683 protein-coding genes, 5 tRNA genes, 3 rRNA genes, 12 pseudogenes and 3 riboswitches (2 of these 706 only partly in view) are annotated in these 745257 nt (G+C 67.5%); of the genes and pseudogenes, 359 read left to right on the forward strand and 344 right to left on the reverse strand.

The window, feature by feature from the left end; all coding sequences use genetic code 11:
• The 3 genes from LVB87_RS03245 to LVB87_RS03255 form a co-directional block, all read left to right on the forward strand.
• Positions 1 to 1070 carry the 3' portion of a MipA/OmpV family protein gene (locus tag LVB87_RS03245; RefSeq protein WP_232899485.1) on the forward strand. The gene continues 310 nt to the left of window position 1, outside the view, so the window shows 1070 of its 1380 coding nt (coding positions 311-1380); the start codon falls outside the window, past its left edge; the stop codon is at positions 1068 to 1070.
• Positions 1071 to 1145: 75 nt separating this feature from the next.
• Positions 1146 to 2900: a hypothetical protein gene (locus LVB87_RS03250; protein ID WP_232899486.1), complete on the forward strand. Its 1755-nt coding sequence runs from the start codon at positions 1146 to 1148 to the stop codon at positions 2898 to 2900.
• Between the two features lie 87 nt (positions 2901 to 2987).
• Positions 2988 to 3470, forward strand: a complete 483-nt coding sequence (locus tag LVB87_RS03255) for a hypothetical protein (RefSeq protein WP_232899487.1) — start codon at positions 2988 to 2990, stop codon at positions 3468 to 3470.
• Positions 3471 to 3521: 51 nt separating this feature from the next.
• Here the strand turns inward: LVB87_RS03255 and LVB87_RS03260 are convergent, their stop codons facing one another.
• Positions 3522 to 4097, reverse strand: a complete 576-nt coding sequence (locus LVB87_RS03260) for a hypothetical protein (RefSeq protein WP_232899488.1) — start codon at positions 4095 to 4097, stop codon at positions 3522 to 3524.
• A 115-nt stretch (positions 4098 to 4212) separates the two neighbouring features.
• On the opposite strand from LVB87_RS03260, the gene LVB87_RS03265 reads away from it, so the two are divergent.
• Positions 4213 to 6201, forward strand: a complete 1989-nt coding sequence (locus tag LVB87_RS03265; RefSeq protein WP_232899489.1) for a hypothetical protein — start codon at positions 4213 to 4215, stop codon at positions 6199 to 6201.
• Here LVB87_RS03265 and eptA read toward each other — a convergent pair.
• Positions 6189 to 7799, reverse strand: coding sequence for a phosphoethanolamine--lipid A transferase EptA (eptA, locus tag LVB87_RS03270; RefSeq protein ID WP_232899490.1), 1611 nt, complete (start codon positions 7797 to 7799; stop codon positions 6189 to 6191). The genes LVB87_RS03265 and eptA overlap by 13 nt on opposite strands.
• Before the next feature lie 164 nt (positions 7800 to 7963).
• Between eptA and LVB87_RS03275 the strand changes: the two genes are divergently transcribed.
• Positions 7964 to 9613, forward strand: coding sequence for an NAD(P)/FAD-dependent oxidoreductase (locus LVB87_RS03275; RefSeq protein WP_232899491.1), 1650 nt, complete (start codon positions 7964 to 7966; stop codon positions 9611 to 9613).
• Positions 9614 to 9617: 4 nt separating this feature from the next.
• Here LVB87_RS03275 and LVB87_RS03280 read toward each other — a convergent pair whose 3' ends face one another.
• The 4 genes from LVB87_RS03280 to LVB87_RS03295 form a co-directional block, all read right to left on the reverse strand.
• A complete protein-coding gene (locus LVB87_RS03280) occupies positions 9618 to 9968 on the reverse strand; it encodes a hypothetical protein (protein WP_232899492.1) in 351 nt (116 codons plus the stop codon).
• 11 nt (positions 9969 to 9979) lie between these two features.
• Positions 9980 to 10477 (reverse strand): hypothetical protein, encoded by a 498-nt coding sequence (locus LVB87_RS03285; protein ID WP_232899493.1) that lies wholly within the window; start codon positions 10475 to 10477, stop codon positions 9980 to 9982.
• Positions 10478 to 10567: 90 nt separating this feature from the next.
• Positions 10568 to 11260, reverse strand: coding sequence for an alpha/beta hydrolase (locus LVB87_RS03290; protein ID WP_232899494.1), 693 nt, complete (start codon positions 11258 to 11260; stop codon positions 10568 to 10570).
• Between the two features lie 72 nt (positions 11261 to 11332).
• Positions 11333 to 12115, reverse strand: coding sequence for a hypothetical protein (locus LVB87_RS03295; protein WP_232899495.1), 783 nt, complete (start codon positions 12113 to 12115; stop codon positions 11333 to 11335).
• Between the two features lie 174 nt (positions 12116 to 12289).
• Here LVB87_RS03295 and LVB87_RS03300 point away from each other — a divergent pair, with 174 nt between their 5' ends.
• Entirely contained in the window at positions 12290 to 12619 is a 330-nt protein-coding gene (locus tag LVB87_RS03300) for a PepSY domain-containing protein (RefSeq protein ID WP_232899496.1), read from the forward strand.
• Positions 12620 to 12633: 14 nt separating this feature from the next.
• Here the strand turns inward: LVB87_RS03300 and LVB87_RS03305 are convergent, their stop codons facing one another.
• From LVB87_RS03305 to LVB87_RS03325, 5 genes are all read right to left on the reverse strand, one after another.
• Complete coding sequence (locus LVB87_RS03305; RefSeq protein ID WP_232900439.1) at positions 12634 to 13314, reverse strand: L,D-transpeptidase; 681 nt, start codon at positions 13312 to 13314, stop codon at positions 12634 to 12636.
• Positions 13315 to 13356: 42 nt separating this feature from the next.
• The gene (locus LVB87_RS03310; protein ID WP_232899497.1) at positions 13357 to 13644 is read right to left on the reverse strand and encodes a hypothetical protein; all 288 of its coding nucleotides are present in this window, start codon (positions 13642 to 13644) and stop codon (positions 13357 to 13359) included.
• Positions 13645 to 13788: 144 nt separating this feature from the next.
• Positions 13789 to 14094 (reverse strand): hypothetical protein, encoded by a 306-nt coding sequence (locus tag LVB87_RS03315; RefSeq protein ID WP_232899498.1) that lies wholly within the window; start codon positions 14092 to 14094, stop codon positions 13789 to 13791.
• 282 nt (positions 14095 to 14376) lie between these two features.
• Positions 14377 to 14589 (reverse strand): hypothetical protein, encoded by a 213-nt coding sequence (locus LVB87_RS03320; protein WP_232899499.1) that lies wholly within the window; start codon positions 14587 to 14589, stop codon positions 14377 to 14379.
• Between the two features lie 13 nt (positions 14590 to 14602).
• On the reverse strand, positions 14603 to 14800 hold the full coding sequence (locus tag LVB87_RS03325; protein WP_232899500.1) for a KOW motif-containing protein: 198 nt from the start codon (positions 14798 to 14800) through the stop codon (positions 14603 to 14605).
• Positions 14801 to 15618: 818 nt separating this feature from the next.
• Between LVB87_RS03325 and LVB87_RS03330 the strand changes: the two genes are divergently transcribed.
• On the forward strand, positions 15619 to 15798 hold the full coding sequence (locus tag LVB87_RS03330) for a hypothetical protein (protein ID WP_232899501.1): 180 nt from the start codon (positions 15619 to 15621) through the stop codon (positions 15796 to 15798).
• A gap of 115 nt (positions 15799 to 15913) precedes the next feature.
• On the opposite strand, the gene LVB87_RS03335 is transcribed toward LVB87_RS03330, so the two are convergent.
• The 3 genes from LVB87_RS03335 to LVB87_RS03345 all read right to left on the reverse strand — a co-directional run bounded on the left by LVB87_RS03335 (position 15914) and on the right by LVB87_RS03345 (position 17231).
• A complete protein-coding gene (locus LVB87_RS03335) occupies positions 15914 to 16219 on the reverse strand; it encodes a hypothetical protein (protein ID WP_232899502.1) in 306 nt (101 codons plus the stop codon).
• Between the two features lie 289 nt (positions 16220 to 16508).
• Positions 16509 to 16685, reverse strand: coding sequence for a hypothetical protein (locus LVB87_RS03340; RefSeq protein WP_232899503.1), 177 nt, complete (start codon positions 16683 to 16685; stop codon positions 16509 to 16511).
• Positions 16686 to 16748: 63 nt separating this feature from the next.
• A complete protein-coding gene (locus LVB87_RS03345; protein ID WP_232899504.1) occupies positions 16749 to 17231 on the reverse strand; it encodes a hypothetical protein in 483 nt (160 codons plus the stop codon).
• Positions 17232 to 17559: 328 nt separating this feature from the next.
• Here LVB87_RS03345 and LVB87_RS03350 point away from each other — a divergent pair, with 328 nt between their 5' ends.
• On the forward strand, positions 17560 to 17811 hold the full coding sequence (locus tag LVB87_RS03350) for a hypothetical protein (RefSeq protein ID WP_232899505.1): 252 nt from the start codon (positions 17560 to 17562) through the stop codon (positions 17809 to 17811).
• Here the strand turns inward: LVB87_RS03350 and LVB87_RS03355 are convergent.
• From LVB87_RS03355 to LVB87_RS03385, 7 genes are all read right to left on the reverse strand, one after another.
• A complete protein-coding gene (locus LVB87_RS03355; protein ID WP_232899506.1) occupies positions 17804 to 18148 on the reverse strand; it encodes a hypothetical protein in 345 nt (114 codons plus the stop codon). The genes LVB87_RS03350 and LVB87_RS03355 overlap by 8 nt on opposite strands.
• Positions 18145 to 18615, reverse strand: coding sequence for a hypothetical protein (locus LVB87_RS03360; protein ID WP_232899507.1), 471 nt, complete (start codon positions 18613 to 18615; stop codon positions 18145 to 18147). Before LVB87_RS03360 ends, LVB87_RS03355 begins: the two co-directional genes overlap by 4 nt.
• A 1-nt stretch (position 18616) precedes the next feature.
• On the reverse strand, positions 18617 to 19405 hold the full coding sequence (locus LVB87_RS03365) for an NrdJb (RefSeq protein WP_232899508.1): 789 nt from the start codon (positions 19403 to 19405) through the stop codon (positions 18617 to 18619).
• A 76-nt stretch (positions 19406 to 19481) separates the two neighbouring features.
• Positions 19482 to 19991 carry a hypothetical protein gene (locus LVB87_RS03370; RefSeq protein WP_232899509.1) on the reverse strand — a complete coding sequence of 170 codons (510 nt, stop codon included), beginning with the start codon at positions 19989 to 19991 and terminating at the stop codon, positions 19482 to 19484.
• 69 nt (positions 19992 to 20060) lie between these two features.
• On the reverse strand, positions 20061 to 22211 hold the full coding sequence (locus LVB87_RS03375) for an adenosylcobalamin-dependent ribonucleoside-diphosphate reductase (protein ID WP_232899510.1): 2151 nt from the start codon (positions 22209 to 22211) through the stop codon (positions 20061 to 20063).
• A 401-nt stretch (positions 22212 to 22612) separates the two neighbouring features.
• Positions 22613 to 24667, reverse strand: coding sequence for a TonB-dependent receptor (locus tag LVB87_RS03380; RefSeq protein ID WP_232899511.1), 2055 nt, complete (start codon positions 24665 to 24667; stop codon positions 22613 to 22615).
• Positions 24664 to 26547 (reverse strand): winged helix-turn-helix domain-containing protein, encoded by a 1884-nt coding sequence (locus tag LVB87_RS03385; protein ID WP_232899512.1) that lies wholly within the window; start codon positions 26545 to 26547, stop codon positions 24664 to 24666. Before LVB87_RS03385 ends, LVB87_RS03380 begins: the two co-directional genes overlap by 4 nt.
• A gap of 115 nt (positions 26548 to 26662) precedes the next feature.
• On the opposite strand from LVB87_RS03385, the gene LVB87_RS03390 reads away from it, so the two are divergent.
• The 9 genes from LVB87_RS03390 (at position 26663) to LVB87_RS03430 (ending at position 34369) form a co-directional block, all read left to right on the forward strand.
• Positions 26663 to 27682 (forward strand): VCBS repeat-containing protein, encoded by a 1020-nt coding sequence (locus tag LVB87_RS03390; RefSeq protein ID WP_232899513.1) that lies wholly within the window; start codon positions 26663 to 26665, stop codon positions 27680 to 27682.
• 123 nt (positions 27683 to 27805) lie between these two features.
• Positions 27806 to 29245, forward strand: a complete 1440-nt coding sequence (locus tag LVB87_RS03395) for a Do family serine endopeptidase (protein WP_232899514.1) — start codon at positions 27806 to 27808, stop codon at positions 29243 to 29245.
• Positions 29246 to 29271: 26 nt separating this feature from the next.
• Positions 29272 to 29649: a hypothetical protein gene (locus tag LVB87_RS03400; RefSeq protein WP_232899515.1), complete on the forward strand. Its 378-nt coding sequence runs from the start codon at positions 29272 to 29274 to the stop codon at positions 29647 to 29649.
• 15 nt (positions 29650 to 29664) lie between these two features.
• Positions 29665 to 30228 carry a phage holin family protein gene (locus tag LVB87_RS03405; RefSeq protein WP_232899516.1) on the forward strand — a complete coding sequence of 188 codons (564 nt, stop codon included), beginning with the start codon at positions 29665 to 29667 and terminating at the stop codon, positions 30226 to 30228.
• 46 nt (positions 30229 to 30274) lie between these two features.
• Entirely contained in the window at positions 30275 to 30613 is a 339-nt protein-coding gene (locus LVB87_RS03410) for a hypothetical protein (protein WP_232899517.1), read from the forward strand.
• Positions 30610 to 31698 carry an AI-2E family transporter gene (locus tag LVB87_RS03415; RefSeq protein ID WP_232899518.1) on the forward strand — a complete coding sequence of 363 codons (1089 nt, stop codon included), beginning with the start codon at positions 30610 to 30612 and terminating at the stop codon, positions 31696 to 31698. The genes LVB87_RS03410 and LVB87_RS03415 overlap by 4 nt, the downstream gene beginning before the upstream one ends.
• A 43-nt stretch (positions 31699 to 31741) precedes the next feature.
• Positions 31742 to 32473 carry an HAD-IA family hydrolase gene (locus tag LVB87_RS03420; RefSeq protein WP_232899519.1) on the forward strand — a complete coding sequence of 244 codons (732 nt, stop codon included), beginning with the start codon at positions 31742 to 31744 and terminating at the stop codon, positions 32471 to 32473.
• A complete protein-coding gene (locus tag LVB87_RS03425; protein ID WP_232899520.1) occupies positions 32464 to 33843 on the forward strand; it encodes a leucyl aminopeptidase family protein in 1380 nt (459 codons plus the stop codon). Before LVB87_RS03420 ends, LVB87_RS03425 begins: the two co-directional genes overlap by 10 nt.
• A 103-nt stretch (positions 33844 to 33946) precedes the next feature.
• A complete protein-coding gene (locus tag LVB87_RS03430; RefSeq protein ID WP_232899521.1) occupies positions 33947 to 34369 on the forward strand; it encodes a hypothetical protein in 423 nt (140 codons plus the stop codon).
• A gap of 3 nt (positions 34370 to 34372) precedes the next feature.
• Here the strand turns inward: LVB87_RS03430 and LVB87_RS03435 are convergent, their stop codons facing one another.
• Genes LVB87_RS03435 through LVB87_RS03450 form a run of 4 tightly spaced genes read right to left on the reverse strand, consistent with a single transcriptional unit; the run spans position 34373 to position 37886 of the window.
• Positions 34373 to 34975 (reverse strand): response regulator transcription factor, encoded by a 603-nt coding sequence (locus LVB87_RS03435; RefSeq protein ID WP_232899522.1) that lies wholly within the window; start codon positions 34973 to 34975, stop codon positions 34373 to 34375.
• Complete coding sequence (locus LVB87_RS03440) at positions 34972 to 36147, reverse strand: sensor histidine kinase (RefSeq protein ID WP_232899523.1); 1176 nt, start codon at positions 36145 to 36147, stop codon at positions 34972 to 34974. Before LVB87_RS03440 ends, LVB87_RS03435 begins: the two co-directional genes overlap by 4 nt.
• 21 nt (positions 36148 to 36168) lie before the next feature.
• Positions 36169 to 36966, reverse strand: a complete 798-nt coding sequence (locus LVB87_RS03445; protein ID WP_232899524.1) for an ABC transporter permease — start codon at positions 36964 to 36966, stop codon at positions 36169 to 36171.
• Positions 36963 to 37886 (reverse strand): ABC transporter ATP-binding protein, encoded by a 924-nt coding sequence (locus LVB87_RS03450; RefSeq protein ID WP_232899525.1) that lies wholly within the window; start codon positions 37884 to 37886, stop codon positions 36963 to 36965. Before LVB87_RS03450 ends, LVB87_RS03445 begins: the two co-directional genes overlap by 4 nt.
• Positions 37887 to 38082: 196 nt before the next feature.
• Here LVB87_RS03450 and LVB87_RS03455 point away from each other — a divergent pair, with 196 nt between their 5' ends.
• Genes LVB87_RS03455 through LVB87_RS03475 form a run of 5 tightly spaced genes read left to right on the forward strand, consistent with a single transcriptional unit; the run spans position 38083 to position 43569 of the window.
• Complete coding sequence (locus tag LVB87_RS03455) at positions 38083 to 39333, forward strand: efflux RND transporter periplasmic adaptor subunit (RefSeq protein ID WP_232899526.1); 1251 nt, start codon at positions 38083 to 38085, stop codon at positions 39331 to 39333.
• A 57-nt stretch (positions 39334 to 39390) separates the two neighbouring features.
• The gene (locus LVB87_RS03460) at positions 39391 to 40086 is read left to right on the forward strand and encodes an ABC transporter ATP-binding protein (protein WP_232899527.1); all 696 of its coding nucleotides are present in this window, start codon (positions 39391 to 39393) and stop codon (positions 40084 to 40086) included.
• A gap of 18 nt (positions 40087 to 40104) precedes the next feature.
• Positions 40105 to 41265 (forward strand): FtsX-like permease family protein, encoded by a 1161-nt coding sequence (locus LVB87_RS03465; protein ID WP_232899528.1) that lies wholly within the window; start codon positions 40105 to 40107, stop codon positions 41263 to 41265.
• Between the two features lie 10 nt (positions 41266 to 41275).
• Positions 41276 to 42580 (forward strand): ABC transporter permease, encoded by a 1305-nt coding sequence (locus tag LVB87_RS03470; protein WP_232899529.1) that lies wholly within the window; start codon positions 41276 to 41278, stop codon positions 42578 to 42580.
• Positions 42577 to 43569 carry a polysaccharide deacetylase family protein gene (locus LVB87_RS03475; protein ID WP_232899530.1) on the forward strand — a complete coding sequence of 331 codons (993 nt, stop codon included), beginning with the start codon at positions 42577 to 42579 and terminating at the stop codon, positions 43567 to 43569. The genes LVB87_RS03470 and LVB87_RS03475 overlap by 4 nt, the downstream gene beginning before the upstream one ends.
• 593 nt (positions 43570 to 44162) lie before the next feature.
• Here LVB87_RS03475 and LVB87_RS03480 read toward each other — a convergent pair.
• The 4 genes from LVB87_RS03480 to LVB87_RS03495 are packed head-to-tail and all read right to left on the reverse strand — an operon-like array spanning position 44163 to position 46824.
• Positions 44163 to 44408 (reverse strand): DUF1272 domain-containing protein, encoded by a 246-nt coding sequence (locus LVB87_RS03480; protein WP_343223406.1) that lies wholly within the window; start codon positions 44406 to 44408, stop codon positions 44163 to 44165.
• Positions 44409 to 44417: 9 nt separating this feature from the next.
• Complete coding sequence (gene rarD, locus LVB87_RS03485; protein WP_232899531.1) at positions 44418 to 45362, reverse strand: EamA family transporter RarD; 945 nt, start codon at positions 45360 to 45362, stop codon at positions 44418 to 44420.
• Positions 45359 to 46303 carry a drug/metabolite exporter YedA gene (yedA, locus tag LVB87_RS03490; protein WP_232899532.1) on the reverse strand — a complete coding sequence of 315 codons (945 nt, stop codon included), beginning with the start codon at positions 46301 to 46303 and terminating at the stop codon, positions 45359 to 45361. Before yedA ends, rarD begins: the two co-directional genes overlap by 4 nt.
• 2 nt (positions 46304 to 46305) lie before the next feature.
• Positions 46306 to 46824 (reverse strand): DinB family protein, encoded by a 519-nt coding sequence (locus tag LVB87_RS03495; RefSeq protein WP_232899533.1) that lies wholly within the window; start codon positions 46822 to 46824, stop codon positions 46306 to 46308.
• A gap of 193 nt (positions 46825 to 47017) precedes the next feature.
• Between LVB87_RS03495 and LVB87_RS03500 the strand changes: the two genes are divergently transcribed.
• On the forward strand, positions 47018 to 47512 hold the full coding sequence (locus LVB87_RS03500; RefSeq protein WP_232899534.1) for an Lrp/AsnC family transcriptional regulator: 495 nt from the start codon (positions 47018 to 47020) through the stop codon (positions 47510 to 47512).
• Positions 47513 to 47515: 3 nt separating this feature from the next.
• On the opposite strand, the gene LVB87_RS03505 is transcribed toward LVB87_RS03500, so the two are convergent.
• The 5 genes from LVB87_RS03505 to LVB87_RS03525 all read right to left on the reverse strand — a co-directional run bounded on the left by LVB87_RS03505 (position 47516) and on the right by LVB87_RS03525 (position 52796).
• A complete protein-coding gene (locus LVB87_RS03505) occupies positions 47516 to 48337 on the reverse strand; it encodes a methylated-DNA--[protein]-cysteine S-methyltransferase (RefSeq protein ID WP_232899535.1) in 822 nt (273 codons plus the stop codon).
• A 71-nt stretch (positions 48338 to 48408) separates the two neighbouring features.
• Entirely contained in the window at positions 48409 to 50592 is a 2184-nt protein-coding gene (locus LVB87_RS03510) for a carboxy terminal-processing peptidase (protein ID WP_232899536.1), read from the reverse strand.
• Between the two features lie 229 nt (positions 50593 to 50821).
• Positions 50822 to 51829, reverse strand: coding sequence for a lipoyl synthase (gene lipA / locus LVB87_RS03515; RefSeq protein ID WP_232899537.1), 1008 nt, complete (start codon positions 51827 to 51829; stop codon positions 50822 to 50824).
• A complete protein-coding gene (lipB, locus tag LVB87_RS03520) occupies positions 51826 to 52530 on the reverse strand; it encodes a lipoyl(octanoyl) transferase LipB (protein ID WP_232899538.1) in 705 nt (234 codons plus the stop codon). Before lipB ends, lipA begins: the two co-directional genes overlap by 4 nt.
• Positions 52518 to 52796 (reverse strand): DUF493 family protein, encoded by a 279-nt coding sequence (locus LVB87_RS03525; protein WP_232899539.1) that lies wholly within the window; start codon positions 52794 to 52796, stop codon positions 52518 to 52520. The genes lipB and LVB87_RS03525 overlap by 13 nt, the downstream gene beginning before the upstream one ends.
• 133 nt (positions 52797 to 52929) lie before the next feature.
• Here LVB87_RS03525 and LVB87_RS03530 point away from each other — a divergent pair, with 133 nt between their 5' ends.
• From LVB87_RS03530 to LVB87_RS03540, 3 genes are all read left to right on the forward strand, one after another.
• On the forward strand, positions 52930 to 55353 hold the full coding sequence (locus LVB87_RS03530; RefSeq protein ID WP_232899540.1) for a winged helix-turn-helix domain-containing protein: 2424 nt from the start codon (positions 52930 to 52932) through the stop codon (positions 55351 to 55353).
• 140 nt (positions 55354 to 55493) lie between these two features.
• Positions 55494 to 58244: a YadA-like family protein gene (locus tag LVB87_RS03535; RefSeq protein WP_232899541.1), complete on the forward strand. Its 2751-nt coding sequence runs from the start codon at positions 55494 to 55496 to the stop codon at positions 58242 to 58244.
• Positions 58245 to 58309: 65 nt separating this feature from the next.
• Complete coding sequence (locus LVB87_RS03540) at positions 58310 to 60127, forward strand: S8 family peptidase (RefSeq protein WP_232899542.1); 1818 nt, start codon at positions 58310 to 58312, stop codon at positions 60125 to 60127.
• A gap of 158 nt (positions 60128 to 60285) precedes the next feature.
• Here the strand turns inward: LVB87_RS03540 and LVB87_RS03545 are convergent, their stop codons facing one another.
• The 11 genes and pseudogenes from LVB87_RS03545 to LVB87_RS03595 all read right to left on the reverse strand — a co-directional run bounded on the left by LVB87_RS03545 (position 60286) and on the right by LVB87_RS03595 (position 75869).
• The gene (locus LVB87_RS03545) at positions 60286 to 60756 is read right to left on the reverse strand and encodes a hypothetical protein (RefSeq protein ID WP_232899543.1); all 471 of its coding nucleotides are present in this window, start codon (positions 60754 to 60756) and stop codon (positions 60286 to 60288) included.
• Between the two features lie 109 nt (positions 60757 to 60865).
• Positions 60866 to 61372 carry a DUF2247 family protein gene (locus LVB87_RS03550; RefSeq protein WP_232899544.1) on the reverse strand — a complete coding sequence of 169 codons (507 nt, stop codon included), beginning with the start codon at positions 61370 to 61372 and terminating at the stop codon, positions 60866 to 60868.
• Complete coding sequence (locus LVB87_RS03555) at positions 61369 to 66234, reverse strand: RHS repeat-associated core domain-containing protein (RefSeq protein ID WP_232899545.1); 4866 nt, start codon at positions 66232 to 66234, stop codon at positions 61369 to 61371. The genes LVB87_RS03550 and LVB87_RS03555 overlap by 4 nt, the downstream gene beginning before the upstream one ends.
• Positions 66235 to 66349: 115 nt before the next feature.
• Complete coding sequence (locus tag LVB87_RS03560) at positions 66350 to 67567, reverse strand: D-alanyl-D-alanine carboxypeptidase family protein (RefSeq protein WP_232899546.1); 1218 nt, start codon at positions 67565 to 67567, stop codon at positions 66350 to 66352.
• A 99-nt stretch (positions 67568 to 67666) separates the two neighbouring features.
• Positions 67667 to 68974 (reverse strand): septal ring lytic transglycosylase RlpA family protein, encoded by a 1308-nt coding sequence (locus LVB87_RS03565; protein ID WP_232899547.1) that lies wholly within the window; start codon positions 68972 to 68974, stop codon positions 67667 to 67669.
• Positions 68975 to 69042: 68 nt separating this feature from the next.
• Positions 69043 to 70158: pseudogene (gene mltB, locus LVB87_RS03570) on the reverse strand (lytic murein transglycosylase B); the annotation flags it as partial.
• Between the two features lie 62 nt (positions 70159 to 70220).
• The gene (gene rodA / locus LVB87_RS03575; protein WP_232899549.1) at positions 70221 to 71333 is read right to left on the reverse strand and encodes a rod shape-determining protein RodA; all 1113 of its coding nucleotides are present in this window, start codon (positions 71331 to 71333) and stop codon (positions 70221 to 70223) included.
• 83 nt (positions 71334 to 71416) lie between these two features.
• Positions 71417 to 73255 (reverse strand): annotated as a pseudogene (gene mrdA / locus LVB87_RS03580) (penicillin-binding protein 2); the annotation flags it as partial.
• Between the two features lie 7 nt (positions 73256 to 73262).
• A complete protein-coding gene (gene mreD, locus LVB87_RS03585; protein ID WP_232899550.1) occupies positions 73263 to 73748 on the reverse strand; it encodes a rod shape-determining protein MreD in 486 nt (161 codons plus the stop codon).
• A 170-nt stretch (positions 73749 to 73918) separates the two neighbouring features.
• Positions 73919 to 74749, reverse strand: a pseudogene (gene mreC / locus LVB87_RS03590) (rod shape-determining protein MreC); the annotation flags it as partial.
• Positions 74750 to 74822: 73 nt separating this feature from the next.
• Entirely contained in the window at positions 74823 to 75869 is a 1047-nt protein-coding gene (locus LVB87_RS03595) for a rod shape-determining protein (protein ID WP_232899551.1), read from the reverse strand.
• Positions 75870 to 76056: 187 nt separating this feature from the next.
• Here LVB87_RS03595 and LVB87_RS03600 point away from each other — a divergent pair, with 187 nt between their 5' ends.
• On the forward strand, positions 76057 to 76989 hold the full coding sequence (locus LVB87_RS03600) for a carbohydrate kinase family protein (protein WP_232899552.1): 933 nt from the start codon (positions 76057 to 76059) through the stop codon (positions 76987 to 76989).
• A gap of 19 nt (positions 76990 to 77008) precedes the next feature.
• Here LVB87_RS03600 and LVB87_RS03605 read toward each other — a convergent pair whose 3' ends face one another.
• From LVB87_RS03605 to LVB87_RS03620, 4 genes are all read right to left on the reverse strand, one after another.
• On the reverse strand, positions 77009 to 77476 hold the full coding sequence (locus LVB87_RS03605) for a YbaK/EbsC family protein (RefSeq protein ID WP_232899553.1): 468 nt from the start codon (positions 77474 to 77476) through the stop codon (positions 77009 to 77011).
• A 144-nt stretch (positions 77477 to 77620) separates the two neighbouring features.
• Positions 77621 to 78355 carry a hypothetical protein gene (locus LVB87_RS03610; protein WP_232899554.1) on the reverse strand — a complete coding sequence of 245 codons (735 nt, stop codon included), beginning with the start codon at positions 78353 to 78355 and terminating at the stop codon, positions 77621 to 77623.
• The gene (locus tag LVB87_RS03615; protein WP_232899555.1) at positions 78352 to 79323 is read right to left on the reverse strand and encodes an alpha/beta hydrolase; all 972 of its coding nucleotides are present in this window, start codon (positions 79321 to 79323) and stop codon (positions 78352 to 78354) included. The genes LVB87_RS03610 and LVB87_RS03615 overlap by 4 nt, the downstream gene beginning before the upstream one ends.
• 4 nt (positions 79324 to 79327) lie before the next feature.
• On the reverse strand, positions 79328 to 81289 hold the full coding sequence (locus LVB87_RS03620) for a M1 family metallopeptidase (protein ID WP_232899556.1): 1962 nt from the start codon (positions 81287 to 81289) through the stop codon (positions 79328 to 79330).
• Positions 81290 to 81421: 132 nt separating this feature from the next.
• Between LVB87_RS03620 and LVB87_RS03625 the strand changes: the two genes are divergently transcribed.
• The gene (locus LVB87_RS03625) at positions 81422 to 83674 is read left to right on the forward strand and encodes a DUF5916 domain-containing protein (protein WP_232899557.1); all 2253 of its coding nucleotides are present in this window, start codon (positions 81422 to 81424) and stop codon (positions 83672 to 83674) included.
• A gap of 3 nt (positions 83675 to 83677) precedes the next feature.
• On the opposite strand, the gene ubiE is transcribed toward LVB87_RS03625, so the two are convergent.
• Positions 83678 to 84439, reverse strand: coding sequence for a bifunctional demethylmenaquinone methyltransferase/2-methoxy-6-polyprenyl-1,4-benzoquinol methylase UbiE (gene ubiE / locus LVB87_RS03630; RefSeq protein ID WP_232899558.1), 762 nt, complete (start codon positions 84437 to 84439; stop codon positions 83678 to 83680).
• Between the two features lie 80 nt (positions 84440 to 84519).
• Here ubiE and LVB87_RS03635 point away from each other — a divergent pair, with 80 nt between their 5' ends.
• Positions 84520 to 85035 carry a cupin domain-containing protein gene (locus tag LVB87_RS03635; protein ID WP_232899559.1) on the forward strand — a complete coding sequence of 172 codons (516 nt, stop codon included), beginning with the start codon at positions 84520 to 84522 and terminating at the stop codon, positions 85033 to 85035.
• Positions 85036 to 85059: 24 nt separating this feature from the next.
• Here LVB87_RS03635 and hslU read toward each other — a convergent pair whose 3' ends face one another.
• From hslU to LVB87_RS03690, 11 genes are all read right to left on the reverse strand, one after another.
• Positions 85060 to 86436 (reverse strand): ATP-dependent protease ATPase subunit HslU, encoded by a 1377-nt coding sequence (hslU, locus tag LVB87_RS03640; RefSeq protein WP_232899560.1) that lies wholly within the window; start codon positions 86434 to 86436, stop codon positions 85060 to 85062.
• Positions 86436 to 86975, reverse strand: coding sequence for an ATP-dependent protease subunit HslV (gene hslV, locus LVB87_RS03645; RefSeq protein ID WP_232899561.1), 540 nt, complete (start codon positions 86973 to 86975; stop codon positions 86436 to 86438). The genes hslU and hslV overlap by 1 nt, the downstream gene beginning before the upstream one ends.
• A gap of 67 nt (positions 86976 to 87042) precedes the next feature.
• Positions 87043 to 87924, reverse strand: coding sequence for a tyrosine recombinase XerC (gene xerC, locus LVB87_RS03650; protein WP_232899562.1), 882 nt, complete (start codon positions 87922 to 87924; stop codon positions 87043 to 87045).
• A 19-nt stretch (positions 87925 to 87943) separates the two neighbouring features.
• Positions 87944 to 88618: a DUF484 family protein gene (locus tag LVB87_RS03655; protein ID WP_232899563.1), complete on the reverse strand. Its 675-nt coding sequence runs from the start codon at positions 88616 to 88618 to the stop codon at positions 87944 to 87946.
• Entirely contained in the window at positions 88615 to 89475 is an 861-nt protein-coding gene (dapF, locus tag LVB87_RS03660; protein WP_232899564.1) for a diaminopimelate epimerase, read from the reverse strand. Before dapF ends, LVB87_RS03655 begins: the two co-directional genes overlap by 4 nt.
• Positions 89476 to 89485: 10 nt before the next feature.
• The gene (locus LVB87_RS03665; protein WP_232899565.1) at positions 89486 to 89797 is read right to left on the reverse strand and encodes a lipoprotein; all 312 of its coding nucleotides are present in this window, start codon (positions 89795 to 89797) and stop codon (positions 89486 to 89488) included.
• Between the two features lie 13 nt (positions 89798 to 89810).
• The gene (locus tag LVB87_RS03670) at positions 89811 to 91949 is read right to left on the reverse strand and encodes a S9 family peptidase (protein WP_232899566.1); all 2139 of its coding nucleotides are present in this window, start codon (positions 91947 to 91949) and stop codon (positions 89811 to 89813) included.
• A gap of 21 nt (positions 91950 to 91970) precedes the next feature.
• Complete coding sequence (locus LVB87_RS03675; protein WP_232899567.1) at positions 91971 to 94106, reverse strand: prolyl oligopeptidase family serine peptidase; 2136 nt, start codon at positions 94104 to 94106, stop codon at positions 91971 to 91973.
• Positions 94107 to 94167: 61 nt separating this feature from the next.
• Positions 94168 to 94479: a hypothetical protein gene (locus tag LVB87_RS03680; protein ID WP_232900584.1), complete on the reverse strand. Its 312-nt coding sequence runs from the start codon at positions 94477 to 94479 to the stop codon at positions 94168 to 94170.
• A gap of 78 nt (positions 94480 to 94557) precedes the next feature.
• Entirely contained in the window at positions 94558 to 95466 is a 909-nt protein-coding gene (locus LVB87_RS03685) for a patatin-like phospholipase family protein (RefSeq protein WP_232899568.1), read from the reverse strand.
• A complete protein-coding gene (locus LVB87_RS03690; RefSeq protein WP_232899569.1) occupies positions 95463 to 96431 on the reverse strand; it encodes a YafY family protein in 969 nt (322 codons plus the stop codon). The genes LVB87_RS03685 and LVB87_RS03690 overlap by 4 nt, the downstream gene beginning before the upstream one ends.
• A gap of 39 nt (positions 96432 to 96470) precedes the next feature.
• Between LVB87_RS03690 and LVB87_RS03695 the strand changes: the two genes are divergently transcribed.
• The 4 genes from LVB87_RS03695 to LVB87_RS03710 are packed head-to-tail and all read left to right on the forward strand — an operon-like array spanning position 96471 to position 101382.
• Positions 96471 to 99335: a molybdopterin oxidoreductase family protein gene (locus LVB87_RS03695; RefSeq protein ID WP_232899570.1), complete on the forward strand. Its 2865-nt coding sequence runs from the start codon at positions 96471 to 96473 to the stop codon at positions 99333 to 99335.
• Positions 99332 to 100066, forward strand: a complete 735-nt coding sequence (locus tag LVB87_RS03700; protein WP_305067752.1) for a 4Fe-4S dicluster domain-containing protein — start codon at positions 99332 to 99334, stop codon at positions 100064 to 100066. Before LVB87_RS03695 ends, LVB87_RS03700 begins: the two co-directional genes overlap by 4 nt.
• Positions 100067 to 100078: 12 nt before the next feature.
• On the forward strand, positions 100079 to 100423 hold the full coding sequence (locus LVB87_RS03705; protein WP_343223407.1) for a heavy metal-binding domain-containing protein: 345 nt from the start codon (positions 100079 to 100081) through the stop codon (positions 100421 to 100423).
• An 8-nt stretch (positions 100424 to 100431) separates the two neighbouring features.
• Complete coding sequence (locus tag LVB87_RS03710) at positions 100432 to 101382, forward strand: DmsC/YnfH family molybdoenzyme membrane anchor subunit (RefSeq protein WP_232899571.1); 951 nt, start codon at positions 100432 to 100434, stop codon at positions 101380 to 101382.
• Here LVB87_RS03710 and hemC read toward each other — a convergent pair.
• From hemC to LVB87_RS03730, 4 genes are read right to left on the reverse strand one after another with little or no spacing between them, the layout of a single operon-like run.
• The gene (gene hemC / locus LVB87_RS03715) at positions 101376 to 102290 is read right to left on the reverse strand and encodes a hydroxymethylbilane synthase (protein ID WP_232899572.1); all 915 of its coding nucleotides are present in this window, start codon (positions 102288 to 102290) and stop codon (positions 101376 to 101378) included. The genes LVB87_RS03710 and hemC overlap by 7 nt on opposite strands.
• A 36-nt stretch (positions 102291 to 102326) precedes the next feature.
• Positions 102327 to 103070 carry a LytTR family DNA-binding domain-containing protein gene (locus LVB87_RS03720; RefSeq protein ID WP_232899573.1) on the reverse strand — a complete coding sequence of 248 codons (744 nt, stop codon included), beginning with the start codon at positions 103068 to 103070 and terminating at the stop codon, positions 102327 to 102329.
• A complete protein-coding gene (locus LVB87_RS03725) occupies positions 103067 to 104137 on the reverse strand; it encodes a histidine kinase (protein WP_232899574.1) in 1071 nt (356 codons plus the stop codon). Before LVB87_RS03725 ends, LVB87_RS03720 begins: the two co-directional genes overlap by 4 nt.
• A 2-nt stretch (positions 104138 to 104139) precedes the next feature.
• Complete coding sequence (locus LVB87_RS03730; protein ID WP_232899575.1) at positions 104140 to 104832, reverse strand: alpha/beta hydrolase; 693 nt, start codon at positions 104830 to 104832, stop codon at positions 104140 to 104142.
• A 132-nt stretch (positions 104833 to 104964) separates the two neighbouring features.
• On the opposite strand from LVB87_RS03730, the gene LVB87_RS03735 reads away from it, so the two are divergent.
• Positions 104965 to 106656 (forward strand): tetratricopeptide repeat protein, encoded by a 1692-nt coding sequence (locus tag LVB87_RS03735; protein ID WP_232899576.1) that lies wholly within the window; start codon positions 104965 to 104967, stop codon positions 106654 to 106656.
• A 99-nt stretch (positions 106657 to 106755) separates the two neighbouring features.
• Here the strand turns inward: LVB87_RS03735 and LVB87_RS03740 are convergent, their stop codons facing one another.
• On the reverse strand, positions 106756 to 107253 hold the full coding sequence (locus LVB87_RS03740; protein WP_232899577.1) for a hypothetical protein: 498 nt from the start codon (positions 107251 to 107253) through the stop codon (positions 106756 to 106758).
• A 111-nt stretch (positions 107254 to 107364) separates the two neighbouring features.
• Here LVB87_RS03740 and LVB87_RS03745 point away from each other — a divergent pair, with 111 nt between their 5' ends.
• The gene (locus tag LVB87_RS03745) at positions 107365 to 109254 is read left to right on the forward strand and encodes a winged helix-turn-helix domain-containing protein (protein ID WP_232899578.1); all 1890 of its coding nucleotides are present in this window, start codon (positions 107365 to 107367) and stop codon (positions 109252 to 109254) included.
• Between the two features lie 25 nt (positions 109255 to 109279).
• Here the strand turns inward: LVB87_RS03745 and LVB87_RS03750 are convergent, their stop codons facing one another.
• The 8 genes from LVB87_RS03750 to LVB87_RS03785 all read right to left on the reverse strand — a co-directional run bounded on the left by LVB87_RS03750 (position 109280) and on the right by LVB87_RS03785 (position 120974).
• The gene (locus LVB87_RS03750) at positions 109280 to 110113 is read right to left on the reverse strand and encodes a cytochrome c (RefSeq protein WP_232899579.1); all 834 of its coding nucleotides are present in this window, start codon (positions 110111 to 110113) and stop codon (positions 109280 to 109282) included.
• Between the two features lie 100 nt (positions 110114 to 110213).
• Entirely contained in the window at positions 110214 to 111812 is a 1599-nt protein-coding gene (locus tag LVB87_RS03755) for a serine hydrolase (RefSeq protein WP_232899580.1), read from the reverse strand.
• A gap of 23 nt (positions 111813 to 111835) precedes the next feature.
• Positions 111836 to 112948 carry a hypothetical protein gene (locus LVB87_RS03760; protein ID WP_232899581.1) on the reverse strand — a complete coding sequence of 371 codons (1113 nt, stop codon included), beginning with the start codon at positions 112946 to 112948 and terminating at the stop codon, positions 111836 to 111838.
• Positions 112945 to 113961, reverse strand: coding sequence for a DUF1611 domain-containing protein (locus tag LVB87_RS03765; protein WP_232899582.1), 1017 nt, complete (start codon positions 113959 to 113961; stop codon positions 112945 to 112947). The genes LVB87_RS03760 and LVB87_RS03765 overlap by 4 nt, the downstream gene beginning before the upstream one ends.
• A gap of 78 nt (positions 113962 to 114039) precedes the next feature.
• Positions 114040 to 116442, reverse strand: coding sequence for a TonB-dependent receptor (locus LVB87_RS03770; protein ID WP_232899583.1), 2403 nt, complete (start codon positions 116440 to 116442; stop codon positions 114040 to 114042).
• A gap of 84 nt (positions 116443 to 116526) precedes the next feature.
• Positions 116527 to 117870: a peptide MFS transporter gene (locus LVB87_RS03775; protein ID WP_232899584.1), complete on the reverse strand. Its 1344-nt coding sequence runs from the start codon at positions 117868 to 117870 to the stop codon at positions 116527 to 116529.
• Positions 117867 to 118883, reverse strand: coding sequence for a dipeptide epimerase (locus LVB87_RS03780; RefSeq protein ID WP_232899585.1), 1017 nt, complete (start codon positions 118881 to 118883; stop codon positions 117867 to 117869). Before LVB87_RS03780 ends, LVB87_RS03775 begins: the two co-directional genes overlap by 4 nt.
• 63 nt (positions 118884 to 118946) lie before the next feature.
• Positions 118947 to 120974 (reverse strand): serine hydrolase domain-containing protein, encoded by a 2028-nt coding sequence (locus LVB87_RS03785; protein ID WP_232899586.1) that lies wholly within the window; start codon positions 120972 to 120974, stop codon positions 118947 to 118949.
• Positions 120975 to 121176: 202 nt separating this feature from the next.
• Between LVB87_RS03785 and LVB87_RS03790 the strand changes: the two genes are divergently transcribed.
• Positions 121177 to 121827 (forward strand): XRE family transcriptional regulator, encoded by a 651-nt coding sequence (locus LVB87_RS03790; protein ID WP_232899587.1) that lies wholly within the window; start codon positions 121177 to 121179, stop codon positions 121825 to 121827.
• Positions 121828 to 121837: 10 nt separating this feature from the next.
• Here the strand turns inward: LVB87_RS03790 and LVB87_RS03795 are convergent, their stop codons facing one another.
• From LVB87_RS03795 to LVB87_RS03810, 4 genes are all read right to left on the reverse strand, one after another.
• Positions 121838 to 122581: a hypothetical protein gene (locus LVB87_RS03795; protein WP_232899588.1), complete on the reverse strand. Its 744-nt coding sequence runs from the start codon at positions 122579 to 122581 to the stop codon at positions 121838 to 121840.
• A gap of 3 nt (positions 122582 to 122584) precedes the next feature.
• The gene (locus LVB87_RS03800) at positions 122585 to 122911 is read right to left on the reverse strand and encodes a low molecular weight protein tyrosine phosphatase family protein (RefSeq protein WP_232899589.1); all 327 of its coding nucleotides are present in this window, start codon (positions 122909 to 122911) and stop codon (positions 122585 to 122587) included.
• Positions 122908 to 123300 carry a DUF1801 domain-containing protein gene (locus LVB87_RS03805; RefSeq protein WP_232899590.1) on the reverse strand — a complete coding sequence of 131 codons (393 nt, stop codon included), beginning with the start codon at positions 123298 to 123300 and terminating at the stop codon, positions 122908 to 122910. The genes LVB87_RS03800 and LVB87_RS03805 overlap by 4 nt, the downstream gene beginning before the upstream one ends.
• 18 nt (positions 123301 to 123318) lie before the next feature.
• Positions 123319 to 123391, reverse strand: a tRNA-Ile gene (locus LVB87_RS03810).
• 89 nt (positions 123392 to 123480) lie between these two features.
• Between LVB87_RS03810 and LVB87_RS03815 the strand changes: the two genes are divergently transcribed.
• The gene (locus tag LVB87_RS03815; RefSeq protein ID WP_232899591.1) at positions 123481 to 123900 is read left to right on the forward strand and encodes a hypothetical protein; all 420 of its coding nucleotides are present in this window, start codon (positions 123481 to 123483) and stop codon (positions 123898 to 123900) included.
• A gap of 44 nt (positions 123901 to 123944) precedes the next feature.
• Here LVB87_RS03815 and LVB87_RS03820 read toward each other — a convergent pair whose 3' ends face one another.
• Entirely contained in the window at positions 123945 to 124514 is a 570-nt protein-coding gene (locus LVB87_RS03820) for an RNA-binding protein (RefSeq protein ID WP_232899592.1), read from the reverse strand.
• Positions 124515 to 124635: 121 nt separating this feature from the next.
• On the opposite strand from LVB87_RS03820, the gene LVB87_RS15645 reads away from it, so the two are divergent.
• Positions 124636 to 124767 carry a hypothetical protein gene (locus LVB87_RS15645; RefSeq protein WP_255697027.1) on the forward strand — a complete coding sequence of 44 codons (132 nt, stop codon included), beginning with the start codon at positions 124636 to 124638 and terminating at the stop codon, positions 124765 to 124767.
• A 53-nt stretch (positions 124768 to 124820) separates the two neighbouring features.
• On the opposite strand, the gene rpoD is transcribed toward LVB87_RS15645, so the two are convergent.
• Positions 124821 to 126674: an RNA polymerase sigma factor RpoD gene (gene rpoD / locus LVB87_RS03825; protein WP_232899593.1), complete on the reverse strand. Its 1854-nt coding sequence runs from the start codon at positions 126672 to 126674 to the stop codon at positions 124821 to 124823.
• Positions 126675 to 126757: 83 nt separating this feature from the next.
• Positions 126758 to 127198 (reverse strand): D-aminoacyl-tRNA deacylase, encoded by a 441-nt coding sequence (gene dtd, locus LVB87_RS03830; RefSeq protein ID WP_232899594.1) that lies wholly within the window; start codon positions 127196 to 127198, stop codon positions 126758 to 126760.
• 73 nt (positions 127199 to 127271) lie between these two features.
• Here dtd and LVB87_RS03835 point away from each other — a divergent pair, with 73 nt between their 5' ends.
• From LVB87_RS03835 to LVB87_RS03845, 3 genes are read left to right on the forward strand one after another with little or no spacing between them, the layout of a single operon-like run.
• Complete coding sequence (locus LVB87_RS03835) at positions 127272 to 128228, forward strand: lauroyl acyltransferase (protein ID WP_232899595.1); 957 nt, start codon at positions 127272 to 127274, stop codon at positions 128226 to 128228.
• Complete coding sequence (locus LVB87_RS03840; RefSeq protein ID WP_232899596.1) at positions 128225 to 128722, forward strand: PH domain-containing protein; 498 nt, start codon at positions 128225 to 128227, stop codon at positions 128720 to 128722. The genes LVB87_RS03835 and LVB87_RS03840 overlap by 4 nt, the downstream gene beginning before the upstream one ends.
• The gene (locus LVB87_RS03845) at positions 128709 to 130196 is read left to right on the forward strand and encodes a PH domain-containing protein (protein ID WP_232899597.1); all 1488 of its coding nucleotides are present in this window, start codon (positions 128709 to 128711) and stop codon (positions 130194 to 130196) included. Before LVB87_RS03840 ends, LVB87_RS03845 begins: the two co-directional genes overlap by 14 nt.
• Here LVB87_RS03845 and LVB87_RS03850 read toward each other — a convergent pair whose 3' ends face one another.
• Positions 130197 to 131333 (reverse strand): glycosyltransferase, encoded by a 1137-nt coding sequence (locus tag LVB87_RS03850; protein WP_232899598.1) that lies wholly within the window; start codon positions 131331 to 131333, stop codon positions 130197 to 130199.
• A gap of 40 nt (positions 131334 to 131373) precedes the next feature.
• Between LVB87_RS03850 and LVB87_RS03855 the strand changes: the two genes are divergently transcribed.
• A complete protein-coding gene (locus LVB87_RS03855) occupies positions 131374 to 132144 on the forward strand; it encodes a glycosyltransferase family 2 protein (protein ID WP_232899599.1) in 771 nt (256 codons plus the stop codon).
• Here LVB87_RS03855 and LVB87_RS03860 read toward each other — a convergent pair.
• Genes LVB87_RS03860 through def form a run of 4 tightly spaced genes read right to left on the reverse strand, consistent with a single transcriptional unit; the run spans position 132133 to position 136624 of the window.
• Positions 132133 to 133824 (reverse strand): glycosyltransferase family 39 protein, encoded by a 1692-nt coding sequence (locus LVB87_RS03860; RefSeq protein ID WP_232899600.1) that lies wholly within the window; start codon positions 133822 to 133824, stop codon positions 132133 to 132135. The two genes, LVB87_RS03855 and LVB87_RS03860, sit on opposite strands and share 12 nt — an antisense overlap.
• A gap of 40 nt (positions 133825 to 133864) precedes the next feature.
• A complete protein-coding gene (gene rsmB / locus LVB87_RS03865) occupies positions 133865 to 135163 on the reverse strand; it encodes a 16S rRNA (cytosine(967)-C(5))-methyltransferase RsmB (protein WP_232899601.1) in 1299 nt (432 codons plus the stop codon).
• A complete protein-coding gene (gene fmt, locus LVB87_RS03870) occupies positions 135160 to 136089 on the reverse strand; it encodes a methionyl-tRNA formyltransferase (protein ID WP_232899602.1) in 930 nt (309 codons plus the stop codon). Before fmt ends, rsmB begins: the two co-directional genes overlap by 4 nt.
• Before the next feature lie 19 nt (positions 136090 to 136108).
• The gene (def, locus tag LVB87_RS03875; RefSeq protein ID WP_232899603.1) at positions 136109 to 136624 is read right to left on the reverse strand and encodes a peptide deformylase; all 516 of its coding nucleotides are present in this window, start codon (positions 136622 to 136624) and stop codon (positions 136109 to 136111) included.
• A gap of 158 nt (positions 136625 to 136782) precedes the next feature.
• Here def and LVB87_RS03880 point away from each other — a divergent pair, with 158 nt between their 5' ends.
• The 8 genes from LVB87_RS03880 (at position 136783) to LVB87_RS03915 (ending at position 144492) form a co-directional block, all read left to right on the forward strand.
• On the forward strand, positions 136783 to 137934 hold the full coding sequence (locus LVB87_RS03880) for a LysM peptidoglycan-binding domain-containing protein (protein ID WP_232900444.1): 1152 nt from the start codon (positions 136783 to 136785) through the stop codon (positions 137932 to 137934).
• Between the two features lie 81 nt (positions 137935 to 138015).
• Complete coding sequence (dprA, locus tag LVB87_RS03885) at positions 138016 to 138954, forward strand: DNA-processing protein DprA (protein ID WP_232899604.1); 939 nt, start codon at positions 138016 to 138018, stop codon at positions 138952 to 138954.
• A gap of 37 nt (positions 138955 to 138991) precedes the next feature.
• The gene (locus tag LVB87_RS03890; RefSeq protein ID WP_232899605.1) at positions 138992 to 139483 is read left to right on the forward strand and encodes a DUF494 family protein; all 492 of its coding nucleotides are present in this window, start codon (positions 138992 to 138994) and stop codon (positions 139481 to 139483) included.
• 172 nt (positions 139484 to 139655) lie between these two features.
• Positions 139656 to 142139 (forward strand): DNA topoisomerase I, encoded by a 2484-nt coding sequence (locus tag LVB87_RS03895; RefSeq protein ID WP_232899606.1) that lies wholly within the window; start codon positions 139656 to 139658, stop codon positions 142137 to 142139.
• Between the two features lie 8 nt (positions 142140 to 142147).
• Positions 142148 to 142711, forward strand: a complete 564-nt coding sequence (locus tag LVB87_RS03900) for an L-threonylcarbamoyladenylate synthase (RefSeq protein WP_232899607.1) — start codon at positions 142148 to 142150, stop codon at positions 142709 to 142711.
• 84 nt (positions 142712 to 142795) lie between these two features.
• Positions 142796 to 143455, forward strand: a complete 660-nt coding sequence (locus tag LVB87_RS03905; RefSeq protein ID WP_232899608.1) for a DUF4124 domain-containing protein — start codon at positions 142796 to 142798, stop codon at positions 143453 to 143455.
• Positions 143456 to 143481: 26 nt separating this feature from the next.
• Positions 143482 to 144111: a DUF4124 domain-containing protein gene (locus LVB87_RS03910; protein ID WP_232899609.1), complete on the forward strand. Its 630-nt coding sequence runs from the start codon at positions 143482 to 143484 to the stop codon at positions 144109 to 144111.
• A 159-nt stretch (positions 144112 to 144270) separates the two neighbouring features.
• Positions 144271 to 144492: a KGG domain-containing protein gene (locus LVB87_RS03915; RefSeq protein ID WP_232899610.1), complete on the forward strand. Its 222-nt coding sequence runs from the start codon at positions 144271 to 144273 to the stop codon at positions 144490 to 144492.
• A 76-nt stretch (positions 144493 to 144568) separates the two neighbouring features.
• Here the strand turns inward: LVB87_RS03915 and LVB87_RS03920 are convergent, their stop codons facing one another.
• Together LVB87_RS03920 and LVB87_RS03925 are read right to left on the reverse strand one after the other, a co-directional pair.
• Positions 144569 to 146305, reverse strand: a complete 1737-nt coding sequence (locus LVB87_RS03920) for a PQQ-dependent sugar dehydrogenase (protein WP_232899611.1) — start codon at positions 146303 to 146305, stop codon at positions 144569 to 144571.
• Positions 146306 to 146384: 79 nt separating this feature from the next.
• Complete coding sequence (locus tag LVB87_RS03925; RefSeq protein WP_232899612.1) at positions 146385 to 147161, reverse strand: SDR family oxidoreductase; 777 nt, start codon at positions 147159 to 147161, stop codon at positions 146385 to 146387.
• Positions 147162 to 147245: 84 nt separating this feature from the next.
• Here LVB87_RS03925 and LVB87_RS03930 point away from each other — a divergent pair, with 84 nt between their 5' ends.
• Positions 147246 to 147545, forward strand: a complete 300-nt coding sequence (locus tag LVB87_RS03930) for a hypothetical protein (protein ID WP_232899613.1) — start codon at positions 147246 to 147248, stop codon at positions 147543 to 147545.
• Positions 147546 to 147559: 14 nt separating this feature from the next.
• On the opposite strand, the gene sppA is transcribed toward LVB87_RS03930, so the two are convergent.
• Both sppA and LVB87_RS03940 read right to left on the reverse strand, forming a co-directional pair.
• Positions 147560 to 149458, reverse strand: a complete 1899-nt coding sequence (sppA, locus tag LVB87_RS03935; RefSeq protein WP_232899614.1) for a signal peptide peptidase SppA — start codon at positions 149456 to 149458, stop codon at positions 147560 to 147562.
• 49 nt (positions 149459 to 149507) lie between these two features.
• Positions 149508 to 150917: an MATE family efflux transporter gene (locus tag LVB87_RS03940; protein ID WP_232899615.1), complete on the reverse strand. Its 1410-nt coding sequence runs from the start codon at positions 150915 to 150917 to the stop codon at positions 149508 to 149510.
• A gap of 92 nt (positions 150918 to 151009) precedes the next feature.
• On the opposite strand from LVB87_RS03940, the gene LVB87_RS03945 reads away from it, so the two are divergent.
• Both LVB87_RS03945 and LVB87_RS03950 read left to right on the forward strand, forming a co-directional pair.
• On the forward strand, positions 151010 to 152200 hold the full coding sequence (locus LVB87_RS03945) for a DUF3667 domain-containing protein (protein WP_232899616.1): 1191 nt from the start codon (positions 151010 to 151012) through the stop codon (positions 152198 to 152200).
• Between the two features lie 2 nt (positions 152201 to 152202).
• Positions 152203 to 152517 carry a DUF4286 family protein gene (locus LVB87_RS03950; RefSeq protein ID WP_232899617.1) on the forward strand — a complete coding sequence of 105 codons (315 nt, stop codon included), beginning with the start codon at positions 152203 to 152205 and terminating at the stop codon, positions 152515 to 152517.
• Between the two features lies 1 nt (position 152518).
• On the opposite strand, the gene LVB87_RS03955 is transcribed toward LVB87_RS03950, so the two are convergent.
• Positions 152519 to 154144 (reverse strand): DUF3106 domain-containing protein, encoded by a 1626-nt coding sequence (locus LVB87_RS03955; RefSeq protein WP_232899618.1) that lies wholly within the window; start codon positions 154142 to 154144, stop codon positions 152519 to 152521.
• A gap of 506 nt (positions 154145 to 154650) precedes the next feature.
• On the opposite strand from LVB87_RS03955, the gene LVB87_RS03960 reads away from it, so the two are divergent.
• Together LVB87_RS03960 and LVB87_RS03965 are read left to right on the forward strand one after the other, a co-directional pair.
• Positions 154651 to 156831, forward strand: coding sequence for a primosomal protein N' (locus LVB87_RS03960; protein WP_232899619.1), 2181 nt, complete (start codon positions 154651 to 154653; stop codon positions 156829 to 156831).
• A gap of 12 nt (positions 156832 to 156843) precedes the next feature.
• Positions 156844 to 158106 carry an NAD(P)/FAD-dependent oxidoreductase gene (locus LVB87_RS03965; protein WP_232899620.1) on the forward strand — a complete coding sequence of 421 codons (1263 nt, stop codon included), beginning with the start codon at positions 156844 to 156846 and terminating at the stop codon, positions 158104 to 158106.
• A gap of 65 nt (positions 158107 to 158171) precedes the next feature.
• On the opposite strand, the gene rpoH is transcribed toward LVB87_RS03965, so the two are convergent.
• Positions 158172 to 159050: an RNA polymerase sigma factor RpoH gene (gene rpoH / locus LVB87_RS03970; RefSeq protein ID WP_232899621.1), complete on the reverse strand. Its 879-nt coding sequence runs from the start codon at positions 159048 to 159050 to the stop codon at positions 158172 to 158174.
• A gap of 381 nt (positions 159051 to 159431) precedes the next feature.
• On the opposite strand from rpoH, the gene LVB87_RS03975 reads away from it, so the two are divergent.
• Positions 159432 to 159986, forward strand: coding sequence for an Ax21 family protein (locus LVB87_RS03975; protein WP_232899622.1), 555 nt, complete (start codon positions 159432 to 159434; stop codon positions 159984 to 159986).
• A gap of 172 nt (positions 159987 to 160158) precedes the next feature.
• Positions 160159 to 160749: an outer membrane beta-barrel protein gene (locus LVB87_RS03980; RefSeq protein WP_232899623.1), complete on the forward strand. Its 591-nt coding sequence runs from the start codon at positions 160159 to 160161 to the stop codon at positions 160747 to 160749.
• Positions 160750 to 160796: 47 nt separating this feature from the next.
• On the opposite strand, the gene LVB87_RS03985 is transcribed toward LVB87_RS03980, so the two are convergent.
• From LVB87_RS03985 to LVB87_RS04005, 5 genes are all read right to left on the reverse strand, one after another.
• A complete protein-coding gene (locus tag LVB87_RS03985) occupies positions 160797 to 161831 on the reverse strand; it encodes an NAD(P)H-dependent glycerol-3-phosphate dehydrogenase (protein ID WP_232899624.1) in 1035 nt (344 codons plus the stop codon).
• 6 nt (positions 161832 to 161837) lie between these two features.
• A complete protein-coding gene (gene secB, locus LVB87_RS03990; RefSeq protein ID WP_232899625.1) occupies positions 161838 to 162353 on the reverse strand; it encodes a protein-export chaperone SecB in 516 nt (171 codons plus the stop codon).
• A 59-nt stretch (positions 162354 to 162412) separates the two neighbouring features.
• A complete protein-coding gene (locus tag LVB87_RS03995; protein ID WP_232899626.1) occupies positions 162413 to 162847 on the reverse strand; it encodes a rhodanese-like domain-containing protein in 435 nt (144 codons plus the stop codon).
• A gap of 100 nt (positions 162848 to 162947) precedes the next feature.
• On the reverse strand, positions 162948 to 163379 hold the full coding sequence (locus tag LVB87_RS04000; protein WP_232899627.1) for a hypothetical protein: 432 nt from the start codon (positions 163377 to 163379) through the stop codon (positions 162948 to 162950).
• A gap of 28 nt (positions 163380 to 163407) precedes the next feature.
• The gene (locus LVB87_RS04005) at positions 163408 to 163875 is read right to left on the reverse strand and encodes a YiiD C-terminal domain-containing protein (protein ID WP_232899628.1); all 468 of its coding nucleotides are present in this window, start codon (positions 163873 to 163875) and stop codon (positions 163408 to 163410) included.
• A 53-nt stretch (positions 163876 to 163928) separates the two neighbouring features.
• Between LVB87_RS04005 and LVB87_RS04010 the strand changes: the two genes are divergently transcribed.
• From LVB87_RS04010 to hemF, 4 genes are read left to right on the forward strand one after another with little or no spacing between them, the layout of a single operon-like run.
• On the forward strand, positions 163929 to 164711 hold the full coding sequence (locus tag LVB87_RS04010; RefSeq protein WP_232899629.1) for a uroporphyrinogen-III synthase: 783 nt from the start codon (positions 163929 to 163931) through the stop codon (positions 164709 to 164711).
• A gap of 35 nt (positions 164712 to 164746) precedes the next feature.
• Positions 164747 to 165739, forward strand: a complete 993-nt coding sequence (locus LVB87_RS04015) for a uroporphyrinogen-III C-methyltransferase (protein WP_232899630.1) — start codon at positions 164747 to 164749, stop codon at positions 165737 to 165739.
• Positions 165740 to 165762: 23 nt separating this feature from the next.
• Positions 165763 to 167001, forward strand: coding sequence for a heme biosynthesis HemY N-terminal domain-containing protein (locus tag LVB87_RS04020; protein ID WP_232899631.1), 1239 nt, complete (start codon positions 165763 to 165765; stop codon positions 166999 to 167001).
• Between the two features lie 20 nt (positions 167002 to 167021).
• Positions 167022 to 167957: an oxygen-dependent coproporphyrinogen oxidase gene (gene hemF / locus LVB87_RS04025; RefSeq protein ID WP_232899632.1), complete on the forward strand. Its 936-nt coding sequence runs from the start codon at positions 167022 to 167024 to the stop codon at positions 167955 to 167957.
• Here the strand turns inward: hemF and LVB87_RS04030 are convergent, their stop codons facing one another.
• Positions 167958 to 168449, reverse strand: a complete 492-nt coding sequence (locus LVB87_RS04030; protein ID WP_232899633.1) for a YetF domain-containing protein — start codon at positions 168447 to 168449, stop codon at positions 167958 to 167960.
• A gap of 311 nt (positions 168450 to 168760) precedes the next feature.
• Positions 168761 to 171538, reverse strand: coding sequence for a DNA polymerase I (gene polA / locus LVB87_RS04035; RefSeq protein ID WP_232899634.1), 2778 nt, complete (start codon positions 171536 to 171538; stop codon positions 168761 to 168763).
• A 111-nt stretch (positions 171539 to 171649) separates the two neighbouring features.
• On the opposite strand from polA, the gene LVB87_RS04040 reads away from it, so the two are divergent.
• Both LVB87_RS04040 and LVB87_RS04045 read left to right on the forward strand, forming a co-directional pair.
• The gene (locus LVB87_RS04040) at positions 171650 to 171970 is read left to right on the forward strand and encodes a DUF2782 domain-containing protein (protein ID WP_232899635.1); all 321 of its coding nucleotides are present in this window, start codon (positions 171650 to 171652) and stop codon (positions 171968 to 171970) included.
• Between the two features lie 28 nt (positions 171971 to 171998).
• Positions 171999 to 172193 carry a hypothetical protein gene (locus tag LVB87_RS04045; RefSeq protein WP_232899636.1) on the forward strand — a complete coding sequence of 65 codons (195 nt, stop codon included), beginning with the start codon at positions 171999 to 172001 and terminating at the stop codon, positions 172191 to 172193.
• A 19-nt stretch (positions 172194 to 172212) separates the two neighbouring features.
• Here LVB87_RS04045 and uvrD read toward each other — a convergent pair whose 3' ends face one another.
• From uvrD to LVB87_RS04080, 7 genes are all read right to left on the reverse strand, one after another.
• Complete coding sequence (uvrD, locus tag LVB87_RS04050) at positions 172213 to 174387, reverse strand: DNA helicase II (RefSeq protein ID WP_232899637.1); 2175 nt, start codon at positions 174385 to 174387, stop codon at positions 172213 to 172215.
• Between the two features lie 39 nt (positions 174388 to 174426).
• Positions 174427 to 175077, reverse strand: coding sequence for a TIGR00645 family protein (locus LVB87_RS04055; RefSeq protein ID WP_232899638.1), 651 nt, complete (start codon positions 175075 to 175077; stop codon positions 174427 to 174429).
• A gap of 31 nt (positions 175078 to 175108) precedes the next feature.
• On the reverse strand, positions 175109 to 176836 hold the full coding sequence (locus tag LVB87_RS04060) for a GAF domain-containing protein (RefSeq protein ID WP_232899639.1): 1728 nt from the start codon (positions 176834 to 176836) through the stop codon (positions 175109 to 175111).
• Positions 176833 to 177426 carry a biliverdin-producing heme oxygenase gene (locus LVB87_RS04065; protein ID WP_232899640.1) on the reverse strand — a complete coding sequence of 198 codons (594 nt, stop codon included), beginning with the start codon at positions 177424 to 177426 and terminating at the stop codon, positions 176833 to 176835. The genes LVB87_RS04060 and LVB87_RS04065 overlap by 4 nt, the downstream gene beginning before the upstream one ends.
• Positions 177427 to 177490: 64 nt before the next feature.
• Positions 177491 to 179812 (reverse strand): S9 family peptidase, encoded by a 2322-nt coding sequence (locus tag LVB87_RS04070; RefSeq protein WP_232900445.1) that lies wholly within the window; start codon positions 179810 to 179812, stop codon positions 177491 to 177493.
• A gap of 121 nt (positions 179813 to 179933) precedes the next feature.
• Positions 179934 to 185597: an MG2 domain-containing protein gene (locus LVB87_RS04075; protein ID WP_232899641.1), complete on the reverse strand. Its 5664-nt coding sequence runs from the start codon at positions 185595 to 185597 to the stop codon at positions 179934 to 179936.
• Between the two features lie 92 nt (positions 185598 to 185689).
• Positions 185690 to 186373 carry a YdcF family protein gene (locus tag LVB87_RS04080; RefSeq protein WP_232899642.1) on the reverse strand — a complete coding sequence of 228 codons (684 nt, stop codon included), beginning with the start codon at positions 186371 to 186373 and terminating at the stop codon, positions 185690 to 185692.
• A gap of 190 nt (positions 186374 to 186563) precedes the next feature.
• On the opposite strand from LVB87_RS04080, the gene LVB87_RS04085 reads away from it, so the two are divergent.
• The 5 genes from LVB87_RS04085 to LVB87_RS04105 are packed head-to-tail and all read left to right on the forward strand — an operon-like array spanning position 186564 to position 192294.
• On the forward strand, positions 186564 to 187742 hold the full coding sequence (locus LVB87_RS04085) for a beta-ketoacyl-[acyl-carrier-protein] synthase family protein (RefSeq protein WP_232900447.1): 1179 nt from the start codon (positions 186564 to 186566) through the stop codon (positions 187740 to 187742).
• A complete protein-coding gene (locus LVB87_RS04090) occupies positions 187739 to 188572 on the forward strand; it encodes a beta-ketoacyl synthase chain length factor (protein ID WP_232899643.1) in 834 nt (277 codons plus the stop codon). Before LVB87_RS04085 ends, LVB87_RS04090 begins: the two co-directional genes overlap by 4 nt.
• Positions 188565 to 189395, forward strand: coding sequence for a glycosyltransferase family 2 protein (locus tag LVB87_RS04095; protein WP_232899644.1), 831 nt, complete (start codon positions 188565 to 188567; stop codon positions 189393 to 189395). Before LVB87_RS04090 ends, LVB87_RS04095 begins: the two co-directional genes overlap by 8 nt.
• Positions 189392 to 191059, forward strand: coding sequence for a tryptophan 7-halogenase (locus LVB87_RS04100; protein WP_232899645.1), 1668 nt, complete (start codon positions 189392 to 189394; stop codon positions 191057 to 191059). Before LVB87_RS04095 ends, LVB87_RS04100 begins: the two co-directional genes overlap by 4 nt.
• Positions 191059 to 192294 (forward strand): cation:proton antiporter, encoded by a 1236-nt coding sequence (locus LVB87_RS04105; protein ID WP_232899646.1) that lies wholly within the window; start codon positions 191059 to 191061, stop codon positions 192292 to 192294. The genes LVB87_RS04100 and LVB87_RS04105 overlap by 1 nt, the downstream gene beginning before the upstream one ends.
• Positions 192295 to 192337: 43 nt before the next feature.
• On the opposite strand, the gene LVB87_RS04110 is transcribed toward LVB87_RS04105, so the two are convergent.
• The 9 genes from LVB87_RS04110 to LVB87_RS04150 form a co-directional block, all read right to left on the reverse strand.
• Positions 192338 to 192943 carry a hypothetical protein gene (locus LVB87_RS04110; protein ID WP_232899647.1) on the reverse strand — a complete coding sequence of 202 codons (606 nt, stop codon included), beginning with the start codon at positions 192941 to 192943 and terminating at the stop codon, positions 192338 to 192340.
• 66 nt (positions 192944 to 193009) lie between these two features.
• Positions 193010 to 193738 (reverse strand): 3-oxoacyl-ACP reductase FabG, encoded by a 729-nt coding sequence (gene fabG / locus LVB87_RS04115; protein ID WP_232899648.1) that lies wholly within the window; start codon positions 193736 to 193738, stop codon positions 193010 to 193012.
• Positions 193735 to 194178 carry a phosphotransferase gene (locus LVB87_RS04120; protein WP_232899649.1) on the reverse strand — a complete coding sequence of 148 codons (444 nt, stop codon included), beginning with the start codon at positions 194176 to 194178 and terminating at the stop codon, positions 193735 to 193737. The genes fabG and LVB87_RS04120 overlap by 4 nt, the downstream gene beginning before the upstream one ends.
• Positions 194175 to 196514, reverse strand: a complete 2340-nt coding sequence (locus LVB87_RS04125) for an MMPL family transporter (protein WP_232899650.1) — start codon at positions 196512 to 196514, stop codon at positions 194175 to 194177. Before LVB87_RS04125 ends, LVB87_RS04120 begins: the two co-directional genes overlap by 4 nt.
• Positions 196511 to 197176, reverse strand: a complete 666-nt coding sequence (locus LVB87_RS04130) for a LolA-related protein (protein WP_232899651.1) — start codon at positions 197174 to 197176, stop codon at positions 196511 to 196513. Before LVB87_RS04130 ends, LVB87_RS04125 begins: the two co-directional genes overlap by 4 nt.
• Entirely contained in the window at positions 197082 to 198098 is a 1017-nt protein-coding gene (locus tag LVB87_RS04135) for an acyltransferase (protein ID WP_343223408.1), read from the reverse strand. Before LVB87_RS04135 ends, LVB87_RS04130 begins: the two co-directional genes overlap by 95 nt.
• On the reverse strand, positions 198095 to 198373 hold the full coding sequence (locus tag LVB87_RS04140; RefSeq protein WP_232899652.1) for a hypothetical protein: 279 nt from the start codon (positions 198371 to 198373) through the stop codon (positions 198095 to 198097). The genes LVB87_RS04135 and LVB87_RS04140 overlap by 4 nt, the downstream gene beginning before the upstream one ends.
• An 83-nt stretch (positions 198374 to 198456) precedes the next feature.
• The gene (locus LVB87_RS04145) at positions 198457 to 199164 is read right to left on the reverse strand and encodes a ketosynthase (protein WP_232899653.1); all 708 of its coding nucleotides are present in this window, start codon (positions 199162 to 199164) and stop codon (positions 198457 to 198459) included.
• Positions 199161 to 199430: a phosphopantetheine-binding protein gene (locus LVB87_RS04150; protein WP_232899654.1), complete on the reverse strand. Its 270-nt coding sequence runs from the start codon at positions 199428 to 199430 to the stop codon at positions 199161 to 199163. Before LVB87_RS04150 ends, LVB87_RS04145 begins: the two co-directional genes overlap by 4 nt.
• 77 nt (positions 199431 to 199507) lie before the next feature.
• Between LVB87_RS04150 and LVB87_RS04155 the strand changes: the two genes are divergently transcribed.
• The 8 genes from LVB87_RS04155 (at position 199508) to hemB (ending at position 207484) form a co-directional block, all read left to right on the forward strand.
• On the forward strand, positions 199508 to 200857 hold the full coding sequence (locus LVB87_RS04155) for an NAD(P)/FAD-dependent oxidoreductase (RefSeq protein ID WP_232899655.1): 1350 nt from the start codon (positions 199508 to 199510) through the stop codon (positions 200855 to 200857).
• Positions 200854 to 201852, forward strand: coding sequence for a pteridine-dependent deoxygenase (locus tag LVB87_RS04160; protein ID WP_232899656.1), 999 nt, complete (start codon positions 200854 to 200856; stop codon positions 201850 to 201852). Before LVB87_RS04155 ends, LVB87_RS04160 begins: the two co-directional genes overlap by 4 nt.
• A 30-nt stretch (positions 201853 to 201882) precedes the next feature.
• Positions 201883 to 202131, forward strand: coding sequence for a hypothetical protein (locus tag LVB87_RS04165; RefSeq protein ID WP_232899657.1), 249 nt, complete (start codon positions 201883 to 201885; stop codon positions 202129 to 202131).
• 118 nt (positions 202132 to 202249) lie between these two features.
• Positions 202250 to 202579, forward strand: a complete 330-nt coding sequence (locus LVB87_RS04170; protein ID WP_232899658.1) for a hypothetical protein — start codon at positions 202250 to 202252, stop codon at positions 202577 to 202579.
• Entirely contained in the window at positions 202572 to 204158 is a 1587-nt protein-coding gene (locus LVB87_RS04175) for a PA domain-containing protein (RefSeq protein ID WP_232899659.1), read from the forward strand. Before LVB87_RS04170 ends, LVB87_RS04175 begins: the two co-directional genes overlap by 8 nt.
• 327 nt (positions 204159 to 204485) lie before the next feature.
• On the forward strand, positions 204486 to 204818 hold the full coding sequence (locus LVB87_RS04180; protein ID WP_232899660.1) for a hypothetical protein: 333 nt from the start codon (positions 204486 to 204488) through the stop codon (positions 204816 to 204818).
• Positions 204811 to 206415 (forward strand): PA domain-containing protein, encoded by a 1605-nt coding sequence (locus LVB87_RS04185; RefSeq protein ID WP_232899661.1) that lies wholly within the window; start codon positions 204811 to 204813, stop codon positions 206413 to 206415. The genes LVB87_RS04180 and LVB87_RS04185 overlap by 8 nt, the downstream gene beginning before the upstream one ends.
• Positions 206416 to 206491: 76 nt before the next feature.
• Positions 206492 to 207484 (forward strand): porphobilinogen synthase, encoded by a 993-nt coding sequence (gene hemB, locus LVB87_RS04190; RefSeq protein ID WP_232899662.1) that lies wholly within the window; start codon positions 206492 to 206494, stop codon positions 207482 to 207484.
• A gap of 6 nt (positions 207485 to 207490) precedes the next feature.
• Here hemB and LVB87_RS04195 read toward each other — a convergent pair whose 3' ends face one another.
• Positions 207491 to 208297, reverse strand: a complete 807-nt coding sequence (locus LVB87_RS04195; RefSeq protein ID WP_232899663.1) for a TolB-like protein — start codon at positions 208295 to 208297, stop codon at positions 207491 to 207493.
• 138 nt (positions 208298 to 208435) lie between these two features.
• Between LVB87_RS04195 and aroE the strand changes: the two genes are divergently transcribed.
• Positions 208436 to 209278 carry a shikimate dehydrogenase gene (gene aroE, locus LVB87_RS04200; protein WP_232899664.1) on the forward strand — a complete coding sequence of 281 codons (843 nt, stop codon included), beginning with the start codon at positions 208436 to 208438 and terminating at the stop codon, positions 209276 to 209278.
• Positions 209279 to 209281: 3 nt separating this feature from the next.
• Here the strand turns inward: aroE and LVB87_RS04205 are convergent, their stop codons facing one another.
• Complete coding sequence (locus LVB87_RS04205) at positions 209282 to 209827, reverse strand: gamma carbonic anhydrase family protein (RefSeq protein WP_232899665.1); 546 nt, start codon at positions 209825 to 209827, stop codon at positions 209282 to 209284.
• 53 nt (positions 209828 to 209880) lie between these two features.
• On the opposite strand from LVB87_RS04205, the gene LVB87_RS04210 reads away from it, so the two are divergent.
• The gene (locus LVB87_RS04210; RefSeq protein WP_232899666.1) at positions 209881 to 211299 is read left to right on the forward strand and encodes a coniferyl aldehyde dehydrogenase; all 1419 of its coding nucleotides are present in this window, start codon (positions 209881 to 209883) and stop codon (positions 211297 to 211299) included.
• Here the strand turns inward: LVB87_RS04210 and LVB87_RS04215 are convergent.
• A complete protein-coding gene (locus tag LVB87_RS04215; protein WP_232900448.1) occupies positions 211296 to 211811 on the reverse strand; it encodes a glutaredoxin in 516 nt (171 codons plus the stop codon). The genes LVB87_RS04210 and LVB87_RS04215 overlap by 4 nt on opposite strands.
• Positions 211791 to 212798: pseudogene (cysK, locus tag LVB87_RS04220) on the reverse strand (cysteine synthase A); the annotation flags it as partial. The pseudogene cysK and the gene LVB87_RS04215, both read right to left, overlap by 21 nt.
• 74 nt (positions 212799 to 212872) lie before the next feature.
• On the opposite strand from cysK, the gene xth reads away from it, so the two are divergent.
• Positions 212873 to 213640, forward strand: a complete 768-nt coding sequence (xth, locus tag LVB87_RS04225) for an exodeoxyribonuclease III (protein WP_232899667.1) — start codon at positions 212873 to 212875, stop codon at positions 213638 to 213640.
• 99 nt (positions 213641 to 213739) lie between these two features.
• On the opposite strand, the gene LVB87_RS04230 is transcribed toward xth, so the two are convergent.
• Together LVB87_RS04230 and LVB87_RS04235 are read right to left on the reverse strand one after the other, a co-directional pair.
• Complete coding sequence (locus LVB87_RS04230; protein ID WP_232899668.1) at positions 213740 to 214009, reverse strand: GlsB/YeaQ/YmgE family stress response membrane protein; 270 nt, start codon at positions 214007 to 214009, stop codon at positions 213740 to 213742.
• A 175-nt stretch (positions 214010 to 214184) separates the two neighbouring features.
• The gene (locus tag LVB87_RS04235; RefSeq protein WP_232899669.1) at positions 214185 to 215534 is read right to left on the reverse strand and encodes an AMP-binding protein; all 1350 of its coding nucleotides are present in this window, start codon (positions 215532 to 215534) and stop codon (positions 214185 to 214187) included.
• A 91-nt stretch (positions 215535 to 215625) separates the two neighbouring features.
• On the opposite strand from LVB87_RS04235, the gene LVB87_RS04240 reads away from it, so the two are divergent.
• The 9 genes from LVB87_RS04240 (at position 215626) to rpmG (ending at position 221464) form a co-directional block, all read left to right on the forward strand.
• Positions 215626 to 216228, forward strand: a complete 603-nt coding sequence (locus LVB87_RS04240) for a 4'-phosphopantetheinyl transferase superfamily protein (RefSeq protein WP_232899670.1) — start codon at positions 215626 to 215628, stop codon at positions 216226 to 216228.
• A gap of 12 nt (positions 216229 to 216240) precedes the next feature.
• A complete protein-coding gene (gene rsmG, locus LVB87_RS04245; RefSeq protein ID WP_232899671.1) occupies positions 216241 to 216903 on the forward strand; it encodes a 16S rRNA (guanine(527)-N(7))-methyltransferase RsmG in 663 nt (220 codons plus the stop codon).
• Between the two features lie 68 nt (positions 216904 to 216971).
• Positions 216972 to 217802, forward strand: coding sequence for an AAA family ATPase (locus LVB87_RS04250; RefSeq protein ID WP_232899672.1), 831 nt, complete (start codon positions 216972 to 216974; stop codon positions 217800 to 217802).
• Entirely contained in the window at positions 217799 to 218719 is a 921-nt protein-coding gene (locus tag LVB87_RS04255) for a ParB/RepB/Spo0J family partition protein (RefSeq protein WP_232899673.1), read from the forward strand. Before LVB87_RS04250 ends, LVB87_RS04255 begins: the two co-directional genes overlap by 4 nt.
• Positions 218720 to 218808: 89 nt before the next feature.
• The gene (locus LVB87_RS04260; RefSeq protein ID WP_232899674.1) at positions 218809 to 219801 is read left to right on the forward strand and encodes an NAD-dependent epimerase/dehydratase family protein; all 993 of its coding nucleotides are present in this window, start codon (positions 218809 to 218811) and stop codon (positions 219799 to 219801) included.
• Positions 219798 to 220523, forward strand: a complete 726-nt coding sequence (locus tag LVB87_RS04265) for a glycosyltransferase family 2 protein (RefSeq protein ID WP_232899675.1) — start codon at positions 219798 to 219800, stop codon at positions 220521 to 220523. Before LVB87_RS04260 ends, LVB87_RS04265 begins: the two co-directional genes overlap by 4 nt.
• A 3-nt stretch (positions 220524 to 220526) precedes the next feature.
• Entirely contained in the window at positions 220527 to 220886 is a 360-nt protein-coding gene (locus LVB87_RS04270) for a lipid-A-disaccharide synthase N-terminal domain-containing protein (protein WP_232899676.1), read from the forward strand.
• A gap of 166 nt (positions 220887 to 221052) precedes the next feature.
• Complete coding sequence (gene rpmB / locus LVB87_RS04275) at positions 221053 to 221289, forward strand: 50S ribosomal protein L28 (protein ID WP_232899677.1); 237 nt, start codon at positions 221053 to 221055, stop codon at positions 221287 to 221289.
• Positions 221290 to 221299: 10 nt separating this feature from the next.
• The gene (gene rpmG, locus LVB87_RS04280; RefSeq protein WP_232899678.1) at positions 221300 to 221464 is read left to right on the forward strand and encodes a 50S ribosomal protein L33; all 165 of its coding nucleotides are present in this window, start codon (positions 221300 to 221302) and stop codon (positions 221462 to 221464) included.
• Between the two features lie 58 nt (positions 221465 to 221522).
• Here rpmG and acs read toward each other — a convergent pair whose 3' ends face one another.
• From acs to LVB87_RS04295, 3 genes are read right to left on the reverse strand one after another with little or no spacing between them, the layout of a single operon-like run.
• Entirely contained in the window at positions 221523 to 223421 is a 1899-nt protein-coding gene (acs, locus tag LVB87_RS04285) for an acetate--CoA ligase (protein ID WP_232899679.1), read from the reverse strand.
• Positions 223422 to 223456: 35 nt separating this feature from the next.
• On the reverse strand, positions 223457 to 223768 hold the full coding sequence (locus LVB87_RS04290; protein ID WP_232899680.1) for an EF-hand domain-containing protein: 312 nt from the start codon (positions 223766 to 223768) through the stop codon (positions 223457 to 223459).
• 59 nt (positions 223769 to 223827) lie between these two features.
• Complete coding sequence (locus tag LVB87_RS04295; RefSeq protein ID WP_232899681.1) at positions 223828 to 225003, reverse strand: fatty acid desaturase; 1176 nt, start codon at positions 225001 to 225003, stop codon at positions 223828 to 223830.
• A 179-nt stretch (positions 225004 to 225182) separates the two neighbouring features.
• Between LVB87_RS04295 and mutM the strand changes: the two genes are divergently transcribed.
• The 3 genes from mutM to LVB87_RS04310 all read left to right on the forward strand — a co-directional run bounded on the left by mutM (position 225183) and on the right by LVB87_RS04310 (position 229509).
• Entirely contained in the window at positions 225183 to 226010 is an 828-nt protein-coding gene (gene mutM, locus LVB87_RS04300) for a bifunctional DNA-formamidopyrimidine glycosylase/DNA-(apurinic or apyrimidinic site) lyase (protein WP_232899682.1), read from the forward strand.
• Positions 226011 to 226107: 97 nt separating this feature from the next.
• A complete protein-coding gene (locus tag LVB87_RS04305; protein WP_232899683.1) occupies positions 226108 to 226671 on the forward strand; it encodes an ECF-type sigma factor in 564 nt (187 codons plus the stop codon).
• Positions 226672 to 226716: 45 nt separating this feature from the next.
• Positions 226717 to 229509 carry a serine/threonine-protein kinase gene (locus tag LVB87_RS04310; RefSeq protein WP_232899684.1) on the forward strand — a complete coding sequence of 931 codons (2793 nt, stop codon included), beginning with the start codon at positions 226717 to 226719 and terminating at the stop codon, positions 229507 to 229509.
• Positions 229510 to 229516: 7 nt separating this feature from the next.
• Here LVB87_RS04310 and LVB87_RS04315 read toward each other — a convergent pair whose 3' ends face one another.
• Complete coding sequence (locus tag LVB87_RS04315; RefSeq protein ID WP_232899685.1) at positions 229517 to 230140, reverse strand: thymidine kinase; 624 nt, start codon at positions 230138 to 230140, stop codon at positions 229517 to 229519.
• A 68-nt stretch (positions 230141 to 230208) separates the two neighbouring features.
• On the opposite strand from LVB87_RS04315, the gene LVB87_RS04320 reads away from it, so the two are divergent.
• From LVB87_RS04320 to plsB, 5 genes are all read left to right on the forward strand, one after another.
• Positions 230209 to 232188: a UvrD-helicase domain-containing protein gene (locus LVB87_RS04320; protein WP_232899686.1), complete on the forward strand. Its 1980-nt coding sequence runs from the start codon at positions 230209 to 230211 to the stop codon at positions 232186 to 232188.
• A complete protein-coding gene (locus tag LVB87_RS04325; protein WP_232899687.1) occupies positions 232181 to 232684 on the forward strand; it encodes a GNAT family N-acetyltransferase in 504 nt (167 codons plus the stop codon). The genes LVB87_RS04320 and LVB87_RS04325 overlap by 8 nt, the downstream gene beginning before the upstream one ends.
• A gap of 60 nt (positions 232685 to 232744) precedes the next feature.
• Entirely contained in the window at positions 232745 to 233710 is a 966-nt protein-coding gene (locus tag LVB87_RS04330) for an HAD family acid phosphatase (RefSeq protein ID WP_232899688.1), read from the forward strand.
• Positions 233711 to 233886: 176 nt separating this feature from the next.
• Positions 233887 to 234831 (forward strand): hypothetical protein, encoded by a 945-nt coding sequence (locus LVB87_RS04335; protein WP_232899689.1) that lies wholly within the window; start codon positions 233887 to 233889, stop codon positions 234829 to 234831.
• Complete coding sequence (gene plsB, locus LVB87_RS04340) at positions 234831 to 237644, forward strand: glycerol-3-phosphate 1-O-acyltransferase PlsB (protein WP_232899690.1); 2814 nt, start codon at positions 234831 to 234833, stop codon at positions 237642 to 237644. The genes LVB87_RS04335 and plsB overlap by 1 nt, the downstream gene beginning before the upstream one ends.
• Positions 237645 to 237650: 6 nt before the next feature.
• On the opposite strand, the gene LVB87_RS04345 is transcribed toward plsB, so the two are convergent.
• Positions 237651 to 237833 (reverse strand): YdcH family protein, encoded by a 183-nt coding sequence (locus tag LVB87_RS04345; RefSeq protein WP_232900450.1) that lies wholly within the window; start codon positions 237831 to 237833, stop codon positions 237651 to 237653.
• Between the two features lie 105 nt (positions 237834 to 237938).
• On the opposite strand from LVB87_RS04345, the gene ttcA reads away from it, so the two are divergent.
• The 4 genes from ttcA (at position 237939) to LVB87_RS04365 (ending at position 241178) form a co-directional block, all read left to right on the forward strand.
• Positions 237939 to 238838, forward strand: a complete 900-nt coding sequence (gene ttcA / locus LVB87_RS04350; RefSeq protein ID WP_232899691.1) for a tRNA 2-thiocytidine(32) synthetase TtcA — start codon at positions 237939 to 237941, stop codon at positions 238836 to 238838.
• Positions 238839 to 238870: 32 nt separating this feature from the next.
• Positions 238871 to 239776 carry a recombination-associated protein RdgC gene (locus LVB87_RS04355; RefSeq protein ID WP_232899692.1) on the forward strand — a complete coding sequence of 302 codons (906 nt, stop codon included), beginning with the start codon at positions 238871 to 238873 and terminating at the stop codon, positions 239774 to 239776.
• Between the two features lie 48 nt (positions 239777 to 239824).
• On the forward strand, positions 239825 to 240613 hold the full coding sequence (locus LVB87_RS04360) for a SprT family zinc-dependent metalloprotease (protein WP_232899693.1): 789 nt from the start codon (positions 239825 to 239827) through the stop codon (positions 240611 to 240613).
• 61 nt (positions 240614 to 240674) lie between these two features.
• The gene (locus LVB87_RS04365; RefSeq protein ID WP_232899694.1) at positions 240675 to 241178 is read left to right on the forward strand and encodes a hypothetical protein; all 504 of its coding nucleotides are present in this window, start codon (positions 240675 to 240677) and stop codon (positions 241176 to 241178) included.
• Between the two features lie 16 nt (positions 241179 to 241194).
• Here LVB87_RS04365 and LVB87_RS04370 read toward each other — a convergent pair whose 3' ends face one another.
• Complete coding sequence (locus LVB87_RS04370) at positions 241195 to 242040, reverse strand: alpha/beta hydrolase (RefSeq protein WP_232899695.1); 846 nt, start codon at positions 242038 to 242040, stop codon at positions 241195 to 241197.
• Entirely contained in the window at positions 242037 to 242999 is a 963-nt protein-coding gene (hemH, locus tag LVB87_RS04375) for a ferrochelatase (RefSeq protein ID WP_232899696.1), read from the reverse strand. The genes LVB87_RS04370 and hemH overlap by 4 nt, the downstream gene beginning before the upstream one ends.
• Before the next feature lie 134 nt (positions 243000 to 243133).
• On the opposite strand from hemH, the gene LVB87_RS04380 reads away from it, so the two are divergent.
• From LVB87_RS04380 to tatC, 4 genes are all read left to right on the forward strand, one after another.
• Positions 243134 to 244000, forward strand: coding sequence for a lipid-binding SYLF domain-containing protein (locus LVB87_RS04380; protein WP_343223409.1), 867 nt, complete (start codon positions 243134 to 243136; stop codon positions 243998 to 244000).
• A gap of 117 nt (positions 244001 to 244117) precedes the next feature.
• The gene (gene tatA / locus LVB87_RS04385; protein WP_232899697.1) at positions 244118 to 244360 is read left to right on the forward strand and encodes a Sec-independent protein translocase subunit TatA; all 243 of its coding nucleotides are present in this window, start codon (positions 244118 to 244120) and stop codon (positions 244358 to 244360) included.
• Between the two features lie 25 nt (positions 244361 to 244385).
• Complete coding sequence (gene tatB, locus LVB87_RS04390) at positions 244386 to 244928, forward strand: Sec-independent protein translocase protein TatB (RefSeq protein ID WP_232899698.1); 543 nt, start codon at positions 244386 to 244388, stop codon at positions 244926 to 244928.
• A complete protein-coding gene (gene tatC, locus LVB87_RS04395; RefSeq protein ID WP_232899699.1) occupies positions 244915 to 245673 on the forward strand; it encodes a twin-arginine translocase subunit TatC in 759 nt (252 codons plus the stop codon). The genes tatB and tatC overlap by 14 nt, the downstream gene beginning before the upstream one ends.
• Before the next feature lie 3 nt (positions 245674 to 245676).
• On the opposite strand, the gene LVB87_RS04400 is transcribed toward tatC, so the two are convergent.
• Together LVB87_RS04400 and LVB87_RS04405 are read right to left on the reverse strand one after the other, a co-directional pair.
• The gene (locus tag LVB87_RS04400) at positions 245677 to 246591 is read right to left on the reverse strand and encodes a DUF2189 domain-containing protein (protein WP_232899700.1); all 915 of its coding nucleotides are present in this window, start codon (positions 246589 to 246591) and stop codon (positions 245677 to 245679) included.
• Between the two features lie 52 nt (positions 246592 to 246643).
• The gene (locus LVB87_RS04405) at positions 246644 to 247336 is read right to left on the reverse strand and encodes a glutamine amidotransferase (protein ID WP_232900452.1); all 693 of its coding nucleotides are present in this window, start codon (positions 247334 to 247336) and stop codon (positions 246644 to 246646) included.
• A 173-nt stretch (positions 247337 to 247509) separates the two neighbouring features.
• Here LVB87_RS04405 and glyQ point away from each other — a divergent pair, with 173 nt between their 5' ends.
• From glyQ to LVB87_RS04425, 4 genes are read left to right on the forward strand one after another with little or no spacing between them, the layout of a single operon-like run.
• Positions 247510 to 248418 (forward strand): glycine--tRNA ligase subunit alpha, encoded by a 909-nt coding sequence (gene glyQ, locus LVB87_RS04410; RefSeq protein ID WP_232899701.1) that lies wholly within the window; start codon positions 247510 to 247512, stop codon positions 248416 to 248418.
• Positions 248415 to 250481 carry a glycine--tRNA ligase subunit beta gene (gene glyS / locus LVB87_RS04415; RefSeq protein WP_232899702.1) on the forward strand — a complete coding sequence of 689 codons (2067 nt, stop codon included), beginning with the start codon at positions 248415 to 248417 and terminating at the stop codon, positions 250479 to 250481. Before glyQ ends, glyS begins: the two co-directional genes overlap by 4 nt.
• A 30-nt stretch (positions 250482 to 250511) precedes the next feature.
• Positions 250512 to 252290: an autotransporter assembly complex family protein gene (locus LVB87_RS04420; RefSeq protein WP_232899703.1), complete on the forward strand. Its 1779-nt coding sequence runs from the start codon at positions 250512 to 250514 to the stop codon at positions 252288 to 252290.
• 5 nt (positions 252291 to 252295) lie between these two features.
• Positions 252296 to 256105 (forward strand): translocation/assembly module TamB domain-containing protein, encoded by a 3810-nt coding sequence (locus LVB87_RS04425; protein ID WP_232899704.1) that lies wholly within the window; start codon positions 252296 to 252298, stop codon positions 256103 to 256105.
• A gap of 87 nt (positions 256106 to 256192) precedes the next feature.
• Here LVB87_RS04425 and LVB87_RS04430 read toward each other — a convergent pair whose 3' ends face one another.
• The 4 genes from LVB87_RS04430 to LVB87_RS04445 all read right to left on the reverse strand — a co-directional run bounded on the left by LVB87_RS04430 (position 256193) and on the right by LVB87_RS04445 (position 263254).
• Positions 256193 to 258418: a M4 family metallopeptidase gene (locus LVB87_RS04430; protein ID WP_232899705.1), complete on the reverse strand. Its 2226-nt coding sequence runs from the start codon at positions 258416 to 258418 to the stop codon at positions 256193 to 256195.
• Between the two features lie 463 nt (positions 258419 to 258881).
• Positions 258882 to 260219 (reverse strand): lipoprotein, encoded by a 1338-nt coding sequence (locus LVB87_RS04435; protein ID WP_232899706.1) that lies wholly within the window; start codon positions 260217 to 260219, stop codon positions 258882 to 258884.
• Between the two features lie 58 nt (positions 260220 to 260277).
• The gene (mnmG, locus tag LVB87_RS04440; RefSeq protein ID WP_232899707.1) at positions 260278 to 262170 is read right to left on the reverse strand and encodes a tRNA uridine-5-carboxymethylaminomethyl(34) synthesis enzyme MnmG; all 1893 of its coding nucleotides are present in this window, start codon (positions 262168 to 262170) and stop codon (positions 260278 to 260280) included.
• 400 nt (positions 262171 to 262570) lie between these two features.
• Entirely contained in the window at positions 262571 to 263254 is a 684-nt protein-coding gene (locus tag LVB87_RS04445; protein WP_232899708.1) for a hypothetical protein, read from the reverse strand.
• A 121-nt stretch (positions 263255 to 263375) separates the two neighbouring features.
• On the opposite strand from LVB87_RS04445, the gene LVB87_RS04450 reads away from it, so the two are divergent.
• From LVB87_RS04450 to LVB87_RS04470, 5 genes are read left to right on the forward strand one after another with little or no spacing between them, the layout of a single operon-like run.
• The gene (locus tag LVB87_RS04450) at positions 263376 to 264359 is read left to right on the forward strand and encodes a pyridoxal-phosphate dependent enzyme (protein ID WP_232899709.1); all 984 of its coding nucleotides are present in this window, start codon (positions 263376 to 263378) and stop codon (positions 264357 to 264359) included.
• Positions 264360 to 264364: 5 nt separating this feature from the next.
• Positions 264365 to 264790: a ketosteroid isomerase-related protein gene (locus LVB87_RS04455; RefSeq protein ID WP_232900454.1), complete on the forward strand. Its 426-nt coding sequence runs from the start codon at positions 264365 to 264367 to the stop codon at positions 264788 to 264790.
• A gap of 21 nt (positions 264791 to 264811) precedes the next feature.
• Positions 264812 to 266287 (forward strand): glycosyltransferase family 39 protein, encoded by a 1476-nt coding sequence (locus LVB87_RS04460; protein ID WP_232899710.1) that lies wholly within the window; start codon positions 264812 to 264814, stop codon positions 266285 to 266287.
• A 49-nt stretch (positions 266288 to 266336) separates the two neighbouring features.
• A complete protein-coding gene (locus LVB87_RS04465) occupies positions 266337 to 267365 on the forward strand; it encodes a class 1 fructose-bisphosphatase (protein WP_232899711.1) in 1029 nt (342 codons plus the stop codon).
• Positions 267362 to 268081, forward strand: a complete 720-nt coding sequence (locus tag LVB87_RS04470) for a 2OG-Fe(II) oxygenase (RefSeq protein WP_232899712.1) — start codon at positions 267362 to 267364, stop codon at positions 268079 to 268081. The genes LVB87_RS04465 and LVB87_RS04470 overlap by 4 nt, the downstream gene beginning before the upstream one ends.
• Here the strand turns inward: LVB87_RS04470 and LVB87_RS04475 are convergent.
• From LVB87_RS04475 to LVB87_RS04485, 3 genes are all read right to left on the reverse strand, one after another.
• Entirely contained in the window at positions 268072 to 268509 is a 438-nt protein-coding gene (locus tag LVB87_RS04475; RefSeq protein ID WP_232899713.1) for a response regulator, read from the reverse strand. The two genes, LVB87_RS04470 and LVB87_RS04475, sit on opposite strands and share 10 nt — an antisense overlap.
• Entirely contained in the window at positions 268506 to 269282 is a 777-nt protein-coding gene (locus LVB87_RS04480; RefSeq protein WP_232899714.1) for an ATP-binding protein, read from the reverse strand. The genes LVB87_RS04475 and LVB87_RS04480 overlap by 4 nt, the downstream gene beginning before the upstream one ends.
• 72 nt (positions 269283 to 269354) lie before the next feature.
• Positions 269355 to 270458 carry a PA0069 family radical SAM protein gene (locus LVB87_RS04485; protein WP_232899715.1) on the reverse strand — a complete coding sequence of 368 codons (1104 nt, stop codon included), beginning with the start codon at positions 270456 to 270458 and terminating at the stop codon, positions 269355 to 269357.
• A 56-nt stretch (positions 270459 to 270514) separates the two neighbouring features.
• Between LVB87_RS04485 and cls the strand changes: the two genes are divergently transcribed.
• From cls to LVB87_RS04500, 3 genes are read left to right on the forward strand one after another with little or no spacing between them, the layout of a single operon-like run.
• Positions 270515 to 271948, forward strand: coding sequence for a cardiolipin synthase (gene cls / locus LVB87_RS04490; RefSeq protein ID WP_232899716.1), 1434 nt, complete (start codon positions 270515 to 270517; stop codon positions 271946 to 271948).
• A gap of 43 nt (positions 271949 to 271991) precedes the next feature.
• Positions 271992 to 272261: a hypothetical protein gene (locus LVB87_RS04495; protein WP_232899717.1), complete on the forward strand. Its 270-nt coding sequence runs from the start codon at positions 271992 to 271994 to the stop codon at positions 272259 to 272261.
• A gap of 22 nt (positions 272262 to 272283) precedes the next feature.
• Complete coding sequence (locus tag LVB87_RS04500) at positions 272284 to 273039, forward strand: pyridoxine 5'-phosphate synthase (RefSeq protein ID WP_232899718.1); 756 nt, start codon at positions 272284 to 272286, stop codon at positions 273037 to 273039.
• Positions 273040 to 273106: 67 nt separating this feature from the next.
• Here the strand turns inward: LVB87_RS04500 and LVB87_RS04505 are convergent, their stop codons facing one another.
• The 10 genes from LVB87_RS04505 to dnaA form a co-directional block, all read right to left on the reverse strand.
• Positions 273107 to 273526 carry a biopolymer transporter ExbD gene (locus tag LVB87_RS04505; protein WP_232899719.1) on the reverse strand — a complete coding sequence of 140 codons (420 nt, stop codon included), beginning with the start codon at positions 273524 to 273526 and terminating at the stop codon, positions 273107 to 273109.
• A 19-nt stretch (positions 273527 to 273545) separates the two neighbouring features.
• A complete protein-coding gene (locus LVB87_RS04510) occupies positions 273546 to 273968 on the reverse strand; it encodes a biopolymer transporter ExbD (RefSeq protein WP_232899720.1) in 423 nt (140 codons plus the stop codon).
• A 27-nt stretch (positions 273969 to 273995) separates the two neighbouring features.
• Entirely contained in the window at positions 273996 to 274766 is a 771-nt protein-coding gene (locus tag LVB87_RS04515; RefSeq protein WP_232899721.1) for a MotA/TolQ/ExbB proton channel family protein, read from the reverse strand.
• A gap of 78 nt (positions 274767 to 274844) precedes the next feature.
• Positions 274845 to 275504 carry an energy transducer TonB gene (locus tag LVB87_RS04520; protein ID WP_232899722.1) on the reverse strand — a complete coding sequence of 220 codons (660 nt, stop codon included), beginning with the start codon at positions 275502 to 275504 and terminating at the stop codon, positions 274845 to 274847.
• Between the two features lie 153 nt (positions 275505 to 275657).
• Complete coding sequence (locus LVB87_RS04525) at positions 275658 to 276791, reverse strand: tetratricopeptide repeat protein (protein WP_232899723.1); 1134 nt, start codon at positions 276789 to 276791, stop codon at positions 275658 to 275660.
• 118 nt (positions 276792 to 276909) lie between these two features.
• Positions 276910 to 277731 (reverse strand): M48 family metallopeptidase, encoded by an 822-nt coding sequence (locus LVB87_RS04530; protein WP_232899724.1) that lies wholly within the window; start codon positions 277729 to 277731, stop codon positions 276910 to 276912.
• 131 nt (positions 277732 to 277862) lie between these two features.
• Positions 277863 to 280334: a DNA topoisomerase (ATP-hydrolyzing) subunit B gene (gene gyrB, locus LVB87_RS04535; protein WP_232899725.1), complete on the reverse strand. Its 2472-nt coding sequence runs from the start codon at positions 280332 to 280334 to the stop codon at positions 277863 to 277865.
• A gap of 111 nt (positions 280335 to 280445) precedes the next feature.
• On the reverse strand, positions 280446 to 281534 hold the full coding sequence (gene recF, locus LVB87_RS04540) for a DNA replication/repair protein RecF (RefSeq protein WP_232899726.1): 1089 nt from the start codon (positions 281532 to 281534) through the stop codon (positions 280446 to 280448).
• A 73-nt stretch (positions 281535 to 281607) separates the two neighbouring features.
• Complete coding sequence (dnaN, locus tag LVB87_RS04545) at positions 281608 to 282708, reverse strand: DNA polymerase III subunit beta (RefSeq protein ID WP_232899727.1); 1101 nt, start codon at positions 282706 to 282708, stop codon at positions 281608 to 281610.
• Positions 282709 to 282934: 226 nt separating this feature from the next.
• Positions 282935 to 284257, reverse strand: coding sequence for a chromosomal replication initiator protein DnaA (gene dnaA / locus LVB87_RS04550; protein WP_232899728.1), 1323 nt, complete (start codon positions 284255 to 284257; stop codon positions 282935 to 282937).
• Positions 284258 to 284430: 173 nt separating this feature from the next.
• On the opposite strand from dnaA, the gene rpmH reads away from it, so the two are divergent.
• The 6 genes from rpmH to LVB87_RS04580 all read left to right on the forward strand — a co-directional run bounded on the left by rpmH (position 284431) and on the right by LVB87_RS04580 (position 289639).
• Positions 284431 to 284571, forward strand: coding sequence for a 50S ribosomal protein L34 (rpmH, locus tag LVB87_RS04555; RefSeq protein WP_156640208.1), 141 nt, complete (start codon positions 284431 to 284433; stop codon positions 284569 to 284571).
• 35 nt (positions 284572 to 284606) lie between these two features.
• Entirely contained in the window at positions 284607 to 285014 is a 408-nt protein-coding gene (gene rnpA, locus LVB87_RS04560) for a ribonuclease P protein component (protein ID WP_232899729.1), read from the forward strand.
• Between the two features lie 62 nt (positions 285015 to 285076).
• On the forward strand, positions 285077 to 286780 hold the full coding sequence (yidC, locus tag LVB87_RS04565; RefSeq protein WP_232899730.1) for a membrane protein insertase YidC: 1704 nt from the start codon (positions 285077 to 285079) through the stop codon (positions 286778 to 286780).
• On the forward strand, positions 286780 to 288126 hold the full coding sequence (mnmE, locus tag LVB87_RS04570; protein WP_232899731.1) for a tRNA uridine-5-carboxymethylaminomethyl(34) synthesis GTPase MnmE: 1347 nt from the start codon (positions 286780 to 286782) through the stop codon (positions 288124 to 288126). The genes yidC and mnmE overlap by 1 nt, the downstream gene beginning before the upstream one ends.
• Before the next feature lie 33 nt (positions 288127 to 288159).
• The gene (locus tag LVB87_RS04575) at positions 288160 to 288465 is read left to right on the forward strand and encodes a hypothetical protein (RefSeq protein WP_232899732.1); all 306 of its coding nucleotides are present in this window, start codon (positions 288160 to 288162) and stop codon (positions 288463 to 288465) included.
• Between the two features lie 145 nt (positions 288466 to 288610).
• Positions 288611 to 289639, forward strand: a complete 1029-nt coding sequence (locus LVB87_RS04580; protein WP_232899733.1) for an energy transducer TonB — start codon at positions 288611 to 288613, stop codon at positions 289637 to 289639.
• Positions 289640 to 289713: 74 nt separating this feature from the next.
• Here the strand turns inward: LVB87_RS04580 and LVB87_RS04585 are convergent, their stop codons facing one another.
• From LVB87_RS04585 to LVB87_RS04600, 4 genes are all read right to left on the reverse strand, one after another.
• Positions 289714 to 290892 carry an ABC transporter permease gene (locus tag LVB87_RS04585; RefSeq protein WP_232899734.1) on the reverse strand — a complete coding sequence of 393 codons (1179 nt, stop codon included), beginning with the start codon at positions 290890 to 290892 and terminating at the stop codon, positions 289714 to 289716.
• The gene (locus tag LVB87_RS04590; RefSeq protein ID WP_232899735.1) at positions 290889 to 291641 is read right to left on the reverse strand and encodes an ATP-binding cassette domain-containing protein; all 753 of its coding nucleotides are present in this window, start codon (positions 291639 to 291641) and stop codon (positions 290889 to 290891) included. The genes LVB87_RS04585 and LVB87_RS04590 overlap by 4 nt, the downstream gene beginning before the upstream one ends.
• A complete protein-coding gene (locus tag LVB87_RS04595; RefSeq protein WP_232899736.1) occupies positions 291641 to 293191 on the reverse strand; it encodes an alpha/beta hydrolase in 1551 nt (516 codons plus the stop codon). The genes LVB87_RS04590 and LVB87_RS04595 overlap by 1 nt, the downstream gene beginning before the upstream one ends.
• A gap of 64 nt (positions 293192 to 293255) precedes the next feature.
• Positions 293256 to 293981 carry an FAD-binding oxidoreductase gene (locus LVB87_RS04600; protein ID WP_232900455.1) on the reverse strand — a complete coding sequence of 242 codons (726 nt, stop codon included), beginning with the start codon at positions 293979 to 293981 and terminating at the stop codon, positions 293256 to 293258.
• A 157-nt stretch (positions 293982 to 294138) separates the two neighbouring features.
• On the opposite strand from LVB87_RS04600, the gene LVB87_RS04605 reads away from it, so the two are divergent.
• Together LVB87_RS04605 and LVB87_RS04610 are read left to right on the forward strand one after the other, a co-directional pair.
• Positions 294139 to 295092: an ABC transporter ATP-binding protein gene (locus tag LVB87_RS04605; protein ID WP_232899737.1), complete on the forward strand. Its 954-nt coding sequence runs from the start codon at positions 294139 to 294141 to the stop codon at positions 295090 to 295092.
• The gene (locus LVB87_RS04610) at positions 295089 to 295895 is read left to right on the forward strand and encodes an ABC transporter permease (protein ID WP_232899738.1); all 807 of its coding nucleotides are present in this window, start codon (positions 295089 to 295091) and stop codon (positions 295893 to 295895) included. Before LVB87_RS04605 ends, LVB87_RS04610 begins: the two co-directional genes overlap by 4 nt.
• Positions 295896 to 295901: 6 nt before the next feature.
• Here LVB87_RS04610 and LVB87_RS04615 read toward each other — a convergent pair whose 3' ends face one another.
• Positions 295902 to 296693: a TatD family hydrolase gene (locus LVB87_RS04615; protein ID WP_232899739.1), complete on the reverse strand. Its 792-nt coding sequence runs from the start codon at positions 296691 to 296693 to the stop codon at positions 295902 to 295904.
• A 38-nt stretch (positions 296694 to 296731) separates the two neighbouring features.
• On the opposite strand from LVB87_RS04615, the gene hrpB reads away from it, so the two are divergent.
• Together hrpB and LVB87_RS04625 are read left to right on the forward strand one after the other, a co-directional pair.
• Positions 296732 to 299230, forward strand: a complete 2499-nt coding sequence (gene hrpB / locus LVB87_RS04620) for an ATP-dependent helicase HrpB (protein ID WP_232899740.1) — start codon at positions 296732 to 296734, stop codon at positions 299228 to 299230.
• A 77-nt stretch (positions 299231 to 299307) separates the two neighbouring features.
• Entirely contained in the window at positions 299308 to 299697 is a 390-nt protein-coding gene (locus LVB87_RS04625) for a hypothetical protein (protein ID WP_232899741.1), read from the forward strand.
• A gap of 1 nt (position 299698) precedes the next feature.
• Here the strand turns inward: LVB87_RS04625 and LVB87_RS04630 are convergent, their stop codons facing one another.
• The 4 genes from LVB87_RS04630 to LVB87_RS04645 form a co-directional block, all read right to left on the reverse strand.
• Entirely contained in the window at positions 299699 to 300817 is a 1119-nt protein-coding gene (locus LVB87_RS04630; RefSeq protein ID WP_232899742.1) for a hybrid sensor histidine kinase/response regulator, read from the reverse strand.
• Positions 300818 to 300939: 122 nt separating this feature from the next.
• The gene (locus LVB87_RS04635; RefSeq protein ID WP_232899743.1) at positions 300940 to 301476 is read right to left on the reverse strand and encodes a pseudouridine synthase; all 537 of its coding nucleotides are present in this window, start codon (positions 301474 to 301476) and stop codon (positions 300940 to 300942) included.
• A gap of 24 nt (positions 301477 to 301500) precedes the next feature.
• The gene (locus tag LVB87_RS04640; RefSeq protein ID WP_232899744.1) at positions 301501 to 302424 is read right to left on the reverse strand and encodes a methyltransferase; all 924 of its coding nucleotides are present in this window, start codon (positions 302422 to 302424) and stop codon (positions 301501 to 301503) included.
• 44 nt (positions 302425 to 302468) lie between these two features.
• Positions 302469 to 303356, reverse strand: coding sequence for a LysR substrate-binding domain-containing protein (locus LVB87_RS04645; protein WP_232899745.1), 888 nt, complete (start codon positions 303354 to 303356; stop codon positions 302469 to 302471).
• A gap of 106 nt (positions 303357 to 303462) precedes the next feature.
• On the opposite strand from LVB87_RS04645, the gene LVB87_RS04650 reads away from it, so the two are divergent.
• Positions 303463 to 303816: a hypothetical protein gene (locus LVB87_RS04650; RefSeq protein ID WP_232899746.1), complete on the forward strand. Its 354-nt coding sequence runs from the start codon at positions 303463 to 303465 to the stop codon at positions 303814 to 303816.
• A 42-nt stretch (positions 303817 to 303858) separates the two neighbouring features.
• On the opposite strand, the gene LVB87_RS04655 is transcribed toward LVB87_RS04650, so the two are convergent.
• The 4 genes from LVB87_RS04655 to queF all read right to left on the reverse strand — a co-directional run bounded on the left by LVB87_RS04655 (position 303859) and on the right by queF (position 308067).
• Positions 303859 to 306090, reverse strand: coding sequence for an NADP-dependent isocitrate dehydrogenase (locus tag LVB87_RS04655; protein ID WP_232899747.1), 2232 nt, complete (start codon positions 306088 to 306090; stop codon positions 303859 to 303861).
• A 210-nt stretch (positions 306091 to 306300) separates the two neighbouring features.
• A complete protein-coding gene (locus LVB87_RS04660; protein ID WP_232899748.1) occupies positions 306301 to 306801 on the reverse strand; it encodes a hypothetical protein in 501 nt (166 codons plus the stop codon).
• A gap of 38 nt (positions 306802 to 306839) precedes the next feature.
• Positions 306840 to 307172, reverse strand: coding sequence for a LysM peptidoglycan-binding domain-containing protein (locus LVB87_RS04665; protein WP_232899749.1), 333 nt, complete (start codon positions 307170 to 307172; stop codon positions 306840 to 306842).
• A 79-nt stretch (positions 307173 to 307251) separates the two neighbouring features.
• A complete protein-coding gene (queF, locus tag LVB87_RS04670; RefSeq protein WP_232899750.1) occupies positions 307252 to 308067 on the reverse strand; it encodes an NADPH-dependent 7-cyano-7-deazaguanine reductase QueF in 816 nt (271 codons plus the stop codon).
• 94 nt (positions 308068 to 308161) lie between these two features.
• Here queF and LVB87_RS04675 point away from each other — a divergent pair, with 94 nt between their 5' ends.
• Positions 308162 to 309493, forward strand: coding sequence for an APC family permease (locus tag LVB87_RS04675; protein WP_232899751.1), 1332 nt, complete (start codon positions 308162 to 308164; stop codon positions 309491 to 309493).
• On the opposite strand, the gene zapE is transcribed toward LVB87_RS04675, so the two are convergent.
• From zapE to LVB87_RS04695, 4 genes are all read right to left on the reverse strand, one after another.
• A complete protein-coding gene (zapE, locus tag LVB87_RS04680; RefSeq protein WP_232899752.1) occupies positions 309490 to 310593 on the reverse strand; it encodes a cell division protein ZapE in 1104 nt (367 codons plus the stop codon). The two genes, LVB87_RS04675 and zapE, sit on opposite strands and share 4 nt — an antisense overlap.
• A complete protein-coding gene (locus LVB87_RS04685; RefSeq protein ID WP_232899753.1) occupies positions 310590 to 311264 on the reverse strand; it encodes an alpha/beta fold hydrolase in 675 nt (224 codons plus the stop codon). The genes zapE and LVB87_RS04685 overlap by 4 nt, the downstream gene beginning before the upstream one ends.
• A gap of 106 nt (positions 311265 to 311370) precedes the next feature.
• Complete coding sequence (locus LVB87_RS04690) at positions 311371 to 311886, reverse strand: c-type cytochrome (RefSeq protein ID WP_232899754.1); 516 nt, start codon at positions 311884 to 311886, stop codon at positions 311371 to 311373.
• A gap of 89 nt (positions 311887 to 311975) precedes the next feature.
• Positions 311976 to 312052: transfer RNA gene (locus tag LVB87_RS04695), tRNA-Arg, on the reverse strand.
• A gap of 62 nt (positions 312053 to 312114) precedes the next feature.
• Here LVB87_RS04695 and ubiA point away from each other — a divergent pair.
• Positions 312115 to 313026, forward strand: coding sequence for a 4-hydroxybenzoate octaprenyltransferase (gene ubiA, locus LVB87_RS04700; protein WP_232899755.1), 912 nt, complete (start codon positions 312115 to 312117; stop codon positions 313024 to 313026).
• The gene (locus LVB87_RS04705) at positions 313027 to 314433 is read left to right on the forward strand and encodes a TIGR00366 family protein (protein ID WP_232899756.1); all 1407 of its coding nucleotides are present in this window, start codon (positions 313027 to 313029) and stop codon (positions 314431 to 314433) included.
• Positions 314434 to 314444: 11 nt separating this feature from the next.
• Here LVB87_RS04705 and LVB87_RS04710 read toward each other — a convergent pair whose 3' ends face one another.
• Positions 314445 to 315053 carry a ComF family protein gene (locus LVB87_RS04710; RefSeq protein WP_232900457.1) on the reverse strand — a complete coding sequence of 203 codons (609 nt, stop codon included), beginning with the start codon at positions 315051 to 315053 and terminating at the stop codon, positions 314445 to 314447.
• Positions 315054 to 315261: 208 nt separating this feature from the next.
• On the opposite strand from LVB87_RS04710, the pseudogene bioB reads away from it, so the two are divergent.
• From bioB to LVB87_RS04750, 8 genes and pseudogenes are all read left to right on the forward strand, one after another.
• Positions 315262 to 316212, forward strand: a pseudogene (bioB, locus tag LVB87_RS04715) (biotin synthase BioB); the annotation flags it as partial.
• Between the two features lie 76 nt (positions 316213 to 316288).
• On the forward strand, positions 316289 to 317503 hold the full coding sequence (gene bioF / locus LVB87_RS04720) for an 8-amino-7-oxononanoate synthase (RefSeq protein ID WP_232899758.1): 1215 nt from the start codon (positions 316289 to 316291) through the stop codon (positions 317501 to 317503).
• On the forward strand, positions 317500 to 318492 hold the full coding sequence (locus LVB87_RS04725) for a multidrug resistance efflux transporter family protein (protein ID WP_232899759.1): 993 nt from the start codon (positions 317500 to 317502) through the stop codon (positions 318490 to 318492). The genes bioF and LVB87_RS04725 overlap by 4 nt, the downstream gene beginning before the upstream one ends.
• A gap of 8 nt (positions 318493 to 318500) precedes the next feature.
• Positions 318501 to 319268, forward strand: a complete 768-nt coding sequence (gene bioH / locus LVB87_RS04730; protein ID WP_232900458.1) for a pimeloyl-ACP methyl ester esterase BioH — start codon at positions 318501 to 318503, stop codon at positions 319266 to 319268.
• Positions 319265 to 320167 carry a malonyl-ACP O-methyltransferase BioC gene (gene bioC, locus LVB87_RS04735; RefSeq protein ID WP_232899760.1) on the forward strand — a complete coding sequence of 301 codons (903 nt, stop codon included), beginning with the start codon at positions 319265 to 319267 and terminating at the stop codon, positions 320165 to 320167. The genes bioH and bioC overlap by 4 nt, the downstream gene beginning before the upstream one ends.
• An 80-nt stretch (positions 320168 to 320247) precedes the next feature.
• Complete coding sequence (locus LVB87_RS04740; protein WP_232899761.1) at positions 320248 to 321108, forward strand: carboxypeptidase-like regulatory domain-containing protein; 861 nt, start codon at positions 320248 to 320250, stop codon at positions 321106 to 321108.
• An 84-nt stretch (positions 321109 to 321192) separates the two neighbouring features.
• Positions 321193 to 321957 carry an NIPSNAP family protein gene (locus LVB87_RS04745; RefSeq protein ID WP_232899762.1) on the forward strand — a complete coding sequence of 255 codons (765 nt, stop codon included), beginning with the start codon at positions 321193 to 321195 and terminating at the stop codon, positions 321955 to 321957.
• 20 nt (positions 321958 to 321977) lie between these two features.
• Positions 321978 to 322661 carry a YafY family protein gene (locus LVB87_RS04750; protein ID WP_232899763.1) on the forward strand — a complete coding sequence of 228 codons (684 nt, stop codon included), beginning with the start codon at positions 321978 to 321980 and terminating at the stop codon, positions 322659 to 322661.
• Between the two features lie 605 nt (positions 322662 to 323266).
• Here LVB87_RS04750 and phhA read toward each other — a convergent pair.
• A complete protein-coding gene (phhA, locus tag LVB87_RS04755) occupies positions 323267 to 324169 on the reverse strand; it encodes a phenylalanine 4-monooxygenase (RefSeq protein ID WP_232899764.1) in 903 nt (300 codons plus the stop codon).
• Positions 324170 to 324294: 125 nt separating this feature from the next.
• Here phhA and LVB87_RS04760 point away from each other — a divergent pair, with 125 nt between their 5' ends.
• On the forward strand, positions 324295 to 324936 hold the full coding sequence (locus LVB87_RS04760; protein ID WP_232899765.1) for a DUF2238 domain-containing protein: 642 nt from the start codon (positions 324295 to 324297) through the stop codon (positions 324934 to 324936).
• A 53-nt stretch (positions 324937 to 324989) separates the two neighbouring features.
• Complete coding sequence (locus LVB87_RS04765) at positions 324990 to 326174, forward strand: hypothetical protein (RefSeq protein ID WP_232899766.1); 1185 nt, start codon at positions 324990 to 324992, stop codon at positions 326172 to 326174.
• Positions 326175 to 326197: 23 nt separating this feature from the next.
• Here LVB87_RS04765 and LVB87_RS04770 read toward each other — a convergent pair.
• A pseudogene (locus LVB87_RS04770) lies at positions 326198 to 326818 on the reverse strand (rhomboid family intramembrane serine protease); the annotation flags it as partial.
• Positions 326819 to 326900: 82 nt separating this feature from the next.
• Here LVB87_RS04770 and LVB87_RS04775 point away from each other — a divergent pair.
• Together LVB87_RS04775 and rmuC are read left to right on the forward strand one after the other, a co-directional pair.
• Entirely contained in the window at positions 326901 to 328073 is a 1173-nt protein-coding gene (locus tag LVB87_RS04775; protein ID WP_232899767.1) for a class I SAM-dependent rRNA methyltransferase, read from the forward strand.
• A gap of 88 nt (positions 328074 to 328161) precedes the next feature.
• Positions 328162 to 329535: a DNA recombination protein RmuC gene (gene rmuC / locus LVB87_RS04780; protein ID WP_232899768.1), complete on the forward strand. Its 1374-nt coding sequence runs from the start codon at positions 328162 to 328164 to the stop codon at positions 329533 to 329535.
• Here rmuC and LVB87_RS04785 read toward each other — a convergent pair whose 3' ends face one another.
• The 6 genes from LVB87_RS04785 to LVB87_RS04810 are packed head-to-tail and all read right to left on the reverse strand — an operon-like array spanning position 329536 to position 333725.
• Positions 329536 to 330636, reverse strand: a complete 1101-nt coding sequence (locus LVB87_RS04785) for a VacJ family lipoprotein (RefSeq protein WP_232899769.1) — start codon at positions 330634 to 330636, stop codon at positions 329536 to 329538.
• A gap of 31 nt (positions 330637 to 330667) precedes the next feature.
• On the reverse strand, positions 330668 to 330967 hold the full coding sequence (locus LVB87_RS04790) for an STAS domain-containing protein (RefSeq protein WP_232899770.1): 300 nt from the start codon (positions 330965 to 330967) through the stop codon (positions 330668 to 330670).
• A complete protein-coding gene (locus tag LVB87_RS04795) occupies positions 330954 to 331658 on the reverse strand; it encodes an ABC transporter substrate-binding protein (protein WP_232899771.1) in 705 nt (234 codons plus the stop codon). The genes LVB87_RS04790 and LVB87_RS04795 overlap by 14 nt, the downstream gene beginning before the upstream one ends.
• Entirely contained in the window at positions 331655 to 332179 is a 525-nt protein-coding gene (gene mlaD, locus LVB87_RS04800) for an outer membrane lipid asymmetry maintenance protein MlaD (RefSeq protein WP_232899772.1), read from the reverse strand. Before mlaD ends, LVB87_RS04795 begins: the two co-directional genes overlap by 4 nt.
• Complete coding sequence (locus tag LVB87_RS04805) at positions 332179 to 332931, reverse strand: MlaE family lipid ABC transporter permease subunit (protein ID WP_232899773.1); 753 nt, start codon at positions 332929 to 332931, stop codon at positions 332179 to 332181. Before LVB87_RS04805 ends, mlaD begins: the two co-directional genes overlap by 1 nt.
• Complete coding sequence (locus LVB87_RS04810) at positions 332931 to 333725, reverse strand: ATP-binding cassette domain-containing protein (RefSeq protein WP_232899774.1); 795 nt, start codon at positions 333723 to 333725, stop codon at positions 332931 to 332933. The genes LVB87_RS04805 and LVB87_RS04810 overlap by 1 nt, the downstream gene beginning before the upstream one ends.
• Before the next feature lie 167 nt (positions 333726 to 333892).
• On the opposite strand from LVB87_RS04810, the gene recC reads away from it, so the two are divergent.
• The 7 genes from recC to LVB87_RS04845 all read left to right on the forward strand — a co-directional run bounded on the left by recC (position 333893) and on the right by LVB87_RS04845 (position 345425).
• A complete protein-coding gene (gene recC, locus LVB87_RS04815) occupies positions 333893 to 337270 on the forward strand; it encodes an exodeoxyribonuclease V subunit gamma (protein ID WP_232899775.1) in 3378 nt (1125 codons plus the stop codon).
• The gene (locus LVB87_RS04820; RefSeq protein ID WP_232899776.1) at positions 337267 to 340803 is read left to right on the forward strand and encodes an exodeoxyribonuclease V subunit beta; all 3537 of its coding nucleotides are present in this window, start codon (positions 337267 to 337269) and stop codon (positions 340801 to 340803) included. Before recC ends, LVB87_RS04820 begins: the two co-directional genes overlap by 4 nt.
• Entirely contained in the window at positions 340800 to 342545 is a 1746-nt protein-coding gene (recD, locus tag LVB87_RS04825; RefSeq protein ID WP_232899777.1) for an exodeoxyribonuclease V subunit alpha, read from the forward strand. The genes LVB87_RS04820 and recD overlap by 4 nt, the downstream gene beginning before the upstream one ends.
• A 182-nt stretch (positions 342546 to 342727) precedes the next feature.
• A complete protein-coding gene (locus LVB87_RS04830) occupies positions 342728 to 343189 on the forward strand; it encodes a hypothetical protein (protein ID WP_232899778.1) in 462 nt (153 codons plus the stop codon).
• 159 nt (positions 343190 to 343348) lie between these two features.
• A complete protein-coding gene (locus tag LVB87_RS04835; RefSeq protein WP_232899779.1) occupies positions 343349 to 343819 on the forward strand; it encodes a hypothetical protein in 471 nt (156 codons plus the stop codon).
• Positions 343820 to 343872: 53 nt separating this feature from the next.
• Positions 343873 to 344469, forward strand: a complete 597-nt coding sequence (folE, locus tag LVB87_RS04840) for a GTP cyclohydrolase I FolE (protein WP_232899780.1) — start codon at positions 343873 to 343875, stop codon at positions 344467 to 344469.
• 53 nt (positions 344470 to 344522) lie between these two features.
• The gene (locus LVB87_RS04845; protein ID WP_232900460.1) at positions 344523 to 345425 is read left to right on the forward strand and encodes an NAD(P)/FAD-dependent oxidoreductase; all 903 of its coding nucleotides are present in this window, start codon (positions 344523 to 344525) and stop codon (positions 345423 to 345425) included.
• Between the two features lie 6 nt (positions 345426 to 345431).
• On the opposite strand, the gene LVB87_RS04850 is transcribed toward LVB87_RS04845, so the two are convergent.
• Genes LVB87_RS04850 through LVB87_RS04865 form a run of 4 tightly spaced genes read right to left on the reverse strand, consistent with a single transcriptional unit; the run spans position 345432 to position 348743 of the window.
• Positions 345432 to 345869 carry a hypothetical protein gene (locus LVB87_RS04850; protein ID WP_232899781.1) on the reverse strand — a complete coding sequence of 146 codons (438 nt, stop codon included), beginning with the start codon at positions 345867 to 345869 and terminating at the stop codon, positions 345432 to 345434.
• Positions 345870 to 345899: 30 nt separating this feature from the next.
• Entirely contained in the window at positions 345900 to 346250 is a 351-nt protein-coding gene (locus LVB87_RS04855) for a hypothetical protein (protein WP_232899782.1), read from the reverse strand.
• A gap of 10 nt (positions 346251 to 346260) precedes the next feature.
• Positions 346261 to 346656: a hypothetical protein gene (locus LVB87_RS04860; RefSeq protein WP_232899783.1), complete on the reverse strand. Its 396-nt coding sequence runs from the start codon at positions 346654 to 346656 to the stop codon at positions 346261 to 346263.
• Positions 346657 to 346676: 20 nt separating this feature from the next.
• Positions 346677 to 348743 (reverse strand): toll/interleukin-1 receptor domain-containing protein, encoded by a 2067-nt coding sequence (locus tag LVB87_RS04865; protein WP_232899784.1) that lies wholly within the window; start codon positions 348741 to 348743, stop codon positions 346677 to 346679.
• A gap of 140 nt (positions 348744 to 348883) precedes the next feature.
• Here LVB87_RS04865 and LVB87_RS04870 point away from each other — a divergent pair, with 140 nt between their 5' ends.
• Complete coding sequence (locus LVB87_RS04870) at positions 348884 to 350158, forward strand: TCR/Tet family MFS transporter (RefSeq protein WP_232899785.1); 1275 nt, start codon at positions 348884 to 348886, stop codon at positions 350156 to 350158.
• Between the two features lie 3 nt (positions 350159 to 350161).
• Here the strand turns inward: LVB87_RS04870 and LVB87_RS04875 are convergent, their stop codons facing one another.
• On the reverse strand, positions 350162 to 351439 hold the full coding sequence (locus LVB87_RS04875) for an acetyl-CoA C-acetyltransferase (protein ID WP_232899786.1): 1278 nt from the start codon (positions 351437 to 351439) through the stop codon (positions 350162 to 350164).
• Positions 351440 to 351545: 106 nt separating this feature from the next.
• Here LVB87_RS04875 and LVB87_RS04880 point away from each other — a divergent pair, with 106 nt between their 5' ends.
• Positions 351546 to 352436: a hypothetical protein gene (locus tag LVB87_RS04880; protein ID WP_232899787.1), complete on the forward strand. Its 891-nt coding sequence runs from the start codon at positions 351546 to 351548 to the stop codon at positions 352434 to 352436.
• Positions 352437 to 352439: 3 nt separating this feature from the next.
• Here LVB87_RS04880 and LVB87_RS04885 read toward each other — a convergent pair whose 3' ends face one another.
• Genes LVB87_RS04885 through LVB87_RS04905 form a run of 5 tightly spaced genes read right to left on the reverse strand, consistent with a single transcriptional unit; the run spans position 352440 to position 357871 of the window.
• Complete coding sequence (locus LVB87_RS04885) at positions 352440 to 352934, reverse strand: GNAT family N-acetyltransferase (protein WP_232899788.1); 495 nt, start codon at positions 352932 to 352934, stop codon at positions 352440 to 352442.
• Positions 352931 to 353491, reverse strand: a complete 561-nt coding sequence (locus LVB87_RS04890) for a superoxide dismutase family protein (RefSeq protein ID WP_232899789.1) — start codon at positions 353489 to 353491, stop codon at positions 352931 to 352933. The genes LVB87_RS04885 and LVB87_RS04890 overlap by 4 nt, the downstream gene beginning before the upstream one ends.
• 17 nt (positions 353492 to 353508) lie before the next feature.
• Positions 353509 to 354915: a nitrogen regulation protein NR(I) gene (ntrC, locus tag LVB87_RS04895; protein ID WP_232899790.1), complete on the reverse strand. Its 1407-nt coding sequence runs from the start codon at positions 354913 to 354915 to the stop codon at positions 353509 to 353511.
• The gene (locus LVB87_RS04900) at positions 354905 to 355948 is read right to left on the reverse strand and encodes an ATP-binding protein (protein WP_232899791.1); all 1044 of its coding nucleotides are present in this window, start codon (positions 355946 to 355948) and stop codon (positions 354905 to 354907) included. The genes ntrC and LVB87_RS04900 overlap by 11 nt, the downstream gene beginning before the upstream one ends.
• Before the next feature lie 36 nt (positions 355949 to 355984).
• Positions 355985 to 357871 carry a potassium transporter Kup gene (locus LVB87_RS04905; protein WP_232899792.1) on the reverse strand — a complete coding sequence of 629 codons (1887 nt, stop codon included), beginning with the start codon at positions 357869 to 357871 and terminating at the stop codon, positions 355985 to 355987.
• Positions 357872 to 358013: 142 nt separating this feature from the next.
• Between LVB87_RS04905 and LVB87_RS04910 the strand changes: the two genes are divergently transcribed.
• Positions 358014 to 359474, forward strand: coding sequence for a DUF4118 domain-containing protein (locus tag LVB87_RS04910; protein ID WP_232899793.1), 1461 nt, complete (start codon positions 358014 to 358016; stop codon positions 359472 to 359474).
• Positions 359471 to 360178 (forward strand): response regulator, encoded by a 708-nt coding sequence (locus LVB87_RS04915; RefSeq protein WP_232899794.1) that lies wholly within the window; start codon positions 359471 to 359473, stop codon positions 360176 to 360178. Before LVB87_RS04910 ends, LVB87_RS04915 begins: the two co-directional genes overlap by 4 nt.
• Here the strand turns inward: LVB87_RS04915 and ung are convergent.
• From ung to rhlB, 5 genes are all read right to left on the reverse strand, one after another.
• Positions 360175 to 360882 carry a uracil-DNA glycosylase gene (gene ung, locus LVB87_RS04920; RefSeq protein ID WP_232899795.1) on the reverse strand — a complete coding sequence of 236 codons (708 nt, stop codon included), beginning with the start codon at positions 360880 to 360882 and terminating at the stop codon, positions 360175 to 360177. The two genes, LVB87_RS04915 and ung, sit on opposite strands and share 4 nt — an antisense overlap.
• Positions 360879 to 361721 (reverse strand): response regulator, encoded by an 843-nt coding sequence (locus LVB87_RS04925; protein WP_232899796.1) that lies wholly within the window; start codon positions 361719 to 361721, stop codon positions 360879 to 360881. The genes ung and LVB87_RS04925 overlap by 4 nt, the downstream gene beginning before the upstream one ends.
• A complete protein-coding gene (gene ftsX, locus LVB87_RS04930; RefSeq protein ID WP_232899797.1) occupies positions 361721 to 362683 on the reverse strand; it encodes a permease-like cell division protein FtsX in 963 nt (320 codons plus the stop codon). The genes LVB87_RS04925 and ftsX overlap by 1 nt, the downstream gene beginning before the upstream one ends.
• Entirely contained in the window at positions 362676 to 363365 is a 690-nt protein-coding gene (ftsE, locus tag LVB87_RS04935) for a cell division ATP-binding protein FtsE (protein ID WP_232899798.1), read from the reverse strand. Before ftsE ends, ftsX begins: the two co-directional genes overlap by 8 nt.
• 61 nt (positions 363366 to 363426) lie before the next feature.
• Positions 363427 to 365127 carry an ATP-dependent RNA helicase RhlB gene (gene rhlB, locus LVB87_RS04940; protein WP_232899799.1) on the reverse strand — a complete coding sequence of 567 codons (1701 nt, stop codon included), beginning with the start codon at positions 365125 to 365127 and terminating at the stop codon, positions 363427 to 363429.
• Between the two features lie 158 nt (positions 365128 to 365285).
• Between rhlB and trxA the strand changes: the two genes are divergently transcribed.
• The gene (trxA, locus tag LVB87_RS04945; RefSeq protein WP_232899800.1) at positions 365286 to 365612 is read left to right on the forward strand and encodes a thioredoxin TrxA; all 327 of its coding nucleotides are present in this window, start codon (positions 365286 to 365288) and stop codon (positions 365610 to 365612) included.
• 213 nt (positions 365613 to 365825) lie between these two features.
• Positions 365826 to 367511 carry a transcription termination factor Rho gene (gene rho / locus LVB87_RS04950; RefSeq protein ID WP_232899801.1) on the forward strand — a complete coding sequence of 562 codons (1686 nt, stop codon included), beginning with the start codon at positions 365826 to 365828 and terminating at the stop codon, positions 367509 to 367511.
• A 52-nt stretch (positions 367512 to 367563) separates the two neighbouring features.
• On the opposite strand, the gene LVB87_RS04955 is transcribed toward rho, so the two are convergent.
• Genes LVB87_RS04955 through LVB87_RS04970 form a run of 4 tightly spaced genes read right to left on the reverse strand, consistent with a single transcriptional unit; the run spans position 367564 to position 370743 of the window.
• Positions 367564 to 368316 carry a hypothetical protein gene (locus LVB87_RS04955; protein WP_232899802.1) on the reverse strand — a complete coding sequence of 251 codons (753 nt, stop codon included), beginning with the start codon at positions 368314 to 368316 and terminating at the stop codon, positions 367564 to 367566.
• 17 nt (positions 368317 to 368333) lie between these two features.
• Complete coding sequence (locus LVB87_RS04960; protein ID WP_232899803.1) at positions 368334 to 369101, reverse strand: energy transducer TonB; 768 nt, start codon at positions 369099 to 369101, stop codon at positions 368334 to 368336.
• 14 nt (positions 369102 to 369115) lie between these two features.
• Complete coding sequence (locus tag LVB87_RS04965) at positions 369116 to 369859, reverse strand: hypothetical protein (RefSeq protein ID WP_232899804.1); 744 nt, start codon at positions 369857 to 369859, stop codon at positions 369116 to 369118.
• Positions 369856 to 370743: an energy transducer TonB gene (locus LVB87_RS04970; RefSeq protein ID WP_232899805.1), complete on the reverse strand. Its 888-nt coding sequence runs from the start codon at positions 370741 to 370743 to the stop codon at positions 369856 to 369858. Before LVB87_RS04970 ends, LVB87_RS04965 begins: the two co-directional genes overlap by 4 nt.
• 71 nt (positions 370744 to 370814) lie before the next feature.
• On the opposite strand from LVB87_RS04970, the gene LVB87_RS04975 reads away from it, so the two are divergent.
• Positions 370815 to 372659 carry a monovalent cation:proton antiporter-2 (CPA2) family protein gene (locus tag LVB87_RS04975; protein ID WP_232899806.1) on the forward strand — a complete coding sequence of 615 codons (1845 nt, stop codon included), beginning with the start codon at positions 370815 to 370817 and terminating at the stop codon, positions 372657 to 372659.
• 9 nt (positions 372660 to 372668) lie between these two features.
• On the opposite strand, the gene LVB87_RS04980 is transcribed toward LVB87_RS04975, so the two are convergent.
• From LVB87_RS04980 to LVB87_RS04995, 4 genes are all read right to left on the reverse strand, one after another.
• Entirely contained in the window at positions 372669 to 375965 is a 3297-nt protein-coding gene (locus LVB87_RS04980) for an ankyrin repeat domain-containing protein (protein WP_232899807.1), read from the reverse strand.
• Positions 375958 to 376227, reverse strand: coding sequence for a YcgL domain-containing protein (locus LVB87_RS04985; RefSeq protein ID WP_232900462.1), 270 nt, complete (start codon positions 376225 to 376227; stop codon positions 375958 to 375960). The genes LVB87_RS04980 and LVB87_RS04985 overlap by 8 nt, the downstream gene beginning before the upstream one ends.
• Positions 376228 to 376339: 112 nt before the next feature.
• Positions 376340 to 377347: a cytochrome d ubiquinol oxidase subunit II gene (gene cydB / locus LVB87_RS04990; RefSeq protein ID WP_232899808.1), complete on the reverse strand. Its 1008-nt coding sequence runs from the start codon at positions 377345 to 377347 to the stop codon at positions 376340 to 376342.
• On the reverse strand, positions 377347 to 378759 hold the full coding sequence (locus LVB87_RS04995; RefSeq protein ID WP_232899809.1) for a cytochrome ubiquinol oxidase subunit I: 1413 nt from the start codon (positions 378757 to 378759) through the stop codon (positions 377347 to 377349). Before LVB87_RS04995 ends, cydB begins: the two co-directional genes overlap by 1 nt.
• A gap of 115 nt (positions 378760 to 378874) precedes the next feature.
• Here LVB87_RS04995 and LVB87_RS05000 point away from each other — a divergent pair, with 115 nt between their 5' ends.
• The 4 genes from LVB87_RS05000 (at position 378875) to LVB87_RS05015 (ending at position 383976) form a co-directional block, all read left to right on the forward strand.
• Complete coding sequence (locus LVB87_RS05000) at positions 378875 to 380470, forward strand: FAD-dependent oxidoreductase (protein WP_232899810.1); 1596 nt, start codon at positions 378875 to 378877, stop codon at positions 380468 to 380470.
• Between the two features lie 103 nt (positions 380471 to 380573).
• Positions 380574 to 382985 carry a S9 family peptidase gene (locus LVB87_RS05005; protein ID WP_232899811.1) on the forward strand — a complete coding sequence of 804 codons (2412 nt, stop codon included), beginning with the start codon at positions 380574 to 380576 and terminating at the stop codon, positions 382983 to 382985.
• 74 nt (positions 382986 to 383059) lie between these two features.
• A complete protein-coding gene (locus LVB87_RS05010) occupies positions 383060 to 383233 on the forward strand; it encodes a hypothetical protein (protein ID WP_232899812.1) in 174 nt (57 codons plus the stop codon).
• A gap of 11 nt (positions 383234 to 383244) precedes the next feature.
• Positions 383245 to 383976 (forward strand): hypothetical protein, encoded by a 732-nt coding sequence (locus LVB87_RS05015; protein ID WP_232899813.1) that lies wholly within the window; start codon positions 383245 to 383247, stop codon positions 383974 to 383976.
• A gap of 9 nt (positions 383977 to 383985) precedes the next feature.
• On the opposite strand, the gene LVB87_RS05020 is transcribed toward LVB87_RS05015, so the two are convergent.
• Complete coding sequence (locus LVB87_RS05020) at positions 383986 to 384381, reverse strand: I78 family peptidase inhibitor (protein WP_232899814.1); 396 nt, start codon at positions 384379 to 384381, stop codon at positions 383986 to 383988.
• A gap of 158 nt (positions 384382 to 384539) precedes the next feature.
• On the opposite strand from LVB87_RS05020, the gene LVB87_RS05025 reads away from it, so the two are divergent.
• Positions 384540 to 386465: a M61 family peptidase gene (locus LVB87_RS05025; RefSeq protein WP_232899815.1), complete on the forward strand. Its 1926-nt coding sequence runs from the start codon at positions 384540 to 384542 to the stop codon at positions 386463 to 386465.
• A 66-nt stretch (positions 386466 to 386531) separates the two neighbouring features.
• On the opposite strand, the gene LVB87_RS05030 is transcribed toward LVB87_RS05025, so the two are convergent.
• A complete protein-coding gene (locus LVB87_RS05030) occupies positions 386532 to 390215 on the reverse strand; it encodes an indolepyruvate ferredoxin oxidoreductase family protein (RefSeq protein WP_232899816.1) in 3684 nt (1227 codons plus the stop codon).
• 156 nt (positions 390216 to 390371) lie between these two features.
• On the opposite strand from LVB87_RS05030, the gene LVB87_RS05035 reads away from it, so the two are divergent.
• The 12 genes from LVB87_RS05035 to LVB87_RS05090 all read left to right on the forward strand — a co-directional run bounded on the left by LVB87_RS05035 (position 390372) and on the right by LVB87_RS05090 (position 402723).
• Entirely contained in the window at positions 390372 to 391562 is a 1191-nt protein-coding gene (locus tag LVB87_RS05035) for an EAL domain-containing response regulator (RefSeq protein ID WP_232899817.1), read from the forward strand.
• 7 nt (positions 391563 to 391569) lie between these two features.
• Positions 391570 to 394488, forward strand: a complete 2919-nt coding sequence (locus LVB87_RS05040) for an ATP-binding protein (RefSeq protein WP_232899818.1) — start codon at positions 391570 to 391572, stop codon at positions 394486 to 394488.
• A gap of 67 nt (positions 394489 to 394555) precedes the next feature.
• The gene (locus LVB87_RS05045; RefSeq protein ID WP_232899819.1) at positions 394556 to 395185 is read left to right on the forward strand and encodes a ParA family protein; all 630 of its coding nucleotides are present in this window, start codon (positions 394556 to 394558) and stop codon (positions 395183 to 395185) included.
• A gap of 50 nt (positions 395186 to 395235) precedes the next feature.
• Complete coding sequence (locus LVB87_RS05050) at positions 395236 to 395712, forward strand: histidine phosphatase family protein (protein WP_232899820.1); 477 nt, start codon at positions 395236 to 395238, stop codon at positions 395710 to 395712.
• Positions 395713 to 395723: 11 nt separating this feature from the next.
• Positions 395724 to 396305, forward strand: coding sequence for a YceI family protein (locus tag LVB87_RS05055; RefSeq protein WP_232899821.1), 582 nt, complete (start codon positions 395724 to 395726; stop codon positions 396303 to 396305).
• A gap of 14 nt (positions 396306 to 396319) precedes the next feature.
• Entirely contained in the window at positions 396320 to 398317 is a 1998-nt protein-coding gene (locus LVB87_RS05060) for a phospholipase D-like domain-containing protein (protein ID WP_232900464.1), read from the forward strand.
• A 122-nt stretch (positions 398318 to 398439) separates the two neighbouring features.
• Positions 398440 to 399054 carry a YkvA family protein gene (locus LVB87_RS05065; RefSeq protein ID WP_232899822.1) on the forward strand — a complete coding sequence of 205 codons (615 nt, stop codon included), beginning with the start codon at positions 398440 to 398442 and terminating at the stop codon, positions 399052 to 399054.
• 70 nt (positions 399055 to 399124) lie between these two features.
• The gene (locus LVB87_RS05070) at positions 399125 to 399514 is read left to right on the forward strand and encodes a hotdog fold thioesterase (RefSeq protein ID WP_232900465.1); all 390 of its coding nucleotides are present in this window, start codon (positions 399125 to 399127) and stop codon (positions 399512 to 399514) included.
• Positions 399511 to 400272, forward strand: a complete 762-nt coding sequence (locus LVB87_RS05075; protein ID WP_232899823.1) for a lysophospholipid acyltransferase family protein — start codon at positions 399511 to 399513, stop codon at positions 400270 to 400272. The genes LVB87_RS05070 and LVB87_RS05075 overlap by 4 nt, the downstream gene beginning before the upstream one ends.
• A gap of 48 nt (positions 400273 to 400320) precedes the next feature.
• Positions 400321 to 401337, forward strand: a complete 1017-nt coding sequence (locus LVB87_RS05080; protein WP_232900467.1) for an alpha/beta fold hydrolase — start codon at positions 400321 to 400323, stop codon at positions 401335 to 401337.
• Between the two features lie 13 nt (positions 401338 to 401350).
• Positions 401351 to 401965, forward strand: a complete 615-nt coding sequence (locus tag LVB87_RS05085) for a YbhB/YbcL family Raf kinase inhibitor-like protein (RefSeq protein ID WP_232899824.1) — start codon at positions 401351 to 401353, stop codon at positions 401963 to 401965.
• Complete coding sequence (locus LVB87_RS05090; protein ID WP_232899825.1) at positions 401962 to 402723, forward strand: SDR family oxidoreductase; 762 nt, start codon at positions 401962 to 401964, stop codon at positions 402721 to 402723. The genes LVB87_RS05085 and LVB87_RS05090 overlap by 4 nt, the downstream gene beginning before the upstream one ends.
• A 4-nt stretch (positions 402724 to 402727) precedes the next feature.
• Here LVB87_RS05090 and LVB87_RS05095 read toward each other — a convergent pair whose 3' ends face one another.
• Positions 402728 to 403555 carry an undecaprenyl-diphosphate phosphatase gene (locus LVB87_RS05095; protein WP_232899826.1) on the reverse strand — a complete coding sequence of 276 codons (828 nt, stop codon included), beginning with the start codon at positions 403553 to 403555 and terminating at the stop codon, positions 402728 to 402730.
• Positions 403556 to 403815: 260 nt separating this feature from the next.
• Between LVB87_RS05095 and glnA the strand changes: the two genes are divergently transcribed.
• Together glnA and amt are read left to right on the forward strand one after the other, a co-directional pair.
• Positions 403816 to 405225, forward strand: a complete 1410-nt coding sequence (gene glnA, locus LVB87_RS05100) for a type I glutamate--ammonia ligase (protein WP_232899827.1) — start codon at positions 403816 to 403818, stop codon at positions 405223 to 405225.
• A 57-nt stretch (positions 405226 to 405282) separates the two neighbouring features.
• Positions 405283 to 406509, forward strand: a pseudogene (amt, locus tag LVB87_RS05105) (ammonium transporter); the annotation flags it as partial.
• Here the strand turns inward: amt and LVB87_RS05110 are convergent.
• A complete protein-coding gene (locus tag LVB87_RS05110) occupies positions 406506 to 408629 on the reverse strand; it encodes an amylo-alpha-1,6-glucosidase (RefSeq protein WP_232899828.1) in 2124 nt (707 codons plus the stop codon). The pseudogene amt and the gene LVB87_RS05110 sit on opposite strands and share 4 nt — an antisense overlap.
• 3 nt (positions 408630 to 408632) lie before the next feature.
• Complete coding sequence (locus tag LVB87_RS05115; protein WP_232899829.1) at positions 408633 to 409694, reverse strand: glycosyltransferase family 4 protein; 1062 nt, start codon at positions 409692 to 409694, stop codon at positions 408633 to 408635.
• Positions 409695 to 409879: 185 nt separating this feature from the next.
• Here LVB87_RS05115 and LVB87_RS05120 point away from each other — a divergent pair, with 185 nt between their 5' ends.
• The 4 genes from LVB87_RS05120 to otsA are packed head-to-tail and all read left to right on the forward strand — an operon-like array spanning position 409880 to position 414420.
• Positions 409880 to 410425 (forward strand): BON domain-containing protein, encoded by a 546-nt coding sequence (locus LVB87_RS05120; protein WP_232899830.1) that lies wholly within the window; start codon positions 409880 to 409882, stop codon positions 410423 to 410425.
• A 53-nt stretch (positions 410426 to 410478) separates the two neighbouring features.
• Positions 410479 to 411261, forward strand: coding sequence for a trehalose-phosphatase (otsB, locus tag LVB87_RS05125; protein ID WP_232899831.1), 783 nt, complete (start codon positions 410479 to 410481; stop codon positions 411259 to 411261).
• Positions 411258 to 413042 carry a glycoside hydrolase family 15 protein gene (locus LVB87_RS05130; RefSeq protein WP_232899832.1) on the forward strand — a complete coding sequence of 595 codons (1785 nt, stop codon included), beginning with the start codon at positions 411258 to 411260 and terminating at the stop codon, positions 413040 to 413042. Before otsB ends, LVB87_RS05130 begins: the two co-directional genes overlap by 4 nt.
• Positions 413043 to 413055: 13 nt before the next feature.
• Positions 413056 to 414420 (forward strand): alpha,alpha-trehalose-phosphate synthase (UDP-forming), encoded by a 1365-nt coding sequence (gene otsA, locus LVB87_RS05135; RefSeq protein ID WP_232899833.1) that lies wholly within the window; start codon positions 413056 to 413058, stop codon positions 414418 to 414420.
• Between the two features lie 3 nt (positions 414421 to 414423).
• On the opposite strand, the gene LVB87_RS05140 is transcribed toward otsA, so the two are convergent.
• From LVB87_RS05140 to LVB87_RS05150, 3 genes are all read right to left on the reverse strand, one after another.
• Positions 414424 to 414888: a tRNA (cytidine(34)-2'-O)-methyltransferase gene (locus tag LVB87_RS05140; RefSeq protein WP_232899834.1), complete on the reverse strand. Its 465-nt coding sequence runs from the start codon at positions 414886 to 414888 to the stop codon at positions 414424 to 414426.
• 30 nt (positions 414889 to 414918) lie between these two features.
• Positions 414919 to 415152 carry a hypothetical protein gene (locus LVB87_RS05145; RefSeq protein ID WP_232899835.1) on the reverse strand — a complete coding sequence of 78 codons (234 nt, stop codon included), beginning with the start codon at positions 415150 to 415152 and terminating at the stop codon, positions 414919 to 414921.
• A gap of 135 nt (positions 415153 to 415287) precedes the next feature.
• Positions 415288 to 415998: an SDR family oxidoreductase gene (locus LVB87_RS05150; RefSeq protein ID WP_232899836.1), complete on the reverse strand. Its 711-nt coding sequence runs from the start codon at positions 415996 to 415998 to the stop codon at positions 415288 to 415290.
• Positions 415999 to 416092: 94 nt separating this feature from the next.
• Between LVB87_RS05150 and LVB87_RS05155 the strand changes: the two genes are divergently transcribed.
• The 9 genes from LVB87_RS05155 to LVB87_RS05195 all read left to right on the forward strand — a co-directional run bounded on the left by LVB87_RS05155 (position 416093) and on the right by LVB87_RS05195 (position 427112).
• Positions 416093 to 418978 (forward strand): pitrilysin family protein, encoded by a 2886-nt coding sequence (locus LVB87_RS05155; RefSeq protein WP_232899837.1) that lies wholly within the window; start codon positions 416093 to 416095, stop codon positions 418976 to 418978.
• Between the two features lie 8 nt (positions 418979 to 418986).
• The gene (locus LVB87_RS05160; RefSeq protein ID WP_232899838.1) at positions 418987 to 419313 is read left to right on the forward strand and encodes a DUF4156 domain-containing protein; all 327 of its coding nucleotides are present in this window, start codon (positions 418987 to 418989) and stop codon (positions 419311 to 419313) included.
• A 193-nt stretch (positions 419314 to 419506) separates the two neighbouring features.
• Positions 419507 to 420523 (forward strand): 3-oxoacyl-ACP synthase III, encoded by a 1017-nt coding sequence (locus LVB87_RS05165; RefSeq protein ID WP_232899839.1) that lies wholly within the window; start codon positions 419507 to 419509, stop codon positions 420521 to 420523.
• Positions 420517 to 421428 (forward strand): alpha/beta fold hydrolase, encoded by a 912-nt coding sequence (locus LVB87_RS05170; protein ID WP_232899840.1) that lies wholly within the window; start codon positions 420517 to 420519, stop codon positions 421426 to 421428. Before LVB87_RS05165 ends, LVB87_RS05170 begins: the two co-directional genes overlap by 7 nt.
• Positions 421425 to 423059, forward strand: coding sequence for an olefin beta-lactone synthetase (oleC, locus tag LVB87_RS05175; RefSeq protein WP_232900469.1), 1635 nt, complete (start codon positions 421425 to 421427; stop codon positions 423057 to 423059). Before LVB87_RS05170 ends, oleC begins: the two co-directional genes overlap by 4 nt.
• A complete protein-coding gene (gene oleD, locus LVB87_RS05180; protein WP_232899841.1) occupies positions 423056 to 424054 on the forward strand; it encodes a 2-alkyl-3-oxoalkanoate reductase in 999 nt (332 codons plus the stop codon). Before oleC ends, oleD begins: the two co-directional genes overlap by 4 nt.
• 9 nt (positions 424055 to 424063) lie before the next feature.
• Positions 424064 to 424723 (forward strand): SCP2 sterol-binding domain-containing protein, encoded by a 660-nt coding sequence (locus LVB87_RS05185; protein ID WP_232899842.1) that lies wholly within the window; start codon positions 424064 to 424066, stop codon positions 424721 to 424723.
• On the forward strand, positions 424720 to 426390 hold the full coding sequence (gene ubiB / locus LVB87_RS05190; protein ID WP_232899843.1) for a ubiquinone biosynthesis regulatory protein kinase UbiB: 1671 nt from the start codon (positions 424720 to 424722) through the stop codon (positions 426388 to 426390). The genes LVB87_RS05185 and ubiB overlap by 4 nt, the downstream gene beginning before the upstream one ends.
• 5 nt (positions 426391 to 426395) lie before the next feature.
• Positions 426396 to 427112: a pseudouridine synthase gene (locus tag LVB87_RS05195; protein ID WP_232899844.1), complete on the forward strand. Its 717-nt coding sequence runs from the start codon at positions 426396 to 426398 to the stop codon at positions 427110 to 427112.
• On the opposite strand, the gene LVB87_RS05200 is transcribed toward LVB87_RS05195, so the two are convergent.
• Positions 427113 to 427625 (reverse strand): DUF2059 domain-containing protein, encoded by a 513-nt coding sequence (locus LVB87_RS05200; protein ID WP_232899845.1) that lies wholly within the window; start codon positions 427623 to 427625, stop codon positions 427113 to 427115.
• Between the two features lie 45 nt (positions 427626 to 427670).
• Here LVB87_RS05200 and arfB point away from each other — a divergent pair, with 45 nt between their 5' ends.
• The 5 genes from arfB (at position 427671) to LVB87_RS05225 (ending at position 432726) form a co-directional block, all read left to right on the forward strand.
• Entirely contained in the window at positions 427671 to 428090 is a 420-nt protein-coding gene (arfB, locus tag LVB87_RS05205; protein ID WP_232899846.1) for an alternative ribosome rescue aminoacyl-tRNA hydrolase ArfB, read from the forward strand.
• A gap of 25 nt (positions 428091 to 428115) precedes the next feature.
• A complete protein-coding gene (locus tag LVB87_RS05210; RefSeq protein ID WP_232899847.1) occupies positions 428116 to 428727 on the forward strand; it encodes a lysophospholipid acyltransferase family protein in 612 nt (203 codons plus the stop codon).
• A 120-nt stretch (positions 428728 to 428847) separates the two neighbouring features.
• Entirely contained in the window at positions 428848 to 429876 is a 1029-nt protein-coding gene (locus LVB87_RS05215) for an NAD-dependent epimerase/dehydratase family protein (RefSeq protein ID WP_232899848.1), read from the forward strand.
• Positions 429830 to 431209 carry a glycosyltransferase family 2 protein gene (locus LVB87_RS05220; RefSeq protein ID WP_232899849.1) on the forward strand — a complete coding sequence of 460 codons (1380 nt, stop codon included), beginning with the start codon at positions 429830 to 429832 and terminating at the stop codon, positions 431207 to 431209. Before LVB87_RS05215 ends, LVB87_RS05220 begins: the two co-directional genes overlap by 47 nt.
• Positions 431197 to 432726 carry a tetratricopeptide repeat protein gene (locus LVB87_RS05225; RefSeq protein WP_232899850.1) on the forward strand — a complete coding sequence of 510 codons (1530 nt, stop codon included), beginning with the start codon at positions 431197 to 431199 and terminating at the stop codon, positions 432724 to 432726. Before LVB87_RS05220 ends, LVB87_RS05225 begins: the two co-directional genes overlap by 13 nt.
• On the opposite strand, the gene LVB87_RS05230 is transcribed toward LVB87_RS05225, so the two are convergent.
• A complete protein-coding gene (locus LVB87_RS05230) occupies positions 432727 to 433686 on the reverse strand; it encodes a LysR family transcriptional regulator (protein WP_232899851.1) in 960 nt (319 codons plus the stop codon).
• Between the two features lie 112 nt (positions 433687 to 433798).
• On the opposite strand from LVB87_RS05230, the gene aceB reads away from it, so the two are divergent.
• The 4 genes from aceB to LVB87_RS05250 all read left to right on the forward strand — a co-directional run bounded on the left by aceB (position 433799) and on the right by LVB87_RS05250 (position 440613).
• Positions 433799 to 435427, forward strand: a complete 1629-nt coding sequence (aceB, locus tag LVB87_RS05235; protein WP_232899852.1) for a malate synthase A — start codon at positions 433799 to 433801, stop codon at positions 435425 to 435427.
• A 31-nt stretch (positions 435428 to 435458) separates the two neighbouring features.
• Positions 435459 to 436760, forward strand: a complete 1302-nt coding sequence (gene aceA, locus LVB87_RS05240; protein WP_232899853.1) for an isocitrate lyase — start codon at positions 435459 to 435461, stop codon at positions 436758 to 436760.
• A gap of 135 nt (positions 436761 to 436895) precedes the next feature.
• Positions 436896 to 437921, forward strand: a complete 1026-nt coding sequence (locus tag LVB87_RS05245) for a GGDEF domain-containing protein (protein WP_232899854.1) — start codon at positions 436896 to 436898, stop codon at positions 437919 to 437921.
• Positions 437922 to 437946: 25 nt separating this feature from the next.
• Positions 437947 to 440613, forward strand: coding sequence for a putative peptide modification system cyclase (locus tag LVB87_RS05250; protein WP_232899855.1), 2667 nt, complete (start codon positions 437947 to 437949; stop codon positions 440611 to 440613).
• On the opposite strand, the gene LVB87_RS05255 is transcribed toward LVB87_RS05250, so the two are convergent.
• On the reverse strand, positions 440601 to 440939 hold the full coding sequence (locus tag LVB87_RS05255) for an NHLP-related RiPP peptide (protein ID WP_232899856.1): 339 nt from the start codon (positions 440937 to 440939) through the stop codon (positions 440601 to 440603). The genes LVB87_RS05250 and LVB87_RS05255 overlap by 13 nt on opposite strands.
• A 102-nt stretch (positions 440940 to 441041) precedes the next feature.
• Between LVB87_RS05255 and LVB87_RS05260 the strand changes: the two genes are divergently transcribed.
• On the forward strand, positions 441042 to 442217 hold the full coding sequence (locus LVB87_RS05260) for a putative peptide maturation dehydrogenase (protein WP_232899857.1): 1176 nt from the start codon (positions 441042 to 441044) through the stop codon (positions 442215 to 442217).
• On the opposite strand, the gene LVB87_RS05265 is transcribed toward LVB87_RS05260, so the two are convergent.
• Entirely contained in the window at positions 442218 to 443963 is a 1746-nt protein-coding gene (locus LVB87_RS05265) for a potassium/proton antiporter (protein ID WP_232899858.1), read from the reverse strand.
• 70 nt (positions 443964 to 444033) lie between these two features.
• Positions 444034 to 444256: riboswitch (cobalamin riboswitch) on the forward strand.
• A 181-nt stretch (positions 444257 to 444437) separates the two neighbouring features.
• Between LVB87_RS05265 and LVB87_RS05270 the strand changes: the two genes are divergently transcribed.
• A complete protein-coding gene (locus LVB87_RS05270; RefSeq protein ID WP_232899859.1) occupies positions 444438 to 446837 on the forward strand; it encodes a ribonucleoside-diphosphate reductase subunit alpha in 2400 nt (799 codons plus the stop codon).
• A gap of 14 nt (positions 446838 to 446851) precedes the next feature.
• Entirely contained in the window at positions 446852 to 447850 is a 999-nt protein-coding gene (locus LVB87_RS05275) for a ribonucleotide-diphosphate reductase subunit beta (protein ID WP_232900471.1), read from the forward strand.
• Here LVB87_RS05275 and LVB87_RS05280 read toward each other — a convergent pair.
• Genes LVB87_RS05280 through LVB87_RS05295 form a run of 4 tightly spaced genes read right to left on the reverse strand, consistent with a single transcriptional unit; the run spans position 447847 to position 450050 of the window.
• On the reverse strand, positions 447847 to 448137 hold the full coding sequence (locus tag LVB87_RS05280; RefSeq protein WP_232899860.1) for a hypothetical protein: 291 nt from the start codon (positions 448135 to 448137) through the stop codon (positions 447847 to 447849). The two genes, LVB87_RS05275 and LVB87_RS05280, sit on opposite strands and share 4 nt — an antisense overlap.
• Positions 448130 to 448609, reverse strand: a complete 480-nt coding sequence (locus LVB87_RS05285) for an RNA polymerase sigma factor (protein ID WP_232899861.1) — start codon at positions 448607 to 448609, stop codon at positions 448130 to 448132. Before LVB87_RS05285 ends, LVB87_RS05280 begins: the two co-directional genes overlap by 8 nt.
• A 3-nt stretch (positions 448610 to 448612) precedes the next feature.
• A complete protein-coding gene (locus LVB87_RS05290; RefSeq protein WP_232899862.1) occupies positions 448613 to 449071 on the reverse strand; it encodes a hypothetical protein in 459 nt (152 codons plus the stop codon).
• Positions 449058 to 450050, reverse strand: a complete 993-nt coding sequence (locus LVB87_RS05295; protein ID WP_232899863.1) for a DUF4350 domain-containing protein — start codon at positions 450048 to 450050, stop codon at positions 449058 to 449060. Before LVB87_RS05295 ends, LVB87_RS05290 begins: the two co-directional genes overlap by 14 nt.
• A 132-nt stretch (positions 450051 to 450182) precedes the next feature.
• Between LVB87_RS05295 and LVB87_RS05300 the strand changes: the two genes are divergently transcribed.
• Positions 450183 to 451034 carry a DUF5694 domain-containing protein gene (locus tag LVB87_RS05300; protein WP_232899864.1) on the forward strand — a complete coding sequence of 284 codons (852 nt, stop codon included), beginning with the start codon at positions 450183 to 450185 and terminating at the stop codon, positions 451032 to 451034.
• Position 451035: 1 nt separating this feature from the next.
• Here LVB87_RS05300 and LVB87_RS05305 read toward each other — a convergent pair whose 3' ends face one another.
• From LVB87_RS05305 to LVB87_RS05315, 3 genes are read right to left on the reverse strand one after another with little or no spacing between them, the layout of a single operon-like run.
• Complete coding sequence (locus LVB87_RS05305; RefSeq protein WP_232899865.1) at positions 451036 to 451536, reverse strand: methylated-DNA--[protein]-cysteine S-methyltransferase; 501 nt, start codon at positions 451534 to 451536, stop codon at positions 451036 to 451038.
• Between the two features lie 53 nt (positions 451537 to 451589).
• A complete protein-coding gene (locus LVB87_RS05310) occupies positions 451590 to 453086 on the reverse strand; it encodes a YifB family Mg chelatase-like AAA ATPase (protein WP_232899866.1) in 1497 nt (498 codons plus the stop codon).
• A 15-nt stretch (positions 453087 to 453101) separates the two neighbouring features.
• Positions 453102 to 453368: an accessory factor UbiK family protein gene (locus tag LVB87_RS05315; protein WP_232900473.1), complete on the reverse strand. Its 267-nt coding sequence runs from the start codon at positions 453366 to 453368 to the stop codon at positions 453102 to 453104.
• A 171-nt stretch (positions 453369 to 453539) separates the two neighbouring features.
• On the opposite strand from LVB87_RS05315, the gene LVB87_RS05320 reads away from it, so the two are divergent.
• Positions 453540 to 453878: a P-II family nitrogen regulator gene (locus LVB87_RS05320; protein WP_232899867.1), complete on the forward strand. Its 339-nt coding sequence runs from the start codon at positions 453540 to 453542 to the stop codon at positions 453876 to 453878.
• Between the two features lie 6 nt (positions 453879 to 453884).
• Here the strand turns inward: LVB87_RS05320 and LVB87_RS05325 are convergent, their stop codons facing one another.
• Together LVB87_RS05325 and speE are read right to left on the reverse strand one after the other, a co-directional pair.
• Positions 453885 to 454730, reverse strand: coding sequence for a DUF3667 domain-containing protein (locus tag LVB87_RS05325; protein ID WP_232899868.1), 846 nt, complete (start codon positions 454728 to 454730; stop codon positions 453885 to 453887).
• A gap of 30 nt (positions 454731 to 454760) precedes the next feature.
• A complete protein-coding gene (gene speE / locus LVB87_RS05330) occupies positions 454761 to 455609 on the reverse strand; it encodes a polyamine aminopropyltransferase (RefSeq protein ID WP_232899869.1) in 849 nt (282 codons plus the stop codon).
• Between the two features lie 124 nt (positions 455610 to 455733).
• On the opposite strand from speE, the gene speA reads away from it, so the two are divergent.
• Positions 455734 to 457620: an arginine decarboxylase gene (gene speA / locus LVB87_RS05335; RefSeq protein WP_232899870.1), complete on the forward strand. Its 1887-nt coding sequence runs from the start codon at positions 455734 to 455736 to the stop codon at positions 457618 to 457620.
• Between the two features lie 2 nt (positions 457621 to 457622).
• Here the strand turns inward: speA and LVB87_RS05340 are convergent, their stop codons facing one another.
• From LVB87_RS05340 to radC, 4 genes are read right to left on the reverse strand one after another with little or no spacing between them, the layout of a single operon-like run.
• Complete coding sequence (locus LVB87_RS05340; RefSeq protein ID WP_232899871.1) at positions 457623 to 458381, reverse strand: SDR family NAD(P)-dependent oxidoreductase; 759 nt, start codon at positions 458379 to 458381, stop codon at positions 457623 to 457625.
• Between the two features lie 4 nt (positions 458382 to 458385).
• Entirely contained in the window at positions 458386 to 459135 is a 750-nt protein-coding gene (locus tag LVB87_RS05345) for an SPOR domain-containing protein (protein WP_232899872.1), read from the reverse strand.
• A complete protein-coding gene (gene argS / locus LVB87_RS05350; RefSeq protein WP_232899873.1) occupies positions 459135 to 460823 on the reverse strand; it encodes an arginine--tRNA ligase in 1689 nt (562 codons plus the stop codon). The genes LVB87_RS05345 and argS overlap by 1 nt, the downstream gene beginning before the upstream one ends.
• Positions 460824 to 460871: 48 nt before the next feature.
• Entirely contained in the window at positions 460872 to 461546 is a 675-nt protein-coding gene (gene radC / locus LVB87_RS05355; protein ID WP_232899874.1) for a DNA repair protein RadC, read from the reverse strand.
• Between the two features lie 101 nt (positions 461547 to 461647).
• On the opposite strand from radC, the pseudogene coaBC reads away from it, so the two are divergent.
• The 3 genes and pseudogenes from coaBC to LVB87_RS05370 all read left to right on the forward strand — a co-directional run bounded on the left by coaBC (position 461648) and on the right by LVB87_RS05370 (position 465696).
• Positions 461648 to 462861, forward strand: a pseudogene (gene coaBC, locus LVB87_RS05360) (bifunctional phosphopantothenoylcysteine decarboxylase/phosphopantothenate--cysteine ligase CoaBC).
• A complete protein-coding gene (dut, locus tag LVB87_RS05365; protein ID WP_232899875.1) occupies positions 462849 to 463316 on the forward strand; it encodes a dUTP diphosphatase in 468 nt (155 codons plus the stop codon). Before coaBC ends, dut begins: the two are co-directional and overlap by 13 nt.
• Before the next feature lie 28 nt (positions 463317 to 463344).
• The gene (locus tag LVB87_RS05370) at positions 463345 to 465696 is read left to right on the forward strand and encodes a phosphomannomutase/phosphoglucomutase (protein ID WP_232899876.1); all 2352 of its coding nucleotides are present in this window, start codon (positions 463345 to 463347) and stop codon (positions 465694 to 465696) included.
• 48 nt (positions 465697 to 465744) lie between these two features.
• Here the strand turns inward: LVB87_RS05370 and LVB87_RS05375 are convergent, their stop codons facing one another.
• Entirely contained in the window at positions 465745 to 466446 is a 702-nt protein-coding gene (locus LVB87_RS05375) for a hypothetical protein (protein ID WP_232899877.1), read from the reverse strand.
• Between the two features lie 43 nt (positions 466447 to 466489).
• The gene (gene pyrE, locus LVB87_RS05380; protein WP_232899878.1) at positions 466490 to 467149 is read right to left on the reverse strand and encodes an orotate phosphoribosyltransferase; all 660 of its coding nucleotides are present in this window, start codon (positions 467147 to 467149) and stop codon (positions 466490 to 466492) included.
• Between the two features lie 62 nt (positions 467150 to 467211).
• Between pyrE and LVB87_RS05385 the strand changes: the two genes are divergently transcribed.
• From LVB87_RS05385 to LVB87_RS05395, 3 genes and pseudogenes are all read left to right on the forward strand, one after another.
• Positions 467212 to 467985 (forward strand): exodeoxyribonuclease III, encoded by a 774-nt coding sequence (locus LVB87_RS05385; protein WP_232899879.1) that lies wholly within the window; start codon positions 467212 to 467214, stop codon positions 467983 to 467985.
• Positions 467982 to 469295: an MFS transporter gene (locus LVB87_RS05390; protein WP_343223410.1), complete on the forward strand. Its 1314-nt coding sequence runs from the start codon at positions 467982 to 467984 to the stop codon at positions 469293 to 469295. The genes LVB87_RS05385 and LVB87_RS05390 overlap by 4 nt, the downstream gene beginning before the upstream one ends.
• 47 nt (positions 469296 to 469342) lie before the next feature.
• A pseudogene (locus LVB87_RS05395) lies at positions 469343 to 469549 on the forward strand (hypothetical protein); the annotation flags it as partial.
• 91 nt (positions 469550 to 469640) lie between these two features.
• On the opposite strand, the gene LVB87_RS05400 reads toward LVB87_RS05395, so the two are convergent.
• The gene (locus LVB87_RS05400; protein WP_232899880.1) at positions 469641 to 470762 is read right to left on the reverse strand and encodes an anhydro-N-acetylmuramic acid kinase; all 1122 of its coding nucleotides are present in this window, start codon (positions 470760 to 470762) and stop codon (positions 469641 to 469643) included.
• An 8-nt stretch (positions 470763 to 470770) separates the two neighbouring features.
• Positions 470771 to 472198 carry a peptidoglycan DD-metalloendopeptidase family protein gene (locus LVB87_RS05405; RefSeq protein ID WP_232899881.1) on the reverse strand — a complete coding sequence of 476 codons (1428 nt, stop codon included), beginning with the start codon at positions 472196 to 472198 and terminating at the stop codon, positions 470771 to 470773.
• Between the two features lie 188 nt (positions 472199 to 472386).
• On the opposite strand from LVB87_RS05405, the gene tyrS reads away from it, so the two are divergent.
• From tyrS to rrf, 6 genes are all read left to right on the forward strand, one after another.
• Positions 472387 to 473595, forward strand: coding sequence for a tyrosine--tRNA ligase (gene tyrS / locus LVB87_RS05410; protein WP_232899882.1), 1209 nt, complete (start codon positions 472387 to 472389; stop codon positions 473593 to 473595).
• Positions 473596 to 474049: 454 nt separating this feature from the next.
• Positions 474050 to 475594, forward strand: a 16S ribosomal RNA gene (locus LVB87_RS05415).
• 72 nt (positions 475595 to 475666) lie between these two features.
• Positions 475667 to 475742, forward strand: a tRNA-Ala gene (locus tag LVB87_RS05420).
• Positions 475743 to 475764: 22 nt separating this feature from the next.
• Positions 475765 to 475841 (forward strand) — tRNA-Ile (locus tag LVB87_RS05425).
• Between the two features lie 218 nt (positions 475842 to 476059).
• A 23S ribosomal RNA gene (locus LVB87_RS05430) occupies positions 476060 to 478931 on the forward strand.
• Positions 478932 to 479072: 141 nt separating this feature from the next.
• Positions 479073 to 479185 (forward strand): 5S ribosomal RNA (rrf, locus tag LVB87_RS05435).
• Together the 16S, 23S and 5S rRNA genes with 2 tRNA genes alongside form the textbook arrangement of a ribosomal RNA operon.
• A gap of 59 nt (positions 479186 to 479244) precedes the next feature.
• Here the strand turns inward: rrf and LVB87_RS05440 are convergent.
• The 4 genes from LVB87_RS05440 to LVB87_RS05455 all read right to left on the reverse strand — a co-directional run bounded on the left by LVB87_RS05440 (position 479245) and on the right by LVB87_RS05455 (position 482868).
• On the reverse strand, positions 479245 to 479895 hold the full coding sequence (locus LVB87_RS05440; protein WP_232900476.1) for a 2OG-Fe dioxygenase family protein: 651 nt from the start codon (positions 479893 to 479895) through the stop codon (positions 479245 to 479247).
• Positions 479896 to 479981: 86 nt separating this feature from the next.
• Positions 479982 to 480389 carry an MAPEG family protein gene (locus tag LVB87_RS05445; RefSeq protein WP_232899883.1) on the reverse strand — a complete coding sequence of 136 codons (408 nt, stop codon included), beginning with the start codon at positions 480387 to 480389 and terminating at the stop codon, positions 479982 to 479984.
• 23 nt (positions 480390 to 480412) lie between these two features.
• The gene (locus LVB87_RS05450; RefSeq protein WP_232899884.1) at positions 480413 to 482134 is read right to left on the reverse strand and encodes a M28 family metallopeptidase; all 1722 of its coding nucleotides are present in this window, start codon (positions 482132 to 482134) and stop codon (positions 480413 to 480415) included.
• Between the two features lie 53 nt (positions 482135 to 482187).
• Positions 482188 to 482868, reverse strand: a complete 681-nt coding sequence (locus LVB87_RS05455) for a hypothetical protein (protein ID WP_232899885.1) — start codon at positions 482866 to 482868, stop codon at positions 482188 to 482190.
• Positions 482869 to 482987: 119 nt separating this feature from the next.
• Between LVB87_RS05455 and gpmI the strand changes: the two genes are divergently transcribed.
• From gpmI to LVB87_RS05470, 3 genes and pseudogenes are all read left to right on the forward strand, one after another.
• Positions 482988 to 484529 carry a 2,3-bisphosphoglycerate-independent phosphoglycerate mutase gene (gpmI, locus tag LVB87_RS05460; protein ID WP_232899886.1) on the forward strand — a complete coding sequence of 514 codons (1542 nt, stop codon included), beginning with the start codon at positions 482988 to 482990 and terminating at the stop codon, positions 484527 to 484529.
• A gap of 35 nt (positions 484530 to 484564) precedes the next feature.
• Positions 484565 to 485740 (forward strand): peptidoglycan DD-metalloendopeptidase family protein, encoded by a 1176-nt coding sequence (locus LVB87_RS05465; RefSeq protein WP_232900478.1) that lies wholly within the window; start codon positions 484565 to 484567, stop codon positions 485738 to 485740.
• A gap of 85 nt (positions 485741 to 485825) precedes the next feature.
• A pseudogene (locus LVB87_RS05470) lies at positions 485826 to 487157 on the forward strand (S41 family peptidase); the annotation flags it as partial.
• Positions 487158 to 487217: 60 nt separating this feature from the next.
• On the opposite strand, the gene LVB87_RS05475 reads toward LVB87_RS05470, so the two are convergent.
• Together LVB87_RS05475 and LVB87_RS05480 are read right to left on the reverse strand one after the other, a co-directional pair.
• On the reverse strand, positions 487218 to 487538 hold the full coding sequence (locus LVB87_RS05475; RefSeq protein ID WP_232899887.1) for a DUF1820 family protein: 321 nt from the start codon (positions 487536 to 487538) through the stop codon (positions 487218 to 487220).
• A gap of 21 nt (positions 487539 to 487559) precedes the next feature.
• Positions 487560 to 488252 (reverse strand): rhomboid family intramembrane serine protease, encoded by a 693-nt coding sequence (locus tag LVB87_RS05480; RefSeq protein ID WP_232899888.1) that lies wholly within the window; start codon positions 488250 to 488252, stop codon positions 487560 to 487562.
• 179 nt (positions 488253 to 488431) lie between these two features.
• Here LVB87_RS05480 and LVB87_RS05485 point away from each other — a divergent pair, with 179 nt between their 5' ends.
• A complete protein-coding gene (locus tag LVB87_RS05485) occupies positions 488432 to 489823 on the forward strand; it encodes a TonB-dependent receptor (RefSeq protein WP_232899889.1) in 1392 nt (463 codons plus the stop codon).
• A gap of 77 nt (positions 489824 to 489900) precedes the next feature.
• Here LVB87_RS05485 and putA read toward each other — a convergent pair whose 3' ends face one another.
• Positions 489901 to 493119, reverse strand: a complete 3219-nt coding sequence (putA, locus tag LVB87_RS05490) for a bifunctional proline dehydrogenase/L-glutamate gamma-semialdehyde dehydrogenase PutA (RefSeq protein ID WP_232899890.1) — start codon at positions 493117 to 493119, stop codon at positions 489901 to 489903.
• A 129-nt stretch (positions 493120 to 493248) separates the two neighbouring features.
• Between putA and LVB87_RS05495 the strand changes: the two genes are divergently transcribed.
• The 6 genes from LVB87_RS05495 to LVB87_RS05520 all read left to right on the forward strand — a co-directional run bounded on the left by LVB87_RS05495 (position 493249) and on the right by LVB87_RS05520 (position 498001).
• Positions 493249 to 493731, forward strand: a complete 483-nt coding sequence (locus tag LVB87_RS05495) for a DUF2244 domain-containing protein (protein WP_232899891.1) — start codon at positions 493249 to 493251, stop codon at positions 493729 to 493731.
• A gap of 100 nt (positions 493732 to 493831) precedes the next feature.
• Positions 493832 to 494656, forward strand: coding sequence for a cytochrome c oxidase subunit II (gene coxB, locus LVB87_RS05500; RefSeq protein WP_232900480.1), 825 nt, complete (start codon positions 493832 to 493834; stop codon positions 494654 to 494656).
• Between the two features lie 58 nt (positions 494657 to 494714).
• Positions 494715 to 496337 (forward strand): cytochrome c oxidase subunit I, encoded by a 1623-nt coding sequence (gene ctaD / locus LVB87_RS05505; protein WP_232899892.1) that lies wholly within the window; start codon positions 494715 to 494717, stop codon positions 496335 to 496337.
• 28 nt (positions 496338 to 496365) lie between these two features.
• Positions 496366 to 496506 carry a hypothetical protein gene (locus tag LVB87_RS05510; RefSeq protein ID WP_232899893.1) on the forward strand — a complete coding sequence of 47 codons (141 nt, stop codon included), beginning with the start codon at positions 496366 to 496368 and terminating at the stop codon, positions 496504 to 496506.
• Positions 496503 to 497087: a cytochrome c oxidase assembly protein gene (locus LVB87_RS05515; protein WP_232899894.1), complete on the forward strand. Its 585-nt coding sequence runs from the start codon at positions 496503 to 496505 to the stop codon at positions 497085 to 497087. Before LVB87_RS05510 ends, LVB87_RS05515 begins: the two co-directional genes overlap by 4 nt.
• Before the next feature lie 29 nt (positions 497088 to 497116).
• Entirely contained in the window at positions 497117 to 498001 is an 885-nt protein-coding gene (locus LVB87_RS05520; protein WP_232899895.1) for a cytochrome c oxidase subunit 3, read from the forward strand.
• A gap of 61 nt (positions 498002 to 498062) precedes the next feature.
• Here the strand turns inward: LVB87_RS05520 and LVB87_RS05525 are convergent, their stop codons facing one another.
• A complete protein-coding gene (locus tag LVB87_RS05525; protein ID WP_232899896.1) occupies positions 498063 to 498293 on the reverse strand; it encodes a twin transmembrane helix small protein in 231 nt (76 codons plus the stop codon).
• A 60-nt stretch (positions 498294 to 498353) separates the two neighbouring features.
• On the opposite strand from LVB87_RS05525, the gene LVB87_RS05530 reads away from it, so the two are divergent.
• The 5 genes from LVB87_RS05530 to LVB87_RS05550 all read left to right on the forward strand — a co-directional run bounded on the left by LVB87_RS05530 (position 498354) and on the right by LVB87_RS05550 (position 503639).
• Entirely contained in the window at positions 498354 to 499058 is a 705-nt protein-coding gene (locus LVB87_RS05530; RefSeq protein ID WP_232899897.1) for an SURF1 family protein, read from the forward strand.
• Entirely contained in the window at positions 499055 to 499642 is a 588-nt protein-coding gene (locus tag LVB87_RS05535; protein ID WP_232899898.1) for a hypothetical protein, read from the forward strand. The genes LVB87_RS05530 and LVB87_RS05535 overlap by 4 nt, the downstream gene beginning before the upstream one ends.
• A gap of 1 nt (position 499643) precedes the next feature.
• Entirely contained in the window at positions 499644 to 500792 is a 1149-nt protein-coding gene (locus LVB87_RS05540; protein ID WP_232899899.1) for a COX15/CtaA family protein, read from the forward strand.
• A 7-nt stretch (positions 500793 to 500799) separates the two neighbouring features.
• Positions 500800 to 501720, forward strand: a complete 921-nt coding sequence (cyoE, locus tag LVB87_RS05545; protein WP_232899900.1) for a heme o synthase — start codon at positions 500800 to 500802, stop codon at positions 501718 to 501720.
• Between the two features lie 923 nt (positions 501721 to 502643).
• Entirely contained in the window at positions 502644 to 503639 is a 996-nt protein-coding gene (locus LVB87_RS05550; protein ID WP_232899901.1) for a VCBS repeat-containing protein, read from the forward strand.
• Here LVB87_RS05550 and dnaG read toward each other — a convergent pair whose 3' ends face one another.
• The 3 genes from dnaG to rpsU all read right to left on the reverse strand — a co-directional run bounded on the left by dnaG (position 503640) and on the right by rpsU (position 506164).
• A complete protein-coding gene (gene dnaG / locus LVB87_RS05555; protein WP_232899902.1) occupies positions 503640 to 505364 on the reverse strand; it encodes a DNA primase in 1725 nt (574 codons plus the stop codon).
• A gap of 33 nt (positions 505365 to 505397) precedes the next feature.
• Positions 505398 to 505847, reverse strand: a complete 450-nt coding sequence (locus LVB87_RS05560) for a GatB/YqeY domain-containing protein (protein WP_232899903.1) — start codon at positions 505845 to 505847, stop codon at positions 505398 to 505400.
• A gap of 101 nt (positions 505848 to 505948) precedes the next feature.
• Positions 505949 to 506164, reverse strand: a complete 216-nt coding sequence (gene rpsU / locus LVB87_RS05565; RefSeq protein WP_036170822.1) for a 30S ribosomal protein S21 — start codon at positions 506162 to 506164, stop codon at positions 505949 to 505951.
• A gap of 154 nt (positions 506165 to 506318) precedes the next feature.
• Between rpsU and tsaD the strand changes: the two genes are divergently transcribed.
• From tsaD to folK, 3 genes are read left to right on the forward strand one after another with little or no spacing between them, the layout of a single operon-like run.
• On the forward strand, positions 506319 to 507362 hold the full coding sequence (gene tsaD / locus LVB87_RS05570) for a tRNA (adenosine(37)-N6)-threonylcarbamoyltransferase complex transferase subunit TsaD (RefSeq protein WP_232899904.1): 1044 nt from the start codon (positions 506319 to 506321) through the stop codon (positions 507360 to 507362).
• Entirely contained in the window at positions 507359 to 507718 is a 360-nt protein-coding gene (gene folB, locus LVB87_RS05575) for a dihydroneopterin aldolase (RefSeq protein ID WP_232899905.1), read from the forward strand. The genes tsaD and folB overlap by 4 nt, the downstream gene beginning before the upstream one ends.
• Positions 507715 to 508194, forward strand: coding sequence for a 2-amino-4-hydroxy-6-hydroxymethyldihydropteridine diphosphokinase (folK, locus tag LVB87_RS05580; protein WP_232899906.1), 480 nt, complete (start codon positions 507715 to 507717; stop codon positions 508192 to 508194). The genes folB and folK overlap by 4 nt, the downstream gene beginning before the upstream one ends.
• On the opposite strand, the gene LVB87_RS05585 is transcribed toward folK, so the two are convergent.
• Entirely contained in the window at positions 508191 to 508940 is a 750-nt protein-coding gene (locus LVB87_RS05585) for a pteridine reductase (RefSeq protein WP_232900482.1), read from the reverse strand. The genes folK and LVB87_RS05585 overlap by 4 nt on opposite strands.
• A gap of 59 nt (positions 508941 to 508999) precedes the next feature.
• On the opposite strand from LVB87_RS05585, the gene LVB87_RS05590 reads away from it, so the two are divergent.
• The gene (locus tag LVB87_RS05590; protein WP_232899907.1) at positions 509000 to 510211 is read left to right on the forward strand and encodes an SAM-dependent methyltransferase; all 1212 of its coding nucleotides are present in this window, start codon (positions 509000 to 509002) and stop codon (positions 510209 to 510211) included.
• A 35-nt stretch (positions 510212 to 510246) separates the two neighbouring features.
• Positions 510247 to 510618, forward strand: a complete 372-nt coding sequence (locus LVB87_RS05595) for a VanZ family protein (RefSeq protein WP_232899908.1) — start codon at positions 510247 to 510249, stop codon at positions 510616 to 510618.
• Here the strand turns inward: LVB87_RS05595 and LVB87_RS05600 are convergent.
• The 6 genes from LVB87_RS05600 to LVB87_RS05625 all read right to left on the reverse strand — a co-directional run bounded on the left by LVB87_RS05600 (position 510615) and on the right by LVB87_RS05625 (position 517144).
• On the reverse strand, positions 510615 to 511862 hold the full coding sequence (locus LVB87_RS05600; RefSeq protein WP_232899909.1) for a multifunctional CCA addition/repair protein: 1248 nt from the start codon (positions 511860 to 511862) through the stop codon (positions 510615 to 510617). The genes LVB87_RS05595 and LVB87_RS05600 overlap by 4 nt on opposite strands.
• Positions 511863 to 511879: 17 nt before the next feature.
• Positions 511880 to 513913, reverse strand: coding sequence for a lytic transglycosylase domain-containing protein (locus tag LVB87_RS05605; protein ID WP_232899910.1), 2034 nt, complete (start codon positions 513911 to 513913; stop codon positions 511880 to 511882).
• Between the two features lie 66 nt (positions 513914 to 513979).
• Positions 513980 to 514717: an endonuclease/exonuclease/phosphatase family protein gene (locus LVB87_RS05610; protein ID WP_232900484.1), complete on the reverse strand. Its 738-nt coding sequence runs from the start codon at positions 514715 to 514717 to the stop codon at positions 513980 to 513982.
• Between the two features lie 32 nt (positions 514718 to 514749).
• Positions 514750 to 515610, reverse strand: a complete 861-nt coding sequence (locus LVB87_RS05615; protein WP_232899911.1) for a thiol:disulfide interchange protein DsbA/DsbL — start codon at positions 515608 to 515610, stop codon at positions 514750 to 514752.
• Positions 515611 to 515644: 34 nt separating this feature from the next.
• Positions 515645 to 516274, reverse strand: coding sequence for a thiol:disulfide interchange protein DsbA/DsbL (locus LVB87_RS05620; protein WP_232899912.1), 630 nt, complete (start codon positions 516272 to 516274; stop codon positions 515645 to 515647).
• A 108-nt stretch (positions 516275 to 516382) separates the two neighbouring features.
• A complete protein-coding gene (locus tag LVB87_RS05625) occupies positions 516383 to 517144 on the reverse strand; it encodes a c-type cytochrome (RefSeq protein WP_232899913.1) in 762 nt (253 codons plus the stop codon).
• Positions 517145 to 517260: 116 nt separating this feature from the next.
• Here LVB87_RS05625 and yihA point away from each other — a divergent pair, with 116 nt between their 5' ends.
• On the forward strand, positions 517261 to 517860 hold the full coding sequence (gene yihA, locus LVB87_RS05630) for a ribosome biogenesis GTP-binding protein YihA/YsxC (RefSeq protein WP_232899914.1): 600 nt from the start codon (positions 517261 to 517263) through the stop codon (positions 517858 to 517860).
• Positions 517861 to 518078: 218 nt separating this feature from the next.
• Positions 518079 to 519455: a glutamate--cysteine ligase gene (locus tag LVB87_RS05635; protein WP_232899915.1), complete on the forward strand. Its 1377-nt coding sequence runs from the start codon at positions 518079 to 518081 to the stop codon at positions 519453 to 519455.
• Between the two features lie 3 nt (positions 519456 to 519458).
• On the opposite strand, the gene LVB87_RS05640 is transcribed toward LVB87_RS05635, so the two are convergent.
• Entirely contained in the window at positions 519459 to 521117 is a 1659-nt protein-coding gene (locus LVB87_RS05640) for a hypothetical protein (RefSeq protein WP_232899916.1), read from the reverse strand.
• Between the two features lie 109 nt (positions 521118 to 521226).
• Between LVB87_RS05640 and LVB87_RS05645 the strand changes: the two genes are divergently transcribed.
• Positions 521227 to 522336 (forward strand): S-(hydroxymethyl)glutathione dehydrogenase/class III alcohol dehydrogenase, encoded by a 1110-nt coding sequence (locus LVB87_RS05645; protein ID WP_232899917.1) that lies wholly within the window; start codon positions 521227 to 521229, stop codon positions 522334 to 522336.
• A complete protein-coding gene (gene fghA / locus LVB87_RS05650; RefSeq protein ID WP_232899918.1) occupies positions 522336 to 523166 on the forward strand; it encodes an S-formylglutathione hydrolase in 831 nt (276 codons plus the stop codon). The genes LVB87_RS05645 and fghA overlap by 1 nt, the downstream gene beginning before the upstream one ends.
• Here fghA and LVB87_RS05655 read toward each other — a convergent pair.
• The gene (locus LVB87_RS05655; protein ID WP_232899919.1) at positions 523139 to 523825 is read right to left on the reverse strand and encodes an adenine nucleotide alpha hydrolase; all 687 of its coding nucleotides are present in this window, start codon (positions 523823 to 523825) and stop codon (positions 523139 to 523141) included. The genes fghA and LVB87_RS05655 overlap by 28 nt on opposite strands.
• A 484-nt stretch (positions 523826 to 524309) precedes the next feature.
• Here LVB87_RS05655 and LVB87_RS05660 point away from each other — a divergent pair, with 484 nt between their 5' ends.
• Positions 524310 to 524975, forward strand: a complete 666-nt coding sequence (locus LVB87_RS05660; RefSeq protein WP_232899920.1) for a LuxR C-terminal-related transcriptional regulator — start codon at positions 524310 to 524312, stop codon at positions 524973 to 524975.
• A 1-nt stretch (position 524976) separates the two neighbouring features.
• Here the strand turns inward: LVB87_RS05660 and LVB87_RS05665 are convergent, their stop codons facing one another.
• The 6 genes from LVB87_RS05665 to LVB87_RS05690 all read right to left on the reverse strand — a co-directional run bounded on the left by LVB87_RS05665 (position 524977) and on the right by LVB87_RS05690 (position 530137).
• Positions 524977 to 525321: a hypothetical protein gene (locus LVB87_RS05665; RefSeq protein WP_232899921.1), complete on the reverse strand. Its 345-nt coding sequence runs from the start codon at positions 525319 to 525321 to the stop codon at positions 524977 to 524979.
• A gap of 65 nt (positions 525322 to 525386) precedes the next feature.
• Positions 525387 to 526331, reverse strand: coding sequence for a DegV family protein (locus LVB87_RS05670; protein ID WP_232899922.1), 945 nt, complete (start codon positions 526329 to 526331; stop codon positions 525387 to 525389).
• 67 nt (positions 526332 to 526398) lie between these two features.
• Positions 526399 to 527040, reverse strand: a complete 642-nt coding sequence (locus LVB87_RS05675) for a 2-hydroxychromene-2-carboxylate isomerase (protein ID WP_232899923.1) — start codon at positions 527038 to 527040, stop codon at positions 526399 to 526401.
• A complete protein-coding gene (locus LVB87_RS05680; RefSeq protein ID WP_232899924.1) occupies positions 527031 to 527429 on the reverse strand; it encodes a DUF1761 domain-containing protein in 399 nt (132 codons plus the stop codon). Before LVB87_RS05680 ends, LVB87_RS05675 begins: the two co-directional genes overlap by 10 nt.
• Before the next feature lie 18 nt (positions 527430 to 527447).
• Complete coding sequence (locus tag LVB87_RS05685; protein WP_232900485.1) at positions 527448 to 528719, reverse strand: amidohydrolase family protein; 1272 nt, start codon at positions 528717 to 528719, stop codon at positions 527448 to 527450.
• Between the two features lie 11 nt (positions 528720 to 528730).
• Positions 528731 to 530137, reverse strand: a complete 1407-nt coding sequence (locus LVB87_RS05690) for an amidohydrolase (protein WP_232899925.1) — start codon at positions 530135 to 530137, stop codon at positions 528731 to 528733.
• Between the two features lie 90 nt (positions 530138 to 530227).
• Between LVB87_RS05690 and LVB87_RS05695 the strand changes: the two genes are divergently transcribed.
• From LVB87_RS05695 to LVB87_RS05705, 3 genes are read left to right on the forward strand one after another with little or no spacing between them, the layout of a single operon-like run.
• Positions 530228 to 531004, forward strand: a complete 777-nt coding sequence (locus tag LVB87_RS05695) for an AMP nucleosidase (RefSeq protein WP_232899926.1) — start codon at positions 530228 to 530230, stop codon at positions 531002 to 531004.
• Between the two features lie 12 nt (positions 531005 to 531016).
• Complete coding sequence (locus LVB87_RS05700) at positions 531017 to 531553, forward strand: DUF924 family protein (protein WP_232899927.1); 537 nt, start codon at positions 531017 to 531019, stop codon at positions 531551 to 531553.
• Positions 531554 to 531578: 25 nt separating this feature from the next.
• Positions 531579 to 531962 (forward strand): hypothetical protein, encoded by a 384-nt coding sequence (locus tag LVB87_RS05705; protein WP_232899928.1) that lies wholly within the window; start codon positions 531579 to 531581, stop codon positions 531960 to 531962.
• Positions 531963 to 531976: 14 nt separating this feature from the next.
• Here LVB87_RS05705 and grxD read toward each other — a convergent pair whose 3' ends face one another.
• Complete coding sequence (grxD, locus tag LVB87_RS05710; protein ID WP_232899929.1) at positions 531977 to 532900, reverse strand: Grx4 family monothiol glutaredoxin; 924 nt, start codon at positions 532898 to 532900, stop codon at positions 531977 to 531979.
• Between the two features lie 91 nt (positions 532901 to 532991).
• Here grxD and LVB87_RS05715 point away from each other — a divergent pair, with 91 nt between their 5' ends.
• Positions 532992 to 533768: a polysaccharide deacetylase family protein gene (locus LVB87_RS05715; protein WP_232900487.1), complete on the forward strand. Its 777-nt coding sequence runs from the start codon at positions 532992 to 532994 to the stop codon at positions 533766 to 533768.
• Between the two features lies 1 nt (position 533769).
• On the opposite strand, the gene LVB87_RS05720 is transcribed toward LVB87_RS05715, so the two are convergent.
• The 3 genes from LVB87_RS05720 to LVB87_RS05730 are packed head-to-tail and all read right to left on the reverse strand — an operon-like array spanning position 533770 to position 536356.
• The gene (locus tag LVB87_RS05720; protein WP_232899930.1) at positions 533770 to 534456 is read right to left on the reverse strand and encodes a class I SAM-dependent methyltransferase; all 687 of its coding nucleotides are present in this window, start codon (positions 534454 to 534456) and stop codon (positions 533770 to 533772) included.
• A complete protein-coding gene (locus LVB87_RS05725) occupies positions 534453 to 535106 on the reverse strand; it encodes an SGNH/GDSL hydrolase family protein (protein WP_232899931.1) in 654 nt (217 codons plus the stop codon). Before LVB87_RS05725 ends, LVB87_RS05720 begins: the two co-directional genes overlap by 4 nt.
• Positions 535106 to 536356 carry an aminotransferase class I/II-fold pyridoxal phosphate-dependent enzyme gene (locus tag LVB87_RS05730; protein WP_232899932.1) on the reverse strand — a complete coding sequence of 417 codons (1251 nt, stop codon included), beginning with the start codon at positions 536354 to 536356 and terminating at the stop codon, positions 535106 to 535108. Before LVB87_RS05730 ends, LVB87_RS05725 begins: the two co-directional genes overlap by 1 nt.
• Before the next feature lie 110 nt (positions 536357 to 536466).
• Here LVB87_RS05730 and rsgA point away from each other — a divergent pair, with 110 nt between their 5' ends.
• On the forward strand, positions 536467 to 537573 hold the full coding sequence (gene rsgA, locus LVB87_RS05735; protein WP_232899933.1) for a ribosome small subunit-dependent GTPase A: 1107 nt from the start codon (positions 536467 to 536469) through the stop codon (positions 537571 to 537573).
• Positions 537574 to 537576: 3 nt separating this feature from the next.
• Positions 537577 to 538842 (forward strand): flavohemoglobin expression-modulating QEGLA motif protein, encoded by a 1266-nt coding sequence (locus LVB87_RS05740; protein WP_232899934.1) that lies wholly within the window; start codon positions 537577 to 537579, stop codon positions 538840 to 538842.
• Here the strand turns inward: LVB87_RS05740 and LVB87_RS05745 are convergent.
• Positions 538808 to 540127 carry a hypothetical protein gene (locus LVB87_RS05745; protein WP_232899935.1) on the reverse strand — a complete coding sequence of 440 codons (1320 nt, stop codon included), beginning with the start codon at positions 540125 to 540127 and terminating at the stop codon, positions 538808 to 538810. The two genes, LVB87_RS05740 and LVB87_RS05745, sit on opposite strands and share 35 nt — an antisense overlap.
• 125 nt (positions 540128 to 540252) lie before the next feature.
• Between LVB87_RS05745 and LVB87_RS05750 the strand changes: the two genes are divergently transcribed.
• Positions 540253 to 542532: an NADP-dependent malic enzyme gene (locus tag LVB87_RS05750; RefSeq protein WP_232899936.1), complete on the forward strand. Its 2280-nt coding sequence runs from the start codon at positions 540253 to 540255 to the stop codon at positions 542530 to 542532.
• A 26-nt stretch (positions 542533 to 542558) separates the two neighbouring features.
• Positions 542559 to 545240: a glycosyltransferase gene (locus tag LVB87_RS05755; RefSeq protein ID WP_232899937.1), complete on the forward strand. Its 2682-nt coding sequence runs from the start codon at positions 542559 to 542561 to the stop codon at positions 545238 to 545240.
• A 3-nt stretch (positions 545241 to 545243) separates the two neighbouring features.
• Here LVB87_RS05755 and LVB87_RS05760 read toward each other — a convergent pair whose 3' ends face one another.
• The gene (locus tag LVB87_RS05760; protein ID WP_232899938.1) at positions 545244 to 546218 is read right to left on the reverse strand and encodes a glycosyltransferase; all 975 of its coding nucleotides are present in this window, start codon (positions 546216 to 546218) and stop codon (positions 545244 to 545246) included.
• A gap of 228 nt (positions 546219 to 546446) precedes the next feature.
• Between LVB87_RS05760 and LVB87_RS05765 the strand changes: the two genes are divergently transcribed.
• Entirely contained in the window at positions 546447 to 548174 is a 1728-nt protein-coding gene (locus tag LVB87_RS05765) for a glycosyltransferase (RefSeq protein WP_232899939.1), read from the forward strand.
• On the opposite strand, the gene LVB87_RS05770 is transcribed toward LVB87_RS05765, so the two are convergent.
• Together LVB87_RS05770 and LVB87_RS05775 are read right to left on the reverse strand one after the other, a co-directional pair.
• A complete protein-coding gene (locus LVB87_RS05770) occupies positions 548171 to 548587 on the reverse strand; it encodes a hypothetical protein (protein ID WP_232899940.1) in 417 nt (138 codons plus the stop codon). The two genes, LVB87_RS05765 and LVB87_RS05770, sit on opposite strands and share 4 nt — an antisense overlap.
• 9 nt (positions 548588 to 548596) lie before the next feature.
• Complete coding sequence (locus tag LVB87_RS05775; protein ID WP_232899941.1) at positions 548597 to 549565, reverse strand: glycosyltransferase; 969 nt, start codon at positions 549563 to 549565, stop codon at positions 548597 to 548599.
• 113 nt (positions 549566 to 549678) lie between these two features.
• On the opposite strand from LVB87_RS05775, the gene aceE reads away from it, so the two are divergent.
• Positions 549679 to 552366: a pyruvate dehydrogenase (acetyl-transferring), homodimeric type gene (gene aceE / locus LVB87_RS05780; protein ID WP_232899942.1), complete on the forward strand. Its 2688-nt coding sequence runs from the start codon at positions 549679 to 549681 to the stop codon at positions 552364 to 552366.
• 52 nt (positions 552367 to 552418) lie between these two features.
• Complete coding sequence (locus LVB87_RS05785) at positions 552419 to 552721, forward strand: hypothetical protein (RefSeq protein ID WP_232899943.1); 303 nt, start codon at positions 552419 to 552421, stop codon at positions 552719 to 552721.
• Here the strand turns inward: LVB87_RS05785 and LVB87_RS05790 are convergent.
• From LVB87_RS05790 to LVB87_RS05800, 3 genes are all read right to left on the reverse strand, one after another.
• Positions 552706 to 553143 (reverse strand): hypothetical protein, encoded by a 438-nt coding sequence (locus tag LVB87_RS05790; RefSeq protein ID WP_232899944.1) that lies wholly within the window; start codon positions 553141 to 553143, stop codon positions 552706 to 552708. The genes LVB87_RS05785 and LVB87_RS05790 overlap by 16 nt on opposite strands.
• 90 nt (positions 553144 to 553233) lie before the next feature.
• A complete protein-coding gene (locus LVB87_RS05795; RefSeq protein WP_232899945.1) occupies positions 553234 to 553455 on the reverse strand; it encodes a hypothetical protein in 222 nt (73 codons plus the stop codon).
• Positions 553456 to 553556: 101 nt separating this feature from the next.
• Positions 553557 to 553829 carry a hypothetical protein gene (locus LVB87_RS05800; protein WP_232899946.1) on the reverse strand — a complete coding sequence of 91 codons (273 nt, stop codon included), beginning with the start codon at positions 553827 to 553829 and terminating at the stop codon, positions 553557 to 553559.
• Positions 553830 to 553978: 149 nt separating this feature from the next.
• Between LVB87_RS05800 and LVB87_RS05805 the strand changes: the two genes are divergently transcribed.
• Together LVB87_RS05805 and LVB87_RS05810 are read left to right on the forward strand one after the other, a co-directional pair.
• Complete coding sequence (locus LVB87_RS05805) at positions 553979 to 554302, forward strand: hypothetical protein (RefSeq protein WP_232899947.1); 324 nt, start codon at positions 553979 to 553981, stop codon at positions 554300 to 554302.
• 268 nt (positions 554303 to 554570) lie between these two features.
• Complete coding sequence (locus tag LVB87_RS05810) at positions 554571 to 555362, forward strand: hypothetical protein (protein ID WP_232899948.1); 792 nt, start codon at positions 554571 to 554573, stop codon at positions 555360 to 555362.
• 1 nt (position 555363) lies between these two features.
• On the opposite strand, the gene LVB87_RS05815 is transcribed toward LVB87_RS05810, so the two are convergent.
• Entirely contained in the window at positions 555364 to 555738 is a 375-nt protein-coding gene (locus tag LVB87_RS05815; protein WP_232899949.1) for a nuclear transport factor 2 family protein, read from the reverse strand.
• Between the two features lie 81 nt (positions 555739 to 555819).
• Between LVB87_RS05815 and LVB87_RS05820 the strand changes: the two genes are divergently transcribed.
• Genes LVB87_RS05820 through LVB87_RS05830 form a run of 3 tightly spaced genes read left to right on the forward strand, consistent with a single transcriptional unit; the run spans position 555820 to position 558138 of the window.
• Positions 555820 to 556230: a hypothetical protein gene (locus tag LVB87_RS05820; RefSeq protein ID WP_232899950.1), complete on the forward strand. Its 411-nt coding sequence runs from the start codon at positions 555820 to 555822 to the stop codon at positions 556228 to 556230.
• Between the two features lie 2 nt (positions 556231 to 556232).
• On the forward strand, positions 556233 to 557078 hold the full coding sequence (locus tag LVB87_RS05825; RefSeq protein WP_232899951.1) for an AraC family transcriptional regulator: 846 nt from the start codon (positions 556233 to 556235) through the stop codon (positions 557076 to 557078).
• Between the two features lie 10 nt (positions 557079 to 557088).
• Entirely contained in the window at positions 557089 to 558138 is a 1050-nt protein-coding gene (locus LVB87_RS05830) for a serine hydrolase (protein ID WP_232899952.1), read from the forward strand.
• Here the strand turns inward: LVB87_RS05830 and LVB87_RS05835 are convergent.
• A complete protein-coding gene (locus LVB87_RS05835; RefSeq protein ID WP_232899953.1) occupies positions 558135 to 559658 on the reverse strand; it encodes a glycosyltransferase family 39 protein in 1524 nt (507 codons plus the stop codon). The two genes, LVB87_RS05830 and LVB87_RS05835, sit on opposite strands and share 4 nt — an antisense overlap.
• Before the next feature lie 164 nt (positions 559659 to 559822).
• Between LVB87_RS05835 and LVB87_RS05840 the strand changes: the two genes are divergently transcribed.
• The 3 genes from LVB87_RS05840 (at position 559823) to LVB87_RS05850 (ending at position 560981) form a co-directional block, all read left to right on the forward strand.
• Positions 559823 to 560248, forward strand: a complete 426-nt coding sequence (locus LVB87_RS05840; protein ID WP_232899954.1) for a hypothetical protein — start codon at positions 559823 to 559825, stop codon at positions 560246 to 560248.
• A gap of 129 nt (positions 560249 to 560377) precedes the next feature.
• Positions 560378 to 560632, forward strand: coding sequence for a hypothetical protein (locus LVB87_RS05845; protein ID WP_232899955.1), 255 nt, complete (start codon positions 560378 to 560380; stop codon positions 560630 to 560632).
• 121 nt (positions 560633 to 560753) lie between these two features.
• Positions 560754 to 560981, forward strand: coding sequence for a hypothetical protein (locus tag LVB87_RS05850; RefSeq protein WP_232899956.1), 228 nt, complete (start codon positions 560754 to 560756; stop codon positions 560979 to 560981).
• Here the strand turns inward: LVB87_RS05850 and LVB87_RS05855 are convergent.
• The 8 genes from LVB87_RS05855 to LVB87_RS05890 form a co-directional block, all read right to left on the reverse strand.
• Positions 560978 to 562180, reverse strand: a complete 1203-nt coding sequence (locus LVB87_RS05855; RefSeq protein ID WP_232899957.1) for a hypothetical protein — start codon at positions 562178 to 562180, stop codon at positions 560978 to 560980. The genes LVB87_RS05850 and LVB87_RS05855 overlap by 4 nt on opposite strands.
• A gap of 85 nt (positions 562181 to 562265) precedes the next feature.
• On the reverse strand, positions 562266 to 562802 hold the full coding sequence (locus tag LVB87_RS05860) for a hypothetical protein (RefSeq protein ID WP_232899958.1): 537 nt from the start codon (positions 562800 to 562802) through the stop codon (positions 562266 to 562268).
• A gap of 32 nt (positions 562803 to 562834) precedes the next feature.
• Entirely contained in the window at positions 562835 to 563080 is a 246-nt protein-coding gene (locus tag LVB87_RS05865; protein WP_232899959.1) for a hypothetical protein, read from the reverse strand.
• Positions 563081 to 563547: 467 nt separating this feature from the next.
• The gene (locus LVB87_RS05870) at positions 563548 to 563793 is read right to left on the reverse strand and encodes a hypothetical protein (protein ID WP_232899960.1); all 246 of its coding nucleotides are present in this window, start codon (positions 563791 to 563793) and stop codon (positions 563548 to 563550) included.
• A 111-nt stretch (positions 563794 to 563904) separates the two neighbouring features.
• Positions 563905 to 565926: a DUF2075 domain-containing protein gene (locus LVB87_RS05875; RefSeq protein ID WP_232899961.1), complete on the reverse strand. Its 2022-nt coding sequence runs from the start codon at positions 565924 to 565926 to the stop codon at positions 563905 to 563907.
• 94 nt (positions 565927 to 566020) lie between these two features.
• On the reverse strand, positions 566021 to 566836 hold the full coding sequence (locus LVB87_RS05880) for a nuclease-related domain-containing protein (protein WP_232899962.1): 816 nt from the start codon (positions 566834 to 566836) through the stop codon (positions 566021 to 566023).
• A gap of 144 nt (positions 566837 to 566980) precedes the next feature.
• Positions 566981 to 567373 carry a hypothetical protein gene (locus tag LVB87_RS05885; protein ID WP_232899963.1) on the reverse strand — a complete coding sequence of 131 codons (393 nt, stop codon included), beginning with the start codon at positions 567371 to 567373 and terminating at the stop codon, positions 566981 to 566983.
• A gap of 49 nt (positions 567374 to 567422) precedes the next feature.
• A complete protein-coding gene (locus LVB87_RS05890; protein ID WP_232899964.1) occupies positions 567423 to 568526 on the reverse strand; it encodes an NADH:flavin oxidoreductase/NADH oxidase in 1104 nt (367 codons plus the stop codon).
• A gap of 123 nt (positions 568527 to 568649) precedes the next feature.
• Between LVB87_RS05890 and LVB87_RS05895 the strand changes: the two genes are divergently transcribed.
• The 4 genes from LVB87_RS05895 (at position 568650) to LVB87_RS05910 (ending at position 573816) form a co-directional block, all read left to right on the forward strand.
• Positions 568650 to 569687: a WD40 repeat domain-containing protein gene (locus LVB87_RS05895; protein WP_232899965.1), complete on the forward strand. Its 1038-nt coding sequence runs from the start codon at positions 568650 to 568652 to the stop codon at positions 569685 to 569687.
• Positions 569688 to 569770: 83 nt separating this feature from the next.
• The gene (locus LVB87_RS05900; RefSeq protein WP_232899966.1) at positions 569771 to 571282 is read left to right on the forward strand and encodes a metallophosphoesterase; all 1512 of its coding nucleotides are present in this window, start codon (positions 569771 to 569773) and stop codon (positions 571280 to 571282) included.
• Positions 571283 to 571390: 108 nt separating this feature from the next.
• Positions 571391 to 572641, forward strand: a complete 1251-nt coding sequence (locus tag LVB87_RS05905; RefSeq protein WP_232899967.1) for a hypothetical protein — start codon at positions 571391 to 571393, stop codon at positions 572639 to 572641.
• Between the two features lie 59 nt (positions 572642 to 572700).
• Complete coding sequence (locus LVB87_RS05910) at positions 572701 to 573816, forward strand: DUF5671 domain-containing protein (RefSeq protein WP_232899968.1); 1116 nt, start codon at positions 572701 to 572703, stop codon at positions 573814 to 573816.
• A 21-nt stretch (positions 573817 to 573837) separates the two neighbouring features.
• Here the strand turns inward: LVB87_RS05910 and LVB87_RS05915 are convergent, their stop codons facing one another.
• Entirely contained in the window at positions 573838 to 574101 is a 264-nt protein-coding gene (locus tag LVB87_RS05915) for a hypothetical protein (protein ID WP_232899969.1), read from the reverse strand.
• Between the two features lie 150 nt (positions 574102 to 574251).
• Between LVB87_RS05915 and LVB87_RS05920 the strand changes: the two genes are divergently transcribed.
• The 6 genes and pseudogenes from LVB87_RS05920 to ltaE all read left to right on the forward strand — a co-directional run bounded on the left by LVB87_RS05920 (position 574252) and on the right by ltaE (position 578146).
• Positions 574252 to 574530, forward strand: a complete 279-nt coding sequence (locus tag LVB87_RS05920) for a DUF4242 domain-containing protein (protein WP_232899970.1) — start codon at positions 574252 to 574254, stop codon at positions 574528 to 574530.
• A 34-nt stretch (positions 574531 to 574564) separates the two neighbouring features.
• A complete protein-coding gene (locus LVB87_RS05925; RefSeq protein ID WP_232899971.1) occupies positions 574565 to 575152 on the forward strand; it encodes a hypothetical protein in 588 nt (195 codons plus the stop codon).
• A gap of 182 nt (positions 575153 to 575334) precedes the next feature.
• Positions 575335 to 576342: a hypothetical protein gene (locus LVB87_RS05930; RefSeq protein ID WP_232899972.1), complete on the forward strand. Its 1008-nt coding sequence runs from the start codon at positions 575335 to 575337 to the stop codon at positions 576340 to 576342.
• Positions 576343 to 576426: 84 nt separating this feature from the next.
• Positions 576427 to 576726, forward strand: coding sequence for a type II toxin-antitoxin system RelE/ParE family toxin (locus LVB87_RS05935; protein ID WP_232899973.1), 300 nt, complete (start codon positions 576427 to 576429; stop codon positions 576724 to 576726).
• A 2-nt stretch (positions 576727 to 576728) separates the two neighbouring features.
• Positions 576729 to 577007 (forward strand): annotated as a pseudogene (locus tag LVB87_RS05940) (addiction module antidote protein); the annotation flags it as partial.
• 122 nt (positions 577008 to 577129) lie between these two features.
• Entirely contained in the window at positions 577130 to 578146 is a 1017-nt protein-coding gene (gene ltaE / locus LVB87_RS05945; RefSeq protein ID WP_232899974.1) for a low-specificity L-threonine aldolase, read from the forward strand.
• On the opposite strand, the gene LVB87_RS05950 is transcribed toward ltaE, so the two are convergent.
• Entirely contained in the window at positions 578143 to 578748 is a 606-nt protein-coding gene (locus tag LVB87_RS05950; RefSeq protein WP_232899975.1) for a DNA-3-methyladenine glycosylase, read from the reverse strand. The two genes, ltaE and LVB87_RS05950, sit on opposite strands and share 4 nt — an antisense overlap.
• Before the next feature lie 98 nt (positions 578749 to 578846).
• Here LVB87_RS05950 and LVB87_RS05955 point away from each other — a divergent pair, with 98 nt between their 5' ends.
• From LVB87_RS05955 to LVB87_RS05980, 6 genes are all read left to right on the forward strand, one after another.
• On the forward strand, positions 578847 to 580139 hold the full coding sequence (locus LVB87_RS05955) for an aminopeptidase (RefSeq protein ID WP_232899976.1): 1293 nt from the start codon (positions 578847 to 578849) through the stop codon (positions 580137 to 580139).
• Between the two features lie 49 nt (positions 580140 to 580188).
• Positions 580189 to 580821 (forward strand): PIN domain-containing protein, encoded by a 633-nt coding sequence (locus LVB87_RS05960; RefSeq protein WP_232899977.1) that lies wholly within the window; start codon positions 580189 to 580191, stop codon positions 580819 to 580821.
• Positions 580822 to 580864: 43 nt separating this feature from the next.
• A complete protein-coding gene (locus tag LVB87_RS05965; RefSeq protein ID WP_232899978.1) occupies positions 580865 to 581191 on the forward strand; it encodes a PilZ domain-containing protein in 327 nt (108 codons plus the stop codon).
• A gap of 5 nt (positions 581192 to 581196) precedes the next feature.
• Complete coding sequence (locus LVB87_RS05970) at positions 581197 to 581637, forward strand: hypothetical protein (protein ID WP_232899979.1); 441 nt, start codon at positions 581197 to 581199, stop codon at positions 581635 to 581637.
• A gap of 122 nt (positions 581638 to 581759) precedes the next feature.
• Positions 581760 to 582191 (forward strand): EF-hand domain-containing protein, encoded by a 432-nt coding sequence (locus tag LVB87_RS05975; protein WP_232899980.1) that lies wholly within the window; start codon positions 581760 to 581762, stop codon positions 582189 to 582191.
• Between the two features lie 169 nt (positions 582192 to 582360).
• Complete coding sequence (locus tag LVB87_RS05980; protein ID WP_232899981.1) at positions 582361 to 584277, forward strand: PAS domain-containing sensor histidine kinase; 1917 nt, start codon at positions 582361 to 582363, stop codon at positions 584275 to 584277.
• Between the two features lie 9 nt (positions 584278 to 584286).
• Here the strand turns inward: LVB87_RS05980 and LVB87_RS05985 are convergent, their stop codons facing one another.
• Entirely contained in the window at positions 584287 to 584835 is a 549-nt protein-coding gene (locus LVB87_RS05985; RefSeq protein ID WP_232899982.1) for a DUF3016 domain-containing protein, read from the reverse strand.
• Positions 584836 to 584996: 161 nt separating this feature from the next.
• On the opposite strand from LVB87_RS05985, the gene LVB87_RS05990 reads away from it, so the two are divergent.
• From LVB87_RS05990 to LVB87_RS06005, 4 genes are all read left to right on the forward strand, one after another.
• On the forward strand, positions 584997 to 585476 hold the full coding sequence (locus tag LVB87_RS05990) for a hypothetical protein (RefSeq protein WP_232899983.1): 480 nt from the start codon (positions 584997 to 584999) through the stop codon (positions 585474 to 585476).
• 55 nt (positions 585477 to 585531) lie between these two features.
• Positions 585532 to 586638 carry a diguanylate cyclase gene (locus LVB87_RS05995; RefSeq protein WP_232899984.1) on the forward strand — a complete coding sequence of 369 codons (1107 nt, stop codon included), beginning with the start codon at positions 585532 to 585534 and terminating at the stop codon, positions 586636 to 586638.
• Between the two features lie 238 nt (positions 586639 to 586876).
• A complete protein-coding gene (locus LVB87_RS06000) occupies positions 586877 to 587806 on the forward strand; it encodes an ABC transporter ATP-binding protein (RefSeq protein WP_232899985.1) in 930 nt (309 codons plus the stop codon).
• Positions 587807 to 587808: 2 nt separating this feature from the next.
• On the forward strand, positions 587809 to 588570 hold the full coding sequence (locus LVB87_RS06005; RefSeq protein ID WP_232900489.1) for an ABC transporter permease: 762 nt from the start codon (positions 587809 to 587811) through the stop codon (positions 588568 to 588570).
• On the opposite strand, the gene LVB87_RS06010 is transcribed toward LVB87_RS06005, so the two are convergent.
• The 4 genes from LVB87_RS06010 to LVB87_RS06025 are packed head-to-tail and all read right to left on the reverse strand — an operon-like array spanning position 588560 to position 589894.
• Complete coding sequence (locus LVB87_RS06010; protein WP_232899986.1) at positions 588560 to 588913, reverse strand: HNH endonuclease; 354 nt, start codon at positions 588911 to 588913, stop codon at positions 588560 to 588562. The two genes, LVB87_RS06005 and LVB87_RS06010, sit on opposite strands and share 11 nt — an antisense overlap.
• Before the next feature lie 12 nt (positions 588914 to 588925).
• Positions 588926 to 589300: a YciI family protein gene (locus LVB87_RS06015; RefSeq protein ID WP_232899987.1), complete on the reverse strand. Its 375-nt coding sequence runs from the start codon at positions 589298 to 589300 to the stop codon at positions 588926 to 588928.
• A 22-nt stretch (positions 589301 to 589322) separates the two neighbouring features.
• Positions 589323 to 589577: a DUF3297 family protein gene (locus LVB87_RS06020; RefSeq protein ID WP_232899988.1), complete on the reverse strand. Its 255-nt coding sequence runs from the start codon at positions 589575 to 589577 to the stop codon at positions 589323 to 589325.
• Between the two features lie 32 nt (positions 589578 to 589609).
• Positions 589610 to 589894 (reverse strand): DUF4031 domain-containing protein, encoded by a 285-nt coding sequence (locus LVB87_RS06025; RefSeq protein WP_232900491.1) that lies wholly within the window; start codon positions 589892 to 589894, stop codon positions 589610 to 589612.
• Between the two features lie 59 nt (positions 589895 to 589953).
• Between LVB87_RS06025 and LVB87_RS06030 the strand changes: the two genes are divergently transcribed.
• The 9 genes from LVB87_RS06030 to LVB87_RS06070 all read left to right on the forward strand — a co-directional run bounded on the left by LVB87_RS06030 (position 589954) and on the right by LVB87_RS06070 (position 603096).
• Positions 589954 to 591855 carry an ABC transporter ATP-binding protein/permease gene (locus tag LVB87_RS06030; RefSeq protein WP_232899989.1) on the forward strand — a complete coding sequence of 634 codons (1902 nt, stop codon included), beginning with the start codon at positions 589954 to 589956 and terminating at the stop codon, positions 591853 to 591855.
• Complete coding sequence (locus LVB87_RS06035; protein WP_232899990.1) at positions 591855 to 592673, forward strand: NRDE family protein; 819 nt, start codon at positions 591855 to 591857, stop codon at positions 592671 to 592673. Before LVB87_RS06030 ends, LVB87_RS06035 begins: the two co-directional genes overlap by 1 nt.
• A 73-nt stretch (positions 592674 to 592746) precedes the next feature.
• On the forward strand, positions 592747 to 593037 hold the full coding sequence (locus tag LVB87_RS06040; protein ID WP_232899991.1) for a carboxypeptidase-like regulatory domain-containing protein: 291 nt from the start codon (positions 592747 to 592749) through the stop codon (positions 593035 to 593037).
• A 113-nt stretch (positions 593038 to 593150) separates the two neighbouring features.
• Complete coding sequence (locus LVB87_RS06045) at positions 593151 to 593453, forward strand: carboxypeptidase-like regulatory domain-containing protein (protein ID WP_232899992.1); 303 nt, start codon at positions 593151 to 593153, stop codon at positions 593451 to 593453.
• Between the two features lie 75 nt (positions 593454 to 593528).
• The gene (locus LVB87_RS06050) at positions 593529 to 594734 is read left to right on the forward strand and encodes an EAL domain-containing protein (RefSeq protein ID WP_232899993.1); all 1206 of its coding nucleotides are present in this window, start codon (positions 593529 to 593531) and stop codon (positions 594732 to 594734) included.
• A 34-nt stretch (positions 594735 to 594768) separates the two neighbouring features.
• A complete protein-coding gene (locus LVB87_RS06055) occupies positions 594769 to 596844 on the forward strand; it encodes a TonB-dependent receptor (protein WP_232899994.1) in 2076 nt (691 codons plus the stop codon).
• Between the two features lie 445 nt (positions 596845 to 597289).
• The gene (locus tag LVB87_RS06060) at positions 597290 to 601882 is read left to right on the forward strand and encodes an RHS repeat-associated core domain-containing protein (RefSeq protein WP_232899995.1); all 4593 of its coding nucleotides are present in this window, start codon (positions 597290 to 597292) and stop codon (positions 601880 to 601882) included.
• A gap of 9 nt (positions 601883 to 601891) precedes the next feature.
• The gene (locus LVB87_RS06065; RefSeq protein ID WP_232899996.1) at positions 601892 to 602080 is read left to right on the forward strand and encodes a hypothetical protein; all 189 of its coding nucleotides are present in this window, start codon (positions 601892 to 601894) and stop codon (positions 602078 to 602080) included.
• A gap of 104 nt (positions 602081 to 602184) precedes the next feature.
• Positions 602185 to 603096 carry an energy transducer TonB gene (locus LVB87_RS06070; RefSeq protein ID WP_232899997.1) on the forward strand — a complete coding sequence of 304 codons (912 nt, stop codon included), beginning with the start codon at positions 602185 to 602187 and terminating at the stop codon, positions 603094 to 603096.
• A gap of 56 nt (positions 603097 to 603152) precedes the next feature.
• Here the strand turns inward: LVB87_RS06070 and LVB87_RS06075 are convergent, their stop codons facing one another.
• A complete protein-coding gene (locus LVB87_RS06075) occupies positions 603153 to 604367 on the reverse strand; it encodes an RtcB family protein (protein ID WP_232899998.1) in 1215 nt (404 codons plus the stop codon).
• 400 nt (positions 604368 to 604767) lie between these two features.
• On the opposite strand from LVB87_RS06075, the gene LVB87_RS06080 reads away from it, so the two are divergent.
• Positions 604768 to 606090 (forward strand): sorbosone dehydrogenase family protein, encoded by a 1323-nt coding sequence (locus LVB87_RS06080; protein WP_232899999.1) that lies wholly within the window; start codon positions 604768 to 604770, stop codon positions 606088 to 606090.
• Here the strand turns inward: LVB87_RS06080 and LVB87_RS06085 are convergent, their stop codons facing one another.
• Together LVB87_RS06085 and LVB87_RS06090 are read right to left on the reverse strand one after the other, a co-directional pair.
• On the reverse strand, positions 606091 to 606348 hold the full coding sequence (locus LVB87_RS06085) for a hypothetical protein (RefSeq protein ID WP_232900000.1): 258 nt from the start codon (positions 606346 to 606348) through the stop codon (positions 606091 to 606093).
• A gap of 113 nt (positions 606349 to 606461) precedes the next feature.
• Entirely contained in the window at positions 606462 to 606797 is a 336-nt protein-coding gene (locus tag LVB87_RS06090; protein ID WP_232900001.1) for a DUF6249 domain-containing protein, read from the reverse strand.
• 189 nt (positions 606798 to 606986) lie between these two features.
• Between LVB87_RS06090 and LVB87_RS06095 the strand changes: the two genes are divergently transcribed.
• From LVB87_RS06095 to LVB87_RS06110, 4 genes are read left to right on the forward strand one after another with little or no spacing between them, the layout of a single operon-like run.
• Positions 606987 to 607589, forward strand: coding sequence for a sigma-70 family RNA polymerase sigma factor (locus LVB87_RS06095; RefSeq protein WP_232900492.1), 603 nt, complete (start codon positions 606987 to 606989; stop codon positions 607587 to 607589).
• A complete protein-coding gene (locus tag LVB87_RS06100) occupies positions 607586 to 608044 on the forward strand; it encodes a hypothetical protein (protein WP_232900002.1) in 459 nt (152 codons plus the stop codon). Before LVB87_RS06095 ends, LVB87_RS06100 begins: the two co-directional genes overlap by 4 nt.
• 9 nt (positions 608045 to 608053) lie before the next feature.
• A complete protein-coding gene (locus tag LVB87_RS06105) occupies positions 608054 to 609091 on the forward strand; it encodes a class I SAM-dependent methyltransferase (RefSeq protein WP_232900003.1) in 1038 nt (345 codons plus the stop codon).
• Positions 609088 to 609786, forward strand: coding sequence for a pseudouridine synthase (locus LVB87_RS06110; protein WP_232900004.1), 699 nt, complete (start codon positions 609088 to 609090; stop codon positions 609784 to 609786). The genes LVB87_RS06105 and LVB87_RS06110 overlap by 4 nt, the downstream gene beginning before the upstream one ends.
• On the opposite strand, the gene LVB87_RS06115 is transcribed toward LVB87_RS06110, so the two are convergent.
• Positions 609775 to 610314, reverse strand: a complete 540-nt coding sequence (locus tag LVB87_RS06115) for a DUF1415 domain-containing protein (protein ID WP_232900005.1) — start codon at positions 610312 to 610314, stop codon at positions 609775 to 609777. The two genes, LVB87_RS06110 and LVB87_RS06115, sit on opposite strands and share 12 nt — an antisense overlap.
• 47 nt (positions 610315 to 610361) lie before the next feature.
• On the opposite strand from LVB87_RS06115, the gene LVB87_RS06120 reads away from it, so the two are divergent.
• A complete protein-coding gene (locus LVB87_RS06120) occupies positions 610362 to 611258 on the forward strand; it encodes a DMT family transporter (protein WP_232900006.1) in 897 nt (298 codons plus the stop codon).
• Between the two features lie 46 nt (positions 611259 to 611304).
• Here the strand turns inward: LVB87_RS06120 and LVB87_RS06125 are convergent, their stop codons facing one another.
• Both LVB87_RS06125 and LVB87_RS06130 read right to left on the reverse strand, forming a co-directional pair.
• A complete protein-coding gene (locus LVB87_RS06125) occupies positions 611305 to 611946 on the reverse strand; it encodes an OmpW family outer membrane protein (RefSeq protein WP_232900007.1) in 642 nt (213 codons plus the stop codon).
• A gap of 180 nt (positions 611947 to 612126) precedes the next feature.
• Entirely contained in the window at positions 612127 to 612387 is a 261-nt protein-coding gene (locus tag LVB87_RS06130; protein ID WP_232900008.1) for a hypothetical protein, read from the reverse strand.
• Positions 612388 to 612573: 186 nt separating this feature from the next.
• Between LVB87_RS06130 and LVB87_RS06135 the strand changes: the two genes are divergently transcribed.
• The 12 genes from LVB87_RS06135 to LVB87_RS06190 all read left to right on the forward strand — a co-directional run bounded on the left by LVB87_RS06135 (position 612574) and on the right by LVB87_RS06190 (position 624008).
• Positions 612574 to 613335: a DUF2884 family protein gene (locus LVB87_RS06135; protein WP_232900009.1), complete on the forward strand. Its 762-nt coding sequence runs from the start codon at positions 612574 to 612576 to the stop codon at positions 613333 to 613335.
• A gap of 117 nt (positions 613336 to 613452) precedes the next feature.
• Complete coding sequence (locus tag LVB87_RS06140; protein WP_232900010.1) at positions 613453 to 614850, forward strand: dihydrolipoyllysine-residue acetyltransferase; 1398 nt, start codon at positions 613453 to 613455, stop codon at positions 614848 to 614850.
• 12 nt (positions 614851 to 614862) lie between these two features.
• Complete coding sequence (lpdA, locus tag LVB87_RS06145; protein ID WP_232900011.1) at positions 614863 to 616680, forward strand: dihydrolipoyl dehydrogenase; 1818 nt, start codon at positions 614863 to 614865, stop codon at positions 616678 to 616680.
• Positions 616681 to 616959: 279 nt separating this feature from the next.
• Entirely contained in the window at positions 616960 to 617328 is a 369-nt protein-coding gene (locus tag LVB87_RS06150; RefSeq protein ID WP_232900012.1) for a hypothetical protein, read from the forward strand.
• A 10-nt stretch (positions 617329 to 617338) separates the two neighbouring features.
• The gene (gene atpB, locus LVB87_RS06155) at positions 617339 to 618166 is read left to right on the forward strand and encodes a F0F1 ATP synthase subunit A (RefSeq protein WP_232900013.1); all 828 of its coding nucleotides are present in this window, start codon (positions 617339 to 617341) and stop codon (positions 618164 to 618166) included.
• A gap of 84 nt (positions 618167 to 618250) precedes the next feature.
• Positions 618251 to 618511, forward strand: coding sequence for a F0F1 ATP synthase subunit C (atpE, locus tag LVB87_RS06160; protein WP_343223424.1), 261 nt, complete (start codon positions 618251 to 618253; stop codon positions 618509 to 618511).
• An 88-nt stretch (positions 618512 to 618599) separates the two neighbouring features.
• Positions 618600 to 619073, forward strand: coding sequence for a F0F1 ATP synthase subunit B (locus tag LVB87_RS06165; RefSeq protein WP_232900015.1), 474 nt, complete (start codon positions 618600 to 618602; stop codon positions 619071 to 619073).
• A 10-nt stretch (positions 619074 to 619083) separates the two neighbouring features.
• Positions 619084 to 619620 (forward strand): F0F1 ATP synthase subunit delta, encoded by a 537-nt coding sequence (locus LVB87_RS06170; RefSeq protein ID WP_232900016.1) that lies wholly within the window; start codon positions 619084 to 619086, stop codon positions 619618 to 619620.
• A gap of 51 nt (positions 619621 to 619671) precedes the next feature.
• Complete coding sequence (gene atpA / locus LVB87_RS06175) at positions 619672 to 621222, forward strand: F0F1 ATP synthase subunit alpha (protein WP_232900017.1); 1551 nt, start codon at positions 619672 to 619674, stop codon at positions 621220 to 621222.
• Positions 621223 to 621251: 29 nt separating this feature from the next.
• The gene (atpG, locus tag LVB87_RS06180; RefSeq protein ID WP_232900018.1) at positions 621252 to 622115 is read left to right on the forward strand and encodes a F0F1 ATP synthase subunit gamma; all 864 of its coding nucleotides are present in this window, start codon (positions 621252 to 621254) and stop codon (positions 622113 to 622115) included.
• Positions 622116 to 622166: 51 nt separating this feature from the next.
• On the forward strand, positions 622167 to 623570 hold the full coding sequence (atpD, locus tag LVB87_RS06185; RefSeq protein ID WP_232900019.1) for a F0F1 ATP synthase subunit beta: 1404 nt from the start codon (positions 622167 to 622169) through the stop codon (positions 623568 to 623570).
• Between the two features lie 12 nt (positions 623571 to 623582).
• On the forward strand, positions 623583 to 624008 hold the full coding sequence (locus tag LVB87_RS06190) for a F0F1 ATP synthase subunit epsilon (protein WP_232900020.1): 426 nt from the start codon (positions 623583 to 623585) through the stop codon (positions 624006 to 624008).
• Positions 624009 to 624071: 63 nt separating this feature from the next.
• On the opposite strand, the gene LVB87_RS06195 is transcribed toward LVB87_RS06190, so the two are convergent.
• Positions 624072 to 624455, reverse strand: a complete 384-nt coding sequence (locus LVB87_RS06195) for a GtrA family protein (RefSeq protein WP_232900021.1) — start codon at positions 624453 to 624455, stop codon at positions 624072 to 624074.
• Between the two features lie 84 nt (positions 624456 to 624539).
• On the opposite strand from LVB87_RS06195, the gene glmU reads away from it, so the two are divergent.
• Complete coding sequence (gene glmU / locus LVB87_RS06200; RefSeq protein ID WP_232900022.1) at positions 624540 to 625907, forward strand: bifunctional UDP-N-acetylglucosamine diphosphorylase/glucosamine-1-phosphate N-acetyltransferase GlmU; 1368 nt, start codon at positions 624540 to 624542, stop codon at positions 625905 to 625907.
• Between the two features lie 3 nt (positions 625908 to 625910).
• Here the strand turns inward: glmU and LVB87_RS06205 are convergent, their stop codons facing one another.
• The 6 genes from LVB87_RS06205 to LVB87_RS06230 form a co-directional block, all read right to left on the reverse strand.
• Positions 625911 to 627272: an ATP-binding protein gene (locus LVB87_RS06205; RefSeq protein ID WP_232900023.1), complete on the reverse strand. Its 1362-nt coding sequence runs from the start codon at positions 627270 to 627272 to the stop codon at positions 625911 to 625913.
• Positions 627265 to 628605 carry a sigma-54 dependent transcriptional regulator gene (locus LVB87_RS06210; RefSeq protein ID WP_232900024.1) on the reverse strand — a complete coding sequence of 447 codons (1341 nt, stop codon included), beginning with the start codon at positions 628603 to 628605 and terminating at the stop codon, positions 627265 to 627267. Before LVB87_RS06210 ends, LVB87_RS06205 begins: the two co-directional genes overlap by 8 nt.
• A gap of 83 nt (positions 628606 to 628688) precedes the next feature.
• Positions 628689 to 629918, reverse strand: a complete 1230-nt coding sequence (locus tag LVB87_RS06215; protein ID WP_232900025.1) for an FtsX-like permease family protein — start codon at positions 629916 to 629918, stop codon at positions 628689 to 628691.
• A gap of 8 nt (positions 629919 to 629926) precedes the next feature.
• Positions 629927 to 631246: an ABC transporter permease gene (locus tag LVB87_RS06220; protein ID WP_232900026.1), complete on the reverse strand. Its 1320-nt coding sequence runs from the start codon at positions 631244 to 631246 to the stop codon at positions 629927 to 629929.
• 12 nt (positions 631247 to 631258) lie between these two features.
• A complete protein-coding gene (locus LVB87_RS06225; protein WP_232900027.1) occupies positions 631259 to 631978 on the reverse strand; it encodes an ABC transporter ATP-binding protein in 720 nt (239 codons plus the stop codon).
• 45 nt (positions 631979 to 632023) lie between these two features.
• A complete protein-coding gene (locus LVB87_RS06230) occupies positions 632024 to 633331 on the reverse strand; it encodes an HlyD family efflux transporter periplasmic adaptor subunit (protein WP_232900028.1) in 1308 nt (435 codons plus the stop codon).
• Positions 633332 to 633564: 233 nt separating this feature from the next.
• Between LVB87_RS06230 and glmS the strand changes: the two genes are divergently transcribed.
• The 5 genes from glmS (at position 633565) to LVB87_RS06255 (ending at position 642654) form a co-directional block, all read left to right on the forward strand.
• On the forward strand, positions 633565 to 635403 hold the full coding sequence (gene glmS, locus LVB87_RS06235) for a glutamine--fructose-6-phosphate transaminase (isomerizing) (protein WP_232900029.1): 1839 nt from the start codon (positions 633565 to 633567) through the stop codon (positions 635401 to 635403).
• A gap of 151 nt (positions 635404 to 635554) precedes the next feature.
• On the forward strand, positions 635555 to 637840 hold the full coding sequence (locus tag LVB87_RS06240; RefSeq protein ID WP_232900030.1) for a YadA-like family protein: 2286 nt from the start codon (positions 635555 to 635557) through the stop codon (positions 637838 to 637840).
• A gap of 44 nt (positions 637841 to 637884) precedes the next feature.
• Positions 637885 to 639687 carry a S8 family serine peptidase gene (locus LVB87_RS06245; protein WP_232900031.1) on the forward strand — a complete coding sequence of 601 codons (1803 nt, stop codon included), beginning with the start codon at positions 637885 to 637887 and terminating at the stop codon, positions 639685 to 639687.
• Between the two features lie 26 nt (positions 639688 to 639713).
• Positions 639714 to 640349, forward strand: coding sequence for a hypothetical protein (locus LVB87_RS06250; RefSeq protein ID WP_232900032.1), 636 nt, complete (start codon positions 639714 to 639716; stop codon positions 640347 to 640349).
• Positions 640339 to 642654 (forward strand): hypothetical protein, encoded by a 2316-nt coding sequence (locus tag LVB87_RS06255; protein ID WP_232900033.1) that lies wholly within the window; start codon positions 640339 to 640341, stop codon positions 642652 to 642654. The genes LVB87_RS06250 and LVB87_RS06255 overlap by 11 nt, the downstream gene beginning before the upstream one ends.
• Positions 642655 to 642701: 47 nt before the next feature.
• Here LVB87_RS06255 and btuB read toward each other — a convergent pair whose 3' ends face one another.
• The 3 genes from btuB to LVB87_RS06270 all read right to left on the reverse strand — a co-directional run bounded on the left by btuB (position 642702) and on the right by LVB87_RS06270 (position 645822).
• The gene (gene btuB, locus LVB87_RS06260) at positions 642702 to 644573 is read right to left on the reverse strand and encodes a TonB-dependent vitamin B12 receptor (protein WP_232900034.1); all 1872 of its coding nucleotides are present in this window, start codon (positions 644571 to 644573) and stop codon (positions 642702 to 642704) included.
• A gap of 124 nt (positions 644574 to 644697) precedes the next feature.
• Positions 644698 to 644919: riboswitch (cobalamin riboswitch) on the reverse strand.
• A 55-nt stretch (positions 644920 to 644974) separates the two neighbouring features.
• Complete coding sequence (locus LVB87_RS06265; protein ID WP_232900035.1) at positions 644975 to 645343, reverse strand: TfoX/Sxy family protein; 369 nt, start codon at positions 645341 to 645343, stop codon at positions 644975 to 644977.
• Positions 645340 to 645822, reverse strand: a complete 483-nt coding sequence (locus LVB87_RS06270; protein WP_232900036.1) for a GAF domain-containing protein — start codon at positions 645820 to 645822, stop codon at positions 645340 to 645342. The genes LVB87_RS06265 and LVB87_RS06270 overlap by 4 nt, the downstream gene beginning before the upstream one ends.
• A gap of 39 nt (positions 645823 to 645861) precedes the next feature.
• On the opposite strand from LVB87_RS06270, the gene bioD reads away from it, so the two are divergent.
• From bioD to LVB87_RS06285, 3 genes are all read left to right on the forward strand, one after another.
• A complete protein-coding gene (gene bioD, locus LVB87_RS06275) occupies positions 645862 to 646566 on the forward strand; it encodes a dethiobiotin synthase (RefSeq protein WP_232900037.1) in 705 nt (234 codons plus the stop codon).
• Positions 646567 to 646737: 171 nt separating this feature from the next.
• Complete coding sequence (locus tag LVB87_RS06280; protein WP_232900494.1) at positions 646738 to 647853, forward strand: efflux RND transporter periplasmic adaptor subunit; 1116 nt, start codon at positions 646738 to 646740, stop codon at positions 647851 to 647853.
• A gap of 6 nt (positions 647854 to 647859) precedes the next feature.
• Complete coding sequence (locus tag LVB87_RS06285) at positions 647860 to 651003, forward strand: multidrug efflux RND transporter permease subunit (protein ID WP_232900038.1); 3144 nt, start codon at positions 647860 to 647862, stop codon at positions 651001 to 651003.
• A 64-nt stretch (positions 651004 to 651067) separates the two neighbouring features.
• Here the strand turns inward: LVB87_RS06285 and LVB87_RS06290 are convergent, their stop codons facing one another.
• Entirely contained in the window at positions 651068 to 651451 is a 384-nt protein-coding gene (locus LVB87_RS06290; protein WP_232900039.1) for a phasin family protein, read from the reverse strand.
• A gap of 226 nt (positions 651452 to 651677) precedes the next feature.
• Between LVB87_RS06290 and LVB87_RS06295 the strand changes: the two genes are divergently transcribed.
• Both LVB87_RS06295 and ligD read left to right on the forward strand, forming a co-directional pair.
• The gene (locus tag LVB87_RS06295) at positions 651678 to 652577 is read left to right on the forward strand and encodes a Ku protein (protein WP_232900040.1); all 900 of its coding nucleotides are present in this window, start codon (positions 651678 to 651680) and stop codon (positions 652575 to 652577) included.
• 3 nt (positions 652578 to 652580) lie between these two features.
• The gene (ligD, locus tag LVB87_RS06300; RefSeq protein ID WP_232900041.1) at positions 652581 to 653456 is read left to right on the forward strand and encodes a non-homologous end-joining DNA ligase; all 876 of its coding nucleotides are present in this window, start codon (positions 652581 to 652583) and stop codon (positions 653454 to 653456) included.
• Here ligD and LVB87_RS06305 read toward each other — a convergent pair whose 3' ends face one another.
• The 5 genes from LVB87_RS06305 to LVB87_RS06325 form a co-directional block, all read right to left on the reverse strand.
• Positions 653457 to 653639 (reverse strand): hypothetical protein, encoded by a 183-nt coding sequence (locus tag LVB87_RS06305; protein WP_232900042.1) that lies wholly within the window; start codon positions 653637 to 653639, stop codon positions 653457 to 653459. It lies immediately after the preceding gene.
• A gap of 72 nt (positions 653640 to 653711) precedes the next feature.
• A complete protein-coding gene (locus tag LVB87_RS06310; protein WP_232900043.1) occupies positions 653712 to 654371 on the reverse strand; it encodes a HAMP domain-containing sensor histidine kinase in 660 nt (219 codons plus the stop codon).
• Positions 654371 to 656077, reverse strand: coding sequence for a response regulator (locus tag LVB87_RS06315; protein ID WP_232900044.1), 1707 nt, complete (start codon positions 656075 to 656077; stop codon positions 654371 to 654373). Before LVB87_RS06315 ends, LVB87_RS06310 begins: the two co-directional genes overlap by 1 nt.
• On the reverse strand, positions 656062 to 661497 hold the full coding sequence (locus LVB87_RS06320; RefSeq protein WP_232900045.1) for a HAMP domain-containing protein: 5436 nt from the start codon (positions 661495 to 661497) through the stop codon (positions 656062 to 656064). The genes LVB87_RS06315 and LVB87_RS06320 overlap by 16 nt, the downstream gene beginning before the upstream one ends.
• Before the next feature lie 154 nt (positions 661498 to 661651).
• Positions 661652 to 662206 carry a hypothetical protein gene (locus tag LVB87_RS06325; RefSeq protein ID WP_232900046.1) on the reverse strand — a complete coding sequence of 185 codons (555 nt, stop codon included), beginning with the start codon at positions 662204 to 662206 and terminating at the stop codon, positions 661652 to 661654.
• Between the two features lie 171 nt (positions 662207 to 662377).
• On the opposite strand from LVB87_RS06325, the gene LVB87_RS06330 reads away from it, so the two are divergent.
• Positions 662378 to 663295, forward strand: coding sequence for a BON domain-containing protein (locus LVB87_RS06330; RefSeq protein ID WP_232900047.1), 918 nt, complete (start codon positions 662378 to 662380; stop codon positions 663293 to 663295).
• A 2-nt stretch (positions 663296 to 663297) separates the two neighbouring features.
• On the opposite strand, the gene LVB87_RS06335 is transcribed toward LVB87_RS06330, so the two are convergent.
• The gene (locus tag LVB87_RS06335) at positions 663298 to 664656 is read right to left on the reverse strand and encodes a sigma-54 dependent transcriptional regulator (RefSeq protein WP_232900048.1); all 1359 of its coding nucleotides are present in this window, start codon (positions 664654 to 664656) and stop codon (positions 663298 to 663300) included.
• 296 nt (positions 664657 to 664952) lie between these two features.
• Between LVB87_RS06335 and LVB87_RS06340 the strand changes: the two genes are divergently transcribed.
• The gene (locus tag LVB87_RS06340) at positions 664953 to 665276 is read left to right on the forward strand and encodes a KGG domain-containing protein (protein ID WP_232900049.1); all 324 of its coding nucleotides are present in this window, start codon (positions 664953 to 664955) and stop codon (positions 665274 to 665276) included.
• A 117-nt stretch (positions 665277 to 665393) separates the two neighbouring features.
• Positions 665394 to 666020, forward strand: a complete 627-nt coding sequence (locus LVB87_RS06345) for an RES family NAD+ phosphorylase (protein WP_232900050.1) — start codon at positions 665394 to 665396, stop codon at positions 666018 to 666020.
• Between the two features lie 6 nt (positions 666021 to 666026).
• Here the strand turns inward: LVB87_RS06345 and queD are convergent, their stop codons facing one another.
• The 4 genes from queD to LVB87_RS06365 form a co-directional block, all read right to left on the reverse strand.
• Positions 666027 to 666383 (reverse strand): 6-carboxytetrahydropterin synthase QueD, encoded by a 357-nt coding sequence (gene queD / locus LVB87_RS06350; protein ID WP_232900051.1) that lies wholly within the window; start codon positions 666381 to 666383, stop codon positions 666027 to 666029.
• Positions 666384 to 666395: 12 nt separating this feature from the next.
• The gene (locus LVB87_RS06355) at positions 666396 to 666986 is read right to left on the reverse strand and encodes a carbonic anhydrase (protein ID WP_232900052.1); all 591 of its coding nucleotides are present in this window, start codon (positions 666984 to 666986) and stop codon (positions 666396 to 666398) included.
• Positions 666983 to 667909, reverse strand: coding sequence for a transporter (locus LVB87_RS06360; protein WP_232900053.1), 927 nt, complete (start codon positions 667907 to 667909; stop codon positions 666983 to 666985). Before LVB87_RS06360 ends, LVB87_RS06355 begins: the two co-directional genes overlap by 4 nt.
• Before the next feature lie 102 nt (positions 667910 to 668011).
• Positions 668012 to 668088 (reverse strand) — tRNA-Met (locus tag LVB87_RS06365).
• 119 nt (positions 668089 to 668207) lie between these two features.
• On the opposite strand from LVB87_RS06365, the gene LVB87_RS06370 reads away from it, so the two are divergent.
• The 3 genes from LVB87_RS06370 to bfr all read left to right on the forward strand — a co-directional run bounded on the left by LVB87_RS06370 (position 668208) and on the right by bfr (position 669654).
• The gene (locus LVB87_RS06370; protein WP_232900054.1) at positions 668208 to 668819 is read left to right on the forward strand and encodes an RNA pyrophosphohydrolase; all 612 of its coding nucleotides are present in this window, start codon (positions 668208 to 668210) and stop codon (positions 668817 to 668819) included.
• A gap of 73 nt (positions 668820 to 668892) precedes the next feature.
• Positions 668893 to 669096: a (2Fe-2S)-binding protein gene (locus LVB87_RS06375; RefSeq protein WP_232900055.1), complete on the forward strand. Its 204-nt coding sequence runs from the start codon at positions 668893 to 668895 to the stop codon at positions 669094 to 669096.
• An 87-nt stretch (positions 669097 to 669183) separates the two neighbouring features.
• A complete protein-coding gene (gene bfr / locus LVB87_RS06380) occupies positions 669184 to 669654 on the forward strand; it encodes a bacterioferritin (RefSeq protein ID WP_232900056.1) in 471 nt (156 codons plus the stop codon).
• Here the strand turns inward: bfr and LVB87_RS06385 are convergent, their stop codons facing one another.
• From LVB87_RS06385 to LVB87_RS06395, 3 genes are all read right to left on the reverse strand, one after another.
• Complete coding sequence (locus LVB87_RS06385; protein WP_232900057.1) at positions 669655 to 672162, reverse strand: hybrid sensor histidine kinase/response regulator; 2508 nt, start codon at positions 672160 to 672162, stop codon at positions 669655 to 669657.
• Entirely contained in the window at positions 672162 to 674267 is a 2106-nt protein-coding gene (locus LVB87_RS06390; RefSeq protein WP_232900058.1) for an EAL domain-containing response regulator, read from the reverse strand. The genes LVB87_RS06385 and LVB87_RS06390 overlap by 1 nt, the downstream gene beginning before the upstream one ends.
• A 134-nt stretch (positions 674268 to 674401) precedes the next feature.
• Positions 674402 to 675007 carry a DUF4126 domain-containing protein gene (locus tag LVB87_RS06395; protein ID WP_232900059.1) on the reverse strand — a complete coding sequence of 202 codons (606 nt, stop codon included), beginning with the start codon at positions 675005 to 675007 and terminating at the stop codon, positions 674402 to 674404.
• 91 nt (positions 675008 to 675098) lie between these two features.
• Between LVB87_RS06395 and LVB87_RS06400 the strand changes: the two genes are divergently transcribed.
• The 5 genes and pseudogenes from LVB87_RS06400 to LVB87_RS06420 all read left to right on the forward strand — a co-directional run bounded on the left by LVB87_RS06400 (position 675099) and on the right by LVB87_RS06420 (position 678609).
• Positions 675099 to 675833: a DUF6776 family protein gene (locus tag LVB87_RS06400; RefSeq protein ID WP_343223413.1), complete on the forward strand. Its 735-nt coding sequence runs from the start codon at positions 675099 to 675101 to the stop codon at positions 675831 to 675833.
• A 2-nt stretch (positions 675834 to 675835) separates the two neighbouring features.
• Positions 675836 to 676216 (forward strand): annotated as a pseudogene (locus LVB87_RS06405) (polymer-forming cytoskeletal protein); the annotation flags it as partial.
• 129 nt (positions 676217 to 676345) lie between these two features.
• Positions 676346 to 676720: an iron-sulfur cluster insertion protein ErpA gene (gene erpA, locus LVB87_RS06410; protein WP_232900060.1), complete on the forward strand. Its 375-nt coding sequence runs from the start codon at positions 676346 to 676348 to the stop codon at positions 676718 to 676720.
• Positions 676717 to 677625: an NAD(+) diphosphatase gene (gene nudC / locus LVB87_RS06415; protein ID WP_232900061.1), complete on the forward strand. Its 909-nt coding sequence runs from the start codon at positions 676717 to 676719 to the stop codon at positions 677623 to 677625. The genes erpA and nudC overlap by 4 nt, the downstream gene beginning before the upstream one ends.
• 66 nt (positions 677626 to 677691) lie before the next feature.
• Complete coding sequence (locus LVB87_RS06420; protein WP_232900062.1) at positions 677692 to 678609, forward strand: cobalamin biosynthesis protein; 918 nt, start codon at positions 677692 to 677694, stop codon at positions 678607 to 678609.
• A 3-nt stretch (positions 678610 to 678612) separates the two neighbouring features.
• Here LVB87_RS06420 and LVB87_RS06425 read toward each other — a convergent pair whose 3' ends face one another.
• The 3 genes from LVB87_RS06425 to LVB87_RS06435 all read right to left on the reverse strand — a co-directional run bounded on the left by LVB87_RS06425 (position 678613) and on the right by LVB87_RS06435 (position 681961).
• Positions 678613 to 680499, reverse strand: coding sequence for an MFS transporter (locus tag LVB87_RS06425; protein ID WP_232900063.1), 1887 nt, complete (start codon positions 680497 to 680499; stop codon positions 678613 to 678615).
• A gap of 34 nt (positions 680500 to 680533) precedes the next feature.
• Positions 680534 to 681397: a hypothetical protein gene (locus LVB87_RS06430; RefSeq protein ID WP_232900064.1), complete on the reverse strand. Its 864-nt coding sequence runs from the start codon at positions 681395 to 681397 to the stop codon at positions 680534 to 680536.
• Positions 681398 to 681538: 141 nt separating this feature from the next.
• Complete coding sequence (locus LVB87_RS06435) at positions 681539 to 681961, reverse strand: hypothetical protein (RefSeq protein WP_232900065.1); 423 nt, start codon at positions 681959 to 681961, stop codon at positions 681539 to 681541.
• Positions 681962 to 682049: 88 nt separating this feature from the next.
• Between LVB87_RS06435 and LVB87_RS06440 the strand changes: the two genes are divergently transcribed.
• Positions 682050 to 682442, forward strand: coding sequence for a hypothetical protein (locus LVB87_RS06440; RefSeq protein WP_232900066.1), 393 nt, complete (start codon positions 682050 to 682052; stop codon positions 682440 to 682442).
• 25 nt (positions 682443 to 682467) lie between these two features.
• Here the strand turns inward: LVB87_RS06440 and purD are convergent, their stop codons facing one another.
• The 14 genes from purD to LVB87_RS06510 all read right to left on the reverse strand — a co-directional run bounded on the left by purD (position 682468) and on the right by LVB87_RS06510 (position 696506).
• Entirely contained in the window at positions 682468 to 683760 is a 1293-nt protein-coding gene (purD, locus tag LVB87_RS06445) for a phosphoribosylamine--glycine ligase (RefSeq protein ID WP_232900067.1), read from the reverse strand.
• Between the two features lie 43 nt (positions 683761 to 683803).
• Positions 683804 to 685375 carry a bifunctional phosphoribosylaminoimidazolecarboxamide formyltransferase/IMP cyclohydrolase gene (gene purH, locus LVB87_RS06450; RefSeq protein ID WP_232900068.1) on the reverse strand — a complete coding sequence of 524 codons (1572 nt, stop codon included), beginning with the start codon at positions 685373 to 685375 and terminating at the stop codon, positions 683804 to 683806.
• A 78-nt stretch (positions 685376 to 685453) separates the two neighbouring features.
• Positions 685454 to 685723 carry a DNA-binding transcriptional regulator Fis gene (gene fis, locus LVB87_RS06455; RefSeq protein ID WP_232900069.1) on the reverse strand — a complete coding sequence of 90 codons (270 nt, stop codon included), beginning with the start codon at positions 685721 to 685723 and terminating at the stop codon, positions 685454 to 685456.
• 97 nt (positions 685724 to 685820) lie between these two features.
• A complete protein-coding gene (locus LVB87_RS06460; RefSeq protein ID WP_232900070.1) occupies positions 685821 to 687296 on the reverse strand; it encodes a DUF3426 domain-containing protein in 1476 nt (491 codons plus the stop codon).
• A 35-nt stretch (positions 687297 to 687331) separates the two neighbouring features.
• Entirely contained in the window at positions 687332 to 688252 is a 921-nt protein-coding gene (gene prmA / locus LVB87_RS06465) for a 50S ribosomal protein L11 methyltransferase (protein WP_232900071.1), read from the reverse strand.
• Positions 688253 to 688292: 40 nt separating this feature from the next.
• On the reverse strand, positions 688293 to 689594 hold the full coding sequence (locus LVB87_RS06470) for a hypothetical protein (RefSeq protein ID WP_232900072.1): 1302 nt from the start codon (positions 689592 to 689594) through the stop codon (positions 688293 to 688295).
• Between the two features lie 102 nt (positions 689595 to 689696).
• Positions 689697 to 690392 carry a hypothetical protein gene (locus LVB87_RS06475; protein WP_232900073.1) on the reverse strand — a complete coding sequence of 232 codons (696 nt, stop codon included), beginning with the start codon at positions 690390 to 690392 and terminating at the stop codon, positions 689697 to 689699.
• Positions 690393 to 690416: 24 nt separating this feature from the next.
• Positions 690417 to 691784 (reverse strand): acetyl-CoA carboxylase biotin carboxylase subunit, encoded by a 1368-nt coding sequence (accC, locus tag LVB87_RS06480; RefSeq protein ID WP_232900074.1) that lies wholly within the window; start codon positions 691782 to 691784, stop codon positions 690417 to 690419.
• 10 nt (positions 691785 to 691794) lie between these two features.
• Positions 691795 to 692271 carry an acetyl-CoA carboxylase biotin carboxyl carrier protein gene (gene accB / locus LVB87_RS06485; protein ID WP_232900075.1) on the reverse strand — a complete coding sequence of 159 codons (477 nt, stop codon included), beginning with the start codon at positions 692269 to 692271 and terminating at the stop codon, positions 691795 to 691797.
• A gap of 17 nt (positions 692272 to 692288) precedes the next feature.
• Complete coding sequence (gene aroQ, locus LVB87_RS06490; protein ID WP_232900076.1) at positions 692289 to 692729, reverse strand: type II 3-dehydroquinate dehydratase; 441 nt, start codon at positions 692727 to 692729, stop codon at positions 692289 to 692291.
• A gap of 129 nt (positions 692730 to 692858) precedes the next feature.
• Positions 692859 to 693455, reverse strand: a complete 597-nt coding sequence (locus LVB87_RS06495; protein WP_232900077.1) for a TlpA disulfide reductase family protein — start codon at positions 693453 to 693455, stop codon at positions 692859 to 692861.
• Entirely contained in the window at positions 693452 to 695689 is a 2238-nt protein-coding gene (dsbD, locus tag LVB87_RS06500) for a protein-disulfide reductase DsbD (RefSeq protein WP_232900078.1), read from the reverse strand. The genes LVB87_RS06495 and dsbD overlap by 4 nt, the downstream gene beginning before the upstream one ends.
• Positions 695690 to 695703: 14 nt before the next feature.
• Positions 695704 to 696030, reverse strand: a complete 327-nt coding sequence (cutA, locus tag LVB87_RS06505; RefSeq protein ID WP_232900079.1) for a divalent-cation tolerance protein CutA — start codon at positions 696028 to 696030, stop codon at positions 695704 to 695706.
• 47 nt (positions 696031 to 696077) lie between these two features.
• Positions 696078 to 696506 (reverse strand): helix-turn-helix transcriptional regulator, encoded by a 429-nt coding sequence (locus tag LVB87_RS06510; RefSeq protein ID WP_232900080.1) that lies wholly within the window; start codon positions 696504 to 696506, stop codon positions 696078 to 696080.
• 531 nt (positions 696507 to 697037) lie between these two features.
• Here LVB87_RS06510 and groES point away from each other — a divergent pair.
• Both groES and groL read left to right on the forward strand, forming a co-directional pair.
• Complete coding sequence (groES, locus tag LVB87_RS06515) at positions 697038 to 697325, forward strand: co-chaperone GroES (RefSeq protein WP_232900081.1); 288 nt, start codon at positions 697038 to 697040, stop codon at positions 697323 to 697325.
• Between the two features lie 55 nt (positions 697326 to 697380).
• A complete protein-coding gene (gene groL / locus LVB87_RS06520; RefSeq protein ID WP_232900082.1) occupies positions 697381 to 699018 on the forward strand; it encodes a chaperonin GroEL in 1638 nt (545 codons plus the stop codon).
• Positions 699019 to 699093: 75 nt separating this feature from the next.
• Here groL and LVB87_RS06525 read toward each other — a convergent pair whose 3' ends face one another.
• Entirely contained in the window at positions 699094 to 700185 is a 1092-nt protein-coding gene (locus LVB87_RS06525) for a TIGR03118 family protein (protein WP_232900083.1), read from the reverse strand.
• 176 nt (positions 700186 to 700361) lie between these two features.
• On the opposite strand from LVB87_RS06525, the gene LVB87_RS06530 reads away from it, so the two are divergent.
• The 5 genes from LVB87_RS06530 to glnE all read left to right on the forward strand — a co-directional run bounded on the left by LVB87_RS06530 (position 700362) and on the right by glnE (position 706628).
• Positions 700362 to 700934: a sigma-70 family RNA polymerase sigma factor gene (locus tag LVB87_RS06530; RefSeq protein ID WP_232900084.1), complete on the forward strand. Its 573-nt coding sequence runs from the start codon at positions 700362 to 700364 to the stop codon at positions 700932 to 700934.
• Positions 700931 to 701614 carry a zf-HC2 domain-containing protein gene (locus LVB87_RS06535; protein WP_232900085.1) on the forward strand — a complete coding sequence of 228 codons (684 nt, stop codon included), beginning with the start codon at positions 700931 to 700933 and terminating at the stop codon, positions 701612 to 701614. Before LVB87_RS06530 ends, LVB87_RS06535 begins: the two co-directional genes overlap by 4 nt.
• Positions 701615 to 702874, forward strand: a complete 1260-nt coding sequence (locus LVB87_RS06540; RefSeq protein WP_232900086.1) for a S8 family serine peptidase — start codon at positions 701615 to 701617, stop codon at positions 702872 to 702874.
• A 9-nt stretch (positions 702875 to 702883) separates the two neighbouring features.
• Positions 702884 to 703669, forward strand: a complete 786-nt coding sequence (locus LVB87_RS06545; RefSeq protein WP_232900087.1) for a TorF family putative porin — start codon at positions 702884 to 702886, stop codon at positions 703667 to 703669.
• Positions 703670 to 703853: 184 nt separating this feature from the next.
• The gene (glnE, locus tag LVB87_RS06550; RefSeq protein WP_232900088.1) at positions 703854 to 706628 is read left to right on the forward strand and encodes a bifunctional [glutamate--ammonia ligase]-adenylyl-L-tyrosine phosphorylase/[glutamate--ammonia-ligase] adenylyltransferase; all 2775 of its coding nucleotides are present in this window, start codon (positions 703854 to 703856) and stop codon (positions 706626 to 706628) included.
• Here glnE and LVB87_RS06555 read toward each other — a convergent pair.
• Positions 706625 to 707635: a mitochondrial fission ELM1 family protein gene (locus LVB87_RS06555; RefSeq protein WP_232900089.1), complete on the reverse strand. Its 1011-nt coding sequence runs from the start codon at positions 707633 to 707635 to the stop codon at positions 706625 to 706627. The genes glnE and LVB87_RS06555 overlap by 4 nt on opposite strands.
• A gap of 102 nt (positions 707636 to 707737) precedes the next feature.
• Between LVB87_RS06555 and LVB87_RS06560 the strand changes: the two genes are divergently transcribed.
• The 7 genes from LVB87_RS06560 (at position 707738) to LVB87_RS06590 (ending at position 713190) form a co-directional block, all read left to right on the forward strand.
• Entirely contained in the window at positions 707738 to 708337 is a 600-nt protein-coding gene (locus LVB87_RS06560) for a malonic semialdehyde reductase (protein WP_232900090.1), read from the forward strand.
• Between the two features lie 43 nt (positions 708338 to 708380).
• Positions 708381 to 708971 (forward strand): YceI family protein, encoded by a 591-nt coding sequence (locus LVB87_RS06565; RefSeq protein ID WP_232900091.1) that lies wholly within the window; start codon positions 708381 to 708383, stop codon positions 708969 to 708971.
• A complete protein-coding gene (locus LVB87_RS06570; protein WP_232900092.1) occupies positions 708968 to 709678 on the forward strand; it encodes a pirin family protein in 711 nt (236 codons plus the stop codon). The genes LVB87_RS06565 and LVB87_RS06570 overlap by 4 nt, the downstream gene beginning before the upstream one ends.
• Positions 709679 to 709748: 70 nt before the next feature.
• On the forward strand, positions 709749 to 709952 hold the full coding sequence (locus tag LVB87_RS06575) for a zinc-finger domain-containing protein (protein WP_232900093.1): 204 nt from the start codon (positions 709749 to 709751) through the stop codon (positions 709950 to 709952).
• Positions 709953 to 709977: 25 nt separating this feature from the next.
• Positions 709978 to 711093, forward strand: a complete 1116-nt coding sequence (locus LVB87_RS06580) for a glycosyltransferase (RefSeq protein WP_232900094.1) — start codon at positions 709978 to 709980, stop codon at positions 711091 to 711093.
• The gene (locus LVB87_RS06585) at positions 711068 to 712411 is read left to right on the forward strand and encodes an O-antigen ligase family protein (protein WP_232900095.1); all 1344 of its coding nucleotides are present in this window, start codon (positions 711068 to 711070) and stop codon (positions 712409 to 712411) included. The genes LVB87_RS06580 and LVB87_RS06585 overlap by 26 nt, the downstream gene beginning before the upstream one ends.
• A 35-nt stretch (positions 712412 to 712446) precedes the next feature.
• Positions 712447 to 713190 carry a glycosyltransferase family 2 protein gene (locus LVB87_RS06590; RefSeq protein ID WP_232900497.1) on the forward strand — a complete coding sequence of 248 codons (744 nt, stop codon included), beginning with the start codon at positions 712447 to 712449 and terminating at the stop codon, positions 713188 to 713190.
• Here the strand turns inward: LVB87_RS06590 and lpxL are convergent.
• Positions 713181 to 714098 (reverse strand): LpxL/LpxP family Kdo(2)-lipid IV(A) lauroyl/palmitoleoyl acyltransferase, encoded by a 918-nt coding sequence (gene lpxL / locus LVB87_RS06595; RefSeq protein ID WP_232900096.1) that lies wholly within the window; start codon positions 714096 to 714098, stop codon positions 713181 to 713183. The two genes, LVB87_RS06590 and lpxL, sit on opposite strands and share 10 nt — an antisense overlap.
• Positions 714099 to 714142: 44 nt before the next feature.
• Between lpxL and waaA the strand changes: the two genes are divergently transcribed.
• Positions 714143 to 715450, forward strand: a complete 1308-nt coding sequence (waaA, locus tag LVB87_RS06600) for a lipid IV(A) 3-deoxy-D-manno-octulosonic acid transferase (protein WP_232900097.1) — start codon at positions 714143 to 714145, stop codon at positions 715448 to 715450.
• A 7-nt stretch (positions 715451 to 715457) separates the two neighbouring features.
• Here the strand turns inward: waaA and LVB87_RS06605 are convergent, their stop codons facing one another.
• The 3 genes from LVB87_RS06605 to LVB87_RS06615 all read right to left on the reverse strand — a co-directional run bounded on the left by LVB87_RS06605 (position 715458) and on the right by LVB87_RS06615 (position 718372).
• The gene (locus LVB87_RS06605; RefSeq protein ID WP_232900098.1) at positions 715458 to 716876 is read right to left on the reverse strand and encodes a TolC family outer membrane protein; all 1419 of its coding nucleotides are present in this window, start codon (positions 716874 to 716876) and stop codon (positions 715458 to 715460) included.
• 34 nt (positions 716877 to 716910) lie between these two features.
• Positions 716911 to 717567 (reverse strand): protein-L-isoaspartate O-methyltransferase, encoded by a 657-nt coding sequence (locus tag LVB87_RS06610; protein WP_232900099.1) that lies wholly within the window; start codon positions 717565 to 717567, stop codon positions 716911 to 716913.
• A gap of 118 nt (positions 717568 to 717685) precedes the next feature.
• Positions 717686 to 718372, reverse strand: a complete 687-nt coding sequence (locus tag LVB87_RS06615; protein ID WP_232900100.1) for a TetR/AcrR family transcriptional regulator — start codon at positions 718370 to 718372, stop codon at positions 717686 to 717688.
• Positions 718373 to 718483: 111 nt separating this feature from the next.
• Between LVB87_RS06615 and LVB87_RS06620 the strand changes: the two genes are divergently transcribed.
• Both LVB87_RS06620 and LVB87_RS06625 read left to right on the forward strand, forming a co-directional pair.
• A complete protein-coding gene (locus tag LVB87_RS06620) occupies positions 718484 to 719605 on the forward strand; it encodes an efflux RND transporter periplasmic adaptor subunit (RefSeq protein WP_232900499.1) in 1122 nt (373 codons plus the stop codon).
• Between the two features lie 2 nt (positions 719606 to 719607).
• Positions 719608 to 722718 (forward strand): efflux RND transporter permease subunit, encoded by a 3111-nt coding sequence (locus LVB87_RS06625; RefSeq protein WP_232900101.1) that lies wholly within the window; start codon positions 719608 to 719610, stop codon positions 722716 to 722718.
• Here LVB87_RS06625 and LVB87_RS06630 read toward each other — a convergent pair.
• A complete protein-coding gene (locus LVB87_RS06630; RefSeq protein ID WP_232900102.1) occupies positions 722676 to 723608 on the reverse strand; it encodes a homoserine kinase in 933 nt (310 codons plus the stop codon). The two genes, LVB87_RS06625 and LVB87_RS06630, sit on opposite strands and share 43 nt — an antisense overlap.
• Positions 723609 to 723669: 61 nt before the next feature.
• Positions 723670 to 723762: riboswitch (TPP riboswitch) on the forward strand.
• 58 nt (positions 723763 to 723820) lie between these two features.
• Here LVB87_RS06630 and thiC point away from each other — a divergent pair.
• Positions 723821 to 725698 carry a phosphomethylpyrimidine synthase ThiC gene (gene thiC, locus LVB87_RS06635; protein WP_232900103.1) on the forward strand — a complete coding sequence of 626 codons (1878 nt, stop codon included), beginning with the start codon at positions 723821 to 723823 and terminating at the stop codon, positions 725696 to 725698.
• 70 nt (positions 725699 to 725768) lie between these two features.
• A complete protein-coding gene (locus tag LVB87_RS06640) occupies positions 725769 to 726443 on the forward strand; it encodes an ion channel (RefSeq protein ID WP_232900104.1) in 675 nt (224 codons plus the stop codon).
• Between the two features lie 28 nt (positions 726444 to 726471).
• Here LVB87_RS06640 and ppa read toward each other — a convergent pair whose 3' ends face one another.
• A complete protein-coding gene (ppa, locus tag LVB87_RS06645) occupies positions 726472 to 727020 on the reverse strand; it encodes an inorganic diphosphatase (protein WP_232900105.1) in 549 nt (182 codons plus the stop codon).
• A gap of 92 nt (positions 727021 to 727112) precedes the next feature.
• Between ppa and LVB87_RS06650 the strand changes: the two genes are divergently transcribed.
• From LVB87_RS06650 to LVB87_RS06660, 3 genes are read left to right on the forward strand one after another with little or no spacing between them, the layout of a single operon-like run.
• Entirely contained in the window at positions 727113 to 727823 is a 711-nt protein-coding gene (locus LVB87_RS06650; protein ID WP_232900106.1) for an RNA polymerase sigma factor, read from the forward strand.
• Positions 727824 to 727849: 26 nt separating this feature from the next.
• Positions 727850 to 728197, forward strand: a complete 348-nt coding sequence (locus tag LVB87_RS06655; protein ID WP_232900107.1) for a hypothetical protein — start codon at positions 727850 to 727852, stop codon at positions 728195 to 728197.
• The gene (locus tag LVB87_RS06660; protein ID WP_232900108.1) at positions 728194 to 728613 is read left to right on the forward strand and encodes a DUF2231 domain-containing protein; all 420 of its coding nucleotides are present in this window, start codon (positions 728194 to 728196) and stop codon (positions 728611 to 728613) included. The genes LVB87_RS06655 and LVB87_RS06660 overlap by 4 nt, the downstream gene beginning before the upstream one ends.
• On the opposite strand, the gene LVB87_RS06665 is transcribed toward LVB87_RS06660, so the two are convergent.
• A complete protein-coding gene (locus LVB87_RS06665; RefSeq protein WP_343223415.1) occupies positions 728610 to 729353 on the reverse strand; it encodes a slipin family protein in 744 nt (247 codons plus the stop codon). The two genes, LVB87_RS06660 and LVB87_RS06665, sit on opposite strands and share 4 nt — an antisense overlap.
• 21 nt (positions 729354 to 729374) lie before the next feature.
• Positions 729375 to 730736 (reverse strand): nodulation protein NfeD, encoded by a 1362-nt coding sequence (locus LVB87_RS06670; RefSeq protein ID WP_232900109.1) that lies wholly within the window; start codon positions 730734 to 730736, stop codon positions 729375 to 729377.
• A gap of 102 nt (positions 730737 to 730838) precedes the next feature.
• On the opposite strand from LVB87_RS06670, the gene LVB87_RS06675 reads away from it, so the two are divergent.
• Complete coding sequence (locus tag LVB87_RS06675; protein ID WP_232900110.1) at positions 730839 to 731135, forward strand: antibiotic biosynthesis monooxygenase; 297 nt, start codon at positions 730839 to 730841, stop codon at positions 731133 to 731135.
• Between the two features lie 59 nt (positions 731136 to 731194).
• Here LVB87_RS06675 and LVB87_RS06680 read toward each other — a convergent pair whose 3' ends face one another.
• Positions 731195 to 733255 carry a sodium-translocating pyrophosphatase gene (locus LVB87_RS06680; protein WP_232900111.1) on the reverse strand — a complete coding sequence of 687 codons (2061 nt, stop codon included), beginning with the start codon at positions 733253 to 733255 and terminating at the stop codon, positions 731195 to 731197.
• 182 nt (positions 733256 to 733437) lie between these two features.
• On the opposite strand from LVB87_RS06680, the gene LVB87_RS06685 reads away from it, so the two are divergent.
• Complete coding sequence (locus LVB87_RS06685; protein ID WP_232900112.1) at positions 733438 to 733953, forward strand: hypothetical protein; 516 nt, start codon at positions 733438 to 733440, stop codon at positions 733951 to 733953.
• Positions 733954 to 733978: 25 nt separating this feature from the next.
• Here LVB87_RS06685 and LVB87_RS06690 read toward each other — a convergent pair whose 3' ends face one another.
• The 3 genes from LVB87_RS06690 to LVB87_RS06700 form a co-directional block, all read right to left on the reverse strand.
• Positions 733979 to 734443, reverse strand: a complete 465-nt coding sequence (locus LVB87_RS06690) for a DUF2846 domain-containing protein (RefSeq protein WP_232900113.1) — start codon at positions 734441 to 734443, stop codon at positions 733979 to 733981.
• Positions 734444 to 734530: 87 nt separating this feature from the next.
• On the reverse strand, positions 734531 to 735262 hold the full coding sequence (locus LVB87_RS06695) for a hypothetical protein (protein WP_232900114.1): 732 nt from the start codon (positions 735260 to 735262) through the stop codon (positions 734531 to 734533).
• Positions 735263 to 735375: 113 nt separating this feature from the next.
• On the reverse strand, positions 735376 to 736632 hold the full coding sequence (locus tag LVB87_RS06700; RefSeq protein ID WP_232900115.1) for a 6-phosphofructokinase: 1257 nt from the start codon (positions 736630 to 736632) through the stop codon (positions 735376 to 735378).
• A gap of 107 nt (positions 736633 to 736739) precedes the next feature.
• Between LVB87_RS06700 and LVB87_RS06705 the strand changes: the two genes are divergently transcribed.
• The 3 genes from LVB87_RS06705 (at position 736740) to LVB87_RS06715 (ending at position 739369) form a co-directional block, all read left to right on the forward strand.
• Positions 736740 to 737318, forward strand: a complete 579-nt coding sequence (locus tag LVB87_RS06705) for an adenylate kinase (RefSeq protein ID WP_232900116.1) — start codon at positions 736740 to 736742, stop codon at positions 737316 to 737318.
• Between the two features lie 19 nt (positions 737319 to 737337).
• Positions 737338 to 738771, forward strand: a complete 1434-nt coding sequence (locus tag LVB87_RS06710; RefSeq protein ID WP_232900117.1) for a Mur ligase family protein — start codon at positions 737338 to 737340, stop codon at positions 738769 to 738771.
• A 79-nt stretch (positions 738772 to 738850) separates the two neighbouring features.
• On the forward strand, positions 738851 to 739369 hold the full coding sequence (locus LVB87_RS06715; RefSeq protein WP_232900502.1) for an LON peptidase substrate-binding domain-containing protein: 519 nt from the start codon (positions 738851 to 738853) through the stop codon (positions 739367 to 739369).
• A 10-nt stretch (positions 739370 to 739379) separates the two neighbouring features.
• Here the strand turns inward: LVB87_RS06715 and LVB87_RS06720 are convergent, their stop codons facing one another.
• Positions 739380 to 741350 carry a VTT domain-containing protein gene (locus tag LVB87_RS06720; protein ID WP_232900118.1) on the reverse strand — a complete coding sequence of 657 codons (1971 nt, stop codon included), beginning with the start codon at positions 741348 to 741350 and terminating at the stop codon, positions 739380 to 739382.
• A 52-nt stretch (positions 741351 to 741402) separates the two neighbouring features.
• Here LVB87_RS06720 and LVB87_RS06725 point away from each other — a divergent pair, with 52 nt between their 5' ends.
• Positions 741403 to 742221 carry an NAD(P)-dependent oxidoreductase gene (locus tag LVB87_RS06725; protein WP_232900119.1) on the forward strand — a complete coding sequence of 273 codons (819 nt, stop codon included), beginning with the start codon at positions 741403 to 741405 and terminating at the stop codon, positions 742219 to 742221.
• Positions 742218 to 742637 carry a VOC family protein gene (locus LVB87_RS06730; RefSeq protein ID WP_232900120.1) on the forward strand — a complete coding sequence of 140 codons (420 nt, stop codon included), beginning with the start codon at positions 742218 to 742220 and terminating at the stop codon, positions 742635 to 742637. Before LVB87_RS06725 ends, LVB87_RS06730 begins: the two co-directional genes overlap by 4 nt.
• 4 nt (positions 742638 to 742641) lie before the next feature.
• Here the strand turns inward: LVB87_RS06730 and LVB87_RS06735 are convergent, their stop codons facing one another.
• From LVB87_RS06735 to thiE, 3 genes are read right to left on the reverse strand one after another with little or no spacing between them, the layout of a single operon-like run.
• On the reverse strand, positions 742642 to 743256 hold the full coding sequence (locus LVB87_RS06735; protein WP_232900121.1) for an HAD family phosphatase: 615 nt from the start codon (positions 743254 to 743256) through the stop codon (positions 742642 to 742644).
• Entirely contained in the window at positions 743253 to 744536 is a 1284-nt protein-coding gene (gene hemL, locus LVB87_RS06740; protein WP_232900122.1) for a glutamate-1-semialdehyde 2,1-aminomutase, read from the reverse strand. The genes LVB87_RS06735 and hemL overlap by 4 nt, the downstream gene beginning before the upstream one ends.
• Positions 744536 to 745168, reverse strand: coding sequence for a thiamine phosphate synthase (thiE, locus tag LVB87_RS06745; RefSeq protein WP_232900123.1), 633 nt, complete (start codon positions 745166 to 745168; stop codon positions 744536 to 744538). Before thiE ends, hemL begins: the two co-directional genes overlap by 1 nt.
• An 84-nt stretch (positions 745169 to 745252) precedes the next feature.
• On the opposite strand from thiE, the gene LVB87_RS06750 reads away from it, so the two are divergent.
• A protein-coding gene (locus LVB87_RS06750; protein ID WP_232900124.1) for a rubredoxin crosses the window boundary here: on the forward strand, positions 745253 to 745257 show its beginning. It continues 187 nt past the right edge of the window; only the first 5 of its 192 coding nucleotides appear in the window; the start codon lies at positions 745253 to 745255; its stop codon lies off the right edge, out of view.

Genomic DNA, 745257 nt, shown 5'->3' on the forward strand with positions numbered 1-745257 from the left:
AAGCGCCTGCGTCATTGGAAGGCATGCGAGTGCGCAACACCGGCGCCGACCTCGGTGCGCGCTTCTACCTGCAGCACGGCGCATCGCGTTGGGACCTGAGCGTGCGGCACGACATCGCCAACCTCTCGCACGGCACCGAAGTGCGCGCCGGTTACGACTACACGATCCAGGGCGACCGCTGGCGCTTGCAGCCAGTCGTGTTGCTGTCGTGGCGCAGCGCCGACCTCAACGACTACTACTACGGCGTGTCGCCCCTGGAAGCGCGACCGGATCGCCCCGTCTACGACGCGGGCGCAGGTTGGAACGCCACGCTCGGGCTCTACGGCCAGTACAAGATCCTGCACAACTGGAGCCTCATCGGCGGCGCGTACGCCACGCAGGTGTCCTCCGAAATCCGCGACAGCCCGGTGGTGGAAGACAAGACGCGCTGGGGCGTGATGGCCGGTGCGGTCTACGACTTCGGCAACAGCCAGGTGCGTTGGGACGACGACAACACACCGACCTACATCAAGGTCTTCTACGGGCGCGACAGCGGCGAAGGCTGCCACCTGGTGCGCATCATGGCGCTGGCCTGCGTGAGCCTGAACGACGACGACCCGACCGACATCGTGGGCGTGCACGTCGGCCGCCCGTTCGTCTCGCGCTTCAACGGCTGGCCGGTCGACGTGATCGGCTACGCCGGCCTGCTGCGCCATCTCGAGAAAGGCCGCCAGCCCGACGGCTGGCAGATCGACGCCTACATGAAGGGCTTCTGGTACGGATTCCCCTGGAGCCATCGCGTGAACACGCGCCTGGGCTTCGGCATCGGCGTCTCCTACGCCGAGCGCGTGCCCTACACCGAAATCACCGCGCAGGCCCGCCGCGGGGAGAACACGTCGAAGCTGCTCAACTACCTGGAGCCGAGCGTCGACGTGAGCGTGGGCGACCTGTTCGGCAACAAGCGCTGGCACGACCTGTACTTCGGGTTCGCCGTGTCGCACCGCTCCGGCATCTTCGGCAGCTCGCAGCTGCTCGGGACCGTCGACGGCGGGTCCAACTACATCTACGCCTATCTCGAAGGGGCGTTCTGAAACGGCAGCGCCCGGGGGCGTCCCGTTTGGGCCGCCGGCTGCGTTTCTTTTCTTGATGAGCCATCGGGCAACCCCATGCTGACCCTCCGCCAGCTGCGCAAGCGCAAGGTCGGGCAATGGGTGCTCGGTTACACGGCGGTCGCGTGGGCCGCGTTGCAGGTGGCCGGCATGCTGGCCAGCACCTACGGCTGGTCGCCCACCGCGATGCGCGTGGGTGTGGCGCTGTCGGTCCTCGGGTTCTTCATCACGCTGGTCATCGCGTGGTTCCAGGGCGAGCGCGGGGTCCAGAAGGTCACGCGCGTCGAAGTGATCCTGATCGCGTTGATCATGGTCGTGGGCGGCGCCTGGTTGTGGCAGACGGTGCGCAACACGGCCGAATCGGAGGCCGTCCCCGGCACGCCGCTCGTGAGCGCGGGCATCCCCACGATCGAGCAGGATCCCTCCATCGCCGTGCTGCCGCTGGAGAACATGAGCACCGACAAGGAGCAGCAGTACTTCTCCGACGGTATTTCGGAAGAACTGCTCAACGTGCTGAACAAGGTGCCGGAGCTGCGCGTGATCGCGCGCACGTCGAGCTTCGCGTTCAAGGGCCAGGACATCGAGATCCCGGAGATCGCGCGCCGCCTGCACGTCGCGTCGATCCTGCAAGGCAGCGTGCGCAGGGCGGGCGGCCGTGTGCGCATCGCGGTGCAGTTGGTGCGCGCCACCGATGGCGCGCAGCTGTGGGCGGACACCTACGACCGCAACTTCGACGACATCTTCCAGGTGCAGGACGAGATCGCCGCCTCCGTCGTGGACCAACTGAAGATCAAGTTGCTGAAGGCACCGATCGTCACGCCCGTGGATCCCCGGGTGTATCCGCTGGTGCTCCAGGCACAGGCGCTGTTCGACCAGCAGAGCAAGGAGGGCCGCGCGCAGGCACTGCTCCTGTTCAAGCAGGCGCTGAACATCGCGCCGAACGAGTCGCGTGCGTGGGCGGGCCTGGGGCGCGTGTACATCAACCAATCCATCTACAGCGAAATGCCGCAGGCCGAAGCGGCGAAGCTGGCACGCGACGCGCTGAACAAGGCGTTGAGCATCGACCCGCGCAACGTCATCGCCATCACCGGCCTTGCGCGGCTGGCCGCGGACTTCGACTTCGACGCGCAGGCGGCCGCCGATTACAACAAGCGTGCGTTGCAGATCGAACCGAACAACCTGGTCGCCATCAACACGCTCGGCATCCTGCTCAGCAACGTGGGCCGCTTCGACGAAGCCCTGCCGCTGTACGACTACCGCGTGGCGCACGATCCCGCGAACCCCACCGCCTACAACAATCGCGGCATCACGCGTTATTACGCGCGGCAATGGGATGCGGCCATCGACGACTTCCGCAGCGCGCTGCGCCTGAGCCCTGCCTTCGTCGGCGCGCGCAACGGCATTGCCGCCTCGCTGCTGGCGGGCAAGGGCGACGCAGCCGGTGCGCTGCGCGAGATCGACCTCGAACCGGATGAAGCCTCGCGGCTGCAGGTGCGTGCGCTGGCCCTGTACTCCCTCGGCCGCACGCGAGAATCCAACGCGGCCCTGCAGCAGCTCATCAAGACCTATGGCGACCAGCAACCCACGCTGGTCGCGCTGGCGTACGCCTATCGCGTGGATCGCGACGAAGCGTTCAAGTGGCTGGGCAAAGCCGCGAGCAGCCACGACCCCGCCGCCACGTCGGTGGCCTTCGACGTCCTGGCCGACTCGCTGCGCGACGACCCGCGCTGGCAGCCCTTCCTGCACCAGATCGGCTATGCGCCGGAGCAACTGGCGAGCATCAAGATCGAGGTGCCGAAGCCGGGGACGTGATGCACGGGGTTAGCCTCACCCGACTAGGGGAGTCGCATCGCGCGATTCCGTCGTTCTCTCTGAGTGGGAGCCACAACAGAGAACGCCATGCAGATCCAGATCAAAAGAACGGTATGCCTGCTCGCCCTGGCCCTCGCCGCGACGGCGGCCATGGCCGCGACCCATTTCCTGCGCGCGCCGAGTGCGCGGCTTGGCTCGCCCAAGGTGATCATCGATTGGACGGAAGTCGGGCTGGGGAGCCTCGACAGCGTCAACTACGTGGCGAGCGCAACGGCCGGCGCGCGCTACCAGTGCGTCAACCGCGGCAACAACTGCCCGGCGGCTTCGAACAAGGAAGACGTGCTTGCGAATGTCTCCGTGGGCGGTACGTTCAACGTCGACAAGAACGGGAGGATCATCGGGACGCTGACCATTCCGGCGCCGCCTGGCACGTTGGTGTGTCCGGGGAATCAGAAGGTGGGGGTTGTCTCCGCCGTCTTCACCAACATCACCCTGACGGATTTGACCAACGGGATTACGACGCCGACCAATCCGTCGGCGCTGACGTACAACGGACCTGAGTGTCCGTAACCGATACGAGGAAAGAGCCCCGCCACGCGGGGCTCTTTCCTTACGACTGCACTAACAACCGCCGCTGCGGGCAGGATCACTCACGACAAGTTGCGTTGCCGCAACCTGCTTCGCGACACCCTGCACACCCGGCTCGGCGAGGCTGATGTGCCCCCGAATATCGAACTTCAGATTGACGACGTCGTCCTTGAATTTGATCGCGCCTTTCACGTCCGCGAAGTCCCCCGTGCCGTCCACGAGCGCGTGTTCGCAGCGACCGTGGATCTCTTCCGTGAAGTTGGCGTCCGTGTACTTCCCCGTGAAGGTGTAGGTCGTCTCGAATGTTCCGCACGCCGTGCCGTTGAGGCAGCCGACGAAGAGCTCGGTCCCTTGCTCGATGTACGTGCCGCTCGGGTTGAGCCTGGAGGCGGAGACATAGGTGTACCAGCAGCCGTCGAGGCTTCCGGAGAGATCGATCGGCGGGTAATCCCCTGTGTCGACGGGTGGACTCCCGACGGGCGGTTGACATGTGTTGTTGAACACGCCGATCGCGGAGACCTGCGTGGTCCCCGCAAGCGCCGGCGCGGACAGGATGGCGAACACCAATGACGTCATGGCCGCAGAGAGCAGGAAATGATGGGCTTTCATGGCGTTCTCCGTGGATGGGGCACCCCATCCAACGACCGAAAATCCCGTCCAGGGAAGTGACTCGGGGAGAAGTCACCGTGACCTGCCCCGCCGCATGAGCACGTGGTTATCGGGCATGCGCAACGCATCGGCGCCCGAACATGCTGACGCGGCGCCCGGTCCGGGGGCGATCCGCGCGCAGTTGGAAGCGATCCTCGCCAGCCCCCAGTTCGCCAACGCGCCAAGCATCGGGAAGATGTTGCGCTTCGTGGTCGAGCATGCGCTCGACGGCAAGGCCGATCGGCTGAAGGAATACACCCTCGGGGTCGAGGTCTTCGACCGAGGCGGCGACTTCGACCCGCGCCAGGACACGATCGTCCGCGTGCAGGCACGACGCCTGCGGGAACGTCTCACGGAGTACTACCGCTTGTCGGGCGCCGCCGACCCGGTCCGGATCAGTCTGCCCACGGGGCACTACGTGCCGACGTTCGAAGCAACCTCCTTCAATGCCGCACCTCTGCCGTCGCCGCGCCCGCGGATGGCGCTGTTGACGCTCGTGCTCGCCCTGGTGGCACTCGTTTCGCTCGCGGCCGTGTTCTGGCCAAGGGACGCCAGGAATCCTCCGTCGCCAACGGCTGCCGGCACCCCGAATCGGATCGCGGTGCTCGCCTTCACCGACCTCTCCCAGGCGCACGACCAGGAATACCTGGCCGACGGACTCGCGGAAGAAATCATCAACCAGCTCGCGCAGGTGCCGACGCTGCAGGTCATTGGTCGGACCTCAAGTTTTTCGTTCAAGGGCAAGAACGAAGACATGCGTGAGATCGGAAGGAAACTCGATGTCTCCCACCTGTTGGAAGGCAGCGTGCGCAGGGACGGCGACCAGCTGCGCATCACGACGCAGCTGATCCGGGCCGACGATGGCTCGCACGTCTGGTCGAAGACCTACGCACGCGAGGTGCGCGACGTCTTTACCGTCCAGGAGGAGATCGCCCGCGACGTGGCGCAGGCCATGAGCGTGAAGCTGGACGCCGCGGCCTTCAATCGCGAACAAGGCGGAACGACCAACGTGGAGGCGTACGAACGCTTCCTGCGTTATCGCAGCATCGTGATGCGCGAACTGTTCGACGCCCAACACAACCGCGAACGCCTGCAACTGGCGCGCGAGATGGTCGCGCTGGATCCGCAGTGCGCGCTGTGCTGGGACATGTTGGCGAGCGCGCTTGACCAAATGGCCCAGGGGCTCGGCGACCCGCAGGCAAAGCAGTTCAGGGCCGAAGCGCTGCAGGCCCGCGCGCACATCGGCCAGATCGCGCCGAACAGTTGGCTGGCGAAGCTCCACCGCGCGAATGCGATGTGGCGCGAAGGCAAGCGCGCCGAAGCCCTCGCGCTTGCGAAGCAGGTCGCGGATTCCGGCCCGTCGACATGGGAGCGCATGGGCGACTACGCCTGGATGCTCTTTGCCCTCGGCCACCTGGACGAGACCGTGGCGCTGGTCGAGCGGGCGCGCGCGCTCGATCCGATGGCGATGTACCTGTCCCGCGACCTGCAGTTCGACTACATCGCCGCGCGCCGGCATGACGAGGCCGAGGCCGAGTACCAACGAGGACGGACACTGGAAGGCAGCCAGCTCGGCCCTGACTTTGTCGCCTTCTTCCGCCAGTTGGCCGGCAAGCGACCCGGCGGGGTGAAGGAGTTGCGCGAACTGCATGCCCGGATGGGCCAGCAGGAAAAAAGATTCGACACGCAAGCCTTCCGCGACCTGGGCCAGGTGCTGGGCGATCGCAACGCCATGCTTGCCGTCACGCGCAAGGCGCTGGCCGATGACGCATACGGCGGCGAGATCACCGACGTGTGGGCCGAAGTGGCGGATGCGCTCGGTGATGCGGACCTGACTGCCATCGCCGTGCGCAAGCAACTGGAGTCTTCCGAGGGGTTCAAGGAAGGCACGATGACGCCTGTGCCCTATAACGTCTTTTGGGTCGTTCCCTACTCCAGTGTCCGCTCCCATCCGGAGTTCAAGAGGCTGCTGGTCGAAACGGGTGTGGTGGATTACTGGCGGAAGACCGGCAAATGGGGCGATGGGTGTGGGCCGGTGGGCGAGACGGACTTTCAGTGCAGATGACGGGCGCTTGTCTCGGAGTGGCTGAAAAGGTCCAGCGACGGTTTGTAGACCGTGCTGCTGCCACCAAAGGCGCCCAACACGCTGTGGAAAACGTTGTCGTCGCCGAACGGGGCCCTGGAGAGAATCTCGTTGGGCGAAATCGCCTTGGCTTCGCTGAAGGCGGGAGACATCCATACGAGGAATGGCACGTCCCGTTGGACATCGGGCGCGACGGAATTCGGAGCGCCATGGAGATAGAACCCGCGCTCTCCCAATGATTCGCCGTGATCGGAAATGTAGATCATGGTCGAGGCGCTGTCCGGGACCGCTTCCAGGAGCTTGATCGTGTCGGCGAGGAAGTGATCCGTGTAGACGATGGTGTTGTCGTAGGCATTGACGAGCGAGGCGTGCGTGCAGGTGCTGACATCCACCGACGCGCAGACTGGCTGGAAACGTGCGAACGCCTCCGGAACATCGCGGTCGTACCGGGGGCCGTGGCTGCCCCGCGCGTGCAGCACGACGAAGATCCGCGGGGACGTGGAGCGGGCAAGCATTTCCCCAAGGCGATCAAGCAGCGCCTCGTCGTATTGCTTGCGGATCTCGCCCACGCGCTCGTAATGCGCGATCTTCAGCGGCGGCTCCCCCCAGTTGTTGGATCGCCAGATGACCTCGACGCCGTGGCGTTGCAGGTAGTTGGGGAGGATCTCCTGGCTGACGTTTGCCGGCGCATCGCCCCCGACGTGCGACAACATGCAGCGGATCGCTGCCGTCGTATAGGTCGCGCACGCATGGACATCGGGCAAGACGATGACGCCGGCCTTGGCGAGCTCCGGGTTTGTATTCCTGCCGTACCCGTAAAGGGAGAAGTTGCTTGCGCGTGCTGATTCGCCGATCACCAGTACCACGATGATCTTGCGTTCCGGGTGCGCATTGGGAATGAAGTGCAAGGGCGGCAGCGGTACTTGCTTGCGGTTCGCATCGGCGACGGCCTCCAGATAGCGCGTCGTGTTCGCGAGGTAGGACCACGGCAGCATCAATCCGCCCAGGCGCTTGGCGTGTTCGTCGAACCATGGCCACGTCGACGATCCTGCATACACCATGGCGGCACCGAAAACGACAGTGGCGATCAGCAAGCGAAGGCGGCGCAGACGGGTGGAGCCTGTGATGGACGTCGTGGCGACGATGGACGCAGGCAACAGGCCAAGCAGGAACAGGTAGACGATGATCTTCGGGTGGAACAGGTCGAAGGTCTGCTGACGATCGGTGTCGACGACGTTGCCCATCATCGTCTTGTCGAGCAGGACGTTGTACGTCTCGATGAAATAGAGCGCGATGGCATTGCCGATGAGCAACGCGATGCAGACCAGCTTCATCGCCCGCAGGGAGAGGAGCGATGCCGAGGTCAGCAACATCACCATCAAGACCACCTGCAAACCGCTCAGGATCAGCAGATCCAGCATGCCGGGCCATGAGATCGCGCGGGTGGTGGAAGCCGCGAAGGAAAACAGCGGCCATCCGAACAACAGCATGTTCGCCAGGGTGAACCCGAAAACGAACGTCGGGTATCCGCAGCTGAAAGGGAAGCCAGGAATGTTTCGCGCGATGCGCTTGAGCAGCACGAAGCCTCCCGGCGCTGAGCCAAGTCGAGCATAGCCGAGCGCCCGAGGGTCCGCTTTGGGTCGACAGCAGCCACTCGCTTCGTGTGTGTCCGCTCTCGCCCAGAGCGGACCGCGTGCCTCCGCGCCTAAAATGTCGCGCCCACCCGCGCCATCGGATGCCCCGCATGTTGCGACTGACCGACCTCAAGCTGCCGCTGGACCACCCCGAGCCGGCGCTGCGCGAGGCGATCCTGGCCCGGCTGGGCATCGCCCCCGGCGAGCTGGCGGGCTACACCGTCGCCAAACGCAGCTACGACGCGCGCCGACGCGGCGCGATCGTGCTGATCTATTCGGTCGACGTCGACACCCCGCGCGAAGCCGACATCCTGCGGCGGCTGGAGCTGGACGGCGACAGCAGCAAGGTGATGCCCACGCCAGACACCCGCTACAAGTTCGTGGCGCGCGCGCCGGACAAGCTTCCGCTGCGCCCCCTTGTGATCGGCATGGGGCCGTGCGGCCTGTTCGCAGGCCTCGTGCTCGCGCAGATGGGCTTCCGGCCCATCATCCTCGAGCGCGGCAAGGCCGTGCGCGAGCGCACCAAGGACACTTGGGGCCTGTGGCGCAAGAAGGTGCTCAATCCGGAATCCAACGTGCAGTTCGGCGAAGGCGGTGCGGGCACGTTCTCCGACGGCAAGCTGTGGAGCCAGATCAGCGACCCGAAGCATTACGGGCGCAAGGTGATCGACGAGTTCGTCCGGGCTGGCGCGCCGGAGGAGATCGCGTACGTCAGCAAACCGCACATCGGCACGTTCCGCCTGGTGTCCATGGTGGAGCAGATGCGCGCGACGATCGAATCCCTGGGCGGGGAGATTCGATTCAGCCAGCGCGTCGACGATCTGCTGGTCGAAACCGATCGCGCCGGCGTGCGCCACGTGCGCGGCGTGACGCTCGAAGGCGGCGAGCAACTGCGCGCCGACCACGTCGTGCTCGCGCTCGGTCACAGCGCACGCGACACGTTCGCGATGCTGCATGCGCGCGGTGTTTTCGTCGAAGCCAAGCCGTTCTCGATCGGTTTCCGCATCGAGCATCCGCAATCGCTGATCGACAACGCCCGCTTCGGCCCGCAGGCCGGGCATCCGCTGCTCGGGGCAGCCGATTACAAGCTCGTGCACCACTGCCGCAACGGCCGCTCGGTCTACAGCTTCTGCATGTGCCCCGGCGGCACCGTGGTCGCCGCGGCCAGCGAGCCCGGGCGCGTGGTCACCAATGGCATGAGCCAGTATTCGCGCAACGAGCGCAACGCAAATGCAGCGATCGTCTGCGGCATCACGCCCGAGGACTACGCGCCCTATGGAGAGGGTCCGCTCGCCGGCATTGCGCTGCAACGGCATTGGGAAGCGCGCGCGTTCGAACTCGGCGGCGGAGACTACGAAGCGCCGGGGCAGTTGGTGGGCGATTTCCTGAAGGATCGAGCGTCGAGCGCGTTCGGTGCGGTGCTCCCCTCCTACAAGCCGGGCGTGCGCCTGGGCGATCTCGCACCCTCGCTGCCGGAGTACGCGATCGCGGCGATCCGCGAGGCGCTACCGGCGTTCGAAAAGCAGGTCCGCGGGTTTGCGATGCACGACGCGGTGTTGACCGGTGTCGAAACCCGCACGTCCTCGCCGGTGCGCGTCACGCGTGGCGAGGACGGCCACAGCCTCAATACGCGCGGGCTGTTCCCGGCCGGCGAAGGCGCGGGCTACGCGGGCGGCATCCTGTCGGCTGGCGTCGATGGCATCCGCACGGCCGAAGCGGTCGCGCTCGATATTCTTTCCCGCACCGCGCGCGTCGCTTAGCCCCTTATTGCCACTTGATCAATTTCACCAACTTCCCTTTCTTGTCGTAAAGCAGTGATGCGCCGCCTCCGGTACACAGGATCGTGGTCTGTTCGATGTCATCCACGGATCGACTGGTACCGGTAAAGGTGCTCGCGCCCGCAACAGCTTTCGGACATGTCGAAGGAGCCTCGACACGCCAACCGTCTGGAGTTTTCTCGATCGTAAGATCGACCTCAGACGTGAATCCCGAGCAGCATTGGCGGATTTCATCACTTGCCAGGGACCGGATCTCCGCCGACCCGAGTTCACGATTCGCCACGCCGGCGCATCCAGCGCAAATCGACGTGATGACCAACACCAGGAATCGCGACATCGGTTCTCCTTTCATGCGATGACTGCCCCACGCGCCACGCACGGCCGGAATGCGTCTGTCGTCCAAACGTGCTTGTCGTCATCTTCGATGCGAAAGCGGAAGCTGCGCGCGTAGTCATCTTCATTGATGTCGTACAGCACGGCGAACAGCACCGTGCGATCGCCGGGGTCCATCTTCAACGTGGGCTGCGGAAGCGGACCATGCCCGCCCGGATCATGGTCCAAGTCAAGATTTCCAGCGTCATCAAGCACGTCGTAGGACAACCAACTCAGCTTGTAGGGCGGCCCGGGCGGATTGTCGATCGTGATCCGCAGGACCCCGGCACTGTCGTTACGTATGCGCACCTTGACGCGAATGTCGCGAGGTTGCTCGCCGCAATGCACCTCGGGCGCCTCGACCTGGACACCCACTTGCCCCGGCACGACGCGATAGCGCGACGACGTACACCCGGCTACCGCGGCCACAACGATCATCCCTGCGGCCAGCCAGCCTTTCCCTTCGAACAGCATGGCGCTTCCCCTGCGAATCCGTCGCACCGGAATTAGACTCGACAGTTCGAATGTCCGCCATGGGTCGAAAGCGGACATCCTTGCCTTCAGTCAACCGGCCTGCCCGCCCCAATGATCGGCGATCACCTTTGCGGCGCGCTCCGGCGCGGCCTGGAGCAGCAGATGGGGGCCGGGGATGTCGACCACCGAAGCATGGGGAATCGCTGCAGTGATCGAACCGATCGTCGTTGCGGGCAGCAGCCGATCCTGCGTGGCGCGAAGGTACAGGACCGGGATGGAGATCGCGCCAAGGCTGGCGGATGCATCCGCCCGCAAGGCTGCGGCGGCCCTGGAGCGCAACACGGTCGGCGACACCAAGGCCAGTGCAGACGCCAGCGATGACCGCAGTTCGGGCGTCGACCATCGACCCAGCAGGAACCACGACAGGAGCGCCGTCGGCAAGCGCACCGGAGCGAAGGCCGCGAACGAGGCAAGCGGCGCCAGGAGGGGAATCGGCGCTTTCGAGAACGTTGTCGAAAGCACCAAGCCGACAAGCCCGGCGGGGGGATTGCCGGCGATGGACATCGCGACCGGCCCGGAGAACGACTCGCCGAGAAGCACGAATGCACCCGCGATAGGTAGCTTGGCTCGCACGAGTTCTTCCAGGGCGCGGTACCCAAGCGCCCTGTCGCGCGGGTACGCAATCACTTGGACGCTCGAGAAATGCGACCGCGCCGCATCGGCAAAGGCGGAGAGCATGGTGGCAGTGCCATCCAAGCCGGGAAGCACGACAAGCGCCGTCATCGGACCAGTGTTCCCCAAGCCAGACTGATTCGAAGGCTAACCGCGTTGCGCCCAAATGTCCGCTATGGGCCGTCAGCGCTCACGCAGCAACCGGCGCGCCACCGATTTGAAAGGCAAGCCCACGAGTCGGTAGAAGAAGGAAAGCACGCGCCGTGACATCGGGATGCGCCGCCCAAGCCCCTCCTGGATCGTGTAAACGCAAGGACCGCACACACCGCACGGCTTGTCGTTGACGGGGGAATGGCAGAACCAGGTCATCTCCATGACCTGGTTCCAACCGTTGGCTTCGGCAATGTGCCCCATCTCCACCTTTTCGACCTCGAACAGGGGAAAGGAGAAATAGCGGAACAGGGCGAACTCGGCGGTGGTCGCGAAGCGTGGATCGGCGCGGATTTCAACTTCAGAGCCGGGTTCTTGAAATTTGGCCGTGAATGGCGCGAGCACTATGTGCACCTTGTCGTCGACGTGTACGCATAGTTCCATGCGCTGGATCCCGTTGTGCTTGCAATACGCGCTCAGCCACTCGTACTGGCTGCCGATGTAGACGCGCTCGCGCACGCTGCGCAGCGCGCCCGAAATCACATGATCGGATGGGATCTCCGATAGCGAGACGCTGCGCAAAGGGAGCAGGAGGTTTCGTGTGTGGGGATGCCGCGCATGCAGCAGATCAACGATCCTTTCCATCGTCGCGAGCTCGATGCTCGTCGATTTGCGGGTCGGATCCCGCAAGTAATGCGGCACGACCGGAACCTTGTTGACGAGCAATAGCTGCAGCAACCGGAACGTCGAATCCCAGCCGCCCGTCCACAGCAGTTGCGTTGCTTTTGGCGCAGGCGTTTCCAGGCGAGGTTCCAAGGGTCGCGACAATTGTTCCGGACGTTAACAGGCCTGCGCGTAGGCACTCTCGGTTGAATCTCAGCAAGATGTTACGTAACACGCACCTGAGCACGGATTGAGTCGGGAATAACGCCGCGCCCGTAATGTCGCCTGCAACAGGCCGCGGCCCGCGCGGCACGAGGAACCCCCAAAATGCGCCTGCAGCACTTGCTACCGACTCTCGCCCTCGCCTGCCTGCCGCTCGCGGCCATCGCCTCCGCACAGACGATCACCCGCGCCCAGGCGCAGGAGACCGCGCTTGCGCGCGTGCCGCATGGTGTCGTGCGCAGCGCCGAGCTCGAAACCGAGCACGGTCAACGCGTGTGGTCGTTCGACATCGCCACGCCTGCGTCGAAGGATATCCACGAGATCCAGGTGGACGCGAAGACCGGCAAGGTCGTGCGCACAGAAATCGAGACACCGGAGGCGCAGACGCGCGAACGCGAAGCCGACAAGCACGAAGCGAAAGCCAAGAAGCAATGACGTGTTGGATGCGATCAGTCGCGGGCGTCCCGCGTGCCTCCCCCGTTGTTGCCTTGCGCAGTCTCGCGACTGTGCACGAACTCCGGGAATACCTCCGCCAGCGGCATCGTGTCCGGCAGGATGTAGAACACCCCACCCCGCTCGAACGTCGGACGGACGACCTGCTCGTAAAACTCGGGTGAGACGTTGATGCAGCCATGCGTGACGCGGTTGTCGTCCGGCGAAGGCGATGCAAGACGTTCAGCGCGTTTCTCGGCCGGGACACCAGTCGCCGTAGGGTGCATGGAGATCGCGGAATCGTAGTCCACCCACAGGACGCGCCCAGCGTCGATGGATGGCCCGAAACCGCCCACGAAGCGACCAGCAGGCGTCGTGCGATCCCGGCCAGGGATCTCGCGAAGCGCGAGACCGGCGACGCCGGGGGCCGAATGATCGCCGATCGCCGAGCCAAAGAGCGCCGGCGCCGCGCCGCGAAGTTTGCCGTCGCCGCCGAACACCAGGATCTGTGCGGCGGCCTTGTCGATGACGGCGAACGGATAGCCCTGGCTGTCCTTGGACGCGACCACCCAGCCCGCGAGCTCGATCACCGTGCCGGACACCTCCTGGCCTTGCGGAAGCTGGTCGACGGCGACGACAGGTTGCGCGGCGACATCCTGGGCGCTGGCGACGCCGACGCTCGCGAATGCCAGCGCCAGCGTCAGCGCACCAAAGGCGACCCGGATCCTGTGCAAGAGCGACTAACCGCGCGGCTTGCGTTTCGGCGCCGTTTCGAGCGCCTGGACACGGGTTTCGATCTGATCCAGCCGTTGGTTGGCCTGCTGCGCGGACTGATTGGCCTGCTGCGCGGACTGATTGGCGGCTTCGGCGCTCTGGGCTGCGCCCTGCACCTTCGTGTCGAGGCTATCGAGGCGTGAGTTGATCGTTGCGAACTCGTCTTTGTAGCTGGCGCAGCTGGCAAGGCCCACGGTGATCAGGATCGCGACGCCGATACGCGCCATCGCGAGAGGTTGTTTGGTCTGCAACATGTCCAATCCTCCTTGGTCGGGGTATTGGAATATAGCGGCCTTTTTGCCGGAGTCATGGAGCGCATTCAGATGGCGTTGGAATACGTGGATGGAATGTGAACTCCGCGCATCTACTGCACAGCAACGATTCGACGCAACGCCGATTTATCGGACCTTTGGGCGTCGCATTCTCAGGAATGCGACAAGGATCATGCAGGCAACAGTTCCGCTGCCGCCCCAAGCGATCATGACGAGCAGTTCCCAAGCCGACGCCTGTGCCGGATCGCCTCCGTCTACCCACACCGGCATCCAATAGATGCAGTAGGCGATGGCGAGCGGCGCGACAACTGCTGCCACCCACAGCCAACGATTGTGCAGGGAACGCGAGAGTGCGAGCACTGTCAGCATCGACGCGATCGTGACGATCGCTGTCGTCGCTGGCAAAGACAACGATCCGAAACTGCCGAGCATGGCCCTTCCCCTGGAAACGGCGGCGCCGCAGAGTCAACCACAGGTTGTCGCGGCTGTGCCCGCCTTCTGTTATTCGCGCAGTGAATGCCGGGTGCGCCTGAGCCAGATCAACAGCGCTGCGCCCCAGGCGAACATGACGAAGCTTGCACCCATCGTCAGGGCCATGGCTTGGTCATAGGTCTCATCCGAGGTGCGCGGAGGCGTCGAGCAACACGAACGCGCGCGAAACGAGGAGCAGTGCCGCGGCCAGTAGCACGATCGCTGTCCACCTGAGTCGTCCGATCAAGCGTCCCCCGAGAACAACGTGTAGAGCATGAAGACCAACGACACCAGCCAAGAAATGCAGACCGAGAACTTGAGTTCCCTAGCGGTCAGCGATGCGGCAAACAAATCAAAAAGCGGCAGCCACTCCCAGTTCACCAGGACCTCGGCGCCGTCCCGAACGATGACCCAGTAACAAAATACGGAGTAGGCAAGGAAGAGAAGGATTAGCAAGGCGACTGCTCCGTTACGTCTTGCCTGTGGCAACGATGTTCTTGGCAAGCGTCTTGAAGCGCACGCCATCCTTCTGCACGACGGTGACGGTCACGTGGCCGGTCTTGCTGGTCTTGATATCCGTCACGGTGCCGGATTTGCCAGCGTGGGTGCCGCCCACCACCGTGCAGTGCGCACCATCGGCGAGTGCTGCAGGTTGCGTGCCTTTCATACGGTACCTCCCGGACGAACGCCAAGCCAAACTGGGCACTGGACATCCCCAGCCTCGAACATGACCCACACCGTGTCTCCGATGCCTGGTGTGGAGAATTGCGCAGACGGCACGCACGCCTCGGCCCATGCAGCGAGATCGCTCACGCCAGGCACTTGGACATGCAGGCGAAAGCGATGCTCAGGATCAAGATGGTTCAGCACCGTTGCTCGATACACGCCGAACGCTTTCATGGAGTCCGTCCCATTGGGCTTCGTTCCACGAACGTCCCTGACTTCCCGGAGCGGCCAGTGTATGGGGTCGGAGACAGGCTGCAGGGGCGCAGAAGGGCGCATGATGTGTTCCCGGGTGGCGACATCCGACGTCGCTGCGAGCCCACGCAAATGACTACGTTCTCCAACGAGGAGCGCAATGCATTCTTCGGGTCAATCGCCCGAGACGGGACAGGCGCTGAGCACTTGGTAGGTCTCACCTCAACAGAGACCGCGAGCTACCTGTCGTTTCGAAGACACTCTCTGGACGGCGGATCAGCCCAGGCAGTAGGAATCAGCGAACACATCGCGCTTTACGAGAAACATCGTCGCGCCTGCAAAGTGCGACTGATTGAGCCCGGCGAATAACGGGCTGGCGTTCCCGCCGGATCACGCTCCTGTCACCGCAACGCGCACAGTCTGCATGGGCATCGCACAGCACGGACGCCTGTTCGACGGCACTCACCGATTTGCAACCTCGCCTTTGAGCCCTGAGCCTGTTACCGCAGGCAACCTTTGGCGATGGCCAAACACGATCCCGATTCGGATCCTTCCAAGGTGAGACCCATGAACAACTCCAATAGCACCGACACCGGCAAGCAGTCGTCCTTCGAGAAGAAAGGCGAGAGCACCATTTCACCGCCGGCAAAGGTCGAAGAGCCCAAGCCGAACACGGATACCGACCGCCAGGTCACTGGCGATCCGAAACAACCGACGGATGATGCGGCGGGCAAGTCCCTCCGATAAGTCAAACGATCAGTGTGAAAAAGGCGGAGCATAGGCTCCGCTTTTTTTGCTTTTGAAGCTGGATTGGCGCTTTCGCGATGCACCGCCTGCTTCAGCAAGCGGTGCATCGTCCAGGTCACGGCTGGCGGCTCGCTTCTCGCCCCTTCCGTCCTTCGAGCGATGCCCCCCAAGCGTTGGCGAGCTCGGTGGAAAAGCACGTCGCCGCCAGCACCGCATCGATCTCCTTGTGCAAGCGCGAGAACCACCACGCCAACGCATCCGGGCGCAGCTTTGCGTCGTGGCGGCTGGCGTTGGTGCCGACTGCGGTGAGTTTCGCCATGAGGTGCAGGTGGTCGCGCAACTGGACCAGGTTGGTGTGCGCGGCTTCGGGGATGGCGTAGACGGTGGACGCGCGCTGGGGCGTGTCGGATTTCTCTGACATGACAACCTCCTCTCTCGATGGGGAAAGAATCCTGCGCCGTGCGGACGGCGCAGGGTGTCGGGAGGTTGAAAGACCGAACGAGCTCGGCGGACTTATTCCCTCTTGCGAGGTGTTGTATTGAGCCCCCACCCGACGCAGGGACTTTCGTTCCGCGTGCCATGCCACGCGATCTCGTTCGAAGCTTTCAAACTCCGTCGAGAATCCTGCGCTTGCGACATGGTGCGGAGATATCAGACGGGAGCGCGCCCATCGCTGGACGCGTCCCCGGATGCGGTTCCACCCGGCCGCATCAAGCCTCGGAATTGCCTTGTTGTAGCGAATGCGCATCGCGCGCACGAGCAACATCTCCCAGCGCCTTCAGCAGTAATGGCACGCCGCCTTCCTCGATGCTCCCAGAGAGATAGGCGGCAATCTTGCTTTCGTCATCGAGATAGTCGACGACATCGAACTTGGAAGTCGTGGGCACGTGCATCACTCCAGTGGTGAAACGGCGGAAGTGTGTGCCGTGCGATCGACTCCACCTACCGGGTCACCGCTCCGAATCAGCTTGCGGCTTCTCCGTTTTCTTCCGCGACTTCTTGTGGCGAATACTCATTTCCCTGACGGCCTCGTCGAGGCCCGCGCCGCCGCCGGCCGACTTCAGGATCCCGTACACGAGATTGGCGACCACCATGACATCGCTGCCGAGCGCCGCCACTGTGTCGTCGAGTTCCTCGATGAGCTGCTGCAGCGCCTGGAGGACGGGGATCAGGTTGTCCCGCGCTTCGAGGTCGGCGAACGCCCCGTCCATGTCCAGGCCGCGCGGCATGAGGTCGGGGTTCTGCCGCATCTGCACCAGGCCGAGGCGCGCGAAGCCCTCGCTCTTCGGGCCCATCATCGTCAGCGCTTTGCGCTCGTCCGCCTCCAGGGCGATCAGGCCGGGGAGGTGTTGGCGGAACTGCTGGATCAGGGAGAGGAGCTGCGCCTGCAGCTCCTTGGTGACGACGAGGGAGGCGAGGTTTTGCTGTTGCATGCGAAGGAGCTACTTGGGGAGTAGGACGGAGTCTTCGCGCGAAGAGGAAAGAAGGAAATTGTGCTTAGGGGCAAGGTGTTGGGGATTCCGTGAGGGCATGCGAAGCGTCCCGTTGCGGACGGGGAGGCTTAGAAACGGGTTTGCGACGCACTCGGAGACATCGGGAACGCGTTCGAGTGCGTTGGGAACGCAATCGAACGGGTCTGGAGCGCGTTCGATTGGGTTGGCGACGCGTTCGAGTGGGCTGGCGACCCGTTCGATTGGGTCGGCGACGCGTTCGAGTGGGCTGGCGACCCGTTCGATTGGGTCGGCGACGCGTTCGATTGGGTTGGCGACGCGTTCCGATTGGGCTGGCGACGCGTTCGAGTGGGCTGGCGACGCGTTCGATTGGGCTGGCGACGCGTTCGAGTGGGCTGGCGACGCGTTCGAGTGGGCTGGCGACGCGTTCGAGTGGGCTGGCGACGCGTTCGAGTGGGTCGGCGACGCGTTCGAGTGGGTCGGCGACGCGTTCGAGTGGGCCTCGCGAATTGGCCGGGCACCCGAGTACGCTGACGACGCTTACTTGCTAACAGTCAGTTAATGCCCAAGTCGGCAAATAGCGTATCTACACCCGAGCTCTTGGCGTCGATCCAATCGTAGAGCTCATCCAACACCTTTTCTCCAAGCAGATTGTTGCTGTCTGAGCCGGAGATGTATACATAGTTCGCATTCGCCGAATCGTTGCTCGTGCTCATAAGCCCCGAAATATCGCCCGTCCATTTTGGATAAGCAAAAAAGGACGCGTTTCGCCCTTTTCGGATCGAGAAAAACTTATCCCGAAACTTAAAGTAATACTCGCCATCGGAAGGAGTGATATCGACGATATCACCCCGATTTCGATTGATGAGCACAAGAAGGCGGGCAAGTTTTTCGATCATCGCTGCTCTCCAGCAATATCATTCATGTTCGTCAGCTTAAACGTCTCAAACTTTGCAGAAACTTGGTAGATCAGCTTCTGCTTGGTCGCTTCTGTTAAAGGCGCATTGTTGTGGGCGATCGAACTCACTTGCTTCTGCAATTCAGAGAACTCCGGAAATACATCGCAAAGCGCGGATAACTGCCCATCGAGCCGGCCGAATAATGCTCTGGCATCTGGCGACTTCCCCTTGACAATGCTTTGGTCTAGCAGCTCAAGCGTCTTTGCGATTTCTTTTCGACGCTCAGTCAGATGCTCAATTCTCAGCAGACGGAACGTTGCGGACAATTTCTTTCGATACTTGATCAGGCCATAGATGGTGATGACGCCAAGAACCACAGTTGCCAGGTCACCGAGGAAATCGGTGACGCCAGCGACTATGGCAATGACCTTATCCCAGTCGATCGCGGGCCATGACTGTGGAGTCATGTTAGCCGCACTTGCTATAGCCGCAATTCAAGCAAGTGGCGCAGCCATCCATAATGACAACCGCCTTCGTCGAGCACTTGTGACACATCGTCGCACTCGGCGGAAAACTCGCGCCGTCGCCCGTCACTTCGATCACTTCTTCCGTGCGCGCATCCGAGCCCGTGGCCAGGCCCATGCTCACTTCATTGTTTTTTTTTGAGCCGCGGTTGTTCTCGTAGGCCGCCCGCTTCTCCGCAATGAGCGCACGCTGCGCCGCACTCATCTCCGGATCGTGGATCAGCCCGATCGACTTCAGGTGGTCTTCGACAATCGCGCCGAGTTCGGCCACCAGCGACGGCATATACACGCCACCGGCCTTGAAGTACCCACCGCGCGGATCAAACACCGCCTTCATCTCTTCCACCAGGAACGTCACGTCGCCGCCCTTGCGGAACACGGCCGACATGATGCGCGTGAGCGCCACGATCCACTGGAAGTGCTCCATCGACTTGGAGTTGATGAAGATCTCGAAGGGGCGGCGCAGTTCGTGCTCGGTGCCGGCGTTGAGCACGATGTCGTTGATCGTCACGTACATGGCGTGTTCGACCATCGGGGATTTGATCTTGTAGGTGGAGCCCACCAGGACTTCCGGACGCTCGATGCGTTCGTGCATCTGGATCACGTCCGCCGTGGGCAGCTGCGCTTCCACCGCGGCGCGCGCAACCGATTCGGCCTTCGCCGCGTCGCGTGCCTTGTCTTCCGGGGTGACGACGGCGTAGCCCTTGATCTTCTTGTCGATTTTGACGGCCATGGTGGTCTCTAAGTGGTGCTTGTTGCAGGAAATTTAAAGTGCCGGCGCCCCGCCATGCGAGGCGCCGGGATGTCGCTTAACGTGCTGCTTTCTTCACGGCACGGCGCGTCTTGCGCACCGTCTTGCGAACAGCCTTCTTCACCGCACGCTTCCTGGCGGCGACCTTGCGGCCTGCCTTGCGGACGGCTTTCTTCACCGCGCGCTTGGCCACCACCTTCTTCACTGCGGCCTTGCGGGCCGTCTTGCGTGCCGTCTTGCGCGCCGTCTTCTTGGCCGCGCGCTTCGTGGTCGCCTTTTTCGCCGGGGCCTTCTTGGCTGCGCGCTTCTTCGCAGCCTTCTTGCCCGCCACCTTGCGCTTGAGCGCCGTGGCTTCCTTCTTGGCCGCTTCGCTGGCGGCGGTCAGGCGCTTCTTGGCCTTGGTCACGGCCTTGCTCGCTGCCTTCTTCGCCTTCGTCGCGGTCTTGGATGCCTTCTTCTTCGCGCCGCTCACCGCTTTGCTCGCCCGCTTGGCCACGGACTTCGCGGTCTCGACCACCGTATCGGCTGCGTTGGAAAGGGTCGCCGTGACCCCGTTGCCGTTGCTCATTGGCCCTCCTCGTGTGGGCTGGTTTGGCTCGACTGTCCTATAACGATGCAGCGCGTGACGGTGGTGTAATCAGAACTTGCCGTAGTAGCCCTCTTTGAGCGCGTCGAACAGGTTGGCGGCGGTGTGCATCTCGCCGTCGTATTCGATCTGTTCATTGCCCTTCACTTCCAGGATCGAGCCGTCTTCCAGCTCGAAGCGGTAGGTGGTGTTCTCGAGGTCGGCTTCCTTCACCAGCACGCCCTGGAACGCAGCGGGGTTGAAGCGGAAGGTGGTGCAACCCTTCAAACCCTGCTGGTGGGCGTAGCGGTAGATGTCCTTGAAGTCTTCGTACGGGTAGTCCGTCGGGACGTTCGCGGTCTTGGAGATCGAGGAGTCCACCCACTTCTGGGCGGCGGCCTGCACGTCCACGTGCTCCTTCGGCGAGATGTCGTCGGCGGAGATGAAGTACTCCGGCAGCTTGCCTTCGGCGTCTTCGGCGAAGGGCATGGCCTTGGCATTGACGAGTTCGCGGTAGGCGAGCAGCTCGTACGAATACACGTCGACCTTTTCCTTGGTCTTCTTGCCTTCGCGGATCACGTTGCGGCTGTAGTGGTGCGCGAAGGAGGGCTCGATGCCGTTGGAGGCGTTGTTGGCCAGGCTCAGCGAGATCGTGCCGGTCGGGGCAATCGACGAATGGTGCGTGAAGCGCGCGCCCACTTCGGCGAGTTCGTCCACCAGCTCCGGCGCCACTTCATGCACGCGCTGCATGTAGCGCGAGTACTTGGCGTGCAGCACCTTGCCTTCGATTTCCTGGCCGAGCTTCCAGCCGTCCTTCACCATTTCCGGACGCTTGCGCAGCATCTCGGCGGTGACTTCGAAGCGCTCTTCCATCACCGGGGCCGGGCCCTTTTCCTTCGCAAGCGAGAGGCCCATTTCCCAACCGGCCACGGCCATGTCGCGCGCGATGCGTTCGGTGAACTCGCAGGATTCCTTCGAGCCGTACTTCATGCACAGCATGGTCATCGTGCTGCCAAGGCCCAGGAAGCCCATGCCGTGGCGGCGCTTGCGCATGATCTCGTCACGCTGCTGCTGCAGGGGCAGGCCGTTCACTTCGACGACGTTGTCGAGCATGCGCGTGAACACGCGCACCACTTCCTTGTATTCCTCCCAGTCGAAGGAGGCTTCGTCGGTGAAGGGCTTGCGCACAAACTTGGTGAGGTTCACCGAGCCCAGCAGGCAGGCGCCATACGGCGGCAGCGGCTGCTCGCCGCAGGGGTTGGTGGCGCGGATGCTTTCGCACCACCAGTTGTTGTTCATCTCGTTGACGCGGTCGATGAGGATGAAACCCGGCTCGGCGTAGTCGTACGTCGAGACCATGATCATGTCCCACAGGTGCCGCGCGCGGATGTGGCCGTAGATCTTGCACGCCACCAGGCCGTCGTCGCGGCTGATGTAGTTCTTGTGCGTCGGCCAGTCGCGCCACACGACCTGCGTGGCGTCCTTCAGGTCGATGTCGCCCTGTTCCTTGTTGTTGATCGGGAACACGAGCGGCCAGTCGCTGTCCTTGTCCACGGCTTCCATGAAGCCGTCGGTGATCAGCAGCGAGAGGTTGAACTGGCGCAGGCGGCCGTCTTCGCGCTTGGCGCGGATGAAGTCCTTCACGTCGGGGTGGGAGACGTCGAAGGTGCCCATCTGCGCGCCGCGGCGGCCACCGGCCGAGGAGACGGTGAAGCACATCTTGTCGTAGATATCCATGAAGGACATCGGGCCCGACGTGTAGGCGCCGGCGCCGGCGACGAAGGCGCCGCGCGGGCGCAGCGTCGAGAATTCATAGCCGATGCCGCAGCCGGCCTTCAGCGTGAGGCCCGCTTCGTGCACCTTGTCCAGGATGCCGTCCATCGAGTCTTCGATGGTGCCGGACACGGTGCAGTTGATCGTCGAGGTCGCCGGCTTGTGTTCCAGCGCGCCGGCGTTGGACGTGATGCGGCCGGCGGGAATGGCCCCGCGGCGCAGCGCCCAGACGAAACGCTCGTGCCAGTACTTCTGCTTCTCGGGGGAGCCTTCGGCTTCCGCAAGCGCCTTGGCCACGCGCTGGTAGGTGCCGTCGATGTCCGCATCGATCGCCTGGCCGCCCTTGGTCTTCAGGCGGTACTTCTTGTCCCAGATGTCCGCCGATGCCGGCTGCATCGGGATCTCTTGCTCGGATTCCATCTTGACCGCCTCGAGGCGCACCGTGCTCATGCTGCTCCTTCTCCTCGTCATCGCCGGGTCGTGCCCGGTTCTTTTAGGTATTTGGTGTTTGAATTCGCCACCGTCCGGTTCCACGGAATGACGGAAGAAACGCCCCTTGAGGGCGTGGTCCCTGCCGCCGTGCAACGTTCGGTTTTCCCCTGCCGTAACCGAGTTTCCGGTCACGTTTACCGCGTGCGGCCCAAGGTGCGTGAAAACGCGTGGAACACAACCCTTGGGACCTTCCCCGTTCTTCACCACAACATATTGTGGGGAACGGAGAGGGAAGCTACCGCCGCGTTGTGATGTGTGTCAACGGGTTGACGGCATTGTTTTCGACCGTTCTTCGGCGCAATCCGACCGACCAACGAAGGGCCGCAGAAACGCCGTTGCGGAACCATTCCGGCCACCGGTCAGAAGCGGTAGCCGATCCCGATCTCGTAGGTGTCGGGGTATCCGGGGCTCGATTGCAGGAACACCTGGTTGAAATAGTCCGCGCCCGTGAGGTTGCGGCCCGAGACGAAGCCGTACCACTTCCCACCGGCGGCTTCGAAATTCAGGTAGAGGTTGACCAGGCCGAATGCGTCCTGGCGAAAGGCCGGCGCATTGTCCGGGGTGAAGAAGTAGTCGCTGCGGTAGTTGTATTCCAGGCGCGCTGAGAACCAGGCGCCACCTCGCAAGGGCTGGTCGTAGACCACCGCGGCGCTGGTGGACCACTCGGGAGCGCGCACCAGCGTGTTGCCGGACAGCGTGTCGCCCGCGGCACTCGTGAACGCCACGAATTCGCGCCGCGGCACCCAGACCACGCCGCCACTGAGCGCCAGGCGATCGAACATCCGCCACTCGCCGTTGGCATCGATGCCGTACACCTCGGCCCGTGCCGCGTTGTCCACCTTGAAGACGAGTCTCCCGTTCTCGATCGCGGCGGTGTCGACCTGCAGGTCGCTGAAGTCGTAGTAGAACGCCGCCGCCTCCACACGCCAGGGCCGATTGCCACCACGCGCCTTCACGCCGACTTCGTAGGCGGTCAGGCGCTCAGGAGCGAAGTCCTCGAGCGTGCCGTTGCTGGTCTCGTTCAAGCCCCCGCTCTTGAATCCGTTGGAGACGCCACCGTAGATCCGCACGTTGTCGGTGGTCGCATGGACCAGGTCCAGCCGCCACGAGAGGTCGTTCGATTCCGCCTTGCCCGTCAGCGGCACGTGGCTGTCCGTCACTCCGGTGCCGACCAAGGTGCTGCGATTTTTTTCGTCGCTCAGTCGCGCACCGGCGGTCACGCCCCACCGCTCCGAAAGGTGCACGTTCACCTGGCCGAACAACGCGGCCGCCCGCCCGCGCTCGGTACCATGCGATTGCGTGATCGGCTCCGGGGCGAACAGTGGGATGTCCTGGTACAGGTGGTCGTCCAGGTCGTCCTCGGACCAATAGGCGCCGACGACGCCGTCCACCGCGCCACGCTTGGGCAGGAGCAGCTGGAGTTCCTCGCTCCATTGGCGGTATCGGCGCGGCTGTGCGCCGCGAACGCATCCCTGCAGGAAGGGCAGGCCGGAACAATCGTCGCGATCGCGCATGTCGCCGCGCGCATAGCCGGTGATGGCACGCAGGGTCGCCGCGCCCAGATCGAACTCCAGCGTGACGTTGGCGTTGTCGTCCCTGGTCTTCAGGAAAGGGTCCGCCAGCGTCACCGTGGTCAGGCGGATATCCGACGGGTCGGCGAGGTAGGAGGGACTGGGCGTCCACAGTTCGGCGCTGGCGCCGTTGTCTTCGACGCGCTGCACCATGACGTCGATGTGCGTCGTGTCGCCGAGATCGGCGCCGAGCGAAAACCGCAGTCCCGCGAAGTCGTTCTCGGCAAAGCGCCGCTCGTCGACCGAGTTGCGGATGTAGCCGTCCCCTTCGGACGCGATGAAGGCGATGCGCGCGGCGCCGCTGCGGAACGGCACATTGACGTTCCCCTGCGCACGCGCCGTCGCGTAGGTGCCGTAGGCCGCTTCGACTTCCGCGCCCAATGTGTCGGCCGGCGGGCGCGTGATGAAATTGATCGATCCGCCGGTGGAATTGCGGCCGTAAAGCGTGCCCTGCGGACCCTTGAGCACTTCGACGCGTTCCATGTCGAACGTCCGCATGATCGCCAGGCTGGACGCGCCCTGGTACACGCCGTTCAGATGTGTCGCGACCGCCAGGCTGATGCCGCCCTGGTTCGAGATGCCACGCAGGCTGAAGCCTGCACCGTTCAGGCCGGTGGTGTTGACGACAAGACCCGGGATGTTGAACTGCAGGTCGTACAGGCTGCTCAGGTTCAACTCGTCGAGCAAGTCACCGGACAGCGTCTGCACGGACATCGGCACGTCCTGCAGGTTTTCGGGGCGCATGCGCGCAGTCACCACGATCGTGTCGAGCGTGGTGGCTTCCTGCGACCACGCGGCTTGCGGCAGCGAGGCGCACGCCAGCATCGGGAGCCACCACTTCAACCCGATTCTCCGGTGCCATTCTCCTGCGGGGCCGGCGCATCGAGCAGCGCGTGATCTCCGGCAAAGTTCATGCGCGCCATCAGTGCGCGAAATCGCGGCTCCGAGCGCAGGTTTTCCCACCCTGCCTGGAGGAATGACATATGGACATCGCGCTCCTGGAAACCTCGTTCGAGCAAGTCCAGCGCACCCTCGGTGTCCCCCAACGCATCGTGCATCTCGGCAAGGCTGGTCGCCGGGAAGTAGCCGGTGCGCCTTCGGTCCTCCATCTCGTGCAACACGCGCTCGGCTGCATCGCGATTGCCGGCCTGGAGGTAGGCGGCCCCCATGGCGCCCATGGCCACGCTGCAATCGCCGCATGCTTCCCGCGCCCGTTGCATCTCTGCGAACGCACGCGGGTAGTCGCGTTGCGCCATCCATTTCCCGCTGCGCAGGAGCATGGCAATCCAGTAATCGGGGTCGAGCGCGAGCGCTTTGTCCACGCCGCGTTGCGCTTCCTCCGGTTGTCCTATGAAGCTCGACCCGAGGAGATTGATCAGCGGCGACAAGGGATCCAGGGCCATGGCTTGCCGCGCTTGCGCGGCCGATTCGTCCGCGCGACCGAGAACGGCGAGCACGTGCGCATAGGCCAGGTGCGCTTCCGCCAAACTGGGATTGAGCGAGATCGCGTGCTTGAGCGAGGCCTCGGCGCCCGCCCAGTCCCAGTCGTACCAGAACTGGATGAAGCCTTGCGATGCATAGGCCTCCGCCAGGTTCGGATCGATCGCCAGTGCCTGCCTGACTGCGGCCTTGGCCAATGGAAAGTTGATGCGCGGATCCTCGTCGCCGGTCATCACCAGCGCGCGATAGGCGTAGGCCATGCCGGCATAGGCGCGCGCGCAGGTCGGGTCGAGGTCGATGGCCTGCTGGAACGCGGTGATGGCCTGGTGCATGCGGTCGGCCGACGGCCGACTCAATTGATATCGACCGGTGAGGTAGGCGCGATAGGCGTCCGCGTTGGCGCCGTCGCAGGGGCTGCGCGCCGAGGGCGCGTTGAATTTCAGCGACAGGGCCGAGGTCAGCGCCGCGGCGATGCGGTCCTGGAGGGTGAACGCACGTTCCGCTCTTTCGTCGAACGAGCCGGACCACACCGTCGTGCCGTCACTCACCGTCAGCAGCCGTGCACCGACGCGTACGCGATCTCCAAGGCGCTGCACCGATCCTTCGACGACATACGTCGCGCCCAGCGCGCGCCCCGCTTCCAGCGGGTCCGGTTGGGCTCCGGCATAGCGCTGGCTGGAGGCCAGCGAACGCACCCGCAACCGCGTCGAGCTGCTGATCCGTGCGATCAGGGTTTCGGCAAGGCCCAGTTCCAGCATTTCGTCGCGCGGCTGCGTCGGCAACGTGCGGAATGGCAGCACCGCAAGGGCCGCCTGGGCCGCGGCGTGGGTGGTGGGGGGTTCGCGTATGCGCCACGCGGCGATGGCGATGAGCGACAGGACCAGCAGAAAAGCGACAGTCGCGATCCGCCATCTCCACGCAGCTCGATCCGGCGCGATGTCCGGTGTGGCGTCCGTTTCTTCCCTGACATCCGCTACGAAGCGGTAGCCCCGGCCGGACACGGTCAGGATGTAGCGGTGCTCGCCCGCGTTCGTGCCGAACGCACGCCGCAACGACGCCACCGCCTGCGTGAGGTTGTTCTCCTCCACCACGCGCCCGGGCCAGACCGCTTCAAGCAACTCGTCCTTGCTGACCACCCGGTCGCGGTGCTCGATGAGGAACACCAGGGTGTCGTACGCCTTGGCGGTCAGCGGTATGGCCGAGCCGTCTTCGGCGCGTAGGTCCCGGGCCTGGGTGTCGAGGCGCAACGTTTCGAACCGGTAGTGGCGGCTGGTACCGGGCACTGGTCGCTGGCCTCATGCGATTTCAGGTTTTTTCACGACGTTTTCAGGACTTTCCGGACATGCCGGGCCAGCCTCGAGGCACCACGCATGGTGGCCACAGAGGGAGCGCATGGAGATGAACCGCCCAAGACAACTCGCCGCAATGACGCTCGCACTCTCCGGTATTGCCGGGCTTGCGCATGGCGCCGCCCTTCCCCACAACGATCTGGATGGGGATGGGCGCTCGGACATCGTCTGGCGCAATGTCACCACCGGTGAAATCGTGTACTGGTCGGCGGGGAATGCCGCCTGGATCAAGGGTGTTCGAGTCACCCGCCGCGGCTGGAACCTGCCCGGCGATTTCAGCCTCGCCGAATCCAGCTCCGCCATTCCCATGCGGCTAGAGGAATGGTACGGCCCCATGGTCGGGGTCATGGTGGAGAGCAAGGCGGGGTATTACGTCGGCTTGGCGTTCAACTACGAGCGCAAGATCGGCTATGAGGCCTTTTACGACTCGTCGGTACTGGCACCGGAATGGAAGCTCGTCGGCACGGGCGATTTCGGCGCCCTCCGCTACCGCGATGACTTCGATTTCGGTGTCGACGACCTCGTTTTCCGCAACCAGCGCGACGGCCGCAACATGCTGTCCTTCAGGGGGTGGGATCGTCGCGAGTACATGGACATCACGCCCGTGGGCGACCTGCGCTGGAACGTCGCCGGCATCGGCGACTTCGACGGCGACGGCAACGCCGACCTGTTGTGGCGGAACTTCGGCACGGGCCGCAATGCCATCTGGCCCGCGGCCGACTCCGCCCGATCGATCGCAATGACCCCGGTTCCCGACCTCGCGTGGAAGGTGGCCGCGATCGCCGACTTCAACGGCGATGGCCGCGCAGACATCTTCTGGCGTAACGCCAGCAGCGGCATGAACGTGATCTGGGAATCCGGCAACGGCGCCACGCCGCGCGCCGCGGTGCGTGTCCCCGACCAGGCCTGGCAGATTGCCTCCGTCGGCGATTTCGACGGGGACGGCAAGTCCGATCTGTTGTGGCGCAACCAACGCACGGGCGCCAACGTGCTCTGGAAAGCGGCCAACGCCGGAACCCCGCAGACCCTTCCGGGTGTCACCAATCCGGCGTGGAGGCCCTTGATGTAGACATGGGATCGATTCCCTGCCGACTTCACGGGTGATTCAATGTACCGGCGCGAAAGTCGCGTTTAGCTTTGTGCGCGCCCAATCACGTCGATGGGCGCTGGTGCATTCCATCCGAGAAACCCGATGTCGAAGCCGGCAAAGACCCTGCTCGCCCTGACCCTCGCTGCCGGTTTCGGCGGCTTCGCTGCCACCGCGATCCGTGAAGGCATGGACGCCCCCGCGCGCGCCGAACCGGCGGCGCCCGCCGCCGCCGTGCCCGCGATGGCGGCCACGCTCCCGCCCGTCGTCGACGGCACGCCGCTGCCCTCGCTCGCACCGATGCTGCAGAAGGTCACGCCGGCCGTGGTCAGCGTGCACACCAAGCAACGCGTGCGGGTGCGCAATCCCTTCGCCGACGATCCGATGTTCCGCCGCCTGTTCCCGGACATTCCGCAGGAGCGCATAAACCAGTCGCTCGGTTCGGGCGTGATCGTGGATGCGGCCAAGGGGCTGGTGCTCACCAACCACCATGTGATCGAAGGCGCGGACGAGGTGTCGGTGACGCTGGCCGATGGCCGCACGTTCCCCGCCACGTTCGTGGGCTCCGATCCCGATACCGACGTGGCGCTGATGCGCATCCAGGCGGACAACCTCACTGCGCTGCCGCTCGCCAATTCGGATCAGCTGCGCGTGGGCGATTTCGTCGTGGCGGTCGGCAATCCCTTCGGATTCAGCCAGACGGTCACCTCGGGCATCGTCTCCGCGGTCGGCCGCAGCGGCCTGCCCGGCATGGGCTTCCAGAACTTCATCCAGACCGATGCGTCGATCAACCCGGGCAATTCCGGCGGCGCGCTGGTCAACCTGCGCGGCGAGCTCGTCGGCATCAATACGGCCACGTTCAATCCGCAGGGCAGCCGTGCGGGCGACATCGGGCTCGGCTTTGCCATTCCCGCCAACCTCGCGGGCAACGTGATGCGCCAGCTCGCCAGCACGGGCGAGGTGAAGCGCGGCACGCTCGGCATCGAGACGCAGACGGTCGATGACCAGCTCGCCAAGGGCCTGGGCATGGACACGCCGCGCGGTGCAGTGGTGACGCGCGTGTTCCCGAATTCCGCGGCCGCCGCGGCCGGCGTGAAGGTCGGCGACGTGGTGCTCACGGCGAACGGCCAGCGCATGGACAGCCGCGAGGCGCTGCACAACTTCGAAGGCCTGCAGGCGGTGGGCAGCCCGGTGGCGCTGGAGATCAAGCGCGGGGCGCGGTCGGTGAAGGTCGACGCCACGCTGCGCGAGCAGCCCCGCTCCTTCGACGGCACCGTGCTCGATGCGCGCCTGGCCGGCGCGACCTTCACCGAATTGCCCGAGCGCCTGCGGCAGGCTGGGCTGGACGGCGTGCTGGTGAGCGCGGTCGCGCGGGGCTCCCGCGCGGCGCAGAATGGCTTGCAGAAGGACGACGTGGTGCTCGCCGCCACCAGCGGCGAGTTCAGCGACCTGGGCGGGTTCCGCGCCAGTTTCGCGCAGGTACCGCGGCAGCTCGTGCTGCGCGTGCTGCGCGGCAACGCACGCGGCGACCTGCCCATGCAGTGATCCCCCGACACGCAAGGAGAAGGCGAATGACCCCGGACAACAACGGTCGCGCGACCGATGCGATGAAGCAGGACCTCAGCGAGGCCGGTGCGCACTTCAAGGGTGCGGCAGCGGCGGCAGGCGATGCACTCAAGGCCGCAGGATCGGCCGCAGGCGACGAGATGCGCCTGGGCAAGGCGCAGATGAAGGCGGAGCTCGCCGACGGCACCTTGTCGAGTCTTTCGGCGGCCGAGAACCTCGGTGCCGCGGGCCGCGAACAAGTCGACGCGCTGATGGACAAGGGCCGCGACCTGATCGACAGCGCCGCGGAGCTGATCCGCGAACGTCCGCTTGCTTCCTTCGGCATCGCCTTCGCGGCGGGCTGGCTGATCGCCAAGATCGGCAGCGCACGCAGCGACAAGTAATCCGGCGCCGACGCGATGGGGAGCGAAGGCACGCAGGACGCGGGGACCGATCGGGCGGAGTCGCCTGATCGGCCGACGCCGGGTGTCGCCGACGCGTTCCGCGAACTCGGCGACACCGGACGCGCCACGTGGGCGGCCGGCAAGGAAGCGCTCACCGCCTTCCACATCCTGTTCAAGGCGGACCTCTCGCTTGCGCGCAGCGCCTTCGGGCGCTCGCTCGCGTTCACCGCGGTGGCGATCGTCTTCGGCGCGTCGGCGTGGTTGTTGTTGATGGCGGCCCTGGTCGCGTGGCTCAGCCTGGACGTGGGCTGGACGTGGCCGATTTCGCTGCTCGTGTGCGGTGGCGGGAGCCTGGTGGTGGCGGGGCTCGCGGGTTGGTTCGCGATGCGCTACTTCGAACACACGCGCCTGCAGGCGACGCGTCGACAGCTCGCAAGGATGGGGATCGGCGAGTTGTCGGCGATGATGTCGGGCGCCGGGTCGAGCAAGTCAGCGAAGGAAGACGCCGATGGCGTCGCCGCCGCCACCAACGGCGAGCCGGTCAAGAAGGGGATGGGCGTGGACATCACGCCTCCATGAAGGCAACACCGCGCAGCATGCGCTGACGCATTCCACAGGGGCCACGATGGGCTTTTCCGCACTCATCGAGAAAGTCAGGCAAGCCGAATCCGCGCTCGAAGCGAAGGAGCGGCAGACGCTGGCCGACTTCCGCCAACTCAAGTCGTCGTGGCGTGCGAGCTGGACGCCGGGGCGCATCGTGGTGGCGGGGCTCGTGTCGGGCTTCATCCTCGGCAAGCTCGAGCCGGAGAAGAAAGTGGCGAGCGGCAGCGGTGCGTTGCAGTTGGTCTCCGCGCTCGCCGGTTTGTTCGCGGGCACCGGCGCACAGGCCGCGGCGGGCGAAGCAGGACAGGCGGCCGACGCCGCGCAGCAAGCCGCCGCCACCGCGCCGCCGGTGGATGCATGACCTACGAGTTCGAAACCGAGGGCGAACCCAACCACGTCCAGGCCCGGCCACGTTCCTCGGTGGCCGCGATCGTCATCGCCTCCGTCGCAGTCGCCTTCACGCTGTACCTCTCGCAGGACCTGCTGCTGCCCGTGCTGCTGGCGATGTTCTTCGCGCTGGTGGGCAATCCGATCATCCGCCTGCTGCGCAAGCTGTGGATCCCGCGTTTCCTCGGGGCGTTGCTGGTGTTGGCGCTGGGCATGTTCAGCACCTACATGCTGGCGCGCGAACTCGCCACGCCGGGTGCGGAATGGATCCGCGAAGTGCCGAAGCAGATGCGCGACCTGGCGCCGAAGCTGCGTTCGCTCACCAAGCCGGTGACCGAAGCCAACAAGGCGGCGGAGAACATCGCGCGCGCCGCGGGCGGTGAGAACACCGCGCGACCGGTGCAGGTGGTCAAGACCGAGGTCAACGATCCCTACCGCGTGCTGACCTCCACGCCGCGCGCGATCGCCTCCGTGCTTGCGGTCGTGCTGCTCACGTTCTTCTTCATGGTCTACGGCGGCGACCTGCAACGACACGCCATCGCACTGCTGCCCGGGCGGCAGCAGAAGAAGCTCACGGTGGAAATCCTGCAGGCGATCGAAACCGAGATTTCGCGCTACGTCCTCACCATCAGCATCATCAACGTGATCGTGGGCCTGGTGTTCGCCAGCCTGCTGTACTTCCTGATGGGCATCCCGGCGGACGAAGCGCTGCTGTGGGGCACGATGGCGGGCCTGCTCAACTTCGCGCCTTACGTAGGGCCGCTGATCGGCATCCTCGTCATGCTGGTGATGGGCGTGGTGCGCTACGAAGACTGGCAGTCGCTGCTGCCGGCGGGCCTGTACCTGGGTCTGCACACGCTGGAAGGGCAGATCGTCACGCCGATCGTGCTGGGCAAGCGCATGGCGCTCTCGCCGCTGGTGCTGATCCTGGCGCTGATGCTGTTCGGCTGGCTGTGGGGGATCATCGGGCTGCTGCTCGCGGTGCCGCTGCTGGTGTGCGTGAAGCTGGTGTTCGAGCGCATCGACGGGCTGGAAGGCTGGGCCCGGCTGCTGGAGTGACCCCGGGCCATGTTGCGCGGGCGCACCGGTCTAGAATGGGCGGGTGAATTTCCAAGTCCGCGCCATCACCCTCGACCTCGATGACACGCTCTGGCCGTTCGCGCCGGTGGGCGCGCGCGTCGAGCATGTGCTGCACGATTGGCTGGTGGCGCACTGCCCCCGCACGGCCGAGCGCTTCCCGGTGCCGGAGATGCGCCGCCTGCGCGAGACGATCAACGTCGAGCACCCGCACCTGGCCCACGACTTCAGCACGCTGCGCAAGCTGACGCTGGCGCGCGCGATGGAACTGGCGGGCGATGACGTGGCGCAGGTCGAGCCCGCCTTCGAAGCCTTCTTCGCCGAGCGCAATCGCGTGCAGTGCTATCCCGATGCGATTCCTGCGCTCGAGCGCATCGCGGCCCGCGTGCCGGTGGCTGCGGTCACCAATGGCAATGCCGATCTGCGCCGCATCGGGTTGAACCAGCATTTCGCGTTCCAGCTGGGCGCGGCCCAACACGGTGCGTCGAAACCGGATCCCGGCATCTACCGCGCCGCGTGCGCGCGCCTGGGCTTCGATCCGCGCAACGTGCTGCACGTGGGCGACGACATCGAACTCGACGTGCTCGGCGCACAGCGCGCCGGTCTGCGCACGTGCTGGATCCATCGCGACGATTTGCACGGCCCCACGCCGGCGTGGCCGCACGTGCACGTCAAGCCCGACCTCGCCTTCCCGACCCTCGACGCGCTGGCCGATTGGCTGGACGCCCACCTGCAGGACGAAGCCGCATGCGGTTGACCACGCCCGATTGTTTCGCTGAGCGCTCCGACACCGCGCTTCCGTTGCACGTCATCGAGCGCAGCGGCTTCGACGAGTGGCGCCGCCTGCAGTTGCCCGCGCTCGGCAGCTGGATCGACGCGCAGACCTTCACCGCCGTCTCCGGCAGCCTGCTGTTGCTGCCCGGCGAGAACGGCATCGCGGGCGCGGTGCTCGGCATCGGCGACCGCAACGACCCCTTCTCCTACGCGCACGCGCCGATGGCGCTGCCGCCGGGCGACTGGAAGCTCGCGAACGACCTGGACGCCGATGCACTGCGCGCGCTGCAACTGGGCTGGGGCCTGGGCGCGTATCGCTTCGCACGCTACAAGGCGCCGCTGCGCATGCCTGCGCGCCTGGTCAGCGGCAAGGTCGATGCGGAAACGCTCGACGTGCTCGCCGCCTCGGTGCGCGTGCGCGACCTGGTCAACACGCCCACCGAAGACATGGGCCCGGACCAGCTCGAACAGGTGTGCTGCGAACTCGCCGAGAAGCACGGCGCGACGATCAACGTCGTCAGCGGCGAAGACCTGCTCAAGCACAACTTCCCCGCGATCCATGCCGTCGGCCGCGCTTCGCATCGCGCGCCGCGGATGATCGAGCTGCAGTGGGGCGACGAGAAAGCGCCGCACCTGGCCGTCGTGGGCAAGGGCGTGTGCTTCGACACCGGCGGCCTGGACATCAAGCCCGCCGACGGCATGCGCAACATGAAGAAGGACATGGGCGGCGCGGCGCACGCGATCGCGCTGGCCGAATTGATCATGGCGCGCAAGCTGCCGGTGCGTCTCTCGCTGCTGGTGCCCGCGGTCGAGAACGCCATCGGCCCCATGAGCTACCGCCCCGGCGACGTGCTCACCACGCGCCTGGGCGTCACGGTCGAAATCGACAACACCGATGCGGAAGGCCGCGTGGTGTTGTGCGATGCACTGGCCTATGCGTCCGAACTGAAGCCGGCCCTGCTCGTGGATTTCGCCACGCTCACCGGTGCCGCACGCATCGCGCTGGGCCCGGACCTGCCGGCGCTCTATGCGAACGACGAATCGCTGGCCGCCGACTGGCTCGAAGCCGCGAATGCGCAGCGCGACCCTGTGTGGCGCATGCCGCTATGGCGCCCGTACCTGCGTTATCTCCTGAGCACGATCGCCGACCTCGCCAACAGCGGCCCTTCGCGCATGGCGGGCAGCATCACGGCGGCCTTGTACCTGGAACGCTTCGTGCCCGAAGCGCAGCCGTGGGTGCACGTGGACGTGTATTCCTGGAACGACAGCGATCGCCCGGGCAAGCCCACGGGCGGCGAAGCGCAGGGGTTGCGCACGGCCTGGGCGGTGTTGAAGCAGCGCTTCGGAAAGTAATCGTTCCACGCCGGACGCATCGCACTGCGCGAAGGGACATTCCGCATCCGCCTTGCGCGTCGGCGTGCAGCAGACTGCGCTCGCATTCCAAGCGAGCGTCGCCATGCACACCAGCGAGAGCAAAACCGGTCGCCTCTCTTTCCTCCTCGTCTGCGCCGCGGCGCAGATGCTGCGCGAGCGCCACAAGCTGGTGAGCTTCGGCGGCTACATGCGCGAATCGGGTGAAGTGATCCCCGTGCTGCCCGACCTGGACCAGGATCCGGAGGGGCGCTGGTCGACGGTCGACGAGTTGCGCAATGCATTGCGGTCGATCGCGCCGGGGGCCGTGGCCTTCGGCATGGTCACCAACGCCGTGGCCACGGACGAATCCGGCGTGCAGCGCACGAGGATCGAAGTGTTCCTGGAGCATCGCTCCGGCTTCTGCGGGCGTGCCGGCGCGGAGTACACGTGGGCCGACGGCAAGCTGCACATGGGTGAGCCGTACGCGCACGAGAGCGGCCCGCTCTTCTTCCGCGCCTTGCAGTAATCCCTACAACCAACCCTTCTGGCGCGCGAGGCGATACGCCTCGATGCGATTGCCGACGCCGAGCTTGCCGATGGCTTCCGACAGGTAATTGCGCACGGTGCCGCCGGAGAGGTTGAGCTTGGCGGCGATTTCGGTCGCGGACATGCCGTCGCCGGCCAGGCGCAGCACCTGGCGTTCGCGGTCGTTGAGCGGGTCGGCTTCGGACCACGCGTCCATCGCGAGTTGCGGATCGATGGCGCGGCCGCCGCGATGCACTTTGCGCAGCGCTTCGGCGAGATCCTCCGCCGGCGCATCCTTCAGCAGGTAACCGGACACGCCCGCGTCGAGCGCGCGCCGCAGGAAACCCGCGCGCGCGAACGTGGTGACGATGACCACTTTCACCGGCAGTTCGTGGCGCTGGATGCGCTGCGCAAGCTCCAGCCCCGACAGGCCCGGCATTTCGATGTCCGTGACCAGCACGTCCGGCTTCAGGCGCTGCACCTCGCGCCACGCCGCTTCGCCATCGGGCGCGGCGCCGAGCACTTCGATGTCGCTTTCCAATCCGAGCAGCGCCGACAAGGCACCGCGCACCAGCGCCTGGTCCTCGGCGAGCAGGATGCGGATCATGCGGGCAACCCGACGCGCACGAGCAGCCTTGTGCCCTCGCCGCGCGGCGATTCGATGCTGAGCGTGCCGTGCATCGCGCGCACGCGGTCGCGCATCCCTGCCAGGCCGTTGCCGTCGGTGGAGACGCCACCGCGGCCATCGTCTTCGATGGATAGTTGCACGGTGCGATGCTCGGTCTCGAAGCCGATGCGCGCGCGCGAGGCCCGTGCATGGCGTGCGATGTTCGTGGCTGCTTCGCGCAGCACCAAGGCCAGGCCGCGTTCGACGTCGGCCGGGAGATCGGGCGGCGGTGCGTCGTATTCGAGGTGCACCTGCGAGCTTTCCAGCAGGAGGCGTGCGGAGGCGAGTTCCGCGGCCAGGTCGGCCGAGCGGATGCCCGTGACGGCGCTGCGCACTTCCGCCAGCGCATGGCGCGCGACGCGCTCGGCTTCCTCCAGCTCGCGGAGCGACGACTCCGGATTGCGCGCGTGCAGCTTGCGCGCCAGCTCCAGCTTCAGCGTGATCAGCGACAGCGTGTGACCGAGCAGGTCGTGCAGGTCGCGGCCGATGCGTTCGCGCTCCGCAGTCGCTGCCAAGCGCCGCACTTCCTCGTGCGAGAGCTTGATCGCGACATCCTTCTCCTGCGCCACGCGCTCCACGTTGACGATCACGCCGATGATCAGCGTCATCACCGGCATCCACACCATCGCCTGCCAGGGATACCCGACGTACCAGGCGATCGCGAGGAAGATCGCGTTGAGGATCGCGATCTGGATGAGATACCGCACCACGCTCATGTGCGAACTCGTGCGCAACATGACGCAGCCGAACACGAAGTAGCTCAGCCCCGAGGGATACCAGGGCAGCAGCACGTAAGCCAGCACGCACATGCCGATCGCGTAGCGCCACGACAAACGCCGCGGCGACAGGATCACCTTGGCGTACAGCGCCAGGAAGATCGGATACGACGCGGCGGTGAACGCCACCCACTCCCATGTGTAGTGCCCGCCCATCATCGGGGTGATGAACACCCACAGCGACCACAGCAGGTGGACCGCGTCGCTCCACGGCGACTTGCCGAGTTGAATCGAATAGGCCGCCGCCGAATCGGGCGCCGGCACGAAGCCGACGCGCGCCAGGAAGCGCGCGACGGCGGGCGGGAGCTTGAACACCTGCGGGGACGCGGTCTGCATGCGCGGATGCTACTGCACGGCTCAGCCGATGCGGCGCAGGCGGCGCGCGGCGATCCAGGAGACCAGCGCGGTGAACGTCGCCAGCATCAGCACGTGGGGCAGCAGGGCGACCTTGGCGATGCCCACCGCATCCAGCGCCAGCGCGTTGAGGTGGTAGCTCGGCAACAGCGGCGCCACCACGTTCCCGACGACCTTCGGCAGCACGCTCACCGGGAACCACAGGCCGGAGAGGAAGGCCATCGGCAGGTACACCAGGTTGATCAGCGCGGGGGCGGCCTGGCCTTTGACGAAAGTACCGATGAACAGACCGAGCGCGCAGAAGGGCAGGACGCCCGGCACGTTGGTCGCGTACAGCTGGACGAGCTGCGCGGTCGTGAGCGAGACGTGGCCCAGGGTCGTGGCGAGCACCACGAGGATCGTCATCACGCCGGCTGCCACCAGCATCGCCATGACCATCTTGCCGAGCAGGTAAGCGAACGGCGGCATCGGCAGCGCGCGCTTGAGCGTAAGCAGGCCGGTCTCGCGTTCCATCGCCAGCGACACGCCGAAGCCGAACAGGCCCGGCGCCATCACGCCGAACGTGCCGTAGGCCGCCAGCAGGTAGCGCGACGCGTCTGCCGAGTTCTTCGAGGCCATGAACACGCCGAACATCAGGTAGAAGACGGTCGGAAACAGCATCGTGGGCAACACGAAGCCGGGGTTGCGCAGGTAGCGCACGACTTCGCTGCGCATCTCCGCAAGGTAGGCGCCGATGATTCGGCTGCGCGGCATGGGGAGTGCCTGCGGGCGTTCGGAGAGGATCGACAGATCGGTGTTCATGCGGCCTCCTGCAGGGACGACGCGGCGTCGTCGCGGGTGAGTTCGGTGAAGGCTTCGGCCAGGCCGGCGGCGCGCACTTCGAGCGCGGACAGGTCGGCGTCCAGGGCGAGCAGGCGGCGCACGACGGCTTCCGCCGCTTCGGTGGAAACGCACAGGCGATCGCCTTCCATCGTGGCTTCGGCGACGCCCGCCCACTGCGCGACCTCGGCCGGCGTGGTGCGCGTGGTGCAACGCACGCGCTTCATCGCAACACGTGCACGCAATGCATCCACGCTGCCTTCGCTGATCACCTTGCCACGCGCCATCACGCACACGCGATCGGCGAGGGCTTCGGCTTCTTCCAGGTAATGCGTGGTGAGCACCACGCCGTTGCCTTCGGCGACGAGATGGCGGATCGCATCCCACAGGCGGCGGCGCGCGTCGATGTCCATGCCGACCGTCGGCTCATCGAGGAACAACAGCTTCGGTCGTCCGCAGATCGCGAGCGCGAACTGCACGCGACGCTGCTGCCCGCCCGACAACTTGCCGTAGGGGCGCTTGAGCAGGTCGGTCACGCCGGCGAGCTCCGCGCTCTCCGCGACCGTGCGCGGCGACGGGTAATAGCTGGCGACCAGGCGAATCAGTTCGCCGACGCGCAGGGTGGGCGGAAGCGCTGCGTCCTGCAGCATCACGCCGATGTGGCGGCGCGCATCGATGGCCTGCGGATCCTGTCCGAACAGTTCGACCTGGCCTGCGTCTGCACGCAGCAGCCCGAGCAACAGGCCGATGGCCGTGGTCTTGCCCGCGCCGTTGGGGCCGAGCAGCGCGAGCAGTTCGCCACCGCGCAGTTGCAGGTCCACGCCGTCGAGGGCGCGCACCTTGCCGTAGGACTTGGTCGCCTGGGTCAGGCGTGCGAGAACGCCCTGTTCGGTGCGAAGCATGTCGGTCACTCCTGTGGACGTGGTGGCATGATCGGCACCGCGACGGCGGCGCGGCAGTCACGGCCTTCATGGAATCGGGGTGACAGTCGTCAGGTGACGCATGCATGGCCGGTTCGTACCCTGCCCACCGTCGAATGGCGCCCGCGACCGGCCACGGTCACACTAGGCGTCTCCCTGCGTCCGAGGCCTTATGACCATGCCGTCGTCCCCCGCCGACCTGTTGAAGGAATTGCGCATCGACCGCAGCGCGCCCCCGCCGCCGACCTCGCGTCGCGGCTTGTGGATCGCACTGGCGGTGGTGGCCGGCGTCCTCGTGCTCGCACTCGCCGCGTGGGCGGTGTTCGGCCGCGACAAGGCGGTGGAAGTGCAGACGGCGGAAGTCACCGCCATCGGCGGCGGCAGCGGCGGCCCGGCCACCGTGCTGGACGCCACCGGGTATGTCGTCGCGCGCCGCATGGCCACGGTGTCGGCCAAGATCACCGGCAAGGTGCGCGACGTGCGCATCGAAGAAGGCATGCACGTGGAAGCGGGCCAGATCATGGCGACGCTCGATCCGATCGATGCCGATGCCGTGCGCACCCTCGCCAACTCGCAGGTCGCCGCCGCGAAGACGCAGATCGACAGCATGCGCGCGCAGGTGCGCGAAGCCGATGCGAACGTGCGCCGGCTCGATGGCCTCGTCTCGCAGCAGCTCGTGTCGAAGGCCCAGTACGACCAGGCCGTCGCCGAACGCGATGCGCTGCATGCGCAGCTCGCCACTTCGCAGCGCAACGCGCAGGTCGCGAGCGACAACCTGCGCATCGCCGACCAGGGCGTCGACAACACCGTCGTGCGCGCGCCCTTCGCCGGCGTGGTGATCGCCAAGGCCGCGCAGCCGGGTGAAATCGTCTCACCGCTGTCGGCCGGTGGCGGCTTCACGCGCACGGGCATCGGCACGATCGTCGACATGGATTCGCTGGAAGTCGAAGTCGAAGTGAACGAGGCGCAGATCGGCCGCGTGCTGCCGCACATGCAGGCGCAGGCCATGCTCAACGCCTATCCCGACTGGAAGATCCCGGCCGAAGTCATCGCGATCATCCCGGCCGCCGACCGCGGCAAAGCCACGGTGAAGGTGCGCGTGGCGCTGAAGCAGAAGGACGCGCGCATCGTCCCCGACATGGGCGTGCGCGTGAGCTTCCTGGAAGAAGCCAAGCCCGTCGATGCCAAGCAACCCACGGGTGTGCTCGCACCCGCCGCGGCGATCGTGCAGCGCGAAGGCAAGGATGTCGCGTTCGTGGTCGTCGACGAGAAGGCGCGCGTGCGCAACGTGAAACTCGGCCGCACGCTGGGCGACGACCGCGAAGTCACCGAAGGCCTCAACGGCGGCGACACCGTCGTGCTCGACCCCTCCGACAAGCTCGCCGACGGCACGCGCGTCAGACCCGCGAAGGCCGAGGCCACCGAGTAAGAAACCGCGCGCCCGCGCGTATCACCTTCAATCCACTCCCTCCCCGGAGACCCAGGCATGTCCACGCTCGTCAGCATTCGCAACCTGCACAAGACCTATCGCCGCGGCCCGGAAACGGTCGACGTGCTGCATGGCATCGACCTCGACATCGACAAGGGCGACTTCGTCGCGCTCATGGGCCCGTCGGGCTCGGGCAAGACCACGCTGCTGAATTTGATCGGCGGCCTGGACTCGCCCACGCGCGGCGAGATCACCGTCGATGGCGCGCGCATCGACCAGCTCGGCTCCGGCCAGCTCTCGCAGTGGCGCAGCAACCATGTCGGCTTCGTGTTCCAGTTCTACAACCTGATGCCCACGCTCACGGCGCAGAAGAACGTCGAGCTGCCGCTGCTGCTCACCAAGCTCAATGGCGCACAGCGCAAGCGCAATGCGGAAATCGCGCTGGAGCTCGTCGGCCTGAAGGATCGCGGCAAGCACCGCCCGGCCGAACTCTCCGGCGGCCAGCAGCAGCGCGTGGCGATCGCGCGCGCGATCGTCTCCGACCCCACGCTGCTGATCTGCGACGAACCCACGGGCGACCTGGACCGCCAGTCCGCCGAGGAAATCCTGGGCCTGCTGCAGATGCTCAACCGCGAGCACGGCAAGACGATCGTGATGGTCACCCACGACCCGAAGGCCGCCGAATACGCCACGCACACGCTGCACCTCGACAAGGGCAACCTCGTCGAGCAAGCCGCGCACGCCTACGCGTAACCAATCGAGGACATCGCAATGAAATATTTGCACCTCATCTGGGCGGCGCTGTTCCGCAGCAAGACGCGCACCTTCCTGACGCTGCTGTCGGTGGTCACCGCGTTCTTCCTGTTCGGCATGCTCGACTCGGTCCGCGTGGCCTTCAATTCGGGCGGCGACGTCACCGGCGCCAACCGCATGGTCACCTCCTCGCGCCTGTCGCTCACGCAGATGCTCCCGCACGCCCTGGATCCCCAGATCCGCGCGGTGAAAGGCGTGAAGCAGGCGACGTATGCCGCGTGGTTCGGCGGCATCTACCAGGACCCGAAGAACTTCTTCGCGAATTTCTCGGTCGCCCCGAACTACCTGGACCTGTATCCGGAGTTCAAGCTGCCCGAAGCGCAAAAGAAGGCTTGGCTGGCCGATCGCCGCGGCGCGATCGTCGGTGAGTCGCTGGCGAAGAAGTTCGGCTGGAAGATCGGCGACACCATTCCCTTGCAGGCGACGATCTTCCCGACCAAGGGCAGCAACGACTGGACGTTCACGCTCGACGGCATCTTCAAGATCGACAACGAAAAGCAGAAGGGCCAGGAGCAGATCCTGCTCTTCCACTGGGACTACTTCGACGAAGCCAACGATTACGTGAAGGGTCGGGTGGGCTGGTACATCGTGCAGGTGGAGAGCGCGGCCGTGGCCGACAGCGCCGCCAAGGCCATCGATGCGCTCTCGGCCAACTCCGACCACGAAACGAAGACGCAGACGGAGCAGGCGTTCAACCAGTCCTTCGCCAAGCAGATCGGCGACATCGGCCTGATCGTCACTTCGATCATGGCGGCGGTGTTCTTCACGTTGCTGCTGCTGACCGGCAACACGATGGCGCAGGCCGTGCGCGAGCGCATCCCGGAACTGGCGGTGCTCAAGACGATCGGCTTCAGCAACAAGAGCGTGCTGCTGCTCGTGCTGGCGGAGGCGATGCTGCTGGTGGCGCTCGGTGCGGTCATCGGACTCGCGTTGGCCCCGATGGCGATGAAGCTGGCGACGGTGTTGAGCGGCGGGTTCATCCAGCTGCCCACCAACCTCCCGGCGGAAACGTGGATCACGGGCCTCGTGCTGATGCTCGCCTTCGGCCTGCTCGCCGGCGTGCTGCCTGCGCTGCGCGCCATGCGCCTCAACATCGTCGACGCCCTGTCGGGCCGCTGAGGAAACGATCATGCGCAAACTTGCAAACTTCGGCATCGTGCTGCTGCTGATCGCGGCCCTCGTCGTGTGGTTCATGCTTCCGTGGTTCGTGGTCCTCGCGATCATCGTCGCCATCGGGCTGTGGCTGGCGCTCACGCGCAGCGGGCGCCTGGCGCTCGCCGCGACGCAGGTCGGCATCGCCAGCCTGCCGCAGCGCTGGGGCGCCTCGTCGGTGATCGTCATCGGCATCGCCGGCGTGGTCGGCGTGCTGGTCGCGATGCTCGCGATGGGCGAAGGCTTCCGGTCCACGCTCTCCAGCACCGGCGACGACAACACCGCGATCGTCCTGCGCGGCGGTTCGCAGGCGGAAACCAACTCGGTGATCACGCGCGACCAGGTGCCGTTGATCAGCGCGCTCGCCGGCATCGCGAAGGGCCCCGACGGCCGTCCGTTGTCTTCGCCCGAGCTCTCGCAGGTCGTCAACCTGTTGAGCAAGAGCGACAGCACGGACACCAACGTGCAGTTCCGTGGCATCGGACCGTCGGCGTGGGCGCTGCAGCCCAAGTTGAAGATCGTGGAAGGCCGCAAGTTCACGCCGGGTTTGCGTGAACTCGTCGCCGGTCGCGGCGCGCAACGTCAGTTCCAGGGTTTGGAAGTCGGGCAGCAACTCAAGCTCGCCAACCAGATGTGGAATGTCGTGGGCATCTTCGAAACGGGCGACTCGCACGACTCGGAACTGTGGGCAGACGCCGACGTGCTGGGCCCGGCGTACCAGCGCCAGGCGTTCCAGTCGGTGACGGTGAAGCTCGACGGCAAGAACGGTTTCAAGCAATTGAAGGCAGCACTCGCCGCCGATCCGCGCCTGAAGCTCGACGTCTCGACCACGAAGGATTACTACGCGAAGCAGTCGGAGAACCTGACCAACTTCCTCAAGTACCTCGGCATCATCATCGGCACGATCATGGGCGTCGGTGCGGTGTTCGGCGCGTTGAACTCGATGTACGCCGCCGTCGCAGGCCGCGCGCGCGAGATCGCCACGATGCGCGCCATCGGCTTCCGCGGCCTGCCCGTGGTGATGGCGGTGATGCTGGAGACGATGTTGCTCGCCTTCCTCGGCGGCGCACTCGGCGCACTGATCGCGTGGGCGATCTTCAACGGCTACACCGTGTCCACGCTCGGCAACAACTTCAGCCAGGTCGTGTTCCAGTTCCGCGTGACGCCGGAGCTGCTGTGGACCGGCTTGAAGTGGGCGCTGGGCATCGGCCTGGTCGGTGGCTTGTTCCCCGCACTGCGCGCCGCGCGCCTGCCCGTGACGGAAGCGTTGCGCGCCGGATGATCCGGCGCCTCGCCCTCACCGCCTGCCTGCTGTGGTGCGCGTTCGCGCGCACGGCAGCGGCGGGCGACGCGGTGGTGGCACCCCCGGTCGATCGCAAAATCGCGATCACCGTCGACGACCTGCCCTGGCAATGGGCAGGTCGACTTCCGCCCGACGTGTTCGCCCAGCGGCATGCCAAGTTGCTGGGCGCGTTTCGCGCGGCTGGCGTCACCGGCGTCGGTTTCGTCAACGAGAAGGAACTCGAGATCCACGACAAGGTGTCGCCTGTGCGCATGCAGATGCTGCGCGACTGGCTCGGTGCCGGATGGGAATTGGGCAACCACACATGGGGCCACGTCGATTACCACGCGGTTGGCCTTGAAGCCTTCGAAGCCGATGTGCTGAAGGGCGAGCGCCAGCTGCGTCCGCTTCTCGCGAAGTACGGCGAGACGCCGACCTGGTTTCGACATCCCTATCTGCGCAACGGCCGTAACCCGGAAGAGCGCGCAGCACTGGAAGGCTTCCTCGCCGCGCACGGCTATCGCACCGCGCCGGTCACGGTGAACACGAGCGAATGGATCTGGGCGCGCGCCTACGAGCTCACGCTCGATGGCAAGTCGCCGCACGCGGAGAAGGACGCCACGCTGCTTCGCCTGCGTCAGGAGTACGTGCCTTACATGCTCGCGAAGCTGGATTTCTATGATCGTGAGTCGGTGGCGCTGCTGGGCTATCCGGTCCCGCAGGTGCAACTGCTGCATGCCAACGAGCTCAACGCCGATACGTTCCCCGAGTTGTTCGCAGGCATGCGCGAGCGCGGCTATCGCGTCGTGTCGCTGAAGGAAGCGCTGCGCGATCCGGCTTATGCGCGGCCGGACGGGTACGTGGGCCCTTACGGCGTGAGTTGGTTGCATCGCTGGGCGCTGGCCGACAAGCGCCCGCATGCCTTCTTTGCCGGCGAACCCACGGTTCCGCAGTGGGTCCTGGATTTGGCTGTCGTCGAATCCGAGTAAGAACTTCCACCCGTTGGGCGTTCCGCCGCGAGCCGTCGTGTGCTCCTCGCCACTCACATACCGCAGCTCCCGTCGAGGAGCACACGACGTCTCACGTCGGCCCGCTCGCAACTTGATGCCCTCGCGGAGCGTCTGGTGTGAAGGTCCGTCGCAATCCGAATGCCTCGCGCCTACACCCGGCTTCGGAACGACGGCACATCGCCCCCTCGCTCGCTGCATCGGCATGCTGCGTCCCGCTTCGAAGGGCGACGTGCCTCACCTCGTTTGCCAGACACGCGCCTTCGGCAAAGCGAAACGCTCCCTCCATCCGAAGGAGCGCCTCTCACATTTATCGCTAGGCACCTTGCCCTCCGAAGCGGGACGCACATGCCGATGCAGCGAGCGAGGGGGCAAAGTGCCGACCCTCCGCAGCCGGAAGTTGGCGAATGCGTTCGCATCGCGGTGGCACGCGGCTCCCAGACGCTCCGCGCAAACAGCAAGTGGCGAGCGGGCCGACGTGAGATGCCGTGTGCTCCTCGACGGGAGCTTGCTGTATGTGAGCGGCGAGGAGTACGCGGCAGCTCGCGGCGGAACGCCCGTCTAGTGGAGCGAGCTCAACCCGCGCTTCGACACCCTTCAGGCTTAAACACGCGCTCAGTAGAGGCCGGATACTTCTCCAGCAAATGCGCCGCCCGCGTAGGTCGAGGCGCCAGCGCACCACCGCAATTCGGGCAACGCCCATGGAGCACACTCGTCGCGCAATCGATGCAGAACGTGCATTCGAACGAACAGATCACCGCCTCCGAATCGGGCGGCAGATCGCGATTGCAACACTCGCAGTTCGGGCGCATCTGCAGCATCACCCTCTCCTAACTCTTCGCCGGCACCGCCTGCAAGGACATCGCGGCACTCGCGCGGCGCGCGCGCAAAAACCCGTCGATGGCGAAGAGCGCCAACGCCACCCAGATGCAGGCGAAACCGATCGCACGATCCCGATCGAAAGCCTCATGGAACACGAGTACCCCGATCAGGAATTGCATCGTCGGCGCAATGTACTGCAGCAGCCCGACCACCGACAGCGGCACACGGCGCACCGCATACGCGAATCCCACCAACGGCAGCGCAGTCAGCCCGCCGCTCACGATCAGCATCAAGCTCATCAGTGCGCCGTAACCGCCCTGCGATTGCGACACGAAGAACCCGCCCTGCCCGTGCAGTTCGGACCACGCCAGCCACACGACGACCGGCAGGAACAGATACGCACCTTCAACGCCCAGGCCAGGAATGGAATCGACCGACGCGAGCTTGCGGATGAGCCCGTAGAGCGCGAACGAGACCGCGAGCGCCAGCGCGATCCACGGCAACTGGCCGAAGCGGAAGGTCAGCCACAGCACGCCGAGCGTCGCGAGGCCCACCGACACCCATTGCGCACGACCGAGCCGCTCGCGCAGGAACACCACGCCGAGCAGCACGTTGAGCAACGGATTGATGAAATAGCCCAGGCTCGACTCGACGACGTGCCCGGCGTTCACCGCCCAGATGTACAGCCCCCAGTTGAAGCCGATCAGCACGCCGCTGAGCGCGAGCATCCACCACGTGCGCGGCCTCGACAGCGCGGCGCGCAACCAGCCGCGCCCGTCGCGCCAGGTGAGGTAGGCGCCGACGATCACCGCGCTCCACGCGATGCGGTGCAGCACGATCTGCAGCGACGGCACCGACTTCATCATGTGCCACCACAGCGGCATGACGCCCCACAAAAGGAAGGCGCCGATCGCGACCCAGAGGCCGCGACGGTCCACTTGCTGCAGGTTCATGCCGCCGGTTCCTCGGCGATCTCGCGCGTCGTCGGTTGCGTGGCCGCGCCACCGCGGGCCTTCGCGAGCGTGATCAGCACGACGCCCGCCAGGATCACCGCCATCGCGCCGATGTCGTGGCGCGTGAAGGTTTCACCGCCGATGAGTGCGCCGATGAGCACGGCCAGCGGCGGATTCACGTAGGCATAGCTCGTCGCGAGCGCGGGCCGCACATGGTGCAGCAACCAGATGTAGGCGGTGAAGCCGAAGATCGAACCGGCGACGACGAGGTAGAGCATCGCAGCGGTCGCCTGGAAACTCGGCATGGTCGTGATGCGCTCGCCCGCGACGAGCGCGACGATCACCAACCAGATCGTGCCGACCAGCATCTGGCCCGCGGCCATCATGAAGGGCTCCGGCAGATCCTGGTCGCGGCTCCAGATGGAGCCCCAGGCCCACGCGAGCGGCGCGATGATCAGGCACACCAGGCCAAGCGTCGACCCGCGGAGTTCGCCGCCCACGCTGAGCCAGATCACGCCGAAGAAGCCGATCACCAGGCCCGCCCATTCCATGCGCGAGGGATGGCGGCCGCGCAGCATGGAGAACACGCCGGCGAACAAGGGCATCGAGGCGACGGCAATGGCGGCGAGGCCCGAACTCACCTGCGTCTCGGCGAGGTTCACGAGCGCGTTGGACAACACGACCATGAAGACCGACAACTTCGCGAGCGTGATCCATTGTTTCTTCGTCGGCGCCGGCGTGCCGCGCATGCGCAGCACCGCGTACATGATCGAACCGGCGATCGACATGCGGATCGCGGCCAGCAGGAACGGCGGATAGCCGTGCAGCGCGAAGCGGATGGCGAGGTAGGTGGAACCCCAGAGGATGTACACCGCCGCCAGCGCCAGCGCGACCGCCATCGGCGATGCGGAACGCAGTTCGGTGTTCGAAACGGTGGCCATGGTTATCCGAGGACGTGCTTGCGGAACGGTAAGGGCGTGCGGTTCGCCGCCATGCGGCCGAGCAGCCATTGCAGGCCTGCCAAGTGTTGCAGATCGTGGCTGCACAACTGGTGCACGAGCGTGCGCAGCGTCACGGGGACGCCTTCGAAGCCGGCCGTGCGGTCGAAGTCGGCCGGTACCAGCGAGCGCAGCAACACCAGGTTCGCCTCGCGCGCGGCGCGGAACTCCTCCAGCGCCTGCCACGGGTCGCGTTCGGCGTAACGCCGCTCGCGTGCGAGCCCTTCGCCATCGAGGTCGGGCAGCATCGGATGCACTTCATGGAGCGTGCGACGGAACCGGTGGTGGTATCCATCGATCTCGATGTCGCGCACGTGCCACGCCTGCTCGACCGGCGTCAGCCGCTCGCTCGGGATCCCGTCCCACCGCGGCGGCGCCCACCGGAGCAACTCCGGCGGCACCGCCGCGAAATGCGCTTCGAGCCGACGGGGGAATTCGGCGAGCGCGTCGAGCGTGGTTTGCATCTTCGACTCCTGGGGGAGGAGGACGCGGTCGATGGGCAGGGCCGACCGCAGGCGCATAGCGTAGCGATGGGTCCTCGCAGGATGGTTGAAAATTCGTGCGCGATGGCGCAAGAATCTTGCGCGCCAAAAACGTCGCTGTTCGCAGCCCTTCGCGAAATTTGTTGCAGGCCCGATTTTCAGCAGGATCGATGCGATGCCCGCCACGCCCCTCGCCCTCGACGAATTCGACCACCGGCTGCTGGAGCTGTTGCAGCGCGATGCCGACGCCACGTTGTCCGCGCTGGGCGAAGCGGTGGGCCTGTCGGCGAGCGCGGTGCAGCGGCGCATCAAGCGCTATCGCGAGAGCGGGTTGATGCGGCAGGTCGCGGTGTTGAATCCCGCGATGCTGCCCAACGTGACGCTTGCGGCCGTGCTGGTCGCGCTCGAACGCGAATCGGCGCGCCACCACGCCGCGTTCTACGCGCGCATGCGCAGTGCGCCGGAAGTGCAGCAGTGCTACGTGCTCGCCGGCGAATGGGATTACCTGGTGCTGCTGGCGACGACGAGCCTGCCGCATACGCGCGAAGTGGCCGAACGCTTGTTCGGCAGCGACGACACGCTCAAGCGCTACGAAACGCGCATGGTGTTCGAGCCCATCAAGGTCGGCTTGCACCTGCCCACGCGCGCGCCGGTGAAGCGCAAGAAGTGAGCGTCAGGCCGCGCGTTCGCGCAGCAACAGGTCCTGCTTGAGCGGCAACCCCCAGCGATAACCGCCGAGCGAACCATCGCCGCGCACGACGCGATGGCAGGGCACGAGGATGGCGATGCGGTTGTGCGCGCATGCGCTCGCCACCGCGCGCGCGCCGCGCGGCTGGCCGAGTTCGGCGGCGAGGCCGGAATAGCTGCGGGTTTCGCCGCGCGGGATTTTCATCAGCGCATCCCACACGCGCTTCTGGAACGCGGTGCCGAGCAGGTGGATGTCCACGTGCGCGGCCTTGCCGGCAAGGATGTCGGCGACGGCGCGCACGCGCGGGGCGAGGAAGTCGTCGCGGCCGGCATCGACGCGTTCGAGCTGCGCGTTCGGGAATTCCTCGGCGATGCGTTGCTCGAGCGCGTGGGCGTCGCGCCCGAGTTCGACCATGCAGATGCCGCGTTCGGTCGTCGCGACCAGGGCCTGGCCCAACGCGGTCTCCACGATGCTCCAGCGGATGTGCTCGCCTTCGCCGCCGGCGCGATACCGCGCGGGCGTCATGCCGAGTTTCGCGGCGCCGGCCTCGTACACGCGCGAGGGCGAGCCGTAGCCGGCGTCGTACAACGCGCCGCTGACGTCGTCGCCTTCGCGCAATGCGGCCTTGAGCGTGCCGAGCTTGCGCTGCGCGAGGTATTGCGCCGGGCTCAGGCCGAAGTGCGCGGTGAAACTGCGCTGCAGGTGCGAGGGGCTGAGGCCAACGGCGTCCGCAAGGGACTCGAGCGTCGGCTCGCCTGCATCGAGCAGGGCGCGGGTGCGTTCGAGTTTGTCGGTGGTCTTGTCCATGGCCCAAAAGGTAACGGGCGCCCTGGGGCGCCCGCTATCCGATTCTTGCGTGGCCCCGTGTCGGGCAAACCTTACTCCGACCAGTGACCCAGCGTGCGGGAGGCCGGCAGCACCTGCTGCGAGAGCTGGCGGTCGCCGTTGAGCAGGGTCAGCGCGTCGGAGAGGATCGCGGCCGATTCGCGCAGCAGCGGATCCGGGCGCTGGTCTTCCATCTTCTCGCGGGCGGCGTCCTTGGCGATGTTGCGCTCGCTCGCCTGCAGGCCGTCGTCGTTGTCTTCCTCGGCGAACGGATCCAGCGGCAGGCCCAGCGCCTTGCGTTCGGCCTGGCGCGCCTTGCGCTTGGCTTCGAACGTATCGCGCTCGGCGCGGCGATCGTTTTCGTTGAGCGAGACGGACTTCTTGGCCTGCTCCTGGCGGAACTGCGCCACGTCCTCGCTCCACCACTGGAATTCCTTGTCCTTCGCCACGCGCGCGGCATGCATCGCATCCAGGCGCGGCAGCAGCGGCGCGAAGTTGCCGTACTGCGTGTGCGGGACTGCCGCGATGCGGGTCCACGGCAGCGCGTTGTCGTACGTGCTCTCGCCGAACTCGCTGGCATCGACCGTCACCGGGAAGCGGATGTCCGGCACCACGCCCTTGTGCTGCGTGCTGCCGCCGCTGACGCGGAAGAACTGCGCGATGGTCAGCTTCACCTGGCCGAAGCGCGATTCTTCGTTGGCGGGCCAGCGATCGAGGTCGATCAGGTTCTGCACCGTGCCCTTGCCGAAGGTGGTTTCACCGATGACCAGGCCGCGGCCGTAGTCCTGGATCGCGCCGGCGAAGATTTCCGACGCCGAAGCGGAGCCGCGGTTGATCAGCACCGCGAACGGGCCGTCCCACGCAACGCCCGACTGGTCGTCGTCTTCCACGCTCACGCGGCCGCCGGATTCGCGCACCTGCACGACGGGGCCCTGGTCGATGAACAGCCCGGTGAGTTCGACCGCTTCGGTCAGCGAACCGCCGCCGTTGTTGCGCAGGTCGAGCACGACGCCGTCGACCTTCTGCACCTTGAGCTGCGCGAGCAGGCGCGCGACGTCGCGCGTGGCCGACGCGTAGTCGTTGGCATTCTTCCGGCGGCCTTCGAAGTCCTGGTAGAACGCGGGCAGCTTGATCACGCCGATCTTCTTCGACGTGCCATCCGTCCCCGGCACCGTGATGGTCTGCGCCTTCGCGGCCTGTTCTTCCAGGCGCACCTTGTCGCGCGTGAGCACCAGGCGCGAGGGCTTGGCGTCGACGCCGGCTTCGGCGGGCACCACGTCCAGGCGCACGGGCGTGTTCTTCGGGCCGCGGATCAGTTCGACGACATCATCGATGCGCCAGCCCACCACGTCCTTCATTTCGCCCGAGGTGCCCTGCCCGACCGCGACGATGCGATCGCCGGGCTTGAGCTTGCCGCTGCGCGCGGCCGGACCACCGGGGACGATCTCGCGGATGACGACCACTTCGTCCTGCTTCTGCAGCACCGCGCCGATGCCCTCCAGCGAGAGCGACATCGAGAGGTTGAAGTTGGCCGCCGTGCGCGGGGTGAAGTAATCGGTGTGCGGATCGATCGAACCGGCATACGAATTGAGGAAGGTCTGGAACACGTCCTCGCCGTTGAGGTCGTCCACGCCCTTGGTGAGGTTGGCGTAGCGCTTATCGAGCGTCTTGCGGATTTCGTCGGGCTTCTTGCCGGCGAGCTTCAGGCGCAGCCAGTCGTTGCGCACCGACTGCGTCCACAGCGAGTCGAGCTGCGCGGCGGTGGCCCACGGCGCCTTCTCGCGATCGTATTGGTAGGACTCGTGGCCGGAGAAATCGAACTTGTCGTTCTTCAGCGTGGCGCGCGCCATGGCCACGCGTTCGTTCACGCGCTGCTTGTACAGCGCGAACATCGCGTAGGGCGCATCCATCTCGCCGCTCTTGATCGCGTCGTCGAGCTTGGTGGCGTAGGGCTGGAAGTTCTTGACGTCTTCGGCGGTGAAGAACAGCTTCCCGGGATCGAGCGCTTCGAGGTAGCGCTTGAAGATGTCCTGCGAGAGCGCGTCGTCGAGCGCGCGCGGGCGGTACGCGTAACGGCTGTCGGAGAGCAGGCCGTACACGAGCTTCGCGGTGGTCGCTTCGTCGGCGGTCGGGCCGTTCGGCAGCTTGCCGGCGTCGTCGTTGCGCGCCATCAGCGCGATCGGCGCGGCCAGCGCGAAGGCAAGGGTCATCACAGGCAGGGTGGAGCTGAGCTTCATGGTCGCTTCCGGGCCCGGTGGGGCGGGCCGAATAGAGGGTGACGCGGGGATTGCAGGGTCAGGTTGCTTCCGACCCAGACGCTCCGACAGTGCCGAAAGTTTCGGTCCGTGGGAAGGCGCCGAAGGTGATTTGTGAGTGCTGCGACGGAAATCCAAGTGAAGACGCCCGACGCGGTTCAGCCCCGCGTGCGGATGTCCCGGCTTTTACGATTCCCTAATGCCGCAGGTGTCAGGCGGCGACGAAACCGGCTTCGGCCGCCTGGCGGTCGGCGTGGTACGACGAACGCACCAGCGGACCCGAGGCGACGTGCGTGAAGCCCAGCGCCATGCCGAAGGTTTCCAGTTCGGCGAACTCGTCCGGCGTCCAGTAGCGCAGCACGGGATGGTGGTGCGCGCTCGGCTGCAGGTACTGGCCGATGGTGACCATGTCCACGTCGTGCGCGCGCAGGTCGCGCAGGGTCGCCTGCACCTGCTCCATGGTCTCGCCCAGGCCCAGCATGATGCCGGACTTGGTCGCGACCTCCGGGTGCTGCGCCTTGAACTTCTTCAGCAGCGTCAGCGACCACTGGTAGTCGGCGCCCGGGCGGACGTTCGGATAAAGATCAGGCACCGTTTCGACGTTGTGGTTGAACACATCCGGCGGGTTGGTGGCCAGGATCTCCAGCGCGCGGTCCATGCGGCCCTTGCCGCGGAAGTCGGGCGTGAGGATTTCGATCTTCGTGCGCGGGCTGTGCGTGCGCACTTCGGTGATGCAGTCGACGAAGTGCTGGGCGCCGCCGTCGCGCAGGTCGTCGCGGTCCACCGAGGTGATCACGACGTACTTCAGGCCCATGTCGGCGATGGTGGTCGCCAGGTGGATCGGCTCGGACGGATCCGGCGGCTTCGGGCGGCCGTGGGCGACGTCGCAGAACGAGCAGCGGCGCGTGCACACCTCGCCGAGGATCATGAAGGTCGCGGTGCCGTGGCTGAAGCACTCGTGGATGTTCGGGCAGCTCGCTTCCTCGCACACCGTGACGAGGCGGTTCTCGCGCAGCTTGGCCTTGAGCTGCTGCACCGAATTGCCCGACGGGATGCGCACGCGGATCCAGGACGGCTTGCGCAACACCGGCGCGTCGGCGAACTGCACCGGCGAACGCGCGATCTTGTCGCCCGCGAGCTGCTTCTCGCCCGGGGTGAGGGACGATGCGCCGTCGCCGACGATGGTCAGCGGGATGGCCTTGGTGTTGGATTCGCTCATGGGACCGTGGGGGCGGCGGGCTTAAGGCTGAGGCCGAATTGTACGGCGAGGTGGTCGAGCAACTGCGGTTTCACCGCGTCGAGGCTCGAGGGGCCGCCAAGATCGTTCATCGAGGTCACTTCGAGCCCCGCATAGCCGCACGGGTTGATGCGGCGGAAGGGTTCCAGGTCCATCGCGATGTTGAAGGCCAGCCCGTGGAAGGTGCAGCCGCGGCGGACGCGGATGCCCAGGGCGGCGACCTTGGCCCCGTTCACGTAGACGCCGGGGGCGCCTTCACGCCGGGCGGCGCCGATGTTCCAGTCGCCCAGGGTGTCGATGACGGCCTGTTCGATGCGGTCCACGTATTCGCGCACGCCCACCTTCAGCCGCTTCAGGTCGAGCAGCGGGTAGGCCACGATCTGGCCGGGGCCGTGGTAGGTCACCTGGCCGCCGCGATCGACGTGGATGACCGGAATGTCGCCGGGCATCAGGACGTGCTCGGGCTTGCCGGCCTGGCCGAGGGTGAACACGGGGTCGTGTTCCACCAGCCAGATCTCGTCGGGCGTGTCGTCGGTGCGCGCGTCCGTGAAAGCCTGCATCGCGCGCCAGACGGGCTCGTAGGCCATGCGGCCCAGGTCGCGCACGAAGGCCTCGCGCAACGTACGCGCCGGTACGTTCTCGACCGAGCCAGCTTGCGGCGCGGCGACGCTCACAGCGTCCACTTCACCTCGGGATGCGCACGCAGCGCCGCGTGGGCGGCGTCGTACTGCTCGCGCGAAGCGGCGCGGAAGGCGATGCGCACGGACACGTATTTTCCGTTGGAAGAGTGCTTCCAATTGACGGTTTCGTGCAGCACGTCGATGCCGGCGTCCATCAGCAGCTTCGGCAGCGCGACCTGCAGGTCCGCGTCCGCCGAGCCCATCGCCGAGAGCTCGAAGGTGCCCGGGAACTGGAAGCCGTGGTCGGGGTTGTCGGACTTGATCTCCATCGTCGGGCCATTATGGGACCGGGGGTGGGGGAACCCAACCCGGGCCTCGTTTAATTATTTCGCGGGCCTTTCGCGCTGGCTCGGCCGTATGATCGGTCGCCTGCGCATGCCCCCCGTGCGCTGGTGGTGCCCGATGTCCAGCCCCGACCTGCCCTGCGCACGCTACCGCTTCGGCACGCGCGTGCTCGATCCCGCGCGACGCGAACTGCTCTGCGACGGCGTGCCGCAGCCGCTGCCTGCGCGCACGTTCGAATGCCTGCATTACCTGATCGCCCATCGCGACCGCGCGGTCGGGCGCGACGAACTGGTGCGCGCGGTGTTCGGCCGTCGCGCCGTGTCGGATGCGCAGCTTGCGCAGATCGTGTTGCGCGCGCGCCGCGCGATCGGCGACGACGGACAGGAGCAGCGCGCGATCCGCACCGTGCCGCGTTTTGGTTTTCGTTGGGCGGCGGATGTCGAAGTCCTCGAGGCGACGCCGCCACAAGCCTGGGTGTTGGACATGGAAGCGCCAGCATCGGCGGACGCCGACATGGTCGACGTTCCCTTCGCCCTCCCCGACCCGCTCGCGCCCGCCGCCAACGACGACGACAAGCCCGTCGTCGACAAAGCCGTCGCGCCCACGCCGCGCCGCTCCCGCGCATGGTTGCTGGCCGTCGCCTGCACCGCGCTCGCCGCACTCATCGTCGGCTTCATGTTCTGGCCCGGTCGCACGCCCGCGCCGGTCGCCCTCGCACACAACGCGCCGCCGCACGCCATCATCGTGCTGCCGATGCAGGTCGATGGCGAAGCCACGGCTTCCTGGGCACGCCTGGGCATGATGGATTTCATCGTCGATCGCCTGCGACGCGCGAACCAACCGGTGTGGTCGAGCGAAGCCACGCTCGCCCTGCTGCGCGTGCGCGACCGCACGGTGGATCCGCAACGCGTGCGCCACGACACGCAGGCCAACTGGATCGTCGAAAGCCGCGCGCGCAACGTGCAGGATCGCTGGGACGTCACGATGGCGGCGACCGACGCCAACGGCCGCATCCGCCACGGATCGGCGCAGCACGCGGACCTCGTTGCCGCCACGCGCCAGGCGTCCGATCGCCTGCTTGCGGGCATCGGTGCTGCATCGCCCGTGCTCGCTTCCGATGCACCCGGGCTCGACGAACGCCTGCAGCGTGCGCAGTCGGCGCTGCTCGCCAATGATCCGGACGCCGCGCTTGCGCTCCTGCTCGGCGCCACGCCGGCGGAGCAGAAGATGCCGCTGTGGCAGTTCCGCGCCGCCCAGGTGGATCTCGCCGACGGTCGCTTCACCGGCGGGCTGGGACGCATCGCGCGCTTGCTGCACGGCGATGCGTTGCGCGGCGACGCGCCCTTGCGCAGCCAGGCTTACGCGCTGCAGGGCATGTTGCTGGTGCGGCTGGACCGGTTCGCCGAAGCAGAACGCAGCTACGAACAGGCCATCGACCTGCTGGGCGCCACCACCGATGCCAGCAGCCTCGGCCGCGCGCTGATCGGACGCGGCGCCGCGCGCATGGCGCAGGGCCGCTTCGACGACGCCCTCGCCGACCTCGGCCGCGCCCGCATCCAACTCACGCGCGCGGGCGATCGCCTGTCCGTGGCCAAGGTCGACGGCAACCTCGGCATCCTCGAAATGCAGCGCGACCATCCGCAGCAGGCGGTGCACGCCTTCGAGAAAGCCGAGCGCGATTTCCAGGCGATGGGTGCCACGCTCGAACTCGCCGGCGTGCGGAACATGTTGATGACGCTGCACCTGCAACTGCTCGAACCCGACCAGGCGCTCGCCGTGTCCGACCGCGCCTGGGCGGCGCGCGATCGCCTGCACGACCCGACGGTGCTCGGCCACTTGCACCTGGGGCGCGCGGAAGTCCTGTTGAACGTCGGCCGCCTGCGCGAGGCGCGCGCCTTGCTCGCCCTGCCCGACGGCCTGCTCGCCGCCCCCGGCGACGCCGATCGACTTCATTACGTGCAGGTCGAACTCGCGCGCCAGTCGGGCGACTGGATCGAAACCGCGCGCCTGGCCTCCGCCGCCCTCATGGATTGGCCCGGCGATCGCAATCCGCGCCTGCGCGCGTTCGTCGCCCTGCGCCTCCACGAAGCCGCCCTCGCCGGCCACCTCCCCGCGCCGGGCAACGAAGCCGCGCTCTCCGGCGATCCCCTCATCGAAAAGCTCGGCGCCGCGTTGCGCAGCCAGCGCGCGGGTCATCCCGAGGCCGCCGACGCGCACTACCGCGACGCCCTCGCGCTGGCCGAGGAAGGCGGCGTTCCGGGGTTCATCGCCAACACGGTGATCGCGCGTGCGCACTGGCTGATGGAAGCCGGACGACTCGACGAAGCCGCCGCGTCCATCGGCCGCGTCGCCCCCTGGGCCGAACAGGATTTCGAACTCGCCCTGCTGCAGGTCGAGTTGTACGGCCGCTTGCACCAGGCGCGCGCGTGGCAGGCCGCGCTCGAACAGGCCCGCCGACTCGCCGGCGAACGCCCGATTCCCTCCGGATTGCTCGCGCTCGCAAGCGGCGACACCTTCACTCGTGCGGCCGCAAGCCGTTGATGTAGCGCAAGAACAGCGCCGATAAACAAATCGTCAAGCGTTTGGAATGGCTTTGCGGACGCCGCATGCAAGCGTCGCCGGCCCTTCGACGCAAAGCGCTTAGTCCCCGCCTGCGTCGTCACTTCCGGAGACCGACGCAGATGACACGCAACAAGCTGTACACCGCAATGCTGTTGTTGTTGGCCCCGCCCGCTGTGTTCGCGCAGCAGGCCGCCGAAACGCAAGCTTCCGCCGCCGAGCCCGCGGCCACCACGCAATCCAACGACACGTGCCGCGTCGTCGAGTCGGCGACGCCCGACGAGAAGGGCGTGTACCGCGCCGTCCTTGAATGCGTGCGTCCCGCCACCGCGACGACGGCGGCCACGACGCTCGTCGTGCAGCCGGCCGCCGCCGTCCCGACCGCAGGCGGTGCGCCCGCGGATACCGATGGCATCGCGTACTTCTCTTCCAACGGCCTGGGTCGCGACGATGCCGTGGCCGGCAATTCTTCCGTCGCCGCGGGCCCTTCGGCCTCCGCGATGGGCAACGAATCCGTCGCCTTCGGCTGGATGGCCAATGCGAACGGTGAATGGGGCATCGCGATCGGCCGCCAGTCGTACGCGGGCAACTTCCGCGACATCGCGATCGGCGCGATGGCGATCGCGTCCGGCAACGGGTCGATCGCCATCGGTGGTCCGCAGGATTGGATCGCCGGCTGGCACAAGACCGAAGCGACCGGCGCGGCCGCGACCGCCGTCGGTACGGCTTCGCTCGCGCGCGGCAACTTCAGCTCGGCGTTCGGCATGGGCGCGGCCGCTTACGGCGACGACTCGACGGCCATGGGCGAAAACGCCGTCTCGCGCGGCGAAGCGAGCCTGGCGGTGGGCCTGGCCGCGCAATCGAACGGCTATGCGAGCGTGGCCACCGGCGTCGGCGCATACGCCGGCGGCGAAAGCGCGGCGGCGTTCGGCTCCTTCAGTGCCGCGATGGGCAACAACACGACGGCGATGGGCAACAGTGCCTACGCGAACTGGGATTACGCCACGGCGGTCGGCGCCTTCGCGGTCGCCGATGGCTACGCGTCCACGTCCCTCGGCGTCGGCGCGATCGCCTCGCGTGCAAACAGCACGGTGCTCGGTGGTGCCTACTTCGTGGGTGCGAGCGACGATGGTTCGGTGTGGAGCGGCGACCTCATCCGCTCGCTCGCCGACGGCCAGGGCGCGACCGCGGTCGGCGCCGGCGCGCAGGCGATGGCGGACAACACGATCGCCATGGGCACGCTGAGCCAGGCGATCGGCGTGGACAGCGTGGCGCTCGGTTCGATGGCGCTCGCCGAGAGCGATTACTCGACGGCGACCGGCAACTACAGCAGCGCGCTGGGCACGGGGTCTTCCGCGTTCGGCAACGGTGCGCTGGCGCGCGGCGAATACAGCACGGCCAACGGCTTCAATGCGACCGCCATCGGCGACGACAGCGTCGCGCTCGGCGACAGCAGCGATGCCGAAGGCGCGGGCAGCGTGGCGGTCGGCGCCACGGCGATCGCGAATGCCGACAACTCGGTCGCGCTGGGCGCGGGCTCGGTCGCCGATCGTGCGAACTCGGTGTCGATCGGCGCCGTGGGTGCGGAACGCCAGCTCGTCAACGTGGCCGATGGCACCGAGGACTTCGATGCGGTCAACGTGCGCCAGCTGCGCGCGGCGGGCCTGGTCGACGCCTCGGGCAACGCGATGCACGCGGTGATCTACGACTCGCTGGCCATGGATACGGTCAGCTTCGGTGGCGCGGGCGGCACGACGCTCACCAACATCGCCGACGGCGCGATCGGTGCCGGCAGCATGGACGCGATCAACGGCGCGCAGATGTATGCCTTCAGCGGCAGCTTCGTGAATGCGATCGGGGGCGGCGCGATGGTCGACGCCTACGGCGGCATCGTCGGTCCGACGTTCAATGTCATGGGCGGCAGCTTCGGCAATGTCGGCGCAGCGCTGGATGCGCTGAACCAGGGCATCGCCGCGCTCGATACGCGCGTCACGGCGATCGAGGGCAACGGTCCGGTGGGCGGCGGCACGGGTTCGGGCGATGGTCGCGTCGACACCGCCGGCGGCACGCCGGGCACGGACGATGCGCATGCCGATGGCACGGGCGCCGTCGCGATCGGTTCGAACGCGAATGCCGGCGGCAACGGTGGCGTGGCGATCGGCTCCGATGCGTATGCGGCCGGTGCGAACGACACGGCCATCGGTGGCAACGCGCAGGTGAACGCCGACGGCAGCACCGCGATCGGCGCCAACAGCGTGATCGCCGCGACCGCGGCGAACGCCGTCGCCCTCGGCGAAGGCACTTCCGTGCAGGCTGCGGGTGGCACGGCCATCGGCCAGGGTTCGAGCGTGACGGCGAATGCGACGAACTCGGTCGCGCTCGGCCAGGGCTCGGTGGCCGATCGTGCGAACACGGTGTCGATGGGCTCGCAGGGCCACGAACGCCAGGTCACCAACGTCGCCGCGGGCACCGCCGACACCGACGCGGCCAACGTCGCGCAGGTCAACGCGGGCGATGCGCAGACGCTGGCCAACGCGAACGCCTACACCGATGCGCGCTTCGACGATCTCGTCGCCGCACCGTTGGCCGCAGTCGACGATCTGCGGAGCGAAACGAACCGTCGCTTCGACGAGACCGACAAGCGCATCGACCAGATGGGCGCGATGAACGCCGCGATGTTGAACATGGCCACGAGCGCCGCGGGCGTGCGCACGCAGAACCGCTTCGGCGTCGGCGTGGGCACCAGCGGTGGCGAACAGGCGCTGTCGATCGGCTACCAGCGTGCGGTCAGCGACAAGCTGACGATCACGTTCGGCGGCGCGTTCAGCAGCGACGACGCCTCGGCCGGCGCGGGTATCGGCTTCGGCTGGTAACGCGCACCCCGGCCCGCCGCGCGCGGGCCGGGCTCTTCCTTGCATCCCGAATTCCCGGAGCTTCCATGACTTCTCGTCTTTCGTACCGCCTGGGCGCGTGCGCGCTCGCCGCTGCCGTCTCGCTCGCCGTCACCGCTGTCGCATCCGATGTCGTGTCCAACCGCGTGCATGACGCGACGCCGACCAAAACGGCCGCCCCGGCTGCCGGCCAGGTGCGCTACATCGTGCGTTACCGCACCGGCACGCTGCAGCGCACGAGCGCAACGCAAGCGCTCGCCACGGCGAACGCTGCACTCGTGCGTTCGGGCCTGGTGACCTCGCACCCCGGCCTGTCGATGCGCTACCTGCGTCGCCTCGCCAACGGCGCGGACCTCGTCTCGGTGTCGCGTCCGCTCGACAGCGTCGACAGCGCCACGCTGCTGCGCACGTTCGCCGTCGATGCGTCGGTGCAGTCCGTGACGCCCGACCGCCGCTTCGTCCACACCGGCCTCGTCGGCCCGACGATGGTGCCGAACGACCCGCAGAGCACCGCGTACCAGTGGCATTTCTACAACTCGGTCGGCGGCGTGTACGCGCCTGCCGCGTGGGACAAGGCGAACGGCGCGGGCGTGATCGTCGCCGATCTCGATACCGGCGTGACGGACCACCCGGACCTCAACGCGAACGTGCTGGAAGGTTACGACTTCATTTCCGATTCGTTCGTCTCGCGCCGCCCCACCAACGAACGCGTGCCCGGTGCGCACGACTACGGCGACTGGAACGATGACTGGTCGCAGTGCGGCGTTGGCAACAGCAGCTTCCACGGCACGCACACCGCCGGCACGATCGCCGAAGTCAGCAACAACGGCATCGGCATGGCGGGTCTGGCGCATGGCGCGAAGATCCTGCCGGTGCGCGTGCTCGGCCGTTGCGGCGGTTACATGTCCGACATCGCCGACGCGATCGTGTGGGCCTCCGGCGGCAGCGTCCCCGGTGTTCCGGCCAATCCGAATCCGGCCGAAGTGATCAACATGAGCCTTGGCGGCGAAGGGGTGTGCGACGACGTCATGCAGGCCGCGATCGACACGGCCGTCGCGAACGGCACGACCGTCGTCGTCTCGGCCGGCAACAGCAACGACAACACCGCGAACTACGCACCGGCCAGCTGCAACAACGTGATCAACGTGGGTGCCTCGCGCGTCACCGGCGGCAAGGCGTACTACTCCAATTTCGGCAAGCGCGTGGACATCTCCGCGCCGGGCGGCGGCGCCGGCCAGGACGGCGTGCCGAACGGTTACGTGTGGCAGACGATCAACGACAGCATGACCGCGCCGGAAGCCGGCCAGCCCGTGTACGGCGGCATGGCCGGCACCTCGATGGCCGCACCGCACGTGTCGGCGACCGTCGCGCTGCTGCAGAGCATCGCGCCGCGCCCGCTGACGCCGGCGGAAGTTGAAGCGCGCCTGAAGGCGACCGCGCGCGCATTCCCCGTTGCGATTCCCTCCGATACGCCGATGGGCGTGGGCCTGCTCAACGCGAAGGCGGTGATCGAATCGGTGATTCCGTGCCAGGGCGCGGACTGCGAAAGCAACGCACGTCCGCTCGCCAACAAGACGCCGGCGAAGGGGCTCGCGGGAGCCGTGGGTGCGCAGCTGATGTACGCGATCAACGTGCCGGTCACCGCGACGAACCTGAGCTTCCTGACGTATGGCGGCACGGGCGACGTCACCCTGCTCGTGCGCTACGGACAGGTCCCGACGACCGCGGCGTATGACGTGAGCTCCGCGCGTCCGGGCAACAACGAAACCGTGCGCATCCCGGTGGCGCGCGGCGGCATGTACTACGTGAAGGTCGTCGGCGCGAAGGCGTTCACCGGCGTGACGCTCGAAGCGCGACACGACTGACGGAGCGGGAAGGCGCCCACCGAGTGCACACGGATGTGTGGCGGTGGGCGTCGGCAGGCCCGGCGGGACATGATTACCCCGGTGTCCCGTCGGGCCCTGCCATTAGTTCAGCGCGGTTCCTATCGCAGGCGTCCGGGCGAACGATGATGCAACTTCAATCATCTCGAACTCTTCGTCGGGAGATATTCCCGCCAGTCACCCAGTGCTTCGGGTGTATCTCTGCGCATCGCTGCGGCAACCCTTTTCTCGAGCTGCTTTACAACTGGCTGGCCCGACGCCTGCTTCGCCCCTACGGAGCGCGTCAGTAGAAGCACGCCGCTCTGGCAGGCCAGTTTTCGCCACCCTTCCAACAGTTGCGCCACCATTTCCCTGTCCGCTTCCGACGCAAACGTTGGAAGCCAAGTTGATGTGGCTGGCATGTCACGACCCTGGCCCAGGAGCGTCAGGACCTGCGAGAAAGATGGACTTCCAATCTTCGCCGCCACGAAGAGCCGCTCGTCCTGACGGTCGTCCCATGCGATCACGCGAAAGTACCCGTCTTCGCCCTCCATCAACTCCGCGGCGATTCCTTCCACGGGTCCGTCGTAGTAGTCGAACGCAATCAGGTTTGGATGAGTCGTCGGTTTCATGATTAGCGCCCAAATGCCGCGTTGAACATGCGGCGGCTAGCGGCAATCCTCTACGAGTGCGCATCTTCGACACCACGCCGAATGCCACCCGATCTTAGAGAGGGACGCTTTACTCCGGATCAAATCCACGAGACCGAAGATATGTCGCCCAGTTCCGGTACAAACGTTGAACATTCTCTTCATGCGAGTGCTTCAAGGGCTCATAGCCGTCAGAAGTCGGCATGAACCTTACAAAGTTTTCGATCTCCGTTGGGTACCCATAATTCGCGTAGACGGCTTCCACATCTGCAAGGGCATCATCAACTTCAGTGCGCCGCAAGAACAGGTTCGCCAGCGAGAGGAACAGCCAGACCTTTTGTTCGTGCCCCTCTGGGGTGGCCTCCTCAGTGTCCGCAAGCTGCTTAGCCAGCGCTCTCGCTTCAGTGGCTTCGGCGTGCGTCAATCCAGCCAACGCAATTTCGCCCTCCTGCTCCGATCCTTGGCATAGCTTTTCGCCCGCAAGATCCTTCAGGGCCTCCCAATCAATGAGACCTTGCTGGAAGCCCCAGAAGGCCTCTTTCCAAGTCAGGGAGGCATGCGCGCGTACGAATTCGAAACTCAGTGGTGTAACAGTCATGGCTTGATCGGCACGCCGTTGAGAGTGCCGCCAGGGACGAAGAGTTGGTGGGTGAGGTTTCCTGCCGGGTCTACGATGTACTCGAATCGACCAGCCCTGTCATTCAGGGTGCCAGGCAACTGGGTCAACGTCCGAGTGACGCCATCGCCACCGACTAGCGGCGTGTAGGTCCCCCTTTGGGCAGCTTCCTCCCGGACAAACGTGGCTGCGCGATGAAAAACATCGCTCTTGAGCGCACTTCCTACGGGTACAGCGTCCTGCAGGGCCCGGCCTTCGGTCGAAACTGAGGTGAAAGCCCGCGATGCATCCGTCACGTTGTCGGAGCTTCTGATCAGCCTCCCGGCCGCATCCCCGACAACCGGCACAAACCCCACCCCCGCCGCCGAAACGTTGGCGAGCGAAGGATTCTGCAGCGCCTCATAAACCCCCATCGCATCGCCGATGCCCGGCGTGAAATCCGAAATCAACCCCAACGCCACCTGCGTCGCCGCAGCATCCGGCTGCGGCATGCGGTACGCCTCGCCCTGGAACATCGCCGTCTCGCGGCCGTCGGGGTCGACGTAGCGGTACGGGTTGTTGTTCGCATACCAATAACGATTGAAATTTCCCCCGAGGCCATGCACCGCCACCGGGTCGACGCTCAGGAACAGCCCCAGCAGCGAGTCGAAGTACCGCTGCTGCATGTACGTCAGCCCGGTCTGCGTGTCCTGCAGGTGGCCGGTGAATCCGACGCGGTCGTCGAACGGGCGATTCAGCAATCGTCCGAAGGGTTCGTATTCGCTGCGCTCCACGACTGCGCGCGTCGTCGACGTCGCGGCGACCGGCGTCCCCAAGGCGTCGGTGTGCTGGTAAGTGACCGCCACCGCGTTGTTCGCCGTGGTGGTCTCGCGCGTGGCGATCAGGCGGCCGGCGAGGTAGATGTAATCCCGTAGTTTTCCGCGTCGTTGGTCCGACTGGTACGCGAGCTGCCCGTCATGCGTGTAGAGCAGGAAGATGCTGCCGAGCGTCGGGCTGTGTTGATGGATGCGCCGGCCCTGCGCGTCGTAGCGATAGGTTTCCTTGCCGCTCGTTTCGCGCAGGCGGTTGTTCTGGGCGAAGACGTAGGCCTGGTCGTTCCTGTTCGAGAGGTTGCCCTGGACGTCGAAGGCGAACGTCGTCTGCGCGGCGCCGCTGGCGCAGTCCGCGGCACCGGTGCGGACGAACTCGATGCGATTGGCGGCGCTGTAGCAGTAGCGCAGGTTGCGTGCGGCCACGCTGCCCTGCATGGCCGGCGCCACGAGCGTCTCGATGTTGTCGAGCACGTCGTAGGTGTAGCGGATCGTGCCGCTGAACATCGGTGAGGTCACCGAAGCCAGGCGGTCCAGGCCGTCGTAGGTCATGCTGCGGGTGGCCCGCGCGCCGACCAGGGCATCGCTGATCGACACCGCATTCCCATTGCCGTCGTAGTCGTAGCCAAGGTCGTGCATGGCCGCGGCGCCGTTGAGGTCGCGGCTGCGGTCGGGCAATCCACGCGCGTTCTGCAACGTCGAATGCACGATGCCGTTGCCGTAGGTGAAGCCGGCCAGCGCGCCGTTGGGGTGGTACGTGACGCCGCTGGCGTAGGCGCCGCCGCCTTGCGCCGTGATGCCGGTCGTCTGGCCCAGCCCATTGATGGCGTAATGCAACGTCAGGTTGTCGGGATACACCTGCACGGAGTTGAATCCGTTGCGGTCGTATCCGTAACCGTGCGACCAGGTGTACCAACCCGCCTGTTCCAGGCTTTCGCCGGCGCCGCCTAGCAGGCGACGGCTGTTGTAGCTGTAGGCGTTGGCGACGCCTTGCGCGCCATTCGGACCGTTCCGGGTCCACACCTGGCTCGGCAGGCTGTCGGCCGTGTAGCTCCACGTCTGGCGGCCGATGCCGTCGGCGAAGTCGAGCGTCGAGATGCGATTGCGGTTGTCGTAGCTGCGCGTGGATCTGCGCGCGAGCACGCCCGCGGAGGTGCCCTCCGTCTCGCAAGGCGAGTTGGCTGGCAGGCCAGAGGCGGACCACGCGAGGTTGCCCGCGGCGTCGTAGCCCATCAGCGTGGCGCCGGTTTCCGGCTCCGTCGTGCGGCACAACTGCTGCGTCGCATCGAAGGACCACGTGCGCGTCGCCGCCTTCGAACTGTCCGCGTTGCGGCGGGTCATCGTCAGCGTCTTGCCGAACAGGTCGCGCGAGAAGTTGGTGATCGCGCCCTCGGGGTGGGCAATCACGAGCGGCAGGTCGGTGGCGGGCTGGTCGAAGGCGAGGTACTGCGTGGTCAGCGTCGCGTGGCCGTTGGGGGGCGTGACGCGCGTCTGGAAGCCCGCGAGGTACTCGTAGGTCGTGGGCAGGACGCCGAGTTCCGAATCCTGTTCGACGCGCGTGGGGCGGCCAAGCGGGTCGAAGGTCGTGCGGGTGCCATGCATGGCGGCGGCGTGGTGCGCGATGCCCCGTTGCGGATACGACTGGAACGCGACGCCGCCGTGCGGTGCATAGCGCGTGACCGTTTGGCTCAAGGTCGCCGACTTGGCGGCGTTGTCGAAGCGCTCGACCACCACCGGACGCAGCAACGCATCGAAGTGCGTGACCTGGAAGCCGCTGCCGATCGCCACCGTTTCCTTCCAGTGACCGGCAGGCAGGCCGAGTTCGGCGGACGTCGATGGCGCGAAACTCCGGAACGTCGCGTTCCAGCTGGATGTGTCGCACACGCCCTTGGTCGTGTCGGAGGGGTGCGTCGTCTCCTTCAACCGGCCCATATCGTCGAACTTGTGGCACGTCAGGTGGCCGACTTCGTCCTGCACCGACGCGATGAGCCCCAGGTCGTTGACGACCGCGCGCCGGACGTTGTTGTCCGGGAACGTGATGCGTTGCGGAATGCCACGCTTGTATTCGCTGAAGCGGATCGTCGTGTCGAAGGTCGGCGTGTCGCGGCCGTCGGACGCACTCGCGAGGTTGCCCTTCGCGTCGTAGGTGAAGGTGTGCCTGAGCCTGTCGAACGCGTAGGTCTTCCATGGCATCGCGTTGGCGTCGTGCACCGTTTCCGATTCGACGAGACCGGTGTCGACGTTGGTGGACGAGCGGGGCTGTGCGACGACCCACAACGCGAGGTTGTGGTGGTACGCCGTGGCGTCGGTGCGCGAGAACCCGCTGCCCGCATTGCTCGATCGCGTAACGGACAATGGGTTCGCGTAGGCGTCGAAGGTGTTCGCATGCCAGGTGAACGTCCTGCCTTGCTGCAGGATCTGCTTCGTGGCCACCGGCACCCAGGTCACGGCCTTGGCGGCATTCGCGCGCGCATCGTCGAAGCCCGAACCCAGCGAGGCGGGCCACGGACCGGATTCCGCATACGTCAGGAGTTCGCTGCGGACAGGCGCCCCCGCGTTCCCCGCGTAAACATCAGTGCGGAGCAACTTGCCTTCCGTCGCTCCCCACTTGTTGCTGAAGGTGTAAGTGGTGAGGTCGCCCGCGGGGTTCGTGACCTTCACCCACTTGGTCGCCGCGCACGTGCCTGCGGTGGCGCACGCATCCTTCGTGGTGCTCGCGGAAGCGGGTTGGTACGCATACGTCCACGCCAGCGTCGTAAGCCCGGGGCCCGTGAACTCCTTGCGGGTGAGCGAGCTCGTGCCGAACAGCGGCGGGATGTCTTCGAATGGGTCGAACTCCTGCGGTGGCACCGGCGCCACGCAGCCGCCCGGCACGTAGCTCTGCGCGTGCCACGTGCCCATTCGCCAGAATTTGCCGACCAGCCCGCTCGGATGCGTCATGGTGGTGACGGCGGACGTCGTCGAATTAGCCTGCGCGCGGATACCGCAGCCGCCCGGCAGCGGCATCGTGTGGCCGCCGGAAGCCTGCACGTCGAAGGTCCAGCTCGATCCGTCGGGCAGCACGGCGCGCACCAGCGTTGCGCCACTCGCGGAGATGCCGGTGTATTCGTATCGCCACGTGCGCGGCGTGGCGTCGACGGCATGCACCGTGATCCTGTCGACCAAACGCGCATCGCTGCGCCACGCAATGGTGACCTTGCGACCGTCGCTCGCGGTGATCGCATCGAGCGTGTCGTCCCCGCCGAAGTCGTAGGTCAGCGCATTGCCGAAGCGATCCTCGATGCGGGTGACGTACATCGTGCCGAGCCGGCGCGGCTGGCGGATGATCTCGCCCATGTCGCGTTCCCACAGGCGATCGGCGCCGTCGTAATCCAGGTGCGTGAACCAGTAGCGGACACCCTCGGGCGACACGGCGAAGAAGCCCTGCTGGGCCTGGCCGTTGTAGGTGATCGGCACGCAGCCGATCTGCCAGTTGCGCTGCGTCACGATCGGATACGAAGTGACGCCGGCGACCTGCAGCGTGGGCGGGAACAGCTTGTTCGTCGGCGCGCGCTTGATAAGTTGCTGGCGATCGCCCGACTCGGTCACCAGCTCGTAGCCATGCCAGCCCTTCTCGGGCAACACCGAGTAGAAGGCGCGATCGAACTTGCTGCAGCGCTGCGCAGGATCCAGCGAGGATTCGGTGACCCATCCATGCGCGGTGTCGGTCAGCGTCTCGATGCGCGGGATCGAGAGCGTCCAGTTGCCGAAGGCGAAGGGCTCGGTGATCCGCGCATCGACCATCGGGCTCACGCTGCTGCGCGCGAGCGTGATCGTGGGGCCTTCGCCTTCGACGACGACGTCGGTCTGCCGGAAGGTGAGGTCGCCGGTATAGAGGCTGACGTGCTCGCCGAAGGGCGTTTCGCCGTGCGGTTGCACGGTTTCGTACACCTTGATGCGGCGGCCGTATTCGCTCTCCGGCGTGACGTCCGCCGCCTGCGCGGTCGACGCGATCGCCAGGAACGCGAGGCAACCCATGAAAGGAAGGATTCGCATCGGCAGAGTTTCGGAAACCGCGGCTCCCGCCTGCTACGCGCAACAGCTCCCGATGGCGAAAAAAAAGCCCGCGCAATGCGCGGGCTTTCCTGTCACCGGTGCGGCAATTTCGGAATCAGCTCTTCCACCACATCATCAGCTCATCCCACAGGCGCTTGAAGAAGCCGCCTTCTTCCACCGCCTCGAGCGCGACGAGCGGACGCTGCGCGATCACCTTGCCGTCCAGCGTCACCTTCACCGTGCCGATCTTCTGGCCCTTGGCGATCGGGGCGACGAGCGTCTTCGGAATGTCCATGCTCGGCTTGAGCTGCGCGTACTTGCCGCGCGGCGTGCTCACCAGCATCGGACCGGCGACGCCGAGCTGCACTTCATCGGCGGCGCCCTTCCACACGTGCTGCTTCGAAATTGCCTTGCCGGCGTCGTACAGGCGGTGCGTTTCGAAGAAGCGGAAGCCCCAGTTGAGCAGCGCCTGCGAATCCACCGCGCGCTGGTTTTCGCTGGTCGACCCCATCACCACCGAAATCAGGCGCTGGTCGCCGCGCTTGGCCGAGGCCATCAGGCAGTAGCCGGCGCCGCTGTGGTGGCCGGTCTTGATGCCGTCGACCGAGGGATCGCGCCACAGCAGCAGGTTGCGGTTCTGCTGCGTGATCGGGCCGACGGTGAATTCCTTGATCCTGTTGTAGCTGTAGGCCTCGGGGAAATCGCGGATCAACGCCTGGCCGAGCAGCGCGAGGTCGTGCGCCGTGGAGTAGTGGTCCGGCGCGGAGAGGCCGTGCGGATTCACCCAGTGCGAATTCTTCAGGCCGATGCGCGCGGCGTAGGCATTCATCAGCGCGCCGAACGCGTCTTCGCTGCCGGCGACATGTTCGGCGAGCGCGATCGCGGCGTCGTTGCCCGACTGGATCACCATGCCCTTTTCCATGTCGATCAGCGGCGCGGTCTTGTTCACTTCGAAGCCGCTGTAGCTGCCTTCGGTGCCCGCGCCGCCTTCGCGCCAGGCGTGCTCGCTCATCATCACCTGGTCGGTGGCGTGCACCTTGCCCGCCTTCATTTCCGAGGCGACGACGTAGCTGGTCATCACCTTGGTGATGCTCGCCGGTTCGACGCGTTCGTCCTGGTTGGAGCCGGCGAGGACCTGCCCCGTCGCATAGTCCATCAGCACCCAGGCCTTGCCCTGGATCGCGGGGGCCGGCGGCACGGGCAGCGATTCGCTGAGCGCGGCGGGAGCGGCGGGCGTAGCAGGCTGCGGCGCGGGGGTCTGCGCGAACGCGATGCCGAGGGCGGACGAGGCGAGCGCCGCAATGGCGACGGCGGCGATGGGACGGACTTTCATCGGGAATGGGGCTCCGGGGGACTGCTTGGGGAGGACGCGGCGGGCGCACGCGCACAAGGAAGCGATTCTAGGCCGCCCGGACGGCCGTGACGCTGAATTTCAGTCGCGCACGATGTTGGGGCGGCCGAAACCGAGACCCGCGACGGTTGCGCTGAGTTCCGCAACGCGGTCGCTGGCGACCGGGCCGACCCGCAGGCGCCAGACCTTCTGGCCGGCCGCGGTGCCGTCGAGCAGCCGCGCACCGCGGATGCCGGCGCCTTCGAGCATGGCCAGGGCCCGCTCGGCATTGGCCCGCGCGGCGAAGCTGGCCACCTGGAGGACGACGCCACCCGACGATGCGACCGGCGGTGGCGAAACCGGCGCGCTGGGCGCGTCATCGTCATCAGCGTCGCCGGTGTCCGCGACGACGGGCGTCGGCACGGCCTTGGGAATCTCGCGCACGACGGCACCGACTGCGGCCGCGCCGGCCTTGCCGGTCGCCACGTGCACCTGGCGGGACTTCATCCACGCATCGAATTCATCGGCGGTCATCGCCTTGCCGTCCTGGCGCATGTCGAAACGCCATGGGCCCGGCGGCGACGGCTCGACTTCGCCCGCCTGCTTGCGTTCGCCGGCTTCGGCCGTCGCGATCGGCAAGGCGGCGACCATGCGATCCATCGCGCTCGGCAACGGCGCGCTCGGCGCAGGCAGCGCCGGCGGCGGTGCGTCTTCCTGCGCCATGCGCATGTCGGGCCCGCGGTCGTGCGTGGTCAGCGCGCGCACTTCCACGCGCGCGGTGCCGGCACGGTTCACGCCCAGCTTCACGGCGGCGGCGTAGCTCAGGTCGATGATGCGGCCGTCGTGGAAGGGGCCGCGATCGTTCACGCGCACGATCACCGACTTGCCGTTGGCCAGGTTGGTCACGCGTGCGAAGGACGGCAGCGGCAGCGTCTTGTGCGCCGCGCTGAAGGCGTACATGTCGTACACCTCGAGCGACGAGGTGCGCCGCCCGTGGAATTTCTGGCCGTAGAACGAGGCCATGCCGGTCTCGACGTAACCCGAAGGATCTTCGAGCACGTGGTACTTCTTGCCGAGCACCGCGTAGTCGCGGTTGCCGTACAGCGCGCGCGGTTCGTCGCGCACTTCGGGTTCGGGAATCTGGTCGACGTCGTCGATGTCGGGCGGCGCGCTGTCCTTCACGCCCGGCGCATACAGGCCGCCGGCGACGTAATCGCCACGCTTGGACGGATCTTCCTGCGCAGGCGCGTAAGGCGAACGGCGCGCGCCCGGTTTCGACGAAGAGGATGCATGCGTCGACGGCGCACGCGACGCATTCGAAGACTGCGGTGGCGGCGACGACTTGTTCGGCGTGCCCGCGCATGCAGCGAGCAACAACGCCGTGGCCGCCGCCGGCAGCGCGCGATTCATGGCGGCGTCGCCCCGGCCGGGACGGTGGCCTGCGCGGTCGCCTGCACGGTGGCTTGCGCCGTGTCCTGCGCGAGTTGCGCGTCGCGGCCCGCGATGGATTCGGCCAGCTGGTACACCGCCGTCGCGTACAGGCGCGAGGTGTTGTACTTGGTGATCGCGCGGAAGTTGTCGAACACCATCCAGTACTCGGGGCCCACGGGGCCGTCCAGGCGGATCACCTGCGCGGGCGTGTCCTTCGCCACCGGCAGCGTCGTGGTGTAGCCGATCACGCCGAAGGCTTCGACCGGCTTGAAGCCGTCGATCGTATCGGCGGTGAAATCGACCGCGCCCGGTGCGCGCAACGCAGGCGCCATCACCGGACCGCCGCGCTTCCAGCCGCCCTTCTCCGCGAAGTAGTTCGCCACCGATTCCACGACGTCATCGATGTTGTTGAACAGATCGCGCTTGCCGTCGCCATCACCGTCGACGGCGTACTGGCGATAGCTCGACGGCATGAACTGCCCCCAGCCCATCGCACCGGCGTAGCTGCCCTTGAGCGTGGTGATGTCCATGCCCGTTTCCTTGCCGAGCGCGAACAACTGGCCGAGCTCGTCGCGGAAGAAGGCTTCGCGCTTGTTCTCGCGTTCGGCCTTCGCCGGATCGCCCGTGCGCGGATAGTTGAAGGCGAGCGTGTAGAGCGCATCGATGACCGGATAGCTGCCCTTGTTGCCGCCGTAGCTGGTTTCCACGCCGACGATCGCGGTGACGATCTCCGAGGGCACACCAAAGCGTGCCTGCGCACGCGCGAGCGCATCGGCATTGGCGGCCATGAAGGCCTTGCCGCCGTCGATGCGGCTCTGCGTGATGAAGATGGGGCGGTAATCGCGCCACGGTTTCGCTTCGGCGGGGCGCGACATCGCGGCGATGATGCCGTCGCGCACCTGCGCCTGCGCGAGCACCGATTCGATGTACGCCGGATCGATGCCGTATTTCTTCGCCGTCTCGCGCACGAATTCGCCGCGCGCGACGCTGATGTCGCGCAATTGCGGCGGCACCGGTGCGGGTGGCGTGTGGGTGGCGGAGGGCCGCGCCTGCGTGGAAGCGGCGGGCGGCGGCGGAGCGGCGGGGGGCGGCGCCTGGGTTGCGCAGGCGGCGAGCGCCAACGGCAGCAGGACGACGGCCTTCTTGCGTGCGCGATTCGTCATCGGGCCGGAATGTAGCGCTTTTACTTGCGCGCGCAAACCCTTGATTGCGATGCGTTCATCGCTCAGGTCGTATGGCGCGGGCGGTGGGCACCGACCGCCATCACCAGCCCCAGGCCCGCCAGCAGCGACACCGCGGACGTGCCGCCGTAGCTCAGAAGCGGCATCGGCACGCCCACGACCGGCAACATGCCCGAGATCATTCCGCCGTTCACGATCACGTAGACGAAGAACGACAGGCCGATGGCGCCGGCCAGGATGCGCGAATAGCCATCGCGCGCTTCGGCCGCGATCCACAGGCATCGGCCGATCACGAACAGGTACAGCGCCAGCACGGTGGCCACGCCGATCCAGCCGAATTCCTCGCTGAGCACGGCGAAGATGAAGTCGGTCGTGTGCTCCGGCAGGTAATCCAGGTGCGATTGCGAGCCCTGTCCCCAGCCCTTGCCGGTAAGGCCGCCGGCGCCGATGGCGATCTTCGACTGGATGATGTTCCAGCCCGCGCCGAGCGGATCGGATTCGGGATTGAGGAAGGTGAGAATGCGTTCCTTCTGGTACTCGCGCAGGTACCAGAACCACGCGGCCGGCGCGACCGCGGCGGCCCCGGCGACGGCAGCGCCGAACCACCACCACGACAAGCCGGCGAGGAACAGTGCGAACACGCCGCTGGAGGCCACGAGCATGCCGGTGCCGAAATCCGGCTGCAGCAGGATCAGGCCGAGCGGAACGGCGATCAGGCCACCACCGAGCAGGACGACGTGGAAGCGCGGCGGCAGCGTTTCGCGCTGCAGGTACCACGCCATCATCATCGGCAGGCTCAGCTTGATCACTTCCGAGGGCTGGAAATAGAAGAAGCCCAGGTTGATCCAGTGGTTGCCGTGCTTGCCCTGCCCGACCGCGAGCACCAGCAGCAAGGGCAGCAGCGAGATGCCGTAGACCATCGGCGACCAATGGCGCAGGCGCGTGGGCGGAATGCGCGAGAGGCCCCACATCGCGGCGAGGCCGAACACGAAGCGCGCGGCCTGCGCCCACACCAGGTGCGGCGTTTCCGAGCCCGCGCTGTACAACACGGCCAACCCGATGGTCATCAGCGCGAGCAGCGCGCCGAGCAGCCACAGGTCCATCGTGCGCAGCAAGCGCGCAGTGACGTCGAACAGGATGCGGGCGAGCGCGTTCATCGCGCGGCCTCCGCGGTGGCGGGCGCGGGTGCGGGACCGATGTCGTCGGCGACTTCCGGATCGTTCGTCTGCGGCGTCGCCTCCGGCATCGTGCCGAGCAGCCACGCGTCGAAGATCTTGCGTGCGATCGGGCCCGCGGTGCTCGCACCGAAGCCGCCGTGTTCGACCATGACCGCGACCGCGATGGTCGGGTTGTCCGCAGGCGCATACCCGACGAAATAGGCCTGGTGGCGCAGGTTGAACGGCAACTGGTGCGGATCCACGCTCACGTTGCCGCGGCGGCCGATCTTCTGCGCGGTGCCGGTCTTGCCCGCCATCAGGTACGGCGCGCCGCGGACGAGCGAGTAGCCCGTGCCGCCCGGCTGCATCGTCCCCATCATCCCTTCCTGCACCGCGTGCAAGTGCGCGGGGTTGTCGGTGATGCGCGGCGGCGTCGGTTGCGGGGTCGGCAGCCAGGGATGGTCGAAGCCCGTGCGGGTCGACGCGACGAGATGCGGCCGGACCAGGTTGCCGCCGTTGGCGATGGCCGACACACCGCGCGCCAGCTGCAGGATCGTGGCGACCCAATAGCCCTGGCCGATGCCGGAGATCACCGTTTCGCCCGGATACCAATGTTCCTTGGAGCGCGTGGCCTTCCATTCCGGCGACGGCACCACGCCCTTGTTCTCGCCCGCCAAGTCGATGCCGGTGGGCGCGCCGAAACCGTACTTGCGCATGTACGCGTCGAAACGCGTGATGCCCATCTCGTAGGCGAGCTTGTAGTAGTAGAAGTTGACCGACGCGGCGATCGACTTGCGCAGGTCCGTCCAGCCCGCGCCGCCGTGCGCGTCGCGATAGCCGCGCTTCTGGCCCGGGATGTGGAACTCGCCGGTGGAGAACACCTTGTCCTCGGGGGTGCGCAGGCCGCTGTCCAGGCCCGCGAGCGCGATCAGCGGCTTCACCGTCGAACCCGGCGGGCCGCCGCCGAGCACGTTGCGGTTGAACAGCGGACGCGACGGATCGTCCATCAGCGCCTTGTAGTCCTGGTGCGAGATGCCGTTGACGAACAGGTTCGGGTCGTAGGACGGCAGGCTCACCATCGCGAGGATTTCGCCGGTGCGCGGATCGATCGCGACGGCCGAACCGTCGTTGTCGCCGAAGGCGGCGACCATCGCCTTCTGCAGGTCGAGATCGATCGACAAGCGCAGGTCCGCGCCCGGCACCGCGGGCACCTGGCCGAGGCGGCGCAGCGCGCGGCCCTGCACGTTGGTTTCGATCTTTTCGTATCCGACCTTGCCGCGCAGCGCGCCTTCGTAATAGCGCTCCAGGCCCGTCTTGCCGGTGTGCGTGAGGGCCGAATCGACATCGCCCATCTTCGCCAGGTCCGCTTCGTCGATGCGGCCCACGTAGCCGATCACGTGCGCGAACAGATCACCGTAGGGATAGCGGCGATTGAGGTAGGGCACGAGTTCGACGCCGGGGTAACGCCAGCGATCGACGGCGAAACGTGCGGCTTCTTCTTCGCCGACGCGCAGTTTGAGCGTGATGGGACGGAAGCCGCGCTTGGCGCTGCGCTCCTTCTCGAAACGCTCCAGGTCGTCGGGCGTGAGCGCGACGATCGTGGACAGGCGCGTGATGAGCGACTTCAGGTCACCCGCTTCGTCCGGCACGACGTCGAGCCGGTAGGCCGGCACGTTGTCGGCGAGCACGCGGCCCTTGCGGTCGAAGATCAGCCCGCGGCCGGGCACCACGGGGCGCGGCTTGATGCGGTTGGCATCCGAGCGCGTGGCGTATTCGGCGTGTTCGACGACCTGCAGGCGGAAGTACCAGCTGCCCAGCGCGATCAGCGCGGTGGCGACCGCGAGGAACGCGATCGCGGCGCGGCGACGGAACTGCATCGCCTCGGCGGCGGCGTTCTTCAACTGGCGGCGGCGCGGACCCATGGCTCGCTCAGCGATGACGCCACGCCTTCAGGCGCAACGTGTCGAACAACAGGAACATCGGCGGCCACAGCAGCATGCCGATGGCAGGCGCAGCCCATGCGGTGGGCGGCAGCAAGGGCTCGCCCAGCGCGAAATGCAGCACGGTGGTGACGATGCGGTCGTTCACGAGCAGTGCGCCGATCGCGAGCGATTGCTGCGACAACGGGAAGAAGCGCAGTCGCGCGCGGAACCGTTGCAGGATGAACGCCATGATGACCAGGCGCAACGCCTGTTCGCCGAGCAGGTTGCCGAAGACGAGGTCGGCGATGAGGCCGACGAAGAAAGCGAAACCCAGGCCCGCTTTTTCCGGTTCTTCGAGCACCCAGTAAGCGACCGCGAGCCCGAGCCAGTACGGACGCAGCGCCATGATCGGCGCGGGCAGCGGTACCAGGCCGAGCAGCAGCGCGAGCACGATGCTGACGGGCAGGACCCAACCGGCGCGTTCGCGGCTCACGGGGTGCGCCTCGTGGTGGAAGCGGCCGCGGGCAGCGTCGGCGTGGTGCGCGCGGCCTTCGGCACGGCGGCCTTCGGCACGTTGGCGGTGGCGGGCACGGCAACCGAAGCGGCGTTGGGCAAGGTCGCCGTGGAGACCGCCGGCGGACCGATCACCGGCCGTGGCGGCGCGCTGCGCAGCAGGAGCACATCGCGGCCGCGATCGAGTTGCGCGGCCGGCTTCACGTCGCCGACGAGGAACGCGCGGCTGTCGTCGGGACGCAGCGCGGCGATGGTGCCGACGGGGAATCCTGCAGGGAAACGCTCGCCGAGCCCGGAGGTGACGACCACGTCGCCCACCTTCACGTCGCTCGACAAGGGAATGCTCGCCAGCGCGAGGCGATCGCTGCGACCGGTGCCATAGGCGACCAGGCGCACGCCGGTGCGCAGCACCGCGACGGGCAACGCATGGTCGGGATCGGTGATGAGCAGCGCGGTGGAATGCATCGGCGTGGTGGAGATGACCTGGCCCACGACGCCGCCGGCATCGATCAGCACCTGGCCGACGCGCACGCCGTCCGTGCTGCCTGCATCGAGCACGAGGCGCTGGCGGGTGGGATCGAGGTCGATGTTCAGGATCGGGGCGAGCTGCACGTCCATGCCGCCGCGCTGCACGGCGCCGAGCATGGCGCGCATGCGTTCGTTGTCCGCGGTGGCTGCCTGCAGGCGCGCGATGCGCGCGCCGCTGACGAGCAGATCGTTGCGCAGCCGGCGGTTCTCGGCGATGAGCGAACTGCGCGTGCCCGCGTCGTCGCTGATCGAATCCACCACCTGCCCCGGCCAGCCGGCGACCGCCCACAGCGGTTGCACGAACAGTTGCGCCTGCTGGCGCGCATGCGACATCCAGCCGCCGCGATGGTCGAGCACGATCAGCGCGCAGGCGACGGCGAGGTACGCCAGCAGCCGCAACGTGCCGGCGATATCGCCGGGACGGGCAGCAGCGGGACCGGCGTAGGAAGGCACGTCGTCAGTTCAGTGTGTTGTGCGCGACTCGAGGGCGATCGAGGCCGACCGCCCATCCCCAGGAGAAAAACGCTTATTCCGGTGCAAAGAACTCGTTGCCGTGCATGTCGACGAGTTCGAGCGCACGACCGCCGCCACGGGCGACGCAGGTGAGCGGATCGTCGGCGACCTGCACGTGCAGGCCGGTTTCTTCGGTCAACAGGCGATCCAGGTCGCGCAGGAGCGCGCCACCACCGGTGAGCACGATGCCGCGCTCGGCGACGTCGGCGCACAGTTCCGGCGGGGTCTGCTCCAGCGCCTGCTTCACCGCGGCGATGATGCCGGCCAGCGGTTCGCGCAGCGCTTCGAGCACTTCGTTGGAGGTGATCTGGATCATCTTCGGCACGCCCTCGGCGAGGTGTCGGCCGGAGATCTCCATCGTGCGGACATCCTTCTGCGGATAGGCGCAGCCGATCTCGAGCTTGATGCGCTCGGCCGTGGCGTCGCCGATCAGCATGCCCTGCGTGCGGCGCACGTAGGCGATGATGGCTTCATCGAAGCGATCGCCGCCGATGCGGACCGACTGCGAGTACACGATGCCGTTCAGGGCGATGACCGCGACTTCGGTGGTGCCGCCGCCGATGTCCACGACCATCGAGCCGCGGGCTTCGGTCACCGGCATGCCGGCGCCGATGGCGGCGGCCATGGGTTCTTCGATCAGGTAGACCTCGCGGGCACCGGCCTCTTCGGCCGATTCCTTGATCGCGCGGCGCTCGACCTGGGTGGAGCCGCAGGGCACGCACACCAGCACGCGCGGGCTCGGGCGCATCAGGCGCGACTTGTGCACCTTGCGGATGAAGTGCTTGAGCATTTCCTCGGTGTAGGTGAAGTCGGCGATGACGCCATCCTTCATCGGCCGGATCGTGGTGATGTGGCCCGGGGTGCGGCCCAGCATCTGCTTGGCCTCCGCGCCGACGGCCGCGACGGACTTGGCGCCACCGACCAGGCGGTCCTGGCGGACGGCGACCACGGACGGTTCGTTGAGCACGATGCCCTGGCCCCGCACGTAGATGAGGGTGTTGGCCGTGCCCAAATCGATGGACAGGTCGCTGGAAAAGTAGCGGCCGAGGAACTTGAACATGAAGGGGGGTGCGCCTGAGGAATGGGTACTACGAAGGGTCGCTAGCCTATAGGTCCCCCTGCCCCCGTACAAGCACGCGCGTCGCGTTTTTTCCCGTAAAAAACCGAGGGTTGTGGCTTCACGGACGCCCGGCCGGTACCCTGTGCGCCCTTCAGGCCGGACCCCGGCCCAAACGAGGCGTTCCCTGATGTCTGCGCTGATCTGCGGTTCCTTGGCCTACGACACCATCATGGTGTTCCCCGACCAGTTCAAGAACCACATCCTGCCGGACAAGGTGCACATCCTGAACGTGTCGTTCCTGGTGCCCCGGATGCGCCGCGAATTCGGCGGTTGTGCGGGCAACATCGCCTACAACCTCAAGCTCCTGGGCGGCGACCCGATCCCGATGGCCACGGTGGGCCAGGATTTCGGCCCCTACCGCGAGTGGTTCGACGAGCAGGGCATCCGCCTGGACCAGGTCAAGGTGATCGAGGAACTGTTCACGCCGCAGGCCTTCATCACCACCGACCACGACAACAACCAGATCACCGCATTCCATCCGGGCGCGATGATGCGTTCGTACGAGAACCACGTGAAGGACGTGAAGGGCGTGACGTTCGGGATCGTGAGCCCCGATGGTCGCGAGGGCATGCTGCAGAACGCGAAGGAATTCGCCGAAGGCAACATCCCCTTCATCTTCGATCCGGGCCAGGCGATGCCGCTGTTCAACGGCGAAGAGCTGCGCCACTTCATCGAGCTGGCCGATTACGTCACGGTCAACGATTACGAATCCAACCTGCTGCAGGAACGCACGGGCTGGAACGAGAAGGACATCGTCGCGCGCACGAAGGCCTACATCTGCACGCGCGGGCCGAAGGGTGCGTTGATCCACACGCCCGGCCAGACCTTCGACGTGCCGCCGGCGCACGAGCGTCGCGTCACCGATCCGACCGGTTGCGGCGATGCGTTCCGCGCGGGCCTGATCTTCGGCATCGAAAAGGGCTGCGACTGGATGACCATCGGCCGCATCGGCAACCTGATGGGCGCGCTGAAGGTGGAACACCCGGGCACGCAGAACCAGCGCTTCGATTTCCAGGAATTCTCGGACCAATTCAAGCAGCAGTTCGGTTACGCGCTTTGAGCGCGTAACCGCTCCGCGCTCACATCACGTGCGCGAGCCATAGCAGCTCGGGCTGCGCCAGGCGTTCGAATTCCTTGTAGGGCATGCGCACCGCATCGGTGTGCGTGCCGGCGTTGAATGCGATTTCGTCGTGCCCCGCCAGGCGCGAGTCGACGAACACCGGCATGCCGTAAAGATTGCCGAAGGGCGGCATCGCACCGACTTCGCAGTCGGGGAATGCATCCTTGAATTCGGATTCGTCCGCGAGTTCCACCATGCGGCCACCGAGTGCGCGCGACAGGCGCGTCAGGTCGACCCGGTACGCCGCCGGCATCACCATCATCGCGAGCGTGCCGTCGACCTTGAGCATGACGGTCTTGGCGAACAGCTGCCGGCTGAGGTGCGCGGCCGACGCCGTTTCATGCGCGGTGACCGTGCGCTCGTGCGTGACGGCGGTATAGGACGAATGCTGCTGATCGAGGAAATTGTGCAGGCGCGGTGACAGCATGGTCGCCTCCGCTTCGGCGCCCGCCGACCATCCGCTTGCGGGCGGCGCCGTCTGGTGGACTGCGCGTGCATCCTGCGTCGCGCGTCGATGCGCGCAGCTTACGCCCGCCGCGCTCAGGCGGCGTGATCGTCCGTCGGACGCGCGCTAATTCCACTTCGGCAGCTTGGACGCATCCAGTCCGCCGGTCTCGAACACCGCCGTGCGCGTCCCGCCCGCCTTCACGGGGAAGGTGATCGACAAGCGCTTCGCGCCCTTCGCCATGCGCCACAGCGCGCGCTGGTCGGTGATGAACATCGCGATCGCTTCCTTCGTGTTCGGGCGCGATGCGGCCATCGGCTTGGGTTTTGCATCATCGGCCTGCACCTGCACCTTGCAGCCGGAATAACAATCGAAGTCGCCCTTCTCGAGCACGAGATAGCTGCTCTTTCCCCAATCCGGGTGGTCGCGGAAGATCAGGCGGACGGGATACTTGGTGCCGGTGCCGTCGGTGTCCAGGCGATCCTTGGAATACATCGCGGCGGACAACTGCATGCCGCCCTTCGCCGGTTCGCTCTGGTAGGCCCACAACGCGGCCATGCGGCGCTGGTCGTCCTGCGCGGCGATCTTCGCGCGGACTTCGTGCAACTGCGCATCGATGCGCTTGGCGGCGGCCGACTGCGGATGCTCCATCTGCAACTGGTCGCCGTAACCGCGTGCGAGTTTCCAATCCTGGCGGGCGGCGGCGTCTTCGAACTGTTTGGCCAGGGATTCGGACGCCTGTTCGGCCTGCGCCGCCTGTGCGGCTGCAGCGCGCGCGGCGGCCTGCGGGTCTTCCTTCGGTCCGCACGCGGCGAGCGCGAGGGTGCAGGCAGCGGCAAGCGTGGCAATGCGGACGTTCATCGTGGACGACCTCGTTCGATCAAGGCATCGATGGCGGCCGCCACCTCGGCGGGCCGTTCCATCATGGACATGTGGCCGCAATCGTCGAGCAGGACCGTCGACGCCTGCGGAATGCGTGCAGCGTACAGCGCGGCCGCGCTCGGATCGATCACGGCGTCCTGCTGGCACCACAGCAGGAGGGTGGGCTGGCCGATGCGCGCGGCTTCTTCGCCGGGCAGGAAGCGCTCGGGGCCGCGGCCGATGTGGTCGAGCACCGCCTGTTCGAAGGCAGCATCGCGCGTGCGTTGCGCGATGTAGGCGCGATCGGCAGGCCAGGGAATGCGGGGCATCGCTTCCTCGAGGTGGTAGACCGTGGCGAGGTAGCGGTCCAGGCTCGCGCGATCGTGCACGCCGAAGGGGTTCTGGCCGGCGAGGACTTCCGCACCGAAGCGGTTGTCGTCGAAGCGCACGCCGGCGGCATCGAGCAGCGCGACGCGCGAGACGAGTTCGGGATGGCCCGCGGCGACGAGCGCGGCGATGCCGCCGCCCATCGAATGCCCGACGAGCACGACGGGTTTGTTCGGCGACACCGAACGGATGAAGGCGGCAAGGCGTTCGCTCTGCGCGAGGAAACCGTAGTTCTCGCGCGGGAGGCGTTCGCTTTCGCCCCAGCCGGGCAGGTCGGGAATGACGAGCCGATAGCGCCCGCCGAACACGCGCGCCAGCGGAAACCAGTTTTCTTTCATGCCCGTGAAGCCGTGCACGAACACGAGCGTCGGCGCATCCGTTTGATCGGCATCGCGTTCGGCGTACACCCAGCGATGGCCCGCGACGTTGCGCGCCTGCTTCGACAAGCCCGCACCATGCAGCTGCCGCGCGAACTCCGCGGCGACCAGCACTTCGGGGCGCCACGCCACGTACGCGATCGTCGCAAACAACGCGGCCGCCACGAGGGCGGCCGCGATTGCGAGCGTGCGACGCAAGGTCATTGCGTTACTGCGCGGGCTGCGCGCTCTTCTTCTTCGCTTCGTCGATCACGGCCTGCACGGAGCCGGTGGTGATCGGGTGGTAGCCCGGCTTCGCCTTCGCGAAGGTGTCTTCGGCGAGCTTGAGGCCTTCGGGCGTCTGCACCAGCGCGTTGTAGGTCGGCATGATCAGCTTGCGACGGCCGATCTTCTGCAGGAACGCGGCGATCTGCGCGTCGGCCTTCGTGTAGCCGCTGCGGATGGCGAGCGGATACCAGCGCTGCGCGATTTCGCCGTTGGTGGTGCCGGTGAACTTGTAAGCCGCGTCGAGTGCTTCGATCTGCTTGACGTCCAGCTTCTCCGGCATGCCTTCGATGAAGTGCACCCACTCCTGCGTCATCCACTTGGAGGTGGCGTCCTTCGGCGGCAGCGTGCCGTTGTCGAGCCACGCCTTGCGCGCGGCATCGACCGCATCGAAGCGCGGCGACGCGACCTGCGGCGCCGTCGACGGCACGCCCGGCTCGTACAGCCACGCATCGAATTCCTGCTGCGTCACCTTGCCCGGGTACTTGTCGAGCAGGTTCTCCTTCGCGTACTCCGCGAACTGCTGCGAGGAGATCGACTGGAACGCGAAGTGGTCGAAGTAGCCGCGCAGGAACGCGTCGAAGTTCTCGCGACCGAAGCGCTGCTCCAGGAACTGCATGAACCACGCGCCCTTGGTGTAGACGGTCGAGCTGAGGTTGTCGTCCGGATCCTTCAGTTCGCCTGCACGCACGGCGAGCTGCTGCAGCGGCTTGTTCGCGTCGGTGAACTCCTGCTTGAGTTCGTTGCGCGCGATCACGCTCTCCATGCCGGCGAGATCCTTGCCGTACAGCGCTTCGACGATGCGGTTCTCGACGTAGCTGGTGACGCCTTCGTTGAGCCAGGCGTCCTTCGCGGTCGAGAAGGTCACCAGGTTGCCCGACCAGCTGTGCGCGAGTTCATGCGCGATCAGCGAGACGAGCGACTTGTCGCCGGTGATCACCGTCGGCGTGGCGAAGGTCAGGCGCGGGTTTTCCATGCCGCCGTAAGGGAACGAAGGCGGCAGCACGAGGATGTCGTAACGGTCCCAGCGATACGGGCCGTACAGCTTCGAGGCCGTGTCGATCATCTTGCCCGTGTCGGAGAACTCGTTCGCCGCCGGCTTCACCATCGACGGTTCGGCCCACACGCCGGCGTTGCCGGTGATCGGCTGGAAGACCAGGTCGCCGGCCGCGATCGCGAGCAGGTAGGACGGGATCTTCTGCGGCATCTTGAAGGTGTAGTCGCCATCGCGCACGGCCTTCGGATCGTTGTCCGCGCTCATCAGCACCATCGCGTCCTTCGGCGCGGTGATGTGCGCGGTGTAGGAGAAGCGCACGATCGGCGTGTCCTGCAGCGGCACCCACGAACGCGCGTGGATCTGCTGCGACTGGCTGAACATGAAGGGCTGCTTCTTGCCCGCGGTCATCGACGGCTCGAGCCACTGCAGGCCCGAAGCGTTCGGCGACGTGGTGTAGGTGACGCGCACCTGCTTCGGACGGTTCGGCGTTTCGATCGTCAGCTTGGTGCCGAGCACCTTGTCGGCGGTCGGCGCGAGCGCGAACTGCAGCGGCGCCCAGTTGCCATCGGCGCCCAGGCCTTCGGCCTTCGAGATCGTCAGGTCGCGCGTGTCGAGCACGAGCTGCGTGGCGGTCGGGTCGAGCCAGTCCAGCGAATAGGTCGCGGTGCCCGAAAGCGTCTTCTTGGTGAAGTCGAGCGCGAGGTCGAGCGCGAGGTCGGTGGTGCGGACCTTGTCGGGCTGCGAGAAGGAGTGTTCGTCGGTCACGGCGGCGACCTGCGTGGCGGCGGGAGCGGCGGCCGCGGTCGCGGAAGCCGCAGGCGCGGCACCGGTCGCGGGCGTTTCGTTCTTCGCGCACGCGGACAGCGCGAGCGCAGCGGCCAGGGACAACATCAACGGGGTATGGCGCATTGGAAGCTGGGTCCGAGGTTGTGAGGGCTGGTTGGGGCCGGGAGGCGGCCGAGTGTAAACGGTGCGCCGTGCACGGTACGCCGGACTTCCGGCACGGTCGCGCGGTTTCACATCCGGGCAGGATGCGCGCCCATGCCTGCGTTCATTTTTCCCGGTGCGCCGCGGCGCGCCGTGCTCCCGTTTGCGCTCGTCGCAGCCCTTCTCACCTCCCAGGCCGCCCTGGCCCAGCAGCCCGCTGCACCGGCCGCCAAGGTGGTGCACGACATCCCGCGCGTGTCCTCCGACATCGTGGTAGACGGCGTCCTCGACGATGCCGCGTGGGCCAACGCCGCCACGATCGACCTGCCCTATGAAGTCACCCCGGGCGACAACACCCCCGCCCCGGTGAAGACCACCGTGCGCGTGGCCTACACCGAAGACGCGCTGCTGCTGGGCTTCCACGCCGAAGACCCGGATCCGAAGCAGATCCGCGCCCACCTGCGCGATCGCGATTCGCTCTACACCGACGACTTCGTCGGCGTGATGCTCGATACCTTCGACGACCAGCGCCGCGCCTACGAGTTCTTCGTGAACCCGCACGGCGTGCAGGCCGACCTCATCAAGGAAGAGGCCACCGGCAACGAAGACGACAGCTGGGACGGCTTGTGGACCAGTGCCGGGCGCATCACCGACACGGGTTACGACGTGGAAGTGCGCATCCCCTTCGCGACGCTGCGCTTTCGCGATACCGATGACGTGCGCCGCTGGGGCGCGACCTTCCTGCGCATCCATCCGCGCGCCTATCGCACGCAGTACTTCAGCAACCGTGTCGAGCGCGGCTCGCGCTGCCTGACCTGCACCTTCGACAAGCTCGAAGGCTTCCAGGGCGTGAAGCAGGGTCGCAACCTCGAGATCACGCCGACGCTGACGATGACGCTCGCGGAGGATCGCGAAACGCCGGAGGGGAAGTGGGAAGGCGAAGGCGCGGACTTCGAACCAGGCGTGGACGTGGCGTGGGCACCGACCCCCAACCTCACGCTCAACGGCACGATCAACCCCGACTTCTCGCAGGTGGAAACCGACCAGGCACAGCTCGACCTCAACACGAGCTTCGCGCTGTTCTTCCCCGAGAAGCGCCCGTTCTTCCTGGAAGGCGCGGATTACTTCACGACGCCCTTGCAGGTGCTCTACACGCGCCAGATCGCCGATCCGGACTACGGCCTGCGCACGACGGGCCGCGCGGGTTCGCAGGCCTACGGCGCGATCGTCGCGCGCGATGCAAGCACGCAGATCCTCGTACCCGGGCCGCTGAGTTCCTCGTTCCGTTTCCTCGAACAGGAAGCGAACGACTTCGTCGGCCGTTATCGCTACGACCTGGACGAACACACCAGCGTCGGTGCGATCTCGACGTACCGCAGCGGCACGGACTACAAGAACGCCGTCGGCGGCATCGACGCGCGTTACCAGAAGGACGAACACACGGTCCGCGCGCAGTGGCTGACCAGCGATTCCGAGTATCCCGACGGTCTCCTGTTGCCCGACACCTCACCGAAGGGCGACGCGCTCTACCTCAACTACAGCTACGGCAGCCGCAACTGGAAGGGCAACGCCACGCACGTCGACATCGACCCGGGCTTCCGTTCCGACCTCGGTTTCATTTCGCAGGTCGGTTACCACAAGGACACGCTGGGCGGCGGCCACACCTGGTTCACGCCGAAGGGCACGGCGATCACGCGCGTGGAATTCAACGGCGACTGGGACATCACGCATCGCTCCGATGGCCTGCTGCTCGAGCGCGAAGTCGAGGGTTACCTGAGCATGCGCGCGCCGCGCCAGGGCTATTACGAAATCGGTGGCGGCAACCGCACGCGCTTCTGGAACGACCAGTACTTCGACGAGACCTTCTACTCGGCCTACTTCGAAGTGGTGCCGCTCGCACCGATGAAGATCGGCGCGACGTTCAACGGGGGCGACCAGCTCGACCTGCGTGCGTCGCGCGAAGGCCGCCTCATCGACATCGAGCCGTTCATGCAGCTCGACATCGGGCTGGGCGTGAACCTCAACCTCAATTACACCTGGCAGCGCCTCGACCGCGACGGCGGCACCGCGTTCGACGCGGACGTGGTCGATGCGCGCCTGAGCTGGCAGATGGATGCGCACCAGCGCCTGCGCCTCTCGGTGCAGGCCAGCGACATCAATCGCGACCAGGCCTTGTACACCTTGCCGGTGATGCAGCATTCGCGCGACGTCGCGGGGCAGCTGCTGTATTCGTACAAGGTGAACCCGCGCACGGCGTTCTACGCGGGTTATTCGGAAGGCGGCTTCTCGGACGACCAGATCCGCGACGTGTTCTCGAACACGCGCAGCGTGTTCCTGAAGTTCAGCTACGCCTGGCAGCCCGGCTGAGGATCAGACTTTGTAGCCGGTGTGGATGGCCACGATGCCGGCATTGAGGTTCTTGTAGCCGCAGCGCACGAAGCCTGCGGCTTCCATCATGTCCTTCAGCTGTTCCTGCGGCGGGTGCTTGCGGATCGACTCGGCGAGGTACTGGTAGCTCGACGCGTCCTGCGCGAACAACTGCCCGAGCTTCGGCAGCACCTTGAAGGAATGGAAGTCGTAGATCGGCTTGAACCAGTCGGCCTGCACTTCGGAGAACTCCAGCACGCGCACCTGCCCGCCGACCTTCAGCACGCGATGCATGTCGCGCAGCGCGGCGTCCTTGTCGGTGACGTTGCGCAGGCCGAAGGCGATGGTGACGAGGTTGAAGCTCGCATCGGGGAACGGCAGCTTTTCGGCATTGCACTGCACGTATTCCATGCCGCGCACGTTGCCGCGGTCGGTCATGCGGTCGCGGCCGACGCGCAGCATCGCGCCGTTGATGTCGCCGAGCACCACTTCGCCCGTGTCGCCGACGCGCTCGCGCAGCAGCGCCGCGATGTCGCCCGTGCCGCCGGCGAGGTCGAGCACGCGGTCGCCCTTCTGCACTTGCGCGGTGGCCACGAAGTAGCGCTTCCACGCGCGATGGATGCCCAGCGACATCAGGTCGTTCATCAGGTCGTACTTGCCGGCGACCGATGAGAAGACCTCACCGACGAGCTTCTGCTTCTCGCCGGTCGGGACGTCGCGGAATCCGAAATGGGTGGTGCCCGGCTTGCTGTCGTGTTCGCTCATGCGGGGGATTATCGCTTGCGGCCGGTGGCGCGTGCTCATCGCGTTGCGAAGGGCACCCCCATTGCAGCGAGGAGTCCGCCGTGAAAGTCCTGCTCCTGACGAGCTTGTCCCTGGCCGCGCTGGCCTCGGGGCCCGTATTCGCCCAGTGCGCGACGGGCTCCGCAGCGATGATGCCGTCGACGCACACCATGGTGAAGGCCGCCGACATCAAATGGGGGCCGGCCCCGCCTTCCCTGCCGAAGGGCGCGGAAATGACGGTGCTGTCGGGCGATCCGGGCAAGGCCGGGCCGTTCGCCATCCGCATCAAGGCGCCCGCGGGGTTCAAGGTACCTCGCCATTGGCATCCCGCCGATGAGCAGGTGACGATCATCTCGGGCGACTTCCATCTTTCGATGGGCGAACCCGGCAGCGCGCACGCGGCGGACTTCGTGGCGGGCGATTACGCCAACCTCCCCGCGAAGATGCAGCACGAAGCATCGACCACCGGCGGCGTGGTCGTGCAGGTGAACTCGACGGGACCCTTCGAGATCACCTACGTGGATCCGAAGGACGATCCGCGCAACCAGATGCCGAAGGCGGCGTCGGCGACGAAGTAAGGCGCATCGCCGACACGTGTCGCGCTACAGGATGTAGCGCGACAGGTCCGGATCCTGCACCAGGTCGTTGAGGTGCTGGTCCACGTAGTCGCGGTCGATCGTCAGGGTCGTGCCGTCGCGATCCGGCGCTTCATAGCTCAGCGTGTCGAGCAGGCGCTCCATCACCGTATGCAGGCGGCGGGCACCGATGTTTTCCTGGCGCTCGTTCACCTGCTCGGCGATGCCGGCCAGGCGATCCACTGCGTCCGGCGAGAAATCGAGCTTCACGCCTTCGGTCTTCAGCAACTCGACGTACTGCCGCGTGAGCGACGCGCGCGGTTCGGTGAGGATGCGGACGAAGTCGTCCTTGTTCAGCGCGCTGAGCTCCACGCGGATCGGGAAGCGGCCCTGCATTTCGGGGATGAGGTCGCTCGGCTTGGCCAGGTGGAACGCACCGGAAGCGATGAACAGGATGTGGTCGGTCTTCACCGGGCCGTACTTGGTGCTCACCGTCGAGCCTTCGACCAGCGGCAGCAGGTCGCGCTGCACGCCTTCGCGCGAGACGTCGGCGCCGTAGCCTTCCGAGCGCTTGGCGACCTTGTCGATCTCGTCGATGAAGACGATGCCGTGCTGTTCGCAGGCTTCGATCGCGGAGGCGCGGACGTCGTCTTCGTTGACGAGCTTGCCCGCTTCCTCTTCGATCAGCATCGGGCGCGCGGCCTTGATCGACAGGCGCTTGGTGTGGGTCTTTCCGCCCGCCACCTGCGAGAACATCTGGCGCAGTTGCTGGCCCATCTCTTCCATGCCCGGCGGCGCCATGATGTCGACGCCGACGTTGACGGCAACTTCGAGTTCGATCTCGCGTTCGTCCAGGGTTCCCGCACGCAGCTGCTTGCGCAGCTTGGCGCGCGTGGCGGTCTCTTCCGGCGAGGCGTCTTCTTCCTTGTCCTCGTTGGTGAAGCCGAACACGGTGGCGACCTGCCGCTTGGGCAGCAGCGCCGAGAGGATGCGGTCTTCCGCGCGCTCTTCGGCCTGCGTGCGCACGCGCTGCTTGGCCTGTTCGCGGTACATCTTCACCGCGGTGTCGGCGAGGTCGCGCACGATCTGCTCGACGTCCTTGCCGACGTAGCCGACTTCGGTGAAACGCGTGGCTTCCACTTTCACGAAGGGCGCATTGGCGAGCGTGGCCAGGCGGCGCGCGATCTCGGTCTTGCCCACGCCGGTCGGGCCGATCATGAGGATGTTCTTCGGCATGACTTCGTCGCGCAGGTCGGGATCGAGCTGCATGCGGCGCCAGCGGTTGCGCAGTGCGATGGCGACCGCGCGCTTGGCCGAATGCTGGCCGACGATGTGGCGATCGAGTTCCTGCACGATCTCGCGCGGGGTCATGGTGGAGGACGTATGCACGGCCAGTTTGTTCATCAGAGTTCTTCCACCACGATGTTCTGGTTGGTGTAGATGCACACGTCGCCGGCGATCTTGAGCGCCTCGGCGACGACGGTCTTCGCATCCAGCGAGGTGTGGCCCACGAGCGCGCGCGCCGCCGACAAGGCGAACGGGCCGCCCGAACCGATCGCGATGATGCCGTCCTCGGGTTCGATCACATCACCGGTGCCGGAGATGATCAGCGAGGTTTCGCGATCGGCGACCGCGAGCAGGGCCTCGAGTTTTCCGAGGCGGCGCTCGGTGCGCCAGTCCTTGGCCAACTCCACCGCGGCGCGGGTGAGTTGGCCGTGTTTTTCCAGTTTCGCCTCGAACAGTTCGAACAGCGTGAATGCGTCGGCCGCGGCGCCGGCGAATCCGGCGAGCACCTGGCCGTCGCGGCCGAGGCGGCGCACCTTGCGCGCATTGGCCTTCATCACCGTGTTGCCGAGGGTGACCTGGCCGTCGCCACCGACCGCGACTTTGCCGTCGCGACGGACGGACACGATGGTGGTGGCGTGGAAGCGTTGTGGATCCATGGGGGGATGGGCTCCTGGGGCGTGTCAGGCGGAGTTGGGGCCGCCCTCGCCGTGGATCAAGAGCCGCTTATTCCCCGCCTTTCTTGCGTTTAGCCCGGGGATGCGCGGCGTCGTACACCTTGGAGAGGTGGCCGAAGTCCAAGTGTGTGTAGATCTGCGTCGTCGAAATGTCGGCGTGGCCGAGCAGTTCCTGCACGCCGCGCAGGTCGCCCGAGGATTCGAGCACGTGGCTGGCGAAACTGTGCCGCAGCAAGTGTGGGTGCACGCGCTTGAACAGGCCCTGCCGCTGCGCGAGCGTGCGCAAGCGCGCCTGCACGCCGCGCGGGGAGATCGGGCCGTTGCGTCCCGGGAAGACATAGGCATCCGCCGCCGCGCCCTGGTCGGCCTTCCATTCGGCCAGCGCCGCGCGCGCATACGATCCCACCGGCACGCGCCGCTGCTTGTTGCCCTTGCCGAGCACGGTGACCAGGCCGCCCTGCAGATCGAGGTCGTGCCACTTCAGCCCGCACAACTCGGACAAGCGAAGGCCGGAGGAATAGAACAGTTCGAGCAGCGCGCGGTCGCGCAGGCCGAGCGGTGCGTCGGTGGGCACTTCGACCAGCGCCTTCGCTTCGTCGGGATCGAGCACCTGCGGCAACTTGCGCGGCGCCTTCGGTGCGCGGATCGGTTGTGCGGGATTGGCGGCGATGCGCCCATGGCGCAGCAGCCAGCGATAGAAGCTGCGGCACGCGGAGAGGCGGCGTTGCAAGCTCTTCGGCGACAGGCCGCGCCGATGTTCCGATGCGATGAACGCGCGCAGTTGCTCGGTGTGCAGCGTGTCGACGTCGGCGCCCTGCTCCGTCGCCCACGCGCGCAATCCGTCGAGATCGCGGCGATAGCCATCCAGCGTGTGCGGCGACATGCGCCGCTCGACCTGCAGGTGCTGGAGGTAGTCGTCGATGGACGGCATGCGCGGGCGCGCGGCGACCTCAGCCCGGATAGCGCTGCAATGCAACGGCGAGCGCTTCGCCCATCATGCGCAGGAACAACGTGCCCATGCCGGGGAAGAAGCGATTGGGATCGCGGCTGCCGACGGCGACCAGGCCGATGCCGGGGATCGGCAACAGCGCGGTCGACTGCACTTCATCGGCGCGCAACGCGTAGAGCACCGCGTGTTTGTCCGGATGCAAGCGGCCGCAGATCGGCTCGCTTTCCGAGATCGCGTCCTTGAACGGTTCCAGGCGCGAATCGCCGGCGGGAATCGACTGCCACCAGTCGGAGTCCTCCAGCCCCGCGACGGGTGCGAAAGTGATGATGCGCACCAGGTCGCCCTGGAAATCCTCGGCGAGCGATGCGGCCATCGCGCGCAACGTGCCCGCGGCGCTGTCCTGCCGCATCAGGCCGAGCGCGAGCTGGTGCGTGCGCACCGCGAGGCGTTCGTTCTCCTGCGCATTGCCGAACAACTCCTGCAGGCGACGCGCGAGTTCGCGGTTCTTGTCGCGCAGCACTTCCAGCTGGTAGCTGGCGAGCGAGGCCGCAGGGCCTTCGTCGCGCGGCACCACCAGGCTGATCGCGAGGTCGGGGAACTGCTTGAGGAACGTCGGATGCCGGCGCAACCAGGCCGCGACTTCGTGCGCGCCGAGCTTTTCGGTCGTATCGATCATGGCAACCACTCCCCTTCGAAAACGAACGCGGCCGGACCGGCCATGTAGATCGGGCCCGTGTCGTCGGGCCATGCAATGCGCAATTCGCCACCGGGCAGCGCGACCGTGACCTCGCGATCCACGCGTCCGCGACGCATCAAGATCGCAGCCGCCGCGCACGCGCCGCTGCCGCAGGCGAGCGTTTCGCCGACGCCGCGCTCGTACACGCGCAGGCGGATGCGATCGCGGCCGACGACCTGCGCGAAGCCGACGTTCACCGATTCGGGGAAGGTCGCGCTTCGCTGCAACGCCGGGCCGACGAGGCCGACGCGGGCGATGCCGACATCGTCCACTTCGATCACCGCATGCGGATTGCCCATCGAGGCCGCGCCGAACTGCAGCGTGTCGCCATCGATGGCCACGGAATACAGGTCGCGCGCTTCGTCCTGGCCGGACATCGGCACGCGCGCGGGCGCGAACTCCGGCACGCCCATCGCGATGCGGTAGCGCCCGCCATCGAGCACGTCGACCACGTGCGTGCCGGCCGGGCTGTCGAGTTCGAAATGCGGGCCGCGCGCGGCGCCGTCGCGCACCAGCCAGGCCGCGACGCAGCGCGCGCCGTTGCCGCACTGCTGCGCCTGCGAGCCGTCGGCGTTGAAGATGCGATAGCGCGCGACCGCATGCGGGCTGCGAGGCGCTTCGATGGTGAGGATCTGGTCGCAGCCCACGCCCATGTGGCGATCGCCGAGCGCGCGGCACAGCGCCGCGTCCGGCGCGGGCTGGCCGTTGCGGAGGTCGACGACGACGAAATCGTTGCCGGCACCATGCATTTTCGTGAAGCGAACGCTGCGCCCGCCTGCGTCGTGCGGTTGGCTCATCGGGTCGTGCTCAGCGCGGCGTGCCGGGAGACCCATCGGTGTCATCCGCGGGCGGTGGCGGTGCCACGGTCGAGGGCGCGGGCGGCTGCGCCGAAGTCGAAGGCGCGGGCAGCACCGAGGGTTGCTGGACCGTCTGCGACGACCCCGTCGGATCGGCCGGCGCCGTCACGGTGGACGGCGCGGCGACGGCTTCCGAGGCCCGTTCGCCCGGTGTCGGCGGCGGGGCTTCCGACCGCGGTGCGAGCACCAGCGGCCCCTTGTTGCCGCAACCGGCGAGCGGAAGGGCAACGGCGATCAGGAATGCGAAGCGAAGCTTGGTCATGGGCGCAAGTGTGTCACTTCGCGGCCGACGATTGCACGCCCGTGGCACCGAGCTGGTCGAGCAGGAAGGCGTACATCTCCGACAGCTCCTTGTAACGACGGAAGCGCCCGGACTTGCCGCCATGCCCCGCGTCCATGTTGATGCGGAACAGCACGGGGTGCTCGGGGCCCGAAGTGTCGAGGTCGCGCAGGCGCGCCACGTACTTGGCCGGCTCGAAGTACTGCACCTGCGAGTCCCACAGGCCGGTGCCCACGAACATCGCCGGATAGGCCTGCGCCTTCAGGTTGTCGTAGGGCGAGTACGACAGCATGTAGTCGTAGTAGTCCTTCTTCTCCGGATTGCCCCACTCGTCGTATTCGTTGGTGGTCAGCGGGATGCTCGGGTCGAGCATCGTGGTCACCACGTCGACGAAGGGCACCTGCGAGAGGATCACGCGGTACTTCTCGGGCGCCATGTTGGCCACGGCGCCCATCAGCAGGCCGCCGGCGCTGCCGCCGTAGGCCGCCACGCGATCCTTCGACGCATAGCCTTCCTTCACCAGGAAGTCGGTGACATCGATGAAGTCGGTGAAGGTGTTCTTCTTCTTGAACAGGTGGCCGTCGTCGTACCACTGGCGGCCCATCTCCTGGCCACCGCGGATGTGCGCGAGCACGTACACCATGCCGCGATCGAGCAGGCTCACCGCCGGCAGGTTGAAGCCCGGGTCGGTGGACGAACCGTAGCTGCCGTAGGCGTACTGCAGCATCGCCGCGGTGCCGTCCTTCTTGAAGCCCTTCTTGTAGACGACCGACACCGGCACCTTCGTGCCGTCGCGCGCCGTCGCCCACAGGCGCTCGGTGACGTACTGCGTCGGGTCGTAGCCGATCACCGGATCGCGCTTGAGCTGCTTGCGCTCGCCGGTCTTCGTGTTGAGTTCGTACACGGTCGCCGGCGTGGTCATCGACGTGTAGGTGTAGCGCAGCCAATCGGTGTTGGGTTCAGCGTTGACCGACAGGCCCATGCCGTAAGCGGGTTCGTCGGCCTTCACGAATTCGCTCTTGCCGTCCGGGCGAAGGAGGCGCAGGCGCTCCAGCCCTTCGCTGCGTTCGGCGATGGCGGTGAAGCCGTCGAACATTTCGAAGCCGTCGATGAAGACCGATTCGCTGTGCGGAACCCAATCCGTCCATGCCTTGCGCGAGGTCGAGCCATCGGGCGCGGTGACGAGCTTGTAGTTCTTCGCGCCGTCCGCGTTGGTGCGGATGACCCAGCGGCCGCCGAAGTGATCGGCTTCGTACTCGACATCGCGCTGGCGCGGCGCGAGCACTGCGAAGTCCTTCGGGTCGTTCGCCGGCGCGCAGCGCGCTTCGCTCGACACCGTGCTGTCCACCGTGATGCAGATGAACTTGTCGTCGCGCGTGCGGCCCACGCCCATGTAGAAGCTGTCGTCCTTCTCTTCGTACACCAGCACGTCCTGCGACGCGGGCGTGCCGACGACGTGCTGCTTCACCTTCGTGGTGAGCAGCGTGGTCGGGTCGTTCTCGACGTAGAACAGCGTCTTGTTGTCGTCCGCCCACACCAGGTTCGGCGAGACGCCCTTCACTTCATCGGTGTAGGTCTCGCCGGTGGCGAGGTTGCGGAACTTGATGACGTACTGGCGACGGCCCACGGCGTCTTCGGCCCAGGCCAGCATGTTGTTGTCCTGGCTGACCTCCCAGTCGCCGACGCTGAAGTAGTCCTTGCCCTTCGCCATCTCGTTGACGTCGAGCAGCACTTCCTCGGTCGCGCCCATCGCGCCCTTGCGGCGCGCGTAGATCGGATAGTCCTTGCCGGTTTCGAAACGCGTGTAGTACCAGTAACCGCGCTCGTGGTACGGCACGGTGCTGTCGTCCTGCTTGATGCGCCCGACGATCTCGTCGTACACGGATTCCTGCAGCGGCTTCAGGCGCGCCATGAATGCGTCGGTGTACGCATTCTCGGCGTTGAGGTAGGCGAGCATCTCCGGATTCTTGCGCGTGTCGTCGCGCAGCCAGTAGTACTCGTCGTTGCGCTCGGCACCGAAGGGGGCCTTGACGACGTGCGGCTTTTTGGCGACGTCGGGCGGCTGCGGGAGATCGGAGGCGTAGGAGTTCGAAGTCATCAATGCGATCGCGAAGAGGCAGGGAGTGAGTTTCATGGGCGGCCCGTTATCGAGGGGTTACTTCGACAGTTCATTCCACAGGAACGTAAAAGCGAGCGCACTCATGTGCGCCGACTGCGCGTTGTTCGCCGCGCCGCCGTGGCCGCCTTCGATGTTTTCGTAATAGCGCACGTCCTTACCGGCCGCGGACATCTTCGCCATCATCTTGCGGGCGTGGCCCGGATGGACGCGGTCGTCGGCGGTGGAGGTGGTGAACAGCACCGGCGGGTATTGCCTGGCCGGATCGAACAGCTGGTAGGGCGAGAAGGTCTTGATGTATTCCCAGTCGCTCGTGTCCGGATCGCCGTACTCGGCCATCCACGAGGCGCCAGCGAGGAGGTGGCTGTAACGCTTCATGTCGAGCAGCGGCACCTGCACCACGATCGCGCCGAACAGCTGCGGATACTGCGTGAGCATGTTGCCCATCAGCAGGCCGCCATTGCTGCCGCCCATGATGCCCAGGCGCTTGTTGGTCGTCAGGCCCGAATTGACCAGGTCTTCGGCGACCGCCGCGAAGTCTTCGTATGCCTTGTGTCGATTCGCCTTCAGCGCCGCCTGGTGCCAGCGCGGGCCGTACTCGCCGCCGCCGCGGATGTTGGCGACCGCATACGCACCGCCCTTCTCCAGCCAGCCCTTGCCGACGCTGCCGGAATACGCGGGCGTCATCGAGACTTCGAAACCGCCATAGCCATAGAGCAGCGTGGGCGTGGTGCCGTCGTTCTTCGCGTTCTTCGGCTTCACGAGGAAGTACGGGATGCGCGTGCCGTCCTTCGAGGTGGCGAAGTGTTGTTCGATGACGTGCTTGGTCGCGTCGAAGAACTGCGGGTTGGACTTGAGCGTTTCCGGTGCCGCATCGCGCGACACATCGGCGATGGCGAGCGTGGTCGGCGTGAGGTAGTCGGTGGCGGTGATCCACACGGCGTCGCTCGTATCCGGATCCACGGCGCTGACGGTGAGCGCGCCCATCGCGGGCACGCCGGTCATCGGCGTCGACGCCCACGCGCCCTCGCCCGGCGTCAGCACGCTGAGCTTGCTCTTCACGTCTTCCATGACGTTGAGGACGAGCTTGTCCTTCGTCCACACCGCGCCGGCGAGCGAGGTGTGCTCGGTCGGCGTGAACAATTCGGTGAATTCGCGCTTGCCGGCCAGGAAGTCGTCGAACCTCGTCGCGATCAGCGCGCCGGCGGGCCAGGTCTTGCCGCCTGCGTCGTAGGGATCGCGCAGTTCCAGCACCAGCCATTCCTTGTGCGGGTACTTGTTGGCGGAATTGGGCGCGTCGATCTTCGTCAGCGTGCCGTCGGCGCCGCGCACGTACAGCTCATCGTTGTAGAAGGCGATCGCGCGGCTGACGTAGTCGCGTTGGTAACCCGGCGTGTGGTCGCGCTGCGCGGAAATGTAGAGGTCTTCGGGCTTGCCTTCGTACACCAGCGAGGCCTGCGTCATCGGCGTGCCGCGCGACCATTGCTTCACCACGCGCGGATAGCCGGAGGTGGTGAGGCTGCCTTCGCCGAAATCGGTGTAGACGTAGACGGTGTCCTTGTCGATCCAGGACAACGCGCCCTTGGCTTCCGGACGGAAGAAGCCGTCCTTCACCCAGGTCTTGGTCTTCAGGTCGAATTCGCGCGTGACGTCGGCATCCGAGCCGCCCGGCGACAGCGCGATGAGGCAGCGCACGTACTCGGGCTTGAGGCAGTCGGCGCCGTGCCAGACCCAGTTCTTCTTTTCAGCGACGTTGAGTGCGTCGAGGTCGATCACCGTTTCCCAGCGCGGGTTCGGCTTGCGGTATTCCTCGAGCGTGGTGCGGCGCCAGAGGCCGCGCTCGTGCGCCTTGTCCTTCCAGAAGTTGTAGTAGTAGTCGCCGATCTTCTCGACGCCGGGAATCTTGGCCTCGGAGTCCAGGATGGCGGCGATGTCGGATTCGAGCTTGCCGAAACCCGGCAACTGCTCGAGTTCGGATTTGGTCCTGGCGTTTTGCTCGCGGACCCAGGCGATCGACTTGTCGCCCTTCACGTCCTCGAGCCACTGATAGGGATCGTTCGCCACGGTGGGCTCCTGCTTCGCGGGGGTCCCGTCGGCAGCGAGGAGCGATCCGGTGGCAGTGGCAAGCCCGAAGGCGATTCCGACGACGAGGCGAACGGATGATCCCTGGGGCATGCGACGGCTCCGCGTGGCGATGGGGCTGCCACGCTAGCACGCCGCATCCGGGGGTGGCCGGTCAGGCGGCCTGCAGTCGGCGGCGCGGGAGTGCACGCTCGCGGCGGCGGGCCTGCGGGGTGCTGCGACGCCGACGCCGACCGTCGCGGGTCTGCTTCGCGGCGACGGGCCAGCGCGGCAGGGCGAAGCGATGCAGCGCCCACCACGCGGTGGCGGGCATCGCGATCAGCCACAAGGGCATCCAGCCGATCCAGGTCGAATAGCCGCGCGCGAAGGGCAGCATGAGGACGGCAAGCGCGCCCCAGGTGAGGCAGGTGCGGAGGATGCGATCGAGGCGGGGGTCGAGGTCGGACGTCTGCGCGGTGCGGATCATGGCAAGGCTCCTGGGTCGGCGATGGAGCGCAAGCTCGCGCCGCCCCATCTCACGGGCTGCGATCCGCGAAAAACTTTCTCAGTAGCCGGCGGCGTCGAGCGCCTTGTCCGCCTCGCGGCGACCGATCTCGATGAGTTCGCGCGCACGCCAGAACTCGTAGAACTGGCAGGCATCACGCGGAATGCGGATCACCAGTTCCGGCGGATCCAGCGCCATTTGCACGCGCGCGATCTGCGCCTGCATGGTGTCCAGCGAGCGCGCCATCAGGTCGGTGAAGCCGAGCCGCGTGCGCGCCGCATCCGCCGTGCCGGGCGTGGCGCCCCAGTGCAGCCAGGACGACAACCACGAGCGTCCGTTCGACGGCCCCGACGGCGCACCTTCCTGCGCCGGCTCGCCCGGAGGCTGTTCCGGCCAGCCATGCATGTCGACCGCGATCAGGCGATGCGCATCGGACAGCCGCGTCGCCGCGATCGGCAGCGGCGCGAGCAGACCGCCGTCGACCAGCGCGCGCCCATGGATCACGTGCGGCGTGAACAAGCCCGGGATCGCGAACGACGCGCGGATCGCATCCCACATGTCGCCCTCGCGCAGCCACACCTCGCGCTGGCGCATGACATCCACGGCCACCGCGGTGAAGTCGATCGGCAGGTCCTCGATCTTCGGGGAGCCGGCGATCTCGCGCAGCGCTTCGATCAGGTGCGTGCCTTCGAACAGCGCCGAACGCCCGAGGCCCGGATCGAGCAGGCGCACCATCGCGCGCCGGTCGAGCGACAACAGCCAGTCGCGATAGTCGTGCAGCTTGCCCGAGGCCTGCAGGCCACCCACGAGGGCGCCGCTGGAGGAACCGGCGATCGCCACGATGTCGAGGTCGCGCGCCTGCAGCGCTTCGATCACGCCGATCTGCGCAAGGCCGCGCGCACCGCCGGCACCCAGGACCAATGCGACTTTTTCGCCGCTGCGGATTTTTGGTGCGTCCGATGGCGTCATCGTTCGTAGTTCGAAATCGCCAGCGCCAGCAACGACCGCGCCTGTTCGCGCAGCGCCGGCGGCTCGACGATTTCCGCATCCGACCCGTAATGCAGCACGTCCATCAGCAACTCGCGCGAGTTGCTGTAGGGCAGCTTGAGCTCATAGCGCCCGTCGGGCAGGAAGCGCCCCTGCTGCTGCGAATGCCAGCGCTCGTCGGCCACCCAGCGCGCGGCTTTCGGGCTGAAGATGATCGTCGCCCAGTTCTTCGGGATGCCGGAAAAGATGCCGTAGCTCGAGGCCAGGTGTTCGTCGAGCTCGGGATCGGCGATGTCGCGCGCGGGCGCATCGAGCATCTTCGCCGCGCCGATGCGGTCGACGGCGAAGCTGCGCAGCGCCTCGCGGTCCTCGTCCCATGCATCCAGGTACCAGTTGTCGCGATAGTGGGTGATGCGCTGCGGGGACACGGTGCGGCGCGTCTTCTCATCCGTGGAGCGCGCGCGGTAGTCGAAGGAGAGCGTGCGGCGCCCGAGCACGGCCGAGGCGACCACGCGGAAGACATGTTCATCCAGGCGCCGCGGGCGGCTGGCGATCACGCGCACGCGCTCCACCGGCCAGCGCTTGCCGCCGGCCTGCTCCTCCAGGAGCTTCTCCACGCGCGCCTGCAGGGGCGCGAGCGTCGTGGACAACAGGCCGCCGCCGCTGCGCGAGAGCAATTGCTGCGTGGCGAGCAGGGCGTGCAGCTCTTCCGAATTCAGCCACAGGCCCGGCAGTTCGAAGCGATCGCTCTCGGAGGCGTCGTAGCGGAAGCCGGCCTCGCCGTCGCCGATCACCGGCGCCATCAGGCCATCGCGCAGGAAGGCGAGGTCGCGGTAGACCGTGGCGCGCGAGCAGCCGAGTTCGTCCTGCAGGCGCTTGACGGTGACGGGATAGCGGGCCGCCTTGAGGATGCGGTGCAGGGCGTTGATGCGTTCGTAGCGGTCCATGGGGGAATTAAAGCAGATGCGCCCCTACAATCCGTACCCATGCACGAGCCGAAGCTCAATCCGTCGCCTTCCCCGGGTGACGCCGTTCACGCCACCACCTGCTACATGTGTGCGTGCCGCTGCGGCATCAAAGTCTGGACGCTCGACGGGCGCATCCGCTACATCCAGGGCAACCCGGACCATCCGGTCAATCGCGGCGTGCTGTGCGCGAAGGGGTCGGCCGGGCTCATGCAGCACTACTCGCCGGCGCGGCTCACGCGTCCGATGCTGCGCGTGGGCGAGCGCGGCAAGGGCGAATTCAAGGAGATCAGCTGGGAGGAAGCGCTGGAGCTGGCGACGTCCTGGCTCGCGCCCGTACGCGCGAACAATCCCGACGGCCTCGCCTTCTTCACCGGCCGCGACCAGTCGCAGGCGCTCACGGGCTGGTGGGCCCAGCAGTTCGGCACGGTCAACTACGCCGCGCACGGTGGCTTCTGCTCGGTGAACATGGCCGCGGGCGGGCTGTACACGCTCGGCGGCTCGTTCTGGGAATTCGGCGAACCGGACTGGGACCACACGCAATACCTGATGTTGTGGGGCGTGGCCGAAGACCACGACTCCAATCCGATCAAGCTCGGCCTGGGCAAGCTGAAGGCGCGCGGCGCGAAGATCGTTGCGGTCAATCCGGTGCGCAGCGGTTATGGCGCGATCGCCGATGAGTGGATCGGCATCCGCCCCGGCACCGACGGCCTGTTCGCCTTCGCGCTGATCCATGAGCTGCTGCGCAGCGATCGCATCGACCTGGATTACATGGTCCGATATGCGAATGCGCACTGGCTGGTGGTGCGCAATCCGGGCGGCGCGGACGATGGCATGTTCGCGCGCGACGCCGACGGCAACGCGCTGTGCTGGGATCGCACGCGCGGCGCGGTGGATGCGAATGCGATCGACACCGAACCGATGGTGGTCGGCGAGTACACCCTGCCCGATGGCCGCAGCGTCGTGCCTGTCTTCCAGTTGCTGGCCGAGCGCTACATGGACGCGCGCTATTCGCCGGATGCGGTGAGCGAACGCTGCGGCGTGCCCGCCGACACGATCCGCCGCATCGCGCGCGAGCTCGCCGCGGCCGCGTTCGACCACAAGCTCTCGCTGCCGATCGCCTGGACGGACAGCTGGGGGCGCGAACACAGCGAAATGGTCGGCCGCCCGGTGTCGATGCATGCGATGCGCGGCATCAGTGCGCATTCCAACGGCTTCCACACCTGCCGCGCGCTGCACGTGCTGCAGTTGCTGCTCGGTGCGGTGGATGCGCCGGGCTCGTTCCGCTTCCAGCCACCCTTCCCGAAGCCGATCCCGCCAGCGAACCGCCCGGGCAAGACGCGCCGCGAAGACGGCGGCCTGGACGCCGCACCGCTCGGTTTCGTGCACGGCCCCGAAGACCTCGTCGTCGACGCCGACGGCGAGCCGCGCCGCATCGACCACGCCTATTCCTGGGCGTACCCGTTGTCGGCGCACGGCATGATGCACACGGTGATCCGCAACGCGTGGGCGGGCGATCCCTACCGCATCGACACGCTGATGATGTTCATGGCGAACATGAGCTGGAATTCGGCGATGAACACCGCCGAGACGATGCACTGGCTCACCGACAAGCACGAGAACGGCGACTACCGCATCCCGCGCATCATCTACAGCGACGCGTATGCGTCGGAAATGGTGGCCTACGCGGACCTCGTGTTGCCGGATACCACCTACCTGGAACGCCACGACGCGATCTCGCTGCTCGATCGCCCGATCTCCGACGCCGACGGCGCGAGCGACGCGATCCGCCATCCGATCTTCGACGCCGCCACGCAACCCACGGACGACGGCCGCCCGCGCGACGTGCGCGGCTTCCAGTCGGTGCTGCTCGACATCGGCGCGCGCCTCGGCCTGCCCGGCATGGTGCACGCGGATGGCTCGCCGAAGTATCGCGACTACGCCGATTACATCGTGCGCCACGAACGCATGCCCGGCGTCGGCCTGCTCGCGGGTTGGCGCGGCGAAGACGGCAGCCTGGAAGGCAAGGGCGCGCCGAATCCGAACCAGCTCCAGCGCTACATCGAGCACGGCGGTTTCTGGCATACGCCGATCCCCGAGAGCGCGCGCTATTACAAGATGGCGAATCGCGACTACCTGCAGTGGGCGCAGCGCTTCGGTTTCGTCGGCAACGACAAGCCGATCGTGATGCAGCTTTATTCGGAAACGCTGCAGAAATTCCGCCTCGCCGCGCAGGGCCATGGCGCGCACCAGCCGCCGGACCAGCACCGCACGCGCGTGGCGACGTACTTCGACCCGCTGCCGATCTGGTACGAGCCCTTCGAACACGACGAGACCTCGCGCGAGGCATTCCCGCTCAGCGCGATCACGCAGCGCCCGATGTACATGTACCACGCGTGGGGTTCGCAGAACGCGTGGCTGCGCCAGATCCAGACGCGCAACGCGCTGTACGTGCATCCCTCGACCGGTGCGAAGTACGGCTTGGACGACGGCGATTGGGCCGATGTCGATTCGCACAACGGCACGATCACCGTGCAGGTGCGCCTGGCCGGCAACGTGCAGCCCGACACCGTGTGGAGCTGGAATGCGATCGGCAAACGCCGCGGTGCATGGCGCCTGGCGAAGGACGCGCCCGAAAGCACCAAGGGCTTTTTGCTCAACCATCTGATTTCCGACGTCACGCCGAAGGGCGAATACGCGAACGCTGATCCCATTACGGGCCAGGCCGCGTGGTTCGACCTGCGCGTGCGCATCCGAAAGAGTGCGCAGGAAGGCGAGAGCGCGCCGCAGTTCGCGCCGCTGGCGTATCGCGAAGCCAACGAACAACCGCTGCGCTACGGCGCCGCCTCGCGCAACCGCGAACATCCGAGCAAGACACCGAAATGACCGACCTGCCACCGCCCTCGACGAAGAAACTCGGGCTCGTCATCGACCTCGACACATGCGTGGGCTGCCAGGCCTGCGCGACGGGTTGCAAGCAGTGGAACAGCGGCGGCATGGCCGGCCCGGTCACCGACGAGCAGCCCTACGCCAAGGATCCGAGCGGCGTGTGGTTCAACCGCGTGCATTCCTACGAGCTGGAGCCCACGGACACGCAGCCGGCGCAGACGCTGCACTTCCCGCGCTCCTGCCTGCATTGCGAAACCCCCGCCTGCGTCACCGTGTGCCCGACCGGCGCGAGCTACAAGCGCGCGAGCGACGGCATCGTGCTCGTCGACGAAGACAAATGCATCGGCTGCAAGCTGTGTTCGTGGGCCTGCCCCTATGGCGCGCGCGAGTACAGCGAAGTCGAAGGCGTGATGAAGAAATGCACGTTGTGCGTCGACCGCATCTACAACGAAAACCTCCCGGAATCCGAGCGCGAGCCCGCCTGCGTGCAGGTGTGCCCCACACGCGCGCGCCACTTCGGCGACTTGGGCGATCCGGAATCGAAGGTGTCGAAGCTCGTCGCCGAACGCGGTGGCGTCGCACTCATGCCCGAACTCGGCTATGCGCCGGTGAACCGCTACCTCCCGCCGCGGCCGCGTCGCGCAGGCGGTGAAGCGGATGTCGCCGTCGCCGAACCGACCACCGACGCCACGCCGAAGCGTTGGCTCGACCGCCTCCTCCGCCGCTAAGGAACCCCCGCCATGGCCGACCCGACTCCGGTGCTCGTCACCACCACGAATACGTTCGAAGGCCGTCGCATCGTGGCCTACAAGGGCCTGGTCGGCGGCGATGCGATCCTCGGCGCGAACATGTTCCGCGACTTCTTCGCCGGCATCCGCGACATCCTCGGTGGCCGCTCCGGCGCCTACGAAAAGGTGCTGCGAAAGGCGAAGACCGAAGCCGTCAACGACATGATGGAACACGCGCGCGAAGTCGGCGCCAATGCGGTGGTCGGCGTGGACCTGGATTACGAGACCATCCAGATCCAGGACGGCGGGTCGATGCTGATGGTGTCGGCGTCCGGCACCGCGGTCGTGCTGGAGTAAGCCTCGCAATGCATCCCGCACTGTCGGTCATCTTCTTCACCACGCTTTCGGGCGCGGGATACGGGTTGTTGTTCTGGGCTGCGTGGCACGCGCTGACCGGCGCCAGCGCCGCGCGCACCGTGCTTGCGTGCATCGTGCTCGCCATCGTGCTGTCGACGGTCGGCCTGCTGAGTTCGATGCTGCACCTGGGCAAGCCCGCGCGCGCATGGCGTGCGTTCTCGCAGTGGCGCACCTCCTGGTTGTCGCGCGAAGGCGTGGCGGCGATGGCCACGTTCGGCATCGCGGTGCTGCTCGGGTTGGCGATGCTGCCTGCGCAACTCTCGGGGAGTGCGTGGGATGCTGCGGCGTTGTCGCTCGCGGGCAAGGGCGTCGCCGTGCTCGCGATCGTCATGGCCATCGTGACCGTGTACTGCACCGCGATGATCTACGGCTCGCTCAAGCCGATCCCCGCATGGCGCCATTCGCTGGTGCCGCGCGTGTACGTGCTGTTCGCGCTGTTCACCGGCGGGTTGTTGTTCTGCGCCATCGCGACGGGCCTCGGCCGCACGGTGAGCCAGATGGCCGCGCTGGCCGGCATCGTGGTGGCGCTCGCGCTGGGCCTGATGAAGTGGAAATACTGGCGCGAGATCGACGTGCCGCTGCCCGCCACGCGCGGCGATGCGGTCGGCCTGCCGCAGCGCACGGCCACGGTGTTCGAACGCCCGCATACCGAAGCGAATTACCTGACGAAGGAAATGGGCTTCGTGGTGGCGCGCAGGCATTCCGCGCAGCTGCGCCGCCTTGCGCTCGTGTTGTTCGCGCTGCTGCCGATCGTGCTGTTGCTGCCGGCGCTGCTGTTCGTGCACGCCAATCCGGCGCCGTGGTACGCCGCGTCGGCCCTGTGCGCGATCGCGGGTGCTTTCGTCGAGCGTTGGCTGTTCTTCGCCGAAGCGAAGCACCTGGTCACGCTGTACTACTGAACCTCGGCGTCGATCAGCGCGCGTGCGCCCTGCGCGAGCAGGCGCTGCGCGACTTCCAGGCCGAGCGCTTCGGGCGAGGTGCCTTCCGCGGCGGCGCGCACCAGGCGCCCGTCGCTCGCCGAACCGACCAGGCCCTGCAGGTCGAGCTGCGTGCCTTCGCGGCGCGCGAACGCGGCGACCGGCACGTGGCAACTGCCGTGCAGTGCGCGATTCATGGCGCGCTCGGCCTCGGTGCAGATGCGCGTGGTGTCGTCGTCGAGCGCGAGGCAGATCTCGTGCACCTCGGGCGTGTCGTCGCGGCATTCGATGGCGATCGCGCCCTGCGCCGGCGCGGGCAACCACGCGGGTGCATCGAGGCGCGCGCGGACGCGTTCGTCGAAGCCCAGGCGCGAGAGGCCCGCGCAGGCGAGCACGATCGCGTCGTATTCGCCGGCATCGAGCTTCGCCAGGCGCGTGTTGACGTTGCCGCGCAGGTCGCGCAACACGAGGTCGGGGCGCCGCGCGCGCAATTGCGCCTGGCGCCGCAGCGAGGACGTGCCGACCACCGCGCCCTGCGGCAGCGCGTCGAGATCCTCGAAGCGATTGCTGACGAAGGCATCGGCATGGTCCGCGCGCGCCAGGATCGCCGGCAGCGCGAAGCCCGGCTCGAGCACCATCGGCACGTCCTTCAGCGAATGCACGGCGCAATCGGCCTCGCCCCGCTGCATCGCGATCTCCAGTTCCTTGAGGAACAGGCCCTTGCCGCCGATGGCGGCCAGCGAACGGTCGAGGACTTCGTCGCCGCGCGTGCTCATCGGCACGAGCACGACCTCGAGCCCGGGATGCGCAACGCGCAAACGGGCGGCGACGTGTTCGGATTGCCAGAGGGCGAGCGGCGACTTGCGGGTGGCGATGCGGAGCGTGGGCATGGCGCGATTATCGCCCGATCGCGCCCGGGCCGCTGTCTACAGGTGCTTCACCGTCTCGCGCAGGTGCGCCACGCAGCGGCGGCTCACTTCCAGCGGATGGTCCCCATGGCGCAGCACGGCCTGCACGTGGCCGTCCGGCGCGCGCTTGAGTTCGACGATCTCGTGGCGCGCCACCAGGCAGTTGCGGTGGATGCGCACGAAGCGGTCGCCGAATTCCTCTTCGAGCGACTTCAGCGATTCCTCGATCAGGTCCTCGCCACGCGCGTGGTGCACCACGACGTACTTCTCCTCGGCCTGCAGGTAATGCACGTCTTCGATCGGGATCAGTCGCAGGCTGCCGCGCAGGCGCGCGCACAGGTGCGTGCGGCGTTGGTCCGGCGTGGTCGCGCCTTCGGTGCCGCTGCCGTTGGTGGTGCGGCCCGCGGCGAAGGTGCGTGCGCGATCGAGCGCGGCGGCCAGGCGTTCGGGCCGCACGGGCTTGACCAGGTAATCGATGGCCGCGGCTTCGAAAGCGGACAAGGCATGCGCGTCGTAGGCGGTGCAGAACACGACGGCGGGGCGCGGTTCGAAGGCCGCGAGGTGGCGCGCGGTTTCCAGTCCGTCGATGCCGGGCATCGCGATGTCGAGCAGGACGAGGTCGGGATGGTGCTGCGCGCAGGCATGCAACGCTTCGCGCCCGTCGCCGGCTTCGGCGACCAGTTCGATGCCTGGTTGCTCGGCGAGCAGATCGCGCAGGCGTTCGCGCGCGAGCGGTTCGTCGTCGGCGATGAGCACTCTCACGAGCGACCTCCTGGTGGAAGCGGAACTCGAAGCTCGGCCAGATAGTAGCCCTCGTGCCAACGTCCGGTCACGCGTGCGCGCGGGCCGAATGCATAGGCCAGGCGCCCCGCGATGCTGCGCTGGGCGTGCCCGCTCCCGGCCCGGCCTCCCAGGAGCTCGGCATCGCGCTCGCGGGGTGGAGGGGCGGGGTTGTGCACGGCCAGGTGCAGGTACTCGACGTCGGTCGACAGCTCGATATCGATCGTTCCCCCTGAGGGCAAACGCGAGATGCCGTGCAAAACGGCATTCTCGACCAGAGGCTGGAGCACGAGCCGCGGCAGGGGCAGGGCCCAGGGCAAGGGTTCGGGCCTGCGCCAGCGCACGTGCAGGCGCTCGCCCAGGCGCAGTTGTTCGATGGACAGGTAGCGCTCGGCGAGCTCGACCTCCTCGGCCAGGCTCGATTCGCCCTGCCCGGCCCCGAGGGCCGCGCGGAACAGGTCCGACAGGTCCAGCACCGCACGCTCGGCCACGTCCGCGTCCCGGCGGACCAGGCCGGCGATGGTGTTCATGCTGTTGAAAAGGAAGTGCGGCTTGATGCGCGCCTGCAGCGCATCGGCCTCGGCGCGGGCGCTCGCGCGCACCTGCGCCTGCCAGCCATCCACCGCATAGAGGTAGCGCAGGACCACCGCGACGATCAGCGTGGCGATCGCCGCGCTGCCACCGACGAAGCGGTGCATGCGCATGGACTCGGGCACGAAGCCGTAGCCGAGGCCGCGGTCGACCGCATGCACGAGCGCCGCGCCGGTCGCGGAGATCAGGGCCGCCGCGAGCACCGCCAGCGTGCCCCCGACCACCGGCCTGAAGCGCGAAAGATGCTGGCGCGAGACGCACAGGACCACCGACACGGTGAGCGCCAGCCACAGCGCGAACGCGCTGGCGGTGGTGAAGCGCGTGAGCGTCCACTCCGAATCGGCCGAAGGCGCCAGCGCAATCACGCACACCACGAGTTCCGCCACGCCGAGCATGGTGGCCAGCCGCCCGAGGCGGCACAGGTCCGGCAACCAAGGTTCGCCGGGCGCGGGCTCCATGCTCAGCCCGTGGGCCTTGCGTCGAAGATGCGGGAGAACCAGTCGCCGAGGTCGCGGATTTCCTCCGGGCAGACCGCGTGCGGCATGTTGTAGGTCTTCCACGTGACGTCGAAGCCCATCTGCTGCAGCAGGCCGGCGCTCGCAACGCCCGCCTGCACCGGGATCACCGGGTCGGCTTCGCCGTGGGCAAGGAAGATCGGTTGCGACTTGGCCTGCTCGGATGCGATTTCGCGCGCGGCCTCGTGCGCCATCGGCAGGTAGGTCGACAGCGCGACCAGGCCGGCGAGCGGGCGCGTGCGACGCACGCCGGCGGCGAGCGTGATGGCGCCGCCCTGCGAGAAGCCGGCAAGGAAGGTGCGTTCCGGTGGAATGCCGCGGGCATGTTCGCGATCCAGGAGTGCGCCGACCTGCGCGGTCGATACGGCGACGCCTTCGGCATCGGCGCGATTGGCGAGGTCGAAGTCGCGGATGTCGTACCACGCGCGCATGCGCATGCCGGCATTGATCGTCACCGCGCGCACGGGCGCATGCGGGAACACGAAGCGCATCGACGGCCAGCCCGGGCGCACCAGCTCGGGCACGAGTGGCACGAAGTCGTGCCCGTCGGCGCCCAGGCCATGCAGCCAGAGCACGGACCAGCGCGGATCCGGGCCCGTCTCTTCCTCGATGGTTTCGAGCAGGTCGATGGCGTCCATGTCGCTTCCCTCGTGTCGGGGCAGTCTAGAGCAAGCGCGGTCGCGGAAACGTGTCCGGCGCCGGCCGTCCCGCACGTTGGCTCGGAAATGGCGGCGCGTGTCCGGAACGGCGCCGCAGCACGGGAGGACTCGATGGCGGGATCGGCGTTGACGCGGCTGCTCGCGGAGCTCCGTCGCCGGCGTGTCGTGCGCGTGGCCATCGTGTACGCGATCGCCGGCTGGTTGGTGATCCAGGTGGCCGCGACGGTGCTGCCCAGCCTGCGCCTGCCCGAGTGGACGGTCACCCTGGTGGTCGTCCTCGTCGTATTGGGCTTCGTGATCGTGCTGGTAATGGCCTGGATGTTCGATGCCGGGCCGCGCGGGCTCGAGCGCACGCCGCCGTTGCCGCCTGCCGTGGTGGAACCGCCGGCAACCCCGGCACCAGCACCGGCTGCCCTGGCGGCCGCTGCGCCCCCCGCGCCCGCGCCCGTGCCCGAACCCGCTGCCGCAGCCGAGCCGACACCCACGCGCGCGCTGCACACGCCCTCCAATGGCGACGGCCGCCGCACCATCGCGGTGCTGCCCTTCATCAACATGAGCGGCGACACGGAGAACGAATACTTCAGCGACGGCATCGCCGAGGAAATCCTCAACCTGCTCACGCAGCTGCCGCAACTGAAAGTCGCTTCGCGTTCCTCGTCCTTCGCCTACAAAGGCAAGGACGTGAACATCCCCTCCGTCGCGCGCGAACTCGGCGTGACCACATTGCTGGAAGGCAGCGTGCGCAAGGCCGGTGAGCGCGTGCGCATCACCGCGCAGCTGATCGACACCGGCAGCGACTCGCACTTGTGGTCGGAAACCTACGACCGCGAAATGAAGGACGTGTTCGCGATCCAGGACGACATCGCGCACAGCATCGTGAAGGCGCTGCAGGTGACGCTGACGCCGCAGGAGCGTCGCGCGATGCAGTCCGTCGCCACCTCCGATCCGGAGGCCTTCGACTACTACCTGCGCGGCCGCAGCTACATGTATTCGATGGCCCGCCGCGATTACGAACACGCGATCCGCATGTTCGAACAGGCGATCGCGGTGGATTCGAAATACGCACTCGCCTACGCGGGCATGGCCGATGCCTACGCCAACCTCTATCGCTACGCGGAGGCGACGCCGGAAAACGTGGCGCGCGCCAACCGCGCGAGCGAACAGGCCGTCGTGCTCGACCGCGAATCCGCCGAAGCGCACGCCTCGCGCGGCCTGGCCCTGCTGATCAGCGAACGCTACGACGAGGCCGAAGCCGAGTTCGAAACGGCGATCGCCAAGAATCCGAACCTGTTCGACGCCTGGCACTACTACGGCCTGGCCAGTTCGTCGCGCGGTGATTACGAGAAGGCCGTCCGCCTGTACTCGCGCGCGGCGGAAGTGAACCCGAACGACGTGCAAGTCCCGATGTTCCTGGCGATGTCCCTGGCCTCGCTGGGCCGCAAGCAGGACGAAATGCGCGTGCGCCTGGGCGCGCTCGGCACGCTGGAACGCCACGTCAAGCTCAACCCGCACGACACGCGCGCGTTGTACTTCGCGGCGCAGAACCTCTATCGCGTCGGCGAGAACGAGAAGGCACGCGCGATGGCGGAGCAGGCGTTGAAGCAGGCGCAGGACGAACCGGTCGTGCTCTACAACGTCGCGTGCATCTACGTCGGGCAGGGCGATCCGGAACGCGCGATCGATCTGCTCGAGCGCGCCGTCAGCCTGGGCTGGGGCGACCGGGCGTGGATGGAACACGACAGCGACCTGGATCCCTTGCACGGACATCCGCGCTTCATCGCGCTGCTCGAACAGATCCACTGAGGCGCGACGCGCCTTCGAACGGCGCGGACTGCCGTCCCCGTACGAGGGACGACAGCCCGGCCGCGGCGACCCGGACACCGATCGCCATGCCCGGCGGCATCAAACGCGCGTGGACACTGCATGGCCGCACAGGACGGCCGCGACGCTGCCATCGGCGGCATACAGCGTGGTGGTGACGGGACCGGCTGCGACCTTGCCATCGCTGCTCAGCAGGATCTGGCGCTCCACGGTCTGGTAGCCGTCGTAGGCGCCGTCGAGGAACCACTCGAAGCGCAGGCGCATGGTGTAGCGGCCGTTGAGCGGATTGAATTTCCAGGTGCCGAGCGCGTAGCCCCGCTGGCTAAAGCCCGGCAGGCCGCCCGGCGGGGAGCGCGGTGCTTCGATCACGCTGCCCCCGGCGGAGAACTGCAGCGTGTTGCGGACCTGGAAGAACACGACGTCGGAACCGCAGGGACCGATGTCGGCCAGCGTGGTGTACAGGCCGGCGATGCGATTGGCGGGAACGGCGAGTGCGCCGTCGGTCAGGGGATTCGCTGCGTGAACGCTGGTAGCGGTAAACAGCGCGAGGGAGAGGCCCAGGAGGCGGGGAGCGTGCATGGCGGACTCCGGTAACAGGCGCGCCGGGATTGGCGCGGCGGCGACCCTGCGCGTCCGGCGTCCGGAAATTCCATCGAAATCCGCTGAAAGAATCTGAAATCTGGTGAATCCATGCCCGACGCGCCTGCCCGGCACTACCGATTCGAAGGGTACGAACTCGACATCCGGACGCGCGAACTGCGCGATGTCGCGGGCACGGTCGTGCCGTTGACGGCGAAAGCCTTCGACACGCTGCGATTCCTCATCGAGCACCGCGACCGCGTGATGACCAAGGACGAGTTGCTCACGGGCGTGTGGCCGGGGCGCGTGGTCGAAGAGAACAACCTGACCCAGGCCATCGCCGCATTGCGGCGCGCGTTCGGCACGCATGCGGGTGAACATCGGTTCATCGTCACCGTGCCGGGCCAGGGCTATCGCTTCGTCGCCGTGTGCGATACGGCGGATGCGGACGAGGGTGCGCACGCGCAGGCTTCGCTGCCTTGGCGACGTTGGGCGCTGGCGGCCGTTGCCTGCATCGCGCTTGCTGCAGGCGCATGGTGGGCGCTGCGCGGGCGCGCACCGACCGTGCCGGCGGCTTCGACGGAGGCCACGCTCGCGGTACTGCCCTTCCGCTCGGTGTCGGCCGGGGCGCGCGATGAACTGCTCGAAGACGGCCTGGCCGACACGCTGATCAACCGGATGAGCCGTTCGACGACCTTGCGCGTGCAGTCGCTGGCCTCCAGCCGCCGCTTCGACAACCCGACACAGGATCCCCTCGACGCCGCGCGCCAACTCGGCGCGCGTTACGTCGTCGAAGGGACGGTGCAGCGCGAAGGCGACCGCGTGCGCGTGGGGTCGCGGCTGCTGGATGCGCGCGACGGCCGCGCGGTGTGGTCGAACACGTTCGACGAACGCGCCGATCGCGTGTTCCTGCTGCAGGACCGCGTCGCGGACGCCATGATCTCGGCCCTCGCCTTGCACGAACATGCGCGCTCTGCGCCGAGCCCGTGCGATGGCGCGAACGTCGAGGCGTATCGGGCCTACCTCACCGGTCGCTACCAACTCGACCGCCCTTCGCGCGAACGCATGCGCCAGGCGATCGCCTCCTTTCGTAACGCGATCGACCTGGATCCCACCTGCGCGCGCGCATACGCAGGGACGGCCTATGCCTACCGCACGCTGGTGATGACCGGCGACGCGCAGCCGCGGGCAATCTTCCCGTTGGCGAAGGCCGCCGTCGAACGTGCGCTTGCGATCGACCCGAATCTCGCGGAAGCGTATTCGTCGCAGGGGTTCATCCGCTTCTGGTACGACTGGGACTGGTCGGGGTCGGAGGCGTCGTTCAAACACGCGCTGGCGCTCAATCCCAGCCTCGCCGAAGCCCACCTGGGTTACGCGCACCTGCTGGCGAACATGGGGCGCATGCAGGAATCGGCCGTGCACGCCCGGCAGGCGATGCAACTGGATCCGATGTCGCCCTTGTTCAACACCTTGTCCGCGGCATTCCTCTCCGCCGGCGGCCATGCCGACGAAGCCAAGCGTGCGCTCGCACGGGCGCGGGAGGTCGAACCCGACTTCTGGATCGGCCTGCTCATCAACGCCGACGCGCGCATGCGGGCGGGGGATTCCAAGGGCGCCGTCGCCGACCTGGAACGCGCGCGCGCCTTGTGCGGCGATTGCAGCCAGGTGCAGGCCTCGCTCGGCATCGCCTACGTGCAGGCCGGGCGGCGCGCGGATGCGCAAGCGCTGCTGCGCCACATGGAGGCGCTCGCACGCACCGACTACCTGCCCGCGACGAGCATCGCGGCCGTGCGCAATGCCTTGGGCGATCCGGACGGCGCGCTCGCGTTGCTCGAACGCGCCTGGGCGGACCGCGACGTGCGCATGCCGTTCCTGCGTGCCGACGGCAACTGGGACAACCTGCGCGCGACGCCGCGCTTCGTCGCGATCGTCGAGCGCATGCGCTTTCCACCGGGGGCCGCGAGGACTTTCAGGAATTCCGCGACGCCCGAGATGCGATAGGCCCTGTCGCCAGGTTCTGCGAAGGTCAGCGCGACAGCAGGTACCGATGCAGGTCGGCGACTTCCTCGTCGGTCAGCGCGGAGAAGCGCCTGCGCCCCATGTCGCTCATCAGCCCCGAAGCGCTTTCGGTCCCTGCCGCAGTGAGGCCCGTGCGCATCAGGCGCGCGAACTTGTCCGGGCTGTAGCCCTTCGCGACGATCAGCGGCGGCGTGTGCAGCTCGCCGCCGCCCTGCAGGTCGGGTCCGTGGCATTCAACGCAGGCGGTGTGGGCGATGTGTTCGCCGCGATCGGCGCTGTCGCGCTGCGCGAGCACCTTCGGCGAATCGGGAATGTCACCGGCGATGTCTTCGAGATTGAACTTGCCGGTCAACAACCCGATGCGCGCGAGTGGATACAGGTGCGTCCGTCCGAGTGTCGGATTTTCGCGCCGGGGAACGCTGCGCACGTAGGCGACGAGGTGGCCGACTTCCTGGTCGGTCAGGCGCTGGAAGCCGTCGATGGGCATGCCGACCGCGAGTTGCCCGTCGGCCTTCGCACCGGTGCGGAACAGGCGCAGCCAGGCGCGGTCGTCGTACTTCTCGCGCTCGCGCGTGAGGTTGGGCGCAACGAGCACGAAGACGTTCGGCTCGGAGATGAACTCGTCGCCCGTCAGGTCGTTGGTGTGGCAGCCGCGGCAGCCCATCACGCGCGCCAGGCGCGCCCCTTCCGCCACGTCGCCCTGGCGCAGGCCGACCTGCGGCGAATACGGCGCGACCTTCAGCATCGACTGGGTCTTGAAGTACACGACCCCGAGCGCGAGACCGGCGAGGACGCCGAGGACAAGCAATGTCTTGCCGAGAATGCGAAGCGCGCGACGCATGGCAGGCCCCCTGATCCGTTGCCCTGTCTACGTCGCGCGCGTCGCCGAACGGCCAAGGACCGGGTGCGGCATCCCGGCCCTGGCCCTCCGTGTTACTCGATCATTTCGCCTGCACCGGCTTGAACAGCAGGTCCTGGAAGTCCCAGCTGAAGTCGGCGATCGGCGAGATCGCCTTCATCGTGATCTGGTCCACCTTGCCCTGCGGATCCAGGCCGAAGTTCATGTAGGCCTGTTCGTATTCCGGGTTGTCCCACACCGTGCGGAAGGTGTCGTAACGCATGTGCTCCAGGTGGCCGGTGAGGCCCGGGTTCTGCAGGAAGTTGACGCGCAGCGTGCCCTTCTCGTTGGTGATCGCGATGGGGCCGTACCACGGGTCGGTGTAGCGACCTGCGTAGCTCGCCACCGGCAGCGTCGGCTTGCCCTGCGCGACCGGCGCGTCCTTCGCCGCGGCGTCGAGCGCGGCGATGCCGCCTTGCATGCGCTGGTCGAGGAAGGTGTCGAACGCGGAGATCCAATCGGTCTTCGGCGCACCGAGGTACTGGTCGATCAGCTCGAGCGCCAAGCCGCGCATCACCTGCACATCTTCGGAGTTCATCTGGAAGGCGACGCCGAAGTTGCGATCCGGGAACAGCGCGATGTAGGTGTACACACCGAAGATCGCACCGCCGTGTTCGATCACGCGCTCGCCGCGATAGTCGCGCACGTTCCAGCCGAGCGCATACGAGGAGAACTTCGGCGCGGCTTCGGCCAGCTTGCCCGGCCACTTCGGCGTGGGCATGGTGACGACCGGCGTCCACATCTGCTGCGAGGCGTCCTCGCTGAACACCTTCACCTGCTTGCCGTTGGCATCGGTCCACGTCCCGTGGCCGAGCTGCACCTGCATCCAGTGCGAGAGATCGTTCGCGCTGGAGGACAGGCCACCCGCGGGCGCGCCGTTGTCGCCGAGCGTCTTGCGTTCGTCGAGCACGTGCTGGTCGCCCATGCCGCGCACGCGACCGCTGGTGCGCGCATGCGGCCACGCGCGATTCGGGTTGGCGAAGCGCGCGGACTGTTCGGTGACCGAGCTCGTCATGCCCGCAGGCTTGAGCACCTTTTCTTTGACGAACTTTTCCCAGGTCTGGCCGGTGACTTCCTCGATCAGCTGGCCGGCCACGGAATACAGCACGTTGTCGTAGGCATAGCCGCTGCGGAAGCTCGTCGCCGGCTTGACGTAGCGCAGCGCGCGCACGGTATCGGCGCGGCTGCGGTTGGAGCTGGGGATGAACATCAGGTCGCCCGCGCCCAGGCCCAGGCCGCTGCGGTGCACGAGCAGGTCGCGCACTGTCATCTCGTTGGTCACCCACGGGTCGTACATGCGGAACCACGGGATGTGGTCGATGACCTTGTCGTCCCATTGGATCTTGCCTTCGTCCACGAGCACGGCGAGCGCGGCGGCGGTGATCGCCTTGCCGGTCGAACCGGTCGGGAAGATGGTGTCGGCGTCGACCTTCTCGGGCGAGCCCAGCTTGCGCACGCCGTAGCCGTGCGTGAAGTCGACCTTGCCGTCCTTCACGACCGCGATGGACAGGCCGGGCACGCCGGCGTCACGCATCGCCTGCTCGACGTGCGCGTTGAACTCGGCCGATTGCGCAGATGCACCGCCCGCGACGAGCAGCAGGGCCAGCGCCGTGGCGAGCGAATGGGTAGGACGTCGAGCCATCAACAGTCTCCTCACAAGGAATTTCAAGGATGCGAGGCGGCGAGCTGCCGCGTCGCGTGCTGCCGCAGGCGCCACGCGCCGACGGTGAGCAGCGGAAGGACGTAAACCACCAGGAACAGCCAGGCGAGCGCGCGATACCCGCGCGCGATGAGATCGACCAGGCCGAAGCGCTGCGCGATGAAGATCGAACCCACGAGCAGTGCGCCGGCGATCGCGAAGCGCGCGACGTTCGACAGCTCCGCGTGGCGCCGCGTGCGCCATGCGGCCGCGACGCGCTCGTTCGCCGCATGCACGCAGGCCGTGCCGCTTTCGAGCAGCGCGCTGAAGATCATCAGCTGGAACAGCACATGGAACACCGGCATGTCGAGCTGCCGCAGCATGAAGTCCGACGGCAGCGCTTCCGCGCCGATGCTCGGATACCAGGCCACCATGCACACGAAGAACAGCAGTCCCGGCAACATCGCCAGCGGGCCAGCGAGCACGCCGGCCACCACCGCGTCGCGGCGCGTGAGGAAGTGCCGTGCCAGCGGCAGGATCATCACGGCGCCGACGATGTTGTAGCCCGCGTAGGTCAGGCCACCCGACAACCAGCCGTCGGTGGACACGGGCGTGGCGAACTGCGTCGTGGCCTGGTGGCCGAAGGACGCGAGCACGAACACGAAGAACAGCACGTACACGCCGTAGAGGAAGAACGACACCCACTTGAACAGGCGTTCCACCGAATGATTGCCGTACGCGGTGAACGCACCGATGCCAGCCATCAGCGCCAGCGTGCCGACCAGCTTCGGCAAACCGAACACCGCCTCGCCGATCGCCCCCGCCGCGGCGCCGAACACCGCGAGGATGAGCACCATGAACACCAGGTAGGCGAGTTCGAACACGAAGGCGAACGGACCGAGCAGCGTGGCGAAGAAGCTGCGGTAGTCGAAGCTCCGCGTCGCATGCGCGAGCGCGAACGTGAGTGCGCACAATACGCTCCAGGCGATCATCGCAACGAGGATCGCCATGACGCCGCCCTGCGGCCCGCTCGGGATGAAGTACTCGGCGAGCTCGCGCCCGGTCGCGTATCCGCCACCGATCACGGCTGCCTTGAACGCCAGGCCCGGAAGGATCCAGCGTTGGAAGCGCGTGCTCATGCGAGGCACGCGTCCACGAGGCGATCGAAGGCTTCACCGCCACGCATCGGATCGGCCACCGGCAGTCCGATGCGTTCGCTTTCCGCGGCGATGACGCGCGCCGCTTCTGCAGCGTCCAGTTTCGCGGTGTTGAAGCTCACCCCCGCGCAGCGGATGCGCGGATTGGTGCGCGATCCCAGGCGCAGGGACAGCTCGATGATTTCGCGCACGCCGGGCACCTTGAACTCCGGATGGCCGAGCACGCGCTCGCGGCCGGGTTCATGGCACACCACGATCACGTCGGGCTGGCTGCCGTGCAGCAAGGCGAGCGAGACGCCTGCGTACGCGGGATGCATCAGCGAGCCCTGCCCTTCGATGATGTCCCAATGGCTGGGTGCCGCATCGGGCGAGAGGATCTCGGCGGCGCCCGCCGCGAAATCCGCGACGACCGCATCCATCGGAATGCCGCCACCGGCGATGAGGATGCCGGTCTGTCCCGTCGCGCGGAACGTGGCGTCGTGCGAGCGCTTGTGGAAGGCGTTCGTCAGTGCGAGCGCCGTGTACTTCTTGCCGAGTGCGCAATCGGTGCCGAGCGTGAGCAGGCGGCGGCCGGTGCGCGGGCGTCCGGTGGCGATCGGAATGCGCGCAGGCGGTTCGCGGACATCGATCAGGCGACGTCCGAGCTGTGCGGCGACATCGCGCAGTTCGGGAATGTCGCGCAAGCGCATGTGCATGCCGCCGATGAGGTCCAGGCCTGCGTGCATGGCGTCGACCAGCGCGGCGACCCAGGCAGGCGGGATGAAGCCGCCCGCGTTGGCGACGCCGATCACCAGCGCACGCGCGCCTGCGGCGTGTGCTTGCGCGGGCGTCAGGAAAGGCAGTCCCGTGGTGACGGTCGCGCCCGGGCAGGAGAACTCACCCGTGCAGCGCTGCGGCGCCCAATCGCGAAGGCCGAACGCGGTCTTCGCATAGCCGGGCTCGGTGGTATCGCCCAGGAACAGCAGGTAGGGGTGCGGCAGTGAAACGTCGTACATAAAAAGGGTCTGCCGGAAATTCGGGGCGAGGGAACCCACGGGCGGCGCGTTGGCGCCGCCCGTGGTCCTTGCGTTGGATCAGAAGCGATAGTCGACTTCGAAGCCGAACATGCGCGGCTGGATCGGCGTCGCGGACGTGTGGTGCGTCACGCCCGTGATCGCGCTGGTCGTGTCGTTCATCGTCGAATACGCCTTCTCGTCCGTCGCATTCTTGATGTACGTGCGCAGCGACCAGTGCTCGTTGGAGAACGAGGCGTACAGATCCAGCACGTTGTAGCTGCCGATCACCAGCGGTTCGGTGATGTCGGTCTGCAGCGGCACGAACGGATCGACGAGGCTGATCACCTGGCGGTTGGTCGTGGCGTTGGTGCGGTCGTCGACCCAGCGGAAGCCGCCGCCGACGTCCAGGCCCCAACCATTGGCCACCGGGTAGTAGTAGTCGGCGGTGAACGACCAGGTCAGGTCCGGCACGTAGGGCATGCGATCGCCCTTCAGGCCGGTGTTGACGTCGACGCGGATGTCACCGAGGCCCGGGATGTTGCCGGCCGGGTTGACCGTGATCGTCGGGAAGTCTTCGTCGATGTTCGCGTCGTTGTAGGCGCCGTTGAAGCCGAGCGTCAGGGCATTGGTCGGGCGCACCTGCAGCGAGAGTTCGAGGCCGCGACTGGTGGCCTTGCCGCCGTTGACCAGGCCGCTGATGCCGTTGACCCGCGAGGCGACCTGGATGTCCTTCCAGTCGATCTGGTAACCGACGAGGTCGAACAGGACGCGGTTGTCCATCCACGCGGACTTCAGGCCGAGCTCGTAGCTGGTCAGCGTGGAGGAATCGACCTGCGAGGGCAGGCCCGGCGCGACGATGTTCGGGCCGCCCGGCTGGTAGCCGGTCGAGGCCTTCGCATACGCCATCATGTTCTCGTTGATCTGGAACTGCGGCGTGATGCTCCAGGTCACCACGTCTTCGCTCGAGGTGTTGGGGCTGTGGCCGGGCGTGAGGCCGATGAACGAACCGTAGATGACGTCCTGCGAGAAGTCCTGGTCGTTGCGCGACCAGCGCAGGCCGCCGCCGAGCTTGAACCAGTCGTTGAACTTGTACGCGCCGTTCGCGAAGACGGCCGTTTCCTTGTAGGTGGTCGGAATCGAGAGTTCACCCAGCGTGCCGATCAGGCCGTCCCACGGGGCCGGCAGCGGCGAACCGTCGAACTGCGTCAGCGGGATCAGCTGGTGGTTCTTGCCGTCCTCGTCCGAGTAGAACGCACCGACAAGCCATTCGAAGGGCTGTCCCGACTTCGACTGCAGGCGGAATTCCTGCGTGAACTGCGTCAGGTCGAGGGTGTAGTCGAGCCAGGCCTTGCCGGCCTGCAGGCGCGGGTCGAGGCCCGCGAGCGCCAGCGGGAATTCGCCGTACGAGAAGGTCAGGTCGCTGCGCGTGAGCGTGTGCGTGTCGGTATAGCTCGTCGCCGAGACGAAGTCGGCGAAGCCGGCGTCCCAGTTCACGGTCAGCGCGTAGTTGTCGAGATCCTTCTTGAACACCTCATCGACCGCGACGTAGTTGCTCAGGCCCGCGATGCGGCCGTGCGACACCGGATCCAGCGCGACCGTCGCATTGTTGTCGCTGTCGATCTTCTGCTGCATGGCGGTGAACGTCACGTCGGCCGATTCACCCTGCCAACGCAGCGATGCACGCGCGCTGGTCTGGTCGCCGTTGTTGATGTCCTCGCGACCGTCGTACAGGTTGTCGATGTAGCCGGCGATCTTGTTGCGGGCGTAGCTGGCACGCAGGGCGAGCACGTCCTGCTTCAGCGGCACGTTGGCGCCGAGGCGGTAGCTGTTGCCCCAACCGTTTGCGCTGTCGGTGCTCGAGTAGCCGCCACCGATGCGGTATTCGGCCTGCGTCGGGTCGGGCTTCTTCATCGTGTACTTGATCAGGCCGCCCATCGCGCCGGCGCCGTACAGCGTGCCCTGCGGGCCGCGCAGCACTTCGATGCTTTCCACGTCGTAGGGCAGCAGGTCGAGCTGGTACAGCGTCGCCTGCTGGTACAGGCTGTTGGAACCGACCGGCGTTTCATCGACGTAGGTGCCCACCGTCGATCCGGGCGAGAGCGCCGCGATACCGCGCATGGAGACCTGCACCTGGCCGGGCGTGCCCGACGACTGGATCGCCAGGCCCGGCACGTAGTTCGCGTAGTCGGTCATCTGCGTGGCGTTGATGTTCTCCAGCTGCTGGTCGCTGATCTTGGTGATCGCCACGGCGACTTCGCGGATGTTCTCTTCGCGCTTGTTCGCGGTGACGGTGACCGTGTCGAGCTCCTGCGCCTTCTTTGCCGGGTCCGCTGCGGCGGGACCGTCGGCGGCGGCGGCCGGTGCGACCTCCTGCGCCAGCGCGGATCCGGCCATGCCCAGCGCCAGCGTGAAAGCGATCGCAGTGGACAGCGAACGACGACGGACGGCCGGCGACTGTTCGCGCTTGTGGTGCTTGTGCATTCCCCTCTCCCCAAAGGTATTGCGGTCGATTTAGGTATCCCCGTCAGGATAGAAACATCCTGATCGGAAAATTGTCAATCCATTTCAGGCTTGTTTCTCTTGCCAGTCGTCGGGTCGCACACCGTCGGCAGGTGCCTCCGCGCGTGCCACCGCCGGGTCGACCAGGCGCAGCAGCGTGCCGGCGACGACCGCCACGCCTCCCATGGCACCAAAGAACGCCGCGTGGCCCATCGCGCTCCACAAGGTGCCGAGCGCGCCGGCGAACAGGTTTCCGCTGAAGGACGCCAAGTACCAGGCGGCGATCGTGGTCGCGGCGTGGCGCGCGGGCGCCAGGCGTGCGAACAGGCTGAGCCCGATGGGCAGCACGAACAGTTCGCCGATGGTGAACACCAGGAAGAACAGCGCGAGCCACAACCAGTGCGCGTGGCCCGTGCCACCGGTGGCATTCGACGTCGCGTCGACGAAGGCGAGCATCAGGAACGCGGCGGCGACGGTGAACGCGCCCATCGACATCTTCTTCGCAGGCGACATCTCGCGACCCCGACCGGCCTGCTTCGTCCAGAGCGCGACGAGCAAGGGCGTGAGGAAGATGACGAGCAACGGATTGAGCGACTGGAACCACGTCATCGGGATCGTGAAGCTGCCGAGCGTGCGATCCAGGCCGACGTCCGCCCACAGCGCGATCGTGTTGCCGGTCTGTTCGTAGGCACCGCGGAACACGGTGACGCACAGGAAGATCGCGAACAGCGTGAGCACGCGTTGCCGCATCGCGGCGCGCGGCAAGGCCGGCGTCGCATCGGGCACCACGTCGCGCACGCGCGGGCGCTCCGGCGGCAACCAGCGCGCGCCGAGCGTGTAGATCGCAAGGCCCGCGAGCATGCCGACACCCGCGGCGCCGAAACCCCAGTGCCAGCCGTACAACTCGCCGAGCGTGCCGCACACCAGCGGCGCGAGCAGGCCGCCGACGTTGATGCCCACGTAGTAGAAGTTGTACGCCGAGCCGCGGCGCGGATCGTCCTTCGCGTACAGGTCGTCGATCTGGCTGGGCAGGCTGGGCAGGAACAGGCCGTTGCCCAGCGCGATCGCCGCGAGCGCGAAATACAGCAGCGATTCGGAGGCCATCAGGAAATGGCCGAAGGACATGATCGCCGCGCCGATGATCACCGAGCGCTTGCGCCCCAGCCAACGGTCGGAGACCACGCCACCCAGGATCGGCGTGAAGTAGAACGTCGCGATGTACACGCCGTAGACCAGCGACGCGTGCTGCTGCCCGAAGTGCAGCTGCTTCGTCATGTAATAGACGAGCAGCGTGCGCATGCCGTAGTAGGAGAAGATCTCCCACATCTGCGTCAGGAACAGGATCGCCAGGCCCGGCGGTTGCTTCAGCCAGGACCCCGCGAGCGCGCGTGGTGCGGCGAGCACGTTCACGCGTCCACGTCCGGCGAGCCCCACACGTTCGGCGGGCAGTCGACATGGCCGTCGGCGTACACGACGCCCGGCGTGCGGTCCTTCTCCAGGAACACCGGGCCGTCGAGGTCCACGATGTCGCAGAACTGGCCGAGGATGAACGCCGGCGCCATCGCCAGGCTCGTGCCGACCATGTTGCCGACCATCACGCGCTTGCCGAGTTCGCGCGCGCGCTTGGCCATCATCAGGCCTTCGGTGAGGCCGCCGCACTTGTCGAGCTTGATGTTGACGACGTCGAACCAGTGCGCGCGTTCTTCGAGTTCTTCCAGGTGCAGGATGCTTTCGTCGGCCGCGATCGGCACGACGTGGTCCACGCCGTCGAGATCGGACTCGAAGCCGCGGCGGCACGGTTGCTCGAGCAAGGACACGTTGTTCTCGACGAGCGCCGGCAGCAGCTTCGCCAACGTGTCGGGCACGTAGCCCTGGTTGGCGTCCACGCCGATCCACACGTCGGGCCGCATTTCGCGCACCGCGTGCAGGCGTGCGATGTCGAGGTCGGCTTCGCCGGTGAGCTTGAGCTTGATCGCGCGTGCATGGGTGTAGTCGCGCGCCTTCTGCGCCATGACCCAGGGCTCGTCGGCGCCGACAGTGAACGTGGTCAGCAGCGGATGCGGCTTCTGCATGTCGGCCAGCTGCCACGCGGGCACGCCGGCCAGGCGCGCTTCGATTTCCCACAACGCGCAGTCGATCGCGTTGCGAGCGCCGCCGGGCGGCAGGATCCCGCGCAATTCTTCGCGGCTCACGCCAGCTTCGATGCGTTCGCGCAGGCCTTCGATGGTGCGCAGCATGTCGTCGGGCGCATCGCGGTTGTAGTACACGCCGGCGGCTTCGCCGCGGCCCACGCACAGGCCATTGCGGAGCGTGACCAGCGTGACGGGTGAGACTTCGAACACGTGGCCGGAGATGCGGAACGGAGCGGAAAGGCGCAGCAGCTCATTCCGCACCGCGAGTTCGACTCGGTGGGTCTGGATCACTTGGAGGAATTCCCGGTAGCTCGCGCGCGGCGGCGGCATTGCGCCGCCGCGCGGAGGGATGGATCAGTAGTTCGCGGAGAAGCCCACGACGTGGTTGGCGAACCCGATGAACAGCAGCGACAGGAACGCGGCGACGAGCACGATGCTCCACAGCTTGGCCCACCACGAGCGGCCACTGCGCAGCACGGTCCAGGCATTCCACAGCGAGACCAGCGCACCGATCGGCAACACGATGCTGGCGAAGCCGCGGGCCAGGATCACCCACTTGTCGAAGCTCGGGCCCATCATGTCCAGGTCGGACATCATCGCCAGCACCATGCCGATGATGCCTGCCATCGACAGGAACACGAGCAGCGAGGCGAGGCGGATGCGGCGATGCGACTTCGCATCGGCACCGGTGAGCGCGTAACGCACGCCGTAGTGGCGGCGCACCATCGCCGAGACCGGCCAGGCCAGCACGGTCAGCAGCAGCGCGACGAGGCTGCCGAACAGCATCGTGCCGAACACGAGCGGCGTCTGCCACAGCGCATCGCGCTGGAACACCATGATCGCGGCGAGCGGTTCGGCGCTGAAGCGCGTGACCTTGCCGTCGACGACGTCGGCGGCCAGGCGATCGCCGCTGTTGGTGTCCTGCCACACGTACGGGCTGATTTCGCGCCACTTCTTCGGCGCACCGCTGTAGCCGGCGAGCATCGGCACGCTGATGGTGCCGTCTTCGTTCGCGATCACCTTGGTCGAGCCGAGCGCGTAGACCAGCGACATGAAGTTGGACGCGGCGCGGCGGCTGCTGGCGTAGGAACCGGCGATCTGCGCGGCATGCTGCTTCGCGGTCGCGGCGTCGACGCCGGTGCCGGTCGGCACCGGGCCGGGCAGGTAGCGATTGACGAAACCGGTGACCAGGCCGTCGCGGATCAGGCGGGCGCTGCCGTCCTTGCCGGAACTGTTCGTCGACACATAGATGCCGATGCCGTCGTCGAGGAACAGCTGCAGGTCGCTGTGGAAGTACACGGTGTCGCCACCATGCGCGATCGCCTTGTGGCCGTTCGCGGTGGTTTCGTAGAAGCCGAGCTCCATGCCGTTGAGCGGGCCGATCGACTTCGACGAGGTGCCGTGCATTTCACGCGCGGTGTCTTCGCGCAGGATGCGCTTGTCGCCGAACGCGCCGTTGGCCAGGTGGGCGATCATGAACTTGCCCATGTCCGAGCCCGTCGAAGCGAGGCTGCCGGCCGGTGCAAGGTTGATGTACTCGTAACCCTGTGCCTTGCCGTCGGACGCGGACTTGTAGCCCTTCGACACCATCGGCACCAGGTCCTTGCGCAGCGGCTGGCTGAAGCTGGAGTGCTCCATGCCGAGCGGCTGGAAGATGTGCTGGTCGATGTACTGGTCGAACGGCTGGCCCGACACGCGCTGCACGATGTAACCGGCAACGGCGGTGGCGTAGTTCGAGTAGGCCGGCGTGGTGCCCGGTGCATACACGCGCTCGGGCACCCAGTGCTTGAGCGTGGCGTCGAGCGGCAGGATCGCGCTTTCCTTCTCGGCGATCAGGCCACGCACCGCCTCTTCCATACCCGAGGTGTGGGTCATGATGTTGCGCAGCGTGACGGGCTTGCCTTCGTACGGCGGGATCGTGAAGTCGAGGTACTTGTTCACGTCTTCGTCGAGGTTGAGCTTGCCTTCCTCGACGAGCTGCATCACCGCGGTCCAGGTGAACAGCTTGGAGATCGAACCCGGGCGGAACAGGGTCTTTTCAGGATCGACCGGCGTGCGCTTTTCCAGGTCGGAGAAGCCGTAGCCCTTTTCGAGCAGCACCTTGCCGTCCTTCACGACGACGACGACGGAACCGGCGACGTCGGTCTGTTCCAGGGCGTAAGGCATGAAGCCGTCGAGCCAGGCTTCCAGGTCCGGTGCCGTCAGGCGGTCGGTCGGGCCGGGCATCGCATCCGGCGGCGGCGGTGCAGCGGACGTCGCGGGCGCCAGCGCCTGCGCGGCGGGGTGCACTTCGGCGGCCGGCTGCTGCGCGTAGGCGACGGGCAAGGTGAGCCCCAGTGCCAGGAGTGCGGTGAACAGCGGACCTCGTTTGAACAATGGCATTGCTTCCCCTCCCAAGGGTGACAACTGGACGTGGCGCCCCCGCGCCATGCGACCGTTTATGAGAATAAAGAGCCTGATCGGAAAATTGTCAACCTACTTTGGTCACTATCACCTAAAATCTGGACTTGGCGATCCGTCCCGACCACCCCCAAGATGAGGGGGAAGGCGCGGGTCCCAGGTTCCCTTGGAGCATCGAAACGGCATGACACCGCAGCAGCACCCGACCATCGGCAGCCTCCTCCGGGCGCTGCGCACCCGGAACGACTGGACGCTCAAGGAAATGAGCCAACGCTGCGGGATTCCCCTGTCCACGCTCTCCAAGGTGGAGAACGACCGGCTCAGCCTCACCTACGACAAGCTGCTGCTGATCAGCCAGCGGCTGAACATCCGCATGTCGGAGCTGTTCGCCGAGAACGACCAGAGCGCGCCGGAGCCGGCGGTCACCGCCCGCCGCAGCATCGGCAAGATCGACGACGCGGTGCGCGTGACCACGCCGAACTACGACTACTTCTATCTGTGCCCCGAATTGCGCCGCAAGCGCATGATCCCGGTGCTCACGCGCGTGCGCGCCAAGACGATCGAGGAGTTCGGCGAACTGGTGCGCCATTCGGGCGAGGAATACATCCACGTGCTCGAAGGCCGCGCGGAAGTGCACACCGAGTTCTACGATCCCATCGTGCTCGAGGCCGGCGAGTCGGTGTACATCGATTCCAACATGGGCCACGCGTACATCGCCGCGGAAGGCTGCGAGGAAGTCCTGTTGCTCGGCGTGTGCTCGAGCGCGGACGAACAGCTGATGGAATCGCTGCTGCACATCCACGACGAAGGCGCGAAGCTCGTCGCCGTGAAGTGATCGCGCCGCGTCAGCGGACGTACTGCACGCCGAGGTAGAACACGAGCCGTTGCCGGTCCGTGCCCGTCACGTCGCTGCCGATCGATGCGAGCAGCTTCAGCGTGGGCGTGAGCGGCGTGCGTCCGCCGATGTTCAAGGTGGTGCGCGTGCTGTCGCCGTCGGTGCGCTCCGACACGATTTCGCCCAGGCATTCCGAGGCTGCGAAGCAGTCGTGCTCGACGAATGCGCCCAGCTGCCATGCGTCGGGCTCGGAAGAGACGAAGTGGCGGGCGACTTCCACGCCGCCCGAGAGGCCACCGAAATCGTGCGCGACCTGCAGCGGGAGCGCGTACTCCGCGTGTTCGGAAGCGAGTCCGCGCCGACGTGCGGATGCCGACCAGCCTTTGACCCACATCGGCTGGATCGCCATCGCAATGCCGTCCGTGTCGTCGTCGAGGAAGCGCCAGCGCGCGGCGAGTTCGACATCGCCCCACCCCGATTGCCACGGGCCTGCGTCGGCACGCGCGTGTTCCCAGGCGCCCTGCACCGAGAGCTGCACGTGTTCGCCGACGCCGAGGTTGACGTCGAGGTCCGGCGCGGCGATCGCCCATGCGTCGTGCGTGCGCCCGCCGGTGATGGCCGTGTTGATTTCCCAGGTGCCGGGGCCCGGCGTGTCCGGATCGTTGGTGATCATCGGCGGGCCGGCCTGCGCGTGCGCGTGCTGTGTCCACGCCGAGGCACACAGGAGGGCGGCGATGACGATGCGGCGATCCATGCGTCAGCGCGAGAGGTGCTTCGGCACTTTGGTTTGCAGCAGGCGCACCAGCGTCGGATCCATGTAGTCGTAGTCGTCCGGGATGTCCAGGCACACCACGCGCGCGTTGCGCAGATGCGCGCGGAAGCGCGTCGACAGCTTCGTGCGATGCATGTCTTCCATGACGAAGACCAGGTCCGCCCACGCCAGCAGTTCGGGCGTCAGCGGATTGTCCGCATCGTGGTCGACGCCCGCGGACGCGGTTTCGATTCCGGGCCAATCGGCGAACACCTGTTCGGCCGTCGGGCTGCGCAGGCGGTTGCGGCTGCAGAGGAACAGGACGTGCTTCAAGCGGATTTCGCCGTGGGATCGCCGAGCGACCGATTGAGTTCGATCGCCGATGCGACCAGTCGCTTCGCCAACGCGGCGCTGATCTTGTCCGACTCCCTGAGCTCGATCGTCGCCAGTTCGTACTTGCCGTTGCCCTTCAGTCGCGCGTCGAGTTCGCGCAAGCGCTTGCCGCGCCAGAAACCGAACAGCACGCGATGGTCTTCGGCGCGGATCAGCAGCACCGGGCCGTTGCTGAAGTAGACCAGGTGGCCCCACTTGATGCGTTCGTCCGTCGCGCCGGCGGAGCGCGTGGCTTTGCGGAGGAATTCGACGAGGGTCTTGCGCCAGCCGTCGAGGGCGGCGACGTAGGCGTCGGGGGATTCGGCTGGAACTGCTTTCTTCATCGCCATGCGCGCACCTCGAAGGCATGGGCCCACCAGGACTCGAACCTGGAACCAAAGGATTATGAGTCCTCTGCTCTAACCATTGAGCTATAGGCCCGTTGCGCGCGCAGTGTACTCAAGCCGCCGGGCTCGAAGGGCGGCCGCGGAATTGCTTACCATGCAGCTTGTTCGCCGGGGAGGGTGTTCGTGGAAAGCAAAGAGAAATCGAACGTGTTCTGGCCGAAGATCGACGATCTGGAATCGGCCATCAACGCAGAGAGGCTGGGGTCGTGGGCGGCCTTCGCGGTCGCCGCCATCACGGTCGTGTTCACGACGATCGTCGTGTACGCCGGCGAGGAGATCGGCGGCATCGGCCCGTATGCGTACGTGGACGCGGTCATGTTCGCCGTGATCGGCTGGCGCATTCGCCGCCACTCGCGTGGATTCGCGGTGGCCGGGCTCGCGCTCTGGATCGTTGAAAAGGGATACCAGATCGCCATGACGGACGCAGCGAAGTCGGGCGCCATCATGGGCATCCTGCTCCTGTTGATGTTCATCTCCGGCGTGCGCGGAACGTTCGCGTACCACCGCTTCAAGTCGGAAACGCCGGCCGTCATGCAGGGCTGAAGCCGCCGCGTCGAAGCCCCGCGCAAGCGGGGCTTTTTTGTTGCCTAGAACTTCGCGCCCACCGGAAAGTAACGCCAGCTCCCCACCGGCATCTTCCCCAGCGATTCGCGGCCGATGCGAATGCGCCGGATCGCGACCACGCCCAGGCCCACCTGCGCGCACATGTCGCGCAGTTGTCCCGGCTGCGCGCCCTTGATCGCGAAGCGGAGGCGGATCTCGTTCTGCCAGCTCACCTTGCAGGGCGGGATCTCGCGGCCGCGATACTGCAGGCCATGGTTGAGGCGCTGCAGGCCCCACGGGCCCATCTCGCCGGACACTTCGACGATGTACTCGTGCTCGATGCTGTCGGCGTCTTCGGTGAGGCGACGCCACGCACGGCCGTCCTGCGTCAGCACCATCATGCCGCTGTCTTCGCGGTCAAGCGGGACGAGCGGCGTCAGGCGCACGAAGTGACGGTCGATCGATTCGATGCCCGAGGTGTCGCCCTCCCAGCGCGCGTCGGGCGTGACGAGGGACCGGGCCGGCTTGCTGCCCGAGATCGCGTCGAAACCGACGGGCTTGTGCAACACGATGGTGGCCGGTTCGTCGGCTGGGGGGCGCGCGGGATCCTGCATGCGGGCAGTGTAGGCGCCCGCGCGGGAAAAGCCCCGTGCTTGACCCAGATCAGGGAGCCCGGCCGAGGCCCGGCGCAATCTGCACGCGTACCAAGCCCCTTTGGTCCATCGGAGCCTCGCCATGAAAGTGCGCCATCTCGTCCTCGTCGCCGCCGTGTTCGCCGCGTTGGTCGCCACTTGGGTGATCGCCCACGGCCCCACCGCCACGCAACCTGCCGCGCCGGCCCAGGTCGCCCGGGCGTTCGGGATCTAAGACAAAAAAAAGCCCCGCGATCGCGGGGCTTTTTTTCGTGTTGCTTCGTTCCGTCAGTCGATGTCGAGGAACGAGCGCAGCTGCTCGCTGCGGCTCGGATGGCGCAGCTTGCGCAGCGCCTTCGCTTCGATCTGGCGGATGCGCTCGCGGGTGACGTCGAACTGCTTGCCGACTTCCTCGAGGGTGTGGTCGGTGTTCATGTCGATGCCGAAGCGCATGCGCAACACCTTCGCTTCGCGCGGCGTGAGGCCGGCGAGGACGTCGCGGACGGTTTCCGACAGGTTGATGTTGGTCGTGGACTCGATCGGGGACTCGACGTTCGTGTCCTCGATGAAATCGCCGAGGTGCGAATCCTCGTCGTCGCCGATCGGCGTCTCCATCGAGATCGGTTCCTTGGCGATCTTCATCACCTTCCGGATCTTGTCTTCCGGCATGTCCATTTCCTTGGCCAGTTCTTCCGGCGTGGCCTCGCGGCCGAACTGCTGGAGCATCTGGCGGGAAATGCGGTTGAGCTTGTTGATCGTCTCGATCATGTGCACCGGGATGCGGATGGTGCGCGCCTGGTCGGCGATCGAACGCGTGATGGCCTGGCGGATCCACCAGGTGGCATACGTGGAGAACTTGTAACCACGGCGGTATTCGAACTTGTCCACCGCCTTCATCAGGCCGATGTTGCCTTCCTGGATCAGGTCGAGGAACTGCAGGCCGCGGTTGGTGTACTTCTTGGCGATGGAGATCACGAGGCGCAGGTTGGCCTCGACCATTTCCTTCTTCGCCTTGCGCGCCTTCGCCTCGCCATAGGCCATGGCGCGGCTGATGTCCTTGATGTCGGCCAGCGTGAGGTACAGCGCCTGCTCCACCGCGATGGTGGCTTCCTGCTCGGCGACGATCTGGTCCTTCACGTCGCGCAGGCCCGAAGACCACTTCTGCTTGCGCTTGAGGACGTCGTCGACCCAACCGAGGTTGGTCTGGTTGCCTTCCCACGCGCGCAGGAAATCCTTGCGCGGCATGCGCGCCACGCGCGTGGCGAGGTCGAGGATGCGGCGCTCGTGGTCCTTGATCTCGCCCACGACGTCGCGCAGCTTGCGCACCAGCGTGTCGGTCAGCGGGAGCGGCAGCTTGAGGGTCATGAAGACCTCGGCCATCTCCTCGCGGAGCTTGGCCACGGGCTTCGCGCTCGCGCCGTTCTTGGCGTAGGACTTCTGGAACTTCTGGTAGAGGCTGCCCAGGTTTTCCATGCGGCGGGCCACTTCGAGCGGATCCGGGCCCGTGGGCGCGGCTTCCTCGGTGGCGCCGTCGGCGGCTTCTTCCTCTTCTTCCTCGGCTTCGGCGGCGTTCTCGTCGATTTCGGCGACCGGGATCTCCTCGGCCGGTTCTTCGACGTCGTTGAAGCCGGCGACGATTTCCGCCAGGCGCTTCTTGCCCGCCTTGTGCAGGTCGTATTCCTCCAGCAGCAGCTGGATCGACCACGGGAAGCTCGCCAGTGCCGAGAGCATCTGGTTGAGGCCTTCCTCGATGCGCTTGGCGATGGCGATCTCGCCTTCGCGCGTGAGCAGTTCGACCGTGCCCATCTCGCGCATGTACATGCGCACCGGGTCGGTCGTGCGGCCGCCTTCGGAGTCGAGCGCGGTCAGCGCAGCGGCGGCTTCTTCGGCCGCGGTGTCGTCGACTTCGCGACCGCCGCCGCTCGCACCGGCGAGCAGCAGGGTTTCGGCATCCGGCGCAACTTCGTGCACCTCGATGCCCATGCCGTTGATCATGCCGATGATGTCTTCGATCTGTTCGGGATCGACGACGTCGTCAGGCAGGTGATCGTTGACTTCGGCGTAGGTCAGGTAACCCTGTTCCAGGCCCTTGCTGATCAACTGCTTGATATCGGACTGGGGGGCCTGGCGTTCGTTGGCCATCTTTTGCGCCACCGTATGAGGGTCTGAGAGAACCCAGCATTATACAGCGCTGGGGATGATGATCTGCCCGCCGATGATGGGGGTCAGGGGCGGAGGAGGAACGTGACTGGCCCGTCATTGACCAGACGAACGGACATATGTGCCCGGAACCGGCCGGTTTCCACCCTTCCCGCATGACGTTGCCGGCAGATATCGACCAGTTTGTTGAATCCGGGTTCAGCCTCCGCGGGGGATGCGGCACTGGTGAAGCTGGCCCGCATGCCCGAGCGAGTGTCGGCCGCGAGCGTGAACTGGCTGACGAGCAGCAACCCGCCCCCGGTGTCCTTGAGCGACAGATTCATCCGGCCCTCCCCGTCCTCGAACACACGGTAGCCGAGCACCCGGTCGGCCAAGCGCGCGATTTGCGCGTCGGTGTCCCCCGGTTCCATGCCGACCAGGGCGAGCAGCCCGGCGTCGATGGCGCCGACGATGGCCCCGTCGACCTCGACGCTGGCTTGGGTGACGCGCTGGATCAGGGCGAGCATGCAGGGCTCCGCGGCCGGGTGCGCCACGCTATCAGGCCGCGACCGCCTTTTCGCAACACGTAAACTCCTGCGCGTGACGGAACTCGCCGCCCGACTCGCCTACCTGATCGCCGCCCTGCTCGCGCGCCTGCCCTGGCCCTGGCTGCGCGGGCTCGCCGATGCGTTCGCGCGCCGTTGGATCGGGCGCAATGGCCGTTCGGTGAAGGTGGTGCGGCGCAACCTCGAACTCGCCTACCCCGACCTGCTGCCCGCACAACGCGAGTCGCTCGTCGCGGCGGTGCTGCGCACGACGGCGCGCCAGGGCATGGAGACGCTGCGCTTCTGGACGCAACCCCATGCGAAGAACCTGGCGCTGTTGCGCGAGTCGCAGGGCGTGGACCTGTTCGACGCCGCGGTCGCCTCGGGCAAGGGCGTCATCGTGGCCGCGCCGCACTACGGCAGTTGGGAACTGCTCAACCAATGGCTGGCGGCGCGCACGCCGCTGGCGATCCTCTACGCACCGCCGGATTCGGACATCGCCGAAGCCTTCCTGCGCCGAGTGCGCGCCGCGCACGGCGATGCGGACCGCGTGACGCAGGTGCGCGCGGAAGGACCCGCGATCCGCGGACTGTTCAAGCTGCTGCAGGGCGGCGGCGTGGCGGGGATCCTGCCGGACCAGCAACCCAAGGCCGGCGACGGCGAGTTTGCCCCGTTCTTCGGCATTCCCGCGCTCACGATGACCTTGCTCTCGCGCCTGGCGCAGCGCACGGGCGCGACCGTGTTGCTGGGGTACTGCGAACGCATCGGCGAAACGCCCGACGGCCCCGCGTTCGCCCTGCGTTTCGAACCCGTCCCCGATGCGGCGGACGGCGTGGCCGCGTTGAACGCGGCGGTCGAGCGCGTCGCGCGCCGCGATCCCGCGCAATACCAGTGGACCTACAAGCGGTGGTCGATCCCCGCCCCGGGCAGCACGCGCGGCAATCCGTACTGGCCGGACTGCTACCCTCAGGGCGCACGACGCATCGCGTCGTCCGACCCGGGGACCCCATGACGGATGCCGTAGCGCAGTTGCCCGATGCACTTCTGCAGTGGCGCCCGCTGCCACCGCGCGCGAAAACGTTGTTCGCGCTCAGCCATGGCGCGGTGGGTTTCGTGTTCGCGATTCCGCTGGTGATCCTGTCGCTCGTGTTCCATGTCGGCCCCGGCTGGCTGATCTCACCGCTGTTGGTCTTCGTCACCACGGGCCTTGGCGCGATGATCGGAATCAAGCGGCATCGCTCGACCGGATGGCGCCTGGACGAGGACGGCTTCGCCTATCGCCGCGGCCGCATGTGGTTCACCGAAACGCGCGTGCCCGCCTCGCGCGTGCAGCACCTGGACCTGCGCCACGGCCCGCTCGAACGTCGATGGAAGCTCGCCACGCTCGTCATCCATACCGCAGGCAGCAAGATGAGCGCCGTGTCGGTGACGGGCCTGGATGCCGAAGACGCCGAGACGCTGCGCGATCGCCTCGCGCGCCAGATCGAAACCGATGACGCCCTCTGAGGCCGCCGACCGCCGCCTGCACCCGTGGTCGTGGGTGTTCGTGCTGCTGCAGCAGATGAAGCAGTACGTGGTTCCGCTGGTGGCGGCGTTCTTCTTCGGCGGCGATCGCAACGAACTGTGGCCGCTGATCGGCGTGGGCGTACTCGCGCTGATCTCGGTGATGCAGTACTTCACCTACCGCTACGCGGTCGGGCGCGACGGACTGACCATCCGCAGCGGTTGGCTGCACCGGCAGCGCCGCGAAATTCCGTACGCGCGCATCCACAACGTGTCGGTCGAACAATCCTTGCTGCATCGCTTCTTCGGCGTGGCGGAACTGCGCTTGGAATCGGCGAGTGGCCGCAAGCCCGAAGCGACCATGCGCGTGTTGAAGCTCGACGATGCGCTCGCGCTCGAACGCCTGGTGCGGCATCGCGGCGCGGCGGAGACGACCTCGACCGATGCGCAAGCGCCCGCGGCCGACGCGCCGCAGGTGCTGCTTGCGATGTCGCCGGGCGAAGTGATGCGCCTCGGGCTGGTGTCCAATCGCGGGATGGTAGTGCTCGCGGCGGCCTACGGTGGCTCCTTCCAGTTCAGTCCCGGGTTGACCGAACGCATTTTCCAGACTTGGGGGTCGCGCGTGTTCGGCTGGGCCGGGGAACATCATTTCGGATCCACCGAGTACGTCCTTGCCGGCATCACGCTCGCGCTCGCGTTCCTCGCGGCGATGCGCCTGTTGTCGATGGGACTCGCGCTGCTGCAGTACTTCGGGTTCACGCTCACCGAGCAGGCCCAGCGCCTGACGGTCGACCGTGGCCTGCTCGCGCGCGTGCGCAGCAGTGCCTCGCGGAGGCGCCTGCAGGCCTGGACGCTGCACGAAGGCCTGATGCACCGACTGCTCAAGCGCCGCAGCCTGCACGTGGACACGGCCGGCGGCGGGGACAGCCAATCGCAGCAGAAGCGTTCCTTGCGCGAACTCGCGCCGATCGCCACGCCCGAACAATGCGACGCGTTGATCGAACACCTGCTGCCGGGCGCCGGGTGGTCGACGCTGCCATGGCGCGGCACGCATCCGCGCAGCGCCTTGCGCGCTTTCCTGCCGAATACGGTCTTCCCGGTGCTGCTGTGCGCGGGATTGTGCTGGCGCTTCGGCTCGATCGGATTGCTCGCGTTGCTGCTGCTGCCGTGGTTCGCGTTCACCGCCTGGCACCATGCGAAGCATGCGCGTTACGCCGTCGACGAACGCCTCGTCGCGGTGCGCGGCGGATGGTGGTCGCGCCATTGGCGCTTCGCGGAAGTGGACAAGTTGCAGGCGGTCCGGCTGTCGCAGGGGCCGCTCGATCGTCGCTGGGGCATGGCCACGTTGTGGCTCGACACCGCAGGCGCGTCGGCGACGGCGCCGTCGCTGCGCATCAATCACTTGCCGGAAGCCGATGCGCGCGTGCTGCTCGATCGGCTCGCGCACACGCTCGCTTCGCGCAAGCTGCGCTGGTAGTCAGGCGCCCGTGCGCGCGAGTTCGAGGAACAACGCCTCGTAGCGCGCATGCATCAGTTCGCGGCCGTGTCGCTCGATCGCCGCGGCGCGCGCGGCGACGGACAGGCCGGTCGCGGTGTCGTCGTCGCGCAGCAGCGTTTCCAGCGCATCGGCGAGCGCGATGTCGTCGTGCTCCGGTACGAGCCGCCCTTCGACACCATCTTCGATCACTTCGCGCACGCCCGGCACGGCGCTGCCCACCACTGCGCAACCGGCCGCCATGCCTTCGAGCATCGCGAGCGGCATGCCTTCGTAGTGTGTGATCAGCGCAGCGATGCGGTGCGTCATCAACAGTTCCGGCACGTTGCGCACGACGCCGAGGAACTGCACCTGGTCCTGGATGCCGAGCAGCCCGGCGAGCTCCTCCAGCGGCCTGCGATGCATCTTCTTGCCGCCGCCGGCGAACAGCACGGGGACGTGCAGGCCACGATCGCGCAGCCGCGCGACCGCACGCAGCAAGGTCGCGTGGTCCTTCTGCCTGGAAAAGCGCGCCACCATCACGATGCCGGGGATGCGGCCGGTGACGGGGTGCGCGTCCGCCGCGTCGAACGGTGTCAGGCGGATGCCGTTCGGGATCGCGATCGTGCGCTCCTCCGGCATGCCCATTTCGAGCAGGCGCAGGCGCACGCCTTCGCTGCAACCGACGATGCGATCGGTGCGCGCGGCGAGCCAGCGCGTCTGCGTCAGTCGCCAGCGCGTGTAGCGCTCACGCGTGTTGTGTTCGACGTGCACCAGGTGCGGCACCTGCGCCAGCAAGCCCGCATAGCGCCCCCACAGGTGTTCGCTGAAGCCGTGCACCACGAGGACGTCGGGCTGGAACTCGCGGCATTCCTTCACCAGCGCGGCGATCGTCGCTGCATGCGACCAACCGGGCACGACATGCACGGGCACGCCGGCCTGCTCGAGTTCGGCGATGCGGGCGGGGTCGGTGCGGCGCTTGCGACGGAGGACGAGCAAGGGTTCGATCTGCGCGCTCTCGACCCCGGCCTGGGTGAGCGCGATCGCCACCTGCGTGGCGCCGCCCGAGAAGCCACCGGTCACGAAATGCAGGACGCGCACGGGGCGTGCGTCGGCGGCGGCGGTGTGGGCGGCGTGCATGGCGCGCAGTCTACCGGCGCCGACGGGCATAATCCCGTGCATGTCGCAGACCCTGCCCTTGTCCGGCGTCGTCATCACCAAGAACGAAGCCGATCGCATCGCGCGCTGCGTGGCATCGATGATGCCCTTGTGCAGCGAAGTGATCGTGCTCGATTCGGGTTCGACCGACGACACCGTCCGCATCGCGCATGGGCTCGGCGCGCGCGTGGAGCACCTCGACTGGCAGGGCTTCGCGTTGCAGAAGAATGCCGCGATCGCGATGGCGCGCGAGAAGTGGGTGTTGCTGCTCGATGCGGACGAATGGCTCGAAGCCCCGGCGCAGCAGGAACTGCGGGCGCTGTTCGACGACGCGAAGGGTGCGCGCCCGGTGGAACAGGCCGATGTCTGGCTGCTGATGCGGCGCACGCATTTCCTCGGCCACGCGCTGCGGGGCGGCAGCTTCGCGCGCGAACCCGTGCATCGCCTGTTCCGCTCGACGCTGCGCCATGGCCTGCGCGCGGTGCACGAATACCTGGATGTCGAAGGACGCGTCGTGCGTCCTTCACGCGTCGTGCTCGAACACGACACTGCGCGCAGCGCGGAAGACTACTGGTCGAAGCTGCAGCGTTACGCCGCGCTCTGGGCCGGCGAACAACGCGCGAAGGGCAAGTCCGCAGGGCCCTTGCGCGGCACGTTCGCCGCGACGGCTTATCTGCTGAAGAACCTGGTGCTGCGCGGCGGCTTCATCGATGGCGCCGCCGGGCTGCGCTTCCACTGGCTGCACGCCCGTTACGCGAAGCGCAAGTACGACCTGCTCGCCTCAGGGGGCTGAGGCACCCCGGCATTCCGGTGCGATCGCGGAGGCATCGAGCAGCCACCAATCGCGGCGGTTCGCCGTGCCCACGCGCACCGCGTGCTCGCGCAGCACGCAGGCGTCCAGCGCGCCATCGAACACGAACAAGCGCCGCGTTTCCGGCGACATCTCCATCCACGAGATGCCGACGCGCAACTGCTCGGCATAGGGCCGCTTGAATCCGAATTCCTCGACGGGTCCCACGGCCTGCAGGAGGTTCTGTTCCTTCCAGCCCACCAGGCCCAGCGTCGCGGTGCCGGCGAGCTCGCGCCCGCGCTCCATCACGCCGCGCGCGGAGTTCTCCGCATCCAGCAACACCGCGGTGCCGGAGAACAGCAGGACCACGAGGAGCGACAAGGCCCAGCCCGCCGCCTTCAACGCGTTGCGGCGGAACCACGCGCACGCAACGAGCATCGCGATGCCCGTGGCCAGCAGCAGCCACCACAGCTTGTCGTCGCCCAGCGGCAAGCCGCGCTCGGCTTCGATGCGCGTTTCGAACCCGGGATTGCCGGTCAGCGCGGCGATGCCCGCGCCCGCGAACACGAGCGCAAGCACCACCACCATCGCCATCAGCAAGCGACGGAACCACGGCGATGCGACGGTCGATTCCAGGTACGGCGCCGCCGCGACCGCCATCATCGGCAGCATCGGCAGGATGTACATGTCGCGCTTGCCCGGGCTCGCACTGAAGAAGGCGAGCACCAGCAGCGACCAGCCGAGCGGCAGCCACACCGCTGCATCGCGCGCGCGCAGCGCCTGCCACCAGCGCGGGAACAACCACGGCAGCGCGAGCGAGAACGGCATCCAGAAACCCGCGATGATCCCGAGGAAGTACCAGGGCGCCTGCGTGTGGTGCCATGCGGCGGTGTAACGCGTGGCGGTCTGGCGGAACAGGAGTTCGTGCAGGTAGGCGCGGTGTTCGGGATCGCCGCTGGTCAGCGCGGTGACGAGCATCGGCACGAACCACAACGCGATCGCGCCGAAGAAAGCGAGCGCGCCTGCACTCCATCGCCATGCGTTGTGCCTGCCGAGGTCCGGCAGGCCGGGCCACTTGCGCCAGCGCATCAGCGCATAAGGAATCAAGGCGAGCAGCGCGAGAAAGCCCACGCCCTTGCTGATCACGCCCAGGCCCGCGGCGAAACACCCGATCCAGTACCAGCGCCAGTCGGGCCCGCGCAGCACGTGGCGCGCGATGCCGTACACGCCGAGCGTGATGAAGCACACCACGGTCGGGTCGATCTGCGCGCGCTTGGCCTGGTACAGGAACTGCGTTGCGGCGAGCACCGCGATGGCGGCCCACAAGCCGGCGCGGTGCGACCACAGGCGGCGCGCGAGGTCGTAGGTCAGCCACAACGTGGCCATCGCGGCGACCAGCGACGGCAGCAGGAACGACCAGGTCCAACTGCGCACGAACACATGCGCCACGCCGAGCAACCAGAAGAACAGGGGTGGCTTGTCCGCATACAACTCGTGGCCGCGGTGCGGGAACAACCAATCGCCGCTGTCCCACATCTGCTTGGCGACGAGCACGAAGCGTGGCTCGTCCGCCGGCCACGGCGCGCGCAGCCCGATGCCCGCGGCGAGCACGAGGAAGGCGATGGCGAAGAACCAGAAGGCTTCGCGGCGGCTGTCCGGGGAGACCTGGCGGTTGTCGATCATGCGGGCCGCACCTTACCTGAAAGCGACTGCAGGCCGCGCTTCACGCCTTGCGCAGGCGCGCGTAGAAAAAGCCGTCCATGTCGTCCTCGCCCGGCAGCCGTTGCCGGCCCGCGCCGCTCGTGCGGCCGTAGTGCTGCGGAAGCGGCTCGGCCGTGGCGTCGGGCGTGCGCGCGAGGAAGGCGTCGACCTGCGCCGCGTTCTCTTCCGACAGGATCGAACAGGTCGCGTAGAGGAGCACGCCACCCGAGGCGAGCGTGCGCCAGCAGGCGTCGAGCAGGCGCGCCTGCGTGGCGGTGAGCGCCGCCAGGTCGGATTCGCGCCGGTGCAGGAGCACGTCGGGCTGCCGACGCACGATGCCGGTGGCCGAACACGGTGCGTCGAGGAGGATCGCGTCGAAGGGCGTGCCGTCCCACCATGCAGCCAGGTCGGCGGCATCGGCGGCGCGCACGGTGGCGTTGCCGCCGTCGACGCCCAAGCGTGCGTGCGTTTCCTGCACGCGGCGCAGGCGCGCGGCGTCGATGTCGAGTGCGAGCAGGCGCAACGCAGGGTCGCGTTCGAGCAGGTGCGCGGACTTGCCGCCGGGCGCCGCGCACGCATCCAGCACGCGCGCACCCGGCGCGGGCGCCAGGGCATCGGCGACGCATTGCGCGCTGCCGTCCTGCACTGACACCAGGCCCTCGTCGAAGCCGGGCAGTTCGTGCACGGGCAGCGGCGTGGCGAGCACGAGGGCATCGCGCAGGCCTTCGGGCGCACCCGTCTCGATGCCTGCTTCGTGCAATTGCGCGCGATAGGCCTCGCGCGCGACGCGCGTGCGATTCACGCGCAGCCACATCGGCGCGGGCGTGGCGCTCGCCTGGAAGATCGCGGCCGCGTCCTGCGGCCAATCGCGCGCGACACGCTTGCGCAACCATTGCGGCCATGCCTGCGCCGCATCGCCTGCAGGCAGCCCTTCGCGCAATGCGCGACGCAGGAGTGCGTTCACCATGCCCGCCTGGTGCGTGCGGCCCATCGTGCGCGCGGCTTCCACCGTCGCGTCGACGGCGGCGTGCGACGACAACTGCATGTCCAGTTGCGCGAAGCCGGCATGCAACAGGGCGCGCAAGGGCGCATCGCGGCGGCCGAGCGGTTTCGCCATCCAGGCCTGCAGCGCAGCGTCGTAACGGGCGCGATTGCGCAAGGCGGTGAACGCGATCGCTTCCAGCAGCGCGCGGTCACGCGGGTCGTTGAAGGTCGGCAAGCGCTGCGCGAGGTCGGCCTTCAGCGATTGGCCGCGATGCACCACCGCGTCGAGCGCCTGCGCGGCGGCGACCCGCAGCGCGACGCCAGGGGGCGCTTTCATGCGCGCGCCTGCAGGTCGCGTCGCGCGTTGAGGTAATCGGCCGCGGTGATCTGCTTGCCGCCGGCGCGTTGCAGGACGCGAATGCGCAGCGCGCCCGCACCGCAGGCGATGTCGAGTCCGTCGCGGCCGACGTTCAATACGGTCCCGGGCGGCGCAAGCTGCGCGGCTTCGATCGCCACCGCGCGATGGATGCGCACGTTCTCGCCCGCGATTTCGCCTTCGGCGATCGGCCACGGATCGAAGGCGCGCACTTTGCGCGCGAGCACATCGGCAGGCTGCGACCAGTCCAGGCGCGCTTCGCTCTTCTCGAGCTTGCGCGCGTAAGTCGCGCCTTCGGCGGGTTGCGGCTGCGGCACCGGGCGCATGCCCGCGCGCAGCAGTCCGAGGCCATCGGCGAGCGTCTGCGCGCCGAGTTGCGCGAGGCGGTCGTGCAGCTGGCCTGCGGTTTCGTCGCGCGCGATGTCCAGGCGTTGCGTGAGCAGCACGGGGCCGGTGTCCAGGCCCTTTTCCATCTGCATCAGGCAGGCGCCGGTCTGTGCATCGCCGGCTTCGATCGCACGCTGGATCGGCGCGGCGCCGCGCCAGCGCGGCAACAGCGAGGCATGCACGTTCCAGCAACCGTACCGCGGGATGTCGAGGATCGATTGCGGGAGCAGCAGGCCGTAGGCGACCACGACCATCAGGTCGGGCTGCAGCGCGCGCAAGGCATCGCGCGCGAGTTCGTCCTTCAGCGATTCGGGTTGCAGCACCGGGAGCCCGCGCTTGAGCGCTTCGAGCTTCACCGGCGATGCGGTCAGCGTGCGACCGCGCCCCGCGGGACGATCGGGCTGGGTGTACACGGCCACGACTTCATTGCGCCCTGCGGCCGCGACGAGCGACGGCACGGCGAATTCCGGCGTGCCGGCGAAAACGATGCGGAGGGCCATCGGGGTCGGCGCGCGGGGCTCAGGCCACGGCCTGGCGGCGCGCCTTCGCGAGCTTCTTGCGCACCATCTCGCGCTTGAGCGGCGAGAGGTAGTCGACGAACAGCTTGCCTTCCAGGTGGTCCATCTCGTGCTGGATGCACACCGCGAGCAGGCCATCCACGCGCAGTTCGAACGGCTGGCCATGGCGGTCGAGCGCGCGCACGAGGATCTCGTTGGCGCGGGTCACGTCCGCGAAGATGTTGGGCACCGACAGGCAGCCTTCCTGGTAGACCTGCTCGCCGGAGCGCTCGAGGATCTCGGGATTGACGAAGACCAGCGGCCGGTTCTTCTCCTCCGTCACGTCAATCACCATGAAGCGTTGGTGGACATCGACCTGGCTCGCGGCCAGCCCGATGCCGGGCGCTTCGTACATGGTCTCGAACATGTCGTCGACCAGGCGCTGGAACGCCGGATCGGCCAGCTGGGCCGGTTCGATGGTCGCGGCCTTGGTGCGCAGGCGCGGGTCGGGGAATTCGAGGATGGGGAGAAGGGCCATGGCTGCAATGAAATGGGGGCGCCTGTCACAGGCGCAAGAAGCGGGTCGATCGACGGTCCCGATTGTAACGCTGCGCGCTTGCAAAGGCCCGCGGAATGTGGGCTATAGTGCCTCGGCTTCAAGGGGAAAAACTCAAGGGGAGCGGGCACATGGCCGCGATGTTTAAGAATCGGCTTCGTACGGTTTTCGCTGTGGCATGCCTGACTGTCGCGACTTACGCGGCCGCCGTGGAAGTGCGCGGCGACCATCCGGACACCTACGTCGTCAAGAAGGGCGACACCCTGTGGGACATCGCGGGCCGCTTCCTCAAGCGCCCGTGGCTCTGGCCGGAAGTCTGGCAGGCCAACCCGCAGATCCAGAATCCGCACCTGATCTACCCGGGTGACGTGATCTCGCTGGCCTACCTCGATCGCGTGGCCGTCCAGCCGGGCGAGCGCGCGGAGGCGCCGATCACCGGCGTGCCGCTGTCCGAGGTGGCCCCGTTCCTCAAGAACATCCGCGCCGTCGACGATTTCCACGACTACCCCTACGTGGTGGGCCTGGAAGACGACCGCCTGCGCAGCGCCTCCGGCCAGGTCGCCTACGTGAAGGGCCTGGAAGGCGTCGCCCCGGGCACCCGCTACGCGGTGGTCCGTCCGACGGTCGAGTACTACCGCGTCGACCGCGTGCAGTGCTGCGACCTGTTCTCGCGGGACGACCTGGACTTCCGCGGCGCCCGCGTCTTCGCCGACTACGAGAACTTCTGGACCTCGGCGGTCACGCCGGACCAGGGCCAGGAACGCCTCGGCTACGAGCTCGCCCAGATCACCACCGGCACGGTCACGCGCGGCGAAGTTGGCGGCATCGAAGCCTCCACCTTCCTCGTGGACGATGAAGGCCGCGAAGTGCGCGTGGGCGATCGCCTCGTCCCGGTCGAAGCGCAGCCCTACGACCTGCAGTTCTTCCCGCATCCGCCGAAGCAGCAGTTCGATTACGGCCGCGCCCGCATCATCGCCGTCGCCGACCAGATGCATTACGGCGGCCCGCACGACGTGGTGGCCATCTCGGTCGGCTCGCGCGAAGGCATCGACAACGGCACCGTGTTCTCCATCTGGCGCGTGGGCAGCGATGTGCCGGACCGCGTGAAGTACGGCATGAACCGCAGCCCGGACCTGTTCCCGGCCGGCTCGCGCGTGCGCCTGCCGGACGAATTCGCCGGCCACGTCATGATCTTCCGCACCTTCGAGAAGGTCAGCTACGGCCTGGTGATGGAAAGCATCAAGCCGAGCCGCGTGGGCTACGAGCTGAAGCATCCGGACGCGCCGTACTGACGGAACCCTGCGGGGTTTCCCGACGCAACACCGCGACGGCGCCCTAGGGCGCCGTCGTCGTTTGCAGGCCACGCTGCTGCGATGGATCTCCTGCAACGTTGGCTTTCGCACGGGCGCCGCCGCGTCCTGCGCATCGGCGAGCCCGACTATCCGGCGCTCCTTCGGCGCATTCCAGATGCGCCGCAGATGCTGTACCTCGACGGCGACGACACGCTGCTCTGGCATCCCCAGATTGCGATCGTCGGCAGCCGGCGCGCGACCGCGGGCGGGCTCGACAACGCGCGCGCCTTCGCCGCCGCACTCGCGCGCGCGGGGTGGTGCGTCACCAGCGGCATGGCGGCGGGCATCGACACCGCCGCCCACCTGGGCGCACTCGACGTGCAAGGCCCCACCGTCGCCGTCCTCGGCTCCGGCATCGATGTGCCGTTTCCGGCGGGCAACGCGCGCACGATGGCGCGCATCGCCGAACACGGCCTGGTGGTCAGCGAATATCCGCCGGACCATCCGACCCAGGCCTTCCAGTTCCCACGGCGCAACCGCATCGTCGCCGCGTTGTCGCTGGGCACGCTCGTAGTCGAGGCGCAGCAGAAATCCGGCGCCCTGATCACCGCGCGCCTGGCCGCGGAAGCAGGGCGCGAGGTGTTCGCCATCCCCGGCTCCATCCACAACCCGATGGCGCGCGGATGCCACCGCCTGCTGCGCGACGGCGCGATGCTGGTCGAATCCCCGGAGGAAATCGTCGCCGCGCTCGCGCCGTTGGCGAACGTACACGCAGACGACTTGCGCATGCGCCTGTCGATCCCCACTTCCCCTCGCGATGCGTTGCAGCAAACGCTCAGCGGCATGGATGCCGATGCCCAGTGCTTGTGGCGCGCACTCGGGCACGACCCCACCCCTATGGAAACACTTGTCACGCGAACCGGATTGACGGCTGCGAAACTTGCCTCCATTCTGCTGGTCATGGAGCTTGAAGGACGTGTGGTGTCACAACACGGCCGATACACCCGCAAGTCATCCTGAACCTCCACAGCGTCGCCCGCGACGCAGGCCGAGGGAAATGAAAGAGAGCATCCTGGACGTCCTGCTGTACCTGTTCGAGCACTACTTCACCAACGACACCGTTCCACCGGTTGGCGACCGCGACACTCTCCAAAACAGCCCGCTCTTTTCCGAACTCACGGAAGCCGGTTTCAGTCCCGCGGAAATCCTCAAGGCCTTCGATTGGCTCGACGCGCTCGCAGAGCAGCGTCCCGAGGCCGCAGCGCCGCGCCTGGGCGGCCCCACCCGCGTCTTCCACGGCCCCGAGCTGGACAAGCTCGATGTCGAAAGCCGCGGCTTCCTGCTGTTCCTCGAACAGCACGGGGTCCTGGACGCACACCAGCGCGAGCTGGTGCTCGACCGCGCCATCGCCCTGGACCAGGACGAACTCGACCTGGACGACCTGAAATGGGTGGTCCTCATGGTCCTGTTCAACCAGCCGGGGTCCGAGGCGGCCTACGCCTGGATGGAGACCCAGATGTTCCTGGACGAGCCCGAGCCGGTGCACTGACGGCTCCCGACGGGGGTCCCAAAAGCGGCACGCGCCGCCGGGCCCCGTTGCGGTCCTGCTTGACACGCCCTGCGGCGGCGTGACACCACTAAAAAAGGAACCGACCCAAGCGCCCGTGGCCCCCGGCCCGGGCGTTGGCCTTTCGGCGCCCCCCTTTCCCCCGACGTACTCCATGGCCAAGAACCTCCTCATCGTCGAATCGCCCGCCAAGGCCAAGACGATCAACAAGTACCTCGGCAAGGACTTCACGGTCCTGGCCTCCTATGGCCACGTCCGCGACCTGGTCCCCAAGGAAGGCGCGGTGGACCCGGACAACGGGTTCGCCATGCGGTACGACCTGATCGACAAGAACGAAAAGCACGTCGACGCCATCGCCAAGGCCGCCAAGTCCGCCGACGCCCTGTTCCTGGCGACCGACCCGGACCGCGAAGGCGAGGCCATCAGCTGGCACATCGCCGAGATCCTCAAGGAGCGCGGCCTGCTGAAGGACAAGACGCTGCAGCGCGTCGTGTTCACCGAGATCACCCCGCGCGCGATCCGCGAAGCGATGGCGCAGCCGCGCTCGATCGCCACCCCGCTCGTCGATGCGCAGCAGGCGCGTCGCGCGCTCGACTACCTGGTGGGCTTCAACCTTTCGCCCGTGTTGTGGCGCAAGGTGCAGCGCGGCCTGTCCGCCGGCCGCGTGCAGTCGCCGGCGCTGCGCATGATCGTGGAGCGTGAAGAGGAAATCGAAGCCTTCATCGCGCGCGAGTACTGGAGCATCGAAGCCGAAGTCGCGCATCCCTCGCAATCCTTCACCGCCAAGCTGACCAAGCTCGACGGGAAGAAGTTCGAACAGTTCACCGTCACCGACGGCGACACCGCCGAAGCCGCGCGCCAACGCATCCTCAAGGCCGCCGGCGGCGCAGTGCATGTCACCGACGTGGCGAGCAAGGAACGCAAGCGCCGTCCCGCACCGCCCTTCACCACCTCCACGCTGCAGCAGGAAGCCGCGCGCAAGCTCGGGTTCACCACCAAGCGCACCATGCAGGTCGCGCAGAAACTGTACGAAGGCGTGGCGATCGGCGAGGAAGGCACGGTCGGCCTCATCAGCTACATGCGTACCGACTCGGTGAGCCTGTCGGCGGAAGCGCTGAGCGAACTGCGCGACGTGATCGCGCGCGATTTCGGCACGCGCGCACTGCCGGACAAGCCCAACTTCTACCAGACCAAGTCGAAGAACGCGCAGGAAGCGCACGAAGCCGTGCGCCCGACCTCCGCGCTGCGCACGCCCGCGCAGGTCTCGCGCTATCTCAGCGACGACGAGCGCCGCCTGTACGAATTGATCTGGAAGCGCGCCGTCGCCTCGCAGATGGTGCCGGCCACGCTCAACACGGTCAGCATCGATCTCGCCGCCGGCAGCGAGCACAGCTTCCGCGCAAGCGGCACCACCGTCATCGACCCGGGCTTCCTGGCCGTCTACGAAGAAGGCAAGGACGCGAAGACCGCCGACGACGAAGACGAAGGCCGCAAGCTGCCGGCGATGAAGCCCGGCGATCGCATTCCGCTGGAACGCGTGCATGCCGACCAGCATTTCACCCAGCCGCCGCCGCGCTTCACCGAAGCGGCGCTAGTGAAGGCGCTCGAGGAATACGGCATCGGCCGTCCCTCGACCTACGCCTCGATCATCCAGACGCTGCTGTTCCGCAAGTACGTGGAGATGGAAAGCCGCAGCTTCCGTCCTTCCGACGTGGGTCGCGCCGTCTCGAACTTCCTCAGCAGCCACTTCACCCAATACGTCGACTACGACTTCACCGCCAAGCTCGAAGACGAGCTGGATGCGGTGTCGCGCGGCGAAGAGGAATGGGTGCCGCTGATGGAGAAGTTCTGGGGCCCGTTCAAGGAACTGGTCGAGGACAAGACCGAAAGCGTCGACCGTTCCGAAGCCACGGGTGCCCGCGAACTCGGCACCGATCCCAAGAGCGGCAAGCCGGTGAGCGTGCGCCTGGGCCGCTACGGGCCGTATGCGCAGATCGGCACGGCCGAGGACGAAGAGAAGCCGACGTTCGCGTCGCTGCGTCCGGGCCAGTCGATGCACACCATCGCGCTCGAGGACGCGCTGGAGCTGTTCAAGCTGCCGCGCAAGCTCGGTACGAGCGACGATCATGAAGTCAGCGTCGGCATCGGCCGCTTCGGGCCCTTCGCCAAGCGCGGCAGCACCTATGCCTCGCTGAAGAAGGAAGACGATCCGTACACGATCGACCTGGCGCGCGCGGTGTTCCTGATCGAAGAGAAGGAAGAGATCGCGCGCAACCGCATCATCAAGTCCTTCGACGGCAGCGACATCCAGGTGCTCAACGGCCGCTACGGCCCCTACATCAGCGACGGCAAGCTCAACGGTCGCATTCCGAAGGATCGCGAGCCCGCCTCGCTGACGCTGGAGGAAGTGATCAAGCTGATGGAGGAAACGGGCAAGCCGATGCGCGGGCGCTTCGGCCGCAAGGCCGTCGCGAAAAAGGCCGCGCCGGAGAAAGTGGCGAAGAAGGCGGTCGCAAAGAAGGCGCCTGCCAAGAAGGCCGCGAAGAAAGCGGTGAAGAAGACCGCGAAGAAGGCGGCGAAGAAGACGACCAAGAAGGCGGCCGCGAAGAAGGTCGCCAAGAAGACGACGGGCGCCTGAGGCCACGCATGCAGCGCCTGACGCCCGCCGCCGCCGCGACCGTGCTGCGCGCGGGCGGCGTCATCGTCTATCCCACCGAAGCGGTGTGGGGCGTGGGCTGCAACCCTTTCGATGCGCAGGCCGTGCAACGCCTGCTCGACATCAAGCAACGCCCCGTCGACAAGGGCGTGATCCTGGTCGGCGCGTCGATCGCGCAGTTCGATGGTTTGCTCGCCTGGGACCGCCTGCCGCCCGACCGTGCCGACGCGGTGCGCGCGCAGTGGCCCGGGCCGCGCACCTGGATCGTCCCCGCATCCACGCGCGTGCCTGCGTGGATCACCGGCACGCATGAAGGCGTCGCCGTGCGTGTCACCGACCACCCCATCGTCATCGCTTTGTGCGAAGCGTTCGGCGGGCCGATCGTCTCGACGAGCGCCAACCTCGCGGGCGAGCCGCCGGCGTTCGCGTTCAATGCGTTGTCGCAGGCGGTGTTGTCACGGGTCGACGGCGTGGTCGAAGGCGAAACGGCCGGGCTGCGCGCGCCCACGGCGATTCGTGATGCGGCAACGGGCGCAGAGTTGCGCGCCGGCTGAACGTTTCCGCATCGGCCGACAGCCGGTGCGCCATCGCCGCCCGAACCCCTGTCGCCCCGTGCGCGAGGCGCGCAAGATGCGCGCATGCGCTCCCGTCGCGCCCTCGTGTTCCTCGCCCTGCTCGCCGCTGTCGCAGCGGCGCCGTGCATGGCGCAGAACGTCACGATCTATCGCTGCCTCGACGCGAAGAACCACGTGACCTTGCGCGATTCGCCCTGCAAGGCCGGCGAGAAGCAGGAAGTCCGCACGATGCAGCGCCCGGTCGATGCGCCGAAGCAACACCAGGTCGCCGAAGCGCCGCCCGAGGAACACGCGCCCGAATACGTCGACACGCACCACCACGACGTCACCTACGTCACCCCGCCGCGCCCGCTGTACGAATGCATCACGCCCGATGGCGAGAGCTACACCAGCGACACCGGCGACGGCAATCCGCGCTGGGTGCCGCTGTGGACGCTGGGCTACTACCCCGGCGTGCCCATGGTGGGCCCGCGCGTCGGTGTCGGCGTGGCGAGCGGCAACGTGGTGGGCACGATCGGCCCCGCATCGACCATGGGCAGCGGCACCTACGTGCGCGATACCTGCTACGTCCTGCCGCAGGCGGACGTGTGCGATCGCGTGCGCGACCGCCGCGACGAGATCCGCACGCGCTTCTTCAACGCGATGCCGAGCGAGCGCGATGTGCTGCGCGTCGAAGAACGTTCGCTCAACGCGCGCCTGGACGCCGACTGCGGCGGACGTTGAACGCGGCGCTGCGCTACGCTCGCCGCATGCCTCGATCCCTGCCTGCCTTCCTCGGGTTGCTCGCCCTGCTCGCCTGCGCCGGCGCGCACGCGACCACCATCTACCGCTGCACGGACGCCAAGGGCAGCGTGACGATGCAGAACGACACGCCCTGCCCGGCCGGGTCGAAGCAGGAAGTGCGCCACATCGGCGAACTGCCCACCGCGCCCCCGCCCGCCGAAAGGCCCGCGGCCGCGCCCGTGGCCAACGTCCCACCGCCGGGTTCGCATTTCGAACTCGTGCGCGGCCCGGCGACGGATCCGCTGCCCGAGGCCAAGGTCCCCGTCGAGGATCGCAAGCCGCCCCCGCCCCTGTTCGAATGCAAGACCTACGCGGAGGAGACCTACCTCAGCGACTCGGGTGAAGGCGAGTCGCGCTGCGTCCTGATGAACACGGTGGGCCTGAATGGCGATCCGAACCTGGGCGCCGGCGAGGCCTGCGAGGTGAAGCAGGACACCTGCACCCCGCTCGCCGATGCCGCACTGTGCAGTGCATGGCGCCGGCGCATCGACGAAGCGCAGTTCCGCATGACCTTCGCCAACGCATCGGACAAGGCCACGCGCAAGGCGGAGTACGAACGCCAGCTCGCCGCCTTCGTCGACAGCACGTGCCGTTGACGCGCGCCATGCGCGCCTCGTAACGGATTTCGTATTTTCATCATGATTGGCGCCGGATGAATCGGGGCGTTTTATTCTTTCTTGACCTGCACCACGCACTCGCCTAACCGTTGCTTGCCTAAGGTCGCCGTTCCTTACCCCGAGCGATGAGGTGCATGCATGGCGAACCAGACTCCCGGCAGCAACAACACCACCCGCAGCACGAGCAACCGCGGATTCGCAAGCATGGATCCGGAGATGCAGCGCAAGATCGCGCAGAAGGGCGGGGAAGCGGTCAGCCGCGACCGCGAACACATGTCGATGATCGGCCGCAAGGGCGGAGAAGCCTCCGGTGGAGGCAATCGCGGCAACCGGAGCGGCACCGAACAAGAGAATCGCTGAGCCGCTGGAACACTGAAACGGCTGAGCTCTGACCACCACCAGAAAACGCCCGCCGCGCGGGCGTTTTCGCATCCGCTCACTTTTCGACGCGCTGCAAGGCCTGGGCGTCGAAGTATTTCCGCACGCACGTGAAGCCCTGTCCGGCCAGCAGCATCTGGCCTTCGTTCCAGCGCACGGTGTGGCCGTCCCAGGCTTCGGCGCACCAATGGCGCAAGGGCTTCTTGCCCTGCAGGCGACGCGCGGACAATTGCGACATCCGCGAGGGCATCAGCGGCCCGGTCGCGGGCGCGGCTTCGATCACGAACACCTCGCCGTCCAAATCCACGATGTACAGGTTGCGCGACTGGTCCTCGCCGAAGGCGACGATGTTGTTCATCGCACCGGCGTCGGGCGCGAAGTCCGCATTGCGCAGCGTGAACTGCCCGCTCGGGATCGTCGTGCCCACCACCAGGCTGGTCACGGGCAGCGACCACAGGTTGCCGTTGATGAAGTCGCCGAAGATGTACTGGTCCTTCAGCGATTCCACGGGACCGCGATACACGATGCCGCCGATCACCGTGTTGCCCTCGCGCGGGCCGGCGCCGTGCAGGTACTCGGCCACGGGCGGCGTGAACGCGGGACTGTCGATGCCCTTGAACTGATGCGTGCCCTCGCGCTGCGACCAGCCGAAGTTGTCGTTGCCCATCGCGACATCGATTTCTTCGACCGTGTCTTCGCCCACGTCGCCCAGGATCAGGATCGGCGAACCGGTCGGCGGGACGTAGAAGCTCGCGCGGAACGGATTGCGCAGCCCGTAGGACCAGATTTCCGGCGCGCCGCCGCCGTGCGCGAACGGGTTGTCGACCGGGATGCCGTAGTTGCGCGTGAGGTCGCTCGCGAAGTCGTCGCGCGAAACATCCACGCGCAGGATCTTGCCGAGCAGATTGTTGACGTTCTGCCCGTTGTTGTCGGGATCGCCGGCGCCACCGCCGTCGCCGATCGCGATGTAGAGGAAGTTGTCGGGGCCGAAGCCGATCCAGCCGCCGTTGTGGACGAGCAACGGGTGCGGCTGTTGCAGGATGAGTTGCATCGTCGACGGATCGGCGATGTCGGGGTTGGCGGCATCGCGGGTGTAGCGACGCACCTCGATCGTGCCGACCGGATCGGTCACGAACACGTAGAACTGGCCACTCGTTGCATAATCCGGCGCGGTCGCGAAGCCGAGCAGGCCGCGCTCGCCGCTCGTGGACAGCGTGCCGCGCAAGTCGAGGAAGGGCACGGCTGCGACGGTCCCGTTGGACGGCGTGAGGATTCGGATGCGTCCGGCCAGCTCGCCGACGAACACGCGCCCGGTGCCATCGGGCACCGGCGCGACGAACACTGGCGACGACAATCCGAACGCAACGCGACGCACCTGGAAGCGCGCACTCGGTTGGTCGGTGACGGTCACTGCGAGCGCGAGCGTCGTGGTCGAGATGCCGTCGTTCGCACCGAGCACGAGGTTGTAGACGTTGTCGTTGCCCGCATCCAGCGGCACTTCGAAATCCGGCGGCGCGTTGAACGAGAGTGCGCCCGCGGTGGTCATGTTGAACAAGGCCGCGTCCGGGCCGCCGGCGATGGTGAAGGCGATGGTGTCGCCGTTCGCATCGGTGGCGGTCGCGTTGTAGAACACGCCCGTGGTGTCTTCGACCACCGAGACGTTCGCTGGCGAGGTGAACACCGGTGGCGAGTTGCCGACGGTGATGCTGCCGCTGGTCATGCCGCTGCCGCAGCCGGCGAGGGCCAGCGCGCAGCCGGCGATGAATCCGTTCAGTGCATGGCGCAACGGCGACATCGTCCGTTCTCCGGCGCGGACAGCGCGCTCGATGATGCGCGCGGCGCCGGAAGCGGCCGGTGAAGCGCCCGACCGTTCGTCAGAAACCGTAGCGCAGGAATCCGCCGTCCACGGCGATGCATTCGCCCGTCACGTAGGACGAGGCCGGCAGGCACAGGAAAGCCACCGCGGCCGCCACCTCTTCCGGTTCACCGATGCGGCCCACCGGCGTGCGCAGCAAGACCTCGTCCAGGTAATCCGGATCGGCGAGCTTGTCGTGCGTGCGCCGCGTGCGGATGTACCAGGGCGCCACCGCGTTGACGCGGATGCCGTCCTCGGCCCATTCCACAGCGAGGTTGCGCGTCATCTGGTGCATCGCGGCCTTGCTCATGCCGTAGGGCGCGCCGCTGCGCACGTGCGTGATGCCCGAGACGCTGCCGACGTTGACGATGCTCGAAGAGGCGTGCTTCGTCAGCAGCGGATAGGCATAGCGCGACAGTTCGAACGCGGAGAACAGGTTGATCTCGAAGATCTTCCGCCATTCGTCTTCACTGTATTCCACCGCGGCGCGCGTGAGGTTCCCGCCCGCGTTGTTGACCAGGATGTGCAGGCCTTCGCCGAAGTCCTCGACCCAGTCGAGCAGTTCGCGACGCTGGTCGTCCTCGGCCACGTCGGCGACGAAGACCTGCACGTCGCGCTCGGGAAAATCCTCGGCAAGTTCGGCGCGCGCCGATTCCAGCCCCGCCGCATCGCGCGCGGCGAGCAGCACGTCGGCACCGAACCCGAGCAGCTCGCGCGCGATGGCGCGTCCGATGCCCGCGCTGCCACCGGTGACCAGGGCCAGCTGTCCGTCCAACCGCCAGCGCTTGGGATCCATGCGTGCGAAGTCCTCGAAGTGGCCGTGCCCGGTACGTCGGGTCCGGCGTAGGATAGCCGCAGCCTTCCATCGGACGATGCCGAGATGATGCGACCCCTGCTGGCAGCACCCCTCGCCGCCCTGCTGTGCACGTTGGCGCTGGCCGGATGCTCGAAGCCCGAGAAGCCGGAGAAGGAGCGCCCGCCGTCGCCGCAGGCCGGGGTGTCGGCGGACGTGCGGCCGCAGGTCTCGCAAGGCACCACCGCGGCCGCGGTCACGCAGGCGATTCGCTCGCCGATCGAACGCGCGCAGGGCACGGAGGCCACGACGCTCGAGGCCGCCAAGAAGCAGGACGCGTCGATCGATGCGCAGACCAGCGGACAGGATCCGCAGCCTGCGCAATAAGCTGGGGTTCTAGCTCAAAGCTCGCAGAAGCAATACGCCAGCGCCTTCACCGGCGCGCCGGGCGTGCGCTGCATCGCGGCGTCGAGGAACTGCAGGTCCGCGCTCATTTGCGGCACGCTGCGCGCGACCACCGCGCGCGCCATGCCCTGCGCGAACGAGGAATCGTGCAACCACGCCGCGCCCGCGCGGCTTTGCACGAAACCTGCGAACAGGCGTTCGAACGGCGTGGCTTCGCGCTCGATGTAACGCACGCGCCAGGTGTCCGGCTTGCCGAGCTTCGCGCGCTTGGCGGCATCGTCGACCGCGTTCTGCAATCCGCCGAAATCATCGACCAGGCCGCGCTCGCGCGCCTGCGCACCCGTCCACACGCGGCCGCGCGCGATGCCGTCGATCTGTTCGACGCTGCGCTTGCGCGCCTGCGCGACGCCATGGGTGAAATCGCGATAGCCCTTTTCGATGACCGACTGCACGACGTCGCCGACCGCGGGGTCGAGCGGACGCGTGACGTCGAACGCACCGGCAAAGCGCGTCGTGCCCACGCCGTCGGCATGCACGCCGATCTTTTCCAGCGCGCGCGGGAAGGTCGGGATCACGCCGAAGATGCCGATGGAACCGGTGATCGTCGAAGGATCGGCGTAGATGCGATCGGCATCCATCGAGATCCAGTAACCACCCGATGCCGCCAGGTCGCCCATCGACACCACGACGGGCTTGCCCGCGGCCTTGAGCGCAACGACTTCGCGGCGGATCTGCTCCGAAGCAAACACTTCGCCACCGGGCGAATCCACGCGCAGGACGAGCGCCTTGACGTTGTCGTCGTCGCGCGCCTCGCGCAGCAATGCCGCGGTGGATTCGCCACCGATGCGGCCCGGCGGTTGTTCGCCGCCACTGATCTCGCCTTCGGCCACGACCACGGCCACCTGCGGGCGCGGATCGGCGGAAGGAATGCCATCGTCGACGTGGCGCAGGTAGGTGTCGTAGCTCACCTGGCGGAAGCCGCCCGGTGCATCGGCATCCGCGACGCCGCGATCGATCAGCAGGTCGTCGACCTGTTCTTCGGTCTTCAGTCCATCGACGAGCTTCTGCTGCAACGCATAGCGCGCCAGGTCGCCGCCCGCGGCGGCGATGCCTTCGGGCATGGTGTCGATGCCGGCGGCGAGCTTGTCCGCGCTGAGGTCGCGCGCCTTCGCCACATCGCCGAGGTAGCGCTGCCACACGTCGTTCATCCAGAACAGGTCGGCTTCCTTCGCCTGCGGCGAAGCGGCGTCGAGCACGTAGGGCTCGGCGGCCGACTTGTATTCGCCCACCTTGAACAGGTGCACGTCGACGCCGAGCTTGTCCTGCAGGCCCTGGCGGTAATACAAGCGATAGCGGTCCAGGCCTTCGAGCACGAGGCCGCCCATCGGATCCAGGTACACCTCGTTCGCCTGCGCCGCGAGCAGGTATTGCTCCTGCATGTAGGACTCGCCGAACGAAACGACCTGTTTGCCGGACGCGCGCACGCGCGCGATCGCCGCGGCGAGTTCGCGCAGCGAGGCATAACCGGTGGGTTCGAGGCGATCGAAGCGGAGGAACACGCGTTCGATGCGCTTGTCCTTCGACGCCGCATCGAGCGCGCGCAGCAGGTCGCGCAACTGCACTTCTTCGCCACGCTGGTCGCCCAGCACGCGGGCGAGCGCGCGGCTCGCGGTGTCGCTGCTGAACTGTTCGACCAGGCGGCCTTCCGGCGCGACGACCAGCGTCGTGCGATCGGACAAGGGCCGCAGGCCGCCGCCCCCGAACATCATCGTCAGCACGATCAGCAACAACCCGAAGAACACGAGGTTGAAGACGAGGCGGCGGGTGAAGTTCATCGCATCCCACAGCCACAGGAAGAACCGGGCGATGGGACCGTGGCGACGCACTTCGTTCATTGCAATGCTCCAGGCAGGCAGCGCAGGTTAGCGGCAGCGGCGCCGGGTTTCATGCGCCGTCGGTCATGGCGGCGTTCGGCCGCGGGGTGGCGGGGTTTTCGCCATCGTGCATGGGGACGCGTCGCGACGAGCGCAAGAAGCGGGTCGACAACAGGACCGCCGCGGTGGTGAGCCCGACGATCAAGCCCATCCACATGCCCTGCGGACCCCAGCCAAGGCCGAGTCCGAGTCCCGCGCCGAGCGGCATGCCCACGCCCCAGTACGCGAAGGCGGCGAGCAGCATCGGCCGCCGGGTGTCGCGCAGCCCGCGCAGCGCGCCGGCCGAGAGGACCTGGACGCCATCGGGGAACTGGAACGCTGCGGCGTACAGCAGCAGCGTGCCCGCGAGCGCCGCCACGGTCGCATCGGCGGTGTAGAGCGAGGCGAGTTGCTGGTGGCCGAACAGCAGCAGCACGCCTGAGAGCGCCTGCGTGGCGAACATCAGCGTGTAGCCGGCGAAGGCCGCGCGACGCAGGCCGTCGCGATCGCCGCGGCCGAGCGCATGGCCGACGCGCACCGTGGTCGCTTCCGCGAGCCCGAACGGAATCATGAAGCACAGGCTCGACACGTTGATCGCGATCTGGTGCGCGGCCACCTGCACGCCGCCCAGGCGACCGATGAGCAAGGCCGTGGCGATGAACAAGCCGCCTTCCATCAACACCGTCACGCCGATCGGCAGCCCGGTGCGCAGCAGGTCGCGCAACACCGGCACGTGCGGCGGATCGAAACGCGCGAACAGTCCCAGCGATGCGAAGCGCTTCGAGCGGCCGAGATACAGCGCGAACGCGATCGCCTGCGCCCACATCATCACCGCGGAGGCGTAACCCAACCCGGCCGCGCCGAGTTCCGGCAAACCCCAGACGCCCCACGTCAGCGCATAGCCCAGCGGGACCAGCAGGACCAGGCCGCCGAAGCCCAGCACCATCGTCGGCAGCGTCCAGTGCAGTCCGTCGCTCAGGTAACGCATGCACAGGTACAGGGTGAGCGCAGGCACGCCCCAGCGCAGGCCGTGCAGGAAGGCGATCGCACCCGGGCGGATGTCCGGCGCGATGCCCATCGGTTCCAGCGCCAGGGTCACCACGCTCAGGAAGGCGAACAGGACGATGCCGAGCATCGCCGCCAGCCACATCGCCTGACGGAACAAGGGCGCGATCTCCGCGCGCCGCCCGGCCCCGTCGAGCTGGGACACCGCCGGCGGCAGCGCCATCAGCGTGCCCATCGGCATCATCATCGGCAGCCAGAAAAGCGCCGTCCCCACGGCCACCGCCGCCAGCGTGCGCGTGCCGTGGTGGCCGGCGATCACGCTGTCGACGAAGCCGATCAGGCCGGTCGACAGGTGGCCGAGCACGAGCGGCGCGGCGAGCGTCGCGCTGGTGCGCAGTTCGCGCGAAAAGCGCGGCGCGGGGGCGGTCGTGTCCATTCGTGGGGGTCGAATCGTGGGGGGCGCGAAGGTGCGCAGGGCGCACGGTCGCAAAGCGTCGTTTATCTTAGCCGGGTGCCAGGGGAAGACCGATGAGCGAAAAGGACAACGCGAGCACCGCGGCCACCGCCACGCCGCGGCCGGCCTGCCAGAACTGCGGCGTGCCGCTGCTGGGCGAGCACTGCTATGCCTGCGGCCAGCCGACCAAGGGCCTCGTGCGCCATTTCAGCAGCATCGTCGGCGATTTCCTCGACACGGTCTTCAACATCGACGCGCGCGTGTTCCGCACGCTGTGGCCGCTGTTCGCCAAGCCGGGCTTCCTCAGCCGCGAGTATTTCGAAGGCCACCGCATCCGCTTCGTCAGCCCGGTGCGGCTGTTCGTGTTCCTGAGCATCGTGACCTTCTTCGTCGCACAGCTGACGCTGGACTTCGGCAGCACGAAGTTCGACGTCGACGGCAACGACTCCGGCATTTCCGCGGGCAAGACCGTGCAGGAAGTGCAGAAGCGCCGCGATGCCGCCCTCAAGGAACTCAACAAGGCCAAGGCCGAGAACACCGGCACGCCGGGCGTGGGCGTGGGCCTGGACGCGGCCGCCAACGCGATCAGGTCGCAGGCCGATCGCCGCATCAAGCAACTCCAGGACGCCGAGAAGGCCGGCACGCCGCCCCCGCCACCCGAGGTCGGCGTGAGAGCGGGCCTGAAGGGCGACGACAGCGGCGACAACAACAACATCAGCTTCAACGACAAGGGCCCGTGGGATCCGGTGAAGAACCCGATCGACATCCCGTGGGCGCCGAACTTCGTCAACCACAAGTTCAACGAACTGGCCGGGCACGCGAAGGACAACATCGCGCGCATGCAGCACGACCCGAACCTGTTCAAGGACGCGGCGCTGAAGACCGTGCCGTCCACCCTGTTCGTGCTGATGCCGATCTTCGCGCTGATGCTGAAGATCATCTATGCGTTCAAGCGCCGCCTGTACATGGAGCACCTGATCGTCGCGCTGCACAGCCACGCGTTCCTGTGCCTGTCGCTGCTGTTGCTGTTCCTGGTGATGGCGGCGCAGGATGCGATGGCCCCGCGGGCGCAGGGCCTGTTCCACCTCATGGAGACGGGCCTGTGGATCTGGATGCCCGTGTACCTTTTCCTCATGCAGAAGCGTGTCTATGGTCAAGGCTGGACCATGACCTTGCTGAAATACTGCATCCTCGGTTTCTGCTATTTCGTCCTGTTGTCGCTGGGTGCCGCGTTCACCTTGCTGGCGAGCCTCGTCTGGATGTGAACATGGTCGTTTACGAAGTCAACCTGGAATTCGACGTCGCGATCGCCGCGGCCTACCGCGAGTGGCTCCAGGGCCACGTCCGCGACATCCTCGCGCTGCCGGGCTTCGTCTCGGCGCAGGTGCACGAGGTCGTCGAGCCGCTGCCCACCGCGGGCCGCCAGGGGCTGTGCGTGCGTTACCAGGTGGAAGACCTCGGGGCGCTGGAAACCTACACGCGCGAACACGCGCCGCGCCTGCGCGCCGAGGGCCTGCAGCGCTTCGGCGAGGAAGGCGTGCGCATCCGCCGGCGCGTGCTGCGCGACATGCCGCTGGGCTGAGTCACTGCTCCAGCCGCGCGCGCAACCAGGCCGCGCGGTTCGCATCCGACGTCGACAACACATTGCGCACGAGCTCCTCGCGCGCCTGCGGTGGCACGCGCTGCGCGAGCACGGCCAGGTCCGCGCGCTGCGCGCTGTCCATGCTGCGCAACATGCGGAGCATCGCTTCGTGCTGCGATTCGGGCATCTGCGCGAGCAAGGGTTGCAGCTTCGGATAGTCCGCGCCGATGGCGGGGCCGAGCAGCCAGCCGCGTTGCGTGGTGGCATCCAGCGCATCGAATTCTGCGCGCAGGCGAGCCTGGTCTTCCGGCGCGAGTTGCGCGAACGCCTGCACGGCGTTTTCAACCGCTTCCGCAGCCACCGGATCGAGGTGTCGCCAGGCCTGGTAGGCGACGCGCCATTGCGCGCGGCGCTCGCGCGGCTGCGCATCCCATTGCGCGACGCGGCGGGCGAAGTCGGTGCGTTGCGCGGGCGACCAGGCGGTCCACAACGCGGCCTGTTCGCGCAGGTCGGCCTGCACCGGCGCGGGAATGTGCGCGATCACGGAGGACATGACGGCCGGGAGGAGGACGTTCGCCGGCGCTTGCAGCGGTGTCGCGCGCGGAGGCGGCAAGGACGGCGGCGGCGCGGGTTCGGCGAGCACCGCGGCGGGCACGACGGGCGTGATGGCGGACGCAGGGGTTGCCGCCTCCTGCGCGGGCTGCACGGCGCGTTGTGCCGCATACCACGCGAAGAACGGCAGGTCCTGCGCGCGGTGCAATCCGTCGACGTCGGCGATCGCGAAGAAGTCGCGGTGCGTCCACGCGGCGAAGTCGGCGTCGAAGCGCGCCGCCGGTTCGTCTGCCGGCGGCAAGGTGCGCGTTCGGATGCCGCGGCCGGGCAGGCGGTCGAGCCAGCCGGGTTGCAGGAGGTACACCGCAACGCCGATGCCGGCGACAGCGAGGAGGCCGGCGACGATGGCCATGCGCAGGCGGTGCGGGCGTGGTGCACGCCCGTCGCGCGTCTCGGTGTGAGGTGCGGCGGCGGGTGTCGCGATCGCGGCCGTTGCAACGGCGGGTTCCGTGCGCACGGGTTCCGGCGCATCGATGGGTGACGGCGCGCTTCCGGTGCCCTGCATCCGCGCCAGCCGTTCCGCGGGCATCTCCGCCACGCGGGTGCGCACGGCGTCGACCCAGCCCTGCCAGGCCTCGCGATCCGGCGTGCCGTCGTCGCGATAGGGAATGGCCCGCTGCAGCGCCGCGCGATACGCCTCGAGCGAAACACCGAGCGAGGTCGCGGCGTCCTCCATCTCCAGACCGCCCACCAGGCGCAGGAGCAGCGCGGCGCGCGGTCCGTTGCCCAGTGCGCCGAGCGGCAGCCAGGGCGGCGTCCAGCGCGCGTCTTCGGCCTGCCGGCGGAGGTCGGGCGCCGCGAGCAGCAGGGACCAGAAGCGCACCGGCCAGCCGGACATGGGCGTGGCGGAGGCACTGCCCGCGAACGCGCGCAAGGTGGCGGCCACGGCGACGTCGCCCCGTCGCGCATCGCCGCACTGAAGCTCGGCCAGGAGGGCGGCGCGGCGCTCGACGCCGCGGAGGAAAGCCGTGGGTGCTCCGGTCGACGAGGGAGGCGAATCGATCTGCGCGGTCATACGAGTCGGAGCGTCATCGGCCGTGATGATAGCCATCGGCGCGCGCGTGAGGGCCGTCACGCTCGTCGTTAAATTTGCGCTTGACCGAAGTCCCGAAGCCTGCTCCTCCAAGCCCGGCGCGGGTTCCGTCGAAATCGGTTGTGCACAGCGATAACCGGACCGTCACAAACGCTCCCGCCATGATCCACCGCGTCCGTGTTGCAAACTGGTTTCACGCCCAAGTGCTTGATTCCAATGCGTTGTTTGGGGGTGGCACTTTTTTCACCAACGCAGAGGCAATCCGCATTTTTTGCCTTGGATGATGCTGTGGAATCGCGCCATGCACAGATTTATCCACAGATCGTGTGGATAAGGGCAAAACTCTATGTGATTCGGTAGCTTGCATGACTATCGTCACGAAAGAGCCAAGAGTGCGCGCCAAACCAGTGGCCGTGAAGAAAGTCGAGTCCGGGCGAGGTGAAAGCAGCCGTAGGGGACGACGCGAACGGTCGCTAGACTGCGCTGCGATGTCCTCCGACAACACCCTCTTCCGTGTCGCGCTGCCTGTGCCGTTGGCGCGCCTGTTCGACTACCGCGCGCCCGAGGGCGCGCGCGCCGACGCGACGCAGATCGGCGGCCGCGTGCGCGTGCCGTTCGGTTCGCGGGAACTCATCGGTGTCGTGGCGGAGGTCGGACCCGCGGATGAGGCAGCGCGCGACCTGAAGGCGGCGCTCGCGCTGCTCGACGATCCACCGCTGCTGCAGGGCGAGCTGCTGGACTCCCTGCGCTGGCTCGCGCGCTACGTGCATGCCCCGCTCGGCGAGGTGCTCGCCACCGCACTGCCGGCCGCGCTGCGCCAGGGCGCACCGCTGCCGGAGACCGACGCGATCGTCTGGCACCTGGTGTCCGGTGCGCTCGAACAGATCAAACGCGACGGCGCACCCCGGCGACTGGCGGCGCTGCTCGACACGCAGCCGTTGACCGAAGACGCGCTCGACGACGCGATGCCGGGGTGGCGCGCCGCCGCGCGCACGCTCGCCACGCGCGGCTTGGCGCGGTCGGTGCGCGAAGCGCCATCGCATATCCCCGCAGGCGGCCGTGCCGGACACGCATTGAACGATGCACAGCGCGCGGCCGCCGATACGATCGCCGCGATCGACGGATTCGGCGCCGTGCTGCTCGATGGCGTGACCGGCAGCGGCAAGACCGAGGTGTACCTGGATGCGATCGCGGCGTGCCTGGCGCGCGATCGCCAGGCGCTGGTGCTCGTGCCCGAGATCGGCCTGACGCCGCAGACGCTGGCGCGCTTCCGCGCGCGCCTGGGCGTCGAGGTGCATGCCTTGCACTCCGGCCTCAACGACACCGCACGCGCGCGCGTGTGGGCCGCTGCGTGGCGCGGGGACGCGCGGGTGATCGTCGGCACGCGCTCGGCGATCTTCACGCCGTTGCCGCGCGCGGGCCTGATCGTCGTCGACGAGGAACACGACGGCAGCTACAAGCAACAGGACGGCATCCGCTACCACGCGCGCGACTTCGCACTGGTGCGCGGCAAGGCGCTGGGCGTGCCGGTCGTGCTCGGCAGCGCGACGCCGTCGCTGGAATCGCTGCACAACGCACTGACCGAGCGTTACGTGCACGTGCGCCTGCCGCAACGCGCCGGCGATGCGCGCCCGCCGACGGTGCGCGTGCTCGACGTGCGCAAGCGTGCGCTCGATGCCGGGCTCTCCCCCGAGTTGATCGCCAAGCTGCGTGCCACCGTGGAAGCCGGCGGCCAGGCGCTCGTGTTCCGCAATCGCCGCGGGTATGCGCCGGTGCTGCTCTGCCACGACTGCGGCTGGAGCGCGCAATGCACGCGCTGCGAAACGCCGATGACGGTGCACGGCGGTGGACGGCGCCTGCAGTGCCATCACTGCGGTGCGCGACGTCCTGCGCCGCAGGCCTGCCCGGATTGCGGCGGCCTGGCGTTGCAGCCGCAAGGCGTGGGCACCGAGCGGCTGGAAGAACGGCTGTTGGAACTGTTCCCCGAGGTGCCGGTGCTGCGCGTGGATCGCGGCAGCACGCGGCGGCGCGATGCGCTCGAAACGATGCTCGGCGAACTCGGCGACCGCGCCGGCATCCTGGTCGGCACGCAGATGCTCGCCAAAGGCCACGACCTGCCGAACCTCACGCTCGTGGCCGTGGTCGGCATCGACGAAGGCCTGTTCTCCGCCGACTTCCGCGCGAGCGAGAAGCTGGCGCAATTGCTGATCCAGGTCGCGGGTCGCGCAGGACGCGCGCGCAAGGCGGGCGAGGTGTGGTTGCAGACGCACCATCCGACGCATCCCTTGCTGCAGACGCTGATCGCGGGTGGTTATCCGGCCTTTGCCGAGGCGGAGCTCGCCGAACGCGAAGTCGCCGGTTTCCCACCCTTCGCACATCTCGCATTGCTGCGCGCGGAAGCCAAGCACATCGATCCGGTGATGCGTTTCCTCGAATCGGCGAAGCGGGCGTTTGCGGACGCGGGTGTCGCCGGCGTCGAGGTGCATGGTCCGCTGCCGGCGCCGATGCCGCGGCGCGCGGGCTTCCAACGCGCGCAGGTGCTGGTGTCCTCGCCGCAGCGACGCGCGTTGCATGCGGCGCTGGAGCGTGCAGTGCCGCTCCTGCGCGAGACGCCGGAGGGCAAACGTTTGCGGTGGTCGCTGGACGTGGACCCGGTCGACCTCTACTAGGAGAATCACCCCATGGATGCAGTGCCCCACGTAGTCATCGTCGGCGGCGGATTTGCGGGCCTGTGGGCCACGCGCGGGCTTGCCAGCGCGCCGGTGCGCATCACGCTGATCGATCGCGGCAACCACCATCTGTTCCAGCCGCTGCTTTACCAAGTCGCCACGGCGGGCTTATCCGCGCCGGATATCGCCGCGCCCCTGCGCCACATCCTGCGCCGACAACGCAACGCGACCGTGTTGATGGGCGAGGTGGTCGCGATCGACAAGGCAGGCAAGCAGGTGCGCCTGTCGAACGGCGATGCGATCGCCTACGACGCGCTCGTCGTGTGCACCGGTGCGACGCATGCGTATTTCGGCCACGACGAGTGGGCCCCGCACGCGCCGGGGCTGAAGACGCTCGACGATGCGCTGGCGATCCGTCGTCGCGTCTTGTGCGCCTTCGAACGCGCGGAAGCCGAGCGCGATCCTGCGCGTCGCACTGCGTGGCTCACCTTCGCGGTAGTCGGTGGCGGTCCGACGGGCGTCGAGCTCGCCGGCACGCTGGCCGAGATCTCACGGCACACGCTGCGCAAGGAATTCCGCAACATCGATCCGGGCGACGCGCGCGTGATGCTGCTCGAGGCGGGGCCGCGCGTGCTCGCGACGTTCCCGGAGGCGCTGTCGGCAAAGGCGACCGCGCAGTTGTCGAAGCTCGGCGTCGACGTGCGCACGGGCGTTCCGGTGGCGGGGATCGACGCCGAAGGCTTCGCGCTCGGCGAAGAACGTATCGCGGCGCGCACCGTGTTGTGGGCCGCGGGCGTGGCGGCATCACCGCTCGCGCGCACGCTCGACGTGCCGCTCGATCGCGCCGGTCGCGTGGCGGTGCGCACGGAAGACCTCACGTTGCCGGACCACCCGGACATCTTCGTCGCGGGCGACCTGGCGACGCTGCAACGCGCGGATGGCCGTCCCGTACCCGGTGTCGCGCCTGCCGCGAAGCAGATGGGCACGCACATCGCCAACGTGTTGCGCGCACGCTTCGCAGGCAAACCCGCGCCGGCGCCATTCCGCTATCGCGACTTCGGCAACCTCGCCACGATCGGGCGCCGCGCGGCGGTGGTCGACCTGCACGGCTGGAAGTTCTCGGGCTATCCCGCGTGGGTGTTCTGGCTCACGGCGCACGTGTTCTTCCTGATCGGCTTCCGCAATCGCGTCGTGGTGCTCCTCGACTGGGCGATGGCGTACTGGACCTACCAGCGCAATGCGCGAATCGTGCTGGGCAAGGAACCGCCCCGCTGAGCGTGCCTCGCTAAAGCGCAAACGGCCCGGTTTCCCGGGCCGTCGCTGTTTCCTGCAATTGCGCCTTACGCGGTGAACAACGCCCGCATCTTCTTCAGCGCATTCGCTTCGACCTGGCGGATGCGTTCGGCCGACACGCCGTATTCGTCCGCGAGTTCCTGCAGCGTCACCTTGCTATCCGGATCGAGCCAACGACGCTTGACGATGTCGCGCGAGCGCGCGTCCAGGCGCGACAGGCCTTCGCGCAGCAGTTCGAGCTGGTTGTCTTCGCTGTCGGCACGCTCGTAGGCCTGCGACGGGTCTTCGTCGTTCGCCATGAGGTAGGCGACGGGCGCGGGCGGGCCGTGGTCGTCGTCCTCGCTGGCGGGCGCATCGAAACCGATGTCGCGACCCGACAGGCGCGCTTCCATCTCCATCACTTCGCGTTCGGAGACATTGAGGTCCTGCGCGACGGCGCGGACTTCCTCGGCATTCATCCAACCCAGGCGCGTCTTGCTCTTGCGCAGGTTGAAGAACAGCTTGCGCTGCGCCTTGGTGGTCGCGACCTTCACGATGCGCCAGTTCTTGAGGATGAACTCGTGCATCTCGGCGCGGATCCAGTGGACCGCGAAGCTGACCAGGCGCACGCCGACCGTCGGGTCGAAGCGCTTCACCGCCTTCATCAGGCCGATGTTGCCTTCCTGGATGAGGTCGCCCATCTGCAGGCCGTAGCCGTTGTAGCCACGTGCGACGTGCACGACGAAGCGCAGGTGCGAGAGCACGAGCTGCTTGGCTGCGTCGAGGTCGTCGCCGTCGCGGAAACGCGAAGCGAGGGCCTGCTCTTCCTCGACCGACAACACCGGGATCTGGTGCACGGCGCCGATGTAGGCGTCCAGCGAACCCAGGGCACTCGGGATCGGGAGGTTGTTGGCGATGAGCGCGTTGGAGGTGGTCACTTGAGTCATGGGCTGGATTCTAGCAATGGCCATCTTGGATCGATCCCCACCTGAAAAGTTTCAGCGTTGCATGAATGCAACAACGACCGCCGGGCCCGGGGTTTGGGTCGGCGATTGATGCCACATCGGGTGTCGCCGGCCTGTCAGGGCCCCGGCGACGAAAAGCGCCCTCCACCGTCTTGGGGACGCCACGGCAGAGCCACAAGGGGCGCCGTGCCTTGCGATCCGTCGCGCGCTCGAAGACTGGGATCCCGCTGAAAAGTTCCTGTACCCGCTGGTTTTGTATTCAGGGTCGGTTGCCGACCGTTGGGGAGAATCGCCGCCGCTCGGTGCCCAAACCTGAATACAGAAGGCGCCAGCTCCCCCCATGACCTAGAAAAGAGGTTTCGCATGAAGCGTTCCCTGCTCTCCCTGGCCTTCCTTGCGGCGCTCCCCTTTGCCGCCTCCGCTGCCGACGGCCTGTCCTACAACTACGTCGAAGGCGGCTACGCCAAGACCGACTCCGTGCGCGATGCCGACGGCTGGGGCCTCAACGGCTCGGTCGCCATCCATCCCAACTTCCACCTCTTCGGCGGTTGGTCGCACCAGGAGTTCGACAACACCAACTTCGACTTCGACCAGTACCGCTTCGGCGTCGGCTACAACCATCCGGTCGCCTCGAAGGTCGACCTCGTCACGCGCGTGGCTTACGAGAAGCTCGATGCCGGCAGCGCGCTCGATGCAGATGGCTACAGCATGGAAGTCGGCGTGCGTGGCGCTGCGAACGACATGTTCGAAGGCTATGCGATGGCCGGCTGGGAAGACTACGAAAAGGTCGACGGCGACTTCTACGGCAAGGTCGGCGCGCAGGCGAAGTTCAACCAGAACTGGGGCCTCGCCGGCGAAGTGAAGTTCATCCAGGGCGGCGACAAGCAGTGGTTCGTCGGCCCGCGCTTCACGTGGTGATGTCGCGTCGATCGCAATGAAAAAAGAAGCCCGGCATACGCCGGGCTTTCTTTCATGTCACTGGGCCGGAAGTCAGGGGAGAAAAAGTCAGGTTGCCTGAAATCCAATTGTTGTTACCTTGCGCGCGCCGCCGGAATGGGCGGCTTTTTTTATCTTCAGGGAATTAGACGTAATGAAGAAGCAAGTCATCGCGGCCGCGATCCTCCTCGCCGCGTCGTTCGGCGCGTTCGCTGCCGAACCGAGCTACACCTACGCCCAGGTCGGCGTCGCGCGCAACACGCTCGAGCTGGACAGCAACACGAACATGGACTTCGACGGCTGGAACGTCAGCGGCTCGTACGAGTTCGCCAAGGACTTCCACGCCTTCGGCGGTTACCAGAAGACCAGCAACAACGACATCCTCGACATGGACCTGGAAGAAGGCCAGATCGGCCTCGGCTGGCATCCGTCCATCGCCGACAACGCCGATGCGATCGTCGAGTTGAGCTACATCAACCAGCGCGTCGAAGCGTCGGCGTTCGGCGTCAGCGCGCACGACAGCGCCAACGGCTACAAGGCGTCGGTCGGCTTCCGCTCCGCGTTCAACGACGTCATCGTCGGCACGCTGAAGGCCAACTACACCGACGGCTCGGACCTGGACAGCGAGTTCACGCCGTCCTTCGGCCTGGAAGCGCGCTTCAGCCCGATGTGGTCGGTCGTCGGCGAAGCCGAAGTCGGCCGCGACATCAAGCGTTACACGGTCGGCGTCCGCGCGAGCTTCTGATCGCAGCGGCATCGGCAACGAAAAAGCCCGGCATCCGCCGGGCTTTTTTATTCGAACAACCCCGACGGATATTCGGGTTTCTGGTCGCGCGACATCAGCAGCTGCAAGGCTTTCCCCGGCGTGAGTTCGCCGTGCAGCACCGATTGCACGGCGCTGGTGATCGGCAGTTCGATGCCATGGCGTTCGGCCTGGCGCATCACTTCGTCGGCGGTCTGGATGGATTCCACGACCTGGCCGATTTCGCGCACGGCATCTTCGATGCTTTGCCCGCGACCGAGCGCGAGGCCCAGTCGGCGATTGCGCGACAGGTCGCCCGTGCAGGTGAGCACCAGGTCGCCGAGGCCTGCCAGACCCATCAGCGTTTCCGCCTTGCCGCCGATCGCGGCGTTCAGGCGCAGCATTTCGTTGAGGCCGCGCGTGATCATGCCGGCGCGCGCGTTGAGGCCGAGTTGCATGCCGTCGGCGACGCCGGTGGCGACGGCGAGGACGTTCTTCATCGCGCCACCGAGTTCGGCACCGAGCATGTCGTCGCCGGTGTAGGCGCGGAATGCGGGGCCGTGCAGCACGTCGGCGACCTGCTGCGAGAAGCCCTGCGAAGAACCGTGGACCGTCAGCGCCGTGGGCAGGCCCTGCGCGACTTCCTTCGCGAACGACGGCCCGGTGACCACCGCGACCGGCACGTCGCCGAGGACTTCGGCCGCGACTTCGTGCAGGAAACGCCCGGAGCCCGGTTCGAAGCCCTTGGTCGCCCACGACACGCCCGCATGCGCGGGCCGATGCGGTGCGAGCGCACGCAGCGTTTCCGCGAATGCGTGCGACGGCACGACGACGAGGACGAGGTCGCAGCCCGCGAGGGCCTTGGCCATGTCATCCGTCGCTTCGAGGGACTCCGGCAACGCAACGCCGGGGAGGTAACGCGCGTTCTCGTGCGTCGCCGCGAGCGCGGCGATCGCTTTTGCATCGCGACCCCACAGCACGGTGCGATGCCCGTGCCGTGCGATCAGCGCAGCGAGCGCGGTGCCCCAGGAGCCCGCGCCGAGGACGGCGACCGAAAGCGGTTGTATCGGTTCGACCGTCGCCATGGGCGATCAGGCGTTTCCGACCGTCTCCGTGCCGCCGAGGTCGGCGTTGCCGGAGGCCTGCATGGCGCGCTGGCGCAGGTTTTCCGCATACAGGCCTTCGAAATTGATCGGCTGCATGAAGAAGGGCGGGAAGCCGCCGGCCTGGATCAGGTTGGCCACCGTCGCCGCGGCGTAGGGATACAACAGGTTCGGGCACTGCGTGCCGAGCATCGCGTCGACACCGGCGTCCTCGAAGCCCGCCAGCGTGAACACGCCGGCCTGCTGCACTTCGGCCAGGTACGCGGTCTTGCCGGCCATGTTGCAGGTGAGCGTGATGCCGAGGACGACTTCGAACGCCGTGTCGCTCAGGCGCTGCACCTTCTGGTTGAGGTTCATCTGCAGCTCGGGCTGGCCCGGCTCGTTGAACACCTGCGGGGCGCCCGGCGCCTCGAACGAGACATCCTTGACGTAGATCTTCTCGACCGCAAAGGTCGCGCCTGCCTGCTGGCCCTGGAGGGCGCCGGTGGGGGTCTCATCGGACATTGCTGCTGACTCCGGAACTGCTGAAAAAGAGGGCGATTATGGCACGCGTCCGCGAGGCTTCAGCGGCCTTTCACCAAGGGAAGGTCGGCCTGCTGCCAGGCCTGGATACCGCCGTCGAGCCAATACACGTGTTCGAAGCCGGCCTGCTTCAGGCGCTTGGCCGCGCCCGCCGAGGCCTGGCCCGTGCGACACACCGCCACGACCGGGAGCGACTTCGCGTTCGCGAGCTGCTTGTTCTCCGGATCGAACTGGCTTTGCACCACGTTCTTGCTGCCGGGGATGTGGCCCTTCTCGAACTCGGACGTGGACGACAGGTCGATGACCAGCGCGTTCTCGCGGTTGATCAGCGCGGTCAGTGCCGCCGGCCGCAACGCCTTGTAGCTGCGGAACAAGCGGGCGACTTCGACATAGATGATGCCGATCGTCAGGCCCACCAGGGCCAGGGCGAGCGTCATGTGGCGGGTCGCGAAACCCAGCAATTCTTCAAGATTCACGAGGGGGACTGCGCAGCGGCCGCAATGGGCGAGGGGCGGCGATTGTCGCCCGCCCGCCGCCCGCGCGCAAAAGTGCCCGGCGCGCGGCCGGGCGCGTGGTTCAGTCCTTCCAGAGGTCCGGCAGGCCGACCACCAGCCACCAGGTCTTGGTTTCCGGCTCGAAGTGCCAGTGCTCGGTGTAGCGCGTGGAGCGCTCGGTGAGCGTGTGGCGGTTCACCAGGTCGATCTGGACCTCGCGCACCACGTCGCCGTCGGGCAGCGCCTGCGTGGCGACGTCGCGGTAACCGGCGATCTGGATCTGCTTGTAGCGCTCCAGTTCGACGTCGCTCATCGGATGCGCGTCGCGGTACTTGGGGTCCACCAGCATCCACGCGCCTTCGAAATCGCCCCAGCGGATCGCCGCGGAGTAGGCGTACTGCCTCTGGTCGAGCTGGCCCATCTGGTGCTTCGCCGACGCACACCCGGCGAGCAGCACGACGTTGGCGCACACGGCCAGCCAGGCAGCCCGCATCCAACCCTTCGACTTCGACATCGGATTCCTCCCCATGGACAGGGGCATCCTACCCTTTGCGGAATGCGACGAACCGCGCGCGGAAGGTGGCCGCATCGCGGCCGTCGGGAAGCGTGACGCGGGCGACGAGTTCGGTGCGCGCCTTGCCGCGCTCGGCGAGCGTGGCCAGGAAGGCGTGCCAGTCGGCCTCCGGCGCCGCGTGGGCCTCGGCCTGCAGGTCTTCGAACAAGGGCGCGAGATAGCGCACGGCGCTGTCGGCGACGAAGACATCCGCTTCCATGCCGGCGCTCTGCACGTGCAGCGTCACCAGTCCCCAGGCGGCGAGCGTCATCAGCGAGGAGAGGCTTCCCCCGAACGCGCAGCCCTTGTCGTTGACGTTGTGGGAGAGCGGCGCATGCAGGCGCAGGCGCTCGCCGTCGTAGCCGGCGATGGAGACCTGCATCGCGGCGACCGGCGGCATGCCGCGGTAGTGGGCGTCGAGATGTTCGAGGAGGTGTCCGGACAGCGTGTGCGTCATCGATCTTCAGGTTTGGCTTGCGGGAGGGCGCGGCACGCCACAAGCTGCGCGCCATGCGCGCGACCGCGAAACCGCAACCGCCGGCATGGTACGTGATCTCCCTGCGCCCGGTCGGGCAGCACGGGAGCGTCCGCCGTGCGGCCGCCCAGGCGGGCCTGGCCTGCATCGCGCTGTCGACGATGCGCATCGCACCGCAGGACGATGCGCGCACCCAAGCGGCCTTGGGGAAGGCGCTCGCCGCACCTTTCGTCGTGTTCACGAGTCCGAACGCCGTGCGGTGCGCATCGGCGCTGGCATCGCTGCGCGGCGCGCGCGGTCGTCGGGTGTTCGCGATCGGTGCCGGCACGGCTGCGGCCTTGCGTCGCGCCGGCATCGCTGGTGTCCAGGTGCCGCCGCGCGCGGATAGCGACGCGTTGCTTGCACTCGATGCGCTGCAGGACGTCGGCGGTCGGCGTGTCGGCCTGGTCACCGCGCCCGGGGGCCGCGATCGCATCGCGCCAGGCCTGCGTGCGCGCGGCGCCGAGGTCGTGCGCGCCGATGTCTATGCGCGCGAAGCACAGGCGCCCATGCCGCGCGCCTGGAACGCCCTGCGCGCCGTTCGCGGCAAGCTCGCCATCGCCTTGAGCAGCGGCGATGCGCTGGACACGCTGATGGCGCACGTACCCGGGGACTTGCGTGGCCGTCTGCTCGGCGCGCGCATCCTCGCGGGCAGCGAGCGCCTGGCCGACATCGCGCAGCGCCATGGCTTCGACGACATCCGCGTGGCAGAGGGCGCCCGACCCGCCGAACTGCTCGCGGTCGTGCGTGACGGCCGGCCACGACGCGCCATCCGTTAGCATCCTCGCACCGCTCGACGCGCCCGCCCCCCGCCGTGATCGACTCCAACGACGCTCCCGACACCCCCACCTCCTCGCCCACGCCTGCGGCGAATCGCAGCCGCGCGCCGCTCGCATTGCTTGCGTTGCTGCTGCTCGCCCTCGCGGGTGCCTGGGGCTGGCGCGAATGGCGCATCCGCGCAGAATCCGACCGCGCCGCCGCCGACGATGCATCGCAGCGACTCAGCGCAATCGAGGCGCGCATGGACGCGTTGCGCAACGAACAGCGCACCAACACGCAACGCCTGCAGCAGGCCGAAGCCACCAATCGTTTGCTGCGCGACGAACTGCTCGGCATCGGACAACGCGCCGCCTTGCTGGAAGACAGCGTGTCCAAGCTCGCCGATCCCGATCGCCACGGCGCGCAGGCGCTGCGGTTGGATGAAGTGGAAATGCTGCTCGGCATGGCGCAACAACGATTGCAGCTCGCCTCCGACCTGGACGGCGCGAAGCGCGCGTATGCGCTCGCGGCCGGACTGCTCGATGGCGTGGACGACCCCGCTTACCTGAGCCTCAAGCAGACGCTGGCGCAGGAGCGCGGCGCACTCGATGAGGCGCACGTGGATCCCGCACGCACGGCGGCGTCGAAGCTGTCGGCGATCGAACGCGCGTTGCCCGCGTTGCCGATCACGGCGTCGACTTCGGGCACGCAAGCGCGCGCGTGGTGGGAACGCATCCTTTCGCGCCTGGTCGACGTGCGACCGAGCGACCGCGCACAACTGCGTTCCGCATCGGATCGGGCCGCCGGCCTGGAAGCACTCGCCATCGAATTCACGCTCGCGCGTGCAGCCTTGGAGCGTCGCGACACCACGGCATGGCGCGACGCCCTCGCACGCGCCGATGCCTGGCTGCCGCGCCTGTGGCCCGACTCGCCCGCGTTGCGCGCGCAACGCGCGAGCCTGCAGGGACTGCGCGCGCAGGCGCTTGCGGTGTCCTCCCCGGTGCTGGGCACCACGCTCGTGCAATTGCGGTCGATGCGCGCCCGCTGAAAGTTTCGAAAGGAGGCGACCCCATGAACCTGTTCCGCAATCTCCTGTTCTGGTTGGTGCTGGTTCTCGTGGGGGCCCTGGTCGCGCAGCTGCTCGTGCAGGATCCGGGTGAAGTGCTGGTGCGCTTCCGCGGGCACGACTACCAGAGCACGTTGGTCGGCGCGCTGTTGCTGCTGGTGCTGGGGCTCGCGGCGCTGTGGCTGGCGTGGACGGTGCTCGCACTGCCGTTCCGCGGATGGCGCGGCTTCCGACGCCGCCAGGTGCGTGCGCGCCTCACCGATGGACTGGGCGCGCTGCACCAGGGCCATTGGGTGCGCGCGGAAAAACTGCTCGACCAGGCGGCCGAAGGCGACGACGCCGCGGCCGTTGCACGCGTCGCGGCCGCGCAAGCTGCCGATGCACGCGCGGATGCGGCAGCGGCGACGCGGCAGATCGACGCGCTGTCGACGCGACATCCGATCGCGGCGGCGCTCGCACGCGCGGATCGCACGATCGCCACCGATCCGGCGGCTGCGCTTTCCGCATTGGATGCGCCGGGTGCGCAACCGCTTCCGCCGCGCGGCCTGCTGCTGCGCGCGCAGGCGCTCGCGAAACTCGGCCGCGCGCACGAGGCCTACGGCATGCTCGGCGCCCTGCGCCAGCAACAGGCCGCGCCCGCCGCGGAGCTGGATGCATGGCAGGCGCGCTGGGCCGCGGCCTCGCTCACCGAAGCCGTCGATGCGAATGCGCTCGCCGATCGCTGGGACGCGTTGCCCAAACCGCTGCAGGCCGATCCGATCGTCGTCGCCGCGTACGCCGCGCGCGCATCGGACATGCGCTGGGACGATGCCGCCGCGCGCAACATCGAACAGGCGCTCGCCACGCGCTGGGACGAGTCGCTGGTCGACCTCTACGGTCGGCTGCCGACCACCGCCGCGCCCGATGCGCGCCGCGAACAACTCGCGCGCTGGTTGCAGGCGCATCCGGAAAGCCCCGCGACACTGCTCGCCCTCGCGCGCCTGCAGCCTTGGCCGACCGCGGAGGCGAGCCTGCATCGCGCCGTCGCACAAGGTGGCGGTGCGCGTGCGTGGGAGGCCTTGGCCGAAGGCTATGCCGCTTCGGGCGACCCCGAATGCGCCCGCCTGTCCTACGCCAATGCGCTGCGCGCGACCCGCGGCGAGCCCGTGCTCCCGCTGCCCAACCGCGACCTGCGGCAACAGATCCAGGACGCAGCGGCCATCGAGATCCGCGACGAGCACGGCCTGCCCCGCCTGCGGGAGTGAGCCTCGCTAGAATGCCGGGCATGCATCCGGCCCACCTCGAAGACGATGCGGACTTCGCCCGCGTCCGCGAATTCCTGACCGACCTGCAGGACCGCATCTGCGCGGCGATCGAGACCGCCGACGGCGGTGCACGCTTCGTCGAGGATCGCTGGACGCGCAAGGAAGGCGGCGGCGGACGCACCCGCCTGCTGCGCGACGGCAAGGTGTTCGAACAGGCGGGCATCGGGTTCTCCGACGTATCGGGCTCGAAGCTGCCGCCGTCCGCGACCGCGGCGCGGCCCGAACTCGCCGGCGCGACGTGGCGCGCGGTCGGCGTGTCGCTCGTCTTCCATCCGCACAATCCTTACCTGCCGACGACGCACGCCAACGTCCGCCACTTCCGCGCGATGCGCGACGGGCGCACGGTGGCCTGGTGGTTCGGCGGCGGCTTCGACCTCACGCCCTTCTATCCGTACGACGAAGACGTGCTGCACTGGCATCGCACGGCCCGCGCGCTGTGCGAGCCCTTCGGCGGGCAGGCACGCTACGAGGCGCACAAGCGCTGGTGCGACGAATACTTCCTCCTGAAGCACCGCGACGAGACGCGCGGCGTGGGCGGCCTGTTCTTCGACGACCTGCACGAGGACTTCGAACGCGACTTCGCCTACATGCGCGCGGTCGGCGACGGCTTCCTCGATGCGTACCTGCCCCTCGTCGAGCGTCGGCGCGACACGCCGTTCGGCGAGCGCGAGCGCAACTTCCAGTTGTATCGCCGCGGGCGCTACGTCGAATTCAACCTGGTGTTCGACCGCGGCACGCTGTTCGGGCTGCAGAGCGGCGGGCGCACGGAGTCGATCCTGATGAGCCTGCCGCCGATGGTGCGCTGGGAATACGGCTATGCGCCGCAGGAAGGCAGCCCCGAGGCGCGGCTGGCCGATTACCTGCGGCCGCGCGACTGGCTCGGCGAGCTGCGCTGATCAGATCGCCGAGTCGACCGGCGACGGACGCTCCCGCGGCACCACGCTGATCCGGCCATCGGTTTCCAGGATCGCGATCTGGACGTCCGTGAGGGTGAGCTCGCCGTTCTGGCGCAGGGCTTCCTCGAAATCGTTGCGGCTGACGAGCTCCCGGCGCAGGACGTCCTCGTACAGGTGTCCGTTGCGCGCCAGGATCACGGGCACGCCTTCGATCCAGCGCTCCACGGTGCGATTGCGCGAAGCCAGGAAACCCGTGGTCCAGTTCAGCGCGATCAGGATCGCGGCCAGCATCAGGCCGCCCATCAGCGAGGTGTCCGTGCCCAGCAGTGCGTTCTGCACCGCATTGCCGAGCAGGACGATGAGCAGGACGTCGAACGGGGTGAACTGGCCCATCGTCCGCTTGCCGGACAGGCGGATCAGGAACAGCAGCACGACGTAGACCACGACCGCCCGCAGCAGGTATTCCCAGACAGGCATCGCCAGATCGAACATCGTTTTCCCCCTTCGCGCAGCGCGTGGGCCGACTGTCGGCCAATTCAGGATCGCAATCAACAAATCGCAGGCAATAAAAAGCCCCGCAGGCCAGGGGGAGACCGGCGGGGCCGGGGAGCGGGACTTGGGGAGGAGTCCGCTCCGGGGATCACTCCAGGGGAGGGAGAGATCAGCGTCAGACCTTGCATCTGACGCGAGCTATGAGACCACCGGGTACATGGATGGTTCGTGAAGATTCAGGTTAAGAACCTGTTGGATTCAGGAAGAATTCATGCCGTCGGGACGGTCCTCATCAACCTCACGCGAGCTCATCAGTGGGCTTCATCCCAATTGGCGCCGCGTCCTGCATCGACCACGAGGGGCACGCGCAGTTCTGCGGCAGCGGACATGCGGTCCTTCGCGCCCGCGATGAGGTCCTCGACGAACGCATCCTCCACTTCGAACACCAGTTCGTCGTGCACCTGCAGCAGCATCAGCGCGCGGCCATCGAGCGTGGACAGCCAGGCATCGATCGCGATCATCGCGCGCTTGACGATGTCCGCCGCGGTGCCCTGCATCGGCGCGTTGATCGCCGCGCGTTCTGCACCCGCGCGCAGGCCGGCGTTGCGCGCGGAAATGTTCTCCAGGTGCAGGCGGCGCCCGAACACGGTTTCGACGTAGCCGCGCTCGCGCGCTTCCACGCGCGTGCGCTCCATGAAATCGCGCACGCCCGGGTACCGCGAGAAATACAGCGCGATGTAGTCCTGCGCTTCGCCGCGCCCGATGCCGAGCTGGCGCGCCAGGCCGAAGGCGCTCATGCCGTACATCAGGCCGAAGTTGATCGCCTTCGCCGCGCGGCGCTCGTTGCCGGAGACTTCCTCGAGCGTCTTGCCGAACACTTCCGCCGCGGTCGCGCGGTGGATGTCGTCGCCGGAGGTGAAGGCGCGCAGCAGGTTCGGGTCTTCCGACAGGTGCGCCATGATGCGCAGCTCGATCTGCGAGTAGTCGCAGGCCACGATGCTGCGGCCGGGCGGTGCGATGAACGCGCGGCGGATGCGGCGCCCGTCCTCGGTGCGGATCGGGATGTTCTGCAGGTTCGGATCCGACGAGGCCAAGCGCCCCGTGGCCGCACCGGCCTGGTGGTAACTGGTGTGCACGCGCCCGGTGTTGCGGTTCACCATCTCCGGCAACTTGTCGGTGTAGGTGCTGCGCAATTTCGCGAGGCCGCGGTACTCCAGGATGATGCGCGGCAACTCGTGCAGGTCGGCGATCGCTTCGAGCGCTTCTTCGTTCACGCTCGGCTGGCCAGACGGCGTCTTCACCTGCACGGGCAGCTTGAGTTCGTCGAACAGCAGTTGCCCCACCTGCTTCGGCGAGTCGAGGCTGAAGGTGCGGCCCGCGAGGTCGGTGGCGCGTTGCTGCGCGTCGAGCATGCGCTTGCCCATGTCCGCGGACTGGCGCTTGAGTTCCGCCACGTCCACGAGGATGCCGTTGGCTTCCACGCGCTCGAGCACCTGCACCAGCGGGATTTCGATCTCGCGGTAGACGCGTTCCAGCGAGGGCTCCGAGGCGAGCTTCGGGCGCAAGGCCGCGTGCAGGCGGAGCACCACGTCGGCGTCTTCGGCGGCGTAGCGCGTGGCGTCGTCGAGCGCGACATGCGAGAAAGGAATCTGCTTCGCACCCTTGCCCGCGACGTCTTCGTAGGCAACGGTGTCGTAGCCGAGGTAGCGCTTGGCGAGCGAATCCAGGTCGTGCCGGCTCGCGCCCGCGTTCCACACGAAGCTTTCCAGCATCGTGTCGTCGTCGTAGCCGTGCACCACCACGCCGTGGCAGCGCAGCACGTGCAGGTCGTACTTGCCGTGCTGGCCAAGCTTGCGTTTGTTCGCGTCGGTGAAGAGCGGACGCAGCGCGTCGAGCACGACCTCGCGCGGGAGCTGCTGCGGCGCGCCCGGATAATCGTGGCCGAAGGGAATGTAGGCCGCATGGCCCGTTTCGACGGCAACGCTGACGCCGATCAGGTTTGCACTCAGCGGATCGAAGGAATCGGTTTCCGTGTCGAACGCAAAGCCCTCGGCCGCTTGCAGCTTCGCGATCCACGCATCGAGCTGCGCCTGCGTGAGCACGGTTTCGTACTCGCCCTTCGCCGCGAGCGCGGGATCCGGCGCTTCCGTCGGTGCCGCACCCGTGCGCGCCCAGCCGGCTTCGGTGCCGCGCATCGAGACCTTGCGTTCGGCGGCCTTCGGCGCAGGCGTGCCATCGAGTTCGCGCAGCGCTGCGTTGAAACCGTAGCGCGCGAAGAGGATGCGCAGCTTGTCGACGTCGCGCGGACGCAGCGTCATCGCATGCGCCGCCTGGTCCAGCGGCACGTCCGTCTTGATCGTCACCAGCGTGCGGTTGAGCGGCAGTCGCGGCAGGGCCGCGCGCAGGTTCTCGCCGATCTTGCCGCCGATCTTCTCCACGTTCGCGATCACGCCATCGAGCGTGTCGTACTCGGCGAGCCATTTCGCGGCGGTTTTCGGCCCGCATTTCTCCACGCCGGGCACGTTGTCCACCGCATCGCCCATCAGCGCGAGCATGTCGACGATCTGACGCGCGTGCACGCCGAACTTCGCGAACACGGCCTCGTCGCTGTCCAGCACGCTGCCGCTCATCGTGTTCACGAGCTTGATGCTGCCGGCGTTGCCGGGCTCCCGCACGAGCTGCGCGAAATCCTTGTCGCCGGTGGAGATGGTCACGTCGCTGCCTGCGTCCGCGGCTTCGAGTGCAAGCGTGCCGATCACGTCGTCGGCTTCCACGCCGCCGATGCGCAGCAAGGGAAAGCCGAGCGCCTGCACGATTTCGCACATGGGCTCGACCTGCGCGCGCAGGTCATCGGGCATCGCCGAGCGGTTGGCCTTGTACTCGGGGTACAGGTCGTCGCGGAAGGTCTTGCCCGGGGCGTCGACCACGAAGACCGCGCAGTCCGGCTGCTCGGCCAGCGTGGCGCGGAGCATGTTCACGACGCCGAACAGCGCGCCGGTGGGTTCGCCGGCGCTGTTGGTGAGCGGGGGAAGCGCGTGGAACGCGCGGTACAGGTACGAGGACCCGTCGATCAGGACCAGTCTTGGCATCCGGGGATTCTACGCCCGCCCCGGCGCGCGTCCGACCGCCGGCCGACACCTTTCCGACACATCGGCCGGGCGTATATTTCTTTCCCGTTCGCCACAGCAGGAGGCTTGGCCATGAAGACGCACGCTGCCCGCATCGCACGCCGTATCGTCTGGCCCGCCATCGCGCTTGCCGCGTTGCTGCCGGCCGCCTGCGCCACGGTGGATCCGAACGCACCGCCCACCCCGGCCAACGCGGCCGAATCCACCCGCACCGAAACCAACGGCGACGTCGTCACCGAGTACCGCGTGAACGGCGCGCTCGCGATGGTCCGCATCTCGCCCAAGCGCGGGCCGGTCTACTACCTGGTGGACAGCGACGGCGACGGACACCTGGACCGCACGCCGCAGGGCACGCGCGACACGCCGGTGTATTTCAAGTTGTACGAGTGGTGACTCTCCTCACCGCCCAGCGGAGGCCATGATGACCAAGCTCGACAAGCCGATCCGTCGCGAACTCCAGATCGGCGAACAGCTCTACACGCTGACCATCGCACCCGACGGGCTCAAGCTCGTCGAGAAAGGCCGCCGCAAGGGCATCGAGCTGGCATGGAACGCACTGGTGAGCGGCGATGCCGCACTGGCCAGCGCGCTACAGGCCTCCGTCGGCCACGACTGAAGGCCCAGGCGGGCTGGGGTCAGGCGGGCTGCAAGTTCGCGTAAGCGAGCACCAGCCACTTCGAACCGGCGTCGTCGAAATTCACCTGCACGCGGGCGTGCGCGCCCGTTCCTTCGTAATCGGTGACCACGCCGATGCCGAAGGTGGGGTGGCGCACGTTCGAACCCAGCTTCACGGGCGGCGGATCGACCGCCGCCACCGCGAACTCGCGCCGGCCCTGCGGCGCGTAAGGCCGCGAGACCTGCACGCGCGGGCGCACTTCGTTGAGCAGGGGCGCGGGGATTTCGCGCAGGAAGCGGGAAGGAATGCCGTACATGTCCGAGCCGTGGATGCGGCGCGCCTCGGCGTAACTGAGCACGAGCTTCTGCCGCGCGCGCGTGATGCCCACGTAGGCCAGGCGCCGCTCTTCCTCCAATCGCCCGGGCTCTTCCGACGACTTCGTGTTCGGGAACAGGCCCTCCTCCAATCCCGCGAGGAAGACGAGCGGAAACTCCAGGCCCTTCGCGCTGTGCAGCGTCATCAGCTGCACGCCGTCCTCGCCCGCCTGCGCCTGGCCTTCGCCCGCTTCGAGGGCGGCGTAGCTCAGGAACGCGACGAGTTCGCTCAGCGCGGCCGATTCCTCGTCGTCGCCGTGCACGAAGCGCGAAGCGACCGACACGAGTTCGTCCAGGTTGTCCGTGCGCGAATCCAGCTGGCCCTTCGATTCGTTGGCGTAGTGCTCGCGCAACGCGCTGCGGGCGAGCACATGGTCGATCTTCTCCTGCAGCGGCAGTGCGGCGGTTTCGACTTGCAGCGCCTCGATCAGCATCTGGAAACCAGCGAGTGCGTTGCGCGAGCGCGCGGCGAGGACCGTGCCCTGGCTGGTGCGCTTCGCCGCTTCCCACAGATCGATCGCGTCTTCGCGCGCGCGACGGCGTACTTCGTCGAGCGTGCGCTCGCCGATGCCGCGTGCGGGCGTGTTGACCGCGCGTTCGAAGGCCGCATCGTCCGCACGATTGGTGATCAGGCGCAGGTAGGCCAGCGTGTCCTTGATTTCGGCGCGCTCGAAGAAGCGCATGCCGCCATACACGCGGTAGGGAATCTGTTCGGCCAGCAAGCCTTCTTCGAACGCACGCGACTGCGCGTTGCTGCGGTACAGGATCGCGCACTCGCCGTGGCTGCCGCCGTCGCGTACCCATTGGCGGATGCGTTCGACGACGAAGCGCGCTTCGTCGATTTCGTTGTAGGCCGCGTACAGGTCGATGGCCTCGCCCTCGCCCGCGTCGGTCCACAACTGCTTGCCGAGACGATCGGGGTTGTGCGCGATCACCGCGTTCGCGGCGTTGAGGATGTTGGAAGTGGAGCGGTAGTTCTGCTCCAGGCGCAGCGTCGAAGCGCCCGGATAGTCGCGCAGGAAGCGCTGCACGTTCTCGACCTTGGCGCCGCGCCAGCCATAAATGGCCTGGTCGTCGTCGCCCACCACGAACACATGGCCCGTATCGCCCGCGAGCAGGCGCACGAAGCCGTACTGGATCGCGTTGGTGTCCTGGAACTCGTCGATCAGCAGTTCGCCGAAGCGATGGCGGTAGTGCGCGAGCAGGCCCGCGTTGTCGCGCAGCAGTTCGTGCGCACGCAGCAGCAGCTCGGCGAAATCGACCAGGCCCGCGCGCTCGCAGCGTTCCTGGTAGGCGGCGTAGGCGCGCCGCATCGTGTCCATGAACCAGTCGCTGCCGGGCTGGATGTGTTCGGCGCGGCGGCCTTCGTCCTTCTGCGCATTGATCCACCACGCGATCTGGCGCGGCGGGAAGCGCGTGTCGTCGAGTTCCAGTTGCTGCACGACGCGCTTGACCAGGCGCAGCTGGTCGTCCGAATCGAGCACCTGGAAGCCTTCCGGCAACCGCGCATCCTGCCAGTGCATGCGCAGCAGGCGATGCGCGAGGCCGTGGAAGGTGCCGATCCACATGCCGCGCGTGCCGTGCCGCAGCAGGTGCTCCGCACGATGGCGCAGCTCGCCCGCGGCCTTGTTGGTGAAGGTCACCGCGAGGATGCCGTGCGGCGGCACGCCCATCACTTCGGTGAGCCACGCGATGCGGTGCATGAGCACGCGCGTCTTGCCGCTGCCGGCGCCGGCGAGGACGAGATAGTGCCCGGCGGGCGCAGTGACGGCCTCGCGCTGGGCCGGATTCAGCGCGTCGAGCAGGTGGGAGACATCCATGCGCGCCATTCTAAAACGGCGCGCACGGTGGCGTTTGCCTCAATGCGCGTGGGCGTGCTCGCGCTTGCTGGCCGCGCCCGTCATCAGTTTGTCGGTCCAGGCGATGCCCAGCGCCGAAACGATGAACACGCTGTGGATGATGGTCTGCCACAGCACGCCGGTGGCCGTGATGGTGGTGCAGGCCTTCAGGCTCGTGCCCGCCAGCGCGCGCACCGCTTCGATGCCCGCGGGCGAGGCGCACAGCGGCAGGCCATCGACCATGCCGACTTCGATGAAGCTCTTGAGGAGGTGGATCGAGGAGATGCCGATGATGGCCATCGCGAGCTTCACCTTCAGCACGCTCGCGTTGACGTGGCTCAGCCACTCCGGCTGGTCGGGATGGTTGTGCAGGCGCAGGCGCGAGACGAAGGTTTCGTAGCCGCCGACGATCACCATCACCAGCAGGTTCGAGATCATCACCACGTCGATCAGGCCGAGGACGATCAGCATGATTTCCTGTTCGCCCAGGTGCGGCGTGGCGGAAATCAGGTGCAGCAGTTCCTTCACGAACAGGTAGACGTACACGCCCTGCGCGACGATCAGCCCGAGGTAGAGCGGAAGCTGCAGCCAGCGCGAGGAAAAGATCAGCGCGGGCAGCGGATTGAGGCGTTGGGTGGCGGGGGTGGCGTCGGACGCGCGGAAATCGGACATGAGCTCGGTCGGCGGGGGGAGGCCACCGACCTTACGACAGGGAATTCCCCAGCATCAACTGCCGCAGTTCCGCTTCGAGCGCCGCGATGCGCTCGCCGATACGCGCGGTTTCCGCGTCTTCGAGGTGGCCGAGCCCGTCGAGCAGGGCGCCGAGCTGGTCCAGGCGCGACTTCTGTTCCGAGAGCACGTGGCGACGACGGAACAGGCGCATGTCGCTGACATTCTCCGCATCGTCGGGCAGCGGTTGCCACGGGCGCTCCTGCAACAACCAACGCAGGCGCTCGGCGGCGGTGCGATCGGCGTCGGACCACGGCAGGCTCCGGCCGCGCACGGTTTCGCGCCAACTGGCGAAACTCTTGCGCGGTGCGATGCGCACGCCGTCGTCGGTGGCGACCATGGGTTTGTGCGGATCGCCCGCCCACACGACGTCTTCCACCTGTTCGCGGCGAAAGAACAACAGCCAGTCGTCGCGACGTCCGAAGCGGATCGCGAGCACGCCCGCGAGGCCTTCGTTCGCATCGGGCAGGAGCCAGGACGCGGCGTGGTCGGTGGCCGGCAAGCGATCGGCGCCTTGCCCGCGCGCCCATTCGAGGGCGTGCGGGAGGCCGTCCAGCGTCGGCGTGCGGCCGTGCGTGTGCCATTGACCGTCGCTGCGCAGCGCGATGCCATCGCACGGCACCGCGCTTTCCAGCAGGTCCAGCGCGCCGATGAGCGATGTCGAGAGGTCCTCACGCCCGGACAGCCGCAGCGCGAGCCTGTCGCGCACTTCGCGCGCGCGCGATTCGTGCTGCATGGCGATGGCTTGTTCCGCGGCCGACACCCGCATGGACACGAACAGGCTGAACATGTCCGCCGCCGCACGCACGGAGGGCGGCACGAGGCGGGGTTCGCGGTGATGGCACGCGATCAGGCCCCACAAGCGCCCGCCGCTGACGATCGACACCGACATCGATGCGGCCACGCCCATGTTCCGCAGGTATTCCAGGTGCACGGGCGAGACGCTGCGCAAGGCGTGCTGGCTCAGGTCGAGCGGCGCGCCCGCGACATCGCGGCCCGGCAGGATCGGGACCGCCTGGTATCGCGAATCCGGGATCACGCGGATGCGGTTGCGCACGTACAGCGCGCGCGCCTGCGCCGGAATGTCGGAGGCGGGGAAGCGCAGGCCGAGGAAGGGTTCCATGTCGTCGGCACGCGCTTCGGCGATGACTTCACCTGCGTCGTCGTGGCGGAAGCGATACACCATCACGCGGTCGTAGCCGGTGAGCTGGCGGATTTCCTCCGCGCTGCGCTGGTGGAAGCCACGCATGTCGGCGGCCCCGCTCACGCGCGAGATCATGCGTTGCGCGACGACGGTGGGCGCCTGGCGAACGGCGTTGACCGTGCGCGGCTCGATCTCCAGGTGCACCAAGCCACTGGCGACATGCACGCTGATGTCGCACAGGTGCGCCAGCGCGCCGATGTTGCCGACCGCGGCGCGTTGCGGCGTCGCACCCGGTTCCAGCAAGGCGATGGCCTCGAGCAAGGGTTGCAACACATCGTCTGCAACGTGTTCCCCCAGGCGCTTGCCGATGACCTGGTCCGGCGGCATGTCGAGCAACCCGGCGATGTTGGCCGAGGCGTGCCGCACCACCCAGTCCGGAAGCGTGCAGCTGAGGAGATAGCCGTGCGGCTGGATCGCGCCACTGAGATGGATGGCCTCGCGCGCGCAGTCCATCTCGCCGGGCGTGCCAAGCGTGCGGTCGTCGTTCTGCAAGATCATCCTCCGGCGCCGGCGTGCGCCAGGTCGGCACGATGGAATTCGTGTTCGGCGCAGGCGAAGGCGCGTGCGGCAGCTTCGAGCATCGTGCGCTCGCCGGCAGTGTCGAAGTCGGCGTCTTCCAGGCACTGCACGAAGGCGCGCCAGCGCTTGCCCGCGCCGAGGCCGCCGTGACGATGCAGGAAGGTGGCACCGGTGCCCGCTTGGTGGCCGAGGGCACGCGCGTCGCCGACCAGTTGCGTCGCGCCGAGGGCGGAGCCTTCGATCACGTACAGCAGCCCCGCGGCATCCGCGTCGTTGGCGACGGTGAGCGCAGGACCTGCGGTGAGCGGCGCGAGCGAGAGTGCGCCGAGGTCTTCATCGAGCCAGGGCGTGCGCGCGGTATCGCGCCACGCATGCCAGCCCGGGCCGAGCGTCGCCGTGGCGAGCGCGCGTTCGGCGTTGGCGACGAACGCGTGCATGCCCAGCAGGTACACGCGGTATTGGCGCGCTTCGCGCAAACCCTGCGCGAAGCGTGCATCGAGGCGAACGTGCGCGGTGCCGGTGGCGCCGCGCAGTCGATCGCGATATCCGTTGTCTGCGGCTGCGGTCATGGGCGCACACCCTACACGAGTGCGCACACGCCGATTTCACCCAACAGGACGGTAGCTGAACCTCTCAGCGAACAGGCTTGATTGAATACGCGTCGGGATGCGATGCGCCAAGCAGGTTGGTCACGAAGTAATCCCAACGCTTGCGCATCACGTACAGCGAGTACTCACCATAGCCGTGGCGCGCATTCGGCAGCAGCAACAAGTCGAAATCCTTGTTGGCCTTGATCAGCGCATCCACCACGAGCATCGTGCTGGACGACGGCACGTTGTCATCCATCATGCCGTGCATCAGCAGCAACTTGCCCTTCAGGTTCGCGGCATGGTTCTGGTTGGCCTGGTCGTCGTAGTTCGACTTGCCGTCCTTGCCCGCGACCAGCAGGCCCTGCCACTTCTCCGCCCAGTCATCTTCGTAGTTGCGGTTGTCGTGGTTGCCGCTCTCTGCGATGCCGACCTTGAAGAATTCCGGGTAACGGAACATCGCCGTGCCGGTGGCGTTGCCGCCGCCCGAATGGCCCCAGATGCCGACGCGGGTCAGGTCGATGAACGGATAGCGCTGGGCGAGCTGCTTCATGCCCGTGATCTGGTCGGGCAGCGTGTTGTCGCCGACATTCTTCGCGTAGGCGTCATGGAACGCCTTCGAGCGGTAGGGCGTGCCCATGCCGTCGATGGCGACCACGATGAAGCCGAGCTCCGCGAGCGCCTGGTTGTCGCCGTGCGCCGGCAGGAAGCCGTAGCTGCGCACGGAGCCGACCTGCGGACCCGGGTAGATGTAGTTGATGATCGGGTACTTCTTGTTCGGATCGAAGTTCGAGGGCTTGAACATCTGGCCGTACAGGTCGGTCTTGCCGTCGCGCGCCTTCACGACGATCGGTTCCGGCGCCACCCAGCCCGAGGCCTTCAGGCGCGTGAGGTCGCCCTTCGCGATTTCCTGCACGACCTTGCCGTCGTTGGTGTCGCGCAGCACGGAGACCGGCGCGACGGTCGTCGTCGAGTACGTGTCGACCACGCGCTTGCCGTCCGGCGACAGCACGAAGTCGTGCTGCGCGTCTTCCGGCGAGAGCAGCACCGGCTCGGCGCCGTCGTCGAGGTTCACGCGGTACAGGTGCTGGTGGTACGGATGGTGGCCGGCTTCGCGGTTGACGCCGGTGAACCACACGGTGCGCGTGGCCGGATCGATGCGCAGCACTTCGGCCACGTTCCAGTCACCGTGCGTCACCTGCTGCTTCATCTTGCCGGTGGACAGGTCGTACAGGTACAGGTGGCCCCAGTTGCTGCGCTGGCTCCACCACAGGATTTCATTGCTGTCCGACAGGTAGCGCCAGTTGATGGCGTTGATGCCGGATTCGAACCAGTTCTTCGCGCTCTCGTCGAAGATGTCCTTGACCGTGCCCGTCGCCGCATCGGCGGTGCGCAGCGTGGCCTTGGTGTGGTCGCGCGCAGACGACACGAACGCGATGGACTTGCCGTCCTTCGCCCACTGCACGTCTTCCCAGCCGCCGAAGCAACTGACGTCGTCGCACTGCGTGGAGCGGTGCTGGTCGGGCGCCATCTTCAGGCGGACCATCTTCGCGGTCGGCACGTCGATCAGGACGCGCTCGATCATCGTGACGTCCTTGTCGCCCACGAAGGGGTACTTCCAGGTCTCGACCTTCGGCGCGCCGACGTTGGTGGACACCACCGTCATCGAACTCGTCTTGCGCTGGTCCTGCTGGAAGGTGGCGATCTTCGACGAATCCGGCGACCACACCAGGATCGCGCTGTCGTCGTGCACCCAACCGGCGTTGTTGGTGGCGTAGCCGAAATCCTTCACGCCATCGGTGGTGAGCTGGGTTTCCTTGCCGGTCGCGAGGTCGCGGACCCACAGGTTCCAGTTGCGGATGAAGGCTTCGCGCTTGCCATCCGGCGACACGTTGCCGGGGCCGTCGCCGTCCTGGCCCTTGGCGACGGGCTTGGCCTTGCAGTTCGGCTTGGCGATGTCGCAGAGGTAGTGCGTGCCGCGCACGCTGAAGTCGTATGCGTCGCCGGCAAGGGTCACGCCCTGCACCGTCTTGTCGATGCGCTTCGCATCGACCTGCTTGCCGACCACCGCCGACAGGGCCTTGGCCATGCGCGCGTGGTCGAAGGCGGGGGCCGCCTGGCCGGTCGCGACGTCCATGCGCATCAGGCGCGTGCCGTTCACGTCGTTGTCGAGGTAGACGAAATGGCCGTCGTCGAGCCACTTCACGCGCTGGATCGCGTGGTCGACCAGCGGCGCCGTCGTCATCGACAGCATCTTTTCCGCGCGCGCGTAGTCGGCTTCGGTGACCTGCGCCTGCGCGGCGGCCCCGTTCGACAGCGCGACGCCCGCGCACAACACCAACGCGGACGCACCGCGCTCCAGCTTCATACCCATTGCCCGCCCCTGATCAGGAAAACGAATCCCCCGATGCTATCGCACGGGTGGCGGGGTGCCGCCCCTGCCGGTGGTCAGGGGCGGCGATGACGGTGTCGCAGTCTCGGCGTGAGGATCAGGGGGCGGCGTGGACGGGCGCCGGATCGGGGATGCGGATCCGGGCGGCGGCGGTGCGGGCGCGGGTCGCCTCGCCGTACATCAACTCGGCGACGGCCGGGGCGGCGAGGTAATCGCCGGCGTTGGACACGCGCGTGAAGTAGCGGATCTCATGGCGCCCCGGCCACAGCTCCTCGGCGTAGAACCTGGGCTTGCGGGGGTCGAGCTTGCGCTCGTAGAACGCCCAATCGCCTTCGTCGCCCAGCTTTTCCATGTCCACGCCCGCGACGGCCGCGAGCGACAGGTCCGTCGGGCGCAACCCACCGGGCAGATCGTCGGTGACGGCGACGAACCGGCGCGGGCGCGCATTCACGACCGTGAGCGTGATGCGCACCCAGTCGCCGTCCTTCAGGGTGATTCCTGCCACGGGGACCCACTTGTTCCCGCGCAGCGCTTCGTAGCGGCGTTCGAGCGAGAAACCGATCGCGGTGCTTTGCGCCTGGCGTGCGTCTTCGTTGTAGTCGAGGTGCGCCAGGTAGGCCACCGGGGACGCGAGTGTTCCGCTTGCGGCGATACGCAACGTGGCTTTGGGCGTGGGAAGTTCGAAGCCGGCCTCCGCGCGCACCTCGCCATTGCGCAGCGCGAGGTGTTCGGTTTGCACGCCGAGCGTCGCGTCGACGCCGACCGCCGAGGCATCGCTGGCGCCTTCCCCGTGCAGCGCGCGCAGGCATGAGGCGCCCGTTTGCGTGTCGACTTCCGGAACGCCGCCGGCGTAGAGATCGGACAGGCCCGCGACGAGCGCGCGCTTCGCCCCGTCGGGCGCGTACTGCGGGAAATCCTGGAGCAGGCGGATCAGCTCGCATTGTTCGCGCATGGGCGAACTCATCCAGCGGTCCCAGGTCGACCAGCCTCCACTGCGTGCAAGTACGCGGGCTTCACCACGTTTCGGTGCGATGTCGAGGAGCGATGCGATCGTCGCGCCTGCCTGCGGATCGGCGGCGCGTGCGAGCGCGCGGGCCGCGGCGACCTTCGCGGGCAGGTCGAGCGTGGCGAAGTCAGCGTGGAGCTTCGCGACATCGGCGGCGTCATCGGCGACGGCTGCAGCAATCGCGCGCTGGTTCTTCTGATCGTCGGAAGAAGACTTGGCGACGGATTCCAGGTAATTGCGTGCGTCCTCGTCCACGCCTGAAGGAATGGCGTATCCCAGGGCGCGAAGCAATCCGAAGGCATCCACCGTATAAGCCGTCAGCGAAGCATTCGACGAAATATCGAGATGCTCCTGGTACTCCGTCTTGAAGAACCGCATGCCGCCGTCGTCCGACTGGAACACCGACGCGTTGTCGAGCGCCTCCTGCACCACGGCTCTGGCGTCGGGCCACGCCGAATCGTTGCGCTGCACCGCGAGTGCGGCGGCCACTGCGCGGCTCAGGATCTGCTCCCAGCAACGGTGCGGGTAGTCGCGGAGATCTTCGGTCCAGGCATGCACGAGGGCGTCGTTGCCGCGCCACACGCTGACGCGAAGGTACGGGTTGCTCGCGCCCGCGGGCAGCGCCGGCAATTGCAGCGCGAGCGGCTGCGCTCCGATCCAGCCGGCCTGGGTGCGTTGTGCGGCGATCGCGGTGGATGCGACTTCCAGTGCCTGCGCAACGCCATCCTGCCCGTCGTCGGTCGACGCGGTCGCGGTGAGCAGGACCGGGCCGGGTGCGCTCGGTGCAAAGGACACGCCAAAACTGGCCTGTCCCTGCGGCGCCAATGCGAGCGTTGCCGGATGCGAGTCGCGGGTGCCGCCGCCATCCACCTGCAACGTGGCCTGCGCCTGCGCGGCGTGCGCGGCGACCTGGCGCGCGTTCACCGCAATGCGACTGCGATCGCCGGGGTAGATGCGCACCGGGGACTGCAGGCGCGCTTCCACGGGAAGGCCTGCTTCGAGCGTCGCGTCCGCCGTCGCGAAATCGCCGCGTCCGTCGTCGCTCCACGCGACCGCGCGCCAGCGCGTGAGGTTGTCGGGCACGACGAAGTCCACCGTCCGCGTCTCGCCCGGCGCGAGGACGATGTCGGTGCGCCACAGGGCGGTGTCGGCGAATTGCGTGCGTATGCGGATCGGCCCGCGGCTTGGTGACGCGTCCACGGACCTGGATTCATCGCGCGCCACGTGCGGCGTCGCCGATGCGTCGTAGGCGAATGGGTCGATTGCGGCAGCGCCCACCACCTCGACGGTGTCGAGCCCTTCGAAGTCGTCCGATTGCCGTGGAGGTGCGGCCGCGTTCCGACGAACCGTCCCGGGCGCCAGCAGCGCAACGTTCGTCGTGTCCCGCGCGAAGGGCATGCTCGAGTCCACGCTCGAGACGTCGATGGGGTTGATCGCCCCGTTGCCCATCATCGTGATCACGCAATCCGTCGTGCAGGTCGAAGGATCGTTCGGCTTGCCGATCAGCCAGCGCCATCGGTCCTGGTTCCATCCGCCGAACCCCGAGTCCCCGAGGGAATCCCAGTGGGTGCCGACGGCGGCACGCATGTTGCGCGGATTCATGTTTTCGAACTGTTCCGCGCCAAGCGTGGCCAGTGCGTCGTCGACGACCGTCAGCGTGACGTCGCGCGTGGAATCGCTCGTGTTGTGCAGGACCAGGTGCGCCTTGGCGCCGGGCGCGGATTGCGTCGGCGCGAACGCCACGCTGACGGGAACCCGGCTGTCGGGGGACGCTGCGAATTCCACGTTTTGCGTCTTCTCGTACGTGGGCACTGCGCGGCGGAACCCGGCGGGCAGGACATCGGCCTGTCGCTCACCCCGCACGTAGGCACGCAACGTGACATTGCGGGGCCAGGAGGGCTGCGTCTGCAATTCGACGTCGTGCGTGCCGGCGACGAGGTCCATGACCGCGGCGTCGAGGATGCGCCCGTCCGCCGAGAAGACGAACAGCACCGGGCCGGGCTTGCGCTGCTTCACCAGCGTGCGAAGTGGTGTGCCTGCCGTGCCGACCTGGTCGGCGAGGTCCAGCTCGATCGGCTTGTCTTCGCGTGCGCCACCAGACGAAGCCCAGACGTAATACTCGGGTTCGGCGGGCGCGGCATCGCCACTGCGCGCGACGAATCGGTAATAGCCGGTCCTTCGACGCTCGAAGGTGCAATCGGTTGCCTGCCCCTTGGCGATCCTGCAGGCGTGCACCTTTTCGCCGCCACCGCTGTCGGATTTCTCGGCGTAATAGACGTCCACGTCGATGGTATCGGCGGGCACCTCGCGACCTTCGGCATCGACGACGACACCGGTCAGTTGCACCGGCGAGGTGTCGTCGAGCCACTGCGTCCCCAGCTTCAGCCCGACATAACGCGTGAAGCGCGCATAGGACAGCTTGACGAAATTGCTTGTCGTGCTGTCCCGATCGCTCAGCTGCACTTCCGCGGACAGCATGATCGTGCCGAAGGGCGGAAGGGCGTGCGCCGCTTTGTCGAACGTGACGGGGAGCGACAGGCGCGCGCGGCCCGAACCGTCGAGGGTGATCGTCCGGTCGGCCAGGCCGGCTATTTCGCTTTCGTCCCATCGGTTGCGCGCCTGCGCGAACGTGTAGTCGCGCCATTGCGGATAGGCCTCGCCGAGCGGCGTCGGTTCGAGTTGGTTCTCGATGTTGTCGATCGCGGCGCCTGCGGCGGTACCGCCGGAGTAATAACCCGCCTCGATGTCGAGCGGAAGCGTGTCGCCCTCGCGGACGATGCGGGCCGTGGTGTTCGCGCGGATCCATAGATCCTGTGCGCGAAACGTGCCCACGAAGAAGCACACGCGCATGGCGGCCTTGTCGCCGGCTTCGCGCACGCAATAATCGCCGTCGTCGAGGTGCACCGGCAGGACGGTGTCGCCGGACACGGCGCCCGTCGCATCCAGGGTCCCGGTCCACGTCAGGACGGGCTTGTCGTAATAGTTGGTGAGCACCAGGTCGATCGGCGCGGATGCGTTGCGCGGGACCAGCACGCCGTTGCGCCATTGGCGCGCCCACAGGCGCCAATGCACGGTGTCGCCCGCGCGGTACACCGGGCGATCGGCAACGCCGAACCCTTCCTGCGCCGGCGTCGCAAGCAGGCTGCTGTTCCAGTCGTAAAACGCCAGCGGCAGCACGGCGCGTCCCACCTTGCCTTCCACGCGCAGGAACCATCGGGCCACGGCGCGCGCGTCGCGGGAATCGGGGAGCGGGAAATCCTCCGGCAATTCCACCGTGGCCATGCCGTTCGAATCGGTCGTCGCGCTCGCCACGCCTTCGGGCAACGCATCGGGCGTGCGGCGGAGCAGGAGTTCGGCGCGTGCGCCGGCAATCGGCGCGCTGGAGTCCCAGTCGTGTGCCCACGCGACGACCTCGCGCCGGCCGATGACGGCGTACACGTCAAAGTCCGGGGCGACCGCCATCGCGCCCGACGTGAATTTGCCGGGCGTGTTTTCCGCGCGCCAATCGACGAAGCCGCCATCGCGCAGGGTCTTGCGCACGACGTCGGGTTCGACATCCACGGGCGCGTCGCCGGCGGCAGGGCTTTTCCACGTCGCCAGCTTCGCGTCACGCGCGATGGTGGCCAGCTGCAACGACTGCGGCGCGGCGTTCACCACGCGGACCTGCGCCGATGCGCCCTTTTCCAGCAGCGCACGGTCGAAGGGCGCGTAGAGCGCGGGTCGCATCGCGCCGGTCCGGACCGCAACCTCGACGGGCGAAAGCAGGACTTCGTGCGCCGCGGCCTGCATCGCCGGCACCGTGAACTGTCGCTGTGCGTGCGCATCGTCGATCGCGAACTCGATCCACCAGCCCGGCGCGCGCAAAGGTGCCGTGTCGCTCTCCTTGCGGTCGCTGCGTGCGTACGACACGGACGCGCCGCGGAAGCGCAGGCCCTCCGGCCATTCCTTGACCCAGGCCTCGCGGGCGCTTTGCTCGGGGGCTTGCGAGAACTGCAGGCGAATGGCTTCGCCCGGCGTGCACCCATCGATCCTGGTATGGCCGTCGACCACGTTCGAAACGAGAGGTGCTTCGCTGCCGGCACACATGATGCCGCGCACCTGGAACGGCTCGCCGATGACGACGCGCGCCAGGGCTTCGTCCTGCGTTCCGGGCAAGGGACCGTCTTCGGATCGCAGGCCGGGCACGATGCGCACCTCGAGCACGGCTTCGCGCGGCGAGGCAGGCACCTCCAGCATGAAACGGCTGGCTTCGCGGGAATAGCCCCGGGTTCTTTGCGTCAATTCGTAGGCCTGCGGCTTGCCGTCGACCGTGACGCGCAAGGCGGCACGCAACGCTTCCTCCGTCACGCGATGCGGCGATGCGACCATGACGCGCGGATGCACCGCGCTCCAATCGACCGACGCATCGAGCGTGGGACGGTCGGTGTCGGCGATGAGCGACGGGGCCGGCAACGACGTTCCCGTCGCAGCCTTCAGCAGCTCGGGCGCAAGCGCGATTCGGTAGCGCGTTGCGAGCGGCAGCGTCTTTTCGAAGCTGCAGCTGATCTCGGTATCGTCGGTCCACGAACAGGTGCGCTTCGAGGTCTCGGGCGTGATCTGCACGCGCGAATCGAGTCGCTCGTTGCCCATGACCTGCATCGCCACGGGAAAGCGGATGCGCAACTGGTCGTTCTGGAACCTGGCCTCGGGCGCGTCACCCGCGCTCGCAAACCCCGCGACACCCAAAAGCACCACACCGACGATGCAACGCCGCATGCAACGATCCTTGTCCATGTCCCCTGCCCCCAAGTCTGGTGCCCGGGGAGGGACAACGGCAACAGGACAAGTTCGGGGTTGCCCCCGCGACCTCAGGTCACCCGCGCCAGCATCCGCCGATCCCCGATGAAGCGGGCCCAGCGCGTGCCGAGGTCGCTCCAGCACACGAAAAAGGCTTCGCCTGCGAGGTGGAACAGGGTGGAGGGACGCATCGGGAGGCGGGCTTCGGCGGCGCACAGCTCCCAGTCGTAGCCGAGCTGGCGCGCGAACAGGGCGCAGCGTGCGAGGTGATAGCGGTTGCTGAGCAGGGTCACGCGGCGAGGCGTTTCGCCGACGAGGAGTTCGCGGGCATTGCGCAGGTTCTGCAGCGTGTCGCGCGATTGCGCTTCCAGTCGCAGCGCGGGGCCGGCCGCGAGCCCGCGTGCGAGCAAGGCGCCGCGCGCGATTTCCGCTTCGCTGGGTTCATCGGGTGCGCCGCCGCCGAGCAGGATCAGATCGCGCGGCGGACGTTCACGCCACAGCGTGGCCGCGCGCTCCAGGCGCAACGCGAAGTCGGCGTCGATGCGCCCGCGCGGTGCGTGCTTGCCGAACACCAGGACGCAGTCGCCGTGCTCGGGCGTCGTCGGCGCGCGGCGCGCCACGCGCAACACATGCAGGAAATAGGCGACGTACACCAAGCCCGCACTGAGCGTGCAGGCGGCGAGCGTGACCAGGCCCGTATGGATGACGTCGAGGTCGACCGCGAGGCGAAGGCGATGGGCGGTGCGAGTGGGCATTGCCGAAGGAGATGGGGACGCGTGCAGCGCGGGCAAGTGTACGCCCGCCGCCGGGCGCCCCTGAATCGCGGATTTGGGGCGTTTCCATCACGCTGGCCCATGACGGACCGGTCGCTATACTCGCTCGCGACCCCCCGAGGAGCCGCGTGTGCATTTCACTTCCTCGCCACAAGGCTCGTCCGTTTCGCCGGTGACGCCGTTGGCGATCCGCCAATACACGGCGACCACGGCGCTGGGGCGCGGTCGCGATGCGCAGCTGAACGCGTTCAGGGAACGACGCGGCGGGTTGCGTCCGAACGACTTCGGCAACGAGGCGCGCCTCGACTGCTGGATCGGCCGCGTCGATGGGCTGGAAACCGAAGCGCTGCCGACGGCGCTCGCGCAGTGGGAATGCCGCAACAACCGCCTCGCGTGGCTGGCGCTGCAGCAGGACGGCATGCAGGCGGCCGTGGCCGAAGCGCGTGAACGCCTGGGCGCGACGCGCGTGGCGATCGTGGTCGGCACGTCGACCTCGAGCATCGGCGCGAGCGAAGAAGCCTATGCCCGCCTCGAAGACGGCCAATTCCCCGCCGACCTGCAACGCCCGATCGTGCACACGCCGCATTCGCTCGGCGATTTCCTGCGCCAGGCCACCGGTTTGCGCGGCCCGTGCGTGACGGTCGCGACGGCGTGTTCGTCGAGCGCGAAGGTGTTCGCGCAGGCGGCGCGCCTGATCGACGCGGGTCTTGCGGATGCAGCGCTCGTCGGCGGCGTCGACACGCTGTGCGGCAGCGTGCTCTACGGATTCAACTCGCTGGGCCTGGTCTCGCAGGCGCAGTGCAAGCCCTTCGATGCCACGCGCGACGGCCTCTCGCTGGGTGAAGCCGGTGGTTTCGCGCTGCTCGAACGCATGGACGGCACGCCGGCGCTCGCGCTGCGCGGCTACGGCGAATCGAGCGATGCGCACCACATGTCCGCGCCGCATCCGGAAGGTCTGGGCGCGCGCCTGGCCATGGGCGATGCGCTCGCGCGCGCCGGATTGCAGCCCGCCGACATCGGTTACCTCAATCTCCACGGCACCGCGACGCCCGCCAACGACACCATCGAAGCCCAAGCGATCGCGGCGATGTTCCCCGAGTCGCTGCACGCCAGTTCGACGAAGGGCTGGACCGGGCACACGCTCGGCGCAGCGGGCATCGTCGAGTCCGTCGCCGCGCTGCTCGCGCTCGAACATGGCGTGCTGCCCGGCATCCTCAACAGCGCGCAGCGCGATCCCGCGTGCGGCGCGCAGATTCGCTTCGACAACCAGGAGCACCGCATCCGTTACGCGATGAACAACTCCTTCGGCTTCGGCGGCAACAACTGCTCGCTGGTCTTCGCCGCCGCATGAGGACGCTTGCCGCGACCGTCGAAGGCATCGGCTTCTGGTGCAACGGGCTGCCGGACTGGAACGCCGCGCGCGCCTTCGTCCGCGAGGGCGCGTTGCCCGAAGGCGCGCCCGCGCGGCCGTCGCCGCAGGTGCTTGCACCCAACGAGCGTCGCCGCGCTCCGGACACCGTGGCGGTCGCACTCGAAGTCGCGCTCGCCGCCTGTCAGGCCGCGGGCCGCGAACCGCGCGACCTGCCCTCCGTGTTCGCTTCCACGCACGGCGACCTGGGCATCACCGACTACATGTGCAGCACGCTCGTCGCCGACCCGCGCTCGGTGTCGCCCACGCGCTTCCACAACTCCGTGCACAACGCCGCCGCGGGCTACTGGACGATCGGCGCGGGCTGCACGCAGGCCACGACCGCGATCAGTGCGTACGACGCGAGCTTCGCCGAAGGGCTGGTCGAAGCGCTCGTGCAATTGCACGCGGGGCAGGACGCCGTGCTGTTGGTCGGTTACGACGGCGCATCGACCGGGCCGCTGTCGCCGATGTCGCGCAGCGAAGGCCTGCTCGGTGCCGCGCTGGTGCTTTCGCGAGAGGCGAAGCCCGGCGCGCCGCGCATCGCGGTCGAGATGGTGGACGATGCGGCCACCACGCCGGCCGACGTGCTTGCACGCATGGCCGGCGGCAATGCCTCGGCCCCGATGCTGCCTTTGTTCGAAGCGCTCGCGCACGGCGCGGGCGAAGTCCATCTCACCGCCGGTCATGATCGCCGGCTGCGGGTGCGCATCGACGCACCCGACACCACCGCGCACACAGGCGCCCTCGCCAAGGACATCGTGCATGGTTGATGCCACCGCCCTCGCCTCACGCATCTGCGTCGTCATCCCGGCGCTCAACGAGTCGCTGCGCATCCGCGAGGTCGTCACCGGCGCGCTCGCGCACTGCCCGAATGTCATCGTCATCGACGATGGCTCCGACGACGGCACCTCCGAGTGCGTCGCCGACCTGCCGATCATGCTGCTGCGCCACGAAGCGCGGCGCGGCAAGGGCGCTTCGCTGCGCGAGGGATTCGCCGAAGCGCTCGCGCGCGGCTTCGACGGCGCGCTCACGATGGATGGCGACGGGCAGCACCTCGCCGACGACATTCCGCGCCTGCTCGATGCGGCCGTGCGCTTCCCGGGCGCGCTGATCATCGGCTCGCGTTTGCGCAAGCGTGCGCAGCAGCCGATCCACCGGCGTCTCGCGAACGAATTCGGCGACTGGGGCATCTCCTGGGGCTGCGGCTATCGCATCGCCGACACGCAGAGCGGCCAGCGCTACTACCCCGCGAACGTGTGCGCGCTCGCAGACGTGCCGGGCGAGAACTTCGTCTTCGAAGCGCAGATCCTGATCACGGCGGCGCGCGAACTCGGCGTGCGCGTGGTCTCGGTGCCGATCGAATCGCGCTACCAGGGCCCGGGCGCCGCGGCGCAGTTCCGCAAGAGCCACTTCCGCCCCCTGCAGGACCTGTGGCGCATCACCTCGCACGTGGTGAAGCAGGTCATCGGCCACGGCGACGTGTTGAACGAATACCGGCGCACGCGCGCGCATCCGCCCGTCATCCACGACCCGACCGGCGAGTTCGCGCCCGCGGGCCTGCCCCTCGCCGACCCGATCCAGGAACGGACATGAGCCAGCAGACCGACGTCGTCGTCCTGGGAGGCGGCCTCGCCGGTCTGACACTGGCCATCCAGTTGCGGCAACGCGATCCGTCGATCGCGGTGACGGTACTCGAACGCCGCACGCATCCGGTGCGCGAGGCCGCGTTCAAGGTCGGCGAATCCACGGTGGAGATCGGCGCGCATTACTTCGCCGACGTCCTCGGGTTTCGCGAGCACCTCGAAACGCAACAACTGCGCAAGTTCGGCTTCCGCTTCTTCTTCAGCGAAGGGCGCGAGGACCTGGACCGCTGCACGGAACTGGGCGTGAGCGAATTGCTGCCCACGCCATCGTGGCAGCTGGATCGCGGGCGCTTCGAGAATTTCCTCGGGGAGCAGGCACGCGCGCTGGGTGTGCGCTTCCTCGATGGCGCCACGGTGCGCAGCGTCGAACTCGCGCAGGACGAGGCCGAGCATGTCGTCGAGTTCCAACACGAAAGCGCGACGCACACGCTCGCTGCGCGGTGGGTCGTCGATGCCGCGGGGCGTGCGTCGATCCTCAAGCGCAAGCTCGGGCTCGCCGCCACGAACGACCATGATGCGAATGCGGTCTGGTGGCGCGTGGATGGCTACATCGAGCCGCAGCAGTGGTCCGACGACGCCGACTGGCTCGCGCGCTGCAATCCGCCTGCGCGCTGGCGTTCCACCAACCACATGTGCGGGCCGGGCTACTGGTTCTGGCTGATCCCGCTGGCGTCGAACGCGCACTCGCTGGGCATCGTCTGCGACGCGAAGATGCATCCGCTGGAAACGATGAACACGCACGAGAAGGCGATGGCGTGGCTGCGCGAGCACCAGCCGGGCGTCGCGCGCACGGTCGACAAGCCCGAGCACGCGCTGCAGGACTTCCTGTTCTTCCGCCACTTCTCCTACGACTGCAAGCAGGTGTTCTCCGGCGACCGCTGGGCGCTGACGGGCGAGGCCGGGTTGTTCCTGGATCCGTTCTATTCGCCGGGCAGCGACTTCATCGCGATGAGCAACACCTTCGTCTGCGACCTGATCGGCAAGGATCGCGCTGGCCAGTCCTTCGCGCCCTTCGCGGAGATCTACCAACAGCTGTACTTCTCGTTCTACGGCAACACGCTGACGCTGTTCCAGGGCCAGTATCCGCTGTTCGGCGACGCGCAGGTCATGCCGGTCAAGGTGATCTGGGATTACACGTATTACTGGGCCTTGCTCGCGCCGTTGTTCTTCGGTCAGCGCTTGACGTCGATCGCCTTGCTCGGCCGCCTGCGCGATGCGTTCTCGCAGGGTCGTGCGCTCAACCTCGCCATGCAACCGCTGCTGCGCGAGTGGGGCGAGCGCAACACCGGGCCGCTGCGCCCGGATCGCCGCTTCCTCAACCAGTGGGCGATCGACTGGTTCCATGAAATGAACCGAGCACTCAACGACGTGCTCGACGACGCGGCATTCGAAGCGCGCCTGCGCGCGAACGTGGATCGCATGCGCTGGTTGGCCACGGAGATCCTGTCGGAAGCGCGGCGCGATCATCCGGGCATCGGGGACCACGGGTTGGACGCGCTGCTCGCGCCCCATGCGGAGGCGGACCGCGATGCGTCGCGCTGCCTCGACGGCGCGTGGTATGCCCGCGATACGCAAGTCGAAGCTCCTTTCATTCCTCGCGAGACCATCGCCTGATGAGCCTGTTGCTCCTGCAGTTGGTCGTCATCCTCGTCGTCGCGCGCGCGTGCGGCATGCTGCTCAAGTACCTGGGGCAGCCGGCGGTGATCGGCGAAATGGCCGCGGGCATCGTGCTCGGGCCGATCGTCTTCGGTGCATTGGCGCCGGACGTGCACGCGGAATTGTTCGCGAAGTCCTCGCTGGCCGGCCTGTCGTCGCTGTCGATGCTGGGCCTGGTGCTCTTCATGTTCATCGTCGGCGCGGAGCTGCGCGCACCCGAAGGCGTGCGTGCGCAAATCAAGTCCGCGGGCTTCGTCGGCGTGCTCGGCGTGGTGCTGCCGATGGCGGCGGGGCTTGCGATCTCGCCCTTCCTGCATCCGTTGGCGCCCGCGGGCGTGGGCTTCTGGCCCTTCGCGTTGTTCATGGCAGCCGCGATGTCGATCACCGCATTCCCGGTGATGGCGCGCATCCTCAAGGACCGCGGGCTGACGCAGACGAGGATCGGACGGCTTTCGCTCGGCTCGGCGGCGATCGCGGATGTGTTCGCCTGGATCATGTTGGCGGTGGTGGTGGCGCTCACGGGGGGCGGCAGCGGCGGGTTCCTGCGCACGCTGATTGGCCTGGTCATCCTCGCGGCGATCGTGTTCGGCCTGCTGCGTCCCTTGTATGGCTGGTTGCTGCGCACCTATGCACCGAGCGGCGAGCCTTCGCAGATGTTGCTTGCCGCGATGCTGATCGGCGCGCTCGCCTGCGCGGCGCTCACCGAATGGCTCGGACTGCATGCCGTGTTCGGCGCCTTCCTGTTCGGCGCGTGCCTGCCGCGCGACGATCGCTTGTTGCGTTGCCTCGTCGAGCGCCTGGAATACGTCGCCATCGTGCTGCTGATGCCGATCTTCTTCGCGCTCGCGGGCTTGAGCACGACGCCCGATGCGTTCGTCGGTGCGGGCATCGGTGCGCTGCTGCTCGTGCTCGCGGCCGCGGTGTTCGGCAAGGTGGTCGGCGGCGCGCTGGGTGCGCGCCTGGCGGGCTATGGCTGGCGCGACAGTTTCGCCACCGGTGCCCTGATGAACGCACGCGGCCTGATGGAACTCATCGTGATGAAGGTCGGCCTGGATGCAGGCCTGATCGGGCCGTCGCTGTTCACGATGCTGCTGGTGATGGCGATCGTGACCACGTTGATGGCGAGCCCGTTGCTGACGCTGTTCGCGGGACGATCGCCGAACCTGGTGGATCCGGCGTCGTCCCGCGCGTGATTCAGCAAGCGTGATTCTGCAAGGGTGATTCAGCGCGCCTGGATCAGACGCCGTCCTCGGCCTTGAGCGTCAGCAGGATCTTGTCCTGCGGCAGCATGACGTTCCACTTCTTCAGGTAGTCGGCCTTCTTCTCTTCCACGCTCGCCTTGTTGGCTTCGTACCAGGCGAGGTTGGATTCGGTCGCTTCGAAGAAGGAGGTCTTGCCCATCCACTTCTTGAAGTCGTTCGACTGCAGGCTCTCGTCGGCCGCCGGGTCGTTGTGGATCGGCAGCAGCGAGAAGCGGGCCTTCCACACGCCCATGCGTGGGCTGATGAGCGCGTAGTAGGTCTTGCCGGCTTCGAGCGTGGCGTCCATGAAGTCAGCGTTCTCGGCGATGACCATGAAGCGGTGCGGGCCCGGTTCGGCCTGGTAGGCGACCTTGTTGCCGCGCTGGACGATGCCGATGAACTTGGTCTCGCCGTCCGGCGCGTCGTAGACCGACGAGCTGATCAGCGCGCCGCCGGCAGAGACGCGGACGAACACGATGAGCGCCTTGCCCGGCTCGGGCTTCGGGTCCTGGTTGTCGCTGCGCTTGCCGGTTTCACCGGCAACGGCGAACGTCGAGACGAGCAACAGCGACAGCAACGCATAGCGAAGCATACGGATCATGCAGTGGATTCCCTTGGAGTGATTGAAGGCCGACTCCCCGTCGGCCGGCGCAAGCATAAGCGCGCGTCAGCTCATCCCGCCATCGACGCCGATCACCTGGCCATTGACGTAAGCCGCACCATCGGAACACAGGAAGCGCACCACGGCCGCGATTTCCTCCGGCGTCGCCGCGCGTCCCGCAGGCACCATCTGTTTGATGACCTCCGGCGGAAACGCCTCCGCCGCCATCGCACCGGCGACGACGCCCGGCGCCACGACATTGACCGTGATGCCGCGCGAGGCCATTTCGCGGGCGAGCGATTTGGTGGCGCCATGCAGCGCCGCCTTCGCCGCGGCGTAGTTCGCCTGCCCGCGGTTGCCCAGCACGGCGGCCACCGACGACACGCTCACGATGCGTCCCCAGCGCAGGCGCGCCATCGGCAGCAGCAGCGGTTGGGTGACGTGGAAGAACCCGTGCAGCGAAACATCGATCACGCGATGCCATTGTTCCGGCGACATGCCGGCCAGCGGGGCGTCGTCGTGGATGCCCGCGTTGTTCACCACGATCTGGATGGGGCCATCGGCGAGCAGCGTGGTGAGGGCGGCCTGCGTGGCATCGCGGTCGGCGACGTCGAAGGCCACGGCCTGCGCGGAGCCGCCTGCATCGCGGATGTGCGCGACCACCGCTTCGGCGCGCGCGCGGTTGGCATTGCCATGCACGATCACGTGCACCCCATCGGCCGCCAGCTGGCGACAGATCGCACCGCCGATGTCGCCGCTGCCGCCGGTGACGAGCGCGCGTCGTTGCAGGGTCATGCCGGTGTCTCCGGTTGCAGCATCACCGCGGCGCGGCCTTCGGCCAGCACGGTGTCGCCATGGCGGATGGTGAAACGATACTGCTGCGCGCCCTCGCCCGCGATCAATGCCTCCGCTTCGCATTCGAGCGGACCGGGCAGGTCGTCGATGCGCTCGCAGTGCAGGGCCACGCCGCGCAGGGCCACCAGCATGCCGGGCGGCGCGGTCCCGCCGCGTTCGCGGGCGAGCAGGCCCCCGTGGACCGCCATCGCCTGCGCACCGTATTCGCACAGGTGGATCGCGCGCAGGCGGCCGCCGCTGCGCAGCGGATGCGCCGGGTCGCGATGGCCCAGGCTACGCACGCGGATGCGCGTGGCATCCCATTCGATCGCCTCGTCCCACAGGCACATCGCGCCGCCGTGCGGCACGAGCGCGGCGATCACCTCGCGGCCGACGCTCATTCGCCTTCCTTGTGCGGATGCCGCGCGATCAGCAGGCCGAGTACGAAGTTCGCCACTACGCCGAGCGCAACGGTGCTGCCGATGGCGCGCAACACCGGGATCGACGAGAGGCCGAGCAGCACGAACACCAGCAAGGTCATCAGGCTGCAGACGATCACCGCGTGCAGCGTGCGCAGTTGTTCCTCGCGATCGTCGCCGGCGTGTTCGAAGAACAGCGCGTAGTCCAGTCCCAGGCCCGCGGCGAGGATGAGCGCGACGAGGTGGAACAGGTTCAGCTCCACGCCGAAGGCACGCAGCACGGCGAGGATGATCACGGTCGTGAGCGCCATCGGGGCAAGCACGCGCCACACGCGATGGGGCGAGCGCAACGCGACCCACACGGCGACCACGAGCAGGACGGCGGCAAGGCCGAGCGCCCACAGCACGCGCCCGCGATACGCCGCGACCAGCGACTCGGACGCTTGCTTCAGATCCACGAGCGACCCGCCCTCGGCCGCCGCGATGCGCGCGACGGCCTCGGGTGCGTGCAGGCCGGTGAGCGAGACGAGCGCGGTGGCATGGCCCGCGCGTTGCAGCAGCAAGCCATCGACGCGGATCGCCAAGGGCGTGCCGGCGAGGTCGCGCGGCAGCAAGGGCGCGGCGGTGCGTGCGGTTTCGACATCGACGAGGAACGGCGCGAAGACGTCGCTGCGCAGGGGCGTGGTGGCGACGGCGGTGTCGAGCGTGGCGCGCAACGTGGCCGGATCCGGAAGTTGCGCCTGGCGCGCGTGCTGCGTCCGCACGCTGGGCAGGTAGCGCGCGGGATGATCGAAGCCATCGAGCACGCCGCCGGCTGCGCGCGCGTGTTCGAGCCGCGCGGCGAGGCGCTCGCTCCGCTGCAGCGCATCTTCGACATCGCGTCCCTGCACCGCGATCACGTAGCGCACGTCCGGCGCACCGAGTTCCTGGCGCAGGTGCGCGTCGCGTGCGAGCGCATCGGCGGGCACGGGCGTGAGGCGCGAGAGGTCGTTCTGCCAGAACGGGCCGGGCGCAAAGCGCGTGATCGCCAATGCGACAAGGCCGACGAACACCAGCGAGAGCCGCGGCTGCGGCACGCGTGCGATCCACGCGCGCATGCGTTCCAGCGTGGCCGACTGCGCGGGGTCGCGCAGGTCCGGATCGACCAGCGCGGGCATGAAGAAGCGTGTCGTCAACGCCGCGGCGCCCAGGCCGGCGATGGTGAATACCGCGAGCTGCTCCAGGCCTTCGACGCCGGAGACGAAGAAGGTCGCATACGCGATGCACGTGGAGGCCACGCCCGTCGCCAGCGTCGGCCACAGCGCGCGCACGCTCGCCCACGGCTTCACGCCCGTGCGCTGGTGGCTGAAGAAGTGGACCGGGTAGTCCTGCGCCACGCCGATCAGCGTGAAGCCGAAGGCGACGGTGATGCCATGCACGCCTTCGAACAACAACGCGACCGCGCCGAGTCCTGCGAGGCCCGCGCTCGCCAGGGGCAGCGCGCCCAGCAGCGGGATCTTCCAGTTGCGATACGCGGCGAACAACAGCACGAGCAAGCCGATCGTGTCGATCGTGCCGATCCAGCCCGCTTCGCGTTGCGTGCGACCGCCGATTTCGACGGAAAAGGCCCCGGGGCCGGTGAGGACGAGCGTGCTCTTCGCACCCCCGCGTGCTGCATCGAAAGCGGCGCGGATCGCATCGACCGCGGCCTGCTGCCCGGTGGGATCGAAGCCGGCCGCGCGCGTCTGCACGGCGAGCAAGGCGCTGTGGCCCGCGCGATCGAACCACACGCCGTGCAGGCGTTGCGGCGCGGTGGCTGGTTCCCAGGTTTCCGCGAGCGCCAGCGTTTCCAGCGTCGGATCGCTCGGCACGAGCGGTTCGACCAACGCGGCGGCGGGCGAGCCGAGGTCTTCCACGCGCGCCTGCAGTTGTTCGCCGAGAAAGGCGGCGTCGAAGCGATGCGTGTCGAGGGTCGGCGACAGGAGATAGCGATAAGGGCGCAAGCGTTGCGGGAACGCTTCGAGCCCGCCTTCGCCGTTGGCGACGAGCACGAAGCGCGCGTCGTGCGCCAGGCGTTTGCGCATCGCGCGCGATTGCGCGGCCACCGACTCGGCGTCGCCGCCGGTGATGGAAGCGAGCAACAGGCGCGAGCCCGGACCTTCGCCGAGTTCATCGATCAACAACTTCTGCGCAGGCGTGCGCGCGCTGGGCATGAAGCGCCGCAGGTCGCCGCTCAGTTCGAGGTGCCGCGAAATCGCCCAGCCCGCGACCACGAGGATCGCCAGCCACAGCAGCGCCAGCGCGAGGCGCAGGCCGGGGCGCAACGGGGTGTCGCTCATTGCGCCTGGCACAACGCGGCGAGGGCCTGGGCGTCATCCACGCCGTGCGCGCTGCGCGCGGCGCCGGCGAGCAGGGTGCGCTGCGTGTCGCCCTTCGCCGGGCGCGTTTCGATGCAACGCAGTTCCGCACCGCGACCGTGCAGCGCGATGTCGCGCACCTTGGCGAGCAGCGCCTTGTCGCGCGGCACCAGGTGCAGCGTCCACGCTTGCTTCGTGCCCGAGGCATCGATCGCGTAATAGCGTTCGAGCTGCGCGCGGTCGCCGGAGAGCATCGCGCCGAAGCTGGCCTGCAGGCCCTGCAGTTCCGGCACGCGGCTCAGCGAGAAGCGACGCGCCTTGCCGCCGCGTTCGATGGTGGCTTCGCCGCCGCGGATGGTCGTGGTTTCCACGTACGGCGCACGCACTGCGCGCACCAGGGTGTCGTCCGTGGGGCGTTTGTATTCGCCTTCGATGCGCAGCGGCGCCTTGAGCAGCGCCGAGCCGCGCAGTTCGACGAAGTCGGTCTGCGTGGGTGCGGGGCGTGCGAGGTGCGCGAGGATCCAGCCGGCGTCGGCGCCCGCGGCGGTATCAGGCGGCGCGGCCGACGCTCCCGCCACGCACGTCGTCGCCAGCAGCGCGAGCAGCCAGGCCTTCCTGCGTCCGATCTTGCTGCCGCGATTCATGCGTGGGCGCTCCGTCCTGTGGCGATGGGGTCTGCCAGAAATCGTAGAAATTGAACCAGTTGTACGGCGCGCGGCGTGCATGGTCTTCCAGGCGCGCGGCGTAGCGACGGACGAATTCGCCCAGCACCACGGCGCGATGCTGCCGGGGCGCGACGATGCCGTCGCTGAACGGCTCGAACACCAGGTCATAGCGGTTGCCGCCGCGATACAGGCCGAAGGCCAGCACGATCGGCGCCTGCAGCACCGCGGCGACCTGCCACGGTGCGCTGGGCAGTTGCGCGGGGGCGCCGAGGAAGTCCACCGGATAGGCGCCTTCGCCCGGCTGCGTGCGGTCGACGAGCAGCGCGACCAACGCGCCCTCGGAGACCGCCTGCTGGATGGCGAGCATGAGCGAGGGACCGTCCTGGCCCGCGTCGATCACGGTCGCGGCGATGTCGGGATTCAGTGCGTCGAGCAGTTGCGTGATCGCCGGGTTGTGCGCCTTGTCCAGCACCACGCGCACGTTGATGTCGGGGCGCTCGCGCGCGAGCACGCGCAGCACTTCGAAGCTGCCCAGGTGCGAACCGAACAGCAGCACGCCACGGCCGCGATCCACGCTCGCATGCAGCGCGTCGAGCCCGCTCACGTGGAGGTTGAAGCGACGCAGTCGTTCGCCAAGCAGGAACACGCGATCCAGGATCGTCGCCCCGAACGCGTGGATGTGGCGCGCGACCTCCACGAGGCCCGCCGGACGCCCGAGCGCACGCGTGAGGTAGGCGCGCGAGGCGCGACGTTCCGGTCCGCGCATCGCGAGGAAATACAGCACGATCGGATACAGGCACGCGCGCGCCACCACGCGGCCGCCACGGCGCGCGATCGTGCGGATCAGCCAGATGGCGAACCAGCCACCGCCTTCGGGGCGCTGCTTCCAGTTCTCGCTCATGCCAGGGCGACCTCGCCCGAGGCGATCGTGGCGCCATCGCGCAGCACGCGGAATCGCCAGCGGGGGCCCTCGCCTTCCAGCACAACCTCTGCCGTTTCGCCCGGCAACAAAGGCTGCACGAACTTCACCTGCGGCAGGCGCATCGCACCCAAGGGCCCATGCCCGGCTTCGATCGCCTCCATCACACGCTCCAGCACGACGACGCCAGGCACCACGGGACGCCCCGGGAAATGCCCCGGCAGGGAGGGATGATCGGGCGGGACGGCGAACTGCATGGCGGACAGGGCTCGAGCGGTCGGGAGATTATGCAATGCGGCGCATGCTGGCCCGGTCGGCGCGACCGCTCAATGAGACAAATTCAGCCATCCACCGGCGTGTCGTGGATCGCGCCGCGCCAGAAGGCGGGGCCGAGCCCGGCCATCTTGCGGAGGAAGTCGATGAAGCTCGTGTATCGCCCGGGAAAACGGCGCACGCGGTAGAAGTACTCGCCCACGAACAGGCCGCCGACCAGGCCATAGTTCAGGCCGTTCGCGAACCACGACCAGGCCTCGCGCGAAATCGCGATCGGCGGCACGATGCCCATGCTGTCGAGCAGGCCGCCGGGCACCGCGCACAAGGCGAGCGCGAAATCGACGAGCGAGAGCAGCGTGAGCACGACCGCCCACACCACGGTGAGCCTGCGCGTGTAGGCGAGCAGTTCCGGCGCGACATCGCGCGGATGGATGCGATCGATCGCCGACATGATCCGCGTGATCAGCGGCACGTGGCCCGCGCGCAGCGTGCGCCCGAACGTCCATGCGACCAGCGCAACGATGATCGACGGCATCACCATCAGGGGCAGCAGCGCGTAGGGCGTCGTGGCGAACCACGCCAGCGCGGCGGCGACGAGCGCCATCGCGCCCCACGCCCACGGGCGCAGGCGCAGCAAGGGATCGAGCATCACGATGACCGCGACGTCGCCGAGCGCGATGGCGGCGAGCACCGGATCGTGGCGCAAGCTCGCGGCGTGCGCGAGAAAGGGATACGCGAGCGCGAGCAACAGCCGCGCCAGCGAGGTGGCGTTCAAGCGGCGCGGTGCTGTTCGACGTGCGCCGACAGCGCGCGCAGGGACCCGAAGATGCGACGGTTGGCGTCGTTGTCGGAGCGCAGCTGGAAGCCGTACTTCTTCGAGATCGCCAGCGCCAGTTCCAGCGCGTCGATGGAGTCCAGGCCGAGGCCTTCGTTGAACAGCGGCGCCTCCGGATCGATGCCGGCCGCGTCCACGCCCTCCAGGTTCAGGCTTTCGACGAGCAATTGCGCAAGATCGCGTTCGGCGGGACTCTGGGGCGACATCGGGTGTTCCGGAAGGTGAAGGTGACGGGGCATTCTAGCGGCGGCGGAGGCGAAAACCCCGCGTTATCATGCGGCCCATGACGACAGACGACGGCACCACAGGGAATGTGAAGACGGTCCAGGTCGATGTGCTCGTCGTGGGCGGCGGGCCGGCCGGCACCACCGCGGCCACGCTGCTGGCGCGCAAGGGCCATCGCGTGCTGCTCCTGGAAAAGGGCCGCCACCCGCGCTTCCACATCGGCGAATCGCTGTTGCCGATGAACCTGCCGATCCTCGAACGCCTGGGCGTGCTCGAACAGGTCCGCGCGATCGGCACGCACAAGCCGGGCGCCGAGTTTCCCGTCGACGACGTCAACTTCAACACCTTCCGCTTCGAACGCGCGATCGACGCGCGATTCGGCTACGCCTTCCAGGTCAAGCGCGAGGAGTTCGACCAGCTGCTGTTCGAACACGCGAAGGCCAACGGCGTGGACGCGCGCGAAGAAGTGAAGGTGGAGCGCATCGTCTTCGGCGACGACGGCCGCCCTTGCGAGGCCATCGCGCAGGACGCCGCCGGCAACGCGCTGCGCGTGCGCATGCGTTACCTCGTCGACGCCAGCGGGCGCGACACGCTCATCGGCGCGCAGCTCAAGCTCAAGAAGAAGAACCCGCTGCACCAGTCCGCGGCGATCTTCAGCCATTTCGCGGGCGTGGCGCGCCGCGAGGGCGAGGACGCGGGCAACATCACCGTGCAGCGCTTCGAACACGGCTGGATGTGGCTGATCCCCCTGCGCAACGACGTGATGAGCATCGGCGCGGTCTGCTTCCCCGAATACCTCAAGACGCGGCGCGGCGACAACGAAGGCTTCCTGATGCGCACGCTCGAAGCCGAGCCGTCCGCCTGGAACCGCATGCAGGGCGCCACGCGCGTCGCGCCGGTGCACGTCACCGGCAACTACTCCTATACCTGTACGAAGATGACCGGCCCGGGCTGGGTGATGGTCGGCGATGCCTATGCCTTCGTCGATCCGGTCTTCTCCTCCGGCGTGTACCTGGGCATGAACAGTGCCGAGCAGGCGGCCGAGGTGGTGGATGGCGCGCTGGCCGACCCTTCACGCGAGCGTGCCCTGCAGCAGGCGATGGAGACGCGCCTGAAACGCGGCCTCAAGCACTTCCAGTGGTTCATCTACCGCTTCACCACGCCCGTCATGCGACACCTGTTCAACAATCCGCGCAACGTCTGGCAGGTGGAGCAGGCCGTGATCTCGATGCTGGCCGGCGATGTGTTCGACAACGCGAAGGTGCTCCGGCGCCTGCGCCTGTTCCGCGCGATCTATGCGTTCACGGCGCTGCAGCTCGCCCCGTCGGCGCTGCGTGGGTGGGTGCGTCGTCGGCGCCAGGTCGGCGTGTCGGTGAGCGGCGATACCTTGCAGCAGGGGAATCCGTGAGCGCAGTCCAGCCCTTGCCGCACGCGCCGCGCCTGCACGTGGATTACGTGGCCGATGCGAGCGCGGCCTCGCTCGCCGCGCAGCTCGCGCGTCCGGACACGCTGGCCGTGTTCGGGTTCGGCCCCGATGCGCCGGCGGACGCGGATCCGCGCTACCTGCGCGTTCCGCTGCAGCCGCATGGCGTGGCGCCGCTCGAAGTCTGGCGCACGGAAGCCCCGGTGCGCGCTGGCACGCAGGGCGCGTTGCGCTTCGCCGAAACCGACACCCTGCAGTTCGGCTGGATCGAAGTCCCCGAAGGCGATGGCGGCCTGGAAGCGGCGAGCGAGCGCGCCTACGCGGAACTGTCGGCCTTCGTGCGTGCGCGCGGGTTTCCTTATCTGTTGCGCAGCTGGAACTACCTCGACGCCATCACCGAGGGCGACGGCGACCAGGAGCGCTATCGCCGCTTCTGCATCGGACGCGCCACGGGCCTGGGCGAAGTCATCGTCGGCACGCTGCCCGCCGCCACCGCGATCGGTCGTTGCGATGGCGTGCGCACGCTGCAGGTGTACTGGCTCGCCGCACGCACGCCCGGCACGCCCGTGGAAAACCCGCGCCAGGTGAGCGCCTATCGCTATCCGCGCCAATACGGCCCGCAACCGCCGAGTTTCGCGCGCGCGATGGTGCCGCCGTCGGAGGCGATGCCGCTGCTGTTGTCGGGCACGGCGAGTGTCGTGGGGCACGAGTCGAAGCACCACGATTGCGTCGAATCGCAGCTGGCCGAAACCTTCGCCAACTTCGAGAGCCTGATCGCCGCGGCCCGCGCCGTGCGGCCCGGCCTGTCGCCGCGCTTCGGCGCCGGTTCGCGACTGAAGGTCTACGTGCGCGACGCGCAGTCCCTGCCCCGCATCGCGCAGGCGCTGGAAACGCACCTGGACCCGACGGTGCCGCGCGTGCTGCTGCATGCGGCGGTGTGCCGCCGCGAGTTGCGTGTCGAAATCGACGGCGTGCTGTAAGGTGCGCGCCGAACCTTCAGGAGGAACGTGATGGGCCTGGTCAGTCTGCTGTGGGGAATCGTGTCGATCTTCTGGATGGTGATCGCGCTCATCCCGTTGCTCGGCGCGGCCAACTGGCTGCTCATTCCCTTCGCCTCGATCGGCGCGGTCATCGGCGCCATCGGCATCGCCATCACCTCGCCCGGCAACCGCGGGCGGGCGAAGGCGGGCATCGTGCTCAACGTCGTGGCGATCCTCGTGGGCATCGTGCGCCTGCACCTGGGCTTCGGCCTGATCTGAACGCGCGTTTGCAACGTTAGCGGCGCGTGAGCATCCGCGCGCCGGGCCGCACGGCCATTTGAAGCCGCTTGTAGGCCGAGCGCACCCTCGCTTCCCCAGACGAGCGAGGGTTTCGGACATGGCACCCAGGACCTCATTGCTGTTGGCCGGCATTGCGCTGGCCGGCGGCGTCGCGGTGGCGCACGCCGCGCAGACCACGCACGCCGAACGCCAGGCGGCGGCGGATGCGATGGCGAAGAACAAGGACAACGCCATCGCCGCGCAACCGCGCACGATGGCGCAGGCCGACGCGACGCAGTTCAGGACGAAGCGGGGCGGAACGGGCGTCCGCGTGGCGACGCAGTTGTGGAGCACGCTCGGTGTCGCGAAGGACGCCAAGGGCAACGCGCACATGACCGAAGGCGACGGCACCGCGCCGACGACGCCGGCGGAGGCGCCCCATGAATAAGCCGCTGCTCACGCTCTCCATCGCCATCGGTGTCGCGCTCGCGGGCTTCTTCGCGCATGCCGCCGACATCGTTCCCGTGAACCTCGACGACCCGAACGAGGGCTACAACGACACCACGCCGGTCGCACCCGTCGGCGGCAATCCCGGCACCACGCGAGGCGAGCAGCGCCGCATCGTGGCGCAGTTCGCCGCCGACCTCTGGGGCTCGGTGCTCCAGAGCGACGTGCCGATCTTCGTCGGTGCGCAGTTCAACCCGCTGGGCGACAACGTGCTCGGCTCCGCCGGCGCGAGCTTCATCTTCAAGAACGAACCCGAGTTTCCGCGGCAGGACACGTGGTTCAGCAGTGCGCTCGCCGATGCGTTGACGGGCCGCGACCTCAACCCGGGCTTCACCGACATCGGTTCGCAGTTCAGTTCCGACTTCGACTTCTACTACGGCCTCGACGGCAACACGCCCGCCGGGCAGCTCAGCTTCCTCGACGTGGTGATGCACGAATTCGGCCACGGCCTGGGCTTCCAGAATTTCGTGGACGAAGCGACCGGCGATTTCCAGTCGAACACGGCGGACATCTATTCGGTCTTCACCTTCGACAACACCAGCGGCAAGTTCTGGACGCAGATGAACAAGCCGCAGCGCAAGGTCTCGGCCACCAACTACGGCAACGTGGTGTTCACCGGTTCGAGCGCGCGCGCGGGTGCGGCCCTGGTCCTCGACGATCGCACGTCCTTCCGCGTCAACGCGCCCGCGGCGATCGCAGGCGTGTACGAGTACGGCACGGCGAGTTTCGGACCCGCGCCGACGGCGGCGAACTTCGGCGGCGGCGTCGTGATCGGCACCGATGCGGCGAATGCAACCGGTCCCTCCACGACGGACGGCTGCTCGCCGTTCACCAACGCGGCGGCAGTCGCGGGGCACATCGCGATCGTCGATCGCGGCAGCTGCGCGTTCGTGCTGAAGGCCACGAATGCGCAAGCGGCCGGCGCGACCGGCGTGATCGTCGCGAACAACGCCGCCGGCAATCCGCCGCCCGGCATGGGCGGCACGGATCCGACGATCGCCATTCCCGCGATCAGCGTGACGCAGCCGGACGGCGCCACGATCAAGGGCGCATCGGGCGTGCAGGTCGCGATCTTCGTCGATCCCGCGCACCTGCAAGGCGCCGACAATGCCGGTCGCCCGCGCCTGTACACGCCGAACCCGGTGGAGCCGGGCTCGACGGGTTCGCATTACGACACGGCGCTCGCGCCGAATGCCTTGATGGAACCGGCGATCAACGATTCGCTGAATGCCGCGTTGAACATCGACCTCACCGCGGACCTGCTCGAGGACACCGGCTGGCACCTCAACCCGGGCAATGCGTTGATCGCCGGTTGCAACACGACGATCGACATCGTCGACAACGCGGGCCTGATCATCGGTGCGAACGTGCAGGCGACGAGCAACCTGCTGTTGCGGACGTCGGCCAACAAGGGCGCCTACAAGAACGGCATGAAGGCCTATCGCGATCGCCTGGTCGGCGCGCACCTGATCACCACTGCGCAAGGCAACGCGTTGATGTCCTGCGTCAACAAAGTCTGACTGCGCCCTCGCGCACATTGAACAGGCGGCGGCTTCGGCCGCCGCCTACCGTTCGTCCAGTCAATTCGACCGCTCGCCGGTGCGCAATCGTTAGAGCCATGTGACGGCTCCCCGGAGAGCCGCGCCCCGTCTCACCCGTTCGGGTGAATACGCCGCGAGGCGTGTTGCATCGCGGTTTGTGTGCGCAATGCGGCGCTCGCAGACTCGACCGCAACCAGTCGAATCCCCCGACAGCCGCGACTGGTTTCCCCAAAAAGGATTTGCACGCCGGTGGCGTGTTTCGCCGGCGGAACGACTGTCGTTTCAGGACGAAAGGGGTTCTTCCAGATGAAAAAGGCAACTCTCGTTGTGGCCAGCGCCATGCTGGCTGCAGTGTCGTTCGGCGCGTCCGCGGCCAAGCCCGCGATGACGCACCAGGAGAAGCAGGATTTCGCGGCGAAGGCGCAGAAGAAGGCGACCGCCTTGCGCGCCACGCAGCCGCGTACGGAAGGCCAGGCCCGTGCGACGCTCAAGGGCGTGGCGGGTGGCGGCATGGCGATCCGCGTGCCCACCGAACTGTGGACCACGCTGGGCGTGCAGCACGAAACGAACGGCGCGGTGCGCATGACCGAAGCCGATGGCACGAGCGCTCCGAGCACGGAGGGCCTGCCCAATGAATAAGAATCTCCTCGCCCTGTCGGTCGCCATCGGCACCGCGTTCTGCGGCATGGCCAGCGCCACCGACATCGTCCCCGTCTACGCCGATGCGGCGGGCACGGGCTATTTCGATCCCACGCCTGCGGCGCCGCTGCCGGGCAATCCGGGTACGACGGTGGGCGAACAGCGCCGCATCGTGGCGCAGTTCGCGGCCGATCTGTGGGGCACGGTCCTGCAGAGCGATCAGCCGATCGGCATCGGTGCGCGCTTCACCCCGCTCGGCCCGAACGTGCTTGGCTCCGCCGGCGCGACGTTCGTGTTCTCCGACTTCCCCAACGCCGGCGTGCCCAACACCTGGTACAGCGCGGCGCTCGCCGAATCACTGTCGGGCCAGGACCTCACCGAAGGCGAGATCGAGATCGACTCGAACTTCAGCACCGACTTCGCCTTCTACTACGGCCTCGACGGCACCACCCCGGCCGGGCAGATCAGCCTGCTCGACGTGGTGATGCACGAGTTCGGCCATGGCCTGGGCTTCCAGAACTTCGAGAACGAAGCCGCCGGCACCTTCCTCGCCGGCAGGCAGGACATCTATTCGGTCTTCACCTTCGACAATTCGAACGGCCTGTTCTGGACGCAGATGACCGTGCCGCAGCGCCAGGCCTCGGCGCTGAACTACGGCAACGTGGTGTTCACCGGTGCGAGTGCGGTGGCGGGTGCGCCGCTGGTGCTCGGCCCGCGCACGGGCTTCCGCGTGATCGCACCGGCCGGCATTGCGGGTGAGTACAACTACGGCACCGCGAGCTTCGGCGCGCCGGTGACGTTGACGAACTTCAACGGCACCGTGGTTGTGGGCCTGGATCCGGCCATCCCCGGCACGAGCCCGACGACGACCGATGGTTGTTCGCCCTTCACCAATGCCGCGCAGGTCGCGGGCAACATCGCGATCGTCGATCGCGGCTCCTGCGGTTTCGCGGTGAAGGCAGCGAATGCGCAGGCCGCGGGCGCGGTCGGCGTGATCGTCGCCAACAACGCGCCGGCCAATCCACCGCCGGGCATGGGCGGTTCGGATCCGACCGTCACCATCCCGGCGATCAGCGTCACGCAGGCGGACGGCGCGTTGATCAAGGCCAACACGCCGGCGCAGGTGGGCTTCGTCGTCGATCCGTCGCACCTGCAGGGCGCCGACAACGCCGGTCGTCCGCGGCTCTACATGCCGCAGCCGGTCGCGCCGGGTTCGTCGGGTTCGCACTACGACACGGCGATGTCGCCGAATGCGTTGATGGAACCTGCGATCAACGATTCGCTGAACGGTGCGCTCAACCTCGACATCACGCCGAACCTGCTGAAGGACACGGGCTGGCACATCAACACCGGCTCCGCGATCATCAACGGCTGCAACACCGAGGTGAAGGTGGTCACCGACGCCGGCATCATCACCGGCGCCAACGTGGTCGCCACGAGCAACCTGATCGCCTCGACGTCGGCCAACAAGGACCAGTACATGGCGCGGATGCAGGCCTACAGCGACAACCTGGCCTCCCTGGGCCTGGTCAGCGGTCGCCAGGTCGGCAAGATCATGTCCTGCGCCGCCAAGATCGGCAAAACGCCCAAGCGCTGATCGCAACAGCTTGTTCCGCAAGTCGAATCGGCGCCCCAGGGCGCCGATTCTTTGTCCGGGCGTATCATGCGCGCCCATGAGCTACCCCTTCGTCCGCCTGCGGCGCATGCGCCGACACGAGTTCTCGCGCCGCCTGATGCGCGAGCATGTCCTCACCGCGAACGACCTGATCTATCCGGTCTTCGTGCATGAACTGAAAGGCCGCGCCGCGGTCGCCTCGATGCCGGGCATCGAGCGCGTGTCGATCGATGAGTTGCTGCGCGTCGCCGAAGAGGCGCATTCGCTGCGCATTCCCGCGCTCGCGCTGTTCCCCGTCACCGCACCGGAAGCGAAGTCGCTCACCGCGCACGCGGCATGGGACGATGACGGGCTCGTGCAGCGCGCCGTGCGTGCGCTCAAGGAACGTTTCCCCGAACTTGGCGTCATCACCGACGTCGCGCTCGATCCGTACACGTCGCATGGGCAGGACGGCTTGGTCGACGAGAGCGGTTACGTCGTCAACGACGCCACCGTCGAAGCACTCGTGAAGCAGGCGCTCTCGCATGCGCGCGCCGGCGCGGATGTCGTGGCGCCTTCTGACATGATGGACGGCCGCATCGGCGAGATCCGCAGCGCGCTGGAACTCGAGGGCCACATCCACACGCGCATCCTCGCCTACAGCGCGAAGTACGCATCGAGCTTCTACGGCCCGTTCCGCGACGCCGTCGGTTCCGCCGGCGCGCTCGGCAAGGGCAACAAGTACACGTACCAGATGGATCCGGCGAATTCGGACGAGGCCTTGCGCGAAGTCGGTCTCGACCTCGAGGAAGGCGCGGACATGGTGATGGTGAAGCCGGGCCTGCCGTACCTCGACATCGTGCGGCGCGTGAAGGACGAATTCGGCGTGCCGACCTTCGTCTACCAGGTCAGCGGCGAATACGCGATGCTCAAGGCCGCGATCGCGAATGGCTGGCTCGACGAGCGCGGTTGCGTGCTCGAGGCGCTCACGTCGATCAAGCGCGCGGGCGCCGACGGCGTGCTGACCTACTTCGCGCTGGATGCGGCGCGCTGGATGCGCGAGGCGAGCTGACGCGCGTCAGCCGGACTGGCAACCGTCGCGTCCCTCCATGCGCGGCGCGGCCATGCGATACAGATCCAGCTTGCCGGCATGCGGCGCCTTCGCGGCGCCGCTCACCAGCAGCTCGTTCGGTTTGTTCCAGTCGATCGCCGGGCCGAGCGTCCATCCATCCTCGGTGTTGAACGACAGCGCAAGCGGCCGCGCGTCGACGTACTGCGTGCCATCGCAGCGCGCGACGAACAGACGGATCGGTTGCTTGTCGACATCGGTCGATCGCGCGAAGACGATCGCGCGACCGTCGTCGAGCCAGGCGCCATCGAAATCGTCGTCGGAGGTGTTGATGCCGGGCACGGGCTTCGGATCGACGAAGGCCTTGCCGTCCCAGCGCGCGATGAACAGATCGTGGCGGCCTGCGCCACCGAAACCGTCGCTGGCGAACAACAGGTGCTGGCCATCGCGGCTCGGTGTCGGCGCCCATTCGTTGCCGGCGGAGTTGACGCCCGCGCCCAGCGATTCGACCGCACCGAAGGTCCCGTCGTCGTTCACCGCGACGCGATAGAGGTCATCGCCGCCCTTGCCGCCCGGCCGGTTGCTGAAGAAATACAGCCAGCGGCCGTTGGCGGAGAACATGGGGTCGAACTCCTTGGCCGCGCCGTCGAAGGACGCGGGTCGTGGGTCGGACCAGCGGCCGCCATCGCGCCGGGCGATCCAGATGTCCCAGCCGCCGGGGCCGCCGCTGCGATCCGGGCTGCCCCAGGCGATGCGCGTGCCATCCGGACTAACCGATCCGCGGATCTCGTTGGCCGGCGTCGACACGGCATGCATCCCTTCGATGCCAAATTCGGACAAGGCACCGGCGACCGGGCTGGCCAGGAGTAGAGTGGCCGCGACCCGGGTCCACGGACGTTCCATCAAGAACCTCGGCGTTGTCGTTCGACTCGCCGCAGTCTATCGGAGAGCGCAATGAGCAGGCATTTCGCGGTGTTCGGGCATCCGGTTGCGCATTCGCTTTCCCCGAAGATCCATGCGGCCTTCGGCAAACAGACCGGCATCGCGATCGACTACCGCGCGATCGACGTCGAACCCGGACAGCTCACGCACGCGCTCGCCGACTTCATTGCGCAGGGCGGTGCAGGCGCGAACGTGACACTGCCACTGAAGCAGGCGGCGTTCTCCCTCTGCGACGACCTGACCGAACGCGCGCGACGCGCCGGCGCCGTCAACACGCTCGTGCGCAACGGCGACACCTGGCACGGCGACAACACCGACGGCGTGGGCCTGGTGCGCGACCTCACCGATCGCCATGCGCTCGACCTGCGTGCACGGCGCACGCTGATGCTCGGTGCGGGTGGCGCGGCGCGCGGCGTGGCGCCGGCCTTGCTCGATGCAGGCATCGGCGAGTTGTACATCGTCAATCGCACGCCGCAACGCACCGATGCGCTCGCCGATGCCCTCGCCGAACCGGGCCGCGTGCATCCGCGCTATCTCGCCGACCTGCCGGCGCTCGGCGAATTCGACCTGATCGTCAACGCCACCTCGGCCGGACGCGACCAGCCGATGTTCTCGCTGCCGCGCGCAGTCGTCGGCCGTCGCTGCGCGGCGGTGGACCTCAACTACGGCGAAGCCGCGATCCCGTTCATGGCCTGGGCACGTGCATCGGGGTGCATGGCCGCCGTCGACGGCCTGGGCATGCTGGTGGAACAGGCGGCGGAGAGTTTCGCGCGCTGGCACGGCGTGCGGCCGGAAACCGACGCGGTCTTCGCGATGCTGCACGGACACGCCGCGGCGCTGGTGACCGCGGACTGATGGTCAGGGCGCGACGGCGCCCGCGAGGTACTGGTCCTTCAAGCGCACGTAGTGGCCGGCGGAGTAATACAGCGCTTCGATTTCCGCGTCGCTGAGCATCCGCACCTTCTTCGCGGGATTGCCCAGCCACAACTCGCCGCTGCCGACGACCTTGCCCGGCGTGACCAGCGCACCGGCGCCGACGAAGCCGTGCTTCTCCACCACCGCGCCGTCGAGCACGATCGCGCCCATGCCGATCAGCACGGCGTCTTCGATGCGGCACGCATGCACGATGGCCTTGTGGCCGATGGTGACGTCGCTGCCGATCACGGTGGCGAAGCCGCCGAGCTTGGCGTGCGGGCCATCGTGGCTGACGTGGATGACGGTGCCGTCCTGCACGTTGGTGCGCGCGCCGATGCGGATGAAGTTCACGTCGCCACGGATGACGGTGAAGGGCCAGACGGAGACGTCGTCGCCGAGCACCACGTCGCCGATGACGCTCGCGGCGGGATCCACGTAAACGCGCTCGCCCAGGACAGGCAGATGGTCGAGATAAGGACGCAGGGACATGCGCGCATTGTAGGCGGCGCGCCATGGCGCCGGCACGCGCATACACTGGCCGCATGAACGACTTCACCGACCCCGCCGCCGGTCTCGGGCCCACGCTGGAGCGCCTGCGCACCGCCTGGCGCGCGAACAAACCGAGCCTGGAACAGCGCCACGCCGACCTCGGCCGCCTGCGCCACGTGCTCTCGCGCCGCCTCGACGCGATGGATGCGGCGATCAGCGCCGACTTCGGCCACCGATCGAAGCACGAAAACCTCATTTCCGAAGCGATGATCACGCTCTCGGAAATCGACCTCGCGCGACGCAAGCTGCGCCGCTGGGCGAAGGCGCGGCGCGTCGGCGTGGGCTGGAAGTTCTGGCCCGCGCGCGCGGAACTGCGGCCCTCGCCGCTCGGCGTGGTGGGCATCATCAGTCCGTGGAATTACCCGGTGAACCTGGCGCTCGTGCCGCTGGTGTCGGCGATCGCGGCGGGCAACCACGTGTTCCTCAAGCCGTCGGAGCACACGCCGAAGACGAGCGAGTTCCTGCGCGACCTGCTCGCGGAAGTGTTCCCCGCGGATCGCGTGGCGGTGGCGATCGGCGGGCCGGACGTCGGCGCTGCATTCTCTGCGCTGCCTTTCGACCACCTGCTGTTCACCGGTTCGACCGCGGTTGGTCGCAAGGTGATGGCCGCGGCTGCGCCGAACCTCACGCCGGTGACGCTCGAACTCGGCGGCAAGGCGCCCGCGGTGGTCGCGCCGGATTTCCCGCTGGACCTGGCGGCCGCGCGCATCGCGAGCGGCAAGTGGTTCAACGCGGGGCAGACCTGCATCGGCGTGGATTACGCGCTGGTCGATGCGACGCGGCGCGATGCCTTCGTCGAGGCGCTGCGCAAGCAGGTGCGCGATCGGTTCGGCGACCTGTCGGATGCTTCGAATTACACGCGCATCATCAACACGGGGCAGTTCGATCGCCTGCTGGGATATCTCGCCGACGCGCGTGCGCGCGGCGCGACGGTGGTGCCACTGATCGAGATCGACGAAGCGCGCATGCGCGGCGAACGCCTGATTCCGCCCACGCTGGTGCTCGATGCGCCGGACGAGTCCGAGGTGATGCGCCACGAAATCTTCGGGCCGATCCTGCCGATTCGCACGTATGCGCGCATCGAGGAGGCGCTCGGCTACATCGGTACGCACGATCGGCCGCTCGCGTTGTATCCGTTCTCCAACGACACGCACACGGTGGAACGCATCGTCGACGCCACGCTCGCCGGCGGCATCGCGGTGAACGACACGCTGGTGCATTTCGCGGTGGATACGTTGCCCTTCGGCGGCGTCGGGCCCAGCGGCATGGGCGCGATCCACGGCAAGGCGGGGTTCGACACGTTCAGCAAGCAGCTGCCCGTGTTCCGGCAGTCGCGGCTGGCGGCGACCGACCTGTTGCGGCCGCCCTACACGGGGTTCGTCGATCGGCTCGTGCGCTTCCTGTCGCGTTAGGCCGACTCGCGGGGATGCACCCAACCCGGTAGCAAGGTGTACGGATCCAGTTGCTGCGCGCGGTCGTATGGGACGCCGAGTTCATCCAGGCGCTTGCGCAGCGCGCCGCTGCGCATCGCGTCGAACAGCTCCGTGCTTCCACCGACGCGCTCGCCGCCGATGAAGACCTGCGGGATCGTGGGTGCCTTGAAGTCGTGGCGCAGCACGTCGCGGATCTTCAGGCCCATGTCGTCGGCCTGGTAGCGGACGCTGTCGAGGTCGACGCTTTCGTACGGAATCGCCATGCGCGCGAAGAACTTGCGCACGGCCCAGCAGAACTCGCACCACTCCAGCGCGAACAGCACCACCGGTTTGTCGCGCACGATGCCGTGCACGAATTCGACGGCGCGCGGGTCGGTGGTGATGGCCTGCGGTTTCGGCGCGGGCGCAACGGCGCACGCAGGGGCCTGCGTTGCGCCATCGAAGCGCTGGCCCGGCGTGGAATGCGAGATCGCGAGTTCCGCTTCGTCCATGGTTTCGCGGATCTCGTCGAACAGCGGTGTGGACAGGTAGCGCTCGCCCGTGTCGGGCAACATGCAGACAATGTTCGTGCCGGGCGTGCTGCGACGTGCGACGTCGAGTGCGGCGGCAAGCGTGGCGCCGCTCGACGGCCCGACGAAGATGCCTTCCTGCGTCGCAAGCGCGCGCGCCAGGCGCAGCGCTTCGGCGCCGGGGATCGGCACGATTTCATCGACGAGGTGTTCGCCGATCGCGGTTTCCGTCAAACGCGGAATGAAGTCGGGTGTCCACCCTTGGATCAGGTGCGGCTGGAAACGCGGGTGGCTGGCGGTCGGTTGCCCGGCCGCGTCGCGCGATTGCGGAATGCCACTGGACAGGATCGGCGCGTTGTCCGGCTCGGCCACGACGATGCGGATGCGTGGATCGGTGGCCTTCAGCACGCGCCCGACGCCGAGCAACGTGCCGCCCGTGCCGGTGCCCGTGACGAAGGCATGCAACGTGTCGCCTTCGAAGTCGGCGAGGATCTCCTTCGCCGTCGTGCGCATGTGCACTTCGGCGTTCGCCTTGTTCTCGAACTGGCGGCAAAGGAACCAGCCGTGCGTTTCGGCCAGTTCGACCGCCTTCGCCAGCATGCCCGAACCTTTTTCAGCGGCAGGCGTGAGCACCACTTTCGCGCCCATGAAGCGCAGCATCTTGCGCCGCTCCACGCTGAAGTTCTCCGCCATCACCACCACCAGCGGATAGCCTTTCTGCGCGCACACCATCGCCAGGCCGATGCCGGTATTGCCGCTGGTCGCCTCGATCACGGTCTGGCCCGGCTTCAGTGCGCCGGAACGCTCGGCGTCTTCGATGACGGAGCGCGCCATGCGGTCCTTCACCGACCCCAGCGGATTGAAGGATTCGAGCTTCGCGAACACCCGCACACCCGGCGGGGCGAGCTTGTGCAGCCGCACCAGGGGCGTATTGCCGATCGTGTCGAGTATGTTGTCGTACCGCGCCATGCCGCCTCCGACGGGCGGCGTGCCGCGCCGCCCCATTCCCCCCAACGTCGGATCGCGCGCACAAGGGACTCGCTTTGAAGATCGCCAGCTGGAACGTCAATTCACTCAACGTCCGCATGCCGCACCTGTCGCAGTGGCTGCGTGAAGCGCAGCCGGACATCGTCGCGCTGCAGGAAACCAAGCTCGAGGATGCGCGCTTCCCGGATTCGGAGCTCGCCGCGCTCGGCTATCGCAGCGTGTTCTGCGGGCAGAAGACCTACAACGGTGTCGCACTGCTGAGCCGCGTGCCCTTCACGAGCGAGTGCGTCACGGCGATCCCGGACTTCGAGGATCCGCAGAAGCGCGTGCTCGCCGCGACCGTCGGTGACTTGCGCATCGTGGACCTGTACGTGGTCAACGGCGAGAAGGTGGGCAGCGAGAAGTTCGAGTACAAGCTGCGCTGGCTCGCCGCGGTGCGCGAATGGCTGCGCGCGGAATTGCAGCAGCATCCGAACCTGATCGTGTTGGGCGACTTCAACATCGCGCCCGACGACCGCGACGTGCACGACCCCAAGCGCTGGCGCGAGAAGATCCTGTGCTCCACGCCCGAGCGCGATGCGCTGCGTTCGCTGCTCGGCCTCGGCCTGCACGACAGCTTCCGTCTGTTCAACGACGAGGCCGGGCATTTCAGCTGGCGGGATTATCGGCTCGAAGCATTCCGTCGTGGATGGGGATTGCGCATCGACCTGGTGTTGATCAGCGAAGCCCTGAAGGCGCGCGCCACGGCCGCGGGCATCGACACCACGCCGCGCACCTGGGAACGCCCGAGCGACCACACGCCGGTGTGGGTGCAGATCGACTGAGCACAAAAAAACCCGGCGGGGGCCGGGTTGTTTCGCATGTCCTGTTGCCGAGCCCGGCCATCCCTGGCCAGGCTCCGCATTCCGTGTCGTGCGCTCGGCTCAGCGCACGCGTCCGCGGCGGAAGAGGTTGACGATCCCGAGCAGGATCACTGCGCCGATCAGCGAAATGATGAAGCCGGTGACACTGAAGCCAGCGTTGATGTTGGCGCCGCTGATCCCGAGCATGCCGCCCAGCCAGCCGCCGAGGAACGCGCCGACAATGCCGACGATCACGTTGAGCAGGATGCCCTGCTGCGCGTCCGTCCGCATGATCAGGCTGGCAAGCCAACCGACGATGCCGCCCACGATCAACCAGATGATGATGTTCATGCATCCACTCCTTTGTTGGTTCGCGATCAATCCGATCCGGCTCCCCGGGGGAGGGGGCTCGCGAACAACTATCGAAGGGGGGGCGTGAAGGCGGAGTCGCGGGTCTGGATCCGCGATGAGCGCCTGATTCCACAAGGGTTTTTGCACCTGCGAAGACGGCGCGAAGATCGCGTTTTCAAGTCGATTGCAGGAGCTCGACGAGGCGTTCGCGGGGCAGTTTGCCGGTTTCGTTGCGCGGCAGTGCATCGACGCGGCGCAGCGGTCTCGGCAGGAACACCGGGTCGATCGTGCGGCGCAGCGCGGCGAGGATTGCAGGCTCGTCCAGGGTCGGCGCGACGGCGAGCGCGGCGATGCGGCACACGCCGCCTTCGCCCGGCGTATCCATCTGGAACACCACGCCGTCTTCCACGCCGGGGATGGCGAGCAGTTTGCGCGTCATGTCGCCGAGCGAGGCGCGCTTGCCGGCGATCTCGAGCAGGTCGGCGTTGCGGCCGCGCAGCACGAACCGTCCGTCGGCATCCACTTCGACCAGATCGGCGAGCACGACGGGCGTGGCCAGGTGCGGCGCATGCACGGCCGTGCCGTCGGGTTGCGGCGCGAGGCGAACGCCGGGCAGCGGGGTCCAGGCGGATTCGAGTGCCGTGCGGCGGCGCGCGATGACGCAGGTTTCGGTCGAGCCGAAGACTTCGCGCACTTCGCAGGCGAAACGCTGTTCGGCTTCGATGGCGAGCTCGGCGGGCAGCGGCGCCGTCGCCGAGACGATGGCGCGCAAGGGTGGCAACACGCAGCCGGAGACGAGCAGCGCGCGCAGGTGCACGGGCGTGGTGACCAGGATGCGCGGTGCGTTGGCATGCGCGAGCGCCTGCGCGACGTCTTCCGGGAAGAACGGACGCGCGGCATGCACCGCGACGGGACCGAGCAAGGGCAGCAACACCGACATCTCCATGCCGTACATGTGCTGCGGCGGCACGGTCGCGACGATGTGCGCATCGCCTTCGGGCCACAGGTCGCCCAGCGCCGCAAGGTTCTGCGCGGTGCTGCGGCGGAAGCTGCCCCAGGTCTTGGGATTCGCGTGCGGGCGCCCGGTGCTGCCGGAGGTGTAGCCGATCGCGACGAGGGCGTCGTCGTCGATCATGGGCGTTTCGCCGATGCGCTCGGGCAGCGTGTCGGGCAGGCGCAGGTAGCGTTCGGGCGCCGGCGAAAGCGCGGCATCGCCGATGCAGTAGCTGTCGGGGTGCTGCGCCATCGCTTCGTCGACCGCGGCCGGCGCGCGCGAGGGCGGGAGCAGGTTCACCTGCCCGCGCATCGCCACGGCGCAGAAGGCGACGAGGAAGCGATAGCGGTCTTCGCAGAGGTTGATCGCGTGGTGGGCGGTCGGCAGGGTCGCGGCCACGCCGCGCACCTGGTCGAGGAACGTGGACAGCGGCACGTCGCCGCGGGCGTCGAAGACGATCGCGCGTGCTGGATCGCCGTGGGCGATGGACGCAAACGGCGCGTTCGCACCGGGCTGGATGACGGCGGACATGTTGTCGTGAACGATCCCTGCACGCGGCCTCGGCCGCTCCCCTTGGCGTACTTTACGCTGGCTGCCTTGCCCCCGGATCCTGCCCCACCGCATGTCGACGCCCCTGCATGGAACGGCCCCGCGCCGCACGAACGGCGGAAGCGACTCGCCGCGCTGGCGTTGGTGCGACCACCGGCGCGGCGAACCGGCCGAGCCGCTGGTGCGCGCATGGCTGTCGAGTGAGTGGTCGCTGGCGCCGGACGCCATCCCGCTCGGGCGCGATGCCCGCGGCCGGCCGAGGCTCGGCGGTGGGCTCAGCAGCCGCGACGTGAGCTGGAGCCATAGCGGGGAAGGCCTGTTGATGGCTTGGGGCGAGGCGGTCGACCTCGGCGTGGACCTGGAACAGGCCCGCCCGCGCCCGCGCGCGCTCGAACTCGCGGAGCGCTTCTTCCACACGGCCGAGCACGATTGGCTGCGCAGCCTCCCCGAACCCGACCGCAACGAAGCCTTCCTTCGCCTGTGGTGCGCGAAGGAGGCCGTGGTGAAGGCGCACGGCCGCGGCATCGCCTTCGGCCTGGATCGTTTCGGGCTGGGCGATCTCGACGGAGGACTGGGCATGGTCCACGCCGACGACGCGCTCGGCGGCCCGTGGTCGGTGCATGAATGGGCCCCGCAGCCCGGTTATCGCGCGGCGATCGCCTGGCGCGGCCGTTAAGATGCGCGCCCCATGACCAAGCCCGCCCCCGCCACGCCCGTCGATGCGCTGCGTCCCGAACTCGAAGCGGGCATGCGCGCGCTCGGGCTCGACGCCGCGCTCGCGACGCCCTTGCTCGAGTACCTCGCGCTGCTCGCGCGCTGGAACGCGACCTACAACCTCACCGCCATCCGCGATCCGCGCGAGATGGTGGGCAAGCACCTGCTCGATTCGCTCGCGATGCATTCTTATGTGGATGCGATCGCCGCCGCGGGCGGGTCGCTCGCCGACCTGGGCACCGGCCCGGGACTGCCCGGCATTCCGCTGGCCATCGTCAAACCGGGGCTGCAGGTCACCCTGGTGGAGAGCAACGGCAAGAAGGTGCGCTTCCTGCGCGAGGCGGTCCGCAAGCTCGGATTGAAGAACGTGCAGGTCGTGGAATCGCGGATCGAGGCCTTCGATGCGCCCGGCCGCTTCGACGCCATCACGGCGCGGGCGCTCGCAACGCTTCCGCTGATCCTGGAACTCGGTGGCCATCTCCTGCGACCCGGCGGCGTACTGCTCGCAATGAAGGGCGTACTGCCCGCCGACGAAATCGCGGCGCTGCCGTCCGGATGGCAGGTTCGCGCGACACATGCGATGGTCGTGCCCGGGCTCGACGCCGAACGGCATCTCGTCGTCGTCGCTGCTGCATAATCGGCTTCCGGCCGCAGCACCCGATCTTTCGACTGCCGTTGCCGAATCACCCCGGGGGAGTTTGCGCCGTGACGGCCCGCATCATCGCTGTTGCCAATCAGAAAGGCGGTGTCGGCAAGACCACCACGTCGGTGAACCTCGCCGCCGCCCTTGCACGTACACCCAAGCGCGTCCTCCTCGTCGACCTGGATCCGCAGGGCAACGCGACGATGGGCAGCGGCGTGGACAAGCGCGAACTGCGCGCTTCCACCACCGACGTGCTGCTGGAGGAAATGCACGCGTCCTCGGCGATCGTGAAGACGCCGGAGGAATTCGACATCCTCCCCGGCAACATCGACCTCACGGCCGCCGAAATCGAACTGATGGACGAGGAAGGCCGGGAGCAGCGCCTGAAGCGCGCGCTCGAGCCGCTCCGCGACCAGTACGACTTCATCATCATCGACTGCCCGCCTGCGCTGTCGCTGCTCACGCTCAATGCGCTGACGGCGGCCGACTCGGTGCTCGTTCCGATGCAGTGCGAGTACTACGCGCTGGAAGGCCTGAGCGCGCTGATCGACACCATCGATGCGCTCAAGCGCAGGCTCAACCCCGCGCTGGAAATCGAAGGCGTGCTGCGCACCATGTTCGACGTGCGCAACAACCTGGCCAATGCGGTGTCGGCGGAGCTGACGCAGCATTTCGGCGACCGCGTGTTCCGCACCATCGTGCCGCGCAACGTGCGCCTGGCCGAGGCGCCGAGCCACGGGCAGAGCATCGTGGCCTACGACAAGGCCTCGCGCGGCAGCGTCGCGTACCTGGGCCTGGCCGGTGAAGTGATGCGCCGCCAACGCGAGCGCGACCAGGCCGCCAAGGCGGGCACGCCCGCGCAAGCGCAGGACAAGAAGGAAGTACAAGCATGACCGTCGCGAAGAAGCGCGGCCTCGGCCGCGGTCTCGAAGCGTTGCTCGGCCCGAAGGCCGCCGCCGAAACCGTGCCGTTGGAAGCGCAGCCGGGCGAAGCCCTCCGCAATCTTCCCGTCGGCCAGCTGCAGCCGGGCCGCTACCAGCCGCGCACCGGCATGGACCAGGCGAAGCTGTCGGAGCTCGCCGAATCCATTCGCGCGCAGGGCGTCATCCAGCCCATCGTCGTGCGTGCGGTCGACGATTCGAAGAGCGGCGCGCGCTACGAAATCATCGCGGGCGAACGCCGCTGGCGCGCCTCGCAGCTCGCGGGCCTGGCCGAAATCCCCGCCGTGATCCGCGTGGTCGACGACCACGCCGTGATCGCGATGGCGCTGATCGAGAACATCCAGCGCGAAGACCTCAATCCGCTGGAAGAAGCGCTTGCGCTGCAGCGCCTGATCGACGAATTCGACCTGACGCACGCGCAGGCCGCCGATGCGGTGGGCCGTTCGCGCGCCGCCGTGTCCAACCTGCTGCGCCTGCTCGAGCTGCCGCCGGAAATCCGCGTGCTGGTGGAAACCCGCGCGATCGAAATGGGCCATGCCCGCGCGCTGCTGACGCTCGCGCCGCAGGCCGCCGTCGCACTCGCGCGCCAGGCCGCCGAACACGAGTGGTCGGTGCGCGAGGTCGAACATCGCGTGCAGCAGCTGTCGTCCGGCCAGGTCGAAGGCGGCAGCGTGGTGCGCAAGGCCAAGGCCGCGAAGGCGAAGCCGCAGGCCGACATCGCCACGCTGGAGCGCGAGCTGTCCGAGGGCCTGGGCACGCGCGTCAACGTGCTGCACGGTCGCGGCGGCAAGGGCCGCCTGGTCATCCACTATTCCAATCTCGACGCGTTGGACGGCGTGCTGGAACGCCTGCGCGGCAAGGGCGAGTAACCCAACGGCGCACCGCGCGCCGTGATAATCGCCTCCACGGCCCGGCCGCTAGGCTGCCGGGCATTTTCGGCTATGGAGTGCTCCCCGCGATGACCGCCCCCATCCTGGTCACCGGCGCCGCCGGTTTCATCGGCGCCTATACGTGCCGCGCGTTGCAGGCGCGCGGCGAACGCGTGGTCGGCCTCGACAACTACAACGATTACTACGCGCCGCAGCTCAAGCGCGATCGCGTCGCTGCGCTGTGCCCGGACGTGGAGATCGTGGGGATGGACCTCACGGACCGGAACGGGCTCGAAGCGCTGTTCGACAAGCACGCACCCAAGCGCGTGATCCATCTCGCCGCCCAGGCGGGCGTTCGTTACTCGCTCGAGAATCCGCACGCCTACGTCGACAGCAACCTCATCGGCTTCGTCAACATGCTGGAGCTGTGCCGGCATCGCGGCGTCGAACACCTGGTGTATGCGAGCTCCTCGTCGGTGTACGGCGACTCGGCGACGCCGCCGTTCTCCGAAGCGCAGCGCATCGACCGCCCGCGCTCGCTGTACGCCGCCACCAAGGCCGCCAACGAACTGATGGCGCACACCTACGCGCACCTCTACGGCTTGCGTGCGACGGGCCTGCGCTTCTTCACCGTCTACGGTCCCTGGGGCCGGCCGGACATGGCGCCGCTGCTGTTCTCGCGCGCGGTGCTGGCCGGCCGCCCGATCCGGGTGTTCAACCACGGCCGCATGCGCCGCGACTTCACCCACGTCGAGGACATCGTCGCCGGCGTGCTCGGGGCGATGGACGCCCCGCCCCGGCCGGCCGGCGAAGACGCTGCGGAAGGTGGCCCGCACCGGGTCTACAACCTCGGCAACCACACGCCGGTGGAGCTCGAGCATTTCATCTCGGTCATCGAAGGCGCCGCCGGCCGGGCTGCAGAGAAGGTCTACGAGCCGATGCAACCGGGAGACATGGTCGAGACCATGGCCGATACTGCGCGCGCCCGGGAGGACTTCGGCTTCGAGCCGTCCACCCCGATCGAGTCCGGCATGCCCCCCGTCGTGCGCTGGTGCCGCGAATATTTCGGAGACAAGGTTTGACCCACGCCCCGCAACTGTCCGTCGTCGTGCCGGTGTTCAACGAACAGGACAACGTCGGCCCGCTGTTGCGGGAAATCCTGGCTGCGCTGCGCGGCAAGGTCGATTTCGAAGCCGTCTTCGTGGATGACGATTCCAAGGACGGCACGCTCGCCGCGCTGCAGGCGCTGAAGGCGGAGGCGCCGGAACTGCGCGTGCTGCACCACGTGAAGCAGAGCGGGCAGAGCACCGCGATCCGCACGGGCGTCAAGGCGTCGCGCGGTGCATGGGTGGCCACGCTCGACGGCGACGGCCAGAACGATCCCGCCGACATTCCGAAGCTGCTGGCCGCGCGTGAAAGCGCCGATCGCGGCATCAAGCTGTTCGCCGGCTGGCGCGTGAATCGCCAGGATTCGGGCAGCAAGCGCTGGGCCTCGAAGTGGGCGAACGCGATCCGCGCGCGCATGCTGCGCGACGACACGCCCGACACCGGCTGCGGCATCAAACTGTTCGAGCGCGACGCCTTCCTCGACCTGCCCTATTTCGACCACATGCACCGCTACCTGCCGGCGCTGATGCAGCGCGCGGGCTGGAAGACGGTCAGCGTTCCGGTGAACCACCGCCCGCGCTCGGCCGGCGTGTCCAAGTACAACAACCTCAACCGCGCGCTGGTGGGATTGCGCGACCTCCGCGGCGTGTCCTGGCTGATCGTGCGCAGCAAGCGCACGGGCGTCGAGGAGGTCTGACCGATGCTCGAGGCCGTTCCCGTCGCCACCGATTACATGAACAGCCCGATCGAGTGGCTGGCGTGGACCGGGCTCCACATGTCCCCGTGGAAGCTGATCGGCCTGACCGGCGCGCTGATGTTCGGCGGCCGCTGGCTGGTCCAGTTCCTCGCCTCCCGGCGCCACGGCAAGCCGGTGATCCCGCGCCTGTTCTGGTACATGAGCCTGGTGGGGTCGGTCATGACCCTGGCCTACTTCCTGTTTTCCGCCAAGCAGGACTCGGTGGGCATCGTCCAGAACCTGTTCCCGGCCTTCACGGCCGGCTACAGCCTCTATCTGGACATCCGTCACCGCGGCTGGCACCGGGACAAGGCGACCCACTGAGCTGATTTTTCGGGGGTTTTTCGCCCCCGAGGTTGTCCGGCCCCCTGCCGGCGGGCATAATGCGCGGCTCGCTGCGTCTTACCCGGGTCCCCAGGACCCCCATTTGCAGCGTGGCCGCCGCCCTCCTGGCCAAGGAGAGCATCACCAGACACCAATCGAGGTGCTTATGTCCCGCGTGTGCCAAGTCACCGGCAAGAGCGTGCAGACCGGCAACAACGTCTCGCATGCCAACAACAAGACCCGCCGTCGCTTCCTGCCCAACCTGCACGAGCGTCGCTTCTGGGTTGCCAGCGAAAACCGCTGGGTGAAGCTGAAGGTTTCCGCGCACGCGCTGCGCACCATCGACAAGAACGGTATCGACTCGGTCCTGGCGCAGCTTCGCGCCCGCGGCGAGAAGGTTTGAGGAGTAAGACATGGCTAGCAAGCGTGACAAGATTCGCCTGATCTCCTCGGCCAACACCGGCCACTTCTACACGACCGACAAGAACAAGAAGAACACGCCGGCCAAGATGGAGGTCAAGAAGTACGACCCCGTCGTCCGGAAGCACGTGATCTACAAGGAAGGCAAGATCAAGTAAGCCTTCCCGCTCTTGGGAACAGATCGAAGCCCGCCGAAAGGTGGGCTTCTTTTTTGCCTCACGCGCCGCGGCGGTGCTTGACCAGCGAGTCGACGACCGACGGATCCGCGAGCGTCGAGGTATCGCCCAGTTGTTCCGGCGCGTCTTCGGCGATCTTGCGCAGGATGCGCCGCATGATCTTTCCCGAGCGCGTCTTCGGCAGGCCCGGCGCCCACTGCACGTGGTCGGGCGTGGCGATCGGGCCGATGAGGTTGCGCACGTGCGCGACCAGTGCGTCGCGCAGCGCGTTGGATTCGGCTTCGCCGGCCACCAGCGTCACGTAGGCATAGATGCCCTGGCCCTTGATGTCGTGCGGGAATCCGACGACGGCGGCTTCGGCCACCTTGGGATGCGCGACCAGCGCGCTTTCCACTTCCGCCGTGCCGATGCGATGGCCGCTGACGTTGATGACGTCGTCCACGCGCCCGGTGATCCAGTAGTCGCCGTCCGCGTCGCGCCGGCAGCCGTCGCCGGTGAAGTACATGCCCGGATATGCGCGGAAATACGTGTCGATGAAACGCGCGTGGTCGCCGTAGACCGTGCGCATCTGGCCGGGCCAGGAATCCAGCAGCACGAGGTTGCCTTCGGTTTCGCCTTCGAGCAGTTGGCCGTTCGCATCGACGATGGCCGGACGCACGCCGAAGAACGGCGTCATCGCCGAGCCGGGCTTCTGCGGCTGGTCGAGCCGCGGCGCAATGAGCGTGGCGCCGGTTTCCGTTTGCCACCACGTATCGACGATCGGGCAGCGCGCATCGCCCACCACGTCGTGGTACCAGCGCCAGGCTTCGGGATTGATCGGCTCGCCGACGGTGCCGAGCAGGCGCAGCGATTTGCGCGAGGCCGCCTTCACCGGCGCATCGCCTTCGCGCATCAATGCGCGGATCGCCGTCGGCGCGGTGTAGAAGATCGTGACCTGGTGTTTGTCGACGATGCGCCAGAAGCGCGAGAAATCCGGATGGTTCGGCACGCCTTCGAACACGACGGCGGTCGCGCCGTTCGCCAGCGGGCCGTACACGATGTAGCTGTGGCCCGTGATCCAGCCGACGTCGGCCGTGCACCACCACACGTCGTCCGCGCGCAGGCCGAAGACTTCCTCGTGCGTGAAGCTCGCATACACCAGGTAACCGCCCGTGGTGTGCAGCACGCCCTTGGGTTTGCCGGTCGATCCCGAGGTGTAGAGGATGAACAACGGATCTTCCGCGCCCATCGGCTCGGGATCGCAGGTGTCGGGCTGGCCTTCGACCACGGCCTCCACCCAGCGGTCGCGCGGCATCTGCATCGCCACCGCGGCGCCGGTGTGGCGCACGACGAGGACGGTTTCCACCGAATTCGTGCCGGGCAGGCGAAGCGCCGCGTCGACGTTGGCCTTCAATGGGATGCGCTTGCCGCCGCGCAGCCCTTCGTCCGCGGTGATGACGAGCTTGCTGCCGCAGTCGGCGATGCGGTCGGCGATGGATTGCGGCGCGAAGCCGCCGAAGATCACCGAATGGATCGCGCCGATGCGCGCGCACGCGAGCATCGCGACGATCGCGTCGGGGATCATCGGCAGGTAGATCGTGATGCGGTCGCCCTTGCCCATGCCGAGGTTGCGCAGCGCGTTGGCGAGGCGGCAGGTGCGCGCGTGCAGTTCGCGGTAGGTGATGCGTTGCGCGGGCGCGTTCGGATCGTCGGGTTCGAAGATCAGCGCGGTGCGATCGCCGTTCCTGGCGAGGTGGCGGTCCAGGCAGTTGACGCTGGCGTTGAGCACGCCGTCTTCGTACCAGCGGATGTGGAAATCGTCGGCGTCGAAACTGACGTCGCGGATGCGCGTGGGCGGCGAGATCCAGTCGATGCGCTTGGCGACCTTGCGCCAGAAGCCATCGGGATCGTGCAGCGATTCGGCATAGCGCTGCGCGTAATCGGAATCCGTCGAAGCCATGGGGCGCCCTCGCCTGCGGGGAACGCCCAGTGTACTCAGCGTGGCGGCGAGGCGAGTTCCGCGGCGCTCAGGAATCCATCGCGGTTCTTGTCCTGGCGGGCGAAGGCGTCGGCCAGGCGTGCGCGATGGGCGTCGCGCGTGATGGGCTTGCCGCGCCCGCCCGGTTGTTCGGCGGGGGAGAGCGTGCCGTCGTGGTCGGCGTCCATCGCGTCGAAGGCGTAGCTCAGCCAATCCTGGTATTCGACGAGCGAAACGCGGCCGTCGTGGTCGGCGTCCATGCGGGCGAGGTAGTCGGCGCTGGCCGTGACCTGCGCGTGGGCCGTGGTGCAGAGGATTGCGAGCGCCAATAACGAAAGACCCGCACGCAACCGTGCGGGTCTTCGAGTTTCGCGCGTGCGAAAGGGCATCACGCAGCGTGCAGCTGGTAGCCCTTCAGGCGCGCCGAGAAGTCCTGCAGCTGGCGGATGCCGCTGGCTTCGGCTTCCTTGCACCAGGCCTGCAGGTTCTGCAGCGTCGCCGCGGCGTCATTGCCGCGCGCTTCGAGCACGGCCGCCAGGCGCGCGCGGTGTTCGACCAGCGCACGGATCCGCGGGTTCTGCGCGATCCACGCCTGCAGCTGGGCACGCGCATCCGGCTTCAGCCAACGACCGTCGTCGCTCAGGCCCTTGCGCAGCGGACGCGGCAGCGCGGCCTGGCTCTCGCGCAGCGCCGGCTTCAGCACGTTGCGATGGAAATCGGTCATGGCCTGGAAGCGATGGGTCAGCAGCGCCTTGATGGTTTCGCTGTCCGGTACGTGGATGTTCGGTCGCACGTCGAGCGAGGGCGCCACGCGCAGGACCTTCGCCATTCCGAACATTTCGAAGAACTTGATCGCGGCCCAGCCGATGTCGAATTCGAACTTGCGCAGCGCGAACTTCGCCGAGCTCGGGAACGCGTGGTGGTTGTTGTGCAGCTCTTCGCCGCCGATCCAGACGCCCCACGGGGTGAGGTTGGTCGCGGTGTCGGTGGTTTCGAAGTTGCGGTAGCCCCACCAGTGGCCGAGGCCGTTGACGACGCCGGCGGCCCAGAACGGGATCCACGCCATCTGGATCGCCCACACCGCAACGCCCGGCAGGCCGAACAGCGCGAAGCTGAGGAAGAGCAGGAGCGTGGGGCCCATCGTCGCGTGCGGCGTGTAGACCTTGCGCTCGATCCAGTCCTCCGGGCAGCCCTTGCCGTACTTCTCGATCGACTCGCGATCGCCGCGCGCTTCGCGATAAAGCTCCACGCCGCGCCAGAAGACGGTCTTGATGCCCTTGTACATCGGGCTGTGCGGATCTTCCTCGGTCTCGCACTTCGCATGGTGCTTGCGATGGATCGCCGCCCATTCCTTCGTGATCATCGACGTGGTGAGCCACGTCCAGAAGCGGAAGAAGTGCGCGAGCACTGGATGGAAATCGACGCCGCGATGGGCCTGGCTGCGGTGCAGGTACAGGGTGACCGAGAAGATCGTGAGCTGCGTGGCGACCAACAGGTAGACCAGCAGGCCGATCCAGCCGAACTGCAGGAGTCCGCCGGACAGGAATTCGAGGAAAGCGTGCATCGTGACTCCGGGTGAACGTGCGGGGCGCGGGGGACCACCCCGGAAGCCATATTGCCACCGGAGTTCGGCCGTGCGCGTGCGTATGTCGCCGATCCGTGATGGGGGTGTTCAGACCGCATAACAACCGTTGGAACGGTCTGCTGCCGCTTTCACGTCCACGGGCCTGCCACACTTGCGCCATGCCCGAGTTGCCTGAAGTCGAAACCACGCGTCGCGGCCTGGCGCCGCATGTCGAAGGGCGCATCGTCACCGACGTCGTGTTGCGGCGTCCGGACCTGCGATGGCCGATTCCGCCGGAAGTCGCGCGCCTGCTGCCCGGCCGACGGATCGATGCCGTGCGCCGCCGGGCGAAATACCTGCTGCTGGACACCGAGGTCGGCAGCGCGCTGCTCCACCTGGGCATGTCCGGCAGCCTGCGCGTCCTGCCCGCCGCCACGCCGGTCGCCGCCCACGACCATGTCGACATCCTGCTCGACCCCCGCGGCCGCGACCCGCTCCGCGTCCTGCGCTTCAACGACCCGCGCCGCTTCGGCTGCCTGCTCTGGCAGGCGCCCGGCGAAACCCACGAACTCCTGCGCGACCTGGGGCCGGAGCCCTTGTCGGACGGCTTCGACGGCGACTACCTCTTCGCGCGCAGCCGCGGCCGCACGGCCCCGGTGAAAACCTTCCTGATGGACCAGGGAATCGTGGTGGGCGTGGGCAACATCTATGCCGCCGAAGCCCTGTTCGAAGCGGGCATTTCGCCCCTGCGCGAGGCCGGCCGCGTGTCGCGCGAACGCTACCGTTCGCTCGCCGACGCGGTGAAGCGGATCCTGGCCCATGCCATCGAACGCGGCGGCACCACCCTCCGCGACTTCATCAGCCCCGACGGCCTGCCCGGGTATTTCGAGCTCGAACTGTCGGCCTATGGCCGAGGCGGGGCGCCATGTCCGCGCTGCGGCCGGCCCCTGAAGGAAGCCTCGATCGGCCAGCGCACCACCGTGTGGTGCACCCGCTGCCAGCGCTGACTCAGCAGGGAAATTCAGCTTTCTGAGGCCGGTCGAGGCCCGAAACCGCGTGCCGGGCCTCACGGTCCGGGCTATATTCGGCCCCCTGAGGGGGCACATGGCCGAGACTGCCGACATCACCGAGCTGTTGGACGCCGCACGCGATGGAGATCGCGGCGCGCTCGATCGCGTGCTCGCCACCCTGTATCAGGAACTGCACGCCATGGCGCGCCGGCAGCTCGCCGGGCAGCACGGGCACACGCTCGATGCCACCGCGCTCGTGCACGAGGCCTACCTGAAACTGGTCGGGCGCAATTCGGCGCAGTTCGACGATCGCGCGCACTTCTTCGCCTACGCGGCGTCGGCGATGCGCAGCGTCGTGGTCGACTACGCGCGCCAGCGCCTGGCGCAGAAGCGCGGCGGCGATCTGCACCGCGTCACCGAGTTGCCCGAGGAAGTCGAAGGCGGCCTGCGCCTGGATGAAGAAACCCTGGGCCTGGACACCGCGCTCACGCGCCTGGCCGCGGTCGACGCGCGCCTGGCGCAGGTGGTCGAACTGCGTTACTTCGCCGGACTGTCCGAACTGGAGATCGCTGCGCTGCTCAAGCGCTCCGAACGCAGTATCCGCCGCGACTGGCAGAAGGCGCGCCTGTTCCTCCTCGCGTCGTTGAAGGACGGCTGACGCCGGACGGCAATGGACCCCGAGCGCTGGCAACGACTGTCCCCGTTGCTCGATGCTCTATTCGAGCTCGACGAAGACGAGCGCACGCGTAGCCTCGAGTTGATGCGCGAGGAGGATCCGCAGACCGCGGAAGACCTCGAAGCCTTGCTGCGCCTGGAAACCGATCGCGAGGATTTCCTCTCCGAACCGCTCGTCGCACCGCTGCCCGGCCCGCGCCCGGGAGCAGATGTCGGCCCCTATCGCCTTGAACGCATGCTCGGCGAAGGCGGCATGGGCCAGGTGTGGCTGGCCGCGCGCGCCGATGGCCTGTACCAGCGCCGCGTCGCGCTGAAGCTGCTGCGCCCGGGCCTGGTCGATCCGAACCTGCGCCTGCGCTTCACGCGCGAACGCCAGATCCTCGCGCGCCTGGCGCATCCGCACATCGCGCGACTGCTCGATGCAGGCGTGAGCGGCGACCACCAACCGTATCTCGCGCTCGAATACATCGAAGGCGAGCCGATCACCGATTACTGCCGCGCGCGCAAGTTGTCGCTGGAATCGAGGCTGGATCTGTTCCACCAGATCTGCGACGCGGTCTCGCACGCGCACGCCAACCTCATCGTCCACCGCGACCTCAAGCCCTCGAACATCCTGGTCACGCCCGCAGGCGACGTCCGCCTGCTCGACTTCGGCATCGCCAAGCTGATCGACACCGAGGCGGCTTCGCCCGAACAGACGCGCACCGGCGTGCGCGCGTTCACGCTGCACTACGCAGCGCCGGAACAGGTGCGCGGTGAGCCGGTGTCGACGATGACCGATGTGTATTCGCTCGGCGTCGTGCTCTACGAACTGCTCGCCGACGCCAAGCCCTACCGCCTGAAACGGCAGACCGATGCCGAATGGGAAGAGGCGATTCTGCAGGGCGATCCGACGCGACCTTCGCAGGCGCTGCAGCGCCAGGCCGATGCCGGCGACGGCGATTCGGCGATGCTGCGCAGGCGTTCGCGCATCGTGTCGGGCGACCTCGACAACATCGTGCTGAAGGCCCTGGGGAAGAAACCGGAGCAGCGCTATCCCTCGGTCGAGGCGATGTCGCTGGACCTGGAGCGTTATCTCGCGGGCAAGCCCGTGCTGGCGCGACCGCAGAGCGTGGGCTACCGCGTGCGCAAGTATTGCGTGCGACATCGCTGGGCCTTGGCGTCTGGCATCGCGATCACCAGCGTGCTCGGCGCGGCGCTGGCGATCGTCGCGTGGCAGGGGCAGCAGGCCGTGCAGGAAGCCGCCCGCGCGCAGGCGCTGCAGGATTTCGTCATCGGTCTGTTCGAAGGCGCGGGCGCTGCGCCGCGCGACGATGCGATCGACATGCGCTCGCTGCTCGACAACGGCATCGTGCGCGCCAACCGCGAACTGGCGCGACAACCCCTCGCGCGCGCGGAGGTGTTCGGCATCATCGCGCGCCTGCGCCTGGGCCTCGGCGACTACCGCGAAGCGATGTCGCTGCTGGATCGCCAGGCCGCGATCCTGGCCACCTTCGGCGACGATGCACCGCCGAGCCTGCAGCTCGAATCGGCCACGCAACTGGGCCTGGCGCAACGCCAGCTCGACAATCCGCGTGGCTGCATCAACGTCATGCAGCCGATGATGGAGCGCGCGCGGCGCGAGCAGTCGCAGCTCCCCGCCCAGGTCGCCGAGTACTACTCGCAACTCGCGCGCTGCCGCAGCGCGGTCGGCGAGTTCAACACGGCGCGCCAGCTACTCGAATACTCGATGACGATCCGCAAGGACGTACTCGACGACGAACCGGGGCAGGTCGAAAACCTGCTCGACCTGGCCAACGTGGACGCCGACGCGGGCAAGACCGACGCTGCCTTGCGCGGCCTGCGCAACGCACTGGCGCAATTGCAGGTGCGCCTGGGCGAGCGCCACCCGCTCGCGATCCAGGTGCAGCGCCGCATCGGCGCACTGCTGCGCGAACAGGGCCGCCCCGACGAAGCGGCGAAAGCCATCGACGCCGCGCTCAACCTCTCGGTCGAACTGCTCGGCGACCGCCACCCCACGACGCTTGCACTGCATCGCCAACGCGCCGCCGTGTACATGGAGCAGGGTTGGCTGGACGTCGCCGAGCGCGACCTGCGCGCGACGACGCCGCTGTTGATCGAACGCGTCGGCGAGGAACACGTCGACGTGGGCAGCAGCTTCTACACGCTCGGCATGCTCGCGTGGGAGCAAGGACGCATGGAGGAAGCCGAGCGCGAGCTGGGCCAGGCCATCGCCATCTGGCGCTCCACGTCGGCGCGCACGCGCATGGTGCGCGCGATGGCGGACCACGCGGAAGTCCTGCAGGCCCTGGGCCGCAACGAGGAAGCGAACACGGAAATCGAACTGGCGCACCAGCTCGCCGTGGCGCAACTCGGCCTGCGCCATCCGATCACCGCGGACGTCGAACACATCCAGGGCCGCATGCTCGCCTCGGCCGGCGACCACGCCGCTGCGATCGACCGGCTCGAACGCGCCGTCGGCGATGCAAGTTCGGCGCTGGGCGCGAACAACCTGCGCACGCAGGCGATCGAATTGACCCTGGCGCGCGAACTGGCGCGCGACGACGACGTGCGCGCATTCGGCACGATGGAACGGCTCGCGAGCGAGAAGTTCGCCGGCGGCACCGAACCGCGCGACCTGCGCTGGCGCGCGCGCGCCTATCTCGGCGAGGCGCGCTGCCGCGGCCCGGAAACGCTGCGCGCGCGCAGCGAACTCGATGCGCTGTCCGAAGAACTGCACGCCGCCCTCCCGCAGGGCGGGCGCCTGCCGCGCGAAGTCGATGCCATCCGCGCGGCGTGCACGCCGCTCGCGCTGAAGTGACGCAGGCTCAGTCGAGCAGCGAGGGCTGCACCGGCTCGATCGTTCCCTCGCCGCGCATCACCTTCTTGAACTCCGCGCGCGACACAGACACGTAACGGTCGTTGCCGCCGATCTCCACCTGCGGGCCCGCCTGCACGGCGCGTCCCTGCTCGTCCACCCGCACCGTCATCGTCGCCTTCTTGCCGGTGTGGCAGATCGTCTTGATCTCGCTGAGTTCGTCCGCCCATGCCAGCAGGTACTGGCTGCCTTCGAACAGCTCGCCGCGGAAATCCGTGCGCAGCCCGTAACACAGCACCGGGATGCGCAGCTGGTCGACGACTTCGCTGAGCTGCCACACCTGCGCCTTGGAGAGGAACTGCGCCTCGTCCACGAGCACGCAATCCAGCTTACCGTGCGCCTCGATGTCCTCGCGCACGCGGGCTTGAAGGTCGTCGCGGGCGCCGAAGGGCGTCCCCTGCGCCTTGAGGCCGATGCGCGAGGCGACCGTCCCGGCCGCGCCCGCGCGATCGTCCAGCGCGGGCGTGAAAATCATCACGCGCATGCCGCGTTCGCGATAGTTGTGCGCAGACTGCAACAGGGTCGTCGTCTTCCCCGCATTCATCGCCGAATAATAGAAATAGAGCTTGGCCATGCCGCAGATTATGCGGGGCCGGGCGGCTACACTGCGCGGCCCTTCGCGCGACCCCACCGGAGCCCGCCTTGCACGGCCTCAACCCTCCCCAACGCCAGGCCGTGCTGCACGTCGACGGGCCGTTGCTGGTGCTGGCGGGCGCGGGCAGCGGCAAGACGCGCGTGATCGTGGAAAAGATCGCGCACCTGGTCGCCTCCGGCCGCATGCCGGCGCGTCGCATCGCTGCGATCACCTTCACCAACAAGTCCGCGCGCGAGATGAAGGAGCGCGTGGCCAAGCGCCTGAAGGGCGACGCCGGCGAAGGCCTCACGATCTGCACCTTCCACGCCCTCGGCCTGAAGATGTTGCAGATCGAGCACGCGAAGATCGGCTTGCGCCGCGGGTTTTCGATCTTCGACTCGGACGACAGCAACGCGCAGATCAAGGACCTCCTGCCGCCGGGCAGCAAGCCCGACGCGATCGACGCGGCGCGCAACCTCATCTCGCGCGCGAAGAACGCGTGCCTGTCGCCCGAGCAAGCCGCCGAAGCGGCGCAGAGCATCCGCGAGCGCGAAGCCGCCGCCCTGTACGCGCGCTACCAGCAGCGCCTGTCCGCATTCAACGCCGTCGACTTCGACGACCTCATCCGCCTGCCCGTGCACCTGTTGGAAGCCGACGAGGAAGCCGTGGCCGCCTGGCGCGAGCGCATCGGCTACCTCCTCGTCGACGAGTGCCAGGACACCAACGACGCGCAGTACCGGCTGCTCAAGGCGCTGGCAGGCCCGCGCGGCGATTTCACCTGCGTGGGCGACGACGACCAGTCCATCTACGCATGGCGCGGCGCGAACCCCGACAACCTGTTGTCGCTGGGCACGGACTACCCCGCGCTGAAGATCGTCAAGCTCGAACAGAACTACCGCTGCAGCAATCGCGTGCTGCGCGCGGCGAATGCGCTGATCGCGCACAACCCGCACGAGCATCCCAAGACGCTGTGGAGCGACCAGGCCGACGGCGAGCGCATCCGCGTGTGGGAATGCCGCGACGGCGCGCACGAGGCGGAGAAGGTCGCCGACCAGATCCACTTCCTCAACCAGTCGCGCGGCGCGCCGTGGAGCGACTTCTGCATCCTGTTCCGCGGCAACCACCAGTCGCGGCCGCTGGAAAAGGCGATGCAGTTGTTGCGCGTGCCTTACCACCTCAGCGGCGGCACGGCGTTCCTGGACCGCGGCGAAGTGAAGGATGCGATGGCGTGGTTGCGCTGCATCGCCAATCCCGATGACGACGCGGCCTTCCTGCGCGCGGTGCAGTCGCCCAAGCGCGAAGTGGGCGCGACGACGCTGGCCAAGCTGGCGGAGCTGGCGCAGCACGCGCATCTGTCGCTGTCGCGCGCGGCCACGTCGGTGGGCCTGCTCAAGCAGTTGCCCGCGCGCAGCGCGAATGCGTTGCAGGGTTTCGCCGACCTGTTGCAGGGCCTGCGTGGCGATGCCGCGCGCATGCCGCCCGCCGAACTGGTGCGCAAGCTCAATGAACGCTCCGGCCTGCTCGCGATGGTGCGCGCGCAGTGCAAGGACGAAGCGACGTTCCAGCGCCGCCGCCAGAACCTCGACGAACTCGCGGACTGGTTCGACGGCCCGAAGACCTCCGGCCCCGGCGAACTCGCCGCGGCGCTTGCGCTGCTTTCGCACGCCGACAAGGGCGATGCCGGCAACCAGGTCCGCCTGATGAGCCTGCATGCGGCGAAGGGCCTGGAGTTCCGTTACGTCTTCATCGTCGGCGTGGAGGACGGCAACCTGCCGCACGAAGCGTCGCTGGAGGAAGGGCGACTGGATGAAGAACGTCGCCTGATGTACGTGGGCATCACGCGCGCGAAGGAACAACTCTGGCTGTCGCATTCGCGCGAAGCGCAGCGCTGGGGCGAGAGGCAACGCCTGTTGCCGAGCCGCTTCCTCGACGAGCTGCCGTCGGACGAACTGCAGCGCGATGGCGCCGACCCGGTGGCCGATGCCGCGCAGAAGCAGGAACGCGCGAGCGCAGGCTTCGCCGCGATCCGCGCATTGCTCGATGCATAGCGCGTCGCTGCGCGTGCGCGACATCGCGGACGCGGATGCCGCGGCCATCCTCGCGCTGAACCTCGAATCCGAGGAGGTGCTCAGCCCGATGGACGCCGCCCGCTACGCGCAATTGCGCGCGCAGGCGGTGTACGGGCGCGTGCTCGAGGAAGACGGCACGGCGATCGCCTTCCTCCTCGCCTTCCGCGAAGGCACGGCGTACGACAGTCCCAACTACCGGTGGTTCGATGCGACTTGCGACGCCTTCCTCTACGTCGATCGCATCGTCGTCGCCGCTACGCACCAGGGCCATGGGCTCGGCGCGCTGCTGTACGAAGACCTGTTCGCGTTCGCGCGGTCCAGCGGCGTGCCGCGCGTGACCTGCGAATTCGACATCGAGCCGCCGAACGAACCCTCGCGGCGATTTCATGCGCGCTTCGGTTTCCGCGAAGTCGGTACGCAGGTGCTCGGCGACGGCAAGAAGCGCGTGTCGCTGCAGAGTGTCGAGCTCGGCTGACACGCCTGCGCCATCGCAGCTTCGCTAAACTCGCCGGCCCTGACCCGCCGGACCCGACTCATGCGTTTCGTTCCCCAGGCTGCCCTCTCCGCTGCCGTGTTGTTGGCACTTGCCGGTTGCGTGACGACGTCGGAGTCCGGCATGTCGGCGGCGGCCGAAGCCGATGCCGCGGCGGCCGACAAAACGCCCTGGACGCCGACGCCCAGGGTGAAAACGCCGACGCATGCACCGGCCACCGCGCAGGCCGAGCCGCCCGCCGACGATTCGCTCAACGCCACCGTCTGGTACCAGCGTGCGGCCGAACGCGACCTGGTGTATCGCACGGTGTATCGCGGTGCGTCGTATCGCTTGGAGGCCGCGCTGAAGGACAAGCATTGGGATGCGCTGCCGAAGGAAGACCGCAGCGGCGATGCCTCGCGCCTTGCGCCCGCGATCATCGTCGACGTCGACGAAACGGTGCTCGACAACGCACCCAGCCAGGTGCGCGCGATCCGCGAACAGCGCGGCTTCAACGAGGCGGCGTGGGGCCAGTGGGTCTCCGAGCGCAAGGCGAAGCCCTTGCCGGGCGCCGTCGAATTCCTGACGAGCGCGGCGAAGCAGGGCGTCACCGTTTTCTACATCACCAATCGCGATGCGAGCCTCACCGCCGACACCATCGCGAACCTGCGCCAGGCGGGCTTCCCGGTCGCGAAGGACGACCAGGTGCTCGGGCTCGGCACGGTCGTCGATGGCTGCGAGCAGGAAGGCTCGGAGAAGTCCTGCCGCCGCCAGCTCGTGGGTCGCACGCACCGGGTGCTGATGCAGTTCGGCGACCAGGTCGGGGATTTCGTGCAGATCCTCGCCAACACGCCCGAAGGTCGCGCGCAGGCCGTCGCGCCCTACACGACGTGGATCGGCGAGCGGTGGTTCGTGCTGCCGAACCCGATGTACGGGTCCTGGGAGCCGGCACTGTTCAACAACGACTGGCGCCAGCCGGCCGGCGCGCGGCGCGCGCAGAAGATCCAGGCGCTTGACGACGCCAAGTAATTCAATGGCTTGCGAGGCAACATTTCAGGTGTTGCCTCAACTACGGCCGCTGGGCTAGCCTGCACGCATCCGGCCTGCGCCGGAGCCATGCCACAACCGATGTCTTCCGGCCCTGCCGGACTTGAAGGAGGCCTCGCGCCTCCTTTTTCTTTGGCTGGTTGGGCGATGATCCGCGCATGCCGCTCACAACCCGCCCGGCCCCCGTTGTCCGCCTCACGCTCGCCGGCGCCTTGGCTTGCGCCACATTGCTCGCCGCCTGCCAGCGCAGCGCACCTGCGGTGCCCGGCGGCGACCGCCCGACGCAGGCCGTGCTCGAACTCGCGCAACGCCTGCGCAGCAACGACGCCAAGGGCTTCGCGACGGTCGCGGTGCCACCGGACCTGCATGCGCGCCTCGAGACCGCCTGGCGCACCGGACGCAGCCGTTGGCCGTTGGATGAACTGCCCCTGGAAGATCGCCTGCCCGCGATGCTCGCCGCGCTGTCCGCCGACGATGCGCGCACGAGCCTGCAGAAGACCTTCGACCATCAGTTCGCCAACGCGGGCGAGGACCTGCGTTCGGCCGCGACCTCGCTCGGCGTGTTCGGCGTCGAATACATCCGCAAGGAAGGCCATTACAGCGCCGCCGAGCGCGATCACTACACGCAGTCGGTCGCAGCCATGAGCCGCTGGGCCGCGAACGCGCCGCTGTCGGATCCGCGTCGTGCGCGCGGCGCGATCGCCCTGCTGACCACCGCGGCACGGCGCACGGGGATCGCCTCCGCCGACGACCTCGCCAACCTGGGGCTCGACGAATCGCTGGAGCGCCTCGGGCCCTTCCTCGCCGCGAGCAAGCAGGTCTTCGCCTCCTACGGCCTGGACCTGGATGCGACCCTCGGCGGCCTGCAGGCCACGCTGGTGCAGCAGACCGGCGACGTCGCCACCGTCCGCTTGCGCTACACGCTGGGCACGCAGGTCGTGGACACCATGCTGGAGGTCCAGCGCATTGATGGCCGCTGGTACCTGGAGGATTACCTGCGCAATGCCGAGGCCTCGCTGGACGGCCCGGGCGCGCGTGCGCAGAGCGCCCCGGCGGCTGTTTCGGCAAGCCCATCGGCCGGTAACGGGGCAGCTTCGCCATAATGGCGGCGATGCCGAACCAACCGACCCTCCCGCTTTTCGACGACGAACCCTCCAAGCCTGCCGCGTCGCAGGCCGAAGGCGCGCCGACCGCGCCGCCCGGAAACGGCGACACGCCGGAGCTTCCGTCGAATCCCATGCCGTCGAACCCGACGCCGGAAGACCCCTCGGCCGCGCACGACGCGCCGGAGCTTCCGCTCGAACTCCCGCCGCCGCCCGGCTCGCAAGGCACGCGCGGACCGTCCAATGCGGTGGGCGCACGTCCGCCGCTGTGGGCGCGCCTGATGGGCAAGCTGCTCGAGCCGTGGATCGAGATCGAACTCGAACCGAAGACGCCCGCCGAATTCGCCGACGGCCGCCCCGTCTGCTACGTGCTCGAAGACTACGGCCTGTCGAACGCACTGATCCTGGAACGCGCGTGTCGCGAAGCCGGGCTGCCGTCGCCGCTGCAACCGATGCCGGGCGATCCGCTGGGTCGCAAGCGCGCCTACGTCGCGCTCTCGCGTCGCAACGCCAACACGCTGAAGGTGCTCGGGCTCACGCCGGGGCCCGAACACAAGACGCACTCCGGTTCGCTCGCGCGCCTGCTGCAGGCGCATCGCGAAGACCCCGAACTCGACGTGCAACTCGTGCCCGTCTCGATCTTCGTCGGCCGCGCGCCGGACAAGCACAGTGGCTGGTTCTCGGTGCTGTTCTCCGAAAACTGGACGATTGTCGGCCGTTTCCGCCGCCTGCTCGCGATCCTGCTCAACGGGCGCTCGACGACCGTGCAGTTCGCCCCGCCGGTCTCGGTGCGCGCCTCGGTCGACGAAGGCCTGGAACCGCAACGCACCGTGCGCAAGCTCTCGCGCGTGCTGCGTGCGCATTTCCGCCGCATTCGCGCCGCGATCATCGGGCCCGACCTGTCGACGCGCCGCCTGCTCGCCGACCAGGTGCTCTCCGCCGATTCGGTGAAGGAAGCCATCGCCGACCAGGCGCGCCGCGAGAACTCCAAGGATCCGGAGAAGGGCAAGGCCGAAGCGTGGAAGAAGGCGCACGCCTACATCTACGAAATCGCGGCCGACTACTCGCATCCGGTCGTGCGTTCGGTGAGCTTCATGCTCACCACGGTGTGGAACCGCATCTACCGCGGCGTGCTCGTGCACCACCTGGACACGCTCAAGCAGAACGCGCCCGGCCATGAAGTCGTCTATGTGCCCTGCCATCGCAGCCACATGGATTACCTGTTGCTCAGCTACCTGCTCTACACCAAGGGCATCGTGCCGCCGCACATCGCCGCGGGCATCAACCTCAACCTGCCGGTGATCGGGTCGCTGCTGCGTCGCGGCGGTGCGTTCTTCCTGCGCCGCAGCTTCCGCGGCAACGCGCTGTATTCGGCGGTGTTCACCGAGTACGTCTCGCAGCTGGTCGCCGGCGGCTACTCGCTCGAGTACTTCATCGAAGGCGGGCGCTCGCGCACGGGCCGCCTGCTGCCGCCGAAGGGCGGCATGGTCGCGATGACGGTGCGCGCGTTCCTGCGCCAGCCCACGCGCCCGGTGCTGTTCCAGCCCGTCTACATCGGCTACGAAAAGCTGCTCGAAGGCGACAGCTACCTCGACGAGCTGATCGGCAAGCCGAAGCAGAAGGAATCGATCTGGCAGCTGCTCATGAGCATCCCGCGGGTGCTGCGCAGCAATTACGGTCAGGTCGTGGTGAATTTCGGCGAGCCCATCCGCCTCAACGACATGCTCGCCGAACACGCGCCGGCGTGGGACGGCTCGCCGCTGGACGAAGACGATCGCCCGGATTGGTTGTCCGACACGGTGGACGCCACCGCGCAGCGCATCCAGGTCAACATCAACCGCGCCGCGGACGTGAACCCGATCAACCTGCTCGCGATGGCGCTGTTGTCCACGCCGAAGCACGCGATGGGCGAGGCCGACCTGCAGGCGCAGATCACGCTGGCCAAGACGCTGCTCTCCGACGTGCCGTATTCCGATCGCGTGACCGTCACGCCGCATACGCCGGAGCAGATCATCGCGCACGGCGAAGAAATCCAGATGCTCTCGCGCACCAAGCACCCGCTCGGCGACGTGCTGAGCGTGGACGACGACACCGCGGGCCTGCTCAGTTACTACCGCAACAACGTGCTGCACCTGTTCACCGCTTCGGCGTGGATCGCGGTGTGCTTCCTGCACAACCGGCGCCTGTCGCGCGTGCAGTTGCAGCGCCTGGGCCGCACGGTCTATCCGTTCCTGAAGGGCGAGCTGTTCCTGCCGTGGGACGAGGCCGGCTTCTCCGAACGCATCGAACGCACGATCGAGGTGTTCATCCGCGAAGGCCTGATCACCCAGGTCAACGAAGACGAAGGCGGCATGCTCGCGCGCAGCGGCGGCCAGACCGACGAGGTGTTCCGCCTGCGTGCCATCGGCCATTCGCTGCAGCAGGCCTTCGAGCGCTATTACATCGCGATTTCGGTGCTGGTGAAGAACGGCGCGGGCACGCTGTCGTCGGGTGAATTGGAGAGCCTGTGCCAGCTCGCCGCGCAGCGCCTGTCGCTGCTGTACGCACCGGCCGCGCCGGAATTCTTCGACCGCACGCTGTTCCGCGGCTTCATCCAGAAGCTGCGCGAGATGCGGATGGTGTGGCCGAACGAAGCCGGCAAGCTGATGTTCGACGAACGCCTGGACGCGTGGGCGAAGGACGCGCGCATCATCCTGGGCCGCGAGCTGCGCCATACGATCGAGAAGGTGAGCCCGGAAGCGGCGAAGCCGAAGTCGATGGCCGTACCGTTGCCGCCGCCGGAAGAAATGCCGCCCCCGCCGCCGGAGGCGTGAGGGGGCTTACGCCGGTTCGTCGGGGATCAGCGCCGATTCGAGCTTCGCGATGCAGTCCTTGAGCTGCAGGCGGCGCTTCTTCAGGCGCTTGATCGTGAGTTCGTCGGTCTCGGCGTCCAGCTGCAGCCGTTCGATGGCGGCGTCGAGGTCGCGGTGCTCGAGCTTGAGCTCGATCACGCGCTGGGAGATGCGGGCGAGTTCGCCGGGTTCGGTCGGCTGGTTCACGCGCCGAGCTTAGCGCGGACGGGCCGGGCCGCGTTGCTAGAATGCGTGTCCGCACGCGTTTTTCCGACCATGTCGACCATTGCCCCCCTGCCCCTGCTCGAGCCCCAGCCGCGCGCACGCCGCCGCGAGCACGAGCGGCTGCGCCTGGCCAAGCGCCTGCGCCACCAGGTGGGGCGCGCGATCGCCGATTTCGGGATGATCGAAGAAGGCGACAAGGTGATGGTGTGCCTGTCCGGCGGCAAGGACAGCTACACGATGCTCGACATCCTCCTGCAGCTGCGGGAGAAGGCGCCGGTCTCCTTCGAACTGCACGCGGTCAACCTGGACCAGAAGCAGCCGAACTTCCCGGAGCACGTGCTGCCCGATTACCTGAAGTCGCTCGGCGTGCCGTACACGATCCTGGAGCAGGACACCTATTCGGTGGTCAAGCGCGTCGTGCCGGAAGGCAAGACGATGTGCTCGCTGTGCTCGCGCCTGCGCCGCGGCGCGCTGTACTCGCACGCCGAAGCCGAAGGTTTCACGAAGATCGCGCTCGGCCACCATCGCGACGACCTGGTCGCCACGTTCTTCCTGAACATGTTCTTCCACGCCAAGCTCAGTGGCATGCCACCGAAGCTGCGATCGGACGACGGCAAGCACGTGGTGATCCGCCCGCTGGCCTACGTGCGCGAGGCCGACATCACCGAATATGCGATGGCGCGCGAATTCCCCATCATCCCGTGCACGCTGTGCGGCTCGCAGGAAAACCTGCAGCGCAAGCAGGTGGCGCGCATGATGGCGGAGTGGGAGAAGGAATCCCCCGGCCGCATCGAGAGCATTGCGCGTGCGCTCGGCGACGTGCGGCCTTCGCAGCTCAGCGACCCGACGCTGTTCGATTTCCTCACGCTCGGCGCGCGGACCGACGGCCCGCTGCCGGATGCGCATGCGTGGTTGGCGGGAACGCCGCACGAACCCGGCGACGACGAGTAAACTCGGCGCCCAACTTAGGTCCTGCATTCCGAATGTTCTTTCGCAACCTGACGCTGTTCCGCTTCCCCACCTCGCTCGACCTGTCCGAAATCGAATCCCGCCTCGCCGAATGCGCGCTCAAGCCCGTCGGTGCGCTGGAGCTGTCTTCGCGCGGCTTCATCTCGCCCTTCGGCCGCGACGGCGAATCGCTCTCGCACAAGATCTCCGATGCGATCTGGCTGAGCGTGGGCAGCGAAGAGAAGATCCTGCCGGGCGCGGTGGTGAACGACCTGCTTTCGCGCAAGCTCGAGGAAATCGAGCGCAAGGAAGGCCGCAAGCCGGGCGGACGCGCGCGCAAGCGGCTCAAGGAAGACCTGGTGCACGAACTGCTGCCGCGCGCCTTCGTGCGCCCGGGCCGCACCGATGCGCTGCTGGACCTGTCGCATGGCCTGTGCGTGGTCGACTCGTCCTCGCGCAAGGCCGCTGAAAACGTGGTGAGCGAGATCCGCCACGCGCTCGGCAGCTTCCCGGCGCTGCCGGTGAATGCAGAAGTCGCGCCGCGCAGCATCCTCACCGGCTGGGTCGCGGGCGAACCGCTGCCCGAAGGCCTGTCGATCGGCGACGAATGCGAGCTCAAGGACGCCGCCGACAAGGGCGCGGTGGTGAAATGCCAGCGCCAGGAGTTGCAGAGCGACGAGATCGCCAAGCACCTGGAGTCCGGCAAGCAGGTGACGCGCCTGGCCCTCACGTTGGACGACCACGTCTCCTTCGTGCTCGGCGAAGACCTGGTGGTGCGCAAGTTCAAGCTGCTGGAAGGCGCGGTCGATGCGATGGAATCGACCGAGCGCGACGATGTGCGCGCCGAACTCGACGCACGCTTCGCCCTCATGGCGGGCGAGGCCAAGCGGCTGTTCAACGTGCTGGAACCGGCGTTGAAGATTTCGCGCGTGGAAGAATGACGCAGCCCAAGCGAATTTCACGCGCCCGCTCGTTCTAGAATCCGTCGCATGCCGAATCCGCTCCGTCGCCTGCTGGCGCCGCGCACGCCCGTTTTCGAACGCGACGTGACCTCGCTCGTGCTCCACGACGGCCGCCAGATCGACATCCAGCGCGTGCGCAATCCGCGTGCGCGCCGCCTTCGACTCTCCGTCGACGAGCGCGGCGCGCGCCTGACGCTGCCGCCGCGCGCGAGCCTGGTCTCCGGGGAACGCTTCCTCGCCGAACATCGCGAATGGCTCGCGGACCAGCTCGAGCGCTACACGCTGGTCGGATTGCCGACGCTGCAGCGCGACGTCACCACGGCAATACCGCTGCGCGGTGCCTTCGTGCCCCTGCGCTGGAGCGAAGGGCGCTTCGCCTCGCTCGCACTGGACGCCGAATCGGGGGACGCCGTGTTCCGCCTCCCCGCGCGCGCCGGCGATGCCGCCATGCGCCGCGCGCTGCGCGATTTCTACGAAACCCAGGCGCGCGGCGACATCGCGCGCTGGTTGCCGCACTACCTGCCGTCGCTGCCGCGCCCGCCGCGTCGCGTGCAGTTCAAGGTGATGTCCTCGCAATGGGGCTCACTGGCGCCGAATGGCGTGGTCGGCCTGGACCTCGCACTCGTGCTCGCGCGGCCCTCGGCGTTCGAGTACGTGCTGGTGCATGAGCTGTGCCACCTCGTGCATGCGGATCACTCGCGCGCGTTCTGGCGCGAAGTCGAAATGCGTTTCCCAAGCTGGCGCGAGGAACGCGATTACTTCCATGCGGACGGGCGACGCCTGAAAGCGACGTTGCGAGGCTTGCTGTCGGGCTGAACCGCTTGTCCGGTGGCCGTCGTGCGCAACGTTTTCCTTCCCACTCAACCGGGAAAAGACGATGCGCAACTCTCAACTCCTGGCGGCTGCCGCCATCGCACTGACGCTCGCCGCGTGCGGAAAATCGATGGGCGAACGCGCGGCCGAAGCCGCGATCGAAGCCAGCACCGGCAAGAAGGCCGAGGTCGATGCCAAGAACGGCGAGGTCAAGTTCCAGACCGACAAGGGCGAGATGAAGATCACCGCCGGCGATACGGCGACCTTGCCCGCAACCTTCCCGAAGGACGTCTACCTGCCCGAGCACTACGCCGTGAAGAGCGCGATGGAAATGCCGGGCGCGATGGTGCTCCAGGTCGAAGCCCCAGGCGCCGTCGGTACCTTGGCGGCCGAAGCCGGCAAGCGCATGCAGGCGGAAGGGTGGAAGCAGACCGTCGCGATGTCGCAGACCGCGGAATCGCAGGTGATCGTGTACGAAAAGGACAAGCGCAGCGCGACACTCTCGTTCAACGACAACGCCGGCAAGGGCGTGACGCTCGGGGTGCAGGTCGCGACGAACCAGCAGTAACGCAGTCGACGAAATCTCAGTCGACGAAGAACGTGCCGATCGCCTGCGCCACCGCGCGCGGGTCTTCCATGTGCAGGTGGTGGCCGCCGGGCATCACCACCACGTCTCCGCGCGTCAAAGCGCTGGCGCGTTCGCGGCGCAGCGCGTCGGGCAGGTAGGGCTGCGCCGGATCGGCGAAGAGCACGCGCACGGGGCATTCGATGTGCGCGATCAGGTCGCGCACCTGGCCTTCGGTCATGCGCAGGGGCGTGGCGACGGTCAGGCGCGGATCGCTGCTCCATTCGAAACCGCCGGGCACCGCGCGCGTTCCGCGTTCGACGAGCAGGCGCGCGACGGGCTCGCTCAGGCCGTTGGCCTGCATGCGGGCGCGGATGGCGGTGTCGCGGTCGGGGAAGACGCGCAGCGATTTGCCCGCAAGCGCGCGACGCGCGGCCACGGCTTCGCGCAGGCGGTCGGCGGTGCGGTCTTCGCGGTCGGCCAGCGCGCCGAGGGCTTCGATGGAGAGGAAGCGCGCGACGCGCTCGGGCGCCGCAGCGGAGAGGATGGTGCCGATCGCCGCGCCCATCGAATGCCCGAGCACGGCGAATCGTTCCCATCCCAACGCATCCGCCGCATCGAGCACGGTGTGCACGGTGCCCGCGAGCGAATACTCCGCGCCGACCGGCAGGTGCGGGCTGGTGCCGTGGCCCGGCAGATCGAGTGCGACGAGGTCGATGCCCTGCAGGTGTTCCGCGAGCGGGATCCAGCTCGCGGCGTTGTCGAGCCAACCGTGCAGCGCGAGGACGGGCGTGCCGGTGCCGCCCCGCAGGCCGGTGAGTCGGCCGTAGGGCGTGTCGATCGTGGTCTCGCGCAGCGTGTTCATGCGGGCATCGCTTCGGTCGCGAGTGCGGCGAGGGCGTCGGCGTGCGCGGGCGCATCATTGAGGCAGGGGATGTAGCGCAGCGCCTGGCCACCGGCCGCGGTGAACACCTGCGCGTTCTGGATCGCGATTTCTTCGAGCGTTTCCAGGCAGTCGACCGCGAAGCCCGGGCAGACCACGTCGACCTTGCGCACGCCATTGCGCGCGAGTTCGCCGAGGACGTTCACGGTGGCGGGTTCCAGCCACTGCTCCTTGCCGAAGCGCGACTGGTACGTGAGCCGGTAGTCGCCGGGCTTCAGCGCGAGTGCCTCGGCGATCGCAGCCACGCCGGCCTCGCATTGCGCGGCATAGGGATCGCCCGCATCGACCAGGCGTTGCGGCAGGCCATGGAAGGAGAAGACGAGCGTGTCGCCACGCCCGTTCGCGGCCCAGTGCGCGCGGATCGAGTCGGCGATGGCCTGCACCCAGCGCGGATCGCGGTGGTAGTCGTGGACGCTGTGCGTGGGCATGTTGCGCGTGCGCCGCACGAGGTCCTCGACCGAGGCGGTGGTGGTCGTCGAATACTGCGGATACAGCGGCAGCACGATCACGCGGCCGACGCGGTCGGCGCGCAGCGCAGCGAAGACGTCCGGGATCGAAGGCGCGCCGTAGCGCATGGCATGCACCACGCGTGCCTGCGGCATGCGCTGCTGCACGGCCTGCGCGAGGCGGCGCGTGTGCACGGCGAGCGGCGACCCTTCGTCCATCCAGATCTCGGCGTACTTGCGCGCCACGCGACGGCTGCGCAGCGGCAGGATCACCAGGTGCAGCAGCGGTCCCCACAGCCAGCGCGGGAGCGACACCACGCGGGGGTCCATCAGGAATTCGCCGAGGTAGCGGCGCACCGCGCGCGGCGTCGGCGCCGAAGGCGTGCCGAGGTTGACGAGGACGACGGCGGTCTCGGGTGTCTTCGGTGCGGTCATAGGCAATAGGATGTCACGGTGTGACCGGTTCGCTCGCGATTCATCGCGCGACGAACAGACTGAACCCTTGCTGGCTTGTGTTGTCCTTGTTGCGCTTCCTGCGTTGCCCCCCAGCCCCGATCGTGGAGTCCGCCATGCCTCTGCCTGCCCGCCGCACGCTCTCCGCCACCCTGGCGGTCCTCCTGCTCGCTTCCAGCCTGCACGCCGTCGCCGGTGATCGCGAAGACGACCGCGCCCGCAACGCGGTGCGCGTGCTCACCGACATCCAGGCCATTCCCGAAAGCGCGATCCCCGACAAGCTGCTCGATGAAGCGCGCGCGGTCGTGATCGTCCCCGACACCATCAAGGCCGGCCTGGTCATCGGTGGCCGCCGCGGCCATGGTCTGTTGTCGGTGAAAAATGCCGACGGCACCTGGTCCAACCCGACCTTCGTGAGCCTGACCGGCGGCAGCGTCGGCTTCCAGGCCGGCGTGCAGTCGGCGGACGTGGTGCTGGTGTTCCGCAGCGACCGCGGGCTGGAGTCGATCGTCAACGGCAAGTTCACCCTGGGCGCCGATGCGGGCGTCGCGGCCGGCCCGCTGGGCCGCAATGCATCGACGGCGACCGACGGCGAGTTCAAGGCCGAGATCTGGTCGTGGTCGCGCGCGCGCGGCCTGTTCGCGGGCGTCGCACTGGATGGTGCGGTGCTGTCGATCGACGACGCCGCCAACCAATCCGTCTACGGCGAGGGCACCACGCCGCGCATGATCTTCGAAGGCCGCGCGCGCCAGATGCCGTCTGCCGCGATCGTCTCCTTCCGCGACCAGCTGGAAGAAGCCACCGCGATGGCGCGCGCAAACCGCGGCACGGGCCCCACCGTCGCGCAGGCCGGGCCGGCCCCGGTCGCGCCGTCCGGCACGATGCCCGCCACGGCGGCCACCACCACGGTCACTGCATCGCAGCCGGTCGTTCCGGCCGACGATGCACCGGCCCGCACCGAGTCGCTGCCGCCCACACCCTGATGGGTCGCGTGCCCCGCGCACGCCCCTCGACCGCCCGGGATGCGCGTTCATCTTCGGGCGGTTCTCACACACTCTGCGCTATCCTTTCTCTCCCCTTTCCCCACGAGGCATGCCCACATGGGTGGTTTCAGTCTGTGGCACTGGCTCATCGTGCTGGTGATCGTGATCCTGGTTTTCGGCACCAAGCGCCTCGGTAGCGTCGGCAAGGACCTCGGCGAAGCGGTGAAGGGCTTCAAGAAAGGCATGACCGACGAGGAAGACAAGCCGGCCGGCCGCCTGCCCGATGCGAACCGCGAACAGGCCGACCAACGCGAGCGCGAGCGCCGCGAGCAAGACCAGACCAACGAACCGCCGCGCTGAGGCGGGCTAGGCTCGGGCATCGGCGATGTTCGACATCGGTTTCAGTGAGCTGCTGGTCATCGCGGTCGTTGCGCTGATCGTGCTCGGACCCGAGCGCCTGCCGAAGGCGGCGCGCTTCGCAGGCCTGTGGGTGCGCAAGGCGCGCGCGCAGTGGTATGCGGTGAAGTCCGAATTCGAGCGCGACCTGGCGGCCGAGGAACTGCAGCGCAGCCTGCGCGAAACGCGCGAATCGCTGCGCCAGGCGGAAGAACAGTTGCGCGGTGGCGCGGCGGCGTTCCAGCAACGCCTCGAACAGGGCTTCGATGAAGTGAAGACCGCAGCGACGGCATTGCCGGCCGCTGCAGAATCGCAAGCGTCAGAGGCACAGGGCGAGGCGAACGCCGACAAGGCGCCGGCCTTCGCCGAAGAAGAGGAGCGTCCGATGGGCTCCACGCTCGAGATCGACGACATCGGGCCGCCGCCGGCGGATGAAGACGACGATGGGTTCGATGTCGACGTCGTCCACGACGAACACGAAGACGCCCCCCACCCGCGCAAGCCCGCCGACGACGCCCATGCAGGACGCTGACACCGCGCCGCCCAGCCGCCTGGTCGACCATCTGCTCGAACTGCGTTCGCGCCTGTTGCGCGCGGTCGTGGGCCTGATCGTCGTGTTCGCGGCGCTGATGCCCTTCGCCGACCGGCTCTACAACCGCCTCGCGGCGCCCCTGATCAGCAAGCTGCCGGAAGGCGGGCACATGATCGCGGTGGATCCGGCCGGCGGTTTCTTCGTGCCGGTGAAGCTCGCGTTCTTCGCGGCGCTGTTCCTGTCCGCGCCGTGGTTGCTGTTCCAGGCGTGGTCGTTCGTCGCGCCGGGGTTGTACGCGAAAGAGAAGAAACTCGCGCTGCCGCTGCTCGTCTCGGCGGTGCTGCTGTTCTACGCGGGCTGCGCGTTCGCGTACTTCCTCGTGTTGCCCGCGGTGTTCGGCTTCCTCACGCGCTTCACGCCCGAAGTCGTCCAGATGATGCCGGACCTCGGGAAATACGTGGACTTCGTGCTCGTGATCTTCCTCGCCTTCGGCGCGAGTTTCGAACTGCCGATCGCGCTGGTCATCCTGTGCCTGCTGGGCTGGGTGACGCCGAAGCAGCTGAGCGAATGGCGCGGCTATGCGATCGTCGGCATCTTCGTGGTGGCGGCGATCATCACGCCGCCGGATGTCGTCTCGCAGATGATGCTCGCCGTGCCGATGATGGTGCTCTACGAGCTGGGCATCATCGCCGCGCGCATGGTGGCGCCGAAGAAAACCGACGACGCCCCCACGGCGGACGCGTAAGCCTCAGGCTTCGATGCCGCCGAACGACGGCGGCGGTTGCGTGCCGGGTGCGTCGAACGTATCGCGCCACGCGAGGTAGGCGCCGCCCGCCAGCACGACCATCAGCGCCGCGCCGAAGCCGAGCAGGACCACCATCGACAGCAGGGCGCCGATGGACGCGTGCACGAGGTTGCCGACCAGGCCCGCGAGCCAGGCCAGCAACAGCGCGATGAGCGCCGCGAACAAAGTCCCCATGACGAACAGGCCGGCCGCGAGCAGGTTCGCGCCCACGTTGCGCACCGATGCGCCCAGGCTCGCGACCACTGCTTCGACGATCGAGGCGCGCGAGAACATCACCAGCGGCACCGACAGCAGCATGATGGCGTAGGTGAAGTAGTTGAAGACCAACTGCACCAGGAACAGCAGCCCCTGGTGTCGCAGGTGCGGGAACTCCGGCGTCACGCCGGCCATCATCTGCTTCATGGCCGCCATGTATTCGCTCCAGTAACTCGGCCCGGCGATCGCGGTCACCAGCAGCAGGCCGACGACGCCGAACGCGATCTGCAGCAATCCCAGCGCCGCGAGTCCCTTCGCCTGGCCGTTGCGGAAGGGCGCGAACAGATCGAGCGCGCGCACGGGCCGGCCCGATTCGGCCTCGCGGATGACGTGCATGAGCCCGCCGATCAGGATCGGCATCAGCACCATCACTGCGATGTAGAGCGGCGTGCCCACCATGATCGCCTTCGCCGGTGTGGGCTCGGCGTCGCCGCTGACGAACAACGAGGCCAGCATCATCGCCAACACGAGCATCAGCCCCTGCAGCACTACGATGAACAACAGCGCCGCGCCGAACACGGCCTTCGGGTTGCGCCCGCCGAGATCGACGGCGGCGCGGAACCAGGCCAGGCCCTGCGAGAGGGGGAGCTTGCGGACTTGCATTGACGACTCCGGGGGGAGAGCGGGGAAGAATGCCGGGTAATGCGGGGCACGCTCAGGCGTGCGGTGCGGTGCGTCCGTGGAGCTGGCGTGCGTGGCGCACGAAGCGGCGCAGGATGCGGCGCGCGTGTGGCGCGGCGGTGACGCTGCGGCTCACCTGTTTCGCGCAACGGCCTTCCTTCGCCAGCGCATCGTGGCGCGCACGGACGTAACCGCGCATGTGCGTGCTGCTGAACTCCGGGTGGAACTGCACGCCCCACACGTGATCGCGCCACCGGAAAGCATGCACCGCGTCCTGCGACGAGCGCGCGAGCACGGTGGCGCCGTCGGGCGTGCGCAACACCGACTGCAGGTGCGTGGCCTGCGCGGGGAATTGCGCGGGCAGGCCGGTGAACAGCGGGTCGTGCTCGGCGTGCGGGTGCAGTTCCAGGTCGATGGTGCCCATCTCGCGGCCGGTCGGGTTGTAGCCGACCTCGCCGCCGAGCGCGTGCGCGATGAGCTGGTGGCCGTAGCAGATGCCGAACAGCGGCACGCCCGCCAACGCGGCCTCGCGCAGCCAGGCGGCGCTGCGTTCGCTCCACTCGAGGCGGTCGGTGACCATCGCGCCGGACCCGGTGACGATCACGCCGGCGAAGCCTTCGCTCGGCGGCAGTGCATCGCCGCGTTCGACATTCGCCACCACGGCCTCGTCGCGCTCCAGGCCCGCGGCGACGCGGATCCAGTGGGGAAACGAGCCGTGCCGCCGCATCGACGCGACCGGCTGGCCGGTTTCGAGGATCAGGAAGGGGTGGTCGAAGTCGGAGTCGTTCAAGGCCGGGGGTCGCCGCGAAAATCAGGTAAAAACGACAGTCGCACCTATACTAGCCCGCTTTTCCGAGCGCGCCCCCGGCGCTCCCGCTCAAGCGCAGAGAATCCCGACGCATGTCCGGTCCCATTACCTTCCAGGCCCTCATCCAACGCCTCAACGCCTATTGGGCGGAACAGGGTTGCGTGCTCATCCAGCCCCTCGACCTGGAGGTCGGTGCCGGCACCTTCCACCCGGCCACCTTCCTGCGCGCGCTGGGCCCCGAGCCGTGGAATGCCGCTTACGTGCAGCCCTGCCGCCGTCCCGCCGACGGCCGCTACGGCGAGAACCCCAATCGCCTGCAGCGCTACTACCAGTACCAGGTGGTGATGAAGCCGAACCCGCCGAACATCCAGGAGCTTTACCTGGGCTCGCTGGTCGCGCTCGGCCTGGACCCGCTGGTGCACGACCTGCGCTTCGTCGAGGACAACTGGGAATCGCCGACGCTCGGCGCCTGGGGCCTGGGCTGGGAGGTCTGGCTCAACGGCATGGAAGTCACGCAGTTCACCTATTTCCAGCAGGCCGGCGGGCTGGAATGCCGCCCGGTGCTCGGCGAGATCACCTACGGCCTCGAGCGACTGGCGATGTACCTGCAGAACGTCGACAACGTGTTCGACCTGGTGTGGACCACCGGCCCGCAGGGCACGGTGTATTACCGCGACGTGTACCACCAGAACGAAGTCGAACAGTCGGCCTACAACTTCGAACATGCTGATGTCGCCGAGCTGTTCCATCGCTTCGATGCCTGCGAAGCCGAGGCGATGAAGCTCGTCGAACTCGGCCTGCCGCTGCCGGCCTACGACCAGGTCTGCAAGGCGTCGCATGCGTTCAACCTGCTGGATGCGCGCCGCGCGATCGGCGTGACCGAGCGCCAGCGTTACATCCTGCGCGTGCGCAAGCTCTCGCAGTCGGTGGCGGAGGCGTACTTCGCGCAGCGCGAGAAACTGGGCTTCCCCGGTCTGAAGTCGTCGGCGGAGGTCGCATGAGCATGGAACCGCTGCTGATCGAACTCGGCACCGAGGAACTGCCGGTCAAGGCGCTGCCGGGCCTGGCGCAGGCCTTGTTCGACAACGTCATCGACGGCCTCGCCCGCCGCGGCATCGCCTTCGAACGCGGTGAAGCCAAGCCGTTGTATTCGCCGCGCCGCCTCGCGGTGTTGCTGCCTGGCGTCGCCGCCGAGCAGGACGAGCAGCGCAGCGAAGTGCTCGGCCCGTACCTCAACGTCGCGCTCGATGCCGATGGGCAGCCCACGCGTGCGCTGCAGGGTTTCGCGCAAAAGGCCGGCGTGGAATGGAGCGCGCTCGAGCGCACGAGCGACGCGAAGGGCGAGCGCTTCGTCCACCGCGCGGTGAAGCCGGGCGCGAACACCGCCTCGCTGCTGCCGGAGATCCTGCGCGAAGCGATCGCCGCGATGCCGATCCCCAAGCCCATGCGTTGGGGCGCGCGCGAGGATGCGTTCGCACGCCCGGTGCACTGGCTCGTGCTGCTGCTCGGCGACCACGTGGTCGAAGCCGAGGTGCTGGGCACGCGCGCCGGTCGCAATTCGCGCGGCCATCGCTTCATGCACGACAAGCCAGTGTGGATCAACGCGCCGCGCGATTACGTCGACGCGCTGCGCGGCGCGAAGGTGCTGGTGGATGCGGACGAACGCCGCAGCGCCGTGGTGCGCGAAGTCGAACAGGCCGCAACGAAGGCCGGTGGCGTGGCGCGCATCGCCGAAGACAACCTCGAGCAGGTGAACTGCCTGGTCGAGTGGCCGAGCGCGGTGTCCTGCGACTTCGAGGAGGAATTCCTCGCGGTGCCGCAGGAAGCGCTGGTCGCGACGATGGAAGACAACCAGAAGTTCTTCCCGGTGCTCGATGGCGAAGGACGCCTGACGCGCCATTTCGTCGGCGTGGCCAACATCGTCTCCAAGGATGTCGCCGAAGTCCGCAAGGGCTACGAGCGCGTGATCCGCCCGCGCTTCGCCGACGCGAAGTTCTTCTTCGTGGAAGACATGAAGCAAGGCCTGGCTTCGATGCGCGAAGGCCTGCGCGGCGTGACCTACCAGGCGAAGCTGGGCACGCTCGCCGACAAGGTGTCGCGCGTGGCGTCGCTGGCCGAAGCGATCGCGGGCGAGGTGGGCGTGGACCCCGCGCTCGCGCGCCGCGCCGCCGAATTGTCGAAGGCCGACCTGCAATCGCGCCTGGTCAACGAATTCCCCGAACTGCAGGGCATCGCCGGGCGTTACTACGCCGCAGTCGAAGGCGAACCGGTCGACGTCGCCAATGCGATCGACGAGGCCTACATGCCCCGCTTCGCGGGCGACGCCGTCGCACCGTCGAAGCTTGGCCAGGTGCTCGCCATCGCCGAACGCCTCGACACGCTGGCCGGCGGTTTCGCCGCAGGCTTGAAGCCGACCGGCAACAAGGACGCCTTCGCACTGCGCCGCAACGCCTTGGGCCTGGCGCGCACGATCATCGAACGCGGCCTCGACCTCGACCTGCCGCGCACGCTCGAGCGCGCACGCGAGAACCTCGGCGCCATCGGTGCGCAGGTGCAGGCCAACGAGTTGTACGACTTCATCGTCGATCGCCTGCGTGCCTATTACGCCGACGTTCCGCCGCAGCAGTTCGAAGCCGTCGCCGCGCTGCGCCCCGCATCGCTGCTCGATTTCGATCGCCGCCTGAAGGCGATCGGCACCTTCGCGACCTTGCCGGAAGCCGAAGCCCTCGCCGCCGCCAACAAGCGCATTCGCAACATCCTGCGCAAAGCGGAGGGTGAAGTGCCGGGCCGCGTGGATGCGGCGCGCTTCACCGAAGCGGCCGAGCGCGACCTTGGCGATGCGGTGGACGCGGCCATCGTCGACTCCGATGCGTCGCTGGCGTCGCGCGATTACGTCGCGGTGCTCGGTCGCCTCGCACGCCTGCGCCCGCAGGTGGACGCGTTCTTCGACCAGGTGATGGTGAACGTCGAGGACCCCGCGGTGCGCGGCAATCGCCTCGCGCTGCTGCAGCGCCTGGCCGATCGGCTGGGCAGTGTCGCCGCCATCGAGCATCTCTCTACATAACGTCGAAGCGGGGAAGGTATCCTCGGGCGCATGCGTCCGGTCCTCCCCCGCCCGGCTTTCCGCAGTGCCTGCCTCGCCGCCCTGATCCTCGCGGCGGCGCCCGCGTGGGCGGCCAAGGTGGCGGACGTGCAGGTGCGCGGGCTGAAGAACCCGGCGATGACGGAAAACGTGCGCCAGTCGCTGTCGATCGTCGATGCGATCGGGCGCGATGTCTCCGGCCGTCGCCTCGCGTATCTCGTGCGCGAGGCCGAAGCGGAAACCCGCGAGGCGCTGGAACCCTTCGGCTATTACTCGCCGACCATCAAGGTGGAACGCACGCGCGTGCCGGATGCGCCGGTCACGGTCACCGTCGATGTGACCCTGGGCGATCCCGTGCGCGTGCGCGCCTTCGACGTGGGCATCGATGGTGAGGGCGCCAGCGATCGCTACCTCCGCCAGGAGATCGACGCGTTCCAGCCCACCAAGGGCGGCGTGCTGGATCACGTGGTCTATGAAGCATCGAAGGCGCGCATCACGCGGCGCCTCGCGGAGCGCGGTTACTTCGATGCCGATTTCACCGCGCGGCGGGTCGAAGTCACGCGCGCGGATTACGCCGCGGACATCTCGCTGCGCTGGGACAGCGGCATGCGCTACGACATGGGCGAGATCGCGTTCACGCAGACACCCAAGCGCATCGTGCGCGACAGCCTGCTGCAGAAGCTCGTGTACTGGAAGCCGGGCGAGTACTACCACCAGGGCCGACTGGATCGCTTGCGCAAGTCGCTCGTGTCGCTGGATTACTTCTCGCGCATCGAAATCGAGCCGCATCCGGAGAAAGCGGTCGACGGCCAGGTGCCGGTGGACGTCACGCTCACGCCCGCCAAGCGCGACATCTACACGGCCGGCCTGAGCTACGGCACCGACAGCGGCGCCGGCGTGCGCCTGGGTCTGGAACGGCGGTACGTGAACGACCGCGGCCACAAGTTCCTCGCGCAGATCGACTACGCGCAGTACCGGAGCACCGCGACGGTGCAGTACCGCATTCCCGCGTTCCGCTGGCTCGACGGTTGGTATACGGCGAGCCTGCAGGCGGCGGACGAGCAAACCGACTTCGCCGATACGCGCCGACTGGAACTCGTGGGCAGCCGCAGCGGCGAGATCAACCGCTATCTCACCGCCGTGGTCTCGCTGCATCTGTTGCGCGAGCGTTGGCGTTTCCTCGAACCCGGGCAGCCCGTGCCGGAGTACGACTACGCTTCGATGTTCTATCCGGCGATCAGCGCCGAATACATCGACGCCGACGATCGCCTGTATCCGCGCCGCGCATTTGGCGCGACGCTGCTCGTGCGCGGCGCCGTCGAAAGCCTCGGATCGAACGCCACGTTTGCGCAGATCCATGCGACCACGCGCTGGATCCGCGCGCTGGGCCCGGACAATCGCCTGCTCCTGCGCGGCGAGCTGGGGCACACGTTCACCAACGCGCTCACCGACATGCCGCTGAGCCTGCGCTTCTTCGCTGGCGGTGATCGCAGCGTGCGCGGTTACGGGTGGCGCGAGATCGGGCCGCGCGTCGGCGACTTCGCGGAGGGCGCGAAGAACGTGGTGACAGGCAGCGTGGAGTTCGAACACTATTTCACGAAGCAGTACGGCGCGGCGGTGTTCGTTGATGCCGGCGATGCGTTCGACACCTCGCCGAACATCCATTACGGCGTCGGCATCGGTGCGCGCTGGCGCTCGCCGGTGGGGCCGGTGCGCATCGACGTGGCGCGCGGCCTCACGGGCGCCGACGCAGGCTGGACCGTCAACCTCAACATCGGTGCGGACCTGTGAGGGGCGTGCCGCTCACGCCGGAACAACGCGCGGAGCGCAGTGCGGCGCGGCGTGCGTTGGCGCGCAAGGTGGCGTTGCGGTCGGCGCTCGGCGCGGTCGCGTTGTTCGTCGCGGCGATGGTGCTGTTGTGGTGGTTGGTCACCACCGTGGGCGGGCGCGATGTTCTGCTGGCGCAGATCGTGTCGCGCTTGCCGCCGGGTGCGAGCCTGACGTGGCGGGCCGCGGAAGGTCCGGTGACGGGGCCGCTGACGATGCATGGCGTGCGTTTCACCTATGCGTCCGATCCGAAGCGGCCGACGCGGCGCATCGAGTTCACCGCGCGCACGATCGTGGTCGATCCGGCCTTGCGACCCTTGCTTGGGCGCACGCTGCGCCTGGATGCGCTCGACGTGCGCGGTGCGACGCTCGAGATTCCCGAAAGCGAAGAGCCTTTCGAGTTCCCGCGCTGGCCGGAATCGCTGCCGACGATCGCGCCGCCGCTGGCACTGCAGGCGGACACGATCCACATCGACGGATTGCGCGTGACGAAGTCCGGCGAGGCGCTGGTCGATGTTCGCAGCGCGCGCGGTGGATTGCGTGCGTCGAAGGGCTTCCTGCACGTCGAGCACCTCAACGCGGACACGGACCTTGGCAGGTTCACGGCACATGGCGATTACGTGCCGCGCGATCGGTATCGCACGGATTTCATCGCGACGGCCGTGTTGCCCGCCACCGCGGGGCGCACCGCCCCGCGCGTGGGCGTCGTCGCGCGTGGCGACGTCGCGCAACTGGATGTCGCCATCGCGGGCCGCCTGCCCGCACCCTTGCGCGCGACGCTGGTGCTGCGCGGCGAGCCGGATCCGACCTGGCATGTGCGCGCCGATGCACCGGCCTTCGATCCGGCCGTGCTGACGGGCGAGCCGCCCTCCGAAACGCCGCTCGCGTTCAAGTTGCGCGCCGACGGCTTGGGCGGACGCGCGACAGTCGAAGGCTTCGTCGCGCAAGGCGACCTGCGCGCCGACATCCGACCTTCGCAGGTGCGCCTGGACGATCGCGTGCTCACCGTCGAGCCGCTCGTGGTCGACGCACTCGGCGGCCGTACGACGTTGCACGGCTTCGCCGACCTGCGCGACCCGAACGATCGCAAGCTGCGTTTCGCGATCAATGCGCGCGGGTTGCGCTGGGGCGGCACGCCCGACACGCCTGCCATCGTCGGCGACGGCGATATCGGCATCGCTGGAAAGCCGGAAGCCTGGGCGGCCGTCGGCCGCGCGACGCTGGTGCGCGAGGAAGGCAAGGCGCAAGTGCAGTTCGATGCGCGCGGCGATGCGGAGCGCGCCACGCTCCGCTCCCTGACCGCGCGCATGCCGAGCGGCACGCTGGATGCGAAGGGCGACGTGCAGTGGTCGCCCGTGATGACGTGGAAGCTCGACACCACGCTCGCCGGCTTCGATCCCGGCTATTTCGCGCCCGATTGGCCCGGGCGCGTCGAGGGCAGGATCGCCACGCAAGGCAAGGCCCGCCCGAAAGGCGGCGTGGATGCGACCTTCGATGCGCCCGCACTGCGCGGCACCTTGCGCGGGCGCCCGCTCGATGCGCGCGCGAACGTGCAGCTGCATGGCGACGAGATCGCAGGCGACGTTGCGCTGAACCTCGGCGCCAGCCACGCGACGGCAAGGGGCCGCATCGGCGCCGTGCTCGACATCGCTGCGCGTTTCGAGCCGCTGCGCCTGGATGATCTGTTGCCCGGCGCCGGCGGCGTGCTGCGCGGCACCGCAACCTTGCGCGGCCCGCGCGATACGCCCGACATCGCGGCCGACCTCACCGGCGACGGGCTGCACTGGGGCGATTGGCGCGCGGATTCGTTGCGTGCGAACGGCCGGCTGCCCTGGCGCAACGGCAACGGCACCCTGCATGTCGAAGCACACGGCGTGCAGGCGGGCCTCGCGATGGATCGCGTGGTCGCCGATGCGCGCGGTGCGATGGAACGGCTGTCGCTCGATGCGTCGCTGGAGTCCTCGCTCGGCGGCGCCTCCTTGTCGGGCACCGCGAATCGGCGCGGTGCGGAATGGAGCGGTGCGCTGTCCACCCTGCGCCTGATGCCGTCGAAGGGTGCGCCGTGGACGCTCGACCATGCGACGACGTGGCGTTGGGACGGGCGCAACGGTGCGCTGTCGAATGCGTGCCTGTCGGCCGAGGGCGGCGGCGCCTTGTGCGCGAATGCCGATTGGCCGCGGCGCGGCCTCGACGTGCATGCCGACCATCTGCCGCTGACGCTGGTCACGCCATGGCTGCCGCCGCGCGAAGACGATCGCCCGTGGTTGCTGCACGGCGATGTCGCATTCACCGCGCAAGTGCGGCCGGTGGGCAATGCGTGGCGCGGCAATGCGAAGCTGTCCTCGGCGAGCGGCGGGATGCGCAACAGCGAGCGCTCGCGCAACGACCTGATCTCCTACGACAACTTCTCCGCCGATCTCGAGTTCGATCCGCAGCGCCTCTCGCTCGTGCTCGGCACGACCTTCAACGAAGACGGCCGCCTGGATGCGCGCGTCGCGACGGGTTGGGACGACTACGCCCCGCTGTCGGGCGAGGTGCAGCTGCGCACCGACTCGCTCACGTGGATGGAACTGTTCTCGCCCGACATCGCCGAGCCGACGGGATTGCTCGAAGGCCGCGTCGCGCTGGGTGGCACGCGCGCGCAGCCGACGCTCGGCGGCAATGCGCACCTGTCGAACTTCGCGGTGGAAGTGCCGCCGCTCGCGATCGCGCCGCACGACGGCGACATTCGCCTGGAAGCGCAGCCCGACGGCAGCGCGCGCATCGCGGGCACCATCGTTTCCGGCGACGGCACGCTGCATGTGTCCGGCACGCTCGGCTGGCAAGGCAACGACACACCGCTGGTGTTGAACGTCACGGGCACGCACGTGCTCGCCGCCGATACGCGCGACCTCAACGCTGTGATCGCGCCCGATGTCGTCGTGCGCTACCAGGCCGGGCAGCCGATGGAAGCCACGGGCACGGTGACGGTGGAATCCGGGCGCATGGACCTGGAGCGTTTGGACAGTGGCGTGTCGCGTTCGCCGGATGTCGTGGTGCTCGATCCGGTCGATCCGAAACGCGGCGTGCAGACGACGCTGTCGCTGGACCTGACGCTCGTGTTGCCGGAGAACGCGGTCAAGCTCAACGGTTTCGGGTTGGAGGGAGCACTCGATGGACGACTGCGCGTGCGCCAGCGACCGGGGTCGGAGATGGTCGCGACCGGCAGGCTCGATGTCTCCGGCAAATACACCGCCTACGGACAGGAACTCGAGATCTCGCGCGGCGAACTCACGTGGTCGAACTCCGCGATCGCCGATCCGCTGCTCGACATTCGCGCGCAACGCGAGATCGGCGACGTGACCGCGGGCATCCAGGTGCGCGGGCGCGCGACGGCGCCGCAGGCGGAAGTGTGGTCGGACCCGGAGATGGACAAATCCGAGGCGCTGTCCTATCTCGCGCTCGGGCGTCCGTTGTCGACGGCGAGTTCGGACGAGAGCCGCCAGCTCGACGCCGCGTCCGCCGCGCTCGCAGCGGGTGGTGGCCTGGTCGCATCGCAGATCGCCTCGCACATCGGGCTCGACGAGGCCGGCATGATGGATTCGCGCACGCTCGGCGGGAGCGTGTTCGGCGTGGGCAAGTATCTCTCGCCGAAACTCTACGTCGGTTACGGCGTGTCGCTGCTGGGCACCGGGCAGGTGCTCACGCTGAAGTACCTGCTGCGCAAGGGCTTCGACATCCAGGTCGAATCGAGCACGGTCGAGAACCGCGGTTCGGTGAACTGGCGCAAGGAAAAGTGACGCGCAAAAGAAAGCCCCGGTCTTGCGACCGGGGCCGAAGCGGAACCGAAGTTCCGCAGGAGTCTTGCAGTCCCTTGTTCGATCAGATCAGAACGTGACGCTCCACTGGTTGATGTAACCCGTGTCGCCCGCGGCGTTGTCGTTCACGCGGAGGGTCCACGTGCCGTTCAGCGCTTCGGTCGAGAGGTTCACCGTGTAGGTGGTGTTGATGTTGTCGGTGCTGCCGCCGGCGCGGTTGTGCAGCACGTACACCGAGCCGTCCGGCGCGACCAGGTCGACCTTCAGGTCACCGATGTAGGTGTGCACGATGTTGACCGCGACCTGCGCGTTCGACGGGGCGTTGCCCGTGCGACCGGAGACCGAGACCGTGCTGGTGACCGTGGTGTTGTCGCCGATCGGCACGTCCGTCGTGTTGCTGTAGGTCTGCGTGCCGCCGCCGCCACCGCCGGTCGAGTAGTCACCCGTCAGCGAGACGCCGGTGAAGCTCGAGTAGGCCTTCAGGCGCACGTAGTACGTGCCCGCCGACGGCGCCGCGAACGTGCAGGTCTCGGCGTTGCCGGTCTTGTACGGACGGCAGTCGTAGACCGTGTCGGTCGGCGCGCTGCCGAACTTCACGTACATGTCCGCATCGCCCGTGCCGCCCGACATCGTGAACGTCAGGTTCGACGCGCCGGCCGGCACGACGAGCGAGTAGTTCGCCGAGTTGCCGGTGGTCGCCGAGATGCCCGTGACCGGCACGGCCTTGGTCAGCGCGGTCGTACCGCCACCGCCGCCACCGCCCGAGCACGACACGCCCACGACGGCGAACGCCGCGGTGACGTCGGCCTTGGTGTAGCCCAGGTCCGTCGCCGCCGTTTCCACGCCGCACGCGCCCGAGTTGAAGGTGCTGCTCGGGGTCCAGTAGTTCGCATTGGCGCGCGCGAACACCTTGAACGCCTTCGGCGTATCCCAGCCCGCCGTCTTGGCCAGGGTACAGAACGCCTTGTTGTACACGCCGGAGCTGTAATGCACGTCCAGGCTGGAGGTGTACTGCGAAGCGTTGTCGATCGAGCCACCGTCGGCCGGCGGGTTGCACATGTAACGCAGCGCGCCGTTCGGGTCCTTGAAGATTTCACGGCCGACGTCGAAGTCGTTCGTGCCCTTCCAGTAGTACTCGGTCGCTTCGCCGCCCATGTCGGAGAAGGCTTCGTTCATGCCGCCGGACTGGCCGGAGTAGGTCAGGTTCGAGTGCTGCTCGGTGTAACCGTGCGAGACCTCGTGGCCCGAGACGTCGGCATTGACCAGCGGATAGAACGTGGAGGCGCCGTCGCCGAACGACATGTAGCTGCCGTTCCAGAACGCGTTCTCGTAGTTCGTGCCGTAGTGCACGCGCATGATCAGCTGGAAGGTCAGCGCGTTGCCGCCGGTGTAGGCGTTGTACATGTTCTGGATCACGCCGCCGAAGAAGTAGGCGTCGTTGATCGGCGAGTACGCGCCGTTGATGGCCTTGTAGGTGTTGCGCGGACACGTGTACGTGTACGTCGTGGTGCTCGCGCCGGTGCTGCCGTTGAGGTTGACGGCTTTCACCTGGGTGTTGGCCATCGTGCAAATCGTGCCGGACTGCGAGACGTCGAGGTACGGATGCAGGCCGCCGGAGCCGTATTCGTACTGGCCGGTCTTGGCGTTGCCGCCGGGGCCGGTGCCGATCAGGGCGTGGGTCAGGCCTTCCCACTGCTTCAGGACGCGGCCGCTGTTGGCGTCGACGATGACGAACGGACGCGTCGGCGAACCACCCTTGGCAGTGTCGGCGAAGAACGACACGACGTACGCCAGGTGGGCGCGGCCGTTGTCGTCGACGAAGATCATCTGTTCGGCCTTCTCGTTTTCCGTGCGCATGAAACCGACACGGTTGCCGAGGCCGGCGCTCTTGGCGAGCGCGAGGGCGTTGCCCGCGGTGATCTTCGGCGCGATCGCCGGGAGTTCACCGGCAAGGCCATTGACCATGCGGCCGAACATGTCGCGCACCGAGCCGTCCTTGCGCTCGGTCACCACGACGTGCTCGCCCCACACGGGAATCCCGCGGAAGGTCTGCTGGTAGCGGTAATGCTTGGTGCCGTCCTTGTCGACGGAGCTGCGCAGCTCCTTCAGGCCGGTGCTCGCGTCCATGCCGAGCATTTCGGCGTGGCGGTCGCGCGGGCTCGACGCCAGGCCCATGCGGGCGGACGCGGCCTTGTACTGCTGGTTGAGCTTCCCTGCGTCGAGGCGATGGAGATCGACGCGCTCGGCGGCGAACGCGCCGCCGGCGGACAACGCCAGGGTGGTGGCAGCAGCCAACGCTGCCAGTCGGTGTTGGTGGTTCACTTGGTGGTACCCCCGAAGATGTTTTGAAGTGGACCGCGGGTTGGGAGCCGCGGCGTGCGTTCCGTGCAGAACTACCCGTTCAACGACATCAACTTCATCCGGCTTTGTGTTTTCGGCCGACCCTGCCGTCGACCTGTTTCGCTCGGATCCCGCCATGACGTTTGGCATAGCGGTCGGCGGACGCTAGGGGCTGGATGGGGGGGCGTCAAAACGAAAACGGTTTCTTCGTTTTGCCCGCTGAACGCAGGGCCTGACGCGTCGCAACACGTTGGGCGCATTGCGCACGGATTTTTCCAAGGTTTTTCGCGCGCTGCGGTGCAACGCGCGTGCGCACGCTTTCACGAGGCGTTGACGGAACGGTTGTTGCGTCGCAGCACGCGTATGCGCAAAAAGTGTCACTTTGAGGTCGAAGTCACACTTCGATGCGCTGCGCAATTCAGCTCGCGGGGCCGACCTTCGCGCCCTGCAGCTTCGGTTGGCCGTCGACGATGTCGGTCCAGACGACGAAGGCGATGCCTCCGCGGACCGCGATCTTCGGGAAGCCCGTGGCGCGGCCGCGACCGGCCAGGCGCGCGAGTTCGATGCGTTGCGGCGCCCCGCCCTTCGCCGGCAGGCGCTCGAGCTGGACGCTCTGGCCCTTCGCGTCCTCGCGCAGCCAGACCAACCAGGTGCCCGCGCTGTCCATGGCGATGTCCACGCGGCCTTGCAGTGCGCTGCCCTGGTCGATGTCGGTCGGCGCGCCGAAGGTGCGGCCACCGTCGGTGCTGCGCGCCAGGCGCAGGACCGGATGTTCGTCGGGCGCGGTGTACCAGGCGACGGCCACGTTGCCGCCCATCGCGGCGACCGCCGGGCCGTTGAGCGGGCACGCGGGCATCTTCCAACCGTCGGCGTGCACGGGCACGGGCTTGGTCCAGCCTTTCGATTCGCGTCGCACCGCGACGATGTCGCGGATTTCGTCGGGCAGCGTGCGATCGCGGTAGACGAGCACGGGGCCGGCGTTGGTCATTGCCGCATCCGTGCCGCAACAGTCGCAGGTGGAGGCATCGATCTCGGCTTCCTCGCTGCGCGCGAGGGTGCCGTCGAAGCGCGCGGCGCGGACTGTCATTTCGCCGCCGTGTGCGTGTTCTTCGGTTTCGCCTTCGGCGTGCTTCGCGTTCGCCGCGTGTTCGTGCGCGTGTTCGTCGTGGCCTTCGCCCGCGGTCTTGCGACCATCGAGCCAGGCGATGCCGAGGGTGTCCTGCGCCGCGGGCCAGAGCGCGACGAAGCCATGCTCGGTGCCGGTCTTGTCTTCGTTCACCGCGATCGGCGCCGACCAGTGCACGCCGTTGTCGGGCGAACGCGTGAGCATGACGTCGGACGCGTGCGGCGAGGCGGCGTCGGCGGGCGTCTGCAGCCAGTGCGCCCACAGCGCGCCGTCGTCGGTCATCGCGATGTGCGGCGTGTTCGCCCAGTTGGCGGTGAGCGTGCGGCCGACGGCGATGGTCTTCGGTGCCGATTCCCAGTTGTCGTCGCCCATGTACGCGGCGTACTGCAATGCGTTGCGATCGCCCATCGGGCGCACCCAGCTCAGGAGCAGGCGTCCGTCCGGACCGGTGGCGAGGTCGGGCTGCGCTGCGCCGTCGGGCGTCGGCAACGCCCACCCGTTGGTTTCGAGCGTCGATGCGGTGGGCGCCGCACCGGCGGCGGGCACGGCGGGTGCGGTGGCGGGCGTGCTTTCGCGCTGGCAGGCGGCCAGTGCGAATGCGGCGGACAGGAAGAGGAGGGTGCGCTTCATGGCGCGCAGCGTACTCCGCGGATTCGTAAGCGCCAGTGCAGGCGCTGTTGCCGGAATCTCAGGCCACGCGCGTGGCGCGATGCCGCGCCAGGTGCACGAGCAGCAAGGAGATCGCCGCCGGCGTCATGCCCGGGATTCGTTGCGCCTGGCCGATGGTCTGCGGGCGCACGCGTTCGAGCTTCTGCTGCACCTCGGCGGAGAGGCCACGCACGCTGGCGTAGTCGAAGCCTTCGGGAATCGGCGTGGTTTCGTGGCGCTGCTGGCGTGCGATTTCGTCGCGCTGGCGGTCGAGGTAACCGGCGTACTTCACGCCGATCTCGACCTGCTCGGCCACCTTCGCGTCGTCGACGCCAGGCGCCAGCGAGGGCAGCGTCATCAATTTGGTGTAGTCGAGCTCGGGGCGCTTGAGCAGGTCGAGCGCGTTGGCTTCGCGGGTGAGCGCGACGCCGAGGGTGGCTTCGAGTTCGCGGCCGAGGGCGTTCGACGGCGTCGCCCACGCGGCACGCAGGCGCTGTTCTTCGGCAGCGATGGCCTCGCGCTTGGTTTCGAAACGCGACCAGCGCGCGTCGTCCACCAACCCGAGTTCGCGACCGACGGGCGTGAGGCGCGCATCGGCGTTGTCTTCGCGCAGCTGCAGGCGGTATTCGGCGCGCGAGGTGAACATGCGATACGGCTCGTTGGTGCCGTGCGTGATCAGGTCGTCGACCAACACGCCGAGGTAGGCCTCGTCGCGGCGCGGCGACCAGCCCTCGCGCTGCTGCACGAAGCGCGCGGCATTGAGCCCGGCGAGCAGGCCTTGCGCCGCGGCTTCTTCGTAACCGGTGGTGCCATTGATCTGGCCGGCGAAGAACAGGCCGGCGACGGCCTTGGTCTCCAGTGTCGACTTCAGGCCGCGCGGGTCGAAGAAGTCGTATTCGATCGCGTAGCCGGCGCGCGTGATGTGCGCGCGCTCGAAGCCGCGGATCGAACGCACGAGGTCGAGCTGCACGTCGAAGGGCAGCGAGGTGGAGATGCCGTTCGGGTAGATCTCGGTGACGTCGAGGCCTTCGGGTTCGACGAAGATCTGGTGCGAGGCCTTTTCCGCGAAACGCACCACCTTGTCTTCGATCGACGGGCAGTAGCGCGGGCCGATGCCTTCGATCTGGCCGGTGTACAGCGGCGAGCGGTCGAGCGCCGCGCGGATGATCTCGTGCGTGCGTTCGCTGGTGTGCGTGATCCAGCAAGAGACCTGGCGCGGGTGGTCGTCGCGGGAGCCGATGAAGGACATCACCGGGCGCGGATCGTCGCCGGGCTGTTCTTCCATCACGGTGTAGTCGAGCGTGCGGCCGTCGATGCGCGGCGGCGTGCCGGTCTTGAGGCGATCGACGGCGAAAGGACGTTCGCGCAGGCGCGCGGCGAGCGTGGCCGCAGGCGGATCGCCCGCGCGGCCCGCGGCGTATTGCGCCTGGCCGACGTGGATCTTGCCGGCGAGGAAGGTGCCGGCGGTGAGCACGACCGCGGGTGCTTCGAAGCGCAGGCCCGCCTGCGTGATCGCGCCGCGCACGGTGTCGCCGTCGATGACCAGGTCGTCGACGGCGGACTGGAACACGGTGAGGTTGGGTTGCGCTTCCACCATGCGGCGGATCGCGGCGCGATACAGCGCGCGGTCGGCCTGGCAGCGCGTCGCGCGCACGGCGGGGCCTTTCGATGCGTTGAGCGTGCGCCACTGGATGCCGGCCGCGTCGGCCGCGCGCGCCATCGCGCCGCCGAGCGCGTCGATCTCCTTCACGAGGTGGCCCTTGCCGATTCCCCCGATCGCCGGGTTGCAGCTCATCGCACCGACGGTTTCGATGTTGTGCGTCAGCAAAAGCGTGCGCGCACCGGCGCGCGCCGCGGCGAGCGCAGCTTCGGTGCCGGCGTGGCCGCCGCCGATGACGATCACATCGTGCTGGTGGAAAGAAGGAATCGACATGGCGCGCATTTTAGGGCGGCGTGGTTGAGGCAGCTGAACGACGCCGGAAAAACTTGGCACGGTTCCTGCGACTGTATCCGTGCACCCGGAGTGGCAGGCGCTCCACGCGCCGCTGGTGATTGGAACAGGGGCTGGCAAGTACACCCGGGGAAGCGCAGGGGCCGAATGTCGGGGGACGTTCGGCCCCTTTTTTTGTCTTTCGTTTCCGCCAAACGCGAAACGCCGCCCTGGGGCGGCGCTTGCTTGTGGGTGGCCGACGCCCCGCGGGGGAGCGGAACAGGGGGGATCCGAGGGTCCCCGAGGGGCGTCGACATGGGCGGTTGCCGCAGGCCGCGTCCGAAAGCGACGCAACCTGTCACTTGCGGCCTACTGTGCGACGGCCGTTGGCGGGACGCAAGCCTCAGCGGTCGCCCTGATCTCCATAACGTGACTGGGCTCGCTCCGTGCGGTTCACCTTGGGCCGCGACGCGGGCGCCGGCGGAGGCGGTGGGGAATAACTCGGCGGCGGCGTGGTCGTGACCTGGCGGATCACCGGAGGCCGCGGCGAGGTCGTGCGGGTCGGCGGAGGCAACGGGGTGATCGAGGGCATCGGACGGTCGACGCCATCGATGATTCGGCCGCCATCGGCCCCCGGGAGCGTCGAGATGGGCCGCGGTGCGCGGCGATAGCCACGCCAGGCCACGCCATCGTCCGGCGCGTCGAGCGGCACGACGGCGCGATTCGGCCGCGGCGGCGGCAAGGTGCTGCCCGGCGGCGGGCCCGGCGGCGTGTAAGGTCGGTAGTGGTGCCGGTTGTAGGGGTCGTGGTGGTGGTAGCCGTGGACCCCGTAGTAGTACGGGTTGTACCAGTAAGGCGAATAGGGACCGCCGTAATACCCGTAGTAGCCGTAGCCGCGGCCGTAATAGCCACCACCGTATCCATACCCATAGCCACCATAGGGATACGCATAGGGCACCACGTAGCCGTACTGGCTCTGCGGGTCGCCGTAGTAATAGTCCCCGCCACCGTCGGCCTGGTGGTACGAGTAGCTCACGCACCCACCCAACAGGAGGGCGGCTGCGAGCGGAAGAATGCGGATTGTCATGAGTGCCCCCTGATGTTGGGGAGATTCCGCCCGCGCCATTGAATTCGCGCTTAATCCCGGCTGATCAGTCGGCCGCCGGTCGCGGCTCGCTGAATCCCGTGCACGCGTTTAGCATTGTGCGATGAATCCCCCAGCCCTGACTTTACCCGCATACGGCGATGTCCTCGCCGCCGCCGCGCGCATCGCGCCGCATGCGCATGCCACCCCGGTGCTCCGCTCGCGCTCGCTCGACGCGCTCGTCGGTGCGCAGATCCATTTCAAGGCCGAGCAGTTGCAGCGCGCGGGCGCCTTCAAGTTCCGCGGTGCATGCAATGCCGTGTGGTCCTTGTCGGAAGAACAGGCATCGCGCGGCGTCGTGACGCACTCCTCCGGCAACCATGGCGCAGCGCTTGCGCTCGCATCGCGCACGCGCGGCATCGCCTGCCACGTGGTCGTGCCCGAAGGCGCGGTGGAATCCAAGCTCGCGGCGATCAAAGCCTATGGCGCCACCCTGCACCGTTGCGCGCCGACCATCGCCGCGCGCGAAGCCATGTGCGCGCAGATCCAGCAGGACACCGGCGCGGTCCTCGTGCACCCCTACACCGATGCGCGCGTGATCGCGGGCCAGGGCACCGCGGCGCTCGAACTCGTGCAGCAATGCGATGCACAGCTCGATGCGCTCATCGTGCCGGTGGGTGGCGGCGGACTCGCGTCGGGCACCGCGCTCGTTGCGCGTGCATTGCCGAAGCCGTTGCGCGTGTTCCTGGCCGAGCCTGCGGGCGCGGCGGAAACCGCGGCCTCGCTCGCCAAGGGGGCGCGCGTCGTCGATTTCGTGCCCGACACCATCTGCGATGGCCTGCGCGGCACGCTCGGCGAACCCAATTTCGCGATGCTGCATGGCGACGACGTGGAAGCGCTCGTCGTGGACGACGCCGACACGGTGGAGGCGATGCGCCTGCTGTGGTCGCGCCTGAAGCAGGTCGTCGAACCCTCGTCGGCCACGGTGTTCGCCGCGCTGATGCGCCATCGCGAGCGCTTCGCCGGCATGCGCGTGGGGGCCGTGCTTTCGGGCGGCAACGTCGACCTCGATGCCGTAGGCGCACTGTTCGCCGGACACCGGTCGTGAGCGGGGTGGAACGTCCGTCGCCGCAGGCGCTCGCGCTCGCGACGCTGCGCGCCTACTACGATGCATTGAACCGCCACGACCCCGTGGCCGCGGTGGCCCTGCTCGACGAAGACGTCGTGCACGAGGTCAACCAGGGCCCGCGCGAAGTGGGTCGGGCCGCGTTCCTCGAATTCCTGCAGCGCATGGAAGCCTGCTACTCCGAACACCTGAGCGATTTCAGGTTCCTGTGCGCGCAGGACGGCTCACACGCAGCCGCCGAATACACCGTGGTGGGCGAATACATCGCCAACGACATCGGGATGCCGCCGGCACAGGGACAGCGGTATCGCATGCCCGGTGCCGCGTTCTTCACGTTGCGGGACGGGCGCATTCGTCGCGTAAGCGACCACTACAATCTGCAGGAATGGTTCTCGCAGGTCGCCCAGGCCTGATTGCCCGCCCCCGGAACGCTCATGGACGCTTTGCGCAAACCGGCCGTCTGGATCGCCCTGCTCGCCGCCCTGCTCGGGCTGGCGCTGCTGGGCAGTCGCGGCATCTGGGATCCGGACGAAGGGCGTTACACGAACGTCGGGCTGAACATGCTCGACAGTGGCGATTGGCTCATCCCGCGTCGCAACGAAGAGATCGGACACTGGACGAAGCCGCCCATGACGTACTGGGCGATCGCCTCGAGCGTCGCGGTGTTCGGGTCGAATGCATGGGCCGCGCGCTTCCCGGCAGCGTTGTCCTACCTGTTGTGCGTGTGGATGGTGTGGCGCATGGGGCGCAAGTTGTCGCCCGGCAACGAAGCGCCCGCGGCGCTGGCCTACGCCACGATGTTGCTGCCCATCGGGGCGGCACAGATGATCACGACGGACTTCGTGCTCGCTGCGTGTTCCACCTTCGCGATGCACGGCTTCGTACACGCGCGCTTCGGCGACACGCGGCAGCGCTTGTGGATGGCGACCGTGTGGATCGGCTTCGGGCTCGCGTTCCTGACGAAGGGGCCGCCGGGGCTGTTGCCGTTGCTGGCGCTCATCGCCTTCGACCTGGCCATCCCGGGGCGACGCGAGCATCGCCTGTTCCAGCTGCCTGGCATCGCGCTGTTCCTGCTGATCGCGCTGCCCTGGTACATCGCCGTCGTGATGCGTACGCCGGGGCTGCTGCATTACTTCGTCGGCAGCGAGGTCGTGAACCGGGTGGCGAGCGACAGTTTCAGCCGCCACGGTGAGTGGTACGGCTGGATCGTGGTCTTCGGTCCGACGCTGCTGGTGGGGACGCTGCCGTGGACATTCGCGCTGCTGCGTTTCCTCAAGCGCCTGCCCGGCGACGTGAAACGCTGGTGGCGCGATCCGGCGCAGCGCGCCGCCGATGCGCCGTGGGTGTTCCTCGTGTTGTGGGTGCTGGTGCCGCTGGTCATCTTCTGCATCGCGCGCTCGCGCATGCCGCTGTACCTGCTGCCGCTGTGGGCACCGCTCGCGCTGCTGGTGGGGATGCAGCGGGGACGCGAAGGCAGGCCGTTGCCGCGCATGCGCTGGATCGTCGCCTGGGCCGTGCTGGTGCTCGGCATGCAGTTCGCGGCGGCCCGGTGGCCGACGCACAAGGACGCCTCGCAGTGGGCCGATGCGATCCGCGAGCGCGCCGCGCCGGAGCCCGTGCGCAAGGTGGTGTTCGTCGAGGACATGACCCGCTACGGCCTGCACCTGCACCTGGGCCTGCCCGTGCGCATCGAAAAGATCGCCCTGCAGCCCCTGCCGCAATCGCCGTATGACCGGATCTACGACGACCTGATCGTCGAGGCGCTCCACAAGACCGAGCCGGGTGCCATCTGGATCTGCAAGGCCTCGGCCTGGCCGAAGATCCGCATGCGCATCGAACTCGCCGGCTACACGCCCGTGATGCTGCCGCCCTACCGCGACCGGCTGTTGTTCCGCGTGGTCCCCCGCTGACCCGGGTGCGACAATGGGCGTCCTGCCAGCGCCCGAGACCCGCCGTCCCATGCAATCGATTTCCCTCACCCGCTACCTCATCGAAGAAGAACGGGAAGGCCGCATCCAGGCCGACCTGCGCCTGCTGATCGAAGTGGTCGCGCGCGCGTGCAAGACGATTTCCGTCGCCGTGGGCAAGGGCGCGTTGGGGGGTGTGCTCGGCGATGCCGGCAGCGGCAACATCCAGGGCGAGGCGCAGAAGAAGCTCGACGTCATCGCCAACGACGTGCTGCTCGAAGCCAACGCCTGGGGCGGCCACCTGGCGGCCTGCGCGTCGGAAGAGATGGACCACTGCCATCCGATCCCCGACGTGTATCCGCGCGGCAACTACCTGTTGTTGTTCGATCCGCTCGACGGCAGCAGCAACATCGACGTCAACGTGTCGGTGGGCACCATCTTCTCCGTGCTGCGCTGCCCCGAGGGCGTGACGCAGGCGACCGACGAAGACTTTCTGCAGCCCGGCACCGCGCAGCTCTCCGCCGGTTACTGCATCTATGGCCCGAGCACGATGCTCGTGCTGACGATCGGCAACGGCACGCACGCCTTCACGCTCGATCGCGAGATGGGCTCCTTCATGCTCACCCAGCGCGACATGCGCGTGCCGGCGGCGACGAAGGAATTCGCGATCAACATGTCGAACCAGCGCCACTGGGAAGCGCCGATGCAGGACTACGTGCGCGACCTGCTCGCCGGCGAGACCGGCCCGCGCGGCAAGAATTTCAACATGCGCTGGATCGCGAGCATGGTGGCCGATGTGCACCGCATCCTCACGCGCGGCGGCATCTTCATCTATCCGTGGGACAAGAAGGACCCGACCAAGGTCGGCAAGCTGCGCCTGATGTACGAAGCCAACCCGATGAGCCTGCTGATCGAGCAGGCCGGTGGCGCTTCGTCCAACGGCCGCATGCGCATGATGGACATCGCGCCGACGCAGCTGCACCAGCGCGTGCCGGTCTTCCTCGGTTCGCGCGAGGAAGTGGCGGTGGCGACGGAATACCACCTCGCGCACGACGCGAAATCGAAGCCTGCGGTCGCATGAGCGAGGCGTCGGTGAACGGCGCGTCGCGCGACTTCATCGAAGTCGTGCATGGCGCGCTGGACGCCGAGGTCTGCGCGGCCATCATCGCGCGCATGCGCGACAGTAACGAGCTGCAACCGGGACGCGTCGGCGGTGGCGTGTTCCCGGAACTGAAGGACAGCCGCGATCTGTCGATCACCGGCCACGCCGGTTGGGAAGACATCGATCGCCGCATCAACAATGCCGTGTTCGCGGGCCTGCTGGCCTACCTTCGACGTTATCCGCAGGCGCTCATCGCACCGCTGATGCTGCAGTACGCCGCGCCCGACGGCACGCAGCAGCGCCTGACCGCGGACAACATCGCGGGCACGGACGACGCCGCACTCGGCACGCTCGCCAGTGCGTGCTTTCGCCCCGGCCCGACCAACCTGCAGTGGTACCGCGCCGACAGCGGCGGCTATCCGTATTGGCACTGCGAGCTGTATCCGCGCGACGCGCGCTGCGAAACGCTGCACCGCCACCTGTTGTGGACGATCTATCTCAACGACGGATTCCAGGAAGGCGAGACCGAGTTCTTCTTCCAGCAACGCATCGTCGTGCCGCGCACCGGCGACCTGCTGATCGCACCGACCGCGTTCACGCACACGCATCGCGGCAATCGCCCGCGCGGCGGGGACAAGTTCATCGCGACGGGCTGGATCCTGTTCCAGCGCGCCGAAGCGTTGTATCAGGCCTGATCGCCGCGCCGGCCGTCGAGCCACTGCGCCCGCAGGCGTTTCATTTCTTCGATGAAGCGTTCGAAGTCGACGGGCTTCTGCAGGTAGCTGTCCACGCCCGACGCGAAGCTCGTGTCGATGTCGAAGGGTTCTCCGCTGCTGCTCAGTGCGACCACGGGCAGGTGGCGCGTCGCGGGATCGGCGCGGATCGCCTGCATGACTTCGCGGCCGTCGAGCTTGGGCAGGTTGAGATCGAGCAGCACGAGGGCGGGTAACTGCGTCGCATCGCGCCCTGCGTGCACGCCGCGGCCGTGCAGCCAGTCGAGGGCAATGGCGCCGTCATTGGCGACGACCAGCGGATGGGTGATGCCTGCTTCCACGAAGGCGAGCCGCGTGAGCTCGACGTCGTCGAGGTTGTCTTCGATCAGCAGGACGGGGGCGAGGCTCATGACGCTTCCAGGGCCGACTCCGGCAAAGGATGCGCCGGAAGGAACAGATGCGCGACCGTGCCCTGCCCCGCGGTGCTCACCAGGCGCAGGCGCCCGCCATGGCGCTCGGCGACGGCGCGTGCGATGGCCAGGCCGAGGCCGCATCCGTCGGGATAGTCGCTCGAATGCAGGCGCTGGAAGGGTTCACCGAGTTTGGTGGCATGCGCGGCATCGAAGCCGATGCCGTCGTCGCGGATGCGCAGGTGCAGGCCATCGGGCGTGCGATCGCCGTCCACGTGGATCGAGATCGGCGCACCCGGGCGCGCATAGGTCCAGGCGTTGTGCAGCAATTCCTGCAACGCGGTCTTCAGCAGGCGCTCGTCGCCGTGCACGTGCAGGGCGGGTGCGATGTCGATCGTGGCTTCGCGGTCCGGCGCTGCGTCGCGCAACTCACCGGCGCACCAATCGGCCAGGTAGGACAGATCCACCTCGCCGTGCGCCATCGGCGCCGTGCCCACGTGCATCCACGACTGCATGCGCGAAAGCAGCCGCGTCATGCGCGCACTGGCTTCGCGGATGCGGTGCAGGTGGTCCCGCGCTTGGTCATCGAGCGCGTCGCTGCGTTGTTCGAGCAGGTAGGAAAAGCTTTCCACCGCGCGCAGCGGCGTGCGCATGTCGTGCGCCAGGCCCAGCGCGAAGACCGATTGCGTGCGGCGCACGGCCGCCAGCTCGGCCTCGAGCGCGGCGATGCGCGCCTGCAGTTGCGCGACCTGGGGGGGATCGGTGTTGGCCACGGCGTGAGTGTACGCAACCGGCGGTAGCCGGGGCGTCGACGCGTCCGCGGAATGCAGGCGGGGATCGCGGGCCTAGAACAATTCCGCCTGGGGCGAGGGTTTGCGCGGTGGCGTGAAGCGGCTTGCGTCGAGCGGCGGCAAGCGGCCGAATCCGAGCCGTGCATGCGCCTTGCGGAAGCGTTGCTGGATCAACTGCGCGAACGGGCCTTCACCCCGCATGCGCTTGCCGAATCGGCTGTCGTAATCCTTCCCGCCGCGCATCTGCTGGATCAGGCTCATGACGTGCGCGGCGCGGTCGGGGTAATGCAACTGCAGCCACTCGCGCCAGAGTTCCTTCAACTCGTGCGGCAGGCGCAGCAGGACGTAACCGGCCGATTGCGCGCCGTGCTCCTTCGCGGCCTCGAGGATGTGTTCGAGTTCGTGGTCGGTGATCATCGGGATCACCGGCGCGACCAGCACGCCGACGGGAACGCCGGCATCGGCGAGCGTGCGCATGGCGCGCAGTTTGCCGTGCGGCGCGGTCGCACGCGGCTCCATCTTCGACGCGAGTCGGTTGTCGAGCGTGGTGACCGAGAAGTGCACGGTGACCAGATGCTCCTTCGCCATCCGTGCCAGCAGGTCCACGTCGCGTTCGATCATGCCGCCCTTGGTGACGAAGCTCACCGGATGCTGCGTTTCGGCCAACACCTCGAGCACGCCGCGCGTGATGCGGTAGTCGCGCTCGATGGGCTGGTAGGCATCGGTGTTGATGCCCAGGGCGATGGTGTCGGGGACATATCCCGGCTTGGCCAGTTCCTCGCGCAGTCGCTCAACCGCGTTGGTCTTGGCGAACAGGCGCGATTCGAAGTCCAGGCCGGGCGAGAGGTCCAGGTAGGCGTGCGACGGACGCGCGAAGCAGTACACGCAGCCGTGCTCGCAACCGCGATAGGGATTGATGGAGGCGTTGAAGCCGACGTCCGGCGACTGGTTGCGCGAGATGATGGAGCGCGCGCGTTCTTCGGTGACCTGCGTGTCGGGATTGCGCGAGGGGGCGGCGCCTTCGTCCAGGGCGGTGTCGTAAACCGACCCCCAGCCGTCGTCCTCGCCATGGCGCACGGTCTTCTCGAACCGCCCTGCCACCCGCGAAGCCGCTCCGCGGCCCTTGATCGGTGAAGTTGCCTTGCGCGCGTCGTCCACGCCGCTAGGGTACGCTCGGCGGCGTCGCACGACGCGCGACGGCCCCCGAAACCCTCATGCTCCAGACGCTGATCGACGCCTGGCACGCGCTGCTCGACATCCCGAACATCGGGTTGTACCTCACGCTCGGTTGGGCGGCGTACCTGATCGGGCTGGGCGGGTGGATCGTGCTGCAGAAGCGCGAACCGGTCGCGACGCTGAGCTGGTTGTTCGGTCTGGCGCTGCTGCCCTACGTCGGTTTCATCGTCTACCACTACCTCGGGCCGCAGCGCATCCAGCGGCATCGGATCCGGCGTGCGCGCAGTAAGGCGGCGCGGCTGGCGGCATCGGACACGCAGGACGTCATCGAGCGCGAGTTGTCGCAATTGGGGCTCGCGACGTCCGGCCTGCCGCCGTCGACCGCGCGCGACGTGCGCATGCTGGTGGATGGCGGCGCGAAGTACGTGGCACTGCTCGACGACATCGCGGCCGCGCACACGTCGATCGACATGGAGTACTACATCTTCCTGGCCGATCGCACGGGCACGGCGGTGCGCGATGCGCTGATCGAACGCGCGCGCGCGGGCGTCCGCGTTCGACTGCTGGTGGATGCGGTGGGCTCGGGCAAGACGCCGCGCCGCTTCTTCGCGCCGCTGGCGGACGCCGGTGGCGAAGTAGCGTGGTTCCATCCGATGCGCTTCGGGCGCATCTGGCGGCGTCCGTGGCTCAACCTGCGCACGCATCGCAAGATCGTGGTGATCGACGGGCGCATCGCCTATACCGGCGGCATCAACGTCACGGACGAGGAAGACGAGCGCCTGCGCCCGGATGCGTATCGCGACCTGCATCTCCGGCTGGATGGCGACATCGCGCGGTCGCTGCAGGTCGTGTTCGTCGAGGACTGGGCGTATGCGACCGGACAGTCCCCGGTGCTGCCGCCGCCGCCGGAACCGCAGCCGCCGGGGACGTTCGCGGTGCAGGTGGTGAGTTCGGGGCCCGATTCGAATTGGGAGGCCATCCATCGCCTCCACGTCACGGCGATCCACCTGGCGCAGCGTCGCGTGTGGCTGACCACGCCCTACTTCGTGCCCGGCGAGGCGGCGATGATGGCGCTCACCTCGGCGGCGCTGGCGGGCCTCGACGTGCGGCTGCTGGTGCCCAAGCGCAGCGATTCGGTGGTGGTCACCTATGCGGCGCGTTCGTATTTCGACGACCTGCTTGCGGCGGGCGTGCGGGTCTACGAGTACGGGCCACGGCTGCTGCACAGCAAGACACTGCTGATCGACGAGCACCTGGCCGTCATCGGCAGCGCGAACTTCGACCATCGCAGCTTCCGGCTGAACTTCGAGGTGTCGCTGTTGTTCCACGACGCGCGCGTGGCGGGGGAACTGGAACGCACCATCGAGCTCGACCTCGCCCATTCCCCGCGCGTGCGCGACGATCGCGCGCGCCCCCTGTGGCGGGTCCGGTTGCCGGAAGCCCTGGCCCGGTTGGTGTCGCCCCTGCTCTGACGGCGCTAAACTCCGGCGCACAGGGCCTTTCGGGAATGGACACATGCATTGGCTGATGCTGGTACTGGGAATCGGCGCGCTCGCGGTGGCGATGAAGACCACGTCGGTGGCCTTGATGGTGTTCTGCCTCATCGCGGCGCTGGTGCTCATCCTGATGTGGGTGCTCGGCCTGTATTCGCAGCGCGCCGGTGCGCGCAGCCGCGACGAGAGCGCGATGATCGATCCGGTCGAACTGCGCCGCCTGCGCGAGCAGGCCGAAGCGCGCAAGGTCGCCGCCGCCTCGCAGGGCGAGCCGCCGCAGTCGCAGCCGTGATGCGGCGCGCGCGAGCCCGCTGATGGCCACCGCGCTCAGCGTCAACGTCAACAAGATCGCGGTGCTGCGCAATTCGCGCGGCGGCGCGGAGCCCGATGTCGTGCAGGCCGCGGCGACGTGCCTGGATGCGGGCGCACACGGCATCACCGTGCATCCGCGGCCCGACGCGCGCCACATTCGCGCCGAGGATGTGTACGCGCTCGCGGTGCTGACGCAATCGCGCGGCGTCGAGTTCAATCTCGAAGGCAATCCTTTTGCGCCGCCGCGTGCGGGATATCCGGGGTTTGCGGCGTTGTGCGCGCAAGCGCGGCCTGCGCAAGCGACGCTCGTGCCGGATTCCGACGGGCAGATCACGTCGGACCACGGGTTCGATTTCTCCGGCGATCTCGGGATGCTGCGCGATCGCATTGCGGAGTTGCGCGCGCTGGGATGTCGCGTGAGTTTGTTCGTCGACGCGGGGTGTCCCGATGTCGAGCGTGCTGCGGAAGTGGGGGCGCAACGCATCGAGTTGTATACGGGGCCGTTCGCGGCGGCATTCGCGCAAGGCGATGCGGCGGCGGCGATGGCCTTGTGCGCGGAGACAGCACGTCGCGCGCAGGCAGTCGGCCTGGATGTCAATGCGGGCCACGATCTGAGCGAAGCCAACCTGGGCACGTTCCTGCACGGCGTGCCGCGCGTGCTCGAAGTCTCCATCGGCCATGGGCTGATCGGAGAAGCGCTGTATCGCGGGATCGACGCGACGGTGCGACGCTATCTCGAAGTGATCGCTCACGCCTGAGCAAAAAAAACGCCGCCCGGAGGCGGCGTCAAAACAGTTTTGGTAAGCGTGTGCTGCTTGTGTTGCGTCAGCCCTGCTTCTGGACGAAGCCGATCTTGATCATGCCGGCGTTCTTCGCCGAAGCGAGGACCTTGGCAAGCACGCCGTAATCGGCGTTCGGATCGGTGTCGATTTCCAGCTGCGGCTGGTTCTGCGGGTCGCGATTGACCTCGACTTCCATCAGGTTTTCGAGCGCCGAGAGAGGCTGCGCCGCTTCGTTCCAGTACACCTGGCCGCCTGCGTCGATGCGCAGGGAGATCGGCGGCGGCGGTTCCTTCACCTGCGGCGGCGGGTTGAGCGACTTCTGCGGCAGATCGATGTCGATCGGATAGGAGAGCGTGGGCGCGGTGACCATGAAGATGATCAGGAGCACCAGCATCACGTCGACGAGCGGCGTGACGTTGATGTCGGCCATCGGGCCACCACCACCACCGGAACTGAATGCCATGGTTCTGTTCTCCTAGGCCTCAGGGCCGTTCTTTCTCGGCCACGAAGCCGACTTTGCGCATGCCCTGGTTCTGGGCGACCTGCACCACTTCCTGGACGACGCGATACTTGGTCGTCCGGTCTCCGCGCACGTTGATGGCCGGCTGCGGGGTACGTTGGGCTTCGACCGAGAGACGGCTCTCGATCTGGTCCTTCGTGATGGGCTGATCGTTCCAGTACAGGTTGCCCTGCTCGGTCACCGTGATCGTGATCGGCTGGATCACGACCGGCTTGTCTTCGATCTTGTTGAGCGTCGCCTTCGGCAACTCGACCTTGACCTTATGCGACATCAGCGGCGCCGTGATCATGAAGATGATCAGCAGCACCAGCATCACGTCCACGAGGGGCGTCACGTTGATCTCGGCCATCGGGCCGCCGCTCTCGTTGCCACTACTGAAGGCCATGGGGGTCTCCGTCTAGTTGCGACTGACTTAGCGCTTGACCGGAACTTCGCCGACGCGGGCGCCGGTGGCGAAGAAGTCGTGCAGGTCGTGCGCGAAGGTGTCGAACTTGCTGTTCGTGACGCGGTTCAGGCGCACGAAGAAGTTGTACGCAAGCACGGCCGGGATGGCGACGAACAGACCGACGGCGGTCATGATCAGCGCTTCACCCACCGGGCCGGCGACGGCGTCGATGGAGGCCTGGCCCGAAGCACCGATCTTGATCAGCGCGCCGTAGATGCCCCACACGGTGCCGAGCAGGCCGACGAACGGCGCGGTCGAACCGACGGTGGCGAGCACGGTCAGGCCGTTCTCGAGGCGCGAGGATTCGCGGGTCACGCCCTGGCGCAGCGCGCGGTCCACGAACTCCGAGCGGTTGAGCGACTCGACCAGGCGCGAACCTTCATGGCGCTGGTGGTGCGCGGCAGCCTGCGCGGCGTCGAGCGCGATCTTGGAGAACGGCTCGCTCTTGTTCTGCTCTTCCATGAAGCGGATGGCGTCCTGCGCGTTCGGGGTTTCCCAGAACGTGGAGACGACGCGATCGGCGCTGCCGCGGATGCGAACGTTCTTGATGAGGTTGATCACGATCCAGTACCACGACATCGCGGACATGATCACGAGGGTGGTGGCCACGACCAGCTGGACGACGTAGTCGCCAGGATTGGCGAGCATCTCGCGCGCCAGGTGGTCGACGCCCATTTGCTTGAGCGCGTCGGCGTTGCTTCCGGTCGCAGCAACGGCGTTGGTGGTTTCCTGCAGCATGACGCTTACCTTCTGTCTGGAAAGAATGGAATTACTAGGGAAAAACAAAAATCGATAAAGGGAGTTGCGTTGTAACGATTAACCCGATTGCTTCAGGTCGAGCGGCAAGATGCCCGAACCCGGCTGCCCGGGGCACAGCTTGATGCGGCGGGCCCACTGCTGGGCGGCGCGGTCGACGTTGCGATCGCGGCTGCTCTGCGCCACGCCCACGTCGGTGACGGTGCCGTCGGCCTGGTACGTCAGCGACAGCTTCATCATGCCGGCGATGCGGGCACGCGAGATCGCGCTCTGCAGCGGCGTCAGCGAAGGCATGTTGCAGATGCTGGCACGCAGGTCGCTCGAATCGCGTGTGGGACCCGTCGGCGCGGCCGGCGGAGCCGGCGGAGCCGGCGGCGGAGCCTGGACGTCGACCGGGGACGGTTCGTCGAAGACAACCGGCGGTTCTTCCGGCGGCGGCGGGAGGGGGCTGGGCTTCGGCACCGTCTGCGGCTTCAGCACGATCTGCTTCGGCGGTTCCGGCGGCGGCGGCGGCGGCGGCGGGGGCGGCGGCGGCGGCTTGATGAAGTTGACGAGGGTCACTTCTTCTTCTTCCGCCTGGGCACCCGGGGGCGCGACCGGCATGAGCAGCAGCATCAGCGCCGCGACATGCAGGGCGATCACGAAGGAAATGCCGACGATGCGCGGCCAGTTGAGCGGCTGGCGTTCGTGCCTGTCGGGGTGCGGCAAGTTATCCGTCATGCGCAAGGCTCGGGGGGTAGGGCCCGACGCCTTTTACGCGTCGGATTTGCAATGCAGGCCGCCGGAAACGAAGCGGCCGCGGGAATTTCCAAGCATATACCAATCCCGCGGGCGTACACCAATGCCGATTCCGCGGGATGTGATGTATCTCAATTATCGATTCGAGAGGATTTCTTTTGCCTCTGCCGGCTTCTTGACACCCTTGTCCAAGGCCTGCTGAGCCGCGGCCTTGGCCTCGGACGTCTTGCCCTGGTCGCGCAGGATCTTGGCAAGGTTGAGGTAGGCCTCGCCGTCGGATGCCATCGGCGCGGCCTTTTTGTAGAAGGTAATGGCGTCGCTGTCACTGCCCGTGAAGTAGGCGTTCTGGCCGAGGATCATGTAGTCGGTGGCGAGTTCCGGGCCCGGCTTGAGGATGCCCTTGGCTTCGCCGTCCTCCATCACGCGCTGCGCGTCCTTGTACTTTTCGGCGTTCATGTAGCCGACGTAGAGCGCACGCAATTCCTTCGGCTCGGTGAGCATGCCCTTCTTGTACGCGTCTTCGAGCAGCGCGTTCGCCTTGTCGTCCTGCTTGGCTTCCTGGTAGGTCGCCACGGCGTTCATCAGCGCCTTCTTGTCGTTCGGGTTCTTCGCGAGCTGCGCTTCGTACATCTTCACCGCTTCATCGCTGCGGCCGAGGTTGGCGAGCAGGTTCGCGCGCAATGCCTGCGCATCCGGCTTGTCGACCTTGGTTTCGCCGAGGAAGCGGTCGAGCGTGGCGAGCGACTTGTCGTACTGCTTGAGGTTGTATTGCACGACGGCCAGGTTGTACATGACCTGGTAGTGGCTGTTGTTTTCCAGGCCGTTGGCGTCGATCGCCTTCTGGAAGTAGTCGGCGGACTTGGCTTCGTCGTTGAGCGAAGACTCCGACGCCGCGGCGAGCTGGTAGGAGAAGGACTTCTCGTACGGGTTGGAGTCGCTCTTGCCGGCGAGCGCTTCGGCCTTGGTGACCACGTCGGCGTACTTCTGCGCGTCGTAGTCGGCCTGCAGTGCCTGCAGCGCCTTGAGGTTGTCGCCCTTCGCCTTCGCTTCCGGCGACACGCGCGTGGCGTTCGGGAAGAGCTGCTGTTCCTGGGTTTCCGCCTTGGCGGTGTCCGTGCCCTTGCCGAGTTCCTTCATGCGCTTGGCGCGCTGCTCGCGCATCGACGTCGAGCCCGCCTGTTGCTGCGCGAACACGGGCGCGGCGATCGCAAGGGAGAGGGCAGCGCAGACCGCAATGGTCAGCGGACGGATGTGGGAGAAAGCGTTCATCGGAATCCTCTTCGGCAGGCTGGGCTGCGGGTGGGGGGCGCGGGGCCGGGGGGCGGTCACGCTAGCAGAAAGCAAGTAAGAAATTGCATGGGTGCAACAAATCGGGTTGATGGCTGGTTCACCCGCACTTGGGGCGCCGGCCGGCAGCACGGGCCTGTTCGTACACAGGGACGAGCGAGGCCGCGCGCTGCTGGAGCTCGCGGATGCGGGCTTCGGGGTTGGGGTGCGTGGAGAGCCACTGGGGCGGCCGGCTGCTGCTGTTGCTTGCGGCGATCATGTTCGTCCACAGGTCGACGGCGCCGCGCGGGTCGAAGCCGGCCTGCGCCATCAGTTGCTGGCCTACGACGTCGGCCTCGCTCTCCTGCTGTCGCGAGCCCGGGAGGAGGAAGCCCGTCTGCGCCAGCACGCTGCCACCCTGCATCGCGACGTCGCCGATGCCTGAGCCATAACGCGAACCTAACAAAGCGCCCAGCACTTGCACGGCGCCCTGCGCGCCCATCTGCCGCGTGATGCGTTCCTCGTGGTGGCGCGAAATGACGTGGCCGATTTCGTGCGAGATCACGCCCGCCAGCTGGTCCTGGTTCTTCGCGACGCGAAAGATGCCGGTGTACACGCCGACCTTGCCGCCAGGCAGTGCGAACGCGTTCGGCTCGTCGTCCTGGAAGACCACCGTTTCCCAACCGCCCTGCCAGTTCGGCGGGAGCTGTTGCGTGATCGCGGCGACGATGCACTGGGCTTCGCGCTGTTGGCGCGCATCGCTGGTCGGGCGCTTTTGCGCCTTCACTTCGTTGAAGGCCTGCGTGCCGAGCTGGTTGAGTTCCTCCTGCGACACGCCGCCGACGACCTGGGTGCGACCGGTCGGCGAGGTGGTGGTGGCACAGGCGGCCACGATGGCGGAGATCGCGAGGGCGAGCGAGGCAGTCTTCAGGGCGTGCGGCATGGGGAATCCGAATTCAGGTTCGTTGTCGTCATAGGACAGGGTCCCTGAATTCGGCGTCAAACGGCCGGCTGCCCGGACCGGCCGTTGTCCGGCCGGTCATGTATGCGATGCGCGCGTGCAGCGCGCCGCGGTCACACGTCGAGGTTGGCGACCTTGAGTGCGTTGTCTTCGATGAACTCGCGGCGCGGTTCGACCACGTCGCCCATCAGCGTCGAGAAGATCTGGTCGGCGGCGACGGCGTCTTCGATGCGCACCTGCAGCAGGCGACGCGTCTCCGGATTGACCGTGGTTTCCCACAGCTGCTCGGGATTCATTTCGCCCAGGCCCTTGAAGCGCTGGATCTGGCGACCCTTCTTCGCTTCTTCCATCAGCCATGCATGCGCATCGGCGAAGCGCGTGATCGCTTGCGCGCGATTGCCGCGCACGATCTGCGCGCCTTCGCGCACCAGGCCGTGCAGGAGCGTTGCGGCTTCGCGCACCGTGCGCAGCTCGCCGGATTCGAACGCGGCGACAGGCAGCACCTGCACGAGGTCTTCGCCCATGTGCGCGCGGTGCACGACGAGGGCAGCGGGGCGCGATTCGGTGGCGGCGTGCGTTTCGATGCGGTAACGCGGACGGCCGAGGCCGCCCTGGTTGAGGCGCTTTTCGATCGCATCGAACTGCGCGCGCAGCGCTTCGGGATGCGCGAGCTGCGCTACGTCGAGCGGCGCGGCATCGAGCAGGCCTTCGAGCAGCGCCGGATCGTAGCGGTGTGCGTTGCGCGCGATCGCATCCTTCGCCGATGCGTAGGCGAGGAGGAGTTTCTCGAGGTTGGCGCTTTCGATCGGCAGTTCGCCGTCGGCGGGGATCAGCGTCGCGCCTTCGACGGCGTTGTTCGCCAGGTAGGCGTCGAGCGCCGCGTCGTCCTTCAGGTACAGCTCGTTTTTGCCCTGCTTCACCTTGTACAGCGGCGGCAGGCCGATGTAGATGTGGCCGCGCTCGATGAGCTCGGGCATCTGGCGGTAGAAGAACGTGAGCAGCAGCGTGCGGATGTGCGAGCCGTCCACGTCCGCGTCGGTCATCAGGATGATGCGGTGGTAGCGCAGCTTGTCCGGGTTGTATTCGTCCTTGCCGATGCCGGTGCCGAGCGCGGTGATCAGCGTGCCGACTTCCGCGCTGCCGAGCATGCGGTCGAAGCGCGCGCGTTCCACGTTGAGGATCTTGCCCTTGAGCGGGAGGATCGCCTGCGTCTTGCGGTTGCGACCCTGCTTCGCCGAACCACCTGCCGAGTCACCCTCGACGATGAAGAGTTCGGACAACGCCGGATCCTTTTCCTGGCAGTCGGCGAGCTTGCCGGGGAGGCCGGCGATGTCGAGCGCACCCTTGCGGCGGGTGAGGTCGCGCGCCTTGCGGGCGGCTTCGCGGGCACGCGCGGCGTCGACGATCTTGGAGGCGATGGCACGGGCCTCGTTGGGGTGTTCTTGCAGGAACTCCTCCAAACGTGCACCGAACGTGCTCTCAACGACCGGGCGAACCTCGGACGAGACCAGCTTCTCCTTCGTCTGCGACGAGAAGCTCGGGTCCGGCACCTTGACCGACAGCACGGCGATCATGCCTTCGCGCATGTCGTCGCCGGACAGCGTGATCTTCGCCTGCTTGGCGATGCCGTTCTGCTCGATGTAATTCGACAGCGTGCGCGTCAGCGCCGCGCGGAAGCCGATCAGGTGCGTGCCGCCATCCTTCTGCGGAATGTTGTTGGTAAAGCAGAACATCGTTTCCTGGTACGCGTCGGTCCACTGCAGCGCGACGTCGACGGTGATGCCGTTCATTTCGCCCGACACCGAGATGACATTCGGGTGCAGCGGCGTCTTGAGTTGCGCCAGGTGCTCGACGAAGGAGCGGATGCCGCCTTCGTATTCGAAGACATCGCGCTTGCCTTCGCTGCCGTCTTCCTTGATGCGCAGGTCGGTGAGCGTGATGCGCACGCCGGAGTTGAGGAAGGACAACTCACGCAGGCGCTTGGCCAGGATGTCGTAGTGGAATTCGACGTCGGTGAAGATCGCCTTCGCCGGCTTGAAACGCAGCAACGTGCCGCGCTTGTTCGACGCGTCGAGTTGCTTCAGCGGATACAGCGATTCGCCGAGCGAGTATTCCTGTTGGTAGTGGTGCCCGTCGCGCCAGATGTCGAGCCACAGATGCTCGGACAGCGCGTTCACCACGGACACGCCCACGCCGTGCAGACCGCCGGACACTTTGTAGCTGTTGTCGTCGAACTTGCCGCCTGCGTGCAGCACGGTGAGGATCACTTCCGCTGCGGAAATGCCCTCTTCCTTGTGGATGTCGACGGGAATGCCGCGCCCGTTGTCGCTGACCGAAACCGAACCGTCTTCGTGCAGCGTGACGTTGACTTCGCTTGCATGGCCGGCGAGCGCTTCGTCGATCGAGTTGTCGACGACTTCGAACACCATGTGGTGCAAGCCGGTGCCGTCGTGCACGTCACCGATGTACATGCCGGGACGCTTGCGAACGGCCTCGAGGCCGCGCAGGACGGTGATCTTGCTTGAGTCGTAGTTGCTGTTCTGGACGGTGGGCGATTCGCCCGCGACGTGTTCTTGCTGCGACATGCGGCTAGGGGCTCCCGCGACGCGCCCGGGGCGCGTCGTGACACATTAGCTATGGATGCGTGCAGTCTACCAAACGATGGCCATGCAGCGCCGCGTACGCAGACATGGACGCTATCTGTCTTCAGGCGCGAGCCGGCCCTGTTCGATGCGGAATCGGACGAGTCGGTCGGCGAATGCGTCCAGGGCCGCGGGGGCGTCCGTGCCGGTGACGAAGACCTGCGCGCCCGTTGCCGCGAGACCTTCGACGACCCGCGCCTGGTGGTGCCGATCCAGTTCTGACGCCAGGTCGTCGAGCGCGATGACCGGCCAATCCCCCGCGAGCTCGGCGTGGAGCCGCGCCTGGGAAAGCAGCAGCGCCAGCGCGGTGAGCTTGGCTTGGCCGCGAGAGAGCGCTTCCCGCCCGGGAAGCCCGCTCCAGCCGATGCGGACGTCGGCCCGATGCGGCCCGACGCTGGTGAAGCCGGCCATGAGGTCGCGTGGTCGGCTCAGCAGCAGTGCGTCGGCCAGCGCGAGCTCTTCGCGCTTCCAGCCTGGCTGAAGATCCAGGCTGTTGGCGCCGATCGCGGGGGCAAGGCCGGTGGCCTCGGACGCAAAGATTCCCTGCCACTGCGCGATGTAGGCCTCCCGGCTGCGGGTGATGGATTCCCCGCTGTCGGCCAGTTCGTGCTCCCAGACGTCGAGTTCCGAGGGGCGGCCACCCGACTTGAGCAAGGCATTGCGCTGCTTTAGGGCCCGGGCGTAGCGCCGCCACACGCGAAGGAAGTCCGGTTCCACGTGGAACAGGCCCCAGTCGAGCAGCCGGCGGCGGTTCTCGGCCGGCCCCGTCACTAAGGCATGGCTGCCGGGTTCAAAGGTGACGACGGCAAGCGCAGCGCAGAGCTCGCCAAGATGGGCCACATTGGCGCCGTCCAGCCGACCTTCCCAATCCTGGCCGGTGTGGCGCAGGCCCGCGCGACGCTCCCGCCCACCGGCCTCCTGCCAGCCGACGAACAGCTCCACGGCCTGATCGCCCTGCCGGATGAGCCCGTCCCGCACGCGCCCCCGGAAACTGCGCCCGTAGGCCATCAGGTGCAGGGCTTCGAGCACGGAGGTTTTGCCCGCGCCGTTGTCGCCCGTCAGCAGATTAAGGGCGGGGCCCGGCGCCAAAGCGAGACGGTCGAATCGCCGGAGCCCCGCGACTTCGAGCCGGGTTACGTGCATACGGCCGCCCCAAAGCAGAACGCCCGGGCGGGGCCGGGCGTTCGGATCGTCCGTTCCACGTGGAACACGTCGATCACAGGCGGAGCGGCATTACCACGTGGCGGCACTTTTCGCTGCTGGCCTCGCGGACGAGGGCCGAAGAGTTGGCGTCGCGCAGCTGCAGGACGATGTACTCGTCGCGCAGGGCGGACAGGGCGTCGAGCAGGTAGTTCACGTTGAAGCCGATCGCCAGGCCATCGACCCGGGTTTCGGCTTCGATCTCTTCCTGCGCCTCTTCCTGCTCCGGGTTGTGCGCGTTGATGCGCAGCTGGCCCGGCGAGACTTCGATGCGGACGCCGCGGTACTTCTCGTTCGAGAGGATCGCCGCGCGCTGAAGCGCCGCACGCAGCACCTCGCGATCGACCTTGACCTCGCGATCCGCACCGATCGGGATCACGGCTTCGTAATCCGGGAAGCGGCCGTCGATCAGCTTGCTGGTGAAGGTGACATCGTCGCGCTTGACGCGGATGTGGCTGCGGCCGACTTCGAGCTCCAGCTCGCGATCGCCGCCTTCCAGCAGGCGCTGCAGCTCGGTCACGCCCTTGCGCGGCACGATGATCTGGCGCTTCGACTGCGCGCCGCCATCGAGCGGCGACTCGCACAGCGCCAGGCGATGGCCATCGGTGGCCACGCAGCGCAGCGCCTTGTCGCGCAGGTCGAAGAGCAGGCCATTGAGGTAGTAGCGCACGTCCTGTTGGGCCATCGCGAACGCCGTGCGTTCGATCAGTTCCTTCAGGCCCGCCTCCGGCACGCGCACGCGTTCGGTGGCTTCGACCTCGTCGACCGACGGGAAGTCGTTCGCCGGCAGGCTGGCCAGCGTGAAACGACTGCGACCGGCCTGGACCGTGATCTTGTCGCCCGACTGCGACACCGTGACCTTGCTGCCGTCCGGCAACGCACGAACGATTTCGAACAGCTTGCGCGCCGGGATCGTCGTCTCCCCGTCCTGCGCGTCATCGACCGCTTGCCGGGCCACCATCTCGACTTCGAGATCCGTGCCCGTCAGCGAGAGCTGACCCTGGCGTACCTGCACCAGCAGGTTGGCCAGGACCGGAAGGGTCTGTCGGCGTTCGACGACATTGACGACTTGCGCCAACGGCTTCAGGAAGACTTCGCGTTGCAGGCTGAAACGCATGCGGTCTGGTTCCCCGGGTCCAAGCTCTGAAAGGATGGATAAATCAAAAGAATGGTGGTGCTTGGTGTCGCGAAAATCTGGGTGGAACTACCGCAACTGCTTGATCTTGAAGCGTTTATCGACGTGAGCAAGGCGTGTATATCCTGGCTCCCACGGTCGGGAAAAGTTGTGGATAACGTTCGGGGCCCCTGGGGCGCACCTGCCTTATCCACAGCTTTCCCCGCACTCATTCACTGAGTTTGCGGATGAGCTTGTCCCAGTCCTCCCGCAACTTGCCGTCGGTCTCCATCAGCCCCTTGATCTGGCGACAGCCATGCAGGACGGTCGTGTGGTCGCGACCGGCGAATGCATCGCCGATCTCGGGCAGGCTGTGTTCGGTGAGCTCCTTGGCCAGCGCCATGGCAACCTGGCGCGGGCGAGCCAGCGAACGCGTCCGCCTTTTCGACAGCAAATCCTTGACCTGCAGGCCGTAGTAGTCTGCCACGGTCTTCTGGATGTTGGGGATGCCGATCGCTTGCTGCTGCGCGCGCAACAGGTCGCGCAGCGTCTCCTGCGCGAACTCCGCGGTGATCGCGCGTCCGGTGAAGTTGGCGCGCGCCGAAAGCGTGTTGAGCGCACCTTCCAGGTCGCGCACGTTCGAGCGCATCTTCTTCGCGATCAGGAACGCCACGTCCTCCGGCAGGCTCGCCCCGCGCTCGCGCGCCTTCGAGAGCACGATCTGCGCGCGCGTCTCGAAATCCGGCGGTTCGATCGCGACCGACAAGCCCCAGGCCAGGCGCGATTTCAACCGCGGCTCCAGGCCCTCCACTTCGCGCGGATAGCGATCGCAGGTCAGGATGATCTGCTGCTTGCCGTCGAACAGCGCATTGAAGGTGTGGAAGAACTCTTCCTGCGTGCGGTCCTTGCCGGCGAAGAACTGGATGTCGTCGATCAGCAGCGCGTCCACTTGCTGGAATTGCCGCTTGAACGCATCCATGGTCTTGTCCTGCAGCGCTTTCATCATCGCGCTGAAGAACTGTTCGCTGCGCAGGTACATCACGCGGAAATTCGGGTTGTTCGCGCGCATGGCGTTACCGGCCGCGAACATCAGGTGCGTCTTGCCCAAGCCGGTGCCGCCGTAGAGCAGCAGCGGATTGTGCGAGCGGTCGCCGGGCTTCAGCGCCGCCTGCCATGCAGCCGCGCGACCCAACTGGTTGCTGCGTCCTTCGACGAAGTTGTCGAACGTGTAATGCGTGTCCAGGTTGCCCTGGAAGGATTCACCCATTGGCGGCCGTGCGGGCGTGGGCGCTGGCGTCGGTGCCGCGGCCGGTTCGCGCCGCAGCGCGCCGATCTCCAGGCTGACTTCCGACGCGCCTGTGAAATGCACGAGCAATTCGCGGATGCGGGGGAGATAGCGCTCTCGCACCTCTTCCATCACGAATGCGTTGGGTGCGTACAACACGATGCCGTCGTCGCGCAGGCGAGCCTGCAGGGGCTTGAGCCAGGTGTGGACGTCCTCGGCCGGCAATTCGGCTTCAAGGCGTTCGAGGCAACGCGGCCAGGCTTCCATGGAGCAGCAGATCTCGTCGACAGTCCATCGGCGCGACGGGAGCCGCGCTGTGGATAAGTAGGGGCGAGGCAGACTACCACCGATCCTTTCACACGTATCGCGGGTTGACCGACTCGCCAAGCCCCCCTAAACTCCCGCGTCTTTTCCGCCGCACAACCGCAGCGAGCAGCACCATGGCCACCAAGCGCACCTACCAGCCCAGCAACTTGAAGCGCAAGCGCGACCACGGTTTCCGTGCCCGCATGAAGACCGCCGACGGCCGCAAGGTCCTCGCACGTCGTCGTGCCAAGGGCCGCCGTCGTCTGACTGTCTGACCCGACGGCCCGTAGTGGCCGACGAGACACGCCCCGTGGACGCCGGCCTGCCGCGCAGCGCACGCGTCCGCACCCGGGCCGACTACGACCGCGTCTTCGGCGACGGTCGACGCAACGCAGATCCCCTCCTGAGCCTGCACTGGCTGCGCAGCGACGCACCTGCGCGCCTGGGCCTTGCCGTTTCGCGCAAGGTCGATCCGCATGCCGTCGGCCGCAATCGCATCAAGCGCATCCTGCGAGCCGAGTTCCGCCAGCTCCGCATGACGCTGCCCGCGGGCGACTACGTCCTGGTGGCCCGCCCCGCTGCCCGCACTTGTGATGCCGCCGCCCTGCGCGCGGCGTTTTCGTCATTGTTGCGACGCGCCGGCGCGTTGCCGCCCGCACAGGCCGGCGGCACAATGCCCGCCGCTTGTCCGCCGGGCGCTTTGCCCCCATCCCCTTGAACTTTCGCGCGCTGCGTTTTTCGAAACGCCGCGCCGCAACGACTCTCGCCCGAGCCCCCCGAATGAACCAGACCCGCGTTTTCCTCCTTTTTGCCTGGCTCATGGTGGCCACGCTCCTCTACATGGAGTGGAACAAGGAGAAGGACGCCGCGAACGCGCCCGCGCCGGTCGCGGCCGCGGCCGCGACCACCGGTAACGCGATCCCCGGCAACGCCGCCATTCCGACGGCACCTGCGAATGCACCTGCCAACGCCATGGTGCCCGCCGCACCGGCGACGTCGGCGACTTCCAACGCCGCACGCACGGGCGAACTCGTCACCGTCACCAGCGACGTCCTGCGCCTCACGCTCGACGGCGGCAGCGTGCGCAGCGCCGAGCTGCTGCGCTACCCGGTGGATGCGAAGTCCGGCGAGGCCGGCAACATCAAGCTCTTCGATCCCTCGCCCGCGCATTACTTCGAAGCGCAAAGCGGTTGGGTCAGCAACAACGGTCCCGCGCCGAACCACACCTCGGGCTTCATGCCGGAAGGCAACGCGCGCGATTTCACGATGGCGCAGGGCGCGCCGTCGGTCAGCGTGCCTTTCACGTGGACCGGCCCGAACGGCGTGACGATCCGTCGCACGTTCACGCTCGCGCGCGGCAGCTACGCGCTGGAAGTGCGCGATGAAGTGATCAACAACGGCACGGCGCCCTGGCAGGGCTACGTGTATCGCCAGCTGATCCGCAATCCGCCTCCGCAGAAGTCGGGCTACACGAATCCCGAAGCACTCGCCTTCCACGGCGCCGCCTGGTACAGCCCGCAGGACCAGTACGAGCGTCGCAAGTACGCCGACTTCGTCGGTGATGGTCCGCTCGAAAAGGACGTCACCGGCGGCTGGATCGCGCTGCTGCAGCACTACTTCTTCACCGCGTGGATCCCGAACGAGAAGGACACCTCGAAGTTCTCGCTCACCACGTCGCCGGAAAACGGCGTCAACAATTTCGTCGTGCGCTCCTTCGGCCCCGGTGTCGACGTTGCGCCCGGCCAACGCGCCGAAACCTCCGCGCGCCTGTGGGTGGGTCCGAAGCTCCAGAGCGCGATCGACACGCAGCATGTCCCCGGCCTGACGCGCGCGGTCGACTTCAGCCGTTTCACCACCATGGCCACGCTCGCCGGCTGGCTGTTCTGGGTGCTGACGAAGATCCATGCGGTCGTCGGCAACTGGGGCTGGTCGATCATCGGCCTGGTGTTGCTGATCCGCCTGCTGCTCTATCCCATCGCCGCCAAGCAGTTCCAGTCGATGGCGAAGATGCGCAAGCTTGCGCCGCGCATGCAGCAGCTGAAGGAACGCTACGGCGACGATCGCCAGAAGCTGCAGCTCGCCACGATGGAGCTGTACAAGAAGGAAAAGGTGAATCCCGCCGCGGGCTGCCTGCCGATCTTCGTGCAGATGCCGATCTTCCTCGCGCTCTACTGGATGCTGTCCGAATCGGTCGAACTGCGCCACGCGCCGTGGATCGGCTGGATCACCAATCTCTCCGCGCCGGATCCGTTCTTCATCCTGCCGGTCCTCAACGTCGCCATCATGTGGACCACGCAGCGCCTGACGCCGATGACGGGAATGGATCCCACGCAGCAGAAGATGATGCAGCTGATGCCGCTCGTGGTCGGCGTGACGATGCTCTTCTTCCCCGCGGGCCTGGTGCTGTACTGGGTCACCAACGGCGCGCTCGGCCTGTTGCAGCAGTGGTCCATGCTGCGCCGCTACGAGCACCTGACGAAGTAGTGGCCGACGCCGACGCCGACACCATCGTCGCCATCGCCACCGCGCCCGGTGCCGGTGGCGTCGGGGTGGTGCGGTTGTCGGGTCCGCGCAGCCGCGCGATCGCCGAAGCGCTCTGCGATTGCGCACTCGTGCCGCGGCACGCGCATTACGTGCGCATGCGCGCCAACGACGAAACCCTCGACGATGGCATCGCGCTCTACTTCGCCGCGCCGGCGAGCTTCACCGGCGAGCACGTGGTGGAACTGCAGGCGCACGGCAGTCCCGTCGTGCTGCAACGCATCGTCTTCGAATGCATCGCACGCGGTGCGCGCCAGGCGCGGCCCGGCGAGTTCAGCGAACGCGCGTACCTCAACGGCAAGCTCGATCTCGCGCAAGCCGAGGCCGTCGCGGACCTGATCGCCGCCGGCGACGCGCGCGCGGCCCGCGCCGCGCGTCGCGCCCTCGATGGTGTGTTCTCCGAACGCGTCGAAGAGATTGCCACCGAACTGCTGCACCTGCGGATCCATGTCGAAGCGGCGATCGACTTCGCCGACGAACCCATCGACACGCTCGGCGGCGCGCAATTGCGCGAAGGCTTGGCGCACGCGACCACCGCGCTCACGCGCCTCATCGCCGACGCCGAACGTGGCCGCAAGCTGCGCGATGGCCTGCACGCCGTCATCGTCGGTCCGCCCAACGCGGGCAAGAGTTCGCTGCTCAACGCTCTCGCCGGAAGCGAACGCGCGATCGTCACCGACATCGCCGGCACCACGCGCGACCTGCTCCACGAGACGGTGCGCCTGGATGGCGCCGAACTCACGCTCGTCGACACCGCAGGCCTGCGCGAAGGCGGCGATGCGATCGAACAGGAAGGCATGCGTCGCGCACGCAACGAACTGCGCCGCGCGGACCTGGCGATCGTCGTGCTCGATGCGCGCGACCCGGACACAGGCCGCGCCGCCGTCGCCGACGCAATCGCCGACGTGCCGCAGCGTTTGTGGATCCACAACAAGACCGACCTGCTTGCCTCGCCCCCGCAAGCGCCGGCCGGCACCGATCCCGTCTTCGTCTCCGCGCACACCGGCGCCGGCCTCGACACCCTGCACGCCCGCCTGCGCACCCTGTCCGGCGCGGAAGCCGCCGACGCGGTTGAAGGCACCTTCACCGCACGCGCCCGTCACGTCGATGCCCTGGTCCGCGCCGCCGCGCACGTCGACGCCGCTTCGCGCGAACTCGCCCACGATGCCCTCGAGCTGGCCGCCGAATCCCTGCGCGCCGGCCACGACGCCCTGGGCGAGATCACCGGGCGCGTCACCGCCGACGCCCTCCTCGGCCATATCTTCGGCAGCTTCTGCATCGGCAAGTGAGTAAGCTCGGGGCGGGCACTTGGGAGCACCGGGATGGCCACGACCCGCAAGCCGGCGAAGCAGGCTCCGACGCGCAAGCCCGCGGCGAAGAAGCGCGTCGCGAAACAGGCAGCGCCGCCCCTGCCTTCGAGCCGCCACGCCGTGCGCGCCTCGCTGCGCAACGTCGACCTGACCAAGGCCACCACCGCGCTCACCCTGGTGCTGCGCGACGAGGGCGAAAAGATGGGCGAGCTCGTCGTGGGCCGCGGATCGTTCTTCTGGAAGGCGCGCAACGGGAAGAAGCGCAAGCGCATCACCTGGGCCGATTTCGCCGCCCTGATGGACCGCCATCCCGGCTGACGCCCCCGCGGTCCTGATTCAACGGGCCGCTTCAAACGAGGAATCCGCTTTTTTCCGGCCGGGGGAGTTGACAAACCCCCGCCGCTGGCGCGTCCATACGCGCACGTGCCCGATGATGGCGCACAGACAGGGGAGTGGTTCCGTTATGCACGCAAATACAACGACGCACGCGCGACCGCGCGTGACGCGCAAGCATCTGTACGTCCTGGCCGCGCTGGGGATGGCGCTGGCCGCATGCAACAAAGAACCGGCGCCGAACGCCGCCGGAACCGCCGCCGCCGCGACGGCCGCCGCCGCGGTTGCGCCGCCGCCGCCGGCGGTCTCCGAAGCGGTCCAGGCCATGAGCGCCGACCAGCTGCGCGAAGCCGCCAGCACCGCGCTGCGCGAGCAGCGCCTGTACGCGCCGGCCGGCAACAACGCGATGGAGTACTACCTCGCCCTGCGCGACAAGGCGCCGAGCGATCCGGCGGTGGCCAGCGCGCTGACCGACCTGATGCCCTACGCCCTGATCGCCACCGAGCAGAGCATCCAGCGCGAGGACTTCGTCGAAGCGCAGCGCCTGTACGCGCTCATGGAGAAGACCGACTACGAGGCCCCGGCCCTGCCGCGCCTGAAGAAGACGATCGCCGACGCGCAGACGGCCCTGGCCGCCCGCACCGAGCAGGACAAGCTGAAGACCGAGCAGGACGCCAAGACGAAGGCCGACCTCGAGAAGACGCGCCTCGCCCAGCAGGCCGCCGCGCAGCAGCAGGCCGCGCAGCAGCTCGCCGCGCAGCAGGCCCAGCAGGAAGCCGACCGCAAGGCCGCTGCCGACAAGGAAGCTGCCGCGCAGAAGGAAGCCGCCGCGAAGACCGCAGCGCCTGCCTCGCAGCCGGCGACCGCCGCCGCCGCGCCGACCCGCACCGCTTCGGCTTCGCCCAGTGGCCTGAAGCCCGTCTCGACGCCTGCGCCGAAGTATCCGCCCGAAGCGGCGCGTCGCCAGCAGAGCGGCGAAGTGCAGGTGGAGATCACCGTCGGCACCGACGGCTCGGTCACCAGCGCGCGCGTCGTCGACGCCACCCCGCCGCGCATCTTCGACCGCGAAGCGCTCGCGGCCGTGAAGCGCTGGAAGTTCGAACCGCTCGACGCGCCGGTGACGACGCGTCGCACGATCAACTTCCGCCCCGGCGGTTGATCGCGACACGCAATCCGCGCAACAAAAAAGCCCGGCGAAAGCCGGGCTTTTTCTTTGCATCGAACGTCCTCGACTCAGGCCGAGATCGCCAGGCGTTCCTGGTGGTAACGGCGCGTCGCCGCGAACCACAACACCAGCGCAAGGCCAAAGCCCGCGGCCAGGTACACGCCCCACTGCATCATCGCGATGTCCTCGCCGCGCACCACCTTGAGCAACATCTGGTTCTGCGCGAGGAAGGGCACGGCGAACATCCACAACTGGTTCTTCACCGGGCTCACCATCAGCGCGATCGTCGGGATCATCGGCATGAGCATCAGCACGCTCATGTAGCTCTGCGCCTCTTTCACCGACTTCGCACCCGCCGCGATGAACGTCAGCAGCGACGTGCCGATGAACAACATCGGCAGCAGGATCATCAGCATCTTCGCCACCGCAGGCACGCTCACGTCCATCTGGCGCCCGATGCCAGGCGAGAACGCGGCGCCGACCTTGAACGCCATCAGCGTGAGCAGCAAGGACGTGAACCCGACCAGGCACGCCGCCGCGATCTTGCCCGTCACCACCGCGCCGCGTTGCGCCGGCGTGGCAAGCAGCGGTTCGAGCGACTGGCGTTCGCGCTCGCCCGCGGTCGTGTCGATGATCAGGTACGCGCCACCGATGAACGCACTGAGGATCAGCAGGTAAGGCAGGAACGCCATGACCATGCCGCGCCGCGCTTCCGGCGTCGACAGGTCCTTGTGCGACACCGCCAGTGGCGCCGCGACACCGGGATTCATGCCGCGCGCGAGCAAGCGCAACGCACCCACCTGCTGGCCGTAGCGCTGCAACGCATCTTCGATGCGCTTCACGGGAATATCCGAGTCCTGGCGCGTGCTGTCGTGCACGATCTCCACCAGCGCCGGCGCGCCTTCGTGCCAGTTCTTCGGGAAGTCGTCGCCGACGCGGATGTACACGTCTTCGATCTGGTTGCGGATCGCGGTGTCCAGGTCGCCCTGGAACGCCTTGCGATGGATGCCTTGCCCTGCGAGCCATGCGATCAGGTTCGGCGCACGCTCGGCACCGACCATCGGCACTTCGAGCGGCTTTTCGATCTGGCTCTTCGCGCGCGACTCGGCGAGCGACAGGATGCCGAGCATGATCGCCGGCGTGAGCAGCGGACCGAGCACCAGCGCGAGCAGCAAGGTGCGCCGGTCGCGCACGAACTCGCGCAACTCCTTCTGCATGATCGTCTTGATCGATTTCATGGATTTCATGCGTGCAGCCCCTCGTCCGAGCCGATGAGACGCACGAAGGCATCCTCGAGGTTCGACTCCCCCGTCTGTTGGCGAAGTTGGTCCGCCGTGCCCTGCGCGACCACGCGACCGTGCGCGATCACCACGATGCGATCACACAGCGCGGCGACCTCCTGCATGATGTGGCTGGAGAAGATCACGCAACGACCCTCCCCGCGCAGCTGGCGCAGGAAGTCGCGCAAGCCGCGCGTGGTCATCACGTCCAGGCCGTTCGTGGGTTCGTCGAGGATCACGTTGCGCGGATCGTGCACGAGTGCGCGCGCGATCGCGGTCTTGGTGCGTTGGCCCTGCGAGAAGCCTTCGGTCTGCCGATCCAGGAAGTCGTCCATCTGCAACGCGGTCGACAATGCACGCGTGCGCGCTTCGATCGTTGCCGCATCCAGCCCGTGCAGCTCGCCGAAGTAACGGATGTTCTCGCGCGCGGTGAGGCGCTTGTACACGCCGCGCGCATCGGGCAGCACGCCCAACGCACGCCGCGCCGCTTCCGCATCGGCCGCGACGTCCTCGCCATCGACCAGAACGCGCCCGCTTTCCGGCTGCATCAGTGTGTAGAGCATGCGCAGCGTCGTGGTCTTGCCTGCGCCGTTGGGGCCGAGCAAACCGGTGATTTCGCCGTCGCGCGCTTCGAAGCCGACATCGTCGACTGCGACGACCGGCGCGCTCTTGCCCTTGCCCGGGAAAGTCTTGCGTAGATGTTCCGCGACGATCATTACGGCTCCCATCCATTGAACGTGGTGAACGGCGGCGTGTAGGCGAGGCTGTCGAGGCATTTCGCGTCGAGGCCCTTCGCATCCGTCGTGTCGAGGAAATGCGCGAACAACTTCGGCATGCAACCCACGCCGATGACGTTGTGGCCCTGGCCGCGCAGCACGAGCACGCGGCCGTTGGGCAGCGACTTGGCCACTTGTTCGGCGTAGGCCGGCGGCGTCACCGGATCCAGTTCACCGGCCAGGAGCAACGCGGGCACCTGCGTCGCCAGCGGCGCGTGGAAATCGCGCGGCACTTCGCCCTTCGGCCACACCGCGCACTGCGCCTGCAGGAGGTCGACCAGCGAATTGCCGAGGATGGACGAGGACATGGCCGCATCCACGCGCAAGCCCGCGGCATCCTCGCTGCACACCACCGACAACTGCATGCCGGCCATCATGTTGTCGGCGAGGCTGCCGCTCAGCATCTTCGACAGCGACATCAACTGCTCGTAGCGGCCTTCGCTCGCCTCGTGCAGCAGCAGCGGCAGGATCGACGAGGCGAGCGGCGCATACGCATACATGCGCGTCAGTCCCGCGACGTGCGCCGGACGCAGGTGCTCTTCGTGCATTTCGCCCGTGCTCGCATCGCGGAAGCGCACCAGCGGCGAGTCGTCGCGCAGCTTCGCCATCAGCGTGTCCAGGCGTTCGCGCGGGTTGCCGAGGGTTTTCGTGCAGCCCGGCGTCTTCGCGCAGCGCCCGAACTGCAGGTCGAGGGCGCTTTCAAGATTCCGCGCGAAATCGTTGCCGAGGAAGATGGCATTCGGCGCAACCGAATCGAGCACGATCGTGCGCGTGTGCTGCGGGAAGCGCATCGCGTACTGCTGCGCCACGCGGGTGCCGTAGGACACGCCCATCAGGTTGATCTTGTCGGCACCGATCGCCGTGCGCACCGCATCGAGGTCGCGGATCGCATCGGTGGTGGTGTAGAAGCGCAGGTCGGCCTTCTTCGAGAGCTGGTCGCGGCACTTGATCGTCGCCGCGCGCATCGCGTCAGGCGATTCCTCGGCGCCGTCGTCAGCCTTCGCCGCACCGGTGTCGTCGTCGAACTTGCACTGCAACGGATTCGACTGGCCCGTGCCGCGCTGGTCGACGAGCACGATGTCGCGGTGCTTGCGCAGGTCGCCGAAGGCCGGCATGAACGGCGCGAAGCTGTCCGTCGAAGATTGGCCCGGACCCCCGGCGATCATGAAGACCGGATCCGGCAAGTGGTCGCCGCTGTCGTCGGACGGCAGCCAAGCGATGTTGAGTGCGATGTGGCGTCCGTTCGGCAGCGCCGGGTTCTCCGCCACCGACAAGCTTCCGCACTGCGCTTCCACGCTCGCCCCGACGGGCGGCGTCAGCGTGCACGGACGGAAGGCGATGCGGCCAAGCTTGCGTTCGGGGGCAGGTTCGGCGGCAACGGGCTTTTGCGGCCCCGTGCTTTTCCGGGGCGCCTGGTGCTGCCAGGCGCGGTACCCCAGCACGCCGGCGATGATCGCCAGGGCCAGGATGAAACGAGACTTGCGGGACATCGGCGCGCTTCCCTCCATCGTTGGACATCCAGCATGACAGGACGCCCCGGGGGAAGGAATGTGACTACTTGCTGCTGATGTACTTCTCGCGGCGGATCTGCGGCACCGGCAGGCCGGCGCCCTTCAGCGACTCGAAGCAGGCATCGACCATGTTGGGGTTGCCGCACAGATAGGCGATGTCGCTGGCCGCGTCCGGTGCGAACGCCTCGAGGAACTGCTGCACGTAGCCGTGCCGCACGTCGGCATGCGCGTGCGGCGAATCGGGGGCGGGCAGCTCGCGCGAGAAACACGGCACGAAACGGAAGTGGTCCGGGTGCTTGTTCGCGAAGGCGCGGAACTCCTCGCCATACAACAGCTCCACCGGCGTGCGCGCGCCGAACAGCAACACCACCTGCACGCCGCGCTCGGCGATCAGGCGCTCGATCTCCGGAAGCATCGCGCGATAGGGCGTCACGCCCGTGCCGGTGCCGATGAGCAGGTAGCGCTTGTTCGCATCCGCCGGCATCAGGCAGAAGCGACCGTAGGGGCCGCTCGCATCGACCAGCCCGCTCTCGGGCAGGCCTTCGAACAGGGCCGTCGCCGCACCGCCCGCCACGTAGCTCACCGCGATCTCCACGGCCTCGCCCGGACCCATCGCGTGGTCGTGGATGGTGGCCAGGGAGTAGCTGCGCTTGGTCGCCGTGCCGTCCGCATAGTGGAAGTGCACCTGCAGGAACTGCCCGGGGATGAAATCCAGGGGCTGGCCGTCGTCGCGGACGAAGGTCAGGTGCGCGACGGTCGGCGCCAGCATGCGGCGCGCAACCAGCTTCAGCGGGAAATGGACGATGGCCAAGGCGTGGGATTCACTGTGCAACGGACCGTCGCGCCGGCGGGCGCACGGGGCCGCCTATACTACCGGCTTCGCCGCGAATCCTGCGGTCAAAAGGCCCCGGATGCCCGCCCCTGCGATGTCCCCCGACGCGAACTCGACGCCCAACGCACCTGCGCTGAGCGTGCGCGACCTGCGCAAGACCTACGACAACGGCGTCGAAGCGCTCAAGGGCGTGTCCCTCGATGTCCGACCCGGTGATTTCTTCGCCCTGCTCGGCCCCAACGGCGCCGGCAAGTCCACCCTCATCGGCATCGTCAGCTCGCTGGTGAACAAGAGCGCGGGCGAGGTCGAAGTGTTTGGCGTGGACATCGCGCGCAACCGCAGCGAAGCGATGCGCCTGGTCGGCCTGGTGCCGCAGGAAATCAACTTCAACCTGTTCGAGAAGCCGTTCGACATCCTGGTGAACTACGCCGGGTTCTACGGCATCCCGCGCGAGGTCGCGATGCAGCGCGCGGAAGTGGAACTCAAGCGCGCGCACCTGTGGGAGAAGGCGAACGTCATGTCGCGCACGCTCTCGGGCGGCATGAAGCGCCGCCTGATGATTTCGCGCGCGATGATGGTGCAGCCGCGCCTGCTGATCCTCGACGAACCCACCGCGGGCGTCGACATCGAGATCCGCCGCGGCATGTGGAAGACGCTGCGCGAGATCAACGCGGCCGGAACCACGATCATCCTCACCACGCATTACCTGGAAGAAGCCGAGAGCCTGTGCCGGCACCTGGCGATCATCGACAAGGGCACGATCGTGCAGCAGGGCCCGATGAAGAAGCTGCTCGCGCAGCTCGACGTCGAAGGCTTCCTGTTCGACATCGATGGCCAGCTGCCGCAGGTGTTGCCGGTGATCGAAGGCACGACGCTCGACGTCGTCGACGACCACACGCTCGACCTTGAAATGCCGCGCGCGATGGACCTCAACCGCGTATTCGCAGCGCTCGGCGAAGCCGGCATCCGCGTGCGCTCGATGCGCACCAAGTCCAATCGCCTGGAAGAACTGTTCGTGCGACTGACGTCGAAGGAAGGCAGCCAGTGAACACCGTCGTCGCCACGCCCGAGCAGGCCACGCCCGCGCGCCGCCACTGGATCGCGCTGACCACCATCGTCCGCCGCGAAGTCACCCGCATCCTGCGCATCTGGGCGCAGACGCTGGTGCCGCCGGCGATCACGATGACGCTGTACTTCCTGATCTTCGGCGGCCTGATCGGTTCGCGCGTGGGCACGATGGACGGCATCAGCTACATGGCCTTCATCGTCCCGGGCCTGGTGATGATGAGCGTCATCCAGAACAGCTACGGCAACATTTCTTCCTCCTTCTTCGGCGCGAAGTTCGGTCGCCACGTGGAGGAGCTGCTCGTCAGCCCGATGCCGAACGTGGTGATCCTGGGCGGCTACGTCGCCGGTGCCGTGCTGCGCGGGCTGATGGTCGGCGTGATCGTGCTCGCCATCGCCATGCTGTTCACGCCGGTGCGCATCCCGCATCCGTTCGTCACGCTCACCACCGTGCTGCTCGGCGCGACGATCTTCTCGCTCGCCGGTTTCGTCAACGCGGTGTATGCGAAGAAGTTCGACGACATCGCGATCGTGCCGACCTTCATCCTCACCCCGCTCACCTATCTCGGCGGCGTGTTCTATTCGGTGAAGCTGCTGCCGGGCTGGGCCGAAACGGCCACGCACCTCAACCCGATTTTCTACATGGTCAACGCCTTCCGCTACGGCCTGCTGGGCGTCTCGGACGTGCCGTTGTGGGTGGCGTATGCGCTGATGCTGGGTTTCGTCGCCGCGTTGTCGGCGATCGGGTTGTACCTGCTCAAGCGCGGGATCGGGCTGCGCAGCTGACGCAACTCAGGACGGCAGGCGGAAGAAGTCCGTCGCCGTCCGTGTCGTCGCCGCCGCGACGACCTCGACGGACTCGCCACGGTCGCGCGCCAGCTCTTCCACGATGTGCGCCAGGTACATCGGCTCGTTGCGCCGATGCGAGGGCTGCGGCCGCACGGTGCGCGGCAACAGGTAGGGCGCATCGGTTTCGATCATCAGGCGGTTCGCGGGAATGTGCTTCACCAACTCGCGCAGGTGCAGGCCGCGGCGTTCGTCGCACAGCCAGCCCGTGATGCCGACGTGCCAGTCCTGGTCGAGGTAATCGAACAACTCCTCGCGCGTGCCGGTGAAGCAATGCACCACCACGGGCGCGAGCTTGCCGTCGAACTGCTTCATGATCGCCATGAAGTCCGCATGCGCGTCGCGCTGGTGCAGGAACAACGGCTTGCCGGTGTCGGCCGCGATCTGCAACTGCATTTCGAAGGCGCGCCGCTGCGCAGGACGCGGCGAGAAATCGCGGAAGTAATCGAGCCCGCATTCGCCCACCGCGACGACCTCCGGCAGCGCCTGCAACGCACGCATCTCCGAATCGCATTCGGCGGTGTACTCGGTCGCATGGTGCGGATGCACGCCCGCGGTGGCGAACAGTTCGCCCGGATGCGCGCGCGCGAGGTCCGCGGCCATCGGCGAATGCGCGCGACTGGCCCCGGTGACGATCATGCGCGCCACCCCGGCCTCGCGGGCGCGCTGCATGACCGCATCGCGGTCGTGGTCGAAGCTGTCGTGGGTGAGGTTGGCGCCGATGTCGATGAGTTGCATGGGCGCAGTTTAGCGCTGCGCACCGTATCCTTCCGCGCGTGAGCGCCCCCGACTTCCCCATCGCCCCGCTTCTGCCGGAGATCCGCGCGAGCCTGCAGGCGCACCCGCGCCTGGTGCTTGAAGCGCCGCCCGGCGCGGGCAAGACGACGCAGGCGCCCTTGGCGTTGCTCGATGTGCCGTGGCTCGCGGGCAGGAAGATCGTGATGCTGGAGCCGCGCCGCGTGGCGGCGCGTGCCGCCGCGGGCTTCATGGCGAAGCAGTTGGGCGAAGCGCCCGGCGAGACCGTGGGCTATCGCATCCGCTTCGAGAGCAAGGTGTCCTCGCGCACGCGCGTCGAAGTCGTCACCGAAGGCATCCTCACGCGCATGCTGCAGGACGACCCGATGCTCGAAGGTGTCGGCGCGTTGTTGTTCGACGAATTCCACGAACGCCACCTCGCCGGCGACCTCGGACTGGCGCTTGCGCTCGACGTGCAGGCGGGACTGCGCGAAGACCTGCGCATCGTCGTGATGTCGGCGACGCTCGACGGCGAACGCCTCGCGCAGTTCCTCGATGCGCCGCGCCTGTCGAGCGCAGGGCGCAGCTATCCGGTCGACATTGCGTATTTCCCCGCGCGCCGTGACGAAGCCCTCGTGCCGCAAACGCGACGCGCGATCGAACACGCGGTCGCAGCGCATACCGGCGATGTCCTGGTCTTCCTGCCTGGCCAGCGCGAGATCGCGCAGGTGGACGCAGCGCTCGCCAACAGCGACGCCCTGCGCGACATCGACGTGCTCGCGTTGCACGGCGAACTCCCCGTCGAACAACAATCGCGCGTGCTGCAGCCTGCGCCGGACCATCGGCGCCGCATCGTGCTCGCCACCAACGTCGCCGAATCGAGCGTGACATTGCCCGGCGTGCGCGTCGTCGTCGACAGCGGGCTCGCGCGCGAGCCGCGCTACGACCCCAACTCCGGCTTCTCGCGCCTGGATATCGTCTCCATCGCACAAGCTTCGGCCGACCAGCGCGCTGGCCGTGCAGGGCGCGTGGCGGAAGGCTGGGCGTATCGCCTGTGGCCGCAGTCGCAACGCCTCGAACCGCAGCGGCGCCCGGAAATCGCGCAGGTCGAGCTGGCCGCACTCGCGCTCGAACTCGCGGCCTGGGGCAGCGCCGACCTGCGCTTCGTCGACGCACCACCGACCGGCGCATTCGCCGCCGCGCGCGACCTGTTGCGTCGCCTCGATGCATTGAGCGGCGATGCCATCACCCCGCTCGGTCGTCGCATGCTCGCGCTCGGCACGCATCCGCGCCTGGCCGCGATGCTGCTCGCGCCGCGCGACGCCACCGAACGCGCCCTCGCCTGCGATCTCGCCGCGCTGATCGAAGCGCGCGATCCCTTGCGTTCGCGCAGCGATGCGCTTGCAGAACGTTGGCGCGCACTGGCGGCGTTCCGTTCGGGCCACGACCCGGGCGGCAGCCGCGCTGCATTCGCAGCCCTCGATACGGGCGCAAAGCAATGGCGTCGCCGCCTGCACGTCGACGCAGCCCCGCCCCGTGCGATCGATGCACACCGCATCGGCGATCTGCTGGCACACGCTTTCCCCGATCGCATTGCGCGCCAGCACGCCACGCAACCGCGCCGCTACCAACTCGCCAATGGCCGCATGGCCACCTTGTTCGATGACAGCGCGCTGTTCGGCGAGCCCTGGCTCGTTGCAAGCGAGCTGCGCTTCGACGCGAAGGACGCGTTGCTGCTGCGCGGCGCACCGGTGGACGAAGCCGCGCTGCGTCGCGACTTCCCGCAACACTTCGTCGAGGAAGACACGGTGCGCTGGGACGCCGCGCGTCGTGCGCTGGTCGCGCAACGCGAGCGCCGCTTCGACGGCATCGTGCTCGAATCCAAGCCCGCCGGCCGCGTCGACCCCGCACTGGCGTCGCGCGCCCTGACCGACGCCGTGCGCGAACTCGGCCTCGAATCCTTGCCGTGGAGCGAGTCGCTGACGCAATGGCGCGCACGCGTGCGCAGCCTGCGCGAATGGGCGCCGGAAGAACCCTGGCCCGACCTCTCCGATGCCGCATTGCTCGACACACTCGATGCCTGGCTACGCTCCGCCTTCGAAGGCAAGACGCGCCTGGATGCACTCGACGAAGGCGAGCTGTCGAACGCACTGCACCAGACCGTCGACTGGAACCTGCGTAGCCGCATCGACGCCCTCGCCCCCGTGCGCATCGTCGTGCCTTCGGGCATGGAGCGCCGCATCGACTACAACGCCGACGACATCGAAGGCGTGCGCCCGCCGGTGCTCGCGGTGAAGCTGCAGGAACTGTTCGGCCTGGCCGACACGCCGCGCATCGTCGAAGGCCGCGTTCCGCTGACACTGCACTTGCTCTCCCCCGGCGGCCGCCCGCTGCAGGTCACGCAGGACCTCAAGGGATTCTGGGAACGCACGTATCCCGAGGTGCGCAAGGAAATGAAGGGCCGCTACCCGCGCCACCCCTGGCCCGACGATCCGTGGTCGGCCACCGCGACGCATCGCGCCAAACCGCGCGGGACCTGAGGCGATCACATACGCTCAACGCGACTTTCCCGACACTGCCGAGCCAACGACCCATGCCACGCCGCAGGAGCCGCCCGATGGAAACCAAGCTCATCGCTTTGCCCGAACGCGCCATCGAATTGGTCGGGAAATGGGGCGGCCAGGCCATGGACCTCATGCCCAGCGCCGACAAGTTGCTCGACACCGGCGCGAAGCTCGGTGCGCTCAAGGGCGGATCGAAAGTGGCGATGAAGTTCGCGAAGCGCTATCCGCTCGTGATCGCCGCGACGGCGGTCGGTGCCGGCGCACTCTGGTACCTCGCGCGCAAGAAAGCGAAGGAAGCGCAGAACGGCAACGGTCGCGATGCGATCGAAGGCAGTGCACGTCGCATCGACGCCAAGCGTCCGGCGCGCAAACGGGCGAGCACCGCGCGCAAGACCACGCGCGCGCGCACGACACAGGCAACGCAGGCGCCGCCGGAAGCCTGACTCAGTTCGCCGTGGCGGGCACCGCGAGCGCGGGCAGTTCGATGATGAACACCGCGCCGCCGCCCTCGCGATCCTCGTACCAGAGATCGCCGCCGGCGCCCACGATGATCTGGCGCGCGAGCGACAAGCCCAGGCCGCTCGACAGCCCATCCTCCATGCCGCTCAGCCGCATGAAGGGCTTGAACAGATCGCGGCGCTTCTCCGCCGGCACGCCGGCGCCGCGATCGAGCACGCACAACTGCCAGTAGCCCGCATTCCCCTGGCGCACTTCCAGCGTGAGCTCACCGCCGTCGGCGGCGTACTTCATCGCATTGGTGATGAGGTTTTCCGCCACCTGCCGCAGCACGCGGCGATCGATGGCGACCGTGTTGCTCGACGCGGGCAGCTTCGCCTGCAGGTGCATGCCGCGGCTCTCCAGCTGCAGCTCGTAACGCTGCGACAGCCATTCGATCGTCTCCCGCAGGCCCGCCGGATGCGATTGCACCTCGCCGCCCTGCGCCTGGGCGATGCGTTCCTGCCCTTCGAGATAGCGGCGGATGTACCCGATCGCATCGTGCGCACTGTCATGGATCATCTGCAGGTAGCGCGGGATGCGTTCGGGCCGGCAGCCGGCCTGCATGAGGATGTCGCTGGCGAACAACACGCTGCTCAAGGGATTCTTGAGGTCGTGCGCGACCAGGTTCACCAGCTCCTGGCGTTCGCGCGCCACGCGTTCGAGCCGGTCGCGCGCCTGCTTCAGCGCGATGTGCGCGCCGACGCGCGCGAGCAGCTCTTCGGGGATGAAGGGCTTGGTGACGTAATCGACCGCGCCGCTGTCGAAGGCGCGCAGCAGCAGCTCGCGATCCTGCGCCGCGGTGAGGAAGATCACCGGCGTGTCCTGCAGCTGCGGATGGCGGCGGATCTGGCTCAGCAGTTCGAACCCGTCCATGCCGGGCATCAGCATGTCGAGCAGCACCAGGTCGGGAATGGTGGCGAGCGCTTGTTCGAGCGCTTCGGCCCCCGTCAGCGCGGAGGCGACTTCGAAACCGTTGCGCGCCAGCAGCGTGCTGACGACGCGCAGGTTGGCCGGCTGGTCGTCGACCACCAGGATGCGGCCAGCGGCTTGTGCCGAATCAGGCATGGATCTCCTTCGGTCCCGGTCCCGGTCGGCGAAATCCGTCTCGCCGTGAAACATGAATAGGCGGGAAAGTTATCAGAATCGTCTTGACGGCGCTCTCATAACGCCCCTCAGGACTGAACGGTTCATCCAATCTTGCGCCATGTGCCCGGCGCGAGCCCCTCGATCCGATGGGGGCCGACCGCCACCCGTACCAGTCTCAACGTGGGAAGCCCCACCGCAGCGGTCATCCGACGCACCTGGCGATTGCGTCCTTCCGTGATCGTCAGCGCGATCCATGCATCGGGCACGGTCTTGCGGAACCGCACCGGCGGATCGCGCGGCCACAACGCGGGCGGAGGCAGGAGCGTCGCCTCCGCCGGCAAGGTCGGTCCGTCGTTGAGCATCACGCCTGCGCGCAACCGGGCGAGCATGTCGTCGGTGGGCGAGCCTTCCACCTGCACCCAGTAGGTCTTGGGTTGCTTGTGCCGCGGATCGCTCAGGCGATGCGCGAGCGGCCCGTCGTCGGTCAACAACAACAGGCCTTCGGAATCCGCATCCAACCGCCCGGCGGCGTATACGCCGGGCGGCAGGCCGAACGTGGCCAGGGTCGGCCGCGGCGGCACGCTGCGATCGGTGAATTGCGACAGCACCCCGTAGGGTTTGTTGAACGCAATCAGCATCCGCGGTGCCGCCGGTCGCAGCGCTTACTTCGTCGGCTTCACGAAGCGCAGCGTCATGCGATCGCTTTCGCCGATCGCCTTGTACTTCGCATCGTCCTTGGCGTCGTGCTGGTTGGTGGGCGGCAGCGTCCACACACCGTTCGGATGGTCCTTGGTGTCCAGCGGGTTCGCGTTGACTTCGCTCTTCGCTTCCAGCTTGAAGCCCGCATCCTGCGCGTACTTGATCACCAGGTCTTCGGTGAGATAACCGGTCTTGATCTGCGTGGGCAGGTCGGTGCCCGGCTTGGCGCGATGGTCCTCGAAGCCCAGCGTGCCGCCCGGCTTGAGCACGTCGTAGAACGCCTTGAAATAGGCCTCCGCGTTGCCGTCCTCGACCCAGTTGTGCGCGTTGCGGAACGTCAGCACGACGTCGGCCGAACCCGCGGGGCCGAACGAGGGGTTCTTCGCATCGAAGATCCGCACTTCGCTCTTGCCGTATTCGGCGGCGTTGCCCGCGATCTTTTCGCGCAACTGCTTGTTGAGGTCGTAGCGATACTTCGGCTGGCCCGCGATGTTGTCGTCCCACACGGCGGCCACGTAATGCCCGTTGTCGCGCAGGTACGGCGACAGGATCTCGGTCCACCAGCCGCCGCCGGGCGTGATCTCGATGACGGTCTCGTCCGCGTTGACGCCGAAGAACGTGAGCATGTCCTTCGGATGGCGGTACTTGTCGCGCGCGACGTTGTTCGGCGTGCGCCAGCTTCCGCCGATGGCCTCGTCGAGCGAGACGCCGGTGGCGTTGGTCACCATGGCGCCGGAGGACGAACTCGCACTGGCCACGCCGCCCTCCGCCGATGCGGACGCCGAGGCGGACGAAGTCGCACCGCTGCCACCCGAGGAGGCGCAGGCGGCGATCAGCGAAACGGCGAGGGCGAGCGACAACGAACGTGCGTAAGGCATGCGTGCCATGGGGCGACTCCGTCGATGGGGGCGTCAGGGTAACGCCGGCCGGTTCAAGTTTGCGCGGCCTGGTAGCGCGCGGCCTCCTCGAGCACCCAGGCCTTGAACACCCCCAGCCCCCGGTGCGCGCGGGACCTCGGCGGATACACCAGGAAGTGGCTGAAATCAGCCTTCAGGCGTTCGTCGAACAACAGCTGCAGGCGGTTGGCGTCGATCAGGGGCCAGGCCAGCGTGAGCCGGCCGAGCACGATGCCCATGCCTTCGATGGCGGCGCGGTGCAGGGTTTCGGAGTCGTCGAAGTTCGCCACGTAACGCCGCGGCGCCTTGCCGCCGAAGCGCGCGAACCAATCGCTCCAGCGCCCGCCCGGTGCACCGAGCAAGGGGAAATCGCCGAGCGTTTCCAGCGTGGGGCGGCCGAGGCGTTCGATCAGCGCGGGGCTCGCGATCGGCGTCAGGTAATCGTCGAACAGGTGCACGGATTCCAGGCCCGGCCATTGCCCCGGGCCATAGCGCAGGCCTGCATCGATGTCGGTGTCGCGCTCGAAATCGACGACGCGGATCGTCGACTGCAGGTTGATCTCCAATTGCGGATGCGCCGCGAGGAAGGCGGGCAGGCGCGGCACGAGCCAGCTCGTCGCGAACGAGGGCATCAGCGTGAGCGTCAGCTTCTCGTCGCGACTTGCACCGAACGGACGCAGCGCATGTTCGATCGCATCGAGGTGTTCGGCCACGCGATCGAACAACTGCTGGCCATCGGCGGTGAGTTCCACGCCGCGCGGATTGCGCACGAACAGGCGTTGGCCGAGGCGCTCCTCGAGCCCGCGGATCTGGTGGCTCAGCGCGCTGATGGTCAGGTGCATCGACTCGGCCGCGCGGGAGAGGTTGCCCAAGCGGGCGGTGGCGACGAAGCCCTGCAGGGCATGCAGCGGTGGGCGGATCACGGCGCCTCCGACTTGAATGGAATTGAAAGCTGGCTTGCCAACTTTGCGATTTTCAGGGGTCGAGGATGCCTCTATCTTTCATTCCACTCAAGAAGGGAGCTGTCCCATGCGCAACGAAACCACTCGTCTGTTCAAGGATCTGCTGTTCCTCAACGGCCACGTCGCCGACCCCCGGCTCGGCGCCGAACTCGCCTCGGAACAGCCCGAAGCAACGCCGGAACGCCCCTCGGAGGGCACCATGAACCTGTTCAAGAGCCTGTGGCTGCTGGGCGGCCTGGAATCCATCAGCCTGCGCGTCGGCGAAGACGACGAGCTCGCCTTCGGGCCGACCTACGGCAACGACGTTGCGTCGCAGCGTGTGTTCGGCAAGCGCGTGGAAGACGAAGCCGACGACGCCGTCGTGTACGCGCCGCGCGTGAAGGCGAAGCCCGCCCACGCCGCGCGCATGGCGCATTGCTGAGTCAAACCGGGCGCGGCCTTGCGCCGCGCCCGGATGTTTCGATCAGGCGCCGAGCTTGCCGAGCGCCGCGTTGAACGTCGCGCTCGGACGCATCGCCTTCGCCAGCAGCGCCACGTCCGGCTTGTAGTAGCCGCCGATGTCCACGGCCTTGCCCTGCACGGCGTTGAGTTCTTCCACGATCTTCGCTTCGTTGTCCGCCAGCGCCTTCGCCAGCGGCGCGAACGTCGCCTTCAGCGCGGCATCGTCGTTCTGTGCGGCCAGCGCCAGCGCCCAGTACATCGCCAGGTAGAAGTGGCTGCCGCGGTTGTCGAGCGTGCCGAGCTTGCGGCCGGGCGACTTGTTCTCGTCGAGGAACTTCGCGTTCGCCGCATCCAGCGCATCGGCCAGCACCTTGGCCTTCGCGTTGTGGTTGGTTTCCGCGAGGTGCTCGAGCGAAGCCGCCAGCGCGAGGAACTCGCCGAGCGAATCCCAGCGCAGGTAATCCTCGACCACGAACTGCTGCACGTGCTTCGGCGCCGAACCGCCCGCGCCGGTTTCGAACAGGCCACCACCGGCCATCAGCGGCACGACCGACAGCATCTTCGCGCTGGTGCCGAGTTCCATGATCGGGAACAGGTCCGTCAGGTAATCGCGCAGTACGTTGCCGGTGACGGAGATCGTGTCTTCGCCGCGGCGGATGCGCGCGAGCGAATGCGTCATCGCATCCACCGGTGCGAGCACGCGGATGTCCAGGCCGCTGGTGTCGTGGTCCTTCAGATACGTCTCGACCTTCGCCAGCACCTGCGCGTCGTGCGCACGCGCCTTGTCGAGCCAGAACACCGCCGGCGTATGCGACAGGCGCGCGCGCGACACGGCGAGCTTCACCCAATCGCGGATCGGCGCGTCCTTGGTCTGGCACATGCGCCAGATGTCGCCGGCTTCCACCGTGTGTTCGAGCACGACCTTGCCGCTCTCGTCGACCACGCGCACGGTGCCGTCGTGTTCGATCTGGAAGGTCTTGTCGTGCGAGCCGTATTCCTCGGCCTTCTGCGCCATGAGGCCGACGTTGGGCACGCTGCCCATCGTGGCCGGATCGAAGGCGCCGTTGACCTTGCAGTCTTCGATGACCGCCTGGTAGATGCCGGCGTAGCAGCGATCGGGGATCACCGCCTTCGTGTCCTGCAGCTCGCCCTTCGCGTTCCACATGCGGCCGGAGTCGCGGATCATCGCGGGCATCGAAGCGTCGACGATGACGTCGCTCGGCACGTGCAGGTTGGTGATGCCCTTGTCCGAGTTCACCATCGCCAGGCCGGGGCGCGCCTTGTACTCGTTGGCGATGTCGGCTTCGATCATCGTGCGCAGGTCTTCCGGCAGCGAGGGCAGGCGCGCGTAGAGGTCGCCGATGCCGTTGTTGGGGTCGAAGCCGGCCTGCACCAGCGCACCTTCATGGCGCGCGAGCACGTCGCGATAGAAGCGGTCGACGACCACGCCGAACATGATGGGGTCGGAGACCTTCATCATCGTGGCCTTCAGGTGCAGCGAGAACAGCACGCCCTTCGCGCGCGCATCCTCGATCTGCGCATCGACGAAGCGCGAGAGCGCCTTGTGGTTCATGGCGGCGCCATCGACGATCTCGCCGGCCTGCACCTTCACCTTGTCCTTGAGCATCTTGGTGCCGCCATCGGCACCGACGAACTCGATGCGCAGCGCACCCGGCTTGTCAATCGTCGCGGACTTCTCGCTGCCGTAGAAATCGCCGGCGTCCATGTGCGAGACGTGCGAAGCCGAATCCTTCACCCACGCGCCCATCTTGTGCGGATGCTTGCGCGCGTACTGCTTCACCGACAGCGGTGCGCGGCGATCGGAGTTGCCTTCGCGCAGCACGGGATTCACGGCGCTGCCCTTGACGCGGTCGTAGCGCGCCTTGAAGTCGGCTTCGCGGTCGTCCTTCGGTTCGTCCGGATAGTTCGGCAGCGCGTAACCCTGCTGCTGCAGTTCCTTGATCGCGGCCTTCAGCTGCGGCACCGAGGCGCTGATGTTCGGCAGCTTGATGATGTTGGCTTCGGGCGTGGTGGCGAGCGCGCCGAGTTCGGCGAGGTCGTCGTTGATGCGCTGGTTCGCGGGGAGCACGTCGGCGAACTGCGAGAGGATGCGGCCGGCGAGCGAGATGTCGCGCGTTTCGACGTCGATGCCCGCGGTCTTCGTGTAGGCGGCGACGATCGGGAGGAAGGACTGCGTCGCCAGGAACGGCGCTTCGTCGGTGAGCGTGTAGAGGATCTTCGGGGTGTTCGACATGCGCGCGCTGCCTGCAGGGTGGTGGGCGCGCGGGGAGAGCCGCCGCGCGCAGGGTCCGCCATTTTCGCGGTTCCTGCGCGCCGGGGCTACTGCGGCAGCGGCGGATGGCGCTGCAGCCCGTACGGCTGCGTTCGGAAAGCGCAACTGAGCAGCAATGAAAATGGGCGCGACCCGGGGGCCGCGCCCATTCGTTGCTCCGACAGGGTGCGCTTACTTCACGTCGAACTCGCGCGTCTGCACCACGCTGCCATCCAGCATGACTTCCACCTTGTACTTGCCGGTCGGCCACGGCTTGCTGTTGGTGATCTCGAAGTCCCAGGCCTGGTCGCCCTGGAGCTGCACGTCGCGGGACTCTTCGTTGACGGTCTGGTTGCTGTCGACGTGCGTCCAGCGCGCGCCGATCTTCGCGGGCGTTGCAGCGGCGCCGGCGCGCGTGCCGACCGCGGCGATGATCTTGTCCTTCGCGCCGAAGGTGGTCATCGGCGTGGCGATCTTCATGTCGGCGCCGGCGGCATTGCCGAGGTCGACGGAGGTGACGCTCGCAGCGATGGGCGCGGGCGTCATCATCGGCGGCGGCGCCGCGACCGTGGCCGCGGGCGGCGGCGTGGCGACCACCGGTGCTTCGGCTTCCTTCTTCTTGCAGCCGGCGACCGCGAGCACGGCGCACAACGCGACGGCGGCGGGAACGGCGATCAGGCGAATGCGATTCATGGCAGGGCTCCTGCGAAACGTGGGCGATGGGGAGGCGTTCAATGCGGCGCGTCGGGCGCGCCGTCGCCGTCGAGGTCGATGGCGGGGATCTTCAGGACCTGGCCAGGCTGGATGCGGTCCGGGTCGTCGAGCTGGTCGCGGTTCGCTTCGAAGATCGCGTTCCATTTGTTCGCGCGGCCGTAGTGCGCCTTCGCAATGTGCGAGAGCGTGTCGCCTTTCTGCACGGTGTAGGTCGTGCCTTCGGGTGCCAGGCCTTCTCCGCGCACGGTCCCGGTCACGCCGCTGAAGTCGGGCTTCTCGGGAATCACGCCTTCCGTGCCGCGCACCGTGCCCTGCACGCCGCTGAAGTCGGGCTTTTTTTCGTTGCTCATGGAGGGGGCTCCCCCCGGCGCGGGGGCGGCCGGGGACGCCGCAGGGAAGCACGTGCCGCGTTAAGGCTGCTTCACCGGATCATTGGCGCAGCGCGCGCACCGCAGTGGGTGGCGCGAATCCGGGCGTGGCGCGCCACGGATTGATGTCGAGTCCGCCGCGTCGCGTGTACAGCGCTTCGACCGACAGGCGTTCGGGACGGCAATGTGTCATCAGGTCGACGTGGATGCGTTCGACGCATTGCTCGTGGAACTCGGCGTGGTCGCGGAAACTCACGAGGTAGCGCAGCAGTCCCGCCGGATCGATGCGCGGGCCGCGATAGTCGATGCGCACTTCGGCCCAGTCGGGTTGGCCGGTGACGGGGCAGTTCGACTTGAGCAGGGCCGAGCGCAGGCGTTGCTCGACGATGTCATCTCCGCACGACAGATAAGCGGCCTTCGGCGGACCGTAGTCGTCGATCGCGATGTCCTGCGCATCCAGGTCCACGACGCCCGCGTCGTCGCCGACCATCGGCGGCAAACCGAAACGCACGTCGACCGGTGCACCTGCCGCCTTCGACAGATCGCCTGCGATGCGTGCGCGCACTTCGTCCGCGCTGTCCATGTGCGTCGCGTTGAACGAGTTGAGATAGAGCTTCAGCGATTTGGATTCGACCAGGTTCGGCGAAGCGGCGGGCACGGTGAACGTCGCGACCTGCACGACGGGTTTGCCGCGCGCGTCGAGCCAGGACAACTCGTACGCGTGCCAGCGATCATGGCCTGCAAACGGTAGCGGCGCACCCTCGGGCAGGGCGAGCGCGGTGCGCCCGATCGTGCGGGCGATCGGGAACAACAGGCCCGGGTCGTAATGGCGCGGATAGTCGACGGGGCGGCCGAGCGGGAGTTCGTGCGAAGTCATGGCGGCCATTCTACGGACCCCCGCGTGACCAGCCGGACGGGACTCGCGTTCACGGCGCGGGCATGCGACGCTCGGCCGACCAGGGGAGACAGCGATGGATCAGCCGATGCACGCACCACGCGCCACCATGCAAGGGGAAGCCGCACTCATCCGTGCCGTCGGCACGTTCGCGCTGACGGCCGCCGTCATCAACGTGATCATCGGCGGCGGCATCTTCCGCATGCCCGCGTCGCTGTCGACGCAGGTCGGCATGGCCGCGCCCCTGGCGCTGATCGCCGGCGCGATCGCGATCATCCCGATCGCGCTGTGCTTCGCCGCGGTCGGCAGCCGCGTGCTCGCCACGGGCGGCCCCTACACCTACCTGACGGCCACCTTCGGCCAGTTCGCCGGCTTCATCGCGGGCGCGCTGATGTGGATCAGCAACATCACCTCGAGCGCGGGCGTCGCCGCGGCCTTGTCGGAACAGGTCGCCAACCTCGTGCCGGCCTTCGCACCGGCGCTGCCGCGTGCGTTGCTGATCACGGGCGTGTACGGCGCGTTGTTCGCGCTGAATGCGTTCGGCGTGAAGCTCGGTGCGCGCGCGATCGTCGCGCTGGCGGCGCTGAAACTCACACCGCTGTTCCTGCTCGCCGCCATCGGCATCTGGTTCGTGGACTGGAGCCAGGTGAGCTTCGCGGTCGGCGACGTGCCTTCGTGGAGTGCGCTCGGCGCGTCGATGGCGCTGGTGATGTTCGCGTACTCCGGCATGGAAACCGCGCTCGTGCCCTCCGGCGAACTGCGCGATCCTTCGCGCAACGTGCCGCGTGCGACGGTCGCGGCGATCCTGCTGGTCGTGCTGCTGTATCTCGGCCTGCAGATCGTCGGCCAGGGCGTCCTCGGCGCGGGCCTGGGCAAGAGCAGCGTGCCCGTCGCCGACACGGCAGCCGCGTTGTGGACGCCGGCGCGCGTGATCTTCCTCATCACCGCCTGCATTTCGATGACGGGCTTCATGATGGGCAACCTGCTCGGCACGTCGCGCCTGGTGTACGCGCTCGGCCGCGACGGTTACCTGCCGCGCGTGTTCGGTCGCGTGACCGAATCGCATCGCGTGCCGATGTGGGCGCTGGTCGCGCACGCGGTGCCGGCCTGGGTGCTCGCGATCGCGGGCAACTTCGATTCGCTCGCGCTCATTTCGGGCGGCGCGATCTGCCTGGTGTACGGCTTGGTCAGCATGGCGGCCTGGCGTGCGCAGCGCCGGGACCTGCGCGAACGCGGCGATGCGCCCTTCGTGCTGCGCGGTGGCCCACTCGTGCCGGCGCTCGCGGTGGGTGCGATGGTGCTGATCGTGATGACGCTGACGCAGAAGGAGTTCGCTGCGATCGGCATTGCGCTCGCGGCGCTCGTCGCGGTCTACGCCGGGCTGGTGTTCGTTCGCCGCCGCGCTTAAGCGCGGTGTTCGAGCGCGAGGTAATCGGCCGACTGCATCTCGATCAGGCGCGATGCAGTGCGCTCGAAGGCGCCGAGCAGGCGTTCGCCGGAATACAGCTGCATCGGCGTGGCGTCCGCGGTGCAGACCAGGTTGACGTGGCGGTCGTAGAGCTCGTCGACGAGATTGACGAAGCGCCGCGCGGCATCGTCCTTCAGCGGCGTGAAATGCGGGATGCCGCCGAGGAGCAGCGTGTGGCATTCGCGCGCGAGTTCGATGTAATCCGACGTACCACGCGGGCCTTCGCAGAGCGCCGCGAAATCGAACCAGGCCAGGCCCTCGGCCAGTTCGCGCGAAGCAATCGTGCGGCCGTCGACGACGAAGGGCCCTTCTTCGCGCGGGCAACCGTGGCTCAAGGCCTCCCAGCGTTCGCGCAGCCACGCATCGGACTCCGCGTCGAGCGGCGCGCGATAAACGGGTGATTGCGTCAACGCGCGCAGGCGATAGTCCTGCGGGCTGTCCAGGTGCACGACGACGCAATGCTGCTGCACCAGCGCGATCGCCGGCAGGAAGCGCGCGCGCTGCAGGCCGTCCTTGTAGAGGTCGGCGGGCGCGGCGTTGGAGCTGGTGACCAGCGCGATGCCTTCGGCGAACAGGCGTTCGAGCAGGCGCGCGAGCAACATCGCATCGCCGATGTCGCTGACGAAGAATTCATCGAGCACCAGCACGCGCAGGGACGCGCGCCATTCCTTCGCGATCGCGGCGAGCGGATCGCGTTCGCCGGCATGCGCGCGCAGCCGCTCGTGCACTTCGCGCATGAAGCGGTGGAAATGCGTGCGGCGCTTCTGCGTGATCGGCAGACCGTCGTAGAACAGGTCGATCAGGAAGGTCTTGCCGCGGCCCACGCCGCCCCACAGGTACAGGCCTTGCGGCGCGGCAGGCGTCGCATTCCCATTGCCGAACAGGCGCCCGAAGAACCCGCGCCCCTCGACGGGCTGCGACAAGGCGTCGTGCATCCGATCCAGTTCGCGCAACGCGGGATGCTGCGCCGGATCGTCCTGCCATTCGCCTCGCGCCACACCGGCGGCGTAGGCCGCCGATGGCATCGTCGATTCGCTCATGCGCCCGGCAACCAGGGCCGCACGCCGCTCTTGATCGCACCGCGCAGGTCCATCAGCTTGCGGTGGAAGAAGTGGCTGGTCTCGGGCATCAGCACGAGTTCCGGCGGCGGTTTCAGCTGTTCGGCCCAGGCCTTCACTGCCTGCGCGTCCACGATTTCGTCGGCTTCGCCCTGGATCACGAGCCACGGGCACTGGGGATGGGCGATGTCCGTGAAGTCCCAGCTGCGTCCCACGGGCGGCGCGATCGACAGCAGCATGCCGGGCTGCAGGTCCGCGGCGTTCTTGTAAGTGACATAGGCGCCGAAGCTGAAGCCGGCGAGCCACAACTGTTTGCCCGGATGCTGCGCACGGGTCCATGCAACGACGGCGCGCAGGTCGTCGCTCTCGCCCCGGCCTTCGTCGAAGCTGCCTTCCGAACGCCCGACGCCACGGAAGTTGAAGCGCACCGTGGTCGCGCCGGATTCGCGCAGGGCGCGCGCGGCCATGGTCACGACCTTGTTGTGCATCGTCCCGCCCTCGGTGGGCAGCGGGTGGCAGACGACCGCGACCAGCGGCAGCGGCGCGGCGTCGTCTTCCGGAACGTCGACGCCGACTTCGAGCTTGCCGGCGGGGCCATCGATCAGGAAGGCCTGGTCCGCGGGGGCGACGCCTGGGGGAACGGGAGTGCTCATCGCATCATGATGCCGGAGCGGCTGTCGGGACCGCGCATTTCCATTCCCGTAAACGAAAACGCCGCCCACGGGGGACGGCGTTCGCGGGCTGCCGGGTGGGCAGGCCTTACTTCACGTTGGCCAGCATCCAGTCGACCGTGGCCTTGACCTGGTCGTCGGTGAGAGCCGGGTTGCCGCCCTTCGGGGGCATCACGCCCGCCGTGCCCTGGAAGCCTTTGATCGCGTGCTTGTGCAGCGTCTCGACGCCCTTGGAGGCGCGTGCGCCCAGGCCGGCCGCGGTCAGCATCGGCGCGCCGCCCGCACCCGAGGTGTGGCAGCCGGTGCACAGGTTGTTGAAGATCACCGAGCCGTCCATCGTGCCGCCGTAGGCGACCGAGGACGCGGCCTTCGCCGCCGCCGCCGCAACGGCCGCCGCCTGCGCCGCAGCGCCGGTCTGGCCCGCGTAGACCGCGCCGGCCGGCGCGATGCGGTTGAGCTGGCGCTGCACGGTCGCCGGATCCACTTCGGCCGGGACGCGGCCCTGCAGGTGGTGGGCGAACAGGATGAGCGAGACGGTGAGGGCGGCCAGGAAGCCGATCACCATCGAGAATTTCTTGAGGAAGTCGAGGTCGTAGTTGCGCACGATCCGTCCAGGTGCGCGTTGCCGCGCAAAGCCAATCAAAGAGCCGCGGATTATTCCAGAAGCGCCGAATTCGCGCGAGTCGGGGGGTTTGGCGCGCCCGGAGGGATTCGAACCCCCGACCAATGGCTTCGGAAGCCACTACTCTATCCGGCTGAGCTACGGGCGCTTTGCGATGGAATCCCGCGGGTGCCCACGGGGCGCGCATTCTCGCACAGGAGGGGGACGACGATGAGCTACGAACGCGATTACGCGCCGGTCCCGCCACCGGTCCCGGCCTGGCGCGTGCGCCTTGGCCTGTACTGGCAACTGGTGCGCGGTGACCGCCCGGTCGGCTGGCTGCTCCTGTTGTGGCCGACGTGGTGGGGGCTGTGGATCGCTGCCGACGGCATCCCGCCGTGGTGGACCCTGATCGTCTTCAGCGCCGGCGTGTGGCTCACGCGCTCGGCGGGCTGCGTCATCAACGACTACGCCGATCGCTGGCTCGACCCGCAGGTGGAACGCACGCGCGACCGGCCGTTGGCCACCGGCGCGGTGCGCGGGCGCGAAGCGCTGATGGTGTTCGCCGTCCTCATGCTGGCCGCTTTCGCCCTCGTGCTGACGATGAATCGGCTCACGATCTATCTCAGCGTCGTCGGCGTGCTGCTCGCCGCCAGTTATCCCTACCTCAAGCGCTATACCTATTTGCCGCAGGTGTACCTCGGGCTCGCATTCGGATGGGGCATCCCGCTGGGATTCGCCGCGATCCACGGCGAAGTGCCGCCGATCGCGTGGGTGCTCTACGCCGCGAACATCCTGTGGGCGACGGCCTACGACACCTGGTACGCGATGGTCGACCGCGACGACGACCTGCGCGCCGGCGCGAAGTCCACCGCGATCCTGTTCGGCGACCTCGATCTCATCGCGCAGGGCGTGCTGTACGCGTGCTTCTTTTTCGCGCTGTTCCTGGTGGGCCGCCAGGCCGCGCTGGGGCAGGCGTACTGGATCGCACTCGGCATCGCCGCGCTGCTGGTCGCCTGGGAGTTCGTGATTGCCCGGCATCGCGAGCGCGAGGCGTGCTTCCGCGCGTTCCTGCACAACCAATGGGTCGGGGCGACGGTGTTCGCGGGCATCGCGATCGCGCTCTGGCAGAAGGCCCACTGAGTGGCGCGCGAGGCCTGGCCGTCGCGCTTCGCCCGTCGCTGCGCCGACTGGGCGGAGCGCTGGTTCCCCGATGCCTATGTGTTCGCTGCGCTCGCCGTGGTGGTCGTGGCCGTCGTGGCGCTCGCGTTCGGCGCGTCGCCGCGCGAGACCGCGGGTGCTTTCGGCAAGGGCTACTGGAGCCTGATTCCTTTCACGATGCAGATGGTGTTCGTCGTGATCGGCGGCTACGTGCTGGCGAGCGCGCCCGTGGTGTCGCGCGCGATCGATGCGCTCGCGCGCATTCCGCGCACGGGACGCGGCGCGGTGGCGTTTGTCGCTACGCTGTCGATGCTGACCTCCTTGCTCAGCTGGGGGTTCTCGCTCGTGTTCGCCGGCCTGCTCGTGCGCGCGCTGGCCAGGCGCGATGCGCTGCAGATGGACTACCGCGCCGCGGGCGCCGCCGCGTACCTGGGCCTGGGCGCGGTGTGGGCAATGGGCCTGAGTTCCTCCGCCGCGCAGTTGCAGGCCAATCCCGCGAGCATGCCGCCGGCGTTGCTCGCAATCACCGGCGTGCTGCCGTTCTCGCAGACGATCTTCCTGTGGCAATCGATCGCGCTCACGACGGTGCTGATCGCGGTGTCGGTGGCGATCGCATGGTGGACGGCGCCGACGGGTGATGCCGTGCGCGGTGCGCCCGCCGAAACGCCTCCGCCTGCCCCGACCGCGCGCAGCGCGCGCCGCCCCGGTGACTGGCTCGAAACCACGCCGCTGCTGACCATCGCGCTGTCGCTGCTCGCCTTCGGCTGGCTCGCCAGCGAGTTCACCTCGCGTCCGTTCACTGCCGCGATCGCCGACCTCAACACCTACAACCTGCTCTTCCTCTCGCTCGGCCTGCTGCTGCACTGGCGTCCGCGCAGTTTCCTGGACGCCGTGGGCAAGGCGGTGCCCGGCACCGCGGGCGTGTTGATCCAGTTCCCGCTGTATGGCGGCATCGCCGCGATGCTCACGGGCGCCGCAGGCGCCGACGGCACCACGCTGGCGCATCGGCTTTCGGATCTGTTCGTGCAGGTGGCGAACCGCGACACCTTCGCGCTCGTGATGGGCACGTATTCGGCCGTGCTTGGATTCTTCGTGCCTTCGGGTGGCGGCAAGTGGCTGATCGAAGCGCCCTACGTGATGCAGGCGGCGAACGACCTGCGCTTCCACCTGGGCTGGGCGGTGCAGGTGTACAACGCGGCCGAAGCACTGCCCAACCTGGTGAATCCGTTCTGGATGCTGCCCCTGCTCGGTGTGCTGGGCCTGCGCGCGAAAGACATCGTCGGCTACACGTTCGTGCAGTTGCTCGTGCACGTGCCGCTCGTGCTCGGGCTGTTGTGGCTGCTCGGCGCGACGCTCGCCTATGTGCCGCCGGTGATCCCCGCCGCCTGAGTGCGTGAGGGTCATGGCGTGCGTGCGCAGACCCAGGCATCCACGCGCAACGCGCCTGCGCGGCGGAGTGCGTGCGCGGCGGCGCGCAGCGTTGCACCGGTGGTCATTACGTCGTCGATGAGCACTACATGCGGGGGGACGCACGCGCTTTCTCGCACGACGAACGCGTTGCGCACGTTGCGCCGCCGCGACATCGCATCGCGCTCGGATTGCGGCGCCGTGGCGCGCCGGCGCACCAGCCAGCGCGTGCGCAGCGGGATGTCGAGTGCGCGTGCGAGGGGCCGCGCGAGTTCCAGCGCCTGGTCGTAGCCGCGCGAACGCAGCCGCCCGGTGTGCAGTGGAACGGGCACCAGCGCATCGGGCTTCTGCAAGGCCGCGAATGCTTCGCTCATCAGTTGCGCCAGCAAGCGCCCCGCCGCCAGGTCGTCGTGGAACTTGAAGCGCGGCAACAGGCGATCCAGCGGTGCGGCATACGCGAAAGGCGCATGCACCTCCTGCAGCGGCGAGGGCACGCGCAGGCACGCCCCGCAGACCCCGGGCGCCGGCAGCGGCAAGGCGCACCGCCGGCAGGCCGCGCGGATCCGGGGCAGGTCCCGCTCGCAGGCCGCGCAGAGGTCCATGCCGTCCAGCCCATCCTCTTCGCAGACCTGGCAGCGGCTGGGCCAGAGCAGCCGGCTCGCGTCGTTGCGCAGCCAGAACCCCAGCCGCGCCCGCAGCCGGCGGACGGAGGAAGGGCCGTCAACCGACGGCAGCGGCGATTGGTTGACAGCAAGGGACATGGTTTCCAGACTGCCCGGCCTGTCCTGCCGTCGCTGTCGGAAAACCCCCATGCCTGCTGTCAGCCCTGTGCGCAACGATTGGTCCCGCGACGAAGTGCTCGCGCTGTTCGCGCTGCCCTTCACCGAACTGCTGCATCGCGCCGGCAGCGTCCACCGGGAGAACTTCGACCCGACCGAAGTGCAGGTGTCGACCCTGCTGTCGGTGAAGACCGGCGGTTGTCCCGAGGATTGCGGCTACTGCCCGCAGGCCGCGCGCTACCACACGGGCGTGGAAGCCACGAAGCTGATGAGCACCGAGGCGGTGGTCGAAAAGGCCCGCCAGGCCCGCGACGCCGGTGCCTCGCGCTTCTGCATGGGCGCCGCGTGGCGCTCGCCGAAGGACCGCGACATCCCGAAGGTCGCCGCGATGATCCGCGAGGTGAAGGCGCTCGGCCTGGAAACCTGCGCCACGCTCGGCATGCTCACCGAGCCGCAGGCACACGCGCTGCGCGACGCGGGCCTGGACTACTACAACCACAACCTGGACACCGCGCCCGATTTCTACGGCGAGATCATCCACACCCGCGAATTCCAGGATCGCCTCGACACGCTCTCGCACGTGCGCGACGCCGGCATGAAGACCTGCTGCGGCGGCATCGTCGGCATGGGCGAGTCGCGCGAACAACGCGCGGGCCTGCTGCACACGCTCGCCACGCTGCCCGCGCATCCGGATTCGGTGCCGATCAACCGCCTCGTGCAGGTCGCGGGCACCCCGCTGGCCGGGACGAAGGAGCTGGATCCGTTCGAATTCGTCCGCAGCATCGCGGTCGCGCGCATCCTGATGCCGCGCTCGATGGTGCGCCTCTCGGCCGGCCGCGAAACGATGAGCGACGAGTTGCAGGCGCTGTGCTTCGCCGCCGGTGCGAACTCGATCTTCTACGGCGAAAAGCTGCTGACCACCGGCAACCCGGACACGGACCACGACCGCCAGCTGTTCGAGCGCCTCGGCATGCGCCCGATGCACGTGGCGTCCACCGAAATGGCGTCGGATTGCAGCACCACCGTGCACGCCGGGATCACCGGCGAAGCGGCCTGACATGCGTCCCCGCCTGCACGAGCGCATCGCCCAGGCGCGCGCGCAGCGGGACGCGCAATCGCGCATCCGCGTCCGTCGCCACGTGGCGCGGCGCGACGGCGTGCGTTACGAAGTCGATGGCCACTGGCTCGTCGGCTTCTGCAGCAACGACTATCTCGGACTCGCGCATCAGTTCGGCGTGGTGAACGCGCTGCAGGATTCCGCGGCGCGCGATGGCGCGGGCGGGATGGCCTCGCACCTGGTCTGCGGCCACCACCAGGTGCACGACGCGCTGGAGCGTGAACTCGCGGATTGGTTGCAGGTACCGCGCGCGCTGCTGTTCGGAAGCGGCTATCTCGCCAACCTTGCCGTCGTGCAGGCACTGCTCGGTGATGACGATGTGTGCGTGCAGGATCGCCTCAACCACGCGAGCCTGATCGATGCGGCGCGCCTGGCCGGCTGCAAGCTGCGCCGCTATCCGCATTGCGATGCCGAAGGTGCGCTGCGCCAGTTGCGCAGCGTGCCGGACGTGGGCGCGATGGTGGCCACCGACGGTGTCTTCAGCATGGATGGCGACCTCGCGCCGCTGCGCGAACTCGCCCTTGTCTCGCGCGTGCAGCACGCGTTGCTGTACGTCGACGATGCGCATGGCGTCGGCACGCTCGGGCCCGACGGGCGCGGCAGCGTCGCCGCCGCGCGCCTGGACACCACCGCCGTGCCGCTGCAACTGGTCACGTTCGGCAAGGCGCTGGGCAGTTATGGCGCCGCTGTCGTCGGCGACGCGGACCTCGTGCGCCACCTCGCCGAAACCGCGCGCCCCTACATCTACACCACGGCCTTGCCGCCGGCGCAGGCCGCGGCCTCGCTCGCCGCGGTGAAGCTTGCACGCCGCGAACATTGGCGCCGCGAAAAACTCGAAGCCGCGATCGCACGCTTCCGCGAAGGTGCGCGCAAGCGCGGCTTCGAACTGATGGCGTCGAACACGGCGATCCAGCCCTTGCCCTGCGGCGACGAAGAACACGCCCTGGCCTACGCGAAGGCGCTGGAAGCGCAGGGTTTCTGGATCTCCGCGATCCGCCCGCCGACCGTGCCCGAAGGCAAGTCGCGCCTGCGCATCACCCTGTCGGCTCTGCACACGCCGGCGGACATCGACGCGCTGCTCAACGCCCTGTCATGGGCGCGCGATGCCATCGACCAGGGCTTCGGCAACGGCGCACCCGCGCTCGAGCACGCATGACCGCGGGCCCGCACGACACGCGCCGCGCGCTCGCGGCGATCGGCATTGCGTTGCTGTCGGCGCTGTTCTTCACCATGACCTACGTGCTCAACCGGGTGAGCGCGAACGAAGGTGGCCACTGGGCGTGGATCGCTGCGCTTCGTTACCTCATCACGCTGCCGCTGCTCTTGCCGCTGATGCCTTGGCAAGGTGGCGTCGGGCCGGTGCTGCGCGCGATACGTGCGCATCCGGGGCCATGGTTCTCGTGTGCGTCGATCGGCTTCGTCGCGTTCTACCTGTTGTTGTCGTTCGCAGCGAACAGTGGTCCTTCGTGGCTCGTGGCGGGCAGCTTCCAGTTCACCGTGGTGGCGGGCATGTTGTGCGCGCCGCTGCTGTACCGCGATGCGCGCGCCAAGGTGCCGACCTCCGCGCTCGCCGTCGGCGCGCTGATCCTCGTCGGCGTGGCGATGTTGCAGATCGGCCATGCGAAGGGACACCTGGATCGCGCGGGCTGGATCGCCTTCGCCTGCGTGCTGGCCTCCGCCACGCTGTATCCCATCGGCAATCGCCTGTTGCTGCTGCACCTGGAGCGCACGGGCGAACATCTCACCGCGACCCAGCGCGTGTTCGGCATGACGCTCGCGAGCCAACCCTTGTGGCTGCTCGTGGCTGCATTCGCGTGGCAGCACGTCGGGTGGCCGTCGTGGGAACAGGTGTCGCTCGCCGGCGGCGTGGCGATGAGCGCGGGCATCGTGGCGACCATCCTGTTCTTCCAGGCGACCGGCATGGTGCGCAACCAGCCCGCCGCACTCGGGGCCGCCGAAGCGATGCAGGCGGCGGAGCTGCTGTTCGCGATGGTCATCGGCGTCGCATTCCTCGGTGAAACGTGGCCGCACGGCATTGCCGTGTGGGGGGCGTGCGTCGTGATGATCGGCATCGTGGCCTTCGCGTGGCTCGCTTCGCGTCCGTCGAAAACGCCGATCCCGCTGCCCGAGGAACCGCACGGATGAGTGCGGGCCTGCACATCGACGTGGTCGGCAACGGTCCGCCGCTCGTGCTGCTGCACGGGTGGGCGATGCACGGCGGCGTGTTCGCGCCGCTCGTGGCGCGCCTGCGCGAGAGTTTCACCTTGCACGTCGTCGACCTGCCGGGTCACGGCCTCAGCCGCGCCTGCGACCTGCCGCTCGCGCTCGATCCCTGCGTGGACGCGATCGCCGCTCACGTGCCCGTCGCGCCTTGGTGCGGTTGGTCGCTCGGCGGACTGATCGCATTGCATGCGGCCGCGACGCGCCCGGAAGCCGTGCCGCGCCTGGCCATGCTCTGCGCGAGCCCGCGCTTCGTGCGCGGCGAGGACTGGAAGTACGGTGTGTCGGCGGAAATCTTCCGCGACTTCGCGGCTGGCCTGCGCAACGACTATCGCGCCACGCTCGATCGCTTCGTCGCCCTCGAAGCCTTTGGCTCCGACCATGCGAAGGATGAAATCCATGCCCTGCGCAACGATCTGTTCGCGCGCGGCGAACCGTCCGCGCAGGTGCTGGCGGATGGACTGGAACTGCTCGAAACCACCGACCTGCGCGCCGAACTGCCGACGCTGCGCACGCCGAGCCTGTGGCTCGCCGGCCGCCGCGATCGCCTCGTCGACCCGCGTGCGATGCGCGACGCCGCCGCACTCGCCCCCGGGGCGCACATGCACGTGATCGAACACGCGGGCCACGCGCCCTTCCTCACCCACGCCGATGAAGTCGCCTTGCGCCTCGAAGGCTTCCTGCAGGACATGGCGCAGTGACCGAACTGTTCGACAAACGACACGTCCGCCGCGCCTTCTCGCGTTCCGCGCATGGTTACGACGCCGCGGCCGCGCTGCAGCACGAAGTCGAAGGCCACTTGCTGGAATCGCTGGACTATCGCGACGACCCCAAGCTCGCGCTCCCGCCGCCGCAATGCGTGCTCGACCTGGGCGCAGGCCCGGGCCGCGCCACTGCCGCGATGCGCAAGCGTTGGCCGAAGGCGCGCGTGGTCGCGGTCGACCTTGCGATGCCGATGCTGCGCGAAGCCGGCAAGCGCAGCGGCTGGTGGCGTCCGTTCGATCGCGTGTGCGCCGACGTGCGCGCGCTGCCGTTCGCCGAAGGCAGCGTCGATGTGTTGTTCTCCAATCTCTGCCTGCAATGGGTCGAGGACCTGCCGGCGGCCTTCGCGGGCTTCCGTCGCGTGCTCAAGCCCGGTGGCCTGATGCTGGTGTCGACCTTCGGCCCGGACACGCTGTTCGAACTGCGCGAATCCTTCGCGCATGCCGATGCGGCACCGCACGTGAGCCCCTTCGCCACCATCGCGCAGTTCGGCGATGCGCTGGTGCACGCGGGCTTCCGCAATCCCGTGCTCGACCGCGACCTCCACGAAACGCGCTACGCGGACCTGCCCGCCCTCATGCGCGAATTGCGCGCGATCGGCGCGACCAACGCGCTGCAATCGCGGCGCCATACGCTGACCGGCCGCGCGCGCTTCGCCGCCGCCGCGCGGGCCTACGAGACCTTCCGCGCGGAGGACGGCACCCTGCCCGCCACCTGGGAAACCATCACCGCGATGGCCTGGGCGCCCGAGCCGGGCGCGCCCATTCGTGAGGGCGGGTTCGAAGTCACGACCGTTCCCGTGGGCTCCATCCCCATTCGTCGCAAGCCGCGCGCTTAGTCGCCGGTCGTTCAGCCGCTGTCGCCTCGCGGACCGGGAAAGGCGGTAACGTCCAACCCATCCATTCGAGGGCGGACCGCATGGCCTGCATTCGCATCCTGGTGTTGGGCGTGCTCGCTGGCGCCGCCTTGCTGCCCGCCGCGTGCAGCAAGGACGCCCAGGCGCCCGCGACGACGGCGCCGGTCGATGCGAGCACCGCGCGCGAGGAAGCCGATGCGTCGATGCGCGCATGGCTCGCCAGCATGCTGACCTGCGGCGACCGCGCGTTCCTGCGCAGCGATATCGACCTGCAGCAGCGTCATTTGTCGAAGATCCCCGGCATGAAGTGCAGCGTCGCGCCCGGTCCGCCGACGAACGCCGCACCGCTGCAATGCGCGATCGCGCCGCCGCTGCACCTGGCGCAGGCGGATATCGGTTGGTTCGTGATCGGGCGTCCGGAGAACGAGATCTCCACGATCATCCTGCCCGCGCCGCCTGAATCGCTGCGCACCTCGCTGTCCACCGGCGTGGGCATGCTGTCGGAAGGCACCGACCTGGGCGACACCACCGTGCAATGCGCGCTCACCGACGAAGCCCTCGCGCCCGGCGCGATCACGGGCACCGTGCAGCGCCAGGGCGACCCGTCCGCCTCGGTTCGCGTGTGCGCATTCGAACTCGCCGACGGCGTGCCGACCTGCACGACAACGCCCGACGGCCAACGCCATTTTCGCATCGACAAGCTGCCGCGCGGCGACTACCTCGTGCTCGCCGTGCCCGAAGACGCGCCGGATTCGCGCGTGGGCTTCACCGATTGCACGCGCGTGCCGGACGCCGCGGCTTGTACGCATGAGTTGCAGATCGTCGTGGTGCGCGCGGGACGGGCGACCGAAGGCGTCGACCCCGCCGATGTGCAACCGATGGAAGATGCGGGCGATTGGCCCCAGCCGCCCCCGGTCGATTGAGGCACGCTGGCCCTCATCCTTGCTGACAACAGGCTGTCAGCAGCCCGGGCGCAGGCTGCAGGCTTCCCGCTCGAGGCCGCCCGCATGTTGCTCGAACATCCGCAGTCCCTGCCGCGTGCGATCGCGCCGGCCTTGCATTCGCCTATCGTCGAGTTGCGCCAGTACACGCTGCATCCGGGGCGCCGCGATACGTTGATTGACCTCTTCGAACGAGAGTTCCTCGACACGCAGGCGGAGGCGGGGATCTCGGTGCTCGGGCAGTTCCGCGATCTCGATGCGCCGGATCGTTTCGTGTGGTTGCGCGGATTCGAGGACATGGACGTTCGCCGCGCTGCGCTCGAGCGCTTCTACGGCGGCCCGGCGTGGCAGGCGCATCGCGATGCCGCCAACGCGACCATGATCGATTCGGACGACGTGTTGTTGCTGCGTCCCGCCGCGCCCGCATCCGCGTTCGTGCTCGACGATGCATTGCCCGCGCGGGGTGAGGTGCGCGATGGCGGCGTGATCGTTGCGACGATCTACAGCTTCGACGCCCCCGTCGACATCGACTTCCTCGATTTCTTCGCCGCCGAATTGCATCCGGCCTTCGCCGCAGCGGGCGGTCCCGCGATCGCGAGCTTCTCCACCGAATACGCACCCAACACCTTCCCGCGCCTGCCGGTGCGCGAAGGCGAGCACGTCTTCACATGGTTCGCGCGTTTCGCCGACGTGGGCGCGCACGCCGCGTATCGCGAAAAGCTCGTGTCCGCGCCCGGCTGGCGTGCATTGGCCGTCGCGCTCGGTCGTCGCCTGCAAGGGCCGCCCCAGGTGCTGCGCCTGGCCCCCACGTCGCGCTCGCGCCTGCGTTGAGGTCGCGCCATCATGGCGCGATGCGCCGTGCCGACCGCCTGTTCCTCCTCATCCACGCCCTGCGCGGTCGTCGCGCAGCCCTGCCCGCGCATCGCCTGGCCGACACGCTCGGCGTGTCGCTGCGCACGGTGTACCGCGACGTCGCCGACCTGCAGCTCTCGGGCGTGCCGATCGAAGGCGAGGCGGGCGTCGGTTACGTGCTGCGCAAGGGGGCGGACATTCCCCCGCTGATGTTCAACGCAGACGAACTCGAGGCCCTCGTCGTCGGGACGCGTTTCGTGCGCGCGTTCGGTGGTACGCGTTTGGGCAATGGCGCCAAGGCGGCGTTGCTGAAGATCGAGGCGGTGTTGCCGCCGGAGCTGCGCGAACGCAGTGCGCGCAGCCGCATCTTCGCGCCGGAGGTCGCGCGCCTGGAATCCAGCGGGATGATCGATCGTCTGCACGATGCGATCGAGGGCCATCGCGTGTTGCGCCTGCATTACCGCGCGCAGGACGAGGCGACGAGCACGCGCGAGATCGAGCCTTTGTGCCTCGCGTTCTGGGGCGGAAGCTGGACGATCGGTGCATGGTGTCGCCTGCGCACGGATTTCCGCAGCTTCCGGCCCGATCGCATCGAGTCCTTCGAGGAAACGGGCGAGGTGTTCGAGGAGACCGACGTGCGTGGGCTGGCGGGTTACTTGCGTACGGTGGGCGGCGGGAATTGACGCTCCACGAGAGGGGCGTTCCGCCATGAGCCGTCGTGTGCTCCTCGCCGCTCACATACGGCAAGCTCCCGTCGAGGAGCACACGACGTCTCACGTCGGACCGCTCGCAACTTGATGCCCTCGCGGAGCGTCTGGTGTGAAGGGCCGCCGCAATCCGAATGCCTCGCACCTACACCCGGCTCCGGAAGGACGGCACATCGCCCCCTCGCTCGCTGCATCGGCATGCTGCGTCCCGCTTCGAAGGGCGACGTGCCTCACCTCATTTGCCAGATCCGCGCCTTCGGCAAAAGCGAAAACGCTCCCTCCATCCGAAGGAGCGCTTCCAACTTTGTCGCTAGGCACCTTGCCCTCCGAAGCGGGACGCAGCATGCCGATGCAGCGAGCGAGGGGGCAAAGTGCCGACCCTCCGCAGCCGGGAATTGGCGCACGCGATCGCATCGCGGTGACACGCGCATTCCAGACGCTCCGCGCAAACATCGGATCGCGAGCGGGCCGACGTGAGATGTCGTGTGCTCCTCGACGGGAGCTTGCCGTATGTGAGCGGCGAGGAGCACACGGCAGCTCGCGGCGGAACGCCCGTCTTGTGGAACGGCGTCTAGCGACCCTCAGACGTCCCCGTCGTTAAGCCACCCTTCCCCCGTACCGCGGTTGAACACCGCGTCGGTATCGAGCACCTTGCCAGCCGGGAACGAGTCCTGCTGCCCAAGCTTGGCGTAGATCGGCGTGAAATCCGGGCGCGTCGCTTCCATCAACTGCTCATAGCTGTCGATGACGAAATACGTCTTCTGGTAGGTATCGATCCGATAACGCGTGCGCATGATGCGCTCGAGATCGAACCCGATGCGGTTCGGCGCCGCGCTCTCGAGGCAATGGATCGACTCGCCCTTCGAACTGACGATGCCGCTCCCGTAGATGCGCAAACCGTCGGCCTGTTTGATCAACCCGAATTCCACCGTGTACCAATACAGCCGCGTCAGGTTGACCAACGCCTCCGGCCCGATGCCGTGCGCCTTCACGCCGCCGCGCCCGTAGGCTTCCATGTAGTCGGCGAACACGGGGTTCATCAACAGCGGCACGTGGCCGAAGAGATCGTGGAAAAGATCCGGCTCGCTCAGGTAATCGAGCTGCTCGGGCTTGCGGATCCACCACGTCACCGGGAAGCGGCGATTGGCGAGGTGGTCGAAGAAGGTGAGTTCGGGCAACAGGCCTTCCACGCCGACGAGTTCCCAACCGGTCGTCTTGCGCAGCACGGCGTTGAGGTCGTCGAACTTCGGGATGCGATCGGGCGTCATGCCCATCGCGCGCTGGTTGCGCAGGAATTCGTCGCTCGCGCGGCCCACGAGGACCTGCTGCTGGCGCTCGAACAGCGTGGCCCACACGCCATGGTCGTCGGACGTGTAGCTCGCCCAGGGTTGTTCGACCACGGCCGTCGTGTACACCGGCACGTAGCCCTTGTCGGTGAGCTGGTGTTCGACGCGGTTGGGCGTGGCGGCGGTGGGGTTGGCCATGGCGGGGGACCGAAGGATTCCTGTGAAAGATGCTAGCCGGTTCGGGCGCAATGGACTTGCGTTGTTGCGCCGATCCTCCGGCCGGGCGGATGATCCCCGCGCGAAATTCGCGTGAAAGGGGGCCCATGACCGCGTCCATCGCCCGTCCTCCGCGCCCGGCCGAAGCCTGGGTGCTCGCCCTCCTCGTGGCCGGGGCCCTCGTGGTCTCCGGTCTCCTGGCCCGGGATCGCACGACCTGGCTGATGGAAGTGGTGTGGGTGATCCTCGGCTTGCCCTTCATCGCGTGGCGGTGGAAAGCCTTTCCCCTCACGTTGTTGCTGTGCGTGCTGCTGGCGCTGCATGCCCTCGTCCTGATCCACGGCGGCATGTACACGTATGCACAAACGCCCCTGGGCTTCGCGATGCGCGATGCGTTCCGCGCGATGGGTTTCGACGCGGTGCGCAATCCCTGGGACCGTCTCGGGCATTTCATGCAGGGCTTCGTACCGGCGATCCTCGCGCGCGAACTGCTCGTGCGCTGCACGCCGCTGCGCCCCGGTGCCTGGCTGGCCTACCTGTGCGTCGCCGCGGCCTTGAGCTTCAGCGCCTTCTTCGAGTTGCTCGAATGGTGGGCCGCGTTGGCGATGGGCGCGGACGCCGACGCCTTCCTCGCGGCCCAGGGCGATGTGTGGGACACGCAGTGGGACATGTTCATGTGCCTGTGCGGTGCGATCGCGTCGTTGTTGCTGCTGTCGCGCATTCACGACCGGCAGTTGGGCCTGCGCTAACCGAACGACGATTTTCACGAAACGGCAGCGAACGCGACCCGATCATCGGGGTCATGGCCTCCCATCCTGCACGCCGGGCGCACGCCGCGCCGGTCGATGAGAACACCCGCACGGCTGCTGCACTCATGCGGTCGTTCGCCGAGCGCACCGGCCTTGTCGGCGCACTGCCGCCGCGCCGGTACCTGTGGACCGATGCGTTCGCGGTGTGCAACTTCATCGCGCTCGAGGAATACGAACTCGCCGAACGCTTGGTCGACCAGGTGCATGCCGTCCTCGGCCGCCATCGCGAAGACGATGCGCGCAAGGGATGGATCGGCGGCATGGACGAAGAAACCGGCGAAGTGCATCCCACGCGCGGCGGCCTGCGCATCGGCAAGCCTTTGCCGGAACGCGACGCCGATGCAGGCGTGGATCCAGAGCTCGAATGGGACCGCGACGGGCAGTACTTCCATTACCTGACGAAGTGGATGCACGCGCTCGATCTCGTCGCGCGCCGCACCGGGCAGGCCGATGCCGGCCGCTGGGCGCGCGAACTCGCGCAAGCGGCGCATCGCGCCTTCACCTACACGCCGGTGCCGGGTGCGCCGCAACGCATGTACTGGAAGATGCGCATCGATCTGTCCGCGCCCCTCGTGCCTTCGATGGGCCAGCACGATCCGTTGGATGGCCTGATCACCTACCTGCAATTGCGCGCGCATCGCCCGCCGCAACGCGTGGGGCATGGACCGGAACTGGATGGAGAACTGCGCGAGATGGCGGCGATCGTCGCGGGCACGAACCTGCTCACCGACGATCCGCTCGGCATTGGCGGACTGCTCACGGACGCTTATCGGCTCGCGCAATTGTTGCGCGTGCGGCCTGGCGACAACCCCTTGCTGGGCCTGGTCGTGGGCGCGGCGGCGAGCGGATTGACGCGCTATCTCGCGACGCAACCGTTCTCGCGGCCGACCTCCCAACGCCTGGCATTCCGCGAACTCGGGCTTGCGATCGGATTGCAGGCCACCACGCGCCTGTGGGCGGCGCTGGAACGCGATGCGGCTTCGCTCGACACGCAACCCGCGTTGCGCGCGGCATTGGATTCGCTCGTGGCGCAGGTGCCCATCGCGCGGACGATCACGGCGACGTGGCTCGACGTCGAACAACAGGGCGGCGACAGTAGCTGGCGCGCGCACGAAGACATCAACGGCGTGATGCTCGCGACGGCCTTGGTGCCATCGGGTTTCCTGGAACTGACTTAACCCGCGTCGGTGTCTTCCGTCGTTTCGTCCTCGAATTCCCAGCTGTAGCGGTGCCGCGGTCCCATAGGATCCGCGTTGCGGAACAGCCAGGCCGACACGATGCCCGCGATGGCGCCGCCCAGGTGCGATTGCCACGACACCGTCGGATCGTGCGGCAGCACCGTCACCAGCAAGCCGCCCGAGAACGTCAGCGCGACCATGGCCGCCGCGATCGAAGGCCGGTCGCGCCGCAACAGGCCGAGCACGACGACCAGGTACGCCAGCCCCTGCAACACGCCGCTCGCGCCGAGATGATGCGAGCCCGGCGAACCGAGCCACCACGCGGCGAGCCCGGAGCCGAGCCACGCGAGCGGGATCGTGCGCAAGGTCGCCCGCGGATACACGCTGCCGGCGAGCGTGCCCAGCAACAGCAGGGCGAGCACGTTGGAGAGCAGGTGGTCCATGGACCCGTGCAACAGCGGCGCCGTCAGCACGCCGAGCAGGCCCGACCACGCGCCGGGGATGACCGACCAGGCGCCGACGTCGAAGGTGTCCTGCGCCGAATACACGAGGGTGAGCAGCACCGCGGCCCCCGCGCTCAGGAGCGCGGCGCGCTTCACGCGACGGCGGTCATGGGCCCGCTGGGCGCGGGGATCGGCGGGCATCGCGTGGGTGGGCAGGTCCATGGAACCGGTGATGGCGGTGCGGCCTCACGGTTGCAAGGGCCGCACCGCGTAAAATCGCCGGATGGACGCCCTCGCACTCCCCACCGTCCGCCTGCGCAACGCCTGGCGGTCCTCGCATCCCTGGATTTTCCAGAAGCTCGTCGAAAAACCCCCGACCAAGCCCAAGCCCGGCAGTCTCGTCGATGTCTTCGGCGTGGAAGGCGACTGGGTCGGCCGCGGCTTCTACAACGGGCACTCGCGCATCGCCATCCGCCTGCTCGAGGCCGACCAGGACATCGCCGTCGACGCCGACTGGTTCGCCCGCAAGATCGCCGAGGCCGTGCGCCTGCGTCGCGACATCCTGCAGCTCGACAAGGTGAGCGACGCCTGGCGCGTCGTTCATTCGGAAGGCGACGGCCTGAGCGGACTCGTCGTCGATCGCTATGCGGACCTGCTGGTCGTCGAATTCTTCAGCGCAGGCATGTTCCGCCACCGCGAGTGGATCTACGACGCGTTGCGCGCGCAGTTCCCCGGCTGCCGCTTCCATGCCTTCGCCGATGAACACGTGCAGAAGCAGGAGTCCTTCGACTTCCGCGGCTCCGAGCCTGCGGCGCCGGCGACGATCACCGAGCACGGCATCCGTTTCCGCGCCGATCCCGCGGGCGCGCACAAGACCGGCTTCTTCGCCGACCAGCGCGACAACCGCGAGTGGCTGTCGCACCTGTGCACCGGCAAACGCGTGCTCGACCTGTGCTGCAACACCGGCGGCTTCGCGGTGTACGCCTCGGCGCGCGGAGCGACCGAAGTGGTGGGCATCGACATCGACAACGACGTCATCGAGATCGCCAAGGCCAACGCCCGCCTCAACAACGTGCGCCCGCGCTTCGTGCAGGCCGACATTTTCCCGTGGCTGCGCGATGCGGGGAACAACGGCGAGCAGTTCGACGTGGTCATCCTCGATCCCGCCAAGATGACGCGCGACCGCGAGCAGGTGATCCCCGCGCTCAAGAAGTACCTGGACATGAACAAGCTGGCGCTGGGCGTGGTGAAGCCGGGCGGCTTGTTCGCGACTTTCTCGTGCACGGGCCTGGTGAGCGAGGAACAGTTCCTCGACATGCTGCGCCGCGCCGCGTTCTACGCCGGCCGCACCGTGCAGGTGCTGAAGGTCTCCGGCGCGGGCGCCGACCATCCGTTCCTCGCCCAGGTCCAGGAATCGCGGTACCTGAAGGCAGCGTTCTGCCGCGTGCTGGATTGAAGCAACCCGCATCGCGATCGGCGGCGGTCGCAGGCATTGAGATGCGCGCAGCGCATACACTGCCCACGCCAGAGGGAGGACCGCCGCCATGACCATGACGCTCATCGTCGCCTGTGTGTTCGCACTGGCGCTGGGGCTCGCCGTCGGCGCCCTGCTGATCAAGCCGAAGCCGGCCACAGGGGACGACACCGCCCGGATCGACGCCCAGATGCGCACCGCCGCCCTGGAAGGCGAATTGCAGGCCCGCGCGGGCGAACGCGAAGAACTGCGCGCGGAGATCGCCCGCTTGCGCGAACGCGCCCGCGACGATGCCACCGCCATCGAACGCGCACGCGCCGAAGCCGAGCAGGCCCAGCGCGCGCGCGCCGAGACCGAAGCCTTCGTGCGCAACGCCCAGAACGAGTTGTCGGCCAAGTTCACCGAGCTCGCCGGCAAGGCCTTCCACGAGCGTGGCCAGCAGTTCGAACAGAACGTGCGCGTGGCCACCGGCCAGTCGAAGGCGGACATCGAGCTGATGCTCAAGCCCTTCGCCGACCAGCTTGGCGCCTTCCGCCAGCGCATCGACACGGTGTACGGCGAGGAATCCAAGGAGCGCGCCTCGTTGTTCGGCGCCGTGCAGGAACTCAAGACGCTCAACCAGGACATGGCCACGCAGGCTTCGGCCCTGGCGCGCGCGCTGAAGGGCAACGCGAAGGTGCGCGGCGACTGGGGCGAGCTGATGCTCGAGAGCGTGCTGCGCAGCTCGGGCCTGGAAGAAGGCGCGCATTACGAGCGCCAGCACTCCAGCACCGACGACGAAGGCCGCCGCCTGCGCCCCGACATCGTGATCCGCCTGCCGGGCGATCGCTGCGTCGTCGTCGACAGCAAGGTCAATCTCGTCGCGTGGGAAGAAGCGATGAATGCGGAGACGCCGGAAGCGCAGCAGGAAGCGCTGCGCCGGCACGCGGTCGGCCTGCGCCAGCACGTGCGCGACCTCGCCGACCGCAACTATCCGAAGGCGCTGGGCGATTCCGCATTGGATGTCACCGTGGCTTTCGTGCCGATCGAAGGCGCGCTGTCGGCCGCGCTCGGCTTCGACGGCGAGCTGCAGTCCGAAGCCTTCGGCAAGGGTGTCGTCTTCGCTTCGCCCAATACGCTGATGGCCGTCCTGCGCGTGGTCGAGCGCCTGTGGACGAAGGAAAAGTTGCAGAAGCAGGCGCTGGAAATCAGCAAGACCGGCGGCCTGCTGCTGGATTCGGTGATCAACTTCCTTGCCGACTTCGCCTCCGTCGGCACCGGCCTGGAGGACGCGGCGAAGGCGTACCGATCCGCGCGCGATCGCCTGGAGGATTCCACGCAGGCGGTCATCCCGCGTGCGCGGCGCCTGGTCGAACTCGGCGTGAAGGGGAAGAAGAAGCTGCCGACCGAACTGCTGCCGGACGAGATCGACCTGGATCCCGAAACGCTCTCCGACGAGCGCTGATCAGCGCCCGCCGTCCATCGGCGTGATCGGGATCGCGTCGACCGGCACGTCCGGATTGGAGTCGTCGCGCAGGTAATCCGGCAGCGACGAGTCGTCCTGCGTCGTGCGGTCGCCCCAGATCTGGTAATTGCGGCGCTGCAGCCACGCATCGCGCACCAAGGTGTAATCGTCGGTGGCGCCTTCGCGCATCGCATCCACGGACATCAGCTGCGTGCGCACGTCCACGAGGTTCAGGCCCTGGAGGAACCAACGCACCGTGTCGTTATCGACCTGGCGCGTCAGGCCGAACGGCGCATCGCTGGCCATGCCGAACATGTCGCGCACCGTACGAGGCCCGAACAGCGGCAGCTCGACGTAGCGCGAACGCTTCCATCCCCACACGCCAAGCGTCTGCCCGAAGTCTTCGGTGTTGTGCGGGATCTTCGCTTCGGTCGCCGGATCGAACAGGCCGCCGATGCCGAGCGTCGTGTTGATCGTGAAGCGCCCGAGCGCCTGCGCCGCTTCCTTCGGCTTGCCCTGCAGCAGCGAGTTGATCATCGTCAGCGGCTGCGACAGGTTGGAAAAGAAGTTGCTCACGCCCAGGCGCACGGGACGCGGCAGCACCGCCATGTAGAACTTCGCCAAGGGCTTGGCGATGTGGCGGTCGACGCCGTTGTTGAACGCATGCATCTTGCGGTTGAACGGCTCCCACGGGTCGAACGCTTCGAACTGGGCCGCTGGCGCGGGCAGCCCGTCGTCGGCCGAGGACGTCGCATCGGTGCCATAGAGCGCGTCGTAATCGGATTCGGCCGTGGTCGGCACACCGCCTTCAGCAGGCATCGCGACGCTGGCACCGGACGGCAGTGCCACGCTCGAAGCGACAGGCACCTGGATGGTGCCGGCGACGGGCATGTCGACGCTGGTGGCAGCCGGCGGCGCGATGCTCGTTGCGCTCGGCAGCGACACGCTCGTCGCGGCAGGCACCGACGCCGTCACCGGCGCGGGCAGGGAAAGCGGCGACGCGATGTCCTGCGCCAGCGCCGCATGCGCGCACAGGGCGAGGGAACCGACGATCAGCGCACGCGGAAAGGGCGCGCGAACAAGTACGGAGGGGCGATCCATGCCGACGATTGTAAAGGGGTGGGCGCCGCGTTCAGGCGGCGGCGAAGGCGAGCGCCGCATCCAGCCGATACGCACTGCGCAGTTCGGCCAGGCCCCGCGGTGCACCGGCCACGGTGATCCCGCCGCCGGCGCGCGAGGCAAGTTCGGCCAGCAGCGCGAGCCCGGCGCTGTCCACCGACGGTACGGCGTCCAGCGAGAACCGGCGAACGCCGGCCACCTGTGCCAGCGCACGTGGCCAGAGGGACGCAACGGCATCGCGGGACAACACGCCGGAGAACACGAGCGTGTCCCCATCGCGCGTCACGCCGGCCGGGGCGTCATTGGGCCGCATCGGCCTGCATCTTGCCGGCACGCAGGTCGGCGGCGACCTGCTTGATCGACTTGTTGTTCAACGGCGCATCGAACTGGTTGCGGAAGGTCTGCACGAAGGACACGCCTTCGACCATCACGTCGAACACCTGCCAGTTCGCACCGGTCTTGCGCATCAGGTAGTCGACCGGCGTGGTCTGGCCGCCCGCGCGCAGATACTCGCTGGACACCTTGACGATCGCGCCGCCGCGCAGCGGTGTTTCCGACTTCACGCGCACCTTCAGGCCGGTGTCGAAGCTCAGGAGCGCCGAGCCGTAACGGGACATCAGGCTGTCGGCCAGCGCGTCGGCGAACAGCTTCACGTCGGCATCCGACGCGCCGCGGCCGTGACGGCCGAGCACGAGGCGCGCCGCGTAGTCGCGGTCGAACATCGTGTTGAATTCGGTGGAGATGAACTTGTCGAGCGCGGCGGGGTTCGACTTGAACTCGCTGCGGCGCTTTTCGAGCGTGGCCACGATGCGGTTGCTGTTGGCCAGCACGAGCTGGCTCGGCGTGCCCTGCGTGGTGGCGGCGGCGGCCGGTGCGGCAGCCGGCGTGGCGGCCTGCGCATGCACGAGCGCCGGCGCCGTTGCGGCGACGAACGCAGCGACGGTGAGGGCCTGGTAGGTCAGCCCGCGCAGGGACACGCGAGTGGCGGATTGCGAACGCTTCATTTGGACTGCTCCGTGGGGGCGTCGGAGGGAGTGGACGTGGTGGACGCGGCGGCCGGCTTCTCGCCGCCGCCCGCGAACATGTATTTGCCGACCAGTTGCATGAGGTCGACGGCCGACTGCGTCAAGGCGATCTCGTCGCCGGTCTTCAGGGTTTCGACATCGCCGCCCGGCGAGAGGCCGACGTAGCTTTCGCCGAGCAGGCCGGCCGTGAACACACCGGCCGAGGTGTCGGCGGGCAGGTCCTTGTAACGGTCGTCGATCGACAGCGTCACGATGGAGTCGAACTTCACCGGATCCAGGCTGATGTCCGAGACCTGGCCGACCACGACGCCGCCGATCTTCACCGGCGCCGAGGTGCGCAGCTGGCCGATGGAGGAGAAGCGCGCCTTGAGCGGATACGTGTGGCCGCCGAAGCCCCACTTGTTGTTGGTGGAGGCCAGCGCCAGGACCAGCAGGCTCGCCAGGGCGAGCAGCAGGAACGCGCCGACCGCGAATTCGAGACGGGGACCGCGCATGGCCATCAGCTCCTGAACAACAAGGCGGAAAGGACGAAATTGAACATCAGCACCAGCAGCGAGGCATTGACGACCGCGCGGGTGGTGGCGACCGAGGTGCCCTCGATCGTCGGTTCGGCGTGGAAACCGACGTAGGCGGCGACCAGCGCGGACGTCGCGCCGAAGATCGCAGCCTTGATGAAGGCGACGAGGAAATCGTCGTGGAAATCGACGCTGTCCTTCATCGTCTGCCAGAACGTGCCGCCGTCGATGCCGATCACGTGCACGGCTTCGAAGTAGCCGGCGGTGACCGCCAGGCTGATGAAGAACGCGGTCAGCAGCGGCACGCACAGTACCGCGGCCCAGAAGCGCGGCGCGACGGTCTTGGCCACCGGATCGATCGCCATCAGGCCGAGCGCGGTGATCTGGTCGGTCGCGCGCATCAGGCCGAGTTCGGCCGCGATCGACGAACCGGCGCGCCCGACGAACAGCAGCGCCGTGAGCACCGGCCCGAGTTCGCGATACAGGCCCAGGCCGAGCAACGCGCTCACCTGGCCCGTCGCACCGTAGGTTTCCAGCGCGCGATAGCCGAGCAACGTGACCGACAGGCCCACGAATGCACCGCCCGCGGCCACGATCGGCAGCGAACGCGCACCGATCTTGTAGATCTCGCGGGTGAGCTCTGCGAAAAAATCACGGGTCGGCTTCGACGCGCGCAGCACCGACAGGGCGAACAGGCCGGCGGCGCCGAGCGACCGGGTGGCGGCAACGAAGGGCATCAGGCAGCCTCCGGCGCGCGCGCCGCAGTATCGAAGGCGATGGGACCGTCGGGCTGGCCATCGAGGAACTGGCGCACGAGCGGGTCGCGCGATTCCGCCAGCGCATCCGGCGTGCCCGAGAACACGATGCGGCCGTTCGCGATCACGATCGCGTGGTCGGCCACCGGCATGGTTTCGTGCACGTGGTGGGTGACCACGATGCTGGTCAGGCCGAGCGTGTCGTTCAAACGGCGCACCAGGCTCATGACCACGCCGCTCGCGATGGGATCCAGGCCCGTCAGCGGTTCGTCGTAGATCATCAGCGGCGGATCGAGCGCCAGCGCGCGGGCGAGCGCGACGCGGCGCGCCATGCCGCCGGACAGCTCGCGCGGGAACAGGTCCGCGGCGGCGCGCAGGCCCACCGCGTGCAATTTCATTTCGACCAGGCGGCGAATCACCGGATCGGGCAGGTTCGTGTGCGCGCGCAGAGGCAGCGCGACGTTCTCGGCCGCGGTGAGGTCCGTCAGCAGGCCGTTGCCCTGCAACAGGACGCCGATGCGCTTGCGCATCTCGAGGAGCGCCCGTTGGGAGCGCGGGACCGCCGCGCCGAACACTTCGACCCGGCCGGCGGCGGGAACGAGTTCGCCGGTCAGCGCCGCCAGCAGCGTCGACTTGCCGCTGCCCGAGGGACCCAGCACGGCCGTGACGCTGCCGCGCGGCACTTCGAGCGCGACATCGCGCAGCACGGTGCGGCCGCCGCGGTCGAGGCGGAGGTCGGTGATGCGGACGGCGGGAGAGTCGGGCGACGCGGACACGCGGGGCTCGGATCCTGGATGCGTATTCAAGAAAATGCGGCGCAGCTTGGCCAGCGGGCGCTGAATGCCAGCCTAGCGCGGTCGCGCATTCTCTCAGGTTCGCGATGCGCAGCGGCGATTCCCGGCCCGGTCTTAGCGGATGCGACCGCGTCCGGCATCATGCCCGGATGCAGGGACGCCCCGACTTCCGGCTCTACCACGGCAACGCGCTCGACGTGCTCGCCGGTTTGCTGGCGGCGGAAATCGCACGCGCGCCGGCCGATGGCGACTGGTTGCGGCCCGATATCGTCCTCGTCCCGCAGTTTTCGATGCGCCGCTGGTTGCAGCAGGCGCTGGCCGAAGCCACCGGCATCTGCGCGAACCTGCGTTTCCTCACACCCGGTGAATTCGTCGACCTCGCCCTCGACGCCAACCTCGGCCCGGCCCCGCCCGAAGACCGCCTCGACCCCGACACCCTGCGCTGGCACGTGCTGCGCGAACTGCAGCGTCGCCCGCCCCCGGCGCTCGCGCGCTTCCTGGACGGCGACGACGTGCGCAAGCCCTGGTCGCTCGCCAACGCGCTGGCCGACACCTATGAGAAGTACCAAGCCTGGCGCCGCGACTGGCTGCGCGCATGGGAACAACGGCCGCCGAAGGATGATTGGGAAGCCACCCTCTGGCGCAACATCGCGCGGGATCGCGCCCATCGTGCGCGCCGCGTAGGCGATTACCTCGCGCGCTTCGGCGAGGACGGCACGGCCCCGGTCGGCCTGCCCCCGCGCCTGTTCGTCTTCGCCTGCCAGAACGTCTCGCCCGACGTATTGCAGGTGATCGCCAGCCAGTCGCGCGCCGGCACGCAGCACTTCTACCTGCATTCGCCCGCCCGCGGCTTCTGGGGCGACATCGGGCGCTGGGCGCGCTACGCGCCCGCCGATGACGACGCCTTCCTGGGCGATGGCACCCACACCGATGCCCCCAATCCGCTGCTCGCCGCCTGGGGCCAGGCCGGCCGCGATTTCGTCGCGATGCTCGTGGGCGGCGACATCGCCACGCCGTCCTTCGACATCGCGCCCTTCGTCGAACCCGTGCGCGACACGCTGCTCGGCCGCATGCAGGCCGACCTGCTCGACAACCGCGCGGCCCTGCGCGAGAACAGCGATGCCGCGTGGCCGCGCGTGCAGGTCGACAAGTTCGACGCGAGCCTGCAATTCCATGCCTGCCACACGCGCCTGCGCGAAGTGCAGGTGCTGCACGATCAGCTGCGCGCGTTGCTCGAGGCCGAGGGGCGCGAAGGCGAACCGCCGCTGCAACCGCGCGACATCGCGGTGCTCGCGCCCGACATCGATGCGTACGCGCCGCATATCGAAGCGGTGTTCGGTGGCGCGCTCGGCACGGCGCGCGAGCTGCCCTACACCATCGCCGACACGAGCCCGCTCGCGAGCGCCCCGATCGCCGAGGCGTTCCTGCGATTGCTGGAACTGCCGCTGCGTGCGCCGTCGCTCGCCGACGTGCTCGACCTGCTCGCCGTTCCCGCGATCGCCGCGCGTTTCGGGCTGGAAGATGCCGACCGCATGCGCGTGCAGGATTGGCTGGAATCCGCCGGCGCGCGCTGGGGCCTGGATGCACGCGATCGCCAGCGGCACGGCGCCGAGGGCGAGGCTTACACGCTCGAATTCGCGATCGATCGTCTCCTGCTCGGTTATGCGAGCGGCGACGGCGAAGACATCGCCGGCATCGCGCCGTGGCCGGAACTGGAAGGCCAGGCCGCCGAATCGCTTGATGCCTTGCTGCGTTGCGTGGCCATGCTGCGCGATGCACGCACGCAGCTGACCGGGCCGCATGCGCCCGCGAAGTGGGCCACCTTGCTGGAACGCCTGCTCGGCGAAGCCTTTGCCCCCGCGCGCGACACCGCCGACGCAGCGCTGCTGCGCCGCCTGCGCGATGCCATCGGCCGCTTCTCCGATGGCGCTGCGCGCGCCGACTACGACACACCGGTCGAACACGCGATCGTGCTCGAACAATTGCGCACCGAACTCGGAAGCGCCGACGCGCGTGCGCCGTTCCTGTCCGGCGGCATCTGCTTCGGCCGCATGGTGCCGATGCGCCTGATCCCCTTCCGCGTCGTGTGCCTGCTCGGCATGGACGCCGAAGCGTTCCCTGCATTCGAAGGCCGCGATCCGATCAACCGCATCGCCAATGCACTGGGCACGAAGGAACGCCGCACGGGCGATCCCTCGCGGCGCGACGCGGATCGTTACCTGTTCCTGCAATTGTTCGCTTCCGCCGGTCGCGTGCTGTCCTTGAGCTGGTGCGGCATGGACCCGCGCGACAACAGTCGCCGCGAGCCCTCCACGCTGGTGGCGGAATTGCTGGACACCGCGGCGGCCTACCACGGCGGCGATCCCGACCACGTGCGCGAGACGCTCGTCGTCCGCCACGCCCTCCAGCCCTTCTCCCCGTCCGCGTACGGCGCGCCGCATGCGGGCGAAGTGTTGGCCGAAGGCGATGGCACCGAGCCGCGGCGTTTCAGTTACGACGCCGCGTGGCAGGCGGCGTCCACGGAAACCGCGGGGACCGATGCATCGCCGCCATTCGCACCCGTCACGCTGCGCCTGCCCGCGCGCGACCTCGTGCACGCGCCCTTGTCGTTGGATCGCCTGCGTCGTTCGCTGATGCGGCCGCACGCGGTCTACCTGCAGGAAGGCCTGGGCCTGCGCCTGCCGGAAGACGAAGCGCCGCTCGCAGAACACGAACCGCTCGGCGCACCGGATGCGCTGGAACAGTACGCGTTGCGCAATGCGGTGTTCGATGCCTGGTTGCGCGCGAGCGGCCAGCCGGATGCGCACGTGCTGCATGCGCGCTTGCTGGCGCGTGCCTTGGTGGCGCCGGGCGCGGAAGGGCGTGCACAGGTCGCGAAGGTGCTGGAAGAGATCGCCCCCTTCGCGATGCGTGCCGTCGAAAAGGGCTTCAGCGATGCACCACGGCGACGGGCCGTCGCGCATGCCTCCTCGGCCGGCGTGTTGCGCGGCACGCTCGATGGCGTGCATCGCGATCGCGTGCTGCGCGTGGTCCTGCGGCCCGATGGCGTGCATGGCGGCCACGCGATCCGCCACGGCCTGGATCGCCTGTGTGCCTCGCTGCTCGGCCTGCCGATGTACGAGCTCGCCAAGCCGTCGAAGGACGACGCGCCCGAGTTCAACATCCTCAAGCCACTGACGGAAAAGCGCGCCATCGCCGCGCTCGACTCGCTGTTCGCCTGGCACGACGCGGCGTTGCGCGCGCCGCAAGTATTCCTGCCCAAGAGCGCGCACGACTACGTGCAGGTGCTCGCGGAGAAGGACGCCGTCGCCGCGCTGCGCGCCGCGCGCCAGACCTGGACGGGCGACCGCTACGGCCAGACCGAACGCGCGGAAGCCACCGCCGCCACGCACGTCGCCTTGCGCGGCCGCGATCCCTTCATCGACGAGGACGTCGAATCGCAGCTCCGTTTCGCACGACTCGCAGAAGCCGTGTTCCGCGCCCTGGGCCAGGACGCCGTGCCGTTGGACGCGGAGGTGCTCGAGTGAGCAGCACCGTGTTCGATACGCCACTCGACGCCCGCAGCCTCATCGAAGCGAGCGCGGGCACGGGCAAGACCTATGCGTTGGCGGGCTTGTTCGCGCGCGCGGTCATCGTCGAACGCCTCGCGGTGCCGCAGATCCTCGCCGTCACCTACACCGTGGCCGCGACGCAGGAACTCCACGAGCGCGTTCGCTTGCGCTTGCAGCGCGCCGCCAAGCTCGCGGAGGCCTGGCAGGAGGGCGCACCTGCCGAGCAAGCCGGGGACGCGGCGGATACCGCGCTGCTGCGTCGCCTGCTGCACGCCGCATTGGCCAGCGAATCGCTCCCCGCCTTGCGCCTGCGCCTGCGCCGCGCCGTGCGCGACCTCGACCTCGCGGCCATCACCACCATCCACGGCTTCTGCCAACGACTGCTCGCCGAGCACGCGCTGGTCGCCGGACACCCGATGGTCCACACCGACATCGAACCGGCCAACGCGGCGCAGCGCAGCGCGCTGGCGGTCGCCGTGTGGCGCGAACATGCGAAGACCGCCGAAGGCGTCGAATTCCTGCAACGCACATTCGGCAGTCTCGACACCCACGCCGACGCGATGCGCGACATGCTCGCGCCCGAGCCGCTGCTCCCGCCGCCACCGCGGGGCGACGCCGAAGCATCGCGGACCGATGCATGGCGCCACGTGCGCCAGGTCTATCTCGACACCGGCGCGGATGCGCGCGAAACCCTGCTCTCGCAGATGGCGCGCGGCCAGCTCAGCCGCGACAAGCGCAAGGGCATGCCGGTCGACGCGTTGTGGCAATGGTTCGACGCGCAATCCGACGCGCCACCCACCCGTACGCCCGCCGAACTCGTGCGCCTGACGCGCAGCGGACTCGATGCGCTCGCGCAGAGGGGCGCGCGCGCGCCCGAGCTCGCGTTGTCGGATGTGGTCGAACGCTGGCTCCTCGCCGACGAGGCCTGCGACCTCGCCCGCCTGCATGCGATACGCGACGACGCACGCCGCCACGACCAGGCCGCGAAGCGCAACGCCCACGTGCGCGACTTCGACGACCTGGTCGAAGACGTGTTCGTCGCCATCTCCGATCCGGATTCCGCCGACGCACTCGCTGCTGCACTCCGCGCGCAATATCCCCTCGTGCTCGTGGACGAATTCCAGGACACCGACGCGCGGCAATGGACGATCTTCGAACGCTTGTTCGGCGAAGGCGGGCTGCTGCTCGTCGGCGACCCGAAGCAGGCGATCTATCGATTCCGCGGCGGCGATGTGCAGACCTATCTTGCCGCACGCGATACCGCGCGGGTCGCCGCGCCGCTCGACCGCAACTTCCGCTCGAGGCCATGCGTGCTCGACGCGGTCAACGCCCTGTTCACGCATGCCACGCAACAGGCCGGCCTGCTCGGCGACGGCATCGCATTCGCGCTGACTTCGGCGGGCGGCAGCGCCAGCGATGCCGACTTCATGCGCGGGGGACACATCGCGCCCGCGCTCGTGGTGCAGGCCTTGCCGAACAAGCCGGGTGGTCGCTGGAACGCGCCGGATTCCATAGCCACCGCTGCAGACTGCTGCGCACTCGAGATCCGGGACCTGCTCGCCGCCGCACGCGAAGGCCACGCGCTGCGCCGCGACGGCGATGTGATGCGGCCGATCGAAGCGCGCGATTGTGCGGTGCTCGTGCGCAGCCACAAGGAAGGCATCGCAATCCGCGACGCGCTGACGCGCCTGGGCATCCCGGCCGTGAGCGCGGGGCGCGGCAGCCTGTACGAATCGGACGAGGCGCAGCATCTGCTGGCCCTGCTGCTCGCACTGAGCACGCCCGGCGACGATCGCCGCCTGCGCGCGGTGCTCGCGACCCCCTTGTTCGGTTACGACGCGCAAGCCTTGCAGGCCCTGGACAGCGACGGCGACGCCCATCGCCGCTGGCAGCAGGACCTCGCCGACTGGCGCCTGCGCTGGGAAACGCACGGGCCGCAACCGATGCTCGCCGAAGTGCTGTCGGGACAGGCGTCGCGCCTGCTCGCCTTCGCCGGCGGCGAGCGCAGCCTCACGCACCTGCTGCAGCTCGGCGAACAGCTGCAGGAAGCGCGTGCGCGTCGCCTCGGCCCGCAAGGCCAGGTCGACTGGTTGCGCGCGGCCATCGCGCATGCCGACCGCGACGACGAAGAACAACAGCCGCGCCTGGAATCCGACGCGAGCCGCGTCCAGATCCTCACGCTGCACAAGAGCAAGGGCCTGGAGTTCCCGCTCGTGTTCCTGCCCTTCGCGGCCATCGGGCGCAGCAACGGCCGCGACGACAAGTTCGTCGGTTACCACGACGAGGCCGGCCGACGCGTGCGCCAACGCAAGACACGCATGCAGCATCCGGGTGCGCCCGCGTGGGACGCGGCGTGCGCTGCTTCCAAACGCGAAGACGCCGCCGAGGACATGCGCCTGCTGTACGTCGGGCTCACGCGTGCGCGCGATGCCTTGTGGCTGTGCACAGCGCCTTTCGCTTCGAACGAGGTGTCGTCCTTGCATCGCCTGTTCGGCGGCGTCCTGCCGAATGCGGAAGTGCGGCTCGCGCTCGGCCCCGCGCTGCAATTGCGCGACACACCGCCGGACCTCGGCGACCGCCAGCGCCTCGCCCCCATGCGTCCCGAACGCGTCCCCGCCCCGCGCACGCCGCACCGACGCCTGCGTCGCGACTGGTGGATCCACAGCTTCAGCCAGTTGCATCGCCAGCATGCGCACGGTGCGCAAGCCCTGGTCGAAGATGCACCCGCCGACGATGAGCGCACCATGCTGGTGACCGAGATCCCCGTTGACCCGGCGAGCCTGCGTTTCAGCGGCACGCGCTTCGGCAACGCGATTCACCACGCGCTCGAGCATGTCGATTTCGCCGCATGGCGCGGCGGCGACGGCAGTGCGATCCCGGAAGGACAGCGTCCTTTGCTGGAGGCGGCGCTGCTATCGCAGGACTACGTCGAATCCGATTTCGATGCCGGCGTGCGCGAACTGGCGCCGCTGATCGCGCGCACGCTCAACGCCGCCTTGCCCGAAGGCGGGAGCCTGGCCGATCTCGCGCCGACCGAGCGCGTGGCCGAGCTGGAATTCCATTTCACGCTGGCCGATGCGGATGCGCAGGCGCTTCTTGCGCTGCTGCAGGCGCACGGCATCGCGCCGGGCCGCCGCGATTTCGGCGCGTGGCCGCGGCTGGCGGGCCTGATGACGGGCAAGATCGACCTGACCTATCGCGTGGACGGGCGCGTGTACGTGGTCGATTACAAGTCGAACCGTTTGCCTGCGTACGACGCCGACGCGCTGGCGCACGCGATGATCGCAAGCGAGTACGACCTGCAGGCCTTGCTCTACGCAGTGGCCGTGCATCGCTGGCTGCGCATGCGGCTGGGGGCGTCGTACGACCCGGGCATACACCTCGGCGGCGTGCGCTACCTGTTCTGTCGCGGGCTCGAAGGCGATCACGGCATCGCCGCGCCTGTGTTCCCGCCCGCGCTCATCGAGGCGGTGGATGCGTTGCTCGGCGGCACGCGGGAGCTTGCATGAGCGCCACATTCCCGATGAATGACGACGCACCGCGCACCTTCGATCGCACGTTCGCCGAAACGCTGCGACGCCTGGACCCGGCGACCGATCCGCGCGTGCTCGACGCGGCCGAGCGCGCGGCGTTCGCGATCGCGCAGGGGCATGCGGCGTTCGACATCGCCGGCGAACCCGATGCGCACGATCTCCGCGCGGCCCTGCGCGCGTCGCGCTGGATCGACACGCCCGCGCCGCAGGACCCCGCGGACCCGGCGCTACCGCTCGTCCTGGAAGGCGACCTGCTGTTCCTTCGCCGCTACCGCGAATACGAACGTCGCCTCGCGCAAGGCCTGCGCCGCATCGCATCGGCATCGCTTCCCGACGCGGAAGCCGCGCCCATCGCCCCGTTGTTCGACACCCTGTTCCCGCCTGCGACGCGCGATCCGCACCAGGCCCGCGCCGCTGCGCTCGCGTTGCGCCATCCCTTGCTGGTGATCACCGGTGGCCCCGGCACCGGCAAGACCACGACGATCGCGCGCATGTTGTTGCTCTCCATGGCGCACGCGATCGCAGGAGGCCGCGCGCTGCGCATCGCGCTCGCTGCCCCCACCGGGCGCGCCGCCGAACGCATGGCCGAAAGCCTGCGCAATGCGATCGACGGAATGCGCAACGACGGCGTCGACGCCACCTTGTGCGACGCACTGCCCCGCGACGCCGGCACGCTGCATCGCCTGCTGGGCACGATCCACGATCGTCCGCGCTTCCGCCACGGCCCCGACCTTCCGCTCGCATTCGATCTCGTCGTGGTCGACGAGGCCTCGATGGTCGACCTGCCCTTGATGTGCAAGCTCGTCGAAGCGATCCCCGACGGCGCGCGCCTGGTGTTGCTCGGCGATCGCGACCAGTTGCCGTCGGTGGAAGCCGGCGACGTGCTCGCCGCGATCGCGGATGCAGCGACCACCATGGAGCGCGATGCGCCCGTCGCGGCGACGCAGGGTTTCGGCGGCATCCGCGTCAACCTGCAGCGTGCCTTCCGCCAGTCCGATGCACTCGATCTCGCACCGCTCGCCACGGCCGTGCGCGAGGGCGACGCAGACACGGCACTCGCCCTCTTGCGCAGCGGTACCTTGCGCGGCGTCGATTTCCACGAAGACGTCGCCGATCCACTGGCGCCTCCGCTGCGCGATGTGCTGCTCACGCCGTGGCGGGAGCTCGGCAGCGTCGATGCGGCCAATGCGGATGACATTGCCGCTGCGCTCGCGCTAGCAGGACGCGCACGCCTGCTCACGGCGCTGCGCAACGGCCCGCAAGGCGCGATCGCATTGAACGCCCGCATCGAAGAAGCGCTCGCCGGCGCGCAGCGCGATCCGTATTTCCACGGCCGACTCGTGGCGATCACCGAAAACAGCTATCGCCACGGCCTGTTCAACGGCGACCTGGGCCTGTGCCTGCGTGGCGAAGACGGCACCGCCGTGTGGTTCCGCACGGCAGCGGGGCTTCGCCCGTTCCATCCGGGCGCCCTGCCCGCGCATGCAGGTGCATTCGCGATGACGGTGCACAAGGCGCAGGGCTCGGAATTCGACACGACGTGGGTGCAATTGCCGCGGCAGCCCGCGCGCACCTTGTCGCGCGAACTGGTCTATACCGCCATGACGCGCGCACGCAATGCGTTGCACGTGTGCGCATCGGAGACGAGCCTGCGTGCAGCGCTCGGAATGCGTGCACAACGCGTCTCGGGTCTTGCATCGCGATTGCGCGGCGCATGATTTCCTGAACGCGTCAGCCTCCTGAACACGCCGCGATGTGCACGCAATGTGCACGCGCACGCGCATTCGAAATCGGTTCACGCAACGCGCGCAACTTTCACCATCACTGCACCACGCGCTGCATACCGTTGCCCCTCGTCGCGCGCACTGCGCGCCGTTCCCCACGTAGCAGGAGCATCAGAATGAGCGATATCAAGAAGGACCACAGCATTGGCGAAGGCACCGGCGCAGTGACGGGTGCCGTGACAGGTGCGGTGGTCGGCTCCGCGGGCGGTCCGGTCGGCACCGTCGTCGGTGCGTTGGCCGGTGGCGCGCTCGGCGCGAAGGCCGGCGGCAAGATCGCCGAAGCGGTGAATCCCACCGAGTATGCGGATCACTGGAAGACGTCCTATCGCGACACCGCGTACTACAACAACGCGCGCGACTGGAGCGATTACGAGCCGGCCTACAAGTACGGCTACGACACCTACGGCCAGTATCGCGGCCAGCAGTTCAACGATGTCGAAGGCGACCTCGAACGCGGCTGGAACTCGGGCAAGGCGAACTCGCGCCTGGCGTGGAACGAAGCCAAGGGTGCGGTGCGCGACGGTTGGCATTACATCGAACGTGCGATGCCGGGCGACGCCGACCGCGACGGCCGCTGATCCGCGTTTCAGTCAGGACTCGCGGTCGCCTCCGCTGTCGGCGCCGCAAGACGAGCCGGGGCAACCCGGACGCAAGGGCCACCTCACGGTGGCCTTTGCTTTTCACCGTTGCTAAACACCGTCCTGCCTAGGTTGGAGGCTCAACCGGAGGCCGCGCGCATGAGCATTCTCAGAAAAGACCATGTGGTCGGGACGGGAGGCGCGGCGCTGGCCGGCGGCGCAGCCGGAGCGGCCATCGGCGCGGTCGTGGCGGGGCCGCCGGGCATGGCGGTCGGCGGCGTGGTCGGCGTTGCATTGGGCGCCACCGCGGGCGACCGCATTGCCGAGGCACGCGATCGCCGCGAGAACCTCGGCCACTTCGAACAGATCTACCAGTCGATGCCCTACTACCGCGCAGGCCATGACTGGCACGACTACGCGCCGGCCTATCGCTACGGCCTGGAGACCTACGAAAAGTACGGCACGCAGTCCTTCGCCGATTCCGAATCGAGCCTGCAGGGTGCCTGGGAAGCGAACGCACGCTTCGGCTCGCGCCTGAGCTGGCTGGAAGCGCGCCCGGCCGTCGAACACGCCTGGCGTTCGATGGACGAAGCCCTCGGCAAGGCCGAGCACGAACCCCGGCCGCGCTGAGCGCGGCCGCTGCCGGTACCATGGCGGCCCCCGCAAGCAGGGCCCGACGCGCCATGAGCGATATCCGCCACAACGTCCCACGCAGCGAAGCCGAAGACGCCGTCCGCACGCTGCTGCGCTGGTCCGGCGAAAACCCCGACCGCGAAGGCCTGCTCGACACGCCCAAGCGCGTGGTGCGCGCCTACGAGGACTGGTTCAGCGGTTACGCGATGGATCCGGACGATTACCTCGCGCGCACCTTCGAAGAAGTGTGCGGCTACGACGAGCTGATCGTGCTGCGCGACATCCAGTTCGAGAGTCATTGCGAGCACCACATGGCGCCGATCATCGGCCGCGCCCACGTGGGCTACCTGCCGAACGGCAAGGTGGTGGGCATCAGCAAGCTGGCGCGCGTGGTGGAAGCCTATGCACGCCGCTTCCAGGTGCAGGAGAAGATGACGGCGCAGATCGCCAACTGCATCGAGCGCGCGCTGCAACCGCTCGGCGTCGGCGTGGTGATCGAAGCCGCGCACGAATGCATGACCACGCGCGGCGTGCACAAGCGCGGCGTGAGCATGGTGACCTCCACGATGCTCGGCAGCTTCCGCGAAGACGCACGCACGCGCTCTGAATTCCTGCAGTTCGTTTCGGTGGGATCCGGGCACCGCTGAACGACGCGCCGCCGCCGCTCGATTGCCTGATCGTTGGCGCCGGCCCCGCGGGCCTGACGGCGGCGACCTACCTCGCACGGTTCCATCGCCGCGCCGTCGTCGTCGATGCGGGCAAGAGCCGTGCTCGCTGGATTCCGAAGAGCCACAACTGCCCGGGCTTCCCGTTCGGCGTCGCGGGCACGGACTTGCTGGACAAGTTGCGCGAGCAGGCGACGGGTTACGGCGCGGAGATCGTGTCGGGACACATCGCGCGCCTCGAACACGACGCCGACGGCTTCATCGCCACCGCCGACGACGGCACGCGCTGGGAAGCCCGCCACGTGATCCTCGCCACCGGCATCGTCGACCGGATGCCCGCGATGCCCGGGCTGGAAACCGCCATCGAGCACAACGTCGTGCGCATGTGCGCCGTGTGCGATGGCTACGAGGCGAGCGACGACCACATCGCCGTGTACGCACCCGTGGACGACGCCATCCGGCACGCCGTCTTCCTGCGCACGTTCTCGCGGCGCGTGGCGGCAGTGCGCTCCGAACCCGGCGAGCCCGACGAAGAGAACGCAAGGCGTGCGCGCGAAGCGAACGTCTCCGTGCTGCCCGTGGCCACGCGCCTGGAACACGACGGCACCTGCTGCGTCTTCCACCTGGAAGACGGCAGCACGCATCGCTTCGACACGGTGTATCCCGCGCTCGGCTGCGAAACGCAGTCGGACCTTGCGATCGCGCTTGGCGCGGCCGTCGACGACATCGGCGCGCTGCGCGTGGATGCGAAGCAGCAGACCAGCGTCGAAGGCCTCTATGCCATCGGCGACATCGTCAGTTCGCTGAACCAGATCAGCGTGGCCGTCGGGCACGCGGCGATCGCGGCCACGGCGGTGCACAACCGCCTGCCGGGCAACTTCCGCGAGGATCCGGACAGCCAGCCGGAGTCGGCAGCGGACCTGCCGAGCCCCGGCTGACGTCGATCAGTAGCCGGCCTGCTGGTGGTGGATCTGCGCGCAGGGCCCGCGCGGATCGTTGCCGATCATCGGATCGCAGGGGATGGTCGCGTTGCCGTTCTGCGCGTCGTACGCGATGGTCGTGTAGTTCGCGGTTTCGACCTGCGTGTTGACGTCGGTGATCGTGCCGCTCTGCATGTCCGGACTCGCCGACCAGGTGAGCTGGTTGTAGGTATCGTTCTGGAAGGTCACGTTGCTCAACCCGTAGCGATTGTCCGCGTCCACGGTGAGATTGAGGGTGGCGGTGCCGTCGCCCACCTTCGTCTTCATGCTGCCGTTGTCGTTATGGCCACCGGTGTACTTGTAGCTGTACTGCTGTCCGTTGGAGGCAGTGGTGGTGGTCCAGCCCTGGCCGTTGGCTGCGCCTGGCTTGAGCTTGAGGGTGACGCTTTCGTTACTCGGCATTGCTGTGCTCCCGATTGGGGGTGGAGGGAGTCAACGGCCACGCGGCTCGTTGCCGATCATCGGGTCGCATCGGATGATGCGGCCGTCCTGCGCGCGAACCAGCACGCTGTACTTCGCGCTCATTTCCATGGTGTTCTCATCATGGATCGTCATTGACCGGTCGGAATTGCGAGCCACAGTGAGCTGGCTCTTCGTATCGCCGGTGAATTCGATGTTGTCGATGGTGAACTTGTTGCCGACGACTTCGATGGTGAAGTTGACGGCGTTCTCGTCGCTCTTGCCCTTCAGGTCGCCGTTGTCGTTGATGCCCCCGGTGTAGCGGAAGCCGCCGTTGTCGTCGACGTGGAGCACGACGTGCTTGGTATTCCCGTCGGTGCGCATGGTGGGCTCCTTATTTCCTGGGGTCGTTGCCGATCATGGGATCGCAGTGGATCTCCTGGCGCCCCTTCCTGATGATCACGTTGCAGTAGGCCTGCTGCACTTTTGTGTTGAGGTTTCTCAGCGTGATGTGCCTGCGCGTGAACGTCCCGCTGATCTGGTCACAGGGATCGACCAAGGTCACGTCGGCGATTTCGTAGCCTTCCCTGGCCTTGTTCTGCAGCTTGATGTGGATCGTGACGATGGATCGGTCGCCTGGCTTGTTGATCTTTTGCCGCACTTCCTTCGGCACGTACCTGTAGTCGAAGAGATCGTCGCCCGCTTCGTCGGCCGTCGCCTGCTGCCAGCCGTGCTTCCCATCCGGCTTGCCGGGCGTGATGTTGAGCGTCATCACCTTCGGTCGTTTCATGGAGCAATTCCTCCTGACAATCAGCGCGCCGCGATCCCCGGCAGCGGCGGCAGCGGATCGATCGGAACGTAAGCGGCCGCCACCAGGCGCTGCCGATACGGCATCGCGGCGTCATCCTGTTCGAGGTTGTGGAGCGTGCGCACCAAGGGATCCAGGCGCGCGAACGGCGGGCCTTCGGTGTCCTTGCCGGCCATCAGCAAGGCCTGCGCATCGCGCCAGCGCGTGGTGGCCGTCGTGTCGTCGCCCGCACGCTTGGCGACTTCGCCTTCCAGCGTCTGCAGCTCCGCGAGCGTGACCCGCAGGTTCTCGCCTTCGCCCGACTTCCAACCAGGGTCGATCACCGCATGCGCGGCCGCGATGCGCTCGTGCGTGGCCGCGTCGTCGTGCTGCTCGAACGCCAGGCGTGCCTGCAGCATCCGCGTGCGGCCAAGCCACTGGCGCATGCGCATGTCCTTCGGTTCGGCGGTGTGCACCGCGGTGAGCAGGCGCTCTGCTTCCAGTGCTTCCGGCGCCGCGACCGCAGGCGACTCCGCGTCGAGTTGTGCGCGCCAGAAGCGCGCGACGGCGTGCACCGACGCCCACTTCTTGTTGTCCGGATCCTGCCGCACCATCGCATCGGCTTCGTGGTTAGCCGCTTCGACCGCCGCATGCGCTTCCGCCATGCGGCCGCGCTGCGAGCGCACATCGGCGAGCAGCAGTTGCTGGTCCACCCAGTCCTCGCGCCAGCGACTGTCCTTCGGTGCCCGCTTCCGCAACGCATCGAGGTCGGCCAGCGAATCGGCGAACCACCCTTCGCTTTCCTGCAGGCGCCCTTGCTGCAGCGCGTTGCTGCCCAGCCAGGACACCACGGTCGCCTTCTCGGAGCGCAGCGGCAGATCGTTCGGCCGCGCGCGCACCCAGCCGCGGAACAGATCCAGTTCCTGCAGCATCGCCTGCTCGGCCTTCGCGTGTTGCCCGCGCGCTTCGTCCAGCACCGCGAGGTTGTGGTGGCCGTAGGCGACTTCCTTCTGCCAATCGAAGTTCTTCCGATCCATCGCCGCGAGCTTCAGCGCGCTGTCGCGATACTGCGTCAACCACTTCTCCGCATCGTCGAAGCGATCCTGTTGCCAGGCGACGTAGCCGATCCAGTATTCGGCCTGCGCGCGATCGAACAGACGCTGCCCTTCGCTCGGCTTGCGGTCGTACAACGCGCTGCTGCGCACATAGGCTTCGTGGAAGGCCGCGGCGGCAGCAGGATGGTTGCCTTCCTCCAGGCGCACCTGGCCAATGCCGGTGAGCGAGCGCGCCTGTTCCTCCAGCGTGTGATCGCTGAGGTCGCGCGGATCCAGCGTGGCGAAATACTTCGTTGCCTTGTCGTCGACCGAGCGCATCAGGTCCAGGCGCCCGACCGTGGTGAGCTTCTGGCGCAGGTCGCCCATCATGAAGCCCATCAGGTCTTCCGCCTGCGCTTGCCTGCGTTGCGCGTCGTTGCGCGCGACATACGCGCTGATCGCGAGCGTGGACGTGAGCGCCATGCCCGCCACCGATGCGGCCGCCACGATCGCCATGCGCTTGTTGCGTCGCTGGGCTTCGCGTTGCACGAGCGTATCGAAGCCGACGCCCAACAGGCCCGCGATCAACTTGAGCGCCGCACGATCCTTGCCGTCGCCGTCCTTGCGCGCATCCGCCGCGAGCGGCTCGCGCACGTGTCCCTCCGCATCCGGTGCGAGCAGCGACGGCGGGAAGCAATCGCTTTGCGCGGGATTGCCGTCGACGACGAAACACAACACGCGGTCGCCGCTGTGGCGCGCGCGGAAGGCCTGCACTTCCGCATCCACCCAGCGCGACTGCGCAGCGGCCGGCGAGCAGATGACGACGAGCGTGGCCGATTCGGCGAGCGCTTCGCGGATGGTCGTGCTCAGGTCGCCTGCGGTGGGCAGCTCGTCGCGGTCCCGGAACATCGGGCCGAGGCGAGCAGGAATCGGGCCATCACGTCCCGGCGAACCGACCAGGCGTGCAGGCACGCGATACGACTCCAGCCGACGCAGCAGCCAGCGCGCCCAGTGGGCGTCGACGTGGCTGTAGCTGAGGAAGGCGCGATAGCGCACGGGCTTTGGCCCGCTGCAAGGCCGGGCCGGAGTCGGGGGACGTTGGACCAACGCCCCGGCCTGCGCGCAGCGGACAGCGCGCCGACGGACGGTCGCGCGCTAGACTGCGTGCCCTCACGTTCCGCCAGCCGATCCCCCAAGTGAACGATACCGCCGCACCCGGCGCGCGCCAGGCCGCGCTCGTCTTCATCTTCGTCACCGTCCTCATCGACATCCTCGCCTTCGGCCTCATCATCCCGGTGCTGCCGCACCTGCTGAAGGAGTTCGTCGGCGGCGATACCGTGCGCGCGGCGCATTGGGTCGGTGTGTTCGGCGTGTTGTTCGCCGCCATCCAGTTCGTGTGCGCGCCGATCCAGGGCGCGATGTCCGATCGCTTCGGCCGGCGGCCGACGATCCTGCTCTCGTGCTTCGGCCTCGGCGTGGATTTCATCTTCATGGCGGTCGCGCAGTCGCTGCCGTGGCTGCTGGTCGGGCGCGTGTTCTCGGCGGTGTTCTCCGCCAGCTTCACAACCGCCAATGCGTACATCGCAGACGTGACCGAACCGGCGAAGCGCGCGCAAGCCTTCGGCATGATCGGCGCGGCCTTCGGCCTGGGCTTCATCATCGGTCCGGCGATCGGCGGCGAGCTCGGCCACATCAACATTCGGCTGCCGTTCTGGTTCGCTGCAGGACTCGCGTTGTTGAACTTCGCGTACGGCCTGTTCGTGCTGCCCGAGTCCCACCCGAAGGAGCGTCGCAGCCCGAAGTTCGACTGGGCCCACGCCAATCCGCTCGGCTCGTTGAAGTTGCTCGGCCGCTATCGCGCGATCTGGGGCCTGGCCGGCGTGGTGTTCCTGATCAACCTCGCGCACTACGTGTATCCGAGCGTGTTCGTGCTGTTCGCCGATTTCGCGTACGGCTGGGACGAGCGCGTCGTCGGCCGCGTGCTCGCGGTGGTCGGCGTGCTGAGCGTGATCGTCAATGCCTTGCTGGTGAAGCGCGTCGTGGCGAAGTTCGGCGAGCGTCGCGCGTTGCTGATCGGCCTGATGTGCGGCGTGGTCGGCTTCACCATTTATGGCGTCGCACCGACGGGTATCTGGTTCCTCGCTGGTATGCCGATCATGTCGTTGTGGGCGCTGGCGATGCCGTCGACGCAGGCGCTCGTTTCGCGCCAGGTCGGGCCCGAAGTGCAGGGTCGCATCCAGGGCGCGCTCACGAGCCTCGCAAGTTTCGCGGGCATCCTGGGCCCGGCGATCTACACCTCGGTGTTCGCGTTGTTCATCAGCGACCACGCACCGGCGAAGTTGCCGGGTGCACCCTTCCTGCTGGCAGGCATGTTGCTCGCGTGCGCGGGGATGGTGGCGTGGCGGTTTGCGCGCGCGCCGAAGGAAGCGGCGCACGTCGCGCCGGCACCGGTCACCGCAAGCGAAGGTTGAGCGTCAGCGCTCGAGGATCGCGACCACGCCCATCCCGCCGGCGGTGCAGATCGACACCAGGCACCGCCCGCTGCCGCGCTGCTTCAGTTCCTTCGCGGCGGTGGCGACGATGCGCGCACCCGTCGCCGCGAACGGATGCCCCGCCGCGAGCGAGGATCCGTTCGGATTGATCTTCAAAGGATCGATGCGCCCCATCGGCGCCTCGAGCCCGAGCCGGTTGCGGCAGTAATCCTGGCTTTCCCACGCGCGCAGCGTGCACAGCACCTGCGCGGCGAAGGCTTCGTGGATCTCGTAGAAATCGAAATCCTGCAGCGTGAGCCCGTTGCGGCGGAGCATCTCCGCCACCGCGATCGTCGGCGCCATCAGCAGGCCTTCGCCGTGCACGAAGTCGACGGCGGAGACATGCGCATCGCGCAGGTGGCACAGCACTTCCAGGTCGTGCGCCTGCGCCCATTCGTCGGTGGCCACCAGGCACGCGGACGCACCATCGGTGAGCGGCGTCGAGTTGCCGGCCGTGAGCGTGCCGCGCCCGCTGGTCTTGTCGAACGCGGGCTTGAGCGTGGCGAGCTTTTCGATGGACGTATCGGCGCGCAGGATGTTGTCGCGCGTGACGCCGCGGAAGCTCACCACCAGGTCATCGAAGAAACCGCGCTCGTAGGCCGCGGCGAGCTTGTGGTGTGATGCGACGGCGAGCTCGTCCTGCGAATCGCGGGAGATGTTCCACTCCTTCGCCATGTCCTCGCAGTGTTCGCCCATCGACTTGCCGGTGCGCGGTTCGGCCACTCCGGGGAAATCGGGCTTGAGCTCGCGCAGGTGGAAGCCCTTGAACGCGGCGAGCTTGTCCTTGGTGGTTTTCGCCATCGCTGCGGAGAGCACGCGGCGGCGCAGCGACTGGCCATAGACGATCGGCACGTCGGAGGTGGTGTCCGACCCGCCGCCGACGCCCACTTCGATCTGCCCCGTCGCGATCTTGTTGGCGATGTGCACGATCGCATCGAGCCCGGTGCCGCAGGCGCGCTGCAGCGTGATGCCGGGCGTAAGCGGCGACAGGCCCGAGGACAGCGTGGCTTCACGCCCCAGGTTCCAGTCGCTTGAGTGCTTGATCACCGCACCGAGCGCGACCTCGCCCAGCTGCTGGCCGTGAAGGCCGAACTTTTCGACGAGCGCGCCGAGCGTGCGCACCGACATGCCCAGGTTCCCGACATCGCTGTAGGCCGTGTTCTGCTTGCAGAAGGGGATGCGGACGCCGCCTAGGATGGCGACGGGACGGCCGTGCAACATTGGGGGAACCTCGCGATCACGGCCCGCGTGCATGGGCGCACGGGCATAATGCGCCGGAGTGTAAACCCGCCTCCGTGCGCGGCCAATCCACGAGCCAAGACGACAGATGAACGACGCCGCCCCGGACCTGCAACTCCTCGGCGCACTCGCGCTGGAGCTCGCACCCGGCACGGGTGCCGCGCGCGATGCGCTGGACCAGGACGGCGCCGGCGCGCTGGCGGCCCGCATGGCGCACGACCTGGCGGGCTTCGCGGCCGAGGCGAGCGCGCTGCAACTGGTGACCGTCGGGGCCCACTACGACGTGGTCGAACTGTTGCGGCCCGGCTGGCCGCTGCATCGCGAACTCGATCAGCTGGCCGCGCGCGCACCCGGCGATGCGGGCGGTCGCATCATCGCCTTCGGCGCGCATGACGGCACCTTGCCGGGTGCGTTGACGCCGCAGACCGAGTACGCGGGCGGCCCCCTACGCCTCGTGCCCTTCGTGCTCGGCGGCGACGCCGAGGTGGCGTCACGCGTGGGCGATGCCTTCGAACGCGACCTGATGGAACGCGGCATGGCGGGCGCGGCCACCGCGCTCCTTGCGCAGGAGGCCTTCGGCCTGCGCGTCGAGCACGCGCGTTACCTGACCCTGCACGACCTCGCTGCGATGATGGCCCTGCAATACGAACACGCGGGCCTCGCGCCGCTCTGGCCCGTGCTCGAAGCCGCGATGCTCGAACCCGATGCGGAAGAGTGGCTGGAGCAAGGCCCCGAACCGATCGTGCACTACACCGATCGCGAAGCGCGCATCGCCTTGTTCACGCCGCAGGCCTGGCGCGAGCGCTACCACCCGGAATCCGCGCACGACTCCGTGCGCGACTGCGCGCGCCTGGAACGTGCCTTCGAGATGTACCAGGCGCGGCAACGCCAGTTCTCCGCGCTGCTGATGGCGCACGGCGTACCGGTGACGTTCGTGCACTGCGACACGGACATGGATTCGCACGCGCAGCTGGCCTGACGCTTACGCGCTGTCGGTGCGCGCGTAGTACACCTTGTAGCCCTCGTCCTGCATGCCCATCGCGGCATACGTGCGCTGCGCATTCGCATTGGCATGTTCGACGAACAGGCGCAGGCCGACGACATCGGGCGCCTCGCGCGCGAGCGATTCGACATGGCGGTACAGCGCGGAAAACACGCCCTTGCGCCGATGTTGCGGCGGCACGTACACGCTCTGGATCCACCACCAGTGGCCGTTGCGCCAGTCGCTCCACTCGGTGGTGAGCATGAGCGTGCCGACGGGAACGCCGAGCGTTTCCGCGCCCGCCACCGCAGCGTCTTCCATGGCGATGAAGTAGCGCGACTTCGCCGGATCGGCGATGCCGTTGGTCACGCCCGCGTGCACGGTGGCCGGATCCAGGTGCTTGCCTTCGGTCTCCATCGCCATCGCCGCGTTCCATTCGGCGATGAGCGTGGCGTCTGCGGCGTGCGCCGCGCGGATGCGGAGGGCGTGCGTCATTGCGTGATGCGGATGACGCCGCAGGCCACGCGCGCGCCGGAATTGCCGGAGGGTTGCGTGGTGTAGTCGTCCGCCGCGGCGTGCACGACCAGTGCGCGATTGGCGATGTCGTTCGCTGCGCCGCCGCCGAGCGTCACGCCGGCGAGGTGGATGCTGATCGCCGCCGTGCCGTCGGCGCCGGCCGTGATGTTGTCCATGTCGCCCGCATGGTGCGTGGTGGAACTCGCACGCCCGTGCGCACTGCCGGCAGGATTGAAGTGCCCGCCCGCGCTGCTCGCATCGGCCGCGCTGCAATCGCCCTTCTCGTGCACATGGATGCCATGCACGCTGTTGGGCTGCAGGCCGCCGATGGTGCCGGTGAGATGCACGCCGTCGCCCATCGGATCGAATTCGACGCGACCGCTGACCAGGCTGCCCGACGCGGAGGCGAGGTTGGCTTGCGCGTGCATCGCGGTGCTTTGCGCCGTGGGTTGCTGCGGTTCCGCGGTCTTGGGCGTCGAGCTGCTGCAGCCCGCAACGATGGCGGAGGCGAGAACGGCGAAGGCGAGGTTGCGCATTGGGGGATCTCCTTGCGTCAGGGCCGCTTGCGGCCGGGTCCGAGCTTGCGGGTGAGCGTGTTACGACCGAGTCCAAGCCGGCTCGCGGCTTCGCCCCGGTGCCCGTGGGTATGCTCGAGCGCGGCGTCGAACAGCACGTGTTCGAACTTCGCGAGTGCCTCGCCATGCAGGTCGGGTGCGCCGTCGGCCAGGCGCATGCGCGCCCAGCTGGCGAGGCCGACTTCCCAATCCTCGCCCTGCCCTGCGCGTTCGCTCGTCCGTACGAAGGCGGCGTCGAGCTCTGCGGTACCGATCGTGTCGCCCGGCGCCAGCGCGACCAGGCGCCAGCAGAGGTTCTCGAGTTCACGCACGTTGCCCGGCCAATCGTGGCGCTTCAGGCGTTCGAGCGCGGGCTTGGTGAACTTCTTCGCCGGCGTGTCGAGCTTGCGCGCGGCCGCGGCGAGGAAGCGCTCCGCGAGTGCCGGGACGTCGTCGCGGCGTTCGCGCAGAGGCGGCAATTGCAGGCGCACGACATCCAGGCGATGCAGGACGTCCGCGCGGAACCTGCCGTCGGCGACCAGGCGTTCGAGGTCCTGGTGCGTCGCGGCGATCACGCGCACGTCCACGCGGATCAGTTCGCGGCCGCCGACGCGGAAGAACTCGCCTTCGGCCAACACGCGCAGCAGGCGCGTCTGCAGCGACAGCGGCATGTCGCCGATCTCATCGAGGAACAGGGTGCCGCCGTCGGCCTGTTCGAAGCGGCCGACGTGGCGCTTCTGCGCGCCCGTGAAGGCGCCCGCCTCGTGCCCGAACAGTTCGCTTTCGAGCAGCTCTGCGGGGATCGCCGCGGTGTTGAGCGCGACGAAGGGGCGATGCGCGCGCGGCGATTCGCGATGCAGGGCGCGCGCGACGAGTTCCTTGCCCGTGCCCGTCTCGCCGGTGATGAGCACCGACAACGGCGCCTGCGCGAGTCGCCCGATGCTGCGGAACAAGGCGCGCATCGCCGGTGTGTCGCCGATCAGGTCGGTGTTGAAGGCGGGCGCGGCCGCAGGCGCGACGACCGCACTCCCCTGCTCCGGTATCGCGCGGCCTGCGAGCGCGACCGCCGCATCGAGGTCGAACGGCTTCGACAGGAATTCATAAGCACCGCCGCGGAATGCGCCGGCCGTGCTCGCGATGTCCGTGTAGGCGCTCATCACGATGACGGGCAATTGCGGCGCGGCGGCTTTCAGCTTGTCCAGTAACGCGAGGCCGTCTTCGCCCGGCATGCGCACGTCGGTGAACAACAACGCCGGTGCGCCGCGGTCGCGCAAGGCCGCGAGTGCGTCGCGCGCGTTTTCGAAGCCATCGACGGCGTAACCGGCTTCGCGAAGCGCGGTCGCAAGGACGAAGCGCACCGCGCGATCGTCGTCGACGATCCAGATGCGAGCAGGTTCACACGGCATCGGCGCCCTCCTCCGCTTCCATCCACAAGGGCAGCAACAAGGTGAACACGGTGTGCCCCGGCCGCGAGCGATACGCGAGCGAGCCGCGATGCTCGCGCGCCACCTGCTGCGCAAGCGCGAGGCCGAGCCCGGTCCCCGCCGCATGTCCGCTCACCAGCGGCAGGAAGATGCGTTCGGCCAGTTCCTCCGGCACGCCGCGTCCGTCGTCGATGATTTCCAGGCGCAGCGCGAGTGCATGCGGGACGTCGCCGATGCGCACGCCGTGTTCGGCGCGCGTGCGCAGCGTGATGTTGGCCGCGCCGGCATCGATCGCGTTGCGCACGAGGTTCCAGAGCGCCTGCGTGAGGCGATCGAAATCGCCGTGCACGTCGGGCAGCGACGGGTCGTAATCGCGGACCAGGCGTACGGCCCAACCCGCGTCGGCTTCGGCCAGGCGCAGCACGCGCTCGAGCACGGCGTGGATGTTCGCAGCCTCGAACGGGCGCGGCGGTGCAGGGGAGAGCAGGCGATCGAGCAGGCCGGTGAGGCGATCGACCTCGGATTCGATGAGGGCGACGAGTTCGCTGGATGTTGCATCGCCAGTCACGCGCCGCTCGAGCAACTGCGCCGCGCCCTTCAAACCCGCGAGGGGATTGCGCAGCTCATGCGCGAGACCCTTCAGGGCTGCGGACAAGGCGCTCGGCAGCAGTTGCGCGGGATCCTCGCCCGGGAACTCGTCGACCGGGTGCGCCTCGACCCACCAGCCCCCGGTCTCCCGCGCCGTCAGGGTGACGTCGGCGAAACGGGGGGCGTCGGCCCCGGGGAAGGCGAGGGGGATGCGGCGGAGCCGGGCCCCGTCGCTTTGCCCCGAAATGGCGCGGGCAAAGGCTTCGCCCTCGAACTCCAACGCCGCCAGCGGAACCCCGGCCAAGCGCTTTGCACTGACCCCGAGCCAGCGGGCACAAGCGGCATTTGCCCCTTCGATGCGGCCTTCCGCATCCGTCCAGGCCACCGGGGTGGTCAGCAGGTCGAAGGGGGCGGGGTCGGCGGCCATTGCACCAATGTAGTGCGAATGGCCGCCGTTGGCGAATCAGATCTCGACCGGCGCGCCCAGCTCCACCAGGCGGGTGCCAGGGATCCGGAAGAAGTCGGAGGCCGGCGTAGCGTTGCGATGGAGGAAACGAAAGATGTGGTCGCGCCACAGCGCCATCCCGCGGCGCGGGCCCGCGACGATCGACTCGCGGCTCGCGAAATACGTGGTCTCCATCGGATCGAAACAGAATCCGCCGTCGTCGCCGCAACGCATCAGTGCGAGCGGGACGTCAGGCGATTCCATGAAGCCGTAGCGCAGCGTCGCGCGATAAAAGTCGTCGGCCACCGGCGCAAGCTCCAGTCGCTGCGCCAAGGGCACGAACGGCACCGCCAGGGTTTCGACCGTCAGCAGCACGTTGCGCTCATGCAGCACCTTGTTGTGCTTGAGGTTGTGCAGCAGCGCCTTCGGCACGAGGTCGGGCTGCGCGGTGAGGAACACCGCAGTACCCGGCACGCGCGCAGGCGGCGCGAGCATCAGGCCGGTCAGGAAGGTATCGAGGCGCAGGCCGTCCTTGCGCACTTCCGCCTGCAGCAGCTGGCGGCCGCGACCCCAGGTGCGCAGCAGCGCGAACACCAGCACGCCGAGCAGCAGCGGGAACCATGCGCCGTCGAAGAACTTCGCCATGTTCGCCGACAGGAAGGCCACGTCGACCAGCACGAACAGCGCAGCGAGCGGCCAGAACACCAGCGGCGGCAGCGCGGCGCGGCGGCGCATCGTCACGATGAGCAGGATGCTGGTGATCAGCATCGTGCCTGTCACCGATACGCCATAAGCCGTCGCCAACGCCGTCGAACTACCGAAGCCGATCACCGTCGCCACCGTGCCGATCATCAGCAGCCAGTTGATCGTGGGCATGTAGATCTGCCCGATCGTTTCGTGCGAGGTGTGGTGGATCGTCATGCGCGGCAGGTAGCCGAGCTGGATCGCCTGGCGCGCCGCGGAATACCCGCCGCTGATCACCGCCTGCGAGGCAATGACCGTCGCTGCAGTGGAAAGCCCGATCATCGGAAACAGCGCCCACGCCGGCACGCCCAGGTAGAAGGGGTTGTCGATGGCAGTCGGATTGGCCAGCAGCAACGCGCCCTGGCCCAGGTAGTTCAACGCGAGCGACGGCAGCACGAAGGTATTCCACGCCATCTGGATCGGCCTGCGACCGAAGTGCCCCATGTCGGCGTACAGCGCTTCACCACCCGTCACTGCAAGCACCACCGCGCCGAGGATGAACATGCCGTGCGGGCCGTGGTCGAGGAAGAAACGCAGGCCCCACCACGGATTCAACGCGTGCAACACCTGCGGGTTGCGCAGGATGTTGGTGACGCCGATGGCGGCGAGTGCGCCGAACCAGACGACGATGACGGGCCCGAAGGCCTTGCCGACGCGCTCGGTGCCGAAGCGTTGCGTCGCGAACAGGGCCACGAGCACGCCCACGGTGATCGGCAGCACCCAGTGCGCGAGCCCCGGCGCTGCGACCTCGAGGCCTTCGACCGCCGACAACACCGAGATCGCAGGCGTGAGCACGCCATCGCCGAAGAACAACGCGGCACCGAACACCCCGAGGATGCCCACGACATACGCGGCCTTCGACGCACCGGGCAAGGTGCGCTGCGCGAGTGCGGTGAGCGCCATGATCCCGCCTTCGCCTTCGTTGTCCGCGCGCATGATCACCGCCACGTACTTCACGGTGATCACGATGATCAGGGTCCAAAGCACCAGCGACAGGATGCCGAGCACCGTCGGCATGTCCGGCGACAGCCCGTAGTGAGGCGTGAAGGCTTCCTTGATGGTGTACAGCGGACTCGTGCCGATGTCGCCAAACACGACGCCGATGGCACCAAGCATCAGGGACCCGAAACGGGTGCGGGAGGGAGCGGCGACGGCATGCATGAGCGAGGGCAGGGGGCAGGGGAGGGCGGCGCCACTGTGCGGCGGCCCGGCATCAAGGCGACAGCCGCGCCGGCCGCGCGCCGCGTAAAACCTGCGTAAATTCCACGCGCACGCAGCCCCGCGCAGCGGCAGAATGCGCGCCATGGATGCCCCCGCACCGAAGCGCAAGAAGCGCACCCAGCCTGCGACCGACTTCGCGACCGGACTCGTGCTCGCCATCGTGGGTGCTGCGCTGGCGACGGGTGTGGCGGCACTCGCCGAACGATGGCTCGGCCTGGCCGATGTGTCGCTGGTGTTCATGCTCGCGGTGCTGATCGTCGCCACGCGCACGCGCACCGGGCCTGCGATGGTCTGCGCGGTGTTGTGCTTCCTCGCCTACAACTACTTCTTCATTTCGCCGCGCTACACCTTCTACGTCGACGCGCCTCATGGCGTTGCGACGGTGGTGCTGTTCCTGTGCGCGGCAGTGATCGCCGGGCGGCTCGCGTCGCGGCTGGTCATGCAATTGGAAGCATTACGCGAAACCAATCGGCATACCGAAACGCTGGAACGCCTGGCGCGCGCGCTCGGCAGCGCGACCGACGAGGCGAATGTCGTCGCCATCGCGCGCGCGGCATTCGCCGAAGGGCTCGATGCCGAAGCGTGGTTGCGCTCCGATGTCGACCAGGTGGCGAGCACGGGCCAGCACGGCTGGTGGTTCCTGCCCTTGCGCGCCGGCGACCAACCGCTCGGCGCACTGGCGCTCAAGCGTGCGCCGGGTCGCGAAGCCTTCGACATCGCCGAACGACGCATGGCGCTGGCGATGGCCGACGACATCGCGCAGGCCCTGCTGCGCACGCGCTTGTCATTGGCCTTGAACGATGCCCGCATCGCCAACGAAACCGAGCGCCTGCGCAGCGCCTTGCTCGCGTCCGTCTCGCATGATCTGCGCACGCCTTTGGCCGCGATCCTCGGCGCCGCCGGCAGCCTGCAGGCGAGCGGCGTGGCCGCCCTCACCGACGCCGACCGCGACGCCCTGCTCGACATCGTGCGCAGCGAAGGCGAGCGCCTCGACGGCTACATCCGCAACCTGCTCGACATGACGCGCATCGCGCACGGGCAACTCGTGCCGGAGCGCGACTGGATCGGCACGGACGAACTGATCGGTGCGGCACTCGCGCGCCTGCGCCGCGCGCATCCAGAAGCGCAGGTCGCCACGTTGATCGCGCCCGACCTTGCGCCGCTGCACGTCCAACCCGCGCTGATCGAACAGGCGCTCTACAACCTGCTGGACAACGCGGTGAAGTTCGCGGGGCACGCGCCCATCGCCATCGACGCGCAGCGCACGGAGGCGGGCGGCACGCGCATCGACGTGCGCGATCGCGGGCCCGGCATCACCGAAACGGAGCGCGAACGCGTGTTCGACATGTTCCGATCGATGGCGCAGGGCGATCGCGGGCGTCGAGGTTCCGGCCTTGGACTCGCGATCGCGCGCGGCATGTTGCGTGCGCATGGCGGCGATGTCACGGCGGGCGCAAACCCCGACGGCGGTGGCGCCTGCCTGCGCATCACCTTGCCGCGTGCGCCTTCGCAACCCGTCGCCCCCGACGAGGACGCAGCTTGAGTACGACGCAGGCCAGCGCCGCCGCGCGCGTGCTCGTCATCGACGACGAGCCGCAGATTCGCCGGTTCCTCGAGATCGCCTTGCGCGCGCAGGGCTACATGGTCGCCGTCGCCGAGACCGCGCAAGCGGGACTGGAAGCGCTCGCGCTGCAGGGCTCGGAGGTGGTGATCCTCGACCTCGGCCTGCCGGATCGCGACGGCCTCGATGCGCTGCGCGATCTCCGCGAGTGGTCGCGCGTGCCGGTGCTCGTGCTCACGGTGCGTGCGGACGAAGCGGAGAAAGTCGCCGCGCTCGACGCTGGCGCGGACGACTACGTCACCAAACCTTTCGGCGTGCAGGAACTGCTCGCACGCCTGCGCGTGCTGTTGCGCGCGCGCAACACGCCGGGCGACGCGCCGGCGATGTTCGACGACGGTCGTTTGCGCGTAGACATTGCACGCCGCATCGTCACGCTCGATGGTGAGGCGCTGGTGCTTTCCCGCAAGGAATTCGCGCTGCTCGCTTTGCTCGTGCGCCATGCGGGACAAGTGGTGACGCAGCCGCAGTTGCTGCGCGAACTCTGGGGTCCGACGCACCAGCAGGACACGCATTACGTGCGCATCCTCGTCGCCAAGTTGCGGCAGAAGCTGGGGGACGATGCGGCGTCGCCGAAGTGGATCGCAACGGAGCCCGGCGTGGGGCTGCGTTTCCTCGCGGACGCTTAGGTGGGCAACGACCAGTCGATCGGCGCCATTCCGTTGCGCGCCAGGTACTCGTTGGTCTTCGAAAAATGCCCGCATCCGATGAACCCGCGGTGCGCGGACAGCGGCGAAGGATGCGGCGCCTTCAGCACGCGATGCTTCGAGGTGTCGATCATCTTGCCCTTCGCCTGCGCGTAGCTGCCCCACAGCAGGAACACCAGGTGCTCGCGTTCGCGGTTCAGGACTTCGACGATGTGGTCGGTGAAGCCCTCCCATCCCTTGCCCTGGTGCGCACCTGCGCGGCCTTCCTCCACGGTCAGCACCGAATTGAGCAGCAACACCCCCTGCTCGGCCCAATGGGTCAGACATCCATGCGAGGGCCGCGCGATCCCGAGGTCGCGGTTCAATTCCTTGAAGATGTTCTCGAGCGACGGTGGCACCGGCGTGCCGCGCTGCACGGAAAAACACAAACCATGCGCCTGCCCGACGCCGTGATACGGATCCTGCCCGAGGACGACGACCTTCACCTTGCCGAACGGCGTGGCATCCAGCGCCGCGAACACCTGCGTCATCGGCGGGAACACATTCACGCCTTTGCGGAGGCGCTCGCCGAGGAACGCACGCAACTGCTGCATGTCCTCGCGTTGCAGGTACTCGCCGACGCGCGCCTTCCAGCCCGGCTCCAGGCGGATGCGGTCCGCGCCCGTGGACGCCGCCGCTTCGCTCATGCGTCGAGGCTGCGCTGCTCCGGCAGCTTCGCCACGCGGAGCTGGAACAGCGTCTTGGTGACGAGCAGGCGCTCTTCGATCGGCTTGAGCACCAGGTCGTTGGCGCCTTCGCGCAACAGGTTGCTCTGGTTTTCCTTGTTCTCGTCGCCCGTCATCACGAGCACCGGCAACTGGCGCTTGCCATAGCCGAAGTCGTTGCGGATGCGGCCGAGCAGGTCGCGGCCGCTGAGCTCGCCCTTGAGGTACACGTCGGTGAGCACGAGGTCGGCGCCGGGCGCGTCGTCGCTGTCGCGATGCGCGTCCAGGTGCTTGAGCGCGTCTTCCGCGCTGATCGTGTGCACGACCGTGAGGCCCTGGCGTTCGAGCATGCGCTTGGTCGCCAGCGCGACCACGCGGCTGTCTTCCACGTACAACACGCGCGCACCCTGCACGGGCTCGGGTTGCACGTAGCCGCGAATGAAGGTGGCGAGCGCGCCGTGGCCCAGCGCTTTGTCGAAATAGTCGGTGACGTCTTCGCTGAGGCTGCGGTCTTCCAGGCGCGATTGCACTTCGCCGGACACCACGATCACCGGCACGTACGCCTGGCCCGACGCGGTGCGCACCGCCTTCGCGAGCGCGAGGCCATCGCCATCGGGCAGCGCGAGCGACGTGGTCACCAGATGGAACGGCCCGCTCGCGAGTGCGGCCTGCGCTTCGGCCAGGCCGGCGCACGCCACCACTTCCACGTTCGGCAACTCCTTCAACAACACGTCGCCCACCAGCTTGCGCACGAGCTTCGACCCGTCGACGACCATGACGCGCGGGGCGTCGCTGATCAGGTGGCGGAGTTCGCTGTTCATCAGTGCGAGGTCGGGCGGGTCTGGCGCAGGAAGTGTCCCGCCACGATGCCTGCGCCGATCCAGCCGAGCAAGGTCGCGCCACCGACGACGATCACAGCCTGCAAAGGATCCACGCCCTGCAACGAGAATCCGCTGCCATAACTGCCCGCGAGGTCCGCCAGCGGCGTGCGCAGTGCCACCCAGGCGCCGGTCAGCAGGGCCAGCGCGAGCGCACCCGCCGCCAGGCCGTACCACGCGCCGAGATACAGGAAGGGACGGCGGATGAAGCCGTCGCTCGCGCCGAGCAACTGCAGCACGCCGATTTCGTCGCGCCGCGACTGGATGTCCAGGCGCACCGTGTTGCCGACGACGAGCAAGGCACCGAGCCCGAGCAGCAGCGCGAGCACGAGCGCGACGCGGCCGCCGAAGCGCAGCCAGTTGTCCAGGCGCCCGCGCCAAACCGCATCGTGTTGCACGAGGTCGGCTTCGGGCAGCGTGCGCAGCGAATCGGCGAGCGTCTGGTCGTCGCCGCTCGGCGTCACCAGCAACAGCCAGGGCAGGGGATTCGCTTCGTCGCCGGTGGCGGCGAGCGCATCGATCGCATCGCCCAGGCCACTGCGCGCGCGCAACTGTTGCAGGCCTTCCTCCGGCGTGCGCAGCGTGACCGACGCGATGTCCGAGCGCTTGCGCAGCTCGCCGGCCAGCGCGTTCGCCCGTGCGGCGTCGGTGCCGTCCTTCAGGAAGATCGAAATCTGCCGCGAGGTCTGCACCTCGCCGGCGAAGCGCTGCACGTTGCCCAGCACCACCCACAGGCCGAGCGGCAGCGCGAGCGCCACCGCCATCACGCCGATGGTGAGCAAGGTGGCCCACGGTCGGCGGAAGAAACGCCCGAAGCTGGCCACGAGGCTGTACATGTGATGGTCGAACCAGGCGCCGAAGCCCGACGACTGCACGCGCTTGTCGCGCTTGACGGCCTCAGGCATCGGCCAGTTCCTCCGGCGAGATGTCGTCGGCCAGGCGGCCCTGGTCCAGTACGAGGACACGCTTTTTCATGCGCTTGATCAGGCCCAGGTCGTGGCTGGCCACGAGCACGCTCGTGCCGCGTTCGGGCAGGGCGGCGAACAGCGCCATGATTTCCGCGGACAAGGTGGGATCGAGGTTGCCGGTGGGTTCGTCGGCGACCAGCAGCGACGGCTCGGCGACGAGCGCGCGCGCAATGCCCACGCGCTGCTGCTCTCCGGCGGACAGTTGCGAGGGCAGGGCGCGTTCGCGTGCGGCCAGGCCGAGGCGTTCGAGCATCGAGCGCACGCGCTTGCCGATCTCGCCGCGCTTCATGCCGCGCAGGATCAGCGGCAGCGCGACGTTCTCGCCCACGCTGCGATCCATCAGCAATTGGTGGTTCTGGTAGACCACGCCCACCGAGCGACGATGCAGCGCGACCTTGCCGCCGCGCACCTTCGCCAGGTTCTTTTCGCCGAACAGCACGGCGCCGCGCGACGGGCGCTCGGCGAGCTGGATCAGTTTGAGCAGCGTGCTCTTGCCCGCGCCCGAATGGCCGGTGACGAACAACATTTCGCCGGGGGCCACCGCAAAGCTCACCTCGGTGAGCGCAACGTGCCCGCCGGGATATTGCTTGCTGACATTGTCGAAGCGCAGGACCGTCATTGGCGCAGTATCGCCGGACGGGAGGCTTCCGTCATGCCCGCGCGGGCACGACGGTCATGCATCAGTGCTGCGAACGCGGTGCGCGCGTGACCAGCGCCTTCAGGCCCTTGCCCAGGCGCGAAAGCAAGGACGGACGGACATCGGCCGGAACCGCCGCGGCCGAGGCCGGTGCGCCGTTGGCGGGCATCGACAGTGCGTCGCCGCCTTCGATGCGACGACCGCCGCGGCGACGACGACGCTTGCGCGGCGCGCGTTCGCCCTCGGGGTGTTCGGCGCCGGCGTGCTGCGGGGCGGGTGCGCGCGGGGGCTTGGGAGCGGCAGGTTGCGGCGCCTGTGCGTCGGCCTGCGCTGCGGGGGCGTGTTCGCCTTCCGGCTTGCGCGGCGGACGCGGGCCGCGTTCGCGACGCTCGCCCGGGCCACCGCGGCCGCCCGAAGGCTTGCCGCTGCGACCGGCCCCGGGCTTGCCGCCGCGGCGTTGTTCGTCGGCGGCGCGCTGCTCGCGCGCCTCGCGGAAGATCGCGCCGATGCTTTCGCCGTCGTCCTCGGCGTCCGCGCCCTCGACCACCGGGCGCGGCGTACGCGGCTGCGCGATCAGCAGTTCCCGCGTGACCGGCTCGGAGGGGATCTTCTGCTCGATGTAGGCCTCGATGTCCGGCAGCGACATCGCATAGCGCTCGCAGGCGAAGCTGATCGCGTCGCCCTCGGCGCCGAGGCGCGCGGTGCGGCCGATGCGGTGGACGTAGTCCTCGGCATCGAAGGGCAGGTCGAAGTTGTAGACGTGCGAGACGCCGTCGATGTGCAGGCCGCGCGCGGCGACGTCGGTGGCCACCAGGATTTCGAGCTGGCCGGCCTGGAACTTCTTCAGCAGCGACTCGCGCTTCTTCTGCGGCACGTCGCCGGAGAGCACGCCGACGCGGTAACCGGCCTTCTCCAGCGAGCGCGCGACGCGCTCCACGAAGGCCTTCGTATTCACGAACACCATCGTCCGCGCGCCTTCGCTGCGCGAGAGCAGGCCGATCAGCAGCGGCACCTTCTCTTCGTCGGACGGGTAGTAGATTTTCTGGCGGACGCGGGCGGCGGTGACCGATTCGGTCTCCACGACCAGCTTCTCCGGCTCGTTCATGTGCTCATACGCCAGCTCGAGCACGCGGTGCGACAAGGTGGCGGAGAACAGCAACGTCTGGCGCGTGCCGCGCTCGGGCATGCGGCGCAGCAGGAAACGGATGTCCTTGATGAAGCCGAGATCGAACATGCGGTCGGCCTCGTCCAGCACGCAGATCTCGCACGCGTGCAGGGAGACGACGCGGTGCTGCTTCACGTAGTCGATCAGGCGGCCCGGGGTGGCGATGATCACGTCGGCGCCGGCCTGCAGCAGCGAACGCTGCTTGTCGTAGTCCACGCCGCCGTAGACCAGGGCGAACTTCAGGCCCAGGTCGGATGCGAACTTCACCGCATCCTTGTGGATCTGGATCGCGAGCTCGCGCGTCGGCGCCAGGATCAGCGCGCGCGGGTCTTCGGGCTTGCGTTCAGCGAGCGCCGGGCGCGTGAGCAACCGGTTGATGACCGCGATCAGGAAGGCGAGCGTCTTGCCGGTGCCCGTCTGGGCCTGGCCGGCGACGTCGCGGCCGGCGAGGGCAATCGGCAGCGTGAGCGCCTGGATCGGCGTGCAACGGTTGAATCCTGCCGCCTCCAGGCCTGCAAGCAGCGCCGGATGGAGGTCGAACTCGGAGAAGGCGATATCGGTTAGCGGTTTGTCGCTCATGCGGGCTGCGGCGTCTCTGGCGCGGGTGGGCGCCCTTGCGTCGGGGGGCGTCCGCGAAGCAGACTGCCGGCCAATCGTGGGTGCGGGCGGGGCTTGAAGCCGCCGCGGGAAGCACCCAAGTCTAGCAGCCAAGTACCCCTTCGCAGTCCGAGGATCCCATGAGCGAGCACGTCATCCACGCCACCGACGCCGATTTCGACCACCAGGTCATCAACGCCGACGGTCCGGTCCTCGTGGATTTCTGGGCGACCTGGTGTGGCCCCTGCAAGATGATCGCCCCGGCCCTCGACGAGCTGGCGGCCAGCTATGCCGGCCGCGCCAAGGTGGTGAAGGTCGACATCGACCAGAACCGCAATACCGCCATGAAGTACCACGTGCGCTCGATCCCGACCCTCCTGCTTTTCAAGGGCGGCCAGGTCCAGGCCACCCAGATCGGCGCCGTGGGCAAGGCCCAGCTGGCGCAGATGCTCGACAAGGCGCTCTGAGCGCCGCCCCGTGGCCCGCGGCCCGTCTTCGCGCCGCCGCCACTCCCTGAAGCCCACACTCTCCACCGTCGCGACGCCCTTGCCGTCGCGCCGGGCCGGTGCTAGTTTCGCCTCACCCGGCGCATGCATTCGCGCGCCGCACCCTTCTGAAACCCTCTTCCGAAACCCCGCTCGCGCACCGCGAGCGCTCGCCGCTTAGCGAGGATTCCTAGCTTGTCCGAGAACACCAACGACTCCGGCGACGTCGCCGAGAAGCGCGTGCGCAAGCCGCGCGCCACCGCCGACGCCGCTTCCAAGGCCGCCGACGCTGCCGCCTCCGCCGCGGCTCCGCCGCCGCCGCCCGTCGAGGCCGCACCGCCTCCGCCGGCCCCCACCCAGTCCGCGCCGCCGCAGCAACATCAGCAGCAGCACCAGCAGGACGCGGGCGACCAGGGCGGTGGCCAGGAAGGCGGGGAGGGCGGCCAGCGCGATGGCCGCTTCAACAACCAGAACAACAACCGCCGCGACCGCTTCCGCAATCGCCGTGAACGCCAGCGCGAGCGTTATCGCGAAGAAGGCGGCGGCATGCCGCAGGACAACGGCGCCAACGAGCCCTTCGTGCCGCGCAACAACCCGAGCGTCCCCGAAGGCTTCCCGCAGTACTCCCTCAGCGACCTCAAGCGCATGCCTGCGCCGAAGCTGCTGGAGATCGCCGAACAGCTGAACATCTCCGAAGGCGTCGCCCGCGCCCGCAAGCAGGACGTGATCTTCGCCCTGCTGAAGGTCCTCACCCGCCACGGTGAAGGCGTGGCCGCCGACGGCGTGCTGGAAATCCTGCCCGACGGCTTCGGCTTCCTCCGCGCGGCCGAGGCGAGCTACCTCGCCGGCCCGGACGACACCTACATCTCGCCGAGCCAGATCCGCCGCTTCAACCTGCGCACCGGCGACCACCTGTCGGGTCGCATCCGCTTCCCGAAGGACGGCGAACGCTACTTCGCGCTGTCGGTGGTCGACACGATCAACGGCGAGCCGCTGGAAGCCTCGAAGAACAAGGTCCTGTTCGAAAACCTGACGCCGCTGTTCCCGCGCCGCCGCTTCACGCTGGAACGCGGCAACGGCAGCACCGAAGACATCGCCGGCCGCATCCTCGACCTGATGGCCCCGCAGGGCAAAGGCCAGCGCGCGCTGATCGTTTCGCCGCCGAAGGCCGGCAAGACGATGATGCTGCAGCAGGTCGCCACGGCGATCACGACCAACCATCCGGACGTGCACCTCATCGTGCTGCTCATCGACGAGCGCCCGGAAGAAGTGACCGAAATGCAGCGCACCGTGCGCGGCGAAGTGATCTCCTCGACCTTCGACGAACCCGCCGCCCGCCACGTGCAGGTCGCCGAAATGGTGATCGAGCGTGCCAAGCGCCTGGTGGAACACAAGAAGGACGTGGTGATCCTGCTCGACTCGATCACCCGCCTGGCCCGCGCCTACAACAACGTCGTCCCGAGCTCCGGCAAGGTGCTCACCGGCGGCGTGGACGCCAACGCGCTGCACCGTCCGAAGCGTTTCTTCGGCGCCGCGCGCAACGTCGAAGAAGGCGGCTCGCTGACCATCATCGCCACCGCGCTGGTCGAGACCGGCTCGAAGATGGACGAGGTGATCTACGAAGAGTTCAAGGGCACCGGCAACTCCGAAGTGCACCTCAACCGCCGCATCACCGAAAAGCGCGTCTACCCGGCGATCGACATCAACCGCTCGGGCACGCGTCGCGAAGACCTGCTCATCGAACCGGACCTGCTGCAGAAGATCTGGATCCTGCGCAAGCTCCTCCACCCGATGGACGAGATCGCCGCGATGGAATTCCTGCTCGACAAGATGAAGAACACGAAGTCCAACGACGAGTTCTTCGCTTCGATGAAGCGCTGAGGCGCGGATCGGCAGGAAAAGGAACGCCCCGCAATGCGGGGCGTTTTTTTGTTCAGAGCATCTTGCCGACGATGTCCGACTGCAAGGTCACCTGGTCGCGCTGCAGGGCGATCGGATCGCCTGGCGTCATCGCATCGATGGCGACGTCGGGCGGATGCGCCGCATCGAGCCAGGGCACCGGGCTCAGGTGGCGGAACCGCTCCCGGGGATCTCCCCTGCTTCGCGTCGGTGAAGTCCGGAAGTCGATCGGCATGAAGAAGGTTTCATCCGCCGGTTCGCCGTAGGCGAGTTCCGCGGGCCGCAGTTTCGATTTCTTGAGGATGCGGACGAGCGTGTTCCTCACGTCGCGCTCGGTCGTCCCGCCGCCGAGTTGGCCATTCAGGTAGACCACGGCAGCGTCGACGACATTGCCCTGCGCATCCACGCGCAGTGCGGCCACCACGTCGAGTGAGATGGGGATCATCGGCAATGCGAGTCGGGCGTACTTCGTGCGCGCGTTGGCGAACGCCACGCGCTTGACGCGCATTTTGAATCCACCGTCCACCTGCACACCTTCGAGGTCGAGCGTCATCGCCGTGCGCAGGCGCGTCGCCACGCCCTCGCGCAGGACCGGCGCGAAGCGCCAACGCTGCACCGTCGTCTCGATCAGCGACTTCAACGCGGGCGCCGTCGCATCGTCGAACACCACGCGCTCGACGGTGCCGTCCGCGGTCAGGTACAGATCGCCGCGTACTTGCAGGTTCGCCGTTTCGGGCTGGCGCGCAAACGCGAAACCGGCAACGAACAGGCCCAGCAACACGAACATCCATCCAGGGACGCGGATCAAAGCGGCTTGCCCACGACATCGGTGCGCAACTTCACGTCATCGTCGAGCGACGCGAGCTGCCCTTCCTGCAATGCCTTGTCGTCCACGGGGCGCGCCGTGTCCCACGGAATCGGCTTCGCGTTGGCGAACGTCGGTGAGCGCCACGGCGAGCGGGCGTACTCCGAGTTGCTCCGCGCGATGGTGAATCGGATCGTGCCGCTGAAGGTTTCCGGATCGCCCAGATCCGTCCGCGCGGGCTCGTAGCGCCACTGCTTGAGCGCCGTCCTGAACGCCTTCTCGAGGAGCTTCTTGTCCAGGACCGCGTCGTCGCCGACGATCGTTTGGATCGCGAGTACCGCCGAATCCACGACCTTGCCCGTCGCGTCCACGCGGATCGCGGCGAGGATGTCGAGGTCCTGCGGCGTGAACAGGTGCGGCATCGGTTGCTTGAGGATCTTGCGGGGAACGTAGAAGCCGATCTTCTCCACGCGAATCGAATAACCCGCACCCACGGGCGTGGCGACCAGCTTCAGCGAATAGGACGTGCGCGCGACGATGGGCTTGCCGTCGCGCACGATGGGCTCGAATTGCCACTTGCGCACGGACTGTTCGACCAGCGCGCGAAGCGCGGGCGTCGGCGCGCCGTTCACTGTGCACTCGCGCACGCTGCCATCCGCCGCGATCACGACGTCGCCACCGACGGACATCGACGAGGGTTCTTCCGCCACCGCCACGAAGGCGAAGCACGCGCACAAGGCCAACCACATGGCTGCAAAGCGTTTCATCGATCGATTCCTTTTCAGATCAGCGGCGTCACGGAGATCACCGAGTCCACCGCCACGGGTGCCATGCCGCCGGCACCGGCCATCCCCGCCTGCCGGCACTGCGGCGAGACCATCGGATCCGGATGCAGGTCTTCCGATCTACCGTACTGCCTGAATTCCACCGGCAAGGTCGAGCGCGTAGCGACCGCCTTGCCGCCGATGGTTTCCGGATCGAAGCGCAGGGCTTCGATCCAACGCTTGATGGGCGGTTCGAGGCCCTTCTTCACTCGCGCATGGAGTCCATCGACCTGGTCCAGGTGGGTCGTGCCATCGGCCGCGACCGTGAAGTGCACCTGGGTGACCGCGCTGGCCTGCGTGCGAGACACGGCGGTCAGGAGTTCCTGCGTCACGGGGAACCTCCCGCTGCCGCCGATGACGCGCGGACCCGCCCAGTGGTACGCCAGCCCCATCGAATAGCCGCCGCCCGGCGTCGGCACGGCGCAGGCGCCGAGCATCAGGTACGTCGTCGCATTGCCCGTTTCGCCTTCGCGCAGGTTGCGCTTGAAGGTCCACTTCCCGACTTGCTGTTCGATGTAGTGGCGCACGCTGTCGGGCAAGTCCTGCGACGCTTCGACCTTGACGAGCTTGCCTTCGGGATCGACCTCCACTTTCGCGTCGGCCATGAAGGACACGGGCTTGGGCGCTTGCGCCGTCGGCGCCGCGGAGGCGGCGCACGCGACGAGCGCGCCCGACAGAACAATCGCACTAAAAGTCTTCATGCCCCCTCCGGGCCGCCGCTGCGGAACTTGAGAATCGAATTCGACGGAAGCAACTCATCGCCCACTGCATCGGCGGTGCCGACGCGTTGCCCGTTCGCATCGCGGGCCCAGGCCGGTTTGCGATAGGGGCCGCGCGATTCCAGTCGCCATTTGCCAGGCTTGCTGGTCGCCAGGATCTGCTCTGCGCGCGCGCCGGGCATCCGGTACTGCACCGGCATCACGCCGACGGTCTCGGCCCCGGGTTTGTCCGACAGCTTGAAATGCCACTGGCGGATCGCGCGGAGGGCGTTGTCCTCCATCGCCTTGCACGCGCGCTTCTTGTTCACTTCGCTGCCACCCGCGAAGTACAGGCTGCACTGCGTCGCGTCGATATCGGCCACCGTTCCGTCCGGCGCCACGTGCACCATCAACGTCACCAGGCCGTTGACGCTGTAGTGCGGGTACTGCGGCATCGGTCGCTGCTTCGTGATCTCGATGGTGGTGCGCGTCGTCCCTTGGGCGGCCGCCGCGGCGTCGGCGGCATCGAGGCCCGGCGGCATGAACACCACGTTGTCGATGTGCACGTCGTAACCGTTGGCGGCCTGTTTGGCGACGAGCGTGATGCGCATGTCGCTGCGCGCCCGCGTGGCCTGGCCGTCCTTCGAGACCGTCTCGAAGCGCCATTGCGCCACGTTCTGGTCGATGAGCGTCTTCAGCTTGTCATCGACCTTCGTCTTCACGACATACGAAGCGACCTTCCCATCCGTGCCAACGACGAGCTCGCCGTCCACGCGCATGGTGATGAGGTCCTCGAGCGCGCCCGACGGCGCTGCTTCTTCCTTCGCACCCACGGGCGCGATGACGCAGGCGGCCGCCAGGCACGCCATCCCCAGATAACGACGCATCCTTGTCTCCCCGTGCGGCCGTCATGCCGCATGCGCCTGCATCCTACATAATCGCCCGCACGGAGGTTCACATGCACGGTGGCGGGTTGGAGCTTGCGCTGGTCTTCCTGCTGGCCGCGGTCATCGCGGTGCCGGTGTTCCGTCGCTTCGGCCTCGGCGCGGTGCTCGGTTACCTCGCCGCGGGCGTGGTGCTCGGGCCGTTCGGCCTGCGCGTGATCCGCGATGTCGCGCCGGTGTTCGCCGCGAGCGAGATCGGCGTGGTGATGCTGCTGTTCGTCATCGGCCTGGAGCTCTCGCCTTCGCGCCTGCAGGTGATGCGCAAGCCGGTGTTCGGCGCGGGCGGCCTGCAGATGTTGACCTGCGGCATCGTCCTCTCGCTACTGGCATTCACCCGTGGGCTGCACTGGGGTGCCGCGGTGGTCATCGGCCTGAGCATGGCGTTCTCGTCCACGGCCGTGGGCCTGCAACTGCTCGCCGAACGCAAGGCGCTGAACACGGGTTACGGTCGCGTGGGGTTCGCGATCCTGCTGTTCCAGGACCTCGCCGCCATTCCCTTGCTCGCTGCGATCCCGCTGATCGGCGGCATGCACGGCAACGGCGTGTCGTGGATCGCCATCGCGAAAGCCGTGGGTGCGATCGGTGGCGTGATCATCGGCGGCCGACTGTTGCTGCGGCAGATGTTCCGCATCGTCGCGCGCACCGACATGCCCGAGGTGTTTACCGCATGCGCGTTGCTGGTGGTGCTCGGCGCGGCCTGGATCATGCAGCTCGCGGGCCTGACGATGGGCCTGGGCGCCTTCCTCGCGGGCGTGCTGCTCGCCGATTCGGAATTCCGCCACGAGCTCGAAGCGCAGATCAAACCCTTCGAAGGCTTGCTGCTCGGCCTGTTCTTCATCGCGATCGGCATGACGATCGACATCCAGGCGGTGCTCGCCGATCCGTGGTTCGTGGCCATCGGCGTGTTGCTGCTGATGGTGGCGAAGTTCGCATTGATCACCCTGGTCGGCCGCACCGCCGGCGGGTTGCCGACGCGCGACTCCCTGCTGCTCGCGAGCGTGCTGGCCCTGGGCGGCGAGTTCGCCTTCGTGGTGTTCGGCGATGCCTACCGCTTCGGCTTGATCGATGCCACCTTCCGCGGGCATCTCATCGCCATCGTCGGCGTGTCGATGGCGCTCACGCCGCCGCTGTACATCGCGCTGTCGCGCTGGATCGCCGCGAAGCCGCGCGAGGAACGCGCCTTCGACATCATCGAAGACCAGTCGCCGGAAGTGCTGATCGCCGGCTTCGGGCGCTTCGGGCAGGTCGTCGCGCGCTTGCTCGCCGCGCAGCGCATTCCCTTCATCGCCATCGAGCACAGCCAGGACCAGGTGGAGTTCATGCGCCGGTTCGGCAGCAAGGTCTACTACGGCGATCCGGCCAACGGCGAATTGCTGCGCTCGGCGGGTGCGACCAACGTGCGCGTGTTCGTCATCGCCATCGACGATGTCGAGACCAACATGCGCACGGTGCGCACCATTCGCCGCATCTATCCGGAAGCCAAGGTGTTCGCGCGTGCGCGCAATCGCCGCCATGCCTGGGAACTGATGGACCTGGGCGCGAGCGTCGTGCGCGAGACCTTCCATTCGAGCCTGGTGATGGGCGAGCAGGTGCTCGTCGCCATGGGCCTGCCGCCGGCAGTCGCCGCCGAGCGTGCGCAGCGCTTCCGCGACCACGACGAAGCGCTGCTGCGCACGCAGTACCTGGTCTACGACGACGACGAGGCGATCCTGCAGACCGCGCAGCAGGCACGGCGCGAACTCGAACAGCTGTTCGGCGCGGACCGCGGCGAAGGCGAACTCGGTGGCTTGGGTGCGCCGGAGAAGGAAGCGAGGCCGAAGCCGGCGAGCGAAGCCGCGTTCCCCAGCGGCGAGCCCTGAGCCAGGACCTCAGCGCGGTTCGCGCAGGAACCGCGCCATCGACACGCCACCCTGCGTGGCAGGCACGAACTCCGCCGCGACATCCACGAAGCCGCGCATCACCGCGATCTCGCGCGCGCTGCGGTTGAGGCCATCGCGCAGTTCCGGGTTGGCGCCCGCGCGCAGCAGGCGTTGCACCACCTGCAACAACCCGTGTAGGGCTGCGAGGTGCAGCGGACCGAAGCCGCGCGGATCGCGCGCATCGAGCACGACGGTTTCATCGAGCAGGCGTTCCAGGCCGGCGAGCACGACGTCTTCATCGCAGGCCGTGCCGGGCTCCGCGCGCGCGCCGAGCAACAACAGCAACGGCGTCACGCCACCCGCCGCCGGTTGATCCGCTTCGGCACCGGCGAGCAGCAAGGTGTCGAGCAGCGCAACGAGGCGGGGACGCTCGCGCGCGGTGAAGCCGTACAGCGCCGCGCAATGCAAGGGCGCCAGGCCCTGCGCATCGCTTGCGTGCACGTCGGCGCCGGCGGTGAGCAGGCGCGCGACGAGGTCGGGCAGGCCCAACGCAGCGGCGAGCATCAGCACCGTCACTTCGCCCGGCAGGCGTTGTTCGAGCGGCGCGCCGGCGGCCAGCAAGCGTTCGACGATGTCGACCTGGCGCATGCTCACCGCGGCCGACAAGGGCGTCGCACCCGAACGCGCCGCGATGCGCGGATCCGCACCGCGTGCGAGCAGCAGGTCGACGACACCGCGATGCCCACCGCCCGAAGCGCGCAGCAACGCCGTGCAGCCTTGCGTATCGGTCGCATCGACGGGGAGCCCGAGGTCGAGCAGGCGTCGCACCGCATCCACTTCACCGACGATGGCGGCGGACGGCAGGTCGGACGCTTGCAACGGACGACCCGGCAGCGGCCAACCGCGCCAGTCGAGCCAGTCGGCGAGATCGCGGCGGCCCGACGACAAGGCAACACCGAGCGGCGTCTGTCCATCGGCCGCGCGCATTTCCGGGTCGGCGCCTTGTGCGATCAACGTCTTCAATGCGGCTTCGCGACCGAGCGCGGCGGCGAGATGCAGGGCCGTCATGCCGTGCGAATCGCGCGCGTCGAGATCGACGCCATGCGCCACGAGGCGCTCCATCACCCGCAGCCATCCCAAGCGCACCGAGAGGGCGAGCGGCGGATCGCCCGCGGGCGAGGAGGCGAACGGATCGGCGCCGCGTTCGAGAAGATCGAGCGCCAACGATTCCAGGCCGCGACCGGCGTGGTCGCTCGCCACGCAGGCGGCAAGGAAGCGCGCGAGTCCGCCGCGGCCTGCGGGAGATACCGCGCGCCGCAGCAAGGTCTGCACCGCGCTCGCGGCCACCGGACCCTGCGACAGGAACGCGAACATCGCGTTGTCGCCCAAGCCTTCGCGCACATCGGGATCGGCGCCCTGCGCAAGCAACCACTCGATGCGCGTGCCCATGTTCGCCGCGGCGCCATTGGCGGCTTCCGGCAAGGCGCGCAACTCCGCGCCCAACTCGGCCGGCGACAACAGCCCGACCACCGAGCGCACGTCGTCGAAGCGGCCTTCGCGCATGGCGTCGCGCAACAGGGCGATCGGCGCGCGATCCATGACCGGCGAACCCGTGATGCCCGCATCGGCGACCGCGGCGGGCAGCGGATATTCGGGATCGAGCACGGCGAGGACAGTCCAGCGTCCTGCCGCGGCGGCGTGTTCTGCGGCGCGACGACCTTCGTGGTCGCGGCGCGAAGAATCCAGGCCAAGTTCCAGCAGGCGACGCACCAGCGCCGGATCCGCGCGCTCGGCGGTGCTCGCGAGCATCAGCGCGTCGCGGCCGTCATGGTCGACGAGCGCCACTTCGGGGCGATGCGGCAGCAAGCGTTCGAGGACTTCGAGATGCCCACCGCGCGCGGCGTCGAGCCACGGCGTACGGCCATCCACGTCGCGCGCCTGCACGTCGGCACCCGCGGCGAGCAGCGCGCCGACGATCTCGACATGACCGCTGCGCGCGGCTTCATGCAAGGCGCGGCGATGGCGGGCGTCGTGCGCATCCACCTTCGCCTTGTGCTTGAGCAGCAACTGCACGCCGGCGAGATCGTCTTCTTCCGTGCCCGCGGCCGCGAGCAGGGCAGGCGAGGCGTTCGGCAGTTCCGATTTCGCACCGCGTTCGAGCAGGAAGCGCGCGAGGCGCCAGTTGCCCGCGGCGCATGCGATGCCGAGTGGCGTGACGCCGTCGCGGTTGATCGCATCGATGTCGGCCGCTGCATCGCGCAACAGTGCCGCGACGCCCGGATCGGAACTGCGTGCGGCGTGGTGCAGCGGCGTGTTGCCGTCGCTGTCGGCCACGCGCGGATCGGCGCCGTTGGCGAGCAGCGTCATCACGGCTTCGGGGCGGCCATGCCAGCTGTCGCGCGTGGCGGCGAGCAGCGGCGCCATGCCACCGTGCGCAGCGTTCAGGTCGGCGCCATGCTGGATCAGCATGCGCAGCAGGCGCAGGTCCGGGAGGATCGCCGCAAGCATCGGCAACGTGCGTTGGTCGCGCTCGTCCGGCGGCGGGAAGGCGTGGGCATTCGCACCACCCTCGAGCAGCGCAAGGGCGCGGTCGACGCGGCCGCTGCGCGCGGCGGAATACAACGCAACGTCGAGGTCGTCGTCCAGGCGCTCGGGTTCGATCGCATCGTCGTGGTCTTCGAACGCGGCGAGCTGCGCTTCGATCGGCAACGGCGAGGCCGCGGCCACGCGCTGCAACAACAGGTGCAGCAGCGGAGCGGCGATGACGAGCGCGGCGACCACGGGCCAACGCAGCGCTGCGGGGACCAGGCCCGGCCACGCGAGCGCCAGCATTGCGGCCAGCACCGTAGCGACGATGGCCGCGACCGCGAGCCCGCGCCACGCACCGATTTCCACTTCGCCCAGCGAACGCCACAGCGTGGCCATCGGCCCGCCTTCGCGTTCGAGCGCGTGCCACACCGGCCACGTCCGCCACAGCAACAACAGCGCGACGCCGGCGACGATGCTCAGCCCGATCGCGGCCGACAGGCTGCCGGTTTCGCGCAATGCGGCGAGCGGCCAGGCCACGAGCACGGCGACGATCGCAAGCCCGGCGACCCACGCACCGGCGAGCGCCATCGCATCGCGCTGCCAGCGCGGCGAGGTGCGCGTGCCGCGCCACCACGACACCGCCAGCGCGAAGCCCGGCTGCGCGAGCGCGCCGGCGAGCGCGACCGGCCAGGCATCGAGGCCGAGCACGAGCGTGAGCACGACGCCGACCAGCGTCGCCGCACCGATCCGCAGCCAGGGACGCGTCGACTCAGGCATCGGTGCCCCAGTCTTCGGTCATCGGATCGAGCATGGTGGGCGGGAACTGGATGTGGAAACCTCGCTCGGCGAGGTTGCGGCGCACGACATCGGCATCGGCCCGCGCGAGCTTGCGCTCGCTGGTCAGCGCCACTTCGAGCACGAAACGCATCTCGCCCATCTGGGTCAGCAACGCAGGCGGCAGGCGCGCGAAATCGTCGCGCGCCGCCAGGAAGACGTAGGTATCGGCCTGCCGCAGGCTTTTGTAGACGTAGGCGTGCATCGCGGGCTCGGCAGAAGACGCCACGATTGTGTAGGAAACGACGTTGTGACGGAACCCGCAATTCGCGCGGGACGTGAAGATGCTTCAGCGTTCGCGCATCAGCGGCTCTGGATCAGTGGTAGCCGGCGTCGGCGGCCACCTTCCCCCGGAACACCGAATACGACCACCACGTGTAGCCCAGGATCGCGGGAAGCAGCACCACCAGCCCGACCAGCACGAACAGCTGCGAGGACGGCGCCGCGGCCGCCTGCCACAACGTGAGGGAGGGCGGCACGAGATAAGGCCACAGCCCCAGCACCAGGCCCGCGAACCCCAGGGCGAAGAAGCTGAGCGCGAGGATGAATGGCGCCAGGTCGCGGCCTTCCCGCATCGCCGCGCGCCACAACAGCCACGCGTTGACCAGCGCGGCGACCGGCACCGGCGAGAGCCACCAGAAATTCCCGGCCTCGAACCAGCGCGCCATGATCCGCGAGTCGAGGAAGGGCAGCCAGGCGCTCACCAGCCCCATGAAGGCCACGACCACCAGCACCAGCGGACGCGTGAGGGTGCGCGCCACCAGCTGCATGCGGCCCTCGGTCTTCAGGATCAGCCAGGTCGACCCGAGCAGCGCATAGCCGAACACCACCGCCACGCCCGTGAGCATCGAGAAGGGACTGAACCACCCGAACGCGCCGCCGACATATTTGCCCGCCTGCAGCGGCATGCCTTCCACCAGCGATCCGAGGATCACGCCCTGCGCGAAGGCCGCGAACACCGACCCCAGCGAGAACGCCGCGCCCCACCACGGCTTGCCGCGATGCGCCTTGAATCGGAATTCGAACGCGACCCCGCGGAACACCAGCGCGATCAGCATCAGCAGCACGGGCAGGTAGAGCGCCGAAAGGATGGTCGCGTACGCCTTCGGGAACGCCGCCAGCAGACCTGCGCCGCCGAGCACCAGCCAGGTTTCGTTGCCGTCCCAGATAGGCGCGGCGGTATTCATCATGTGGTCCAGCTGGTGCTCGTCTTCGGCGAAGGGCGCGAGGATGCCGAGCCCGAGCACGAAGCCATCGAGCAGCACGTACATCAGCACGCCGAAGCCGATCACGCCGAACCACGCCACGGGCAGCCAGTACGCCATCAGCGCGACTCCTTGCCTTCGAGCGAAACGTTGCCGACGGACAACGGACGCGCCGGCGTCTTCACGCCGTCCTGCGTGTCCGGCGCGGGCTCATGCGGCATCGGGCCCTTGCGCACCAATTGCAGCAGGTACCAGATGCCTGAGCCGAACACGATTCCGTAGACCACCGCGAACGTGAGCAGCGAGGCCCACACGCTGCCGACGGCGAGCGTGGGCGTCACCGCATCGGCGGTGCGCAGCAGGCCGTAGACGACGTAGGGCTGGCGCCCGATCTCCACGACGTACCAGCCGGCGAGGATGCACACGAAGCCCGAAGGCAGCATCACGTTCCATCCGCGCAGCAACCACGGCGTGTCGAACAAGCGCCCGCGCCGCCATTGCCACAGCGAGGCCAGCACGAGCAGCAGCATCAGCGTGCCGAGCCCCACCATCACGCGGAATGCGTAGAACACCGGCTTCACCGGCGGACGCTCGCTCGCGGGCACGCTCGTCAACGGCTGGATGCGACCTTCCAGCGAATGCGTGAGGATCACGCTGCCCAGCACCGGCACGGCGACTTCGTAATCGTTGCGTTCGGCCTGTTCGTTCGGCACCGCGAACAGCACCAGCGGCACGCTGCGTTCGCCCGGTTGCTCGCGCCAATGCCCTTCGATCGCCGCGAGCTTGATCGGTTGGTGCTCGAGGACGTTCAGACCATGCTGGTCGCCGGCGAACATCTGCGCCGGCACGGCGATCGCAGCGAAGACGACTGCGAGCTTCAGCATCTTCTTAGCCGCTTCGACATGCACGCCGCGCCGCAGGTACCACGCCGCGATGCCGCCGACGACGAAACACGTCGTGATGAACGCCGCCAGCACCATGTGCGCCAGGCGGTAGGGGAACGAAGGATTGAAGACGATCGCCCACCAGTCCGCGGGCTGGAACACGCCGTTGGCGTCGATCATGTAGCCCTGCGGCGTCTGCATCCAGCTGTTCGCCGAGATGATCCAGAACGTCGAGAACAAGGTGCCCAGCGCGACCAGGCACGTCGCCATGAAATGCATCTTCGGCGGCACGCGCTTCCATCCGAACAGCATCACGCCGAGGAAGGTCGCTTCCAGGAAGAACGCGGTGAGCACTTCGTAGGAGAGCAGCGGGCCGAGGATGTTGCCCGCGCGTTCGCTGAGCACCGCCCAGTTCGTGCCGAACTGGAAGCTCATGACGATGCCGCTGACCACGCCCATGCCGAAGGAGACGGCGAAGATCTTCAACCACCACAGGTACAGCTCGCGCCACACGGTGTTTTGCGTGCGCAGCCATCGCCATTCGAGGAAGGCGAGCCAACTGGCGAGGCCGATGGTGAATGCAGGGAAGAGGATATGGAACGAAATCACGAAGCCGAACTGGATTCGCGAGAGCAGCAGAGCATCCACGCAATGCCTCCGCGGCAACTGGGGGGAGGCGCCGCGCCGCATAGTGTGCGCCTCTTGCACGCAGGATTCACCGGGTGGCGCGCAGGCTCGGGCTCGCGCGAACCCAGGTGGATCGATGGAACGCAACCCGACCATGGAACGCACCGGTGCCAGTCGCTCGTTGTGGATGGCGACGGCAGACCCACCGGTCTTCGCGCCTCTCATCGCCGATGCCCACGCACGCGTTTGCGTCGTGGGCGCCGGCATCGCGGGCCTGAGCACGGCGTATCGCCTCGCGAAGTCGGGCGTGGACGTGGTAGTGCTGGAGGAATCGGACCTGCACGGCGGACAGACCGCGCGCACCACGGGACACCTGTGCGATGCGCTCGACGATCGCTGGTTCGAGCTCGAACAATTGCATGGTGCCGAAGGCGCGCGCATGGCGGCGCACAGCCATGCGGTGGCGATCGACACGATCGAGCGCATCTGTCGCGATGAAGAGATCGACTGCGGCTTCGCGCGTTGCGACGGGTACCTCGTGCGCGGCGAAGGCGATGGACGCATCGGCCTGCTCGACCACGAGTACGAAGCCGCGGTGCGCGCGGGGTTGGATGTCGAACGCGTTCCCGCGCCGCCGGGCGCGATGGCGGCATTCGGCAACGCGATCCTGTTCAAGCACCAGGCGCGCTTTCATTCGCTGGATTACCTCGGTGGACTGGCGCGCGCGATCGTGCGCCACGGCGGGCGCATCCATACCGGCACGCGCGTGGATGCGATCGAGGGCGGCGCGAACGCGGGTGCGACCGCCGCCAACGGCGCGCGCGTGCAGGCCGAGCACGTGGTCGTGGCGACCAACGTGCCCTTTAACGATCGCCTCGCGATCCATACCAAGCAGGCGGCCTATCGCACTTACGTCGTCGCCCTGCGCATGGACCCGGGCGCGGTGCCCGATGCCTTGCTGTGGGACACGCTGGACCCCTACCACTACGTGCGCATCGCCCACGCGCGCAACGGCACCTGGCTCATCGTCGGCGGCGAAGACCGCAAGACCGGGCAGGACGAAGCGCCGCTGGTGCGCTACGAAGTCCTCGAATCCTGGGCGCGCGAACACTTCCCGATGGCGCTGGATGTCGGCTATCGCTGGTCGGGGCAGGTGATCGAACCGATCGATTCGCTGGCTTTCATCGGCCACAACCCGGGCTTCGCGGACAACGTGTACGTGGCCACGGGCGATTCGGGCAACGGGATCACGCACGGCACGATCGCGGGCCTGCTGATCGGCGACCTCATCGTGGAAGGCGATTCCCCGTGGCGCGCGCTGTATGCGCCGAACCGCCGCAACCTGCGCGCGGCCGACGCCTACCTGCGCGAAAACCTGAACTTCGTGCCGTACTACGCGGACTGGGTGAGCGGTGGCGAGATCGAAGGCCTCGAAGGACTCGCCCCGGGCGAAGGCGCCGTGCTGCGCCGCGGCCTGCACAAGGTGGCCGCCATGCGCGACCAGGCCGGCGGCCTCCACCTGCATTCGGCCGTGTGTCCGCACCTGGGTTGCGTGGTGCACTGGAACGACGCGGAACGCAGCTGGGATTGCCCCTGCCACGGTTCGCGCTTCGACGCCGTCGACGGCCATCGCCTGAATGGCCCGGCGACCCGTGGATTGGCGCCACTGGCGAGCCCGCACTCGGCCCCCGACATCGCCGGTGCGGAAGGGCCCCCACTGCTGCGCTTATAAGAGCCGCGCTAGTCAGGACGAAGCTTCCTCATGACCTTCGGCCCCCGGGCCCGCTTGCCCGGGCTGCTACGCTTGCGCGCATTTCGTTTTGCCGATGCCCACGATGCGCAAGCCTGCCTCACTCGCCTTCTGCCTCACCCTGTGCCTGGCGCCCGCCGCCTTCGCGCAGGACACGCCTGCCAATGACGCGTCCGACGCCAATGCGCCGCTCACGCTCGCGCGCGTGATGTCCGATCCCGACTGGATCGGCCCGCCGATCGAACAGGCGTGGTGGTCGTGGGATGGCAAGCAGGCCTACACGCAGCGCAAGCGCCAGGGCGCGACGATCCGCGACGTCTTCGTGCAACCGATCGCCGGCGGCGCGGCAACGGTGCTCGACGGCAGCGCACGCGCGACGGAAGACGGCGCGCAACCGGTGTACGACGCGCAACGCACGCGCATGGCCTTCGTGCGCAGCGGCGACGTGTTCGTGCGCGACCTGCGCAGCGGCGCGCTGCAGCAACTCACGCGCACCAACGACGAAGAAGCGCAGCCGCAGTGGGCGGGCGATGGCGGCCTGGCCTGGCGCGTCGGCAACACCTGGTATCGCTGGACCGCCGGCGGCGGCGTGCGACAGGCCGCGCTGGTGCTCGCGGAAAAGGCGCCGGGCACCAAGCCGGAAGCCGACGACCTGCGCGATCGCCAGATGCGCCTGTTCGACACGCTGCGCAAGGAACGCGAACAACGCGACGCCGCGCGCGAACAGAACGCGCTGTGGCAGAAGACCGATCCCTCGCGCGCGCCCGCACCGGCCTACCTGGGCGCGGACGTCGACATCGCCGATTCCTCGATGTCGCCGGATGGCCGCTGGTTGCTGGTCGTGACGACCGAAAAGGGCGGCGACATCGGCACGCCCGGCAAGATGCCGAAGTACATCACCGAGTCCGGTTACGAAGAATTCGAGGAGGCGCGCACGCGCGTCGGCCGCAACAACCCGTTGCCGCAGCGCCTGTGGCTGGTGGACATCGGCAACGCCAGCGTGCGCGAGCTCAAGTTCGACACGCTGCCCGGCATCAAGACCGATCCTCTCGCCGCACTGCGCAAGGCCGCGGGCAAGCCGGCGCTGGAAGGCGAGCGCCCCGTGCAGGTGCTCACCTCCGGCGACAACAGCGGTGGCCCGTCGATCCGCTGGTCGCCCGACGGCCACCAGGCCGCCGTGATGATCCGCGCCATCGACAACAAGGATCGCTGGATCGCCGGCGTGGACTTCGCTGGCGCCAAGCTGCAGACGCGCCATCGCCTCACCGATCCGGCCTGGATCAACTGGAGCTTCAACGACTTCGGCTTCGCGCCCGACGGCGCGCTGTGGTTCCTGTCCGAAGAAAGCGGTTGGTCGCACCTGTACGTGAGCGACGGCAACGGTGCGCCGCGCACGATCACCTCGGGCAAGTGGGAAGCCTCGCAGCCGCAGCTGTCCGCGGACGGCAAGCGCTTCCTGTTCCTGTGCAACCGCGCCTGGCCGGGCGACTACGAAGTGTGCGAAGTCGATCGCAACGGCGGCGTGGTGCGCGAGGTGACGGCGATGGATGGCGTGGAGGACTTCGCCGTCTCGCCCGACGAAACCAAGCTGCTCGTGCGCCACTCCGACAGCTACGTCCCGCCGCAGGTCGCGGTGGTGAACCGCGGTGGCGACGGCGTCGTCGAACTCACCGACACGCGCACCCCGGCCTTCAAGGCGCGCACGTGGATCAAGCCCGAGTACGTGCAGGTGCCGTCGAAGCACGGTGCGGGCACGATCTGGGGCAAGTACTACGGGCCGAAGACGCTGGAGCCCGGCAAGCACTATCCGATCGTCATGTTCGTGCATGGCGCGGGCTACCTGCAGAACGTGAGCGCGCGTTACCCGAATTACTTCCGCGAGCAGATGTTCCATGACCTGCTCGTGGAGCGCGGCTACATCGTGATGGAACTCGACTACCGCGCCTCCGAAGGCTACGGCCGCAAGTGGCGCACCGACATCTATCGCCGCATGGGCACGCCGGAACTCGAGGATTACCTCGATGGCCTGGACTGGCTCGTCGACCACAAGCAGGGCGATCGCGCGCGCGCGGGCATCTACGGCGGCAGCTACGGCGGCTTCATGACCTTCATGGCGCTGTTCAAGAAGCCCGGCGTGTTCAAGGCCGGCGCTGCGCTGCGCCCGGTGAGCGACTGGTCGCAGTACAACCACGAGTACACCTCGAACATCCTCAACACCCCGGAGATCGACCCCGAGGCCTACAAGATCTCCTCGCCGATCGAATTCGCCGACGGGCTGCAGGACAACCTGCTCATCGCGCACGGGATGATCGACGACAACGTGTTCTTCCGCGATTCGGTGATGCTCACGCAGAAGCTGATCGAACTGCGCAAGGACAAGTGGGAGCTCGCGCCTTATCCGATGGAGCGCCACGGCTTCGTGCACCCCGACAGCTGGTACGACGAGTACCGCCGGATCCTGGAACTGTTCGACCGGACGCTCCAGCCGGGGCGTTGACCTCGCGGCGACGGGGGGTCGGGTTCACTTGCAGCGAAGGGTGACCTGACCCAGCCCTGGCCGGAGGTCCCGCCATGCAGAAGCAACCCCACCGCGCGGTCGAAAAGACCGCCGACAACCGGTATTGGCAGAACCAGTTCCGCGTGGACGACGCCGAACTGGAACCGCCCGCCGAGTTCGAGGACTACGCGCCGCCCACGCTGGCGCCCGACGAAGCCGCGACGCCGGCGCCCCAAGCAAAGGGCTAAGCTCCGCCGCCATGAAGCCCCTGCGCCTGCTTCTGCTGGATTGCCGGTCCGCCTTGCGGCGCATCGACCCGGATTTCGAGTCGAGCACGCTGCACGAGCGGCTCGACGACGCGATCCTCGAAATCGCGCAGGGCGAGGAAAAACGTTCCCCGAAGCCCGAAGTGCCCGTGCCCGAAACGCACGTGGCCCAGCAGGTCGCCTACGCCTGGCAGGTGGCTGCGCGCGACCTGCGCTTCGCGCACCCGGAGTTGCACGCGCAGTTGTTCGCGAAGGTGCGCAAGCTGCTCGACGACGGCGACCTGGTGGATCCGGGCGTCGAAATCCAGCGCCTGCAGGCCTCGCAGGCGATGGCGTTTTCGTCGGCCGAAACCGCGCGGCGCGAACTCGACGACCTCCGTCGTTCGCTTTCCGACGCCGTGCCCGGCGTCGACGCCCGGATCCCCGCCGCCGAAGCCACGCGCCTGCGCATGCGCATGCTGATCGACGCCGGATCGCGCGGCAGCGGCCTGCCGCCGCCCGCGCACCGCCGCCTGGATCCCGCCGACATCGCGCCCACGCGCGACGAACTGCGCGAGGTCGCCGAAGGCCGGCGTTCGCTCACGCGCGAAGAGCGCGAATGGTGCGTGACCGAAGCGATGGTGCTGTGCGATTTCACGCGCACGCCCGTGCAACTGCTCGCCGACGGCGAACAGGCCCTGGCGCGGATCATCCTGGACGGCGCGCCCACGCCCGCGCCGGGTTGAGCGCGTCGCTCAGCCGCAGCTGGTGCCGACGATCTTGTCCTTCGCGTCCGTCTGTACGTTCAGGCGATCGCCGCGGTAATCCATCGTGACCGGTTGGTTGGGGCGGACGACGCGCGTGGTCGCAGCGCCGGCGGCAACGCGCGCCTTCTCCACCACCTCGTCCGTGGCCTTTTTGCCCACCGCGTCGTGCGCGGCATCGGCGTTGCAGGTCGCGGCAGGCTCCGGCATTGCGTAGGTCGCCGGATGCGCCGGCGCGTTCTCGATCGGCATGTCGAGCTTGGAGCTGTCGCCCGCCACGGGCGCGGCGTCTTGTGCCGCGGTCGCGGTGTCCTGTTTCGTGGCGCAGGCGCCCAGGCCGAGCACGGCGACGAGGACGAGGGACAACGGGGCGGGGTGCAGGCGCATGGGGGACTCCTGACGGGGGCAGGCGTGAACGCTAACCCCCGGGCGCGTGGACGCCAAATCAAAACGCGGACCCTGCACGCCCGACCATGCCGAATGGCAGAGGCGCCGGGCCCGTGAAACCGGAGGATGCAGCGTTTGCACCTCATCGGAACAACTGCATGCTGCCTCGCAAGACCCTTCTCGCCGCCGCCCTTGCGCTCGCAGTGCCCGCGCTCGGCGCCTTCACCGCCGTCCAGGCGCAGACCTCGCCGCAGGCACCGGTCTATGCCACGAGCACGACCCCGTACCCCGGCACCATCACGCTCGACGTCGACGCGACCAACCTGTCGCAGCGCGTGTTCCAGGTGAAGGAGCGCATTCCGGTGCAGGCCGGCCCGCTCACGTTGCTCTATCCGAAGTGGCTGCCGGGCAACCACGCCGACTACGGCCGCGTCGACAAGGTCGCCGGCCTGGTCATCACCGCCAACGGCAAGCGCCTGGAATGGGTGCGCGACCCGCTCGACGTGTTCGCGTTCAAGGTCGACGTGCCGGAAGGCGTGTCGAACATCGACGTGGAATTCCAGTTCCTCACGCCCACCGGCGGCGACCAGGGCCGCGTGGTCATGACGCCGGCGATGCTCAACCTGCAGTGGAACATGGTCGCGCTGTATCCGGCCGGCTATGACGCGAGCGCGATCACCTTTGCGCCGAGCGTGAAGCTGCCGACCGGCTGGAAGTTCGCCACCGCGCTGGAAGAACAGTCGCGCGCCGGCGATGCCGTGAGCTACAAGCCGGTGAACTTCGAAGTGCTCGTCGACTCGCCGATGTTCGCGGGCCGCTACTCGAAGGTGTTCGACCTCGACCCGGGCGCCAAGGTGCCGGTGCACCTGAACGTCTTCGCCGATGACGCGAAGTACCTGGACGCCAAGCCCGACCACATCGAAGCGCACCGCAACCTCGTGCAGCAGATGTACAAGCTGTACGGCGCGCGCCACTACAACCACTACGACTTCCTGTTCGCGCTCAGCGGCCAGATGTCGGGCATCGGCCTGGAACACCAGCGCTCGAGCGAAAACGGCGTGGGCGTGAAGTACTTCACCTCGTGGGATCCGAAGAAGGGCAGCAGCGACCTGCTCGCGCACGAGTTCAACCACTCGTGGGACGGCAAGTACCGCCGCGGCGCCGACCTCGCAACGCCGAGCTTCAACACGCCGATGCAGGGCAGCCTGCTGTGGGTGTACGAAGGCCAGACGCAGTACTGGGGCAACGTGATCACGGCGCGCTCGGGCCTGCGCAATTTCGACACCGCGAAGGACGCGCTCGCACTCGTCGCCGCGACCTACGCCGAAGGCCGCCCGGGCCTGGACTGGCGCGCGCTGCAGGACACCACCAACGATCCGATCATCGCCAAGCGCACCTCGAAGTCCTACCGCAGCTGGCAGTTGAGCGAGGACTACTACTCCGGCGGCCAGATGATCTGGCTGGAAGTGGACTCGCTGCTGCGCGAGCGCAGCAACAACAAGCTGTCGCTGGATGATTTCGCGCGCAAGTTCTTCGGCGTGAACGACGGCGACTGGAAGGTGAATCCGTACACCTTCGACGACGTGGTGAAGACGCTCAACGATGTCATGCCCTACGACTGGCACACCTTCCTGCGCGATCGCCTGGACGGCAAGAAGCCGCTCACCGGCGGCATCGAAGCCAGCGGCTGGCGCCTGGTGTTCAAGGACACGCCGAATGCCTACGCGAAGGCCGCGATGGCCGAATACGGCGGCGGCGCGGACTTCAACTACTCGCTGGGCATCAGCGTCGGCAAGGACAGCACCATCAGCGACGTGCGCTGGGACAGCCCCGCGTTCAAGGCCGGCATGGGCCCGGGCATGACGCTGATGGCGGTCAACGATCGCGCCTACAGCAGCGACGTGCTGGAAGACGCGGTGAAGCAGGCCAAGGCCGACAAGAAGCCGATCGCGCTGCTGGTGAAGGAGTTCGACACCTTCCGCACCATCCAGCTGCCGTACTACGACGGCCTGCGCTACCCGCACCTGGAGCGCATCGAAGGCAAGCCGGACCGCCTGTCGGCGATCTACGCGCCGAAGAAGTAATTCGGCGGACAAGAAAAAAGCCCCGCGATTGCGGGGCTTTTTTTGTGCCTGCGATTGCGGCCGGGCTTACGCCGCCGCAGCCACCGGCGCCTTCGGCGACTTCCACTGCGCGAGCAGTTCCGCTTCGCGCTGCTTCGCCGTATGCAGGTGCGCTTCCTTGACGTGGCCGAAGCCGCGGATGTGCTCCGGCACCGAGGCGATGTCCGCCGCGAGCTTCGCATTGCCCGCGTCCAGGCCATCGAGCAGCGACTGCACGGTGGTGAAGTACTCGGCGATCAACTGGCGCTCACCCTTGCGCTCGGCGGTGTAACCGAACACGTCCAGCGCCGTGCCGCGCAGGAAACGCAGCTTGGCCATCACGCGGAACGCCGTGAACACCCACGCGCCGTACTCGGCCTTCTGCAGGCGGCCTTCGGCATCCTTCTTGGCGAACAGCGGCGGCGCCAGGTGGAAGTGCAGCTTGAAGTCGCCTTCGAACTGCTGCTTCAGGCGGCGCTCGAAATCGCCGCTCGTGTACAGGCGCGCGACTTCGTACTCGTCCTTGTAGGCCATCAGCTTGAACGCGTAACGCGCGACGGCTTCGCCGAGGTCGCTGCTGCCCGGGGCGCGCTGCTGTTCGGCGGCACGCACCTTCGCGACGAGGTCGGAGTAACGCTTGGCGTAGGCGGCGTTCTGGTACTCGGTGAGGAAGGCGACGCGGCGCGCGACGACTTCATCCAGCGAACGCGACAAGCGCGCATCGTCGAGCGGGAGGAACGCGACGTCGGCACCGCCGTGCGCGGGCACGTGGCGCAGTTCGTCTTCGATCGCATGCGGCTTCGGCGCGACGTTCGCGCCCCACTCGTGGCCTTCCCATTCGCCCGGCGAGAGGATCGGCAATTCGTGCGGCGTGTCCTGCGACGGAATGCTGCGCGCCAGGCCCGCGGCATCGAGCACCGCCGGCAGGTCGATCGCGGCCAGGCGGCCCCACGCGAACGCGGTCTTGTTCATCTCGATCGCCGCGCCGTTGAGCTCGACTGCGCGCATCAGCGCTTCGAACGTCACCGGCACCAGCGCGCGCTGCCAGGCATAGCCGAGGATGAACAGGTTGGTCGCGATCGCATCGCCCATCAGCGCGGTGGCGAGCTGCGTGGCATCGACCACGTGCGGATCATTCCCGCCGAGCGCCAGCTTGATCGCGCCGACGATGTCCTGCGCGGGGAACTGCATGTCCGGGCGCGTGGTGAACGTGCCGGGCATCGCTTCGTAGCTGTTGAGCACGACCTGCGTGCGGCCGCTGCGGATCTTCGACAGCGGCCAGTAGTCGTTGACCACCACCATGTCGCAGCCGAGCACGAGGTCGGCTTCGCCCGCGGCGATGCGCACGGCGTGGATGTCGGCCGGCGACTTCGCGATGCGGATGTGCGTGGTGACTGCGCCACCCTTCTGCGCCAGGCCCGTCTGGTCGAGCACCGACGCGCCCTTGCCTTCGAGGTGGCCGGCCATGCCGAGCAGCGCGCCGATGGTCACCACGCCCGTGCCGCCGACGCCGGTGATCAGGATGTTCCAGGGCTGGTCGAGGTTGGGCAGCGTGGGTGCCGGCAGGTTCTGCAGGCGATCTGCGGCGCCCGTGCCTTTCTTTTTCTTCAGCTGGCCGCCGTGCACCGTCACGAAGCTCGGGCAGAAGCCGTTGACGCAGCTGTAATCCTTGTTGCAGTTGCTCTGGTCGATCTCGCGCTTGCGGCCGAACTCGGTTTCCTTCGGCAGCACGGAGACGCAGAACGACTTCTTGCCGCAGTCGCCGCAGCCTTCGCAGACCAGCGAGTTGATCATCACGCGCTTCTGCGGATCGACCATCTTGCCGCGCTTGCGGCGGCGGCGCTTTTCGGTCGCACAGGTCTGGTCGTAGATCAGCACGGTGGTGCCGGGCGTTTCGCGCAACTGCTTCTGCACCGCATCGAGTTCGCTGCGGTCCTGGAACTCCACGTCGTGCGGGAAGATCGACGGATCGCTCCACTTGGCGATGTCGTCGGAGAGCACGACGATCTTCTGCACGCCTTCGCTGCGCACCTGGTGCGCGATCTGCGGCACGCTCAGCGTGCCGTCGACCGGCTGGCCGCCCGTCATCGCGACGGCGTCGTTGTAGAGGATCTTGTAGGTGATGTTCACGCCCGCGGCGATCGACTGGCGGATCGCCAGCGAGCCGGAGTGGAAGTAGGTGCCGTCGCCGAGGTTCTGGAACACGTGCGGCGTCTCGGTGAACGAGGCCTGGCCCGCCCACGTCACGCCTTCGCCGCCCATGTGCGTGAAGGTGTCGGTGCGGCGGTCCATCCACGTGACCATGTAATGGCAACCGATGCCGCCGAGCGCGCGCGAGCCTTCCGGCACCACCGTGGAGGTGTTGTGCGGGCAGCCCGAGCAGTAATGCGGCACGCGCGGGAACGCGGCGCGGGGCAGGGCGAGTTCGGATTCCTTGCCTTCCATCCAGCGCATGACGTCGCGGATGTGTTCGCTGTCATGGAACTTCTGGATGCGGCGCGCGATGACGCGCGCGATGCGCGCCGGCGTGAGCTCGCCGGTGGAGGGCAGGATCCATTCGCCCGCCTCGTCGTACTTGCCGACGATGGACGGACGCTCGCCCGTCCAGTTGTACATCGACTCCTTCATCTGGCTTTCGATGAAGGCGTGCTTTTCCTCGACCACCAGGATGTCCTGCAGGCCGCGCGCGAAGTTGCGCAGGCCCACCGGCTCCAGCGGCCAGGTCATTGCGACCTTGTACACGCGGATGCCGAGGTCGGCGCAGGCGCGCGCGTCGAGGCCGAGGTATTCCAGCGCCTGCAGCACGTCGAGGTAGGACTTGCCGGTGGTGATGATGCCCAGGCGTGCGTTCGGCGAGTCGATGACCACGCGGTCGATCTTGTTCGCACGCGCGAAGGCCTGCGCGGCCTTCACCGCGTACTGGTGCAGGCGCATTTCCTGGTCCATCGGCGGGTCGGGCCAACGGATGTTGAGGCCGCCGCGCGGCATCTCGAAATCTTCCGGCAGCACGATCTGCAGCGCGAGCGGATCCACGTCGACCGACGAGGAGGACTCGACCGTTTCCGCGATCGTCTTGAAGCCCACCCAGCGGCCCGTGTAGCGCGACATCGCCCAGCCGATGAGGCCGAGGTCGAGGATGTCCTGCACGCCGGCGGGATTGAGCACCGGCATCATCGCGCTGACGAATTCGTGTTCCGAACCGTGCGGCAGCGTCGAACTGCGGCAGGCATGGTCGTCGGCCGCGAGCGCGAGCACGCCGCCCTTCGGCGCGGTGCCTGCGGCGTTCGCATGCTTGAACACGTCGCCGGTGCGATCGACGCCCGGGCCCTTGCCGTACCACATGCCGAACACGCCTTCGACCTTCGCACCCGGGAACAGGTTGGTCTGCTGCGTGCCCCACACCATCGTGGCGCCGAGGTCTTCGTTGAGGCCCGGCGTGAACTTCACGCCCGCCTTTTCAAGATGCTTGCGCGCGCGCCACAGCTCGAGGTCGAAACCGCCGAGCGGCGAACCGCGATAACCGCTGACGAAGCCGGCGGTGTTCAAACCCGCGGCCGCGTCGCGCAACTTCTGCATCAGCGGCAAGCGCACGAGCGCCTGCACGCCGGAGAGATAGATGCGGCCCGACTCGCGCGTGTACTTGTGGTCGAGCGTGTAATCGCCGTCGACGAAGGAGCGGGTCAGCGACGTGTTGGCGGAGGCGGGTGAAGAAAGTTCGGCGGTGCTGGTCATGAGTGCGGACGTCGCGCGGCCAAAGCCGGGAAAAAAGACCCGGAATTATAGCAGTGGCGAATTGCCCGACCCGGCCACCCCTCCCTTTCGCCCCATGTTTGCGCTCCGTGCGCTGGAGTACGCTCCTTTGAATCCCGCGGTCGGGGGAGGGCACGGATGAGCTTGGCCGCACTTCGCGTGATGGTGGTGGAGGACCACGGCTTCCAGCGCAGGATGGCGCTGCGCCTGCTCGCCGACCTGGGCATCGGCCAGGTCCAGGAGGCCGCCGAAGGCGCGGCTGCGCTGCATGTCCTGGAGACGGCGAGCAGCCCGCCCGACGTCATCCTGGTCGACCTCGACATGCCCGGCATGGACGGCATCGAGTTCATCGGCCATGTCGCACAGCGCCGCCTCGCGCGCGCGGTCGCCCTGGTCAGCGCGCTGGACCCGGCCCTGCTCAACACCGTGCAGATGATGGCGCGTGCCTACGGGCTCTACGTGCTCGGGTCGATCGAGAAGCCGCTGAGTATCGAGAAACTCGAAGACCTGCTCACGCGCTACGAAGAACACCTGCTCGAAGTGGAGAAGGACGACCACGTCGATGTCGATCTGGTCGACCTGCGCCGCGCCTTGCGCGAAGGCGAGATCGTCCCGTGGTTCCAGCCGCAGGCGGAGTTCTCGAACGGCAAGGTGGTCGGCGTGGAAGCGCTCGCGCGCTGGGAACGCGATGGGCTGGTGATTCGTCCGCAGCATTTCGTGCATCTGTTGGAAGCCGACGGACTCGCCACCGAGCTCACCGACGTCATCCTCGAAGGCGCGCTGCGCTGGAAGCGTCGCTGGCAGGACGACGGCATGCGCCTGAACCTGTCGGTGAACGTCTCGCCCGCCACGCTGCACGATCCGGGCGCCGCCGATCGCTACCAGCAGATGGTCGAATCGCACGGCCTGTCGCCGTCGGAAGTCGTGCTGGAAGTCACCGAAAGCCAATTGATGGCCGATGCCGCCCTGGGCCTGGGCGTGCTCGCGCGCCTGCGCTTGAAGGGCTTCGGTTTGTCGATCGACGACTTCGGCACAGGCTATTCCTCGCTCGCGCAGCTCTCGCAAGTGCCCTTCACCGAACTGAAGATCGACCAGGGCTTCGTGTTCGGCGCCCATGCGCAATCGCGCAAGCGCGCAGTGGTGGAAGCGAGCCTGGACCTGGCGCGGAAGCTGCAGTTGGAAACCGTCGCGGAAGGCGTCGAAGCGGTGGAGGATTGGCAGATGCTGGCCGAGCTCGGCTGCGGCATCGCACAGGGTTATCTCGTCGGCATGCCGGTGGCGGCGGAAGATCTCGCCGAATCCGTGCGCCGCTGGCGCGCACCGCACTGAGCACGCCATGGCATTGCGCCTGCGCATGCCCAACCTCGGAATCCGACAGCAGCTGCTGGGGCTGTTCGGCCTGTTCCTGCTGGCCGGCGGAACGGTGCAGGCGATCGCCGAATGGTCGCAGTACGAAGCGCGCGAATCGCTGCAGCAGATGAAGGACTACTCGCTGCGGCGGATGCGCTACATCAAGGCCGTGTCCGACGTGTATGGCCTGGACGTGGTGGACACCACCTTCCGCGTGCGCAACAACCTGATCTCCTGGGAACAGGGCATCGCGGTGATCGACCGCGCGCAAGCGAAGGTCGGACGGAACTGGCGCGCGCTGGAGCCGATGCCACGCGGGCCGGAAGAACAGGCCTTGTTCCTGCAGGTGAAGCAGGCCCGCGTGCGCGCGGATGCCGCGATGGCGACCTTGCGCAGCATCCTGATGCAACGCGACCTTCCCGCGCTGGGGCGCTTCGCCGACACCGAGTTGTATCCGTCCGTCGACCCGGTCACCACGCGCATGGTGAAGTGGGCCGATCTTGCGCTCGTGGACGCCGAGGAGATCGTGCACGAGCAGGTGGAACAGACGCGGCGCACGAGCGTGGTGCGGATCGGCCTGTCGCTGCTCGCATTCACCCTCGCCGTGCTGATGGCGCGCCGCTTGTTGCGCAACGTCTACAAGGGCGTCGAATCGCTGACGACCGTCGCCGCCGACCTGCGTCGCCACGATTTCACCGAAGTCGAGCCGCCCTATCGGCCGCGCGGCGAACTCGGCGAAGTGATGGATGCGTTCATGGACATGCGCCGCGACATCATGGGCTTCGAGTCCGACCTCACAGGCCAGCTCGCGGTGAACGAGGCCGTGCGCAACGAACTGGAGCGGCGCGAGGAATTCCAGCGCTCGCTGCTCAACGCCGCGCAGGTCGCCATCCTTGCGATGGACGGGCAGGGGCGTTGGATCATGTACAACCCCTTCGCCGAGCACATGCTTGGCTGGAAGCCGAATGAAGTGCTCGGCAAGGTGCCGCGCCACGGCAGCGCGCCGCTGCCGGACGACTCGCCGATGCTGGTGCCCGGCAGCGAAGTGGAACGCGTGGCTGCGGCGCTGGAAGAGAAGACCGGCCAACCGGTGCCGCGCGACTGGCGCACGATGTATGCGCTCGCCGCTTTGAACCAGCCCCCGCACGAATCCAACCTGGTGCATCGCGACGGCCACCTCGTCCCGGTCGTCCTGGCGATGGCCGCGTTCCAGGATGCGCAAGGCCAACCGGGCGGCCTCATCGTCGTGGCCACCGACCTGTCCGAACGCAAGGCGCTCGAACAGGCGTTGCGCAGCAGCGAAATGCGTGCGAACGAAGCCAACATCGCCAAGAGCGCCTTCCTTGCGGCGATGAGCCACGAGATCCGCACGCCGATGATCGGCGTGACCGGCATGGTGGAGATCCTCGCGCACACCGACCTGGATACCGAGCAGCGCCGCGCGCTCAACATCATCCAGTCGTCCGCCGAATCGCTGCTGCAGATCATCGGCGACATCCTCGACTTCTCGAAGATCGAAGCGGGGCGCCTGGAGATCGCGCCTTCACCGATCGACCTCGCGCGCGTGATGCGCATGACGGTGGCGAACTTCGGCGGATCGGCGTCGAGCAAGGGACTGTTGCTCACCTGCGACATCGACGCGCGCGTGGCGCCGGCCTACATCGCAGACGGGCTGCGCCTGCGGCAGATCCTGTCGAACTTCCTGTCGAATGCGATCAAGTTCACCGAGACCGGCGCCGTGGAGGCCGCGCTGGAATGGCAGTCCGCCGATCGCGCGGCGGGTCCGCTCGGCGGCGATCGTTTGCGCTTCCGCGTCACCGATACGGGCATCGGTGTCAGCGAGGCGCAACAGGCGCGCTTGTTCGAACCGTTCTCGCAGGCCGACACCGACACCACGCGCCGCTTCGGCGGCACGGGCCTGGGCCTGGCGATCTGCCGGCGCCTCGCCGATCTCATGGGCGGCGCGGTCACCATGGACAGCGCACCCGGTGTCGGCACGACGATGCGCCTGGACCTCGTGCTGCCGCGCGCCGATCCGGCGGACATCCCGGCCGAACCCGAGCGCATCGCGGCCGGCACGCTCGCGCCGCGCCGCCTGCCGAGCGTGGAGGAAGCCGAACGCGAGCGCAGCCTCGTGCTGCTCGTCGACGATCACCCGACCAATCGCGCCGTCATTGCACGCCAACTCGCCCTCGCCGGTTATGCGAGCGAACCGGCGGAAGATGGCGAGCAGGGACTCGCGCGCTGGCGCACGGGCCGTTACGCCCTGGTGTTGAGCGACGTGCACATGCCGCGCATGGATGGCTACCAACTCGCGCGCGCGATCCGGGAGGACGAGTCGCGCGAGAACCTGAAGCGCACGCCGATCGTCGCGCTCACTGCGGCCGCGCTGAAGGGCGAAGCGGATCGTTGCCTCGCCGCCGGCATGGACGACTACCTCGCCAAGCCCGTCGGCATTCCCGCGCTCGCCGCGACGCTCGGACGCTGGCTGCCGCACACGCGACCGGACCCGTTGCCGGCCACCCCCGAAGCCGCGCCGCCAACCCCGTTGCCGCAGACCGAGCGCCCCTCGCCCATCGACCTGCACGTGCTCGAGGAACTGACCCACGGCGATCCGCGGGAAACGCGGGCGCTGCTCGACGACTTCCTCGCCAGCACGGCGACCGACCTGGCGAGCCTGGAAGCGGCCCGCGCCTCGGGCGAATTCGTCGCGATCACCCGCGAGGCGCACAAGATCAAAGGTGCTGCGCGGATCGTGGGGGCCGTGGAGCTGGCCGAGGCCGCAGGGCAGCTCGAGGCCGCCGCGCGCGGCCAGGACTGGTCCGTGGTGCCCCCGCTGGTGGCCGACGTGGCCACCGCGGTGCATCGCCTGACCTTGTGGGCGGAAGGGCGCTGGCCCCGATGAGCCCCGCCCCGGATGAGCATGGTCGCGAACGTGTAGGCTGCCCGTTCCTGACGTCGCCGGGGGTCTGATGAAGACGGTACTCGTGGCCAGTTCGAAAGGGGGCGTGGGCAAGACCACGCTGTCGACCAACCTCGCCGCGCGCTTTGCGCTGGACGGCAAGCGCACCGTGCTGGTCGATGCCGACCGACAGGGATCCTCGCGCCACTGGGCCACCAAGCGCGCGCACCTGGAACACGCGGTGCTGCCGGTCGACGGCACGCGCCGCGACTGGGACCGCAAGGTGCCGGACGACGCGCAGCGCGTGATCGTGGATGCCGCAGCCGGGTCGCACGCCGACGAGCTCGAACATTTCCTCAACGCGGCCGATGCGGTCGTCGTCCCGATCATGCCGTCGACGATCGACATGGAAGCCACGGTGCCTTTCCTCGACAGCCTCGCGAAACATCCGCGCATCCGGAAGGGCAAGCTGCCGGTGGGGCTGGTCGGCAACCGACTCCGTCCGTGGACGACCGCCTCGCAGCAGAGCATGGACACGCTGCGGCAATGGCCGTATCCGCTGGTTGCAGAGCTGCGCGATACGCAGGCCTACGTGCTGATGGCCGGGCTCGGCCGCAGCCTGTTCGACTACCAGTCGCAGCAGGTGCGCGAACACCAGGCCGACTGGGCACCCCTGCTGAAATGGCTCAAGCGCGCATGAGCAAGACTTCACCCCGCGCGCCCCGCACTCTCGGCTAAGCTCGACGCCATATGCGCGAACTCATCCTGCTGCGTCACGCCCACGCCGAACCCGCCAGCACGGGCCAGGCCGACATCGATCGCCCGCTTTCGCCCGAAGGCCTCGCCGAGGCCGAAGCCGCGGGACGCTGGTTGCGCGAACGCGGCCTCGTGCCCGATCGCGTGCTGTGCTCGCCTTCGCGGCGCACGCGCGAAACCCTCGAAGCGGTCCTCGCCGCGGTGGGTTACGTCGACCAGCGCCTGGAGCCGTCCATCTTCGACGCCACGCCCGGCACGCTGATGGAACTCGCCGATGGCCACCGCGACGTCGAACGCTTGCTGCTCGTCGGCCACAACCCGGGCTTCGAACAACTCGCCGCGTTGTTGCACAGCGGGCAGTCGGGCGATTACCGCGGCATGCCGCCGGCGGGGATCGCGGTGCTGGGCATTCCCGCCGACGCCGCGATCGAGCCGGGCGTCGCCACGCTGTCCGCATTCTGGTGGCCGTGACGGATTGATCGATGCACGCATGGATCGCCACGCTATTGCTGGCAGGGGTCGGCGCCGGCGTGGCGGCGGCCCAATCGCATGCACGCATCGCCACGCTGGAACCCGCTTCGCGCTTCGAATTCTCCATGCGCACGCGCTGGGGGCAGGTGCTGGTCGGACGTTTCCACGACAGTTCCGGTGAAGTCGTCGCCTTGCCCGAAGGACTTCGCCAGGTCCGCCTGACGCTGGCGACGTCCACCGTCGAAATCGTCGATCATTCGCGCTACACGCGCTTCGCGCGCGGCCCCCGCTTCTTCGATTCCGATCGCTTCCCCCAAGTGCAATTCGTCTCCGATCCCTATTCCGCAGACTTGCTGAAGACCGGCGGCGACCTGCACGGCAAGTTGCGCATGCACGGCATCGAACGGCGCGAGCACTTCATCGTCGCGCCCGCGCAATGCGCGCGGCCCGGGCGCGATTGCGCGATCTTCGCGCAGGGCGTGGTGCTGCGCGGGAACTACGACCTCGATACCTGGCGCATGGCGATGCGCGACGAAGTGCGTTTCTCGCTCGAAGTGCGGCTCCGCGACGTCGGGCCCGCGGAGGCGCGATGATCCACGCGCGTCGGATGGCCGCGCTGCAGCGCCCGCTTCGATCCCTGTTCCTCGGCTTCCTGTTCCTGGCCACGTCCGGTTGCGCGACGATGGCCACCGGCAAGCTCGACCGTGCGCAGGGCGTGGCCTTCGCCGCGCGCTCGTCGGACCTCACCTGCGTTTCCACGCAGGGCTGCGCGCTGGAATCCCCGCTGCGTGACCTGGGCGATGCCGCCTTCCAGGCCTCCACGCCGGACGCGCCGAAACACTACGCGCTGATCCTCGACCGCGGCCCCGATTCGATGCTGGCGCGCATCAACCTCATCCGCAGCGCGCGTCATTCGATCGACCTGCAGACCTACATCTTCGACGAGGACGACAGCGGCCTGCTCGTGCTCGACGAACTGCTGGCGGCGGCGCGGCGCGGCGTGCGGGTGCGCGTGATCGTCGACCAGCTCTCGGCCCTGCGGAAGGCCGATACGCTGGCGCAGATCGCCTCGCAGCACGTCAACTTCGACGTGCGCCTGTACAACCCGATCTTCAACGACTCGCGCCTGCGCTACCCGCAGTACCTCGTCGCTTCGATGTGCTGCTGGAAGCGGCTCAACCAGCGCATGCACAGCAAGCTGCTGCTCGTGGACGAAGCGGTGGGCATCACCGGCGGGCGGAATTACGCGGACGATTACTACGACTGGGATTCGGACTACGACTTCCGCGATCGCGACGTGCTGGTGGCCGGCCCCGTCGCGCTGGACATGGCCGGCAACTTCGAAGCCTTCTGGAATTCCCGCCGCAGCGTGCCGGCCGAACGCCTGGACGACGTGGCGCGCATCCTGCTGCGCGAAGGCGCCACGCCCATGCGCCACGCGCCTTTCGCGGCCCCCGATCGCGTGGCCCGGATGTCGCGCGACGCCAGCGACCCCGATCTCGTCCGCGAACGCCTCGTGGCGCACGCGCTGGAGGTCGGAACCGTCCATTTCTTCGCCGACCTCCCGCAGAAGCACCGCCGCAGCGCGCCGGAAAACGACCCGAATACCGCCAGCACCCGGCTGCGCGAAATGGTGGAGGGCGCGCACTCGGAAGTGCTGATGCAGACGCCCTACCTGGTGTTGTCCGACGAGGCGCAGCAGATGTTCCGCGATCTGCAGCGCGAGCCCAAGCCGCCGCGCGTGGTGATCTCCACCAACAGCCTCGCCGCGACCGACGCGTTCATCGCCTACGCGCTCTCGCACAAGTACAAGCGCCGCTACCTGCGCGAGTTCGGCTTCCACATCTACGAATTCAAACCCTTCCCCGCGACCTCCACCATCGACCTGAAGGCGATCGCGGCCGGGGCGGAAGAGAGCAAGGCCGCCGTGCTCGCGAGCGACGAGGGCAATACGAGCGCAACCGAAGCGCCGCGCGACGAGATGCCCGGCGGCAGCCTGGGCTCGGGATCGGCGCCGAACGGCAGCGAGCGCCGGCAGTCACCGCAGCAGATGCGCGAAAACGTCGCCGAACGCCACTTCGGCAGCGGTTCCGGCGTGGGCGCCAACTACCCCGTGCCGCTGCGCCGCGCGGGCGTGCGCGTGGGCCTGCATGCGAAGTCGATGGTCATCGACGAGCGCATCGGCGTGGTCGGCACCCACAACTTCGATCCGCGCGGCGATCGCTACAACACCGAAAGCGTGATCGCCATCGAGGACCCGGCCTTCGCCAAGGCCCTCGCCGACAGCATCCGCATCGACATGCGCCCGGAAAACGCCTGGGTGATCGCGCGCCGCGACAAGGCGCCGGTGTTTTCCGGACTCGACTATTCGCTGGGCAAGGTCTCCGAGCAGCTGCCGGTCTTCGACCTGTGGCCATGGAAGTACGCCACGAGCTACGAGTTCGTCCCCGGCCCCGAGTGCCCCTTGCCGCTGCCGCGCGACGACCCGCGCTTCCGCCAGTGCTACCGGCCGGTGGGCCCGTTCCCCGAAGTCAGCCTCAGCCTGAAGGGGATCACCACCCGGATCTTTACCGCTTTCGGCGCGGGCTTGGCCCCCATCCTGTAGCGCGCACGTTCTTTAAGACGTCAGCGCTTTCGTTACCACCAGGTGACGAATGTTCCGAACAACCCGGCGACTCTGCTAGGCTGCCGGCCTTTCCCCCACGTCCCACGGATCGGATTGCCGCCATGTCGATTTCGCTGAACTTCGAACTCAACGACCGCGACCTCGAACACTTCCAGAAGGCGATGGCGGCGGCAAAGGAATCTGCCAAGGGCCGCAGCGAGCAGGACATCGTCGACTGCGCGAGCAAGCTCCTGCTCGACTCGCAGAAGGTCCACATCCCCGAGTTCATCAAGGAACGCCTGGTCCGCCTGGACGACATGATCGCCATGGTGCGCGACGAAGGCTGGCACCTGGGCGACGAAGATCGTTCGCGCGTGCTCTCGGCCCTGGTCTATTTCTGCGATCCGAAGGACATCATCCCGGACAACGTCGAAGTGCTGGGCTTCCTCGACGACGCGGTCATGATCGAGCTGTGCTCGATCGACCTGAAGCACGAGATCGAGGCCTACGACGACTTCTGCGACTACCGCGAATCCGAAGCGCGCCGCCGCGGCATGGATCCGGCCTCGCTCGGCCGCGCCGAGTGGCTGGACTCGCGCCGCGACGAACTGGTCGACCGCATGCACGTGCGCCGCGAACGCGACTTCGGCACCGGCTACGGCAGCAGCAGCGGCTACGCGTCCCCGCGCCCGTCGTACCTGCGCGGCTGGCGCCCCGGCACCTTCAAGCTGCGCTGATCGGTGGCCGGCATCGCCGGCTGAGACGGCCATGTTCCGGGCAGACACCAGCGTCGAATCGCTGAATGCGATGTCGCGCGGCACCGCGATGGAGCCGCTCGGCATCCTGTTCACCGAGATCGGTCCCGATTTCCTCCGCGCGACCATGCCCGTGGATGCGCGCACCCGCCAGCCTTATGGCCTGCTGCACGGCGGCGCCTCGGTGCTGCTCGCCGAAACGCTTGGCAGCAGCGCCGGCATGGCGTGCGTGGGCGAGGGCGAAGGCGTCGTCGGCATCGAGATCAACGCCAACCATGTGCGTGGCGTGCGCGAGGGCCTGGTCACCGGCACCGCGCGTCCGTTGCACGTCGGCCGCCAGACGCAGGTCTGGGAAATCCGCATCGAGGACGAACGCCAGCGCCTGGTGTGCGTCTCGCGCATCACGCTCGCGGTGATCCCGCTCCCCAAATCTTCGCAGTGAACGCCAACACCTTTCGCTTCGCGTATCGCCTGCCGTTGTTGCTGTGGCATGCGCTCATCCACCTGCCCATCACGCTGCTGCTGATGCTGCCCCCGCTCGGGCGCATCGACGTGCGCGGCGAACCGCTGGAACACCGCATGATCCGGTGGTGGCAGGGCGGGCTGATGCGCGTGTTCGGCTTCCGCATCCATCGACGCGGCGTGCCCTTGAAGGGGCCGACGTTGTTCGTCTCCAACCACGTCAGCTGGGTCGACATCGTGGCGCTGCACAGCCAGCGCATGATGGGATTCGTCGCCAAGCGCGAGATCAGCGGATGGCCGGTCGTCGGTTGGCTCGCCTCGCGCGGGGAGACGATCTACCACGAGCGCGGCAGCAGCGAATCGATGGGCGGCGTGCTGCACGAAATGCTCTCGCGCCTGCGCGCGGGGCGTTCGGTGGGCGTGTTCCCGGAAGGCCGCACGCGCGACGGGCGCGAGATCGGCCCGTTCCACGCGCGCATCTTCCTGGCCGCGGTGGAGGCGGGCGTGCGCGTTCAGCCGGTTGCGCTGCGCTACGGCAAGGGCGGTTCCGCGCAGACCGTGGTCGCCTTCGCCCCGGGCGAGAACTTCGCCGCCAATTTCCTGCGCCTGCTGGGTGAGCCCGCGCGCGACACCGAAATCTGGTTCCTGGAACCGATCGACGTCTCCGACGCCGGCGGGCGCCGCCGCATCGCCGAACTCGCGCGGGAGCGCATCGTGGCCGCGATGGCGGCCCCGTGACGGCTAGAGCACGGCCTCCACGCCGAACGCGCTAGCCTCGGACCCATGTTGAACGCCCGTGATTACCGACCGCCCTGGTCGTTGCGCAGCCCGCACCTGCAATCGGTGCTCGGATCCAGCGCGCTGCGCCATCGCCGCGGTCGCGAGGCGCTGGCCGCAGCGGGCGCGGTCACCACGCCGCACATCATCGATGCCGGCGAAGGCGTGCGGCTGCAGGGTCTGCATTCCGTCCTGCCCGGGGCGCAGCCGCGCGCGCTGGCGCTGTTGCTGCATGGCTGGGAAGGCAGTGCCGAGTCGAGCTACATGCAGCTCACCGCCGCGCGCCTGCTCGTGCGCGGCTTCGAAGTCTTCCGCCTGAACTTCCGCGACCACGGCGACACGCACCACCTCAACGAAGGCCTGTTCCATTCCAACCGCATCGACGAGGTGGTGCACGCGGCGAAAGAAGTCGCGCGCCGCCATGCCACGCGGCCGATGGTCATCGCCGGGTATTCGCTTGGCGGCAATTTTGCGCTGCGCGTGGCATTGCGTGCCTCGGCCACCTCGCTGCCGCTCGCGCACGTGGCGGCCGTGTGCCCGGTGCTCGATCCGGCGCGCACGATGGATGCGATGGAAGCCGGGCCGCAGCTGTACATGTGGTACTTCGAGCGCAAGTGGCGCGAATCGCTGGCGCGCAAGCGCAAGCTGTTCCCGACCTCCCACGACTTCGACGACCGCGTGCTCGGCCTGCGCATGCGTCCGCTCACGCAGTGGATGGTCGAGCGCCATACGGAATTCGGCACGCTCGACCGCTACTTCGAGGGCTACTCGATCGCAGGCGACCGCCTTGCATCGCTGCGCGTGCCCGCGAGCATCCTGATGGCGGAAGACGACCCGGTGATTCCGCTGGCGGATTTCCATGCGCTGCGCCTGCCGGCGAACGCCGACCTGGAGATCGCCAAGCATGGCGGGCACTGCGGATTCCTCGAGAATTGGCACGGCGACGGCTTCGCCGAACGCTGGGTCGCCGAGCGACTGGACGCGGCGGTCCACGCGACCATGGCACCATTGTCGGTCACGGCCTGAAGGAGCACGCCACATGCGCATCTGGAGCGACAGTTTCGAACACCGCCACCGCATTCCCTCGGAATTCGCGATGGGCGCGCCGGAAGGATTCGGCGGCAACCGCAATCCGCACCTCGCGTGGGCGGATGCGCCGGAAGGCACGCAGTCGTTCGTGCTGCTGTGCATCGACACCGACGTGCCGACCGATCCGTCGACGGTGGGGCGCGACGACCTGGAGATTCCGGTCGAACAACCGCGCGCCGATTTCGTGCATTGGGCGATGGTGGACATTCCCGCGAACGTGCAGGCGATCGAAGCGGGCAGCGCCAGCGATGGCATCACCAAGCGCGGCAAGCAAACGCCGAAGGGCCCGGCCGGTGCGCGCCAGGGCCTCAACGATTACACCGGCTGGTTCGCGGGCGACGCGGACATGGGCGGCGACTGGCGCGGTTACGACGGCCCGTATCCGCCGTCCAACGACCTGCGCCTGCATCGGTATTTCTTCCGCCTGTTCGCGCTGCGCGTGCCGAAGCTCGAATTGCCGGACGACTTCACCGCGGCCGATGTCTTCCACGCGCTGCAGCCGCATGAAATCACCGAAGCGGCGATCTACGGCACCTACTCGCTGAATCCGAAGGTCAAGGGGTGAGCGCGCGCGTCGCGCTCGTCACGGGTGCGAGCCGCGGCATCGGAGCGGCGATCGCAAAGGCCCTCGCGGCCGACGGCGTGCACGTGGTGGCGGCGGCGCGTTCCGCGGAGGCCTTGCAGGCGGTGGTCGATGCGCTGCCGGTGGCGTCCGTTGCGGTGCCCTGCGATCTCACGCAAGCGGAGGCTGCGGCGCACCTGGTCGACATCGCAGTGCAGCGTTTCGGTCGCATCGACATCGTGGTGAACAACGCGGGCGCGACCCCGCGCGGTGATTTCCTCGCCTTCGACGACGCGGCCTGGCGCGAAGGCTTCGCACTCAAGTTCTTTGGCGCCACACGCTTGTGTCGCGTGGCGTGGCCGCACCTCGTCGCCACGCAAGGCTGCATCGTGAACATCGCGGGCATCGGCGGACGCACCGGCAGCGCGGAATTCACCATCGGCGGCAGCGTCAACGCGGCGCTGCTCAACTTCACCAAGGCGCTGGCCGATCGCGGCGTGCGCGACGGCGTGCGCGTGAATGCAGTGAACCCGAGCGCCATCGCGACCGAGCGCACGCAGGTGCGCATCGATCGGCTCGCGGCGGAGCGGGGCATCGAACCCGGAGCCGCGGCCACCGAACTTGCGCGCGAACTGCGCGTCGCGCGCTTCGGCCGGCCGGAAGAAATCGCGGAGGTCGTCGCCTTCCTCGCCTCCGATCGCGCCAGCTACATGCAAGGCGCGATCGTGGACGTGGACGGCGGGCAGACCCGCACGCTCTGACGCCTCAGCGCGGCAGGAAGGCCAGCAGGGCCACGCCGAGGATCACGCGATAGATCGCGAACACCGTGAAGGTGTGCGACTGGATGTAGCGCAGCAGCCACTTCACCGCGATGAAGGCGGTCAGCGCGGACGCCACGAAGGCGACGGCGAGCGCGCTCCAGTCTTCACCGGCGAGCCCGCCGGCGCGCGCGACATGCAGCAGCTCGTAGCCGGTCGCCGCGAACATCGTCGGGATGCCGACAAGGAAGGCGAACTCCGTTGCGGCCGCGCGGTTGGTCGTGCCGAGCAACAGCGCAACGAAGATCGTCGACGCCGAACGCGACGTGCCCGGGAACACACCCGCAACGACCTGCGCGACACCGACGAGCACCGCAACCAGCCACGTAATCTCGCTGCGTTCGCCCAGCGCCTGCGCGCGCTTCGCTGCGAGCTGTTCGGCGATCACCATCCAGATCGCACCGATCACCAGCGCCCAGGCGACGGGCGCGACTTCCTCGGGCAATTCGAAGCCGAGTTTCTTCACCACCAGGCCCAGCACCGCGGTCACGCCGAAGGCCACCGCGAGCTTCCACGCGTAATCGCGCGGCGACTGCCCGTGCACCGGTTCGGCGCGCGCGGGGTGCAGGAAGCTGTCGGCGAGTTGCCACAGGCGCTGCCGGTAGATCAGCACGACGGCGAGGATCGCGCCGGCCTGGATGGCGACGTTGAACAGGTCGCTGCGATGTCCGAGCCAGCGCTCGGCGATCAGCAGGTGGCCGGTGCTCGAAATCGGGAGGAACTCGGTGATGCCTTCGATGATGCCGAGCAGGAGCGCGGCGAGGAGGTCGGTCATTGGGTGCCGGGACGGAAAGGGGCAGAAGCAGCGCGCATCGTAGGGCATCGCGCGTGGCGGGCGGGATCACGGCCGCTTGCGGTGCAAAAGGGTGCAAATGCGATCCGCGGGCGCACCAAATTCGTGCACGACGTTTGCGCGAACGGCCGGTAATCCTTGCGAATCAATGCTTTGCGCGGCCAGAAGGGTTGGCACGCGGCTTGCTCTGTAGAAGCGGTCCCGGCCCGTCCGGTCATCCCTCCCAAGCAGGAAACCCGCCCATGTCCCTCGAACACGTCGAAAAGCTCATCAAGGACCACAAGGTCGAATTCGTCGACCTGCGCTTCTGCGACATGCGTGGCGTCCAGCACCACGTGACCTTCCCGAAGTCGATCGTCGACGCCTCGCTGTTCGAGGACGGCAAGATGTTCGACGGCTCGTCGATCTCCGGCTGGAAGGGCATCAACGAATCGGACATGGTGCTGCTCCCCGACTCGACCACCGCGTTCCTGGATCCGTTCACCGCCGATCCGACGCTCGTGCTGACCTGCGACATCCTCGACCCGGCCACCATGCAGGCCTACGGCCGCGATCCGCGCGGCGTGGCCAAGCGCGCCGAAGCCTTCCTCAAGTCCAGCGGCATCGCCGACCAGGCCTTCTTCGGCCCGGAGCCGGAATTCTTCATCTTCGACAGCGTCCGCTTCGCGAACGACATGGGCCACACTTTCTTCCACGTCGATTCGGAAGAAGCCGCGTGGAACTCGGGCCGTGAATACGAAGGCGGCAACACCGGCTATCGCCCGATGGTGAAGGGCGGCTACTTCCCCGTCGCGCCGCTGGATTCGCTGCACGACCTGCGCGCCGAGATGTGCAAGACGCTGGAAGAAGTGGGTATGGAAGTCGAAGTGCACCACCACGAAGTGGCGAACGCGGGCCAGTGCGAAATCGGTACCAAGTTCAACTCGCTGGTGAAGAAGGCCGACGAGCTGCTGACGATGAAGTACGTCATCAAGAACGTCGCCCACCGCAACGGCAAGACCGTCACCTTCATGCCTAAGCCGCTGGTCGGCGACAACGGCAGCGGCATGCACGTGCACCAGTCGCTCGCCAAGGGCGGCGTGAACCTGTTCTCGGGCGACGGCTACGGCGGCCTGTCGCAGATGGCGCTGTGGTACATCGGCGGCATCTTCAAGCACGCGCGCGCGATCAACGCGTTCGCCAACTCCACGACCAACTCGTACAAGCGCCTGGTCCCGGGCTACGAGGCGCCGGTGATGCTCGCCTACTCGGCGCGCAATCGCTCGGCTTCCTGCCGCATCCCGTATGTGTCGAACCCGAAGGCGCGCCGCATCGAGATCCGCTTCCCCGATCCGATGAACTCCGGTTACCTGATTTTCGCCGCGCTGATGATGGCGGGCCTGGATGGCATCAAGAACCAGATCGATCCGGGCGCGCCGAGCGACAAGGACCTGTACGACCTGCCGCCGGAAGAAGAGAAGGGCATCCCGACCGTCTGCCACTCGCTGGACCAGGCGCTCGAAGCGCTCGACAAGGACCGCGACTTCCTCAAGGCCGGCGGCGTGTTCACCGACGACTTCATCGACGGCTACATCGCGCTGAAGATGCAGGAAGTCACGCGCTTCCGCGCCGCGACGCACCCGCTCGAGTACCAGATGTACTACACGCTGTAATCGTTCCGCCCCGCCCCTGCGCAACGCAGGGGCGGGTTTCAATCCGGGGAGATTGCGATGGTCGACAAGGGCGACACCGCATGGATGTTCATGGCGACCACGCTCGTCATGCTCATGATCGTCCCCGGCCTTGCGCTCTTCTACGGCGGCCTCGTCCGCGCGAAGAACATCCTCTCGGTGCTGATGCAGGTCCTCGTCGTGGCCTCGCTCGCACTCGTGCTATGGGCGGTCTACGGATACTCGCTGGCCTTCGATGGCGGCAATGCGTGGATCGGCGGTTTCGGCAAGGCGATGCTGCTCGGCGTCACGCCCGGCTCGAGCGTCGCGACGTTCAGTGCTGCACGCATTCCCGAGCTCGCCTACGTCGCCTTCCAGGGCGCCTTCGCCGCCATCAGTTGCGCGCTCGTGGTGGGCGCGATCGCCGAGCGCGCGAAGTTCGTTGCGGTGCTGCTGTTCGCCGCGATCTGGTTCACCTTCGCCTATCTCCCGCTCGCGCACATGGTGTGGGCGGGCAACGGGTGGTTGTTCCGCATGGGCGCGCTCGATTTCGCGGGCGGCACGGTGGTGCACATCAACGCGGGCGTCGCCGGGTTGGTGGGCGCTTACATGCTCGGGCCGCGCATCGGCTTCGGGCGCGAGCGGTTGTCGCCGCACAACCTGCCGCTGACGTTCGTCGGTGCGTCGCTGTTGTGGGTCGGCTGGTTCGGCTTCAACGCGGGGTCCGCGCTGGAAGCGAACGGTACGGCGGCGCTGGCCTTCGTGAATACCTTGCTCGCCGCGGCGGCAGCGGTGCTTGCGTGGAGCGCGGTGGAAGCGATGCTGCGCGGGCGTGCTTCGATGCTCGGTGCGGCGTCGGGTGCGGTGGCGGGCCTGGTGGCGATCACACCGGCGTGCGGCACCGTGGGCGTGGGCGGTGCGCTGGTCATCGGCGCGTTTGGTGGCGTCGCGGGCTTCTGGGGCGTGAATGCATTGAAGCGCCACCTGCGCGCGGACGACTCGCTGGATGTGTTCGGCATCCATGGCGTATGCGGCATCGTCGGCGCGGTGCTCACGGGCGTGTTCACTTCGCCCGCGCTCGGCGGCACCGGTGCAGCGGACTTCGCCATCGCGCACCAGGTCGGCGTGCAGGTGCTGGGCGTGGTGCTGACGATCGCGTGGTCGGGCCTGGTGGCCTTCGCGGCGTTCCAGATCGCGCATCGCGTGCGCGGCTTGCGCGTGGACCACGACGCCGAGCGCGAAGGGCTCGACATCAGCGCGCATGGCGAGTCGGCTTACGAGATCTAGGCGCGCAGGCGAACGGGTGGCACCGCGCCGCCGCGGGCGTCGACGAACACGCCGATGCGCGCGCCCACGCGGCGGAACGTGAGATCGATGCGGCCTTCGCCCAACGCGATGTCATGCACGCGGACCTCGTCGATGCCGACGGGAAGGCGAGGGCGATCGACATCGATCTCGCCGCGCATGCCATCGATCTTCACCCCGAGGCAAGACCGCAGCAGCATGAACGGCGCACCCGCCGCCCAGGCCTGGGGCATGCAGGCGACGGGGTAGGCGATCGGCGGCGCGCCCTGCACGCGCGGGAAGCCGCAGAACAACTCCGGCAGGCGCATGTCGAAGTTCACCGCCGACTCGAACGCGCTGCGCAACAGCAGCACCACCGCATCGCGATGCCCGTAGCGCGAGATGCCTGCCGCACACAAGGCGCTGTCGTGCGGCCACACCGAGCCGTTGTGATAGGACATCGGGTTGTAGCGCGCTTCACCCATCGCCAGCGTGCGCAGGCCCCAACCGGTGTGGAAGGCGGGCGTCATCAGCTGCTGCGCCACGGCATCGGCGCGCTCCACCGCAGGCAGGCCGCAATACAGCAGGTGCCCCGGATTGCTGGAACGCACGGCGCACAACGCGCCTTCGCCATCGATCGCGATGCCATAGAACCCGTGCGCCGGCATCCAGAACTTGTCTTCCACCGTCCTGCGCATGCGTTCGGCGCGTGCTTCCCAATGGTTCGCCGCCTGCGCGTCGTGCCGGCGCATCGACAGCTCGGCCATCGCGCGGAACGCGGCGAAGGCGTAGCCCTGCACTTCGACCAGCGCGATGGGGCCGGGCGGGAAGCGACCGTCGTCGTGGAAGACCGAGTCCTCGCTGTCCTTCCAGCCCTGGTTCGACAGGCCGCTGTTCTCGCCGCGCGCGTAATCGAGCAGACCGAACTGGTTGGCATCGCACACGCGCTCGATCCATGCGGTCGCGGCCAGCAACGCAGGCCACAAGGATTCGACGAACTCCAGTTCGCCCGTGCGTCGCGCATACGCACCGGCGAGCATGACGAACAAGGGGGTCGTATCCACGCCGCCGTAATAACGACCGAAGGGCAGCTCCTTCAGCGCGGACATCTCGCCGCGCCGCGTCTCGTGCATGATCTTGCCCGGCGCCGAATCCAGGAACGAGGACTCCTCCTGCGCCTGGTGCGCGGCGAGGAAACCGAGCACGCCGCGCGCGATGCCCGGATCGAGCCACAAGGTCTGCAGTGCGGTGATCACCGCATCGCGGCCGAAGGGCGTGGAGAACCAGGGGATGCCCGCGTACGGATAAGGACCGGTCTCCAGTTCGCTGGTGAGCAGCGCCAGGTCCGCGCGCGAGCGTTGCATCCACGCATCGAACAGGGGCCCGCGACTGCGGACGCGCGCGCCGCGTCGGCTCCGTGCGCGCATGCGGCGCCGCGCACAGGCCGCAGCGGTGCGATAGCGTGCGCGCGTCGGCGGCTCGCCAGGTTCGCTGCCTACCTCGATGAACACTTCCTCCTTCGCGCCGGGCGCGAGCTTCAGCAGGAATTCGAACAGGTTGCCGTCCACGCGCGATGCCGTGCGCGAGAACGCCACCACCGAGCTGCGCACGACATCGTCGAGCCCGCGGTAACGGAACACGACGCCCTGCGGACCGCCGATGGTTTCCTTGTCGAGCAGGGTGCCGCGCGCGGCGCGCACCTGCCCGCGCACTTCGAACATGTCGCGGAAATCGGCCGCCACTTCGATGCGCAAGGGCGCGACGACTGATTGGTTGCCGTAGTTCACGAAGCCGACGCGTTCGAACAGGCGTTCCTCGTACAGGAAGCGCGAGCGCAGCACATGGATCAACCCGTGCGGCGCAGGCGGCGCGCCGAGTTCCGGCAACGGCCGGTTCGTCATGTGCGCCATGAAGAACACGTTGTCGTCGGTCACCGCGGCGCTGAGCAACGCCGGCTGGGTTTCGGCCAGGCGCAAACGGAACACCGACAGCAAGCGCGTGTCGTCGCGGAACAGGCCCGTGCTGCCTTCGTCGATGTCGCCGTACCCGTTGGCGACGAGGAAGCTGTCGCCGTCCTTCAGCACATGGCTCGCATACAACGCTGCGGTCGCGGCCGGATCCATCGCTCAGGCCAGCCGCAGCCCGAAGTCGGTCTCGCGCCCCGCCGCGAGGCGGTCGTACAACTGCACGTAACGATCGGCCATCGCGCGTGCGGTGAAACGCCGTTCGTAGGTCGCGCGCACGGTGGCGCGGTCGTAGCCGATCACCTCGCGCGTCGCCGCCACCGCGTCGTCTTCGTTGTCGACGATGCGTCCGGTGACATGGTCGTCCAGGACTTCCGGCACCGACCCGCAGTTCCAGGCGACCACGGGCGTACCGCAGGCCATCGCTTCGATCATCACCAGGCCGAAGGGCTCCGGCCAGTCGATCGGGAACAACAGTGCGCGCGCGTTGCCCAGGAACTCCGGCTTCTGCGCATCGTTGATCTCGCCGACGAATTCCACGTGCGCATGCGCGAGCAAGGGTTCGATCTCGCGCTCGTAGTAGGCCTTGTCGGCGGTGTCGATCTTCGCGGCCACCTTCAGCGGCAGGCCCACGCGGCGCGCAATCGCGATCGCGCGATCCACGCGCTTCTCCGGAGAGATGCGTCCGAGGAAGGCCAGGTAATCGCCCGTCGGGTGCGCAGTGAAGCGGCACAGCGACTCCGGCAGTCCATGGTGCACGCACCCGAGCCAGTTCGCATTGCGCAGGGGCTTGCGCTGGTCCATCGAGATCGACGCGAGCGGGAACTGCCGCCACCGCCGGTACACGCCCGGCAGGTCCTTGAGATCCAGCCGACCATGCAGCGTCGTGAGCGTGCGTTCGGCGCAGTCCTCGAAGAAGGGGAAGTGGATCATGTCGACGTGGAAATGCAGCACGTCGAAATCGGCCATGCGGCTGCGCACTTCCTGCAACATCCCGAGGTGCGCGGCGAGGTCGGACTTGAGTTCGGCCGGATCCAGGCGGATGGCCTGGTCGCGTACGGGCACCAGCGTCGCCTTGGTTTCCGCATCGGCGGAAGCGAACAACGTCACCTCGTGCCCCGCATCGACGAGCGCATCGCACAGCCAGGCGACCACGCGTTCGGTGCCGCCATACAACTTGGGGGGAACCGCTTCGTACAGCGGTGTGACCTGGGCAATCTTCAAAGCGATCCGATCCCGTCTGCCGCCCCTTCGCGGCCGGACCAGCAGGCTAGAAGGACCGCCGTAAAGCCAGCGTTTGCGAACCGCGATGTTCGCGTGGTTACCGCATTCAGGCGCGCTGCGTGCATCGCCGCGCCATCACGCGACGGGCGCTACCGTCCGCGCCGCACAAGACACGGAGCACGTCCATGCCACGCGAACCGCACAACGACTCCCACGACCGCAGGCACCGCCCGGTGGAATGGCGCGAACCGCGCGCCGACGCCCGACCGCACGATCGCGATGTCCGCATGGAGCGCCGCGAGTTGTACGAGAACCTCCCGTCGCTGACCAACCGGAGCTTCGGCGACGTCGATGCCGGCGACGGATTCGGCTACGCGGGGCAGGGCGGTTACGGCGAACACCTGAAAATGGGCGGTTACGCCGGCGTGGGACCGAAGGATCGCTGGCGCGCCGACTGGCGCATCGAAGAAGACCTGCACGAACGCCTGACCGGCGCCGACACCATCGATGCCAGCGCCGTCATCGTGGCCGTCACCGAAGGCCACGTCACGCTCAACGGTTGGGTGCCCGAGCGCTCGATGAAGCACGATGCGGAAGAGATCGCGCATCGCGTGGCTGGTGTGTCGGAGGTCGACAACCGCATCCGCGTCGGTGGCGATCCGCGCGAACTGGGACATCCGGGGCAAGCGACGCGAACCGGCGGTGATCCGGGAAGCGGCTTCTCCGCCTGACATCGCACGCGCGTCCACCCGGTTCTCACGCGGCCGTCACCACAATCGGCCGGATGGAATCGCACGACACGGAACAACAGCGTCCGTCGCCGCCACTGCCCGCGCACGATTGGGCCCTGTTCCTCGACGTCGATGGTTGCCTGCTCGATTTCGCGCCGCACCCGTCCGGTGTCGTCGTGCCTGCGCGGCTGCAGGAGCACATCGCGCAACTGGCGAAGCAGCTCGATGGGGCGCTCGCATTGGTGAGCGGGCGTTCGCTCGATGCGATCGACGCGGTGTTCGGTGAGCTGCACCATCTTCCCGCGGCCGGCATGCATGGGCTGGAGCGCCGTGAACTGGACGGACGGCGCACCCATGCGCCCGATGCGCCGGAGTCGCTGAGGACGGTCGCCGCCGAAGCCTTGCACATCGCCGCTGCCTATCCTGGGGCCATCGTCGAACGCAAGGGGCCGAACCTGGCCTTGCACTGGCGGGGGGCGCCCATCGCGCAGGATGCGTTTCGCGCATTCGCCGCCGCTGCATTGCGCGTGCTGCCCGACTATCGCGTGCAGGGTGGCGACCACGTGCTGGAGCTGCGCCCCGGCGGCGCGACGCCCGACAAAGGCAGCGCAGTCGAAGGCTTCCTCGCGCAATCGCCGTTCCGCGGTCGCACGCCCGTGTTCGTCGGCGACGACCTCACCGACGAACACGCCTTCGCCGTCGTCAACGCACACGACGGCCTGAGCATCCTCGTCGGCCCGCGCCTGCGCAGCGAGGCGCGCTGGCACCTGGCCGATCCCGCGGCAGTGCGCGACTGGATCGCGCGCGCGGTCGTTTCCGATGGAGTGCATGCATGAAGCAACCGGCGAACCTCGACCTCGGCGTCATCGGCAACGGGACTTTCGGTGCGCTGATCGACAGCATTGGCAGCGTGGTGTGGTGCTGCCTCCCGGCCTTCGATGGCGATCCGGCCTTCTGTGGATTGCTTTCGCCCAAGCGCGAGGGCGGCGAGTGGACGGTCGAGCTCGAACAGTTCGCTTCCAGCGAGCAGCAGTACGTGCCGAATACCGCGATCCTCAAGACGCTCCTGCGCGATACGCAGGGCGGCGTGGTGGAGATCACCGACTTCGCGCCGCGCTGGCGCCACTACAACCGCCTGTACCGCCCCGTCGGGCTGTTCCGCCGCGTGCGTCCGCTTGCAGGCGCGCCGCGCATCCGCGTCCGCCTGCAACCGCTCGCCGATTGGGGCGCGCGCGAACCCGAACGCACCTGGGGCAGCAACCACATGCGGTGGTTGTTGCCGGGCCACGTGCTGCGCCTGACCACCGACCTCTCGCTGCGCATGGTGCGGGACGAACTGCCCTTCGTGCTCGATCGCGAACTGCATTTCGTCCTCGGCCCCGACGAAACGCTGACGCAACCCATCGGGGCCTTCATCCGCGACGCGGAAGAGCGCACGACGATCTATTGGCGCGAATGGGTGCGCTATCTCTCCATCCCGCTGGAGTGGCAGGACGCGGTGATCCGCAGCGCGATCACATTGAAGCTGTGCCAGTACGAAGACACCGGCGCGATCATCGCCGCGATGACCACCTCCATCCCGGAAGCGCCGCACACCACGCGCAACTGGGACTACCGCTACTGCTGGCTGCGCGACGCCGCATTCGTCGTGCGTGCGTTGAACCGCCTCGGCGCCACGCTGACGATGGAGGAATACATCCGCTACGTCTTCAACCTCGTCACCGGCGAACGCAAGGACCTGCAGCCGCTGTACGGCATCGGCTTCGAAGCGGAACTGCACGAAGAGGAAGCCGAGCACCTCGCGGGATATCGCGGCATGGGCCCCGTGCGCGTCGGCAACCTGGCGTGGAAGCAAGTGCAGCACGACGTCTATGGCAGCGTGATGCTCGCCTCCACGCAGTTGTTCTTCGACCAGCGCCTGCAGAAGCCGGGTGACGCAGCGACCTTCGCGCGACTGGAACCGCTGGGCGAACAAGCCTGGCTGATGCACGACCAGCCGGATGCGGGCCTCTGGGAATTCCGCGGGCGCGCGTCGGTGCACACGTACTCGTCGGTGATGTGCTGGGCCGCATGCGACCGCTTGGCGAAGGTGGCCATGCGCTTCGGACTGACCGAACGCGCGCAGCATTGGCGCGGCCGTGCGGAGCGCATCCGCGAGAAAGTCCTCGCCTCGGCCTGGAACGAAGAACGCGGGCACTTCGCCGATGCCTTCGGCGGCGACCGCCTCGATGCGAGCCTGCTGCTGCTCGCCGACACCGGATTCATCGCCGCCGACGATCCGCGCTACGTCGCCACGGTGGAAGCGATCGGCAAGGGCCTGCGCCGTGGCCACGGCTTGTATCGCTACATCGCGCCCGACGATTTCGGTGCACCGGAAACCAGCTTCACCATCTGCACGTTCTGGTACGTGGAAGCGCTGGCATCGATTGGTCGGCACGAAGAAGCGCGCGCCCTGTTCGAAACCGTGCTCGCGCGGCGCAATCCGCTGGGCCTGCTGTCGGAAGACCTCGGCTTCGAAGATGGCGAAGCCTGGGGCAACTTCCCGCAGACCTATTCGCACGTCGGCCTGATCAGCGCCGCGATGCGGCTCTCGCGGCCCTGGCAGGACGCGACGTGAGCGAGGGGCGACCATGAGTCGCCTCGTCGTGGTGTCCAACCGCGTGGCGCTTCCTGCGGAGCCGCGCGCGGGCGGGCTCGCCGTGGCGATGCGCGCGGCGATGCGCGAATCCGAAGGCCTGTGGTTCGGCTGGAGCGGCAAGCGCGTGCGCGATGCGTCCGGTGCGCTGCACACGCTGCGCGATGGATCGCTGACCTACACGACGATGGACCTGTCGCACGAGGACTTCGACCACTACTACAACGGCTTCGCGAACCGCACGCTCTGGCCGCTGCTGCACTTCCGCCTCGATCTCGTCGACTACCGGCGCGACACCTACGAAGGCTATTACCGTGTCAACGCGCTGTTCGCCGAAAAGCTCGCGCCGCTGCTGCGCGAGGACGACATCATCTGGGTACAGGACTACCACCTCATCCCGCTCGGCCAGAGCCTGCGCGCACTCGGCGTGGGCAATCGCATCGGCTTCTTCCTGCACGTGCCGATGCCCTCTTCGGACCTGCTGGCGGCGATGCCGAACCACGACGTGCTGTTCGGCGCGCTCTCGTCCTACGACCTCGTCGGCTTCCAGACCGAGCGCGACCTGGATCGTTTCCAGAGCTACACGCGCCTGTACGGTGGTGGCCGCGCGTTCGCGGACGGGCGCATGCGTTCGGCGGACGGGCGCGAGTTCCGCGCGGGCGCCTTCCCCATCAGCATCGATGCGAACCTGATCGCGCGCCAGGCCGAGGCGGCGGTGACGCGCGCGTCGGTGCGTCGCCTGCGCGAGAGTCTTGGCTCGCGCGTGCTCGCCATCGGCGTGGATCGCCTCGACTACTCCAAGGGCCTGCCGGATCGCTTCCGCGCGTTCGAACACTTCCTCGATCGCTTCCCCGAGCTGCACGGGCAGATGACCTTCCTGCAACTCGCCCCTGTCTCGCGCAGCGAAGTGCCCGAATACCAGGCGCTGCGGCGCGAACTCGAAGGCCTCGCGGGCCACATCAACGGCCGCCATGCCGCGCCAGACTGGACGCCGGTGCGCTACGTCAATCGCGATTTCTCGCATGGCGTGCTGACCGGCTTCTATCGGCAGGCGCAACTCGGGCTCGTCACGCCGCTGCGCGACGGCATGAACCTGGTGGCGAAGGAATTCATCGCTGCGCAGGATCCGCACGATCCGGGCGTGCTGGTGCTCTCGCGGTTCGCGGGTGCCGCGGCGGAAATGCACGAAGCGCTGATCGTGAATCCCTACGACCTCGACGGCGTCGCCGACGCCATCGCGCGCGCGCATGCGATGCCGCTGGAAGAGCGCAAGGAACGTTGGCGCACCTTGTTCCGGCGCCTGCAGCGCCACGACATCACCGCGTGGCGACGCAAGTTCCTGGAAGCGTTGACGGCGTGACGCTCAGGCGCCGCCGTCGAAACCGTTCTGCCGCCACGCTTCGAACACCACCACCGCGATCGCATTCGACAGGTTGAGGCTGCGATTTCGCGGCCGCATCGGCAGGCGCAGGCGTTGCGTGTCGGGGATGCGTGCCAGCACGTCGTCGGGCAGGCCGCGCGTTTCCGGACCGAAGAGGAAGGCATCGCCGGGGGCGAAGGCTGGCATGTCGTAACGCACGCTGTTGCGCGTGCTCAACGCGAAGACGCGCTTCGGCGCGATGGCGATGAGCGCAGCGTCGAGCGTGTCGTGCACCTGCAGCTGCGCGTACTCGTGGTAATCCAGCCCCGCGCGCCGCAGTTGCGCGTCTTCGAGCGTGAAGCCCAGGGGTTTGACCAGGTGCAGTCTCGCACCGGCGTTCGCGCAGAGGCGGATGGCGTTGCCCGTGTTGGGCGGGATCTCGGGCTGGAAGAGGATGACGTCGAACATGGGCGCATTATCGAATGCGCCCGGCCCTCTTCAGGTCCCGGTGCCGACCTTCACGTGCTTCACGATGTGCAGCGCGCCCGGGATCATCGAATGGAACTCGACCGTCCGCGGAAGGGCCACGGTGGCCTCGGCCGCTTCGGCGGTTTCGGCACCCGGAACGGGGCAGGGGAGCGAGCGGACCGGGGAGAGCGCACCGGCGGCGAGCAGCAATGCGGCGACGGGGAGGGCGACCAGGCCGCGCGTCAGTTGGGTGTGGATGGACATCCTTGACTCCTTGGCGTGCCGGACATCCGACACTTCGTTGCGTGTATCAACGCAGGAGTCGTGCCAATCGCAAGTGGTTGATTCCACTGGGGCGCACGCAGCGAAAACAGGTGTCCGCGGACGTCCGGCCACCGGTCACCAGGCCATGGCCTCGCCTTGCCAGTCGAAGAAGCGCCCGCTGTCCGCCTCGCGCAGGCCATCGATGAGCTTGAGCAGGCCTTCCGCCGATTCCTCGGGCGTGAGTTGTCCTTCCGTTCCGCCCATGTCGGTGCGCACCCAGCCGGGATTCAACGCGACGACCTTGATGTGGCGCGGTGCGAACGCCTTGGCCATCTGCACCGTCGCCATGTTCTGCGCGGCCTTGCTCATCGCATAGCTCGGCGAACGGAATTCGGTGCGCGTGGCCATCGACGCCATCTGCGTGGAGATGTTCGCCACCGTCGCACCGTCGGCGAGCAGCGGTGCGATGGCCTGGGTGAGGAACAACGGGCCCACGGCATTCACGCGCAGGCTGTCTTCGAGGATGCCGGATTGCAGTTTTCCCCAGCGTTCGCCGCTGTGCAGGACGCCGGCGTTGTTGATGAGCAGGTCGAGGTGCGCATCGTCCAGCACCAGCGGCAACTCGCGTGCGAGTTCCTCGCGCGACTTGTCGTTGCCCACGTCCAGTGGCAGCACATGCAGGCGCCCGGGGTAATCGCCGGTAAGCGTGTTCAAGGCGGTGGCCTTGCCCGGATGCCGCGCGGTGGCGATCACGCGATCGCCGCGTGCGAGCAGGCGGCGGACGAAAGCGAGGCCGAGGCCGCGGTTCGCGCCGGTGACGAGGCTGTGTCGAATCCCTGTGGCCATGCGCGATCCTTCGGGGTGCCGTCCGGCCTAGTGTATCGGCGGCAGTGTCCGGCTAGCATCGTGCCCCCCTGTGCACCTCCGAGAGCCGCACCCGATGAACCCGACCCGCAGGACCCGCGTCGCGCACCGCCCCTTCACCACCGGCGCCCTCGCGCTCGCCCTGTCCGTCGCCCTCGGTGGCACGGCCTTCGTCCCGACGACCGCGCACGCCGACGTGCCGGCCGGGGCCAAGGTCGACATCCCCTACGAAACGTTCACCCTGCCCAACGGCCTGCGCGTGATCGTGCACACCGATCGCAAGGCGCCGATCGTCGCGGTCAACCTCTGGTACCACGTGGGCAGCAAGGACGAGCCGTCGGGTCGCACGGGCTTTGCGCACCTGTTCGAGCACCTGATGTTCAACGGCTCGGAGAACCACAAGGGCGATTACTTCCCGCCGCTGGAGACCGTCGGCGCCACCGACCTCAACGGCACGACGAACACCGATCGCACCAACTATTACGAGAACGTCCCGACCACCGCGCTCGACACCGCGCTGTGGATGGAATCCGATCGCATGGGCCACCTGGTCGGCGCGATCGACCAGTCCGTGCTCGACGAACAGCGCGGCGTGGTGCAGAACGAAAAGCGCGAAGGCCAGAACCAGCCTTACGGCCAGGTGTGGGACGAGCTGCAGAAGACGATGTATCCCGAGGCGCACCCGTACCACCACACCACGATCGGGTCGATGAACGACCTCAACGCGGCGTCGCTGGAAGACGTCAAGAACTGGTTCCGCACCTGGTACGGCCCGAACAACGCCGTGCTCGTGCTCGCCGGCGACATCGACCTTGAAACCGCGAAGAAGAAGGCGACCGAATTCTTCGGCGACCTCCCGGCCGGCCCGACCATGGCGCAGCCGAAGGTCGATCCCGCCCGCCGCACGCAGAGCACGCGCGCGACGACGGAAGACAAGGTGCCGCAGACGCGCATCTACCGCGTCTGGAACGTCGCCGAATACGGCGTGCCGGACCTCGATCGCCTGCAGCTGTTCGCGCAGGTGCTGGGCGGCAGCAAGTCTTCGCGCCTCGACAAGCGCCTGGTGTTCGACGACAAGCTCGTCGACAAGGTGTCCGCCGCGGTGTACGGCTCGCAGCTCGGTTCCAACTTCCTCATCCAGGCCGACGTGAAGCAGGGCGTGGACGAGAAGAAGGTCGAAGCCGCGATCGACGACGAAATGAAGAAGCTGATCGCGCAGGGACCGACGGCGGCCGAACTCGACCAGGCGCGCACCGTGTTCAAGGCCGGCTTCGTGCGCGGCATCGAACGCGTCAACGGCAAGGCCGACGCGCTCGCCGAATGCGCCACCTTCACCGGCGACCCCGGTTGCTTCCGCGACAGCCTGAAGACCATCGAGACCGCGTCGGTCGCCGACGTGCAGAAGGCCGGCAAGGATTGGTTGTCGCAGGGCGACCATGTGCTTGTCGTCAATCCGGGCAAGCGCATCGACATTCCGGAAGAACCCGCCGGCAAGCCCGCGCCGTTCGTGATCCCGAAGGCGGATCCGAAGTACAAGACGACCGCGAGCACCGTCGACCGCAGCAAGGGCGTGCCGATCACCGACACCTTCCCTTCGCTGACCTGGCCGAGCCTGCAGCGCACGACGCTGAGCAACGGCACCAAGGTGATCCTGGCGCAGCGCCACGACATCCCGGTCGTGCAGATGAGCTACATGTTCAACGGCGGCTATGCGGCCGACCTCGGCCACAAGCTCGGCACCTCCAGCTTCACGATGGGCATGCTCGACGAAGGCGCCGACGGCATGGACGCGCTCACGTTCGGCAACCGTGCCGAAGCGCTCGGTGCGAACCTCGGTGCATCCGCTTCGCTCGACGGCGCGACGGTCTATATGTCGGCGCTGAAGGAAAAGCTCGATCCTTCGCTCGAACTGTTCGCGGACATGATCCGCGCACCGCGCTTCGACCAGAAGGAAATCGATCGCGTCAAGGCGACGTGGATCGCGGGCATCAAGCAGGAGAAGGCGCGTCCGCAGGGCGCCGCCGGTCGCGTGTTGCCGCCGTTGCTGTATGGCGAAGGCCATCCGTATGCGATTCCCTTCAGCGGCACGGGCAGCGAAGCCTCGATCCAATCGCTCACGCGCGACGACCTGGTCGGCTACCACCACGCGTGGCTGCGCCCGGACGGCGCGACGCTGCTGGTCGTGGGCGACACGACGCTCAAGGACATCACGCCGTTGCTCGAGAAGCACTTCGGCGACTGGAAGGTCGATGGCACGAGCACGCAGGCCGCGGCGATTCCCGCGGTTGCGCTGCCCAAGCAACCGCGCGTGTACCTGATCGACCAGCCGGGCGCGGTGCAGGCCAACATCTATGTCGGCCAGCTGATGCCTTCCACGCGCGATCCGAACGCCACCAAGCTCGAATTCGCGAACACCGTGCTGGGCGGCGAGTTCTCCGCGCGCCTGAACATGAACCTGCGCGAAGACAAGCACTGGGCCTACGGTTCCTACAGCTGGCTGAACAACGCACAGGGCCAGCGCCCGTGGATGGCGTACGCGGCGGTGCAGATCGACAAGACCGCCGAATCGCTCGCCGAGATGCGCAAGGAGATCACGAACTTCGCCGACGGCAAGGCGCCGCCGACGGCCGACGAAGTGCAGAAGTTCCAGGCGGTGGAGATCCGCGGCCTCCCCGGTTCGTACGAAACCGCGGGCGCGGTGATGTCCACCCTCGGCGGCAACGTGCGCTACGACCGTCCGGACGATTTCGTGCAGCGCCGCGAGAAGGAAGTCGAAGGCCTGACGCCCGCGCAGGTGGCGGATGCGGCCAAGGCCATCGATCCGAACGCGCTGACCTACGTGGTCGTGGGCGACCTGTCGAAGATCGAGAAGTCCGTGCGCGCGCTGAACCTGGGCACGGTGACCATCGTCGATGCGGACGGCAAGCCGGTACAGTCGGCCGCGTCGACGACGACGAAGTAAGGAACGCCATGCGCCCCTCGTTCGCCTGTGCCATCGCCGTGCTCACCATCGCTGCAACGTCCTGCACCTGGGTCCACATGACCGAGGGTGCGAGCGCGGTCAAAGTAGTGACCGGCCCGCCCGCGGGTTGCGAGAAGCGCGGCGAGGTCGAGGTCTCGGTGAAGAACAGCGTGGCCTTCTACGACCGCAATGCGCTTCGCGTGCAGGACGAACTCGAGACGCTCGCCCGCAACGAGGCGCCCGGCCTCGGCGCCGACGCGGTCCAGGCGCTGGCGCCGCCCAAGGACGGCGCCCAGCGCTACGCGGCCTGGAAGTGCGGCGTGGCCAGGCGCTGATCGACCGCCCTTACGGTCGCCTTCACGCGATCCACGGCGGTATTCGCGCACAAATCGTGAGTCCCCGGGCCCTTCGGGGCCCGTTTCACCTCCGTTCGAGTGTGCAGGGCCGGTGAAGCCGGTATCCTGTCGCGCTCCCGACCGGCAGTACGCGGCCGTACGCGGCACCCATTCCTTCGCAAGGCATCGCCCCATGTTGTTCCAACACGTCGCCATCGCCGGCCTCGCCCACGTCGACGCGCCGCGTCGATTGAGCTCGGATGAACTCAACGAACGCCTGAAGCCCACGCTTGATCGCCTCGGCATCAAGACCGATGTGCTCAAGGACGTTGCGGGCATCCATGCGCGTCGTCTCTGGGACGAAGGCATGCAGGCGTCCGACGCGGCGACGCTCGCCGGCGTCAAGGCGCTCGCCGATGCCGGCATCGATCCGGACAAGGTCGGCCTGCTGGTCAACACCTCGGTGAGCCGCGATTACCTCGAGCCGTCGACGGCGTCGATCGTGAGCGGCAACCTCGGCCTGCCCGACACCTGCCAGAACTTCGACGTGGCCAACGCGTGCCTGGCGTTCCTCAACGGCATGGACATCGCCAGCCGCATGATCGAACGCGGCGAGATCGACTACGCGCTCGTCGTGGACGGCGAAACCGCCAATCTTGCGTACGAAAAGACCGTCGAACGCCTGCTGCGCGTCGAAACGACGGAAGAAGAATTCAAGAACGAACTCGCCACGCTGACGCTGGGCTCCGGCGCCGCCGCGATGGTGCTCGCGCGCGCCGAACTCGCACCGGGCGCGCCGCGCTACAAGGGCGGCGTCACGCGCGCGGCGACCGAGTGGAACAAGCTGTGCCGCGGCAACCTCGACCGCATGGTCACCGACACGCGCATGCTGCTGATCGAAGGCATCAAGCTCGCGAAGAAGACCTGGATCGCCGCCAAGCAGGCGCTGGGTTGGGTGGCCGACGAGATGGACGAGTTCGTGATCCACCAGGTCAGCCAGGTGCACACGGCCGCGTTCGTGAAGGCCTTCGGCATCAATCCGAAGAAGGTCCTGACCATCTTCAACGAGCACGGCAACATCGGTCCGGCCTCGGTGCCGATCGTGCTGTCGAAGCTGCGCGAGATGGGCCGTCTGAAGAAGGGCAGCCGCATCGCGCTGCTCGGCATCGGCTCGGGGTTGAACTGCTCGATGGTCGAAGTGGTTTGGTAAGCGGAAGCACCCGCGGGTTTCCCGACTATCCGTTCGACCCGCAGCGGATCCAGGTCCGCCCCGGCATTGCGCTGTCGTACCTGGACGAAGGTCCGCGCGACGGCGAGGTGGTCGTGATGCTCCACGGCAATCCGTCGTGGAGCTATTACTGGCGGCATCTCGTGCTCGGCCTGCGCGATCGCTATCGCTGCATCGTGCCCGACCACGTGGGCATGGGCCTGTCCGACAAGCCCGACGATGCGGCGTATCGCTACACGCTGCAATCGCGCGTGGACGACCTGGACACGCTGCTCGACAAGCTCGGCATCGATGGTCCGGTTACGCTGGCCGTGCACGATTGGGGCGGCATGATCGGCATGGGTTGGGCGATGCGCCACGCCGGGCGCGTGAAGCGATGGGTGGTGCTCAACACCGCGATGTTCACGCTGCCCGAAGCCAAGCCGATGCCATGGCAGTTGTCGCTCGGGCGTGATCTCAAGATCGGTGGCCTGCTGGTGCGCGGATTCAATGCGTTCTCCGGCCTCGCGTCGTACTGGGGTGTCGAGCGCCGCATGCCGGCCGACGTGCGCCGTGCGTATGTCGCGCCTTACGACAACTGGCGCAATCGCATCTCCACGCTGCGCTTCATGCAGGACATCCCGCTGCGCGAAGGCGACCCCGCGTGGGAGTTGGTGTCCGCCGCGGGTCGTGCGTTGCCGTCGTTCGCCGATCGCCCGGCCTTCCTGGGCTGGGGCCTGCGCGATTTCGTGTTCGACAAGCACTGCCTCGATGCGATGACGCGCGCATGGCCGCAGGCCGAGGTCACCGCGTTCGACGACGCGAACCATTACGTGCTCGAAGACAAGCATGAAGTCCTCGTGCCCGCGATTCGCACCTTCCTCGAGCACCATCCGCTGGCGGCCTGATGGACGCCTGCAACATCGCCGCGAGCCTGCCGCGCCTGGCGCGCGAGCACCCCGACCAGGTTGCGATGCGTTGCCCGGGCCGGAACGGCCGTTACGACGTGGCGCTGACCTACGCGGACCTGGACCGCCGCAGCGACGCGATCGCCGCGGGCCTGGCGCGCCGCGGCATCGTGCGCGGCACGCGCACAGTGGTGATGGTGCGGCCGACGCCCGAGTTCTTCCTGCTGATGTTCGCCTTGTTCAAGGCGGGCGCGGTGCCGGTGCTGGTGGATCCGGGCATCGACAAGCGCGCGCTGCGGCAATGCCTGCAGGAGGCGGAGCCCGAGGCGTTCATCGGTATTCCGCTCGCGCAGTTCGCGCGCACGCTGTTGCGCTGGGCGCCATCGGCGCGCGTGCGCATCACGACGGGGCGTCGCGCGCTGTTCACCGATGCGACGCTGGCGGACATTGAACGCGAGGGCGCGAACGCCGGTCCGCAACTCGCCGACACGGCCCCCGATGACGTCGCGGGCATCCTGTTCACCAGCGGCTCCACCGGCGTGCCGAAGGGCGTGATGTATCGCCATCGCCACTTCGTCGCGCAGATCGAGATGCTGCGCGCGGCCTTCGGGCTCGAAGCGGGCGGCGTGGATCTCCCGACGTTCCCGCCGTTCGCGCTGTTCGACCCCGCGCTTGGCGTCACTTCGATCATCCCCGACATGGATCCGACGCGGCCCGCGCGCGCGAATCCGCGTCGCCTGCTGCAGGCCATCGAGCGTTTCGGCGTCACCCAACTGTTCGGTTCACCCGCGCTGGTTGCGGTGCTCGCGCGCCATGGCGCGCACCTGCCGACGGTGAAGCGCGTGTTGTCCGCGGGCGCGCCGGTGCCCCCCGATGTCGTGGCCCGCATGCGCGAACTGCTGCCGCAGGATGCGCAACTGTGGACGCCTTATGGCGCCACCGAATGCCTGCCCGTCAGCGTCATCGAAGGCCGCGAACTGCAGAGCACGCGCGAGGCCACCGAGCGTGGTGCGGGCACCTGCGTCGGCCGCCCCGTGCCGCCCAACGAGGTGCGCATCATCCGCATCGACGACGGTGCGATCGACACATGGTCCGACGCGTTGCTTGTCACGCCCGGCCATGTCGGCGAAATCACCGTCGCCGGTCCCACGGCAACGGATACCTACTTCCGCCGCGACGCCGCCACCGCGCTGTCCAAGATCCGCGAACGTCGCGACGACGGCAGCGAGCGCATCGTGCATCGCATGGGCGACCTCGGCTGGTTCGATACGGACGGGCGGTTGTGGTTCTGCGGACGCAAGACGCAGCGCGTGGTGGTGGATGCCGACACGACGCTGTGTACCGAACAGATCGAACCGGTCTTCAACACGCACCCGCGCGTGAAGCGCACGGCGCTGGTGGGCGTCGGCGCACCGGGCGCGCAGGTGCCGGTGCTCTGCTATGAGCTGGCGGACCCGCGCGAGAAGTCCGACATCGAAGACGAACTGCGCCACATCGGCGAAGGCTTCGTGCACACCGCGAAGGTCCGCCACTTCCTGCGCCATCCCGGCTTCCCCGTCGACATCCGCCACAACGCGAAGATCGGACGTGAGAAGCTGGCGGCGTGGGCGGCAAAGGGTCTGAAGGAATGAAAGTCCTGGTGACCGGCGGTGGTGGTTTCCTCGGCCAGGCGATCTGTCGCAACCTGGTCGAACGCGGGTTCGAGGTCGTGAGTTTCAATCGCGGCACGTATCCGGCGCTGGATGCCATCGGCGTGCGCCAGGTGCAGGGCGACCTCGCCGAACGCGATGCCGTCGTCGCTGCGGCGAAGGGCGTCGGCGCGATCTTCCACAACGCCGCGAAGGCCGGTGCCTGGGGCAGCTACGAGAGCTACCACCGCGCGAACGTGCTGGGCACGCGCCATGTCATCGACGCATGCCGCACGCACGACATCGGCCGATTGGTCTACACCTCCACGCCGAGCGTGACCCATCGCGCCACGCATCCGGTCGAAGGCGGCACCGCCGACACCGTGCCCTACGGTTCCGGCTTCAAGGCGCATTACGCGACGACCAAGACCATCGCCGAACAGGAAGTCCTGCAGGCGAATGGCGACACGCTCGCCACCGTTGCGTTGCGCCCGCGCCTGATCTGGGGCCCCGGTGACAACCAGCTCGTGCCCCGCCTGGCCGATCGCGCGCGCAAGGGCCGCCTGCGCATCGTCGGCGACGGCACCAACCTCATCGACACCACCTACATCGACAACGCCGCGCAGGCGCACATCGATGCGTTCCACCACCTCGTTCCGGGCGCGGCCTGCGCCGGGCGCGCGTACTTCATCAGCAACGGCGAACCGATGCAGGCGCGCACGCTGGTCAATGCGCTGCTGCGTGCAGTGGGCGCACCGCCGGTGGAGCAACACCTCTCGTTCCGCACCGCCTATGCGATCGGCGCGCTCTGCGAGGCCGCCTGGACGGTGCTGCCCCTGCGCGGCGAGCCGCCGCTGACCCGCTTCCTCGCCGAGCAACTCGCCACCGCGCACTGGTACGACATGGGCCCGGCCACGCGCGACTTCGGCTACGTCCCCAAGGTCACCATCGCCCAGGGCCTGCACCATCTCGCCGAAGCACACGCCGCGTCCCGCTAGAATGCGGCCATGACCGCGGCCTCCTCCCATCGCAGCGACCCGGGCTCGCCCTTCCAGTGGAAGGTCCACGCCGGCCGTGCGCTCGAAGCCGCGCTCAACCGCGCGCTCGCGCTCGATCCCGATACGCGCGCGGCACTGAAGGCGCTCGACGGCCGCCGCATCGCGCTTGCCGTGGAATCGCCGCCGCTCGCGCTGCAGATCACCGTCGAGGGCGAACGCCTGGTCGTCGGCCCCGTCGACGATGCGCGCGAACCCGACCTCGGCGTGCGCGCCACGCTCGGTGGCCTGCTTTCGCAACTGCCCTTCTTCAAGCGCGACGATGCGCCGCCCGTCGGGCGCGTGCGCGTCGCCGGCGATGCGGACCTCGCGCGTCGCCTGCAACGCATGGCCGAACGCTTCGATCCGGATTGGCAGAAACCCTTCGTCGTCGTGTTCGGTGAGGTGATCGGCGTGCAGGTCGCCAAGGGCGTCGCCGCTGCGCTGCGCGAAGCGAAGAGCGCGGGGCAGGGCGCGGCCGAAAGCGCCGCCGAGTTCCTCACCGAGGAATCGCGCGACGTCGTCGCCAAGGACGAACTGCACGCCTTCTGCGACGACGTGGACACACTGCGCGACGACACCGAACGCCTCGCCGCGCGCGTGGCGCGCCTGCAACGCGGGGCGCGCGCGTGACGCCCGTGCTCCGCGCCGCACGCATCGGACGCGTGCTGTTGCGCTATCGCCTCGACGATCTGCTGGACGACACGCCGGTCGAACCCTGGCTGCGCCTGATGCGTCCTTTCGTGCCGAGTGCGTCGCGCGAGATCGCGGCGCAATCGCGCGGCGCGCGCCTGCGCCTGGCCTTGCAGGAACTCGGCCCGATCTTCGTCAAGTTCGGCCAGATCCTGTCCACGCGGCGCGACCTCGTGCCGCCGGACATCGCCCAGGAACTCACGCTGCTGCAGGACCGCGTCGCGCCCTTCGACGGCAACATGGCGCGCACGTTGGTGGAGCAGTCGCTCGCGCGGCCGATCGACGTCGCCTTCGCCAGCTTCGACACGACTCCGCTCGCATCGGCCTCCATCGCGCAGGTGCATGCGGCGACCTTGCATCCCGTGGGCGATGCGCCGCCGCGCGAAGTGGTGGTGAAGGTGTTGCGCCCCGGCATCGACAAGCAGATTTCCGCCGACGTCGCGCTGCTCAAGTCCATGGCCGCGCTGGTGGATCGCACGCATCCGTCCGCCGACAAGATCCGCCCGCGCGAGATCGTCGCCGAGATCGAGAACACGCTCGCCGCGGAACTCGACCTGCAGCGCGAAGCGGCGAACGCCTCGGTGCTGCGCCGCAACTGGCTGGATTCGAAGGACCTGTACGTCCCCGAGCCGATCTGGTCGCACACCGCCGAACGCGCGCTGACGATGGAACGCGTGCGCGGCATCCCGAGCGACGACATCGCCGCGCTCGACGCCGCCGGCATCGACCGCAAGGCGCTCGCGGCCAAGGGCGTGCGCGTGTTCTACACGCAAGTGTTCCGCGACAACTTCTTCCACGCCGATGCGCACGCCGGCAATATCTGGGTGGATTCCGAGCGCAAGACGGATCCGCGCTTCATCGCGCTGGACTTCGGCATCATGGGGCAGCTCTCCAGCGAGGATCAGTACTACCTCGCCGAGAACTTCATGGCGATCTTCAACCGCGACTACCGCCGCATCGCCGAGTTGCACGTGCAGGCCGGCTGGATGCCTTCGCACATCCGCATCGACGAGCTCGAGGCGGCGGCGCGCGCGGTGTGCGAGCCGTATTTCACGCGGCCGCTGTCGGAGATCTCGCTGGCCGAAGTGCTGATGAAGCTGTTCCGCACCGCGCAGCGCTACGAGCTCACCTTGCAGCCGCAGTTGATCCTGCTGCAGAAGACGCTGCTCAACATCGAAGGCGTCGGGCGCCAGCTCGATCCCAACATCGACATCTGGGCGGTCGCGCGCCCGGTGCTGGAACGCATCCTCGTGGAGCGTTACAGCCCGCAGCAACTCGCCGCCGAATTCCGCAAGCGCCTGCCCGAGATGGTGACGCGCGCGCCGGAAATGCCGCGCCTGCTGCACGCCTGGCTCACGCAGCAGGTGGAAGGCAAGCACGCGCTCAACATGCGTTCGCAGGACATCCGCGAGCTCAACAGCACGATCCGGCGCGCGCAGCGGCGCGTGATCGCCGCGATCCTCGGCGTGGGCCTGTTGGTGGTCGCGGCGGTGTTGTACGGGTTGGAAGCGGGTGGCCCGCGCGTGCTCGGTGTGTCGGCTGCGGTTTGGGTCGCCGGCATCGGCGGGATCTGGGCCCTGCTCGCGGCCTGGCCACGCAGGAAGTGACGTCGATGGAAGGCGAGGCGCCTTCGGCGCTCGCGGTGCTGTTTCGCGACGACGCGCTGGCGGTGGTCGACAAACCTGCGGGCCTGATGGTCCACGACAGTGCGCTCGCGCGCGGCGAAACCGACTTCGCCGCCGATCGACTGCGTGAACAGTTCTCGCGCCCGATCTTCCTCGTGCATCGCCTCGACCGTGCGACGAGCGGTTGCCTGCTGCTCGCTTTCGATCGCGACATCGCCTCCGCCCTCGGCAAGACCCTGATGGTGCGCGACGTGGAGAAGGATTACCTCGCGGTGTGCCGCGGCTGGCCGGCCGAGGAGCGCTTCACCATCGACCATCCGCTCGACGGCGGCCCGGGCAAGCCGGTGAAGAAGCCGGCGCAGACCAGCTTCGAACGCCTGGCCACGTGCGAGCTGGAGATGCCGTCCGCGGGGTTTCCGACTTCACGCTACGCGTTGTTGCGCGCACATCCGCTGACGGGGCGTTTCCGCCAGATCCGCCGCCACCTCAAGCACGTCTCGCACCATCTGATCGGCGACACGAGCCACGGCGACGGGCGCCACAACCGTGCCTTCCGCATGATGGGCATCCATCGGATGTTGCTGCATGCGCGACGCTTGGCGTTCGACCATCCCGCAACGGGCGCGCGCATCGAAGTGCGCGCGCCGCTGGATGCGGAATTTGCGAAGGCGTTGGTGTTGTTCGGCGACGTGCCGGGCGCCTGATTACTGCACGTCGACGGGAACAGGGTCGGCCTGCGCGGCCATTTCCTTCTGCAGATCCTGCTGCATCTGCTGCAGCATCGGCACGACGAGGTCCTGCATCGCCGTCATCGTCTTCTGCATCGCCACCGGCATCCTTTCGATGAAGTGCTGGCCGGCGGGCGAGCCGTAGAAGGCAATCAGTGCATCCACGTCCGCGCTGTCGAAGGATTCCGCGTAGATCTTGCGGAAGAGCGGCGCGATCTTGTCCCACGCCAGCGTTTCGCGCACGCGCGTGCGGCTGATGGCCATGACGCGATCGAGCCTGGCCTTTTCCTCGGCGCTCATCGGCTTGTCGGCGGTCATCTTCGCGATCATCTGGTCCTGCATGGTTTCCATCTGGCCCAGCGTGGTCTCGAGCGTCTGGCGCGTGTGCATGACGTCGAACAGGCGATCGACTTGCGCATCGGTCGGCGTGCCGGCGAAGGCGAGCGGCGCGGCAAGCGCGAGGGCGATGGAAAGGACGAGACGGCGCATGTATTCGGGTTCCCCTGGAGAAGGGCGCCATCGTACATTTGCCGGATGCTCGAGATCGACGACAAGCTGGCCATCCCCGACGAAGAACTCGTCGAACGCTTCGTGCGTTCGTCGGGTCCCGGCGGGCAGAACGTCAACAAGGTCGCCACCGCAGTCGAACTGCGCTTCGACATCGCCGGCTCGCCGAGCCTGCCCGAGCCGGTCCGCGCGCGCCTGCTCGCCAAGCGCGATCGCCGCGTCACGGATGAAGGCGTGCTGGTCCTGAGCGCGCAGCGCTTCCGTACCCAGGATCGCAATCGGGAAGACGCACGCGAGCGCCTGCGCGCCTTCATCGAGAGCGGCCTGCGGGCGCCGAAGCCGCGCATCGCCACGCGGCCGTCGCGCGCCGCCAAACAACGCCGACTGGACGAAAAGCGCGGACGCAGTACGATCAAACGCGATCGCGCGTCGAAGAACTGGGACTGATCGCGCGCCGGGGACCCCACACCGCATGCCACGCAAGCCAGACGAGGCGGGTTACATCCTGCCGCTCCCGCCTTCCGCCCCGCGCGTGAAATCCAGCGCGTTCGGGCGCTGGTTCGGCCGCACCCTCCTGCGCCTGGGCGGCTGGCGCATGGTCGGGGAGTTCCCGGACCTGGCGAAGGTGGTCCTGATCGGCGCGCCGCATTCCTCGAACTGGGACGGCATCTGGGGGCTCGGTGCCAAGCTCGCCCTCGGCCTGGACATCCGGATCCTCGGCAAGCACCAGCTGTTCTGGTGGCCGCTCGGCCCGATCCTCAGGAAGATCGGGGTGGTGGCCGTCGACCGCAGTGCCGCAAGCGGCGTTGTGGAACAAGCTGCGTCAATGATTGCCCAAGCCGATCAGTTCTGGTTCGGCCTGGCGCCCGAGGGCACCCGCAAGCCCGTCGAGCGCTGGAAGCCCGGGTTCTGGAAAATCGCAAAAGCGGCCAACGTGCCGGTATTGCCTGCGTACTTCCACTATCCGGAGAAAATCATCGGCATCGGGCCGGTCTTTGAGCTTACCGATGACATGCCCGGGGACATCGCCCGGATCCGCGCCTGGTACCGCCCTTGGCAGGGCCGCCACCACGGAACCCCCTGAAGGGCGGTTTTTTCCGCCCGCTGGCCTCCGTGGCACGCGGTTTGCGTCTAAACCGGGAAAGCCATCACATTTCGTGACGCAGCGCGGCGGTTCGAAGCCCTCACCAGGGGGAGGGCTCCCATGCACATCCTCATTACCGGAGGGGCCGGCTTCATCGGCTCCCACCTCGTCGACCTCCACCTTGCGCGAGGCGACCAGGTCCATGTGGTCGACGATCTGTCGACCGGCGTGCGCGCGAACCTCGCGGCCCACGACGACAACCCGAACTTCCGCTTCGACGAAGCCGACATCCTGACCTTCGACAAGATCGAACGCGTCGTGGGCTGGGCCGACCGCATCTACCACCTCGCGGCCGTCGTCGGTGTGTACCGCGTGCTCGCCGAACCGACGAAGGTGCTCGCCACCAACATCGCCGGTTGCGAGCGCCTGCTGCGCGCCGCGCACGCCGGCAGTTGGAAGCCGCAGGTGGTGCTGGCCTCCAGCTCGGAGGTGTACGGCCACAACGACGAAGAGATCCTGCGCGAAGACCAGGACCTGTCAGTCAGCACGCGCGCAGGCACGCGTTGGGGTTACTCGGTGAGCAAGATCGCCGACGAAGCGCTGGGTCTGTCGTACGCGCAGCGCTACGGCATCCCCGCGGTGATCGCACGCTTCTTCAACACCGTGGGTCCGCGGCAGGTCGGCCGTTACGGCATGGTCGTGCCGCGCTTCGTCTCGGCGGCCGTGCGCAACGAACCGATCACGGTCTTCGGCGGCGGCAAGCAGACGCGTTCGTTCTGCGATGCGCGCGACACGGTGGTGGCGCTGGATGCGCTCGCCGACCGCGCGGGCCGCAACACGGTCGTCGCCAACGTCGGCAACGATCGCGAGATCAGCATCCTGGAACTCGCCGAGCTCGTGATCGAGCGCGCCGGCAGTCGTTCCCCCATCCAGCACGCCACGCTGCGCGAGGCCTACGGCGAGGATTTCGAAGACATCCGCCGCCGCCGGCCGAGCCTCGCGCGCTTGCGCTCCCTCACCGGGTTCGAACACAAGTTCGCGCTCGAGCGCACGATCGACGATCTGATCGCGATCGAACGCACCAAACTGGAAGAAGGTCGCGATGGCTACTGCACCCTGGTTCGTCCTCAGTCCGAACGCGCTGCTTAGTGCGGTCGGCCTGCTGCGCGGGCCCGACAAGACGGTCCCCACGCCGGCGCTGGACTGGCGCGCGGCGATCGTCGACGTCGTCATCCCGGCATTCAAGGAAGAAGACAACATCATCCATTGCCTGGCGTCGATCGCGCGCCAGAGCTTTGCGCCGCGCAACATCATCCTCGTCGACGACGGTGGCAAGGACCGCACCGTGCCGCGCGCGCGCGAGTTCGCCGCGGCGGCCGGGCTCAACCTGACGGTGATCGAACGCGCGTCCTCGATCGGCAAGACGCCGACGATCAAGCGCCAGGCGCGCGAATTCGACTGCGACGTGGAGTTCATCCTCGACGGCGACACCTTCCTGGAATCGCCGAACTACATCGAACGCTGCGTGCAGGAGCTCTACCAGGGCGTCGGCATCGCCAGCGCCTGCGGCAACATCCTGCCGATGCGGCCCGCCGACCGGCATGCGCTGGCGCAGACGCGCGATTTCCAGCAATGGCACGGTGCGCAGCAGTACGACGATCCGCACGCAAAGCGCGGCCCGTTGCACGGCCTGTGGTGGTGGATCACCAATACCTACCGCGAATGCCTGTATTCGTTCCTGCAGCGCTTCGTCTACAAGGGCCAGATGGTGTTTTTCGGCAGCATCACCAACCCGGTGGGCTGCGCGGTGGCGTATCGCCGCAAGTACATCAAGGACCTGTTCGACCACTACGAGCCGATCTTCGGCGACGACCTCACCAACTCCGAAGACATCTTCATCGGCTTCGCGCTGAACAACGAGGGCTACCGCAACATCCAGCTGCAGGACGTGCTCGCGCGATCGGAAGAGCCTGAAGTGCAGCGCCTGCCGCGGCAGGTGTACCTGTGGTCGTCCTCGTTCCTGCAAAGCTGCTACTACTTCGACGCGCTGATGCGCTCGCCGTTCAAGAGCTTCAAGCGGAGCCGCCGCAACGCCCGCGACAAGGAGGCGGGCGTGCAGGACCTGCGGCTGATCAAGGAACAGTACCGCCAGACCTTCGGCGAAAAGGAAACAAAGGTATACGGCCGCCCGATCGGTTGGGCGATGTTCCTCGGTGCGCTCGAGAAGGTCGGGTTCCCCACCGCACTCGTCATCATGCTCATCCTGCGCATGTGGGAGCCACTTGCGGTCACGGTGCTGGCGGAGATGATCGTGTCGCTGACCGTGCTGTTCGTGGGCAGCAAGGGACAACGCTTCTCGATGCTGCTCAAGGGCATCGCGGTGACGCCGGTGCGCTACGTGCTGATCGTCGCCGACACCTTCACGATGGCGCGCTTCGCCATCGATCTGTGGATCACGGGGAATCGCAAATGGCGCAAGTGACTTCCATGCGCGCGCCGCTGGTGGCCGCGATTGCGCTCGCGCTGGGCCTGGCCGCGCTGCCGGCCCTTGCGCAGGATCCGATGCTGCTGCGCCAGCAGGCGCGCGAACTGGCGTGGGCCGGGCGCACCGGACAGGCGCTGCACCTGCTCGATCAGCATCTTGCGCAACATCCCGACGACCGCGACGCCTTGCTCGATCGCGCGCGCTGGCTCGCATGGAACGGCGATTACGCCGCGTCCATCGAATCGCTCGACAAGCTTGGCGGCGACGATGCCGAAATGCGCGCGCTGCGTGCGCGCGTGCAGGCGTGGGCGGGACGCCGCGACGCGGCGCTCGCGCTCAACACGCCGCTGTACGATCGCGAGCATCTCGCCGTGCAGCCGTACAGCACGCAGGTCGCCTCCGCGTCCAACGATGCCATCGCGGCGCCCACGGAAGACGAATACGGCATCGCGTGGACCCAGGCCCTCGCCGAACGCCTCGGCGAGCGTCCCGAACTTGCGCTGGAACCGCTCGCCACCGTGCAGCGCCTGCAGCCGGGTTCGAAGGACACGCTCTCGCTCGAAGACGCCGTGCGCCTGCCCTTGTATTCCTACATCGGCATGCCGGCCTCGACGTACACCGATTCGGACGACATCGACATCCGCGGGCGCAGCCTGGAAGCGAACATGCGCGTGTCCGACCTGGTGCGCGTGCTCGCCGATGGCACGCGGCGCACGCACCAGGCCACGTTGAACGGTCCCTTCGCCCCCATCGGCGGCGGCGATTCGATCGACGAAATGCGCGCGGGCGTCGGTGCGCGCCTGTCGCTCACGACGGACGTGGCGATCGAAGCCTGGGGCGGCACGTCGCGGCTCGACTTCCAGAACAGCGGCAGCGACAGCGCCGCCATCGGTCGCCTGCTGCTCTCTCACCGCGCGACGGACGATTTCAGCTACACCGCCGGGCTGGAACGCGATCGCGTCGCCTATTCGCCGCGCGCGCTGTCGCTCGGCATCATGCGCGACTCGGGCTACTTCGACGCGCGCCTGACGCCGACTTTGCGCGACAACATCTCCGTGCGCCTGGCCGCCGACAACTTCAGCGACAACAACCGTCGCCATGCGATCACGGCCGACTGGCGCCACCAGGTGTATCGCGGCACGCAGGCCTACGTGGACGTGGGCGTGCAGGGCGATTGGCTCGGTTACTCCGGCGATCCGCACAACGGCTACTACAGCCCGAGCGATTACCGACGTTTTGCCCCGATCGTGTCGAGCTACATCGCGTTCGGCCCCGAGGTCTCGCTCTACCTGTCGGGCGCCGTGGGCGTGCAGCGCGACGAAACCTTCGACGGCTGGAAGCGCGCGACCGACTTCGGCGTCGGCCTGACCTTCGGCATCTTCAGCCATTGGCAGGTGGTCGCGAACGCCGGCTACAGCGAACGCCTCAACGAGTTCGGCAAGTACAACGGTCGCTCGTTCGGCGTGCAGATGCGCTATCGCTTCTGCGAATTCAACATGGGCCGCTGCCCCTGATCAGCGCTCGGAGTGATCGGGTTGATCCGGTTGGATCAACTCGATGAAGGCGCGCGCCTGCGGCGACAGGAACTTCCCCTTGCGCACCACCACGCCGTAACTGCGTGACGGGAAGTACTGCGCAAGCGATCGCGCCGCCAAGCGCGTGCGATCCGCTTCGGTCAGGCAGATCGCCGTGACGATGCTGATCCCAAGGCCCATCGCGACGTATTGCTTGATGACTTCCCAGCCGCCGACCTCGAGCGCGACGGTGTAAGGCACGCGGTTCTGCTGGAAGACGAGGTCGACGAGGCGATACGTGGTCAGGCGCTTCGGCGGCAGGATCAGGCCGTAAGGCGACAGGTCTTCGAGTCGCAGGTTTGGCTGGTGCGCCAGCGGATGGTCGGGCGGCGTGATCAGCATCGGCTCGAAGCGATAGACCGGCATGTAGCGCAGGTCCGCCGGCACATCGAGCATCGAGCCCACCGCAAGATCCACCGCGTCGGTGCGCAACAGATCGAGGCCGCCCGCGCCGGTGACGTTGTGCAGCGTCAGTCGCACGTCGGGTCTGCGCTGGCGGAAGGCTTCGACGATCCCGGGCAGCAGGTAGAGGATGGTGGAACTGCCGGCGGCGACGTTGAGCTCGCCCGCATCGAGCCCCTGCACCTTGTCGTGGAAGGCCGCATCGAGCCCGTCGAGCCCTTCGACGAGGGGCTTGGCCAGCTCGTAAAGCACCTGGCCTTCACGGCTTGGGGTCAGTCGGCGGCCCACCCGATCGAACAATCGCACCCCCAATTCCCGCTCCAGGGCCTGCAGCTGGAGGGTGATGGCGGGCTGTGAAACGTACAGCGCTTCGGCCGCGCGGGACACCGATCCAAGCCGTGCCGTCTGGCAAAACGCACGCAACGGCTTCAAACGATCCGCCTTGTACGCGAAACGTGGTGGGGCGGTGTGGTCGCTGTCGGAGCCCGGCTTGGTCATGACACGGCCTTCATATAAGCCCACCTAATGATATGCATTGATAAAACTGTTTTGTCCAATACAGTACCCGGTCGTACGGTCGAGCCTTGCTACGCGCCAAGGATCGAACCCGATGTCGGCAGTGCGGAACGAAACGGAAGTCGCCCCCGGGGTGGTCGTCACCCGCGCGCTGCCCGGTCAGGAACAGCTCCTCACCCCTGCGGCCCTGGCCTTCCTGGCCGACCTGCATCGCCGCTTCGACCCCCGACGCCAGGAACGGCTCCTCGCACGCCGCACCCGCCAGGCCGCGTTCGATGCCGGCCTGCTCCCCGACTTCCGCACGGACACCGCCGAGCTGCGCAGCGGCGACTGGCGCGTCGCCGAGCTTCCGAAGGCGCTGCTCGACCGCCGCGTGGAGATCACCGGTCCCACCGATCCGAAGATGGTCATCAACGCGCTGAACTCCGGCGCGAACTGCTACATGGCCGACTTCGAGGATTCGACCTCGCCCACCTGGGACAACCTGCTCACCGGCCAGCGCGCGTTGGGCAAGGCCATCGCCGGCACGCTCGACTGGATGGCGCCCGACGGCGCAAAGCACTACGTGCTCAAGCCCTTCGCCGAGCAGGCGGTGCTGATGGTGCGCCCGCGCGGCTGGCACCTGGACGAGAAACACGTGCGCGTCGACGGCCAGCCGATGTCGGCTTCGCTCTTCGACCTGGGCCTGTTCGCCTTCCACAACGCGCGCGCGCTCGCGGCCAAGGACCGCGGCCCGTACTTCTACCTGCCGAAGATGGAGGCGATGGAAGAAGCGGCGCTGTGGGAGGACGTGCTCGCGCATATCGAACAAACGCTGCAACTGCCCGATGGGCAGATGAAAGTCACGGTCCTCATCGAAACGCTGCCCGCCGTGTTCGAGATGGACGAGATCCTGCACGCGCTGCGCAAGCGCATCGCCGGGCTCAATTGCGGACGCTGGGATTACATCTTTTCCTACCTGAAGACCTTCCGCCGCCATCGCGACCGCGTGCTGCCCGAACGCGGCCAGGTCACGATGACGCAGCCCTTCCTCAAAACCTATTCCGAACTGCTGATCCACACCTGCCACCGCCGCGGCGCGCACGCGATGGGCGGCATGGCGGCGCAGGTGCCGATCGCAGGCGACGAGGCGGCCAACCAACGCGCGCTCGATCGCGTGCGCGCCGACAAGGTGCGCGAAGTCGGCGCCGGCCATGACGGCACGTGGGTGGCGCATCCCGCGCTGATCCCGTTGGCGCGCGAGGTCTTCGACACCTGGATGCTCGGCGCGCACCAGCACTTCGTCCTGCGCAACGACGTGCGCGCGAAAACCGACGCGCAACTGCGCGAAGCGCTGCTCAAACCCTCGCTCGGCACCATCACGCGTGCGGGTTTCGAAAACAACGTCGAAGTCTGCGTGCGCTACCTCGCCGCGTGGCTCGACGGCAACGGCTGCGTGCCGATCCATTGGCTGATGGAAGACGCCGCCACCGCGGAGATTTCGCGCACGCAGCTCTGGCAATGGCTGCACGCCGAACCGCCGCTGCACCTGGACGACGGCACGCCCATCGACTTCGCGCTGCTCGAACGCGCGCTGATCGGCCTGCCCAGCAAATTCGCCGACCGCATGCAGCTGCCCGGCGCGCAGCGCATCCCCGAAGCGATCGCGATGCTCGAACAACTCACCGAGGCCGACACCCTAGAAGCCTTCCTCACCCTGCCGGCCTACGCACGGATCGACTGACCGCCGGCCACGCCCAACAAGGAGTCTTGCGATGAAGCACCTGCCGACCGCCGAACAACTCCGCCTCGACTGGACCAACAACCCGCGTTGGACGGGCATCGAGCGTCCCTACACCGCCGACGACGTCGTGCGCCTGCGCGGCACCGTGCCCATCGAATACTCCATCGCGCGGCTGGGCGCCGAGAAGCTGTGGCGCTCGCTGCAGACCGAAGACTTCGTCAACGCACTGGGCGCGCTCACCGGCAACCAGGCGATGCAGCAGGTGAAGGCCGGCCTGAAGGCGATCTACCTCTCCGGCTGGCAGGTCGCGGCCGACGCGAACGTCGCCGGCGAGATGTATCCCGACCAATCGCTGTATCCCGCGAACTCCGTCCCGCAGGTCGTCAAGCGCATCAACAACACGCTGCTGCGCGCCGACCAGTTGCATCACGCGGAAGGCGACGATGCGATCGACTTCCTGCAACCCATCGTTGCCGACGCCGAAGCCGGCTTCGGCGGCGTGCTCAACGCCTTCGAACTGATGAAGGCGATGATCGAAGCCGGCGCCGCCGGCGTGCACTTCGAAGACCAGCTCGCCTCGGTGAAGAAGTGCGGCCACATGGGCGGCAAGGTGCTGGTGCCCACGCGCGAGGCGGTGGAAAAGCTCGTCGCCGCGCGCCTGGCCAGCGACGTGATGGGCGTGCCCACGCTGATCGTCGCGCGCACCGACGCAGAAGCCGCGGACCTGGTCACCAGCGACATCGACGACAACGACAAGCCGTTCTGCACCGGCGAGCGCACGGTGGAAGGCTTCTACAAGACGAACAAAGGCCTGGACCAGGCGGTCTCGCGCGGCCTGGCCTATGCGCCGTACGCGGACCTGGTGTGGTGCGAAACCGGCAAGCCGGACCTGAAATTCGCCAAGGCCTTCGCCGAAGCGATCCACGCGAAATTCCCGGGCAAGCTGCTCGCCTACAACTGCTCGCCCTCGTTCAACTGGAAGCAACACCTGGACGACGCGACCATCGCGAAATTCCAGAAGGAACTTGCGAGCTACGGCTACAAGTTCCAGTTCATCACCCTGGCGGGCTTCCACGCGCTCAACTACTCGATGTTCAACCTCGCGCACGGCTACGCGCGCCGGCAGATGAGTGCGTTCGTCGAGCTGCAGCAGGCGGAGTTCGCCGCGGGTGAACGCGGCTTCACGGCGGTCAAGCACCAGCGCGAGGTCGGCACCGGCTACTTCGATGCGGTCACCCAGACCATTCAGGGAGCGCAGAGCTCGACCGTGGCCCTGAAGGGCTCGACCGAGGAGGAGCAATTCCACGCCGCGAAACCCGCCGCAGCCGCGTAGTTACGCGGCGGCCATCACGGTTCACGGGGCCAAGAATGATGGCGGCGGCCTCCCTCGGGGCCGCCCTCCGTTTGCCCCGGCATGAATCCTTTCAAATGGTATCCTCGGTCGCCGGTGACGCCAGGGGATCACAGGGTGAATCGCGATAGCGCGCCGCACCGCCGACGCGCCGACATCGAAGTGCTCGAGCCTGCTGCGTCGCTGACGTCGGAGGAATACGCGCTTTTCGCTCAGATCGGCCGCCAACGCCGCGTCGAACCCGGCGAGAAACTCTTTCGCCGTGGCGATCTCGGCACGACCATGTATGTCATCTCGCAGGGCTCGGTCGACCTCGACTTCGGGGACGACCTGGTGGCCAAGCGCCTTGGCGCGCGCGAGTTCTTCGGCGAGCTCGGCCTGCTCATCGGCGACCATGCGCGCAGCGCGGATGCCACCGTGTCCAGCCCCGGCGTCGTGGTCGAGCTGGAGCAAGCGGAGTTCGAAACGCTGGTGGAGCGCGACCCGCGCCTGCTCGCCCACTTCCTGCGCCGCGCGATCATGCGCGTGGTGCTGAACGAACAGAGCCTCATCGGCCGCCTGCGCCGCCGCAACCTCGACCTGCAGACCGCACTCGACACGCTGCGCGCCACCACGCATCGCCTCACCCAGACCGAAGAACTCACCCGAACGGATGAACTCACGGGCCTGGCGAACCGGCGCGGCTTCCACCTGCACCTGCAGCAGCGCCGCCGCACCGACATCCTCGTCGGTCGTGGCCTGTTGCTGATCGACTGCGACCGCTTCAAGGGCATCAACGACGAACACGGGCACCTGACGGGCGACCGCGTGCTGCAGGGCGTGGCCAACATCCTGCGCAGCGCCGCGGGCCCGGACGACATCGCCTGCCGCCTCGGCGGCGACGAGTTCTGCCTGATGATCAAGGCCGAAACGCCGGCCGACGTGATGCGCGTGGCCGAATTCATCACCACCACTGCGCACGCACTGCACGAACTCCAGCCTTCGCCGCCGCAGATCGCCACGCTCAGCGTCGGCGCCTGCCTGGTGTCGCCGGATGGCGAATGGGACGACTGGTACGCGCTCGCCGACGCCGCGCTCTATCGCGCCAAGCGCCTGGGCGGCAATCGCGTCGAATGGCAGGACGCCGCGTTCGAACCGGCCTGAGGCCGCGTCTCGCACGGATCAACGCATGAACGACTTCACCCAGTCGCCCAACGACCCTGCCAACAACAGTCCGCAAGTCCGGACGCTGCTCCTCACCGACCTGTGCGATTCGACCTCGCTCGTCGAACGCCTCGGTGATACGCCGGCGGCGGAACTGTTTCGTGCGCACGATCGATTGGTTCTCGAATTGCAGCAGCGCTGGCGCGGCCGACTGATCGATCGCTCCGATGGCCTGCTGCTCCTGTTCGAACGCCCTGTCGACGGCTTGGGCTTCGCGCTCGATTACGCGCGCGGTTTGCGCGAGCTCGCCGATCGCCCGGAACTCAAGCAACTCAAGTTGAACCTGCAGGCGCGCGCCGGCCTGCATGTGGGCGAAGTGCTCACCTGGCACAACAGCGAAGCCGCGGTGCAGGCGGGTGCGAAGCCGCTGGAAGTCGAAGGCCTTGCCAAGCCGCTCGCGGGCCGCTTGATGACGCTCGCGCGGCCTGGGCAGATCCTGTTGTCGGCGACGGCCGAACCGCTGGCGCGCCGCGCCTCGCGCGAACTCGGCGATCGCAGCGAACACCTGATCTGGAAATCGCACGGGCGCTGGCGTTTCAAGGGCGTGCCGGACGGGCAGGAAGTCTTCGAAGTCGGCGAGCCCGGCTATGCGCCGCTCCGTGCGCCGAAGCAGAACGGTGGCAAGGCGTGGCGCGACATTCCGGTGTGGCGGCGTCCCGCGGCGCTGGCTGCCGAGATGATGCTTGTTGTCGGCATCGGCACCGGCGCGTGGTTCCTGACGCGGCCGACGCCGGCCATCGCGTTCAACGAGCGCGATTGGGTGGTCGTCGGCGACCTGCGCAACCTCACCGGCGAACCCGTGCTGGATGAATCGCTCGAGCAGGCCTTCCGCATCTCGCTGGAGCAGTCGCGCTACGTCAACGTGCTGAGCGACCTGAAGGTGCGCGACACGTTGGCGTTGATGAAGCGTGAGCCAAACGCGGCGCTGGACCGGACGGTCGCCAGCGAAATCGCGCTGCGCGATGGCGCGCGCGCCGTCATCCTGCCCACGGTGGCCGAAGTGGGTGGCCGCGTGCGCGTGAGCGCGGAAGTGATCGATCCGCATACGCAGACCACCGTGTACGCCGAGTCGGCCGATGGCGTCGGCGCGGGCTCCGCACTCGGCTCGATCGACAAGGTGACCGGCGAATTGCGCGAAAAGCTCGGCGAGGCGATCGCGAGCATCCAGCGCGATTCCGAACCTTTGCCGCAAGTGAGCACGAATAACCTGGACGCGCTGAAGGCCTATTCCCTCGGCTTGCGCGCTCACTTCGACGGGAAGGCGAAGCAAGCGCTGTCATTCTTCAAGCGCGCCACCGAGCTCGACCCCAACTTCGCCCTCGCGCACCTGGCCGCGGGCCGCGTGTACGGCGGCATCGGCGACGTGCCCGGCATCCGCCGCGAATTCGACCTGGCCAAGGCGCGCCGCGACCACCTCGCGCCGCGCGAACAACTTGTGCTCGACGCACAACTCGCGCGCTTCGGCGCCGTCGACCCGATGCTCGAACGCTGGCAACAGCTGATCGACCTGTACCCCGACAACTTCGACGCGCACTTCATCCTGGGCATCGAGATGATGTTGCGCGCGAATCGCTTCGAGGACGCGCTCGGGCACGCCGAGGCCGCGGCGGTCCCGCAGAATCCGCAGCGCGATGTCGCCCTGGGCCTGCAGGGCATGTTGCTGACGGGGCTGGAACGCACCGACGAGGCATTGAAGGCATACGCGACGCAATTCAAGTTCGGTTACAAGGGCGCCGCGAGCGACTACGCGAGGGCGTACGCCGTGCGGCGCGACTTCACTAGTGCGTATCGCATCATGCAGTCGGACAAGTCGACGGGCATGGCAGTCAGCGACCTGCGCGAGCCCCTGCACGACATGTTGTTCGCCCTTGACCAGGGGCAATGGCGCGAAGCGAGCGCAGCGGCCACCACCGGCACCGAACAGGCGACGCGCGCCGAACCGTTGTTCTCCGCGCCCGTGTGGCGCATCCAATCCCTGTCGGTCGAATCGCTCGCACGAAACAAGCCGACGGCGGATATCGAGCGTGCCTTGCTGGCCGAGCTGGCGCGCGTCCGCGAACAGGCGGCGAGCACGGATGCCATCGCGTCGAACTACAGCGAAGTGCTCGTGCTCGCGATCGGTGACGTCGGCGCGTCGCTGGATTCGCGCAAGACGGTGGAGGCGGCATTGCGCCAGCTGGAAGGCACGCAGGACATCGCGGGCTTTCCCCTGATGGAGCAGATGCGCACTGTGCTGGAGGCCGAGCGAGATCGACTGTCCGGACATGCGGAAACCGCCGTCGAAGCACTGGACAAGCTCTCGCGTTCACCCATGGCGCTCGTGTCCGTGCACGCCGCACTCGCGCGCGCTGGGCGCGATGCGGGCAACGACCGTATCGCCACGCGCGAATGGCAGTGGCTCGCCGCGCATCGCGGCCGGGCCTACATGGATTGGGCGGCGGAAGGCGCGCTGAGGCCGCTGGACGTGGCGCAGACGACGCTTGCCCACCTTGAACTCGCCGAACTCCTGGCGAAGTCGGGCGAGAAGGCTGCGGCGCAACAGGAGTTGGCGCGCTTCCAGGCCGCCTGGAAGACCGCGCTGCCACGGTACCTGCAGCAGCGCGTGGATGCCCTCAAGCCTCAGTCGGCCTGAAGCGCCTTCGGCACCGCATAGTTGACGATCGCGTTGAGCGATTGCTCGAGCTTGGTGCGCTCGCGCTGGATCTGCTCCTTCGACGCCAGCTGCGTTCCGGCCGCGAGCTGGAGGCAGGAACCGCCCGACATCGCGGCAGCGTCGGTCGTCGTCATGGACTTCGCGGCGCTCGCCGGCGCCGTCCAGCCCGCTTCGACCAGCGCAGCGTGCGCATCGCGCTGGAACAGGTCGCGGAAGGCGTCGTCGGTGGAGAGTCGGTCCAGCAGCGTGCGGACGACCTTGGGATCGAGCCGCTCCGTCGGACCGGGCCCTTTCTTCATTGCCATGCGGTATTCCCCTTCGTGGTTGTGCCCCGGCGGGCGACGCTACCCTTGTCCCGCGGCATTCTCAAGCACTAACGTGCGTGCTTTCCTTTGCAGGACACCGGGATGCTAGTACGCCGTTGCGCGGTGCTGTGGCTCGAACCGCGGGAGACGGCGGAGTTCGAACTCGACGCTCTGCTGTCCGGCGGCACGGGCGTGGTCAGCCAGGTGCAGTGGTTCGCGCATGCGCCGCAGCTCGAAGACGCCCTGGTGCTGGAGGACGAGGACGTCCTGTTGCTGGGGCGCCTGAGCCCGACCGATTGGGTGCAGGCGGGTCTCTTGCGTGATGCGCACGGCAACGCGCGCGTCGACGCACTCCTGCAGCTCGGACTGCTGGTCACCGACGACGCGGGCTTCTCGCCCCAGCACGCGGCCGACGAGCGCTATCGCGCGCAACACTGGTTCGGCCTGTCCGCCATCGCCCATGCGCGTTCGCGCTGGGTGGGACTCGATGCCGCGCGCGAGGTCGCCGAAGCCGGCGTGGATACCGCCGCGGGCCTGGTGGAGCGCTATGGCACGCCCCCGCCGGTCCTGCATGCCGACTTCGTGCAAGGAGACAGCCACGCGCTGCCGCGCGTGCCGCACACCGCGTTCGACGCGTTGCTGGATCGGCGCAGCAGCTGCCGCAACTTCGACAAGGCCAGCGTGCTGCCGATGGCGGCGTTCTCCCACGTCGTCGAACGCGTGTTCGGTGCGCGCGGACAAGTGAAGGGCACCGAAGTCTTCGACATGGTGAAGAAGACCAGCCCGTCGGGCGGTGCGATGCACGCGACCGAGGCGTACTTCATCGTGCATCGCGTGGAGGGTCTCGCGCCCGGCCTGTATCACTACAACGCGATCGAACATGCGATGCGACCGATCGCCTGGGAGGGAACGCCGGAAGCGCTCGAAGCGTTCGCTCGCCTCGCGGTTGGCGGTCAGGACTGGTTCTCCGATGCACCCGTGCAGGTAGCGTTGGTGCCGCGCTTTGCGCGCAATTACTGGAAGTACCAGAACCACCCGAAGGCGTATCGCGTCGCGATCCTCGACGTCGGACATCTGTCGCAGACCTTGTTGCTCACCGCAACGGAACTGGGCCTGGGCGCGTTCATCACCGCGGCGATCAACGAGATCGACATCGAGCGTGCGTTCGGGCTGACGAGCTTTGTCGAAAGTCCCATCGCCGTGTGCGGCTTCGGCATCCGCGCAGATCGCATGACGACGCCGGAGCTCGATCCCAATCGCACGAGTTGGCCGCGCTGATCAACGCCCGCCCAGCAAGCGCTCACCCACGCCCGCGAACTTCAACCCGACCTGCGCCACGCGCTCGTCCTTGACGCTGCGCACGACGAGCACCGCCTTCCCGCCCAGCGCGAGGCGATCCCCCACCTGCGGCTGCTCATCGAAGCGCGCATCGAACAACTCCGCGGCCGTCGCTTCATTGAAGCGCTCGGGAATCGGCAATCCGTAGAACGATGCAAGCTCACCGAGCGGCACATCGCCCGGCAGCGTGAAGACACCGAACAGATCGCGCTCCGCCAATCGCGCATCGCTGCCTTCGGCGAACAACCAATCCAGTCGCGGCGCCTGCCCCGTCGGCGCGAGCACGTAGGCGTAATCGTCCGCCAGCAACGTGCCAGCATCTTCCGGCAGCAACACGCGCCCCTCGCGCACCACCATCGCCATGCGCACGCGGCCGGGCAGGGCATCGCCGCGCAACACCGCGCTGCCGGGTGCGATGCGATAGCCGACCATGTCGTACTCGAGCTGACCTGGCAGGTCGAGCTGGATCCGGCGCGTATTCGGATCCGCGCGCGGCACCGCGACCTGCAGCAAGTACGCAGCGCTCGCGAGCGTCCAGCCTTGCACGATCAGCGAGGCGAACACGACGACGAAGGCGACGTTGAAATACAGCGCCGCGTTCGGCAATCCCGCAAGCAGCGGAATGGACGCGAGGAAGATGCCGACCGCACCGCGCAGCCCCGTCCATGCAATGAAGCCGATTTCCGCGCGGCGATAACCGAAGGGCAGCAAGCAGGCGACCACCGCCGCGGGCCGCGCGACGAACATCAGGAAGGCGGCGACACCGAGCGCGGGCCAGAAGAGGTCGAGGATCTTCGTCGGCGTGGCCAGCAGGCCGAGCAGCAGGAACATCACCAGCTGCGCGAACCACGTGGCCGCGTCCTGCACGGCGAGAACTTCATTGCGCGAGCGCATCGGGCGGTTGGCGACCACGATGCCTGCGAGGTACACCGCGAGGTAGCCGCTGCCGCGCACGAGGTTGGTCATCGCGAACAAGGCGACGGCGCCCGCGAGCGCAAGCCACGGATGCAATCCCGGCGGCATCGTGAAGGTATTGAGCGTCCACACCATCAGGCGTCCGCCGAGATAACCGGCGACCAGGCCCGCGGCCATGGCCCACGCCAATTCCAATGCGAGCAACCAAGGTTCCGCATCGATGCCCTTGCCCGCGATCCACGTCGTCAACGCGAGCGTGAGGAACACCGCCATCGGATCGTTGCTGCCCGATTCGATTTCGAGCGTGGCATTCGTGCGTCGTTCGAGATGCAGGCCGCCCGCGCGCAACAGGAAGAACACCGCGGCCGCATCCGTCGAAGAGACCACGACGCCGAGCAGCGCCGCCTCCAGCCAGGGCAGATCGAGCAGATAAACCGCTGCGACGGCGGTAAGCGCCGCGGTGATCACCACGCCCACGCTGGCAAGCACCACCGACGGCACCACGCTGCCGCGCACATGCTGCGCGCGCGTGCGCAAACCGCCATCGAACAGGATCACCGCCAGCGCCAGCGACCCGACGAGATAGGTGAAGCCCAGGTCCGAGTAACGAATGCCGCCGGGCCCGTCTTCGCCGAGCACCAGGCCGAGCAGCAGGAACACCAGCAGCAACGGCGCACCGAACCGACGCGCGAGGAGCGACGAGGCGATGCCCGCCAGGATCAGCAACGCGCCGAAGAGCAGGCGCAGGTCGATGGCGTGCAGGTGCTCCAAGCCGGCCTTCTCCTTCGCGTGCAGCGAGTGTAGCCGGTGCCCCGTCCGCGATTGACAAGGATCGTAACCACGATATCTTGTGGCCGTCGGTTCCGGTGGCCACAAGCCAGCGGATGAAAAGGGAAGCCGGTCCAATACCGGCGCTGCCCCGCAGCGGTAGGTGGAAACGAAGTCGCGACAACGCACTGGGGCAGTGACCCCGGGAAGCGGCGACAAGTAGGTGATGCAGGTTCGGCAACGCGCCCGCATCGAGTCCACGAGCCCGAAGACCTGCCGACAGCCGCGCGATGCACGCCGCGCGGTGCCGGCCGCGGAATCTCCGGGGGGAGATGGCTGGTGGAGCAACGTCGGCCGCCGATTCCTTCGTGCGCGTCGCGACCGTTGCGACGCCGCTTTCCCAACCTCCCGCCTCCAACGCCCATGTCGATCGCCGAGGGAGCGACGGCCACGGTGCGCCACAGCAGGGAGCCGACCATGCACCAGGACACCCACGACGCCGCGCTCGCGGCGCCCGTCGCTTCGCCGACCTTCGACCTCACGCCGCCGCCGACCGCGACCACCATGCGCGTGACCAAGCGCAACGGTGCGAGCGAAGCCGTCGACCTCAACAAGATCGTGCGCGCGGTGACGCGCGCGGCCGAAGGGCTGCATGCGGTGGAACCGATGCGCGTGGCCACGCGCACCATCTCGGGCCTTTACGACGGTGCAACCACGCGCGAGCTCGACGAACTCTCCATCCGCACCGCCGCGCTGCTCACGGGCGAAGAACCCGAATACGGACGCCTGGCCGCGCGCTTGCTCGCCGGTGTGATCGCCAAGGAAGTGGCGGGGCAGGAAATCCACGCGTTTTCGCAGTCCATCGCGCGCGGGCATGAAGTCGGGTTGATCAACGACCGCCTGCTTGGCTTCGTGCAGGCCAACGCGCGCAAGCTCAACGATGCAATCGATCCGACGCTCGACTTCGGCTTTGACTACTTCGGCCTGCGTACGCTCTACGACCGGTATCTCCTGCGCCACCCGCGTACGCGCAAGGTGATCGAAACCCCGCAGCAGTTCTTCCTGCGCATCGGCTGCGCGCTTGGGGAAGACGTGCCCGGTGCGCTCGCGCTGTATCGCGCGATGGCCAACCTCGATTACCTGCCGTCCTCGCCCACCCTGTTCAACAGCGGCACCAACCACGAGCAGCTGTCCTCGTGCTTCCTGCTCGATTCGCCGCAGGACACGCTGGAATCGATTTACCAGCGCTACGGCGACATCGCGCAGTTGTCCAAGTTCAGCGGCGGCATCGGCGTGAGTTACACGCGCGTGCGTTCGCGCGGTTCGCTGATCAAATCGACCAACGGGCATTCCAACGGCATCGTGCCCTGGCTGAAGACGCTGGACGCGTCCGTCGCCGCGGTGAACCAGGGCGGCAAGCGCAAGGGCGCGGCCTGCGTGTACCTGGAGCCGTGGCATGCGGACGTGGAGGAATTCCTCGAGCTGCGCGACAACACGGGCGACGAGGCGCGGCGCACGCACAATCTCAACCTCGCCAACTGGGTGCCGGATCTGTTCATGCGGCGCGTGGAGGCGGATGCCGAGTGGTCGCTGTTCGATCCGCGCGTCGTGCCGGAATTCACCGACCTGTACGGCGAAGCCTTCGAGCGCGCCTACGAACAGGCTGAAGCCCAGGGCAAAGCGGCGCGCACGACCCGCGCGCGCGAGTTGTACGCGCGGATGATGCGCACGCTCGCGCAGACCGGCAACGGCTGGATGACCTTCAAGGACAAGTGCAACCGCGCGAGTAACCAGACGCTGCGCGCGCACAACGTCATCCACCTGTCGAACCTGTGCACCGAGATCCTGGAGATCACGTCCGCAGAGGAAACCGCGGTGTGCAACCTCGGCTCGATCAACCTCGCACGCCACGTGGACGCCGAGGCCGGCTTCGATTTCGACAAGCTCGCCGAAACCGTGCGTCTGGCCGTGCGTCAGCTCGACCGCGTCATCGACCTCAACTTCTATCCGATCGAAAGTGCGCGCCGCGGCAACCTGCGCTGGCGGCCGGTGGGGTTGGGCTGCATGGGCTTGCAGGATGTGCTCTTCGCGCTACGGCTGCCGTTCGACAGCGAGCAGGCGCGGACGCTGTCGACGAAGATCGCAGAGACCATCTACTTCCACGCGCTCGATACGTCCTGCGAACTGGCGATGGAACGCGGGGCGCATCCGTCGTTCGCGGATACGCGGGCATCGGTAGGCGAGCTGCAGTTCGATGCGTGGGGCGTGGTGCCGGATGAGGCCGGGCGCTGGGACGCGCTGCGCGAGCGCATCCAGGCGCATGGGCTGCGCAACTCGCTGCTGGTCGCGATTGCACCGACCGCCACCATTGCCTCGATCGCGGGCTGCTACGAATGCGTCGAGCCGCAGGTGAGCAACCTGTTCAAGCGCGAAACGCTGTCGGGCGACTTCCTGCAGGTGAATCGTTACCTGGTGGAGGAGTTGAAGAAGCTCGGCCAATGGACACCCGAGATGCGGGACGCCATCAAGCTTGCGGAAGGCTCGATCCAGGGCATCGCCGCGATCCCCGAGCCGCTGCGGGTGATCTATCGCACCGCATGGGAACTGCCCATGCGTGCGCTGATCGACATGGCCGCCGCGCGCGGCGCGTACATCGACCAATCCGCCTCACTCAACCTCTTCATGGAAAGCCCGAGCATCGGCGCGCTCTCGTCGATGTACATGTACGCCTGGAAGCAGGGCATCAAGACGACCTACTACCTGCGCTCGCGCCCGGCCACGAAGATCGCCAAGACCACCGTCGCCCCCTCGCCCACGCCTGTCGAAGCGATCGCCTGTTCTCTCGAAAACCCCGAATCCTGCGAGGCCTGCCAGTGAGCGCCGCCCGTCCCATGCTGCTCGATCCCGGTTTCGAGCTCACCCTGCGCCCGATGCGCTACCCGCAGTTCTACGAGATGTATCGCAATGCGGTGCGCAACACGTGGACGGTGGAGGAGGTCGACTTCGCGCTCGACGTGAACGACCTGCGCCACAAGTTTGGCCCGGCCGAGCGGCACCTGATCGAACGCCTGGTGGCCTTCTTCGCCACCGGCGATTCGATCGTCTCCAACAACCTGGTGCTGAACCTGTACCAGCACGTCAACGCTCCGGAAGCGCGTATGTATCTCTCGCGCCAGTTGTACGAGGAAGCGCTGCACGTGCAGTTCTACCTCACGCTGCTGGACACCTACCTGCCGGATCCGGCGGAACGTGCGCGGGCCTTCGCGGCGGTCGAGCGCATACCTTCGATCCGTCGCAAGGCGGAGTTCTGTTTCAAGTGGATGGAGTCGATCCGCGACCTGCAGCGACTGGAGACGCGGGAACAGCGGCGCCAGTTCCTGCTCAACCTCGCGTGCTTCGCCGGTTGCATCGAAGGGCTGTTCTTCTTCGGCGCCTTCGCCTACGTGTATTACCTGCGCTCGCGCGGGCTGCTGCATGGTTTGGCGAGCGGCACGAACTGGGTGTTTCGCGACGAGAGCGGGCACATGGCCTTCGCGTTCGAAGTGTTCCGCACAGCGCGCGAGGAAGAGCCCGAACTGATCGACGACGAGTTCCGCGCGCAGGTCGTGGAGATGATGACCGAAGCGGTCGAGTGCGAAGTAGCGTTTGCCGAAGACACGCTGTCCGGTGGCGTCGCGGGCCTGTCGATCCGCGACATGCGCGAATACCTGCAGTACTGCGCGGATCAGCGCATGGCGCAGCTCGGCCTGCCGGCGCATTTCGGCTCGCGCAATCCGTTTCCCTTCATGGACCTGCAGGACGTGCAGGAACTGACCAACTTCTTCGAGCGCAGAGTGTCGGCCTACCAGGTGGGCGTGCAGGGCGAAGTGGGCTTCGACCACGCGTTCTAGCGTTCGCGCAGCGTCCCGGGTTCGTCGCGCCAGCAGGGCAGGGCGCCCAGCAGCAACGGCAGCACGAGCGCGGGCAAGGCCCGCGGATCGTGCGCCGCCAGCGGAAGGGCGCCCGCGATGAACGCACCCAACGCGATGCGCCACATCCAGCGGACGCGACGCGCCATCCGGCGCGCAGCGCGCTCGCGTGCGATTTGCGCGATGCGCCAGGCCGGCGACATCGGGGGTGCAGACGCGCGAAGGGCACGCGCATCGGCATCGAACAGCGTTTGCAGTTCGTCATGCATCACCGCGTTCCTCCTGAAGTGCCTGGAACCGCGCCCGCGCGCGCGACAACAGAACCCGGATGCTGTCGGACGCCAGCCCCGTAATCGCCGCGATCTCGTCGTGGGTAAACCCTTCCGCATGCGCCAGCCATAGCAGCTGGCGTTGCCGCAGCGTCAGCCGCGACCACACGCGTGGCGGAATCACTGGCGCTTCGACAATGTCCGGCGAGGCCACGTTCTCCATCTCCACATCCCACGCGACCTCGCGCCGGTTGCGCCGCACATGGTCGATGAACAAGTGCTGCGCGATGCGATACACGTAAGCGCGCGGGTTGTCGTGGGACATCGACGCGTCGCGTTCCAGCCAGCGCACGAACGTATCCTGCGCCAGGTCCGCCGCCACCGCCGGCGTCGCGCCCAGGCGCACCAAGTACGCCCAGACACCCCGGTGGTGTGCCGCATAGAAGGACGCGAACGCCGCTTCGACCGGCATCGTTCATTCGCCCAGCACGCGCCATCGACGCGCAACGTACGCACTGACGCCACTGGCGAACACGAGTCCGATCCCCAGGCCGATCGTGAGCCAGCCCCACCAGCGTGCGTTGTCCGCTTCGCGCACGAGGTTGATGTCGGCACCCACCGGCGGCGCGACGCCGTTGACGAGGAACGCCGCGCCGATCGCGCAAGCGACGATGCCGAACTGCAGCAGACCGAGCACGCGATACGCCATGGCCGCCGGTGCGTATTCGTTTTCCAGCAGCGTGCGGCCCTCGGGCGAACGTGCGAAAGCGACAAACGCATCCCCGTCGCCGAATCGTTCGACGAGGCGCGCGATCATCGTGTCGCGCGCGATGCGCCGTTGCACATGGAGTCGCCGTCGCCACGCGTGCACGCCGGCGAACGCGACGATGCCGACCACCAATACCACCACCATCATCAGCTCATCGCTTGCCATGATCGCCTCCGGTTGCCGTGGTCCCGCGAGTACTCAGCCAGCGCAGCACGTTGCGCGCAAATGCCATGTTGTCGCAACCGGGGAGCTGCATCCCGAACGGTGTGCGATCGGCGACCTGCGCGGTGAGCATCGCCGCCTCGCCCAGCACGACGACGCGTCCCTTGCCATTGGTGAACGCAAGGCCTTGCGCGGCGCCGGCCCGGGTTGGGCGCAAGGTGCCGTGGTCGTCGATGGTTTCGATCGCCTTGCCCGGCAAACGCATGAGAATCGCCGCGTCGGCAGGACCGTCGATCGATTGGCCCGTGAACGTCTGCACGCAGCTGACCGGCGTGCCGCCACCGGCACCCGAAACGATGGGATGCGCGACGTCGAGTCGCCCGTTCGCGCGCGTGAAGCGCAGCGGATCCGACACCTCACCGGGGACTTCCGCGAAGCCGGCGTGCATGCGCACTCCAAAGGCCTGCGCGAGCGATGCATTCGCCGCGCCGAAGGGCGCATGGTCCGCAACCAGCAACAACGCGCCGCCGTTGGCGACCCACTGGCGAATCGCTTCGATCTCGCGCGCATCGAACGCGGGCGCCGCGCGATCCGCGCCGCCGCCCCACGGCAGGTTGATGCCGAGGAATTGCGGCTTCGCGCCGCCGGAGGCATTCGCGATCACCAGGACCTGCGTTTGCGAGAGCGCAGCGGCGGTGAACGGCGACGTGTTGTAGACCACGCGATACCCGTCCGCCCGGAGCAATCGGCCGAATGGCCAGAAGCGCCCCCACCAGTTCGCCGTCGAGGCGTTGTGGTGCGCGTGGTCGATCTCGACCGTCGGCCCGGTGTCCTGGGCAAACGCGGGCCGGTCGATCGTCGGCCGCCAGCCGTAGTCCGCGCGTTGCGAGATCCAGGCTTCATACCCGAAGGCACCGCCCGCGACCACCAACGGCACGCACGCCGCCGCCAGGACCCATCGCCATTGCAACCGCTTCGCCATCGTCGTCTCCGTCCGTTCGTGTCATGGACGGTCGTGGAGGGCGGCGGGTTAACAGCGGGTGTTAAACGTCGCGGCCGCTTCCCGCATCCGACACCGGACGCCCTCCCGCTCCCCCCACGTACGGAGTCCGCAATGTCCCGATGGAACGCCCGCTTCACCCTCCCCCTGGCATCGGCCGCCCTTGTCGCGTCGATGATGTGCCTCGCGGCGACGCCCGCGACCGATCCGCAACCCGACGCCGACTTCCTCTTCGTCGGCAGCTTCCACATGAACAACCCCGGCCGCGACGTGCACAACACGAAGGCCGACGACATGCTCGCGCCGAAGCGCCAAGGCGAGATCGTGGACATCGCGCGCCTCATTGCGCGCTTCAAGCCCACGAAGATCATGGTCGAGGCCGAGCCCAAGTCGCAGGCGAAGCTGGACGAAGCGTTCTCCGCTTCGTGCAAGGGCGAGCGACCGTTGAAGCGCGACGAGGTCGAACAGCTCGCCTTCCGCATCGCCTGCGATCAGAAGCTCAAGGGCGTGGTCGCGGTCGACTGGAACGATATGGGGCCGATCAAGAGCGAGGACAGCATCGATTGGATCAAGGCGATCGAGCGTCACGGCCAGCAGGCGCAACGCGCGCAGGACGATGCCATCGGCAAGGCGCTCGCCGACGAGGATCAGCGCACGCTGGACAAGGGCACCGTCGGCGACATGCTGATGCGCCTGAATTCGCCCGAGTGGATGCGCGCGAACGCGCATGCGTATTTCCGCATCGGCCTGTACGGGACGGAAGACGATCCGGTCGGCGCGAACTGGGACATGCTCTGGTACGGGCGCAACCTCACGATCTTCAACAACATCGTGCGGCGCACGCAGCCGGGTGATCGCGTGCTCGTGATCTACGGCGCGGGCCATGGCAACTGGTTGCGCCAGTTGGCCACCGATTCGGGCAAGTACCGCGTGGAGGACACGCAGCGTTGGCTGCGGGCCGACTGAGTCAGGCGAACAGATCGGTGGCGGCGGGCAGGGCGCCTTCCAGCTCCAGCAGGAAGCGCTTGGTCGGCAGACCGCCGCCGAATCCCGTCAGGCTCCCGTCCGCGCCGATGACGCGATGGCAGGGCAGGACGATCGGGATCGGATTGCGGCCGTTGGCGGCGCCGACTGCGCGCACCGCCGCCGGTTTTCCGATGTGCGCGGCGAGCTGCGCGTAGCTGATGGTTTCGCCGAAGGGGATCGTCGCCAGCGCGTGCCACACCGTGCATTGGAATTCGGTGCCTTCCGGGGCGAGTGGCAGGTCGAAGCGGCGACGCTGGCCGGCGAAGTATTCATCGAGCTGCGCGGCCACCCGGTCCAGCATCGGGTGGTCGCCTTCGCACCAACGCGCATCGCGCGACACCGCGTGGCGCGGCGCATGGAATTCGATCGCGTGCACGCCATCGTCGGACGCGGCCAGGCGCAGCGGACCGACGGGGCTGTCGTGGATGCGGTGGAAGATCATCGTGGAGACAGGCTAACAGCGCGGGCGCGGCGCGACTCGCCGCTTTCGGACATCTAACGACGATCCAGCCGCCGGTAGCCGATGGCTTCCGTGAGGTGCGCCGTTTCGATCCGCTCGCTGGCCGCCAGGTCCGCGATGGTGCGCGCGACACGCAGGATGCGGTGCAGCGACCGCGCGGAGAGGTGCAGCGTTTCGATTGCGCGCTCCAGAAGCAGCCGGTCGTCGTGTTCGAGGCGGCACGTGGCTTCGGTGCCTTGCGTGTCCAGGTGCGCATTCGACCGGCCGGCGCGCGCGAGTTGCCGTTCGCGCGCCGCAACGACGCGCTCGCGCACCACGGCCGTGGGCTCGCCGCGCGCCGCATCGTCGCGCAAGGCACTCGGTGGCAGCCGCGGCACGTCGACGTGCAGGTCGATGCGATCGAGCAGCGGACCGGAGATCCGCGCAAGATAGGTATCGATCTGCTGCGGCGTGCACCGACAGCGATCCGAGATGTCGCCGGCCCAGCCGCAAGGGCAGGGATTCATTGCGGCGACCAGCTGGAAGCGCGCGGGGTAGTCGCAACGCAGCGACGCGCGCGAAATCGTCGCGATGCCCGATTCCAGCGGCTCGCGCAGCATCTGCAGCGCGTGGCGGTTCCACTCAGGCAGCTCGTCGAGGAACAGCACGCCGTTGTGCGCGAGCGAGATTTCACCGGGACGCGCCCCCGGCCCGCCACCGACCAGCGCCGCCGAACTCGCCTCGTGGTGCGGCGATCGGAACGGGCGAACGCGCCAGGTCGCCGGGTCGAATCCGCGACCGCTGACGGAGGCGATCGACGCCGACTCCAGCGCTTCGGCCGCGCTCGCTTCGGGCAACAGGCCCGGGAGTCGCGAGGCCAGCAAGGTCTTGCCGCATCCGGGCGTGCCGACGAACAACACGTGATGTTGACCCGCGGCCGCAACTTCCAAAGCGCGCCGCGCCTGCGCCTGGCCGCGCACGTCCAGCAAGTCCGGCACGACCGCGGCGCGCGCATCGATGCGTTCGGCGCTCGGCAATTCTTTCGCATTCACCAGCGCGGCACAGACTTCCGACAACGTGCGCGCCACGCGGACGTCGGCCGACTCCACGAGCGCCGCTTCCGCGCCGTTGGCGAGGGGCACGATCAACCGTCGCCCTGTTTCGCGCGCGGCCATCGCAGCCGGCAACACGCCATCGACGGCCCGCAGTTCGCCGGTCAGCCCGAGTTCGCCCAGGAACTCGACATCGCGCAGTGCCTCGTTCGGCAATTGCCCGCTCGCCGCCAGCACGCCCAGCGCGATGGGCAGATCGAAGCGCCCACCACTCTTCGGCAAATCCGCCGGCGCAAGATTGACGGTGATGCGCCCATTGGGAAATTCGAACTGCGCGCAATGGATCGCAGCCCGCACACGGTCCTTCGCTTCGCGCACCGCGCCCTGCGGCAGCCCGACGATCGACATCGTCGGCAAGCCGCCGCCCACATGCACTTCCACCTGGACCGCAGGCGCGCGCGCACCCACGCGTGCACGGCTGTGCACGAGCGACAACCCCATGGTGGCGAAACCGGCTTAGTGCCGCGGCGGCTGCGGCGGATCGATCTGCGCTTCGAGATCGGCCACGGTGCGCTGCAGCTCGTCGAGCTTCTCGCGCGTGCGCAGCAGCACCGCGCGCTGCACTTCGAACTCCTCGCGCGTGACCAGGTCGAGCTTGGCCAGCCCGGTCTGCAGCACCGACTTGAAGTTCTCCTGCAGCTCCTCGCGCCCTTCGCGCACCGACGGCGGCACCAGGCTGCTGAGGCGGCGGGCGAGTTCGTCCAGCTTGTCGAAATCGATCATGGCACTCATTCCCTGGCTCCTTCCGTGGAAGTCACGGACAGTGTGTCTTGGTGCATCCCGCTTCCGCCGTCGGCGTTGGCCGCGTCCGGGCGTCGGGGGTTTCCGACCCCGGCGTCGCTCCGGGCGCGACCGGCGTTATGCTGCTGGCTCGGGACATGGAGACGACGTGAAATGAAGATGGTCATGGCGATCATCAAGCCCTTCAAGCTGGACGACGTGCGCGAGGCGCTGTCGGAGGCGGGGGTGGCGGGGATCACGGCGACCGAGGTCAAGGGCTTCGGGCGCCAGAAGGGGCATACCGAGCTCTATCGCGGGGCCGAGTACGTGGTCGACTTCCTGCCGAAGATCAAGCTCGAGGTCGCCGTCACCGACGACCAGGTCGACGCCGTGGTCGAGGCCATCATGCAGGCGGCGGGCACCGGCAAGATCGGCGACGGCAAGATTTTCGTGTGGGACCTCGACAAGGTGGTGCGCATCCGCACCGGTGAACTCGACGGCGACGCATTGTAACGGCCGTCAGGCCGTGTAGAGCGTGGCCAGGAACAGCACGAAGCGATAGCCGAGGAAGGTCGCCATCGCCGCGAGGGTCAGCGCGAGCGTCTGGAACCAGCGCGCCACCCCGCGCGCGCCATAGACCGGCCCGGCGGACAGGAACAGGTACACCGCGCAGATCGCCAGGTGCGCGAGCGCGAGGCTGTTGTCCAGCACCTGGTTCTGGAGTCCGCGCCCGCCCATCGCGATATCGACGAAGGGCACCACCAGCGACACGCTGAGCAGCAACAGCATGAACGCGTGGAAGTGCAGCGAATACGCCACGTGCGTGACGAACGGGCGATGGCTGCGATGGAACACGATCGCCGGCGCGATCGCGAAGGGCAGCACCATCAGGGCGACGAAGGACTTCGCGTGGTCCGCGACCGCGGCGTCGAACACGGGCGCAAACGCGTCGAAGGTCATGTGCAGGTGCGCGAGGCGGTGCGCCACGAGCGGGCGCGCCCATTCGCTCCACGGTTGGGTGCGCAGGTGCTCGGCCAGCGGCGTCGAGAACACGTTCGACCGGGTCAGCACTTCCATCGCGACGAACAACACGTTCGTCAGCAGGAAGAACGCGAACGGCCCGATGTAGGGCTTGCGCGGCCCCTGCAGGTAACGAACGGTGAGCTCGCCCGGTTGCGTGACCAGGCAGCGCACCGTGCGGATCAAGCGCGCATCGAGGTTGGTGACCGACTGCGCGACCTGTGCCAGCAGGCCGCGCAAAGTCAGGTCGCGTGCCCGCAGGCGGCGTTCGCCGCAGGTCGGGCAGAACGGCGTGGACAGCACCCGCTGGCAGGTCGGGCACGTCCAGGGCGCGTTGTCGTTCATGACACCGCCGCTTATACACCCGCGCTGTGTTTACTCGCCCAGCGCCGCGGCCACGAAGGGCGGCAAGGTGCTCGCGCCCTGGTGGATGTCGGCGGTGTAGTACTTCGTGTCGAAGGTCTTCGCACGCGCGTCCACTGCGCGGAAATCGAAGTTGCCGCCCTTGCGTGCCAGCGTGCAGCTCCACCAGCCCGTCGGATAGCACGGCTGCGGGAACGGCAGTGTCTTGAAAGTCTTGAAGCCCGCTTTGCCCATCTCGCCGCGCATCTCCTTGATGAGATCCAGCAGCACGAGCGGCGACTCGGATTGCTGCACCAGGATGCCGTCGTCCTTCAATGCGCGGAAGCAGCTTTCATAAAAGGCCTTGTTGAACAGGCCTTCGGCCGGGCCGACCGGATCGGTGGAATCCACGATCACGATGTCCACGCTGCCCGCGGGACAATTGGCCATGTAGGCGATGCCGTCGTCGAACAACAGTTCCGCGCGTGCGTCGTTGTTCGAATCGCACAGCTCGGGGAACCACTTCTCCGCCATGCGCGTGACCTGCTCGTCGATGTCGCACTGCGTGGCCGATTCCACGCCCTTGTGCTTGAGCACTTCGCGCAGCGTGCCGCAGTCGCCGCCGCCGATGATGACCACGCGCTTCGGGTTCGCATGCGTGAACAACGCCGGGTGCGACATCATCTCGTGGTAGAGGAAATTGTCGCGCGTGGTGAGCATCATCGCGCCGTCGATGAGCATCAGGTTGCCCCAGTCGGTGCTCTCGTAGATCTCGATCTTCTGGAACGGCGACTGGACCTCGTCGAGCTTGCGCGTGATGCGGTAGCCGATGGCCGAGCCGGCGGGTTCGAAGTTCTCGTACATCCAGGTGGGAGCGGTCATCGCGGCGGGTCCGGCCAGTCGTGGGGGCGCGCATTGTAGGGCGTGGGGCGTTTTGGCGGTGCCATCGGCCAAGGGGGGGTACACTTCGCGCCCTTTCTTCCCCCCGACACGAGGTAATCCGCCGATGAGCGCATGGTCCGTCGACCAGGCCCGCAAGACCTACTCCATCCCGCACTGGGCCGAGGGGTATTTCGACATCGACGGCGCCGGCCGCATCACGGTGCGCCCGCGTGGCGAGAAGGGACCGGACATCGCGCTCGCGGAGGTCGTCGACAAGGCCAAGGCCAACGGCGCGAAGCTGCCGCTGCTCGTGCGCTTCCCCGACATCCTCGGCGACCGGCTCGGCAAGCTGCAGGCCGCGTTCGCGCAGGCGCAGGCCGACTGGGATTACAAGGGCGGCTATACGGCCGTCTATCCGATCAAGGTGAACCAGCACCAGGGCGTCGCCGGCACGTTGGCCTCGCACGCGGGCGAAGGCTTCGGCCTGGAAGCGGGCAGCAAGCCCGAGCTGATGGCCGTGCTCGCCCTGAGCCGCCCCGGCGGCCTCATCGTCTGCAACGGTTACAAGGACCGCGAATACATCCGCCTCGCGCTGATCGGCCGCAAGCTCGGCCTGCAGACCTTCATCGTGGTGGAGAAGCCGAGCGAGCTGAAGCTCGTGATCGAGGAAGCGCGCGCGCTCGACGTGCGCCCCGGTCTCGGCGTGCGCATGCGGCTGGCTTCGCTCGGTGCGGGCAAGTGGCAGAACAGCGGCGGCGACAAGGCGAAGTTCGGCCTCTCGCCGCGCCAAGTGCTCGACCTGTGGAAGACGCTCCGCGACAACGGCTATGGCGATTGCCTCGGCCTGCTGCACTTCCACATGGGCTCGCAGATCTCCAACGTGCGCGACATCGCCAACGGCATGCGCGAGGCGGTGCGTTACTTCGTCGAGCTGTCCAAGCTCGGTGCGAAGGTCCAGTACATGGACGTCGGTGGCGGCCTGGGCATCGACTACGAAGGCACGCGCTCGCGCAGCTACTGCTCGATCAACTACGGCATCGGCCAGTACGCGAACAACATCGTGCAGCCGCTGGCGGAAGCCTGCGAACAGTACAAGCTCGCGCCGCCGCGCATCGTCACCGAATGCGGTCGCGCGATGACGGCGCATCATGCGGTGCTGGTCGCGAACGTCTCGGAAGTCGAAGAAGCGCCGGAAGGCCGCGTGCCGGATGTGCACGGCGACGAACCCGCCGTCATCCGCCACCTGCGCGAACTGCACGGCGAGCTCGATGCACGCCCCGCGGTGGAGCTCTTCCACGAAGCGCAGCACCACCACAGCGAAGGCCTGTCGCTTTACGCGCTCGGCCAGATCGATCTCGTGCATCGCGCGCGGATAGACGATCTGTTCTACGCGATCGCGCATGCCGTGCGCGCGCGCCTGGACGTGGGCGAGCGTTCGCATCGCGACCTGCTGGACGAATTGAACGAGCGCCTGGTCGACAAGTATTTCGTCAACTTCAGCGTGTTCGAATCGATGCCGGACGTGTGGGCGATCGACCAGGTATTCCCGATCGTGCCAATCGAGCGCCTGGACGAAGCACCGGTGCGTCGCGGCGTGATCGCGGACATGACCTGCGACTCCGACGGCAAGATCGACACCTACGTCGAAAACGAAGGCCTCGACAGCTCGATGCCGCTGCATCCGCTGCGCGCGGGCGAGGTGTATCGCCTCGGCTTCTTCCTCGTTGGCGCGTACCAGGAAATCCTGGGCGACATCCACAACCTGTTCGGCGATACGGATGCGGTCGAAGTGCACCTCGACGGCAACGGATACGCGATGAGCCAGCAGCGTCGCGGCGACACGACCGACGTGATGCTCGACTACGTGGGCTACAAGCTGGATGCGCTGCGCGGTGCGTATGCGAAGAAGGTGGACGCCGCGGGCCTGTCGGCCGAAGAAAGCGCGCGCATGAAGGACGCGCTCGAAGCCGGCCTCACCGCGTACACCTATCTCAGCGATGAGCCGGTCTGACGTTACTGGCGCGCGATCTGGAAGCCGGCGAAGGATTGGCTCGTCGGCATCATTTCCAGGCGATTGATGTTCAGGTGCGGCGGGAGCGTCGCGATCCAGTGGATCGTGTCGGCGATGTCTTCCGCCGTCATCGGGTGCGCGCCCTTGTAGAGCGCATCCGACGCCGCCTGGTCGCCGTGCGTGCGCACCAGCGTGAACTCGGTTTCGGCCATGCCCGGCTCGAGCGCGGTCACGCGCACGCCGGTGCCATGCAGGTCGGCGCGCAAGCCCAGTGAGAACTGCGAGACGAAGGCCTTGCTGCCGCCGTATACGTTGCCGCCGGTGTAGGGGTAGGTCGCCGCCGTCGAGCTGACGTTGATGATCGCGCCGCGGCGTTCGATCAGCGTGGGCAGCAGCGCGTGCGTCACGACGACGAGCGCGCGGATGTTGGTGTCGATCATCGTCTGCCAGTCGCTGAGCACCGCGCGCTGTGCGGGCAGCGTGCCCTGCGCGAGGCCGGCGTTGTTCACCAGCAGGTCGATGTTGCGAAAGGCGGGCGGCAATGCGTCGATCGCCGCGCGCATCGCGGCCTCGTCGCGCACGTCGAACACGGCGGGGTGGACGTTGTCGGCCCCCAGCGATTCGACGAGCGCATTGAGGCGATCCTCGCGACGGCCCGTGGCGACCACGCGCCAGCCATCGGCGACGAACCGCTTCGCCGCCGCGGCGCCGAACCCGGAGGTGGCGCCGGTGATGAATGCGGTGCGCGCGGTCGTCGTCATGCGATCAGCGCGACTTGATCGCCATCGCCGGCAGGCCGCCGCCGCTCAGCCGGCGCTTGGCATCGGCGAGTTCGGACGCACTGCCGTAGGGCCCCATGCGCACGCGGAACACGGTCTTGTCCGAGATCTGCGCCGACTCGACGCGCGCGGTCAGGCCGAGCATCGCGATCTTCGCCTTCACCGCTTCGGCATCGCCGCTCGCCTGGAAGGCGCCGGCCTGCAGGATGTAGTGCGCGCCGTCGTCCTTCGCTTCGGCCGTCACGGGCTTGGCGGGGGTGGTGGCGTTTGCGTTCGTCGTGGTCGGCGCGGCGTTCGGCTGCTGCGCGACGACCGTGTCGCTGGCCTTCGCGGTCTGCACGGCCGGTTCCGACTTCGGCGCATCGCCGGGCTTGCCCGCGGCTTCGGCGCGTTCGCTCGCGGCGAGCTCGTCGTCGGAGAGCGCGACTTCGTTGGCCGGCAGCAGCGTGTAGAAGTCGTAGGTGGTCGGCTTGGGCTTGTCCGGCTTCTTGCCCGGCGCCGGCGCGTCTTCGGGGACGATCGCGTCGTCTTCCTCGGCGCTGTTGCTCGCCACCGGCTGCGCATCGGGGTTCGGCTTGGGACGGAAGAAGCCGTCGCCGTCGCCCTTGGGCATCAGCTTGGGCACCGCGACGATCAGCCCGACGCCGACCGCCAGCCCCACGAGCACCCACATCCACGCGGGATTGTGGTTGCCGCCGTTGCGTCGCGCCTGCGACTTGCCGCGTTTTGCCGCCATCACATCTTCTCCGGGGCCGAAACGCCCAACAAATCCAATCCGTTCTTCAGCACCTGGCCGGTGCCGACGCTCAGCGCAAGGCGCGCGTCGCGTTGGTTCGCATCATCCACCAGGATGGGTTGCGCGTGGTACCAGCCGTGGAAGGCATTCGCCAACTCGCGCAGGTATTGCGCGATGGCATGCGGCTCCAGCGTGTCCGCGGCCGCTTCGACCACTTCGGGGTAGCGCGAGAGCTCGACCATCAGGCCCTGCGCCTGTTCATCCACGAGCGTGTCGACGTGGCGCAGGCCGTTGGCGAGATCGAACGTAAAGCCCTTCTCGCCGGCCTGGCGCAGCAGGCTGCACACGCGGGCGTGCGCGTACTGCACGTAGTAGACCGGGTTGTCGTTGCTCTGCGAGCGCGCCAGGTCGATGTCGAAGGTGAGCTGCGAATCGGCCTTGCGCGCGATGAGGAACCAGCGCGTGGCGTCGCGGCCGACTTCCTCGATCAGGTCGCGCAGCGTCAGGTAGCTGCCGGCGCGCTTGGAGAGCTTCACTTCCTCGCCGCCGCGCATGACGGTGACCATCTGGTGCAGCACGTATTCCGGCCAGTTGTCCGGGATGCCGCAGTCCAGCGCCTGCAGGCCCGCGATCACGCGCTGCAGCGAGCCGTGGTGGTCCGCGCCGAGTTCGGTGATCGCGCGCTCGTAGCCGCGCAGCCACTTGGAGCGGTGGTAGGCGACGTCCGGCAGGAAGTAGGTGAACGTGCCGTCGGACTTGCGCATCACGCGGTCCTTGTCGTCCCCGAAGTCGGTGGTGCGCAGCCACAGCGCGCCGCCTTCCTCGTAGGTGTGGCCGTGTGCGACGAGTTCGCGCACCGTCTCTTCCACCTTGCCGTCGTTGTACAGCGAGGACTCGAGGAAGTAGACGTCGAAGGCCACGCCGTAGGCGGCGAGGTCCGCATTCTGTTCGCGGCGCAGGTAGGCCACGGCGAAGCGGCGGATCGCATCGAAGTCGTTCGGATCCTTCGCGCCCTGGACGATGTGGTCTTCGAATTCCACGGTGTCGCCGCGCAGGTAACCCTGCGCCACGTCCACGATGTAATCGCCGCGATAGCCGTCCTCCGGCCATGTCGGATCGCCCGGCCCCTTGCCGAGCGCGCGCGCCTGCACGGACTTGGCGAGGTTGTCGATCTGCGCGCCGGCGTCGTTGTAATAGAACTCGCGCATCACCTTCCAGCCGTTTGCGGCCAGGACGCGCGCGATGCAGTCGCCGATCGCCGCCGCGCGGCCGTGGCCGACATGCAGCGGGCCGGTGGGATTGGCCGACACGTATTCGACGCCGCAGGTGCGGCCCGAACCGGAGTCGTTGCGGCCATAGGCGTTGCCGCGCGCGACGATCTCGCGCAGTTCGCGCGTATAGGCTTCGGGTGCCAGGTGGAAGTTGATGAAGCCCGGGCCTGCGATCTCGACCTTGGCGACGTCGTCCGAGGCCGGCAGCGCCGCGACGAGGGCCTGCGCGAGCGCGCGCGGATTGGTGCGCGCGGCTTTCGCCAGCACCATCGCGACGTTGGTGGAGAAATCGCCGCGCGAACGGTCCTTGGGGCGCTCGACGACGAACGCGGGGACCGCGACGTCCGAGGGGAGCGTGCCCGCGGTACGCAGGGCGGCGATGCCCTGGTCCACCAGGGCGCGGAGGGAGGCTTTCACGACGGGTGCGGAGGCCGGAAACGACGGCCGCATAGTCTACGGGATGCATCACACCAGCCCTCGTGCGGCCATCGACAGCGGCGGGCCGTCACCGACGATGAAATGGTCGAGCAATCGCATGTCGACCAGCTCCAGCGCCTGTTTCAGCCGCTGGGTGGCGGCACGGTCGGCGTCGCTGGGCTCGGAGCTTCCGCTGGGATGGTTGTGGCCGACGATCACGGCCGCTGCGTTGTGCGCGAGCGCGCGGCGGACCACTTCGCGCGGATGGATCTGGGTGCTGTCGACGGTGCCCCGGAACAACTCCTCGAAGGCGATCCGGCGCAGGCGCACGTCAAGGAACAAGGCAGCGAAGGTTTCCACGGGATGGCCGCGGAGGCGGCGCGCGAAATACAGGCCGGCCGAACCGGGATCGGACAGGGTTTCCCCGCGGTCCATGCCGGCGGCGAAGTGACGATGGCCGAGTTCGAGCGCTGCACTGAGCAGGCAGGCGCGCGCTTTTCCGAGTCCGGGGAGGTCGGCCAGGTGCACCGCCGGCCGGTCCATCAGCGTTCGCAGCGGGCCGTGGACCGTCAGCAACTGGCGCGCGGTAGCCACGGCGTCCTGGCCGCGCAGGCCCGAACCGAGGAACAGGGCCAGCAATTCCGCATCGGACAGCACCGACGCGCCCCGTGCCAGAAGCTTTTCGCGGGGACGCTCGTCGATGGGCCAGTCGCGGATGCGCATGCGGCCCACGGTGCGCGATCGATCGGCCGCTGCGTATCGGGGGAATACGGGGCTTGGGGTAAGCTGCCGCCTCGAATCCTCGTGGGGAAATCCCGACGCGCATGAAGGCCGAACCCGTCGCCGCCCTGGCTGGCCGGAAGCTGCTGCTCTGCGTGTGCGGCGGCATCGCGGCGTACAAGTCGGCCGACCTGGTCCGCCGTCTGCGCGACGCCGGCGCCGTGGTCCAGGTCGCGATGACCGAGAACGCGCAACGCTTCGTCGGCGCGCAGACCTTCCAGGCCTTGTCCGGCCTGCCGGTGCGCACCTCGCTGTGGGACGCCGCCGCCGAACAGGCGATGGGCCATCTGGAACTCGCTCGCTGGGCCGATGCGATCCTCGTCGCCCCGGCCACCGCCAACACGATCGCCAAGCTCGCGCACGGCTTCGCGGACGATCTCGTCGCCACGCTCTGCCTGGCCACCACCGCGCCAATCACGCTCGCGCCGGCGATGAACCATCGCATGTGGCTGCATCCGGCCACGCAGGCGAACGTCGACACCTTGCGCGCACGCGGCGTGCGCATCGTCGGTCCCGCCGACGGCCCGCTGGCCGAAGGCGAATCCGGGCCGGGCCGCATGTCCGAGCCGATGGAGATCGTCGCGGCCATGGCGGGGGCGTTCGCTTGAGCCTCGCCGGCGCCCGCGTCGTCGTCAGCGCGGGCCCAACGTACGAGGATCTCGATCCCGTGCGGTTCATCGGCAATCGCAGCAGCGGGAAGATGGGTTTCGCGATCGCCGCCGCGGCCGCGCGCCGTGGCGCCGACACGGTGCTCGTCGCCGGACCGGTGCACCTGCCCACGCCGCAGGGCGTGCAGCGCGTCGACGTGCGTTCGGCCGCGCAGATGCACGAAGCGGTGCTCGCCGCGTTGCCCGCCGATGTCTATGTCGGTGCCGCCGCCGTCGCGGATTTCACGCCGCGCGCCGTGGCGGCCGACAAGATCAAGAAGGTCGCCGGCCAGGACACGCTGTCGCTGGAACTCGTGCGCACGCCCGACATCCTCGCCGCCGTCGCCGGCGATGCGCGCCGCCCGCGCGTGGTGGTCGGGTTCGCCGCGGAAACCTCGGACGTCGCGGGTTACGCGCGCGCCAAACTGGTACGCAAGCGCGTGGACTTCATCGCCGCCAACCGCGTCGGCATCGCCGGCAGTGGATTCGAAAGCGACGACAACGCATTGACCGTGTATTGGAACGACGGCGAACGCGTGCTCGGCCCTGCGCCGAAGACCGCGCTTGCCGACGCATTGCTGGATCTGGTTGAGGAGCGATGGCCCCGATGATGCGAACGCTGGAAGTGAAGTTGCTCGATCCCCGCTTCGGCGATGAATGGCCGATGCCGGCGTACGCCACCGCATCGAGCGCGGGCCTGGACCTGCGCGCCGCGCTCGACGCGCCGCTGCTGCTCGAACCCGGCGACACCGCGCTGATTCCCTCCGGCCTGTCCATCCATCTCGCCGATCCCACGCTGTGTGCGGTGATCCTGCCGCGCTCGGGCCTGGGGCATCGGCACGGCATCGTGCTCGGCAACGGCACGGGCCTGATCGACGCCGATTACCAGGGGCCGCTGCTGATCAGCACGTGGAATCGCGGACGCGAGGCCTTCACCATCGCGCCCGGCGACCGGATCGCACAGCTCGTCGTGCTGCCAATCGTGCGCGCGACGTTGCAGGTAGTGGATACTTTCGAAGAAAGCGCGCGCGGCGAAGGTGGCTTCGGCCACACCGGCGTGCGCTGAATTGCACGGAGTCAGGGGGATGGGGGACATGAGCGACAAGAGCGACAACCAGGACGCCACGGCGGCACCGCCGCCAAAGCTCGCATTCAAGGCGCAATTGCGCCCGGCGCTGCCGGCGATCGCGCTGGTCTGCGCGCTGATCGCGGCCTGGATGGCGTGGAGCGGGTTCCAGCAGTTCCGCGCCGACACGCGCCGCGCCGAATTGGTCCACGCGCGCGATGCGATGGTGGGACAGGTCAGCGAGGCGGTGAAGAAACACCTCGCCAAGCTCGCCGCCGCCGTGGCGTCCGCGCCGGTGCAGTCGGCGCTGGCCGCGAACGACTTCGCGGGCGCGGCAGCGGCGCTGAAGGCGACCTATCCCGAAGCGCAGGCCGCCGAAGTGCTCGGCGACGGTTTCGAGGGCGCCTATGCCGGATTGCCGGCGACCGGCTTCGGCAAGGTCGGCCTGATGGAATCGGCCCTGACCCAGAAGGAACCGATTGCCGCGATCGTGCGCGACGGCGGGAGTGCACACCTCGGCCTGGCCACGCTCGCGGCGCATGGCGGCACCACGCCCGGCGTGGCCTACGTGCGCCTGCCGCTCACGACGGTCACCGGCCCGGTGGAGGGCCGCAAGGTGGACGACGCCAGCTACATCGCGTTGCGCCAGGGCGCCTTCAGCGTGGTCGAGCGCGGCGATACGGCGCTCGCCGGCGGCGCGGAAGTGCTCGCATCGCCTGTCCCGGGCAGCCCGTGGCGCATCGCGGCCGGCCTGCCGGATACGGCCAAGGCGCCTTTCGAACTCGGCGCCATCCCGTGCTTCGGCACCGCGGCGATCCTCGCGCTGCTCGCATTCCTGGCCTTCCGATCGAGCCGCAATCCGGTGGTTGCGGAGGCGCATGACGAAGACGCCGCGCAAGCGCCGACGCTCGCCGAGGCGATGGAACAGAACCCGACCGCGCGCGCGCCGGTCGCCGCGCCCGTCGTGGTGCGTGAAGAGGTGCCGCACCCGGTCGGCAAGGTGCTCATCGACAAGGGCATCTTCCGCGCGTACGACATCCGCGGCGTCGTCGGGAAGACGCTCGACGTCGGCATCGCGGAACTGATCGGCCAGTCCGTGGGTTCGCTGATGGCGGACAAGGGCCTCATGGACATCGTGGTCGGCCGCGATGGGCGCCTCTCCGGTCCCGACATGGTCTCCGGCCTTGTCGCCGGCCTACGCAAGGCGGGCCGCAACGTCATCGACATCGGCATGGCGGCGACGCCCGTCGTGTACTTCGCCGCCTACCAGTTGCGCACCGGTTGCGCGATCGCGGTGACCGGCAGCCACAATCCGCCCGACTACAACGGCTTCAAGATCGTCGTCGGCGGCGAAACGCTGGCGGGCAAGGCGATCGACGACCTGTACGCGCGCATCGCCGAAGGTCGCCTGCAGGAAGCGCACATGCTGGGCAACCTGCAGCACCGCGACGTCGCGCAGGATTACATCGATCGCATCACGTCCGACGTGCAGCTGGATCGCCGCCTCAAGGTGGTCATCGACGCGGGCAACGGCGTCGCCGGTGCGATCGCGCCGCAGGTGCTGGCCGCGATCGGTGCGGAGGTCACGCCGCTGTTCTGCGAAGTCGACGGCACGTTCCCGAACCACCATCCGGACCCGAGCGAGCCGCACAACCTCGAAAGCCTCATCCAGATGGTCAAGCGCCTGGACGCCGACCTCGGCGTGGCCTTCGACGGCGACGGCGACCGCCTGGGCGTGGTCACGAAGGAAGGCAAGAACATCTTCCCCGACCGCCTGCTGATGCTGTTCGCGGCCGACGTGCTCGAACGCAATCCGGGCGCGGTGATCGTGTACGACGTGAAGTGCACCGGCCGCCTGCCGGGCCAGATCCTGCGCCACGGCGGCAGTCCACTGATGTGGAAGACGGGCCACTCGCTGATCAAGGCCAAGATGCGCGAGACCGACGCCGAGCTCGCGGGCGAGATGAGCGGCCACTTCTTCTTCAAGGAACGCTGGTACGGCTTCGACGACGGCATCTATGCCGCCGCGCGCCTGCTCGAGATCCTCGCCAGCCGCAGCCAGACGCCGAGCGAAACGCTGGACGCATTGCCCGAGGGCGTGTCGACGCCGGAGATCAAGGTGGATGCGCCCGATGGCGATCCGCATGCGTTCGTCGACCGCTTCCGCGCGGTGGCGAAGTTCGAAGGCGCGCGCCTGTCGACCATCGACGGCCTGCGCGTGGATTGGCCGGACGGATGGGGCCTGGTGCGCGCGTCGAACACCACGCCGGTGCTGGTGCTGCGTTTCGACGGCGACTCGAAGGAAGCGCTGATCCGCATCCAGGACGCGTTCCGCACGCAGCTGCTCGCGCTGCGGCCGGACCTGAACCTGCCGTTCTGATGGACGCGGAAGGGATCGACGCGCGCAAGGCGCGCGTCGATCGCCGGATCAGCCTTGCGGCGGCGCGGCTGCCGTGGCGGCCGCTTCGGCGGCGGTGGGACGCACGCCGTCCTTGAGGTCGCGATACCGCTGGAGCACCGACGCGAGTTCCTCGTCGAGTTGCGCGCGTTCGATCTTCTGCTGCGCGTAGATCCGCTCGCGACGACGCAGCTCCGTGTGTTGCGCCGCGATGTTCGTGCGTGCGTTGAACGGCACCGACTTGCCGGCGAGTTCGAGGTCGCCCGCCTGGCGCAGCAGGCCGACGAGGCTTGCCCGCAGGCCCACCACGCTCAACTCGGAAGCCTTCAGCGTCTCCTCGAGCAGGTCGATGCGTTCCTGGAACGCCTTGCGCAGGTCGGCTTCGGTGGCGTACGACTCCACCATCGCCATTTCGCGGCGCGCGCGCGCGGCATCGATTTCGGCTTGCGCGGCCGCATCCGCGGCGGCCTTCTCGGCGGCGGCGCGTTCTTCCGGCGTCATTGCGCGCGCGATTTCACCCGTGCGCATGCCGCTGGTGGAATTGAATTCGGTGCGCGAGCTGCCGGCCAGTTCCGCCGGCAGTGCATCGCCGCAGACCTTGTGGCCGGTGCTGTCGTTCCAGCAATACAGCTTCTTCGTCTTCGTGGCCTGCGCGCCCGCCGTGGCGGCCAGCGACATCAGCGTGGCGACGGCGAGCAGTCGAAGTGTGTGGTGCTTGGTTCTTGCTGGCATGGTTGCAGCCCCTGTTCTGCAGTCCGTCCGGCGGTGTGGCGTCTTACGACGCGGATGCGCTGCCATAGCGCGCCCGATAGGCGAGCAGGGCATCGCGATGGTCGACAAGGTCCGCGCTTTCGCCCGCGAACGCAAGCAGGTCCCCGAGGGTGGCGACGGCCACCACGGGCAGTCCGTGTTCTTCCGCGACCGCCTGCGCCGCCGACTGTGCGTGCGCTTCGCTGGCGCGCTCCTGGCGGTCGAGTGCGATGACGATGCCGGCGGGCACGCCGCCGACCTCGCGAATCATGCCGAGCGCTTCGCGGATCGCGGTGCCGGCGGTGATCACGTCGTCCACGATCAGCACGCGCTTGCCCGCCAGCGGCGCCCCGATCAGCAGGCCGCCTTCGCCGTGGGCCTTGGCTTCCTTCCGGTTGAAGGCCAGGGGCACGTCGCGGCCACGGCGGGCGAATTCGCAGGCCACCGCCGTCGCCAGCGGGATGCCCTTGTAGGCCGGCCCGAACAGGACGTCGAACGCCACGCCCGCCTCCGCCAGCGCATCGGCGTAGCACGCGGCCAACTCGGCCAGGGCGGCGCCGCTGTCGAAGCGGCCGGCATTGAAGAAGTACGGGCTTTCGCGGCCCGACTTCAGCGTGAACGCGCCGAAGCGCAGGGCCTGCGCGCGCAGCGCGAGGGTCAGAAAGCGGGTGCGATGGTCGGCCATGGCGCCATTTTAAGGCCGGCGAATCCGCTACGCTTGGGAAAGACTCAAGACCGGGCCACGATTTGCGCATCGTCAGCTTCAACGCCAATGGCGTCCGCTCCGCCGCCGGCAAGGGCTTCTTCGACTGGTTCCGCGCGCAGGACGCCGACGTGCTGTGCCTGCAGGAAACCAAGGCGCAGGAGCACCAGGTCACCGGCCCCGACTTCATCCCCGAGGGCTATCGCGCGTATTTCCGCGACGCCACCACGAAGAAGGGCTACAGCGGCGTGGCCCTGTACGCCAGGCGCGAGCCCGACGAGGTACGCACGGGACTGGGGTGGGCGCCGTTCGACGACGAGGGGCGCTACATCGAGGCGCGCTTCGGCAACCTGAGCGTCGTGTCGTTCTACATTCCGTCCGGTTCCTCGGGCGAGCTGCGCCAGGGCTTCAAGTTCGAGGTGATGGAGTGGCTCGCGCCGATCCTCCACCACTGGCTGCACAGCGGCCGCGACTACGTGCTCTGCGGCGACTGGAACATCGTGCGCAGCGAGCTGGACATCAAGAACTGGAAGTCGAACCAGAAGAACTCCGGCTGCCTGCCGCGCGAGCGTGATTGGTTGAACGGCATGTGCGCCGACAAGACAGGTTGGGTCGACGCGTATCGCGCGCTGCGCGCCGACGGCCAGGATTACACCTGGTGGAGCAATCGCGGCGCGGCGCGCACCAAGGACGTGGGCTGGCGCATCGACTACCAGTTCTGCACGCCTTCGCTGCGCGACATGCTCGCCGGATGTTCCATCCATCCGTCGCCGCGCTTTTCCGACCATGCGCCTTTCGTCGTGGATTACGCCCTTTGAGTACAGCCGCCCGCGATTCCGCCACTGCCGCGAAGCCGAAGAAGCCTTCTGTCTGGAAGGCGTTCACGCAACCCGCCGCATGGACGATGTTCTTCTTCGGGTTCGCATCCGGGCTGCCCTTCCTGCTGGTGGCGGGCACGCTCGCGTACTGGTTGAAGCAGAACGGGATCGTGCTCAAGGAGATCACGATCATCGCCAGCGCAGGCATGACCTATGCGCTGAAATTCCTGTGGGCGCCGTTGCTGGACCACGCGCGGCTGCCACTGTTCTCGCGGCTGGGGCAAAGGCGCGGGTGGCTGTTGTTCGCCCAGATCGGCGTGGTGGCGGGACTGGTGGGCATGGCGATGGTCACGCCGTCGCAGCTGGGGACGTTCGTCGGATTCACCCTGCTGGTGGCGTTCGCGGGCGCGACGCAGGACATCGCGGTGGATGCGTACCGCATCGAGATCGGCTCGCCGTCGGATCAGGGCGCGCTGGTCGCGACTTACTCGCTGGGCTACCGCATTGCGCTGATCGTGACCGGTGCGTTCGCGCTTTTCATGGCGGAACACATGGCGTGGAGCACGGTGTACCTCGTGCTGGCATTGCTGATGTTGCTGCCGGTGGGCGTGACGCTGATTGCGCGCGAGCCCGAGGTGATCCGCAAGTTGCCGGACAACTGGGGCGATGCCATGCGGCTGGCGATCGTGGATCCGTTCGCGGATTTCTTCCGGCGCTACGGCAAATCGACCGCACTGCTGACGCTGCTCTTCATCCTCTTGTTCAAGATCCCGGAGCAGGCGCTGGTCGGCGGGATCATGAGCCCGTTCTACCTGGACATGGGCTTCACCCTGAGCGAGATCGGAGCGATCACGAAGATCTACGGCATCTGGATGGGGATCGTCGGTGTGTTCCTGGGTGGCGCGGCCATCGCACGATGGGGCGTGCGCGCGCCACTGCTCGCAGCCGTCGTGCTGTGCGCCAGCTGCAACCTGCTCTACGTATGGCTGACGCTGCATCCGGGCAACCTGGGTGCGCTGACGGTCGTGATCTCCGCCGAAAACATGACCCTCGGATTCCTCGGCACGGCCGCCGTGGCGTTCCTGTCCGCGCTCGTCAACCGACAGCACACCGCCACCCAATACGCACTGCTGAGCTCGATGGTGAACCTGCCGGGCAAGGTCCTCGGGGTGTTCGCCGGCGGCATCGTGGAAGCGACCAGCTATTCGAACTACTTCATCATCGCCACCCTGGCGGTGCTGCCGGCAACTCTGCTGTTCCTCTACCTGTGGCCGCGTTTCAGGCACATCGACGCGCCCGCGGAGCGCTGAGGGCCGCCCGCGCCCCCGAACGTCGTTGAACGGGTTTGGAGGACGCCATGACCGACCTGGTGTTGCGAGACATCGATCCGGTTCTTTCCGACCGCATCAAGCGGCTGGCCGACCTGCGCGGCTGGACCATGCACACCTGCCTGGAGACGCTCATCGAGCAGGGCCTGTTCGCCTGCGAGAGCGGCGCGAACGTGCACTTCAACGATCCCGAGGCGATGGCGTTGCAGCACGCGATCGCGGCGATGGAGGAGGTGCAGGACGATATGGGCTACGGCCTGATCGGTCGCGCGCCTGAAGCGCCGGCGCCGCAGCACATCCTGGAACGCTGGCGCGAGGATTGAGCGCTTAGCGGGGATACACGACGCCGAGCACGCGCGCACCGCGCGCGCCCGTCACCGCCGGCAGGTTGCCCGGCCGCCCGGCCAGCGTTTCGCGCGCGAGCCACGCGAAGGCCATCGCTTCGACGAAATCCGGATCCAGCCCGTGCGCCTGCGTGGATTCCACGTGCACGCCGGGCAGTTGCGCAGCGATGCGCGCGAGCAGGATCGGGTTGTGCACGCCGCCGCCGCACACGAGCACGCGGCGCGTCTGCGGCTGGTGCGCGCGCAATGCATCGACGACGGTCACGGCGGTGAGTTCGAGCAACGTGGCCTGCACGTCTTCCGCGCGCTCGGTGCCCGACAGGTGCGATTGCACCCACGACAAATGGAATTGCTCGCGCCCGCTGCTCTTCGGTGGGGGCAATGCGAACCAGGGTTCGGCGCGCAGGCGTTCGAGTAGCGCCATGTCGGCAGTGCCGCTCGCGGCGAATGCGCCGTGTGCGTCGTAGGGCGTGCCGCGATGGCGTTCGCACCAGGCGTCCATCAACGCGTTCGCGGGGCCGGTGTCGAAGCCACGGACGTCGCCACGTGCGGGCAGCAAGGTGAAGTTCGCGATGCCGCCGAGGTTGAGCACGGCGCGGTCTTCGTTTGCGTCTTGCAGCATCGCTGCGTGGAAGGCAGGCACGAGCGGTGCGCCCTGGCCGCCGGCGGCAACGTCCCGTCGACGGAAATCCGCGACGCTGTCGATGTCCGTGCGTTCGGCGATGACGTTGCCGTCGCCGAGTTGCCAGGTGAAAGGATGTTTTGCAGCGGGGCGATGGCGCACGGTCTGGCCGTGCGAACCGATCGAACGGACGTCCTTCGGCGAGACGCGTGCGGCGGCGATCACCTGCAACGCCGCTTGCGCGAAGGCTTCGGCGACCTGGATATCGAGCGCGCCGAGTTCGTCGAGCGAAGTGGCATCGCCGCCCTGGCCGAGTTCGACCAGGCGCGTGCGCAGCGCGGCGTTCCAGGGATAGGTGTCGCCTTTGACCAGCGTGCAATGCGCGCCGTCGAAGCGCACGAGCGCGGCATCGATGCCGTCGGCGCTCGTGCCGGAAATCAGGCCGACATGGAGTTCGGGCTGCGTTGCGTCGCGGTCGTCCACCGCGACGATCAGGCCTTCTTCGGCTTCGCCGGCTTCGCCGGAGCGACGTCGGCGTCGTTGTCGGCGTAGATCACCTTCTCCACGCGCTGGATGCGCGCGAGGGCGTTCGACGTCTGCGAGCGGAACTGCGCGAGCGCGGCGCCGTTCAGCGGTTCCGGCGGCGGCATGGTGATCGACAGCGGGTTGCGGTGCACGCCGTTGATACGGAATTCGTAATGCAGGTGCGGGCCGGTGGCCAGGCCCGTCATGCCGACGTAACCGATGACGGTGCCCTGCGGGATGCGCTGGCCCACCTTCTCGTTGCCGAAGCGCGACATGTGGCCGTACAGCGTGGTGTAGCCGCGACCGTGGTCGAGGATGACCGCGCGGCCGTAACCGCCCTTCCAGCCCACGAACTGCACGCGCGCATCGCCCGCGGCCATGATCGGCGTGCCGGTGGACGCGGCGTAATCCACGCCCTGGTGCTGGCGCACGGTGCCGAGGATCGGATGGCGCCGCGAACCGAAGGTGGAGGTCAGGCGCGCATACGGGATCGGCATGCGGATGAAGCTCTTCTTCAGCGGGCGGCCATCGGCGGTGAAGTACTCCGCCTTGCCGTTGCGTTCGAATCGGAAACCCGAGTGCAGCTTGCCGCCGACCGTGAACGTGGCCGCCTGCACCGGACCGGTGCGGATCAGCTCGCCGTCGCGCCAGGTCTGCTCGACCACGACGCTGAAACGGTCGTTGGAACCGACGTCGTCGTTGAAGTCGATGTCGTACTTGAAGATGTCGTCGGTGAGCGTGTTGATCGCGCTGCCCGACAGGCCCAGCTTGCGGGCGGAGGCGAACAGCGACTTGCCGACGGTGCCGCTGATCACGACGGTGCGCGACTGGGTGGGGCGCTCGATGACCTTTTCGACGATCTTGTCGCCGTCGAGGCGGTATTCGACGCGATGGGTTTCATCGCGGTCGTAGCGGAAACCCCGCAGGCCACCGCCGACCGGCAGGTCGAAGGCGAGCTCGGTGCCGGGCTTCATGCGCGTCAGCGCCTGCTGGGCGCCGGGCTGGCCGAGCAGCTGGTGCATCGTGGCGGCGGGCAGGTCGAGGTCGTCGAACAGCGAGCCCAGCGTCTGGCCGCGCTCGAGATGCACGATCTGCCAGCTGTCGCCGGCCTGGCCATGCTGCTTGGCGAGCGACAGCGGCGGAAGGGACAGGGCGAGGGTGGTACGGGCCGTGTTGCTCGCACCCACCTGCGTGGCAGGGGCAAAACCGGGGACGATGGCGGCCACGAGTGCGGCGAGCGTGGCGAACAGGCTTGCATGGGCCCACTGGCGACGGGTCCAGCGGCCATTGAAGCCCGCGGGCAGGCGACGCACGCCGGTGTCGCGATGGAGCGCAGCTTCGCGCAGGATGTCGAGTCGCGCGCGGCGCGCCTTGCCGATGCCGGATTTGCCCATGGTGATTCCCCCTTCCGAAATGCTGTTACGACCCGGTGACGGGCACGTAACGGCGCTACCATAGACACCGAAGAAACGTGCGTCAAACCCTTGAGCGGGATGGGTTTTTTGTTTTAACCGTCCTTTAACGGTACCTTCACGACCCCGATCACGGATCGGTCCTTCCCCACGAGTCCTGAGTCCCCGAAGTGTCGATCCAAGCCGCCCTCGAACTGATCGGCCGTGGTGCCGATGAAATCCTCAAGCGCGACGAGCTGGAGGCCCGCCTCAAGCTCGGCCGCCCGCTGCGCATCAAGGCCGGATTCGACCCGACCGCCCCGGACCTGCACCTGGGCCATACGGTCCTGCTCAACAAGATGCGGCAGTTCCAGGACCTGGGGCACCAGGTCATCTTCCTGATCGGCGACTTCACGGGAATGATCGGGGACCCGACGGGAAAGAACGTCACCCGCAAGCCGCTGACCCGCGAAGACGTCGAGGCCAACGCGAAGACCTATGCGGACCAGGTCTTCAAGGTGCTCGATCGGGAGCGCACCGAGCTTCGCTTCAACAGCGAATGGTTCGGCGCGATGAGCGCGGCGGACATGATCAAGCTCGCTGCGCAGCACACGGTCGCGCGCATGCTGGAGCGCGACGATTTCTCCAAGCGCTACGCCGCGCAGCAACCCATCGCGATCCACGAATTCCTGTATCCGCTGGTGCAGGGCTACGACTCGGTGGCGCTGAAGAGCGACGTCGAACTCGGTGGCACCGACCAGAAGTTCAATCTGCTGATGGGACGCGGCCTGCAGGAACACTTCGGCCAGGCGCCGCAGATCGTGCTGACGATGCCATTGCTGGAAGGCCTCGACGGCGTGCAGAAGATGAGCAAGTCGCTCGGCAACTACATCGGCATCAACGAGCCGGCGATCGACATGGTCACCAAGACGATGAAGATCGGCGATGCGCTGATGTGGCGCTGGATCGAGCTATTGAGTTTCGACATCGGCGCGGCGGAAGCCGTGCGTTTGCGCGAGGAAGTCGCATCCGGTGCGTTGAATCCGCGCGACGTGAAGCTGCGGCTTGCGCGCGAGCTTGCGGCGCGTTTCCACGGTGATGCGGCTGCGGAGACCGCGGTCGCCGGGTGGAATGCAGCCGTGCGCGGCGAAGGCGACATCGCGACACTGGCGCTCACCGATGTCGCGGTGCCGGCCGCGGGTTTGCGCATCGCGGCGTTGCTGACGGCGGCGGGCCTGGCGCCGAGCAATTCGGAAGCCAATCGCAAGCTGAAAGAACGCGCGGTGCGCGTGGACGGCGAAGTCGTCGAGGATCCGCAGCGGGTTTTCGTGCCGGGTTTCGAAGGCGTCATCGCGATCGGCAAGCGGAATTTCGCGCGGGTGCGATTGGTCGCCGCGTAAGCCGCATCGCTTCGTCGAAAAAAATCATTCAAAAAAGCGTTGCACCTTTCCCGCGAGCGTGCATAATTCGCGGCCCTCGAGGACGGGGTGCGGCACGCGACACGCCGCAGCGATTCGATCCACTGAATCGCGTGCAAGTCCTCTGAAATTTTTCTTCATCAGGTGTTGACGATCTTCGAATCGCCTGTATGATGTGCGGCTCCCTCGGGCACTTCTGGTGCGGAGGGTTGGGACGCGGCGCTGAGGCCGGTTCCGAAGATCTTTGACAGTGTGCGCAGGTGACTTGTGCGGGCGTCTGGCGGGTGGAAAGTTGTCCATCTTGCAGACGTTCGTAACAGAGCAACAAGTCAATTCAAATGGCAAGCGAGCAATCGCGAGCCAGCGAGTGATTTCGAGCCTGGGACGACGACTGCACTCAAAGCATTAGACGGGACTTCGGTCCTGTCGAAAAACTTAAGTGAAGAGTTTGATCCTGGCTCAGAGTGAACGCTGGCGGCAGGCCTAACACATGCAAGTCGAACGGCAGCACAGCAGTAGCAATACTGTGGGTGGCGAGTGGCGGACGGGTGAGGAATACATGGGAATCTACCCTGTCGTGGGGGATAACGTAGGGAAACTTACGCTAATACCGCATACGACCGAGAGGTGAAAGCGGCGGACCGCAAGGCGTCGCGCGATTGGATGAGCCCATGTCGGATTAGCTAGTTGGCGGGGTAAAGGCCCACCAAGGCGACGATCCGTAGCTGGTCTGAGAGGATGATCAGCCACACTGGAACTGAGACACGGTCCAGACTCCTACGGGAGGCAGCAGTGGGGAATATTGGACAATGGGCGCAAGCCTGATCCAGCCATGCCGCGTGAGTGAAGAAGGCCTTCGGGTTGTAAAGCTCTTTTGTCCGGAAAGAAAAGCCTTCGGTTAATACCCGGGGGTGATGACGGTACCGGAAGAATAAGCACCGGCTAACTTCGTGCCAGCAGCCGCGGTAATACGAAGGGTGCAAGCGTTACTCGGAATTACTGGGCGTAAAGCGTGCGTAGGTGGTTCGTTAAGTCTGATGTGAAAGCCCTGGGCTCAACCTGGGAATGGCATTGGAAACTGGCGACCTAGAGTGCGGTAGAGGGTAGTGGAATTCCCGGTGTAGCAGTGAAATGCGTAGAGATCGGGAGGAACATCTGTGGCGAAGGCGACTACCTGGACCAGCACTGACACTGAGGCACGAAAGCGTGGGGAGCAAACAGGATTAGATACCCTGGTAGTCCACGCCCTAAACGATGCGAACTGGATGTTGGGTGCAACTAGGCACTCAGTATCGAAGCTAACGCGTTAAGTTCGCCGCCTGGGGAGTACGGTCGCAAGACTGAAACTCAAAGGAATTGACGGGGGCCCGCACAAGCGGTGGAGTATGTGGTTTAATTCGATGCAACGCGCAGAACCTTACCTGGCCTTGACATCCACGGAACTTTCCAGAGATGGATTGGTGCCTTCGGGAACCGTGAGACAGGTGCTGCATGGCTGTCGTCAGCTCGTGTCGTGAGATGTTGGGTTAAGTCCCGCAACGAGCGCAACCCTTGTCCCTAGTTGCCAGCACGTAATGGTGGGAACTCTAGGGAGACCGCCGGTGACAAACCGGAGGAAGGTGGGGATGACGTCAAGTCATCATGGCCCTTACGGCCAGGGCTACACACGTACTACAATGGGAAGGACAGAGGGCTGCAATCCCGCGAGGGGGAGCCAATCCCAGAAACCTTCTCTCAGTCCGGATTGGAGTCTGCAACTCGACTCCATGAAGTCGGAATCGCTAGTAATCGCAGATCAGCATTGCTGCGGTGAATACGTTCCCGGGCCTTGTACACACCGCCCGTCACACCATGGGAGTTTGTTGCACCAGAAGCAGGTAGCTTAACCTTCGGGAGGGCGCTTGCCACGGTGTGGCCGATGACTGGGGTGAAGTCGTAACAAGGTAGCCGTATCGGAAGGTGCGGCTGGATCACCTCCTTTAGAGACAAAAGACAGCGCATTGCCTGTCAGGCGTCCGCACAAGTGACCTGCATTCAGAGCGTCCCGGCACACGGGGCCATAGCTCAGCTGGGAGAGCACCTGCTTTGCAAGCAGGGGGTCGTCGGTTCGATCCCGACTGGCTCCACCACTCTTTACCGGCCAAAGCTTTTGGGTCTGTAGCTCAGGTGGTTAGAGCGCACCCCTGATAAGGGTGAGGCCGGTGGTTCGAGTCCTCCCAGACCCACCAACTCTGAATGACATAGCGCACACGAAGATCTGAAACGCGCCTGGCGCTGAAGCCAGGTGCGTGTTCTTTGACAATCGGGAAGTAGCGAGCGTTTTGAGACGAATGTCCATGACGTGTCGTAGAGGCTAAGGCGAGGTGCGAGAGCACCTTTATTGAAGTAGTGATAAGACGTTGATGTTCGCGACGTCGTATCAGCCCGAGGCGACTTGGGGTGATATGGTCAAGCGAATAAGCGCACACGGTGGATGCCTTGGCGGTCAGAGGCGATGAAGGACGTGGCAGCCTGCGAAAAGTGTCGGGGAGCTGGCAACAAGCTTTGATCCGGCAATGTCCGAATGGGGAAACCCACCCGCAAGGGTATTGCATGGTGAATACATAGCCATGCAAGGCGAACCCGGGGAACTGAAATATCTAAGTACCCGGAGGAAAAGAAATCAACCGAGATTCCCTCAGTAGCGACGAGCGAACGGGGACTAGCCCAAAAGTCCGTACGGTTTTAGCAAAACACGTTGGGAAGCGTGGCCGTAGACGGTGACAGCCCGGTATGCGAAAGGGCCGTACGGATGAAATTGAGTAGGGCGGGGCACGTGAAACCCTGTCTGAACATGGGGGGACCATCCTCCAAGGCTAAATACTCCTGACCGACCGATAGTGAACCAGTACCGTGAGGGAAAGGCGAAAAGAACCCTGGTGAAGGGAGTGAAATAGACCCTGAAACCGTGTGCGTACAAGCAGTCGGAGCCCGCAAGGGTGACGGCGTACCTTTTGTATAATGGGTCAGCGACTTACTGTTTGTGGCGAGCTTAACCGTATAGGGGAGGCGAAGGGAAACCGAGTCTGATAAGGGCGCATAGTCGCAGGCAGTAGACCCGAAACCGGGTGATCTAGTCATGCCCAGGGTGAAGGTTGAGTAACATCAACTGGAGGCCCGAACCCACTCCCGTTGCAAAGGTAGGGGATGAGGTGTGATTAGGAGTGAAAAGCTAATCGAACCCGGAGATAGCTGGTTCTCCTCGAAAGCTATTTAGGTAGCGCCTCATGTGAATCCTCTCGGGGGTAGAGCACTGTTATGGCTAGGGGGTCATTGCGACTTACCAAACCATGGCAAACTCCGAATACCGAGACGGACTGCATGGGAGACACACGGCGGGTGCTAACGTCCGTCGTGAAAAGGGAAACAACCCAGACCCACAGCTAAGGTCCCAAATTCATCGCTCAGTGGTGAACGATGTGGAAAGGCACAGACAGCCAGGAGGTTGGCTTAGAAGCAGCCACCCTTTAAAGAAAGCGTAATAGCTCACTGGTCGAGTCGGTCTGCGCGGAAGATTTAACGGGGCTAAGCGATGAACCGAAGCTTGGGGTGCACAGCAATGTGCGCGGTAGAGGAGCGTTCCGTAAGCCGATGAAGGTGGATTGAGAAGTCCGCTGGAGGTATCGGAAGTGCGAATGCTGACATGAGTAACGATAATGGGGGTGAAAAGCCTCCACGCCGAAAGCCCAAGGTTTCCTTGCGCAACGTTCATCGGCGCAGGGTGAGTCGGCCCCTAAGGCGAGGCAGAAATGCGTAGTCGATGGGAAGCTGGTTAATATTCCAGCACCTCGCGTCAGTGCGATGGGGGGACGGAGAAGGGTAGGTGTACCGGGCGTTGGTTGTCCCGGGGAAAGCAGGTAGGTGGATCCTCTTGGCAAATCCGGAGGGTCAACACCGAGCAGCGAGACCAGGCCATTTGGCTGAAGTCACTAATCCCACGCTTCCAGGAAAAGCCCCTAAGCTTCAGCTGACGCAGACCGTACCGTAATCCGACACAGGTGGGCAGGATGAGAATTCTCAGGCGCTTGAGAGAACTCGGGTGAAGGAACTAGGCAACATGGCACCGTAACTTCGGGAGAAGGTGCACCGCTTCTGGTGGCCCATGCGGGCTATAGCTGGGAGCGGTCGCAGAAACCAGGCCGCTGCGACTGTTTATCAAAAACACAGCACTCTGCAAACACGAAAGTGGACGTATAGGGTGTGACGCCTGCCCGGTGCTGGAAGGTTAATTGATGGGGTCAGCCGCAAGGCGAAGCTCTTGATCGAAGCCCCAGTAAACGGCGGCCGTAACTATAACGGTCCTAAGGTAGCGAAATTCCTTGTCGGGTAAGTTCCGACCTGCACGAATGGCGTAACGACAGCGGCGCTGTCTCCACCCGAGACTCAGTGAAATTGAAATCGCTGTGAAGATGCAGCGTTCCCGCGGCAAGACGGAAAGACCCCGTGAACCTTTACTACAGCTTTACACTGAACGTTGAGTTCGTCTGTGTAGGATAGGTGGGAGCCTGTGAAACCGAGGCGCTAGCTTCGGTGGAGGCAACCTTGAAATACCACCCTGATGTGCTTGACGTTCTAACCTGGGCCCGTGATCCGGGTCGGGGACCGTGTATGGTGGGTAGTTTGACTGGGGCGGTCTCCTCCCAAAGTGTAACGGAGGAGCACGAAGGTACGCTCAGCGCGGTCGGACATCGCGCACTGTGTGCAAAGGCATAAGCGTGCTTGACTGCAAGATCGACGGATCAAGCAGGTACGAAAGTAGGTCTTAGTGATCCGGTGGTTCTGTATGGAAGGGCCATCGCTCAACGGATAAAAGGTACTCCGGGGATAACAGGCTGATACCGCCCAAGAGTTCATATCGACGGCGGTGTTTGGCACCTCGATGTCGGCTCATCACATCCTGGGGCTGTAGTCGGTCCCAAGGGTATGGCTGTTCGCCATTTAAAGTGGTACGCGAGCTGGGTTCAGAACGTCGTGAGACAGTTCGGTCCCTATCTGTCGTGGGCGTTGGAGATTTGAGAGGGGCTGCTCCTAGTACGAGAGGACCGGAGTGGACGAACCCCTGGTGTTCCGGTTGTCACGCCAGTGGCATTGCCGGGTAGCTACGTTCGGAAGCGATAACCGCTGAAAGCATCTAAGCGGGAAGCGCGCCTCAAGATGAGATCTCCCGGGACTTTAGTCCCCTGAAGGAACCATCAAGACCAGGTGGTTGATAGGCACGGTGTGTAAGCAGGGCAACCTGTTGAGCTAACGTGTACTAATGATCCGTGTGGCTTGACCATATCACCTCAAGTGGCCTTATCCTCGACAACACGTCGATGGCATTCGCCCCAAGCTTCGCAAGAAGCAACTCGCTACTTCCCACCCTCTGAGAGCGTGAGCGCGACCAATCCATCGATTGGACCGCGACCCTCCACCCTCTCCCTGGTGACAATAGCGCTGTGGCACCACCCGATCCCATTCCGAACTCGGAAGTGAAACGCAGCCGCGCCGATGGTAGTGTGCATCCGCATGCGAGAGTAGGTCATCGCCAGGGCCTTACAACAAAACCCCGCCGGAACTCCGGCGGGGTTTTTCTTTGCGCGGTGGAATGGGTTAGTTGCTGCGCTTGAGCGTCACGACGAGCACGTCGCGATGCGACGGCAGCGACGGATCCAGCGCCGTCACCGGCGTGACCCCATGGAACACGCGCGCGTCGTCGACCAGCGCAGCGTCGAATGCATCGACCAGCGTAAAGCTCCCCAACAGCGCCCCATCGCCCGAGTGGATCGTCGTCGTGCCGCTGGCGATGTTCCGGCGATCGACCATCAGCACCAGCACGTAATCCACGCCATCGCGATGCACGCCTTCCGGCGTCGGCTCGCCCGCAGCATCGGGCCGGGCCTCGATGCGGAACTGATGCACCTCGATGCGCCAGCGCGCCACGTCCGGCGACAGCGCACCGAAGAATCCCACGCAATAACGCAGCACTGTCGAAAGGCAGGCACCACTCGCGATCGCATCCTCGATTGGCTCGAACCACCGCTCCAGGTCCCCCTGCAGCGGGTTGTACTCGCGACCCTGGTAATGCGGCTGGTGCGCTTCACGCACGACGTCGCCGGCGCGCGACGCGCTGAATACCGAATGCCGTCGCCGCCGATAGCGACCGGTCTGCGCCAGGTACGTATCGGGCGCCAGGGCTTCCCAGGAGGCTATGAACCGCTCCCAGTCGTCGAGCCCACCGACGTGCGACAAGGCGGCGCGCATCGCATCGGCATGCACGAAACAAAACCCCTGCGCGCGCACGACATCCACGCACTGCGCACTCGCCACGTCGATCGCCACGCCGGTGTTCACCCCATCGCCCCCAGTCGCAGTGCCGCCATCACCATCAGCGCCACCACGCATGCGAACGCGACGGCCCACACCAGGCTGCGAAGCGGAGCCTTCAGCCCCATCGTGTAAACCAACCCATGCAGGAACCGGAGCACCACGAAAGCGATCGCCAACACCGCGATGCGCGACTCCTGCACGCCGGCCAGCTGCGCCATCACCACGGCCACTGCGAACGGCGCAAACGCCTCGAACGCATTGAGCTGCGCCGAATTCGCACGATGTACGCGCGGATCCGTCTGTCGTGCGACCCAACCGCGCGGATCGCGATTGTCGTAACGCTCACCGCTCGCCTTGGCGACCGTCGTCCACACATACGGCAACAACGCCGCCAGGATCACGCACACATAAGCCGTTGCGATCGTCATCTGGGATCTCCGTCGTTGGGCGATCAGGGCTTCGCAGCAGGACGCGACGCATCACGCGCCGCGCGGAAAGGATTACCCACGCGCCAGTTCGGCCAGCCCGACCCATCGGCCACCTCGCGCCCGACCTGGTACATCGTGTCCAGATCCTGCACCACGCCGTCGAGGTTCCAGTTCGGGTCGAACTCGTCCGCCGGCTTGTGGTAGCGCATTTCGGTATACGCCTCCGATGCCTTGCGCCCGGCCTCCGTACCGCCGGCGACGAGATCCTCGCCACCTTCGGCATACAGCGCCGGCACGCCGGCCTTCGCGAAGTTGAAGTGGTCGGAGCGGAAATAGAATCCGCTTTCCGGCGTCGCCTCCGCGTGCAACACGCGCCCCTGCTTGTCGGCGATCGACTTCAGCACGTCGTCGAGTTCCGAATTGCCCAGGCCCGTCACCACGATGTCCTTCGAAGGCCCGGAGGTCGACATCGCATCGATGTTGATCGCGGCCACCGTGTCCTTCAGCGGCACCACCGGATGCGCCACGTAGTACTTCGAACCGAGCAGCCCGGATTCCTCGAGCGTCACCGCCAGGAACAGCACCGAACGCTTCGCCGGTGCCTGCGCGAACTTGCCGGCGATCTCCATGATCCCCGCCACGCCCGTCGCGTTGTCGATCGCACCGTTGTAGATGTTGTCGCCGGGCTCGTCGGGATGCTTGCCGAGGTGGTCCCAGTGCGCCATGTAAACAACCGCTTCGTTCGGTCGCTCGGTGCCCGGCACCATCCCCACCACGTTGCGCGAGGACTTCTCGACGACCTCGCTGTCGAGCGTCACCGAGGCCTTCGCCGGCAGCGGCACCGCCTTGAAACCGCGCTTGTTGGCGGCGGCGCGCAACGCATCGAAATCCAGCCCGGCATCGGCGAACAAGGATTTCGCCTGCGCGCCCGTGATCCAACCCTGCACGGGCAAACGCGGCGCCGGATCGTCGCTTGCACGCAGGTCGAACTGCGCGCCGCTCCACGAACCCCGCACCACGTCCCAGCCGTACGACGCACCGGCGTCGTCGTGCACGATCAACGCCATCGCAGCGCCTTTGCGCGCAGCTTCTTCGAACTTGTAGACCCAGCGGCCGTACCAGGTCATGCGTCGGCCTTCGAACAACGTCGGATCGTTGGCGTGGAAACCAGGATCGTTGACGAGGATGACCACCGTCTTGCCCTTCACGTCCAGGCCCGCGTAATCGTTCCACTGCTGTTCCGGCGCATCGACGCCGTACCCGACGAACACGACGTCGCTGTCCTTCACCTCGACATGCTTCTGCCCGCTGCGCGTGCCGATCACCATGTCGGTGCCGAAGTTCAACGCATGCGGCTTGCCCTTCACCGACACGTTCAACACCGTCTTGTCGTCGGCGGTGGTCTCGGTCATCGGCACGGTCTGCGTCCAGCTGCCGTTGTTGCCGGGCTTCAGTCCCATGCGCTCGAATTGCGCAGTGATGTACGCGACGGTCTTGTCTTCGCCCGCGCTCCCGGGCGCGCGTCCTTCGAAGTCATCGGAGGCCAGCACGCGCACGTGTTCGGCGAAATCGCCCTTGGCGATATCGGGCACGAAGGCGTGGGAGCTGGTCACTGCCGGCGCAGGCGCGGCCACGGTGGCCGATGCGGCGGGTGCTTCAGGCGATGGCGTGCGATTGCAGGCGGCCAGCGCCACCACGCCGGCGAGACACACCATCCAGTGGCAGGACTTCGGGTTACGCAACATCCGGGAGGTCTCCGATGGGGACCCCCCGGATTCTAAACAGGGCGACTCCCGGATTACTGCGCCTCGGGCGCCTTGTCCGTGCTGAAGGGAATCGCCGTCGCGCCGCGGATCGAGCCGACCTTGGCCGTCGAATGCACGTAGAGCACGACCTCGCGCTCGAACACCATCGGACCGTCCACCTGCGCGTTCGGGCCGATGATGATGCGCGGCACCTTGGGCTTGTGCATCGAGATCCAGCTCGGGCCCGGCTTCTCGACATGGATGCCGCCATGCACGTGCGAACCGACGCCCACCGTGATGTCGCCGTTGACCGTTTCGATACCTTCGCCCAGGTCGGTATCCACCAGGCCGATCGCGCCGTTGACGGTCTCCACGCCCTTGGCGACGTCGCCACCGCGGTCGACGAAGATGCTGCCGTTCACGGTCTCAAGACCGTCGGCGATGCGCGCCTGCGTTCCCACGCGGATGCTGCCGTTGACGGTGGTCAGGCCGCCAGTGCTGATGTTGTCGGCGGCCTGGATGCTGCCGTTCACCGTCTCGGCGTCGCCGGTGCGGGCGTTCGACTCGATGCGGATGCTGCCGTTGACGGTCGACAGGTCGCCGTAGGTCTGGCCGGATTCCGCGGTGATGCTGCCGTTGACCTTGTCGATGTCCTCGTGGTCTTGGGCGAAGACGGCGCCGCTGGCGAGGGCCAGCGCGAAGCTCAGGGCGAAGGCGAGGCGGGTGCGCGACATGGTGTGGGGTCCGTGGAATCGATGGGTGGTCCGCAATGGATGCGTCGACCGGGCATTCGGTTTAACCCCCTTCGCTACAATCCACCCCTGTCCTTCGTCATGCATGCCCCGGAGTTCTTGTGCCCGACGCGATTTCCCGCCCCAAGCCCGTCGTCCTGCTGATCCTGGACGGCTGGGGATATCGCGAGGAGACGGCCGACAACGCCCTCGCCCAGGCCGACCTCCCGAACTGGCGCCGCCTCTGGGCCGGCGCCCCGCACACGCTCATCCACACCGAAGGCCGCCACGTCGGCCTGCCCGACGGGCAGATGGGCAACTCCGAGGTCGGCCACATGAACCTCGGCGCGGGCCGCATCGTCTACCAGGACCTCACCCGCGTGGATGCGGCGATCGAAGACGGTTCCTTCTTCGACAACGCCGAACTCAACAAAGCCTGCGCCGCCGCGCGCAGCTCGGGCGGCATGCTGCATGTCATGGGCCTGCTCTCGCCCGGCGGCGTGCACAGCCATGAAGCGCACATCGCGGCGATGCTCGAGCTGGCCAAGCGCGAAGGCGTCGAGCGCGTGCGCGTCCACGCGTTCCTGGACGGCCGCGACACGCCGCCGCAATCCGCGCGCGCCAGCCTGGACGCCTTGCAGGCGAAGTGCGACCAACTGGGCAACGCGCGCATCGCCACCGTCGGCGGGCGCTACTTCGCGATGGATCGCGACAAGCGCTGGGACCGCGTCCGCCGCGCATGGGACGCCATCGTCGAAGCGCAAAGCGACCACCGCGCCCCCGATGCCATCGCCGCGCTCGCCGCCGCCTACGAGCGCGGTGAAACCGATGAATTCGTCGCGCCGACCGTGCTCGCAGGCGCCACGCCGATGCACGATGGCGATGCCGTCGTCTTCATGAATTTCCGCGCCGACCGCGCCCGCCAGCTCACCGCTGCGTTCGTCGACCCGAAGTTCGACGGCTTCACCGCGCACAAGCCCGCGCTGTCGCGTTTCACCTGCCTCACCGAATACGACGCGAAGCTGCCGGCCCCGGTCGCCTTCGCTCCCGACGACCTGCGCCACACACTCGGCGAACTGCTTGCCGACAACGGCATGACACAGCTGCGCATCGCCGAAACGGAAAAGTACGCGCACGTCACGTTCTTCTTCAGCGGCGGTCGCGAAGACCCCTACGCCGGCGAAACCCGCATCCTCGTGCCGAGCCCGAAGGTCGCCACTTACGACCTGCAGCCGGAAATGAGCTGCCCCGAGGTCACCGCGAAACTCGTCGAAGCCATCGACACGCAGGCCTTCGACGTCATCGTGTGCAACATCGCCAACCCCGACATGGTCGGCCACACCGGCATCCTCCAGGCCGCGATCCAGGCCGCCGAAGCGGTGGACGTCGCCATCGGTGCAGTCGAAGGCGCGGTGCGCCGCGTGGGGGGTGCCTTGCTCATCACCGCGGACCACGGCAACCTCGAACTCATGCGAGATCCCGAGTCCGGACAACCGCACACCGCGCACACCGTCGGCCCCGTGCCGTTGGTGTACGTCGGCCCGCGCGTGGCCACGCTGCGCAGCGGCGGTGCCCTGCGCGACGTGGCGCCGACGATGCTCGATCTCCTGGGCCTGCCGCAGCCCGCCGAAATGACCGGCCGCAGCCTGCTCGGCGCTGCTTGAGGACGCTCGCGCTCGCACTCGGTTGCCTGCTGTCGATGACAGCGGGAAGCGCTTCCGCGCAGAGCGGTCGCGAGACCGAGCAACGCCTGAAGCAAGTCCGCACCGAGCTGAAGAGCGTCGCCGCCGAACGCCGCAAGATCGAAGGCCAGCGCGGCGATGCCTCGCGCCAGTTGCGTGCCGCCGACGAACAAGTCGGCCGTACGGGGCGCGCCGTGCAGGACACCGAACGCGCCCTCGCGCACGAAAGCGCCGCGCTCGCCGAACTGCAGCAACGACGCGACGCCCTCAACACTTCGCTCGCTTCGCGCCGCGCCGAACTGCGCGGCCTGGTGCGCGCGGCCTACACCGTCGGCGACGACGCGCCGCTCAAAGCATTGCTCGCCCAGGATTCCATCGACGACGCGCAGCGCACGCTGGCCTACCACCGCTACGCGCAAACGGACCGCGCCGAGCGCATCCGCCAGCTCACCGCAGAACTGCACGAACTCGACACGCTGGAACAACAGATCACCCAGCGGCGCACCGTGCTCGACACCACGCGCCGCACGCAGCGTTCGCAACTGGCCTCGCTCGAACAGGCGCGCCACGACCGCGCGGCGCTGGTGGACCAGCTCGATCGCAAATACAAGGATCGCGCCAGCCGCGAAAAAGCACTCGGCGAAGACGCGAAAGACTTGCAGCAACTGCTCGCGAAACTCCGCGCCACCGCGGCGAAGGCGGAGGCCGAACGCAAGGCCGCCGCCCTGCGCGAGGCGAAGGCCGCCGCATCGCGCGGCACCTCGACCCCCGCGACGCCCAAGCCGCCGGCCTTCACCGGCCCCGCACTGCAGGTCGGTGGCCTCGGCTGGCCCGTGTCCGGCAGCTTGGTCGCCGCCTATGGCGGCACGCTGCCCGACGGCCGCCGCAGCGAAGGCGTGCTGATCGCCGCCGCGCCCGGAACCACGGTCAAGGCGGTCGCCGACGGCCGCGTGGTCTTCGCCGACTGGATGAACGGCTACGGCCTCATCCTCATCGTGGACCACGGCAACGGCTACATGAGCCTGTACGCGCACAACGATGCGCTGCTGCGCGACGCCGGCGACACGGTCAAGCGCGGCGACCCGCTCGCCAGCGTCGGGAACTCCGGCGGGCAGGGGCGGTCGGCTTTGTACTTCGAACTGCGCCGCAACGGGCAACCGGTGGATCCGGACGCCTGGCTGAAACGCCAGTAAGCGCTGCACACGGGCGCAACGCGGCGTTAACGCAGCTGCGCGCCACGCTTGCATAATCGAACCGACCCCGCGTCCCGGAATCCCCATGCGCAAGACCGCCCTGTTCGCCGCAATGTTGCTGTCCTTCGCCGGCGCGGCGCTCGCGCAGGAGGCGCAAACGGCGCCCCCGCAAGACACGCAGCAGGACACGCAGCAAGGTCGCGAGGTCTCCTCCAGCGACGATCCCGACGACGCCGAATCCACCACCTCCAAGGTGCCGCTCGACGAGATCCGGCGTTACGTCGCCGTGTACAACGCGGTGAAGGAAGCCTACGTCGACCCGGTCGACGACAAGAAGCTGATGCAGTCCGCGGTGCGTGGCCTGTTGCTCGACCTGGATCCGCACAGCGCCTACCTGCAGAAGAGCGAAGCGCGCTCGTTCGACGAGCAGACCACGGGCGCCTACACGGGCGTCGGCGTCGAGCTGATGACGATGCCCGACCGCACGCTCAAGGTGGTCTCGCCCATCGACGACACGCCCGCCGCGCGCGCAGGCATCAAGGCCGGCGACGTGGTGATCGCCATCGACGGCAAGCCGATCGCCGACCGCCAGGACGACGGCGAAGGCGGTTCGGGCCCGCTGCGTGGTGCGCCGGGCACGAAAGTCGTGCTCACCATCGTGCGCGATGGCACGCCGAAGCCCTTCGATGTCACGCTCACCCGCGAACGCATCCGCGTGGCGAGCGTGCGCTCGCGCATGCTCGAGCCCGGTTACGGCTACATCCGCGTCGCGACGTTCCAGGCCGACACCGCCGCCGACTTCGCGCGCGCGCTCGACAAGCTGAAGGCCAACGGCAAGCTCAACGGCCTCGTGCTCGACCTGCGCAGCAACCCGGGCGGCCTGCTCACCGCCGCGGTGCAGATCGCCGACGAACTGCTCGACAAGGGCAAGATCGTCAGCACGCGCGGCCGCGTGGCCATCAGCGATGCGGAATTCAGCGCGACGCCGGGCGACAAGTTGAACGGCGCACCGGTCGTGGTGCTGGTGGATGCCGGCTCGGCGAGCGCATCGGAGGTCCTTGCCGGTGCCTTGCGCGACAACGGCCGCGCGCGCGTGGTCGGCAGCCGCACCTTCGGCAAGGGCTCGGTGCAGACCTTGCTGCCCCTGGACAACGGCGACTCGGTGAAGCTCACCACCGCGCGCTACTACACGCCGAGCGGCAAATCGATCCAGGCGCGCGGCATCGAGCCGGACATCGTGCTGCACCCGGAGAAGGGTGCCGACCACGACGGCAAGGCGGACTACAACGAAGCCTCGCTGCCGGGCCACCTGCATGGCGACGAAGAAACCGCGGGCTCGAACGCGGGCGAAGTGCTCGACGGCGATGCGCCCATCGCCGCGGCCTTGGCGGCGCTCAAGAAGCCGGTGGCCGTTGCGCCGATCGCGCCGGTGGCACCGAACAAGCAGTAACGCGTCGCCTCAGCGCGGCTTGCGGCTTCAGCGCGGCTTCGCGGGCATTGGAAACGGCGTGACGACGGCTTCGCCCGTCGCCGCATCGCGGATCGCCGACTGCCCCTTCTTCTCGACTTCCTCGATGCGCACGATGCTCTGCATCGGCAGGTGCAGCACGCGCGTGTTGCCGAATTCGTCGCGCAGGCGTTCTTCCGTCGGATCCACGACCACGCCGCCGTGCACGTCGAACTCCAGCTCGGCGACTTCGGTGAAGCCCCAGAGCGCACCGGACGACACGCGCCGCGCATACAGCTCGTAGATGCGGCCGGCGTTGAGGAACACGACCTTGTAGAGCGGCTTGGCCATGGCGCGATTATAGGTGCGCGCTCAATAACCGCGCTGTCGACGCAGCCGCCGCGCAATCGCCGCGCGCACGAACATCGCGTACACGATCCCGAACGCGAAGCCCGCCAGGTGCGCCCACCACGCCACCGCGCCCAGCGCCGGGCCGATGTAGGCGAACACGACCTGCAACGCGGCCCATACGCCGATCAGCAAGGCCGCCGGTGCGCGCACGAATTCCAGGAACAGGCCCAGCGGCAGCACCACGCCGAGCTTGGCGCGCGGGAACAAGGCGAGATAGGCGCCGATGACCGCGGACACCGCGCCGCTCGAGCCGATGATGATCCGGTCCGGTTCTCCGATGCTCAGCGCTGCGGCGAGGTTGGCGATCGCGCCGCCGAGCAGGAACAACAGCAGGAAGCGCCACGCGCCCATCGCGCGCTCGGCCGGAAGGCCGAAGATCAGCAGGAAGACGAGGTTGCCGACCAGGTGGGCCCAGTCGGCATGGAGGAACAGGGCGGTCACCAGGCGCAGGGCGCGGCCGTCGCGGAAGGCCTCCTGCCAGGCCGCCGGGTCGGCGAGGCCGCCGGACAGCGCGCCCCAGCCGACGATGAGGGCCCGCTGCTCGCTGCCCGAGGCCAACCGCGCCCACACGAACACGCCGAGCAGTAGGGCGAACAGCGCCGGGGTGGCCCAGCGCAGGCCACGCTTCTGGCGGGTCGGCAGCGGAACGAACATGCCGCGCATGCTACCCGGCGGCCGTTCCGTTAGTGCGCCGACACGGGGTTGTTAGCAACGGGTTAAAGCTGGGCTATAGTCCCCTACGGCGTCGTATGTCGGGAGGGGTTCCGGCACGCGCCGGTCCTGGCTGCCAGGCCGACCGACACCCAAAAATTCGTCACCGGAGACAACTCGCAATGCAACAGATCCACGTCACTCGTATCTCCGCTCTCGCGCTGGCCGTGGCCGGTGCGCTTGCGTTCGGCGGCCAGGCGCAGGCCTCGGGCTTCCAGCTGAAGGAAAGCAGCGTCAAGGCCATGGGCCGTGCGTTCGCGGGCAGCGGCTCGGCGTCGGGCGACGCCTCGGTCGTCACCGCCAACCCGGCGGCCATGTCGACCTTCAAGAAGAACACCCTGCAGGCCGACGTCACCCTGATCGACCTGTCCGCCGACTTCACCGGTGGCGGCTTCGCCGCTGCGGGCACGCCGCTGCAGCAGCCGCTGTCCGGCGGCAACGGTGGCAACGCGGGCGACCAGACGCCGGTCCCGGCGATCTCCGCGATCTTCCCGATGGGCGACTCGGGCGTGACGCTCGGCGCCATGGTCAGCGCGCCGTTCGGTCTGAAGACCGAATACGACGCCGGCTGGGTCGGTCGCTACACCGCCGTGAAGTCCGAAGTGAAGACGATGGACCTGACGATGTCGGCCGCGTTCGACTTCGGCTCCAGCGTGTCCTTCGGCCTCGGCCTGGTCTACCAGCGCGCCGAAGCGACGCTGTCCAAGTCCATCGACTTCGGTTCCGCCGTGTGCGGCATCAACATCGCGCTCTGCATCACGCCGAACCCGGTCGCCGCGCCGTACGGCCCGCAGAAGAACGATGGCTTCATCGAAGTCAACGGCGACGACACCGGCATCGGCTGGATCGCCGGCGTGCACATCCACCCGAACGACCAGCTCGCGATCGGTTACTCGCACCGCTCGGAAATCGGCCACGATATCGTCGGTACCGCCGACTTCACCGTGCCGGCGAATGTTTCGCCGCTGCTCGCCATCGGCGCGCCGGGCCAGTACGTCGACACCAACGCCCACGCGACGCTGGCCACGCCGGCCGTCGACACGATCAGCGTGACCTACGGCATCAACGACGACTGGCGTCTGATGGGCGACGTCTCGTTCACGCAGTGGAGCACGCTGCAGAGCGTGGTCATCGATTTCCCGGCTAACCCGCACCAGGCTTCGGCCTCGGAAGAGTTCAAGTGGACCGACACGACCTACTGGTCGCTCGGCGCCGAGTGGGACATCAGCGATCAGTTCACGCTGCGTGGTGGTTACGCGGAAGACCAGACGCCGACGCACGCCGACACGCGCACGCCGCGCCTGCCCGACGGTGACCGCCAGTGGTTCTCGGTCGGCCTGACCTGGACCCCGAGCGAGTCGTGGGAAATCAACGGTGGCTACACGCACATCATCGTGGACGACCCGGCCATCCAGCTGACCACCCCGTCGGTGGCCACCAGCGGCAGCACGCTGGTTGGTTCGTACGACTCGAGCGTCAACCTGTGGGGCCTGAGCGCGCAGTACCGCTTCTGAGTTGAGATCGATGCAATAGTCAGGAAAAAGCCCCGCGAAAGCGGGGCTTTTTTTGTTCCTGCGATGTCTTCGCTCGATCAGTCGCCCAGCGTCAACAGCGACGCGTTGCCGCCCGCCGCCGTCGTGTTCACCGTCACCGTCTTCTCCGTGCCGAAGCGCGGGAGGTAGTGCGGGCCGCCGGCCTTCGGGCCGGTGCCGCTCAGGTTCTGGCCGCCGAAGGGCTGCACGCCGACGACCGCGCCGATCTGGTTTCGGTTGACGTAGGCGTTGCCGACCTTCACGCGCGCCACGATGTGGTCGATCGTCTCGTCGATGCGCGAATGGATGCCGAGCGTCAGGCCGTAACCGGTCGCGTTGATCGCATCGATCACCTTGTCCAGGTCGTCCGCCTTCCAGCGCACGACGTGCAGCGCGGGACCGAAGACTTCCTTGTGCAGGCGGTCGATCGAGTCGATCTCCCACGCGCTCGGCGCGAAGTACGTCCCGTGTTCGGTCGCCTCGCCCATCTTCGCCTGCGCGATCAGCTTCGCTTCGCCGCGCATGCGCGTGGCGTGGGCGTCGAGCATGCCCAGCGCATCGGTGTCGATCACCGGGCCGACGTCGGTCGAGAGCAGGCCCGGGTCGCCGACCTGCAGTTCCGCCATCGCGCCGGCGAGCATGCCGATCGTCTTGTCGGCGATGTCGTCCTGCACGAACAGCACGCGCGCGGCCGAGCAACGCTGGCCCGCGGACGTGAACGCCGAGGACAGCGCGTCCTTGATCAGCTGTTCCGGCAGCGCCGAGGAATCGCCGATCAACGCGTTCTGGCCGCCGGTCTCGGCGATCAGCACGCCGATCGCGGCATCGCGCGCGGCCAGCGCACGATTGATGGCGCGCGCGGTGTCGGTCGAACCGGTGAACGCGACGCCCGCCACGCGCGGATCCTTGGTGAGCGCAGCGCCGACCGTCGCACCGTCGCCCGGCAGGAACTGCACCACGGCTTCCGGAATGCCCGCTTCGTGCAGCAGCCTCACCGCTGCGTATCCGATGAGGTTGGTCTGCTCGGCCGGCTTGGCGATCACGCTGTTGCCCGCGGCCAGCGCGGCCGCGACCTGGCCGAGGAAAATCGCGAGCGGGAAATTCCACGGCGAAATGCACACGAACACGCCGCGGCCCTGCAGGCGCAGTTCGTTCGATTCGCCGGTCGGCCCCGGCAGCTTTTCCGGATGACCGAACAGCTTGCGCGCCTGGCCCGCGTAGTAACGCAGGAAGTCGACGGCTTCGCGCACTTCGGCGATGCCGTCGGGGATGGTCTTGCCGGCTTCCTTCGTGCACAGCGCGATGTAGTCGGGCATGCGCTTTTCGAGCAGCGTCGCGGCGTGTTCGAGGATGGCGGCGCGCGACGCGGCGGGCGTGGCATCCCACGCGGGCTGCGCCGCGACGGCGTTCTGCAACGCCTTCTCCACGGTCGCGCTGTCGGCCGGGCGCCACTTGCCGACGACTTCACGGCGGTCGGCGGGATTGGTCACGTCGATGTCGGTGCCCCCCACGTTCGCACCCGGCACCAGCGGCGCAGCGCGCCAGACGTGCTTCGTCGCGGCGTTGACCTGTTCGGCGAGGGCGCGCAGCTGCGCGTCGTTGGCGAGGTTGATGCCCATGGAATTGTCTCTCTCGTCGGCGACATCGGTCGCCTGGCTGCGGTACAGATCGCGCGGCAGCGGAATGCGCGGATGCGGGATGCTGGCAAAGGCTTCGACGGTTTCGACCGGATCTCGGATCAGGTCGTCGATCGCCACGTCTTCGTCCGTGATGCGGTTGACGAAGCTGGAGTTCGCGCCGTTCTCGAGCAGGCGGCGCACCAGGTAGGGCAGCAGGTCTTCGTGCGATCCCACCGGCGCATACACGCGGCAGGGCGCATCGAGGCGGTCGGCGGGCACGACTTCGGCGTAAAGATCGTCGCCCATGCCGTGCAACTTCTGGAATTCGAAGTTCTTCTTCTGCTGCCCGCTGCGCGCGAGGCGATGGATCGCCGCGATCGTGTGCGCGTTGTGCGTGGCGAACATCGGATAGATCGCATCCGGCGCGTCCAGCATGCGGCGCGCGTTGGCGAGATAGCTCACGTCCGTGTTCGGCTTGCGCGTGAACGTCGGGTAGCCCGGCTGGCCGTCCACCTGCGCGCGCTTCACCTCGCTGTCCCAGTACGCGCCCTTCACCAGGCGCACCGGAATGCGGCGGCCGGTGCGGCGCGCAAGGCCGGCGATGTAATCGATCACGAACGGCGCGCGCTTCTGGTAGGCCTGGATCGCCAGGCCATAGCCTTCCCAGCCGTCGAGCGACTTGTCGGCGTACGCAGCCGCGATGACGTCGAGCGAGAGTTCGAGGCGGTCGGCTTCTTCGGCGTCGATGGTGAAGCCGATGCCGAAGGACTTGGCGAGCTGCGCGAGTTCCAGCACGCGCGGCACGAGTTCATCCATCACGCGCGCGCGCTTGGCGTGCTCGTAGCGCGGGTGCAGCGCGGAGAGCTTCACCGAGATCGACGGCGCGGCGAACACGTCGGTGCCGACGAAGTGGCCGCTCTGGCCGATCGCCTTGATCGCTTCGCGATAGGCGCCGAGGTAACGCAGCGCGTCCTTGGTGGTCAGCGCCCCTTCGCCGAGCATGTCGAAGGAGTAGCGGTAGGCCGCGTTGTCGCCCTTGCGCGAACGCGAGAGCGCCTCGCCGATGGTGCGGCCCATGACGAACTGGTGTCCCATGATGCGCATCGCCTGGCGCACGGCCAGGCGCACCACGGGCTCGCCGACGCGGCCGATCAGCCGCTTGAAGGCGTTGTGGACGTCGCGCTTGGTGTCGTCGGCCAGGTCCACGAGGTGGCCGGTCAGCATCAGGCCCCAGGTCGACGCGTTCACGAGGATCGAGTCGGACTGGCCCATGTGCTTCTTCCAGTCCGCATCGCCGAGCTTGTCGCGGATCAGCTTGTCGGCGGTGTCCTGGTCGGGGATGCGCAGCAGGGCCTCGGCCACGCACATCAGCAGCACGCCTTCCTCGCTGCCGAGGTCGTACTGCCGCATGAAGGCTTCGATGGCGCCCTGGTCCTGCGCCCGGTCGCGCACGCGGCGCACCAGGTCGGCGGCCGTGGCCTGGATGGCGGCGCGGTCGGCGTCGGGTTGGCGGGCCTGTGCGAGGAGTTCGCGCACATGCTCGGATTCGTCGCGCACCCAGGCGGCGGTGATCGCAGCGCGGAGCGGATCGGCTGCCGGAGGCAATTCCGGCGACAACAGCGGCCTCATCGCCGCCGCGGGGGAGGAAAGCTCGGTCATTTCGCCCAGGGGGAACCGTGTCGAGCCGCATAGTGTAGCGGGCGCGCGCTTGCCGCCGCACGGCGCCGGGGGCTACCATTTCGCGGTTTTCCGCACCCGGTTGCGTGATGCGCCCGGTTGCGGTTCGGCATGATCGAGATGGTGCCGTCGGGCCCTGGTACGGGTACGCAACTCCGGTTGCGGCCGCCCCGGGCGATGACGGCCCGGCAATTCGTTGCGCTGTTCGCCACGCTGGCCGCTGCAATGTGGCTGGTGGCCCTGTTGGGCTGGTGGGCCGGCAACGTCTTCGCCCCGGCATTCGCGCTGCTCGACAGCGTGATGGTCGCGGCGGCGCTGCGGTGGCTCTGGCGGCTGGGCGAGCGTCGGGAAGTCATTTCGATCGGGCCGGAAGCGGTCGAGGTCTGGCGGTCGGCGCAGCCGGCGCCCGTGTTCCGCGCACATCCCGTGTGGGTGCGCCTGGAAGTCGCGGACGACGATGGGTCCATCGAGCTGGCGAGCAGCGGAGTCCGTTGCGAAGTCGGCGCCTTCCTCGGTCCGTCCGAACGCCTCCAGCTCGCGCAACGCCTTCGCGCGATGCTCGAAGCGAGCCGGGCGACCAACACACGAACATGAATTGCATTCAGCTGCGGGGCTCGATCTGATGAAAGCAGGCTTCAACACCTTCGGCGCCAAGGCATGGGGCGTTCGCGCCGCTGCTGCGGTGTTCGCCTTGATGGCCTCCGCCGCCGCGTTCGCGGCGCCGGTCGCCGAGCCCTCCGCACCGCACCCCTGGCAGCTGAACATGCGCCAGGGCGTCACGCATTCCTCGCAGATGGCGTGGGAAGCGCACATGGTGGCGCTGTGGATCTGCGTCGTGATCGGCATCATTGTGTTCGGCGCGATGGCCTACGCGATGTTCAAGTTCCGCCACTCCAAGGGCGCCGTCGCCGACGTCAACTTCACGCACAGCACCAAGCTGGAGATCGTGTGGACGCTCGTCCCGGTCATCCTGCTGGTCGGCATGGCGTGGCCGGCGACCGCCAAGCTCATCGCGATGTACGACACCCGCAACGCCGAGATGACGGTGAAGATCACCGGCTACCAGTGGATGTGGAAGTACGAGTACCTCGGCGAGGACGTGCACTTCACCAGCCGCCTGGCCAAGGCCAGCGACGCGATGCGCCAGTCCCACCAAGTGCCTTCCTGGAACAACCCCGAGCAGCGCAACTATTTGCTCGAAGTCGACAACATGCTCGTCGTGCCGGTCGACACGAAGATCCGCTTCGTCATCACCGCCGACGACGTGATCCACGCCTGGTGGGTGCCGTCGCTGGGTTGGAAGCAGGACGCGATCCCCGGGATCATCAACGAGGCCTGGACCGACATCAAGGAACCGGGCATCTACCGCGGCCAGTGCGCCGAACTGTGCGGCAAGGACCACGGCTTCATGCCGATCGTGGTCAAGGCCGTCTCCAAGGCCGAATTCCGCCAGTGGCTCGCTTCGCAGAAGCAGCCCGCCGCGGCTTCGGCCACCGCCACCGCGACCGCGGCGCCGTAAGGCCACACGCCTTACCGCGCCACGACTCTTCCGCATTCGCATTACCCGAGGTTAGGCCATGGCCAACTACGACGCCGTCCACCACGACGCCCACGACCACAAGCAGGGCTTCGTCGAGCGGTGGTTCTTCTCCACGAACCACAAGGACATCGGGACGCTGTACCTGCTGTTCTCGTTCATGATGTTCATCATCGGCGCCGCGATGTCGGTCGTGATCCGCGCCGAGTTGATGCAGCCGGGCCTGCAGTTCGTGAAGCCCGAGTTCTTCAACCAGATGACCACCGTGCACGCACTGGTGATGATCTTCGGCGGCGTGATGCCGGCCTTCGTCGGCCTGGCCAACTGGATGGTGCCGCTGCAGATCGGCGCGCCGGACATGGCGCTGCCGCGCATGAACAACTGGTCCTTCTGGATCCTGCCGTTCGCCTTCACGCTGCTGCTGATGACGCTGTTCCTGCCGGGCGGCGCGCCCGCCGGCGGTTGGACGCTGTATCCGCCGTTGTCGCTGCAGGGTGGCTACAACGTCGCCTTCGCGATCTTCGCCATCCACATGATGGGCATCAGCTCGATCATGGGCGCGATCAACGTCATCGCGACGATCCTCAACATGCGCGCGCCGGGCGTGGACCTGCTGAAGATGCCGATCTTCTGCTGGACCTGGCTGATCACCGCGTTCCTGCTGATCGCCGTCATGCCGGTGCTCGCGGGCGCCGTGACGATGCTGCTCACCGACAAGTTCTTCGCCACCAGCTTCTTCTCGGCGGCGGGCGGCGGCGACCCGGTGATGTTCCAGCACATCTTCTGGTTCTTCGGGCACCCCGAGGTCTACATCATGATCCTGCCCGCCTTCGGCGTGGCCTCGGAGATCATCCCGACCTTCTCGCGCAAGCCGCTGTTCGGCTACCAGGCGATGGTGTACGCCACCGCGTCGATCGCGTTCCTGTCGTTCATCGTGTGGGCGCACCACATGTTCACGGTGGGCATGCCGCTGGGCGGCGAGATCTACTTCATGTTCGCCACCATGCTCATCGCGGTGCCGACGGGCGTGAAGGTGTTCAACTGGGTCACCACGATGTGGAAGGGCTCGATCTCCTTCGAAGCCCCGATGCTGTGGGCGATCGCCTTCGTCATCCTGTTCACCATCGGCGGCTTCTCGGGCCTGATGCTCGCGATCGTGCCGGCGGACTTCCAGTACCACGACACCTACTTCGTGGTCGCGCACTTCCACTACGTGCTCGTGACCGGCGCGCTGTTCTCCATCATCGCCGCCGTGTACTACTGGTGGCCGAAGTGGACGGGCCGCATGTACAACGAGACCGCCGCCAAGTTCCACTTCTGGTGGTCGGTGATCTTCGTCAACCTGCTGTTCTTCCCGCAGCACTTCCTGGGCCTGGCCGGCATGCCGCGCCGCATCCCGGACTACAACGTCGTGTTCGCGGACTGGAACATGGTCAGCTCGATCGGCGCGTTCGGCATGTTCCTCACGCCGTTCATGATGTTCGCCATCCTGTACTCCTCGCTGCGTAACGGTGCGAAGGCGACGGATCGCGTGTGGGAAAGCGCGCGCGGCCTGGAATGGACGGTGCCGTCGCCGGCCCCGCACCACACCTTCAGCACGCCGCCGGTGATCAAGGACGGCGACCTGGCCCACGGCGACTTCGCCCACATGGACTTCGACTGACGGCGCGCAGCGCCGTCGAGCGACCCCCATGGCCGAATCCCTGCCTCCGATGAACGATCCGCAAGTCGCCGCGCGCCGCAAGAGCGCGCGCCGCACTGCGCTGATCGTCGCTGCGGTCGCGGTGGCGGTGTACGTGGCCTTCATGCTGTCGGGAGTGTTCAAGGCATGAACGCGCCCGCCCCGAAGAAGACGATGGGCATCGCGAAGATGGTGGGCGTGGCGATTGCCGCGTTCGCTTTCACCTTCGCGCTCGTGCCGCTGTATCGCATCGCCTGCGAGAAGGTGTTCGGCGTGCGCCTGGAAAAGCAGGCCGTCGAAGCGCCGGTGGGTGGAAAGGCGCAGGTCGGCCGCACGGTGACCGTCGTGTTCGACGGCGGCGTGAACTCCAAGCTGCCCTGGGCCTTCAAGCCCGAACAGGCGACGATGCAGGTCCACCCGGGCGAGCAGTACGAGGCGAAGTACTTCGCGCGCAACACCAGCGACCGCGCGATCGTCGGCAACGCCGTGCCCTCCGTGGCGCCGGCGCGCGCGTCGGGTTACTTCAGCAAGACCGAATGCTTCTGCTTCACCGCACAGACGCTCGAGGCCGGGGAAGGCCGCGACATGCCGGTGCGCTTCATCGTCGACCCGGCGTTGCCGGACGACGTCAACACGATCACGCTCTCGTACACCTTCTACAAGAACGATGCCCAGACCGCGCAGATCAACGCGCCGAAGGGTGGTTCGAACCTGCCGCACGCGGCTCCCTGAGCCCCATACGAATCATCGGAAGACCAGCCATGGCCCAAGCGCACCACGACTCCCACGACGCGAACGTCTACTACGTGCCGCACGGCAGCCGCTGGCCGGTGATCGCCTCGGTCGCGTTGTTCACGACGATGATTGGTTTCGCCTTCTGGCTCAATGACGAGCCCGTCGGCAAGATCGTCTTCTTCCTCGGCATCGCGTTCCTCGCCGCCATCTTGTTCAACTGGTTCCGCGACGTCATCCGCGAGTCGCTGCGCGGTTTCTACAACAAGCAGGTGGACACCTCCTTCCGCATGGGGATGGTGTGGTTCATCTTCTCCGAGGTGATGTTCTTCGCCGCGTTCTTCGGTGCGCTGTTCTACGCGCGCACGTTCGCGTTGCCGTGGCTCACCGGCGAAGGCCAGAAGGTCGCCACGCACATGCTGCTGTGGCCGGGCTTCACTGGCGGCTGGCCGAGCAACGGCCCGGGCGACATCGGTGGCGTGTACAACACGATCCCGGCGTGGGGCCTCCCGCTGCTCAACACCCTGATCCTGCTGTCCTCGGGCGTGACCGTCACCATCGCGCACCACGCGCTGAAGGCCGGCCACCGCAAGCAGCTGCTGCTGTTCCTCGGCATGACGGTGATGCTCGGCGCGCTCTTCCTGTACTTCCAGGCGCACGAGTACCTGCACGCCTACAAGGAACTGAACCTGACGCTCGGCTCGGGCATCTACGGTTCCACTTTCTTCATGCTCACCGGCTTCCACGGCGCGCACGTGACGCTCGGCACTATCATGCTGGCGATCATCTGGTTCCGTTGCGCTGCGGGCCATTTCAACCGCGAAAACCACTTCGCCTTCGAAGCCGTGGCCTGGTACTGGCACTTCGTCGACGTGGTGTGGCTGGGCCTGTTCCTCTTCGTCTACGTGCTGTAAGCGCGGAGCGAAGCGTTCGACACCACGGGCCGGCTTGCCGGCCCGTCTGGTCTCCGGGGGTTTAGTGCGGCGGTGCGCGGCCGATGCCGTGCGGCGTGATCCACCCCATGTAGATCGCCAGGATGACGAACAGGATGAGTGCGACCGACAGCGCGATGCGCTTGGTCAGCGCGTTGACCGTCCGCTTGGTCGTGCCCTTGTCGACCAGCATGTAGTAGAGCCCGGCGCCGAGGTTCCAGAGGATGAGGATCAGGACCGCGACGATGACCAGCGTCTTCAGCGAATCGCTCATGGCGGGGTTGGAGCTCGAAGTGGGTTCGTCCGCATTATCGCGCCACGCGGGGAAAGTCGCGTGACCCGTACGAAGACGCTCTGGTTCGGCTGGGCGCTGGCGCTGCTGGCCATGGCGGGGTTTGCGCGCCTGGGGTTCTGGCAGTGGGATCGGATGCATGAGAAGCAGGCGCTGCTGGCCAGCGTGGCGGAAGTGCTGCGCGACAAGCCCGTGCATGCCCTCGACTCGGACGTCATCGGCGGCATCGAATGGGTGGACGGCGAAGGGCAGATGCTCCCGCCGACCCTGTTCCTCGACAACCAGATGCGCGAAGGCCGGGCGGGCGTGCACATGTACTGCATCGTCCAGCCGGACGCGGCGGCGCCACGGCGTTTGATCGACTTCGGATGGCTGCCCGTCGGCGGCGACCGCACGATGCCGCGCGAATCCTGCCCGACCGGCCGACAACACATTCGCGGCCTCAGCACGCCCTTGCCGTCGAGCGGCCTGAAACTTGGGCCGGCGATGCAGGACATCAGCAAGACGCGCTGGGTGATGACACGCGTCGACAACGAGGCCATTGCCGCCGCGACGCACATCGGCACGATCGATCGCGTCATCCGCCTCGACCCCGCACTCCCCGGCGGCTACGCACGCGACCTCGACATCCTCCCCAACACCCTTCCCCCCGAACGCCACCTCGGCTACGCCGTGCAATGGTGGGCGCTCGCACTCGCGGTGCTCGTCACCGCGGTGGTCCTGACGCTCCGGAAACCCCGCAAATGACGCAGCACCAAGACGCCATCGATCGCGCCACCCGAAATCGCAACCGCTGGGCGCTCGTCGCCATCGCGGCGCTGTTCTTCGGCGCGCTGATCCTCGCAGGCCTGCTGCGCTTCTCCGGCTGGCGCCCGGCCGGCATGAAGAACGCGGGCGAACTGCTGCAGCCGCCGGCGGACCTGCGCCAGGTCGTGCCGATGCAGGTCGACGGCACGCCGTACAAGTGGAGCGACGCACCGCGCACGTGGCGCATCGTGGCGATGACGCATGACTGCGATGGCGCGCAGCGCCGCGCGTGCGAATCGCTGCTCGAGCAGCTCGACAAGGTGTGGCAGCTCTCCGGAAAAGACGCCGACCGCGTGCACGTGCTGTGGGTGGGCCCGCTGCCGCAGGGCGGCCCGCGCCCGGCCACGCTGCACAACCTGAAGATGAGCGATGCGCTGCGCGACGGCATGCCGCGCGCGGAGGACGCGAAGGGGTTCCCCGTGTACGTGCTCGACCCCAACGGCTGGGTGGTTCTGCGCTACGCTCCCGGCTTCGACGCGTCCGGCCTGCGGACCGACCTGTCCCGTTTGCTCAAGGTGAACTGAGATGGCGCCGCAGAAACCCGTCGTGTTGCACCGCAATTTCCATCGCATCGCGTGGCTCGCGGTCGCGCTCGCCTTCGGCGTGATCGTGTTCGGCGCCTTCGTGCGCTTGTCGAATGCGGGCCTGAGCTGCCCCGACTGGCCGACCTGCTACGGCCGCGCCACCTGGCCCAAGCTCGCGACGGACGCTGTCGACCACGCTGCCACCGCCATCCGCGCGGTCGAACCGCACAAGGCGTGGCGCGAGCAGGTGCACCGCATGCTCGCCGGTTCGCTCGGCATCCTCGTGCTCTCGCTTGCACTGCTTGCCGCGCGTCGTCGCCAGCATGGCATCGCGCAGGTGCTGATCGCCGCGATCCTCGTGGGCATCGGCATTCCCTTGTACATGCATGGCCAACATGCCGCCGCATCGGCGTTCGCGATCGCAGGCGAGGGCGTGTTGCTGTTCGCAGCCTTGCGATGGTCCAACGTGGATCTCGCACGCGCCGCCACGCTCACGCTTGCCATCATCATCTTCCAGGCCTTGCTGGGCATGTGGACCGTGACGTGGCTGCTCAAACCCATCGTCGTGATGGGGCACCTGCTCGGCGGCCTGACCACGTTCTCGTTCCTGACCTGGATGGCGTGGCGCGCGACCGACCTGCCGATCCGCCTCGCCGACGCAGGCCGCGTGCGCACGCTGCTCTACATCGGCCTGGCCTTGCTCGCGATCCAGATCGCGCTCGGCGGCTGGACCAGCGCCAATTACGCCGCGCTCTCGTGCGGCAATGATTTCCCGAAGTGCGTGGGCCAGTGGTGGCCCCCGACCGATTTCCACCAGGGATTCGTGCTCTGGCGCGGCATCGGCGTGGATTACGAAGGCGGCGTGCTCGACGGCCAGTCGCGCATCGCGATCCAGATGGCGCATCGCATGATGGCGGGCGTCGCGTTCTGCTACCTCGCGTTCCTGGCGTTCCGACTCGTGCGCATCCCGGGCATGCTTGCCTGGGGCGTGACGCTGGGTGCGTTGCTGCTGGCGCAGGTCGCACTCGGCATCGCCAACGTGAAGCTCGGCCTGCCGCTGCACGTCGCGGTGCTGCACAACGCGGGCGCGGCGCTGCTGCTGTTCGTGCTCGTCTCCCTGATCGCGCGCGTGCGCCCGCCGGAGACCTGAGGACAGCATGCGTTCGCAGGTGGCCCAGTACTGGACGTTGACCAAGCCGCGCGTGGTGGCGCTGATCGTGTTCACCGCGCTCGTCGGCATGTTCCTGGCCGTGCCGGGCCTGCCACCGCTGCAGGAAAGCGTGTTCGGCCTGCTGGGCATCTGGCTGGCCGCGGCCTCGGCGGCGGCGATCAACCACGTGCTCGACCAGCGCATCGATGCGGTGATGGCGCGCACGCACGATCGTCCGTTGCCGACCGGTGGCTTGCGCACGTCGCAGGCGGTTGCCTTCGCGCTGACGCTGGGCATCGCGTCGATGGCGATCCTGGTGTTGCTCGTCAACGTGATTTGCGCGCTGCTGACCTTCGCGTCGCTGATCGGCTACGCGATCGTCTACACCGGGTACCTGAAGCGCGCGACGCCGCAGAACATCGTGATCGGCGGCATCGCCGGCGCGGCGCCGCCGCTGCTTGGCTGGTCCGCGGTGACCGGCATGCAGGGCGAGTGGGATTGGCCGCACGCGTTGCTGCTGGTGCTGATCATCTTCCTGTGGACGCCGCCGCACTTCTGGGCGCTGGCGATTTTCCGCCGCGAGGATTACGCGAAGGCGATGATCCCGATGCTGCCGGTGACGCACGGGGTGACCTACACGCGCTGGCAGATCCTGTTCTACACGGTGCTGTTGGTGGTGGCGACGATGCTGCCGCGGGTGATCGAGATGAGCGGCAACTTCTATCTCGGTGGTGCCATCGTGCTCGGTGCGGTCTTCCTTTGGTATGCGTGGAAGTTGCTGGATCCGCCGGATGAGTTCTTCGCGATGAAGACCTTCCAGTATTCGATCGTGTACCTGATGGCGCTGTTCGCCTTCCTGCTGCTGGACCACTGGCTGATGCCGTTCCTGCAGGGTGCGCCTGGGATGCAATTCCAGCCGGTTGGGTGACTGACTGACACCAGAAGGGCGGACCGCCACGAGCCGTCGTGTGTCTCCTGGCCGCTCGATGACGCACTCCCGTCCAGGAGACACACGACGTCTCGCGTCGCTCCGCTCGCGATCCGATGTTTGCGCGGAGCGTCTGGAGGCCGCGTGCCACCGCGATGCGATCGCGTGCGCCAACTTCCGGCTCCGGACGGTCGGCACTTTGCCCCCTCGCTCGCTGCATCGGCATGTGCGTCCCGCTTCGGAGGGCAAGGTGCCTAGATATCAATTTTTGGGGACGCACCTTCGGTCCGAAGGGGCGCGTGCCCACAAATGTCGCTAGGCACGTTGCCTGCCGAAGGTGACGCACGCGACGGCGCAGCGCCGAGGTGGGCAGGGGCCGTCCATCAGAATTTACGGTGTAGGCGCGGAAGCGGTGGATTGCGGCGCGCCCACAACCCCAGACGCTCCGCGAGGGCATCAAATCGCGAGCGGAGCGACGTGAGGTGTCGGGTGTGTCTTGGCCGCGACTTGTCGTATGGAGTGGACAAGACACACCCGACACCTCATGGCGATTCGCCCGTCTTGTGGAAAAACCGCGGAATTCGTCGCGATTCCGCGCTGTAACAACCCCTGCCTGTTACACGACGCCCAGCCTGTGACGCATTTCGCATCGCATCGTCCTGCATCGGCGTTTCATCGGGCTGCGCACCGGGGAAGGGGTGCGTACAGGGGAAATTGCCATGCACCGTTCGACCGACTCCGACCGCAGCGAGCGCAGCGCGCGCGTACTGCTGTTCCTGACACTGTGCGCCGCCGTGCTCTGGGCGCTGGCGTCCGCGCCCGCCTGAGGCCAGCCGCCCCTCGCATCCTTCACGCCCGCATCCGACCAGCGGGCGTATCTAGCTTGCAGCGTCCGAGCGCTCCCTCCCATGCGGAGGCTTGGCATGCGCGCATTCATTCCCACGATCTCTTCCCTGGCCATCGCCTTGGCGTGCGTGCCCGCGACCGTCGTTGCCGGCCAGGCCGACGTGCTCTGGCGCAACGGCCAGACCGGGCAGAACGTGATCTGGAAATCCGCCAGCGGCGGGATGACCCGGACGGTCTCGACGGTGGCCACGCGCTGGCACGTGGTCGGCGTCGGCGACTTCAACGGCGACGGCGTGGGGGATGTGTTGTGGCGCGACATGCAGACCGGCGCGAACAGCGCCTGGGGCGGCTGCAACAACATGTCGGCGATGGCGATCACTGCGGTGCCGAGCCAGGATTGGGTGGTCGCCGGCATCGGCGATTTCGACTACGACGGCGCCGACGACATCCTCTGGCACCACAACCGCAGCGGCGCCAATGTCATCTGGCGGCGCGGCATGAGTTCGATGGCGATGCCGGTGGCCACGGTCACGAGCCAGAACTGGCAGATCGTGGGCGTCGGCGACTTCGACGGCGACCTGTACGCCGACATCCTGTGGCGTGATCGCGTCACGGGGCGCAACGTCGCATGGCGTCGCGGCAACGCGGGGTCTGCGGTTTCGCTGGTCACGGTGGCGAATCCCGCATGGCACGTCGTCGGCGTCGGCGATTTCAACGGCGACCATCGCGACGATGTGCTGTGGCGCAATGCGACGACCGGGCAGAACGTGCTCTGGCGCGCGGCGAACGGCGCGCAAGCCATCGTGCTGTCGACGGTGGCGGCAGCGAGCTGGCAGGTGGCGGGTGTCGGCGATTTCAACGACGACGGCATCGCCGACATCCTGTGGCGCGACAGCGCAAGCGGGCACGACGTGATCTGGCGTTCGGGCAATGCAGCGACGCAGACACCGGTCGGCACGGTGCCGGGGCAGGCCTGGAGCGTAGCGGCCGTGCACGACTTCGACGATGCGTCGGAGCCCGAACCCTATCCGATGCCCAACCCGAATCCGAATCCTTATCCGGGCGGCTACTGATCAGGCGCGGGTGAGCAGGAGCCCGCGCAGTTCGTCCTTGTCGCGATCGTCGAGCGCGCCTTCGCGCTGCTTTTCCTGCAGCTCGTCGATGCGTTGCTGCACGGTCTGCTTTTCGAGCTGCGCCATCGTGTCGAGGAATTCGGCCTGCCACATGGCGTCGTTGCCCGGCAGCGTTTGCGTGGCGAGCTTGTGCAACGCGGCCGCCTCTTCGCGCTCGCCGAAATGTTCCAGCACGCCGCCGGTGCGGATGTCCGGACGTTCGCGCACCAGCGCCACGAGTTCGGACAGCAGCTCGATGCCCGGCTGGCGCAGGGCGGCGAAGCGATAGGGCGGCTGCAGTGCGAGTGCGACGGAAGGTTGCTGCAACAACAGCGCGATCGCACTGCGCACGAGGCTGCGCTTGGGCGCATGCACGGGCGGGGCGTTGCGCGCGCGCTGCGCGGGGACGTGTTGCTCGGGCTGGCTCGACCGCGCGCCGACGCCGGTGAGCTCCGTCAGCCGCTGCTTCATCAGGTCGCCGAACGCGCCATCCGGAATCTGCGCGAGCAGGGGCTTGCAGCGTTCGGCCAGGCGCGCCTTGCCGTCGAGGCTCGACAGGTTCACGTCGGCGGTCATCTGCCCGTAGAAGAACTCGGAGAGCGGCGTCGCCTGGCGCAGGCGCGCATCGAAGCCTTCCACCCCTTCCTTGCGCACGATGGTGTCGGGATCCTCGCCGTCGGGCAGGAACAGGAAGAACGCCTGCCGGCCATCCTTCATGCGCGGCAGCACCGACTCCAGCGCTTTCCACGCGGCGCCGCGTCCTGCGCGATCGCCGTCGAAACAGAAATACACATCCGCCGCGTTGCGGAACAACAGCTCCGCATGGTCGGGCGTGGTCGCCGTGCCGAGCGTCGCCACTGCCTGCGTCACGCCGTACTGCGCAAGCGCGACGACGTCCATGTAGCCCTCGACCACGATCAGCCGTTCGAGCTTGCTGTTGACCTGGCGCGCCTGCCACAGGCCGTACAACTCGCGGCCCTTGTGGAAGAGCGCGGTCTCCGGCGAATTGAGGTACTTCGGCGAGTCCTCGGGATCGATGACGCGGCCGCCGAAGGCGATGGTGCGCCCGCGTCGATCCGCGATCGGGAACATCAGGCGATCGCGGAACTTGTCGTAGACGTGGCCCTTGTCGTTCTTCGAAAACAGGCCCGCGCGCTCGAGCAGTTGCATGCGGCGCTGGTCGGTGCCGAGCGCATCGCGTAGCGCGTTGAAGCCGTCCGGCGCGTAGCCGATGAGGTAGCGCTCGGCGATGTCCGCGGAAATCTCGCGGCGCTCGACGTAGGCCTTCGCCTTGTCGCTGCCGGCCAGGTGCTTGCGGAAGAATTTCGCCGCCGCGTCGAGCGCGGCGTACAGGTCGTGCGTGTCCGAATCCTGGTTGCGCTGCTGCGTATCGCGCGGCACTTCCATGCCGACGCGCTTGGCGAGCTCGTCGACCGCGTCGAGGAACTCGAGGCGGTCGTAATTCATCAGGAAGGAGATGGCGGTGCCGTGCGCGCCGCAGCCGAAGCAGTGGTAGAACTGCTTGGTCGGCGAAACGGTGAAGCTCGCCGAACGTTCGTCGTGGAAGGGGCAGCGCGCCGCGAATTCCTTGCCCTGGCGCTTCAACGGCACGCGCGCTGCGATCACCTCGACGATGTCGGAGCGCGCGAGCAGGTCATCGATGAAGGCGTCGGGGATGCGGGCCATTGTTCGTCAGCATGCCACGCGGCGGCGCCAGACTCAGCCGCCGGCCAGGCGCCGCTTCACGATCGCCGAAACATCGCCCATGTCGGCCTTGCCGGCCAGGCGCGGCTTGAGCACGCCCATCAGCTTGCCCATGTCGGCCGGGCCCGCGGCGCCGCTGTCGCGGATCGCGCCGTCGACGATGTCCACGATCTCCGCTTCCGACAACTTCGCCGGCAGGTAGTGCTCGATCACCGCGATCTCCGCGCGCTCGATCCCGGCGAGGTCTTCGCGACCGGCCGCGTCGTACTGCGACACCGAATCGCGGCGCTGCTTGACCATCTTGTCGAGCACGGCGAGCACCTGGGCGTCGTCGAGTTCGATGCGCTCGTCCACTTCCTTCTGCTTGATCGCCGCGTTGACGAGGCGGATCACGCCGAGGCGTTCCTTGTCACCCGCCTTCATGGCGGTCTTCATGTCGTCGGTGAGCTGGGTCTTGAGGCTCATGGCGGTCCCTCGATGGCGGTCGGCAGAAATGCGAAAAGCCGGCGCGCTAGGAGCGCAGCCGGCTTCGCGGGATCACGATTGGGGCCGAAGCCCCGAAGCGATCAGTACAGGCGCTGGCGCTTGGTCACGTCGCGCGAGGTGCGACGGGCCTGGCGCTTCACCGCGGCGGCGGCCTTGCGCTTGCGTTCCTGCGTGGGCTTCTCGTAGAACTCGCGCTTGCGGGTCTCGGCGAGGACGCCGGCCTTCTCGCAGGTGCGCTTGAAGCGGCGCAGGGCAAACTCGAAAGGCTCGTTTTCGCGGACTTTGACGCTCGGCATACGGTTTCTCTGTTCTGGAAGGTCGCCCCGTGAAGGGCGCTTGAGCCGGGGAAGGCCCGGCGAGCCGCGTATGATACCGGCACCCTTTCCGAAGGCGCAACCGCGCACGCCCCGCTCCTTCGGATCCGGTGCTCCAATCCCCACATTTCAGGCCATGCGCGTCCTCGGCATCGAAACCTCCTGCGACGAAACCGGCGTGGCCGTCTACGACACCGCACGCCCCGGCCCCGAGGGCCTGCGCGCGCACGCGGTCTACAGCCAGATCGCGCTGCACGCCGAATATGGCGGCGTGGTGCCCGAACTCGCGAGTCGCGACCACGTTCGCAAGCTCCTGCCGCTGATCCGGCAGACCCTTGCAGAAGCAGGCCTGTCGACCTCGGACCTGGATGGCGTGGCCTATACGGCCGGTCCCGGCCTCGTCGGCGCCCTGCTGGTGGGGGCGGGCGTGGCCCGGTCGCTGGCCTGGGCCCTCGATCTGCCCGCCATCGGCGTCCATCACATGGAAGGCCACCTGTTGGCGCCACTGCTGGAGGACCCCGACCTCGCGCCGCCGTTCGTCGCATTGCTCGTCTCCGGCGGCCATACGCAGCTGGTGGAAGTCGATGCGATCGGCTCCTACCGGCTGTTGGGCGAAACCCTGGACGACGCCGCAGGCGAGGCCTTCGACAAGACCGCCAAGCTGATGGGGCTGCCGTACCCCGGCGGTCCGCAACTCGCGGCGTTGGCCGAAACCGGACGCCCGGGCGCCTACAAGTTCGCGCGTCCAATGACCGACCGCCCCGGCCTCGATTTCAGTTTCAGCGGCCTGAAGACGCAGGTGCTGCTGGCTTGGCGCGACAGCGACCACAGCGATACGACCAAGGCCGACATCGCGCGCGGCTTCGAAGACGCGGTGGTCGACACGCTCGCCATCAAGTGCGAACGCGCGCTGGATGCCGCCGGTTGCGACACGCTCGTGGTGGCCGGCGGCGTGGGCGCGAACAAGCGCCTGCGCGCCAAGCTCCAGCAGATCGCGGAAAAGCGCGGTGGCCGCGTGTGCTTCCCGCGTCCGTCGCTGTGCACCGACAACGGCGCGATGATCGCCTTCGCCGGCGCGCTGCGTCTGGTCGACGGCCAGCGCGCGAACGCGGAAGTCACGGTGCAACCGCGCTGGGATATGGCATCGTTGCCCGCCGTCCAGTCGCGCACGCCTGCATGAGCCACGACAAAGTCTTCATCGAAGGCCTCGAGATCGAGGCCCTGATCGGCATCTACGATTGGGAGCGGCGCATCCGCCAGCCGCTGCGCTTCGACGTCGAGATGGCCTTCGACAACCGCAAGCCCGCGGCCACCGACGCCATCGAAGACACGCTCGATTATAAGGCGGTGAGCAAGCGCCTGATCGCCTTCGTGACCGCATCCGACTTCGGTCTCGTCGAAACGCTGGCCGAGCGTTGCGCCGCGCTGATCCTCGACGAGTTCGGCGTGCGGCACGTGCGATTGAAGCTCAGCAAGCCCGGCGCCGTGCGCGGTGCGACGGCGGTGGGCGTGATCATCGAACGCAGTCGCGAGTGACCAAGTCTTACCTCAGCCTCGGCAGCAACGTCGAACCCGAGCGGCACCTGCGCGCGGCGATCGATGCGCTGCGCGCGCGCTTCGGCGAAGTGGTCCTGTCGCCGATCTATCGCTTCCCCGCGGTCGGCTTCGACGGCCCGGATTTCCTCAACGCCGCGGCGATCGTCGAATCCGACCTCGATGCGCATGCGCTCGTCGATTGGCTGCACGCGCTGGAAAGCGCAAACGGCCGTGTGCGCGGCCCGGTGAAGTTCAACGACCGCACGCTCGACATCGACCTGGTGTACTTCGGCGATCTCGTGCTCGACACGCCACAACTGCAGCTTCCGCGCCCCGAGTTGCGCCACGCCTTCGTGCTGCGCCCGCTCGCCGACATCGCGCCCGGATTCGTGGATCCGGTGCGCGGCGAAACATTGGCCACGATGTGGCGCGCGCATCCGGACCACGACGCGCTGCTGCAGACCGTCGCGCTTTAGCCCTCGAGCATGCGCCCGCCGTCCAGGCGCAACACCTGGCCGGTCGTATAGGTGGCATCGCGCAGCAACCAGCGCACGGCTTCGGCCACTTCCTCGGGCGTGCCCGTGCGTCCGAGCGGCGTGCGTTCGAGCATCGCCTGTTTCGCCGCATCGTCCTTGCCCGAATCGGGCCACAGGATCGCGCCTGGCGCCACGCCGTTGACGCGTACCTCCGGCGCCAGTTCCAGCGCAAGCGAGCGCGTCATGTACGCCAGCGCCGCCTTGCTCATGCCGTAGAGCGTGTGCGCTCGCATCGGGCGTTCGCCGTAGATGTCGACCAGGTTGACGATCGCACCGTGCGTGGCGCGCAAGTGCGGTGCCGCGGCCTGCGCAAGGAAGTAGGGCGCGCGCGCATTCGCACCGAACAGCGCATCCCATTGCGCGGGTGTCGCCTCGCCGACGGGCGTGGGGAAGAACGCCGAGGCGTTGTTCACCAGCGCATCGAGCCGGCCGAAGTGGCCCACGGTCTGCGCGATCAGTTCCGGCAATCGATCGAATTGCGTGAGGTCCGCCTGCAGCACGCGCGTACTGCCGGCGCGCGCGGCTTCCAGCGAGGCCGCCAGCGCATCCGCCTCCTCGCGCGAGCGACCGCAATGCAGCGCCACCGAGTAGCCCGCCCCGTGCAGCGTGCGTGCGATGGTCGCGCCCAGGCGACGGGCGCTGCCGGTGACCAGGACGACGTGGGGTTCGATGCTCATGGGCGCCATCATGGGGAGTTGCGCTGCTTCCGGCTATCCTGCCGGCAATGTTGCCGCATTCGCCTGCCATGTCCGCCTCTTCCCCGGACGATCCCGCCCGACTTCCGCTCCCCGACGCCGACGCCCTCGCTCATAGCGAGCGCCTGGCCAACCTGATCCGCGCGCAGATCCACGGTGCGGGCGGGGCGATCCCGTTCTCCCGCTTCATGGAGCTCTGCCTCTACGCGCCGGGATTGGGCTACTACAGCGCGGGCGCGACGAAGTTCGGCGCGGCGGGCGACTTCATCACCGCCCCCGAGCTCGGGCCCCTGTTCGCGGCCTGCGTGGCCGACAGCCTCGCGCCGGTGATGCAGCAACTCGGCCCGGGCGCCGACATCGTCGAGCTCGGCGGTGGCAGCGGCGCGTTCGCGGAAGTCGCGCTCAAGAAACTGCTCGCGGCCGACGCCCTGCCTTCGCGCTACGCCATCCTCGAACCGAGCGCCGACCTGCGCGCACGCCAACAGGAGCGCTTGCGCCAGCAACTCAATCCGCTGCTCTACGATCTGGTCGACTGGCTCGATGCGCCGCCGCAGGACTCCTGGAACGGCGTGCTGTTCGCCAATGAAGTGATCGATGCCTTGCCGACGCCGCGCTTTACCTTGCGCGACGGCGAAGTATTCGAAGAACACGTGGCGCTGGATGGGGAAGGGCGCTTCGTGCGCACCGATCGCCCCGCCGATGCGCTGCTCGCCGCCGCAGTGCGACACGTCGAACGCCAGCGCAAGGAAGGCGATTTCCCCGACGGCTATCGCTCCGAGCTGCTGCCGCAATTGCCGTACTGGATCCAGGCCGTCATCGGTGGCTTGCGCAGCGGCGCGATGCTGTTCGTCGATTACGGCTATCCGCGCGGCGAGTACTACTCCGCGCAACGCAGCGACGGCACCTTGCGCGCGTTCTATCGACACCGCATGCGCGAAGACGTGTACGCATGGCCCGGGTTGCAGGATCTCACCGCGTCCGTCGACTTCACCGCGCTCGCCGAGGCGGGGACCGGTGCGGGGTTCGATTTCACCGGTTACTGCGCGCAGGCAAGCTTCCTCATCGGCAACGGCCTGGAACGCAACCTCGCCGCGGCCGAATCGCGTGCGCAGGACGAAGCAGGGCGTTATCGCCTGCGCCAGGAAGCCAAGCACCTCACCTTGCCCGGCGAGATGGGCGAGCGTTTCCAGGTGATGGGCTTCCAGCGCGACGTCGAACTCGGCGTCGCCTTCCTCGCCGGCGACCTGAGCTGGCGCCTGTGATCCGCTGGCCGGGGAGCGGCGCACTCAAACCGTTCGTGCGTCCGCAGCGTTGGCTGGGCACCTGGTGGACGATGATCGCGGCGGTCGTCGTCGGATCGCTGCTGCCTGCGTTGCTGCTGCCGCACGTGCCTGAGGGCGGCGACAAGGCGGAACATCTCATCGGCTACGCGCTGTTGTCTGCCACGGCGGTCCAGTTGTTCGCATCGCGCGCGGCGGTATGGCGTGCGGCGGGCGGCCTCGTTACGATGGGCGTGCTGGTGGAAATCGCGCAGGGCACGCTGACGACGTCGCGCTCGATGGATCCGTGGGATGCGCTCGCCAATACGATCGGTGTTGCGTTGGGCCTGGCGACGCTGTGGCTGCCGATCCGGGATGCGTTGCTGAAGCTCGAACCCAGCGCCGCTTAGGCGTCTTCGTCGTCGGGCACCGGCGTTGCACGCGCGGCACGGATCGCGCGGATGCGCGCCTGCGCCAACGCTTCGCCGAGGGCCGGGCCTTCGAGTCCTTCTCGCGCGACATCCGCCGCGCGCACGGATTGCGCCGCCGCCAGCAAGCGCAACAACTCCTCGCGCTGCGGATATGCGGAATCCTGCAATCCCGCGCGCCCACGCTTGTCCGCTTCGCACACGAGCGCGAGTTGCGCCAGACGCTCGGGCTGGCGGAACGCATCGCAACGCACCAGCAATTCGTGCACGGTGCGGTCGCGCAGTTCGAACAGACGATGCACGTTGAGATGCTCGCGACAGGCGATGCGCCCGAGGTCCGCATGTTGGCGCGGCACCTTGAGGCGTTCGCACAAGGCGCGCAGCGGGGCGACGCCTGCATGTTCGTGGCCCACGTGCCGCGGCAGTACATCGGCAGGCGTGAGCGCCTTGCCCAGGTCGTGCACGAGCGCGGCGAAGCCCACGACATCGTCGCCAGGTGCAATCATCGCGGCCATGTCGCACACGAGTTCGATATGCACGCCCGTATCGACTTCCGGGTGGTATTCGGCGCGCTGCGGCACGCCGTAGAGCGCGTCGACTTCAGGCAGCACCACACCGAGCGCACCGCAGGAACGCAGCGTTTGCAGGAAGGCCGAAGGCGTGGCCGAAGCGAGCGCGCGCACCAGTTCCTGCCACACGCGCTCGGGCACGAGTTCGGCGAGCTCGCCGCTCTCGACCATTCCGCGCATCAACGCCATCGTTTCCGGCGCGACAGTAAAGCCCAGTGACCCGAACCGCGCCATGAAGCGCGCCGCGCGCAACACGCGCAGCGGATCCTCGGAGAACGCAGCGCCAACGTGGCGCAAGACGCGCGCCTTCAGATCGCGCTCGCCACCAAAGGGATCGACGAGCGTGCCGTCCTCGGCTTGCGCGATGGCGTTGATGGTGAAGTCGCGACGCTCCAGGTCCTGCTCGAGCGTCACGTCCGGGTGCGCATCCACGACGAAGCCGCGATGGCCGCGGCCGGACTTGCGTTCGGTGCGCGCGAGCGCGTACTCCTCGCCCGTTTTCGGATGCAGGAAGACCGGGAAATCACGGCCCACCGTCTTGAATCCGCGCGCATGCATCGCTTCGGGCGTTTCGCCCACGACCACGAAGTCGCGATCCCCCGGCGGCAAGCCGAGGAGACGATCCCGCACCGCGCCGCCGACGAGGTAGGTCTGCATGCCGCCGATTATGTGGCCTATTGCGCCTCGGATTTCGAGGCCGCCGCAAGGGGCCCCGGGCATTCGAAGGACTTGCGCGCCGCGGTCTTGCCCAGCATCCGCTGCGATATCGGTGCGGCGTCGCCGTTGAGGCGCCAGTCGTAGATCACGCTGAAGGCCAGCACGCGCGCGACGTACTCGCGCGTTTCCTTGTAGCTGAGGGTCTCGATCCAGAAATCCGGATCCATGCCGGGCCGCTGCGCCTGCCAGCGCGCCAGGGGCGCCGGGCCTGCGTTGTAACCGGCGAGCACCATGTACGGCGGGCCGTACTTGTCGTAGAGCTCGCGCAGATAGGCCGCGCCGATGGCGATGTTCGCGTCGGGGTCGTACAGGGTCTGCACGCCGTTCCAGGGCACGCCGATGCGGCGCGCGGTCGCAAGGCCCGTGGTCGGCACGATCTGCATCAGGCCCATCGCATTCGCACCCGAGCGCGCGTTCGGATTGAACACGCTCTCGGCGCGGATCTCCGCGGCGACCCACGCCGGATCGAGTCCGTTCTTCGCCGCTTCACGGCGGATGGTCGCGTCGTGGTGGATCGGGAAGCGCAGCGCGTACATGCGTTGTTCTTCCGGCTGCTTGCCGAGCGCGAACACGGCACGGTCGAACCAACCGTTCTCCTGCGCCACCGCCACCGCATTCCGACGCTGCATGTCGTCGAAGCGCGAGAGCGCATCGTCCCATTCGCGCTGCGCCCAACCCGGGCGATCCACCTGGTACAGCGCCATTGCGCGCACGATCGCCGGATCGCGCGCCACCTGCGCCTGCGCGGCGCCGCCGACCTGCGGATCCACCGGGCACAGCGCATACGGCTGGTCGATGCGATCGGCGGCGAGGAATCCGTGGAATTCCGGCTTGCGCGCGGCCTGGCGATAGAGCGCTTGCGCGCCGGCCTTGTCGCCCGTCATTTCCTTCAGGCGCGCCTCGAAGTAGGTCCAGCGCGAATCGCTGCGCTGCTTGTCGCCCATCTTCTCGATCGCCGACAAGGCAGCGGGCCAATCGCTGCGCGACATCGCCTCGCGCACGCGCCACTCGTGCAGGCGCTCGTCGTAGGCGGAAGCGGGCACGTCGGCGAGGCGCTTCGCGGAATCCGGTTCGTAGGAGGCCACCGTCCACAGCGCGGCCTGGTACAGCACGCGCCCGCGGTCGGCTTCGGTGAAATCGAAAGCCTGCGCGTACTTCGGTAACTGCGTGTCGACGGACATCGGCAGCGACTTCGCCAGGCGCGCGAGCCCTTGCGACGCCATCATCCGGCTGCGCGCCGTCTTCGGCCAACCGAGCGCGCGATCGTTCACGGCATCGAAGAACGACGCGTAATCCTCGGCGAGCGCTTTTTCTTCGGACGGCAAGCCGCGCGCGGCGGCGCGCATCGAAGCCGAATCCCAATTCGCCGCGACCTTGTCGATGCGTTCCCAACGCATCGCCGACGTCAGGCCGCCCTTCGACGCGAGGATCGCGAACGGCGCATCGCAGGTTTCGGGAAACGCTTTGGCGGTGCCCGACCACGCCGCCTGCGCATCGCGCACCCATTGCGCATCGGCGTTGCCGGTGGCCTGGCGTGCATCGAGTTCCGCGCAGCGCAGCCCGAGATCGTCGATGTCGTTGGACCACGCGAGGCGGAAGGTCGGCCAATCCTGCTTGCGCGAAAGCGATGCGAGCCAGATCTCGCGGAACGCGCCGGCGACGGCCTGGCCTTTGTACTTCGCGAGGAAGGCCTGGCCGCGGCTCGCGGGCAGTGTGTCGATGTCGCGCTTGAGTGCGGCGTATTCGACCCATGCCGCCGCCGGGTGCGTGGCGATCGCCTCCGATTGCGCCGTCGAGAGCGTGCCGCGGTCGGCGGCTTCGATGGCGGCGCGCAGTTCGTCGCGACGCGGATCCAGGCGGATCGGCGCGCTGGTGAGCGGCGGTGGCTTGATCGTCGACGGGGAATTCTGCGCGGGCGCTTGCTGCGCTTCCAGCGGCGCGGAAGCACAGCAAACGAGGGCGGCGAGCAGCGGCAGCATGTTGCGCAACATGGGCCGACTATAGCGAAGCGACGTGAACGGCGATCGACGTAAAAGTCCCGCGAATCCGGCCGCGAATCAGCGCAGCGCGTGATCCGGCACGTCGATCTCCGCGGCGAGCGCGAGATGGTCCGAATAGGCCGCCGCGAAGGCTTCCATGTTCGCCACCTGCAGGTCGCTCGTCGTCAGGATGTGGTCGATCGCGCGCTGCGGGCGCCAGCTGGGGAAGGTCGGCACGCACATCGCGGGCGGCTGCAGGCGCGTGTGCTTGTACAGCGACTGCATCTCCGGACGATCCGGATCGCAGTTGAAGTCGCCCATCAGGATCGCGTGCGGATGGTCGTGCAGCAGGTCGGCGATGAAGTCGATCTGCGAGGCGCGCGAGCCCGCGCCGAGCGAGAGATGCGCCACCGCCACCGCGAGCCCGTCGCGCCCGTTGCCGAACTGCGCGAGCAACACGCCACGTCCGCGCACGCGGCCGGGCAGGGGATGGTCGTGGACTTCCACCGGTTCGAGCTTCGACAACAGCCCGTTCGCACTCGAGGCCACGCCGCCCACGCTGCGGTTGGGCTGGTGGCTCCAGTACGCAAAGCCGCCGCGTTGCGCGAGGTAATGCGTCTGGTTGGTGAACCCGGACCGCAGGCTGCCCGGGTCGCTTTCGTTGAGGCCGACGATGTCGTGCTGGCCCGCCAGCTGCGCGATCGCATCCAGGCTGCCGCGCTTGTTGCCGGCCGGCAGCACGTGGGACCAACTGCGCGTTGCGTAGTCGGTGTAGCGCCGGGTACTCGATCCGGCCTGGATGTTGGCGCTGAGCAGCTTGAGGCGGCGCTTTCCCATCGTCCCGTGGATCAGCCCTTCGACGGCGCGGTCGTCGCCGCGGCCGGCGCAGCGGCGGCGGCGCCACCGGCGGCGCGTTCGCGTGCGATCAGCTGGCTGGCGTTGCGCAGCATGTCTTCGAAGCTGTTGCCCATCACGCGATACTTGCCGTTCACGACGAGCGTCGGCGTGCTGTTGGCACCCACGTGCATCATGAACTGGCGACCGCGGTTGACCTGGCCGGCCACCGAGAAGGAGTTCATCGTGCTCAGGAATTCCTTCGGGTTGGCGCCGTACTTGCCGTAGAAATCGGCGATCTTCTGCTCGTCCGGCTTGTCGCCTTCGCCCGGCATCGTCTGGGTGACGTGGATTTCATGGATCAGCGCGCTGTGCGTCTTGTCGACCAGGCCCATGGCCTCGGAGACGTAGAAGGCCTTCGCGTAGGGATTCCACTCGGGGCCGAAGGGCGCGGGCACGTAGCTGAAGCGCACGTCGGCGGGAAGCTTGGCCTTCCACGCGGACACGAGCGGATCGAACGCGGCGCAGGCCGGGCAGACGTAGCCGAAGACTTCGACGATTTCGATCTTGCCGTTGAGCGGCTTCCACGGCTCCGGATCCTTCACGAGCTCGTAGTCGCGACCTTCCACCAGACCGTCGGGATTGTTCGCACTGGCGAGCGCGTTCGCAGCGGCGGCATCGGCAGACGGATTCGCGGCAGCGGCGGCGGTCGTCGCCGTGGCGGGCGCCGCGGAGGAGGCGCTGGCGGCCGGTTCGTCTGCGCTGGCCGGCTGTGCGGCGGTGGCGGCTGCGGTCGGGGCGGCGGCAGGCGGCGTGTTCGACTGGCTGCACGCGGCGAGCGCAACGAGCAGCAGGGGGAGAAGGCGTCGGGTCATCGGTCGGTCCTCTGGCTGATGCAGCGAGTTTGGATCAGTTGGGCGGATTGGTCGCGAGCGCGGCGGCGATGCGCAGCATGTCCTCGTAGGACTTGCCCAGCACGCGCCAGCGACCGGCGACCACCATCGTCGGCGTTCCCGGCAGTTCGATGCGCAGCGAGAACTGCTTGGCGGCCTGCATGCGCTGCATCACCTTCGCACCATCCAGCGCCGCCTGGAACTTGGCCGCGTCGACGCCGAGCGTCGTGTAGTACGCGGTGAGCTCCGAATCGGTCGGGTTGCGCGGCAGATCATGCGCTTCGTGGATCGCCTGGAAGGTCTGCAGGTGCGTCAGGCCCAGCGTGCCGATCTCCTGGGACGCGAAGTACGCGCGCTCCAGCGGATCGGCAGGGTTGTAACCCGGCGGGGTCAGGCGCAGCACCACGTTCGTCGGCAACTTCGCCTTCCATTCTTCCACCATCGGTGCGAAGTGCGCGCAGTGCGGGCAGGTGTAGGCGAAGACTTCGACGATTTCGACTTCGCCGGGCTTGGTCGGCATCAGCGTGCCCGGCTGGGCGAGCACGTCGTAATCCACGCCTTCCACCAGCGGTGCCGGCGCCGGCGAGGCCGCGAAGGCGGACAGGGGCAGCAGCAGGGCAAGCAGCAGCGCAAAACGACGGATCATGCGTAGGGTCATCCGGATAAAAAAACGCCGGCCTCAGTGTGGGGCCGGCGTACTGATCAAGGTCGTGGACACTCCGACAGCTTGCGCGACGGGGAGTTCCGCGCGCGTTTACTGCGTGGCTTCGTCGGCGCGATGGTGCAGGCCCTGGACGTAGCTGGCGAGCGAACGGATCTCTTCGTCCGTCAGCGGCTGCGCGACCTTGGCCATGATGTTGAACAGGTGCGGATCGGTCTGCGTGGTCGTGCCCGTGCGGTATTCCTCGAGGCGACGCTGCACGTAGGCCGACTGCTGGCCGGCGAGGGCCGGGAACGCCGGACCCGGGTTGCCGGCGCCCGACGGGCCGTGGCACGCCATGCACGCCGGGATGCCGCGGGCGTAGTCGCCCTGGTGGTACAGGCGCTCACCGACTTCGTAGAACTTCATGCCCTTGTTGGGGCCATCGGCGATCGCGGTGTCGTCGGCCACGCCGGCGCCCGCCTTCTGCGTCGCGAAATAGGCGCCGAGGTCGCGCATGTCCTGCGCGCTCAGGGCGTCGGCGAAAGGCTTCATCACCGCGGCCATGCCGCCGGTGCGCTGGCCACCCTTGATCAGCTCGAGCTGGTGCGCGATGTAGCGCTCCGGCATGCCGGCCAGGCGCGGGTACTGCGCGTCGCTCGGGTTGCCGTCCAGGCCGTGGCAGGCCGCGCAGGTGCCGGCCTTGGTCGCGCCCTTCTTCGCATCGCCCCACACCGGCTTGGCTTCCACCAGCGGCTTGGTTTCCACCGGAGCCTCCGGGGCAACCGGGGTCACCGTGGACTGGGCGAAAGCGGCGGCGCCGACGGCGAGGGCCGCGGTCAGGCCGACATAGCGCAGGACGCGTGCGTGGCGCATGCAAAGCTCCGAAAGACGAGATCGCGGGCAGTTCCGCCCGCCAAGGCGCGGGATTATCGACGGCCGTGCGGCAGCGGGTCAAACCGTTCGACACCCCCGCATGCGATCCTGTGCACATGTCCAATCCGTTTGCCCGCGCCCGCTACGCGCTTTCGGCGCACAACTTCCGTCAGCTGCCGCCCGATGCCGGTGCCGAGGTCGCGTTCGCCGGCCGCTCCAACGCCGGCAAGTCCAGCGCACTCAATGCCCTGACCCAGCAGAACGCGCTCGCCCGCGTGTCGAAGACGCCGGGCCGTACCCAGCAGCTCGTCTTTTTCGAAGTGGCCCCGCTCAAGCACCTGGTCGACCTGCCGGGCTACGGCTACGCCAAGGTGCCGCAGGACCTGCAGGCGCACTGGCAGCAGTTCCTCGACGGCTACTTCTCCACGCGCGAGGCGCTGCAGGGCCTGGTGGTCATCATGGACATCCGCCACCCGCTGAAGGACTACGACCGGCAGATGCTGGGCTACGCGGTGAACCGCGGTATCCCCGCGCATGCCGTGTTGACCAAGGCCGACAAGCTGGGGCGCGGCGCAGGCGGCAACACGCTGCAGGCCGTGCGCATGGAGCTCTCGCGCATCTGGGGCGACTCGGTCTCGGTGCAGACCTTCTCGGCCGAGTCCAAGCAAGGCGTGGACGAATTGCGCGCGGTCGCCGCGCGCTGGCTCGGCCTGTAAACGCCAGATCCCGCGTTGCCCCCAGTCGAACGGGGGTGCGCCGGGAACCTGAACACGATTCCGCCACTGCAACACAAGGCCAGCGGCAGAACAGCAGTGTCCCAATCGCGTGACGACTCGCACGACGTTGCCGGGCCTATAGTGCCCGCCAGCGCGGCGACCGGGCCCCCTGTGTTCCCGGGGATTCCCCCACTCGCCGCCCCCACGAAGAGCCGTCGATGTCGAGCCTGAGCAACGTCGCCGAACTACCGGTCACCGACCGCCGCGAACTGGTCGATTACCTCGCGAGTGGCGCCCGCCCGCGCGCCGACTGGCGCATCGGCACCGAGCACGAGAAGTTCGGCTTCCGCAACGACGACCTGCGCCCGCCCACCTTCGACGGTGAGCGCGGCATCGAAGCGCTGCTCGAAGGTCTGGTCCGCTTCGGCTGGACGCCCGTGCAGGAGCACGGCCGCACCATCGCCCTGACCCGCGACGGCGCGAGCGTGACGCTCGAACCCGCCGGCCAGCTCGAACTCTCCGGCGCACCGCTGGAATCGATCCACGACACCTGCCGCGAAACCAACGGCCACCTCGCCGAGGTGAAGACGGTCGCGAACGAACTCGGCCTGGGCTTCATCGGCATGGGCTTCCAGCCCAAGTGGCGCCGCGACGAAATGCCGTGGATGCCGAAGGGTCGCTACAAGATCATGCGCGCCTACATGCCCAAGCGCGGCGACCTGGGCCTGGACATGATGACGCGCACCTGCACGGTGCAGGTCAACCTGGACTTCGCCAGCGAAGCAGACATGGTGAAGAAGTTCCGCGTGTCGCTCGCAATGCAGCCGATCGCGACCGCGCTGTTCGCCGACTCGCCGTTCACCGAAGGCAAGCCCAACGGATTCCTGTCGTATCGCTCGCACATCTGGACCGACACCGATCCGGATCGCACGGGCATGCTCGACTTCGTGTTCGAAGACGGCTTCGGCTTCGAGCGCTACACCGATTACCTGCTCGACGTCCCGATGTACTTCGCCTACCGCAACGGCGAATACCTCGATGCCTCGGGCAAGTCCTTCCGCAAGTTCATGGACGGCAAGCTCGACGTGCTGCCCGGCACGCTGCCGACGCTGCGTGATTGGTCCGACCACATGACCACCGCGTTCCCGGAAGTGCGCCTGAAGAAGTACCTGGAGATGCGCGGAGCGGATTCCGGTCCGTGGAATCGCATCTGCGCGTTGCCCGCGTTCTGGGTCGGCCTGTTGTACGACGATGCATCGCTGGATGCGGCCTGGGACCTGGTGAAGGACTTCTCGCGCGAAGAGCGCCACGCCCTGCGCGACGGCGTGCCGCGCCACGCGCTCAAGCTGCCGGCACGCCTGGGCAACACGAAGGCCACGGTGCGAGAGCTCGCGATCGAAGCGCTGAAGATTTCGTCCGCCGGCCTGCAGCGCCGCGCGCGACGCAACCGCAGCGGTTCGGACGAAAGCGTGTTCCTCGATCCGCTGATCGAATCGGCCGAAGCCAACCAGACGCCGGCCGAGCGCAAGCTCGCGCTCTACGAAGGCCCGTGGGCCGGCGACATCGATCGCGTGTTCGCGGAGTTCGCGTACTAAGCGTCAGAACACCGCGGCCTGCAGCTCCGTATCGGCCCACTGCCAGGCTGCCTTGAACTGCGTGCGCGTGTCCGCCGCGGCCTGCTTGTCGCCCATCGCCTCCTGCGCCTGCGCGAGGCCGAACAAGCCCCAGCCGTTCTTCGGGAACATCTGCAGATCGTCCTGGAACGCCTTTGCCGCTTCGGCGGGGCGCTTCGCACGCAACAGCGCATTGCCCAGGTAGTTGCTGACGGGCAGCGGCCAGTCCGCGGGTTCGTTGTAGGTCAGCTTGCTCTCGAGCTCCGCCGCCTTGCGCAGCGTCGCGATGGCCGCGTCGTGCTTGCCTTGCGTCGATTCGATCTCGCCGCGCAGCACGCCTGCGCCGACCTGCAGCAGGGCGCCGGCGGTGTTGGTGGTGCCGAGCATCATCTTGACCATGTCCGGATCGTCCGCGAGCTTCTGCAGCGCGGCGAGGTCGTTCTTCGCCTCGGCCACGTTGCCCTTGCGCAGCTGTGCCATGCCGCGCGCGAAATGCCAGATGCCGGTAACGTAGGGCTGCGGCGCAGGCGATTGCGTGCGCGCGAGGATCGCGTCCCATTGCCCGAAGCGCACCTCGGTCTGCATCGGCACCACCACGAAGTGCTGCATGAAGTTGAGTTCGTCCAGCTTCGCCATGTCCGCGCGCTGCAACGTTTGCTCCGAGGCTTGCGTGGCGAGCGTGCGCGATCCCATCAGGCCCGCGCTCAGGGTGGCGAAGTGCCAGTTGTGCGGCACGTAGCCGAGCGGATACATGCCGTTGGTGCCGTGGCAGACCGCGAGGAAATCCTTGTCGGCCTTGGAAGCACTGAAGTTCACGAGCGTCGCGTCGTTGTAACGGCCCGTGCGGATGTAGATGTGCGCGGGCATGTGCACCAGGTGGCCAGACCCGGGCGCGAGCTTGCCAAGCGTATCGGCGAGCGCTTCAGCGCGCCCCGGGTTGTCGGAGGCCTCGACGGCGTGGATGTAGTAATGGATCGCACCGATGTGCTGCGGATTGCGCTTGAGCACCGTCTCGATCGCACCGAGGATCTTCGGCGTGTCCGGGTTCGGCTTGCCGGCCGTCCAGTAATTCCAGGGCGTCAGGTCCATCAGCGCTTCGGCGTACATCGCCTGCGCGTCGTCGTCTTCGGGGAACTGCGCGACGACCTTCGCCATCGCATCGGCATACGCATGATCGAGCGGCGCGCGATCGGCGGGTGACGGATCCGAGTAGCGCGCAACGAGCGCGTCGATCAGCGCGCGATCCGCCGGCTTCGCATGCGCGGACAGCGACTGCGCCTTGCGCGCGAGCTGCGTCGCCTGCGAGGCGAGTGCCGGATCCATCGGCAGGTTGATGTTCGGCCCGAGCACGAGCGCCTGGCCCCACACGCAGATGGCGCAATCGGGATCCAGCCGCGCAGCTTCCTCGAACGCGCGCCCGGCCGCTTCGTGGTTGAAGCCATAGGCCAGACGCAGGCCCTGGTCGAAGTAGCGCTGCGCTGCGGGGACGCTGGAGCCGATGTCGCGATGCAGGCTGCCGAAGGTCTCGAACAGCGGCGGCGCCGTATCGGGGACCGCAGCGACATCCGCGCGCGGCGCGGGACTGCCTCCGCAGCCGGCGAGCAGGGCAGTGGCGACGAGCGTGGCGACGAGCGTGCAGCGCATGGGCGGCGACCTTGGACCGGGGGAGTCAGACGCCATAACGAAACAAGCCCGATACAACGGCCGCATCCATTTGCGGTAGCGTTCGCGTTCCCCCTGCCGGAGTGCCCCGATGAAATCGCGCGCCGCCGTCGCTTTTGCCCCGGGACAGCCGCTCAGGATCGTGGAGATCGACGTCGCACCGCCGCGCGCCGGCGAAGTGCTCGTGCGCATCACGCACACCGGCGTGTGCCACACCGATGCGTTCACGCTCAGCGGAGACGATCCCGAAGGTTTGTTCCCCGCCGTGCTCGGCCATGAAGGCGGCGGCATCGTGGTGGAAGTGGGCGAGGGCGTCACCAGCGTGCAGCCGGGCGACCACGTGATTCCGCTCTACACGGCCGAATGCGGCGTGTGCAAGTTCTGCCGTTCCGGCAAGACCAACCTGTGCCAGGCCGTGCGCGCCACGCAGGGCAAGGGCGTGATGCCGGATGGCACCTCGCGCTTTTCGTTCGAAGGCCAGCCGCTGTACCACTACATGGGCACGAGCACCTTCAGCGAATACACCGTGTGCGCGGAGGTCTCGCTGGCGAAGATCGATCCGCAGGCGCCGCTGGAGAAAGTGTGTTTGCTCGGTTGCGGCGTCACCACCGGGATAGGGGCCGTGCACAACACGGCGAAGGTGAAGCCGGGCGACAGCGTCGCGGTGTTCGGCCTGGGCGGCATCGGGCTCGCGGTGGTGCAGGGGGCGCAGCAGGCGCGCGCTGGCCGCATCATCGCCGTCGACACCAATCCTTCGAAATTCCCGCTCGCCAAGGACATGGGCGCGACCGACTTCGTCAATCCGAAGGACCACGCGAAGCCGATCCAGGAGGTCATCGTCGAGATGACCGACGGTGGCGTGGACTTCAGCTTCGAATGCATCGGCAGCGTCGACGTGATGCGTTCCGCGCTGGAGTGCTGCCACAAGGGCTGGGGCGAGAGCGTCATCATCGGCGTGGCGGGCGCGGGGCAGGAAATTCGCACGCGACCCTTCCAACTGGTGACGGGCCGCGTGTGGCGCGGCACGGCCTTCGGTGGCGTCAAAGGCCGCACGCAGTTGCCCGGCATGGTGCAGGAGGCGATGCGCGGCGAGATCCGGCTCGATCCTTTCATCACGCATACCTTGCCGCTCGATCGCATCAACGAAGCCTTCGACCTCATGCACGAGGGCAAGTCCATCCGCACGGTCATTCATTTCTGATGCGCAGGATCGAATCGCACGCCAGTTTCGGCGGCACGCAGGAGGTGTGGGCGCACGAGGCGACGTCGACCTCGTGCGAGATGCGCTTCGGCGTGTACCTGCCCCCGCAGGCGCAACGCGGGCGCTGCCCCGTGCTGTATTTCCTGTCGGGGCTCACCTGCACCGAACAGAACTTCATCACCAAGGGCGGCGCGCAGCGTTACGCGGCGGAGCATGGGCTGATCCTCGTCGCGCCGGACACGAGCCCGCGCGGCGAAGGTGTGCCGGATGCGGAAGGCGACGACATCGGTACGAGCGCGGGCTTCTACGTCGATGCGACGCAGGCTCCGTGGTCGGCGCAGTACCGTATGCACGCGTATGTGACGCAGGAACTGCCGCCATTGATCGAAGGCACGTTCCCCGCGAGCGACGTGCGCGGCATCACCGGCCATTCGATGGGCGGGCATGGCGCGTTGATCTGCGCGCTACGCCATCCCGGGATGTATCGCAGCGTGTCCGCGCTCGCGCCGATCTGTTCGGCCTCGCGCGGCTGGGGCCGCAAGGCTTTCGCGGCCTACTTCGGCGACGACCCCGACACCTGGCGCCAGTGGGATGCCTGCGACCTGTTGCGCAAGTCCACGCAACGCCTGCAACTGCGCGTGGACCAGGGCGACGCAGACCCGTTCCTGCAGGACCGGCTGCAACCGGACCTGCTGCGCGCCGCGTGCGCCGAAGGCGGCCATGCGCTGGACCTGCGCATGCGGCCCGGCTACGGCCACGGCTTCTACTTCGTCGCTTCGTTCGTGGGCGAGCACATCGCGCATCACGCCACGGCCCTGAAGTCCGTGTAAGCGAAGCGCCCGTCGCGCAACACCGACCCGCCGCGTTCGATGGCGATCGGATGCGAGAACATCGGGCCGGCGTGCACGAGCGTGTGGAACTCGCCGTTCTCACCGCAGGGGTCGCAACTTGCGGGCAAATCCGCGAGCAACGCGGCATCGAACGCACGGCCGCTGAAGCTCGCGTCGAGTTGCTCCGTGTCGACGCAGCACAACGACGCCTGCAGCCCGCTGTCGATCATCTCGCGGGCTAGCACGGTGGTGTCGCTGCCGAACAAGGGGAACACCGGCGTCCATCCCAGGCGCGCGCACAGGGCTTCGCGCCAGGCGCGCACATCGGCGAGGAACAGGTCGCCGAATGCGATGTTCGTGAGGCCGGGCCAGCGTTCGCGCGCCTGGGCCAGCGCCTGTTCGAACGCGGCCTCGTACGTCGCGTTGTCGCACTGCGGCGGAATCACGGCCTCGATCACCGGCAGTCCGGTCGCTTGCGCCTGCGCCGCCAGCAGGTCGCGGCGAATGCCGTGCATCGCGATGCGCTCGTAACCGGACGTCACCGTCGTCACCAGTCCCACGACATCGAACTCGCCGCGCCGGCGCAGGTCGTACAGGGCGTAGGCGGCGTCTTTCCCGCCGCTCCAGCTGAGGAGGACGGCGCGTTCGAATCGTTCCATTCCCGCATCATCACATTCGCGGCGTGAGGTGCGCCACGAGTGCGGATCAGTGCCCAAAAACCCGGGTCGGGCCTTTGGAGCATTGGCGGCAAGGCGCACCTCGTGGAGTCGGTTTCGTGTCCTACATGCATTCGCCCAATTTCGGCCGCGCGCTTCGCATCGTGGTCTTCGCGCTCGGCGCGGTGTTTGCGTTGCTGTTCCTCGCAGCGCTGCGCTCGGTGGTCTGACCAAAAAAAGGGGCGACGGTCCGGGGGAAATGGACCGCCGCCCAGGTCCGCCGCGCGAAGGGGGAACACGCGGCGAGAGCGATACTGCTCAGTTGGGACAACTGGCAGGCTTGCAGCATCCTCCCAACGTCGCGCGTCGGGAATCGCGCGAGAAGGGGATCACGCATCTGTCCGGTTTCGCATGGCCCCGGCGTTACCGGGATAGCCGGCGTGGAGGGGACGCCGCATGTCCTGGGACTTAGGGAGAGCCCCTCCTGATGGCTGCAATGCCCGTGCTGGTGATTGGCCTGGATGCTGCATGGCGCGCGCGGATGCAGCGCCTGCTTGCGATGCGGGGTGAACTCGACTGGCTGGGCGCGTTCGCGCCCGCCGAAAAGCGCGTCGAGCGCCCTGGCACGCCTGCGTTGCTGTTGCTCGACGGTGACGACCCCGGTGTCGAACGCGAGCGCCGCAAGCCCCAATTGCCTGCCCCGCGTCGTCTGTATTTCTATCGCCATCCCAACGTCGCGGCGCTCCAGCACTGCGTCGAAAGCCAGGGCCATGCCTGCCTGGACAAGCACGATTCGCCCGACACCGTGATGCGCGCGATCCGCGCTGCCGAGTCCGGCCTGTTCGTGGTGGCGCCGGACCTCCTGCTGGATGCCTTGCATGAGGGCACCGACGTGCCCGCGCCCTCGCCGCTGCCCGAACCGCCCTTGCACGGCGCGACGGACCACCACGGCAACTGGTCCGCGCTCACCGAACGCCAGCGTGAAATCGTGCGTTGGGCCGCACGCGGGATGAGCAACAAACAGATCGCGCGCCAGCTCGGCATCAGCCCCGAGACCGTGAAGACCCACCTGCATCATGTGTTCGAACGCGAAGGCGTCCACGGACGCATGGCGCTGCTCGCCGCGCACCTGGGCGACACCAAGGCGCAGTAGCTCAGGCCGAGGTCACGTCCCGCAATTCCCAGCCATTGCCCGCGAGCAGGCGCAGGCGATGCTTCACGATGTTGCCGGCCAGCGACGTGGTCGCGACCAGATCGATGCGGAGGTCGTGCTGCGCGCCGGTCACCGTCGCACTCGGATCGGTGGCCGCGAGGGCTTCGTCGACATCGTCGGGATCGTCCTGCGTGCTGCTCCAGCGTTCGAACAACGAACGCGTCCGCAAGGCATCCTGCAGTTGCGTCGCGAATTCCTCCGCGCCATTCGCGCTGAAGGACGTGCGCGGATCGCCGCCGCGCGCCTGCTTCGGATCGGGCAGGGACAGGTAATACCGGGTTGCCATGGGCCAGCTCCTTTGGTCGATGGGCCCCAGCATCGTCGGCGCCGCGACAGCGCGGCGTCAACGCCTCAGCCTTCGAACGCGTGCGGCTCCGACGCGAAGCCCACCACGAGTGCGCCCTTGCCGACGTTGACCATGCCCGTCAGGCTCATCACGCTCTCGTAGAGCTCCACGTTGTAGCTCTGGCACGTCACGCGCAGGTCCTCGTAACCGGGCAGGGCGCGCATTTCGTCGAGCTCGCCGCCATAGCTCAGGCACACGGTGGGCGTCATCAGGCCCTTGCGCACGCGCTGGGCGGTATGCGCGAACAGGCGCTGCACCGCATTGTCGAAACCCTTGATCTTGCCGACCGGCTCGGTCGCGCCGCGATACCCGCGCAGCACCGGTTTGATGTCCAGCGCCGAGCCCAGCGCCGCACTCACCAGCCCCACGCTGCGATCGCCCTTGGTGCGCGCACGGGCGCGCAGGTAATACAGGTCGCGCGGGATCATGAAGCCGTAGGTGTGCAGCGCGAGGTTTTCCAGGCGCGCGCGGATCTTCGGTGCGCCTTCGCCCGCGGCGATCAGGCGCACCGCTTCGACGGCAGTGATGCCCTGCGCGGCGAACAGCGTCTGCGTGTCGATCACGCGCAAGGCGAAGGGCGTGTCATGCCCCGCCGACGAACGCGGCCCGCGGTATTCGTTGAGGATCGCGTAGCTGGCCTGCAGCGCGTTGTCATAGATCGGGCTGCGCGTCCGCGTGATCGTCATGCAGAACACGTAGTCGTAGTCGATCACCAGGCGCTTGAGGAACAGGTCGGTGATCTGCTCCACGCTGAAGGGCATGGTTTCCGCGCCCGCGCCCTGTTCGGCGATGTGCGTTCGGAGGAAGTCGAGGGCGACCTTTTCGTCGCGCTGGTCCTCGCGGATTTCGTCGCCGATGCGGACCGTGATGGGGAGGATCGTGAAGCCGTTGCGTCGCAGGTAATCGTCGGGCAGGTCGCACGCCGAATCCACCACCAAGCCAATCCGCATGGAACCCTCCGCCAAAGCTGCGTTGTGCGCGGGTCCCTCCGCGAAGAAGCGTGGAAACTAGCGCAAATCAGGCCTTGCGGGAAATACCGACCGGCAACGTGGAGATCTGCTGCATGTCCGCATCGGCCAGCAACGCCGGATCGTGCAGTGCAGCAAGCGCGAAGGCATGGGCGTCGTTGCCCCAGAACAGCGCCTGGCCGATCTGCAAGGTCGGAACGCCGAACACGCCCGCGGCAATGGCGGCGTCGGTGTTGGCGCGCAGCGCGGCCTTGGTGTCCGGTGCGTCGACGGACGCCCGCGACACACCCAGGCGGTCGAGCAAAGGTTGCAGGTCTGCCTCCGTGTCGACGGCGCGGCCGTCGCGCCAGATCCAGTCGAAGATCGCATCCACCGCATCGGCCGTGCTCCCCGCAGCGATGCACGCGCGCAGCGCGCCGAGCGGATTGAACGGATGGGACGGCGGGAAGGTCAGCGGCACGCCTTCCGCGCGCGCCTGCCACAGCACGTGGCGATAGGTGAACTCGCGCTTGCCCGGGATTTCAGCCGGCCCCTTCTGCCCGCAGGCGGAGAGCACCGCGCCGAAGACGACCGGCACGGGCTCCACGACATGCGAGGCGCGCAGCACCTTCACCTTCTGCCAGTGCAGGTAGGAGAAGGGCGAGAGGAAATCGAAATACCAGCGCAGCGCGTCGCTCACGGTCAGTGCCACAGCCCCAGGATCAGGCCGTACAACCCGAACTGCAGCGTGTGGTAGCCCGCATCGATCAGCCACAGCTTGAGGCTGCGCTGGGCGAAGGCGTAGTTGATGGCGAAGCTCATCGCCACGAACATCGCGCCGACGAACAGGCCCATGTGGATCGAGCGGTGCACGTCCGGCGCCGGTCCGACGAACCATGCGAATCCGTAGGCCGCGATCAACGCCGCGAGGAAGGCGATGCCGAAGGTCTTCGCCGGATGACCCTTCGGCTTCGCATCCGGGTCCATGCCCGCTTCGCGACACCATGCATGCTTGAACAAGGGGCCGTACCAGAGGCCGCCCAATACGAAGGCGGACACGGCAGCGGCGACGATCGCGAACCAGTTCAAATGTTCATGCATGGCATCGCTCCCCGGCGATTACTCGGAGCCCGCAGGATACGCGCGCGGCAACCCATTCGGCGCGTGCATGTAGCGGTCGCGCAGTTCGGTCTGGCGCGAACGCATCGGCACCGCCTGCCCGCCCAGCCACACTTGTTGCGCGAGCGAGGTGACATCGAGCGGATCGCCGTCCCACAGCACGAGGTCGGCGCGCTGGCCCGGGGCGATCGTGCCGAAATCATTGGCGACGCCGAAGGCTTCCGCCGGCACGCGCGTCAGCGAGGCCAGGCCGTCTTCCCACGGCAACCCGTTCGCCACCGCGATGCCCGCCATCTGCCGCACCTTGCGCGCGTGGTGCGAGCCCGCACCCAGGATCGCCACCGGCACGCCCGCCGTGCGCAAGCGCGCGGCGTTATCGAGCGTGGCGCCGATCTGGTCGAAGTCCTGCGGCAGGTCGGCCAGCGTGTCGACGAACACGGGCACCTTCGCCGCAGCGAGCTGGTCGGCGACTTCCCACGCTTCGGCGCCACCCGCCACGGCCACGCGCACGTTCTGGCGCTTGCTCCAGCGCAGCAACTGCACGATGTCGGAGGCGCGGTTGACGTTGAACACCATCAGCCCGCGGCGATCCAGGAACTGCGCGAAGGACTTGCGCCCGGCGGGCGTGAGCAGCGCGAACTTCGAATCCGGCGCGATGCGGCCGCGCGCTTCGTCGACGAGCTGGTCGAGCACCATCCACTGCGCCGCGCGCGAATTGCCGGTCATCGACGCGGCGCCCGAACCGATCGACACGAACAAGGCGCGCGGCCCCACCGGCTCCATGCTGCCGTCCAGTCGCACCACGCCGCCCTGGCCGCCGATGATCGAACCGCCTTCGGTGGGACCTGCGGACAGCATCGTCCAACCCAGGCCTTCCACGCGCGCCACGGGAATCAGCACGGACGCGGGATTGAAGGCGAGGGTGACGTCGAACTCAGGACGCACCGTCATCTCGTGCGTGCCGGCGCCGAGCGACTGCGCGCTGTCGACCGTCGTCTGTTCACCCGACACTTCTTCCAGCCCGATGTCGGTGATGCCGCCGAAGAACGCCGGCGTGAGCTCGCGTCCGTTGGCTTCCACGACCGTGGCATTGCCTGCAGCCAGGCCCGTGCCGACCGCGCTGATGCGGCCGTTGCGCACGAGTACGTCGGCGTTGTCGAGCGTGCCCTTCGCGGTCGCGGTATGCACCTTCGCGTGACGGATCAGCACGTCCTGCGCAAACACTGAACCCGACAGCGCGAGCGCACATGCGGCGACGAGCGCCCTGGTCATCGTGGGGCGATTCATTGCACACCTCCGCGCACGTTCTGACCCAGCATGAAGTCCGACTTCGGTTGCCGCGACGGATCGTTGCGGTCGTACAGGCGTGCACCGTCGATGTAGACCTGCTCGGCCTTCGCGTACACGGTGAAGGGATTGCCGTTCCACACCACCAAGTCGCCCATCTTTCCGGGCTCGAGCGTGCCGGTCATGTCAAGGATGCCCATGGCCTTCGCCGGGTTCTGCGTGAGCCAGCGGATCGCGCGTTCCGGCGGGATGTCCATGCCGGCGCGATGCGCGCTCGCGATCGCCTTCGCCGCTTCCTGGTTGAGGCGCTGGATGCCTTCCTCGGAATCCGAATGCACGATCGCGCAGCCGTTCGGCGCGCGGTCGACGAGCGCGATGTTTTCCTGGATGCCGTCGAAGGCTTCCATCTTGAAGCCCCACCAGTCGGCCCACAGTGCACCGCACACACCATCGGCGGCGAGGCGGTCGGCGATCTTGTAGGCCTCCACGCCATGGTGGAAGGCGGAGATCTTGAAGCCGAACTCCTTGGCGAGATCCAGCATCGTGGTCATCTCATCCGCGCGATAGCAGTGGATGTGCACGCGGATGTCGCCGTTGATCGCGCCGGCCAGGGTGTCGTTCTTCAGGTCGCGCTTGGTGTCGCCGTCGCCCTTGCCGTCGCCTCCGGCCTTCTTGAGCTTCTTCATGTAATCGGCGGCTTCGATGAAGGCCGCGCGGTAGCCGGCGACATTCGCCATGCGCGTCGCCGGGCCGCCCTTGTTGCCGTACACGCGCTTCGGGTTTTCGCCGCAGGCCATCTTCAGGCCCCACGGTGCGCCCGGGAATTTCATCGCCTGGTAGGTCGTGGACGGCACGTTCTTCAAGGTGACGCCGCGGCCGCCGATGAGGTTGGCCGAGCCCGGCAAGACCTGCAGGCTCGTGATGCCGCCAGCGAGTGCAGTGAGGAAGCCCGGGTCCTGCGGCCAGATCGAATGCTCGGCCCACACGTTGGGCGTGACCGGTGCAGTCGCTTCGTTGCCGTCGCTATGCGCACTCATACCGGGGCTCGGATACACGCCCAGGTGCGAATGGATGTCGATGATGCCGGGCGTGACCCACTTGCCGTGCGCATCCACGCGCGTCGCACCGGCCGGCGCTTCCAGGCCCGTGCCGACCGCGACGATCTTGCCGTCCTGCAGCAGCACGTCGGCATTGTCCAGGCGCGTGCCCGTGCCGGTGAGCACCGTGGCGCCCGTGATCAGCACCGGCGGCGAAGGCACGCGCTGGTAGGTGCTCGGATATGGATCGTCGAGCCAGCTCGGCTTGGTCGTCGTGGTGGACGCACCCTTGTCGTCCTTGACCTGACCGGTGGCGCAGCCGACCAGCAGGACCGCGGCGACGGCGGCGGCAATCGGTTTGATCATGATGGCTCCCCTTGGTAGCCCCCGAACGCTAGCCTTGGTGGCTTGCAGGCCACAAGCCTGCCGTTCGTCACCCGTGCCAGAATCGCGTGCATGAAGGACAAGCCGCAGATCGTCGAAAACTGGTTGCCGCGCTACACGGGCGTCCCGTTGGACGGCTTCGGCGAGCACATCCTGCTCACCAATTTCGGCGGCTACCTGGGCCATTTCGCGCGACTGACGGGCGCGGAGGTCGTGGGCATGGACCGCCCGATGCCGAGCGCGACGGCCGACGGCATCACCATGATCAACTTCGGCATGGGCAGCCCCAATGCCGCGACGATGATGGACCTGCTCTCGGCGATCATGCCGAAGGCGGTATTGTTCCTCGGCAAGTGCGGCGGCCTGAAGCGCAAGAACCAGTTGGGCGACCTGGTGCTGCCGATCGCGGCGATCCGCGGCGAAGGCACCTCCGACGATTACCTGCTGCCCGAAGTGCCCGCGTTGCCGGCATTCGCGCTGCAACGCGCGGTGTCCACGATGATCCGCGACATGGGCCTGGATTACTGGACCGGCACGGTCTACACGACCAACCGGCGCGTGTGGGAACACGACGAAGCCTTCAAGGAGCGCCTGCGCGCGATGCGCTGCATGGCGATCGACATGGAAACGGCGACGCTGTTCGCCGCGGGTTTCGCGAATCGGCTTCCCATCGGCGCATTGTTGCTCGTCAGCGACCAACCGATGGTGCCCGAAGGGGTGAAGACCGAAGCGTCCGACGCGCGCGTCAGCGGGGAGTTCGTCGAGCGCCACATCCAGGTGGGCATCGAGGCACTACGATTGATCCGGCGCCACGGCAAGTCCGTGCGCCATCTGCGATTCGACGAATAAAGGGGGCGGGGAATGCTGGACGCGATCGACATCGTGTCGTTCTGGCGCGAGGCCGGGCCGAAGAAATGGTTCAACGGCGGCGCGGCCTTCGACCGGGAGTGCGAGGCGAATTTCTTCGATGCGCATTTCGCGGCGGCGCTGCGCACGTTGGATGCGTGGATCGAGACGCCGGACGAGGCGTTGGCGTTGTTGCTGTTGTTGGATCAGATCCCGCGGAACATTTTTCGCGATACGGCGCATGCGTTTGCGACGGATCCGCTGGCGCGGGATTTCGCGCGGCAGGCGGTGGCCGCGGGGCATGACAAGCAGGTGGATGCGCAGTTGCGCATCTTCTTCTACCTGCCGTTCGAACATTCGGAAGACCTGGACGACCAGGAGTTCTCGCTGCGCTTGCATGCAGAGCTGCCGGGGCCCAATCCGGATGGATGGGCGCGGAAGCACTACGAGGTGATCCGCAAGTTCGGGCGGTTCCCGCATCGGAATGCGGCGTTGGGGAGGCAGAGTACGCCGGCGGAGTTCGCGTATTTGCGGGAAGGGGGTGGGTTCTGACGTCGAATGTGCTTACGATCTGCCGATGATCACTCTGCTGATGCTTCTCGCCGCCACGGCGGGTGCCCCAGTCGCGCTGCCGACTACTGCGCCCACGCTCGACTACCCCGCCGCCAAGGCCCTCGCCGATGCCGACGAGGCCGCGATGTCCAAGGTCGCTTCGACCATGCTGCGCAACTCGCAGTCCGGCGTGCTCGATCGCGCGGCGAATGCGTGCCGCAGCGACGAGAAGCCCGCGCCGTTCATCGTCGTGCTCGAGCTGGACGCGAGCGGCAAGGTCACGCGGCATTGGCGAAACGCGGAAACCAATCTCGCGAAGTGCATGGAAGACAAACTGTCGCGCGCGCCGTTCTACATTCCGGCGAAGGCGCCCTTCTACATTTCGTTCGAAGTGTCGTTCACGCAGTAAGCGGACGGCGTCGCTCAGTACCGCGCGACGCCCGCATCCACATCCGCCCACGCCTCGATCCCACCCGCGATGTTGTAAACCTCGCGGAATCCCTTCTGCCGGAAATGCTCCGCCGCCTGCTGGCTGCGGTTGCCGTGGTGGCAGAGGAACGCCAGTGCGGTGTCCTTCGGCAGCGCCTCGATGGCATCGAGCCCATTGTCGAAGGTCAGCACCGGACCGGTCACCGACGCGAGCTGACGTTCTTCGCCAGGACGCACGTCGACGATGCGCAAGGTGCCGGCTTCCATCCGCGCCTTCGCATCGGCGGCAGACAGGTTGCGCACCGGCGCCGGCGCGTTCGGGTTCTCGATGACCAGGCCGCGGCCGCGTTCGTCGTCGGCCCAGTCGATGCGCAGGCCGTTGGCGCGGCGCGCGCCGGCGAGGTCGAATTGCACGCGGATGCCGTCGAATTCCGCGGTCACCGCATTCGAATCCGCCTGCGCCAGGTGCAAGCGCGTGCGGTACTGCGAATCGATGTCCATGCGCACGACAACATCACCACCCGCGTCCTTGATCGCGTTGCGCAGCATCTCGATCGCAGCGGCGCCGATCTCGATGCGCGGCGGCGTGCGGTCCGGCGGCGCCAGGCCGAGCGCGCCATGCAGCTCGCCCGAATTCGCCATCTGCTCGATGATGTCGCTGCCGCCCACGAGTTCGCCGCCGATGTACAGCTGCGGGATCGTCGGCCAGTCGCCATAGAGCTTGATGCCCTCGCGGATTTCCGGATCGGCCAGCACGTCGACGTGCGCGTACTCGATGCCGAGGGCATTCAACGCACCCGCGGCCTTGGCGGAGAAGCCGCACTGCGGCGACTGCGGATGGCCCTTCATGAAGAGCACGACGCGGTTGTCCGCGAGCAGGGTGGAGATGCGGCTGCGGAGGGCGGGGTCGAGGGACATGGGGCGATCCAGGAACTGCTTGGGGGACCGCCATTTTAGCGCCCGGGCCGGCTTCGTTCGCTCAGGTCACGAAATCGTGGATCATCGACCCGTGCTCGCCTCCGACGCCCTGCGCCGCGTTCCCCGCTTCCCGCACGTCTGGGCGTGGTGCCTGGTGGCGTCGCAGGTATTGGTCGTCTGGATCTGGGTGCGCTTCGGCTGGCGGGTGGGCCTGCCCGTGATGGTGCTGTCCCATGCGCCGTTCTGGTGGGGCACGCTCAAGCCCGGGTCGGCCCTGTTCAGCCCGGTGCTGCGGCGCCTGCCGACCACCGAGCGCGTCGCGTGGATCACCATCGATGACGGCCCCTCGGACGACACGCGCGCGATGCTCGACCTGCTGGATGCGCACCATGCGAAGGCCACCTTCTTCCTCGTCGGCGATCGCGCAAAGGCGCGGCCCGAGCTGGTGCACGAGATCGCCTGGCGCGGGCACGGCATCGGCAACCACAGTGCGACGCATCCGCAGGCCTGGTTCTGGGCCTTGCCGCCGGCGCGCATGCGCGAGGAAATCCAGCGCACGCAAACCACGCTGCGCGAACTCACCGGCACCACGCCGCATTGGTTCCGCGCCGTGGTGGGGATGGCGAATCCCTTCGTGTCCGCGGTGCTGAAGGAACACGGCATGACGCGCGTGGCCTGGAGTGCGCGGGGTTACGACGCGCTCGCTGCGGATCCCGCACGCGTCGTGGCGCGCATCGAGCGCAACCTGGCACCGGGTGCGATCGTGCTGATGCACGAAGGCGCGAAGCACGGGAACAGCGTGGAAGTGATGCGCCTGGTACTGGAGCGACTGCGCGCGCTCGGATATCGCTTGGATCGCCCCGACTGAATCAATCGCGCGTCGCGACGATCCGCCAATTGTTGAATGGTGTGTCGCCAAACAACGGATCGAAGCGCGCACGCAGCCCCGCGGACTGGAACCGCGCGCGCAACGCATCGGCATCCGGATAACGCTTCGGTCCCGCGTTCATCCAGCCGAAGATGCGCGAGAGCGCATCGACCCCGCGCGTCGTGCGGGCCCGCGCGCTGCCGTCATCCAGTCCGGTGCGGATCACGAGGGCGCCGCCCGGCGCGATCATGGCGGTCGCTGCTTCGAGGATGGCGTCCTGCGCTTCCGGTGGGACGAACTGCAGCACATCGAGGATCGTGACGCTGCCGGAATGCGACGGCATGCCCGCGGCGAGGTCGACGACATCGAACGCCGCACCGTGCAATTCCGCACGCTGCGCCGCGCGACGGGCCTGCGTAACCTTCGTCGCATCGTTGTCCACGCCGCGATACGGCAGCGCGATCCCGCTCGCCCGCAACGCATGCGCGAGCAGGCCGATCCCGCAGCCGAGATCGAGCACGGGCTGCGAAGTCCCGCGCAGCGCATCGATCACACCCGGGTACAAGGGATCGCTGCGCAGCTTCGCGCGCGTGTAGTAGTAGTGGTAGCGATTGCCGTACCACCGCTCCGGCAGGAAGGCGCGCGCGATGCGCAACGCGTCCCCGGCCGGCAGCGTCGCCGCGGTCATGCGTTCAGAAGACGTTGCGCGACGGGGAGGGCGAGCTCGGTCCAGCGCGTATACATCGCTGCGGAAGGATGCAGTTCGTCCTCGGCTACCTGGTCCGCTTCACCGCCGCGATCGCGGCTGGTGGGCGTGATGTCGACGAAGGCGACGCCCCGCTGTTCGCACACCGCACGGGCCGCCGCGTTGAACGCATCGATCTCCGCCGCAATGTTGCCGCGGTTGCCGGCTTCGTGGACGGCGAAGGGCGTGACGCCCCAATCCGGAATGCTCAGCACCATCACGCGGTCCTTGCGGTCGCGCGCGAAGCCGATCGCGCGGTCGAGCAGTTCGGTGAATTCGCGCTTGTAGTCCACCACACTGCGCCCGCGATACTGATTGTTCACGCCGATCAGCAGCGTGACCAGGTCCCAGTGGCCGAGCGGCTCGGCCAGGTCGATGGCGCTCCACAACTCGTCGGTGGTCCAACCCGTCGTGGCGATGATGCGCGGATCGCGCAGCGGGACGCCGCCTTCGCGCAAGGCCGTGGCGAGCTGCACGGGCCAGCGGCCCGCGGCTTCCACGCCTTCGCCGATGGTGTAACTGTCGCCCAGCGCCAGGTAACGCATGCCGCTCGGCAACACGGAGACTTTCGCCTTCGTCGCCTTCGTCGCCATCAGGCCACCGCGCTCCTGCGCGCGACGGCAGCCTCGGCGCGACGCGCGAGCACGCGTTCGATGCGCGCGAACACATCGCGCAGCACCTTCGCTTCCGGCAGCAGCGTCACGCGGAAGTGGTTGCGGAAGGGGACGTTGAAACTCGAGCCCGGCACGATCAGCACGTCCTCGCGTTCCAGCATTTCCAGCGCGAAGGCATGGTCGTCGAAGCCTTCCGCCGCCGCGCCCACCACCGCCGGGAATCCATACAGCGCGCCTTGCGGAGCCACCAGCGACAGATGGTCGCTGCGCTCGCAACAGTCGATCAGCGCAGCGCGCGTGTCGTGCAGTCGACCGCCCGGCGCAGTCAATGCGCGAATCGTTTCCTCACCATGCAATGCCTGCTCGATGGCGAACTGCCCCGGCACGTTCGCGCACAAGCGCAGCGCACCCAGCAGGTCCATTGCATGGTGGAAGTCGCCGCTCGCCAGCGGATCGCCGCTGAGCACGGCCCAACCCACGCGCCAGCCGCACGCGCGATGCACCTTCGACAGGCCACCGAAGGACAGGCAGGGCACGTCGCCCGCGAGCGGTGCGAGCGGTTGGAACGTCGCTTCGTCGTACAGGATCTCGTCGTAGATCTCGTCGGACATCAACAACAGATGATGCTTCGCGGCGATGGCGACGATGCGTTCGAGCAACGCGCGCGGATACGTCGCGCCCGTCGGGTTGTTCGGATTGATCAGCACGATCGCGCGCGTGCGCGGCGACACGAGCGAGGCAATCTCTTCGGGATCCGGAAGGAAATTGTTCTCCGGCAGGCAGCGGTAATAGACCGGCCGCCCGTCGTTGAGGATCGTCGCCGCCGACCACAGCGGATAGTCGGGCGAGGGCAGCAGCACTTCGTCGCCCGGGTTGAGCAGCGCGCGCAGGCTGAGGTCGATCAGTTCGCTCACGCCGTTGCCGACGAACACGCGCTCGGGCGAGGCATTCGGCGTCCCGCGCTTGCGATGGTGGGCCGCGATCGCCTCGCGCGCGGCCGGCAGGCCCTGCTGGTGCGTGTAGGGATCGGTGCCGGCGATGTGATCGGCGATCGCGCGCTGCAGGTGTTCCGGCGCGCGGAACCCGAACGCGCCCGGATTGCCGATATTGAGCTTGACCAGCGTGCGTCCCTGGGCTTCGAGCTCGCGGGCGCGTCGTGCCAGCTCACCGCGGATCTCGTATCGGACTTCGGACAGGCGTTCGCGGGTCTTCAGGCTGGGCATCGACATCGGGCAACTGGGCACGGAGTGGCGCTTCAGCCTACAGGCAAACCGCGCGCGGCCGAACCCCTTTACACTCCAGCCCACATGACTGAAAGCACGCCCTGCCACCGCCCTGCATGACCCCGCTACGCGCCATCGGCTGGCCTTGGGCCGGCGATCCCGAAGACGCTGCCTGGCGGGAAACGATTTCGGCGCACCCCGGTGCCCGCCCCGCGCGGGTGATCGAGCAGCACCGCTCCGGTTACGTGGTGGCCGAAGGCCCGGGCGAGGGCCTGAAGGCCGAATCCCCGCCCGAATGGCAGCGCGCCTCGAGCTATCGCAAGGGCGGGATCGCGCCGGAAGAACGCGCGGCGGTCGGCGACTGGGTGCTGCTGCAGGGCAAGAAGATCGTGGCGCTGCTTCCGCGCCGGACCGCGATCAAGCGCGGTGCCGCGGGCGAGCACTACAAGCAGCAATTGATCGCGGCCAACATCGATACGGTGTTCGTCGTGTGCGGCCTGGATGCCGACTTCAATCCGCGCCGCATCGAACGCTACCTCGTGCTCATCGGCGGCAGCGGCGTGCAACCGATCGTCGTGCTGACGAAGGCGGACAAGGCCGAAGCCGCGATGCCCGGCAGCATCGACATGGCGCGCGCCGCGCTCGCGGGCGTGGCGTCGCAGGACGTGACCGTCGTCGCCGTGAACGCGAAGGACCGCGAGAGCGTGTCCGCGCTCGAGCCCTGGCTGCAGGAAGGGCACAGCGTCGTGCTCGTCGGTTCCTCCGGTGCAGGCAAATCCACGCTCACGAACACGTTGCTCGGCATCGAGAAGATGAAGACCAACGAAGTCCGAGAGAGCGATTCGCGCGGCCGCCACACGACCACGCATCGCGCGCTGATCCCGCTGCCCTCCGGCGCCTGCCTCATCGATACGCCCGGCATGCGCGAACTCAAGCCGACGGGCGAGGAAGACGTCGCGGAGAATTTCAGCGACATCGAAGCGCTCGCCGAGCAATGCCGGTTCCGCGACTGCCGCCATGCGAAGGAACCCGGCTGTGCCGTGCGCGCCGCCATCGAGGCCGGCACGCTGGATGCACACCGTTTCGGCAATTATCTGAAGCTGCGCGACGAAGTCGCCGGTGCGGCCGACAAGCTCGCCAACCGGCTGCAGCAGAAATCCAACGAGCGCGTGCAAGGCAAGTCGCTCAACAAACGCCTCGACGAGAAATACGGACGGCACTGACCCATGGTCGAGCTCGCGGACGACATCCTCCACCACGCGGCGCTCGATGCACGGATGGTCAAGGCCGCGCGCGGCATCCGGCTGCTCAACATGGTGAGCTGGGCAGCGAGCGAGCAGAAGCGCTTCCTGGATGGATACAACCGCGGCGTTTTCGAACTGCCGCGCCACGAATATCCGAAGTACGACTTCACCGAAGTGCGGCGCGAGCTTGCCTACGTCGAAAAGGCCGCGGACCGCGACCACCCGCTGGGCCACTACGTCTGCGACTCCGCGCGCAGCTGGGGCATTGCCGCCGAGCTGCTGGAAAACCTCGGCACACCCGAGGCGATGACGCATTCGATCCGGCTGTTCGGCCGTCCGGACGAGCCGCTGCCCGGCGGCGGCCCGACCACCCGCGAAGCCGCGCACCACTTCATCGACATCGCCAACGAACTCGACAAGGAACTGCTCGCCCCGGAAGAGCAGGTGCAGATTTCCGCGACCGCGCTGCAGTTGCAACTGCAGGCATCGCTCGATGATTTCTTCAACGAGCGGATGATCGAAGTGGTGCTCGACCCCGAGCTGATCGCCAAGGCGGCCGCCGGCGCCACGCGCATCCGCCTGCGTTCGAGCGCGGCCTTCAGCGATTACGACAAACACCAGCTGCTGGAACACGAGGCCTTCGTGCACTCGCTCACGGCGCTCAACGGCCGCGAGCAGCCGCAACTGCAGAGCCTGTCGCTGTCATCGCCGCGCACCACCGCCACGCAGGAAGGCCTGGCCACCTTTGCCGAACAGATCACCGGCAGCATCGACATCGAACGCATGAAGCGCATCAGCCTGCGCATCGAAGCGGTGTCGATGGCGATGGCGGGCGCGGACTTCATCGAAGTCTTCCGCTACTTCGTCGACTCCGGCAACCCGCAGGCGGAGAGCTTCGTCTCCGCGCAGCGCGTGTTCCGCGGCGTGCCGACCACGGGCGGCTGCGCCTTCACCAAGGACACGGTGTATGTGCGCGGCCTGATCGGCGTGCATACCTTCTTCCGCTGGGCGTTGCGCCAGAGGAAGCTGCGCCTGTGCCGCATGTTGTTCGCGGGCAAGATGACGCTCGCGGACGTGCAGCGATTCGAACCGATGTTCGATTGCGGCGCGCTGGTGCCGCCGAAATTCCTGCCGCAATGGGTGTCGCGCGCGAACGGCCTGGCGGGAATGCTGGCGTTCTCGCTGTTCGCCAACCGCATCCGGCTGGATCAGGTCATCGCGTCGGAAGGCCTGTTCGAACTGGAATGAGGCTGCCGTCGGGGCGGATCTCGTAATCCGCGGGCTGCCCTGCAGCGACGAGCTCCACGCGGCCGGCCACCGGCACGCCGTGGTACGTCGGAATCTCGTGCGTCAGTCGAACGAAGATCCATTCCTTCGCATCCGGCGCCGGTCGCAGGCGCACCATGCCCGGCTGCGAAGACACGAGCTGCGCAAGCGCAGGCGAGAACACCGACTGGATGCGTGCCACCTGGTGGATCGCCAGGATCACGAACACACCGTGGAGCACGGTCAACGCCGAGAACACCGCGATCGCGATGCGCCCCTGCCGCGAGGCATGCCGCCACGCCGCCGCCACGCACATCGCGCTGACCGCGGCGAACCCGTAGCCGTAATGGTTGGTGCTCACGCCGAGCGTCAACACCGGCGAAAGCGCCGCAAATCCGCCGAACAGGAAGGCCAGCGCGATGCGCCGATGCGCTTGCCACAAGGCCGCGACCATCGCGACCCACAGCGCCGCCGCGACGATCACCGGCTTGGTGCGCAACAAGGTCGTATGCGCTTCCAGCAGGTTGAAGATCGGCGGGAACACCTGGTACTCGAACCAGCGCACCGGCACGTTCAACAACGACGGCACGTACTGCGACCCGCCGTCGCGCGGCGCATGCAGCAATGCGGGCGCGCGCCAGGCCAGGAACAGCGCGATCGCGATGCCCGCACCGATCGTGGCCGCCGCCCAACGCCCGCGCCGCGCCGGATCGAGCAGCCACGCCACCGCGCACAACACCGGGATCGCTGCCGCCGCTTCCTTCCCGAGGATGGCGAAGAGCGACAAGGCGAAGGCCAGGCATGCGATCACCCAGCCGCGTTCGATGCGCAGCACGCACCAGGCCAGCACGAGCGCGCAGGAGACCCAGATCAGGTCCGCGATGGTGGCCACCCAACCGTGCACGTAGGCCGCGAAGGGCGTGAGCACGAACCCGATGGCACCGATGGCCGCGGCCCGCGTCCCCATGCCGAAGCGGCGCCCGACCGCGAACAACAGCGCCGCGTTCAGCGACCCCCACAGCACCAGGATCGAATGGAAGGCCCTGGGCGTGTCGAAGAAGGCCCGCGACAGGGCCATCCACAGGTTGAAGGTGAGCGGGCGGAACTGGAAGGTCTCGCGGTGATCCCACCACGGCACAAAGTCCACGGTGCCCGCGCGCCAGGCCCACTGCAGCTCATCGTGGCTGAAGTAGCCGGGGGCCAGCGCGAGCGGCAGCTGGAGCACGAAGGCGATCGCCAGCACCCACAACGGGGCCATCGCGGGCATCGGGAAGTGCGGGCGTTGCTCCATCCGGGACATGGCTCACGGGGAAAGCCGCGATTCTAAGTGGGGGATGGGTAGAATCGACGGCCCCCCACGCGCCGCCGCAGCGCATCCGGAACCAGGCCACGATGACCGACGATCTCAAGCACGCCGCGCTCGACTACCACCGCCTTGAGCCGCGCGGGAAGATCAAGGTCGTCCCGACCAAGCCGATGGTGACCCAGCGCGACCTGTCGCTGGCGTACTCGCCGGGCGTGGCCTTCGCGTGCGAGGCCATCGTCGCCGACCCGAACGAAGCCAGCGCCGTCACCGCGCGCGGCAACCTCGTGGCCGTGATCACCAACGGCACCGCCGTGCTCGGCCTGGGCGACATCGGTCCGCTGGCCGGCAAGCCGGTGATGGAAGGCAAGGGCGTGCTGTTCCAGAAGTTCGCCGGCATCGACGTGTTCGACATCGAGATCGACGAACGCGACCCGGACAAGCTGGTCGACATCATCGCCTCGCTCGAACCCACCTTCGGCGGCATCAACCTCGAAGACATCAAGGCACCGGAGTGCTTCATCGTCGAGCGCAAGTTGCGCGAACGGATGAACATCCCGGTCTTCCACGACGACCAGCACGGCACCGCCATCATCGTCGGCGCCGCGGTGCTCAACGCGCTGGAGATCGTGGGCAAGAAGATCGGCGAGGTGAAGCTCGCCACGTCGGGTGCGGGTGCCGCGGGCATCGCGTGCCTGGACATGCTGGTCGCGCTCGGCATGAAGCCGGAGAACATCCTCGCCTACGACCGCGAAGGCGTGCTGTACACCGGCCGCGGCCACATGGACCCGGACAAGCAGCGCTACGCGCGCGACACGGACAAGCGCACGCTCGCCGAGATCGTCGACGGCGCGGACATCTTCCTCGGCCTCTCCGCTGGCGGCGTGCTCAAGCCGGACATGGTCGAGAAGATGGCCAAGCAGCCGGTCATCCTCGCGCTCGCCAATCCCAACCCGGAGATCCTGCCGGAAGACGCCAAGCGCGTGCGCCCCGACGCGATCATCGCCACCGGCCGTTCGGACTATCCGAACCAGGTCAACAACGCGCTGTGCTTCCCCTACATCTTCCGCGGCGCGCTCGACGTGGGCGCGACGGAAATCAACGAGGCGATGAAGCTCGCCTGTGTGCGCGCCATCGCCGCGCTCGCGCGTCGCGAAGCCTCCGACCTCGGCGCGGCCTACGGCGGCGACGTGCCGTCCTTCGGACCGGATTACCTGATCCCGCGTCCGTTCGATCCGCGCCTGCTGGTCATGCTCGCGCCCGCGGTGGCGAAAGCCGCGATGGCGTCGGGCATGGCGACGCGCCCGATCATCGACTTCGCTGCGTATGAAGAAAAGCTCGGCCAGTTCATCTACCGCACCGGCCTGTTGATGAAGCCGGTGTACGACCGCGCGCGCAAGGACATCAAGCGCGTGGTCTACGCCGAAGGCGAAGAAGAAACCGTGCTGCGCGCGGTGCAGACCGTGATCGACGAAGGCCTGGCTTCGCCGATCCTGATCGGCCGTCCGGACGTGATCGAATCGCGCATCAAGCGCCTCGGCCTGCGCATGCGCGCGGGCGTGGATTTCGAACTGACCAACATCAACGACGATCCGCGCTTCAACGAGTACTGGCAGCAGTACCACGCGCTGACCGAACGCCGCGGGGTGACGCCGGCGGCGGCGAAGAACCTGATGCGTTCGCGTCCGACGCTGATCGCCTCGCTGATGGTGGAGCGCGGCGAAGCCGACGCGATGATCTGCGGCCTGGTCGGTCGTTACCACAAGAAGCTCGGTTACCTGCGCAGCGTGTTCGGCCTGGATCCCGGCGTGACCAGCACCTCGGCGATGACCGGCGTGATCAACGAGCAGGGCGTGTGGTTCTTCCTCGACACGCACGTGCAGCTGGATCCCACCGCCGAGCAGATCGCCGAAAGCACGCTGCAGGCGAGCTACCGCCTGAAGCTGTTCGGAATCGAGCCGAAGATCGCGCTGCTCTCGCATTCCAACTTCGGCAGCCACGACGACGCGAGCGCGCGCAAGATGCGCGAGGTCCGCGAAATCCTGAAGGCGCGCGTGCCCAAGCTCGAAGTGGACGGCGAAATGATGGCCGACACCGCGTGGGACGAAGACCTGCGCGTGCGCATCATGCCGAACACCACGTTGAAGGGCCGCGCGAACCTGTACGTGATGCCCAACCTCGACGCCGCCAACATCACCTACAACATGGTGCGCGTGATGACCGACGGCGTGGCGATCGGCCCGATCCTGATGGGCGTGGACCAGCCGGCGCACGTGCTCACGCCGGCCTCGACGCCGCGCCGCGTGGTCAACATGACCGCGATCGCGGCGGTCGAAGCGCAGATCCGCAAGGCGCAACGCGGCTTCTGATCCAGCCCTCCCGACGCGGCCGCCCGATGCCCATCGAAGCACCGACCGCAACGATCCTGGTCATCGCCTACAAGATGGAGGCGATGATCGGGCAGGCCATCGACTCCGCGCTCGCGCAGACCGTGCCGTGCGAGATCATCGTCTCCGACGATTGCTCGCCCGACGGCACGCTCGAGGCCGCACGCAAGGCGGTGGAAGGCTACACAGGCCCGCATCGCATCACCGTGCGCAGCACGCCGCGCAACCTTGGTCTGTGCGCGCACCTCACCGAACTGGCGTCCATCGCCACCGGCGACGTGCTCGTGTTCCAGGCGGGCGACGACGTGGGCTATCCGCAGCGCGTGCAGCGCCTGCTGCAGGTGTTCGCCGAACATGCGGACGCGCAGATCGTCGGTTCGCTCGTCGACGACATCGATCCGACCGGCAAGGTGATCGAGGCCGGCGTGCGCGGCACACCGCACGAAATCGACCAGCGTTGGCTGCTGCACCGCGGAAAGCTCGCCGCCGTGCTCGGCGCCTCGATGGCCGTGCGCCGCACGTTGTTCACCGACTTCCCGCCGATGGAAGGGCAGGTGGAAGACAACATGCTCACGCTGCGCGCAGTGCTCGCGGGGCGTTGCTTCTGCCTGCAGGAATCGCTGCTCGGCTATCGCCGGCACGAAGGCAACCTCGGGTCATGGGTGTTCGATCGCAGTGCCAACGATCCGGCGGTGTACGAGCGCCGCAATCGTCGCGTGCTCGCGATGTATCGCGAGATCGCGGCCGACCAGCGCAAGTGCCTGGCGGCGCACCCCGAATTGCCGATCGAGCGTCGCCGACTGGGCGCACAACTCGCCGACATGTACGCGCTCGAAGCCGACATGCGGGAAGCCGTGCTCGATGCGCCGCGCCATCGTTGGCTCGGGCCCTTGTGGCGCGGCGTGCGGCATCCTGGCTTGCGTCGGAAGAGCCTGGAGCGCGCGGTGAAGCTGTTCCTGCCGCGGAGCACGTTCGGACGCACGGACGTGGTGGCGGGTTTGGGGAGCCGCCTGCGCGACTGGAATCGCAATCGCGTGGACAAGCGCCGCATCCGCGTCGCCGACCAGCGCGGGGAAGGCATCGATTACGCCGCGTGGGTGGAGACATTCGACACCACGACCGACGCCAATCGCGCCGATCTGATTGAACGCGCGCGAGCATTGCCCGCGGTGACCATCGCCATCGTCATGCCGGTCCACGATCCCTCGCCGGCGATGCTGGCCGAAGCGATCGATTCGGTGATCGCGCAGGTGTATCCGCATTGGGAACTGTGCATCGCCGACGATCTGTCGACCGATCCGGCCGTCATCGCGTTGCTCAACGACTCCGCACGCCGCGATCCCCGCATCCGCGTCGCGCACCGCACCGAGAACGGGCACATCTCCGCGGCCTCCAACACGGGGCTTGCGATGGTCACGGCGTCGTACGTCGGCCTGCTCGACCACGACGACCTGCTGCCGGAACACGCGCTGCTTTGCGTGGCTGAAGCGATCGCCGCGCATCCCGAAGCCGCGGTGCTGTACTCCGACGAAGACAAGATCGACGCCACCGGCCAGCGTCGCGAGCCGCATTTCAAACCGGACTGGAATCCCGACCTGGCGCGCAGCTACAACATGGTGTCGCACTTCGGCGTGTACAGCACCGAGTTGCTGCGCGCGATCGGCGGCTTCCGCACGGGCTTTGAAGGCGCGCAGGACTACGACCTGATGCTGCGCTGCGTGGACCGCATCTCCCCGTCGCAGATCGTGCACATCCCGCACGTGCTGTATCACTGGCGCCTGCACGAAGCGAGTACGTCCGGCGGCGATGCGGCGAAGCCGTATGCGGTGGAAGCGGGACGTCGCGCGATCGCCGAGCACCTGCAACGCAATGGCATCGAGGGCGTGGTGCACGCGGATCCGTCGGGCTATCGGATCGATTACGCGCTGCCAGCACCGATCCCGCGCGCAACAGTGGTGCTGGTCGAACCGAGCGATGCGCTGCGCGCCGCCATCGAACGCGTCGGCTATCCGGCACTCGACCTGCGCACGGCCAAGGCCACGCCCGCCGCCTGCAACGGCGCGGCGCTCGAAGGCGACGCCGACGTCCTGGTCTTCCTCGATGGCCATTGCGTGCCCGACGACGCGCAGTGGTTGGAGCGCGCCATCGCTTGGGCGATGCGTCCCGGCACAGGCGCCATCGGTGGCAAGTTGTACGAAGAAGACGGACGCGTCATCGGCAACGGCGTGCTGCTCGGCGTCGCGGGTGCATGGTCGGCGATGGACGGCGGTGCGCGCGCCGACGGCGACGGTTACGCGCGGCGCGCGAAGCTGCCGCAGAATCTCAGTGCGTTGACGCACGGCCTGGTGGTGATCACCCGCGACGCCTTCACCGCCGCAGGCGGCTTCGACGCGCGCTACGACGCGATGGCCGCTGCAACGATCGATCTCACCTTGCGCCTCGGCCAGGCGGGCCTGCGCAACACGTGGCTGCCCGCGCTGCGCATGCGTTTCGACGGCGGCCGCGCGATGTTGGAAGCGACGGACGCGGATCGGCACAAGCTCGAAACGCGCTGGTCGCTCGCCACGCTGCTGGATCCGGCCTACAACCCGAACCTGGGCATCGCCTCGACGCGTTGGTGGTTCGCGCACCCGCCGCGCGTGCCGCTGCATTGCGGCGCAAGCAGCCGCGCGATCGCGGCGAACCGCTGACGATCAGCCGCTGAACAACGGCGTCGAGAGTGCGGGCTCGGCGCGCGCGCGACGTACCTTGCGGCGACACCGCACGAAGGAGCGCAGGGCACGCAGCCACAACGGCCCCTTCCACGGCGGCACCGACGCGCGATCGCGCCAGGACAGTCGGCGCAGCGGTGCGAAATCGTCGTCCATCCCCGCCTGCAGCGCGCGGTTCCACTCGCGTGCCTTCGCACTCTGCGGCCAGTTCGTTTCCGCGATGGCGCCGGTCACGTACATCAGTTGTTCCAGCCACTTGCGATTGCGCGACGCGCGCGAGGCCGCATGGCGGCGCGCGCGTTCGTCGTTCATCGCCGAATCCGCGTCCTTGCCCAGCGGCGAACACGCCTGCACATGGCGGCGGAACTGCACGAGCGGTTCGTCGACATACACCACGCCCGCGCCAGCCGCCGCGCGGATCGCCAACCACCAGTCGTGGTAAAGCTTCGCAGGGAAGGGAAGGGCGGCGTCGAACACGTCGCGACGCACCAGCATCGCGTGCCCGGACACAGTGTTCTGGAAGGCGTAGCGCAACGGGTCGCGGCCCGAATGCATCGCTTCGAGGTCTTCCGAAATCCTGCGTCCCAGCGGACGGCCTTCGTGATCGATGTAGGCCGAGTCGCAATACGCCAGGTCGGCGTCGCCGATCGCATTCGCCAGCATGGCCAGCTTGCGCGGATGCCACACGTCGTCCTGGTCGCAGGGCGCGATCAGGTCGGCCGTGCACAGCGCCATGCAATTGACGAAGCTGCGCAGGTGCCCGAGGTTCGTGAAGTTCGCATGGACGCGGATGCGCGAATCGCGCAGCGCGTAATCGCGCAGGATCCTGAGGGAGTCGTCGGTGGATTGATCGTCGATCGCCACGACTTCAAAGTCGACGTCCTGCTGCGCCAGCAGGGAATCCAACTGCTCGGGCAAGTAACGCGCGCCGTTGTAGACGCACAGCGCGACGGACACCCGCGGCAGGGTCGGAGCCTGCGGGGACGTCCTGTCCGCCCTTTGTTCGACGCCTGCCTGCATATCCATAAAGGGGCGGTGTTGTCCGAATTGGGCAATGGTAAGGGGTGGGGTGGGACTTTCTGCACTGTGTTATGGATGAGGATGCAGATTCCGGACGTACGGTTCAGCGACCGTAGGGGAATCGTCGCCTCGCTTCATCGCGCGCGCGGCCCGTACCGTCGCGCGATGCCGATCTCCCTCACGCAAACGCTGCGGAAATTCAATCGCCTGCGCCTCCTCCGACGACAGGCGCGCCGCGCGCAACAAAGCGGTGAACTGCACGATTACGCGCGTTGGGTCGCGCAGTACGACACGCTTGACGACATGGCGCGTGCCCGCTTGCTGGAGCGCGCCGCGCGTTTATCCGCGAGGCCGCTAATTTCCGTGCTCATGCCCGTGCACGATCCCGAACCGGCCTGGCTCGACGAAGCCATCCGGTCCGTGCGGGCCCAGCTCTACGACCATTGGGAACTGTGCATCGCCGACGACGCATCGAGCGATCCCCGCGTGCGCAATGTCCTGGCCCGCCACGCGGCCGCGGATCCGCTGCGCATCCGCATCGGTTGGCGCGCGCGCAACGGGCATATCTCCGTTGCATCCAACACCGCGCTCGACATGGCGCGCGGCGACTACATCGCCCTGCTGGACCACGACGACCGCCTGCCGGAACACGCCTTGCTGTGCGTCGCCGAAACCCTGGCGCGGTTCCCCCATGCGCAGGTGCTGTATTCCGACGAAGACAAGCTCAACGTCGACGGCAATCGCTGCGAGCCCTACTTCAAGAGCGACTGGAACCTGGAGTTGTTCCGCAGCCAAAACATGGTGTCGCACCTCGGCGTGTATCGCACGGGGCTGGCGCGCGCGGTCGGCGGCTTCAGCCCGGGCCTGGAAGGCGCGCAGGACTACGATCTCGCCCTGCGTTGCGTGGAGGTGATCGAACCCGGGCAGATCGTGCACATTCCGCATGTGCTGTATCACTGGCGCATGCATCCGCGCAGCACGGCGTCGGGCGGGGCGGCCAAGCCTTATGCGCATCTTGCGGGGTGTCGCGCGCTGGAGGCGCATTTCAGGCGACTCGGTATCGCATGCGATGTCGAATCCGAGCCGGCTGGTTGGTATCGCTGCACCTATCGTTCGCCGAACCCGCCGCCGCGCGTACTTGTGGTCGTGGCGGATTCCGCGGGCCCGCGTCGCCTGAAGACCTGCATCGAATCGCTACACCGTCAGACGTATGCGGCGATGGACATCGTCATCGCGCATGCAAGCAGCGACGTGACCTTGCCCGACGCATGCAATCGCGCGATCGCGTCGTCGGAAGCGGACGTCGTCGCCCTCATCGACAGTCGCTGCAGATTGCACGCACCCGATGCACTGGAATCGCTCGTCGCGCGTGCCTGTCTTCCCGAGGCCGGCGCCATCGGCGTGAAGTTGCTGTCCACGCGCGGGCGCATCGTCGGTAATGCGCAACTCCTCGGCGCCGGCGGCGCCTATGTCGCGCTGGCCAGCCAGACCCGCGCGCATCGCGGCGGCTATTTCGGTCGCGCACGCTTGCCGCAGCACGTCAGTGCCCTCGGCGAAGGCTGCGTCGTCGTGCGCGCCGAGCACCTGCGCAAAGTGGGTTGGGTCGATGCGTCCTACCGCGACATGGATGCCGCCATCGTCGACTTCACGTTCCGCCTGAACGCCTATGGCCGGCGCAACCATTGGGTCCCGACGGTCGAAGCGACGATCGTCTCGCGCCATTGGAGCGCGCGCCGCATCGCCGCCATCGATGCCGCGCGCGTGGCAGGACGTTGGAGATTCGCCGAATTGCGCGATGCGCATTACAACGACAACCTGGGGCCGAGCGGGCGCTTCCATTACGCATCGCCGCCGCGCGTCTCGCTCGCGCGTCCGTGGTTCGAACCGGGTTAGCAATTCCCCGTCTGCACCCAACCGTTGCCGACGCGTTTGAACTTCACCCCGTCCATGCAGCGCTCGTTCGCATCGAGCGCCTGCGTCTTCTGTGCCTGCTGTTCGGCGCGCAACTTCTTCTGCACTTCGATGGATTGCTCGCGCATCTTCGCCCACTCGGCCTCGCGCGCTTCATCGTCCGCGGCCTTCGCGGTGAGATCGACCGCGGCCACCTGCGTCGGCTGCTGCACGACGTTGCCCACGGGTTTCGCGGCAGGGGCCGCGGCGACGGGCGCCTTTTCTTCGGGCACCGGCGTCTCCACCGGTGGCGCCTCGTGGTGTCGCGAGTTCCATTCGATCCAGCCGACCACGACCAGGGCGATCGCGGTGATGCCGATCAGCCAGACAGGAATCCTGCGGTTCGCGTTCGCCATGGGCCTAGCCTACTTGAACAAAGGACCTTCAAACGCCCGCTCGCGCCGCGCGCGGCGGACCTTGTTCGCATATTTCAACCAGAAGCGCAGCGCAGCCACCCAGCGGGCCCCCTCGTGGGGCGGGATCGACGCCCGGTAACGCCAGGCCACCCGCCACAGGGGCCAGATCCGCCCGCTTTCGCCGGCACGGATCGCCGCGTGCCAGTCCACCGCCACGCGCCGCGGGAACCAATCGACGTTCATCAGTTGCTCGAACACATACAGCCACTGCGCCAGCCACTTCCGGTTGCGCCAGGGCGACCGCTTGCGATGCATCCCGCCGAGCCCCTTGCCCATCGGCGAGGCCGCCATGTCGTGGCGGCGGAACCGGACCAGGGGATCGTCGAGGTACACCACGCCATGGCCGGCCGCCGCGCGCAGCGCCAGCCACCAGTCGTGGTAGAGGATCGAGGGGAAGGGCAGCGCCGTGTCGAAGACCGAACGCCGCAGCAGCATCGCGTGCCCGGAGGCGGTATTGCGGAAAGCGAACCACAGCGCGTCGCGGCCGGCGAGCATCGGCCCGATGTCCTGCGACACGGTGCGTCCGAGCGGGCGGCCTTCGCCGTCGACGAATTCCGAATCGCAGTACGCCAGGTCCGCCTCGCCCATCGCCTCGACCAGGGCAGCCAGCTTGCGCGGGTGCCACACGTCGTCCTGGTCGCAGGGCGCGATCAGCGGCGCCGTGCACAGGCCCATGCAGGTCTCGAAGCTCTTCAGGTGCCCGAGGTTCTGGTCGTTCTCGTACACCCGGATGCGGGGGTCGCGGCGCGCGTATTCGCGGAGCACCTGGAGGGAGTCGTCCGAGGAGAAGTCGTCGAGCGCCACCACTTCCAGGTCCACGCCCTCCTGCGCCAGCACCGAGTCCAGCTGGGCCGGCAGCCACCGCGCGCCATTGAAGACGCACAGGGCGACGGAGACGCGGGGTAGGTCGGAGGTCATGGTCTGCACTCTACCCAACGGCCGCTGCGATAGTTGCACCGGAAAGCATGGAAACCGCTTCCAGCCTCGCTTGTTAGAATCGCGGCTCTACTTCGTCCAGGCCCCCCGCCGCAATGAACTGGCTGACCGATCTGCTGCAGAACGATCCCGACCCCACCGAAACCCGCGAATGGGTCGAGTCGATCAAGGCGGTCATCGACAACGACGGCGCCGAGCGCGCGCACCAGTTGCTCGACCACATGGTCGAACTCACGCGCCGCGCCGGCGCGCACCTGCCGTTCGCACCGACCACCGAATACATCAACACCATCCCCGCGCACCTGGAAGCGAAGAGCCCCGGCGATGCCGCGATGGAATGGCGCATCCGTTCGATCATCCGCTGGAACGCGTTGGCGATGGTGGTGCGTGCGAACCGCAAGCCCGGCGACCTCGGTGGCCACATCGCCTCGTTCGCATCGGCGGCCACGTTGTATGACGTCGGCTTCAATCATTTCTGGCGCGGCCCGAGTGCCGAGCATCCGGGCGACCTGCTCTACATCCAGGGCCACAGCTCGCCGGGCATCTACGCGCGCAGCTTCCTCGAAGGCCGCCTGAGCGAATCGCAGCTGGACAACTTCCGCATGGAAGTCGACCACCGCGGCATCTCCTCGTATCCGCATCCGTGGCTGATGCCCGATTACTGGCAGACGCCGACGGTGAGCATGGGCCTGGGCCCGATCTCCGCCATCTACCAGGCGCGCTTCTGGAAGTACCTGGAAGGACGCGGCCTGATGCCGAAGACCGACCGCAAGGTGTGGTGCTTCCTCGGCGACGGCGAAACGGACGAACCCGAATCCCTGGGCGCGATCTCCGTCGCGGGCCGCGAAGGCCTGGACAACCTGGTCTTCGTCATCAACTGCAACCTGCAGCGCCTCGACGGCCCGGTGCGCGGCAACGGCAAGATCATCCAGGAACTCGAAGGCAGCTTCCGCGGCGCGGGCTGGAATGTCCTCAAGCTCATCTGGGGCAGCTACTGGGATCCGCTCCTCGCACGCGACACGCATGGCGTGCTGAAGAAGCTGATGATGGAAACGGTCGACGGCGAGTACCAGAACTGCAAGGCCTTCGGCGGCGCGTACACGCGCGAGCATTTCTTCGGCAAGTACCCGGAGACGGCCGCGATGGTGGCCAACCTCTCCGACGACGACATCTGGCGCCTCAACCGCGGCGGCCACGACCCGCACAAGGTTTACGCCGCCTACAACCAGGCCGTGCAGACCAAGGGCATGCCCACCGTGATCCTCGCCAAGACGGTGAAGGGCTACGGCATGGGCGCGGCGGGCGAAGCGCTCAACCCGACGCACCAGACCAAGAAGCTCGACGACGAAGCCGTCCGCATCTTCCGCGACCGCTTCAACATCCCCGTCACCGACGAACAACTGAAGGACAGCGCCGTGCCGTTCTTCCACCCCGGCGAGAAGAGCCCGGAAGTGGAATACATGCACGAGCGCCGCAAGGCGCTGCAGGGTTACCTGCCGCAGCGTCGCAAGAAGAGCACCGAGACGCTCACCGCGCCGAAGCTCGAAGTGTTCGACCGTTTGCTCAAGAGCAGCGGCGACCGCGAGATCAGCACGACCATGGCCTTCGTGCAGAGCCTGTCGATCGTGTTGCGCGACAAGCAGGTGGGCCCGCGCTGCGTGCCGATCGTCGCCGACGAAGCGCGCACCTTCGGCATGGAAGGCATGTTCCGCCAGCTCGGCATCTATGCGCCGCAGGGCCAGAAGTACAAGCCGGTCGACCGCGACCAGCTGATGTACTACCGCGAAGATGCGGCGGGCCAGGTGCTGGAAGAAGGCATCACCGAGTGCGGTGCGTTCTCGAGCTGGATGGCCGCGGCCACCAGCTACAGCACGAACGACCTGCCGATGCTGCCGTTCTACATCTACTACTCGATGTTCGGCTTCCAGCGCATCGGCGACAGCGCCTGGCAGGCGGCGGACATGCGCGCGCGCGGCTTCCTGCTCGGCGCCACCGCGGGTCGCACCACGCTCAACGGCGAAGGCCTGCAGCACGAAGACGGCCACAGCCATCTGCTCGCGGGCGCGATTCCGAACTGTCGCGCGTACGACCCGACCTTCGGCTTCGAAGTCGCGGTGATCCTGCAGCACGGCATGCAGCGCATGCTCGACGAACAGCAGGACGAGTACTTCTATCTCACCCTGATGAACGAGAACTACACCCACCCGGACATGCCGGAAGGTGCAGCCGACGGGATCATCAAGGGCATGTACTTGTTGAAGGATGCCGGCAAGCCGAAGAAGGGCGAGCTGCGCGTGCAGTTGCTGGGCAGCGGCACGATCCTGCGCGAAGCGATCGCCGCGGCGGAATTGCTGGACAAGGACTTCGGCGTGACCAGCGACATCTGGAGCTGCCCGAGCTTCACCGAACTGCGTCGCGATGGTTTCGACGCGGAACGCTGGAACCGCCTGCATCCGGAAGACAAGCCGCGCAAGGCGTATGTCACGCAGATGCTGGAAGGCCGCCAAGGCCCGGCGATTGCGGCGACGGATTACGTGCGCGCGTTTGCGGATCAGATCCGCGCGTTCGTGCCGGGGCATTACACGGTGCTGGGGACGGATGGCTTCGGTCGTTCGGATACGCGCGCCAACCTGCGTCGCCACTTCGAAGTGGATCGTTACTACATCGCGCATGCGGCCATCGCGGCGCTTGCGGCGGAAGGGAAGATGGCGGGGAAGGATGTGGCGCGGGCGATCAAGCTTTACAAGATCGATACCGAACGCGGGAATCCGCTGGGTGCGTAAGACACGAAAGGGCGCCTGTCAGGCGCCCTTTCTTTTTGGGGAGAAGCAGCGCATGCATGAATCCAGCGCGCGTTTGATCGCGTTTGCATCGATGGCCCTTCTGATCACCGCATGCAGCGACGGAGACCTGCGTGGCTCTTCGGAACGATCAAAGGATGGCGGCACGTACCTCGTCGTCGCTGACGACAACGGCGGCCAGTGCGGCCCCCTCCTGGTCGATGGCAAGCCATGGGGTTATCGCATCGGTGAGCCCGGGCCGATCGCGCCAGGCGTGCATCAGATCTTTTGCGGCGTTGGCAGCGCTTTCGACGTGAAGTCCGGAACGGTCTACAGGTTCGACTATTGGGGCCCTTGAACGGGAGCGGTCGGCATATCGCGCGCAATCGCGCGATAAACGCCGTAGAACGCGATCGCTCCAATGAAGCCCGCTAGTGCGAAGGGCCAAGGATCCATCGGCCAGTGCAACCACGCTGCGGGTGTGACCTTTCCATCGACCATCAAGTCCACGCCGTTGACCGACGAACTCACGCCGGGCCTGTCTCGTGGGATCGATGCGATCAGGATCGGCACATAACCGACAGCGGCACCCGCCAAGGCCATCCAGTGCAGGCGAAACCACCCCTTGCGACGCAACCACCACGCCGTCGGGACACCGAGCACGCACGCGAAAACCAAGGCGAACAGGAAGACCAGGATGGCGACGTTGCGCGCGGAGTCCTTCTCGAGGAACAGCAGCAAGATCCACACGAGAAACGCCGGCGCGAGCGCCGAAGCCAACGTGGCCCACACCGTCGGGAAGGGCAATCGGAACGCACGCATGGTCGTCCTTGGCGAAGTCGTCCCGCCGAGGATGCCGGAATCAGCAGGTCAACGCACCGCCGCCGACTGCCCATAAAACTGATCCGGCGTGATCCGCGCATACGGATGATCGACCAACTGCCGCATGATCCCGCGGCGCGCATCCAACCCGAGGGACGCCGACGTCATGACCCCCAGGTACAGCGCTTCCTCGCGCCCTTCGTACTTCCGCGGATACGTCACCAGGATGTAGTTCCCGTCCCGCCCGCGATACGCGTTCATCAGCCACATGGCGCCGCCCCCTGCTTCCCGATCCTTGTGGGTTTTGCCATTCCAACGCGGGGGCTCGCTCGGGCCGGACAAGCGGCCGCCCGGGGCGTCCTTTCCCCCAGTCAGTAATGCAAATGGGTACTTAGCCACTCGCTCACTTCCTCCGCCCCGTGGCCTTCCCAGGCCTTGCGGAGCGAGATGACGTAGATGGTGTCCTCGGGGTGCGCCTGCTTGCGGATCCGTGCCAGCAACTGGTTCGCGAATTCCGCCGTGGTCACCGCATAGGCCGACGAGGAGAGCTTCGCCCAGCCCGGCGACTTCTTGATTTCCTCGAGCACGGCGGGGCGCCGCTGGCCGGGCTCGCTGAGGTCGAAGGTGACGAGGAAGACGCTCATACCCTCGAACAACGCCGAATCCGGCGCCGGCGGACCGAGAAAAATTCTCGCCAAGCGCGGTCACTGCGTTACCACCGGTGGCGGGTCTTGCCGCACTGCGGTGTCGTGTTACACAGCGCCCCGGGGAAGGACACCCCAGGGAGCACACCATGCAGTTGCTCTATGCCTCGCCGAGCTTCGGCTTCGGGCACACGTTGCGCACCGCATTGGAAGGCGAAGGCATTCGCGCGTTCTGCTCGGAGGCGGAAGATCCGGCGACGACGCTCGAGGAGCCGATGTCGGGCCCGCAGACGCGCGTGTATGTCGCACCGGACGATTACGCGCGGGCGGTGGAAGTGTTGGAGCGGATGTTGGTGGATGACGAGCCGGCGGAGATCACGCCCGTTGCAGCGGAGCCGCAGGTGCCGATGTGGGCGGCGATCGTGGTGCTGGTGTTCGGGATCGTGGTGGCGGGGGCGATCGTGTCGCAGTGACCGATGCGGTCAACACAATGTTTGGCCTGAAAAGACAGCCCCGCCGAAGCGGGGCCGAATACGAGAACCAGCAGGCTTGTCATCACCTTGCTGGCCCTGCCTCCGTTACTACCTTGCGGCCTGGCGGAGGTCTTGGGATGTCGGCCATGCCGACGAGATCGGCCGGGATTCTGGCGATGGAGCATTGCGAGCGCAAGTGGCTCCAGCCGCATCGAATGCAGGACAATTCTCCCTAAGCTGTACTCATCCGCTGACCAGGCTCGTTGGCATGACCCGCAATCGATTCGCGCAGTTCCTCCTCACGCTTGCTCTCGCGCCTTCCATCGCCTCCGCGATCGCCGCGGAGACGCCAACCACCACGCGCGACTCCGGCGACGCCGTCCACCTCTTCGGCTACACGCCGAAGCCCGGGATGGAAGAGCAATTCGACTCGGGCTACCAGAAGCACCTCGCGTGGCACCACGCGCACCAGGATCCGCTGGTCTGGTACGGCTGGAGCGTGACGCACGGGCCGCGCATGGGGATGTTCATCGACGGCACGTTTGGTGCGCCGTTCGCGGCCTTCGATCAGCGCGTGGCGCCCGCCGAAGACGGCAAGGATGCGGATCGCACTTTCATGCCTTTCGCGCAGCCGGCCTTTCGCGAAGCCTATCGCCTGCGCCGCGACCTCAGCACCGGCACGCCGCTGGAACAGTGGCAGCCGACGTCGATGGTCGAGGTGCGCCATTACAAAGTGAAGCTCGGCAAGACGGTGCAGTTCGAGCAGCTCGCCAAGCGCATGCGCGACGTCGCGGGCGGGAAGGGTGTGTACACGTGGTACCAGGGCGTGGGTGGCACCGCGTCGCCGGAGTACATGCTGATGGTGGCGCGCGATGGGTGGGCGAGTTTCGACCGCGTGCCCGGCGATCTCGAATCCGCGCTGGCGAGCGTCGATGACGCTGCAACCGGGCGTCAGTTGCTCGCCGCTTACGCCGCGAGCGTCGACGAAGTCACCAGCGAGATCTGGCGTTACCGCAGCGAGATGAGCCTGATTCCATCGAACACGAGCCCGCAGCCGTGAGTCACGCGGGCAACGGCCCCGTGCCGTGCCGCGAGACTACCTGCCACCGCCCGTTGCGCCGCACCCACACGTCGGTCACCAGGAACGCGCCGCTCCAATCCTGATCGCCCACCGTCGCCTTCTGGCGCGTACGCGCGTGCACGATCGCGACATCGCCGAAGGGCCGCACGCGCACTTCGTCCCAGGTGAAGGACGTGCCGCGAATGGGGCCCATCGCGCCATCGAGCCACGCGGTCTTGTCCAACAACATGCCGCGCGCGCTGGTGAGCAGGAAGTCGTCCGCCAGGATCGCCTCGCAAGTCGCGCGATCCTTGTCGAGCCACGCCTGCATCCATCGGGCTTCGAGGGTCGGGAGGGCGGTCTCGGGGTCGTCCATCGCTCGGGCTCCGGTCGCATCGCTGGCCCGGGCGGGCCGCGCGGCGCAATATGGCACACGCGGCCGTGCCGGGAGAAACGCGTGTTGGATGACCTGATCGCCTCGATGACGGACGCCGAGCTGCGTTACATCGCCGGCCGCGACTACGGTTGCGAGCTCGATGCCCATCTGACGGCGTTGCGTCGCGTGTTGTTCGACCAGCGCGGCGAGTTCGCAGCAGGCGACAACGGGTATCCCTACGAAGTCGTCGAGCTCTGCGCGCACCACCTGGAGCAGGGCCACGAACGCGAGTTTGCGTTGTGCACGCTGCTCGTCATTCGCGCAGCCGCCACGGGGTTCGATCGGTCGACTTCGCTCGAACTGAAGTTCGATGCCCAAGCGGACAGTTACCAGGCGCTTCCGCCACCGCTGCGCGATGCCATCCTCGCGGCGCTCATGGAGGTTGAGCTGGAAGGCGACGTGCCGTTGTCGCGATGGGATCCGGAATCGTAGCCATGCCGACCCGCGTCGCGAACATCGGCGTGAACGGACAGGTCCTGCGGCAGCAGGCGACGCCTGATCTCGCCATCGCACACCTGCGCCCCACGATCCCCGAGCACGACATCCACCACCACCAGCACACCGACATGCACCTGGTGTTGCTGTTGGCGGGCCGCTACGTCAGCGATGCAGCGGGTATGCCGGATGTTTGCGCCGAGCCCGCCGTCATCTTCAACCCACCGGGCACCGAGCATCGCGATCGCTTCCGCTCACGCGACGGCCTGTTCCTCACGCTGACGATGCCCGCCGACACCTTCGCGCGCTTCTGCGATGGCATGCCGAGCAACGACCAGCCCCGCCGCTTGCCACGCCAATCACTGCCCACCGCGATGCGTTTGCTGCGCGAAGTGTGGGCGTGGGAAGACGCCTCGCCGCTCGCCATCGAATCGATCTTCAGCGAACTCGTCGTCGATGCGCAGCAACCACCCACGACCGACGCGACCGACAAACTCCAACGCGTCCTCGACCGCCTCGAAGCCGACACCACCACCCCCTCGCTGCAGGAACTCGCGACCCTCGCCGACTTCCACCCCGTCTACCTCGCCCGCGCCTTCCGCAAACGCTTCGGCGTCTCGCCCAGCGATTACATCCGCAAGCGCCGCCTGCACCGCGCGATCTCGCTGATCGCGCAAGGCCGCACCCTCGCCAACGCCGCTGCGGAACTGGGCTTCGTCGACGAAAGCCACCTGCACCGCAGCTTCGTCGCCGAGTTCGGCATGACGCCGGGCGCCTTCCGCCGCCTCGCCCTCGGCCGCGCCGAGGTTTCGCAGATACAAGATGCCCGCCTGCGCAGGTGTTAGCTTGCGCGGCATGAAACGCACCCTGCTGACTTGCGGCCTCGCCGCTGCCACCTTCTCCGCCACCGCCGCGGATCCTGCCAAGTTCGACCACGCCACCAAGGCGGTCGAAAACGGTGACTTCAAGACCATCACCAGCATCCTGGTCGCGCAGGACGGCAAGATCGTCTACGAGCATTACTTCGACAAGGACGGCGCAGAAGCGCGGCGCAACACACGTTCGGCGACCAAAACCATCGCGGGCATGCTCGCGGGCCTGGCGGTCGAAGACGGCAAGCTCCCGGGCCCGAAGGCGCGCATCTTCGACGTCCTCCCGCCCGCGCGCCGCGCCAACATGCAGAACCGCGACCCGCGCAAGGAAGCGATCACGGTCGAAGACCTGCTCACGATGTCCTCGATCGTCGAATGCGACGACGAAAACCAGATGTCGCGCGGCAACGAAGAGCGCATGTACCTGATCGAGGATTGGGTGCAGTTCTACGTCGACCTGCCGGTGCAGGGCTTCCCCGCGTGGATGCCGAAGCCCGCCGATTCCCCGCACGGCCGCAGCTTTCGTTACTGCACGTCCGGCGTGACCACGCTGGGTGAAGTCGTCCAGTCCGCCGTGCACGAGCCGCTGCAGGAATACGCACAACGCCGTCTGTTCGATCCGCTCGGCATCCAGAAACCCGAATGGCAGTTCTCGCCGCTGGGCCTGGCGCAGGCGGGCGGTGGTTTGGGCTTGCGCACGCGTGACCTGTGGAAGCTCGGCCAGTTGTATCTCGACGGCGGCCGCGCGAACGGCAAGCAGGTGATGCCCGAGGCTTGGGTGCGCGCATCGCTCTCGCCGCAGGCCTTCGCGCGCGACGAGGCCGACTACGGCTACCTGTGGTGGCTGATGAAGATCCCCGTCGGCGACAAGACCGTCGTGGCACCCACGATGGCGGGCACCGGTGGCAATGCGGTCTTCCTGCTGCAGGACAAGCACGCGGTGGTCGTCATCACCACCACCAACTACAACGAGCGCCAGCCGCACCTGCTCACGTTCAAGCTGCTCACGCAGGAGCTGATCCCGGCGCTTTAACCGGGTCGCACGCGGAAGATCACGTTGTCGCGATACGGCGTGCCCAAGGCTTCCGCGTGCTGTCCCTGCGCCTGCATGTAGCGCTGCACCTCCGGCCAGTGCGCGGTCGAGGTCACCCACACGTCGTGGGGATTGTTGCGGTCGTCGATCAGCTCGCTGCGTGCGTCTTCGTCGAAGCGCGGGTTGATCGCCGACGTCGGCGGTCGCGGGAACGCCGCGAGCGTGATGTCCTCCACTTCCGCATTCAGATGCACGCGCAACCCATAGCGCGGCACCTGGTCGACGAACACCACCTCGCGCACCGGCCCGCCCACGCGCGTCTGGATGGCTTGCGCCAACGCACGCGCATCCTGCATTGACTCGAGCATCCCGCCTGCGAAGCGCAGCGCGATGAGCAGCGGCACCCACACGATCAAGCGGCGCCAGGGCAACGCATCCTCGAACTCCCCTTGCCGCTGCGCCACCATCAACGCGATCGGCGCGAACAAGGGCAGCACGTACAAGGGCAGCCGCGAACGCGCGATGCAGAACACCACCAGCGGCAGGAACCACCACGCGAACAACAGCAACGCCCTGCTGTCGCCCTGCGACTTCTCCTTCGTCAGCCATACCAGTCCGCGTTGCGGCAACCGGCGCAGCCACGCGAGCCATTCCAGCGTCCACGGCATCGTCCCGATCAACAAGGTCGGCACATACACCACCAACCACCCGTACCACTCCCCGTGCCGGCTGAACTCATTGGTCGCCACGCGATCGGCGACCTCGCGCCCCAGGAAGTAATGCAGCAACGCGGGATTGCGCGAGACCACCACGACGAACCACCAGAGCGCGAGCACCACGAACACCAGCAGCGCAAACGGATGGAACGCGCGACGACGCGAAGGCGCGAGGAGCTCCACCGCCACGATGGCGAGCAAGGGCAACAACCCCGGCGGCCCCTTGGTCAGGAAGGCGAGCGCGAACGCCGCCCACATCAGCACGTCCCAGAACAGTCGCCCGTCGCCCCATCGCAACTCCGCATAGGCCCACAACGCGAGCGTCTCCCACGCGGTGAGCAGGAAATCCGTCGTGACCAATTGCGAAGCGAGCGCCGGCGCCAACATCGTCGCGAACACCAGCGCCGCAAACACCTCGCGCCCCGGCGCCACCCTCCGCGCAGTGCGCATCACGCACCACGTCGCGAACAAGTAGGCCAGCGCCACGGGCAATCGCGCAGACCACGTATTCATCCCGAACACGCTGAAGCTCGCCGCGATCGCCCAATACGTCAGCGGCGGCTTGGTCCAGTGACCGACCTCGTGGTTGCGGTGCGGCATGATCCAGTCGCCGCTGGACACCATGTTGGCCGCGACGTTGGTGTAACGCCCTTCGTCGGGGTCCCACAACCCGCGACTGCCGAGGAAGGCGAAGGCCAGGACGACCGCGACCAGCGCGACGATCCACTGCGCCCGTGCCGAAACCGTGCGGCTGATCGCCGGTGCGGTCGGCGCACCCGTCGGAAAGGCGACATCGAGCGGCATGCGCGAGGGGCTCCCGAGAACGGGACGGGGCCAGCTTGCTGCGCGCCCTATGTGGTTTGTCTCAGCCCAATCTCAGGCGCTTGTTAATGCGGCCGCGACTTAACCGCGAATTCACCGCCGCCCCCTTACCGTCGCCGCGGGATTCCAGGGTTGGCAGCAGTCGCATGATCGGCAATGTAAAGGTGCGCTTCGACGCGTGTCGGGTGGAGGTCGTCTTCCACGGTCCTGTGAGCTACCAGGATCGGATGGACACGATGGACATCGTCTGCCCCATCCTGCTCGTCCACAAATTCACCCGCGTGCTGCTCGATTTCAGCAACGCCTGGCCCAACACCACCCTCGGCGCGACGCGCGCGGAGTTCATCGCACGCATCGAAGCCGAGCCGGCGATGGCGGGCGCGTGCCTGGCCTTCGTCCACGGCTCCGAATCGCACACCATGCCCACCGAACACGCCTCGCATGTCGCAGGCTTCGTCGCGCGGCGCTTCTACGACCGCGACTCGGCCACCGCATGGCTCGACGCGACCGCGCCGGAAACCGAAGGCCCGCAGTGCAGGTGCGAGCCCCTGCCCGCAAGGCCGATGGCGTGACGCCTTCACGCGCGCCTCGCGTTGCTGATGGCAGCGCAACGTGCGAGCGAAACTTTCACGCAGCCCATCCGCGAACCGGTTAGCGTGCGCCCACGCTGCCCCCGCAGCGCGAACAACCGAAGGCTGACGATGGGCCTGCTCAACGTGTACCGCGCGCCCGACGGCTACGTGCTCGCCACGAACGCCGAGGCAGTGCCGTGTCCCTCCTATGCATGGCTCGGTTGCGTCTCGCCCGAAGTCTTCGAGGCACCGCTGCGCGACCAGATCGAACGCGACTTGCAGGATGCAGAGTTCGTGACGCTCAGTGCTGATCAGTTCTTCGGCGTGAAAATCGTACAGCCGGCGGAAACCGTGGTCGGCGACGGCAATCCCCCGAACGAGTGAAGTTGCTGAGTCATTTACGCGGCATCACGCACGCAAAGCGAAACCTTTACGCAAACGCAATGCGAAACGCGTAGCGTTTGCGGCCGCTGCGCATGGGGCGCAGTTGGGGAGGATGAGTCAGATGCGTCTGCTCAACGTCTACCGCGCGCCGCACGGGTACCTGCTTGCGCCCAAGCCTGAAGGCGTGCCCTGTCCGCATTACACATGGCTCGGCTACGTCTCGACCGACTCGTTCGACGAACGCGTGCAACGCCAGCTCGCGCGCGACCTGGAGTTCGAAGCGTTCGCCGTGCTCACCGCCTCGCAGTTCTACGGCGTGCGCCACCACGATCCTTCGCCGCGGCACTAAGGCGTCGGCGTGGCCTGCGCCAGGCGCATGCGGCCGTCGGCATCCTTCTGCGCCGACCAACCGCTCGCCAACTTCAGCGTCATGCCTTGCGGCGTCGGCCACGGCACGTACACCGCCTTCCAATCGTGCTCGATGCGCACGGGCGCGCCCTCGGATTGCAGCGAACCCCAATCGCTGGTGAGCGTGATCTTGTCGTAGACCGATGAACCATCGGGCATCGGATAGACGCGATTGGGATCGAAGTCGAGCTGGATGCGTGCGAGCGGCAAGCGCAGACCCTTGGCATCGGAGGTTTCGGTCGTCGCGGCATTGAGCACCGCCAGGCGCTTCACCGCGCGCGTGTGTTCCTCGTAGCGGATCGACTCGCCGCCGTAGGCCACCGTGTCGAGTTCCTTCGCGGGTTTGCGGCGCGGAACGAGATCCGGAAGATCGGCGTCGGGTTGCTTGCGCAACTTGGTCCGCCACTCCGGTTCGAGCATGTCGAGCAGCAAGCCCCACGCCGGCCCGCTCACGTAAGCGAAGCTGCGCGAGAACGACGGCCGCTCGGCACCGTGCACCAGCGCCTTCTGCGTCAGCCACAGCGGATCGGTCGACAGCTTGACGCCCGTGTACTCCGCGAGCCCCTCGTGGCGCATCTGCTCGCGCTCTTCTTTCGCGGCATCGGGCGCCAACGCCAGGCGCTTCTGGCGGAAGGCGAGCGCCTGTTCGGTGTGGTGCGTGCGTTCGTCGCCGCCAGTGTTCAACGCAAACTCGAGCGCCTTCCATTCCAGGCGCATCCAATAGCGCGCGTCCTCCGAATCCAGGTGCGAGGCGACCGCCATGTTGTTCGGCAGCCCGATCTCGGCCTGGTGGACGTGGAAGGACTCGTGGTAGATGAGCGCGCGCACCTCTGCGGCGTCTTCCGGCAGCGGCCCGAGGACCATCACCCACTTGCGTCCGCCCCAATCCACGGACGTGTTGGCGCGCGTGGCAGGCAAGGGCGCCGCCGGCCGGGGCTCGCTGGTCAGCAGGATCTTGCCGTCCGGCCCGACGACCACGATGGGCGCGCAGAGCGACATGTTCCAGAGACCGCGGCCGACGGCGTCGCAGTCGCGGGTGTAATCGCGGAGGACGGCTTCGACGGGCGAGGGCGGCGTTTGCGCGCCTGCCAGCGTCGAAGCGATCAAGGCCATGCTGCCGAGTGCGATGCGCTTGTGCATGAAGGTCTCCGCGGCTTGGCGTGAGGATACAGCCGCTGTAACGGCGACGCGCTCCGGGAGAGGTCAGCTGTGGGTAGCGCGGCCGTCAGACCCCGGGTCGCGCGTGGAAACCCAACGCGTTGGCCACCACCGGCACCGCCTCGTCGTCGCGCATGTGCGCGATCCAACCCGCGTAGGCATCGGCGCCGGTTTCGTAGGTCCAGAGGGTGTAGTGGTACTCGCGCAATTGGTCGAAGGCGCGCTGCAGCAGGGCGGGGGCGTCGGTGTTGGCGAGGAACTCGGCGTCGGAGGGGTCTTCGGTGTCCCAATCGATCCGGAGGCCGAAGCGCGCGGCAAGCTCATCGAGGACTTCGACCAGCCCGCCGACATCGCGCTCGGCGATCCAGAAGCCGGATTTCCAATCGATCGCGTCGCGCAGGACTTCGGTGGGCGCGTCACCGGAGGCGAGGCCTTCGCGCGCCTGGTTGAACTGGAGCAGGGCAGCGTCCTCGTCGCCGGGATTGATGAGCAACAGGAACTGCCACGCAACGGCTTCGAGCGCGGCGTCGTCGTCCAGGTCTTCCGAGGAATGGAAGGACTGGGCGAAGTTGTCGTCGGGGTCGAAGTCGTCGAAGTCGGGCATGGGGGAAGCGTATGCCTTGGACCGGTGCAAGGCTACTTCACGCCGGGGAACGTCTTCACGTACTTGATCTTGAAATCGGCAAAGCGGTTGACGATCTGGATCTTGTAGTCGGGGAACTGCTTGACGATCTGCCATCGGCCCGGCGAGTTGGCGAAGTCATCGACGAGTTGAACGTGGAGATCCGCGAGGTGCTCGACCACCTGAACCTTGTAGTCGGCGAATCGATTCACGATCTGGATCTTGCCGTAGATGACGGACAGATCGTTCGGCCTGGGCATGGGTTGGCTCGGGGGAGTGCGGTAGTTCGGACACAGTAACCCGTCATGTCCGGCAACATAGCTGCCCAAAGATCAAACGGAGCAGTTAATCGCTGCAATGTAGCGACCCAAACCTGAAATGGAGCAGTGAATCGCTGCAATGTAGCTACTCAAACCTGAAATGGAGCAGTGAAAAGCTGCAACGTAGCTATTCGAACCTGAAATGGAGCAGTGGATCGCTGCGATGTAGCTATCCAAACCTGAAATGGAGCAGTAAAAAGCTGCAACGTAGCTATTCGAAGTTGAAATGGAGCAGTGAAAAGCTGCAATGGAGCAATTCAAAGCTGCAATGGAGCAATAAAAATGCCATCGATGGGGTCCGCCACCCCAACGACGGCCAAAACAACGCCATCGACGCCCACCAGGACGTCATCGATGGCGTTGGAACAAGCAATCGCGGGATCGCGCGCGTCCCGGCCCGGACGCCCTCAGCCGACGGCCACTGCCGGCGCCCGATCGACCGCCTCGTCGACCCAGCGCTGGTGGGCGGCATTCCACACATCGGCCTCGCCCGCGATGCCCGCCACCCGGCGCGCGCTTTCGATGCATTCCTCCCAGGTGCGATGGCTCCCGCTGCCCACGGCGACCTGGTGCATGCCGTCTTCGTAGAGGGCCCAGCGCCAACGGAGGCGGGCGTCGCGGTGGAGGATGAATTGGCGGCGGAAGTCGGACATTGGGAGCCTCGTGACTAGCGGGGGGCTCTGATTGCAGCAGCGTGGCATCGATTTGGCTACGGACTATGAGTCACATCGCTCTTGTGCCGAAAATTCGGCACGCGCGGGCAGCTACTCGCCGCGATCAATACCTGAAAGCTCAGGAATTCCGAGCGACAGGAGCAGTTCGAATACCGCGTCATAGTGCCTTGGTGGTCGAGTCCAATCCTCGGAGTCACCCTCAGGAACAACTATCACCATGCCTTGCCTAGCACGGGTTAAGAGAACGCGATACGCATTGAGCAGATATCGACGACGCCTCTCGTCAACAACGCGCTTCCATTTGCTTCCCTGGAACTTGTGGAAGCTCCAGGCGTCGTCTTCGAATCTCAAATCACCATCCCAAACGACGCACGTCCAATCCAGTTCTAGCCCCTGAATCTGAAATTCGGTGGCCGGATCCTCAAGGAAGTACGAAGATCGAACGTCCTCTGCGTCACTCAGAAACCAAGGCACTGGATCCGTTTTTACTCGTACATCAACGCCAAGCGGCCGAAGGCGCTGCGCACCAGACGACACCACTATCCCGAATCGCTCGCTGCCACGCGCCTTCGACCTTAGCCATCTCTTGGCAAGTGAGAGGTCTCGTCCCAAGAACACCGGGTACTGCACAAGGATCCTTTTCAACGCGGCTCTTGCCTCGTCTAACCGCAGATCGAGGAAATCGTTGACGAAGCTAGAAACCTGATCCGCACGAAACGAGCGCACAGACGACGCTAAATGAAGAGACGGATCGTATTGGACAGTTGCGACTGACTCCAACTCGCTCAACAGCGTCGTGTCGAGGGACGATTCATTGACTAGGCATGGCGATACGTGCACATGCCAGTGTGGAAAGCGTTCTTTGATCGCAGCCAGCCACGCTCCGATTCCGGCCTCGCCCTTATTGATCTCTTGTCCCATGCCGACTAGGCAGACAATCACCGCCCATTCGTGGCGATCCATGCAGGAGATCAGAAATTCAGGCTCTGAATCCCGGAAATCCACATCGCCATGCTGCGCCTGCATGAAGACGGAAGTGGTCTTGTGATCCCAAGCGCGCTGCGCTTCGTCGAATAGCACCACGTTGTTGATCGGCGGGCGACGATCGCGGTAGTACTCATCTCTAAAGTGATGGATGTTCTGAATGAACGTCTTCACCTTTCGAGCAGCATCCCGCACGGTGAGCCTCTCGCCCAACAATTCCCGCTTCCGCACCTCATCGCGAGCTAAGGCGGCCTGAAGGACTGCGACGAGCGGACCATTGCCCGATAGAAACACGCTGTGAGAGCGGTCGGCGCGTCCTGCCTGCCGGGTGGCGACATCTAAACCAACCAGCGTCTTGCCAGCACCCGGAACTCCAGTCACGAAGCAGATGATCTTCTTTTGAGCGAGCTCAGCCAGCCGGATAAGGTCAGAAACTCTATTGCTCGTAACGGCGAGATTCTCCGCGCCGGCATCATTGCGCGTAATTTCCGTAACGCCATGCCCCGCGTAAAGAACGCGAGCAGCCTCGACGATAGTGGGCGTCGGTTGGTACCTACCTGACTCCCACCATGAGGCTGAGATTGTCAGTCCCGACGTTTCCCCTAGACCTAGTAGGAGCGCTTCGCGGAGCGTTGAGCCCGAGCAGCCAATCGGCGGCAATACCCCGTCCGCTACTCCCGCATGTGCCAGCCGTGCTATGCCATTCGCCTCCGTCGCCACAACGACAGGAACAATAGGAAGATCTAGGCTCGAGCTGTGGAAGTACTTAAGGTCCAGCGCGTAATCCCACACCTGGTCGACTGCGGCTCGCGAGAATCGAACTGCACCTACCTTGAATTCGATCACGAACAATGCGTGGTCTAGTACGACCACTGTGTCGATTCGCCGGCCCAAGCGGGGGACATCGAACTCAAGGTAGATAGAGCCTCGACCTGAGAACTCCACCAGCTCTCGTTGCAATACCGATATCTGACCAACCCAAGCGCCGCGATCTAGTGGAGTGATATCTGCCCACGAGCGCACGACGAGGCCACCGAGAATCGCTTCCGGATCTGCGCGAAGAAAGTCTTCGACGGGCGCGCCATAGGCCCATCTAATTGGACGCTCAACCGCGTCTTCCCCGTACATGCGAGATTTCCCAGGCCCCTGCCTAGAGAAATCTTACTCCACGATGGAACTATTCCTATTGGCTCCCTGACGCCATCGCAAGCGCACAGGCTGATTACTTTTGGTCACCAGTCGGATATCGGATCAGCAACGCCTGGGCGATAAGGCCCGCCAATTCAGTACTGATCGCGCGTTGGCCCCGCTCATCGGCCATGAACGATGCGCCCCTTCCAGAGGGATTGAAGACACGCACGTTCTCCCTTGTGTTCCGCCCTGTGATGTCAATCCACCAGCCTGGTAGCGCTAGGGCGGGCTCAACAGGTACCGCGGTATTCAAGGTTTTCTGTAAATAGTTACGCAACCACTGAGCCTGGCGAGAGGCTTGCTCCAGTGGCGCCTTAGAAACGCAATGAGGAAATCGCAGGGATTCGCCGTCAAACTTCAACTTATGACTATCGTTCGTCGACTTAGCTGGTTTACGAACCGACTTGGTCTCAACCATATAGACGGCACGCGGCCCAATTACCACGTGATCCAGGTTGAAGCCTTCAGCCGGAACGTCGTGAAGCACCGAGCAGCCGGAGGCGACAAGTCGGTTCAATTCTTGTGCGGTAAACAACTCAGCTTTGAGCCCTTCGCGTGCGCGCCGCCTAAGCGTTCCGTGGCGAATAATGTATGCAACTGCGCCTCCAAAAAAAGCGAGAAAATACGGACCCAGCCAAAACAGCAGAACAAGTGCTGACTGAAGGTTGTCCGTGTGATCTTCTATCCGCTTTCGTAATTGCTCGCCGGCGCCAAAGATCGCTTTTCCTTCCAGGGGAGACCGCCGCCCGTCGCGTTCTTGCCACTTCCGATGCAGCCAAAGAAAGGCAATGGCGAGAGCGGTAGGCACAAAGACGGACGCAATCACAAGAAGGGTAGAAGGCGACATTCTTCAAAGGCTCCGTGTTTGCGTATGACAGCAAGATTCGCAGGATTGAACACATTTACGTGAGAACCAAGAAAAAGTCCCGGGTGAATCCCGCTATCCTCGGCCGATGGCGTCGAAGGGCATCGCCACCTGCGGTGGTGCGCGCTAGAACACTTCCCACCACGCCGGCACCGGAATGAACGGCATGTACTCCTTCCATCCGAACAGGAAGGAGAACGCCACATGGATCGCCGGCGACGAGAGGAAGGCCAGCACCAGGTACTTCACCAACTCGCGGCCCGTGAGTCGGAACGCCAGCGGCGGCAGCACCAGCGTCGCGAGCGCCGGCACCGTGTAATAGATCCACCACGGCAGGCCGGCGTTATTGCCGTACTTGGCGAACACCATCCCACCGACGACCACGATGGAGGCCACGCCCGCGATCGCCGCCGCGCGCGGGCGCACGCTGCGATGCCGGGTGACGAGGTGCAGGATCGCGACGAAGGCGATCAGCGAGACGGCGACAAAACTCCAGAAGCGCACGGCATCCGACGACACGGCGACCCTTCCCCCTGAGGCAGACGCCAGCATACCGGGATGGCCTGCATCAACGCGCAAACACCCCGCGGTCGCGCCGCGGCTCGCAGCGCAGGTACTGATTCGGCGGGCGCACGCTCGCGCCCAACGTCGCCGCTGCATGCCACGGCCAGCGCGGATCCCACAACACACCGCGCGCGATCGCAATCAGGTCTGCATCGCCATGCTGCACGATCGCTTCCGCGTGCTCGGGTTCGGTGATCAGCCCGACCGCGACCACGGGAATGTCCACGGCCTGCTTCACAGCGCGGGCAAGCGGCACTTGGTAACCGGGGCCGAGCGGGATGCGTTGTTGCGGATGCACGCCGCCGCTCGACACATGGATGGCATCGCAACCGCGCGCCTGCAACGCCTTCGCATATTCGATGGTCTGCGCGATGTCCCAGCCGCCGTCCATCCAGTCGGTGCCGGAGACGCGCACGCTCACGGCGCGCTCGCGCGGGAAGGCCTCGCGCACCGCTTCGAACACTTCCAGCGGGAAGCGCATGCGGTTTTCCAGGCTGCCGCCGTAGCGGTCGCCACGCTGGTTGGAGAGGGGTGACAGGAACTGGTGCAGCAGGTAGCCGTGCGCGCTATGGATCTGCACGGCGTTGATGCCCAGGCGCGCGGCGCGTTGCGCGGCGGCGGCAAAGGCGTCGCGCACGCGGTGCAGGCCGTCCTGGTCGAGCGCGTGCGGGGGATGTTCGCCATCGTGTTGCGGGACGGCGGAGGGCGCTTGGGTCTGCCAACCGCGCGCATCGTCGGGCGGCAGTTGCGCGCCGCCGTCCCAAGGCACTTCACACGAGGCCTTGCGTCCTGCGTGCGCGAGTTGAATCGCGATCGGCATGTCGGACCAGCGGCGGATCGCGGCGAGCGTCGGGCGCATCGCGGCCTCGGTGTCGTCGTCCCACAGGCCGAGGTCGGCATGCGTGATGCGTCCTTCGGGGAGCACGGCCGTGGCTTCGATCGTCAGCAGCGCGGCGCAGCTCATTGCGAGCTGGCCGAGGTGGATCGTGTGCCAGTCGTTCATGCGCCCGCCCTCGCAGGCGTACTGGCACATGGGCGCGATGACGATGCGGTTGGCGAGCGTGAGGTTCCGGATCGCAAGCGGTTCGAAAAGCATCGGGCGCGACATGGGGCGTCCTGGGTTCGGGGGCATGCGCACCTTAATACGCGCGCGTGGGCGCTGCGTTGAACCACGCGCGCGCAGGATGCCATTGACCTTGTGGGGCCGATCTCGCTGCGCCGGAGGTGCGTCATGCGCGCGAACTCTTCCATTCGAACGTTGCTTGCGCTGGCACTTTGGGTCGCGATGGGCGCGCACGCGCAAACCGCGCCGCAGATCGTCTGGTCCGCGCCGAATCCCAATCTGCTTGCCAACTCCATCCAAGGCGTCGCGTGGGCGCCGGCCAATGGCCGCGTCTCCGTCGGCTCGACGGATCGATGGGTGCGCTCGCGTAACTCGGCCAACGGCGCGCTGCTCTTCTCCGTCCTGCAACCGCATCGCTCCGGCTCCGCCGACCAGGTGTTCTATTCCACCGACAGCACCCTGCTCGGCGTACACAACAGCGATCGCGGCGGCGCGTTCCGCATCCATCGCGCGTCCGATGGCGTGTTCCTCGGCACGCTGGTCATCACCATCCAGCCCAATGGCGTAGTCACGTTCACCCCCGATGCACAACTGACGGCGGCGACGGGCGACACCACCGACGCGCGTTTCCGCATCGCCGACTTCTCTGTCGTGCGCTTGGTCGGCAGCGGCTATCCCAAGATCGCCACCAACTGGGTGTTCTCACCGGATCGCACGCTGCAGGCCTCCGCGTCGCAAGGCACCATTACGATCCAGCGACGCAGCGATGGGGCCACCGTGCGCCTGCTCACCGCGGGGGCATCGCGTGGTACGACGCCGATGGCGTTCTCACCGGATAGCACGCAGCTGGCGGCCTGGGCCTCCACGCCAGATGAAACCGATCTGTTCCGCATCTCCGACGGCGCGCTGGTGATGCGCTTCCCCGATGCGACGAACAACGCGGGCGTGGTCGCGCTGCGCTTCTCGCCTGGCGGCACGCGCCTGGTCACAACGGGTTACACGCCCTTCGTGGCGAACGACGGCACGCTGAACCAGCGCGGGGCGATCCGCTTCTTCCGCGTGGCCGACGGCGCGCTGCGGCACAACTTCGACGCAGGCACCGGCATCGGCGTGACATCGCCCGTGGCGTGGTCGCCGAACTTCACGCGGTTCGTGTATGGCACCTACGAAGGAGCGGCCGTGGTCGCGGTCGTGCCGTCGCCCTGACACCCATCCCCTAAACGGTGCATGTCCTTTCGCGCTGCATCACGCGTTGGAATTTGCATGCACTTTGGACCGGGGTTGGAATCATGAAAGCGATGTTGTCGCTCGCCGTGGCCGCGGCGATCGCCTGTGGCGCTGCCTCTGCCGCGCAAAAGACGCTGCAGCTTCCTGAAGACTCTGCCGTCTCCGGCAATCTCAACGGCACGTCCCCCACGCGCGTCTGCCGCACAGGCGCGCGCTGGATCCGCCTCGGTTTCGAATCGCTGGCGTTACAGGGCAACGATTCACTCGAGCTCACCAGTTCGCAGAACGAGCGGCAGGTGCTCAAGGGCGATCGCTGGAAGGACCGCAGTTTCTACACGCGCGCACTCCGCGGCAGCTGTGTCTCGATTACCACGCACTTCTCCAACCCCGGAAGCGGCTACGCCTTGTCCGGCTACCAGGCGGGCATGCAATCGCTGGCCGACACCACGTCGATCGCTGCAGGCGCCGGCGATCTGTGCGCGGGCACCGGCAGTGGCTGCAAGGCGAGCTCCGATGTCGTCATCGCGATCAACCCGAATGTCGCGCTCGCCTTCGGCGACAACGCCTACGAGAACGGCTCCCTCAACGACTACAACACCCGCTACGACCCCAACTGGGGCCGCTTCAAGGCGATCACGCAGCCGGTCCCGGGCAACCACGAATACAACACGGCGAACGCCACCGGTTACTTCGACTACTTCAATGGCGTCGGCAACCAATCCGGCCCCGCGGGCAATCGCGGCGAAGGCTGGTACAGCTACGACCTGGGCGATTGGCACTTCATCGCGTTGAACAGCCGCAACGGCGGCACGATCTCCACGGCGCAACTCGATTGGCTGGATGCCGACCTGCGCGCGAACACCAAGCCCTGCACGGCGGCCTATTGGCACCACCCCTTCATCAGTCGCGGCAACTACACCGGCTACATCGCGCTGAAGGCGTTCTGGGATCGCCTGTATGCCTCGCGCGTGGACCTGGTGTTCACCGGGCACGACCACAACTACCAGCGCTGGACGCCGATGGATGGCAACAAGGTCGCGCAAGCCGACGGCGTGCGGCAGGTGATCGTCGGCACGGGCGGCAACACGACGTACCCGGTCAACGGCACGCATGCGCTGCTCGAAGTGAAGCAAAGCAGCACGCGCGGCGTGATCGCACTGACCCTGGGTGCCACCGGTTACATCGCGGAATTCGAACCCGTTGCAGGCGGCACCTGGACCGATTCCTTCGAAGGCACCTGCCACCGCAGCCAGGGCGTGGTGGGCGACTACTTCCTGTCCGCCTCGGCCACCATCTCGATCACGCGCGGCGGTGCGAGTGGCGGCAAGATCATCACCCTCCGCAGCTACGGGGAATTCAATGCGCCGGTGGCGATGTCGGTCACCGGGCTCCCCACGGGCGTCACCGCCACCTGGACGGGCAATCCGTCCACCCCGCCCGCCGACGGCAATTCCGGCCCGCGCGTCAGCCTGCGCGCCTCCAGCAGCGCTACTCCCGGTAGCTACCCGGTGACCGTGAACGGAACGAATGGCCCATTCACGCGTAGCGTGACGTTTACCCTGACAGTGAGATGAACACCTGGCCGCTGGGGAGCGGCCATCTCAAACCCGCTTCACGCATCGGGGTATCTAGTGGGAAACCACCCACTGGAGTGACGATTTCGATATGGGGGAGTCGATTTCATGTCCATCAGGACGATGGCTGCGCACGGCGTGATCCGCCAATCCTTGCTCCACGGCGCGTGGCCGTGGATCCGGATGGGCGCGCAGACGGCCACGGTGGTCGTGCTCGCCCTGGCGATGGATGCGCCGGACTTCGGGCGCTACGCAACGGCGCTCGCCATCGCGTCCTGCATCGCGCCCTTGCTGGTCGTGGGGCCGGCGTTCGTCTACCTCGACAGCCATGCCGCCTTCGGTTCCACCCGCGAGCAGATCGCGACGGTGTGGACGCGCGCCTTGCTGGTGCTCGGGTGCGTGGCCGCCGCCGGGCTGGTGGCGTGCATGGCCTTGCTGGCGGGCGAATGGACGCAATGGGGGTTGTGGTTCCTCGTCGGGCTCAGCGACATCGTGCTGATGGGGTTCGTCGAGATGCGCGCGCGGCGCCACCAGGCGGCGGCGGAGTTCAACTCGATGGGGGCCTGGCAGGCGGCGCCGTACATCGTGCGGCTCGGGTTGGCGGCGCTGTTCGTGCGCGCCGGCGTCCAGCTGCCATTGGCGACGTGGGTGTGGTTGGCCTTCGGCGTGACCTTCGTCCTCGCGCTCGGCGCGAACCGGGTCAAGCGCCAGGATGCGCCGCGCGGACTGGATTCGCTGGTGCGCCTGGTGCGCGTGGGTTTCCGCTACGGCAGCTACGGCGTCGCGAAGCATGTGATCGCCGATGGCGACAAGCCCTTCGTTGCGGGCATCGTCGCGCCCGTTGCCAGCGGTGCCTTGTTCCTCGCGCAGCGCGTGGTCGACCTGGTCTCCTTCCCGCTGCAGGTCGCCATCGCCAATGCCTTGCCGCGTTTGCTCGAGGCCCGTCCGGAGATGCGAGCGGGGGCGTGGCGCCGCGCCTTGTTGTGGCCTGCGTTGTATGCGGTGATGGCGAGTGCGTTATTGCTGGGCGTGTCGGAAGTGCTGCGCGGCCTGGGGCCGGATTACACGATCGCGGTGATGGCCGTCGCGTGGTTGTGGTGGTTGCCGATCCTCGGGTTTATCCGCGGCACGTTGGGCAACGCGGCGGTGTTGTCGGGGCGCAGCGATGCCTACGTGCGTGCGCTTTCGTTGGGCGCGGGGATGCGCATCCTCGGTGCGATCTGCCTGCTTGGCCTGTTCGGGTGGGAAGGCGCGCTGGCGAGCCTGCTGCTCGCCGAATGCGTGGTGATCGTGTATCTGCTCGCCGCCTCGCGCAGGCCGCGGCAAGTGGTGGCGACGGAGCCAGGCGCCCATCGATGAATGCGGTGCGCGATTCGGGTTAGAGTCCGGCGCACTCACCATCGACGCAAGAGGACGCCGTGGCATCTGCAACGCAGGATCTCGACCTGTTCGTCCGTGACGCATTGGCGAAAGGCGCATCGAAGGAACAGATCGCCGCGACGTTGGGCGGGGCAGGGTGGTCGACGGAGCAAGTGACGCGGGCCTTGTCCGCGTTCTCGGACGTGCCCTTCGTCGTTCCGGTGCCCAAGCCGCGTGCCACGATGTCGGCGCGCGAAGCCTTCTTCTATCTGCTGATGTTCGCCGCGTTGTATATGGCGGCGTTCCATCTGTGCGATCTGGTGTTCGATTTGCTGGATGGTGCGGACAGCGCCGCGGATGCGTTGGCCGGCAGGAGTCGCGCGGACATTCGCTGGTCGATGGCAACGTTGCTCATCGCGTTTCCCGTGTTCCTGTGGATGTCGCGCCTGGTCGGGCGCAACGTCGCGCGCGATCCGCTCCAGCGCTTGTCGCCGGTGCGCCGTTGGCTCACCTATCTCACGCTCTTCCTTGCGGCGCTCGCGCTGATCATCGATGCGATCACGCTGGTGTCGCGCTTCTTCGGCGGCGACCTGCGGTGGGTGTTCCTCCTGAAGGTGCTCACGGTGGCGGCCGTGGCCGGCGCGATCTTCGGCCATTACCTGCGCGACCTGCGCCGGGGCGAGGAACCAGCAGGGTCTGCGTCCGCCGACCGGTTCGGCGGATTGCTCGCGGCAGCCAGCACGCTCGCCGTCCTCGGCGCGGTCGTGTGGGGGGTGGTCGTCACCGGCTCGCCGTCGGAAATGCGGCAGATCCGCATCGACGCACACCGCGTCAAGGACATCGACGAGATCGTCGACGCCGTTCGAGACCACGCGAAGGAAGCAGGCAGCCTCCCGACCTCCCTCGATCCCATCGCGGCGGAGCCGGGCAGTCGATTGGCACTGCGCGATCCGGAAACCGCCGCACCGTATGAATACGTGCGCGTGGACGACACGCATTTCCGCGTGTGCGCCCGATTTGCCACCGACACCGCGCATGCGAGGCCCGAGGGTTACCCGGCGGAACTGACGCCATGGAACCACGGCGCCGGCCAGCACTGCTTCACGCGCAGTTGGAAGCCGAAGGAATCGATCAACGAAGAAGCGGCAAGCGGGGTCGAGAGCGCGGGTCCCTGATCGATTGACGCGAGGCGCACCTCACCGCGCCTCGCTGATCGCCTCGATCTTCCCGTCCCGCATCTCGATGCGGATGGTCTTGCCGTCGCGGTACCACTCCCAGGTCTCGCTCAACATCGCGCCGAAGCGGTTCTCGTTCTGCACGACGTTGTCCGGCTTGCCGAGCAACTGGCGCGCCTTGCCCGAGGGATCGCCGTCGACCAGCACATGCGGCCCGATGGCCAGCGTGTCGGCGAAGGCGGGGTGGGCGAGCAGCAGCAACATCGGCAGCAGGGCGCGTTTCATGGAACGACTCCGGGTGGGGGTGGTCCCATCCTGTCGAACCGATCCACGCCGATTGCCTATTTATTGGCATGCGATGGACGGCGGGCCGGACGCAGCGGCGATTCCCGTTGTGTCCGGCACATGGGTCCCTCAAGACCGAAGGTGAGTCCAATGCCCAAGTTCGTCATCGAACGCGAGGTTCCCGGTGCCGGCCAACTGACGTCGGCCGAACTGCAGAGCATCGCCAAGCGTTCCAATGGTGTGTTGCGCCAGCTCGGCCCCGAGATCCAGTGGGTCGAGAGCTATGTCACCGGCAATCACCTGCATTGCGTCTACGTGGCGCCGGACGAAGAGATGGTGCGCGAGCACGGCCGCCTCGGCGGCTTCCCGGTGACGCGCGTGTTCCAGGTGGCCCACGTCATCGACCCGACGACGGCCGAGACCCTCTGATCCCGGCCCAACGCCACGCCGAGGGGGCGATCCCATGACCGCAATGGTGTGGGATTTCACCATCCAGACGCTGTCGGGGATCGTCGGGGTGTTCGTGGGCGTGTGGCTTGCGCTGGTGTTCGAGCGGCGCAAGCGCGTCCAGGACGCGGCCGAGGAAGAAGCGCGGGTGATGGGCGAGTTCGATCGCGTCTTCGACTCCATTGTCAGCAGCGTGATCAAGAACACCGCGGAAGCGAAGCGCCTGTTGCGCCTGCTCGGCACGCCGCGCTGCCCGGCGATGCTGCATGCCGACTTGGAAACGGCGGTGTGGTACGCGAGCCATGGGCAGTTCACGCAGTTGTGCCGCAACGTGGATGAGCGCGTGATCTTTGCGCAGTTCTTCGATGACGTGCGACGGCTGCAGGCCTTCCTCGACTTCCGCACCAACCTGCAGGTGTCCTTGCTCGAGCAGCGGCGGGACAAGGACGAATTCGACGTGCAGGTGTTGACGACGGATGTGGACAAGCACCTGGCGTCGCTGGCGGAGGATCTGCGATTCTGCGGCGTGCTGCTGGTGACGGATCATGGGAAGCCGGTGCACAAACGCTTGATGGGGATCCAGACGGAGGCGGCGCCGACATGAAGCATCGGGGGAGGGGGATCGTTGCGCTGGTGTTATGCGCGGCGAGTGCGGTGGCGTGTGCGGATGCACCGACGGATGCGGAGGTCGCGCAATTCCGCGCGCGCCTCGAAAGCACTTCGTCCTATCGCCTGCCTGCCGTGGACAAGCAACCCGCCGTGGCGATCAATGGGCCGTTCCTGTGCGTGACGGACGGCGACCACTCGGATTTTGGCGACGCGGAGAGCAGGGGGCCGTTCCAGTACGCCTGCAAGCCTGACGAACCGACGTTTGCGTCCTATCGCGACACGCTGGTCGCTACCTTTCGCCACAGCACGCCGCTGATGCGCCGGCTGCTACTGAGCCCGAAGCTCAAGCGACTCGAAATCCTGGTCGGCAGTCCCGTCAACGGCATGTCCCTGGGCGTGAAGGATGCCGATGGCAAGGATGTCTATCTGGTGGCGGCGAACGTGGCGGCCTTCGGCGTCGATGCGAAGCACGGTTACGAGACCTACCAGGCGTATTACGAAAGTTTCCAGACGCTTGCCGGCGGCGGCGAGCATCGCAACAAGACATTGATTGCGCAGCATCGCTACGCGCCCATGCCGAAGGGGCCGGAAGTGCACGTGACGCTGCGGCCAGGCGCGGATGAAAGCCTGCGCGGGCCGGTCGGGGTATTGCTGAAGATCCTGCACCACGAGCTGGGGCATTTCCTGCAGTCGTATGCGACGCCTGCTGCGATTGGGCTGCCGGGTGCGGGGGAAGACGACGATACCTGGCGCGATCCCTCGATTCCCGCGCTTATCTTCGACGCCGCGCCGAAGAACGGCCACAACGGCGACTTCGCGTTCGCTTCTTCGCGCGTGGAGGCTGCGCGCACCCGCACGTGCTTCGGACGCGAGCCGGTGTGTGGGACGCAACGCCACGCGGCGGGCGATCCGGGATTCGCCGCAGACCTGCAAGCCTTGTATGGTGGCACCGGGGTGCTCGATTCCGTCGCGTCGTGGAAACCCGACGAGGCGTTCTGCGAATGGCAGGCGTTCCTCGCGCTGGAGCCGGAGATGCAGTCCATCGTGATTGAGCCGGCGCCGGGGGTGGCGCATGCATCGATCGATGTCATTGCAGAGATGCGATCGTTCAAGAAGCGCAAGCAGGTGCTGGCATTCCTGGAGGAGCGGGGGAAGGTGTTGGAGGCGGCGTTGGCGGCGCCCTGAGCCGTTGTCCTATTCGCGAAGAGAAACGGCGCGCATCGATCCCACCGTATTGATCGGCTGTGAACCCTGTTTCACAGTCGGTGTATGCTCTACACCATCAGGACAACGCCGACCTTTGCGGCTTGGTTCGCCAGGTTGCGGGATCGAGCCGCGAAGCGGCAGATCGAAGCACGCGTCGATCGGTTGGCCCACGGCAACGCTGGACAGCACCGCGTGCTGACGGGCGGAATCGCGGAGCTCAAGCTGGATCTTGGGCCTGGCTACCGGTTGTATTACACGTATCGAAACGGACACGTCATCCTATTGCTTTGCGGAGGCAACAAGGCATCGCAGCAGCAGGACATCCGCCGGGCGCGCGGGTTGGCGGCAGGACTGGAAGAATGAGCATGGCAACCAAAACGCTACCTTGGGATACCGCGAGCCACCTTGTTTCGGAGGAGGATCGCCTCGGCTATCTCCTCGCGTGCCTGGAAGAAGCGCCCGAAGACGCTGCATTCTTTGCGCACGCCGTCGGCACTGTCGCGCGCTCGCGAAACATGAGCCAGTTGGCGCGCGACACGGGGCTGACGCGGGAAGGCCTGTACAAAGCATTGTCGGAGTTCGGCAATCCGAGCTTCGCCACTGTCTGGAAGGTCCTCCAGGCCCTCGGTTATCGACTGACTGTCGAGGCGATGGAGTCGCCAGTTGTAGTACAGCGAGTTGTTCGCAAAGCTCCTGTCCGTCCGGTTGCCAGCCTCGCCGCCAAGCGCGCCCCGCGCCCCGCGACCAAAACTTCGAAGCGAAAGAAATGACCACCCCCATCGACCTCCGCAGCGACACCGTCACCCGTCCCACCCCCGCCATGCGCGAGGCGATGCTGCGCGCCGACGTCGGCGACGACGTGTACGGCGAAGACCCCACCGTCAACGCATTGCAGGAACGCCTCGCCTCCGACCTCGGTTTCGAAGCGGGCCTGTTCGCGCCCAGCGGCACGCAGGCCAACCTCGTCGGCCTGCTCGCGCATTGCCAGCGCGGCGACGAATACATCGTCGGCATGGACGCGCACACCTACAAGTTCGAAGGCGGCGGCGCCGCGGTGTTCGGTTCGATCCAGCCGCAGCCGCTGCCGCAGAACGACGACGGCACGATGTCGCTCGCGGCGATCGAAGGCGCGATCAAGCCGGTCGATCCGCATTTCGCGCGGACCAAGATCCTGTGCCTGGAAGACACCTGGAATGGTCGGGCGTTGCCGCATAGCTATTTGCGCGACGCGCGTGCCTTGTGTGATCGCCGCGGTCTTGGCCTGCATCTCGATGGCGCGCGCCTCTTCAACGCGGCCGTCGCCGATGGCGTTCCGGCGCGCGAAATCACGAAGCATTTCGACAGCGTGTCCGTCTGTTTGTCGAAGGGCCTCGGTGCGCCGGTCGGCTCGGTCTTGCTGGGTTCGAAGGCGTTGATCGACAGTGCGCGTCGCTGGCGCAAGGTCGCCGGCGGCGGCATGCGCCAGGCGGGCCTGCTGGCCGCCGCGTGCATCTACGCGCTCGACCATCACGTCGAGCGCCTTGCCGACGATCACCGCCGCGCCGCGCAACTCGCAGAGGGTCTCAAGGGCCTCGAACACGTCCGAGTCGCCGCGCACCACACCAACATGGTGTTCATCGACGTACCGGCCGAACGCCTTGAAGCCTTCCGCAAACACATGGACGCCGCCAAGGTCCGCATGTCGATCGGCTACATGCCGCGCATCCGCATGGTGACGCACCTGGATATCGACGACGCGGCGATCGCGCGCACCATCGAGGTGTTCCGCGCGTTCAAGGGTTAAACCTGCACTGCCTTCACCCGCGCCGGCGACACATGCACGTTGCCCGGAACGACGAACCGCCACAAGTGTTCGGTTCCCACGCGAATGCCGACACGCGGCGTCGCGATCGGATGCAGCGGCGGATGCATCCCGTCATCGACGATGCGCGGCCCATCGCCTTTCACCAGATCGGCGCCATCGAGCGCCCCCGCAATCCCCAGCGCCTGCGTCAAACGCGCAGGCCCGCTGCACAACAAGCGCTCGGACACACCGCCGCGCGCGTCATGCATCTCCGGTAATCCCGCGATCGGCTCCAACGCGCGAATCAACACACCCGCACCCGGCGTCTTCTCCCACGCCACGGCATTCGCACACCAATGCATGCCGTAAGTGAAGTACACATACAGATGCCCCGGCTCGCCGAACATCGTGGCGTTGCGCGGCGTCTTGCCGCGATAGGTGTGCGCCGCAGGATCGATGCCCGCCAGGTAGGCCTCGACTTCGACGATGCGTCCCGCGCGCCCGTCGGGCATCGCGAGCACCTTGTTCAGCAGGTCCCGCGCAACGAGCGTGGTCTCGCGACGATAAAACGCGCGGGGCAGTCGGGTGCGACGCGTCGGCATGCTGCTGAGTCTAGCGCCCGCCGACCGACGGTCGGCCGACGCCCGCGGCCACCGGCGTTCACCCTTTCGCCCACCCTTGGGGCCAAGAGGATTCCGTCATGACACGCCAGCATCTTGCGGCCGCCCTGGCGGCCGCGCTCGTCACCACACTCGCCGGGTGCAACAAGCCGGCACCTTCTGCGGAAACCCCAGCCGGCGCATCCACCGCCGCCCCGGCCCCCGCCGCCACCGCCGCCGCCGCGCCCGCCTCCACCAGCGGTGAAGCGGCCGCCAAGCCCGCCCCGACCGATTTCGACCAACTCGCCAAGCGCGTCGTCGCCAACGCCAGCGTGAAGGAAGGCGAGGTGGTGTTGATCAACGGCCGCCCGCAGGACGCCGAATTGCTAGAAGACCTCGCCGTCGCCGTGCGCAGCGTCGGTGCGTTCCCGATGATCCTGCACAGCAGCGATCGTCTCTCCAAGCGCATGTTCTTCGACGTGCCGGAAAAATACGATACGCAGGCCGACGCGCTCGACGCCAAACTCGCCAGCATCGTCAACGTGGTCATCTCGCTGGGCAACGGCATGAGCGAGAACCTGTTCGAAGGCGCCGATCCGAAGCGCATGGCCGCGCGCGGCAAGGCGAACGAAGGCCTCGCGCAGCTGTACCTGAAGAACAACGTGCGCAACATCGAGCTCGGGAACAACCTGTATCCCACGCCCTGGCGCGCCGCACGCTTCGGCATGACCGAAGACGAATTGGCGAAGACTTTCTGGGACGGCGTGAACATCGATTACGCCGACCTGCAGAAGCGCGGCGGCGAAGTGAAGGCCGCGCTCGCCGCAGGCGATGAAGTGAAGCTCACGCATCCGAACGGCACCGACCTGACGGTGAAGATCAAGGGCCGTCCGATCCTGGTGAGCGACGGCATCATCTCCGCCGAAGACATGAAGGCCGGCGGCGCCGCGAACGCGGCCTACCTGCCTGCGGGCGAGGTCTACACGACGCCGGTGGCGGGCACCGCGAACGGCAAGCTGGTGAACTCCAAGTCGTTCTATCGCGGCAAGGAAATCGACAACCTCACGCTGACCTTCAAGGACGGCAAGATGACCTCGATGACCGGCGACGGCCCGGGCTTCGCGGACATGAAGGCCGAATACGACGCGGTCAGCGATCCGCGCAAGGACGAGTTCTCCTTCGTCGACCTCGGCATCAATCCCAGCGTGAAGCTGCCGGCCAGCAGCGCGGTCGGCAACTGGGTGCCCGCCGGCACGATCAGCGTCGGCACGGGGGGCAATACCTGGGCGGGCGGCAACAACAACGTGCCGTACGGCCAGACGGTTTCGCTGCCGGGCGCCACCGTGACATTGGATGGCAAGCCGATCATCGAAGGCGGCACGCTGAAGCTCTGAGTTCGGCTTCGGGCGCTAGACTCGGCGGGTCCTCCACGAAGGGCCCGCCATGCCGCGCCAGTACCTGCTCGTCGATTTCGAGAACGTGCAGCCCGCCAGCCTCGGTGCGCTGAAGCCGGGCGAGTGGGAGGTGCGCGTGTTCCATGGGCAGCACCAGACCAAAGTCGATGTCGTGCTGGCCAGGGAGCTGCAGCCCTTCGGCGTCCATGGCGATTACATCCCGATCGTCGGCAACGGCAAGGATGCGCTCGACTTCCATATCGCTTACTACATCGGCAAGTTTTCCACCGAGCACCCGGATGCGCGCTTCGTCATCGTCTCGCGCGATACGGGGTTCGACCCGCTGATCAAGCACCTGGAAACCAAGGGCATCGCGTGCAAGCGCGTGACGACCATCCCCGCGAAAGCGACCAAGGCGGCGGCGAAAGCGACGAAGCCCGCCGTCAAGGCGCCTGCCAAGCGCGCTGCAAAGAAGGTGGCCACGCCGCCCCGCTTCCAGGAAGTCGTCGAGCGGCTGGAAAAGATGAAGAAAGCGCGACCCGGGACAGTGAAGACCTTGCGTTCTTCGCTCGCCAGCTTCAAGCAGCCCTTCGCCGAGGGCGAGATCGACGCGATGCTGGAGGCCCTGCAACGCGCCGGCACCTTGAAGGTCGAAGGCAAGAAGATCACCTACGCCGCCTGAGCCTTTCGACGGCTTCACACCCCCAGCGCTAGGGTCGCCCGCCATGGCCGACGAACAGTACGACGACCGCCGCAAATACCCGCGCCAGCAAGTGGTGCGCGCGATCCTGGTGCGTCCCAACGGGCACAAGCTCGACGCGCAACTGCTCGACCTCTCGCTCGGCGGCGCGCGCGTGACCTTGCCGCAGCATTGGTCGCCGGAGAACGGTGCGGCGCTGCGCCTTTACTTCGAGAACGAAGACAAGCACGAGTCGATCACTCTGCGCGGGCACGTCACGCGCGTGGGCCTGGACGACCTCGGCGTGGAATTCGATCCGGCGCAGGAAGCCGACATCAAGGACCTGTTCGCTTCGCTGGGGCCGCGACAATGAAGCGCGTGCTGCTCCTTGCAACGGTGCTCGCGCTGGGCGTTGCGCAGGCCTCGCCCGCGGCGCTCATCGGCACATGGACGGGCACGTCGACCTGCACGCCGGGCGCCCGCGCCGCCTGCAAGAACGAAGTCGTCGTCTACCGCTTCGTGCGCCACGATGCGCAACACGCGTACCTGTACGCCGACAAGATCATCGCCGGCAAGCGCGAACCGATGGGCGCGCTCGACATGCAACTCGCCAACGGCGACCGCAGTGCGTCGAAACATTTCACGCACGGCAACACCTCGGGCACCTGGGCCTACACGATGGTCAGCGATACGGCGCTGTCGGGCACGCTGCGCGTGGATCCGGACAACGCCGTCGTGCGCAACGTGCAGGCGCATCGCGTCGACGACAAAGACGTGCCAGCCGCGCCCCCGATCGGCGACTACGGCACGCCCGACTGAACGCGCGCAGTCAGCGACCTGAATCATCCCGTTCCGCATGGATGAGCCAAGGCGCGTGAATTGACGAACGAGTAACGAAACGCGGCGCACCCTCCGGGCTCTTTCCAGAGAGAGGTGGTGGCATGACTCGCAAGACCCTGTTTTTTGCACTCCTGGCAATGACCAGCGGCGTCGCCTTCGCTCACGGCCCGGGCCAGGATCGATGGAAGTCCATGGACACCGACGGCAACGGCTCGGTCAGCAGCGCCGAACACGCCGCCGCTGCGACGAAGCGCTTCAACGACATGGATGCCGACCACGATGGCTTCGTGACCGCCGCCGAGATGGATGCGTCCCGCACCAAGATGGGCGGCGAGCACATGGACAAGATGTCCTCCGCCGACATGATCAAGGAGATGGACACCGATGGCGACGGCAAGCTCTCCGCCGCCGAGCATGACGCCAGTGCGGCGAGCATGTTCACGGCGATGGACAGCAACAAGGACGGCAGCGTGTCCAAGGACGAGATGAACGCCGCGAAGGCCAAGGTGCAGGTCGCCAAGGACCATCACTGACCTGATCTGACCTGACTGGATCAAGCCAGCCGACCCGACCCACTCCCGAAACGGCGGCTGAAGCAAACGATGGGCCTGCGCCGTTCCGCCTCGATGCGGAACGGCGCACGGCTTCGTGTGAAGGGAGATTAACGTGGGCGATGGTCCAATGCGGGGCAGGGGGAACGCCATGCCGCACCAGACATCCACGACCGGTCCGGCCGACGCGCGCGACTGGAAGCACGACGACGCCATCTATCGCCGCCTCGTCGGCGCAGTGCCCGATTACGCCATCTTCCTGCTCGATCCCGAGGGCTATGTGCGCAGCTGGAACGCCGGCGCGCAACAGATCAAGGGATACGACGAAAACGAGATCATCGGTCGCCACTTCTCGGCCTTCTATCCGCCCGAGCAGATCGAACGGCGCTGGCCCGACCACGAACTGAAGATGGCCCGCGAAACCGGGCGCTTCGAAGACGAAGGCTGGCGCGTCCGCAAGGACGGCACGCGGTTCTGGGCGAACGTGGTCATCACCCGCCTGCTCGACGACGACGGGCAGCTGCTCGGCTTCTCCAAGATCACCCGCGACCTCACCACGCGCCGCGAGCAGGAAGTCGCGTTGCGCTGGAGCGAGGAACGCTTCCGCCTGCTGGTGGAAGGCGTGCGCGACTACGCGATCTTCATGCTCGATCCTACCGGCCACGTGGCCAGCTGGAACATCGGCGCGCAACAGGCCAAGGGTTACACCCCGGAAGAAATCATCGGCCAGCACTTCTCGGTGTTCTACCCGCCGGAGGTAGTTGCCAGCGGCTGGCCCGAACGCGAGTTGGAAATCGCACTGGCCGAAGGCCGTTGCGAAGACGAGAACTGGCGCGTGCGCAAGGACGGCACGCGCTTCTGGGCCAGCGTCGTGATCACCGCGCTGTACGACGCGTCAGGCAAGCACATCGGCTTCGCCAAGGTCACGCGCGATCTCACCGACAAGCGCCGCGTGCTGGCGTTGGAAGACGAAGGCCGTCGCGTCACGACCTTCCTGGCGATGCTGGGGCACGAGCTGCGCAATCCCCTTGCGCCGATCTCCAACGCCGTTTCGATCATGCAGCTGGAGCCACTCGAATCCGAGCGCCTGCGTATGTGCCGCGACGTGATCGCGCGCCAGGTGCAACAGATGACGCGCCTGGTGGACGACCTGCTCGACGTCGGTCGCATCACGGCGGGGAAGATCCACCTCGACATGCAACCGGTCGAACTCGGTGACGTGTTGCGCGAAGCCATCGAAACCAGCGAGCCCTTCGCGCGCAGCCGTGCGCAGGCGCTCACGCTCGATGCTTCCGCGGCGCCGGCCTGGGTCGCGGGCGATCGCACGCGCCTGTTGCAGATCGCCAGCAACCTGATCGGCAACGCCACCAAGTTCACCCAGCGCAACGGAACGATTGCGGCAACGCTGCGCTGCAGCGGGCCCTACGTGGAATTCAGCGTGCTGGACAACGGGCCGGGCATCGCGCCGCATCGCTTGCGCGATGTCTTCCGCCTGTTCGTGCAGGGCGACCAGGATGCCGCGCGCTCGCAGGGCGGGCTCGGACTGGGCCTGAGCCTGGTGCAGCAGTTGGTGACCTTGCACGGTGGCGAGGTCAGTGCGTACAGCGCAGGCCTGGGCAAGGGCGCGGAATTCATCGTGCGCCTGCCCTTGGTCAAGGCGCCGACCGCGAGCGTGACGGCGACTGTGGATGCTGCGGCCGCACGGGCGCGCAGCGTGCTGGTGGTCGATGACAACCGCGATGCGGCCATCACGTTGGCGGCGCTGCTGCAGCAGATGGGGTACCGCACGCAAACCGCGCATGACGCGCATGCCGCGCTCGAAGCGATGCGCGCGCAACGCCCGGACCTGGCGATCCTCGACATCGGCCTGCCGCAGATCGACGGCATGGCGCTCGCGCACCTGATCCACGCGGAATTCGGGGAATCGTTGCCGCTGATGGCGCTGACGGGTTACGGGCAGGAGTCCGATCGCGATGCCGCTTTCCACGCCGGCTTCAGCGAATACCTGACCAAGCCGCTCGCACCGGAATCCTTGTCCGACGCGCTCGTGCGCATCTTCCCGGATTGATCGAAGGCCTCAGCGCCGCGTGACGAATTCGCGCCGCACCCACTGGTCGATCATCCGCTTCTCGTAGCGCAGCGTGTCCGACGAGGGCAGCGGCGGCGGGCTCATCAGGTACGCGAGGTCGGCAAGCTTGCGATCGCCTTCGGCGACCACGTTGCCGTTCGCATCCAGGTGGCGGAAGCGCAGTTGGATGCGCGGCGGGTAGGTATCGCGCAGGATGCGCAGGTCGCTCGTCGCGCCGTAACTCCACTCGTATTGCCCCGCGCGCTGGATGTCGAGGATCTGCACGTCGACCTTGTCGCCTGCGGGGACCGCGCGTGCGGTGCTCGCGGCCATGTAGTCGGCGAGCTTCACCACCCAATCGCCTTCGGAGGCGAGTCTGGGGTTAGTGCTGTAGCGGATCTCGGTGAATTGCGCCGGGTCGGTCCAGGAGACGGTGACGGGGGTGCCTTCGCCGACGGCGTGGGGCAGGGCAGGATCGGTGACCCGCGTGATCCCGCCCGTGGCACAGGCGGTCAGCACCCCGGCCAGGGCCAGGCTGAGGAGGCGATGGGACTTCATGGCGGGACTCCGGAAACGCGGGGGACGCATACAAGAGTGTGTGTCCGGGCGGGCCGGGGTTCAACGCGCCCCGGCCGTCCTTATTGCCGGGTTCAGCGTCTTGACGGCCGCTTGATGAACACGGGTCCAGCCTGCCGCGATTCCCCCGACCGGAGTGCGTCATGAACACCGCTGCGATCCGCGTTTTCGGCATGGCCCTGGCCCTGGGTTCCCTGCTCATCGGGACCTGCGCCGCGCACGGGCAATACAACCCGACCACCACCACGCCGCGCACCAACAACCCCGTGCCTGCGTCCGTGCGCTTGCCGCAGAGCGCCGAGCAGCGCCTGGCGGCGATGGACAAGGACGGCAACGGCACGATCAGCGAAGACGAATACGAAGACGCCATGCGCAACGTCTTCCGCGACCTCGATGCCGACCACAACAATCGCGTCAGCGCCGACGAACTCTCCAGCGCGAGCGCGCCGCAGCAACAAGGCATGCTCTCCCCGGCCGATCGCATCCGTCGCATCGACATGAACAACGACGGCGAACTCACCGAGGAAGAACTCAATCGCGGCGCGGAGAAGGCCTTCCACATCCTGGACACCAACGGCGACGACGCCCTGGACCTGGGCGAGCTGAAATCCGGCGGCGGTTGATCCACGCGCCTCCGGCCCGGCTAGACTGCCCCCCAGCGATCCCTGGGGGGAGGCGATGGCCGGTCCGGAGGGCGACACCTACAGCGAGCACCCGGGCCCGGCGGACGACGTCGTGGCCGAAGGGGGCTTCCGCGCCCGGCTCACCGAGCTGTTGGCCGAAGTCTCGCGCGAGGCGCTGGAAGGCGAAGACCTCGAAGCCGTGCTGCGCCACATCGTCGATTGCCTCGTGCGCAACCTGCCCGTGGGCATCGCCAGCATCATCCTCCTCGACGACGAAGGCACCACCTTCATCCAGGAGGTGTGGGCCGGCGAACTTGCGCTGTCCTCGACCGACCTCGCGCCGAACTGGCCGGTGACCATCGGTGCGGCCGGGCGCTGCGCGCGCACCGGGCAGGCGCAACTGATCACCGACGTCGCCACGGATCCGGACTACGTGCCGGGCAACCCGGCCGTGCTGTCGGAATACCTGGTGCCGATCCGCCATCGTGCGCGCCTGCATGGCGTGCTCAACATCGAAACCACGCGCGCGGATTTCTTCGATGCGCAGGCGCGCAGCGTGTTCGACGCGATCGCGGTGCAGGTCGCCGGCGCGATCCATCTCTCCCGCGTGGTGGCCGAACTCGAAACGGCCAATCGCAAGCTCGAACTGCTGTCGATGATGGACGGCCTGACCGGCATTGCGAACCGCCGCTGCTTCGACCAGCGCCTGGCGGCCGAGTGGGAATGGCTGCAGGGCGAAGGCCGCGAGCTGGCGCTGGTGCTCGTCGACGCCGATGCGTTCAAGCCGCTCAACGATGCGCACGGACACTTGTACGGCGATGAATGCCTGCGCGAACTCGCGCGCATCTGCACGCGCTTTGCCGACGGGCCCGATGATCTCGTCGCGCGCTTCGGTGGCGAGGAGCTCGTGTTGCTGTTGCCGGGACGCGACCTCACGGCCGCTTCCACGCTGGCCGAATGGATCCGGCGCGAAGTGGAAGCCGTGGCGATGCCGCATACCAATTCGCAGGTGGCGCCCTACGTGACCGTGAGTGCCGGGGTGAGCGCCGTGCGCCCCACCAAGGCCGTTTCGCCCGAGCACTTGATCGATGCCGCCGACCGCGCGCTGTATGCGGCCAAGGCGCAGGGCCGCAATCGCGTGGTGGTGCGTTCGGTCGTGTGATTGCCCCGAATGCGGGACGGTGATTCCGCGTTATCCAGTCTTATCGCTGTCGCCATCTGCCTCTAGCCTTGGTCGTCCCCGTTCTCCCCCAAACGAGGTCGACCATGCGCTCGAATCGACGCCGCGGTGTCATCGCCGCTCTTTCCCGTTTCCTCCGCCAGATGTTCGCCCCTCGTGCCGCCAGGAGTGTCGGCGAGCTGGGATGAACGATGCCGGGCGAGTTCTGTACGATCCGCGGATGGCCGACTCCGTCGTTACCGTCCGCAACGTCAGCAAGACCTACGCTGGCGGCTTCCAGGCACTGAAGCATGTCGACCTCGACATCCACCGTGGCGAAATCTTCGCGCTGCTCGGCCCGAACGGCGCGGGCAAGACGACGCTGATCAGCATCATCTGCGGCATCGTCAACGCGAGTTCCGGCACGGTGCATGTCGACGGACACGACATCGGTCCCGATTACCGCGCGGCGCGCAGCCGCATCGGGCTGGTGCCGCAGGAGCTGTCGACGGACACCTTCGAAACCGTATGGGCCACGCTGAACTTCAGCCGTGGCCTGTTCGGCAAGAAGCCGGATCCCGCGCACCTGGAGCGCGTGCTGCGCGACCTGTCGCTGTGGGACAAGAAGGATTCGAAGATCATGGCGCTCTCCGGCGGCATGAAGCGCCGCGTGCTGATCGCCAAGGCGCTCGCGCACGAACCGGAGATCCTGTTCCTCGACGAACCCACCGCGGGCGTCGACGTCGAACTGCGCCACGACATGTGGCAGATGGTGCGCAGGCTGCAGGAGCAGGGCACGACGATCATCCTCACCACGCACTACATCGAAGAAGCGGAGGAGATGGCCGATCGCATCGGCGTCATCCGCAAGGGCGAGCTGATCCTCGTGGAAGAGAAGGCGCGCCTGATGCGCAAGTTGGGCAGCAAGCAGCTGGCGATCCAGTTGCAGTCGCCGCTCGAGCGCATTCCGGATGCGCTGGCGGATCTTCCGCTGTCCTTGTCCGAGGATGGGCAATCGCTGGTCTATACGTTCGACACGCAGGCGGATGAAACCGGCATCGCGCCGCTGCTGCGTCGATTGAACGAGCAAGGCATCGACTTCAAGGACCTGCATTCGAGCGAGACCTCGCTCGAGGACATCTTCGTCAGCCTGGTGAGGCAAACGGCATGATCGTGAATACCCATGCGATCAAGGCCATCTACAGGTTCGAGATGGCGCGCACATTCCGCACGACGCTGGAAAGCATCCTGTCGCCGGTGCTGTCGACGTCGCTGTACTTCATCGTCTTCGGCGCGGCGATCGGCTCGCGCATGGGCGACGTGGGTGGCGTGAGCTACGGGGCCTTCATCATCCCCGGGCTGATCATGCTGTCCTTGCTCAACGAGAGCATTTCCAACGCGTCCTTCGGCATCTACCTGCCAAAGTGGTCGGGCACGATCTTCGAACTGCTGTCGGCGCCGGTGTCCTACCTGGAGGCGGTGATCGGCTACGTCGGTGCGGCGGCGACCAAGTCGCTGATGCTCGGCGTGCTGATCCTGGTCACGGCGCGGGCCTTCGTGCCCTACGAAATCCAGCATCCGTTCTGGATGCTGTGCTTCCTGTTCCTCACGGCGATCACCTTCAGCCTGTTCGGTTTCATCATCGGCATCTGGGCGGACAGCTTCCAGCGCCTGCAGGTGATCCCGTTGCTGATCATCACGCCGCTCACCTTCCTCGGCGGCGCGTTCTATTCGATCGACATGCTGCCCGAGCCGTGGCGTACGTTCACGCTGGTCAATCCGGTGGTGTATCTCATCAGCGGGATGCGCTGGAGTTTCTACGGCATCTCGGACGTCAACGTGGGATTGAGCGCCGCTGCAATCGTCGGCTTCCTGATCCTGTGCCTGCTGACCGTGTGGTGGATCTTCCGAACGGGCTACAAGCTCAAGGCGTGAAGCGGAGCAGGGTCGCCGTGAACCAGCGCGCTGCCGCGACTTCCCGTTGGACGTGCTCGCGGTAGAGGTCGGCGGGGAGCGGTTGCTCCATTTCGTGGCGCGCGATGTTGCAGTGACGACACGCGGCGACGATGTTGCGACGTTCCTCGCCGCCGTCGCGACGCGCCACCATGTGCTCCGCGGTGCACTGGAAATGGCCGCAGTCTTCCAGACGCAGGCCGTGTTGTTCGGCGAAGCCGGCGGGGTTCTTCGACCACATCGGCGCGTTGCAGTAGTGGCAGCGGTGTTGCTGGCGACGCGCCGCGACCTTTCGAAAGCGCCGGAGCTTGTGGTTGTTGGCCATGGCTGCCGTCGATCAGGCGCCCACGCGCTTGCGCACGATGTCGATGTCGCGCACGGGGCGCACTTCGATGCAGCCCGTCTGCGCCCAGGGGAATTCGGCGGCGATGCGCACGGCTTCCTCGATGTCGTCGGCTTCGATCAGGTTGAAGCCGCCAAGCAATTCCTTCGTCTCCGCGAACGGACCATCGATCACGCTGGTCTTGCCGTTGCGGATGCGCACGGCGCGCGCCGTCGACGGCGCTTCCAGTTGCTGGAAACCGAGCAGCGTGCCGTCGCGCTGCAGTTCGTCGGCGTGTTCCAGGCACGACTTCATCATCGTGTCGTAACGGCCGGGCGGCAGCGCGTCCATCAATTCGGTGTCGGTGTAGACCAGCAGCAGGAACTGCATCGGCGGACTCCGTGGCGTGCGATCAGTCTTGCTGTTCGGTCGGCGAAAGGAACCAGGCTTCCACCTTGCCCTTCACCTTCATCGTCATCGGCTGGCCGTGGCGGTCCAGCGACTTGCCCACCGGCAGGCGCACCCAGCCTTCGCTGATGCAGTATTCCTCGACGTTGTGACGCTCCACGCCGTTGAACTTGATGCCGATGCCGCGCTCGAGCGCGGAGGCGTCATGGAACTTGCTGCGCGGGTCGTTGGAGAGGTGGTCGGGGGGCGTGTCGGTCATGGCGGGCGGTGCTTGGTTGGAAAGCCCGCATTCTACGGCGCCTCGCCGCGCCCTTGCGCCTTGGCCCGCGCGATCACGCGGTGGACCAGCTCGCGGTCCGCATGGCGGGAGATTGCGACGACCCCGAGGACGATCGCGCGTTCACGCATCTCGGCATCCACGTCGTAGTGGGCCCCGCTGGTCTTGTCCTGGAAGGCGCGGCGCGGCATGCCCAGCGCCTGCGCCATCGCATGGAGCTCGTCCAGGGTGTCGGCCATCAGGTGCGCCCAGCGGCGGCCGCGCCAGAGGGTCACCGCGTTGTCGACGTAGACCGTCATGCGGCGCAGGATGGCCGCCGGCATTGCATCTTGTCCACCGCGCCGCCACATCCCCACCCATGCAGAGCCCCGACGAAACGCCGACCCCGCCGCCCATCGCCTCGGACGACATCGCGGCCGCCCCCGATGAAGTCGCCGGCAGCGCGCCCGTCGCGCGGGCGCAGGGCGCGCGCGGCGATTGGCAGGTGTTGTCCACGCTGCTGCCGTTCCTGAAGCCCTTCACGGCGCGCATCGCCTTCGCGCTCGCCCTGGTGCTGGCCGGCAAGCTGGCCAACCTGGTGGTGCCGATGGTGCTCAAGCAGCTCGTCGACGGGCTGAACATGCCGAAGAGCTTGCTCGTGCTGCCCGTGGGCCTGTTGCTCGCCTACGGCGCCTCGCGCGTGTCGGTCACGCTGTTCACCGAATTGCGCCAGGTCGTGTTCGCGCGCGTGATGGCGCGTGTGTCACGGCGCGTGACGCTGCAGGTGTTCCGCCACCTGCACGCGTTGTCCCTGCGCTTCCACCTGGCGCGCCGCACCGGCGGCGTGGCGCGCGACGTCGAACGCGGCGGCACCGCCATCTCCGACCTGCTCGACTGGACGCTGTACACGATCGTCCCGACGATCGTGGAGATCGCGATGGTCACGGCGGTGCTTGCGTACTACTACGACTGGGGCTTCGTCGGCATCACGTTCGTCACGCTCATCGCATATGTCGCCTTCACCGTCTCGATCACCGAATGGCGCACGCGCTACTACCGCGCCGCGGTGGAAGCGGACACCAAGGCGAACGAGCGGGCCGTGGACTCGCTGCTCAACTACGAGACCGTGAAGTACTTCGGCAACGAGGAGCACGAAGCGCGCCGCTACGACGAAAACCTGCAGCGCCTGGAAAACGCGTCGGTGATGAGCCGCAAGACGCTCGCGGTGCTCAACCTCGGGCAGACCGCGATCGTCGCGCTGGGCGTGTCCGCGATGATGTGGCGCGCGGCGGCGGGCGTGGTGGCGGGCCACATGACCGTCGGCGACCTGGTGCTGGTCAATGCCTACCTGCTGCAGCTCTCCGCACCGCTGAACATGCTCGGCATGATGTATCGCGAAGTGAAGCAGGCGATGACCAACCTCGAGCGCCTGTTCGGCCTGCTCGACGAGCGCCAGGACGTGCAGGATCGCGCGGACGCCGTGCCGCTGCATGCCACGCAACCGAGCGTGCGTTTCGAACGCGTGCGCTTCGCCTACGACCCGCGCCGCCAGATCCTGCGCGACGTGGATTTCAGCATCGCGCCGGGCGCGACCGTCGCGGTGGTGGGGCACTCGGGGTCCGGCAAGTCAACGCTCGCGCGCCTGCTCTATCGCTTCTACGACGTCGACGGCGGCCGCATCGCCATCACCGACGCGGCGGGCGTGGACCGCGACATCCGCGACTACACGCAGCATTCGGTGCGTGCGGCCATCGCCATCGTTCCGCAGGACACGGTGCTGTTCAACGACACGATCTACTACAACATCGAGTACGGCCGGCCGGGTGCGACGCGCGAGGAAGTCGAACATGCCGCGCGCGCGGCGCACATCCACGAGTTGATCTCCGGACTGCCGGACGGTTACGACACCGAAGTGGGCGAGCGCGGCCTGAAGCTTTCCGGTGGCGAAAAGCAACGCGTGGCCATCGCGCGTGCGCTGCTGAAGAATCCTGCGATCCTGATCTTCGACGAAGCGACCTCGGCGCTCGATTCGCGTTCGGAAAAGGCGATCCAATCCGAGCTGGATCGCATCGCCCTCGGTCGCACGACGCTCACCATCGCCCATCGCCTGTCCACGGTGATGGATGCCGACGAGATCCTGGTGATGGATGCAGGTCGCATCGTCGAGCGCGGCACGCATCCCGACCTGATCGCACGGCAGGGCCATTACGCGCAGATGTGGAAGCTGCAGCAGCAGGAGCGCCAGGCCGAAGCGCTCGAGCACGGCGAGGCGAGCGCCTGATGTGCCTGATCGCCGTCGCGTACAAGGTGCATCCGCGCTGGCGGCTCGCGGTGATCGCCAACCGCGACGAATTCCATGGCCGGCCCGCGGCGCCGGCCGCGCAGGATCCGACGCATGCGGACGTCTTCGGTGGACGCGACCTGGAGCAGGGCGGCAGTTGGTTGCTCGTCTCCACGCGCAAGCGTTTCACCGCGGTGACCAACGTGCGCGCGGGGACGAATCCCGAAGCGTCGCCGCGTTCGCGTGGTGGCTTGGTGCGCGGGTTTGCGACGGGCGAGGGCAGTGCAGCGGATTACATCGCAGCGCTCGCACCCGATGCTGCGCAATTCGGTCGCTTCAACCTGTTGTGCTGGGACGGCGAGGCCTTGCACTTCGGCACCAATCATCCGCACTTCGATCGCAAGCCTGTCGATGCAGGCGTGCATGCGATGTCCAACGGTGCCTTCGATGCGCCATGGCCGAAGAGCGGACGCGCAACGCGCGCGCTCGAAGCGTGGCTCGCGTCTCCCGCGAGCGAAGGCGAGATCGAAACGGGCGTGTTGGCATCTTTGTTCGACGCACTCGCCGACACCACGCCCGCGCCCGATGCGCGTTTGCCGGACACGGGCGTGGGCCTGGAACTGGAACGCATGTTGTCGCCACCGTTCGTGCGCGGCGCGCGTTATGGCACGCGTTGCAGCACCATCGTGCTTGCCGATGCGCACGGATTCATCTTCGCTGAACGCCGCTTCGGGCCGGACGCGCTACAGCAAGGCGACACATTCGCGCAACTGCCTTTCGCTGGAACACCGCGTGTGAACGGTGCAACACCCCGATGACCTTCGGCACAGTTTGAGCGGGGTGGTGCTGCATAGAATGCGCGCCGCAACCCACCCCCACGAGTCAAACATCATGAAGCGTCAGTTCCTCGCCCTTGCCGCCCTCTCCGCGATCGCCTTCGGCGCGAACGCCCAGCAGGCCGACGGTAACATCATGGGTATCGCCAAGGCCGGCGACAGCATCGAAATCAAGGCGCCGGAAACTGGCGTGCATCGCGAAATCACCGTTGAAACCGACGGCAAGTACCAGTTCCGCCGCGTGCCGCTGGGCACCTACGTGGTGACGGTGAAGCACGCCGACGGCCAGACCGAACAGCCGAAGCAGGTCCGCGTCGTCGTCGGCGCCACCGCGCGCGTGCAGTAAGCGACAGCGCTGTTCAGTTTCAGGAGGGCGCCTCGCAAGGGGCGCCCTTCGCTTTTTGCACACCAAGCGGGCGTAGAATTTTTGGCACGTCCCCCACGTGAGGGAGGTGTCCCATGGCCACGCAAGGCACGCGTTTCGCGTTCGCCCTCATGCTCGCCGGACTGATCGCCCCAGGTGCGCTGGCCCAGTACTCGGGCGGCGGCATCATGGGCGATGGCAAGGCGGGCGACACGGTCAGCATCGAAGCGCCCGCAACGGGCGTCAAACGCGAAACCACGCTGAAGGAAGACGGGAAGTACAACTTCTCGAGGATTCCCGTGGGCGTCTACATCGTGCGCGTCACGCATGCCGACGGCACGAAGGACAACCCGAAGCAGATCACCGTGCAGCTCGGCACCACGGCGCGGGTGAAGTAACGGCCGGTTCGCAAGGCGATCCACGTTCCTTTCCGGGAGCGTCGTTCCACCATGTCTTCTGAGGGGGAGACAGGCATGAGCAGCATCATCCGAGAATTGTTCCCGGGCGAAGTCCTGTATCGCCAGGGCGATCCGTCCGACTGCGCGTGGCTCGTCGAACGCGGCTCGATCGAACTGAGTTCCGAACAGGGCCGACGCACCATCCACCATGGCGTGCTGGGCCCCGGCGAATTGATCGGCGAACTCGGCATGCTCGATGGACAGCCGCGCAGCGCCACCGCCACCGCGCGTGGCGATACGCAACTGCTCGCCATCGACCACGACCAGTTCCTGGAACGCCTGGAAAGCGGCGACCCCATCGTGCATACGCTCGTGCTGAGCCTGTTGCGCCGTACGCGCAGCATCCTTGCCGCGTTGCCTGCGGAAGTGCAGTTGCCCGCGGAAGACCTGGCCACCGAATCGCACGAAGAGCGCGCAGGCCTGGACAAGATCCGCCTGGAAGCACGGCTGCGCGACGCGCTGGACAACCGCACGCTGGAAGTGCGCTACCAACCCATCCACGACATCGTCGAAGGCACGGTGCGCGGCTATGAGGCGCTCGTGCGCTGGCAGTTGCCGGATCGCGGCGCGGTCTCGCCCGCGGAGTTCATCAAGCTCGCCGAAGAGACCTCGCTGATCGTGCCGGTCGGCGAATACGTGCTCGATCGTGTGATCGAAGTACTCGTCGCGTTGCGCGACGCCGGAGTGTCGCCGCTGCCGAGCATCGCGGTGAATCTTTCGGCGCGGCAGTTGGTGGAACCGGGCATGGCGCGCCAGATCGTCGCGCGCATCGAACAGGCGAAGCTGCCGCCGGGCACGCTCAAGCTCGAAGTCACCGAAAGCCGGATGCTCGACTACGCGCCGGTCGCGGCGGTGATGCAGCATTGCCGCGCGCACGGGATTCCCTTCGCGCTGGATGATTTTGGCACCGGGTATTCCAACCTCACGCACCTGCACAAGCTCGACTTCGAGTTCGTGAAGGTGGACCAGGCCTTCGCGCGGCACATGTTCGATTCAGAGCGCGCGATGGCGATCGTGCGGGCGATCGTGGCGATGGCGCACGGCATCGGCGCGTCGGTGGTGTGCGAAGGCGTGGAGACGATCGAGCAACTCCAGGCGCTGCGCGGGATGGGCGTGCGGTATGCGCAGGGGTACCTGATCGGCCAGGCGCAACCTGAGGCGGCGGTGCTCTCGGGAGATGCTGCGAAGGGCCTGTCGCCCACGCACCCGGCGATCGCCTGAGCCTCGATCACGCAGACTGCGATAGCGTCGCGGCATGCGTGTCTTCCTGATCCTCGCATTGACCCCGGCCGCGGCCTTCGCGCAGACGGCCACGCCCACGATCCTGGATCGGGTGCAGGTCACGGCGACGCGATTGGCGGAGCCCGCGCGTGACGTGCCCGCGTCGGTCAGCGTCATCGAACGCGGCGACGGCCGCACGGACGCGCTCGGCGCGACGCTGTCCGAGCGGCTCGCCACGGTGCCCGGGCTGCTCGCGCGCGACCGTCACAACTATGCGCAGGACGAGCAGATTTCGATCCGCGGCTTCGGCACGCGCGCCAGTTTCGGCATTCGCGGTCTGCGCCTGTATCTGGATGGCGTGCCGGCGACCATGCCGGACGGGCAGGGGCAGGTGTCGCACATGCCTTTGCAGTTCGCGCGTCGCATCGAGGTGTTGCGTGGGCCGTTCTCGGTGTCCTACGGCAATGCGTCGGGTGGCGTGGTGCAGGTGTTCACCGACGATCCGGCGTCGCCGGGAAGTGCGCGCGTCACGGGCGCGATGGGTGCGGATGCGTCGCGGCGCGTGTCGATCGAAGGCAACGACCAGCGCGGTGCATTCGGTTGGCTCGTCGGGGCTCAGCATTTCGCGACCGACGGGTTTCGCGATCACTCGGCAGCGGAACGCACACTGCTGCACGGCAAGTTGGTGTTCGATGGGGACGCCACGCACGCGTCGCTCGTCCTCGACACCTTGGACGCGCCACACGCGCAGGACCCGCTCGGCTTGGATCGCGCGCAGTTCGAACGTGATCCGACGCAGGCCTCGCCGAATGCGCTGTTGTTCAACACGCGCAAGTCAGTCGAACAGCGCCAGGTCGGCACCGTGATCGAACACGGCGGCCTGCGCGCGATGGCCTACGCCGGCCGTCGCGACATCGAACAGTTCCTCGCCGTGCCGGTGTCCACGCAAGGCAATCCGCTGAGCAGCGGCGGCGTGGTGGACCTGCATGCGCCGTATTCGGGCGTCGACGTGCGCTGGAGCGATGGCGCGCCGGGCGCGACCTTCGCCTGGGTCGCGGGGCTCGCCTACGACCAGCAACGGCAGGACCGTCTCGGCTACGAGAATTTCGTCGGCGACACCCTCGGCGTGCGCGGCGCAATGCGCGCCGACCAGACCGATCGCGTCGATGCCCTCGATCCCTACCTGCAAGCCACGTGGCGACCGAGCGATGCGTGGTCGCTCACGGCCGGCGTGCGCCACAGCCGTGTGCGCTTCCGCTCCGATGATGCCTACATTACCGACGCCAACCCCGACGACAGCGGCCGCGTGACCTACACCGCCACTTCGCCCGTGTTCGGAATCCGCTGGCGCGCGAACGATGCCATCGATATCTATGCCGCCTACGGCGAAGGCTTCGAAACGCCCACCTTCAACGAACTCCAGTACCGCAGCGACGGCGGAAGCGGGCTCAACTTCGCGTTGCAGGCCGCGCAAACGCGCAGCATGGAAGCGGGGTTGAAATTCGCGCGCGGCGGCATGCGCACGGAGTTCACGCTGTTCCAGGCATCGACCGACGACGAGCTCACCGTCAACACGAGCGCGGGTGGTCGCACGACGTATCAGAACGCCGGCCGTGCCGAGCGCACGGGTCTGGAACTCTCCGGCGACGTGCCGCTGGGCGGCGCGTGGCAGGCGGAGTTCGCGCTGACTTGGCTGGATGCGCGCTTCACCGATGGCTTCCTCGCGTGCGCCTCCACGCCTTGCACGACGCCGGATGTGCCGGTGCCTGCCAATTCGCGAATCCCTGGTTTGCCCCGCGGCGCCGTGCAAATCGCAGTGAAGTGGGGCGGCGATGTCGGCTGGCATGCGCGCATCGAAGGCGCCTATGTTGGTGCCGTCCGCGTCAACAACTTCGATGACGAAAGCGCGCCGCCTTATGCGGTGTTCGGTGCAAGCGCGGGCTATGGCTTCGCGGCAGGCGACGGCGACGGACGCGTGTTCCTCGCCGTGGACAACCTGGGGGATCGCATGTATGCGGGTTCGGTGATCGTCAATGAAGCGAACCGGCGTTATTACGAACCTGCGCCGGGGCGGGGCGCGACGATCGGGTTCGAATGGCGGTGGCATTGAGCGAAACGAGATTTTTCGTCGCGACGAATCGAACCGGCTGATCTCCAAGCGGGGGTGACATTGCGGACGCTCCCGTCCTTCGAATGAAGGAACGTTTCGGCGCATGCGAGTTGCAGGATGGATCGTGATGGGGTGGCTGGCGTGCGCAGGGTCGGCACACGCGCTGCAGTCAGAGCAGGAGTGCAACGTCAACTCCGAAGGGCATACGGTCTGTTCGCCAACGAGCACGCCTCCGCCGCCCGTGCCGGAGCCGACGGAAGGCGGGTGGAAGCCTTATCCGATCCACGGGATCGGTCCGCCCGAGTGGGTCGCTCGCCACGTCTATGAGCTCTACAACCGGCAGACGGGGTTTCCATCGCCGACGGTCGCCGACATCGGCGGCAACGGCACGGAAGGCAACGCCGACGACAGACGTTCCTGCGACGGCACAGTCGGCAACCCCATCGTGCCCGCCACGGGCAACAAGCTCGAATCGGAAGTTGAGTTCACCAGCTCGGGTGAAATGCCGCTCTACCTGGAACGCACCTGGAATCACCACGGCGGACCGGGGCTGATCTTCGGCACCAAGTGGAGCAGCAACTTCGACCTGAGGCTGGAGGTTGCCACCGACGGGCAATCCATCACCGCAGCGCGACCAAACGGCGCACGCATTCGCTATGTCCATCGCACCTCGCCATCGGCTGCGTGGTGGGAGGATCGCCCCGAAGGACGCGGCCGGATCGTCGCCGACGGTGCAGGCGGCCATGTGCTGTATGCGCCCGACAACACCATCGAACGCTACGGCACGCATGGCCGCATCACGAGCCAGCGTAATCCGCGCGGCGTCGGCATCGCATTCCAGTACCGCATCCATGCCACACATGGGGCACCGTTGCTGGAACAAGCCACGCACACCTCGGGTCGCACGATCCGTTTCACATGGACCGACACGCCAATCGGCCCGCAGATGACGCGCGTCGTCGACCCCGCCGGCAACGCCTACGCGTACGCCTACGACGCATACCAACGGCTGCAGACCGTCAGCCAGCCGGGGACCCCCGGCACCACGATCACATACCACTACCCCACGCGCGACCGCGTCCTGCTCGGCAAGAGCCTGAACGGCGTACGCCATTCGACCTTCGCCTACGACGCCAACGGCCGCGCCACGCTCACCGAACATGCGGGTGGCGCAGATCGCCACACGTTCGCCTATACCGACAACGCCGATGGCACGCTGATCGTCGAACACCTCAATCCGCTTGGCAAGCGCACGACCTCACGATATCGCGATGGCAAGCTGCTGTCCGCCACGGGGCATGCGTCGGCCTCCTGTCCGGCGGCATATCGCGAAGTCACTTACGACGCGAACGGATTCACGGACATCGCGTCCGACTTCGCCGGCAACCTAACGGACTACGATCACTCCCCTTCGGGCCTGCTGCTGCGCAAAGTTGAGGGCGTCGGAACGCCCGAACAACGCACCACCACTTACGCGTGGGACGCGAATGGACGCACGACGAGGCAGACGCTGGAAGGTGTTTCGCGTGTCGATTACACATATCGAAGCGATGGCCTTCTGTCGCGCGTGACGGTGACGAACCTGACAGCGCAAGGCCGCACCGGCGAATCGCGCAGCACCGACTATCGTTACACCTTCCACGCCAACGACATGCTGGCGACGATCACCGAGGATGGCCCGGTGGCGGGCGACGGCGATGCCATCGTCAACACGCTGGACGCGTTCGGAAATCTCACGCGTCGCGCGAACTCGCTTGGGCACGCGACCACGTGGGCACTCCACACGATGGCGGGCCAGGCCGGTCGGGAGACGGATGCCAACGGCGTGGTGACGGAACGGACGCACGATGCTCGCGGTCGCGTGCTGACCGAAACGCGTCGCATCGATGGTGTAGCACATACGGCCTCGTTCACTTACGACGGTCGCGGAAACCTGGTATCCAGCGTCGCGCCGGACGGCGTGCGAACCTCCTATTCGTACGATGGTGTGAGCCGCCTGGTCGAGGTGTCGCGCAACGCCTCCTCCGGCTCCACTGGCGCACCTGCTCCGATGTCGTTGGCCCTGCAAGCCGACCCTCCTCCAGAAGAAGAGGACATCGCGCACTTCAGTGCCATCGCGCCGATGGCGTGCCACGACTGCGACTACGAAGAAAAACCCGGCGTGCCCGCGACGAAGGGCGTGATCGACAACATCACGATGTCGGCGGGTGAGGCGACCTTGCGCGGATGGGCGTGCTCGGGCGGCTGGAACAACCCGGTCGATGTCCACGTGTACGTCGGCGGTCCGGCGGGCGTCGGCCTCTTCGTGGTCGGCACCAAGGCCAACCAGTACAGCGAGCCCGCTATCGGCGCGCAGTGCGGATTGACCACCAGCTTCCACCGCTACGCAATTCCTCTCACGGAGAGCTTCCGCAGGGCGCACCCGGGCAAGGCGCTGTATGTGTACGGCATCTCGCCGCTGGGCGCACCCAATCCCATGCTGACGAACTCGGGCACCGTCACCGTGCCCGCCGTGATCGAAGACGCAACGTTCGTCGCCCAGCAAATTCCGACCGCAATTGAGGCAGGTGGCCGCTACACGGTGCGCGTGCAGATGCGCAACACCGGCAACACCGTGTGGACCGCGGCGAAGAACTACCGGCTCGGCGCGCAGGATCCGAACGACAACACGCGCTGGGGCGTGCATCGCGCCTACCTTTCCGCGGACGTGCATCCGGGGGGAACGGCGACCTTCGACTTCACGATCACGGCACCCGCCGCGACGGGTGCACAGGCCTTCCGCTGGCGCATGGTGCGCGAAAGCGTCGCGTGGTTCGGGGCGCAGACGCCGACTGTTTCACCCACCATCCATCCGTTCCCGCGCGACTTCCAGCGATTCACTTACAACGCCAACAGCCAGGTGACGTTGGTCGAAACCGGCCGCGTTGCGCTGGGCGCCACGACGGTGACGCGACGCAGCCGCGTCGAGTACGACGAACTGGGGCGCGTGCGGGTGGTGCGGGGCAATGCCGGCCAGCACGTCACCACGACCTACGACGCCAACGACAATCCGATCGCGACTACCGATGCGCTGAACCGCACGACGACCTACCGCTACGACGCGTTGGAGCGCCTTGTGGAGACGGTCGACCCAGCGGGCGGCCGCACGCAAGTCGCGTACGACGCCGGTGACCGAGTCGTGCGCGTTGTCGATCCGCGCCAACTTGCGACGCGTTATGACATCGACGGATTCGGCGACGTGTGGGCGCAGCACAGCCCGGACAGCGGCACAACCCAGTTCCAATACGACGTCGCCGGCCAACGCACCCGCATGACGCGTGCGGACGGCAGTCACCTGGATTACGAATACGACGTGCTTGGCCGCCCGAGGAACGTCGGCGACGGCGTGCAGTGGCGGCGCTACTGGTACGACTTCTGCACGCTGGGGGTCGGTCGCCTGTGCCAGGCCGGCGTGCTCACGCCGCAGGCGACGCGCAGCGTCTCGGTCTACACCTACGACGCGCACGGCGGCATCCGCTCGCGCCGCGACTCGGTCCATGGCGTGAACGACTGGACGTGGTACGACCGCGATGGCATGGGGCGCCTGACGCGCATCACGCACCCGAATGGCGTCAAGGTTGGCTACGCGTGGTCGGGCGGCGCCGTGACGGCCATGACCGCCGACCTCGGAGCGGGCTCGATTCCCGTCGCCTCGGGGATCGCCTATGCCCCGTTCGGCGAAGTCGATGCATGGACATACGGCAATGGCCTGCAGCGCCGGTACGATCGCGACATCGATGGGCGCGTCATCGCCATCAGCGCGCATGACGTGAGCGTCGTCCGCCAAAGCCTCACCTACCAGCACGACATCGCAGACCGCATTACGCGGATCACGAACGGAATCGATGCGGCGCGGACCCAAAGCTACGCCTACGACGCGCTGGACCGCCTCACGCGGGCCAACAGCGAGTCCTTCGCATATGACGCCACCGGCAACCGCACTGCGCGCGACCTGGCGGCCGTGCGGACCACGTATGCGACCGATCCTGGTAGCAATCGCTTGCTTTCGACGGCTGGTGGAGAGACCGCATCGTTCACGCATAACGCCAACGGCGACGTGACAGCGTGGTCCTTGGCGGGAGCGACGCACAGCGTTGTTTACGACGCGCTCAACCGGGTCACGAAGCACACGCGCGGCGGCGTGACGACGGATTACGAGATCGACGCGTTCGATCAGCGCGTTGGCAAATCGTCACCGAACGCCGGGCAACGTCGGTTCATCAGCGATGGCCATCGACTGCTGTCGGAAGTGGGCAGTGATGGGAAGTGGAGCAACTATCTGTGGCTGGGCAACGAGCTGGTCGGGACGGTGCGCAACGGCGCATTGAATGCCGTGCACAACGACCACCTAGGGCGCCCCGAGGTCGTGACGAATGCGTCGCGACAGACGGTCTGGCGGGTCGCAAACGACGCGTTCGGACGCGGAGCGACGCTCGTTGATTCGATTGGCGGTCTCAACATAGGGTTCCCGGGGCAGTTCTACGACGTTGAATCGGGGAGTTGGTGGAATGGGTACCGCATCTATCTCGATGGGAGGTATTTGCAGACTGATCCGATTGGATTGGTGGGCGGCATCAACACTTACGCCTATGTAGGGGCGAATCCAACGCAATATGTCGATCCAGACGGCCTAAGAGGGCTGGTGGTTAGGCCAACCGCGCCGGTTCGAACTGCGCAAAATCCGAATCAACTTCGATTGCCTTTGTCGCACGCGCCCGGCGCGCAGCCCGCAACGCGATTGTATTTCTCCAACTACAACCGGTTCCAACGCCCCATGGAGTACGCCGAATCCATGAAGAGGCAAGCGTGGGACGCACCTATCGGGAAAATGATCTGGCCCGCTTGGGGGCACGAAGATGCCAGAAAATCTTGCGATGTAATGGTCTGCGGCCCGAACGTAAATCCCATGGCATTTTCATCCTGCAAGGACCCGCAAACCATCTTTAAGCAACAAGCGTCCAGTCCGGAAAGCTCCGTACAGAACTGTGCATGCCTATAAGGGGGCGTCATGCAGCATTGGATCATCGCCGTAATTGCACCGTTAACTGAACTGAATCCGATAGCCTATGTCACCGATGTCGAGTACCGCCGCAAAGCAACTTCAAGGCTCGGTAGGCGCGCGCGACGCATTTTCATCTATCAGATCTTGCTGGCGAGTATCTCGACGATCGCCGTTGTTACCTTTGGTCGCGGATGAGTGAGTGACGCGTTCAGATGTCTCCTTGGTGACTACGTCCCGCGAGTTGCCAAGGACGCTAGATAGCGAACTTTCGCACCTGCCGAACCGAATCTCGCTACAACATGCACGCAAGAACGCTTGCCATCATGGCGGCCCGATTGGAGACGGACTTCGACATGCGTTCTGTACTTGTATCCGCACTTTTATTCTTCTCAGTCCCCGCGACGGCAACGTCCACCAAGCCAGGCGAAATCGAACAACTCATGACGCTCCGCGTCGATGGCGAAATCGAGGTGGACAAGACCGGGCGTGTCTCCTCGTATCAAGCGGAGACCCCGCTGCCTGAAGAGTTCGCCGCCATCGTCGACAAGGCGGTTGCCGGTTGGACCTTCCACCCGCCGGTATTGAACGGCAAGCCCGCGACTGCCCGCGCAAAGGTGCGCATCACACTGGCCAGTCGCCAGGAGCAGGACCAACACCATGTCTGGGTCGACGACGTCAGCTTCCCGGCGCAAAAAGTGTCCGAACGGGAAGGGCGGGTCTCGGTCGAGGTGCCTGCTTCGAACTACCGCGTAGTGGAGTCTGCGCCGAAGCCACGCTATCCCACCTTCGCCGTTGGCGCGCTGGTTTCCCTCGACGCGCGCGTCGATTCTTCCGGTCGCGTCATCGATGCCGCAGCGACGCAATGCCGCGTGCATGCGATCCAGGCCGACATGCCCGTTTCGCGTGCCTGCAAGACACTCGAGCGCGAGGCAATCCGGGCCGCAAAGCAGTGGACCCTAGCTTACGAAGGTCGCGATGGCGGGACGGCGGACCTTCGGCACGTCAGCATCAACCTCCAGTACGCCGTCCCCCACCTTGATGTCAGTAGCGACCACGCACCTGGCGTGTGGCGGCCGGAATCCCGGACGGCCTACCGTGACTCGCCGTGGCAGTCCGAGAATCGAATCGGCGTTGCCGACGTCCACTCCCATGGCCTCCCGCGCGCACCCGTCCTGGACCTCCGCACAGGCATCATCGAAGAGGCGCTCTGACAACGCTGGCCCAGAGGCATCATCGTCAGCGCCCTTCGCTCAGAAGGGCGCGCCCATTACCCCTTCACACACACCACCTGCCGCAAGGTGTGTACGACTTCCACCAGATCAGCTTGCGCCGCCATCACCGCCTCGATCGGCTTGTACGCCGCCGGTGATTCATCGATCACCCCCGCATCCTTGCGGCATTCCACGTGCGCCGTCGCTTCCCGGTGCTCCTTCAACGTGATCGTGTTGCGCGCCTGCGTGCGGCTCATCACGCGCCCCGCACCATGGCTGCAACTGTGGAAGCTGTCCGCGTTGCCCAGCCCGCGCACGATGTAGCTGCGTGTGCCCATGCTGCCCGGGATGATGCCGAGCTCACCCGCGCGCGCGCTTACCGCGCCCTTGCGCGTGACCAGCAACGACTCGCCCGCGTGCGTTTCGCGCTGCACGTAGTTGTGGTGGCAGTTCACGGCTTCCTTCTCAAGCTGGAACTTCGGCAGCGTCTGCTGCAGCTCGTGCAGCACGCGCGCGAGCATGGTCTCGCGGTTGGTGCGCGCGTAGTCCTGCGCCCAGCCCACGGCTTCCACGTAGTCGTCGAACAAGGGCTCGCCTTCCAGGAAGAACGCGAGGTCCTTGTCCGGCAGGTGGAAGCCCAGCACGCGACGCTCCAGTTCCTTGCGCGCGCGTTCGATGAAGTAGGTGCCGATCAGGTTGCCGGTGCCGCGCGAACCCGAATGCAACATCACCCACACGCGGTCGTCCTCGTCCAGGCACAACTCGATGAAATGGTTGCCGCCGCCGAGCGTGCCGTTCTGCTTCTCGACCTTGTCCGGACGGATGCGCGGGTGCTTGTCGCGGATGCGGGCAAGGCGCTGTTCGAGCTGCGCATCGGCCAGGCGCGTGGAGACGCTGTCCGGGATGCGCTGGTGCTCGCCATGCGGGCCGTTGCCCACGGGCACGCTGCGCTCGATGCCGCTGCGCAGACCTGCGAGGTTGTCCGGCAAGTCGTCGGCGCGCAGCGTGGTGCGCACCGCCGCCATGCCGCATCCGATGTCCACGCCGACCGCCGCCGGGATGATCGCGCCGCGCGTGGGCACGACCGAACCCACCGTCGCACCGATACCCAGGTGCACGTCCGGCATCACCGCCACCCACGGGCCCACGAACGGAAGCGAGGCGATGTTGCGCAATTGCGCCTGCGCCTGGGATTCGAGGGGCACGCCGCGCACCCAGCCCTTGATCGGCGTGGCGCCTTCGGCGTGGAGGAATTCGAAGTTGTTGCTCATGGTGTTGTCTCGCTGCTCGATTGTCGCTCCGGAGCGCGCAAACAAAAACGCCTCCGGAATGGATCCCGGAGGCGTTGGTTCGCTCATCCGGAAGTCGGTGGCCGACTTCCGGTGAAGGGAAGGTCAGCCGTGTGGCGCGCCGGTGCGGGGCGCCGGATACGCGCGCAGGTGCCGCCGCGCGATGCGCAGGGCAGGTTTGCGTGCGATGTCGATGGCGCGTGGCATGCGGGCGGGCCGAAGGCGGATGTGGCGAAGGGCGCGCACGTTAACGCTGCGTTCTGCAATGTGCAAGCGATATCGACGAGCGGTGCGTTGCACGCGATCGTCGGCGTCGCATCTTGCTCACGCAAGCGGTCGCACGCTCGTGCAACGCCGAGCATCCCGTCCATGGAGCGGAACGATGCGAACAAGTTCGAGCACTTCGACCCTCGCGATGCTGGTCGCCGCGACCTTCGCCAGCGCCTGCGCACCGCGCGCCGAGTTGTCGACCGCGCAGACCAGCGGACCAAACCCCACGTTGCCCGCACCGGACAAGGCCCTCGTGCCGACGGTGAAGATCGCGCCCGTGGTCGGTTGGAAAGCGGGCGAAATGCCCACGCCCATGCAAGGCCTGCGCGTGCAGCCCTTCGCCACCGGGCTCACGCATCCGCGCTGGTTGTACGTGCTGCCCAACGGCGACGTCCTCGTGGCCGAAACCAATCGCCCGCCGACGGAAGATCCGCAGGACAACCCGGTCCGCAACGCCTTCATAAACCACGCCTTCAAGGAAGCCGGCGCGGACGTCGAAAGCCCCAATCGCATTTCGCTCCTGCGCGACGAGGATGGCGACGGCATCGCGGAGACGAAATCCACCTTCCTGGGGAACCTGTTCTCGCCCTTCGGCATGGCCCTAGTCGGCGATCGCTTCTTCGTGGCGAACGCCGATGCGCTCGTCTGGGTGCCTTACAAGCAGGGCGAAACGCGGATCGACGCGACACCCACCAAGCTCACCGACCTGCCGGGCGCACCGCGCAACCACCACTGGACCAAGAGTTTGGTGGCGAACGCGGACGGCTCGAAGTTCTACGTAGGCGTGGGCTCCAACAGCAACGCCGCCGACCACGGGATGGACATCGAAGCCAACCGCGCTGCGATCCTGGAAGTCGATGCGACCACCGGCGCCTCGCATGTCTACGCCAGCGGCCTGCGCAATCCCGTCGGAATCGCGTGGGCGCCGGGCACGCAAACCCTGTACGCCGTCGTCAACGAGCGCGATGAACTGGGCAACGATCTCGTGCCCGATTACCTGACGTCGGTGAAGCCGGGCGCGTTCTACGGATGGCCGTGGAGTTACTACGGCGCGCACGTCGACACGCGCGTCAAACCCGCGCGCCCCGACATGGTCGCGAAGGCCATCGCGCCGGACTACGCGCTCGGCCCGCATGTCGCTTCGCTGGGATTGGCATTCGCGTCGGGCGACAAACTGCCGGCCGCACTGCGCGACGGCGCCTTCATCGGCCTGCACGGTTCGTGGAATCGCAATCCGCCGTCGGGCTACAAAGTCGTGTTCGTCCCGTTCGCGGGCGGCAAGCCTTCCGGCAAGGAAGTCGACGTGCTCACCGGTTTCCTGGACGCGCAAGGCAATGCGCACGGGCGGCCCGTGGGCGTGGCGATGGCGAAGGATGGCGCGCTCTTGGTCGCCGACGATGTCGGCAACGTGGTGTGGCGGGTGTCGCCGCTTTAGTCAGGCAATGACTTGCGGTGTCGCTTCGAAGCGTCGCGCGTAATCGCGTTCCTTCGCGACGCGTTCCACTTCGGAATGCGCAAGGCCCGGTGCGGCGTACACCGCGTACGCGATCGCGCCGTCGCGCTGCCCGACATGGTGCAACGAATAACGCGGGGTGCCGCCGCCGGTGCTCGGGGGGTAGTGCTTCGGAGGCGAGGTGCCATCCATGTCCAGTTCGCTGTTATCCACCGCGCCACCGACAAAGAGGGCTCGCATGCGCTTCTCCCGATGAAATGATCCTGAAACATCCTCGGCCAAGCGGCGTTGCGAACATGTCGAACCGGCGGTAAGCGCGAGGCTCGCCGCCGGTCCGGGGGTGCGTCAGGCGATCAGGCGACCGCGCCCATGCGGCGGCTGATGAAGTAGTAGGCGAGGTTGCCCAGGCCCGTGACGCCGGCGAGCACCGCGATTACGCCCGGGGTGAGTTGCTGCCAACCGGCCGCTTCGATCATCCCGAAGCCGGCGCCCACGGCCAGCAGGGTGATGCCCCAGCGCAGCGAACTGTGCCGCTGGCGCAGGTCCTCGCCCGCCATGATCGAACGGACGAGCTCTTCGGAGCCGTTGGCGCCGATCAGCGCGCGGCGGGTGCGTGCATCGACCACGACCTTGATGACGTAGGCGATGCAGACGAAGAAGGTGATGGGGATCAGCAGTTCGAAGTTCATGATGGTGCTCCGGGGTGGCTCGTTCGGTGGTCGGCGGTGTGCCGCGTTCGGTGGAGTTGATACGGGGTCCGCGGGGCCGGTTGCACCCGGGCCCGACGAAAGGCCGTTGCAACCGATCGCGCCCGGGGCGTATCCAGAACCCACATGGATGGAGGAGGCCCCCTGCTGGAGACCCTGCCCGCGACCGCAATGCCGGGAGCCGACGCGCCCGACCGCACGGCCGAGCGTGCGGCCGACCGCGCGCTGGCGCAGGCCGTCCTCGCCAACGCCCCCGGAGCCTTCGAGCGCCTGGTGAAGCAGTACCAGGGCCTGTGCTTCCACATCATCCAGCGCATGGTCCGGCAGCCCGACGACACCCGGGAGCTCTGCCAGGACACATTCCTGCGCGTGCACCGCTACCTGCACCAGTACCGCGGCGAGAGTTCGCTGCAGGCCTGGATCGGCCAGGTGGCCTATTCGGTCGCCAAGCGGCACCTGGAGCGCAAGCGCATCCCGGTGCAGGAGGCCGCCGACCCGGAGGAACACCAGGCGCTGCTGGACAACGTGGGCGATGGCTTCGACCTGGAGCGGGCCAATGTGGACGAGGAGTCTTCGCGCCTGCTGCACGCCGCCATCGAGACGCTGCCGCCGATGCAGCGCACCTTGCTCACGCTGTATCACCTGGACGAGTTGCCGATCGGCGAGATCGCCGCGATGACCGGCCTCGCCGAGGGCACCATCAAAAGTCATCTGTTCCGCAGCCGCCAGCGCCTCCGCCAGGTGCTGGAGGCGAAGATGGGAGTAGTCGCATGAACAAGCACGAATCCGAAATCGACGAACGCGAGTGGCTGGCGCAGGAGCGCGCGCGGCTCGAGGCACGCATGGGCGGCGTCAGCGACGATCCGCTTGTCGCCCGCTATCGCAAGGTCTCGCAGGCGCTGCGCGCGCCGCTGCCCGATGCGTTGCCCGAGGATTTCGCGGCCAGCATGGCGCGCATGGCGCAGGCCGGCGTGGCGGCGCCGAAGCTTGCCGAACCCGACTCCCCGTTCGAACGCGACCTCACGCGCCTCCTCGTCGGTGTGCTGGGCGTGGGCGCAGCGGTGGTCGTTGCCGTCTACGGCAAGGCATGGCTGGCGCCGACGATGGAACTGCTGCGCCTGGATTCCTCGGTCGCCGTGAACTGGGTGCTGGCGCTGGGCGCCTGTGTCGGCGCGACTTGGCTGACCGAGCAGTTGCGTCGCCACAAGCAGGGCACGCACGCCGCGTAAACTGCGCGGATGCGAAAGACCCCCGGATCGCGCGACGCCGACGCCGCGCTCGATGTCCTGTTCCATCCCTTCGACACGGGCGCGCTCGCGTGGCCGCGCGCGGGCGGTGCCTTGTTCCTGCGCGCCCGCGACGGTTGGCCCCTGCATGCGGCGCCGCGCGCGGGACTGGTGTGCGAGCAGACCTGGAAGCCCGAGTTCGATGCGCTTTCGCGCTCGGGCCTGGACGTGAGTGAAGAGGCAGGCGGCACCTTCCCGCTCGTGCTCGTACTGCCGCCGCGGCAGCGCGACGAGGCGCGTGGCCTGTTCGCGCGTGCGCTCGATTGCGCGGGCGAGACGGGCGTCGTGGTCGCCTGCATGCACAACGATGAAGGCGCGAAGACGGGGCAAACGGATCTTGCGAAAGTCGCGGGCCCGCTCGGCGTGTTGTCCAAGCACCATTGCCGCGTGTTCTGGACCACCACGCGCGACGACGCCGACGACGCTTTGCGCGCCCAATGGCGCACGCTCGATGCGCCGCGCGTCGTCGCAGGAGGACTCACCAGTCGTCCCGGCGTCTTCGCCTGGGACCGCGTGGACCCGGCCTCCGCGCTCCTTGCGCAGCACTTGCCGCGCGACCTGGCAGGCGATGGGGCGGACCTCGGTGCCGGCACCGGTTATCTCGCGCGCGAAGTGCTCGCGCATTCGCCGAGCGTGCGTGCGCTCGATCTGTATGAAGCCGAATCGCGCGCATTGGCGCTGGCGAAGGTGAACCTCGCGGCGCATGCCAACGTCGGCTTCCACTGGCACGACGTGACGGCAGGCCTGCAACGCCACTACGACTTCATCGTCATGAATCCGCCGTTCCATGCACTGGGCCGCGGCGATCGCCCGGATATCGGGCAGCGCTTCATCGAGGTCGCCGCGCAAGCCCTGGCGCCGCGCGGACGGCTGTACCTCGTGGCCAATCGCCATCTGCCTTACGAGTCGATGCTCGGTGCGCACTTCGGGCACGTGCGCGCGCTGGCCGACAGCGGCGCCTTCAAGGTGATCGAGGCGGTGCGCAAGTGAAGCTGGTCAAGCACATCGCGAACCTCGGCTACGGCAGTCGCAAGGAAGTCACGTGGATGTTTCGCGAGGGACGCGTCACCGATCCAGATGGTGAAGTGCTGTACGCCGATGACCAGGTGTCGCACGAAGCGATCCGCATCGACGGCGAGCCGCTCGATCCGCCGTCGGGCCTGTTGCTGATGCTGCACAAGCCCGTCGGCTACACCTGTTCGACGAAGGATCCTGGCCGCATCGTGTACGACCTGCTCCCGCCGCGCTTCCGCTTGCGCTCGCCGTTGCTGTCGACGGTGGGGCGATTGGATCGCGACACCAGTGGTTTGCTGCTCCTGACCGACGACGGCGCCTTGCTCCACCGCATCGTGTCGCCGAAGTCGCACTTGTCCAAGCGCTACGACGCCACCTTGGCGCATGACCTGCGCGGCAACGAAGCGGAAGTGTTCGCCAGCGGCACGCTGATGCTGGAATCCGAAGACACGCCGCTGAAACCGGCGACGCTGGAAGTACGCGATGCGCGCCACGCCAGCCTCGTGCTGACCGAAGGCCGTTACCACCAGGCGCGACGCATGTTCGCGGCGGTGGGCAATCATGTCGATGCGCTGCATCGCAGCGCGATCGGTGGGATCGACCTCGGCGACTTGCCCCCGGGCGAATGGCGCGCGCTGGGCGAAGCAGATCGCGCGCGGCTATTCGCCTAGCAGTTTGCGCCAGCCTTCCACGCCGAGCTTGCGCAGCGTTTCGACGTTGCGCTCCACGATCACGTCCGGATCCGGGAACGCCGCCACCGCCTTCGACACGCTGTCCTCGCGCAACAGGTGCAGCGTGGGCCAGGGCGCGCGGTTGGTGTAGTTCTCCACGTCGTCCGGGTCGCTCTCCGCGAACTGGTACTGCGGATGGAAGCTCGCGACCTGCAGCACGCCGTCCAGGTCCATCGCTTCCACGAGCCCGTCGGCGTCTTCGAGGAAGTCGTTGTAATCGAGGAAGTCCTGCAGCACCTGCGGATGCACGATGAGCGTGGTGTCGATCTCCGCCGGGTCGGTATCGCGCAGGCGCGCCAATTCCTCGCCGAGTTCTTCGAGCAACTGCTGGGGCAAGGTCGCATCGCTGAGCACGAAGCGCACCTGGTCCTTCACGTACACCGCCTTCGCGAACGGGCACAGGTTCAGTCCGATCACCGCGCGTTCCAGCCAGCGGCGCGTGTCTTCGATGGGGTCGGTTTCGCTCATGGCGCGCAGGGTAGCGCGATGCGCGGGGATGCCCCAAGCTTCCGCGCATGGACTCCCCCGCCCAAACCCACGATCGCCGTCGCCTCCACGCGATCTTCCTGATGCTCGCCGCCGTGATGTGCTTCGCGCTGATGGATTCGGTGCTGAAGACGCTGTCGGCGCACTATCCGCCTTTCCAGGTGGCGACTTTGCGCGGCGCTTCCTCGCTGCCGATCGTCCTCGCATGGGCCCTGGCCACAGGCGGCATCAAGCCGCTCGTGCAGGTCCGCTGGGGCCTGCACCTGTTCCGCGGCCTGCTCGGCATCCTGATGATGGTGAGCTTCATCTACGCGCTGCGCACGCTGCCGCTGTCGACGACGTATTCGATCTTCTTCGTCGCGCCCCTGCTGATCACCGCGATGTCGGTGCCCTTCCTCGGCGAGAAGGTCGGCCCGCGCCGCTGGATCGCGATCGGCATCGGCCTGCTCGGTGTGCTCGTCGTGTTGCGCCCGACGGGCGAGGGCGTGCTGACCCTCGCGGGACTCGCCGTGCTCGTTTCCGCGCTGGCCTACGCGATCTCCGCGATCACCGTGCGCCTGCTCGCGAAGACCGATTCGGTGCAGGCGATGATGGTCTGGTTGCTGCTGCTGATGGCGGTGGGTGCGGGCATCCTCGCGTATCCGGAATGGAAGCCCATCGACGCGGCGCACCTGCCCTTGATCGCAGGTCTCGGTGTCGCGGGTGCGTTGGGGCAATACGCGATCACGCTGGCGTTCAAGTGGGGCGAGGCGTCGCTGATCGCGCCGCTGGAATACACCGCGCTCGTGTGGGGCGTGTGCCTGGACCTCGCCATCTGGGGCGTGCTGCCCGACAAGGTCACGTGGATCGGCGCGGCGATCATCGTGACGAGCGGCCTGTACCTGCTGCGTCGCGAGAAGGTGCACGCCGAGGCCGAACATCCCTGAAAAAAGGAAACGGGCCCGAAGGCCCGTTTCGTTCACGTCGCTCCGATCAGAAGCGCGTACCGATGCCCACGCCCACGACCCACGGATCGAGGCGCAGCGACTCACCGGTCCTGTTGCCGTTGAGACTCACGTCCGAATCGCCGTACATGTAGCGCGCATCGGCGCGCGCGAACCAGCGATCGGTGACGTTGAAGTCCACGCCCGCGCTCGCGATCGCGCCCTTCGGCGTGCTGAAGCCGACGTGCTGGCCGCCCGCGACGGTGGGATCGAAGGACTCGCTGTCGATGTTCGCCTGGTAATAGCCCAGGCCCACGTAGGGGCGGATCGGCTGCGCGGCCTGGCCGAAGTGGTACTGGCCGCTCACGGCGATCGGCTGCTGTTTCAACCTGCCGCGCGTGCCGTTCGACAGGTTCACGTCCTGCTCGAACTTGTCGGCGCCCCACAGTTCCACCGCGATGTTGTCGGTGGCGAACCAGCTGCCCGACACCGTGGCCGCGCCGCTGCCGTCGAGATCCGCTTCGCTGCCGGCGACGTTGCCCGGATTCGTCTTGGGGATCTGGTGCGCGTAGCCGATCGTCGCGTTCCAGCGATGCGGCGTGGCGTTGGAAGAGGTGTTGTCCTGCGCAAAGGCGACAGGCGTGGCGGCCGCGGCCGCAAGGATCAGGGCAATCGAAAGGGTGTTGCGCATGTGTTGCTCTCCTCGTTGTGTTCTTGGCCCCGGGGAGATGGGGCGGCGCCATCCTCCACGGAGGCGCATGAACCGCAACGGGTATGGCAACCACGCGCTGCGTCATCGAAGGCGAATATTCACCGCAGGCTAATCTCGATGACGCAGCGTTCAGCGACGTCGCTCAGCGCGACGCCGCGTTCACGCTTCTTTGGAGGGGTGTGCAACGACCACGATGGTGTCGAACGTGACATAGCGGAAGTTCGACGGGGCCTGCTTCGCAGCGGAAGGAACGGCCGGCGTCACCGGCGCCGAATGCGTCGCAGGGGCTTTGTGGCATTCGTTGATCGAGGCTTGCTTTTGCTGCGGCACGGATACGGCACCGACGCCGCCGACGGCCAGCAGGCTCAACGCCATCGCACCACGCCACAGCACATGTTGTACGGAGTACGGGGAGTACATGACCTGGACCTCGTGTGGTTCGGGGGGACCACGCAATGGAAGATGCGCCTTGTTCGCGAATGGTTGCAGTCGATGAAGTCACCATGACGTCAGTCATGCCATCGACCGGCACGTGCGAATTCAGGCACGCGCGTTGCATGATCCGGCCATACCGAAAGGACGATGAGGGGCAGGACGATGCGTGGCATGAAGCTTGCGGTTTCGACGGGTCTTGCGGCCGCTGCGTTGTGCGGTGCGGCAAGCGCGAAGGACCTGGAGTGCGACGTCAACAGCGACTACGACCTCAGCCTGACGTCGAAGTCGGTCATCCTCACCCGCCCGGCCGAGAAGACCGGGACCCCGCGCGCCATCGTCATGCGCGACGGCCGCATGTTCGTCGACGACGCCTGGGTGAAGCTGACGCCCGAGGACAGCAAGCGCATTGCCGAGTACGAAAAGACCGTCCGCGCTGCAATGCCGCTGGCCCAGCAGATCGGCCGCGACGCGGCGGATATCGCCTTCACCGCGCTCGGTGAAGTCGCCGCCGGCCTCAGCGCGCACCCGGACACCACCCAGGCCCACCTCGACAAGGCGCGCAAGGAACTCGACGCACGCCTCGCACATGCGATCACGCCAAATCGTTTCAGCGGCAACGATCTTGGCAAGGGCATTGCCCACGCCATCTCCGAAGTCCTGCCGGTGGTGATCGGGGACATCGTGGGCGGCGCGGTGTCGGCCGCCTTCAGCGGCGACACGGCGCGCCTGGAGCGCATGAACAACCTCGACAAGGAGATCGAGCGCCGCGTGCAGCCGCGCGCGGACCAGCTGGAAGTGCGCGCCGAATCGCTCTGCCGCCAGATGGAATCGCTGGACACGCTCGACAACGGCCTCGTGTATCGACTGCCCGACGGCCGCCGCCTGGATCTCATCGACGCCACGGTCCGCCCGCGCCAGATCACCACGCGCTGACCTGCTCCCCACTCTGGCGCCGGCCTGCCGCCGTCGCCATTCCCCCACCGCCCGCGCCCCCACGCGGGCGTTTTTTTGCACAATAGACGGCCAACCCCATCTGCACGGAAGTCCCCCATGGCCGGTCCCCAGGAAGCGCGCGTTCCCGACATCGGTGGTTATGACGATGTCCCGGTGATCGAATTGCTGGTGGCCGTGGGTGATCGCGTGAAGCAGGACCAGGGGCTGGTCACGCTGGAATCGGACAAGGCGACGATGGAAGTGCCCGCGCCGTTCGCAGGCACGATCAAGGAATTGAAGGTGAAGATCGGCGACAAGTTGTCGGAAGGCAGCATTGTTGCGTTGATCGAAGCCGAAGGCGAAGCGGCGGCTGCGAAGCCTGCAACGGAAGCGAAGCCTGCCGCGGAAGCAAAGCCTGCCGCTGAAGCGAAGCCTGCTGCGCCCGCACCGGAACAGAAGGCCGCGCCCGCGCCGGCACCCGCCGCGCCGACGACGCAGGCCGCAACGCTCGACAGCAAGCCCGGCATCGATGCAGAAGCGCTGCCGCCGCGCACGCCGCCCGTCGCGTTCGACGCCGACGCGCTGATGCCCGGCAAGGTGCCCTACGCCAGCCCCGCCGTGCGCCTGTTCGCGCGCGAGCTTGGCGTGGACCTGATGCAAGTGCAGGGCAGCGGCCGCAACAACCGCATCGAAAAGGACGACGTGCAGCAGTTCGTGAAGCGCGCGCTGTCCGGTGGCGTGCCTGCCGCCGCGGGCGCCGCGCCTGCCGGAGGTGGCCTGCACCTGCTGCCGTGGCCGACGATCGACTTCTCCAAGTTCGGCGAAGTCGAACACAAGGCGCTCACGCGCATCCAGAAGATTTCCGGCGCGAACCTCGCGCGCAACTGGGCGATGATCCCGCACGTCACGCAGCACGACGATGCCGACATCACGGAGCTCGAAGCGCTGCGCGTGCAGCTCAACAAGGAAAACGAGAAGAGCGGCCTGAAGCTGACGATGCTCGCCTTCCTGATGAAGGCGTCGGTCGTCGCGCTGCAGAAGTACCCGAACTTCAATGCCTCGCTCGATGCGAGCGGCGAGAACCTCACGCTCAAGAAGTACTTCCACATCGGCTTCGCCGCCGACACGCCGAACGGCCTGGTCGTGCCGGTGGTGCGCGATGTCGACAAGAAGGGCGTGTTCCAGATCGCGAAGGAAACCTCCGAACTCGCCGCGAAGGCGCGCGACGGCAAGCTCTCGCCGGCGGACATGAGCGGCGGCTGCTTCTCGATCAGCTCGCTCGGCGGCATCGGCGGCACGAAGTTCACGCCGATCGTCAATGCGCCCGAGGTTGCGATCCTCGGTGTGTCGAAGTCGGCGATGCGCCCGGTGTGGGCCGGCAAGCAGTTCGAACCGCGCCTGGTCCTCCCGCTCTCGCTGAGCTACGACCACCGCGTGATCGACGGCGCCGCCGCCGCGCGCTTCACCGCGTTCCTCGCGCAACTGCTCGGCGACATGCGCCGGGCGATGCTGTAAGGGGGCGCGGACATGGCACGCACTGAAGTCAAAGTCCCCGACATCGGCGGTTACGACGACGTCCCGGTGATCGAGTTGCTCGTCGCCGTCGGCGACGTGGTGAAGCAGGACCAGGGACTGGTCACGCTCGAATCGGACAAGGCGACGATGGAAGTCCCCTCGTCGGTCGCGGGCAAGATCGTCGAATTGAAGGTGAAGATCGGCGACAAGTTGTCGGAAGGCAGCGTCGTGGCGATCGTCGAAGCCGAAGGTGCAACGGACGCGAAGCCTGCCGCCGCTGCGCCTGCAAAGGCCGAAGCGCCCAAGCCGGCCGCGCCTGCACCCGCCGCGCCCGCGCATCCCGCCCCCGTCACGCCTTCCCCCGCCGAACCCGTGCAGGCCGGCCCCGCGCCCGCCGCCGCCACCGGACGCAAGGCCGACGTCGAATGCGAGATCGTCGTCATCGGATCCGGCCCCGGCGGTTACAACGCCGCGTTCCGCGCCGCCGACCTCAACATGGACACGGTGATCGTCGAACGCTACGCCACGCTCGGCGGCGTGTGCCTCAACGTCGGCTGCATTCCGTCGAAGGCGCTGCTGCACGCCGCGGCCGTCGTCGACGAAGCCGCGCACGCGAAGGATTTCGGCATCACCTTCGGTGCGCCGAAGATCGATCTCGACATGCTGCGCAAGTACAAGGACAAGGTGGTCGGCACGCTCACGAAGGGCCTGGCCGGCATGGGCAAGCAGCGCAAGGTGCGCACGGTGCAGGGCACGGCGAAGTTCGTGTCGCCCAACGAGCTCGAGATCGCGGGCGAGGGCGGTGCGACGCAGTTGCTGAAATTCAAGTTCTGCATCATCGCCGCGGGTTCGCAGCCGGTGAAGCTGCCGTCCTTCGACTGGAAGGACAAGCGCGTCATGGATTCCACCGATGCGCTGGAGCTCGCCGAGATCCCGAAGACGCTGCTCGTCGTGGGCGGCGGCATCATCGGCCTGGAAATGGCCACGGTGTTCCGCGCGCTCGGCAGTGAAGTCACCGTCGTCGAACTGCTGGACCAGCTGATGCCGGGCGCCGACCTCGACCTGGTCAAGCCACTCGCCGCGCGTTTGAAGAAGCAGGGCGTTTCGGTGCACCTGAAGACGAAGGTCACCGCGAGCGAAGCGAAGAAGGACGGGATCTCCGTCACCTTCGAAGGCGAGAGCATTCCGGAGCGCAAGAGTTACGACCGCGTGCTCGTTGCCGTGGGCCGCAGCGCGAACGGCAACAAGCTCGATGCCGCGAAGGCCGGCGTCAACGTCACCGAACGCGGCTTCATCCCCGTCGACAAGCAGATGCGCACCAACGTGCCGCACATCTTCGCGATCGGCGATCTCGTCGGTAACCCGATGCTCGCGCACAAGGCCTCGCACGAAGGACGGCTTGCGGCGGAAGTCGCCAGCGGCATGAAGCGCGAGTGGGTCGCGCGCGTGATTCCGTCGGTGGCCTACACCGATCCGGAGATCGCGTGGGTCGGCGTGACCGAGAGCGAAGCCGCGGCGAAGGGCTTGCACGTCGGCGTGGGCAAGTTCCCGTGGGCCGCGAGCGGCCGCGCGATCGGCATCGATCGCACCGAAGGCTTCACCAAGCTCGTGTTCGACGAAGCCACGCATCGCGTCATCGGCGGCGGCATCGTCGGCGTGCACGCAGGCGATCTCATCAGTGAGATCGCGCTCGCGATCGAGATGGGCGCCGAAGCCGGCGACATCGGCGCGACGATCCATCCGCATCCGACGTTGAGCGAGTCGGTCGGCATGGCCGCCGAAGTCTACGAAGGCACCGTCACTGATCTTTACGTGCCGAAGAAGAAGTAGTCGCTTGTGCAAAAGGCGAAGCCCCGACGCGACTGGCGCCGGGGCTTCAGGAGCCGCCGCGAGGACCGACGAGGAAGTAGCGGCGGGCTCGCGATCAAAGACCCGGGCGCCCGCGCAAAAGTTTCCGGTGGCGCCCCGACCTCCTCATTCATCGGCCTAAACCACTGATTTCCCGTGGTTCCGGCGGTTGCCCGTCGGGGAGGCGGCCCGCTATACTTTCGCGGCTTCGCAGGGCGGTTTTGTCCTGCAGCCCCTGCCAACTCCCCCGGATCCACGCGCGTGCTGAATACCGTCGCCGCGGGCCGCCGGCTGGCGCAGCGCACGGCCGCCCTCCAGGGCGTGCTCACGCTCGCGACAGCGCTGGCCTGCCTGCTGTCCGGCCGCGATGCCGCGCTTGGAGCGCTGGCGGGAGGTGGCGCGATGACGCTCGGTGGCCTCGTGGCTGCATGGAGTGCCTTCGGTGGGGGCGTAGCGGGGGCGGGCATGGCGCTGGGGCGCCTGCTGCTCGGCCTGGCTGCGAAGTGGGTGATTTTGATCGTCGGGCTGTTCCTGGCGATCGGTGTGTGGCACCTGCCCGCGTTGGCGGTGCTGGCCGGCGCGGCGATCGCTGCGGCCGGAATGTTGGTTGCGACGAAACTTTGGGCATAGAGGAAGCGGTGTGACTCCTGAAAAGAGCAGCGGTGGCCTGACCGAATACATCGTCCATCACCTCACGCACAACGTCGTGCAGGTCAATGGCGACGGTTTCCATTTCGACTCGTGGGTGATTGCACTCGCCGTGGGCCTGCTGGGCTGCTTCCTGCTGTGGACGCAGGCGCGCAAGGCGACCGCCGGCGTGCCGTCCAAGCCGCAGGCCCTGGTGGAGATGGTCGTCGAGTTCGTCGACAGCCAGGTCAAGGACACTTTCCACGGCGACCGCCGCTTCATCGCGCCGCTCGCGCTCACGATCTTCGTCTGGGTGTTCTTCATGAACGCCATGGACCTGTTGCCGCTCGACATGGTCAGCAGCGCGATCACTGCGACCGCAGGCCCGGAAGCGGCGCACCACACCTACTTCCGCATGGTCCCGACGGCGGACATCAACACGACGTTCGCGATGTCGATCAGCGTTTTCCTCCTGATCATCTTCTACTCGATCAAGGCGAAGGGCGGCTGGGGCCTGACCAAGGAACTGTTCACCGCGCCGTTCCACGCGCACGGCACGTTCGCGAAGATCATCCTCGCGATCCCGAACCTCTTCCTCAACCTCGTCGAGTACCTGTCCAAGCCGGTGAGCCTGGGCATGCGACTGTTCGGCAACATGTACGCCGGCGAGCTCGTCTTCATGCTGATCTCGGGCCTGTTCCTTTCCAAGTGGACCTTCGCCTTCGGCGTGGCCTTCCACTCGATGTGGGCGATCTTCCACATCCTGATCATCTTGTTGCAGGCCTTCATCTTCATGGTGCTGACCGTCGTGTACCTCGCGATGGCGCACGAGCACCACTAATCGTTTTCCAGCGGCAAGCACCACTGTTTCGTTTCACCTTTCACTCTAACTAGCTCAGTCATCCGGAGATCCACCATGGAATTCATCGCCAACGTCCAGGGCCTCACCGCCGTCGCCATCGGCATCATCGTCGGCCTGGGTGCCCTCGGCGCCGCCCTCGGCATCGGCATCATGGGTTCGAAGTTCCTCGAATCCGCCGCCCGCCAGCCGGAACTGGTCCCGATGCTCCAGGGCCGCATGTTCCTGCTCGCCGGCCTGATCGACGCGGCGTTCCTGATCGGCGTCGGCGTGGCGATGATGTTCGCGTTCGCCAACCCGCTGCTCTCGGCGCTGCAGCAGGGCTGATCCGTCGCGCGGGCCTCGCGGCCCGCGCCGACGCGCAAAGGGTGTCGCGGCATCGTGCCGCGACGCCGAACGATTCGCAGGGCACGAAATGAATCCGACCTACATCACCTTTATTGGCCAGATGCTGTCGTTCGCGATCCTCATCTGGTTCACGGTCAAGTTCATCTGGCCGCCGATGATGAAAGCGATCGAGGAACGCCAGCAGAAGATCGCTGAAGGCCTCGCCGCTGCCGATCGCAGCCAGAAGGACCTCGCCCAGGCGCAGGACAAGGTCAACGACGCGCTGAAGGAAGCGCGCTCGAAGGCCAACGAGATCATCGAGCAGGCCCACACCCGCGCGAACCAGATCATCGACCAGGCGAAGAACGACGCCGTCGCCGAAGCCAACCGCCAGAAGGCGCTGGCTGAAGCCGAAATCGCCGCGGCCGCCAACCGTGCGAAGGAAGAGCTGCGCAAGCAGGTGTCCTCGCTCGCCGTCACCGGCGCGGAGAAGCTGCTCAAGCGCGAGATCGACGCCAACGCCCACAAGGCGCTGATCGACGACCTGGCCGCGCAGCTCTGAGGACGCATCGATGAGCCAGGCCCTGACCCTCGCCCGCCCCTATGCCCGCGCCGCGTTCTCGCTGGCGCGCGACGCTGGTGCGCTCGCCGGTTGGTCCGACGCGCTCGGCTTCGCCGCGCGCGTTTCGGCCGATCCGCAGGTCGCCGCGGTGCTCGGCCATCCGGCGCTGACGACGAACGACGCCGTCACGCTGCTGGCCCCGCCGTCGGCATCGATCGACACCGAAGCGTTCGCACGCTTCATCGGCCTGCTCGCCGACAACCGCCGCCTGCCGCTGCTGCCGGAAATCGCCGGCCTGTTCGACGAGCTGCGCTTCGAAGCCGAACGCGTCGTCAAGGCGCGCGTCACCTCCGCCACGGCGCTGCCGGCGAGCGAACTCGACACCATCAAGGCCGCGCTGCGCAAGCGCTTCGGCCGCGAAGTGGAAGTCGAGACCGCCGTCGACGAGAACCTGATCGGCGGCGCGGTGATCGACGCCGGCGACGTGGTCATCGACGGCTCGCTCCGCGGCAAGCTCGGTCGCCTCCAGGCCGCGCTGTCCAACTAAGTATTCATCTGCAAACGCCGGCGGCGACGTCGGCAACCTCGGGAAAAAGACATGGCTACCAGTCAGCTCAATCCGTCCGAAATCAGCGAACTGATCAAGACCCGCATCGAGAAGGTCAAGCTCGCTGCCGAAGCGCGCAACGAAGGCACCGTCACCTCGGTGTCCGACGGCATCGTGCGCATCCACGGCCTGGCCGACGTGATGCAGGGCGAAATGATCGAGCTGCCCAACGCCACGTTCGCGCTGGCGCTCAACCTCGAGCGCGACTCCGTCGGCGCCGTGGTCCTGGGTGACTACGAACACCTGCGCGAAGGCGCGGTGGCCAAGACCACCGGCCGCATCCTCGAAGTGCCGACCGGTCCGGAAATGCTCGGCCGCGTCGTCAACGCGCTGGGCGAGCCGATCGACGGCAAGGGCCCGATCGACGCCAAGACCTCCGCGCCGGTGGAAACCATCGCGCCGGGCGTGATCTGGCGCAAGTCGGTTTCGCAGCCGGTGCAGACCGGTTACAAGACCATCGACTCGATGATCCCGATCGGCCGCGGCCAGCGCGAGCTGATCATCGGCGACCGCCAGACCGGCAAGACCGCGGTGGCGATCGACGCGATCATCAACCAGAAGAATTCCGGCGTTAAGTGCATCTACGTCGCGATCGGCCAGAAGAACTCGACCATCGCGAACATCGTGCGCAAGCTCGAAGAGTTCGGCGCCATGGCCTACACCACCGTCGTCGCCGCCTCGGCGTCGGAATCGGCCGCGATGCAGTACATCGCCGCCTACTCCGGCTGCACCATGGGCGAGTACTTCCGCGACCGCGGCGAAGACGCGCTGATCGTGTACGACGACCTGTCCAAGCAGGCCGTGGCCTACCGCCAGATCTCGCTGCTGCTGCGCCGTCCGCCGGGCCGCGAAGCCTACCCGGGCGACGTGTTCTATCTGCACTCCCGCCTGCTCGAGCGCGCTGCGCGCGTGTCGGAAGAGTACGTGGAGAAGTTCACCAACGGCGCCGTCAAGGGCAAGACCGGCTCGCTCACCGCGCTGCCGATCATCGAAACGCAGGCGGGCGACGTCTCGGCGTTCGTGCCGACCAACGTGATTTCGATCACCGACGGCCAGATCTTCCTCGAGACCGACCTGTTCAACGCCGGCATCCGCCCGGCCGTGAACGCCGGCATCTCGGTGTCGCGCGTGGGTGGCGCGGCGCAGACCAAGGTCATGAAGAAGCTCTCGGGCGGCATCCGCATCGCGCTCGCGCAGTACCGTGAGCTCGCTGCGTTCGCGCAGTTCGCCTCTGACCTGGACGACGCCACGCGCAAGCAGCTCGAGCGCGGCCAGCGCGTCACCGAACTGATGAAGCAGAAGCAGTACGCGCCGATGTCGGTCGCCGAACAGGCGCTGTCCATCTACGCGGTCGACAAGGGCTACATGGACGACGTGCCGGTGGCCAAGATCGGTGCGTTCGAAGCCGCCATGCAGGCGCACTTCGCCAATACGCTCGGCGACGTGATCGGCAAGATCAACGCCACCGGCGACTGGAACGACGAGCTGGAAGCGGCGTTCAAGAAGGGCATCTCCGACTTCAAGTCGACGGGCACCTGGTAATCGAACGGCATTAGGCAGGAGAGCAGTCGATGGCAGGCGGTCGCGAAATCAAAACCAAGATCAAGAGCGTGCAGAACACCCGCAAGGTGACGCGCGCGCTCGAGATGGTCTCGGCCTCGAAGATCCGCAAGGCGCAGGAGCGCATGAAGGCTTCGCGCCCGTATGCGCGTGCGATGAAGCAGGTCATCGGCCACCTCGCGCAGGCGAACTCCGAGTACCGCCACCCGTACCTGGTGGAACGCGCGAACGTGAAGCGCGTGGGTTACGTCGTGGTCTCGTCGGATCGTGGCCTGGCCGGCGGCCTGAACAACAACCTGTTCCGCAAGCTGCTGGGCGAGTTCCGCCAGTGGCAGCAGCAGGGCGTCGAGGTCGACGTGGTGACCATCGGCCAGAAGGCGTCGGTGTTCTTCCGTCGCATCAAGGTCGGCATGCTCGCTTCGGTCACGCACCTGGGCGACGTGCCGCACGTGGAACAGCTGGTGGGCGTCATCAAGGTGATGCTCGACCACTACTCCAACGGTTCGGTCGACAAGGTGTTCCTCGCCTACAACGACTTCGTCAACACGATGACGCAGAAGGCGACGTTCGACCAGTTGCTGCCGCTGCCGGCGTCGGAGACGCAGGTCGCCAAGCACGACTGGGACTACCTGTACGAACCGGACGCCGAGGCCGTGCTGGAGCACGTGCTGACGCGCTACATCGAATCGCTGGTGTACCAGGCGGTCATGGAAAACGTGGCCTCCGAACATGCCGCGCGCATGGTGGCGATGAAGGCCGCGTCCGACAACGCCACCAAGCTGATCGGCACGCTGAACCTCGTCTACAACAAGGCGCGCCAGGCGGCGATCACGCAAGAAATCTCCGAAATCGTGGGCGGTGCTGCCGCGGTGTAAACCGCGCGCACCTACTGGAAGACATCAAGAGTTACTACTGAGGCTATGGCAATGAACCAGGGCAAGATCGTTCAGATCATCGGCGCGGTCGTCGACGTCGAATTCCCGCGCGAGAACGTGCCGAAGGTGTACGACGCGCTGAAGGTGCAGAACACCGACATCACGCTCGAGGTCCAGCAGCAGCTGGGCGACGGCATCGTGCGTTGCATCGCCCTCGGTTCGACCGACGGCCTGAAGCGCAACCTGCTGGCCGACAACACCGGCGCGGCGATCTCCGTGCCGGTCGGCATGGGCACCCTGGGCCGCATCATGGACGTGCTCGGCACGCCGATCGACGAGGCCGGCCCGGTCAAGCACGACACGAAGTGGGAAATCCACCGTGCGGCGCCGAGCTACGAAGACCAGTCCTCGACCTCCGAGCTGCTGGAAACCGGCATCAAGGTCATCGACCTGATGTGCCCGTTCGCCAAGGGCGGCAAGGTCGGCCTTTTCGGCGGCGCCGGCGTGGGCAAGACCGTCAACATGATGGAACTGATCAACAACATCGCGACCGAGCACTCGGGCCTGTCGGTGTTCGCCGGCGTGGGTGAGCGCACCCGCGAAGGCAACGACTTCTACCACGAGATGCAGGAATCCGGCGTCGTGAACGTGCAGGAGCCGGAGAAGTCGAAGGTGGCGATGGTGTACGGCCAGATGAACGAGCCGCCGGGCAACCGCCTGCGCGTCGCGCTCACCGGCCTGACGATGGCCGAGTACTTCCGCGACGAAGGCCGCGACGTGCTCCTGTTCGTCGACAACATCTACCGCTACACGCTGGCCGGTACCGAAGTGTCGGCGCTGCTGGGCCGCATGCCGTCGGCGGTGGGCTACCAGCCCACGCTCGCCGAGGAAATGGGCGTGCTGCAGGAACGCATCACCTCGACCAAGACCGGTTCGATCACCTCGATCCAGGCCGTGTACGTGCCCGCGGACGACCTGACCGACCCGTCGCCGGCGACGACGTTCGCGCACCTCGACGCCACCGTCGTTCTTTCGCGCAACATCGCCTCGCTGGGCATCTACCCGGCGGTCGACCCGCTCGACTCCACCTCGCGCCAGCTCGACCCGAACGTGATCGGCAACGAACACTACGACACCGCGCGTCGCGTGCAGGCCACGCTCCAGAAGTACAAGGAGCTCAAGGACATCATCGCGATCCTGGGCATGGACGAACTGTCGGAAGAAGACAAGCAGGCCGTGTCGCGCGCCCGCAAGATCGAGCGCTTCTTCTCGCAGCCCTTCCACGTCGCCGAAGTCTTCACCGGTTCGCCGGGCAAGTACGTGGCCCTGAAGGACACGATCCGCGGCTTCAAGGCGATCGTCGACGGCGAAATGGACCACCTGCCGGAGCAGGCGTTCTACATGGTCGGCGGCATCGAAGAAGCGATCGAGAAGGCCAAGAAGATCGCGGCCTAAGGAGTTCCTGGCATGGCATCCACCATCCGCTGCGACATCGTCAGCGCCGAAGCGGAAATCTTCCGCGGCGAAGCCGAACTGATCGTCGCCACCGGTGAGCTGGGCGAGCTCGGCATCGCGCCGAAGCACGCCCCGCTGATCACGCGTCTGAAGCCGGGCAAGGTCGTCGTGACCCTGCCGGGCGGTGAAAAGCTCGACTTCGCCATTTCCGGCGGCATCCTCGAAGTGCAGCCGCAGGTCGTCACCGTCCTCGCCGACACCGCGGTGCGCGCGCAGGACATCGACGAAGCTGCGGTCCGCGCCGCGAAGGAAGAGGCCGAGCGCATCCTGTCCCGCCGCGGCGAAGCGATGGAAATCGCCGAAGCCCAGGCCAAGCTCGCCGAAGTCACGGCGCAGCTGCAGGCGCTGGAACGCCTCCGCAAGAACCTCAAGCACTGAGGTTCGCGCCAAGCGAAACGAAGAACGCCGGCCTCGCGCCGGCGTTTTTCATTTCCGGTTTGCTTACTTCCGATAGACCCAGTGCCGCGAGAGCAGGAAGCCCACCACGCCGAGCACGAATTCCACGCCGCCCTTCGCCAGCCAGGCCCACTTCAGCCCGAAGTGCGCGTCGATGGCGCCCATCGACAGCGTGCTGACCGTCGTGGTGCACACCCACATGGAGATGAAACGCACCAGCTGCGTCCGCCCCACGGCCGTATGGTCCGCGGCGAAGGTGAACTTGCCATTGAGCCAGTAGCCAAGCAACGCCCCAGCGACGCGCCCGAGGATGTTGGCCAGCTCGATGATCATCCCCCAGTGGCTGAGGAGGACCATGACGGCCCAGTCGACCAGCCATTGCACGCCGCCGATGATCAGATAGCCGCGTGCGTGTCGACCTAGCGTCATCCGGGAGCCGTGAGGGAGGGGGCGACGCATCCTAACAGCGGGCGCCGTTAGAATCCCCGAACCAACGCCCTTGCACCGGTTCCCATGTCCGCACCCCTGCACGTCGTCATCCTCGCTGCCGGCGAAGGCAAGCGCATGCGCTCCGCGTTGCCCAAGGTGCTGCACCGCATCGCGGGCCGCCCGATGCTGGCGCAGGTCATCGCCTCGGCACGCGCGCTGTCGCCCGAGGGCATCCACATCGTGTTCGGCCATGGCGGCGAACAGGTCCGCGCGGCCTTCGCCGACCAGCCCGACCTCGACTGGTCGGAGCAGGCGCAGCAGCTCGGCACCGCCCATGCCGTGCAGCAGGCCATGCCCAACGTCCCCGATGGCGCGCACGTGCTCGTGCTGTATGGCGACGTCCCGCTGATCACGCCGACCACGCTGCGACGCCTGCTCGATGCTCCCGGCCGCCTGGCCGTGCTCGCCGCCGAACTGCCGGACCCCACCGGCTACGGCCGCATCCTGCGCGACGCCGAAGGCCGCGTGGCCGCGATCGTCGAACATAAGGACGCCACCAACGACGAACGCCAGATCCGCCTGGTCAACACCGGCGTGATCGCGGTGGAAGCCACGGCGCTGAAGCGTTGGCTGCAACGCGTGTCGAACGACAACGCACAAGGCGAGTACTACCTCACCGATGTCTTCCGCGAAGCCGCATCGGAATTCAGCGCCGCCGAAATCGTGGTGGCCGCCGATCCCATCGAAACCGAAGGCGCGAACGATCCCTGGCAGCTCGCACAACTCGAACGCGCCTTCCAGCTGCGCACGGTGCGCGCGTTGTGCGCCGAAGGCGTGCGCTTCGCCGATCCGGCGCGCGTGGATTTCCGCGGCGAGATGACGGTGGGGCGCGATGTCGAAATCGACGTCGACGTGATCTTCGAAGGCCACGTGACGCTGGGCGATGGCGTGCGCATCGGGCCGTTCTGCCGATTGAAGAACGTCACGCTCGCCGCGGGCACCGAAGTGCGCGCGCATTGCGACCTGGAAGGCGCGCGCACCGAAGGCGCCGTGCTCATCGGCCCGTTCGCACGCCTGCGCCCGGGCACCGTGCTCGCCGACGGCGTGCACGTGGGCAACTTCGTGGAAACCAAGAACGCGAAGCTCGGTGTCGGCAGCAAGGCCAACCACCTCACTTACCTCGGCGACGCGGTGATCGGCGCATCGGTGAACATCGGCGCCGGCACCATCACCTGCAACTACGACGGCGTGAACAAGTCGACGACCACGATCGGCGACGGCGCGTTCATCGGCTCCAACAGTGCACTCGTTGCGCCGGTGACCATCGGCAAGGACGCGACGATCGGCGCGGGTTCGGTGATCGGCAAGGACGCGCCGGACGGCAAGCTCACGCTCACGCGCGCCAAGCAGACCACGTTGGATGGCTGGCAGCGCCCGGTGAAGAAGAAGTAGAACCTACTCCGGCAGCGTCATCGCCACGCACAAGCCGCCGTCCTGGCGGTTGAGCAGCGCGATGCGTCCGCCGTGCGCCTCGGCGATCTCGCGCGCGAGCGCCAGGCCCAGGCCCGTGCCGTGGCGCTTCGTGGAATAGAACGGCAGCAGCGCATTGGCCAGCACCGCATCGTTCATGCCGGTGCCGCGGTCGAGCACTTCGATGCGCCACAGGCCGGGCAGGCGCTTCAGCGCGAGCGTGACGTCGCCCGGGGGCGAGCCCGATTCGTGCGCGTTCTTCAACAGGTTCAGCAGGCACTGTTCCAACTGCGCCTGGTCGAAGCGACCGATGCCCGGATCCGCCGCGCCGTCGTAGTGGAACTCCACCTGCGAGCGCAGCTGCGACACGAAGCGCTGCCAGTCGACCGCTTCCACGCGCGGCGCGGGCATCTTGGCGAAGCGCGCGTAATCGCGGATGAAGCCTTCCAGGTGCCGTGCGCGGTCCTCGATGGTCGCCAACGCATTCGGCAAGCGCTCGTATTGCCCGCGCTTGATCAGTTCGCCACCCGAGTGCGCGAGCGACGCGATCGGCGCCAGCGAGTTGTTGAGCTCGTGGCTGATCACGCGGATCACCTTCTTCCACGTCTGCACTTCCTGGCGGCGCAGTTCCGCGGTGAGCTGGCGCAGCAGGATCAGCTCGTGCTTGCGGAGGTTGAGTCGGAAGGTGCGGCGCGAGAGGTGGTAGATCTCTTCGTGGTCGTCTTCGCCCACGGTGAACATGCCATCGCCCCCGCGTTGCAGGGCTTCGCGCAGCCCGGCGGGGGAACGATCGAGGATGGCATCGAAGGCCTGGCCTTCCAGGCGCCTGCCTTCGCCCAACAGCTTGCGCGCGGAGAGATTGCCGTGCACGACGCGCCCGTGCGGATCCACCAGCAGCATCGCCACCGGCGTGTGCTGCACCATCGTGTCGAGCAGCAGCTCGCGCTGCACGAGCGCGATGCGCTGGTCGCGCAAGGCATCGCCCAGCGCGTTGTGCGCGTTGACGAGTTCGGCGAGTTCGCCGCCGCCCTCCCACGACAGGCCGAAGCCGAAATCGCCGTCGCGATAGCTCGTCACCGAACCTGCGAGCGCGCGGAACAACGAACGCATCGGCGCGAACGCATGGCGCACGTGGAAGACCAGCACCGGCAACAGCAACAAGGGCGCGATCACGATCGCCCACCACGGCTCGGGCAGGACCGTGGTGAGGAGCAATGCGATCGCCGCACTGGCGAGCATGTACGCGGCCGTGAGCACGGTGAAACTGGCGCTCAACGGTGCGTGGCGCCACCACGGCGCCGGCACTTGGCGCCGGCCGTCCGCGCGTTCGGGCGCTTGCTCAGTCACGCTTGATCCCCAGGCGTTCGAGGCGGCGATACAGCGCCTGGCGCGACAGGCCGAGGTCGCTGGCCGCTTGCGCGAGCACGCCGCCCGCGCGTTCCAGCGCCTGCTCGATGGCGGCGCGATCGGGTTCGTCCGCGCCGTTGGTGGCAGGCGCGAGCGGCGCGACGGCGAGGCCGAGATCGTTGGGTGTGATCTCCTCGTCGCGCGCCAGCAGGCCCGCGCGCTGCAGCGTGTTGCGCAACTCGCGCACGTTGCCGGGCCATGCATGCGCGAGCAGTGCGCGTTCGGCCGCTTCGCCGAGCCGCTTGCCCGGCGGGAGGAAGTGGCGCGCGAGCGGCAGGATGTCGTCGGGACGCTGCGCGAGCGGCAACAACTTCAGCTCGATCGCATTGAGGCGATAAAACAGGTCTTCGCGGAACTGGCCGTTGGCGATCGCCGTGGGCAGGTCCGCGTTGGTCGCACTGATCACGCGCACCTGCACCGTGCGTTCGCGATTGCTGCCCAGGCGCTGGAAGCGACCGGTTTCGAGCACGCGCAGCAACTTCACCTGGCCTGCGAGCGGCAGCGTGCCGATTTCGTCGAGGAACAGCGTGCCGCCGTCGGCGGCTTCGAACTTGCCCTCGCGCGCCTTGTTCGCGCCCGTGTACGCACCGGCGTCTGCGCCGAAGAGTTCGGCCTCGATCAGTTCACCCGGCAATGCGCCGCAATTCACCGCGACGAAGGGGCCGTTCCGCACGTTCGAGTTCGCGTGGATGATCTCCGCGTACTTTTCCTTGCCGGTGCCGTTGGGGCCGCTGACGAGCACGGGCAGCTCCGAGCGCGCGACCTGGCAGGCGAGGGTGAGCGTGGCTTCGCTCGCCGCATCGGCAAACACCAATCCCTTGAGATCGTATTCGCGCAGCAGTGCATCGCGGCGACGACGTTCACCGCTGCGATGGCGTTGCAGTTCGCTGCGCGCCTGCGCGAGTTCGAGCAGGTTGTTCACCGTCGCCAGCAGCTTGCGGTCGTCCCAGGGCTTGGCGAGGTAATCGGCGGCGCCGGCTTTCACCAGGTCCACGGCCGATTCCAGGTGCGTCCACGCGGTGAGCAGGATCACCGGAAGGTCGGGATGTCGTTCGCGGATGGCGCCGAACAGCGCGACGCCTTCTTCGCCGGACGTGGTGTCGGCGTGGAAGTTCATGTCCTGCACCACGAGGTCGACGGATTCTCGCGCGAGCAGGGCGAGCCCGTCCTCCGGCGTGTGCACCGCACGCGTCTCGAAGTCGTGCAGGGAGAACAGCGTTTCCAGCGCCGTGGCGACCGCGGGGTTGTCGTCGATGACAAGGATCGTGGGCATATGGTGGCCAAGCGTACCGAAAGAAAAGGGGCTGCACCGCTTCGGCGGCGCAGCCCCCGGGGTCCCGTCCCGTGGGGGGAACGTCAGACCGAGCGCGTTGCGACCGCCGGCGGCACCGCCGCTGCGCGGCGGGCCGGACCGAACACCGAGACCTGGCCCAGCATCCACAGCACCACCGCACCGATCGGCAGGTAGAGCAGCGGCAGGCGCGGCAGTTCGTAGCGTTCCATCAGGAGCTGGTTGATGCCGAAGGCCAGGATCATGCCGACGACGATGCCGAGCGTGGCGAGCAGGAAGTTCTCGGTCTGGAAGTAGCGCAGGATCTGGCCCTTCGTCGCACCGAGCGCACGCCGCACGCCGATCTGGCGCGTGCGCTGCTGCACCCAGAAGCTCGCCAGGCCCACGATGCCGAGCGCCGTGACGATCAGCAGCGCCACGCACACCGAGACCATCAGCCACGCCATCGAACGGTCGTCGCGGAAGTAATCGCGGCGCATGTCTTCGACGGTCGCCTTCTCGAGCAGGATGCGGTTGGACGCATTGTGGTTGAACGCCTTCTCCGCGGCGGCGATCACTTCCGCGCGACGCGACGGGTCGGTGACGCGGATCAGGTAGTTGCCGCCGACCGTGAAGGGCACGCGGATCGGCAGGATCATCGAGTATTCCAGTTCACCCGGACCGCCGTTGCGGTTCGGACGCATCAGGTGCTCGACGACGCCGACCACGCGCGTGGGGTCGTCGCCCCAGCTGTAGAACTGCTTGCCGATCGGATTCTCGCCCGGCCACAGCTTGTCGGTGGTCGACTTGCTGAGGATCGCGACGTGCGGCTGGACCTTGCTGTTCGGCTTGTTGACCTCGTCCCACTCGACGATGTCGTCCGGCGAGAAGTTGCGGCCGGCGACGAGCTTCAGGCCGAGCGTGTCGAGGAAGGACACGTCGCCCATGTAGATGGTCGAGTTGAGGTTCTGGTGTGTCTGTTCCTTGGTGAGGTTGACGCTGCTGTTCCAGGAGCTGTTGTTGAACAGCACCTGGTTGGTGACGCTGGCGTTGCGCACGCCGGGGATCGCGCGCAGCGAAGCGAGGTCGGTCTGCGTGAGCGAGGCCGCGTTGTCGTCGGTGCCGATGCCCGTGATCTGCATGCGCACGATATTCTGTTCATCGATGCCGCTGACGCGTTGCATCTGCGTCATGCGGTCGCCAATGAGGAACAGGGCGTTGCAGATGATGGCGCAGCTCAGGGCGATCTCGAGGACGATCAGCGCAGCCGCGGTCTTGTGGCGGCGCAGCGTCGAAAGGATGGGACGGATTTCCATGGCAGGCCTCACTGGGACTTGAGTTGCACGGCCGGCGTCACCTGGCAGGCGTGCCACGCGGGCACGAGGCCGGCGATGACGCTGGAGGCGATCGCGAGGACGAAGGTGGTGACCAGCATCGCGGGGTCGAGGTGCGCGAGGTCGGCGTAGGCGGCGGGCTGTTGGCGCACGGCCCACAGGCCGAGCATCGCCAGGCCGAGGCCGAGGATGCCGCCGGCCAGGCCGACCGCACCGGCTTCGACCAGGCACTGCGCGAAGATCGCCTTGCGCGAAGCACCGAGCGCACGACGCACGCCGATCTCCGGACTGCGGCGCAGGAACTTGGCGAGCAGCAGGCCGACGGTGTTGAGCAGGCACACCGCGAGGAAGCCGAAGGCCAGCCACATCTGCAGGCGCACGTCGCCCGGCACCACGCGGCGGAAATCGAGCCACTCCATCACGTTGCGCAGGCGCACGTTGGTCGGGCGCGCGTAGCGGCCGCTCGCGTGCTGCTGGTCGGAATAGTTCACCAGGTAGCGCTTGTAGGCTTCGGCCTTCTCGGGCGTGTCGAGCTGCACCCAATACTGCAGCCAGGTGCACGGCGCGTTGACGCCGGTTTCGCCTTCCGGATCGTCCTGCGCATCGTCGCCCGCGTCCCAGCAGTTCATCGAACCGTTGCGGCCCATGTCCAGGTCGCGCGAGGTGGAGAAGGGCAGGTAGGCCTGTTCGCTGTCGCCGTAGCGATCGGAGTTCACGTCGAAGAAGCGCGGCGTCGGGCGCCAGTCGGCCATCACGCCGATCACGCGGAAGTCGTGGCCGTCCATGCGCATGTTCTTGCCCACCGCGTTGGTGGTGCCGAACAACTTTTCGGCAAGCTTCTTCGCGATGACGACGACGCGCTCGTGGCGATCGTCCTCGACCTTCGTCCACGCGTTGCCGGCCAGCATCGGCACTTCGAACATCGGGAAGAAATCCGCGGAGGTGTAACGCACGTCGATGGCGAAGGGCGCAAGGCCCTGGCGCTCGGGCGTGATGCCCGCGCCGCCACCGGTCATCACGGCCTGGCGGTCGCCCTTCGCGTCGCGCAGCAGCGCTTCGGCGTCGTAGCGGGTCATCTGGTCTTCGGGCTCTTCGCCCGCGGTGAAGCCGTCCATGCTGCGGGGATCGAGCTGCGGATAGAACAGCTGCGAACTCTTCTGCGGGATCGGATCGCCGGACAGTACGTGGAAGACGGTGAGCGTGGTCATGCTCGCGCCGATGCCGAGCGCGATCGCCAGCACCATCAGCGCGGTGAGCACGCGATTGCGCCTGAAGCTGCGCAATGCGAGGTCGAAGTAATAGGCGAACATGGGGGTGCTCCCTTACTGGGTTTCGGCGAGCGTCGCGGCGGCCATGCGCGTGAGGCTGGGCTCCACGCTGAGGTCGGTCGCCATGCCGTCGACGATGTGCACGTTGCGCTGCGCACGCGCGGCGAGCTCCGGGTCGTGGGTCACCATCACGATGGTGGTGCCCGCGGCGTTGATCTCTTCCATCAGTTCCATGACGCCGCGCGCCATCTGCGAGTCGAGGTTGCCCGTGGGTTCGTCGGCGAGCAGCAGGCGCGGCGTGCCCGCGAGCGCACGCGCGATGGCCGCGCGCTGCTGCTGGCCGCCGGAGAGTTCGGCCGGGTAGTGCTTCATGCGCGAACCCAAGCCTACGCGCGTGAGTGCATCTTCGATGCGCGACTTGCGCTCGGCCGCGCTCATGCCGCGGTAGCGCAGCGGCACGTCGACGTTGTCGAACAGGTTCAGGTCGGGGATCAGGTTGAAGCTCTGGAAGATGAAGCCGATCTTCTGGTTGCGCAGCTTGCTGCGCGCATCGTCCGACATGCCGCGCACGTCCACGTTATCGAGCATGTAGGTCCCGCCAGTGAAGGTTTCCAGCAAACCGGCGATGTTGAGGAAGGTCGTCTTGCCCGAGCCCGAGGGGCCGGTGACGGCGACGAATTCGCCTTCGCGCACATGCAGGTCGAGCGAGCGCAGCGCGTGGGTTTCGACGAGTTCGGTGCGGTAGACCTTGGTGACCTGGCGCATGTCGAGCATGACGGTGTGTCCTTCTTCGTGGGTTCGCATATCGGGGGAAATCTGTCAGTGGATCGAAATCTGTTCGGCGTCGCCGAACTGGTCGCTGCCGGAGACGACGATGCGGTCGCCTTCCTTCACGCCGTCGAGCAGTTCGACCGCGTTGATGCTGCTGGCGCCGATGCGCACCGGGCGCTTGATGGCGGTGTCGCCATCCATCACCCACGCGCTGCGGCCGCCGCCTTCGTCGACGAACGGACCGCGCTCGACCTGCAATACGTTCTTGCGCGTGTCCATCACGATGCGCGCGGACAGGCGCTGGTTCTGGCGCAGACCGGGGGGCTGCTTGCCGGAGAAGCGCAGGCGGCTGGTGACTTCGCCGTTCACCACTTCCGGCGACACCGCGGCCACGTGCGCCTGGTAGGGCGCGCCACCGGCGCGGATTTCGGCCGGCATGCCGATGCCGAGGTCGCGCGCGAAGCTTTCGGGGATGCGGATCTCGACTTCGAATTCGGTCAGGTCGACGACGCTGAGCACCGGCGCGTTCTGCGCCACGCTCGCGCGCTGCGCGACCTGCACCTGGCCGACCTGGCCGTCGAAGGGCGCGCGCAGCGTGAGCGCGTCGACCTGGCGCTGCATTTCGACGACGACCGAACGCTGGCGATCGGCGAGCAGGCGCTTGTTGCGCGTATCCAGGCCCGCGCCTTCGCCGGTGAGCACCGCATCGCCCTTGGCGTGCGACAAACCGATGTCGGCGCTCTTCAGCGTGTCCTGCGCCTTCGCGACGTCGACCTGCGCGACCGCGCCGCCTTCGAACGCACGCTGGTAACGCTCCAGGTCGCGCACCGCGGCCTGGCGGGCGATGGCCGCTTCATCCAGCGACTTGCGCGCGGCGGCGCGCTGGAGCTGCGCATCGAGCGCGGCGCGGCCGGCCTCGGCTTCGAGGCTGGCGAGCGTGGCTTCTTCCTGCGCGAGCTTGCTGCGCAATTCCGGGCTGTCGATCTCGGCGAGCGCCTGGCCCTTCTTGACCGCATCGCCCGCGACGACCTTCAGCGTGACCACGCCACCGGCGATCGCATACAGAGTGGGGCTGTTGGCGGCGATGACCTTGCCGTCCGCGGAGATGTCGCGCACCAGGTCGCCGCGCGTGACTTCCGCGATTCGCACGCGCGAGGCATCGACCGAGCGACTGCCCGAGCTCCAGCCGCTCGCCACCCAACCGGCCAGCAGCAGCAGCCCGAGGCCGGCAGCGCCCGCGATCACGTAGGACTTCTTGAACGCCGGAAGCGACAGCCGCCGCGCACCCGACGTGGGGGAAGCGTGCGAGGCGTGCGAGATGGGGCGGTCCTGGGCGGAGGTGTCGCGGATGCTCATGGAGGGCGGGGCTCGGCAAGGTGTTGTCTGCAGACTGTGAAAGCACAAGTCGTGCCAACCGCAAGTCATTGAATACAAAGGGTGTGCGCGCGCGTGTCCGGGCGTCCACGCGGACACGACGGTGTCCGCCGGACAGTGTCCGCAGCTCATCCGTGTGCGGTCGCGGTCGGCCGTTCAGTCCGTTCTTCACGCGCCCGCTAGACTGTGGGCCCCTGCAGGAGTGTTCCCCTCATATGTGCGGCATCGTCGGCGCGATCGCGGATCGCGATGTGGTCCCCGTCCTCATCGAAGGGCTCAAGCGCCTGGAATACCGCGGCTACGATTCGGCGGGCATCGCCGTCGTCGACGCGCAGGCCGGTGACGTGCGCCGCGTGCGCCGCACGGGTCGCGTCGCGGAGATGGAAGCCGCCGCGCAGGCGGAACATTTCTCCTCGCGCCTGGGCATCGGCCACACGCGCTGGGCCACGCACGGCGGCGTTACCGAAGGCAACGCACATCCGCACGTGAGCCACGGCGAACTCGCGCTGGTGCACAACGGCATCATCGAGAACCACGAACAGCAGCGCGAACGTTTGACCAAACTCGGTTACACGTTCGAATCGCAGACCGACACCGAAGTCATCGCGCACCTGATCCACCACTACCGCCAGCAGGGCGAATCGCTGCTCGGCGCGCTGCAGAAGGCGGTGAAGGAGCTGCATGGCGCCTACGCCATCGCCGTGATCGACAAGCGCGATCCCGACCGCATGGTCGCCGCGCGCATGGGCTGCCCGCTGCTGGTGGGCCTGGGCGAGGGCGAGAATTTCGTCGCCTCCGACGTCTCCGCGATCGTTTCCTCCACGCGCCGCGTGATCTTCCTGGAAGAAGGCGACACGGCCGAACTCACGCGCGACGCGGTGCAGGTGTTCGACGCCACGGGTGCGCGGGTCGAGCGCGACGTGCACATGTCCGACGTCTCGCTGGCCTCGCTGGAGCTCGGCCCGTACCGCCACTTCATGCAGAAGGAAATCCACGAGCAGCCGCGCGCCGTGGCCGACACCATGGAAGCGGTGATCGACAACCAGGGCTTTTCGGCCTCGCTCTTCGGCGCTGGCGCCGAAGAGGTGTTCAAGGGCGTGCAGGGCGTGCAGATCCTCGCCTGCGGCACGAGCTATTACGCGGGGCTGGTCGCGCGCTACTGGATCGAGTCGATCGCCGGCATTCCCTGCGCGGTCGACATCGCCAGCGAATACCGTTACCGCGAAGTCGTCGCCAACCCGGACAACCTCGTCGTCACCATCTCGCAGTCGGGCGAAACGCTCGACACGATGGAAGCGCTGAAGTACGCCAAGTCGCTGGGCCACGCGCGCACGCTGTCGATCTGCAACGTGCCGGAAAGCGCGATCCCGCGCGCCAGCCGCCTCGTGTACTACACGCGCGCCGGTGCGGAAATCGGTGTTGCTTCGACCAAGGCGTTCACCACGCAGCTCGTCGCCCTGTTCACGCTGACCGCGACGCTCGCCAAGCTGCGCGGGCGCCTGGACGGCGACAAGGAACAGGCCTTCCTCGATGCGCTGCGCCAGCTGCCGGGCAGCGTGCAGCACGCGCTGAACCTCGAGCCGCAGATCGTCGCGTGGGCGGAGAAGTTCGCGGTGAAGCAGCACGCGCTGTTCCTCGGCCGCGGCATGCATTACCCGATCGCGCTGGAAGGCGCGCTCAAGCTCAAGGAAATCTCGTACATCCACGCCGAGGCCTATCCGGCGGGCGAGCTCAAGCACGGGCCGCTGGCGCTGGTGGACAGCGCGATGCCCGTCGTCGTGATCGCGCCGAACGACAGCCTGCTCGAGAAGGTGAAGTCGAACATCCAGGAAGTGCGCGCGCGCGGCGGCGAGATGTTCGTCTTCGCCGATGCGGACAGCCAGTTCGGCGAGAGCGAGGCGGTGCATGTGATCCGCACGCCGCGCCACGTCGGCGTGCTGTCGCCGATCGTGCATGCCATCCCGGTGCAGTTGCTCGCCTACCACGCAGCGCTCGCACGCGGCACGGACGTCGACAAGCCGCGCAACCTGGCGAAATCGGTCACCGTCGAATAAGGCACTGACTGCCCAGCAAGCGCGAAGCGTCTGACTCGCTTCGCGTTCCGCGCTGATATCTCCGGGAACGCCTTTCTCTCCAGCATGGATGAAAGGCGTTCGGACGAGGATGTCGACCCTCGACATCCGCCGTTGCCGGGGAGGGAGTGCGATGAGGGGATGCAACGCCGTTCTGGCGTGCGTGTTGTGCGCAGCGCTTTTGGGAACCGAGCCGGCGATCGCGGCAGAACTGCCTGCGAAACCAGCGACCGAAGCGCAGGCCAGCGACCAGGCCACGGAGTCGGAGGACGCGGCGGCGATCGACGCCGAAGCGACAGCGGACGTCGCGCCCGCCTCGGTGTCGAACGATCCTTTTGTCGGCATCGGTGAGGGCGCCGAAGAATTCGGGGACGCCTTCGCGTCCGGACTGCGTTCCTTCGCGATCGGCCCCGGTGCGTGGGCGTTGGGCGAGAGCAGCACGGCGATCGGCGCGCTGACCGAAGTCGACGGTCTCTACGGGCTCGCCGTCGGATATGGCGCGTGGGCGCGCATCGATCCGATGTCGTCGCAGGAACAGAAGCACCAGGTGGCCGTCGGTGCGTACGCCATCGCGTGGGGCCAGCGGGCCGTGGCCATCGGCGGCGGCGCGTCCGCGGTCGCGGGTTGGGACAGCGATTTCGGTGCGCTCGGAACGTCGGTCGTCGCCGTCGGCACGGGGGCATCGGCGAGCGGCCGTTACGCGACGGCCGTCGGCGACAGCGCGGTGGCGACATCGATGGACGGAGGCAGTTCCGCCTTCGGCGCGCGCGCCTACGCATACGGTCAGCACGCGACCGCCATCGGTTACGAAGCGTATTCGACGCAAGGGGGCACGGCGGTCGGGGCGGAAGCCAACGCGAACTCGCTCGACGCGATTGCCGTTGGCCGACATGCGTTCGCCAACGGGCGGGGTGCCATTTCGCTCGGCAGCACGGACGCCGCCGATCTGAACGGCGATGGGCTGCTCAATGCCGAAGAAATTACCTGGGCGAACGGCGTCAACGCCGCGGCGATCGGTGCACTGGCTAACGCGCAGGGAGAAGGCGCCATGGCGCTCGGCGCGAAGACGATTGCGCGGGGCGTCGGCGCGTACGCGACAGGACATGTCGCGATCGCATTGGGCGCGGGCGCATCGGCCTTCGGTGCGGGTGCGCAGGCAACGGGCGTGGGGAGCTCCGCGGTCGGCGCCGGCAGCGCAGCCGACGGGGAGGGCGCGCTTGCGTTCGGCAGTGGTGCGCTCGCTTTCGGCAAGGGTGCGGGCGCCGTCGGGTTCGATAGCGTCGCGATCGCCGACAACAGCCTGGCGCTCGGCGCGGGGTCGATCGCGGACCAGGTCAACACCGTGTCCATCGGAACCACCGGTGCGGAGCGGCGCATCGTGCACGTGGCCGATGGCGTCGACGATACCGATGCGGCGAACTACGGCCAGGTGCGCCGCCTGTCCGAGCAGTTGCAGGGCGTCAGCGATGCCGGTGCACTCGCGGTGCATTACGACGATGCGACGCGCGCGATCGTCACGCTCGAGGCGGGCACGCGCCTGCGTGGCCTGGGCGCCGGGCGCCTGGCCGTCGACAGCAGCGAGGCGGTCAATGGCGCGCAGGTCTTCGCGGTTTACGACCGCATGGCGACGGTCTTTGGCGCGAATGCTGCCATGGATGCGACGTTCACCGGTCCGAGCTTCGTCCTCGACAACGGCACGTTCGGCGACGTCGGCAGTGCACTCGGCGCGTTGCAGGACCAATCGCGGCGCCTGCGCGATCGCTTGTCGGCGCTGGAAACGGGCGTCGGTCCCGCCAGCGGCCAGTCGGATTACATCCATATCGATGGTGCCGGCGACGGCAGCGACGTCGCAACGGGCACGGACGGCCACCGTGGCGTCGCGATCGGCGCAGGCGCGCGCGTGGACGCGGCGAACGGCGTCGCGATCGGCGCGGGCAGCGTGGCGGATCGTGCGGACAGCGTCTCGGTCGGAAACGCAACGCAGCAGCGGCAGATCACGCATGTCGCACGCGGCACGGAAGCCAACGACGCGGTCACGGTCGAACAGATGCAGGACGGCGACACGCAGGTCTACAACCGGGCGCGGCAGTACGTCGACCTGCGCGTCGACCAGGCACTCGCCGCGCCGATGGCCGCGATCGGCGAACTGCGCACGGAGATGCACGATCGCTTCGGCGAACAGGATCGCCGCATCGACCGCCAGAGCGCGATGACGGCCGCAGCGATGAACATGGCCGGGAGTGCGGCAGGCGTGCGCACGGCCAACCGCGTTGCGGTCGGCGCCGGCATGTCCAACGGCGAACAGGCGCTTTCGGTCGGTTACCAGCGCGCCATCAGCGATCGCGCCGCGATGACGCTCGGCGGCGCCTTCAGCGGCAGCGAGCAATCGGCCGGCGTCGGCTTCAGCTTCGGCTGGTGATCGCGATGACGCCCTTCTTCCCAGCCAACACACGGAGATCCACGATGCAGGCTTCGTCGCTACGTCCTTTGGTCGTCGCCATTGCGCTCGTTTCGGGCATGGCGTCCGCTTCCACGCGATTCGATGCGTCCGGCGTGCGCGCCGGCGAACGCTACGACGGCGTGATCGTGCGTTACGTCAATGGCCAGGTCCCCGATGCGCGCAGCGCGACCTCGCGCGCGCAGTCCACGCTCGCCACGGCGGCGACGCAGGCGGCCGTCGCCGGCCTGCGCCTGGAGACCGTGCGGACTTCCGCATTCGGCGAGGTGTTGCGGTTCGCGCAACCGATCGACGATGCAGAAATGCGACGACTGCTGCCCGCACTCGCCGCCGACCAGCGCATCGCGTTCGTCGAGCCCGACGTGCGCATGCAGCACACGGGCCTCGCCGCCATGGCGGCGGCACCGGACGATCCGCACTACGCCAGCCACCAATGGCATTTCCACGATGCGATCGGCGGCATCGGCGCCCCGGAAGCATGGCAGGCGACCGATGGCGCGGGCACGGTCGTGGCGGTGATCGATACGGGCATCGTCGCGCACGCGGACATGGACGCGAACGTCCTGCCCGGCGGCTACGATTTCATCAGCAACGGTTGGACCTCGGGCCGCGGCGTCAACGGGCGCGCGCCGGGTGGCATCGACCTCGGCGACTGGTCGCTTCCCGGCGAGTGCTACGCGAACGGGCGCGACAGTTCCTGGCACGGCACGCACGTGGCCGCGACCGTCGCGCAGGTCACGCACAACGGCATGCTCGGTGCCGGCGTCGCGCACGGCGCGAAGGTCCTGCCGGTGCGCGTGCTCGGGCGTTGCGGCGGCAGCATGTCCGACGTGGTCGACGCCATCGTGTGGGCAGCGGGCGGCGATGTCCCGGGAGTCCCGACGAATACCACGCCTGCGGATGTGATCAACCTCAGCCTCGGCGGCGGTGGCGGTTGCACGCCGGGGACGGCGATTCATTCGGCGGTCCAGTTCGCCGTCTCGCGCGGGTCGACGGTCGTCGTTGCTGCGGGCAATGCGGCGGCGGATGCGGCCGGGTCGACGCCGGCGAACTGCACCCAGGCCATCACCGTCGGCGCGACCGACGTGCATGGCGCACGCACGTCGTATTCGAGCTACGGGACGGTCGTCGACCTGGCCGCGCCGGGCGGCGGGCGGCATCCGGACGATGGCGCGCGCGGGTGGATCTGGCAGGCAATGAACAGCGGAACGCGCGAGGCAGTGTCCGGCGGCGATGTCCTCGGCGGCATGGTCGGTACGTCGATGGCAGCGCCGCATGTCGCGGGCATCGCGGCACTGATGCATGCCGTGGCACCGCAGCGCCTGACGGCTGCGAGTGTCGAATCGTTGCTGCGCGGTACGACGCGCGCGTTTCCGATCGCGCCCAACGCATCGACGCCGATCGGCACCGGCATCGCGAGTGCGGAGGCCGCCGTCGCGGCGGCAGCCTCCGTCGATACCTGCGCGTTGCCCGCCGGCTGCGTGCCGAAGGAATCGGTGCTGGCCACGGACCGCGTCGTGGTGCCGGTCGCAACCAGCGCCGGCGCTGGCCCGAACGACGGACCCGTGTATCGCTTCGAAGTGCCCGTCGGCGTGACCCTTGCCAGCGTGCGCACGTTCGGCGGCTCGGGCAACGCGACCTTGTTGCTCCGACATGGCGCGGAACCGATGTCGACCGCCCACGACCAGCGTTCGGCGCGATCGGGCAACAGCGAATCGATCACCGTGCGCTATCCGCGCACGGGCATCTGGTACGCCAAGGTCGCCGGCGCCCACGCCGGCGTGTCCCTGCACCTGCGCATCGACTGATGCGCACCGTCACGAGGAATCCTTCCATGACAGGACCAACACTCCACCTCCCGCGCGTCGCGCTCGCACTGTTTGCCGCGCTCCTTCCCTTCGCCGCGATCGCATCGACCGTGCAGCCGCGCAACGTCGTCCACCTGCTCGAAGATGCGCAGGATATCGTCGTCGGCAGCGTGACCCAGGTCAGCGATGGCATCGATCCGAACGGCGTGCCGTACACGGAGGTCACGCTCGGCGTCGGCGAAACGCTGCGCGGCGACGCGACGCACACCTTGGTGTTCCGCCAGTTCGGCCTGCTTGCGCCACGTGTCCTCCCCGATGGCAGGACGCTGTACGCGGTGCGCCCACAGGGCTGGCCGCAATTCGCGGCCGGCGAACGCGTCTTGCTGTTCCTCACGCCACCCGCACGCCAGACGGGACTGCGCACGACCGTGGGACTCCTGCAGGGCAAGCTCACGATGACCGGCGACCGGCTGCAATCGTCGGCCGGGGAAGGCGCGCTGTTCGATGCAGTCGACACACGGAGCGCTCCGCTGACGACGAACGAACGCGCCATCGTCGATGCGCCCACCGCGAGCTACGACGCCGACGCCTTCCTCGCGTTCCTCCGCCGCGCGATCGCGCAACGTTGGGTCGAAACCGGGAGCGTCCGCCATGCGCCTTGACCTCATTCGCCGCACCACGCTCGCCCTCTCCATCGCCGCCTGCGCGCCTGCAGCGCAGGCCGGCGGTCCGTTGTACATCGACAAGGCGACGCTGCAGCCGGTCGCATGGCCCAACGCCGTGCCGGTGCGCGTGTTCACCGATCTCGGTGAGTTGGGCAACTTCGACAACGCCACGGCCGATGCGCTCGTGGCGGAGGCCTTCGCACAGTGGACAGGCGTCGACACGTCCGCGTTCGAGTCGACGATCGCCGGCGATGTCGGCGACCTGGGCTTGACGGACATCGGGTCGCACAACGTGGCCGGCGTCGTCGGCACGGACAACGGCGGCGGCATCCACGTGATCTACGACGACGACGGCCTGATCCTTCGCAATTTCTTCGGGGTGGACGGCAGCGTGCTCGGGATCGCGACGCCGGAATGGGGCGATGGCCCGGTCGTGACGGAGAGTTTCGTCGTCCTCGGCGGTGCTGCCGCGACCTGGGCCACGCCGCAGCAGATGTCGGGTGTCGTCGCACACGAAGTGGGCCATGCGATCGGCCTGGCGCACTCGCAGACGAACGGATCCGCCGCCTGGAGTTCGGAATCCACCGGCCCCGACGGATGTGCCACTCCATTTCCTTCCAACGCGCCGTACGCGTCGGTCGAAACCATGCACCCGCAAATCGTGTTGTCGTCGACCGGCTCGCACATGGGGACGGTCGACGTGCTCGACGATCGCGCGGCGGTCTCCAACTTGTATCCGGCTGCGGGGTGGCCTGCATCGGGCGCGAGCCTCACGGGGCGGATCCTCCAGGCCGACGGCACGCCGCTTACCGGCATCAACGTCATTGCACGCAACGTCGCCGAACCCTTCCAGGGTGCGATTTCGGCGATCTCCGGCGACCACACGCATGGCTACGCGGGGCCCGATGGTCGCTTCGCGCTGCATGGCCTCGTGCCCGGCGCCGATTACATCGTGTACGCCGACACGCTCGGCCGCGCCGGATACTCGACGCCACGCACCTTCCTGCCCTACGGCAAGTTCAGCGAGGAATACTGGAACGACGCCGAGTCCGGCGATGGCGCGGCCGACGCGCGCTGCGTCGCCACGCCCATCCTGGCGCAGGCGGCCGGTGCGTCCACGGACATCGACATCGTGTTGAACCGTCCCGGTGACGAACACTTCCTGCGCGTCATTCCCGTCCCCGGCTTCTCAGCCACCGACGTATCCGATGACGGGCACGTCATCGTCGGCCACATGGCGGTGGCGCCGAAACCGGGGGAGTTCTCCGCCCGCCCTGCTGCCGCGCGATGGTCCGAGGAAGACGGGCTGCAAATCGTCCCGGGCACCCGCGAGGTCGGCGGTTTCCCGCGCGTGAACGGAACGGGCGATGTGGTGTACGCCGGCTTCGCGGACGGCGCAGGTGTTTCGTGGGCGGGCCGATGGCGCGTCGGCGACGCGTCGGGGACGCCGCTCTCGGGCGGCAACATTCCCTTGAGCTCCTGCGATGACGGTGGCAGCTCGGTGTACGACATCGCCAAGGACGGCGAGATCGTCGTGGGGATCGCGTATCGCGGCGTGGGTTGCACTTCGCCGTTCGCCTTCCGTTGGACGGAAGCGACGGGGTACCAGGCAGTCGGAGGCGTCGGTCCGATGACGCGCGCCAATGCGGTCAGCGCCGACGGCCTCACCATCGCGGGCTGGAACGACGGGCATCGCGCCTTCGGCGGACGACAGGGCGTGTGGTGGAACCGCGGACGCCAGGCGTTCGCAAGTCCGTCGCCTGGTAATCCCTACCAGTTCTGGGGCGAGGCGCACGCCGTCTCGCACGATGGCACCGTCATCGTCGGCGGGCGTGGCGGTGGCGATGCAGCGATGCCGTGGCGCGCGACGCGTACGGGCGAACGTCGCGTGCTGGGACGACTCGACCCGGGCGGTGATTCCAGCGGCATTGCGACGGTCGTATCGCGCGATGGCACCGCCGTCTTCGGCTTCTTCAGATCGGCGTTCGATCGCCCCGCCTTCGTCTGGACCGAAGTGCTCGGCATGATGAACCTCGCGGAGTTCCTGTCCGGACAGGGAGCCGAACATGCGGAGCAGTTCTTGTTCGGCTCGCCGAGTGCCATCACGTTCGACGACAAGGTGCTCGTCGGGTGGGGCGCGATGGACGGCGCGAACATCACGTGGAGCTCGCGCCTGGAGTCGGTGGCCGTTTGCGAAACCGATGGCCTCGGCAACGACGTCACGCGCCATGTGGCGTTCCCGCACGGCATGGACGATGCGCTGCTGGCCGGCGCGCGCATCGGCCGCTGCGATCGCCTGTAAATGGAATCGCGTGCGGCGACGATGCACGTCGCCGCACGCTGCCGACGTTACTGCGCCGCGTATCGCACGCTCAGGAACCACTGTCGTCCCGGCTGCGCGTAGTACGCCGAGGTCTGGTAGTCCTTGTCGAAGGCGTTGCCCACGCGCGCCTGCAGGGTCCATTCCGGCGACGCGCGCCACTCCGCGCGCAGGTCCAGCGTGGAGAATCCGCCGACCGCGAGCGTGTTCGCCACGTCGTCCCAGCGGCGGCCTTCGCCGACCAGCGTCGCGCCGACGCTGAAATCGCCGAACGCGCGGTCGGCGTCGATGCGGCCCGTCGTGCGCGCGCGACGCGGCAACAGGTTGTCGTAGTCGAAGCCCTGGCTGTGGTTGCGCGGATCGACGTAGCTCGCCGCACCCGAGAGGTTCCATCCGCCGAGCGTCAGGCCACCGGTCAGTTCCGCACCGCGGATCCGCGCGCTGTCGAGGTTGTTCGCCATGAACAGCGAGATGTCGTACACGATCAGATCGTCGACCTTGGTCTGGTACGCGTTCAAGGCCCAGTTCCAGTCGGCCTTGCGCTGGCCGATGCCGAGTTCCCAGGTTTTCGATTCCTCGGGGCGCAGGTCCGGGTTGCCGAAGAACGGGAAGTACAGCTCGTTGAACGTCGGCGCCTTGAACGCGGTGCCCACGCTCGCCGTGAGGCGCAGGTCGTGCGCGAACGCGTAACCCCACGCCAAACCGCCCGTGGTGTGGCCGCCGAACTGTTCGTTGTCGTCGCGGCGCAGGCTGGCCTGCACGTTGTTCGCGCCGAAGTCGCCGAGGTACTGCCCGAACACCGCGTGGTTGTTGCGATCGGCGGACCACGCGCTGAACAGGTCCTCGACGTCCGCCTTGTCGCGCTGCCAGTCGAAGCCGGCCGTCACGGTGTGTCCGTCCGCCACGCGCACGTCGCCCTGCAACGAGGCGCTGTCGCGCTGGCTGGCGAACTGGTCGACGAAGCTGCGATCGCGCGAGTCGTAGGAGACGTCGCGGTTGCTGCCCGCGGACATCGTCCACGTCGTGCGGCCGACGTCGTAGCGGATCTTGCCGCCGACGACCTGCTGCGTGGTGTTGGACACGTCGGGCAAGCCGTAGAACGGATCGGAGTCGTATTCGTTGCGGCCCTGGTTGCGCAGCGCATTGCCTTCGATCACCAGGCCATCGATCGGACGCACGCCGCCGCGCAGCGAGATCGCATTGCTTTCGTAGCCGTCGCGATCCGGGTCGGGATTGTCGACGAAGCAACCGGCGAACACCGGCGTGGCGGCGCCGAGGCAGGACTGGAAGCCTTCGGTGGCCTGGTGGCTGTAGTCCGCGCCGAACCACGCGCGCTCGAAGCCGAAGTCGATGCCGGCGCTGAGTTCACGCAGGTCATCGGTGCCCGCGCCGAGGCGGAAATGCGGCCGCACGCCGTTCTGCGCCTTGCGCGTGAAGATCTGGATGACGCCGCCGATCGCGTCCGAGCCGTACAGGCTCGAGCGCGGACCGCGCACGATTTCGACGCGATCGATCAATTCGACCGGAATGTCCTGGATCGCGGTGAGGCCCGAGGTCGAGGAGCCCACGCGCACGCCGTCGACGAGGAACAACACGTGGTCCGACTCGGCGCCACGCATGAACAGCGTCGACAACTTGCCCGCGCCACCCTGGTTGACGAGGTTGATGCCGGCGCGTCCGCGCAACAGTTCGGGCAGCGAATGCGCCTGCGTGCGCTCGATCTCCTTGCGATCGATGACTTCGACCGCGGCGAGCGAATCGTCGACGGTGATGGCGGTGCGCGTGCCGGTGACGACGACGCGGTCGAGCTCCTGCGAGGACGTGCCGTCCTGTGCAAGCGCAAAAGAAGAAGACAGGGACAGCGCCAACGCAACCGCGCCGGCCAGGGAAGAACGCAACATGGGAACGACTCTCCAGCGCGCACGCCCGCGCGCATTCGGTGCAGGGAAGTTGCAGCAGCGGAGAGAAGCGGACGGGGCTGCGCGCGCATGGCGATGCAGCGGCCGCACGATGCCCTCCGCATCGCAACCAGTCGAGCTCCGTGGCCGGTCTCCGGGCTTGCGCGTCGAATCGTGTGCGAATGCACCGCGATCCGCGGCCTTCGCGCCTTCCCGTGCGATGCACAGTGGCGGTTGCGTCGGCCTGCGCGCTTACCGTTGCGGGGGCAGCGCCGGAATTGCGATCCATGGGGATCGCGCACCGGCTTCCCGTTTCAACCTCGGCGTTGCCACTGTCGGGCAGCGCCTCGGTCACCTCGAAGCGGGCGGCAGTGTAGCGTGAATGCGCAGCCGATGCGGCGTCGTCAGTCTTCGCCGGGCTCGTCGAACAGCCGGAAGGCCGGCGCGGCGTCTTCGGCATCGGCCACCTGGGTGGTGGTGACGGGCGAAGCGGCGGGTCGATTGCGCGGCGGCGGCAACAGCGCCGTGGCGGCGTCGGCGGCAAGGACGAGTTCGCTGCGGCGCGCCTCGGGCACGTCCTGCCAATGGCAGTCGAGCAAGGCGCCTTCCAGCGCATAGAGGAGATTGAGGCTGGGCTTGAAGCCGGCGCGCTTCACGCGCATGAACGCATCGACTGCGCCGACCGCTTCCAGGTCCTCGCGCGAGCGCAGGCCGACCTGGCGAAGCCAGGCCGCACTCTTCGGGCCGATGTTCCGCAGCTTCACCGTGCTCACCCCAAGCTCTCCATGAACAGTCGGGCGATCTCCTCCAGCCCCTCCTGATCCATAACGTCGAAGCGGGCGTGGACCGGACTGTCGAGGTCCAGCACGCCGACGAGCGCGCCCTGGTGCACCAGCGGCACCACGAGCTCCGAATTGGAGGCCGAATCGCACGCGATGTGGCCGGGGAAGGCGTGGACGTCGTCGATGCGCTGCGTGGTGCGCGTGCTTGCGGCGGCACCGCACACGCCCTTGTCGAGCGGGATGCGCACGCACGCCGGCAAGCCCTGGAAGGGGCCCACGACAAGTTCGGTGCCATCGAAGAAGTAGAAGCCCGCCCAGTTCAGATCGGGCAGCGCGTGGTAGATGAGCGCGGACAGGTTCGCCGCGTTGGCGATGCGGTCGCGTTCGCCGTGCAGTAGCGCGCGCGCCTGCTCGGCGAGTTCGGCGTACTGCTCCGGCTTGGTGCCGCTGAGGGAGGAGGTCGTGAACATCCGCCGAGTGTAGCGCGGCCACCGGGTACCATTGCCGACATGGATGCAACGCTGCCCCAAAGCATTTATGTCACCGGCACGGATACGGGCGTGGGCAAGACCCTGGCCAGTGCCGCGCTGCTGCATGCCTTGCGCGCACGTGGCCTGCGTGCGGTCGGCATGAAGCCGGTGGCCAGCGGCTGCGAACGCATCGAGGGTGCATGGCGCAACGAGGACGCACTCGCGTTGCAGGCGGCGAGCGATCCGCTGCCGCGTTACGAAGACGTCAATCCGTATGCCTTCCCCGCGCCGCTGGCGCCGGAGCTTGCATCGCGCGACGAAGGTGTCGATGTCGCGCTGGATCCGATCCTGCTGGCGCATGCACGCCTGCGCGCGCATTCCGACGTGGTCGTCGTCGAAGGCGTCGGTGGCTGGATGGCGCCGCTGGCCACGCAGGTGTTCCAGGCCGACCTGGTGCGCGCACTCGACCTGCCGGTCGTGCTCGTCGTCGGATTGCGGCTGGGCTGCCTCAACCACGCGTATCTCACCGCGCGCGCGATCGAAGACGACGGCGCCCGCTTCGCCGGTTGGATCGCCACCGGCATCGATCCCGCGATGGCGCGCGCCGACGACAACTTCGCGCTCCTTTCGAGCCGCCTCCGCGCGCCATGCCTCGGCCGCCTCCCACACGATTCCAAGCCGGATGCCGCGCGCATGGCGCGCCACCTTGCTTGGCCTGAAACGTGGCCTTCACGGCACGCTTGAGCGCGACGTGGCCTCCTGCGCGATGGCCTCCTGACTTCCGACAGGGGTCTTTCGCGCGTCAGGGCAAGCTAAACTGTCGCGTACAGTAAACGGACGAGAGGCACCCGCATGGCCCGGAAGCTTGGAAGCAATGGCGCGAACGCCGCAATCGCAGGCGTGCTCGCAACCGCGATGTTCGTCGCTGCATGCGGGAAACAGGATGCAAATGCCGGCATGGGCAACATGCCGCCGCCGGAAGTGGGCGTGGTCGTGATGAAGCCCGGCCCGGCCCCGTTGGTGAAGGAACTCGTCGGTCGCCTCGCCGCGTATCGCAGCGCCGACGTGCGCGCGCGCGTGGCCGGCGTGCTGCAGCGTCGCGCCTACGAAGAAGGCAGCGACGTGAAGGAAGGCCAGTTGCTGTTCGTGATCGATCCGGCGCCGCTGCAGGCCGCGCTCGGCCAGGCGATCGCGGCGGAAGCCTCGGCGGACGCCAACTACGCGAACGCGCGCGCCGCCGCCGCGCGCGCGCGCAACCTCGCGCCGCAGAAATTCATCTCGCAGTCCGATCTCGACAACGCGCTGGCCGCGGAACGTTCGGCCTCCGCGTCGGTGAAGGCGGCGAAGGCGGCGGTCGCCGCCGCGCGCATCAACCTCGGTTACGCATCGGTGCGCTCGCCCATCCGCGGCCGCGCAGGCAAGCAGCAGGTGACCGAAGGCGCGCTCGTGGGGCAGAACGAAGCGACGCTGCTCACCACCGTCGACCAGATCGACAACATGTACGTCAACTTCTCGATGGGCGTGGACGAACTCTCGCAGGTGCGTGCGGCCAACACGACCGGCACGCGCCGCGTGCAGGTGCTGCTGCCCGACGGCAGCGCGTACAAACACGACGGCACGATGGATTTCAGCGCCGACACCGTCGATCCCGCGACGGGCGCCATCGCGCTGCGCGCGCAGGTGCCGAATCCGGAACACCTGCTGCTGCCCGGCACCTTCGTCACCGTGCGCGCGACGCTCGGCTTGCAGAACAGCGCCTTCCGCGTGCCCGCCACGGCGGTGCAGCGCGACGTGAAGTCGGCCTACGTTCTCGTGGTCGGCGCCGACGGCAAGGTGGCGCGCAAGGACATCGTGCCGCAGCGCCAGGACGGTTCGGATTTCATCGTCAGCTCCGGCGTGGCGCCGGGGGACAAGGTCATCGTTTCGGGCCTGCAACGCGTGCAGCCCGGCGCGCCTGCCAAGGCGGTGCCGTGGACGCCGGAAAAGCAGGCGGCCGACAACGCCGCCCCCGCCGCGCAATCGCAGGGCTGACCGACCATGTCCCGTTATTTCATCAATCATCCGGTCTTCGCCTGGGTGATCGCGATCATGATCGTGATCGCCGGCGTGCTCTCCATCCGCGCGCTGGGCGTGGAGTCGTATCCGAACATCGCGCCGCCGCAGGTGGGCGTGAATGCGTTCTATCCGGGCGCGAGCGCGGAAACCGTCGAACGCGCGGTGACGCAGATCATCGAGCAGCAGCTCTCGGGCATCGACAACCTCGACTACTTCAGTTCGTCGTCGGGCTCCGACGGCAGCGCCTCACTCAACCTGACGTTCAAGCCGGGCACCAACCCGGACACCGCGCAGATGCAGGTGCAGAACAAGGTGTCGCAGGCGACGCCGCGCCTGCCGGGTGACGTCGTGCAGCAAGGCGTCACCGTGTCGAAGTCGAACAGCGGCTTCCTGCTCGTCGTCGCGCTAAAGTCGAGCGACCCGGCGATCGGCCGCGACCAGCTCTCCGACCTGCTGTCCTCCAACGTGCTCGACCAGATCTCGCGCGTGCCGGGCGTGGGCAGCACGCAGCTGTTCGGCGGCCAGTACGCGATGAACATCTGGCTCAACCCGGACAAGCTGCACGCCTTCGGCTTGTCGGCGTCCGATGTGCTCGACGCCGTGCGCGGGCAGAACGTGCAGTTCTCGGCGGGCAAGGTCGGCGGCGAACCCTCGCCCGAGACGCAGATGTTCACCGCCCCGGTGTCGGCCGAAGGTCGCTTCTCGCATCCGGAGGAGTTCGAACAGATCCTGTTGCGCACGACGGAAGACGGCGCCGCGGTGCGCCTGCGCGACGTCGCGCGCATCGAAGTGTCCGGCGAAGCGCATGGCTTCGACCTGAAATGGAACGACCAGCCGGCCGCGGGTTTTGCCGTGATGCTCGGGCCGGGCGAGAACGCCCTGGCGGTCGCCGCCGCGGTGAAGGAGCGCATGGCGCAGCTGCAGCCGAGCTTCCCGCGCGGCGTGGAATGGTTCTGCCCCTACGACACGTCCGACTTCGTGCGCGTCTCGGTGGATGAAGTCATCAAGACGCTCATGGAAGCGATGGTGCTCGTCTTCCTGGTGATGTGGCTGTTCCTGCAGAACCTGCGCGCCACGCTGATCCCGACGCTGGTCATCCCCGTCGCGTTGCTCGGCACGTTCCTCGGCATGTACGTGCTCGGATTCACGATCAACCAGCTCAGCCTGTTCGGCATGGTGCTGGCGATCGGCATCGTGGTGGACGACGCGATCGTGGTGATCGAAAACGTCGAACGCATCATGACCGAGGAGGGCCTGAGCCCGAAGGCCGCCACGCGCAAGGCGATGCAGCAGATCACCGGCGCGGTCATCGCGATCACGATCGTGCTCGCGGCGGTGTTCATTCCGTCGGCCTTGCAGGCCGGTTCCGCCGGCGCGGTGTACAAGCAGTTCGCGCTGACGATCGCGATGGCGATGCTGTTCTCCGCCTTCCTCGCGCTCGGCTTCACGCCGGCGCTCTGCGCGAGCCTGTTGAAGCCCACCGGGCACCACGAGACGCGCAACCCCGTCTTCCGGTTCTTCAACAAGTACTACGGCAAGATGGCCAACACCTACGTGCGCCATGTCGGCAGCGCGGTGCGCCATGCGCCGCGTTGGATGGTGGTGTTCGTCGGCCTTGCGGTCCTGTGCGGCGTGCTGTTCTGGCGCATGCCCGGCAGCTTCCTGCCGGAAGAAGACCAGGGCTACGCGTTTGCGATCGTGCAGCTGCCGCCGGGCGCCACGCTGCGCCGCACGAACCTGGTGTTCGAAGACATCCGCAAGAACGTGGAGAAGCTCGAAGGCTTCGACGGCATGATGCAGGTGTCGGGCTTCAGCTTCATCGGCCAGGGCGAGAACGTCGGCATGGCGTTCATCAAGCTCAAGCCATGGTCCGAACGCAAAATCAACGCGACGGACTTCATCACCAAGGCGAACATGGCCTTGTTCGGGATCCGCGACGCGCAGATCTTCGTGGCCAACCTGCCGACGGTGAACGGGCTCGGACAGTTCGGCGGCTTCGACATGTACCTGCAGGATCGATCCGGCGCAGGGCGCGACAAGCTCAACGAAGCGATGGGCACGCTGCTGCAGGACGCTTCGCAGGAGAAATCGCTGGTGGGCGTGCGTCCGAACTCGCTCGCGCCGTCCCCGCAGTTGCGCCTGGATGTCGACCGCGTGCAGGCAGACGCGATGGGCTTGTCGGTTGGCGACATCTACAGCGCGATCCAGCTGATGCTGGCGCCGGTGTACGTGAACGACTTCATCCAGGGCGGACGCGTCAAGCGCGTTCACATGCAGGCCGACTCGGCGTTCCGCACGGGCCCGGAGTCGCTGTCGCACTTCTATACGCCATCGGGTGACAAGCAGGCCAACGGCCTGCCAACGATGATTCCGCTGACGAACGTGGTGAAGGCGAAATGGGAAGTCGCCGAGCCGACGCTCACGCGCTACAACGGCTTCGCCGCGGTGGAGATCGTCGGTTCGCAGGCGCCGGGCCACAGCTCGGGCCAGGCGATGAACGCGATGCAGAACATCGTGGAAACCAAGCTGCCGCCTGGCTTCGGCTACGACTGGGCGGGCCAGTCGCACCAGGAAATCCTGTCCGGCAACCAGACCACGATGCTGATGATCCTGTCGATCGTGGTGGTGTTCCTGTGCCTGGCCGCGCTGTACGAGAGTTGGTCGGTGCCGGTGGCGGTGCTGCTGGTGGTGCCGGTGGGCGTGCTCGGTGCAGTGGCGCTGTCGATGCTGCGCGGCCTGCCCAACGACATCTACTTCAAGATCGGCCTGATCACGGTCATTGGTTTGGCGGCGAAGAACGCGATCCTGATCGTCGAATTCGCGATCCAGGAGCGCAATGCAGGCAAGCCGCTCGGCCAGGCGGTGGTGGAAGCAGCGAAGCTGCGACTGCGCCCGATCCTGATGACCTCGCTGGCCTTCATCATGGGCGTGCTGCCGCTGGCGATCTCCACCGGCGCCGGCGCGAATGCGCGGCATGCGATCGGCACCGGCGTGATCGGCGGCATGCTCGCGGCCACCTTCCTCGGCCTGCTATTCATCCCGGTGTTCTACGCGATCGTGCGCAGGGTGCTCGGCGACAAGATGGACGAGCCGCCGAAGATCACGCAGCACCTCGACGACGTTTGATCCAGGCAAAAAAAAAGCCCCGGCAATGCCGGGGCTTTTTTGTTTCGTCGCCCGTGGGGAGCGATTACTTCGACTTCGTGGCCTTGGCGACCTGTTCGGTCACGACCGACGCCTGCGCTTCGAACTGCGCCTTGGCGATCTGGCCGATCGCTTCGTTCGCCTTCAGCGTGCGCGCCACGACGTCCTGGCCGGTGGCGATGCTGCGCTCGACGTTCTCGCGGGCGACCTGCAGGCCCTTCGGCCACACGGTCTTGAACTGCTCCGGGCTGCGCACTTCGGCCACTTCGCCGAAGAAGGCGAAGGTCGCGGAGGCGCCGGCTTCGAGGGCGGCCAGCTGCAGGCCGAAGACCTGGGTGGCGTTCTCGACGGCGAGGCGGTTGATCTGCGCCGCGGTGTCCGCGAACTGGCGCGAGGCGGCGGCGAACTGTTCGTTGATCTGCTGGTACATGCAGGACTCCACGGAAATAAGAGGGGTGGGGTAGGCACCGACGGTGTTCGGCCGATGTTGCGGCGCAGCATAAGTCGATCCATGTTGCAGTGCAACAACCGTTGGTCGGGCCGTTCCGGAAGGCGCAAGCCTTGTGAAATCAGCCACTTGCCGCTTCCAAAGCCATTCACGCGGCCAAGACCCGGCCGGAGGGAGGCTGGAATGCCCCATCCGGAGCCTCCGTGCCATGGCCGCCCGCCCCATCTGGAACGGCACCCTGTCGTTCGGCCTGCTCAACATCCCGATCCAGGTGATGACGGGCGAGAAGCGCAACGAAATCCACTTCCGGATGATGGACGCGCGCAACAAGGCGCCGATCAAGTACGAGCGCGTCAACGCCGAGACCGGCGAAGAAGTGCCGTGGAAGGAGATCGTGAAGGCCTACGAGTACTCCAAGGGCAACTTCGTCGTGCTCGAACCTGACGACATCGCGGCGGCCGCCTCGGAGAACCGCGAGGTGATCGACATGGAAGCCTTCGTCGATCGCGACGCGGTGCCTGACTCCTATCTCGAGAAGCCTTACGTGCTCGTCCCCGGCAAGAAAGCCGAGAAGGGCTATGTGCTCCTGCGCGAAGTGCTCAAGAAGACCGGCAAGGTCGGCATCGGGCGCGTGGTGATCCGCACGAAGGAATACCTGGCGATGGTCGAGCCTTTCGAAGACGCGCTGCAGATGATCCTGCTGCGCTTCCCGGAAGAAGTCGTCGACATCAACGAATACAACGTGCCCGAAGGCGGCACGTCGAAGTGGCACATCACGCCGAAGGAAATGGAGATGGCCACGACGTTGCTCGAATCGATGGCGGGGGAATTCAACCCCGAGGACTACAAGGACGAGTTCAAGGAGCGCCTGTCGAGCGTCATCAAGAAGCGCATGAAAGCGAAGGGCGCTACGGCGCATGTCGAGGAAGAACAGGCGCCCGCGCACGACGCGACGACCAACGTCGTCGACTTCATGGCGCTGCTCAAGAAGAGCCTGGACAAGAAGGGCGAGGCGCCGGCGAAGTCGGCCGCGCGCAAGGCCCCGGCCAAGAAAGCGCCGGCGAAGAAGGCCACCAAGTCCACGACGAAGAGCAAGAAGAGCGCCTGACGGGTGGCGACGCGCCGGAACGCCGCGACCCTCCCCACGCTCACTTCGCCGGATCGCGTGGTGTACCCGGATGTCGGGATCACCAAGCGCGAGGTCTTCGCTTACTACGAAGCCGCGGCGGAGCGCCTGCTCGAAGACAGCGGCGAGCGACTGATGTCGGTGGTGCGTTGCCCGAACGGCATCGAGGGCGAGCGCTTCTTCCAGAAGCACCTCGGGCCCGCGTTCGGGAAGTCGCTGCACCGCGTCGAGATCGAAGAGCATGACGGAAAGCGCGCGGAGTACGCGTGGCTGGACGATCTGGCAGGCGTGCTCTCGCTGGCGCAGATGAACGTCATCGAATTCCACCCGTGGGGATCGCGGGTGAAGACGCTGGAGAAGCCCGATCGGCTGATCTTCGACCTGGATCCGGATCCCGGCATCGGCTGGACGAAGATCAAGGCGGCGGCGCGCGAGTTGCGCGATGCCCTGGTGGATGTGGGCCTGCAGTCGTTCCCGCGGATGAGCGGCGGCAAGGGCGTGCACCTCGTGGTGCCCATCGCGCGGCGCTACAGCTGGGACCAGGCGCGCGATTTCTGCGATCGGTTCGCGCATGCGATGGAAGCACGTGCCCCCGAGCGTTACGTCGCCACGATGAGCAAGGCCAAGCGGGAAGGGCGCGTGTTCATCGACTGGTTGCGCAACGGGCGCGGCGCAACGGCCGTGGCGAGCTACTCGCTGCGCGCCCGCGCCGGCGCGCCCGTGGCGATGCCAGTGACGTGGGACGAGTTCGGCGGCTTGCGCGCGCCCGATCGCTTCAAGCTGCGCGATGCGCTGAAGCGACTCGATGCGCCGATCTGGGACGATGCCGGGGTGCGCGAACAGCGCCTGCCGAAGGCGTAGTCAGTGATGATCCTTGCGGCCGGAACCACTCTTCTTGCCGCCGCCATCCTGCTTGTTCACGGTGGCCCACGCGCGGCGTTCGGCCTCTTCCTTCGAGACGCCCTTCTTCTCGTAGCCCGCCTCGATGTGGCCGGCTTCGCGTTTCTGCTTGTCCGTATAGGCTTCTTTGCTGCCCCTTGGCATGGCGCGCTCCTTTCGGTTGTGCAACGCGAGGCAGGCTAGGCAGCCCGATGTGATCCGCTCGTCTGCACCGCGCTATTCAGCGAGCGGGAACGTGCAGCGCATGCACAACGATTCATCTTCGCGCGGAGCGTCGACGCCGAGCGTCCCGCCGTGTCCCTCGGCGATGGCCTTCGCGATGAGCAGGCGCAAACCCAGTCCATCGTCCGGCGGGGGAACCTGCGGCACCTGCAACAAGCGTTCGCGCACGGTGGCGTCGAGCGCGGGGCCGCGATCGCAGAATGCGACGTGCGCGCGGCCGTCGTGTCGCGAGACTTTCACGCACGCACTCGCCGCATCGCGTCCCGCGACGTGCAGCAGCAAGGTGCGGAACAACTGCGTCAGTCGCGTCGCATCGCCCTGGACGAACAGCCCGCGCGCATCTGCGTCGTACTGCGGATCGATGGCGTACGCATGCTGAGAAGCGATCGCCATGTCCAGCGCGACCTCCAGTTCCAGGCGCTCGCTGCGATCCACCAGCCGCTTCTGCTGCGCGCGACCCCAGTCGTCGAGCTCTTCGATCATGCGCGCCATGCGTTGCGATTGGCGCACCACGATGTCGGCGAGCTCCTTCGAGTTCGCACCACCCGGATCGGTGCGCAACAGGTAGGCAGCGGTCTGCAGCGAGGTGAGCGGCCCGCGCAGGTCGTGCGCGAGCCGGTCGAACCAGGGTGTGTCGGTGCCTTCGCTTTGCATCAGGCCACCCGCGGCGTGGTGTCGTTGCAGATCTCGCGCACGATGTCCAAGTCCGGTGGCTTGACGAGATGATGATCGAAGCCGGCTTCTGCCGTGCGTCGCCGATCGTCCGGCTGGCCCCAGCCGGTGACGGCCACCAATACGCGTTCGCCGCCACGCGGTTGTGCACGCAGGCGTCGCGCAAGTTCGTAGCCGCTGAGGTTGGGCATGCCGATGTCGAGGAAGACCAGGTCGGGATCGAAGCGCTCGACTTCCTCCAGCGCCTCGTACGGGTCGTAGAGTCGCCGCACGTCGTGGCCGAGCAGCTCCAGCATCATCGCGAGCGTGTCGGCGGCGTCGCGGTTGTCGTCGAGCACGAGGATGCGGCGCGAACCTGCAGGTACCTGCGCTCGGACCACGGGCTTGGGTTCGGGCAGCGGCGCTTCGCGCAGCGGCAGGGTGATGCTGAAGCAACTGCCATGCCCCAATCCCGCGCTTTCCACGCGAATGGTGCCGCCATGCATTTCGACGAGTTGCTTCACCAGGGTGAGGCCGATGCCGAGCCCGCCGCGGGCACGTTCGACCGAAGTATCCACCTGCGCGAACAGTTCGAACACCTCGTCGATCTGGCCGGGGGTGAGGCCGATCCCGCGATCGCGCACCGACACGGCGACGAACCGGCCGTTGCGTTGCGCGACCAGTTCGATCGGCCGCCCGGCGTCGGAATACTTCGCGGCATTGCTCAGCAGGTTCGAGAACACCTGCGAGAGCCGATCGCCGTCGGCCAGCATCGGCAGCGGCAGCTCCGGCAGCGCCACCTGCAAGGGATGCGCGCCGGCTTCGAGCACGGGGGAGGCGGTCTCGACCGCGGCGTGCAGGATGTCCTGCAACGTCGTCGCATTGGGCTTGAGCACGAGCTTGCCGCGACTGATGCGCGCCACGTCCAGCAGGTCGTCGATCAGGCGCACGAGCAAGCCGAGTTGTCGCTCCATCATGTGCTGCATGGGATCGTCGCTGCCGGTCAGCTTGCGGATGCTGACGGCGTTGCGCAGCGGCGCGAGCGGATTGCGCAGCTCGTGGGCGAGGGTGGCGAGGAATTCATCCTTGCGGCGATCGAGCTCGCGCAACTGTGCTTCGGCGCGCGCGCGTTCGCCGATCTGTGCCTGCAGGTCCACGTTGCGCTGCGCCAGTTCGACGTTCGCCAGGCGCAGGGATTCGTTGAGCATCTCCAGCTCGCGCGCCTTTTCCGTGCGCAGCGCTTCGTTCGCGGCCGCCAGGCGTTCATTGGCGAGCTGCAGTTCGCGGCGCTTGCGGAACAACTCGGCAAGCACGACGACCTTGGACCGCAGGATCTCCGGGATCACCGGCACCATCACGTAGTCCACGGCACCGAGCTTGTAGCCGCGCATGCGGTCGAGGTCGGAGACGTTGACCGCGGTGACGAAGATGATGGGCGTGCGCTCGAAGCGCGGGTGCTGGTGGATCAGGCTCGCGGTTTCGAAGCCGTCCATGCCCGGCATGTTCACGTCGAGCAGGATGACCGCGAACTCTTCCTGCATCAGCTTCTGCAACGCTTCGGGGCCCGAGCTCGCGTCCACGAGCCGCTCGCCGAGCGGCTCCAGGATCGCCCGGTAGGTCAGCAAGCGTCCCGGCTGGTCGTCGACCAGCAGGATGTTGACCGGCGTATGCGCCGGTCCGCCGGACATGGGCATCAGCGATGCAACCATTGGCGCAGGACTCCCAACAACTGGTCGGTGACCACGGGCTTGGCGAGGTAATCGGACGCGCCGGCCTCCAGGCACTTCTCGCGGTCGCCCTTCATCGCCTTGGCGGTGAGCGCGATGATCGGCAACGCACGCGCATCGGGCATGCCGCGGATCGCACGCATCGTGTCGTAGCCGTCCATGCCGGGCATCATGATGTCCATCATCACCAGGTCGATGTCCGGATCGGCGGCGACCTTGTCGATCGCTTCATGGCCCGTGCCGGCGGTGATCACGCTCATGCCGTGGCGTTCCAGCACGCTGCTCAGCGCGAAGATGTTGCGCACGTCGTCGTCGACCACCAGCACGCGCTTGCCCTTCAGCGCATCGTCGCTCTCGTGCAGGCGCTGCACCATCTTCTGCTTGCCCGGCGGCAGGTCGGCGATCACGCGGTGCAGGAACAGGGAAGTCTCGTCGAGCAGGCGCTCGGGCGATTCCACGCCCTTGATCACCACGCTGCGCGCGGCCTTGCGCAGGCGCGCGTCCTCCGCCGCCGTCAGCTCCTTGCCGGTGAACACGACGATGGGTACCTCATGCAGGCGTTCTTCCTCCTGCACGCGGTCGAGCAGGTCCAGGCCCGTCATGTCGGGCAGCCGCAGGTCGAGCACCACGCAGTCGTAGGTCTCCGCCTTGAGCTTGTCGAGCGCGAGTGCGCCGGTCGATGCGGTGTCGATCTCGAGGTCGTCGTGGCGCAGGAGCTCTTCGATGCTCATGCGCTCGCGATCGTCGTCCTCGACGATCAGCAGCTTCTTGGTGCGCGGCAGCGTGTACAGGCGGATGCGCTCGAGCGCGTTCTCGATCGACTCCGGCGTCGACGGCTTGGCCAGGTAGGAGAACGCACCGCGCTCGATGCTGTGGTGGCGCTCTTCTTCGATGGTGACGATCTGCACGGGGATGTGCCGCGTTGCCGAGTCCTGCTTCAGGCGCGCGAGCACCGTCCAGCCGAGCATGTCGGGCAGGAAGATGTCGAGCGTGATCGCATTGACGGGATACTCGCGCACCAGGCGCAGCGCTTCGGCACCACGGTTGGCCGCGACCACCTGGAAGCCGCTGGAGCGCGCCAGGTCGCGCAGGATCTCCGCGTAGACAGGATCATCCTCGACCACCATCAGCACGGGCTTGTCGGGATCCAGGTTGCCGCGGTCGTCCGCGATTTCCGCAAGGTCGGCGAACGGACGTTCGACGTGCGAGGCGATCGCGTGCGCCTGCTTGCGACCGAGCATGGTGCCCACCGGTTCGCCGGAGCCGACGTAATCCAGCGGCAGGTACAAGGTGAACGTCGAGCCCTTGCCCGGTGCGCTCTGCAGTCGCAGTTCGCCGCCGAGCAGCCCCGCGATTTCGCGCGAGATCGCAAGGCCCAGGCCCGTGCCGCCGTACTTGCGCGAGGTGCCCGCGTCGGCCTGCTGGAAGGCTTCGAAGACGATCCTCTGCTTCTCGAGCGAAATGCCGATGCCGGTGTCGGTGACGTCGAACGCAACGACCGTCGGCGCGGACTCGAGCACCGCATGGCCTTCCGTCCAGCCTTGCGAGGCCACGCGCGCGGACAAGCGCACGCTGCCGCGTTCTGTGAACTTCAGCGCGTTGGACAGCAGGTTCTTGAGGATCTGCTGGAGGCGCTTGGGGTCGGTGTGCATCGCGCGGCCGATCTCCACCGGGAAATCGACGGAAAAATCCAGGCGCCGACGCTCCGCTTCGTGCCGGAAGCCGCGCTCCAGGTTTTCGCGCAGGTGCGAGAACGCGATCTCTTCGCTGTCCACCGTCACCGTGCCCGACTCGATCTTCGACAGGTCCAGGATGTCGCTGATCAGGTGCAGCAGGTCCGAGCCCGCCGCGTGGATGGTCTTGGCGAATTCGACCTGCCGGCCGCTGAGGTTGTCTTCCGGGTTCTCGGCCAGCTGCTGGCCGAGGATCAGGATGGAGTTGAGCGGCGTGCGCAGCTCGTGCGACATGTTCGCGAGGAACTCGGACTTGTAGCGCGAGGTGAGCGCGAGCTCGGCCGCCTTCTCCTCGAGCGCGCGGCGGGCCTGTTCGATTTCCTGGTTCTTGCGCTCCACCTCGGTCTTCTGTTCGGCGAGCAGCTGCGCCTTGAGCGCGATTTCCTCGTTGGTCTGCTGCAGTTCCTTCTGCTGGGACTGCAGTTCGCCGGCGAGCTGCTGCGACTGCGACAGCAGGCGTTCGGTGCGCATCGTCGCTTCGATGGTGTTGAGCACGATGCCGATCGAACCGGAGAGCTGTTCGAGGAAGGCGCGCTGCGACGGCGTGAACTCGGTGAGAGAAGCGAGCTCGATCACCGCCTTGATCTGGTCTTCGAACAACACCGGCAGCACCACGACGCTGCGCGGCACCGCGCTGATCAGGCCCGATTCGATCTGCACCGTGCCGGCCGGCACATCGTCGAGCGCGATCATCTCCGCCTGCGCGGCGCACTGGCCGATCAGGCCCTGGCCGAATTCCACGTAACGCGCTTCGTCGTCCATGCTGCCGACGTCCGCGTAACCGGCGAGCTGGCGCAGGCGGTTGCGGCCCCGGCGTTCGTCGGTCTCCACCACGTACATCACGCCCTGCTGCGCGTAAACCAGCGGCGCGAGTTCGGACAACAGCATGTGGCCGAGCGTGATGAGATCTCGCTGGCCCTGCATCATGCCGGAGAACTTGGCGAGGTTGGTCTTCAGCCAGTCCTGCTCGCGGTTGGATTCAGTCGTCGCGCGCAGCGTGCCAATCATCGCGTTGATGTTGTCCTTCAGGTCGGAGAGCTCGCCGCGCACGTCCACCTGGATCGAACGCGTCAGGTTGCCTTGCGTCACCGACGTCGCCACTTCCGCGATCGCGCGCACCTGCGTGGTGAGGTTGGCGGCGAGCTGGTTCACGTTGGCGGTGAGGTCCTTCCAGATGCCCGCGGTGCCCGGCACCTTGGCCTGGCCGCCCAGTCGTCCTTCGACGCCCACTTCGCGCGCCACCGTCGTCACCTGGTCGGCGAAGATCTCGAGCGTCTCGGTCATCGAGTTGATGGTGTCGGCGAGTTCGGCGATTTCGCCCTTCGCTTCCACCGTCAGCTTCTGGTGCAGGTCGCCGTTCGCCACCGCGGTCACCACCTTCGCGATGCCGCGCACCTGCGTGGTGAGGTTGGTCGCCATCGAGTTGACGTTGTCGGTGAGGTCCTTCCACGTGCCCGCGACGCCCGGCACCTGCGCCTGGCCACCGAGCTTGCCTTCGGTGCCCACTTCGCGCGCCACGCGCGTCACTTCCGCGGCGAAGCCGTTGAGCTGGTCCACCATCACGTTGATCGTCGACTTCAGCTGCAGGATTTCGCCCTGCGCATCCACCGCGATCTTGCGCGAGAGGTCGCCCTTCGCCACCGCGGTCGCGACTTCGGCGATGTTGCGCACCTGCGTGGTGAGGTTGGACGCCATCGAGTTGACGTTGTCGGTGAGGTCCTTCCAGGTGCCCGCGACGCCCGGCACCTGCGCCTGGCCGCCGAGCTTGCCTTCGGTGCCCACTTCGCGCGCCACGCGCGTCACTTCCGCGGCGAAGCCGTTGAGCTGGTCCACCATCGTGTTGAAGGTTTCCTTCAGCTGCAGGATTTCGCCGCGCACGTCCACGGCGATCTTGCGCGAGAGGTCGCCCTTCGCCACGGCCGTCGTCACTTCCGCGATGTTGCGCACCTGCGCGGTGAGGTTGGACGCCATCGAGTTGACGTTGTCGGTGAGGTCCTTCCAAGTGCCGGCGACGCCGGGCACGACCGCCTGGCCGCCGAGCTTGCCTTCGGTACCGACTTCACGCGCCACGCGCGTGACTTCCGCCGCGAAGCCGTTGAGCTGGTCCACCATCGTGTTGATGGTGTTCTTCAGTTCGAGGATTTCGCCGCGCACGTCCACCGTGATCTTGCGCGAGAGGTCGCCCTTCGCCACGGCCGTCGTCACTTCCGCGATGTTGCGCACCTGCGCGGTGAGGTTGGAGGCCATGGCGTTCACCGAGTCGGTGAGGTCGGCCCACGTGCCTGCGACGCCCGGCACCTGCGCCTGGCCGCCGAGGCGTCCTTCCGAGCCCACTTCGCGCGCCACGCGCGTGACTTCCGCGGCGAAGCCGTTGAGCTGGTCCACCATCGTGTTGATGGTGTCCTTGAGTTCCAGGATTTCGCCGCGCACGTCCACGGTGATCTTGCGCGAGAGGTCGCCCTTTGCCACCGCGGTGGTCACCTCGGCGATGTTGCGCACCTGCGAGGTGAGGTTGGAGGCCATGGAGTTCACCGAGTCGGTGAGGTCCTTCCATGTGCCCGCCACGTCCGGCACGACGGCCTGGCCACCGAGCTTGCCTTCGGTACCCACTTCGCGCGCCACGCGCACCACTTCGGCCGCGAAGCCGTTGAGCTGGTCCACCATCGTGTTGATGGTGTTCTTCAGTTCGAGGATTTCGCCACGCACGTCCACCGTGATCTTGCGCGAGAGGTCGCCCTTCGCCACGGCGGTGGTCACTTCCGCGATGTTGCGCACCTGCGAGGTGAGGTTGGACGCCATCGCGTTCACCGAGTCGGTGAGGTCCTTCCAGGTGCCGGCCACGCCGGGCACGATCGCCTGGCCACCGAGCTTGCCTTCCGTACCCACTTCGCGCGCCACGCGCGTGACTTCCGATGCGAAGCCGCGGAGCTGGTCCACCATCGTGTTGATGGCTTCCTTCAGCTGCAGGATCTCGCCGCGCACGTCCACCGTGATCTTGCGCGACAAGTCGCCGTTCGCGACCGCAATCGTCACTTCCGAAATGTTGCGCACCTGCGCCGTGAGGTTGGACGCCATCTGGTTCACCGAATCGGTGAGGTCCTTCCACACACCCGACACGCCTTTCACCTTCGCCTGGCCGCCGAGGCGTCCCGCGGTGCCCACTTCGATGGCCACGCGCGTCACTTCGGAGGAGAACTCGCTCATCTGCTCGAGCATGCGGTTCACGATGTTCGCCGCACGCAGGAACTCGCCCTGCAGCGGGCGGCCATCGTTGTCCAGCGGCACCGTGCGCGAGAGGTCGCCCTTCGCCACGGCGGCCATCGCTTCGGTCATGGTTTCGATCGGGCGCGCCATGTCGCGGATCAGCCCGTTGACCGAGGCTTCCATGTCGGACCATTGGCCCTGGCGGTTCGCGGCGGGCACGCGTTGGCGCGTGCGGCCTTCGCCACCGACTTTCTGCGCCACGCGCGCCAGGTCGTTCGCAAGGCGCCGGTTCTGGCCGACGATTTCGTTGAACGCGTCCGCGAGCTTGCCGGAGATGCCTTCCCAGTGCGCGGGCAGTTGCACGGAGAAGTCACCGTCGCGCACCTGGGTCATCGCATGCAGCAGTTGCTGCAGCGCATCCATGCCGTTGCCGTCGATGGGCGGCGCGGGGGGCGGCGTTTCCACAGGGGAAGCGGCGACGGCGCCACGGCGTGACCGCCGGGCGGGCTGGCTTTCATTGTTCACGAAACCTCCGGAGCCCGTCCCCACGGGCAAACTGCTGGGGACGCTATCTTCAGGAAAGTGGAGACCATGTGAGGGCGCGGGCGGACGCCGGGCATCAGGCGCCCGGCAGCGGCCAGTGGAAGTCCCAGCCGTTCGCGGTTTCGTCGGCGCGCAGGCGCAGGTCCGCGACGTCGGTATCCGCCAGCGCCAGCGCGATCGGCCCCGGCGCATGCAGGCCTTCGGCTTTGCAATGCAGGCCCGGTTCCATGTCGTCGCGCACGAGTACGAAGGCATGCGCACCGTGCGCCTGGCTTTCGACGGCCACCAGGCACAACGCTTGCCGCAACAGGCCAGGAACGCCGGCGTCGGGCGCGCCATCCACGCGCACGTCCGCCTCGCCGCCTGCATCGCGCAGGCGCTCGCGCAACATGGCGGCGGCGGTCGCCAATGTTTCCTCGGCCGGCATCGTCTGCAGCAGGTGCGTGCCGCGTTGCGCTGCAGCTTCGATGCGGCCGATGCAGGCGAGCGTGCGCGTCGCGTCGTCGACCAGCTGCCGCGCCGCGAACGCATTGATCTGAACGGCATTCAGAACATTGCGCAGGTCGTGCATGCCATCGCGCATCGACGCGTGCGGCGAGGGCTCCGCGTTCGACGGTGGATCCAGGGGCATCGGCTCGGTTGCTCGGTCGCCGAAACTCCATACTTTCGTTGATTCCATGTAAGTCGTGCGTGAGCCGGAACGGGTTTCCGGCGGAGTGCATCGTGCAGGGCGATGGCATGCCGATTGCGTGATGAGAGGTGCGGGCGTGCCCGCGCACATTCGATCGCAGGAGAGCGGCAGATGAACCCACGAGACCAGAACCAGGGCGGCCGGCGCGGCGGCGGCCATCGGGATGAAGGCATGCACCGCGGACAGCATGAAGGGGATGAGCGCGAGCAGGATCCGCGTTCGTGGCGCGAGCGCCTCGCAGCGCAGTTCCGCGATCCGCATCGTCCTGAACCGCAGTGGCTGCGGGAAGACCGCGAGCGTGCCGCAGGACGCGGGGAAGGCCCGCAGCGGGGTAGCGAACGTGAATGGGCCGAGCCGCGCGAGCCCGGATACGACAGCGCATACGCCAGGAGTGCACGCGCCGACCGCGACCGCGAGCGGGAACGCGACCGCGAGCGCGAAGACGAAGCCAGCCGCATGCGCGCACGCGACGAACACGACCTGAGCACCGGCTGGGAGCCGGCACGCTGGTCCGACGACGATTACTTCAGCGGACGTGGCGACTACGGCGGGTTCCGCGTGGGTACCAGCGCGGGGCTGGGTGGCCCCGGCAGCGACTACGGTCGGCCCTCGTTCGGCGGCAGCTATGGCGAAGCCAGCGGATACGCTGGTTCGCGCTGGGGGAGCCGCTCGGGATACGAAGTCGGCGCGCACCAGCGCGACGTGCGGCGTTCGTTCCGAGGCCTGGGTCCGACGAGCTACAAGCGTCCCGACGAACGCATCCGCGACGACGTGTACGAACGCCTCACCGACAGCCACATCATCGATGCGCGCCACATCCTGGTCGAAGTCGACCAGGGCAACGTGACCTTGTCGGGCAGGGTCGGCGAACGGCGCATGCGCTATGCGGCGGAAGACCTGGTGGCGGATGTGATGGGCGTGTCCAACATCAACAACCAACTGCAGGTGGAACGCGAAGGACCGCCGCCGACGACCTTGGGCAGGCAGGATCCGCCGACGGGAGATCCGTCGGACAACAAGCACCACTAGCGTCAGTTGGCCTCTTCGTCCGCGAGTCCGCGCTCGCGGGCGAGGCGGTTGCGGATGGTGCGCGTGGTGATGCCCAACGCCGCGGCCGCGCGGCGCCGGTTGTTGCCGAAGTGTTGCAGCGTCTTGCGCAGGATGTGGCGTTCCATCTCTTCGAAGGACGTGCCGACGGCGAAGGTGATGGTGTTCGACGATTCGCTCAGCGCGCGCTGTGGCATGGCCTGCGGCGCGATGCGGACCTGGTCGTCGTCGGCGAGGATGTACGCGCGCTGCACGGCGTTGCGCAATTCGCGCACGTTGCCCGGCCACGGGGCCTGGCGGATGCATTCGCGCGTGGTCGTTTCGATGGTGTGTTGCGTGCCGCCCCGCGCATTGAGTTCGGCGAGGAACGCATCGGCGAGCAGCAGTGCGTCGTCGCCGCGGTCGCGCAAGGCGGGGACGGGGATCGCGAAGCCGCACAGGCGCCAGTAGAGGTCATCACGCAAGCGCCCGCTGGCGACCGCTTCGAGCGGGTCGCGGTTGGTGGCCGACACGATGCGCACTTCCACCGGCAGGTCGACGTGGCCGCCGACGCGGCGATAGCAACCGAAGTCGAGCACGCGCAACAGGTGCGTCTGCAGCGCGGGCGCCATCTCGGTGATTTCGTCGAGGAACAGCGTGCCGTGCGCGGCCTGTTCCAGGAAACCGTAGTGGCGCGACACCGCGCCGGTGAAGCTGCCTTTCTCGTGGCCGAACAACTGGCTCGCCAGCAGTTCGCCCGCGACCGCACCGCAGTTCACCGCGACGAACGGGCCGTGGCGTCCACTCGCGATATGGATGGCGCGCGCGACGAGTTCCTTGCCGCAGCCGCTTTCGCCGTGCACCAGCACCGAGGCGTCGCTGGGTGCGACTTTCTCGATCATGCGGCGCGTGGCCTGGAAGGCGTCGGACTCGCCGACCATGTCGTGCCAGGCGTCCGGCGGCCGCGGCGCGGCGGTGCGGCGATGCTGCGCACAAGCTTCGAAGACCTCGCGCAGGCGGTCGGGCGCGATCGGCTTGATCAGGTAGTCGACGACGGCGTTCTTGCGCATCGAGGCCAACGCGCTTTCCACGGTCGGCTTGCCGGTGACGACGATCGCGCGCGTGCGCTCATTGTCGACGTCCTGCAGCAGCGACAGGCCGCTGCCGTCGGGCAGGTCGAGGTCGACCAGGGCCAGGTCGAAATCGCGCTGGCGCACGCGATGCATCGCTTGGCTCAGTTCGCCGGCGATGGTGATGTCGTAGCCGTGCATGCGCGCGATCTCCGCTGCTGCGTGCACGAAGCCGACATCGTCGTCGACGATCAACAGCGATGGTGGCCGCGAGGGGGGCGCGTGCGGATCCATGCTCGGCGTGCCTCAGCATTGGTGACTCCGTGGATGTACTCCGCAGTAAGCAAAGCCGCAGTGAAGGCGGACAGGATTTCCGACGGAGGGAAGCGCCTTCCGCGCCTTCACGCCATCGGCATGCCGCTTGCGTGCGGTTCCGGGGTTGGAAAGTCGCGTTTATGCCGGCGTTTCGAGCCTTTCCGCGCGCTGAACGCGGCAGGAAATCCCTTCGGACCGATGAGCGGCAGTGGCGCGGCCCATGCATGGGTTCACGGGCCGACGACAGCGTCGGGGTCGTGAACAGGAGAAACGACATGGCACAGCGTGGACAAGGCGGCGGCACCAGCAATCGGGGTTTCGCGTCAATGGATCCGGCGAAGCAGCGCGCGATCGCGGCGCAAGGCGGGCGGGCGGCGCATGCGCAGGGCGTGGCGCATGAATTCGATTCCGCCGAAGCCCGTGAAGCGGGACGCAAGGGCGGCCAGGCGCGCAGCCATCGCGCGGCGGCGATGATGGGCGCATCGAGCATCACGGGTGCATCGCCATCGATGCAGGAAACGCTGGCCAAGAGCGATCGCGACGTGCAGGGCGCGGACAACTACCAGCGCGTTCCGCCGTTGTCGGAGCCGCGTAGCTAGCGATGCGGTTTGCGGATGTGTGGCGTCGCCCGCGGAGCACCGCGGGCGCGCGCCGTCACGCCTGCGCAACGGGCAACGGCAGAGGCTTGCGTCCTCGCACGACGCGGTCCGCATGCCATGCACATCGATGAGAAGGACGAGGCCAGGGATCGGGCGCGCCTGGACAACGCGAGCCTCGACGACGCAATCGCCGATTCGTTTCCCGCGAGCGATCCGCCCTCGCAGACCAGCCCGATCACCGCGACGCCTTCGCAGGCGCAGATGCCGCTCGGGCACGCCGGTGCGATGGGCGACCAGGTCCGCGTGTATCGCGTGATCGAGCCGCGCAAGGCGTCGCAGCCGTTTTCGGGCCCGGGCAACGACAGCGGCGGACGATGGACCACGCCGCGCACGCAAGCGGTGTATGCCTCGCTGTCGCCCGCCGCGGCGATCCTCGAATACCTCGCGCACCTGGAAGGCGAAACGCCGGACAAGTTGATGATGGCCAGCGCCACCGTGCCGATCGAATCGGTGCTCGCGCAGCTCGAGCTGCCGAGCGAATGGAAGGAGCGCCCCTATCGCGACACGGTGCGGCAGATCGGCGATGCGTGGTCGAAGACGAAGAAGTCGCTCGCGCTGCGCGTACCGAGCGCGGTGTGCGATGGGGAATGCAACGTGCTGCTCAACCCGGACCATCCGGATTTCGCGAAGCTGCACATGGACCACCTCGCGCCGATGAAACTCGATCCGCGCCTGCGGATCTGACGCGGGTCACTTGCCGCGGTAGCGGCAGCCCGAAGTGCAGGTTTCGTTGATCACGATCTCCGACAACTGCGGAAGCGCGGGCTTCAGCTGGTCCCAGATCCACTTGGCGAGTACTTCGCTCGTCGGGTTTTCCAGGCCTTCGATGTCGTTGAGGTAATGGTGGTCGAGCCGGTCGTAGAGCGGCTTGAACGCGGACTTGATGTCCGCGAAGTCCATCACCCAGCCGGTGTGCTCGCCCGGTTCGCCGGACACGTGGATTTCCACGCGGAACGAATGCCCGTGCAGGCGCGCGCACTTGTGGCCCGGCGGCACGTTCGGCAACCGGTGGGCGGCTTCGAGGGTGAAGGATTTGAAGATGTCCATGCGGCCGCCATTCTATTCCAGGAAGCGGACCCGGCCCGTGGACAGTGCATAGATCGCACCCACGGCCTTCATGCCGCGGGGCGCGGCGTTCTCTTCCCACTCGGGCGAGCCGAGGATGCGCGCGAGGGTGGCCCTCACGTTGGCTTCCACGCACGCGTCGAGCAACTCGTCGGGCGGGAGTGACGGATCGATCCCGTCGAGCGCCGGCACGATTTCCCGCAGCAGGATCTCGATGCGGCTGCGGTGTTTGACGCCATGGAAGCGTTCGCCGATGGCGGCTTCGACGGCACCGCAGCCATCGTGCCCCAGGACGATCAGCAGTGGCGTTTCCAGGTACACGCCAGCGTATTGCAGCGTCCCTGCGATCGAAGGCCCCAGCACGTTGCCCGCCACGCGGACGACGAACAGCTCGCCGAAGGACGCATCGAACACCAACTCGGGCGGCACACGGCTGTCGCTGCAGCCCAGGAGGGTGGCGAAGGGGTGCTGCCCCTTCGCGAGATCCGCAAGCACTTCCTTCTGCACCGTCGGAAATCGCGCGCGGCCTGCGATGAAGCGTGCGTTGCCTTCCTTCAGTCGCGCCAATGCTTCGTCGGCCGTCATAGTCCTGCTCCCCAACGATGTTGCCAGGCGATGCCGAGGGCATCGAAGTTGTTGCCCGTGCGCGCCGACACGCCGCTGCTGGCGGCGAACTTGATCGAATCCAGGCGTCCCAGCGGGAACGCGTAAGTGACGCCGATGCGCCAGTTCTGCTGCAGGTCGTTGCGCACGTTGTCGTTGATCGAAGTGCGGCCGCCCGCGAAGTACGTGGTGTCGATCGACATCCACTGGCCGGTGCGAAAGCCGTAGATCGCATGGCCCTGCAGCGCCAGGATCGGATCCTGCGAACGCGTGTTGCCGCCGAAGAAATCGTCGTTGTCGGTGAAGAACACGACGGCCGCCTGTGCTTCGAGCGTCCACGCGCCGAACGCTTTGGAGACGCCGATTTCGGGCTTGATCGTCCAGCGATGGCTGCTGATGTTGACGAGCTTCGAACCGTCGTACTGCCCCCAGGGCGGCGACACCTGCAGGCTCGCACCGATGATGAGGTCCTGCTTCCAGCCGCGGAAATCGCGCAGCGACAGGGCCGGCGCGCCATGCAGGTTGATCGACATGCGGAACGCGGGCCGGCCGAATCCGTTGATGGTGCGCTCGACGGGCGCGCCGAGGTAATCGGCTTCGCCCGACAGGCGCGTGTACGGCAGGATCACGTCGAACTTGCCCGACTTGCCCCCAAGGTCGAGCACGCGCGCGTAGGCCACGACGAGGTTCGTCGAATCCAGGTTTGCATTGGTGAGCGGCAGCGATCCGTCGAACGACAGATCACCGCGGGTCTGGATGACACCGACGATCGCGAAGTTCACCCCGACGGGGGCGTTCGAATACGCGCGGGGCTCGATGTCCTGCGCGTGCGCCGCCCACGGCAATGCGGCGAACGCGAACACGGCGAGTGCCGCGTACCGAATGCATCGACCGGGTGGGGGCATGCGAGGCCATCCGAGGTCCCTTTGACGCTATAGCGTCGTGCGCAGGGAATTGCGGCCGGAGTGCGGGCCGCTGGAAGGGGCTCGGAGGGGAAAAAACAGACGTGGTGGCTATGGGTGGACTCGAACCACCGACCCCAGCATTATGAGTGCTGTGCTCTAACCGGCTGAGCTACATAGCCACGGAGAGCCGCGAATTATTCCTGCCGCAGGGGTATCGCGTCAACGGCCGGCCGCGCGCTTGTCGCTTCGCGGATCGCGTGGCAGAGTCGGACGCAGTGCATTTTTTGGAGTCCGCATCGTGATCGATCCGGACGGTTACCGCCCGAACGTGGGCATCGTGCTCATGCACCCGGATGGTCGGGTGTTCTGGGCACGCCGCGTCCATCGCGACGGCTGGCAGTTCCCGCAGGGCGGGATGAATACGGACGAGACGCCGCTCGAGGCCATGTACCGCGAGCTGCGCGAGGAGACCGGCCTGCTTCCCGACCATGTCGCAGTCCTGGGCGTCACGCCCGGTTGGCTGCGCTATCGCCTGCCGCAGCGGGCCATCCGCCGCAACGACCGGCTGGTCTGCATCGGCCAGAAGCAGGTGTGGTACCTGCTGCAGTTCACGGGCGAGGAGTCCGACCTGCAGCTGGACTGCACCGAGAAGCCCGAGTTCGACCACTGGCGCTGGGTGGACTTCTGGTACCCGGTCGACCACGTCGTGAACTTCAAGCGCAGCGTCTATGCCAGCGCCCTGAAGCACCTGGCCCCGTTCGCGCGCCAGGTCGCAGGGGCTGTCGCGATCCCGCAGCTGGCCAAAGACCCGCGCCTGGACGCCCAGGGCGTCCCCCGGGCCCACCAGCGGCCGCGCCGGCGCAAGGCCGAAGCTGAGCGGAGCGGGGGTTCCGAACCCGGCGCCAATTGACAATGATTCGCATTCGTGGGGAAATGGCGCCAGTTCCCCGACAAGGGCCGCCCGACGGCCCACGAAGCGCCCCATGTACGTGTGCATCTGCAACGGCGTCACCGACAAGGACATCCGCCAGGCCGCCGAATCCGGCTGCAAGACGGTGGCCGAGCTGACGATGCGCACCGGCTGCGGCGCCACCTGCGGCACCTGCCTGGACATGGCCGCCGAGCTTCTCGCCGCCGCGCGCCCGCACGACACGGACTTCGACCTGCCGGTCCTCCAGGCCGCCTGATCCACCCGCGATGCAAACGCATCGCGTTTCGCCACCGTCCCGGCGACGGCGCTAGCATCCGCGCGAACGCCACGCACGGAGCAGCACATGAAGGGCGACCCCAAGGTCATCGAACATCTCAACCGGGCGCTCTACAACGAGCTCACCGCGATCAACCAGTACTTCCTGCACGCCAAGATGCTGAAGAACTGGGGCCTGAAGGAACTCGCGGAGCACGAGTACAAGGAATCGATCGACGAGATGAAGCACGCCGACCGACTGGCCGAGCGCATCCTCTTCCTCGAAGGCCTTCCGAATTTCCAGGCGCTGGGCAAGCTGCGCATCGGCGAAAACCCGAAGGAGCTGCTGCAGGCCGACCTCGCGCTCGAACTCGAAGCACTCCCGGTGCTGCGCGAGGCGATCAGCTATTGCGAAAGCATCCGCGACTCGGTGAGCCGCCGCCTGTTCACCGACATCCTCGATTCCGAGGAAGAGCACATCGACTGGATCGAAACGCAGCTCGACCTGATCAATCGCCTCGGCGAGCAGAACTACCTGCTCACCAAGCTCGAAGAGTAATCAGGCTTCCGCCGTGCGCCGCTTGCGCAGGCGCAGCTGCAGCGCGGCCTTCGCACGCTCGAATTCCTCCGTGAGGATCGCCACCGCCACCGCGGGGCGATCCAGCGTTTCCATGCGCGCGCCGAGTTCGATGCGCTTGGCCGCGGCCGAGAGCGCCATCGCGCCCAGGTTCGCGCTGGAGGATTTCAGCGAATGCGCTGCTTCGCGCAACGCGGAGAAGTCCGGCGCGAGCGCCGCGCGCTCGAGCTGCGCGAGCAGGTGCGGCGCATCTTCAAGGAACACCGTGATGATGCGTGACGCGTCCGCGCCGATGACGGCGTAGAGCTCTTCCAGCGCGCTGTCGTCGAGGACGGGATCGGCGGGCGTCGGAGTGGGCGGTGCAGTCGGCGTCGGCATGGTCATCGCCACCGGGGCATGCGCAGGCGTGGCTGCGCGATCGGGTTTGGGCAGGTCGAACGCGGGGAACGCGTCGAACGGCGAGGACACAGGCACGTCGGACGAAATCGGGGCCGCCGTCTTCTCGAAGGGCTTCGGCGCGAACACCGGCATCTCCGGCGGCGTCGCCGCTTCCGGCGCCAGCACGCGCGCCAGCTCGCCCACCTGCGCGAACGCGGCGGCCGACGGCGTGCGCACCTTGCCCGCATCCTGCAACCAGCGACGCAGGCAGTGTTCCAGCTGGCCGCGCGTGACGGGCTTGGCGAGGTAATCGTCCATGCCCGCATCGAGGCAGCGTTGGCGGTCGCCCGCCATCGCATTGGCGGTCATCGCCACGATCGGCAGGTGCGGACCGGACGGATCGGCCGCTTCGACTTCGCGCCACTTGCGTGACGCGCTGTAACCATCGAGCACCGGCATCTGGCAATCCATCAGCACCAGGTCGTAACGGCCGTCGCGCATGCGCAACAGCGCGGCCTCGCCGTTGGTGGCGGTGTCGCAATCCAGGCCGAGCACGCTCAGCAGGCGCTGCGCGACCAGCAGATTGACGGGGTTGTCTTCGACCAGCAGCACGCGCGCCTGGAAGTGCTTCTTCGCCGCGATCGCGGCTTCGGTCTTGGTCTCGGAAGAACCATCGGCGCGCGCGGAAGCGCGGCGCGAGAGCGCAACGCGCAGCTCCGCATCCGGTGCCTGTCGCGGCAGCAGCGTCGCGCCGTTGTTCAATTCCTCGGCGACTTCGTCGTCGCCGTACAGGTAGACCAGGCGTACTTCACCGAACATCGCGGTGCGCCCGACATTGCGATGCAAGGCAATCGCCGTATTGCGCATGCTCGGCAGGTCCGCGAGCACCACACCGTAGGTCCACGGCGGCCCTTGCGTCGCCGCGGCGCGCAGGCGATCGAGCGCTTCCTGCGTGTTCTCCACGGTCGTGACGCGCAGGCCCCAGTTCGGCAACAACATGCTCAGGCGGCTGCGCAGGCGCGCATCGGAGGTGAGCAGCAGCAGGCGCTGGCCACTGAGGTCCGCTTCACGCGTCGGCATGTCGCCGAGCACCTTGAGCAGCGGCACTTCGAAATGGAAGGTGGCGCCGTGGCCCGGTTCGGACTGCACGCCGATGCGGCCGCCCATCAGGTCGACGATGCGATGGCAGATCGCCAGGCCCAGGCCCGTGCCGCCGTACAAACGCGTCGTCGAGGCATCGGCCTGCGTGAAGGCATGGAACAGGCGCGATTGCGCATCGGGCGCGATGCCGATGCCCGTATCCCGCACTTCGAAGCGCAATTGATGCTGGCTCGTGGTTTCGCCCACGCGGCGCACCGTCACCGAAATCGAACCGCGCTCGGTGAACTTCACCGCGTTGCTGATCAGGTTCGTGAGCACCTGGCGCAGGCGCACCGGATCGCCGCGCACCGGCAGGCGCACGCCCGGATCCAGCTGCAGGTGCAGGCGCAGGCCCTTCGCATCGGCGGGGCGTTCCATCAGCTGCATGACCGCTTCGAGCAGGTCGCGCAGGTTGAAGTTGGTGGTTTCCAGTTCGAGCTTGTTCGCTTCGAGCTTGGAGTAGTCGAGGATGTCGTCGACGATGCGCAGCAACTGCTGCGAAGACGTGTAGGCCGTGCGTACCAGTTCGTGCTGGTCCGGCAGCAGGCGCGCATGCAGGAGCAGGTCGAGCATCGGCACGATGCCGTTCAGCGGCGTGCGGATCTCGTGGCTCATCGTCGCCAGGAATTCGCCCTTCGCCAGCACCGCCGACTCGGCGGCCTGCTTGGCCTTCGTCAGCTGCTGCTCGAGTTCGTGGTGGCGCGTGATTTCGCGCTGCAGCGCGTCCACTTCGGCCTGCCCGCGCTTCGCGCGCTCGGCGATGGCCACCATCTGCGCATCGCGCCGATGCAGCACCCACACCACGATCACCAGCGCGACCAATGCGGTGAGCACGAACAACAGTGCGGCGGTCTGCCAGGGCCCTTGCAGGCCCGTGGCTTCGAGCAGGAGCGAGAGCGCTGCGCCGGCGGCGGCACCGAGCGCCAACCAGCGAGCGGTGAGCCAACGGCTGGGAGCGGTGTGGTCGGGCATCAGAGCACCGCGTTCTTGAAGTCGAAGTCGAGTTCGCTCGCCGCCTGTTGCACGAGGTTCCCCTGGATGAAGTCGATGCCGCTCATCCACAGCGTCGCCGCGGCTTGCGGATCCTCCACGCTGTGGCCGATCACCTGCAGGCCGTTGCGATGCGCGCGATCGATGGAGGTGCGCATCGCATCGCGCAGCGCGCCGGTCTCGTTGCCGATCGCATAACGCGCGGACAAACGCAGGTAACCCAGCGGCAACTGCGAGAGCAGCGAATCGGCGTCCGGGCTGTGCTCGTACTGGCTCAGGCAGAACTGCACGCCCACCGGCACCATCTGCTCGCAGAACTGCCGCAGCGTCACCGAATGGATCAGCGCATCGGCCAGGCGGATGTCGACGACGAGCGAGGGACCTTCGAGCCCGCGCACCGCGATGGCGGACGCGAGCCATTCGGCATAGGCCTCGCGCGCGAGCGTGCGCGGCGATTGCGGCACGAACAGGCGCACCGGGCGGCCCTGCGCACGGCGTTGCTGCAGCACGTCCAGGCCGCGCTCGAGCACCCAGCGGTCGATGTCATGGATCAGGCCGGCGGTTTCCGCCGCGGGCACGATTTCCGCGGCGTTGTGCACCGTGCCGTCGGGCGCGCGCATGCGCAGCAACGTCTGGTATTGCGCCTCTTCGCCGCCGGCGACGGCGACGATGGGCTGGAAGATCAATTCGAAGCGATCGTCGGCGAGCGCATCGCGCAGGTAGGCGGACAGGTCGCTGGTCTGCGTGCGATCCGGCGGCGCGTACGCGGACACGCCGATGGCCTGCGAGCGCGCATGGCGCGCGGCCATCTCCGCGGCTTCCAGTACGCTGCCCGGATCGGTGAAGCCGTGGCGCAGTGCGGCGTAGCCGACCGTCGTGCGCAGACGCAGCGAATGCCCGTCGATCTCGAAATGATGCTGGCTGATGCCGTCGCGCCACTTGCGGGCAAGGGCATCCAGGCGCGCGTCGTCCACGTCCGGTGTGAACACCAGGAACGAGTGGTCGTTCAGGCGCGTGGCCGGGTAGGCGCCGGCGAGTTCGCCGAGGCGGCGGCCCGCTTCGGTCATCAGGTTTTCGAGCGCGGCGTAGCCGAAGCGATCCCGCAAGGTGGCGCTGCCTTCGACTTCGATGAAGTACACGCCGCCGCCGTGCACCGCTGGCAACGCGGCGCCGAGGCGTTGGAGCAGGTGCGGGCGCGCCATCAACCCGGTCGCCGGATGGCGGCTGGACTCGGACATGCGCTGCTTGCCGAGGGCACGTGCGCGCTTGACGCGGCTTTCGATCGCCGCGACCAGGTGGCGCGGTCGAATGGGTTTCTGCAGCAGGTCGTCGGCGCCCATCTCGAGCACTTCGAACTGCTTGTCGGGATCCGGATCGCCGGTGAGGAACACGATCGGCGTGTGCAGGAAGGCTTCGTGCTGGCGGATCATCTTCGTCAGCTCGGCGCCCGACAGGCCCGGCATGTGCAGGTCCATCAGCACCAGGTCCGGGCGCGTGCGCGTCATCGTGTCGATGACATCGCGCGGTTCCGACGCCACGAGCGCTTCGATGCCCGCGCCGTTGAGCACGCCCTCGGCGAACAGCGCCTGGGCGCGGTCGTCTTCCACGATCAGCACGCGATACGGCGGTTCGCCATCCCCGCCCACCGGGGGCAAGGGGGCCGGCGGCGGGACGTCGGGTTGCGACGGCGGCGCGGAGGCCGGCGCCTGGGCGGACGGCGGTGCCGCGTCTTCGCTCCAGCGACGCCAGTAGTGGGCCGGCGGTGTTTCGGCGCGCCCTTCGTCGCCCGGCTTGGCGGCGACCGGCAATTTCAGCAGCAATTGTTCGGCGGTGGCGATCATGGTCGCGGTCGCGCTCGCATCGGGCAGGCGTTGCGACACGCGCGCGGCGGAGACCGGGCCGCGCAGCTGCGCGAGCGAACTCGCCCACTGCGGATCCAGGTGCGAGGCGACCGAATGCAGGCGCTCGATTTCGTGCGCGATCTGTTCGAACGAGCCTTCGTCCCAGCCCGTGCCGCGACGATTGCGCAAATGCTGGGCAAGCGTGTCGATGCCGCTGCGGAACTGCGACACGGGATCGTTAGGCACGGTGTTTCTTGTCTTGGTGGCGGGCATCGATTCCCCCGGCGTTGCCGCCAATTATCGCTTCGTCCCCATGAGGGGAATGCACGGATTAAGGCCGCTTGGGCGGCCAATGCAACGCATTTTGCGTGATGCCGTCCTCATTGCGGCACATTGGTCGACGCAGTGGTCGATTTCGGACCAAACAGGGCACGCCGCACGCGCCGCCACAGCCACCACACCGCAGCCGCGACGGTCACGCTGATCGACACCACGATCGCCAACGCGATCCAGGGATGCGCGAACGCAAGCGCGAGGCCGCCGACCACCGTGACGTCTTCGGCCGCCGAGGCCGTCCAGTTGCTGACCGGCTCGGGCGACGTATTCAGCAAGGCGCGCGATCCGGCCTTGAGCACGTGGCTGGTCAAGGCCACGCCGGCACCGGTGGCGAGCATGCCGGCGCCGAGGCTGCCGTCGGGCGAGAGCGTCGCCGCGGCGAGGAACGCACCGACCGGCACGCGCAGCAGCGTGTGCAGCAGGTCCCACCCCGAATCGACCCCGGGGATCTTGTCCGCGAAAAATTCCGCCCCCGCCAGCACGCCCGACACGCCCAGCACCCAGGGCGACTGCGCCACGTGCAGCGCAGGCGGCAGGTCCAGCCAGCCCAGCATCCCGGCGATGCCCAGGCCGAAGACCGTCAGGTACACGCGGATGCCCGCGAGCCAGGCCAGCAGGATGCCGATGGCGAAAAGTTGGGGCTCGGTCATGGACGTTCCCTCCGCGTGGGTCGCATCTGGCGACTTACACTCCCGGACCCGAGTATAGGCAGCCCGGCCGCCCCCGCCCCGTGGAGTCCCCGTGGAACCGAACGCCCGGCAAAGTCCCCAATTCGAAGTCGTCCGTCGCAGCCCGGGCCGCGTTCCCGCGTGGACGGTCGCCCTGTCGTCCTTCGTGCTCGGCCTGCTGATCGGCGGCATCGCGATGTGGTTCATCCGCGCGCCGGAGGCCGGTTCGCCCGCCGCGCGGATGGCGGAAACGGAGCAGCGGCTGAAAGGCCAGCAGGCGCAGGTGGCGCAGTTGCAGCAGCGCATCGCCACGCTCACGCGCTCCGACCAGATCTCGCGCGATGCCAACCGCGACGTGCAGGCGATGCTCGAGGACAAGGACGAGCAGATCTCGGGCCTGAAAGCCGACGTCGCCTTCTACGAGCGCTTCGTCGGCAGCGGCGGCGAACGCAAGGGGCTGTCGGTGCATTCGGCGGAATTCGAAGCCGAAGCGGGGGGGAGCTGGCGGTACGAGGTCGTGCTCACGCAAAGCCTCAATCGCGGCGCGGTGAGCCAGGGCGAGATGCGCTTCGACGTGGAAGGCGTGCAGAACGGCAAGCTTTCGACCGTGAAGTGGGACACGCTGCAACAAACCCCCGGCGCTGCCGGGCAAAAATACACATTCCGCTATTTCCAGCGGCTCGGCGGCAGCATCGTCCTGCCGCAGGGGTTCACGCCGCAGCGCGTCAAGGTGTCGCTGCGGGGACAAGGCGCGAACGTCGATGCGGCGTTCGCGTGGACATTGAAGTCGACACCCGGGGAGCAGTAACGATGTTCAAGAACACCAACAAGCCGTCCTCGCGCGACGGCCAGGCCGTCGACACGCTGATCGGCCCGCAGGTCACGCTGCGCGGGGACCTGGAATTCAGCGGCGGCCTCTACATCGAAGGCCGCATCATCGGCCGCGTCACCGCGACCGAAGGCGAGCGCGCCGTGCTGGTGCTCGGCGAAAACGGCAGCATCGAAGGGGAAGTGCGCGCGCCGGTGGTGCTGATCGATGGCCGCCTCGACGGCGACGTGCACGCGACGGAGCGGGTGGAACTCGCGGCCAAGGCCCGCGTGTCGGGCAACGTCCATTACCGCACGGTCGAAATGCATGCAGGTGCCCAGCTCACGGGCCGCCTGGTGCATGCCGACGCAGCGGCCGCCACGGTCCACGAAGCCTTGGCCCTGGCCGCCAGCGCGGCCTGAAGCGCCTGATCCTGTCCAAATCCCCCCGCCGGTCCACTGCGTTCGGCCCTTGGCCTTGATCGCAGCGGCCGGCGGCCGCATCTTGCGCGCATGAACCTGACCCACCCCGACGCCGCCCCCACCTGGCAGCAACTGGACGCCCCGCTGCAGTTCTCGCCGTCCGCCGCCGCCAAGGTGCGCGAGCTGATCGCCGAGGAAGGCAACGCCGGGCTCAAGCTCCGCGTGTACATCCAGGGCGGCGGCTGTTCCGGCTTCCAGTACGGCTTCGAGTTCGACGAGAACCAGGGCGAGGACGACGTCGCGGTGGAGCGCGATGGCGTCATGCTCCTCGTCGATCCGCTCAGCCTGCAGTACCTGATGGGCGCCGAAGTCGACTACAGCGAAAGCCTGCAGGGCGCGCAGTTCGTCATCCGCAATCCCAACGCGAAGACCACCTGCGGCTGCGGCAGCAGCTTCACCGTGTGACGGGCGGTGCTTCGCCCTTCGCCTTCGTCGACGGCGCACTCGATCGCGCCGACCACCTCCGCGACGACGCCGATGCCCTAACGCGCCTGTGGCCGTCGGCGCGCATCGTGCTGCTCGATGTCGAAGGCCGCGCGCTCGCAGATGCGAGCGGCGCTTTGCGCGCGCCGACGGGCGCCGAACTCGGAGGCGGTCCCGGCACCGCGATCTTCCTGGGCCTGCAGGGCGATCAAGCGTGGTTCGCGCAATCGGCGGAAACCACGTCCCTCGTGTCCGACGTGCGCATCGACCTGCGCAGCGCCGCCGCGCGCTGGCCCGCGTTCGAATCCACGCTCTTCGCACAGGCTCGCGCGATGCTGCACTGGCACGCGCGCCATCGCTTCTGCGGTGCATGCGGCGGCGAGATGGCGTTCGTGCGCGGCGGCTGGCTCGGGCGCTGTGCGCAATGCGGTAGCGAACATTACCCGCGCACCGACCAAGCCATCATCGTTGCCGTCAGCGACGGCGCGCGGCTGCTGCTCGGGCGTCAGCGCAGCTGGCCGGCGCGACGCTGGTCGGTGATCGCCGGCTTCGTCGAACCCGGCGAATCGCTCGAACAGACCGTCGTGCGCGAAGTGTTCGAGGAAACCGGCGTGCGCGTGCGATCGAGCCGCTACGTCGCCTCGCAACCCTGGGCCTTCCCGGGCTCGCTGATGCTGGGCTTCCACGCAGAAGCCGGACCGGACGCGCCGACGGCAGGCGATGAGCTGGAAGACGTCCGCTGGTTCGACGCCGACACGATTCGTGCCGGCCTCGCCCGCGACTGGACGGCACCGCCGGGCGACGACGAACAAGGCATCGCATTGTCCGCGCCCCTCTCCATCGCCCGTTGGCTCATCGAGACCTGGCTCGCCACCGTCACGCGCTGAACGCGCGGCGGGTGATTCCGTACAATCCTTTGCGCATCCGGCGCAGGGCCCGGTTCGAGGTCGTCGATGTCCATCACGCTGATCGCCGTCGTCATTGCGCTCGTCGTCGGCCACACCATGCCGTCGCTGGTGGCCTTGCGCCGCTACGACTGGTTCATCCGTTGGCTCGAATGGGTGGCGCAGCAGCTCGGCGACAACGCCACCTGGCGCGGCGGCCTCGGCCTGCTGGTCGCGATCGGGCCGCCGCTGCTGCTGGTCGCGCTCCTCCAGCTCGGCTTGCGCCACGGTTTCTTCGGCATCTTCGCGTTCCTGTTCTCGCTGGCGATGTTGTTCTACGCCTGGGGGCCGCGCGATCTCGACCATGACGTCGATGCGGTCGCCGACGCAGCCGACGCCGACGCACGCCGCGCCGCCGCGCAACGCCTCTTCCCGGAACGCGAAACGCCTGCGCTCGATGGCGGCTCGCTCGTCGAAGCCGTGTTCCGTTGCGCGCTTTGGCGCTGGTTCGGTGTGTTGTTCTGGTTCCTGTTGCTCGGGCCGTTCGGCGCGCTGCTGTATCGCCTCGTGTCGCTGTGCGCACAGGGCGAAGCGAAGAAGCGCCTGCCGGAAGCGGCTTCGCAGGCCGCGCGCGCAACGCTCGCCTTCCTCGATTGGCCTGTCGCGCAACTGATGACGCTGTCGCTGGCGCTGGTCGGCAACTTCGACAGCGTGTTCGCGGCCTGGAAGGAAGCGGGCGGCGCGGGTTATTCCGGCGACACGCGCTTCCTCGCCGCCGCCGCGCGCGCGAGTGTGCGCAGCGAACTCGCGGACGAAGCCTTGGATGACGTCGAAACCGAATTCGGCGCCGATGGCGGCGTGGTCGCCGTCTCGCGCGCCGTGCCCGGCCTGCCGGAACTGCGTGATGCGATGAGCCTGGTGTGGCGCATCCTGGTGGCGTGGTTGGCGGTGCTGGCGCTGTTCGTCATCGCCGGCTGGGTGGCCTGAGCCTCAGGCCGCGTCCCCGCGCAGTTCGCGCACCCGCGCTTCCAGCAATTCCGCCGTCGCGATCTGTCCCGCCACCGGCGGCCCGGCGACGACTTCCACGTGCGCGCGGAAACGCCGCGGCACGCGCATGCGTCCCAAGCGCCCGTCGCGCCGGCTCCACATGCTCGACCACATGCCGCGCAGCGCCATCGGCACCACCGGCACATTGCGCCGCTGCAGGATGCGTTCGACGCCCGACTTGAAGGCCGTCATCTCGCCGTCCTTCGTCAGCGCACCTTCCGGGAAGATGCACACGAGCTCGCCGTCGGCCAGCGCCTTGTCGACTTCGTCGAACGCGCGCTGCATCAGCTCCGGATTCTCGCGTGCGCCGGCGATCGGGATTGCCTTGGCGGTGCGGAAGATCCAGCGCATCACCGGGATGTCGAAGATCTTGTAGTACATGACGAAGCGCACCGGACGCGGAATGCTGCCGGCGAGGATCAGCGCATCCATGTAGCTGACGTGGTTGCACACGATCAGCGCGGGACCGTCGTCGGGCACATGCTCCTCGATGCCCTGCGCGCGCAGCCGATACAGCGAGCGCACCAGCACCCAGCTCAGGAAGCGCATCAGGAATTCGGGGACGATCGTGAAGATCCAGATCGCCGCCAGCGTGTTCGCGATCGCCAGCGCCAGGAACACCTGCGGGATCGACCAGCCCAGGAAGCGCTGGGTCACGATGCCCGCCACCGCGGCGAGCACGATCAACAAGGCGTTCTGGATGTTCATGCCCGCGATGACGCGCGAGAGCTCGCGCTTGGGCGTACGGCTCTGGATCAGCGCGAAAAGCGGCACCACGTAGAAGCCCGCGAACACGCCGATGCCGGTGAGCGCGGCCGGTACGCGCCAGGCGCCGGCCTGGTGCAAATAGTGCGAGAGGTCCAGGCCCGTGACGGCGGCCGGCTCGCTCTTCGCGAAATACAGCGCGAACAGGAACACGCTCATGCCGAAGGCCCCGAGCGGCACCAGGCCGATCTCGACCGTGCGCGAGGAGAGCTTTTCGCACAGCATCGAGCCCAGGCCCGTCGCCACCGAGAAGATCGCGAGCGCGGCGAGGTAGAAGGTTTCGTCGCCGCCCATGTGCGTCTTGGCATAGGTCGGCAGCTGCGCGGTGATGACCGTGCCGACGAACCAGAACCACGACACGCCCAGCACCGCATTGCGCACGGCCAGTTGCTTGCGCACGAGCTGCATCACGTGCAGCGATTCGGGGATCGGGTTCCAGCGGATCGTCAGGTCCGGCGCGGCCGCCTCGACGGGCGGGATCGCCCGACTGACCAGATTGCCGGAGATCGCGAGCAGGATGATCGCGGCCGAGGCGACCATGGGCCCGTGGTCGCCGGCGACGGTGAAGATCATGCCGCCGAGCAACATGCCGAGCAGGATGGAAACCGAAGTGCCCATCTCCACCATGCCGTTGCCGCCGGTGAGTTCCTCCGGCCGCAGCACCGACGGCAGGATCGCGTACTTCACCGGCCCGAACAGCGCCGACTGCACGCCGGTGGCGAACAGCGCGACCAGCAGCACCACCATGTTCTGCGTCATGAAACCGATCGACGCGAACGACATGATGGCGATCTCCATCGACGTCGTGATGCGGATCAGCCGCGACTTCTCCAGTTTCTCCGCGATCTGCCCCGCGGTCGCGGAAAACAGGAAGTAGGGCAGGATGAAGATCGCCGGCGCGAGGTTGGCGTAGAGCGACTTCTGGTCGTCGCTCACGCCCATCCAGAACAGCAGGCCGATGATGGCCTGCCGATACACGTTGTCGTTGAAGGCACCGAAGGCCTGGGTGGCGAAGAACGGCAGGAAACGCCGCTGCCGCAGCAGTTCGAATTGGTTGTGCGCCATGCTGCGCCGCTTGCCCCTGGAGATTGCGCCGAGCCTAGCAGAGCGCCCTTGCGTGCGTGAGTGCGGCCCGCGGCCCGGTGGGCATGGGGCGATCGGCGCCCGTCCGTTCGTGCACCAGCTGCACCACTTCCGAAACGCGCCCCCGCGCATCGACGGCGCGCACGCAGACGCGGCGCGGCGCCGCGAGCCATGGCACGCGCAGGCGCACGCTGCGCTGCCCCGGCGTGCCATCGCGCACCGCATGCCAGGTGCCGCGGAAACTGTTGCCGTCGTGGTCGACATCGACGGACCAATCGTCGAAAGCGGCATCGCCGGCCAGGCGCACCGTCAGCCATTCGTGGTCGCGCGCGCTCTGCGAACGACGTCGCTCGACCCACGCCTCTTCGAGCCCCGCCACGTGCCGGAAGCCGGTCGCATCGACCCGCAGCGGCGCACCGCGCACGCCCGCGCGCGGCAACACGGGAATCGCGTAGGCGTCGATGCGCGAATCGCAGCGCAGGGCCAGGTGCTGGGCGAAGGTCGGCGCGAAATGCCAGCCCAACACGACGACGCGCTCCCACGCCGGCACGCCGTGCTCGCGCTTGAGGATCGCGCGGCAGAGCGTCGCATCGCCGGTGCGGCGATCGGGCGCGTCGACCCAGACCAACGTGCGCGCGTCGTCGATGCGGCATTCGCCGAGGAGGACTTCCATGCCGGCGCGACGTCGGCCGCTGGCGGTTGCGCCGGCATTCGCCTGCTTCAGCGGCATCGCACCGAAGGCCGCGAGCGCCGCGTGCATCGCGGCCACCGGCCGGCCCGCGACGTGCCGGCGCGCCCACTCGCCGGGCGCGTCGCCGACGACGTCGATGTCCACGGCATGGCCCGCGGCCAGCGCGGCGCGTCGTACCTGCGCGAGCACCTGCGCATCCGGCGCGCACGCGATCCAGGGGCCAGGTGTTGCGATTTGCGCAAGCAGCGAAGGTGCCGTGTCGGCGACCAGCAGGCGGCGCGCGCCGGTGGCGATCAGGCGCGGCAGCGCGTCGACAACGCTCGCCGCAGGTCACACCGCGTCGAGCACCAGCTGGAGGATCGCGTGCTCTTCCCGCGGCGCGAGGACGAAGCCGACGGCATCGGGCGCGAGGTGGCGCAAGAGCACGCAGCGCGGGATGCAACGCGCGAGTCGGGCGAGGAGCGTGTCGTTCGTATGCGCGGGATGCAGGTCGAGGCTCGCCACGCCGATGCCAGGGGCGCGTCCCTCGCGCGCTTCGGACAACAACGCGGCCAACGAGAGCGCGGGATCGCCGCGCAGGATCCGGTGCGGCGAATTCGCATCGATTCGTGCGCAGGTTTCAGCGGATGCAACGGATTCGTCTCGCACCGCACGTTCGCGATAACGACCGCCCGTTGCGCCGGCCAACCGTTGTGCATCGCGGCGACCCTGCGTCAGCAGGCGGGGCAGGTGTTCCAGGACTGTGGCCTCCATCGGCATGCGCTCTCGTGCAAGTGATTCGGGCATCGACAGTAAAGGAATTTTTGAAGAGAGTTCATGCATCCCCTCCTACCTTCGGTGCATGAAAAGCGAACAAGCTCTCTTTGGCGAACGCTTTCGCGCTGCGCTCAAAAGTGCGGGATATCCCGAGAGCCCCTCGGAGATCTCCCGGCTACTGCCGCGTTTCGAAGGCGACCCGGCTACGCCGCAAGCCGTTTCCACTTGGCTGCATGGCAAAAGCATTCCGCGCGCACGGAGCCTTCGCGCACTCGCTGCGATGTTGCTCATGGAACCGGCGACGTTGCAGTACGGTCATGCCGCACTTGGCACCAAGGTGCGGGAATCGCAAATTGCGTTTCGCGTGAACGCGCGAGACCAGCACGCCATCGACGCCTTCATCGCGCTGCCCGCGCGCAAGCGCAAGCTGGTGCGCGACTTCATCGACACGCTGTCGGAGACGGAAAAGAAACGCTGAGTTTGCGACGACGCGCCGCAGGCGCTCAGCCTTCGCCACGTTCCCGTGCGATCGCGCGCCAGCCGATGTCGTGGCGATGGAACTCGCCATGCCACGAAATGCCGGCGACTTCCGCGTAGGCCTTCCGCTGTGCATCCGCCACCGTGTCGCCCAGCGCGCACACGCACAGCACGCGGCCGCCCGAGGTCACGATGTGCTCGCCTTCCACGCGCGTGCCGGCGTGGAAGACCTTGGTGTCGTCGACATCCGGTGCATCCCACGCGCCGATGACATCGCCCAGCCGCGGCGTCCCCGGGTAATTCTCGGCCGCCATCACCACGCCGAGGGACGGGCGCGCATCCCAGCGCGCCTGCTGGCCGTCGAGCTTGCCGTCGACGGCGGTTTCCACCAGGTCCACCAGGTCGGACTGCAGGCGCAGCATCACCGGCTGCGTTTCCGGGTCGCCGAAGCGCACGTTGAACTCGATGACCTTCGGGGCGCCGCTGGCATCGATCATCAGGCCCGCATAGAGGAAGCCCGTGAACGGCGCACCGTCGGCGGCCATGCCGCGCACGGTAGGTTCGATGACCTCGCGCATCACGCGCGCATGCACCTCGGGCGTGACCACCGGCGCGGGCGAATACGCGCCCATGCCGCCGGTGTTGGGGCCCGTGTCGCCGTCGTGCGCGCGCTTGTGGTCCTGCGAGGTCGCCATCGGCAGCGCGTGCTTGCCGTCGACCATCGCAATGAAGCTGGCTTCCTCGCCGTCGAGGAACTCCTCGATCACCACGCGCGCACCGGCCGCGCCGAAGGCTTCGCCCGAGAGCATGTCTTCGATGGCGTGTTCGGCTTCGGCCAGGGTCATCGCGACGATGACGCCCTTGCCCGCGGCCAGGCCGTCGGCCTTCACCACGATCGGTGCGCCTTTTTCACGCACGTAGGCGAGGGCCTCGTCGATCTTCGTGTGCACCGCGTAATGCGCGGTGGGAATGCCGTGGCGCGCGAGGAAATCCTTCGCGAACGCCTTGCTGCCTTCCAGCTGCGCGGCTGCGGCGGTGGGGCCGAAGACGCGATGGCCCTTCGCGCGGAACGTGTCGACGACGCCCGCCACGAGCGGACCTTCCGGCCCCACGACGGTCAGCGCAACGCCTTCGCGTTCCACCAGCGCGAGCAGGCCCGCGATGTCCTTCGCCTCCACGCCGACGTTGCGGCATTTGGCTTCCGTCGCCGTGCCCGCGTTGCCCGGCGCGACGAGCACTTCTTCGACGCGGGAGGATTGGGCGAGCTTCCAGGCCAGCGCGTGTTCGCGACCGCCGGAACCGATGACGAGGACCTTCATGGGCGTTGCTCCTTGCGTGGCCGTGCGTGGGTCAGTTGCTTGCTCAGTGACGGAAGTGGCGAATGCCGGTGAACACCATCGCGATCCCGTGCTCATCCGCCGCGCCGATGACTTCGGCGTCGCGCATCGAACCGCCCGGCTGGATCACCGCGCGGATGCCGGCCGAGGCCGCCGCATCGATGCCGTCGCGGAACGGGAAGAACGCGTCGGAGGCCATCGCCGAACCCGGCACCACCAAGCCCGCTTCCTCGGCCTTCAGCGCCGCGATCTTCGCCGACACCACGCGGCTCATCTGGCCCGCGCCGATGCCGACGGTGTGGCTGTCCTTCGCATAGACGATGGCGTTGGACTTCACGTACTTGGCGACGCGCCAGGCGAACAGCAGGTCGGCGAGCTCGGCCGGCGTGGGCGCGCGCTTCGTGACGACCTTGAGTTCCTCGCGCGTGACTTCGCGGATGTCGCTGGTCTGCATCAGCAGGCCCGAACCGACGCGCTTGACGTCGAAATTGTTGCGACCTTCGCCGTGCGGGATGCGCAGCACGCGCACGTTGGCTTTCTTCTTCGCATAGTCGAGTGCGGCGGGCTCGTAGTCCGGCGCGATCAGCACTTCGACGAACTGGCGGTCGAGGATGGTCTTCGCCGTCGCCGCATCGAGCGTGCGGTTGAAGGCGATGATGCCGCCGAAGGCCGAGGTCGGGTCGGTGCCGTAGGCGAGCTCGTAGGCGGCGGCGTTGTCGGCCGCTTCGGCCACGCCGCAGGGGTTGGCGTGCTTGACGATCACGCACGCGGTGCCTTCGAACTGGCGCACGCATTCCCACGCCGCATCGGCGTCGGCGAGGTTGTTGAACGAGAGCTCTTTGCCCTGCAGCTGCGTGAACGTCGCGAGCGTCCCGGGCACCGGATACAGATCGCGGTAGAACGCGGCGTGCTGGTGCGGGTTCTCGCCGTAGCGCAGGTCCATCACCTTCACGAAGTTGCTGTTCTGCTGCGCGGGGAACAGGCCGCGCGCGCCGTCTTCGTTGATGGCGGAGAGGTAGTCGCTGATGCACGCGTCGTACTGCGCGACGCGATTGAACGCCGCCACCGACAACGCAAAGCGCGTGCGCGCAGAGAGCATGCCGCCGTTGGCCTTCAGCTCGTCGATCACGCCGGCGTACTGCGACGGATCGGTCGCCACCGCCACGCGGGCGAAGTTCTTGGCCGCCGAGCGCAGCATCGCCGGGCCGCCGATGTCAATGTTCTCGACGACCTCGTCCATCGTGCTGTCGGGGTTCGCCGACACCTTTTCGAACGGATACAGGTTCAGCACCAGCAGGTCGATGGGCGCGATGCCGTGCTGCGCCATCACCGCGTCGTCGGTGCCGCTACGGCCGAGCAGGCCGCCATGCACGAGCGGGTGCAGCGTCTTGACGCGGCCGTCCATCATTTCCGGGAATTGCGTGAGTTCGCTGACGTCGCGGACGGCCAGGCCTGCATCGCGCAGCGCCTTGGCGGTGCCGCCGGTGGACACCAGTTCGACGCCCTGCGCGGCCAGCGCGCGGGCGAGGTCGGTCAGGCCGGTCTTGTCGGACACGGACAACAGGGCCCGGCGCACGGGCAGGCGGTCGGCGGTCATGCGGATGCGGCACCAGCGATGTGGGGCCGGAAATTATACGGGGCGGGACGCCGGACCCGGCCGGCGGCCGCGCAGGCCTCAGTCCATGCCGTAATCGCGGAGCTTCTTGCGCAGCGTCGCGCGATGGATGCCGAGCATCGCGGCCGCCCGGCTCTGGTTGCCTTCGCAATAGGTCAGCACTTCCGCGAACAGCGGAATCTCGAGTTCACGCAACGCGATGTTGTACAGGTCCTGCGTTTCGCAGCCGTCCATGTCGCGCAGGTAACGTCGCACCGAATTGGCGACGTGATCCCGCAAAGGTGGACGCGAACCGGAACGGCTGTCTGGGCGATCGGCGGCGGCGTTCAAACTGCTTCCCCTGGCACGTTGCGTACCCGCCCATGGCCGAACGGGACGGCGAGTCTAGCGCGGCCATTCGGCCGCTGCCACGCCAAAACCCCACCGCTCAGCGGAAATCGAAACTGAAGGCGACGATCCCCGGCGCGGGCTCGACGACGTCCAGCTGGATGGCCGCCGTCTGACCGGAAGCGAGGGTGTTTTGCGTCGGCGCTGCGCCGAGGTATTCGCGCGCCGAGAACGCGCGCGTTCCCACCACGCGGCCGTCGACGTCCGACAGGCTCACCACCAGGTGCGGCCAGGCCTGCGCCCAACGTGCGTCGTTGCGAAAGCTCGCATCGATGCGCAAGGTGCCCGGCGCGCTCGGATGCGGGCGCACGTCGCGACTCAGCATCGTGAAGGCGTCCGGCTGGTGCCACGCGGGGACGCTGCAACGGAAGAGTGCGCACAGCGCACCGATGGACGGCCGCCAGCGCGCGTTGGCGGCGAGCGCATCGCGCTGTGCGAGCAACAGTTGCAGCACGAGCAACAATGACAGGCCCGCGATCGTCGCGATGTGCCGCCAACGTGCAGGCATCGACAGGCGCGCAGTGGAATGCGTGCGCGCGAAACTGGGGGCGGCGGCCGCGGTGCGCTTGCGTGCGACAACCGGCGGCGCGGCGGGCGCGGGCGCGGGTGCGATCGGTGGTGGTGCGACCGGCACGGGTGGCGTCGTTGCGACGACGGGCGCGGACCGATTTGCGGGAGGAAGCGGCGGCGGTGTCGGCGGTTCGACCGTGAGCGCTTCTACGGCAAAGGCTTCGATGGCCGGGACTTCAACAGGGACGACGTCGACGGGTACGACGTCGACAGGCACGACGTCGACAGGCAACGGCGCAGGGATCGCGTCAGGTTCGCCCGATGGCGTTGCGATCGACGGCGACTCGACCATCGTTTCCTGCGTGGCCTCCTGCAACGCAGCGGCGCGCTTGGCCGCACGTTCGCGCAACGATGGAATCGGTTTGACCGTCGCCTTGCGCTTCTCCGTCTTCGCATCGGCGTCAGTGGCGGGCGCGTCCGGTTTCGCGGGCGTCGGCTTTGCGGGTTTCGCTTTCGGCTTCAGCGTGGACAGCCATGCACCGAGGCGCTGACCGACCGGTGCGCGAGGCGGGCGGGGCGGCGCCGTGCGCTTGGCCGCTTCATCCTGCGCTTCCGGCGCGGGCTCGCTCTTCGCGGGTTTCTGTCGACCGCGACGCGCGGCCTTCGGCGCGTCGTCCGTCTTCGCGCGCGACTTGCGCGCCGGCTTGCCCGCCATTGCAGCGACGACGGCGTCTGCATTGAGTTGCGCCGAGGGCGCAGCGTCTTCGACTTGCGCGGCCGGGGTCGCGATTGCATCGGAGGCTTCGGTCGGCGGGGTCGGTTCGCTGGCTGCGATCGCGTCGTCCGGCACGGCGGCCTGCGTTGCGGCCACCGGCTCGGCGAGCGCTGCTTCGCCCGGCGTCTCCGCCACGATCGCGCCGCCGCACTTCGGGCACGCCGATGGCGGCAGGCCGGTGCGCGCGTCGACCGCGACGAGGAACTGGCAATGAGGGCACAGGACGAACATGGCGGCTATTCAAGCATGCCGCCGCGGCGCACGGCTCAGTCGGCGCGCACGCCGTCGATGCGAATCCAGTCACCTTCCTGCGCGACGGCCAAGGCATCGAACCACGGCGAATACCGTTCGAGCAGCGCGTCCTCCTGCCCGGCGAGGATGCCCGACAGCGCGATCCGCCCGCCCGGCGCCACGCGCGAGGCGAGCGTGTCGGCCAAGGCATCCAGGGCCGAGGCCAGGATGTTGGCGACCACGACCGGATACTGCGCAACCGGTTCGTCCTGCGGCAGGAACACCGCCATGCGTTCGCCGACGCCGTTGCGTTCGGCGTTGTCGTGCGTCGCGATCAACGCTTGCGGGTCGTTGTCCACGCCCACCGCACGCCCCGCACCGAGCTTCAGCGCCGCGAGCGCGAGGATCCCCGAGCCGCAGCCGAAATCGAGCACGGTGCGTCCGTCGAGTTCGCCCGCATCGGCGAGGGCATCGAGCCATTGCAGGCACAGCGAGGTCGTCGGATGCGTGCCCGAGCCGAAGGCCAGGCCGGGATCCAGGCGCACGACCGCGGCGTCGTCGGCCTGCGCTTCCTCGGGCAGGTCGCGATTCCACGGCACGATCCAGGTGTGCGCGCCGAAGGACAGCGGCACGTACTGGTCCATCCACGCGCGTTCCCAATCCTGGTCGGCGACGTTGCGGAAATGCGCGCGCGACCAATCGAGCTCCGGGTCGAAGGCATCGAGTGCGGCGAGCAGCAACAAGGGATCGGCGTCGTGCGGGAACAACGCCGTCAGCACGAGCTCGCCCCACAAGGGCGTTTCGCCCACGCCGGGTTCGAGGATCGCGCGTTCGTTGGGCGTGTCGCTGTCGGCATCGAGCAGCGTGACGGCGAGCGCGCCGATGTCTTCCAGCGCGTTTTCGTAGCGCGGCTGTTCGACCTGGTCGCAGCGCAGGGTGAGTTCGAGGTACGGCATAGGGGCGGCAGTGTACCGGCCGCCCCGTGATTGCGCGGACTCAGTGCCCGAGGATCCCGCGCAGCAGCTTCTTCGCCTTGGATTCCTGCGGCTGCTGCGGTTGCGCCGGGTCCTGTGCTTCCTGCTGCTGCATCGCGCCCATGTCCAGGCCGAGCATTGCGGTGGCGGTGGACTTGTTGCGCACGCGCACGTTCCATTCCGGGTTCCAGGCGACCTTCGGGTCGGCCGGCTTCGGCGGATAGACGATGTTGCTCTCGGGGCCGAAGGCGATCATCTGCAGCATGCCGCCCGCGGCCTGGCCGTTGGTGGCGGCGAAGATGCCCTTCGGGATCGCGCACGAGGTGACGCTCGGCGCGAGCACGACCTTGTCCTTGATCCACTTGTCCACCGTGGACGGCGGCAGGTAATCCATCACGCCCATGCCCGCGTCGCCGGTTTCCGAGCTGCTCCACAACACCAGCGCATCGCCCTGCATGCCCATCGCGGCGAGGAAGTAACCCTTCGCGCGATCCACCGACTGCCACTTCCAGGTCTGGCCGCTCTCGAGCGAGCCGCTGGAGGTGAGCGCGATCTTCGGCATGAAGTCCTGCATCTGCGTCAGGTCGAACTGCATCGAGGCGGGGATCTGCTCGCCTTCGATCTTGTGCGCACCGACGAGCGACCCGTTGTCCGGCACCATCTTGCGGTGCTTCTCGTTCGGCCACAGCGCGTAGGAGGGGCCGACGTCGACGGTGCGATCCGGTGCGTAGCGGCCCTGCATCGTCGAGCCCCACTTGGAGGTGTCGCCGACCAGCTTGCCGTTCTTCACTTCGAATTTGATTTCGCGCGGCTGTCCCGCGCGCACGTCCAGGCCGCAGCCCCAGTAGATGAGGATGCGCGCCTTCGCATTGCCGTCGGCGTTGCCGTAAGGCGTCTTGCCGCCGGGCTGCGCGCGTTCGGGCGACTTCGGCGGCACGAGCGGCAGCGTCTTGCCGAGCTGCAGGCCGGCGGGAACCAGGTCCTCGGCTTCCTTGCCGGGATTGAGCTGGTTGAGCAACGCGATGTCGACGTAGCGCCCCGGCAGTCCGGGATAGTGCGCAGCGCCGTAGTGGTTCTGCATCTGCTCGCCACCGAACATGCGCATCGCCGCGCCGCCCATCCCGCTGGTCATGTTGGGCATGCCCGGCATCGCGTGCGTGGCGACATCGAGCCACAACTGCGTCTTCGGGCCCTTCGCGGTCTCGCTGGCGGCCGGCACGCCGATCAGGACGCCGACGAGCAGCACGGCGAGTGCGGCGCGCTTTGCATTGCGCACGCGGGCGAGGTTGCGATGGTGGGCGCGGAAGAGGGTGCGAGCTTGCATGGAGGAATCTCGGCGGGAACGAAAACACCCGCAAGGTGGCGGGTGCAGGAAAGTGAACGCGGCGCCGATGCCGGACCGGCCACGAACCCATCGGGAATCCGTTCAGCCTTCCCGTCGTTCCTGCGTTTGTCGCGCCAGGATCCACTCGCGCCGCCGTTGCAACAGGCGCACGCCGCCATGCAGGTAATACAGGCTGAAGACCACCGTCAGCCCGATCAGCACCAGGTGGCAACGCCCTTGCAGCATCGCCGCGGGGTAACGGTGCACCAGCCACCACGACGCGCCCTGGAAGGCGATCGCGAGCGGCATCAACAGCACGATGTTCTCGCGCTGGTCGCGCACGATGTCCTCGTACAGCAGGCGTTCTTCAGGCGTTCCGAAGTCGTGCGACTGGCGTTGCACCACGCGCAGGTCCCACGCATACAAGCCCCACACCGCGACCGCGTAACACGCATTGAGCGCGAACCAGGCCTGCGGATCGGATACCTGCGTGAGGGCCGCCGCTTCGATGAGCGTCGCGCCGAAGTAACCGAAGGTATGGCCGAACTCGAGCGGCCAGCCGATGAAGCTCAGGGTGTGGATGAGCGAACGCGACCAGAAGATCAGGATGACCAGCAGGCCGGTGAAGATGTACGGCCAGGTTTCCCATTCCAGGTGCAGCATCGGCTGCACCGACACGCCCGCCAGCACGGCGAGCGCGAGGCCCTGGATGATCGAGATGAGCGTGAGCTCGATGCCGACGACGGTCTTGTCGAGCTCGATCTTTGCTTCGCGGCGGAGTTTCGTTGGGGTGTGCATCGTTCCCTCCGCCGCGAATATCCGTCAGACGATGGACAAGGACTTCTCTTTCCGCTCCGCGAGGCGCTTCTCGAGGTAGTGGATGTTCTGCCCGCCCTGCTGGAAGCCGCCATCGGCCAGGATGCGCTGCTGCAGCGGGATGTTCGTCTTGATGCCGTCCACCACCATCTCGCTCAGCGCCACGCGCATGCGCGCGATGGCGGTGGCGCGGTCCGGGCCGTGCACGATGAGCTTGCCGATCATCGAGTCGTAGTTCGGCGGGACGCGGTAGCTCTCGTAGATGTGGCTGTCCACGCGCACGCCCGGGCCACCCGGGGCGTGGAAGTGCTGGATCAGGCCGGGGAAGGGCATGAAGGTGTCCGGATCTTCCGCATTGATGCGGCATTCGATCGCGTGGCCTTCCAGCACGATGTCTTCCTGCCTGATCGAGAGCTTGTTGCCCGCGGCGATCATCAGCTGTTCGCGCACGAGGTCGATGCCGGTGACCATTTCGGTGACCGGATGTTCGACCTGGATGCGGGTGTTCATTTCGATGAAGTAGAAGCGCCCGTTCTCGTAGAGGAACTCGAACGTGCCCGCGCCGCGATAGCCGATGCGGATGCACGCTTCCACGCACACCTTGCCGATCTCCGCGCGCTGTTCCGGCGTGATGCCCGGGGCCGGCGCTTCCTCGACGACCTTCTGGTGGCGGCGCTGCATGGAGCAGTCGCGTTCACCGAGGTGGATCGCGTTGCCCTGGCCGTCGGCGAGCACCTGGATCTCGACGTGGCGCGGGTTCTCGAGGAATTTCTCCATGTAGACCATGTCGTTGCCGAAGGCGGCCTTCGCCTCGGTCTTCGTGGTCTGGATGGCGCTGTGCAGGTGCGCTTCGGTGTGGACCACGCGCATGCCGCGGCCACCACCACCACCGGCGGCCTTCACGATCACCGGATAGCCGATTTCGCGCGCGATCTTCACGTTGGTCGCCGCGTCGTCGCCGAGCGGGCCGCCGCTGCCGGGCACGCACGGCACGCCGGCGGACTTCATCGCACGGATGGCTTCAACCTTGTCGCCCATCAGGCGGATCGTGTCGGCCTTCGGCCCGATGAAGATGAAGCCGGATTGTTCGACGCGTTCGGCGAAGTCCGCGTTCTCGCTGAGGAAACCGTAGCCCGGATGGATCGCCTGCGCGTCGGTGACTTCCGCCGCGGCGATGATCGAGGCCATGTTGAGGTAACTGTCGGTGGACGGCGCGGGGCCGATGCACACCGATTCGTCGGCCATGGCGACGTGCTTGAGGTTGCGGTCCACGGTGGAATGCACCGCGACCGTGCGGATCCCGAGCGCATGGCAGGCGCGCAGGATGCGGAGCGCGATTTCGCCCCGGTTGGCGATGACGATCTTGTCCAGCATCGGCGCGGCCTCAGCCGATCACGAAAAGCGGTTCGTCGAATTCGATCGGCTGACCGCTTTCCACGAGGATCTTCAGCACGGTGCCCGAGACATCGGCTTCGATCGGATTGAACATCTTCATCGCCTCGATGATGCCGAGGGTTTCGCCGGCCTTGACCGCCTGGCCCACGGAGACGAAAGACGGCTTGTCCGGTGCGGGCGAGGCGTAGAACGTGCCGACCATCGGGGCGCGCACGACGTGGCCTTCCGGCAGGTCGCTGGGCTTGGCGCTGCCGCCGCTGGCGGCATCGGTCGGGCCCGCCATCGGCATGGCGGCCGGCGCGCGGTGTTCGACGTGCATCGGCGCCACCATCGGCGCGGCGACGGCCACGCCGCCGCGCGGAACGCGCGCCAGGCGGACGGACTCTTCGCCTTCCTTGATTTCGATCTCGGCGAGGTTGGATTCTTCGAGGAGATCGATGAGTTTCTTGATTTTGCGCAGGTCCATGGCGGGCCTCGGGTTCGTCAAAGGGAAAGTCGTTGGAGCGCGGCGTCGAGCGCGAGCGTGTAGCTCGACGCGCCGAAGCCGGCGACCACGCCGACGGCGAGGTCGCTGAAGTAACTGGTGCGGCGGAAGGGTTCCCGCGCATGCGGGTTGGACAGGTGCACTTCGATGAAGGGCAGGGCCACGGCGGCCAGCGCATCGCGCAGGGCGACCGAGGTGTGGGTGAACCCGGCGGGGTTCACCAGGAGGAAGGCGGTGCCGTCGGCGCGGGCGGCCTGCACGCGATCGACGAGGACATGCTCGGCGTTCGACTGGAGGGATTCGAGCGCATGGCCTGCGGCTTGGGCGCGGCGTGCGAGATCGGCGTCGATCTCCGCCAGGGTCGTGCGCCCGTAGACCTCCGGCTCGCGCGTGCCGAGCAGATTGAGGTTGGGGCCGTGCAGGACCAGCAGCTTCGCCATCGCGGGGGGCCGAGGGCCGGACCGGGAACAGGGGAGGCGAAGTCTGGCCCATGCCGACCCGGGTGTCCAGACGATCCCTTCGCAATCGCAGAAGTTCGCAGGACTTATGCCGACCTTTGAGTAGGCCCTCTAATTCCTTGCCCAGGCTGCGATTTCGCCCTCTTCGAAGGGCCCGATGCGCTGCTTCAGCAACCGCCCGTCGGCGGAGATCAGCACCGAATAGGGGAGCACGCCCTTCGGATTGCCCAGGCGCACGCCGGCATCGGCGGGGCCTGCGGCGTCGATGAGGATCGGGTAGGCCACCCCGGTGCGCGCGATGAAGGCGCGGACGGCCTGCGGGTCGTCCAGCGCGATGCCGACCACTTGCACGCCGTTCGACCCCTGCTCCCCGGCGAAGGACTGGAGCGCGGGCATCTCGGTCACGCAGGGACCGCACCAGCTCGCCCAGAGGTTGATGAGGACGGGGCGGCCTGCATAGGCGCCAGGCAGGTGGGTCTGTTGGCCCTGGAGATCGGGGAGCGTGAAGTTCGGGACGCGTTCGCCGCGTTTTGCGACTTCCAGGCCCGGGGGCGGCGGCGGTGCGCTCGCTTCCATCGCGGTACCCAACGCGCGCTGCCCGAGTTCGGTGCGCAGCAAGGGCCCCGGGCCGCTCGTCATCAGGCTCGCGACCACGCCCAGCGCACCGGCCAGGAGCGCGACGAGCACGACCTTCGTGCCGCTGGTCATTGCGCCGCGCCCTTGCGCACGCGTTCGACGAAGGCGTCGGTCTTCTCGAATCCGGTCAGGCGCAGGTTGCGGCGCTCTTCGCCATCATGGAAGAACAGCGACATCGGCGGACCGATGATGCCGAAGCGCTGCATCAGCGCCTGGTCCTGCGCATCGTTCGCGGTGACGTCGGCCTGCAGCAGTACGTAGCCGGCGAGCGCGTCGCGCACGACGGGTTCGGTGAAGGTGTACTTCTCCATTTCCTTGCAGCTCACGCACCAGTCCGCATAGAAGTCGAGCAGCAAGGGCTTGCCCGCGGCGCGTGCGGCGGCGAGTTCGCGGTCGAGATCCTCGACCGACTTGATGCGACGGAACACGACGCCTTCGCGCTTCTCGCCCATGACGCCGGCGAGCGGTTGCAGCGGATCGTGCCCGCCGGCGAACGCACCGAGCAATTGCGCCGCGCCGACGATGCCGAACACGAGCGCCGCGAAACGCGCCGCAAGCTTCGCGCGCGGCGTGCGGCCGATGCCGAACACCCACACCGCGGCACCGAGCGCGAGCAAACCCCACAGGCCCAGCGTCGCCGCACCCGGCAGCACGCGCGACAACATCCAGATCGCCAGGCCCAGGAACACGAAGCCGAAGACGCGCTCGACCGCCACCATCCACGGTCCGCTGGTCGGCATGCCCTTGCCCGCGGCGATGCCGAAGGCGATGAGCGGCGCGCCCATGCCGAGCGCGAGCACGAACAACGCCGCGCCGCCCAGCACCGGATCACGCGTCTGCGCGATGTACAGCACCGCGCCCATGAGCGGCGGCGCCACGCACGGCCCGACGATCAGCGCCGACAAGGCACCCATCGCCGCCACGCCCATCCACGACCCGCCATGCTGCTGGTCGCTCGCCGCACCCAGTCGCGCGCGCAAAGCCGCAGGCAACTGCAGTTCGTACAAACCGAACATCGACAGCGACAGCAACACGAACAAGCCCGCGAACGCACCGAGCACCCACGCGTTCTGCATCGCCGCCTGCAGGTTGAAGGCCGCGCCGAGCAAGCCCGCGAGCACGCCCGCGATGGTGAACACCACGGCGCTGGCGAGCACGTACACCGTCGACAGCGTGAACGCGCGCCACGCCCCGATGCGACCGCCGCGGCCCGCGATGAGACCCGAGAGGATCGGCACCATCGGCAACACGCACGGCGTGAACGCGAGCGCGAGGCCGGAGGCGAAGAACAGCAACAAGGTCCACGCGCGATCCTTGCCGGCCAGGCGCGAGGCGAGGCGCTGGTCTTCGGCGAGGGAGGTCTCCGTGCTTGCCGCGTTCGACGGCGCAGCGCTTTCGGTCACCGCGCCCACGTTGCCCGCCGGCAACGACACCGGCAGCGTGCGCGACATGACCGGATAGCAGATGCCGCCATCCTGGCATCCCTGGAACGACACCGTGAGCTGCGCATCGACGGGCCGCGCATGCGTGCGACCGACCGGCACCGGCACTTCCACCTGGTCGAAATACACGACGACGTCGCCGAAGTACGCGTCCTTGTGGTCCTTGCCCTGCGGCCAGCGCGGCGCGCCGAGCGACAGGCCTTCGCCTGCGATCTGCAGGTGCGTCTTGTCGCGATACAGGTAGTAACCGGGCGCAGGGGTGAAGCGCAGCAGCAACGTGTTGCCGTCCGCGGCGATCGCTTCGATCTTGTAAGCCTGTTCCGGCGGCAAGGGTTGCGCATCCACCGTGGGCGCAGCACCGATCAAAGGCGACGCATCCGGGCGCCGCGAAAAAATGTCGTCGCCCGTGGATGCGGTGGCCGCGGGCAGCGCCACGTCGATCGTGCGGCGCTGCGGCGGATAGCACACGCCGAGGTCCGCGCAGCCCTGGTACTTCACCGTCAACGCGACGCTGGTGGCCGTCGGCGCAACGGCTCCCGCGTACGTCGCGGTCAGCGATTCGCGATAAGTCTCGACGTCGCCGAAGAACTCATCGTGCTTGCGCTTGCCTTCCGGCATCGACAACACGCCGCCTTCGATGCCTTCCACCGAGGTGCGCTGGCGATACAGGTAATAGCCCGGCGCGATGCGCCAGCTGAGTTCGATGCGATCGCGCGACACGGCCTTGGCACTCAACGCGAAGGCCTGGTCGACCGGCAGCAGGTCTTTCTCGTCGACCGCGCGCGCATTGGGCGCATGCAGCGCGGAAGCGCCCACCAGCAGGGCGAGCGCGAACTTCGCGGCGAAGCGGAACATCGGGGGCATGCAGGGCTCGTCGATCAGGGGGCGGAAGGCGCTTGGACTTCGCGCGCGATCCACTGGAGGTAGTCGGGTAATCCGGCCGCTTCGACCGCCAGCAGCTCCGGCAGTTCGTAGGGGTGGAGTTCGGGCAGGCGCGCCTGGAGGGCGGGCAGCGCTTCGTGCGTGGTCTTGATGAGCAGCAGGACTTCGTCACCGCGCTCGATCGCGCCCTGCCAGCGGTACGTCGAGTGCACGCCGGGCACTACGCTCACGCAGGCGGCCAGGCGCGCGTCCACGAGCGCATCGGCGATGCGGCGCGCGGAGTCGGCGTCGGGACAGGTGGTGAGGCAGAGCAGGGCGGTCACGGTCGGGCGCCGTCGTGGGGCGCATAGCGTAACCGGCGGGCGGAGGCTTACTCCAAAGTGTCGTAGTAGGCGTCGCTGGTCATCAGCGATCGCGCGCGCGGGCGGCCGGTGCGTTGGCTCGCGAGTTCCTCCACCAGCTCCACCAGCGCCAGGCGGGCGCGCACGGGTGCTTCGCGGAAGGCCATCAGCAGGCGCTGCTCCAGTGAATCGTCGACCAGCAGCGCGTCCACCGCGGCCACCGAATCCAGGACGGTGTCGCGCGAAGGCGCCATCTGCCCGCGGCCGGTGGCCAGCCATTCGAACTGCACGCCCGTCACCATGGCGATCTCGCGCATGTGCTGGACGCTAGGGTTCTTGCCCTGGGGCGCTTCCCAGTGGCTCACGGCGCTGCGCTGCACGCCGACCGCCTGTGCGAGCTGGGTCTGCGACATGGCGGCGTGGCGGCGGGCGAGTCGGATGCGTTGCTGGGACGTCATGTGTCTCTTTTCGGGAACTTTCAGTGTGTCGAGGAGACGCGCCTTGCACGGTACAGGGGGCAAGCGGCAGCCGTGAAGCGCGGTTGCTAGCGCTGTTCACCCCGTGAATGATACTGGCACCAACCTGTATACTTTTGGTAGCGGATGCGTGCGCAAAGCGCACAGGGCCGTCGCAAACCCGCGATTTGCCTACCATTCGAACACCAAAACCGGCCGCCACCGCCCTTCACAACCCCGTGCGGCTCACCCATCCTTCGCGCCGTCGAAGGGATTTTCGGCGACAAGGGACTGGGGATGGTGGGCCCGGCGAGGGAACGCCAGCCAGGGACCGGCAAACCATCCTCCCGGGCGCGCACGGCAACGTGCGCGCCCTTTTTTTGCGCCCTTGAAACATCGCAGGCGCACCCTCAACTCTCGCGCCGTGCCCGGATTTCCGGGCCCTTTATTGCCGGTGTTTTGGCACTCGCTTCCGGCGACTGCTAGAATTCCCGCCCTTTCCCCAACTGCATCAACCACTTGCGAGGGTTGTCAATGAACATCAAGCCGCTCTACGACCGCGTGGTCATCAAGCGCATGGAAGAAGAAAAGATGTCGGCCGGCGGCATCGTCATTCCGGACTCGGCCACCGAAAAGCCGATCAAGGGTGAAGTCGTCGCCGTCGGCGAAGGCAAGGTCCTGGACAACGGCACCGTGCGCACCCCGAAGGTCAAGGCCGGCGACAAGGTGCTCTTCGGCAAGTACAGCGGCACCGAAGTGAAGCTGGACGGCACCGAATTCCTCGTGGTGAAGGAAGACGACATCCTCGCCGTCATCGGCTGAGTCGCGTCTTTCGCCCTCCCCCAGTTTCGAATCCCACATTCCGGAGTTATCAGCAATGGCTGCCAAGGAAATCCGTTTCGGTGAGGACGCGCGCGCGAAGATGGTGCGCGGCGTCAACGTGCTCGCCAATGCCGTCAAGGCCACCCTCGGTCCGAAGGGCCGCAACGTCGTCCTCGAAAAGAGCTTCGGCGCCCCGACGATCACCAAGGACGGCGTGTCCGTCGCCAAGGAAATCGAACTGGCCGACAAGTTCGAGAACATGGGCGCGCAGATGGTGAAGGAAGTCGCTTCGAAGACTTCCGACAACGCCGGCGACGGCACCACCACCGCCACCGTGCTCGCGCAGGCGCTGATCCGTGAAGGCATGAAGGCGGTCGCCGCCGGCATGAACCCGATGGACCTCAAGCGCGGCATCGACAAGGCCGTCACCGCGGCCGTCGCCGAGTTGAAGAACATCAGCAAGCCGACCGCCGACGACAAGGCGATCGCCCAGGTCGGCACGATCTCGGCCAACTCGGACGAATCGATCGGCAACATCATTGCCGACGCGATGAAGAAGGTCGGCAAGGAAGGCGTGATCACCGTTGAAGAAGGCTCGGGCCTGGAGAACGAGCTCGACGTCGTCGAAGGCATGCAGTTCGACCGCGGCTACCTCTCGCCGTACTTCATCAACAACCAGCAGTCGATGTCGGCCGAGCTGGATGATCCCTTCATCCTGCTGCACGACAAGAAGGTCTCGAACGTCCGCGACCTGCTGCCCGTCCTGGAAGGCGTGGCGAAGGCCGGCAAGCCGCTGCTCATCGTCGCCGAGGAAGTCGAAGGCGAAGCGCTGGCGACCCTGGTGGTCAACACCATCCGCGGCATCGTGAAGGTCTGCGCCGTGAAGGCCCCGGGCTTCGGCGACCGTCGCAAGGCGATGCTGGAAGACATGGCCATCCTCACCGGCGGCACCGTGATCTCCGAAGAAGTCGGCCTCTCGCTCGAGAAGGCGACCATCAAGGACCTCGGCCGCGCGAAGAAGGTGCAGGTCACCAAGGAAAACACCACGATCATCGACGGCGCGGGCGAAACCTCGGGCATCGAAGGCCGCATCAAGCAGATCAAGGCGCAGATCGAAGAGACCTCTTCGGACTACGACCGCGAGAAGCTGCAGGAACGCGTGGCGAAGCTCGCCGGCGGCGTGGCCGTGATCAAGGTCGGTGCCTCGACCGAAATCGAAATGAAGGAAAAGAAGGCGCGCGTCGAAGACGCCCTGCACGCCACGCGTGCGGCGGTGGAAGAAGGCGTGGTGCCGGGCGGCGGCGTCGCCCTGATCCGCGCGCTGGCCTCGGTCGGCAAGCTCTCGGGCGCGAACGAAGACCAGAACCACGGCATCCAGATCGCCCTGCGCGCGATGGAAGCCCCGCTGCGCGAAATCGTCACCAATGCCGGTGAAGAGCCGTCCGTCGTGCTCAACAAGGTCAAGGATGGCCAGGGCAACTTCGGCTACAACGCGCAGACCGGCGAGTTCGGCGACATGGTCGCGATGGGCATCCTGGACCCGACCAAGGTCACGCGCACCGCGCTGCAGAACGCTGCATCGATCGCCGGCCTGATGATCACGACCGAAGCGATGGTCGCCGAGCTGCCGAAGAAGGACGAGCCGGCGATGCCGGGCGGCGGCATGGGCGGCATGGGTGGCATGGATTTCTGATTTCGCGAAGCGAAGTCAGGCATTCGAGAAAGGCCCGCGAAAGCGGGCCTTTCTTTTTGCTGCTCCGTTTGCGAGTCACGGCGAATTGACGAAATCCAGTCGCCCATACACCCCGTGCGCTTCATCGTCCGGACCCGCGGCGAAGAACAACGTATCCACCGGCTGGTTGTTCAATCCGTTGCCGAACTGCATGCCCCACAGGCCGTCGATGTAGACCGGATACCCGTTCGGGCGCCGCAGTTGTCCGAGGAACGTGGTCGACGATGCGCCGTAGGCATTGATCCTCCCGTCGCCGAAGTTGCCCACGAGCACCGCGTTGTGGAACGTGCCGAACGCCGTCGGTGCGAGTGCCAGGCCCCACGGCGCGTTGAGCGTGCCGCGCGAGGCGAAGCGTTTGACGAACTTGCCGTTCGGTTTGAACACGCTCACGTAGCCGCAGCCTGCGCATTTGACTTCATCGTCGCCTTCCGCATTCTGCAGCGCATACGTCACGTAGAGGTCGCCGTTGATGGCCTGGATGCCGAACGGCGCGTAGTGCTTCGGAATGCCCACGTCGACGAAGCGCCCCGCGGGCAGCGTGAGTTTGTGGAACTGGCTGTCGTAGACATCGATCTTCGCGTGGAAGAAGTCGGTGGCGTACAGCAGTTGCGTCAGGCCGTCGCCGCTCAGCGCGAGGCCCTTGTAATTGGTGCCGTCGGCCGAGCGATTGACCACCCGGATCGCATGCGTGAGATCCACGCCCGGCGACCATGCGGCGATCACGCCCTGCTCGGTGGCGAACATGAAGCGCGCCGCTCCCATGAGGGCGCCTTTCTTCACGTCGAAGGCATCCGAGCCGTTGAACACGATGCCCGTCGGATGGCCGCCGGTGGTCATCGTGGGCGAGGGGATGTCGACGACCAGGGATTGCACGACGCCGTTGCCGTCGTACAGCGTCGATTTCATCCCGTCGGCGGAGGACACCCACACGAAACCGTAAGGATTGAAGGCGACGCCCCAGCCATTCACCAGGTTGGGATCGTGGTGTTCGGCGGGAATGCCGCCGACGTCGGACACCAGGGTGCGCTGTTTGTACCCGTCGGCCCAGGCCACGGATGAGGCCAGGCCGGTGGCGAGCGCGAGCGCCAGCACGGCGCGCGCGCGCGGATTGGGGATGAATGCATGCATGAGACCTCCACAGGGGGCGAGGCCGCTCGGCGCACCCAAGTGCATGCCCGGCGCCTCCTGTTGGGGTTCAACCAGGCCGCCACTTCCGCACAACCGCTTTGGCGCCCAAGCTGCCTGCGTTGGATTTGAACCAGCCGCCCCGGTCGGGGTAACTCACTGGCGACAGGAGGATTCGGATGGTGCTGCCGCCCCAGAAGGCCATTCCCATGGACGAGGTCGATCTGATCGGCCTGGTGGCGGTCGAGGACGTGCATGCGTTCGAGGCGCTGTATCGCGCCTACCACCCGAGGCTCCGGCGATTCCTGCGCGGCATGTTGCGGCAGGCGACCTTGGTGGACGAAGTCCTGGACGACACGATGTTGGTGGCATGGCGCAAGGCACACACGTTCGACGCGACCTCGCAGGTCTCGACGTGGCTGTTCGCCATCGCCTATCGACAAGCGCTCAAGGCACTGCGGCGCATGGATTGGTCGCTGCCCGATCCCGTCGACGAACCGGCCGCACCGCGCGAAACCGAACCCGACCGCGAACTCGCACAACAGCAATTGCGCGCGCGCCTGGATGAAGCGCTCGCGCACCTCACTCCAGAGCATCGTGCCGTGATCGACCTGACCTATTTCCAGGGCTACAGCTGCAAGGAGATCGCCGAGATCACCGATTGTCCCGTCGCGACGGTGAAGACGCGCATGTTCTACGCGCGCCGTCGCATGAAGGCGTTGCTGGGCGACGCAGGAGCGCAGGCGCTGTGAACGTGCTTCCCTTCGAAGGCCGGACCCACCGCGACGTCGAGCGGCTGCTGCCGTGGTACGTCAACGCGACGCTCGAACCCGGCGAAAGCGAAATGGTCCGCGCGCACCTCGGCGAATGCGCGCAGTGCCGCGCCGAAGTGGCGACCCTGCGCGGACTGCAGGACGCCGGCGCGCTGGAGGAACCGCACGAGACCGACACCCACGCCTTCGACCGCGACTGGAGTCGCCTGCGCAATCGCCTCCGCATGCAACGCCATATCGCCGTACGCTCGCCTGTGCAGCGCGTCCGCAGCGGCTGGCGCAACTCGGCGCCGTGGATGCGCCTCGCGGTCGCCGCACAGTTCGGCGTGGTCGCCGTGCTCGCGGTGATGTTGTTCCGCGGCGAACGCAACGTCGCGCCGAACGACGTCCACACGTATCGCACACTGTCCTCGCCCGCGGCGCCGGTCGCCACGGGCGACACCCTGCTCGTCGTGTTCGATCCCCGTCTCACCGATGCGCAAATGCGGGAGCTGCTCGGCGCAAACCACGCACGCATCGTCGACGGGCCGAACACGGCGGGTGCTTACCTCGTCGCAGCGCCACACGGGCAATCCGAATTCGTGCGCAATGCCTTGCGCGCGTCGCCCGGCGTGGCGATGGCCGAATCGCTGGCGCCACCGGCGCCGTCGGAGCGCTGAGTGCGCATCGCGTTCGCCCTCCTGCTCGCGGCCTGCTGGAGCGTCGCGCAAGCGGCGCCCGCCACGCCTCCCGACGAGTCGCGCCAACTCCTGGTCATGCTGCGCGCACCCGCGGCGCACGATCGTCCCGACGCCGGCTACGTCGGCGATTATGGCTCCGCTCCTGGCCACGCCGCGCGTGCGCGCACCGCCAAACGCCTCGCCGCCGCACACGGATTGCAACTGCGCACCGACTGGCCGATGCCGGCACTGGGCGTGGATTGCTACGTGCTCGAAGCATCCTCGCCCGAACAGGCGCAAGGCGCGGTGGCCGAGCTCGCGCGCGATCCGCGCGTCGAATCGGTGCAGGCGATGCAGGCCTTCGAAGTGCTCGAAGGCGACAACGGCGGCGATCCGCTGTACGCAGCGCAACCCGCGGCCGCCGCATGGAAGCTGCGCGACCTGCACGCCGTCACGACCGGGCGCGGCGTCACCGTCGCGGTGATCGACAGCGGCGTGTCTGCCTCGCATCCGGACCTGCGCGGCCAGGTCATCGAGTCGCGCGACTTCGTCGACGACGCGAATGCGAAGCGCGTGGTCTCCGAAGGCCACGGCACCGAAGTCGCCGGCCTCATCGCCGCGCGCGCGGACAACAAGCTCGGCATCGCAGGCATCGCGCCCGACGCGAAGCTGCTGGCCTTGCGCGCGTGCTGGCAGGACGCGGCCAACGACCGCGCGCGCTGCAACACGTTCACGCTCGCCAAGGCGCTGCAGTTCGCCATCGAGCGTCGCGCGCAGGTCGTGAACATGAGCCTGGGCGGGCCGAACGATGTCCTGCTCGGACGCCTCATCAACGTGGCCATGCAACGCGGCGCGAACGTCGTGGCCGCGGTGGATCCGCGCGCACCCGGTGGCGGTTTTCCGGCCGCGGAACCCGGCGTGATCGCCGTGGCCGGCAGCGAAGCGCGTGCGTTGCCGTTCCGCAGTTTCTTCGCGCCTGCCGATGGGTTGCCCACCACGCTCGCCGACGGCGGGTGGGGACTGGTGAACGGCAATTCCTTTGCGGCCGCACAGGTCAGCGGCCTGGTCGCGTTGTTGCGGCAGGTCGCACCACGCCTGTCGCCGTCGCGCGTCGGTGACGCCCTTGCGGCCGGACCTGCGCTAGGCTCGGCGGCGGTGCGACCCCTGCCGATCGATGCCTGCGCCGCCGTGGCGCGCGCCGGTCCCGGATGCGCCTGCGGATGCAGGCTCGCCGATTCGCGGGAGACGCCGCGCCACTGAGAGCGCGCGGTGCGTCATGCAGGACAGCAACGCCAGCGAAGGCGGGGTGCGCGGCGCGCGATCGTCGCGGCCTGCGCGCTCGCCTGCGCTTGCGCGGCGCATGCGCAGGTCTCGGGCAGCCTCGGTGTCGTGTCGGATTACCGCTATCGCGGCTATTCGCTGAGCGACGGCGATCCTGCGTTGCAGGCCAGCATTGCCTACGACGCGGACAGCGGACTCTATGGCGGGCTCTTCGCTTCCACCGTGCGCGACGCCGGCGAGGCAGGCGTGCAGCTGGTGCCCTACATCGGCTTCGCCAGGCGCGATGCGCAGGGCCGTAGCTGGGATGTCGGCGCGCGCTGGTCGCACTTCACCACCGACGACGCCTGGAACTACGCGGAGCTGCATGCAGGCGTGACCTTGCGCCGCGTCGCGTTGCGCGTGCATTACGCACCGGACTATTTCGGCCAGGTGTCCGACCTCTACGCCGAAGCCGACGGCAGCGTGCGCGTGCGCGAACGCCTGCGCGTGCTCTGGCATGTCGGCGTGTCGCACAGCGGCAGCCCCGATCGCCCCGTCTACGCGCAGGGCCCCGATCCGTATCCCGACAACGGGTATTCCAACGGCCGCTACGCCAACCAGGGCACGGACCGCACGCGCATCGACCTGCGGACCGGGCTGGCCTTCGAGACGAAGGTCTGCGATGTGCAGCTGACCTGGCAGTACGTCGACGACGGCGACGCTTCGCCCTACGCCGCCCCCTGGGATCCGAACGACCGCGCCGGCTGGGTCCTGGGGTGCGCGAAACACTGGTAACCCCATTCATTGTGCGCAATGCGCCCGCAAAAACGGCCTTCCTGTACCCGCGCGTTTTATTTTGCAGTGCAGCGTGCAATCGCAATAACGATTCCTTCACGATCAACGCGCATCCCGACGTGGGGGAGGGAGCAGGCCCGCAACCGGTTCGTCCGGGGCGGGCTTTTTATTTGTCGATGCGATGATGGGTGCGATGACGGACTCCGCCGACGCCTACATCGCACGCCAGCTCGACCGCCTGCGTGCCGTCCTGCCCACGCCCTGGGCCCCCGAAGCCGAACCCCACGTGCGCGCGTTCGTGCTCGCGAGCGATTTCGGCACCGACACCGTGTTGCGCCAGCCGAGCTTGCTCGATGCGCTGATCGGTGGCGCCGCGCTGGCGCAGCCGGAATTGTCGAGCGAATCGCGCGCCGATTGGGGCGCAATGCTGCGTCGCCATCGCGCGGCGGCCTCCACGCGCCTGGTGTGGCGCGACGTGGCGGGACTCGACGATGTCGACGCCACGCTCGCGGGCAGCACCGCTTTGGCCGAGCATTGCCTGCAACTCGCGCTCGATGCGCTCGAAGTCGAATTCGCCCAGCGCTTCGGCGTCGTGCGCGCCGCAGACCAGACCGTGCAGCGCCTGGTCGTGTTCGGCCTCGGCAAGCTGGGCGGCGGCGAACTGAACTTCTCCTCCGACGTCGACCTGGTCTACGGCTACGCGCACGACGGCGAAAGCGACGGCGCGCGTGCGTTGGCCGCGGAAGACTACTTCGCGCGATTGGGCCAGCAGCTCGCGCGCCTGCTCGACGAGGTCACCGCGGACGGCTTCTGCCACCGCGTGGACCTGCGCCTGCGTCCCTTCGGCAACGCGGGCCGCGTGGCGATGCCCTTCGCGGCGATGGAGTCCTACTTCCAGCGCGAAGGCCGCGACTGGGAACGCTATGCGTGGCAGAAGGCGCGGCCCGTGGCAGGCGACGCCGCGGCCGGCCATCGCTTCCTCGAAACGCTGCGGCCCTTCATCTATCGACGCTACCTGGATTACGGCGCGCTGGATGGGCTGCGGGAAATGAAGGCGGCGATCGCGGCGGAAGTCGCGCGCAAGGAACTCGCCGACGACATCAAGCGCGGCCCCGGTGGCATCCGCGAAATCGAGTTCCTCGTGCAGGCGCTGCAGTTGATCCGCGGCGGCCGCGAGCCGTCGCTGCGCGAGCGTCGCCTGTTGCTGGCCTTGTCGGCGTTGGTGGCGGCGGGGCAGGTGTCGGACGGCGCAGGCCTTGCGCTCGCCGATGCCTATCGCTTCCTGCGTCGGCTCGAAAATCGACTGCAGATGCTGCGCGATGCACAAACGCATGCGCTGCCGACCGGCGACCTGGATCGCCTGCGCATCGCGCGTGGCCTGGGATACGAGGACTGGACGGGTTTGCGCGAGGTGCTCGACGAACACCGCATGCGCGTGGCCACGGAATTCGAAGCCCTGCTTGCACCGCGCGGCCGCAGCGCGGCGCCCAGCGACCTGGCGACGTACTGGCGCGCGCTGCCCGACGCGGGCGACGCACGCGTGCTGGAGGAGGCGGGCTTCCGAGATACCGAGACGCTCGACGGAAGCCTGCGGGATTTCGCGCGCGCACCGGGCGTGCGCACGCTGTCGGATGCCACCCGCGCGCGACTGGATCGCGTGCTGCCGGCCTTGCTCGCCTCCGCGGCGCGCTCTTCGCAACCGGATGCGGCCTTGCGTCGCGTGCTGCCGTTGCTGCACACCTTGCTGCGTCGCGCGAGCTATCTCGCCTTGCTCGACGAACAGCCTGCCGCGCTGGCGCGCCTGGTCGATGTGGTTTCGGGAAGCGCGCTGCTCGCCGAACGCATCGCCGCGCATCCGCTGCTGCTCGACGAATTGCTGGATCGTCGTTCGAACGAGGCCTTGCCCGGTCGCGAAGCGCTCATGGCCGCCTGCGCAGAAACGTTGCGCGAAGACGACGCCGAAGCCGTGCTGATGGCCCTCAATGAAGTGCGCCAGGCCCTGAGCTTCCGCATCGCGCTGGCGACGCTGGACGCGCGCCAGCCTGCGCAGGAAAGTGCGCGGCAACTCGCCTGGTTGGCCGATGGCGTGGTCGCCGTCGTGCTTGCGCTCGCACGGCGCGAGATCGAACGCGCCCACGGCTCTCTTCCGGGGTCGCGCTTCGCGGTGCTGGGTTACGGCAGCCTCGGCGGCGAGGAACTCGGTTTTGGTTCCGACCTCGACCTCGTGTTCCTCTACGACGCCGCGACGGATGCGCATTCGGATGGTGCGCGCTCGCTGGATGCCTCGCGCTGGTTCGCGCGCCTGGCGCAGAAAATCGTGGCGCTGTTGGGAACGGTGACAGGTGCGGGCCGTTTGTACGATGTCGATGTGCGCCTGCGTCCGGACGGTGCGAAGGGCTTGCTGGTGTCGAACCTGGCGAGCTTCGCGGATTACCAGCGCGAGCGCGCGTGGACCTGGGAGCACCAGGCGCTCGTGCGTGCCCGCGGCGTCGCCGGCGACAACGCGCTGCTGTCGGAGTTCGAACGCGTCCGTGCGCAAACACTCGGCCGCACGCGCGATCCGGCGACCTTGCGCAAGGACGTGGTGCAGATGCGCCAACGCATGCGCGCCGAACTCGATCGCACCGATGCCGCGCGCTTCGACCTCAAGCAGGGCGAAGGCGGGCTCGTCGACCTGGAGTTCCTGCTGCAGTGGTGCGTGCTCGACCGCGCGGCGAGCGCGCCGGCGTGGCTGGAACCGCGCGATACAGCGGGCCTGCTGCGCCTGGCGTGCGACGACGGCGTGCTCGATGCGGCGCGCTGCGCGACGCTGACCTTCGCGCATGCCACGCTGCTCGATGCAGGCTTGCGTTGCACGCTGGATCGCCGCCCGCGCATCACCTCCGAAACCGAAGCGATCGCGTCGGCGCGCGATGCAATCCGCGGCGCGACGGCCGCGGCGGGCCTGGCCTTCGCCTAGCGGCGCATCCCGAGGCGCGTGCGCACTTCGGCGGCGACACGTTGCGTTTCGCGAAGCGGTTCCACCGGATACGCGGCCAGCGCGTCGTCGAATGCGCGCACGCGTCCGCGCGACTGCAGCGCGGCATGGAAGCGTTGCAAACGTCCCTGCGTGGTGTCGCCGCCGAGCACGAACACCGGCGCACGCGTCGCGCAGGCTTCGCTGAGCATGTTCACCGAATCGGGCGTGCAGACGATGCGGTCCGCCCACGCGAGCATGCCGGCGTAGGGGTTGTCGCTGTCGTCGCCGCCTGGCGTGGTCGGGGCGAACCAGCGCAGGCCCGGCACGTTGCCGCAGGCCTGCTTCAAGGTGGCGGCCCAGTCGGCCGGCGTGCGACGCGACGTGGTCGCCAGCAGGCTGCCGCGTTCATCGCCCACGCGCGCGGCCAAACGTTGCAAGTCGCGCGCGAGCGCGGCGGTGTCGTAGCTCGCGTGCGACGTCGGGCCGCCGAGCAACAAGGTCGTGCGCGGCGCGGCGAGCGGCGAGAGGATCGAAAAATCGCTGCGCGCCTGTGCAAGCCACAAATCGTCCACGCCATGCAGGCTGCCGATGAGCGTGATCACGTTCGCGCCCGATAGCCCGTCGTGCTCCGGCGCGACCACCACATCCCAGGATTCGGGCGGCAAGCGCGGATCGAGGATCTGCACCACGCGCGCGCCGCGCACGCGCAGCAGGCGCGTGGCGAGCGCCGCCTGACGGCCGCAGCCGATCGCGATGCGCGGTGGCGTGGACAAGGCACGCGCGAACTCGGGGCCGAACGCGCTCTCGGTGGCGGGCCAGGTGCGTGGTGCCACCCAGCGCCAGGGGGCGCGCGGGGCGAGCACGAGATCGCGCGCAGCGGGCAGGCCCATGGCCGCGGCAAGGGCACGCGCCTGGCGCACGTTGCCGGCGTGACCGTCGCTCAGGGTCCAGCATTCGTCGGCATGCGCCGCGCGTTCGCTTTGTCCCTTGGAGGCGGGCTGTTCCATCGCTGCGGCCGATCCGTTCCGGTCGCGGTCTCGGCCGCTTGACGCGCGACACTCTACACTGCGCGTCTTCCACCGACTGCGCACCACGGCACGGACCCGTTCATGGACCCCTTCAAGCCCACGCTTCCCGACGCATCGCTCGACCAGTTGTTCCGCCAGGCCCGCACTTACAACCGCTTCACGGGCGAGGTCGACGACGCGACGCTGCATGCGCTGTACGACCTGCTGAAGTGGGGCCCGACCACCTCCAACAGCTGCCCGGCCCGTTTCGTCTTCGTGCGTTCGCCCGAAGCCAAGGCCAAGCTGGGCCCCGCGCTCGACGAGGGCAATTACAAGAAGACGATGGCCGCGCCGTGCACGGCGATCATCGCCTACGACGTCGCGTTCTACGAAAAGGTGCCGGTGCTGTTCCCGCATACCGACGCGCGCGGCTGGTTCGACACCAAGCCCGCCGAGGACCTGCGCACGATCGCGCTGCGCAACGGCAGCCTGCAGGGCGCCTACCTGCTGCTCGCCGCGCGCGCGATCGGCCTGGACTGCGGCCCGATGTCCGGCTTCAACAACGCGATGGTGGACGAGGCCTTCTTCCCCGGCACCAGCTGGCGCTCCAACTTCATCTGCAACCTGGGCAAGGGCGATCCGTCGTCGATCTTCCCGCGCTCGCCGCGGCTGGGCTTCGACGAAGCCTGTCGCATCGATTGAACGCTTCGCCCCGTACCTTCCTCTCCCCAACGAAGGATTCCGCATGAATCGCTGCAAGCTGCTCGCCGCTTCGCTCCTGCTCGCCCTCGGTTCCGCCGGTGCCGCGCAGGCCGCGCCGAACACCTACAAGATGGACCCGAACCACACCATCGTCCTGGTCAGCTGGGATCATTTCGGCTACTCGCACCCCGTGGCCAACTTCGGCCAGGCCGACGGCACGCTGGTGTACGACGCGGACAACGTGGGCGCCTCGAGCGTGAACGTGACGCTGCCGATGTCGGGCCTGGATGCGCTCGTGCCCGACCTCACCGACGACCTGCGCAGCGAAGCGTTCTTCGATGCCGCCAAGTTCCCGAACGCCACCTTCAAGAGCACGAAGGTCGAGAAGGCAGGCGAGGGCAAGCTGAAAGTGACGGGCGACCTCACCATCCGCGACCAGACCAAGCCGGTCGTGCTCGATGTCACGCTCAACAAGATGGGCGAAGGCCGCAACGGCGCGCCGAAGATCGGGTTCAGCGCGACCACGACGATCAAGCGCAGCGAGTTCGGCGTCGTGAAGTTCCTGCCGAACGTCGCCGATGAAGTCGACGTGCGCATCAGCACCGAAGCAACGGTGCCGAAGGCGGCGAAATGATCGTCGCGCGGCCCGCCGGCGAACGCGGCAAGGCGAACTTCGGTTGGCTGGACAGCCAGCACACGTTTTCGTTCGGCCAGTTCCACGACCCCAGGTGGATGGGGTTCGGTCCGCTGCGCGTGATCAACGAAGATCGCGTGGCGCCGCGCGGCGGGTTCCCGCCGCACCGCCACGCCAACATGGAAATCATCAGCTACGTGTTGTCCGGTGCGCTCGCGCACCGCGACGACACCGGCAGCGAAGGCGTGCTGCGCCCGGGCGAAGTCCAGTGGATGAGCGCCGGGCACGGGATCGAGCACAGCGAGTTCAACGGTTCGGATAAAGAACCGGTGCATTTCCTGCAGATCTGGATCCAGCCCGATCGCCTCAACGCGCAACCGGCGTACGTGCAGCGCGCGTTCGATCCGGCGGCGCGGCAGGGCAAGTGGGCCACGCTCCTCTCGCCCGACGGCGCGGACGGCACCATCGCGATCCGTCAGCAGGCCTGGATGCGCGGCGTGCGCCTGGCACAAGGCGAGGCGGTCGAGCTTGCGCTGGATCCGGCGCGCCGCTACTGGCTGCACGTGGCGCAGGGCGAAGTGAGCCTGGATGGCCACCCGCTCTCCGCCGGCGATGCCCTGGGCCTGGTGGACGAGGGCGGCGTGCGTTCGCTCGCCGGCCGCGGGACCGGCGTTGCGGATGTGCTGGTGTTCGACCTGCCCGAGTAAGCGGGCCTGACGCCTCGTTCCGCGGGGCGGCTGCTAAACTCGCGGCCCCGTGTACGAGCAAGATTGCGCCATGGCCGACCCCCGTCCCACCGCCGCCGCGCCCGCCAATGCGCAGCAACGCTACGAGGTCCGCCGCGCCGACCTGCCGTTGAGTTGCCCGCTGCCGTCGATGGCGCTGTGGAATTCGCATCCGCGCGTGTACCTGCCGATCGAAGCAGAGGGCGGCGAGAGCCAGTGCCCTTACTGCGGCGCGCATTTCTTCCTGGTCGACTGACGCGCGCGACCAGGCCACCTCCGCGATGGCCACCCGCACGGTCGTGCAACTGCTGCCCGCGCTCGAGTCGGGCGGCGTCGAACGTTCCACCCTCGAGATCGCCGAGGCGCTCGTGCGCGCCGGGCATCGCGCGTTCGTGGTTTCCGCGGGCGGGCGGCTGGTGCCGCGGCTCGAAGCGCTCGGCGCGAAACACATCACGCTCGACATCGGACGCAAGTCGCCGCTGACGCTGCGCCATGTGCCGGCGTTGCGGCGCCTGTTCGAAGAGCAGCGCGTCGACATCGTGCACGCACGCTCGCGCTTGCCCGCATGGCTCGGCTGGCGTGCGCTGCAGGGCATGGGCTACCGACGCCCGCATTTCCTCACCACGATGCACGGCCTGAACTCGCCTTCGCGCTACAGCGCCATCATGGCGCGTGGCGAACGCGTGATCTGCGTGTCGGAGACGGTGCGCGCGTACTTGCTGCAGCACTATCCGAAGACGAATCCTGCGTGCCTGCGCGTGATTCCGCGTGGCATCGATCCTGCAGCCTTCCCGCGCCAGCCGTGGCCCGACCGCAATGCGCGTTTGCGCGTGGTCGCGTTGCATCCGGCGCTCGCCGGCGAAGGTCCCTTGCTCGCGATGCCCGGCCGCGGCACGCGGCTGAAAGGCCACGCCGATGCGTTGGCGCTGCTGGCGGCGCTGCGCGCGCAAGGCCGCGACGCACGCTTGTGGATGCCGGGCAGCTTCGACGAATCCCGCGCCCATTACGTCGCCGAACTCGAAGCCTCGGCGCGCACGCTCGGGCTGAGCGACGTCGTGGCCATCACCCCGCCGACCGACAGGATTTCGGAAGCCTACGCCGCAAGCGACCTGGTGCTGCAGCTCTCGCGCAAGCCCGAGGCCTTCGGCCGCACGGTGCTCGAAGCGCTCGCCTCCGGCCGCCCCGTGCTCGGCTGGGACCATGGCGGCGTCGGCGAACTGCTCAGGGCGCTGCAGCCCGAAGGCGCAACGCCGCCGTTCGATGCCCTCGATCTTGCCCACAGGGCGAACGCGCTGCTGGACGCACCGAAGCCCGCTGCGGTTACGATGCCGCACACCTTGCACGCCATGCAGGAAGCGACGCTCGCGGTCTATGCAGAACTCGATCCCCGGCACTGACCTCCAACAGGCCCCCGCGGGCTGGCGCTGGGCGCCGGCGTGGGTGCTCGCGTTCGTGATCCTGTGGCCCGCGCCCGGCATCGCCGAAGGCGTGATGGTGCTGGGTGCGCTCGCGGCGATCTTCAAACTCCTCGCCGCCCGTTTCCGCGGTGCGCCGGGCTTGCTGAGCGGCCCGGCGTGGGCGCTGACCAGCGTGCTGTTCTTCGCGTACTGGTTGCCCGAAGCCGTGTCGTCGATCGATGCGGTCGACCGGCTGCGCGCGCTGCGCGAATCCGCCGTCGACCTGCGTTATCTCCCGTTCCTGTGGTTGGTCGCCTCCGCGGTCGCCGACGCGCGGGGTCGACGCATCACCTTCGGTGGCCTGGCGATCATCGTCGGTGCATGGACGGTGGATGCGCTGCTGCAGGCGATGACGGGCACGAGCCCGCTGTTCTTCGGCCTGGACGCGATCAAGCACCAGATCAGCGGACACGGCATGTGCACGGATGCCGCCGCGGCGAGCGTGGATCGCCTGAGCGGCTTCCTGGGCCCATGCAACCTCAAGCTGGGGCAGATCATCGCGAGCCTCTCGCCGTTCGCGTTGATCGCCGCGGCGAAGCGCTGGGGCATCGTCGGCTGGTGCGTCGCGGCCGCACTGGTCGGCGCGGTCATCCTGCTGTCCGGCACGCGCGCGGCGTGGATCTCGTATTCGCTCGTGCTGCTGTGGTCGGGCTGGGGGCTGCTGGGCTGGAAACGCCTGCTCGCCGTGTTCGCCTTCGGTGCGATCTCGATCGCGGCCCTGGGCGTGTTCGTGCCGCAGGTGCAGGAACGCCTCGTGCGTTCGACGCACCTGCTCGCGGCCAACGAGTCCGACGTGGACAACGCGCTGTCCGGTCGCGGTCGCATCTGGTCGGCGGCGTGGTGCATGTATCGCACGCACCCGATCAATGGCGTGGGCGCGCGCGGATTCCGCGATGCCTTCAACGACTGCGACCCGGAGCGCGGACAACTCGCCGCGTGGGGCGAAGGCCCCGCGCTGCACGCGCACCAGTTGTTGCTGGAAGTCGGCAGCGAAACGGGGACGTTCGGGTTGTTGATGTGGTTTGCAGGCGTCGCGCTCGGCTGGCGTGCGTGGCGTTACTCGGATGCGAATGCGCGCGAGAACGCCCGCGCGGCGATGCTCGCGCTCGCGGTCACCGTCTTCCCGTTCAACACGCACCTGGCGTTCTATTCGACGTTCTGGGGCGGCGTCACCTTGCTGTTGGCGGCCTTGTTCGCAGGCAGCCTGCTCGCGCGCGACGCGGAGGCGGCCGCGGTAACCGCGTCGAAGCCCACGTGAGTGCGACGCCGGACGCGGGCGCGCGCAGGCCGCCGCTGTCGGGTGTGGTGACGACGTTCGACAACGCCGCGACGCTCGATGCGTGCCTTGCGAGCCTGGCCTTCTGCGACGAGCGCGTGGTGCTCGATTCCGGTTCCACCGATGCCACGCGCGAGATCGCGGAGAAACATGGCGCGCGCATCTCGATCCGGCCTTTCGAGGGCTACGGGCCGCAGAAGCAGCACGCGATCGACCTGGCCACGCACGACTGGATCCTGCTCCTCGACGCGGACGAACACCTCACGCCGATCGGCCGCGAAGCGATCGAGCGCGAACTGCGTGCACCACGCGCCGATGGCTATCGGCTTCCGCGCCAGGAGTGGCTGTTCTGGCGATGGGCGCATCCGGAAGCGCGCGCGAACTGGCAACTGCGCCTGTTCCGCAAGTCGCGCGGACGCATGAACACCGTGCCGGTGCACGCCGCGCCGGTGATCGATGGCACGCCGTTCGACCTGGATGCACCGTTCCGCCACTACGGCGAGCCGCACCTGGCCGATCGCGTCGACAAGGTGAACCGCTATTCCAGCGGCCTGGTCGTGCACAAGCGCCGCAAGCCGATCCGCGGGCTCAGCGCGCGCATCCTGGTGCAACCCACGCTCGCCTTCCTCAAGCTGTACATCGGCAAGCGCTACTTTCTCGATGGCTGGGCGGGCTACTTCGCCGCGCGCACGCATGCGTTCTACACCTTCCTGAAGTACGCGAAGGTGCTCGAAGCGCAACGCAAGCCGGATCAGTCGTAGAGCGAGCTGCCGTCGGGCTGCCGCTTGAAGCGGCGATGGATCCACAGGTACTGGTCCGGTGCCGCGCGCGCCATCGCTTCGATCGACGCCATGACGCGCGCGGTGTCGGCGGTGGCGTCCTGCGTCGGGATGTCGCCGAGCGAAGGCACGATGCGCAAGGTGTAACCGCCATCGGGTCGACGCAGGTGCTGGAAGGCGACGACCGCGGCGCCCGACAGGCGCGCGAGTTGGTGCGTCGAGGACAGGCTGTTCGCAGGACGGCCGAAGAAGGGCACGTACACGCTCTCGCCGCGGCTCGGGTCCTGGTCGGGCGCATACCAGAGCAGCCCGCCTTGCTTGAGGTGCTTCACCGCCGGGCGCAGTTCCTGCTTGGTGAACATCGCCGCGGCGTAGCGCAGGCGTCCGTGCTTCACCGCCCACTCCATCGCCGGTTCGGCGTGCGGTCGGTACATGCCAGCCAGCGGGACGTGGTCGCACATCAGGCGCCCGCAGATTTCGAGCGTCGTGAAGTGGCCCGAGACGACGATGACGCCGCGCCCGTTCGCACGCGCGGCTTCCATGTGTTCCAGGCCCTCGACGACGAGGCCGCGACGCATCGGCGCGATCGATCCCCACCACGCGCGCGCGAATTCGAACAGGCCGATGCCCAGCGCCGCGAAGTGCGCGCGCAACAGATCGGACCGTGCCGCTGCATCGAGTTCGGGGAAGCACAGTTCGAGGTTGCGCTGCGCGATGCGGCGTCGTCCCGCCAGCGCCGCGCGCAGCAATGCGCCGATCGCGCGCCCGAGCCCGCGTTGCAGCCCCCAGGGCAGGCGCGCGAGCACGGCCATCGCGCCGATGCCGAGCCAGGTCGGCCAATGGCGCGGTCCCAGGGGTGGGCGCTCGATGTCGGGGGGCTTCCGGGTCATGACGGGGATTCTACGGGCCGCCGTCCGACCGGTATCCTGCCGTGATGCGGATCGACCCCATCGAGCGCTTGCTGCGCGGCCTGTATTCGGCCGCGCTCTACGTGCTCCTGCCCATCACTGTCTATCACCTGATCTGGCGCGGATTCCGCCAGCGCGAATATTTCCGCCGCTGGGCGGAGCGCTACGGGATGTACGGCGGCGCCGCGGACGAGGACGCCCCGCGCGACACGCTGTGGGTCCACGCGGTCTCCGTGGGCGAGGTGAATGCCGCAGCGCCCCTGGTCAATGCGATCCGGAAGCAGCATCCGCACCTGCCCTTGCTGGTCACCACGATCACGCCGACGGGTTCGGCCCGCGTGCGCGCGCTGTGGGGCGATTCGGTGCAACACGTGTACCTGCCCTACGACTTGCCCGGTGCGGTGGCGCGCTTCTTCGATCACTTCCGGCCGCGCGCGGGGCTCATCCTGGAAACGGAGCTGTGGCCGAACCTGCTGTTCGGCGCGCGCGACCACGGCGTGCCGACCTACATCCTCAACGCGCGCTTGTCGCAGCGCTCCTTGCGCGGTTATCGCGTGCTCGCCCCGCTGGTGGCGCGCGCGTTGCGCACGGTGCGACGCGTCGGCGCGCAATCGCATGCCGATGCCAAGCGCTTCGTCGTGCTGGGGGCACGGAAGGAGCAAGTGGTCGAGCTGGGCAACCTGAAGTTCGATACGCCCGTTCCGGAGGGCCTGGAGGCGTTCCGTGCCGACTTCCGCGCACACGCGGGCGCGCGCCCGGTGTGGATCGCGGCGAGCACGCACGATGGCGAGGAAGACGCGGTGGTCGACCTGCATCGTCGACTGCGCCAAACGCATCCGGACCTGTTGCTCGCGTGGGCGCCGCGCCATCCCGAACGCTTCCGCGCCGCGATCGACCATGCGCATGCAGCGCAATGGCACGTGGCCACGCGCCGGCTCACCCGTTGGCCGGGGCGCAACGACGATGTCTTCGTGATCGACACGCTGGGCGAGCTGATGGCGTTCTACGCGTGTGCGGACGTCGCCTTCGTCGGCGGCAGCCTGCAACCGATCGGCGGCCACAACCTGCTCGAACCTGCGGCGGTGGGCACGGCGATCGTCACCGGCCCGCACCTGCACAACTTCGCGGAGATCGCGAAACGACTTTCCGAAGCACGCGCGGTGCGCATCGGACAGGACGTGGACGCAGTGCATGCCGCGCTCGCGGAACTGCTCGACGATCCGGATGGGCGCAAGCGCATGGTGGAAGCCGGCCTGCGCCTGGTGGAAGAAGGGCGCGGGGCATTGGCCCGCACCCTCGACCTCATCGCGCCGGTGTTGCCCGGCGCGCGTTGAGCCTTGCTTACTGCTTCGGTGCCTGCGCTTCGACCGAGGCGGCGGAGACGTCGACGGTGAGGAAGCGGTTCACCTTCTGCACGTCGTCGATGTCGAGCGTGCCGGCGGCCTGCTCGAGGTTCAGCACGCTCTGCAGGAAGTTGTAGCGCGCCAGCGCGTAGGCCTGCTGCGACTGGAACAGGTTGCGCTGGTTGACCAGCACGTCGAGCACGGTGCGCGTACCGACTTCCAGGCCGACCTGCGAGGCGTCGTACGCGGCCTTCGCCGAAACGACGGCCAGACGGCGCGCTTCCACTTCGCTCACGCCCGCGACCACGGTCTGGTAGGCGTTGCGCGTGTTGCGCTCCAGCGCGCGGCGCTGGGTTTCGTACTCGTCCTGGCGCACGTCGCGCGTGGCGATGGCCTGGCGCACGCCCGACTGCGTGGCGCCGCCGGCGAAGATCGGCACGGTCAGCGTCAGGCCGATCGACTTGGAGTCGTTCTTGTTTTCGAAATCCAGCACGCGCAGCGCCGGATTCGGCTCGAGGTTGTCGGTGGAGGTGCCGTCGGTGCGCGAGCTGCCGTAGTTGCCGCCCAGGTAAAGCGTGGGGTAGTGGCCGGCGCGCGCGGTGCCGATGTCGTCTTCGGCCGACTTGACCTGGAATTCCTTCGCCTTCAGCGCCGGGTTGTTGTCGTAGGCCATCTGCACCCACTTGTCTTCGTCGGCGTGCTCGGGCAGCTGCGGCTGGAAGTCTTCCGGCAGCGCCTTGAGGTTGGCCACCGGCTTGCCGGTGATCTCGGTCAGCGCGTTGTACGCGTCCTCGACCAGGTTGCGCGCAGTGATCGTGTTGGCGCGCGCGCTGTCGTACTGCGCGCGGGCTTCATGCACGTCGGTGATCGGGGCCAGGCCGACTTCCAGGCGCTTGCTCGCGAAGTCGAACTGCTTCTTCAGCGCCGTTTCGGAGGCTTCGGCGGCGGCGAGGTTTTCCAGCTGCACGAGCACGTTGAAGTAGGCGGCCGAGGTGCGCGTGATCAGCGAGTCGCTTTCCGATTCGAGCTGGAAGTCGCTGGCCTTGCTCAGCGCGTTGGCGCTTTTCAGACGCATGATGCTCGAGTGGTCGTAGACCATCTGCGAGAGGTTCACGCCCCACTGCTTGTTGGTGTTGTCGTTGCTGCCATCGCTCGGCACGGCCGTGGTGCCGAACACCTGCGTGCCCGTGGAGTCGGTCCAGTTCTTGGTGTAACCGGCGCGGCCATCCAGATGCGGCAGGAGGTTCGCGCGCGCCTGCACGGCGCCTTCCTTGGTGATCAGGCGGGAGGATTCGGCGGCGGAATACGTGGGGTCGCCGGCGCGTGCCAGCTCGTAGGTCTGAAGCAGGTCTTCGGCGTTGGCGGCCAACGGCGCGAGCACCAAGGCGAGGGCCAGGACGAGGGGGCGGCGGCTCATGCGGATTCCTTTCGGATGACTCAAGGTGGGGAGGTCAGAAATTGAATGTCGGCGCGGGGGCGGCGCCGACGAGGTAGGGCAGGTCGGTCTCGAACAACGATTCGATACGGGGACCGTTGACGTCGTTGCGCGCGATCACGCCTTCCATCGCCGGCGAGGTGCCGCGCACGACGAACAGGCGACCATTCGGGCGCAGCCACTGCAGGAAGCGGGCCGGGATCGACGACACGGCGCCGGTCACGCAGATCGCGTCGAAGCGGCGATCCGTATCCCACGCGAAGGCGTCGGCGGTGTCGATGCGCACGTTCGCGCCCAGGCCCATCGTGTCGAGGCGCGCACGCGCGGCGTCGGCGAAATCGGCATGCAACTCGATGCTGTGCACTTCACGCGCGAGGCGGCCCAGGCACGCAGTGAGGAAGCCGCTGCCCGTGCCGATCTCCAGCACATCGTCGCCGGCCTGCACGTCCAGCGATTGCAGCGTGCGGCCTTCGAGCACCGGCTTCATCATGCTTTGGCCATGGCCGAGCGGCAGCGCGGCGTCGGCATAGGCGAGCACGCGGTGCGCGGCGGGCACGAAGGCGTCGCGCGGGATCGACACGAGCGCGTCGAGCACGCGCGCATCGAGCACATCCCACGGGCGAACCTGCTGTTCGACCATCAGTTCGCGGGCCTTGGCGTAATCCATCGTCATGACACATCTCTTGCGCGGAAAGCCGGGCATTTTACGCCCGGGAGGCACAGGATCGCTGTGGTAGCACACCAGAACTGAGTGCCGGAAGTCAGTCGGCCGGAGGTCATGGGGCCCGGGATCATCGGCGTGCGCCCGCGCGGTAACCGTGCAGGAACAGCCCGACCGCGGATTCGAGCTGCGCTTCGACCTCATGCGAAGACGGGACGTCCCCGCCGTCGCAGCATCCGAAGATCATGCGCGCGTGCAATTCGCCCTTGGCCAGGCAGAGGAATTCCGCCGCGGCCCGGCGCACGTCGGGGATCGCCAGTTCACCGGCGTCCACGTGATGCTGGAGCACCACCGCGAGCGAATCCTGCAGGCGTTGCGGGCCGGCCTCCCAGAACAGGCGGGGCATGGGCGATTCGACGACCTGCGGCGTACACATCACACGATGGCCGGCCAGCGCTTCGGGCCCGCTGATCATCGCGAAGAAGGCGCGGGCGATCTGGAGCAGGCCTTCCTGCAGCGGGGCGGCATCGGCGGCCTCGAACAGCGAATCCGGCAGTTGCTGGTCGCAATGGGCGCGCACCGCGGCGGCGAACAAGGCTTCCTTGTCGCCGAAATGGCTGTACACCGTGAGTTTCGACACGCCCGCGTCGGCGGCGATCTGGTCCATGCTCACGCCAGCGAAGCCCTGGGTGGTGAACAGCCGCTTGGCGGCGTCCAGGATGGCGGCGCGCTTGCCCAGATCCTTGGGACGGCCGGGGCCCGACTGGCGCGCAGGCGCCCCGGGCGGTGTGGATTTGGCGCGATGCGGGTCCGACATGGACGGAATCATAGACGAAATACTGGACTGCGACGTTCGCTATTTATAGTCTACCGGGCAGTTCAATAACCGCTGCCGATGATGGAGTCCCCCATGGAGACGCAACGCAGGATGCGGGCGAAGGCCCCCACCTATCGCCTACTTTTTGCCGCAGCGGTCCTCGCCCTCGCAGGGTGTGGTGGCGACCAGGGGGCGAAGGAGGCGCCGCGCCCCGTGCTCGTGGTCCGTCCGGGCGGTGAATCGGCGGCGACGCTCAGTGCCTACGCAGGCGAGGTGCGCGCCCGGGAAGAGAGCCCGCTGTCGTTCCGCATCGGCGGCCAGCTCGTCCGACGCACCGTGGATGCAGGCGATCGCGTGAAGCGCGGCGACTTGCTCGCCGAACTCGATCCGGGGGATGCGCGCCTGCAGGTGGACGCCGCGCAAGCGAACGCCGCCGCAGCGGACGCGGAACTCGCGCGCGCCGCCGCCGAGCGCAAGCGATACGACGCGCTCGCGAAAGAACAATTGGTGAGTCGCTCCGCTGCCGAAACGCAGGACGCGACGTACGCCGCCGCCGCAGGCCAGGCGCGTGCGGCGCGCGCGCAGTTGGACGAGGCGCGCAACCAGCATGGCTACACGCAGCTGCGTGCGCCGCGCGACGGCGTGGTCGCCACGCGCAACGCCGAAGCGGGACAGACCGTCTCCGCAGGCCAGGTCGTGTACACGCTCGCAGGCGACGCGGGCCGCGAAATCGCGATCGCCTTGCCCGAATCGCGCATCCGGGAATTCAGCGTGGGCCAGCCGGTGCTCGTCGAATTGTGGAGCCGTCCTGGCGAACGCCTGCCGGGTCGCATCCGTGAAATCTCCGCCGCGGCGGATGCGCAGTCGCGCACTTTCGCCACGCGCGTTGCCCTGGATCCGAAGGTTGCCAGCGAAGTGGATCTTGGCCAGAGCGCGCGCGTGTATGTCGCCAGGACGCACGAAGGACAAGCGACCACGCTGCGCCTTCCGCTCTCCGCGCTGCAACGCGGCGCGAACGGCGACACCGCGGTCTGGGTGGTTACGCCTGCGCGCACCTTGCATCTCACGCCCGTGCGCGTGGGTCCGTTCGGTGAGGACAGCGTGCCGGTGCTGTCGGGACTGGCGGCCGATGCGTGGGTCGTCGCCGCCGGCGGACACCTGCTGCGCGAAGGCCAGGCCGTTGCGCCGGTCGATCGCGACAACCGCCCCGTCGCCGCGACGAAGGCCCGCTGACCATGCGATTCAACCTGTCCGAATGGGCGCTGCGCAATCGCACGCTCGTCGTCTACGCGATGGTCGTGCTCGCGTTGCTCGGCATCATGAGTTATCGCAACCTCGGTCAATCCGAGGATCCGCCGTTCACCTTCAAGGCGATGGTCGTGCGCACGGTGTGGCCGGGCGCGACCGCGGAGGAAGTCTCGCGCCAGGTCACCGAGCGCGTCGAGAAGGCGCTGATGACCACGGGCAAGTACGAGTTCATCCGTTCTTACTCGCGCGTGGGCGAGTCGCAGGTGATCTTCATGGCGCGCGACTCGCTGCCCGCCAGCGAGATCCCCGAGCTGTGGTACCAGGTGCGCAAGAAGATCGGCGACATCCAGCAGACGCTGCCGGAAGGCACGATCGGGCCGTTCTTCAACGATGAATTCGGCGACACCTTCGGCAACATCTACGCGCTCACCGGCAAGGGCTTCGACTATGCGGTGATGAAGGACTACGCAGAGCGCGTGGAACTCGAGCTGCAGCGCATCCCGGACGTCGGCAAGGTCGAACTCGTCGGCTTGCAGGACGAAAAGATATTCATCGAGCTGTCCAACACCAAGCTCGCCACGCTGGGCATCCCGCTCTCGGCCGTGCAGCAGGCGCTGTCGGAACAGAACGCGGTGGTGCCGGCGGGCTTCTTCGAAACCGGGACCGACCGCGTGCAGATCCGCGTCACGGGCGCGCTGCGTTCGGTGGACGAGATCCGCAACTTCCCGATCCGCGTGGGCGACCGCACGTTCCGTGTCGCCGACGTGGCCACGATCAAGCGCGGCTTCTCCGATCCGGCGGCACCACGCATGCGCTTCATGGGCGACGACGCCATCGGCATCGCGGTGGCGATGAAGGACGGCGGCGACATCATCCGCCTGGGCCAGACACTGGAGAAGGAATTCGCGCGCCTGCAGAAGACGCTGCCTGCGGGCATGGAACTACGCAAGGTCTCCGACCAGCCGCACGCGGTGCGCGAGTCGGTGGGCGAGTTCGTCAAGGTGCTCGCCGAAGCCGTGGCGATCGTCCTGCTGGTGAGCTTCTTCTCGCTGGGCTTCCGCACGGGCCTCGTGGTGGCCGTCTCGATTCCGCTCGTGCTCGCGATGACCTTCGCGGTCATGCACTACTTCGACATCGGCCTGCACAAGATTTCACTCGGCGCGCTGGTGCTCGCCCTCGGCCTGCTCGTCGACGACGCGATCATCGCGGTGGAGATGATGGCCATCAAGATGGAGCAGGGCTTCTCGCGCCTGAAGGCGGCGAGCTTCGCGTGGGAGAGCACGGCCTTTCCGATGCTCACCGGCACGCTGGTCACCGCGGCGGGCTTCCTGCCGATCGCCACGGCGGCGTCGGGCACGGGCGAATACACGCGTTCGCTGTTCCAGGTGGTCACCATTGCGCTGGTCGTGTCGTGGTTCGCGGCGGTGCTGTTCATTCCCTACCTGGGCGATCGCATGCTGCCCGACCTGCACGCGAAGCATGGGGGCGCCGACCCGTTCGCCACGCCGTTCTTCCAGCGCTTCCGCCGCCTGCTCGACTGGTGCCTGCGGCGCCGCAAGACGGTCATCGCGCTCACGGCCGCTGCGTTCGTGGCCGCGTTGATGTTGTTCCGTTTCGTGCCGCAGCAGTTCTTCCCCGATTCCACGCGACCGGAGCTGATGGTCGACATGGAACTGGCGGAAGGCTCGTCGCTGCGCTCGACGGAAACGCAGGCGGAGAAGCTGGAGAAGCTGCTCGCCAAGCGCGAGGGCATCGACAACTACGTCGCGTATGTCGGTACGGGGTCGCCGCGCTTCTACCTGCCGCTCGACCAGCAGTTGCCGGCCGCGAACTTCGCGCAGTTCGTCGTGCGCGCGCACGACACCGAATCGCGCGAGGCCGTGCGGCGCTGGCTGATCGACGAAGTCGCGCCCACGTTCCCGTCGTTGCAACTGCGCGTGACGCGCCTGGAGAACGGCCCGCCGGTCGGGTATCCGGTGCAGTTCCGCGTCTCGGGCGAGCACATCGATCGCGTGCGCGAGATCGCCAAGCAGGTCGAAGCGAAGGTGCGCGCGAATCCGAACGTCGCCAACGTGAACCTCGACTGGGATGAGCCGAGCAAGGTCGTGCGCCTGGAGATCGACCAGGATCGTGCGCGCGCGCTGGGCGTGAGCACGCAGCAGTTGTCGCGCTTCCTGTCGGGCTCGCTGTCGGGCCTGCACGTGAGCACGTATCGCGAAGGCAACGAGCTGATCGAAATGCTGCTGCGCGGGACCAACGACGAACGCACGCGCCTGGACCTGCTTGGCAGCCTGGCCGTGCCGACCTCGAAGGGCGAGACGGTGCCGCTATCGCAGGTCGCCACGCTGCGCTATGTGTTCGAGGACGGGATCATCTGGCATCGCGATCGCCTGCCCACCGTGACCGTGCGTGCGGACATCAGCAACGAGCTCACGCCGCCCACGGTGGTGGCGCAGATCCTGCCGACGCTCGAAGGCATCCGGACCGCGCTTCCGGAAGGGTATCTGCTGGAAACCGGCGGCACCGTCGAAGACTCCGCGCGCGGGCAGAACTCCATCACGGCGGGCCTGCCGCTGTTCCTGTTCGTGGTGGTGACCTTGCTGATGCTGCAGTTGCGCAGCTTCTCCCGCACGGCGCTGGTGCTGCTCACCGCGCCGCTCGGCATGATCGGCGTGACGCTGTTCCTGCTCGTGTTCCGCGTGCCCTTCGGCTTCGTCGCGATGCTGGGCACGATTGCGTTGGCGGGCATGATCATGCGCAACTCGGTGATCCTGGTGGACCAGATCGAACAGGACATCCGCCACGGCAACGATCGCTGGAACGCAATCATCGAGGCCACGGTGCGGCGCTTCCGTCCGATCGTGCTGACCGCGCTGGCGGCGGTGCTCGCGATGATCCCGCTGTCGCGTTCGGCGTTCTTCGGGCCGATGGCGGTGGCGATCATGGGCGGCCTGATCGTCGCGACCGCGCTGACCTTGTTGTTCCTGCCCGCGTTGTATGCGGCGTGGTTCCGCGTGAAGCGCGATGAACCCGCGCCGGTGCCCGCGCAGGAGGATCAGTCGACTTCGGCCCTGGGTCCCGCGACCGGCGAGACGTAAGCGCGCGAATCGAATCCCGCGTCGGCGAATGCAGCCTGCATCGCCGGCGCGGCGCGCGTCGCCTCACCTTCCGACGCGAACCACGCGAAGACGCTCGGTCCTGCGCCGGACAGGCTGGCGCCCAGCGCACCGGCGTCCATCGCGGCTTGCTTCACCTGCGTAAAGCCAGGCACCAAGGGCGCACGTCGTGGTTCGACCAGCACGTCCTGCAAGCCATCGCGGATGAGCGCGATGTCCCCGCGTTCCAGGCCGAGCAGGAACTGCGCGAGCCGCGCGCTGTGCGCCACGACGGTGGAGAGCGGGTAGGGCGCGGTCAACGCTTCGCGCGAACGCTGCGTTTCCAGCACCTGGTCCGGATGCACGACGACGCAATGCAAGGCCGCGGGAACATGCAGCGGCACCAGGCGCGTCGCAGTGGCCAGCACCACGCCACCAATCAGCATCGGCCCCACGTTGTCGCCCTGGTGGCTGCGGCTGGAGGCGTACTCGCCTTCCATCGCGAAGGGATACAGCGCCTCGCGCGTCAGCGGCGCATCGAGCAACGCGTTCGCCGCGACCAGTGCCGCGACGCACGAGGCCGCGGAACCGCCGAGTCCGGCGCCGATCGGAATGCCCTTGTCGAGTTCGACTTCGAAGCCATGCGCGAGCTTCAGCCCTTCCTGCAACGCGCGCACCGCGCGTCCCGCCGTGTTGCGTTCGGTGTCGAAGGGAATCATCGACACGTCGCCCGTGCCGCGCACCGCCACCACGCGCACTTCGGGCGCCTCGATGCGCCGCACCGTTGCGCGGTCGCGCAGGCCGGCGATCGAATGCCCCAGCAGGTCGAAGCCCACGCCGATATTGCCGACGCCGGCGGGAGCGGAAGCACTCGTCTGGAGCGGCATGGGCATGCGTGAATGCGGGGGGCGGGGGCGCATTATTGGCCCTGCGGGCCGCGCCGTGGTGGAATACGCGCCGAAGCGGGGGTACCGGGCGACCGGTTGAGACAGTCCCTTCGAACCTGACGCGGTTGAGACCGCCGTAGGGAGCCTTCGCCGGACCCAGGGTCCGTCGCCCGCTTCGTCCCGGCCCCCAGGGCCAGCCCCCACGTGGACGAACGCCAATGAATGCCGTGCCCTCCGACCTGATCCGCGACACGCAGCGCCTGTCCGAAAGCGTCGTCCGCCCGATCCCCGGTTCCACCAAGATCTTCGTGACCGGATCGCGCGAGGACCTGCGCGTGCCGATGCGCGAGATCGCGCAGCAGCGCACGCCGACCCTGTTCGGCGGTGAGGACAACCCGGCCATCACCGTCTATGACACCTCGGGCCCGTACACCGATCCGAACGTGCACATCGACCTGGCCGCCGGCCTTGCGCCGTTGCGCGCGCGTTGGATCGAAGAACGCGGCGATACCGAAGCGCTGCCGTCGCTGACCTCCGACTTCGGCCGCGCGCGCGAACACGATCCGCGCCTGGCCGCCGTGCGCTTCCCCGCGCGCATGCTGCCGCGCCGCGCACGCGCCGGCGCCAACGTCACGCAGATGCACTACGCGCGCCGCGGCATCGTCACGCCGGAAATGGAGTTCGTCGCCATCCGCGAGAACCAGCGCATCGAAGCGATGCGCGATGCCGGCCTGCTTTCGCAACATGCGGGCCAATCCTTCGGTGCGGCGATCCAGGGCCGCATCACGCCCGAGTTCGTGCGCGACGAGATCGCGCGCGGTCGCGCGATCCTGCCCAACAACATCAACCATCCCGAAAGCGAGCCGATGATCATCGGCCGCAACTTCCTCACCAAGATCAACGCGAACATCGGCAACAGCGCCGTGTCGTCGGGGATCGCGGAGGAAGTGGAGAAGCTCGTGTGGGCGATCCGCTGGGGCGGCGACACGGTGATGGACCTGTCCACTGGCAAGCACATCCACGAAACGCGCGAATGGATCGTGCGCAACTCGCCGGTGCCGATCGGCACGGTGCCGATCTACCAGGCGCTGGAAAAAGTGGACGGCCGCGCCGAAGAACTCACGTGGGAGATCTTCCGCGACACGCTCATCGAACAGGCCGAGCAAGGCGTCGACTACTTCACCATCCACGCCGGCGTGCTGCTGCGCTACGTGCCGCTGACAGCCAAGCGCGTGACCGGCATCGTCTCGCGCGGGGGTTCGATCCTCGCCAAGTGGTGCCTGGCGCACCACAAGGAAAACTTCCTCTACACGCACTTCGAAGACATCTGCGACATCATGAAGGCCTACGACGTGGCCTTCTCGCTGGGCGACGGCCTGCGCCCGGGCTGCATCGCCGACGCGAACGACGCGGCGCAGTTCGGCGAACTCGAAACGCTGGGCGAGCTGACCAAGATCGCATGGAAGCACGACGTGCAGACCATGATCGAAGGCCCCGGCCACGTGCCGATGCAGCTGATCAAGGAAAACATGGACAAGCAGCTCGCCGAATGCGGTGAGGCGCCGTTCTACACGCTGGGCCCGCTGACCACCGACATCGCGCCGGGCTACGACCACATCACCAGCGCGATCGGCGCGGCGATGATCGGTTGGTTCGGCACGGCGATGCTCTGCTACGTCACGCCGAAGGAGCACCTCGGCCTGCCGGATCGCGAAGATGTGCGCGACGGCATCATGGCCTACAAGATCGCCGCGCACGCCGCGGATCTCGCCAAGGGCCACCCGGGTGCGCAGGTGCGCGACAACGCGCTGAGCAAGGCGCGCTTCGAGTTCCGTTGGGAAGACCAGTTCCACCTCGGCCTCGATCCGGAGAAGGCGAAGGAATTCCACGACGAGACCCTGCCGAAGGACGCGCACAAGCTCGCGCACTTCTGCTCGATGTGCGGACCGCACTTCTGTTCGATGAAGATCACCCAGGACGTGCGCGACTACGCGGCCGAGCATGGCGTCGACGAGACGAAGGCGATCGAAGCGGGGCTGGCGGAGAAGGCCGACGAGTTCCGTGCGGCTGGGGCCGAGGTGTACCGCGCAGAGTGATCCCCGCGGGGCGGCGCCATTGTCCTTCGGGGCAATACGCCGCCTACACGCCGATGGGTAAGATCGCGCGATGCACGCGATCATGAAGCCGACGCTCTGGCGCAGGGTATTTCGCCGCCACCCCTCCGCCTTCCTGCTGGCGGCGCAGCTGCTCAGCCTGCTGCTCTATCCCCTGATGGACCAGACCTCCGAAGGGCGCATGCTCTTCGGTGGCGTCGCCGTGGTGGTCGTGCCCTTGGCGGTGTGGGCGGTGAACCGCAGTCCCGCGCTCAACATCTTTGCCTGGTTGCTCGCCGTGCCGTCCCTGGTGCTCACGGTGTGGGTGGTGGTCGCCGACAACATGGCCCTGCTGCCCCTGGCGGCTTCGCTCGAAGCGCTGCTGTACTTCTACGCAGCGGGCGGGCTGATCATGTACATGATGCGCGACACGAACGTGCACGCCGACGAACTGTTCGCGGCGGCTGCGACGTTCACGCTGCTGGCGTGGGGCTTCGCGTACGCCTACTTCGTGTGCCAGGTGTGGTATCCGGGCAGCTTCACGGGCCTGGAACCCGAGCGCGAACGCACGTGGCTCGAATTGCTGTTCTACAGCGTGAGCAACCTGTCGGCGACGGGGCTCGGCGACGTGCTTCCCGTTTCTCCCCCTGCGCGCGTGCTCACGATGCTCGAGCAGATCGCAGGCGTGGGGTACATCGCGACGGTGGTGTCGCGGTTGATCGGGCTGACGATCGTGCAGAAAAAATAGCCGGGCAGCGGAACTGCCCGGCCCACGATCAGAAGTTCGGCTTCTCTTCCGAAGCGTTGTAGCGCGTGATCGACTCGACGAGGATCTGCTTCGCCTCGTTCACGTCGCCCCAGCCGTCGAGCTTCACCCACTTGCCGACTTCCAGGTCCTTGTAGTGCTCGAAGAAGTAGGCGATGCGGTCGCGCCAATGCTGCGGGACGTCGTTGAGGCCTTCGATGTGTGCGTACCCCGGGTACACCTTGGTGACCGGCACGGCGAGGATCTTCTCGTCGCTGCCCGCCTCGTCGCTCATGCGCAGCACGCCGACGGGGCGCACGCGGATCACCGAACCGGGGATCAGCTGCAGCGGCATCAGCACCAGCACGTCGGCCGGGTCGCCGTCGCCGCACAGCGTGTGGGGGACGTAGCCGTAGTTGCAGGGGTAGCGCATCGGCGTGGAGAGCACGCGGTCGACGAAGATGGCGCCCGAGGCCTTGTCGACCTCGTACTTGACCGGCTCGGCGTCCTTGGGGATTTCGATGATGACGTTGATTTCGTCCGGCGGGTTCTTGCCGGTGGGGACGAGGTCCAGGCCCATGATTCTCGTGGCAGGGGAGGGGGAGGGCGCGGATTATAGGCGGGAACCTGCCGCGCACTCGTGCATCGGATGGGTATTGCAGGAGGAAACGCATGGCCGGACAGGATCCCCGGGCACTGATCGATTACGCCGCGCTCGACGACACCACCCTCGTGGCCCTGGCCCGGGCGGGCCGTCGCGAGGCATTCCGCCAGGTCATGCAGCGCTGTAACCGTCGGCTGTTCCGCGTGGCGCGCAGCGTGGTGCACGACGACGCAGAGGCCGAGGACGTGGTGCAGGAGGCCTACGTGAATGCCTTCGAGCACCTCTCCGAGTTCCGCGGCGAGGCGGCCCTGACGACCTGGCTCACCCGGATCGTGCTGAACGAGGCCAACGGCCGCTTGCGGTCGCGCAAGCCCACGGTCGAGCTCGACCAGATCGAAACGCTCCAGCGCGAAGGAGGCCGCGTGATCGCATTCCCCTCTCGATTCGGCAGCGAAGACCCCGCGGCCGACGCGGCGCGCGGCCAGATCCGGCGCCTGCTCGAAGGCGCGGTCGACGACTTGCCCGAACCCTTCCGCCTCGTGTTCGTGATGCGCGAAATCGAGGAATGCAGCGTCGAGGAGACGGCCGCGTGCCTGGGACTCAAGCCCGAGACCGTGAAGACGCGGCTGCATCGCGCGCGACGGATGTTGCGCGCGGCCTTGCACGACACGCTCGCCACCACGGTGACCGAAGCGTTCCCGTTCCTCGGCGCTCGCTGCGACCGCATGACCCACACCGTGCTTGCGCGCATCGCGGCGCAGGTGCGCGACGAAGTTTGATTCGATCCAACACACGGGGAACGTCCATGTACACGACTTACGCACTCATCATCTTCGCCATCGCCGCCCTCGGCGGCCTCGTTCTTGCGTCGCACGTGCTGCGCGGGAAGTTCGCGCCGTGGGCGGTCTCCATCCTGCATGCATTGCTCGGTGCGACGGGCCTGGTGCTGTTGCTCCTGCAGGTGCTGCAGGGGAATGCCGCCGGACGCGTCGTCGGCGCGCTTGGACTGCTTGTCGTCGCGGCGCTCGGCGGGTTCTATCTCGCGGCGCTGCACGGTCGGAAGACCTTGCCGCCGAAGGCCGTCGTGTTGCTGCACGCGGGCCTGGCCGTCACCGGTTTCCTCGTGCTGCTCAGCGCGGTGCTCGCGGCGTGAAGCATCCGCTGCACCCGGCGGTGGTGCACTTTCCGATCGCGACCTGGTCGCTGGCGACGTTCGCGGACGTCGCCGGCCTGTGGTGGGGCGATGCGGCGTGGCGTTACGCGGGACCGTTGCATGTGGTCGGCAATCTCACGGCGCTGGTCACCGTCGCCGCCGGCCTGCTCGATTTCATGCAGGTGCCGGCGGACAGTCCTGCGACGAAATACGTCACGCGCCACGTGGCGCTCGTCTCCGGTGCGTGGCTGGCGTACGGCGCCAGCCTCGTGCTGCGCTATCACGAACATGGCCTGCAATCGCCGACGATGCCCGCGATCGCGGCGAGCGTCGTCGGATTCCTGCTGCTGGGCGCGGCAGGATGGCAGGGCGGGCAGCTGGTGTACCGCCACGGCGTGAACGTCGAAGGTCGCTAGCTTTTAGTGAGCGACTGCAGGACATCGATCGGCAAGGGGAAGACGATCGTCGAACTCTTCTCGCCGGCGATCTCGGTCAGGGTCTGCAGGTAACGCAACTGGATCGCGCGCGGATCGGCGCCCAGCAGGCGCGCCGCTTCGACGAGCGCTTCGGCTGCCTGCCGCTCGCCTTCGGCGTGGATGACCTTGGCGCGGCGCAGGCGTTCGGCTTCGGCCTGGCGTGCGATGGCGCGCACCATCACTTCGTTGATGTCGACGTGCTTGATCTCCACGTTGGCGACCTTGATGCCCCACGCGTCGGTCTGCGTATCGAGGATCGTGCGGATGTCGTGGTTGAGCTTCTCGCGTTCGGCCAGCATTTCGTCCAGGTCGTGCTGGCCCAGCACGGAGCGCAGTGTCGTCTGCGCGAGCTGGCTCGTGGCCTCGTAGAAGTGTTCGACGTTGATGATCGCCTTCTGCGGCTCGACGACGCGGAAGTAGACGACTGCATTGACCTTCACCGACACGTTGTCGTGCGAGATCAGGTCCTGCGAGGGCACGTCCATCACGATGGTGCGCAGGTCCACGCGCACCATCTGCTGCACGATCGGAATGAGGATGAACAAGCCCGGGCCCTTCACTTTCCAGAAGCGACCGAGCTGGAACACCACGGCGCGTTCGTACTCGCGCAGGATCTTGACCGACGCCACGATCAGCACGAAGACGAGCAGGATCAGCGGGAACGAGAGGATCATGTTCATGGCCAGCCTCCTTTGGCTGGGTCAGATCGGTGTCACGGTCAGGACGAGGCCGTCGAGCGCCTGCACGCGCACGGATTGGCCGCCGCGCACCGGCGCGCTGGATTGCGCCTGCCAGATTTCGCCGCGGATGCGCACCTGGCCGCGTCCATGGAAATCGGCGAGGGCGATGGCCACTTGTCCGATCAGTTCCTCGATGCCAGTGACCACGGGGCGTCTGCGTGCGCGCGCCGCGAGCCACACCAGGCCCATGAACGCCGCCGCGCTCGCGACCGCGATGCCGAAGATCAGTTGGCGCGAGACGGCGAACTCCGGCGTGCGCGTGTCGAAGAGCAACAACGAGCCTGCGACGAGCGACGCAACGCCGCCCACGCCAAGCGAACCGAAGCTGGGCATCATGAATTCCGCCGCCATCAGCCCGACGCCGAGCGCGATCAGCGCGACGCCCACGTAGTTCACGGGCAGCAACTGCAGCGCGTACAACCCCAGCAGCAGGCTGATGCCGCCGATCACGCCCGGGAACAGCACGCCCGGGTTGAAGCCTTCGAACATCAGTCCGTACAAACCGATCAGCAAAAACAGGTACGCCACCGTCGGCTCGGTGATCGCGGCCAGCAGGCGGTTGCGCAGGTCGGGGACGAAGCGCGTCACCTGCGCGCCGGCGGTGTGCAACGTCACGACGCCACTGCGCATCCTGACGCTGCGTCCGTCGGCATTGCGCAACACTTCGTCCGCATCGCGCGCGATGTAATCGGCGACGTGGCGCGCCACGGCCTGGTTCGCACTGAGCGTGGCGGCATCGCGCACCGCGGAATCGGCGAAGGCCAAGTCGCGTCCTCGCCATTCGGCCAAGGCGTGCAGGTAGGCGATCGCATCGTTGGTCACCTTGCGCTCCATCGTCGAGCCGGACGCGGGGTGCGCGGTGTCGTCGGGCTTCGTGTCCTTGTTCGCAGGTTCGGTCGAAGGCAGGTCGCCCCCACCGATCGACACGGGCGTTGCCGCACCCACGGATGTCGCGGGCGCCATCGCAGCGAGATGGCAGGCGTAGAGGATGTAGGTGCCTGCGCTCGCGGCGCGTGCGCCCTGCGGTCCGACCCAACCAATGACGGGCACCGGCGAGGCGAGGATCGCCTGGTTGATGTCGCGCGTTGCGGCGTCCAATCCGCCCGGCGTGTCGATGCGCAGCACGACGGCCGGCGCACCTTCCGCCGCGGCGCGCGCCAGGCCCCGCTCGACGTATTCACGGCTCGCGGGGCCGATCGCGCCCTGCAGTTCCAGCAGCAGCACCGGGTGCGGTGCCGTTGGAACGGTCGGGTTCGCCGCCGGCGCCACCGATGCAAGCAGCAGCGCAAGGACGAGCCAGCAGGCGGATCGAATCGGTCGCATGCCCAACCTCGGCAGGATCCGGACAGCGACAGTTAGCGCCAAGCGTTGTTAACGCGGTGCCTGCTAGCGTCCGGGGTTCCGCGCAACGAAGGAGCCTCGGCCATGGTCAAGTACGGTTTGCTGGCGAAGCTGGAAGCCAAGCCCGGAAAGGAGCAGGAAGTTGCCACGCTGCTTGGCGGCGCACTGCCGCTGGCCGAACAGGAAGCGCAGACGCGTACCTGGTATGCCTTCCGCACCGGGCCGGCGAGCTTCGGCATCTTCGATACCTTCGACGACGAGAACGGCCGCCAGGCCCACCTGCAGGGCGAGATCGCGAAGGCGCTGATGAACAACGCCGATCGCCTGCTGGCGTCGCCGCCGCAGATCGACCGCATCGACCTGCTCGCTTCGAAACACTGATCCCGCAAACGACAACGGCGACCCGAAGGCCGCCGTTGCGTTTCGAACGTGTGTTGCGATCAGCGCACGATCAGCGGCACCAGCAGCAGCGCCACGATGTTGATGATCTTGATCAGCGGATTGACGGCCGGGCCGGCGGTGTCCTTGTAGGGATCGCCCACGGTGTCGCCGGTGACGGCGGCCTTGTGCGCTTCCGAACCCTTGCCACCGAAATTGCCGTCCTCGATGTACTTCTTGGCGTTGTCCCACGCGCCGCCGCCGGTCGTCATCGAGATCGCGACGAACAGGCCGGTGACGATGGTGCCGATCAGCACGCCGCCGAGCGCCTTCGGACCGAGCAGCAGGCCGACGACGACGGGAACGGCAACAGGCAGCAGCGAAGGCACGATCATTTCCTTGATCGCCGACTTGGTCAGCATGTCCACCGCCTTGTCGTACTGCGGCTTGCCGGTGCCCTGCATGATCCCCGGGATGTCGCGGAACTGGCGGCGCACTTCCTCCACCACCGCACCGGCCGCGCGACCCACCGCTTCCATCGCCATCGCGCCGAACAGGTAGGGGATCAGGCCGCCGATGAGCAGGCCGATGATCACCATGTGGTCGGAGAGGTCGAAGCGGAACGGTTCGAAGGCCATGCCCGCACCCGCGGCCTGCGCAGCACCGGCGGTGTTGAGGTTGTGCGTGTAGTCGGCGAACAGCACGAGCGCGGCGAGTGCGGCCGAGCCGATCGCGTAACCCTTCGTCACCGCCTTCGTCGTGTTGCCGACCGCGTCGAGCGGATCGGTGACGCCGCGCACTTCCGGCGGAAGGTCCGCCATCTCGGCGATGCCACCCGCGTTGTCGGTGATCGGACCGTAGGCGTCGAGCGCGACGATCATGCCCGCCATCGACAACATCGCCGTCGCGGCAGTCGCGATGCCGTACAGGCCGCCGAAGTGGAACGCCAGCCAGATCGCCACGCACACCGCGATGACCGGCAGCGCCGTGGACTTCATCGACACGCCGAGGCCCGCGATGATGTTGGTGCCGTGGCCGGTCGTCGAAGCCTGCGCGACGTGGCGCACCGGCTTGAACTGCGTGCCCGTGTAGTACTCGGTGATCCACACGATCGCACCGGTCAGCGCCAGGCCGATCAGCGCGCACCAGTACAGGTTCATCGCGCCGTACTGCGACTGCGACATCAGCTGCGTGGTGATCGGGTAGAACGCAATGGCAGCCAGCACGGCCGAGACGATCACGCCGCGATAAAGCGCGCCCATGATCGAGCCGCCGGCCTTCACCTTCACGAAGAACGCACCGATGATCGACGCGATGATCGACGCGCCGCCGAGCACGAGCGGGTAGAGCACCGCGTTCGGGCCCGCTTCGGTCGCCATCAGGCCGCCGAGCAGCATCGTGGCGATCACGGTGACCGCGTAGGTTTCGAACAGGTCCGCCGCCATGCCCGCGCAGTCGCCGACGTTGTCGCCGACGTTGTCCGCGATCACCGCGGGATTGCGCGGATCGTCTTCCGGAATGCCGGCTTCGACCTTGCCCACCAGGTCCGCGCCGACGTCGGCGCCCTTGGTGAAGATGCCGCCGCCGAGACGCGCGAAGATCGAGATCAGCGAAGAACCGAAGGCCAGGCCGACGAGCGCATGCAGCGCCTGTTCGCCTTCCACGCCCATCTTCAGCAGCGCGAGGTAGTAACCCGCGACGCCGAGCAGGCCGAGGCCGACGACCAGCATGCCGGTGATGGCACCGCCGCGGAACGCGACGTCCATCGCCGGGCCGATGCCCGAGCGCGCGGCTTCGGCGGTGCGCACGTTGGCGCGCACCGACACGTTCATGCCGATGTAGCCCGCCGCACCCGACAGCACCGCGCCGATCAGGAAGCCGATCGCCGCATGCCACGTGAGTGCGAAGCCGATGACGAAGAACAACACGACGCCCGCGATGGCGATCGTCGAGTACTGGCGATTGAGGTAGGCGCGCGCGCCTTCCTGGATCGCGCCGGCGATCTCCTGCATGCGTTCGTTGCCGGCGGGACGACTGTTGATCCAGGACGCGGACCAAAGCCCGTAGAGAATCGCGATGAAGGCGCAGACGAGCGCCATGATCAAACCGTACTGCTCCAGCATGAACCCCCCCAGGGTGACATTAGGGACGACGGTGACGCGAGGATTTGTTGCGCCGCGGCATGGAACGTGGTGCAAGGGCGGCAACGGCCCGACTATCGCACAGCTTTCGCGCGCTGCGTCGTGAGCCCTTGTTCAGTCCTCGCATGGCAGCCTGCCGCCGTCCCGATTCATGTGGAGCGCCCATGCGCCGCCTGGTTCCCCTGATTGCGTCGATCGCGGTCCTGCCCGCCGGCCTCGCCCTCGCGGCGCAGGACCCCAAGCCCGAAATCACGCGCGAGGCCTCGAAGCCGCAAGCCGTCGGGCAGGCGCACACGCTGCGCACGATCCCGGAAGGCTGCGCACGCATCGAAGGCGTGTTCACCGGGCAGGCCGCGGACCCCTACAAGTTCACGCTGTCGCGCACGAGTCCGAATTGCCAGCCGCGCGCCCGCGTCGTCGACGCAACGAAGGTCAAGCCGAATGCCAAGGATGGTTGGATCTTCAACGACCTGATCCGCGTGCCGAGTGCGGCCTGCCCGTCGCAGGAAGCCGTGGTGCGCGTGTGGCGGAAGCCGGCGACCGGCGCGCCGCCCGCGCTCGACCCGCAGGGCCGCTCGCGCCTGTACCTGAAGGATGCGAAGGCCGCCGCGCAAGCCGCGCCGGCGGTGCCGATGTTCGCGGTGGCGATGGCGCTGGAAGGAAAAGCGTGCGCGCCGTGATCGGCGCGCACGGAATGCAGCGGGGTTACTTCGTCGTCGCGTTGGCGGCGCGCTGGAACTTGTCGGCGCTGGAACGCAGCAGTTGCGTCGAGCCCTTCTTGTTGCGGACCGTCTGCACGTAGTACGTGCGGCCCGGTTCGAGGTCCATCGGGAACGGCCCGGTATCGGTGGTCGCATACGAATGCGAACCGGCCGCCGTGGTGACCACGAAGTACATGCCCGGGTCGAGCGAGACGAGCGGATCGCCGCCGGCGGCATCGCGCACCGACACCGCGTCGCCCGGCGAGGACGCCGAACGGAAGAACACGATCTGCGACTTGCCCGACGGCGCCTTGCCGATCGCATCCTCCACCGCTTCGGCCGTGAGGGCCTGCTGCGTGGCTTCCTTGAACGCCTCGCCCTCGCGTTCGATCTTCACGTTCTGCGCAGCGAGCGGGAGGCTCGCCGCAACCAACATCGCAAACGCACTGCTCGCAAGGAACTTGCGCATGGCGGTGACTCTCCGTGTTCTGGCCGGATATGGCGACGGGAGCCTAGCGCTCCGTTCCCTGACGCCAAGTGAACCGGCTGTTCGCGGCTACTTCGTTGCCTCGACCGGCTCGGCCGTGGTCGGCGGCGCGCGTAGCCGTTCCGGGAGCAGGAAGGTCAGCGGATTCGTGACGTACCTGTCGGGCTTCGCGGGAAGCGCTTGCACCGGCATGCCGAAGTCGGCCGCCAGGACCGAGACGCAATCCCACGCGATGAACATCGCGAAGTCGCGCGCGAGTTGGCCGTCGTTGTCGAGCATCTGCGCCGGCGTCGGACGCGCGTACTTGTCCTCGGTCGATCCGTGGCATCCGAGATCGACGACCGCCTTGCCCGTACGCACATCGATCAGGCGCACGCCAAAAAAGATCGCGCTCATCGCGTGCCTGTCGTCGTCGGGGTACTTCGTGTAGATCCACAGGCCGTTGAACACGTCCAGGACGTAATCCGCGTCGGGGTGCGCCTTGGCGATCGGCTTGGTGCGCCACTTGTATTTCGTCGGTTCGACGTCGGGCGGGAGCAGGATCGCCCCGTACACGTCCCGCAACTGGGCGGCCAGGTTGTCCCGCACCGTTTGCGTCGGATTGAAGACGTTCGACTCGGAGAAGACGCCGGTCATGTAGGTCGTCACCCTCCCGCCACCCGCCACCGTGCGGTAAGACGGGTTCACCATCCAGGCGGGCTCGCGGGTGGCCAACGCGATGGCCTTGCCGTGCAGGTCGGGCACCGCATTGGCGGCCTGCGCCTTGGATGACACGGCGCACAGCATTGCGGCCGCGAACATCGCGGTCATTCCTTTCGAGCGCATCGAACTCCCTTGCCTGCCGTCCCCGCGGCACTCCGGAATTACGCGGGTGCGCGTTCGGTGCTGTCAATCGGAAACGTTCGTGCGGGGCGTCAGCCCTCGAACGCGGGCAGCTTCTTCTTGACCGCGGCGTTCCGGAGCACGACGTACTTCGGCAAGCCATCGCGCCCGTAAGGCGGCGGCGATTCGCCACGAATCAGCGGCTCCAGGTAACGGCGCGCCGCGGCGGTGATCCCGTAGCCGTCCTTGCGCAGGAAGCTGTTGGGCATCGTCTTCTCGTGGTTCGCGATGTCCTCGAGTTTCGCCGGCGCGATCTTCCAGCGGTACGGCGCATCGGACGTGCGCACGATCACCGGCATCGTGGCGTTCATGCCCTTCATCGCGTACTCCACCGCGGCCTTGCCGACGGCCTGCGCCTGTTCGAGGTCGGTCTTCGAGGCGATGTGACGCGCCGAGCGCTGCAGGTAATCCGGCAGCGTCCAATGCACCTTGTAGCCGAGCGTGTCCTTCACGCGGCCGGCCAGGTGCGAGGCGACACCGCCGAGCTGCGTGTGCCCGAACGCATCCTTGCCACCGCCCGCATCCGCCACGAAGGTGCCGTCGGCGGTGCGGATGCCCTCGCTCGCGACGACCACGCAGTAGCCGACCTTCTCGACGGTCGCTTTCACGCGCGCGAAGAAATCGGCCTCCACGTAGGGGCGCTCGGGGAACAGGATGATGTGCGGCGCATCGCCTTCGCCCTGCGCCGCAAGGCCCGCCGCGGCCGCAAGCCAGCCCGCGTGGCGGCCCATCGCTTCGTAGACGAAGACCTTCGTCGAGGTGTCGGCCATCGCGGCCACGTCGAGCGCGCATTCGCGGATCGACACCGCCGTGTACTTCGCGGCGGAGCCGAAGCCGGGGCAGCAGTCGGTGACCGCCAGGTCGTTGTCGATCGTCTTCGGCACGCCGATGCAGGTCAGCGGGTAGCCGAATTCCTGCGCCAGGCGCGAGACCTTCAATGCGGTGTCGGCCGAGTCGTTGCCCCCGTTGTAGAGGAACCAGCGCACGTCGTGGGCCTTGAGCACCGCCAGCAGCCGCTCGTAGCGGGCGCGGTCGGCTTCCAGCGACTTGAGCTTCACGCGGCAGGAGCCGAAGGCGCCGCCCGGCGTATGGGCGAGGGCCCGGATCGCGGCCAGCGGCTCCTTCGAGGTGTCGATCAGTTCTTCACGCAGCGCCCCGAGGATCCCGTTGCGCGCGGCGAGCACCTTCACCTTGCGGGCGCGGGCGGCCTGGATCACCGCCGACGCAGTGGCGTTGATGACGGCGGTGACGCCGCCGGACTGGGCGTAAAGCAGGGTTCCGTTGGCCATGTGAGGTCGTGGGTGGGGGTCGGGTTGCGGTAAGCTGCGCCGAGTGTAGCGCCGGGCCCGTTGGGCACCGCGTCGCGGAATCGAATTAGGAAAATCGGGAGTCCTGGATGCGATTGGTTCTGTTGGGCGCGCCCGGTTCGGGCAAGGGCACGCAGGCGGCCCGCCTGAAGGAGCACCTGCAGGTGCCGCACATTTCCACCGGCGACCTGCTGCGTGCGGAAGTCGCGGCCGGCAGCAAGCTCGGCCTGGAAGCGAAGGAAGTGATGGCGCGCGGTGAGCTGGTCTCCGACGCGATCCTGCTCGGCATGCTCGAGGATCGTTTCTCGCGTCCGGACACCCGCAACGGTTTCATCCTCGACGGCTATCCGCGCAACCTCGCGCAGGCAGACGCGCTCGACGGCCTGCTGGGCCGCATGAAGCAGCCCTTCGATTACGCCGTGCAGCTGGAATGCCCGACCGAGTTGCTGGTCGAACGCATCGCCGGCCGTGCGAAGGCAGAAGGCCGCGCCGACGACACGCCCGATGCGGTGCGCAAGCGCCTGCAGGTGTACGAAGCTTCGACCGCGCCGGTCATCGATTACTACCGCCAGCACGGGCAGCTCACCGTCGTGGACGGCGTCGGCTCGCTCGACGCAGTGTTCACCCGCATCCTCGAAGCCATCGCGCCGGTCAAGGAAGTTGGCTGACCCGACCAGGAAAGACGGCATGAAGGTGCACATCCTCGGCATCGCCGGCACCTTCATGGGCGGCGTCGCTGCGCTCGCGCGCGAGCTGGGCCATGAAGTCGAAGGCAGCGACCAGGCGGTGTATCCGCCGATGTCCACGCAGCTTGAGAAGCTCGGCATCGCGCTGCGGCAGGGCTATTCGCCCGACCACATCTCGCCCGATTGCGACGAGATCATCGTCGGCAACGCGCTCTCGCGCGGCAATCCGGCGGTCGAACAGGTGCTCGACGACGGCCGGCGTTACATCTCCGGCGCGCAGTGGTTGAGCGAACGCGTGCTGCCGGGGCGCGAAACGCTCGCGGTCGCCGGCACGCACGGCAAGACCACCACGACCACCATCCTCACCTGGCTGCTCGAATCGGCGGGCCGCACGCCCGGCTTCCTGATCGGCGGCGTGGCGGAGGATTTCGGCGTGTCGGCGCGCGTCGGCAAGGGCCGCGAATTCGTGGTCGAGGCCGACGAGTACGACACGGCGTTCTTCGACAAGCGCTCGAAGTTCGTGCACTACCGCCCGACCGTGGCGATCCTCAACAACCTCGAGTTCGACCACGCGGACATTTTCCCGGACGTCGAAGCGATCGAGCGCCAGTTCCACCATCTCGTGCGCACGGTGCCGCGTCGCGGACGCCTGATCGTCAACGGCGAAGACCAACACCTGGCGAACGTGCTCGCGATGGGGTGCTGGACGCCGGTGGAAACCTTCGGCCTCGATGCGAGCCTCGCGCCGCGTTCGGCGCCTTCGGCACTGCATGGCGATCGCGGCGACGATGCGAGCGCGGCACGCGCGGCGTTCGACTGGACGGCGCGCCTGTTGTCGGAAGACGGCAGCGCGTTCGTCGTGGTGCACGCCGGCCGCGACATCGGTGAAGTGCATTGGCCCTTGCTCGGCCGCCACAACGTCATGAACGCGCTGGCCGCATTGGCGGCCGTGCATGCGGTGGGCGTGGATCCGGCCTCGGTGCTGGCCTCGCTATCCAACTTCCGCAGCGTGAAGCGCCGCCTCGAAGTGATCGGCGAAGCCGCCGGCATTACCGTCTACGACGATTTCGCGCACCACCCGACGGCGATCGCCACCACGCTCGCAGGCTTGCGCGCGAAGGTCGGCGATGCGCGCATCGTCGTGGCGATGGAGCCGCGCAGCAATTCGATGCGCCTGGGCGCGCATGCCGATGCGCTCGCGCCTTCGCTGGATGGCGCGGATGTCGTGGTGTTCCTGCATCGGCCGGAGCTGGCGTGGGACGCAGGCAAGGTGGTGGGTGGCTTGCGCGGCGAAGGCGTGACGGCGCCGGATGCGGATGCCTTGATCGAAGCCCTGCGCACGCGCGTGCGTGCGGGCGACCACGTGGTCTTCATGTCCAACGGCGGATTCGACGGCGCGCCGCGCCGCTTCTTCGCCACGCTGCAGGGGCGCTGAGCGCCAGGAAGTGATGTTGCTGCACCAACCCAAGTCTTTGGGCTTGTTCCCGCTCCACAGCGTGCTGCTTCCCGGCGCGATGTTGTCGCTGCGCGTGTTCGAACGCCGCTACCTCGATCTCGTGAGCGAATGCTCGCACGACTCCCGCGGCTTCGGCGTCTGCCTGATCCTGATCGGCGACGAGACGGGCGTGCCTGCCACGCCGGCGAAATACGGCACGCAGGCGCGCATCGAAGACTTCACGACCGGCACCGACGGCTTGCTGCACCTGCGCATCCGAGGCGGCCGGCGCTTCCGCGTGGACACCACGCACGTCCGCGACAACGGCTTGCTGCTCGCCGACGTGGACTGGTGCGAACACGATCCCGACGACGAACTGCGGCCCGAGCACGCCACGCTGGGCATCGTGCTGCAGCATATCGTCGAGCAGATCGGCGGCGAGATGTCGAAAGCGCCGCCCGCGCGTTTCGACGACGCGGCCTGGGTCGGCTGGCGTCTCGCGGAGCTGTTGCCGCTGCAGGAATCGCAACGCCAATGCCTGCTGCAGATGGACGACCCGCACGCGCGGCTCGACAAGTTGCTGCTCTGGATCGACTGAGCGTGCGCGCCTAGCGTTCGCGCACGCGCAGCACCGGCAGCGTGGAATCCGGATGCACGCTTTCCACCGCGGTCATGCCGCGCAGGTCCTTGCGTAGCTGCGCATGCGCCGATCCGTCGTTCGCCACGGGGCGCCAGATGCCGAAGACCTTCACCGGACGCGAATAGGCCAAGCGTTGCGTCGTGCCGATCCAGAGCGGCGCACCGTCGCGCAATTGCTTCGGTGCGAGCCACAAGCGCAGGGCGAGCGCGTCGTTCGGGCCGACATGGCGGATCAGCAACATCGCTTCCGGCCGGCCATCGAGCGTTGCTGGCAGCACCGGTTGGCGTTCGGACGGGCGATTGTCGTCGAGCAGGCCGAGGATCTCGACCCAGTTCGCCTGCCGTTGCACGCGCCACCCCTTGTCCTGCAAGCGCTGGCGCAAGGCGAGGGCGGACCCGGCGTATTGCACGTCGAGTGCCCAGCGCCGGCCCGGATCGGATTCGTTGCGTTGCGCGGGCAGGCGCGTCCAATCGGTGTTCCACCAGGCGTCCATCGTGAGCGAACGTGGTGGAGGCTCCGGCGCGAAGCGGGCAAGCGTGGGCTCGATTGCGCGCGGCGCATGCCATACGGCAGCGATCGCGAAGACGCCGTAGAACCCCAACGCGAGCGGACGCATCCAGAACGAGCGCGCGACGTGCCGGCGATAGGCAATGCCGAGCACCAACACCCACGCGATGCCGAACAACATGCCGCCAAGGATGTCGCTCAGCCAGTGCGCGCCCAGGTACAACTCGGCGAAGCCCAGCAGCGTGACCAGCGCGCCGCCGACGAGGTACGGCCATGCGCGATCGCGCCCGGGCAGTTCGCGCGCGATGAGCACTGCGAAGAAACCGAAGGCGATCGTCGCCATCGTCACTTCGAGCGAGGGGATGCCGAACGCGTTGGCGTCGTGCTCCGGCAACAGGAGGCGCAGGCCACCCGTCAGTGCGAAGCCGAACGCGAGCGCCGCGAGCCAGTGCGCCGCGGCGGTCCAGCGGCGGCGCAGCAACAACCACAACAGCGCGGCCGCTGCGGCGGGACCGAGCACGACTGCGTCGCCCAGGGTGTCGAACCCCGCCATCAACCGGTCGGCGAGCGGGTTGCGCACGGCCGTCATGAAATCGCGCACGCGGTGGTCCAGGCCAAGCGGCCCGCCCCGGGCCCACAACGCGGCGAGCAACGCCGCCCAGGCCCACGCGATGACGAACAGGGCCGCGGCCAGGATCAGCAGCGAAGCCGATTCGGGGCGATTGGGATCGATCACGGCGCCCGCGTAACGGCCCAGGCGCGGATGCTCGCGCGACCAGCGCAGGGCTTGTTCCAGCAATCGATCCGCGTGTCCCGCGAACCAGCGCCACGTGTACAGCACCGCCGCCCACACCAGCGCGACCGCGGCGAGCAGCGCGCACATCACCAGCGCAAGGCGATCGGCGACCGCGGCCACCGCATCGTAGGACTTGCCGAAGATCCAACCCGGCGCAAGGAAGGCTCCGGCCCACAGCACGCATGCGAACAGGCTGATGGGCAGGTAGCGACGCAGCGGCATCCGCAGCATGCCGGCGATCGCGGGAACGAACGGACGCACCGCACCGACGAAACGCGCGATCAGCAAACCCTTCGCACCATGTCGCTTGAACACGCGCTCGCCGCGATCGAGCAATTGCGGGTAGCGACGGAAGGGCCAATGCCCGCGCATCTGCGGGCCCCAGCGATGGCCGATCCAGTAACTCAATCCGTCGCCGAAGAATGCGCCGAGCGCGGCGCACGTCACCGCGTAAGGCCCGTCGATGTGGCCCAGGCCCACGAGCACGCCAACGGCGAACAACAGCGGCAACGCAGGCACGACGATGCCCACGACGGCGAGCGCATCGCAAAAGGCGATGAGCAGGATCAGCAAGCCGGCCGCGCGCGGGTGCGCGGTGATCCAGGCGATGGTGCCGTCGAACCAGGTGGTGGGCATGCCCCGATTATAGGGAGCACAATGCACGCCTTCGTTGCACGAGGAGGCAGGCATGGCGGGCGCGCTCGCGGGCAGGACCTTGTTCGTCACCGGCGCATCGCGCGGCATCGGCCTTGCGATTGCGCGCCGCGCCGCGGCCGATGGCGCCAATGTCGCGATCGCCGCGAAATCCGCCGTCCCCAACCCGAAGCTTCCCGGCACCATCCATACGGCGGCCGCCGAGGTCGAAGCCTTGGGAGGCCGCGCCCTCGCCCTACGCTGCGACATCCGTGAAGAGGAGCAGGTGCAGGCCGCCGTCGCGGAAACGGTGTCCGCTTTCGGTGGCATCGACATCCTCGTGAACAACGCGAGTGCGATCTGGCTGCGCGGCACGCTCGACACGCCGATGAAGCGTTACGACCTGATGCAGGAGGTCAACGCACGCGGCACCTTCCTGTGTTCGCAGGCATGCCTGCCGCACCTGCTGAAGTCCTCGAACCCCCACATCCTGACGCTGGCGCCACCGCCGAGCCTGGAGCCGAAGTGGTGGGGCCCGCACACGGCCTACACGCTCGCGAAGATGGGCATGAGCTTCGCGACGATCGGGCTCGCGGCCGAGTTCGGTCCGCAGGGCGTGGCGGTGAACGCGCTGTGGCCGCGCACGATCATCGCGACGGACGCGCTGAACATGATCCCGGGCATCGACATCGCACGCTGCCGCAAGCCGGAGATCGTCGCGGATGCGGCGCACGCGATCCTCTCGCGGCCCGCGAAAGGCCTGCATGGCCGCTTCTTCATCGACGAAGACGCCTTGCGCGAAGCCGGCATCACCGACCTCGCACGCTACGCCGTCGATCCTTCGCAAACCCCGCTACCGGACCTGTTCCTGTGAAATACCTCCACACCATGATCCGCGTGCACGACCTCGACGCGACGCTGCGCTTCTTCAAGGACGGCCTGGGACTGCGCGAAACGCGCCGCATGGACAACCCGCAGGGCAAGTACACGCTCGTCTTCCTCGCCGCCGACGAAACGCCGGAGGCGGAGATCGAACTCACCCAGAACTGGGATTCGACCGAGGATTACGGCAGCGCACGCAACTTCGGCCACCTCGCGTTTCGCGTGAAGGACATCTACGCGACCTGCGCGCACCTGCAGTCGATGGGTTACACGATCAACCGCCCGCCGCGCGACGGGCACATGGCGTTCGTGCGGTCGCCCGACCTGGTGTCGGTCGAACTGCTGCAGGAAGGCCATTTGCCGCCGCAGGAGCCGTGGGCGTCGATGGGCAACACCGGCGTCTGGTGACGCGTCAGAGCCCGTAGCAGGCGAGGATCGTGTCGAACGCGCCCGGGTGCGCGACGTGTTCGGCGAACAAGCCCGCGGCACGCGCGCCTTCCACGTTGTCGAAGTTGTCGTCGAGGAAGAGCGTGTGGTGCGGCGCGTGGCCGAGCCGCTCGATCGTGATGCGGTAGATGTCCTGCGATGGCTTCGATGCGCGCAGCGTGCCGCTGCAGAACACGCGGCCTTCCAGCAGCGGGAACAGGCCGGGTAGCGCGTCGGGAAGCAGCGCTTCGAGCAGCACGCCGTTGTTCGTCAGCACGCCGACTTCCACGCGCTGCGCCAGGCGCGCAATGCGCGTGCAGGTTTCGGTGGTGCAGGTCATCGATGCAGTGCGCGCGGCCGACCAGGTCGCGCGGTCGACGGTGCAACCCAGGTGGCTGCCGAGTTCGGTGAGGTACACGTCGGTGGAGAGTTCGCCCGCGTCGTAGCGATCTTCCAGGCCGCTGCCGAACAAGGCCTCGTAGACCTCGTCGGCGGTGCGTCCGACGGCGTCGCCGAGATGCTGCAATCGCCGCGGGCGGTCGTACTCGACGAGCACGCCGTCGAGATCGAACAGCACCAGCGTCGGCGACGTGGAGGTCACAAGACCCGGAAGGCCGCGCGGGCCGCCTCGAGGGTCTGCGCGATGATCGCGTCGTCGTGCGCGCTGGACATGAAGCCGGCTTCGAACGCGGAAGGCGCGAGGTACACGCCCCGTTCGAGCATCGCGTGGAAGAAACGGTTGAACGCGGCCGTGTCGCACGCGACGGCCTGCGCGTAGGTATCCACCTGTTCGCCGCTGAAGAACAGGCCGAACATCGCGCCGACGCGCGTGGTGGTGAAGGCGATCTTCGCCTCGCGCGCGGCGGCTTCGAGGCCATCGCAGAGCGCGTTCGTCTTCGCTTCGAGCGCGTCGTGGAAGCCCGGCGCCTGGATCAGTTCGAGCATCTTCAGGCCCGCGGCCATCGCCACGGGATTGCCGCTCAGCGTTCCGGCCTGGTAGATCGGGCCGCTCGGCGCGATCTGGCGCATGAGGTCCGCGCGGCCGCCATAGGCGCCGACGGGCATGCCGCCGCCGATGATCTTGCCGAAGGTGCTGAGGTCGGGCGTCACGCCGTAACGCGCCTGCGCGCCACCAAGGGCGACGCGGAAGCCGGTCATCACCTCGTCGAAGATCAGCAGCGCGCCGTGGCGCGTGCAGAGTTCGCGCAGGTGCTGCAGGTAGCCGTCGCGCGGCGGCAGGCAGTTGGCGTTGCCGACGACGGGTTCGATGATCAGGCCCGCGATGTCGCTGCCGGTTTCGTCGAACAATGCGGTGGCCGCGTCGAAATCGTTGTAGGGCAGCGTGAGCGTGAGGTCGGCGAGCGCCTTCGGCACGCCGGGCGAGGTCGGGACGCCGAAGGTGAGCGCGCCGCTGCCGGCCTTCACCAGGAAACTGTCGCCGTGGCCGTGGTAGCAGCCTTCGAACTTGACGATGCGCGCGCGGCCGGTGGCGCCGCGTGCGAGGCGGATCGCCGACAGCGTCGCTTCGGTGCCGGAGTTCACCATGCGCACCATTTCGCAGCTCGGCACGATGCGCGAAATCGCTTCGGCCATCGTCACTTCCAGCGGATTCGGCGTGCCGAAGCTCAGGCCGTCGCGCGCGGTGGCGATGACGGCGTCGAGCACCGCAGGGTGGTTGTGGCCGACGATCATCGGGCCCCACGAACCGACGTAATCGATGTAGCGGTTACCGTCGACATCGATCAGGTGCGCGCCTTCCGCGCGCTGCACGAAGAAGGGTTCGCCGCCGACCGACTTGAACGCGCGCACGGGTGAATTCACGCCGCCGGGCATCAGCGATTGGGCGCGGCGAAACAGGTCTTGCGAGCGGCGGGTGTCCATCAGGGCCTCGTGGAATCGAACAGCGATCGGCAGTGGCGCGCGGCGGCAACAGGGTCGGGGGCGTCGAAGACACCCGAGACGATGGCGACGAGGTCGGCACCGGCTTCGATCAGGGGACGCGCATTGTCCGGCGTGATGCCGCCGATCGCCACCAGTGGCAGGCCGAGGCGGCGGGCCTCGTGCAGCAGCGCGGGCGTGGCACGGCGTGCGTTGGGTTTGGTGGAAGAGGGAAAAAAGGCGCCGAAGGCGAGGTAATTCGCGCCTTCACGGGCCGCGCTTTCGGCGCGCGTTGCGTCGTCGTAGCAGGAGACGCCGATGATCGCGGCATCGCCGAGCAGGGCGCGCGCGGCTTCGATCGCGCCGTCGTGCTCGCCGAGGTGGACGCCGTCGGCCTTCACGTCGGCGGCGATGCGTGCGTCGTCATTCACGATGAACGGGACGCCTGCGTCGCGGCAGGCCTGCGCGAGTTCGGCGGCTTGTGCGTGGCGCAGCGCATCGCTCGCCTGCTTGTTGCGGTGCTGCAGGAGCGCGGTGAAGGGGAGCAGCGGCTTCACGCGGGCGAGCAGGCGCGCCGTGTCCGGTTCGTCCGGTGTCACGAGGTAGAGCCCGCGGAGATCTTGACGGCCGTGCATGCGGAATCCGGATGGCGCGCTTCAAGTGGCGGCCCGGGGGTGGGACAATGCCCGGCCTGGCCGAACCCCCATTCTACGATTCCCATGAC

It is taken from the genome of Lysobacter sp. KIS68-7, from assembly GCF_021284745.1.
Taxonomy (GTDB): Bacteria; Pseudomonadota; Gammaproteobacteria; order Xanthomonadales; family Xanthomonadaceae; genus Noviluteimonas.

Coding starts and splice junctions, on each gene's coding strand:
- LVB87_RS06615 (WP_232900100.1), bottom strand. CDS start 718,372: ATGTCGGACCCGCATCGCGCCAAATCCACACCGCCCGGGGCGCCTGCG.
- atpD (WP_232900019.1), top strand. CDS start 622,167: ATGAACCAGGGCAAGATCGTTCAGATCATCGGCGCGGTCGTCGACGTC.
- hemF (WP_232899632.1), top strand. CDS start 167,022: ATGCATCCGGCCCACCTCGAAGACGATGCGGACTTCGCCCGCGTCCGC.
- cydB (WP_232899808.1), bottom strand. CDS start 377,347: ATGGCGTACTGGCTGCCCGTGGCGTGGTTCGGCGTGATCGGCTTCGGC.
- LVB87_RS05865 (WP_232899959.1), bottom strand. CDS start 563,080: ATGCCCAGGCCGAACGATCTGTCCGTCATCTACGGCAAGATCCAGATC.
- LVB87_RS05510 (WP_232899893.1), top strand. CDS start 496,366: ATGGCCGAATCCCTGCCTCCGATGAACGATCCGCAAGTCGCCGCGCGC.
- LVB87_RS03930 (WP_232899613.1), top strand. CDS start 147,246: ATGATGCGACCCCTGCTGGCAGCACCCCTCGCCGCCCTGCTGTGCACG.
- trxA (WP_232899800.1), top strand. CDS start 365,286: ATGAGCGAGCACGTCATCCACGCCACCGACGCCGATTTCGACCACCAG.
- LVB87_RS06695 (WP_232900114.1), bottom strand. CDS start 735,262: ATGTTCGCGGCCGCAATGCTGTGCGCCGTGTCATCCAAGGCGCAGGCC.
- LVB87_RS06575 (WP_232900093.1), top strand. CDS start 709,749: ATGGCCGACCCCCGTCCCACCGCCGCCGCGCCCGCCAATGCGCAGCAA.
- LVB87_RS04065 (WP_232899640.1), bottom strand. CDS start 177,426: ATGACCGCAGCCGCAGACAACGGATATCGCGATCGACTGCGCGGCGCC.
- pyrE (WP_232899878.1), bottom strand. CDS start 467,149: ATGGCCGACCATCGCACCCGCTTTCTGACCCTCGCGCTGCGCGCGCAG.
- dnaA (WP_232899728.1), bottom strand. CDS start 284,257: ATGGAAGCCTGGCCGCGTTGCCTCGAACGCCTTGAAGCCGAATTGCCG.
- LVB87_RS03605 (WP_232899553.1), bottom strand. CDS start 77,476: ATGCTGTCACCGCGCCTGCACAATTTCCTCGATCAGCAGCATTCGTCC.
- LVB87_RS03625 (WP_232899557.1), top strand. CDS start 81,422: ATGCCTGCGTTCATTTTTCCCGGTGCGCCGCGGCGCGCCGTGCTCCCG.
- LVB87_RS05960 (WP_232899977.1), top strand. CDS start 580,189: ATGCCGCGCCAGTACCTGCTCGTCGATTTCGAGAACGTGCAGCCCGCC.
- LVB87_RS04230 (WP_232899668.1), bottom strand. CDS start 214,009: ATGAACATCATCATCTGGTTGATCGTGGGCGGCATCGTCGGTTGGCTT.
- LVB87_RS04965 (WP_232899804.1), bottom strand. CDS start 369,859: ATGAAGACTTTTAGTGCGATTGTTCTGTCGGGCGCGCTCGTCGCGTGC.
- LVB87_RS05750 (WP_232899936.1), top strand. CDS start 540,253: ATGACCGACGATCTCAAGCACGCCGCGCTCGACTACCACCGCCTTGAG.
- LVB87_RS05375 (WP_232899877.1), bottom strand. CDS start 466,446: ATGCCAGCAAGAACCAAGCACCACACACTTCGACTGCTCGCCGTCGCC.
- LVB87_RS03770 (WP_232899583.1), bottom strand. CDS start 116,442: ATGCACAAGCACCACAAGCGCGAACAGTCGCCGGCCGTCCGTCGTCGT.
- LVB87_RS05480 (WP_232899888.1), bottom strand. CDS start 488,252: ATGTTCGTTCCGCTGCCGACCCGCCAGAAGCGTGGCCTGCGCTGGGCC.
- LVB87_RS05600 (WP_232899909.1), bottom strand. CDS start 511,862: ATGCAGACCTACCTCGTCGGCGGCGCGGTGCGGGATCGTCTCCTCGGC.
- LVB87_RS05835 (WP_232899953.1), bottom strand. CDS start 559,658: ATGCCGCTCGATGTCGCCTTTCCGACGGGTGCGCCGACCGCACCGGCG.
- LVB87_RS03415 (WP_232899518.1), top strand. CDS start 30,610: ATGACCTACGAGTTCGAAACCGAGGGCGAACCCAACCACGTCCAGGCC.
- LVB87_RS04855 (WP_232899782.1), bottom strand. CDS start 346,250: ATGCGCACCGACGGGAATACCAAGCACGTCGTGCTCCACGTCGACGAC.
- LVB87_RS05260 (WP_232899857.1), top strand. CDS start 441,042: ATGCTAGTACGCCGTTGCGCGGTGCTGTGGCTCGAACCGCGGGAGACG.
- LVB87_RS06375 (WP_232900055.1), top strand. CDS start 668,893: ATGTACGTGTGCATCTGCAACGGCGTCACCGACAAGGACATCCGCCAG.
- hemB (WP_232899662.1), top strand. CDS start 206,492: ATGAGCTACCCCTTCGTCCGCCTGCGGCGCATGCGCCGACACGAGTTC.
- LVB87_RS05645 (WP_232899917.1), top strand. CDS start 521,227: ATGAAATCGCGCGCCGCCGTCGCTTTTGCCCCGGGACAGCCGCTCAGG.
- LVB87_RS05210 (WP_232899847.1), top strand. CDS start 428,116: ATGCCACGCAAGCCAGACGAGGCGGGTTACATCCTGCCGCTCCCGCCT.
- LVB87_RS04055 (WP_232899638.1), bottom strand. CDS start 175,077: ATGTCCGATTTCCGCGCGTCCGACGCCACCCCCGCCACCCAACGCCTC.
- LVB87_RS03255 (WP_232899487.1), top strand. CDS start 2,988: ATGCAGATCCAGATCAAAAGAACGGTATGCCTGCTCGCCCTGGCCCTC.
- bfr (WP_232900056.1), top strand. CDS start 669,184: ATGAAGGGCGACCCCAAGGTCATCGAACATCTCAACCGGGCGCTCTAC.
- glmU (WP_232900022.1), top strand. CDS start 624,540: ATGTCCGCACCCCTGCACGTCGTCATCCTCGCTGCCGGCGAAGGCAAG.
- LVB87_RS05065 (WP_232899822.1), top strand. CDS start 398,440: ATGTCGATTTCGCTGAACTTCGAACTCAACGACCGCGACCTCGAACAC.
- LVB87_RS06315 (WP_232900044.1), bottom strand. CDS start 656,077: ATGGTTGCATCGCTGATGCCCATGTCCGGCGGACCGGCGCATACGCCG.
- LVB87_RS04745 (WP_232899762.1), top strand. CDS start 321,193: ATGTTGCTCGAACATCCGCAGTCCCTGCCGCGTGCGATCGCGCCGGCC.
- LVB87_RS05795 (WP_232899945.1), bottom strand. CDS start 553,455: ATGTGGCTGATGAACGCGTATCGCGGGCGGGACGGGAACTACATCCTG.
- LVB87_RS04130 (WP_232899651.1), bottom strand. CDS start 197,176: ATGAATCGCGGCAGCAAGATCGGACGCAGGAAGGCCTGGCTGCTCGCG.
- LVB87_RS06000 (WP_232899985.1), top strand. CDS start 586,877: ATGGCCGACTCCGTCGTTACCGTCCGCAACGTCAGCAAGACCTACGCT.
- LVB87_RS06025 (WP_232900491.1), bottom strand. CDS start 589,894: ATGACGGTCTACGTCGACAACGCGGTGACCCTCTGGCGCGGCCGCCGC.
- LVB87_RS05150 (WP_232899836.1), bottom strand. CDS start 415,998: ATGGCCACAGGGATTCGACACAGCCTCGTCACCGGCGCGAACCGCGGC.
- ppa (WP_232900105.1), bottom strand. CDS start 727,020: ATGGGCCTGGACCTCGTCCCCACCGGCAAGAACCCGCCGGACGAAATC.
- LVB87_RS06655 (WP_232900107.1), top strand. CDS start 727,850: ATGTACACGACTTACGCACTCATCATCTTCGCCATCGCCGCCCTCGGC.
- LVB87_RS03760 (WP_232899581.1), bottom strand. CDS start 112,948: ATGAGCACGCGCTTCCAACGCTGGATCCTTCCGGGCCTGGCGTTCAAG.
- LVB87_RS03260 (WP_232899488.1), bottom strand. CDS start 4,097: ATGAAAGCCCATCATTTCCTGCTCTCTGCGGCCATGACGTCATTGGTG.
- LVB87_RS04260 (WP_232899674.1), top strand. CDS start 218,809: ATGACCGCCCCCATCCTGGTCACCGGCGCCGCCGGTTTCATCGGCGCC.
- LVB87_RS05850 (WP_232899956.1), top strand. CDS start 560,754: ATGCGTCTGCTCAACGTCTACCGCGCGCCGCACGGGTACCTGCTTGCG.
- LVB87_RS03685 (WP_232899568.1), bottom strand. CDS start 95,466: ATGACGCCATCGGACGCACCAAAAATCCGCAGCGGCGAAAAAGTCGCA.
- LVB87_RS05800 (WP_232899946.1), bottom strand. CDS start 553,829: ATGAGCGTCTTCCTCGTCACCTTCGACCTCAGCGAGCCCGGCCAGCGG.
- arfB (WP_232899846.1), top strand. CDS start 427,671: ATGCTCGAGATCGACGACAAGCTGGCCATCCCCGACGAAGAACTCGTC.
- LVB87_RS03860 (WP_232899600.1), bottom strand. CDS start 133,824: ATGATCGACAACCGCCAGGTCTCCCCGGACAGCCGCCGCGAAGCCTTC.
- LVB87_RS05860 (WP_232899958.1), bottom strand. CDS start 562,802: ATGCCCGACTTCGACGACTTCGACCCCGACGACAACTTCGCCCAGTCC.
- recD (WP_232899777.1), top strand. CDS start 340,800: ATGAGCGCCACATTCCCGATGAATGACGACGCACCGCGCACCTTCGAT.
- LVB87_RS06015 (WP_232899987.1), bottom strand. CDS start 589,300: ATGCAGTTCCTGCTGCTGGTCTACACCGACACCGAATTGATGGACGCG.
- LVB87_RS06580 (WP_232900094.1), top strand. CDS start 709,978: ATGGCCACCCGCACGGTCGTGCAACTGCTGCCCGCGCTCGAGTCGGGC.
- hemC (WP_232899572.1), bottom strand. CDS start 102,290: ATGCCCACGCTCCGCATCGCCACCCGCAAGTCGCCGCTCGCCCTCTGG.
- LVB87_RS04650 (WP_232899746.1), top strand. CDS start 303,463: ATGCGCAACGAAACCACTCGTCTGTTCAAGGATCTGCTGTTCCTCAAC.
- LVB87_RS06330 (WP_232900047.1), top strand. CDS start 662,378: ATGAACCCACGAGACCAGAACCAGGGCGGCCGGCGCGGCGGCGGCCAT.
- LVB87_RS04890 (WP_232899789.1), bottom strand. CDS start 353,491: ATGCGCAACCTCGCCTTCGCCGTTCTCGCCTCCGCCATCGTTGCGGGC.
- LVB87_RS04750 (WP_232899763.1), top strand. CDS start 321,978: ATGCGCCGTGCCGACCGCCTGTTCCTCCTCATCCACGCCCTGCGCGGT.
- rmuC (WP_232899768.1), top strand. CDS start 328,162: ATGACCATGACGCTCATCGTCGCCTGTGTGTTCGCACTGGCGCTGGGG.
- LVB87_RS04370 (WP_232899695.1), bottom strand. CDS start 242,040: ATGAACACGCTGCGCGAGACCACGATCGACACGCCCTACGGCCGACTC.
- LVB87_RS06440 (WP_232900066.1), top strand. CDS start 682,050: ATGAAAAGCGAACAAGCTCTCTTTGGCGAACGCTTTCGCGCTGCGCTC.
- LVB87_RS06040 (WP_232899991.1), top strand. CDS start 592,747: ATGAAGCGTCAGTTCCTCGCCCTTGCCGCCCTCTCCGCGATCGCCTTC.
- LVB87_RS04240 (WP_232899670.1), top strand. CDS start 215,626: ATGTCGACGCCCCTGCATGGAACGGCCCCGCGCCGCACGAACGGCGGA.
- LVB87_RS03370 (WP_232899509.1), bottom strand. CDS start 19,991: ATGAGCAACGGCAACGGGGTCACGGCGACCCTTTCCAACGCAGCCGAT.
- rpmH (WP_156640208.1), top strand. CDS start 284,431: ATGGCCACCAAGCGCACCTACCAGCCCAGCAACTTGAAGCGCAAGCGC.
- prmA (WP_232900071.1), bottom strand. CDS start 688,252: ATGCCGTACCTCGAACTCACCCTGCGCTGCGACCAGGTCGAACAGCCG.
- LVB87_RS05870 (WP_232899960.1), bottom strand. CDS start 563,793: ATGTCCGACTTCCGCCGCCAATTCATCCTCCACCGCGACGCCCGCCTC.
- LVB87_RS03440 (WP_232899523.1), bottom strand. CDS start 36,147: ATGCAGACCGCGTCCCCGCAGGTGTTCAAGCTCCCGCCCGCCGTCGCG.
- LVB87_RS03920 (WP_232899611.1), bottom strand. CDS start 146,305: ATGTCGCCGTTGCGCCATGCACTGAACGGATTCATCGCCGGCTGCGCG.
- queD (WP_232900051.1), bottom strand. CDS start 666,383: ATGGACATCTTCAAATCCTTCACCCTCGAAGCCGCCCACCGGTTGCCG.
- otsA (WP_232899833.1), top strand. CDS start 413,056: ATGAGTCGCCTCGTCGTGGTGTCCAACCGCGTGGCGCTTCCTGCGGAG.
- LVB87_RS05060 (WP_232900464.1), top strand. CDS start 396,320: ATGGCCGCGCTGCAGCGCCCGCTTCGATCCCTGTTCCTCGGCTTCCTG.
- LVB87_RS06120 (WP_232900006.1), top strand. CDS start 610,362: ATGGACTCCCCCGCCCAAACCCACGATCGCCGTCGCCTCCACGCGATC.
- LVB87_RS06090 (WP_232900001.1), bottom strand. CDS start 606,797: ATGAACTTCGAACTGCTGATCCCCATCACCTTCTTCGTCTGCATCGCC.
- LVB87_RS03470 (WP_232899529.1), top strand. CDS start 41,276: ATGCGCAAACTTGCAAACTTCGGCATCGTGCTGCTGCTGATCGCGGCC.
- fghA (WP_232899918.1), top strand. CDS start 522,336: ATGCGCAGGATCGAATCGCACGCCAGTTTCGGCGGCACGCAGGAGGTG.
- LVB87_RS03820 (WP_232899592.1), bottom strand. CDS start 124,514: ATGCAGGATCCCGCGCGCCCCCCAGCCGACGAACCGGCCACCATCGTG.
- LVB87_RS04405 (WP_232900452.1), bottom strand. CDS start 247,336: ATGCGGCGGCACGGCTCGTTTCCCCACTGGATCCGCGTCGCCGCGGGC.
- LVB87_RS04725 (WP_232899759.1), top strand. CDS start 317,500: ATGACCGCGGGCCCGCACGACACGCGCCGCGCGCTCGCGGCGATCGGC.
- LVB87_RS03940 (WP_232899615.1), bottom strand. CDS start 150,917: ATGGACACGACCGCCCCCGCGCCGCGCTTTTCGCGCGAACTGCGCACC.
- LVB87_RS06650 (WP_232900106.1), top strand. CDS start 727,113: ATGGCCGGACAGGATCCCCGGGCACTGATCGATTACGCCGCGCTCGAC.
- rpmG (WP_232899678.1), top strand. CDS start 221,300: ATGGCTAGCAAGCGTGACAAGATTCGCCTGATCTCCTCGGCCAACACC.
- LVB87_RS04885 (WP_232899788.1), bottom strand. CDS start 352,934: ATGACGCACGCCCTCCGCATCCGCGCGGCGCACGCCGCAGACGCCACG.
- LVB87_RS06565 (WP_232900091.1), top strand. CDS start 708,381: ATGAATCGCTGCAAGCTGCTCGCCGCTTCGCTCCTGCTCGCCCTCGGT.
- LVB87_RS05255 (WP_232899856.1), bottom strand. CDS start 440,939: ATGGCAATGAAGAAAGGGCCCGGTCCGACGGAGCGGCTCGATCCCAAG.
- LVB87_RS06310 (WP_232900043.1), bottom strand. CDS start 654,371: ATGCAAAGCGAAGGCACCGACACACCCTGGTTCGACCGGCTCGCGCAC.
- LVB87_RS03280 (WP_232899492.1), bottom strand. CDS start 9,968: ATGTCGCGATTCCTGGTGTTGGTCATCACGTCGATTTGCGCTGGATGC.
- speA (WP_232899870.1), top strand. CDS start 455,734: ATGAGCGCATGGTCCGTCGACCAGGCCCGCAAGACCTACTCCATCCCG.
- LVB87_RS03895 (WP_232899606.1), top strand. CDS start 139,656: ATGGCCAAGAACCTCCTCATCGTCGAATCGCCCGCCAAGGCCAAGACG.
- aroE (WP_232899664.1), top strand. CDS start 208,436: ATGAGCAGGCATTTCGCGGTGTTCGGGCATCCGGTTGCGCATTCGCTT.
- LVB87_RS04210 (WP_232899666.1), top strand. CDS start 209,881: ATGAACGACTTCACCGACCCCGCCGCCGGTCTCGGGCCCACGCTGGAG.
- LVB87_RS03525 (WP_232899539.1), bottom strand. CDS start 52,796: ATGGAGATCAAGTCCGACAACCCCGACCACGGCTTCCAGTTCCCGGGC.
- LVB87_RS03275 (WP_232899491.1), top strand. CDS start 7,964: ATGTTGCGACTGACCGACCTCAAGCTGCCGCTGGACCACCCCGAGCCG.
- LVB87_RS06130 (WP_232900008.1), bottom strand. CDS start 612,387: ATGTACTCCCCGTACTCCGTACAACATGTGCTGTGGCGTGGTGCGATG.
- LVB87_RS03750 (WP_232899579.1), bottom strand. CDS start 110,113: ATGCGTCGCGCGCTTCGCATTCTCGGCAAGACATTGCTTGTCCTCGGC.
- LVB87_RS03950 (WP_232899617.1), top strand. CDS start 152,203: ATGGTCGTTTACGAAGTCAACCTGGAATTCGACGTCGCGATCGCCGCG.
- LVB87_RS05165 (WP_232899839.1), top strand. CDS start 419,507: ATGTTGTTCCAACACGTCGCCATCGCCGGCCTCGCCCACGTCGACGCG.
- groES (WP_232900081.1), top strand. CDS start 697,038: ATGAACATCAAGCCGCTCTACGACCGCGTGGTCATCAAGCGCATGGAA.
- LVB87_RS06560 (WP_232900090.1), top strand. CDS start 707,738: ATGGACCCCTTCAAGCCCACGCTTCCCGACGCATCGCTCGACCAGTTG.
- purH (WP_232900068.1), bottom strand. CDS start 685,375: ATGACCGCCGACCGCCTGCCCGTGCGCCGGGCCCTGTTGTCCGTGTCC.
- LVB87_RS05340 (WP_232899871.1), bottom strand. CDS start 458,381: ATGACGACGACCGCGCGCACCGCATTCATCACCGGCGCCACCTCCGGG.
- LVB87_RS03665 (WP_232899565.1), bottom strand. CDS start 89,797: ATGACCAAGCTTCGCTTCGCATTCCTGATCGCCGTTGCCCTTCCGCTC.
- LVB87_RS05635 (WP_232899915.1), top strand. CDS start 518,079: ATGTCGAGCCTGAGCAACGTCGCCGAACTACCGGTCACCGACCGCCGC.
- LVB87_RS03905 (WP_232899608.1), top strand. CDS start 142,796: ATGCGCTCCCGTCGCGCCCTCGTGTTCCTCGCCCTGCTCGCCGCTGTC.
- ntrC (WP_232899790.1), bottom strand. CDS start 354,915: ATGCCGTGTGAACCTGCTCGCATCTGGATCGTCGACGACGATCGCGCG.
- LVB87_RS06050 (WP_232899993.1), top strand. CDS start 593,529: ATGAGCAGCATCATCCGAGAATTGTTCCCGGGCGAAGTCCTGTATCGC.
- LVB87_RS06495 (WP_232900077.1), bottom strand. CDS start 693,455: ATGACCAGCGGCACGAAGGTCGTGCTCGTCGCGCTCCTGGCCGGTGCG.
- LVB87_RS05010 (WP_232899812.1), top strand. CDS start 383,060: ATGCAGAAGCAACCCCACCGCGCGGTCGAAAAGACCGCCGACAACCGG.
- LVB87_RS03400 (WP_232899515.1), top strand. CDS start 29,272: ATGACCCCGGACAACAACGGTCGCGCGACCGATGCGATGAAGCAGGAC.
- LVB87_RS05775 (WP_232899941.1), bottom strand. CDS start 549,565: ATGACCTCCGACCTACCCCGCGTCTCCGTCGCCCTGTGCGTCTTCAAT.
- ubiA (WP_232899755.1), top strand. CDS start 312,115: ATGAGCTACGAACGCGATTACGCGCCGGTCCCGCCACCGGTCCCGGCC.
- LVB87_RS05040 (WP_232899818.1), top strand. CDS start 391,570: ATGGCATTGCGCCTGCGCATGCCCAACCTCGGAATCCGACAGCAGCTG.
- LVB87_RS05550 (WP_232899901.1), top strand. CDS start 502,644: ATGCGCGCATTCATTCCCACGATCTCTTCCCTGGCCATCGCCTTGGCG.
- LVB87_RS06510 (WP_232900080.1), bottom strand. CDS start 696,506: ATGACGTCCCAGCAACGCATCCGACTCGCCCGCCGCCACGCCGCCATG.
- LVB87_RS05875 (WP_232899961.1), bottom strand. CDS start 565,926: ATGTACGGGGAAGACGCGGTTGAGCGTCCAATTAGATGGGCCTATGGC.
- LVB87_RS04120 (WP_232899649.1), bottom strand. CDS start 194,178: ATGAGCGTCGGCCGCGAGGTGATCGCCGCGCTCGTGCCGCACGGCGGC.
- LVB87_RS03505 (WP_232899535.1), bottom strand. CDS start 48,337: ATGGACAAGACCACCGACAAACTCGAACGCACCCGCGCCCTGCTCGAT.
- LVB87_RS05200 (WP_232899845.1), bottom strand. CDS start 427,625: ATGCGCCGTCTCGTCCTTTCCATCGCCCTCGCGCTTGCCGCGCCGCTC.
- plsB (WP_232899690.1), top strand. CDS start 234,831: ATGGCGGCGATGCCGAACCAACCGACCCTCCCGCTTTTCGACGACGAA.
- LVB87_RS03595 (WP_232899551.1), bottom strand. CDS start 75,869: ATGTTCAAGTTCCTCGGCCGCTACTTTTCCAGCGACCTGTCCATCGAT.
- LVB87_RS06055 (WP_232899994.1), top strand. CDS start 594,769: ATGCGTGTCTTCCTGATCCTCGCATTGACCCCGGCCGCGGCCTTCGCG.
- LVB87_RS06220 (WP_232900026.1), bottom strand. CDS start 631,246: ATGTTCGCCTATTACTTCGACCTCGCATTGCGCAGCTTCAGGCGCAAT.
- dsbD (WP_232900078.1), bottom strand. CDS start 695,689: ATGCCCCCGATGTTCCGCTTCGCCGCGAAGTTCGCGCTCGCCCTGCTG.
- yedA (WP_232899532.1), bottom strand. CDS start 46,303: ATGGCCACCGTTTCGAACACCGAACTGCGTTCCGCATCGCCGATGGCG.
- rsmG (WP_232899671.1), top strand. CDS start 216,241: ATGACCAAGCCCGCCCCCGCCACGCCCGTCGATGCGCTGCGTCCCGAA.
- LVB87_RS03540 (WP_232899542.1), top strand. CDS start 58,310: ATGACTTCTCGTCTTTCGTACCGCCTGGGCGCGTGCGCGCTCGCCGCT.
- LVB87_RS03785 (WP_232899586.1), bottom strand. CDS start 120,974: ATGCCATTGTTCAAACGAGGTCCGCTGTTCACCGCACTCCTGGCACTG.
- LVB87_RS04125 (WP_232899650.1), bottom strand. CDS start 196,514: ATGAGCGACACCCCGTTGCGCCCCGGCCTGCGCCTCGCGCTGGCGCTG.
- LVB87_RS03335 (WP_232899502.1), bottom strand. CDS start 16,219: ATGTCAGAGAAATCCGACACGCCCCAGCGCGCGTCCACCGTCTACGCC.
- LVB87_RS06725 (WP_232900119.1), top strand. CDS start 741,403: ATGGCGGGCGCGCTCGCGGGCAGGACCTTGTTCGTCACCGGCGCATCG.
- LVB87_RS05465 (WP_232900478.1), top strand. CDS start 484,565: ATGACAGCGGGAAGCGCTTCCGCGCAGAGCGGTCGCGAGACCGAGCAA.
- LVB87_RS05130 (WP_232899832.1), top strand. CDS start 411,258: ATGAAGCAACCGGCGAACCTCGACCTCGGCGTCATCGGCAACGGGACT.
- LVB87_RS04655 (WP_232899747.1), bottom strand. CDS start 306,090: ATGTCGAACACCCCGAAGATCCTCTACACGCTCACCGACGAAGCGCCG.
- LVB87_RS03910 (WP_232899609.1), top strand. CDS start 143,482: ATGCCTCGATCCCTGCCTGCCTTCCTCGGGTTGCTCGCCCTGCTCGCC.
- LVB87_RS06270 (WP_232900036.1), bottom strand. CDS start 645,822: ATGTTCACGACCTCCTCCCTCAGCGGCACCAAGCCGGAGCAGTACGCC.
- LVB87_RS05685 (WP_232900485.1), bottom strand. CDS start 528,719: ATGACCAGGGCGCTCGTCGCCGCATGTGCGCTCGCGCTGTCGGGTTCA.
- def (WP_232899603.1), bottom strand. CDS start 136,624: ATGGCCCTTCTCCCCATCCTCGAATTCCCCGACCCGCGCCTGCGCACC.
- LVB87_RS03535 (WP_232899541.1), top strand. CDS start 55,494: ATGACACGCAACAAGCTGTACACCGCAATGCTGTTGTTGTTGGCCCCG.
- oleD (WP_232899841.1), top strand. CDS start 423,056: ATGAAAGTCCTGGTGACCGGCGGTGGTGGTTTCCTCGGCCAGGCGATC.
- gyrB (WP_232899725.1), bottom strand. CDS start 280,334: ATGTCGCAGCAAGAACACGTCGCGGGCGAATCGCCCACCGTCCAGAAC.
- LVB87_RS04685 (WP_232899753.1), bottom strand. CDS start 311,264: ATGAGCACTCCCGTTCCCCCAGGCGTCGCCCCCGCGGACCAGGCCTTC.
- LVB87_RS05220 (WP_232899849.1), top strand. CDS start 429,830: ATGGCTACTGCACCCTGGTTCGTCCTCAGTCCGAACGCGCTGCTTAGT.
- LVB87_RS04335 (WP_232899689.1), top strand. CDS start 233,887: ATGCCGCTCACAACCCGCCCGGCCCCCGTTGTCCGCCTCACGCTCGCC.
- LVB87_RS05925 (WP_232899971.1), top strand. CDS start 574,565: ATGACCGCAATGGTGTGGGATTTCACCATCCAGACGCTGTCGGGGATC.
- LVB87_RS04175 (WP_232899659.1), top strand. CDS start 202,572: ATGAATAAGCCGCTGCTCACGCTCTCCATCGCCATCGGTGTCGCGCTC.
- zapE (WP_232899752.1), bottom strand. CDS start 310,593: ATGAGCGAATCGACGATGCCATCGGCGGCCTACGCCGCCGGTGTGGCG.
- LVB87_RS04900 (WP_232899791.1), bottom strand. CDS start 355,948: ATGGCCGCCGACCCCGCCCCCTTCGACCTGCTGACCACCCCGGTGGCC.
- LVB87_RS03805 (WP_232899590.1), bottom strand. CDS start 123,300: ATGGCGATGAAGAAAGCAGTTCCAGCCGAATCCCCCGACGCCTACGTC.
- LVB87_RS06280 (WP_232900494.1), top strand. CDS start 646,738: ATGTTCGTCGCTGCATGCGGGAAACAGGATGCAAATGCCGGCATGGGC.
- LVB87_RS05345 (WP_232899872.1), bottom strand. CDS start 459,135: ATGGCGGCAAAACGCGGCAAGTCGCAGGCGCGACGCAACGGCGGCAAC.
- LVB87_RS05000 (WP_232899810.1), top strand. CDS start 378,875: ATGGAACGCAACCCGACCATGGAACGCACCGGTGCCAGTCGCTCGTTG.
- LVB87_RS06195 (WP_232900021.1), bottom strand. CDS start 624,455: ATGACGCTAGGTCGACACGCACGCGGCTATCTGATCATCGGCGGCGTG.
- LVB87_RS04460 (WP_232899710.1), top strand. CDS start 264,812: ATGGACGCTTTGCGCAAACCGGCCGTCTGGATCGCCCTGCTCGCCGCC.
- LVB87_RS06190 (WP_232900020.1), top strand. CDS start 623,583: ATGGCATCCACCATCCGCTGCGACATCGTCAGCGCCGAAGCGGAAATC.
- LVB87_RS05920 (WP_232899970.1), top strand. CDS start 574,252: ATGCCCAAGTTCGTCATCGAACGCGAGGTTCCCGGTGCCGGCCAACTG.
- LVB87_RS05680 (WP_232899924.1), bottom strand. CDS start 527,429: ATGCATGAACATTTGAACTGGTTCGCGATCGTCGCCGCTGCCGTGTCC.
- erpA (WP_232900060.1), top strand. CDS start 676,346: ATGAACCTGACCCACCCCGACGCCGCCCCCACCTGGCAGCAACTGGAC.
- grxD (WP_232899929.1), bottom strand. CDS start 532,900: ATGTCCCTCGACCCCGCCCTCCGCAGCCGCATCTCCACCCTGCTCGCG.
- LVB87_RS04140 (WP_232899652.1), bottom strand. CDS start 198,373: ATGCAGTTCGCCGTCCCGCCCGATCATCCCTCCCTGCCGGGGCATTTC.
- LVB87_RS03610 (WP_232899554.1), bottom strand. CDS start 78,355: ATGAACGTCCGCATTGCCACGCTTGCCGCTGCCTGCACCCTCGCGCTC.
- LVB87_RS06530 (WP_232900084.1), top strand. CDS start 700,362: ATGGTGCTGCCGCCCCAGAAGGCCATTCCCATGGACGAGGTCGATCTG.
- LVB87_RS06020 (WP_232899988.1), bottom strand. CDS start 589,577: ATGACCGACACGCCCCCCGACCACCTCTCCAACGACCCGCGCAGCAAG.
- LVB87_RS05405 (WP_232899881.1), bottom strand. CDS start 472,198: ATGGGCAAATCCGGCATCGGCAAGGCGCGCCGCGCGCGACTCGACATC.
- LVB87_RS06625 (WP_232900101.1), top strand. CDS start 719,608: ATGCGATTCAACCTGTCCGAATGGGCGCTGCGCAATCGCACGCTCGTC.
- lipA (WP_232899537.1), bottom strand. CDS start 51,829: ATGAGCGAATCCAACACCAAGGCCATCCCGCTGACCATCGTCGGCGAC.
- rpoD (WP_232899593.1), bottom strand. CDS start 126,674: ATGGCCAACGAACGCCAGGCCCCCCAGTCCGATATCAAGCAGTTGATC.
- lpdA (WP_232900011.1), top strand. CDS start 614,863: ATGGCACGCACTGAAGTCAAAGTCCCCGACATCGGCGGTTACGACGAC.
- rpsU (WP_036170822.1), bottom strand. CDS start 506,164: ATGCCGAGCGTCAAAGTCCGCGAAAACGAGCCTTTCGAGTTTGCCCTG.
- LVB87_RS05520 (WP_232899895.1), top strand. CDS start 497,117: ATGGCCCAAGCGCACCACGACTCCCACGACGCGAACGTCTACTACGTG.
- LVB87_RS05995 (WP_232899984.1), top strand. CDS start 585,532: ATGGCCGGTCCGGAGGGCGACACCTACAGCGAGCACCCGGGCCCGGCG.
- ftsE (WP_232899798.1), bottom strand. CDS start 363,365: ATGACGGTCCTGCGCTTCGACAATGTCAGCAAGCAATATCCCGGCGGG.
- LVB87_RS04110 (WP_232899647.1), bottom strand. CDS start 192,943: ATGATCCGTATGCTTCGCTATGCGTTGCTGTCGCTGTTGCTCGTCTCG.
- rsgA (WP_232899933.1), top strand. CDS start 536,467: ATGACCCCGCTACGCGCCATCGGCTGGCCTTGGGCCGGCGATCCCGAA.
- cls (WP_232899716.1), top strand. CDS start 270,515: ATGCTCCAGACGCTGATCGACGCCTGGCACGCGCTGCTCGACATCCCG.
- LVB87_RS05815 (WP_232899949.1), bottom strand. CDS start 555,738: ATGGACGACCCCGAGACCGCCCTCCCGACCCTCGAAGCCCGATGGATG.
- LVB87_RS04775 (WP_232899767.1), top strand. CDS start 326,901: ATGGACGCCCTCGCACTCCCCACCGTCCGCCTGCGCAACGCCTGGCGG.
- LVB87_RS04955 (WP_232899802.1), bottom strand. CDS start 368,316: ATGTTCGTGTTGCTGGGCCTGTTCGTTGCCGGTTTCGCGTTTGCGCGC.
- LVB87_RS06705 (WP_232900116.1), top strand. CDS start 736,740: ATGCGATTGGTTCTGTTGGGCGCGCCCGGTTCGGGCAAGGGCACGCAG.
- LVB87_RS04465 (WP_232899711.1), top strand. CDS start 266,337: ATGCAATCGATTTCCCTCACCCGCTACCTCATCGAAGAAGAACGGGAA.
- LVB87_RS04760 (WP_232899765.1), top strand. CDS start 324,295: ATGACCGCGTCCATCGCCCGTCCTCCGCGCCCGGCCGAAGCCTGGGTG.
- LVB87_RS04380 (WP_343223409.1), top strand. CDS start 243,134: ATGCCTCTGCCTGCCCGCCGCACGCTCTCCGCCACCCTGGCGGTCCTC.
- sppA (WP_232899614.1), bottom strand. CDS start 149,458: ATGAACGAAGTGCGTCGCCACGGTCCCATCGCCCGGTTCTTCCTGTGG.
- LVB87_RS05975 (WP_232899980.1), top strand. CDS start 581,760: ATGACTCGCAAGACCCTGTTTTTTGCACTCCTGGCAATGACCAGCGGC.
- LVB87_RS05770 (WP_232899940.1), bottom strand. CDS start 548,587: ATGGCGAACGCGAACCGCAGGATTCCTGTCTGGCTGATCGGCATCACC.
- LVB87_RS03465 (WP_232899528.1), top strand. CDS start 40,105: ATGAAATATTTGCACCTCATCTGGGCGGCGCTGTTCCGCAGCAAGACG.
- LVB87_RS03600 (WP_232899552.1), top strand. CDS start 76,057: ATGTCTGCGCTGATCTGCGGTTCCTTGGCCTACGACACCATCATGGTG.
- LVB87_RS15645 (WP_255697027.1), top strand. CDS start 124,636: ATGAAAGTGCGCCATCTCGTCCTCGTCGCCGCCGTGTTCGCCGCGTTG.
- LVB87_RS05890 (WP_232899964.1), bottom strand. CDS start 568,526: ATGTCGCGCCCGATGCTTTTCGAACCGCTTGCGATCCGGAACCTCACG.
- accC (WP_232900074.1), bottom strand. CDS start 691,784: ATGCTGGACAAGATCGTCATCGCCAACCGGGGCGAAATCGCGCTCCGC.
- btuB (WP_232900034.1), bottom strand. CDS start 644,573: ATGTTGCGTTCTTCCCTGGCCGGCGCGGTTGCGTTGGCGCTGTCCCTG.
- LVB87_RS06030 (WP_232899989.1), top strand. CDS start 589,954: ATGCAGAGCCCCGACGAAACGCCGACCCCGCCGCCCATCGCCTCGGAC.
- LVB87_RS03315 (WP_232899498.1), bottom strand. CDS start 14,094: ATGCTCGGCAGTTTCGGATCGTTGTCTTTGCCAGCGACGACAGCGATC.
- LVB87_RS03455 (WP_232899526.1), top strand. CDS start 38,083: ATGCCGTCGTCCCCCGCCGACCTGTTGAAGGAATTGCGCATCGACCGC.
- LVB87_RS05845 (WP_232899955.1), top strand. CDS start 560,378: ATGGGCCTGCTCAACGTGTACCGCGCGCCCGACGGCTACGTGCTCGCC.
- LVB87_RS04875 (WP_232899786.1), bottom strand. CDS start 351,439: ATGTTGCACGGCCGTCCCGTCGCCATCCTAGGCGGCGTCCGCATCCCC.
- LVB87_RS04180 (WP_232899660.1), top strand. CDS start 204,486: ATGAAAAAGGCAACTCTCGTTGTGGCCAGCGCCATGCTGGCTGCAGTG.
- LVB87_RS06255 (WP_232900033.1), top strand. CDS start 640,339: ATGCGCCTTGACCTCATTCGCCGCACCACGCTCGCCCTCTCCATCGCC.
- LVB87_RS05290 (WP_232899862.1), bottom strand. CDS start 449,071: ATGGCAAGCGATGAGCTGATGATGGTGGTGGTATTGGTGGTCGGCATC.
- LVB87_RS04355 (WP_232899692.1), top strand. CDS start 238,871: ATGTTCTTTCGCAACCTGACGCTGTTCCGCTTCCCCACCTCGCTCGAC.
- LVB87_RS03265 (WP_232899489.1), top strand. CDS start 4,213: ATGCGCAACGCATCGGCGCCCGAACATGCTGACGCGGCGCCCGGTCCG.
- LVB87_RS03900 (WP_232899607.1), top strand. CDS start 142,148: ATGCAGCGCCTGACGCCCGCCGCCGCCGCGACCGTGCTGCGCGCGGGC.
- LVB87_RS05145 (WP_232899835.1), bottom strand. CDS start 415,152: ATGTCCATCCACACCCAACTGACGCGCGGCCTGGTCGCCCTCCCCGTC.
- LVB87_RS06680 (WP_232900111.1), bottom strand. CDS start 733,255: ATGCTGGAGCAGTACGGTTTGATCATGGCGCTCGTCTGCGCCTTCATC.
- LVB87_RS05895 (WP_232899965.1), top strand. CDS start 568,650: ATGCGCGCGAACTCTTCCATTCGAACGTTGCTTGCGCTGGCACTTTGG.
- LVB87_RS06135 (WP_232900009.1), top strand. CDS start 612,574: ATGAAGCTTGCGGTTTCGACGGGTCTTGCGGCCGCTGCGTTGTGCGGT.
- LVB87_RS04010 (WP_232899629.1), top strand. CDS start 163,929: ATGCGCGCGACCGCGAAACCGCAACCGCCGGCATGGTACGTGATCTCC.
- queF (WP_232899750.1), bottom strand. CDS start 308,067: ATGACTTCGCACGAACTCCCGCTCGGCCGCCCCGTCGACTATCCGCGC.
- LVB87_RS04435 (WP_232899706.1), bottom strand. CDS start 260,219: ATGAAGCGCACCCTCCTCTTCCTGTCCGCCGCATTCGCACTGGCCGCC.
- accB (WP_232900075.1), bottom strand. CDS start 692,271: ATGGACCTGCGCAAAATCAAGAAACTCATCGATCTCCTCGAAGAATCC.
- LVB87_RS03250 (WP_232899486.1), top strand. CDS start 1,146: ATGCTGACCCTCCGCCAGCTGCGCAAGCGCAAGGTCGGGCAATGGGTG.
- LVB87_RS06685 (WP_232900112.1), top strand. CDS start 733,438: ATGCGCCGCCTGGTTCCCCTGATTGCGTCGATCGCGGTCCTGCCCGCC.
- LVB87_RS06385 (WP_232900057.1), bottom strand. CDS start 672,162: ATGCCCGACCACACCGCTCCCAGCCGTTGGCTCACCGCTCGCTGGTTG.
- LVB87_RS04420 (WP_232899703.1), top strand. CDS start 250,512: ATGCGTCCGGTCCTCCCCCGCCCGGCTTTCCGCAGTGCCTGCCTCGCC.
- LVB87_RS04155 (WP_232899655.1), top strand. CDS start 199,508: ATGACGACAGACGACGGCACCACAGGGAATGTGAAGACGGTCCAGGTC.
- LVB87_RS06670 (WP_232900109.1), bottom strand. CDS start 730,736: ATGCGACCGATTCGATCCGCCTGCTGGCTCGTCCTTGCGCTGCTGCTT.
- LVB87_RS05315 (WP_232900473.1), bottom strand. CDS start 453,368: ATGATCGATTTCGACAAGCTGGACGAACTCGCCCGCCGCCTCAGCAGC.
- dapF (WP_232899564.1), bottom strand. CDS start 89,475: ATGAGCCAACCGCACGACGCAGGCGGGCGCAGCGTTCGCTTCACGAAA.
- LVB87_RS04960 (WP_232899803.1), bottom strand. CDS start 369,101: ATGAAACGCTTTGCAGCCATGTGGTTGGCCTTGTGCGCGTGCTTCGCC.
- groL (WP_232900082.1), top strand. CDS start 697,381: ATGGCTGCCAAGGAAATCCGTTTCGGTGAGGACGCGCGCGCGAAGATG.
- LVB87_RS04740 (WP_232899761.1), top strand. CDS start 320,248: ATGGCCTGCATTCGCATCCTGGTGTTGGGCGTGCTCGCTGGCGCCGCC.
- LVB87_RS06630 (WP_232900102.1), bottom strand. CDS start 723,608: ATGCCCATGCCGCTCCAGACGAGTGCTTCCGCTCCCGCCGGCGTCGGC.
- atpA (WP_232900017.1), top strand. CDS start 619,672: ATGGCTACCAGTCAGCTCAATCCGTCCGAAATCAGCGAACTGATCAAG.
- LVB87_RS03430 (WP_232899521.1), top strand. CDS start 33,947: ATGCACACCAGCGAGAGCAAAACCGGTCGCCTCTCTTTCCTCCTCGTC.
- LVB87_RS04205 (WP_232899665.1), bottom strand. CDS start 209,827: ATGTCCCTGCGTCCTTATCTCGACCATCTGCCTGTCCTGGGCGAGCGC.
- LVB87_RS05620 (WP_232899912.1), bottom strand. CDS start 516,274: ATGATCCGTCGTTTTGCGCTGCTGCTTGCCCTGCTGCTGCCCCTGTCC.
- LVB87_RS04580 (WP_232899733.1), top strand. CDS start 288,611: ATGCACGCAAATACAACGACGCACGCGCGACCGCGCGTGACGCGCAAG.
- LVB87_RS05185 (WP_232899842.1), top strand. CDS start 424,064: ATGACCGCGGCCTCCTCCCATCGCAGCGACCCGGGCTCGCCCTTCCAG.
- dut (WP_232899875.1), top strand. CDS start 462,849: ATGGCCCCGATGATGCGAACGCTGGAAGTGAAGTTGCTCGATCCCCGC.
- LVB87_RS05445 (WP_232899883.1), bottom strand. CDS start 480,389: ATGACGATCGCAACGGCTTATGTGTGCGTGATCCTGGCGGCGTTGTTG.
- LVB87_RS05560 (WP_232899903.1), bottom strand. CDS start 505,847: ATGAGCCTCAAGACCCAGCTCACCGACGACATGAAGACCGCCATGAAG.
- LVB87_RS05225 (WP_232899850.1), top strand. CDS start 431,197: ATGGCGCAAGTGACTTCCATGCGCGCGCCGCTGGTGGCCGCGATTGCG.
- LVB87_RS05830 (WP_232899952.1), top strand. CDS start 557,089: ATGAAACGCACCCTGCTGACTTGCGGCCTCGCCGCTGCCACCTTCTCC.
- atpG (WP_232900018.1), top strand. CDS start 621,252: ATGGCAGGCGGTCGCGAAATCAAAACCAAGATCAAGAGCGTGCAGAAC.
- LVB87_RS04975 (WP_232899806.1), top strand. CDS start 370,815: ATGCACGGTGGCGGGTTGGAGCTTGCGCTGGTCTTCCTGCTGGCCGCG.
- LVB87_RS04515 (WP_232899721.1), bottom strand. CDS start 274,766: ATGCTGCAGGAAACCACCAACGCCGTTGCTGCGACCGGAAGCAACGCC.
- LVB87_RS05095 (WP_232899826.1), bottom strand. CDS start 403,555: ATGACCGACCTCCTCGCCGCGCTCCTGCTCGGCATCATCGAAGGCATC.
- LVB87_RS03555 (WP_232899545.1), bottom strand. CDS start 66,234: ATGCGAATCCTTCCTTTCATGGGTTGCCTCGCGTTCCTGGCGATCGCG.
- LVB87_RS06165 (WP_232900015.1), top strand. CDS start 618,600: ATGAATCCGACCTACATCACCTTTATTGGCCAGATGCTGTCGTTCGCG.
- LVB87_RS04530 (WP_232899724.1), bottom strand. CDS start 277,731: ATGCCGCACGCCCTGAAGACTGCCTCGCTCGCCCTCGCGATCTCCGCC.
- uvrD (WP_232899637.1), bottom strand. CDS start 174,387: ATGGATGTCTCCCACCTGCTCGACGCGCTGAATCCGGCCCAGCGCGAG.
- LVB87_RS06640 (WP_232900104.1), top strand. CDS start 725,769: ATGCACGCGATCATGAAGCCGACGCTCTGGCGCAGGGTATTTCGCCGC.
- LVB87_RS04500 (WP_232899718.1), top strand. CDS start 272,284: ATGGCCACCGCGCTCAGCGTCAACGTCAACAAGATCGCGGTGCTGCGC.
- LVB87_RS04165 (WP_232899657.1), top strand. CDS start 201,883: ATGGGCCTGGTCAGTCTGCTGTGGGGAATCGTGTCGATCTTCTGGATG.
- polA (WP_232899634.1), bottom strand. CDS start 171,538: ATGCCAAGACTGGTCCTGATCGACGGGTCCTCGTACCTGTACCGCGCG.
- LVB87_RS05730 (WP_232899932.1), bottom strand. CDS start 536,356: ATGTCGATGCCCAGCCTGAAGACCCGCGAACGCCTGTCCGAAGTCCGA.
- LVB87_RS03980 (WP_232899623.1), top strand. CDS start 160,159: ATGAAGAAGCAAGTCATCGCGGCCGCGATCCTCCTCGCCGCGTCGTTC.
- LVB87_RS05120 (WP_232899830.1), top strand. CDS start 409,880: ATGCCACGCGAACCGCACAACGACTCCCACGACCGCAGGCACCGCCCG.
- LVB87_RS03840 (WP_232899596.1), top strand. CDS start 128,225: ATGACGGATGCCGTAGCGCAGTTGCCCGATGCACTTCTGCAGTGGCGC.
- aroQ (WP_232900076.1), bottom strand. CDS start 692,729: ATGGCGAAGCTGCTGGTCCTGCACGGCCCCAACCTCAATCTGCTCGGC.
- LVB87_RS05280 (WP_232899860.1), bottom strand. CDS start 448,137: ATGCATGACGAACTGCAAACGCTGTTCGATGCCGATGCGCGTGCCCTT.
- LVB87_RS04005 (WP_232899628.1), bottom strand. CDS start 163,875: ATGACGCACACGCTGTCCGGACACCTCCTCGAACATCTCGACGCCCAC.
- LVB87_RS03975 (WP_232899622.1), top strand. CDS start 159,432: ATGAAGCGTTCCCTGCTCTCCCTGGCCTTCCTTGCGGCGCTCCCCTTT.
- LVB87_RS04445 (WP_232899708.1), bottom strand. CDS start 263,254: ATGACAATCCGCATTCTTCCGCTCGCAGCCGCCCTCCTGTTGGGTGGG.
- LVB87_RS03725 (WP_232899574.1), bottom strand. CDS start 104,137: ATGGAGCCCGCGCCCGGCGAACCTTGGTTGCCGGACCTGTGCCGCCTC.
- LVB87_RS06675 (WP_232900110.1), top strand. CDS start 730,839: ATGGTCAAGTACGGTTTGCTGGCGAAGCTGGAAGCCAAGCCCGGAAAG.
- LVB87_RS05035 (WP_232899817.1), top strand. CDS start 390,372: ATGAGCTTGGCCGCACTTCGCGTGATGGTGGTGGAGGACCACGGCTTC.
- recC (WP_232899775.1), top strand. CDS start 333,893: ATGCAGGGACGCCCCGACTTCCGGCTCTACCACGGCAACGCGCTCGAC.
- LVB87_RS03850 (WP_232899598.1), bottom strand. CDS start 131,333: ATGCACGCCGCCCACACCGCCGCCGCCGACGCACGCCCCGTGCGCGTC.
- LVB87_RS04675 (WP_232899751.1), top strand. CDS start 308,162: ATGGATCAGCCGATGCACGCACCACGCGCCACCATGCAAGGGGAAGCC.
- LVB87_RS06295 (WP_232900040.1), top strand. CDS start 651,678: ATGGCCGCCCGCCCCATCTGGAACGGCACCCTGTCGTTCGGCCTGCTC.
- LVB87_RS06290 (WP_232900039.1), bottom strand. CDS start 651,451: ATGTACCAGCAGATCAACGAACAGTTCGCCGCCGCCTCGCGCCAGTTC.
- LVB87_RS03435 (WP_232899522.1), bottom strand. CDS start 34,975: ATGATCCGCATCCTGCTCGCCGAGGACCAGGCGCTGGTGCGCGGTGCC.
- LVB87_RS04925 (WP_232899796.1), bottom strand. CDS start 361,721: ATGAACAGCGAACTCCGCCACCTGATCAGCGACGCCCCGCGCGTCATG.
- LVB87_RS06715 (WP_232900502.1), top strand. CDS start 738,851: ATGTTGTCGCTGCGCGTGTTCGAACGCCGCTACCTCGATCTCGTGAGC.
- LVB87_RS04595 (WP_232899736.1), bottom strand. CDS start 293,191: ATGTCCCGCAAGTCTCGTTTCATCCTGGCCCTGGCGATCATCGCCGGC.
- aceE (WP_232899942.1), top strand. CDS start 549,679: ATGAACTGGCTGACCGATCTGCTGCAGAACGATCCCGACCCCACCGAA.
- LVB87_RS05745 (WP_232899935.1), bottom strand. CDS start 540,127: ATGCCCGCGATGGCCCCGTTGTGGGTGCTGGCGATCGCCTTCGTGCTC.
- LVB87_RS06010 (WP_232899986.1), bottom strand. CDS start 588,913: ATGGCCAACAACCACAAGCTCCGGCGCTTTCGAAAGGTCGCGGCGCGT.
- LVB87_RS03965 (WP_232899620.1), top strand. CDS start 156,844: ATGGATGCAGTGCCCCACGTAGTCATCGTCGGCGGCGGATTTGCGGGC.
- LVB87_RS06245 (WP_232900031.1), top strand. CDS start 637,885: ATGCAGGCTTCGTCGCTACGTCCTTTGGTCGTCGCCATTGCGCTCGTT.
- LVB87_RS06475 (WP_232900073.1), bottom strand. CDS start 690,392: ATGCACACCCCAACGAAACTCCGCCGCGAAGCAAAGATCGAGCTCGAC.
- LVB87_RS04525 (WP_232899723.1), bottom strand. CDS start 276,791: ATGAACGCTTTCTCCCACATCCGTCCGCTGACCATTGCGGTCTGCGCT.
- tatB (WP_232899698.1), top strand. CDS start 244,386: ATGTTCGACATCGGTTTCAGTGAGCTGCTGGTCATCGCGGTCGTTGCG.
- LVB87_RS06075 (WP_232899998.1), bottom strand. CDS start 604,367: ATGAGCAACAACTTCGAATTCCTCCACGCCGAAGGCGCCACGCCGATC.
- LVB87_RS06460 (WP_232900070.1), bottom strand. CDS start 687,296: ATGTTCGTCCTGTGCCCTCATTGCCAGTTCCTCGTCGCGGTCGACGCG.
- LVB87_RS04505 (WP_232899719.1), bottom strand. CDS start 273,526: ATGGCATTCAGTTCCGGTGGTGGTGGTGGCCCGATGGCCGACATCAAC.
- LVB87_RS06585 (WP_232900095.1), top strand. CDS start 711,068: ATGCAGAACTCGATCCCCGGCACTGACCTCCAACAGGCCCCCGCGGGC.
- LVB87_RS05535 (WP_232899898.1), top strand. CDS start 499,055: ATGACGCAGCACCAAGACGCCATCGATCGCGCCACCCGAAATCGCAAC.
- LVB87_RS03915 (WP_232899610.1), top strand. CDS start 144,271: ATGGCGAACCAGACTCCCGGCAGCAACAACACCACCCGCAGCACGAGC.
- LVB87_RS06710 (WP_232900117.1), top strand. CDS start 737,338: ATGAAGGTGCACATCCTCGGCATCGCCGGCACCTTCATGGGCGGCGTC.
- LVB87_RS04215 (WP_232900448.1), bottom strand. CDS start 211,811: ATGGACGAAGCGGAACTCGCGATCTCGCATTCCACGCCGGGCCAGCGC.
- radC (WP_232899874.1), bottom strand. CDS start 461,546: ATGCGCATCCGCGACTGGCCCATCGACGAGCGTCCCCGCGAAAAGCTT.
- LVB87_RS06470 (WP_232900072.1), bottom strand. CDS start 689,594: ATGCAAGCTCGCACCCTCTTCCGCGCCCACCATCGCAACCTCGCCCGC.
- LVB87_RS04585 (WP_232899734.1), bottom strand. CDS start 290,892: ATGAAATCCATGAAATCGATCAAGACGATCATGCAGAAGGAGTTGCGC.
- LVB87_RS05915 (WP_232899969.1), bottom strand. CDS start 574,101: ATGAAACGCGCCCTGCTGCCGATGTTGCTGCTGCTCGCCCACCCCGCC.
- folB (WP_232899905.1), top strand. CDS start 507,359: ATGAGCCACGACAAAGTCTTCATCGAAGGCCTCGAGATCGAGGCCCTG.
- LVB87_RS03300 (WP_232899496.1), top strand. CDS start 12,290: ATGCGCCTGCAGCACTTGCTACCGACTCTCGCCCTCGCCTGCCTGCCG.
- LVB87_RS05695 (WP_232899926.1), top strand. CDS start 530,228: ATGAAGGACAAGCCGCAGATCGTCGAAAACTGGTTGCCGCGCTACACG.
- LVB87_RS04850 (WP_232899781.1), bottom strand. CDS start 345,869: ATGCCGAGTAACGAAAGCGTCACCCTCAAGCTCAAGCCAGGCGCAGCC.
- LVB87_RS05485 (WP_232899889.1), top strand. CDS start 488,432: ATGCAACAGATCCACGTCACTCGTATCTCCGCTCTCGCGCTGGCCGTG.
- LVB87_RS06285 (WP_232900038.1), top strand. CDS start 647,860: ATGTCCCGTTATTTCATCAATCATCCGGTCTTCGCCTGGGTGATCGCG.
- LVB87_RS05840 (WP_232899954.1), top strand. CDS start 559,823: ATGATCGGCAATGTAAAGGTGCGCTTCGACGCGTGTCGGGTGGAGGTC.
- LVB87_RS05825 (WP_232899951.1), top strand. CDS start 556,233: ATGCCGACCCGCGTCGCGAACATCGGCGTGAACGGACAGGTCCTGCGG.
- LVB87_RS04000 (WP_232899627.1), bottom strand. CDS start 163,379: ATGTCGAAGTCGAAGGGTTGGATGCGGGCTGCCTGGCTGGCCGTGTGC.
- LVB87_RS05755 (WP_232899937.1), top strand. CDS start 542,559: ATGCCCATCGAAGCACCGACCGCAACGATCCTGGTCATCGCCTACAAG.
- LVB87_RS04605 (WP_232899737.1), top strand. CDS start 294,139: ATGTCCCCCGACGCGAACTCGACGCCCAACGCACCTGCGCTGAGCGTG.
- LVB87_RS05720 (WP_232899930.1), bottom strand. CDS start 534,456: ATGACCGCGGCGACGCTGCCGGCCGGGGACGCGTTGCGCATCGCGCGC.
- mnmG (WP_232899707.1), bottom strand. CDS start 262,170: ATGTCGATTCCTTCTTTCCACCAGCACGATGTGATCGTCATCGGCGGC.
- LVB87_RS05615 (WP_232899911.1), bottom strand. CDS start 515,610: ATGACCCGACGCCTTCTCCCCCTGCTGCTCGTTGCGCTCGCCGCGTGC.
- LVB87_RS03655 (WP_232899563.1), bottom strand. CDS start 88,618: ATGATCGATACGACCGAAAAGCTCGGCGCGCACGAAGTCGCGGCCTGG.
- LVB87_RS04295 (WP_232899681.1), bottom strand. CDS start 225,003: ATGCACGCTTTCCTCGAATTCCTGTCCGGCGGACTCCTGCAGTTCGGC.
- LVB87_RS03450 (WP_232899525.1), bottom strand. CDS start 37,886: ATGCTTCGCACCGAACAGGGCGTTCTCGCACGCCTGACCCAGGCGACC.
- LVB87_RS05055 (WP_232899821.1), top strand. CDS start 395,724: ATGCACGCATGGATCGCCACGCTATTGCTGGCAGGGGTCGGCGCCGGC.
- LVB87_RS05250 (WP_232899855.1), top strand. CDS start 437,947: ATGAACGACTTCACCCAGTCGCCCAACGACCCTGCCAACAACAGTCCG.
- yidC (WP_232899730.1), top strand. CDS start 285,077: ATGAACCAGACCCGCGTTTTCCTCCTTTTTGCCTGGCTCATGGTGGCC.
- LVB87_RS04020 (WP_232899631.1), top strand. CDS start 165,763: ATGAACCTGTTCCGCAATCTCCTGTTCTGGTTGGTGCTGGTTCTCGTG.
- LVB87_RS06355 (WP_232900052.1), bottom strand. CDS start 666,986: ATGACGGCCGACGAAGCATTGGCGCGACTGAAGGAAGGCAACGCACGC.
- LVB87_RS03765 (WP_232899582.1), bottom strand. CDS start 113,961: ATGTACGACGTTTCACTGCCGCACCCCTACCTGCTGTTCCTGGGCGAT.
- LVB87_RS06250 (WP_232900032.1), top strand. CDS start 639,714: ATGACAGGACCAACACTCCACCTCCCGCGCGTCGCGCTCGCACTGTTT.
- LVB87_RS04095 (WP_232899644.1), top strand. CDS start 188,565: ATGGTTGATGCCACCGCCCTCGCCTCACGCATCTGCGTCGTCATCCCG.
- LVB87_RS03620 (WP_232899556.1), bottom strand. CDS start 81,289: ATGCGCCATACCCCGTTGATGTTGTCCCTGGCCGCTGCGCTCGCGCTG.
- glyS (WP_232899702.1), top strand. CDS start 248,415: ATGAGCATGGAACCGCTGCTGATCGAACTCGGCACCGAGGAACTGCCG.
- speE (WP_232899869.1), bottom strand. CDS start 455,609: ATGACCGCTCCCACCTGGATGTACGAGAACTTCGAACCCGCCGGCTCG.
- LVB87_RS03510 (WP_232899536.1), bottom strand. CDS start 50,592: ATGAAGCTCAGCTCCACCCTGCCTGTGATGACCCTTGCCTTCGCGCTG.
- hemL (WP_232900122.1), bottom strand. CDS start 744,536: ATGGACACCCGCCGCTCGCAAGACCTGTTTCGCCGCGCCCAATCGCTG.
- LVB87_RS03530 (WP_232899540.1), top strand. CDS start 52,930: ATGTCCAGCCCCGACCTGCCCTGCGCACGCTACCGCTTCGGCACGCGC.
- fmt (WP_232899602.1), bottom strand. CDS start 136,089: ATGGCCCTCCGCATCGTTTTCGCCGGCACGCCGGAATTCGCCGTGCCG.
- LVB87_RS03285 (WP_232899493.1), bottom strand. CDS start 10,477: ATGCTGTTCGAAGGGAAAGGCTGGCTGGCCGCAGGGATGATCGTTGTG.
- LVB87_RS03945 (WP_232899616.1), top strand. CDS start 151,010: ATGAGCGAAAAGGACAACGCGAGCACCGCGGCCACCGCCACGCCGCGG.
- LVB87_RS04470 (WP_232899712.1), top strand. CDS start 267,362: ATGAGCGAGGCGTCGGTGAACGGCGCGTCGCGCGACTTCATCGAAGTC.
- folE (WP_232899780.1), top strand. CDS start 343,873: ATGAGCGATATCCGCCACAACGTCCCACGCAGCGAAGCCGAAGACGCC.
- rhlB (WP_232899799.1), bottom strand. CDS start 365,127: ATGAGCGACAAACCGCTAACCGATATCGCCTTCTCCGAGTTCGACCTC.
- LVB87_RS05965 (WP_232899978.1), top strand. CDS start 580,865: ATGGCCGACGAACAGTACGACGACCGCCGCAAATACCCGCGCCAGCAA.
- LVB87_RS05655 (WP_232899919.1), bottom strand. CDS start 523,825: ATGGAACGATTCGAACGCGCCGTCCTCCTCAGCTGGAGCGGCGGGAAA.
- LVB87_RS04235 (WP_232899669.1), bottom strand. CDS start 215,534: ATGTCCGCCGTCATCCAGCCCGGTGCGAACGCGCCGTTTGCGTCCATC.
- LVB87_RS03390 (WP_232899513.1), top strand. CDS start 26,663: ATGAACCGCCCAAGACAACTCGCCGCAATGACGCTCGCACTCTCCGGT.
- LVB87_RS04805 (WP_232899773.1), bottom strand. CDS start 332,931: ATGCCCTTCGTTGCCGCCACCCGGTCGCTCGGCGCCGCCGGCCTGTTC.
- LVB87_RS05295 (WP_232899863.1), bottom strand. CDS start 450,050: ATGGCGAAGCGGTTGCAATGGCGATGGGTCCTGGCGGCGGCGTGCGTG.
- LVB87_RS05110 (WP_232899828.1), bottom strand. CDS start 408,629: ATGGATCCGGCCGCGACCGCAGCGTTGTATGCGAGCCATGTGCTGAAG.
- LVB87_RS03405 (WP_232899516.1), top strand. CDS start 29,665: ATGGGGAGCGAAGGCACGCAGGACGCGGGGACCGATCGGGCGGAGTCG.
- lpxL (WP_232900096.1), bottom strand. CDS start 714,098: ATGACCCGGAAGCCCCCCGACATCGAGCGCCCACCCCTGGGACCGCGC.
- aceA (WP_232899853.1), top strand. CDS start 435,459: ATGAAGCACCTGCCGACCGCCGAACAACTCCGCCTCGACTGGACCAAC.
- LVB87_RS05935 (WP_232899973.1), top strand. CDS start 576,427: ATGCTCTACACCATCAGGACAACGCCGACCTTTGCGGCTTGGTTCGCC.
- LVB87_RS04255 (WP_232899673.1), top strand. CDS start 217,799: ATGACCGTCGCGAAGAAGCGCGGCCTCGGCCGCGGTCTCGAAGCGTTG.
- LVB87_RS04835 (WP_232899779.1), top strand. CDS start 343,349: ATGAGCATTCTCAGAAAAGACCATGTGGTCGGGACGGGAGGCGCGGCG.
- LVB87_RS05285 (WP_232899861.1), bottom strand. CDS start 448,609: ATGCCGGTCGAAGCGGCGTTCGCGTCCTTCTATGCGGCACACCACCGG.
- LVB87_RS04105 (WP_232899646.1), top strand. CDS start 191,059: ATGAGCCTGTTGCTCCTGCAGTTGGTCGTCATCCTCGTCGTCGCGCGC.
- LVB87_RS06215 (WP_232900025.1), bottom strand. CDS start 629,918: ATGGAAATCCGTCCCATCCTTTCGACGCTGCGCCGCCACAAGACCGCG.
- LVB87_RS04625 (WP_232899741.1), top strand. CDS start 299,308: ATGGAAACCAAGCTCATCGCTTTGCCCGAACGCGCCATCGAATTGGTC.
- LVB87_RS06140 (WP_232900010.1), top strand. CDS start 613,453: ATGGCCGGTCCCCAGGAAGCGCGCGTTCCCGACATCGGTGGTTATGAC.
- LVB87_RS06555 (WP_232900089.1), bottom strand. CDS start 707,635: ATGGAACAGCCCGCCTCCAAGGGACAAAGCGAACGCGCGGCGCATGCC.
- LVB87_RS05810 (WP_232899948.1), top strand. CDS start 554,571: ATGACCCGCAATCGATTCGCGCAGTTCCTCCTCACGCTTGCTCTCGCG.
- LVB87_RS04045 (WP_232899636.1), top strand. CDS start 171,999: ATGACCAAGCTCGACAAGCCGATCCGTCGCGAACTCCAGATCGGCGAA.
- glnA (WP_232899827.1), top strand. CDS start 403,816: ATGTCCCTCGAACACGTCGAAAAGCTCATCAAGGACCACAAGGTCGAA.
- LVB87_RS04590 (WP_232899735.1), bottom strand. CDS start 291,641: ATGATCGTCGCGGAACATCTACGCAAGACTTTCCCGGGCAAGGGCAAG.
- LVB87_RS04075 (WP_232899641.1), bottom strand. CDS start 185,597: ATGCGGCGTTGCATCGTCGGTGTGGTGCTTTTGGGTGTCGCGGGGTTT.
- LVB87_RS06035 (WP_232899990.1), top strand. CDS start 591,855: ATGTGCCTGATCGCCGTCGCGTACAAGGTGCATCCGCGCTGGCGGCTC.
- rodA (WP_232899549.1), bottom strand. CDS start 71,333: ATGAACGCGCTCGCCCGCATCCTGTTCGACGTCACTGCGCGCTTGCTG.
- LVB87_RS04100 (WP_232899645.1), top strand. CDS start 189,392: ATGAGCCAGCAGACCGACGTCGTCGTCCTGGGAGGCGGCCTCGCCGGT.
- LVB87_RS06610 (WP_232900099.1), bottom strand. CDS start 717,567: ATGACGATGGATTACGCCAAGGCCCGCGAACTGATGGTCGAACAGCAG.
- LVB87_RS05030 (WP_232899816.1), bottom strand. CDS start 390,215: ATGACCAGCACCGCCGAACTTTCTTCACCCGCCTCCGCCAACACGTCG.
- LVB87_RS04635 (WP_232899743.1), bottom strand. CDS start 301,476: ATGCTGATTGCGTTCAACAAACCCTACGGGGTGCTGTCGCAATTCACC.
- rsmB (WP_232899601.1), bottom strand. CDS start 135,163: ATGAAAGCGCCCCCTGGCGTCGCGCTGCGGGTCGCCGCCGCGCAGGCG.
- LVB87_RS06525 (WP_232900083.1), bottom strand. CDS start 700,185: ATGCATGCATTCATCCCCAATCCGCGCGCGCGCGCCGTGCTGGCGCTC.
- LVB87_RS04360 (WP_232899693.1), top strand. CDS start 239,825: ATGCCGAATCCGCTCCGTCGCCTGCTGGCGCCGCGCACGCCCGTTTTC.
- fabG (WP_232899648.1), bottom strand. CDS start 193,738: ATGACCCTGCAACGACGCGCGCTCGTCACCGGCGGCAGCGGCGACATC.
- LVB87_RS06605 (WP_232900098.1), bottom strand. CDS start 716,876: ATGAGCCGCCGCCCCCTCGTCCTGGCCCTCGCCTTGGTGCTCGCGCCG.
- LVB87_RS03845 (WP_232899597.1), top strand. CDS start 128,709: ATGACGCCCTCTGAGGCCGCCGACCGCCGCCTGCACCCGTGGTCGTGG.
- LVB87_RS04575 (WP_232899732.1), top strand. CDS start 288,160: ATGGCCACGACCCGCAAGCCGGCGAAGCAGGCTCCGACGCGCAAGCCC.
- LVB87_RS03690 (WP_232899569.1), bottom strand. CDS start 96,431: ATGGACCGCTACGAACGCATCAACGCCCTGCACCGCATCCTCAAGGCG.
- LVB87_RS05025 (WP_232899815.1), top strand. CDS start 384,540: ATGCTGCCTCGCAAGACCCTTCTCGCCGCCGCCCTTGCGCTCGCAGTG.
- LVB87_RS05275 (WP_232900471.1), top strand. CDS start 446,852: ATGCTGCTCGATCCCGGTTTCGAGCTCACCCTGCGCCCGATGCGCTAC.
- hslV (WP_232899561.1), bottom strand. CDS start 86,975: ATGGATCCACAACGCTTCCACGCCACCACCATCGTGTCCGTCCGTCGC.
- LVB87_RS03365 (WP_232899508.1), bottom strand. CDS start 19,405: ATGGCCGTCAAAATCGACAAGAAGATCAAGGGCTACGCCGTCGTCACC.
- LVB87_RS03855 (WP_232899599.1), top strand. CDS start 131,374: ATGTCGCAGACCCTGCCCTTGTCCGGCGTCGTCATCACCAAGAACGAA.
- acs (WP_232899679.1), bottom strand. CDS start 223,421: ATGGCTTCGACGGATTCCGATTACGCGCAGCGCTATGCCGAATCGCTG.
- LVB87_RS05015 (WP_232899813.1), top strand. CDS start 383,245: ATGAAGCCCCTGCGCCTGCTTCTGCTGGATTGCCGGTCCGCCTTGCGG.
- LVB87_RS05540 (WP_232899899.1), top strand. CDS start 499,644: ATGGCGCCGCAGAAACCCGTCGTGTTGCACCGCAATTTCCATCGCATC.
- LVB87_RS05670 (WP_232899922.1), bottom strand. CDS start 526,331: ATGCGGATTGGCTTGGTGGTGGATTCGGCGTGCGACCTGCCCGACGAT.
- LVB87_RS05665 (WP_232899921.1), bottom strand. CDS start 525,321: ATGGCAACCCGGTATTACCTGTCCCTGCCCGATCCGAAGCAGGCGCGC.
- LVB87_RS06115 (WP_232900005.1), bottom strand. CDS start 610,314: ATGAGCGAAACCGACCCCATCGAAGACACGCGCCGCTGGCTGGAACGC.
- LVB87_RS05020 (WP_232899814.1), bottom strand. CDS start 384,381: ATGCGCCTGCACCCCGCCCCGTTGTCCCTCGTCCTCGTCGCCGTGCTC.
- bioD (WP_232900037.1), top strand. CDS start 645,862: ATGGATGCAACGCTGCCCCAAAGCATTTATGTCACCGGCACGGATACG.
- dprA (WP_232899604.1), top strand. CDS start 138,016: ATGGATCTCCTGCAACGTTGGCTTTCGCACGGGCGCCGCCGCGTCCTG.
- rarD (WP_232899531.1), bottom strand. CDS start 45,362: ATGAACCTGCAGCAAGTGGACCGTCGCGGCCTCTGGGTCGCGATCGGC.
- LVB87_RS04450 (WP_232899709.1), top strand. CDS start 263,376: ATGAATCCCCCAGCCCTGACTTTACCCGCATACGGCGATGTCCTCGCC.
- LVB87_RS03700 (WP_305067752.1), top strand. CDS start 99,332: ATGACCGACCTGCCACCGCCCTCGACGAAGAAACTCGGGCTCGTCATC.
- waaA (WP_232900097.1), top strand. CDS start 714,143: ATGCGGATCGACCCCATCGAGCGCTTGCTGCGCGGCCTGTATTCGGCC.
- LVB87_RS04860 (WP_232899783.1), bottom strand. CDS start 346,656: ATGAAACGACCGAAGGTGATGACGCTCAACATCACGCCCGGCAAGCCG.
- purD (WP_232900067.1), bottom strand. CDS start 683,760: ATGAAGGTCCTCGTCATCGGTTCCGGCGGTCGCGAACACGCGCTGGCC.
- LVB87_RS04170 (WP_232899658.1), top strand. CDS start 202,250: ATGGCACCCAGGACCTCATTGCTGTTGGCCGGCATTGCGCTGGCCGGC.
- LVB87_RS05230 (WP_232899851.1), bottom strand. CDS start 433,686: ATGACCAAGCCGGGCTCCGACAGCGACCACACCGCCCCACCACGTTTC.
- LVB87_RS06690 (WP_232900113.1), bottom strand. CDS start 734,443: ATGCGCAAGTTCCTTGCGAGCAGTGCGTTTGCGATGTTGGTTGCGGCG.
- xerC (WP_232899562.1), bottom strand. CDS start 87,924: ATGCCGTCCATCGACGACTACCTCCAGCACCTGCAGGTCGAGCGGCGC.
- LVB87_RS04195 (WP_232899663.1), bottom strand. CDS start 208,297: ATGCATGCCGTGTCGACGCCGGCCAACGAGATCCGCGGATCGGTTAGT.
- LVB87_RS03925 (WP_232899612.1), bottom strand. CDS start 147,161: ATGGATCCCAAGCGCTGGCGGTTGGACGGACAGCTGGCCCTGGTCACC.
- LVB87_RS04785 (WP_232899769.1), bottom strand. CDS start 330,636: ATGGATCGCCCCTCCGTACTTGTTCGCGCGCCCTTTCCGCGTGCGCTG.
- LVB87_RS05725 (WP_232899931.1), bottom strand. CDS start 535,106: ATGGCGACGAAGGCGACGAAGGCGAAAGTCTCCGTGTTGCCGAGCGGC.
- LVB87_RS05660 (WP_232899920.1), top strand. CDS start 524,310: ATGGCTGCAATGCCCGTGCTGGTGATTGGCCTGGATGCTGCATGGCGC.
- LVB87_RS05765 (WP_232899939.1), top strand. CDS start 546,447: ATGCCGATCTCCCTCACGCAAACGCTGCGGAAATTCAATCGCCTGCGC.
- LVB87_RS03735 (WP_232899576.1), top strand. CDS start 104,965: ATGGCGGGATCGGCGTTGACGCGGCTGCTCGCGGAGCTCCGTCGCCGG.
- LVB87_RS06335 (WP_232900048.1), bottom strand. CDS start 664,656: ATGGATCCGCACGCGCCCCCCTCGCGGCCACCATCGCTGTTGATCGTC.
- LVB87_RS03730 (WP_232899575.1), bottom strand. CDS start 104,832: ATGGACGCCATCGACCTGCTCGAAACCATCGAGGAAGAGACGGGCCCG.
- mlaD (WP_232899772.1), bottom strand. CDS start 332,179: ATGGCCATGCGCGGTCCCCGTCTCGAATTCGCGGTCGGCGCGTTCCTG.
- LVB87_RS03410 (WP_232899517.1), top strand. CDS start 30,275: ATGGGCTTTTCCGCACTCATCGAGAAAGTCAGGCAAGCCGAATCCGCG.
- LVB87_RS04665 (WP_232899749.1), bottom strand. CDS start 307,172: ATGAGCAACGAAAAAAAGCCCGACTTCAGCGGCGTGCAGGGCACGGTG.
- LVB87_RS03290 (WP_232899494.1), bottom strand. CDS start 11,260: ATGACGGCGCTTGTCGTGCTTCCCGGCTTGGATGGCACTGCCACCATG.
- LVB87_RS03565 (WP_232899547.1), bottom strand. CDS start 68,974: ATGAATCGCGCGCTGCCGGCGGCGGCCACGGCGTTGTTGCTCGCTGCA.
- LVB87_RS05215 (WP_232899848.1), top strand. CDS start 428,848: ATGCACATCCTCATTACCGGAGGGGCCGGCTTCATCGGCTCCCACCTC.
- LVB87_RS05305 (WP_232899865.1), bottom strand. CDS start 451,536: ATGATCTTCCACCGCATCCACGACAGCCCCGTCGGTCCGCTGCGCCTG.
- tatC (WP_232899699.1), top strand. CDS start 244,915: ATGCAGGACGCTGACACCGCGCCGCCCAGCCGCCTGGTCGACCATCTG.
- LVB87_RS03695 (WP_232899570.1), top strand. CDS start 96,471: ATGCACGAGCCGAAGCTCAATCCGTCGCCTTCCCCGGGTGACGCCGTT.
- LVB87_RS03310 (WP_232899497.1), bottom strand. CDS start 13,644: ATGTTGCAGACCAAACAACCTCTCGCGATGGCGCGTATCGGCGTCGCG.
- LVB87_RS05700 (WP_232899927.1), top strand. CDS start 531,017: ATGCTGGACGCGATCGACATCGTGTCGTTCTGGCGCGAGGCCGGGCCG.
- LVB87_RS06345 (WP_232900050.1), top strand. CDS start 665,394: ATGCACATCGATGAGAAGGACGAGGCCAGGGATCGGGCGCGCCTGGAC.
- ttcA (WP_232899691.1), top strand. CDS start 237,939: ATGTCGACCATTGCCCCCCTGCCCCTGCTCGAGCCCCAGCCGCGCGCA.
- LVB87_RS03395 (WP_232899514.1), top strand. CDS start 27,806: ATGTCGAAGCCGGCAAAGACCCTGCTCGCCCTGACCCTCGCTGCCGGT.
- ung (WP_232899795.1), bottom strand. CDS start 360,882: ATGAGCGAAGCGGCGGCGTCCACGGGCGCGGACCGCATCCGCCTGGAG.
- LVB87_RS03960 (WP_232899619.1), top strand. CDS start 154,651: ATGTCCTCCGACAACACCCTCTTCCGTGTCGCGCTGCCTGTGCCGTTG.
- yihA (WP_232899914.1), top strand. CDS start 517,261: ATGTCCAATCCGTTTGCCCGCGCCCGCTACGCGCTTTCGGCGCACAAC.
- glyQ (WP_232899701.1), top strand. CDS start 247,510: ATGTCCGGTCCCATTACCTTCCAGGCCCTCATCCAACGCCTCAACGCC.
- LVB87_RS03495 (WP_232899533.1), bottom strand. CDS start 46,824: ATGCAAACCACGCTCGACGCGCTCGCCGAATTCCCCCGTCGGCTCGAA.
- LVB87_RS04795 (WP_232899771.1), bottom strand. CDS start 331,658: ATGAAGCGTTCGCAATCCGCCACTCGCGTGTCCCTGCGCGGGCTGACC.
- thiE (WP_232900123.1), bottom strand. CDS start 745,168: ATGCACGGCCGTCAAGATCTCCGCGGGCTCTACCTCGTGACACCGGAC.
- LVB87_RS04520 (WP_232899722.1), bottom strand. CDS start 275,504: ATGACGGATAACTTGCCGCACCCCGACAGGCACGAACGCCAGCCGCTC.
- LVB87_RS04400 (WP_232899700.1), bottom strand. CDS start 246,591: ATGCAAGTCCGCAAGCTCCCCCTCTCGCAGGGCCTGGCCTGGTTCCGC.
- LVB87_RS06420 (WP_232900062.1), top strand. CDS start 677,692: ATGTCCATCACGCTGATCGCCGTCGTCATTGCGCTCGTCGTCGGCCAC.
- LVB87_RS05590 (WP_232899907.1), top strand. CDS start 509,000: ATGTCCGCCTCTTCCCCGGACGATCCCGCCCGACTTCCGCTCCCCGAC.
- LVB87_RS04970 (WP_232899805.1), bottom strand. CDS start 370,743: ATGCGTCGTTATCTGGGGATGGCGTGCCTGGCGGCCGCCTGCGTCATC.
- LVB87_RS04660 (WP_232899748.1), bottom strand. CDS start 306,801: ATGAATCGCATTCGCCTGATCGCCGTTCCCGCCGCCGTCGCGTTGTGC.
- LVB87_RS03675 (WP_232899567.1), bottom strand. CDS start 94,106: ATGCCCCAGGGATCATCCGTTCGCCTCGTCGTCGGAATCGCCTTCGGG.
- LVB87_RS05450 (WP_232899884.1), bottom strand. CDS start 482,134: ATGTTGCGTAACCCGAAGTCCTGCCACTGGATGGTGTGTCTCGCCGGC.
- LVB87_RS04080 (WP_232899642.1), bottom strand. CDS start 186,373: ATGCCCACTCGCACCGCCCATCGCCTTCGCCTCGCGGTCGACCTCGAC.
- LVB87_RS06240 (WP_232900030.1), top strand. CDS start 635,555: ATGAGGGGATGCAACGCCGTTCTGGCGTGCGTGTTGTGCGCAGCGCTT.
- LVB87_RS06125 (WP_232900007.1), bottom strand. CDS start 611,946: ATGCGCAACACCCTTTCGATTGCCCTGATCCTTGCGGCCGCGGCCGCC.
- LVB87_RS04640 (WP_232899744.1), bottom strand. CDS start 302,424: ATGGCACGCATGCCTTACGCACGTTCGTTGTCGCTCGCCCTCGCCGTT.
- LVB87_RS05605 (WP_232899910.1), bottom strand. CDS start 513,913: ATGTTGCGCAACATGCTGCCGCTGCTCGCCGCCCTCGTTTGCTGTGCT.
- LVB87_RS05515 (WP_232899894.1), top strand. CDS start 496,503: ATGAACGCGCCCGCCCCGAAGAAGACGATGGGCATCGCGAAGATGGTG.
- LVB87_RS03425 (WP_232899520.1), top strand. CDS start 32,464: ATGCGGTTGACCACGCCCGATTGTTTCGCTGAGCGCTCCGACACCGCG.
- LVB87_RS05050 (WP_232899820.1), top strand. CDS start 395,236: ATGCGCGAACTCATCCTGCTGCGTCACGCCCACGCCGAACCCGCCAGC.
- LVB87_RS04910 (WP_232899793.1), top strand. CDS start 358,014: ATGGATGCCCCCGCACCGAAGCGCAAGAAGCGCACCCAGCCTGCGACC.
- LVB87_RS06095 (WP_232900492.1), top strand. CDS start 606,987: ATGCCGGGAGCCGACGCGCCCGACCGCACGGCCGAGCGTGCGGCCGAC.
- LVB87_RS05640 (WP_232899916.1), bottom strand. CDS start 521,117: ATGCGCTGCACGCTCGTCGCCACGCTCGTCGCCACTGCCCTGCTCGCC.
- LVB87_RS06210 (WP_232900024.1), bottom strand. CDS start 628,605: ATGCCCACGATCCTTGTCATCGACGACAACCCCGCGGTCGCCACGGCG.
- LVB87_RS06065 (WP_232899996.1), top strand. CDS start 601,892: ATGCAGCATTGGATCATCGCCGTAATTGCACCGTTAACTGAACTGAAT.
- glmS (WP_232900029.1), top strand. CDS start 633,565: ATGTGCGGCATCGTCGGCGCGATCGCGGATCGCGATGTGGTCCCCGTC.
- LVB87_RS03480 (WP_343223406.1), bottom strand. CDS start 44,408: ATGCTGCAGATGCGCCCGAACTGCGAGTGTTGCAATCGCGATCTGCCG.
- LVB87_RS05955 (WP_232899976.1), top strand. CDS start 578,847: ATGACACGCCAGCATCTTGCGGCCGCCCTGGCGGCCGCGCTCGTCACC.
- LVB87_RS06225 (WP_232900027.1), bottom strand. CDS start 631,978: ATGCTCGACATGCGCCAGGTCACCAAGGTCTACCGCACCGAACTCGTC.
- LVB87_RS06045 (WP_232899992.1), top strand. CDS start 593,151: ATGGCCACGCAAGGCACGCGTTTCGCGTTCGCCCTCATGCTCGCCGGA.
- tsaD (WP_232899904.1), top strand. CDS start 506,319: ATGCGCGTCCTCGGCATCGAAACCTCCTGCGACGAAACCGGCGTGGCC.
- LVB87_RS04985 (WP_232900462.1), bottom strand. CDS start 376,227: ATGCACGCCTACGTCTACAAAAGCCTGCGGCAGGCCGATACCTACGTC.
- LVB87_RS05085 (WP_232899824.1), top strand. CDS start 401,351: ATGCGCATCTGGAGCGACAGTTTCGAACACCGCCACCGCATTCCCTCG.
- LVB87_RS03890 (WP_232899605.1), top strand. CDS start 138,992: ATGAAAGAGAGCATCCTGGACGTCCTGCTGTACCTGTTCGAGCACTAC.
- LVB87_RS05855 (WP_232899957.1), bottom strand. CDS start 562,180: ATGCACAAGCGCATCGCACTCGGCAGCATGGCCTTGATCGCTTCGACG.
- LVB87_RS05740 (WP_232899934.1), top strand. CDS start 537,577: ATGGTCGAGCTCGCGGACGACATCCTCCACCACGCGGCGCTCGATGCA.
- LVB87_RS04765 (WP_232899766.1), top strand. CDS start 324,990: ATGGCCTCCCATCCTGCACGCCGGGCGCACGCCGCGCCGGTCGATGAG.
- LVB87_RS05325 (WP_232899868.1), bottom strand. CDS start 454,730: ATGAACGACAACGCGCCCTGGACGTGCCCGACCTGCCAGCGGGTGCTG.
- aceB (WP_232899852.1), top strand. CDS start 433,799: ATGTCGGCAGTGCGGAACGAAACGGAAGTCGCCCCCGGGGTGGTCGTC.
- LVB87_RS03705 (WP_343223407.1), top strand. CDS start 100,079: ATGGCCGACCCGACTCCGGTGCTCGTCACCACCACGAATACGTTCGAA.
- bioF (WP_232899758.1), top strand. CDS start 316,289: ATGCGTCCCCGCCTGCACGAGCGCATCGCCCAGGCGCGCGCGCAGCGG.
- LVB87_RS05270 (WP_232899859.1), top strand. CDS start 444,438: ATGCACCAGGACACCCACGACGCCGCGCTCGCGGCGCCCGTCGCTTCG.
- LVB87_RS03880 (WP_232900444.1), top strand. CDS start 136,783: ATGTTTAAGAATCGGCTTCGTACGGTTTTCGCTGTGGCATGCCTGACT.
- LVB87_RS06620 (WP_232900499.1), top strand. CDS start 718,484: ATGCGGGCGAAGGCCCCCACCTATCGCCTACTTTTTGCCGCAGCGGTC.
- LVB87_RS04830 (WP_232899778.1), top strand. CDS start 342,728: ATGAGCGATATCAAGAAGGACCACAGCATTGGCGAAGGCACCGGCGCA.
- LVB87_RS05690 (WP_232899925.1), bottom strand. CDS start 530,137: ATGATCAAACCGATTGCCGCCGCCGTCGCCGCGGTCCTGCTGGTCGGC.
- LVB87_RS06070 (WP_232899997.1), top strand. CDS start 602,185: ATGCACGCAAGAACGCTTGCCATCATGGCGGCCCGATTGGAGACGGAC.
- LVB87_RS06395 (WP_232900059.1), bottom strand. CDS start 675,007: ATGACCGAGCCCCAACTTTTCGCCATCGGCATCCTGCTGGCCTGGCTC.
- LVB87_RS05370 (WP_232899876.1), top strand. CDS start 463,345: ATGAGCGACAAGAGCGACAACCAGGACGCCACGGCGGCACCGCCGCCA.
- LVB87_RS04315 (WP_232899685.1), bottom strand. CDS start 230,140: ATGGCCAAGCTCTATTTCTATTATTCGGCGATGAATGCGGGGAAGACG.
- putA (WP_232899890.1), bottom strand. CDS start 493,119: ATGACCGAGCTTTCCTCCCCCGCGGCGGCGATGAGGCCGCTGTTGTCG.
- LVB87_RS03500 (WP_232899534.1), top strand. CDS start 47,018: ATGCCCGCCACGCCCCTCGCCCTCGACGAATTCGACCACCGGCTGCTG.
- LVB87_RS06665 (WP_343223415.1), bottom strand. CDS start 729,353: ATGAACATGATCCTCTCGTTCCCGCTGATCCTGCTCGTCTTCGTGCTG.
- mutM (WP_232899682.1), top strand. CDS start 225,183: ATGCCCGAGTTGCCTGAAGTCGAAACCACGCGTCGCGGCCTGGCGCCG.
- LVB87_RS05475 (WP_232899887.1), bottom strand. CDS start 487,538: ATGGCCAAGCCGCTCTACAAGGTCGTGTTCCTCAACGCCGGCCGCATC.
- ltaE (WP_232899974.1), top strand. CDS start 577,130: ATGACCACCCCCATCGACCTCCGCAGCGACACCGTCACCCGTCCCACC.
- LVB87_RS05805 (WP_232899947.1), top strand. CDS start 553,979: ATGCAGTTGCTCTATGCCTCGCCGAGCTTCGGCTTCGGGCACACGTTG.
- LVB87_RS04630 (WP_232899742.1), bottom strand. CDS start 300,817: ATGCCTGATTCGGCACAAGCCGCTGGCCGCATCCTGGTGGTCGACGAC.
- LVB87_RS03475 (WP_232899530.1), top strand. CDS start 42,577: ATGATCCGGCGCCTCGCCCTCACCGCCTGCCTGCTGTGGTGCGCGTTC.
- LVB87_RS03710 (WP_232899571.1), top strand. CDS start 100,432: ATGCATCCCGCACTGTCGGTCATCTTCTTCACCACGCTTTCGGGCGCG.
- LVB87_RS05525 (WP_232899896.1), bottom strand. CDS start 498,293: ATGAGCGATTCGCTGAAGACGCTGGTCATCGTCGCGGTCCTGATCCTC.
- LVB87_RS05440 (WP_232900476.1), bottom strand. CDS start 479,895: ATGCGCGCCGCCTTGTCGCACGTCGGTGGGCTCGACGACTGGGAGCGG.
- LVB87_RS04060 (WP_232899639.1), bottom strand. CDS start 176,836: ATGATCTTGCAGAACGACGACCGCACGCTTGGCACGCCCGGCGAGATG.
- LVB87_RS04365 (WP_232899694.1), top strand. CDS start 240,675: ATGCGCAACTCTCAACTCCTGGCGGCTGCCGCCATCGCACTGACGCTC.
- LVB87_RS04615 (WP_232899739.1), bottom strand. CDS start 296,693: ATGCAACTCATCGACATCGGCGCCAACCTCACCCACGACAGCTTCGAC.
- LVB87_RS03560 (WP_232899546.1), bottom strand. CDS start 67,567: ATGAAAGTCCGTCCCATCGCCGCCGTCGCCATTGCGGCGCTCGCCTCG.
- LVB87_RS03550 (WP_232899544.1), bottom strand. CDS start 61,372: ATGACTGTTACACCACTGAGTTTCGAATTCGTACGCGCGCATGCCTCC.
- LVB87_RS05585 (WP_232900482.1), bottom strand. CDS start 508,940: ATGGCGCCCATGAGCATCGAACCCCACGTCGTCCTGGTCACCGGCAGC.
- ftsX (WP_232899797.1), bottom strand. CDS start 362,683: ATGCCTGAGGCCGTCAAGCGCGACAAGCGCGTGCAGTCGTCGGGCTTC.
- LVB87_RS06700 (WP_232900115.1), bottom strand. CDS start 736,632: ATGGCCAACGGAACCCTGCTTTACGCCCAGTCCGGCGGCGTCACCGCC.
- LVB87_RS05495 (WP_232899891.1), top strand. CDS start 493,249: ATGATCGAGATGGTGCCGTCGGGCCCTGGTACGGGTACGCAACTCCGG.
- LVB87_RS03670 (WP_232899566.1), bottom strand. CDS start 91,949: ATGAAACTCACTCCCTGCCTCTTCGCGATCGCATTGATGACTTCGAAC.
- LVB87_RS03460 (WP_232899527.1), top strand. CDS start 39,391: ATGTCCACGCTCGTCAGCATTCGCAACCTGCACAAGACCTATCGCCGC.
- tatA (WP_232899697.1), top strand. CDS start 244,118: ATGGGTGGTTTCAGTCTGTGGCACTGGCTCATCGTGCTGGTGATCGTG.
- LVB87_RS04090 (WP_232899643.1), top strand. CDS start 187,739: ATGAGGACGCTTGCCGCGACCGTCGAAGGCATCGGCTTCTGGTGCAAC.
- LVB87_RS03330 (WP_232899501.1), top strand. CDS start 15,619: ATGAACAACTCCAATAGCACCGACACCGGCAAGCAGTCGTCCTTCGAG.
- LVB87_RS06360 (WP_232900053.1), bottom strand. CDS start 667,909: ATGCCCCCACCCGGTCGATGCATTCGGTACGCGGCACTCGCCGTGTTC.
- LVB87_RS04325 (WP_232899687.1), top strand. CDS start 232,181: ATGCATAGCGCGTCGCTGCGCGTGCGCGACATCGCGGACGCGGATGCC.
- thiC (WP_232900103.1), top strand. CDS start 723,821: ATGAATGCCGTGCCCTCCGACCTGATCCGCGACACGCAGCGCCTGTCC.
- LVB87_RS05195 (WP_232899844.1), top strand. CDS start 426,396: ATGGAAGGCGAGGCGCCTTCGGCGCTCGCGGTGCTGTTTCGCGACGAC.
- LVB87_RS04270 (WP_232899676.1), top strand. CDS start 220,527: ATGCTCGAGGCCGTTCCCGTCGCCACCGATTACATGAACAGCCCGATC.
- LVB87_RS05140 (WP_232899834.1), bottom strand. CDS start 414,888: ATGTTCGACGTCATCCTCTTCCAGCCCGAGATCCCGCCCAACACGGGC.
- LVB87_RS04980 (WP_232899807.1), bottom strand. CDS start 375,965: ATGCCTGAGTCGACGCGTCCCTGGCTGCGGATCGGTGCGGCGACGCTG.
- dnaN (WP_232899727.1), bottom strand. CDS start 282,708: ATGCGTTTCAGCCTGCAACGCGAAGTCTTCCTGAAGCCGTTGGCGCAA.
- LVB87_RS03615 (WP_232899555.1), bottom strand. CDS start 79,323: ATGACCTTGCGTCGCACGCTCGCAATCGCGGCCGCCCTCGTGGCGGCC.
- LVB87_RS05045 (WP_232899819.1), top strand. CDS start 394,556: ATGAAGACGGTACTCGTGGCCAGTTCGAAAGGGGGCGTGGGCAAGACC.
- LVB87_RS06230 (WP_232900028.1), bottom strand. CDS start 633,331: ATGAGCATCCGCGACACCTCCGCCCAGGACCGCCCCATCTCGCACGCC.
- LVB87_RS05705 (WP_232899928.1), top strand. CDS start 531,579: ATGATCACTCTGCTGATGCTTCTCGCCGCCACGGCGGGTGCCCCAGTC.
- hslU (WP_232899560.1), bottom strand. CDS start 86,436: ATGAACAAACTGGCCGTGCATACGTCCTCCACCATGACCCCGCGCGAG.
- LVB87_RS03345 (WP_232899504.1), bottom strand. CDS start 17,231: ATGCAACAGCAAAACCTCGCCTCCCTCGTCGTCACCAAGGAGCTGCAG.
- LVB87_RS06425 (WP_232900063.1), bottom strand. CDS start 680,499: ATGGCGCACAACCAATTCGAACTGCTGCGGCAGCGGCGTTTCCTGCCG.
- LVB87_RS06085 (WP_232900000.1), bottom strand. CDS start 606,348: ATGCGAGCCCTCTTTGTCGGTGGCGCGGTGGATAACAGCGAACTGGAC.
- LVB87_RS04600 (WP_232900455.1), bottom strand. CDS start 293,981: ATGCTGGCGCCGACCGTCGCGCACCTGACCTTCGTCCGCGACGACGGC.
- LVB87_RS05880 (WP_232899962.1), bottom strand. CDS start 566,836: ATGTCGCCTTCTACCCTTCTTGTGATTGCGTCCGTCTTTGTGCCTACC.
- LVB87_RS04475 (WP_232899713.1), bottom strand. CDS start 268,509: ATGAGCCTCGCCCCCGTCCTGCTGATCGAAGACAACCTCGACGACGTC.
- LVB87_RS05160 (WP_232899838.1), top strand. CDS start 418,987: ATGCGCCCCTCGTTCGCCTGTGCCATCGCCGTGCTCACCATCGCTGCA.
- LVB87_RS04905 (WP_232899792.1), bottom strand. CDS start 357,871: ATGCATGCCGTCGCCGCTCCCTCCCGCACCCGTTTCGGGTCCCTGATG.
- LVB87_RS03985 (WP_232899624.1), bottom strand. CDS start 161,831: ATGGCGACGGTCGAACCGATACAACCGCTTTCGGTCGCCGTCCTCGGC.
- LVB87_RS05625 (WP_232899913.1), bottom strand. CDS start 517,144: ATGCGCCACGCACGCGTCCTGCGCTATGTCGGCCTGACCGCGGCCCTC.
- LVB87_RS05905 (WP_232899967.1), top strand. CDS start 571,391: ATGTCCATCAGGACGATGGCTGCGCACGGCGTGATCCGCCAATCCTTG.
- LVB87_RS05320 (WP_232899867.1), top strand. CDS start 453,540: ATGAAGATGGTCATGGCGATCATCAAGCCCTTCAAGCTGGACGACGTG.
- LVB87_RS05070 (WP_232900465.1), top strand. CDS start 399,125: ATGTCGCGCGGCACCGCGATGGAGCCGCTCGGCATCCTGTTCACCGAG.
- secB (WP_232899625.1), bottom strand. CDS start 162,353: ATGTCCGATGAGACCCCCACCGGCGCCCTCCAGGGCCAGCAGGCAGGC.
- LVB87_RS04790 (WP_232899770.1), bottom strand. CDS start 330,967: ATGCGGCCCAATGACGCCCCGGCCGGCGTGACGCGCGATGGGGACACG.
- LVB87_RS03325 (WP_232899500.1), bottom strand. CDS start 14,800: ATGAAAGGCACGCAACCTGCAGCACTCGCCGATGGTGCGCACTGCACG.
- LVB87_RS04305 (WP_232899683.1), top strand. CDS start 226,108: ATGGCCGAGACTGCCGACATCACCGAGCTGTTGGACGCCGCACGCGAT.
- LVB87_RS06305 (WP_232900042.1), bottom strand. CDS start 653,639: ATGCCAAGGGGCAGCAAAGAAGCCTATACGGACAAGCAGAAACGCGAA.
- otsB (WP_232899831.1), top strand. CDS start 410,479: ATGGAATCGCACGACACGGAACAACAGCGTCCGTCGCCGCCACTGCCC.
- LVB87_RS06325 (WP_232900046.1), bottom strand. CDS start 662,206: ATGCCCCTGGATCCACCGTCGAACGCGGAGCCCTCGCCGCACGCGTCG.
- LVB87_RS04150 (WP_232899654.1), bottom strand. CDS start 199,430: ATGTCGCCCCAGAGTCCCGCCGAACGCGATCTTGCGCAATTGCTCGTC.
- recF (WP_232899726.1), bottom strand. CDS start 281,534: ATGCACGTAACCCGGCTCGAAGTCGCGGGGCTCCGGCGATTCGACCGT.
- LVB87_RS03445 (WP_232899524.1), bottom strand. CDS start 36,966: ATGAACACCGATCTGTCGATCCTCTCCGAACGCCCGCAGGCACTCCCC.
- LVB87_RS06105 (WP_232900003.1), top strand. CDS start 608,054: ATGCGAAAGACCCCCGGATCGCGCGACGCCGACGCCGCGCTCGATGTC.
- LVB87_RS03790 (WP_232899587.1), top strand. CDS start 121,177: ATGACACCGCAGCAGCACCCGACCATCGGCAGCCTCCTCCGGGCGCTG.
- LVB87_RS05785 (WP_232899943.1), top strand. CDS start 552,419: ATGCATGAATCCAGCGCGCGTTTGATCGCGTTTGCATCGATGGCCCTT.
- LVB87_RS05900 (WP_232899966.1), top strand. CDS start 569,771: ATGAAAGCGATGTTGTCGCTCGCCGTGGCCGCGGCGATCGCCTGTGGC.
- LVB87_RS05310 (WP_232899866.1), bottom strand. CDS start 453,086: ATGGGGTTGTCGCTCGTGCACAGCCGTGCACGCGTGGGTGCGCGCGCG.
- LVB87_RS03360 (WP_232899507.1), bottom strand. CDS start 18,615: ATGACTCCACAGTCATGGCCCGCGATCGACTGGGATAAGGTCATTGCC.
- ctaD (WP_232899892.1), top strand. CDS start 494,715: ATGGCCAACTACGACGCCGTCCACCACGACGCCCACGACCACAAGCAG.
- LVB87_RS06080 (WP_232899999.1), top strand. CDS start 604,768: ATGCGAACAAGTTCGAGCACTTCGACCCTCGCGATGCTGGTCGCCGCG.
- LVB87_RS05990 (WP_232899983.1), top strand. CDS start 584,997: ATGAACACCGCTGCGATCCGCGTTTTCGGCATGGCCCTGGCCCTGGGT.
- glnE (WP_232900088.1), top strand. CDS start 703,854: ATGGGTGCGATGACGGACTCCGCCGACGCCTACATCGCACGCCAGCTC.
- LVB87_RS06570 (WP_232900092.1), top strand. CDS start 708,968: ATGATCGTCGCGCGGCCCGCCGGCGAACGCGGCAAGGCGAACTTCGGT.
- LVB87_RS03955 (WP_232899618.1), bottom strand. CDS start 154,144: ATGACCGCGCAGATCGATTCGCCTCCCTCGTCGACCGGAGCACCCACG.
- LVB87_RS04135 (WP_343223408.1), bottom strand. CDS start 198,098: ATGAGCGAGAACTGGAAGCAGCGCCCCGAAGGCGGTGGCTGGTTCGCC.
- LVB87_RS03355 (WP_232899506.1), bottom strand. CDS start 18,148: ATGATCGAAAAACTTGCCCGCCTTCTTGTGCTCATCAATCGAAATCGG.
- dtd (WP_232899594.1), bottom strand. CDS start 127,198: ATGCTCGCCCTGATCCAGCGCGTCACCCAAGCCAGCGTCGAGGTCGAC.
- LVB87_RS05155 (WP_232899837.1), top strand. CDS start 416,093: ATGAACCCGACCCGCAGGACCCGCGTCGCGCACCGCCCCTTCACCACC.
- coxB (WP_232900480.1), top strand. CDS start 493,832: ATGGCCTCCGCCGCCGCGTTCGCGGCGCCGGTCGCCGAGCCCTCCGCA.
- LVB87_RS03375 (WP_232899510.1), bottom strand. CDS start 22,211: ATGAGCACGGTGCGCCTCGAGGCGGTCAAGATGGAATCCGAGCAAGAG.
- dnaG (WP_232899902.1), bottom strand. CDS start 505,364: ATGGCCCGCATCCCCGACGCCTTCATCGATGACCTGCTCGCGCGCTCC.
- LVB87_RS05950 (WP_232899975.1), bottom strand. CDS start 578,748: ATGCCGACGCGTCGCACCCGACTGCCCCGCGCGTTTTATCGTCGCGAG.
- LVB87_RS03755 (WP_232899580.1), bottom strand. CDS start 111,812: ATGGCTCGACGTCCTACCCATTCGCTCGCCACGGCGCTGGCCCTGCTG.
- LVB87_RS04185 (WP_232899661.1), top strand. CDS start 204,811: ATGAATAAGAATCTCCTCGCCCTGTCGGTCGCCATCGGCACCGCGTTC.
- phhA (WP_232899764.1), bottom strand. CDS start 324,169: ATGGCCAACCCCACCGCCGCCACGCCCAACCGCGTCGAACACCAGCTC.
- cyoE (WP_232899900.1), top strand. CDS start 500,800: ATGCGTTCGCAGGTGGCCCAGTACTGGACGTTGACCAAGCCGCGCGTG.
- LVB87_RS05985 (WP_232899982.1), bottom strand. CDS start 584,835: ATGAAGTCCCATCGCCTCCTCAGCCTGGCCCTGGCCGGGGTGCTGACC.
- LVB87_RS05455 (WP_232899885.1), bottom strand. CDS start 482,868: ATGTCGCGCACCCGCCTCGCCTTCGCCCTGAGCTTCGCGCTGGCCCTC.
- LVB87_RS04880 (WP_232899787.1), top strand. CDS start 351,546: ATGAACGACGCCGCCCCGGACCTGCAACTCCTCGGCGCACTCGCGCTG.
- rpmB (WP_232899677.1), top strand. CDS start 221,053: ATGTCCCGCGTGTGCCAAGTCACCGGCAAGAGCGTGCAGACCGGCAAC.
- LVB87_RS04710 (WP_232900457.1), bottom strand. CDS start 315,053: ATGGACCTCTGCGCGGCCTGCGAGCGGGACCTGCCCCGGATCCGCGCG.
- LVB87_RS04330 (WP_232899688.1), top strand. CDS start 232,745: ATGCGTTTCGTTCCCCAGGCTGCCCTCTCCGCTGCCGTGTTGTTGGCA.
- LVB87_RS04070 (WP_232900445.1), bottom strand. CDS start 179,812: ATGAAGCTGGAGCGCGGTGCGTCCGCGTTGGTGTTGTGCGCGGGCGTC.
- LVB87_RS04495 (WP_232899717.1), top strand. CDS start 271,992: ATGCATTGGCTGATGCTGGTACTGGGAATCGGCGCGCTCGCGGTGGCG.
- LVB87_RS03745 (WP_232899578.1), top strand. CDS start 107,365: ATGCCCGACGCGCCTGCCCGGCACTACCGATTCGAAGGGTACGAACTC.
- LVB87_RS05005 (WP_232899811.1), top strand. CDS start 380,574: ATGCGCAAGCCTGCCTCACTCGCCTTCTGCCTCACCCTGTGCCTGGCG.
- LVB87_RS03795 (WP_232899588.1), bottom strand. CDS start 122,581: ATGGATCGCCGCATCGTCATCGCCGCCCTCCTGTGTGCCTCGGCGTGG.
- LVB87_RS06170 (WP_232900016.1), top strand. CDS start 619,084: ATGAGCCAGGCCCTGACCCTCGCCCGCCCCTATGCCCGCGCCGCGTTC.
- LVB87_RS04510 (WP_232899720.1), bottom strand. CDS start 273,968: ATGGCCTTCAGTAGTGGCAACGAGAGCGGCGGCCCGATGGCCGAGATC.
- LVB87_RS06100 (WP_232900002.1), top strand. CDS start 607,586: ATGAACAAGCACGAATCCGAAATCGACGAACGCGAGTGGCTGGCGCAG.
- LVB87_RS03740 (WP_232899577.1), bottom strand. CDS start 107,253: ATGCACGCTCCCCGCCTCCTGGGCCTCTCCCTCGCGCTGTTTACCGCT.
- LVB87_RS04040 (WP_232899635.1), top strand. CDS start 171,650: ATGAAGACGCACGCTGCCCGCATCGCACGCCGTATCGTCTGGCCCGCC.
- LVB87_RS05980 (WP_232899981.1), top strand. CDS start 582,361: ATGCCGCACCAGACATCCACGACCGGTCCGGCCGACGCGCGCGACTGG.
- LVB87_RS05300 (WP_232899864.1), top strand. CDS start 450,183: ATGTCCCGATGGAACGCCCGCTTCACCCTCCCCCTGGCATCGGCCGCC.
- LVB87_RS06340 (WP_232900049.1), top strand. CDS start 664,953: ATGGCACAGCGTGGACAAGGCGGCGGCACCAGCAATCGGGGTTTCGCG.
- hemH (WP_232899696.1), bottom strand. CDS start 242,999: ATGACCGCACCGAAGACACCCGAGACCGCCGTCGTCCTCGTCAACCTC.
- LVB87_RS04030 (WP_232899633.1), bottom strand. CDS start 168,449: ATGTTCGATCTGGCGATGCCTGTCTGGGAATACCTGCTGCGGGCGGTC.
- LVB87_RS06435 (WP_232900065.1), bottom strand. CDS start 681,961: ATGGAGGCCACAGTCCTGGAACACCTGCCCCGCCTGCTGACGCAGGGT.
- LVB87_RS03680 (WP_232900584.1), bottom strand. CDS start 94,479: ATGATCCGCACCGCGCAGACGTCCGACCTCGACCCCCGCCTCGATCGC.
- LVB87_RS06720 (WP_232900118.1), bottom strand. CDS start 741,350: ATGCCCACCACCTGGTTCGACGGCACCATCGCCTGGATCACCGCGCAC.
- ubiE (WP_232899558.1), bottom strand. CDS start 84,439: ATGAGCGAACACGACAGCAAGCCGGGCACCACCCATTTCGGATTCCGC.
- rpoH (WP_232899621.1), bottom strand. CDS start 159,050: ATGACTCAAGTGACCACCTCCAACGCGCTCATCGCCAACAACCTCCCG.
- LVB87_RS03545 (WP_232899543.1), bottom strand. CDS start 60,756: ATGAAACCGACGACTCATCCAAACCTGATTGCGTTCGACTACTACGAC.